This is a genomic window from Mesobacillus maritimus (assembly GCF_044803185.1).
GTDB lineage: Bacteria > Bacillota > Bacilli > Bacillales > Cytobacillaceae > Mesobacillus_B > Mesobacillus_B maritimus_B.
Genome location: NZ_CP085225.1, coordinates 4,036,206 through 4,958,951 on the forward strand (window position 1 = coordinate 4,036,206; position 922,746 = coordinate 4,958,951).

862 protein-coding genes, 23 tRNA genes, 3 rRNA genes, 2 other RNA genes, 5 pseudogenes, 6 riboswitches and 9 other annotated features (2 of these 910 running past the window's edge) are annotated in these 922,746 nt (G+C 39.9%); of the genes and pseudogenes, 184 read left to right on the forward strand and 711 right to left on the reverse strand.

The window, feature by feature from the left end:
* The 9 genes from resA to LG336_RS19575 all read right to left on the reverse strand — a co-directional run.
* Positions 1 to 5, reverse strand: partial view of a thiol-disulfide oxidoreductase ResA gene (resA, locus tag LG336_RS19535; protein WP_404329156.1) — the beginning only. Its footprint begins 517 nt before the window's first position; only the first 5 of its 522 coding nucleotides appear in the window; the start codon lies at positions 3 to 5; its stop codon lies off the left edge, out of view.
* A 57-nt stretch (positions 6 to 62) separates the two neighbouring features.
* A complete protein-coding gene (rluB, locus tag LG336_RS19540; RefSeq protein WP_404329157.1) occupies positions 63 to 794 on the reverse strand; it encodes a 23S rRNA pseudouridine(2605) synthase RluB in 732 nt (243 codons plus the stop codon).
* 160 nt (positions 795 to 954) lie between these two features.
* A complete protein-coding gene (locus tag LG336_RS19545) occupies positions 955 to 1,488 on the reverse strand; it encodes a spore maturation protein (protein ID WP_404329158.1) in 534 nt (177 codons plus the stop codon).
* Positions 1,489 to 1,495: 7 nt separating this feature from the next.
* Positions 1,496 to 2,083, reverse strand: coding sequence for a nucleoside recognition domain-containing protein (locus LG336_RS19550; protein ID WP_404329159.1), 588 nt, complete (start codon positions 2,081 to 2,083; stop codon positions 1,496 to 1,498).
* Positions 2,076 to 3,215 (reverse strand): D-alanyl-D-alanine carboxypeptidase family protein, encoded by a 1,140-nt coding sequence (locus tag LG336_RS19555; protein ID WP_404329160.1) that lies wholly within the window; start codon positions 3,213 to 3,215, stop codon positions 2,076 to 2,078. Before LG336_RS19555 ends, LG336_RS19550 begins: the two co-directional genes overlap by 8 nt.
* 129 nt (positions 3,216 to 3,344) lie before the next feature.
* On the reverse strand, positions 3,345 to 3,833 hold the full coding sequence (locus LG336_RS19560) for a YpuI family protein (protein ID WP_404329161.1): 489 nt from the start codon (positions 3,831 to 3,833) through the stop codon (positions 3,345 to 3,347).
* A gap of 36 nt (positions 3,834 to 3,869) precedes the next feature.
* The gene (locus LG336_RS19565) at positions 3,870 to 4,289 is read right to left on the reverse strand and encodes a hypothetical protein (RefSeq protein WP_404329162.1); all 420 of its coding nucleotides are present in this window, start codon (positions 4,287 to 4,289) and stop codon (positions 3,870 to 3,872) included.
* 156 nt (positions 4,290 to 4,445) lie between these two features.
* Positions 4,446 to 5,024, reverse strand: a complete 579-nt coding sequence (gene scpB, locus LG336_RS19570; protein WP_404329163.1) for an SMC-Scp complex subunit ScpB — start codon at positions 5,022 to 5,024, stop codon at positions 4,446 to 4,448.
* Positions 5,011 to 5,781 carry a segregation/condensation protein A gene (locus LG336_RS19575; RefSeq protein ID WP_404329164.1) on the reverse strand — a complete coding sequence of 257 codons (771 nt, stop codon included), beginning with the start codon at positions 5,779 to 5,781 and terminating at the stop codon, positions 5,011 to 5,013. Before LG336_RS19575 ends, scpB begins: the two co-directional genes overlap by 14 nt.
* Positions 5,782 to 5,943: 162 nt before the next feature.
* Here LG336_RS19575 and LG336_RS19580 point away from each other — a divergent pair, with 162 nt between their 5' ends.
* The gene (locus LG336_RS19580; protein ID WP_404329165.1) at positions 5,944 to 6,471 is read left to right on the forward strand and encodes a DUF309 domain-containing protein; all 528 of its coding nucleotides are present in this window, start codon (positions 5,944 to 5,946) and stop codon (positions 6,469 to 6,471) included.
* Positions 6,472 to 6,476: 5 nt separating this feature from the next.
* Here LG336_RS19580 and LG336_RS19585 read toward each other — a convergent pair whose 3' ends face one another.
* From LG336_RS19585 to LG336_RS19670, 18 genes are all read right to left on the reverse strand, one after another.
* Positions 6,477 to 6,854 (reverse strand): GNAT family N-acetyltransferase, encoded by a 378-nt coding sequence (locus tag LG336_RS19585; protein ID WP_404329166.1) that lies wholly within the window; start codon positions 6,852 to 6,854, stop codon positions 6,477 to 6,479.
* A 426-nt stretch (positions 6,855 to 7,280) separates the two neighbouring features.
* Positions 7,281 to 8,606 carry a diaminopimelate decarboxylase gene (lysA, locus tag LG336_RS19590; protein WP_404329167.1) on the reverse strand — a complete coding sequence of 442 codons (1,326 nt, stop codon included), beginning with the start codon at positions 8,604 to 8,606 and terminating at the stop codon, positions 7,281 to 7,283.
* 142 nt (positions 8,607 to 8,748) lie between these two features.
* A complete protein-coding gene (locus tag LG336_RS19595) occupies positions 8,749 to 10,167 on the reverse strand; it encodes a spore germination protein (RefSeq protein WP_404333229.1) in 1,419 nt (472 codons plus the stop codon).
* 121 nt (positions 10,168 to 10,288) lie between these two features.
* A complete protein-coding gene (locus LG336_RS19600) occupies positions 10,289 to 10,711 on the reverse strand; it encodes a stage V sporulation protein AB (RefSeq protein WP_404329168.1) in 423 nt (140 codons plus the stop codon).
* The gene (locus LG336_RS19605) at positions 10,701 to 11,321 is read right to left on the reverse strand and encodes a stage V sporulation protein AA (protein ID WP_404329169.1); all 621 of its coding nucleotides are present in this window, start codon (positions 11,319 to 11,321) and stop codon (positions 10,701 to 10,703) included. The genes LG336_RS19600 and LG336_RS19605 overlap by 11 nt, the downstream gene beginning before the upstream one ends.
* A gap of 155 nt (positions 11,322 to 11,476) precedes the next feature.
* Positions 11,477 to 12,235, reverse strand: coding sequence for an RNA polymerase sporulation sigma factor SigF (sigF, locus tag LG336_RS19610; protein WP_221872399.1), 759 nt, complete (start codon positions 12,233 to 12,235; stop codon positions 11,477 to 11,479).
* Positions 12,236 to 12,247: 12 nt separating this feature from the next.
* Positions 12,248 to 12,688, reverse strand: a complete 441-nt coding sequence (gene spoIIAB / locus LG336_RS19615) for an anti-sigma F factor (RefSeq protein WP_404333230.1) — start codon at positions 12,686 to 12,688, stop codon at positions 12,248 to 12,250.
* A gap of 5 nt (positions 12,689 to 12,693) precedes the next feature.
* On the reverse strand, positions 12,694 to 13,044 hold the full coding sequence (gene spoIIAA, locus LG336_RS19620) for an anti-sigma F factor antagonist (RefSeq protein ID WP_404329170.1): 351 nt from the start codon (positions 13,042 to 13,044) through the stop codon (positions 12,694 to 12,696).
* Between the two features lie 153 nt (positions 13,045 to 13,197).
* A complete protein-coding gene (locus tag LG336_RS19625) occupies positions 13,198 to 14,370 on the reverse strand; it encodes a D-alanyl-D-alanine carboxypeptidase family protein (RefSeq protein WP_404329171.1) in 1,173 nt (390 codons plus the stop codon).
* A gap of 201 nt (positions 14,371 to 14,571) precedes the next feature.
* Positions 14,572 to 15,876: a pyrimidine-nucleoside phosphorylase gene (locus LG336_RS19630; protein WP_404329172.1), complete on the reverse strand. Its 1,305-nt coding sequence runs from the start codon at positions 15,874 to 15,876 to the stop codon at positions 14,572 to 14,574.
* Positions 15,877 to 15,913: 37 nt separating this feature from the next.
* On the reverse strand, positions 15,914 to 16,738 hold the full coding sequence (locus tag LG336_RS19635; RefSeq protein WP_404329173.1) for a purine-nucleoside phosphorylase: 825 nt from the start codon (positions 16,736 to 16,738) through the stop codon (positions 15,914 to 15,916).
* Positions 16,739 to 16,750: 12 nt separating this feature from the next.
* Positions 16,751 to 17,932, reverse strand: a complete 1,182-nt coding sequence (gene deoB / locus LG336_RS19640; protein ID WP_404329174.1) for a phosphopentomutase — start codon at positions 17,930 to 17,932, stop codon at positions 16,751 to 16,753.
* Positions 17,933 to 18,197: 265 nt separating this feature from the next.
* Complete coding sequence (gene xerD, locus LG336_RS19645) at positions 18,198 to 19,091, reverse strand: site-specific tyrosine recombinase XerD (protein ID WP_404329175.1); 894 nt, start codon at positions 19,089 to 19,091, stop codon at positions 18,198 to 18,200.
* A 5-nt stretch (positions 19,092 to 19,096) separates the two neighbouring features.
* A complete protein-coding gene (locus LG336_RS19650; protein WP_404329176.1) occupies positions 19,097 to 19,321 on the reverse strand; it encodes a YqzK family protein in 225 nt (74 codons plus the stop codon).
* Between the two features lie 332 nt (positions 19,322 to 19,653).
* Positions 19,654 to 20,139 carry a Fur family transcriptional regulator gene (locus tag LG336_RS19655; RefSeq protein ID WP_404329177.1) on the reverse strand — a complete coding sequence of 162 codons (486 nt, stop codon included), beginning with the start codon at positions 20,137 to 20,139 and terminating at the stop codon, positions 19,654 to 19,656.
* Between the two features lie 118 nt (positions 20,140 to 20,257).
* The gene (gene spoIIM, locus LG336_RS19660) at positions 20,258 to 20,899 is read right to left on the reverse strand and encodes a stage II sporulation protein M (protein WP_404329178.1); all 642 of its coding nucleotides are present in this window, start codon (positions 20,897 to 20,899) and stop codon (positions 20,258 to 20,260) included.
* A gap of 130 nt (positions 20,900 to 21,029) precedes the next feature.
* Entirely contained in the window at positions 21,030 to 22,193 is a 1,164-nt protein-coding gene (locus LG336_RS19665; RefSeq protein ID WP_404329179.1) for an endonuclease Q family protein, read from the reverse strand.
* Between the two features lies 1 nt (position 22,194).
* Positions 22,195 to 22,743, reverse strand: a complete 549-nt coding sequence (locus LG336_RS19670; RefSeq protein ID WP_404329180.1) for an NUDIX hydrolase — start codon at positions 22,741 to 22,743, stop codon at positions 22,195 to 22,197.
* Between the two features lie 74 nt (positions 22,744 to 22,817).
* Here LG336_RS19670 and mciZ point away from each other — a divergent pair, with 74 nt between their 5' ends.
* Positions 22,818 to 22,970 (forward strand): Z-ring formation inhibitor MciZ, encoded by a 153-nt coding sequence (gene mciZ, locus LG336_RS19675; RefSeq protein WP_404329181.1) that lies wholly within the window; start codon positions 22,818 to 22,820, stop codon positions 22,968 to 22,970.
* Between the two features lie 79 nt (positions 22,971 to 23,049).
* The gene (locus tag LG336_RS19680; RefSeq protein WP_404329182.1) at positions 23,050 to 23,961 is read left to right on the forward strand and encodes an aldo/keto reductase; all 912 of its coding nucleotides are present in this window, start codon (positions 23,050 to 23,052) and stop codon (positions 23,959 to 23,961) included.
* 47 nt (positions 23,962 to 24,008) lie between these two features.
* Here LG336_RS19680 and LG336_RS19685 read toward each other — a convergent pair whose 3' ends face one another.
* From LG336_RS19685 to LG336_RS19695, 3 genes are all read right to left on the reverse strand, one after another.
* Entirely contained in the window at positions 24,009 to 24,536 is a 528-nt protein-coding gene (locus tag LG336_RS19685; RefSeq protein ID WP_404329183.1) for a GrpB family protein, read from the reverse strand.
* On the reverse strand, positions 24,536 to 24,796 hold the full coding sequence (locus tag LG336_RS19690) for a YqkE family protein (RefSeq protein WP_404329184.1): 261 nt from the start codon (positions 24,794 to 24,796) through the stop codon (positions 24,536 to 24,538). The genes LG336_RS19685 and LG336_RS19690 overlap by 1 nt, the downstream gene beginning before the upstream one ends.
* Positions 24,797 to 24,927: 131 nt before the next feature.
* A complete protein-coding gene (locus LG336_RS19695) occupies positions 24,928 to 26,115 on the reverse strand; it encodes an acetyl-CoA C-acetyltransferase (RefSeq protein ID WP_404329185.1) in 1,188 nt (395 codons plus the stop codon).
* Between the two features lie 202 nt (positions 26,116 to 26,317).
* Between LG336_RS19695 and LG336_RS19700 the strand changes: the two genes are divergently transcribed.
* Both LG336_RS19700 and LG336_RS19705 read left to right on the forward strand, forming a co-directional pair.
* Entirely contained in the window at positions 26,318 to 26,470 is a 153-nt protein-coding gene (locus LG336_RS19700; protein WP_404329186.1) for a hypothetical protein, read from the forward strand.
* A gap of 93 nt (positions 26,471 to 26,563) precedes the next feature.
* Positions 26,564 to 27,481 (forward strand): alpha/beta hydrolase, encoded by a 918-nt coding sequence (locus tag LG336_RS19705; RefSeq protein WP_404329187.1) that lies wholly within the window; start codon positions 26,564 to 26,566, stop codon positions 27,479 to 27,481.
* Between the two features lie 37 nt (positions 27,482 to 27,518).
* On the opposite strand, the gene LG336_RS19710 is transcribed toward LG336_RS19705, so the two are convergent.
* On the reverse strand, positions 27,519 to 27,848 hold the full coding sequence (locus tag LG336_RS19710; protein ID WP_404329188.1) for an iron-sulfur cluster biosynthesis family protein: 330 nt from the start codon (positions 27,846 to 27,848) through the stop codon (positions 27,519 to 27,521).
* A 137-nt stretch (positions 27,849 to 27,985) separates the two neighbouring features.
* Here LG336_RS19710 and LG336_RS19715 point away from each other — a divergent pair, with 137 nt between their 5' ends.
* Entirely contained in the window at positions 27,986 to 28,186 is a 201-nt protein-coding gene (locus tag LG336_RS19715; protein WP_404329189.1) for a CDGSH iron-sulfur domain-containing protein, read from the forward strand.
* 264 nt (positions 28,187 to 28,450) lie between these two features.
* On the opposite strand, the gene LG336_RS19720 is transcribed toward LG336_RS19715, so the two are convergent.
* From LG336_RS19720 to LG336_RS19735, 4 genes are all read right to left on the reverse strand, one after another.
* Positions 28,451 to 28,786 (reverse strand): YolD-like family protein, encoded by a 336-nt coding sequence (locus LG336_RS19720; RefSeq protein WP_404329190.1) that lies wholly within the window; start codon positions 28,784 to 28,786, stop codon positions 28,451 to 28,453.
* 57 nt (positions 28,787 to 28,843) lie between these two features.
* Complete coding sequence (locus LG336_RS19725) at positions 28,844 to 30,103, reverse strand: DNA polymerase thumb domain-containing protein (RefSeq protein WP_404329191.1); 1,260 nt, start codon at positions 30,101 to 30,103, stop codon at positions 28,844 to 28,846.
* 694 nt (positions 30,104 to 30,797) lie between these two features.
* Positions 30,798 to 31,592: an SDR family NAD(P)-dependent oxidoreductase gene (locus LG336_RS19730; RefSeq protein ID WP_404329192.1), complete on the reverse strand. Its 795-nt coding sequence runs from the start codon at positions 31,590 to 31,592 to the stop codon at positions 30,798 to 30,800.
* A 14-nt stretch (positions 31,593 to 31,606) separates the two neighbouring features.
* On the reverse strand, positions 31,607 to 32,572 hold the full coding sequence (locus LG336_RS19735) for an MBL fold metallo-hydrolase (protein WP_404329193.1): 966 nt from the start codon (positions 32,570 to 32,572) through the stop codon (positions 31,607 to 31,609).
* Between the two features lie 216 nt (positions 32,573 to 32,788).
* Here LG336_RS19735 and proC point away from each other — a divergent pair, with 216 nt between their 5' ends.
* Positions 32,789 to 33,631: a pyrroline-5-carboxylate reductase gene (proC, locus tag LG336_RS19740; protein WP_404329194.1), complete on the forward strand. Its 843-nt coding sequence runs from the start codon at positions 32,789 to 32,791 to the stop codon at positions 33,629 to 33,631.
* 70 nt (positions 33,632 to 33,701) lie between these two features.
* On the opposite strand, the gene rnz is transcribed toward proC, so the two are convergent.
* The gene (gene rnz, locus LG336_RS19745) at positions 33,702 to 34,640 is read right to left on the reverse strand and encodes a ribonuclease Z (RefSeq protein WP_404329195.1); all 939 of its coding nucleotides are present in this window, start codon (positions 34,638 to 34,640) and stop codon (positions 33,702 to 33,704) included.
* A 240-nt stretch (positions 34,641 to 34,880) separates the two neighbouring features.
* On the opposite strand from rnz, the gene zwf reads away from it, so the two are divergent.
* The gene (gene zwf, locus LG336_RS19750) at positions 34,881 to 36,347 is read left to right on the forward strand and encodes a glucose-6-phosphate dehydrogenase (RefSeq protein ID WP_404333231.1); all 1,467 of its coding nucleotides are present in this window, start codon (positions 34,881 to 34,883) and stop codon (positions 36,345 to 36,347) included.
* Between the two features lie 91 nt (positions 36,348 to 36,438).
* On the opposite strand, the gene gndA is transcribed toward zwf, so the two are convergent.
* The 6 genes from gndA to mce form a co-directional block, all read right to left on the reverse strand.
* Complete coding sequence (gndA, locus tag LG336_RS19755; protein WP_404329196.1) at positions 36,439 to 37,848, reverse strand: NADP-dependent phosphogluconate dehydrogenase; 1,410 nt, start codon at positions 37,846 to 37,848, stop codon at positions 36,439 to 36,441.
* A 137-nt stretch (positions 37,849 to 37,985) separates the two neighbouring features.
* A complete protein-coding gene (locus LG336_RS19760; protein ID WP_404333232.1) occupies positions 37,986 to 39,272 on the reverse strand; it encodes a DNA polymerase IV in 1,287 nt (428 codons plus the stop codon).
* An 800-nt stretch (positions 39,273 to 40,072) separates the two neighbouring features.
* Positions 40,073 to 40,738 carry an FMN-dependent NADH-azoreductase gene (locus LG336_RS19765; RefSeq protein ID WP_404329197.1) on the reverse strand — a complete coding sequence of 222 codons (666 nt, stop codon included), beginning with the start codon at positions 40,736 to 40,738 and terminating at the stop codon, positions 40,073 to 40,075.
* Between the two features lie 985 nt (positions 40,739 to 41,723).
* Positions 41,724 to 42,845 carry a M20/M25/M40 family metallo-hydrolase gene (locus LG336_RS19770; RefSeq protein WP_404329198.1) on the reverse strand — a complete coding sequence of 374 codons (1,122 nt, stop codon included), beginning with the start codon at positions 42,843 to 42,845 and terminating at the stop codon, positions 41,724 to 41,726.
* 83 nt (positions 42,846 to 42,928) lie between these two features.
* Positions 42,929 to 44,479, reverse strand: coding sequence for an acyl-CoA carboxylase subunit beta (locus LG336_RS19775; protein ID WP_404329199.1), 1,551 nt, complete (start codon positions 44,477 to 44,479; stop codon positions 42,929 to 42,931).
* Positions 44,476 to 44,898, reverse strand: coding sequence for a methylmalonyl-CoA epimerase (gene mce, locus LG336_RS19780; RefSeq protein WP_404329200.1), 423 nt, complete (start codon positions 44,896 to 44,898; stop codon positions 44,476 to 44,478). The genes LG336_RS19775 and mce overlap by 4 nt, the downstream gene beginning before the upstream one ends.
* A gap of 156 nt (positions 44,899 to 45,054) precedes the next feature.
* Between mce and prli42 the strand changes: the two genes are divergently transcribed.
* Positions 45,055 to 45,150 (forward strand): stressosome-associated protein Prli42, encoded by a 96-nt coding sequence (gene prli42, locus LG336_RS19785; RefSeq protein WP_170843842.1) that lies wholly within the window; start codon positions 45,055 to 45,057, stop codon positions 45,148 to 45,150.
* A gap of 69 nt (positions 45,151 to 45,219) precedes the next feature.
* Here the strand turns inward: prli42 and LG336_RS19790 are convergent, their stop codons facing one another.
* The 14 genes from LG336_RS19790 to LG336_RS19855 all read right to left on the reverse strand — a co-directional run bounded on the left by LG336_RS19790 (position 45,220) and on the right by LG336_RS19855 (position 64,316).
* Positions 45,220 to 45,726 (reverse strand): L,D-transpeptidase, encoded by a 507-nt coding sequence (locus LG336_RS19790; RefSeq protein ID WP_404329201.1) that lies wholly within the window; start codon positions 45,724 to 45,726, stop codon positions 45,220 to 45,222.
* Between the two features lie 24 nt (positions 45,727 to 45,750).
* Positions 45,751 to 46,746, reverse strand: a complete 996-nt coding sequence (locus LG336_RS19795; RefSeq protein ID WP_404329202.1) for an aromatic acid exporter family protein — start codon at positions 46,744 to 46,746, stop codon at positions 45,751 to 45,753.
* Positions 46,747 to 46,833: 87 nt separating this feature from the next.
* Positions 46,834 to 47,271 carry a BrxA/BrxB family bacilliredoxin gene (locus LG336_RS19800; protein ID WP_404329203.1) on the reverse strand — a complete coding sequence of 146 codons (438 nt, stop codon included), beginning with the start codon at positions 47,269 to 47,271 and terminating at the stop codon, positions 46,834 to 46,836.
* A 1,428-nt stretch (positions 47,272 to 48,699) separates the two neighbouring features.
* A complete protein-coding gene (gene meaB / locus LG336_RS19805; protein ID WP_404329204.1) occupies positions 48,700 to 49,713 on the reverse strand; it encodes a methylmalonyl Co-A mutase-associated GTPase MeaB in 1,014 nt (337 codons plus the stop codon).
* On the reverse strand, positions 49,714 to 51,909 hold the full coding sequence (scpA, locus tag LG336_RS19810; protein ID WP_404329205.1) for a methylmalonyl-CoA mutase: 2,196 nt from the start codon (positions 51,907 to 51,909) through the stop codon (positions 49,714 to 49,716). It abuts the gene before it with no gap.
* Positions 51,893 to 53,773: a methylmalonyl-CoA mutase family protein gene (locus tag LG336_RS19815; RefSeq protein ID WP_404329206.1), complete on the reverse strand. Its 1,881-nt coding sequence runs from the start codon at positions 53,771 to 53,773 to the stop codon at positions 51,893 to 51,895. The genes scpA and LG336_RS19815 overlap by 17 nt, the downstream gene beginning before the upstream one ends.
* A gap of 285 nt (positions 53,774 to 54,058) precedes the next feature.
* On the reverse strand, positions 54,059 to 55,384 hold the full coding sequence (locus tag LG336_RS19820; protein WP_404329207.1) for a dihydrolipoamide acetyltransferase family protein: 1,326 nt from the start codon (positions 55,382 to 55,384) through the stop codon (positions 54,059 to 54,061).
* Positions 55,385 to 55,403: 19 nt separating this feature from the next.
* On the reverse strand, positions 55,404 to 56,387 hold the full coding sequence (locus LG336_RS19825) for an alpha-ketoacid dehydrogenase subunit beta (RefSeq protein ID WP_404329208.1): 984 nt from the start codon (positions 56,385 to 56,387) through the stop codon (positions 55,404 to 55,406).
* 12 nt (positions 56,388 to 56,399) lie between these two features.
* A complete protein-coding gene (locus tag LG336_RS19830; protein ID WP_404329209.1) occupies positions 56,400 to 57,395 on the reverse strand; it encodes a thiamine pyrophosphate-dependent dehydrogenase E1 component subunit alpha in 996 nt (331 codons plus the stop codon).
* A 59-nt stretch (positions 57,396 to 57,454) separates the two neighbouring features.
* Positions 57,455 to 58,876 carry a dihydrolipoyl dehydrogenase gene (gene lpdA / locus LG336_RS19835; protein ID WP_404329210.1) on the reverse strand — a complete coding sequence of 474 codons (1,422 nt, stop codon included), beginning with the start codon at positions 58,874 to 58,876 and terminating at the stop codon, positions 57,455 to 57,457.
* Positions 58,877 to 58,904: 28 nt separating this feature from the next.
* A complete protein-coding gene (gene buk, locus LG336_RS19840) occupies positions 58,905 to 59,978 on the reverse strand; it encodes a butyrate kinase (protein WP_404333233.1) in 1,074 nt (357 codons plus the stop codon).
* 108 nt (positions 59,979 to 60,086) lie between these two features.
* Positions 60,087 to 61,181, reverse strand: a complete 1,095-nt coding sequence (gene bcd / locus LG336_RS19845) for a branched-chain amino acid dehydrogenase (protein ID WP_404329211.1) — start codon at positions 61,179 to 61,181, stop codon at positions 60,087 to 60,089.
* 17 nt (positions 61,182 to 61,198) lie between these two features.
* Positions 61,199 to 62,122: a phosphate butyryltransferase gene (gene yqiS / locus LG336_RS19850; protein ID WP_404329212.1), complete on the reverse strand. Its 924-nt coding sequence runs from the start codon at positions 62,120 to 62,122 to the stop codon at positions 61,199 to 61,201.
* Between the two features lie 148 nt (positions 62,123 to 62,270).
* Positions 62,271 to 64,316 carry a sigma 54-interacting transcriptional regulator gene (locus LG336_RS19855; RefSeq protein WP_404329213.1) on the reverse strand — a complete coding sequence of 682 codons (2,046 nt, stop codon included), beginning with the start codon at positions 64,314 to 64,316 and terminating at the stop codon, positions 62,271 to 62,273.
* A gap of 159 nt (positions 64,317 to 64,475) precedes the next feature.
* On the opposite strand from LG336_RS19855, the gene LG336_RS19860 reads away from it, so the two are divergent.
* A complete protein-coding gene (locus LG336_RS19860) occupies positions 64,476 to 64,745 on the forward strand; it encodes a DUF2627 domain-containing protein (RefSeq protein ID WP_404329214.1) in 270 nt (89 codons plus the stop codon).
* On the opposite strand, the gene LG336_RS19865 is transcribed toward LG336_RS19860, so the two are convergent.
* The 23 genes from LG336_RS19865 to spoIIIAA all read right to left on the reverse strand — a co-directional run bounded on the left by LG336_RS19865 (position 64,746) and on the right by spoIIIAA (position 85,829).
* Entirely contained in the window at positions 64,746 to 65,483 is a 738-nt protein-coding gene (locus LG336_RS19865; RefSeq protein WP_404329215.1) for a glycerophosphodiester phosphodiesterase, read from the reverse strand.
* 415 nt (positions 65,484 to 65,898) lie between these two features.
* On the reverse strand, positions 65,899 to 66,711 hold the full coding sequence (gene spo0A, locus LG336_RS19870; protein ID WP_404333234.1) for a sporulation transcription factor Spo0A: 813 nt from the start codon (positions 66,709 to 66,711) through the stop codon (positions 65,899 to 65,901).
* 282 nt (positions 66,712 to 66,993) lie between these two features.
* Positions 66,994 to 68,292 (reverse strand): SpoIVB peptidase, encoded by a 1,299-nt coding sequence (spoIVB, locus tag LG336_RS19875; RefSeq protein ID WP_404329216.1) that lies wholly within the window; start codon positions 68,290 to 68,292, stop codon positions 66,994 to 66,996.
* A 112-nt stretch (positions 68,293 to 68,404) separates the two neighbouring features.
* Entirely contained in the window at positions 68,405 to 70,096 is a 1,692-nt protein-coding gene (gene recN / locus LG336_RS19880; protein ID WP_404329217.1) for a DNA repair protein RecN, read from the reverse strand.
* 16 nt (positions 70,097 to 70,112) lie between these two features.
* On the reverse strand, positions 70,113 to 70,562 hold the full coding sequence (gene ahrC / locus LG336_RS19885) for a transcriptional regulator AhrC/ArgR (RefSeq protein WP_404329218.1): 450 nt from the start codon (positions 70,560 to 70,562) through the stop codon (positions 70,113 to 70,115).
* A gap of 212 nt (positions 70,563 to 70,774) precedes the next feature.
* Entirely contained in the window at positions 70,775 to 71,620 is an 846-nt protein-coding gene (locus LG336_RS19890) for a TlyA family RNA methyltransferase (protein ID WP_404329219.1), read from the reverse strand.
* Positions 71,621 to 71,623: 3 nt separating this feature from the next.
* Entirely contained in the window at positions 71,624 to 73,516 is a 1,893-nt protein-coding gene (gene dxs / locus LG336_RS19895) for a 1-deoxy-D-xylulose-5-phosphate synthase (RefSeq protein WP_404329220.1), read from the reverse strand.
* Between the two features lie 102 nt (positions 73,517 to 73,618).
* Complete coding sequence (locus LG336_RS19900; RefSeq protein WP_404333235.1) at positions 73,619 to 74,506, reverse strand: polyprenyl synthetase family protein; 888 nt, start codon at positions 74,504 to 74,506, stop codon at positions 73,619 to 73,621.
* Between the two features lie 8 nt (positions 74,507 to 74,514).
* A complete protein-coding gene (locus LG336_RS19905; protein ID WP_404329221.1) occupies positions 74,515 to 74,748 on the reverse strand; it encodes an exodeoxyribonuclease VII small subunit in 234 nt (77 codons plus the stop codon).
* Positions 74,741 to 76,096 carry an exodeoxyribonuclease VII large subunit gene (xseA, locus tag LG336_RS19910; protein WP_404329222.1) on the reverse strand — a complete coding sequence of 452 codons (1,356 nt, stop codon included), beginning with the start codon at positions 76,094 to 76,096 and terminating at the stop codon, positions 74,741 to 74,743. Before xseA ends, LG336_RS19905 begins: the two co-directional genes overlap by 8 nt.
* Positions 76,097 to 76,266: 170 nt before the next feature.
* Positions 76,267 to 77,139, reverse strand: coding sequence for a bifunctional methylenetetrahydrofolate dehydrogenase/methenyltetrahydrofolate cyclohydrolase FolD (gene folD / locus LG336_RS19915; RefSeq protein WP_404329223.1), 873 nt, complete (start codon positions 77,137 to 77,139; stop codon positions 76,267 to 76,269).
* A 52-nt stretch (positions 77,140 to 77,191) separates the two neighbouring features.
* On the reverse strand, positions 77,192 to 77,581 hold the full coding sequence (nusB, locus tag LG336_RS19920; protein ID WP_404329224.1) for a transcription antitermination factor NusB: 390 nt from the start codon (positions 77,579 to 77,581) through the stop codon (positions 77,192 to 77,194).
* 185 nt (positions 77,582 to 77,766) lie between these two features.
* Complete coding sequence (locus LG336_RS19925; RefSeq protein WP_404329225.1) at positions 77,767 to 78,174, reverse strand: Asp23/Gls24 family envelope stress response protein; 408 nt, start codon at positions 78,172 to 78,174, stop codon at positions 77,767 to 77,769.
* A gap of 17 nt (positions 78,175 to 78,191) precedes the next feature.
* Positions 78,192 to 79,547, reverse strand: coding sequence for an acetyl-CoA carboxylase biotin carboxylase subunit (accC, locus tag LG336_RS19930; protein WP_404329226.1), 1,356 nt, complete (start codon positions 79,545 to 79,547; stop codon positions 78,192 to 78,194).
* Between the two features lie 14 nt (positions 79,548 to 79,561).
* A complete protein-coding gene (accB, locus tag LG336_RS19935) occupies positions 79,562 to 80,062 on the reverse strand; it encodes an acetyl-CoA carboxylase biotin carboxyl carrier protein (RefSeq protein WP_404329227.1) in 501 nt (166 codons plus the stop codon).
* Between the two features lie 604 nt (positions 80,063 to 80,666).
* Entirely contained in the window at positions 80,667 to 81,221 is a 555-nt protein-coding gene (locus LG336_RS19940; protein WP_404329228.1) for a SpoIIIAH-like family protein, read from the reverse strand.
* A 3-nt stretch (positions 81,222 to 81,224) separates the two neighbouring features.
* A complete protein-coding gene (spoIIIAG, locus tag LG336_RS19945; protein WP_404329229.1) occupies positions 81,225 to 81,887 on the reverse strand; it encodes a stage III sporulation protein AG in 663 nt (220 codons plus the stop codon).
* A gap of 7 nt (positions 81,888 to 81,894) precedes the next feature.
* Positions 81,895 to 82,512: a stage III sporulation protein AF gene (gene spoIIIAF / locus LG336_RS19950; protein ID WP_404329230.1), complete on the reverse strand. Its 618-nt coding sequence runs from the start codon at positions 82,510 to 82,512 to the stop codon at positions 81,895 to 81,897.
* Positions 82,513 to 82,524: 12 nt separating this feature from the next.
* A complete protein-coding gene (spoIIIAE, locus tag LG336_RS19955) occupies positions 82,525 to 83,739 on the reverse strand; it encodes a stage III sporulation protein AE (RefSeq protein ID WP_404329231.1) in 1,215 nt (404 codons plus the stop codon).
* Positions 83,740 to 83,759: 20 nt separating this feature from the next.
* Positions 83,760 to 84,140, reverse strand: coding sequence for a stage III sporulation protein AD (gene spoIIIAD / locus LG336_RS19960; RefSeq protein WP_404333236.1), 381 nt, complete (start codon positions 84,138 to 84,140; stop codon positions 83,760 to 83,762).
* Between the two features lie 23 nt (positions 84,141 to 84,163).
* Positions 84,164 to 84,370 carry a stage III sporulation protein AC gene (gene spoIIIAC / locus LG336_RS19965; RefSeq protein WP_404329232.1) on the reverse strand — a complete coding sequence of 69 codons (207 nt, stop codon included), beginning with the start codon at positions 84,368 to 84,370 and terminating at the stop codon, positions 84,164 to 84,166.
* Between the two features lie 19 nt (positions 84,371 to 84,389).
* A complete protein-coding gene (gene spoIIIAB / locus LG336_RS19970) occupies positions 84,390 to 84,905 on the reverse strand; it encodes a stage III sporulation protein SpoIIIAB (RefSeq protein WP_404329233.1) in 516 nt (171 codons plus the stop codon).
* Complete coding sequence (spoIIIAA, locus tag LG336_RS19975; RefSeq protein ID WP_404329234.1) at positions 84,906 to 85,829, reverse strand: stage III sporulation protein AA; 924 nt, start codon at positions 85,827 to 85,829, stop codon at positions 84,906 to 84,908. It abuts the gene before it with no gap.
* Positions 85,830 to 86,002: 173 nt separating this feature from the next.
* Between spoIIIAA and LG336_RS19980 the strand changes: the two genes are divergently transcribed.
* Positions 86,003 to 86,161 (forward strand): hypothetical protein, encoded by a 159-nt coding sequence (locus LG336_RS19980; RefSeq protein WP_404329235.1) that lies wholly within the window; start codon positions 86,003 to 86,005, stop codon positions 86,159 to 86,161.
* Positions 86,162 to 86,197: 36 nt separating this feature from the next.
* Here LG336_RS19980 and LG336_RS19985 read toward each other — a convergent pair whose 3' ends face one another.
* The 7 genes from LG336_RS19985 to LG336_RS20015 are packed head-to-tail and all read right to left on the reverse strand — an operon-like array spanning position 86,198 to position 92,123.
* Positions 86,198 to 86,701 (reverse strand): TlpA family protein disulfide reductase, encoded by a 504-nt coding sequence (locus LG336_RS19985; RefSeq protein ID WP_404329236.1) that lies wholly within the window; start codon positions 86,699 to 86,701, stop codon positions 86,198 to 86,200.
* 12 nt (positions 86,702 to 86,713) lie between these two features.
* Positions 86,714 to 87,724, reverse strand: a complete 1,011-nt coding sequence (locus tag LG336_RS19990; protein WP_404329237.1) for a hypothetical protein — start codon at positions 87,722 to 87,724, stop codon at positions 86,714 to 86,716.
* Positions 87,725 to 88,096 carry a hypothetical protein gene (locus LG336_RS19995; protein WP_404329238.1) on the reverse strand — a complete coding sequence of 124 codons (372 nt, stop codon included), beginning with the start codon at positions 88,094 to 88,096 and terminating at the stop codon, positions 87,725 to 87,727.
* A gap of 12 nt (positions 88,097 to 88,108) precedes the next feature.
* On the reverse strand, positions 88,109 to 88,624 hold the full coding sequence (locus LG336_RS20000) for a cytochrome c-type biogenesis protein (RefSeq protein ID WP_404329239.1): 516 nt from the start codon (positions 88,622 to 88,624) through the stop codon (positions 88,109 to 88,111).
* The gene (locus LG336_RS20005) at positions 88,625 to 90,607 is read right to left on the reverse strand and encodes a heme lyase CcmF/NrfE family subunit (RefSeq protein WP_404329240.1); all 1,983 of its coding nucleotides are present in this window, start codon (positions 90,605 to 90,607) and stop codon (positions 88,625 to 88,627) included.
* A 29-nt stretch (positions 90,608 to 90,636) separates the two neighbouring features.
* Positions 90,637 to 91,089, reverse strand: coding sequence for a cytochrome c maturation protein CcmE (locus LG336_RS20010; protein WP_404329241.1), 453 nt, complete (start codon positions 91,087 to 91,089; stop codon positions 90,637 to 90,639).
* 14 nt (positions 91,090 to 91,103) lie between these two features.
* Positions 91,104 to 92,123, reverse strand: coding sequence for a hypothetical protein (locus LG336_RS20015; RefSeq protein WP_404329242.1), 1,020 nt, complete (start codon positions 92,121 to 92,123; stop codon positions 91,104 to 91,106).
* Between the two features lie 286 nt (positions 92,124 to 92,409).
* Here LG336_RS20015 and LG336_RS20020 point away from each other — a divergent pair, with 286 nt between their 5' ends.
* Positions 92,410 to 92,775 carry a rhodanese-like domain-containing protein gene (locus LG336_RS20020; RefSeq protein ID WP_404329243.1) on the forward strand — a complete coding sequence of 122 codons (366 nt, stop codon included), beginning with the start codon at positions 92,410 to 92,412 and terminating at the stop codon, positions 92,773 to 92,775.
* A gap of 50 nt (positions 92,776 to 92,825) precedes the next feature.
* Here the strand turns inward: LG336_RS20020 and LG336_RS20025 are convergent, their stop codons facing one another.
* The 5 genes from LG336_RS20025 to LG336_RS20045 all read right to left on the reverse strand — a co-directional run bounded on the left by LG336_RS20025 (position 92,826) and on the right by LG336_RS20045 (position 96,498).
* Positions 92,826 to 93,563 (reverse strand): c-type cytochrome, encoded by a 738-nt coding sequence (locus tag LG336_RS20025; RefSeq protein ID WP_404329244.1) that lies wholly within the window; start codon positions 93,561 to 93,563, stop codon positions 92,826 to 92,828.
* 15 nt (positions 93,564 to 93,578) lie between these two features.
* Positions 93,579 to 94,031, reverse strand: coding sequence for a PCYCGC motif-containing (lipo)protein (locus LG336_RS20030; RefSeq protein ID WP_404329245.1), 453 nt, complete (start codon positions 94,029 to 94,031; stop codon positions 93,579 to 93,581).
* A 221-nt stretch (positions 94,032 to 94,252) separates the two neighbouring features.
* The gene (gene efp / locus LG336_RS20035) at positions 94,253 to 94,810 is read right to left on the reverse strand and encodes an elongation factor P (protein WP_404329246.1); all 558 of its coding nucleotides are present in this window, start codon (positions 94,808 to 94,810) and stop codon (positions 94,253 to 94,255) included.
* Positions 94,811 to 94,833: 23 nt separating this feature from the next.
* Entirely contained in the window at positions 94,834 to 95,895 is a 1,062-nt protein-coding gene (locus tag LG336_RS20040) for an aminopeptidase P family protein (RefSeq protein ID WP_404329247.1), read from the reverse strand.
* Positions 95,896 to 95,982: 87 nt separating this feature from the next.
* Positions 95,983 to 96,498 carry a YqhR family membrane protein gene (locus LG336_RS20045; protein ID WP_404329248.1) on the reverse strand — a complete coding sequence of 172 codons (516 nt, stop codon included), beginning with the start codon at positions 96,496 to 96,498 and terminating at the stop codon, positions 95,983 to 95,985.
* Positions 96,499 to 96,787: 289 nt separating this feature from the next.
* Here LG336_RS20045 and LG336_RS20050 point away from each other — a divergent pair, with 289 nt between their 5' ends.
* A complete protein-coding gene (locus LG336_RS20050; protein WP_404329249.1) occupies positions 96,788 to 97,171 on the forward strand; it encodes an SA1362 family protein in 384 nt (127 codons plus the stop codon).
* Between the two features lie 11 nt (positions 97,172 to 97,182).
* On the opposite strand, the gene LG336_RS20055 is transcribed toward LG336_RS20050, so the two are convergent.
* From LG336_RS20055 to LG336_RS20075, 5 genes and pseudogenes are all read right to left on the reverse strand, one after another.
* Positions 97,183 to 98,067 (reverse strand): patatin-like phospholipase family protein, encoded by an 885-nt coding sequence (locus tag LG336_RS20055; protein WP_404329250.1) that lies wholly within the window; start codon positions 98,065 to 98,067, stop codon positions 97,183 to 97,185.
* An 87-nt stretch (positions 98,068 to 98,154) separates the two neighbouring features.
* Entirely contained in the window at positions 98,155 to 99,180 is a 1,026-nt protein-coding gene (splB, locus tag LG336_RS20060) for a spore photoproduct lyase (protein ID WP_404329251.1), read from the reverse strand.
* Between the two features lie 106 nt (positions 99,181 to 99,286).
* A pseudogene (locus LG336_RS20065) lies at positions 99,287 to 101,038 on the reverse strand (vitamin B12-dependent ribonucleotide reductase); the annotation flags it as partial.
* A gap of 730 nt (positions 101,039 to 101,768) precedes the next feature.
* A complete protein-coding gene (locus tag LG336_RS20070) occupies positions 101,769 to 102,560 on the reverse strand; it encodes a ribonucleotide reductase N-terminal alpha domain-containing protein (protein ID WP_404329252.1) in 792 nt (263 codons plus the stop codon).
* A 339-nt stretch (positions 102,561 to 102,899) separates the two neighbouring features.
* Entirely contained in the window at positions 102,900 to 103,736 is an 837-nt protein-coding gene (locus LG336_RS20075; protein ID WP_404329253.1) for a biotin/lipoate A/B protein ligase family protein, read from the reverse strand.
* A 213-nt stretch (positions 103,737 to 103,949) separates the two neighbouring features.
* Between LG336_RS20075 and LG336_RS20080 the strand changes: the two genes are divergently transcribed.
* Positions 103,950 to 104,330: a rhodanese-like domain-containing protein gene (locus LG336_RS20080; protein WP_404329254.1), complete on the forward strand. Its 381-nt coding sequence runs from the start codon at positions 103,950 to 103,952 to the stop codon at positions 104,328 to 104,330.
* 54 nt (positions 104,331 to 104,384) lie between these two features.
* On the opposite strand, the gene gcvPB is transcribed toward LG336_RS20080, so the two are convergent.
* From gcvPB to gcvT, 3 genes are read right to left on the reverse strand one after another with little or no spacing between them, the layout of a single operon-like run.
* On the reverse strand, positions 104,385 to 105,845 hold the full coding sequence (gcvPB, locus tag LG336_RS20085; protein ID WP_404329255.1) for an aminomethyl-transferring glycine dehydrogenase subunit GcvPB: 1,461 nt from the start codon (positions 105,843 to 105,845) through the stop codon (positions 104,385 to 104,387).
* Positions 105,838 to 107,184 carry an aminomethyl-transferring glycine dehydrogenase subunit GcvPA gene (gcvPA, locus tag LG336_RS20090; RefSeq protein WP_404329256.1) on the reverse strand — a complete coding sequence of 449 codons (1,347 nt, stop codon included), beginning with the start codon at positions 107,182 to 107,184 and terminating at the stop codon, positions 105,838 to 105,840. The genes gcvPB and gcvPA overlap by 8 nt, the downstream gene beginning before the upstream one ends.
* A 21-nt stretch (positions 107,185 to 107,205) precedes the next feature.
* On the reverse strand, positions 107,206 to 108,309 hold the full coding sequence (gene gcvT, locus LG336_RS20095; protein WP_404329257.1) for a glycine cleavage system aminomethyltransferase GcvT: 1,104 nt from the start codon (positions 108,307 to 108,309) through the stop codon (positions 107,206 to 107,208).
* Positions 108,310 to 108,498: 189 nt separating this feature from the next.
* Positions 108,499 to 108,586, reverse strand: a riboswitch (glycine riboswitch).
* 170 nt (positions 108,587 to 108,756) lie between these two features.
* On the opposite strand from gcvT, the gene LG336_RS20100 reads away from it, so the two are divergent.
* Positions 108,757 to 110,445, forward strand: coding sequence for a DEAD/DEAH box helicase (locus LG336_RS20100; RefSeq protein WP_404329258.1), 1,689 nt, complete (start codon positions 108,757 to 108,759; stop codon positions 110,443 to 110,445).
* Complete coding sequence (locus LG336_RS20105) at positions 110,423 to 111,217, forward strand: YqhG family protein (RefSeq protein WP_404329259.1); 795 nt, start codon at positions 110,423 to 110,425, stop codon at positions 111,215 to 111,217. The genes LG336_RS20100 and LG336_RS20105 overlap by 23 nt, the downstream gene beginning before the upstream one ends.
* A 36-nt stretch (positions 111,218 to 111,253) precedes the next feature.
* Here LG336_RS20105 and LG336_RS20110 read toward each other — a convergent pair whose 3' ends face one another.
* The 8 genes from LG336_RS20110 to comGA form a co-directional block, all read right to left on the reverse strand.
* A complete protein-coding gene (locus LG336_RS20110; protein WP_404333237.1) occupies positions 111,254 to 111,436 on the reverse strand; it encodes a YqzE family protein in 183 nt (60 codons plus the stop codon).
* A gap of 72 nt (positions 111,437 to 111,508) precedes the next feature.
* Positions 111,509 to 111,883 carry a competence type IV pilus minor pilin ComGG gene (gene comGG, locus LG336_RS20115; protein WP_404329260.1) on the reverse strand — a complete coding sequence of 125 codons (375 nt, stop codon included), beginning with the start codon at positions 111,881 to 111,883 and terminating at the stop codon, positions 111,509 to 111,511.
* 3 nt (positions 111,884 to 111,886) lie between these two features.
* The gene (gene comGF, locus LG336_RS20120; protein WP_404329261.1) at positions 111,887 to 112,354 is read right to left on the reverse strand and encodes a competence type IV pilus minor pilin ComGF; all 468 of its coding nucleotides are present in this window, start codon (positions 112,352 to 112,354) and stop codon (positions 111,887 to 111,889) included.
* Positions 112,308 to 112,646, reverse strand: coding sequence for a phosphatase (locus LG336_RS20125; protein WP_404329262.1), 339 nt, complete (start codon positions 112,644 to 112,646; stop codon positions 112,308 to 112,310). Before LG336_RS20125 ends, comGF begins: the two co-directional genes overlap by 47 nt.
* Positions 112,630 to 113,070, reverse strand: a complete 441-nt coding sequence (gene comGD / locus LG336_RS20130; RefSeq protein ID WP_404333238.1) for a competence type IV pilus minor pilin ComGD — start codon at positions 113,068 to 113,070, stop codon at positions 112,630 to 112,632. Before comGD ends, LG336_RS20125 begins: the two co-directional genes overlap by 17 nt.
* Complete coding sequence (gene comGC / locus LG336_RS20135; protein WP_404329263.1) at positions 113,070 to 113,390, reverse strand: competence type IV pilus major pilin ComGC; 321 nt, start codon at positions 113,388 to 113,390, stop codon at positions 113,070 to 113,072. Before comGC ends, comGD begins: the two co-directional genes overlap by 1 nt.
* 23 nt (positions 113,391 to 113,413) lie before the next feature.
* Positions 113,414 to 114,448, reverse strand: a complete 1,035-nt coding sequence (gene comGB / locus LG336_RS20140; RefSeq protein ID WP_404329264.1) for a competence type IV pilus assembly protein ComGB — start codon at positions 114,446 to 114,448, stop codon at positions 113,414 to 113,416.
* Positions 114,432 to 115,514, reverse strand: coding sequence for a competence type IV pilus ATPase ComGA (comGA, locus tag LG336_RS20145; RefSeq protein ID WP_404329265.1), 1,083 nt, complete (start codon positions 115,512 to 115,514; stop codon positions 114,432 to 114,434). Before comGA ends, comGB begins: the two co-directional genes overlap by 17 nt.
* Positions 115,515 to 115,761: 247 nt before the next feature.
* On the opposite strand from comGA, the gene LG336_RS20150 reads away from it, so the two are divergent.
* On the forward strand, positions 115,762 to 116,463 hold the full coding sequence (locus LG336_RS20150; RefSeq protein WP_404329266.1) for a helix-turn-helix transcriptional regulator: 702 nt from the start codon (positions 115,762 to 115,764) through the stop codon (positions 116,461 to 116,463).
* Between the two features lie 81 nt (positions 116,464 to 116,544).
* A complete protein-coding gene (locus LG336_RS20155) occupies positions 116,545 to 116,787 on the forward strand; it encodes a DUF2626 domain-containing protein (protein WP_404329267.1) in 243 nt (80 codons plus the stop codon).
* A 59-nt stretch (positions 116,788 to 116,846) separates the two neighbouring features.
* On the opposite strand, the gene LG336_RS20160 is transcribed toward LG336_RS20155, so the two are convergent.
* Both LG336_RS20160 and LG336_RS20165 read right to left on the reverse strand, forming a co-directional pair.
* Positions 116,847 to 117,926: a class I SAM-dependent methyltransferase gene (locus tag LG336_RS20160; protein ID WP_404329268.1), complete on the reverse strand. Its 1,080-nt coding sequence runs from the start codon at positions 117,924 to 117,926 to the stop codon at positions 116,847 to 116,849.
* A gap of 241 nt (positions 117,927 to 118,167) precedes the next feature.
* Positions 118,168 to 118,803 carry an MBL fold metallo-hydrolase gene (locus LG336_RS20165; RefSeq protein WP_404329269.1) on the reverse strand — a complete coding sequence of 212 codons (636 nt, stop codon included), beginning with the start codon at positions 118,801 to 118,803 and terminating at the stop codon, positions 118,168 to 118,170.
* 174 nt (positions 118,804 to 118,977) lie between these two features.
* Here LG336_RS20165 and LG336_RS20170 point away from each other — a divergent pair, with 174 nt between their 5' ends.
* The gene (locus LG336_RS20170) at positions 118,978 to 119,454 is read left to right on the forward strand and encodes a hypothetical protein (protein WP_404329270.1); all 477 of its coding nucleotides are present in this window, start codon (positions 118,978 to 118,980) and stop codon (positions 119,452 to 119,454) included.
* Between the two features lie 101 nt (positions 119,455 to 119,555).
* Positions 119,556 to 119,729: a DUF2759 domain-containing protein gene (locus LG336_RS20175; RefSeq protein WP_404329271.1), complete on the forward strand. Its 174-nt coding sequence runs from the start codon at positions 119,556 to 119,558 to the stop codon at positions 119,727 to 119,729.
* Between the two features lie 44 nt (positions 119,730 to 119,773).
* Here the strand turns inward: LG336_RS20175 and LG336_RS20180 are convergent, their stop codons facing one another.
* The 20 genes from LG336_RS20180 to LG336_RS20275 form a co-directional block, all read right to left on the reverse strand.
* Positions 119,774 to 120,085, reverse strand: a complete 312-nt coding sequence (locus tag LG336_RS20180; RefSeq protein WP_404329272.1) for an MTH1187 family thiamine-binding protein — start codon at positions 120,083 to 120,085, stop codon at positions 119,774 to 119,776.
* Positions 120,086 to 120,114: 29 nt separating this feature from the next.
* The gene (locus tag LG336_RS20185) at positions 120,115 to 121,083 is read right to left on the reverse strand and encodes a hypothetical protein (protein ID WP_404329273.1); all 969 of its coding nucleotides are present in this window, start codon (positions 121,081 to 121,083) and stop codon (positions 120,115 to 120,117) included.
* Between the two features lie 298 nt (positions 121,084 to 121,381).
* Positions 121,382 to 123,244, reverse strand: a complete 1,863-nt coding sequence (locus LG336_RS20190; RefSeq protein WP_404329274.1) for an LTA synthase family protein — start codon at positions 123,242 to 123,244, stop codon at positions 121,382 to 121,384.
* 235 nt (positions 123,245 to 123,479) lie between these two features.
* Positions 123,480 to 124,463 (reverse strand): ROK family glucokinase, encoded by a 984-nt coding sequence (locus tag LG336_RS20195; protein WP_404329275.1) that lies wholly within the window; start codon positions 124,461 to 124,463, stop codon positions 123,480 to 123,482.
* Between the two features lie 9 nt (positions 124,464 to 124,472).
* Positions 124,473 to 124,685 carry a YqgQ family protein gene (locus LG336_RS20200; RefSeq protein WP_404329276.1) on the reverse strand — a complete coding sequence of 71 codons (213 nt, stop codon included), beginning with the start codon at positions 124,683 to 124,685 and terminating at the stop codon, positions 124,473 to 124,475.
* Between the two features lie 96 nt (positions 124,686 to 124,781).
* On the reverse strand, positions 124,782 to 126,242 hold the full coding sequence (locus tag LG336_RS20205; RefSeq protein ID WP_404329277.1) for a spore germination protein: 1,461 nt from the start codon (positions 126,240 to 126,242) through the stop codon (positions 124,782 to 124,784).
* Positions 126,243 to 126,514: 272 nt separating this feature from the next.
* On the reverse strand, positions 126,515 to 128,062 hold the full coding sequence (locus tag LG336_RS20210; protein WP_404333239.1) for a rhomboid family intramembrane serine protease: 1,548 nt from the start codon (positions 128,060 to 128,062) through the stop codon (positions 126,515 to 126,517).
* Positions 128,063 to 128,396: 334 nt separating this feature from the next.
* Entirely contained in the window at positions 128,397 to 128,594 is a 198-nt protein-coding gene (locus tag LG336_RS20215; protein WP_404329278.1) for a hypothetical protein, read from the reverse strand.
* 104 nt (positions 128,595 to 128,698) lie between these two features.
* A complete protein-coding gene (locus LG336_RS20220; protein ID WP_404329279.1) occupies positions 128,699 to 129,649 on the reverse strand; it encodes an L-lactate dehydrogenase in 951 nt (316 codons plus the stop codon).
* Between the two features lie 79 nt (positions 129,650 to 129,728).
* Positions 129,729 to 130,517 carry a DUF92 domain-containing protein gene (locus LG336_RS20225; protein ID WP_404333240.1) on the reverse strand — a complete coding sequence of 263 codons (789 nt, stop codon included), beginning with the start codon at positions 130,515 to 130,517 and terminating at the stop codon, positions 129,729 to 129,731.
* A complete protein-coding gene (locus LG336_RS20230; RefSeq protein WP_404329280.1) occupies positions 130,507 to 131,076 on the reverse strand; it encodes a 5-formyltetrahydrofolate cyclo-ligase in 570 nt (189 codons plus the stop codon). The genes LG336_RS20225 and LG336_RS20230 overlap by 11 nt, the downstream gene beginning before the upstream one ends.
* Before the next feature lie 114 nt (positions 131,077 to 131,190).
* A complete protein-coding gene (gene rpmG, locus LG336_RS20235; RefSeq protein WP_090740981.1) occupies positions 131,191 to 131,340 on the reverse strand; it encodes a 50S ribosomal protein L33 in 150 nt (49 codons plus the stop codon).
* A gap of 82 nt (positions 131,341 to 131,422) precedes the next feature.
* Positions 131,423 to 132,082: a phosphate signaling complex protein PhoU gene (phoU, locus tag LG336_RS20240; protein WP_404329281.1), complete on the reverse strand. Its 660-nt coding sequence runs from the start codon at positions 132,080 to 132,082 to the stop codon at positions 131,423 to 131,425.
* Between the two features lie 76 nt (positions 132,083 to 132,158).
* Entirely contained in the window at positions 132,159 to 132,944 is a 786-nt protein-coding gene (gene pstB / locus LG336_RS20245) for a phosphate ABC transporter ATP-binding protein PstB (RefSeq protein ID WP_404333241.1), read from the reverse strand.
* Between the two features lie 63 nt (positions 132,945 to 133,007).
* Positions 133,008 to 133,892 carry a phosphate ABC transporter permease PstA gene (gene pstA / locus LG336_RS20250; RefSeq protein WP_404329282.1) on the reverse strand — a complete coding sequence of 295 codons (885 nt, stop codon included), beginning with the start codon at positions 133,890 to 133,892 and terminating at the stop codon, positions 133,008 to 133,010.
* 1 nt (position 133,893) lies between these two features.
* Positions 133,894 to 134,841: a phosphate ABC transporter permease subunit PstC gene (gene pstC, locus LG336_RS20255; protein WP_404329283.1), complete on the reverse strand. Its 948-nt coding sequence runs from the start codon at positions 134,839 to 134,841 to the stop codon at positions 133,894 to 133,896.
* Positions 134,842 to 135,019: 178 nt separating this feature from the next.
* On the reverse strand, positions 135,020 to 135,994 hold the full coding sequence (locus LG336_RS20260; RefSeq protein WP_404329284.1) for a PstS family phosphate ABC transporter substrate-binding protein: 975 nt from the start codon (positions 135,992 to 135,994) through the stop codon (positions 135,020 to 135,022).
* A 225-nt stretch (positions 135,995 to 136,219) separates the two neighbouring features.
* Positions 136,220 to 138,340, reverse strand: a complete 2,121-nt coding sequence (locus tag LG336_RS20265; RefSeq protein WP_404329285.1) for a peptidoglycan D,D-transpeptidase FtsI family protein — start codon at positions 138,338 to 138,340, stop codon at positions 136,220 to 136,222.
* Between the two features lie 112 nt (positions 138,341 to 138,452).
* The gene (locus LG336_RS20270) at positions 138,453 to 139,670 is read right to left on the reverse strand and encodes an MFS transporter (RefSeq protein ID WP_404329286.1); all 1,218 of its coding nucleotides are present in this window, start codon (positions 139,668 to 139,670) and stop codon (positions 138,453 to 138,455) included.
* 129 nt (positions 139,671 to 139,799) lie between these two features.
* Positions 139,800 to 140,408 (reverse strand): superoxide dismutase, encoded by a 609-nt coding sequence (locus tag LG336_RS20275; protein ID WP_404329287.1) that lies wholly within the window; start codon positions 140,406 to 140,408, stop codon positions 139,800 to 139,802.
* Between the two features lie 371 nt (positions 140,409 to 140,779).
* Between LG336_RS20275 and LG336_RS20280 the strand changes: the two genes are divergently transcribed.
* Entirely contained in the window at positions 140,780 to 141,472 is a 693-nt protein-coding gene (locus tag LG336_RS20280) for a Crp/Fnr family transcriptional regulator (protein ID WP_404329288.1), read from the forward strand.
* Between the two features lie 258 nt (positions 141,473 to 141,730).
* On the opposite strand, the gene LG336_RS20285 is transcribed toward LG336_RS20280, so the two are convergent.
* Entirely contained in the window at positions 141,731 to 142,210 is a 480-nt protein-coding gene (locus tag LG336_RS20285) for a DUF456 domain-containing protein (protein WP_404333242.1), read from the reverse strand.
* Positions 142,211 to 142,264: 54 nt separating this feature from the next.
* Complete coding sequence (locus LG336_RS20290; RefSeq protein ID WP_404329289.1) at positions 142,265 to 143,899, reverse strand: Na/Pi cotransporter family protein; 1,635 nt, start codon at positions 143,897 to 143,899, stop codon at positions 142,265 to 142,267.
* A gap of 214 nt (positions 143,900 to 144,113) precedes the next feature.
* Between LG336_RS20290 and LG336_RS20295 the strand changes: the two genes are divergently transcribed.
* From LG336_RS20295 to ispG, 3 genes are all read left to right on the forward strand, one after another.
* Entirely contained in the window at positions 144,114 to 144,911 is a 798-nt protein-coding gene (locus tag LG336_RS20295; protein ID WP_404329290.1) for a DUF1189 domain-containing protein, read from the forward strand.
* A gap of 96 nt (positions 144,912 to 145,007) precedes the next feature.
* Positions 145,008 to 145,334 (forward strand): hypothetical protein, encoded by a 327-nt coding sequence (locus LG336_RS20300; RefSeq protein WP_404329291.1) that lies wholly within the window; start codon positions 145,008 to 145,010, stop codon positions 145,332 to 145,334.
* 115 nt (positions 145,335 to 145,449) lie between these two features.
* Positions 145,450 to 146,547: a flavodoxin-dependent (E)-4-hydroxy-3-methylbut-2-enyl-diphosphate synthase gene (gene ispG, locus LG336_RS20305; protein WP_404329292.1), complete on the forward strand. Its 1,098-nt coding sequence runs from the start codon at positions 145,450 to 145,452 to the stop codon at positions 146,545 to 146,547.
* A 105-nt stretch (positions 146,548 to 146,652) separates the two neighbouring features.
* Here the strand turns inward: ispG and LG336_RS20310 are convergent, their stop codons facing one another.
* A complete protein-coding gene (locus LG336_RS20310; protein WP_404329293.1) occupies positions 146,653 to 147,627 on the reverse strand; it encodes a hypothetical protein in 975 nt (324 codons plus the stop codon).
* A gap of 157 nt (positions 147,628 to 147,784) precedes the next feature.
* Between LG336_RS20310 and LG336_RS20315 the strand changes: the two genes are divergently transcribed.
* Entirely contained in the window at positions 147,785 to 148,348 is a 564-nt protein-coding gene (locus LG336_RS20315; RefSeq protein WP_404329294.1) for a hypothetical protein, read from the forward strand.
* A 247-nt stretch (positions 148,349 to 148,595) separates the two neighbouring features.
* Here the strand turns inward: LG336_RS20315 and LG336_RS20320 are convergent, their stop codons facing one another.
* Genes LG336_RS20320 through LG336_RS20330 form a run of 3 tightly spaced genes read right to left on the reverse strand, consistent with a single transcriptional unit; the run spans position 148,596 to position 150,641 of the window.
* Entirely contained in the window at positions 148,596 to 149,009 is a 414-nt protein-coding gene (locus LG336_RS20320; protein ID WP_404329295.1) for a Fur family transcriptional regulator, read from the reverse strand.
* Between the two features lie 13 nt (positions 149,010 to 149,022).
* Positions 149,023 to 149,865: a metal ABC transporter permease gene (locus tag LG336_RS20325; RefSeq protein ID WP_404329296.1), complete on the reverse strand. Its 843-nt coding sequence runs from the start codon at positions 149,863 to 149,865 to the stop codon at positions 149,023 to 149,025.
* Positions 149,862 to 150,641 (reverse strand): metal ABC transporter ATP-binding protein, encoded by a 780-nt coding sequence (locus tag LG336_RS20330; RefSeq protein WP_404329297.1) that lies wholly within the window; start codon positions 150,639 to 150,641, stop codon positions 149,862 to 149,864. Before LG336_RS20330 ends, LG336_RS20325 begins: the two co-directional genes overlap by 4 nt.
* 160 nt (positions 150,642 to 150,801) lie before the next feature.
* On the opposite strand from LG336_RS20330, the gene LG336_RS20335 reads away from it, so the two are divergent.
* The gene (locus LG336_RS20335) at positions 150,802 to 151,062 is read left to right on the forward strand and encodes a DUF2624 domain-containing protein (protein ID WP_404329298.1); all 261 of its coding nucleotides are present in this window, start codon (positions 150,802 to 150,804) and stop codon (positions 151,060 to 151,062) included.
* Between the two features lie 77 nt (positions 151,063 to 151,139).
* On the opposite strand, the gene LG336_RS20340 is transcribed toward LG336_RS20335, so the two are convergent.
* Positions 151,140 to 152,033, reverse strand: coding sequence for a deoxyribonuclease IV (locus LG336_RS20340; protein WP_404329299.1), 894 nt, complete (start codon positions 152,031 to 152,033; stop codon positions 151,140 to 151,142).
* Between the two features lie 25 nt (positions 152,034 to 152,058).
* Positions 152,059 to 153,369, reverse strand: coding sequence for a DEAD/DEAH box helicase (locus tag LG336_RS20345; protein WP_404329300.1), 1,311 nt, complete (start codon positions 153,367 to 153,369; stop codon positions 152,059 to 152,061).
* A gap of 236 nt (positions 153,370 to 153,605) precedes the next feature.
* On the opposite strand from LG336_RS20345, the gene vrrA reads away from it, so the two are divergent.
* The gene (gene vrrA / locus LG336_RS20350) at positions 153,606 to 154,229 is read left to right on the forward strand and encodes a VrrA/YqfQ family protein (protein ID WP_404329301.1); all 624 of its coding nucleotides are present in this window, start codon (positions 153,606 to 153,608) and stop codon (positions 154,227 to 154,229) included.
* A gap of 108 nt (positions 154,230 to 154,337) precedes the next feature.
* A complete protein-coding gene (locus LG336_RS20355) occupies positions 154,338 to 155,282 on the forward strand; it encodes a 4-hydroxy-3-methylbut-2-enyl diphosphate reductase (RefSeq protein ID WP_404329302.1) in 945 nt (314 codons plus the stop codon).
* A gap of 85 nt (positions 155,283 to 155,367) precedes the next feature.
* On the opposite strand, the gene LG336_RS20360 is transcribed toward LG336_RS20355, so the two are convergent.
* The 24 genes from LG336_RS20360 to rpsU all read right to left on the reverse strand — a co-directional run bounded on the left by LG336_RS20360 (position 155,368) and on the right by rpsU (position 178,878).
* Complete coding sequence (locus LG336_RS20360) at positions 155,368 to 156,483, reverse strand: Nif3-like dinuclear metal center hexameric protein (protein ID WP_404329303.1); 1,116 nt, start codon at positions 156,481 to 156,483, stop codon at positions 155,368 to 155,370.
* Positions 156,480 to 157,187: a tRNA (adenine(22)-N(1))-methyltransferase gene (locus LG336_RS20365; RefSeq protein WP_404329304.1), complete on the reverse strand. Its 708-nt coding sequence runs from the start codon at positions 157,185 to 157,187 to the stop codon at positions 156,480 to 156,482. Before LG336_RS20365 ends, LG336_RS20360 begins: the two co-directional genes overlap by 4 nt.
* A 130-nt stretch (positions 157,188 to 157,317) precedes the next feature.
* Positions 157,318 to 157,680 (reverse strand): cytochrome c550, encoded by a 363-nt coding sequence (gene cccA / locus LG336_RS20370; RefSeq protein ID WP_404329305.1) that lies wholly within the window; start codon positions 157,678 to 157,680, stop codon positions 157,318 to 157,320.
* A gap of 411 nt (positions 157,681 to 158,091) precedes the next feature.
* Positions 158,092 to 159,225, reverse strand: a complete 1,134-nt coding sequence (rpoD, locus tag LG336_RS20375; protein ID WP_404329306.1) for an RNA polymerase sigma factor RpoD — start codon at positions 159,223 to 159,225, stop codon at positions 158,092 to 158,094.
* A 30-nt stretch (positions 159,226 to 159,255) separates the two neighbouring features.
* Complete coding sequence (gene dnaG / locus LG336_RS20380; protein ID WP_404329307.1) at positions 159,256 to 161,070, reverse strand: DNA primase; 1,815 nt, start codon at positions 161,068 to 161,070, stop codon at positions 159,256 to 159,258.
* A 768-nt stretch (positions 161,071 to 161,838) separates the two neighbouring features.
* Positions 161,839 to 162,672 carry a pyruvate, water dikinase regulatory protein gene (locus tag LG336_RS20385; protein ID WP_404329308.1) on the reverse strand — a complete coding sequence of 278 codons (834 nt, stop codon included), beginning with the start codon at positions 162,670 to 162,672 and terminating at the stop codon, positions 161,839 to 161,841.
* A gap of 26 nt (positions 162,673 to 162,698) precedes the next feature.
* Positions 162,699 to 163,331, reverse strand: coding sequence for a helix-turn-helix transcriptional regulator (locus LG336_RS20390; RefSeq protein WP_404329309.1), 633 nt, complete (start codon positions 163,329 to 163,331; stop codon positions 162,699 to 162,701).
* 152 nt (positions 163,332 to 163,483) lie between these two features.
* The gene (gene glyS, locus LG336_RS20395; protein WP_404329310.1) at positions 163,484 to 165,556 is read right to left on the reverse strand and encodes a glycine--tRNA ligase subunit beta; all 2,073 of its coding nucleotides are present in this window, start codon (positions 165,554 to 165,556) and stop codon (positions 163,484 to 163,486) included.
* Positions 165,549 to 166,439 carry a glycine--tRNA ligase subunit alpha gene (gene glyQ / locus LG336_RS20400; RefSeq protein ID WP_404329311.1) on the reverse strand — a complete coding sequence of 297 codons (891 nt, stop codon included), beginning with the start codon at positions 166,437 to 166,439 and terminating at the stop codon, positions 165,549 to 165,551. Before glyQ ends, glyS begins: the two co-directional genes overlap by 8 nt.
* A 308-nt stretch (positions 166,440 to 166,747) precedes the next feature.
* Positions 166,748 to 167,500: a DNA repair protein RecO gene (gene recO / locus LG336_RS20405; protein ID WP_404333243.1), complete on the reverse strand. Its 753-nt coding sequence runs from the start codon at positions 167,498 to 167,500 to the stop codon at positions 166,748 to 166,750.
* Between the two features lie 30 nt (positions 167,501 to 167,530).
* Positions 167,531 to 167,674 carry a YqzL family protein gene (locus LG336_RS20410; RefSeq protein WP_404329312.1) on the reverse strand — a complete coding sequence of 48 codons (144 nt, stop codon included), beginning with the start codon at positions 167,672 to 167,674 and terminating at the stop codon, positions 167,531 to 167,533.
* A gap of 175 nt (positions 167,675 to 167,849) precedes the next feature.
* Positions 167,850 to 168,761, reverse strand: coding sequence for a GTPase Era (gene era, locus LG336_RS20415; protein WP_404329313.1), 912 nt, complete (start codon positions 168,759 to 168,761; stop codon positions 167,850 to 167,852).
* A complete protein-coding gene (locus LG336_RS20420) occupies positions 168,754 to 169,152 on the reverse strand; it encodes a cytidine deaminase (protein ID WP_404329314.1) in 399 nt (132 codons plus the stop codon). The genes era and LG336_RS20420 overlap by 8 nt, the downstream gene beginning before the upstream one ends.
* A gap of 187 nt (positions 169,153 to 169,339) precedes the next feature.
* Positions 169,340 to 169,738, reverse strand: a complete 399-nt coding sequence (locus LG336_RS20425; RefSeq protein ID WP_404329315.1) for a diacylglycerol kinase family protein — start codon at positions 169,736 to 169,738, stop codon at positions 169,340 to 169,342.
* Positions 169,716 to 170,186 (reverse strand): rRNA maturation RNase YbeY, encoded by a 471-nt coding sequence (ybeY, locus tag LG336_RS20430; RefSeq protein ID WP_404329316.1) that lies wholly within the window; start codon positions 170,184 to 170,186, stop codon positions 169,716 to 169,718. Before ybeY ends, LG336_RS20425 begins: the two co-directional genes overlap by 23 nt.
* Complete coding sequence (locus LG336_RS20435; RefSeq protein WP_404329317.1) at positions 170,183 to 172,354, reverse strand: HD family phosphohydrolase; 2,172 nt, start codon at positions 172,352 to 172,354, stop codon at positions 170,183 to 170,185. The genes ybeY and LG336_RS20435 overlap by 4 nt, the downstream gene beginning before the upstream one ends.
* A gap of 210 nt (positions 172,355 to 172,564) precedes the next feature.
* A complete protein-coding gene (locus tag LG336_RS20440) occupies positions 172,565 to 173,533 on the reverse strand; it encodes a PhoH family protein (protein WP_404329318.1) in 969 nt (322 codons plus the stop codon).
* Positions 173,493 to 174,722 (reverse strand): sporulation protein YqfD, encoded by a 1,230-nt coding sequence (yqfD, locus tag LG336_RS20445; protein ID WP_404329319.1) that lies wholly within the window; start codon positions 174,720 to 174,722, stop codon positions 173,493 to 173,495. The genes LG336_RS20440 and yqfD overlap by 41 nt, the downstream gene beginning before the upstream one ends.
* A gap of 15 nt (positions 174,723 to 174,737) precedes the next feature.
* Positions 174,738 to 175,022 (reverse strand): sporulation protein YqfC, encoded by a 285-nt coding sequence (gene yqfC / locus LG336_RS20450; RefSeq protein ID WP_404329320.1) that lies wholly within the window; start codon positions 175,020 to 175,022, stop codon positions 174,738 to 174,740.
* A 93-nt stretch (positions 175,023 to 175,115) separates the two neighbouring features.
* Positions 175,116 to 175,616 carry a hypothetical protein gene (locus LG336_RS20455; protein ID WP_404329321.1) on the reverse strand — a complete coding sequence of 167 codons (501 nt, stop codon included), beginning with the start codon at positions 175,614 to 175,616 and terminating at the stop codon, positions 175,116 to 175,118.
* A 30-nt stretch (positions 175,617 to 175,646) separates the two neighbouring features.
* The gene (gene floA, locus LG336_RS20460) at positions 175,647 to 176,642 is read right to left on the reverse strand and encodes a flotillin-like protein FloA (protein ID WP_404333244.1); all 996 of its coding nucleotides are present in this window, start codon (positions 176,640 to 176,642) and stop codon (positions 175,647 to 175,649) included.
* A gap of 28 nt (positions 176,643 to 176,670) precedes the next feature.
* Complete coding sequence (locus tag LG336_RS20465; RefSeq protein ID WP_404329322.1) at positions 176,671 to 177,987, reverse strand: nodulation protein NfeD; 1,317 nt, start codon at positions 177,985 to 177,987, stop codon at positions 176,671 to 176,673.
* Between the two features lie 254 nt (positions 177,988 to 178,241).
* Positions 178,242 to 178,688 carry a GatB/YqeY domain-containing protein gene (locus tag LG336_RS20470; protein WP_404329323.1) on the reverse strand — a complete coding sequence of 149 codons (447 nt, stop codon included), beginning with the start codon at positions 178,686 to 178,688 and terminating at the stop codon, positions 178,242 to 178,244.
* A 16-nt stretch (positions 178,689 to 178,704) separates the two neighbouring features.
* Positions 178,705 to 178,878 carry a 30S ribosomal protein S21 gene (rpsU, locus tag LG336_RS20475; RefSeq protein ID WP_090741070.1) on the reverse strand — a complete coding sequence of 58 codons (174 nt, stop codon included), beginning with the start codon at positions 178,876 to 178,878 and terminating at the stop codon, positions 178,705 to 178,707.
* A gap of 203 nt (positions 178,879 to 179,081) precedes the next feature.
* On the opposite strand from rpsU, the gene LG336_RS20480 reads away from it, so the two are divergent.
* Positions 179,082 to 180,014 carry a Na/Pi symporter gene (locus LG336_RS20480; RefSeq protein WP_404329324.1) on the forward strand — a complete coding sequence of 311 codons (933 nt, stop codon included), beginning with the start codon at positions 179,082 to 179,084 and terminating at the stop codon, positions 180,012 to 180,014.
* A 734-nt stretch (positions 180,015 to 180,748) separates the two neighbouring features.
* On the opposite strand, the gene ltrA (LG336_RS20485) is transcribed toward LG336_RS20480, so the two are convergent.
* The 13 genes from ltrA (LG336_RS20485) to gpr all read right to left on the reverse strand — a co-directional run bounded on the left by ltrA (LG336_RS20485) (position 180,749) and on the right by gpr (position 197,833).
* Positions 180,749 to 182,005, reverse strand: coding sequence for a group II intron reverse transcriptase/maturase (ltrA, locus tag LG336_RS20485; RefSeq protein ID WP_404333086.1), 1,257 nt, complete (start codon positions 182,003 to 182,005; stop codon positions 180,749 to 180,751).
* Between the two features lie 656 nt (positions 182,006 to 182,661).
* Positions 182,662 to 184,008: a tRNA (N(6)-L-threonylcarbamoyladenosine(37)-C(2))-methylthiotransferase MtaB gene (gene mtaB, locus LG336_RS20490; protein WP_404329325.1), complete on the reverse strand. Its 1,347-nt coding sequence runs from the start codon at positions 184,006 to 184,008 to the stop codon at positions 182,662 to 182,664.
* 5 nt (positions 184,009 to 184,013) lie between these two features.
* Complete coding sequence (locus LG336_RS20495; RefSeq protein WP_404329326.1) at positions 184,014 to 184,763, reverse strand: 16S rRNA (uracil(1498)-N(3))-methyltransferase; 750 nt, start codon at positions 184,761 to 184,763, stop codon at positions 184,014 to 184,016.
* Positions 184,764 to 184,858: 95 nt separating this feature from the next.
* Positions 184,859 to 185,794 carry a 50S ribosomal protein L11 methyltransferase gene (gene prmA, locus LG336_RS20500; RefSeq protein ID WP_404329327.1) on the reverse strand — a complete coding sequence of 312 codons (936 nt, stop codon included), beginning with the start codon at positions 185,792 to 185,794 and terminating at the stop codon, positions 184,859 to 184,861.
* Positions 185,795 to 185,812: 18 nt separating this feature from the next.
* Positions 185,813 to 186,934, reverse strand: a complete 1,122-nt coding sequence (gene dnaJ / locus LG336_RS20505) for a molecular chaperone DnaJ (RefSeq protein ID WP_404329328.1) — start codon at positions 186,932 to 186,934, stop codon at positions 185,813 to 185,815.
* 544 nt (positions 186,935 to 187,478) lie between these two features.
* Positions 187,479 to 189,311, reverse strand: coding sequence for a molecular chaperone DnaK (gene dnaK / locus LG336_RS20510; RefSeq protein WP_404329329.1), 1,833 nt, complete (start codon positions 189,309 to 189,311; stop codon positions 187,479 to 187,481).
* A gap of 33 nt (positions 189,312 to 189,344) precedes the next feature.
* On the reverse strand, positions 189,345 to 189,947 hold the full coding sequence (grpE, locus tag LG336_RS20515; RefSeq protein WP_404329330.1) for a nucleotide exchange factor GrpE: 603 nt from the start codon (positions 189,945 to 189,947) through the stop codon (positions 189,345 to 189,347).
* 106 nt (positions 189,948 to 190,053) lie between these two features.
* Positions 190,054 to 191,085, reverse strand: a complete 1,032-nt coding sequence (hrcA, locus tag LG336_RS20520; RefSeq protein WP_404329331.1) for a heat-inducible transcriptional repressor HrcA — start codon at positions 191,083 to 191,085, stop codon at positions 190,054 to 190,056.
* 77 nt (positions 191,086 to 191,162) lie between these two features.
* A complete protein-coding gene (hemW, locus tag LG336_RS20525) occupies positions 191,163 to 192,308 on the reverse strand; it encodes a radical SAM family heme chaperone HemW (protein ID WP_404329332.1) in 1,146 nt (381 codons plus the stop codon).
* Between the two features lie 269 nt (positions 192,309 to 192,577).
* Entirely contained in the window at positions 192,578 to 194,413 is a 1,836-nt protein-coding gene (gene lepA / locus LG336_RS20530; RefSeq protein WP_404329333.1) for a translation elongation factor 4, read from the reverse strand.
* Positions 194,414 to 195,061: 648 nt separating this feature from the next.
* Positions 195,062 to 195,400 carry a YqxA family protein gene (locus tag LG336_RS20535; protein WP_404329334.1) on the reverse strand — a complete coding sequence of 113 codons (339 nt, stop codon included), beginning with the start codon at positions 195,398 to 195,400 and terminating at the stop codon, positions 195,062 to 195,064.
* A 23-nt stretch (positions 195,401 to 195,423) separates the two neighbouring features.
* Positions 195,424 to 196,614, reverse strand: coding sequence for a stage II sporulation protein P (gene spoIIP / locus LG336_RS20540; protein WP_404329335.1), 1,191 nt, complete (start codon positions 196,612 to 196,614; stop codon positions 195,424 to 195,426).
* Positions 196,615 to 196,708: 94 nt separating this feature from the next.
* The gene (gene gpr, locus LG336_RS20545; protein WP_404329336.1) at positions 196,709 to 197,833 is read right to left on the reverse strand and encodes a GPR endopeptidase; all 1,125 of its coding nucleotides are present in this window, start codon (positions 197,831 to 197,833) and stop codon (positions 196,709 to 196,711) included.
* A gap of 207 nt (positions 197,834 to 198,040) precedes the next feature.
* On the opposite strand from gpr, the gene rpsT reads away from it, so the two are divergent.
* Entirely contained in the window at positions 198,041 to 198,301 is a 261-nt protein-coding gene (rpsT, locus tag LG336_RS20550; RefSeq protein WP_404329337.1) for a 30S ribosomal protein S20, read from the forward strand.
* 42 nt (positions 198,302 to 198,343) lie between these two features.
* On the opposite strand, the gene holA is transcribed toward rpsT, so the two are convergent.
* Positions 198,344 to 199,369, reverse strand: a complete 1,026-nt coding sequence (gene holA / locus LG336_RS20555) for a DNA polymerase III subunit delta (RefSeq protein ID WP_404329338.1) — start codon at positions 199,367 to 199,369, stop codon at positions 198,344 to 198,346.
* Between the two features lie 244 nt (positions 199,370 to 199,613).
* On the opposite strand from holA, the gene LG336_RS20560 reads away from it, so the two are divergent.
* Positions 199,614 to 199,748, forward strand: coding sequence for a YqzM family protein (locus LG336_RS20560; RefSeq protein ID WP_404329339.1), 135 nt, complete (start codon positions 199,614 to 199,616; stop codon positions 199,746 to 199,748).
* A gap of 89 nt (positions 199,749 to 199,837) precedes the next feature.
* Here LG336_RS20560 and LG336_RS20565 read toward each other — a convergent pair whose 3' ends face one another.
* The 3 genes from LG336_RS20565 to LG336_RS20575 form a co-directional block, all read right to left on the reverse strand.
* Positions 199,838 to 202,153 (reverse strand): DNA internalization-related competence protein ComEC/Rec2, encoded by a 2,316-nt coding sequence (locus LG336_RS20565; RefSeq protein WP_404329340.1) that lies wholly within the window; start codon positions 202,151 to 202,153, stop codon positions 199,838 to 199,840.
* A gap of 2 nt (positions 202,154 to 202,155) precedes the next feature.
* Positions 202,156 to 202,602, reverse strand: coding sequence for a ComE operon protein 2 (locus tag LG336_RS20570; RefSeq protein ID WP_404329341.1), 447 nt, complete (start codon positions 202,600 to 202,602; stop codon positions 202,156 to 202,158).
* A 65-nt stretch (positions 202,603 to 202,667) separates the two neighbouring features.
* Positions 202,668 to 203,315 (reverse strand): helix-hairpin-helix domain-containing protein, encoded by a 648-nt coding sequence (locus LG336_RS20575; protein ID WP_404329342.1) that lies wholly within the window; start codon positions 203,313 to 203,315, stop codon positions 202,668 to 202,670.
* 95 nt (positions 203,316 to 203,410) lie between these two features.
* Here LG336_RS20575 and comER point away from each other — a divergent pair, with 95 nt between their 5' ends.
* The gene (gene comER / locus LG336_RS20580) at positions 203,411 to 204,235 is read left to right on the forward strand and encodes a late competence protein ComER (protein WP_404329343.1); all 825 of its coding nucleotides are present in this window, start codon (positions 203,411 to 203,413) and stop codon (positions 204,233 to 204,235) included.
* A gap of 118 nt (positions 204,236 to 204,353) precedes the next feature.
* On the opposite strand, the gene LG336_RS20585 is transcribed toward comER, so the two are convergent.
* The 8 genes from LG336_RS20585 to LG336_RS20620 form a co-directional block, all read right to left on the reverse strand.
* On the reverse strand, positions 204,354 to 205,103 hold the full coding sequence (locus LG336_RS20585; RefSeq protein ID WP_404329344.1) for a class I SAM-dependent DNA methyltransferase: 750 nt from the start codon (positions 205,101 to 205,103) through the stop codon (positions 204,354 to 204,356).
* Complete coding sequence (gene rsfS, locus LG336_RS20590) at positions 205,100 to 205,456, reverse strand: ribosome silencing factor (RefSeq protein WP_404329345.1); 357 nt, start codon at positions 205,454 to 205,456, stop codon at positions 205,100 to 205,102. Before rsfS ends, LG336_RS20585 begins: the two co-directional genes overlap by 4 nt.
* Before the next feature lie 4 nt (positions 205,457 to 205,460).
* Positions 205,461 to 206,027: a bis(5'-nucleosyl)-tetraphosphatase (symmetrical) YqeK gene (gene yqeK / locus LG336_RS20595; protein ID WP_404329346.1), complete on the reverse strand. Its 567-nt coding sequence runs from the start codon at positions 206,025 to 206,027 to the stop codon at positions 205,461 to 205,463.
* Positions 206,017 to 206,586 (reverse strand): nicotinate-nucleotide adenylyltransferase, encoded by a 570-nt coding sequence (locus LG336_RS20600; RefSeq protein ID WP_404329347.1) that lies wholly within the window; start codon positions 206,584 to 206,586, stop codon positions 206,017 to 206,019. The genes yqeK and LG336_RS20600 overlap by 11 nt, the downstream gene beginning before the upstream one ends.
* Positions 206,587 to 206,604: 18 nt before the next feature.
* Positions 206,605 to 206,898 carry a ribosome assembly RNA-binding protein YhbY gene (gene yhbY, locus LG336_RS20605; protein ID WP_404329348.1) on the reverse strand — a complete coding sequence of 98 codons (294 nt, stop codon included), beginning with the start codon at positions 206,896 to 206,898 and terminating at the stop codon, positions 206,605 to 206,607.
* On the reverse strand, positions 206,892 to 207,731 hold the full coding sequence (gene aroE, locus LG336_RS20610) for a shikimate dehydrogenase (RefSeq protein ID WP_404329349.1): 840 nt from the start codon (positions 207,729 to 207,731) through the stop codon (positions 206,892 to 206,894). Before aroE ends, yhbY begins: the two co-directional genes overlap by 7 nt.
* 166 nt (positions 207,732 to 207,897) lie before the next feature.
* On the reverse strand, positions 207,898 to 209,004 hold the full coding sequence (gene yqeH / locus LG336_RS20615; protein ID WP_404329350.1) for a ribosome biogenesis GTPase YqeH: 1,107 nt from the start codon (positions 209,002 to 209,004) through the stop codon (positions 207,898 to 207,900).
* Positions 209,005 to 209,007: 3 nt separating this feature from the next.
* Positions 209,008 to 209,523, reverse strand: coding sequence for a YqeG family HAD IIIA-type phosphatase (locus LG336_RS20620; protein WP_404329351.1), 516 nt, complete (start codon positions 209,521 to 209,523; stop codon positions 209,008 to 209,010).
* A gap of 339 nt (positions 209,524 to 209,862) precedes the next feature.
* On the opposite strand from LG336_RS20620, the gene LG336_RS20625 reads away from it, so the two are divergent.
* Positions 209,863 to 210,003 carry a sporulation histidine kinase inhibitor Sda gene (locus LG336_RS20625; RefSeq protein ID WP_404329352.1) on the forward strand — a complete coding sequence of 47 codons (141 nt, stop codon included), beginning with the start codon at positions 209,863 to 209,865 and terminating at the stop codon, positions 210,001 to 210,003.
* 113 nt (positions 210,004 to 210,116) lie between these two features.
* Here LG336_RS20625 and LG336_RS20630 read toward each other — a convergent pair whose 3' ends face one another.
* From LG336_RS20630 to LG336_RS20775, 30 genes are all read right to left on the reverse strand, one after another.
* Entirely contained in the window at positions 210,117 to 210,899 is a 783-nt protein-coding gene (locus tag LG336_RS20630) for a phosphatidylserine decarboxylase (protein ID WP_404329353.1), read from the reverse strand.
* 112 nt (positions 210,900 to 211,011) lie between these two features.
* On the reverse strand, positions 211,012 to 212,808 hold the full coding sequence (locus LG336_RS20635; protein ID WP_404329354.1) for a M3 family oligoendopeptidase: 1,797 nt from the start codon (positions 212,806 to 212,808) through the stop codon (positions 211,012 to 211,014).
* A gap of 204 nt (positions 212,809 to 213,012) precedes the next feature.
* Positions 213,013 to 213,735 (reverse strand): RNA polymerase sporulation sigma factor SigK, encoded by a 723-nt coding sequence (sigK, locus tag LG336_RS20640; protein ID WP_404329355.1) that lies wholly within the window; start codon positions 213,733 to 213,735, stop codon positions 213,013 to 213,015.
* A gap of 829 nt (positions 213,736 to 214,564) precedes the next feature.
* Positions 214,565 to 214,705 (reverse strand): YrzI family small protein, encoded by a 141-nt coding sequence (locus LG336_RS20645; protein ID WP_404329356.1) that lies wholly within the window; start codon positions 214,703 to 214,705, stop codon positions 214,565 to 214,567.
* Positions 214,706 to 214,820: 115 nt separating this feature from the next.
* Positions 214,821 to 214,961 (reverse strand): YrzI family small protein, encoded by a 141-nt coding sequence (locus LG336_RS20650; RefSeq protein ID WP_404329357.1) that lies wholly within the window; start codon positions 214,959 to 214,961, stop codon positions 214,821 to 214,823.
* Positions 214,962 to 215,078: 117 nt separating this feature from the next.
* Positions 215,079 to 215,225 (reverse strand): YrzI family small protein, encoded by a 147-nt coding sequence (locus tag LG336_RS20655; RefSeq protein ID WP_404329358.1) that lies wholly within the window; start codon positions 215,223 to 215,225, stop codon positions 215,079 to 215,081.
* Positions 215,226 to 215,610: 385 nt separating this feature from the next.
* The gene (locus LG336_RS20660) at positions 215,611 to 215,874 is read right to left on the reverse strand and encodes a YrhC family protein (protein ID WP_404329359.1); all 264 of its coding nucleotides are present in this window, start codon (positions 215,872 to 215,874) and stop codon (positions 215,611 to 215,613) included.
* A 607-nt stretch (positions 215,875 to 216,481) separates the two neighbouring features.
* Positions 216,482 to 217,180 carry a 5'-methylthioadenosine/S-adenosylhomocysteine nucleosidase gene (gene mtnN / locus LG336_RS20665; protein ID WP_404329360.1) on the reverse strand — a complete coding sequence of 233 codons (699 nt, stop codon included), beginning with the start codon at positions 217,178 to 217,180 and terminating at the stop codon, positions 216,482 to 216,484.
* A 61-nt stretch (positions 217,181 to 217,241) separates the two neighbouring features.
* The gene (locus LG336_RS20670) at positions 217,242 to 217,901 is read right to left on the reverse strand and encodes a YrrS family protein (RefSeq protein WP_404329361.1); all 660 of its coding nucleotides are present in this window, start codon (positions 217,899 to 217,901) and stop codon (positions 217,242 to 217,244) included.
* A gap of 151 nt (positions 217,902 to 218,052) precedes the next feature.
* Positions 218,053 to 219,810, reverse strand: a complete 1,758-nt coding sequence (locus LG336_RS20675) for a peptidoglycan D,D-transpeptidase FtsI family protein (protein ID WP_404329362.1) — start codon at positions 219,808 to 219,810, stop codon at positions 218,053 to 218,055.
* A gap of 64 nt (positions 219,811 to 219,874) precedes the next feature.
* Positions 219,875 to 220,351, reverse strand: coding sequence for a transcription elongation factor GreA (greA, locus tag LG336_RS20680; protein WP_404329363.1), 477 nt, complete (start codon positions 220,349 to 220,351; stop codon positions 219,875 to 219,877).
* A gap of 142 nt (positions 220,352 to 220,493) precedes the next feature.
* Positions 220,494 to 221,129 (reverse strand): uridine kinase, encoded by a 636-nt coding sequence (udk, locus tag LG336_RS20685; protein ID WP_404329364.1) that lies wholly within the window; start codon positions 221,127 to 221,129, stop codon positions 220,494 to 220,496.
* 3 nt (positions 221,130 to 221,132) lie between these two features.
* Complete coding sequence (locus LG336_RS20690; protein ID WP_404329365.1) at positions 221,133 to 222,401, reverse strand: U32 family peptidase; 1,269 nt, start codon at positions 222,399 to 222,401, stop codon at positions 221,133 to 221,135.
* A 334-nt stretch (positions 222,402 to 222,735) separates the two neighbouring features.
* On the reverse strand, positions 222,736 to 223,665 hold the full coding sequence (locus tag LG336_RS20695; protein WP_404329366.1) for a peptidase U32 family protein: 930 nt from the start codon (positions 223,663 to 223,665) through the stop codon (positions 222,736 to 222,738).
* Positions 223,666 to 223,671: 6 nt separating this feature from the next.
* On the reverse strand, positions 223,672 to 224,310 hold the full coding sequence (locus tag LG336_RS20700) for an O-methyltransferase (RefSeq protein WP_404329367.1): 639 nt from the start codon (positions 224,308 to 224,310) through the stop codon (positions 223,672 to 223,674).
* A gap of 229 nt (positions 224,311 to 224,539) precedes the next feature.
* Entirely contained in the window at positions 224,540 to 225,694 is a 1,155-nt protein-coding gene (gene mltG, locus LG336_RS20705) for an endolytic transglycosylase MltG (protein WP_404329368.1), read from the reverse strand.
* A gap of 184 nt (positions 225,695 to 225,878) precedes the next feature.
* On the reverse strand, positions 225,879 to 226,166 hold the full coding sequence (locus LG336_RS20710; protein WP_221872042.1) for a DUF1292 domain-containing protein: 288 nt from the start codon (positions 226,164 to 226,166) through the stop codon (positions 225,879 to 225,881).
* A 4-nt stretch (positions 226,167 to 226,170) separates the two neighbouring features.
* Complete coding sequence (ruvX, locus tag LG336_RS20715; protein WP_404329369.1) at positions 226,171 to 226,590, reverse strand: Holliday junction resolvase RuvX; 420 nt, start codon at positions 226,588 to 226,590, stop codon at positions 226,171 to 226,173.
* Positions 226,591 to 226,860 carry an IreB family regulatory phosphoprotein gene (locus LG336_RS20720; protein ID WP_090741157.1) on the reverse strand — a complete coding sequence of 90 codons (270 nt, stop codon included), beginning with the start codon at positions 226,858 to 226,860 and terminating at the stop codon, positions 226,591 to 226,593.
* A 78-nt stretch (positions 226,861 to 226,938) separates the two neighbouring features.
* Positions 226,939 to 229,572 (reverse strand): alanine--tRNA ligase, encoded by a 2,634-nt coding sequence (gene alaS, locus LG336_RS20725; RefSeq protein WP_404329370.1) that lies wholly within the window; start codon positions 229,570 to 229,572, stop codon positions 226,939 to 226,941.
* A 71-nt stretch (positions 229,573 to 229,643) separates the two neighbouring features.
* Positions 229,644 to 229,856: a binding site (T-box leader), on the reverse strand.
* 59 nt (positions 229,857 to 229,915) lie between these two features.
* Entirely contained in the window at positions 229,916 to 230,992 is a 1,077-nt protein-coding gene (locus tag LG336_RS20730) for an AI-2E family transporter (RefSeq protein ID WP_404329371.1), read from the reverse strand.
* 174 nt (positions 230,993 to 231,166) lie between these two features.
* Positions 231,167 to 231,301: a YrzQ family protein gene (locus tag LG336_RS20735; RefSeq protein ID WP_404329372.1), complete on the reverse strand. Its 135-nt coding sequence runs from the start codon at positions 231,299 to 231,301 to the stop codon at positions 231,167 to 231,169.
* A gap of 42 nt (positions 231,302 to 231,343) precedes the next feature.
* A complete protein-coding gene (locus LG336_RS20740) occupies positions 231,344 to 231,535 on the reverse strand; it encodes a hypothetical protein (RefSeq protein ID WP_221872033.1) in 192 nt (63 codons plus the stop codon).
* Complete coding sequence (locus LG336_RS20745) at positions 231,507 to 232,028, reverse strand: PRC-barrel domain-containing protein (RefSeq protein ID WP_404329373.1); 522 nt, start codon at positions 232,026 to 232,028, stop codon at positions 231,507 to 231,509. Before LG336_RS20745 ends, LG336_RS20740 begins: the two co-directional genes overlap by 29 nt.
* A gap of 25 nt (positions 232,029 to 232,053) precedes the next feature.
* Positions 232,054 to 234,531, reverse strand: a complete 2,478-nt coding sequence (locus tag LG336_RS20750) for an ATP-dependent RecD-like DNA helicase (RefSeq protein WP_404329374.1) — start codon at positions 234,529 to 234,531, stop codon at positions 232,054 to 232,056.
* Positions 234,532 to 234,566: 35 nt separating this feature from the next.
* Positions 234,567 to 235,217, reverse strand: coding sequence for a tetratricopeptide repeat protein (locus tag LG336_RS20755; protein ID WP_404329375.1), 651 nt, complete (start codon positions 235,215 to 235,217; stop codon positions 234,567 to 234,569).
* A gap of 100 nt (positions 235,218 to 235,317) precedes the next feature.
* Positions 235,318 to 236,433 (reverse strand): tRNA 2-thiouridine(34) synthase MnmA, encoded by a 1,116-nt coding sequence (gene mnmA, locus LG336_RS20760; RefSeq protein ID WP_404329376.1) that lies wholly within the window; start codon positions 236,431 to 236,433, stop codon positions 235,318 to 235,320.
* 46 nt (positions 236,434 to 236,479) lie between these two features.
* A complete protein-coding gene (locus LG336_RS20765; RefSeq protein ID WP_404329377.1) occupies positions 236,480 to 237,622 on the reverse strand; it encodes a cysteine desulfurase family protein in 1,143 nt (380 codons plus the stop codon).
* Positions 237,623 to 237,843: 221 nt separating this feature from the next.
* On the reverse strand, positions 237,844 to 238,269 hold the full coding sequence (gene cymR / locus LG336_RS20770; RefSeq protein WP_404329378.1) for a cysteine metabolism transcriptional regulator CymR: 426 nt from the start codon (positions 238,267 to 238,269) through the stop codon (positions 237,844 to 237,846).
* Entirely contained in the window at positions 238,266 to 238,961 is a 696-nt protein-coding gene (locus tag LG336_RS20775; RefSeq protein WP_404333245.1) for a YitT family protein, read from the reverse strand. The genes cymR and LG336_RS20775 overlap by 4 nt, the downstream gene beginning before the upstream one ends.
* 127 nt (positions 238,962 to 239,088) lie before the next feature.
* Here LG336_RS20775 and LG336_RS20780 point away from each other — a divergent pair, with 127 nt between their 5' ends.
* A complete protein-coding gene (locus LG336_RS20780) occupies positions 239,089 to 240,363 on the forward strand; it encodes a replication-associated recombination protein A (protein WP_404329379.1) in 1,275 nt (424 codons plus the stop codon).
* Between the two features lie 93 nt (positions 240,364 to 240,456).
* Here the strand turns inward: LG336_RS20780 and LG336_RS20785 are convergent, their stop codons facing one another.
* The 7 genes from LG336_RS20785 to LG336_RS20815 form a co-directional block, all read right to left on the reverse strand.
* A complete protein-coding gene (locus LG336_RS20785) occupies positions 240,457 to 240,612 on the reverse strand; it encodes a hypothetical protein (RefSeq protein WP_404329380.1) in 156 nt (51 codons plus the stop codon).
* Positions 240,613 to 240,986: 374 nt separating this feature from the next.
* Positions 240,987 to 241,748, reverse strand: coding sequence for a ThiF family adenylyltransferase (locus LG336_RS20790; protein ID WP_404329381.1), 762 nt, complete (start codon positions 241,746 to 241,748; stop codon positions 240,987 to 240,989).
* Between the two features lie 234 nt (positions 241,749 to 241,982).
* Positions 241,983 to 243,239: a group II intron reverse transcriptase/maturase gene (gene ltrA, locus LG336_RS20795; protein ID WP_404333086.1), complete on the reverse strand. Its 1,257-nt coding sequence runs from the start codon at positions 243,237 to 243,239 to the stop codon at positions 241,983 to 241,985.
* A gap of 603 nt (positions 243,240 to 243,842) precedes the next feature.
* Positions 243,843 to 244,033: non-coding RNA, 6S RNA (ssrS, locus tag LG336_RS20800), on the reverse strand.
* 60 nt (positions 244,034 to 244,093) lie between these two features.
* Positions 244,094 to 245,872, reverse strand: a complete 1,779-nt coding sequence (gene aspS, locus LG336_RS20805) for an aspartate--tRNA ligase (RefSeq protein WP_404329382.1) — start codon at positions 245,870 to 245,872, stop codon at positions 244,094 to 244,096.
* A 13-nt stretch (positions 245,873 to 245,885) separates the two neighbouring features.
* The gene (gene hisS, locus LG336_RS20810) at positions 245,886 to 247,163 is read right to left on the reverse strand and encodes a histidine--tRNA ligase (RefSeq protein WP_404329383.1); all 1,278 of its coding nucleotides are present in this window, start codon (positions 247,161 to 247,163) and stop codon (positions 245,886 to 245,888) included.
* A 267-nt stretch (positions 247,164 to 247,430) separates the two neighbouring features.
* Positions 247,431 to 247,667, reverse strand: a binding site (T-box leader).
* 49 nt (positions 247,668 to 247,716) lie between these two features.
* Positions 247,717 to 247,893 carry a hypothetical protein gene (locus tag LG336_RS20815; protein WP_221872008.1) on the reverse strand — a complete coding sequence of 59 codons (177 nt, stop codon included), beginning with the start codon at positions 247,891 to 247,893 and terminating at the stop codon, positions 247,717 to 247,719.
* Positions 247,894 to 248,063: 170 nt separating this feature from the next.
* Here LG336_RS20815 and LG336_RS20820 point away from each other — a divergent pair, with 170 nt between their 5' ends.
* On the forward strand, positions 248,064 to 249,794 hold the full coding sequence (locus LG336_RS20820) for an SH3 domain-containing protein (protein WP_404329384.1): 1,731 nt from the start codon (positions 248,064 to 248,066) through the stop codon (positions 249,792 to 249,794).
* 943 nt (positions 249,795 to 250,737) lie between these two features.
* On the opposite strand, the gene dtd is transcribed toward LG336_RS20820, so the two are convergent.
* The 6 genes from dtd to LG336_RS20850 all read right to left on the reverse strand — a co-directional run bounded on the left by dtd (position 250,738) and on the right by LG336_RS20850 (position 260,352).
* Positions 250,738 to 251,178: a D-aminoacyl-tRNA deacylase gene (dtd, locus tag LG336_RS20825; protein WP_404329385.1), complete on the reverse strand. Its 441-nt coding sequence runs from the start codon at positions 251,176 to 251,178 to the stop codon at positions 250,738 to 250,740.
* A 314-nt stretch (positions 251,179 to 251,492) separates the two neighbouring features.
* Complete coding sequence (locus LG336_RS20830; protein ID WP_404329386.1) at positions 251,493 to 253,688, reverse strand: RelA/SpoT family protein; 2,196 nt, start codon at positions 253,686 to 253,688, stop codon at positions 251,493 to 251,495.
* 246 nt (positions 253,689 to 253,934) lie between these two features.
* On the reverse strand, positions 253,935 to 254,447 hold the full coding sequence (locus LG336_RS20835; RefSeq protein WP_404329387.1) for an adenine phosphoribosyltransferase: 513 nt from the start codon (positions 254,445 to 254,447) through the stop codon (positions 253,935 to 253,937).
* Positions 254,438 to 256,804, reverse strand: coding sequence for a single-stranded-DNA-specific exonuclease RecJ (gene recJ / locus LG336_RS20840; RefSeq protein ID WP_404329388.1), 2,367 nt, complete (start codon positions 256,802 to 256,804; stop codon positions 254,438 to 254,440). Before recJ ends, LG336_RS20835 begins: the two co-directional genes overlap by 10 nt.
* Positions 256,805 to 257,448: 644 nt before the next feature.
* A complete protein-coding gene (secDF, locus tag LG336_RS20845; RefSeq protein WP_404329389.1) occupies positions 257,449 to 259,713 on the reverse strand; it encodes a protein translocase subunit SecDF in 2,265 nt (754 codons plus the stop codon).
* Between the two features lie 342 nt (positions 259,714 to 260,055).
* Entirely contained in the window at positions 260,056 to 260,352 is a 297-nt protein-coding gene (locus LG336_RS20850; RefSeq protein WP_404329390.1) for a post-transcriptional regulator, read from the reverse strand.
* Positions 260,353 to 260,475: 123 nt separating this feature from the next.
* Here LG336_RS20850 and spoVB point away from each other — a divergent pair, with 123 nt between their 5' ends.
* Positions 260,476 to 262,050, forward strand: a complete 1,575-nt coding sequence (gene spoVB / locus LG336_RS20855; protein ID WP_404329391.1) for a stage V sporulation protein B — start codon at positions 260,476 to 260,478, stop codon at positions 262,048 to 262,050.
* A 31-nt stretch (positions 262,051 to 262,081) separates the two neighbouring features.
* Here spoVB and LG336_RS20860 read toward each other — a convergent pair whose 3' ends face one another.
* Positions 262,082 to 262,729: a DUF421 domain-containing protein gene (locus LG336_RS20860; RefSeq protein WP_404329392.1), complete on the reverse strand. Its 648-nt coding sequence runs from the start codon at positions 262,727 to 262,729 to the stop codon at positions 262,082 to 262,084.
* A 198-nt stretch (positions 262,730 to 262,927) separates the two neighbouring features.
* Here LG336_RS20860 and LG336_RS20865 point away from each other — a divergent pair, with 198 nt between their 5' ends.
* Positions 262,928 to 263,314, forward strand: a complete 387-nt coding sequence (locus tag LG336_RS20865) for a TIGR04086 family membrane protein (protein WP_404329393.1) — start codon at positions 262,928 to 262,930, stop codon at positions 263,312 to 263,314.
* A gap of 49 nt (positions 263,315 to 263,363) precedes the next feature.
* On the opposite strand, the gene yajC is transcribed toward LG336_RS20865, so the two are convergent.
* The 12 genes from yajC to nadB form a co-directional block, all read right to left on the reverse strand.
* Complete coding sequence (yajC, locus tag LG336_RS20870) at positions 263,364 to 263,627, reverse strand: preprotein translocase subunit YajC (RefSeq protein ID WP_404329394.1); 264 nt, start codon at positions 263,625 to 263,627, stop codon at positions 263,364 to 263,366.
* A gap of 38 nt (positions 263,628 to 263,665) precedes the next feature.
* Positions 263,666 to 264,805, reverse strand: coding sequence for a tRNA guanosine(34) transglycosylase Tgt (gene tgt / locus LG336_RS20875; RefSeq protein ID WP_404329395.1), 1,140 nt, complete (start codon positions 264,803 to 264,805; stop codon positions 263,666 to 263,668).
* Positions 264,806 to 264,871: 66 nt separating this feature from the next.
* The gene (gene queA, locus LG336_RS20880) at positions 264,872 to 265,900 is read right to left on the reverse strand and encodes a tRNA preQ1(34) S-adenosylmethionine ribosyltransferase-isomerase QueA (protein ID WP_404329396.1); all 1,029 of its coding nucleotides are present in this window, start codon (positions 265,898 to 265,900) and stop codon (positions 264,872 to 264,874) included.
* A gap of 219 nt (positions 265,901 to 266,119) precedes the next feature.
* A complete protein-coding gene (locus tag LG336_RS20885; protein WP_251431356.1) occupies positions 266,120 to 266,326 on the reverse strand; it encodes a DUF2905 domain-containing protein in 207 nt (68 codons plus the stop codon).
* Complete coding sequence (gene ruvB / locus LG336_RS20890) at positions 266,323 to 267,324, reverse strand: Holliday junction branch migration DNA helicase RuvB (protein WP_404329397.1); 1,002 nt, start codon at positions 267,322 to 267,324, stop codon at positions 266,323 to 266,325. Before ruvB ends, LG336_RS20885 begins: the two co-directional genes overlap by 4 nt.
* Positions 267,325 to 267,593: 269 nt before the next feature.
* Positions 267,594 to 268,196: a Holliday junction branch migration protein RuvA gene (gene ruvA / locus LG336_RS20895; protein WP_404329398.1), complete on the reverse strand. Its 603-nt coding sequence runs from the start codon at positions 268,194 to 268,196 to the stop codon at positions 267,594 to 267,596.
* Between the two features lie 118 nt (positions 268,197 to 268,314).
* Positions 268,315 to 268,851, reverse strand: a complete 537-nt coding sequence (locus LG336_RS20900; protein WP_404329399.1) for a BofC C-terminal domain-containing protein — start codon at positions 268,849 to 268,851, stop codon at positions 268,315 to 268,317.
* Between the two features lie 478 nt (positions 268,852 to 269,329).
* Positions 269,330 to 270,325, reverse strand: a complete 996-nt coding sequence (locus LG336_RS20905) for a phosphotransferase (RefSeq protein ID WP_404329400.1) — start codon at positions 270,323 to 270,325, stop codon at positions 269,330 to 269,332.
* Positions 270,297 to 272,294 (reverse strand): SafA/ExsA family spore coat assembly protein, encoded by a 1,998-nt coding sequence (safA, locus tag LG336_RS20910; protein WP_404329401.1) that lies wholly within the window; start codon positions 272,292 to 272,294, stop codon positions 270,297 to 270,299. The genes LG336_RS20905 and safA overlap by 29 nt, the downstream gene beginning before the upstream one ends.
* A 695-nt stretch (positions 272,295 to 272,989) precedes the next feature.
* On the reverse strand, positions 272,990 to 274,096 hold the full coding sequence (nadA, locus tag LG336_RS20915) for a quinolinate synthase NadA (protein WP_404329402.1): 1,107 nt from the start codon (positions 274,094 to 274,096) through the stop codon (positions 272,990 to 272,992).
* A gap of 16 nt (positions 274,097 to 274,112) precedes the next feature.
* Positions 274,113 to 274,946 (reverse strand): carboxylating nicotinate-nucleotide diphosphorylase, encoded by an 834-nt coding sequence (nadC, locus tag LG336_RS20920; RefSeq protein WP_404329403.1) that lies wholly within the window; start codon positions 274,944 to 274,946, stop codon positions 274,113 to 274,115.
* A complete protein-coding gene (gene nadB, locus LG336_RS20925; RefSeq protein WP_404329404.1) occupies positions 274,915 to 276,513 on the reverse strand; it encodes an L-aspartate oxidase in 1,599 nt (532 codons plus the stop codon). The genes nadC and nadB overlap by 32 nt, the downstream gene beginning before the upstream one ends.
* Positions 276,514 to 276,603: 90 nt before the next feature.
* On the opposite strand from nadB, the gene LG336_RS20930 reads away from it, so the two are divergent.
* Positions 276,604 to 277,776, forward strand: a complete 1,173-nt coding sequence (locus LG336_RS20930) for an IscS subfamily cysteine desulfurase (RefSeq protein ID WP_404329405.1) — start codon at positions 276,604 to 276,606, stop codon at positions 277,774 to 277,776.
* 18 nt (positions 277,777 to 277,794) lie between these two features.
* Complete coding sequence (locus tag LG336_RS20935; RefSeq protein WP_404329406.1) at positions 277,795 to 278,331, forward strand: transcription repressor NadR; 537 nt, start codon at positions 277,795 to 277,797, stop codon at positions 278,329 to 278,331.
* A gap of 446 nt (positions 278,332 to 278,777) precedes the next feature.
* On the opposite strand, the gene pheA is transcribed toward LG336_RS20935, so the two are convergent.
* From pheA to LG336_RS20985, 10 genes are all read right to left on the reverse strand, one after another.
* A complete protein-coding gene (gene pheA / locus LG336_RS20940; protein ID WP_404329407.1) occupies positions 278,778 to 279,626 on the reverse strand; it encodes a prephenate dehydratase in 849 nt (282 codons plus the stop codon).
* A 107-nt stretch (positions 279,627 to 279,733) separates the two neighbouring features.
* Positions 279,734 to 280,189 carry an ACT domain-containing protein gene (locus tag LG336_RS20945; protein ID WP_404329408.1) on the reverse strand — a complete coding sequence of 152 codons (456 nt, stop codon included), beginning with the start codon at positions 280,187 to 280,189 and terminating at the stop codon, positions 279,734 to 279,736.
* Between the two features lie 24 nt (positions 280,190 to 280,213).
* Entirely contained in the window at positions 280,214 to 281,506 is a 1,293-nt protein-coding gene (gene obgE / locus LG336_RS20950) for a GTPase ObgE (RefSeq protein ID WP_404329409.1), read from the reverse strand.
* Positions 281,507 to 281,560: 54 nt separating this feature from the next.
* Complete coding sequence (locus tag LG336_RS20955; RefSeq protein ID WP_404329410.1) at positions 281,561 to 282,109, reverse strand: Spo0B C-terminal domain-containing protein; 549 nt, start codon at positions 282,107 to 282,109, stop codon at positions 281,561 to 281,563.
* 395 nt (positions 282,110 to 282,504) lie between these two features.
* Complete coding sequence (gene rpmA / locus LG336_RS20960; protein ID WP_404329411.1) at positions 282,505 to 282,798, reverse strand: 50S ribosomal protein L27; 294 nt, start codon at positions 282,796 to 282,798, stop codon at positions 282,505 to 282,507.
* A 12-nt stretch (positions 282,799 to 282,810) separates the two neighbouring features.
* Positions 282,811 to 283,143: a ribosomal-processing cysteine protease Prp gene (locus tag LG336_RS20965; RefSeq protein WP_404329412.1), complete on the reverse strand. Its 333-nt coding sequence runs from the start codon at positions 283,141 to 283,143 to the stop codon at positions 282,811 to 282,813.
* A 12-nt stretch (positions 283,144 to 283,155) separates the two neighbouring features.
* On the reverse strand, positions 283,156 to 283,464 hold the full coding sequence (gene rplU, locus LG336_RS20970; protein WP_404329413.1) for a 50S ribosomal protein L21: 309 nt from the start codon (positions 283,462 to 283,464) through the stop codon (positions 283,156 to 283,158).
* Positions 283,465 to 283,478: 14 nt separating this feature from the next.
* Positions 283,479 to 283,559, reverse strand: a sequence feature (ribosomal protein L21 leader region).
* Positions 283,560 to 283,697: 138 nt separating this feature from the next.
* On the reverse strand, positions 283,698 to 285,176 hold the full coding sequence (locus LG336_RS20975; protein ID WP_404329414.1) for an Rne/Rng family ribonuclease: 1,479 nt from the start codon (positions 285,174 to 285,176) through the stop codon (positions 283,698 to 283,700).
* Positions 285,177 to 285,277: 101 nt separating this feature from the next.
* On the reverse strand, positions 285,278 to 286,144 hold the full coding sequence (locus tag LG336_RS20980; RefSeq protein ID WP_404329415.1) for a M50 family metallopeptidase: 867 nt from the start codon (positions 286,142 to 286,144) through the stop codon (positions 285,278 to 285,280).
* A complete protein-coding gene (locus LG336_RS20985) occupies positions 286,137 to 286,919 on the reverse strand; it encodes a peptidoglycan DD-metalloendopeptidase family protein (RefSeq protein WP_404329416.1) in 783 nt (260 codons plus the stop codon). Before LG336_RS20985 ends, LG336_RS20980 begins: the two co-directional genes overlap by 8 nt.
* A 197-nt stretch (positions 286,920 to 287,116) precedes the next feature.
* Between LG336_RS20985 and LG336_RS20990 the strand changes: the two genes are divergently transcribed.
* Positions 287,117 to 287,329, forward strand: a complete 213-nt coding sequence (locus tag LG336_RS20990) for a hypothetical protein (RefSeq protein WP_404329417.1) — start codon at positions 287,117 to 287,119, stop codon at positions 287,327 to 287,329.
* Between the two features lie 826 nt (positions 287,330 to 288,155).
* Here LG336_RS20990 and minD read toward each other — a convergent pair.
* The 18 genes from minD to LG336_RS21080 all read right to left on the reverse strand — a co-directional run bounded on the left by minD (position 288,156) and on the right by LG336_RS21080 (position 305,436).
* Complete coding sequence (minD, locus tag LG336_RS20995) at positions 288,156 to 288,959, reverse strand: septum site-determining protein MinD (protein WP_404329418.1); 804 nt, start codon at positions 288,957 to 288,959, stop codon at positions 288,156 to 288,158.
* 1 nt (position 288,960) lies between these two features.
* Positions 288,961 to 289,641, reverse strand: a complete 681-nt coding sequence (gene minC, locus LG336_RS21000) for a septum site-determining protein MinC (protein WP_404329419.1) — start codon at positions 289,639 to 289,641, stop codon at positions 288,961 to 288,963.
* 157 nt (positions 289,642 to 289,798) lie between these two features.
* Positions 289,799 to 290,317 (reverse strand): rod shape-determining protein MreD, encoded by a 519-nt coding sequence (gene mreD, locus LG336_RS21005; protein ID WP_404329420.1) that lies wholly within the window; start codon positions 290,315 to 290,317, stop codon positions 289,799 to 289,801.
* Positions 290,314 to 291,210: a rod shape-determining protein MreC gene (mreC, locus tag LG336_RS21010; protein WP_404329421.1), complete on the reverse strand. Its 897-nt coding sequence runs from the start codon at positions 291,208 to 291,210 to the stop codon at positions 290,314 to 290,316. Before mreC ends, mreD begins: the two co-directional genes overlap by 4 nt.
* A gap of 215 nt (positions 291,211 to 291,425) precedes the next feature.
* Positions 291,426 to 292,448, reverse strand: a complete 1,023-nt coding sequence (locus LG336_RS21015) for a rod shape-determining protein (RefSeq protein WP_404329422.1) — start codon at positions 292,446 to 292,448, stop codon at positions 291,426 to 291,428.
* Positions 292,449 to 292,605: 157 nt separating this feature from the next.
* Positions 292,606 to 293,277, reverse strand: a complete 672-nt coding sequence (radC, locus tag LG336_RS21020; RefSeq protein WP_404333246.1) for a DNA repair protein RadC — start codon at positions 293,275 to 293,277, stop codon at positions 292,606 to 292,608.
* A gap of 84 nt (positions 293,278 to 293,361) precedes the next feature.
* Positions 293,362 to 293,934 carry a Maf family protein gene (locus LG336_RS21025; RefSeq protein WP_404329423.1) on the reverse strand — a complete coding sequence of 191 codons (573 nt, stop codon included), beginning with the start codon at positions 293,932 to 293,934 and terminating at the stop codon, positions 293,362 to 293,364.
* A 201-nt stretch (positions 293,935 to 294,135) separates the two neighbouring features.
* The gene (locus LG336_RS21030) at positions 294,136 to 295,161 is read right to left on the reverse strand and encodes an SPOR domain-containing protein (protein WP_404329424.1); all 1,026 of its coding nucleotides are present in this window, start codon (positions 295,159 to 295,161) and stop codon (positions 294,136 to 294,138) included.
* Positions 295,148 to 296,098, reverse strand: coding sequence for a pilus assembly protein PilO (locus tag LG336_RS21035; RefSeq protein WP_404329425.1), 951 nt, complete (start codon positions 296,096 to 296,098; stop codon positions 295,148 to 295,150). Before LG336_RS21035 ends, LG336_RS21030 begins: the two co-directional genes overlap by 14 nt.
* Positions 296,095 to 296,868, reverse strand: coding sequence for a PilN domain-containing protein (locus LG336_RS21040; protein ID WP_404329426.1), 774 nt, complete (start codon positions 296,866 to 296,868; stop codon positions 296,095 to 296,097). The genes LG336_RS21035 and LG336_RS21040 overlap by 4 nt, the downstream gene beginning before the upstream one ends.
* 3 nt (positions 296,869 to 296,871) lie before the next feature.
* A complete protein-coding gene (gene pilM / locus LG336_RS21045) occupies positions 296,872 to 297,867 on the reverse strand; it encodes a type IV pilus biogenesis protein PilM (RefSeq protein WP_404329427.1) in 996 nt (331 codons plus the stop codon).
* A 16-nt stretch (positions 297,868 to 297,883) separates the two neighbouring features.
* On the reverse strand, positions 297,884 to 298,633 hold the full coding sequence (locus LG336_RS21050; protein WP_404333247.1) for a prepilin peptidase: 750 nt from the start codon (positions 298,631 to 298,633) through the stop codon (positions 297,884 to 297,886).
* A gap of 30 nt (positions 298,634 to 298,663) precedes the next feature.
* Positions 298,664 to 299,113, reverse strand: coding sequence for a type II secretion system protein (locus LG336_RS21055; protein ID WP_404329428.1), 450 nt, complete (start codon positions 299,111 to 299,113; stop codon positions 298,664 to 298,666).
* Positions 299,114 to 299,230: 117 nt separating this feature from the next.
* Complete coding sequence (locus tag LG336_RS21060; protein ID WP_404329429.1) at positions 299,231 to 300,436, reverse strand: type II secretion system F family protein; 1,206 nt, start codon at positions 300,434 to 300,436, stop codon at positions 299,231 to 299,233.
* Between the two features lies 1 nt (position 300,437).
* Positions 300,438 to 301,478 carry a type IV pilus twitching motility protein PilT gene (locus LG336_RS21065; protein ID WP_404329430.1) on the reverse strand — a complete coding sequence of 347 codons (1,041 nt, stop codon included), beginning with the start codon at positions 301,476 to 301,478 and terminating at the stop codon, positions 300,438 to 300,440.
* 12 nt (positions 301,479 to 301,490) lie between these two features.
* Positions 301,491 to 303,152 (reverse strand): GspE/PulE family protein, encoded by a 1,662-nt coding sequence (locus tag LG336_RS21070; RefSeq protein ID WP_404329431.1) that lies wholly within the window; start codon positions 303,150 to 303,152, stop codon positions 301,491 to 301,493.
* Positions 303,153 to 303,174: 22 nt separating this feature from the next.
* A complete protein-coding gene (locus tag LG336_RS21075; RefSeq protein WP_404329432.1) occupies positions 303,175 to 304,476 on the reverse strand; it encodes a G5 domain-containing protein in 1,302 nt (433 codons plus the stop codon).
* A 117-nt stretch (positions 304,477 to 304,593) separates the two neighbouring features.
* Positions 304,594 to 305,436, reverse strand: a complete 843-nt coding sequence (locus LG336_RS21080; protein WP_404329433.1) for a hypothetical protein — start codon at positions 305,434 to 305,436, stop codon at positions 304,594 to 304,596.
* 256 nt (positions 305,437 to 305,692) lie between these two features.
* Here LG336_RS21080 and LG336_RS21085 point away from each other — a divergent pair, with 256 nt between their 5' ends.
* The 3 genes from LG336_RS21085 to LG336_RS21095 are packed head-to-tail and all read left to right on the forward strand — an operon-like array spanning position 305,693 to position 307,982.
* Entirely contained in the window at positions 305,693 to 306,142 is a 450-nt protein-coding gene (locus LG336_RS21085; protein ID WP_404329434.1) for a prepilin-type N-terminal cleavage/methylation domain-containing protein, read from the forward strand.
* Between the two features lie 11 nt (positions 306,143 to 306,153).
* Positions 306,154 to 306,642 carry a type II secretion system protein J gene (locus LG336_RS21090; RefSeq protein WP_404329435.1) on the forward strand — a complete coding sequence of 163 codons (489 nt, stop codon included), beginning with the start codon at positions 306,154 to 306,156 and terminating at the stop codon, positions 306,640 to 306,642.
* A complete protein-coding gene (locus LG336_RS21095) occupies positions 306,642 to 307,982 on the forward strand; it encodes a hypothetical protein (protein WP_404329436.1) in 1,341 nt (446 codons plus the stop codon). The genes LG336_RS21090 and LG336_RS21095 overlap by 1 nt, the downstream gene beginning before the upstream one ends.
* 229 nt (positions 307,983 to 308,211) lie before the next feature.
* Here the strand turns inward: LG336_RS21095 and LG336_RS21100 are convergent, their stop codons facing one another.
* The 3 genes from LG336_RS21100 to LG336_RS21110 form a co-directional block, all read right to left on the reverse strand.
* Entirely contained in the window at positions 308,212 to 309,534 is a 1,323-nt protein-coding gene (locus LG336_RS21100; protein ID WP_404329437.1) for a bifunctional folylpolyglutamate synthase/dihydrofolate synthase, read from the reverse strand.
* A 79-nt stretch (positions 309,535 to 309,613) separates the two neighbouring features.
* The gene (locus tag LG336_RS21105) at positions 309,614 to 312,253 is read right to left on the reverse strand and encodes a valine--tRNA ligase (protein WP_404329438.1); all 2,640 of its coding nucleotides are present in this window, start codon (positions 312,251 to 312,253) and stop codon (positions 309,614 to 309,616) included.
* A gap of 61 nt (positions 312,254 to 312,314) precedes the next feature.
* Positions 312,315 to 312,558, reverse strand: a binding site (T-box leader).
* Positions 312,559 to 312,682: 124 nt separating this feature from the next.
* Positions 312,683 to 314,020, reverse strand: coding sequence for an O-antigen ligase family protein (locus tag LG336_RS21110; protein WP_404329439.1), 1,338 nt, complete (start codon positions 314,018 to 314,020; stop codon positions 312,683 to 312,685).
* Positions 314,021 to 314,233: 213 nt separating this feature from the next.
* Here LG336_RS21110 and LG336_RS21115 point away from each other — a divergent pair, with 213 nt between their 5' ends.
* Complete coding sequence (locus LG336_RS21115) at positions 314,234 to 314,425, forward strand: hypothetical protein (RefSeq protein ID WP_404329440.1); 192 nt, start codon at positions 314,234 to 314,236, stop codon at positions 314,423 to 314,425.
* Between the two features lie 18 nt (positions 314,426 to 314,443).
* Here the strand turns inward: LG336_RS21115 and ysxE are convergent, their stop codons facing one another.
* The 8 genes from ysxE to hemA form a co-directional block, all read right to left on the reverse strand.
* Positions 314,444 to 315,505: a spore coat protein YsxE gene (gene ysxE / locus LG336_RS21120; protein WP_404329441.1), complete on the reverse strand. Its 1,062-nt coding sequence runs from the start codon at positions 315,503 to 315,505 to the stop codon at positions 314,444 to 314,446.
* A 159-nt stretch (positions 315,506 to 315,664) separates the two neighbouring features.
* Positions 315,665 to 316,990, reverse strand: a complete 1,326-nt coding sequence (gene spoVID, locus LG336_RS21125) for a stage VI sporulation protein D (RefSeq protein ID WP_404329442.1) — start codon at positions 316,988 to 316,990, stop codon at positions 315,665 to 315,667.
* 389 nt (positions 316,991 to 317,379) lie between these two features.
* The gene (hemL, locus tag LG336_RS21130) at positions 317,380 to 318,669 is read right to left on the reverse strand and encodes a glutamate-1-semialdehyde 2,1-aminomutase (RefSeq protein WP_404329443.1); all 1,290 of its coding nucleotides are present in this window, start codon (positions 318,667 to 318,669) and stop codon (positions 317,380 to 317,382) included.
* Positions 318,670 to 318,791: 122 nt separating this feature from the next.
* Positions 318,792 to 319,772 (reverse strand): porphobilinogen synthase, encoded by a 981-nt coding sequence (hemB, locus tag LG336_RS21135; RefSeq protein ID WP_404329444.1) that lies wholly within the window; start codon positions 319,770 to 319,772, stop codon positions 318,792 to 318,794.
* An 11-nt stretch (positions 319,773 to 319,783) separates the two neighbouring features.
* Complete coding sequence (locus tag LG336_RS21140; RefSeq protein WP_404329445.1) at positions 319,784 to 320,557, reverse strand: uroporphyrinogen-III synthase; 774 nt, start codon at positions 320,555 to 320,557, stop codon at positions 319,784 to 319,786.
* Positions 320,554 to 321,489 (reverse strand): hydroxymethylbilane synthase, encoded by a 936-nt coding sequence (hemC, locus tag LG336_RS21145; protein WP_404329446.1) that lies wholly within the window; start codon positions 321,487 to 321,489, stop codon positions 320,554 to 320,556. Before hemC ends, LG336_RS21140 begins: the two co-directional genes overlap by 4 nt.
* A gap of 14 nt (positions 321,490 to 321,503) precedes the next feature.
* Positions 321,504 to 322,337 (reverse strand): inner membrane protein YpjD, encoded by an 834-nt coding sequence (locus tag LG336_RS21150; protein WP_404329447.1) that lies wholly within the window; start codon positions 322,335 to 322,337, stop codon positions 321,504 to 321,506.
* Positions 322,338 to 322,351: 14 nt separating this feature from the next.
* The gene (gene hemA / locus LG336_RS21155) at positions 322,352 to 323,698 is read right to left on the reverse strand and encodes a glutamyl-tRNA reductase (protein WP_404329448.1); all 1,347 of its coding nucleotides are present in this window, start codon (positions 323,696 to 323,698) and stop codon (positions 322,352 to 322,354) included.
* Positions 323,699 to 323,998: 300 nt separating this feature from the next.
* Between hemA and LG336_RS21160 the strand changes: the two genes are divergently transcribed.
* Complete coding sequence (locus LG336_RS21160; RefSeq protein ID WP_404329449.1) at positions 323,999 to 324,490, forward strand: LiaI-LiaF-like domain-containing protein; 492 nt, start codon at positions 323,999 to 324,001, stop codon at positions 324,488 to 324,490.
* Between the two features lie 668 nt (positions 324,491 to 325,158).
* On the opposite strand, the gene yihA is transcribed toward LG336_RS21160, so the two are convergent.
* The 19 genes from yihA to LG336_RS21255 form a co-directional block, all read right to left on the reverse strand.
* A complete protein-coding gene (gene yihA, locus LG336_RS21165; protein WP_404329450.1) occupies positions 325,159 to 325,746 on the reverse strand; it encodes a ribosome biogenesis GTP-binding protein YihA/YsxC in 588 nt (195 codons plus the stop codon).
* On the reverse strand, positions 325,746 to 328,064 hold the full coding sequence (gene lon, locus LG336_RS21170) for an endopeptidase La (protein WP_404329451.1): 2,319 nt from the start codon (positions 328,062 to 328,064) through the stop codon (positions 325,746 to 325,748). The genes yihA and lon overlap by 1 nt, the downstream gene beginning before the upstream one ends.
* Before the next feature lie 478 nt (positions 328,065 to 328,542).
* Entirely contained in the window at positions 328,543 to 330,255 is a 1,713-nt protein-coding gene (gene lonB, locus LG336_RS21175) for an ATP-dependent protease LonB (protein ID WP_404329452.1), read from the reverse strand.
* 173 nt (positions 330,256 to 330,428) lie between these two features.
* Entirely contained in the window at positions 330,429 to 331,691 is a 1,263-nt protein-coding gene (gene clpX / locus LG336_RS21180; protein WP_404329453.1) for an ATP-dependent protease ATP-binding subunit ClpX, read from the reverse strand.
* Between the two features lie 363 nt (positions 331,692 to 332,054).
* Positions 332,055 to 333,344: a trigger factor gene (tig, locus tag LG336_RS21185; RefSeq protein WP_404329454.1), complete on the reverse strand. Its 1,290-nt coding sequence runs from the start codon at positions 333,342 to 333,344 to the stop codon at positions 332,055 to 332,057.
* 156 nt (positions 333,345 to 333,500) lie between these two features.
* Positions 333,501 to 334,523: a tetratricopeptide repeat protein gene (locus LG336_RS21190; RefSeq protein WP_404329455.1), complete on the reverse strand. Its 1,023-nt coding sequence runs from the start codon at positions 334,521 to 334,523 to the stop codon at positions 333,501 to 333,503.
* A gap of 193 nt (positions 334,524 to 334,716) precedes the next feature.
* Entirely contained in the window at positions 334,717 to 335,301 is a 585-nt protein-coding gene (gene leuD, locus LG336_RS21195) for a 3-isopropylmalate dehydratase small subunit (RefSeq protein ID WP_404329456.1), read from the reverse strand.
* Positions 335,302 to 335,334: 33 nt separating this feature from the next.
* Positions 335,335 to 336,750 carry a 3-isopropylmalate dehydratase large subunit gene (gene leuC / locus LG336_RS21200; RefSeq protein WP_404329457.1) on the reverse strand — a complete coding sequence of 472 codons (1,416 nt, stop codon included), beginning with the start codon at positions 336,748 to 336,750 and terminating at the stop codon, positions 335,335 to 335,337.
* A gap of 141 nt (positions 336,751 to 336,891) precedes the next feature.
* On the reverse strand, positions 336,892 to 338,004 hold the full coding sequence (leuB, locus tag LG336_RS21205) for a 3-isopropylmalate dehydrogenase (protein WP_404329458.1): 1,113 nt from the start codon (positions 338,002 to 338,004) through the stop codon (positions 336,892 to 336,894).
* A gap of 30 nt (positions 338,005 to 338,034) precedes the next feature.
* A complete protein-coding gene (locus LG336_RS21210) occupies positions 338,035 to 339,573 on the reverse strand; it encodes a 2-isopropylmalate synthase (RefSeq protein ID WP_404329459.1) in 1,539 nt (512 codons plus the stop codon).
* The gene (ilvC, locus tag LG336_RS21215) at positions 339,560 to 340,579 is read right to left on the reverse strand and encodes a ketol-acid reductoisomerase (RefSeq protein ID WP_404329460.1); all 1,020 of its coding nucleotides are present in this window, start codon (positions 340,577 to 340,579) and stop codon (positions 339,560 to 339,562) included. Before ilvC ends, LG336_RS21210 begins: the two co-directional genes overlap by 14 nt.
* Before the next feature lie 59 nt (positions 340,580 to 340,638).
* Positions 340,639 to 341,154, reverse strand: coding sequence for an acetolactate synthase small subunit (gene ilvN / locus LG336_RS21220; RefSeq protein ID WP_404329461.1), 516 nt, complete (start codon positions 341,152 to 341,154; stop codon positions 340,639 to 340,641).
* Positions 341,151 to 342,869 (reverse strand): acetolactate synthase large subunit, encoded by a 1,719-nt coding sequence (gene ilvB / locus LG336_RS21225; protein ID WP_404333248.1) that lies wholly within the window; start codon positions 342,867 to 342,869, stop codon positions 341,151 to 341,153. The genes ilvN and ilvB overlap by 4 nt, the downstream gene beginning before the upstream one ends.
* A gap of 135 nt (positions 342,870 to 343,004) precedes the next feature.
* Positions 343,005 to 343,264: a binding site (T-box leader), on the reverse strand.
* A 7-nt stretch (positions 343,265 to 343,271) separates the two neighbouring features.
* Positions 343,272 to 344,201 carry a branched-chain-amino-acid transaminase gene (gene ilvE / locus LG336_RS21230; RefSeq protein WP_404333249.1) on the reverse strand — a complete coding sequence of 310 codons (930 nt, stop codon included), beginning with the start codon at positions 344,199 to 344,201 and terminating at the stop codon, positions 343,272 to 343,274.
* A 478-nt stretch (positions 344,202 to 344,679) separates the two neighbouring features.
* Positions 344,680 to 344,756, reverse strand: a tRNA-Arg gene (locus LG336_RS21235).
* A gap of 157 nt (positions 344,757 to 344,913) precedes the next feature.
* On the reverse strand, positions 344,914 to 345,432 hold the full coding sequence (locus tag LG336_RS21240; protein WP_404329462.1) for a metallophosphoesterase family protein: 519 nt from the start codon (positions 345,430 to 345,432) through the stop codon (positions 344,914 to 344,916).
* The gene (locus tag LG336_RS21245) at positions 345,429 to 346,034 is read right to left on the reverse strand and encodes an XTP/dITP diphosphatase (RefSeq protein ID WP_404329463.1); all 606 of its coding nucleotides are present in this window, start codon (positions 346,032 to 346,034) and stop codon (positions 345,429 to 345,431) included. Before LG336_RS21245 ends, LG336_RS21240 begins: the two co-directional genes overlap by 4 nt.
* An 11-nt stretch (positions 346,035 to 346,045) precedes the next feature.
* Positions 346,046 to 346,801, reverse strand: coding sequence for a ribonuclease PH (rph, locus tag LG336_RS21250; RefSeq protein WP_404329464.1), 756 nt, complete (start codon positions 346,799 to 346,801; stop codon positions 346,046 to 346,048).
* Positions 346,802 to 346,916: 115 nt separating this feature from the next.
* Entirely contained in the window at positions 346,917 to 347,996 is a 1,080-nt protein-coding gene (locus LG336_RS21255) for a GerMN domain-containing protein (RefSeq protein ID WP_404329465.1), read from the reverse strand.
* 236 nt (positions 347,997 to 348,232) lie between these two features.
* Between LG336_RS21255 and LG336_RS21260 the strand changes: the two genes are divergently transcribed.
* Entirely contained in the window at positions 348,233 to 349,147 is a 915-nt protein-coding gene (locus tag LG336_RS21260) for a nuclease-related domain-containing protein (RefSeq protein ID WP_404329466.1), read from the forward strand.
* Positions 349,148 to 349,767: 620 nt separating this feature from the next.
* Here LG336_RS21260 and racE read toward each other — a convergent pair.
* From racE to LG336_RS21300, 8 genes and pseudogenes are all read right to left on the reverse strand, one after another.
* Positions 349,768 to 350,562, reverse strand: coding sequence for a glutamate racemase (gene racE, locus LG336_RS21265; RefSeq protein WP_404329467.1), 795 nt, complete (start codon positions 350,560 to 350,562; stop codon positions 349,768 to 349,770).
* A gap of 10 nt (positions 350,563 to 350,572) precedes the next feature.
* Complete coding sequence (locus LG336_RS21270; RefSeq protein ID WP_404329468.1) at positions 350,573 to 351,031, reverse strand: MarR family winged helix-turn-helix transcriptional regulator; 459 nt, start codon at positions 351,029 to 351,031, stop codon at positions 350,573 to 350,575.
* A gap of 154 nt (positions 351,032 to 351,185) precedes the next feature.
* On the reverse strand, positions 351,186 to 351,410 hold the full coding sequence (gerE, locus tag LG336_RS21275; protein ID WP_404329469.1) for a spore germination transcription factor GerE: 225 nt from the start codon (positions 351,408 to 351,410) through the stop codon (positions 351,186 to 351,188).
* A 139-nt stretch (positions 351,411 to 351,549) separates the two neighbouring features.
* Positions 351,550 to 352,016, reverse strand: a pseudogene (locus LG336_RS21280) (acyl-CoA thioesterase).
* A gap of 61 nt (positions 352,017 to 352,077) precedes the next feature.
* Positions 352,078 to 352,611 carry a class D sortase gene (locus LG336_RS21285; RefSeq protein ID WP_404333250.1) on the reverse strand — a complete coding sequence of 178 codons (534 nt, stop codon included), beginning with the start codon at positions 352,609 to 352,611 and terminating at the stop codon, positions 352,078 to 352,080.
* A 200-nt stretch (positions 352,612 to 352,811) separates the two neighbouring features.
* Complete coding sequence (gene sdhB, locus LG336_RS21290) at positions 352,812 to 353,573, reverse strand: succinate dehydrogenase iron-sulfur subunit (RefSeq protein ID WP_404329470.1); 762 nt, start codon at positions 353,571 to 353,573, stop codon at positions 352,812 to 352,814.
* An 18-nt stretch (positions 353,574 to 353,591) separates the two neighbouring features.
* A complete protein-coding gene (sdhA, locus tag LG336_RS21295; RefSeq protein WP_404329471.1) occupies positions 353,592 to 355,343 on the reverse strand; it encodes a succinate dehydrogenase flavoprotein subunit in 1,752 nt (583 codons plus the stop codon).
* Between the two features lie 62 nt (positions 355,344 to 355,405).
* The gene (locus LG336_RS21300) at positions 355,406 to 356,014 is read right to left on the reverse strand and encodes a succinate dehydrogenase cytochrome b558 subunit (RefSeq protein WP_404329472.1); all 609 of its coding nucleotides are present in this window, start codon (positions 356,012 to 356,014) and stop codon (positions 355,406 to 355,408) included.
* A 449-nt stretch (positions 356,015 to 356,463) separates the two neighbouring features.
* On the opposite strand from LG336_RS21300, the gene LG336_RS21305 reads away from it, so the two are divergent.
* Positions 356,464 to 356,913, forward strand: a complete 450-nt coding sequence (locus LG336_RS21305) for a YslB family protein (RefSeq protein WP_404329473.1) — start codon at positions 356,464 to 356,466, stop codon at positions 356,911 to 356,913.
* Positions 356,914 to 356,989: 76 nt separating this feature from the next.
* Here the strand turns inward: LG336_RS21305 and LG336_RS21310 are convergent, their stop codons facing one another.
* The 13 genes from LG336_RS21310 to zapA form a co-directional block, all read right to left on the reverse strand.
* Positions 356,990 to 358,219, reverse strand: a complete 1,230-nt coding sequence (locus LG336_RS21310) for an aspartate kinase (RefSeq protein WP_404329474.1) — start codon at positions 358,217 to 358,219, stop codon at positions 356,990 to 356,992.
* A gap of 129 nt (positions 358,220 to 358,348) precedes the next feature.
* A riboswitch (Lysine riboswitch) is annotated at positions 358,349 to 358,527 on the reverse strand.
* 67 nt (positions 358,528 to 358,594) lie between these two features.
* The gene (gene uvrC / locus LG336_RS21315; RefSeq protein ID WP_404329475.1) at positions 358,595 to 360,367 is read right to left on the reverse strand and encodes an excinuclease ABC subunit UvrC; all 1,773 of its coding nucleotides are present in this window, start codon (positions 360,365 to 360,367) and stop codon (positions 358,595 to 358,597) included.
* 680 nt (positions 360,368 to 361,047) lie between these two features.
* On the reverse strand, positions 361,048 to 361,362 hold the full coding sequence (gene trxA / locus LG336_RS21320; protein WP_404329476.1) for a thioredoxin: 315 nt from the start codon (positions 361,360 to 361,362) through the stop codon (positions 361,048 to 361,050).
* Positions 361,363 to 361,548: 186 nt separating this feature from the next.
* Positions 361,549 to 362,526: an electron transfer flavoprotein subunit alpha/FixB family protein gene (locus tag LG336_RS21325; RefSeq protein ID WP_404329477.1), complete on the reverse strand. Its 978-nt coding sequence runs from the start codon at positions 362,524 to 362,526 to the stop codon at positions 361,549 to 361,551.
* A gap of 112 nt (positions 362,527 to 362,638) precedes the next feature.
* Positions 362,639 to 363,412, reverse strand: coding sequence for an electron transfer flavoprotein subunit beta/FixA family protein (locus LG336_RS21330; RefSeq protein WP_404329478.1), 774 nt, complete (start codon positions 363,410 to 363,412; stop codon positions 362,639 to 362,641).
* An 89-nt stretch (positions 363,413 to 363,501) separates the two neighbouring features.
* Positions 363,502 to 364,272, reverse strand: coding sequence for an enoyl-CoA hydratase (locus LG336_RS21335; RefSeq protein WP_404329479.1), 771 nt, complete (start codon positions 364,270 to 364,272; stop codon positions 363,502 to 363,504).
* Between the two features lie 57 nt (positions 364,273 to 364,329).
* A complete protein-coding gene (locus LG336_RS21340) occupies positions 364,330 to 364,926 on the reverse strand; it encodes a TetR/AcrR family transcriptional regulator (protein WP_404329480.1) in 597 nt (198 codons plus the stop codon).
* A 199-nt stretch (positions 364,927 to 365,125) separates the two neighbouring features.
* Entirely contained in the window at positions 365,126 to 366,826 is a 1,701-nt protein-coding gene (locus LG336_RS21345) for a long-chain-fatty-acid--CoA ligase (protein ID WP_404329481.1), read from the reverse strand.
* Between the two features lie 287 nt (positions 366,827 to 367,113).
* Positions 367,114 to 367,518: a DUF350 domain-containing protein gene (locus LG336_RS21350; protein ID WP_404329482.1), complete on the reverse strand. Its 405-nt coding sequence runs from the start codon at positions 367,516 to 367,518 to the stop codon at positions 367,114 to 367,116.
* A gap of 15 nt (positions 367,519 to 367,533) precedes the next feature.
* Positions 367,534 to 369,885, reverse strand: coding sequence for an endonuclease MutS2 (locus LG336_RS21355; RefSeq protein ID WP_404329483.1), 2,352 nt, complete (start codon positions 369,883 to 369,885; stop codon positions 367,534 to 367,536).
* 33 nt (positions 369,886 to 369,918) lie between these two features.
* Positions 369,919 to 371,643, reverse strand: coding sequence for a DNA polymerase/3'-5' exonuclease PolX (polX, locus tag LG336_RS21360; RefSeq protein WP_404329484.1), 1,725 nt, complete (start codon positions 371,641 to 371,643; stop codon positions 369,919 to 369,921).
* Positions 371,644 to 371,941: 298 nt separating this feature from the next.
* Complete coding sequence (locus tag LG336_RS21365) at positions 371,942 to 372,475, reverse strand: CvpA family protein (protein WP_404329485.1); 534 nt, start codon at positions 372,473 to 372,475, stop codon at positions 371,942 to 371,944.
* Between the two features lie 7 nt (positions 372,476 to 372,482).
* Entirely contained in the window at positions 372,483 to 372,743 is a 261-nt protein-coding gene (gene zapA, locus LG336_RS21370) for a cell division protein ZapA (protein WP_404333251.1), read from the reverse strand.
* A 151-nt stretch (positions 372,744 to 372,894) separates the two neighbouring features.
* Between zapA and rnhC the strand changes: the two genes are divergently transcribed.
* On the forward strand, positions 372,895 to 373,824 hold the full coding sequence (gene rnhC, locus LG336_RS21375) for a ribonuclease HIII (protein WP_404329486.1): 930 nt from the start codon (positions 372,895 to 372,897) through the stop codon (positions 373,822 to 373,824).
* A gap of 46 nt (positions 373,825 to 373,870) precedes the next feature.
* Here the strand turns inward: rnhC and pheT are convergent, their stop codons facing one another.
* The 3 genes from pheT to LG336_RS21390 form a co-directional block, all read right to left on the reverse strand.
* Positions 373,871 to 376,285: a phenylalanine--tRNA ligase subunit beta gene (gene pheT, locus LG336_RS21380; protein ID WP_404329487.1), complete on the reverse strand. Its 2,415-nt coding sequence runs from the start codon at positions 376,283 to 376,285 to the stop codon at positions 373,871 to 373,873.
* Between the two features lie 18 nt (positions 376,286 to 376,303).
* Positions 376,304 to 377,341, reverse strand: a complete 1,038-nt coding sequence (gene pheS / locus LG336_RS21385; protein ID WP_404329488.1) for a phenylalanine--tRNA ligase subunit alpha — start codon at positions 377,339 to 377,341, stop codon at positions 376,304 to 376,306.
* 50 nt (positions 377,342 to 377,391) lie between these two features.
* Positions 377,392 to 377,635 (reverse strand) — a binding site (T-box leader).
* A 68-nt stretch (positions 377,636 to 377,703) separates the two neighbouring features.
* On the reverse strand, positions 377,704 to 378,456 hold the full coding sequence (locus tag LG336_RS21390; RefSeq protein WP_404329489.1) for a TrmH family RNA methyltransferase: 753 nt from the start codon (positions 378,454 to 378,456) through the stop codon (positions 377,704 to 377,706).
* 119 nt (positions 378,457 to 378,575) lie between these two features.
* Here LG336_RS21390 and sspI point away from each other — a divergent pair, with 119 nt between their 5' ends.
* Entirely contained in the window at positions 378,576 to 378,785 is a 210-nt protein-coding gene (gene sspI / locus LG336_RS21395; RefSeq protein ID WP_404329490.1) for a small acid-soluble spore protein SspI, read from the forward strand.
* A gap of 331 nt (positions 378,786 to 379,116) precedes the next feature.
* Here sspI and LG336_RS21400 read toward each other — a convergent pair whose 3' ends face one another.
* Together LG336_RS21400 and LG336_RS21405 are read right to left on the reverse strand one after the other, a co-directional pair.
* On the reverse strand, positions 379,117 to 380,196 hold the full coding sequence (locus LG336_RS21400) for a M42 family metallopeptidase (protein WP_404329491.1): 1,080 nt from the start codon (positions 380,194 to 380,196) through the stop codon (positions 379,117 to 379,119).
* 73 nt (positions 380,197 to 380,269) lie between these two features.
* Entirely contained in the window at positions 380,270 to 380,758 is a 489-nt protein-coding gene (locus LG336_RS21405) for a dUTP diphosphatase (protein ID WP_404329492.1), read from the reverse strand.
* 105 nt (positions 380,759 to 380,863) lie between these two features.
* Here LG336_RS21405 and LG336_RS21410 point away from each other — a divergent pair, with 105 nt between their 5' ends.
* Complete coding sequence (locus LG336_RS21410) at positions 380,864 to 381,259, forward strand: sigma-w pathway protein ysdB (protein ID WP_404329493.1); 396 nt, start codon at positions 380,864 to 380,866, stop codon at positions 381,257 to 381,259.
* A gap of 490 nt (positions 381,260 to 381,749) precedes the next feature.
* Here LG336_RS21410 and LG336_RS21415 read toward each other — a convergent pair whose 3' ends face one another.
* The 24 genes from LG336_RS21415 to LG336_RS21530 all read right to left on the reverse strand — a co-directional run bounded on the left by LG336_RS21415 (position 381,750) and on the right by LG336_RS21530 (position 407,317).
* Positions 381,750 to 382,019, reverse strand: coding sequence for a DUF1294 domain-containing protein (locus LG336_RS21415; protein ID WP_404329494.1), 270 nt, complete (start codon positions 382,017 to 382,019; stop codon positions 381,750 to 381,752).
* 54 nt (positions 382,020 to 382,073) lie between these two features.
* A complete protein-coding gene (rplT, locus tag LG336_RS21420) occupies positions 382,074 to 382,433 on the reverse strand; it encodes a 50S ribosomal protein L20 (RefSeq protein WP_404329495.1) in 360 nt (119 codons plus the stop codon).
* Positions 382,434 to 382,471: 38 nt separating this feature from the next.
* Entirely contained in the window at positions 382,472 to 382,672 is a 201-nt protein-coding gene (rpmI, locus tag LG336_RS21425; protein WP_221875261.1) for a 50S ribosomal protein L35, read from the reverse strand.
* A 17-nt stretch (positions 382,673 to 382,689) separates the two neighbouring features.
* Positions 382,690 to 383,193 (reverse strand): translation initiation factor IF-3, encoded by a 504-nt coding sequence (infC, locus tag LG336_RS21430; RefSeq protein WP_404329496.1) that lies wholly within the window; start codon positions 383,191 to 383,193, stop codon positions 382,690 to 382,692.
* A gap of 114 nt (positions 383,194 to 383,307) precedes the next feature.
* Positions 383,308 to 383,438: a sequence feature (ribosomal protein L20 leader region), on the reverse strand.
* Positions 383,439 to 383,574: 136 nt separating this feature from the next.
* Positions 383,575 to 385,509: a threonine--tRNA ligase gene (gene thrS, locus LG336_RS21435; protein WP_404329497.1), complete on the reverse strand. Its 1,935-nt coding sequence runs from the start codon at positions 385,507 to 385,509 to the stop codon at positions 383,575 to 383,577.
* Positions 385,510 to 385,889: 380 nt separating this feature from the next.
* Positions 385,890 to 386,756 (reverse strand): putative sporulation protein YtxC, encoded by an 867-nt coding sequence (gene ytxC / locus LG336_RS21440; RefSeq protein WP_404329498.1) that lies wholly within the window; start codon positions 386,754 to 386,756, stop codon positions 385,890 to 385,892.
* A gap of 323 nt (positions 386,757 to 387,079) precedes the next feature.
* Entirely contained in the window at positions 387,080 to 388,012 is a 933-nt protein-coding gene (gene dnaI, locus LG336_RS21445; RefSeq protein WP_404329499.1) for a primosomal protein DnaI, read from the reverse strand.
* A gap of 5 nt (positions 388,013 to 388,017) precedes the next feature.
* Positions 388,018 to 389,424: a replication initiation and membrane attachment family protein gene (locus LG336_RS21450; RefSeq protein ID WP_404329500.1), complete on the reverse strand. Its 1,407-nt coding sequence runs from the start codon at positions 389,422 to 389,424 to the stop codon at positions 388,018 to 388,020.
* Between the two features lie 47 nt (positions 389,425 to 389,471).
* A complete protein-coding gene (gene nrdR / locus LG336_RS21455) occupies positions 389,472 to 389,933 on the reverse strand; it encodes a transcriptional regulator NrdR (RefSeq protein WP_404329501.1) in 462 nt (153 codons plus the stop codon).
* A 275-nt stretch (positions 389,934 to 390,208) separates the two neighbouring features.
* Complete coding sequence (speD, locus tag LG336_RS21460; protein WP_404329502.1) at positions 390,209 to 390,589, reverse strand: adenosylmethionine decarboxylase; 381 nt, start codon at positions 390,587 to 390,589, stop codon at positions 390,209 to 390,211.
* 322 nt (positions 390,590 to 390,911) lie between these two features.
* Positions 390,912 to 391,943, reverse strand: coding sequence for a glyceraldehyde-3-phosphate dehydrogenase (locus LG336_RS21465; protein WP_404329503.1), 1,032 nt, complete (start codon positions 391,941 to 391,943; stop codon positions 390,912 to 390,914).
* A gap of 214 nt (positions 391,944 to 392,157) precedes the next feature.
* Entirely contained in the window at positions 392,158 to 392,754 is a 597-nt protein-coding gene (coaE, locus tag LG336_RS21470; RefSeq protein WP_404329504.1) for a dephospho-CoA kinase, read from the reverse strand.
* A 19-nt stretch (positions 392,755 to 392,773) separates the two neighbouring features.
* Complete coding sequence (gene ytaF, locus LG336_RS21475) at positions 392,774 to 393,409, reverse strand: sporulation membrane protein YtaF (protein ID WP_404329505.1); 636 nt, start codon at positions 393,407 to 393,409, stop codon at positions 392,774 to 392,776.
* A gap of 119 nt (positions 393,410 to 393,528) precedes the next feature.
* Positions 393,529 to 394,365: a DNA-formamidopyrimidine glycosylase gene (gene mutM, locus LG336_RS21480; RefSeq protein WP_404329506.1), complete on the reverse strand. Its 837-nt coding sequence runs from the start codon at positions 394,363 to 394,365 to the stop codon at positions 393,529 to 393,531.
* A gap of 17 nt (positions 394,366 to 394,382) precedes the next feature.
* Positions 394,383 to 397,013, reverse strand: a complete 2,631-nt coding sequence (gene polA / locus LG336_RS21485) for a DNA polymerase I (RefSeq protein WP_404329507.1) — start codon at positions 397,011 to 397,013, stop codon at positions 394,383 to 394,385.
* 165 nt (positions 397,014 to 397,178) lie between these two features.
* Positions 397,179 to 398,114, reverse strand: a complete 936-nt coding sequence (gene hflC, locus LG336_RS21490) for a protease modulator HflC (protein WP_404329508.1) — start codon at positions 398,112 to 398,114, stop codon at positions 397,179 to 397,181.
* Positions 398,107 to 399,072 carry an FtsH protease activity modulator HflK gene (gene hflK / locus LG336_RS21495; RefSeq protein WP_404329509.1) on the reverse strand — a complete coding sequence of 322 codons (966 nt, stop codon included), beginning with the start codon at positions 399,070 to 399,072 and terminating at the stop codon, positions 398,107 to 398,109. Before hflK ends, hflC begins: the two co-directional genes overlap by 8 nt.
* Before the next feature lie 70 nt (positions 399,073 to 399,142).
* Positions 399,143 to 400,909, reverse strand: coding sequence for a two-component system histidine kinase PnpS (gene pnpS, locus LG336_RS21500; RefSeq protein WP_404329510.1), 1,767 nt, complete (start codon positions 400,907 to 400,909; stop codon positions 399,143 to 399,145).
* A complete protein-coding gene (locus LG336_RS21505; RefSeq protein WP_404333252.1) occupies positions 400,906 to 401,622 on the reverse strand; it encodes a winged helix-turn-helix domain-containing protein in 717 nt (238 codons plus the stop codon). Before LG336_RS21505 ends, pnpS begins: the two co-directional genes overlap by 4 nt.
* A 122-nt stretch (positions 401,623 to 401,744) precedes the next feature.
* Positions 401,745 to 402,221 carry a MaoC/PaaZ C-terminal domain-containing protein gene (locus LG336_RS21510; RefSeq protein WP_404329511.1) on the reverse strand — a complete coding sequence of 159 codons (477 nt, stop codon included), beginning with the start codon at positions 402,219 to 402,221 and terminating at the stop codon, positions 401,745 to 401,747.
* A 502-nt stretch (positions 402,222 to 402,723) separates the two neighbouring features.
* Positions 402,724 to 403,662: a malate dehydrogenase gene (mdh, locus tag LG336_RS21515; RefSeq protein WP_404329512.1), complete on the reverse strand. Its 939-nt coding sequence runs from the start codon at positions 403,660 to 403,662 to the stop codon at positions 402,724 to 402,726.
* A 97-nt stretch (positions 403,663 to 403,759) separates the two neighbouring features.
* Entirely contained in the window at positions 403,760 to 405,034 is a 1,275-nt protein-coding gene (icd, locus tag LG336_RS21520) for an NADP-dependent isocitrate dehydrogenase (protein ID WP_404329513.1), read from the reverse strand.
* Positions 405,035 to 405,200: 166 nt separating this feature from the next.
* A complete protein-coding gene (citZ, locus tag LG336_RS21525) occupies positions 405,201 to 406,319 on the reverse strand; it encodes a citrate synthase (RefSeq protein WP_404329514.1) in 1,119 nt (372 codons plus the stop codon).
* 536 nt (positions 406,320 to 406,855) lie between these two features.
* A complete protein-coding gene (locus LG336_RS21530; protein ID WP_404329515.1) occupies positions 406,856 to 407,317 on the reverse strand; it encodes a DUF441 domain-containing protein in 462 nt (153 codons plus the stop codon).
* A gap of 173 nt (positions 407,318 to 407,490) precedes the next feature.
* Between LG336_RS21530 and ytvI the strand changes: the two genes are divergently transcribed.
* Positions 407,491 to 408,615, forward strand: coding sequence for a sporulation integral membrane protein YtvI (ytvI, locus tag LG336_RS21535; RefSeq protein WP_404329516.1), 1,125 nt, complete (start codon positions 407,491 to 407,493; stop codon positions 408,613 to 408,615).
* A 23-nt stretch (positions 408,616 to 408,638) separates the two neighbouring features.
* Here ytvI and LG336_RS21540 read toward each other — a convergent pair whose 3' ends face one another.
* The 8 genes from LG336_RS21540 to dnaE all read right to left on the reverse strand — a co-directional run bounded on the left by LG336_RS21540 (position 408,639) and on the right by dnaE (position 419,633).
* The gene (locus tag LG336_RS21540; protein WP_404329517.1) at positions 408,639 to 409,025 is read right to left on the reverse strand and encodes an FxsA family protein; all 387 of its coding nucleotides are present in this window, start codon (positions 409,023 to 409,025) and stop codon (positions 408,639 to 408,641) included.
* A gap of 130 nt (positions 409,026 to 409,155) precedes the next feature.
* Positions 409,156 to 410,916, reverse strand: coding sequence for a pyruvate kinase (gene pyk / locus LG336_RS21545; RefSeq protein WP_404329518.1), 1,761 nt, complete (start codon positions 410,914 to 410,916; stop codon positions 409,156 to 409,158).
* Positions 410,917 to 410,949: 33 nt separating this feature from the next.
* The gene (gene pfkA, locus LG336_RS21550; protein ID WP_404329519.1) at positions 410,950 to 411,909 is read right to left on the reverse strand and encodes a 6-phosphofructokinase; all 960 of its coding nucleotides are present in this window, start codon (positions 411,907 to 411,909) and stop codon (positions 410,950 to 410,952) included.
* Between the two features lie 238 nt (positions 411,910 to 412,147).
* Entirely contained in the window at positions 412,148 to 413,125 is a 978-nt protein-coding gene (accA, locus tag LG336_RS21555) for an acetyl-CoA carboxylase carboxyl transferase subunit alpha (protein WP_404329520.1), read from the reverse strand.
* Positions 413,110 to 413,988: an acetyl-CoA carboxylase, carboxyltransferase subunit beta gene (gene accD / locus LG336_RS21560; protein WP_404329521.1), complete on the reverse strand. Its 879-nt coding sequence runs from the start codon at positions 413,986 to 413,988 to the stop codon at positions 413,110 to 413,112. Before accD ends, accA begins: the two co-directional genes overlap by 16 nt.
* 289 nt (positions 413,989 to 414,277) lie before the next feature.
* Positions 414,278 to 414,907 (reverse strand): FadR/GntR family transcriptional regulator, encoded by a 630-nt coding sequence (locus LG336_RS21565; protein ID WP_404333253.1) that lies wholly within the window; start codon positions 414,905 to 414,907, stop codon positions 414,278 to 414,280.
* Positions 414,908 to 414,916: 9 nt separating this feature from the next.
* The gene (locus LG336_RS21570) at positions 414,917 to 416,155 is read right to left on the reverse strand and encodes an NADP-dependent malic enzyme (protein ID WP_404329522.1); all 1,239 of its coding nucleotides are present in this window, start codon (positions 416,153 to 416,155) and stop codon (positions 414,917 to 414,919) included.
* A gap of 118 nt (positions 416,156 to 416,273) precedes the next feature.
* The gene (gene dnaE, locus LG336_RS21575; RefSeq protein WP_404329523.1) at positions 416,274 to 419,633 is read right to left on the reverse strand and encodes a DNA polymerase III subunit alpha; all 3,360 of its coding nucleotides are present in this window, start codon (positions 419,631 to 419,633) and stop codon (positions 416,274 to 416,276) included.
* A 158-nt stretch (positions 419,634 to 419,791) separates the two neighbouring features.
* On the opposite strand from dnaE, the gene LG336_RS21580 reads away from it, so the two are divergent.
* Both LG336_RS21580 and ytrI read left to right on the forward strand, forming a co-directional pair.
* A complete protein-coding gene (locus LG336_RS21580) occupies positions 419,792 to 420,121 on the forward strand; it encodes a YtrH family sporulation protein (RefSeq protein ID WP_221875234.1) in 330 nt (109 codons plus the stop codon).
* Position 420,122: 1 nt separating this feature from the next.
* A complete protein-coding gene (ytrI, locus tag LG336_RS21585; protein WP_404329524.1) occupies positions 420,123 to 420,626 on the forward strand; it encodes a sporulation membrane protein YtrI in 504 nt (167 codons plus the stop codon).
* A gap of 30 nt (positions 420,627 to 420,656) precedes the next feature.
* On the opposite strand, the gene LG336_RS21590 is transcribed toward ytrI, so the two are convergent.
* The gene (locus LG336_RS21590) at positions 420,657 to 421,589 is read right to left on the reverse strand and encodes a bifunctional oligoribonuclease/PAP phosphatase NrnA (protein ID WP_404329525.1); all 933 of its coding nucleotides are present in this window, start codon (positions 421,587 to 421,589) and stop codon (positions 420,657 to 420,659) included.
* A gap of 144 nt (positions 421,590 to 421,733) precedes the next feature.
* Here LG336_RS21590 and LG336_RS21595 point away from each other — a divergent pair, with 144 nt between their 5' ends.
* Positions 421,734 to 422,039 (forward strand): YtpI family protein, encoded by a 306-nt coding sequence (locus LG336_RS21595; RefSeq protein ID WP_404329526.1) that lies wholly within the window; start codon positions 421,734 to 421,736, stop codon positions 422,037 to 422,039.
* 105 nt (positions 422,040 to 422,144) lie between these two features.
* On the opposite strand, the gene LG336_RS21600 is transcribed toward LG336_RS21595, so the two are convergent.
* From LG336_RS21600 to LG336_RS21610, 3 genes are all read right to left on the reverse strand, one after another.
* Positions 422,145 to 423,464: a DRTGG domain-containing protein gene (locus LG336_RS21600; protein ID WP_404329527.1), complete on the reverse strand. Its 1,320-nt coding sequence runs from the start codon at positions 423,462 to 423,464 to the stop codon at positions 422,145 to 422,147.
* 129 nt (positions 423,465 to 423,593) lie between these two features.
* On the reverse strand, positions 423,594 to 423,833 hold the full coding sequence (locus LG336_RS21605) for a hypothetical protein (protein WP_404329528.1): 240 nt from the start codon (positions 423,831 to 423,833) through the stop codon (positions 423,594 to 423,596).
* A 131-nt stretch (positions 423,834 to 423,964) separates the two neighbouring features.
* Positions 423,965 to 424,645 (reverse strand): metal-dependent hydrolase, encoded by a 681-nt coding sequence (locus LG336_RS21610; protein ID WP_404329529.1) that lies wholly within the window; start codon positions 424,643 to 424,645, stop codon positions 423,965 to 423,967.
* A 201-nt stretch (positions 424,646 to 424,846) separates the two neighbouring features.
* Between LG336_RS21610 and LG336_RS21615 the strand changes: the two genes are divergently transcribed.
* Positions 424,847 to 425,944 (forward strand): M24 family metallopeptidase, encoded by a 1,098-nt coding sequence (locus LG336_RS21615; RefSeq protein ID WP_404329530.1) that lies wholly within the window; start codon positions 424,847 to 424,849, stop codon positions 425,942 to 425,944.
* Between the two features lie 140 nt (positions 425,945 to 426,084).
* Entirely contained in the window at positions 426,085 to 426,759 is a 675-nt protein-coding gene (deoC, locus tag LG336_RS21620; protein WP_404329531.1) for a deoxyribose-phosphate aldolase, read from the forward strand.
* Positions 426,760 to 427,239: 480 nt separating this feature from the next.
* Here deoC and LG336_RS21625 read toward each other — a convergent pair whose 3' ends face one another.
* The 3 genes from LG336_RS21625 to LG336_RS21635 all read right to left on the reverse strand — a co-directional run bounded on the left by LG336_RS21625 (position 427,240) and on the right by LG336_RS21635 (position 429,723).
* Positions 427,240 to 428,175 carry a manganese-dependent inorganic pyrophosphatase gene (locus LG336_RS21625; protein ID WP_404329532.1) on the reverse strand — a complete coding sequence of 312 codons (936 nt, stop codon included), beginning with the start codon at positions 428,173 to 428,175 and terminating at the stop codon, positions 427,240 to 427,242.
* A 161-nt stretch (positions 428,176 to 428,336) separates the two neighbouring features.
* Positions 428,337 to 429,458: an alanine dehydrogenase gene (gene ald, locus LG336_RS21630; protein ID WP_404329533.1), complete on the reverse strand. Its 1,122-nt coding sequence runs from the start codon at positions 429,456 to 429,458 to the stop codon at positions 428,337 to 428,339.
* Positions 429,459 to 429,570: 112 nt separating this feature from the next.
* Positions 429,571 to 429,723: a hypothetical protein gene (locus LG336_RS21635; protein ID WP_404329534.1), complete on the reverse strand. Its 153-nt coding sequence runs from the start codon at positions 429,721 to 429,723 to the stop codon at positions 429,571 to 429,573.
* Between the two features lie 94 nt (positions 429,724 to 429,817).
* Here LG336_RS21635 and LG336_RS21640 point away from each other — a divergent pair, with 94 nt between their 5' ends.
* Positions 429,818 to 430,270, forward strand: coding sequence for a universal stress protein (locus LG336_RS21640; RefSeq protein WP_404329535.1), 453 nt, complete (start codon positions 429,818 to 429,820; stop codon positions 430,268 to 430,270).
* A gap of 77 nt (positions 430,271 to 430,347) precedes the next feature.
* Here LG336_RS21640 and argH read toward each other — a convergent pair whose 3' ends face one another.
* Positions 430,348 to 431,733, reverse strand: coding sequence for an argininosuccinate lyase (argH, locus tag LG336_RS21645; RefSeq protein ID WP_404329536.1), 1,386 nt, complete (start codon positions 431,731 to 431,733; stop codon positions 430,348 to 430,350).
* Entirely contained in the window at positions 431,730 to 432,938 is a 1,209-nt protein-coding gene (locus LG336_RS21650) for an argininosuccinate synthase (RefSeq protein ID WP_404329537.1), read from the reverse strand. The genes argH and LG336_RS21650 overlap by 4 nt, the downstream gene beginning before the upstream one ends.
* Before the next feature lie 220 nt (positions 432,939 to 433,158).
* On the opposite strand from LG336_RS21650, the gene LG336_RS21655 reads away from it, so the two are divergent.
* Positions 433,159 to 433,473 (forward strand): hypothetical protein, encoded by a 315-nt coding sequence (locus tag LG336_RS21655; RefSeq protein WP_404329538.1) that lies wholly within the window; start codon positions 433,159 to 433,161, stop codon positions 433,471 to 433,473.
* Between the two features lie 76 nt (positions 433,474 to 433,549).
* Here LG336_RS21655 and LG336_RS21660 read toward each other — a convergent pair whose 3' ends face one another.
* From LG336_RS21660 to sppA, 9 genes are all read right to left on the reverse strand, one after another.
* On the reverse strand, positions 433,550 to 434,062 hold the full coding sequence (locus tag LG336_RS21660) for a molybdenum cofactor biosynthesis protein B (protein WP_404329539.1): 513 nt from the start codon (positions 434,060 to 434,062) through the stop codon (positions 433,550 to 433,552).
* Between the two features lie 2 nt (positions 434,063 to 434,064).
* Positions 434,065 to 434,904 (reverse strand): EcsC family protein, encoded by an 840-nt coding sequence (locus LG336_RS21665; RefSeq protein ID WP_404329540.1) that lies wholly within the window; start codon positions 434,902 to 434,904, stop codon positions 434,065 to 434,067.
* A 117-nt stretch (positions 434,905 to 435,021) separates the two neighbouring features.
* Entirely contained in the window at positions 435,022 to 436,209 is a 1,188-nt protein-coding gene (locus LG336_RS21670) for an acetate kinase (protein WP_404329541.1), read from the reverse strand.
* A 472-nt stretch (positions 436,210 to 436,681) separates the two neighbouring features.
* Positions 436,682 to 437,668 carry a class I SAM-dependent methyltransferase gene (locus LG336_RS21675; protein WP_404329542.1) on the reverse strand — a complete coding sequence of 329 codons (987 nt, stop codon included), beginning with the start codon at positions 437,666 to 437,668 and terminating at the stop codon, positions 436,682 to 436,684.
* A gap of 182 nt (positions 437,669 to 437,850) precedes the next feature.
* Positions 437,851 to 438,351 carry a thiol peroxidase gene (tpx, locus tag LG336_RS21680; RefSeq protein WP_404329543.1) on the reverse strand — a complete coding sequence of 167 codons (501 nt, stop codon included), beginning with the start codon at positions 438,349 to 438,351 and terminating at the stop codon, positions 437,851 to 437,853.
* A gap of 187 nt (positions 438,352 to 438,538) precedes the next feature.
* Positions 438,539 to 439,003 carry a GerW family sporulation protein gene (gene ytfJ, locus LG336_RS21685; RefSeq protein ID WP_404329544.1) on the reverse strand — a complete coding sequence of 155 codons (465 nt, stop codon included), beginning with the start codon at positions 439,001 to 439,003 and terminating at the stop codon, positions 438,539 to 438,541.
* A gap of 12 nt (positions 439,004 to 439,015) precedes the next feature.
* Positions 439,016 to 439,714, reverse strand: a complete 699-nt coding sequence (locus LG336_RS21690) for a DUF2953 domain-containing protein (RefSeq protein WP_404329545.1) — start codon at positions 439,712 to 439,714, stop codon at positions 439,016 to 439,018.
* Positions 439,715 to 439,784: 70 nt separating this feature from the next.
* Positions 439,785 to 440,336 carry an RDD family protein gene (locus tag LG336_RS21695; RefSeq protein ID WP_404329546.1) on the reverse strand — a complete coding sequence of 184 codons (552 nt, stop codon included), beginning with the start codon at positions 440,334 to 440,336 and terminating at the stop codon, positions 439,785 to 439,787.
* Positions 440,337 to 440,350: 14 nt separating this feature from the next.
* Positions 440,351 to 441,358: a signal peptide peptidase SppA gene (sppA, locus tag LG336_RS21700; protein ID WP_404329547.1), complete on the reverse strand. Its 1,008-nt coding sequence runs from the start codon at positions 441,356 to 441,358 to the stop codon at positions 440,351 to 440,353.
* A 139-nt stretch (positions 441,359 to 441,497) separates the two neighbouring features.
* Here sppA and LG336_RS21705 point away from each other — a divergent pair, with 139 nt between their 5' ends.
* Positions 441,498 to 442,298: an NAD kinase gene (locus LG336_RS21705; protein WP_404329548.1), complete on the forward strand. Its 801-nt coding sequence runs from the start codon at positions 441,498 to 441,500 to the stop codon at positions 442,296 to 442,298.
* Between the two features lie 232 nt (positions 442,299 to 442,530).
* Here LG336_RS21705 and rarD read toward each other — a convergent pair whose 3' ends face one another.
* From rarD to ezrA, 6 genes are all read right to left on the reverse strand, one after another.
* Complete coding sequence (gene rarD, locus LG336_RS21710; RefSeq protein ID WP_404329549.1) at positions 442,531 to 443,463, reverse strand: EamA family transporter RarD; 933 nt, start codon at positions 443,461 to 443,463, stop codon at positions 442,531 to 442,533.
* Between the two features lie 135 nt (positions 443,464 to 443,598).
* Positions 443,599 to 445,173 carry an acyl-CoA synthetase MbcS gene (gene mbcS, locus LG336_RS21715; RefSeq protein WP_404329550.1) on the reverse strand — a complete coding sequence of 525 codons (1,575 nt, stop codon included), beginning with the start codon at positions 445,171 to 445,173 and terminating at the stop codon, positions 443,599 to 443,601.
* Positions 445,174 to 445,328: 155 nt separating this feature from the next.
* Complete coding sequence (locus LG336_RS21720; RefSeq protein ID WP_221875205.1) at positions 445,329 to 445,541, reverse strand: alpha/beta-type small acid-soluble spore protein; 213 nt, start codon at positions 445,539 to 445,541, stop codon at positions 445,329 to 445,331.
* A gap of 111 nt (positions 445,542 to 445,652) precedes the next feature.
* A complete protein-coding gene (gene thiI / locus LG336_RS21725) occupies positions 445,653 to 446,855 on the reverse strand; it encodes a tRNA uracil 4-sulfurtransferase ThiI (RefSeq protein WP_404329551.1) in 1,203 nt (400 codons plus the stop codon).
* The gene (locus LG336_RS21730) at positions 446,856 to 447,998 is read right to left on the reverse strand and encodes a cysteine desulfurase family protein (protein ID WP_404329552.1); all 1,143 of its coding nucleotides are present in this window, start codon (positions 447,996 to 447,998) and stop codon (positions 446,856 to 446,858) included.
* A gap of 152 nt (positions 447,999 to 448,150) precedes the next feature.
* Entirely contained in the window at positions 448,151 to 449,845 is a 1,695-nt protein-coding gene (ezrA, locus tag LG336_RS21735; RefSeq protein ID WP_404329553.1) for a septation ring formation regulator EzrA, read from the reverse strand.
* Positions 449,846 to 450,038: 193 nt separating this feature from the next.
* On the opposite strand from ezrA, the gene hisJ reads away from it, so the two are divergent.
* A complete protein-coding gene (hisJ, locus tag LG336_RS21740; protein WP_404329554.1) occupies positions 450,039 to 450,833 on the forward strand; it encodes a histidinol-phosphatase HisJ in 795 nt (264 codons plus the stop codon).
* Positions 450,834 to 450,977: 144 nt separating this feature from the next.
* Here the strand turns inward: hisJ and refZ are convergent, their stop codons facing one another.
* A complete protein-coding gene (gene refZ / locus LG336_RS21745) occupies positions 450,978 to 451,613 on the reverse strand; it encodes a forespore capture DNA-binding protein RefZ (protein WP_404329555.1) in 636 nt (211 codons plus the stop codon).
* Positions 451,614 to 451,810: 197 nt separating this feature from the next.
* On the opposite strand from refZ, the gene LG336_RS21750 reads away from it, so the two are divergent.
* Positions 451,811 to 452,296, forward strand: a complete 486-nt coding sequence (locus LG336_RS21750) for a GAF domain-containing protein (RefSeq protein WP_404329556.1) — start codon at positions 451,811 to 451,813, stop codon at positions 452,294 to 452,296.
* 55 nt (positions 452,297 to 452,351) lie between these two features.
* On the opposite strand, the gene megL is transcribed toward LG336_RS21750, so the two are convergent.
* Positions 452,352 to 453,530, reverse strand: coding sequence for a methionine gamma-lyase (gene megL, locus LG336_RS21755; protein ID WP_404329557.1), 1,179 nt, complete (start codon positions 453,528 to 453,530; stop codon positions 452,352 to 452,354).
* 355 nt (positions 453,531 to 453,885) lie between these two features.
* Here megL and rpsD point away from each other — a divergent pair, with 355 nt between their 5' ends.
* Positions 453,886 to 454,488, forward strand: coding sequence for a 30S ribosomal protein S4 (rpsD, locus tag LG336_RS21760; RefSeq protein WP_404329558.1), 603 nt, complete (start codon positions 453,886 to 453,888; stop codon positions 454,486 to 454,488).
* A gap of 512 nt (positions 454,489 to 455,000) precedes the next feature.
* On the opposite strand, the gene tyrS is transcribed toward rpsD, so the two are convergent.
* Positions 455,001 to 456,260: a tyrosine--tRNA ligase gene (gene tyrS / locus LG336_RS21765; RefSeq protein ID WP_404329559.1), complete on the reverse strand. Its 1,260-nt coding sequence runs from the start codon at positions 456,258 to 456,260 to the stop codon at positions 455,001 to 455,003.
* Between the two features lie 63 nt (positions 456,261 to 456,323).
* Positions 456,324 to 456,539 (reverse strand) — a binding site (T-box leader).
* Between the two features lie 138 nt (positions 456,540 to 456,677).
* On the opposite strand from tyrS, the gene LG336_RS21770 reads away from it, so the two are divergent.
* Entirely contained in the window at positions 456,678 to 459,527 is a 2,850-nt protein-coding gene (locus LG336_RS21770) for a transglycosylase domain-containing protein (protein ID WP_404329560.1), read from the forward strand.
* Between the two features lie 68 nt (positions 459,528 to 459,595).
* Here LG336_RS21770 and acsA read toward each other — a convergent pair whose 3' ends face one another.
* Entirely contained in the window at positions 459,596 to 461,314 is a 1,719-nt protein-coding gene (gene acsA / locus LG336_RS21775; RefSeq protein WP_404329561.1) for an acetate--CoA ligase, read from the reverse strand.
* Positions 461,315 to 461,521: 207 nt separating this feature from the next.
* Between acsA and LG336_RS21780 the strand changes: the two genes are divergently transcribed.
* From LG336_RS21780 to LG336_RS21790, 3 genes are read left to right on the forward strand one after another with little or no spacing between them, the layout of a single operon-like run.
* Positions 461,522 to 462,154 (forward strand): GNAT family N-acetyltransferase, encoded by a 633-nt coding sequence (locus LG336_RS21780; protein ID WP_404329562.1) that lies wholly within the window; start codon positions 461,522 to 461,524, stop codon positions 462,152 to 462,154.
* Between the two features lie 36 nt (positions 462,155 to 462,190).
* Positions 462,191 to 462,838, forward strand: coding sequence for an acetoin utilization AcuB family protein (locus tag LG336_RS21785; RefSeq protein WP_404329563.1), 648 nt, complete (start codon positions 462,191 to 462,193; stop codon positions 462,836 to 462,838).
* Positions 462,835 to 464,016 carry an acetoin utilization protein AcuC gene (locus LG336_RS21790; protein ID WP_404329564.1) on the forward strand — a complete coding sequence of 394 codons (1,182 nt, stop codon included), beginning with the start codon at positions 462,835 to 462,837 and terminating at the stop codon, positions 464,014 to 464,016. Before LG336_RS21785 ends, LG336_RS21790 begins: the two co-directional genes overlap by 4 nt.
* 35 nt (positions 464,017 to 464,051) lie before the next feature.
* Here LG336_RS21790 and ccpA read toward each other — a convergent pair whose 3' ends face one another.
* The 5 genes from ccpA to LG336_RS21815 all read right to left on the reverse strand — a co-directional run bounded on the left by ccpA (position 464,052) and on the right by LG336_RS21815 (position 467,968).
* Positions 464,052 to 465,053, reverse strand: coding sequence for a catabolite control protein A (ccpA, locus tag LG336_RS21795; RefSeq protein WP_404329565.1), 1,002 nt, complete (start codon positions 465,051 to 465,053; stop codon positions 464,052 to 464,054).
* Between the two features lie 215 nt (positions 465,054 to 465,268).
* Positions 465,269 to 466,345 carry a bifunctional 3-deoxy-7-phosphoheptulonate synthase/chorismate mutase gene (locus tag LG336_RS21800; RefSeq protein WP_404329566.1) on the reverse strand — a complete coding sequence of 359 codons (1,077 nt, stop codon included), beginning with the start codon at positions 466,343 to 466,345 and terminating at the stop codon, positions 465,269 to 465,271.
* A gap of 260 nt (positions 466,346 to 466,605) precedes the next feature.
* The gene (gene ytxJ / locus LG336_RS21805; protein ID WP_404329567.1) at positions 466,606 to 466,932 is read right to left on the reverse strand and encodes a bacillithiol system redox-active protein YtxJ; all 327 of its coding nucleotides are present in this window, start codon (positions 466,930 to 466,932) and stop codon (positions 466,606 to 466,608) included.
* A 107-nt stretch (positions 466,933 to 467,039) separates the two neighbouring features.
* The gene (locus LG336_RS21810) at positions 467,040 to 467,471 is read right to left on the reverse strand and encodes a YtxH domain-containing protein (RefSeq protein ID WP_404329568.1); all 432 of its coding nucleotides are present in this window, start codon (positions 467,469 to 467,471) and stop codon (positions 467,040 to 467,042) included.
* Positions 467,472 to 467,488: 17 nt separating this feature from the next.
* Complete coding sequence (locus LG336_RS21815; protein ID WP_404333254.1) at positions 467,489 to 467,968, reverse strand: DUF948 domain-containing protein; 480 nt, start codon at positions 467,966 to 467,968, stop codon at positions 467,489 to 467,491.
* A gap of 185 nt (positions 467,969 to 468,153) precedes the next feature.
* Between LG336_RS21815 and LG336_RS21820 the strand changes: the two genes are divergently transcribed.
* Positions 468,154 to 469,269, forward strand: coding sequence for an aminopeptidase (locus LG336_RS21820; RefSeq protein ID WP_404329569.1), 1,116 nt, complete (start codon positions 468,154 to 468,156; stop codon positions 469,267 to 469,269).
* Between the two features lie 114 nt (positions 469,270 to 469,383).
* Here LG336_RS21820 and murC read toward each other — a convergent pair whose 3' ends face one another.
* The 7 genes from murC to LG336_RS21855 form a co-directional block, all read right to left on the reverse strand.
* Positions 469,384 to 470,682: a UDP-N-acetylmuramate--L-alanine ligase gene (gene murC, locus LG336_RS21825; protein WP_404329570.1), complete on the reverse strand. Its 1,299-nt coding sequence runs from the start codon at positions 470,680 to 470,682 to the stop codon at positions 469,384 to 469,386.
* Between the two features lie 189 nt (positions 470,683 to 470,871).
* Positions 470,872 to 473,799, reverse strand: a complete 2,928-nt coding sequence (locus LG336_RS21830; protein ID WP_404329571.1) for a DNA translocase FtsK — start codon at positions 473,797 to 473,799, stop codon at positions 470,872 to 470,874.
* Between the two features lie 167 nt (positions 473,800 to 473,966).
* Positions 473,967 to 474,761 carry a DUF1444 domain-containing protein gene (locus LG336_RS21835; protein WP_404329572.1) on the reverse strand — a complete coding sequence of 265 codons (795 nt, stop codon included), beginning with the start codon at positions 474,759 to 474,761 and terminating at the stop codon, positions 473,967 to 473,969.
* 3 nt (positions 474,762 to 474,764) lie between these two features.
* The gene (locus LG336_RS21840) at positions 474,765 to 475,079 is read right to left on the reverse strand and encodes a thioredoxin family protein (protein ID WP_404329573.1); all 315 of its coding nucleotides are present in this window, start codon (positions 475,077 to 475,079) and stop codon (positions 474,765 to 474,767) included.
* A gap of 129 nt (positions 475,080 to 475,208) precedes the next feature.
* Positions 475,209 to 475,712, reverse strand: coding sequence for a hypothetical protein (locus LG336_RS21845; protein WP_404333255.1), 504 nt, complete (start codon positions 475,710 to 475,712; stop codon positions 475,209 to 475,211).
* A 144-nt stretch (positions 475,713 to 475,856) separates the two neighbouring features.
* Complete coding sequence (locus LG336_RS21850; protein ID WP_404329574.1) at positions 475,857 to 476,372, reverse strand: DUF84 family protein; 516 nt, start codon at positions 476,370 to 476,372, stop codon at positions 475,857 to 475,859.
* Between the two features lie 54 nt (positions 476,373 to 476,426).
* Complete coding sequence (locus LG336_RS21855; RefSeq protein ID WP_404329575.1) at positions 476,427 to 477,500, reverse strand: M42 family metallopeptidase; 1,074 nt, start codon at positions 477,498 to 477,500, stop codon at positions 476,427 to 476,429.
* Positions 477,501 to 477,696: 196 nt separating this feature from the next.
* On the opposite strand from LG336_RS21855, the gene LG336_RS21860 reads away from it, so the two are divergent.
* Positions 477,697 to 478,011: a PepSY domain-containing protein gene (locus LG336_RS21860; RefSeq protein ID WP_404329576.1), complete on the forward strand. Its 315-nt coding sequence runs from the start codon at positions 477,697 to 477,699 to the stop codon at positions 478,009 to 478,011.
* A gap of 30 nt (positions 478,012 to 478,041) precedes the next feature.
* Here the strand turns inward: LG336_RS21860 and LG336_RS21865 are convergent, their stop codons facing one another.
* Both LG336_RS21865 and trmB read right to left on the reverse strand, forming a co-directional pair.
* On the reverse strand, positions 478,042 to 478,881 hold the full coding sequence (locus LG336_RS21865; RefSeq protein WP_404329577.1) for an MBL fold metallo-hydrolase: 840 nt from the start codon (positions 478,879 to 478,881) through the stop codon (positions 478,042 to 478,044).
* A gap of 332 nt (positions 478,882 to 479,213) precedes the next feature.
* Positions 479,214 to 479,855 (reverse strand): tRNA (guanosine(46)-N7)-methyltransferase TrmB, encoded by a 642-nt coding sequence (gene trmB, locus LG336_RS21870; protein WP_404329578.1) that lies wholly within the window; start codon positions 479,853 to 479,855, stop codon positions 479,214 to 479,216.
* Positions 479,856 to 480,011: 156 nt separating this feature from the next.
* On the opposite strand from trmB, the gene LG336_RS21875 reads away from it, so the two are divergent.
* Positions 480,012 to 480,290, forward strand: coding sequence for a YtzH-like family protein (locus LG336_RS21875; protein WP_404329579.1), 279 nt, complete (start codon positions 480,012 to 480,014; stop codon positions 480,288 to 480,290).
* A gap of 256 nt (positions 480,291 to 480,546) precedes the next feature.
* Here the strand turns inward: LG336_RS21875 and LG336_RS21880 are convergent, their stop codons facing one another.
* The 6 genes from LG336_RS21880 to pepV form a co-directional block, all read right to left on the reverse strand.
* The gene (locus LG336_RS21880; RefSeq protein WP_404329580.1) at positions 480,547 to 481,326 is read right to left on the reverse strand and encodes a phosphotransferase; all 780 of its coding nucleotides are present in this window, start codon (positions 481,324 to 481,326) and stop codon (positions 480,547 to 480,549) included.
* A 203-nt stretch (positions 481,327 to 481,529) separates the two neighbouring features.
* On the reverse strand, positions 481,530 to 483,668 hold the full coding sequence (gene pulA / locus LG336_RS21885; protein WP_404329581.1) for a type I pullulanase: 2,139 nt from the start codon (positions 483,666 to 483,668) through the stop codon (positions 481,530 to 481,532).
* Between the two features lie 16 nt (positions 483,669 to 483,684).
* Complete coding sequence (locus LG336_RS21890) at positions 483,685 to 484,629, reverse strand: diacylglycerol/lipid kinase family protein (protein WP_404329582.1); 945 nt, start codon at positions 484,627 to 484,629, stop codon at positions 483,685 to 483,687.
* A 69-nt stretch (positions 484,630 to 484,698) separates the two neighbouring features.
* Positions 484,699 to 485,268 carry an RNA 2',3'-cyclic phosphodiesterase gene (thpR, locus tag LG336_RS21895; protein WP_404329583.1) on the reverse strand — a complete coding sequence of 190 codons (570 nt, stop codon included), beginning with the start codon at positions 485,266 to 485,268 and terminating at the stop codon, positions 484,699 to 484,701.
* A gap of 144 nt (positions 485,269 to 485,412) precedes the next feature.
* Positions 485,413 to 486,267, reverse strand: coding sequence for a D-amino-acid transaminase (gene dat, locus LG336_RS21900; protein WP_404329584.1), 855 nt, complete (start codon positions 486,265 to 486,267; stop codon positions 485,413 to 485,415).
* A 12-nt stretch (positions 486,268 to 486,279) separates the two neighbouring features.
* Complete coding sequence (gene pepV / locus LG336_RS21905; protein WP_404329585.1) at positions 486,280 to 487,704, reverse strand: dipeptidase PepV; 1,425 nt, start codon at positions 487,702 to 487,704, stop codon at positions 486,280 to 486,282.
* A 433-nt stretch (positions 487,705 to 488,137) separates the two neighbouring features.
* On the opposite strand from pepV, the gene LG336_RS21910 reads away from it, so the two are divergent.
* On the forward strand, positions 488,138 to 488,359 hold the full coding sequence (locus tag LG336_RS21910; protein ID WP_404329586.1) for a DeoR family transcriptional regulator: 222 nt from the start codon (positions 488,138 to 488,140) through the stop codon (positions 488,357 to 488,359).
* Positions 488,360 to 488,809: 450 nt separating this feature from the next.
* Here the strand turns inward: LG336_RS21910 and LG336_RS21915 are convergent, their stop codons facing one another.
* The gene (locus LG336_RS21915; protein ID WP_404329587.1) at positions 488,810 to 489,526 is read right to left on the reverse strand and encodes a pseudouridine synthase; all 717 of its coding nucleotides are present in this window, start codon (positions 489,524 to 489,526) and stop codon (positions 488,810 to 488,812) included.
* A gap of 104 nt (positions 489,527 to 489,630) precedes the next feature.
* Here LG336_RS21915 and LG336_RS21920 point away from each other — a divergent pair, with 104 nt between their 5' ends.
* Entirely contained in the window at positions 489,631 to 489,921 is a 291-nt protein-coding gene (locus LG336_RS21920) for a hypothetical protein (protein ID WP_404329588.1), read from the forward strand.
* Positions 489,922 to 490,045: 124 nt separating this feature from the next.
* Here LG336_RS21920 and LG336_RS21925 read toward each other — a convergent pair whose 3' ends face one another.
* Positions 490,046 to 491,671, reverse strand: coding sequence for an oligosaccharide flippase family protein (locus tag LG336_RS21925; RefSeq protein WP_404329589.1), 1,626 nt, complete (start codon positions 491,669 to 491,671; stop codon positions 490,046 to 490,048).
* Positions 491,672 to 491,921: 250 nt separating this feature from the next.
* On the opposite strand from LG336_RS21925, the gene LG336_RS21930 reads away from it, so the two are divergent.
* On the forward strand, positions 491,922 to 493,202 hold the full coding sequence (locus LG336_RS21930) for an NAD(P)/FAD-dependent oxidoreductase (protein ID WP_404329590.1): 1,281 nt from the start codon (positions 491,922 to 491,924) through the stop codon (positions 493,200 to 493,202).
* A 116-nt stretch (positions 493,203 to 493,318) separates the two neighbouring features.
* Here LG336_RS21930 and LG336_RS21935 read toward each other — a convergent pair whose 3' ends face one another.
* Complete coding sequence (locus tag LG336_RS21935) at positions 493,319 to 493,507, reverse strand: sporulation protein Cse60 (RefSeq protein ID WP_404329591.1); 189 nt, start codon at positions 493,505 to 493,507, stop codon at positions 493,319 to 493,321.
* Between the two features lie 124 nt (positions 493,508 to 493,631).
* On the opposite strand from LG336_RS21935, the gene LG336_RS21940 reads away from it, so the two are divergent.
* A complete protein-coding gene (locus LG336_RS21940) occupies positions 493,632 to 494,540 on the forward strand; it encodes a nuclease-related domain-containing protein (RefSeq protein WP_404329592.1) in 909 nt (302 codons plus the stop codon).
* 586 nt (positions 494,541 to 495,126) lie between these two features.
* Here the strand turns inward: LG336_RS21940 and LG336_RS21945 are convergent.
* The gene (locus tag LG336_RS21945; protein WP_404329593.1) at positions 495,127 to 495,819 is read right to left on the reverse strand and encodes a 3-oxoacid CoA-transferase subunit B; all 693 of its coding nucleotides are present in this window, start codon (positions 495,817 to 495,819) and stop codon (positions 495,127 to 495,129) included.
* Positions 495,819 to 496,508 carry a CoA transferase subunit A gene (locus tag LG336_RS21950; RefSeq protein WP_404329594.1) on the reverse strand — a complete coding sequence of 230 codons (690 nt, stop codon included), beginning with the start codon at positions 496,506 to 496,508 and terminating at the stop codon, positions 495,819 to 495,821. The genes LG336_RS21945 and LG336_RS21950 overlap by 1 nt, the downstream gene beginning before the upstream one ends.
* Before the next feature lie 462 nt (positions 496,509 to 496,970).
* Between LG336_RS21950 and LG336_RS21955 the strand changes: the two genes are divergently transcribed.
* Positions 496,971 to 497,747, forward strand: coding sequence for an acetoacetate decarboxylase (locus LG336_RS21955; protein ID WP_404329595.1), 777 nt, complete (start codon positions 496,971 to 496,973; stop codon positions 497,745 to 497,747).
* 297 nt (positions 497,748 to 498,044) lie between these two features.
* On the opposite strand, the gene LG336_RS21960 is transcribed toward LG336_RS21955, so the two are convergent.
* Together LG336_RS21960 and leuS are read right to left on the reverse strand one after the other, a co-directional pair.
* Positions 498,045 to 498,383 (reverse strand): rhodanese-like domain-containing protein, encoded by a 339-nt coding sequence (locus tag LG336_RS21960; protein ID WP_404329596.1) that lies wholly within the window; start codon positions 498,381 to 498,383, stop codon positions 498,045 to 498,047.
* A 131-nt stretch (positions 498,384 to 498,514) separates the two neighbouring features.
* The gene (gene leuS / locus LG336_RS21965; RefSeq protein ID WP_404329597.1) at positions 498,515 to 500,932 is read right to left on the reverse strand and encodes a leucine--tRNA ligase; all 2,418 of its coding nucleotides are present in this window, start codon (positions 500,930 to 500,932) and stop codon (positions 498,515 to 498,517) included.
* 143 nt (positions 500,933 to 501,075) lie between these two features.
* Positions 501,076 to 501,300, reverse strand: a binding site (T-box leader).
* Positions 501,301 to 501,659: 359 nt separating this feature from the next.
* Here leuS and LG336_RS21970 point away from each other — a divergent pair.
* Genes LG336_RS21970 through LG336_RS21980 form a run of 3 tightly spaced genes read left to right on the forward strand, consistent with a single transcriptional unit; the run spans position 501,660 to position 504,580 of the window.
* Positions 501,660 to 502,376 carry a (Fe-S)-binding protein gene (locus LG336_RS21970; RefSeq protein WP_404329598.1) on the forward strand — a complete coding sequence of 239 codons (717 nt, stop codon included), beginning with the start codon at positions 501,660 to 501,662 and terminating at the stop codon, positions 502,374 to 502,376.
* Between the two features lie 57 nt (positions 502,377 to 502,433).
* Positions 502,434 to 503,864, forward strand: a complete 1,431-nt coding sequence (locus tag LG336_RS21975; RefSeq protein WP_404329599.1) for a LutB/LldF family L-lactate oxidation iron-sulfur protein — start codon at positions 502,434 to 502,436, stop codon at positions 503,862 to 503,864.
* Positions 503,858 to 504,580 (forward strand): lactate utilization protein C, encoded by a 723-nt coding sequence (locus tag LG336_RS21980; RefSeq protein ID WP_404333256.1) that lies wholly within the window; start codon positions 503,858 to 503,860, stop codon positions 504,578 to 504,580. Before LG336_RS21975 ends, LG336_RS21980 begins: the two co-directional genes overlap by 7 nt.
* A gap of 318 nt (positions 504,581 to 504,898) precedes the next feature.
* Here the strand turns inward: LG336_RS21980 and LG336_RS21985 are convergent, their stop codons facing one another.
* The 16 genes from LG336_RS21985 to LG336_RS22060 form a co-directional block, all read right to left on the reverse strand.
* Complete coding sequence (locus LG336_RS21985; protein ID WP_404329600.1) at positions 504,899 to 506,098, reverse strand: MDR family MFS transporter; 1,200 nt, start codon at positions 506,096 to 506,098, stop codon at positions 504,899 to 504,901.
* 278 nt (positions 506,099 to 506,376) lie between these two features.
* Positions 506,377 to 507,798 carry an ammonia-forming cytochrome c nitrite reductase subunit c552 gene (locus tag LG336_RS21990; protein WP_404329601.1) on the reverse strand — a complete coding sequence of 474 codons (1,422 nt, stop codon included), beginning with the start codon at positions 507,796 to 507,798 and terminating at the stop codon, positions 506,377 to 506,379.
* Positions 507,791 to 508,327, reverse strand: a complete 537-nt coding sequence (locus LG336_RS21995) for a cytochrome c3 family protein (RefSeq protein WP_404329602.1) — start codon at positions 508,325 to 508,327, stop codon at positions 507,791 to 507,793. The genes LG336_RS21990 and LG336_RS21995 overlap by 8 nt, the downstream gene beginning before the upstream one ends.
* Before the next feature lie 63 nt (positions 508,328 to 508,390).
* The gene (locus LG336_RS22000; protein WP_404329603.1) at positions 508,391 to 508,897 is read right to left on the reverse strand and encodes a TlpA family protein disulfide reductase; all 507 of its coding nucleotides are present in this window, start codon (positions 508,895 to 508,897) and stop codon (positions 508,391 to 508,393) included.
* A 16-nt stretch (positions 508,898 to 508,913) separates the two neighbouring features.
* Positions 508,914 to 509,045, reverse strand: a complete 132-nt coding sequence (locus LG336_RS22005; protein ID WP_404329604.1) for a CcmD family protein — start codon at positions 509,043 to 509,045, stop codon at positions 508,914 to 508,916.
* 295 nt (positions 509,046 to 509,340) lie between these two features.
* Positions 509,341 to 510,057: a cytochrome c biogenesis protein gene (locus LG336_RS22010; protein WP_404329605.1), complete on the reverse strand. Its 717-nt coding sequence runs from the start codon at positions 510,055 to 510,057 to the stop codon at positions 509,341 to 509,343.
* On the reverse strand, positions 510,057 to 510,740 hold the full coding sequence (locus tag LG336_RS22015) for a heme exporter protein CcmB (protein WP_404329606.1): 684 nt from the start codon (positions 510,738 to 510,740) through the stop codon (positions 510,057 to 510,059). The genes LG336_RS22010 and LG336_RS22015 overlap by 1 nt, the downstream gene beginning before the upstream one ends.
* Complete coding sequence (gene ccmA / locus LG336_RS22020; protein WP_404329607.1) at positions 510,737 to 511,441, reverse strand: heme ABC exporter ATP-binding protein CcmA; 705 nt, start codon at positions 511,439 to 511,441, stop codon at positions 510,737 to 510,739. Before ccmA ends, LG336_RS22015 begins: the two co-directional genes overlap by 4 nt.
* A gap of 14 nt (positions 511,442 to 511,455) precedes the next feature.
* Positions 511,456 to 511,803: a hypothetical protein gene (locus tag LG336_RS22025; protein ID WP_404329608.1), complete on the reverse strand. Its 348-nt coding sequence runs from the start codon at positions 511,801 to 511,803 to the stop codon at positions 511,456 to 511,458.
* Positions 511,803 to 512,168, reverse strand: a complete 366-nt coding sequence (locus LG336_RS22030; protein WP_404329609.1) for a hypothetical protein — start codon at positions 512,166 to 512,168, stop codon at positions 511,803 to 511,805. Before LG336_RS22030 ends, LG336_RS22025 begins: the two co-directional genes overlap by 1 nt.
* Before the next feature lie 51 nt (positions 512,169 to 512,219).
* Positions 512,220 to 512,693: a cytochrome c-type biogenesis protein CcmH gene (locus tag LG336_RS22035; protein ID WP_404329610.1), complete on the reverse strand. Its 474-nt coding sequence runs from the start codon at positions 512,691 to 512,693 to the stop codon at positions 512,220 to 512,222.
* Between the two features lie 3 nt (positions 512,694 to 512,696).
* Positions 512,697 to 514,673, reverse strand: a complete 1,977-nt coding sequence (locus LG336_RS22040; RefSeq protein WP_404329611.1) for a heme lyase CcmF/NrfE family subunit — start codon at positions 514,671 to 514,673, stop codon at positions 512,697 to 512,699.
* A gap of 21 nt (positions 514,674 to 514,694) precedes the next feature.
* Positions 514,695 to 515,141 (reverse strand): cytochrome c maturation protein CcmE, encoded by a 447-nt coding sequence (locus tag LG336_RS22045; protein WP_404329612.1) that lies wholly within the window; start codon positions 515,139 to 515,141, stop codon positions 514,695 to 514,697.
* On the reverse strand, positions 515,142 to 516,119 hold the full coding sequence (locus LG336_RS22050; RefSeq protein ID WP_404329613.1) for a hypothetical protein: 978 nt from the start codon (positions 516,117 to 516,119) through the stop codon (positions 515,142 to 515,144).
* A gap of 355 nt (positions 516,120 to 516,474) precedes the next feature.
* Positions 516,475 to 516,654, reverse strand: a complete 180-nt coding sequence (locus tag LG336_RS22055; RefSeq protein ID WP_404329614.1) for a glycogen biosynthesis protein GlgD — start codon at positions 516,652 to 516,654, stop codon at positions 516,475 to 516,477.
* Positions 516,655 to 516,666: 12 nt separating this feature from the next.
* The gene (locus LG336_RS22060; protein ID WP_404329615.1) at positions 516,667 to 516,930 is read right to left on the reverse strand and encodes a YtzC family protein; all 264 of its coding nucleotides are present in this window, start codon (positions 516,928 to 516,930) and stop codon (positions 516,667 to 516,669) included.
* A 252-nt stretch (positions 516,931 to 517,182) separates the two neighbouring features.
* On the opposite strand from LG336_RS22060, the gene LG336_RS22065 reads away from it, so the two are divergent.
* Together LG336_RS22065 and LG336_RS22070 are read left to right on the forward strand one after the other, a co-directional pair.
* Positions 517,183 to 518,151: a TIGR01212 family radical SAM protein gene (locus LG336_RS22065; RefSeq protein ID WP_404329616.1), complete on the forward strand. Its 969-nt coding sequence runs from the start codon at positions 517,183 to 517,185 to the stop codon at positions 518,149 to 518,151.
* A complete protein-coding gene (locus LG336_RS22070) occupies positions 518,148 to 518,720 on the forward strand; it encodes a class I SAM-dependent methyltransferase (RefSeq protein ID WP_404329617.1) in 573 nt (190 codons plus the stop codon). Before LG336_RS22065 ends, LG336_RS22070 begins: the two co-directional genes overlap by 4 nt.
* A 46-nt stretch (positions 518,721 to 518,766) precedes the next feature.
* Here LG336_RS22070 and LG336_RS22075 read toward each other — a convergent pair whose 3' ends face one another.
* Positions 518,767 to 519,855 carry a tetraprenyl-beta-curcumene synthase family protein gene (locus LG336_RS22075; RefSeq protein WP_404329618.1) on the reverse strand — a complete coding sequence of 363 codons (1,089 nt, stop codon included), beginning with the start codon at positions 519,853 to 519,855 and terminating at the stop codon, positions 518,767 to 518,769.
* 231 nt (positions 519,856 to 520,086) lie between these two features.
* A complete protein-coding gene (locus tag LG336_RS22080) occupies positions 520,087 to 520,890 on the reverse strand; it encodes a lysophospholipase (protein WP_404329619.1) in 804 nt (267 codons plus the stop codon).
* Between the two features lie 138 nt (positions 520,891 to 521,028).
* Between LG336_RS22080 and LG336_RS22085 the strand changes: the two genes are divergently transcribed.
* Positions 521,029 to 521,556 carry a gamma carbonic anhydrase family protein gene (locus LG336_RS22085; protein WP_404333257.1) on the forward strand — a complete coding sequence of 176 codons (528 nt, stop codon included), beginning with the start codon at positions 521,029 to 521,031 and terminating at the stop codon, positions 521,554 to 521,556.
* A 532-nt stretch (positions 521,557 to 522,088) separates the two neighbouring features.
* Here the strand turns inward: LG336_RS22085 and asnB are convergent.
* Positions 522,089 to 523,987, reverse strand: coding sequence for an asparagine synthase (glutamine-hydrolyzing) (gene asnB, locus LG336_RS22090; RefSeq protein WP_404329620.1), 1,899 nt, complete (start codon positions 523,985 to 523,987; stop codon positions 522,089 to 522,091).
* Positions 523,988 to 524,202: 215 nt separating this feature from the next.
* A complete protein-coding gene (metK, locus tag LG336_RS22095) occupies positions 524,203 to 525,402 on the reverse strand; it encodes a methionine adenosyltransferase (protein WP_404329621.1) in 1,200 nt (399 codons plus the stop codon).
* A gap of 179 nt (positions 525,403 to 525,581) precedes the next feature.
* Positions 525,582 to 525,712, reverse strand: a riboswitch (SAM riboswitch).
* A 222-nt stretch (positions 525,713 to 525,934) separates the two neighbouring features.
* Here metK and pckA point away from each other — a divergent pair.
* Positions 525,935 to 527,521: a phosphoenolpyruvate carboxykinase (ATP) gene (pckA, locus tag LG336_RS22100; RefSeq protein ID WP_404329622.1), complete on the forward strand. Its 1,587-nt coding sequence runs from the start codon at positions 525,935 to 525,937 to the stop codon at positions 527,519 to 527,521.
* Positions 527,522 to 527,643: 122 nt separating this feature from the next.
* Here the strand turns inward: pckA and LG336_RS22105 are convergent, their stop codons facing one another.
* Together LG336_RS22105 and LG336_RS22110 are read right to left on the reverse strand one after the other, a co-directional pair.
* A complete protein-coding gene (locus tag LG336_RS22105) occupies positions 527,644 to 527,886 on the reverse strand; it encodes a DUF2584 domain-containing protein (protein ID WP_404329623.1) in 243 nt (80 codons plus the stop codon).
* Positions 527,887 to 527,928: 42 nt separating this feature from the next.
* Positions 527,929 to 528,711, reverse strand: coding sequence for an alpha/beta hydrolase family protein (locus LG336_RS22110; RefSeq protein ID WP_404329624.1), 783 nt, complete (start codon positions 528,709 to 528,711; stop codon positions 527,929 to 527,931).
* Between the two features lie 115 nt (positions 528,712 to 528,826).
* On the opposite strand from LG336_RS22110, the gene LG336_RS22115 reads away from it, so the two are divergent.
* From LG336_RS22115 to LG336_RS22125, 3 genes are read left to right on the forward strand one after another with little or no spacing between them, the layout of a single operon-like run.
* Positions 528,827 to 529,822: an ABC transporter substrate-binding protein gene (locus tag LG336_RS22115; RefSeq protein ID WP_404329625.1), complete on the forward strand. Its 996-nt coding sequence runs from the start codon at positions 528,827 to 528,829 to the stop codon at positions 529,820 to 529,822.
* 16 nt (positions 529,823 to 529,838) lie between these two features.
* A complete protein-coding gene (locus LG336_RS22120) occupies positions 529,839 to 530,609 on the forward strand; it encodes an ABC transporter ATP-binding protein (RefSeq protein ID WP_404329626.1) in 771 nt (256 codons plus the stop codon).
* On the forward strand, positions 530,596 to 531,396 hold the full coding sequence (locus tag LG336_RS22125; RefSeq protein WP_404329627.1) for an ABC transporter permease: 801 nt from the start codon (positions 530,596 to 530,598) through the stop codon (positions 531,394 to 531,396). Before LG336_RS22120 ends, LG336_RS22125 begins: the two co-directional genes overlap by 14 nt.
* A 465-nt stretch (positions 531,397 to 531,861) precedes the next feature.
* Here the strand turns inward: LG336_RS22125 and ytkD are convergent, their stop codons facing one another.
* Both ytkD and LG336_RS22135 read right to left on the reverse strand, forming a co-directional pair.
* Complete coding sequence (gene ytkD, locus LG336_RS22130) at positions 531,862 to 532,320, reverse strand: RNA deprotection pyrophosphohydrolase (protein ID WP_404329628.1); 459 nt, start codon at positions 532,318 to 532,320, stop codon at positions 531,862 to 531,864.
* 105 nt (positions 532,321 to 532,425) lie between these two features.
* Complete coding sequence (locus LG336_RS22135) at positions 532,426 to 532,746, reverse strand: hydrolase (protein ID WP_404329629.1); 321 nt, start codon at positions 532,744 to 532,746, stop codon at positions 532,426 to 532,428.
* A gap of 206 nt (positions 532,747 to 532,952) precedes the next feature.
* Here LG336_RS22135 and LG336_RS22140 point away from each other — a divergent pair, with 206 nt between their 5' ends.
* Positions 532,953 to 533,210: a DUF6154 family protein gene (locus tag LG336_RS22140; RefSeq protein WP_404329630.1), complete on the forward strand. Its 258-nt coding sequence runs from the start codon at positions 532,953 to 532,955 to the stop codon at positions 533,208 to 533,210.
* A 134-nt stretch (positions 533,211 to 533,344) separates the two neighbouring features.
* On the opposite strand, the gene LG336_RS22145 is transcribed toward LG336_RS22140, so the two are convergent.
* Entirely contained in the window at positions 533,345 to 533,782 is a 438-nt protein-coding gene (locus tag LG336_RS22145; RefSeq protein ID WP_404329631.1) for a Dps family protein, read from the reverse strand.
* A 122-nt stretch (positions 533,783 to 533,904) separates the two neighbouring features.
* Between LG336_RS22145 and ytzI the strand changes: the two genes are divergently transcribed.
* A complete protein-coding gene (gene ytzI / locus LG336_RS22150) occupies positions 533,905 to 534,084 on the forward strand; it encodes a YtzI protein (RefSeq protein WP_404329632.1) in 180 nt (59 codons plus the stop codon).
* 14 nt (positions 534,085 to 534,098) lie between these two features.
* On the opposite strand, the gene LG336_RS22155 is transcribed toward ytzI, so the two are convergent.
* Positions 534,099 to 534,572, reverse strand: a complete 474-nt coding sequence (locus LG336_RS22155; protein WP_404329633.1) for an S-ribosylhomocysteine lyase — start codon at positions 534,570 to 534,572, stop codon at positions 534,099 to 534,101.
* A 134-nt stretch (positions 534,573 to 534,706) separates the two neighbouring features.
* On the opposite strand from LG336_RS22155, the gene yidD reads away from it, so the two are divergent.
* Positions 534,707 to 534,961 (forward strand): membrane protein insertion efficiency factor YidD, encoded by a 255-nt coding sequence (yidD, locus tag LG336_RS22160; protein WP_404329634.1) that lies wholly within the window; start codon positions 534,707 to 534,709, stop codon positions 534,959 to 534,961.
* Here the strand turns inward: yidD and LG336_RS22165 are convergent.
* Positions 534,942 to 535,505, reverse strand: coding sequence for a beta-class carbonic anhydrase (locus tag LG336_RS22165; RefSeq protein ID WP_404329635.1), 564 nt, complete (start codon positions 535,503 to 535,505; stop codon positions 534,942 to 534,944). The two genes, yidD and LG336_RS22165, sit on opposite strands and share 20 nt — an antisense overlap.
* Before the next feature lie 190 nt (positions 535,506 to 535,695).
* Here LG336_RS22165 and LG336_RS22170 point away from each other — a divergent pair, with 190 nt between their 5' ends.
* The gene (locus LG336_RS22170; protein ID WP_404329636.1) at positions 535,696 to 536,682 is read left to right on the forward strand and encodes a metal ABC transporter solute-binding protein, Zn/Mn family; all 987 of its coding nucleotides are present in this window, start codon (positions 535,696 to 535,698) and stop codon (positions 536,680 to 536,682) included.
* Positions 536,683 to 536,826: 144 nt separating this feature from the next.
* Positions 536,827 to 536,994, forward strand: a complete 168-nt coding sequence (locus LG336_RS22175; protein WP_404329637.1) for a DUF1540 domain-containing protein — start codon at positions 536,827 to 536,829, stop codon at positions 536,992 to 536,994.
* A 616-nt stretch (positions 536,995 to 537,610) separates the two neighbouring features.
* Here LG336_RS22175 and menC read toward each other — a convergent pair.
* From menC to LG336_RS22205, 6 genes are all read right to left on the reverse strand, one after another.
* The gene (gene menC, locus LG336_RS22180; protein WP_404329638.1) at positions 537,611 to 538,720 is read right to left on the reverse strand and encodes an o-succinylbenzoate synthase; all 1,110 of its coding nucleotides are present in this window, start codon (positions 538,718 to 538,720) and stop codon (positions 537,611 to 537,613) included.
* A 2-nt stretch (positions 538,721 to 538,722) separates the two neighbouring features.
* Positions 538,723 to 540,210 (reverse strand): o-succinylbenzoate--CoA ligase, encoded by a 1,488-nt coding sequence (locus LG336_RS22185; protein WP_404329639.1) that lies wholly within the window; start codon positions 540,208 to 540,210, stop codon positions 538,723 to 538,725.
* Positions 540,211 to 540,388: 178 nt separating this feature from the next.
* The gene (gene menB / locus LG336_RS22190) at positions 540,389 to 541,207 is read right to left on the reverse strand and encodes a 1,4-dihydroxy-2-naphthoyl-CoA synthase (protein ID WP_404329640.1); all 819 of its coding nucleotides are present in this window, start codon (positions 541,205 to 541,207) and stop codon (positions 540,389 to 540,391) included.
* Positions 541,208 to 541,263: 56 nt separating this feature from the next.
* Positions 541,264 to 542,076 (reverse strand): 2-succinyl-6-hydroxy-2,4-cyclohexadiene-1-carboxylate synthase, encoded by an 813-nt coding sequence (menH, locus tag LG336_RS22195; RefSeq protein ID WP_404329641.1) that lies wholly within the window; start codon positions 542,074 to 542,076, stop codon positions 541,264 to 541,266.
* The gene (gene menD / locus LG336_RS22200) at positions 542,066 to 543,823 is read right to left on the reverse strand and encodes a 2-succinyl-5-enolpyruvyl-6-hydroxy-3-cyclohexene-1-carboxylic-acid synthase (RefSeq protein ID WP_404329642.1); all 1,758 of its coding nucleotides are present in this window, start codon (positions 543,821 to 543,823) and stop codon (positions 542,066 to 542,068) included. The genes menH and menD overlap by 11 nt, the downstream gene beginning before the upstream one ends.
* Positions 543,820 to 545,226: an isochorismate synthase MenF gene (locus LG336_RS22205; protein WP_404329643.1), complete on the reverse strand. Its 1,407-nt coding sequence runs from the start codon at positions 545,224 to 545,226 to the stop codon at positions 543,820 to 543,822. The genes menD and LG336_RS22205 overlap by 4 nt, the downstream gene beginning before the upstream one ends.
* Before the next feature lie 346 nt (positions 545,227 to 545,572).
* Between LG336_RS22205 and LG336_RS22210 the strand changes: the two genes are divergently transcribed.
* On the forward strand, positions 545,573 to 546,502 hold the full coding sequence (locus LG336_RS22210) for a 1,4-dihydroxy-2-naphthoate polyprenyltransferase (protein WP_404329644.1): 930 nt from the start codon (positions 545,573 to 545,575) through the stop codon (positions 546,500 to 546,502).
* A 45-nt stretch (positions 546,503 to 546,547) separates the two neighbouring features.
* Here the strand turns inward: LG336_RS22210 and speD (LG336_RS22215) are convergent, their stop codons facing one another.
* The 30 genes from speD (LG336_RS22215) to LG336_RS22360 all read right to left on the reverse strand — a co-directional run bounded on the left by speD (LG336_RS22215) (position 546,548) and on the right by LG336_RS22360 (position 564,963).
* Entirely contained in the window at positions 546,548 to 547,357 is an 810-nt protein-coding gene (speD, locus tag LG336_RS22215) for an adenosylmethionine decarboxylase (protein ID WP_404333258.1), read from the reverse strand.
* 368 nt (positions 547,358 to 547,725) lie between these two features.
* The gene (locus LG336_RS22220) at positions 547,726 to 550,122 is read right to left on the reverse strand and encodes a glycogen/starch/alpha-glucan phosphorylase (RefSeq protein WP_404333259.1); all 2,397 of its coding nucleotides are present in this window, start codon (positions 550,120 to 550,122) and stop codon (positions 547,726 to 547,728) included.
* 5 nt (positions 550,123 to 550,127) lie between these two features.
* Positions 550,128 to 551,561, reverse strand: a complete 1,434-nt coding sequence (glgA, locus tag LG336_RS22225; RefSeq protein WP_404329645.1) for a glycogen synthase GlgA — start codon at positions 551,559 to 551,561, stop codon at positions 550,128 to 550,130.
* The gene (locus tag LG336_RS22230; RefSeq protein WP_404329646.1) at positions 551,558 to 552,589 is read right to left on the reverse strand and encodes a sugar phosphate nucleotidyltransferase; all 1,032 of its coding nucleotides are present in this window, start codon (positions 552,587 to 552,589) and stop codon (positions 551,558 to 551,560) included. The genes glgA and LG336_RS22230 overlap by 4 nt, the downstream gene beginning before the upstream one ends.
* Positions 552,590 to 552,607: 18 nt before the next feature.
* Positions 552,608 to 553,753 carry a glucose-1-phosphate adenylyltransferase gene (locus LG336_RS22235; RefSeq protein WP_404329647.1) on the reverse strand — a complete coding sequence of 382 codons (1,146 nt, stop codon included), beginning with the start codon at positions 553,751 to 553,753 and terminating at the stop codon, positions 552,608 to 552,610.
* Positions 553,671 to 555,629 (reverse strand): 1,4-alpha-glucan branching protein GlgB, encoded by a 1,959-nt coding sequence (glgB, locus tag LG336_RS22240; RefSeq protein WP_404329648.1) that lies wholly within the window; start codon positions 555,627 to 555,629, stop codon positions 553,671 to 553,673. The genes LG336_RS22235 and glgB overlap by 83 nt, the downstream gene beginning before the upstream one ends.
* A 336-nt stretch (positions 555,630 to 555,965) precedes the next feature.
* Positions 555,966 to 556,037, reverse strand: a tRNA-Glu gene (locus LG336_RS22245).
* Positions 556,038 to 556,040: 3 nt separating this feature from the next.
* Positions 556,041 to 556,131 (reverse strand) — tRNA-Ser (locus LG336_RS22250).
* A gap of 3 nt (positions 556,132 to 556,134) precedes the next feature.
* Positions 556,135 to 556,209: transfer RNA gene (locus LG336_RS22255), tRNA-Asn, on the reverse strand.
* A gap of 16 nt (positions 556,210 to 556,225) precedes the next feature.
* Positions 556,226 to 556,302, reverse strand: a tRNA-Ile gene (locus LG336_RS22260).
* Between the two features lie 4 nt (positions 556,303 to 556,306).
* Positions 556,307 to 556,380 (reverse strand) — tRNA-Gly (locus LG336_RS22265).
* Between the two features lie 9 nt (positions 556,381 to 556,389).
* Positions 556,390 to 556,462 (reverse strand) — tRNA-Phe (locus tag LG336_RS22270).
* A gap of 175 nt (positions 556,463 to 556,637) precedes the next feature.
* Positions 556,638 to 556,714: transfer RNA gene (locus LG336_RS22275), tRNA-Asp, on the reverse strand.
* Between the two features lie 29 nt (positions 556,715 to 556,743).
* Positions 556,744 to 556,820, reverse strand: a tRNA-Met gene (locus tag LG336_RS22280).
* Between the two features lie 165 nt (positions 556,821 to 556,985).
* Positions 556,986 to 557,078 (reverse strand) — tRNA-Ser (locus LG336_RS22285).
* Positions 557,079 to 557,120: 42 nt separating this feature from the next.
* Positions 557,121 to 557,197 (reverse strand) — tRNA-Ile (locus tag LG336_RS22290).
* Positions 557,198 to 557,220: 23 nt separating this feature from the next.
* Positions 557,221 to 557,297: transfer RNA gene (locus LG336_RS22295), tRNA-Met, on the reverse strand.
* Positions 557,298 to 557,318: 21 nt separating this feature from the next.
* Positions 557,319 to 557,394, reverse strand: a tRNA-Ala gene (locus LG336_RS22300).
* 11 nt (positions 557,395 to 557,405) lie between these two features.
* Positions 557,406 to 557,482, reverse strand: a tRNA-Pro gene (locus tag LG336_RS22305).
* Positions 557,483 to 557,488: 6 nt separating this feature from the next.
* Positions 557,489 to 557,565 (reverse strand) — tRNA-Arg (locus tag LG336_RS22310).
* Positions 557,566 to 557,625: 60 nt separating this feature from the next.
* Positions 557,626 to 557,714 (reverse strand) — tRNA-Leu (locus LG336_RS22315).
* Positions 557,715 to 557,721: 7 nt separating this feature from the next.
* Positions 557,722 to 557,796 (reverse strand) — tRNA-Gly (locus tag LG336_RS22320).
* 25 nt (positions 557,797 to 557,821) lie between these two features.
* Positions 557,822 to 557,906, reverse strand: a tRNA-Leu gene (locus LG336_RS22325).
* A gap of 39 nt (positions 557,907 to 557,945) precedes the next feature.
* Positions 557,946 to 558,021 (reverse strand) — tRNA-Lys (locus LG336_RS22330).
* Positions 558,022 to 558,203: 182 nt separating this feature from the next.
* A tRNA-Thr gene (locus LG336_RS22335) sits at positions 558,204 to 558,279 on the reverse strand.
* A 28-nt stretch (positions 558,280 to 558,307) separates the two neighbouring features.
* Positions 558,308 to 558,383, reverse strand: a tRNA-Val gene (locus tag LG336_RS22340).
* A gap of 9 nt (positions 558,384 to 558,392) precedes the next feature.
* Positions 558,393 to 558,508, reverse strand: a 5S ribosomal RNA gene (rrf, locus tag LG336_RS22345).
* Positions 558,509 to 558,661: 153 nt separating this feature from the next.
* Positions 558,662 to 561,619 (reverse strand): 23S ribosomal RNA (locus LG336_RS22350).
* Between the two features lie 274 nt (positions 561,620 to 561,893).
* Positions 561,894 to 563,446, reverse strand: a 16S ribosomal RNA gene (locus tag LG336_RS22355).
* Together the 16S, 23S and 5S rRNA genes with 20 tRNA genes alongside form the textbook arrangement of a ribosomal RNA operon.
* 593 nt (positions 563,447 to 564,039) lie before the next feature.
* Positions 564,040 to 564,963 carry a DMT family transporter gene (locus LG336_RS22360; protein WP_404333260.1) on the reverse strand — a complete coding sequence of 308 codons (924 nt, stop codon included), beginning with the start codon at positions 564,961 to 564,963 and terminating at the stop codon, positions 564,040 to 564,042.
* Positions 564,964 to 565,228: 265 nt separating this feature from the next.
* Between LG336_RS22360 and LG336_RS22365 the strand changes: the two genes are divergently transcribed.
* Both LG336_RS22365 and LG336_RS22370 read left to right on the forward strand, forming a co-directional pair.
* The gene (locus LG336_RS22365; RefSeq protein ID WP_404329649.1) at positions 565,229 to 565,930 is read left to right on the forward strand and encodes an MgtC/SapB family protein; all 702 of its coding nucleotides are present in this window, start codon (positions 565,229 to 565,231) and stop codon (positions 565,928 to 565,930) included.
* Between the two features lie 71 nt (positions 565,931 to 566,001).
* Positions 566,002 to 566,074 (forward strand) — tRNA-Ala (locus LG336_RS22370).
* A 112-nt stretch (positions 566,075 to 566,186) separates the two neighbouring features.
* Here LG336_RS22370 and LG336_RS22375 read toward each other — a convergent pair.
* The 3 genes from LG336_RS22375 to LG336_RS22385 form a co-directional block, all read right to left on the reverse strand.
* Positions 566,187 to 566,525 (reverse strand): redoxin domain-containing protein, encoded by a 339-nt coding sequence (locus tag LG336_RS22375; RefSeq protein ID WP_404333261.1) that lies wholly within the window; start codon positions 566,523 to 566,525, stop codon positions 566,187 to 566,189.
* A 3-nt stretch (positions 566,526 to 566,528) separates the two neighbouring features.
* Complete coding sequence (locus tag LG336_RS22380; protein ID WP_404329650.1) at positions 566,529 to 566,696, reverse strand: hypothetical protein; 168 nt, start codon at positions 566,694 to 566,696, stop codon at positions 566,529 to 566,531.
* Positions 566,697 to 566,879: 183 nt separating this feature from the next.
* On the reverse strand, positions 566,880 to 567,080 hold the full coding sequence (locus LG336_RS22385) for a cold-shock protein (RefSeq protein WP_090742793.1): 201 nt from the start codon (positions 567,078 to 567,080) through the stop codon (positions 566,880 to 566,882).
* Between the two features lie 459 nt (positions 567,081 to 567,539).
* On the opposite strand from LG336_RS22385, the gene LG336_RS22390 reads away from it, so the two are divergent.
* Complete coding sequence (locus LG336_RS22390; RefSeq protein WP_404329651.1) at positions 567,540 to 568,661, forward strand: CAP domain-containing protein; 1,122 nt, start codon at positions 567,540 to 567,542, stop codon at positions 568,659 to 568,661.
* A gap of 88 nt (positions 568,662 to 568,749) precedes the next feature.
* Here LG336_RS22390 and LG336_RS22395 read toward each other — a convergent pair whose 3' ends face one another.
* From LG336_RS22395 to xylA, 5 genes are all read right to left on the reverse strand, one after another.
* Positions 568,750 to 570,360 (reverse strand): glycoside hydrolase family 43 protein, encoded by a 1,611-nt coding sequence (locus tag LG336_RS22395; RefSeq protein WP_404329652.1) that lies wholly within the window; start codon positions 570,358 to 570,360, stop codon positions 568,750 to 568,752.
* 74 nt (positions 570,361 to 570,434) lie between these two features.
* The gene (locus LG336_RS22400) at positions 570,435 to 571,424 is read right to left on the reverse strand and encodes a Gfo/Idh/MocA family protein (protein ID WP_404329653.1); all 990 of its coding nucleotides are present in this window, start codon (positions 571,422 to 571,424) and stop codon (positions 570,435 to 570,437) included.
* A gap of 25 nt (positions 571,425 to 571,449) precedes the next feature.
* On the reverse strand, positions 571,450 to 572,433 hold the full coding sequence (locus tag LG336_RS22405) for an aldo/keto reductase (protein WP_404329654.1): 984 nt from the start codon (positions 572,431 to 572,433) through the stop codon (positions 571,450 to 571,452).
* A 34-nt stretch (positions 572,434 to 572,467) separates the two neighbouring features.
* Complete coding sequence (xylB, locus tag LG336_RS22410; protein WP_404329655.1) at positions 572,468 to 573,967, reverse strand: xylulokinase; 1,500 nt, start codon at positions 573,965 to 573,967, stop codon at positions 572,468 to 572,470.
* A 99-nt stretch (positions 573,968 to 574,066) separates the two neighbouring features.
* The gene (gene xylA, locus LG336_RS22415; RefSeq protein WP_404329656.1) at positions 574,067 to 575,398 is read right to left on the reverse strand and encodes a xylose isomerase; all 1,332 of its coding nucleotides are present in this window, start codon (positions 575,396 to 575,398) and stop codon (positions 574,067 to 574,069) included.
* Positions 575,399 to 575,630: 232 nt separating this feature from the next.
* On the opposite strand from xylA, the gene LG336_RS22420 reads away from it, so the two are divergent.
* Positions 575,631 to 576,806 carry an ROK family protein gene (locus LG336_RS22420; protein ID WP_404329657.1) on the forward strand — a complete coding sequence of 392 codons (1,176 nt, stop codon included), beginning with the start codon at positions 575,631 to 575,633 and terminating at the stop codon, positions 576,804 to 576,806.
* Between the two features lie 163 nt (positions 576,807 to 576,969).
* Here LG336_RS22420 and LG336_RS22425 read toward each other — a convergent pair whose 3' ends face one another.
* The 10 genes from LG336_RS22425 to LG336_RS22470 form a co-directional block, all read right to left on the reverse strand.
* Entirely contained in the window at positions 576,970 to 578,343 is a 1,374-nt protein-coding gene (locus tag LG336_RS22425) for an MATE family efflux transporter (RefSeq protein ID WP_404329658.1), read from the reverse strand.
* Between the two features lie 234 nt (positions 578,344 to 578,577).
* Positions 578,578 to 580,596, reverse strand: a complete 2,019-nt coding sequence (tkt, locus tag LG336_RS22430) for a transketolase (protein ID WP_404329659.1) — start codon at positions 580,594 to 580,596, stop codon at positions 578,578 to 578,580.
* Positions 580,597 to 580,802: 206 nt separating this feature from the next.
* The gene (locus tag LG336_RS22435; protein ID WP_404329660.1) at positions 580,803 to 581,600 is read right to left on the reverse strand and encodes a TerC family protein; all 798 of its coding nucleotides are present in this window, start codon (positions 581,598 to 581,600) and stop codon (positions 580,803 to 580,805) included.
* Between the two features lie 273 nt (positions 581,601 to 581,873).
* Complete coding sequence (locus LG336_RS22440) at positions 581,874 to 582,485, reverse strand: DedA family protein (protein ID WP_404329661.1); 612 nt, start codon at positions 582,483 to 582,485, stop codon at positions 581,874 to 581,876.
* 707 nt (positions 582,486 to 583,192) lie between these two features.
* Positions 583,193 to 583,543, reverse strand: coding sequence for a YisL family protein (locus tag LG336_RS22445; RefSeq protein ID WP_404329662.1), 351 nt, complete (start codon positions 583,541 to 583,543; stop codon positions 583,193 to 583,195).
* Between the two features lie 12 nt (positions 583,544 to 583,555).
* Complete coding sequence (locus LG336_RS22450; RefSeq protein WP_404329663.1) at positions 583,556 to 584,251, reverse strand: response regulator transcription factor; 696 nt, start codon at positions 584,249 to 584,251, stop codon at positions 583,556 to 583,558.
* Positions 584,248 to 585,702 carry an ATP-binding protein gene (locus LG336_RS22455; RefSeq protein ID WP_404329664.1) on the reverse strand — a complete coding sequence of 485 codons (1,455 nt, stop codon included), beginning with the start codon at positions 585,700 to 585,702 and terminating at the stop codon, positions 584,248 to 584,250. Before LG336_RS22455 ends, LG336_RS22450 begins: the two co-directional genes overlap by 4 nt.
* A 13-nt stretch (positions 585,703 to 585,715) precedes the next feature.
* On the reverse strand, positions 585,716 to 586,456 hold the full coding sequence (locus LG336_RS22460) for an ABC transporter permease (RefSeq protein ID WP_404329665.1): 741 nt from the start codon (positions 586,454 to 586,456) through the stop codon (positions 585,716 to 585,718).
* Complete coding sequence (locus LG336_RS22465) at positions 586,440 to 587,168, reverse strand: ABC transporter ATP-binding protein (protein ID WP_404329666.1); 729 nt, start codon at positions 587,166 to 587,168, stop codon at positions 586,440 to 586,442. Before LG336_RS22465 ends, LG336_RS22460 begins: the two co-directional genes overlap by 17 nt.
* Positions 587,169 to 587,243: 75 nt before the next feature.
* Complete coding sequence (locus LG336_RS22470; RefSeq protein WP_404329667.1) at positions 587,244 to 588,113, reverse strand: hypothetical protein; 870 nt, start codon at positions 588,111 to 588,113, stop codon at positions 587,244 to 587,246.
* Positions 588,114 to 588,518: 405 nt separating this feature from the next.
* Here LG336_RS22470 and LG336_RS22475 point away from each other — a divergent pair, with 405 nt between their 5' ends.
* Complete coding sequence (locus LG336_RS22475) at positions 588,519 to 588,959, forward strand: acyl-CoA thioesterase (protein ID WP_404329668.1); 441 nt, start codon at positions 588,519 to 588,521, stop codon at positions 588,957 to 588,959.
* Between the two features lie 131 nt (positions 588,960 to 589,090).
* On the opposite strand, the pseudogene LG336_RS22480 reads toward LG336_RS22475, so the two are convergent.
* The 8 genes and pseudogenes from LG336_RS22480 to LG336_RS22515 all read right to left on the reverse strand — a co-directional run.
* Positions 589,091 to 589,525 (reverse strand): annotated as a pseudogene (locus LG336_RS22480) (mannitol dehydrogenase family protein); the annotation flags it as partial.
* Positions 589,526 to 589,907: 382 nt separating this feature from the next.
* On the reverse strand, positions 589,908 to 591,692 hold the full coding sequence (locus LG336_RS22485) for an L-lactate permease (RefSeq protein WP_404329669.1): 1,785 nt from the start codon (positions 591,690 to 591,692) through the stop codon (positions 589,908 to 589,910).
* Between the two features lie 263 nt (positions 591,693 to 591,955).
* Entirely contained in the window at positions 591,956 to 592,729 is a 774-nt protein-coding gene (locus LG336_RS22490) for a fumarylacetoacetate hydrolase family protein (RefSeq protein ID WP_404329670.1), read from the reverse strand.
* A 115-nt stretch (positions 592,730 to 592,844) separates the two neighbouring features.
* Positions 592,845 to 595,025, reverse strand: a complete 2,181-nt coding sequence (locus LG336_RS22495) for a malate synthase G (RefSeq protein ID WP_404329671.1) — start codon at positions 595,023 to 595,025, stop codon at positions 592,845 to 592,847.
* Positions 595,026 to 595,147: 122 nt separating this feature from the next.
* Complete coding sequence (locus LG336_RS22500) at positions 595,148 to 596,608, reverse strand: FAD-linked oxidase C-terminal domain-containing protein (RefSeq protein WP_404329672.1); 1,461 nt, start codon at positions 596,606 to 596,608, stop codon at positions 595,148 to 595,150.
* A complete protein-coding gene (locus tag LG336_RS22505) occupies positions 596,608 to 597,963 on the reverse strand; it encodes a (Fe-S)-binding protein (protein ID WP_404329673.1) in 1,356 nt (451 codons plus the stop codon). The genes LG336_RS22500 and LG336_RS22505 overlap by 1 nt, the downstream gene beginning before the upstream one ends.
* Position 597,964: 1 nt before the next feature.
* On the reverse strand, positions 597,965 to 599,275 hold the full coding sequence (locus LG336_RS22510) for an FAD-binding oxidoreductase (RefSeq protein WP_404329674.1): 1,311 nt from the start codon (positions 599,273 to 599,275) through the stop codon (positions 597,965 to 597,967).
* Between the two features lie 18 nt (positions 599,276 to 599,293).
* The gene (locus LG336_RS22515; RefSeq protein WP_404329675.1) at positions 599,294 to 599,986 is read right to left on the reverse strand and encodes a FadR/GntR family transcriptional regulator; all 693 of its coding nucleotides are present in this window, start codon (positions 599,984 to 599,986) and stop codon (positions 599,294 to 599,296) included.
* A 225-nt stretch (positions 599,987 to 600,211) separates the two neighbouring features.
* Here LG336_RS22515 and LG336_RS22520 point away from each other — a divergent pair, with 225 nt between their 5' ends.
* The gene (locus tag LG336_RS22520; protein WP_404329676.1) at positions 600,212 to 600,772 is read left to right on the forward strand and encodes an FAD-dependent oxidoreductase; all 561 of its coding nucleotides are present in this window, start codon (positions 600,212 to 600,214) and stop codon (positions 600,770 to 600,772) included.
* Between the two features lie 49 nt (positions 600,773 to 600,821).
* On the opposite strand, the gene LG336_RS22525 is transcribed toward LG336_RS22520, so the two are convergent.
* Together LG336_RS22525 and LG336_RS22530 are read right to left on the reverse strand one after the other, a co-directional pair.
* Positions 600,822 to 601,424 (reverse strand): cell wall hydrolase, encoded by a 603-nt coding sequence (locus tag LG336_RS22525; protein WP_404329677.1) that lies wholly within the window; start codon positions 601,422 to 601,424, stop codon positions 600,822 to 600,824.
* 548 nt (positions 601,425 to 601,972) lie between these two features.
* Positions 601,973 to 602,413 (reverse strand): Dps family protein, encoded by a 441-nt coding sequence (locus LG336_RS22530; RefSeq protein ID WP_404329678.1) that lies wholly within the window; start codon positions 602,411 to 602,413, stop codon positions 601,973 to 601,975.
* A 529-nt stretch (positions 602,414 to 602,942) separates the two neighbouring features.
* Between LG336_RS22530 and katA the strand changes: the two genes are divergently transcribed.
* Positions 602,943 to 604,391, forward strand: a complete 1,449-nt coding sequence (gene katA, locus LG336_RS22535) for a catalase KatA (protein ID WP_404329679.1) — start codon at positions 602,943 to 602,945, stop codon at positions 604,389 to 604,391.
* A gap of 90 nt (positions 604,392 to 604,481) precedes the next feature.
* Here katA and LG336_RS22540 read toward each other — a convergent pair whose 3' ends face one another.
* The 4 genes from LG336_RS22540 to LG336_RS22555 form a co-directional block, all read right to left on the reverse strand.
* A complete protein-coding gene (locus LG336_RS22540; protein ID WP_404329680.1) occupies positions 604,482 to 605,240 on the reverse strand; it encodes an ABC transporter ATP-binding protein in 759 nt (252 codons plus the stop codon).
* A complete protein-coding gene (locus tag LG336_RS22545) occupies positions 605,234 to 606,184 on the reverse strand; it encodes an iron chelate uptake ABC transporter family permease subunit (protein WP_404329681.1) in 951 nt (316 codons plus the stop codon). The genes LG336_RS22540 and LG336_RS22545 overlap by 7 nt, the downstream gene beginning before the upstream one ends.
* On the reverse strand, positions 606,177 to 607,127 hold the full coding sequence (locus tag LG336_RS22550; RefSeq protein ID WP_404329682.1) for an ABC transporter permease: 951 nt from the start codon (positions 607,125 to 607,127) through the stop codon (positions 606,177 to 606,179). Before LG336_RS22550 ends, LG336_RS22545 begins: the two co-directional genes overlap by 8 nt.
* A gap of 257 nt (positions 607,128 to 607,384) precedes the next feature.
* Entirely contained in the window at positions 607,385 to 609,337 is a 1,953-nt protein-coding gene (locus LG336_RS22555; protein ID WP_404329683.1) for an LTA synthase family protein, read from the reverse strand.
* Between the two features lie 308 nt (positions 609,338 to 609,645).
* Between LG336_RS22555 and LG336_RS22560 the strand changes: the two genes are divergently transcribed.
* The 4 genes from LG336_RS22560 (at position 609,646) to LG336_RS22575 (ending at position 612,856) form a co-directional block, all read left to right on the forward strand.
* Complete coding sequence (locus LG336_RS22560; protein ID WP_404329684.1) at positions 609,646 to 609,864, forward strand: methionine aminopeptidase; 219 nt, start codon at positions 609,646 to 609,648, stop codon at positions 609,862 to 609,864.
* A gap of 112 nt (positions 609,865 to 609,976) precedes the next feature.
* On the forward strand, positions 609,977 to 611,038 hold the full coding sequence (locus LG336_RS22565) for a lactonase family protein (RefSeq protein WP_404329685.1): 1,062 nt from the start codon (positions 609,977 to 609,979) through the stop codon (positions 611,036 to 611,038).
* Between the two features lie 205 nt (positions 611,039 to 611,243).
* Positions 611,244 to 611,756, forward strand: a complete 513-nt coding sequence (locus LG336_RS22570; RefSeq protein WP_404329686.1) for a DoxX family protein — start codon at positions 611,244 to 611,246, stop codon at positions 611,754 to 611,756.
* A 194-nt stretch (positions 611,757 to 611,950) separates the two neighbouring features.
* Positions 611,951 to 612,856: a nuclease-related domain-containing protein gene (locus LG336_RS22575; protein WP_404329687.1), complete on the forward strand. Its 906-nt coding sequence runs from the start codon at positions 611,951 to 611,953 to the stop codon at positions 612,854 to 612,856.
* Between the two features lie 705 nt (positions 612,857 to 613,561).
* Here LG336_RS22575 and LG336_RS22580 read toward each other — a convergent pair.
* The 13 genes from LG336_RS22580 to LG336_RS22640 all read right to left on the reverse strand — a co-directional run bounded on the left by LG336_RS22580 (position 613,562) and on the right by LG336_RS22640 (position 628,043).
* Positions 613,562 to 615,001, reverse strand: coding sequence for an ATP-binding protein (locus LG336_RS22580; protein WP_404329688.1), 1,440 nt, complete (start codon positions 614,999 to 615,001; stop codon positions 613,562 to 613,564).
* Entirely contained in the window at positions 614,985 to 615,677 is a 693-nt protein-coding gene (locus LG336_RS22585) for a winged helix-turn-helix domain-containing protein (protein WP_404329689.1), read from the reverse strand. Before LG336_RS22585 ends, LG336_RS22580 begins: the two co-directional genes overlap by 17 nt.
* Positions 615,678 to 615,839: 162 nt before the next feature.
* Entirely contained in the window at positions 615,840 to 617,033 is a 1,194-nt protein-coding gene (locus LG336_RS22590; protein ID WP_404333262.1) for an MFS transporter, read from the reverse strand.
* Positions 617,034 to 617,375: 342 nt separating this feature from the next.
* Positions 617,376 to 618,635, reverse strand: a complete 1,260-nt coding sequence (locus tag LG336_RS22595) for a DUF445 domain-containing protein (protein WP_404329690.1) — start codon at positions 618,633 to 618,635, stop codon at positions 617,376 to 617,378.
* 344 nt (positions 618,636 to 618,979) lie between these two features.
* Positions 618,980 to 619,786: a zinc transporter ZupT gene (zupT, locus tag LG336_RS22600; protein ID WP_404329691.1), complete on the reverse strand. Its 807-nt coding sequence runs from the start codon at positions 619,784 to 619,786 to the stop codon at positions 618,980 to 618,982.
* 194 nt (positions 619,787 to 619,980) lie between these two features.
* Positions 619,981 to 620,511 (reverse strand): chromate transporter, encoded by a 531-nt coding sequence (locus tag LG336_RS22605; protein ID WP_404329692.1) that lies wholly within the window; start codon positions 620,509 to 620,511, stop codon positions 619,981 to 619,983.
* Positions 620,508 to 621,080: a chromate transporter gene (locus tag LG336_RS22610; RefSeq protein ID WP_404329693.1), complete on the reverse strand. Its 573-nt coding sequence runs from the start codon at positions 621,078 to 621,080 to the stop codon at positions 620,508 to 620,510. The genes LG336_RS22605 and LG336_RS22610 overlap by 4 nt, the downstream gene beginning before the upstream one ends.
* A gap of 140 nt (positions 621,081 to 621,220) precedes the next feature.
* Positions 621,221 to 621,877, reverse strand: coding sequence for a potassium channel family protein (locus tag LG336_RS22615; protein ID WP_404329694.1), 657 nt, complete (start codon positions 621,875 to 621,877; stop codon positions 621,221 to 621,223).
* A gap of 14 nt (positions 621,878 to 621,891) precedes the next feature.
* Positions 621,892 to 623,232 (reverse strand): TrkH family potassium uptake protein, encoded by a 1,341-nt coding sequence (locus tag LG336_RS22620; protein ID WP_404329695.1) that lies wholly within the window; start codon positions 623,230 to 623,232, stop codon positions 621,892 to 621,894.
* Between the two features lie 356 nt (positions 623,233 to 623,588).
* Positions 623,589 to 624,845, reverse strand: a complete 1,257-nt coding sequence (locus LG336_RS22625; RefSeq protein WP_404329696.1) for a Ger(x)C family spore germination protein — start codon at positions 624,843 to 624,845, stop codon at positions 623,589 to 623,591.
* Positions 624,823 to 625,929, reverse strand: coding sequence for an endospore germination permease (locus tag LG336_RS22630; RefSeq protein WP_404329697.1), 1,107 nt, complete (start codon positions 625,927 to 625,929; stop codon positions 624,823 to 624,825). Before LG336_RS22630 ends, LG336_RS22625 begins: the two co-directional genes overlap by 23 nt.
* Complete coding sequence (locus LG336_RS22635; RefSeq protein ID WP_404329698.1) at positions 625,926 to 627,476, reverse strand: spore germination protein; 1,551 nt, start codon at positions 627,474 to 627,476, stop codon at positions 625,926 to 625,928. The genes LG336_RS22630 and LG336_RS22635 overlap by 4 nt, the downstream gene beginning before the upstream one ends.
* Positions 627,477 to 627,851: 375 nt before the next feature.
* Entirely contained in the window at positions 627,852 to 628,043 is a 192-nt protein-coding gene (locus LG336_RS22640; protein WP_404329699.1) for a hypothetical protein, read from the reverse strand.
* A gap of 146 nt (positions 628,044 to 628,189) precedes the next feature.
* Here LG336_RS22640 and LG336_RS22645 point away from each other — a divergent pair, with 146 nt between their 5' ends.
* The gene (locus LG336_RS22645) at positions 628,190 to 629,185 is read left to right on the forward strand and encodes a potassium channel family protein (RefSeq protein WP_404329700.1); all 996 of its coding nucleotides are present in this window, start codon (positions 628,190 to 628,192) and stop codon (positions 629,183 to 629,185) included.
* On the opposite strand, the gene LG336_RS22650 is transcribed toward LG336_RS22645, so the two are convergent.
* The 3 genes from LG336_RS22650 to LG336_RS22660 form a co-directional block, all read right to left on the reverse strand.
* Positions 629,182 to 629,583: a YugN-like family protein gene (locus LG336_RS22650; protein ID WP_404329701.1), complete on the reverse strand. Its 402-nt coding sequence runs from the start codon at positions 629,581 to 629,583 to the stop codon at positions 629,182 to 629,184. The two genes, LG336_RS22645 and LG336_RS22650, sit on opposite strands and share 4 nt — an antisense overlap.
* A 298-nt stretch (positions 629,584 to 629,881) precedes the next feature.
* Complete coding sequence (locus LG336_RS22655; protein WP_404329702.1) at positions 629,882 to 631,231, reverse strand: glucose-6-phosphate isomerase; 1,350 nt, start codon at positions 631,229 to 631,231, stop codon at positions 629,882 to 629,884.
* Positions 631,232 to 631,478: 247 nt separating this feature from the next.
* The gene (locus tag LG336_RS22660; RefSeq protein ID WP_404329703.1) at positions 631,479 to 632,642 is read right to left on the reverse strand and encodes an iron-containing alcohol dehydrogenase; all 1,164 of its coding nucleotides are present in this window, start codon (positions 632,640 to 632,642) and stop codon (positions 631,479 to 631,481) included.
* A gap of 166 nt (positions 632,643 to 632,808) precedes the next feature.
* Here LG336_RS22660 and LG336_RS22665 point away from each other — a divergent pair, with 166 nt between their 5' ends.
* Positions 632,809 to 633,045 (forward strand): DUF378 domain-containing protein, encoded by a 237-nt coding sequence (locus LG336_RS22665; RefSeq protein WP_404329704.1) that lies wholly within the window; start codon positions 632,809 to 632,811, stop codon positions 633,043 to 633,045.
* Positions 633,046 to 633,396: 351 nt separating this feature from the next.
* Here the strand turns inward: LG336_RS22665 and yugI are convergent, their stop codons facing one another.
* The gene (gene yugI / locus LG336_RS22670) at positions 633,397 to 633,774 is read right to left on the reverse strand and encodes a S1 domain-containing post-transcriptional regulator GSP13 (RefSeq protein WP_404329705.1); all 378 of its coding nucleotides are present in this window, start codon (positions 633,772 to 633,774) and stop codon (positions 633,397 to 633,399) included.
* A 238-nt stretch (positions 633,775 to 634,012) separates the two neighbouring features.
* Between yugI and LG336_RS22675 the strand changes: the two genes are divergently transcribed.
* A complete protein-coding gene (locus tag LG336_RS22675; RefSeq protein WP_404329706.1) occupies positions 634,013 to 634,213 on the forward strand; it encodes a helix-turn-helix domain-containing protein in 201 nt (66 codons plus the stop codon).
* Positions 634,214 to 634,550: 337 nt separating this feature from the next.
* Here LG336_RS22675 and LG336_RS22680 read toward each other — a convergent pair whose 3' ends face one another.
* Complete coding sequence (locus tag LG336_RS22680) at positions 634,551 to 635,726, reverse strand: aminotransferase (protein WP_404329707.1); 1,176 nt, start codon at positions 635,724 to 635,726, stop codon at positions 634,551 to 634,553.
* On the reverse strand, positions 635,726 to 636,226 hold the full coding sequence (locus LG336_RS22685) for an Lrp/AsnC family transcriptional regulator (protein ID WP_404329708.1): 501 nt from the start codon (positions 636,224 to 636,226) through the stop codon (positions 635,726 to 635,728). The genes LG336_RS22680 and LG336_RS22685 overlap by 1 nt, the downstream gene beginning before the upstream one ends.
* 374 nt (positions 636,227 to 636,600) lie before the next feature.
* Here LG336_RS22685 and LG336_RS22690 point away from each other — a divergent pair, with 374 nt between their 5' ends.
* A complete protein-coding gene (locus LG336_RS22690; protein ID WP_404329709.1) occupies positions 636,601 to 637,443 on the forward strand; it encodes an alpha/beta fold hydrolase in 843 nt (280 codons plus the stop codon).
* Positions 637,444 to 638,134: 691 nt separating this feature from the next.
* Here LG336_RS22690 and LG336_RS22695 read toward each other — a convergent pair.
* The 3 genes from LG336_RS22695 to LG336_RS22705 all read right to left on the reverse strand — a co-directional run bounded on the left by LG336_RS22695 (position 638,135) and on the right by LG336_RS22705 (position 639,511).
* The gene (locus LG336_RS22695) at positions 638,135 to 638,395 is read right to left on the reverse strand and encodes a DUF1871 family protein (RefSeq protein WP_404329710.1); all 261 of its coding nucleotides are present in this window, start codon (positions 638,393 to 638,395) and stop codon (positions 638,135 to 638,137) included.
* Between the two features lie 99 nt (positions 638,396 to 638,494).
* Positions 638,495 to 638,683 carry a hypothetical protein gene (locus LG336_RS22700; protein WP_404329711.1) on the reverse strand — a complete coding sequence of 63 codons (189 nt, stop codon included), beginning with the start codon at positions 638,681 to 638,683 and terminating at the stop codon, positions 638,495 to 638,497.
* A gap of 99 nt (positions 638,684 to 638,782) precedes the next feature.
* Complete coding sequence (locus LG336_RS22705; protein WP_404329712.1) at positions 638,783 to 639,511, reverse strand: peptidylprolyl isomerase; 729 nt, start codon at positions 639,509 to 639,511, stop codon at positions 638,783 to 638,785.
* A gap of 118 nt (positions 639,512 to 639,629) precedes the next feature.
* Between LG336_RS22705 and LG336_RS22710 the strand changes: the two genes are divergently transcribed.
* Positions 639,630 to 640,010, forward strand: a complete 381-nt coding sequence (locus LG336_RS22710) for a kinase-associated lipoprotein B (protein ID WP_404329713.1) — start codon at positions 639,630 to 639,632, stop codon at positions 640,008 to 640,010.
* A gap of 240 nt (positions 640,011 to 640,250) precedes the next feature.
* On the opposite strand, the gene kapD is transcribed toward LG336_RS22710, so the two are convergent.
* Positions 640,251 to 640,871, reverse strand: a complete 621-nt coding sequence (gene kapD / locus LG336_RS22715) for a 3'-5' exonuclease KapD (protein WP_404329714.1) — start codon at positions 640,869 to 640,871, stop codon at positions 640,251 to 640,253.
* A 209-nt stretch (positions 640,872 to 641,080) separates the two neighbouring features.
* A complete protein-coding gene (locus LG336_RS22720; RefSeq protein ID WP_404329715.1) occupies positions 641,081 to 641,308 on the reverse strand; it encodes a hypothetical protein in 228 nt (75 codons plus the stop codon).
* Between the two features lie 238 nt (positions 641,309 to 641,546).
* Between LG336_RS22720 and LG336_RS22725 the strand changes: the two genes are divergently transcribed.
* The 8 genes from LG336_RS22725 to LG336_RS22760 all read left to right on the forward strand — a co-directional run bounded on the left by LG336_RS22725 (position 641,547) and on the right by LG336_RS22760 (position 648,614).
* On the forward strand, positions 641,547 to 643,955 hold the full coding sequence (locus tag LG336_RS22725) for a Na+/H+ antiporter subunit A (RefSeq protein WP_404329716.1): 2,409 nt from the start codon (positions 641,547 to 641,549) through the stop codon (positions 643,953 to 643,955).
* On the forward strand, positions 643,952 to 644,374 hold the full coding sequence (locus LG336_RS22730) for a Na(+)/H(+) antiporter subunit B (protein ID WP_404329717.1): 423 nt from the start codon (positions 643,952 to 643,954) through the stop codon (positions 644,372 to 644,374). The genes LG336_RS22725 and LG336_RS22730 overlap by 4 nt, the downstream gene beginning before the upstream one ends.
* The gene (locus LG336_RS22735; RefSeq protein ID WP_404329718.1) at positions 644,374 to 644,715 is read left to right on the forward strand and encodes a Na(+)/H(+) antiporter subunit C; all 342 of its coding nucleotides are present in this window, start codon (positions 644,374 to 644,376) and stop codon (positions 644,713 to 644,715) included. The genes LG336_RS22730 and LG336_RS22735 overlap by 1 nt, the downstream gene beginning before the upstream one ends.
* Positions 644,708 to 646,189: a Na+/H+ antiporter subunit D gene (locus LG336_RS22740; RefSeq protein WP_404329719.1), complete on the forward strand. Its 1,482-nt coding sequence runs from the start codon at positions 644,708 to 644,710 to the stop codon at positions 646,187 to 646,189. The genes LG336_RS22735 and LG336_RS22740 overlap by 8 nt, the downstream gene beginning before the upstream one ends.
* A gap of 6 nt (positions 646,190 to 646,195) precedes the next feature.
* Entirely contained in the window at positions 646,196 to 646,672 is a 477-nt protein-coding gene (locus tag LG336_RS22745; RefSeq protein ID WP_404329720.1) for a Na+/H+ antiporter subunit E, read from the forward strand.
* Positions 646,672 to 646,956 (forward strand): Na(+)/H(+) antiporter subunit F1, encoded by a 285-nt coding sequence (locus tag LG336_RS22750; RefSeq protein WP_404329721.1) that lies wholly within the window; start codon positions 646,672 to 646,674, stop codon positions 646,954 to 646,956. The genes LG336_RS22745 and LG336_RS22750 overlap by 1 nt, the downstream gene beginning before the upstream one ends.
* Entirely contained in the window at positions 646,940 to 647,305 is a 366-nt protein-coding gene (gene mnhG, locus LG336_RS22755; protein ID WP_404329722.1) for a monovalent cation/H(+) antiporter subunit G, read from the forward strand. The genes LG336_RS22750 and mnhG overlap by 17 nt, the downstream gene beginning before the upstream one ends.
* A gap of 163 nt (positions 647,306 to 647,468) precedes the next feature.
* Positions 647,469 to 648,614, forward strand: a complete 1,146-nt coding sequence (locus LG336_RS22760) for an FAD-dependent oxidoreductase (RefSeq protein WP_404329723.1) — start codon at positions 647,469 to 647,471, stop codon at positions 648,612 to 648,614.
* 56 nt (positions 648,615 to 648,670) lie between these two features.
* On the opposite strand, the gene LG336_RS22765 is transcribed toward LG336_RS22760, so the two are convergent.
* The 5 genes from LG336_RS22765 to LG336_RS22785 all read right to left on the reverse strand — a co-directional run bounded on the left by LG336_RS22765 (position 648,671) and on the right by LG336_RS22785 (position 653,949).
* Positions 648,671 to 649,057: a hotdog fold thioesterase gene (locus LG336_RS22765; RefSeq protein ID WP_404329724.1), complete on the reverse strand. Its 387-nt coding sequence runs from the start codon at positions 649,055 to 649,057 to the stop codon at positions 648,671 to 648,673.
* Positions 649,058 to 649,987: 930 nt separating this feature from the next.
* Positions 649,988 to 650,191 carry a hypothetical protein gene (locus tag LG336_RS22770; RefSeq protein ID WP_404329725.1) on the reverse strand — a complete coding sequence of 68 codons (204 nt, stop codon included), beginning with the start codon at positions 650,189 to 650,191 and terminating at the stop codon, positions 649,988 to 649,990.
* A gap of 301 nt (positions 650,192 to 650,492) precedes the next feature.
* A complete protein-coding gene (locus LG336_RS22775) occupies positions 650,493 to 651,806 on the reverse strand; it encodes a Na+/H+ antiporter family protein (RefSeq protein ID WP_404329726.1) in 1,314 nt (437 codons plus the stop codon).
* Between the two features lie 196 nt (positions 651,807 to 652,002).
* Positions 652,003 to 653,508, reverse strand: a complete 1,506-nt coding sequence (locus LG336_RS22780; RefSeq protein ID WP_404329727.1) for a leucyl aminopeptidase — start codon at positions 653,506 to 653,508, stop codon at positions 652,003 to 652,005.
* A 60-nt stretch (positions 653,509 to 653,568) separates the two neighbouring features.
* Positions 653,569 to 653,949 carry a DUF309 domain-containing protein gene (locus tag LG336_RS22785; protein WP_404333263.1) on the reverse strand — a complete coding sequence of 127 codons (381 nt, stop codon included), beginning with the start codon at positions 653,947 to 653,949 and terminating at the stop codon, positions 653,569 to 653,571.
* A 91-nt stretch (positions 653,950 to 654,040) separates the two neighbouring features.
* On the opposite strand from LG336_RS22785, the gene LG336_RS22790 reads away from it, so the two are divergent.
* Together LG336_RS22790 and LG336_RS22795 are read left to right on the forward strand one after the other, a co-directional pair.
* Entirely contained in the window at positions 654,041 to 654,514 is a 474-nt protein-coding gene (locus LG336_RS22790; protein WP_404329728.1) for a divergent PAP2 family protein, read from the forward strand.
* A gap of 15 nt (positions 654,515 to 654,529) precedes the next feature.
* Positions 654,530 to 655,312, forward strand: a complete 783-nt coding sequence (locus LG336_RS22795) for a cobalamin-binding protein (protein ID WP_404329729.1) — start codon at positions 654,530 to 654,532, stop codon at positions 655,310 to 655,312.
* 58 nt (positions 655,313 to 655,370) lie between these two features.
* On the opposite strand, the gene LG336_RS22800 is transcribed toward LG336_RS22795, so the two are convergent.
* From LG336_RS22800 to LG336_RS22815, 4 genes are all read right to left on the reverse strand, one after another.
* Positions 655,371 to 656,081, reverse strand: a complete 711-nt coding sequence (locus LG336_RS22800; RefSeq protein WP_404329730.1) for a 3D domain-containing protein — start codon at positions 656,079 to 656,081, stop codon at positions 655,371 to 655,373.
* A 125-nt stretch (positions 656,082 to 656,206) separates the two neighbouring features.
* Entirely contained in the window at positions 656,207 to 656,512 is a 306-nt protein-coding gene (locus tag LG336_RS22805) for a YuiB family protein (protein ID WP_404333264.1), read from the reverse strand.
* Positions 656,513 to 656,747: 235 nt separating this feature from the next.
* Positions 656,748 to 656,876, reverse strand: coding sequence for a YuiA family protein (locus tag LG336_RS22810; protein WP_404333265.1), 129 nt, complete (start codon positions 656,874 to 656,876; stop codon positions 656,748 to 656,750).
* Positions 656,877 to 657,090: 214 nt separating this feature from the next.
* Positions 657,091 to 658,308 (reverse strand): NAD(P)/FAD-dependent oxidoreductase, encoded by a 1,218-nt coding sequence (locus tag LG336_RS22815; RefSeq protein WP_404333267.1) that lies wholly within the window; start codon positions 658,306 to 658,308, stop codon positions 657,091 to 657,093.
* 398 nt (positions 658,309 to 658,706) lie between these two features.
* Here LG336_RS22815 and LG336_RS22820 point away from each other — a divergent pair, with 398 nt between their 5' ends.
* Positions 658,707 to 659,702, forward strand: coding sequence for an NAD(P)/FAD-dependent oxidoreductase (locus tag LG336_RS22820; protein ID WP_404329731.1), 996 nt, complete (start codon positions 658,707 to 658,709; stop codon positions 659,700 to 659,702).
* A 102-nt stretch (positions 659,703 to 659,804) separates the two neighbouring features.
* On the opposite strand, the gene LG336_RS22825 is transcribed toward LG336_RS22820, so the two are convergent.
* Positions 659,805 to 660,167, reverse strand: a complete 363-nt coding sequence (locus LG336_RS22825; RefSeq protein ID WP_404329732.1) for a HesB/IscA family protein — start codon at positions 660,165 to 660,167, stop codon at positions 659,805 to 659,807.
* A gap of 296 nt (positions 660,168 to 660,463) precedes the next feature.
* Complete coding sequence (locus LG336_RS22830) at positions 660,464 to 660,700, reverse strand: YuzB family protein (RefSeq protein WP_404329733.1); 237 nt, start codon at positions 660,698 to 660,700, stop codon at positions 660,464 to 660,466.
* 352 nt (positions 660,701 to 661,052) lie between these two features.
* Between LG336_RS22830 and LG336_RS22835 the strand changes: the two genes are divergently transcribed.
* Positions 661,053 to 662,120 (forward strand): NAD(P)/FAD-dependent oxidoreductase, encoded by a 1,068-nt coding sequence (locus LG336_RS22835; RefSeq protein WP_404329734.1) that lies wholly within the window; start codon positions 661,053 to 661,055, stop codon positions 662,118 to 662,120.
* Positions 662,121 to 662,230: 110 nt separating this feature from the next.
* On the opposite strand, the pseudogene LG336_RS22840 reads toward LG336_RS22835, so the two are convergent.
* Positions 662,231 to 662,487, reverse strand: a pseudogene (locus LG336_RS22840) (NifU family protein).
* A 275-nt stretch (positions 662,488 to 662,762) separates the two neighbouring features.
* Between LG336_RS22840 and LG336_RS22845 the strand changes: the two are divergent.
* Positions 662,763 to 663,092 carry a YuzD family protein gene (locus LG336_RS22845; RefSeq protein WP_404329735.1) on the forward strand — a complete coding sequence of 110 codons (330 nt, stop codon included), beginning with the start codon at positions 662,763 to 662,765 and terminating at the stop codon, positions 663,090 to 663,092.
* An 8-nt stretch (positions 663,093 to 663,100) separates the two neighbouring features.
* Here the strand turns inward: LG336_RS22845 and thrB are convergent, their stop codons facing one another.
* The 5 genes from thrB to yutH all read right to left on the reverse strand — a co-directional run bounded on the left by thrB (position 663,101) and on the right by yutH (position 669,241).
* On the reverse strand, positions 663,101 to 664,030 hold the full coding sequence (gene thrB, locus LG336_RS22850) for a homoserine kinase (protein ID WP_404329736.1): 930 nt from the start codon (positions 664,028 to 664,030) through the stop codon (positions 663,101 to 663,103).
* Positions 664,027 to 665,076, reverse strand: a complete 1,050-nt coding sequence (gene thrC, locus LG336_RS22855; protein WP_404329737.1) for a threonine synthase — start codon at positions 665,074 to 665,076, stop codon at positions 664,027 to 664,029. Before thrC ends, thrB begins: the two co-directional genes overlap by 4 nt.
* Entirely contained in the window at positions 665,073 to 666,374 is a 1,302-nt protein-coding gene (locus tag LG336_RS22860; protein ID WP_404329738.1) for a homoserine dehydrogenase, read from the reverse strand. Before LG336_RS22860 ends, thrC begins: the two co-directional genes overlap by 4 nt.
* Before the next feature lie 813 nt (positions 666,375 to 667,187).
* Positions 667,188 to 668,171: a 2-hydroxyacid dehydrogenase gene (locus tag LG336_RS22865; RefSeq protein ID WP_404329739.1), complete on the reverse strand. Its 984-nt coding sequence runs from the start codon at positions 668,169 to 668,171 to the stop codon at positions 667,188 to 667,190.
* 62 nt (positions 668,172 to 668,233) lie between these two features.
* Positions 668,234 to 669,241 (reverse strand): spore coat putative kinase YutH, encoded by a 1,008-nt coding sequence (gene yutH, locus LG336_RS22870; RefSeq protein WP_404329740.1) that lies wholly within the window; start codon positions 669,239 to 669,241, stop codon positions 668,234 to 668,236.
* Positions 669,242 to 669,435: 194 nt separating this feature from the next.
* Between yutH and LG336_RS22875 the strand changes: the two genes are divergently transcribed.
* On the forward strand, positions 669,436 to 669,939 hold the full coding sequence (locus LG336_RS22875) for a phosphatidylglycerophosphatase A (protein WP_404329742.1): 504 nt from the start codon (positions 669,436 to 669,438) through the stop codon (positions 669,937 to 669,939).
* A 681-nt stretch (positions 669,940 to 670,620) separates the two neighbouring features.
* Here the strand turns inward: LG336_RS22875 and LG336_RS22880 are convergent.
* Both LG336_RS22880 and LG336_RS22885 read right to left on the reverse strand, forming a co-directional pair.
* A complete protein-coding gene (locus LG336_RS22880) occupies positions 670,621 to 671,388 on the reverse strand; it encodes a TIGR01457 family HAD-type hydrolase (RefSeq protein WP_404329743.1) in 768 nt (255 codons plus the stop codon).
* An 88-nt stretch (positions 671,389 to 671,476) separates the two neighbouring features.
* On the reverse strand, positions 671,477 to 671,914 hold the full coding sequence (locus LG336_RS22885; protein WP_404329745.1) for a DUF86 domain-containing protein: 438 nt from the start codon (positions 671,912 to 671,914) through the stop codon (positions 671,477 to 671,479).
* A gap of 212 nt (positions 671,915 to 672,126) precedes the next feature.
* Here LG336_RS22885 and LG336_RS22890 point away from each other — a divergent pair, with 212 nt between their 5' ends.
* Together LG336_RS22890 and LG336_RS22895 are read left to right on the forward strand one after the other, a co-directional pair.
* Positions 672,127 to 672,393: a DUF3055 domain-containing protein gene (locus LG336_RS22890; RefSeq protein WP_404329746.1), complete on the forward strand. Its 267-nt coding sequence runs from the start codon at positions 672,127 to 672,129 to the stop codon at positions 672,391 to 672,393.
* A 79-nt stretch (positions 672,394 to 672,472) separates the two neighbouring features.
* Positions 672,473 to 672,757, forward strand: coding sequence for a cytosolic protein (locus LG336_RS22895; RefSeq protein WP_404329747.1), 285 nt, complete (start codon positions 672,473 to 672,475; stop codon positions 672,755 to 672,757).
* A gap of 297 nt (positions 672,758 to 673,054) precedes the next feature.
* Here LG336_RS22895 and LG336_RS22900 read toward each other — a convergent pair whose 3' ends face one another.
* Entirely contained in the window at positions 673,055 to 673,330 is a 276-nt protein-coding gene (locus LG336_RS22900) for a YutD family protein (RefSeq protein ID WP_221873188.1), read from the reverse strand.
* Between the two features lie 151 nt (positions 673,331 to 673,481).
* Here LG336_RS22900 and LG336_RS22905 point away from each other — a divergent pair, with 151 nt between their 5' ends.
* Positions 673,482 to 674,129, forward strand: coding sequence for a YhcN/YlaJ family sporulation lipoprotein (locus LG336_RS22905; RefSeq protein WP_404329748.1), 648 nt, complete (start codon positions 673,482 to 673,484; stop codon positions 674,127 to 674,129).
* Positions 674,130 to 674,196: 67 nt separating this feature from the next.
* Here LG336_RS22905 and lipA read toward each other — a convergent pair whose 3' ends face one another.
* A complete protein-coding gene (lipA, locus tag LG336_RS22910) occupies positions 674,197 to 675,117 on the reverse strand; it encodes a lipoyl synthase (RefSeq protein WP_404329749.1) in 921 nt (306 codons plus the stop codon).
* Between the two features lie 283 nt (positions 675,118 to 675,400).
* Between lipA and LG336_RS22915 the strand changes: the two genes are divergently transcribed.
* The gene (locus LG336_RS22915; RefSeq protein WP_404329750.1) at positions 675,401 to 676,390 is read left to right on the forward strand and encodes a M23 family metallopeptidase; all 990 of its coding nucleotides are present in this window, start codon (positions 675,401 to 675,403) and stop codon (positions 676,388 to 676,390) included.
* 35 nt (positions 676,391 to 676,425) lie between these two features.
* Here the strand turns inward: LG336_RS22915 and LG336_RS22920 are convergent, their stop codons facing one another.
* The 26 genes from LG336_RS22920 to LG336_RS23045 form a co-directional block, all read right to left on the reverse strand.
* The gene (locus tag LG336_RS22920; protein ID WP_404329751.1) at positions 676,426 to 676,527 is read right to left on the reverse strand and encodes a methionine/alanine import family NSS transporter small subunit; all 102 of its coding nucleotides are present in this window, start codon (positions 676,525 to 676,527) and stop codon (positions 676,426 to 676,428) included.
* Positions 676,527 to 678,038 carry a sodium-dependent transporter gene (locus LG336_RS22925; RefSeq protein ID WP_404329752.1) on the reverse strand — a complete coding sequence of 504 codons (1,512 nt, stop codon included), beginning with the start codon at positions 678,036 to 678,038 and terminating at the stop codon, positions 676,527 to 676,529. Before LG336_RS22925 ends, LG336_RS22920 begins: the two co-directional genes overlap by 1 nt.
* 13 nt (positions 678,039 to 678,051) lie before the next feature.
* Entirely contained in the window at positions 678,052 to 678,192 is a 141-nt protein-coding gene (locus LG336_RS22930) for a hypothetical protein (protein WP_404329753.1), read from the reverse strand.
* 125 nt (positions 678,193 to 678,317) lie between these two features.
* Positions 678,318 to 679,082: a sporulation protein YunB gene (yunB, locus tag LG336_RS22935; RefSeq protein WP_404329755.1), complete on the reverse strand. Its 765-nt coding sequence runs from the start codon at positions 679,080 to 679,082 to the stop codon at positions 678,318 to 678,320.
* A gap of 128 nt (positions 679,083 to 679,210) precedes the next feature.
* A complete protein-coding gene (locus LG336_RS22940; protein ID WP_221873194.1) occupies positions 679,211 to 679,513 on the reverse strand; it encodes a YunC family protein in 303 nt (100 codons plus the stop codon).
* Between the two features lie 62 nt (positions 679,514 to 679,575).
* The gene (locus tag LG336_RS22945; protein WP_404329756.1) at positions 679,576 to 680,952 is read right to left on the reverse strand and encodes a bifunctional metallophosphatase/5'-nucleotidase; all 1,377 of its coding nucleotides are present in this window, start codon (positions 680,950 to 680,952) and stop codon (positions 679,576 to 679,578) included.
* A 233-nt stretch (positions 680,953 to 681,185) separates the two neighbouring features.
* The gene (locus tag LG336_RS22950; RefSeq protein WP_404329757.1) at positions 681,186 to 682,034 is read right to left on the reverse strand and encodes a DUF72 domain-containing protein; all 849 of its coding nucleotides are present in this window, start codon (positions 682,032 to 682,034) and stop codon (positions 681,186 to 681,188) included.
* A gap of 391 nt (positions 682,035 to 682,425) precedes the next feature.
* The gene (gene sufB, locus LG336_RS22955) at positions 682,426 to 683,823 is read right to left on the reverse strand and encodes a Fe-S cluster assembly protein SufB (RefSeq protein ID WP_404329758.1); all 1,398 of its coding nucleotides are present in this window, start codon (positions 683,821 to 683,823) and stop codon (positions 682,426 to 682,428) included.
* Between the two features lie 74 nt (positions 683,824 to 683,897).
* Positions 683,898 to 684,344, reverse strand: a complete 447-nt coding sequence (gene sufU / locus LG336_RS22960; protein ID WP_404329760.1) for a Fe-S cluster assembly sulfur transfer protein SufU — start codon at positions 684,342 to 684,344, stop codon at positions 683,898 to 683,900.
* Positions 684,334 to 685,563 carry a cysteine desulfurase gene (locus LG336_RS22965; protein ID WP_404329761.1) on the reverse strand — a complete coding sequence of 410 codons (1,230 nt, stop codon included), beginning with the start codon at positions 685,561 to 685,563 and terminating at the stop codon, positions 684,334 to 684,336. The genes sufU and LG336_RS22965 overlap by 11 nt, the downstream gene beginning before the upstream one ends.
* Positions 685,563 to 686,870 (reverse strand): Fe-S cluster assembly protein SufD, encoded by a 1,308-nt coding sequence (sufD, locus tag LG336_RS22970; RefSeq protein WP_404329762.1) that lies wholly within the window; start codon positions 686,868 to 686,870, stop codon positions 685,563 to 685,565. Before sufD ends, LG336_RS22965 begins: the two co-directional genes overlap by 1 nt.
* Before the next feature lie 19 nt (positions 686,871 to 686,889).
* A complete protein-coding gene (gene sufC, locus LG336_RS22975) occupies positions 686,890 to 687,675 on the reverse strand; it encodes a Fe-S cluster assembly ATPase SufC (protein ID WP_404329763.1) in 786 nt (261 codons plus the stop codon).
* A 709-nt stretch (positions 687,676 to 688,384) separates the two neighbouring features.
* Positions 688,385 to 688,762 (reverse strand): carboxymuconolactone decarboxylase family protein, encoded by a 378-nt coding sequence (locus tag LG336_RS22980; protein WP_404329764.1) that lies wholly within the window; start codon positions 688,760 to 688,762, stop codon positions 688,385 to 688,387.
* Positions 688,763 to 688,944: 182 nt separating this feature from the next.
* Positions 688,945 to 689,790 (reverse strand): MetQ/NlpA family ABC transporter substrate-binding protein, encoded by an 846-nt coding sequence (locus LG336_RS22985; RefSeq protein WP_404329765.1) that lies wholly within the window; start codon positions 689,788 to 689,790, stop codon positions 688,945 to 688,947.
* 21 nt (positions 689,791 to 689,811) lie between these two features.
* Complete coding sequence (locus LG336_RS22990) at positions 689,812 to 690,477, reverse strand: methionine ABC transporter permease (protein ID WP_404329767.1); 666 nt, start codon at positions 690,475 to 690,477, stop codon at positions 689,812 to 689,814.
* Entirely contained in the window at positions 690,470 to 691,495 is a 1,026-nt protein-coding gene (locus LG336_RS22995) for a methionine ABC transporter ATP-binding protein (RefSeq protein ID WP_404329768.1), read from the reverse strand. Before LG336_RS22995 ends, LG336_RS22990 begins: the two co-directional genes overlap by 8 nt.
* A gap of 191 nt (positions 691,496 to 691,686) precedes the next feature.
* Positions 691,687 to 691,801, reverse strand: a riboswitch (SAM riboswitch).
* 104 nt (positions 691,802 to 691,905) lie between these two features.
* Positions 691,906 to 693,216 carry an O-acetylhomoserine aminocarboxypropyltransferase/cysteine synthase family protein gene (locus LG336_RS23000; protein ID WP_404329769.1) on the reverse strand — a complete coding sequence of 437 codons (1,311 nt, stop codon included), beginning with the start codon at positions 693,214 to 693,216 and terminating at the stop codon, positions 691,906 to 691,908.
* A 69-nt stretch (positions 693,217 to 693,285) separates the two neighbouring features.
* Positions 693,286 to 693,385, reverse strand: a riboswitch (SAM riboswitch).
* A 45-nt stretch (positions 693,386 to 693,430) separates the two neighbouring features.
* Positions 693,431 to 693,802 carry a hypothetical protein gene (locus tag LG336_RS23005; RefSeq protein WP_404329770.1) on the reverse strand — a complete coding sequence of 124 codons (372 nt, stop codon included), beginning with the start codon at positions 693,800 to 693,802 and terminating at the stop codon, positions 693,431 to 693,433.
* A 186-nt stretch (positions 693,803 to 693,988) separates the two neighbouring features.
* A complete protein-coding gene (locus LG336_RS23010; protein ID WP_404329771.1) occupies positions 693,989 to 694,300 on the reverse strand; it encodes a thioredoxin family protein in 312 nt (103 codons plus the stop codon).
* A gap of 6 nt (positions 694,301 to 694,306) precedes the next feature.
* Positions 694,307 to 694,657 (reverse strand): toprim domain-containing protein, encoded by a 351-nt coding sequence (locus tag LG336_RS23015; protein ID WP_221873375.1) that lies wholly within the window; start codon positions 694,655 to 694,657, stop codon positions 694,307 to 694,309.
* 231 nt (positions 694,658 to 694,888) lie between these two features.
* Entirely contained in the window at positions 694,889 to 695,257 is a 369-nt protein-coding gene (locus tag LG336_RS23020; RefSeq protein WP_404329772.1) for a YusG family protein, read from the reverse strand.
* Positions 695,258 to 695,638: a glycine cleavage system protein GcvH gene (gene gcvH / locus LG336_RS23025; RefSeq protein WP_404329773.1), complete on the reverse strand. Its 381-nt coding sequence runs from the start codon at positions 695,636 to 695,638 to the stop codon at positions 695,258 to 695,260.
* 104 nt (positions 695,639 to 695,742) lie between these two features.
* A complete protein-coding gene (locus LG336_RS23030) occupies positions 695,743 to 696,105 on the reverse strand; it encodes an arsenate reductase family protein (protein ID WP_404329774.1) in 363 nt (120 codons plus the stop codon).
* Between the two features lie 217 nt (positions 696,106 to 696,322).
* Positions 696,323 to 698,110, reverse strand: coding sequence for an acyl-CoA dehydrogenase family protein (locus tag LG336_RS23035; protein WP_404329775.1), 1,788 nt, complete (start codon positions 698,108 to 698,110; stop codon positions 696,323 to 696,325).
* 34 nt (positions 698,111 to 698,144) lie between these two features.
* On the reverse strand, positions 698,145 to 699,320 hold the full coding sequence (locus LG336_RS23040) for an acetyl-CoA C-acetyltransferase (RefSeq protein ID WP_404329776.1): 1,176 nt from the start codon (positions 699,318 to 699,320) through the stop codon (positions 698,145 to 698,147).
* Between the two features lie 72 nt (positions 699,321 to 699,392).
* Positions 699,393 to 701,777 carry a 3-hydroxyacyl-CoA dehydrogenase NAD-binding domain-containing protein gene (locus LG336_RS23045; RefSeq protein WP_404329777.1) on the reverse strand — a complete coding sequence of 795 codons (2,385 nt, stop codon included), beginning with the start codon at positions 701,775 to 701,777 and terminating at the stop codon, positions 699,393 to 699,395.
* 223 nt (positions 701,778 to 702,000) lie between these two features.
* Between LG336_RS23045 and LG336_RS23050 the strand changes: the two genes are divergently transcribed.
* Positions 702,001 to 702,132 (forward strand): YuzL family protein, encoded by a 132-nt coding sequence (locus LG336_RS23050; protein WP_090743131.1) that lies wholly within the window; start codon positions 702,001 to 702,003, stop codon positions 702,130 to 702,132.
* Positions 702,133 to 702,198: 66 nt separating this feature from the next.
* On the opposite strand, the gene LG336_RS23055 is transcribed toward LG336_RS23050, so the two are convergent.
* From LG336_RS23055 to LG336_RS23080, 6 genes are all read right to left on the reverse strand, one after another.
* Positions 702,199 to 703,116 (reverse strand): proline dehydrogenase family protein, encoded by a 918-nt coding sequence (locus LG336_RS23055; RefSeq protein WP_404329778.1) that lies wholly within the window; start codon positions 703,114 to 703,116, stop codon positions 702,199 to 702,201.
* Between the two features lie 525 nt (positions 703,117 to 703,641).
* Positions 703,642 to 703,884 (reverse strand): YusU family protein, encoded by a 243-nt coding sequence (locus LG336_RS23060; RefSeq protein WP_404329780.1) that lies wholly within the window; start codon positions 703,882 to 703,884, stop codon positions 703,642 to 703,644.
* Between the two features lies 1 nt (position 703,885).
* Positions 703,886 to 704,656, reverse strand: a complete 771-nt coding sequence (locus tag LG336_RS23065; protein WP_404329781.1) for an IucA/IucC family C-terminal-domain containing protein — start codon at positions 704,654 to 704,656, stop codon at positions 703,886 to 703,888.
* Positions 704,646 to 705,479, reverse strand: coding sequence for an ABC transporter ATP-binding protein (locus tag LG336_RS23070; protein ID WP_404329782.1), 834 nt, complete (start codon positions 705,477 to 705,479; stop codon positions 704,646 to 704,648). The genes LG336_RS23065 and LG336_RS23070 overlap by 11 nt, the downstream gene beginning before the upstream one ends.
* Before the next feature lie 29 nt (positions 705,480 to 705,508).
* Positions 705,509 to 706,564, reverse strand: coding sequence for a FecCD family ABC transporter permease (locus tag LG336_RS23075; RefSeq protein ID WP_404329784.1), 1,056 nt, complete (start codon positions 706,562 to 706,564; stop codon positions 705,509 to 705,511).
* Entirely contained in the window at positions 706,561 to 707,565 is a 1,005-nt protein-coding gene (locus LG336_RS23080) for a FecCD family ABC transporter permease (protein WP_404329785.1), read from the reverse strand. The genes LG336_RS23075 and LG336_RS23080 overlap by 4 nt, the downstream gene beginning before the upstream one ends.
* A 242-nt stretch (positions 707,566 to 707,807) precedes the next feature.
* Between LG336_RS23080 and LG336_RS23085 the strand changes: the two genes are divergently transcribed.
* The 4 genes from LG336_RS23085 (at position 707,808) to LG336_RS23100 (ending at position 712,645) form a co-directional block, all read left to right on the forward strand.
* Positions 707,808 to 708,779, forward strand: coding sequence for an ABC transporter substrate-binding protein (locus LG336_RS23085; protein ID WP_404329786.1), 972 nt, complete (start codon positions 707,808 to 707,810; stop codon positions 708,777 to 708,779).
* A gap of 111 nt (positions 708,780 to 708,890) precedes the next feature.
* The gene (locus LG336_RS23090; protein WP_404329787.1) at positions 708,891 to 710,468 is read left to right on the forward strand and encodes a spore germination protein; all 1,578 of its coding nucleotides are present in this window, start codon (positions 708,891 to 708,893) and stop codon (positions 710,466 to 710,468) included.
* Positions 710,469 to 710,492: 24 nt separating this feature from the next.
* Complete coding sequence (locus LG336_RS23095; RefSeq protein ID WP_404329789.1) at positions 710,493 to 711,581, forward strand: GerAB/ArcD/ProY family transporter; 1,089 nt, start codon at positions 710,493 to 710,495, stop codon at positions 711,579 to 711,581.
* Positions 711,578 to 712,645, forward strand: a complete 1,068-nt coding sequence (locus tag LG336_RS23100) for a Ger(x)C family spore germination protein (protein ID WP_404329790.1) — start codon at positions 711,578 to 711,580, stop codon at positions 712,643 to 712,645. Before LG336_RS23095 ends, LG336_RS23100 begins: the two co-directional genes overlap by 4 nt.
* A gap of 75 nt (positions 712,646 to 712,720) precedes the next feature.
* Here the strand turns inward: LG336_RS23100 and LG336_RS23105 are convergent, their stop codons facing one another.
* A complete protein-coding gene (locus LG336_RS23105; RefSeq protein ID WP_404329791.1) occupies positions 712,721 to 713,893 on the reverse strand; it encodes an FtsW/RodA/SpoVE family cell cycle protein in 1,173 nt (390 codons plus the stop codon).
* 481 nt (positions 713,894 to 714,374) lie between these two features.
* Between LG336_RS23105 and LG336_RS23110 the strand changes: the two genes are divergently transcribed.
* From LG336_RS23110 to LG336_RS23130, 5 genes are all read left to right on the forward strand, one after another.
* Positions 714,375 to 715,298 (forward strand): substrate-binding domain-containing protein, encoded by a 924-nt coding sequence (locus LG336_RS23110; RefSeq protein WP_404329792.1) that lies wholly within the window; start codon positions 714,375 to 714,377, stop codon positions 715,296 to 715,298.
* A 17-nt stretch (positions 715,299 to 715,315) separates the two neighbouring features.
* Positions 715,316 to 716,182, forward strand: a complete 867-nt coding sequence (locus LG336_RS23115; RefSeq protein WP_404329793.1) for a substrate-binding domain-containing protein — start codon at positions 715,316 to 715,318, stop codon at positions 716,180 to 716,182.
* A 40-nt stretch (positions 716,183 to 716,222) separates the two neighbouring features.
* Entirely contained in the window at positions 716,223 to 716,924 is a 702-nt protein-coding gene (locus LG336_RS23120) for an ABC transporter permease (RefSeq protein WP_404329795.1), read from the forward strand.
* On the forward strand, positions 716,917 to 717,651 hold the full coding sequence (locus LG336_RS23125; RefSeq protein ID WP_404329796.1) for an ABC transporter ATP-binding protein: 735 nt from the start codon (positions 716,917 to 716,919) through the stop codon (positions 717,649 to 717,651). Before LG336_RS23120 ends, LG336_RS23125 begins: the two co-directional genes overlap by 8 nt.
* 118 nt (positions 717,652 to 717,769) lie before the next feature.
* Positions 717,770 to 718,525 carry a (S)-benzoin forming benzil reductase gene (locus LG336_RS23130; protein ID WP_404329797.1) on the forward strand — a complete coding sequence of 252 codons (756 nt, stop codon included), beginning with the start codon at positions 717,770 to 717,772 and terminating at the stop codon, positions 718,523 to 718,525.
* A gap of 19 nt (positions 718,526 to 718,544) precedes the next feature.
* Here LG336_RS23130 and LG336_RS23135 read toward each other — a convergent pair whose 3' ends face one another.
* The gene (locus tag LG336_RS23135) at positions 718,545 to 719,921 is read right to left on the reverse strand and encodes a sensor histidine kinase (RefSeq protein WP_404329798.1); all 1,377 of its coding nucleotides are present in this window, start codon (positions 719,919 to 719,921) and stop codon (positions 718,545 to 718,547) included.
* Positions 719,899 to 720,621, reverse strand: coding sequence for a response regulator transcription factor (locus tag LG336_RS23140; protein WP_404329799.1), 723 nt, complete (start codon positions 720,619 to 720,621; stop codon positions 719,899 to 719,901). Before LG336_RS23140 ends, LG336_RS23135 begins: the two co-directional genes overlap by 23 nt.
* A 418-nt stretch (positions 720,622 to 721,039) precedes the next feature.
* Here LG336_RS23140 and LG336_RS23145 point away from each other — a divergent pair, with 418 nt between their 5' ends.
* A complete protein-coding gene (locus tag LG336_RS23145) occupies positions 721,040 to 721,195 on the forward strand; it encodes a hypothetical protein (RefSeq protein ID WP_404329800.1) in 156 nt (51 codons plus the stop codon).
* 343 nt (positions 721,196 to 721,538) lie between these two features.
* On the opposite strand, the gene LG336_RS23150 is transcribed toward LG336_RS23145, so the two are convergent.
* Complete coding sequence (locus LG336_RS23150; RefSeq protein WP_404329801.1) at positions 721,539 to 722,573, reverse strand: ThiF family adenylyltransferase; 1,035 nt, start codon at positions 722,571 to 722,573, stop codon at positions 721,539 to 721,541.
* Between the two features lie 184 nt (positions 722,574 to 722,757).
* Here LG336_RS23150 and LG336_RS23155 point away from each other — a divergent pair, with 184 nt between their 5' ends.
* The gene (locus LG336_RS23155; protein WP_404329803.1) at positions 722,758 to 724,599 is read left to right on the forward strand and encodes an aldehyde ferredoxin oxidoreductase family protein; all 1,842 of its coding nucleotides are present in this window, start codon (positions 722,758 to 722,760) and stop codon (positions 724,597 to 724,599) included.
* A 619-nt stretch (positions 724,600 to 725,218) separates the two neighbouring features.
* On the opposite strand, the gene LG336_RS23160 is transcribed toward LG336_RS23155, so the two are convergent.
* Both LG336_RS23160 and LG336_RS23165 read right to left on the reverse strand, forming a co-directional pair.
* Positions 725,219 to 725,491, reverse strand: coding sequence for a hypothetical protein (locus LG336_RS23160; protein ID WP_404329804.1), 273 nt, complete (start codon positions 725,489 to 725,491; stop codon positions 725,219 to 725,221).
* 1 nt (position 725,492) lies between these two features.
* Positions 725,493 to 725,765 carry a ubiquitin-like small modifier protein 1 gene (locus tag LG336_RS23165; protein WP_404329805.1) on the reverse strand — a complete coding sequence of 91 codons (273 nt, stop codon included), beginning with the start codon at positions 725,763 to 725,765 and terminating at the stop codon, positions 725,493 to 725,495.
* A 157-nt stretch (positions 725,766 to 725,922) separates the two neighbouring features.
* Between LG336_RS23165 and LG336_RS23170 the strand changes: the two genes are divergently transcribed.
* Positions 725,923 to 727,062, forward strand: coding sequence for a zinc-dependent alcohol dehydrogenase (locus LG336_RS23170; RefSeq protein WP_404329806.1), 1,140 nt, complete (start codon positions 725,923 to 725,925; stop codon positions 727,060 to 727,062).
* 76 nt (positions 727,063 to 727,138) lie between these two features.
* Here the strand turns inward: LG336_RS23170 and LG336_RS23175 are convergent, their stop codons facing one another.
* From LG336_RS23175 to LG336_RS23220, 10 genes are all read right to left on the reverse strand, one after another.
* Positions 727,139 to 728,125 (reverse strand): Gfo/Idh/MocA family protein, encoded by a 987-nt coding sequence (locus LG336_RS23175; protein WP_404329808.1) that lies wholly within the window; start codon positions 728,123 to 728,125, stop codon positions 727,139 to 727,141.
* 123 nt (positions 728,126 to 728,248) lie between these two features.
* Positions 728,249 to 728,893 carry a PepSY domain-containing protein gene (locus LG336_RS23180; protein ID WP_404329810.1) on the reverse strand — a complete coding sequence of 215 codons (645 nt, stop codon included), beginning with the start codon at positions 728,891 to 728,893 and terminating at the stop codon, positions 728,249 to 728,251.
* A 189-nt stretch (positions 728,894 to 729,082) separates the two neighbouring features.
* Positions 729,083 to 729,733 carry a PepSY domain-containing protein gene (locus tag LG336_RS23185; RefSeq protein ID WP_404329812.1) on the reverse strand — a complete coding sequence of 217 codons (651 nt, stop codon included), beginning with the start codon at positions 729,731 to 729,733 and terminating at the stop codon, positions 729,083 to 729,085.
* A gap of 54 nt (positions 729,734 to 729,787) precedes the next feature.
* Positions 729,788 to 731,146 carry a sensor histidine kinase gene (locus LG336_RS23190; RefSeq protein ID WP_404329813.1) on the reverse strand — a complete coding sequence of 453 codons (1,359 nt, stop codon included), beginning with the start codon at positions 731,144 to 731,146 and terminating at the stop codon, positions 729,788 to 729,790.
* Positions 731,143 to 731,841, reverse strand: coding sequence for a response regulator transcription factor (locus LG336_RS23195; protein WP_404329814.1), 699 nt, complete (start codon positions 731,839 to 731,841; stop codon positions 731,143 to 731,145). Before LG336_RS23195 ends, LG336_RS23190 begins: the two co-directional genes overlap by 4 nt.
* A gap of 356 nt (positions 731,842 to 732,197) precedes the next feature.
* A complete protein-coding gene (locus LG336_RS23200) occupies positions 732,198 to 733,442 on the reverse strand; it encodes a YeeE/YedE family protein (protein WP_404329815.1) in 1,245 nt (414 codons plus the stop codon).
* A 345-nt stretch (positions 733,443 to 733,787) separates the two neighbouring features.
* Entirely contained in the window at positions 733,788 to 734,816 is a 1,029-nt protein-coding gene (locus LG336_RS23205) for a DUF418 domain-containing protein (RefSeq protein ID WP_404329816.1), read from the reverse strand.
* Positions 734,817 to 735,010: 194 nt separating this feature from the next.
* Entirely contained in the window at positions 735,011 to 735,280 is a 270-nt protein-coding gene (locus LG336_RS23210; RefSeq protein ID WP_404329817.1) for a DUF1450 domain-containing protein, read from the reverse strand.
* 216 nt (positions 735,281 to 735,496) lie between these two features.
* Positions 735,497 to 736,474 (reverse strand): ring-cleaving dioxygenase, encoded by a 978-nt coding sequence (locus tag LG336_RS23215; RefSeq protein ID WP_404329818.1) that lies wholly within the window; start codon positions 736,472 to 736,474, stop codon positions 735,497 to 735,499.
* Between the two features lie 125 nt (positions 736,475 to 736,599).
* Positions 736,600 to 736,791, reverse strand: coding sequence for a YbxH family protein (locus LG336_RS23220; protein WP_404329819.1), 192 nt, complete (start codon positions 736,789 to 736,791; stop codon positions 736,600 to 736,602).
* A 139-nt stretch (positions 736,792 to 736,930) separates the two neighbouring features.
* Here LG336_RS23220 and LG336_RS23225 point away from each other — a divergent pair, with 139 nt between their 5' ends.
* On the forward strand, positions 736,931 to 738,109 hold the full coding sequence (locus LG336_RS23225; protein WP_404329820.1) for a hypothetical protein: 1,179 nt from the start codon (positions 736,931 to 736,933) through the stop codon (positions 738,107 to 738,109).
* Positions 738,106 to 738,402 (forward strand): LAGLIDADG family homing endonuclease, encoded by a 297-nt coding sequence (locus tag LG336_RS23230; protein WP_404329822.1) that lies wholly within the window; start codon positions 738,106 to 738,108, stop codon positions 738,400 to 738,402. Before LG336_RS23225 ends, LG336_RS23230 begins: the two co-directional genes overlap by 4 nt.
* A 442-nt stretch (positions 738,403 to 738,844) precedes the next feature.
* On the opposite strand, the gene ssrA is transcribed toward LG336_RS23230, so the two are convergent.
* From ssrA to LG336_RS23300, 14 genes are all read right to left on the reverse strand, one after another.
* Positions 738,845 to 739,181: a transfer-messenger RNA gene (gene ssrA / locus LG336_RS23235) on the reverse strand.
* Positions 739,182 to 739,351: 170 nt separating this feature from the next.
* Positions 739,352 to 739,819 carry an SsrA-binding protein SmpB gene (gene smpB / locus LG336_RS23240; protein WP_090743200.1) on the reverse strand — a complete coding sequence of 156 codons (468 nt, stop codon included), beginning with the start codon at positions 739,817 to 739,819 and terminating at the stop codon, positions 739,352 to 739,354.
* Positions 739,820 to 739,943: 124 nt separating this feature from the next.
* Positions 739,944 to 742,277, reverse strand: a complete 2,334-nt coding sequence (gene rnr, locus LG336_RS23245; protein ID WP_404329824.1) for a ribonuclease R — start codon at positions 742,275 to 742,277, stop codon at positions 739,944 to 739,946.
* A 67-nt stretch (positions 742,278 to 742,344) separates the two neighbouring features.
* Positions 742,345 to 743,091, reverse strand: a complete 747-nt coding sequence (locus tag LG336_RS23250; protein ID WP_404329825.1) for an alpha/beta hydrolase — start codon at positions 743,089 to 743,091, stop codon at positions 742,345 to 742,347.
* A gap of 245 nt (positions 743,092 to 743,336) precedes the next feature.
* Complete coding sequence (gene secG, locus LG336_RS23255; RefSeq protein ID WP_404329827.1) at positions 743,337 to 743,570, reverse strand: preprotein translocase subunit SecG; 234 nt, start codon at positions 743,568 to 743,570, stop codon at positions 743,337 to 743,339.
* A gap of 823 nt (positions 743,571 to 744,393) precedes the next feature.
* Positions 744,394 to 745,692: a phosphopyruvate hydratase gene (gene eno / locus LG336_RS23260; RefSeq protein WP_404329828.1), complete on the reverse strand. Its 1,299-nt coding sequence runs from the start codon at positions 745,690 to 745,692 to the stop codon at positions 744,394 to 744,396.
* A gap of 104 nt (positions 745,693 to 745,796) precedes the next feature.
* Complete coding sequence (gene gpmI, locus LG336_RS23265; RefSeq protein ID WP_404329830.1) at positions 745,797 to 747,335, reverse strand: 2,3-bisphosphoglycerate-independent phosphoglycerate mutase; 1,539 nt, start codon at positions 747,333 to 747,335, stop codon at positions 745,797 to 745,799.
* Positions 747,332 to 748,087, reverse strand: coding sequence for a triose-phosphate isomerase (gene tpiA, locus LG336_RS23270; RefSeq protein ID WP_404329832.1), 756 nt, complete (start codon positions 748,085 to 748,087; stop codon positions 747,332 to 747,334). The genes gpmI and tpiA overlap by 4 nt, the downstream gene beginning before the upstream one ends.
* A 147-nt stretch (positions 748,088 to 748,234) precedes the next feature.
* Complete coding sequence (locus LG336_RS23275) at positions 748,235 to 749,419, reverse strand: phosphoglycerate kinase (RefSeq protein ID WP_404329834.1); 1,185 nt, start codon at positions 749,417 to 749,419, stop codon at positions 748,235 to 748,237.
* Between the two features lie 195 nt (positions 749,420 to 749,614).
* Positions 749,615 to 750,622, reverse strand: a complete 1,008-nt coding sequence (gap, locus tag LG336_RS23280; RefSeq protein WP_404329835.1) for a type I glyceraldehyde-3-phosphate dehydrogenase — start codon at positions 750,620 to 750,622, stop codon at positions 749,615 to 749,617.
* 183 nt (positions 750,623 to 750,805) lie between these two features.
* Positions 750,806 to 751,828, reverse strand: a complete 1,023-nt coding sequence (locus LG336_RS23285; RefSeq protein ID WP_404329837.1) for a sugar-binding transcriptional regulator — start codon at positions 751,826 to 751,828, stop codon at positions 750,806 to 750,808.
* Positions 751,829 to 751,955: 127 nt separating this feature from the next.
* Positions 751,956 to 752,219, reverse strand: coding sequence for a glutaredoxin family protein (locus tag LG336_RS23290; protein WP_404329838.1), 264 nt, complete (start codon positions 752,217 to 752,219; stop codon positions 751,956 to 751,958).
* A gap of 249 nt (positions 752,220 to 752,468) precedes the next feature.
* Entirely contained in the window at positions 752,469 to 753,860 is a 1,392-nt protein-coding gene (gene rpoN / locus LG336_RS23295; RefSeq protein ID WP_404329839.1) for an RNA polymerase factor sigma-54, read from the reverse strand.
* Positions 753,861 to 753,968: 108 nt separating this feature from the next.
* Positions 753,969 to 754,040, reverse strand: a tRNA-Arg gene (locus LG336_RS23300).
* 284 nt (positions 754,041 to 754,324) lie between these two features.
* Between LG336_RS23300 and clpP the strand changes: the two genes are divergently transcribed.
* Positions 754,325 to 754,918 (forward strand): ATP-dependent Clp endopeptidase proteolytic subunit ClpP, encoded by a 594-nt coding sequence (gene clpP / locus LG336_RS23305; protein ID WP_404329840.1) that lies wholly within the window; start codon positions 754,325 to 754,327, stop codon positions 754,916 to 754,918.
* Positions 754,919 to 755,195: 277 nt separating this feature from the next.
* On the opposite strand, the gene LG336_RS23310 is transcribed toward clpP, so the two are convergent.
* The 15 genes from LG336_RS23310 to LG336_RS23380 form a co-directional block, all read right to left on the reverse strand.
* Positions 755,196 to 755,453: an HPr family phosphocarrier protein gene (locus LG336_RS23310; RefSeq protein ID WP_404329841.1), complete on the reverse strand. Its 258-nt coding sequence runs from the start codon at positions 755,451 to 755,453 to the stop codon at positions 755,196 to 755,198.
* A gap of 28 nt (positions 755,454 to 755,481) precedes the next feature.
* The gene (gene whiA / locus LG336_RS23315) at positions 755,482 to 756,432 is read right to left on the reverse strand and encodes a DNA-binding protein WhiA (RefSeq protein WP_404329843.1); all 951 of its coding nucleotides are present in this window, start codon (positions 756,430 to 756,432) and stop codon (positions 755,482 to 755,484) included.
* 120 nt (positions 756,433 to 756,552) lie between these two features.
* Positions 756,553 to 757,512 (reverse strand): uridine diphosphate-N-acetylglucosamine-binding protein YvcK, encoded by a 960-nt coding sequence (yvcK, locus tag LG336_RS23320; RefSeq protein WP_404329844.1) that lies wholly within the window; start codon positions 757,510 to 757,512, stop codon positions 756,553 to 756,555.
* The gene (gene rapZ, locus LG336_RS23325; protein WP_404329845.1) at positions 757,509 to 758,402 is read right to left on the reverse strand and encodes an RNase adapter RapZ; all 894 of its coding nucleotides are present in this window, start codon (positions 758,400 to 758,402) and stop codon (positions 757,509 to 757,511) included. The genes yvcK and rapZ overlap by 4 nt, the downstream gene beginning before the upstream one ends.
* Positions 758,403 to 758,527: 125 nt before the next feature.
* On the reverse strand, positions 758,528 to 758,986 hold the full coding sequence (locus LG336_RS23330; protein ID WP_404329847.1) for an NUDIX hydrolase: 459 nt from the start codon (positions 758,984 to 758,986) through the stop codon (positions 758,528 to 758,530).
* Positions 758,987 to 759,400: 414 nt separating this feature from the next.
* Positions 759,401 to 760,351 (reverse strand): thioredoxin-disulfide reductase, encoded by a 951-nt coding sequence (gene trxB, locus LG336_RS23335; protein ID WP_404329849.1) that lies wholly within the window; start codon positions 760,349 to 760,351, stop codon positions 759,401 to 759,403.
* 236 nt (positions 760,352 to 760,587) lie between these two features.
* Positions 760,588 to 762,078 (reverse strand): tetratricopeptide repeat protein, encoded by a 1,491-nt coding sequence (locus tag LG336_RS23340; RefSeq protein WP_404329851.1) that lies wholly within the window; start codon positions 762,076 to 762,078, stop codon positions 760,588 to 760,590.
* A 544-nt stretch (positions 762,079 to 762,622) separates the two neighbouring features.
* Positions 762,623 to 763,267 (reverse strand): bifunctional phosphoribosyl-AMP cyclohydrolase/phosphoribosyl-ATP diphosphatase HisIE, encoded by a 645-nt coding sequence (hisIE, locus tag LG336_RS23345; RefSeq protein ID WP_404329853.1) that lies wholly within the window; start codon positions 763,265 to 763,267, stop codon positions 762,623 to 762,625.
* On the reverse strand, positions 763,264 to 764,022 hold the full coding sequence (gene hisF / locus LG336_RS23350) for an imidazole glycerol phosphate synthase subunit HisF (RefSeq protein WP_404329855.1): 759 nt from the start codon (positions 764,020 to 764,022) through the stop codon (positions 763,264 to 763,266). The genes hisIE and hisF overlap by 4 nt, the downstream gene beginning before the upstream one ends.
* Positions 764,016 to 764,753 (reverse strand): 1-(5-phosphoribosyl)-5-[(5-phosphoribosylamino)methylideneamino]imidazole-4-carboxamide isomerase, encoded by a 738-nt coding sequence (gene hisA, locus LG336_RS23355; protein WP_404329857.1) that lies wholly within the window; start codon positions 764,751 to 764,753, stop codon positions 764,016 to 764,018. The genes hisF and hisA overlap by 7 nt, the downstream gene beginning before the upstream one ends.
* Before the next feature lie 49 nt (positions 764,754 to 764,802).
* Positions 764,803 to 765,423, reverse strand: a complete 621-nt coding sequence (hisH, locus tag LG336_RS23360; RefSeq protein ID WP_404329858.1) for an imidazole glycerol phosphate synthase subunit HisH — start codon at positions 765,421 to 765,423, stop codon at positions 764,803 to 764,805.
* Positions 765,424 to 766,011 carry an imidazoleglycerol-phosphate dehydratase HisB gene (gene hisB / locus LG336_RS23365; RefSeq protein ID WP_404329859.1) on the reverse strand — a complete coding sequence of 196 codons (588 nt, stop codon included), beginning with the start codon at positions 766,009 to 766,011 and terminating at the stop codon, positions 765,424 to 765,426.
* Positions 766,012 to 766,047: 36 nt separating this feature from the next.
* On the reverse strand, positions 766,048 to 767,322 hold the full coding sequence (gene hisD / locus LG336_RS23370) for a histidinol dehydrogenase (RefSeq protein ID WP_404329861.1): 1,275 nt from the start codon (positions 767,320 to 767,322) through the stop codon (positions 766,048 to 766,050).
* 82 nt (positions 767,323 to 767,404) lie between these two features.
* Complete coding sequence (gene hisG, locus LG336_RS23375; protein ID WP_404329862.1) at positions 767,405 to 768,034, reverse strand: ATP phosphoribosyltransferase; 630 nt, start codon at positions 768,032 to 768,034, stop codon at positions 767,405 to 767,407.
* On the reverse strand, positions 768,031 to 769,215 hold the full coding sequence (locus LG336_RS23380) for an ATP phosphoribosyltransferase regulatory subunit (protein ID WP_404329863.1): 1,185 nt from the start codon (positions 769,213 to 769,215) through the stop codon (positions 768,031 to 768,033). The genes hisG and LG336_RS23380 overlap by 4 nt, the downstream gene beginning before the upstream one ends.
* A gap of 690 nt (positions 769,216 to 769,905) precedes the next feature.
* On the opposite strand from LG336_RS23380, the gene LG336_RS23385 reads away from it, so the two are divergent.
* The gene (locus LG336_RS23385; protein WP_404329864.1) at positions 769,906 to 771,444 is read left to right on the forward strand and encodes a BCCT family transporter; all 1,539 of its coding nucleotides are present in this window, start codon (positions 769,906 to 769,908) and stop codon (positions 771,442 to 771,444) included.
* Between the two features lie 523 nt (positions 771,445 to 771,967).
* Here the strand turns inward: LG336_RS23385 and LG336_RS23390 are convergent.
* The 5 genes from LG336_RS23390 to hprK form a co-directional block, all read right to left on the reverse strand.
* On the reverse strand, positions 771,968 to 772,498 hold the full coding sequence (locus tag LG336_RS23390) for an acyltransferase (RefSeq protein ID WP_404329865.1): 531 nt from the start codon (positions 772,496 to 772,498) through the stop codon (positions 771,968 to 771,970).
* Positions 772,498 to 773,145 carry a pyrophosphatase PpaX gene (gene ppaX, locus LG336_RS23395; protein WP_404329867.1) on the reverse strand — a complete coding sequence of 216 codons (648 nt, stop codon included), beginning with the start codon at positions 773,143 to 773,145 and terminating at the stop codon, positions 772,498 to 772,500. The genes LG336_RS23390 and ppaX overlap by 1 nt, the downstream gene beginning before the upstream one ends.
* A complete protein-coding gene (locus LG336_RS23400) occupies positions 773,135 to 774,079 on the reverse strand; it encodes a nucleoside recognition domain-containing protein (protein ID WP_404329869.1) in 945 nt (314 codons plus the stop codon). Before LG336_RS23400 ends, ppaX begins: the two co-directional genes overlap by 11 nt.
* Before the next feature lie 34 nt (positions 774,080 to 774,113).
* Entirely contained in the window at positions 774,114 to 774,971 is an 858-nt protein-coding gene (gene lgt / locus LG336_RS23405; RefSeq protein ID WP_404329870.1) for a prolipoprotein diacylglyceryl transferase, read from the reverse strand.
* 67 nt (positions 774,972 to 775,038) lie between these two features.
* Positions 775,039 to 775,974, reverse strand: coding sequence for an HPr(Ser) kinase/phosphatase (hprK, locus tag LG336_RS23410; protein WP_404329872.1), 936 nt, complete (start codon positions 775,972 to 775,974; stop codon positions 775,039 to 775,041).
* Between the two features lie 177 nt (positions 775,975 to 776,151).
* Here hprK and LG336_RS23415 point away from each other — a divergent pair, with 177 nt between their 5' ends.
* Together LG336_RS23415 and LG336_RS23420 are read left to right on the forward strand one after the other, a co-directional pair.
* Complete coding sequence (locus tag LG336_RS23415; RefSeq protein WP_404329874.1) at positions 776,152 to 776,385, forward strand: DUF2164 domain-containing protein; 234 nt, start codon at positions 776,152 to 776,154, stop codon at positions 776,383 to 776,385.
* A gap of 97 nt (positions 776,386 to 776,482) precedes the next feature.
* Positions 776,483 to 777,280: an N-acetylmuramoyl-L-alanine amidase gene (locus LG336_RS23420; protein WP_404329876.1), complete on the forward strand. Its 798-nt coding sequence runs from the start codon at positions 776,483 to 776,485 to the stop codon at positions 777,278 to 777,280.
* A 307-nt stretch (positions 777,281 to 777,587) separates the two neighbouring features.
* Here LG336_RS23420 and LG336_RS23425 read toward each other — a convergent pair whose 3' ends face one another.
* The 4 genes from LG336_RS23425 to uvrB all read right to left on the reverse strand — a co-directional run bounded on the left by LG336_RS23425 (position 777,588) and on the right by uvrB (position 784,796).
* Positions 777,588 to 777,935 carry a phage holin family protein gene (locus LG336_RS23425; protein WP_404329877.1) on the reverse strand — a complete coding sequence of 116 codons (348 nt, stop codon included), beginning with the start codon at positions 777,933 to 777,935 and terminating at the stop codon, positions 777,588 to 777,590.
* Positions 777,932 to 779,053, reverse strand: a complete 1,122-nt coding sequence (locus tag LG336_RS23430) for a DUF4097 family beta strand repeat-containing protein (RefSeq protein ID WP_404329879.1) — start codon at positions 779,051 to 779,053, stop codon at positions 777,932 to 777,934. Before LG336_RS23430 ends, LG336_RS23425 begins: the two co-directional genes overlap by 4 nt.
* An 882-nt stretch (positions 779,054 to 779,935) precedes the next feature.
* A complete protein-coding gene (uvrA, locus tag LG336_RS23435; RefSeq protein WP_404329881.1) occupies positions 779,936 to 782,812 on the reverse strand; it encodes an excinuclease ABC subunit UvrA in 2,877 nt (958 codons plus the stop codon).
* Between the two features lie 7 nt (positions 782,813 to 782,819).
* On the reverse strand, positions 782,820 to 784,796 hold the full coding sequence (uvrB, locus tag LG336_RS23440; protein WP_404329882.1) for an excinuclease ABC subunit UvrB: 1,977 nt from the start codon (positions 784,794 to 784,796) through the stop codon (positions 782,820 to 782,822).
* A gap of 549 nt (positions 784,797 to 785,345) precedes the next feature.
* On the opposite strand from uvrB, the gene LG336_RS23445 reads away from it, so the two are divergent.
* The gene (locus LG336_RS23445) at positions 785,346 to 786,635 is read left to right on the forward strand and encodes an ATP-binding protein (RefSeq protein WP_404329884.1); all 1,290 of its coding nucleotides are present in this window, start codon (positions 785,346 to 785,348) and stop codon (positions 786,633 to 786,635) included.
* A 51-nt stretch (positions 786,636 to 786,686) separates the two neighbouring features.
* Here the strand turns inward: LG336_RS23445 and LG336_RS23450 are convergent, their stop codons facing one another.
* From LG336_RS23450 to LG336_RS23515, 14 genes are all read right to left on the reverse strand, one after another.
* On the reverse strand, positions 786,687 to 786,914 hold the full coding sequence (locus LG336_RS23450) for a CsbA family protein (protein ID WP_404329886.1): 228 nt from the start codon (positions 786,912 to 786,914) through the stop codon (positions 786,687 to 786,689).
* A gap of 126 nt (positions 786,915 to 787,040) precedes the next feature.
* Positions 787,041 to 787,583 (reverse strand): YitT family protein, encoded by a 543-nt coding sequence (locus tag LG336_RS23455; protein ID WP_404329888.1) that lies wholly within the window; start codon positions 787,581 to 787,583, stop codon positions 787,041 to 787,043.
* Positions 787,584 to 787,892: 309 nt separating this feature from the next.
* Positions 787,893 to 788,711, reverse strand: a complete 819-nt coding sequence (locus LG336_RS23460) for a uroporphyrinogen-III synthase (protein ID WP_404329890.1) — start codon at positions 788,709 to 788,711, stop codon at positions 787,893 to 787,895.
* A 353-nt stretch (positions 788,712 to 789,064) separates the two neighbouring features.
* The gene (locus LG336_RS23465; RefSeq protein WP_404329891.1) at positions 789,065 to 789,490 is read right to left on the reverse strand and encodes an OsmC family protein; all 426 of its coding nucleotides are present in this window, start codon (positions 789,488 to 789,490) and stop codon (positions 789,065 to 789,067) included.
* A 104-nt stretch (positions 789,491 to 789,594) separates the two neighbouring features.
* A complete protein-coding gene (gene cysK, locus LG336_RS23470) occupies positions 789,595 to 790,518 on the reverse strand; it encodes a cysteine synthase A (RefSeq protein ID WP_404329892.1) in 924 nt (307 codons plus the stop codon).
* Between the two features lie 150 nt (positions 790,519 to 790,668).
* Positions 790,669 to 790,863, reverse strand: coding sequence for a hypothetical protein (locus LG336_RS23475; RefSeq protein ID WP_404329893.1), 195 nt, complete (start codon positions 790,861 to 790,863; stop codon positions 790,669 to 790,671).
* A gap of 53 nt (positions 790,864 to 790,916) precedes the next feature.
* Positions 790,917 to 791,642, reverse strand: coding sequence for a GTP pyrophosphokinase family protein (locus tag LG336_RS23480; protein ID WP_404333268.1), 726 nt, complete (start codon positions 791,640 to 791,642; stop codon positions 790,917 to 790,919).
* 1 nt (position 791,643) lies between these two features.
* The gene (locus LG336_RS23485) at positions 791,644 to 792,408 is read right to left on the reverse strand and encodes a TVP38/TMEM64 family protein (RefSeq protein WP_404329894.1); all 765 of its coding nucleotides are present in this window, start codon (positions 792,406 to 792,408) and stop codon (positions 791,644 to 791,646) included.
* Positions 792,409 to 792,696: 288 nt separating this feature from the next.
* Positions 792,697 to 793,302 carry an alpha/beta hydrolase gene (locus tag LG336_RS23490; RefSeq protein ID WP_404329895.1) on the reverse strand — a complete coding sequence of 202 codons (606 nt, stop codon included), beginning with the start codon at positions 793,300 to 793,302 and terminating at the stop codon, positions 792,697 to 792,699.
* A gap of 34 nt (positions 793,303 to 793,336) precedes the next feature.
* The gene (locus LG336_RS23495; RefSeq protein ID WP_404329896.1) at positions 793,337 to 793,933 is read right to left on the reverse strand and encodes a flavin reductase family protein; all 597 of its coding nucleotides are present in this window, start codon (positions 793,931 to 793,933) and stop codon (positions 793,337 to 793,339) included.
* Positions 793,934 to 794,104: 171 nt separating this feature from the next.
* Entirely contained in the window at positions 794,105 to 794,860 is a 756-nt protein-coding gene (locus LG336_RS23500) for an STAS domain-containing protein (RefSeq protein WP_404329897.1), read from the reverse strand.
* Between the two features lie 222 nt (positions 794,861 to 795,082).
* Complete coding sequence (locus tag LG336_RS23505) at positions 795,083 to 795,619, reverse strand: NADPH-dependent FMN reductase (RefSeq protein ID WP_404329898.1); 537 nt, start codon at positions 795,617 to 795,619, stop codon at positions 795,083 to 795,085.
* Between the two features lie 696 nt (positions 795,620 to 796,315).
* Positions 796,316 to 797,491: a PDZ domain-containing protein gene (locus tag LG336_RS23510; protein WP_404333269.1), complete on the reverse strand. Its 1,176-nt coding sequence runs from the start codon at positions 797,489 to 797,491 to the stop codon at positions 796,316 to 796,318.
* A gap of 242 nt (positions 797,492 to 797,733) precedes the next feature.
* Complete coding sequence (locus LG336_RS23515) at positions 797,734 to 799,182, reverse strand: S41 family peptidase (RefSeq protein ID WP_404329899.1); 1,449 nt, start codon at positions 799,180 to 799,182, stop codon at positions 797,734 to 797,736.
* Positions 799,183 to 799,404: 222 nt separating this feature from the next.
* On the opposite strand from LG336_RS23515, the gene LG336_RS23520 reads away from it, so the two are divergent.
* Complete coding sequence (locus LG336_RS23520; protein ID WP_404329900.1) at positions 799,405 to 799,683, forward strand: alpha/beta-type small acid-soluble spore protein; 279 nt, start codon at positions 799,405 to 799,407, stop codon at positions 799,681 to 799,683.
* A 268-nt stretch (positions 799,684 to 799,951) separates the two neighbouring features.
* Positions 799,952 to 800,272 (forward strand): phage holin family protein, encoded by a 321-nt coding sequence (locus LG336_RS23525; RefSeq protein ID WP_404329901.1) that lies wholly within the window; start codon positions 799,952 to 799,954, stop codon positions 800,270 to 800,272.
* 167 nt (positions 800,273 to 800,439) lie between these two features.
* Here the strand turns inward: LG336_RS23525 and LG336_RS23530 are convergent, their stop codons facing one another.
* The 11 genes from LG336_RS23530 to LG336_RS23580 form a co-directional block, all read right to left on the reverse strand.
* Positions 800,440 to 801,771, reverse strand: coding sequence for a murein hydrolase activator EnvC family protein (locus LG336_RS23530; RefSeq protein WP_404329902.1), 1,332 nt, complete (start codon positions 801,769 to 801,771; stop codon positions 800,440 to 800,442).
* A gap of 101 nt (positions 801,772 to 801,872) precedes the next feature.
* Complete coding sequence (gene ftsX, locus LG336_RS23535) at positions 801,873 to 802,769, reverse strand: permease-like cell division protein FtsX (RefSeq protein WP_404329903.1); 897 nt, start codon at positions 802,767 to 802,769, stop codon at positions 801,873 to 801,875.
* Positions 802,759 to 803,445: a cell division ATP-binding protein FtsE gene (gene ftsE / locus LG336_RS23540; protein ID WP_404329904.1), complete on the reverse strand. Its 687-nt coding sequence runs from the start codon at positions 803,443 to 803,445 to the stop codon at positions 802,759 to 802,761. The genes ftsX and ftsE overlap by 11 nt, the downstream gene beginning before the upstream one ends.
* 1,032 nt (positions 803,446 to 804,477) lie before the next feature.
* Positions 804,478 to 804,798: a cytochrome c551 gene (gene cccB, locus LG336_RS23545; RefSeq protein WP_404329905.1), complete on the reverse strand. Its 321-nt coding sequence runs from the start codon at positions 804,796 to 804,798 to the stop codon at positions 804,478 to 804,480.
* Positions 804,799 to 804,849: 51 nt separating this feature from the next.
* A complete protein-coding gene (locus tag LG336_RS23550; protein ID WP_404329906.1) occupies positions 804,850 to 805,707 on the reverse strand; it encodes a YitT family protein in 858 nt (285 codons plus the stop codon).
* Between the two features lie 288 nt (positions 805,708 to 805,995).
* On the reverse strand, positions 805,996 to 808,164 hold the full coding sequence (locus tag LG336_RS23555) for an Ig-like domain-containing protein (protein ID WP_404329907.1): 2,169 nt from the start codon (positions 808,162 to 808,164) through the stop codon (positions 805,996 to 805,998).
* A 398-nt stretch (positions 808,165 to 808,562) separates the two neighbouring features.
* Positions 808,563 to 810,143, reverse strand: a complete 1,581-nt coding sequence (locus LG336_RS23560) for a cytochrome c3 family protein (protein ID WP_404329908.1) — start codon at positions 810,141 to 810,143, stop codon at positions 808,563 to 808,565.
* 146 nt (positions 810,144 to 810,289) lie between these two features.
* Positions 810,290 to 811,261 carry a 6-bladed beta-propeller gene (locus tag LG336_RS23565; RefSeq protein ID WP_404329909.1) on the reverse strand — a complete coding sequence of 324 codons (972 nt, stop codon included), beginning with the start codon at positions 811,259 to 811,261 and terminating at the stop codon, positions 810,290 to 810,292.
* Position 811,262: 1 nt separating this feature from the next.
* Positions 811,263 to 811,952 carry a tetratricopeptide repeat protein gene (locus LG336_RS23570; RefSeq protein WP_404329910.1) on the reverse strand — a complete coding sequence of 230 codons (690 nt, stop codon included), beginning with the start codon at positions 811,950 to 811,952 and terminating at the stop codon, positions 811,263 to 811,265.
* A gap of 21 nt (positions 811,953 to 811,973) precedes the next feature.
* Positions 811,974 to 813,161: a NapC/NirT family cytochrome c gene (locus LG336_RS23575; protein WP_404329911.1), complete on the reverse strand. Its 1,188-nt coding sequence runs from the start codon at positions 813,159 to 813,161 to the stop codon at positions 811,974 to 811,976.
* A gap of 29 nt (positions 813,162 to 813,190) precedes the next feature.
* Positions 813,191 to 814,531, reverse strand: a complete 1,341-nt coding sequence (locus LG336_RS23580; RefSeq protein ID WP_404329912.1) for a cytochrome c3 family protein — start codon at positions 814,529 to 814,531, stop codon at positions 813,191 to 813,193.
* 574 nt (positions 814,532 to 815,105) lie between these two features.
* Here LG336_RS23580 and secA point away from each other — a divergent pair.
* Both secA and prfB read left to right on the forward strand, forming a co-directional pair.
* Entirely contained in the window at positions 815,106 to 817,613 is a 2,508-nt protein-coding gene (gene secA, locus LG336_RS23585) for a preprotein translocase subunit SecA (RefSeq protein WP_404329913.1), read from the forward strand.
* 366 nt (positions 817,614 to 817,979) lie between these two features.
* A protein-coding gene (prfB, locus tag LG336_RS23590) for a peptide chain release factor 2 (RefSeq protein ID WP_404329914.1) occupies positions 817,980 to 819,081 on the forward strand; the annotation gives its coding sequence in 2 pieces (ribosomal slippage) (positions 817,980 to 818,051 and positions 818,053 to 819,081; 1,101 coding nt in all).
* A gap of 565 nt (positions 819,082 to 819,646) precedes the next feature.
* Here prfB and LG336_RS23595 read toward each other — a convergent pair.
* The 7 genes from LG336_RS23595 to LG336_RS23625 all read right to left on the reverse strand — a co-directional run bounded on the left by LG336_RS23595 (position 819,647) and on the right by LG336_RS23625 (position 826,846).
* Positions 819,647 to 820,492 carry a DUF1028 domain-containing protein gene (locus tag LG336_RS23595; RefSeq protein WP_404329915.1) on the reverse strand — a complete coding sequence of 282 codons (846 nt, stop codon included), beginning with the start codon at positions 820,490 to 820,492 and terminating at the stop codon, positions 819,647 to 819,649.
* Between the two features lie 72 nt (positions 820,493 to 820,564).
* Entirely contained in the window at positions 820,565 to 821,110 is a 546-nt protein-coding gene (gene hpf, locus LG336_RS23600) for a ribosome hibernation-promoting factor, HPF/YfiA family (protein WP_404329916.1), read from the reverse strand.
* A 202-nt stretch (positions 821,111 to 821,312) separates the two neighbouring features.
* Positions 821,313 to 822,026, reverse strand: coding sequence for a ComF family protein (locus LG336_RS23605; protein WP_404329917.1), 714 nt, complete (start codon positions 822,024 to 822,026; stop codon positions 821,313 to 821,315).
* Positions 822,023 to 823,528, reverse strand: coding sequence for a DEAD/DEAH box helicase (locus LG336_RS23610; protein ID WP_404329918.1), 1,506 nt, complete (start codon positions 823,526 to 823,528; stop codon positions 822,023 to 822,025). Before LG336_RS23610 ends, LG336_RS23605 begins: the two co-directional genes overlap by 4 nt.
* A 158-nt stretch (positions 823,529 to 823,686) precedes the next feature.
* Positions 823,687 to 824,526: a DegV family protein gene (locus LG336_RS23615; protein WP_404329919.1), complete on the reverse strand. Its 840-nt coding sequence runs from the start codon at positions 824,524 to 824,526 to the stop codon at positions 823,687 to 823,689.
* Positions 824,527 to 824,874: 348 nt separating this feature from the next.
* Positions 824,875 to 825,561, reverse strand: a complete 687-nt coding sequence (locus tag LG336_RS23620; RefSeq protein WP_404329920.1) for a response regulator — start codon at positions 825,559 to 825,561, stop codon at positions 824,875 to 824,877.
* A gap of 136 nt (positions 825,562 to 825,697) precedes the next feature.
* Positions 825,698 to 826,846, reverse strand: a complete 1,149-nt coding sequence (locus LG336_RS23625; protein WP_404329921.1) for a sensor histidine kinase — start codon at positions 826,844 to 826,846, stop codon at positions 825,698 to 825,700.
* A 389-nt stretch (positions 826,847 to 827,235) separates the two neighbouring features.
* Here LG336_RS23625 and LG336_RS23630 point away from each other — a divergent pair, with 389 nt between their 5' ends.
* The gene (locus LG336_RS23630) at positions 827,236 to 827,871 is read left to right on the forward strand and encodes a YigZ family protein (protein ID WP_404329922.1); all 636 of its coding nucleotides are present in this window, start codon (positions 827,236 to 827,238) and stop codon (positions 827,869 to 827,871) included.
* Between the two features lie 212 nt (positions 827,872 to 828,083).
* Positions 828,084 to 829,127: an LCP family protein gene (locus tag LG336_RS23635; protein ID WP_404329923.1), complete on the forward strand. Its 1,044-nt coding sequence runs from the start codon at positions 828,084 to 828,086 to the stop codon at positions 829,125 to 829,127.
* A 116-nt stretch (positions 829,128 to 829,243) separates the two neighbouring features.
* Here LG336_RS23635 and LG336_RS23640 read toward each other — a convergent pair whose 3' ends face one another.
* The 3 genes and pseudogenes from LG336_RS23640 to LG336_RS23650 form a co-directional block, all read right to left on the reverse strand.
* Positions 829,244 to 830,299, reverse strand: coding sequence for a glycosyltransferase family 4 protein (locus LG336_RS23640; RefSeq protein WP_404329924.1), 1,056 nt, complete (start codon positions 830,297 to 830,299; stop codon positions 829,244 to 829,246).
* Between the two features lie 270 nt (positions 830,300 to 830,569).
* Positions 830,570 to 831,310, reverse strand: a complete 741-nt coding sequence (locus LG336_RS23645; RefSeq protein ID WP_404329925.1) for a WecB/TagA/CpsF family glycosyltransferase — start codon at positions 831,308 to 831,310, stop codon at positions 830,570 to 830,572.
* A 107-nt stretch (positions 831,311 to 831,417) separates the two neighbouring features.
* Positions 831,418 to 832,605: pseudogene (locus LG336_RS23650) on the reverse strand (CDP-glycerol glycerophosphotransferase family protein); the annotation flags it as partial.
* Between the two features lie 383 nt (positions 832,606 to 832,988).
* Between LG336_RS23650 and tagD (LG336_RS23655) the strand changes: the two are divergent.
* The 7 genes from tagD (LG336_RS23655) (at position 832,989) to LG336_RS23685 (ending at position 842,905) form a co-directional block, all read left to right on the forward strand.
* Positions 832,989 to 833,387, forward strand: a complete 399-nt coding sequence (gene tagD, locus LG336_RS23655) for a glycerol-3-phosphate cytidylyltransferase (RefSeq protein ID WP_404329926.1) — start codon at positions 832,989 to 832,991, stop codon at positions 833,385 to 833,387.
* Positions 833,380 to 834,576: a CDP-glycerol glycerophosphotransferase family protein gene (locus LG336_RS23660; RefSeq protein ID WP_404333270.1), complete on the forward strand. Its 1,197-nt coding sequence runs from the start codon at positions 833,380 to 833,382 to the stop codon at positions 834,574 to 834,576. The genes tagD (LG336_RS23655) and LG336_RS23660 overlap by 8 nt, the downstream gene beginning before the upstream one ends.
* A gap of 381 nt (positions 834,577 to 834,957) precedes the next feature.
* Entirely contained in the window at positions 834,958 to 835,749 is a 792-nt protein-coding gene (locus LG336_RS23665) for an ABC transporter permease (protein ID WP_404329927.1), read from the forward strand.
* Positions 835,750 to 835,776: 27 nt separating this feature from the next.
* Positions 835,777 to 837,450: an ABC transporter ATP-binding protein gene (locus LG336_RS23670; protein ID WP_404329928.1), complete on the forward strand. Its 1,674-nt coding sequence runs from the start codon at positions 835,777 to 835,779 to the stop codon at positions 837,448 to 837,450.
* Positions 837,451 to 837,457: 7 nt separating this feature from the next.
* The gene (locus tag LG336_RS23675) at positions 837,458 to 838,633 is read left to right on the forward strand and encodes a glycosyltransferase family 4 protein (RefSeq protein ID WP_404329929.1); all 1,176 of its coding nucleotides are present in this window, start codon (positions 837,458 to 837,460) and stop codon (positions 838,631 to 838,633) included.
* Positions 838,623 to 841,289 (forward strand): CDP-glycerol glycerophosphotransferase family protein, encoded by a 2,667-nt coding sequence (locus LG336_RS23680; protein ID WP_404329930.1) that lies wholly within the window; start codon positions 838,623 to 838,625, stop codon positions 841,287 to 841,289. Before LG336_RS23675 ends, LG336_RS23680 begins: the two co-directional genes overlap by 11 nt.
* Before the next feature lie 65 nt (positions 841,290 to 841,354).
* A complete protein-coding gene (locus tag LG336_RS23685; protein WP_404329931.1) occupies positions 841,355 to 842,905 on the forward strand; it encodes a glycosyltransferase family 2 protein in 1,551 nt (516 codons plus the stop codon).
* A 65-nt stretch (positions 842,906 to 842,970) separates the two neighbouring features.
* On the opposite strand, the gene LG336_RS23690 is transcribed toward LG336_RS23685, so the two are convergent.
* The 4 genes from LG336_RS23690 to LG336_RS23705 form a co-directional block, all read right to left on the reverse strand.
* Positions 842,971 to 846,075, reverse strand: coding sequence for an N-acetylglucosaminidase (locus LG336_RS23690; protein ID WP_404329932.1), 3,105 nt, complete (start codon positions 846,073 to 846,075; stop codon positions 842,971 to 842,973).
* A gap of 207 nt (positions 846,076 to 846,282) precedes the next feature.
* Entirely contained in the window at positions 846,283 to 848,151 is a 1,869-nt protein-coding gene (locus LG336_RS23695) for a C39 family peptidase (RefSeq protein ID WP_404329933.1), read from the reverse strand.
* Between the two features lie 490 nt (positions 848,152 to 848,641).
* On the reverse strand, positions 848,642 to 848,797 hold the full coding sequence (locus LG336_RS23700) for a hypothetical protein (RefSeq protein ID WP_404329934.1): 156 nt from the start codon (positions 848,795 to 848,797) through the stop codon (positions 848,642 to 848,644).
* Between the two features lie 769 nt (positions 848,798 to 849,566).
* Positions 849,567 to 850,934, reverse strand: a complete 1,368-nt coding sequence (locus LG336_RS23705) for a hypothetical protein (protein WP_404329935.1) — start codon at positions 850,932 to 850,934, stop codon at positions 849,567 to 849,569.
* 759 nt (positions 850,935 to 851,693) lie between these two features.
* Between LG336_RS23705 and LG336_RS23710 the strand changes: the two genes are divergently transcribed.
* The 3 genes from LG336_RS23710 (at position 851,694) to LG336_RS23720 (ending at position 855,362) form a co-directional block, all read left to right on the forward strand.
* A complete protein-coding gene (locus tag LG336_RS23710; protein ID WP_404329936.1) occupies positions 851,694 to 852,107 on the forward strand; it encodes a triple tyrosine motif-containing protein in 414 nt (137 codons plus the stop codon).
* A 215-nt stretch (positions 852,108 to 852,322) separates the two neighbouring features.
* Complete coding sequence (locus LG336_RS23715) at positions 852,323 to 853,357, forward strand: Two component regulator three Y domain-containing protein (RefSeq protein WP_404329937.1); 1,035 nt, start codon at positions 852,323 to 852,325, stop codon at positions 853,355 to 853,357.
* 10 nt (positions 853,358 to 853,367) lie between these two features.
* A complete protein-coding gene (locus tag LG336_RS23720) occupies positions 853,368 to 855,362 on the forward strand; it encodes a hypothetical protein (RefSeq protein WP_404329938.1) in 1,995 nt (664 codons plus the stop codon).
* Positions 855,363 to 856,343: 981 nt separating this feature from the next.
* Here LG336_RS23720 and LG336_RS23725 read toward each other — a convergent pair.
* From LG336_RS23725 to LG336_RS23735, 3 genes are read right to left on the reverse strand one after another with little or no spacing between them, the layout of a single operon-like run.
* On the reverse strand, positions 856,344 to 856,667 hold the full coding sequence (locus LG336_RS23725) for a hypothetical protein (RefSeq protein ID WP_404329939.1): 324 nt from the start codon (positions 856,665 to 856,667) through the stop codon (positions 856,344 to 856,346).
* A 46-nt stretch (positions 856,668 to 856,713) separates the two neighbouring features.
* On the reverse strand, positions 856,714 to 857,487 hold the full coding sequence (gene istB / locus LG336_RS23730; RefSeq protein WP_404329940.1) for an IS21-like element helper ATPase IstB: 774 nt from the start codon (positions 857,485 to 857,487) through the stop codon (positions 856,714 to 856,716).
* Positions 857,484 to 859,064 (reverse strand): transposase, encoded by a 1,581-nt coding sequence (locus LG336_RS23735; protein ID WP_404329941.1) that lies wholly within the window; start codon positions 859,062 to 859,064, stop codon positions 857,484 to 857,486. The genes istB and LG336_RS23735 overlap by 4 nt, the downstream gene beginning before the upstream one ends.
* A gap of 112 nt (positions 859,065 to 859,176) precedes the next feature.
* Here LG336_RS23735 and LG336_RS23740 point away from each other — a divergent pair, with 112 nt between their 5' ends.
* From LG336_RS23740 to LG336_RS23755, 4 genes are read left to right on the forward strand one after another with little or no spacing between them, the layout of a single operon-like run.
* The gene (locus tag LG336_RS23740) at positions 859,177 to 859,707 is read left to right on the forward strand and encodes a DUF6431 domain-containing protein (protein WP_404329942.1); all 531 of its coding nucleotides are present in this window, start codon (positions 859,177 to 859,179) and stop codon (positions 859,705 to 859,707) included.
* A gap of 45 nt (positions 859,708 to 859,752) precedes the next feature.
* The gene (locus LG336_RS23745; protein ID WP_404329943.1) at positions 859,753 to 861,108 is read left to right on the forward strand and encodes a DDE-type integrase/transposase/recombinase; all 1,356 of its coding nucleotides are present in this window, start codon (positions 859,753 to 859,755) and stop codon (positions 861,106 to 861,108) included.
* Positions 861,101 to 861,901: an ExeA family protein gene (locus LG336_RS23750; protein ID WP_404329944.1), complete on the forward strand. Its 801-nt coding sequence runs from the start codon at positions 861,101 to 861,103 to the stop codon at positions 861,899 to 861,901. Before LG336_RS23745 ends, LG336_RS23750 begins: the two co-directional genes overlap by 8 nt.
* Positions 861,898 to 862,134: a DUF5348 domain-containing protein gene (locus LG336_RS23755; RefSeq protein ID WP_404329945.1), complete on the forward strand. Its 237-nt coding sequence runs from the start codon at positions 861,898 to 861,900 to the stop codon at positions 862,132 to 862,134. Before LG336_RS23750 ends, LG336_RS23755 begins: the two co-directional genes overlap by 4 nt.
* Positions 862,135 to 863,331: 1,197 nt before the next feature.
* Here LG336_RS23755 and LG336_RS23760 read toward each other — a convergent pair.
* From LG336_RS23760 to LG336_RS23810, 11 genes are all read right to left on the reverse strand, one after another.
* A complete protein-coding gene (locus LG336_RS23760; RefSeq protein WP_404329946.1) occupies positions 863,332 to 864,999 on the reverse strand; it encodes an ABC transporter ATP-binding protein in 1,668 nt (555 codons plus the stop codon).
* A gap of 16 nt (positions 865,000 to 865,015) precedes the next feature.
* Entirely contained in the window at positions 865,016 to 865,819 is an 804-nt protein-coding gene (locus tag LG336_RS23765) for an ABC transporter permease (protein WP_404329947.1), read from the reverse strand.
* Positions 865,816 to 867,093, reverse strand: a complete 1,278-nt coding sequence (locus LG336_RS23770; protein ID WP_404329948.1) for a nucleotide sugar dehydrogenase — start codon at positions 867,091 to 867,093, stop codon at positions 865,816 to 865,818. The genes LG336_RS23765 and LG336_RS23770 overlap by 4 nt, the downstream gene beginning before the upstream one ends.
* A gap of 27 nt (positions 867,094 to 867,120) precedes the next feature.
* Entirely contained in the window at positions 867,121 to 869,610 is a 2,490-nt protein-coding gene (locus LG336_RS23775; protein WP_404329949.1) for a heparinase II/III family protein, read from the reverse strand.
* A gap of 36 nt (positions 869,611 to 869,646) precedes the next feature.
* Positions 869,647 to 872,352 carry a glycosyltransferase gene (locus LG336_RS23780; RefSeq protein ID WP_404329950.1) on the reverse strand — a complete coding sequence of 902 codons (2,706 nt, stop codon included), beginning with the start codon at positions 872,350 to 872,352 and terminating at the stop codon, positions 869,647 to 869,649.
* Positions 872,352 to 873,506, reverse strand: a complete 1,155-nt coding sequence (locus LG336_RS23785) for a methyltransferase domain-containing protein (RefSeq protein ID WP_404329951.1) — start codon at positions 873,504 to 873,506, stop codon at positions 872,352 to 872,354. Before LG336_RS23785 ends, LG336_RS23780 begins: the two co-directional genes overlap by 1 nt.
* A 27-nt stretch (positions 873,507 to 873,533) precedes the next feature.
* Entirely contained in the window at positions 873,534 to 874,814 is a 1,281-nt protein-coding gene (locus tag LG336_RS23790) for an accessory Sec system protein Asp2 (protein ID WP_404329952.1), read from the reverse strand.
* 14 nt (positions 874,815 to 874,828) lie between these two features.
* Positions 874,829 to 876,124, reverse strand: coding sequence for a glycosyltransferase (locus LG336_RS23795; protein ID WP_404329953.1), 1,296 nt, complete (start codon positions 876,122 to 876,124; stop codon positions 874,829 to 874,831).
* Positions 876,121 to 877,362 carry a glycosyltransferase family 4 protein gene (locus LG336_RS23800; RefSeq protein ID WP_404329954.1) on the reverse strand — a complete coding sequence of 414 codons (1,242 nt, stop codon included), beginning with the start codon at positions 877,360 to 877,362 and terminating at the stop codon, positions 876,121 to 876,123. The genes LG336_RS23795 and LG336_RS23800 overlap by 4 nt, the downstream gene beginning before the upstream one ends.
* A 262-nt stretch (positions 877,363 to 877,624) precedes the next feature.
* A complete protein-coding gene (wecB, locus tag LG336_RS23805) occupies positions 877,625 to 878,770 on the reverse strand; it encodes a non-hydrolyzing UDP-N-acetylglucosamine 2-epimerase (protein WP_404329955.1) in 1,146 nt (381 codons plus the stop codon).
* 102 nt (positions 878,771 to 878,872) lie between these two features.
* Positions 878,873 to 879,046, reverse strand: a complete 174-nt coding sequence (locus tag LG336_RS23810; RefSeq protein WP_404329956.1) for a LytR family transcriptional regulator — start codon at positions 879,044 to 879,046, stop codon at positions 878,873 to 878,875.
* A gap of 198 nt (positions 879,047 to 879,244) precedes the next feature.
* Here LG336_RS23810 and LG336_RS23815 point away from each other — a divergent pair, with 198 nt between their 5' ends.
* The 3 genes from LG336_RS23815 (at position 879,245) to tagD (LG336_RS23825) (ending at position 881,485) form a co-directional block, all read left to right on the forward strand.
* Positions 879,245 to 880,174, forward strand: a complete 930-nt coding sequence (locus tag LG336_RS23815) for a LytR family transcriptional regulator (protein ID WP_404329957.1) — start codon at positions 879,245 to 879,247, stop codon at positions 880,172 to 880,174.
* A 251-nt stretch (positions 880,175 to 880,425) separates the two neighbouring features.
* Entirely contained in the window at positions 880,426 to 880,899 is a 474-nt protein-coding gene (locus LG336_RS23820; RefSeq protein WP_404329958.1) for an Hsp20/alpha crystallin family protein, read from the forward strand.
* A 187-nt stretch (positions 880,900 to 881,086) separates the two neighbouring features.
* On the forward strand, positions 881,087 to 881,485 hold the full coding sequence (tagD, locus tag LG336_RS23825; RefSeq protein WP_404329959.1) for a glycerol-3-phosphate cytidylyltransferase: 399 nt from the start codon (positions 881,087 to 881,089) through the stop codon (positions 881,483 to 881,485).
* A gap of 81 nt (positions 881,486 to 881,566) precedes the next feature.
* On the opposite strand, the gene LG336_RS23830 is transcribed toward tagD (LG336_RS23825), so the two are convergent.
* Positions 881,567 to 884,986, reverse strand: a complete 3,420-nt coding sequence (locus tag LG336_RS23830; protein ID WP_404329960.1) for a CDP-glycerol glycerophosphotransferase family protein — start codon at positions 884,984 to 884,986, stop codon at positions 881,567 to 881,569.
* A 283-nt stretch (positions 884,987 to 885,269) separates the two neighbouring features.
* On the opposite strand from LG336_RS23830, the gene LG336_RS23835 reads away from it, so the two are divergent.
* The 4 genes from LG336_RS23835 (at position 885,270) to LG336_RS23850 (ending at position 890,402) form a co-directional block, all read left to right on the forward strand.
* Positions 885,270 to 886,724, forward strand: a complete 1,455-nt coding sequence (locus LG336_RS23835; protein ID WP_404329961.1) for a processed acidic surface protein — start codon at positions 885,270 to 885,272, stop codon at positions 886,722 to 886,724.
* Complete coding sequence (locus tag LG336_RS23840) at positions 886,721 to 887,332, forward strand: class D sortase (RefSeq protein ID WP_404329962.1); 612 nt, start codon at positions 886,721 to 886,723, stop codon at positions 887,330 to 887,332. The genes LG336_RS23835 and LG336_RS23840 overlap by 4 nt, the downstream gene beginning before the upstream one ends.
* A 225-nt stretch (positions 887,333 to 887,557) precedes the next feature.
* Positions 887,558 to 889,810 carry a SpoIID/LytB domain-containing protein gene (locus LG336_RS23845; protein ID WP_404329963.1) on the forward strand — a complete coding sequence of 751 codons (2,253 nt, stop codon included), beginning with the start codon at positions 887,558 to 887,560 and terminating at the stop codon, positions 889,808 to 889,810.
* A 127-nt stretch (positions 889,811 to 889,937) separates the two neighbouring features.
* Positions 889,938 to 890,402, forward strand: coding sequence for a hypothetical protein (locus LG336_RS23850; RefSeq protein ID WP_404329964.1), 465 nt, complete (start codon positions 889,938 to 889,940; stop codon positions 890,400 to 890,402).
* 108 nt (positions 890,403 to 890,510) lie between these two features.
* Here the strand turns inward: LG336_RS23850 and thiT are convergent, their stop codons facing one another.
* Both thiT and LG336_RS23860 read right to left on the reverse strand, forming a co-directional pair.
* Positions 890,511 to 891,110, reverse strand: coding sequence for an energy-coupled thiamine transporter ThiT (gene thiT / locus LG336_RS23855; protein WP_404329965.1), 600 nt, complete (start codon positions 891,108 to 891,110; stop codon positions 890,511 to 890,513).
* Positions 891,111 to 891,186: 76 nt separating this feature from the next.
* A riboswitch (TPP riboswitch) is annotated at positions 891,187 to 891,294 on the reverse strand.
* A gap of 112 nt (positions 891,295 to 891,406) precedes the next feature.
* Positions 891,407 to 892,309, reverse strand: a complete 903-nt coding sequence (locus LG336_RS23860) for an acetamidase/formamidase family protein (RefSeq protein WP_404329966.1) — start codon at positions 892,307 to 892,309, stop codon at positions 891,407 to 891,409.
* A 122-nt stretch (positions 892,310 to 892,431) separates the two neighbouring features.
* On the opposite strand from LG336_RS23860, the gene LG336_RS23865 reads away from it, so the two are divergent.
* On the forward strand, positions 892,432 to 892,929 hold the full coding sequence (locus LG336_RS23865; protein WP_404329967.1) for a VanZ family protein: 498 nt from the start codon (positions 892,432 to 892,434) through the stop codon (positions 892,927 to 892,929).
* A gap of 25 nt (positions 892,930 to 892,954) precedes the next feature.
* On the opposite strand, the gene LG336_RS23870 is transcribed toward LG336_RS23865, so the two are convergent.
* The 4 genes from LG336_RS23870 to LG336_RS23885 form a co-directional block, all read right to left on the reverse strand.
* Positions 892,955 to 894,457 (reverse strand): YifB family Mg chelatase-like AAA ATPase, encoded by a 1,503-nt coding sequence (locus LG336_RS23870; RefSeq protein ID WP_404329968.1) that lies wholly within the window; start codon positions 894,455 to 894,457, stop codon positions 892,955 to 892,957.
* Positions 894,442 to 895,008, reverse strand: a complete 567-nt coding sequence (locus LG336_RS23875) for a transposase (RefSeq protein WP_404329969.1) — start codon at positions 895,006 to 895,008, stop codon at positions 894,442 to 894,444. The genes LG336_RS23870 and LG336_RS23875 overlap by 16 nt, the downstream gene beginning before the upstream one ends.
* 139 nt (positions 895,009 to 895,147) lie before the next feature.
* Positions 895,148 to 896,335: a toxic anion resistance protein gene (locus LG336_RS23880; protein ID WP_404329970.1), complete on the reverse strand. Its 1,188-nt coding sequence runs from the start codon at positions 896,333 to 896,335 to the stop codon at positions 895,148 to 895,150.
* A complete protein-coding gene (locus tag LG336_RS23885; RefSeq protein ID WP_404329971.1) occupies positions 896,332 to 897,177 on the reverse strand; it encodes a 5-bromo-4-chloroindolyl phosphate hydrolysis family protein in 846 nt (281 codons plus the stop codon). The genes LG336_RS23880 and LG336_RS23885 overlap by 4 nt, the downstream gene beginning before the upstream one ends.
* Positions 897,178 to 897,595: 418 nt before the next feature.
* Between LG336_RS23885 and LG336_RS23890 the strand changes: the two genes are divergently transcribed.
* The 3 genes from LG336_RS23890 to LG336_RS23900 all read left to right on the forward strand — a co-directional run bounded on the left by LG336_RS23890 (position 897,596) and on the right by LG336_RS23900 (position 899,696).
* Entirely contained in the window at positions 897,596 to 897,718 is a 123-nt protein-coding gene (locus tag LG336_RS23890) for a hypothetical protein (RefSeq protein WP_404329972.1), read from the forward strand.
* Between the two features lie 257 nt (positions 897,719 to 897,975).
* Entirely contained in the window at positions 897,976 to 899,022 is a 1,047-nt protein-coding gene (locus LG336_RS23895) for a GGDEF domain-containing protein (RefSeq protein WP_404329973.1), read from the forward strand.
* Positions 899,023 to 899,168: 146 nt separating this feature from the next.
* Positions 899,169 to 899,696, forward strand: coding sequence for an NUDIX domain-containing protein (locus LG336_RS23900; RefSeq protein ID WP_404329974.1), 528 nt, complete (start codon positions 899,169 to 899,171; stop codon positions 899,694 to 899,696).
* A gap of 100 nt (positions 899,697 to 899,796) precedes the next feature.
* Here LG336_RS23900 and galU read toward each other — a convergent pair whose 3' ends face one another.
* Complete coding sequence (gene galU / locus LG336_RS23905) at positions 899,797 to 900,687, reverse strand: UTP--glucose-1-phosphate uridylyltransferase GalU (RefSeq protein ID WP_404329975.1); 891 nt, start codon at positions 900,685 to 900,687, stop codon at positions 899,797 to 899,799.
* A gap of 355 nt (positions 900,688 to 901,042) precedes the next feature.
* Positions 901,043 to 901,477, reverse strand: coding sequence for a VanZ family protein (locus LG336_RS23910; protein WP_404329976.1), 435 nt, complete (start codon positions 901,475 to 901,477; stop codon positions 901,043 to 901,045).
* 153 nt (positions 901,478 to 901,630) lie between these two features.
* On the opposite strand from LG336_RS23910, the gene LG336_RS23915 reads away from it, so the two are divergent.
* From LG336_RS23915 to LG336_RS23940, 6 genes are all read left to right on the forward strand, one after another.
* Entirely contained in the window at positions 901,631 to 901,780 is a 150-nt protein-coding gene (locus LG336_RS23915; RefSeq protein ID WP_404329977.1) for a hypothetical protein, read from the forward strand.
* 289 nt (positions 901,781 to 902,069) lie between these two features.
* Positions 902,070 to 902,984, forward strand: coding sequence for an alpha/beta hydrolase (locus tag LG336_RS23920; RefSeq protein ID WP_404329978.1), 915 nt, complete (start codon positions 902,070 to 902,072; stop codon positions 902,982 to 902,984).
* 158 nt (positions 902,985 to 903,142) lie between these two features.
* Positions 903,143 to 904,726 (forward strand): glycosyltransferase family 2 protein, encoded by a 1,584-nt coding sequence (locus LG336_RS23925; protein WP_404329979.1) that lies wholly within the window; start codon positions 903,143 to 903,145, stop codon positions 904,724 to 904,726.
* A gap of 234 nt (positions 904,727 to 904,960) precedes the next feature.
* Entirely contained in the window at positions 904,961 to 905,515 is a 555-nt protein-coding gene (locus tag LG336_RS23930) for a competence protein ComK (RefSeq protein ID WP_404329980.1), read from the forward strand.
* 415 nt (positions 905,516 to 905,930) lie between these two features.
* The gene (locus tag LG336_RS23935; RefSeq protein WP_404329981.1) at positions 905,931 to 909,884 is read left to right on the forward strand and encodes a 5'-nucleotidase C-terminal domain-containing protein; all 3,954 of its coding nucleotides are present in this window, start codon (positions 905,931 to 905,933) and stop codon (positions 909,882 to 909,884) included.
* A gap of 411 nt (positions 909,885 to 910,295) precedes the next feature.
* Positions 910,296 to 911,645, forward strand: a complete 1,350-nt coding sequence (locus LG336_RS23940; protein ID WP_404329982.1) for a hypothetical protein — start codon at positions 910,296 to 910,298, stop codon at positions 911,643 to 911,645.
* 65 nt (positions 911,646 to 911,710) lie between these two features.
* On the opposite strand, the gene hutG is transcribed toward LG336_RS23940, so the two are convergent.
* A complete protein-coding gene (gene hutG / locus LG336_RS23945; RefSeq protein ID WP_404329983.1) occupies positions 911,711 to 912,673 on the reverse strand; it encodes a formimidoylglutamase in 963 nt (320 codons plus the stop codon).
* 193 nt (positions 912,674 to 912,866) lie between these two features.
* Here hutG and LG336_RS23950 point away from each other — a divergent pair, with 193 nt between their 5' ends.
* On the forward strand, positions 912,867 to 913,046 hold the full coding sequence (locus LG336_RS23950) for a hypothetical protein (protein ID WP_404329984.1): 180 nt from the start codon (positions 912,867 to 912,869) through the stop codon (positions 913,044 to 913,046).
* An 85-nt stretch (positions 913,047 to 913,131) separates the two neighbouring features.
* On the opposite strand, the gene LG336_RS23955 is transcribed toward LG336_RS23950, so the two are convergent.
* The 4 genes from LG336_RS23955 to LG336_RS23970 all read right to left on the reverse strand — a co-directional run bounded on the left by LG336_RS23955 (position 913,132) and on the right by LG336_RS23970 (position 915,376).
* Positions 913,132 to 913,467, reverse strand: coding sequence for an antibiotic biosynthesis monooxygenase (locus tag LG336_RS23955; RefSeq protein ID WP_404329985.1), 336 nt, complete (start codon positions 913,465 to 913,467; stop codon positions 913,132 to 913,134).
* A gap of 121 nt (positions 913,468 to 913,588) precedes the next feature.
* On the reverse strand, positions 913,589 to 913,942 hold the full coding sequence (locus LG336_RS23960; RefSeq protein ID WP_404329986.1) for a hypothetical protein: 354 nt from the start codon (positions 913,940 to 913,942) through the stop codon (positions 913,589 to 913,591).
* 217 nt (positions 913,943 to 914,159) lie between these two features.
* Complete coding sequence (locus LG336_RS23965) at positions 914,160 to 914,672, reverse strand: DoxX family protein (protein ID WP_404329987.1); 513 nt, start codon at positions 914,670 to 914,672, stop codon at positions 914,160 to 914,162.
* A 197-nt stretch (positions 914,673 to 914,869) separates the two neighbouring features.
* Positions 914,870 to 915,376 (reverse strand): DoxX family protein, encoded by a 507-nt coding sequence (locus tag LG336_RS23970; protein WP_404329988.1) that lies wholly within the window; start codon positions 915,374 to 915,376, stop codon positions 914,870 to 914,872.
* Positions 915,377 to 916,311: 935 nt separating this feature from the next.
* Here LG336_RS23970 and LG336_RS23975 point away from each other — a divergent pair.
* A complete protein-coding gene (locus tag LG336_RS23975; protein ID WP_404329989.1) occupies positions 916,312 to 917,304 on the forward strand; it encodes a zinc-binding dehydrogenase in 993 nt (330 codons plus the stop codon).
* 59 nt (positions 917,305 to 917,363) lie between these two features.
* On the opposite strand, the gene LG336_RS23980 is transcribed toward LG336_RS23975, so the two are convergent.
* The 5 genes from LG336_RS23980 to LG336_RS24000 form a co-directional block, all read right to left on the reverse strand.
* Positions 917,364 to 918,116: an ABC transporter permease gene (locus LG336_RS23980; RefSeq protein WP_404329990.1), complete on the reverse strand. Its 753-nt coding sequence runs from the start codon at positions 918,114 to 918,116 to the stop codon at positions 917,364 to 917,366.
* The gene (locus LG336_RS23985; protein WP_404333271.1) at positions 918,113 to 918,847 is read right to left on the reverse strand and encodes a phosphate ABC transporter ATP-binding protein; all 735 of its coding nucleotides are present in this window, start codon (positions 918,845 to 918,847) and stop codon (positions 918,113 to 918,115) included. Before LG336_RS23985 ends, LG336_RS23980 begins: the two co-directional genes overlap by 4 nt.
* Positions 918,848 to 919,062: 215 nt before the next feature.
* Positions 919,063 to 919,581, reverse strand: a complete 519-nt coding sequence (locus tag LG336_RS23990) for a DoxX family protein (RefSeq protein ID WP_404329991.1) — start codon at positions 919,579 to 919,581, stop codon at positions 919,063 to 919,065.
* A gap of 221 nt (positions 919,582 to 919,802) precedes the next feature.
* Positions 919,803 to 920,306: a DoxX family membrane protein gene (locus tag LG336_RS23995; protein WP_404329992.1), complete on the reverse strand. Its 504-nt coding sequence runs from the start codon at positions 920,304 to 920,306 to the stop codon at positions 919,803 to 919,805.
* Between the two features lie 148 nt (positions 920,307 to 920,454).
* The gene (locus tag LG336_RS24000; protein ID WP_404329993.1) at positions 920,455 to 921,978 is read right to left on the reverse strand and encodes a DHA2 family efflux MFS transporter permease subunit; all 1,524 of its coding nucleotides are present in this window, start codon (positions 921,976 to 921,978) and stop codon (positions 920,455 to 920,457) included.
* 187 nt (positions 921,979 to 922,165) lie between these two features.
* Here LG336_RS24000 and LG336_RS24005 point away from each other — a divergent pair, with 187 nt between their 5' ends.
* Positions 922,166 to 922,746, forward strand: the 5' portion of a protein-coding gene (locus LG336_RS24005) for a TetR/AcrR family transcriptional regulator (RefSeq protein ID WP_404329994.1). It continues 301 nt past the right edge of the window; the window shows 581 of its 882 coding nt (coding positions 1-581); the start codon lies at positions 922,166 to 922,168; its stop codon lies off the right edge, out of view.

Below are 922,746 nucleotides of genomic sequence, written 5' to 3' on the forward strand. Positions count from 1 at the left end.
TTCATTCTCTCTCCTCCCCAATCTCAAAACATTATATCATTTGCTATAAAAATGGGACGAAATTATTTATTCTTTTTTTTCATTGCTAATACCCTTAATTGTTTGACCTCATGCGGAGTCAACTCCTTTGCTTCTCCTGCATTTAATCCATGTAGCGTCAATGTCCCGTAGCGTTCTCGTTTTAGTTTCATGACAGGGTGACCAATCGCCTCAAACATTCTTCTTACTTGGCGGTTTCTACCTTCATGAATTGTCAACTCAACAATTGATGTCTCAGCCTTCTTATCAAATGAAATTAGTTTTACTTTTGCTGGGGCTGTTTTTCCATCCTCCAGACGAATTCCTTTTTCTAGGCTTCGCAATTTTTCCTTTGAAGGAATGCCTTTTATTTTCGCTACATAGACCTTTTCAACTTCACTACTAGGATGCATCAATAAATTGGCGAACTCACCATCATTGGTCAAAAGAAGTACTCCTGAAGTATCATAGTCTAATCTTCCCACTGGATAAATTCTCTGTTCGATATGTGCAAAATAATCGGTAACTACTTTTCTACCCTTGTCATCACTTACGCTAGAAATGACTCCTCTCGGTTTATAAAGCAAGAAATAAACAGGTTCCTCTCGTTCCAACGGAACACCATTGACAGAAATTTTGTCAGATGAACCTACCTTAACACCTAACTCTTTTACTACACTTCCATTCACCGAAACTTTTCCCTCAAGAATCAATTCTTCCGCTTTTCTTCTTGAAGCAATTCCTGCATGTGCGATTACCTTCTGCAGCCTTTCCATGCTGATCACTCCTATATCATATCGACATTTTTTGATTATTTTCCTACCATAGCTATCCTTAAGAATTATGACACAAATTCCCCTGTTTTCAAAGTAACGAACCCTAACAAAGTGAAACAAAAAGAAGATACCCTTGAAAAAGGATATCTTTGGTGTTTTTTTACATTCCAAATATTAATGTTACAACAACAATTGCCGCTGCGAAACCAGCTAAATCAGCGAGCAATCCCACTTTTAGCGCATCGCCCATCTTCTTGATGCCAACCGCCCCAAAATAAACCGTTAGTACATAAAAAGTAGTGTCTGTACTCCCTTGAAGAGTAGACGCAAGTCTTCCGATAAAAGAGTCAGGACCATAGGTTGCAATTATATCACTTGTCATTCCTAAAGCAGCAGTTCCCGAAATAGGCCTGATAATAGCAAGTGGGATAATGTCTGCTGGAATACCGACCTTCTCTAACCCCGGACGCATTATGTCAATCATAGCATCAAGCGCTCCAGAGGCACGAAAAATGGAAATAGCCACCATCATCCCTACTAAAAAGGGGATAATGGAAACAGCCATTTTAATACCTTCTTTCCCACCCTCAACAAATGTTTCATAAGTTGGAACCTTTTTTATCGTCCCGTAAAGGAGGATAAATCCAATTAAAACTGGAATAAACCAAAGGGAGATTACCGAGATAATTTGCATAGGGCTGTCATCCTTTTCTACTTCTTCGATAATAAAAATACCTATCTATTGAAATAGCAGCAATAGTAGAAATGCATGTTGCGATTAAGGTTGGACCAACGATTTCGGTCGGAGATGCTGAATCATACGTAATCCTAATAGCAATGACTGTTGTCGGAATAAGCGTAATGCTCGAAGTATTTATCGCCAAGAAAGTAATCATCGACCGACTAGCAGAATCCTTGCCGCCATTTATTTTTTTCAATTCTTCCATTGCCTTAATTCCCAAAGGGGTTGCTGCATTTCCAAGACCAAATACATTCGCCATCATATTTGAAAGGATATACCCCATTGCTGGGTGTCCAGGTGGAATTTCCGGAAATAATCTCGTGATGAGAGGTCTAAATAAATTTGCTAGTTTCTCTAAAAGGCCCGCATTTTCAGCTATCCGCATCATACCAAGCCAAAAAACTAAAATGCTAATTAAACCAATACATAATGTAACGGCTTCCTGAGCCCCTTTAAAGACTGCCTCATTGACCTCCGACATTGTTCCATTCACAGCCGCAAATACCAAGCCAATTATCGTCATTCCTACCCAAATATAATTAACCATTGTCCTTCAAACCTATAACTGTAGTAAACATATTTCTGAAGAATTCAAAGAACGACTTTTTCTCTTCCTCAGGCTGATGCTTATAGTAGACTGGTAATTCTTTAATCTTTTCGTCCCCTAGATAAATCTCTGCTTTGCCGACTACATCTGGAATTTCTCTTTCATCTCCCTCCTGGGGCTTGAGCAACTTATACTCTACCTTGACCTCCTCCTCTTCATCAGAGGTCAAGGGATACACAAAAGCATGATCAAGATAAACCTTCCCTTTATAGAAGGAATCTTTTATTTCCTTAATGTTCCCCTCAGACACAATTTCCGCGATATCATATTGATCAAACCCACCTTCGAACATATAGATATGGTCATTCCAATCGTCAGGACCATTCAATGTGACAGCTATTAATTCAAAGTCGTCCTTTGCAGCTGTAGAAACAAGAGTTCTTTTCGCCCTTTTGGTATAGCCTGTTTTCCCACCTGTGGAGTGTTTATATAGTCCGGTTAAAAGTCTATTCTTATTCTTCCAAACCCTATCCCAGGATTCATTTGGATTTGGGGCACGGTGAACCTTCGTACCAGCAATTGTCCTGTACGTATCATTATTCATGGCATATCTAGTTAACAACGCCATATCATACGCAGTGGAATAATGGTCTTCGTGATCATCTAACCCATGTGGATTGGCAAAGTGACTGTTTTCCATCCCAATCTCCTCTGCCTTTTGATTCATTAAAAATACAAATCCATCAAGGCTCCCTCCTACATGTTCCGCAATTGCAACAGCCGCATCATTTCCAGATCGAAGCATCAATCCATAAACTAGATCTTCCAGCAGAACTTTTTCCCCTAATTGAAGATACAAGGAAGAACCCTCCGTACCTACTGCCCGTTCACTTATCTTAACTTGTTCCTTCATCTTCCCAGATTCAATAGCCAATATTGCGGTCATTATTTTGGTTATGCTTGCAATACGTTCAGGTTTATGGGCACTTTTCTCATAAAGCACGCGTCCGCTTTGCTGTTCCATTAGAATAGCGTTTCTCGCGCTAACTGAACCTACAGCATCTGCAGATACAGGAAAATGATTTAATAGTAAAATACTTAGTAAAAATACAATTATCCATTTCCTCTTCATTGAACAGACCTCGTCTCTCTTTGGCAGTTTGTACAAGTTTATGCAGGACAAGGGTGGTTATGACTCCAAAATAGATTAAAAAAGAATGATTAGAAAAACAAAAAAAGAACGGCGGGTAGCCGTTCTTTCCTATTTAGAATGTAGCATCTTTGTTCGATAATCCGTCTCATAATACTCAAGCTCTTCTCTGATTCGCTGAAAATCCCCTTCAACTGAACGGATTAATTCCTTAATACTCATTGGGACATTTTCTCTAAATTTTATCGAGTTTTTCCCTGTATAGGCTGACCTGCTATCTTCATACCAGACATCACTTTTCGGCGAAAAGAACTCTTCTATACAATGATTGTATATGCTATAAAGGGTCCTTTCAGCTGCTGCCTTCGAAAAAGGTTTTGCCTTGTCAATGACCTGGCAAGCCTCTAATCCTTCCTCACAGAACACCGTTAGCTTGCGGATGGTTGAAAGGACTCTCTTATAATATTCAGCCGTTCCTGCCTCTTCCTCTTCTAACCCTTTTATGGTCGTGGAATTTAGAAACCCTTCTAAACCTGTCACAGTTTGTCCAAGAAATTCCTTAACATCCTGTATTTGATTTTCAAGTAGCTTATTTCCCATAAAAACACACCCCCAAAATTTAAAAACGACAAACCCTTATGCTGGTTGAATCATAAATTCCATTGAAGACCGGATTTCGTACTCCTTTTGTTGTTCAATATAGGTGAAAATTTCCCCTATTTTATTGAAATCAAGTCCTTGAAGAACGGAAGCAAACTCTTTTTCCGAATTTAGATATACTCGTTTGCGATTACGCAATTCTGGATTTTTCAACAAACAGGCAAGGGCAACGATATCTTTAAAATAAATGTCACGGGTTCCTGCTTTATAAATAGGATCTTGCTGAAAGGGTGTGAAAGTACTAATCATTTCATCAAAATAACGCAAATATAATACGTAAAGTGTTTTTTCTTCACCTTCTGTAATATAGGTGACCTCACTACGATTGAAAAAGTCTTCAGATGTATTCGATTTTTCTTTTTCTAGTTCATACCCACTACAGTGTTTAATAAACATACTTATCCTCCCTGTTAGTCTGGAGGCCCACAAGGTACCTCTATTATGATAAATATGCGAAACGCCTTACTAAAGCACATCAAGCTTTTGGTAATAATATTCTAATTTTATCATATTCTCTGAACTTTGTCTTAATTAAAATATACTACTAAAATCCTATAGTTCATTAAATTTCTCAAAAAATAAATCAGCCTCATCTTGAACTTCCTCATCATCTATCTTTTCTGGAAGTGGTGGCAACTCAGCAATATTTTTTAATCCAAAGTAATCCAAAAACTCTTTTGTTGTCCCATACAAATAAGCACGGCCAGCTCCTTCTGCACGTCCCACTTCCTTTATTAAGGCCCTTGAGGCTAAGGTTTGTATTGGACGTTCCGTTTTTACACCGCGAATTTCTTCAATTTCTATTCTAGTTATTGGCTGTTTATAAGCAATAATTGCGAGCGTTTCGAGAGCCGCCTGTGAGAGATGAGTTGTTCCCGGTGATTCTACAAGACGTTTTAAATAATCAGCGTGTTCTTTCTTTGTTACAAGCTGAAAAACTCCTGCTATTTGTACAAGGAGAATTCCTCGGTTTTTATCTTTTTCATAGTCAAGCTGCATTTCACTAATAATTTCTTTTGCCTTTATTTCATCAACCTCTAGAACAGTGGCGATTTGCTTTAAGGATAACCCCTCGTCTCCGGCAGCAAATAAGACACTTTCAAGTATGCCTTTCCAATTAATGATTTCCAACCTTACCTGCTCCCTTCTGTGATGTAACGAAAATCTCTGCAAAATTCTGCTCTTGTTCAACAATAATCTCCTGGCGTTTCATTAGCTCCAAAACTGCAAGAAAAGTTACCACAATATGACTGCGATCATGCACAGGGAAAAGGTCTTGAAACCTCTTCCGTTCGCCTGTCCCAAGTTGTTCAATGATTTCAACCATCCTTTTCTCAATTGGAATTTCCTGCCTAGTAACCCTTGTCGCCAAAGGTTTTTGAAGTTTCTTTCTCCTCATTAGCTTTTGAAAGGCAGCAAGCATATCATAGATGCTCACATTCATATCCGTTTTCTCAACTAGTGTTTCTTTTGTATACTCAGATAAATCACTAGGTGGTTTTGAATACATTAAACCACGATCCTTTTCAAGGGACTTAAATTCTATAGCCGCTTCCTTAAACTTTTTATACTCGATTAATCTTCCGACCAGCTCATCCCGTGGATCTTCTTCATCCTCAAAACCAAAAACTTCTTCCGATTCATCCTCGTGCTTTGGGAGAAGCATTTTACTTTTAATAGCTAGTAAGGTTGCCGCCATTACGAGGTATTCACTAGCAATATCTAACTTAAGCTCTTTCATTGCATGGATATAAAATAGATACTGTTCAGTAATCTCTGCAACGGGAATATCATAAATATCAATTTCAAGTCTATTTATCAAATGAAGAAGCAAATCAAGTGGTCCCTCAAACGCTTCTATTTTGACATTGTATTCATTATGTTCCATTGTTTCCTCACCAAATCTGTAGTAGTTTGTTTTTTTCATTATGTATTTCTTACTTAGTATAGAGGATTGGCAAGGTCATAGCCATAAAATATTGTGCATGACTTCTGTTCCTTTTACGTAATTATGTTATCCTATAGGTAATTTTCGAAAAGGGGGATGGAGATGATTCCAAAGGCTTTTATTCAATATCTTGTCCATTTTCATGGTGACCGGGATTATTTTGAATGTCATGAAGTCCTAGAAGAGTATTGGAAGGAAGTGGACCCAGGAAATAAGGAATCCATTTGGGTTGGTTTTATTCAGTTAGCCGTTTCATCCTATCATTACAGACGCGCAAATTTTTCTGGAGCGTTAAGAACACATAATAAATCAGCGGCAATTTTGAACAATCATCCACAAAAATGCACAGAGCTGGGAATTGATTATCCTGAATTAATGAAGCTGATTGAAGAAAGAAAAGCTAGAGTTATTTCCCATCAGCCCTACAGGAGCATTCACTTGCCAATCGATAATCAGGACCTGTTAGCGCAATGCTTGAAAGAATGTGAAAAACAAAATCTAGTTTGGGGAGAGGTTAGCGATACACTCGATAAAAGTCTGGTTAATAAACACTCTATGAGAGACAGGACCGACGTTATCATAGAGAGAAAAAAGGCAATTGAAGAACGAAAGTATAAGAAAAGGCAGTGATTCAATTAATCACTGCCCAGTTCGTTTTCTTTACTTCGTAGCGCCCCGCACTTTTCAATAAATCCTGCTGTTTCTGCATTTGGGACAACCATTTTATCAGCATATAGTTCCTGCAATGCACAGACCATTCTTTTTCCTATCCCTTGATGTCGATGAGAAGGATTTACGGAAATATGCTGAATTTGCAGTGAGTCATCGCTCACAAACTGGATACCAAGCAGACCAGTTATATCTTCTTCTTTCCATAAAAATAACTGCCAGCGATCATCTGATTCATATTGCTTTACCGTTTGCTGGAGTTTCTTTAGTTCCTTCTCACTAGGCATGAATGAAAGAAGACCCATTGCTATTTTCTCAAATGCCTTTTTATAACGAATCAACATATTAATCCCTCATTATTGAACTATACATAAAATAAACTTTAATAAGCCAAAAATTTTTAATTATAACAAATTCAGTTTTCCCACAACCGGATGATTTTAAACCTTATGTAGCTTATGCATGAACTTGATAGCAGGTTCACTAAATGGGATAAATTCCCTCATCCAGGTTAACCATATAATTTATTGATTAGGTACGATAACAAACCAGTAAAAAACTCCCCAAACTACTGTGAAAATCAGCAGGAGTACAAATAACAGCCAATTATTCCTTTTCATCTGTCAGACCTCCCACAGATATTCTACCGCAACATGATTGAAAAGCCAATTATAATAAATAATAACACTAGAGCAGAAATTCAAAAAATATAGGTATACGTAGCTGTTAATTTCCTCTACCCAACGGGGCAGAAAAAAATAAAGCCACCATTACGGCAGCTTATTAATAATCTCTTTTAGCGGTAAATCAAGTCGAACCATATCTTCGTATGATTCACGCTTTACTACAAGTCTTGCTTTCCCATTTTCAACAAAAACAACGGGTGGTCTTGGGATTCGGTTATAATTATTTGCCATGGAATACCCATATGCACCTGTACAAAAAACGGCTAGAATATCAGCGCTTTCTGATTTAGGTAATGGCAAATCCCAAATCAGCATATCCCCAGATTCACAGCATTTCCCTGCTATAGATACCGTTTCTTCTGGTTCTACGAGTGCCTTATTAGCAAGGATTGCTTCATACTTCGCCTGATATAGTGCAGGTCGTAGATTATCACTCATCCCACCATCGACAGCTAAATACTGCCTCACACTTGGGACTTCTTTTCTTGATCCGACACGATACAAGGTGGTGCCAGCGTCTCCAACCATTGAACGTCCAGGCTCAATCCAAATTTCTGGCATACTCATTTGATAGCGGTCTGCATGCTTTCTTACCTCATCAATAATTTCCTCAACATACTGGGAGGCTGGGATTGGGTCGTCTTCTTTCGTATAGCGAATCCCAAAACCACCACCAAGATTTAACACTTTGGCTTCAAAGGATTTTTCATCTTTCCATTGCTTTAGTTTTTCGAATATCTTTTTAGCAGCAACAAGAAAACCGGTCGTTTCAAATATTTGTGAACCGATATGACAATGGACGCCAAGAAGGTTCAAATTCTTCGAGTTCAACCCAATACTAATTGCTTCATCCGCCTGGCCATTTAGCAAACCAAATCCGAATTTTGAGTCATCTTGTCCTGTTAAAATATAGTCATGAGTATGGGCTTCAATTCCTGGGGTGACACGAAGGAGAATGTTCACTACCTTTTCTCTAGACCTGCAGAGTTCATCTAATAGTTCCAGCTCATAAAAATTATCGACGACAAAACAGCCAATCTCTTTTTCAATCGCCATATCTAACTCTTCAAGACTCTTGTTATTTCCATGAAAATGTATTTTATCTGCTGGAAAACCTGCAGCTATCGCTGTATAAAGTTCCCCACCTGAGACCACATCAAGTGACAGCCCCTCTTCGTCTGCAAGTTGAACCATAGCCACAGTAGAAAAAGCCTTACTGGCATAAGCCACCTGAGCTTTTACCCCTAATGCTTCAAACGTTTTTTTAAAGCTCTGAGCGCGTTCCCGAATTAACGCAACATCATAAACATACAATGGAGTTCCGTATTGTTCTACAAGAGCTACCGTGTCCATGCCGCCTATTTCGAGATGTCCACGGTCGTTTACCTTTGCTGTCCCGTGCAATTGCATGTATCTCCCTCATTTCCTTCTCCCTAAATTAAGAATCATGAATAGTGATGTTATTCTCCTATTCATGATTCTTGTTATGGCTACTTCGTAAAAATTAAAATTACTTTACCATAGTTTTAGGGAACACGCAATTGAAGCTATATTAGTTTTTTGCCGGCTGTCTAGACCGATTTTGCGCATGAACGATGCTCGGGCGGATTTTGGCACCTGGAACAGCTCGTCGGATAAGGATTTGCATAAATGCTTTCGGTGCAAACGGCAAAAACGGCCATAAGTATGGAGTGTTTAAAGATCTGATACTTGCTAGTAATAATAACCAAACCGTTATTCCTGCAACGAACCCTGGAACACGGAAAATTGCCGTCACAATAAGTAAAAACAATCTTCCAATTTTATTCGCCATACTTAATTCATAACTTGGTGTAGCATAAGTCCCAATCGCTGCCAATGACACATAAAGAATAACTTCTGGTACAAATAACCCAACATCAATCGCTATTTGTCCAATTAAAACTGCAGCAATTAATCCCATTGCCGTAGAAAGGGGCGTTGGGGTATGTATCGCAGCTAGCCTTAAAAATTCAATTCCAATATCCGCAAAAAAAATCTGTAACAGAATAGGAATATTTGATTTTTCATTCGGACCTATAAAAGACAAAGCTTCTGGCAAAAGATCAGGATTTTGCACAAATAAATACCAAAATGGCAATAAAAGTAACGAAGCAGCTACACCTAAAAAACGAATCCACCTAACTAAGGTTCCAACACCTGGAGATTGCCTGTATTCCTCGGCATGCTGTAAATGGTGAAAGTAAGTAGTTGGTGTAATGATGACACTCGGGGATGTATCAACATATATCAAAACATGCCCCTCTAAAAGGTGAGTTGCAGCAACATCCGCTCTTTCTGTATACCTTACTAACGGGAAAGGATTGTATCCCTGTTTAACTAGGAATTCTTCCACTGTTTTATCTGCCATCGGAATACCATCTATTTCCATTGCGTTTAATTCTTTTTTAATGACATTTACTAAATCAGGGTTTGCAACATCTTCAATATATCCAAGTGCTACATCTGTCTTCGATCGCTCTCCGACTTTCATCATTTCAAAACGAAGACGTTCATCCCTTATCCTTCTTCTTGTTAGGGCAGTGTTCACAATAATATTTTCAACAAAACCATCTCTCGAACCGCGGACAACTTTTTCTGTATCGGGCTCTTGCGGCTGACGTCCTGGATAGCTTCTAACATCCACAACCAGACCTATTCCTTCACCTTCAACTAGGACGACAACTAAGCCCGATAATACTTGGTCTACTACTTCATCCATCGTCTTTACTTGCTCGACAGATTGATGTACAATCCGATTTTCTACAATGCTTTGTAATTGTAGGGAAATCTTTTCCCGGTTATTTATACCGACCAGTTCTTTTACAATTTGTACAATGGGTTGAGTATCACATAATCCATTAACATAATAGAAATGGACACCTTTTTTGAGGATAGTTAATTTTCTTACGCCTAAGTCAAAACTATCACCTAACCCAACTCGATTTTTCATATAGGATTCGACTTCTGATAACTCTTTGGGAATTGGCAACTTATTGTTCGTTTTATTCACTACACTCCACTCCTTTCAAGGACATCTCACCTTTTTTGAGCACTTGCCATCGTTTGTTTCTCTATTGGTCGACAAAATAAATCCACTGAAAAAGGGAGCCAACTATCTTACCAATCACAATGGCCATGATAAGAATTACGATTCTATCCTCGATTCGAACACGCTTTGCGAGAATCGGAAAAACATTTAGTGCTTCTGTTAACCCCGCCGCAAGCATCCCAACAAATGTTCCAGCGGCAAGGCCAATCGGAACTGTGATAAATACTGTAATATGAAAAATAGGATCCCAAAGACTGCCCGCCGTTCCCCCTACTGCTCCTAAGACAACTGCCCATTCATAAAAGTGAATCATCTTCATGGTTTTTGTAAGCTGTGTCAACCTCGGTATAACTCCAAGGACGGCAAGAAAAGCAACAAAGCCCGCTCCCACTGCAAGCCCGCCTGCGAGCCCAACTAGAAAAACAAGGAGAATACTAATCGTCATCTAGACGCTTCAGACTTTCCTTGTTTTCATTTAAAATGACATATTGATCAAGAGATTGCTGATATTTAAACATTTCAACCTCCAGTGGGCTAGGTTCTTCATTGATTCTTTTCTTAAAAAAGTGATTGAAAAATAAAATCATCCCTAGACCTAACCCAAATGAATACGGTATTTGAAGTAGGAGCGGTTTGCTTTCTTGTTTTCCAGTAATCATTGTATAAATGCGTTGATGAACAGCCTGCATACTTACATCCTCATGAAAGTTCATGATTGTAATCGCCGAACCAATAAAAAGGAGGAACCACACTACTAAAAAAAGTGAATAAGATACTGGCTTCTTCTTTAACATCACTTCGATAATGGTTTGAGTCGGACCAATCGCCTGTACATCGACAGTTGGAAACTGTTTTGTAATCATCCTAACGACCATCATGACATCAATAATAATGATATTATTGTCCTCTGGTGAAACCTTGTGAACTGGAAGTTTCTCCAGTGTAGAATGGATTTCTTCCCTTGAGATGATTTGAGCAATATCTTTTAGGAAGATGGACTCATTCGGTTTCACCTGAACACGGTTTCGCATACGAATGTAGACTGTATTTTCCATCCCGTTCACTTCCAACACATTGTTTTACTTGTATAACTAGTATTGGTTGGTGCGCAATTTTCATGAAGTCCAAAAAATGGATACATACAAATAGTGACCAATGTCAGAATATCAATGAAAAACCTACTAAAATGCACAAAAAAAACCCGCATGGATTATTGGTCCATACGAGTTTTCATTTGTTGTAAAATTTTCTTTTCTAAACGTGAGACCTGTACTTGGGATATCCCTAATCTCGCAGCTACTTCTGATTGCGTCTGATCTTTGTAATAGCGAAGATAGACAATGAGTTTCTCTCTTTCATCCAGTTCCATAATTGCCTCTTTTAAGGCAATTTTATCAAACCATCTACCTTCTTCTCCATTATCAATCTGGTCGAGTAAAGTAATTGGGTCCCCGTCGTTTTCATAAACCGTTTCGTGGATAGATGACGGAAGGCGACTAGCTTCTTGAGCAAGAATGATTTCTTCAGGAGATAGTTCTAAGAATTCTGCCAATTCGTTTACTGTAGGAATTCTCCCAAAGTTTTTAGATAACTCATCCTTCGCTTTTCGAATTTTATTAGCCATTTCTTTCAAAGACCGACTAACTTTTACCGTCCCATCATCTCTGATAAAACGCTGAATTTCTCCAATAATCATTGGTACTGCATAAGTAGAAAATTTTACATCATAAGAAAGGTCGAATTTATCAACGGATTTAAGGAGACCGATGCTCCCTATTTGAAACAGGTCATCCGGCTCATAGCCCCGATTTAAAAATCGTTGCACCACTGACCAGACAAGACGCATATTCTTCTGAACAATTAAATCTCTAGCATCTTGGTCTCCCTCATGACTCCGCTTAATCAGTTCCTTGACTTCATGGTCCTTCAAATAGGCTTGACTGCTATCGTTTTTTACCTCAACATCCATAAGCAGGACTCCTTAATTGCACAGTGCTTTACTTTTTAGTAAGTGTTTTTTCATACGAATTTCAGTACCGAAGCTAGGCTCTGATCGGACTTCTACTTCATCCATGAAATTTTCCATGATGGTAAATCCCATGCCTGATCTCTCAAGTTCTGGCTTAGATGTATATAATGGCTGTCGTGCTTCCTCAATATCACGAATACCTACACCCTTATCCCTTATAACCAATTCCACCGTACTCTCCTCCAGCAACACAGAGATATAGACCATGCCATCGGAATTATTCTCGTATCCATGGATGATAGAGTTTGTAACAGCTTCTGAAACTACCGTTTTTATCTCTGTTAGTTCATCCATAGTAGGATCAAGTTGAGCGATGAATGAAGCAACGGTGACTCGAGCAAAAGACTCATTTTGGCTTAAAGCGCTAAATTGAAGATTCATTTCATTTTTCATCTCTGTCACGCAACCCCCAATCTTTCTAAAGCAAATTCTTCTGACTCCTCAAGCCGTACAATTTTAAATAGGCCTGACATATCAAATAGCCTTTTGATTGGAGGGGAGACAGCACATACAATCATTTCTCCATGTAGCTGCTTTATGTGCTTATATCTTCCTAAAATGACCCCGAGACCCGAGCTATCCATAAAGGTCAAGTGTTCTAGGTTAAGAACAATATGACGCACATTTTGTTCCTCAAGAGCACTTGTTGCTCGCTGACGTAATTCATCGGCTGCATGGTGGTCCAATTCACCGCTCAGACGAATGCATAAGACGTCATTTCTGATTTCCATATTAATGTTAAGACTCACGGATTCATTGCCTCCTTATCTGGTATAAGGAGTCAAATTCGCCATAGTAGAACGAATTCCTTCTCTACGGACAAAACTAGTTACTATTCGCTAAAACTAGTTGCTAGTTTTGTCTTTTCGACATTATTATTCAAAAATACGGTAAACAGATGCCTACTCTCCTGTTCTCGTAAACATTCCAAATGCACGTTTATATAGTTGCCACCAGCTAGCTTTTTCAACAGATTCACTGGCTACAAGCTTTGTTTTCACGAGAGTTTTTCCGTCCTGAACAAGCTTTAACGTTCCAACTTCATCGCCTTTTTGAATAGGCGCTTTTAGGTTTTCTTTTAAAGTGACCTTTTCCTCAATCTTTTTAATATCTTCTCCTTTTTTCGTCAGTAAGGAAATTCTTTCAGATGTAACAGCTTCTATATTCTTTTCGCTACCTTTGCTGATTTCCGCCTTTCCAAGCACACGCCCTTTCTCATACATTGGGTGTGACTCATATTGACTAAAAGCATAATCTAGCATCTTTGTTACCTGAGCATTCCTAGACTTTGAAGTAGGGGCACCGAATACTACGGCAACTACTCGCATCCCTTCTTTTTCAGCTGTAGCGGTTAAGCAGTATTTCGCCTCATTGGTAAAGCCTGTCTTCAAGCCGTCAACCCCTGGATAAAACCTTACAAGGCGATTTGTATTCACTAACCAGAATTTCTTGTCGGAATCCTCACGAAGATAATCCTCATATTTACCTGTGAATTTAGTGATTGTTTCGTATTTTAAAAGTTCTTTTGCCATGACCGCCATATCATTTGCTGTGCTGTAATGATCTTCTGTTGGAAGACCAGTTGCATTTCTAAATGCGGTATCCTTAAGGCCGAGTTCCTTTACTTTTGCATTCATTAGCTTTACAAACTCTTCCTCTGAACCAGCTAATCTTTCTGCCATTGCAACAGAAGCGTCGTTTGCTGATCCGATTGCAATTCCTCTAAGCATTTCTTCGACTGTCATTTCTTCCCCTGGTTCAAGGAAAATTTGCGACCCACCCATTGATGCAGCATATTCACTGGTGCGAATCTTTTCATCCATCTTGAGTCTACCCTCATCTAAGGCTTCCATGATTAAAAGCATTGTCATGATTTTAGTCATGCTAGCCGGTGGTAGTTGTTCATTGCTGTTTTTCTCATAAAGAACCTTGCCCGTGTCCCGTTCAATTAAAATTGCAGAGAGGGAGTCATCAGCAAGCTGTACCCCATTTTCATTTGCAAATGCTGTTGGTGCGAACATTGATGTAATCAAAACGGAAACGATTATCAGACTAAATATACCTTTACGTCTCATGGCCATAAACCTCCTATCTTTATAAGGACTATTTTTTCCATGAAAACCATTTTTATACAAATAAATGGAATAAAGTACAACTTCCTTTAACTGACGTAAAAAAAGACAAAAAAAAAGAAGCGGAGACAGTTCTCCACTTCTTTTTTCAATTATCCAGCTCCAGGCCATACGCCGCAGACCAGGGCGCTTATGCTTTTCTTCTTATTCTGTTATCTCTTCATGGATGAGGATAGGTGCTTCCACCAATTCCTTTGAAAGTCGAATATTCTTATACAAGATTTCCTTCACTTCTTGAACATCCTCGAAATTACTATGAATGGTCAGAAGCGATTCTCCTTTTTCCACTTTATCACCGATTTTCTTGCGTAACACAAGACCAACAGCCAAATCAATTTCAGATTCCTTTGTTGCTCTTCCTGCCCCTAAAAGCATGGCAGCTGTTCCAATCTCATCGGCTACGATTTCAGAAACGTATCCTTCTTCTTTTGCTTCTAGCTCGATTTTGTATTTTGCCTGCGGTAGTCTTGCCTTATCATCAACAACCGAAGCGTCTCCACCTTGTGAGCTTAAAAATACTTTAAAAGACTCAAGGGCAGAGCCATCAGCAATGGCTTTTTCAAGCAATCCTCTTGCTTCTTTCAACGTTTCTGCTTTCTTGGCTAGGAATACCATATGACTTCCAAGCGTTAAACATAACTCAGTTAAGTCTTCTGGTCCTTCTCCTCTTAATGTATCAATCGCTTCTTGAACTTCGAGAGCATTTCCAATCGCAAATCCAAGCGGCTGACTCATATCGGAAATAACAGCCATCGTATTTCGGCCAACATTATTTCCTATCTGAACCATCGCTTTCGCCAATCTACGAGAGTCTTCGAGTGTCTTCATAAAAGCACCCGCACCCGTTTTCACATCAAGCACAATGGCATCTGCTCCTGCCGCAATCTTTTTACTCATGATGGAGCTGGCAATTAACGGAATACTGTCAACCGTTGCCGTAACATCACGAAGGGCATAAAGCTTTTTATCAGCGGGCGTTAAATTTCCACTTTGACCAATAACAGCAATTTTATTTTTATTCACAAGTTGGATGAACTCACTATTATCAATTTCTACGTGGAAGCCTTCTACGGCCTCAAGTTTATCAATTGTACCACCTGTATGACCAAGACCTCTTCCTGACATTTTGGCGACAGGAACCCCTACTGCTGCAACTAGCGGTCCCAAAACTAATGTAGTGGTATCTCCAACTCCACCTGTGGAATGTTTATCGACTTTTATTCCCTCAATTTTCGAAAGATCAATCTGATCACCCGACTCAACCATTGCCATTGTTAAGGTGGCCCGTTCATTTTCAGTCATTCCTTTGAAGTAAATCGCCATTGTCAGTGCGCTCATTTGGTAATCAGGAATAGAACCATCTGTATAGCCTTTAATAATATAATTTACTTCCTCTGAAGTAAGCTCTAAGCCATCACGCTTTTTCTCTATTAAATCAACCATTCTCATTCTTATCACCACTTACTAAGTATTTTGTTCCTAAGAGTTAAGCTTTTCCAATTTCTTGTACAAGTTCTTTCACATATAACAGGAAGGTTGCTTTTACTTTTTCAGTTGTTTCAATTACTTCATCATGAGATAGTGGCTGATCAAGAATCCCAGCCGCCATATTCGAGATACATGAAATGCCTAACACCTTCATACCAGAGTGTCGTGCCACAATAACCTCCGGAACAGTTGACATTCCAACAGCGTCTCCGCCGAGAATACGGAGCATGCGAACTTCTGCAGGAGTTTCATAGACCGGACCTGAGTTTCCTACATATACCCCTTCTTGAACAGCGATATCTAAACGGCTAGCAGTATCCCGGGCTAATTTTCGTAAATCTTTGGAGTATGCTTCACTTAAGTCAGGAAAACGCGGCCCTAACTCCGCATCATTCGGTCCTACTAGTGGGTTTGTTCCCATATTGTTGATATGGTCTGAAATAAGCATCAAATCCCCTGGTGAAAAGCTTTCATTTACGCCTCCAGCAGCATTTGTAACAATTAAATGCTCAATTCCTAGCTCCTTCATTACCCGAACCGGGAACGTTACTTTATCCATGCTATAGCCTTCATAAAAATGGAAACGCCCCTGCATCGCCGCAACTACGACTCCGTTTAAGGTTCCAAACACTAATTGTCCTGCATGTCCTTCAACAGTTGAAACCGGGAAGTCCGGGATATCGCTATAGGGAATCTTTACTGGGTTTTCAATTTCATCAGCTAAAATCCCTAGACCGGATCCCAGAATCAAACCAATTTGAACGGGTTGATTAAACTTATCTTTTAAAAATTCAGCTGCATTTTTAATTTTGCCTTTTTCCATTTTTTCCACCTCTTACTTAATATCTTTTAAAAAACTTGTACCGTGATCTGGCATTTTGACTTGGAAGTTTTCCGCAACCGCGGCCCCAATATCCGCAAAAGTCTTGCGAAGAGGAAGTTCTTTTCCTTCACTCATTCCCTTTGAATAAACGAGAAGTGGTACATATTCACGAGTATGGTCTGTTCCATGATGCACAGGGTCATTCCCATGATCTGCCGTAATAATAAGGAGATCCTCTTCCTTTAGTTTTTCTAATACTTCTGTGAGCCTTGCATCGTATTCCTCCAATGCCTTTCCATAGCCAATCGGGTCACGGCGATGGCCAAATAACGCATCGAAATCGACAAGATTTAAGAAACTTAGCCCTGTAAAATCCATATTGATGGTCTCTAGCAACTTATCCATACCATCCATGTTAGAGACGGTTCGCAGTGACTGAGTTACCCCTTCCCCATCATAGATATCTGAAATTTTCCCTATTGCAAGCACGTCTAAGCCAGCATCCTTCAATTCATTCATCACTGTACGCCCAAATGGTTTTAAGGCATAATCATGACGATTGGCTGTTCTTTTAAAGTTCCCTGGTGAACCTAAGAATGGGCGCGCAATCACACGACCAACCATATATTTTTCATCAAGAGTTAATTCTCTAGCTATTTCACAAATTTTATAAAGTTCTTCAATTGGAACAACCTCTTCATGTGCCGCAATTTGTAAAACTGAGTCTGCAGAGGTATAGACAATCAATGAACCTGTTTCCATCTGCTCTGCACCTAATTCATCAAGAATTTCAGTACCACTTGCCGGCTTGTTCCCGATAACTTTCCTCCCTGTCCGAGACTCAATTTCTGATATTAATTCTTGAGGAAATCCTTCTGGAAAAACCTGAAAAGGAGTATCAATGTTCAAACCCATTATTTCCCAATGGCCAGTCATTGTGTCTTTCCCTACTGAAGCCTCTTGCATTTTCGTATAATACGCTAGCGGTTTTGCCGCTTTTTCGATACCTTTAATTTCGCTAATATTACTTAAACCGAGCTCCGCCATATTAGGCATATTTAACCCATTCATTCGTTCGGCAATATGACCTAGCGTATTAGAGCCTAAATCGCCAAATTGTTCTGCATCAGGGGCCTCGCCAATTCCGACGGAGTCCATAACAACCAAAAAGACCCTTTTATATGTATATGACATTTGAATCTCCTCCTTAGAAGGTTTTGGTACCAATAATTTGAAACTCTTTGATAAAACCTCATTTTATAATGCCCAATTATGAAATTAATAACAGAACTATCGCCCTGTATAAGTCAGAAGTCTGACAACTAAATCTTACTAATCTTCTCTCAAAAAAACAAGAAAAAGCTACCTTTTCTTTATGGCAGCTTTTCGAACTTTTCGACCTCTTCCGATTGATTCTATATCAACAGCAAAAAATATGGCCTGTTTTCCTATTAAACTATTAAGCTCGCGGATGAAATTTGCTATAAACATCTTTTAACCTTGTTTTTGTTACGTGCGTATATATTTGGGTTGTAGAGATATCAGCATGTCCCAACATCTCTTGTACTGCTCGCAAATCGGCCCCATTTTCAAGTAAATGTGTTGCAAAGGAATGTCGCAATGTATGTGGTGTCAAATCTTTTTCGATATTTGCTTCCTTGGCAAGCCGCTTTAAAATTTTCCAAAAACCCTGTCTTGTTAATCTCTTTCCATGATGATTCAGAAAGAATGCCTCGTCTTTATGCCCTTTTGATACGAGTTTCGGGCGGCCTTTTGCAAGGTACTGTTCCAAGGCCGTTGTAGCCGTTCTTCCTAACGGGATAATTCTTTCCTTATTTCCTTTTCCAATACAGCGGATAAAACCCATGGTTAAATGGATATCGTCCATATTTAGACCTATTAGTTCACTAACCCTGATACCAGTGGCATAAAGTAATTCGAGCATCGCCTTGTCTCGATACCCATAATGATCAACAAGCCTCGGAGACTCTAAGAGAATCTCAACCTCTTGAAGGTTTAACACCTTTGGTAAGTTTCGTTCCAACTGTGGACTCTCGATATGGACGGTTGGATCTTGCCCAACTACTTTTTCACGTAATAAAAATTGATGAAAAGCACGCAAAGAAGCGACATGTCGAGCAATGGTTTTTGCAGACTTGCCACTGTCTTTCAAGTGAGCTAAAAAATGGATAATATGGCTCCGTTGAATTGTATCTAAATCAGTCAATTTTTCAATACTTTGCTGGAAGCTGAGATAGCTTTTCAAATCACGTTCATAAGAAACTATTGTATTTCTTGATAGTCCTTTTTCAACCACCAAGAAATGAATAAAATCTTTGAGATGCTCATTCATAATGATTACTCTCCATTCAAATAAAACAAAATCAGCCGGTCAATCATTCCGGTCTCTTCAGAAGAATTCCCACCCGAAACCTTTATTGCCGCCCCTTCTGGTTCATCGTAACGATGATAGTTCTGATATTCTTCATTTACCCACATAATACCATAATAAAAGAGTATCGTGCACCCTGTGAAAAATACAAACACCTTACCCGCATGTAGTATGATTGAAATCAATTTCATATAAATGCCCCCGGATTGCTTAATAGTACAAGATATGCCAAGGGAGGCAAATTATATACATAAAAAGAAAAAGAAAGGGCACACTGAGTCAAAAATAAAGGCTGTTTTCGTAAAGATTGTTGTTCAAATTGTAAAAATCTTAAAGCCGATTTTAACGCAAGGTAAGGGATTACGTACGTTATAGTAAGTTTGCAAGCTCTTTTCTCAAAAATAAATAGCTATATTGCGTGAAACAAAGCTTTATCTATCCTATTTTGTATCTAAAAACAACAAAGTTTGAGAAAAGAGCCAAAATAAAAAACCCTTCCCCGGTTTGAGAAAGAGTTTGTAATTTATGCTTGTTCAGCTTTTTCGTTAAGTTCGTCTTGTGTTTCATTGTCTTTTGCTTGGCATCGGTGACAAATACCGTGGAAGGTCAAACGGTGATCTTTTATTTTAAATTTCCAGTCCCGTTCTACAATCTCCTCAACATCATCAAGCAAATCTTCTTGGATTTCATCCACTGCACCACACTCAATACAGACAAGATGGTGGTGAAAATGGGCTGCTCCTTCTCTGCGAAGATCATATCTAGAAACGCCGTCACCAAAGTTAATTTTATCAACAATTTTCAATTCTGTTAAAAGTTCAAGAGTCCGATACACCGTCGCAAGACCAATTTCAGGGGATTTTTCTTTTACAAGTAGATAGACATCCTCTGCACTTAAATGGTCTTCTTCATTTTCCAAAAGGACACGTACAGTTGCTTCACGTTGCGGTGTTAATTTATAGCTGGACGAATGCAGCTGCTTTTTAATTCTTTCAATTCTATTTTCCATTTAGATAGTCTTCACTCCCCCGCCCACTGTCATATATATTATAGCAGAATGAAAAGGAGATGCATAATAAAATTATTACAAACTAGATAACACAATCATTCTCACTTTAAAATGATTATTAACTAACGGAGAGAATGACTGCTTTAAGCAATGCCGGAGAGATTAACGCCTCGATCCCCGCAGCACCAGCAACGACAATTATTGCCCCCAAGAAAGAGAAAACGTACCTAAAAAACAGTGGCAAAACCGGTTGACTTATCTTTTTCATAAACTGATTTCGTATCATTCTCAACGAAAACATCACACTCAGTGCGGCCATAATAATGAAAACAGGAATGATAATCAGATTCTGTGGCAAGATCGAAACAAATGAAAGCAAAAAGCCATTCCATCCCATTTGATTAACAAGGAAGCCGACTGTAAAGCCAACTGTTACTCCCTTTATAAATAACATAATAAGGATAATCGGAAGTCCAATAATTGAAATCCCTAAAATCCAAATTAAACCAATAAATTTACTATTATGAAAAAAACTTTGGAGAAACAAATCTCGTGCTGCGTTGACTTCTCCTTTGGCTGCCTGTCCAAAAAATTGGGAGAGATAATAGAATAAATCTTCTTTTTGCGTAAAGCTAAGACTATTGACAATAACAGCTCCAAAAATAACTCCCATCAAAAATAACACGACAACAAACAGATAAATAGAGGAATATTCACGGAGATGATTTGCTGCGACGTTTTGATATTTTCTTTTCTTCATAGCTTTTTTCCTCCTGCACGATTGGATATTAGATTTTATGCAGAAGATGGGGTTCTATGACTAGCATTTAAAGATGTTACTAGAAAACTTTACTAGAAGGTGGCCTTTGGTCCTTCTTTCGCTCATCGGATCATTCCTGAATGATTTTCCCGTATTTTCCACCGCCCCCAGCATGGACTTTTAGCTCTCCACTACGGGCTTTAACAATGAGATTCGCTATTTTTTCAGGAACTGTCTCCTTCAAGGCTGAATGAGGTACCTCGTGTAAAACTGCCATTTCTGTCCCAAAATGATCCATTAGCTTTTCTAGTAGTTTTGGTCCTAAGCCAGGAATAAACTCCAGAGGAACCTGATGGACATAAGGCGGTCTGATGGCTTGTTGGTGATCCACTGATTTAAGCTCAGAGATTCGATCTGCAACCCCTTTTATAAATCTACTATGTCCACATTCTTGACAAGCCAATCCTTCCGAGAGCGGAACAAGACAATTCGCACACACGGTTCGATGATACTTCCCTAATAGTGGATCCAGCCCATAATTGGTTAAAACCTTTCTCCCCTCCTCAACTTTTAATGCTTTAGTAAATTCTTTGAACGAAACCTCTTCCAGTTTGATTTTCTGATATTCCCTCGCAATTTTCGCAAGGGAATGGGCGTCTGAATTGGTTAAGAATGTATAATCTTTTAACTCAGCTAATTGTTGTGCCATAGAAGTATCTGAACTTAGTCCAAGCTCTACAGCATCAATTTGATTGGGATCAAAAACTTCTGTTAGAGAACGCTTCACGCCTTTTCCATACAAACTCTTAAAAGGTGTGAACACATGGGCCGGAATAAATAAACCATCTAATTCTTTTGTTTTCACTTGCAGTTCTTTTCCAGTGACATACACACGCTGAGAGCTTAAATGAACATTTTTCAAATGAAGCTTTAACCAATCCGAAAATACTCGCATTGTCTTAAGATATGGAAAAAAGCAGAGTACATGGATTGGCCCTGTTGTTTCCTCACTATTGATTTCCAACTCTGACCCGAGGAAAATACCTAATGTACCGTACATTAAACCCCCATCAGGGTGTTCTGTAATCTCCCCAGCGGCTAGTAAGTCTTCTAATTCAGCGATTACTTCAGGGGAGTGACAGTCGATGATTCCTACTATATCTAATCCTTTTATATCCCTCGCATGACGAATAATGTTTGTTAAGGTTAAGGTCCTTGATCCAGTAATTTTCACGGCCCTACCTGAATTTGTCCTTCCGATATGGATATGTAAATCAGCGTAAAATTCACTCATTTTATTTAAGCGCATCCTTTAACTGCAAATATTGAACGGCAAAGGCGGTTTTTGCGTCATATATCTTTTGATCCTTCATCAGCTCTACGGCCTCACCGAGAGATACTTCTACAACGTTTACAAATTCATCTTCGTCAAGTGCCGCCGCATCTATCTTTTTTTTCAAGCCTGTAGCCACATATAGGTGCACTAATTCATCTGCAAACCCAGGTGATGTATAGAATGATATCAACCAATCAATGTTTTGGCATTCGTAGCCTGTTTCTTCTTCTAATTCACGGATGGCACATCCTTTAGGCTCCTCGTCTTTTTCAAGCTTCCCAGCAGGAATTTCAATGATAGTTCGTTCCAGAGCCTTTCGATATTGCTCGACCATGACAATTTTCTCATCATCGGTTATAGCAATGACCGCCACTGCACCTGGATGCTTAATAATTTCCCGTTTCGAGGTCTTTCCGTTTGGAAGCTCAACTTCTTCCACCTGAAGACTGATTACTCTCCCTGAAAAAATTTGTTCTGTATGTAATGTCTTCTCTTCTAATGATTTCATTTTTCCACTCCTGTTCTATTCCGATACTAAATGCTCATACATTTTATCATACTCGCATATAAGGTGGGATGGAGATGAAGGTTTACGTTTATGAGAATGGGTTTATGATGGCCGGCAAGGCCTGGGAAATTAAACAGAAATTAAAAGACTATGGCAAAGAATACGTTCTAGTGAAAGATTGGATAGAATCAGTCTCTAAGAGCGTACCCCGTTCACAAAGGTTGTAGTCATCCTGTTTTCTTCGATAGAATAAAGGAAACCTCTAGTAATTAGATTTGAGGAAAACGAAAGACAGGGTGTGTAGAAATGAAGAAAGTGCAATTAGGAAATTCTGATTTGACTGTTAGCGAAATAGGTCTTGGTTGTATGTCGCTTGGGACCAATGAAAAGAAAGCGCAGGAAATCATAGAAGCAGCCCTTGAAGAGGGCATCAATTATTTTGATACTGCTGATTTATATGATTTTGGCGAAAATGAAAAAATAGTGGGGCAGGCTTTAAAAAATGTTCGCGACGATATCATCATTGCAACAAAAGTGGGCAACCGTTGGAACGAATCAAAAGATGGCTGGAGTTGGGACCCATCGAAGGATTATATTAAAGAGGCTGTTAAACAAAGCCTTCATCGTCTACAGACTGATTATATCGACCTTTATCAGCTACATGGAGGCACAATTGATGATCCAATTGATGAAACCATTCAAGCCTTTGAGGAGTTAAAAACAGAAGGACTTATTCGCCACTACGGAATCTCTTCCATCCGACCAAATGTTATTCGGGAATATACAAAAGAATCAAATATTGTAACGGTAATGATGCAATATAGCATGTTGGATAGGCGACCTGAAGAGGCGGCTCTTCCTCTACTCGAACAAAATGGAATCAGTGCCGTCACTAGAGGATCCGTTGCAAAAGGATTGTTAAGTGATCAATTTCGTAATAAGCTGTCCGAAAAAGGTTTTCTAGACTACACACAAGAGGAATTGAAAGATATTCTTCCCTTGTTAAAAGAAAAACTTGCCTCTTCTAGATCTCTTGAGGAAGTCGCCCTGCAATATAATTTAGCCCATCCAGCTGTTGCCTCGGTTGTGACCGGGGCAAGCTCTGTAGAGCAGGTGCGGGCTAATGCGCGCGCAGTTAACCAACAGTCCCTTTCTCGAGAGGAAGTTGCTTTGATTCAAAAGTTAACCAAAGCAAATCAGTATAGCGATCACCGGTAGCAAAAACACAAGCAAAAAGTTAGAAAAAGGCAGCGATGGCTGCCTTTTTAATGGTATGGTCTCCATTTGTATGCCTGTTTCTCTAGTTCTTTTATGATGGGCTCTTTCTCTACCATATATGACTCAATATCATAAGGATTGCTTGCTGCTGCCCGTTGCTTAACTTCTGCATATTTTGCCGCTTGCTTCGGATGGGTTCGTAAATAATCACGGAACACTAGATGGCGGTTGATTTCTTGATTTCCTTTTTCAAAAGCATGAACATGATAAAGTCGCACCCCATTTTCGTTGCTTTTTAGAAAAAAACGGCGACCGTCAATTCCGTTCTCCCCCTTAGCTTCGTAACCCGCTCTTTCAATATCCCCCGTGACGAAATCAATGAACTCCAAGTTTTCCGCCTCAATCAAGATATCGATGATTGGTTTAGCACTTAAACCAAGGACTGAGGTACTGCCAATATGATAAATCCCAACCTCAATCTTTCCAAACAGATCCTTTAATAGAGCCTTTTCACTGTTAAAAAGATTCTCCCAATCCGGAGAATAGGGGACAACTTCAACCTTACGTTTTGTCATTATTTATATTTTTCCCAATTCATATCGCTTTTTTCCAACAGTTCCTCAAATGTCATGTTCTTCTCTCTTCTGCGTTGTTCTTCTCGCTTCTTCTTCGCTTCCAGCTCTTTTTGCTCTCGCTTTTGTTTTTCTTCTACTTCCTTTAGCTCTTTTTGTTTTGCTTTCAGCTGTGACATAAGGTCATTGTTCAGTCTATCGCCCAAAGTAACGGGCTTATCTTCTTTTTTTACCTGTTGTCTTGTTTGCTTTTTCTTCTTCATGCTGTTTCCCCTCTTTTTCTTTTTTTGGTTGATATTAAAATTATAACAAGCCAAATAAAAAATAGAAACGCCCCACAAGAGACGTTTCCATTTAATAATTGATATCGTTTTCAAAAAAGAGCGTTAAAAGCTTATGCAAGTTCTACGACTGTTGCAACTCCTTGACCGCCACCGATACATAGGGTTGCTAGCCCAGTCTTTGCCTTTTGACGTTGCATTTCATGGATTAATGTAACAAGAATTCTTGCTCCACTGGCACCAATTGGATGTCCTAAAGCAATTGCCCCACCATTGACATTTAACTTTTCTTTATTAAAATTCAGTTCGCGGTCCACAGCGAGGGATTGCGCTGCAAAAGCTTCATTTGCTTCAACTAGCTCAATATCCTCTAGTGTCATTCCCGCCTTTGTCAGGGCCTTTTTCACTGCAGTTACCGGTCCAATCCCCATAATACTTGGATCCACACCAGCATTGGCATTTGCTTTTATGGTGACAAGTGGCTTGATTCCTAGTTCTTCCGCTTTCTTTCTACTCATTACAACCAATACAGCGGCTCCATCGTTTATTCCAGAAGCATTTCCCGCTGTGACACTTCCATCCTTTTTAAAGGCTGGACGAAGCTTAGATAGCTTTTCAGCTGTTGTACCTTGTTTAGGGTACTCATCTGTATCAAAAACGATCGGATCGCCTTTACGTTGTGGGATACTGATTGGAATAATCTCTTCTTTAAACTTCCCCGCTTCAATCGCTTGTACTGCTTTCTGCTGACTTTGTGCAGAAAACTCATCTTGTTCCGCACGGGTGATTTCGTATTTATCACAAAGATTTTCAGCTGTTAGCCCCATATGGTAATCATTAAATGCACACCATAATCCATCGACAATCATGCTGTCAATAAGCTTCTGGTCGCCCATTTTAAAACCTTCACGTGCGTTATTCAATAGATATGGGGCTTGGCTCATGTTCTCCATCCCACCCGCCACAATAACTTCAGCATCTCCTGCAACGATGGCCTGCATGGCAAGGTGGACCGCCTTTAAGCCCGAACCACAAACTTTATTAATTGTCATAGCAGATACGGTTTCTGGAAAGCCTGCCTTTATGGCAGCTTGCCTTGCTGGATTCTGACCTAAGCCTGCCTGTAGGACATTTCCTAAGATGACTTCATCTACTTGATTCGCTTGTAGTCCTACCTTTTCCAAAGCGCCCTTCATTACAGTTGCTCCAAGTTCTGGTGCAGAAACATTTTTCAAGCTTCCGTTAAAACTTCCAATTGCTGACCTTGCTGCACTTACAATGACTACATCATTTTGTGACATGATTTCCCTTCCCCTCTTTGCCTTTTTATTCTTACTATTTCTACTACATCTTCCTTTTTCCCTTTCAGATTTAGTAGAAAGTTTATTTTCCTCTAGATTCTCATAAGTGGACAGGAAGGCTCTCTATGTAATTCATATGCATAAGCAGGCTACTAGAAGCCATCTTATTAGTGAATGCATTTTATTGAAGGGGGTTCTTATATTGAGCAGAAAACGAGACAAGGGCTACAGCCAGTCAGGCAAACCCAACGCTGATAATGTTAAACAAAAGATTGCTGCTGAAGAGCTTGACCGAGCGATTCATCCGACCAACCGTCAGAGCAGAAGTGAAGGATTTGGAAGACCAAATATATAAGAACAACAGCACGTTATAAGCCGCCCACTAGGAGCGGCTTTTTATCTATTCAAATGATAAAATGGAAATAAAAAGCTGTTTCCGGAGGTTACGATGAAAAGAGTGTTTCGTTATATCCTTTCTTTTTTAACTTTAATCACAGCAATTGGGATTTATTTTACGAATCGAATCATGTTTATTAAACAGAAACAGGAGGAAGAAATTCTTAAGCGTGATGAAGAGGCTGGGTTCTTGAAGCCAACTGAATTCGAAGCCCTCCCTAAAAGAGAGGTCGTCATTTCATCCCCTTTTGGTTATTCCCTTAAAGCCATCGTCATTGAACCTTGGGAAACCAATCGGTACATGATCTTCTGCCATGGGGTGACGGAAAATAAAATGTCTTCGGTCAAGTATATGAACCTCTTTATTGAAAGGGGATTTAACGCGATCATTTATGACCAACGTCGACATGGTGATTCAGGTGGCAATACAACTAGCTATGGTTTCTATGAAAAATTCGACCTGAAGGCCGTAGTCGACTGGCTTAGAGAAGATAAGGGTATAAAACTTTTCTTTGGTATCCACGGGGAATCGATGGGAGCAGCAACGGTGCTGCAATACGCGGGCATGCTCGAAGATAGTGCAGATTTTTACGTCGCCGACTGTGCCTATTCAAACTTCGAAGAACAGTTAGCCTATCGTGTAAAAGAAGAGGTAAAATTACCTCCGCAGCTGATGCTTCCAATTGCTCGGCTATTTTTAAAAATCCGTGATCGCTATCCGCTCAAAGAGGTATCACCGATTTCTGCTGTTGAACAGATTGAAAAACCTATTTTGTTCATCCATAGTAAGAAAGATGACTATATTTTACCGGACATGACTGAAAGGCTTTTTATGCGCAAAAAAGGCCCAAAACATCTATTCCTTGCTGAAAATGGTGTTCATGCTAGGTCCCTAACTGAAAATCGTGAAGAATACGCACAAGTTCTGGATGACTTCCTTCAAAACCTTGTCTATAAAGATAATCACTAATCCAAAAGTGGGCCTCACTAGAGACCCACTTTTATATTTACCCTTTAATTGTTTTGTCAATTAAACTCATGTTAGGATTGAAATATTGATTTGAGCTTTTCAACTGAAAGCAACCCCTGTTTGCGACGTAATCAATCGTCATGTTTTCATCAAAGAAGACTGTCTTTGATTTTTCTATATAAACAGGTAGCCCATTTGTCTGCACCCTTTTGTCTAAGTCACTTGGTTGATCAATAAACCAAAGCATTGCCGTTCCGCTGACAGAACAACAGTTTTCTGTATCATATTCTATTTTAAAGATTCCTTGTTTTTCAGCTGTTCTTTCTATTAATTTTTTTTTAGCTGCTTCTGTAACGATTATCTCCATTGCTAACCCACCCTTTTGTGTTCATTGTTTTATTTTAACATGAGATTGTATATAAATCCTTATAATGCACTTGCATTTTGTTCTATTCGATTTTACCATTAAAGAACGTACAAAATGGAAATTAAAGGGAGGATTTTATGTCTAAGGTTCAAATTAAGGTGAATGATAATGGCTCGCTTAGGGTTACAGGAGATGTTGAATTGATTGATGGTGAGGGGAATGTGTTTGAAACGAAGCCAACCTTTTCGCTATGTCGCTGTGGAATGAGCAACAATAAGCCATTTTGTGATGGTACCCATAAAGGAAAGTTTCAATCGACTGTCCGCGCCTCGAAATAATATTAAACGTAACATGTGAGCAATGGTTCTGCCATTGCTCTTTTCCTATGGCTCTTTTCTCAAACTTGTTGCTTATTAGATACAAAATAGAATCGATTAAGCTTTGTTCGCTGCAAATAGCTTTTAAACCATGAGAAAAGAGCTTGCAAACTTACTATAACGTACAAAATCGCTTATCTTGCGTTAAAATCAGCTTTAGGTAGTAAAAATCGGCTTTAAGATTTTTACAATTTTAACAACAATCCTTACGAAAACAGCCTTTCCTTATTCATCCACCGCTCTAACGTCTGCAATACTTGAAATTCCAATACGGTGAAGCTCTGCAAAGCGGTCCACAATATGAAGCTTGTTTGCAAGCGGGTCCCAATAATGAATTTTACCTATGACAATTTCATATTTCTGTTGCCGATAATGTGTAATCGCCACCAGCTGGTTTAACTCCATTGCTTCAAGGATGATTTCATTCATCACTTCAAGCTGTTGCTCATCCAGCTCCTTCTCCTTTTCGTTTTTATCTTCTTTCGTCCAGTCTCTAAGCATTTTCACATGTTCAGGTAACATCATTGATGTCCATTTTATCCTACCTCGGTCACGAATCATTCGCTTCCCTCCATCCTATTATGAATTGAAAAGTCTCAAAAAAGCGTAGCACCTTCGTCAACCCTTATGACCTCCAACTAGTTTTGCTCTGTGTAACGCTGTGCCTGCCGCAGTATAAGAAACAGCCCGAAGCAGTGCCATCGAACCGTGCCGGGCGCGAATTTGGTCCATTGTGTAGCCTAACTTATGTCTCCTCCAACCATCCGGATCAAAAAGATCGAGTTGAAATTGAGTATCTTGAGTAAGGTTTCCAAGTGAGATTGAAATGCTCCGCACCGTCTTTCCAGTGTAGTATTTTGAAAATAAATCGAGACACACTTCATAAAGCTCCATGGTAATATTGGTCGGTTTTTCAATTGTTTTGGAACGGTGAAAACCTCCGCCGAATTCATCCTGACTATACCCTATGCCAAAACTTACTGTCCGACCGGCTTTTCCGTGACTTCTTGCTCGACGAGCAACCTCCTCACATATTTCGAGAATGACGTGTTTAATTTCCTCTTTGTCTTTGTAATCCCGAAGAAGAATTTGACTTTTCCCGAAGCTAATCTGTCCCTCGATGATTGGAGCGCCAATTTCTGAGAAATCAATTCCCCAAGCATGGTGGTACAATTGATTTCCCATAATCCCAAATTTTTTCTCTAGTTTTTCAAGGTCATACCTTGCAAGCTGTCCAACTGTGAATATTCCCATACCGTTTAGTGTTTTTTCCACACGTCGGCCAATTCCCCACATCTCTCGTAGTGGCGACACCTTCCAGAGCGTCTTTTCGACATCCTCATAGGTCCATTCCGCAATTCCGTGCTTTTTCGCTTCAAGATCAAGGCAAAGTTTGGCCATCAACATATTAGGACCAATGCCCACAGCACATGGGAGCTGAAATTCTCGTTCAATATCAGACCTGATTTTTTTTGCAATCGTCTGGGCTCCACCAAAGAGCTTTGCTGTTCCATCTACTTTTATAAAGCTTTCATCCACACTATAAGTATGAATCGCTTCCTTGGGAGCATAGCGATTGAATACCTTAGAAATTTCAGTTGAAATTCTTAAATAGGTTGACATTTTGGGATCAACAATTTGAATCCGAGGATCTTTTGGGATTTCGAATAGTCTTGAACCCGTTTTAATGCCAAACTCTTTTTTCAATCGGGGCGAAGCAGCGAGAACGACACTACCAGAACGGTCAGTGTTGCCGACAACAGCCAGATAGCAGTCCAGAGGGTCAAGCCCAAGCATTACCGCAGAGCAACTTGCATAAAAGCTCTTCATATCCACACATAGAATTTGATTTTGCGGCATATTGCTGTAATCAAACATTTCTCTGACTCCTCTCTGATGTTTTCTCGCAAACCCCTCTAAAGGAACATTTGTTCTAATGTTATTATACTCATTATATTAAGCGAATATGCGTTCGGTTTCAACGGGAAATTTCACCCAATAAGAAAAGCGTAAGCGCCCTGGTCAGCGGCGTATGGCCTGAAGCGCTCCAACAGATATAGGAAACACGAAGAGCCGGAGGCGATTCGATGTTGACTTATCGTTGGGAGGAGTGCAAAAAGCATAGCAATTCACAAAAGAAAAAGCAGGGCAAATTCCAATATGGTTGCCCTGCTCTTTTCGTTATTCTTTGACACTCAACAATAATAGAGGGAAAAATTCCGCTTATTTTGTAAAAAGCATTGAATTTAGCTTAAATAAGCGGAGAAATTCCCGCTATTAACTCGAAAAACGTGAAAATGGAGGATTTTTATTTAAATAACGGGAGAATCTCCCCTTATATCTCCCGAAATGAGCTCCATTCTGAAATTAACGGGAAAATCTCCGCTTATTTTACTTTCGCTAGTTATTCAATTAAGGACAAGCCTTCTTATTATTTCTTCTAATGTAATGTTGACAGTAGATCAAAAATTGAAGTGCTAGAATCGTTGAGATTTAGCACCTAATTTATCGTGAAATTTGTTATTGCACCGTTACGAGAACCCGTTAGTTACCTCCAGCTGGTTTTCCTTTCCTATTTTTGATTAAACGCACGTTTTCCGAGACGTTCAAACATACGGGGAAAAAGCGCGTAGATCACGCTGCCGGCATTCATCCAACGCGGCAAATTAATTTCCCTTGTATTGGTCATCATCCGCTCCACAATCTGTTCGGCCACATATTCTGGCTGCAGCATAAACCTTTTGATGTTTTTAACATATGTACCTTGCTCATCGGCAATTTCAAAGAAATTGGTTGCAATTGGTCCAGGGTTGACAGCTGTGACAAAAATACCCACCTCACGAAGCTCCATGCGAAGGCTATTCGTGTAGCCTAGGACAGCATGTTTAGTCGCCGAATAAACACTAGATTTTGGTGTTGCAATTTTACCAGCTTGTGAAGCAATATTGATAATGTGCCCACTGCCTCTCCTCCGCATGCTAGGAAGCGCTAGCGATGTGCATGCCATCAATCCGATTACATTCACCTCAAACATCGCCTTGATTTCGTCCAAGTCTGCTTCGTGAGCATGGCGGAAAACACCAAACCCGGCGTTATTAACAAGAATATCAACATGGCCGATTTCAGCCAAAACTTCAGTAAAAACTTCACGAATAGCTTCGGTGTTAGCAACATCAAGACTTTTCACGATAATCGAAACTCTATATGATTGTTCAAGTTCTATTTTTAAACTCTGAAGCCTATCCATGCTACGAGCAAGAAGAACAAGATTAGCACCTTGCTTAGCAGCAAGACGTGCCATCTCCGCTCCTATTCCCCCAGAAGCTCCAGTGATTATAATATTCTTCCCTTGCAAGCGATTCTTCACCAAAAAACTTCACCTCATTTTGCAACATAGAGGAGCGTCGTGCCTTCCTCTACTACGGCAATTTCTTCAAGAGACAGTAAATAATCTAGCTGTGCAGCCGTTTCTGATATCGTCAAATTTAGCTCCTTCTGATAAACTTTCGGGAAGAGATTCTGGCAAATTTCAAAAGCGGTCTTCGGTTTCTCTTCGACCATAGATTTCACCTTCATGGCTCGGTCATGCTGTCGAGATAGCCTGTTATCTATTAAAGGCCTGGTGTCAGTAAAGTCTTGACCATGCCCAGCATGAACAAGTGAAATTGGGTACTCTTGTAGCTTCTTTAAGGTTTGATTGTATTGAAGCTGTGGTTTAGGACGTTCCGTTTCTCCCGGGTAAGGCGGTTCTAATAAGGGATTTGGCGAGATGTGGGCAAGCAATACATCTCCACCAATTAATACCCCATCGTCTTCACGCCAAAGAGCGATATGTCCTTGGGCATGACCATGGGTCTCAAGCACCCTCCACCCTTCAAGGCCAGAAGGAACATCATTTTCAAGCAAGTGACCAGCTAGAGAACACTCACTAGAATAACGAAGATTTTTTTTCATTTCATTAATCGTTGGAGCAAGACATTCCTGTGGAACGCCAAATTGTTGGTACAGCCTCGAGTAGAAATCATCGTGCTCCGATGAAAAGCTCTCGGTCCGCTTTAACCATCGTTCATTTAACGGATGAGCGTGAACCTCAAGCCTAGTAGGAAGGTATTGAAGCAGCCCAACGTGATCGGGATGATGATGAGTTAAAATGACTTGCTCAATATCCTCAGGTGTTAGTTTAAGCTCTGCTAATTGCGCTGTTAACGCTTCCCATGCTTCCTCGGTCTTGACACCAGCATCCACAAGAGTCAGCCTATCGCCCTTAATCAAATAACAATGGACATCACCAACCGCAAACGGAGTCGGTACTGTCAATTTTGCAATTCCATTTTTCCACTTTTCCATAAATATACTCCTTACTATTATAATTACATAAGACTTTTCTTATCATACACGTCAGAATAATCAGCAAAAACAAGTTTAACGAAAAAACCGTTCACTGTCATTATTTTAACAAAATATTTTCTGAAAAAACAAATAATTAATCTAGCCATCTTGACAGATCTCCGGTTTTTCGAGCAAACTAAGTAATTATCCCAACAAAATTCTGGAGGAAACCAAATGAAAAAGCTCGTGTTTATCGGAGCTGGTTCAATGGCAGAAGCCATAATGGCTGGAATCATTGAAAATAAGCTCATCAACCGTGAACAAATCTGGATGACCAATCGAAACAATCAACAGAAACTTGACCACCTAAAAAAGACATATGGAGTAAATGGCTCTTACAATTATGAGGAACTATTTACAGATGTCGAAGCAGTCATCCTTGCGATGAAGCCTAAGGATGCTGTTGCGGCTATAGGAGAGATTAAATCATTCCTTAATAAAGAAATCCTCGTTATATCTGTCTTGGCAGGGGTGTCAATCGAAACAATTGAGGCAGCTGCTGGTAAACAACTAGCAGTCATAAGGACGATGCCAAATACATCGGCTGCTATCAACCAATCCGCAACAGCGATTGCTGTGAACGATCGAGTAACTCGATCACAAAAGCAACTCGCTAAAGACCTATTTGAAACGGTTGGATTTACAGCTTTTGTAAATGAGGAACAGCTTGACGCCGTTACGGGGATATCTGGGAGCGGACCTGCCTATATTTATTATCTTGTAGAGGCAGTGGAAAAAAGTGCTGCGGAAATTGGACTGGAGCCAAAGTTGGCAAAAGATTTATTTATCCAAACGTTACTCGGTGCAGCTTCGATGCTAGCGAGTTCGGAAAAATCACCGGAACAGCTTCGCATGGAGGTTACGAGCCCAGGAGGAACAACTGAAGCCGGTATTTCAATGCTCCAAAAACACGAGGTACAAAAAGCCTTCATTTCATGTATAAAAGCAGCAACAGCACACTCTGAACAAATGGGAAAGGCACTTTCCCTAGAGTTAACAGTTACTAAACAGCCATAAACTATCTCAAAAGAATATAAACTATATAGTCTTTTCATCTAGAAAAAACACAGCAGACAAGGTAGGAAACCTAGTCTGCTGTGTTTTTTCTTAGGGGTATATTTACCTCTAAAAAATCTTCCGCTATGATGGTCTCGGGGAAAACCGTTCTCGCCTCTTGAGCAAGATGTTCCCACAGTTCCGGATTATAGCGGGAACTAATGTGGGTGATACATAGTTTCTTCACCTTCGCATTCCGTGCAGCTTCCCCTGCCTGAAGCGTTGTTGAGTGAAAATATTCATGAGCAAGCTCCGAATCCTCTCCTGAAAAGGTCGCCTCATGGATGAGCAAATCAGCATCAGCTGCAAGAGAATGTACAGCATCACATGATCTTGTATCGCCAAGAACAGTTACAACCCTTCCTTGTTGAGGATGGCCTAGAAATTCATTTGCTTCAACCCTTCGACCATCATGTAAAACGACCGGTTCACCGTCCTTAATTCTTTTATAAATTGGCCCTGGTGGAATGCCTAAGGCCTGCAACTTATCAACTTGCAATGTTCCAGGACGGTCCTTCTCCACAATCCTGTACCCAAAAGATGGGACACCATGCTCCAACAGCTTGGACTCGACAGTAAACTGATTGTCATCAAAAATAATGCCTTCTTCAATTTCAACGATGTTTAGCGAGTACTTCAAATAGGTTTTACTTACTTTCAGACTGACTTCAATAAATTCCTTAAGCCCTTTAGGACCATAAACCGTAACAGGCGATTCTCCACCCTGAAATGAACGACTAGCCAAGAGTCCTGGCAAACCATAAATATGGTCACCATGCAAGTGGGTAATAAAGATTTTCTCAATCCTGCGTGGCTTAATACTAGTATGTAAAATTTGGTGCTGGGTAGCCTCCCCACAATCAAATAACCAGATAGATCCTCGTTCCTCAAGAAGTTTTAAAGCAATGGCCGTCACATTCCTGAGCTTTGCAGGGATTCCAGCCCCTGTTCCTAAAAAAAACACTTCCATCTCAATAACTCCTTTTAATCTAGGCACTCTTTTCTACAACTCAAATTTATGCTTTTACTATAACACAATTGAACGGATAAATAAGAACAACTAGATGAAAACTAAATTTATCGTTTGCTAATTTAAAGCAAAAAAGCTAAAATTTTATACTTGTATGATACATTTTACATAACATATCAATTACAGAAAAAAGCGAGGTTCTTGACTTTGGCACAAAATAAAAAGCCTACAGCATTAATCATGATTTTCGGCGCAACTGGAGACTTGGCAAAACGCAAACTATTTCCTTCCCTCTATCGGTTATTCGATAAGGACAAACTCGGTGATTTTGCAGTCATCGGTGTTGCTAGAAGGTCGTTAACGAATGAAGAATTTAAAGCAAGTGTTGCTAAATCCGTTCATTCTGAGGCAGACGTAAACGGTAAAAAAGACGAATTTGTATCAAAATTTTACTATCACTCTCATGATGTAACGGATTCAGATTCCTATTCTTCCTTGAACACCCTAGCTGAAGAGCTGGACAGCCGTTATAATCTAAACGGAAACAGGGTGTTTTATCTAGCAATGGCTCCTGAATTCTTTGGAACCATTGCCGAGCACTTAAAAACGGATGGATTAACAGATACACACGGGTTTAAAAGATTAGTAATCGAAAAACCTTTTGGGCACGATCTTGAATCTGCAAAAAAATTAAATAGTCAAATTCGCACTGCCTTTACTGAAGATGAAATTTACCGAATTGACCACTATCTCGGGAAAGAAATGGTCCAAAATATTGAAGTCATCCGCTTTGCAAATGCCATATTTGAACCCCTTTGGAACAGCCGGTTCATCTCAAACATCCAAATCACATCAAGTGAAACACTAGGTGTTGAGGAGAGAGGGCGCTACTACGAAAAAAGTGGTGCGTTACGAGATATGGTACAAAACCATATGCTTCAAATGGTTTCCCTCCTAGCAATGGAGCCGCCAATTAACTTAACAACGGATGAAGTTCGTTCTGAAAAAGTAAGGGTCTTCCGAGCTTTGAGACCGATTAAAGGAAACGAGGTCAATGACTTCTTTGTCCGGGGTCAGTACGGTAAGGGAGTCATCACTGAGAATGAAGTTCCAGGCTACCGCGAAGAAGATATGGTTGATCAAGAATCTAATACTGAAACATTTGTTGCAGGTAAGCTTCTGATTGACAACTTCCGCTGGGCAGGAGTTCCTTTCTACATTCGAACCGGAAAACGGATGGAAGTAAAAACCACAAAGATTGTCGTAGAATTTAAAGATATCCCGATGGACTTATACAACAGGCAAGAGGGGTCGGTTCGCCCCAACCTCCTTGTTATCCATATTCAGCCAGAGGAAGGCATCACCCTCTATTTAAACGCAAAAAAGGCTGGTCAGGATATGAATTCAACCCCAGTAAAGCTAAGTTATGCAAACAAAGGAATCGATGGCCTTAACACGCCTGAAGCCTATGAGAAACTAATCTATGATTGCCTTAGAGGAGATGCAACAAACTTTACTCATTGGGATGAAGTTGCCCTATCATGGAGTTTTGTCGACAATATTTCAGAAGTATGGGAAAACGAAAAAGAGCAAAACTTTCCTAACTATGAATCAGGCTCAATGGGACCAAAGGCCTCCGACGCACTGCTAGAGAAGGATGGATTCTTCTGGTGGCCAGTGACCAACTTAGATGTTGAGAAATGTTAAAACAAATCCGGACGGACAGCCGTCCGGGCTTTCAGTCATAATAGAAAAACAGCGGACAGAATAGCCTGTCCGCTGTTTTTTCTTTTTCTGATTATTTTAACCACTCTGTGTGGAATACTCCCTCTTTGTCTACACGTTGATACGTATGGGCGCCAAAATAGTCTCGTTGGGCCTGTAGTAGGTTTGCAGGAAGAGTTTCAGTACGGTAGCTATCATAATATGCTAAAGCAGACGCTGTACAAGGAACAGGAATCCCTTGCTGAGCTGCAATGGCAACAATTTCCCTTAATGCCCCCTGATAGCTCTCAACAATCTCTTTAAAATAAGGATCTAACAATAAGTTTTTCAGTCCAGGTTCACGATCGTAAGCATCCTTAATCTTTTGTAGGAACTGTGCTCTGATAATACATCCACCTCGGAAAATCATCGCAATATCACCGTAACGTAAATCCCAATCAAATTCATCTGATGCCGCCCTCATTTGCGCAAAGCCTTGCGCGTACGAGCAAATTTTACTCATATACAGTGCCTTACGAATCGATTCAATAAATGCTTCTCGATCTCCAGTAAACGGTTGTAATTCCGGACCACGGAGCATCTTACTGGCAGTGACACGCTCGTCCTTTAACGCTGATATAAAGCGCGCAAACACAGATTCTGTAATCAGAGGCAGTGGAACTCCTAGGTCTAATGCGTTTTGACTTGTCCATTTCCCTGTGCCTTTTTGACCTGCAGTATCTAAGATCAAATCAACTAACGGCTTTCCAGTTTCTTCATCTGTTTTAGTGAAGATATCCGCGGTAATTTCGATTAAATAACTGTCAAGTTCCCCTTTATTCCACTCAGAAAACACTTGATGAAGCTCTTGTGCGGATAAACCTAAAACATTTTTAAGTAAGAAATAAGCTTCGGAAATTAATTGCATATCTCCATATTCAATTCCATTATGTACCATTTTCACGAAATGGCCTGCACCGTCAGGACCAATATAGGTCGTACATGGCTCATTATTTACTTTTGCAGAGATATCCTTGAAAATTGGAGCAACTAAATCGTAGGCTTCTTTCTGGCCTCCAGGCATAATGGAAGGACCTTTAAGCGCACCTTCTTCACCACCAGAAACCCCTGTACCAATAAAATGCAACCCTAATTCGCTTAATTCTCGGTTTCTTCGTTGAGTATCAGTGAAAAGCGTATTTCCTCCATCAATCAAGATATCGCCTTTATCTAAATAAGGTTTTAACTCTTCAATCGTTGCATCGGTTGGAGCTCCTGCTTTAACCATCAGCATGATTTTACGTGGCTTTTCCAAAGAGTTTACGAATTCCTCAATAGAAAAAGTACCGAAAATATTCTTTCCTTCTGATTCGTTTAGCATTTCGTCAGTCTTTTGGCGGGAACGGTTATATACGGACACAGAATACCCTTTACTTTCCATGTTCCAAGCTAGATTTTTCCCCATGACTGCAAGCCCAACGACACCAATTTGCTGTTTTGCCATTCTACTACGTCCCTTCTATACAATCGATTCGATTAGTGGATAAGCAAACTCTAATTTAGCAGTTAAAAGGTAAGTTTGCAAACATATGATTCTTCTCTTCTTATTTTTTGACTCTTCGCTAAAAAAATACCCTTTGGTTAGTCTTTTTTATGTAAACCTTTTGATTTCCTTTCTTGAAGAAAATCTTTATTAAAACTAGTGCCATGACCTTTATCAGTCAGTAAAGGTTTCTGATTCAACCGACTGCTCGCACTGCCAATAATATTTTTCCCGAATTTATCTTTCAACTTAGACATCGTATTCAATAGCGGCTCCTTCTCTGCTTCTTTTTCATAAGAAAACAGATCAAGTTGTTTGACAGCCGTATCAAGCTCCTCCAAACCTGTTGCAGTGACCCCGAGGAGCCTTACAGGGTTCCCCTCCCAATGCCGTTCAAACAAGCGCTTTGCAGCCTCAAAGATTTCATTTTTCCGTGCAATTGGGTTATCAAGCTTCTGGCTCCTAGTAATCGTTTGCCTATTTTTGTAGCGTATGGTAATCCCAATAATGGTTGCTACGACTTGTTTCCGATTCATTCTTGTTGCAACTTGTTCAGCAAGCTTTTCAAGTACCCCAACTAACTCTCTCTGATTGGAGATATCTCTCGGTAATGTCGTCGAATTACCAATACTTTTAAAATCATAAACCGAGTCAGGATCAACAGACCTCTTGTCTATGCCATTCGCTCTTTCTCTAAGTCTTACTCCATTAATACCAAGCAACGCCTTTACCTGTATTTCGTTTGATTTTGCTAGGTCTCCAATTGTAGAAATGCCAATTCCCTTGAGTTTTTCTGCTGTCTTTTTGCCAACACCATGCATCTCTTCAACATCTAGCGGCCAGAGGATTTTAGAAACATCACGTTTCCTCAAAATGGTAATTCCCATTGGTTTCTTCATATCAGAGGCTGTCTTCGCAAGAAATTTATTTGGAGCAATGCCGATACTACAAGGTAAATCAAGCATATCAAGGATGCGCTTCTGAATCATTTCAGCAATGAGAGGTGGTGAACCTAACTCTTGACTGTCAGTAATGTCGACATAGCCCTCGTCAATGGACACGGGTTCAACTAAACTTGAGAATTGTCTGAGTAAATCAAACATCGCAGCAGAGACTGTACGATACCTCTCGAAGTTCGGAGTTTTTATGATTAAATCAGGACATAACTTTCTCGCTTCCCAAAGCGGCATCGTCGTTTTGACCCCAAGCTTTCTGGCTTCATAGCTACAAGTGATGATAATCCCTCGCCGCTCCTCTGGATTCCCAGCAATCGCCAACGGTTTTCCCTTTAATGAAGCATCATAGGCCATTTCAACGGAGGCATAAAAGCTATTCATATCGACATGAAGAATCACTTTTCCGTTTTTAGGATACATCTCGTTTATTTTCACCACGTCCCTAAATATGTTCGAGGTTATTTTACCATTAAAAAATAAAAAAGACCCGCATCACTGTAACGGGTTCTGTTTTGAAATACAAAATACGAATTAACATTGCTTTTCGTATAGTAATTCGCACTAGAATTAAAAAGCAATTTGGCAAGTAAATCAGAAAAGAAAAATGGTTGGAGACATATGCTCCAACCATTTTTTATCCCAAGATAAGCACCGGTTCAGCGATTTCCAAATTGCCAGGAAATAAGCTACTAAAATAAGTGGAGAAATTCCCCTTATTAAGGAAATAGCACAAAAAATAGATTAAATAGAGGGAAAGATTCCGCCTATTTAATCGAAAAACATGAAAATGGACCATTTTGGTTTGCCTTAACGGGAAAAACTCCCCTAATATCCCCCGAACCGAGCCCTATTCTGCAGGCTAACGGGAAAAACTCCCCTTATTTAAACAATCAGAGGTTACTCAATTAAGGATAAGAAAGAATGTCTGCTTCATTTATCTGCCTCTCAGACATCAACATCCACCCCCTGCTAGTTAAATATCATTTGTAGCACACCAATTGGTCTACCAATTAGCATGCGAATTTTCATGTCGACAAAAACTTATGACACCATGTTAAAAGGGTTCGAAATTCAGGGCGGATTTACCGTTTATTTTATTAAACCCCATATATATCTACAAAAAAGAAGCAGTCTAATTCAGTTGCGAATAGGACTGCTAATTGGTGTGCTAATTTAGTTTTTGTATTCGAAATCCGAACCCTTTAACATCACTGCGAGTCGTTTAGTTCTTATATAGTTACGGTGCCTTTTGCCATTTCTTTCGCAGCTTCTACTGCCTGTTCTTTGGCTTTTGCCATGATTTCAGGAATTTGCTTAGGGAAATGGTCCATTCCTTCTGCTACGATTGTGTCCATGACATCCATTCCTAAGAAGGTAAGAGCCTTTCTTACATATTGATCGCCCATTTCAAAATCGACCATTGGTCCAGTTGAGTAAATTCCCCCACGTGTTTGGATGTGGATAGCTTTTCTATTTGTAAGCAACCCTTTTGGACCATCTTCGGTTGTAACAAACGTTTTATTTATCAGGAACATATTATCCATAAACTCTTTTAAAATCCCTGGTGCACCTAGGTTCCAAATCGGGGTAACAAACACATAATAATCAGCTGCAATAAAGCGATCAGCTAGCGCATGCATCGCAGTGAATTTTTCTCTTTCAGCATCTGAAAGTTGGCCAAATGTGTACCCCATGAAAGATAGCTTAGCACGTGCGTACAAAAGGTCCATATCAATACGTGGGATATCCATATCGTATAAGTGCATTCTTTCAATTTCTACTTCCGGTTGTTCTTTTTGGAAGCTTTCAAGAAATACCTCACCAATTTGTGCCCCTTTAGAAAGACGCACTTCTTTTTTTGGATTGACTGTTATATAGAGTAGCTTTTTCGACATTTTAGCATCCCTTTCCATGTAGATATGATTAACCTACTCTAATTTTACTTAAAACATCCATGTGCAGGGTTGAACAAACAGTGAAAATCATGAACAATTTGTGACGGATAACGGAATACAAAGAGAGCATCTAAAAAGATGCTCTCAAGCTGTCGAGAAACCCTAGACAGGCCACGTAAATTATTAATAGATAGTCTATTATGAAAAGAGGCTGTTGATTTGCGCTCCAAGGCGCTTCCGCTTTTCTATCTCCTCGCCGCCTTTGGCGCCTTTGGGGTCTCCCCTGCCCCGTACTCCCGCAGGACACTGAATTACAACCTTGAATTTGCCCACGAACGAGAAAATGTGCAGTTCATTTTCGAGGAGTCTTCGCTCCTTCAGCTCCAATCAACAGAGTTTGTTTAATGGAAATTGACCCACACAATCTGTACGGGTCAAAAATAAGGTAAATTCGTAATAAGAAATGTGTGGTAGAACCATAAAAAAAGTCAATTGTTTATCTAAATCAGGAAAATGCACTTGGTACCGTTTCTCTGATTTCAATTGCAATTTGGTCACATTGAAACCGTCAATGTGACCGGTTCTCGGATTTCAATTGTAGTTGGTCACATTGAAGTAATGAATTAGCCAATACCCTCTTCAAAAGGTAGATGAAACCGAATTACCCAAAAATCCCCCAAAAAAACCAATTAATAAGGCCGTACTTATCTCTGATTGGAATTAGGTGGATATTCACTGTTTCAGTGGTCTCAGTGATCTCAGTGATCTCAGTGCAAAGCCAAGGGAAACCCCACAAGCGCTTGAAGCGCCCATGAGCTCCCCGCGGAAAGCGAGTGCCCAAAGAGGAAATCACCAGGTTCACTTACCAGTGCGCATCATTTAATTATGAAAATCGGTAATTTAGATTATGCCAATATAAAAAATTGCCGAGAAAGATATACTTTCTCGACAATCTGAGAGCATCTTAAAGATTCTCTGCTCTTCCTTATTGTGCTGCTACTTCTTCAATAATTGCAATGACCATTTCTCCAAGCTTTTCGAGCTCTTCAATCGGCATCTTTTCATTCGTTGTATGGATATCTTCATAGCCAACAGCTAGATTAACAGTTGGAATGCCAAAACCAGCAATCACATTGGCGTCACTACCGCCTCCACTTTTTAGCAGCTCACAACTGCGGCCGATTTTCCCAGCAGCTTTGCGCGCAATCTCAACGACAAGATCGCCTTCGCCGTATTTAAATCCAGGATACATAACATCGATATCGACATCAGCTTTCCCACCCATTTGTTCGGCAACGGATTCAAAAGCTTCCTTCATTTTAGCAACTTGCGCTTCCATCTTGTCTGGCACAAGGGAGCGTGCTTCAGCCAAAATCTCAACATGGTCGCAAACAATATTCGTTTGGGTTCCACCTTGGAAACGACCGATATTCGCTGTTGTTTCTTCGTCAATTCGTCCAAGTGGCATTTTAGCAATGGCCTTAGCTGCAATTGTAATGGCAGAAACGCCTTTTTCCGGTGCTACACCAGCATGAGCTGTTTTGCCATGAATGACGGTCGATACCTTTGCTTGTGTTGGCGCAGCAACGACGATGTTCCCGACCTTCCCATCACTATCTAAAGCATAGCCATATTTTGCAATTAAGCGAGATGGGTCCAGAACCTTTGCCCCTACTAAGCCTGACTCTTCTCCAACTGTAATAATAAATTGAATCGTTCCATGCGGAATTTGCTGTTCTTTTAAAACACGCACAGTTTCCAGCATAACAGCAAGGCCTGCCTTATCATCTGCACCAAGAATGGTCGTTCCATCCGTCACAACATACCCATCTTTAATTGAGGGTTTTACCCCGCGAGCGGGAACAACTGTATCCATATGAGAGGTAAAATAGATTGGATCTACTCCCTCTTTTGTTGCTTGAAGCGTACAAATTAAATTGCCTGCACCATGGCCGGTTTGTTCTTTTGTATCATCCTCAAATACTTCAACACCAAGGTCTCTAAATTTCTGCTTTAACACCTTGGCAATTTCCGTTTCGTACTTAGTTTCTGAATCTACTTGAACCAACTCAAGAAATTCATTCAACATGCGTTCGTTATTTATCATCTATGAGACCTCCAAGTTTATGTATATACCATAACAGTATACATTTGTAACTTTCACCTAAGCAAACTTTAGATATGAATCAGTTACAATGGAATGTTCCCATGTTTTTTCTTTGGACGGCTTTCTTTTTTCGTACGTAACATCTCAAGGGATTGAATAATTTTAATTCTTGTTTCTCTTGGATCAATTACGTCATCGACCATCCCTCTACTCGCAGCCACATACGGGTTCGCAAACTTTTCGCGATACTCATCGATTTTTTGTTGTCTGGTTGCTTCTGGGTCAGCACTATTTTGGATTTCCTTAGCAAAGATAATATTGGCTGCTCCTTGAGGACCCATAACGGCAATTTCTGCATTTGGCCAAGCAAACACTAGGTCAGCTCCAATCGATTTACTGTTTAAGGCCACATAAGCACCGCCATAAGCCTTTCTCAAAATGATGGTCAGCTTTGGAACGGTTGCCTCTGAATAAGCATAGAGAATTTTTGCACCATGACGAATAATACCACCATGCTCCTGCTTAATCCCTGGGAAAAATCCAGTGACGTCTTCAAAGGTAATGATTGGGATATTGAAAGAGTCACAAAAACGAATAAATCGAGAAGCCTTATCGGAGGAATCGATATCAAGACCACCTGCCATAAATTTCGGCTGGTTGCAAACAAGACCCACCACTTCTCCTTTTACTCGCGCAAGACCAATTACAATATTTCGTGCAAAATCTTTTTGGATTTCCATAAAAGAATTGGCATCAACCACTTGTTCAATTACAATCCGAACATCATAGGGTCTGACGGCATCGAATGGAATTTGATCTGTCAAATCAGGGCGATAATCATCCTCATTGTCAACTTCAAGTCTAGGTGGTTTTTCCTCCTGACTCTGCGGCAAATAACTTAGAAGTGCTCGAACCATTTCTAAAATCTCAGGCTCGGTTTCTGCTCGAAAATGGGCATTGCCACTTACCGTGTTATGTACCTTTGCTCCACCAAGGTCCTCAGCAGATATTTTTTCACCTGTCACGGTTTCAATTACCTTTGGACCTGTTATGAACATCTGGCTTGTTTTTTCAACCATGAAAACAAAGTCTGTAATCGCTGGCGAATAAACCGCACCACCTGCACAAGGCCCCATAATAACAGATATCTGCGGAATAACTCCCGAGTAAATTGAATTTCGGTAAAAGATTTGTCCGTAACCATCTAGAGAAACAACGCCCTCTTGAATTCTTGCCCCTCCAGAGTCATTTAACCCAACAAAGGGCGCTCCGTTTTTAGCAGCAAGGTCCATCACTGTGGCAATTTTATGGGCATGCATTTCTCCTAGAGCACCACCAAACACAGTGAAATCCTGAGAGAATAAATAAATAGGACGACCATTGACTTTTCCATATCCGGTTACAACACCATCTCCTGGACCCTTTTGATTTTCTAGTCCAAAGTCAACAGACCGATGCTCGATAAATGGATTTAATTCAACAAAACTACCAGGATCGACTAGCAAATCAATTCTTTCTCTGGCGGTTAGTTTTCCCTTTTCATGTTGCTTATCAATCCGCTCATCTCCACCGCCAAGTTCAATTTCCCGTCTACGGTCATAAAGCTCATTTATTTTTTCATAGATGTCCGTCATTTTATTATTCCTTCCTTTCCCTTCTTTTCACAAAGCTCAACGAGAACGCCTCCAGCCGACTTAGGATGCATGAATGCAACCAATGCATTGCCCGCTCCTGTTTTTGGCTTTTCCTGGATCATTCTTACCCCTTTTTCTTTCATTTCATTGATTCTCTCCTGAATGGAGTCCACTCCAACGGCCACATGATGAATGCCTTCGCCCCGTTTTTCAATATAGCGCGCTACCGTGCTCTCCTCAGAAGTGGGTTCAAGCAATTCAATTTTTGATTCACCAATCTTTAAAAAAGCTACACGAATCATCTCGCTTTCAACCTCTTCAATCCCTAATAAAGGCAGCTGCAAGACTTCCGTATAAAAAGGAAGGGCTTGTTCAAGGGATTTAACCGCTATACCAATATGGTCAATCTTTTTAATCATCTAGTTCCCTCCATCTATGAAAAGTGAATTTACTCAATACTCTCTATATTCGCTATAAATCGTCATATTCCTGCAAAATAAGGTGTTGAACAAACTGTCATTCAGATGTAGTATAGTAACTAGAACGATGAGCAATTTTCGAAAGGAGAATGACACTTGGGTAAAAGAAAAACCCGTAAGATCATCATTTACGTCATGCTATTTGCGATGCTTGCCTCTACACTCTTTACGGGGATAGCAGCTTTTCTATAATCAAATTTAAGATCTAAATTATATTCTACTAATAAGAAAGGACTGTTCCGTGGGGAACAGTCCTTTTTGCTATTCAATCGCTCCATATTCTGTTGCTAACTGTTGAAAACTCTTGTTGGTAGTGATAACAAGTATTTTCGTACCAATAGGAATATAATCAAACAAAGATACTACCGCTTCATTTTGCAATCTAATGCATCCTTGCGAAATATACTTCCCGATAGAGGTTGGATCGTTCGTACCATGAATACCGTATATTCGCCCATCAGTATCCTTTGCATCAAAACCGATCCATCGTTTCCCCAATGGATTACGAGGATCTCCACCTGGAATATCTTTTTTTCTATAATAAGGATTAACCGCTTTAACCGTAACAGTGAACAAACCTTCAGGCGTCATTTCCCCTGTCTTCCCAGTAGCAGCACTTACAACAGTTTGAACTCGGTTTTCATTAATAAAAGCTACTTCATTTGTTTTTTTATTTATGATTAGAAATGGGTCTCCAGGGAGGGGGGTAGAACCTAATGGCCATATTGGTGAAACAACTAAGAGAATGGCGACGATAAGACCTTTCAACCGTATCACCTTCCTGCTTTTCCCTTAGTTTACTACCTCACTAGCATTCTGATTCGTTTCCTCTGGATTTTTTAATCCCTTAAACGAACGTTTTAACAGCAGATATTGTTCCATTTCATTAACAAAATGCAGAAGAGCCGCCCGAGCTTCAAACTCTTCCCTTGTTTTTGGTAGTGACATCCCTTCAAATTCGGTCCTCATCCTGTACAATTTTTCAAGATAATAAATGACAGTATTCCCTGGTTTAACCGCCTTGGAAAGTTGCTCTACAAACTCTGCAATCAAATGACCTTGTTCCACCTGATGAGGAATTGACGTAACCGATGGAAGCACTCTTTCGATGATTTCAAATTGTTTTTCACGAATCTTAAAATATTGATAATATAAATTTTCATTACGCAATAAATTATTCTCAACATCTTGTGATGCAAGTGCTTTTGCCTTCTCTAACCATGCAGCCGTTTCTGTCAACTCCTCTCCTCCCCAGTTACTTTCACCATTACGTAAAAAAACAGCGATTTCGGTGAAGATTTTTTTGAAGTTATCTTCAATCTTTATCTGGTACTCTTCTAGCTTTGCATCAGCACTTGGCATATATAGATTCATCATAAGTGCGATTCCAATCCCTATAAGTACTATCCCTAGCTCGTTTAATAACAAACTAGAAGTAACCTGTCCGGCGGAATAAATATGTAGCATAATAACACTGCTAGAAACAATCCCATCTTCTGCCCTGGCCATAACGGCAACCGGAATGAAGACAAGAAGCAGGAGTCCAATAACAAAAGGATGATAACCAATGAGTTCGAAAAATACAGATGAAAAAAACATCGCAATCAGGCAGGCTAGAATACGATCCCATGAAGCACGTAATGACCTTTTTTTAGTCACTTTAATACAAAGGATGGTTAATATCCCTGCGGATGTGAAATTTTGCAGTCCTAAATACTGAGCTAAAATAATGGCAAGAGCTGTTCCCAAAGCAGTTTTAAGGGTACGGTAACCAATTTTAAAATTCATTTGCTTATATTCTCCCAAAAATAAAAAGATGATTTTAGATAATCATCTTTTTATTCTAACAGAAATTTTATTTAGTTGGCTAAATCCTTAAACTTCTTCACAATATTGTTCGAAAGCTTGCTGAAGCTTCTGAACAACGGCCATTGGGTCATGCCCTTCAATATCATGACGTTCAATCATCGTCACAATTTCTCCGTCTTTTAGCAGGGCAAAAGATGGAGAGGATGGTGGATAACCGGTGAAAAAGCTACGTGCTTTTTCAGTTGCTTCTTTATCCTGCCCCGCAAACACCGTAACGAGTTGGTCTGGGCGTTTATCATAATGCAAAGCATGAGCTGCTGCAGGACGAGCGATTCCACCTGCACAACCACACACTGAATTCACCATAACTAGTGTTGTCCCTTTTTTCGTAAGAGTTTCCTCCACTTCTTCCGGTGTCGTTAACTCTTTATATCCTGTAGCACTAATTTCTTGACGTGCTTGGCGAACAACATCATTCATAAAAAAATTAAAGTCCATACTCACCAATTATCACTCCTTCTAGTAGGTTTATGTTATAAACATACTTATATCATACCAAGATACAGATGATTTTTTCAAACTCTAAACTTTTTTTTGAAAAAGAAGTTTACCTTTTCCAGATTCGGGAATAGTAACATTACAGCTAGATCCATACCCCTAAACTCCCTAGATGAAAGACAGCGCATGTTGCGCTGTCCTTTTTTTGTTTTAGCTATAGTTGATAGCTCACAGTCTGCTGGTCTATTCGAAAACTCAGAGGATGATTACTCTAAAGAAAAACATGTCGTTTTGTCCTAGAGCGGTGCTCTCAAGGACACTTTCTTTCCTTTTCCCAGTTGTTTTGTCCTTGAGCGGTGCTCTCAAGGACACTTTCTTTCCTTTTCCATGTCATTTTGTCCTTGAGCGGTGCTCTCATGGACATTTTCTTTCCTTTTCCCAGTTGTTTTGTCCTTGAGCGGTGCTCTCATAGACACTTTCTTTCCTTTCCCTAGTTGTTTTGTCCTTGAGCGGGGGTCTCATGGACACTTTCTTTCCTTTTCCCAGTTGTTTTGTCCTTGAGCCGTGCTCTCATAGACACTTTCTTTCCTTTCCCTAGTTGTTTTGTCCTTGAGCGGGGGTCTCATGGACACTTTCTTTCCTTTTCACAGTTGTTTTGTCCTTGAGCAGGGGTCTCATGAACACTTTCTTTCCTTTTCCTAGTTGTTTTGTCCTTGAGCGTTGCTCTCATGGACATTTTCTTTCCTTTTCCTAATTGTTTTGTCCTTGAGCCGGGGTCTCATGGACACTTTCTTTCCTTTTCCATGTCATTTTGTCCTTGAGCGGCGCTCTCAAGGACACTTTCTTTCCTTTTCCATGTCGTTTTGTCCTTGAGCGGTGCTCTCAAGGACACTTTCTTTCCTTTTCCATGTCATTTTGTCCTTGAGCGGTGCTCTCATAGACACTTTCTTTCCTTTTCCTAGTTGTTTGGTCCTTGAGCGTTGCTCTCATAGACACTTTCTTTCCTTTTCACAGTTGTTTTGTCCTTGAGCGTTGCTCTCATGGACATTTTCTTTCCTTTTCCTAATTGTTTTGTCCTTGAGCAGGGGTCTCATGGACATTTTCTTTCCTTTTCCCAGTTGTTTTGTCCTTGAGCCGTGCTCTCATAGACACTTTCTTTCCTTTCCCTAGTTGTTTTGTCCTTGAGCGGGGGTCTCATGGACACTTTCTTTCCTTTTCCCAGTTGTTTTGTCCTTGAGCCGTGCTCTCAACAATATGTAAGCCAAACACATTTCTATTTTATAGAAAAAAACAAGCGTGAACCCCAAAGGAATTCACGCCCGAAGTAAAGATAAATTAACGATTTAATTCTGCAGTTATTTTCATACCAGAAATTACAGTAGTTAGTTCAAGAGAACTGATCAACGCCTCTCACTACAATACATTTTTATTATACTAATCCCTTTGATGATAAACATTGAACAGCTCGTCCACAGCTGCTGCCACGGCTCTACTTCCGGATATCACTTCATTTTCAATTTTCGGGAGCAGACTTTTGATTCTTGCATCATGAAAGAAGCTCATTTGCAATTGATCGACAATCATGGAATGAATCCATTCTTTCATTTGCAGTCGCCTGCGATCTAAAAAGACACCTGAATCCTTTGTGGTTCTTTCAAACGTTAAGATCAATTCCCATATTTCTGAAATCCCGGTTTCTTTAAGTGAGGAACAGGTTAACGCCTTTGTTTCCCAGCCCTTTGTAGCGGGTTGTAGAAAATGGAGGATTCGATTATATTCCCCTTTGGTCTTCTTAGCTGCAACCTCATTAGCTCCATCTGCTTTATTAATAATGACCGCATCCGCCAATTCCATAATGCCCTTCTTCATACCTTGGAGTTCATCACCTGCACCAGTTAAAACAAGGAGCATAAAAAAGTCAACCATATCTCTGACAATGACTTCACTCTGGCCGACACCAACGGTTTCGACTAAAATAACATCAAAACCAGCTGCCTCGCACAAGAGCATGGTTTCTCTCGTTTTACGGTGAACACCGCCTAACTTCCCTCCAGATGGAGATGGCCGAATAAATGCTTTAGGATTTCTTGCTAACCTTTCCATTCGGGTTTTATCTCCCAAGATGCTACCCCCAGTCAAACTAGAGGTTGGATCTACAGCAAGTACAGCAACCTTTAAACCTTTGCTGCAAAGAAAGCTACCAAAGGCTTCAATAAAGGTGCTTTTCCCTGCACCTGGAACACCAGTAATTCCGATTCGGATTGCCCTTCCAGTTTGCGGCAGTACCTTTTCAAGCATTTTTTGTGCTTCGTGGAAATGATGCTCTGAATTACTTTCTACAAGCGTAATACCACGCGCCAAGGATATTCTATTTCCTTCAAGAATATCCTCAGCAAGCGCCATTGCATCAACGTCTCTACGGTTTGTTTTTTTTATAAACCTTCCCATTTAAGGAGTCACTTCCTCATACCCTAACCGTTCGTAAATAGATTTAATAACTTTTTGGGCCGAAACTGGTATAACCGTTCCTGGACCAAATATCGCGCTAGCCCCTTGGTCATAAAGGTATTGGTAATCCTTCGCTGGAATGACACCGCCTACAACGATTAAAATATCTTCACGTCCTAACTTCTTCAACTCGTTAACAAGCTGAGGAACAAGCGTTTTGTGCCCAGCTGCTAATGAGCTGATTCCAATAACATGGACATCATTTTCTACCGCTTGCAAGGCTGTTTCTTCAGGTGTTTGAAACAGTGGGCCAATATCGACATCAAAGCCAAGGTCTGCAAATGCCGTTGCGACGACTTTAGCACCACGGTCATGACCATCCTGTCCCATTTTGGCAATTAAGATTCTCGGTCTTCTTCCTTCATTCTCGAGGAACTCTTCGGTCATTTGTTTAACGACAGCCATTTCATCCTCATTGGAATAGGAGGAGCTATAAACCCCCGTGATTGAGCGAATAGTGGCTTTGTGCCTTCCAGCCGCTTTCTCAACCGCATCAGAAATTTCACCTAAAGTGGCTCTAACCCTGGCTGCTTGAACAGCAAGCTCTAAAAGGTTCCCTTTCCCAGACTCTGCTGCTGCAGTAAGTGCTTCTAATGCGTCTTTAACTTTATCTTGGTCACGAGTTGCCTTTAATTGTTCTAATCTTTCAATTTGCTTTAATCGAACGGCGGTATTATCAATATCCAGAATTTCCAATGGTTCCTCTTCAGTAGTTTGATATTGGTTAACCCCGATAATCGTTTCTTTTCCGGAATCAATTTGTGCCTGACGACGCGCTGCAGCCTCTTCAATTTTCATTTTTGGAAGCCCTGTCTCGATTGCCTTCGCCATTCCACCTAGCTCTTCAATTTCTTCAATATGACTCCAGGCACGGTCCACTAATTCTTTTGTTAAGGACTCAACATAATAACTTCCGCCCCATGGATCAATAACATTTGTAATGCCTGATTCTTCTTGTAAAAACAACTGGGTATTACGAGCAATGCGCGCTGAGAAATCCGTTGGCAAAGCAATTGCCTCATCAAGAGCATTCGTGTGGAGAGATTGTGTATGCCCCATTGCTGCAGCATGTGCTTCAACTAAGGTACGAATAACATTATTATATGGATCTTGTTCTGTCAGACTCCAACCAGACGTTTGCGAGTGAGTTCGCAGTGCCATAGATTTTGGATTCTTCGGATTAAAAGATTTCATCATCTTCGCCCATATTTGGCGAGCTGCCCGCATTTTTGCAACTTCCATGAAATAATTCATCCCAACAGCCCAGAAGAACGACAATCTAGGCGCAAAGGAATCAATATCGATACCGGCCTTTAAACCTGTTCTGACATATTCAAGACCATCCGCAAGCGTATAAGCAAGCTCAATATCAGCTGGAGCTCCTGCTTCTTGCATATGATAACCTGAAATACTAATGCTGTTGAACTTTGGCATATAGTTGGAAGTGTATTCAAAAATATCTGCAATAATTTTCATCGACATCTCTGGTGGGTAAATGTACGTATTTCTTACCATATATTCTTTTAAAATATCGTTTTGAATCGTTCCTGACAATTTTTCTTGTGAGACTCCCTGTTCTTCGGCTGTTACGATATAAAAGGCCATAATCGGAAGAACAGCCCCATTCATCGTCATCGAAACAGACATCTGATCGAGTGGAATCCCATCAAATAAAATCTTCATATCTAAAATGGAGTCAATCGCTACTCCTGCTTTTCCAACATCACCAACAACTCGAGGATGATCAGAATCATATCCACGGTGTGTTGCTAAATCAAAGGCAACGGATAGACCCTTTTGCCCCATCGCAAGGTTTCGACGATAGAAGGCATTGCTTTCCTCTGCTGTTGAGAATCCGGCATATTGCCTCACCGTCCAAGGTCGATTTACATACATCGTTGGGTAGGGCCCACGTGTATACGGAGACAAGCCCGGCTTGTCATCTACATGGGTTATGCCTTCCAGATCTTCTTTCGTATAAAGCGGCTTCAACTTAATTCCCTCGTTTGTATCAAAGAGCAGTTCATCAATGGACTGACTAATTTCTGCCTCTACTTTGCTCTTCAAATCCTCTGTGGACAATGGCTTTTCTTCTGCAAAAAGAGAGACTGTGCTAAAATCAGGCTTTTTCGACACCGAGAGCCACCTCCATTTCATTCAATAGATTAGCAAGAATTTCATAGTTATTGCTACGAAGATGATAAAATTGTTGAATCCCAGCTTCGGAAAGTTCCTCACTCATTGCTGCATCGGGTTTGCCAGCAAGACTAAGACCAATTTCAGGAAATTTCAATTTTATTTCTCTCACAAGGGTTACTCCAAATTCTGCATACTGACTATTATCCCCACATATACAGTACTGTTTTAAACCAGTTGACTTAATAAACTCAATGACAGCCTCAGAACCCTTTAATTCATCACTTCTAGAGGCTTCAATTCCACCTGCTGCCAAAAATCCATGAATGAAATCTGCACGAGCCTTATGGTTTTTTAAGTCTCCAAGACAGATTAAGCCAACTGCTGGATGGGCTCCGCTTTTCTCACCTATTTCCCAAGCTTTATTGCGGAGAAGTTCGTAAGGTTCTGCAATTCTCTTAGTCTCAAGTCTTTCGAACGTTTCTGAGGATGGAACCACTCGACTTTTACCAATCAAACTTGCCTTTTCGGCAACATTCGCATATACATTTGTACCAATGATACTTTGTTTCCTCATAAACACATCTTTTTCCCTTTGAGCTCTCACTTCAGAGATGTTCTTTTGTAAGCGGTTCGCTTTTAACTCTTCCACAATTCCTCCATGGTTATCTAGTTCAAGGAAAAGTCCCCACGCTTTTTTAGCTATTTCCTTAGTGAGAGTCTCAACATAATAGGAACCCCCAGCTGGGTCAGCGACTTTTTCGAGGTGAGCTTCTGCTCTAAGAATTAACTGTGTATTACGAGCGATTCGCTCTGAAAAAGCTGAGCTTTCTCCGGCTGCCTCATCAAGTGTGCCTACGCTCAAATACTGAACCCCACCTAGGACAGCAGAAAAAGCTTCATTTCCAGCACGTAGCAAGTTTACATATGGGTCATAAACAGTTTTGGTCAATTGGGAGGTTTCTGCGGAAATCACCATTTTCCGTAACTCCACATCAGCTCCATAGGCTTCCATAGCCTTATCCCATAGAATCCGCGCTGCCCTAAGCTTAGCAGTCTCCATGAAAAAGTTTGCGCCAACAGCAAAATGAAAGACGATTTTTTTTAGAGCTTTCTCTAATTCCCAGCCGTGATCAAGTAGCTTTTGTACATAGAAAACACCTGTCGCAAGCGCAATGCCCAATTCCTGAACAGCATTAGCACCACTATTCTGATAGGGAGTCGTATCAACCAGGATTGTTTTGACATCTGGCAACGATGAATCCGCTTTCTCAATGACTTCAATCCATTGTTGAAAGGTCTCTTTCTCTCCCAGATTAAAACTGCCTTTAGTTGCTGCCTCCGCAATAGGGTCAGAACCAAGAAAACCAGTCATCCTTCTTGTTTCATTTTGTAATTCTAAGACTACATCCAAAAAAGGACCGAAAAATTCTTTTGTATGAATACTCACTGGTCCTAAATCGGCAAATTCTTTAAGAAGCTCTTTTAAGCTAGCTCTATCTGAAAACAATTCCTCTGTTACGTCAAATGCTAGAGCATTTTGTCCTGCTGAAAAAGCCACTCGAGATTTTTCTATTAGCTGGTTAAGGTTTTTATAGGGTAATTTATTCGCAATATACCAGCTTTTCCGTTTGTACCTCACTCTTTCAATTCCTCGACTATAGTTGGACTCTCCTGGAAATTGGGATAAACCGTTCGGGTCCATATCCTCCTTTGTATAGAGGGGCTTAATTAGAATATTCTCATATGTAGCTTTGTAAAGGGTTTCAATACTTTTGCCCTTTAAAGACTCTTCCGCTTTATTAGCCCAGTCATTCGTGGTGCTAATTGGGAATGATATTTCTTTCATATTCTCAAGTTTCATAAGAGCTACTGCCCCCTTAAAAAAGGACAGTATGTCCCTCCTCTCTTTTATGGGAATAATAAATAAAAAAATTCTAACTATTCTACATTCATTTTAGTATACATACGCTAAACTGGCAATAAAGCTATTCTACTGGGTGAATGTGAAGGTTGATTTCCGCTCCAATCAACGCGTCAAATCAACAACTATCTTTAACACAGTCAAAAAAAGCACTACTTACACAATAGCTTATAAAGGGAATGGATCTCTCTTATAAGCTATTGTATAATGTAATGCTTTACTTCCTTAATAGATTGGGGTCTTGTCTTTTGAAGTGCCTTCTAAAATTTCCTTTACACGCTGTAGGAAGCGGCCACACACTAGCCCATCTAGAATGCGATGGTCAAGAGACATGCAAAGGTTTACCATATCTCTGACGGCAATCATCCCATTATTAACCACGATAGGTCGTTTAACAATCGATTCTACTTGCAAAATTGCAGCCTGTGGATAATTAATGATGCCCATGGACTGAACAGATCCAAAAGACCCTGTGTTGTTGACCGTAAACGTTCCACCCTGCATATCTTCTGAACGAAGTTTACCTGACCGAACCTTTTCAGCAAGTTCCGTAATCTCGCGGGCAATCCCTTTAATAGTTTTCTCGTCAGCATTTTTTATCACCGGAACGAACAGAGCATTATCGGTTGCCACGGCAATGGAGATATTAATATCTCTCTTCTGAATAATTTTATCTCCAGCCCACATCGAGTTTATTTCTGGGAACTCTTTTAGAGCTTGTGCTGCTGCTTTTACAAAAAAAGCAAAGAAAGTGAGGTTGAAGCCTTCCTTCTGTTTAAAAGAATCCTTTAAACTATTACGATATTCTACTAGGTTGGTTACGTCTACCTCAACCATTGTCCATGCATGGGGAACCTCTTGCTTACTCCTCATCATGTTTGTCGCGATAGCCTTCCTTATACCAGTTACTGGTATTTCAATATCACCAGTTCCAACTGGGATAGCGGCTGTTTGTGTTTGGGGTGGAGTTGTAGTAGTTGGCGATTCAGATTTATCCACCTTAACGGTCTGTGTCTCTTTTTCAGGTTCTCGTTTTGATTCACCCGGAGTAGCCCTAGGAATACTATCAGATTCAATGATTTTCATTAAATCTTTTCTCGTAATTCTTCCTCCTGCTCCACTTCCATCGACAAGAGAAAGGTCGATTCCATGCTCTTGCGAAAGCTTAAGAACAGCAGGTGAATACCTTCCACTATTAACCCCTTTGTTCCTACTCCTTTGTGTTTCATTTGCAGAGGTAGCTTCCAATGTATTTTCTTTATTTTCAACAGTCATTACTTGCTCTGTTTCACGAGTTACATTGTCGCTACCTTCTACCTCAATCAGTAAAATCACTTCACCAACTGACAACGTATCTCCTTCGTTCGCGATTAATTCTTTAATCGTTCCTGAGAAGGAGGAAGGAATCTCCGCATTTACCTTATCTGTCATGACCTCCGCTAATGGGTCATATTTCTTTACTTTATCACCTGGTCCAACAAGCCACTTACTAATGGTCCCTTCCGTTACACTTTCCCCAAGCTGAGGCATCGTGATTTGTTCAACTGCCAATGGATCGTCCTCCTCACTATCAGAATTCTGCAAGCTCTCTCATTGCTTTTTCAACTTTATCAGGATTAACCATAAAGAATTTTTCCATGGTCGGTGCATACGGCATGGCCGGAACATCCGGTCCTGCTAGTCGCTTAATTGGGGCATCTAACTCAAATAAGCAATTTTCTGCAATAATAGCAGAAACCTCACTCATGATGCTCCCTTCTTTATTATCCTCTGTTAAAAGTAGGACCTTACCCGTCTTTGAAGCAGCCTCGATAATGGCCTCTTTATCCAAAGGATAAACCGTTCGGAGATCAAGAATATGGGCGGAGATCCCGTCTTTTGCTAGTCTCTCGGCAGCTTGCAGGGCAAAATGAACACATAAACCGTAAGTGATCACGGTAATATCCTCCCCTTTTCGCTTTACATCTGCCTTTCCAATTGGAAGAACATAATCATCACTTGGAACTTCCCCCTTGATTAAGCGGTAAGCTCGCTTGTGCTCAAAAAACAATACAGGATCATCGTCTCGAATCGCTGCCTTTAGCAAGCCCTTAACATCATAAGGAGTGGAAGGCATAACAATTTTTAATCCTGGTTGATTGGCAAATATCGCCTCTACCGACTGCGAATGATACAATGCACCATGAATTCCTCCACCATAAGGAGCCCTTATCACCATTGGACAATTCCAGTCATTATTAGAACGGTAGCGAATTCTTGCCGCTTCAGAAATAATTTGGTTGACCGCAGGCATGATAAAATCAGCAAATTGCATCTCCGCAATGGGCCTCATTCCATACATCGCTGCCCCAATACCGACACCTGCAATAGCGGATTCCGCTAAGGGGGTATCAATGACACGTTGTTCACCAAATTTTTCATAGAGTCCTGCCGTTGCCTTAAAAACGCCACCCTTTTTACCCACGTCTTCTCCGAGGACAAAAACCTTTGAATCTCTTTCCATTTCTTCCCTAATTGCCTGTGTGACTGCCTCTATATAAGAAATGACCGCCATATTCGTTCCCCCTTACTCTTCAGCGTAAACATATTTTAATGCTAGCTCCGGTTCCGCATACGGTGCATTCTCCGCATAATCAGTTGCCTCGTTAACCAGTTCCATTATTTTCTCATCAACTTCTTTTTCCTTCTCATCATCTAGTACCCCGGTCTCCTTCAAATAAGCTGCAAAGGTGATGAGAGGGTCCTTCGTTTTAGCCTGTGCCACTTCATCTGGTGCGCGATAACTCCGGTCATCATCGTCTGAGGAATGAGGTGTTAATCGGTAGGAGATTGTTTCAATTAATGTAGGCCCTTCTCCTCTCCGTCCACGTTCAGCAGCCTCTTTCACAGCTTTATAAACCTCAAGAGGGTCATTCCCATCGACTGTAAAGCCCGGCATCCCATAACCAATGGCTCGGTCAGAAACCTTTTCGCATGCTAGTTGCTTTTCAAGTGGCACTGAGATTGCGTATTTATTGTTTTCGCACATAAAAATAACAGGCAATTTATGCACACCAGCAAAGTTTGCTCCTTCATGAAAATCTCCCTGGTTGGAAGAGCCTTCTCCAAAACTAGTATAAGCAACTATATTTTCCCCCTGCATTTTACCTGCTAACGCCACCCCAACAGCGTGTGGAACCTGCGTGGTTACCGGGGAAGAACCAGTAACGATTCGATTCTTTTTCTGACCAAAGTGACCTGGCATTTGCCTTCCACCAGAGTTAGGGTCTTCTGCTTTCGCAAATCCTGACAACATAATTTCTTTAGGTGTCATTCCAAAGGCTAAAACAACACCTAGGTCACGATAATAAGGAAGAACATAATCTTTTTCACGGTCCAGGGCGAAAGCAGCACCAATCTGGGCCGCCTCCTGTCCTTGACAGGAAATCACAAAAGGAATTTTCCCTGCACGGTTTAAAAGCCACATCCGCTCATCAATCCGGCGGGCAAGAAGCATTGTTTCATACATTTCCAACACCTGGTCATCACTTAAACCAAGTATCCGATGACGGTTTTCAACCATTCTTTTACCTCCCTAATATCAGTCCATTTTATCTACCAATCACCAATAAACGATGGAACTTATGCGTGTATTGCTTTCCCATCTACTGCTAAGGCCGCCTCGCCTATCGCTTCAGATAGGGTAGGGTGTGGGTGAATCGTTTTTGCGATTTCCCAAGGTGTGGCGTCTAAAACCTTTGCAAGTCCTGCTTCTGAAATCATATCTGTAACATGAGGTCCAATCATATGTACCCCAAGAAGATCATCTGTCTCTTTGTCAGCCACTATCTTTACAAATCCATTTGACTCCCCAAACACGAGTGCCTTGCCAATCGCTTTAAATGGAAACTTTCCTGTCTTTACCTGAAAGCCTTTTTCCTTCGCTTCTTCTTCCGTTAGCCCTACACTTGATGCTTCTGGAGAACTGTATATACATTTTGGTACGAGCGAATAATTGATTGGATGAGGATTGTTTCCGGCAATATGCTCAACGGCACAAATCCCCTCATGGGATGCAACATGTGCCAGCTGTAACCCTCCAATACAATCACCAATCGCATATATATGAGATTCTTTTGTCTGATAAAATTCATTTGTTACGATGGTGCCTTTCTCAACCTGGATTTCAGTATTTTCCATACCAATCCCCTCGACATTCGCCTGGCGTCCCACCGATACCAATAGTCTCTCCGCTCGAAACTCCTTCTCGCCACTAGCAAGCTCTGCCCGAATGCTGACATCATTCCCTTTTTGGAGAGTTTCTGGCAGTACCTTCGCACCAGTAATAATTTTTATTCCCTTTTTCTTCAGCAAACGTTGCATTTCACGTGATATATCCTTATCTTCAGTTGGGAGAATGCGGTCTGCATATTCAATAACCGTAACTTCAACCCCAAAGTCACACATCATTGAGGCCCATTCAATCCCGATAACTCCACCGCCAACAATGAGTATGGATTTAGGCAATTGCTCTAGGACCAGTGCTTCATCCGAAGTAAGGATTAATTTCCCATCCACCTCAAGGCCAGGCAGTGTCCTTGGTCTTGAGCCTGTTGCGATGATAACATTTTTAGGGATAAGCATCTCGTTATCCTGACCATTGTTCATTTCAACTGAAATAGTCCCTGGCATAGGTGAGAAAATGGAGGGACCTAGAATCCTTCCTAATCCTTGATACACATCTATTTTCCCTTGTTTCATTAAATGCTGTACGCCTTTATGCAATTGCTCAACAATTCGATTTTTCCGCTCTTGAACTTTATCAAACTGAACTTTCACTTCACCAGTAACAATCCCAAACTCTTCACTATGTTTTGCTGTTGAAAATACTTCCGCACTTCGGAGAAGAGCTTTACTCGGGATACACCCCTGATGTAGACAAGTACCACCTAGTTTCGCTTTTTCCACAATTGCTGTTTTTAACCCAAGTTGTGAAGCCCTGATTGCTGCAACATAGCCGCCCGTGCCACCACCTAAAACTACTAAGTCATATTCTTCAGCCATAATGTCCTCCTATTATAAGCATTTCATTCTAACCCGGGTAATTTTTCCCTTCCTCTTCTCCACGTAACACCCGTAATGCTCCTTCTGCAAGTGCCTGCAATTCATTTTCCCCGGGGTGAGCAATGACATCGGCAATCCAATTGACTCGTTCGGATATTTCATTCACAAATTCTTTTCCAAATGCAAGCCCCCCCGTTAGAACGATTGCATCAACTTTTCCATAGATAACTGCACTAGCAGCACCAATTTCCTTCGCAACCTGATAGGCCATAGCAGAATAAACGAGCCTCGCTTCTTCATTTCCATTTCGAATCATTTGTTCAACCTTGATGGCGTCGTTTGTCCCTAGATAACCGACAAGCCCCCCTTGCCCAACTAGTTTCTTTAGGATTTCGTCACGGTAGTATTCTCCAGAAAAACATAAGTTTACAAGATCTCCGGCCGGAACTGTCCCTGCTCGCTCTGGACTGAAAGGTCCGTCTCCATTAAGCCCATTGTTAACATCAATGACTCGACCATTTTTATGAACACCCACCGTAATACCTCCACCCAAATGAGCAATAATCAGATTTAGTTCATCATATTTTCTTCCTAATTCACTGGCCACACGACGGGCAACAGCTTTTTGATTAAGCGCATGAAAAATGCTTTTTCGTTTAATTAGGGAGAAACCAGAGACCCTTGCAATTTCGTCCAGTTCATCCACGACGACCGGGTCAACAATATAGGATGGGATATTTAAGGCGCTTGCAATTTCATAAGCTAGAATCCCCCCTAAATTGGAGGCATGTTGTCCAGAGTAACCCATTTCAAGGTCATCTAACATGGCTGCATTTACAGCATATGTCCCACCTTGTATGGGACGCAGAAGGCCCCCGCGTCCACACACAGCATTTAACTTTGAAACATTGATCCCCTGAGTATCGAGTGTTTCTAATATTGTGGCTTTACGAAACTCATATTGATCAATGATGTTTTCAAACGTGTTTATGGTTTCACTATCATGACGAATTGTTTGTTCGAAAAGCGGTACTTCGTTCGTAAATACTCCAATCTTTGTTGATGTTGACCCAGGATTAATAGCAAGGATTCGATACTCCATATGATGCAATTTATTAAACCTCCAGTTGAATTAACAAGGTAAGACTCCTTACCCTAGCGAATTAAAAGGGATGAAATATTAGATTAAACCCATTTATAGCAGCAAAAATTAACGTCGACTTAAGATGTGATGACCATTTTGTAAGAACTGACTGCGTGAGTTACGCATTCTCGCAATTCTTTCCTCAGCCATTCTGTCTGCAGCCATGTAAGTCGGGATTTGGTCCCGCTTGGCAATTTCAATAACCTTTGCAATATTTGTGTATATCTGCTCTACCTTCTTAAGGGCACGTTCTTGGTTATACCCATATAGTTCATCCGCTACATTAATTACTCCACCAGCATTTATGACATAATCCGGGGCATAAACAATCCCCATCTCATGAATAACATCACCATGTTTTGTATCTTTTAGCTGATTATTAGCGGCACCAGCAATAACCTTTGCTTTGATTTGTGGAATCGTCTCATCATTAATAACAGCCCCAAGTGCACACGGAGCATAGATATCACAATTAACGCCATAGATTTCATCTGGGTTAACAACTGTAGCACCGAATTCCTCTGCAGCCCTCTGAACTGCTTCTTTATTAATATCGGTTACAATTAGCTGCGCACCTTCTTCATGTAAATGGCGGCATAGATTATAAGCAACATTTCCTACGCCCTGTACGGCGATCACTTTGCCTTCTAGACTATCAGTTCCAAAGGCTTCTTTTGCAGCCGCCTTCATCCCGCGATAAACACCATAAGCCGTTACAGGGGACGGATTCCCTGAAGACCCGAACGCTGGGGAAATTCCTGTTACATAGTCTGTTTCCTCGTGAATTAGATCCATATCAGCAACAGTTGTACCAACATCTTCAGCAGTAATATATCGTCCATTTAGGCCTTGAATATAACGTCCAAACGCCCGGAACATTTCCTCATTTTTATCCTTTCGCGGATCGCCAATGATAACCGTTTTACCGCCACCTAGATTTAATCCTGCAGCAGCATTTTTATAAGTCATCCCCTTTGCGAGGCGAAGGGCATCTTCAATTGCAGCTTCCTCTGAAGCATAAGTCCACATACGGGTCCCTCCAAGAGCAGGGCCTAATGTTGTATCATGAATAGCAATAATCGCTTTCAAACCTGACTGTTTATCCTGACAAAAAACTAATTGTTCATAATCGTACTGTTCAAGGTAAGTAAAAATTTCCATATGATTCCCTCCCAAAATTATCCTAAGTCATCAATGTTAGACACAGATTCAATAGCAAGCGCAAGAGAATATAACTTACTTTCTGCTGAATCAGTTCTTGACGTTAAAACAATAGGCGCAGCCGCACCAGCTAGCACCGCTCCCACCTTGGCGTTTGCAAAGTAAACAAGAGACTTATATAAGACATTTCCTACTTCAATTGCCGGGACTAATAAAATATCGGCATCCCCCGCTATCTCCCCTTTAACGCCTTTATGTTTTGCAGCTAAGGCTGAAATGGCATTATCGAGTGCGAGCGGACCATCCACGATACAATTTGCAATTTGGCCCCTTCTATTCATTTGGGTCAAAACAGCAGCATCAATAGTAGCACTCATGGCTGGATTGACCAGCTCAACAGCTGCAAGCGGCGCAACCTTTGGTGTATTAATCCCAATTGCGTTGGCAACTGACACCGCATTCCGAATAATTTCTGCCTTTTGTTCGAGGTCAGGAGCAATATTCATGGCAGCATCCGTCAATAAAATCCATTTTTTATAATTGGGTATTTCAAATACCGCAACATGTGATAGTACTTTCCCCGACCTTAACCCAATTTCCTTATTTAAAACCGCTTTCAATATAATAGAGGTCGCAAGATTGCCCTTCATTAACACCTGTGCTTTTTTCTCGCGAACAGATTTAACAGCAAAGAATGCCGCTTCTTCATCTGATTCTATATGGATAATTTCAATCCCCGGATTTTCAATTAAACCTGGATGAATCTCTTTTAGAATGCTTTCAATTTCTGGTTTGTTTCCAACTAAAAGAAAATCAGCCAATCCTACCTCAATAGCCTTCGCTACAGCCTCCAATATGTCGGGTGCTGTAGCTGCAGCAATCGCAATTGTCTGTTTGTTCTTTTTTTGGGTTGCTTCTTCAATAAGTTGATCAAAATTCATTTACACTGTTTCAACCCTTTCCTACCTGTGCCGAAGCTCAATATAACTAATGCAAGAAGTGTGCCAAATTAAATGAACCATAATGTCTTATCCATATAAATAAATTCCTGCAATATTTTTCTCACTGCGCAATATACTGCATGCCAAATTATTCATACCCTAACTTTTCCAGTTTGTAATATAGACTTCTCACAGAGATACCTAGATACTTCGCTGCAAGTGTTTTATTTCCATTCACCTTTAACAAAGTATCCTTTATTATATTCATTTCATGTTTGTTCAATTGGTTCGCAAGTGTTTCGACCTGAGATAGATCGGTCGAGACATCTTGATTAGATTCTAAATGTCCTCCAACAAATTCAGGGAGATGGTATTCCTGAATTTCAAGCTCATGATAGTTCATAAAAATAATCGCTCTTCCTAAAACATTTTCTAATTCCCGAACATTCCCTGGCCAGTTGTAACTTAATAATTTTCGAACCGCACTGTTAGAGACATTTTCAATATTTCTTCCATAATCTTGATTGATTTTATGAATAAGACGATTACATAAAAGGGGGATATCCTCCTTTCTCATTCGTAGCGGCGGGATATGAATCGGCATCCGATTTAGTCGATAATATAAATCCTCTCTAAATGTTCCATTCGCTATTGCTTTTTCTAAATTAATATTTGTCGCTGCAATTACACGCACATTAATCGGAAAAGCCTTTGTCCCACCAACTCGAACAATTTCTTTTTCCTGTAGAACACGAAGTAGCTTCGCTTGAGTATTCGCTGGAAGTTCCCCGATTTCATCTAAGAAAATACTGCCGTTATTTGCTTCTTCAAAAAATCCCCTTTTTCCGCCACGCTTTGCACCTGAAAAAGCACCTTCTTCATAGCCAAACAGTTCACTTTCAAGTAACGATTCTGTTATGGCGGCACAATTGACTCGGATAAATTTATTAAACTTACGGTCACTTTCATTATGTATAGCATGAGCAAACAGCTCTTTACCTGTTCCCGATTCCCCTCTAAGAAGAACGGTCGCTGGTGTTTTTGCACCCAGGCGTGCTTGTTCAATCGCAAGATTCATTTCTTCCGATTTGCCAATGATATCCTCAAAGGTATATTTTGCCTCTAGCGTTCGAATGATTTGCCTTGCCTTAACTAACTCACGATTCAAGCTTTGTATCTCGGACATGTCATGGATTACCCCGACACTTCCTTTTAGTTTCCCATCAACAATGATTGGTGCTACATTAACAATCACTTCTTTTCGCTTTGGACCCACCCGCATCGCAACACCTCGAACGGGTCTTCTTGTCTCAAGAACCTTCATATGCATGCTTTCACCCTCGTATATATCAGCTGTTGCAGGCTTTCCTATCACTTCCTCTTCCGTCAATCCTGTAATCCGACTATAAGCACGATTTATAAGTATTCCCCTACCATTTTCATCTACAACTGAGATTGCCTCTTCACTTGATTGAATGATTGCCTCGAGCATCGTTTGAATTTCCTTTAAATTCGTGATTTCACCAGCAAGCCGAACTACTTCAGTGATTTCTTTAAACACAGCAAACGCACCAATCACACAGTCATTCTCATCAATCATCGGAATACGAGTAGTAATCACTTTTGGTCCATTCTCTAGAGTTAATTCCTGGTTGGTTTCAATTGCCCCCGTTTTCATAATGTAGGGAAGACGACTCTGAGGAATTACATCATGAATATGTTTTCCGATTGCCTCCTCAGGAGTTATGCCAGTGATTTTTGAAGCACTACGGTTAAAGAGAGTAATCTTCCCAGCTTTATTAACGACAATCATTCCATCGCCGCTGGAATTAAAAATAAGGTCATGCTTATAGGTTTCATTTTTAAGTTGGTGAATCAACTCTTCCCGTTCTTCCATTAAATTAGAAATCATATAAGCAACACTACCAGGCACAATAATCGTATTCTTTCCTCGAGCTTCACTAATACTCTTAAATACCTCGATATCGCCAGTAACATCTATTACTAAATCAATCTTTTCTGTTAAAAAGTCTTGCCAATTTACGCCTGTTGGAATCCCCATTTCTTTCGCGCGTTGTATGCCTGGGGCATTAGGGTTATGGTCAATAACAGCAATAATTTTGGTGGTTTGCTGTAACATTCCTAGAATCGCTAACCCACCTGTTCCTGCTCCCACAATTAAAATCTTCTGCATATTCCCACCCCTCTACTAAGAATTTTTTTGCATATCTATCCTTATACGTACGCAACATTCTGCACACAACCATTCTATTCCAATTTCAAGCTCTTGACAAATCTCTTCAATGTTTTATGATACTTTTGAAGGTAATACTTTTATTTGAAGGGAATCACTATGATTAGAATAATTGCACTTATTATAATGATAATACCTGGGGCCCTTGCAGCCTACGGGGTCAAACTTATGCGTGATATGGTGTTCGGTATTTTACAACCCCCCTTTCCCATTCTGTGGCTTCAATTTATTATCGGACTTTTCCTCTTTCTAGCCGGACTAGCTTTTATCGCTGGATTCATTTTGAGGCGTGACCGAAAACGGAATAAAGTCCAAGCACGATTCCGCATCCCTACAGGAACGGACACAACAAAAGGTCGTGACGAATAGTCACGACCTTTTCATGATTTCCATTCTTTTCTTTACGCCTTTTAAAGGATCATCTGTAATAATCGCAGAGCAACCAACTTTTATTAACCTTTCCATTTCTGTTTCTTTATTCACTGTATAAGGCCGAACAGCAATCCCTGCTTCAATGGCCTGTTTAATGATTTGATCGGGCGCCGCACGATAATGCGGGTGAAAGCCACTAGAACGGATAGATTTAGCATATATCCAAGGCATATAAAGGCCTTCAGCTAATAATGGTGCCGTCTCAATTTCTGGAGCCAAGCTTGTCGAGTGAACCACACTGTAATGGTTAAAAGAAGATAAAACAATTCGATTCTCAAGCTGATATTGCCTAACAAGAGCAATCACTTTCTCCTCCATCCCTTTATAGGGAAATAACCCGTTCTTAAACTCCACATTGCACACCATTGTATTTCCCATTAGCCATTCGAATACTTCTTCTAACAACGGAATCTTTTCTCTCTTGGCGAGTGATTTATACTGATGCCCAGCATCAAGCTTTCTTAATTCCTCTGCAGTGAAGTCTTTAATAAAACCCTTTCCATCCGTAGTTCGATTTACCTTTTCATCATGGATTACCACGAGTTCACCATCTTTTGTCATCTGTACGTCTAGTTCCAATCCATCCGCTCCTACAGATTCCGCCTCAACAAAAGCGAGCATCGTGTTTTCTGGGTAGTTGGCAGAATAACCACGGTGTGCCAGAATAAGCGTCAAAAGACCACATCCTTAAAAGAAATATCACGCTCAGCGAAATAACCGAAACGGGTTAGATTACGGTACCACTGTGTCACTACTCCTGAACTATCCCTATTTAAGAAAGGCTGTTTTCGTAAAGATTGTTGTTAAAATTGTAAAAATCTTAAAGCCGATTTTTACTACCTAAATCCGATTTTAACGCAAGGTAAGGGATTACGTACGTTATAGTAAGTTTGCAAGCCCTTTTCTCAAAAATAAATAGCTATTTTGCATGAACAAAGCTTCATCTATCCTATTTTGTATCCAAAAACAACAAAGTTTGAGAAAAGAGCCTTAAGAAAAAATAAAGAAACATCCTTCTGCAGCCTAAATTAGAGAAGGATGTTTTTATATTTTATCATACGAACTAGATATTATTTTATTCCTCGCCCTCTCAGGAAGCCTTATGCTCTAAGCGAAGTTTATCGGCAACCATCGCAATAAATTCGCTATTGGTTGGTTTTGCTTTAGACATACTGACCGTATATCCAAATAAAGAAGAAATCGATTCAATATTTCCTCTACTCCATGCAACCTCGATAGCATGACGAATCGCTCGCTCAACACGACTAGCAGTAGTATTGTATTTTTTTGCAATATCAGGGTATAAAACCTTTGTGATTGAACCAAGAAGCTCAATATCATTAAAGACCATAGAAATGGCTTCACGCAAATATAGATAGCCTTTAATATGTGCCGGAACACCTATTTCATGAATAATACTTGTAATGCTTGCATCTAGATTCTTCGGTTTTTGCTCCGGAGCGGCCTTATAGCTAGTTAGTGGCTTACGTGCATTCCCTTTTGCTTTACCGCTTACCTGACGGATATGATTCCCTAGGTTTTCCATATCAAATGGCTTTAAAATAAAATAGGATGCACCAAGGTCCACCGCGTTTTTCGTAACATCTTCCTGTCCAAAAGCAGTTAGCATTATAACATGTAAATTGTTTCTACCCATCTCACGAAGCTTTTCAAGAACGGCTAAACCATCAAGATGAGGCATAATGATATCTAAAAGTAAGACATCAGGATCGGCATCACTCAGCATTTCTAGGCAATCCTGCCCATTGTGAGCCACTCCAACAACTTCCATATCTTCCTGAGAAGAAATATATTCTTCTAACAATCCTACTAGTTCCCGATTATCGTCTACGACGCAAACTTTAATTTTATTCACTTCCTTGGTTCCTCCTCTGTCCCAAATGTTCTCTCGTCTGTCCTATTAACTATTCTAAATGACTAATTCGACAATGCAACAGGAAATCCTTTTATTTTTTATATTTTCTTAAAAAAGGAAGAAATTCTAGTAAATCCTCTTGTTTCCTCCGTATTTCGACTTATTTCGCTTGTTGACAAATTACCCATTGAGATTTTGTCGAATAATCTTTGCATTTCTCATAAAAAGCGCCTTGCCCCAAAAGGACAAGGCGCTTTATCCAAGTTTATTTTACCTGTTTCTGCTCACTTAGTCACTATCTTTTATCAATTAACTCGCATTTTCGCGAGGTTTTTCATAAATATTAATTCCAGCTTCGTTAAGCATCCATTCGATGTGAACCCCATAGCCACTTGTTGGGTCGTTAACGAATACATGGGTGACAGCCCCAATGACCTTTCCATCCTGGATAATTGGGCTACCGCTCATCCCCTGAACAATGCCTCCAGTTTTAGCTAAAAGCTTAGGATCGGTCACTTTGATAACCATTCCCTTCGTAGCAGGAAACTTTTGCGGGATTGTGCTAACAATTTCTATGTCAAAAAGGTTTACCTTATCGTTTTCAACTACAGTTAAGATTTGCGCAGGACCTTCCTTTACTTGATGCGAAAGAGCAATTGGCATTGGTTTATCAAGAATGCCATTCTGTATATCATCATTTAGTTCCCCAAAAATTCCATAGGGGCTATTTCGTGTGATGTTTCCAATGATCTTACGATCTGATGAAAAACGAGCTAGTTTTTCGCCTGGATCACCATTTGCACCTTTTTCAATAGAAGTCACCGTCGAACGAACAATTTGTCCATCCTCAACGACGATTGGCTTCTTTGTATCCATATCGGAGATGACATGTCCAAGTGCACCGTATTTGCGTGAATCAGGGTGGTAGAACGTCATTGTACCAATTCCTGCAGCAGAATCACGAATGTAAAGGCCCAGCTTGAAAGTATTTTCATGTTCATCCTTCTTTGGTTCTAGAGTAGTCTCAATTTTTTCTGTTTCTCGTTTGAGCACGATTTTCATTGGCTTACCTGTTTTTCCTGATTCTTGAACAAAAGGGCCTACATCGGCCATTTTTTCAATTCGCTTTCCATTAATTTCTGTGATGATGTCACCGACTTTTATACCGGCAGTTTCCCCTGGGGAAACTTTTCCTTCTAGAGTTTGTACCTGATGATGTCCCACTACTAGAACACCTACTGTATTCAGTTTAACACCAATGGACTGTCCCCCTGGCATCACTCTGAAATCCTTCAATACATTAACATCTACCTTTTTTATCGGCAGACCTGCCAGTTCCAGAACCAATTCATCTTTACCTTGATCTACAGCTTTAATCGATATCGAATCATCATCTTGCTCTGTATTAATTTGTTTACTATTTGAATCAACACTTGCCAAGGCGGGGAGGGAGTTGGTAAGAGCGAACTCCTGACCTTCAAATAAAGTTATTTCCTTAGGGATTGAGATATAATCCTGTACAGGTTTCGAAAAACCCATAACGATTAATGAAACAAGGAGAATTCCACCAATAACTCTTCTGAGAAATTCTTTTTTCAATCTTTTCACTCTCCTCGCTTCTAGTTCACACACATCTTATGGCTACAGTCTTAATTTTGCCTTGACGCCTATCATTTATAACCGGAAGAAAATAAAAAAGCTATCCAATAATTGATAGCTTTCATTTTGCGGTCTTCATAAATTGAGCCATGTTAAGCAATTCCTCTGCATGCTGCCTAGTTAAATCCGTGATTTCAACGCCTGAAATCATCCTGCCAATTTCACGAATTTTTTCTAAATCGGTCAGAGGTGATACAGAAGTCCTAGTACGGCCATCCTGAATTTCCTTATTAATATACAAATGTGTATCAGACATTGCTGCCACCTGAGGCAAATGTGAAATACACAAAACCTGCGAATTTCTAGCTACCTTATAGATCTTTTCAGCAATCGCTTGAGCCACTCTTCCACTTACACCGGTATCGACCTCATCGAAAATAATGGAGGTGACTCCCTGATGTTTGGAGAAAATACTTTTTAACGCTAGCATGATCCTCGATAATTCCCCACCGGAAGCGATTTTGGATAATGGTTTTAATGGTTCTCCAGGATTTGTTGAAATATAAAATTCTACCTTGTCCCTACCATTTTTCAAGAACTGATTCCCATGGTTATCGATCCTAACTTCAAATAAAGTCTTTTCCATATAGAGCTCTTTTAATTCCTGATGGATAAGGCTCGTCAGTTTTTTTGCCCACTTTTCCCTTGCCTTGGTAAGATTTAACGCTTCTACTTCTAGATCCTTCTTCAAGGAAGCAAGTTCCTTTTCCATTTGCCCAATGTGGACTTCTTTGTTTTGAAGGGTTTCGATTTCTTCCTCAATTCGTGCTGCATATTCCAAAATATCAGAGATTGTTTGTCCATATTTCCGTTTCAATTGATTTATTTCTGTCAGTCTGTCCTCAATGTCATTTAAGCGCCGAGGATCAAATTCTAGTATGTCCAATTCACTTCGTAATACCCTAGCAGCATCCTCAAGTAGATAGAAACAATTGGTAACTGATTCATGTAACTCCTTATATTCCGGATTAATATCAGCTGCAGTTTCGAGATGATCCATTACCATCCCAATCCAATCAAGACCTCTTTGATCTCCTTTTAATGAAGTATAGCCCGATTGAATACTTTCGAAGATTTTCTCAAAATTATTCAGTTTTCTTTTTTCTTCTGTTAGTTCTTCATCCTCATTCAGCTTTAATTGAGCGGACTGAATCTCTTCATATTGAAATTGAATTAGGTCGAGTCGATGAGCGATTTGTTGCTCATTTTCGCTGAGGTTTTTTAACTTTTTCAAGGTTTGTTCATAGGATTTAAAGACCATTTGATATTCAGAAAGGGCTGGATAGATGTCCTTTGAGCCAAATTGATCTAATAAATTGATATGTTTTGTCTCATCCATGAGTTCCTGGTGTTCATGTTGACCATGAATGTCAATTAGAGTTGAACCAATCTCACGCAATATTGCGATTGTCACGAGCTTTCCGTTGACTCTACAGATACTTTTTCCACTTTTAGAAATATCTCGACGTAAAACAACCATTCCATCCTCGATTTCAATCCCAAATTCCTTTCCTTTGGCATAGCAAGGATGACTCTCGGAATCAAGAAAAAATAATCCTTCAATTTCTGCCTTATCTTCCCCGTGACGAACAAATTCCGCTGAACCGCGTCCTCCCACAAGAAGATGGACGGCGTCAATAATAATTGACTTCCCTGCGCCAGTTTCCCCCGTTAAAACCGTTAATCCCTTTCGAAAAGAAATAGAGAGAGACTCAATAATAGCAAAATTCCTAATTGATAATTCGCTTAGCAAACAATGTCACCTCTTCTTAGAGCATTTCGAGAAAACGATTTTTTATTAATTCAGTATCTTCAGGATTTCGACAAATAATAAGAATCGTATCGTCACCACAAATGGTTCCGAGTATTTCTTCCCAGTCAAGTTTATCTATTAAAGCTCCTATCGCGTTTGCATTCCCAGGCATGGTTTTCATTACTAGCTGGTTCGAAGCATTATCAATCCGAACAAATGCATCCATTAGAGATCGTTTTAATTTTTGGAGTGGGTTAAAACGTTGATCCGCTGGAAGACTATACTTATATCTCCCATCAATGAGAGGCACCTTCACCAAATGCAATTCTTTTATATCCCGTGAAACCGTTGCTTGAGTTACATTGAACCCATCTTGCTTTAGACGGTCAACAAGCTCGTCTTGAGTTTCAATATCCTCATTCGCAATTAGTTCACGAATTTTAATATGACGCTGTCCTTTATTCACCAATATCACCTCTAGTAATACGAAAACATTATATATAAACTACTTCTTATGTTATCCGATTTTCCGACAATGTACAATCATTCGTTTGGTCATTCTACAAAAGTCAACAACTGACAATGCAATAACTATATAAGAATAATTACTGCTATTATTGTTGAAGTTAGTGAATAAAACAAAAGGCTGTCGAGGTTCTCGACAGCCTAAGAACAGGGCTAGTCCTGTTCCTCTGTACGTTTTGTTTTCAGTTCACTGTGAGCTTGAGCAACAACCTGTGAAGGTTCAATAGTTAGTTGTTGGTCTCCCGTTCCCTCAGGGGATTTAAGATTTAAATGAAGCAAAAACTCTATGTTCCCATCTCCGCCCGTTATAGGGGAAAATGAAAGGTTTTTTACATTAAAACCTGATTTCAAAGAGAGATCAATGATATTTTCCAGAACGGACAGATGGACTTTAGGGTCTCGCACAATTCCCTTTTTTCCAACTTGGTCACGACCTGCCTCAAATTGTGGTTTTACCAATGCCACCACATTCCCACCTTGAATCAGCAAGTTTTTAAGTACTGGCAAGATTAATTTTAAGGAAATAAAGCTCACATCAATGGATGCAAACTCTGGCATCCCATAAGGCAAATCCGCTGCTGTTACATAACGAAAATTCGTCCGTTCCATGACAACCACACGCTCATCCTGCCGTAATTTCCATGCAAGTTGATTATAACCTACATCCAAAGCGTACGACATTTTTGCTCCATTCTGTAAAGCACAATCAGTAAAGCCACCGGTAGAGGCACCTATATCTAACATAATCTTATCTTTTACATCAAGATTAAATACCTTTAAAGCCTTTTCTAGCTTTAGGCCACCTCTACTAACATAGGGCAGGACATTCCCCTTTACGGTTAGTTGGATATCAGCATTCACTTTCTCTCCTGCCTTTTCCAAGCGCTCCTCGTTTGAATAGACAAGTCCAGCCATTATGGCTCGTTTTGCCTTCTCACGCGTCTCCACAAGTCCTCTTTCTACAAGTAGCACATCTAAACGTTCTTTTCTAATTTTCATTCGTTACGCCCTTTTTTCTTTTTGCCTAGCAAGCTTTGTCACTTTATCAACAACGGCTTTCGTCGTTAGATTGATTTCCTCTAGTAGTTCATTTACATTCCCATGTTCAATAAATTTATCTGGAATTCCAATACGGTCAATTCGGGTATCATGATACCCCAGTTCATTTACCGTTTCGATAATAAAACTCCCAAAACCACCTTGAAGCACAGCCTCTTCAATCGTCAGTATTGGCATTTTTCTTTCAAGAATTTTAGTAAGCATAGGAAGGTCTAATGGCTTCAGGAATCGGCAATTAATCACCTTAACGGATGTTCCTTGTTTTTCTAACAGCTCGGCGGCTTCTAACGCCATGGGGATTGTAGTCCCGAAGGTTAGAATTGCTGCATCTTCTCCATCTCTAAGTTCTTCCCACGAACCAATTGGAATGTCTTTCAACTCTTTATCCATTGGGACACCTAAGCCGTTACCGCGTGGAAACCGAAGTGCAATTGGACCATCATCATATTTTAATGCTGTATGAACAAGATGCTGTCCTTCATTCTCATCCTTCGGCATCATAAGAACAAGATTTGGAAGGTTTCTAAGGAAGGCAATATCGAAGACCCCTTGATGGGTCTCTCCATCAGCACCGACCAATCCGGCACGGTCGATTCCAATAAAAACATTTAAGTTTTGGCGGCATATATCATGGACAACCTGATCATAGGCCCGTTGCAGGAATGTCGAATAAATGGCTAAAAATGGTTTCATTTTTTGCGTGGCAAGTCCCGCAGCAAAGGTTGCGGCATGCTGTTCAGCAATTCCGACATCAAACATGCGGTCAGGAAATTCCTTTGCAAACCCTTCTAATTTAGAACCAACAGGCATTGCCGGAGTAATGGCAACTACCCGTTTATCTTCCCTTGCCACTCTTCGAACAGTTTCACTTACTAGTGAACTCCATGCTGGTGCAGTATTTCCAGATTTCACAAAATCACCGGTTTCGGTTTTATAAGGGCCTGTTCCGTGCCAAGTTCCAATTTTATCATTTTCTGCAGGACGGTAGCCCTTCCCTTTTTTAGTTAGAACATGAAGCAGAACCGGACCATCATATTTTTTTGCATATGCTAGGTTTTCTAGTAAATCCTCATAATTATGACCATCTACCGGACCCAGATAAGTAAATCCTAGCTCTTCAAAAAACATTCCAGGGACTAACATATACTTAAATGTATCTTTAATCCTCTCAGCGGTACCCACAAGTTGATTCCCAACTGCGGGAATTTTTTTCAAGAGTAATTCAAGTTCATCCTTGGCTTTATTATATTTCCCTGCGGTCCGCAGACGCCCTAAGACATTATGGATTGCCCCAACATTCGGAGCGATTGACATTTCATTATCGTTTAGAATAACAATCATTTTTTCTTTTTCATGTCCAATATGGTTTAGAGCCTCTAAGGCCATTCCGCCCGTGAGCGCACCATCTCCAATAATAGGAACAATATGAGACTTTTCTCCCTTTAGGTTCCTAGCCACAGCCATCCCCATCGCAGCAGACAGAGAGGTTGAGCTATGACCAGTTTCCCAAACATCATGTTCACTTTCAATCATTTTTGGAAAGCCACAAAGACCTTTATACTTTCGTAATGTGTCAAATTGACATGCCCGTCCAGTAAGAATTTTATGCACATAAGACTGATGTCCTACATCCCAAATAAGTTTATCCTTCGGACTATCAAAGCACTTATGCAAAGCAATTGTAAGTTCAACAACACCTAGATTGGGACCAATATGGCCTCCTGTTGTAGACAGCTTTTCAATTAAAAATGTTCTGATATCTTTACTTAGTGATTCCAACTCTTTGGTGGAGAGATTTTTTAAGAACGAAGGGTCTTTTATCGATAAAAGATCCATTCCGGATCACTCACTTTCATTTCTGACTTAATAGCACGTTCATTTAGGTAATCAGGATGGATTATAGCATAATCAGCCTTATGGCTCAATGCCTCCCCTATTTTATGAATTCCTCAGACCGATAAGATCGGTTATTTGTTCTAGAAGAGTCGTATCCAGTCCGGTAGTTGATAGAGCTTGCTTCGCCTGGCTAATATGTTCTGTTAGTGCCTTCTTAGCTCCCTCGAGCGATAGTAGCGATGGATAGGTGTTTTTTTCATTCTCGGTGTCACTGCCTATCGGCTTACCAATCTGCTCTTCAGTACCCTCTAAGTCTAGGATATCGTCCCTAATTTGGAAAGCAAGTCCTATATGATGAGCAAATTGGGACAATTTATCCTTAACACTTTGGTTCGCTTGAGCTATTTCTGCTCCGGCTAAAACGCTATAAGCAAGTAAACGACCTGTTTTATTGATATGGATATACTCTAATTCCTTTAGCGTAAGCTTTTCCCCTTCGCCCTCCATATCAGCTACTTGGCCACCCACCATTCCTTCTGCCCCTGCAGCTTTTGAGAGGGTATTAATTAAAGCAAGCTTTACGTTTGCATCAGCAGTTTCCGGATCAATACTTCCAACCATCTTAAACGCTAAAGTTAATAGGGCATCTCCAGCAAGGATTGCTGTTGCCTCTCCGTAAACTTTATGGTTTGTTGGCTTTCCCCTACGTAGGTCATCGTCATCCATGCTTGGAAGATCATCATGAATCAAGGAATATGTATGTATCATCTCAATCGCAGCTGCCGTGTCAACACCCATTTCTGGTTTATATCCAAACGCCTTTAAAGTGGCAAACAATAGCAACGGTCTAATCCGTTTTCCACCCGCTTGAAGAGAATAGAGCATTGAGTTTTTTAATGACTCCGGTGCCTCTAACTGAGTAACAGCATTTTCAAGTCGATTCTCAACTAACGGTTTATAGTGACTTATGAACGTATCAAGTGGGTCGATTCGCAAGCTTATTCCTCCTCATCTATGGAGAAGTCAACAACCTGCCCATCATCCGTTAGAATCTGCGTAAGCTGTCCCTCTACATGTTTTAACTTATTATGACATAGCTTTGAAAGCTCCATCCCTTCTTTATAGAAAGAAATGGCTTCCTCAAGGGGGACGTCGCCTTCCTCTAGCTTTTCAACAATTACTTCTAACTTTTCCATGGCTTCTTCAAATGTTAAACCCTTTTCACTAGCCATTTCCTTCACTCTCCTCGACGTTTCTGACTATGCAGTTGATTTGTCCATCCGATAATTGGACTCGGATTGCATCATCCTTTTTAACCTGTGAGACATTTTTAATTAAACTTCCATTTTCTGAGTACGAGAGACTATAACCCCGCTCCATAATTCTTAATGGGCTCAAAGCCTCAAGCGTAGCAATCACTCCAGTAAATTCCTTTTGTTTTTCTGAAAGAATTCCTGTCATGGCTCTATCAAGTCTTTTCGTTAGGCGTAAGTGGCTATCCTTTGAGATTCTTACTAGTTCCTCAGGATGTCTTCGCTCAAGTCTTTTTGTTAATTGTAAATGTTGCTCTGCTTTTGTTCCCGACAACTTACTTGCATTTCGTACTAGTGATTCGGTTAAACGATCGACTTGTTCTAATTTTTGTTCATAAAGCCTCCGAGGATATCGAAAGGCGTAGGATTTTCTCAGTCGATTGTATCTGTCCTGTTGAGCAGACACTTTCTCTTTCATTGACCGAATCAACCTTCCTTGTCGATTCAAGACTTTTTCCATTAAATCATCTATATGTGGAACGGCAAGTTCTGCTGCGGCAGTTGGAGTTGGTGCTCGCATATCCGCAACAAAATCAGCAATCGTAAAATCGGTCTCATGCCCTACCGCAGAGATAATGGGAATATCGGAAGCGAAAATAGCCCTCGCCACAGCCTCTTCATTAAAGGTCCATAATTCCTCAATAGACCCACCACCGCGACCTACAATTAAAACATCGATTTCTTTGTTTTTGTTGGCGGCTCCAATTGACTTTACAACTGAAAATGCCCCTTGTTCTCCCTGAACAAGTGCTGGGAGTATTAAGATATTTGCAATCGGGTATCTCCGCTTAATCGTTGTAATGACATCACGAATCGCCGCACCTGTTGGTGAAGTAATGACACCGATGGTTTGAGGAAACTTAGGGAGCTCTTTTTTATATTGATGTGAAAAGAGCCCTTCCTTTTCAAGCCGTTCCTTAAGTTGCTCATAGGCTAAAAATAAATCCCCTATGCCTTCAGGAGACATTTCTTTCACATAAATTTGGTATTGACCACTCGGCTCATAGACCGTAATATCACCTCTGATTAATACCTTCATGCCGTTTTCCGGGCGAAACTTCATCGATCGACTATAGCTCGAGAACATCACAGCTAAAATTCGGGCTTTTTCATCCTTAAGGGTAAAATACATATGACCACTTGAATGTTGCTTAAAGTTTGAAATCTCGCCTTTTACATAGACCCCCTGTAGATGCGGGTCTGCATCAAACTTTCTTTTTATGTACTTTGTTAATGCAAATACAGTTAAATGACGTTGTTCTTTCATATAAAACCCCTGCCTATCGCTAAGTGCTGGCTGGTGCTGCCTATGGTATCACACATAAATATATCTTCATGCAGTAAAAAACTGCCTATATCTATTATAAGTTTTGCAGCTCCATTCGTCACTATCTAGTAGAAAGGAGTACACAAACTTGCCAGATATAGGCAGTATTATTAACTATTTGTTCTCTGGAGTTTGGTGAGGGAATTCCGTGCAGACTTTAATGTATTATACATTAGCATCGTTATGGTCATCGGTCCTACACCACCTGGTACAGGAGTAATATATCCTGCCTGTTCCTGCACCTCATCAAAAGCGACATCTCCACATAATTTCCCTTCGGAATTGCGGTTTATCCCTACATCTATAACAACTGCACCTTGTTTTACATGGTTTTTCGTAATAAACCCTGCTTTACCGACAGCAGCAATAATAATATCAGCTGACTGTGTTAGTTTCTCAAGTTCCTTTGTTCTAGAGTGACAATATGTAACTGTCGCATTTTCATTAAGTAATAATTGGCCAACAGGCTTTCCAACAATATTACTCCGGCCAACGACGACCACATGCTTACCTTCAAGTTCAACCCCCGTTTCCTTTAGTAAAACGAGAATTCCATAAGGAGTACAAGAGAGAAATGCTTCCTGCCCAATCATCATTCTCCCAATATTTACAGGATGAAACCCATCTACATCCTTTTCTGGTGAAATGGTTTCAATGACTTTCATTTCACTTATATGCCCTGGGAGAGGAAGCTGAACAAGAATTCCATGAATAGAATCATCAACATTTAACTGTCCAATTTTACTGAGAAGTTCTTCTTCACTTACAGACTCGTTGTATTCAATCAAGACAGAATGCATCCCAAGTTCCTTACAGGTTTTCTGCTTGCTTCTAACATAGGTTTGGGATGCCTGGTTATTCCCTACTAGAATTACAGCCAACCCTGGAGTCACTCCAGATTTCTTTAACTCTTCAACCTCTACAGAAATTTCCTGTTTTTTTCTTTTAGCAATTTCTTTTCCATCAATGATTTGTGCCGTCATGTCCATCCCCCTTATTCCCTTTTAAGGCGTCCAGCTCTAGAATTTGGAGCATTTATACAGCCTGTTTGACTTTTGAAAGTACCCCATTGATAAATCTACTAGACTGGTCATCCCCGTAAATTTTTGCTATCTCAATCGCCTCATCCAAAACAACATTTGCTGGTACTTCTTCTTTACAGTACATTAATTCATATACGGCAAGACGTAATAAGCTTCTGTCCACATGAGCGAGACGTTCGATCGTCCATTTTTCTAAATACTCTTTGATTATAGTGTCAATCTCTTCTTGATGTTGAATAACTCCTTCGACGAGCCTTGTTAAATAGGTATCGTTTGGTTGATCTTCAAGGACATGTTGTATCGCCTCGTTTGATTCAACTTTACTAATATCGATTTGAAACAAGGCCTGCAATGCCTTTTCTCTTGCTGTTCTTCTTTTCATTATGTTCAAAACTCCTTTATGGTGTCAGCGCTCACTAACAAGATAATAGCATACCATTGGCCTTATGCGAATGGCTTCACTATTATTTTTACTATTATTAAGGAACTTAATCAGCTTGATTACAATCTGCCGAAATTTTTAAACAAAAAACCAAAGACAGAGAGACTCTGTCTTTGGTCTTCCTTTTACATATCTACTTCGACTTCACCTTCAGGTTTTTGATTTTCAAATTGTATTCCTACAACATGAATATTTACTTCTGACGCTTCAAGAGCGGTCATGTTTAGAAGAGCCTGACGAATATTATCTTGAATCTTTTGGGCAACGGTTGGGATGGATAATCCAAACTTCATCATACAGTAAACATCTACCTTGATGCCATCCTCTGCAAGTTCCACCCTAACCCCTTTACCATGATTCTTTTTACCAAGGCGCTCAACGACACCTGCTGCAAAGCTTCCACGCATTTGTGATACACCTTCAACCTCTGACGCGGCAATCCCTGCAATTACTTCAATTACTTCAGGAGCAATTTCAACTTTTCCAAGACTATTATCACCCTGATTCATTTCTAGCACACGCTGTTCACTCATTGCTTGCACCTCCAAAATTATTCTTCAGCCATCACATCATACATTTCTAAAAACTTCGTATTAAACTGCCCATCAACAAATTGCTCATGACTAAGCAATTTCAAATGAAAAGGAATCGTGGTATGAATTCCTTCAATCACAAATTCGGACAGCGCTCGCTTCATTCGGCTGATCGCTTCCTCACGGGTGCTACCGTGAACGATAACCTTTGCAATCATCGAATCATAGTACGGTGGGATTGAATAACCCGGATATGCAGCAGAATCAACACGGACACCAAGGCCTCCTGGCGGAAGATACATTTTAATTTTACCAGCTGACGGCATAAAATTTTTGGCCGGATTTTCAGCATTGATACGGCATTCGATTGCCCAACCATTAAATGTGACTTCTTCCTGTTTTAAGTTAAGCCTCTCTCCGGATGCCACTTTTATCTGTTCCTTAATGAGGTCGACTCCTGTTACCATCTCAGTTACAGGGTGCTCCACTTGGATTCGGGTATTCATTTCCATAAAATAAAACTGACGATTGCGGTAATCATATATAAATTCTACCGTGCCAGCGCCTGTATAAGCAACAGCTTTTGCTGCTTTTACGGCTGCATTTCCCATTTCTTCTCGAGTTTCCCCGTCCAAAGCGGGAGATGGGGTTTCTTCAAGGAGTTTTTGTAGTCTCCTTTGAATCGAACAATCTCTTTCTCCCAGATGAATGGTATGCCCGTAATTATCGGCCAACACTTGAATTTCCACATGGCGGAAGTCCTCGATATATTTTTCAATATATACTCCAGGGTTTCCGAAAGCGGTGTTTGCTTCCTGTTGAGTAATATTAATCCCTTTTATAAGTTCTTGTTCTGTTCTGGCAACACGAATTCCTTTACCGCCGCCTCCAGCAGTCGCCTTAATGATTACAGGATAGCCAATTTCGCCAGCGAGCTCAACTGCTTCGTCCGTATTGTTGATGATTCCTCTAGAACCTGGGACAATCGGGACATTCGCTTCACGCATTGTTTCTCGCGCTACGTCTTTTGTACCCATCTTCTGAATAGCCTCTGGAGTAGGGCCAACAAAAATAATATTAACCTCTCTACATAGCTCTGCGAAATCAGCGTTTTCAGCCAAAAATCCGTACCCAGGATGGATTGCATCACAGTCCGTTAATTTTGCGACACTGACAATGTTTGTAAAATTTAAATAGCTATCCTTCGAGGCTTTTGGTCCAATGCAGTATGCCTCATCCGCTAACTGTACATGAAGGGATTCTTTATCGGCTTCAGAATAAACCGCAACAGATTCAATGCCAAGCTCACGACAAGCACGGATAATACGAACAGCAATTTCTCCTCGGTTAGCAATCAATAGTTTTTTTATCACGCCATTCACGCTCCTTATTCAGGCTTTACCAGGAATAAAGGCTGGCCATATTCCACAAGCTGTCCGTCCTTTACTAGTACCTCGACAATTTCTCCATTAACTTCTGCTTCAATTTCATTGAATAGTTTCATTGCTTCGACAATACATACAATTGAATCCTTGCTTACTTTAGAGCCAGGTTTTACATATACATCGGCATCTGGTGATGGTGATTCGTAAAAGGTTCCCACCATTGGAGAAGTGATCTTATGTAAATTTGTTTCCTGAACATTTTCCTCTTTTGCAGTTTGTTTTGGCTCGTCTACCTGAACTGCAGGAGCTGCAGTAGGAGTTGGAACAGGTTGGATTGGCGCTGGTGTTTCAGCTACAACCTTTGCTGGCTCAACCAATACTTGCTGACCAGCACTCTTCTTTTTCATTTTAATCTTTGAGCCTTCAATCTCGTAACTGAATTCATCAATGCTTGATTGATCAACTAGCTTAATTATTTCTCTGATTTCCTGAACTTTTAACATTTCAAACACCCCTTGGTTATTTTTTAGTAAACAAAAGTATTGAGTACAAGTCTAAACGGTGTAATTTTGATTCGTTTTAAAAAGAAGGCTTTGTTAAACTTGGATGTTGATATTCCGCTCTAGACACTTCGCTTACGCTTTTCACGTAAAAGCAACTGCTTCACTCTACCTTTTTATGACTAGATACTAATACTATACGATAATACCATGTTAAAATTCAATATGTTACGATTGTGATTCTATACTTAATGATAATTCAGACTATTACTTCCATTTTAAACCTCTCTTGAAGAAAAGTGAAATTATCTGTAAATCTTTTTATTTGGCTCTTTTCTCAAACTTTGTTGCTTTTTGGATACAAAATAAAATCGATTAAGCTTTGTTCGCTGCAAATAGCTTTTTAACCATGAGAAAAGAGCTTGCAAACTTACTATAACGTACAAAATCGCTTATCTTGCGTTAAAATCGGCTTTAGGTAGTAAAAATCGGCTTTAAGATTTTTACAATTTTAACAACAATCCTTACGAAAACTGCCTTTTATTTTCATCTGCAATCTGCACAGAAAAAGGCCGGGTGTTCACGACTACCCGGCCATTTTAGTCCCTTATTTTTCAGGTTGGAACGTTACTGCAACCGCCTGTAACGAGCCTAATTCATTCCTAACCATTTGAATAATTTCGTTTGCTTCTGTAGCAGTATGTTCTTTCGCTTTAACAGTAACACGGACTTTGTCTCCGTCTGCTCTTACAAGTGCATCATCATAGCCCATTGTTTTAATCAATGTTTCAAGTGTTCCTTCTTTTTGCGAAATGCTATCTAATTCCTGCATTTTTTCATATGCGTTATTTCTTTGTTCTACAGGTAAATCAGTAGAGGCTAAAATTTCCTGATATTCTTCCTTCATTTCACTTCGCGCAACTTCAAGGTCTAAACGTAGAGCTTCAAACTGCTCGTCACTTGCAATGCCAGAGATAATCGTCTCACCATCTTCAGATTCAACTTCTTCCACAGCCTCTTCATTGACAGCATTTTCTTCTTGTTCTTCGACTGAAGCTAGATTTCCCTGATTTGGTTCAGGAGAAGTAATATAATAGACTGATAATACAACGACCAAACTTAGCATTGTCAATAACCAAACTGTCTGTTTCTTTAATAACATTCGTTAATCCCCCTTAGATTTTTTAGGTAACACTGAAACTCGGTGACTTGGGACATCAAGTGTTCTAGTAACCGCTTCAGTGATCCATTTTTGGACCTGTACATTTTCTGCTCCTTTTGCGACAACAAGAACTCCTCTAATTGTAGGTTTCTTTGTTTCTAGGACAATCGGAGTTTCATTTTCTCCCTCACGAATGATGACGAGTTGTTCATCCTTTGAGAGATCCTCAACTCCTCGTTTCCCACCCTCCCGATCAGTTTCCTCGGTTGTTTGAGATTGGGTAACGGTATTTTTCTCTAACACCTTTTTTTCGGTTGCATCAACGTTCACGATTACCGTGACCTCATCTACACCAGCAATTGTCTCTAAGGCATCCTTTAACTCTCTTTCATATTCATCCTCATAATCAGCAATCATGTTATTTTCAGCTGTTTTCTTTTGGCCGAAGGCTGGCTCATCTTCTTGGCTAGCATTATTATTAAAGGCAGGAATACCATTTGTTTCGGTCGTGTCTCGTGAAAATAAATTGCCTACCAGCATGATGGCAACCCCGAATAATACTACAATTAGTAAATAAGGGTATTTGGCGGCCTTTTTATCTTGTGAGTCTTCATTTTTGAACAGCTGGTTTTTTATCCATTTTATTGGCCCTTTATCATTGCCCATCGCGACTTTATGTCCCCCCTTCTATGACAATTTCAATTGACGCTTTTGGAACATTCCACTTCTCTGCAAGAAAAGCATTGATTTCTTCCGTGTTTTGCGAGTTTGGTTCTGATGGAAGGGGCTCGGCAGTATCAATTTTTATTTCTTTAACTACAGCGACTGCGTCTTCCTTATCCCCTTGCTTAGCAATCTGAACTGTAATAGATTGCAAGCTTTCCGGAGAAAGGTTTTCGTCCATTTCCTCTGCTTCTACTTGGATCTCTGCAATTTCCATACCGTACTGTTCCATCAACTCCTCTTTTGCGTCCAGCTTTAATTGGACAGCCGTTTGTTCTAAAATATATGCATGTTGGGAGGCTTGTATTTCTTTTTTCTGCAATTCTATTAAATTTTCCATTTTTTCTTCATCTACTTCGCTATTAAAATTGGAAATAGAAGCAATTGCTGACTCAAAATCACTCGAGAATATTTTCATAATCGGAGATAATATAATTGAAATCAGTAGTAAACTGATGACCACTTTCACGTATTTTTGCAAGCTCGAATTGGGCAAGAGCATATCGATGACAGTTGCTAGCAAGATAAAAATGATTATATTTGTGATCCACTCTGTTAAAAAATCCAAAACTCGCTCCTCCTATCGGACCATCATCGTTAAATTTCCAGCAGCAACTATCACGGTTATGCACAGGAAAAACATGAGTGAGACGATTGAAAGTGCTGCAAATACATAAATGATGCTTTTTGAGATGACATCAAGACAGGCTATAACTGGACCACCCCCTAGAGGTTGGAGGATGGCAGCTGCAAATTTATAAGTAAAAGCAATCAACAGAATTTTCACAGCCGGAAAAGCCGCTATTAATAGGACAATGGCTACTCCTGCAATCCCAACCGTGTTCTTTAACAATAAGGAAGCACTGATGACTGTGTCTGTAGCATCTGTGAAAAATCTGCCAATCACTGGAATAAAGTTACTTGTCATGAATTTTGCTGTTCTTAATGTCACTCCATCTGTAACAGCTGTCGCTGCCCCTTGAACCGAAATAACCCCTAGAAAGACCGTTAAAAACATTCCTAAAAGGCCTATGCTCCAGTTCCTTAGTAAACCAGCAAGCTGTGTGACCTTATAATGATCCGTTAAAATACTGACAATGCTGAGTAAAGCAGACAGCATTAGCAGGGGAAGTACAATATATTGAATGAACATCCCGCTCGTATTCATTAAAAATAGAATAACTGGATGGAAAAAGGCTGCAGAAACAAAACCACCGGATGAAACAATTAATGCCAACAAAAGTGGGATTAACCCTAGGATAAAATGTATCATCTTCGCAATTGTTTCATTTGTATAATCAAGGACGATGTGAAAACTGTTTAAAGCAATGATGATTAATACCATAAACACAATTGAGTACGCTACCTTACTGATAGTGCTTTTTTCAAAAGAGTTTTGTAGAGTTTGTAAAAAGATACTAAAAATCGTTAACAACACGAGCGATCCTAGTAGTTTTCCATTAGCAAGGAATTCATGGAACATAAATTGTAAGATTCCTTTTAGCCATTCCTTCAAACTAAACTCTTTCTCTCCACTTATAAAATCGTATAAGCTTCCCTTTTGGCTTTCGGGTAAGAAACCTCCATACTCCGTTAGGATATCCTCCCAAAACCTTTGAAGCTCGTCTATATTTAAGGCATCAAGTTGCTCTTTAGCTATTCCCTCTGTTTGGATGAGACCTTCTTGCTTGTCCTCCTCTGTATTAGCTTGTACACCTGTACAGGATAAGAAAAAAAGGACAAGTACGATACTAAAAGTTAGCTGCATCTTTTGCTTCATTTTTTCCCCCAACATGATTAGCTCCTCCTCCCTGTTTATCCAGGGATTAACTGAATAATCGTCTCAATCATCACAGTTAAAATTGGAATGGCTGTAGCAAGGATAAGTATTTTTCCCCCTAGCTCAATTTTTGAAGCAATCGACCCTTGCCCAGCATCCTTGGTAATTTGTGCGGCAAATTCCGCGATATAAGCGATGCCAATAATTTTTAATATCGTTTCGACATAAATGAGGTTTACCTTTGCGTTTGTAGCCAGTTGCTCAATCATATTAATAATTAAATAAATCTGATCGACAAGAAAAAGGAAGATGGCACAACCCGTGAATACAATCAGTAAAAATGCAAAATTAGGCTTTTGTTCCTTTAGGATAAGGGCAAGAAAGGTAGCGACTAGAGCAACCCCAGTAATCTGTATGATTTCAATCTCTAAGCCCTCCCTTATCCTTGGAATAGAAACACAGATTTAATTTTTTCAAAGAGGTCATCTACAACTGATGCGACCATAAAAAGGATATATATAAAGCCGAATAACGTTACCCATTGGGCATATTCTTTTTTCCCCATCTGATCAAGAATCGTATGCAGAAATGCCACAACAATGCCTACACCGGCGATTTTGAAAATAATATCAACATCCAAACCCATCTCGTCTGCCCCCTAATCGTTACATCAGTAAAATAATTAGCAGTAACCCAGATAAAAAACCTAGACTTTTCACCATTTTTTCATATTTCAATTGCCGATCGTAGGCATCGCCTTCCTCTCTTTCAAGATGCGTAATGGCCAGGTTGATTTGTTTTTGCTGGGAATACTTATCATGACGCCCAAGCGTTTCCCCAAACTGCCGAAGTATTTCATACTCACCCTGTTTAAGAGCTGTCTTTTTCCATATTTTATTTAAACTTTCCTCCCATGCCTTCCTCACCGTTGTCTCTGACTCCATAAGGTTTTCAGCAAAGTATTCAAAGAGCAACGCTATAGGTTTAGATAACTGGGATGCAAGCTTTCGTGCGGCCTCATGAAGGGGAGTATGCCCGTACATAATTTCAGCCTCTAACGATTGCAGCGCAGCTTTTAGATGGCGTAATTGCTTAGGACGCTCACTTAGTTGCTTGGCTGCCTCCATGCCTGTCCAAGATGTTGCAACAATAATAAGTGCTGCTCCGATTAATTTCATCATTCAAGTCACGCTCACTTTTCGGGCGATTTCATGACCCTTTTCATTTTTAATACAAGAAATTGTACCAGGACCAAGTGATCTAGATAGTTCAACAAATCTTGTGAATATCCCCATATCAATGATTGGCTGTAACGAAGGGCGTTTCCTAATATCTGCTAACGTATTTCCGTGGGTTGTCATCATTAATTTGATGCCCGCATTAACGGCTTCCATGATGGCTGCAGCATCCTCTTCTCTTCCAATTTCATCAACAACTAAAACATCTGGACTCATAGAACGGATTAACATCATCATCCCTTCCGCTTTTGGACATGCATCGAGAACATCTACTCTCGGTCCAAAAGTTAGTTGTGGAATTCCATGTACACACCCCGCAATTTCCGATCGTTCATCAACAATCCCAACCTTCATGGGAGGGACGTTCTCCTTTTCTATCCCTGAAGATATCACCCTGGCGACATCACGAAGTAGCGTTGTTTTTCCAGTTTGTGGTGGACCGATGATAATGGTATGTTGCCATTCTTCCGTATATATGAAGGGAAGCAATTTCTCTGCTATGCCGATTTTCTCTCTAGCAATTCGGATATTAAATGATGAGATATCGCGTATTGCCTTTACCTTCCCTGCCTCAAGGATGACCTTCCCTGCTAGCCCCACCCGGTGGCCTCCAGCAATCGTGATGTAACCTCTTTTCAATTCCTCTTCAAGGGTATACATCGAAAAGTTACCTAGTTTATTTAAGAGTTGAACCCCGTCTTCGGGAGTAACAAAATAAGGTAAGAAACTTGCAAAACCTTCTGCAACGACTTCCAGAGGTCGGCCAATCCTAACTCTAATTTCTTCAACCCTATCCTCTTGAACTTGAGGAATTGCTTCCAGAGCTTCCACAATCCGTTTTGGTAAAAAAGACAGAATCTCCTGCATATCTACTCCTCCTGAATAATCCCTCTCACTACTTAAAATGTATGCTGGCTTGGACACATTATGACTTACAAGTGAGAAAGAGGAGACAATAAAAAAAATCCTTCCTATAGGGAGGATTACACAATACTTAGGAAACAAAAAAATAACGGGTAAAGGAAAAAGGAGGAATACTGATGGTAAACGATCACAAACGCTTCCAAGAAGAACAAAGAGACTTGAAAAATCGGTATATCGGAGATGACCATAACAACAAAACAAAAGGCTTAGATCCAAAATATAATAATGGTAGAGATACTGATAAGTCACCAGGGGCAACTGGTAGAGAAATCTAAAAAACGAGACCCAAGGAAATTCTTGGGTCTCGTTTTTTAAAGGTAATCTACTACTAAATTATATAAATCCTCCTTGGTTAAAGGACCTTTATAGTGTTCTCTAATAACTCCTTCTTTATCGATAACAAAGGTTTCAGGTTGTCCGGTAACACCAAACTGGTCTTTTATATCCATTTTATAATCGAATAGGTATGTGGAAGTAGTATTATGCTTTTCAATAAACTTTTTCACTCTATCCCTTGTTTCTCCTAAATCTAAAATCAACAACTTTGCCTTATCTCCATATTCCTGTTCAAAGGCTTCTAGTTCTGGTGCTTCGTCTACACATGGACCACACCAAGTTGCAAAGAAATTGATGACGACTACCTGACCCTTATAATCAGAAAGACTTTGTAAATTTCCGTCGATGTCTTCTAGTTGAAAGTCGATGGCTTTTTCACCAAGTCCAGTTGTCTCGGCCTTGTCTAAATTTAAGATAAAGTAAGTGAACGCACCAATCACAAGGAGCATAACAATGATTCGCGAAACCTTATTTTTCATCTGTTCTCCCCCTTATTCAACAAAACGGCTGAGATTTTGCTTTACCTGGACAAGGTGTTGTTTATAAGCTGATAGTTTTGCAAGGTATTCTTCCTCTTCAAGTTTGCCATCCGCATTGGTTTCTTCAAGTTCAATAATTTTGTCCATAATAGCATTCTGCCGGGCGACTAGTTGTTTAAATTCCGTTTCCTCTTTATCAAGTCCTAGCTGTTGCTCTAGTAGACGATTCTTCCATCTAAAATAGGAATAATACCCCACTCCTGCAACTAGGATGACCGCTAGAACAATCATTAAAATATGAGGATCAAACTTCTTTAGTGGCGACTGATACCACATCCGTAAATGTCCTGGGTTATGGAATTCTGGTGCGGTCCTTGTTACAGCACTAGTGCTATTCTGTTCTTTGCTTTCTTCCACCTGAACCTCGGTCTTTGATGGTGCAGCGATAGCATCAGCAACTGGTTGTGTGTCTTTAAGATACGCGAAATTAATTTCCATATCTGCACTTATATTAACGACATTATACATCCAGTAGGTTTTACTATCGATTTGCATCTGCTGGGGACCTGCTACTTCAGGCTCGGAAAATTGCAGGCTCCCTTTTCCTTCTGGAATTAAAACCTGGAGAACCTCTAGCGGATAATCAAGAGAAAACACAACAGGCACGCCAGATGGAATTTGATAGCTGTAAGAAATAATTTGCGATTCCTGCGCTGGAATCGGCAACGATGTTGTAAACCCTGTTTTTGTTACCTGCATCCCAAGGTTTTCATCTTGAACCTGTAAATCAAGTGCCCCAGTTGGAAGGGAAATGGCTAGAACACCTTCTTCTTCCACTTCCCCTTTGTAATCCTCAGTTCCAGTGTTTGAGTAGTTCGCCATATGCTGGATATTTAGAATCCCATCTTCCCCTGGGTCGACGACAATATAATGCATATCCACTTTTACCGTCTCTGTTAGAGCATTTACACTTACAAAAGGAATCAATAGTAAGGAAAACAGGAGTATTGCTACTTTTCTCATCTAGCTCTCTCCCTTTTGTTTCCGATAATTTCGTGTGGCTTCCGCTATCTCACGTTCAACCTCCGCCATTAAGTCATCGTCGATTTTTGCATTTGAAGATCGTTCTTCTTCTTTCATAATCTTCGTTACTTGGATTTCATATTGTTTTTTCAACTGATGGTAATCTGTATCTGAAAGCTTATCCATTTTATGTTCAAATTCTAGCTCATTCAAAGTAGTTAATAATACCTCTTTTGAATTGACAGGAATCTCACCCACTGCTTCATCATTGAATAACCCACTCCAAGTAAAATATGGTGCAGCTACAAGAAACAAACAGACAAGAGCAAGAATGGCTGTTAGTATCATCGAGATGATTGAAATCTCTGGCATTATGTTCACATCCTAAAGGTACTTTTTACGTTCTTCCTCGATCATGGACGAGATAATTTCTTCTTCTACCTCGTCTTTTAATGTTCCTTCCACTTCCGAAACCTCCACTTCCCCTGGTCTTCTCGTCCATTTACGAACAAGAAAGAATACACCGGTTCCTGCTCCACCTAAGGCGACAAATGGAAGTACCCACGCTGTCAGGCTAAATCCTTTCTTTTCGGGCGCACTTAGAATTTCCTCTCCTAAAGTTTGGACATAATACTCTCGGATTTCATCCTTATCCATCCCTTTATTTAACATTTCGACGAGGTCTTCCTTGAATGATTCTGTGTTCTTACACCCTGCCATATCACAGGCATAATGATCCTGGCCACACCCACAGGTACACATGAATTGTGAGGCAACTTCTTTAAACTCTGCAGACTTATAGTCGTATTCTTTGTTTACTTCCGAGGCGTTTGTTTTTAATAAAAACGATTGAAACCCAAACAAAAGAATAAGTATTCCAATAGCAAGCTTCTTATTCACTTAGGCCACCTCTTTCATAACCCCAGTGTATTTAGGCGTTACATTTTGATATCTTCCACTCCAAATAGCAAACATCGAGCCAATGACTACCATAATGCTCCCAATCCATAACCAGCTGATCATCGGGTTGATTTTAATAATAAATGTTGCTGTCCCATTCTCATCCCAAGTACTTAAAACCATATACAAATCTTCTACAATCGAACTATGCAATGCTACTTCTGTAGAAGGTTCATCCCAGTTCCCATAAAAAATTTTCTCTGGTTGGAAAGTTCCAACCCTTTTCCCATTCTTGAAAACGGTTAAATCAGCGTAAACAATATCGTTAATCCCTTCGGCACGTTGATCAAGACGCTCGTAGGTTATTCGGTAATCATTTACATCAATGGATTCTCCAATTTTAAGTGTTTTCATTGTTTCAGTATCGTAGTTTTGTGAACCAATAATCCCCATTGCGATAAACGCAATTCCTATATGAACGATGTAGCCACCATAACGCCGTCTATTTTTAATCATCAGCTTATATAATGCGATTAGCACAGGCTCTTTTGTCATCCTTCTGCGAGCCCTAACTCCTCGGTAAAATTCAAGATAATGAGTAACAAATAGGAAGATGATGACTCCATAGCCGATTACTGCCCATGCCTTCTGGATACCTAGAGTTACCATTAAAACCATTCCAATGACACTAAGGGCTGCTGGGAGTAAAAAGTTCTTTTTCAAGTTCTTTTTAGAAGAGCGTTGCCATGCGAGCAATGGACATACTGCCATTACAAACATCATCGATAAAAGGATTGGAGCTTGGACGGTATTAAAAAACGGGATTCCAACGGTAACTTTTGTTCCTCTAACTGCTTCTGAGACAAGCGGGAAAATCGTCCCCCAAAACACTGCAAATGCTGCACCAACGAGTAGTAAATTGTTAACCAAGAAACTGCTTTCTTTCGATATATAGGAAGTGAATTCGCCAGCACTCCTTTTAAGTAGTTGATAGCGACTCATAAGGATATAAAGAGCAGCCACAACAATCACAGCCATAAAAATTAAGAAGTACATTCCTAAGTTTGAATCTCCAAATGCATGAACTGAAGTCAAGACACCACTTCGGACCAGGAAAGTTCCAAATAGCGTCAACGCATAGGACAGGATAATCAACGAGATATTCCATACCTTTAACATGTTTTTCCGTTCTTGAATCATGACAGAATGTAGGAACGCAGTCGCGGTTAACCATGGCATAAAGGAAGCATTTTCGACTGGGTCCCAAGCCCAGTAACCACCCCAACCTAACTCAACATAAGCCCACTGACCACCCAGGACATTCCCTAGGGTTAAAAACAACCAAGCAATGATTGTCCATCTTCTTGTCATTTTAATCCAAAAGTCATCTACATTTTTTAGAATTAGTGCCGCCATCGCAAATGCAAACGGCACGGCAAGTCCAACATAACCTAGATACAATGTTACCGGATGGACAATCATTCCCGGGTTTTGGAGCATCGGGTTCAATCCTCTTCCTTCGGTCGGAATTGCATCAAGAAGAGCAAATGGCTTTGCAACAAAGCCAAGAATGATGAAAAAGAACAAGGTGTTTACAAGCAAAATTGCTGAAATATACGGAACCATCGGATTCCCTTTCATTTTTCGTGAAAGAACAATCATGGCTGTATACATTGTTAAAAAGAAACTCCATAGGAGCAGCGAACCTGAATTACCAGCCCATAATGCTGCTAGCTTATAACCTATTGGTAGCTCACTACTTGTATAATTACTGACATATTCATATTGAAATTGCGAGGTGCCTAAAAGATAGAGAAGGACAGCAACAGCAGTAGCTGTACAGATAAATACAGCGATGACGCCACCTTTCCCACTATTGATTAAGCTTTGTTTTTTTGTTTTTATCCCAACTACAAGGATAATGAATGAATAGATTGCTAGAGCTAGACCAATATAAATGGATGCGGTTCCTAGTAAGTACATATTGTCACCTTCTTATTGTCGTTAGCCGTTTACTCTTCACTTGAAGGTTCATTCAGCTTTTCTTTATGGAATTCAGGATCATAATTTTCCATGTCTTCACCTTCATATTTGGAAGGACATCTTGTTTGCACGGATTCAGCAATGAAACTATCCTTTTCACCTAAATATCCTTGTAAAATGGCAATAACTCCTTCTGAGAAGTTATCTGGTTTCACCCCATTATAGACAACATGTAATGTGTTGCCTTCTTCGTCCTGCACATCAAATTTCAACTCTATTTTATCTGCATCCCATTCTATCGAATCTTCAATCAGTAACCCCTCAACTGTTACAAAATCATCCTGATGTTTCTCCTGATTTTCTAGAAGTTCTTTTAAAGGAAGTTCTACCCCACTTGAAGCTGGTGTAGCAGCCATTAACAGAATCAAAATCGCAGCAGCTATTGCCAGACCAGCCATCGTCATAATTGTGTTTTTCTTCATTCCATTCACCCTCTTTATATTAGTTTTTTCATTTTTTCCTCATAGGTCTTTTCATCAATCTTCCCATTCATAAGCTTATTTCTTAGTTGTTTCTTTTCATCATTGAGATTTTTTACTGGGGTTCTAGAGGTTGGCCCCCTTTTCTTGCTAGAGTTACTGTAATGTTTTTGATTGGAGTTTGATTTGGTCCCTTTAATTCCAAAAAAGACAAAAGCTCCTGCAATGATGATTGAGATGCCTATAATTATCGCACCCGCAATCCCAATGATTGGTTGTTGACCAGTTATTGATGAATTAGTTGCCGTTGTTCCACTATTGTTGTCATCTTCAGGAGGTAATTTACTGATAATCGATAGAGTAGACTCATTTCCCTCTTTTTGATAGGAAGTAGCATATTGAACAGCTTCTCCCTTTTTCACGTCCGTATATTGGTAAAAGTGAAGTTCTTGTCCATAATCAGTAGCTGAAACATTTTGTGCAGTTGGTTCAAGGCTAAAATTTTTAGAATTCAGCGGATTATAGAAAACCACATCTAGTTTTTCAACATTCGCTTCAGGTGTGAACTGAAAATCAAAATTCTTCTCTTCCCCTTTTGCTGATATTGGGTTTGAATAATACTCAATTACGAATTCATAGGTAGCATCTTTCTTTATCGTTTCTGTTGGCTCCCATGTTAAGGTTTCATTTTCCTTGTTTAGTTTATAAGGCCTTTGCACTTCCGACTGTTTTCCAGCAGGAAACTCGGCAACAAGGTATACTTTAAATTCCTTATCGTCTAATGGGACCGGGAATTCAAGTTCTCCTTTAAAATCCTGGCCACTTTTATTCGTAATTGTTCCGTAGTAAGCATTTAATAAACTTGGCTTTTCTTCTGGCCAGCCTTCCGGGTAATCAAACTCCGGCATTACCTGAATACTTAATTCAGAGTAAGGGAAGTCCTCTGCAATAAATTTATCTTCCGCCTGTACATTGTTAGAAATAAAGCCTCCACTAATAAATACTGCCATAATGGTTGCCAGCCACTTTTTAACCATGATGATCCTCCTTATATACACTTTTTCCTATAAATACTCTTCTGCTAATTTTTACTATAGACGGATATCCCCTATTAGCGCTTGTTTAGTTTTGAACATTTTGTTACCCCAAAGGATTCTTAAATTATTTGTCATAAATTCCACAAAAAGTGGTCAAATTTACTAAATAAATAACATCCAAACAGTGTTTTCTCATTGATAAACAATCGCCATAGAATCTCCATATTCTTTTAGTCATGAATAAGGTAAAATACCTATAGACGTATCAACAGGAGGCTATAAGATAATGAAAAAATATATCGCTTTATTCCTAGTCTTAATCGTTTCTCTAACTGGGTGCATGAGTGGAACATATCAAGATGTATCTGTAGAGGAAGCCATAAAAATGGTCGCAAATGGTGAAGTACATGTGATCGACGTCCGAACACCGGAGGAATTCTCGACTGGGCATATCCCTGATGCAGAGCTAATCCCACTTCAAGTAATTGAAGGAATGCTTGATGAGTTGGATAAGGAGGAAAGCTACTTAATTGTTTGCAGAAGCGGCAACCGTTCCTCAGAGGCTAGTGCTATCCTTGCAGAAAACGGATTTACTAGCATTTATAATATGACCGGTGGTATGAATCAATGGAACGGTGAAGTCCAGAATTAGTATTTAACCCTTGTACGTGGCATAAGCTAGACTAAAAAAAGAGCAATCCATTAGCTGGATTGCTCTTCTTCATTCCTACTATTTTCTTCTCCCTGTACCGGGTGTTGGTGTTTATCCTCATTAGGGTTGTATTTAAACCCTAATTCTTTACGAATATAGGAAACAATATCGGTGATTTGCTGTTCGCTTAGCTGTCTAACACCACTTAGCCCTTTCAATGATGGACCCATCCGTGTTTCCTCACGTCCATTGGCGGCTGAAATCCAAATTTGTTCATCTGTTGTGTGTCTTTGAAAATCAGGATTACCTAGGGCAATAGCTGTTCCGTTCAGCCCACTTCCAGTTATACCATGACAGTTTGCGCAGTATAAATCATATAGTTTTCCTCCATTTAATGGGTCTCCATCAAACGCAGTCGGCGCTTCTAACTTTAGTGTCTCAGTTTGCCAGCTCCGTATAAAAGAAACAAGCTGATTGATTTCGGTTTCAGATAGAATTGAGCCATATTCTGGCATCCTAGCCTCAAATCTGCCATCCTTAATCTGATTATAAAGGTCTCCATCTGCATAGGTATTTAAAAAATGTTGATTATTAAGGGCTGTACCCGGCAATTCCCCCTCCCCTTTCCCATTTTCACCATGACAGGCTAGACAAAGTTGATTATAAAGCTTTTCACCGTTTTCAATGAAAGCTTGTTCTTCCTTAGATGGCTTGTCAAAATTCAGTCCAATCATAAGTACTATAATGAAAAGGACTATTGCCCCGAAAGCTACTAATGTTTTTTTCATCCTTGTCAGCATCCTCTATAGCGGAGCAGGTGTTGGTGTTGGTACTCCGTAATTTTCATATTTCTTAGTTATTAATCGATATATTTCCTTCATATCTTTTCCGTCCTTATTCATTTCAACCGCCTCCCGGGCGATTTCTACACAAATGTCTCAGGCTATTCCATGAGGATCCCATTCATTTACACTATTGTCTGGACCCATTTCTTTCACAAAGCATTCCAAATTATTCATGTGTCCCGCTGATTCATTACAATTACAATAGCATGGAACAGATGCAAGGACTTCTGGATAGTTTGCGGCCATCAAGTAGGTCTCCTGAACAATCGGCGAAGAATTTATCACATAATCTGGCATCGATGTATGCTTAGAATCTAGTACCAATTGAGTTTCTTCATTTCCTGAACTACAACCTGTTGCTATACCTATTGTTAAAATTCCTGTAAAAACAAGAGCTGCAAGGCGTTTCAAGTTAAATTCACCCCTCTAAAAAGTGATAATCTATCATGTTTATATTAGCAAATAACTCCTACCTTCATAGGGGATAAATATTACTATTTCGTGAAACAGGATTAGCTTGTCACAAAATAATGCACAATCCCTTATTTTAGCAATATATACTAGTGGCTAGGCATTAAAGCGGCCGAAGAAAGAAAAAACCTGCTTCACATTATGTGAGCAGGTCCTTTTGGTTAAGCACGTGAAACATATGAACTATCTGTTGTGTTGATGATTAAACGGTCTCCCTGATTTACAAAGAATGGAACGTTAACCGTTAAGCCTGTTTCAAGAGTAGCAGGTTTTGTACCACCAGAAGCAGTATCACCTTTTATACCTGGCTCTGTCTCAGTAACTTCGAGTTCCACTGTATTTGGAAGCTCAACCCCTAGAGTCTCCCCGTGATACATCATAATTTGAACTTCCATGTTTTCTTTTAGGAATTTCAATTCATATTCAATAGCCGATGCAGGTAATTCAATTTGCTCGTATGATTCATTGTCCATGAATACATGTTGGTCGCCACTTGCATAAAGATACTGCATTCTGCGGTTATCAATTTGCGCTTTACCAACTTTTTCACCTGCACGAAATGTCTTTTCTTGAACTGCACCAGTACGAAGATTGCGTAGCTTAGAACGTACAAATGCAGCGCCTTTTCCTGGCTTAACATGTTGGAAATCCATAACACGCCAAATGCCATTGTCTACTTCAATTGTTAAACCTGTGCGAAAATCATTAACTGAAATCATAAAATAAATCCTCCTAGCCTTTATTAAAGAATGATTAGCTCTTTAGGTGAATGGGTTAGCCTTTCATTATGGGTCTCTGTGAGGATGATATCGTCCTCTATTCTTACACCGCCAAGGCCAGGTATGTATATTCCAGGTTCAACTGTTACAGCCATTCCCTTTTCCAGCACAATATCTGATTTCACAGATAAACCAGGACCTTCATGAACCTCTAGTCCAATGCCATGTCCTGTGGAATGACCAAAATATTCCCCATATCCTTTTTCGGTAATATAGTCTCTTGTCAATGCATCCGCTTCTTTTCCAGTTAGTCCTGGTTTAATCCCATTAACTCCACGCAGTTGAGCTTCCAGAACAATCTCATAAATTTCTTTAAGCTTATCTGTTGGCTGTCCTACAGCAATTGTTCTCGTAATATCCGAAACGTACCCTTTATAATAAGCCCCAAAATCTAGGGTTACAAAATCGCCTGTTTCAATTACTTTATCACTTGCTACTCCGTGAGGGAGGGCCGAACGATAACCCGAAGCAACGATGATATCAAAAGAAGAGGAACTAGCTCCCAAAGATCTCATAAAGAACTCTAATTCATTCGACACTTGCAATTCTGTTTTCCCAGGACGAATGAAATCGAGAATATGCTTAAACGCAGCATCAGCGATGCCTGCTGCTTCCTTTAATATCTTAATCTCTGTCCCATCCTTTATCAAGCGTAACTTTTCAATTTCACCTGAAACAGGAATAAGTTCAGCTTCAATTTCCTTTTCAAACACCTTGTAAGCGGAAAATGTGACATGGTCTTCCTCAAATCCAATCTTTTTCAAGCCTAAATCTTTAACTTGCAAGGCCACTTCTGCTGCGATGCTCCCACTCTGCTTCACTACTTCGTACCCTGTACACTGTTTTTCTGCCTGCTCCGTATAGCGGAAGTCGGTAATAAAGAGCCCTTTTTCCGCCGTAATTAACACAGCACCTGCTGTACCAGTAAATCCAGTCATATATCTACGGTTGTAGTTACTAGTGAGTAGTAACCCGTCTAACCCCAATTCTTCTATCCGCTTTTGAATTTTTTGTAATTTCACCATTATGTATCCCCTCTCCTCACACTTCAAAAAAGAATGTTCATTAAGAACATTCTACCATAACTATTTTCGTTCCCACTACCTCTAGAATTATGCGGGGCTTTCCTTTGGTTTTTCGTCACTCGCATTCCGTTCAGCTTCTTCAAATGAAATGGAGTAGCCTATAAAAACTCCATACAAAATATAAATACAACCCGTGGTAATCAATGTATTTCTTGATAACTTCCAAAATGAATCAATACCTGGAAAAATTGGATTTAGTACATAAAAGACAAGTAGGAATAGTCCAGCACCATAAAGCAAGCCAACCCAAAGATTATTGAACCTTCTTAATAGCGCATAATAAATTAAGGATGCCCCAATCGATAAAACTCCAATGACTACAATAGAAAATATAGTGCCAATCCAACCTTTTTTCCAATCACCAAGAGCCCATGGCTCAAGAATTAAATTTGGACGCACATCTGTAAAGTTAAATACGTAAGCGAGTAATGCGATGGAACTCCATAAGATACCCCCAAATAAACCTGTTATTACTACCATAGTAATAAAGGACATGGGCTTTTCATGTTTATTTTGTTCAAGTCGCTTTTGATCTTCTGCCATTACTAGCACCTCCGTTTGTTATTATGCCCATCACTCCTTATTCCTTACATTGTTTTCCCAGATATTTTGCGTTGTGGACAATCAATTAGACTAGAGAATTAAGCTTTTATTTGGTAAAATATAGATAGGATGAATATAGTTAACATTTGATAAAAATTTAATTTTCACAAATAATTTCTTTACCCGAATATCAGGCAGGAAAATATCGGGAGACTGAAGAAATTGTATAAAAATAATTATTCGACCAAGTTTAAAAGTGAAAAAAAATGCTCATGATGCTTTTAGGGAGGTGGCTTTTTTGAAAAATCAAACTTCATTTTATATAATCTTGGGTTTAATAGTCTTGGCAGCAATTGGAATCATTTCAAAGCTCGTTTCAGACCCAGGTGGTTTTATTAAAATGATTGCAGGGATGGCATTAATTGTCGGAGTAATCTATTTCTTATTTAGACGATTTTCACAAGCTAGCCCTTCACAGAACCATGAGCAAAGGGCATTTAAAAAAGCAGCTAAACGTTCAAAGAAACGCTTTCAAACTAAGGAGCAATCAACTCCTTCTAAACGTCCGTCAATCGGATCACTTTCAGCTGCAAGAAAAAAAAGAAAAGATACCTCGCACCTAACCGTAATCGAAGGAAAAAAAGGAAAGAAAAAAAATCGGGCCTCGTTTTGAGTCCGATTTTTTTAATACCCCCAGCTCTTAAGAAACCGATTCGCATTATTCCATCCTACCTGTATTAACGCCTGCTTTTTTTCGTCAGTTAATTCAAACTCCGTTGTCAAAATTCCATCCGTTGGAATAAAGATAATGTTCCTCTCGTGCTTTCGTGATATATATCTGGCATCATGTGCATCTTTCATTGTTTCAAACAACGCCTCAAACATATGAATAGCGTTGTTAATTTTATGACGAGGATGTTCACTTAAATGATGACTAAGTTTCACACCAAGTACCGGCCTTACCTTTTTTACATTCTCTTTATCAAACAACCACATTGGGAAATTGCTTAGGACACCACCGTCCACAATGACAATTGAACCTTGATAATCTTTGATTTTAACCGGTTCAAAGAAGAAAGGGAGGCTACAACTCATCCTAATTGCTTTCGCGATTGGAAAAGAATGTGGATTAATGCCATACTTCGGTAAATCATCGGGTATGACCATCATCGTGCCATTGGTTAAGTCTGAAGCAATAACTCGCAAACTTTCAGGAGGAAGATCCCCAAATCTTCTTAACCCTTTAGCAGCAAGCTTTTCCTCAAGCCAGCGTTCTAACTCTTTCCCTTTGTACAGCCCCAATCTCCAATAGATAAACAACCATTTTGCTAACGCGGATGGAAGAAAGGTATTCCGGGAATCCAAAAAAGACTTCAATTCTAATTCATCAACTAGCTGGGCCATCTCTTTACTCGTATAACCCGCGGCAATAAATGCAGCCACGATGGAGCCCGCACTCGTACCTGCAACCCGTTTAAAACGTAATCCCTTTTCCTCAACTGCTTGACAAGCCCCAATAAGAGAGAACGCCTTAATTCCTCCCCCTGAAAAAACACCGTCTATATACATACAAGTCCACTCCAATCAGTAACTTGCTTGATACATTTTTAATCGACTTGTGTGTAAAATAGTACGGCGTACAAGCAAAAATTTCTATTAAGTGAAATATTGAATTTCTGCTTTTGGGAAGAAATGATGGATTGATTCTCGAATGGACGTCTCCATTTCCTTGGCTTCATCGGTTTGGTACACATATTTACCAATTCCGTAACGACCCCATTTATATTTTCGTTTTTCTTCATCCATTTCCAATTTAGTTTTTGGGTAACGCTTCATAATCACTTTCTTCGCTGGCTTGGTAAAACGATGTTGAATCAGTTCAAACGTTAAGTTCTCTAAGTCGATACCTTCTAACGAATGATGAAGGCGCTCAAACAATTCATGATATCCTTCCTCCCACCCTTCATGCCGGTAGATGGGTGCAACGATAAAACCGAGCGGATATCCTGCGCCTGCCACCTTCCTTGCGGCCTCTAAGCGTTCGTCGAAAGAGGAGGTGCCGGGTTCAAAGTGTTTTATGACATATCTGGAATTGATGCTAAACCGAAAACGGGTTTTTCCATTATGTTTAGCATCAAGTAAATGGTCGACATGATGAAATTTAGTTACGAATCGGAGTTGACCATATTCTTTATCAGCAAAATACTCGATTGTTTTCTTTAGAGAATGAGTCAAATGATCAATTCCAACGATATCAGATGTACATGCGGCTTCAAACCTTGTGATTTCAGGCTTTCTTTCCTCCATATACTTTTCAGCTTGTTCGAAAATTTCATCAAGATTAACATACGTCCGTATATAAGGCTTACTGCCTAGGGTTGTTTGCAGGTAACAATAATGGCAATGTCCCATACAACCGGTTGCTAGGGGAATTGCATATTCTGCCGATGGTTTGGAGGTATCAAACTTAAGCGTCTTCCTTATCCCTACAACGAGAGTAGATTTTGCATTTCGATATTGTTGCAGTTCATTGTCCCCAGGTATTCCTCTAACTTGGTTGTGAGATGTGGTTTCCCTTATTTCTAACCCCATCTTTTCAAACTTCTCCTTTAACTCTCGACCGAGAGGATATTCTAACGCCCGTGGTTCAATATATACTAGCTGTGGTTTAAATGGCTCCATGTTTCTTTATCCCTCATTTCTCCGTTCTTCTGTACAGTTAGTATGAGCTAGAAATGAGAAAAGAGGATGGAAAATTATTTCCATCCTCTAGGTTTAGATTATTTTTTTATAGGCCACATTTTAACTGGGCGTTACAGTTTGTACATGTATTACAGCCACCAATACCTTTAACTTCCCCTTTTCGGCAAACAGGGCATGTATCCCCTACCTCTGAGCCGATTGTAACATTTGTCGAGCGAAGTTCGTTAATGGTATCTACTAGTACGACATGCTGTTTTGATCTTTCTTTCTTTTCTACCTTATCTTCCTCAAAGCTATTTTCTTCAGCTTTTAAGGTTAGGACCTGCGAATCACGGGAACCGTCAACATAGACTGTTCCTCCCTTTGCTCCCCCTTTATAAAGGCGCTCGTACACTTTTTCAACCTGTTCAACACTGTACCCTTTTGGTGCGTTAACGGTTTTACTAATGGAGCTGTCAATCCAACGCTGAATAATACATTGAACATCCGCGTGGGCTTCTGGAGCTAATTCCATTGCCGCAACAAACCAGTTTGGCAGATTCTCTGCATCAGCTTCTGGATTTGCATCTAGGTATTCCTGAACGATATCTGCTTTAACTTCAATAAATTTACCAAGACGGCCGCTTCGGAAGTAAGAGAAAGAGAAGTACGGCTCAAGTCCTGTAGAGACGCCAACCATTGTCCCAGTGGATCCCGTCGGAGCAACAGTTAGCAAATGTGAATTACGAATTCCATTTTCAAGTATGGATTTACGTACATCTTCAGGCATTTTTTTCATAAATCCTGTGTTGATGAACGCGTTCCTTAAACGATTTGTATCTTCAGCAGTTTCCCCATCCAAGAACGGGAAGCTACCCTTTTCTTTTGCAAGCTCAACAGAAGCACGATAAGCAGTTGTTGCAATGGTTTCAAAAACCTTATCAACAAGTTCATTTCCTTTTTCTGAACCATATTCTGTTTCACAGTAGATGAGAAGATCGTGAAGTCCCATAACACCAAGACCAACTCGACGCTCACCAAGAGCTTGCTTTTTATTTTCAGCTAGGAAGTATGGAGTGGCATCGATGACATTATCCTGCATCCTTACTCCTACTTCTACTGTGCGTTTTAACTTCTCAAAGTTAACAGTCTTTGTTTCCTTATCAGCCATTTCCGCAAGGTTAACCGCTGCAAGGTTACACACACTGTATGGTGCAAGGGGTTGCTCCCCACAAGGGTTAGTTGCTACAACCTTTTGACCATAAGCTTGGGCATTGGTCATGTCATTGGCATTGTCGATAAAGAAAATGCCTGGTTCTGCGGAGTATGTCGCACAGATATTAACAAGATTCCAAAGCTCTTTTGCTTTGATTTTCTTATATGTGCGCACCTTATATCCGAGCTTTTCCCATTCGCGTACATCGCCTACTTTATGCCATTCTTCATTGTAGATTTTCATCGTTTCAGCATCGTAGGACTCAACATCTGGAAAGCGCAATTCGAATTCCGCATCGTTCTCAACAGCTTCCATAAATTCCTTTGTTAACGTAATCGAGATGTTAGCACCTGTAAGGAACTCTGAATTGTGGACAGTATAATTACCGCCTGTCTCAAGCTTTTCTTCAGCTGCTCTAATAATATCTGCACTGAAACCGCCAAACCCAGGAATATTTTTATAATTAACAATCCCTTGGTACATTGCTTCTTCTTGCAATGTCAATGGAGTGAATTTTAGTTTTTCTTTCGCATGCTTTTTTATCGTTTCGTCTTGAGTATTTTCAATCAAGAAACGAAGAATTCTTGGATTTTGCATTTTAGAAATAATGAATTCAATGATGTCTGGATGCCACGTACCTACCGTTCCTTTCGGAATATTTCGCTGCGCATAAACAGCAGCCGGACTAGACTATATCATCACCCTCAGCTTGATCTGTTAGGGGTCGGGCGCTTATGAGAGTTTATTGTTGGGACTCACTCTCTAGTCGTTTAACCTTCGCCATCACCTATGCCCAATGACGCTTGGCTGCAGATTGTCCAATGCTAGCAATTTTTATAGCCGTCACGCCCACCGTTTCCAGTCACGTTGTGGCTTGCTAGCCTCTAAGGATTTTCCCGCAATTCACCCGATTTACTAATTGCTCATTGTCTGAACAATGCGGACTAGTGCACCTTTTAATCCGCTAACATTATCATTTGAGCGCCACGCTTATTGTTACTAGCTAAGCTTTTAGCCGGCTAGGTCATTTCTGCCTAGCTCTCATACTTTCATATGAGATCAGACTATATCATCAAAGAAGAATCAACTATGGTGGTACTGTATGATTGTAGTCATTAATTCTTCCTTGTCTCGTGCCCCATAAGGTTGTCTCCTACTCTTATGGTTTACTCTCACCTTAGGATCCATATCCCTTAGGTGATTTCAATAGTCGTTGAACGTTCACCTTCGTTTCCAAAGATGCTTCGCTGCTGATTGCCCAATCCATATCATTTTCGAACCATCACGCTCACTGTTACCAGTCACGTTGTGGTTGATTTGGCTCTAAGGGTGTTCCAGCAATTCACGAGATTTTAATCCCGCCATGGCGTATTTAACGGGATCCACCCTGCTCAACAAGATGTGTTAACTTGGCAATATCATCTAACCAAGATACAGATCCGGATGATTTTCCGTTTACACCCTTAGCAAGCGTATTTCGTGGTCTAAGCGTGGAACCGTTCGTTCCGACTCCGCCACCGCGGCTCATGATTTCCATGACTTGCTTTCGGTGCTCAGAAATCCCTTCACGAGAATCCTGTACAAACGGCATGACGTAACAGTTAAAATACGTTACATCCGTATCTGCTCCGGCTCCGTATAGTACTCGTCCCGCTGGGATAAAGTTCAAGCTTGATAGTTCTTGATAAAACTTCTCAAACCATTCCTTCCGCTTTTCCTCTGTTTTTTCAACTGAAGCTAAGCCCGTTGCGTTTCGTTTAGCAATCTGCTCATAGAACACTTCTAGAGGCTTCTCAATAACATCTAGTGATTTTTTTATAATTCCAGTTTTTGCTTCTTCAGGGTCATCAAGGACACCACGAAACTCTTCATCAACCAATACGGTCGCCATCTTTGATTCCCAATCGAGATCAAGGATAAATCCAAGTCCACGGGCAGGAAATTTCGGGTCTTCCTTAATCGTAAGCACGACAAAATCCCCTTTGCCTAGTGTTACCTTCTCGGTATCCTTAAACGTATAGCGATCCAGCATAACAAGGCGTGATACCCCTTTATGGGTTGTTTTCATATCAGGGGTAATTGGATGAACTTGAGGAAACAACTGGATGTCCTTGTTCAGATTTTCAATGTTAATATTCATTTTTTGGCCTAGCTCAACAGACATGTTCACATCTCCTTCTAGTAAAATTCAGAAATTCCGTCCAGTTTTACAAGGCTGATAGATTTTAGCGTTGATTCTGGATGTACTTTCGAATTACTTTATACGTTATCATATAGAAACACCCTAAATCAATATATAGTGTATATTTAATTTTCGACAACACAACATATTGATTTTAATTCTGACGAAATAGAATTTGTCAAACTTAAAATTACGTATAAGAGTGAGAGAAAAAGAGAGAAAAGACGAATTCTCCCATAAAATGATATATTTCAACAAATTTCATCACTTGCATTTTTTCCTGACAGGAAAATAAAAGATAGGAAAGCATTTCTCGCTTTCCTACCTCTTAAAATTCCATTCATCACTCTCGTATTTTGATTTTGCAAGGTTGTGGACATATTCTAATTGTTCGTCTGTAAGAGTATAAGGCTCCAATTCAATATTAAGTCCCTCTGCAAACCCTTCCTTAAAAGCAGCTTTCGCTTCCTCCATACTCACTGTGCGCCCGCTAATCTCTTTGATCGTCACTGCCTTTGTTTTGAATGCTTTTTGCATCCGTTCTTTTACCCGTTCATTTGGATATTTAAACAAACTGAAAAGCTTGTCCTCATCTAAATCAAGTAAAATGGCTCCATGCTGAAGAATAACTCCTTTTTGTCTCGTTTGCGCACTTCCTGCCACTTTCCTGCCCTCTACAACGAGCTCATACCAGCTCGGAGCATCGAAGCATACAGCAGATCGTGGACTCTTCAGGGCATTTCTTTCTTCATCTGTCCGTGGGACAGCAAAATAAGCATCCAAACCTAGCTTCTGAAATCCTCTCAAAACACCTTCTGAGATAACCCGATAGGCTTCTGTTACAGTCTGTGGCATTTCTGGATGTTCTTCTGAAACAATCACACTATATGTAAGCTCATGCTCATGGAGGACTCCTCGACCTCCTGTTGGTCGGCGGACAAAGCCAAGTTCATGCCTTTTAACGGCCTCCAAATCAATTTCTTTTTCTATTTTTTGAAAGTAACCAATCGATAAACTCGCAGGATCCCATCCATAAAATCGGATGATTGGAGGGGTTTTCCCCTCACTATGCCAATCAAGTAGCGCTTCATCGAGCGCCATATTAAAAGCAGGTGATCCATTACCTGAATCAATATATCTCCATACCTCTTTATTCATTATCTAACCCCATTTTTACTTTTCTAATTGTATATCAACGTATATGTAAAATTGGCATTTCGCACTTTCACTAGTCTATCAAAATTGTCTCACAAATCAAAGTAGAGTGCACCGTGTATACAATCGTGAAGGTTACAAATAAATTCCTTTGCCCAAATACCAAATCACTTATATAATAGAGAAGGTCTACTTAGCTCGAAAGGAGAAGGAACATTGGAAGCATTATATTTTTTACTTGCCGTAATCGGTGTGTTCATTGCTTATGCAGCTTTTAATTATTTCTATCAACGCCGGTTTTTGAAAACATTAACAGAAGAAGAATTTAAAGCAGGATATCGCAAAGCCCAATTAATTGATGTTCGTGAACCAAACGAATTCAATGCTGGTCATATTTTAGGAGCAAGAAATATCCCTGTTTCGCAGCTAAAAATGCGGATGAAGGAAATTCGACCGGACAAGCCTGTATATCTATACTGCCAGAGCGGTGCAAGAAGTGCTCGAGCAGCCCAAATGCTACACCGTAAAGGCTACCAGGAGCTCTCACATCTACAAGGCGGTTTTAAAAAATGGTCTGGTAAAATTAAAGCAAAATAATCGATCCATAAATAAACGAAGCCCCCTTGGGACAGAACCAAGGGGTTTCATTTGTTAAGCTTTTTGGTAGCGAAGGATAGGCTTCCTTGCTGCGGTTGCCTCATCTACTCTTCCAATCACTGTTGTATGTGGTGCTTCTTGAACAATCTCCGGATTTTCCTCTGCTTCCTTAGCAATTTGGATCATTGCATCGATAAATTCATCAAGCGTTTCCTTCGATTCTGTTTCGGTTGGTTCTACCATTATACATTCCTCTACATTTAATGGGAAGTAAATGGTTGGTGGATGGTAACCGAAATCAAGTAGTCGCTTAGCGATGTCAAGAGTCCTTACCCCCAGCTTTTTCTGACGCTTACCACTTAAAACAAACTCATGCTTACAGTGTTTATCAAACGGAAGGTCATAATATTCCGCTAGTCTCCTCATCATGTAATTCGCATTTAATACGGCATTTTCAGTGACGGCTTTTAAACCATCAGGACCCATGCTCCGAATATACGTATAAGCACGAACATTGATTCCAAAGTTCCCATAAAAAGGCTTTACGCGACCAATTGACTGTGGGCGATCATAATCAAAAATATAACTCTCCCCGCGTTTAGTCACAATTGGTTTTGGTAGGAATGGGATTAGATCATTTTTAACACCTACAGGACCTGAACCTGGGCCACCACCGCCATGGGGACCAGTAAAGGTTTTATGCAGATTTAAATGCACTACATCAAATCCCATATCTCCTGGACGCGCTTTCGATAATACTGCATTTAGATTAGCTCCATCGTAATAGAGCTTGCCACCAGCACCATGAACAATTTCAGCCATTTCAACAATATTTTCTTCAAAAAGACCAAGTGTGTTCGGGTTCGTTAACATCAACGCAGCGGTATCTGATCCAACAACTCTTCTTAAATCGTCTAAATCAACCAGACCTTGCGCGTTTGATTTCACCGTGATGGTATCAAATCCGGCAACAGTTGCTGAAGCAGGATTAGTCCCATGCGCAGAGTCAGGAACGATTACCTTTGTCCGCCCACTATCGCCATTCGCTTCATGGAATGCTCGAATCATCATTAATCCAGTCCATTCCCCATGTGCACCAGCAGCTGGCTGTAAAGTGACTTCGTCCATCCCAGTAATCTCAATAAGATGCTGCTGAAGATCATACATTAATTCTAACGCACCCTGAACAGAGCTCTCATCTTGAAGTGGATGGATATGAGCAAATCCGTTAAAACGGGCCACATTTTCATTAATTTTAGGATTATATTTCATCGTACATGAACCAAGTGGATAAAATCCTGAGTCGACTCCATGGTTCCGCTTCGACAAAGCGGTATAATGGCGCATAATATCAAGCTCAGATACCTCAGGAAGTTCCGCTTTTTCCTCGCGCAGGTATCCTTCAGGAAGTAATTCTGCTATATCGATTTCCGGTACATCCATTTCGGGCAGGCTATAGCCAATTCGGCCTGGGCTACTAACTTCAAAAATGAGCGGCATATCTTCCTTATGCATGGCAATCCCCCAATTCTTGCACTAATGTATCAATTTCTTCCTTTGTCCTTTGCTCGGTAACCGCAATAAGCATATGCTGGTCTAGCTCAGGGTAATCCCTGCCTAAATCGTATCCACCGATAATTCCCTTTGATAAAAGTTGCTCATTAATCGCTTTTACCGGTTTGTTCAATTTCACGATAAACTCATTAAAAGAAGATCCCTCAAACACAACATCAAATCCATTTTCTTTAAAAGCCTTTTTTGCATAATGAGCTTTCTGGATATTGGCAACCGCCATTTCTTTTACCCCATTCTTCCCAAGTGCTGTCATGGCTACCGATGCTGCAAGCGCATTTAGTGCTTGGTTCGAACAGATATTAGATGTTGCTTTGTCTCGACGAATATGCTGTTCACGTGCTTGTAGAGTTAAAACAAAACCGCGGCGACCTTGGTCATCCTTTGACTGACCCACAAGGCGGCCAGGCGTTTTCCGCATCAATTTTGAAGTCACAGCAAAGTATCCGCAATGTGGACCGCCAAATGCTGTTGGTATCCCAAATGGTTGGGCATCTCCAACTACAATATCAGCCCCAAATTTTCCAGGAGGAGTTAAAGCCCCAAGCGCCAACGGATTACTAGAAACGACAAACAAAGATTTATGTTCATGAGCAATTTTTTCCAACTCCACCATTGGTTCAATTCGTCCAAAGAAGTTTGGATATTGAACAATCACGGCTGCTACACTGCTATCGGCAAGTTCCGCAAGGGCCTCCAGGTCTGTTACCCCATCTTTATATGGAACTTCAACCACTTCAATATATTGACCCTTAGCATAGGTTTTAACGACTTCCTTTGCCTCGGGATGAACCGTTGCCGAAATCAGAACCTTTTTTCGCTTCGTCTGACCAGCACTAAGCATGGCTGCTTCAGCAAGAGCTGTTGGGCCATCATACATCGACGAATTCGCTACTTCCATTCCTGTTAACTCACAAATCATTGTCTGAAATTCAAAAATGGCTTGCAATTCTCCTTGAGAGATTTCAGGTTGATATGGAGTGTAGGCCGTATAGAATTCCGATCTTGAAATAACATGATCAACAATCACTGGCATATAGTGGTCATAAACACCTGCGCCAAGGAAAGAGGAATATGTTTTTAAATCAGCATTTTTCCCGGCCATGCGTGTAAGTTCCTTCATCAAGGCAGGCTCTGATTTGGCTTGCTTAATATTGTATTCACCTGAAAACCGTACTTTTTCTGGTATATCACTGAATAGTTCATCAATTGATTCGACACCAATGGTTTTAAGCATGGATTGCTTATCACTCTCAGTCAGCGGTAGATAACGATGCTTCATGCTACTTCCCCTCTCTATTCCTTACTTCTCTCTTTTATAAAATGGTGTTTGAACAACAACAGCTTTTAATTTTTTTCCACGGATTTCAACCTCTAATTCGGTTCCAACCGCTTTGTGCTCGACATCCAACAAGGCTAGACCCACATTCCGTTTAAGGGTTGGCGACTGAGTTCCTGTCGTTACATTCCCAATCTCCTTGCCATCCTTATAGACAGGATAACCGTGGCGCGGAATCCCACGATCAATCATTTCAATCCCTACAAGATTCCTTTTTAAGCCCGTTTCTTTCTGTTTAATTAAAGCGGCCTTCCCGATAAAATCTACTTCCTTGTTTAGCTTAACGGCAAACCCAATCCCTGCCTCTAACGGGGAAATCTCTGGCGAAAGTTCTTGACCATATAGCGCAAGGTTCGCCTCAAAGCGAAGGGTGTCTCTAGCTCCTAGCCCACAAGGACGAATTCCCTCAGGTTGGCCAACTTCTAAAATCTCTTTCCATAGACTAACCGCATCGTCTGGTTTGCAGTATATTTCAAAACCATCTTCTCCTGTATACCCAGTTCTCGAGATTAACGCGGTTTTTCCATTTAATTGAACTGCTTTATGAAATTTAAAAAAGCCAATATTCTTAAGGTCAAAATCATCAGTTAATTTTTGTAAAATAGTTTCAGCAACCGGGCCTTGGATGGCAAGTTGAGCTATATCTTCAGAAATGTTAGTTAATTCCACATCTCCTTCTAGATGTTCCTCAAGCCATTTAAAGTCCTTTTCAATATTGGACGCATTAACCACCAGTAGATAATGATTCTCCTCCAACTTATAGATGATCAAATCATCGATCGTACCACCATTTTCATAACACATCGCTGTATACTGTGCACCGTGAATTTTCATCTTTGAAACATCGTTTGTCATCATTTTTTGAAGAAAGGCTAAGCTATCTTTTCCTTTAAGTTCAAACTCGCCCATATGAGAAACGTCAAAAAGACCCGCCTTCGTTCGTACAGCCTCATGTTCTTCCTTAATGCTTGAGAAATGTACTGGAAGCTCCCATCCACCAAAATCCACGGTTTTTCCTCCATATTCCTTATAGACAGGAAAGAGTGGAGTTCGTTTTAAATCCCCCATGTATTTACCCCCTTCAAATAGACTGGCTTTCGCTGATAGTTTTCATTAGCTTCCTCAAACCAATTAAACAAAAAAGGACAGAGTACCCCCTTTTTAAAAAAGAAGGTCTCTGTCCTTTCACCTGAAAGTTTACCTTTTACAAGGCTTTCCCCTTTGGTGGCTCCCTTGTGGGAACACTCTCCAGAGCTGCGTCAAACAAGTGTTCTTTTGCCTGAGAGATTCACATTTCTGCTTGCTCCTTCGGCGCTACTATCGTAGTCTCTCCCCTTGTCATCATCCGCTATTATAAAATTCTCATTGTGAGGGCATGCTATAAGATAAACACCAATTATCAGCTATTTCCATTTTACTATTGTAGTAAATTTCAAAACATTCAAATCTACTCCCATCCTACCATTATTAAGCTAGTTTCGGCAATATATTTTATCTTTTAAAGGAGTGGACAATTTGACGGTTCAAATTACCTTTGATTCCTCGTGGCAGGATGAACTCATAAACAGAATCACAAATGACGGTCCTTGGGGGAACTGGGAGCTTTATAAGCTTGCGAATGAGGTTGAAAAACATACGCTCATTCCGCAATTTGAAGGCTTACAGGCCCCCAAGCACCTTTCACAACTGACCCCTTTACCCCATCAACTTGAAGTAGCAAAACAAGTCGTTGAAAATATGAATGGGAAAGCGATTCTAGCGGACGAAGTTGGACTTGGTAAAACCATTGAGGCCGGTCTCGTTTTAAAGGAATACATGATTCGAGGTCTTGTAAAAAAAGCACTGATTCTTGTACCCGCTTCTCTGGTTTCTCAATGGGAGATGGAACTAAACACGAAATTTTTCATTCCCGCGGTTGCTCAGAGAAAGAGTTATGTGTGGGAACAATGTGACGTTGTTGTCTCATCCATTGACACAGCTAAGCGGAATCCGCATCGTGATATTATTTTTCAACAAAGCTATGATATGGTCATCATTGATGAGGCCCATAAGTTAAAAAACAGCAAAACTAAAAACTATGAATTTGTCCAAAGCTTAAAGAAGAAATTTTGCCTTTTGCTTACAGCTACCCCCATTCAGAATCGGGTATCTGAAATTTTCAACCTCGTTAGCTTATTGAAGCCGGGCCACTTAGGAAGTGAATCAGCCTTTTATGGAAAATATAAAAAAGATGCACGTTCAATTGATGATGATAAGCATTTACGGGAACTCGTAAACAAAGTAATGATTCGTAACAGGCGTGAAGATACGGGGATAGAATGGACAAAACGCCATGTAGAAACCATCCCCATTAAATTTACAAATGAAGAGCAGGAATTATACGATAGTATTCATTTGCTTAAGGACAATTCAAACGGTACGGTTTCAAGTCCGTTTTCAGTCATGACCTTACAACGAGAAGCCTGCAGCAGTAGAGAGGCCGTTTACTACACATTAAAAAATATGTTAAAACGTCAAGAAACTCCATCTGCTCTATTTGAACAGAAGGTCGCCTCGATAATAAAAAAAGTAGAGGCGGTAACTTCAAACTCAAAAGCTGAAAAGACGTTGGAATTAATTAAAAAAATTAATGATAAGGTCATTGTTTTTACCGAGTATAGAGCCACGCAATTGTACCTGCAATGGTTCTTGCAGCAGCATGGAATTTCTTCGGTTCCTTTTAGAGGGGGCTTTAAACGAGGGAAAAAAGACTGGATGAGAGAGCTGTTTGAGAAGAAGGCACAGGTCTTGATTGCCACTGAAGCTGGCGGAGAAGGGATTAACCTTCAATTCTGTAACCATATCATTAATTTTGATTTACCTTGGAATCCTATGCGACTTGAACAAAGGATAGGTCGTATTCATCGACTTGGACAAGAAAAAGATGTGATGATTTACAATTTCGCCATTAAAGATACTGTTGAAGATCATATCCTCAAGCTTCTATATGAAAAAATCAATCTTTTCGAAAAGGTCATTGGGGATTTGGACGATATTCTAACCAAACTCGACTTTGGAAAAGTTGAAGATCATCTTGTAGATATTTTCAGTCAATCTTCCTCTGAAGGGGAAATGAAGATTAAGATGGAAAATTTCACCTCGATGATACAGTTTGCCGAAGAAATGAGAGAAGGGGATGGACATGCAGCAACAGGAAATTCATGATTTTCTTCTAAGGTACTTTCAGGCTAATAACTGTGAACTAGTAGATACAAGTCCTAGTTACATGACCGTTCAGTTAACAGAGGAAATGGATAAAGAACTAATGAACCGGCCTTTTTACTGGCACTATTTAGAAAAGACTGGCGGGGTTCCAAACCCCATGAAACTTACATTGATAACTAATCAACAGCAAGTTCCTAACGACCTTAAAGGGGAGAATATTCATTTCGGTTCCCCAAGGTTACATCAGATTTTCTCGTCGACAAAGGAACTTGCCGGCTACATTCGGTTATATGAGAATTACCAGGGAGCTCCTGGGAGGCAGACTCCACTGCTCCCTTGGTTATGTTTAAATACAAAAATTTCATACCAATGTGACCGAAAACGTGATGTATACCAATCCATCGGGCTTCAGTTAATTAATGGGCGAATGGTTACCGAGTTTCACGATCGTCTATTACAAATACCATTGACCCCAAAAATACCAGACTATGCTTTTACTCTCTCACCCATTATCATGCCAAAGAGCGGTGTAACGAGGATTGAAAACCTCATTCGAGCCAACCTTAGCGAAGAGGATCACACTTGGGCAGAGGAAGCAAGAAAACGATGGAACAAAGACCTGCAGTTATTAGAGCATTTTTACAAGGATGTAGTGGAAGATACCGAAAGCTATGAAATTGAAAAACAAGCACTACGAGAGCAGTTTGAACCAAAAATCAATATTTCTGTTATTAACGGCGGAATCTTTTACCTAACAGATCAAGCAATCTGAACGAAAGAAAAAAACCCGGCTAAGCCGGGTTTCCATTTAATGTTTACGACGCTTTAACAATAGCATAAATGCATAAGGGATAATTCCGAACCAACGGAATATAAACGGAGATTTCTCCGATTTCTTCTCTACCTTAATCTTGACTCGTTCTTCCTTTGGCTGTTCAGCATATTTTACAACAGTCTGCGTTAAATACTTAACATAATCATTTGTTTTCATATTTGACACCTACCTTCTCACCTTACAAGTCTTTCCCAAATCCCTCCATTTAAACCCGCTACAGAGCGGCGATTAATTTTTCTCAACCCATTTTACTATTTTTTTCTTCCCCTGATCATATTGAGCCATCCCAATCCATTGTTCACCTGTATCCAACATCAGAGTAAAGGTTACCTCCTCCACTCCCTGGCGTAAAATTCTACGGCTGAATCTTACCTCTCCATCTCGATACTCAAACTTCCCTGTCTGCTCAAGTTCCTCTGTGTTTAAAAGCTGTTCGGCCTCTACTACTGCAGCTTGGATATAATATTCAACCAATAAAATCTTCTCCGTCTCATTGAAAAATCTCCTCTCCATAACATTTTGTTCAACCAGAATCAAAAGAAACAGACTAAAGAAGACCAATACACTAAGTGACAAAGGGTAAGTAAAGCCTTGTTCTCCCACTTGTCACTTCACCTCCAGACTGATAAACGACCTAATAGTAGCACTATACTCAATTTGCTCGAGGTCTTGAACGTAAATACTAAAGCCACCAGTAGTTTTTATAAACCTTACAGAAGCAACATTTTGCAATAGCGTCTCATGTCCCGTGTAGTTAACTCTCCTTCTCAAATTTGACCCATATTTTTCGTATAAAATCGTATCGCCATTTTTTTGGAGGAGCAACTTATCACCTAAAACCGTAACTTGACTTGATAATCTAGTTTCTTTTTTTACTTGGCTGAGAAATACTTCCCACTCAAGCCTTTGATTTCTCTGGTCAAGGTACTTATGAGAAGCTACCGTCTGAATGGCAAGCGGAAAAAACGAGGCAAGCATGCAAAAAGCCATAAAGGCAATGAGCATTTCCACTAAAGTAAAACCTTTCTCATTCTGTAAAGGCACATTTTGATCGTTTCTCGGAAAAATAACCATTATACTCGACGCACACCTCCATCACTGATTCAGATTCGTGATGAACGATCTTATAATTAAAAACCGCTCCATTCTTCTCAACGGTATCTATTCCTGTTGGTGGAGTCCCCAACTTAATTTCTTGCAAGCGCTCGTAGAGTAAATGTAAAGCATCTGTTCCATGACGAAGGTCGATAGACTGACCAATCAGGTATATGGCAAGCGGAAGCAAAATAGTTGTTGCGATTAACCATGCCGATAGAGACAAGAGTAGATCGGTGAGAAAAAAACCATCATTACTCTTCCACCACATAAAATCGCCCTCTCCCAATTAATAACGTCATCCTATACCGCCTGTTGCCAATTTCAATAAAAAACGAGCCGAATTTATTTGTATTTCCGTCTGCCATAAACTGAAAATACAACTTAAGACTCCCTTCCCTTACTTTAATCTCTGGAGAATAGGTTCTTTCAACCAGCACAGGGCCATTGAATCTTGTTCGAACATAGTAATAATTTGATTCTGGCATAATGTGTACAGTAACCTCCTCCTGATGGGCAATAGCATATTGTTGAGCAAAAAGCAGATCTGATCTAAGTTGCGAGAAGAATAATTGGCTTTGAAGAAAATGATGAGTAGGTTTTAAGAGAAGAAAAGAAGAAAATGACATAATCAGAAACGCAGATAGGACAATGAGTGTTTCAATTAGTGTGAACCCATTGCTCTTAGGAGCCATTAATTTGGTGTTGTCGGTTCTACAGCTGTTACAACTCCTCCAGCTGTTAAGGTTATCTGCCGACCATCTGAACACGAAGTTTCACCAGATTTTAAGTACCCTGTGCTAACCAGTTCTTCAATTGAGGATGGGAGTCTTTTTTTATCAATATTAAAAGCTTGTACCTGCCCCTCAACCATTTTGACAAACGCATCGCAGCCCTTCGTATTTATTGTCGTGTTATGCTGGGTAATATTCGGAACCGTTATGATTAGAAGCACCGAAATAACCATTAAGACAATCATCATTTCAATTAAGGTAAACCCTTTTTCATTTTTCATGTAATCAACCCTTTTCATTAAGATTAAATTCCTTGGATAAGTTGAAACATTGGCAGTAATATAGCCAAATAAAGCGAGACAATAAGAATACCGATAACGCTAAACAACAATGGCTGGACAATTTTCATAGACCTTTCCGTTTTTTCCTCTAATTTCAAAAGACAATGTCGACTATAAAAAAACAATTCCTGATCTAGCTTTCCATTTTCTTGACCATGCTTAATAATTCGCCCCAACTCGTCCTCAAAAAAGGAGTAGGAAGATATCGCAATATCCAAATCCATTCCAGTAGAAAGACAAACCTTTATTTCTTGACCTAGTTCTACTGAAAATGGCTCATGGCTGTTTTTTTCAAAGACCAGTAAAGCGTCAATAACCGACATCCCTCCAGATAATAGATAGCTCAACTGAGTTGAAAAGTAATGAGAATAAAGCAGTTTGAAAAACATACCCATCCAAGGTATACGGATGAGCCTTTTCCTTTGATCTAGAATTCGATATTTTTTAAAAACCATTAAATAATAGATACCAGTAACAAACAGTAGGAGAAGGATAAAATAGAAAACGAGAGTGATAAATGTACCGAAGGTAATAATGATGCTACTAAAAAAGGTGGCCTCCACTTCCATGTTTTGATAAAGCGTCAAAAATCGTGGGAGCAATGCATTCTCTACAAAATAGAATAGAAATACTGTCAAAAAGACTAAAAAGACTGGATAACTTAATAAACTTTTCAACCTTTTATAGTCGGAGTCTCGTTTGAGAACCATTGTACTCCCTTCTATAATCGCATTAGCCAAGCCACCATGCTGTTCCGCAAAGTATACATAACTAACCAAATCCTTGTTAAAGTTTAAATCTGCCAAAACACGAAAAAACGGATATCCCTCTTTTAAGCTGGCAAGACACTCCCTTATCTCCAGCTTTTTCTTATTGTCTAAATAAAGTGAAATTGAATCTATTGCTTCTGCAATTGGATAGCCCCGCGATAATAAATCACCAACACGCTTTAAAAACTGGGCCTGCTCCTGCACAGGCCATTTAACTTTCTGATTCATCCATAATCCACCTCTTAAACTCTTCCTCCTTAATAAATCCTAGTGCAATCCCCTTCCTCAAGGCATCCCTTAACGTTTGATACTGAATCTTTTCCTTCATCCCCTTCGATTCTCTCAGTACAGCATTTAATGAACTACCACTCAAAATTTCAAATATACTCCCCCTTTTTCCACGACCTGCTGAATAGCAATAGGGTGGACATTCACTTTCACAATAAGGGCATACTAGCTCCACTAAGCGCTGTGCGGTTACGGCAATTAAGGTCTGTTCAATTTCTAACCAGTTAATTCCGAATTCTAGAAGACGATAAATCGCTCCCTTTGCATCTCGAGTATGCATCGTTGTCAATACAAGATGACCGGTTAGTGCCGCGCGCACAGCAATTTCTGCTGTTTCTTGGTCACGGATTTCTCCAACCATAATAATATCCGGGTCATGACGAAGAATGGCTTTTAATCCGGAACCATAAGAGATTCCAGCCTTTTCGTTCACCTGAATTTGGAGCATGTTATCGCTCTGCATTTCAATGGGGTCTTCAAGCGTTATGACATGTCTGTTGATGACCTGTGAGGCTTCTGAAAGAAGAGAATACAAAGTGGTTGACTTTCCACTTCCGGTTGGACCGGTGAGGATAACCAATCCATGGGCATGCTTCATAAGAGAAATGAGTTTATTTGATGTGTCTGGGAATAGAGAAAGTTTGTAAAAGGGAATTTGGTTTTGCTGGGGTAGTAAGCGGATGACCATACTTTCAAGTTTGGCTGCAGGAAGGGTTGAAATTCTTAGACCAACCTCAATACCTTGATAACAGTAGGAGTGCGCTCCACTTTGCGGACGCCTTTTATCGCCAATATCCATGGAAGAAATAAATTTAAAATGCGATATGAGTCGTTCGCATACGTCCTTTTCGAGATGATACCTTTGCAGGAGTTGGTTGCCGAGGCGTAACTTTATTACCGTATTTTTCCCTAAAGGGATGATATGGATGTCAGAAGCGCCTTTTTGCAATGCATCTGTCAAAATTCGATTTGCTAATGCTTGAATAGATTGTTCAATTTTAAACACCTCCTATTTTTTATAAGGATATGAATTCTGCAATTCCTGGCCCTTTCCTTCAACCCTTTTCAAAAATATATGTATAAATTGTGACAGTCACATAGAGCCTAGCAAACTAGTTTTCTTCGTTCATGAATTCGCCATTTAGTTGTGAACATTTTCTAAACATATAGTGTAAACAGTGTTAACCCGATTACAAAAGACTTCCAGCTGTATTATAATAAAAGAAAAATTCAGCAGTATGAGGTGAAGCAGAGTGGAACAAACATTAAAAATAACAAGTGTTTTATCTGATCCCACGCGCTACTATATTTATCAATACATTACGAAACGTCATAAAGATGTGACCGTGCAAGAAATTGCCGATAATTTTGAAATACACCCAAATGTTGCGAGACTTCATTTATCAAAATTAGAAGATGTTAACATGCTTGTATCTGAAACAAAGAAAACTGGGAAAGGCGGTCGACCTAGCAGGCTTTACCGTTTGTCTGAGGACGTTATCCAGTTGAATTTCCCATACCGCGATTACCAATTACTCTCGAAAATCGCCATGATTACGATGATGTCTTTAGGGGAAGAAGGAAAGAAGGCGTTATACCTTACAGGCAAGCGACTAGGCACAGAGTTAATTGAGCAAGAGATGGCAGGACATCATCAACATGTGGAATACCTAACATTTGAGCAAAAGTTAAATATCGTTAAGGGGGCAGCTACTATCGCTGGTTTTTACCCAGAATTTGAATCGAATGAAGAGCAAACCAAAATATTCTTCCAAATTTTTAACTGCCCGTTCAAGGAAGTCGCAATGGAGCATCCGGAGACAGTCTGTAATATGCACGTAGAGTTTTTACGAGGCATGTTTGAATCACTATTCGGAGATATTGAATTGATTGAAAAAGAGAACCTTATTGCTGGTTGTGAATCCTGCACATACCAGGCTTTAGTAACCGTTTAAACAATGCTTATTTACTTTTCCCTCCTCTTTACTTTATAATTGGAATGTGATGGACTTGATTGGTAAAAAGGAGGGGTGGCTATGGATCGGATGTACAGAGTTTTAGGATTCTGGACAGGTATTTTCGCAGTCATGTTTTTAGTAGGGGATATGTATACAGCATCCTTGCTTTTCTTTGGGCAAACTGGGTTTTTCTTGCTTTTAAGTTATTTAAAATTATCCGAACGTATGTATATTTACATATTCGGAGCGTACTTAACGATTTTCTTTGCAGGATTTACTTACTACACCACATTCTTAATGGTACCTGGTGCAGGACATTAATGCCCAAGCTGCACTAAAAAGCGATGGAATTTTCCATCGCTTTTTTCAATGCGCCTAAACTATTCTCTTTTGCTTGAATCACAGCCTTTTTCCTGAATGATGACGTGAAAGGCGCTACTCATGCCCCCAGGTAAAATAAGACTTTTTATTGCTCTATTAAGTTTACTTTGTTCTGAAAAAGGATTTGGGTCATAGCTGTCAGCTAACTCATCAAGGATCCCCGCTGATAGTAAAAATTCATCCTGTCTTTGTTTCGCTTTAAACCTTAAGCCATTTTCTTCCCCAGAACGAATGAGCGCATCAAAATGAACATGGCTGGTAATATCCATCATCCCAGGAAACTGTAAAACATCTTCATACATTTGTTGACGATAATATCCTCTTAGGCTCCCATTTTTCCTTTCCGGATGTTGCCACTCTTCTTTCGTGTAACCATAATCGACGCTAATAACGATTCCACAAGTAAGTCGTTCACTAATCGATTTCACCATTTCTTCCATTTCTAATGGAATTTCAATCCGCTGTTCTTCATTTAAGGAGACGCCATGTTGATCAATAAATCTCAAAATCTCCATGTTCTCAAGAGGCACGAGGACTTCCTTGAGTCCATGCTCACTTGAAGTAATCATCACCTCGTATAATTCGCCCCCCTTCTTTTCAATAACATGTACGGGAAGGGCATCAAAAAGTTCGTTAGAAAAGATTAAGCCTGTAAAATTTCGGAGCTGGCTTATGTTTTGGTACTGTGTAAAATTATTAAAACCAACTAGCGTTTCTGCCTGTAATTGTTGATGATACGGACTTGATTCAACTAGAAAATACGTTAACGGAACGGAAGTATACTGCCCCCAGCCTTCCAAGAACGCCTTTGCAAACCGGCCTGTTCCACCGCCAATTTCGCAAATTGCTGCAGGAAGATGATATTTTAAATGGTTTTCAGCGTACCACTTCGCTATGATTTTCCCGTATATATGTGAAACATTGCTGGTTGTGATAAAATCTCCTGATCGCCCTATTTTTATATCATTTTTCATGTAATAGCCTTTTTCAGGGTGATAAAGGGCAGCTCTTATAAACTCTGCATAGGTAATCCTTTTATTTGCACTGTTATGAATCATTTCCTCAATGTAGGTATTCATAGTTTCTCCTTGGTCGTTTACACTATTGACGTAGTGGTTTCATTATTGTATTCTACAATTAGTAACAAAGAAATAACCTTCCCTTATTTTAAAACAGCAAAATCCCTAAAAAACCCTTCTTGCCCGAAGGGTTTTTTATTTTTGCTTGTTAAACGTGGTTGTTGATTTCCGCTCCAGGTACTTCGCTTCAATCAACGGTATATGAAACCAACAGTGTACTTTTTTAAAGCAGCCTATTTTTTTAAAATCCATTTAAAAACGGATTGGAGTCCATTTCTTGACCAATTGTTGTGGCGGGTCCATGGCCTGGTAGAACCACGGTTTCTTCAGGGAGCACGAGTAGCTTCTTATGGATGCTTTCCAATAACTGATTATGGTTTCCTCCCGGAAGATCTGTTCGTCCAATACTAGCTTGGAATAAAGCATCTCCAGAGGCAACTATTCCAGCCTGTTTAAAGTAAAAGGATATGCTTCCAGGAGAATGTCCCGGAGTCTCAAATACTTCAAAGGAAAAACCTTCAAATTCCATAGTCTTTTCATTCGATATAATATGGTCAGCTTCCTTCGCAATGATCTTTTGGCCTGGTAAAAAGAACTGTGAACCATTTAGTGATGGGTCTGAAAGCCAAGTTTCTTCTTTCTTGTGAATATACACTGGGATTTCGTATTTTTCCCTAATTGCATCGACAGCTCCAATATGATCAAAATGAGCATGGGTCAATAAAATGGCTTTAGGATAAAGCTTTTTACTACTTATGTATTGAATGATTTTATTAGGCTCTTCCCCTGGGTCAATAATTAAACTACTACCATCCTTTTGTGATAGGATATAGCAGTTTGTTTGTAAAGGTCCGAGCGGTAATGGGAACCAGTTCATTCATTGCACCTCCATAGTTGATTTTCTCACTATTTCTATTTTACACTATTACTAGCTTATATTTAAGTAGGATAAGAAAAGGACGGAGCTGGTTTGCTAGTAAATAGCCTTGCGCGCCAGACAATTCTCTAAGTTCTCTTATACATTTCTTTCTAAAAAGGAGGATTTCCCGCCATGGACTTTGCTTATGGTGTTGAGGTTAACCCTCTTATTACGGATATTCCAGAGTTTGCATCTTTGTTAAGCTACAATTTAAAGCTTATCGAAACTTTAGACTGTACATATATCTACGAAGATGAAAACGACGCAAACAGTGCTATGTCATTACTAAAAGAAGCTGAACTTTTTGAAGCCTTACACCCTCTTATCGTACTCGAGAGTGGATTCATAGGCGATTGTTTTTTCGACAACGGTTTTAAAGGCCAAACAAGGACATACTTATATAAAGAACTACTGACAGCCTTTTTTCTAACAGGGGAAAATCAGCAATTGGAAATGGCTAAAATTCAGGTTGATGAACATCTCGTTTACAAAACCAGTAAAGGCCATTCTGAAGTGTTCTTTGTTGAACAACAGTTTTCCACCTTAATGGCAGGGATTGCAGCAGCATATAATTGTAGGCTCAGCTTTTTAGACCTCGACAAATGGTAGAAAAAGCTATAAAATAGTATCGAATATAAGGTAGAGTCTACATAAGGCCTATGCCTACATCGTTAATGATGCTTATTAACTATATTTAAAGGGGGATATGTATGGGACTGGTTATTATTTTTTCATTAGTAACAATTTTGGCTGCATACGGAACTTTTTCAGCTTTGAAAAACAAGAATCTACTCGGGATCGTTTTTGGTGGAGGTTCTCTTCTTGTGTTTGGTTGGTTTACAATTATGACAGTTATTCACAGTGGTTACCCTGTAGCCCATTAATTAAGATGATAAAAAGGGCCGCAAATAGCGCGGTCCTTTTTTCTTTATTCAAGTAAACTCCGTACCTTTTCAACCTTATCTTCCATTTTCCTTGAAACATCACGGCGGTCATCAATTCTTATGTTTGTACAAACCCGTAGAATCCCTTTAGAAAAAGGGGCCTCATGCATTTCCTGAATGACTTCAAATAGGATCGGAAGCTCCCCCTCAATAATCGTATTCATTGGAGTTAACTGAAATCGTATTTTCCCTTGTTTTTCATAATTGGTGAGAAGCTTCTGAATTTCCGCCACGTATGCACTTACACTAGGCGATTGAGTTCCTACTGGAATCACGGTTACATCTACAATTGCCATTTTATTTACTCTCTCCTTTTTTCCTTTTCCTATTGCTGAACCAAACTTATTATTTCCTTTTCAGTCAAATCAATTATCTTTTCAAATTGATAACCGTAAAGGCACAATGTCCCATTCGGGGAACAAGAAATCGGTTCATTCTCAAGCTGCTCTAACAGTTGCTTTCCTTTATTTTTTTCAAAAGAATACTCTGTGAGCACAAATCCTTCATCGTATAAATCTGCCTCTCCACTCCGAAGGGGTTGAAGATAAATTAATTTTTTCTCACGGTCAATGAAATCATAAAAGGGCACTAACCAACTTGAAAAAGCGGTTAAATGGGGAACCTCGAACTCTGAAGTCTTTACAAACTCTGTGTTCATAATACTATAAATCGACTGCATAGAATCTTGTTCGCCCGTAGAGATAGCCAATATATACTCCTTAGAGGAATCAACGTGATGTACAGAGGTCATTAAGGTATCTTCTTTTTCATTGTCTAAGTTTCTTTTTTTTAGAGGAGCGTTGAGATTTGGAGCATTTTTGTCCCAATTTAAATAAAGCAGCTCACTTTCTTTCGGCCAAACAACAAATGGTTCCGGTAGGCTTACTTCCGTTAAGTTGTCTTCATGGATATTCAGAATATAGGTATTAAAGCTCCAATCCTCGTTAAATGCCGACACTAATACCTCTTCCTCATTTCCATGGTTCCATTCATAGGCTAATTCAAAAGAATCAATTTTGGTTTCTGAAAGAGTCTCACCGTTAATATCTTTAATGATAACCTCAGCTTGATAACTTGTTGGTGCTGTATGAATGAGTATTTTATCCCTCAACGGACTTATTTCTGTGCTAACTACCGGGTTATCACTTTGGAAAAACAATGAACTAACACCTGTTGTTAAATGATAAGTGTAAAGATTTGATCCTGTATTGAAATTCGTTATGTAAAGGATGGTGTCTTCTTTAAGCCATCCAGCAACTTCAGAGAAACTGCCCTCTACCTCCGATATTGGCATGACCTTTTCTCCAAAAAAAGAAACCCTGGGCTTTTCTTTTCTAAAGGGATTATGGCTTAAACCTTCATGTGGCTGGGAAATATGATTGTTCGAGCAGCCCACAACAATACCTGTGATAGCAAATAAGAAAGCAGAAAAAAAAAGGAATTTCGTTATTCTTTTCTTATTAAAATACCCAATCAAGTCTCCCCCACCTTTCTGTACATAAAACATTACGTATTGATTCAAAAAATGTTTCAGACTTTTTAAAAAACCCACGCTTTTTTTGCGTAGGTTTTAGGCTGAACACATTATATGGTTAATTTGTTCGAAGCGGTTGTCCATAAAATCTGAGAAGGTCACCATAAATAATTTGATCAGAGTATCCTAGTTCAGTTTTAGCTTTTTCCAGATAAGGATTACACAAGGCCTTTTCTACCTGCTCGCCAGTTTTACTACTATAGCATGTATTTCTTGTAAATAGATAGTCTTTAGTGATAAAACTGCCGTCACGAAGCACAGCAATATCCATTCTTTCTTGACTAAATAAATCAGAACCAAACTGCATATCTGCCTTAGTCTCAATTCCTAGAAGGTGAAGGATTGTGGGTTTTAAATCAATTTGCCCACCTATTGAAGAAAGTGTGTGCCCCTTCATCCCAGGAATATGAACAATTAATGGAACTCGTTGAAGTTGCGTACTCACATATGGTGTAATGTCCTCTGCAAGGAACTCTTCCATTGCTTTATTGTGGTTCTCTGAAATCCCATAATGGTCTCCGTACAGGATGATGATGGAGTTTTCATATAATCCGACACTTTTTAATTCATTAATGAAGGTTTTAAGTGCCTCATCTAAATAGCGAACAGTTAAAAAATATTGATTAACCGTTTTATCGTTTGAAGTAAAGGGTTTAACATAGCGGTCCTGCTCATCTAATTCAAACGGGAAATGGTTTGTCAGCGTAATGAACTTTGCATAGAAGGGCTTAGGGACATCTTTTAAATGCTGCACTGACTGTTGAAAAAAGTCTATATCTTTCAATCCCCAACCAACAGAATTTTCCTTGCTAATCTCATAATCGGAATAGGAGAAAAAACGGTCATAGCCAAGCGATTTGTACATAATATCCCGATTCCAAAAACTTTTATTGTTCGCATGTAACGAAGCCGTATAATAGCCATGATTGTCAAGAACTTCAGGGATTGCGTGATATTCATTTGCTGAGTGTGTAAAAAATACCGCCCCTCTACTTAAAGGATACAAAGAATTATCAACAATAAATTCAGAGTCAGACGTTTTTCCTTGTCCTGTTTGATGATAGAAATGGTCGAAATAAAAACTATCCTCTATAAACTCATTCAAAAATGGAGTTATTTCTTCATCGTTTACCTTTGCATTGATGACAAAGTTTTGCACGGATTCCATTGAAATCAGAATAACATTTTTATTTTGGGCTATTCCAAACAACTCTTTTTTTGGTGGGATATAATTTGCACGTACATAGTTTTCAATATCTGCTAATTTGCTGCCATCAGCTAACGCACGCTGTGCAGAAGATTTGGATTGGAGAAAAATATCGTAAATATGGTAATGATAGGTACCAATATTTTTCACTAGAATCTCCCGGTCAAAGGTCCTAGTTAGCAACTGTGGGCGCTCTGACTCCGCTAAGCCAAGATTAAAAAAGGTCATCGCTAAAGATAATAGCATAAATGCTCGCTGTTGTAAGGTAGTAAAACCCAAGTTATTCACTGGCCTAGCACGAAACTTTATAAGATAGAAGAGCAAAAAGCAATCACTAAAGTAAAGCAAATCTGTGATGGTGATTAATTCAGTAACACTACTCCCCAAATCACTCATATTGCTAGTCTGAAAAAGAACTGGAACCGTCAGAAAGTCATTAAAAAACCTGTAGTAAACGACATTAGCATATAATATCAATGAAATGATAAGACTTGTGGCGACAATGTAACCTGTCCGATTCTTTGGATTAATCCAAAAGCTTATCCCAAAGATAAGCATTAGGAAGCTTAGCGGATTTATAAATAAAATGATTTCTTGTGTGTAGTTTTCAATATTGATATCAAAGCTAGTTTTATAGACAATATATGTCTTAATCCAAAGTAGGAAGACTGCCATTGTGACGAATGAGATATTCATACTCCCTTTCATTTTCATACGGGCTACCTCCTGTTAAAACGAACAGCGATGGAACTTTTTCCTATACAGAATACAAAGACCATCCTAAATGCTTATTATGAAAAAGCAAACTCACTTTTATTCTTCCCACTTTCATTTTATTATTTATATCCTTTATTATTCCTGTTATGAATATGGACACATTCCTATTTACTAACTAGAGCAGAGTTATTCGCATAAAAAATGTGCCCATTATAGAATGGACACGTTTTTGTTAATTAATTGTTTTTGGGGCTTTATTTTTCACAATCCAGGCAGCTCCGATAACTCCTGCATCATTCCCTAATGTTGCAAGGGCAATTTCGGTTGATTTTGCAACTCTCGGAAAAGAGTATTGTAAAAAGTTTTCTTTAACCGGGTCAAGTAACACAGAACCAGCCTTAGATACCCCTCCACCTAGAACTATTTTTTCAGGATTTAAGGTATTCGCGATGTTAGCAAGGGCTAATCCAAGCTGAAAAGAGACTTCTTTTATAACATTTTTAGCAATTTCGTCTCCTTCTCTTGCTGTATCAAATATGTCTTTCGCAGTTACTTGTCCTACTTGACGGAATATTGAGCCTAGTGCTCCCTGTTGATCAGCCTTTTTCAGTCCCTCCACTGCTAAACGAACAATTCCAGTAGCTGAAGCAATTGTTTCAAGGCAGCCACTTTTACCACAATTACAAGGTGCTCCACCTTCTGCAACTGAAGTGATATGACCCAATTCCCCAGCTGCACCACTTTTTCCGTGGACAATATCCCCATTGGTAATCACTCCACCGCCAACCCCTGTTCCAAGGGTTACACATACAATATCTTTGGCGCCGTTCCCGGCCCCTTTCCACATTTCTCCTAAGGCAGCACAGTTCGCATCATTATCAACAACGACTGGTAATGAGGTTTCCACTTCGAGCAAATCTTGTAATGGATACTCATCCCTCCATCCAAGATTAACAGCCTCGTAAATCCCACCGGTATTTAGATTTACTGGGCCAGGTGCACCTATCCCAATTCCTAGAACATTGCTTTTAGAACGCCCGAGTTCATCGAGTTTACCATCAATTGCTTTTGCAATATCTGTAGTAATATTCTTGCCTTCATTTGATACATCCGTCGGTATTTCCCACTTATGTAGAATTTCTCCATAAAAGTTGAAAAAAGCAATTTTCGTTGTGGTACCACCTAAATCCACACCGATAAGCCATTTTTCCGCCATCTCTCTCACCTAGTTTCTGCTTTTCTTTTTTTCTCTTTCCAGTCTAATCTCATGTCTTAACAGCATAATAGCAGACTGAAATTCAGCTGTTTCAATTAATTGTGAGCTATAGAGTTCTTTAATTTCAGTTTCCATTAGCTCAAGGTCTGCGATTCTGTCTCCAACATAGATATAAGATCCAAACCTTTTTAATAATTGCTGGATATCATAGATTGTCTTCAATGTAATCCCTCATATGTGAATAAATTTACATTAAATAAGTATAATCGATACCAGCAGGCTTCTCAAGTAGGAAACATTTATGACATACCGAAGTTTTTACCTATCTGGGTCTTTTGGATGCATTACTTGTGGGCGCTTATTCTTTAATGGCATAGGTGCACGCACGATTACATCGCGGAAGGCCCTGAAGTTAAATGGAATAAATGGCCACAAATATGGAATTCCAAAAGAATTCATCCGAACAAGGTAGATAACTAAGAGAACCGTTCCCACTACTAATCCTGGAGTAGCAAATGCAGCAGTAACTATTAGTAAGAAGATTCTTGCAAGACGATTTGCCAGACTCATCTCATAACTTGGTGTTGCAAATGTTCCAATCGCAGCAATTGAAAAATATAAAATTACTTCATTTGTCAGTAAGCCCACTTCAATGGCGACCTGTCCAATCATAAGAGCTGCAACAAGCCCCAGTGCAGTAGCGAGTGATGTTGGTGTATGAATTGCTGCCATTCTTAAGCCATCTAGACCAACTTCAATAATCATAAATTGAACAAACAGTGGAATCTGACCAGGATCATTAATTCCTATATAAGAAAATTTCTCAGGCAATAGTTCTGGATGAGACGCAAGCAAATACCAAAGTGGCAGAAGAAAGACTGATGCCCAGACTAAAATAAACCGGATCATCCTCAAATAAGCTCCTACAAGCGGTTTATTGCGATACTCTTCTGCATGCTGCATGTGATGCCAATAAGTCGTAGGTGTAATCATTACACTTGGGGATCCATCAACGATAATACAAACATGTCCTTCATATAAATGGACAGCAGCTGTGTCCGGCCTTTCCGTGTACCGCACGGTAGGAAATGGATTCCAATGCCTCCCTGAGATAAATTCTTCAACGGTTTTCTCGCCCATAGGGAGACCATCTGTATCAATTTTTGATATTGCTTCCTTTACCTTTTTAACCATTTTTGGATCAGCGATATCCTCGATATAACTCACAACAATATCTGTTTTGGACCTTCGACCTACCTGCATATACTCCATTCTTAATGTACGATCTCTAACCCTTCTTCTAGTCAGAGCAGTATTAAAAACAATCGTTTCTACATACCCGTCCCGGGCTCCTCTAACCACTCTCTCTGTGTCAGGCTCTTCCGGGCCTCTAACTGGATAAGTACGGGCATCAATTACAATGGCTTGGTTTAAGCCATCAACGAGTAGAACTGTAGGTCCAGCCAGTACCTTATCCGTTACCTCATCCAAGTCATCCGATGTTTCCACCTCAACGTATGGAATATATGTACGGAGAAGCTTGTGCAATGTATCATCCTGAAGAGTTTCTGGCTTTTGGTTAGCCAAGAATTTCATGATAAGATGCAGAATGTCGTCTTTTGCAAATCCATCTATTAAAAAGAAGGCCATTTCCTTTTCTGCATATTCTACATCGAGCTGAATTACGTCAAAACTTTTATCAACTCCCAATGACTCTTTTAAATAAGCGATATTTTCCTTGATATCTGCTTGAACAGGATGTTTTATTTTTTGCTCCATAATCCACCTCGAAAATCTTCTCTCTGAAATATTTATTAATCCATTATTTTCCTAATCACTTTCCCATCATTGCCACACCAAAAAAAAATCATACTCAGGGAATGTAAGTAAGCAAAAAAATTAGTTTTTAAATAGACAGTAATTGATATACTTTTTTCAGGCTTTCATATAGAAGTGGTACCAATACAGAAAAAACGGTGTAATCAGCCAATTACACCGTTTCCCGTTTCAAATATGGAATTTTATAGCCGGTCATAACTAGAACGATGTTTTTATGTGTCCGACATTTTCATATAAGATGAAATATTCTCTAGCAAGTCCTTGTATTCCTTTTTATCAGCGTTAAGCCCCAATGCATGTTCTGCATGTATTTTTGCCTCTTCAAAGGATCCTTGTTCTAAATAAACTAATGAGAGATTGTAATGAGCTTCATGAAACTTAGGATCAAGTTCAATAACCCGGAGAAGATAGGACTTGGCATTTTCTATGTTATCTCTTTTTATCTCCGTAAAAGATAGGAGAAATAAAATTTCAGGAGAGTCTCCATCCTTAGCACGATAATCATCAAGCAGTCGATAAGCCTGATCAAATTCTTCATTCTTAATATAATCCTGTGCAAGAATTAAAATAGACTGTCTATCCACTACCGAAGCAGAGTCGCTATAGCCGTATTGAAGCATCCCAACAATTAAAGCAGCCGTCGCAGCAAGGAAGATTGCTTGTGAACCTAGTCTTTTTTTTCTAGGAAAACGTAATATCCCGGCTGCAGCAAAGCCCCCCAGTAGTCCGCCAATATGACCTGCATTATCGATACCGGGAATGGTAAAGCCGAACACTAGATTAATGGCAAGAACAATAAGGATATTAAATCCTAATGATCGCATAAAAAGCCGTGGAAAGATGACCCCGAAATAGAGTAAGGCACCAAAGCAACCAAAAATAGCACCACTTGCTCCTGCAGACAAGTTTGCACTAAATAAAAAACTGGCTAAAACTCCAGCAAACCCAGCAAATAGATATAGGAATAAAAATCGAACATTCCCATATATACGTTCGACCATGGGACCCAAATAGTATAATGCCAATGAATTCATCACGAGGTGGAGAAAACCAATATGTAAAAACATCGGAGTAAAGAACCGCCACCACTCTCCCTCAAGGATAAGAGGGTTAAATTTAGCTCCAAAATTTATCAAAGTAGAGGAATCGGTACTCCCCCCTTTAAATTCCATTAGCAAGAAAACAATCAACTGAATTGCGATTAAGATATATGTAAAAAATGGAATGCCAGAGTGAAATATTGCTTGCTCCGCCTTCGCTCTCGTTGATGCGTCTGACAAAGCTTGTTTTCTAATATTTTGTATTTCTTCCTCAATAAAATCATTATGTAAGTCTAGGGTAACTTGCTCCCCTAATAGCTGTTTGAGTGTTTTCTGAGAACTAGATAAATTCCTACTATCAAGAACGAAGCTAGTTACTTTCACTCGACCTTTACCAGGGCTATACTTTGGTTGAGTAAGAAGATACTCATAATCATCAACAGGAGGTAAAGGCATAAAATAAAGATTAGTAATCGTTAAATGCCCTCTAACTAACTTATTCCGAACTTTACTGCCATTACCGACAACTAGCCCAATATCTCGTTGTAGCAAATGGCTCCAATCTAAGCTTGTGCAAAGGAGCCTATATATTTGCGAGCTCTTATTTTCTACTTTTTCTAACCAAATCTCCTGTCGATCTTTAGATATTTGTAAAATCCTATAATGTTCATTAACAATTAGGAGGTTCGCTGTTTTCCAAAATAGATACTCCGCAGTCATGTTCAATTTTGTCTCACTCTCCCCTCAATTTTATGACTGTATCACTATACTATTATAAACGAATCCTCTAGAGGACAGGTAGGCAGACAAAGAAAATGGTGTTTTCGTAAAAATTATTGTTAAAATTGTAAAAATCTTAAAGCCGATTTTTACTACCTAAAGCCGATTTTAACGCAAGCTAAGCTATTTGGTACGTTATAGTAAGTTTGCAAGCTCTTTTCCCATTATTTAAAAGCTATTATGAATTGAAACAAAGCTTAACCCTTTCTATTTTGAGTCCAAAAGCAACAAAGTTTGAGAAAAGAGCCAAGAAAAAAAGACCCTAAAGGCCTTTTTACCTGATTTCTGATGGACCGGAAAAAACAGATTGGAAAATCTTCTGGCGAATACCAGGGATCCCCATAAGAGAGCTTACCGCAAATCGTCTAAGGATTGTGTTGCCTAAAACCCTGTTCATCAACCTATAACGATTTTGGTATACAAAATACCCCGTGATACTTAACAGAAAGACCGATAACAGTTTATTCAGCATATACATCCCTCCATCTATATTTTGTAGCAATTTAGAGGCTTTTATCCAACTAGATGTGACAGAAAAAAAATAAACCGCCTAAAGGGAATAGGCGGCAACTTGATTTAGGATGGAAAGACAGATTCTTTTATTTTCTTTAAAACATTTGCAGAGTGACTGAATTTCTCATTTTCTTCCTCAGACAATGAAAGCTCTAATACTTCCCGAATACCATTCCTATTTACGATAGCAGGGACACCAATATAGAGGTCCTTGTGATTGTACTCTCCATCAATATACGCTGATACGGTCAAAATAGAATTTTCATTTTGTAAGATAGCTTTTGTTAATCGGACGAGCCCCATTGCAATCCCATAGTATGTTGCTCCTTTACGCTCAATGATATGGTAAGCAGCATCCCGAACATTTATAAAAATTTGTTCAAGATCTTCCAGATTATACTGCTCCTGTTCATCAATAATCGTTTTAATCGGCTTGCCACCTATGTCTGCATGGCTCCAAACTGGTAGTTCTGTATCTCCGTGCTCGCCAATAATATAAGCGTGAACGTTTCGGGTATCAATATCGAAATAATCGCCTAAGAGGAAACGAAAACGAGCTGTATCAAGAATGGTCCCCGAGCCAATTACGCGTTCTTTCGGTAACCCCGAAAATTTCCAAACTGCGTAGGTTAGAATATCAACTGGGTTCGTTGCAACGATAAATATTCCATCGAATCCACTTGCCATTACTTCCTCTACGATTCCCTTGAAAATTTTCGTATTTTTCTCAACCAGATCGAGTCTTGTTTCTCCAGGTTTTTGGTTTGCGCCCGCACAAATGACAACAATATCCGCATGTTGGCACTCATCGTATCCTCCGTACCATATTTTCGTAGGAGCTGGAGCAAATGGCATCCCATGATTTAAATCCATCGCATCCCCTTCAGATTTCTCCCTATTTAAATCGATCAGAACAAGCTCTTCTGCCACCCCTTGGTTTAACATGGCAAACGAATAGCTTGATCCTACAAATCCGGTACCTATTAAAACAACCCGATTTACACGTTTTTTCATTTCTAGTCCCCCTTAATCATTGCATATTTTTTAATTTCCCCTATTTCGAGACTTTCATTTGCTTAGTGAACATATTAATTTAATACCCACTAAAGAAGACTAACCCCAATACGACAGCACTCAAACTTGAAATAAAATTAACGGTGTCATTCCGTATCCAGCTACGCCCTTTACACAGCACAGCTTCCTCATGACAATGAATTGGCTTTTCAATATGTAAACCACACTTTGAACAAATGTACTCCGCCTGCAGATAGGCACCCAAAATGGTATCAATAAGCATCCCTAAAAAGCCAAAGAGAAGAATGGCAAAGAAGATTTCGAAGCTTAGTTGAAAGAGTAAGGTTGCGACCACAGCTAACAGCAGACTCCCAACAAACCCAGCTATTGTCCCCCAAAAAGATACAGCTCCAGATGTACCCGTAGCAACTCTTTTTAAGCCTCTAATTGAGATTGGGGGACGTCTACTCATCGTTCCTAGTTCTGAAGCCCACGTATCTGAATTGGCACTTGCAAGCGATATTCCCAATGCGAGGATAAAGAGTGGAGTCGGCCAAATAAAGGCGGCTAAGCCGAAAGCCGCTGCGAGCCCACCATTTGCTAGCACTTGGACCCAATCCCGAGTTGACCCCTTTTCATGAATATCTACCAATGAACTTTTTTTCTTCCTATTCAGTTTTGATAACACGCTCGAACTAATAAAAAAAGTTCCAAGTAATACGATGCCTTCGATTCCAAACCCAAGTGCTATACAACATCCAACAAAGATGGCCATAATCGCCCCTGAAAGGGTAAGCATTCTAGATTTCCATGCCAATACTGCTCCAATTACAATAAAGGCAAAGACCCCTATGTAATCAGCATTCACAAACAATCACTTCCTCTTCCGTGATAATCTTGGATACCGGAAGATCGTGGGATTCAACCGGGAGCTTCGCCACCAACTGTTGGGTAAAAGCTAAACTAATCGTTTGTGCTTTATTTTCCCCTAAGTAACGATCATAATAACCGCCCCCAAACCCAAGCCTGAACCCCTTTCTTGTAAAAGCTAACCCTGGAACAATAAGTAAATCTAAATCATCAGAGGTGACTTCCTTTGTCATTGAAACGATCGGTTCATAAAGACCTGAGTATACCATTTCAAGCTCAGAAAACCTTGTAAAGGTGCGAAATACAAGTTCTCTCGTTCGTGGATTACATTTTGGAATGGCTACCTGTTTTCCCAGTTCCCATGCTTTTCGGATTATCTGCAAGGTATCGACCTCTGGTGCCCTAGAGATTGTAATACCTATTGACTTAGCCTCCAGCCAATCTTCGTCCTTAAACAGTTGACCAGCTATACGATACGAGAGATCCTCATATAGTGGAAAGCTAAGTTTCTCTAGGTTACTTTTCATTGAAATTCGAAGTTGTTTCTTCTCCTCCACTTATAAACCTCCTTTATATTATTTTATATGTAATTAGTAATGGTTTACTAGGATGATGGACAACGAATTTAGATCTGAATATAAAAAAAGCAGTCGGGATAATTCCCGCTGCTCTTATTTTGTTTCACGATGTGCAGTTGCACGCTTTTCTCTTGGGCAATATTTTTTAAGCTCAAGACGATCTGGGTTATTACGTTTATTTTTTTTAGAAATATAGTTACGGTCTCCGCACTCTGTGCACGCTAACGTAATATTTACACGCATATTTTTTCCCTCCAAACATACCTGTTTCGTTCATACGACTTTTCTATAATAGCACTTTTCACACGGAAATGCTAGTGGGTTTTTAATTATTTAAATCATAACGTTTCCCCTTAACCTGATAGAAAACATTTTCGGCTATATTCGTAGTATGGTCAGCCGCTCTTTCCAGGTAACGGCATATAAACAAGAGCTGAGTAATTTGGGAAGATTGGTTCGAATGGGTTACATTTAGCTGTAATAAATCCCTTATTGTCTGCCCGTATAAATCATCTACTTCATCATCCATCTCCGCAATTTTTCTCGCTTTGGTTAAATCTCCTTCCCCAAAAGCCTCCAAGGAAAGTGATAGCATTGTTAATGTTAATCTATGCATTTGCTTGATATGCTCAATAGGCTTTACAAGAGGCTCTCTCCCAATTCGAATCGCCGACTTCGCAATGTTTACCGCAAAATCAGCAATACGTTCAATGTCATTTGCAATTTTAATAGCCACAATAATCCGTCGCAGGTCAACGGCAACTGGAGACTGTTTAGCTATTAGTAGAATGGCAAAATCATTGATTTCCTCCTCGAGAATATTAACCCGTGCATCATCGTCCATAATTTTTAATGCTAATTCTATATCCCCGTTTTCTAGAGCTTCCAATGACTTTGTTAACGCACTTGAAGCCAGATTCCCAAGTGCTATCAATTTTTGTTGCAACTGGTTTAATTCTTCTTCGAACTTTTCTCTTACAACCATCTTTATAAGCTCCCTTCAATTATACTTTTTTCTATTCTGTAAACATTTGATTTTGTTGTATAACAAGGTAAGCGTATTAACCAAACCGACCAGTAATATAATCTTCCGTCCGTTTATCAGATGGATTAGAAAAAATCTTGTCTGTACCTGCAAACTCAACCACTTCACCGCTTAGGAAGAAAGCTGTTTTATCAGAAATCCGAGCAGCTTGCTGCATATTATGTGTGACAATAATAATACTAAAATCCTTCTTTAACTCTTGCACAAGTTCCTCTACCTTCAGTGTAGAAATAGGATCAAGTGCTGAGGTTGGTTCGTCCATTAAAATAACATCTGGCTCAATCGCCAATGCCCGAGCAATACACAAACGTTGTTGTTGGCCTCCAGATAGGCCATAAGCATTTTCGTTGAGTCGGTCTTTTACTTCGTCCCAGATAGCGGCGCCTTTTAAACTTTTCTCAACAATTTCATCCAGGGTTTTCTTATCGCGGATTCCGTGAATTTTAGGACCGTACGCTACATTCTCATAAATAGACTTTGGAAATGGATTAGGTTTTTGGAAAACCATGCCTACTTTTGTTCGTAAATCCTCTACTTTATAGGAGTGATTAAGGATATTTTTTTCACGATACAGGATTTCACCGGAAATCCGAACAACCGGAATCATTTCGACCATTCTGTTTAACGTTTTGATATAGGTGGATTTCCCACACCCTGATGGTCCAATAATCGCGGTAACTTCATTTTCATAGATAGAGAGATTAATATTCTTTAATGCGTGATCATCACCATACCAAAGATTTAAATCCTTTGTATCATAAACAACCTTTTTCGACGTCACGGTTTTTGTAGCCTCCTCCATGGATGTAACCACTTGAATCTGTTTGTTTTCAGCTAATACCGGCATGATTGTAAACCTCCTAGATTAAAATCTTTGTTGGAACTTATTGCGAATATAAATGGCCACTGAATTCATAAGGAACAAGACAACCAATAAAATCACAATGGTAGCAGCTGCTAAATTGGCATACTCTGCAACCAGTGCGGAATCAAGTGTCCAGTAATAAATTTGAACAGGGAGAATCGTAAACTTGTCAAAAATTCCATCTGGCAGGGGAATTAATAACGCTGGAATCCCAATAACAACAAGTGGTGCCGTTTCACCGATTGCCCGCGAAAGAGCTAAAATTGTCCCAGTCAATATTCCTGGCAGTGAAGCTGGTAACACTACGTTTTTAATTGTTTGCCATTTTGTTGCTCCCATTCCGTAAGATGCTTCTCTCAAAAAGCCAGGCACAGCACGTATCGCTTCTTGAGCAGATACCACAACTACTGGAAGAACAAGAAGTGCCATCGTTAATCCACCTGCTAGAACGATGTTCCCTAGGTCTAGTCCTCTAACAAACACGGTCAAACCAAGGAGACCAAAAACGACAGATGGAACTCCAGCTAGGTTTGAGATATTGGTTTGAATGATCGATTGTAACTTGCCTTTTTTTGCATATTCTTCTAAATAGATAGCTGTACCAATTCCAAGGATCATCGTGACAGGGGCAACCACCAGCATTAGCCAAAAGGTTCCGAGAATGGCTCCCATGATACCGGCCTTTTCAGCGTCTGTTGATAATTTATTGCTTAGAAAGTCAAAATCAATCCAAGCTGATCCATCTCTGATGACTCGATAAATAAGGATAATCAATACTAATAGTCCAAAGAGTGTCGCGAGCATAAAAAAGAGTTTCGCAAGCTTATTTCGGAGTAATCGTAATCCCATTTTTTTCTGAACTAAGTTGTTATCAATATACTTCATATTAATATTCCTCCCTGAATCTACGAGAAATATATTGTGCTATCATATTCATGACAAGTGTAAATACAAATAAAGTAAAGGCTACGGCATAAAGGCTATGATACAGGGTTGTCCCGGCAGCAGCTTCGCCACCAGATACTTCAACAATGTAAGCTGTCATCGTTTGCATCGATTGTGTTACATCGTAAGTGAAATTTTTCGAACTTCCGCTAGCGATTGTTACAATCATCGTTTCCCCAATTGCACGGGAAATCCCAAGCACAAAGGAAGCAATGATTCCAGAAATTGCTGCAGGGAGAACCACTTTAAACGTAACCTCTAGTTTTGTCGATCCTAGAGCTAAAGCACCCTCTCTCATTGCATTGGGAACAGAGCTCATCGCATCCTCAGATAGTGATGCGACCATTGGAATAATCATGATCCCCATTACAATCCCGGGACTAAGGATATTTGTTGGCTCTAATCCAGGGATAAATGATCTTAATAATGGAGTAACAAAAGTAAATGCAAAGAATCCATAAACGATTGTTGGAATACCTGCAAGAATTTCAAGGATTGGCTTTAAAATTCTCCGAGCTTTTTCAGATGCATATTCGCTTAAATAGATGGCTGTCATCAAACCTATAGGAATTGCTACAAGCATAGCAATCACTGTGGAAATCAAGGTTCCGGTTAACAGAGGCAGCACACCAAAAACAGCATTTTCTCCTAAAGGTTTTAATTCCGTCCCCGTGAAAAAGTCTATAATTGAAACTTCTTTGAAAAAGAGGAACGTTTCAGTAATAAGAGTTAACAAAATCCCAATTGTCGTAAAAATTGAAACACCTGCTATGGCTAATAAAATACTTGGCACGAGTTTTTCTATTGTTCTTCCTACGCTCTTTGTTTTTTTCTTTTCTTCTATAAGAGCACGGATATTCGTATTGTTTTGACCTGCTGTGTTTTGCAAAGTGAGTTCTCCTTTCACTTACTAATTATGCTCTGTTTAACGTGGTGGGGTGATTTCCACTCCAATCACCCCTGTGAAAAGCGACAATATTCTTTATAGCCTTTTATGAAGAAGGGGGAAAGTTTTAAAACAGGGAAAAGATGAGAAGAAGTCTTCTCATCTTTTAAACAGATTGAAATTATTTCAATCCATTTAGTGTATCAACTGCAGCTTGAATTTCTTCTTCAGGAAGCGGTGCAAACCCAGTTTCTTGAGCTACAGTGTTAGCATTTTCCATCGTATAGATTGCATAATCTAATACTTGAGGCTTTTCTTTCGCATGATTCACATTTAGGTAACTGAATACTGGGCGAGTAAATGGTGCATATTCACCATCTTCAGCAATCGTATCTACTGATGGTTCAACTGGACCACTTCCAAAGTCGACTTTTACAGCAGTTAACTTATCTGTGTTCGATGCATAATACCCATATCCAAAGAATGCAATGGCGTTTTTATCTTTTGAAACCAAGTCAACTAGTACAGAGTAGTCTTGCTGTAAGTTGATTCCGTCAACTAAATCTTGTTCTTCGAGAATATTTTCAAACATAAACTCGTATGTTCCATGGTTTTCATTTGGTCCGTAAGTTTTGATTTCTTCATCTGGGAAGTCTGCACGAACATCAGACCATTTCTGTTTTCCACCACTTGCAAGGAAGATATTGATGATTTCCTCTTGAGTTAATTCTGTTGCCCAATCGTTTTCTTTGTTCACAACAAAGGTTAATCCATCTAAGGCAACTTTTAATTCTTGAACTTCAATTCCTAATTCATCAGCTGTTGCCGACTCTTCTTCTTTAATTGAACGTGATGCATCATTAAAGTCTGTTCCATCTTCGACTAAGAATTTTTGGAAACCAGCAGAAGTTCCAGCTCGACTTACTTCAACCGATACGTTTTCTTGTTCATTTGTCATATAATTTTCAGCCATTTTCGCCATAAAGGGATAAACAGTTCCGGATCCGTCAATTACTACGCTACCTTCTAGTTCTGTGGATTCTTCAGTGTTAGCATCTGAGCCACCACTTGACCCTTCGCCACCTCCACACGCTGCGATAAACATCATCACTGCAGCAACTAATGCTAATAAGCTTAATTTTTTAAGACTTTTCATTCCGTTATTCCCCCTAAGAAATATCTTTTGTTTTGTCCTACAAGTAACAGAATACAGACCTTTTTTTAAGGTTGTTTAAATGGAATGTAAAGGTTTTGTAAATTTACACAAAATGTGTGTATATCTGTCGAAAAAAAGGGAATTCTAGAAGGTTTTTTAATAAATCAACTAGATTTCTTAATACAACCGCAAAAAAAAGACTGCCCTATTGGACAGTCTCACAACTTATTCATCCGAATCTTCTTCAGAGGATTCTTCGTCTTTTTTATCTGTTTGTTTGTTTTGGCGATTTTCTTTTAATTCAAAATAGGTATCCATCACCCTACGACCAATGGCACTATTTGCAGTATGTCCACTGTTTCCTTCATAAGCCCATGGAACCATTACAGCCATAGCTACTTCTGGATTGTCATATGGAGCATACCCTACGAGACTTAAGTTCATGACACCAGGAGCCTCATCAAATTTGCTACGCTCTGGTCCGTCATAGAATGCTTGAGCCGTCCCTGTTTTCCCTGCTGGTTTATAGCTAGCACTTCCAAAACTTCCATAAGCAGTTCCACCTGAAACCTGCATAACACGGCGGAACCCTTCCTGCACGCCTGCAATCCATTCCGGCTCAGCGTCTACCTTATTAAGAACCACAGGCTCAAAAGTTTTTAACACTGGACCTATTTCTTCATTATCCATAACTGGCTCCCGAATCTCCCTAACAATCTGCGGCTTGATTCGATTCCCCCCATTCGCAATGGTTGAAACATATTGCGCAAGTTGCATAGTTGTGTAGGTATCATACTGACCGATAGAGAAATCAAGCAAAAGACCTGGTCCACGGTCAATCCCTTTAAACCCAGCCATTTCGTTTGGAAGGTCAATTCCAGTCCTTATCCCGAGTCCAAACTGAGCAAATGAATTCCTAAATGTGTCAAATGCTTTCGGGTTGATTGAAAGAGGTTGATTGTATCGATATACGCCTCCACCAACATTGATAGCGGTCCTATACATATATACGTTTGAAGATACTTTGAGAGCATTTTTATAATCAAGAGTACCTAGACCAGCTCTCCATGAACTTTTAGGTTTTGTGTCTTTAATGACAATCGGAGTATCATGGAAAGTCGTACCTGGGGAAATCGCACCCGTATTTAATCCAGTTAGCACGGTGGCACCTTTAACAGACGAGCCAACAGTGTAGGATGTGGTGATATTCCCTAGAGCAAAATCCCTCATGGTGTTTGCCCCTGTTTCTTCATCTTTTACAATTTGCTTACCCGCCATTGTCAATACTTCTCCTGTAAAGGGATCCATTAAAACGACAAAGGCTCGATCTAAAAATCTTGTTCTTGGCTGTTGCTTTGCCTTAGCCAATTCTTCTTCAATGATTTTTTCAACTGCAATTTGCAAATCCATATCAATCGAAAGGACTAGGTCTTTCCCTCTTTCCCCTTCGGTAATAGGCACGGTCTCCAAAACATTCCCTGCTTTATCGGTTATGTTTTTAACTTTCGCCTTTTGTCCGTGTAGAACATCTTCATATTGAAGCTCTAAATAACTTTTACCTACTCGGTCATTTCGACTGTAATCTCTGGATAAATAGTACTCCAATTTTTCTCTAGGCAAACCCTCATTAGAGTCAGTAATCCTACCGAGAACAGTTGCTAACGTTGGCTCAAGCGGATATTCTCGATCCCAGTCTGTGGTCGTGTCTACACCCGGAAGCTGCTCAAGATTTTCACTTACAGCGGCATACTCTTTTGCCGTTACGTTTTTCTTAACAATTTGTGGAGTCAGCGCATAACCACCGCTAAACTCACGGAAGATTGCAATTATCTCCATGTCTTTGTCCGTTAGTTTATTTAACTCTTTTTCCGTAATTCGCTCGAGCTGAAGATTATAGATGTCTGTGTTATCCAGTGATTCTTGATAAAATAAATCCCATTCATCTTCAGTTATCTTCTCTTCTGCTAGTTCAGGATTTCTAAATAACCAATAATCCTTCTTATCCCGTTCCCTAACCTCTTTAACATCCTTATCAATAAGGTTGGCAAGTTTCTCGGCAACCTCAATCATCTCTGCTGTTCCCGTACCTTGACTTTTTGTATAAGTAATCGCATTACTAGCGGAGTTATCAACAATTGTGGTCATGTTTCGGTCATACATTTTCCCCCGCGGTACTGGACTATTCACCGTAATATCTTCAGTCCGCTCAATTTCTCGCTTGTAATCTTCCCCATAAACAATCTGTACGATTCCTAACCTTAAAATTAACAATGAAAATAAAACAAACACCGTAAAAAACACTAAATTCAACCGAAGGGAAACTTGTTTCTTTTTCTTTTTCCCCATATCCCCCCACCTTCCTAAACAATAAAGGTTTCTATGCATTACCTTTTATTTTATAGGAAAAGCAGGTAGATTTCTATTGGGAAATTTCACTACCCTTATTTTTATTCGTGCCTTAGGCGCAAGAAAATTTTACTTTACGAATAAAAAGGTAGATCAAGGTATGGCCACTTCCGATAATTAGAAGCAAGATTGGAATACTTTTTTCTTGATTGAAAAACTTTATCGCCAATAAGAAAAGAGTAATAGATATAATCCTTCCGATATTTAAGAACACTTCTTTTACCACTATGTATTCAATTCTCATTTCTGCGGCCTTCCAGCCTCTTCCAATAACATCATACGTCAGTGAGGCGTACGGAACTAGCAATAGTGGATAGGCTACTGCAATGATGGCAGCATAGAAAAGAAGCTTCGTATAAGTTAAATCAAAGACAAGCAGGAAAATAACCAAATATAACAGGATCCCTCCAATGAGAATGGCCTTTTTCCGATTGTCCTTTTTTAACATTCTTGAGACAAAAAAGTAAGTGACAAAGGAAATGCCTGAATTAATAAGCCCAAAAGTTCCTAAGGCCATTTCACTCCCAGTCGAAATGAACACAAATACAGAAACAATAAAAGCAAAGGTACCTTCTCTTAACCCTTGGAAGATGTGCGCATTCGTTACCATCCGCCAGTTCAGACTTTGCTTCCTTTCCTGCCAAATGCGTGCAAACCAATACTTTCCTTCAGCCGGTCGTCGTTTCAAAAAGAAACTTAGAAATACTGCTACTGAAAATAAAACTAATGATATTCCAAAAATAATCGTATATCCAGTAAACTTCTCCAACCTTGAGATAATAAAACCAGCAGCAAACGGTCCAATCATCCCGCCTGCAGATGAAAGTATTCCTAAAAAGCCATTGAAAAAGTCCCTTGTTTCGGGTTCTGTTATTTCAAAAGTGAGGACATTGAAGGCTAACCAATAAAAACCATAACCTATCCCAAGAAGACCACCTAGCACCAATAAAAATTCTGATGCCCTTGCCCCAGCAAATAGCACTGCAAGGTAAAAGGACGCTAAAAAAATGACACCAATTCTGAGGACGATTACCCTATCAATTTTTTTGGCCCATCTCCCTGCTAATATAAAGGTTAGAAGTTGCATAATGACTGTGGCTAAATTATATAGACCAAGGTCCATAAACTCTCCAGACTGCTTCCATAAATAGATGTTAACAAAAGTGTTGGACAAGGCAACACTCAGTGAATACAACCCGCCAATCAACAAAAGAAGCATGAGGTCTTTTGTGAGTTCCACATCACCTATCAGTTTTTTAAATTTACTCATTAAGAAACTCCCCTTTTCTTCTGAGTAGTTTCTAACAATCCCTACTGACTTATGCATCAATTAACGGATGCTCTTTATGAGAATAAAAAAAAGACAGGCGAAGTTCGCCTGTCTTTTTTAAACCCTTAATTATTTTGCAGCGTTGTAACGCTTATTTACTTCATCCCAGTTTACTACGTTCCAGAATGCACCAATATAATCAGGTCTTCTGTTTTGATAGTTTAAGTAGTATGCATGCTCCCAAACATCAAGTCCAAGAACTGGAGTCTTACCTTCCATTAATGGAGAGTCTTGGTTTGGCGTGCTAGTTACTTCAAGTTCACCGTTATTAACGGCAAGCCATGCCCAACCAGAACCAAAGCGAGTAGTAGCAGCTTTAGCAAACTCTTCTTTAAATGCATCGAAGCTTCCAAATTTGTTAGTGATAGCTTCAGCAATCTCACCAGTTGGCTCGCCGCCACCATTTGGTGAAAGGATCTGCCAGAATAGAGAGTGGTTAGCATGTCCACCACCATTGTTACGGACAGCTGTACGTGCAGCTTCAGGTACCGCATCAAGGTTAGCGATTACTTCCTCAACAGACTTGGAAAGAAGCTCCTCATTTCCAGCTAGAGCATTGTTTAGATTTGTAACATATGTGTTGTGATGCTTCGTATGATGGATATTCATTGTTTCTTTATCAATGTGTGGTTCAAGTGCATCATATGCATAAGGTAATTGTGGTAGTTCAAAAGCCATTTTTAACATCCTCCTATGTATCGTATGATTTCCCTCTGAAACATTTCCAATATTAATTATTTAAATATTGGAAGCATTCACAAGGCTCTAGCAATAGATTACCAAACAACGGTAATTGAATCAAATAAAACGCTTAACTAAACGCAACTAAGTTTGTGCTCAGGTTCCTCACTTTATTCATGTTCATATAAATAAACATATAAAATAATAAATTTCGAAAAATCGTCAAAATTACTCAATCCTTAATCTGTCAACGATTTATATCGCACCAAAGCAAACCTTCTACCATTTTATACCAAAACACTATTGACATAGTACCTACAATTCTTTTAAATCAATGGTATAAAGGCTTTTTATAGGGAGTGACCCTCGTGGAAAAAAATATTTCCTTGTACAGTTTAATCTTACAAAACTTTATTGATAAAGAATCCATTCAGAAAGTTCCGGCAGATACAATTCTCTTCCAAGAAGATGATCCAGTTGAAAATATTTATCTTGTGCTCAGTGGAACAATCTCGATTGGCCGCGTTCATATGAAAGGCAAAGAATTCATCATGAAACTATTAAATGGTGAGGAAATGATTATTGAGTATGAAATGTTTAAACATAATCCCCATTATCATTTTACAGCCAAGGCGTTAACAAATTGCGATATTATCATGATCAAAAAAGAAGCTTTTGAAGAATTTGTCTTAAATAATAAAACAGCGATGAATTCACTTCTAAATTGGTTGAGTACTCGCTATTTAAAAGCTCAGATGAAGTGTCAGGATTTAATCATGAACGGAAAAAAAGGCGGACTTTATTCAATCTTAATAAGATTATGCAACAGTTACGGTGTTAGGACAGATGAAGGCATTCTTATCGACCTTCCCCTTACTCACCAGGAGCTCGCAAATCTAACTTATGGGACGAGAGAAGTAATCCAACGAATGTTAAAAGAGCTTCGTGAACAAGACATTATCACTTATGATCAGCTCAAGTTCACCGTTAAAGATGTAGGCTTCTTAAAGCGTGAAGTCGATTGTCAAAACTGTTCGTTTGAGATATGTGGATTAAACTAGTTTTCAAAAAAAAATCGTGCTATAAGCATGATTTTTTTTATAGGCTCTTTTCTCAAACTTTGTTGCTCTTGAATATAAAATAGGTTGGTTGAAGCTTTGTTTCCCTACAGAATAGCCTTTAAATTATGAGAAAAGAGCGTGCAAACTTCCTATAACGTACAAAATAGCTTATCTTGCATTAAAATCGGCTTTAGGTAGTAAAAAATCGGCTTTAAGATTTTTACAATTTTAACAACAATCTTTACGAAAATAGCCTTTTTATATAACAAAAAAGAAGTAAAGCAACATAAGCACTTGGATAATTCCCTTAGTAATGACACTGCTAACAAAACCTACCACTGACCCAAAACCAATTTGGACAGACTCTTTTATATTTCTTTTATGAATGATTAGCTCTGCTGCCATCGCACCTAAGAAAGGCCCTATCAGTATCCCGACAACCGGAATGACAAACGGGCCAATAATCAACCCTATTGTACTTCCCCAAACACCAGCCTTTGAACCTCCATACTTTTTTACACCAATCATATTCGCTGCATAGTCAGCACCGAGCAGTAGAAGGAAAAACAAAACTTGAATAGCCCAAAATAACCAATTAAAGGGTTCAAAGGTATAAAACACGCCGTATAGAAGAAAACCACCAAATAAGAAAACGACACTTGGAATCACTGGGTAGACTAACCCAATAAAAGCCACAACAAACAATAAAATGATAATGCCCCAATATACGTAATCCAACATTATACTCCCCCTTTCAAAAAAAAGCAAGGGAATAATCCCCTTGCCATTTTATCATTGATGATTTTCACCTAAAACATATTCGGCAATATTTACAGCATGGTCACCAATTCTTTCAAGATTGCTGACAATATCAACAAAAACAATACCTGCTTGCCCTGAACAGCTACCTTCGCTTATTCGGAGGATATGCTGTTTCCGTAACGATCTTTCCATTTTATCAATTTCTTCTTCTTTTCTTACAACTTTTTCAGCAATGGTACGATCGTTCTGATCTAATGCTTGAAGCGCATTATTCACTGTTGATATGGTTAAAGTGAACATTGTTTCTAGGTCATCCATAGCTGTATTGGTCATTTTCACTTTATTTGCCTGCTGATATTCTACAAGCTCAATAATATTTTCAAAATGATCGCCAATACGCTCGATATCTCGGACTGTATCCATTAAATTTCCATGTTCTTCAGATTCCAATTTGGACAAGGAGGCAGTCGAGAGCAACACTAAATAGTCCGTAATTTTTCTGTCAAGATTATTAATAGCATCTTCTAACTGATAAGCAGTAACAGAATGCTTTGTATTCTTCGTTTTCAGAAATTCATTCGTTTCTTCTAGACCTTGAACAGCGAATTTCCCCATACGCAGCACCTCTTCTTTCGCCTGCCCAAGTGCAATAGAAGGAGATTGTTCTACAAAGATTGGGTCTAAATGCTGAGCTTTGTATTCAATAAGAGAATCTTGTCCAGGAATAAGTTTCGTTACTATATAAGCCAACACTGCAATAAATGGCAACTGAATAAGAGTATTCGTTGTGTTAAATATCCCATGAGCAAAGGCAATTGTCATTTCGGGATTTAAATTCATTCCATCTGCTATGAGAATAATTAAACTCGTAAATGGCTTGATTAGAATAACAAATATAAGTGTACCGATTATGTTAAATAGCACGTGGGTAGCGGCAGCGCGACGAGCAGCAACAGACGTCCCAATCGCTGCAAGGATGGCTGTAATTGTCGTACCAATATTATCCCCAAAAAGAATTGGCAAGGCAGCTTGTAGCGATACCAACCCCTCTCCATACAACTCTTGGAGAATCCCAATTGTTGCACTAGAACTCTGAACGATGACAGTAAATAATGTCCCAACAACAACCCCTAAAATAGGATTAGTACTCATTTGCACTGTCAATTCATGAAAAGCCTCCACACCACGAAGAGGTTTCATCCCATCGCCCATTAGTTCAAGACCATAAAATAAAGCACCAAACCCGAAGACTAATTGACCGATATTATGAATTTTCTTATTCTTAAAGAAGAACAACAGGATAGAGCCTGCAGCAATTATCGGTAAAGCATATGCACCAATATCGATACCAATGATAAATGCGGTAACAGTCGTACCAATATTTGCGCCCATAATTACCCCGATAGCCTGACGGAGCGTCATGAACCCTGCACTTACCAACCCGACGGTAATGGCGGTAGTTCCACTACTCGTTTGCAGCAATATTGTCACAAAAATACCCGCTAATACACCCATTAAAGGATTTGTGGTAAAACGGTCTAATATATCTCTTAAGCGGTCGCCGGCAGATTTTTGTAGCCCGTCCCCCATGTATTTTATTCCAAACAGGAAAATACCAAGGCCTCCCAAAAATTCAAACAGCATTACTTGTACGTTTATTTCCATCGTTTCAACAACCCCTAGATTATTATTCGACTAAATTCAACAAACCTCTCCAATTATGTAAGATAGGTGAGGCAATTGTAAATATCTTTTATATTAAATTTACAATACCTTAACATTTGTGCCTAATGTTACAGGAATGTTACAAAGGAAAGGAAATAACTTGTGATTCCCTTATGTTCAAGATACAATAATACCCGTTAATAAGACGAAGGGTGTGAGTTTCATCAATATTTTTAAACAATTTTACAAAAGCCTGTATTCACCAAAAGACATCGCTTCTTTTAGGGTTCAAGGGATAGGTAAAACAATCCTATATGTTTTTCTCCTAACCATATTATCCGTCTTACCTACTATTTATTATACAAATTCAACAATCAATGAAGCGGTTCAGGTTGTTGAAGAAACCATTAAGGAGGATCTCCCAGACTTCCAAATTAAAAATGGTGTTCTTACCTCCTCAGAAGACCAGCCGATTACAATTAGCAAAGGGAATTTTTCTATTATTTTTGATTCAACCGGCGCAATGGATGTAGGGAATATCTCCAACACGGGTGACACTCTCGCTCTCCTTCAGCGAGAAATGGTATTAAGCTCTGGTGGTGAAGCAAATACTGTTCCTTATTCGATGATGGCAATGGATACAATTACTAAACAAGATATCATTACATTTATTGAAAATTCAGATACGGCACTAGCCTTTATTTTACCAATCTTTTCAATCATCATTTTTCTTTTTAGTAGCGGGCTAAGATTCATCGAAATCTCCGTTCTCGCCTTAATAGGAATCTTACTCAAGAACATCGTCCGAAAAGATTTGCAATACCGCCACTTGTGGCGAATGACAGCTTACAGCGTGACTCTCCCAACTGTGTTCTTTACCATTATGGGATTATTTCAAACCCATGTCCCATTTGGGTCACTTATTAACTGGTTTGTTAGCCTGACTATATTACTGTTGGCCATACAAGAGATACCCACCTCAAATGAACCAACTACCATTAACAACGACTAAATTCGGACTGCGCTCACAATTGAGTGCAGTTTTTTGTTCTTTTCTTGTCATTTCGTGCATATAAATGGACAAACCTTTAACATGGAGGATTGTCCAATGAAAAAGCTAGCCGGATTCCTATTTATTGTTCTTGCCGTTTATTCCATTTACAACGACCTAACCCACGGAAGTCTTCCAACTCCTGTTAGTACAAATAAAATTGAAGCAAAAACAGTCAGCCAAGATACTACACCTTATTTTGAACAGGAAATTCATCCTGGCGATACAGTGCTATCGATATTAGAACGAACTCTAGATGGTTCGCTACCCGTTTCAATTACAGAAGCTGTAGCAGATTTCCAAGAGTTAAATAACGGGACCCCTCCAGAAGAAATCATTATTGGAAACTCCTATAAGTTTCCAAATTACCGGCAATCACAATAACATACGTTTACGATAGAGAACTTTCCTTGTCATTTTTCCTATCATCCTGATAAAATGGATATGTCTACAAAAGATAGAAGATGAATTTCTTTTTATAAAAAGGAGCGAATCACTGTTGAGTGAATTAATACATCGTACTAAAACACGTCCTGTTCGCGTTGGTAATTTAACGATTGGTGGCAACAATGAAGTTGTTATCCAAAGTATGACTACCACTAAGACGCATGATGTTGAAGCAACTGTCGCAGAAATCAAGCGCCTTGAAGAAGCAGGTTGCCAAATTGTCCGCGTTGCCTGCCCGGATGAGCGAGCAGCTAATGCAATACCAGAAATAAAAAAACAAATAAACATACCTTTAGTCGTTGATATCCATTTTGATTATAAGCTTGCGCTTAAAGCGATTGAAGGTGGCGCAGATAAAATAAGAATCAACCCAGGAAATATTGGGAAAAAGGAAAAAGTTGAAGCCGTAGTAAAAGCAGCAAAAGAACGTGGAATTCCAATTCGAATTGGCGTTAACGCTGGTTCACTTGAAAGAAGGATTCTTGAAAAGTATGGGTATCCAACAGCAGATGGTATGGTCGAGAGCGCACTACACCACATCAAAATTCTTGAGGATTTAGATTTCCACGATATCATTGTCTCAATGAAGGCTTCTGATGTAAATCTTGCCATTGAGGCCTATACGAAAGCAGCTCAAGCATTTGATTATCCCCTCCATCTAGGGATTACTGAATCCGGAACTCTGTTCGCGGGAACAGTTAAAAGTGCAGCGGGACTTGGAGCCATTCTTAGCAAAGGGATTGGAAACACTGTTCGTATTTCATTAAGTGCTGATCCTGTCGAAGAAGTAAAAGTTGCCAGAGAATTATTAAAATCATTCGGCCTTGCAGCAAATGCTGCAACTCTTATTTCCTGTCCGACTTGTGGGCGAATTGAAATTGACTTAATTTCTATAGCCAATGAAGTGGAAGAATATATTTCCAAAATCAAAGCTCCAATTAAAGTTGCGGTTCTAGGATGCGCTGTTAATGGTCCTGGTGAGGCTCGAGAAGCCGACATTGGAATTGCCGGTGCTCGTGGTGAAGGATTGCTATTCCGCCACGGAAAAACCGTCCGTAAAGTACCTGAGGATCAATTAGTTGAGGAATTAAAAAAGGAAATTGATAAAATAGCCGAAGAAAAACTTAACGAGATGGCAAAACAAAAATAAGCAAACAGTTGGTAGCAGTATACATGACTGTTTCAGAATAGAAAGAACTAAATCAAAAGGCCCGGTATAAGCACCGGGCCTTTTTTTATGCTCCTAAAGAATACCTCAATAAAACGGCAATACAAACATACCAATGATAATCGAGATAGCTCCAATTCCGATTGCCCAATTAGCAAGTCCCTTAGCTCCACCGCGTCTTCTAGCAACGAAACCAAGCACAACTCCCGTGATACCAAGAATAACCGGCAATACAAACAGTGAAAGAATTGATATAGCAAGAGCTGACATACCCATTATACCTGCACTTGCTTTTGACTCCTGTTCTTGCCCTGATGCATTTGTGTCTCGATTAAGATTTAGGTTGACCGGAGCTGCAATTTCTGCTGCCGTTTCCTCTCTATAGGTAGGTTCTGACGATATAGTCGCTCCAGTGGTGTTTGAAGCTTCTGAATTTTGCGAGGACTCAGTCGAGCTGGTAGCCCCAGGTGTTCCTGAAGATTCCTTCATTCGCGTTGACTCATTTAGCCCATTTGCACCTGAAAATCCCGTCATTTGCGAGGAACCTGTTGACTCGTATGCTCCAGTTTGACCTGAAGACCCCGTCATTTGTGAAGAACCTGTTGACTCGTATGCTACAGCTTGACCTGAAGATCCCTTCATTTGTGAGGAACCTGTTGATTCATATGCTCCAGCTTGACCTGAAGTTCCCTTCATTTGTGAGGAACCTGTTGATTCATATGCTCCAGTTTGACCTGTAGATTCCGTCATTTGCGAGGACCCTGTTGAGTATGCCCCCGTTGTTTCGGATGCATCTATTAATTGAGCGGAGCCTATTGATTGATATGCTCCAAATTGCGCTGCCCCCGCCGACTGAGAAGGTCTACTTGATTCTCCAGCCATTTGTGCTTGAGACCCGGTATCCATTCCTGATACTTGGTTATAATCAACATTATTTTCGCTTGGCAAGGCCGCTGGGGTTGAGCCTATTGAGCTTCCAGCATTTGTGTCACTTAATAAAGAACTTTGTTCTTGCTCATTTAGATACTCGGGTTTATCCTGGTTACGTTTTTCGTCTGCCATCATAATCCCTCGCTTTCTTAGTGGAGCACTATTATTGTTCACGAGAAAAGCAAGTTTTACGATGTCAATATTTGTCTAAAAAAAGAAGATATTTCTTCTATCCCTCCTTATCATTTGATAAGATAACATGTAAAGAAATTGATAAGGAGTCTTTAGCATGAAAAAAAGATTTGGTATTGATATAGACGGAACCGTTACATGCCCTTCTTCAATGGTTCCTTATTTAAATGAAGCGTTTGATTTGAACATTACCCTTAAAGACATCAAACAATATGATTTAATGCCGCTAATCCCCACTAGTGAGGAAGAATTTGCCGAATGGTTCACTACAAATGAACCAAGAATATATTCGAATTCTCCTTTAGCAAAGGGAGCAAAAGATATATTGAGCAATTGGACCGTTGAACATGAATTATTTTTTATTAGCGCCAGAAGAAATCACCTTCTTGATATTACAAAAAACTGGTTTAATAAGCATCAGATTGACTTTGACCATGTAGAATTAATTGGTAGCCATGATAAATTAGCCGCTGCAAAAAAATTCAAAGTAGATATCTTTTTCGAGGATAAACATGATAATGCAGTAATGATACATGAAGAATGTGGTATACCAGTGGTTCTATTCGATACACCCTATAACCAAGATCCAATCCCTAAAGGGGTTATACGTGTAAAGAATTGGTATGAGGCAAATCAGTGGGTCCAGAAATGGAATCAATAGAAAAGCGGAAGCGCCCTGTTCAGCGGCGTATGGCCTGGAGCGCTCCAACCGAGATAAAGGAAACACGAAGAGCGATAGCGATTCGATGTTGACGCAATCGTTGCGGCGGTAAAAATCCAAAAGCCGATTTTTACTCGGAGAGCGAAGGACACTAGCCGCTAGGGCGCTGGAGCTGGACAATTCTCTAAGTTAAACTCTATTTATTATCTTTAAATAAAAAATGGCACATCCTTTGGATGGGCCATTTTTAATGCAGACACTCTGGACACTTACCGTAAATTTCAAACTTATGACCTGAAACATCATATCCCTGTAAGCTTTCATTAATCGTATTCATTGGGCAGGTTTCGATTTCTTTCGTTTTCCCACAATCCAAACAAATAAAATGATGATGATGAGTTTGTTTCGAACACGCAAACCGAAAATGTTTCTCACCCGATAACTCCGTGGTTTCGAGTATCCCTAACTCAACAAAAATAGACAGGTTTCGGTAGATCGTATCAAAGCTTAAGCCTGGATATTGATTTTTCAGCTGCTCAAGTACATCGCGAGCCGTTAGGTACTTTTCATTATCCGAAAAAAGCTGGAGCATCTCTTCTCTTTTTCCCGTATGTTTGTAACCGGAATCTTTCAAAAGATTCATTGCTTCATTTACATTCATCTAAACACCCCATTTAAACAGATCTTCCAGAAGCCAGCTTTTTAAGTAAAACTGTAATAATTAAAATTACTACAGCAAGCATAACAATCGTGCCACCTGGTGCCAAGTCTAAATAATAAGAAAGAAATAACCCGCCAAGAACCGACGCTTCTCCAAAAATGACTGAGAAAAAGATGGTTTGCTTAAACCCACGTGCAATCCTAATACTTGCAGCAACAGGTAGGGTCATCAAAGAGGAAACAAGGAGAATTCCAACAATTCTCATTGAAGCAGCAATGACAAGCGCGACCATAACAATAAAGATAAAATGAATGGATTTGGCAGCAATTCCTGTAGCTTTTGCATACTCCTCATCAAAAGAAAGTAAGAATAATTCCTTATAAATCAATGCAATTGTAAGCACAACAAATAGACTGATGACAATAATTGTCCATAAATCTGTTCGACTCACAGCACTAACACTTCCAAATAAATAACTAAATAAGTCCGTATTGAAGCCATCTGCTAAAGAGATAAAAATAACACCTAAACCAATTCCACCCGAAAGGATGATTGGAATCGCTAACTCCTGATAATGTTTATAAACGGTTCGAAGCTTTTCAATTAATACCGCACCGCCTACTGAGAAAGCCATTCCCATATACATCGGGTTTAATCCTAAGAAAAAAGGAGAATATTTTCCAAGAAATAAACTCGCAGCGATTCCAGCAAGAGTTACGTGACTCAAAGCATCAGCGATAAGAGAAAGCCTTCGGACAACGATAAAAACACCTAACAAAGGTGCAATTGCTCCAATAATAATGCCTGAAAAAAAGGCGTTTTGCAAAAACTCGTACTGTAGGATTCCCGTAATCATGTATGTGCCTCCTCATGATGATGATCATGAGACAATAAATGTACATCGTGACCATAAATCTCGGAAATCCCTTTGATTTTTTGTTCTTCAAATTCACTTGAAGTCCCATGAAAGAACAAACCTTTATTTAAACAAGCAACATTAGTCACTTTATCTGAAATAGCACCGATATCATGGGTAACCAATAACAATGTAATTCCTGCTTGATTAAGCCCTGATAACATGTCGTAAAATGATTGGACATTTTCTGCATCAACCCCAACAGTCGGTTCATCAAGGATTAATAACTCTGGTTCACTAACAAGTGCCCTTGCAATAAAAACCCTTTGTTGTTGTCCACCAGAAAGTTCTCCAATATTCCTGTTCATGTATTGTTCCATCCCGACCGACTTGATTACCTTGACGATTTTATCTTCATCTTGCTTTTTAAGAAAACGAAACAAACCCAGTTTTTTTGTCAATCCACTAGCAACAACTTCATATACTGTTGCAGGGAAGCCAGAGTTAAAAGAATTTGCTTTTTGGGAGACAAAACCGATCTTTTGTTGGTCTTTGAAATGCTTAATTTCTTCACCAAATAGCTTTATGGTCCCTTTTTGGGGTTTAATCAATCCGAGAATCAGTTTGAGCAAAGTAGATTTCCCCGAACCGTTTGGACCCACTATTCCAAGAAATGCCCCCTTTTCTATTTTCAAACTCACATCCTCTAGAACATTTTCCCGATCATATCGATAATATATATGGTTTAGTTCAATAACTGGAAGATTATTCTTCACCTTTACCACCTTCAAAAATAAGAATCATTCCGATTTACTCACGTAGTATAACCCATGGTGATGAAATTGTAAACAATGTTACCTTGTTAAATATTTTTTGACTATTTTAAAGTCACGATTGCGAATGTGTCCTCATACCTTACAAAGAGGAGTGATGAGAATGAAAATATTTGAAAACATCGTGAATCACAAAATCAACAATATCACTAGTGAAGAACTCTTGAAATATGCCGAACCGTTTAAATTGGATATTAATAAGGCACAAGCCGATAAAATTGCTCAATACTTACGAAGCAAAAAGGTCAATATCTTTAATGACAAGGAACGTGTTAGCTTGATTAAAGAAATTGCCAAAGTCACTGGACCCGAAACTGCAAAGGAAGTAAATAAGCTTTTTGTTCTTTTTATAAAAGATAAATAAAGTCAAAGCCGAAGCGCCCGTTTAGCAACGTATGAAAAAAAGCTGTGACGAATAGCGTCGCAGCTTTTTCATGCAGATTACCCCATCATTATGTGTTCTAACAATTTTTCCTCAAATTGTTTGTTTTTTAGCATTTCAATTTCATGGCGATAAGGTGCTTTTTTACTATTTTTATCTTCCCCTACAAATGGGGTTTCCAAAATCTTTGGTATGTCCGCTAACTGTGGATGATGAACGATATAATTCAATGCTTCAAACCCAATATGGCCAAAGCCGATATTTTCATGACGATCTTTACTAGCCCCACGCGGGTTTTTACTATCATTGATATGAAGGACCCGTAGACGGTCAATACCAATGATTTTATCGAAGTCGTTTAAAACACCATCAAAATCCTCAATTATATTATAGCCTGCATCATGGGTATGACAGGTATCAAAACAAACCGATAATTTATCATTATGGACTACACCTTCCATAATCATTGCAAGTTCTTCAAATGACCTTCCACACTCTGAACCTTTTCCCGCCATTGTTTCTAAAGCTATTTGAAGGTTTTCCTTTCCGGTAAGAACTTCATTTAAACCTTCAACTATTTTTTTAATTCCTTCTTCAGCACCTGCCCCAACATGTGCGCCGGGATGCAAAACGATCTGCTTTGCCCCAATAGCTTCTGTCCGTTCAATCTCACTTCTTAGAAAGCGCACGCCCAAATCAAACGTATCAGGATTTGTACTGTTCCCAATATTGATAATGTATGGCGCATGGACCACAATTTCTTCAATCCCGTTGTCCTCCATGTGCTGGCGACCGACCTCAATATTCAAGTCTTCAATTTTTTTTCGTCTTGTATTTTGAGGTGCTCCAGTATAAATCATAAATGTGTTAGCACCATATGAAACAGCCTCTTCACTCGCTGCTAGTAACATTTTTTTCCCACTCATGGAAACATGTGAACCAATCTTTAACATTCTCATTTCCCCTCGCTACACTAATCTATTTTTTTCTTTTCTCAATTCTATGAGCTCGTTTTTTTAATTTATCAATATCCGCCTGCATCTTTTTCTTATAACCTGGTTTCACCTTTTGCGGTTTCTTCACCATTGATTTTGCTTTAACATCAACTTCATTTTCTTTTTTCTGTCGTTTCTTCCGCTTATTCCGCTCAGAAATTTCGATTATTTCGCCATTAGACAGATCCACATTTTTAAAACTTAAACCTAACTTTTCTAATCGATTTAGTGCATCCTCATCTGAAGACTCATAGACGGTCAACGCAATGCCAGAATACCCCGCACGTGCTGTTCTTCCCACACGATGGATGTAAAAGTCTAGGTCAGTCGGAAGCTCATAGTTAATGACATGACTTACCCCTTCAATATCAATGCCCCGGGCAGCTAAGTCTGTAGCTACGATATATTGGTACTCTAAGTCCTTTACTTGCTTCATAACTCTCTTACGTTCACGTGGCGTTAAATCCCCATGGATACGACCTACTTTTGCTCCTTGAGCAATTAATCCATCTGCCACCTCATCTGCTTTTTTCTTTGTATTGGTGAAAACAATTGCTAAATATGGATTAAAGGCAACGAGCGCAGAATGAACGAGACTGACTTTATTCCGATGTTTCGCAGGCATCAACATGTGTTCAATATTTTCAGCTGTTGCTTTCTTAGGATCTATCTGGACATATTTTGGATTTTCCATGTATTTTTTCATAAAAGGTTTTAGTTTCTCAGGAATAGTCGCAGAGAATACAAGCATTTGTAATTTTTCTGGCATTCTTCCTGCGAATTGATCGACATCTTGGATAAAGCCCATATCGAGCATTAAATCTGCTTCATCAATAACAAGAATTCCAGCTTTATGTACATGCAAAGCATTTTCTTTTACTAGGTCATTGATTCTGCCTGGCGTCCCAACAACGATTTGTGGTTGCGTTTTTAGTTTCTCAATAGCTCTTAGCTTATCTGTTCCACCTATGAAAGAGCGAGCAGTATACCCTTCCTCAGCGTGTTCGATTACTTTCATTACTTCTTGATAGATCTGGTTGGCAAGCTCCCTTGTCGGGGCAGTGATTACAGCTTGTACCTCATTTAAGTTAGGGTTTATCTTTTCAATGATTGGAAGGATATACGCATGTGTTTTTCCCGTACCTGTTTGGGATTGCCCAATGGCACTTTCACCTTTTTCAATAATTGGTATTAATCTTTCTTGTATTTCAGTCGGCTCAGAAAAGCCTAATTTGTTAATTGCCTCAAGTATAAACGGCTTAAAATTATATCTCTCGAAATTGGTTGAATTCATTAAAAAGCTCCTTTTTTCTAGCTACTTATTCTGGAATTTACATTAGCCCGAGTCTAATCGGCAACATGTCCATCCTGTTATTATAATAGACAATCAAAAAAATCTCCATTTAAGCTTATTTTAACCAAACTTAACTTAAATTTTTCGATATCCTCACGAAATTAAGATTAATCCAAACCAAAAGATGCTGAATGCATATTCTAATAATGAGAGTAATTTGTAAAGGAGGCCATATTATGTTTCCAGGACCAGGTGCCCCATATCATGGAAGGGGAATGAGAATGATGGGGCCAGGACCTACAAGACAGGGACACAGTCCCTTCGGGGGTTCTTTCATGGGGCCTAGGGGACCATCACATCCTCGAATGAATCCAATGATGGGAGCTCGTCAGCCCGCTAAACAGGGCGGCATTCTCGCCAGAATCTTAGGAAAAGGACAGGGAGCAACGGGATTCCCGGGTTTTGGAGCTTCCGCTCAAGGTGCGACAAGAGCGGCCGGAGGAGGAGGAGGGCTACTTAACGCACTTACGAATCCAAGCTCAATTAATGGATTTTTAAACAATACGCAGCAGGTGCTAAAAACAGCCCATCAAGTAGGCCCAATGATTCAACAATACGGTCCACTTGTAAAAAACCTTCCCGCAATGTGGAAGCTTTACCGTGGTTTAAAAGATCTTCCTGACCAAGAAGAAGAGGTTGAAACAACCTCGAACGAAAGCAAACCATCAACTGAAACGAGTAGAAAATCCATATCCACAGAAAAAACCAAGAGAAAAAATACAGCATCCACATCTTCATCACCAAAAGAATCGAGACCAAAGCCTGTCACAAGAGATTCTAGACCAAAGTTATTTATATAGTTTAGAAATAAATTACCCCTGTTGGAAAAAAACTATTTTTGTAATCTGTTATTAAGTTTACTATAATAGAGAAATAGAAATAGAGCTTTCTGCAGGAGGATGACTGACTTGAAAGTAATGAAAATTTCACCGCGAGGCTACTGCTATGGTGTTGTGGATGCCATGGTTATCGCCCGAAATGCGGCTCTCGATAAAAATTTACCCAGACCTATTTATATTCTAGGGATGATTGTCCATAACAAGCACGTAACAGATGCGTTTGCTGAGGAAGGAATCATCACTTTAGACGGAAGTAACCGGAGAGAAATCTTGGAAAAAGTGGACGGTGGTACTGTTATTTTTACAGCACACGGCATTTCTCCAGAGGTGCGCGAACTTGCTACCCAAAAGGGGCTTGTCACGATTGATGCAACCTGCCCTGATGTAACTAGAACTCATGATTTAATTGCAGAAAAAGTTCAGGAGGGGTTCCAGGTAATTTACATTGGAAAAAAAGGCCATCCTGAACCTGAAGGTGCAGTAGGCGTTGCTCCTGGTTTTGTTCATCTTGTTGAAACTGAGGCAGATGTTGAAGCCCTGGAGCTATCTCAAGACAAAATTATTGTGACGAACCAAACAACGATGAGTCAATGGGATGTCGCTGATATCATGAAGAAAGTCCAGGAGAAGTTTCCAACTGTCGAGGTTCATAGAGAAATTTGTATGGCGACTCAAGTTCGCCAAGAAGCAGTTGCAGAGCAGGCAAAAGAGGCAGATGTCCTTATTGTCGTCGGGGATCCGATGAGTAATAACTCAAACCGGTTAGCTCAAGTTTCCCAAGAAATTGCGTCTACAAAGGCTTATAGGATAGCCGATGTATCTGAACTCGACCTTGAGTGGCTTAAAGGTGCAGAGACTGTTGCTGTGACCGCAGGTGCCTCTACCCCTACCCCAATTACAAAAGAGGTTATTGCATTCTTAGAACAATATAATCCAGAAGATGAACAAACTTGGAACAGGGAAAAGAAGGTTCCGTTGCATAAAATACTTCCAAAAGTTAAAAGAACCACTTAGGACAAAAAGAAAGTGTCTTATTATAATAGACACTTTCTTTTTTTGGCTCAAACAAGACCCAATCCATTTTGGATTGGGTCTTAGATTAAATAAAAATAAAAGGATCTGTTTGGACCTCCGATGGGATAAACTCTACCTCAAGTCCCTTTTCCTGACATCTTTTTTTCATTATTTTTGCTACACCAGATTTCATAACTTTTTCGACATTATGACCAGGGTCGATCATGTTTAGTCCTGCCATCCATGCATCATGTGCCGTATGATAATAAAGATCCCCGGTGATATAGACATCAGCACCGCGGAATTTTGCGGTAGAAAAATATTTATTGCCGTCCCCACCTAGAACTGCAACCTTTTTAATCCTAGCCTCTAAATCTCCCACAACTCGAACTGTCTTCACATCAAGAACCCTTTTCACATGTTCGGCAAATTCTTTTAGTGACATTTCATTAACCGTTCCGATTCGACCCAGTCCTAACTCCTCTCCCTTGTTTTCTAAAGGATAGAGGTCATAGGCAACTTCCTCATAGGGGTGTGCTTTTACCATGGCGGCAATCACTTGTTTTTCAAGGCTTTTTGGGAAAATGGTTTCAATTCTCGTCTCTCCTACCTCTTCAAGACGCCCCTGCTCGCCGATATGAGGATTGGTTCCGTCTCCAGGAAGAAAACGCCCTGTGCCATTAACACTAAAAGAACAATGACTATAGTCGCCAATTGCTCCTGCGCCAGCATTCCCTAAGGCTTGCCGAACATTTTCTGCATCTTCTTCAGGTACGTACACTGCAAGCTTTATTAATTTATCCTCAAAGGTAGGTACTAACACCTTCGCATTGCTTAGTCCTAATGCTTCAGCGAGAAGATCATTCACGCCACCCTTTGCAACATCTAAGTTAGTATGAGCGGCATAGACAGCAATATCGTGTTTTAATAATCTTGTAATGATCCGACCAGAAGCTGTATCTTCTGTTATTTTCCCCATTGGTTTAAAGATAGGCGGATGATGAGCTATGATTAATTGTACACCTTTCTCAATTGCTTCATCGACAACTTCTTCTAGCACATCCAATGCAACCATCACCTTGGTCACCTGTTTATTTAACCTGCCTACTTGTAACCCAATTTTATCTCCCTCCAAAGCAAACGACTTTGGAGAAAACTGTTCAAATACCTGAATCACTTCATGACCATTCACTTTTTTCAAGAAAGAACCTCCTTTACCATTTTGAGTTTCTTTTCTAATTCTCTCTTCTTTTCCAATGTTGAATCATTTTGCTCGGCATGTTCTAATTGATTTAAAATCCTTTGCCAGTTCCTCTTTTCAAGTTCCCACTTTTCTCGAAAGGCTTCATTTTTCTCTTTCAATAAATATGGACCAAATAATAATTCTAATTCATCAACATCACTGTCAACAGCTTCACCTATGCCATTTTGTGCCACAAGTACTTCATAAATTTTCCCATCTTCTTTTAGAATACTTTCCGAAACTAATTTCCAGTGATGTTCGCTCAACCATCTTCTGATTGCATGTGCACCAACATTTGGTTGTAGGATTAGCCTTTCGACATTCACAAGCTTATCTTTGCCTGCTTCCAGAATACTGGTAATCAAGGTGCCTCCCATTCCTGCGATGGTGATACACTCCACTTCTCCAGCCTCTATCACCTCAAGTCCATCTCCCTTGCGAACAACAATGCTCTCTGTAAGGCCCTCGAGCTGCACCTGTTTAAGCGCAGACTGATATGGGCCTTCTGCTACCTCCCCTGCAATTGCGTATCGTACAGCCCCTTTTTTGACCATATGACAGGGTAAGTAAGCATGGTCTGAACCAATATCAGCGATCCTACTTCCTTTAGGTATGTAATTTGCAACTGTCGCCAGCCTATCTGACAGTTTATCTGTATTCATCTATTCACCTACTAAATTTATTTATGATGCCAAGCAGCCTTCGCTATTTTTTGCCCTGCACCGGCTTCTAGCCCTTCTTACACTAGTATAAAAAAAGTCCTTTGCAGATGCAAAGGACTAGCTGGTACAATTATTTCATTTCTGCAAGCCATTGAGCCATTTTTTCTTCATTTCCTGGCACTAAGCCTCCAGGCATTCCACCAGGTGTTCCATTGGTAAGAATATCCTGAATTTCTTCCGGTGAAAATTTACTTCCAACTGTTGTCAATGCTGGGCCAGATACACCTTGGTATTGATCACCATGGCAACCGATACAACTTTGTTGATAAAGTTCTTCAGGACTTGCATCCGCCACTTCTTCAGTATGGTCCCCGCCTTCACTTTCCTTAGCAATTTGTTCTGCATCCCCTAGACCTTTGAAAGAAAGGAAAAACATCAGGCCAATACCAAATACCATAATCAACACAAATGGAATAATTGGATTCCGGTTCATAATATACCCCTCCTTATGTATAAGTTATAAATTCTTATAACTATTGCAAACAACTTTATTTTACTTGAAAAATGTTCTTAGATAAAGTAAAAAAGCAAACTTTATCACACTAATCCACAAAATAGACACATTTTAAGTTTCTATAAAAAAAATAATCCACCATTTTCATCACCCATTTATGGAAAATAATCCTAACGGCATTTGCAAAGTGAGAGACAATTCAGTAAAATAACTGTAGATAGTGTTAATTAAGAAAATCCTGAGAGCCCGTTTAGCGAAGTTTATGGTTGTTATAGCTGACAATGTAGACCTTTAAATCCTTAATAAACCACTGGGCCATGAAATTGAAACAAAAACCCCTTGCAATAAAAAAAGGAATAATTTACCCTAGAGTAAATTATTCCCAGAAGTTTATTCTAAAAAGTCTTTTAGACGTTTACTACGGCTAGGGTGCCTTAACTTCCTGAGTGCTTTTGCCTCAATCTGACGAATACGCTCACGAGTTACACCGAATACTTTGCCAACTTCTTCAAGCGTTCTCGTGCGACCATCATCAAGACCAAATCGGAGTCTCAATACATTTTCTTCTCGGTCTGTTAAGGTATCCAATACATCCTCAAGCTGCTCTTTAAGCAATTCATAAGCGGCATGCTCTGAAGGGGATGTTGCGTCCTGATCTTCGATAAAGTCGCCTAAATGTGAATCGTCTTCTTCACCAATTGGTGTTTCCAGCGATACAGGTTCTTGAGCAATTTTAAGAATTTCACGAACCTTTTCAGGTGTTAAATCCATATCTTCAGCTATTTCCTCAGGAGTAGGTTCACGGCCTAGATCCTGTAATAATTGCCGTTGCACACGAATGAGCTTATTGATTGTTTCAACCATGTGAACTGGGATACGGATGGTTCTTGCTTGGTCTGCAATTGCTCTTGTAATGGCCTGGCGAATCCACCAAGTTGCATACGTACTAAATTTAAAACCTTTACGGTAGTCGAATTTTTCAACAGCTTTAATAAGACCCATGTTTCCTTCTTGAATCAAATCTAGGAACAGCATGCCTCGCCCAACGTATCGCTTTGCAATACTGACTACAAGACGAAGGTTTGCTTCCGCAAGGCGTCTTTTAGCCTCTTCGTCACCTTGTTCAATTCTAGTGGCAAGATTGATTTCTTCTTCAGCAGAAAGTAAATCAACACGCCCAATTTCTTTTAAGTACATCCTTACTGGGTCGTTTATTTTAACACCAGGTGGAACACTAAGATCGTTTAAATCAAATTCTTCATCACTTTCTTTAGCAAGTTCTTTTACAGCAGGATCTTCTTCAGCATCTTCACTATCACCTACGATTTCAACACCTTGGTCACCGAGAAATTCATAAAATTCATCCATTTGGTCAGAATCTAATTCATAACTTGATAATCTTTCTGCAATATCATCGTAAGCGAGGACACCGGTTTTTTTACCCAGTGCGGTTAATTGGTCTTTCACTTGTTCTAAGGTAACTTCTGGCTCAACCTCTTTAGAACGGGCCGACTTTTCAGCCATATGTACCCCTCCTTCCAAAATCACAAACACTTAATGCAAATTTATAGATTTTCGCAGCTGGATAATCTCCATTGCGATTGCGGCTGCACGTAAATAATCGCTTTGGCGTTCAGCTTCTTTTTGTTCGACTTCTTTAGCTTTTATTTTTAACATCTTTTGATAATTCAACACCTGCTTGATATAATCAGTTAACTCCTGATCACCGAGCTCTTCGTTGAGTGAAATCATTCCGATGTCTGCTACAATCCTTTTTAGCTTATTATCTTGGAGATAATTTAAGAACCCATTCAAATCAGGCTCATAGCCTTTTTCATAAAAACCCAATAAATAAGTAATAATAGCTTGATGTTCATCTACGTTTAAGGTGTTACCCTGTAGCATTTCATGGACCTTATAGGCAATCTCACTGTCTTTAAGCATATGTGAAATTAGTCGTCTTTCAGCCTCGTAATAAGCAGGCTTTAGACCACCTTGCCTTACCACAAAAGATTTTGCTTCTAGGCTTTTGGCTTTTTCCTTTTTCGGTTGCGGTGTTGATTTAGTTGTTTGGCTTACTTGCTGCTTTAATGCTTCCAATGAAAGTGAAAACTCATTGGCTAGTTGCCGTAAATAAAAATCTTTTTCGACGGCCTTATCAAGCCGACTAATCTCCTCTAATACTTCTTCGATATATTGAAGGCGATCTCCTTCATTCTGAAGGTTTTTCCTCCGTCGATAGTAAAGCATTTTAAAGGCCATATGTGTTAAACTTGACCCAATTACATCTGTTCTAAACTTCTCTTCGCCATATTGCTGAATATAGTCATCAGGATCAAGACCGTTAGGCATATTCGCAACCTTCACGATACAACCAGCTTCATCAAGCATGGCTGCAGCTCGGTTTGCTGCCTCAATCCCGGCATTATCTGAATCATAGCAAATGGTGATCGTTTGAGCGTTTTTTTTAAGAACCGATATATGCTCTGCTGTTAAAGATGTTCCCATTGTGGCAACACCGTTTTCAATCCCTGCTCTGTCAGCGGCAATCACATCAGCAAATCCTTCAAATAAAACAACATGATGCTGTTTCCGGATTGCAGAGCGAGCTTGATTGAAATGATAAAGAATTTTACTTTTATTAAAGATTGGTGTTTCCGGGCTGTTTAAATATTTTGGTTCATCGTCTCCTAAGGCCCTTCCAGAAAACGCAATCGTATTGCCTTGGTGATCAAAGATTGGAAACATAATCCTATTACGGAATCGATCAAAGTAAGTCTCATCTCTCTCCCGCTTAATGATTAGCCCAGCTTTTTCCATTTGCACCGGTGTAAACCCTCGTTTTTGTAGGAGGCTACTCGCAAATTCCCAATTTGGGAGAGCATATCCAATCTGAAATTTTTCAATGGATTCCTTTGAAAACCCTCTGTTGGTAAGATATTCTAAGGCATGTTGCCCTTCGTCCGTATTCATCAATAAATGATGATAAAACTTTCGGAGCAATTCATGTGCTTCTACCATCTGTCGGAAATGTTCAGGAACTGCTTTCCTTTTCAAGGAAGTGGAAGCATCAAATTCTAGCTCAATATTTGCATATTCAGCTAATTTTAATGCGGCTTCTTGAAAGGACAGTCCGTCAATATCCATGAGAAAGGAAAATACATTTCCTCCCGCCCCACAACCAAAGCAATGGTAAATTTGTTTATCAGGTGATACGGAAAACGATGGAGAATTTTCACCATGAAAAGGGCAAAGGCCGAAGTAATTGCGCCCCTGCTTTTTTAGCTGGACATAATCGCCAATGACATCGGCGATATCTACCGCCTGACGGATCTCGTTAATTTTTTCTTCGGCAATCCTTTCCGCCATGTACATTACTCCATTTAATTTCTCTCTTGAAAATTCGACAAAAGCCTTGTCAATTCCTTCATGAAATTTTCTCTATCTTTTTCACTGAATGGTTTAGGGCCTTTTCCATATAGCCCGCATTTCCTTGCTTTTGTTAACAAACACCCATCTTTCAGAGGAAGAAAATTTTTCATATGTGCATATGAAGCGACAAAAACCAATTCAACTGGAAAAGACGAAGTAAGTTGAATGATTTCCTTTTTAACTGGACGGAATCTGCATCGACAAAAACTGTCAAATAATCCGATTCATAACTAGTAATTCTACATCACTCCGCATATTCCTTCTTTACAAGAGGATTTTTTCAAAATCAGTTTTTGTCGAATTTTTCTTCACCCAATACCTTGACATGTAACAATAAATAGTTTATTCGTAAATAGTCAAGTCTAAACCTAAAGTTGGATATTTTTATCACAATTTTTTATTATAGTACAAGAAATGCAATTTCGCCATTGTTTTTTTCAAAAAAATTTAGATGCAAAAAAAAGGATAGCACATAACCATATGTGCTATTTGACATAGGTGGTTCTTATTTTTGGCTATTTTCTCAAACTTTGATGCTTTTGGATACAAAATAGGATTGATTAAGCTTTTTTCCACTGCAAAATAGCTTTTTAATAATGAGAAAAGAGCTTTCAAACTTACTATTACGTACAAAATAGCTTATCTTGCTTAAGATTTTTACAATTTTAACAACAATCTTTACGAAAACAGCCTTAAGAAAACAGCCTATTTTTTATATCCAGACATAGAATTGCTTTTCTTTAACATAATATTCATAATAACATTGGCACTTTCTTCGACGGCTTTATTGGTGACATCAATAATTGGGCAGCCAATTTTTTCAACAACCGAATCAAAATACTCAATTTCTTCTTCAATACGGTTTATGTTGGCATAAATAGCCTTTTCGTTAAGGCCCAACGAAATTAAACGTTCTTGCCGAATCTGATTCAGCTTTTCCGATGAAATGCGAAGGCCAAAACATTTTTCTTTTGGAACCAATAATAGCTCTTCAGGTGGATCGATTTCGGGAACAATTGGGACATTGGCTACTTTAAACCGTTTATGAGCAAGATACTGAGATAGTGGAGTTTTTGAAGTTCTTGAGACACCAATTAGAACTACATCTGCCTTAAGTATCCCCCGCGGATCGCGTCCGTCATCGTACTTAACTGCAAATTCAATGGCCTCAATTTTTTTAAAATAATCCTCGTCTAATTTATGCACAAGTCCCGGTTCATATAACGGAGTTTCTCCACACTGATCTTGAATTTGGCCAATTAGCGGGCCGAGAATGTCGCAAATGATGATCCCTTCCCTGGCTGCGACCTGCTTCATATAATTGCTTATCTCCGGTTTAACTAACGTATAAGCAATCATACCTCCATCTTGCTTTGCTAAAGATACTACCTCATCAACATTTGATAAATCTTCAACAAACGGGAAACGTTTAATGGTCATATCTGTATTTTTAAATTGACTAACTGCTGCTTTCGTAACTAATTCTGCCGTCTCCCCTACTGAATCGGAGACAACATAGATTATCGGCATCTTATCCATTGAAATACCAACTCCTAAGTTTTATCCTAATCCTCTTGTGCTAAGGCTACAAAGGCCTTTGTGATATTTGTCTTTGTCAGTCTTCCGACAATCTCAAGCCCTAAATCCGATTCCTTAACGATTGGCAATGCATCTATTTGCTTTTCAATTAGCTTCTTGGCTGCTTCAATTAATAAGTCGTCTTTCTTGCATACGGTGATATTTGGCATTCTTGTCATGATAATATTCACCGGGACCGCCGTCAGCTCTTGTTTCCCAATACTCGCTCTTAAGAGATCTTTTCTTGATAAAACACCCGCTAGTAATCCATCATGATCAGATACGAATAATGTACCAACATCTTCAAGAAACATCGTGACAATCGCATCATATACGGATACATTTTCAGAGATAACAACAGGTATTGATTGATATTCTCTCACATGAATTTTTTTCAGACTATCTGTTAGCAGCTGTGTACCAGATTTTCCTGTATAAAAATAACCAACCCTTGGTCTCGCATCAAGGAAACCGGCCATCGTTAATATTGCTAAATCTGGCCTTAGTGTAGCCCTTGTAAGACTCAATTTATCAGCAATTTGTTCCCCAGTTATCGGGCCACTGTCCTTAACAATTTCTAGTATCCGTTCTTGGCGCTTATTCAGTTCGATTTTACTCACCGCCTACCTGAACCCGTTATAAAATTCAAAAGCACAAGCGCCCATTTAGCATATTACAATGCCGCTGGGCGCCGGAGCTTGACATCATAATCTTTGCTATAAGGTTCCACACAGTACGGAACCTTCAGCATGAAAGCAACTTTCCCTAGAAACTATTTAACGTTAATATCGTTAACCTTAGCGAATTTCCTAATTAAGGTAGCAAGCATGGCCATTTGATTCAGTCGGTTTTCGCGGACTTCCTGACGGTCGGCCATCACCATCGTATGTTCAAAATAATGATTGATCTCAGTTTTTAAGGAAACGAGCAACTGATAGAACGCTTCAGCCGAAATCCCCTCTTCTTCCTGCTTGGCTGCTTCTAAAAATTTTCCATAGAGAAGCTTTTCCTGTTCATTTTCAAAGAGGGCTTCGTTAATATCCCCAACTAACTCAGCCTTGCTAGCAATATTCAACACACGGCTTAGGGCTTCGATACCTTCTTTGAAACCGGCCACATCCTTTTTCTCCTGCAAAACGTTAGCTTTTTCTAATAAACCTGGGATATCTCTTAAACCACTGCCTAAAATAGCATCGATTAAGTCATAGCGGATTCCCTGCTCCTGAAGGACATATTTTACCCTCAGTCCAAAGAAGTGTGAAAGGTCTTGGTAAACCTCCTCACTAGACCTTTTTAAGATACCTGCTTCATCGACAAGGTTGAGTGAAAGACCGACTAACAGTTCAAGTGATAGCGTCCATTTTTTGTTTACCAGTGTTTGGACAATCCCTGTTGCCTGTCTTCTTAATGCATACGGGTCTTGGGAACCGCTTGGGATAACCCCAATAGCAAAAAACGAACAGATAGTATCTAATTTTTCCGCGATTGCGACAACTGCACCAGCATCGCTTTCTGCTGTTCCATCCTCGGCATTTCTAGGCATATAATGCTCATTGATTGCTTTTGCTACAGCTGGAGTCTCCCCTTTTTGCAATGCGTATTTCTCACCCATTATCCCTTGTAATTCTGGGAACTCATAAACCATTTGCGTCACCAAATCGAATTTATTTATTTCCGCGGTGCGATCAACGGTTGTTTGGGTTTCCACGTCTAGTTCAAGACGTTCACTAATTAACTTTGCAAGCTTTCTAACACGGCTTGATTTCTCTGCAACTGTTCCAATTTCCTCATGGTAAACAATTGCTTTCAATTTAGCTAAGGCAGCGTCTATCCCCAGTTTCTGATCTTCTTTATAGAAAAATGCTGCATCTGCTAGTCGTGCTCTTAGAACTTTTTCGTTTCCTCGCGAAACCTTTTCTAAGTGCTGATGATCACCATTTCGCACAGTTACAAAATAGGGAAGTAACTCTCCGTCTTTTGACTTAACCGGAAAATAACGCTGATGTTCCTTCATAGAGGTGATTAATACCTCTTCAGGGATTTCAAGAAATTCTTCTTCAAAGCGTCCATAAAGCGCCGTTGGGTACTCAACTAAGTTTGTGACCTCATCAAGCAATTCTTCATCTATTGGAATGACCCAACCATTTTCCTGTTCAATGTTTTCTAACTGCGTCTTAATGGCATTTTTTCTTTTATTAGAATCTACAATGACATATTGATTGAGTAATTCTTCTTCATAGTTATCCGGTGAGCCAAGTACAAACTCTGTCCCTAAGAATCGATGTCCTCTAGTTTGATTACCTGTCTCAACCCCTGTAATTGAAAAAGGAATCACATCATTTCCAAACATAGCGATGAGCCATTTTATCGGGCGAACATATCGTAGCTCTTCATTTGCCCAACGCATATTTTTAGGAAAAGTTAAGCCTGTAATAATACTTTTCAATTCTGGCAGTAAATTAGCGGTCTCTTGGCCTTCAATAAATTTCTTAACATGGGCATATTCTACCCCATTGATTTCTTTGAAATAAATATCTTCAACCGACATTCCCTGGCCACGAGTGAAACCTTGAGCTGCTTTAGACCATGTGCCATCCTCGCCAAGGGCAATTTTTTTTGCAGGCCCTTTTGCTTCTTCATGACTATCTTCTTGACTCTCAGCTACATCTGTAACAAGAATAGCCAACCTACGCGGTGTAGAGAACATTTTTAGCTCACTGTAATCAATATTTTTGTTTGAAAACCAAGCACCGACTTTATCAGCAAGCTGGTTAATGGAATCATTAATAAATCTCGCAGGCATCTCTTCAAGACCAATTTCAAGCAACAAATTACGTTTACTCATGTCCTAGTTTCTCCTTTCGCTCTAAAATTGGGAAGCCCAATTTTTCTCTCTCTTCATAGAACGTTTTAGCCACTTTTCGTGCAAGATTCCGGCATCTTCCGATATATCCAGTTCTTTCAGTAACAGAAATCGCACCCCTAGCATCCAGGATATTAAAAACATGAGAGCACTTTAATACATAATCATAGGCCGGATGCACTAAGCCTGCCTCCATTTGTCTATGAGCCTCTTTCTCATAAATAGTAAATAAGTTAAAGAGCATATCGGGGTCAGAGGTCTCGAACGTATATTTACTATGCTCAAATTCAGGTTGTCCGAAAATATCCCTAACTGTAAAACCATCCGTCCATTCAAGTTCAAACACATTTTCTTTATCTTGAATATACGAAGCCAAGCGCTCAATACCATAAGTGATTTCAACAGAGACCGGCTTACACTCAAGACCACCAACCTGCTGAAAATAAGTAAACTGAGTAATCTCCATACCATCAAGCCAAACTTCCCATCCAAGTCCAGCACAGCCAAGTGATGGATTTTCCCAGTTATCCTCAACAAATCGAATATCATGCTCAAGAGGGTTAATTCCAAGCGCCTTCAGAGAATCTAAGTACAATTCTTGAATATTATCTGGTGAAGGCTTCATAATGACCTGGAATTGATGATGTTGGTACAAACGGTTCGGGTTTTCTCCATATCGACCATCTGCAGGTCGTCTGGAAGGCTCAACATACGCCACATTCCAAGGTTCAGGACCAATTGCCCTTAAGAAGGTATACGGGCTCATTGTACCGGCACCCTTTTCGACATCATATGCCTGCATCAAGATACAGCCTTGTTCAGACCAGTGTTTCTGCAGCGTTAAAATCATATTTTGGATATTCATAAAAAGAAAACACCTCCAAATTTTTTAAACTCTAAAGGCACAGGCCAGAGCATACAAAAAACTCTCGCCACTATGCCTAAAGAAATGGCATAGGGACGAGAGTTACCCGCGGTTCCACCCTAATTGCTGCAAACGCAGCCTCTTTAAGAAAAGTCGCTCCAGAACGCCATTCTCTAAATCTCCGCACCTCGGCTCACACCATCCCGAGTTCGCTTTTACAGAGGAATTTAGATACTCCTTTCCTTCACAGCAACATATGTAAGTAATTTATTAAGAATCATAACTAAAACAAAATGAGTTGTCAATATTTATAGCTTGTCTTTAAAGCTATCAAGCTGATTAAGGAATTTTTTCGTTTTCAGGTGAAGACCAGAGTATTCTTCATAATAAGCATTAATAATCTTTTTTAACTCTGCCTTTGTTTCAGTCTTAACTGAAATATTTCCAAGTCTTGAGAGGTCTAGTAAATAAAATAGCCTTAACAAGCGAACCGTAGCAGGAGAAACCTTGTAATGATAGGGATCTCTTTGGATGCATTGTTGACAAAGGAGACCCCCTTCTCGTATTGAAAAAGCAAAGTTCCCTTCTGTCCTGCCGCAACTAGTACATTGGTCAAGAACCGGATAAAGTCCAATAACGTTTAACATCTTCATTTCATAGATATTCACTAAAATATCTAAGTCATAGCCTTCGTTCATGTATTGCAAAGTCTGTAAGAGAAGTTCGAATAGGAAAGGATTAGGCTTCTTTTCTTCAGTGCTTTTGTCTGTTAAGTCAATGACATAACTAGCATATGCAGTTAAGAAAATATCTTCGCGAATACTTCTCATTGATGAGATTAATTCACCTTGTTGTAGGCCACCGAGCCCTCTACCACGTTGTATTAGAAAATAACCATAAGTAAAAGGCTGGGTGACAGCCGTAAGGCGACTGTTTGGTTTCTTCGCCCCTCTTGCCATCACTCCAACCTTACCCCATTCTCGTGTAAATAAGGTTACAATCTTATTCGTTTCAGCATAATCAGTTGTTCGTATAACGATGCCTTCGCATTTTTCCAGCACCATTCTTCACCATCCAATTAGGAGACAAACCTATGAGATGGGAAAATCAATTTCTGCTAGATCTTCCTCCTGATTATCGGGTATTTCTCGTCTTTCCAGCTCCAATTCCTTGAAGAGGAGATAAGTGTCAATATTACCTGTTTGTGAAAAGACCTTCCAGGTAAAATCCAACATGCGAAAACCCCACCTTTCATTAATCGATACTAGCAATTTCAATCCCGAATCCTTAACAATATCATAGCCTGTCAGTCTGTTTTTCATGTGACACAAAATTTGTAAATCGGTTGTATGCATAAAACATGTCTGCACCTAATACATTAATTAGGGCTTTTCAAAATGAGTAATTTGTTTAATATTCATCTTCCCTAAACCCATAGTCACGGAGGTGTGAAGCTCGATTCCTCCAGTCTTTTTGAACCTTAACCCATAACTCAAGAAACACTTTGCTTCCCAATAGATTCTCAATATCGAGTCTTGCTCGCTTACCTACTTCCTTTAGCATACTCCCTTGTTTCCCGATAACGATACCCTTTTGAGAATCTCGTTCAACAATGATCGTTGCCATGACGTGAACCGTTCCCTTTTCTTCGTTACGTTCCATCTTTTCGATGATAACTGCTAAGGAGTGCGGAATCTCTTCACGTGTTAAATGAAGCGCTTTCTCCCTTATTAATTCCGAGACAATGAAACGCTCAGGATGATCAGTCACTTGGTCAGCAGGGTAATACTGAGGCCCCTCTGGTAAATAAACCTTAATTTGCTCTAAAAGCTTTTCAATATTATTTCCTTCTAGCGCTGAGATTGGCACAATCTCTTTAAAATTAAATTTCTCCTGGTACCCATCTATCATCTTCAAAAGTTGGTCCGGGTGAACTAAGTCAATTTTATTGATGATGAGAAATACGGGTGTATGAATGGATTGAAGCTTTTCAATAATGAATTCTTCGCCCCGTCCATAGCCTTCCTCTGCATTCACCATAAATAAAACAAGGTCAACTTCCTTAAGTGTATTTTGTGCAACTTTCATCATAAAATCCCCAAGTCTGTGCTTAGGTTTATGAATACCTGGGGTATCAATGAACACCATTTGTGCATCATCAAGAGTTAATACACCCTGAACCTTGTTTCTAGTGGTTTGAGGTTTATCGCTCATGATCGCAATTTTTTGACCTACTACTCTGTTAAGGAAGGTCGATTTACCGACATTCGGTCTGCCAATTATGGAAATAAAGCCTGATTTGTATCCTGTATCCCTATTCATGTAAATCCTCCGGTGAAAACGCGCCTGGAAGTAATTCCTCAACGGTTATTTCTAATGTATTTCCTTTTAAGTTTGTCAAAGTGACCTTCATATCTTTTGGACATAATTCCGAAATAACCTGGCGACACGCTCCGCATGGAGAAACCGGCCGCTCTGTATCCGCAATGACGGCAAGAGCTTTAAAGTTTCTATCCCCATGAGCATAGGCACTAAAGATTGCCGTCCGCTCAGCACAGTTACACATACTGTATGCCGCATTTTCAATATTACATCCATGATAAACCTTACCATCCTCAGTAAGTAATGCTGCCCCAACCTGAAATTTAGAGTATGGAACATAGGCTTTCTCCATTGCTATTTTTGCTTCATCAATTAATGCTGTGTTATTCATCGATGATCTTCCTTTCCACTATTTTACCTTATATTGATGTTAATTTCACTGAAAATTACATAAAAAAGTTAAAAATTTTAAATTTTCAGTAAATATATATATTTTATAATCAAACTTAGTATTTACAAAATTAAATAGTACAATCATATAATGATTAAGAGGAATGAAAAGCTGCCTTTATAGGCAGCTAGAGAGGCAAGATGCTTAAGATTCTTGGACCAAAAATAATCATTCCAACCACTAGTGAGGTGATTGCAAACAGCAAAACAGCCCCCGCCGCGATATCCTTAGCCTGTTTTGCCAGTGGATGATAGTCCTCAGTTGCTAAATCCACGACTCTTTCAATTGCGCTATTCATTAACTCCGAGCATAACATCCCGCCAAGAACCAATACAATAATTAACCATTCTATGCTAGTAATTGAAAAAGCAAAGCCTAGAAAAATCACCAACAAAGAAAGTATCAGATGAATTCTTAAATTTCGTTCAGACTTAATAGCCGAAGAAATCCCACTGATGGCGTAATAGAAAGAACGTATAAGGGTGATTTTTTTCTTATGATTCCTATCTGGTGAGCCCATACTCATCTAAAATTTCCCTTTGTCTTGAAAACATTCTTTTCTCATCTTCTTCATTTTCATGGTCATAGCCAAGTAGATGAAGAAAGCCATGGACGGCAAGGAACCCCAGTTCTCGCATCACCGAGTGATTATATTCAACTGCTTGTTCTCTGGCTTTATCAGTCGAAATGATTATATCACCAAGGACACGTGGAATATCTGTACCTACAATTTCCATTTCACCTTCACCCATTTCTTCTAACGCAAATGAAATGACATCTGTAGGCCGATCCTTATCCCGATACTCACGGTTTATCTCATGGATTTTCTCACTTGAAACAAAGGTCACCGAAACCTCACTTCCTGGCTCAACCTTCTCTTTCGTGGCAGCAAAATTTAGTAACTTTTCAATTTCCATTAATTCGTCTTGAGAAAGCTCATCTACTTCATCAAAAATATCAATTTCCAAACTCATGCCTGCTTCACCTTCTGTTTTGTCGTTTCTGGGTATTCAATCCGGGAATGGAAAATGCCTTTTAGCGTTTCACAGAATGATTCCCCAACTACATTTAGTTCCTTAAGAGTAATATCACAATCATTTAACTGTCCATCCTGAAGCCTATCCGAAATAATACTCTTTACAAGATTTTCAATTTGTTCATGGGTAGGGTTTGACATTGAACGAACAGCAGCTTCAACACTATCAGCAATACCAATGATTGCACTTTCCTTTGTTTTCGCTTTTGGACCTGGATAACGATAATCAGCTTCTTTTACTTCACTGCCATTCTGTTTTGCCTTATGGTAAAAGAATTTTAATAACGTCGTTCCATGATGTTGCTCTGCAATGTCAATAATTTCTTTTGGCATCTTATGCTTCCTAAGCATTTCGGCACCATCTGTTGCATGGGCAATAATAATATTCTTACTTGTCATTGGCGGTAATTTATCATGCGGATTTTCAATATTAATCTGGTTCTCAATAAAAAATTGTGGCCGTTTCGTTTTCCCAATATCGTGGTAATAACAACCAACCCGAGCTAACAGCCCGTTTGCCCCAACTGCCTCACAAGCTGATTCAGCGAGGTTCGCTACCATGACACTATGATGATAGGTTCCAGGTGCTTCTGTCAAAATTTTACGTAATAAAGGATGATTAGGATTTGACAACTCTATTAGCTTCATGGTTGATAACACTCCAAAACCCGCCTCGAAGAACGGTAAGAGACCAATCGTCAATACGGCCGAAGAAATGCCCGACAAAAATGCTACTAATAAGTTTATCCCATATTCTAAGCCTGAATATTGGCTGTTACGTAACAATACAAGTGCAATGATAACAAAAAGATTGACCAGCGAAACAAATAATCCTGCTTGAAGGATTTTAGATCTTTGATTTTGATGTCGGAGGTACAGGATACCAGCTAAGCCACTTGCGATAATATAAATGGCTACAGTTACATTTAAAGTTCCAGTAATTCCTTGGTTAAAAAGAATACTGCCCGAAATCCCAAGTATAACGGTTTGAAAAATGGCCAAACGCTCATTAATAAGAACTTTGATTAGCATCGGTCCCATAGCTGCAGGAAATACATAGCCAATCTCCGAGTATTTATACTCAGTAAAGAGACTTAACAATTTCATGATTAACAACACAATGATAAAAATCAAACTAAAAATTAACAGCTGATTCTGATTGCTTCCTGTTGCTCGCATTTCATCAAAAATAAAGAAGACCGTGCATAATATAATAAAAATCATCATAGCAAGACCCACAAAAGGTCTCAGAGAATTTTCATTATCCAAAAGTCCAGCTAACTCCAATTTATGATAGACATCTCTGCTGATTAGTTGGCCTTCCTCAACAATGATTTGACCTTCTAAAATCTTTACAGGCTCAACCCCATCACTAGCTTGCTGACGCAAATCCTCAGTAGCTCTCGGGTCATAAAATTCGTTCTGAATAATGGCATAGCGCCCCATTTCTATAATGGCCGCCTTTAAACCAGAATTAAGACTCGTATATTTTAATTCTTCTTCAACACGTTTCTTTGAATTTTCAACTCCATCAGCAGGAATCCGATTGCTCATTACATTGTTGACAGCGGTCACAGTTAAATCCCTTGCTATTGATAAATCGTCAGTTGGGGCATTTAACATTGCCGTAAAGGATTCGTTTGAAATCGCATCTGTAACTTCAGATGTCAACATCGCCTTAACCCTTGTAAGCTTTTCATTCAGTACTTGAGCAGGTGTTTTACTACCCTCGGTTTCTTCGTCAACTGGGGCTTTCTCCAACTCCCCTTCCATTTCACTATTCACTTCGGTAATTGAGTCAAAGATTGACGTTATTAAATCCACTTGATTTTGAGTGTATTCTTTTTTTACCGTGTACACATCTTGAACCTGGTCAACGGCCTCCTGTTTTTTCCTCTCAGTATTGGTCTTATCTTCAACGGTAATCGGGGAACGGATTGTTTGACCGGCAATCGAAAACAGGGTTAGGTTAAGTTTTTCCGGTTTAACATTGCTATACATGGATAAAAACATCACAATCCCAAGGATGAGAAACAATAAAACACGGAACAGCCTAATGTTCAATAAATTAAGGATAGAATTTAACGAATGCTGTAGCTTTTCCATTCCATACCTCCTTTCCCGTCTTCCTAGCTAGAATTACGATGATTGGTAAATTTATCTTCATTATTTTACATCATACCAGTTTTTTTGCTAACTTTCATCTTTCATTTAGAACGCTGTGTTAAAGTGGTTGTTGATTTCCGCTCCACTCAACTGTATGTATGTAAAATCAACAATCGAACCAAAAGTAAAAAGTCTGTCCGGAGGGACAGACTATTTCTGTTCGTCATTTTTTTCGTAGGCACGAATAATTCGAGCTACTAGTGGATGCCTCACTACATCTGTTTGCTCCAAATGTATAAACTCGATTCCCGCTACTTGTGAGAGGATTTCCTCCGCCATAATCAGTCCAGACTTTACCCCTCTTGGTAAGTCAATTTGGGTTTGATCTCCAGTAATGACCATTTTGGAACCAAAACCGAGTCGGGTAAGGAACATTTTCATTTGTGCCTGTGTGGTATTCTGTGCTTCATCCAGAATGACAAAAGCATCATCGAGTGTTCTTCCTCTCATATACGCAAGCGGGGCTATCTCAATGGTTCCACGTTCAATTAGGCGTTGCGTATGCTCCATGCCTAGAATATCGTGTAAAGCATCATACAGTGGACGTAAATAAGGATCTACCTTCTCCTTTAAATCTCCAGGAAGGAACCCTAGGCTTTCCCCTGCTTCAACAGCAGGTCGGGTCAAAATAATCTTGTTAACATTTCCATTTTTCAAGGCACTTACAGCCATGACAACTGCAAGATAGGTTTTACCGGTCCCAGCAGGACCAATTCCGAAAACAAGGTCATTCTTTTTAATTGCATTGATATAATACCTTTGTCCAAGTGTTTTAGCCCGAATCGGCTTTCCTTTGGAGTTCTTCGCAACTTCTTCATTATAGAGATCTTCAAAATAGTCAAGGGTCCCTTTTTCAGCTAGTTGAATAGCATAAATGACATCCCTTTCGCTGATATTAATCCCCTTTCTAACAACGGCAAGCAACTTTTCAAGTACTTCCCGTGCTAATTCAACCTTTTCAGGTTCACCTGAAAGATTGACTGATTCTCCTCTAGTAACAATTGAGATGCTTAACTCCTTCTCCACCGCTTTAAGGTTGGCATCAGAGTTTCCAAACAATGCAATTGCTTCTTCATGATTAACTAGTTGGATTTCCATTGTTTTCAAATCTTGAGTCATCTTCGTCTCCTTGGATAATTGGTTGGCCTTCTGCAATATCTTCTATTACTTGAAATAATATGGATAGTTTTACTTTACCATTCTTTATTGACTGATGTAAAATTTCTTCCCCTTTAATAGTAGCATCTTCAGGTAGCTGGTTTTTTATATCCTTTCTTGCCAAATCAGATGCTCTTTTTATTGCTTCCTTTTCAGTATAAGTACGATTAACCTCTTCCCTTTCGCGAATTGTCTCGGTTTTGAAGGTCACTGGGAGCTCCCATTTAAGCAATTTTAACACATGATCTCTAGTCTCATTTTCAAATTCTTTGTATTTATGTTCCCCGAATCCCCAAATTGGAATAGTAGTCCCAGCGAGATTTAGATAATACTTCCGTTTTTCTTCCCCACTAAATACTTGGAAGGTTGAATTCAGCGGCAGTTCAACCTGGGACTTATACCAAGTTTCTCCTAGAATCTCTCCTCTTGCAGCAACAGGCTGTTTCTCATCCTCTTTCCCAATTAACCCAGAGACAAGTAGCTGTCCAGGTTTTACATTATCGTTTAGCTCGACAACCTGCTCTCCTTCTTCAACAAACATTTGGACAATTGTAGCTTTCTTCGTTGCAATGAGATTCTGGGCATTATATAACTTAGGTTTCTCGGGTTCCGCCTTTTCAACGACCTGGAAATGGTAGGTTGTCCCCTGTAATTCCACACCTACCCATGTCAATACCTTTACCTTATCGGTAAGTTCGCGTTGAATAACATCGACATTATCCATGCTAAATTGGGATTTACCAATTTTCACACCCATCTCATCTAACTCTTTCCGAATTTGATATTCAGTAGCTGGACTTGCTCCTTTTATTTCGATTCCCCAGACCATGTTCGAAAGGATTAAAATAAGCGCAAGAAAGGCAACTGCACCTAAGACAAACCCACTGTTTGTCCATAATCTTTGTAAAAAGAAAGGGCCACCTGCCCTCTCAATAAATCGAACTTTACATTCACTTTCTCTGGCAGGTCCACGAAGTTTTTTTATATCATTTAACCTTATCTGAAAGGTAATGGCTTGTGTTCCGTGCCTTTTTACATTCCATATAAGAATTTCGTTTCTCGTCAATTGATTTAAGAATCGTTCTACCCCTCTGCCAGTTACTTTTACTCGGACGATACCAATCCAACCGCTTATCCACTGATTTTTCATGCCGTTCCTCCTGAATCATTCATTGATATATATCACCTGGTCGATTTTTCCTTCAAGTAAGATTTCTTCTGGCAAAATCGTTTTTATTACAAACGCTTTCCCCTTTACAAGAAGCTGTCCTTGCTCAAGCAACAGCCGAACCTCCCTATCGGAGAAAGCAAGTAAGCCACGGTGGTTCTCAATATAGATATGGATTTGACCAACCATTGTAATTCGGGGGAGATCCATCATGACATCGGGTGGAAGATCCATTGTCTGGGTCATCCAATTACGTATAAGCTGGCTCCATTTTTTTGCCATAAAAAAAAGAACCCCCTTTCATCTCATATGTATGAGCTGAAATAGGGTTCTAGCACTTCTTTTTGACTTCCTAGTCGAGCTTTAACTGACTACTTATTTTCGCCTCATCGTCCGATGCGGATTCCGTGACCTCGGCTCCCCGAGAACCTGTGCCCACGCAATGCCCTCAATTACCCGGTCTGGCTCTGGGCTTAAGTCTACTGAGACTCCTTGCACCGACTGATCCTTTACTTGAATCGTTGGGACAACTGTCCGGCTCTGTAAATTGTTGGGCCGAGGTGATTGTTTATTCTCATTCTCACGGCGTCTTTCCTCGTACTTTTTTTGGATATCCAAGAACGGATTTTCCGGTACACCACCGAATTCCCTCTTCTCTTCTAAACGTTCATCAATAGAAGGTTGGGTCCTCATTGGTTTAAGAGGTTCCGGTTCCGCAGGCATCTGATCCTCTGAATTCCAAGTAGGTCCTTGTTGTTCGGGACGCACCGGCCTTTTAGGCTGTTGCTCTTGCTCCCCTTTTACCCTTTTAAACAAGCTTGATATAATACCAATCAAGATAAAGATAAATAGGGGATTTTCAAATAGGAACTCCATCTAAGGTACCTCCTTTAAAGCCGGAATTCATTAGTCATTCTTTTTATCGTCTTTTTTACCACCTGAAAGCTTACCAAATGAGTCTCTCATATCTGTGTCAGCAGAGATATTTTGGATGTTCATGTAATCCATTACACCGATATTTCCCGATTTTAACGCTTCAGCCATGGCCAATGGAACAGTTGCTTCTGATTCAACCACTTTTGCTCTCATTTCTTCTACGCGAGCCTTCATTTCCTGTTCTTGAGCTACAGCCATTGCTCTGCGTTCTTCGGCCTTAGCCTGAGCGATTTTCTTATCTGCCTCAGCCTGTTCTGTTTGCAACTCTGCACCAATGTTTTTACCGATATCAACATCCGCAATATCTATCGAGAGGATTTCAAATGCTGTACCTGCATCAAGTCCTTTGGATAAGACCGTCTGTGAAATCATATCTGGGTTTTCCAACACTTTTTTGTGATTACTTGAAGAACCAATTGTCGAGACAATTCCTTCACCGACACGGGCTACAATGGTATCTTCACCTGCACCACCAACAAGACGTTCGATATTCGCTCGTACTGTTATGCGGGCTTTCGCTTTTACTTCGATTCCATCCATTGCAACCCCAGCAATAAACGGAGTTTCAATCACTTTTGGGTTAACGCTCATCTGTACGGCTTCAAGTACATCACGACCTGCAAGGTCAATTGCAGCTGCTCTTTCAAATGTGAGCTCAATGTTTGCACGGTGAGCAGCGATTAACGCATTTACCACACGGTCTACATTTCCCCCTGCAAGATAGTGGCTCTCTAACTGGTTGGTTGTTACTCCAAGTCCAGCTTTATGGGCCTTAATTAATGGGTTAATTACTCGACTTGGAATAACTCGACGTAACCTCATCCCAATCAATGTAAAGATGCTTACTTTTACCCCTGCAGCCAATGCTGAAATCCACAGCATAACTGGTACGAAAGTAAATAAAACGCTTAGCAGTATTAAACCTATTACAACTGCAACTAAAACAAAAATAGTACTAGTAGTCATTACCATAATCTTTCCTCCAATCAATGTATTACTCTGCTATTTCTCGAACGACAATCCTTGATCCTTCAGCTTTTACTATTTTAACCTTCTTATCCTTTTGGATATAGCCACCTTCACTAACAACATCTATTCGTTCATCTCCAACCTCAACTGTACCAGCAGGTCTCAATGCAGTAATCGTAACTCCTTCTATTCCAACCAAATCATTACGAGTCTTATTTGAGACATAGCCACTCTCGGTACTTGTTGAATCCGTCAGTACGATTTTTCTAAAGAATTTCACTTTTTTCCCCAACACCTTTATCATCAGGATAGAAACAAGAACTGAAAGGATAAGAGCAATCAAGAGGGATAATCCCATATGAACAATATTTCCTGATGCCAAGAAGAAGCTGCCGATAACGGCAATAAATCCAATAATCCCTGCTATTCCTCCTGGCACAAAGAGCTCGAGGACAATTAAACCGAGACCAATGACAAAAAGGATAATGGCCTCATATCCTGCTAACCCTGCAACTAAATGCCCATAAAAGAATAGAAGTAACGAAGATATCCCCATGAAACCAGGTATGCCGAATCCTGGAGAGTACAACTCAAGCACTAGGCCTAGACTGCCAATAGATAATAGAATAGGGACCACAACAGGATGCGTAATAAATCTTGCTAACTTTTCAGCAAAACTTTCTTCAACATTTTTTATTACTGGATCCTGAAATCCTAATGTTTCAATTAAATCTGCTAAATTGGTTACGGTACCATCAGAGTAGCCAACCTCTAATGCCTGATCCGTTGTAAGCGTCAAGAGTTCACCTTTTCCCGCGCCATACTCTGGCAAATCCACATCAACATTTGCCATTGCCTCTGCATAGATTGGATCACGGCCCGACTCCTCCGCAGCACTCCGCATCGCAGCTAACCAATAGGACTGAGCTTTTTTATCAGCTGCATTCCCACTTTGGTCGATGACCGCAGCAGAGCCCATTACAGCGCCGGGCACCATGTAAATTTCATCTGCATTCAATGAAATAAAAGCTCCCGCAGATAAGGCTTGCTTATTTACAAAGGCAATTGTACGGATATTTGTTGTTGTAAACAATTTCCCAATCTCTCCAGCAGCATCAACAGCTCCACCAGGTGTATTGACGTCAAAAATAATAGCGGAAGCACCATCGTTTTCAGCTTCTTTAACAGCCCTTTCTAAAAAAGCAAATAAGCCCTTTTCTACTGTCTTCTCCACCGGTACTACATAGATGGTTTCTCCTTGTGCTGACGTCCCAACAGGAAAGACCGAATAAATAAGGCCAATTACTAATGAAAACAAAATCACAAATCGACTTACGCGCAAATTCCACCCCCCTTTCAACTTTTTTTGCGGCTCCCTGTATTACGTTTATCATACCCTGATAGTTTCATTTCCTTTAATAGAATTTATCATTAAAAGCGTTTAAAGGAACCTTATGACCATTTAGGGCTTATTACTGAAAAAAACCATGTATCCTATGTATAGTCTTATCGTACCATATGTATCCATGTTATGTACCTTTTAATGAGCATAATTAAAGCCGTAAGCAAAATGCTTACGGCCGGTGCTCATTTTTTTTATGAAAGGTGTTGTTGTACAAGTTTATTAACAAGTGATCCATCTGCCTTACCCTTAACTTTAGGCATGAGAGCAGCCATCACTTTTCCCATGTCAGCTTTAGACGATGCCCCAATCACTGCGATAGTCTCTGAAATTATAGTCATCAACTCTTCTTCACTGAGTTGCTTCGGCATATATGCTTTAACATAGGATAGTTCCATTCGCAATTTTTCAACAAGGTCATCACGACCTGCTTTATCAAATTCCTGGAGGGAATCTTTGCGTTGTTTCATTTCGCGAGAAAGTACAGTCAACTCTTCCTCTTCGGACAATTCCTGCTTCCCGAGCTTAATTGCTTCGTTTTGCAAGGAAGACTTTAACATCCGAAATGTCGTGAGTTTGTCTTTTTCCTTGTTCTTCATCGCTTGTATTATATCTTTATTTAAACGCTCGAGAAGACTCAATTGATTCCACCCTCTCTTAGAACTTGCGTTTTCTAGCAGCTTCAGACTTTTTCTTACGCTTTACACTAGGCTTTTCATAGAATTCGCGCTTTCTAGCTTCTTGAATTGTACCTGATTTCGATACAGTTTTTTTGAAGCGTCGAAGAGCATCTTCAAGCGATTCGTTTTTGCGAACAACAGTTTTAGACATTCTCTTTCCCTCCCTCCGAACACAACACACTTACATGAAAACACATGGATACCATGTACTTTGCAATTATAATATAACAGCGTTGATAGGTCAACTGAATTTAAAGCTTATATTTAATAATAATGATATTGTCCATATATACGAAAATATAAGACATGTCCATCCTTTGTTTTCATAGATATAGAATGAAAGGGTGGGGGTCGATGGTCTATTTAGCCTTGTTTATTTTATTTGTTGCTGTCTTCCTTTTAGGGATGATGGTCCTTAGAAAGGGCCTGTTTAGTCTATCCGCTGATTCAATGAAAAAATGGATTGTGAGGATGACGGGTACGCCACTAAAAGGTCTTATAGCGGGTGCGATTGTTACTGCAATTCTCCATAGCAGTTCAGCTGTAATGGTGATCACAATTGGATTGATAAGCGCAGGCATTCTCACCTTCCGCCAATCAATCGGAATTATCCTTGGTTCTAATATTGGAACTACGTTCACACTTGAAATGATCACAATCAATATTGATATTTTTATTGTTCCGCTTGCAGTGATTGGAGCGTTCATGATGGTAACGAAGGCTTCACGATATCAAAATATTGGTAGAATCCTTTTTGGAATGGCAGCTGTATTCGCGGCAATGCGTGGTTTTTCATATTTAGCCGATCCCTTAACGACTCTCCCTGTCATTGAACATACACTAAACCAGATGAATACAAATTTATTTATGAGCCTAGCAGCTGGTACAGTGTTAACAGCTATTATTCAATCAAGTACGGCAATGTCAGGCATCCTGATGGGGTTTCTATCAGAAGGTACGATTGAATTTGCATCTGCGCTTGCTGCTATTCTGGGAGCGAATATCGGAACCTGCGCGACAGCCCTCTTAGCGGCTACAGGGGCAGGGAAAGAAGCAAGACTAACAGCTTATGCTCATTTTTGGTTGAATTTTGCAGGTATGCTTGTGTTCTTCCCTTTGGTCGATGATTATGCCCGGATTGCCCCGCTTACTGCAGAGCGAATGGAAGTGCAACTTGCCCATGCTAGCGTTTTATATAATGTTATCTCTTCCCTGCTTGTCCTACCATTTGCAGATCGGTTTGGGAAGATGATTATTTACTTTCATGGGCGGAAAAAGCTGCAATAATGACTGATTAGCTTTTTGTCCTTGGGATAGACATTAGACGAGGACAAAACACGTTCTTCTTCTATCCAACTTTTGTCCTTGAGTCCTTGAGGTGGACTCTCATGGACAAAATTCTCTTTTTACTTCCGCTTTTTGTCCTTGAGACAGCCTCTCATGGACAAAACCCTCTTCTTTCTTCCGCTTTTTGTCCTTGAGACAGCCTCTCATGGACAAAATACTCTTTTTCATACCGCTTTTTGTCCTTGAGACAGCCCCTCATGGACAAAATTCTCTTCTTTCTTCCGCTTTTTGTCCTTGAGACAGCCCCTCATGGACAAAATTCTCTTCTTTCTTCCGCTTTTTGTCCTTGAGACAGCCCCTCATGGACAAAATTCTCTTATTCCTTCCGCTTTTTGTCCTTGAGGCAGCCTCTCATGGACAAAACCCTCTTCTTTCTTCCGCTTTTTGTCCTTGAGACAGCCTCTCATGGACAAAATTCTCTTTTTCATACCGCTTTTTGTCCTTGAGACAGCCTCTCATGGACAAAACCCTCTTCTTTCTTCCGCTTTTTGTCCTTGAGACAGCCTCTCATGGACAAAATACTCTTTTTCCTTCCGCTTTTTGTCCTTGAATAGGCATAAAAATCTCGGAAAAGGTCCTTTTAAAAATGATTATAAAACAATCGAGTAGGAGGGGGTGACTAACCCCCGACCTCTCACACCACCGTACGTACCGTTCGGTATACGGCGGTTCACTTAGGTATGACGTAAGTAATTGTATCTATTTACTAGACTTTTCAGCTTATGTTTTCGCCAAAATTCTAAATTAAGCGTTGTGTTTAAAATAGGACTATTAGAAATGCGCCAGTATTTCTTACGTGAATTTCCCCATTCAAAGGCTTTTTCTTTTGGAACTCCTAAAGAAATGAGCCTTTTTACTTTGGTTTTAGGTAGTTTCCATTGTTTCCACAGGCACATCCGAAGTCTTCTTCGAATTGTTTCATCTAGTTGTTTAAAGGGAGTTGGCGTATCGGCCAACGCAAAATATCCGCACCAACCTACAAGGTATTCATTTAATTTCTCAATGCGTAATTCTATTGAGATGGATTTCGACCTTGATGTCAGTTCTTTTATTTTATTTTTAGCTCTCTTTATACTCTCTTTTGCGATACGGATTTTAGGATTCCGGTGTGATGTGAAGCTAAATCCAAGAAACTTTCGTTTCCACGGTCGTTCTACTGCACTTTTCCCCTCATTCACTTTTAGCTTGAGTTTCTTCTCAATGAAGGCAGTTATAGAGCTTTTAACACGTAAACCTGCTTTCTTGGTTTTAACGTAGATATTACAGTCATCTGCGTAACGGACAAATTTATGTCCCCTTCTCTCTAGTTCCTTGTCGAGTTCATCTAGCATAATATTGGACAATAGTGGACTAAGTGGTCCACCTTGAGGAACTCCTTCTTCACTGATAATCTCCACTCCGTTTATCATAATTCCCGATTCTAAGTATTTTCTAATTAACTTTAGAAGCGTCTTATCTTTAACTCTTTTCGCCAAGAGTCCCATAAGCATATCGTGATTTACTTTGTCGAAGAACTTTTCTAAATCCATATCTATTACCCATCTATAGCCCTCTTCTATATATGTCCTTGCTTTCCTAACAGCGTCATGTGCTCTTCTTCTAGGTCTGAACCCGTAGCTATTTTCGGAAAAGGATGGGTCATAGATTGGGGTTAATATTTGGGCTATCGCTTGTTGAATCAAACGATCTGTCACGGTAGGAATTCCTAATAAACGTATGCCGCCATTCGGTTTCGGGATTTCGACACGTCTGACTGGCATAGGCTCATAAGTTCCAGTCTCTATTGAATTTCGGATTTCTTGCCAGTTTTGTAGAAGATGCGCTCGTAGGGATTTTACAGGCATTTCATCTACACCGTGGCTACCCTTATTCTTTTCGACTCGTTTTAATGCCGAAAGTAGATTTTCCCGCGACAGTAGTCGTTCCATCATTCCGATACAATCCTTTCTCGTGAATATACGTTCTGATTGTGCCACTGCTTATTCCACCCTCTTAAAGTCCCCAGTGGAATTCACCACGTCCTCCTTCAAGTAAGTCCATTAATGGATTGTCTGTATCATCATAACCAGTGAACGCCTAGTGTATATTCTTCCTAAATGTTCAGTCCTTCCTTAACTATCTATAGCTAGTCAAGTACTATGACCTCTGCTGACTTCTGACTGCTCAGCTACTCTTCTCAGAGTAGTTTACCGAGTGTGCTCGGCTTTCCAGCCAGACCTCCCCAGGTAAGAGTACAGTCTTTCCCTCCATCTATCTGCTCCATTTACTCTGTATCACCTTCGGCAGAAAGGACTTTGTTTTGTTTAGCAAACTCATCCAATGATACCTAGCCTTATATGAAGTTCGTGTTCCTCAGACCGGAGGTTTGCCGCTCGCTTCCTTCAGATTCCGCGTCACCACGGACACCCTTGCGTTAAGCTACTGCTACTTCTGCCTTCACAGTTCGGGACTTGCACCCTATAGACTGGACCCATGCTGGGCGCACTAAAAAAAACCTAAATCACTAAGGATTTAGGTTTCAAATTGGTAGTTCTTTTGTGCTTTTAAACCGTTATGGAACTACATACCAAGTACAAATTCCTATTTTTTATATCGCTGCTTTTTCAGTAACTGTGTCTTCGTCCATAACACGGACAAACTGGCCTTCATTATATGGATAACCGGCCTTTGTAAGTTTCACTTTTACAAGTTTACCAATCAGGTCTTCTGTTGCAGGAAGAAGAACTTTAAGATAGTTATCAGTATAACCAACTAAATAGCCGTCGTTCTCCTTAGATTCCTCTTCAGGAATAATCTCAAGTACTTCATTTTCAAATTGAGAAGCGTACTCTTTTGCCAACTGGTCGGAAAGAGCAATGAGTCTGTGTACTCGCTCATTCTTTACCTCTTCATCCACTTGATCATCCATACGCGCTGCTGGTGTACCAGTACGTTTTGAATATGGGAAAACATGAAGCTCAGAGAATTTATGTTCTTTGATAAAATTGTAGGTTTCCATAAACTCTTCTTCAGTTTCACCTGGGAAGCCGACAATAACATCAGAGGTAACTGCTAATCCAGGAAGTACTTCCTTCAAACGATTGATGCGCTCTCCGAAAAACTCCATTGTATATTTCCTGCGCATTCTTTTTAACACCGTATCAGAACCAGATTGAAGTGGAATATGCAGATGTCGAACAACAATATTCGATTTTGCAATCACATCAATCACTTCATCGGTAATCTGACTAGCCTCAATGGAAGAAATTCTGAGGCGCTTTAAGCCACTGACGTTCGCTTCAAGATCAGCGAGGAGTTTAGCTAAATTATAGTCCTTCATATCCTCACCATAGCCACCTGTATGAATGCCCGTTAGGACAATTTCCTTATAACCAGCATCTACTAACTGTTGTGCTTGGTGGATGACTTCTTGTGGGTCACGAGATCTCATTAAGCCACGTGCCCAAGGAATTATACAAAATGTACAAAAGTTATTGCAGCCTTCTTGAATTTTAAGTGAAGCTCTTGTACGGTCAGTAAACGCAGGAACATCCAATTCTTCATAAACACGGTTTTTCATAATATTACGGACACCGTTAATAGGCTCACGCTCTGTTTTATATTGTTCAATATACTCAAGCATTTTCACCCTGTCCTGAGTTCCTACAACAATATCTACACCTGGAATTGCCATAATTTCTGCTGGCGATGTTTGGGCATAACAACCAGTCACACAAATAACAGCGTCAGGATTTTTTCGGACTGCACGACGAATCACCTGTCTACTCTTTTTGTCCCCAGTATTGGTGACTGTACAGGTATTAATCACATAAACATCCGCTGTTGTTTCAAATTCAACACGGTCGTAATTTTGTTCTTTAAATAATTGCCAGATTGCCTCTGTTTCATAATGATTTACTTTACAACCAAGTGTATGAAAAGCAACTGTAGGCATAATCTTCACCTCATTAATTCAAAATGATAGGACGCAGCGGATAGTAAATAGAGCGGCGCTGTTTCTGTCCTTAAAATTCGTGGTCCTAATCCACAGGATTGAAAACCATTTTCCTGGAGCATTGCTACTTCCTTTTCTGTTAGTCCGCCCTCAGGACCAAACACAATAATCAGGGATTCCTTTGGTCGCATTTTATTCAACACTTCAAAAAGCACCGAAGTCTCACCTTGTTTAGCCTCTTCTTCATAAGCAATTAATTTATAGTCAAAATCCTCTGCTTCCTTTACTAAATTAGAAAAAGTTATAGGGGATGCGACCTCTGGAACATGGCTACGGTGTGACTGTTCAGCAGCCTCTTTTGAAATTTTTTGCCAGCGATCTACTTTTTTGCTACTTTTCTTCTCGTCCCATTTGACAATAGAGCGAGCTGCAACAAAAGGGACAAAACCAAAGGCTCCGAGTTCCGTCCCTTTTTGGATGATTAACTCAAGTTTATCCCCTTTGGGCAATCCGCTCGCAATTGTAATTTGAATAGGAAGCTCTGAGGAATCCACATTCCATTGTACAATGTCCGCTACTGCTTGTTCACCGGTAATTTCTGCAATTTCACAAATTGCACTTTCTCCGTTTGGTGAAACACAAATAATTTGATCGCCTTGCTTCATACGCATGACCCTGACAATATGATGATAATCCTCACCCTCGATATAAAACCTACTGTCTTTTGAGGGACCATTCACAAAATAGCGCTGCATAGGCTGCACCTTCCCTTGTCGTTTAAAAATCAGCCTGATAAAGTATTTTTTCCAATAGAAAAAAGGGGATTAAGGAAAACCCCTTTTTTCTCAATTTACTTCTTTGCAATAATTGAAACCCAGTCTTCCATCGTGATGATTTCTTCGATTGTGAAGCCTGCCTTAAGAATTGCTTCTTTTACATCGTCTTTCTTTTGCTGAATAATACCAGATGAAATGAAATATCCATCCTTTTTCACAAGGCGATATGCGTCATCTACAAACCGAAGAATAACCTCGGCAAGGATATTCGCAACGATAATATCTGCCTCTCCTTCCACCCCATCAAGAAGATTGTTTTGACGAACCTTCACCACATCATCGACCTTATTTAGCGTTATATTCGATTTTGCCACATTAACAGCTACTTCATCTAGGTCTAAAGCCTCTACTCTTGTCGCTCCCAGTTTCGCTGCTGCAATGCTCAGGACTCCAGAACCTGTACCGACATCCACGATGCGGTCTCCCGGTCTTACGGTCCGTTCAAGTGACTGAATACAAAGCACAGTGGTTGGATGAGTACCAGTTCCAAAGGCCATTCCTGGGTCGAGTTCAATAATTAACTCATCACTGTGAACTGGACTATAGTCCTCCCATGTCGGCACAATTGTGAACTTATCGGAGATCTTCACTGGATGATAATATTGTTTCCAAGCTGTCGCCCACTCTTCTTCACGAACCTCACTTAAGGTAACTTTATTCAGGCCAATATCGATATTGTAAAGAATGAGATTATTAATCGCTAACTTAATTTCTTCTACCGTTTCTCCTAGAAAGCTATTTACAGGAAGATAGGCTTTTACAATAACCCCTTCATCAGGGTAATCTTGAGGATCGAGCTGATAGATTTCTCCGAACTGGTCTTCCCTCTCTTTTACAAGATCAAATGGGTCCTCTATGACAACCCCGCTTGCACCTGCTTCATGTAATATATTAGAGATTGGTTCAATCGCTTCATTTGTTGTTAAAATGCCGATTTCAGACCACTTCATTAAAATCCCGCTCCTTTATTATTCACCCTTAAAGGCTCTTTTCACTTTAGCAAAAAACCCTTCTTCATGCTCTCCTAGAGGAGATTGACCGCTTATATCAGCAAACTCTCTAAGAAGCTGCTTTTGTTTATCCGAAAGTTTCGTTGGCGTTACAACTTTTACGATGATATGTTGGTCACCCGTTCCATACCCTCTGACATTCGGTACACCTTTGCCTTTTAAGCGGAACCTCGTCCCAGTTTGTGTTCCCGCTGGAACCTTCAATTTCACTTTTCCATGTACAGTAGGTACTTCGATTTCATCCCCAAGTGCAGACTGTACAAAGGTAATAGGCATTTCGCAGTAAATATCGTCCCCATCGCGTTCAAAGAACTCATGAGAACGGACATGGAACACAATGTATAAGTCCCCGGCAGGTCCGCCATTTACCCCTGGTTCACCTTTGCCAGCTACTCGTAGTTGTTGACCATCATCAACACCCGCAGGAATTTTAACATGGATCTTATGGCGATTTTTCACTTTACCTGCCCCAGAACATGTACGGCACTTTTCTTTGATTTCCTTACCTGTTCCACTACAGTATGAACAAACCCTACGATTCACAATCCTACCAAATGGAGTGTTTTGCTGGATGTTTAATTCACCTGTACCTTTACAGTGACTACAAGTATCTACTTTTGTACCAGGTTTTGCACCTGATCCCTTACAAGTGTCACAAGTCTCTTCACGCGGAATTTCAATGTCCGTTTCTTTTCCGAATACAGCTTCATCAAAAGAAAGGGTCATTGAAAACTGTAAGTCCGCACCTTGTCTTGGTGCATTTGGATCTCTCCTTCTTCCACCGCCGCCGAAGAAGGAATTGAAGATATCCTCAAACCCACCAAATCCGCCGCCAAAATCTCCTCCACCAAAGCCTTGGTTAGGATCTGTATGGCCAAACTGGTCGTAATGAGCTTTTTTCTGGTCATCACTTAGTACTTCATATGCTTCCTTTACTTCCTTAAACTTTTCATCTGCATCAGGCTCTTTATTGATGTCTGGATGATATTTTTTAGATAATTTTCGATAGGCTTTTTTAATTTCGTCCTTGGATGCCCCTTTGCTAACGCCAAGGACTTCGTAGTAATCCCGTTTACTCATTTTTAACACTCCCGATTCTTTTCACATAAAGGTAATTTTACCATTCACAGCTCAAAGAGTGCAATATATTAAAACCGCTATTGCTACCTATAAGCCTGGCGGTCTATTCCACCTGCTTTTCACCAAGTCAAAGATTTCTTGTAAAATTGGCCGTTGATTTCCGCTCCAGGCACGAGCGGTTCGCGGGCAGTCCGGGAGCCTGTCTAGCTCTAGCGCCTAGCCCCTCGAGACGCTTCGGTCTGTCAGTTGAAGTCAAAGAACGACTTCATCTGCCGGCCCTCCAGCGCTTGTCAGGGCTGAACAAGGCGATTCCGCTTTTCTATCTCCTCGTCGCTTCGCTCCTACGGAGTCTCCCTTGGCCTTGCACTCCCGCATGAGTCTTCGTGCCTTCCGCTCCAATCAAGTATTTGGAAGTTAACAATTTACTTTAGCCTTTAATAAAGAACCTTTGAACTATGGAATGAAAGTCACTACGTTTACAATCTTAATCAAATAAAAAGCCAAAGCCAAGAAAGACCTGACTTTGACTTTAGGGTGACGATGCTTACTTCTTATCGTCTACTTCTTCGAATTCAGCATCGACAACATTGTCATCCTTGGCTGAATCAGTTTGGCCTTCAGCACCCTGCCCCGCCTGAGCTTGTTGTGCAGCTTGTTCATAAAGCTTAGTTGTTAGAGCTTGAACGATTTCCTGCAATGCATCCTTCTTCGCACGAATCTCTTCAAGATCATTTTTCTCGATAGCGGCTTTTAGTTCATCCTTCGCTTCATTCGCTTTCGTAACTTCCGCCTCATCTACTTTACCTTCAAGATCTTTAAGAGTCTTTTCAGTCGTAAACACTAGCTGATCCGCTTCATTGCGAAGGTCAACTTCTTCCTTACGCTTTTTATCCGCATCAGCATTTTCTTCAGCTTCTCTTACCATCTTGTCAATTTCTTCATCTGATAGTCCAGTAGAAGATTTGATTGTAATCGCTTGTTCTTTATTTGTTCCAAGGTCTTTCGCACGAACATTAACGATTCCGTTCTTATCAATATCAAAGCTCACTTCAATTTGTGGTACACCACGTGGTGCTGGCGGAATATCAGCCAACTGGAAGCGACCTAAAGTTTTATTATCAGCAGCCATCGGACGTTCACCTTGTAGAACATGAATGTCTACAGCTGTTTGGTTATCTGCAGCAGTTGAGAATACCTGCGATTTAGAAGTTGGAATGGTTGTATTACGTTCAATTAACTTTGTGAATACGCCACCCATTGTTTCGATACCAAGAGAAAGTGGTGTAACATCAAGCAACACAACATCCTTGACATCTCCAGTAATGACGCCACCCTGAATGGCAGCACCCATTGCGACAACTTCATCTGGATTTACACCTCTATGAGGCTCTTTGCCAGTTTCTTTCTTAATTGCTTCCTGAACCGCTGGAATACGAGTGGATCCCCCAACAAGGATAACTTTGTCTATTTCAGATGCACTTAACCCAGCATCTTTTAATGCTTGACGAGTTGGCCCCATTGTACGTTCAACAAGACTTGAAGAAAGCTCATCAAATTTCGCACGAGTTAAGTTTACTTCCAAGTGAAGTGGGCCAGCTTCGCCAGCAGTGATGAACGGCAATGAAATTTGCGTAGAAGTTACACCAGAAAGGTCTTTCTTCGCCTTTTCTGCAGCATCCTTTAAACGCTGAGCTGCCATTTTGTCTTTAGAAAGGTCAATGCCGTTTTCTTTTTTAAACTCAGCAACTAAATAATCAATGATAACTTGGTCAAAATCGTCACCACCAAGACGGTTGTCTCCAGCAGTAGATTTCACCTCAAATACACCATCGCCTAGTTCAAGAATGGAAACGTCAAATGTTCCACCACCAAGGTCATAAACAAGAATCGTTTGGTCTTCATCTGTTTTATCCATACCGTAGGCAAGAGCCGCAGCTGTTGGCTCATTGATAATCCGTTCAACTTCTAGACCAGCAATTTTCCCTGCATCTTTAGTAGCTTGACGTTCAGCATCATTAAAATAAGCAGGAACAGTCACAACCGCTTTTGTAACAGTCTCACCAAGATAGTCTTCAGCATATGATTTTAAGTATTGAAGAATAATAGCTGATACTTCCTGTGGTGTATACTTCTTGCCTTCGATTTCTTCTGTATGAGATGTTCCCATATGACGTTTAACAGACATAATCGTATTTGGGTTCGTAATGCTTTGGCGTTTCGCCACTTCACCAACTTGGCGCTCCCCGTTTTTAAACGCTACGACAGATGGTGTTGTTCTATTTCCCTCCGGGTTCGGGATAACCTTTGCTTCACCGCCTTCTAAAACGGCAACACAAGAGTTTGTTGTCCCTAAATCAATTCCAATAACTTTGCTCATGGAAATTTACCTCCCCACATAATATGTAAAAATCTATTGATTCACTTTCACCATTGAAGGACGGATAACTCTGTCCTTTAACATATAACCTTTTTGCAATTCAGCCACGACGATGTTAGATCCGTAATTTTCATCATTGTCTTGCATCACTGCCTGATGGCGGTGCGGATCAAACTCTTGTCCAACTGACTCGATTTGCTCAACACCTTCTTTTTTAAGGGCGCCTAGCAAACTCTGGTAAACCATATCCATCCCTTTTAAAAGGGATTTAGCTTGCTCATTATCTGTTTCCAATTGCATAGCTCTTTCAAAGTTATCAATAGCTGGCAATAAATCAGTCACAAGACTTTGAGCTCTATATTTTGCGCTTGCTTCAAGGTCCAACCTCGAACGGCGACGGAAATTATCAAAATCCGCTTGTAAACGTAAGTAGCGATTTTCCGCTTCTTCAAGCTTTGCTTCTAACTCAGCAACTTTCGAACTATCTGCAACTTCCTGGTTCTCTTCATTCAGGGGAGCACTTTGTTCATTCTGTTGTTTGTCAGCCTGTTCTTCAGCAAAGACTTCTTCTACAACCTCTTGCTGATTTTGTTCAGACTGTTCCATTTCTGATGTCATGTTGTTTTTCTGTTCCATGTTCCTACTCACCTCCCTTAAATAATGTTATATATCGATCTGTTAACCTTTTTGACATGGTAAGGGGATGGAACAGCTAGTTCCACCCTTAACAATATTTCCATGCTCATTTATTTTGATACAAATTTGTCAGAACCTTTGATAAATCGGCACTGAAAAAGTCTAGTAAGCTAATAACCCTAGAGTATTCCATCCTCGTTGGTCCAAGGACCGCAATTGTTCCTAGCTTTTCATCTCCAATAGAATAAGTTGCAGTAATTAGACTACAATTATCCATGGCTGAATTATTATTTTCCCTACCAATTTTCACATTGATCCCCTTTGGATTTCTCCGTATGAGTTGGGAAATCCCTTCTTCCTGTTCAATCATAGCCATCAGGCTGCGAATTTTATCAATGTCATTAAACTCTGGTTGGTTTAACATGTTCGTTTTTCCACCAAAGAACACTTTTTCGCTTGCCGGTATTGAAAGAGTTTCAGTAATCGACCCCATCAACACGTCATAACTCTTGATATGCTGTCTGAGAATGGCTGCAACCTCTTTATAGATACTGGCATTTAAATGAATGAGCGGGATTCCAGATAGTCTCTCATTTAATATATTTACCATCTTTTCAACATCACTAGGGTCAACACTAGCAGGAAAATGGAACATTCGGTTTTCAACATGACCCGTATCCGTAACGATAATGGCAATCGCAGTATCCTGATTTAATGGAACAATTTGGATTTTTTTAAGCTTATTGTCATTTACAGTCGGCCCAAGAACAATCGAGGTATAACTAGTTAGTTCGGATAAAATTTTTGCTGATTTCTGAACAATTTTCTCTAATTCATAAATTTGTTCTGCAAAAATCGACCTAACCGTTTGAATCTCGGAGCGATCTAGCTTCTGTGGTAGCAGTAAATGGTCAACATAATATCGATACCCCTTCTCAGAAGGAACCCTTCCTGATGAGGTGTGTGTTTTTTCAATAAAACCGAGCTCTTCCAAATCGGCCATCTCATTACGAATCGTTGCCGAGCTGAATAAAATCTCTTCTTTTTTCGACAAGCTTCTCGATCCCACTGGCTGTGCAGTGCGGATAAAGTCATCAACAATTACCTGTAAAATCAATACTTGTCGGTCTGTTAACAACACTCATCACCTCTGTTAGCACTCTTTCATAACGAGTGCTAAATCTAATAATAAATTATCAATAAATAGCGTTGATGTCAATCATTAGATATCCCAAGAAACGATTGAAATACCTCGTTCCCTAGTAAGCGCCCCTTCCTAGTTAAAACAATTCGGTCATCACTCTGCTCAATCAGCTTGTTCGCTTGATGTTCTCTTAGTTCCCTTTTGAATAATTCTAAAGGATTAACACCAAATTTTTCAATAAAGCGAGAAATTGAAACGCCCTCTGTTTTACGCAGCCCAAGAAACATTTCTTCTTCCATCTGTTCTGCCTTCGTTGCCGGATGGTTTTCCAAAAATGGTAAGCTACCGATTTCTAGCGGTTCCATATATTTTTTTATTGGACCATGATTTGATCTCCGATATCCATTCACATAGCTATGCGCACCAGCACCGAAACCAAAATATTCTTCATTACTCCAATAAGTTAGGTTGTGCTTGCTTTCGAAACCAGGCTGGGCGAAATTACTAATTTCATACTGCTTTAAGCCCTTCTTTTCCATTGAGTCCATTAGTAATTCATACATTTGAGCTTCAATTTCTTCACCTGGTAGATGGAGTTTTCCCCGATTCATTAAGTTATAGAATACAGTCTTCGGCTCAATGATGAGTGAGTAGCCCGAGTAATGCACTAAATCTAAATCAAGCGCTGTTGTTAAAGTCGATTTAAAGTCCTCTAAGGTTTGCCCCGGCAAACTATAAATTAGATCGACACTGATGTTTTCAAATCCAATATCTTGAGCGGCACGAATCGATTTAAAGACATCCGCTGCACGGTGCGATCTCCCAATCTTTTGAAGCAGCTCATCGTTAAACGACTGCACTCCAAAGCTCAACCGGTTAACACCTGCATCTTTTAGAATTCTCAGCTTTTCCTTCGATAAATCCCCGGGATTCGCTTCAAAGGTATACTCAGTTTGTGCATCATATGGCAAAGTCTCCCCTATCGCTTGCACAAGGATCCCCAATTGCTTCTCGTCTAAAGCGGTCGGCGTCCCACCACCTACAAAGATGGACTGAAGGGCGGGAACAGGACTCTCCTTTATCGTGATATTCATTTCTTTTTCAAGGCTAGATAGGTACTCACCAACGGGTTGCCTATCCATAAACACCTTATTAAAATCACAATAATGGCAGATATGGTGACAAAACGGGATATGAATGTATGCTGCTTTAATCAAGGTTATCACTTCTTTCTTGGAAAAGCGCAAGCGCCCTGTTCAGCGGCGTATGGCCTGGAGCCCTCCAACTGAGATATAGGAAACACGAAGAGCCGGAGGCGCATTCGTGCTTGACGCAATCGTTGCGGCGGAGAGCGAAGGACACTAGCCACTAGGGCGCTGGAGCTGGACAATTCTTTAAGTTAAAACTGTTACTTCCTTACTTTTAAAAAAAGAGGCTAGACCCGGCTGGTGTTGATTCATGCCGGTCTAACCTCCTCCAAAAATCGCTATTTTTTAGAGCTGTTGTCATCCATCTTCAACACAGCCATGAAGGCTTCTTGCGGAACTTCTACAGAACCAACCTGTTTCATCCGCTTTTTACCTTCTTTTTGTTTTTCTAACAATTTTCTTTTACGTGAAATGTCGCCACCATAACATTTTGCAAGAACGTTTTTACGCATTGCTTTAATCGATGAACGCGCGACAATTTTTGTTCCAATCGCTGCTTGGATAGGTACTTCGAATTGTTGCCTCGGGATAAGTTCCTTCAGTTTTTCAACAATTACTTTTCCACGTTCGTAGGCAAAGTCTCTATGGACAATGAAGCTTAAAGCATCAACTTGCTCCCCATTTAGAAGAATGTCCATTTTAACAAGCTTAGATTGTTTATAGCCTATTAATTCATAGTCAAAAGAGGCATAACCTTTTGTACTAGATTTTAGCTGATCAAAGAAATCATAAACGATTTCTGATAGCGGAATTTCATAAACAATGCTGACACGGGTTTCATCGAGATATTGCATATCGATAAAATTACCACGCTTTTCCTGACAAATTTCCATAATTGGACCAACATAATCATTCGGTGCCATCATCGTCGCTTTTACGTATGGCTCTTCTACTCGATCAATTTTTTGTGGGTCAGGCATATTAGATGGGTTGTCGACCTTAATTTCCGTACCATCTGTCATAACAACGTGATAGATAACACTCGGAGCTGTTGTAATTAAATCAATTTTAAACTCTCGCTCAATCCGCTCCTGAATGATTTCCATATGAAGCAATCCAAGGAAACCACAACGGAAGCCAAATCCTAATGCCTGAGACGTCTCAGGTTCGAATTGTAAGGCAGAATCATTTAATTCAAGCTTTTCGAGCGCTTCCCTTAAATCATTAAATTTTGCTGTATCAATTGGATAGAGACCACAGTAAACCATCGGGTTTAATTTACGGTAACCAGGTAGGGCTTCAGTGGTCCCATTTTTAGCATTGGTGATGGTATCCCCCACACGTGTATCGCCAACGTTTTTAATAGCTGCCGTGAGGAAACCAACATCTCCGACTGATAACTCTTCAACAAGGATAGGCTTGGGGTTAAATACCCCCACCTCAGTTACTTCGAATTCCTTCCCTGTTGCCATCATTTTAATTTTGTCGCCAGCCTTGACTGTCCCTTCTACCACTCGGATATAAGCAACAACCCCACGATAAGCATCGTATAAGGAGTCAAAGATGAGCGCTTTTAAAGGGGCATCAGGATCGCCTTCTGGGGCTGGAATTTTCTCAACGATCTGTTCGAGGATTTCCTCAATCCCAATCCCTGCTTTCGCTGAGGCAAGCACAGCTTCCGACGCATCAAGGCCGATAACATCCTCTATTTCTCCTCTTACTCGCTCAGGATCAGCACTAGGAAGATCGATTTTGTTGATAACCGGGACAATTTCCAAATCATTATCAAGTGCTAAGTAGACGTTCGCTAATGTTTGAGCTTCAATCCCTTGGGCAGCATCAACGACAAGAATTGCACCTTCACAGGCCGCAAGACTTCGAGATACCTCATAAGTAAAATCGACATGACCAGGTGTATCGATAAGGTGGAAGGTGTAAATCTCTCCATCCCTAGCCTTGTATTTCAATTGAACTGAATTCAGTTTGATTGTGATTCCTCGTTCTCGCTCTAAGTCCATCGAGTCTAGCAACTGATCTTTCATTTCCCTCGCAGTCAACGAATTCGTTTTTTCAAGGATACGGTCAGCTAGCGTCGATTTACCATGATCGATATGAGCGATAATCGAAAAGTTACGTATTTTAGATTGTCTGTTAAGTTTTTCTTCTCTATTCATTGGTGCTTCACTCCTACTTTTCTCGCGCATACACACTATTTTTTGATTATAGCAGTAGGGGGATGAAGATTCAATTATTATTGAAGACTTGTGCAGAATCGTGTAGAGAGGTTGGATTAATTTAGAAATCTATCAGTTACTACTTGGGTAATTTTCAACCCCCTATGGGCAATTAGAGTTTCTCTATTTTACCGTTCAACACTTTTTCAACTCGTTTCGGGTAATTAGAGACCTTCTATTTTACCGTTCAACACTTTTCCAACCCGTTTCGGGTAATTAGAGACCTTCTATTTTACCGTTCAACACTTTTCCAACCCGTTTCGGGCAATTAGAGACCTTCTATTTTACCGTTCAACACTTTTCCAACTCGTTTCAGGTAATTAGAGACCTTCTATTTTACCGTTCAACACTTTTCCAACTCGTTTCGGGCAATTAGAGAACTTCTATTTTACCGTTCAACACTTTTCCAACCCGTTTCGGCTAATATAGAGACCTCCTATTTTACCGTTCAACACTTTTCCAACTCGTTTCGGATAATTAGAAACCCTCTACTCATATCCTACTAAGAAACTGGCATCCCCCTCAACACCCGAACTATTCATAATCCATAGTAAGGAAAAGTAAAAGAAACGGGATGCCCCGTTTCTTTCACTTTTCCTTATTTGTAATCAATTCTAGCGATTTTTCAACGCCTGCTCCAAGTCCATCTGCTAGTTTTTTGCCCATCGAAGAAAACAGGTTAAAGGTTTCCATCTTTTCAAGCTGCTCCTTCTTTTTCTGAAGGTCATGACTAGAAACATCGTTCCCAAGGATCGCTGTTTCAACCTTCCCTTCATCATTTTCTTTTACCGTAAAAGCAGACTTGAATTTAGGGTCTTCGAACCCCTTCATATCATGAATCCCTTTGTTGGCAAGCTGCATTCCTGTTAATACACAGATGAACATGATGCAAACTAATAAGAAGGCTTTTAGCATAAACATCTTCATCGATATAACCACCTTGGATTGTCTTAATTATCCGCTTGTCCATTCACTTCTTCAGCCTGCCAATAAACATCACCGAATACATCCGCTAAGGCGTCTGCTGACCGATATAGTTCCTCGAAAGTATTATCGACACCACCGAATTCGATTAACACCGCGTTTTCAGACAGGTCCTGATTATATACTCCATTAAAGCCAGCCCCTTTGTTTTCAATAATTCCGCGGCTTAGCCCTTTATATTTCTGCTGAAGCTTCTCATGAAGCTCATTAGCAAGTTTTAAGTTTTTCTCATAATTTTTGTTGTTTCCACCGATGACAAAAGCAAGTTTTGCATAAGATTCTCCATTTATGTTAATCGTCGTATCCTTTTTGCGTCTTGAATCACGATGGATATCAATAAAATACGTTAAATTTTCATTTGAAGCCATCGCACTTTGAACCACATTTCTTGACTCTTGATAAGATTGACCAAAGGTTAACCCCTTTTGGTTCAATTTAGCATGCACATCTGTTTTATCGACCGTGGTACCAATTCCCTTACCTTCTAGAGTCTTCTTTAAGCGGTCACCGATTTGGGTTACATTCACTTTTGAATGATAAGCCAGATTTGGATCTGTTACTCCTTCTAAATAAGGCAAATAAGATTCACGATTATGAGAGAAATATACATAAACCACTTTACGGTCACCCGTCGTATTAGGAGGGGCTGGTTTATTCTCGCTGTCACTTGTTTTTTCAATATCCTCTGTATTTTGAAGAGCCGCTTCTTGCTCAGCTTTAAGGACTTCAATAGGTGGCGGCGATTCCATAGGCATATTCGTATAGTTTGTTCCTTCACCAGCAACTAGTATTTTCCCATCAAATAGATCAAACCCTGGGAGTTCTCTACCAAGGAAACTTCTTGGATCATCGAGGCTAATATTGGTTGAGAGTTTAAAGACAAGATTCGAAAGGTTAACAGAATCCTCCTTTTCAGGCAGGGATTGCAGAAACTGATGATTTTCCCAGCCCATTAATCTGTAAAGCATCTCACCATTAATATTGTTTGCTGCCTGGTTGATGGAAGTTGAAGTGATGCGAAACTCTGGCTTCAATGATGTCATCAAACCACTAAATGTAAAAACGGATATAAGAAAAAACATAAAAGCCAGTACCACTTTAAACAGGCTTGTCCCTTGAACAGTTACAATCATCCCTGGTCCTTTTAAACGTTTCACGGTTCCACCTCTTTTAGCAAGTCTAGTAAATCTTATGACATTGCTAGAAAAGATAGAACCTCATTTTTGCCAAAAACTATCTAATCGGAACTCATTAATGAGTATAAGTCCCGACATTATCTTGATTTACTTTCGTATGGAGGGCTGAATTTAGACCACTTGCAATTAAGTTCGCCATATCGTCAATAAACACATCGACTTCTTTTGGAGTCACCATTAAATTATGCCCTAGCGGAGCCAATACCTCGTAAATAAGCTTTCGCTTTTCTTCTTCTTCAAGAGTGCCAATCATTCCCAAGAACGTTTGGCGATGCTGCTCCTCTGGTAAATCCTCTTCTGTTAACTTCTTTTTCTTTCCAAAAGTCATTCCTGCAGGTACTAAAGAACGTGATGGGCGATCTCCTTCACGGAGCTCTTTTCCAAAGTGTTTTAATATAAAGTCTATCGCGTCACTTGTAATCGAAACTGCATCAACGACGGTCGGCACCCCAATGGCGATAACTGGAATCCCTAATGTTTCTTGACTTAATTCCTTGCGCTTATTCCCGACACCTGAGCCAGGATGAATTCCTGTATCGGAAATCTGGATGGTACTGTTTACTCTTTCAATTGATCGAGAAGCAAGTGCGTCAATGGCAATAACAAAATCCGGCTTTATTTTTTCTACTACACCAAAGATAATATCGCTTGTTTCAATCCCTGTAAGTCCCATTACTCCCGGGGCAAGTGCACTCACAGGACGATACCCTTCTTCAACATGCTCAGGTTGCAGTTCAAATAAATGTCTCGTAACCAATAAATTTTCACAAACCAATGGTCCGAGTGCATCAGGAGTAACATTCCAATTGCCTAGTCCAACAATCAGACAGGAGGCATCTTCCCCCAGTCCCTTTTGCTTAAGAAATCTAGAGAACTCGCCAGCGAATACACCCTCTACCTTCTGTTGAAGCTCGCTATCCTTCTGACGAATGCCTTGGACCTCAATCGTCAAATACTGCCCTTGCTTTTTGCCAATTGCTTTTTCTCCTTCTGCCGTCACTTCGACTAGAGAAATTTTTATATCATTTTCTTCCTTTTCCTTTATAATAACGCCTTCAAGTTTTGACTGATTGGTTTCATCGTGTACGGTTTTCACTCTTTCGGCAATCGCCATTTCACGAGCCTCCACAGCGAGGTCTGTCCGTACAGAATACATACTTAAATCGATTGAATCTGCCATGTACTAGAATCCTCCTTAACCTTCAATAATTCCTATCTTTACCAACATAAGAAAAAAACATTCAATTTGACCACTGAGAATTGAAGATAGAGGTATTGCATTATTGACGGGCGTTTGATAAAATATCACTTGTTCTTAATAAATAAGAAAACGTATTGGGATGTCGAGTTCCATTAAATTCTCGACGCTTTTTAGGAGGTGAACGGAATGCCAAACATTAAATCTGCAATCAAGCGTGTAAAAGTTAGTGAAAAAAATAGAGCACATAACATAACTGTTAAATCTTCTATGCGTACAGCTGTTAAAAAAGCTGAAGCAGCTATCGTAAACAACGACAGCGAAGCAAAAACTGCTTTCGCAGCTGCGGCTAGCAAGCTTGACAAGTCTGCTGCAAAAGGTCTTATCCACAAAAATGCAGCTGCTCGTAAAAAATCCCGCATGATGAAAAAATTAAACGCTAACGGCTAATTTTTTCTTACGCAAAAAAACGACCCAAAAAGGTCGTTTTTTTTATTTAGCTCTATTTAAATTAAATAAAATCATTTCAATCAGTAGTTCTTTTTTCATTCCACCGGTTTTCATTTGATAATCGGCATTGGCAACCATTTTCATAATTCTTGACAATTCTTCATCCGAAAAATACCTTGCCTGTCCAGCTGCTAGCTTGACCCGGTATGGATGGGTTTTTAGCACCCCAGCAATTTGTTGCTGCCCATAGCCTTTTCGAGAGAGCTCTTTGACCTGGTAAATCAGGCGGAATTGTCCGGCCAGCAATGCTAGAATTTTAATCGGCTCCTCATTTTGTTTTAAGAGATCATAATAAATTCGAAGCGCCTCATCAATTTTCCGCTGAACTACTTTCTCTATTAAAACAAAGATATTTTGCTCAAGAGACCTAGCAACTAATCTTTCTACCATACTTGAATCAACTCTTCTAGCCTCGCCTGCATATAATGAAAGTTTATCTACTTCACTCGCTAGCATAAATAGATTCGTTCCTGCAAGAGTTATCATTAAATCAATCGCACTCTCCTCTATTTGGACGCCATTACCAGCCGCTCTTTCCTTAATCCACGCTTTTAAATCGTGCTCATTTAGCCTTTTCGCTTCTCCTACTGCTGCTTTGCGCTTCAATTCTTTGGTAAGTTTTTTTCGTTCATCAAGTTTCTCATATGGTGCTGAAAAGACAACCACAGAGTAGGGTGCTGGCTCAGCTAAATAGGCTTCGAGTCTTGAAAGATTATGCTCCACTATTTTTCCTTTTTGTTTTTCTGAAGTTAGAAAGGTAGGGTTTTGGAGAATGATTAGCCTTTTCTCCCCCATAAACGGAAAAGTCTCTGCATCCTCAATGGCCGCCTCGACAGGTGTTTCTTCCAAATCATATGTTGAAAAGTTAAAATCGATTTCCTCATCACTTAGCACACTTTGAATGAGAAGTTGTTTTGTCTCATTTATTAAAAAAGATTCAGTTCCATAGAGTAAGTATATCGGCTCTACTTTATTTTTTTTGAGTTGTTTCCATATATCTAAAACCAAATATTTTCGCCCCGTTCACTCCAAATTATTCCCTTTAATCCTAAAGAAGCTTGTCCAATTTGGCAAGTCAAAATTGGAATCGCTATGTTCACCTAGCGATTCCGTTATATGGTAAACGCCGCCATGCAAGACCCGGGATACTTACATAGCAACGGTGTATCATATGGTGAGAGAAACATATTACTAGGCTGGCTTTTTTATATGAAATCGTCTATACTGAAAAAAGATTAAGGGGGGATGGACTGTGAATAAGTTTGAAGAAAATATTACAAACAAACGTCATGATGTAATCGACGCAGGTGTTGGATTTGTTGTTTCGTTTGGTTTCTTTGCAACGATGTTCATCATTGCGACAGTCGTTCAAGTTATTGGAAGATAAAGTTACATAGCTTGATGTTAGACAGGGATTGCTTCTGGCAGTCTCTTTTCTTTTTGCCTAATTTCTCCCAATCAACACTTTTTTATATCCTATGGAATCCAGGTTCGAAAGGTTCCTGTTTTTCCATTAAAGTTGTAAATAACAGCTCCATGCGTATCTGTTCTGAAAAGTTTCACTTTGCGATCTTCCAACCCCTCTAGGACCTCAGCATGTGGATGACCATACCGATTTCCTTCCCCCGCTGAAATGACAGCTATCTCAGGTTGAATAGAATCAAGAAATACTTCCGAACTCGATGTCTTGCTTCCATGGTGGCCAACCTTCAATACATCTACATTCATTCGCGAATATTGTTTTACTAGTTCTGTTTCTCCGCTCTCTCCAAGGTCGCCGGTAAAAAGCCATCTTTTCCCTCCAAAACTTGCGTACAAGACAATTGAACCTTCGTTTTTATCTTCGAGATTTTCTAACGGGCTAATGACTTGAAATAGGTCCTGACGTACTTCCCAACGGGCACCAGCGCCAACAATCCTGACCTTAGCTTGTTTTGTTTCAGCGATCCCCATGACTTTCCTCTCCATTTCACTCCGCTCGAGGGAAATAGGAATTAGAATCTCCTCAATACGTAAATTTGACAATATGGCGGGGGCCCCTCCAATATGATCCATATCTCCATGTGTCAAAATTAGCTTATCCAACTTCCTTACCCCCTCACTTTTTAAAAAGGGCACCAAAATATCTTCTCCTGTTTCAAATTGATTCCTTCGTTGTTCCCAGTCTTCTTTATGGTAAGAAATAGTTCCGCCTGTATCAATTAAGTAATTAGCACGATTATATGGAAGTCGAATCAAAATACTATCCCCCTGTCCAACATCAATAAAGACCACTTTTCCATAAGGAGAGAGATAAGGAAGTACAACTTGAAAAAGTACTGGAATGATCGGCAAGAGCAAAAGAGCGAAGGTTTTCTTCCCCTTTCCTTTCTCCCAGCTAATAAAGAATACCAGATAGGCCACTAAATAAAGGAGCAAAATAAAAGGACTTGGCTTTCCGATTACTAAAGATGAAAACGGGAAAGAAGCTAACGATACTGAAACATTATTGGCAAACGAGACAAAGATGGCCACCAAATATAAAAAGAAGTCTGACACAAAAGGAAAGAATATACCTGCTAAATACGTAACAAGAACAAGCGGGAGGATGACAACCGAAAATAGCGGAACAAACAAAAGATTTGTCATAACAGATATGAGAGAGATTTCGTAGAAATAACTTAATAGAATCGGAATGCTAGCAAGTTGGGCGACAAATGATACTACAATCAATTTTAATATGTAAGATTGAAATTGATTAATAATTTTAGTCGAGGATAGTACCAACGCTAAGCTCACACCAAAGGATAGCTGAAAACCAGGTTCATAAATCGTAAAAGGAGAAAAAATCACTAAGAATAGGAAGGCGATCGAGATGGCATCAAGTGGAGTGATTTGGCATTTTAATCTGCGTGCAACTAACACCAACATGAGCATTAGGACGGCACGGTTTACAGAAGGAGCCAAACCCGTTAAAACAGCGTAAAAAGGGAGCATCATGATGAGCATCAACTCTGCTTTTTCCCTTGTCACCCCTAATCGAAGGAGACAGGCAAAACACATACCGGTTAAGAGGGCAACATGAAGTCCTGAGATAGCTAGTAAATGGACGGTTCCTGTTTTTGCATAAGCTTCCTCCATTTCAGGTTTCATTAGATTTCTGTCCCCAAATAAAAGCGCCGCAAAAATTGCTGCAAGTTCTTCATCCATCTTCTCTTCTAATTTATCGACTTCTTTTTGCCTAACCCTTTTCAGTATTGTAATTAGGTTTCCTTGAGGTTGTGTACATAATGAAGGAGATATTTCATTTGGCTGAAGGATCCAGAAAATCTCTTTTCGCTTTAGATACAATTGATAATCAAAACTATTAGGATTCTTTGCCTGATTTGGTTTTGTGAGGGTTCCCGTAACTTTACAGCTAACCCCAGGATAAATCATCTTTTGAAGCATCGCCTTTTCCTGAGGAGAACGAAGTCGGTAATTCATAATTATTCGTTCTCCACCAGGAGTAACTTCCGCAATAGCCGATAAACGGTTCCCATCATAGTTAATGTCATCAATAAAATAAAGAGTGAAGTTTGTTTCATCGCCCTCCAATAGGCCTACTTGCGACGAAACTGTAAGAGCTCCCAATAGGATGAAAGAAAAATACACCGCTACAGGGATTATTAAAGAATTTCCAATAAATTTTTTTGAAAGATAGAAGTAAAAGAAAATTAGTAGTGAAATTGATGCGAAAAGGAGAGTATCGACAAAAACACTCAACAATGCAAATAAGGCAATAATCGCTACATATACTAGTTTCCCTTTCATTATCAGTCTTTTAGGATAACTTGACGACAGTTTACCTGCTCTGTTTTCACACCTGCTCGATTAAATAATTCAATTGCATATGGATGATTCTTGTAGTCCTCAGCATAATAAACCGTCTTTATGCCAGCTTGAATAAGGGCTTTACAGCACTGTAAACAAGGAAAATGCGTTACATAAATTTCCGCATCTGCTGTGGGGACACCAAATTTTGCGCACTGTAAAAGTGCATTCATTTCCGCATGTATCGTGCGTATGCAATGATTATCGACAACATAGCAACCTTCATCAATACAATGATCCCCACCAGCAATTGAACCATTGTATCCACCTGCAATAATTCGCTTATCTCTCACAATGGTTGCACCAACCGTTAATCTAGTACACGTACTTCTTAAAGCCAGCAACTGGCTTTGGGCCATAAAATATTCATTCCAAGATATTCTTTCCATGATGATTCCCCTTCTTTTAAATTCTTTACTTCAGTTTAAAGGTTTACCGACTTGTCTGCAATTTCTTATTTGACTGTAATAAGGTCTTTTAGTTTTTCAAAGGTTTTTTCACCAATCCCTGAGATAGACTTCAAATCCTCGATTGTTTTAAAAGCTCCATTACTCTCCCTATATTCAAGGATAGCTGAGGACTTTGCCGGACCTATCCCTGGCAAGGTTTCTAATTCACTCGTTGTTGCAGTGTTCAAATTCACTTTTCCAGCTCCAGGACCTGTCGAACTAGCCTGCTGATTCAATCCGACTACTCCCCCTTCCCCAAGACCTTCTTCTCCTTTTTTAGGAATATAAACAACCATTTCATCACTTACTTTCAGGGCAAAATTTACAGCTGAAGGATCGGCATCTTCTTGTAAACCGCCTGCTTTTTCGATAAGGTTGATAATTCGTTCACCATTATTCACTTCGTAAACTCCTGGTTTTTTAACTGCCCCCTTAATATCGGCCATCATGGTAATCGGGACTTCAGTCTCCTCTTCCGCTGTTGCTTCACTTGCTAAGCTATTCACACTCAAGTCATTCTCTGGTAGCCAATTTTCCTCAGATAACACTTCTTCCTTAGGCATAGAATTTGAAAAATAAGCATAGGAAAAGAAAAGGACTAATACAGCGCCAACTAATAAATAAAGCTTACGTTCTTTTAACCACTCAATCATTCATAACACCTTTCTTTCTTAGGTTATATTTTGTTAAATGGACACATAAATTCTTAGGAGTAAGGGACCCGAATTGCAAGAAGGAGGGAAGGGATTTGAAAATAGGGATTATTGGCACCGGAAATATGGGGAGAATTTTGGCTGAAGCCCTGATTGATGGGAATGCCGTTTCCCCTTCTTCGATGATCGTTACCAATAGAACATTGTTGAAAGCGGCCGAGTTAAAAAAGGCGTTTCCGGGGATAACAGTTGAAGCAAGTGCAGTGGAGGTAGCTGAGCAAACTGATGCCATTTTTGTATGCGTAAAGCCTCACGATGTATATCCATTATTACAGGAGTTAGAATCCGTGTTAACAAAGGATAAATGCATTATTTCGATTACAAGTCCAATCAGCGTGGCACAGTTAGAAAGCGCGGTACCCTGTTCAGTTGCAAGAGCCATACCGAGTATAACAAACAGAGCCCTTGCGGGAGTTTCACTCGTATCCTACGGATCAAGGTGTGGCGATACTTGGAAAAAGGAACTTGCTTCATTATTCGATACAATTTCTACACCTGTTGAAATAGATTCCTCGGTTACGAGGGTAGCTTCTGACATCGTGAGCTGTGGCCCAGCGTTCTTTAGCTACTTGTCACAACAGTTTATCCTAGCGGCTGTAAAGAAAACGGATATTGACTATGATACGGCGACGAAATTGACTAGTGAGATGCTGATTGGTCTTGGAGAACTTTTGAGAAAAGAATTTTATACATTGCCTACTCTGCAGGAAAAAGTCTGTGTTAAAGGCGGAATAACTGGTGAGGGTATTAAGGTTCTGGAAAGCGAGCTTGGTGATATTTTCGAGCATTTATTCGAAGCAACACATCGCAAGTTCGAGGACGACTTGAACATAACAAGGGATCAGTTTGGCATAGATTAAATTTCGACATTAATCTACTCATTCCTTCTTTATTTTAAAAAAAACCCAAGTGCACTGCTAAGCAGCACTTGGGTTTTTAGTTGAATACGTCATTCGCGGGTCCACTTACGTAATGATTTTAAGTTCTCTTCCTTGCTACGAATAAAATTCGCTCTGATTCAGGTCCTGATTCTCCCTGTTGGAAATCAGCTATTGATTCAAGAAATTCGAAACCTGCCTCTTGGAGCAGTTCGATATATTGATTTATTTCATATGTACGTTGATAGTGATATTCTTCTACGCGGTCATATTGTCCGGTTGACTCGTCGAGGACAAAAAAAGTAAGTTCATGTTCCACGCTATGTGGGGCCTCACCGGGAAAACAGTTCCATATATACGAGATTTCTTCATCATTATACGTAAAGGGTCCTTCTTGAAAGATAACATCCGTTTTGTAAATGGAGTGAACATCAAATAAAAATAATCCCCCTGGCTCTAAATGCTCAAACACCTTAGCAAAGGTTTGCTGCACATCTGCGATTTCTTGAAGATAATTGAGAGAATCGCAAAAGATCCCGATAAGGTTAAATTCCCCTAGGCCATTCAGCTCTGTCATGTCCTGATGGTAAAAAGGAATGGATAATCCATTCCTACCAGCCTTTGTCTGGGCAACTGCGAGCATATCTTCAGATAAGTCGATACCAGTCACATGAAAGCCAGCTTTGGCAAATCGAACGGAGAGTTCACCAGTTCCACATGCCAAGTCCATCATTCTTTTCCCATTCACATTATATTTTCCAGTCAGATTCGTCACCCATTCTACCCACTCATCGTAGGGAACATCCTCCATTAAGGTGTCATATAGATAGGCAAACCTCTGATAGGTCATGGAGTGAGCTCACTCTCAATGTTTTCGAGTGGAGCATCTCCCCAAAGGCGTTCAAGATTATAATAGCCTCTTTCATCACGATGGAATACGTGTGCAATGATGTCACCTAAATCAATTAAAATCCATCTTGCTTCGTCAAAACCTTCCATGCGTTTAATATCATAACCAGCTTCTTCGGCCTTGTCTTTAATCTCGCGTGCAATAGCCTGTACCTGCTTATCTGAATTTCCGTGGCAGATCATGAAAAAATCAGCTACTAATGAAATTCCTTTCATATTTAGTACTAAAATATCTTCTGCTCTTTTATCATCTGCAGCTTTTACTGCTGTTTGTAACAACTCTCGTTCGTTCATTCAATCAATCCTCCCTAAGTTTCACTAAATCATTATACGTGTAAATCGTGTCCGGATATACTGGCTGATTTTTTTTCATTAAAAACTGAATGGAATTTTTTATTGCCTGGACTAACGCTTGGTTAAGATTAGCCTTTGCAAATTCTCTTACTTCATCCACGCCAGGAAACCGTCTGCCAGGTTCTATGTAATCTGCCAAATAAATCACTTTATCGAGCAAACTCATGCCAACCCTTCCTGAAGTATGATAGCGAATGGCGTCCAGAATCTCTTCGTCATTTAGTCCAACTTCCTTTTCAACGAGAAAAGCTCCTACAGGTGCATGCCAAAGTTCACTATTAAACACTAGTAATTGCTGTTCCATCCCTTGGTCAAGAATAATCTGCTTCATTTCGTCTTTCGGACGGAATTTGGCATAATCATGAAAGATGGCTGCAAGCTCTGCCTTTTTTACATCGGCGCCATATCTTTCAGCAAGAACAATCGCTGTTTCCATGACCCCAATGGTATGTTGATAGCGATGATCCGTTAAATGTTCCTTTACAGTTTGTAACGCTCCTTCACGGTCCATATAATCCATTCTCCTCTATATAATCCCGGACCAAATCGGGCACTAAGTACCGGATTGTTCCGCCAGAATCTCTTCTCTGTCTAATCATACTGGACGACAAATCAATCGACGGTGAGTCGATTAATAGGACTTCATATTCCGTTTTATTGCTGTATCGCGGACGATTAACTCCTACAAATTTAACAAGATGTTGCAACTCATCAATTTTATGCCACTTTGGAAGGTATTCAATCATGTCCCCGCCAATGATAAAATAAAACTCATGATTCTTATGTCTATCTGTTAGGATTTTCATTGTCTCATATGTGTACGATGGCCCTTGCCGTTCCAATTCAAGCGGTTCAACAGAAAAATGAGGGTGGCCATGAATCGCTAATTCAAGCAATTGCAAACGTTGCTCATTAGAAACGTTGCCTTCTTTCTTTTTATGGGGCGGCTCTTGGTTTGGCATAAACCAGATTTCTTTTAACTCTAGCGCATGAAGCACTTCATTTGCAATGATAAGATGGCCTGCGTGCGGCGGGTTAAAAGTGCCTCCAAGAATCCCAATCTTTCCCATAGACACCTCTCCTTCCAATTAGCGAGGGAGTTCGATTTGTTTATTTTCTCGTGATTCCTTATAAAGGACAATTGTATTTCCTATCACTTGAACAAGTTCAGCCCTTGCCCCTTTTGATAATTGCTCAGCCACTGTGTCTCGGTCTTCATCACAGTTCTGTAGGATACTAATCTTTATCAATTCGCGAGCTTCTAATACATCGGAAATTTGAGCAATCATATTCTCATTGACTCCACCCTTTCCCACTTGAAAGATTGGATTCAAATGATGAGCCTTCGCCCTTAAAAACCTTTTTTGTTTTCCTGTTAGCATGAAAATCCTCCTAGTTGTTTCAAAACGTTTTCTCTCATCCGCTCGGTGTCCGGGAATATACCCGTCCATATTTCAAATGCCAGTGCTCCTTGATAGACAAACATTTCAATACCATTTTGAGTACGTGCTCCGGCGGATGATGCCTCTCTCAAAAATTTTGTTTCAAGAGGGTTGTAAATGATGTCACTTACAAAACTATCTGGTTTCAATCCTTTTAACGATAAAGGAGTCCCCTCAATTTTCGGGGCCATTCCAATTAAAGTTGTTTGGATGAGTAAGTCGTACTGTGGTAAAAGTTCTTCAGCTTTTTTTATATCAAAGACTTCAGTCTTAACAGGGAAGGGACAGGTCCTCATTAATTCTGTAGCTTTGGATGGCGTCCTGTTGCATATGTCGATTCTCTCCACACCAGCTTCAGCCATAGAAAAATAGATGCCCCTTGCTGCACCTCCTGCCCCAATCATTAGGACAGTTTGACCAGTAAGAGAGGAGATTTCCTCTTTTAACCCACGGACATACCCTCTACCATCCGTGTTATAACCAATCATCCTACCATCTTTATTTACGACAGTATTTACAGCCCCTATCGCCTTGGCCATTGGATCAATCTCATCTAGGAAAGGCATAATTTCCGTCTTATGTGGAACCGTGACATTAAAACCAACTACACCAAGTGCTTTAAGCCCATTAACTGCAGCTTCCAAGCCGTCTGAACTTACATGAAAGGGCATATAGGTTGCATCTATCCCATAAAGATCAAACAAATCGTTAATCATCACTGGAGACATCGAATGAGCGATTGGATCTCCAATTACCCCATAAAGCTTTTTCATTCCCTCTCCCCCTAAGTAATTCCATGCACCATTAGATGACACCAGATTCCACCTATTATAAGAGCGATAAAATTACTTTTTATCATATTTCTTTCTAATCTTGAGACTATGTTACTCGGCTGTTACTTTCCATCCAGGCAACGATTTGAAAAAAACATCAAATACTTTAGATTAATGATTTACGCAACATGACCTGAACACCTTTTGGCACATGAGCGGCGACCTTTGCGCCTGCTTCATTCACAGTCATCCAACCAAGACCTGAAAAAACAATATCGGTTTTAGGTTCTTTGATGTTGAATTCATATCTTACGAGTTCAGGAAACTCAGTTAACTGTTCTTCCCTTGGAGGAGTTAACATTTCCCCAACGTGGTTTTTATAAAGTTCATTCGCCTTCTCTAGCTTGGTTCGATGAATATTTAGTTCATTTGATAAGTAACAAGTAAATGACCTTCTACCACCGCTTAAATAGTCGAAGCGAGCCAATCCACCGAAAAAGAGGGTTTGTTCCTCATTTAACTGATAAACTTTCGGTTTAATCTCCTTTTTCGGAGTTATAAACTTTAAGTCCCGTTTATCTACAAAATGTGCCATCTGATGATGATTGATAATTCCTGGAGTATCGATTAGAGACTTCCCATCATCTAATGGTATTTGTATCGTATCTAGTGTCGTGCCAGGAAAATGAGAAGTTGTAATCACATCTCCCTCACCTGTTACTTCTTTAATAATTCGGTTGATAAAAGTTGATTTTCCAACATTGGTACAACCGACCACATAAACATCCTTGCCATTCCTATATTCATCGATAGCAGCTGCAGCTTCACTAATGTTCTTTCCTTTTGCTGCGCTAACTAGAAAAACATCCTTCGGTACCAAGCCCAAATCCTTAGACTCTTTTTTCATCCAATCAATCAGCTTATTCTGATTAACTGATTTCGGAAGGATGTCGGCTTTATTGCCAATTAAAATAACTGGGTTATTACCGGCAAACCTTTGGATACCTGGTAGCCAGCTCCCGTTAAAATCAAAGATATCAACAATTTTTACAATTAATGCATCTTTCTCGCCAATCCCATTTAGGATTTTTAGGAAATCGTCGTCTGTTAAACTAACATCTTGTACTTCATTATAATGTTTTAGTCGGAAACAACGTTGACATACAACAACCTCTTTTTCCAATGAGGATGAGGGTGCATAACCTAAATGTTCTGGTTCATCTGTTTGAATCTTTACGCCACAGCCTGTACATACTATTTGCTGGTCACTCAATACTTAATCCTCCCAATTCAGTTTCCCTTGTTTTCTGAATATATTCAAAAGCCTTCTTTCAATGGCACGGTTAAACTTAGTTGCTAACCCGTCCGTTTGAGCCACAGGGACAACAAGAATGGTATGAAAACCACCCCTATTCCCCCCAAACACGTCTGTCATTAATTGATCTCCAATTACGACAGTTTCCTCTTTCTTCAATCCCATATCTGCTACAGCTTTGTTAAAGGCTATAGTCATCGGCTTCTTCGCACGGTAGATATAAGGGGTAACAAGTGGGTCCGCAAATAACTTAACCCGTTCCTCATTGTTGTTTGAAACAATGGTGACAAGAATATTGTGTTTCTTCATATTTTCAAACCATTCAATGAGTCTAGGCGTGGCAGATGGACGGTCCCACTCTACAAGAGTATTGTCCAAATCGGTGATAATCCCTTTTACCCCCTTTTCTTTTAAGCTTTCCGGGGTGATTTCAAATATACTTTTTACATGCTGATCTGGCAAAAAAAGCTTTAGCACTGTATTACACCTCATTATAAATAATTGCGATTATATCATAACTAATTTTTTCCCTTGTATCAAAAATATATTAGATATAAGTAGAAATTTTTCGACATTTTTCAACTTTTTCCAAGGGTGTGGATAACTTTACTCACAATATACCGCTTGAAAGTCATATAATTTTTAATCTTATGAACAACTTAATCACAAGTTATCCACCGCTTACTGTGGATAATTAGAACGGTTGTTCTACGAGTTTAAATCTGATAGAGTAAGGGTACAAATTAATTAATAACCTACTAGTATATGTACATTAGACCTTTATTATACATTCATTTTCGGGGGTGAATGACGTAAATGCGAAAGCTTTCGGATGAATTGTTGATCGAATCTTATTACAAGGCTAGAGAACTTAAACTCAACAAAGAGTTTATTCTGTTAATAGAAACAGAAATTAAGCGTCGGTCATTAGCTCACAAAATTCGAGTTTCTTCTTAGAAACGTCCAATTGGACGTTTTTTGTTTTAATCCAAATTCTTACCTTTCGAAAGGACCTTTTAGTAGATAAGAACAAATTGGCACAGACTCCTCTCTGTGCCAATGTTCACTTCCTAGCGATTTAAGGTACCAAGCGATTCTCCCACTTTAATCGGTTTTGGAAGGTTTATCTTTTCAGCTAGATTTAAAGCGTCCTTTTCAAACAAAAGAACAACCGTTGACCCAAAGGAAAAATAGGCTATTTCTTGTCCTTTATGGAGCTCGTCTCCTTTGTGTACAGGTTCAATCGAATTGACAAACATCGCCCCTACCTTTACAACCGCTAACCTGCGATTCTCATATCCAATCTCTGTAATCGTTCGAAAATTCTTTGCAAGGGTAGCTTTCCCGTATTTAAGTCCTAGACGATTTACAGGGTAGGAACGGGTACCTAAAGTCCATTGCTTAAGCACTGTTCCAGTTACCGGGCTGTGAATCCGATGATAGTGACTAGGACTTAAGTAGAGAACCATATACTTCCCTTCTTGATAATGTTCCGCTGCTTCCCGTGAACCAAGCATTTCTGCTATCGAATACACTTTCCCTTTTACGATAATCTCATGATTAGGTTCAATTAAGCCTATGTCTTCTATTACCGCATCTACTGGACTAACAACAACATCGCTCTGCTCGGCAATTGGTCTCACACCTGGCTTAAGTCTGCGAATAAAAAAATCATGCAAGGTTGTGTAATCTTGCAATTCTTTTTCCATTTCTTCTTGATTGATGCTATAGATCTTCGCAAACGAGGGAACAACCCTTTTACTCACTCGTGAACGTGCAAATCCGCGTATCAGTGTCGAAGACCATTTTCGATTTGTTAATTCAATAAATAAACGATATAAGCTTTGAATCAAAGCAATAACCTCCGGGGTAGTAGCCCAAAATAGGAGCTAGTTTCACAAAATCCACCTTAATTTCATGAATGCCATTATATCATTTATATGGATGAGCAGACAATCATTGACTTTATTTATCGTTCGTTAGTTCAAGGAATTCCTCAACATCATTCACACACAGCTTAACAGCCTTCTCCCAGAACTCCTTTTCCGTTAAATTGACATTTAAATGCTTTTGAGCCAATTCTTCTACGGTCATTGAAGCGGTATCCTTAAGAAGCTCGATATATTTTTCCTCATAACCATCACCTGCTTCCAACGCTTGAGCATAAATGCCCAATGAAAACAAATAACCAAATGTATATGGGAAGTTGTAAAATGGAACACCCGTGATAAAAAAGTGTAGTTTGGAGGCCCAAAACAGTGGATGATAGTTTTCTAACGCTCCACCATATGCCTCAACCTGTGCATCCTCCATCAATTGATTAAGTCTTTCAACACTGATGACTCCGCTTTTTCTCTCTTCATAAAAACGTGTTTCAAACAAGAACCGCGCATGAATATTCATTAACAATGCAACAGAGCGCTGAATTTTATCCTCTAGAAGGGCAATTTTTTCTTCCTTGGTTTTAGCCTTTTTTACGGCAGCATCTGAAACAATCATCTCCGCAAAGGTTGAAGCCGTTTCCGCAACATTCATTGCATAATTACGATTGAGTAAATGTAAATCTCTCATCGCATAGGTATGGAACCCATGTCCTAATTCATGAGCAAGAGTCGATACGTTTGAAGGAGTCCCTGAATAGGTCATAAAAATCCGCGATTGACTGCTTTCCGGAAAGAATGTATGAAATCCACCAGGCGCCTTTCCTTCACGGTCTTCCGCTTCAATCCAACCTTCTTCAAAGGCCATTTGAGCAAAATCGGCCATTTGCGGGCCAAACTTTGAAAAATGGTCAATGATAAATTCTGCTCCTTCTTGATAGGTCATTTTCGTTGACGATTTTCCAAGGGGAGCATCAAGATCATACCAACTTAATTTATTCAAACCTAACAAACTGGCCTTACGCTCCAAAAATTGAACGAAAGGTTGCTTTTGATCTGAAATGGCCGACCACATGCTATCAAGTGTTTCTTTGTTCATACGGTTCATGTCTAACGGTTCCTTTAACACATCTTCCCAACCACGGTGCTTATATGTATTCAAGCGGAAGCCTGCTAAGTGATTTAAGGTTTTAGCGAAAAAGTCAGCTTTTGCACCCCAGGCTTTTTCCCATTCAAGGAACGTCTCTTGTCGAACCTTTCGATCTCCATTGGAAAATTGGTTCGCTGCCTGACCAACGGAAAGCTGCTTCACTTCGCCGTTCTCATTAAAAGAGATTTTTACCGAACTTACTAGTAGGTCATACATTTGACTCCAGCCATGGTAACCATCCGTGCTAAGAGAAGTGATCAACGCTTCCTCTTCCGCTGGTCGTTTCTCTGCAGCTCTCTCTCTTCTTTCATCCAGAACATACTGTAGTTCTTTTAGGAATGGATTTTCCATTAACTTGGACCATTCTACTTTATCGATTTTCGTTAGTCTTATATCAAATTCCAATAAAACTGTTTGGAAGTTCGCACTAAGCTCAGTAATTTTTGCTTTAAGCTCTGTGGCCTTTTTATCCTTGGTATTTTGTGCTTGTAAACAGCTTACAAATGCTCCAGCCTGCCTCAGCTGTTTTGCGGCCCTCTCAAACCCATTGATTAAGTTACTTAATTCGGTTGCTCCATTTGGTGAATTCTCAGGGTTCCACGAGCTTACAGCCTTGCGAAAACCGTCAATGTTCTTCACCGTCTCATCAAGGTGATTTTTAAACGCTTCAGAGTGACTTCCTGCCTGAAAGAAAACCTCAAGGTTCCAATTGTCTGAATATGTATGGACCATGTTCATATTTCCCCCTTTCATTTCCTATACATTATAGAGCTATTTTTTCGTCAGTGCTATATATATTCAATCCATAGTAAAGGCTGACCCTACTATCACGGATCAGCCCTTTTTTGTGCCCTTATGTCTACGCCCATCGTTCCCTATCCTGTTTATTAGGAATGCAGAAGTTTAATGCATTGTTTCTTCAAAAAAAGATTCCCATTATGATTTTGAATTTTTCCTTTTTTCCTTTTCGGCTCGGTAAAATTCATGGAACATCTTCATCAGTGCACGTTTTTCAATTCTCGAAACATAGCTTCTTGAAATCCCTAATTCTTTGGCAATTTCACGCTGTGTTTTTTCTTTTTTTAAGTCCAACCCAAACCGCCCAACAATAACCTCTTTTTCCCTTTCATCCAATACATCAATATACTGTTTGACTTTTTCAAGCTCCATATTTAGTTGAATGGTATCAAAAACATCTTCGGACTCAGACTTTAACACGTCAATGAGTGAAATTTCATTTCCCTCTTTATCCTGTCCGATGGGGTCATGAAGAGAAACATCTTTTTTCGTTTTTTTCAAAGCCCTTAGATGCATGAGGATCTCGTTTTCAATACATCTGGCCGCATAGGTTGCAAGCTTTGTTCCTTTCCCTTCTGAATAGCTTTCAATCGCTTTAATCAACCCGATTGTCCCGATTGATATTAAGTCTTCCGAGTCTTCCCCAGTGTTTTCGAACTTTTTAACTATATGCGCAACTAGCCTTAAATTGTGTTCAATTAGCATGTTACGAGCATGTGCATCTCCTTCGGCCATTAACCTTAAGTACTTTCGTTCATCTGCTGATGATAACGGTTGGGGAAATGCATTATTTTTAACGTAAGAAACAAGGAAAACAATTTCCTTTACTAAATATCCAAGTGCTGCTAATATTCCCGACACTTTTCCACCCCCCGCATATTTAGGCTTTTGCCTATAATAGATTCCTATGAAGGAAGTGTCAGGTTCGTGTATGTCCCATTAAAATCTTTTAGGATGAAATTATTCCCAATCACGAGAAGCAATAAATAAAAACAATCTTTTCCTAATAGGTTGGTTGAACAAGGTTGTTGAATTCCGGTCCAAATCAACATTAGGAAAAAGAAAAAAAGCATTAACCTTTTAGGCTAATGCTCGTTAACAATTATTTGAATCGGTAGATTTTATAGTCTTTGGTGAACCTTAGTTACCTACTCAACGCTGACTTCTGCAGCGATGATGCTCCCAATAGCACCGCATATAATCAGTCCCATTACCATTGAAAACATATTCTCCACCCCTTTATATTTCCACTTTATTCGCTATCAGTTTACCGCATTTCCAGTGTGTAAAAAGGGTTAGGGTGTGAACAAATTTTAACAATTCGTACGGTTGGTTTTTTTTCTAAAAGGCTCTTTTCTCAAACTTTGCCGATTTGGTTAATAAAGTTTAATTGGCTGTGCTATGTTTTTACCTCAAAACAGCTTAATTTGCGAGAAAATAGCTTGTAAAATATATCTTAACGCACAAATTAGCTTTACTTACGTTAAAATCGGCATTAGGATTTTAACAACATTTTTTTCGAAAACAGCCTTCTAAAAACAAGTGTTAATAGCAGTACATGCAGCGACATGAATTATCCCTCCTAATCTGGTTAGGTGGTATCCTTCTCCACCCATAACACTTCTTGACGTCTTTGCATTAAATAAATCATTGTCATTCCCACCTTTCTGTTTTTTTAATGAAAGTAAAATTAATACGGCCTAATATATTTTGCTACTCGGTCTTTATTTTCTTCATACATCTTTTCAACCACTTCATCGTGAACTGCTTCTTCTAATGAGATTTCTCGTTTTTTTATCGTAATGGTGAAAAACAGGATATTTAAAGTCATTCCATTTCACCTCCTGTCATTAACGCTGGTCATCTGTCCACTAATGCTTCCTTTATTTTCTTAACTGAGATTATCATTTTCATCCCGCCTTCCTTAAGTATGGTAAAAATATAAATTAAAGTTGACTCATATAAGAATTGATTTTTCTTTTGTTATCTTCGTATAAGTTTTCTACGACTTGATTATGCAATTCCTCTTCAAGTGTCAATTCACGCTTTTTAAGCGTAATCGTGAAAAATAAAAGATTTAAGGTCATTCTGTTTCACCTCCTAACAGCAAGAACTGTCATTGTCCACCTCTATTGCCTGCAAACCTTCAGCTAAAAAAATCATCTTCTCCACCGCCTTTCTTCTCAATTGGGTTAACTACAATATTAGAGGGGATTCTTCATTGTATAAGAGCAAACATGGCTCCTATTTTCTTCATATAAGTTTTTAACGACTTGGTTGTGCACTTCTTCTTCAAGTGAATGTTCACGTTTTTTAAGGGTTATTGTAAAAAACAAAATATTCAAGGTCATCTCGTATCACCTCCTTTTGTATATCCAAAAAATGTAAAAAAAGCCGCAGGAGAGTCCCCCTACGGCTAAAAATAGGCACAAAAATGCCGCAGGGCACGATTCTCCCTGCGGCACGGATATACTTAGTCACGAAAAAATAAACTTAAGCGATCCATTCCGATCTGGTCGAATGCGTGGATTGTTCATTTGCAATTGTCATTACTGTTCCAGCTACCGTAAATACTTCTACCCATGCGATTGTCTTCATCATTTCATTCGACCTCCTTAAGTTTGTTTTTCTTACAATGGTAATTATATCCACTGCTAAGGTATTTGTAAACCTGTTTTTTGCCTAATTTTCAAAATTGTTTTTTCACTATTTTTCTAGAATAAAAAAAACGCCCCATTAGGGACGTTTTTGATTCATTAAATATTCCTGGCCTTCTTCCGTTTGTATTAGTTTGTTTCGATAGCTTTTTGATAAGGCAAAAAAGATGATTGAGATTACTAAAAAAACAGAAGATGCAACTGTAGATATATATTTATCAACCATTACTTGTCCATCAGAAGGAATAATACTACCAATAAAGAAGAGGGACCCTACGGCAAGTAACACTATACCAAAGTTTCGGTAATCGCTCATTCTTTCAAACATTTGCTTTAAACTCAATATTCCTCACCCCTAATAGCTAGTAATCTATTATATTGTTTTACTATAATAATTTAACATAAAATTTAATTTTGCAGGACATGTAAATAGTGGAGAAAATAATACCCTTACTCGTAACAGCCACCTTAAGGACATTTTCATGGTATTGCTCAATCGTTTTTTCTTTGAGAGGTGGTCTCATGGATTTTCCTGCATGACCGAATTAGAGGTCATGTGGGGTAAATGGGCACGGTGGATTTTCCTTTCATTTCCTTTCGGCCTTTTTCCCTTGAGCGGTGGGCTCATGGACACTTTCTTCCATTCTCCAGTCGTTTTTGTCCTTGAGCGGTGCTCTCATGGACACTTTAATCCATTCTCCAATCGTTTTTGTCCTTGAGAGGTGCTCTCATAGACACTTTCATCCATTCTCCAATCGTTTTTGTCCTTGAGAGGCCCTCTCATGGACACTTTCTTTCTATTTCTCGACCGCTTTGTCCTTGAGAAGTAATGGAGAATAATAGGCCCTACGAAGTCCTTAAAAATATCGCTTCATTTCTCCAGTTTTACACCATTTTATAACAAAAAAGCGTGAACCCGAAAGGAATTCACGCCCCAAATAAAAGCTAAATTAACTATTTAAAGCCGATGTTATTTTCATCACGAGTGTGGCTGAGTTGACTGCCGCTGTATCAAGGAACTGGTCAAAAGAAACGTCCGATTCCTTCCCAGCGATATCAGATAGAGAACGAATGATCACAAAAGGAGTACCAAATTGGTAGGCCACTTGAGCAATCGCAGCTGCTTCCATCTCTACCGCCTGGAGATTAGTGAATTTTGATTTAATAAACTCACTCTGCTCAGGCTTACTAATAAAAGAATCTCCAGTAGTAATTAATCCTTTTACCACTTGGATACCTTCGATTTCCTTTGCACAAGTCTCTGCTACCTTCACAAGGCTAGCTTCTGCTTCAAATGCTGCCGGCAATTGGGGAACTTGGCCATATTCATAGCCAAAGGCCGTTACATCGACATCGTGATGACGGACATCTGTCGAAATGACCACATCCCCGACGTTTAATTCAGGATTTAATCCACCAGCCGATCCAGTATTAATTACATAGGTTGGCTTAAAGCGTTCTAAGAGGATTGCAGTGGACATCGCCGCATTCACCTTACCGATACCAGAACGCAGCAGAACAACATCATTGCCTTCAAGCGTACCGGATGTAAATTCAAAGCCTGCGATTGTTTCCTGGACTTTATTGTCGATTTTCTCTCTTAATAAGATTACTTCCTCATCCATTGCACCAATAATTGCGATTTTCATTGTCGTATCCTTTCTATCTTGTTGTTCCGTTAAGGATAGCTCTACGGAACAATGATCCTATTTATTCTGGTTTTAACTCCTCGACTTTAACAGGTTTCCAGCCCTCGCCGTCCACCCATTCAATCGCTACCCTATACTTCGGGCCTCCACCTTTATCAGAAACGGTACCTGCCGCGCTTTGCGGACCACCATTGTTTCCTAGGAACCAAACTGTCATATTTTCAACATCAATTTCAGTTGCATAAGAAATTGCCTTTAACATTTCTTGCCAATCAACAGATGCACTATCATATACAGCCTGGTGCTCACCTGTTTGGGTTGTACCTACCGGCTGCCAATCAGAATTAACAATTGTTTGTTTCACATCTGGACTGCTTCCACCCTCAGTAATAGTTGGCTCACTTACTTCTTCTTCAAGATCCTCATTCTCAGACTCCTCTTCTAAGTCTGAGGCGTCTTTCTTTTCTTCTTCCACTTTTGCTTCTTCTTCATCCTTATTGCCAGAGTCAACATCGGCTTTTTCACTATCCAATTGTTTATCTACCACAACTGCATCTGACTTTTCAGCCTCACTCTGGCCATCACCAAAAAAAATCTTTACTGTTACAAAGACAATTAACAATAAGACGATTGTAATTAAACTGTTTAGGACAAGGTTTGTCTTTCTTCTTTTAGCAAGTTTTCTCGCTCTAGAAGCCTCATCGTTTTCAAAATTACCCATTCTCCTTCACTCCCTCATTCACCGACAGTAAACCTCAAACTGATGGGTTCTTTAAAATTTAAGACTGACAACATTCTATCATGACTTTTCAGAAACATGAAGGATTTTTATCATCTCTCCTTCAGGACGGAGAACGATTGTCACCAAATAGTTAGTTCTCTTGGTCGAAGGTATAGACTTCTTTTACCATATCTGCAAATAGAGGGTTAATCCCCCCTTCGTCTGAGTGTACGCCTAGATTAACAGTGACGAGTGCATATTTGGGATTTTCATATGGAAAATATCCTGCGAACCATTTGTTATGGTTTTGCTTTTCATCCTTCATAATTCCTGTTTCTGCTGTTCCAGATTTACCTGCCACAGAGTAAGGTAATTCCTTAAACCACCGCCCAGTTCCTTCTTCATCGACGACTACCTCTCGAAGCAATTTTTGCAATTTTTGCGCGGTAAAGGGAGAAATAGAATCTCCAGGTAATTTGTTCTCATCAAACCCAAACACCTTTGATCCATTTTGATATTCCACAGATTCTACGGCCCTTACCATTTGTTTACCCCCACCGCGGGCAATCGTAGCCATCATATTGGCTATCGCAAGTGGAGTCACTCTCACTTCATGCTGCCCGATGGCGGAAAGAGCCACATAATTATTATCATCCCTAGCTTCCTCATTCTTAAAAACTCGTCCAAAGTCCTCATCTGGCAACTGTCGAAATTTCTCTGTATGAAAAACGGTACCTGTCCAGCCCACGCTTCCGGTTAAGGAAAGTTTTGCAGCATAGTCTTCAATGATTTTAGCGTCCTTTGCTTTTAACTCCTTAGCTAAATCCGCAAAGGTCCGGTTACAGCTCTTCGCAAAGCTTTGGGTAAAATTCAACTCCCCATGTTGAAAGTTCGGATCCTCTTTCCCATAAATATTTTCATTGCAATTGAACGTTCTTGACGGGAGCGTTAGACCATGATCAATGGCAGCGGCTGCTACGACCGTTTTAAAAACTGAACCTGGGATATGTTGTTTAAGCATCTGATTCTCCACGCCCAAATCCCCAAATGGATTCTTTCGATTAAGATGCGGCCTCGATACCATTGCAAGGATGTTATTGGATTCAATATCAAGTAAAACCAAGCCACCATTCTCTATCTGGTGCTTATCAACTAGATTTTCTGCCCTCTCTTGGAGGTCTTTATCAATGGTTGTTTTTATATTAATTGGATAAAAGGGATTGGCCGGTTCTGAATACTTCACGTTAATACCAAATAAAGGTGAACCGATACCGTCCACATGATATACAAGCTTTGATTTTCCTTCCCCAACTAAAAATTCATCAAAACTTTCCTCGAGTCCAGAGAGTCCTACTAGAGTTCGTGCAGAAAATTCTTTCTCACCATACCGCTCCTCTAGAAGCTTAGAATTTTCACCGGTAATTCCAATTAACTGTTCGGCTTGTGTATTTGATAGCGGATATTTTCTTTCTACCGCAAACACACCAGGAATCTTCAGTTCGTTAATGGCCGTCATTTCGCGTTCTGACAGAAGATAAGGCTCAGGATTGCCAAATGCTATTGGACCATCAGCACCCTCTATGCTTTCAAGGATCTCTCGTTCTGAAACCCCAATTGCTGAAGCCACTTCCTCTACTGGCCATTCTAAATAGTTTAAGAAAGGAAAAAGAATTAAAACAGGAATTCTTTCATAGATTAAAGGCTTTCCTGAACGGTCAAGAAAATTTCCTCTCCCGTTGTCAATGACCATTTCCTGAGTCCTCTGGCTTACACTTCCTTCAAGCAAATTAATGCCATACTTTGAAAATGACTCTGTTGAAATAAGCTGAATTTGTGCCAATCTCGCCACAAGGACCATGATACCAACCATACATATGACTAACCATACCCTTAACCTTCGCCTTTGCATAAAAAAACACCTCGTCAAAAGTGTTGACGAGGTTAGGGTTTTTCAAACAGGTTCTATTCGATTATTACTTGATAGAAGTAATCTTTACAGCCATTTCGCCACCAGGAGTTTGGACAGTTACTTCGTCCCCAACTTTTTTCCCAAGCAGGCTTTTGGCAATAGGAGAATCATTTGAGATTTTTCCTTCGAAAGGATCCGCTTCTGCACTACCGACAATGGAATAAGATTCTTCTTCCCCATCAGGCAATTCGATAAAAGTAACAGTACTTCCAAGGTTCACTTCATCAACGCTTGTCTCATCTTCTTTAATAATTTTAGCGTTACGAATCATATTCTCAATCGTCGTGATTCGTCCTTCAACAAAGGCTTGTTCTTCCTTTGCGGAATCATACTCTGAGTTTTCGGAAAGGTCTCCAAAACTGCGAGCAATCTTTATTCTTTCAACCACTTCTTTACGTTTAACCGTTTTCAATTGTTCTAATTCTTGTTCTAATTTTTGCTTTCCGGCTAATGTCATCGGAAAAACTTTCTCTGCTGCCATAATCCTTCACTCCTTCTAATCTTTCGCAAATTCCCCAATTAATTTTAATATAGTATGTAGGGTCTTTTTTAAATATACAGTAGCGCGTCCTTAAAATAAGGGCGCGCACTTTACATTATATAATCTTTTATCTGCTATTGTGTCACAAAAACGATTTTTGTTCAAGAATTGTTTGGATTTTTGTTACCATTAAATCAATTGCAACGTAGTTATGCCCACCCTCTGGGATAATGATATCCGCATATCGCTTTGTTGGCTCTATGAATTGGTTATGCATCGGCCGAACTACATTCACATACTGCTCAATAACAGAATCCATTGACCGCCCACGCTCTTTGATATCACGGAGCAATCTGCGGACAATTCGTAAATCTGCATCTGTATCGACAAACAACTTGATATCCATTAAGTCCCGAAGGCGCTCATCCTCAAGAATAAGAATGCCTTCAAGTATAATGACATCCTTTGGTTCAACGTGAATCGTCTCCGATGAGCGCGTATGCATTGTATAATCATAAACAGGCTTCTCCACTGGTTCATATTGAAGCAGTGCATGTAAATGTTCAATTAGTAAGTCGTTATCAAAGGCTAGTGGATGATCATAATTTGTTTTCAATCGTTCTTCTAGGGGAAGATGACTCTGATCTTTGTAATAATAATCTTGTTCAAGCATCAAAATCGAATGCCCTTTGAAGGTCTCATAAATTGACTTCGTTACACTAGTTTTTCCAGAGCCTGAACCTCCGGCAACCCCAATTACAACAGGCTTGCGTGTCATTATTTAGTTCTCCTTTCGCATCATGTTGTAAGGGTAGACAGGCTTGTCCATCTTAAACTTGACAATCTGAAGTGGGTGGCGGGCCGCATCAAGCTCATTTCCATCTTCGTCCCAAATTTTTTCAATCACATAATTAAAGTTTTCAATCTCAGGACCGAAGAACTCCACTTCATCTCCAGGCTTGAAATAGTTTCTTTGCTGCAAAGTAACAATATTCGTTTCTGCATCATAGTCGAGAACCATTCCGACAAAATCAAAGGTTGTCTTTTTGCTATGGTTTCCAAACATTTGCTCTTTATACCCAGGAACTCCCTCGAAGAAGGCTGTTGCCGTTTCGCGGTTCGCACACTTATCTAATTCTTCTAACCATTCCTGTTTAATTTTAAAATTATCTGGGTCGGCACAATATGCGTCAATTACCTTCCGATATACACTAACAACCGTTGCAATATAATGAATCGATTTCATTCGGCCTTCAACCTTAAGGCTATCAATACCAATTTCAATCATGCGTGGGATCGATTCAATTAATTTTAGGTCTTTCGGGCTCATTGCAAATGGAGCATCTTCTTCACCGGTTAACGGTGTTTCTGATGCACCGTCAAGCTGGTATAGGTCATAATCCCAACGGCAAGATTGACAGCAACCTCCGCGGTTTGAATCACGAGCTGTCATGTGGTTACTTAACGTACAGCGTCCTGAATAGGCAATACACATGGCACCGTGAACAAAGGTTTCGATTTCGATATCAACTTTTTCTTTCATTTCCTGGATTTCCTCGGCGCTTGTTTCTCGAGCTAGAACGACCCTTTCAAGTCCTTCTTCCTTCCAAAACTTTACCGCTTTCCAGTTTGATAGAGATTGCTGTGTACTTAGATGGACCTCAATTTCAGGGGCTACTCTACGACAAGTTTCAATAATAAGCGGGTCAGCAACAATAATCCCATGCACTCCTGCTTCTTTTAAACCTAGTAGGTAGTCATCTAAGCCATCAATGTTTTCGTTATGAGCAAAGATATTGGTTGTAACATAAATTTTGGCTCCGTATTGTTTTGCGAACTCTACGCCTTCTTTCATTTCTTCAAACGTAAAGTTATCTGCATTTGAACGAAGTCCATATTCTTGTCCGCCAATAAAAACAGCATCCGCACCATAGCGGACTGCGATTTTTAATTTTTCAAGATTACCGGCTGGAGCTAATAGTTCCGGCTTTTTAACAATGACACGCTTACCGTTCACAATTTGTGAAATACTCTCTTTCACTGCTGTCATCGCGTTTCCTCCTTTAACCATGCTTCAAGGCACGGTGCTTTTTATAAAATAAGAAAATATAAAGTTTTAACTTAGAGAATTGTCCAGCTCCAGCGCCCTAGCGGCTAGTGTCCTTCGCTCTCCAAGTAAAAATCGGCTTTTGGATTTTTACCGCCCTACGATTGCGTCAACATCGAATCGCCTCCGGCTCTTCGTGTTGTCTAGCTGCAGCGGCTAACTCCTCAGGTCATAAGCCACCCCGGAATTGAACAAGCCGCTTCCGCTTTTCATTTTCCTTTATCTCAGTTGGAGCGCTCCAGGCCATACACCGCTGAACAGGGCACTTCCGCTTTTCTTAATAGACTGTTTCTTTAAAGAAAAACCCTGTATCTAATGGACGGTTTTCAGGTTGAAGTTCTTCCGCTTCCGCGAGCAAATCGTCCTTCACATCGTCATACTGGTCTGGATCTTCGACTGCAAGGTCAATTGTTTTTCGGTATAGTGCTGTAACAGCAACTAAATAATCGATGTCTTTCAAAATCCCATCAATTTTAAAGGAATCCACCCCGGCCTCAATCATTTCCTGAAGCTCATCAATAATACAAATATCATTAGGGCTCATAATATGTGTTCCGTTTTCATCTTCAAAGATTGGGTATTTATTACTACGCTCTTCGTCATGAAGGAACATATTTCGTTGTTCTTTTCTGTTTTCAATTTCCAGAGCCTTGCCTTGGTATTCAAAATAATTCCCAAGAAGCGAACGTTTTGATTGAAACATACAAGTCATTCCATGAACCTGTACTTCAATTTCCACTTCAGCGTTCTCTTTGATTTCCACGATTGCGTCCATGCTGAGTTCACGTGCAAGCACAGCACGCTTGGCACCCTTTCTTCCCCAGTAATTGCAGGTATACCAGTTTGTAGCTGTTGTCTCTGTATTCCAGTGAAGCTTCATATCCGGAGCTGTTTCTCGGGCAGCCATAAGGACAGCCGGGTCTCCAAAGACAATCCCATCCGCATTCACTTCTTTTAAAAACGCAATATAATCATTCAATAGTTCAATTTTTTCATTGTGGAAAATTGCATTCATCGCAACATAAACTTTTTTCCCTTTTGAATGCGCTAGTTCAATGGTCTTTTTCACATCATCAGCATTAAACTCACCAGCTAAACGGAGACCGAATTTTTGTTCTCCAATTATAAAAGCATCCGCACCAGCTTCAATTAAAGGAAGGATATCTTCAACCTTTGTTGGTGTTACTAATAATTCTGGTTTCTTCACCCTATTTCACCTCTTCACACTAATTGCTACACCATCGCCCACAGGGAGAATGACTGTGTCATAATCCGGATTGCTCATGAGCCATTTATTAAAGTCATCGATTTTTTTTACAAGATTACGGATTCGTTTATTGGGCGAGTCCTGTGTGGCTACAAGCCCTTTAAAAAGAACATTATCCGTGACTACAATTCCACCAGGCTTTAGAAAAGCTGAGTACATTTCAAAAAAGCGTTTATATTGGCCTTTGGCTGCATCAATAAAGATGGCATCATATGGCCCGTGCTGACTAGCTTGCTTCTCAGTCTCAAGTGCATCACCGAAAATGATTGAAATCTGTGACCCTTTTCCGGCCTTCTCAATATAAACCATTGCTTTCGCCAGACGTTCTTCATCTCGTTCAATTGTGACAATTTTTGCATTTGGGAGCGCATAAGCCATTCTTAGCGCAGAATAACCGATTGCGGTGCCAACCTCTAGGATGGTTTCTGCTTTTTGAATTTTTAAAATTTGTAGCATTGCTTCAATTCCAGCGGCTTCCATGATGGGAACTTGATGCTCTTTTGCATACTCTTCCATCTCAGCCAAAACACCCGAACGAGCGGGAATAAGCAAATCAATATATTCCTGCAGCTGTTCATTTATCACGCTGCAAATCACCTCTATTCATAGAGCACTCTTCCTTTATTCTCTGTCTAAACATGAAAAAATAGCGTTAACAGCTAGAAGAAGAAAACAATGGCAAACCCGTGCCGTCTAGTTCATCCTCCACACACTGTAAAATACGCTATTACTACGCCTATGAAAAACACTTGAACTATTTTAACATAAAGAACGGAGAAATGCTAATCCCTTGCATTCCCCCGTACATTGTTAATTATTGGTTTGTAATATGCTCCGCTTTTTTACGATTATGCTCGTCGAGCGTATCAGAGAAAAGAACATCTCCCGAAGGAGTAGCAAGAAAGTACAATGAATCAATATCAGCAGGATTTAAAGCAGCTTCAATCGACATTGTCCCTGAATTCGCAATTGGTCCTGGTGGTAAACCATAGATTTGGTACGTGTTATATGGTGAATCAATCTCTAAGTCCTTATAATACACTCTATCCTTATGTTCCCCGTGTGCATAGAGAACAGTCGGGTCTGTTTGTAGCTTCATTCCCGTTTCAATTCGATTATAGAATACACTAGAAATTTGCGCTCGATCGACGCTCTCGGTTGCCTCTTCTTCAATTAACGAAGATAATGTCAACAATTCATGAACGCTAAGTCCTTTTTCTTCTGCTTGTGGAACATACTCCAAAATGACAGAACGTGTTTTATCAAGCATAGCTGTAACAATCTCTTCTAGCGAAGGATTCTCTTCATAAAAAGGATAGGTTGCAGGGAATAAATAGCCCTCAAGTGGATACTTCACTTGTTCATCTACTATCTTTTCAGTTAAAATATCTGGATATTTTTCCATTAAAGTCGCTAAAAACTCTTGATCATTCAGTTCCTCTAGAACTTTTTCTTGCTCCCGATTGGTTTTTTCAGCAATAATTTGCGCAATTTGCGTTAGTTGTTTTCCTTCTGGAATGGTAATTTGAAAGACAACTTCCTGCATGACACTTCCTGTTTTAATTGCTTCAATAACCTCCGCTAAGGTCATTGATGGTTTTAGATTATATTCACCAGCCATAAAGCCAGATTCATTTTTAAATTTTACATAATACTTAAAGACATTCGCATCACGGATAATTCCATTGTCCTCAAGAATCTGACCAATCCCTGTTGCAGTAGAGCCAATCGGAATCTCAACTTTGACTTCTTCTTTGCTTGTTTCATCAACAGGCAATAAAGCATTTTTAATATAAAAATAGCCTCCGCCAGCTAGGCCGGCAAACAAGAGGACCAATACAATCGTTAAAACAAAGACAATCCTACGCACGACCTTAGCCTCACTAAGTTGTTCTGCTAATTTTTCATTTATCATCTTTTTTCTTTCGCTTTTGTCCAGACTTTGGTTGTTCTTTTTTTCCTTAGTCATCGTTTCCCCCCTGGGTGACTTCTTAGCTAATGTAATATCTCGGATTATTATACTATATTTCGCCTATCAAGTCGCAAAAAACCACAAGAAAACTCTTTTTTCGGCAAAATTCTTTAAAATCAACAAGAAAAAACCAGGATTTCTTCATCCTGGTTTTTTCTATCATAAATAAAATGTTCTGTTTTTATTCTTCGTCTTGCTCTGCAAGGAAGGTTTCGAGCATTTCTTCGATCATATCCCACTCTTCGTCGGATTCGATTGGCATTAACTCTCCATCTTGTCCATCCTCTGTAGGTGTGAAGGAAGAAGCATGAATTTCAATTTCTTCTTCATCGTCTTCTTCTGCACCAATTGGGTAATATAAAACATACGACTTTCCAAATTCTTCTGAGTCAAAGGTAAACAGCACTTCACAAAGCTGTTCATTTCCGTTTTCATCTACTACTGTAATATTGTTTTCACCATGATCCATTTTATCACCTCATTGAACTATTAAGATAGCCTTGCAGGATCATCACTGCAGCCATCTTGTCGATCACTTGCTTTCGTTTCTTCCTACTTACATCTGCTTCAAGTAAAACTCGTTCTGCAGCCATTGTTGTTAGACGCTCGTCCCAAAGAATGGTAGGAACACCGAATAGATTCTCAATTTCTGTTGCATATTTCTGACATGCCTCACCACGCGGTCCAATTGTTCCATTCATATTTTTAGGAAGCCCGACAACCACTTTGTCTACATTATACTCTTTTATCAGGTTGCCTAATCGTTCAAAACCAAACTCATTTTTATCTTCATTGATTTTAAGCGTTTCAAGACCTTGTGCCGTCCAACCAAGTTCATCACTCAAGGCAATCCCGACTGTCTTGGTTCCGACATCCAATCCCATTATGCGCATTTATTGTCCCTCTCGAGAACGTTTTAAATAAGACTTTACTAGCTCTTCAATGATTTCGTCACGTTCTAGCTTTCTGATGATATTCCGGGCATCACGATGGCGAGGAATATAAGCCGGATCACCAGATAAGAGATAGCCAACGATTTGGTTAATCGGGTTGTACCCTTTTTCCTGAAGTGCTTCGTACACCTCGAAAAGCACGTCATTTACATCATGCTCAAACGGCTCTTCAGGGAAATTAAATTTCATCGTTTTATCGAAAGAACTCATCGAATGCACCTCACTTTTTTCGTTAAAGGTAAAAATAATAGCTTGTTACCTACCATTCTACACTACTTGACCTTTATATCAAATTGATTTCACCCAATCTTCAACAATTTGCAAAGCATTGTCGAGTTTTGCTGGATCCTTACCGCCCGCTTGGGCCATATCCGGACGGCCACCGCCGCCACCGCCACAAACGCTAGCTGCTTCTTTCACCAATTTGCCAGCATGGAATCCTTTTTCAATTAAATCTTTGGTCACGCCTGCTATCAAATTCACCTTACCATTGTCTGCACTACCAAGCAAGATTACCGCAGAACCTAGCTTTTGCTTCAAATCATCTGCCATATTTCTTAGGCTATTCATATCTGCCGCTTGAACCCTCGCAGCAATTACAGGGACTCCATTGATTTCCTTAACCTTCGATGCAAGGCTTCCTGCTTCAATATTACCCAATTTCGCTGCCAACGATTCATTTTCACGCTGCAAGTGTTTAGCTTCAGCTAAAATCGTGTCAATTCTAGAAGGTACATCCTTTGGTGATGTCTTCAACTTTAAAGCAGCACTCTTAAGGATCGCAAGTTGGTCATTTAAAGCTTTATAAGCCGCTTCACCTGTGACGGCTTCAATCCTTCTAGTACCTGCACCAATCCCACTCTCAGAGGCGATTTTAAACAAACCAATTACGGAAGTATTTGGTACATGACAGCCTCCACAAAGCTCTAGACTATAGTCCCCTACTTGAACAACCCGGACAATGTCTCCGTATTTTTCTCCAAAGAGAGCCATGGCCCCCATCGCTTTTGCCTCAGCAATTGGCTTGAAATCAGTATTAACCGCAATACTTTGCCAGATTTTTTCATTCACAATTGCTTCAATCTTTTCTAGTTCTTCTTCGGTAATCTGCCCAAAGTGTGAGAAGTCAAAGCGTAGACGGTCAGGCTCTACTAGTGATCCAGCTTGATTGACATGTGTTCCGAGAACATCCTTTAATGCTTGATGCAAAAGGTGAGTAGCTGTGTGATTCTTGATAATTTGTGTGCGGTTGTTAGCATCGACCTTAGCGATAATACTAGAGTCTTGTGTAAAAGTACCGGTCTCAACCACAGCATGGTGCAGATTCTGTCCATTTGGCGCTTTTTGGACATCCTTTACAGCAATCCTTAAGCCTTCCGCTTCAATCGTCCCTTTGTCTGCAATTTGTCCACCACTTTCAGCATAGAAAGGTGTTTCATCAAGAATAAAATGGAATTCTTCCCCAGCAGTTGCTTGTTGTGCTAACTGACCATCCTTAATAATTGCGACAACACTCGCTTTTGTTTCAAGGGTGTCATATCCGACAAATTTACTAGGTGCAGTAATCTCACCAAGAATACCACCTTGTACCTGCATCGAACCGACATCTTGACGTGCAGAACGGGCACGCTCACGCTGAAGCTCCATCTCTTTCTCAAATCCTTGATGGTCGACCTTCATTCCTTCATCTGCTGCATATTCTTCTGTTAATTCCACAGGGAATCCATACGTGTCATACAAACGGAAGATGTCAGCACCTTGTACAGTATCACTTCCTTTTGCTTTCTCGTTCTTAATTAGCTCAGACAAGATAGCAAGCCCTTCATGAAGCGTTTCATGGAAACGGTCTTCCTCATTCTTGATGACCTTTGCAATAAATTCCTCTTTCTCTTTTACTTGTGGGTAAAAATCTTGCATGATTTCGCCAACAACCGGAACAAGTTCAAACATAAATGGACGGTTAATATTTAACTTCTTTGCATATCGTACTGCACGACGGAGTAATCGACGAAGGACATATCCTCGGCCTTCGTTAGAAGGTAAAGCACCATCTCCAACAGCAAAAGCAACGGTACGAATATGGTCAGCAATGACCTTAAATGCAGTATCTTTATCATTTGTAACGCGATATTTTTCACCAGAGATTTCCTCAGTAGCCTTTATGATTGGCATGAAGAGGTCGGTATCAAAGTTTGTTGGTACACCTTGGATGACTGAAGCCATCCGTTCAAGCCCCATACCGGTATCAATGTTTTTCTTTGGAAGTGGAGTATATGTACCGTCCGGATTATGATTAAACTCAGAAAACACCAAGTTCCAAACTTCTAGATAGCGATCGTTTTCTCCACCAGGATAAAGCTCAGGATCCTCTGGGTTATCCCCATATTCTGGTCCGCGATCATAAAATATTTCTGTATTTGGTCCACTTGGGCCTTCCCCGATATCCCAGAAGTTCCCTTCAAGACGAATAATACGTTCTGCCGGAATCCCAATTTTTTTCCTCCAAATGTCATATGCTTCTTCATCTTCTGGGTGGATGGTTACGGAAAGCTTGTCTTTTTCAAAGCCAATCCATTTTTCATCTGTTAAAAACTCCCATGCCCACTCGATTGCTTCTACCTTAAAATAATCACCGATGGAGAAGTTTCCAAGCATTTCAAAGAATGTGTGATGGCGCGCAGTCTTTCCAACGTTTTCAATATCATTGGTACGGATGGACTTTTGCGCATTAGTAATCCGTGGATTTTCAGGGATGACACGACCATCAAAATATTTCTTTAAGGTCGCTACCCCGCTGTTGATCCATAATAATGTTGGGTCATCATGGGGAACAAGTGGTGCACTTGGCTCCACGGCATGACCTTTTTCTTTAAAAAAATCTAAAAACAATTTCCGAACTTCTGAGCCAGTAAGCTGTTTCATATATATCCTCCTTCATGTATTTAAAAATATAGTTTTAGGTTTGAAGGCAAACAAAAAAGCCCCCATCCCTGGACAGGGACGAGAGCTAACTCGCGGTACCACCCTGATTATGAACGTAAAAATACACATTCATCTCTCAAATTGCCTTAACGCGGCATTACGGCAGTGTTTAGCTGCACTCCAGATTAGCCTTCTGTTGCTCTTCACAGTGAATTCCTTTCAGCCAAGGGAATCCCTCTCTTTGACAGTGGGCTGCAACATACTCGATCTTTCAACATTTTCTACATTTTCAATCTATAGCCAAAATTATATAAAAGCAATATTCCTTTTGTCAAATAACATCTCACCGCAAAGGTTGTCTTTTCATTCGAATAACATGTTCCTTCGCATGTACAATAGCTGTTTTTAAAACAACTAACACTGGAACGGCAAGAACCAACCCGATAATACCACCGACTTCTCCGCCACCAATAAGAGCAAACATAATGACAAGAGGATGCATATGGAGGCTTTTGCCTACTATAATCGGTGAGAGTATATTTCCTTCGAGAAATTGTAAGGAAAACACGATAATTAAACAGATAATAACCATTTTCATTGAGATTGTAGCAGCGATAATGACAGCCGGTACTGCTCCAATAATCGGACCAAAATAAGGGATAACATTTGTAATCCCAACAATGATTCCTAACAAAAGCGAGTAGGGCATACCAGCAAAGAAAAATAACAATGTCGACAAAACCCCAATGACAAGACAAACTAATAATTGACCACGAATATAGCTACCCAAGGATTTATCTACATCACGTAGAAATAATTTACCTTGATCCCGCCAACGGGAAGGAGTCATGTACCATGCTGCTCGTTTCATTAGGGTAAAGTCTTTTAGCATATAGAATGCAATAAAAGGGATAATTGCAAGTGTCACAACTGAATTAAGAAAACCCTTTAGAATGTCCAAGATAACAGTCAAAATTCCTTCTAAATAGGCTTCAACGGCAAGAATACTATTATCGATTCGTTCTTTTACCGCAGGTGGCCAACGGGACGTTTCATTCTGGATTCCATCCACCCACTCCTGATAATAGGCAGCAAAAACAGGAGCATTTTCACCAAGGTCATGTAACTGGTTAACAAAGGTGGGGATTCCACGGTAAATCGCAAAGCCCACGCCACCAAAAAACAACGTATAAATAATAAACACAGCCAAACCTCTATGTAATCCTCGACTATGGAGATTTTCAATCACTGGATGGAGAAGATAAGTGATAAAGGCGCCTACTGCAAAAGGAATCAACAATGTAATGAATATATCAAGGAATGGAGCCCATACCATCTGTAATTTAAAAAAGATATAGACAACAATGAACAAAAGTAAAAGAAAGCCTAGACGGTAAAACCACTTCATTGGTATATCCACAATAGATCACCACCCTACACCTATTTTTCAGATGTAGAGGAGAGATTATGCATAGGACTAGAAAAGTGTTAGTTCTTGCAAAGAATTTTTGAAGCTTTTGTTCGTTATACTTGGCTGTTAATGTATGACACGGTCATTCAAAAAATCCCCTGTATAAAAACAGGGGATCAAGTCTTAGAAAATCGCTTTTGTAATCTTCTTTTGAAGTCGTTTCATTTGACGTCGATCCATCATGTCGTTTTTCTGCATATAATTCATTGCAGCCATTCCGGCACCTACTACTAATACTGAGGTTAACATTCTATTCATCGTCGCTTCACCTCTTACGTTTATTTCGCGTGGCCGTGAGTGTCAAATACCAAACATGCGCTCTTCCTCGTCAAATAGATCGTCAAGGGAGCTCAAGGATCCGTCTTCTTCCACCTGATGGGTATGAATAATGCCTTTGGACAGGGTTAATTCAATAAAGCAACTCCAGCAATAGTATTGATTGATTCCAATTTTTCCGATATCTTTACTCTGGCAGTTGGGGCACGTCAACATCAATGCTCACCTCGTTAACTAAATTATCTACGTTAACAACGATGGCATCTTTTCCTATTGCAGGGGGGTCTACGGCTTTGATCACACGCTTTCCATCTGTAATATCTGAAAAAAAGCCATCCGTTAATTCGTACCCTACAATCGTGCCCACTTCTTCCAGAAAATATACGTCCTGCAGAAGCCCTAGTTCGTCCCCGTCCTGTGAGAGCATCATTCTCCCGCTTAGGCGCTCGTGATGTTCAAAGGTAAACTCGGGGGGAGTTTGGTCCTGCTCGAGAACATGTGCGTCCTCTATCATAACCCCGTCCCCTCCGTAGGAATGGACATTCTCAACTCTCAGTAGAAATGTCTTCTTAAATAGGTTGCCTCGTTTAACGATCAACCCTTTTACGCTTCCATTCCCTGTTACACTCAAATCAGAGACTTCCCCTATTTTTGTCCCACTTTTCACCTCTATGACAGGAAGACCCTTTAATAATGAAAATGTCCGCAAAGCGAGCCCACCTTTCCGAACATTTCTAGTTTCCGCCATTCTCCATGAAATCATAAGGGGTAAGGTTTTCCATCCCAATCATCGGGTCGGCTGACATTAGCAATGCGACAGGATCTTTTTGGTCTTCCGCGTCTTCCTCATGTTCTTTTAAGGTCTGCACAGCCCTTAGGCTCTTATCTGTTCCTTCAGAAACTGATGGTTTGTTTCCATCTCCTACTTCTGGAAGAGTTTCCGAAAGCTTGAAAGCAAGAGTGGTATTCCGCTTCGTATCATCCGCTCGATCAATCCCAAGTCGGAAGGCATCCTCTTCGCCACAAAGAATTAGAAACTGCTGACTTCTGGTAATTGCTGTATAAAGAAGATTTCTTCTAAGCATACGATAATAGCTTTTCACAACTGGTAAAATAACGATTGGAAATTCACTACCTTGCGATTTATGGACAGAACAACAATACGCATGGGTAATTTGCGAGAGATCCTGTTTTACATAGGTAACTTCGTTGCCCTCATAAGAGACAATAATTTGATCCTGTTTTTCTGTATTTTCCTTCGCATAAAAAATCGCAACAATTTCCCCCATATCGCCGTTAAAAACATTAGCCTCTGGCTGGTTAACGAGTTGCAGCACCTTATCTCCTACTCGATATTTTACATCGCCATAAGCAATTTCTTTGCGACTGCCATCGGGATTCGGGTTGAAAATCTCCTGCATAAGCAGATTTAAGCGGTCAATCCCCGCTGGACCTCGATACATCGGGGCCAGTACTTGAATATCTTTTGCTGTATAGCCTTTTTTCTTTGCATTTAAAACTACCTTCTCGACAACCTGAGAAATTTGTCCAGGGCCACAGCGAAGAAAGGATCGATCAGGCTGTGGGGACGCTAAATCTTGTGGCAATGCTCCCTTTTTTATCTGATGGGCGAGTTCGATAATCGACGACCCCTCCGCTTGGCGATAAATATCGGTTAGTCGCACTGTCGGGATTCTTTTAGAATCAAGAAAATCCTTGAGAACTTGTCCAGGACCAACTGAGGGGAGCTGGTCTTCATCTCCTACAAGAATGACCTGGATGTTATTTGGCAAAGCCTTAAACAATTGATGAGCCAACCATATATCAACCATTGAAGTTTCATCGACAATTAAGATTTTCCCTTCCAATTGACGGTCCTCATCATGATCAAAACCATCTGCTCCATTCCAGCGTAGCAAGCGGTGAATCGTGACTGCTGGAAGACCTGTCGATTCTGCCATCCGTTTCGCTGCTCTGCCTGTAGGAGCACATAATAAAAATGGAAAAGGCTCGTCTTGTTTATAATCATTGATTTCGAGCGAACAACCGTGAAGTTCAGCATAAAGCTCAACGATCCCTTTAATGACCGTCGTTTTTCCTGTACCTGGACCACCAGTTAAAATCATCATCGGTGACATTAATGCTGTTTGAATTGCTTCCTTTTGCGTCGGTCCATATTGGACTCCGGTCCGTTCTTCTAGCTCTCCAAGCGCAAGCAGAAATTCGGATTCAGGAAACTGGTCCTCATAATCTTTTTGATCGAGGATTCGCTCAATATTAGTCACTAAGCCTTTTTCTGAAAAGTAAAGAGAAGGTAGGTAAACTCGCTTGTCTTCAACCATCACCTTTCCTTCTTCTCCGAGCTTAATAAGCCCATTCGAAATTTCGGTAAACTCAATTTTTTGTGGCTCGTTCTGTTCAAGAATGCCTTTTACTTGTTGTAGTAAATCCTCTGCCTCCATATAAACATGCCCTGCCTGTACACTGGAAGATTCCAAAATATATAGGCAAGCCGCTTTTATTCGATCAGGATGACTGCCGGTAATCCCTAGCTGGCGCCCCAGTTCATCTGCACGGCCAAACCCGATCCCTTCAATGTCCTCGACTAGCTTAAATGGATTTCCTTGGATTACTTCAATCGCTTGTTCACGGTAGGCTTGATAAATTTTCATTGATAGCTGTGGACCAAATCCATATTGATTCAAGCCGACCATCACTTGTTCAAGGCCTTGGTGCTCCATCAAAGTATCATATAGCAATTTCGCCTTTTCAGAACTAAGCTTTGGCACAGTATCAAGCACTGAGGGGTTTTCCATAATCCTTGAAATCGCTTTTTCTCCTAACGATTCAACAATCCTCTCCGCAATCTTCTTCCCAATCCCTTTGAACATATCACTCGACAAATAAGCAATGATTCCTTGTTTTGATTGCGGCAAATCCTTTTGGAAATGAGTTACTTGAAACTGAAGACCAAATTTAGGGTGATCGGTAAACGCACCATAGAAAACATAGGTTTCTTGTTCGTGGATTTTAGGGAAATAACCTGTAACGACAGCCTCATTATCATCATACTCATCGTTGGTTTCATCAACCCGAATCCGCATAACAGTATATAAGTTTTGCTCATTATGAAAAATCGTGACGATAGGTCTTCCTTTTATGTATTTCCCTTGTTCTGAAAACAAATCAAAACCCTCTTGTTTGTTGTCCATCGGCTATCCCCCTAACCCTTCCTATCTAAGAATTGCTATGCTTTCTCTATCAACTTTTTACCATGACCAGCAAGCAAATGATCCGGCTGCACTTCTAGCGCCTTTTCAAACATTTCCAACGCCTTGTTTGCATCTTCCTTAAAACCATAAGCTACACCTAGATTATAAAAAGCATCGGCATGGGTTGGATCAATTGAGACACTTTTTTCTAATTGAGTAATAGCTTCATCAATATACTCTGCTTGCGCCAGACATAAACCATATTGGAAAAAGGCTTCAGCATCATGATCTAAAAGTTCAGTACTTCGCTGAAGAAAAGGCAGTGCAAGTCGCCCTTGCTCGAGTTGAACTAGTGTCATCCCCAGCATGAAATAATTATCTCCAGACTCTAGACCCTTTTTCATTGCTAGTTCAAAGTTTTGCTTAGCTTCCTCAAATTGCTCCATTTCGTAAAATAGGTTTCCCTTACTGTAATAGGCCGCTACTGCTTCAGAATCAAGCTCAATCGCGCGATTGTAAAACTTCAATGCTTTCTCCGTTTCACCAACGGCTGTTAATACATTTCCAAAATTGATATGAGCAACAGCGTTATTTGGCTCTTCTTCAATCGCTTCCATGAACGACCGAGCAGCTTCCTCCCATTTTCCCTGTTGCATATACTCAATGCCAGCTTGATTTTTATCCATTCTTACACGCTCCATTCTCTATTGATAAAAGTATATCATAATCATTTATAATCCAATTAGAAAATCCCCGGCTACCGTATAGGAGCCGGGGACTAAGACATCAGCCGACATAAGTCAGTTTGCTGCCACCTTTAAACACTTCGTCAATCGTACCTCCACCTAGACACTCATCACCATTATAAAACACAACTGCCTGTCCTGGTGTGACCGCTCTAATTGGCTCCTTGAACACAACCGTAACATTTCCATCTTCAAGGATTTGAACAGTGACTGGATTGTCTGCTTGGCGATAGCGGAATTTAGCGGTGCATTCGAATTCCTTCTGCATTGGCTTGTCCGATACCCAGCTTACTTGTACAGCGGAAATCGAGTCAGAGTACAATTTTTCATTTTCAAAGCCCTGACCTACATAAAGGATATTCTCCTTTAAATTTTTCCCAACAACAAACCAAGGGTCACCTGATCCACCAATTCCAAGACCGTGTCTTTGACCAATGGTGTAGTACATCAACCCATCATGCTTACCCTTTACTTCGCCATCTAGGGTTTCCATTCGACCAGGCTGTGCTGGAAGGTAATTACTCAAGAACTCTTTGAAATCACGTTCTCCTATGAAGCAAATTCCGGTGCTATCTTTTTTCGTTGCCGTTGCTAGGTTCGCTTCTTTAGCGATTTCACGTACTTTTGATTTCTCAAGACTTCCAATAGGGAACATTACGCGCTTCAATTGATCCTGAGTTAACTGGTTCAAGAAATAGGTTTGGTCCTTATTTTCATCAAGGCCCCGTAGCATTTTGTATTCCCCATCTCGATACTCCACCTGAGCATAATGCCCTGTTGCCAAATAATCGGCTCCAAGGTTTAAGGCATGTTCAAGGAATGCTTTAAATTTAATTTCTTTATTGCACATAACATCAGGGTTTGGCGTACGACCTGCCTTATATTCATCAAGGAAATAGGTAAATACCTTATCCCAATATTGCTTTTCAAAATTTACTGCATAATATGGAATTCCAATTTGGTTACAGACACGAATGACATCATTGTAATCTTCTGTTGCGGTACAAACGCCGTTTTCATCGGTGTCGTCCCAGTTTTTCATGAAAATACCAATGACATCGTACCCTTGTTGTTTTAATAGCAAAGCCGCTACAGACGAATCCACGCCTCCGGACATGCCGACAACCACTCTGGTATCTTTAGGTGACTTTTCCATAATTATGACTCACCTCACTTGTTGTATTTCTCTTTCCGGTTCCTTTTTACCGATTCAGTCTCATGACCACTTTCGCTGTTTCTTCGGCAGCTTTTTCAACTTGCTCTTTCGTGTTATTCAAACCGAAACTGAAACGAACCGAGTTGGTTAAACGCTCAGAATTCTTGCCAAACATCGCCACTAGCACATGGGATGGCTCAATTGATCCAGCGGTACAGGCTGATCCGCTTGAGACTGCGACCCCGGCAAGGTCAAGATTGACAAGCATCGCCTCAACATTCGTTCCCGGAAAGCTTAAGTTTAAGACATGAGGTAAGCTTTTATCAAGCAAACCGTTCAGGCCAAAGGAAATATTGTTCTTTTTAAGCGTTTCAATAAAAATATTTTTAAAATCCTTATAAAGCTTTTGCTTCTCCTCGATTTCGCCAAGGGCTATTTTTACGGCCTCACGAAAACCTGCAATCGCAGGGACATTTTCAGTTCCAGCTCGGCGTTTCCTTTCCTGCTCTCCCCCAAAAGCTCTTGGTGATAGGGATATTCCGTCGCGGACATAAAGAAAACCGACACCCTTTGGCCCGTTAATTTTATGGGCAGAAACAGAGAGCATATCAACCTTTAATTCTTGTACATCGAGGTTTTCAACACCATAAGCCTGAACAGCATCTGTGTGAAAAACCGCCTGATGCTCAATGAGAACTTCACCAATTTCCCTTATAGGCTGAATGGTACCAACTTCATTGTTCCCATACATGATGGATACAAGAATGGTATCATCCCTTAATGCCGCTTGAAAGGCATCAATTGAAATACACCCGTCTTCATTAACAGGCAAATACGTAACCTCAAAGCCTCGTTTTTCTAGTTCCTGGCAGCTATGGAGAATGGCGTGATGTTCAATCTGTGTCGTAATTATATGCTTACCAAGATGTTGATTCTTTTCAGCATAACCAATGACAGCTAAATTATCTGCCTCTGTGCCACCACTAGTTAAAATAATATTATTGCCTTTAGCATTGATACTTACAGCCAGTTCCTCTCTCGTCTCGTCTAAAATTTGTCTCGTCTCACGCCCAAAGGAATGAATGCTAGACGGATTACCAAATTGACTTTCCATGACCTCCATCATTCTACGAATAACCAGCGGATGAATCGGTGAAGTCGCAGCATGATCCAAATAAATTCTTTCCAAATTGACACCTTCTTTAGTTAAGGCTCTTTTCTCACACCTTTGTTGCTTTTGAAAATAAATGTAAATAATTGAGCTATGTTTCACTGTTAAAACACATTTTATTGCGAGAAAAGAGCTTGCAAAATAATTTTATAGCACAAAATAATTTTATCACGTTAAAATCGGCATTAGGATTTTAACAACAATCTTTACGAAAACAGTCTCAGATAACTAGTTGTTAATTATATATAAAACATATAGGCATCTGAAATCCCATTGTCTTCTTCTGTATGATTCGCTAGATCCTCAATAGTTGTATGATCAAGCACTCTCTTAATTGCATCTCTAATTCTTATCCAAAGCTCCCTTTGAGCAGGCGCTTCATTTTCAATTCCTTCGACGAGAACAATTGGTCCTTCTAGCACGCGAATGATATCTCCTGCCGTAATTTTCGATGGCTCATCTGTCAACACATAACCACCGTACGCTCCCCTAATACTTCTCACAAGACCGGCATTACGAAGTGGCGCTACAAGCTGCTCTAAATAGTGTTCCGATAAATCATGAGCCTGAGCAATTGATTTTAGTGAAACCGGACCTTCGCCATGATTTTTAGCTAGCTCAATCATAATCGTCATCCCGTAGCGTCCCTTTGTTGATATTTTCATAAAACAGCACCCCTATTCGTTTTTTCTTCTCCCAAATGTTTGCTTTCGTTTTTATCTTTTAATTTACCGAGCCAAAAATCGGTAAACCTTTTACATTGAGGCAAGGCAAATCCGGAAATAGGACCGATGCTTATACTAAAGACAATCGTTCCCCAGAAGACTGGACCCCCAAGTCTCCAACCCACAAAAAGAGCCACAAGCTCAATTACACTTCGAACTGAACGGATACTCCAGCCAGTTCGGTCTGCAACAGCTATCATCAAACTATCACGTGGTCCTGCCCCAAACTGTGCTGAGATATAGAGCCCCATTCCATAGCCTAAAAGCAATAATCCAACACCAAACATAATGATTCTACCAATCAAATGATTAGGAGTAACAAGAAAAGGAAGGAAAAAGTACAAATCAATAAATGTCCCAACCAAAAGCATATTTGTAAAAGCACCAATTTGCGGGATTTCTTTTGCAATAATGGCTGAGAGGGTTAAGATGACGACCCCCGCTAGAATTGACCATGACCCTATTGTTAAACCAAAATTATAATATAACCCTACGTGAAGGACATCCCATGGGGGACTTCCTAAATTACTTTTAAGCAGAAAAACGACCCCAAGAGCCATCACTAAAAGTCCAACTAAATAGATAACGATTCTCGGGAACACTTGCCCTCTTTTTTTTAACAATATTGTCACCAGCATTTCAAAGTATTTATATCGGCATTAGCCATTATAACATATCTTTGAAGCCATATACATTTGCCTACTCTGGAAGGTATGGTACAGTAAAATCATATTTGATTTACTGATGGAGTGAGGATTCATGAGCATTAAGCCACTTGCATTCAGAATGAGGCCGCGGACGATTGATGAGGTTATCGGTCAAAGTCATCTTGTTGGCGAAGGAAAAATGATTCACCGTATGGTCAAGGCACGGCAACTAAGCTCGATGATTTTATACGGGCCCCCTGGAATTGGAAAAACCTCGATTGCCTCGGCCATTGCGGGAAGTACACAATATGCGTTTCGAACCTTGAATGCAGTAACAAATAATAAAAAGGATATGGAGATTGTTGCGGCTGAAGCAAAGATGTCTGGAAAAGTAATCTTGCTCCTTGATGAAGTCCACCGTCTTGACAAAGCGAAACAAGATTTCTTATTGCCTTATTTAGAGAATGGAATGATCACTTTAATAGGTGCCACCACGAGCAATCCCTATCATGCAATTAATCCCGCAATTCGAAGCCGGTGTCAGATTTTTGAATTAAAGCCACTTGAACCTGAGGATATCCAGATTGCTTTGAAGCGGGCACTCGCAGATAAGGAAAGAGGCTTAGGAGAATACGAGGTTGAGTTAAGCGATGAAGCAATGGAACATTTTGCTACAGCTTCAAACGGAGATGTACGTAGTTCATTAAATGCCCTTGAGTTAGCAGTATTGTCTACTGAAGCAAATGAAGAAGGGAAAGTTGTGATTGGCTTAAATACAGCGGAAGAATGCATGCAGAAAAAGAGCCTCGCCCACGACAAAGATGGAGATGCTCATTATGATGTCCTCTCCGGATTTCAAAAATCCATCCGTGGTAGTGATGTAAACGCTGCTTTGCATTATTTAGGAAGGTTGATTGAAGCGGGCGATTTGATTAGCATCAGTAGGAGAATGCTTGTCATCGCTTATGAGGATATTGGTCTCGCTAACCCACAAGCTGGGGCACGGACGCTCGCAGCGATTGAAACAGCCGAGCGAGTCGGTTTTCCTGAAGCAAGGATTCCGTTAGCCAACGCTGTCATCGAACTCTGTTTATCACCTAAATCCAATTCAGCCATTGTGGCAATCGACTCCGCCTTGGCCGACATTCGTGCAGGAAAAAGCGGGGAAGTTCCCGATCATTTACGAGACGCTCATTATAAAAGCGCCAAAGAGCTCGGCCGCGGAATTGGCTATAAATATCCACACGATTATGAAGGTGGTTGGGTAAAGCAGCAGTATCTTCCTGATAAATTAAAAGGAAAAGTGTATTTTAAACCGAAAAAGACTGGGAAATTTGAACAAGCCTTAGCTGTGGTGTATGAAAAGATTATGGGTATGAGGAAATAGGTGCTGGTGGATTTTTTCTCCTTCTATTTCGTAACGTATTATTATAAATGGTCTTCATGGATTCTTCATGAGACCATTTTTCGTTAAATCCACTTACAAACGGGCTCCATGAACTCTCCATAAGACCATTTTTCGTTGAATCCACTTACAAACAGGCTCCATGAACTCTCCATAAGACCATTTTTCTTTGAATCCACCCTCGAACAGGCTCCATGAACTTTTCATAAGACCACTTTTCGTTGAATCCATCCTCAAATGGGCTCCATGAACTTTTCATAAGACCACTTTTCGTTGAATCCACCCTCAAACAGGCTCCATGAACTCTTCATAAGACCATTTTTCGTTGAATCCACCCTCAAACGGGCTCCATGAACTCTTCATAAGACCATTTTTCGTTGAATCCACCCTCAAACGGGCTCCATGAACTCTTCATAAGACCATTTTTCTTTGAATCCATCCTCAAACGGGCTCCATGAACTCTTCATAAGACCATTTTTCGTTGAATCCATCCTCAAACGGGCTCCATAAACTCTTCATAAGACCACTTTTCGTTGAATCCATCCTCAAACGGCTCCATGGTGCCTTAAAGAGAAAAAAGAGACCCAAATTTGGATCTCCATTTCCTAATCGTTCACACGATGAATTTTAATATCTTTCAATAATTGTCGCACAACATAGCTAGCCATAATTAACCCGCATGCCGACGGAACGAAGGCATTGGAGGATGGTGGCATCTTTGCTTTGCGGATAGGGGCATCTTGTTTCCCTACCACTTTGTTGACCTCATCTAAGGTTACAATCGGGCTTTCATCGGAGAACACAACGGTTACACCTTTGTGAATCCCTTCTTTCCGCAGGCGAGTCCGAATCACCTTTGCCAATGGATCGGTATGTGTCTTCGAAATATCCGCAATTTGAAAGCGAGTCGGATCCATTTTATTGGCTGCACCCATGCTTGAAATAATCGGAATTCCGCGCTTTAGACATTCCTTTGCTAAATGAATTTTATAGGAAATCGTATCAGATGCATCTACAACAAAATCTAGACCATGGCTGAAAAATTGTTCATAGGTTTCCTCAGTATAAAACATTTTTAACGCAATAACTTCACAATCAGGATTGATATCGCGAATCCGCTCTTCCATCAGTTCAACCTTTGGTCTGCCAACAGTTGACAACAAGGCAATAAGCTGACGGTTCACGTTTGTAATATCAACATCATCTTTATCCACGAGGATTAGTCTCCCCACTCCAGAACGGGCAAGGGCTTCAGCGGCAAACGAGCCAACTCCGCCAATCCCGAGGACAGCAACCGTACTATTTTTCATAATATCGAGGCCTTCAGTACCAATGGCCAATTCATTTCTTGAAAATTGATGAAGCATATATTCTCACTCCAAACTAGGATCATTTCCACATATTTTCGTCTATTATTCTTATTCCCGCTAAACAATATATCATACTTTATTTCAAAAACAAGTAATTATATAGGATTAATGTTCAAAAAAGATATTTAAGGCTAATGCCATATTATTTAAGACACAAATCGAGTAGGAGGGGGTGACTAACCCCCGACCTCTCACACCACCGTACGTACCGTTCGGTATACGGCGGTTCACTTAGGTATGACGTAAGTAATTGTATCTATTTACTAGACTTTTCAGCTTATGTTTTCGCCAAAATTCTAAATTAAGCGTTGTGTTTAAAATAGGACTATTAGAAATGCGCCAGTATTTCTTACGTGAATTTCCCCATTCAAAGGCTTTTTCTTTTGGAACTCCTAAAGAAATGAGCCTTTTTACTTTGGTTTTAGGTAGTTTCCATTGTTTCCACAGGCACATCCGAAGTCTTCTTCGAATTGTTTCATCTAGTTGTTTAAAGGGAGTTGGCGTATCGGCCAACGCAAAATATCCGCACCAACCTACAAGGTATTCATTTAATTTCTCAATGCGTAATTCTATTGAGATGGATTTCGACCTTGATGTCAGTTCTTTTATTTTATTTTTAGCTCTCTTTATACTCTCTTTTGCGATACGGATTTTAGGATTCCGGTGTGATGTGAAGCTAAATCCAAGAAACTTTCGTTTCCACGGTCGTTCTACTGCACTTTTCCCCTCATTCACTTTTAGCTTGAGTTTCTTCTCAATGAAGGCAGTTATAGAGCTTTTAACACGTAAACCTGCTTTCTTGGTTTTAACGTAGATATTACAGTCATCTGCGTAACGGACAAATTTATGTCCCCTTCTCTCTAGTTCCTTGTCGAGTTCATCTAGCATAATATTGGACAATAGTGGACTAAGTGGTCCACCTTGAGGAACTCCTTCTTCACTGATAATCTCCACTCCGTTTATCATAATTCCCGATTCTAAGTATTTTCTAATTAACTTTAGAAGCGTCTTATCTTTAACTCTTTTCGCCAAGAGTCCCATAAGCATATCGTGATTTACTTTGTCGAAGAACTTTTCTAAATCCATATCTATTACCCATCTATAGCCCTCTTCTATATATGTCCTTGCTTTCCTAACAGCGTCATGTGCTCTTCTTCTAGGTCTGAACCCGTAGCTATTTTCGGAAAAGGATGGGTCATAGATTGGGGTTAATATTTGGGCTATCGCTTGTTGAATCAAACGATCTGTCACGGTAGGAATTCCTAATAAACGTATGCCGCCATTCGGTTTCGGGATTTCGACACGTCTGACTGGCATAGGCTCATAAGTTCCAGTCTCTATTGAATTTCGGATTTCTTGCCAGTTTTGTAGAAGATGCGCTCGTAGGGATTTTACAGGCATTTCATCTACACCGTGGCTACCCTTATTCTTTTCGACTCGTTTTAATGCCGAAAGTAGATTTTCCCGCGACAGTAGTCGTTCCATCATTCCGATACAATCCTTTCTCGTGAATATACGTTCTGATTGTGCCACTGCTTATTCCACCCTCTTAAAGTCCCCAGTGGAATTCACCACGTCCTCCTTCAAGTAAGTCCATTAATGGATTGTCTGTATCATCATAACCAGTGAACGCCTAGTGTATATTCTTCCTAAATGTTCAGTCCTTCCTTAACTATCTATAGCTAGTCAAGTACTATGACCTCTGCTGACTTCTGACTGCTCAGCTACTCTTCTCAGAGTAGTTTACCGAGTGTGCTCGGCTTTCCAGCCAGACCTCCCCAGGTAAGAGTACAGTCTTTCCCTCCATCTATCTGCTCCATTTACTCTGTATCACCTTCGGCAGAAAGGACTTTGTTTTGTTTAGCAAACTCATCCAATGATACCTAGCCTTATATGAAGTTCGTGTTCCTCAGACCGGAGGTTTGCCGCTCGCTTCCTTCAGATTCCGCGTCACCACGGACACCCTTGCGTTAAGCTACTGCTACTTCTGCCTTCACAGTTCGGGACTTGCACCCTATAGACTGGACCCATGCTGGGCGCACTAAAAAACTCCATGTATATTTTACATGGAGTTGATGTCGTATGTTGGTAAGAGCCCCGATTATGCCGTTGCGTTGGTTGCCTTCGTTTTGATCCCGCTCTGAGCAGGTGGGTGCCCTGTCCCAAACTTTGCAAGTCCTCTATTCCAAGAGGCATTTGCTTTGTTTAGAGAACCCCGGGCTCCCGAAGGTAGAAATGTTCGGTCAAAACTTTAGGTTATACAACGAACACATCAGGAACTCTTATCTTTAATAAAAATATATCATATGGACAGGCAAAGTTCAAGCTACAGCCGTTCCACTTTATTCCATTTCTTTGGTAACTTTTAATGACAAATTCAGCTCATCTAATTGTTGCTCACTAACTTCCCCTGGAGCGTTTGTTAACAAGCAGCTTGCACTTGCTGTCTTCGGAAAGGCAATTGTATCACGAAGGTTGGTTCTGCCAGCCAGTAACATCACCATACGGTCCAGACCAAGGGCAATTCCACCATGTGGCGGTGTGCCATATTCGAAGGCTTCCATCAAAAACCCGAATTGCTCATTGGCTTGTTCTTTCGTGAAACCAAGTACCTCGAACATTTTCTCTTGGATTTCCCGCTCAAATATACGCAAGGAACCTCCACCTAACTCATAGCCGTTCAATACTAAGTCATAAGCTTGTGCGCGTACGCGACTTGGGTCGGTATCAAGCAAGCTTAGGTCTTCACGAACTGGCATGGTAAATGGATGGTGGGCCGCATAGTAACGACCTTCTTCCTCATCATACTCTAAAAGTGGCCAGTCAGTGATCCATAGGAAGTTGAATTTTGACTCGTCAATCAACTCTAGTTCTTTGCCTAGCTTTAATCGCAACGCACCAAGAGCATCGGCAACGACTTTCTTTTTATCAGCTACGAAAAGGATTAAATCGCCCGTTTCCGCCTGTAACAAGGACTTGATTGCTTCTTGAACCTCATCATTTAAAAACTTCGAAATTGGTCCCTTCAGACCTTCATCCTCGGCTTTTAACCACGCTAAGCCTTTTGCTCCGTAGATTGCTACGAATTCAGTTAAGCCATCAATATCCTTACGAGAATATCTGGAAGCCGCCCCTTTAACATTGATTGCTTTTACTTGTCCGCCATTTTCAACAGCTGCAGTAAATACCTTAAATCCTGCATCTTTCACAGCTTCAGAAAGGTCAACAAGTTCAAGGCCAAAGCGAGTATCTGGTTTATCCGAACCAAATCGGCTCATCGCATCATCATAAGACATACGGTTGAATGGAACTTCCACTTCAAGTCCTTTTACTTCTTTCATAACCTTTTGCATCATCTGTTCAGCTAATGACAAAATGTCTTCTTGACTCATAAAACTTGTTTCAATGTCAATCTGTGTAAACTCAGGCTGACGATCGGCTCGAAGGTCCTCATCCCGGAAACAACGGGCAATTTGATAATAACGTTCAACGCCACCAACCATTAATAGCTGTTTAAAGATTTGTGGTGATTGTGGGAGTGCATAGAATTCACCTGGATGCACACGGCTTGGAACAAGATAATCTCTCGCTCCTTCTGGAGTACTCTTCGTTAAAATTGGTGTTTCAACGTCTAGGAAGCCTTCGCTGTCAAGATATTCACGAATCGATTTAGTTGTTTGATGGCGCATCTTAAGTGTTTCAGCCATCACAGGACGACGCATATCCAAATAGCGATATTTCAAACGAAGGTCCTCAGAAACATCTGTTTTATCAGCAATCGTAAATGGAGGTGTTTTCGCTTCATTAATAATCGTAATATCCTCGGCTACTACTTCCACTTTTCCAGTCTTTAGATTTTCGTTAACCGTTCCCTCGGCTCTTTCCACGACTTTCCCTGTAATACTTAGAACGTACTCGGAACGAACTTTGTCAGCAATGGCTAATGCTTCTTTTGATACATCTGGATTAAACACGATTTGTACAATTCCCGTACGGTCCCTTAGGTCAATAAAAATTAATCCACCTAAATCACGACGTTTCTGAACCCATCCCTTTAATGTAACGGATTCACCAATGGCTTGCTCCGTCACTTCCCCGCAAAAATACGATCTACCAAACATGATGTTTCCCCCTTTATTTACATAGTTCTTTAAATTTTTCTAAAAAGGAGTCTAGCGGCAATTCTGTTTGTCCGCCGTCTTCCATTGACTTCAAGGAAATCTTGTTCTCTGCAAGCTCATCATCGCCTAAAACGGCAACGTATTTCGCATGAAAGCGGTCAGCCGCCTTAAACTGTGCTTTAATTTTCCGGTCAAGATAATCTCTTTCTGCCGAAAAACCTGCACTTCTTAGCTGGTGAAGAAGACCAACAGTATAATCCTTGGCCCTTTCACCAAGTGAAACCACATAGCAGTCAATTTTATTGGCAACTGGAAGCTCTACTCCTTCTGCATCCAATGCTGCCAGTAGACGTTCAATACTAAGAGCAAAACCGATTCCAGGCGTTTCTGGTCCGCCAATCTCTTCAACTAATCCGTTATAGCGCCCGCCACCACAAAGGGTCGTAATCGCACCAAAGCCTTCTGCGTCACTCATAATTTCAAAAGCTGTATGATTGTAGTAATCTAAACCACGAACAAGGTTTGCATCCACTTCGTATTCAATTCCAACATTCGTTAAATATTGCTTTACCTTTGAAAAATACTCACTTGAATCCTCATTTAAGAAATCAATAATCGATGGTGCCGATTTCATCAGCTCGTGGTCACGGTCTGCCTTACAGTCAAGAATTCGCATTGGATTTTTTTTAAGACGGTTCTGACAGTCGCTGCAAAACTCTCCGATTCGTGGTTGGAAATGTTCGATAAGTGCATCGCGGTGCGCTTTTCGACTCTCTTTATCACCAAGGCTATTAATGATAAGCTTCAATTTCTTTAACCCAAGCTTTTGATATAGGGACATCGCAAGAGAAATCACTTCTGCATCAATCGCCGGGTCATTGCTTCCAAGTGCTTCTACCCCGAATTGAACAAACTGACGATATCGACCTGCCTGTGGACGCTCATAGCGGAACATTGGTCCCATATAGTACAACTTTACTGGCTGACTAGGTAAACCAAACATTTTGTGCTCGACAAACGATCTTACGGTCGAAGCCGTACCTTCAGGTCTTAATGTCACTTCTCTTCCTCCACGGTCAGTGAAAGAATACATTTCTTTCTGAACAATATCGGTCGTATCTCCTACTCCACGCAGGAATAATTCTGTATGTTCAAAAATTGGAGTTCGTATTTCTTTGTATTGATAGTTCTCACAAATCTCTCTTGCTGTATTTTCGATATACTGCCATTTTTCTGTTTCCCCTGGCAAAATATCCTGTGTCCCGCGCGGTATTTGAATCTGTTTTGACATGCCGGACAACCTCCTTCATCTTCAGTTCATTTCTTGTTCTTTGGCTTTTAAACGTGGGTGTTGATTTCCGCTCCAGGCACTTCGCTTTCCGCGGGCGTCCGGGGAGCCTCCTCGGCGCTTATGCGCCTGTGGGGTCTCCCCTGCCCCGTACTCCCGCAGGAGTCTTCGTGCCTTCCACTCCAATCAACGTGTGAAAAATCAACAATGTAAATAAACGCAGCCATTTTTATATGTAAATAAAAAAAGCCCCCGTCTCCTTGTTATAAAACAAGGGACGAGAGCTTTTGCTTCCCGTGGTGCCACCCTAATTGAAGGCAATCTTCTGCCTTCCACTTTTACAGTTAACGCCTGTAACGTCCCTTCCTACTAATGGGTATCCCATTTTCAGAATGGAGCCTTCGAGGTGTTCATTCATCAAGTCATCATGTGGAAAAGCTTTCAGCCCAGGACTTTTCCTCTCTTTTCATGTGGATCTTCATTACTATTCCCCATCAACGGCAATCTTTCAATATGACATTATATTTGTTTATAATACGGAGGAAAAATCCCCTTGTCAAGAACGTTCTAGCTGTTTTTTCAGTTTTTTTACATCTCGAAGCGAAAGTCCAAATTCTGAAGCTAGTTCAATCATGTTTGAGCTTTGCTCTTTCTGAATAAAATCATGAAGGTCCACACTTAAAACTTGGTTCTCTCCAAGATGTGCCATATTCGCGTTCGCACTATGTCGCATACAATCACCTTCCATACTGTTATGTTTCCTATTGTTCCCATGAAGACAAAAATATTTCATTGCTCTCAACCTTTTTAAAAAAGATTACATTGTGGGAAACTTCGTGATTTTGGTAAAATAATCCGTTAGAATGAATATAAAGAAAATTTTAACAGGGAGAGTGAGAATGTTTGCTGAATAACAAAATGGCCGCCATTTTTTTATGCCTGTTGCTTATTGTCACAGGTAGCATCCAGAAGGCCTGGCCAGCTGAGGCCAATAATGGATTTGTGACCATTACAGCATCGAACTTAAATGTCAGAGGAGGGCCGGGGCTGAGCTATTCAGTAGTTAGCAAGGTCAACAAAGGGGAAAAATATCCAATTCTCAAACAAGAAGGAGATTGGATTAAAATTGGTTTATCTGCCGGTAGAGAAGGCTGGGTGGCTGAATGGTTTACTTCAAAGGAAGCAGCAAGTAATGACGTTAATCCAAGCGCAACAACTGGCATCGTGACCGCTGACAGCCTTAGAGTACGCACAGGTCCTGGGACAAGCTATTCACTAGCTGGATCGTTAGGTAATGGGCAGACTGTCACAATCATCGAAGCAACAGGAAGTTGGCTGAAAATCAAGGTTGCTTCACTGGAAGGCTGGGTTTCAAAAGAATACATAAGAACTGGTGCTAGCCCGACGATGAGCCAGCCAAAAACACAACAAACAGAAGCAGTTGTCACATCGGGGTTAAATGTTCGAACAAGTCCTTCCTTGTCAGGCCAACTGGTTGGCAGCCTCGTTAAAGGGTCACGAGTTGCCGTCATCTCGCAATCAAATGGGTGGGCACAGATTCAATTTAATGGGACAAACTCTTGGGTCAGTAGTGAGTATTTAGATTTTGCAAATCAGAGTCAAAATAACCCAACAAATGCGTCACTGCCTCAAGCAACGGTAACGGCTTCGACTCTATCTGTTAGAGACAGTGGGAGCCTTAATGGAAAATTAGTTGGACAAGTCCTCAAGGGGCAGAAATTTACCATTCTTGAAGAATCGAATAAATGGGTGAAAATTGAGTACCAGACAGGTAAGACAGGCTGGGCAGCAGGTTGGTTTTTTGAGAAAAGCCAAAATTATGCTCCCGTATCACAAAATTCCCTTAAAGGGCAAACCATTACGGTTTTGAGCAACGGAACCAATATTCGTAGTGAAGCAGGCGTGCACGGGTCTGTTGTCCAAAGAGCGAACAACGGGGACAGCTTTGAAGTTATTGATCTCAGCGGCGAATGGTATGAGATTCGTCTTAAAGGTGGGAAAACCGGCTATGTTGCCGGTTGGATCGTTTCTTTATCTGGATCCAGCCAACAGATTGCAAAACCCGATGCAGGTGTCCACACCAAGAACAAAAAAATTGTCATTGATCCCGGGCATGGGGGGAATGATAGTGGCACCATCGGGACAAGAGGAACGCTAGAAAAGGAATTAACTCTTAGCACAGCTAAGCTGTTGTACAATCGACTAAAGTCATCTGGTGCAGATGTTTATATGACGAGGTTCTCGGATACGTATGTTTCATTAGCTTCAAGAGTCGCTACCTCTCATCAGCAAAATGCCGATGCCTTTATCTCAATTCACTATGATAGCATTGAAGACAGAAATGTCAGAGGAATGACAACCTATTATTACAGCAACCCAAACCTAGCAAAAGAGCTGCATTCTAGTATTATTAATAAAACAAAGCTAAAAAATAGAGATGTGCGCTATGGAAACTATTATGTTCTAAGAGAAAACAGACAAAATAGTGCACTTCTCGAACTCGGTTATTTAAGCAATCCAACAGAAGAAATACTAGTCACCTCAAAGCAATATCAACGAGCCGTCGCAGATGGACTGTTTGAAGGGTTGGCGAGGTATTTGAAAACTTTTTAACCTATTTATATTGGTAGGGTTATAGTGAATATTAGTTCTTTCGTTCTCGTCGCCATTAAAATAACCTATTTGAGAAATAGCCTAAGTCGTTTAGCGATTTTAGGCTGTTTTTTAATTATAAGGCTGTTATTATACGTGGCTGTTGAGTCCTGCTCTAGGCAACCGTTTGAAAAAACAACGTTGTACATTAACACAGCCAATTATTAATAGGTTTTTTATATTAAAGGACGCTAGTTGGAGGTATTGATTAGGGGGGAGCAAACGTCTCAAGGACGGTTTTGACCATGAGAGAATCTCTAAAGGACAGTTTCACCGGTCCTGATGACTGTTTTGTCCTTGAGAACCTCGCTCATGGACAGTTTCACCGGTCCCGATGTCTGTTTTGTCCTTGAGACCCTCGCTCATGGACAGTTTCACCGGTCCTGATGACTGTTTTGTCCTTGAGAACCTCGCTCATGGACAGTTTCATCGTTCCCCATGACTGTTTTGTCCTTGAGAACCTCGCTCATGGACAGTTTCACCGGTCCCGATGACTGTTTTGTCCTTGAGAACCTCGCTCATGGACAGTTTCACCGGTCCCCATGACTGTTTTGTCCTTGAGAACCTCGCTCATGGACAGTTTCACCGGTCCCCATGACTGTTTTGTCCTTGAGAACCTCGCTCATGGACAGTTTCATCGTTCCCCATGTCTGTTTTGTCCTTGAGAACCTCGCTCATGGACAGTTTCACCGGTCCCGATGTCTGTTTTGTCCTTGAGAACCTCGCTCATGGACAGTTTCACCGGTCCCGATGTCTGTTTTGTCCTTGAGACCCTCGCTCATGGACAGTTTCACCGGTCCTGATGACTGTTTTGTCCTTGAAGCGCACTCCCAACCTTTTTTAAGCTTTTAACATAATAAAAAAACGCTTGAATAAAAATATCCAAGCGCACCCGAACTTCTCCCTAAGGACTATCAATAATTAATGTTACCGGTCCGTCGTTTGTGAGCTGGACATCCATCATCGCTCCAAATACTCCAGTCTCGACTTTTACACCTTTTTCGCGAAGCTTGGAGTTGAACAGTTCATAGATTTCATTTGCATGATCAGGTCTGGCCGCCTCCATAAAATTTGGGCGTCTTCCTTTTCGGCAATCACCGTATAAGGTAAATTGGGAAACAGATAAAACCTCCCCAGCTACATCAAGCAATGATAAATTCATTTTCCCATTATCGTCTTCAAAAACGCGTAGATTGGCTACCTTTTCAGCAAGAAAAGCGGCATCCTTTTCTTGATCATCATGTGTGACGCCAACAAGGACAACAAAACCTTTCGTGATGGAACCAGATACCTTTCCCTCCACCGTTACCTTTGCTTCCTTACTACGCTGAACAACAACGCGCATAGCAAAAAACTCCTTAAATAAGTGCCTGTCCCCCAGCATAGTACCACGTTAAAGCACTGGGGGTCAGGCACCTTTAGTTTGTTAGTTTAGGCTCTTTTCTCAAAATTTGTTTTTTTAGAGAACAAACGTTTTCGACGTTCCCTTTGCTGTAGTTAAGCTTACATTATTAAGAAAAGAGCTTGTAAACTTACTTTAACGTACAAAATAACTTATCCTACGTTAAAATCGGCTTTAGGTAGTAAAAATCGGCTTTAGGTAGTAAAAATCGGCTTTAAGATTTTTACAATTTTAACAACAAGCATCCGAAAATAGGCTTAGTTTAATACCCTTCTGACTGAGTAGACGTCAGGGATTTGTTTGATTCGGTCGACCACTTTTTGGAGATGGCTGACGTTTGTGATTGAGATGGACATGTTAATGGTCGCAACCTTGTTACGGTCAGACTTTCCAGAAACGGCGGATATATTTGTTTTCGTTTCATTTACAGCCTGAAGAACTTCATTAAGCAGCCCTCTGCGATCATAGCCACTAATCTCGATATCTACATTGTATTCTTTCCGGTCATTTAGAGCTGATTCCCATTCAACCGGAATCAACCGTGCTTGAGCATCATCTGTGTGGATGTTGGTACAGTCTCCACGGTGAACCGAGACTCCCCTACCTTTTGTGATAAACCCCACGATATCATCACCTGGGATTGGGTTACAGCAGCGCGATAACCGGATTAACAAGTTATCAATCCCTGAAACTCTAACACCCGATTCGCGTTTTTTCACCGATGGGAGCGACTTAAGTTCTGACACTGCAACGGCAAGATCCTTCTCCTGCTCTTTATCCCGCTTCTTACGCCATTTCTCCGTTAACCGGTTGGCAACCTGCAGCGCAGTGACACCACCATAGCCTACCGCAGCATACATATCCTCTTCGGTTGAAAAATTGAATTTATCTGCAACCTGTTTCAAGTTTTCAGTTGTAAGGATTTCTTTTAAATCAAAGTCCATCGCTTTGATTTCTTTTTCAACGAGCTCACGGCCTTTATCGACATTTTCATCTTTCCGCTGCTTTTTGAAGAACTGACGGATTTTATTTTTAGCCTGAGACGTTTGCGCAAGCTTTAGCCAATCTTGACTTGGGCCATACGAATGCTTGGACGTAAGAATTTCAATGATATCCCCCGTTTTCAGCTTATAGTCCAGCGTGACCATTTTTCCGTTCACTTTAGCGCCAATTGTTTTATTGCCAATCTCCGAATGAATTCGGTAGGCAAAATCAATTGGAACTGAACCTGATGGCAGCTCAATGACATCGGCTTTTGGCGTAAACACAAAGACCATATCTGAAAACAAATCAATTTTTAAGGATTCCATAAATTCTTCAGCATCTGCTGTTTCATTTTGGAATTCAAGGATTTCACGGAACCATGTTAGCTTCTTATCTAAAGTAAGACCTTCCTCGACAGGCTTGCCTTCTTTATAAGCCCAGTGAGCGGCTACCCCGAATTCAGCAATTCGATGCATGTCCGTTGTGCGGATTTGCACCTCAAGAGGATCACCCTTTGGACCAATCACTGTTGTATGAAGCGACTGATACATATTCGGCTTTGGCATCGCAATATAGTCTTTAAATCGACCTGGCATCGGTTTCCAACAAGTATGAATAATTCCAAGAACCGCATAACAGTCTTTTATGCTGTTAACAATAATTCTCACTGCTAACAAATCGTATATCTCAGTAAACTGCTTGTTCTGCAAGGCCATTTTTCGATAAATGCTATAAATATGCTTTGGTCTGCCGTTAAGTTCGGCCTTAATATTGACATCCTTTAATTGATTCCGGACTTCAACAATGACCTCTTCTAAATACTGTTCACGCTCCGCCCGCTTTTTCTTCATTAAATTGACAATGCGATAATATTGCTGTGGATTGAGATACCTTAAGGCTGTGTCCTCAAGCTCCCACTTAATTTTGGATATTCCGAGCCGGTGTGCAAGTGGAGCAAAGATTTCAAGTGTTTCATTAGAAATTCTGCGCTGTTTTTCTGGAGGAAGATGCTTAAGAGTTCTCATGTTGTGGAGACGATCAGCGAGTTTGATTAAAATGACCCTAATATCCTGAGCCATCGCTACAAACATTTTCCGATGATTTTCCGCTTGTTGCTCTTCCTGAGATTTATACTTGATTTTACCGAGCTTTGTTACTCCGTCGACAAGCATTGCCACCTCAGAATTAAAGGCTTCCTCAATATCCTCAAGGGTTACTTCAGTATCCTCGACGACATCATGAAGAAAACCAGCTGCCACGGTCGCAGGGTCCATCTCTAAATCAGCCAAAATCCCGGCAACCTGGATGGGATGAATGATATAAGGTTCGCCTGATTTCCGATACTGGTCATGATGAGCCGATTTGGCAAAATGGTAAGCTTTCTCAACCATTTTGACATGCTCATCATTCAAATATTCACTTGTCATTTTAATAACTTGCTCGGCGGTTAATACTTCATCATTCGCCATGAAAATCACCTTTTATCATAAAAAATCTGGAGGATTTTGCAATGTCTCCAGCGGCCATTGTATAAAATAAAATGGTTTCCTAACCATCTTCCTAATTCTAAAGTATCGAATGGATTGTTATTATTATCAAAGAAAAATTCCAATATGTAAAGGAAAGAATACAATTTCGGCTGAAAAATACAAAATCTGTCGAAAAATTTTTCCTGTTTTATATGGAAAAGGCACCTCAGACGAAGTGCCTACCCTCTAATATTCCAATAAAGTTAAAACATCGTAGTTATCTAATTTGCTGCGACCATCAAGGTAGGTTAATTCAATTAGGAAAGCAATCCCCGCAACTACCCCACCGAGTTCTTCTACTAATTTAATCGTAGCTTCAATTGTACCACCTGTAGCAAGCAAATCGTCAGTAATTAATACTCTCTGACCTGGTTTAATCGCATCTCTATGAATGGTTAATGTATCTTTTCCATATTCAAGGCCGTAATCAACTTTAACCGTTTCACGTGGCAGTTTTCCTTCCTTACGAACCGGAGCAAAGCCTACTCCAAGTGAATAAGCGACTGGACAGCCAATAATAAAACCGCGAGCTTCAGGTCCTACGATAACCTCAGCTTCTCGCTCACGTGCATAAGTGACAATTTGATCGGTTGCATATTTATATGCTTCTCCATTAGCCATTAATGGGGTGATATCCTTAAATTTGATACCCGGTTTTGGCCAATCGGGTACGATAGCTACGTATTGCTTTAAATCCATGTTGAAATTGCCTCCTCATTTTGCACCGACCCTTGAATGACTTGGTCGAACCAACTCTTCAACTGCTCAAAAGATGAATAAAGCAGTTCATTTTCAAGAGTAAATGTTGCCTGTTTTTTCTGATAGGTTTTAGATTCAGATAAGTCCCTTTTCGGAACATTCTTTTCTAAGGAAATAAATCCATTGTTTATTTTAACAAACTCTAGGTCAAAAAACACCTGTGACATAAATTCTACCGTTTCTTTTGTCCATCCACGGTATTTTGCTAACTCTTCACCATGTCGCTTTAAGTCAAAGGCACCCCTTTTTGCCAAGAAAGCATAGAACCATTTAAAATGCTCCCTTGTAGGCATCGTACTAAAGAAATCACTTTCCTCTTTATGAAAATGAACATAAATTCTCGCCGGTTGCTTGCCTGAGACGAGCTTTTCTAACACTTCCATTGATGGTGGTAAATCAAGGAGCACAATGTTTTTTTGGCCGATATCTGCCAGGGTAGCTGCTTCCTCATTTTCAACCTTCAAAAGGTTATTTTGACAATAGCGTTGGAAAGCTGCTTCATTGCCATTATCAAATAAGATCCATTTTGTATTTTCTGCAGGAATCATATCCAACAGCTTTTCATGGCGTCTCAACCCACGAATATCAAAGAGCTGCCAGCTGTGAACAGCAAGATCCTGCAAGAAAATTTGTGGTTTTCTTATATTATTCCATTCATTAATCGACAGCTCGCCAATGGCGGATAACGACGATATCGGGGATATTTCTTCGTGAAGTGGTCCAAGACTAAAGCCAATTCCATCTAGTGAAGCACCCTCATTAGCTAGTGTAACCTTTAAGTGGTTCTGATTTGCACCAATTTTACGCATAGAAGCAATTTGGGCTTCCTTAATGAGCACCTTTGGTTTCGGATTGTCGACCCCGTAAGGCGCAAGCTGGCCCATTTCTCCAATTGAATCTAGTGAGATTTCGTTTAGCGAGACTTCAAGGTCCACTTGGGTAACAGGAATTAAATCAGACTCTGTTAGCTGCTCAGTTGCAAGAGCATTTAGTCTTTGTCTAAGTAGATCCACATCCTCAAGCTTCAGCGTCATTCCCGCTGCCATTGGATGCCCTCCAAAGTGTGGCAGAATATCTCGACAGGTGGATAGATTTTTAAACAAATCAAAACCTTGAATACTCCGTGCTGAACCTTTAGCCAACCCTTTTTCTTTATCAAAGCTAAGGACAATGGTTGGTCTGTAAAATTTTTCAACAAGGCGCGAAGCAACAATCCCAATCACACCGGGATTCCAGCCTTCTTTGCCAATGACGAGTACATGATTCTCTTTAATCGGATAATGATTTTCCACTTCAGCAATGGCTTCCTCTGAAATTGACGCCACTAGCGTTTGCCGTTCTTTGTTTAATCCATCTATTTCTTCAGCCAACATCATGGCTTCATCACGATCGCTTGTTAACAAAAGTTGCACCGCAGGGTCGGCGCTGCCTAGTCGTCCTGCCGCATTTATCCGTGGGCCAATGACAAACCCAACCGTCTCTTCACTGATAGATGGCAACTCGGTTTTCGTCATGGAAAGCAAGGCTCTTAGACCGAGGTTTTCCGTTCTTTTCATTTGCTGGATCCCTTTTTTCGCAATCAGACGATTTTCACCTGTTAATGAAACCAGGTCAGCGATTGTCCCAATTGAGGCAATTTCTAACAAATCTTCTGGAACAAATCCATAAAGGGCATGAGCGACTTTAAAAGCGACGCCAACACCAGCTAGATCCCTGAATGGATAAACACTATCTTCAAGTTTAGGATGGATGATCGCAAATGCATCTGGAAGCGTCGGCCCAGGTTCATGGTGATCGGTAATGATTAAATCAATCCCGAGTTCCTTCGCAACATCGGCTTCATGTAGCGCTGATATCCCCGTATCGACGGTAATAATCAACTTGACTCCATTCTCTGCTGCTTGTCTAAAAGCAGGCTCATTAGGGCCGTAGCCTTCTGTGAAGCGGTTCGGAATATAGTAGTCTACATTCGCACCTAAATCTACTAACACTCTCATCATCACCGTTGTAGAACTCACACCATCCGCATCGTAGTCACCGAATATTAGAATCGGCTCTTGATGTTCAATAGCTTGTTTCACTCTATCAACTAATATATCCATATCTTTTAATAAAAATGGATCATGAAAGGATTGATTTTCTTCAAATAAAAAATACCGGGCAGTTTCCACGGTATCAATTCCGCGATTGACAAGCAAGCTTGCAGTCAAAGGAGCAATATTTAATGCAACTGCCAATTCTTCCGCTTTTAATCGGTCGGTTTCTTTAACAACCCACCTAGTCCTGGATTTTAACATACGTTCACCCCTCAACCTTTTCATTATACAGAAGCAGCGTCATTGTTTCAATCCGTGGAAAACTAAGGTAATGATTACTCAAATACAGAAAAAACCCACAGGACTAATTTCTAACGGGTTCTTTTCAGATACAATTACTAAAATAGCACACCAATTAGTAGTCCTATCCGCACGCACCTAAAATAGACTGCTTTTATTTGAGGAACCACTGGTAATTTAAATAAAGGGAGTTTTTCCCGTTAACCTGCAGAATAGAGCTAGGTTTGGGAGATATAAGGGGAGTTTTTCCCGTTAAGGTCAAGAATCATGGTCCAATTTCATGTTTTCCGTATAAATAGGGGGAATTTCTCCCTCTATTTAATCTGTTTTTGGTGCTATTCTCTCATTTAAGAGGAATTTCTCCCCTTATTTTAGTCGCTTATCTCCAGCTCTCCTTAAAGATTTGTAAATCACAGAACCGGTGCTTATCTTGAATAAAAAATGCTTGGAGCATATATACGTCTCCAAGCATTTTTTCTGATTTACTTGCTGAATTGCTATTTAATTCACGTACGAATTACTATACGAAAAGCAATGTTAATTCGTATTTTGTACTTCAAATCAGAACCCGTTAGACTAATTGCCTACGGGGTTTCTATTAAAAATTAAACTTGTGGTTCATCAGAAATCTTACGTTTTTCCTTGTAAGTAGTAATTGTGCCTTTTTTCTTTAGTTCTTGCACTTTAAGGACGTAATATAACTGGGCCGCAATGAAGATGGAAGAATACGTACCAGCAATAAGTCCGATTAGCAAAGCTAAAGAGAAGTTCCAAATTGATTGACTACCGAAAATCAACAACGCCACAACGGTCAATACTACAGTCAAAATCGTATTAACCGAGCGACCTAATGTTTGGCGTAAACTTTGGTTGACGACCTCGGAAATATCTTCTGGGGTCTTCAGCTTTCTCTTCCGCCTTAAATTCTCACGAATACGGTCAAAGGTAACGATGGTATCGTTGATTGAGTAACCGATAATTGTTAGAACAGCTGCAATAAAGGTCAAATCAACCTCTAGCCTTAGCAAGCTGAACACCGCAATGATAAAGAACGCATCGTGAAGCAGGGCGACAATCGCTGGCACAGCCATGCGAAGTTCAAATCGAACCGTTACGTATAACACGATGCCAATAGAAGCAAGAATGACTGCGATAAAGGCATTTTTCGCCAGTTCTTTTCCTATCATTGGAGACACCGTACTAACATTAGGTTCTGCACCGTACACTTCTTTTAATTCTGCTTTTAAATCGGCAATTTCATCTTTTGATAGAACGTCCTTATAGCGAGCTACTCCTATTTCATTATTCTCTCCAGAAATAACAATGTCGTCTGTTTCTATACCAGAGTCGGCTAGTCTCTCTTTTAATTCATCCGTAGCTACAGCCTGATTAGAGAGAACTTCAATTCGCGTCCCACTTGAAAAATCAATTCCAAGATTTAAACGGAAAATGACTATAACAATTAAACCAGCTGCCAGTAGGGCCCCAGAGATCGTAAAGAACAGCTTTCGGGACTTAATGAAATCAAATCGATCAAATCTTGTTTTTAAATCAAGAGTATCAACATTCTCAGCAATATTATGAATTTCATTCTTCTTAACGCCAAACCAGCCTGGTTTTTTGTTTAAAAATCCACTGTTTACCCAAAGTCCAAGGAATACCCTTGATCCGAATACAGCTGTTACGAAGCTCATCACAATACTCAAAATGAGCATCGTTGCAAAGCCTTTTACGGAGCTTGTCCCATAGATAAATAGGACGAGTGCTGCAATTAGAGTAGTAAAGTTCGCATCCAGAATCGTCGATAAAGAGTTTTTACTACCTGCAGCAAATGCCGCCTTTGTGTTGCGTCCAACTTTTATTTCTTCTTTTATCCGTTCATAGGTGATGATATTAGCATCAACGGCCATCCCAACCCCAAGGATTAAGGCTGCAATTCCAGGAAGCGTGAGCACCCCATTCATCCAATCAAACACCAACAAAATAAGATAAACATAAATCGATAAGGTAACGACTGCAATGAAGCCTGGAAAACGATAAAACGCAATCATAAAGATGAAGATTGCAATAATCCCAATAATCCCTGCTAAAATTGTTTCATTTAGTGCTTGCTCTCCAAACTTAGCCCCAACTGAAGTCGAGTATTGTTCTTCAAGCTCAACTGGCAACGCACCAGCATTTAAGAGATTCGCTAGCTCTTTTGCTTCATCAACTGTAAAATTACCGGTAATTTGCACCGTGTTGGTAGCCAAAACTTGTGTAACATTCGGTGCAGAAAGGAATTTCGGCGCTGGCTTCATTCTTTCTTCCTTAAAAGAGTCAACACCCTCTTCATGATCGAGCCAAATAACAAGCTGGTTTTCAGGTGCCATCGCAAGGATTTCTTGCGTGATTTTTCCGAACTGTTCACCGCTCTTTAATGTGAGCGAAACACTAGGTGCATTGTTTTCATCAAAGCTTTGAGATGCTCCATTTTCCGCTAAATCTGTTCCACTCATCATTAGACGGTCATTTGCATCACGGAAGCTTAGATTCGCTTCTGTTGAGAGAATTTCTCGAGCCTTCGCCTGGTCCGTAACACCTGCAAGCTGGACCCGAATCCGGTCCTCACCTTCAATTTGAATATTTGGTTCGCTTACGCCGAGAACATTGACACGGCGATCAAGAGCTTCAACGGTACTCACCAAAGTCTCTCTGTCTAATACTTGGCCTTTCTCTGCAGGTTTGACTTCATAAAGAACTTCAAACCCACCTTGAAGGTCGAGACCAAGCTTAATATTCCCTAAAATATTCTGTGTTGTGAATCCCATTGCACTTCCAATCAAAATGACGACAAGGAAGAAAGCAACGAGACGGCTGCGTTTTACCATTATGTATAAGTCCTCCTAACAATTTGCCCCCAAAATAAAAGTTCTCATCGACGTTTTCTCAATGAAAACTTTGCAAAAAATTACAATTTAATTATGAACTTGCAGACTTCTACTGTCAATTTACCAAGGCTCTTTTCTAAAACTTTGTTGTTTAGACTATAAAATGAAATTGAATAAACGTGTTTCATCGCAAAAATACCTTTAACACTAGAAAAGAGCTTGCAATCCTAATTTCAACGCACAAAATGGCTTATCTTACGTTAAAATCGGCATTAGGATTTTAACAACTATTTTTATGAAAACAGCCTTAACCAATGACATATAATAATTAAGGTTCACGATTTATTTTAATAGTTCCCTCCGTTCCTCTTCATCTGAAAGACTGAGGCTACTTTGCTTGAAGGCTTCAACTGTAGCAAAATTCATATATTCACCGGGTTTGACCGCTAAAATATCGGCAACTATTTCATACAAACGGGTATTTTCTTTGGGCTTTTTCCATCTTTTATTGATTAAATATTCCCACATTTCTTTTTCAGTGACTGCTCCATACCCGAGCATCTCTAGTTCCTCAAGTTTGCTTTTAATTGCGGGACGAACATTCTTCCTAAATTGCTCGTACATATGGTCGTGCTTCATGCACTCCGCCTCCCTGGCTGCTCTATGAATTTTTAAAAATCTTAATACCTGTCATGCTTTGTCCACTCATGTGCATATAGATATTGTATCTGAAATTAGCATTTTTGAGAAGGCGGGAGCAGGATGTCAAAGTTTTTAAAAGGAACAATGATCTTACTAGTTGCAGGATTTGTCACAAGAATCCTTGGTTTTATTAATCGAATTGTACTAGCCCGTTTTATCGGCGAGGAAGGTGTCGGCCTTTATATGATGGCCTTCCCGACTTTCATCCTTGTCGTCACCATCACTCAACTTGGACTACCTGTCGCCATTTCAAAACATGTTGCTGAGGCGGAAGCACAGGGAGATTTCAAGAAAATCAAGAAAATTCTCGTTGTCTCACTAGCGACAACTATTTCTCTATCTTTAATCTTTACGCCAGCGTTATTTTTCTTGGCACCACAGCTCTCGCAAATTTTGTTTACCGATGAACGGACCCTTCTGCCTTTACTAGCGATAACTCCGATTATTCCAATCGTGGCCGTTTCGGCCGTTTTAAGGGGATACTTCCAAGGAAGACAAAACATGAAGCCTGGGGCCATCTCCCAAGTCATCGAACAGGTTGTCCGTATTGCCTTAATTGCCGTACTCACAAAGACTTTCCTACCTTATGGGATTGAATACGCAGCCGCAGCCGCAATGGTTTCAGCTGTCATTGGCGAACTAGCTTCGCTTCTCTATATGGTCACTACTTTTAAAATTAAAAAGAAATTTCGACTACGAAGAAACTTTTTTCAATTCGTTCAATCAGGGAATAAAACGTTTAAGGAATTAATGAGCATTGCCTTGCCGACAACTGGGAGTCGGATGATTGGGTCGATTTCCTGGTTCTTTGAACCAATCGTCGTCGCACACAGTTTAGCAATAGCCGGTGTTGCAGCCGCTGCGGCCACAAAACAGTATGGAGCACTAACAGGATTTGCCCTGCCTCTGTTAATGCTACCTTCATTTGTCATGAATTCTCTTTCAACCTCTCTCGTCCCGGCTATCAGTGAAGCACATTCAAAAAAGGATTTTAAGATGATTGAACATCGCCTGCAGCAATCACTAAGATTTTCATTCTTAACCGGTGGATTGTCGATTATCATTCTGTATGTTCTAGCTGAGCCACTCATGCGTGTCATGTATGGAACGGATACTGGTACGGAGTTTATTTTATTAATGGCACCGTTCTTTTTGTTTTACTATTTCCAAGCACCGCTACAGGCCACTTTACAGGCATTGGATCTAGCAAGAGCTGCGATGATCAATAGCTTAATTGGAAATGTCGCTAAAATTGCAGTGATATTTATGCTCGCAAGTCAGCCAGCCTTCGGAATAAAAGGAGCAGCACTTGGGTTAACAATGGGATTTGTCTTAACCACTTCGCTTCATTTTGCAACCGTCCTAAAAGCTGTATCTTTCACCTTTCATATTCGGGAATACGTGAAAACCTTCGGTGTTATAGCATTATCCATCTATCTCGGATTTTTAATCTGGAACAATCTTGGAACAGATATGGCTTTGTCCATTAGAGTGTTAATTTCAACAAGCATCATTACCGTCATTTATAGCTCTGCCGTCCTATTAACAGGTTTAATCAGAAAAGAAGAACTCATTAGAATTCCTGTAATAGGAAGGCCTTTATCAACCCTAGCGTTTACCACCAGGAAAAAGTAATAACGCACCAGGATTTTCAAGTCCTGGCGCGTTATTTTTCATCCTTTATATCGACGTAAAACTTATTTTTATTTTCATTATAATTACAAAATGAAATTTGATCGATTTCAGGGTAGCCTTTCTTGGTTAACTGGTCATAAAGCCACGCCTTACTTTTACCGATGACATCTAAATTTTCTTTTTGGACGGCTCCATCAATAATAAGGGTTAACGCTAAATTCGATTTTACCCCCTTTTTAAAAATAGAAAGTTTCCCTGAGGTCTCTAAAATAGCATAGTCGACATCCTCAATATCGGAAACACCCTCTTCCCTTAATTGAAGAAGCAAATCATCAAAATTATAGCGCTGCTTTCTCATCTCGTGCTCATCAATCTTTCCCTTATTTATAATGATACTAGGCTTTCCATCAACCAATAATCGGAAGCGTTTACTCTTTAGGGAAATATAGGCAAGGATAAACTGCACGCCTACAAGTAATAGCATTGGCACCAAGGATTTAATGAGTGGTTCGTCATTTTTTTCAATCGCGATGGCCGCCATTTCAGCAATCATCATGAAAACGACTAAATCTAATAAACTTAACTCCCCAATTTCCCTTTTCCCCATTACTCGGAAGATTGTTAAAATGACGGCATAAAGGATTAAGGTCCTAAAAATAATCGATGCATACTCTTCCATTTCGAATCACCCTCCGAATCACATGGCATTAGGTTATAGGATTCGGCAATAGGTAAAAAATTATTACACCTATTCTAAAACTGATTCTTGAAAAATCCGGTAAATTTTAATTCTAATTTTGCTTCTTCAGAATATGCTTGTACTAAGCGAATCTAGGCGGCATTGGTCAAAAGCCAGTGTAGGAAGGGGAGAAAAAAGATGGAATCAAGGAGTTTGGGAATTGCTGTGCTCCACGGGGTAATTGCAATATTTGTATTGGCTATTCTAAGTAGTTTAGTCTTTTCACTATTGTTAGGCTTTACGTCAGTTCAAGAGTCATCCTTGAAGTATGTCGTAACAACCGTTTCATTCCTCTCGTTATTTATCGGCGGGTTTATTACTGGAAAGAATGGCAAGCAAAAAGGATGGCTTATTGGTGGTGCAACAGGGCTTATTTATTCAATCATCATTTTCCTATTTCAATATCTTGGACATGATAGCCTATTTTCATCAGAACAAATCATCTATCATACATGTTATATCCTAACAGCGATGATGGGAGCTATTCTTGGTGTGAATATGAGCTCATCAAACTCTAGGAGTTAAAAATGAAGATAAAAAAAGCAGGTGCATAAAAAGCACCTGCTTTTTTGTTCTATTCACTAATGACGTCGCGGATTGCGTTACGGTCATAAGTTAGACGGCTTCCGTCTCCACACTTGATGACAACAGTTCCTTCGTCAAGTGCATCTACAAAACCATGTAGTCCACCGATGGTGATGATGCGGTCCCCTTTTTTAAGGTCACTCTGCATCTGCTGTACTGCTTTTTGCTTCTTCTGTTGAGGACGAATCAACAAGAAGTAGAATAGCACGAACATAAGAATCAGTGGGAATACTGTACCTAATAAACCTTCCATTCTTTCTCCTCCTTTCACAAACTCAAGTCAGCTGCTTATTAAAAGTTTTTCGCATCTGGCTTATTGAAGCCATACCGCTCAAAAAATTCTTCTCTGAAATCTCCTAATCGGTCTTCCATGATTGCTTGTCTGACTTGCTCCATTAATTTTAACAGAAAATGTAGGTTATGATAAGTAGTAAGCCTAATTCCGAAAGTTTCATCGCTTTTAATTAAATGGCGAATATAGGCACGTGAATAATTCCTACATGTATAGCAATCACATTCAGGGTCAATTGGACCAAAATCGCGAGCAAACTTCGCATTTTTAACCACTAAACGACCTTGACTAGTCATCAACGTTCCATTTCGAGCAATCCTTGTTGGAAGAACACAATCGAACATATCAATTCCACGTATAGAACCGTCAATTAATGAATCTGGTGAGCCAACTCCCATTAAATATCTTGGCTTATTTGTTGGCAATAATGGCGTTGTAAACTCGAGCGCACGGTTCATCACATCTTTTGGTTCGCCAACGGAAAGACCGCCAACAGCATAACCTGGAAAGTCAAGGGACACAAGATCCTTCGCACTTTGTTTCCGTAACTCCTCGAACTCCCCACCCTGGACGATTCCAAACAACCCTTGGTCCTCTGGACGCTTATGAGCTTTTAAGCAGCGCTCTGCCCATCTCGAGGTCCGCTCGACAGAAGATTTCATATAATCATATGTAGCCGGATAAGGTGGACATTCATCAAAAGCCATCATGATATCTGAACCAAGGGCGTTTTGAATTTCCATCGCTTTTTCAGGAGAAAGGAAAAGCTTGTCCCCATTCAGATGGTTGCGAAAATGAACCCCTTCTTCCTCAATTTTACGGAACTCACTTAAACTGAATACCTGGAACCCGCCAGAATCAGTAAGGATTGCGCGGTCCCAGTTCATAAATTTATGGAGGCCGCCAGCCTCTTTAATAATTTCATGACCAGGACGAAGCCATAAATGATAGGTATTGCTTAAAATAATGCCGGCACCCATCTCTTTCAATTCCTCTGGTGCCATTGTTTTAACCGTTGCAAGTGTTCCAACAGGCATGAACGCTGGCGTGTCAAACGATCCATGTGGGGTGTGAACACGGCCAAGCCTCGCGCCGGTTTGCTTACAAGTTTTGATTAATTCATATGTGATTGCAGACAATTGTCTTGCTCCTTCCATGTTTTAAATCCTAGCTGTTTATAAAAGCAAAGTTTAATCTCATAGCATTTAGAGGATTAGCATCGCATCACCAAAGCTGAAGAAACGATATTTTTCCTTTACTGCTGTATTATAGGCGTTTAGGACATGCTCACGCCCAGCGAGGGCACTAACCAACATAATCAATGTAGATTTCGGAAGATGAAAATTGGTAATCATCCCGTCAATCGCTTTAAACTCATAGCCCGGGAAAATAAAAATTTCTGTCCACCCACTTGAGGCAACAAACTTGCCATCATTTGCTGAGGCAATCGTCTCCAAGGTCCTTGTTGAGGTTGTGCCTACGGAAATAATCCGACCACCTTGTTCACGTACTTCATTAAGAAGGCGTGCGGTCCCTTCTGACATGATGTAAAACTCAGCGTGCATTTCATGGTCTTCAATAGTATCTGCACTAACAGGTCTAAACGTCCCTAATCCGACATGGAGGGTAATGAACGTGATATGAACACCCTTTGCTTTTATTTCCTCGAGCAAATCCTCTGTAAAATGAAGTCCTGCCGTTGGCGCAGCCGCCGAGCCGCGTTCTTTCGCATAAACCGTTTGATAGCGATCCTGGTCATCTAGTTGTTCTTTTATATAAGGAGGCAACGGCATTTCACCAAGTTCATCGAGAACTTCGTAAAAAATCCCTTCATAAGAAAACTCAAGCTCCCGGCCACCATGATCAGATTCACCGGTACAAACAGCGGTCAAAAGGCCGTCTCCAAAGACGATTTTCGTCCCTTTCTTGACGCGCTTTCCTGGTTTAACAAGTGTCTCCCACTTATCCCCTTCTACCTGTTTGAGAAGAAGAACTTCAATCTTTGCTCCTGTATCTTCCTTGATGCCAAATAATCTCGCAGGCAGGACCCGGGTGTCGTTGAGAACAAGACAATCCCCTGGACGGAAGTATTCTAATATATTTTTAAAAATATCATGCTGCAACTCTCCGGTCTTCTTATCTAAAACCATCAATCTGCTTTCTGAACGGTTCGCTAGAGGAACTTGAGCAATCAATTCCTCTGGCAAATGAAAATCAAATAAATCTACTTTCATGTTATAAGTCACCTATATTCTTTTTATGTATGGCTCTTTTCTCAACTATGTTGCTCTTCGAGATAAAATGTGATTGTTCGAGCTAGGTTCCACTGCAAAACAGCCTTAATTTGTAAGAAAAGAGCTTGAAAACTTATTATAGTGCGCAAACTAGCTTTTTCTGCGTTAAAATCGGCATTTGGATTTTAACAACATTCTTTACAAGAACAGCCTTATGTATTAACGAAAACGCCCAATGAAGTAAAAGATTAACGACAGGAGGATGCTAACGACAATGGAGGTTACGATTGGAAAATAAAATGTCGTCCCACCCTTTTTAATGACGATATCGCCTGGTAGCTTTCCAAGGTTAAAAAAGTGCACAAGAAAACCAGCGATGAAAATCACCGCCCCAAGAATCATTAAAAGCTTACCCATTCCCGTCATTCAGAAGGCACCTCCATTTGAAAGTGTCGGTAAACTGCGTGTGTGACGACTCTACCACGTGGTGTTCGTTGCAGGAATCCGATTTGTAGTAAATACGGCTCATATACATCCTCAATCGTATGAGATTCTTCCCCAATGGTTGCCGCAATCGTTTCCAAACCGACCGGTCCCCCACGGAATTTCTCGATAATCCCTTTAAGTAATTTATGGTCAATATGGTCGAGTCCTAAACGGTCAACCTGCATCAACTCAAGTGCCTCATTGGCCAGTTCGATATCAACGGAACCATCGCTGCGAACCTGAGCAAAGTCACGGACACGGCGAAGCAAACGATTAGCAATCCTAGGCGTTCCCCGTGAGCGCCGGGCGATTTCAACGGCCGCACTCATATCAATTTCGGTATCAAGCAATTCCGCTGTCCGTAAAACAATCTCTCGTAAATCTTCCTCTTTATAATACTCTAAACGGCTTAACACACCAAATCGGTCCCTTAATGGGGCAGATAATGAACCTGCTCGAGTTGTGGCACCAACAAGCGTAAATGGCGGCAAATCCAGCCGAACAGAACGTGCCGACGGCCCTTTTCCAATCACAATATCAAGACAGAAATCCTCCATTGCCGGATATAATACTTCCTCAATGGCTCGAGGCAGTCGATGGATTTCATCAATGAATAACACATCACCCGGTTCAAGCGCGGTCAAAATAGCTGCTAAATCTCCTGGTCGCTCGATCGCTGGACCAGAGGTAGTGCGCATGTTCACGCCCATCTCATTGGCAATAATCGCTGCCAGCGTTGTTTTCCCTAAGCCTGGAGGTCCATACAAAAGCACATGATCCAAAGTTTCCTGCCTGAATTTTGCTGCCTTTATGAACACCTCAAGATTTTCTTTCACCTTATCCTGCCCAATGTACTGTGTTAAAGTTTGAGGGCGCAAGCTTTGTTCAAAGGAAAGCTCCTGCTCGCCTGCTTCTGTGGAGATGATCCGTTCGTCCATATATTCATCACCCTTTAAATCTAGTTTCCGTGAAACAAGTGAACATCATTCGTTACCTTAGGCTCTTTTCTCAACCTTTGTTGCTTTTTAAAAGAAAAATGTGTTTGGACAATCTTTTACTGTAGTTTAGCCCACATTCATGAGAAAAGAGCTTGCAAATTTTCTTTAACTTACAAAATAGCTTATCCGCCGTTAAAATCGGCTTTAGGTAGTAAAAATCGGCTTTAAGATTTTTACAATTTTAACAACAACCGTTACAGAAAAAAAGCCTATCTTAATAACTTCTGCAATGCCTTTTTAATATATTGGTCGGTTGTCAGTTTTTCTTTCTTCAGCTCAGGGGTAATTTTCTTCAATTCTTTTTCAGAATAACCAAGAGCTTTCAATGCTAGGACAGCCTCATCAAATTCAGTTGATAGATCCTCCACCACTGTTTCTTCAGTGAACAGATTTGGAAAGAAATCAGGAACAATATCCTGAAGCTTGCCTTTCAAGTCGAGAATCATCTGCCTCGCTGTCTTTTTCCCAACGCCTGGGAACTTGACAAGGAAGGCCTCATCCTCATTTTCGATTGCCTGAACGACCTGCTGTGGTTCACCAGAAGCTAAAATGGCCAGTGCACCTTTTGGTCCAATTCCAGTTACATTGAGTAGCCTAATGAAAAGAGCTTTTTCTTCCCGAGACTGAAATCCGTATAAAGCCATTAAATCTTCCCGTACATAATGAAATGTGAAAATCTGTATCTCTGAACCCATCTGCTTTGTAAAAGCAAAAGGATTTGGCGTGTGGATTTGGTACCCTACGCCACCGTTGTCTACTACGATGTACTCTGGACTAATAAAGTCCAGTTTCCCTTTTATATATTCAAACACGTATCTTTCGCTCCTCTATTTTGCTGTACCCCATTTTATCACACTATCTAACTAGGAACGAAGAAATTTAATCTACTCTCACACAAATAAGGACCGGTACGGACCGGTCCTGTTCATTTTATTGCATTTGCTCTCTAGTATAAGGCTTAAAGGCTTCAATCACTTTTTCATATTGATCCTTTGTCTTGATAGGAATTCCCTTTTTCAATTGCAGGCGTTCACGACTTTCTAGCTTGCCAACATCAATTTGAAAGAAGGATTGAATGATTCTTGATTCGTCAGGGCGCCCATTGAAGATGGTTAACACCCCATCTTCGGTTAGACCAAAATAGCCATTTGCTTTTAATAAGGGCGATATATCGTCAACATTTTGTTTAAAAACAACTGTATCTTCGTCCATTGAAATAAATTGCCATCCATCATACCGTAACCAGAGATCCTCCAACGACAAGACTTTCTCCTCTACCTTTTCTTCACTAATTTCACCGTCAAGGTAGACTCTCTCCAAAATGACCGTTATACCCAATGGGACTGCCTTCTCTTCATTTAACTGATTAGGCTGAGCTGCGAACACAATCCCACTACTTAGTGAGAAACCAAGGCCAAAAAAAGCAAATACTACGCTAAGCGTCTTGACAACAGACTTGAATCCCATTGCCGGTCACCTCACTTTTTAAATTCATTACTAGTATGACCAATATATTCATATTTATTAAAGGCTGTTTTCTTAAAGGTTGTTGTTAAAATTGTAAAAATCTTAAAGCCGATTTTTACTACCTAAAGCCGATTTTAACGTAAGTGAAACTATTTGGTGCGCTAAAATATAGTTTATAAGCTCTTTTCTCCCAGAATACGCAATTTTGAAGTGAAAACATAGCTCAACTAACCATTACTTTATAAGCTAGAGCAACAAAGTTTGAGAAAAGAGCCTTATTAAAACAAAAGCTCTATTAAGAGTTGCTGTTGATTTCCGCTCCAGGCACTTTGCTTCCATGGGCAGTCCGGTAGCCTGGCCTGTCTAGCAGCAGCGCCTAGCAGGAGTCTTCTATCCTTCAGTTTCAACCAACGATACTAAATTCAACCTTGTGTTTTAATATAGCCAAAACAAAAAGAAAGCAGTCTAGTGACTGCTTTTAAGAAGTAATTTTATTTTCAAGACTCTCAATAAAGGCTTTTCTATCATTGAATTGGGAAACCGTTAGCTCCACCAATGGTGCTACCCTAGCCGGGTTATAGTAACTATTTAATTTGATAATCCGATTCCATTCTCGAAAAATATCGGATGGATACATTAATCCATAAAGAAATGAGTTGTCATGAAGATGGTCAGCTAGCCCCTCCATTTTAGACAATGATTCTAGTGACCAATTCATAAACGGTAGAATTCGATTAGAATATTGAAGAAGGTCATAACTTGCTGGTCCAATGGAAACGAGATCAAAATCAATTAAATAAAGGTCACTAGACTTTGAACGAATAAAGTTATGATGAGCAACATCTCCATGGAGAATTACCGGAGCACGAGACTCAAAATCTGCTTTATGTTTTTCCATTCCAGCTAAAGCCACTTCTGCCCATTCTAAAAGTTCTGTTGTCATTTGTTTTGGCACATAATAGTTTACGATTGCTCGATTTATTTTAAAGCGCTGCAAACGGTCTCTCCACTTTTTCAGCAAATTCTGTTTGGGTATTACTCCTTTATAGGTGGGGACGAGCCTTTTGGTTGTTGAATGAAAGGTTGTGAGTAAGTGGAGACCTTCTTCACGCTCTACTTGTGATTGATACGTAAAGTGGTTCCTATTTTGGGCAATATAACCGATGCAGCCATAATAGCGGTTTTCGAAAAACAGCGGGGTATCAGTAAACTGATAAAACTCGTAGGTCTCATTAAAGCCTGCGCTTTTAAGTGAGGCAGTCAAATCCTGCTGCACTCTGAGCTTGGGCAGGTTCTGATACCCTTTTAAGATAAAAAGATTATTGTTTGTCTCTAACAGAAATACATTGTTTCGTATTTGCTTTAGTTGAAGAATTTCCAATGGCAGTGTACTGGTTAAATAGGAGAAGAGACGATCGATAAAATCGTCCCTTCCGGGGTGAAAATTAATATTCATTGCTTTCGTCTTCATCATTTCGTGGCATTCCATATGGATCTCCAGGCATTTGTTGAGCTGGATCAAATCCTGCCATCGGACCATGGCCCATTTGTGGGTCGAATCCTGGTTGTGGGGCAAATCCCGGTTGACCTCCAAAACCTGGCTGTGGATCGAATCCTGGTTGGCCTCCGAACCCTGGCTGCGGTCCGAATCCTGGTTGACCTCCGAACCCTGGCTGTGGTCCGAATCCTGGTTGACCTCCGAATCCTGGCTGTGGTGCAAATCCTGGTTGACCTCCAAACCCTGGCTGTGGTGCAAATCCCGGTTGACCTCCGAATCCTGGCTGTGGTCCGAATCCTGGTTGACCTCCGAACCCTGGCTGTGGACCGAATCCTGGTTGGCCTCCGAACCCTGGCTGTGGACCGAATCCTGGTTGGCCTCCGAACCCTGGCTGTGGACCGAATCCTGGTTGGCCTCCGAACCCTGGCTGTGGACCGAATCCTGGTTGACCTCCGAACCCTGGGTGATGACCGAATCCTGGTTGAGGGCCATACCCTCCACCACCTCCGCAGCCACAATCATTCATCATCGGTGCTTGTTGTGGCATCATTGGCATATTCATATTCATGTTCATATCAGGAGAATCGTAATCCTCTACTCCTTGAACCTGTGGCATTAACGGCATTTGTTCATCCATAGCTCCTTGTACTTGGGGCATCAATGGCATTTGTGCATCCATAGCTCCTTGCACCTGCGGCATCATACCGTGTGGCATTTGCGCATCCATTGCACCTTGTACCTGCGGCATCATACCGTATGGCATTTGCGCATCCATTGCACCTTGTACCTGTGGCATCATTCCAGGATGATGGAAGCCGTATGGTTCGCAAAGACCTGAACCTGGAAGGACTGGTGAAATTGGCATCGGCGGTGGGCAAGGATAATTCATTGCTGGTGCCGTTTGATATGGCATTGGCGCTTGCATATTTTCTACACCTTCAACTGCCTGATGAGGCATATTGGGCATATGCGGCATGTTTGGCATATGACCATACGCTGAAGATTCTGGGCTTTCTACACCTGGCATTGAATATCCAGGCATTTGTGCACCTTGAACTTGTGGATATGGCATTTGTTGCTGACCTGGGTACCCTGGACCCTGCATGCCTGGTGACATTGGAAATTGATGTGGATATGGAATCATAGAATCTTGGAAACCTCCTTGATTGATTGGAATAATTGAGGAAGACTCATCCCCAAATCCATCTGTGTTGTAATTTGGCATTGCTTCTTGTTTTACACCTGGGAAAATGTTTTTTGGTTTGGGTGGTAACTGTGGTCCACCTTGCATTGGCATTTGTTGCGGCGGCGGTGCCATATTAGCCATATTTTGAGTGTAGAATTGACTTAGTTCAGCCTCTGGAATCATGGTCTGAGGCATTTTAGGCGCAAATGGTTGTTTCGGTGTTTCCTTTATTGCTTCTTGTTTCGGTAGCTGCTTTGGTTTTGGCATCTCCGAAATCGGCTTAGGCATTGGTTTTGGTGCCGGTTTTGGTGTTTCCATAATCGGTTTCGGTGCCGGTTTTGGCTTTGGTGCTGGTTTTGGTGCCTCCATAATTGGCTTTGGAGCCGGCTTCGGCTTTGGTGCTGGTTTTGGCTTCGGTTCTTCCATTATCGGTGCGATATCTTTCGGCGACTCTTCTACCGGTAGAGGCATCTGCTCTTCCTTTACTGGTAGTTCCTTTTGTTTTTCTTTTATAATGGGATGTTCCTTCTTTGGCATCTCTTTTTTACTACCCCAATTGATTTTTGCCTTTCCGTCAGAGATGGGCGCTTCTTTTTTTATCGTCCCCCCTGTAGTCGGAACTTTTATTTTCATACCGGGCATTATCATATCAGGGTTGCTGAGCTGAGTATTCATCTGCTTCAGCTCTTCAAAGTTCACGCCGTACTTCTTGGCGATCTTCCAAAGAGTATCCCCTTTCTGTACGATATGGATCTTCATGATTTCCCTCCTATGGCATAAGTCCATATAGTCTATGTTTGTGTAGGCAAATTGCCATTAATCTTCAAAAAAACTTATGCTTCTCTTCCCATGTATATGTAACCAACCTAAAATTAAAGCTTTTCCATTGAAATTGGATAAGCCCAAATCATATTTGATATTTCTATTCACGTGTTTTGTGGTTCTATTTGCGGAAATCCTTTGTCTATTTGCAGTTTTCCTCATTCTATTTGCAACTTTCTGTACCCTATTTGCGGATAAAACACCTTTCTATTTGCATCGGCTTTTTCTATTCACGTAATTTGCGGTTCTATTCACTTATTTTCCGGTTCTATTCACTTATTTTCCGGTTCTATTCTCACAAATCCCCGGTCTATTCTCGCGGTTCTGACTTCTATTCACGCAAATCATCTTCCTATTCTCACGGGCCACTCCTATTCACGCTTTTTTAGGTTCTATTCTCACAAATCCCCGGTCTATTCTCGGGGTCCTGACTTCTATTCACGCAAATCACCTTTCTATTCTCACGGGCCACTCCTATTCACGCTTTTTTAGGTTCTATTCTCACAAATTCCCGGTCTATTCTCGCGGTTCTGACTTCTATTCACGCAAATCATCTTCCTATTCTCACCGCCCCATTTTTTACTCACCAAAATAAAAAAGTGCCCCAGCAAACCCCCGGGACACCTTCATTATTATGATTGTTCGAGCATTCGATTTAGTGCTTTTCTTGCATTTTCGGCTACGACCTCGTCTACTTCGATGACATTATGTCCTTCTCCTTGTTCAATCGAATCTAGGCACCACACTAGATGTGGCAAATCGATTCGATTCATTGTCAAACAAGGACACATATGAGGATTTAATGAAAGGATGTGTTTATCTGGATGCTCTTGAATGATTCGCTTGACCAGATTCATTTCTGTTCCGATTGCCCAGGCTGAGCCAGGAGGGGAGGCATTGATTGCTTCTATAATATAATTCGTTGAACCAGCTAAATCCGACAGAGCGACAACCTCGCGACGGCACTCAGGATGAACAATAATCTTCATATCAGGATACGTCTCACGAACTTGATGAATATTTTCAACCGTGAAATTCTCATGAACGGAACAATGACCTTTCCACAGAATCACCTTTACCTTTTCAATTGGACCTTCGAATTCCAACTCGTCTTTAAGCGGATTCCAGATTGCCATTTCATCAAGACCAATACCAATATTAAAAGCAGTGTTTCGCCCCAGATGTTGATCAGGTAAAAACAGTAGTCGCTCTTTCTGTTCGAACGCCCAGCGAACCATTTTTTCAGCATTGGAAGAAGTAACCGTTGCCCCTCCATGCTCACCAACAAAGGATTTAATCGCAGCAGTCGAATTGACATACGTAAGTGGCAAGATGGTTTCGCCAAACATCTCGATAAGTTTGCCCCATGCGCGTTCTGTCTGATAAATATCAGCCATATCGGCCATCGAACAGCCTGCACGCATATCCGGTAAATATACTTTCTGATCTTTCTTTGTTAAAATATCAGCTGTTTCAGCCATAAAATGAACTCCGCAAAACACGATATGCTCGGCATCACGGTTATCTGCAGATAGCTGCGCCAACTTTAATGAGTCCCCCGTCGCATCCGCAAATTGAATGACTTCATCTTTTTGATAATGATGTCCGGGAATATAGAGTTTGTTGCCGAGTTTTTCTTTAATTTCACGTACTCTCTCTTCAAGTTCCTCAGGCGTCATATTCCGATACTGCTCAGGTAGTTCTAGCGGTCGGGACCCGATTACATTAAGCAAATCCATTCTTTCTCCCCCTTGTTTACATATTCACTTTTACACTGATATCTAAAGCTTTTACCGTATGGGTTAGGAATCCTAAGGAAATATAGTCAACACCTGTATCTCGGTAGGTTGGTAAGGTTTCCATTGAGATTCCACCTGACGCTTCGGTTGTAATTCCTGAAGGAACAAGTTTAATCAATTCCTTGATTTCTTCTGGTGAGCGGTTGTCAAACATGATACAGTCAACTTTTGATTCCACAGCTTCTAGGACTTGCTCTTTCGTCTCAGTTTCGACTTCAATTTTAACCATATGGCTAATCTGCCTACGGACCTCATTGACCGCATTCGTAATTCCACCAGCAAAACTGATATGATTGTCTTTAATCATGACCGCATCATAAAGTCCGTAACGATGGTTAAACCCTCCGCCACAACGGACTGCATACTTTTCAAGCATTCTTAAACCTGGTGTCGTTTTTCTGGTATCACAAATTCTAGTATGAGAGCTTGCCAACGCCTCAACGGCTTCCTTTGTTTTAGTAGCAATCCCTGACATACGCTGAACAAGATTAAGTACCACTCTTTCTCCTTTTAAAAGATCAGAAATATTACCCTTTACGATCGCTAGCTTTTGACCAACTTCAACAGGCTCGCCGTCAGCGGTCATCATTTCAACCACCGCATTTGGATCAAGCAAATGGAACCCCGTACGAATGATTTCTTCGCCACAAAACACACCGGACGCTTTCGCGATAAACACAATCTCACCGGTTCCGGCCTTTCCAAAAATTAAATCACTGGAAACATCTCTGTCACCGATATCTTCAAGAAAAAACTGTTCAAGTTGTAAGCGCAGTTTTAATTTGTTCACGTTGACCACCCTTTTTTGTTTTTCTTTTATAGACGATTTGTTTCTTCAGCCAATTTGCATTATCTTCACCAGGGTAATCTGCTCGGTAATGCCCACCCCTGCTTTCTGACCGGGCTAAGGCTGCATCTGTCACCAACCACGCGGTAATCAGCATAAACACATCGTTGATTTCTTCGATTGAATAATCATCTAGCGAAGTTTCCAACCAATCCGCTAAACAGAAGGATTCAAGCCAACTTTTTTGCATCATTAAAGCGCCATTCTGCCGGACAATCCCCGTCCGGTCCATCATCGTTTGCTGTAAAACATGTTTATCTGGGAGAGAAAGACTCTTCTTTTCTGCAGGTTTTGATAGTACAGACACTTCGAAGTCATAATTTGATTTTTCTTTTAACCCAGATTGGTCATTAAGCCAATTTCCAAGTCGTCTTCCATAAACCAATCCTTCTAATAAAGAATTGCTGGCAAGACGGTTGGCACCATGAACACCAGTACAAGCTACCTCGCCAATCGCATAAAGACCTGCTATATTCGTTCGTCCTAAGCGATCTGTTTTAACTCCTCCCATTAAAAAATGACTTCCGGGAGCAACTGGCAAACGGCCTGTTTCAAGCTTGACCCCTGATTCGCGACAGATAGCCGAGACCGTTGGGAATCGCTCAGTAAAATTTTCAATCGTACTGATATCTAAATAAATGGGTTCCCCCATTTTTAAGTATTCATAGATGGTTTGCGACACAACATGACGCGGCGCAAGGTCCTTAAGCGGATGCACGCCCTCCATAATGAAAGTGCCATCTTCCGTCACGAGCCTTGCCCCTTCCCCGCGGACAGCTTCGGAAATCAAGCCTTTCGTTTGTCCGTCTACATAAAGGAGCGTAGGATGAAACTGAATGAACTCCATGTCGACTAGCTCTGCTCCAGCCAGATAGGCAAGCGCTAAACCGTCTCCTGTCACACTTTCCGAATTCGAAGTAAAGTGATACAACTGCCCGCAACCACCAGTCGCAAGCACAACATGCTCTGCATAATAAACTTCATTCGTTCCGTCTGGATGCTTTGCCTTCACGCCCCTACATTGATTGTCGTCGCTCATGATTAGCTCATAAACAAAGACATCTTCCTGAACCGTGATATGGCTACCTAATTGGGAAACTAGAAATTCAACGAGGCCTTTTCCTGTCGCATCCCCGCCGCTATGGACGATTCTCTTTTCGGAATGAGCTCCTTCCATCCCAAGCTTCAAATCTCCCTTTTTATTAAAATCAAACTGACAACCTGCTTGTGAAAGCCCGTTGATGATTCCCGGGGCTTCTTTCGTTAACTCCTTTACTGCTTCGGAATCATTGTGGTTTCTGCCTGCCTCAAGTGTGTCAAGAAAATGTAAATTCGGATGATCCTTTACACCCAATGCCGCAGCGACACCACCTTGGGCCATATATGAATTTCCTTTTGTCGTTGAATTTTTTGTGAGAACCATCACATTTAAGTCCTGTTTTAGGGTTGCTGCTAACTGTAAAGCAGCGATGCCACTGCCCACAATCAGTACATTCGCTATTTTCATCATTGTTTTCCTCCTGATTTTACAGGTGTCTTGACACCTATATTTACATAGATTTAAACTAATGACAAGATATTTTTATATTTTAGGAGACTGATGATGAAATATTTTGATTATGCTGCTAGCAGCCCGCTGGATCAAGAAGCCGCAGAATTGTACGTAAAAGCGGCTACAGAATACTATGGAAACAGCCAAAGTCTCCATGATATTGGGTATCAAGCAACCACCCTATTGGAGAACGCGCGAACCGAAATCGCCAAGTTATTCGCGGTTGAGGCAGACGGGATCTTTTTTACATCAGGAGGATCGGAAAGTAATCTTCTTGGGATACGTGCCTTACTATCAGCAAAGCTTAAGGAAGGTCGTCATATCATTACCGGGATCGCCGAACATGATTCCGTTTATCTTGTTATGAAAATGCTTGAAAAGGAAGGCTATGAGGTGACCTATCTTCCTTTTAACTCAGAGGGAAGGATTGAGGTTGCTGCCGTTGAAGAGGCGATGCGGGATGATACCATCCTAGTTTCCATTCAACATACTAATCCTGAAATCGGAACCTTGCAGCCAATTAAGGAAATTAGCTCTTTATGTAAAAAAAATCAGGTTCTGCTCCATAGTGATTGTGTACAGTCTTTCGGGAAAACCCCGATTCAAGAAATCGCTGCAGCAGTTGATACTCTCTCTATTTCGGGACATAAATTTTACGGTCCAAAAGGTACAGGCATTGCTTACGTGAATCCCCGGGTAGCTTGGAGGCCACAGATTGAAGGTGTGGCTCATGAAAAAGGACTTCGCGCAGGGACTGTCAATGTTCCCGGGATTCTGGCGATGACTTTAGCCGCACAGAAGGCTGTTTCGGGACTTGACGAGGAGATGAATCGTTTATCAATTTTACGGGACGTGTTTACAAATCACTTTACCTTTTTAGGAAATGAAGTGACCATTTACCCGTCACAGCTTCCCGGGCTGATTGGAATGCGTCTCCACGACCATGAAGGACAGTGGGTGATGCTTGAGTGCAATCGAAGAGGTTTTGCCATCTCCACTGGCACAGCTTGTCACATCGGGCTGTTAGCACCTTCTAAAACGATGGCAGCAATCGGAGTAACCGGTAAAGCAGCGAAGGAATTTATTAGAATCTCATTTGGAAGGCAGACCACTGAAGAAGATGTCCATAGTCTTGGTGAGTTTTTAGCTGAACTAGCTCAGCAACCTGAGATAAATGAACTTCACCGCCTGAGGTATGGTACAATTTTGAAGGGAAGTTAGATAAGGAGAGTAACAAATATGAAAAAAATATTAGGTGAAGAGCGACGAGCGCTTTTATTGGATATTTTAAAATCAAGTGCAGAACCGATTACAGGCGGAGAGCTTGCGGCCCAAACGAACGTTAGTCGACAGGTAATTGTCGGGGACATCACGCTGTTAAAGGCGCGGAACGAGCCAATTATCGCGACCAGTCAAGGGTATCTATACATGAATACGGGTTCGCCAGCGGCTCTTGCCGAACGAACGATTGCTTGTAGCCATTCTCCTGAGGCAACCGAGGAAGAGCTGAACATCCTCGTCGACCAAGGTGTCACGGTAAAGGATGTCCGAATTGAGCATCCTGTTTACGGAGATTTAACAGCCTCAATCATGGTTTCAAACCGCCGAGAAGTGAAGCAGTTTATGGAGAAAATCAAAAGGACAAATGCCGGGTATTTATCCGAATTAACAGAAGGCATCCATATCCACACCATCGCCGCCCAAAGCGAACGCGCATTGGACGAAGCCGAAGCTGCCATGAAAAAAGCAGGTTATCTGATTGATTTATCTGATTAAAAAATAGAGGCTACACTCTTGGAGGCTCTTTTGGAGCGCTGCTTTGAGTGTAGCCTTTTTACTTTGAGGTTCTATTTTACCGTTTAGCCACTTTCAAACTTGTTTCGGGTAATTAGAGGCCCTCTATTTTACCGTTCCCTCACTTTTCAACCTGCTTCGGGTAATTAGAGGCCTTCTATTTTACCATTCAGCCGGTTTCCAACCTGCTTCGGGTAATTAGAGGCCCTCTATTTTACCGTTCTGCCACTTTTCAACTAGCTTCGGGTAATTAGAGGCCCTCTATTTTACCGTTCTGCCGCTTTTCAACTAGCTTCGGGTAATTAGAGGCCCTCTATTTTACCGTTTAGCCATTTTCAAATCTATTTCGGGTAATTAGAGGCCTTCTATTTTACCGTTCGACTCATTTTCAACCTGCTACGGGCAATTAGAACCTACCTTTTACAACCCTATAGTTTAAAAGAAGGATAACTTCCTAGTACTTTCACGGAACAGCCGAGTGCTTCGAGTTCGGCCATGGCTCCTGGGATGAGGACTTCGTCCATTGGCTGTTCGATGTCGATAATGAAGAAGTAATTTCCAAGTCCTGTCTTTGTCGGTCTAGACTCAATTTTCGATAAATTCAGGTTACGCCATGAGAAGGCCGATAGCACTTGGTGAAGTGCTCCAGTACGGTCGGAAGGCAAGGTAACAACCAAAGTTGTTTTCGAGCCTTTGCTTACAAGTTCAGATGGTGGCAATGCTTGATCTTCCTTTGACAACACCACGAATCTAGTATGATTATGATCATAATCATGAATGTTTTCCCTCACGATAGTCAATCCATATTCCAATGCCGCTAGGCCGTTTGCAATCGCAGCAATATTTCTCTCAGGATGCTCCTGGACATATTGAGCGGCTGCAGCTGTTGACGTCATTCGTTCACTTGCGATTCCCTTCATTTCACGGTGAAGAAATTTATGGCATTGTGCAAGTGCGTGCGAGTGGCTTAAAATCAATTCCGCCTCTTGCCAACGACCTTCATTCTCTGGATGCACCATCAAATGCTGCTGAATTGGCGCTGTTGCCTCGCCTATAATAAATAATGGTACCTCATGAATTAAATAGTCTAAGGTAATATTAACAGAGCCTTCAAGCGCATTTTCAATCGGAACAACCGTGAAATCACAAAGTCCCTCTTCAACCGAATCAATGCATTCAGGGATCGTCACAAACGGGGTAGCTTCCTCCCTAGGAAATAAATGACGAACTGCCAAATCTGTAAACGTAGCACGCGGACCCAAATAACCAATCTTCATTGTTTCTCCCTCACTCCCCTTGTTGTTAAAAGGTGCAGAAGGACTAAGTCCCGCCGCACCACAATTAAGCATTCATTTTTATATGTAAGGATCTGAATCCTTAAAAGCTAAGCACCAGATCCAAGTACTTCTACTTTTTCAACAAATTCAAGCTGGCGAAGCCTTGTCAGCAATTCATCCATCTCAACCCTCATATCACCAATGTTTAAACTCAAGGTAACATTGGCTCGTCCCTGTAACGGAATGGTTTGGTGAATGGTCAGCACATTGCAACCACTCTTTGCGACAAGACTTAACAGCTCGGACAAAGTTCCAGAACGGTCCTCAAGATGGAAAAACAAGCTGATGATCCGCTCTTTTACAACAGTATGAAACGGGTAAACAGTATCGCGATATTTATAATAAGCACTTCTGCTTAAATCAACCTTCTGGACCGCATCCCAAACGGAATCGGCCTTTCCCCGTTCAATCATTTCCTTGGCATCTAATGTCTTTTTCATTGCCTCCGGAAGCACATCTTCTCTCACAAGATAAAATTTCTTATCGAAATGGTTCAGCTTCATTTCTCCACCCCGTGGTTCATTCAACTATTCAACAAATTCGAATTCATATTTCAGGATACGAACGGTATCGCCATCCTTCGCTCCTCGTTCACGAAGAGCATCATCAATCCCCATACCACGCATCTGACGCGCAAACTTACGAGTGGATTCTTCACTAGCAAAGTTTGTCATCTTAAATAGCTTTTCAATTGTTTCACCAGAAATGATAAACGTTCCATCTGGGTCCCTTGTAATCGTAAACTTGTCAGTGTCCTCTTCATGTCTGTAGATAACACGATTTTCACCTGGGTTGTCCTCCACTTCTTCAAGTAGCGGGAACTCTGGTGTTTTTTCGATGGTATCAGCAATTGAGAACAACAAATCACGCAAGCCTTCCCTTGTAAAAGCAGAAATCGGGAACACAGGATGATCATCGGTTAGCTTTTCTTTAAAAGCAGCAAGATTTTCAGCCGCTTCTGGCATGTCCATTTTATTCGCAACGATGATTTGTGGGCGCTCTGTTAAACGAAGATTATACTCTTCAAGTTCCTTATTGATGATTAAATAATCCTCATAAGGGTCGCGACCTTCAACGGCTGCCATATCAATCACATGAACAATAACTCTTGTTCTTTCAATATGGCGTAAAAATTGATGACCAAGTCCGACACCTGAATGGGCGCCTTCGATAAGTCCTGGTAAATCCGCCATAACAAAACTGCGATTGTCTTCCGTCTCGACCATTCCTAGATTCGGAACAATCGTCGTAAAATGGTACTCAGCGATTTTCGGACGCGCTGCAGAAACAACCGATAATAAAGTTGATTTTCCAACGCTCGGGAAGCCAACAAGGCCGACATCAGCAAGCAATTTCAGCTCAAGGATAACGTCTCTCTCTTGACCCGGTTCTCCGTTTTCGGATAATTCTGGTGCAGGATTCGCGGGTGTAGCAAAGCGACTATTTCCACGTCCGCCGCGACCACCTTTGGCAATCACAGCGCGTTGGCCATGCTCGGTAAGGTCCGCAATGACTTCCTCCGTCGCAGCATCTGACACGACTGTACCCGGTGGAACCTTAACGATCATGTCCTGAGCACCTCGACCGTGCTGATTCTTTGACATCCCGTGTTCTCCACGAGGCGCCTTAAAATGACGCTTATAGCGGAAATCCATTAATGTGCGTAATCCTTCTTCAACTTCAAAGATTACGTTGGCTCCTCTACCGCCATCGCCACCGGCTGGGCCACCATTTGGTACGTATTTTTCTCTGCGGAAGGCGACCATTCCGTTTCCGCCATCGCCGCCCTTAACATAAATTTTTACCTGATCGACAAACATTTTATTAAATTACCACCTGTCTTGAGTTAATTTTTATGGATGATTTCAGTATTATCATACCCGTTGTGAAGGAATCGTAAAAATCTCAAACGATACTTCTTCTTCTGAAACAGCACTTACCTCGATTTTCATCGTTGAACCCACGGGCTCTTCTAAAAAACGAAGGAAAGAGCTTTTATCAGTTAGTATTCCGCTGAAATCAAAAAAGAAACGGGTCTCCTTCTCGTCCGCCTGAATACTCACGGATAGATGGTTTTCCTGAAATTTTTCAATACATGCATCTAACGTCTCGAATAGCTTACTTGTCCAATTGGCAAGCAGTTGGTCATCAAGATGGTGGATATTGAGCGTTTTGGTCACTTCATAATCTAGTTGAAAAGAATGTTGATCCCAATTGCAGGTTAACAGCGAAGAAGCAAATTGAGGGAGGTTCAGATTGGTTAGGTTGGATTCCTGCCTAGCTTCGACAATAATCTCTTCGATGATATCTTTCACCCTGTCCACTTTATTTAAAGATAAGTTCCCTTTTATCAATTGGATCTTGTTCAGCCAATCATGGCGCGCATGCTTTAATACCTCTAAGGTATCCCAATCTTTTTTCATTAAAAAATTACCCCTAATCGTAGAAAACTGTCTTTTGTTAGTATAACAAAAAAGTAGGAAAAGGTAAGCAAATTTAGGTTGGAACTGCAAGATTTGGTAATTTCAATAGATAAAAAAGGGTTGTTTTAACTTAGTTGTTAATTTCCACTCCAGGCACGAGCGGTTCGCGGGCGTGCCGGAGAGCCTGGCCAGCTCCAGCGCCTAGCCCCTCGAGTCGCTTCTTGTCTAGCTCCTCGTCACTTCGCTCCTGCGGGGTCTCCCTTGGCCTTACACTCCCGCAGGAGTCTTCGTGCCTTCCGCTCCAATCAACCTGTGTACATATCAGCATTACCTTTTACACAGACAATAAAAAAAAGAAAACCCTAACCACATAGGCTAGGGTTTTCCTGGTTTACTTAAGCTTCTTGAGCTGCTGGGTAAACACTTACTTGCTTCTTGTCACGGCCTAGGCGCTCGAACTTAACAACGCCATCAACCTTCGCGAATAGTGTATCGTCGCCACCTTTACCCACGTTTACACCTGGGTAAATTTTTGTTCCGCGTTGACGGTAAAGGATAGAACCACCAGATACAAACTGACCATCTGCACGCTTAGCACCTAGGCGCTTAGCTTGAGAGTCACGTCCGTTCTTTGTAGAACCTACTCCCTTTTTGGAAGCGAACAATTGAAGATCCAATTTCAATAACATGTATTCCACCTCCTACTTTTTGAAGGTAATTTTTATGTGTTCTCGATAATTTTCCTCAATCGTCTGCAATGAGACAACCATTCCTTCGAGAAGAAGTTGTACTTTCTCATTTACACTCTCCGAAAGGTTTTTCGGTAAAGCACAGCGGAGAAAGCCGTCCTCATCATGAGTAATCTCAGGAGTGATGCCCGTTAAGGCATGCACGGCATTGATTGCGCCAACAGATACAGCAGATACGCCTGCACAGACGATATCTTGACCCCGTTCAGCAAAAAATGCATGGCCGCTAATGGCAAAGGATTGAATGGCACCGGATTGTGTACGATAAATCACAGCGTCAATCATTGAGAGCCAACCTTAAGCGTTGATTTTTTCAATAACAACTTTAGTGTATGGCTGACGATGACCTTGCTTTTTACGATAGTTCTTCTTCGCTTTGTATTTGAAAACGATGATTTTCTTTTGACGGCCCTGCTTTTCAACTTTAGCAGAAACAGAAGCACCCTCAACAACTGGGCTTCCAACCTTCACGTTTTCTCCACCAACAAAAAGAACTTTGTCAAAAGTTACTGTTTCACCAGCTTCAGCGTTAAGCTTTTCGATGAAGATCGCTTGTCCTTCTTCAACACGAATTTGCTTACCGCCAGTTTCGATAATTGCGTACATTCCACTGCACCTCCTCTTAGACTCAGACTCGCCATCCGCAGGCGTTTGCTCATGAGCAAAGCTTATTGACCTGGTCTGTGCGGTTGTAGCACGGGTGCGCTACAAACATAACATGAAAATACTATCATAGGATGCTATCTCTGTCAATCCTAATCTGTACCTCAGTTAATCCATCCCTTACTTTATCATAGATTATTGAATGTGGGAATACCCAACTGATGGGATTCAGTATTTTATTTATTTCCCTTCGTTGAAATCTCAATAACCGTGCCAAGCTGACGGATATGATAGTCAGGCTTAGGTGAATGTAATGGAGCAAAAAAGATTTTCATCCCTATCGCATCCTCTACTCGCAATCGATGAACATCATTTTCGCCTGAGAATACCTCAATTACTTCGGCTGTTGCCTCAATAAAAGCAGCTTCATAGTCTGATTGACGATGCTCCCACAACTCTCGTTCAAGACGGAAAGCCATCGTTTCTGCACTTAACACTTTCCCAGTGCCACTGCACACCTTGCAATGAGTGGTCATCGCTTCAGATATCGTCAGTTTCGTCTTTTTCCTTGTCAGCTGCAAGATTCCGAGCTCAGTTAATCCGGCTATTCTGGTTCGCCGACCGTCTTCAGCAAGCGCTGCTTCTAACACCTTAATCACAGCTTCCTTATCCTCAGCATTCTTCATATCGATAAAATCAATCAGAATCATCCCGCCAAGATCTCGAAGCCTAAGTTGACGCGCAATCTCGACTGCGGCAAGCTTATTCGTCGCAACCACCGTTTCCCTTAAGTCATTTTTACTAGAAAACCTTCCTGTGTTCACATCAATAATCGTTAGTGCTTCGGCTACATCAAAAATCAAATAGGCCCCGTTATCAAGCCAGACGACCCTTTTTAACAGCCTTTCAATTTCTTTTTCCACTTCATAAGCAGCAAAAACGTTTTCTGCTTGTTGATGATAGCGAATATCTAAGCTATCATTTTCTGCACTCCCCTCAAGCCTTTTCTTTAGCGACTGGTCATCCGCAATGACTTCTCCTGACTTGAGACTACTCATCATGGACAACAACTCTTCGTAAAAGAAATCCTTCGCCAGCACAATTCCTGGTTTTTTCTTCTTTTTAACCTGAAGCGCTAGTTCCTGATAGTCCTGGCGCAATCGTTCGAACTCTTCCTTCAGCGTTTCCTCTGCTTGCGAAACGGCAGACGTTCGAAAAATGATGCCCTCTTCCTCGGTCTTCAATTGCTCACCAAAGGCACGCCACTTTTTCTTAACCTCAGCTTCTGCTATCTTTTTCGAGACGGCGGTGTATTTTCCTGCAGGCATATAAATTAAATGGTCACCCTGAATCTCAATGATGGCGGTTAGTCTTGCACCCTTGGTCCCAGCAGCATCCTTTTCAACTTGAACAAGCAATTTCTCGCCTTGATGAAGATAACTTGAAATGCTTCTATTGGCTTTCTCTTCCTTGCTCCGCGAGTCAAGGACAAAGGACGGCAATTTATCACGAAATAGAAACCCACTTTTTTCTTCGCCAAAATTGACAAATGCGGCATTCATTCCTGGCACTACTTTTTCAACGATCCCAAGATAAATATTACCGACCAAAGACTGTTGGTCCGGTTGTTCTATGTAAAGACGTTCAAGGTTTTCATTTTTCAGAAACGCAAACCGTTTTTCTCTTGTTAACGCATTGATGATTAATCGATTCAATATAGTTCCCCACTTTTTATAATAAAAATAAGCAGGAATATATAAATCCCTGCTTATCCATTATGCTATTTTTTATAAAAAGAAAGCAAATTCTCTCGCCACTAATAGATGTAAACCAAATCACCCATTTTACCTTGGAGATTTTTTTCAGCAAAATAAGCATGAAGGAGTTCATTTTCATCAAGCGCCGCCTCTGTCCCGTCTTTTTTCTTGACGATCACCCGATGCTTGCAGCCCCGTTGAAAGTGTTCAAGAACAGAAGTAATTTCCTCCTCCTCAGATACTTCAATCGGCATTAGCTGCCTGAACTCCCCTTGATTTCCATAATACCTTTCCATCAGAAAGCGAATGAAAACGTAGCGCCGCTGCTTCCATTCATAAAACAGAGAAAACGCGAGAAATCCGATAATGATGATGACATTTAGCGTAAAAGGACCAATCAGCAGCATCGATATAGCAAAGATTGCAAGAACTGCTGCCGAGAAAAAGATGGTCTGAACATGCGCTCGCGGGAACGCTTTACGGAGGCTTAATAGTAAAAAGACCAGCTTGCCACCGTCAAGCGGCCATACAGGCAAAAGATTGAACAATAAGACCATTAGGTTAAATTCCGTAAACCGGTCATACCAATATTCAGGGATAACTCCCATTGAAAAGAGACCATAAGCGAGAGCCGCCATCCAAAGATGCTGAATTGGCCCAGCACTAACGACTATAGTCTCTTGATATAGAGAGCGATTGCCATGCTCATCCATCTCGGCCACACCACCGAACGGCAACAAGGAAATCTTTTTAATTCTCCACGAAAAAAAAGAAGCTGCCGCTGCGTGGCCCATCTCATGAATAAAAATGATTAGCAGCAATAAAGACAGCTCGATAAAATGGGCCGTTAAAATTGCCACAGCAACAACAACCCAAAGCAGCGGATGGATATGGATTTTTGAAAAAAGGCTAATCGCTTTATTCAAATTTGATCACCTCAATGGGATCAATAAAATCATCGCCTTTTTTTATCGCAAAATAAAAGGAACCTTTTTCTTCGTTGGCAGCTGGCGAAGCTTTGCCGACCGAAACTCCTGAGCTGATATACTCATAAACATTTACATCAAAATCAGCTAGATTTCCATACCATGATTCGCTCTTGTCCGCATGCTGGATGATGACTGTCTTTCCGAACCCTTCTTTCGTGCCCACAAAACGGACAAGTCCCTCATTCATTGCTTCAACTGGAGCGTCCTTGCCTGTTTCAATTGTAATCCTTTGCCCATTATCGCCAAAGTCCTCGAGGATTTTTCCCGAAGCCGGCAGCGCATAATGAGTGTTGCTACTGCTGTCAGGAACCTTTGCCTCCTGCTCTTTCATCGGGAGGAGGGCAAGCGGCTTCCCAAATTGCTCTTGATACCAATCAGAGACAGCAGCAAATTGAAAATCTGTTTCCATTGTGTTCGTCACAAAGTTTTTAATCGGCTCCGCCCGCTCCGTATCACTACGAAACAGGATTGCCACAATCAGGACGAGACAAGCAGAAGCAAGAATTTTTAGCATAAAAACTTCCTTCTTAAACAATGGATGATTGCCGTCCCCTGGACCTGCATCATACGACGGGAGCTTGTCAAACCCATAAAGCTCCTCTGTTTCAGGCAGACTCGTCCGAGTCACCGGATTGGACCTTTTCTCCATCCGATCTCTTTCCCGCTTGCGTTTTTCAATTCTCTTCCGGATATCATCAGCTCTTGACCCCATGTTACCCCACCATTCCTTTGATTGGACAGTTTGTACAATATATGAGGGTGGAAGGACAAGTATGCCAAAATTAATGAGTGGCGATTGGAAGGATTGTTAGTAGAGGAGGTGAGTGATGGGAAGTTTAATAGAGGGAAGCATAGGAATGGCTTATTAGTTACCTTTCCCAGGGGTTCCCTCAGGACTTAGGGGCACCAATGGCACCTATTAATGCTTTTTCTGAATATCGGTCATTAGCATTTAAGAACTTTTCCATCACTCCAATGGCATACTTTAGTATTAACCCATACTATGGTCAACTAGCGCAATCCTCATTAAATAACTATACTCTTCTTCCTTCCTCAACTATGGGCATTGAAGTGAGCTCTCAGTTCCCATACTCTTCTTCACTCCTCCACTATGAGCATTGAGGAGTACCTTCAGTTCCCATACTCCTCTTCACTCCTCGACTATGAGCATTGAGGAGTACCTTCAGTTCCCATACTCTTCTTCACTCCTCGACTATGGGCATTGAGGAGCACCTTCAGTTCCCATACTCCTCTTCAATCCTCGACTATGGGCATTGAGGAGTACCTTCAGTTCCCATACTCCTCTTCCCTCCTCGACTATGGGCATTGAGGAGTACCCTCAGTTCCCATACTCCTCTTCCCTCCTCGACTATGGGTATTGAGGAGTACCTTCAGTTCCCATACTCTTCCTCCCTCCTCGACTATGGGCATTGAGGAGTACCTTCAGTTCCCATACTCTTCCTCCCTCCTCCACTACGGGCATTGAGGAGTACTCTCAGTTCCCATACTCCTCTTCCCTCCTCGACTATGGGCATTGAGGAGTACTCTCAGTTCCCATACTCTTCTTCCCTCCTCGAGACTATGGGCATTAAGGAGTACCCTCAGTTCCCATACTCTTCTTCACTCCTCGACTATGGGCATTGAGGAGTACCTTCAGTTCCCATACTCTTCCTCCCTCCTCCACTATGGGCATTGAGGAGTACTCTCAGTTCCCATACTCTTCTTCCCTCCTCGACTATGGGCATTAAGGAGTACCCTCAGTTCCCATACTCTTCTTCCCGCCTCGACTATGGGCATTGAGGAGTACCCTCAGTTCCCATACTCATCTTCTTCATCCTATCATGGGCATTGAGCGGTTTTCCTGATTACATTTAGTAATAGAAAACAACAAAAAACCCCAGAAATAACTCTCCAGGGTTTAATCAATTCAAATCTATAAATAACACTCTTAACGCACTCCAAAGAATCGCTTGATCTTTGTAAACATGCCTTTTTCTTGATTATCCAAATGCTGCAATGGCACGGATTCACCGAGAATTCGGCGGGCGATGTTGCGGTAGGCGATGGATGCTTTGTTGTCTGGATTTAAGGCAATTGGCTGTCCATGGTTTGAAGCTTTAATGACTTCATCATCATCAGCGACAATCCCAATCAAATCAATTGATAGATGCGTTGTAACTTCATCGATATCCATCATGCCTTTTGATTCTATCATATGGCTACGAATTCGATTGATGACTAGCTTCGGTGGTTCAATGCCCTCTTCTTTTTCTAGAAGACCAATAATTCGGTCTGCATCACGCACAGCCGATGCCTCAGGCGTTGTTACCACAATCGCCTTATCTGCACCAGCAACGGCATTCTTATAGCCTTGCTCAATTCCCGCTGGGCAATCAATAATAATATAATCATAATCTTGTTTTAAATCGTCAATCAGCTTTTTCATTTGTTCTGGCTCAACGGCTGTTTTATCCGTCGTTTGCGCAGCAGGCAGCAAATAAAGCTTGTCCTCGAAACGCTTATCCTTAACAAGTGCTTGATGGATTTTGCATCTACCCTGAATCACATCAACCAAATCATAGATAATCCGGTTCTCGAGTCCCATCACTACGTCTAAGTTACGTAGGCCTATATCAGTATCAACAAGACAGACTCTTTTACCTTGAAGGGCCAAAGCTGTCCCAATATTGGCTGAAGTTGTTGTCTTACCTACCCCGCCTTTTCCAGATGTTATTACAATTGCTTCTCCCACTCTAGCGGCCTCCTTCGAATCTAGTTAAATTTGGTCTTTGCTGGATCAATGCTTGTAATCTATCAACAATTATTTGGTGATTTTCGGATATATACGCACACTCCATTGACTTTCCATCCTCATCGGAGTTTTGGTCTGGAGCACGATTAATGCAGTCACTAATTCGCAGCTGAGATGGTTTCATGACCGACGCTGCAATAACGGCCTCGTCATTCCCCTCACAACCTGCATGGGCTATACCCTTTAAAGTACCCATAACAAAAATATTCCCACTCGCTTTTATGGTACCACCAGGATTTACATCGCCAATTAAAAGCAAATCACCTAATACTTCAACCACCTGACCTGAACGGATTACCCGTGCGATGGAGACAATTTCTCCCTCTCGCTTCGCCCGTTCCGCCTCTTCCTTTGTTAGGACATTTGTCTCAATATCATCAACAATAAGGTTTCGCTTCTGGCGGACTAAATCCTTTAGCTCCTCCTTCTGCTCTTCAGACAAGTAGCGATTGCCGACTTTTACCTTTACGGTTAGTAGTTTATTTTCCTCCTGGACTCGGCTCGAGTTGGATAGCTTACGATCTAACTCCTGTTTCAGCTCCGTATAAGAGCATGTATCATCGAGATGGAGTGTCAATCCGTCTTTAGTTCCTTTAATTGTCACATTTTGTGTCTTTTTCATACAAGATGTTCACCTCAATGATAAAAGAAATTCGACATCGGCTTGCAAATTCCTTTTTTAGAATAACGGCAGAATGATTTTTCTATTAAAAAACTCGTTAGGACCATCGTCTTGGGCCCGCGATAATTACATCAATATTCACAGTAACTATGGCCTATCAATCATTCCGTAAAGCCTCAGCAAATCTTTCAAATTGTCGTTTAAGCGGATACGCAGCAAGTATGACAAGGATAAGATTCAATGCTAGGGTTGGAACAAGGCGAATTTCCGTAAAGCTAGAATAATTTATACTAGTAATATGAATCAACAGGTTCATCACGTAAACAGCGGCCTCAAGAAAAGCAACACAGATCAAACTGACAAGCGAAACAAACACAATATTCGTTTGAATAACCTTCATCATTTTCCAAAATAGAAAAGCAGATAATGGAAAAAGAAAGAAATAAATGCCGATAATTTCAGTATACACCATATCAAACAGCAACCCGAACACGAATCCATAAATAATTCCATGTTTTACACTGCCATAGATCGTTAGAAAAAAGATGGCGATAATCAAAATCCTTGGGACAAAGATATAATTTCCATTAAAAATATCAGCCGGGAATAGTTGGGTAAATAATCCTTCAAGGACGAACAGAAATGCAAGAAGAAGGGGAACTAAAAACCGTTTCACAGGTCATCCCCCTCACTTTCTTCATCTACTGTTTCTTCTTCTACCTCTTTTGGAATCGTCATGCCTCTCGTTAAAATCATCACATGACTGATATTATAAAAATCAGCTTCTGGTTTTATATAGGCGGTTTGATTCAATCCAAATTGGTCGGGAACAACTTCAATAACCTTTCCAATTGGCACATCGCCAGGAAAGACGCCACCAAGCCCGGAAGTTACGACCATTTCCTCTTCTTTTATATCTGCATCGACAGGCAAACCTTTTAATAAAAGCCATTCATTTTCTTTATCATAGCCTTCAATCGTACCAAAGAGCTTCTTATCTCCCTGTAAGGCTGCAGAAATACGATTTGTTGGATCAAGCGCACTCAAAAGTTGAATGGTTGATGTAAATGGTGTGGTACTTTTGACCTTCCCGATTAATCCACGTGCCGTCATCACGGCCATATTTTTTTCTACCCCGTGAGACGAACCCTTATTCACAATCACCATCTCATGCCAAAGCCGGTCAGGGCTTCGTGATATCACTGTCGCCTGCATCGGATCATAATCGCCAATCGATCCTTCTATTTCCAAAATCTCGGTAAGCTCAGCGTTCTCTTGTTCAAGTGCGTACACCTGAGCCTCAAGACGTGCCATGTCTTCGAGATGTTTCTTCAATTCTTTGTTTTCTTCATATGTATTTTGCAAGTCTTTAATGCTCTCAAAAATACCGACTACATATTGTGTCGGCGTTGCAACGAGTGACTGAACCCAGCCAGTCGTATCTTTCACAAATTTCTCCGGCCAGCTCAAATTCGCTCGGTCTCTTATCGAAAATCCAATCAATGCCACGAGGATAATAATGCTCACAAGCAAGATGATCAGGCGTTTATTCAGAAAAAACTGTGGCATCCGTTACACCCCAAATTTCTATAAAAAATAAAATCAATTTCATAATTAGGAGGAAATGCCTTGTCCAACCAGAAGATGTCAAGGCACTTCCTTCAATATTTATTGTCTAGCTCCAGCCCCCAGCAACTAGTGGACTTCGCTTTTCGTGTTGTCCAGCTCCAGCGCCTAGGGGCTCGGGTCATAAGCCCCTGGACAAGGCGCTTCCGCTTTTCTAGTTATCTAGATTCTTTTGCTCTGTTTTTAAATAATGCGATATTATCAAGTGCTTTACCTGTACCAATTGCGACGCAGTCTAGTGGATCTTCGGCAATGAGGACAGGCATTTTTGTTTCTTCGGCAATGACTTTGTCTAGGTTACGAAGCAATGCTCCACCACCTGTTAAGACAATCCCACGGTCCATAATATCGGCCGCAAGTTCAGGTGGAGTGTTTTCAAGTGTCAATTTAACCGCATCAACAATGGAGTACACCGTATCATGAAGGGCTCCCATAATCTCTTCAGCAGTAATCTCAATTGTTTTCGGTAGACCGGTTAATAAATCGCGACCTCGGATTTCCATGTTCTCAATGCCTTCCGGGTCACCAGCAGCACCTACTTCCATTTTGATGGCTTCTGCGGTGCGCTCCCCAATCATTAAATTATAGTTTTTACGAATATAGTTAATGATTGCATCATCCATTTCATCGCCAGCGACTCGAATGGATTGTGAAGTGACAATTCCTCCTAGGGAAATAATCGCGACTTCGGTTGTTCCTCCACCAATGTCAACAACCATGCTTCCTGTTGGCTCCCATACTGGGAGGTTGGCACCAATCGCTGCCGCAAACGGTTCTTCAATGGTAAACGCATCGCGGGCACCAGCTTGACGAGTTGCGTCAACAACGGCACGCTCTTCAACCGCAGTAATTCCTGATGGCACACAAACCATAACGTATGGCTTGCCGGCGAACCAGCCTTTATTTCTCGTTGCTTGCTTAATGTAATACTTCATCATCGTTTCCGTTGTTTCATAATCAGCGATGACGCCGTCTTTCATTGGGCGAAGGGCAACAACATTCCCCGGGGTACGGCCAATCATGTTTTTCGCGTCATTCCCCACGGCAACAATCGATTTTGTATCCGTTTGGAATGCCACAACAGATGGCTCCCTTAGGACGATTCCTTTTCCTTTTACATAAATCAGTGTATTAGCGGTCCCTAGGTCAATTCCTAGGTCTCTAGTCCCAATTCCTAGCATGGTTGTATCTCCCTTTCTTAACAAAAATGCATTTAAAAATCATTTTATCTATGTTCACAATGATGTCGTATTTTAGGCCATTTTTAGATGAACACACTCATCCTCTAGTAAAAACCATAAGATATATTATAGCGTAACGGTAATTAAAATCCTAGTCTCAAACATAGCCTTTTTCCTTGAGACTAACAAATTTATTATCACCAATAATTAAGTGGTCTAGCAGATCAATTCCCAGCATTTTTCCACATTCAACAAGACGCTTCGTCACTTCAATATCTTCTCGACTTGGCGAAGCGTCACCGCTAGGATGATTATGTGCACAAATAATCGAAGCAGCCGAACGACGAACTGCTTCGCGATAAACCTCCCTGGGGTGGACGATTGAGGCATTTAAGCTACCGATAAAAATGGTCTGGCGATGAAAGATTTGATTCTTCGTATTCAAATACAGGCATACAAAGTGTTCTTGTGAGAGATACTTCATATCATTCATTAAATATTTCGCGCCGTCCTCAGGTGAGCGAATCACATACCGATCTTCATGGGTATGGCTAGCAAGTCGTCTTCCAATTTCGACAGCTGCTAGAAGGTGAATCGCTTTCGCACGGCCAATTCCCTTAATCGCGGTTAGCTCTTCTAGCGTTGCATCTTTTAATAATCGTAAGCCCTCAAACTCTGCTAGCAGTCTGTTAGCAAGCTGCAACACTGATTCCTCTTTCGTTCCGGTTCCTAAAAGAATCGCAACAAGTTCATGATTCGATAAACTTTGCGCCCCGTTGAGAATAAACCTTTCTCGAGGGCGCTCATTTTGCGGATAATCCTTAATCATAATTGAAGTAGTTTGCAAACAACTTTCCTCCCTATATGGCGACAGGGAACAGTTTTTAGAAGAAGGATGTGATTGGAAAGTAGGTTAATACGGAAGGACGTACCCAGCGTGTCGTAGTTCACGGACGGTTCTAGCTACAGGCAAGCCGACGACGGAGAAATAATCTCCTTTTATTTCGCGGACAAGAAAGCTTCCAAAGCCCTGTATCCCATAACCACCTGCTTTATCGAACGGTTCCCCACTGCTTATGTAGGCGTCCATTTCTTCATGTGACAGCTCCCAGAAGACCACGTCTGTTTTTTCATAAAACTGAATTTCTCGCTCTGGGCTAATAATACTAACTCCGGTAAAAACGGAATGCGTTTGCCCGGAAAGCTTCTTCAACATATATAAAGCCTCTTCCCGGTCATTTGGTTTCCCAAGGATGTCACCGTTATGAACCACAACCGTATCAGAACCAATGACAAATGCATTCGGCTCCTTTTTGGCAACAAAGCTTGCTTTTCGCGATGCCAATTCCTTCACGGCTTCTTCAGGTGTCAAATCAGGACTGAAACTCTCATCAACATTACTGCTGGAAATTTCAAAAGTTAAGTGGAGATTTTCAAGAAGTTCTCTTCGTCGTGGAGAGGATGAGGCTAAAATAAGTCGTTGCATAACATCACCTTTCATTTTCTTTGCATTTTTGGGAGAGATACAAGTTTATCGTATCAAATCTCCGCACTTCTCACAATCTTTAGTACATAAAAGAAGACAAAAAATTCAGGGTCTGTCGAATAGGAAGACAGACCCTGTTATTATGTTGTATTTCCCAGAAAATATACCTAGGAACACGACGGTAATTGTAAGTTTTTGTCACTATTTCCCAAGTGATTGCCAAGAAGCAAGAAATGCTAGACTCTCTTTTTGAACTCCAGCGTTATCCTTTGCTAGAAACGCAGTTGCTCCCTGTTCTAGATGTTCCTTAGCGGCCATAATCTCCTTATTGCCGATTTTAGCTTTATCAATCTTTTTTAGGTTAGCAAGTTGACCCTCAACAGCAGCCGGGTTGCTAAAGTCTCCACCTGAAAGGGTAGCGAACAGCTCTGGTGCGATCTTCAGCACACCACTTTCTTCTTTCGTTAGCCCCTCCATGCTGAAACCACCAAGCTCAAGTGGTTTTGAGAACACCTCTGCGCCTTTGCTTTCGAGATCAGTACCAACCGCTTTAGCGTCTTCAAGAGAACTAGCCATTCCTAGTAGCAACGCATACTGACCATTCACGGCAACAGCTTGTGCATTAATCCCTTTTCCTTCAAGCTCTTTCACAGCAGTATTGGCGGAATCTTTACTAGAAAAAACTCCCCCCTGGACAACGAAGGTCGAAAGTGCAGGGAGTTCCAAACTCTCTGAGCCGGTTCCGGTTCCGGTTCCACTTCCACCCTCAGATGGTTTATCCTTTGCAGGTGCAGTGTTTGCAGGTACTACTGTCTCTAGCGTATCTGGCTTTACCGTATTAAGGATGATCATCCCAAACCCCAGTCCCAATGCTACAGCTAACAGTACATTCAAGGCAATCCGCGAGAAAATTGGCGATGAGTTCCGACGATTCTTATTAGGAGGTTGAGGTAATCCCGGCAAGCGAAAACCTCTCTGTTTGTTTTCCTTTGACTTTGGAACGACCTTAAAGTCCTTTTCATCCTCTTCTGATAGTTCTGGTAGGACCCAGTCAAACGAATCTTCCGCTGATTCCTTCGCTGCTGCTGTTTCGTTCCAAGCTTTGATTTTAGGTTTAGCTTCTGAACCAGTACTAGCTTGTGCTTGTTTCTCACTCTTAGGCTTTTCATCTTTATGTGAGCGTTCCTTGCCGTTAATCTTTATCGTAATGGTTTTATGCTTGTCCAAATATCAGCCCTCCCGATTCATGCACATAAAATTGGTTTAATCCTATCATATGCATAAAAAAAAAGAACAAGACTTTTGTCGTCTCGTTCGGGAAGTATTTCGTCAAATTTTTTACTAGAATCGGATTATCTAATTCAGCAGCAGCTTCTCCTATTACATCAGGAGAGCTAGCAAATGGATTGGTTTTATTGCTAGGAGCTGGCACTTCAAGCTCTGGAAGCTGATCCTCTAAGTCTTCAAGCGTTGGGATGTAGAACGCTGAAAGAGTAATAGAGTAGGTAAACTCCTGATTTTCTTCCTCAACATTCGTTAATTCAGTGGAACCAGAAAAAGCGACAGACTCAATCATCACTCGTCGATTCAACCCTTCCAAAGCACCGAGGAAATCCATCAAGTCCTTATAACTAGGGGAAGTGACGGATAGATTGACATTCAGCTTTTTGATTCCTTCTGGTAGAGGAAGAGGTTGGTACTGCTCTTCAGTCTCAGCCGTCTCAGGATTTGTTGTAGCTTCAGGGGCTTGAGCTTCAGTTTCTCCGCTGGTATTATCTGTGGCTTCTTGAGCATTCTCCGCACCTGCATCTTCTAGAGTTCTTGCTGCTACATCTCCTTCAGAAAAAGACATATTGGTGATAAAGCTATTTGCCCTGACCTCAGCTTGATTTAAATCAAGGATTAACTGCTCAAGCTGTTGTTTTACCGGCACCTTCTTTTGAAGTTCCGCAACCGTCCCTTCTAAAGGTGCAGTATTTCCAGAAAACTTTGTTTGAATCGCAGCAAGTAATTGTTCTTCTGTCTCTAGCTGGGTCTGCTTATCAGCCACTTCTTGTTTCTTCGGATTCAGATAAAGATAATAAACACCAAGTACAAAGGCTACTACGACAACAACAGCGGCAAGAAGAATCAATAGCTCTTTCTTAGCTAATTTAAGGCTCATGATTCTTCCCCTCCTTCAGTGGCAGCTACTTTGTCAGCACCATTTTGTTGGGCATTGATATAGTCCCGGCTAAGCTGAAGCTGAAACTGCCCAATGTAACGCGGAACAAGGTCTTTCTCCGGTTCAACTACAGTTGTTTCATTTTCCTTAGGCGTTTCAGTTTGAAGCTGCACCTGTGTCACTGTCCCATCCGGCTGAATCAAATAGGCTTTGCCTTCCTGTGACTCTGATGTTCCCTCTTGCTCTGGATTCTCTTGCTGTTCAGTCTGACTGTCTGTACTCTCGGTTTCTAATTCACTCGTTGAGACTGAGCTTAATTTTACTTCTGAGAACCATTCAGAATCTAACAATGTCTTTAAATAATAGGCCGCTTCTCGACTTGTATCAAATTGAACAGTCATGGTAATGGAGCCTGTTTCAGCATAAGAGATATTTTGAATAAATCCACGATGAGGGAGGAGTGCCGTAACATGTTCAATAATAGGAACCGTTTTAAGTGGGTCTTCACTTGCCCATAAGACAGCAGATTCAAGCACAGATACCGATCCTGACACCTGGCCTTCCATCACCTTTGCCTGTTCAAGTTGGGCGATTTGTTGTGTTGTCGAGATTTGATTGTCTAGTGTAGAAATTTCTTGATTATAGCTTTTTCCCTGCCAAAAAAGAACGAATCCCGCTACTATCATGATGAAAAGGGCCGCAAGCAGTATCGTAATCAGTTTATAATTTTTCTGTTCTTTTTTCGGTAACAGGTTGATTTCGACAAGCATAGCTTACACCTCTTTTAAAGCAAGTCCCAAAGCTAGATAATGCGAGGATGGCAATGGTCTGTTTTTTTCTGTTGATATTTGACTACTGGAATCGAGAATGTCGATTGGGAAGTCAAATTGCTTTTGCAGTTCTTCCTGTATCGTCCCTAAAAATGGATGGTCACCAGTTACAAGAATTTTCGTCAATTCATTTTTCCCTTGATTCAGCGAAAATTGGTAGAAATCAATCATCATATTAATCTCTTTTGTCACTTCATCAAGTTGGACAGTTAATTCCTTCATGTCGCCTTTATAGGTCAATTGTTGGAAACCAGACCGACCTACAGTTGTATCCCATAGATTGGGATCAAACGAGATATCTTGATGGCGGGTGAAGAATGGTATTTCATTCTCAAAAATACTCATATTAACATGGTCAAGGTCAAATTGAATAATTAATAGATTTTCAGTTTCTGGCTTTTCTGTTAAATGATGATATAGCCGGTAAAGTGCCAATGAAGATAAATCAGCAGCTACTGGCGTTAATTTAACACTTGAAAAAAGTTCAGAATAGGCGGTTACATGCTCACGGTGAGCAGCAAATAGAAGAATCTCACGTTTTTCCTCCTGCTGCGGAAGCACAATAAAATCAAAAACGGGCTCTTCAAAAGGAAGATGGATGGTGTCGCCAATCTCCATATATAAATAGCCTTGGATTTCATCTATATTAAGGTCAGCAGGAATCGGTAGCTTCCGAATAGTTACAGATGGATTCGGGACAAGAAACCGAACCTTGCGTCGCTTAATTTTCCAAACGTCAATGCATTCCTCAAGAATGATGCTTAGTGACTCACGATCAACGATTTTCCCTTCTTTAACAATCCCAGGGGGCAAATAACGTTCGCCCCACTTATAGGGAATGGGCTCGTCGGAATTCTTTAATTCGATGTAACGGATTGAATGGTCATTCACCACGATCTCAACCGGACGGGTTTTGAACGAAAGGAGGGCTGAAGCCATTTGTGTACCCCCTTCATTAACTGAAGAATAATGTTAAGTATGCTTGTACAAGTGTGTCACCGAAATAGTAGGCAATTAAAGTGCCTACAGCAATAAACGGCCCAAACGGAATCGGTTTACCCTTTTTAACTAAACCAAGACTCATACCAATAAGGCCAATGACTGCACCTAGTAGAGTTGAAAAGAAGAATGATAATAATAGTGTCTTTGTACCGACGACAAAGCCAATTAATGCAAACAGCTTGATATCGCCGCCACCCATGCCGCCTTTGCTAACCAGGGCAATCACGAGTAAAAGTACGAAACCAACCACCGCTCCTAGAAAGCTATCCCACCAAGGTGTCAGGGGAATAAAAATTCGCTCCAACAAAAAAATGCCTGCAAACACAAGCAGCACTTTATCAGGAATAATCATATAAGCAATATCGGATACAAAGATAATAACAAACAATGATATAAGTGTCAGCGCTATAATCAGTTCCATACTCCAACCAACAACAAGTAGTGCTGTCGCAAAAAGAACGCCTGTCAAAAACTCAATACTTGGATAAATAGGAGAAATCCGCGACTGACAGCCGCGGCATTTTCCCCTTTGTAATAAATAGGATAGAACTGGTATTAGTTCACAGGCTCTAAGCCTATGGCCACAGGATGGACATGATGAACCAGGATAAACAATTGATTTCCCTTCTGGAACACGGAGACCAACTACGTTGTAGAAGGAGCCAAGTGTAATTCCGTATACAAATAGTACAATAATAATTATCAAAAGGTTACCTCGCTGTTTATTAAGCTATTAACTAATTTTTACTGGAGCATTAGCATCAGCATCATCGTCAGTAGTATCGTTTTTAATATCATCTAGTGTTGCTGCTTTTAATGTAATAGTTTTGTCATTATTAGTAATTGTGCCGGTAAGCTTAATTACTTTACCACCACCGGTAGTAGCATCTTCAACACTAATAGCAGTAATTCCCGCTATATCAACATTGTCCACATAGGAATTTAACTCAGCGCCAGTAATTGCAGTTCCGTCATAACCTTCAGCTGCAATATACAGATTAGCAGCATTTATTACTTGAATTGCATCAGACTTAACAGCGTCCACTTTTGACTTATCTATAACGTTCATAATACTTGGTACAGCAATCGCAGCAATAATCCCTAAAATTACAATAACTGCTAAAAGCTCGATTAATGTTAAACCACGCTGATCTTTAAGACGATTTTTGACCTTTTGTAACATTTCTTTCTCTCCCTTTTAAAAATATTTTATTTTTTTGTTCAATATATTGAACTTAGTTCTATTATACTATGACTTTTTGCCAATTAAAAAGCATTTTTTACAAAATCCAACAAATTCCTAACCGACATGATTGAACATATCAAACATTGGTGTCATAATCGCCAAAACGATGACTCCAACAATCCCAGCCAAGAATACAATCATTAATGGCTCTATTAAAGATTTGAGTTTATCCGTACTATTATCGACTTCTTTTTCATAGAATTCAGCTACTTTTGAGAGCATAGCGTCTAAAGACCCAGTTTCTTCACCAATAGAGATCATTTGCGTTGTCAAAGGTGGAAACGCCCAATGTTCCTTCATTGGACCAGTTAAAGAACGTCCCCTAGCTAAGTCTTCTCGTGACGCTTTAATAACACGAGAAATGACTTCATTTTCAACGACGCTCTCGACAATTGAAAGTGCGTTTAAGATAGGCACACCTGATGAAAATAATGAGCTTAGCGTTCTAGTCATTCTCGCTAATGCGGCTTTTTGTAGCATCTTTCCAAATATCGGCATCTTAAGTTTGATTAAATCCATATAATATTTTGTTTTCTTTCCATTGTTTAATAGATTTAATCCCACAGCAAAGGCTATTGCTAAGAGTAAAATTAACCACCAGTAGACTTGCATGAATTCACTTGCATTCAAAACAAATTGCGTGATTGCAGGTAAATCCGCACCAAAGTCAGCGAACATACCTACAAAGGTTGGTACAACGGATACAAGCATAAAAATTACAACTGCAACTGCAATAATCCCGACAACAACAGGATAGGCCATTGCCGACTTAATCTTTTGCCTTGTATTATGTTGTTTTTCAAAATGCTCCGCTAATCTCTCTAACGTTTCTTCCATGTTTCCACCGGCTTCACCGGCACGAACCATATTAATAAACATCGGTTCAAAAATTTTTTTGTGTTTCTCAGCTGCATCAGAAAATGGTTGTCCCTGTCGGAGCTCAGTTTCTATCTCTTTTAAAGCTGCTGATAGTTTCTTACTATCTGTTTGCATTGCAAGAATATTCGTAGCATCAACAATGGTAACCCCTGCTTTGATTAATGTGGCAAACTGTCGTAAATAAATGACAATATCCTGAAGCTTGACCGGGTTACCTATTGATAGGTCTTTTGTCATCATTGTTTCAGGAACTTCACTAATTTCGACTACTTTTATCCCGTCACCACGAAGCTGAAGAATTGCCTCCCGCTTGGAAGCTGCACTAATCGTCCCCGATTTTTTTCCTTTACGATTTCGGCCAGAATATTTAAACCTTGCCATTTTAGCTCACCGTCTCTTTTAAGAACGGTTGACCGGCCTCTTTACTAATGACTCCCGTTTGAATCAGATCTTTAATACTGGTTTCAAGCGTAACCATCCCCTGATTTCTTGATGTTTGAATGACGGTTTCGATTTGGTGGATTTTATCATTACGAATCAAGTTGGCGATTGCAGCATTATTCATCATAATTTCTGTTGCCGCTCGTCGACCAGAGTTATCAATTGTTTTAAACAAACGTTGCGAGATAATCGCTAATAAAACCCCAGCAAGTTGAGTCCGAACCTGTGGCTGCTGTCCTGGATCGAAGACGTCAATCATCCGTTCCACTGATGCTGGAGCACTTTGTGTATGCAATGTACCAAACACTAAGTGGCCCGTTTCCGCAGCGGTAATTGCTGTTTGAATCGTCTCAAGGTCACGCATTTCCCCGACAAGAATTGCATCAGGATCTTGACGTAAAGCTGCTCTTAAAGCATTCGCAAAGCTTTTTGTATCAGCACCGATTTCACGTTGGTCAATAATGCTATTGCCGTGCTTATGCAAGTACTCAATCGGGTCTTCTAGTGTGATGATATGCTTTCGCATATTCTGGTTCATATGTCCGATCATTGCTGCTAAAGTGGTTGATTTCCCACTACCCGTTGGACCAGTAACAAGTACTAGCCCTTGCGGTTTTTCGGTTATATGCTTTAATACTGCGGGCATTTTTAAATCATCAAGGTTAGGAATGCTTGTTGAGATAACCCTGATTGCGATTGCAACAGCAGAACGCTGGGTAAAAGCGTTAACCCTGAATCTAGATACTCCAGGTACTGCATAACTAAGGTCAAGCTCACCCATGTCTTTAAACACTTCCCATTTGTCCTCTGGGATAATGCTTTTAGCCATGCCTTCTGTATCATCAGGTAGTAAAATCTCTTTGCCGTATCTCCTCAGTTCTCCATTGATACGAAACATCGGTGGAACCCCGACAGTTATGTGAATATCTGATGCCTTTAACTCATAGGCTGCTCTTAGAATCTTATCTATTCTTTCTTTCACGTAATCACACCTCTACTCCGGAATCGCAACCCGTAATACTTCCTCTGTGGTTGTCAGTCCTTGTTTTACTTTTAATAATCCATCATCAACTAAAAAAATTGTTTTATTCTGGATAGCGATTTGTCTAAGTTTCGCAACAGATTCACCGTTCATAATTAAACGTCTAATTTCATCATCAACAACAACCACTTCCTGAATCGCAACCCTGCCCTTGTAACCAGACATACTGCAGGAAGCACATCCCTTGCCACGCATGATTTTCTCAATTTTCAACCCTCGTTTGGCAAACATCTCAAGTTCCCGCTTTGATGGTTCATGACCCTCAGCACAATCACGGCATACCTTCCTAACTAAACGTTGTGCAACTACTCCAGTAAGTGCCGTTGCTACTAGAAACGGTTCCACACCCATGTCAATCAAACGGTTAATACTACTAATTGCATCATTCGTATGCAAGGTACTTAAGACGAGGTGACCTGTTAATGATGCACGAACTGCTGTTTCAGCTGTTTCACGGTCACGGATTTCCCCAACCATGACAATATCAGGGTCTTGTCGTAAAATCGCACGAAGTCCTGCGGCAAAGGTCATGCCCACATTAGAATTCACCTGAATTTGACTGATACCTTCAAGGCGATACTCAACCGGATCCTCAACTGTAATTATGTTTACACTTTCACTGTTTAATTTATTTAACGCCGCATATAGTGTCGAGGATTTACCGGAACCAGTTGGACCTGTTATTAGGACAATCCCATTTGGTTTTTCAATTAGTTGATTGAATCTTGTTAAATTAACCTTATTGAAACTTAGTTTGTTTAAATCCGTTAAACTACTTGAAAGATCCAAGATACGCATAACGACCTTTTCACCATAAACCGTTGGTAGTGTGGAAACACGTAAATCGATTGGGTAATACTCTACGTTTATTTTAATCCTTCCATCTTGGGGGACACGATGTTCCGTGATATCAAGATTTGCTAGGATCTTAATTCTCGCCGTTAACACATTTTGCATATTTTTTGGCAAAGACCTTTCAACCCTAAGAATCCCGTCTACACGATAACGAACAACGACCTTTGTCTCCTGTGGATCGATATGGATATCACTTGCTTTTTGGGTAACAGCACTTAAAAGGATTTGGTTTACTAGTTTTACAATCGGTGATGACTCATCCGTTAAGCTTTCTTCTTGATCGTTTTCGCCGGACTTTGTGCTTCCAACTAGCTCTTCAAAGTCCTCGTCCATATCATAGTACTTATTGATGGTCCGAATAATATCGTCTTTTGTCGCGATCACTTTTTCAATCTGAAACCCAGTTGATAAACGTAAATCGTCAATAGCAAAGAAGTCCATCGGATCAGACATCGCAACTAGAAGCTTGTCCCCTTCTTTTCTCAAAGGAACAACCTGATTACGAGAAGCTGTGTCCTTAGAAATAAGCGAGAAAAGGTTCGTATCAAATGGATACCCATATAAGCTAATATGTGGAATTCCAAGCTGGACCTCTAGCACTTCAATCAATTGTTGCTCGGTAATAAATCCTTTATGCAAGAGTGCTTCACCGAGTTTAAGACTATTTGATTTGTCCATCAATGTTTCTTGAAGCTGTTCTTCTGTGATCAAGCCTGCTTCAACAATTAAATCACCGAGTCGTTTTCTAGTTTGCTTCATACAGATTCACCGCTTCACTTAATTATTTTTCTTTTTCGTTTGGTTTGCCGTATATGATTTCTTTATCCTTCCCCTTTGTTTCCTGAGTTGTGCTTTCTTCTGATGGATTAGCAGGGGTTTGTGTTCCATTCTCGCCTTCTACTGGTATAGCAGTATCACTAGTAGTTGTTGTGGTAGATTTTAAGCCATGAACTTCAACCCGTTCAACAGGCGCATAATAATCCTCAGATATTAATTCTTCACTAACGAATTCATCATTTTCTCCGTACACCTTACGAAGAACCTTGGTAAACAAGCCATTCCGACCTGTTTCCTTCACTGTTTTCTGTGATGGATAAAGCTGTGGACTGTATTGAATAATCGTCTTTGGTTTGAATTCCTTTTTATCGGTCGCTTCAACAACGTATTTGTATAACAGAGGGTCTCCCTTTAACTGAACAGTAAGGGTAGGATGTTCCCATTTAAATTCAAGTGTGTATTCCAATTCATTCGAATTGGTAAAAGCCAAATCAAGATTGTTGTTTTTGTTGATTTTCGCTTCAAAACCTAAGTCGGTATATTTAGGCAATTCTTGGCCAATATGTCTCTGCAAGATCACAAAGTTAGTTGGTAAAATCGTTTCGTAAATTCCTGTAGCAATCATACTTTGAGCTGCCGCTGGCATAGAAGCTAGCTTTTTCTCCTCAATAACCTTTAGGAACGAAAACTGTGATTCCGCAGGGATGCTAATTGGCGATAATCCAGTTACCCAATCCATCATCGCAACGCTTGCTTCATCGAGTTGTAAAACCGTTTCACTAATGACTTCATCAGTTACACTAGATTCAAGTAATTTCTCAATTGAAACCTTATGCTCGCCAATATTTAAATTGTTTGCATAAGAAACAAGCTCGTTATTTAACCTTGTAAGTTCTTCATCCTCAAGTTGTAGCTTTGGAGACAATTGAGTTAATAAAGTCTTTATCCCTTGTGGGTCTATTGATACAAGCGCTGCATTACTGTGACCATTCTGAGCTTGAGTAACTGACCCTTGTATGTCAAATTGATAAATTTCTAGATTTACTGCTATTGTTTTTTCTTTGTATTTTAAATTAATTTTTGTACCATTCTGCCACTGTTGAAGTCTATCAGTCACGGCTATGAGCGCGTCGTCCCTAGTTGTGCCTGCGACATCTACTGATCCAATACTTGTACCTTGTAAGAACAAGTCATCTTCAGTCGTCATCGCATTATAAGTCAAGGCACCAAAATGAGAGAAACTATAAATAAATAAGGTACTGACTAATAGGACAACAAACAGTTTTAATCCTTGTTGATTCTTCACCTTCGTTTCCTCCCAGGAAAGCTGTCTTACTCTTATTAACTCTTTTATTTTAGTAGAATCCATGTTTAAAAGACATCGGGAATAAAAGGAAGATAAGACCGCTTTTTGAATATATGATTATTTTACGTTTACTAACTTCCCTTTCTTTTCTTCAAGCACTTCCAATTCTTCATCTTCTAGCAGATTACTCCAAAAGTCTTCATCTAGATTTGCTTTTTTCGATTCGTCTTCATTAACTAAGTCATCGTTAAAATCTAGCTCTGGGAGATCATCTAATTCATCAAAGGTACTTTTTTCATCCATTCCCTGTTCCTCATGTGCATCAAGTTCCAATTCTTCTTGCACAGTTGAGCTTTTTTCAGCGGTATCTTCCTCTTCAGTTTCCACAAACAATGTCTCTTCCATATCTCCAAGGTAAGAATGACCAAGAACTAGATCATCAGCTGGTTGTTCACTAGTTGCCGCGACTTCATTCAAAGATATAAATTCCATCTCTATATCGTCCGTATCTTCCTCGTCACTATGCCTAGCAAAAAGTGAAGGAGTTTTTTGTCTGCTGGTCTGTCTCATTGCTTTTTCTACCAGGCTCTCGGTGACATGAATATCCGAATCGTTTGTGGCTAAGTCAGAACTGGCGATATAACTATATACATCCGGTACATCACCTAACACTGGTTCGTTCACTTGATTTAAATCAATAGGACTTTCTTCCTCAATAGATTCTCCTAGCACTGGTATCTTTCCGTTCATCAAATAAGTAGAAACACCAATCAGCAATACAACAATCAAACCCGATTGCCATAATGACAAGATTGGTGTCGCGAGCAATCCTACTACTGAAATCATTAAGGACGCAGCTATAATCAACAACTTTCCCCGAAAAGAAAAGCCAAGTGGTAAAAAGTACATGATAGGAATCATAATTAGCAATGCAATACTAGCAAAAATTAAACTCTCCACTTCTACACCCCTAATAAGTTATATATATTTCATCTTTTTTCTATTATATTCAACAAATTTAGACAGTCTTTATACCCATTGTATAATATTGAAAAATAATTGAAAAGAACATTTAATATTAAAGTAATGGTAAATCTGCACAAGTGCAGATTTATCTTCCGGTCTTTTTACCTAGTTATCCACTTACTATTTGGGAGAAAAATGGTATGATAGAATTACAATAAATCTAATATATCGAACGAAAGGATTGGAGAGAGTGAAGACAATCCGTAATGAAAGAGGGATTACTTTAATAGAAGTATTAGCTGCAATGGCTATACTGTCCATTATTCTCATATCTATTATGAACTTCTTTCCACAAATGGGAATGATTAATAATCATAATAAAGAAAAGGCACAAGCAATCAATACTGCAAAGCTATTATTAAATGAATGGAAACTAGATTCTAATTTAATTGCAGCTCTCAAGAAGGAAGAACCGCAACCAGCAGATTGGCCAGGAACAATTCCTACAGAAGATATAGATGGTGATGGGGATGAATTCTATCTTTTCACAACTGAAAATCCAAGGGCAGAAATAAAAATTTGGAAAGAACCTCCTAATAATGCAGTTGTAGAAGTACCTGCACATGAGATCCAAATTAGAATCTTAAATGATACAGGGAAACCTATTTCAGAAACGTATGGCTATATAGTTGTAAAATAGGAGGGAGTAAATTGGTTAACAACCAAAGAGGAGTAACCTTAACTGAGTTGTTAGTAACACTAGCAATTTTATCTTTCGCTGGAATTCTTATTTGGAGTATTTTTTTTCAAGGTTATAAATTCTCCGAGACGGCAACAACCAAAAATAGGCTAAATCAAGAAGCAAATATTGTCATTGCTAACCTTACTAACATCCACCAAACCTCAGAGTATTATAAAATTTATAACACCACACCTTGTGAAATATATGTCGAGATTACTAATACAGCAGAAAGTGCTACAGTTCAAACAATGGAATTTAAGGATAGCGAACTGTGCTTCGAGTCTAATTCTGACAGAGAGACACCTATTTTAATTACAACACCAGACGAAACTGTAGTTAATCAAGATCCCTTTTATAATGACTTAGAGATAGAAATAGTGGTTTCTGATAAAATGAATCCAACTAATAAGGTAACCGTCGACACAGTTTTATATCGCGTTAAGGATGGTGGGGTTTAGTGTCTAGATTTATGAATGAACGTGGATATGCATTGCTTACAGTACTACTTACGATAGTCCTTTTTATGATTTTATTCTTAGCATTTATGGGACAAGCTTTTAGTAGTGTAAAGCAAAATCAGCAAATCGAGAAAAACTCGAAAGCAGTTGCCTTGGCTGAGGCTGGTATTACCTACTATCATACTGAAATACAAAGTATTTATGAAGCTAAACAAAATGTAGTAGCTGAAAGACTAAAACTTGAAATGGAATCAGATCCTCTTGTAAGAGATTTAGAAACTTATGATGAAACATCAACACAATATAAAGAAGTTGAGGCTAAATATAAACAGCTTGCAGCAGACTATATGCTAGAAGAACTAGAATCAGCTATTATTGAAAATAAGACTGTACCTATAGAGGGAAGGTCAGATGAGCCAATTCAGATAGTGGTAGATAAAAGTAATATTGGATTCGATACTACTAGAGACGAAATTAACATAAATTATACGAGTACTGGTACAGAGGATAGCAAACCTGTAACTTTAACCGGTCAATTAACCATCCACATTGGAAATCCAAATCTTAATGATGCGGAGTCTGGTCCAATTATTTCATTTTCGCCACCAAGATTTGATGTTATTGATAAACCGGATGTTTCCCAACCTGAATGTATAGATCCTAGTTCACTTTCAGCCATCTTAGGTAATGGTAGTCAAATAGGTTGTACAAAAGTTCTAATTGAAGGAGTACCCCCCCCCTACGATGAAAACCTGAATAACTTAGATAATAAGTTAATTTACGCTGTAAATGACCTAACAATTAATAAAAATGGTAATAGCGCAGTTAATCTTAAAATATTCTCAAAAAATCTTACTATTGGCCAAAATGTCAATAACCTAGAAACATCAACGATCGAAACAGAGAATGATGCTGTTTTTAACAACAACCTTACAATACATTATTCAAAGTTATATGTTGGCGGTAATTTAAAAGTAAACGGAGAACAATTTGCATTAGAAAATAGCGGAAATAATAGTAACAATAAGCACGAGCAGAAAGAAAGTAGCTTGGCTTATGTTCGAGGAAATGTAATTCTACCAAAAGCTACAATTGCAGAAGGAACAACTATGTGTGTAAAGGGAGATTTAAATGCTCAAACACTAGACTTAAGTGGTCATTTATATATTCAAGGTGACTTATATATAAATGGGGTCCTCCATACTCTATATACTAATATGACAAAAGTACCTCCAGATGCTCAGAATATTTATAAAACAGAATGCGGAGAAACTTTTGCTCCTCCAGAACTTTTTATTGGCTGGGGTGATAGTGTAAAAAATAATGTCATTTATAATTAAGTTGGAGTCTAATGATTTCCACTTACAATAATAAATACGTTTACAAAAAGTACTTTTATTCTTTATGTTTCATGGCTCATAAATTGGGGGTGTTTCACAACTCTTCAATTTATGAGCTTTTTTATTCGCCCCTAATATACCATATCGGTGCACTCAGAATGCTTGTAAATCAAACAGTAAGAAGGGTAATAAACCCTTCCGAAAACATGACACTAAACTTAAATATAATTTAAATAGAAACCTTGTCATTATACAAAACTCTTTGCAAAAACGGTTTAACTTGAGAAATAAAATAAAGTGAGCCCGTAATAACTAACAACTCATCTGATTTTAATCTATTTATCTCATCCTCGAGGAATGCGCTCCAATCAGTGACTGCTAGCTTATTTTTAGACGCGCTTAACATTAATAAATCTTCCGCTGCAGCTGCACGTTGAAAATCAAATGAAACAAAGGTCAATTGACTGGCTATCTGATCTAGCTGGGTAATCATCTTATCAAGCTTTTTATCCTTCAGTGCAGCAAATACTACCTGTATAGTACGGTCCTTATACCGTTTTGAAATTTCTTGTACAAGCGCTGCAATTCCTTCATCATTATGAGCCCCATCAATAATGACTAAAGGGTTTTCTGAGAGCATTTCGAGTCTGCCTGGCCAGTATGCATGCTTTAATCCAGATCGAATTCCCTGCTCTGTAATATGGTAAGAACCTGTTTCATTTAAATATTGAGCTACTTCCACTGCGAGGCTCGCATTTTCTGTTTGGTGTTTTCCAAGCATCTGGATTTCAAGCTCTTTTATTGTGTAATTCGCTGACTCAATAGTAAATAACTCGCCTTTCGCTACTGAACGATGCTCCAAAATAGAAAACTCTTGGATTAACCGATAGATAGGTGCTTGATTAAGCTTTGCCTGTTCCTCAATTACCTTTAATGCATCTGGTTGCTGTACTGCAGTAAAAACAGGTGTATGATTCTTAATAATTCCCGCTTTTTCATACGCAATTTCTTCGTAGCTGTCCCCTAATATGCTCGTGTGATCTAAGCCAATGTTTGTAATCACAGAAGCCTTTGGCTGAAGAATGTTCGTTGAATCAAATCTACCTCCAAGACCAACCTCAAATAATACAATATCCACCGGATAAAGTTCCGCAAAATAATAAAAAGCCATAGCAGTTATAACCTCGAACTCGGTTGGGCCACCTAGGTCTGTTTCCTCGAGTTCGTTTGCTAGTGGTCGAATGATATTGGTCAGCATTAATATTTCTTGATCACTAATTGGTGATCCATTTACACTTATCCGCTCGTTAAACTGTTCAATATATGGAGAAGTAAACGTCCCTACTGTATATCCGCTTGCTTCCAAAATCGAGCGAAGAAACGTCACCGTCGAGCCTTTTCCATTTGTGCCACCAATATGAATCGCCTTTATTTTCTTCTCTGGTGCGCCCAGCCTCTCCATCATCCATTCCATTCGTTTTAGGCCTGGTTTTATTCCTAGCCTTAACCTTCCATGGATCCAATCAAGGGCTTCTTTATAGGTTGTAAACATTTAGGACACCCCAAACTCATTTTAATAAAAGGAAGACGAATCCATTCACGGAATCGTCTCCCTTATTATAACTCACTTTTTATCCTTTTAGTTCTTGAATACGTGCTTCAACTGCAGCCCGCTTTTCAGTATAATCTTTTTCTTTCGCACGTTCTTCTTCAATTACCTTCTCTGGTGCTTTTTTTACAAAACCTTCATTGCTAAGCTTCTTCTGAACGCGTTCGACTTCTTTATTTAGCTTCTCACGCTCTTTTTCGAGGCGAGCAATTTCTTCCTCGATATTGATTAAGCCTTCTAATGGAAGGATAATTTCAAGACCAGTGATAACGGCCGTCATCGCTTTGTCTGGCGCTTCAACGTTGATGCCCATTTCTAAGGTTTCTGGATTACAGAAACGCTCAATATAGGCACTGTTCTTTTCAACAATTGCCAGAACTTGTTCGTCTTTGGCTTTTAAGAACATCTTAATTTTTTTACTTAGTGGTGTATTCACTTCCGCACGGATATTTCTTACGGAACGAATGACTTCCACTAGCAGTTTCATTTCAGCTGCCGCTGCTTCATCTGTCAGACTCTTATCAACCTTCGGCCATTGAGAAACAGTAATTGACTCACCTGAATGCGGTAGGTTTTGCCAGATTTCCTCTGTAATGAATGGCATGAATGGATTCAATAAACGCATCGTGTTATCCAAGACATAAGCTAGGATTGATCTAGTTGTATTCTTCGCTGCTTCATCTTCACCGTATAATGGAAGTTTTGCCATTTCGATATACCAGTCACAGAAATCATCCCAGATGAAGTTGTAAAGGACACGACCAACTTCGCCAAATTCATAGCGGTCGGATAGACGAGTAACAGTTTCAATGGTCTCGTTTAGTCTTGTTAAGATCCACTTATCAGCAACAGACTTTTCACCTGTGAGATCAATTTCTTCGTATTTGAGGCCGTTCATGTTCATTAATGCAAAACGTGAAGCGTTCCAAATTTTATTGGCAAAGTTCCAGGTGGATTCTACTTTCTCGATGGAGAAACGTAAATCTTGCCCGGGTGAGCTCCCGGTTGATAGGAAATAACGTAATGAGTCAGCACCGTATTGAGCAATAACATCCATTGGATCAACGCCGTTACCAAGTGATTTACTCATTTTACGACCTTCGGCATCACGAACAAGTCCATGGATGAGAACATCTTTAAACGGACGCTCTCCTGTAAACTCAATGCCTTGGAAAATCATCCGAGATACCCAGAAGAAAATAATATCATAGCCAGTTACGAGTGCTGCCGTTGGATAGTAACGTTTGAAATCGGATGATTCGCTATCAGGCCAACCCATTGTTGAAAATGGCCAAAGCGCTGAACTGAACCATGTATCCAAGACGTCTTTGTCTTGCTCCCAGTTTTCAATATCTGCTGGTGGTTCATGATCTACATAAACTTCGCCAGTTTCTTTATGGTACCAAGCAGGGATACGGTGTCCCCACCATAGCTGTCTTGAAATACACCAATCACGAATGTTTTCCATCCAGCGAAGGTATGTCTTCTCAAAGCGATCTGGAACAAAGTTTACTTTATTTTCTTTTTCTTGTAGTGCGATGGCTTCATCAGCAAGTGGCTGCATTTTGACGAACCATTGTGTAGATAGATATGGTTCAACTACGGCCCCACTGCGCTCTGAATGCCCAACAGAGTGCATATGCTCTTCAATTTTAAAGAGAACGTCTTGCTCTTGAAGGTCTTTGACAATTTGCTTTCGGCATTCGAAACGGTCCATCCCTTGGTATTTCCCAGCTTTGGCGTTCATAGTACCATCTTCGTTCATCACAAGAACTCTTTCAAGATTATGACGGTTCCCAATTTCAAAGTCGTTCGGGTCGTGTGCAGGCGTAATTTTTACTGCCCCAGACCCAAACTCCATATCAACATAATCATCGCCAACGATTTTAATTTCACGGCCAACGATTGGGAGGATAACAGTTTTCCCGATTAAGTGCTTGTAGCGCTCATCTTCTGGATGGACAGCTACCGCCGTGTCACCTAGCATTGTTTCTGGACGAGTTGTTGCTACTTCAATATAACCTGATCCGTCTGCAAGAGGATATCTCATATGATAGAAAGCACCTTGAACGTCTTTATAAATAACCTCGATATCTGATAATGCTGTTTTCGTGGATGGATCCCAGTTTATGATGTATTCACCGCGGTAGATTAAGTCCTTTTTATACAAGGAAACGAAAACTTCACGAACGGCTTTTGATAAGCCTTCATCAAGCGTAAAGCGCTCGCGGCTGTAATCGAGTCCTAAACCAAGTTTTGACCACTGCTGACGAATATGACCTGCGTACTCTTCTTTCCACTTCCATGTTTCTTCAACGAAAGCCTCACGACCAAGGTCATAACGGCTTTTACCTTCTTCTTTTAGCTTTGCTTCTACTTTTGCCTGCGTCGCGATTCCTGCGTGGTCCATTCCTGGTAGCCAGAGTACATCATAGCCTTGCATTCTTTTCATTCGCGTTAAAATATCTTGTAACGTTGTATCCCAAGCATGACCTAGGTGCAACTTACCCGTTACGTTTGGCGGCGGAATAACAATCGTGTAGGGTTGTTTTTCAGCATCATCTTTCGCTTCAAAGAATTTACCGTCAATCCACCAGTCATAACGACCCTTTTCAATGGACGCCGGATCATATTTCGTTGGCATCGTTAAATTATCTTCCATGGTTCTTTCCTCCTGACGGGGTTTTGCATTAATAAAAATAAAAAAACTCCATTTATCCTAATAAAAGGACGAATGGAGTATTATTCGCGGTACCACCTTTTTTCCAGTACGGAATTAGACTTTTCCTGACTGGCTCTCAACAAGATAACGGGCTTTCCCGTCTCCAATTAATAGGACAATGGTCCGTTCGCTGGAGAAGCTCGAGGGCGACCTTCCAATGTACCACACTTAGAAAACCTCTCAGCAACCGGTTCTCCTCTCTTAAAGCGGGTTTCCACTGTACTCTTCCCTGTCTTAGCTTGAAGTATTTATTATTTATAATAGATATACTACCCAAAAAAGGTTCTAGACGTCAATAATGATATCCAAAATATTTTTATCTTATACTCTATTTTGGTTTTCTAAAACTAGCGCAAGGGTTTATCAATTTTAAGCAATTTGATCTTTTTCATGAAAGTCTCTATCTTCATCGAGTGAATTTTCTTCAAGTTGCCTTTTTATTATACTTGATGACTTAAATAATGTAATTCCAAGAACTGCCCAGAATATCGGAGCAACAGGGACAGTACTAATATTAAAAAACGCTTGTACCAGATAACCCCCAATCGTACCAATTAATCCATACATAAGGATTCTTTCTCTACCGTAGGTTACTTTGGCAGCTTTAAATGCCTTCAATAAAATAAAAATAAGAAAAAGTAAGTATGTCAGAAGTGCGGGTGTGCCCAGCGTTATTGCCAGTTGTAAGTATTCATTATGTGCTTTATCAACATTTATACTTGATGTACCGAAGTATCGCTGACGTTCATCCGACGTTGATTTAAAAATAAATGGAAATGTATCTGGACCAGAACCGAACCAAAAATAATCCTTTATTAGAGGAAGCGAATTTTGCCATATGAATAAACGGGATGATCCCTCGTGTCCTGTGCCTTGGTTAGTAGCAACACTATATGATTCTGTAACAACAGAACTAATTCTATTGAAATAATGTCCTTTTTCAGTAATGTTAATTAATATTAATATGAGAGCTAAAGTTGCAAATAATCTTGTCCACTTTCTCCAAAGGTCTCTTTGCTTAAGGACAACAAACACAGAAACAAAGACTACACCAAAAAACACTCCCAAATAACCGCTTCTCGTATTTGAAAATATTAGAGAAATAAATGCCAAAGTAATAGCAGAAAAATATAAAGTTTCGTATTTTTTGTTTTTAGCAGTCAAGAATAGTGGAACAGTTATTAATAGGGCTAGAACAAGATATGAGCCGAAAAAATTAGGATTATCAAAGAAAGTATAAGTCCCTGTATAATTTCTCAATGAACTATTCCTAGGTAGAAAATCTAGAGAGTAATGCTGTAAAATCCCATAAATCGAAACAAAAATAGAGACTATTGCCATACCCGATAAAACCTTATCTAACCGCTTTTCATCCATAAAGCGATACGAGAAAAGAAAGATACTACAATAAGAGAAAAACGATATTAACCCTTCCTTCCGATCAACTAAACCGTGTATAGAAGTATATGTATAATTAGAAATCACTACAGAAATTTCAACTAAAAATAAAAATAGTATTAATAAACCAATTTCAACCTTGGAATCATCTTTTCTTGGGATAAGGTTTCGATATTTCCTTGTAAATAATAAGTATATCCAAGCTAATAAAACAAATATATACAAGTAATTAGCCTTAGTTGTTGTATAATATGGATCAAACCCCCAAGGATAAATCATTAAAGGAAATAGTATTATAAACCAATACATATGTATGTGCTCCTTTTGCAGTCTTTCTCATTGCTGTAATTTTGGGTATAAGTTACCAGTTTTCTATGACTTTTTTATTATGTCATTACTCCTAGAACAATTCAATATGCAATTGGGAATCCTTTGGGATTGATTCATAGTTTGGCAGATTAGGCACATTTCCTCCATTTGTCTCATAAACTAAAAAAAAAGCATCCGAGGAGGATACTAATTTTGAGGAAACGGTATAATCCCTACACTTATCCGCGGTGGTTGAAGAATCTGAGGGCAGCTTGTGCGCAGTTTATGATTCCGATTTGTGTGTTTCAGACGATCCGAACGCTGATTTTTCCGACTGGCTTTGATATTCTTTTACTTGCGGTTATCATTTTCCTAGCGGTCGCGATTCATATGCAAATCATTTAAAAGAGCCCAAGCTGCTAATCAACTTTGGGCTCCTTCTTGTTCTGCCTGTTGTTTTGCTTGTTGGATTGCTGCTTGTTTCTGGCGTTCAATTTCCTCGAGTCTCATTGCGACATATTCGGTATTTTTTAAATGCCAAAATTGCCTTTGAAGCTTTTGAACTGCTTTTCGCTCATCCTGTTTTGTCTTTTGCATAAAATAGGCCTCCGCTGTTCGTAGCATTCCCGTTGGGTAAGCAAGATAGCTTAGAAACAGCAGGCGTTCATCCTCCTTCATCGGAAAATAGTTTAAATACGTGCTAATCCATTCAACCGCTTCATCTGCCCGTTTCGGCCTTGTTTTTAAATAACGAGACAAGTAGGGCAAGAGATCTTGAATCGGGGAGCCAATTCTCGAGCTTTCAAAATTGGTGAAATAGCCATAGCCTTTTTCATCATAAAGAAAATGCTCTGTTGAGAGATTGCCATGGAGCTGCACCATACGCGCTTTCTTTTGGTCCTTCGTTTTCTCCCTCCAGCTTTCAAGTTTCTGCTTCGCAAACCCCATCGCCTGACGGATATTGTTGTAATACAAGCAAAATGTTAGTTGGAAGGGAGACATATACCATTCTTCTTCACTGGCTTCAATAAATCCTTCTAAAAACTCTTCATCTTTTTCATATTGTTTAATGGTTTTTTCGTAATGCTCCTCGCGCGCTTCCTGGCTTATTTCAAGTTCACGAGCGGACAAGGTATGCATCCGTGCTAACTCACGAAACATCTGTACCGGGCGTTCATCTCGATTTTCTTTTTCATCATTGGCAAGCCAAGGCATTAAATAATACAATCGATTCTGTGCATAAACCGCATAGCGCCCATCCCCTGTCGGAAAGATAGGAACAATCCGGTTGTAGCCTTTTTGATACAGGAATTGCACTTGGCGGATAAAATCAATTCCCTTATGCGGGTCAATCTGTTTAAGCGCATACGTTCCCGAGTTGGCATAAACCTTTTTAATTTTGCCATAGTCCTCAACATAATAAGGCTTTATTCCATAGTCTTTAAGGATACCTGCTATTTCCGGAAGTGCATGATCGTTATCCATTTATTTCACTCACTTTCACATCGAAAAGCGTAAACGCCCGTTTTACGAAGTCCATTAATCGCTGGGCGCTTATTTTAAAAATAAGATTTAAGTGCCAGTTTCTAAAAAAAGATGTGAGCAGGTTCAGAAAACCTGCTCTACATCTACTATATTTCTAGCTTACCGTTCTATTGCAAATCCACTAGGAACGTATAAGACCTGGCCTTCTGTTACATCCTGATCCAAACCTAAGTGATTGTGGTTGATGATTTGTTGTACGGACACATCATAGCGTTCAGCAATTTCTTCAATGGTGTCACCTTGTTGAACGATACACACCCGCAGCTTTGCGACTTCTGTTTCTTCTTTTCGTGCTAAAAACTCGGCAATCGAAAGGCCCTTTTTCTTAGAAATCTTCTTCTTCTTTTTAGGTTTTTCTTCCTCAGAAGAAGACGAGGAGCTCGAGCTTTCTTCTTCTACCTCCATCACTTCTTCAGGTTGTGCTTTTTCATTAATAATTGGAACCTGTTGGACCTCAGGCTGTTCAGCTTCAGCCCGTGCTAACTCCAGCTCACTTTCCTGTTCCGCCGAAGCAGCTGTTGGAAATTCCGTCACATTCGAATGTACTGTTGCCGGGTTTTCGTTTGCCTCAACAGAAGAAGCACTTGTTGTCTCCTGTGATGATAACGATGCAGATTCTCTTGCCGGCTCCTGACTAGTTTCCTCATCTTGACGAGAAAGCACTGGTTCTTTATTCTTTTCTCCCACGCTTGGTGGCTCCTTTCTAGCCTCCGCTCTGAAAGGCTCATAGAGTCCAGCAGATTCCTGGGTGTCCTTGTTCTCTTGAGTTTCCGGCCGAGGAACAAAGGAAAAGTCCTTGTATTCCGATACTTCTGGTTCTGTCTGGTTATTCACCGCTTGGAATGAGGTTGGGACCTCAACAGGCCGCTCTGGTGGTGTTTCGACCTCTGCTTCTGCAGTCGCAGAATGACGATACAGTGGCTCTAAATCAGGAACCTCCACTGGTGAAGCAGTGTCTTCTAACTCACCTTCTTCACTTCCATGCTGCTGTTCACCGTATAAGCCGGTAATAGCAAGATCCGCTGTCAGCTTCATGCTGTTTTTTTCTGGAAAGTCATAATCGAAGGACTCGACCTGAATGTCGATATCATAAATGCTTTCGATTCGGTTTTGAGGGATGGTGATATCGACCGGGAATTGATGAAGGAACTCTAGGATTCCTTCTTCTTCCTCACGCTCATTCACTGAGTGAATCTGTCTTCCAGCGAATTTAGGCGCTTCCTCTCCCTCTTCTACCTGTTCTGGGCATTTATATTCGCCGGTCAGCTCCAGCGAACCTTTAATCGTCACATATTGATCGTTTTCTTGGATGGTGATATCTGGGTCTAGCGAAATGGAGATAAGCTCTGCGACTTCCTGTCCTCTTTGGAACCACACCGATTCCTCAAGGGAAAACCGCAGGCACGATTGATTTCCCGTAGACAAAGCGACTCCTCCTTTCGTTTCACAAGCGTAAAATCACTATGTCAATTACACTTTATGACTTGAGGTTATCGTTTATGATAAAAATGCATGTTACTGGAGAATTCTAGACGGAAATTTTATTAGATTTAAAAGTAAATGGTGGACTAGTTTTAATAATAGCTTCAAAGAAGTACACTTTGTGTTTACAACCGTTGATTGGAGCGGAAGGCACGAAGACTCCTGCGGGAGTGCAAGGCCAAGGGAGACCCCGAAGGAGCATAGCGACGCGGGGGCTTCCGGACTGCCCGCGGAAAGCGAAGTGCCTGGAGTGGAAATCAATATCCACGTATTACAGCCAAAACAAAAAACCCACATTCCTAAATAGAAATGTGAGTCTAAGTATAAAAATATTAACCTTTAAGCTTCGAAAATGCTTTTTCTGCTGCTGCAATGGTTTTTTGAATATCTTCATCAGAGTGTTCTGTAGACAAGAACAAGCCTTCGAATTGAGATGGTGGTAAGAATACTCCTTCATTGGCCATTTCACGGTAATAGCTCGCGAAATAATCAAGATTAGACGTTTTCGCTACATCATAGTTGATGACATCTTCGTTTGTGAAGAAGAAACCAATCATTGAACCAGCACGGTTAAATGAAACTGGAATATCATACTTTTCAGCTGCTGCTTTGATGCCTGCCTCAAGCATATCTGCCTTTTTCTTAAAACCTTCATAGGATTCAGGAGTAAGCTGGCTCAATGTCTCATAACCTGCTGTCATAGCTAGTGGATTTCCTGAAAGAGTTCCAGCTTGGTAAATTGGACCGCTTGGTGCGATTTGCTCCATGATTTCTCTTTTACCGCCATAAGCGCCAACTGGAAGACCACCGCCAATTACCTTTCCTAGACATGTCAGGTCCGGTGTAACACCGAAATGACCTTGTGCACAATTGTAGCCGACACGGAAGCCTGTCATAACCTCATCAAAGATCAATAACGAGCCATATTCACTCGTTACATCACGCAAGCCCTCAAGGAAGCCTGGTAGTGGTGGCACGACACCCATATTTCCAGCAACCGGTTCAACGATGACACAGGCAATATCGTCGCCAAACTGTTCAAACGCATAGCGAACACTTTCTAAGTCATTGTAAGCGACCGTGATTGTGTTTTTAGCAACACTTTCAGGAACACCAGGGCTATCAGGCAAACCAAGTGTAGCGACGCCAGAACCTGCTTTAATGAGCAAGGAATCGCCATGGCCATGGTAACAGCCTTCAAACTTAAGAATCTTGTTGCGGCCAGTGTACCCACGTGCAAGACGTAGCGCACTCATCGTTGCTTCTGTCCCAGACGATACCATTCGGACCACTTCGATTGATGGCACACGCTCGATGACAAGCTCGGCCATTTTGTTTTCCATCTCAGTTGGCGCACCAAAGCTTGTCCCCATTTCAGCGACTTTTTTAAGTGCTTCAACCACACGGTCGTTGCTATGACCAAGAATTAATGGACCCCAAGAAAGAACATAGTCGATATATTCGTTGCCATCGATATCATAAATTTTTGAACCCTTGCCGCTCTCCATAAAAATCGGGTCCATATTGACTGATTTAAACGCACGAACAGGGCTGTTAACGCCACCAGGCATTAAGCTTTTTGCTTTATCAAATGCTGCAATTGATTTTTCATAAGATCGCATCAGAATATCCCTCGCTTTAGGTGTAATCGGATTTTACGGATAGTACTTCCCCACTTCAAGATATCGGGGATATATATTTGAAAAGAAGTGGGGGATTGAGCCCCCACTGTAAAAATTACCTTTTATTGTTCCTTAAGCCAACGGGCGGCATCCTTTGCATGGTAGGTGATGATTAAATCAGCACCCGCACGCTTCATACCTGTTAGCATTTCCATCACGATTCGCTCTTCATCAATCCAATCGTTTGCGGCAGCCGCTTTGACCATTGAGTACTCTCCGCTAACATTATAAATCACAACTGGTACGTTGAAATGATTCTTCACATCACGAACAATATCAAGGTACGGCATACCTGGTTTTACAATCAGGAAGTCTGCCCCTTCATCAACATCTGACTCCGCTTCACGCATTGCTTCAAGGCGATTTGCTGGATCCATTTGATACGTTTTACGGTCACCAAATTGTGGCGTGCTGTCTGCAGCGTCACGGAATGGTCCGTAAAATGCAGAAGCATATTTTACCGCATAGCTCATGATTGGAATGTTGTGAAAGCCTGCTTCATCAAGCCCGGCACGAATCGCGGCAACAAAGCCGTCCATCATATTTGATGGCGCGATAATATCAGCACCGGCTTGGGCCTGGCTAACAGCGGTTTGTACCAATAGCTCAAGAGACGAATCATTGTCAACATCACCGTTTTCAATTAGGCCACAGTGACCGTGGCTTGTATATTCACAAAGGCAAGTATCGGCTACAACAATAACCTCTGGATAGTGTTCTTTGATAAAACGAGTGGCAACCTGGACAATTCCGTGGTCATGGTAGGCTTGTGTTCCGCATTCGTCTTTTTCATCAGGAACACCGAATAATAATACAGACTTAATGCCTAGACCAACTACTTCGTCCATTTCAGCCTTTAGGTTATCCATTGATAGCTGATAAACACCAGGCATAGACTTTACTTCATTTTTTTTATTTTCTCCCTCAAGGATAAACAACGGATAAATAAAATCTTCTGTACGAAGATGGGTTTCACGAACGAGCGATCTTAATGTCGCACTACTTCGTAAGCGACGATGACGAGAAAATTGGAGATCTTTCATTCTAGCTCCTCCTATTCATTCTTCAAATATTCAACAACACTATTCATCATTTCTTCAACGGTATATGTTTTTGGACAAGCATGGACCGTCAAACCGTACTCTTCTGCTTTACGCTTCGAAATCGGGCCAATGCAAGCCACAATACAGTCTTCTATTTTAGCTTCTAATTGATAGTCTCTTACTGTTTCCATAAAATGATCGATGGTAGACGGGCTCGTAAATGCGAGAATATCGAGCGTCTCTTCAGACACCATTTGCGCGAGCCTGCTGCGGCTTTCTTCGGGCATATAGGTTTCATAGATTATCAATTCATCTACCAAAACACCATGTTTTTTTAGCGAAGAAGAGATATACTCTCTCGCTAGATTTCCCTTTGGAATCAATACCCGCATCCCTTCGCTTACGTATGGAAGGAATTCCTCAACAAACCCTTCAGCTACATACTCGTTTGGGGTAAAGCTTGCTTGATAATTCATTTCTTCAAGCACTTCTCTAGTTTTTGAGCCAATCACAGCAATTTTTGGAAAAGGCTCTCCACTGTTTTGGTAGTAGGAAAAGAACGTTTCAACTGTGACATTACTAGTAAAAACAATCCAGTCGTATTTATGTACTTCTTTTAATATGTAAAATAACTCTTCAGACGCAGCAACAGGGCGAAAAGCAATCAGAGGGATTTCAGCAGGAATCCCTCCAAGCCTTTCTACCAATTCTGAAAAAGCTCTCGCCTGTTTTGCTCCTCTAGGAATCATGACGTGTTTATTTTGCAGAGGAGGCGCGGAAATCATTCCGAATCTAACTCCGCTTTAACAGAATCAATTAATTCTTTAGCACCTTGACTGATTAACTGATCAGCGGCACGGTTTCCTACTTCAACAGGATTTGTTCCTGTCACCATTTCTTTGTAGATGACCTTCCCATCTGGTGAGCCAACAAGAGCAGTCAACACAACCTCAGCATTGTCACTGATTGTAGCATAGCCCGCAATCGGTACCTGACAGCCACCCTCCATTTTCGCAAGGAAAGCACGTTCAGCAATAACTGCATCAGCCGTTTTCGTACAAGTGAATTTTCCTAACCACTCTAGAAGCTCTTTATCGTCCTCCCGGCACTCAATTGAAAGCGCGCCTTGACCAACAGCAGGAACACAGATGTCTTGGTCGATGAACTCTGTTACCGTTTCTTCTGCCCAGCCCATACGTTTCAAACCAGAAGCAGCAAGAATAATGCCATCATACTCACCAGACTCTAGCTTCGCCATACGTGTATCAATGTTTCCTCGAATCCATTTAATCTCTAAATCAGGGCGTCTAGCAAGAATTTGTGCACTTCGGCGAAGGCTACTCGTACCAATCACAGCGCCACTTGGAAGATCATTTAAAAGAACATTCCCTTTGGAAATTAAAACATCACGTGGATCTTCACGTTCTGGGATTGAACCGATAACAAGTCCTTCTGGTAGAACAGCGGGCATATCCTTCATGCTGTGGACCGCCATATCAATTCTTTTATCATACATAGCTTGTTCAATCTCTTTTACGAATAACCCTTTGCCGCCAACTTTAGAAAGAGTCACATCGAGAATTTTATCCCCTTTTGTGACGATTTCTTCAACGCGGAACTCAAACGGTGCCCCAAGTTCTTTTAGTTGATTGATGACCCAGTTTGTTTGTGTTAATGCTAACTTGCTTCGTCTTGATCCTACTACGATTGTTCTCATGAAGATCCTCCTTATTACTCATACCAGAAATGGAAAGATGATAGTTGACCAGATAAGAAAAAGTTTATTAATACGATTAAAAACGAGCCTATATTCCAAAGTGCGAGTGACCTTCCATGTTTCCCAAGACCCACTCGCAAATATAGATAAATGCTAAAACCAGCTAAAACAATAAACGAGCCGATGACCTTTGAATCAAACCAAACAAAGTCGTTTATTTTAATCCAAGCCCACTGCAATCCTAGGATCAGACTAAGAAGTAAAAGTGGGACCCCAATCACATTTAAAACATAGGACATTTTCTCTAATTTCGTTAAATCGGCAATTCTCCAAAGAAGCTTCACCCATTTCTTCCGCTTCAGCAATTCGTATTGCAATAAATAAAGCATCGAAAAAACGAAAGAGATGGAAAACGCACCATAAGATAAAATCGCCAAGACAATATGGATGAGCAGCAATTCAGATACCAGCTGTTCCGACATCAGATTAGATTCATACTGCGGTGGAGCGAAGGTATGAATCGCCATAATAATAAAACCCAATATATTGGTGAAAAAGACGATAAAATCGACTTGCATTAACCGATTAATCATTAATGATAAGGAAACAAGTACCCATGCATAAAAGTATAACCCCTCGAACAAGGTCAGTACTGGGAATCGCCCTGTTTCACGCATATATAAAAATAGAAAAAGCGTTTGCAAAACCCATACAAATGCAAGTAACCAGAAGGCAATTTGGTTTGCCTTCCGGTTACGGTTAAGGAAGTCAATAAAATATAAAAGGACGCTTGCGCAATAAACCAAAATCGTCAGCTCATGCAAGCGGGCCATAAAAAGTTCAGACATGGCGAAGACCTCGCTCACGATTGAAAGGAAGCCTGAGGGACCTTAACGACGGTCTGTTTTGTTTCGGCCGTTTTCAATCCTTTTTGTTCAGCAACTTGCTCTTCAATATTAAAGATTTTCACAAAAAGATCCAATGCTTCATCGGCGTCCTTTCGTGAAGGAATCTCTTTTGCTTGTAAAATTGGATCCTTAAGAAGCTGATTAATGATACTCTTCGTATGTTTATTTAGAACCTTGATTTCCCGCTCAGTTAGATGCGGAAGCTTCCGTTCAATGCTGCTCATCGTCTCTTGTTGGATTTCAAGTGCTTTTACGCGTAACGCTGAGATAACTGGAACAACACCAAGAGTATTAAGCCATTGTTTGAAGAGAACGATTTCCTCTTCAATATTTAGCATAATCTTCTCTGCAGCTTTTTTTCGTTCCTGAAGGTTTGCTTCGACAATCCCTTCAAGGTCATCAATATCATAAAGAAACATATTTTCAAGCTCGCCAATCCCTGGATCAAGGTCACGCGGGACAGCGATGTCTACCATAAACAAAGGCTTGCCTTTTCTAAGGCCACTAACCATGTTCATCATTTCTTTCGTGACGACAAAGTCCTTCGCCCCTGTGGAACTAATCAGAATGTCGGCATCGACTAGCGCACATTGAAGTTCTTTTAACGTTTTCGCAACACCAGAAAAACGGTTTGCAAGGTCCTCCGCCTTTTGATAAGTACGGTTAATAACCGTTACTTTCTTCGCACCATTGGCATGAAGGTTTTGAATCGCCAGCTCACCCATTTTCCCCGCACCAAGAATCAAGACATGCTTGTTTTCTAATGAGCCGAAAATCTTTTTAGCTAGCTCCACGGCAGCATAACTGATGGAAACCGCATTGGCACCAATATCCGTCTCAGAATGGGCACGCTTTGCTACGGTGATAGCTTGTTTGAAAAGATGATTAAAGACCGTTCCAGTTGTATTTTCTTCTTGCCCAATAAGGAAACTTGTTCGGACTTGTCCAAGAATTTGAGTTTCCCCTAAAACCATTGAATCTAAGCCACAAGCTACTTTAAAGAGGTGTTCAACTGCTCCGTCCTGTTCATATACAAATAGGTAAGGAGAAAACTCATTCTGTTCCATTCCGAACCAATCTGCTAAAAATTCTTTTATATAATATCGGCCTGTATGAAGTTGGTCGACCACAGCATAAATCTCTGTTCGGTTACAGGTAGATATGATGATATTTTCAAGGATGCTCTTTTTGTTTTGAAGGCTTTGCATGGCATCCCTTAAATTATTCTCATCAAACGTTAACCGTTCGCGAATTTCGACAGGTGCTGTTCGATAGTTTAGGCCCACGACCATGATATGCATTGTTTCCTTACACCTCCAAACAAAATTACACCTAAGCTCTTTACCTACGGTTTATTATAACATCTTAAAATTTAATAAACTTTTAAGAATGTGAACATCCATTGAAAATCTACTATGGGGAAAAACTACTAGTTCTAGCCCCTAACTTCCAATGAAACCCAATATGAAAAATCATTGCCAGAAAAGCCATTATTCTGTTTAAATAATAAGATAAGTACATGAATAAAACTATAATCTCCTTATGTACCGTACCAAAAATTCGACATAAATTCAAGTAAGCCTTACTGAAGGTGGGAAATTATGAAAAATCAGAACATAATACCGGGAATTATCCTCATCGGTTTCGGAATTTATTATTATTTGCTGCAAATCAATCTGGTCCTATTTGACCAATTTTTCACGTGGCCGACGTTAATGGCCATAGTTGGAATCGCCTTTTTGGTTCAAGGGTATCGTGGCAAGGACTATGACTCCATTCTCCCAGGTGTCATTCTGTTCGGTTTCGGGTGCCATCTACATATCGTTGGCCGTCTGGATATTTGGCCAGACCATTTAGGTGCCTTTATTTTGATCATTGCTCTCGCCTTTTTGCTTCGTTATCAAAAAACAGGCACGGGACTATTTCACGGTATTCTCTTTCTTATTCTAGCCGCACTACTGTTATTTTATGACCAAATTACCATTTGGCTGGGAACGATTGAAAGCGGCCTTGCAACCGTATGGAAGTTTTGGCCGATTGCCCTCGTTTTAATTGGGATTTATTTGTTGTTTTTTAACAAAGGCAGACGCTAAGTCTGTCTTTGTTTTATTTGAATGGTTTTTTCTTGAGGGGGGGCTTTCCTCGAGGACATTGGTGTGGTGTTACTTTGATGGCGGATCTTTTCTTGAGGGCCTGCTCATGGACAGTTTTCGGGTTTTCGAACAGGTTTTTGTCCTTGAGAGCCTTGCTCATGGACACTTTTTGGGTTTTCGAACAGGTTTTTGTCCTTGAGAGCCTTGCTCATGGACACTTTTTGGGTTTTCCAACTGATTTTGTCCTTGAGGGTCCCTCTCATGGACACTTTTCGGGGTTTCGAACAGGTTTTTGTCCTTGAGAGCCCCTTTCATGGACAGTTTTCGGGTTTTCGAACAGGTTTTTGTCCTTGAGAGCCCTGCTCATGGACACTTTCGGGGTTTTCAAACAGGTTTTTGTCCTTGAGAGCCCCTTTCATGGACAGTTTTCGGGTTTTCGAACAGGTTTTTGTCCTTAAGAGCCCTGCTCATGGACACTTTCGGGGTTTTCGAACAGTTTTTTGTCCTTAAGAGCCCTGCTCATGGACACTTTCCGGGTTTTCAAACTGGCTTTTGTCTTTGAGGAATTCTCTAGGGTCTAACTAAGTATCGCTTGCCAATACACTAGCTTTACTGTCGCCTTATTTTAAAAATAGGCAATAAAAAAAACGCTCATGTGAGCGTTTTTTTTACTTTTTCATATAAGCTTGGAGAACGCTCCATGCTTGATCTTTTCCTTCCCCTGTTTCGGAAGAGAAAAGAATCATCGTATCCTGTGGATCAAACTCTAGTGTCTCTTTGGCAATTTTGATATGCTTTTGCCATTTTGACTTCGGGATTTTATCGGCCTTCGTTGCCACAACAATTACAGGGATCTCATAATATTTTAGAAAATCATACATCGTTCGATCATCCACTGATGGTGGGTGACGAAGATCAACAAGGAGAATGACGGCTTTTAGCTGCTCTCTTGAGGTGATGTAGGTTTCAATCATTTTGCCCCATGCTTCACGTTCTTTTTTAGACACTTTAGCGTATCCATAGCCTGGAACGTCAACAAAATACAAAATTTCATTAATTAGGAAAAAGTTTAACGTTTGTGTTTTCCCCGGCTTTGAAGACGTTCTTGCCAACGCTTTCCGATTCAACATTTTGTTGATGAATGATGACTTGCCGACATTTGATCGGCCGGCAAGCGCAAACTCGGGTAAGTCCCCTTCAGGATACTGGGCGGGTCTTACCGCACTGATGACGATTTCTGCGGAATTTACTTTCATTAGCGATTTTCCTCTGCAAGGGCATGGTTTAAAACTTCATCTACATGAGAGACAAGCACAAACTCTAGCTGCTCGCGTACACTTTCTGGGATATCATCTATATCCTTCTCATTGTCTTTCGGACAAATAATCTTCGTTAATCCTGCACGGTGAGCACTTAACGTTTTCTCTTTTAATCCACCAATTGGTAGAACTCGACCACGCAGCGTGATTTCACCGGTCATCCCCACTTCACGGCGAATTGGTCTTCCTGAGAGAGCTGACACAAGCGCTGTAGCAATTGTAATCCCTGCTGACGGACCGTCCTTCGGTGTTGCTCCTTCCGGAACGTGGATGTGAATATCCAGTTTTTCATGGAAGTCTTCATCGATTCCAAGTTCCTTCGTTTTCGAGCGAACATAGCTGAACGCCGCCTGAGCGGATTCCTTCATCACATCGCCTAATTTCCCTGTTAAAACAAGCTTGCCTTTACCCGGAGATAGCGAGACTTCAATTTGTAAAGTATCTCCACCTACCGTTGTATAAGCAAGTCCAGTGGCTACTCCGACTTGATCCTCTAGTTCAGCTTCTCCATACCGGAATTTCGGCTTTCCTAAGAAATCGACGACATTCTTGTCATCGATGACAACTTGTTTTTCAGAATCAGTCACAATAATTCTTGCGGTTTTCCGGCAAATGGTTGCGAGTTGGCGTTCAAGCGAGCGCACTCCCGCCTCACGTGTATAATGGCGGATAATCTCCAAGAGTCCTTCATCGCTTATTTGAAGCTGTGTCTCGGATAAGCCATGGTCCTTAATTTGCCTACGAAGCAAATGGTCTTTGGCAATATGAACTTTTTCAAGCTCTGTATAACCAGCAATCGTAATGATTTCCATCCGGTCTAGCAATGGACCTGGTACAGTTCCGAGGTTGTTTGCTGTCGCAACAAACATGACCTTCGATAAATCATAAGTTTCTTCTATATAATGATCACTGAAGCTATGATTTTGTTCTGGGTCTAAGACTTCCAGCATCGCAGAAGATGGGTCTCCACGGAAGTCACTCGACATTTTATCGATCTCATCTAGTAAAAAGACCGGGTTGATCGTGCCAGCTTTTTTCATACCTTGAATGACACGACCAGGCATGGCCCCTACATAGGTGCGGCGATGTCCACGAATTTCGGACTCATCACGAACCCCACCTAAGGATACCCTGACAAAGTTACGATTTAATGATTTGGCAATGGAACGAGCAAGACTTGTTTTCCCCACTCCTGGAGGACCAGCAAGACAGAGAATCGGTCCTTTTAAGCTGTTTGTTAACTTTTGGACGGCAAGGTATTCAAGAACACGCTCTTTAACCTTTTCAAGTCCATAATGATCCTCGTTTAAAACCGTTTCCGCTTTTTTAATATCGAGGTCATCCTCTGTTGCCTTTGTCCATGGTAAAGCCACAAGCCAATCGATGTAATTGCGAATGACTGCACTTTCAGCAGAAGTAGACGGAACCTTTTCATAACGATCCAATTCCTTCAGTGCGGTTGCCTTCACATGTTCAGGCATTCCTGCTTTCTCGATTTTATCTGTCAGCTCCGAAACTTCCCCGGTTTTGCCTTCTTTATCGCCGAGTTCCTTCTGGATTGCCTTCATTTGCTCACGAAGATAATATTCCTTCTGCGTTCTCTCCATCGAGCGTTTGACGCGTTGGCCAATTTTTTTCTCGAGATTCAGCACTTCTTTTTCATTATGAATGATTTCAATTACACGGTTCATCCGCTCTTTTTCATCAAGTGTTTCTAAGATTTCCTGCTTCTCTTTCAGCTTTAAAGGCAAATGTGAGGAGATGATATCAGCCATGCGGCCAGGCTCCTCAATATCGGTTACCGATGTGTGAGTTTCAGCTGAAATTTTCTTTGAAAGCTTTATGTACTGTTCAAAATACTCGAGCATCGTTCTCATTAATGCTTCGTCTTCTACATCCTTTGTATCCCGATCCTCGTATGTTTTTAGGCTGGCAGAAAAATGGCTTTCGTCATCATAAAACTCAACGATTTCCGCTCGCTTTAGCCCTTCTACTAGCACTCGGATTGTTCCGTTTGGAAGTTTAAGCATTTGCTTTACCTTAGTGAGTGTCCCCATTCGGTAAAGTTCATCTTCTGTTGGCTCGTCTATTGAGACGTCTTTTTGTGTTGTGAGAAAGATCAAATGATCCTCCACCATCGCCTTTTCGAGCGCCTGCACGGATTTTTCTCGACCTACGTCAAGATGTAGCACCATTGTTGGATATACCAACAGGCCCCGAAGCGGTAATAATGGGACGGTTAACTGTTCCCCCATGTTATGCACCTCCACATGTATCTAAGTAGTACATGGATTCTTTGTTCAATTTTATCTTATTTGCCTTCGAGTGTCTAATAACACGAGTCTTAAGGACTATTAGATAAAAGTATTCACCTCTTATTAGTATCCTAAATGGGAAGGAAAATATGTTAGCAATTCGGGTTTTAGCGTAGAAAAAATGGGTTGGGTGGTGTTGTTCGATATGCTTTTTGTGCACGTTTAGGCTTCCACCAGTCTAGAAAGAGCCTAAAGGTAGAAATGAAGCGCGCCTATTTGACCGAACTGCTCCGGAAAAGGGAAGTTCGGGGAATTAGAAGCACTCTATTTAACCGTACTACTCCGGAAAAGGGCTGTTCGGGGAATTAGAAGCGCTAACTGCCCGAGCGGACCCAAGAAATAGTTAATTGTTACCTTTTCCTAATCCACTAAACAAAACAAAAAGCCCCAACCGAGGTCGGAACTTTTCTCTCTGTTGTTAGATGCTTTCTTTCTTATCCATCTCAATCTCTGAAGCTGCTGATAGCATTCTGTTTCTGTGCTCGAGCTCTGCAGCGGCAATGATTTCTTCTTTATTGGAGGGCTCTCTGACAAGCGCATGGTCAAATACTTCTGTTAAATGGCTGACAGGGATGATTTCAATGCCTTTAATCTCTTGGAGGATCGACTGGAGATTGTCCTTCGGAATGATGACGCGCTCTGCCCCTGCTTTTTTCGCAGCTTCTACCTTGGCATAAACGCCGCCAATCGGCTTCACGTTTCCGTGGATGCTAATTTCACCAGTCATTGCAACGGTATGATCTGTAGGAATTTTATAGATAGCAGAATAAATTCCCGTTGCCATTGCGATGCCGGCTGATGGCCCATCAATCGGAACACCACCAGGAAAATTCACGTGAATATCGTATTCGTCTGCGGGCACGCCCATTGAACGCAATACAGTAATAACGTTTTCAATCGAACCTCTTGCCATACTCTTTCTGCGAATCGATTTCCCTTGGCCGCCAATGCTTTCTTCCTCAACAATTCCAGTAATATTAATACTACCTTTTTCTTTCGCCTTGATGACGGTAACCTCAATTTCAAGAAGCGACCCTGTATTTGGACCGTAAACCGCTAATCCATTAACAAGGCCTACAGCTGCTTTTTCATTGATTTTGCGTTCCATTCTTGGCGAAAGCTGACTAGAGTGGACCACCCATTCAATTTCTTCTTCTTTAATGTGGTCCCGACCTTCGGTAATCGCCAAACCTGCAGCAATTTGTACCATATTGACTGCTTCACGGCCATTGCGACAGTATGAGGCTAACACACGGATGGCTTCTTCACTCATATTGAGATTCACTTTATCAGCAGCGTTTCTCGCTACTTCCGATATCTCTTCCTGTGTAAGTTCTCTAAAGAACACTTCCATACATCTCGAGCGGATGGCTGGAGGAATTTCACTTGGGGTACGTGTTGTTGCACCGACTAGGCGGAAATCGGCAGGTAAACCATTTTTAAAAATATCATGGATATGCGTGGGGATTTGAGTGTTTTCCTCATTGTAATAGGCACTTTCGAGAAACACTTTACGATCCTCAAGCACTTTTAAAAGTTTATTCATTTGAATATGATGGAGCTCTCCGATTTCATCGATAAACAGAACCCCACCGTGTGCGTTGGTAACAGCACCTTGCTTTGGCTGAGGAATCCCAGCTTGTCCCATTGCCCCTGCACCTTGATAAATCGGATCATGAACGGAGCCTATCAAGGGGTCGGCAATTCCTCGTTCATCAAATCTAGCTGTTGTGGCATCCAACTCAACAAAAACAGAAGACTGTTTAAATGGGGATTTTTCATTTTTCTTTGATTCCTCTAATACAAGTCTCGCTGCGGCTGTTTTACCGACCCCAGGGGGTCCATAGATAATGACATGCTGAGGGTTCGGGCCACATAATGCTGCCTTAAGAGCCTTTATACCATCTTCTTGCCCAACAATATCTTTAAAACTTGCAGGTCTCACTTTTTCAGAAAGTGGTTCACTGAGAGAGATTGATCGCATTTTTCTCAACTGTTCCATTTCTTTTTTAGACTCACGGTCTATTGACACTTTTTGTGTACGCTGACTTTTTAATAAGTTCCAGAAGTACAGCCCGATGATTATCCCAAAGAAAAGCTGTACGAATATCGCGATCCCCGTCCAACTCAAAGCAGATTCCCTCCTGACTTAATGCTTATGCTCCTCTTAGTATCTCCTGCAAAGAGTTGGAATAAACAAGAATTCAAGTCAAAAATAACTTTAATAATCGTGGAGTAGCTTCAAATGACGCAAAAAAACCTAACAGCAAAAGCTGCTAGGTTTTTTAGTCAGTCGTTAAATAATCATGCAGAGTTTCGTTCACCTTTGTCAATGGACCCATCTTCAAGCAAAAGCTGTGGTGGGCTTGATTGGAGAACAGTTTCCTTCGTGATGATACATTTTACGATATCTTCTCTTGAAGGAAGGTCGAACATGACATCAAGCATGATTCCCTCAATAATCGAGCGGAGACCACGTGCGCCTGTTTTACGTTCAATGGCTTTATTAGCAATTTCGCGTAAAGCATCTTCTTCAAATTCAAGTTCAACATTGTCGAGCTCAAGCATTTTTTGATATTGCTTCACCAAGGCATTCTTCGGCTTTGTTAAAATTTCCACTAGAGCCTCTTCATCTAATTGAGTTAGGCTCGCAGTGACTGGTAGACGTCCGATAAACTCAGGAATCAAACCAAATCTCAACAAATCTTCAGGAAGAACTTTTTGTAGCAATTGCTTTGAATCGATGTCGTCTTTCTTAGTATCAGAACCAAAGCCAATCACTTTCTGGCCTAGGCGGCGTTTGATAATAGATTCAATACCATCAAAGGCTCCACCACAAATGAACAAGATATTTCCTGTATCAATTTGGATGAATTCTTGATGTGGATGTTTTCTGCCACCTTGTGGCGGCACGCTTGCCACCGTACCCTCAAGGATTTTCAGTAGTGCTTGCTGTACGCCTTCACCTGAAACATCTCTTGTAATTGACGGGTTTTCTGATTTTCTGGCAATTTTATCAATCTCATCGATGTAGATAATGCCCTTTTCGGCTTTTTCTACATCATAATCTGCTGCTTGGATAAGCTTTAGAAGGATGTTTTCAACATCTTCCCCTACATAACCAGCTTCTGTTAACGAGGTTGCATCTGCAATCGCAAATGGTACGTTTAGAATACGAGCTAGTGTTTGCGCAAGAAGGGTTTTCCCGCTACCAGTTGGTCCAATCATTACAATATTACTTTTCGCTAGCTCAACATCGTCGATTTTGCTATTGGAGTTGATACGCTTGTAGTGATTGTAAACGGCTACAGAAAGATTTTTCTTTGCCTGTTCTTGACCAATAACATACTCGCCAAGGATTTCGCGAATTTCACGTGGCTTAGGTACGTCTTTGAATTCAACTTCTTCTTCAGTGCCTAGTTCTTCTTCAACAATTTCAGTACAAAGCTCGATACACTCATCACATATATAAACTCCTGGTCCTGCAACGAGTTTACGGACTTGATCCTGGGTCTTGCCGCAGAAAGAACATTTGAGTTGCCCTTTTTCATCATTAAATTTGAACACTTTTTTCACCCCTTGGAAAACTTCTAACATACAAAGTGGCGGATCATATGCGAACATTCATTTTGGTTAATTTGTAAACGGATTAAAACGGGTATGTACTGCATTGTATCACATTTTTCCAGTTAGCAGGAAATGATAACACTCAGCAAGATAAGATGGTAAAACTGATCCGCAAAAGAATATGTACTCAACTAAGCTTAACCAAAATGCCGATAATTCAATCGGTTGTTCACGAATTACCAATGAATTTCAAGACCTGACCTCCGCTAGTCATGTCTTTCATTATATGTAAAAAAATGCCCTAAGATGGTAGAAAACAAGGCACGAATGATTCGCGCCTTGTTTCTTATCTTGTTACTTCTATTATGCAACAGTTTTACTGTTTTCCACAAGGAATTCGACTGCTTTTTTTATTTGAAGATCAGCTTTAACAGTTTCAAGGTTTCCACCAAGTGCTGCTTTGATTTGATCAACAGTCATGTTGTATTGAGTAGACATTGTTTCAAGCTCTTTATTCACATCTTCTTCTGTTACTTCGATGTTTTCAGCTTTAGCAATTGCCTCAAGAGTAAGGTTCACACGAACACGCTTAGCAGCATCTTCTTTCATTTGGCCACGTAGGGCAGCTTCATCTTGACCAGAGAACTGGAAGTAAAGCTCAAGGTTCATTCCTTGCATTTGAAGGCGTTGTTCGAATTCTTGTAGCATACGGTCTACTTCGTTTTCAACCATGATTTCAGGAACATCGATTTCAGCATTTTCTGCTGCTTTTTCCACGATTGTATCTTGGATATGATGTTCTTTCTGATGCTCTTTATCATGCTTCAAACGGTTCTTTGTTTTTTCACGAAGAGCTTCAATTGTTTCAGCTTCTTCGTCAACATCCTTCGCGAATTCATCATCTAACTCAGGAAGTTCTTTACCTTTGATTTCGTGTACTTTTACTTTGAATACTGCAGGCTTTCCAGCAAGCTCAGCTGCATGGTATTCTTCAGGGAAAGTGACTTCAACGTCTTTTTCTTCTCCTGCTTTTACACCAACAAGCTGCTCTTCAAAGCCAGGGATGAAGCTTCCAGAACCAAGTTCAAGTGAATGGTTGTCAGCTTGTCCACCTTCGAATGCTACTCCATCAACGAAGCCTTCAAAGTCAAGTACAACTGTGTCGCCGTTTTCTGCTGGAGCATCTTCTTTCACAACAAGCTCAGCATGACGCTCTTGTAAAGTTTTTAATTCTGCTTCAACTTCTTCGTCAGTTACTTCTGTATCAAAGGCTTCAACTTCAAGACCTTTGTAGTCGCCAAGCTTTACTTCAGGCTTTACTGTTACAGTAGCCTTGAAAACTAAGCTTTGACCTTTCTCAACTTGTTCCACATCAATTTCAGGACGATCTACTGGCTCAATTCCAGCTTCATCGATTGCATTTGAATATGCTTCTGGAAGAAGAATATCAATTGCATCCTGATATAATGATTCTACACCAAAACGCTTTTCAAACATTTGGCGAGGCATTTTTCCTTTACGGAATCCAGGAACGTTAATTGTTTTCACAACTTTTTTGAATGCAGCGTCTAAACCTTCGTTAAACTTCTCTGCATCCACTTCAAATGTAAGAACCCCTTGGTTCCCTTCTTGTTTTTCCCATTTTGCAGACATACATTTCCCTCCAACAAATCTATTATCATGACCTTTCGGCGATGAATATCTCTTGAACATGCAAGCAAATATTCCAGTTTAAATGTAAAATAGATTAATTTTTACATAATACAACCACTACATTATAACACAGGATTCTTTCGTTTCAACAGCCTGCTAGATGATAGGGTAAGAAATTTCTTCTATCCTCTTGATGAATTCCATTGCATCTGCTGTTTCTTCCTCGGTTGCACCGTATCGAACAGCATAATCTTCTATCGTTCCATCAAGGCCAAAATACCCATTTGCTAGGTAATGATAGGCCGCAGCCCATGCTTCAACACTATTTGGCTGAGGTTCAAAAGGATAGAGTAAAAAGAAGTTTCGTTCCACTAGGCTTTTAATATTTTCAAACAATACTGGATCTTCGCTTTCAAGGCTCGACTCCAGAAGTTTCGACACCTCAAGCAACTTTTGGACTTCTTGAAGCTCAGGGAGTTCAGCAGGAATAAAGACTTCCTTCATCCCAAGCTTCTCGACTTCCACTTCCTTGTCGTATTCCTGTTCCCTTAAAATATTCAGCAACATTGATTTCTGAAACGGGTGACCTTCCGTTGATTCTAGGTATAGGTTAATTTCATGTATGTATGGTCGAACATTTTCCTTGGCGAGCCTTGCGGCAATTTGCATTTGGTCCTTAGGGTCCTGATAGGAAAACAAACTTAGTCGTTCATTTCCTCGGTCTTGGACAGGTGGTTCCACGTCTTGCAGGTCTTGCTGCCCTTCTGCCATCTTTCGGCTAAAATGAAGCATCTTAGAGAAGTGTTCAAACTTTTCCTTTGGTACTTCCTTATCTTCAAGCAAAGCCTCAATCGTGGTAATGATTTCTTCATATTGATTCAACTGGACCATAATCATGATGTATAGGTCCATTACTTGAATATAGTTTCCAATGCCCTCCTTGAGCATTTCCGCTGCAATGACCTTTGCTTCTTGAGGGTGGCCTGACTCGAAATGTGCAAGAACTAAGCCGGTATACACCTCACTATTATGTGCATCAAGCGTACGAGCCTGTTCCAAATATTCGATAGCCTGTCGATACTTTTTTGCGTGGAGATATTCCACCCCTTTTTCTAACAGACGCCGCTCTAGGCCCGGAAACAAAACAATATTATCTTTTTCCGAATTCTGTTTCTTCATGCCTTACCGCCTCTTTTTATTCATCAACTACTAGCACCTACGCAACCTGAGTATCTTTTCGAAAACTCGCTCTAACATCACGTTAAACCTTGTCTAGCCGTGCCTTTAAGTGCTCCGTCTTTGATTATAATCGTTAGTTTAGCACGGATTGTTCCAAAAACAAAAAGATTCACAGCCGTGGCCGTGAATCTTTTTAAATGAGTGACTCTTCATAAGCTAGGATTCGGTCTTCTAATTGTAGAGTCAGTTCGATTTCGTCCCAGCCATTTATCAGCATTGTTTGCCAGTAAGTTGAAATTGGAAACTCTGCCTGAAAACCTTCAGAGTCCTTCACCGTCTTGTCTTCCAATGAAACAGTCAGCTCGTATTTTTCATCCTTGGCCTTTTCAAGTAAATAGCGTACTTCCTCATCCTTCAAAACAACCGGAAGCATTCCATTCTTCAAGCAGTTCTGGTGAAAAATATCGGCGAACGATGGAGCGATAACAATTTTAATACCATAATCGAGCAAGGCCCACGGTGCATGCTCCCTTGAAGATCCGCAACCGAAATTTTCATTTGCTACAAGAATTTCCGCTCCGTTATTTTCCGGACGATTCAATTCAAATTCAGGATTCGCTGTACCATCTGCTTGAAAACGCCAATCGTAAAAGAGGTATTGTCCAAAACCTGTTTTTTCTGTTCGTTTCAAAAACTGCTTTGGAATAATTTGATCGGTATCAACATTCACTCGATCCATTCCAGCTACTTTGCCACGAAATGTCTTTAGCCCTGCCATCTCACCTTCTCCTTTCCATTTCCTGCTTGCTATTTAATGAACGGCTTCAGCACTCTCCATTGTTCTTACATCAACGAAACAGCCATGAACAGCTGCTGCTGCCGCCATTGCTGGGCTGACAAGATGAGTTCGTGCTCCCGCGCCCTGACGTCCTTCAAAGTTACGATTTGAAGTTGATGCACAATGCTCTCCAGCAGGAACAATATCAGCATTCATACTGAGGCACATGCTACAACCAGATTCACGCCATTCAAAGCCTGCATTAAGGAAAATTTTATCAAGACCTTCTGCCTCAGCTAAGATTTTCACATTTTGAGATCCAGGTACAACGATTGCCTCAACGTCAGGATGAACTTTTCTCCCTTTTGCTACTTCTGCAGCCAAGCGTAAATCCTCTAGACGCGAGTTTGTACAGGATCCAATAAATACTTTTTGTATTTTAATATCGCCTATTTTTTGACCTTCTGTAAAGTTCATATACTTAAGCGCACTTGCTACAGAACGCTTTTCATTTTCTGTGTCACACTCATCTAAGAAAGGAACTCTTCCTGTAACAGGAGCTGTCTGGGATGGATTGGTTCCCCAGCTAACCATTGGCGCAATTTCACTTGCCTCAATGTAGATTTCCTTATCGTAAGTAGCGCCTTCATCAGAAGCAAGGGCCTTCCACTGTTCCGCTAACTTTTCAAACTCTTGACCTACTGGAACATATTTACGGCCGCGCAAGTATTCAATCGTTGTGTCATCCGGGGCGACGAGACCGGCACGAGCTCCACCTTCGATTGACATATTGCAGACGGTCATCCGCTCTTCCATCGTCATATTTTCAATCACATCACCACAATACTCGATGATATGACCTGTTCCAAAATTCACTCCATATTTGGATAACACATATAAAATGACATCTTTGGCTAGCACGCCTTTTCCAAGCTTCCCATCAATTTGGACTTTAAGCGATTTAGGCTTAGACTGCCACAAGGTTTGCGTTGCCAGCGTATGTTCAACCTCACTGGTGCCAATTCCAAATGCTAAGGAACCAAATGCACCATGTGTAGAGGTATGGCTGTCACCACAGACAATCGTCATTCCTGGTTGAGTTAACCCTAGTTCAGGACCAATTACATGGACGATACCTTGCTCTGGACTATTGATGTCTGCTAAAGAAATCCCAAATTCTTTACAGTTGTTTCGCAATGTTTCCATCTGGTTTTTCGCAACAGGGTCGGTAATGTTAAACCGATTTACCGTTGGCACATTATGGTCGACGGTTGCAAAGGTGCGGTCCGGGCGTCTAACTTTGCGGTTTTTCAATTTTAACCCTGAAAATGCTTGGGGTGAGGTTACTTCATGGACGAGATGAAGATCAATATAGAGAAGGTCTGGTTTCCCCTCTTCCCGATGGACAATATGTTTATCCCAAAGTTTATCGATAATTGTTTTTGCCATTTTTCACCCTCCTTTTTTAATAATAGCGTGGTACGAGTTGATTTCCGCTCCAGGCACTTCGCTTTCCGCGGGCAGTCCGGGAGTCTTCGTGCCTTCCGCTCCAATCAACTTGTTCCATCGTCAATAAGCTTTTAATAAAAATTAAGAATAGCAGTTCATAATATTTAAGATTGCTTGGTTGTCGAGGATGGTTGCTTTGATTTCTTCAATCATTTCAGCTGTCCCGACGGTTGGTTGGCCCTTCTTAGCGATATCACTAGTTTTTGAGCCGGATTCTAGTACTTGCTCGACTGCTTTTTCTACTGCAGCTGCCTCTTCTTCAAGGCCGAATGAGGTACGAAGCATCATGGCTGCTGATAAAATCATCGCTACTGGGTTGGCAATGTTTTTACCTTCGATATCTGGTGCAGATCCATGGATTGGTTCATAAAGGTGTGCACCATCTGATGAAATACTAGCAGACGGGAGCATTCCTAATGAACCTGTTAAGACGGATGCTTCATCACTTAAAATATCGCCAAACATGTTCTCGGTAACTAGAACATCAAATTGCTTTGGATTTTTAATCAACTGCATCGCCGCATTGTCGACAAGCATATGCTCTAACTTTACTTCAGGGAAATCCTTTGCGACTTCCTCTGCTGTTTCGCGCCATACGCGGCTTGATTCGAGAACATTTGCTTTATCTACCGATGTCACTTTCTTGCTACGATTTTCTGCTAGTTCGAAAGCTAGACGAATGATACGCTCAATCTCTGATTTTTTATAAAAAAGTGTATCGACAACAGAATCTTCGCCGTCTGTTTTCGTTCTTTCACTTGGCTTTCCAAAGTAAAGACCGCCTGTCAACTCTCTTACTACTAACATATCTGCCCCTTCAATGACTTCTGGGCGAAGTGGTGAGTTTTCAGCTGTTGCAGCATAATAGCTGACCGGTCTTAAGTTAGCATAGAGGTTCAACTCTTTTCTAATGCGAAGTAGACCTTTCTCTGGACGAAGATGTCCAGGAAGGGTTTCCCATTTCGGACCGCCTACTGCTCCGAGAAGGACGGCATCGCTTTTCTTGCAGAGTTCAATGGTCTCTTCAGGAAGCGGAGTACCGAGCGCATCGATCGCTCCTCCGCCAATACTTCCATAAGTGAAAGTAAATTGATGCCCAAAGCGCTCCCCAATTGCTTGAAGGACGCTCACTGCACCACCTGCTACCTCCTTGCCAATACCGTCTCCAGGCAGGACTGCGATCGTCTTTTTCATGAGTTTCCCCTCCATTTTTTTATAAAAATATTAACTGTTAACCACTGGCTCTGCAGTTTCTCTCATATATAAAACGCGGTTTACTGCGTTTAGGTATGCTTTTGCGGATGCTTCGAGAACGTCTTGTGCAAGCCCTCTGCCGCTTGTTTCTTTTCCTGCATATTTCATTTTTACGTATACCTGGGCAAGGGCATCTCTCCCTGCACCCACGGATTGAATTCGATAATCTAATAGATTAATAGTTTCATTCATGCATTTTTCTAACGTATTATAAAGAGCTTCGATACTACCTGCTCCGGTAGCTGCTTCTTGAATTTCTTCATTATTAGCACCCGACAAACTTACCGTTGCAGTTGGTACCTGATTGGTTCCATATTGAACTTGAATCGATTTTAAGTGATAGAAGCTTTCATCTTTTGAAAGTCTTTCTTCAAGAACAATTGCGACTAAGTCTTCGTCGGTCATCTCTTTTTTACGATCAGCCATTTCTTTGAAGACACCGAACAAGCGCTTAATATCTTCTTCTGGTACCGCTAGGCCCAATTCCTGCAGGCGATTGCGGAATGCGTGTCTGCCGGAATGCTTTCCAAGTACCAAGGAATTATTTTGAACACCTACTAATTCAGGAGAAATGATTTCGTAGGTCGTCTTCTCCTTCAATACTCCATCCTGATGAATGCCTGATTCATGTGCGAAAGCATTACGTCCAACGACTGCTTTGTTCGGTGGAACTTGAATCCCCGTTAATTTCGATATTAGACTAGATGAACGGCTAATTTCTTGTAAGTTCATCCCAGTTCCTACATTATAGAAATCTTTACGGATATGAAGTGCAACCGCTAGTTCCTCAAGCGAAGTATTACCGGCGCGCTCGCCAATCCCGTTGATGGTCCCTTCGACTTGTCTTGCGCCATGCTGGACAGCTGCAAGAGAATTCGCCACCGCAAGCCCTAAATCATCATGACAGTGCGTCGATAATTCAACTTTTCCAATAGAAGGAACATGGTTGAACAAGTAATCGAATAGTGCACCGTACTCTTCAGGAGACGTATATCCGACTGTATCTGGAATGTTGATGACACGCGCTCCTGCTTGAATCACTTTTTCAATGATTTCTGCTAAAAATGGGAGCTCGGTACGAGTTGCATCTTCAGCAGACCATTGAACCACAGAAAACTTTGAAGCAGCATATTTCACCGTTTGTACGGCTGTTTCAACCACTTGTTCTTTTGTTTGCTTTAATTTATATTGGCGGTGAATCGGTGAAGTTGCGATAAAAGTGTGCAATCTTGGTTCTGCCCCATCCTTAAGAGCTTCCCAAGCAGCGTCGATATCAGAAATGACTGCACGTGCAAGCCCTGTAACTGAAGCACCTTTAATCGTTCTGGCAATCTCTTTAACCGATGCTAGATCTCCAGGAGAAGCAGCTGGAAAGCCTGCTTCAATAATGTCAACATTTAATCTTTCCAGCTGTCGAGCAATTTCTAGCTTCTCGGACTTATTAAGATTAACCCCGGCCGACTGTTCCCCGTCTCTTAGCGTCGTGTCAAAAATTTTAACCTTTTGCAACTGCTGCCACCTTCTTTTTATCTTTATTTACAAACGGCATCATCGCTCTTAACTCTCTACCAACTACTTCAATTGGATGCTGTTTTTCATTTTCATTGATTGCAGTGAATTCTGGACGGTTTGCTTGGTTTTCTAGGATCCAACCTTTTGCAAAACGACCTTCTTGGATATCTTTTAATACTTCTTTCATTTCTGCTTTCACAGCTGGAGTAACGATGCGTGGTCCGCTAACAAAATCTCCCCATTGAGCTGTGTCGGAGATGGAATAACGCATTCCTTCAAGACCACCTTCGTACATAAGGTCAACGATTAATTTTAATTCGTGTAGACACTCAAAGTATGCAAGTTCTGGCTGGTAACCAGCTTCTGTTAATGTTTCGAAACCAGCTTTTACTAGTGCAGAAACTCCTCCACATAGAACTGCTTGCTCACCGAATAGGTCTGTTTCTGTTTCTTCTTTAAAAGTAGTTTCTAATGCACCCGCACGTAGGGATCCGATTCCGTATGCATAAGAAAGGGCAAGTTCTCTTGCTTCTCCAGTAACATCTTGGTAAACCGCGAATAATGCAGGTACCCCAGCGCCTTCTGTATATACACGACGAACAAGGTGACCAGGACCTTTAGGAGCTACTAATAAAACATCACTTTCTTTCGGTGCTTTGATTTGGTTAAAGTGAACATTGAAACCATGTGCAAACATTAATGCTTGGTTTGTTAGGTTTGGTTCGATTTCATTTTTATAAACAGTTGGTTGCAATTCATCTGGAAGAAGAATCATGACTACATCTGCTTGAGCTGTTGCTTCCCCTACTGTGTAAACTTGGAATCCATCTTCTACCGCTTTATCCCAAGATCCGCCTGGACGAAGACCGATGACAACTTCAACACCGCTGTCACGTAGGTTTTGTGAATGAGCATGACCTTGTGATCCATATCCGATTACGGCTACTTTCTTTCCTTGTAGGTACTGTGGGTTTGCGTCTCCGTTATAATACATTTTTGCCATTTTAAAATCTCTCCCTTTATGGTTATAGTTTTTGTTTTTAATTGTGTTCGTTGCGTGATTTAGACAATCGAATAATTTGTTTTATGAGTTGAACGTTGGCTGCTACGTGGGAAAGCTGTTGTTCCAGTGCGTGCTAACTCTTTGATTCCATAAGGCTTAATCAACTCAATAAAAGCTTCAATCTTCTCTGATTCACCGGTGATTTGGATAATCAAGCTGTCTTTTCCAACATCGATGACCGATGCCCGGAACGGCTCAATCAGCGAATAAATCTCGTTGCGGTTTTGCGGAGTGGACTGCACTTTGATCAGTGCGAGTTCACGGGCCACAACAGCCTGATCACTAATATCCGCTACCTTTAATACATCAATTTGCTTGTTTAGTTGTTTCGTAATTTGCTCAATGATGCGGTCGTTATCGACATTGACTACACAAGTGATTCTTGAAACTCCTTCTTGCTCTGTCTCGCCAACTGAAATACTCTCAATATTGTAATTCCGCTTCGAAAACAAGTTTGTGATTCGATTCAAGACACCTGGTCGGTTTAGGACGGTTAGAGTAATAATTCGTTTCATTTTTTCACCCCTACCATTTCATGAAGCCCTTTTCCTGGAGCAATCATTGGATAAACATTTTCATTTTCAGCTACTCTGAAGTCTAGTAAAACTGGCTCGTTGTCATTCATCACTTCTGCTAGAATCGTTTCTGCTTCACTTTCCGATGTGATTTCATATGCTTTGATTCCATATGCATCAGCTAGTTTCACAAAAGAAGGCTGTGAAGGGATTTTGCTATGAGAGTATCTTTCTTCATAGAAAATTTCCTGCCACTGTCGGACCATTCCAAGCGAACGATTATTGAAGATTGCGATTTTAATAGGTAGATTCATTTCTCTGATAACCGCTAGTTCCTGTGTTGACATTTGGAAGCCGGCATCTCCTAAGATGGCAACTACTGTCGCGGATGGATCCGCAATTTGTGCACCAATCGCAGCGGGAAGTCCAAAGCCCATCGTACCAAGCCCACCAGACGTTACCCAGCGATCTGGATTTTTAAATTGATAATACTGAGCAGCCCACATCTGATGCTGACCAACATCGGTAACGACAATTCCTTCGCCGTTTGTCTTTTCATATAACATCTCTGTGACACGCTGCGGCTTGAGTGGTGAGTCCGAATTCTCATACCAGTATGGGTTTTCTTTCTTCCACTCATTTAATGTCTGAATCCATTCGCTAATTTCCGGTGCCTTGCCATTTTGCTTCACTAACATGCTAAGCGCCACTTTTGCATCGCCAACGACCGGAATCGCAGTTGGAACATTTTTACCAATTTCAGCTGGGTCAATATCGATATGAGCAACTGTTGCTTTTGGAGCAAAATGCTTCAAGTTACCTGTTAAGCGGTCATCAAATCGAGCCCCAATGTTAATGAGTAAATCACATTCGGATAAAGCCATATTAGCTGTGTAACAACCATGCATACCACCAAGACCCATAAACAATGGGTGATTAGCTGGAAAGCCGCCTAATCCAAGGAGTGTGTGGACAATTGGGATATTTTGTTGTTCCGCATACTCGAGCAATAGCTCGGATGCCTTGGAGAAAAGAATTCCAGCTCCTGCAAGAATAACTGGCTTCTTGGCCCCACTTACTGCTTCTGTTAGCTTTCGAATTTGTAAATAGTTTGGTTCGATTGTCGGTTGATAGCCTGGTAAATCGATTTCTGCTTCAGCTGGCCGTTCAACTAAGCCTGCAGCAATATCCTTTGGAAAATCGATTAGAACTGGACCAGGTCGGCCAGTTGTTGCGATATGGAAAGCTTCCTTGATAATTCTCGGAATGTCTTCAATATTGCGAACTTGACAATTATGTTTCGTTATCGGAGTGGTAATTCCTAAAATATCTGCTTCTTGGAAGGCGTCAGTCCCGATGACGCCTGTAGCAACTTGCCCGGTAAAAACAACGAGTGGCAAGGAATCCATCATGGCATCCGCTAAACCTGTGACAATATTTGTTGCCCCTGGGCCTGAGGTCGCAATCACGACACCTGCATTTCCGCTAATCCTTGCATACCCTTCTGCTGCATGAATCCCGCCTTGTTCATGGCGAGGAAGAACATGAAGAATGTCGCAGTCATAGATTTTGTCGTAAATCGGAAGAACTGCTCCTCCTGGGTATCCAAAAATGACTTCTACTTTTTCCTTTTTGAGAGCCTCTATTAAGAGATCCGCGCCAGTTACAGTTTTCTTCTCAGCTTCTACGTTGGTAAAAGCAGTTTCTTGCAGCATCATTCCAGCCTCCTATCAATTGAAAAACTTTAGCCTGCTATTCTTTATTTATTTCCGAAAGCGTTTGGCCCATTTTTTTACAATAAAAAATAGCCCTCCCCATCGCCAAATGCCTGCGCAACAAAAATTGTCAGGCAAAGGGATGAAAAAGGCTATTGTTAACCTGTTCCACGGTACCACCCTCATTCACACAGATTAAAAACCTGCGTGCACTCTAGGACTATGTTCAGTCCGTTTTGATAACGGGTGACTGACACCCGACCGGTTCTACTCGCTATCCTTTCAAACCGGCGCTCCGAGGTGAGTTCATTCTTTGCGCCAACACCGGTTCACAGCACTACCGGCTCTCTGAAGATGGCATGCAAGGAATTACTTGTCCTCGTCCACACTTTCTCTTAATAATTAACTAACATTTGATTCGTTCTTTAAGGAGTACACTTTAACTCCTTCACTTATGACTCTTTTTCTAAATTCTTCTAAAATTTTATTTGTATGAATACCAGGTTTGCCGTCGCCAATCACTCTGCCATCTACTTTCACAACAGCTATGACCTCAGCGGCTGTTCCGGTTAAAAACACTTCATCCGCGGTATACACATCATGTCTTGTAAAAGGTTCTTCTTTCATTACATAGCCTAAATCATTCGCAATATCCATGACGGCATTCCTTGTAATTCCTTCTAGTGCCCCAACATAACCTGGAGGTGTATAGAAGGTACTCCCTTTAACAATAAACACATTATCAGCGGAGCCCTCAGCTACATATCCTTGATCATTCAGCATCAATGCTTCATTGACATTGGCTAACTGAGCTTCCATTCTAACTAATATGTTGTTAAGGTAATTTAATGACTTCACTTTCGGACTTAAGACATCTGGGCGATTTCGCCTTGTTGCGACTGTCACAATTTCAAGTCCTGTTTCATATAGTTCTTTAGGGAAGATTGATAGTGGTTCAACAATGATGACCACATTTGCACCATGGCAGTTTCTTGGATCTAAACCAAGATCTCCAGGTCCCCTTGATACGACTGCCCGAATATAGGCGTTTTCTAGCTGGTTTTTTTCTACTGTTTCAGCAATTAAGTTTGTAAGTTCTTCCTGGCTATGGGGAATTTCTAGCATGATCGACTTTGCTGATCTGTACAAGCGATCCATATGCTCTTCCATTCTGAAAATATTGCCGCCGTATACGCGAATTCCTTCGAATACACCGTCCCCATATAGGAACCCATGGTCATAAACGGAAATTTTTGCATTTTCCTTCGTGACGAATTCACCGTTTAAATAAATCCATTGATCGGGCACCGAAAAACATCTCCTTCTGTTCATTAAACGCGTTAAACAATTAAAATTAAAAGGTACAAAAGATTCTGACAAATAAAATCAACCTTTAATTTCGCTTCCCCGTTTGGTAGATTATCTGACTAACAAAATCATTTAATTGAAGACTATCTTACGCCCTTTCCAAGCCTTCGTCAACGGGTTTTAGTGAAATTTTTGATAATTTTGATTTATCCTATTTTCTGTATCCGCTTCCAATGTTGTTATCTTTGGATTTTTCAGTTAAAAGTTTTTTTTGAAGAGTAGGTTTATTCTATAGATTGGAATTTTAAGGTAGCTACGCTTGAGTTTAGAATACATAACTGTCCGATCCAACTAACAAATTGTGGAGGTGGTTTTGGTTTTGGTGTGGTCAATGTAATTGTTTTTCGAGGTTGGAGTGATAGTTCGTTTTAACAGACAATAGCTCCATTTTTGGACAATAAAAAAACTCACCTTGGTGAAGGTGAGTTAATATGTAGGATAATGGCGTCCCAGGAGAGATTCGAACTCCCGACCGACGGCTTAGAAGGCCGTTGCTCTATCCTGCTGAGCTACTGGGACATTTATTAATTATTCAGGTGTCTTTCAAAGGGTTTTGTTTTTCGAAGACAAGATTTATTATATTAGGCTAACGATTAAAAGTCAACAGCTATTTTAGATTTTTTTTACTAGAGGAAGAAAATTTAATCTTCCTCCAGTTATTATATACTGACTGGCTCTATTTTGAAACAGAAAACTCCTGTGTTAAAGAGCCCATTTCTCCAAGGTCAAAATCATAAACACGAAGGTCGGCTTTCCCATCTTTTAGCTCAAGAATAACGTAAGTTCTTTCGTGACGCCCCCTCGGCAGTCTAATGCTGCCGGGATTAATAAAAAGTACATCTTGAATTTTCTCAGCCCCTAGGAGATGGGAGTGCCCAAAGCAAACAATATTAGCACCCGCCTCCTCAGCTCGGTACGAAAGGCTTAGCAAACTTGATTTAACAGAATACAAATGGCCATGAACGACTAATATTTTATAGCCATCCACTTCAACCAACGCTTCCTCCGGAAAATCACCGTAAAAGTCACAATTCCCCTTCACGCTCGTAAATCCGCTAATCGATTCATTGTCCTCAGAAAGCTCGGAATCTCCACAATGAATCATTTGATCGACTTCACTAGCATGCTTGGCTTTAATAGCATCAAGTAACTCCGTTGAACCATGGCTATCGCTCACAATTAAAATCTTGCTCATGACTCTGCCCCGTTGTTTGGCGTAAAATTCTCTTCCAGCTTTTTAATCGCCATGGCACGATGACTAATTTTATTTTTCTCTTCAGGATTTAACTCCGCCATCGCCTTTTGTTTTGCCTCAACAAAAAAGATGGGATCATAGCCAAAACCATTTGTCCCTCTACGTTCGGTTAAAATAAGTCCCTCACATGCACCTGCAAAGGTTACAGTTTTTTTACCAGGCTGCGAAACGGCCAACACACAGCGAAATCTTCCGGTTCGTTCGTTATTGGGAATACCTTTTAATTCTGTTAGTACTTTATCGATATTATCTTCATCGTTTTTTTGCTGTCCAGCATACCGTGCAGAATACACCCCTGGGCGCCCATCGAGGGCATCGATTTCTAGCCCAGAGTCATCTGCGATTACCATTTTGCCTAAAAGATTTGCAATTGTTTCAGACTTAATTTTCGCATTCTCTTCAAATGTCGTTCCTGTTTCTTCCACATCTTCTATTTCTGGAAAATCAAGGAGTGTTTTTACTTGAATTCCCTTTGCTTGGAAAATTCGCTCAAACTCCTTCGCTTTCCCGCTGTTTTTGGTTGCAATAATGACTTCTTCCATGGTTTATTCTCCTATCTTTTTTTCGCATTGGTGATGAGCCCTGAAAGCTCTTCTCCAAGTGCCTGCTTTTGATAGTCAAACAACTCTACTAAACCTTCCTGCGCGCCTTTTAAAAGCTCTTGCAGTTGATTGTAGGAAAACGTAGCTTCCTCCCCTGTTCCCTGGAGCTCAACGAACTCGCCGTTGCCAGTCATCACCACATTCATATCGACTTGCGCTGCAGAATCTTCCACATAATTGAGATCGACGACCACTTTTCCATCCTTTAAAATTCCCACACTTGTCGCTGCTAAAAAGTCGGTTATAGGGAGAGTTTTGATTTTTTTATTTTTATAAAGCTTATTAAAAGCGTGCGCCATCGCCACAAATGCACCTGTAATGGATGCTGTGCGCGTTCCACCATCTGCTTGAATGACATCGCAATCAATCCAAACCGTACGTTCACCCATTGCCTCTAGGTTTACCACTGCTCGTAAAGCTCGTCCAATTAAGCGTTGAATTTCCATCGTTCTTCCGGTTACTTTTCCTTTTGAAGATTCACGGATATTCCGTGTTTCAGTAGCCCTCGGAAGCATGGAATACTCTGCAGTAATCCAGCCTTTCCCTTGTCCGCGCATAAAAGGAGGCACTTTGTCCTCAATGCTAGCGGAGCAAATAACCTTTGTATCTCCCACTGTAATTAGTACTGAACCCTCTGGGTGCTTTAAATAATCAACTTCAATATGTACAGGCCTTAATTGCTGCGGTTCACGTCCATCATAACGCATAGCCCTATTCCTCCTTCAATCGTTAACTTCATCGTGTCGTTTAAAAACAATAAAGAAGAGGCAGCATATTGCCTGCCTCTTTACCATTCAGTATTAGTATAACAAATTTCTCCAATTAAAAACTACCAGTGTTGACTTTTTGCGGACGAGTAACTGGTTCAGTTAAGTCTCCGCCATCTTCCGTTTTAAGTCCCGCTTCCCCATTCACTGTAACAGCTACGCTTTCAATTTCTTTTTGCTCAGTAAGAGAAAGGACCAATGTGTTTAAAACATGCTCGGATACCATTTTCTCTTCGAAGCTTCCATAAATGGATTCATTAAAATCAAGCGTGACCTTTCCATCCTCAATTTTAGGATCTTCTAGTAGCTTTACACCTGTCTGGAACTGAGAAAGCAATCCTGTGCCATGTCCAGGTCCTGCTGCGAGTTCCTTAATGGTTGCTTCAATCACATTTGCACCATCATTACTTACCCGCTTTGTTACCGGCACGTAGTAGTAGTTTTCAGCTTCTCCACCAATGTAATAAACGGTAATTGGCGATGTATTCATGATATCAACGGCTCCAGCCGTATTCAGATTGATTCCATCTGCTCGAGTTAGCTCATCGCTAATCGGTGTACCCCCAACAGGCATGCTGTCTAGTTCTTTTCCATTTAATTGGATTTTCACCTTATTAATCGCATCAAACTGCGTTAAGGTCCATGTAACGGATTCAAGAATTCGTTGCTCATCTTCCTCGTTATAAGTCGCGAACTCATTGGAGAAATCGACTGTTGCTGTACCGTCTTTAATGTTGACGGTCATTTCCGTATCTGCTGGCAATACGGCTCTAAAATCATTTGGAAGCATTTGACTGATTGGACCATTTACCACAAGGTACTCTAGCGCTTGCTTAGCGACCCCTTCCGTTTTCGGAAGATCCATTGTCTGCGATACTACGTATCCATTTTTATCAATGAGATAGAGTTCGGTTGGCACCGTTGTTTCAACAGCTTCCTCCGTTCCCTCTGTTTCTGTGTCTGCCCCCACTGATTCTTCAACCATTTCCATTTCACTTTCCTCTAGGTAGGAGGCACTCTGCGGCGGGTCAATTTGCTTTTTCTCTTCTCCCCCAAACAAACCACAGCCCGAAAGTAATACCGCGGTCGCCAATGCCGATGCCGTCACCAAAGTTGTTTTTCTATTTTTAGACATATAATCCCCTCCATAAGACAGTTTGTACTATCATTTATACGAGCCTATTTTAAAATTAGACCGAGCTTGTAAAATTTTTTTAATGAATTGGACAACTTCTCACTAAAGCATTGACAAATTCATAAAAAGTTTGCTTGTATGTTGGGAAAATCTGAAATTATATTAAAAGTCATAAAAAGTTTGCTTGTATGCGAGATAAATCTGGAATTATATTGAAGGGAGAAAGGAGTGATAGCTTGATATTGAAACCTAGGCAAGTGTCAGATGAATTAAAGCTTATGCGAATACTAAATGCTAGGATGGAGTTAACGGAAAAGGACAAACAAAATTATCTAAACCTTGAGAAAGGATTTGAGGGAGAGCTGAAGTTTGATGCATTAATGGAAAACCTTCAGCAAGAAAGATTGATATTAAATGACTTGTTGCTTGAGAAAAACACCACAAAATTTCAAATAGACTCTTTCCATATTGCGGAAAAAACGGTTTTTCATTTTGAAGTGAAATACTTTGAGGGAGATTATTATATTGAGAATGATCGATTTTTCACCTATTCCGGGAAGGAAATCCTCAATCCACTGCATCAACTAAGGCGAAGCGAAACCCTCCTAAGGCAGTTACTTCAACAATTTGGATATTCCATTCCGCTTGAATCATACCTGGTTTTTGTTAACCCCTCGTTCACTTTATATCAGGCCCCAAAAGATCCATCTATTATTTTTCCAACTCAATTAGAACGATTTTTACTGAAGATAAATCGAGTGCCATCTTCGAATCTTACTACAAGGCATAGTAGGCTGGCTGAGCAGCTATTAGGGGTTCATCAGATTGATGATCTTTATAAGCGGTTGCCGGGGTATAGCTTTGAGGGGATGCGGAAGGGGATGTGTTGTGCAAATTGCGGTTCATTCGATTTATCAGTAGGAAAACAAATCATTGTTTGTAAGGTTTGCGGCAAGAAAGAAGCAGTAGAACAAGCTGTAATTAGGGCTATTATGGAGTACAAATTATTGTTCCCTAACAGTAAGTTAACCACGGTCGTGGTGTACAATTGGTGTAATATTATTTCTCTTAAGACAATAAGAAGAGTTCTCGGTAACAACTTTAAACAAACTGGTAAAAGCAGAGGGATATTTTACAATAATCTTAAATAACCAGAAGAATAGAATTTATAGTTATTTTGTTAGTAAATATTGGCTTGTGAGACCCGCTCTGTTTCCATACTTGAGCTTCCATCTCTGACTATGGGCATTGAGTGACTCGTTCTGTTCCCATACTTTGCTTCCGTCTTTGACTATGAGCACTGGGGGACTCTTTCTGTACCCATACTTGGCTTCCGTCTTTGACTATGGGCACTGGGGGACTCGTTCTCTTCCCATACTTGGCTTCCGTCTTTGACTATGGGCACTGAGGGACTCGTTCTCTTCCCATACTTGGCTTCCGTCTTTGACTATGGGCACTGGGGGACTCGTTCTGTTCCCATACTTGGCTTCCGTCTTTGACTATGGGCACTGAGGGACTCGTTCTGTTCCCATACTTGGCTTCCGTCTTTGACTATGGGCACTGAGGAACTCGTTCTCTTCCCATACTTGGCTTCCGTCTTTGACTATGGGCACTGAGAGGCCCGCTCAGTTCCCGTACTTAGCTGCTACCTCTGAACTAAATCATAGAAAATAGCAATAGGTTCTACACCTATTGCTTTTTTGTCGTTATCACTATAAGTATACTGTCTACATCTATTCACAATAGACATCCAAGACCATACAACTAGTATTTATAACTTCACCATCTCAATATTCGTAATTGGCCTTTCGAGCCATTGGGAAGCAATTTCGGAAAAGATTTTTTTGGAACCGGTTGTATAGAATTCGTGGTTGGGTTCTTCTCCAGTCGTATTCAAAATGCCGTTATGATGGAGGATTGTACTTACTTCCCGCGCAGTTTCTTCACCGGAACTAATAACATTAACACTATCCCCCATGAACCGTTTAATGAGCGGTTCTAGCAAAGGGTAATGGGTGCATCCTAGAATAAGTGTGTCTAGCTCCTGATTTTTAAGGGGCGCCAGTGTTTCTGCAACGACTCTTTCAGCAACTAGACCATCATACTCGCCGCTTTCAACAAGTGGCACAAATTTGGGGCAGGCCAAACTAACGACATTTGTTTTACGATAAATCGATTTTAGTGCCTGCTCATAGGCTCCACTTTTAACCGTTCCCTCGGTTCCAATAATGCCTATTTGGTAATTAACAGTATTCTTAATTGCCGTACGAGCTCCGGGATGAATAACGCCCAAGACAGGTATCCTTAGCTCTGAGCGGATTTCCTCTAAGGCAACGGCTGTAGCGGTGTTGCAGGCAATTACTAGCATTTTAATTTGCTTTTCCATTAAAAACTGAGTAATTTCCCAGGTGAATCTAAGAACTTCTTCTGGAGTTCTAGGGCCATACGGACAGCGGGCGGTATCCCCTAGATAGACAATTTGTTCATGCGGCAATTGTCGCATGACTTCCTTTGCCACCGTTAAGCCGCCTACTCCTGAATCGATGATTCCAATCGGTCTGTTCAACTATCTCGCCTCATTCTTTGCGCATTTCATGATGTAATTTCGCTAAATTTTCTTTTAGTATGACGATTTCTTCATCCGAGAAATTCACTAAAACGTCCTGTAAGTACAGTTGACGTTTTTTAATGACCTCATCGATAATCCGTTTTCCCTCATCAAGAAGGTGGATTTGCACCACGCGGCGGTCGTTTGGATTTTTCACCCTGACGACCAGCTCATTTTTTTCCATTCGGTCAACAAGATCCGTTGTGGTACTAAATGCCAAATACATTTTATTGGACAGTTCGCCAATCGTCATATCGCCCTCTTCGAACAGCCACTGCAAGGCAATGAACTGCGGCGGGGTAATGGTGTAATTGCTTAAAATCTCGCGGCCTTTTTGTTTAATAATACCTGAAATATACCGTAAGTCTTTCTCAATATCGGCAACCTGTTCTAAATTACTATTATTACGAGCATCCTCGAGTTCCATTCGGCTACACTCCTAAACTCTATCAGTGCTCTTATTTTCTATGATTTTCAGGATAATTTCAAGAAAGAAATGCAGCCAGTCATTTTAGGACAGGCTGCATTTCTTTCTTGATAAAATTGATAACCGGCCTTCCTAAGTGGTTGGCCGGTCTAAATCAAAGTTCTAGCTCCCCCATCCGAAGGAGCTCTACAACAGCTTGGGAACGCCCCTTTACGCCTAGCTTTTGCATAGCGTTAGAAATATGATTTCGAACCGTTTTTTCGCTAATAAACAATTCGCCAGCTATTTCCTTTGTTGTTTTATCTTGTACTAACAGTTCGAATACTTCTCTTTCTCGTTTGGTGAGTAATGGCTTGTGAATAAATTCATTCTCCTTCAAGTATAGTAACCCTCCTTGCCTTCGCCAGCTGTGAACTGCGGGGTGGGTATATTTTTAGTCACCATATCTTATGTAAAGGCAGGAGACAGAGTGACTACAATTCCTGAAAGGAGTGACATTTTCGTGAAATATGGGCATTTTATTTGTGAACAACCTCTCTATCTACTTGAAAAAGATTTTTCGTTTCACCTGTCCACGGAACACTTTTGCCCGTTTTTTTCGAGATTTGCACAATTGTGCTCCTTCCAGTAAGACAGATTTCTCCTTTTCCATTTTTCACCATGTAGTGAAGATCCACTGAGGAGTTCCCAACATCATCTGCTTTCACAAAAACCTTTAATTCCTCGTCAAAGAATACCTGCTTAAGAAAATCACATTGCAAGTCAGCTACCACCGGAATATTTTCACTGTCAGCATGTAGCCAGCTCTGCATTAGACCTTTACTTTTAAGATAATCAATCCTTGCCTGTTCAAAATAGATAAACGGCACTGTATTGTTCAAATGACCAAACATATCGGTTTCTGAAAAACGAACCTTTAGCGGATAAAAAAAAGTAAATTCTTCTTCCCATCTCACTATATGTTAATGTACTCTAACTTCCCCATCTTCGTTCCTCCATTTTATTTTTCTATCAAAAAAACCAGGCAATTATGATCTCGACCTGGCTCAAGAATCCACTCTTTTGGCGTAAATGATATATCGGTCTGGTGCATCCCCAATATAACTGAAAGGATAGCAGGTTGTTAAAATCAATTCCTCTTCATCATTTTGCAAAGTTATGATACTTGTATCATCTGCGTCTACGATTTTTGTATGGGTAATTTCATACTTGTAGCTTCCATATGACATTTGGACTTCCAAGATATCAGCTAATTTTAACTCTCCTAGTTTTCGAAATACGGTATCACGATGTCCAGACAAAACGATTTGTCCGTTTTCATCTGGATAATAGGAATCCTTATAGTGGCCGACCCCTTTTTCTAAGTCGTCTGGATCGGTGCCTTCAACAATCGCCAACTCGGCATTAATTTTTGGGATATGTAGCAATCCGGTTGTTTCTCCCTCATCAGGTAACAACCGCCCTTCTGGTTTCGTTGGCAAGTATGCTTTGTCCTCGCTTTGAGGTTGAACGATGGCCTTTGCTTCCTTTAGAGACTGAATGGTTTGAACCTTACTATTGATAAATTGTGATAAACCCATCCCAATAAAAACAACGCCAATCGCAATAATGAAAAATGGGAGTATATTTTTCTTCAAAAGATCAACTCCGTTAGATTCTACTTCTACTCTATTATACCAAGGTATGCATCCACAAAAAAACTTCTTATCCGACTTTGATAGTAGAAGTTTTTTCAAAAAAAGACTCCTTTCGCAGTTGGAAAGAAGCCTTCTTTGTGTTCCTATATTTGATCGCTTCCGAAGAAGTTTTTAAAAGCTTGAATGCTTGTATCGCGGTTTAACGCAGCAATAGACGTTGTTAACGGGATACCTTTCGGACATGATTGGACACAGTTTTGTGAGTTACCACAGTTGGTAAGTCCTCCATCTCCCATAATCGCTTCAAGACGTTCTGCTTTGTTCATTTCACCCGTTGGATGGGCGTTGAATAAACGTACTTGTGAAAGTGGTGCAGGGCCAATGAAGTCAGATTTGCTGTTTACATTCGGACATGCTTCTAGACAAACCCCACAAGTCATACATTTGGATAGCTCATATGCCCATTGACGCTTTCTCTCAGGCATACGTGGTCCTGGTCCTAAATCGTATGTTCCATCGATTGGAATCCATGCTTTTACGCGCTTGAGAGAGTCGAACATTCTACTTCTATCCACTTGAAGGTCGCGGATAATTGGAAACGTGCTCATAGGTGCTAGTCTAATAGGTTGCTCTAGTTGATCAACCAAGGATGAACAAGACTGGCGTGGCTTTCCATTTATGTTCATTGAACAAGCTCCACAAACTTCTTCAAGACAGTTCATATCCCATGAAATCGGCGTTGTTTTTTCCCCTTTAGCATTAACGGGATTTCTACGAATCTCCATTAAAGCTGAAATCACGTTCATACCAGGACGATAGTCTAAGACGAACTCTTCCTCATAAGAGGCTGAATCTGGTGTATCCTGACGGGTGATGATAAAACGTACTGTTTTATTTTCAGCCATGCCTTCTTACTCCCCTTTCTAATGTTTCTTTGTATAGTCACGCTTACGCGGTTTGATTAGTGAAACATCAATCTCTTCATAATGGAAAGCTGGTGCTGAGTTTGCATCAACAAACTTTGCCATTGTTGTTTTCAAGAAGTCCTCATCATTACGTTCTGGGAATTCAGGTTTATAGTGAGCTCCACGGCTCTCGTTACGGTTATAAGCACCAATGGTAATAACACGAGCAAGCTGAAGCATGTTTTGAAGCTGTCGAGTGAACGTAGCTCCTTGGTTGCTCCATTTAGCTGTGTCATTGATATTGATGTTTTTGTAACGCTCCATCAATTCAACAATTTTTTCATCCGTTTTCAAAAGACGATCATTGTAACGTACAACGGTTACGTTGTCTGTCATCCATTCGCCAAGCTCTTTATGAAGGATGTACGCATTTTCCGTACCATTCAAGGACATGATGTTATTCCATTTTTCTTCTTCCTGCTTAACATAACCTTCGAATACGGAGGAAGAAATGGCATCAGAACTCTTTTCAAGTCCATTGATGTATTTAACCGCATTTGGACCAGCTACCATACCGCCATAAATTGCGGATAGCAGGGAGTTTGCACCGAGACGGTTTGCACCGTGCTGAGAGTAATCACACTCACCAGCTGCAAATAATCCAGGAATATTGGTCATCTGATCATAATCAACCCATAATCCGCCCATTGAGTAATGAACAGCTGGGAAGATTTTCATTGGAACTTTACGTGGGTCATCCCCAACGAATTTTTCGTAGATTTCAATAATACCGCCAAGCTTAATATCAAGTTCTTTAGGATCTTTATGTGAAAGATCGAGGAATACCATGTTTTCCCCATTGATTCCAAGTTTCTGATTTACACACACATCGAATATTTCACGTGTTGCAATATCACGAGGTACTAGGTTTCCATAAGCCGGATATTTTTCTTCAAGGAAATACCAAGGCTTACCATCTTTATACGTCCAAACTCGTCCACCTTCACCACGAGCCGATTCACTCATCAAGCGTAGTTTATCGTCTCCAGGGATAGCGGTAGGGTGAATCTGAATCATTTCTCCGTTCGCATAGTAAGCACCTTGCTGATACACGATAGATGCAGCAGACCCAGTGTTGATAACGGAGTTAGTAGATTTACCGAAAATAATACCAGGACCACCTGATGCCATGATAACGGCATCTGCAGGGAATGATTTTATTTCCATTGTTTTTAAGTCTTGAGCAACGATTCCACGACAAACACCGTCGTCATCGATAACTGTACCTAAAAACTCCCAGCCTTCATATTTAGTGACAAGTCCGGCCACTTCATGGCGACGAACCTGCTCGTCCAATGCATAAAGCAACTGCTGTCCAGTTGTGGCACCAGCGAATGCAGTACGGTGATGCTGTGTACCACCAAAGCGACGGAAATCAAGCAGTCCCTCTGGCGTACGGTTAAACATAACACCCATACGGTCTAGCAAGTGGATGATTCCAGGTGCGGCTTCACACATTGCTTTAACCGGTGGCTGGTTGGCTAAGAAGTCTCCGCCATAAACGGTGTCATCAAAGTGAATCCAAGGCGAGTCACCCTCACCTTTTGTATTAACTGCTCCATTCATACCACCCTGGGCACAAACTGAATGGGAACGTTTAACTGGAACTAGAGAAAATAGTTCGACCGATTTCCCTGCTTCCGCAATTTTAATCGCTGACATCAAGCCTGCTAGGCCTCCGCCAACTACAATAATATTTCCTTTACCCATCGTGACTCACTCCTTAATCCTAAGTCAACTTCTAGTAGTTCTGTAATTTGATAGATTCGTAATTAGATAAATGCAACGAGCGCACGAATTGCGATAGTTGAAACAATAACAAACACACCAATTGAAAAGTATGTTGCAATAACTTGAGATCTTGGAGAAACAGTGATTCCCCAGCTAACAAGGAAGGACCAAAGTCCATTTGCAAAGTGAAAAATTGCACTAAGTACTCCGACCACATAGAAAGCAAACATAAATGGAGAAGCCAAAATGTTCGCCATCATGTCAAAGTTCACTTCAGCTCCAAATGCTTTTGCAATACGAGTTTCCCACATATGCCAAGCAATGAATATTAAAGTGATAACCCCTGTCCATCTCTGTAACTTAAACATCCAGTTACGGAAATATCCGAATCTACTAGTATTGTTTTTCGCAGTAAAAGCGATGTAAATACCGTAAATCGCATGAAATAAAAGTGGTAAGTAAATAATAAATACCTCTAAAAAAATAAGGAATGGAAGACTCTCAACAAAATGTGCTGCATTGTTAAATGCCTCCGGTCCCTTTGTGGCGAAATGGTTAATCACAAGGTGCTGAATCATAAATAATCCAATCGGAATAACCCCTAGCAATGAATGCAATCTCCGCCAAACAAACTCTCGATTTTGTGCCATTATGTATACCCCCCTTTGATAATTAAAAATGATGTCTAGGTTGAACACGCTATTAAGGGTTTCGAACCTTTACATCGTTGTAAAAATAGTAAACATTTCTTACAATATTGTGACAAGTCCATTTTACTCTGATAAAGTTGGACCGTCAAGAAAACGGATACAGAAAAAATACTTATATGGAAAAAATTTTGAATTAATTTAAGTGTCAATATAATGGATACAAAACAAGCGTCTATTTCCATTTTCTTATATACCAGGATAATATTTACTCAAAAGGAACAAACTTAATCTATTTTTAATAGTTAGCGAACGCATACATAAACAACCGAAAAGGCAATAATAATCAAGCTAGATAATCGGATAAATTACACTAAAAACATTCCCAAATCCATAGTTCATTTACTTAAAAAAATGTATATAATAGAGTCATAGAAAGAGGGGGAAAGCATTTGAGTGAATTACCGGTTTCTGATAAGTATAGTCCTAGTCAACAGCCTTCTGTTTCCCTTTTTGGGTATGAATTAATTAGAGATGATCTGATTTCAGAGTTACTCGGAAAAGATGAACCAGAGATCCTCTACTGGGCTGGAAAAAAACTTGCTCGTAAATACCCTTTATATAGCATTGAAGAAATCATTGCCTTTTTTCATGAAGCTGATTGGGGTATTTTATCGGTTAAAGAAGAGAAACGCAAAGAATTATGCCTTTCTCTAACAGGAGAGTTGGTGTCCAATCGCTTAAAAAAAGATAAGAACTCTACTTTCCAGCTTGAGGCTGGCTTTTTAGCACAACAAATTGAGTGGCAAAAAAAGGTGGTTGCTGAAGCATTTGAACATCCAAATAAACGTTCAAACATCACCCAATTCACCATTAAATGGGATAGTCATGACCCGGTTTAGAATCGGTCAAGGCCACTCTAGACAAAAAGCTTTCAAGGTCTAATCCATTGAAAGCTTTTTGTCTTTTATTTAACTATTATGCTTGCACAGGTACGTTTGAAAGCTCAAAGGCATCATGCAGAGCTTCTACGGCCTTAACCATCAATTGCTCTGTCACAACCGTTGACACCTTTATTTCGGAGGTACTAACCATCTTTACCTGTACTCCCTCAGCGGCAAGCACTTCAAACATCTTTGCAGCAACACCAGGATTTGAAATCATCCCAGCACCCACTATTGATACCTTTGACAAACCAGTTTCTGATTCAACTGCCTCATAATTCAATACTTCTTTGTTTTTTTCCAGTACCTCTAATGTTTCCTTCAAGTCACTGCTTTTTATTGAAAACGAAATATTTGCCTTATCTGTTCCAGTACCGCTTTGAATAATGATATCAACGTTAATGTGATTTTTAGCTAGTGTTGTAAAAATAGTTGGTAAGCTTGTAATTGAATTATCGAGACCAATAATCGACACTCTTGTTATTTGATCTTCAAACGCGATCCCGCGTACAACTAAATTTTGTTCCATTGCAATCTCCTCCTCGATAACCGTTCCACGTTCCTTTTCCATGCTTGAGCGAACTTCTAGTGTGACGCCAAAGTTTTTAGCAAATTCTACGGCACGAGGATGAAGCACTCCTGCTCCTAGATTCGCTAGTTCCAACATTTCATCATAAGAAACTCCTAGCAGTTTCCTTGCGCCTTTTACATAGCGTGGATCTGTCGTATAGACTCCGGTTACATCTGTATAAATATCACATTTGTCAGCATTAAGTGTCGCTGCAAGGGCTACAGCTGTGGTATCTGAACCTCCACGACCTAATGTCGTAATCTCACCGCTATCGGTAACTCCTTGGAAGCCTGCAACAACTACCACTCTACCTGCTGCTAAATCTTCTTTAATTTTATTTGGGTCAATATCCAAAATCCTCGCATTCCCATGCACAGATTCGGTTAAAATCCCAGCCTGCCAGCCAGTGTAGGAAACTGCATCTAGTCCTTTTTCCTTAAGAGCTAGCGCTAAAAGCGAAATCGTCACTTGTTCCCCTGTCGTAAGGAGCATATCCATTTCCCGTTTGCTTGGGGAAGATGATAGTTCATTTGCCATCTCCACTAGCTTATCAGTCGTTTTCCCCATGGCAGAGACCACTACAACCACGTCGTTACCATTCTGTTTTTCTTCAGCAACACGCCCAGCAACATTTTGAATCTTTTCAACGTCTCCTACCGAAGTCCCACCAAATTTTTGCACAATCAGTCCCATTCTAATCCCCTCTTCCTGTTGTTGATGGCTGCTCATGCGTCTTTATGTACATCGGCTTTTTTCCAGAAAACAGAAAAAAGCAATGAGAATATCTCATTGCTGTGGTTACGTAATCTATATACGCTTACACAGTGAGATAGCCCTCCAAGACACAGTCATCTTGACAATTCAGCATTTATTCAATGCAGAACCAGCAAGGAAAGCTATGAGCCTCTCCCCACTTCGGCGAACATCCCTTTCAAAGCCCTTCAAAGAATCTCATTATTCTCCAGACTTTTACTCTTGAGGCCCGCACCTCTATCTTCACTTTAACGCTCTAAAGTGATTTGTATGAATTTTCATCATTATAGCACAAGAAATTTCAAACTGACAACACTATTCCGCTAGTTTTTTTTGTAGTTCCTCGGCAACTTTAGCTGGTAACCCTGCTGCCTTTAGCTCTTCCAAGCTTGCTTCGCGCATCTTTTTGACTGAACCAAAATGTTTAAGCAGCATTTTTTTTCGCTTTTCGCCAATCCCATCAATGTCATCGAGCAAAGATTGAAAAGCATTTTTTCCTCTAAGCTGTCGGTGAAACGTAATCGCAAAGCGGTGGACTTCATCCTGAATTCGTTGTAGCAAATAAAATTCCTGACTGTTGCGCGGAAGATTGATGATTTCAAGCGGATTTCCATAAAGGAGCTGGGATGTCCTGTGTTTCTCATCTTTTGCTAGACCTGCAATTGGAACGTCTAGCCCTAGTTCATTTTCTAGTACATCTCTTGCCGCTTCGATATGGCCCTTCCCACCATCAATGATAATCAAATCTGCGAGCGGAAGCCCCTCTTTCAATACCCTTGAGTATCTTCTTCTAACCACTTCGCGCATGGATTCGTAATCATCCGGACCTGTCACTGATTTTATTTTGTATTTTCGATATTCTCTTTTTTCAGGCTTCCCATCGATAAAGACAATCATGGCCGAAACAGGGTCCGTTCCTTGAATATTCGAGTTATCATAAGCCTCAATTCGGTGGGGGGTAAAAATGCCCATTTGTTTACCTAGGCTCTCCACTGCTTTTATTGTTCTCTCTTCATCTCGCTCAATAAGCGAGAACTTTTCCTTTAAGGCAATTTTGGCATTTTTATAAGCAAGCTTAACAAGCTCTTTTTTCTGTCCCCGTTGTGGGATTAACACCCTTACTGATAATAATTGCTCCACCATTTCTGCGTCCACTGTGTCTGGGACAAGAATCTCCTTCGGTTTAAAATGCTCAGCAATGGAATAAAATTGCCCAAGAAAAGTCAATATTTCCTCTTCCGGTTCGTTGTGAATCGGAAACATCGAAACTTCACGCTCAATTAATTTGCCCTGACGGATAAAGAACACTTGGACACACATCCAGCCTTTGTCGACCGCATAGCCAAATACATCGCGATCAGTAAAATCATTCATGGTGATTTTCTGTTTTTCCATCGTTGCTTCTATATGAGCAATTTTATCTCGGAACTCTTTAGCCCGTTCAAAATCCAACTCTTCTGCAGCGGTTGTCATTTTCTCAGCTAGGTCCTTCTTAATTTCTTTATAGCCACCATTTAAAAATCGCGTGATTTCATCGGTCATCGTTTTATATTCTTGTTCCCCGACCTCATTCACACATGGAGCGAGGCACTGTCCTAAATGATAATAAAGACAAACTCTGTCAGGAAGAGTAGCACATTTGCGGAGGGGATAAATTCGGTCGAGGAGTTTCTTCGTTTCATTGGCAGCTTGCACATTGGGATAAGGCCCAAAATATTTGCCACCATCTTTTTTCACTTTTCGCGTAATGATGAGACGTGGATGCTGTTCAGCAGTCAGTTTTATAAACGGATAGCTTTTATCATCCTTTAACATGACATTGTATTTAGGGTTGTGTTTTTTTATTAAGTTGATTTCTAACAGCAAGGCTTCCATGTTTGAGGACGTAACAATATACTCGAAATCCTCGATTTCATTGACGAGCCTAAGAGTCTTTCCGTCATGTGATCCGGTAAAATATGAGCGCACTCGGTTTTTTAAAATTTTTGCCTTGCCAACATAAATAATCGTTCCTTGCCTGTCCTTCATTAAATAACATCCGGGTTGCCCAGGCAGGAGCGACAGTTTATTCTTGATTGTTTGATTCATGCTGTGCACCCCCCATTTAAAAACATTCGACTAATCATTCTGTTTGTCCGATACTTCTATTTTACCATTTCGGCTTTCATTTCAACCTTTTGGGTAATTAGTGGCATTTCTATTTTACCGCTCCTGCCTTTTTCAACCTCGTTCGGGTAATTAGAGCCGCTCTATTTTACCGTTCTAGACTCTTTCTACCCCGTTCGGGCAATTAGAACCGCTCTATTTTACCGTTCTTACCCTTTTCAACCTCGTTCGGGCAATTAGAGCAGCTCTATTTTACCGTTCTTACCCTTTTCAACCTCGTTCGGGCAATTAGAGCAGCTCTATTTTACCGTTCCTACCCTTTTCAACTTCGTTCGGGCAATTAGAGCAGCTCTATTTTACCGTTCCTACCCTTTTCAACTTCGTTCGGGCAATTAGAACCGCTCTATTTTACCGTTCCTACCCTTTTCAACCTCGTTCGGGTAATTAGAACCGCTCTATTTTACCGTTCTAGACTCTTTCTACCTCGTTCGGGCAATTAGAACCGCTCTATTTTACCGTTCCACCTTTTTTCAACCCCGTTCGGGCAATTAGGAGTTTCTCCGATTTTAATCAGACATTTAGAAATTGCAGGCAGAAACCCTGACTTCATAAAAAACACCGGCGGGATTCCTCCCACCGGCCAGATTAAGCTTAAGTTTATGTTAAACGTGTTTATTAAGAAGTTCAGCTAACGCTTCTTTTGGCTGATAGCCAACCGCTTTATCAACTACTTCTCCATCTTTTAAAACTAGCAGTGTTGGAATGCTCATGATTCCAAACTTTCCTGCTGTTTCTTGGTTTTCGTCAACGTCAACCTTGACGATTTTCACTTTGTCACCCATATCTGCATCTAATTCCTCAAGAACAGGGGCGATCATTTTACATGGTCCGCACCATGTTGCCCAAAAGTCAACTAAGACTGTACCTGATTCTGTTTCATTCGTGAAACTTTGGTCAGTTGCATGCGTAATAGCCATATTAAATTCCTCCTAAATAACGATACTATCGTCAGTATATCACCGTTTACAAAGTGATGCTATTTTTTTGTTTCGCTTCTATTTTACCCGCTTTGAAATTTATGTATCCCCTAAAAAAAGCAAAGGAGTGGGCCATTTTAATATGCCCACCCTTGTTTTTACCCCTTAGTATGTTGACCGCTTTAATTAGGAATGTACCTTTAATTTTTTGAATTCTTCCGTAAGCATCGGAACAACTTCAAATAAATCGCCTACGATTCCGTAATCCGCTACTTTAAAGATATTTGCCTCAGGGTCTTTGTTAATGGCAACAATAACTTTTGAGTTTGACATACCGGCAAGGTGCTGGATTGCTCCTGAGATTCCACATGCAATATAAAGGTCAGGAGTTACCACTTTACCTGTTTGACCAATCTGAAGGGAATAATCGCAATATTCCGCGTCACAAGCACCACGGGATGCACCAACAGCTCCACCAAGCACGGTAGCAAGTTCTTTCAGTGGCTCAAAGCCTTCTTCACTTTTCACACCACGTCCACCAGCGATAACGACTTTCGCTTCAGAAAGATCCACACCTTCAGTTGCTTTACGCACAACTTCTTTAATCACTGTACGAAGATCTTTAATGTCAACAGCTAGAGTTGATACATCACCGGAACGGCTTTCATCTTTCTCTAGTGGTGCGATATTGTTCGGACGAACTGTAGCGAAAACTAGTCCATCAGTCACAATTTTCTTCTCAAAAGCTTTACCGGAGTAAATTGGACGAGTAAAAACAAGATTTCCTCCTGCTTCTTCAACTGCAGTTGCGTCAGAAATTAGCCCAGAGTCTAATTTGCTCGCAATTTTTGGTGCAAGGTCTTTTCCAAGTGCAGTATGACCAAGAATTAGCCCTTCTGGATTTTCTTCGCCAATGACCGCCATTAACGCTTGAGAATATCCATCTGTTGTATATTGAGCTAATTTGTCACTTTCAACAGCAACAACTCTGTCCGCTCCATATTGTACTAGCTCAGCTCCAAGCGAGCTTACATTTTCACCAAGTAATACTCCAACTACTTCTCCGCCTTCTGCTACTGTTTTAGCTGCAGATACCGCTTCAAAAGATACATTTCGCAGTGAACCATCGCGAACCTCACCTAATACCAATACTTTTCTACCCATTTGAATTACCTCCTGCGTATATTCTCGTTCATCCGAAATTTAGAATCAGAAAGTTAGTTTTTCAAGTATGATGATGCCTAGCTCTGGCACCCAGTCCCTAAAGTCGTCTTGATTAGACAACTTTGGCTTCGGAGTGAAGCAATTGGACTAGTTCTTTTACCTGATCCGCTAATTCACCTTCAAGTACTCTTCCTGCTTCTTTCTGAGGCGGAAGGTAAATCTCAATTGTCTTTGTTTTTGCCTCGACATCATCTTCATCAAGGTCTAAATCATCTAACTCAAGCTCTTCAAGCGGCTTTTTCTTTGCCTTCATAATTCCTGGAAGAGATGGATAACGTGGCTCATTTAGGCCTTGTTGAGCAGTAACTAAAAGTGGAAGGCTAGTTTCGATAACTTCAGAATCTCCTTCAACATCTCTCGTTACAGTTGCAGTTGTTCCATCGATTTCTAGTTTCGTAATCGTGGTAACATAAGGAATATCTAGGGCGTCTGCTACGCGTGGACCAACTTGTCCGGAACCGCCATCAATCGCAACATTACCAGCAAGAATCAAGTCTACTTCTTTATCTTTTAGGTATTCAGCAATAATTTTTGCAGTTGTATATTGATCGCCTTCTTCAACATCGTCCTCAGTATTAATTAAAACAGCTTTATCTGCTCCCATAGCAAGTGCAGTACGAAGTTGTTTTTCTCCTTCTTCAGTGCCAACTGTAATGACGGTTACTTCTCCACCGTTCGCATCGCGAACCTGGATTGCTTCCTCAATCGCATATTCATCATAAGGGTTGATGATAAACTCAGCGCCCTCTTCATTAATCTTTCCGCCGGAAATGCTAATCTTTTCCTCAGTGTCAAAGGTTCTTTTCATCAAAACGTAGATGTTCATTATTTCCCCTCCTAAGAATTCTAACTTTCATTTAGTTCCAAAGATTGAAAAAAATCAGGTTAAAAAAATATATTGAAAAAATAAGCCGTTTATCTTCCTTTAAATTCAGGCTTACGTTTCTCCAGAAATGCGGTAATACCTTCTTTGGCGTCTTCAGAAACAAACACTTCTCCAAATAGTTGTGCTTCTTTCTTAACACCCTCATAAAATTGACCAGTTTTTGCATAGTTTAATAGATTAAGAGTTGCCTTAACAGAAATTGGGCTCTTTTGAGCCATTTTCTTCGCCAATATGTAGGCGTTTTCAAGAAGGTCTTCATCAGAGTATGCATGATTTGCAAGACCATATTGAACAGCTTCAAGTCCTGTGATTGGTTCACTAGTAATCATCATCTCAGCAGCTCGAGCGGTCCCTACATATCGAGGGAGTCTTTGCGTGCCGGCAAACCCTGGAATCAACCCTAGTTGAAGTTCAGGAAGTCCTAATTTTGCATTTTCCGTGACAAGACGGATATGGCAGGCCATTGCAAGCTCAAGCCCACCGCCTAATGCAGCCCCATGGATTGCAGCGATGATTGGCTTTGGAAATGTCTCCATTCTCTCGAAAACGTTTTGACCATTTTCAGAAAGATTTTCAAATCCATCCCCTTGAATGGTCGTAAATTCTTTAATATCCGCACCTGCAGAGAAGAATTTCCCTTCTCCATGAATCAGGACAACCCTTACTTCATCATTGTCTTCAACCTGATCCAACACAGCCGCAAGATCCTTAATTAAACCAGAAGAAAGTGCATTGGCAGGAGGTCGGGTGATCGTGATTGTTGCTACCCTTTCCTCAATTGCCCATTTTAGATTTTCCACATGTTCCCCTCCTTTTCCCCTGCTTTTATTACCTTTGGCAGAAGAATACATTATGTGTTATTCAACTGCTGTTTGGTAGCCACATCCGTTTACAAGCATTTGATGTAACGGCCCTGCTAAGGATAGGAGATCATATTTCGTATCGCTCATTACCCAAGTTGTTACCGTTTCATCTATTGTTCCGAAGATCATCTGTCTTGCAAGTCGTACATCAAGATTACTGCGAAACTCGTTTCGCTCGATGCCCTCGACGACAATCTTATCAATCAGCTTAAGATATCCTTTAAGAACTTCATTAATCTTAAGTCGCAAGTCCTTGTTAGATTGTCTTAATTCAAGCTGAGTTACGATGGCAAGATGACTATCCTCGGCCACCCATTCAAGATGTGATTCTACCAACATTAACAACTTCTCCACTGCGGTTGTTTTTCCTGCTATTTTACCTTCAATTAATTCAATAAAGTTACCCATTTTTTCCTGGAAGAGAGAGATTAAGATATCTTCTTTATTCCTAAAATATAAGTAAATGGTGCCATCAGCTACCCCAGCTTGTTTCGCAATCTTTGAAACTTGTGCTTGGTGATAGCCTTTTTCAGCAATAACAACTACGGCTGCATCAATGATTTGCATATACTTTGGTCTATTCTTTTTCATCTTCTCACCCCTCTCTAACCAGGAAAAATTTACGTTTATTGAGGATTATTTGTCCTCATCGTTATTAGACTTCGTTAATGAATGAATCGTCATTCATATTTTTATAATATTATTAACGTTCATATCTGTCAAGAAAATATAGCCTTCTTTTCAAAGGCTAATCCAAATTTTCTATAGAAAAAGCCAAATTGGCTTTTCATTATGCCTGCTTTTTATCATCCATATTTTGTTTTGCTTTTTCCTCTTCCACTAATGATCTACGCAGAATTTTTCCAACTGCTGTTTTTGGAAGCTCTTTACGGAATTCATAATACCTTGGAACTTTATAGGCTGCAAGGTGTTTACGTGCAAATTCATTTAATTCTTCCTCTGTTACATTATGCCCCTCTTTTAAAACAATATAGGCTTTAACTGTTTCTCCACGATAAGCATCAGGAATACCTGCAACAGCCGCTTCCATTACTGCTGGATGTTCATATAAAATTTCTTCTACTTCACGTGGATAGATATTGAATCCACCTGCAATAATCATATCTTTTTTACGATCAACAATATAAAAATATCCTTCCTCATCCATATAACCTACGTCACCCGTAAGGAGCCAGCCATCCTTTAGGACCTCTTCGGTTTCTTCAGGTCGGTTCCAATACCCTCTCATCACTTGAGGGCCGCACACTGCTAATTCGCCAATTTCTCCTTGCGGAAGTGCTTCTCCTGTTTCTAAAGACAAAATTTTAGCATCTGTGGATGGGTACGGCACCCCTATGCTCCCTGCTACAGGTTTTTTATCCCAAAGGAAGTTAGAGTGGGTAACTGGTGAAGCTTCCGTTAAACCATATCCTTCGACTAGACTTCCGCCGGTCAATTCCTCAAATTTTTGCTGTACTTCAACCGGAAGTGGAGCAGATCCACTAATACAGGCATTTATTGACGATAGGTCATATTTCATTAAATCCGGATGGTTTAATAGACCGATATACATGGTTGGTGCACCTGGAAATAGCGTCGGGCGTTGTTTTTCAATTGTTTTTAAAATGGTATCTACATCGAATTTAGGGATCAGCACCATCTTTTGCGCCTGCAAGACTGATAGTATCATTACTGTTGTCATACCGTACACATGAAAGAACGGAAGTACTCCTAGGACAATCTCTTGACCAGGTTTAGATTTATAAAGCCATGCGACACACATCGCCGCATTGGACACAAGGTTTTTATGTGTAATCATTACCCCTTTTGGAAAACCGGTCGTACCTCCAGTATATTGCAATAAAGCTAGGTCCTCATTAAAGTCGAACTCATGCACAGTCAACCTTTTTTGAGGTTGCTTTAAAATCTCAGTAAGCAAATGATTGCTTCCTTCATGCTTTACATTTACAACAATTCCATTCTGCTTTTTTTGGATAAAAGGATAAATTAAATTTTTTGGGAAAGGTAGGAAGTCTTTAATAGCGGTTACAATTATGTGTTCTAAGTTTGTTTTTCCTTTAATTTTAGAGACACGTGGATATAGCAGATCAAAAGCAATAATGGCTTTTGCACCTGAATCTTTCATTTGATATTCTAATTCACGCTCCGTATAAAGAGGGTTCGTTTGCACGACAATCCCACCCGCGATTAAAACTCCAAAATAACTAATGACGCCTGCAGGCATATTCGGAAGCATAATCGCCACCCGGTCACCTTTTTCTATCCCAAGCGATTGCAGGTAGGCTGCTACTTTGTTGGCAGATTCATAGAGCTGTCGATAGCTCATTTCTTTTCCCATAAAATGTATCGCTGTTTTATCAGGAAAATCTCTTGCTGTTCTGATTAGGTATTCCTGTACAGGAATTCCTTCAATTTCAAGAGTAGCAGGAATCTCAGGTGGGTATTGCGCTAACCACGGTTTCTCTGACATAATAAATCCCCCTTTTCAATATTATTCAGAATATTTATATGTTTCTTTTTCATTATAATATGCAGGGTATTTATTGACAATTAGAATAATTGGAACTTTCGCGTTATGCTTGGATATTAAAAGAGGCAACCTATCTGGCCGCCTCTTTTTTGAAAGATATTAATATAGTTTTTAAGTGACATTTCGAATTAAGCAATAAACAAAATATAAATTAACCCCAATAACACAAACAATCCTGATAGCACCATTAGAACTTTTGCTAATTTTTCCAAAACATTCTCCCCTTATTACATGCCTGCTCCAATCACATAGCTTAAACCAACTGAAATAATTAATGAGATTAGACCAACTGCTCGGTTGTCTTCTTTGATTTCTTCATCAATATTAAATTTCGGGGTCAAAAATTCAAATATAAAATAACCAATCAACAGGAGAATAAACCCAAATACTCCCCAGCTAATCATATTGATTAAGGAATCATGCTGGGCAATTGAGTGGCGGAAAATATTTGCTACCCCAAATATTTTCCCACCTGTCGCCATTGCCACGGACAGATTTCCATTTTTAATTTCTTCCCAGTTGCGATACTTCGTCACAATTTCAAATATAGCCAGAAAGACAATGGTGCAAAGTATGACCACACTGTAATAACCAGCTGTCATGACATAATCATTTTCCCAAAATTGATCCATTGAACTCCCCACCTATCATTTAAATTCGACGATGGTGACCCCAGTACCACCTTCACCCGCTTCCCCAAAGCGAGCCTTTTTTACAGAACGGTGGTTTTTTAAATACTCCTGGACGCCACGCATCAAAGCACCGGTCCCTTTTCCATGGATAATCGATACTCTAGGATATCCAGCAAGTAGGGCATCGTCGATATACTTTTCCACTCTCATTAATGCTGCTTCATAACGCTCACCACGTAAATCTAACTCAAGTCCAACATGAGAGTCTCTTCCTTTTACCATTGCAACCTGTCTTACTTCTTTTGGTTTAGGAGTTTCGATATATTCCAAATCGCTCTCTTTTACCTTCATTTTCAAGATACCAATTTGCACTTGCCATTCTTGGTCTGAACTCTTTTTAATTAAATGCCCTTTTTGGCCAAAGGTTGTTACCTTTACTTCATCTCCAGGTTGGAAATCATGTTTTGGTGCCTTTGCCTTACTAGCTTTCTTAATCGTTTTTTCAGGAGCTGCTTCGGCAAGCCGCCTTCTTGCATCAATGAGTTCGTGCTCTTTAACTTCAGCACTCTTTTCAAGCCTCAGTTTTCTTAAGTCCCGAATCACATCTTCGGCTTCTTCTCTCGCCTGTTCAACGATTACAGCTGCTTTTTCCTTCGCTTTTTCAACTAGTTCATCTTTGCGTTCATAATAAGCAACCATTTGTTTTTGTAAATCTTTATGCAGCAATTCTGCCGCCTTCAGGAGCTCATGTGCTTCTTCCGCTTCTCTTTCAGCGAGGCGTTTACTTGTTTCAAGCGAAGCAATCATCGTTTCGACTTGATTACTATCTGCACTTATATATCCTTTTGCTTTTTCAATTACGGAATCATTTAAACCTAAGCGCTTGGAAATTTCAAAGGCGTTACTTCTCCCAGGAACACCAATTAACAATTTATATGTCGGGCTAAGCGTTTCAACATCGAACTCAACGCTTGCATTGATCACACCTTCACGGTTATACCCATAAGCCTTCAATTCTGGGTAATGTGTTGTTGCAATAACCCTGGCACCACGTTGGTACACCTCATCCAGAATGGAGATTGCAAGTGCAGCACCTTCCTGCGGATCAGTTCCTGCCCCTAGTTCGTCAAATAACACTAAGCTGTTAAAATCAACTCGTTTTAAAATGTCAACAATATTGACCATATGCGAAGAGAAGGTACTTAAACTTTGCTCAATCGATTGTTCGTCGCCAATATCAGCATAAACAGCATCAAAAACGGCAATCTCTGAACCATCTAGTGCTGGAATTTGCAATCCTGCCTGGGCCATAAGCGTACACAAACCCAGCGTTTTAAGAGTGACTGTTTTCCCACCAGTATTGGGACCCGTTATGACAATCGTTGTATAGTCCTCCCCAAGAGTAATGGTATTCGGCACGATTTCATCCCTGGGAATCAACGGGTGGCGAGCCTGAAACAGTTTAATAATCCCTTTGTCATTTACACTTGGTTTCGTTCCCTTGATTTTATGGCTATAGCGCGCTTTAGCAAACATAAAATCGAGGTCAGCAAGTATTTTCACAATACTGAGGAGGTCATAATGATACTCCCCTACTAGGAGCGAAAGCTCAATCAGAATTCGTTCAATCTCTTGATGCTCTTTTATCCGAATTTCTTGTAACTCATTGTTCAGTTGGACAACTGTTTGCGGTTCGATGAATAATGTCTGTCCTGATGAACTTTGGTCATGAACAATCCCACCATAATGGCCACGATATTCTTGTTTCACCGGAATAACGTAACGATCATTACGGATGGTAATAATCGCATCAGAGAGCATTTTCTGCGCGTTCGAGGAACGAATCATGCTTTCGAGCCGTTCGCGCACTCTAGCTTCTCGGGTCCGAAGTTGTTGACGGAGTGTACGAAGCGCATCACTTGCACTATCTAGGACCTCTCCACTTTCGTCAATCGCTAGCTTAATTTTATCTTCAACCTCTGCTAGGACGGTGATTTCTTCAGCAAACCCTGTTAAAATTGGCAAGTCTGTTTCTTCGGCCATATCATTGATGAATCGTTTCATTTGTCTGCTTGCGTGCACGGTACTGGCCGTTTGGACGAGCTCATGTGGACTTAACATTCCACCAATAACAGCCCTTTTCACATGGGGACGGATATCGTAAATCCCACCAAGCGGCACATTTCCTTTTAATCGGAGGACCTTTGCACTTTCGTCTGTTTCTTCCTGTAATCTTAAAACTTCTTCATAGTCAGTTGATGGGACCAGATTTCTCGCCTTTTCTTGTCCCAATGGGGACGAGACATGGTCAAGCATCTGCTCTCGAATTTTATCAAATTCAAGTGTTTTTAACACTCTTTGCTGCAATGGTATAGCCTCCTTTTTTGCGAGGGCTCGGCTTTAGTTGTTACGATGATGAAGAAAATCAAGCAAATCCTTTAAGTCCATTGCATTTAAAACGGAACTTTCTTTGATCCATCCTTTTCTCGCTGCCGATACCCCAATACTCATATGTTCAAGTGTTTCCATCTTATGAGCATCTGTATTTATTACGATTTTAACTCCTGCTTCTTGAGCTTTGCGAAGATGTTCTGAAGCAAGATCAAGCCTATTTGGATTCGCATTTAATTCTAATGCGGTATTACTTTCCTTTGCTAACTGAATCAGCATTTCTATATCCACATCATAACCATCTCGTCTGCCAATAAGCCGGCCAGTCGGATGGGCAATGATATCAACATGAGGGTTTGTTAACGCATTTCGTAAACGTTCCATTATTTTTTCTCTCGGTTGTGAAAAAGACGAATGGATAGACGCGATTACCAAATCTAAATCCGCTAACAATTCATCGTCGAAATCTAAACTTCCATCTGGTAAAATATCCATCTCAATTCCAGTTAGAATCGTAAAATCCTCATACTTTGCATTCAGCTTCCGTACTTCATCGATTTGTTTACGAATACGCTCAGGCGTAAGTCCATTTGCTACTTTTAAATACTGGGAGTGGTCCGTTATCGCCATATACCGGTATCCACGTGCACGGCATGCTTCTGCCATATCCTCTAGCGAATGGGCACCATCACTCCAAGCTGAGTGTATATGCAAATCACCCTTTATCGCTGGTAAGGTGATTAAATTTAAGTCCTCTTTATAGTGCTCTACTTCGCTGCCATCCTCACGTAACTCAGGTGGAATAAAAGGTAAGTTGAAATGGTGATAAAAGACTTCCTCTGATTCAAAGGTAAGGACTTCCCCCGTCTCTACGTTCTCAACACCGTACTCACTAATCTTTTCACCTTTTTCCTTTGCGAGCTGTCGCATCCGGACATTATGATCCTTTGACCCTGTAAAATGGTGAAGCGCGGTACTATACTCTTCTGGTTGGACAAGGCGAAAGTCTACACTTACATCATAATCGAGTGCAAACGTAAGCGAAACCTTTGTGTCTCCAGCAGCAATAATTTCTTTAATTTTTGGCAGTTCTTCTAGCTGCTTCTTTACTTTGGTCGCATCATTCACAGCCAAGATAAAATCAAGATCTTTAATGGTTTCGCGTTGGCGACGTAGGCTCCCCGCTCGCGAATATTTTTCAATTCCATCCATCTTATCTAAATAGAGTTCAAGCTGCTCGGCTATTGGTAGCATATAGGCTAACGGCAAACGCTCTGGCCGCGTGCCAATATTGGCTAGCGCAGCGAGAATCTTTTCTTCTGATTTTTTCCCGAATCCGGCAAGCTCGCGAATTTTCCCTTCCTCACATGCCTGCTTAAGGCCATCTGCATCTTCAATTGCTAATTCCTTATGTAATTTGGAGATTTTCTTACCCCCAAGTCCTGGTACTTGAAGCAATGCGACTAGACCTTTTGGTACTTCGTCCTGAAGTTCTTTTAAAACGGTAGACGTTCCTTCTGTCATATATTCATCAATGACTGCAGCTGTCCCTTTTCCGATCCCGGGTAGGGCCGTTACTTCACCGATTTCTGCTAAACTGCGGTCATCTAATTCTAAAGCATTTGCGGCTTTTCTAAACGCAGATACTTTAAAAGGATTTTCTCCCTTTAGCTCCATATAGATCGCAATGGTTTCTAGTAGTTTGACTACATCCTTTTTATTTACTACTGACATTTTACGCACCTGCCTTTATTATTGGCTGTTAATCACTAGGATGTTGATTTCCGCTCCAGGCACGAGCGGTTCGCGGGCAGTCCGGAAGCCTCCTCGTCGCCTCGCTCCTGCGGAGTCTCCCTTGGCCTGCACTCCCGCTGGAGTCTTCGTGCCTTCCGCTCCAATCAACCGTGTTTATATATGATGGTCAAGGTACCACAGCCTTACTAGTAAAATCACTAAATCAACTCTTCATATATTTTATAGAAAATCAGCGATAAATGAAATTCAAAAGAAAAACTTCTCCACTTGAGAGAAGTTAGATTGCTTCGAACCACCATTGTTTTAGTTGTTCCGATAGTATTGGGGTATGTTTAATGATTCCACTGGCAATGATTGAGTCATTGAGTGGTCCCTGAATCATTTCAATTGGCAATAATGCCACAATATATAATAGAATAAACAGGGATAGGTATACTTCGACGATACCGAGTATGCCACCAGCCCAAACATTCAAAGTCTTTAAAACTGGTAAATTGGCAACAAAGTCAAACATGGTCCCGATAATTTGAAGGAAAATTCTTACCGCAAAAAAAATCGCGACAAATGCGATGGCGCGGTAATAAGCATCCTCTGTATTGGGATTGTCGAATATCATTTGCATATTTCCGCTTCCGAAGGTAGGATATGGAATCCACAGGGTCAGTTTTGGAGCAATCTGGTCATAATAAATATAAGCTATAATGAGAGCAATAATAAAACCAGTCATATGAATGGCTTGAAGGATAAAGCCCCTTTTTAACCCAATAAAAAAGCCAATTACTAATAAAAATAGAATAGCAAGATCAAGCATTATCGTTTCATTCCTTTAACCGTTGAATTTCTGCTTCAAGTCGTTCTACACGATCTTTCACCTTCAGATAGTCATTAACCGCGTTAACTGCTGTCAGAACAGCTAATTTATTTATATCAAGGATAGGATTCATGATGCTTATTTCCCGCATTTTATCATCAACTAAAGAGGCGACTAGCCTTACATGACTAGTACTTTCCGTTCCAACTATTGTGTATTGCTGACCATATATGTCAACAGTTGTACGCGTTTTTTTGGTGTCTGACAACATTTCCGCCTCCATTCGTAAGAATCCTATTCTATACTATAACACGAAGGAAAAAAGCTGGAAAGTCGGAAGCTGTCATTTTACGTCAAGTTTTTTGTTCTTATCTTGTTCTTGGGTTATATCCGTTCATAATTTAAAGGAGGTTCATTAATTGGGGAATTCTGTTATCAAGGCAACCACTATTGAAATCAATAAAATGAAGGAATACTATAGTCGCTTTCTAAGCGAAAAAGTGCCCCCAGGTGGGGTGTTTACTGCCAAAACACCTTCTTGTGCAATAACGGCCTATAAATCTGGAAAGGTACTATTTCAGGGAAAAGACGGCGAGATTGAGGCTGCTAAATGGGGCTCTCCAGCTGCATCTTCACAAAAGGTTGAGAAAAAAGCAGTAGCCTCCAATTTACCAGCAAACTTTCGTTCATTGTCCGTAATCGGTTCGGATGAGGTTGGAACAGGTGATTTCTTTGGGCCGATTACCGTTGTAGCAGCTTATGTGAGAAAAGAGGATATTGAGCTTTTAAAGGAACTTGGCGTTCAGGATAGTAAAAATTTGAAGGACGATAAAATCATTGAGGTGGCTAAACAACTAGTTAAATTTGTCCCTTATAGTTTACTAACCTTACATAACCCTAAATACAACAAAATGCAGGGCTCAGGCATGTCTCAGGGGAAACTAAAGGCATTGCTGCACAATCAGGCAATTCAGCATGTTTTAGATAAAATCGCTCCCGAAAAACCCGAGGCCATTCTTATTGATCAATTTGCAAAGGAAGAAATCTATTATAATTATTTAAAGGGACAACGGACGGTAGTACGCGACAAGGTCTTTTTTAGTACAAAGGGGGAGACTGTCCATTTGGCCGTTGCAGCAGCTTCCATGATTGCTCGCTATGCTTTCGTTCAACATATGGATAAATTAGGGCAAAAGGCTGGATTTGTGTTACCAAAAGGAGCAGGAGCCCAAGTAGATGTTGCCGCAGCTCGGTTAATTAAGAGCAAAGGGGCCGATTGTTTACCTGAGTTTGTAAAACTTCACTTTGCCAACACGGATAAAGCGATGAAATTGGCTAAAAAGGGCTAAAAAAGAGGGCGAACTCAAACTTTGAGTTCGCCCTCTTTCAACTAGTTTAACCCCTCAATACTGCTCCAGCCTGTTCTTCAACAGCTTTCAACACTTTTTCATGGGTTTTGGTTACATCTTCGTCTGTAAGAGTTCTTTCCGGATCGAAGTATTTCAATGAGAAGGCAATGGATTTTTTACCTGCTTCCATTCGCTCTCCTTCATACAAGTCAAACACATAAACGTCTTTCAACAGCTTGCCGCCTGTTTCTACAATGATCGATTGTAACTCAGCAGCGGATTTATTTTTATCGACCACAAGCGCAATATCTCTTGTGATTGATGGGAAACGTGGAATTGACTCATACTGAAGTGGCGCAGTGCCTGCTTCTAAAACAGTCTTCAAGTTCAATTCAAACACATAGGTTTCTTTTAAATCCATATCTTTTTGAACAGTTGGATGTACCTGCCCTACAAAACCAATTGCTGCTCCATTTAGAGTAAGCTCAGCTGTCCGTCCTGGATGCATCCCTTCTCTTTCAGCAGCACTGAAACTAATTTTATCTGCCAAGCCTAGCTTCGCAAAAAGTCCTTCGAGAATTCCTTTGATAACGTAGAAATCAACTGGCTTCTTTTCACCTTGCCACTGATGGTTTTCCCATAATCCTGTGATGGCAGCCGCTAAGTGCTCTTCTTCCTCTGGAAGATCTTCTCCATCATTTTTCAAGAACACCGCACCTGTTTCATAAACGGCTAAGCTATCATTCTGGCGTGCTGTATTATATTTCAACACCTCGAGCAATTGTGGAACAATACTTAGGCGAAGCAGGCTACGATCTTCACTCATCGGCATTGCCAACTCAACTGGCTCACGCTTCTCTAACGCAAATTGTGTTGCTTTCTCTTGGTTTGTCAGGGAATACGTAATCGCTTGGTAAAGACCAGCTCCTTCAAGATAGCGACGAACTAGACGACGCTTTAGCTGATACTCTGACAAATGACCTGGAGTTGCAGCCCCTTGCGGCAACGTTTTTGGTACATTGTCATACCCATAAAGACGAGCGACTTCCTCAATCAAGTCTTCTTCAATTGTAATGTCACCACGGCGTGTTGGAACGGTAACCGTAATAGTGCCATTATCAACTGTTGATTCAAACTGAAGACGCGTAAAAATAGCTTCTACTTCCTGCATAGTTAACTCTGTTCCAATCACACGGTTGATTTTCTCAAGCGTAACGGAAACAACTGCTGGTTCGAGTGTTAAGCTATCTGCTGTAGCTGCGCCTTCTAGAACCTCTCCACCTGCATACAAGGCCATCAATTCTGCCGCTCTCTCAGCTGCTGGACGTACGCGCGCAGGGTCGACACCTTTTTCATAACGAGAGCTTGCTTCGCTTCGTAGTCCATGGTCTTTAGATGCTTTACGAATCACTGGTCCAGTGAAATACGCTGATTCAAGTAAAACCGTTGTTGTATCTGCGTTCACCTCAGAGGTTGCTCCACCCATTACTCCTGCCAACGCAACAGGCACACTGCCATTTGTAATTACAAGATGATCTTCCGTCAACGTACGCTTAGCATCATCAAGAGTCGTGATTTCTTCCCCTTGTTTCGCACGGCGGACGAGAATTTCTTTTGAACCAAGAAGGTCATAATCAAATGCATGTAGCGGCTGACCGTATTCAAGCAAAATGTAGTTGGTAATATCCACGACATTATTATGAGGACGGATTCCAGCTGCCATTAATATTGTTTGCATCCAAAGTGGAGATGGTCCGATTTTTACATTCTTAATTACTTTAGCCGTATAAAGCGGATTATCTTCTTTGGCATCGACCATTACTTTAATGTAGTCTTCAGCCTTTTCAGTAGCAGAAGCTGTCTTTGGCTCTGGTAATTTTACGTCCCTCTCAAGGATTGCCGCTACCTCGTAGCCAACGCCAAGCATGCTTAGGCAGTCCGCACGGTTTGGTGTTAAGCCAAGCTCAAGAATTTGATCGTCCCTTCCAAGTAAAGCCAAGGCATCTTGACCAACCTCGGTATCCTCAGGGAAGTTAAAGATTCCTTCAGAGAATTCCTTTGCCACTAGCTTCGCTTCGATCCCAAGTTCTTGGAGTGAGCAAATCATCCCGTTTGATGCTTCCCCGCGAAGCTTTGCTTTTTTGATTTTAAAATTGCCCGGAAGTACGGCACCAACAGTTGCAACAGCAACCTTTTGTCCCTTCGCGACATTCGGCGCACCACAGATGATTTGAACAGGCTCTTCTTCGCCAATATCGACAAGTGTTTTGTTTAGCTTTTCTGCGTTTGGATGCTTTTCACATTCAAGCACATGGCCAACAACAATTCCTTTTAGGCCTTCGTTTAGTGTTTCGACGCCTTCAACTTCAATCCCGCTTTTGGTAATTTTCTCTCCCAATTCTTCAGCTGAAACGCCTGTTAAATCGACGTATTCCTGTAGCCATTTATATGATACAAGCATTGTTATTCCTCCTAATCCCTATTCAGTTACCGAAAATTGCTTTAAGAAACGGATGTCATTTGTATAGAAGTGGCGAATATCATCGACGCCGTATTTTAGCATCGCAATTCGTTCAGGTCCCATTCCAAATGCAAATCCTTTGTATTTTTTCGAATCGTAGCCGGCCATTTCCAATACATTTGGATGAACCATTCCTGCACCAAGAATTTCAATCCAGCCTGTTCCTTTACATGTGCTGCAGCCGTGTCCACCACACATTTTACAAGAGATATCCATTTCTACAGATGGCTCTGTGAAAGGGAAAAAGCTTGGGCGAAGACGAATTTCACGATCAGCACCGAACATTTTCTTCGCAAATACATCAAGTGTTCCTTTAAGGTCACTTAGGCGAATGTTCTCATCAATCACAAGACCTTCAATTTGCGTAAACTGGTGGGAATGCGTCGCGTCGTCATTATCGCGGCGATAAACCTTTCCTGGGCAAATGATTTTAATTGGTCCTTTGCCTTGACGTTGTTCCATCGTTCTTGCCTGTACAGGTGAAGTATGGGTACGAAGTAAAATTTCTTCTGTGATATAGAAAGAGTCTTGCATATCACGAGCCGGATGACCTTTTGGAAGGTTAAGCGCTTCGAAGTTATAATAGTCCTTCTCTACCTCTGGTCCTTCAGCAACTGTATAACCCATTCCGATAAAAAGGTCTTCAATTTCCTCAATGATTCTAGTAAGTGGGTGATGATTGCCTTCTTTTACAGGTCTGCCTGGTAAGGTTACATCAATTTTTTCAGCAGCTAGCTTTTGCTCAACAGCCGCTTTTTCAAGCGCAATTTGCTTTTCTTCAATTGAACCGGTAATCATATCGCGAACTTCATTCGCAAGCGCACCCATTTTCGGTCTTTCTTCAGGAGATAATTTCCCCATCCCCTTTAACACTTCCGTAATCGGACCTTTTTTCCCAAGATAGGAAACGCGAATATCGTTTAGTTCTTTCAAGTTCGCAGCTTGGGTAACTTTTTCAAGTGCTTCAGCCTGCAGTTCTTTTAATCGCTCCTGCATGTTTAAATCCTCCTTCAATTTTAGGCAAAATAAAAAGACTCCATCCCCAATAAAGGGACGAAGTCTGGTTTCGCGGTACCACCCTTTTTAACAGGCAATACAAATATGTATGGTCTGCTCACTTCATTCGGATAACGGCATATGCCGGTGCATCTTTACATTCCATTTGAATGGTCCCGATGCCAGCTCTGGAGGTGAATTCACATATCTGTACCATAAAAATGCTTCCAGTCTGATGGCATTTTCTCCCTTTAATGGCCTTGGACAGCTACTCTTCTCCGTCAACGCTTTTAATCATTTTTGCGTTTATTATAGTATATTCTTTCCATTGTGGCAAACCAATTCTAATAAAATTGTACTATTTAGGCGATTTTTAAATAATAAAGCAATACCCCTGTCGCAACAGCAACATTTAATGACTCACTTTTACCCAAAATCGGGATATAAAGGTTACGATCCGTTTTTTCCAACAACTCAGGGCTTACACCGCTTCCTTCATTGCCAACAAGCAAAGCAAATGCTCCACCTGCTTGTACTTCCTGAAAGGATGTTGCGTTTTCAAGTGCTGTGCCATAAATCGGCGTTGCTTGTTCCTTCAGTTTATCCACCCACACATGAAGATCATCGCTTATTACCGGTAGATGAAAATGACTTCCCTGTGCCGACCGGAGCACTTTAGGATTGTAAATATCCACGCTTCCTTTTCCTACGATGACTGCATCGACTCCAGCGGCATCTGCAGTTCGAATCATCGTACCAAGATTACCTGGGTCCTGAACAGAATCGATTAAGAGAAAGGTCTTTCCTTCTGGATTTGCAGATGATGGTTGCTGGCATACAGCAAACACTCCCTGAGTTGTTTCGGTATCAGCTAATGAACGTACAATTTCTTCGCTCACTTTAATAACAGGTACGGAACCATAGTCTAGTCCTGGAGGCAAGTCAACACTTTCCGCTAAAATGATGGTTTCAACCTCAGCCTTATTCTTCAATGCTTCTTCAACAAGATGAAAACCCTCTATTATAAAAGTTTTCGATTTATCTCGTTCTTTTTTCGTCAGTAGCTTCTTCCATTGTTTTACCTGCGGATTTGTTGCAGATTGGATGTACTTCAAACAATGACACTCCTCTTCTTTTTCATCAATTTTTTTATTATAACGTAATTTTTTTACATAATAAAAGTAATTCTGTAAATCCTATATTTAGATTAAGGTTTAGAAAGGAGTTTTTATACATGAATTTGAATTTACGCAATGCGATTATTGAAAATGTTTCTGGTAATACACAAGACGAACTAAAGGGTACAATTGTTGACGCGATTCAAAATGGGGAGGAAAAGATGCTTCCAGGTCTTGGCGTTTTGTTTGAAGTGATTTGGCAAAATGCATCCCAAGAAGATCAGCAGGAAATGCTGTCAACATTGGAGAATGGGTTAAAAAAATAGTTAAACTGTTCGCTTCCCTCGACTTTTGCCGGGGGATTTTTTATTGGGTAATGTGCGTTAAACGTGGTAGTTGATTTCCGCTCCAGGCACTTCGCTTTCCGCGGGCAGTCCAGTATCCCGGCCAGCTTAGCGCCTAGCCCTGGATACTTTAATGTGACCAAACTACAATTGAACTCAGAAAAACGGTCACATTGACGGCTTCAACGCTGTTTTTCTCCTTGACTTTATCTTGATTCACTAGTCCAGCTCCAAGCAACAGTATGTAACAACAATGTACTTTATTCAACCAATAAATACTAAAAGGGAGCCTACACTAAGCTCCCTTTTTCTATTAATCAAAGGTAATTTTATCGACTGTATCCTGATCCAAACGTTTGATGACTTCTACAATCAGCTTGACGGCATTTTCATAGTCATCGCGATGAAGAATTGCTGCATGAGAGTGAATATAGCGAGTTGCGATTGTAATCGATAGTGACGGAACTCCACGATGGGTAGTGTGGATTGCACCTGAATCTGTTCCGCCTCCAGGTATCGCATCAAATTGGTACGGGATATTAAGTTCATCTGCAACGTTTGTTACAAACTCACGTAGACCTTTATGGGATACCATACTTGCATCGTACAGAATGATTTGTGGGCCATCCCCCATTTTACTATTTGCTTCTTTTTCAGAGATACCTGGAGTGTCTCCCGCGATCCCGACATCGACTCCAAACGCAATATCTGGCTGAATCGCTTGTGCAGAAGTACGAGCTCCGCGAAGACCGACTTCCTCTTGAATCGTGCCGACTCCATAAACTGTGTTATTTAGGTTTTCATCCTTTAACTGTTTCATGACATCAATAGCTATCGCACAACCGATGCGGTTATCCCAAGCTTTTGCAAGGAGCATTTTTTCGTTGTTCATCACCGTAAATTCGAAGTAAGGAACAACCATATCTCCAGGAGTTACGCCCCAGCTCTCTGCTTCTTCACGGCTTGAAGCACCGATATCAATAAACATATCTTTAATTTCAACCGGCTTTTTCCGTGCTTCAGCAGGAAGGATATGAGGAGGCTTTGATCCAATGACGCCTGTAACGTCGCCTTTGCTAGTTACGATTGTCACGCGTTGTGCCAGCATGACTTGTGACCACCAGCCACCGACTGTCTGGAAGCGAACAAATCCTTTGTCATCAATGCGTGTGACCATGAAACCGACTTCATCTAAATGGCCAGCAACCATGATTTTAGGGCCTGTTTGACCCTTCCTTGCAATTAAGCTTCCTAGACCGTCAACGGTCAATTCATCTGCATAAGGTGCTATGTATTTGCTCATAACCTCGCGAACTTCACGCTCGTTGCCGGGAATTCCTCTGGCGTCGGTTAAATCTTTAAGCATTATTAATGTTTCATCTAATTTAGCCATTATTTCGACTCCCTTAATATGTAGTTTCGATTTTTATTATACAGAAACAGAAAGGTAAAGTACAAAAGAAGCCCTAATATCCTTTTTGCTGCCTTTCATAATTTACTTCATTTTTCTCAATATATGCCTGCTCAATTTCTTTTTCAGTAAAACCGAGCATAACCGCTAAATCTAAATAATCTCTAAACAATTTTGTGTACACTTGTGAGGTCCGGTTTACTCGAAACTCATGAATGGTACCGTATATTTTTAAAAATTGTTCAGTCACGCTGCTTTCATGATTTTTTTCGGATGGATCGTCCTTGTAACGGAAACCAGATTCTAGCCCTAATGATAAAATAAAGTGGATTCCATCTACGAATTCTTCTAAAATAACGGCTTTATCGGAAGCTGGTTTAAGGCTCCAAAATTTAAAACACCTTGTTTCATTCGCGAGTTCGCCTAGTTCCACTAATAGAGCCAGCATTTTTCGGTCAAATAAATCCTCTTCCTTTAACCCATGTTTTTCTTCAATATGTGTATCAAGAGCGTCTTGCATGTGATAAAGCTTTTCTACATTCATGTTGTTCCTCCTTTTCAAAAAAAGTATATAGGAAATTTGCGTTTAAATGAAACTATTCTACATGTAGATTCGTAAATAAGGAAAATGAGTAGTGGAGGAACATTTATGTTATGGATTTTTCGACTTCTTCTATTTGCCGCAATTATCTTCCTTCTATATAGTACAGTTCGATATTTGGTGCACCCTAAAAGGAAACTAGAGCTCGCACATGAGCAGAAGCGCTTTTATTTCCATGATGATCCCGAGAATGTCAGGAAAAATTTTCATATCACCTACAAAGGGGTTCTATTTGAAGGTGAAAAATATTTAGGAACAACCGAATATGCCTTTGAAGTCGTTTCGGTTCACCTTTGGCCAAAGAGTAATAATGCTTTAAAGGGTCTAGCCTACGAAGATTTTATTTTTATCGAGGATCAAATCCTTGAGGTCTACCCGAATGCAGAAATTAACTGGAAAAGCCCTGTGAAGGAATTCATGGACAAAAAACCAGATATGGATTAAATTCAATCACACAAAATCGTTCAGCATGTATGTAACCGCGGATTTCGAATACAAAAACTAAATTATCGCACCAATTAGCAGTCCTATTCCCAACTGATTAGACTGCTTCTTTTTTGTTGATATATATAGGGGTTCTATCTCATCCTTAATTGAGTAACCTCTGATTGTTTAAATAAGGGGAGTTTTTACCGTTAAAGCAAAGCAAAATGGTCCATTTTCATGTTTTTCGAGTAAATAGGGGGAATTTTTCCCTCTATTTACTCTATTTTTCTTGCTTTTTATTAAATAAGAGTAATTTCTCCCCTTATTTTCATGGCTTATACACTGGCAATTCTTGAAGGTTTGGAAATCATCGCTAACCCGTGCTTATCTTAGGATAAAAATGCTTGGAGCAGTTCAATGTCTCCAAGCATTTTTCTTTACTTATTTACTTTGGTGCGAATAACTACTTCAAAACAGAGCCCGTTAGCTTTTAAGCAGACGGTTTTTTCTATGCTATTGAGTCAATATATACTACCCCTATTAAATGAAGAAACACAATCAAAGGCAATCCATATTTAAACTGCAGATGTTTCGTTTTGTGACGAAAGTATAGCATTCCTGCTGTTACGCCAACAGATCCACCAAAGATAGCCAACATCCACAGTGTTCTTTCACTAATGCGATACTGCCTCTTTCTCGCTTTGCTTTTATCTACACCCATTATAATAAATCCTACTAGATTTATAGTTAAAAGGAACACCACAAACTCTAACCTCATCCCAAACATCCCCCATGAGAAAAAGCCATCCCGATGGAATGGCTTTTTACATTCTTACTTATTGTATTGAGCTTTTGCAACATCAGCTAATTGAGTAAATGCTTTTTCATCAGAAATAGCAAGCTCAGCTAGCATTTTACGGTTTACTTCAACACCTGCAAGCTTAAGACCGTGCATTAAACGGCTATAAGAAAGACCGTTCAAACGAGCAGCTGCATTGATACGAGTAATCCATAGCTTACGGAAATCGCGCTTCTTCTGGCGACGATCACGATAAGCATATTGTAATGATTTCATTACCTGCTGATTTGCAACTTTATATAATGTATGTTTTGAACCGTAATAACCTTTTGCTAATTTAAGAACCTTTTTACGACGCTTGCGCGTAACTGTACCGCCTTTAACACGTGGCATGTAATTTCCCTCCTATATAAATCGAGCTGTCTCGATGATTACTTAATGTTGTCTAATAGGTGACGGATACGTTTGAAATCACCTTTTGAAACCATTGCACCCTTGCGAAGCTTACGCTTTTGCTTTTGGGATTTGTTTGCGAACATATGGCTAGTAAAAGCGTGGGAACGCTTGAGTTTGCCTGATCCTGTCTTCTTGAAACGCTTTGCAGCGCCACGGTGAGTTTTCATTTTTGGCATTAGGGACTTCCTCCTTGTTACTTTTCGTTTTTAGGGGCTAAAACCAGAAACATGCTGCGTCCGTCCATCTTTGGATGGGACTCGACTGTAGCAACATCCTTGCATGCTTGAGAGAAACGATCTAAAACACGCTGACCAATTTCTTTGTGAGTAATTGCACGACCTTTGAATCGAATCGATGCTTTTACTTTATCGCCTTTTTCCAAGAATTTGATTGCATTACGTAACTTAGTGTTAAAGTCATGCTCATCAATTGTTGGGCTCAGACGCACTTCTTTAGTGGTAATGATTTTTTGATTTTTACGTGCTTCTTTGTCTTTCTTTTGTTGCTCGAATTTAAATTTACCATAGTCCATGATCCGGGCTACAGGTGGTTTCGCATTCGGTGCCACAAGGACAACATCAAGATTTACACGAGAAGCAATTTCCAGTGCTTCAATTTTACTTTTGATTCCTAGCTGATCGCCATTTTGGTCAATAAGACGAAGTTCACGGGCACGGATGCCCTCGTTTAACAGCATATCTTTGCTAATAGTTAGCCACCTCCAGGTTTTATCGGAATACATAGTTTGGGCAAAGAATAATCGCATGGGCTATAGTCAGGCTCCAAGCGCTAACCGACTGAAGCATTTTTTGCAAATAAAAAAGTGCGGGTGAAACACCCACACTTTACGAAATCACACTAAATGACAGTTGTTAACGTAAAACCTGTCAACTGCCTCATTAGCGTCAATCAGGTGAGAAGCGGGTGCCTCTTCTTTCCACAAACCGTATTCAATTATACCTTTGTAACTATATCATAACGTTGATATCGTGTCAACGAATTGCTAGTTATTGTTGCAACGTTTAGTATTGTAACAAATTAAATCGATAGATGCAATCTTTTTTTAATTTGCTTATTATTAAAACCTTTTCGCCTCTTGGCGGAAAGTGTCAAGGAATGTTTCAAAGCTGATTGTCTCTGACTTCTGTTCTCCATATTTACGAACATTAACGGCGTTTTCTTCGATTTCTTTATCACCGACAACGAGCATATACGGAATTTTTTGCATTTGTGCTTCGCGGATTTTATAGCCGATTTTCTCTTCACGGGCGTCTAATTCAACGCGGAAGCCTGCTGATTTTAATTTCTCTTGAACCTGCTTCGCGTAGTCGAAGTGAACATCTGGAGAAACCGGAATCACTTGTGCTTGAATCGGTGCAAGCCATGTTGGGAATGCACCTTTGTATTCTTCAATTAAGAAGGCAACAAAGCGCTCCATTGTGGATACAACCCCACGGTGAATAACAACTGGGCGGTGATGCTTACCATCTTCGCCAATATAAGTTAAATCAAAGCGTTCTGGAAGTAAGAAATCAAGCTGGACAGTTGAAAGAGTCTCCTCTTTTCCAAGTGCTGTTTTTACCTGTACATCAAGTTTTGGACCGTAGAATGCTGCTTCACCTTCAGCTTCATAATAGTCATGACCCATCTCATCCATTGCTTCTTTCAACATGCTTTGTGCTTTTTCCCACATCTCATCATCATCAAAATATTTCTCAGTATCTTGTGGATCACGGTATGATAACCGGAAGGAATAGTCATTAAGATCGAAATCCTTATACACTGCAAGAATTAATTCCACAACCCGCTTGAATTCTTCCTTGATTTGGTCAGGACGGACAAACACATGGGCATCATTTAAAGTCATGCCACGAACACGCTGAAGACCAGAAAGTGCTCCTGACATTTCATAGCGGTGCATTGTTCCTAGCTCAGCAATTCGAATTGGCAATTCGCGATAGCTGTGCATGCTGTTTTTATAAACCATCATATGGTGTGGGCAGTTCATTGGTCTAAGAACTAACTGCTCGTTGTCCATATCCATTGTCGGGAACATATCTTCATGGTAGTGATCCCAGTGACCAGAAGTTTTATAAAGCTCAACGTTTGCCATGATTGGAGTATATACATGGTCATAGCCAAGGCTTACTTCTTTATCGACAATATAGCGCTCGATAATGCGGCGAATGGTTGCTCCTTTTGGTAACCAAAGTGGCAGACCTTGACCGACTTTTTGGGAGTTCGTAAAGAGACCAAGCTCTTTCCCTAGCTTACGATGATCGCGTTCTTTCGCTTCTTCTAAAAGGCGTAAGTGTTCAGCAAGGTCTTCTTTTTTGAAGAATGCTGTTCCATAAATACGCTGAAGCATTTTATTATCACTGTCACCGCGCCAGTAAGCACCCGCAATGCTAAGAAGTTTGAATTCTTTCAATTTCCCTGTTGACGGAACATGAACGCCACGGCAAAGGTCAAAGAAGTCACCTTGTTCATAGATTGTAACCTTTTCATCCGCTGGAATTGCTTCAATCAACTCTAGTTTATATTCATCACCAATTTCTTTGTAGCGCTGGATTGCTTCGTCGCGACTGACTTCATTACGGACAATTTCAATATTCTCATTGATGATTTTCTTCATTTCTTTTTCAATTAACGGCAGGTCTTCAGGAGTTAAGGATTCCTCAAGATCCATATCGTAGTAGAAGCCACCTTCAATAACAGGACCGACACCAAGCTTTACATTTTTATATAAACGCTTGATTGCTTGCGCCATTAAATGTGCTGTACTATGGCGAAGAACTTCAAGTGCTTCTGCGCGGTCTGTTGTAATGATTTCAATTGCTCCGTCTGCCTCAATTGGACGACGCAAATCAAACATCTCTCCATCAACTTTACCAGCGAGTGCTTTTTTCTTAAGTCCCGGACTAATGGAAGCTGCAACATCTTCAATCGTCGTACCGGCAGAAAACTCCTTTACTGCTCCATCTGGAAATGTCAATTTAATCATGTCTGCCATAATGTTTTACCTCCTAATTTTTTAAGCAAAAGCTCTAAGAGTTTCCATTTTCTTCCACTTTATGAAAATAAAAAAACCCATCCCTATAAAAAAGGGACGAGTTTGATATCGTGGTTCCACCCATTTTCCCGTTAATGGCATCACTACCCAAAAACGGCTCTGGTTTAGATAACGGCTACTACCGTCAGCAACTACTAACATATGCGTTCGTAACTGAAGTTCAGAGGTGGTAAGCTATTTCTCTTGTGTTAGGAAGGTTTCAGCCTTGCCTTCCCTCTCTGCAAACCATTAAAGATTAGCCCATGTCCTCATCGATACTTTTGCTTTGATTCCTATTATGTAGGTTATTATAGTTTGTAATCTTTTCAAAATCAAGAGGACTACTGGACTTTTTCGTTTTGGAGCTGTTTATTTTTTAAAAAAGCGGTTACTGGGCTGATTTTTACACGTTCTTCAAAGATATTTCTAATGGTTCGGACCAATGGTTGCTCTGGTTGGTTCGTATAAAGGTAAATATTCGACGGAGCCATTGATAGTAAAGGAGCAATTGTGACGGAATCAACATAAATTGGATGATTCCCGAGCAACTTACGATCGATTCCTTTAATAAGTTCATTCCGTTTCATTTCAATAAAATTATAATTATAAAAGGCCGTTTCCTCGTCGAGAATCAAGTGGATTGTCTCTTGCTGAGCTGGCCTTCCTAGCAAGAATTCCCTTAGGGTTTGTACAAACATTTGGTATTCTTGCTCTAATTTGTATTCGTCGATAGCCACCTCAACATAGTTTTGTAACTTATCAAAAAATGGCTTCAATCGAAAGACGACAAACGAATCAAATGAAAAACTGACACTCCCTTTAAAGAACTCATCAATGGCTTGGAATACATATTTCTTTTCATCTGTTTCTTGTAAAAAGTTGGCTAGATCCTCCCTACTTCCCTCAATCACGGAGTAAATAATCTCAAGAATCTGCTCTTGTTCATTGGGGTCTGTGTAAAAAAATCGCTCAGATAAAATCTCTCTGAACCAATCGTCACGTTTTTTTAATGCGATAAATTCATATACGCTTTCCTTAATCGTATGAAAAGCCGTTTTTGGCATATTTTTTGTAAGAATTTTAATGATTTTTCGGTCTTTATCTATTTGGATTATTCCATTTTCGAGTTGGACTTCTGGTAATTGTCCAATTATATGCCCGTACATTCGCCGGGCATCATGATCTTTTTGGAAGATGATTTCAATCAACCATATCCCCCCTTTTGTTAAAATCTCCTGATTTAATATATGGGGGACATGTTCAATTTAGAAGCATCTAAATGAACCCATTGCATTTTTCCTTTGTTTTTTTTAAAAATGGGTTTGGGATGGTGGTGTGGGTTGCTTTTGAAAGAGTGATGAAAGGATTATTTTGTACTTTTAGCTAACAGTAACCGTCCAGCCTTGTTTTTCCACTGCATAAGTAACCAAAGCACATGTTGGTTACCCCCCTGCCTTTCCTTCTTCTTACTTAGGGCACCAATTCACTGCAAAAAAAAAGAAACCACAATCAAGTGGTTTCAAATCACAAGTTATACTCGTCGATTCTTCCCTTCTACCCTTACTGGAGCAGCTAGGTATCGAATTCTTTCAATAATTCTTGCCGCCTTTAACTGTTCAACTTCACCACGTTGACTGTAGGTTAAATGGTGAGCCAAACCTTCGATATCAAAATTTGAGGTAAAGAAGGTCGGTAGGTTTTCAGACATTCTAAATTGGAGAATAGGCCCTAAAATTTCATCCCGCGCCCAGCTGCTCATCGTCTCGGCTCCGATATCATCGAGCATAAGAATAGCTGCTTTTTTAATGACTTCAAGCTTTTCATTAACTGAGTTATCTCCAATTGAATTTTTCATTTCACGGAATAGTTCTGGCACATAGACTAGCATTGAACTTATGTGCCTATTAGCTAGTTCATTCGCAATCGCACCAAGTAGGTATGATTTTCCGGTACCAAATGGACCATGCAGATAAAGCCCTTTTTGCTTTTCACCAGGATTATAATTTTTAATAAAATCTTTTGCCATTTTTATCGCCATAAGCCGACCAGGATCATCAAGGTCAATATCACCTAGAGAGGCTTTTAGGATTTCTTTGGGCACATATAGACTAGAAATTAAGCGCTCATTTTTTTTCTTTTCATCATGCATGATTTTTTTCTGACAGCGGTCATACTTCACATCAATAAATTTACCATTAAACACAAGAATTGGTTCATAGCCTTGAATCATATTTTTACAATTATCAAGACTGCTACACTTGCTACAGCCTTTGCTTTGATTGATAAACTCATGAAGCTTCATCAGACTTTTATCGACCATGCTTCTTGTTATTTCTCCTTGATGTTGTCTTAAAAAGTCCTTTACTAGAGGGTCACTCAATACTTCTTCCTTAAGAGCCTCATAACGTTGTTGAAAGTTCTGGTTATTGGCTAGCTTTCTTAACGAATCATTAATGTTTTGCACGCCTCTCACCTCCCTGATTTAAATTCCTTTAGTTCTTCTTCGAGAAGTTTCTTTTCCTTTTCAAAATCAAAGTCTTCTTGTTTCTTATCTATTTTACCTTCTTGATTTCCCTCAAACCAGTCCGGCAGCACTTCTTTTCGTATCGTTTTTTTCTGTTGTGTCTGAGCAGGTCGAGATTTTTTCTCTTCTGCCCAATCCATGTATTGTTTGTGTTCTTTCTTCGCCAAATCCATCGCTTCTTTGACACTTTTGATTTGCTTCCGCGCCCAATGTCCAGCAATTTTTTCCATATAAGCCTTGTTCAACTTCATGTCCGTTCTGAGCATAACATACTCAATTAAAACATTCACCACACCAGGCTGGAGTTTTTGCTTAAACATAATGTCTTCAATGATCTGTAAGTCGGCTTTTGATGGAGTTGCCCCAGCAGAGATTTGAATCAATAATTCCCTCGGAGAAGTCCGTTCAAAATATTGCATGAGCTTGTCTTCTTGTGTGACAGGGTTCGTGATCCCAGATTGAAATTCAGCAGGTTGCTTTCGATCAAGAAGTTGTGGCAGTTGGTCTTGATTCTCGAACTGATACCAGTCTCTTGCAGCTTTGCGCAAATCCTCAATATCAACTTCATTATCCGCCGTCAGGGCACTTAGGATAATATTCTTCATTTGAATTGAGTCGATTCCATATAAAAAGGAAAGATTGCTAATGGCTTCTTTCACTTTATTCGTTAACGCCTGCTTCGGAACAAGTGATTCCTTCAAGCCTGCAGTCAGAAGGTCAAAGTCAAAAGTAGCTGGGTCAATCTGGATTCCGACTGGATCTTGACGACCAATAAATTGCTGGTCCTCCTGTGGTTCAAGTTCTTCGGGTGAATCATTGTGGTAGCGTAAAGCGTCTGGAGAAACCGAAACAAAGACATCCTGAAACTCTCTTGTTACCTCCGAATACTTTTCCTGTTTACTCACTGCTTTGTCTGTAAAAAACCGTTTCATTCTGAAAAACTGGTTTTTGCCTACTTTACGATATAAATAAATATTTAAAAGACCATCTAAAAAGAATTGTTCAGGTGTTAAAGGAGGCTGAAGTTCATAAATGAATGAGCGTTCGTCATCCTCATTCCTCACGTAAGTCTTCAGAAGGCCGATTCCCTCAAGCTTTAGACGAGCATGGTAAATATCCTTCAGATTTAAACCAAGAAGACTCATCAAACTATGATGAGAAGAAGTGGCCGACCAGAGGCGACTTTCTTCAAGCTCTGCCCAAAGCGTCATATATAAACTCAGACAAACCGGTCCGATTAAAGGCTGATACAAGAATGTCAGCACTTTCCGGTCATATTCATGCAACAACCCATTTGATGCAACGACGTATTGGTCAACAGGCAATAACTCTTGCCAATGTGCCATACTCATCCCCCCCGATGATAAAAAAAGAGCCAAGGATTTCCCCTTCAGCTCGATTATGACTGTTCTTTCTTAATGAGTTCCTTCAATTCATCTATAAAGACATTGATATCTTTAAATTGGCGGTAAACAGATGCAAATCTGACGTACGCTACCTCATCGACCTTTGCCAACCTATCCATGACCATTTCTCCAATTAGTTCACTCTTCACCTCTGAAATTCCGTTGCTACGAAGTTCTTTTTCAACCTCTGAGACTAGATCTTCCAATTGTTTTAAAGCAACAGGGCGCTTTTCACAGGCTTTGATTAACCCTCTTAATAGCTTTTCCCTATTAAACTCTTCTCGAGTCCCCTCTTTTTTGACAACAATCAACGGGGATTCCTCTACTTTTTCAAAGGTAGTAAATCGATATGAACAAGCTTCGCATTCCCTTCGCCGACGAATGGACTTCCCCTCGTCAATCGGACGGGAATCAAGGACACGACTGTTATTATTGTGGCAGGCTGGACATTTCATATCAATCTCAACTCCGGATTTATAAATATGTAACCGTGTATCATTATGCTTTAATTATATCTTAATAAAAAGAAATTGTCTGTACAACTCATTTATTCGTTCTTGGTGTGTTAAACTAGGCTGTTGATTTTCGCTCTAGGCACGAGCGGTTCGCGGGCAGTCCGGGAGCCTGGCCCTTCCACTCCAATCCGCGTTTGAACAATCAAAAATGTATATAACCATAGCCTAAAATCAAAAAAGAGGTGTATCGCTACACCTCCCTGCTATTTTTATTATTATTGTGCTTTCATCTGAGCCTGTTTTAATTGTACAGGACCCATTCCACGTGGCACTTCGATATTTTCACGAGTTTGGGCTCCCAGAGCTTCAGCAATGTATTCTGCTGCTACATTTGGGTTTAAATCGCCGCAAGTATAAACATCAATGCTAGCGTATCCATGTTCCGGGAAGCTATGAATGGTAAGATGCGATTCAGAAATGATAACCACTCCACTTACACCTTGTGGCGCAAATTTATGAAACGCCACCTCGCGTATCTCTGCACCAGACTTTAATGCTGCCCCAACAAAAGTTCTTTCAATAAAATCGATATCGTTCAATTTTTCAAAATCGCAACCCCATAATTCTGAGATTACATGACGACCCATTGTTTCCATATTCAGTTTCCCCCTCTAACTAGTTTCACTACATGAAGTTCTCATTTTCATTGGTACTTAACTACCACGGGGGAAAGTTAGTCCAGAGAGGTCCTAACCCTTTAAGTAGTTAATTATTACCTTAATGAGGAAGTTCACGATGACTAGTATACTTCGTTTATATTGTTTTTGCAACAGAAGGAGCGAAAATTCCACTCCGGACTTTTCACTTGAAATTAGGCACAACAAACAAGGGAGTTTCATAAAATAACAGGTGTTTTCCACAAGAAAAAAACCTGCCACAAATTGTTGGCAGGCCAATTTTGTTATCGCTTTACAAGGTTCAACTTACTTTCATTTTAGATAATTGATGCAACTCTTTAGCAACGTATTTTGCAAGGTCAACAACTCGGCAAGAATAACCCCATTCATTGTCGTACCATGCCAGTACCTTTACTTTATTGGCGCCTATTACCATTGTTGAAAGCCCATCAATAATCGCGGAGTGGTCATTTGTATTAAAATCGATTGAAACAAGCGGTTCGTCAGTAAACTCAAGAATGCCTTTTAATGAACCACGAGAGGCACACACGAATGCTTCATTGATTTCATCTATTGTAACTTCTCGCTTTAAATCTACCACAAGGTCAACAAGAGAGACATTTGGAGTTGGCACTCTTAAAGCCATCCCATGAAGTTTTCCCTTTAATTGCGGTAGAACAAGCGAAAGGGCTTTAGCAGCTCCAGTTGATGTTGGAATAATCGATTGGCCACACGATCGAGCGCGGCGCAAATCCTTATGCGGATTATCGATGTTCTTTTGATCATTTGTATAGGAATGAACGGTTGTCATCAAGCCATTTTCAATGCCGAATTCGGAATCTAATACCTTGGCAACTGGTGCTAGACAATTCGTTGTACATGATGCATTTGAAATCACATCATGTTTTTCAAGATTTAACTCCCCTTCATTTACCCCCATCACAATCGTAATATCTTCATTTTTCCCAGGTGCTGTTAGGATGACTTTTTTAGCTCCCGCGTCAAGATGGAGGCTTGCTTTATCTCTTGAGTTGAATTTACCAGTAGCCTCTATGACAATATCAATCTCTAACTCTTTCCAAGGTAGCAATTCCGGATTACGGTTGCTTAGGAGCTTAATTCGCTTGCCATTGACGATTAATGCATCGTCATCTGCTTTTACATCTGCTTCGAATTTTCCATGATTAGAATCATATTTTATTAAGTGCGCCAATGTTTCAGCCGGATAGCTGGCATTTATCGCCACAACTTCAAGATTATGATCAAGAACGGCCTTCCTAAACACCATTCTTCCAATTCTCCCAAAACCATTAATTGCAATTTTAGCCTTCATTATACGGCTCCTTCCACATTAATGTTATACTTTAATACCCCGTATTTGCTAATAGTATAACATATTAATTTCTTTTTGTGATAATTAAAAGCGTACATTTTTAAATATAATGTAACTCTTAAAGGTATTTATTAGAAAATAGGAAAGGCAGCAGATATTTCAGGGCGTTAATCCATCTTTTTCCACAAAAAAAAGGAAACCTATTTAGGCTTCCTTACATTCCCCATTGGACTAGTATTTCCTCTAGTTGTTGCTTTGTTTCGGCAATCGTACCGTTATTATCAATGACTTTATCGGCGTGTTTAACTTTTTCTCCAATTGGCATCTGTGATTTGATTCTCGCTAGAGCTTCTTCTTTACTATACTGATTGCGTTCCATTAACCTCTGAAGTTGTGTTTCTTCATTAACATAAACCAGCAAAATTTTATCAGCCATATATTGTAGATTCCCTTCAATTAAAAGGGGGATATCAAGAACAATCGCTTTTTCACTGTTCTGCTTCGCCCTTTCAACTTTCGCTAGCATCCTCTCGCGAACCGCAGGATGCACAAAGGAGTTTAGGGCCTTTCGCTTTTCTTCATCATGAAAGACAATGGAACCAAGCTTTTCTCTGTTAATATTCCCATCTTGATCAAGGATGTCCTCCCCAAAGTAACGGACAATGTCATTATAAGCTGTTTCTCCTCGTTCAACTGCAAGCCTCGCTTCGATGTCTGCATCAATGACTGGAATCCCCAGATCTGTCAGCATCTTAGACACCGTGCTTTTTCCACTTGCAATACCACCAGTTAATCCGATTGTTAACGACATATTCAAGGTCCTTTCTAGTCTAGAGTTTAAAAATTCCAACAATTATCAACAGTAATCCTGGTAGAAAACTAATTTTCTGGACCCAGCTGTAACCTGATAAAAAGATTCCCGCTTTCATCCCTGCGAATACAAAGGTAGAACTCATAATCGCTGCCGCTATTGCGAGGGCAAAGGGAGAAAAACCGAGCATAGCTGCTCCTATTCCGGCTCCAAACGCGTCCAACGAAAGGGCCATACCAAGCATAATTGCTTCAATTCCAGTAATCGTCCCCGAACGGTCGAAGTCGGCCGACATAGGCTTTTTCAAAATATTGATGACAATCCCCAAAGATTGAATCTCAAGATTAATCAAGGTTTTCTCATCGTCGTTTGGTAATTCCGTTTGTTCCGGGCGGAAGAATTGATATAAAATCCACGCACCCAGCAGGATTAAAATAAAGCCACCAAGTTTCCCTGCTATCGCTTCTGGGAGAACCTCTCCTAGAACTTCACCAATCGTCATAGCCACGATTAAGACACCAGCGGAACATATGGCAATGGTGATAATTGACTTTAAAGGAATCTTCACTTTTCTTAATCCATAAGTAAATCCTACACTAAAACTGTCAAGACTGACAGCGAAAGCAAGCAAAAGTAACGAGACAATCTGAACCATGGAAAAGCCTCCTCCTGTCAATCGCTACATTAGTATATGGAGTAGGCTAATCCAAGGTTAAACCAAAACTGATTATAGAACGTCACTTCAAAACATTATGCGTCCTCAAAAATAAAAAGTCATTTTTCACTTAGTTTTTGACACTTCGGACAGAAGTGGGTTCCACGCCCACCTACCACTGTCTTTTCTAATGCAGTCCCGCATTTTTTACAAGGTTCGTTTTGGCGTCCATAAACATATAATTCAAGCTGAAACATTCCAATCTGACCCTGAGAATTGATATAAGAACGAATCGTACTGCCGCCTTTTTCAACAGCCTCTGATAACGTATTGATGATTTCTTTATGCAGTGTCGCAATCTCTTTCTCACTTAACGAGGAAGAAATTCGTTCCGGGTGAATATTAGAGCGGAACAACGCCTCGTCTACATAGATGTTACCGAGACCGACTAAAACCTTTTGATCAAGCAAAGCGGGCTTAACTTTACGTGTTGTCTTCGCCAACTTTTCCTTTAATCCCTCAAGGGTAAAATCTTCTGAAAAGGGTTCAGGTCCTAGACCAATTAAAGGTGGTTCCTTGAACTCGGAACCTTTGAGATAAAGGTGAAAAGTTCCAAATTTACGTACATCCTTATAACGCATCTCGCTTCCATCTGTAAACGTAAAGATGGCGTGTGTATGCTTTTCTATTGGCAAATCACTAGAATATACACCGTATTTACCTTCCATCCTCAAATGGGAAATCATTGCGAAATCCTCGGTATAGAAAATAAGGAATTTACCTCTTCTTCCTATTTCCAAAATATGTTGACCTCGAAGAGCATCAGTAAATTGTTCGACCTCGATAGGATGTTTCACCATTTTGGGCCAATAAATGGAAACATCCTTAATTTCCTTCCCAATAACGAGTGATTCTAAAGTTTTTCTAACGGTTTCTACTTCTGGAAGCTCTGGCAAGTCTTTTCCCTCCGTTATTACTTTGCGTCAAACCAGGTTGGACCGTAAGCATAATCTACTTTCAATGGAACTTTAAGTTCAACTGCATTCTCCATGACATCAGGAACAATATTCTTCAATATTTCCACTTCTTCTACTGGTGCTTCAAAGATTAGTTCATCGTGCACCTGCAACAACAACCGTGACTGAAGCTTTTCTTGTTTAAGACGATCTGCCATTTCAACCATGGCTTTTTTAATGATATCAGCGGCGCTGCCTTGGATAGGGGTATTCATGGCAGTACGTTCAGCAAAGCTTCTAATATTAAAATTACGGCTGGTGATTTCAGGTAAGTACCGTCGGCGATGGAGGAGGGTTGTTACATATCCCTTCTCTTTTGCATCAAGCACGATTTCTTCCATATACTCCTTAACACCAGGATAACTCGTTAAATATCGATCAATAAATTGACCTGCCTCTTTTCTTGTAATAGCTAGACTTTGGGATAAACCGTAGTCACTAATGCCATAAACAATGCCAAAATTAACGGCTTTTGCATGACGACGCATATTATCTGTAACTTGATCTGCCTCAACATGGAAGACCTCCATAGCGGTTTTTGTATGAATATCATGGCCTTCTTTGAACGCTTCAATTAGCTTTTCATCCCCGGCTATATGGGCAAGTACTCTTAATTCAATTTGTGAATAGTCCGCCGCAAACATCACCCAGCCTTCTTCAGATGGAACAAAAGCCTGGCGGATTTTTCTCCCTTCCTCCAATCGGATTGGGATATTTTGTAAGTTAGGGTCTGTTGAACTTAACCGACCTGTTTGAGTGAGTGCTTGGTTAAAGCGCGTATGTACCTTTTCCGTTTTTTTATTTACAACCTTTTGTAGCCCCTCGATATACGTGGACTGTAACTTCCCAAGTTGACGATAATGCAATATTTCCTGAATGATCTCATGTTTCGGCGCCAATTGCTCAAGTACGTCGGCACTGGTTGAGTAGCCTGTCTTTGTTTTCTTTAACGGTGGCAGACCGAGCTTCTCGAACAGAATAACCCCTAGTTGTTTTGGTGAGTTAATATTAAACGCCTCACCAGCATGACGGAAAACTTCTTTTTCAAGGTCATCTACCTTCTGACCGATTTCCACTCCCATATTTGTAAGCCGATCCATATCCAGCTTAACTCCTTGATATTCCATGTCGGCTAGAACGAGAGAAAGTGGCATTTCAAGCTCATTAAAAAGCTCATCCTGTTCGTTTTGATGTAACTCTTTAGCAAGTCGACCCTTTAATTCAAAAATAGCCTCGGCCTTACGAGCCAAATGTTCAGACAAGTTGGCCTCTTCGGGAATTCTTCGTTTTGCACCCTTGCCATAAACAACTGTGTCCGGTTGAACGTGAGGGTACCCATGGAGCTTTGCCACGGCTGCAAGATCATCAGTCGACTCAGAAGGATTAATAAGATAGGAAGCAAGGAAGATGTCAAATTCCACTCCAACTAGATGAATTCCATGATGACGTAACGAGACCTCCGATCTCTTCGCATCAAATACGGTCTTTTTCCTCGTTTCATCCTCAGCCCAGCGCTTAAACACTTCCGATTGGATCGCCTTTTCTGCTGGAATATAAAAACTCCCCTTTTCATTGGCAACGGAAAAGCCAATGATGTCTGCATAATGGTAATTATCCTCGAGGATTTCTACATAAAAAGCATTGTCTTCCGTAAATAAGTCATCGGTTATTTCTTCGGGAATAGTAAATTCAATATCCATAAGTTCAGTGCTTTCAGGAAAATCTTCCCCGCCCACTTTTTCTATAAGAGAATTAAATCCTAACTCTTTGAATAATTTTACAAGCTCTTCTTTTTGATAGCCTTCATATTCAAGCTCACTAAGCTCTAGCTTTACTGGAGCTTCTTTTGTAATTGTTGCTAGTTGCTTACTCATAATGGCTTGCTCCTTAAATTCTTGGAGCTTTTCCTGAAGCTTTTTCCCACTAACCTTTTCAACGGACCCTAGTAGATTTTCTAGTGTGTCAAATTCTTTGAGCAGTTTAATGGCCGTCTTTTCACCAACTCCAGGTACACCTGGAATATTGTCTGAGGCATCCCCCATTAAGCCTTTCATATCTACTATTTGCTCCGCACTCAGCCCGTACTTTTCTTTAATATGTTGAGGGGTATATTCCTCAATTTCAGTAATCCCTTTTTTCGTAATACTCACAGTGGTTTTATCTGAGCTGAGCTGGGTTAAGTCTTTGTCCCCTGAGATGATTTTGACTTCAAAACCATCGCGCTCGGCAACAGTTGACAGTGTACCGATAATATCATCTGCTTCATAATTCACAAGTTCATATTGAGGAATACTATAAGCCTTTAATAGCTCGCGAATAAATGGGAACTGCTCGGATAACTCGGGTGGCGTCTTTTGCCTGCCACCTTTATATTCAGTAAAAGTTGAGTGTCTAAAAGTTGTCTTTCCTGCATCAAATGCAACTAAAATATGTGATGGCTTCTCGTCTTCGAGAATCCTCATTAGCATCATTGTAAAGCCATAAACGGCATTCGTATGTACACCTTTATCATTATTTAGCAATGGAAGCGCAAAAAAAGCGCGATAGGCAATGCTGTTTCCATCGATAAGGACCAGCTTCTTGGCCATAATTCCTCCTCCTTCTATTCCCGAAAAGATCAACAGTATGGAAAACCGTACTTAACACAGCCTCAAACAAAAAAGGCCGTTCATTTTTCCTTCTTTATTCTATCATGAGCTAGAATAGAAAGAAAAATAACGGCCTTTCAATTTCGAAAAAAAAGTGCTATGAGATTAATCGATATATCCCGTTAAAATCCGCGCATATGGCGAGTCAGACGGAAGGATGATAACAGTGTCATCTCCAATAGTTTTCTTGTAAGATTCAAGTGTTCGATAAAGTGAGTAGAACTCAGGGTCTTTTGAAAAGGCAGTATTGTAGACCTTAGCTGCTTCTGCTTCCCCCTCACTTCGAATCTCCTCTGCATCCGCTTTTGCTTTTGCCAGCATTTCATTTACTTCCTTATCTGTTTCGGCCTCAATTCGGTTTTTCCTGGCATCACCTTGTGACAAATAATCTTGAGCAGTTGAGTGACGCTCAGAAATCATACGCGTAAAAACAGATAATTCATTTTCTTCAGGAAGGTCGGTGCGCTTCATTCTAACGTCGGTTACACTAATCCCATAGTTATCTCTAACTAGGAGTTCATTTACCTGCTCCGTAATTCGATCATTCAAGGAACCCCTTGATGATTTTTCATCATTGATGATTTCATCATAATTTAATTGCCCGAGTTCCGTTCTAGTCACGGAATAGATAAATTCCTCCATCCGTGATTCAGCTGCCTCTAGTGTACGAGCATTGGCAATCATTTTTTTCGGATCCTCAATTCTCCAAATTGCATAATTATCTATCAAAATACGCTTTTTATCCCTAGTATTAATTTCAGCTTGTGAAACGTCATACGTCATTTGATATTTTGGAAGCGTTGTTACACTTTGAATAAATGGAATTTTATAGGACAACCCTGGCTCACTATCAATTCTTACTACCTCTCCGAACTGCCGAATGACCTTATATTCTCCCTCTTTTACGACAAATAAATTATTAAAAATAAAAACTAATAATACAAGTAATACTACGATAAAAAGACCGAATTTGGTATACTTATTCCACCCATTCATTTTTCCTGAGCGTTCATTCATATCAATGATATTATCATCAGCCATTATTTTCTTCGCTCCCTTCTACAGTGGGCTTCGGCTGTTCTCCTTCAAGTGGACGTATCGGGAAATATTTTAATGTATTGCCATCATCATTCATAATATAAATCTCAGCACCTGGAAGAACCTGTTCAAGAGTTTCAATAACTAGTCGTTCCCTTGTAATCTCAGGATTCCCTTTATATTCACCATATAAAGCATTGAATACGGCTACGTCTCCACGCGCCCCCTCAATTCTAGCAGCCTTTTCCCCTTGTGCTCTTGAAATGAGAGCATCCTTCTCCCCTTCAGCTTCATTGATTTTTTGATTTCGGTATTTATTTGCTTCATTGATTTTGGTATTCATTGTTTCACGAGCATCGGTTACATCTGTAAACGCTTTTCGAACATCATCATTAGGTAATTCGACATCTTGAAGCTTTACAGCAAGAACCGAAACACCAATATCATATTTTTCTACGAGACTAGATAAAAGGTCACGAACCTCTGCTTCAATTTCCGCTTTCCCAGATGTAAGTGCATCATCTATTTTTGAATTTCCGATGATACTCCTTACCGACGCAGACGTTGCATCGTATAAAACTTCTTTTGGAGAATCAGAATTAAATAAATATTTTTCAGGGTTTGTAATTTTCCATTGCACGACAAGGTCAGCAAGGACTATATTTTCATCCCCTGTAATCATTTTGGTTTCATCAGGAAAGTCTTGAATTTCTCCATTCTTTTCCTCATAACCAAATTGTAGACTAAACGTTTCCTTTGAAAGGGTTTCAACTGATTGGATCGGCCAAGGTAATTTAAAATGAAGACCTGGCTCACTAATCCCTTCTTCAACTTCCCCAAATGTTAAGATAACTGCTTGCTCTGATTCATCTACCGTATACCAGCTTGTTAGAGCGACAAGCACTAACAATGCGGCAAGAATAACAGCACCGGTTAATACATATAGTTTCCTTAAGCTCACCTATCTCTCCCCCTTCTTTATCTATAATTGTTATTACGTTCCTACTGCCCATTAGGTTTCAGTTTTCTCTTCAAATATTATCCATTTCTTTTTTTAATTTGAGGGTAAATACTGTTCCTTCTCCTACTTTGCTTTGTACTTCAATCGTGCCTTTATGAGCTTCCATGATATGTTTAACAATTGCTAGTCCAAGACCGGTTCCACCTGAATTCCTGCTCCTCGCTTTATCTACGCGATAAAATCGTTCGAAGATTCTAGGTATCTCATTCTTGTCCATGCCAATTCCAGTATCTTTCACAAGAACAATTGCTTCCTCGGCTTGATTAATGATTTCAACCGAAACGGAACCACCATTTGGTGTGTAGGCCACCGCATTAGTCAATAAATTAATGAATACCTGCTTCAGCCTATATACATCTCCTGAGATTATGGTACTGGAGCAATTGGCTTTCAAATCAAGGGTAATATTTTTCTCTGAAGCACTCGCTTTTACCATCGTAACTGCTTCTGAGATTTGTTTATTTAAATCAAGATTTTCTACCATTAATTTAAAGCCATGTTGTTCAATTCTTGAAAGTTCTAGTAAGTCTTCAACAAGCGACTGCAGTCGATCACTTTCTTTTAAAATGATGGTTAAAAACGCCTCGAGTGCCTGCTTATCCTCCATTGCTCCATCAAGCAAGGTTTCAGAGAACCCCTTAATTGAGGTAATTGGTGTTTTCAACTCATGTGAAACATTGGCAACAAAGTCCTTACGTACCTGCTCCAATTTCTTTAGCCCAGTTATTTCATGGAAAACGAGTAAAACACCCTTCCAAACATTATTGGAACTAATGATTGGTACACCGTATACCTCGAAATAGCGTCTTTCTATACTAAGTGGAAGAACCACTTGTCTTTTTATCTTTTTTTCGGTCATAAAGATTTCTTCTACTAGTGAACTAATTTCTTTATGTTCAATTACCTCATGATAAAGCCTGTAAAGATACTCTCCCGTGTCCACTTGAAAGGTTTCTTTGTAGGTTTTATTAATTAAATTGATATACCCCCGTTTATCAATGAGGATAAGACCGCTTCCCATATTTTCAATCAATGTGCTAAGCCGATCCTGTTGCATTTCTTGTGACTTCATTAATTCTTGTAAGTTGCGAGCAAGGATATTAATAGAGGCACTAAGCATGCCTGTTTCATCAATATGATCCTCATAGGTTCTTGCGCGATAATTCCCCTTAGCCAACTCAATCGCAACATTTGTTGCCGATTCAATTGGCTTTGTGTACCTTGAAGTGATTTTTGAACCAAGCAGAATGATTACTAATAATGCTAGACCTAGAATTACACTTAAAACCCACCACAACTGGCTATAGGCTTCGTTCATTTCATTAACCTTCGTGGAAAGAAAAGTATGCCCTTCTATTTGCCCGTTTCGTTCGATAGTTTTCCAAAAGTACTGTATTTGAGTACCATAAGAATAGTTCCCTTCCCTCTCATTTTGTCCCTTACTAGCGAGCACCTCTTTAATTATATCAACGTGCCTCGACTTCTCTGTTTTATCTGATTCAGTATCAAACAGAATCCTACCCTTAGAGTCAACAATTGTAACTCGAGTTTTCAACAATACTCCAATCTCTTCAATCTTATTTGCTTCTAAGGAAGGAATCCCGCCATTTTCCTCTATAAAGTATGAAATAATATTAATCTCATTTTTTAGCCGCTCATTCACAGTATTTAAGTACTGGTTTTTATAAAGCTGACCTAAAACAATGCCCAAGCCTAGTAGAACAACTATGATGAGGGTGATTAGTGCAACCAGAAGCCGGGATCGGTATTTCGTCATGCCTTCTTTGGTTCCTCCAGCTTGTACCCTAGGCCACGAATCGTTTTAATATATATCGGCTTTTTAGTATTTTGTTCGATTTTATCTCTTAAATGACTAATATGTACATCGACAATCCGTGAATCACCCGCAAAATCATACTTCCAAACTGCACTTAATAGCTGATCTCTTGTTAGTACTCGTCCCTTGTTCTTCGCTAAGTAAACCAGCAATTCAAATTCTTTAGGCGTTAACTCAAGAAGGTTCTCCTTAAAATAGGCTTCATAGTTTTCTACTAGGATTTTCAATTCCCCAATACGGATTTGATTATTTTCTTCCTCTTGATCCTTCTGAGTTTCTGGCATCAACTTCGAACGCCTCAGTATTGCTTTCACTCGTGCGACCACTTCTCGTGGACTGAAAGGTTTTGTCATGTAATCGTCCGCGCCCAGTTCAAGACCAAGAATTTTATCAAATTCGTCATCCTTTGCGGTCAGCATTAAAATTGGGGTCATCACTCTTTGCTGGCGAAGACGTTTACAGACTTCAATGCCATCAAGTTTAGGCAACATTAGGTCAAGAATAATTAACTCAGGCTCTTTCTCCAATGCCAAAAGTTCTCCTGCTTCTCCATCCATTGCGGTTAACACTTCATATCCTGATTGCTCAAGATTATATTGAAGCAATGTTAAGATTGATTGTTCATCATCGACTACAAGTACCCTTGTCATAATGCCCTCCAATAAATAAGTTTTAGAATCAAGTTTAATTATAAACCTTATAAAACATCTTCATAAAGAGAAATACTTCACAAATAGAAATTAGCCAATAAAAAAAAGATGCATTTATAGCATCTTCAAAAATTCTCCAGCGCATGCCCTTCATCTGGTTGAGGCGGATATGGTGGGCATACGGTTAATTTTCCTTTTAATACTTCAACCTCTTCTTCATTTGTGGCATTGACCGTTATTTCCACAGAGTGGCCATCACGGTTAATTTGGGTAACCTCAAATAAAAACTGTATGGTACCGTAATGGTAAACTGGAGCTACATACTCCATTTCTTGTTTTAAAATATAACTACCTGGCCCTGGTAAATATTTTGATATCGCTGAAGTGATAATCCCATTTAACATAATAGCAGGTACAACCGGTTTCTTGTGCGGGGTCTGAGATGCATAGTCATGCTGAATGTATAAAGGGTTCGAATCATTCGTTAAGCCTAAAAATAACAAAAGATCCTTATCCTCAATCTTTTCTGTGAGGCTAAGTTTTTCTCCGACGGAGATATCTTCAATCGTTCTCCCAAGCTTTCGCTTTTTTCCTAGCAACATAGCAGGTCATCCCCCTAAAAAAATCAATATATCTACTATTATTTGCAAAAAAACCGGGGAACATTCCCCGATTTTTTCTTTTGACCATACTGTGTTATACGTGGTTGTTGATTTCCGCTCCAGGCACGAGCGGTTCGCGGGCGTGCCGGGGAGCCTGGGCAGCTCCAGCGCCTAGCCCCTCGAGTCGCTTCGGTCCGTCAGTTGAAGTCAAAGAACGACTTCATCTGCCTGCCCTCCAGCGCTTGTCGGGGCTGAACAAGGCGCTTCCGCTTTTCTATCTCCTCGGCGCTTAAGCGCCTATGGGGTTAATTGGTCCCTCACTCGGACCAATTCAACCTAGGTCTCCCCTGCCCCGTACTCCGCAGGACACTGAATTACATCCTTGAATTTGCCCACGCACGAGAAAATGTGTAGTTCATTTTCGAGGAGTCTTCGTGCCTTCCGCTCCAATCAACAGTGCGAAACAAACAATGGCCTTATCACAGCATTGTTTAGAAAAATACTAAGCTAATACTTTCATTACATTGCGAACTGCTTCGGCTGATTTATCAAGTGCTTCTTTTTCATCCGCCGTAAGTTCCAGCTCAATGACTTGTTCAATTCCATTTGCACCGAGAATGGTTGGTACACCTAGGTAAATACCATCATACCCATATTCCCCTTCAAGATAGGCGATAGAAGGAAGTACGCGGCGTTGATCTTTTACAATTGCTTCAACCATTTCAACAAGGGAAGCTGCTGGTGCATAATAGGCACTGCCGTTTCCGAGAAGGTTAACGATTTCCCCGCCACCCTTCCGAGTCCGTTCAACAATTGCTTCTAGGCGCTCCTTAGGTATTAATGTCTCAAGCGGAATCCCACCCGCATAGGAGTACCGTACAAGAGGCACCATGTCGTCACCATGGCCACCTAATACGAAACCAGTGATGTCTTTGACTGAAAGGTTAAGTTCCTGGGCGACAAAGGTGCGGAAACGCGCAGTATCAAGAACACCTGACTGGCCGATGATACGATTTTTAGGAAAGCCAGATTCTTTAAATACTGTGTAGGTCATTGCATCAACTGGATTTGTTAATACAAGAATATGACAGTTTGGAGAATATTTGACTATTTCTTTTGTTACCGCTTTCATAACTTTTTGGTTTGTTTGAACCAAATCATCACGGCTCATTCCTGGCTTACGTGCTATCCCAGCTGTAATGACAACAACGTCAGATTCCTTTGTATCCTCATAATTAGAAGTTCCGATAATGTTTGCATCAAATCCTTGCACAGGACCAGCCTCCAACATATCTAAGGCTTTACCCTTTGTAGGATTTTCTGCTTGTGGAATGTCGACCAGTACAACATCACCCAGCTCTTTTTGAGCAAGAATGAATGCAGTAGTAGCTCCCGTAAATCCCGCACCTATTACAGATATCTTTTTACGTTTTAAAGACATAAAGAAACCTCCCGGAAACATTATTTTGAATCTTCCAACTTCTTTGTTTATTTTTAAAGAGGGGCTCCTTCCAGAATCCCCTCTTTAATTAACCTAATTATTCCATATTCTTGATTAGCTCATCGCCGAACTCAGAGCACTTAACCTCAGTAGCTCCATCCATTAAACGAGCGAAGTCGTATGTTACAACTTTAGAAGCGATTGTGTTTTCCATTGATTTCAAAATCATGTTTGCTGCTTCAGTCCATCCTAAATGTTCAAGCATTAATACACCTGATAGAATTACTGAAGAAGGGTTAACCTTATCTAATCCTGCATATTTAGGAGCAGTACCATGTGTTGCTTCGAAGATTGCATGACCTGTTTCATAGTTGATGTTTGCTCCAGGAGCAATTCCAATTCCACCAACCTGTGCAGCAAGTGCATCGGAAATATAATCTCCGTTAAGGTTCATTGTTGCAACAACATCAAATTCTTTTGGACGAGTAAGGATTTGTTGTAGGAAGATATCAGCGATTGCATCTTTAACGATGATCTTTCCAGCAGCTTCAGCATCAGATTGAGCTTTGTTCGCAGCATCAGTTCCGTGCTCATCTTTAATACGATCATACTCTGCCCAAGTGAATACCTTATCACCGTATTCTCTTTCAGCAAGCTCATAGCCCCAGTTCTTGAATGCTCCTTCAGTGAACTTCATGATATTGCCTTTATGTACCAATGTTAAGGATTTACGTCCTTCTTTAATTGCATATTCAATAGCAGCACGTACTAAACGGCTTGTTCCTTCTTCAGATACTGGCTTAATTCCAAGGCCAGAAGTCTCAGGGAAACGAATTTTATTTACTCCTAGTTCATCTTGAAGGAAGGAAATTAATTTCTTTACTTCGTCTGAACCTTTTTGGTATTCAATTCCAGCGTAGATATCTTCTGTGTTTTCACGGAAAATAACCATATCTGTATCTTGAGGACGTTTTACTGGAGAAGGTACTCCTTCAAACCAACGAACTGGACGTAAGCATACGAATAGATCTAATTCTTGACGTAATGCCACGTTAAGAGAACGAATTCCTCCACCGATAGGAGTTGTTAATGGCCCTTTAATAGCAATTAGATACTCATCAATAGCTTCTAGAGTTTCCTTTGGTAGCCACTCTCCAGTTTGATTGAACGCTTTTTCACCTGCTAGAACTTCTTTCCAAACAAGCTTGCGCTCTCCTTTGTATGCTTTCTCAACAGCAGCATCTAAAACTCTGCTAGCAGATGCCCAAATGTCAGGACCTGTGCCGTCACCTTCAATAAATGGAACAATTGGATTATTTGGTACGTTTAATACTCCGTCTTTAACTGCGATTTTTTCACCTTGTTGTGTCATGTTATAAATCTCCCTCCAAATTATTCGCTAGAATAGAAGGCTAAATAGCCTTCTATTCTAATTTAAAGAAATGGAACTATTACAAACTGTTTTTTTATATTGTCGTAACAGCCACATCTCTTTTTCACACTTTTAATTAGAACAATTTTCTGGCAATAAGTAAATACTAACCTCTAAGTTCAATTGAAACATATTTCTGCATACCAGGTCCAGTGTACTCAGCACGCGGACGAATTAAGCGGTTGTTTGAGTACTGTTCAAGGATATGTGCTAACCATCCGGAAACACGGCTGACCGCAAAAATCGGCGTGAATAAATCATGGTCAATTCCAAGGCTGTGATAGACAGAAGCAGAATAGAAGTCCACGTTTGGTGGCAGTTTTTTCTCGCCAGTGACAATTTTTTCAATTTGAGTAGACATTTGATACCAGTGTGGTTCTCCTGTTAACTCTGTTAACTTAGCAGACATTTCACGTAAGTGCTTCGCACGTGGATCACCTTGGCGGTATACACGATGTCCGAATCCCATGATTTTCTCTTTATTTTCTAGTTTTTGACGAATGGCAGGTTCAACGTTTTCTAACGTCCCGATTTCTGTCAACATTTTCATAACGGCCTCATTGGCACCACCATGAAGTGGTCCTTTTAATGCGCCTATTGCTGCAGTTACTCCTGAATATACATCAGACAAAGTGGCCACACATACGCGAGCTGTAAAAGTCGATGCGTTTAACTCATGGTCAGCATGTAAGACGAGTGCCTTATTAAAGGCTTCGATTGCAATAGGTTCTGGTTCTTTCCCAGTCAGCATATATAAAAAGTTTGCCGCAAAGCTTAAATCAGTTCGAGGAGCAATCGGCTCTAAGCCTTTACGAATCCGTGCAAAAGCAGTAACAATTGCTGGCATTTTCGCTTGAAGACGGATTGCTTTTCGGTAATTTGCTTCTTCGTCCATCACATCTGATTCTTCATCGTGTAAGCCCAAAAGCGAAACCGCTGTTCGAAGTCCACCCATCGGATGAATCTTATCGATTGGATACAACTTGAAGTGTTCTAACACTTCTTTCGGCAATGCCATATTTTCTGCTAATTGATTTTTTAACTCATCAAGTTCAGGAGCTAACGGCAGTCTGCCATGCCACAATAAATAAATAACTTCCTCAAAGCTTGCATTATCTGCAAGATCATCAATGTTGTACCCTACATAAGTAAGTGTGTCATCAATAATTGAGCTGATGGAAGATGTTGTTGCCACTACCCCTTCAAGACCACGTGTTACTGTCATACTGAATCTCTCCTTCTCTTGGTAATTTTCCCCACATCGTATTTGTCTTTAATTTACCTACTGGAGTCATAGAATAATAGCTATCAGAATAAAAGAATTCCCTAACACCTGACAAATGCACAGTCAACCTTTCCATTCTCCAGTATCACTATAGACCGAGCGCTTGCTCAGAAATAGACCAAAAAAGAAAATGCTTACATTATCCTTTAATGAAAAACCCATTTAACTGGGTTTTACGACAATGAAAGGAAGAGCAAGTATAATTACAAGTCCTATTATAAACAATTCTCTGACTTTTGTGAACGAAAAGTACTTAAATCGTTAAAAATTTGTTATTTCACAAAGCTGTTTTCGAAAGTATGTTGTTAAAATCCTAAAGCTGATTTTAACGCAAGTTAAGTTATTTGGTGCGTTATAGTATGTTTGCAAGCACTTTTCTCATGATTAGAAAGTTATTTTTGCGGTAAAAATAAAGCTTAAACTATCACAGTTAACAAAAAGGTACCAAAGTTTGAGAAAAGAACCTTAACAAAAGACTATTTAAAAAACTCAAAAAACCTCATTGCTGCGTAAGCAATCCCTGCACCAATTAAAGGACCAACAGCGACTCCTTTGAAAATCGAAACAGCCAATATGGTTCCAAGTACTAGCGCTGTCGTAATATGCGGATCTGAAGCAAGTAAAATAACCCCTCCTTTGGCAAGAAGTGCCACAAGGATCCCTGAAATAAGTGCAATCCAAGCGTATGGGGTTTTGAAAGCACCCGTTAAATCTTTAAAGCCAATATCACCACTTGCAATTGGAGCTAATACCGCGATTGTAATAATGGTTACTCCCCAATTGATGCCTTTTCCTTGAATATATGAAAAAATTTTCGAATCAAACCCTAAAAGTTTTAGGACAAAAAGGACACCAACTGCAATAATCAAGGATTGATTTTTTGCAACCAAAGCAATGACGAGCAGTAAGCCCAAAAAGAGAAATGGTTCATATACCAATTAATTCGCCCCTTCCGAGGTATTTACTATTGTAACATAGTTTATTCAGTTTCATCAAAATTTTCTTTTTTTTTACTCCTCCTCCACATTACTCCCTAGCCAAATAGGGGAGGATTTCCAAATTATTTGGCGAATCCTTGAAATATGAAAATAAATTGTGAGAGGGGATATCCTTGAATCCAATCTATGTAAATAGAACCTTAAGATTTTTGTTAGTAGCAGTACTTATTATTGTCTTCCTAGTCTCTTTCTATTATGTATCCAAAATCACCTATCCATTTATAATCGGATTTTTAATTGCTTTTTCAATCAACCCAATTGTTAATTTTTTCGAGAAAAAAGCAAGGTTGCCGAGAGGCTTTGCTGTTTTTGTGTCTTTACTATTAATCTTCTCCGTGTTTGCTGGACTGATTACTTTGTTGGTAGTGGAAATTGTCGCCGGAGCTGAATACCTTTCTAAAGTAGTACCTACTCATGTTCAAACCCTAATTACCTATATAGAGGTATTCTTCGCTGCCCAAGTGATTCCACTATACAATCAGCTTTCAGGTCTTTTTATGAACCTAGAAACTGGGCAGCAGGATACGATACTCGAGAATATTCAAAATGTCGGAACCCAGGTCGGTACGACTTTAGGCAACTTCATCCAAGGTTTTTTTGAAAACATCCCCACTATATTAGGTTGGTTTCCAAGCGCAGCAACAGTCATCATTTTTTCTCTTCTCGGGACCTTTTTTATTAGTAAAGATTGGTACAGACTTTCTAAAATCGGTAATCGTTTGTTGCCAGGTAAAGCTAAGACTAGTGGAAAAACAGTTTTTGTTGATTTAAAGAAAGCATTGTTTGGCTTTATTACTGCACAAGCCACACTTGTCTCCCTAACAACTGTTACAATCTTAATCGGATTATTAATCTTAAAGGTCGATTACGCCATTACAATAGCCCTTGTGACTGGCCTTGTGGACATTGTTCCTTATTTAGGAACGGGGGCCATATTTGTACCCTGGATTATTTTTGAAGCAGTGTCTGGCGAGATGCACCTTGCCATCGGTCTCGGGGTGTTATATTTAGTTGTTTTAGTCCAGCGGCAGCTTATGGAGCCAAAAATCCTTTCTTCAAACATCGGGATTGATCCGTTAGCTACCTTAATCGCTTTATTCGTCGGCTATAAATTAATAGGCTTTATTGGTTTAATTGTTGGTCCAGTAGTGCTTGTAATCATCAATACACTCCACCGTGCCAATGTGTTTCACGACCTTTGGGCTTTCATTAAAGGAAATGAAAGCCGCGATGTTTGACAGATATAGAAATGTAAGTTGATTCAACGAATAATCGTAATCGTTCCTCTGTCCATTCTATTTTTGAAAAATTTCATTAACCAAATTTTAAAGTATTTCCTAGAAGCTGGGACTAACAATAAAAATCCAATTAAATCTGTCACAAAGCCAGGTGTAAGCAATAGTGTGCCGCCTACCAATATACATACCCCATCCAATAGTGCGTCTCCAGGCATGGTGCCCCTTTGGAACCGGTCTTGAACATCTCGAATGGTGGCCAAACCCTGTTGTTTCGTCAAATAGGCACCAACTATACCAGTCAAGAGAATTAATGCAAAGGTAGGAAATATTCCTATCGTTTGTCCGGCTAGCAATAATAAGGCTATTTCTATCGCAGGAACAAGAACAATAGCTAAAAAAAGATACCTCATAGATTTCACCCCTCAATGCTTGTCTTTTTCTATTATATGCTTAAAATATGCCCTAAACACAATTTATACCAACCCGAGGTTATTGCAAAAAGGAACGGGGTGTCTGGCCCCGTTCCTTTTTTACATGTTATTATAGAACATTAGCATGTCCGTTATAGACAACGCCTCTTTGTGCATCTACAGTAATTTCCTGACCGTCTTTAAAAATTTCCATTGCATTTTCAACACCAACAATTACTGGAATTCCCACATTCAAGCCTACAACAGCTGCATGGCTAGTTAGGCCACCCTCTTGAGTAATTAAGGCTGCGCATTTTTCGATTGCTGGAACCATTTCACGATCTGAACCGACCGTCACAAGAATACTACCTTCTTGGACCTTACTTAAAGCCTCTTCTGCATTATTAGCAAGAACAACTTTTCCGAAAGCAGTCTTCCGACCAATTCCTTGTGCCTTTACAATGATATCTCCAACAACATGGATTTTCATGATATTTGTTGTACCTGACTCACCCACTGGTACGCCCGCAGTGATGACAACCAAGTCACTATGTTTTACAAAACCACTGTTCGTGCTATCCTCAACCGCATTGGCAAGCATCTCATCTGTGGTATTGGCTGCTTTACCAAGCTGTGGATAGACACCCCAAACTAAAGCCAGACGACGCTGAACATAATCATTTGAAGTTACGGCAATAATTGGTGCTTTTGTACGGTATTTTGAAATCATTCTCGCTGTATGTCCACTCTCAGTCGGAGTAATGATTGCCTTCACATCTAGGTTTAAAGCCGTATAAGCAACAGATTGTCCAATTGCATCCGTAATACTATGCTCCGTTGTTTTACTACGAAGTGATAGAAGATTTTTGTGATTTAAAGCTGTTTCCGCGCGAGAAGCAATATTATGCATCGTTTGTACTGCTTCAATTGGATATTGTCCAGCAGCTGTCTCCCCTGAAAGCATGATTGCATCGGTACCATCAAATATCGCATTAGCTACATCACTTGCTTCTGCACGTGTAGGTCTTGGGTTCCGCTGCATGGAATCAAGCATTTGTGTAGCTGTGATAACCGGCTTGCCAAGTGTATTACACTTCTTGATTAAGTCCTTTTGTACTAGTGGAACTTCTTCCGCAGGAATTTCTACCCCTAAGTCTCCACGAGCAACCATTAGTCCGTCTGAAACTTCAAGAATTTCATCGATATTGTCGACACCTTCTTGGTTTTCAATCTTAGGAATAATGTTTATATATGTAGCATTGTTTTCTTTTAGTAATTCGCGAATTTCTAGTACATCCGAACCTCTACGGACAAATGAAGCTGCGATAAAATCAACGCCTTGTTCAATTCCGAACAGTATATCCTGAGCGTCTTTTTCAGTGATTCCTGGTAGCTGAACAGATACGCCAGGTACATTAACACCTTTTTTGTTCTTTAGAGTTCCACTATTTAAAATCTTGGTTTTGATTTCGCCATTTGCCTTATCTAGTTCAAGGACTTCAAGCCCAATTAAACCGTCATCAAGTAAAATCTTATCCCCAGGATTTACATCATCAATCAGTTGTTCGTAAGTAATTGAGAACTTCTCTGTAGTACCTAAAACCTCAGTCATTGAAACAATAATTTCTTTCCCTGCTTCAAGTTCAAGTGCGCCGTCAGTCATATTGTTTGTCCGAATTTCAGGGCCCTTTGTATCAAGCAGGATGGCAACGTTCTTGCCTGTTTTTTGTGCTGCTTCGCGAATATTTATAATCCTTTGGCCATGTTCCTCATGATCTCCATGAGAAAAGTTAAGTCTAGCGACATTCATGCCTGCTTCCATTAACTGAGTTAAGTTCTCAACGCTTTCACTAGCCGGTCCAATGGTACATACAATCTTAGTTTTACGCATAAATAGTGTGACCTCCTGATTTAACTGTTGCTATTATATTGATAATTCTTTAGAAAGCTTATACAAATCCATATCAACATTGTGGGGCATTGCTAGTGCCTCAATGATATCATAATCAACTAACTGATTCTTCTCGATTCCAACAGCTCGACCGCCTTTATCTTCCAATAAAAGCTCTACTGCCCTCGCGCCAAGTCTACTGGCTAGTACGCGGTCTGTAACAGTAGGTGACCCTCCCCGTTGGACATGACCTAATACGGTCACCCTTGTATCCATGTCTGTTTCCTGCTTAATTTGTTTACCCGCCTCATAGCCACTCATTACACCTTCAGCTACGATAATAATACTGTGTTTTTTTCCGCGCTCCTGACCACTTTTCAGACGCTGAGCAATCTCTTTGATATCTTGCTCCGCTTCCGGAATCAGTATCGTTTCAGCACCACCTGCAAGCCCTGACCATAAAGCAATATCTCCAGCATTTCTTCCCATTACTTCAATGATAAATGTTCGTTCATGGGAAGAAGCGGTATCCCTAATCTTATCAATTGCATCGATAACAGTATTCAAGGCAGTATCGAACCCAATCGTAAATTCAGTTCCTGGAATATCATTGTCAATTGTTCCTGGAACCCCAACACAAGGGAAACCCTGTTCTGTTAAAGCTTTTGCACCTCGGTACGAGCCATCTCCACCGATTACGACCAGGCCATCAATTCCATGTTTCTTTAATTGTTCAATTCCTTTTTGCTGTCCTTCTTTGGTCTTAAACTCTTCACTACGGGCAGATTGAAGGAAGGTTCCGCCACGATGAATAATATCTCCTACCGAACCTAGCTCTAGCTGTTTAATATTTCCACTCATCAAACCTGCATACCCACCAATAACACCATAGATTTCGATATCATGGTAAATAGCCTTTCTGACTACTGCACGTACTGCTGCATTCATTCCAGGGGCATCTCCGCCACTTGTTAGGACACCAATTCGTTTCATAGTCTATCACCTCTTTACTTTTATGTATTTTCAACTGTGAATAATTACCAATCCAACTTTATTTTTGGTATCGATTCACACACCAATATTTTTAAAATACCATGAAGAATAGCCTATCACAACATTTGACTTAAAATACTCATAAAGACAGAATTATAAAACTAATGGAAACGCTTTATATACCAATAACTCTTTCTATATGGATATAGGAAGAAAAAGAACGTGCGATTGCACGTTCTTAATTTACCCCGATATACTCATTTAATGACGAATAATGTCCAATCAATTTATACTTTTTATATCGGTGGTCAACTAACTCCTCTTCCGATAGACCGGAGAGTTGCTTTAATGAAGCTTTCAGAACCTTATTGATTTCCTCCGCTTGTTGATTTACATCGCGGTGTGCACCACCACGTGTTTCAGAAATAATTTCATCAATGATCCCAAGCTGCTTCAAATCTGGGGCTGTTATTTTCATCGTCTCAGCTGCTTTTTTTGCAAGCGAAGCATCGCGCCAAAGAATAGAAGCCGCACCTTCAGGGGAGATTACAGAATAGGTAGAGTTCTCAAGCATATGAATATGGTTTCCAACTCCAAGGGCAAGTGCCCCACCACTTCCACCTTCGCCAATCACAATACAAATCACTGGTACTTTCAATCCGGCCATCTCAAACAGATTACGTGCAATGGCCTCACTTTGTCCTCTTTCCTCTGCTGCTTTTCCTGGATATGCTCCTTTAGTATCGATAAAGCAAACAATTGGGCGTCTAAATTTTTCGGCCTGCTTCATAAGCCGTAAAGCCTTTCGGTATCCCTCTGGATGAGGCATCCCAAAGTTACGGCGAATATTTTCCTTCGTATCTTTACCCCTTTGGTGGCCAATCACTGTGATGGGTAAATCATGAAACTTCGCAATCCCACCGACAATCGCTTCATCGTCTCCAAATAAACGATCTCCATGACACTCAAAAAAGTCAGTAAAAAGGCGTGAAATATAATCGAGTGTTGTTGGACGCTCAGGATGACGCGCGATTGATACACGATCCCAAGGTTTTATATTTTCATATATTTCCCTTTCTAATTTCTCTAGTCGAGCCTCAAGTTTTTCAATTTCTGATGACAAATCCATATCAGTGCTCTTTGTATATTCCCTTAGCTCATTAATCTTTTTCTTTAATTCTATAACTGGTTTTTCAAACTCTAAATCTCCTGCCAACTGATACTCCTCCCCGGCTGATGAATTTCCAAAATGGATATGATGCTATCTTTTAATTCTTGTCTTGTAATAACTGCATCAAGTTGACCGTGCTTTAAAAGAAATTCCGCTGTTTGGAAATCTTCGGGTAGTTCTTCTCTTATCGTTTGTTCAATAATCCGTCTTCCAGCAAACCCAATCAATGCCCCTGGTTCGGCAAAATTATAATCACCAAGGGACGCAAAGCTCGCGGAAACACCACCAGTAGTTGGGTGGGTCATAATCGAAATAATTAACCCTCCGTTATCACTAAACCTTTTTAAGGCTACACTCGTCTTTGCCATTTGCATTAGGCTTAATACACCTTCTTGCATTCTAGCACCGCCTGAAGCAGTAAAGATGATGAATGGCACTTTTAGCTCGTCTGCTTTTTCAATTGCCAAAGTGATTTTTTCTCCGACAACAGACCCCATACTCCCCATGCGGAAAGAGGCATCCATAATTGCGACAACGACTCCCATGCCATTTATTTGAGCAACTCCTGTTACAACTGCTTCATTTAAATGGGTTTTCTGACGGTCCTTTTCAAGTTTCTCTTGATAATCAGGAAAGTTAAGGGGATTCTCTGAAACCATCCCTTTATTTAATTCCTGAAAACTTCCCGAGTCAACAAAGCTTTGAATTCGTTCCTTAGAATTCATTTGGTGATGGTACCCGCAATGAAAACATACCTTTAGGTTTTTCACTAGTTCCTTCGTGTACATAATCTTCTTGCAGTTTGGACACTTTGTCATGATCCCTTCAGGGACGTCCTGTTTTGCTGTTTCTGAAGGGATGGTGGCATATTTCTTTTTCTTTGTTTTTGTAAATAACTCTTTTAGCAAGGTGAAACCTCCCTTAATTTTTAAAGGCTTTGTTAAAGTGGGCTGTTGATTTCCGCTCCAGGCATTTCCGCTCGCGGGTAGTCCCGCATGAGTCTTCCTGCCTTTCGCTCCAATCAACAGTATGAAAAAACAAGAATGTCCTTTTTTCTACAGCCTTTTTAAAAGAATGACCCATTCCCCAAAAAGGTGGCCAGACCACTAAAGAATACATAATCATACCCGAAATTCCGTTTTTATAAGTCTGTCCTTTACTATAAAACACCCGGGAGGTGAATTCTGTTGAATATTGTCATGATTCATCCGACAATTTACGTAATTTCCTGTATGAAACGAGCACCAATTCTTCATCGCCCTTCTCTAAGGCTTCTGCGAGGTCAAGAAATCGCTCTTTTGCCGGCTTGTCCTGTTCATTCCTATCTAGAGACCGATAATAGTCTATTAATACCTGCCAAATTCTGTAAATTAAATGATTGTCTGCGAATTCAATGATTTTCGTAAAAAAATCAATATCTTCAACGTTATGTTCAATCGTCCATTGTTTTAAACGTTGAAAATCATTTTTACTTCTTTTGGATAGTGCTAGTTGCATGCAGTCGAGTTCAATCATGTGCTTGGTTTCAACTACATCCTGAATCGCTTTTTGATCTTGCAAAATAAAGGTGCTTAGTAACTGAACAAGTTGATTACCACGGAAATCCCTGATATAAGTGCCCTCGCCACGCCTTGTTTCAATCAATCCTAGTAATTCCAAGGCACGTAAGGCCTCCCGAACAGAGGAGCGTCCCGCATTGAGACGCTCCGATAATTCCCGTTCTGAAGGAATCTTGTCACCAGCTTTTAATCCATCTTTCTCGATGATGTTACGCAACTGTTTGACAATTTCTATATATACTTTTGTTGACTGCTCATTTTGGCCCATCGCCATCTATCACTCACTTTTTTCAATAATCGAGAGCCTTCTTGTCCGTTGCTTAACTTCCTCAGGATCAATCTTTATTCTTGCCACACCTGTTTCCATCGCAGCCTTTGCTACGGCAGAAGCAACTTCCGGTGCTACTCTCGGGTCGAAAGGTCCAGGAATGACATATTCACTTGACAATTCTTCCTCGCTAATCAATCCTGCTATTGCCTCGACTGCAGCAACCTTCATCTTTTCATTAATATGTGTGGCTCGAGCGTCTAAAGCCCCACGGAAAATACCAGGGAAAGCTAAAACATTATTCACTTGGTTAGGGAAGTCAGATCGACCTGTTCCAATTACTTTAACCCCTGCAGCCTTAGCCTCATCAGGCATAATCTCAGGGTTCGGGTTCGCCATAGCAAATACAATTGGCTCAGAGTTCATGGTCTTGATCATTTCAGCTGTTAATGCTCCAGCTGCTGAAACACCAATAAATACATCTGCTCCCACTATTGCATCGGCCAGGCTACCCTGTACATTGTTTCTGTTTGTATATTTAGCTACTTCGGCTTTGATGTTATTCATTCCTTGAGGACGTCCCTCATAGATAGCGCCCTTGGTGTCACACATAATAATGTCACGGACACCATAGGAATAAAGCAACTTAATAATCGCAATCCCAGCTGCCCCTGCGCCATTAGCAACTACCTTAATTTCGGTCATTTTCTTTCCAACAATTTTTAATGCATTTACAAGACCGGCAACAGTAACAATGGCTGTCCCATGTTGGTCATCATGAAAAACAGGTATATTTGTTTCCTTCTTCAAGCGTTCTTCTATTTCAAAACAGTTTGGAGCAGCAATATCCTCAAGATTTACTCCACCAAAAGTAGGTTCCAGCAATTTAACAGTCTCTACAATTTTATCAATATCCGTAGTGTTGAGACAGATTGGGAACGCATCTACACCAGCAAAGCTTTTAAATAATACAGCTTTTCCTTCCATAACAGGTAGTGAAGCTTCCGGTCCAATATTCCCTAATCCTAGCACTGCCGTTCCATCTGAAACAATTGCAACCATATTCCCTTTCATCGTATAGTCGTATACGGTTTCAGGCTTATCATAGATTTCCTTGCATGGCTCTGCTACTCCAGGAGAATAAGCAAGGCTTAAGTCTCTCGCCGTTTTAACAGGAACCTTTGATTTTGATTCCAATTTCCCTTTGTTCTCTCTGTGCATATGCAGTGCTTCTTCTCTTAGGTTCAACTAAGTCCACTCCCTTTTCTATTTAAAAGAGGTCCTCATTGTGCAGGTCATATTCTATAGGTGGTCAGACCACATTTTCTTTTTACCAATATAACACATTCCAGAGACTTGTAAAGGTCTATTTCTTTAGGACGACTTTTTTTTCTCCTAGAAAAATCCTTAGATCTTCTAAGCAGCTTTCTGTCCCATTAACCTTATATTCTTTACTCAATAATACTGTCTTCTCTAACTCTGCGTAGTGAAGGATGACTGGAATGGTCCCGTTATATTTTTTGAGGATTCCTTTTAGCTCATTTAACCTGTCTGCTTTTTGGTCATTTGCATCAATCTTTAAAAATAACGTCGCCGACTTTTGCCTTTTTTCCTTGGCTTCCATTTCTATGTCAAGGACAGTTTGAATGATGAATTGGCCTTTTCCGTCCCGTTCTTCCATTTTTCCATCTAATAAAACTACCTCACCTTGCTTTAAAAGAGGACCAGACCGCTTATAGACTAAAGGAAATGCAACAGCCTCTATTTCTCCACTTGGATCACTTAGTGTTAAAAACGCCATTGCTTCCCCTTTCTTTGTCCGAATCATTTTCGTTTCGGTAATATAGACGCCTATCCTAGCTTTTTCTCCTGTCCGATAGTCAGCCATATAGCGTGCTCCGGCTTCGGTTAACTCTTTTCCTTTTACGGATATCGGGTGTGTAGAAAGGTAGATTCCGAGAACTTCCTTTTCGAAGGAAAGCTTGTCTTCTACTCTTAAAGGGTCAACCATAACGTACTTGGGTTTTAGTTCGAATTCGCTATCGAAAAACAAGCCAACCTGTCCTGAATCTTCAGGAGCCATTAGTTGTGCATGTTCAGCTGCAACATCTAGTGTCGCAAGCAGGATAGCTCGATCTTGTCCAAACTCATCAAACGCTCCCGAATGAACAAGTGACTCCATCGTTTTTCTATTTATCGCTTTTTGAGGAACCCTCATACAGAAATCAAAAAGGTCTGCAAATGATTTCTGCTTCCTTGCCTGAAAGATTTCCTTCAAAGCTACCGCTCCTACCCCTTTAACCGCTGCAAGGCTATAGCGTATACACTTTCCTTCGGCTTGAAAACTAAACTGACTCTTATTAATCGAAGGCGGAAGAAGCGTAATTCCCCTATAGGTTAGTTCTCTCGCATACTGCGATATTTTTGTTTCATTCCCAATTGACGAAGTCATGAGGGCTGCATGGAAGAAGAGTGGATAATGTGCTTTAAGATAAGCGAGCTGATAAGCAATAAAGCTATAGGCAACAGCGTGACTTCGATTGAATCCATAGTTGGCAAATCGGACAATTAAATCATAGATTTGATTGGCTGTATCGCGCTCATAGCCTTTTTTTAATGCTCCCTCCACAAAATGAGTTCTCTCCTTATCTAAAACTTCCTTCTTCTTTTTGCTTACTGCTCGGCGTAGCAAATCCGCTTCACCGAGGGAAAAACCAGCCATTGTAGAAGCAATTTGCATGATTTGTTCTTGGTAAACAATGACTCCATACGTATTCTCTAAAATCCCTTTCAAATCCGGATGGGGAAATTCAATTGGCTCTATCCCGTGCTTTCTATTGATAAACAGAGGGATATTTTCCATAGGACCTGGACGATAGAGTGCATTCACCGCAACAATATCTTCAAACCTGGAGGGTTTTAACCTTAATAAAACCTTTCTCATCCCTTCAGATTCCAACTGAAAGACACCGGTAGTATCGCCGTTGCTTAACAGTTCAAAAGTTTGCTTATCCTCGAGGGGAATCCTCCGAATGTCCACTCTCCTGCCAGTTTTTCGATGGATGGACGTAAGGATGGACTCAATTAACGTTAAATTGCGCAATCCAAGAAAATCCATTTTTAATAAGCCGGCTTCCTCAAGATGCTCCATTGAATACTGGGTTAGAAGAATGTTTCCATGTCCGGTTTGGATTGGGATTAGACTAGTCAGCGGTCTTTCACTTATAACGACACCTGCCGCATGTGTTGACGTATGCCGCGGAAGACCTTCAAGCTTGATTGCGGTTTGGAATAACCTCTGATTCAAGTCTGATTCATCCACAAACTTTCGTAAGTGTTCCGATTCTTTATAAGCCTCATCAAGTGTTACTCCCAAGCGGGAAGGAATTAACCTTGAAAGCCTGTCTAATTCCTTTGTATTTAACCCAAATACCCTGCCTACATCCCTAGCAGCTGCCTTTGCTGCAAGTGTTCCAAAGGTAATGATTTGGGCAACATGTAGCTCTCCATATTTATTTGCTACATATTCAATCATTTCATCACGACGATGATCTGGAAAATCAATATCGATATCCGGCATTGAAATTCTTTCCGGATTAAGGAAGCGTTCAAATAATAACTGATGACCAATTGGATCCACATCTGTAATATACAAGACATAAGCCACTATCGACCCTGCCGCTGAGCCCCGGCCTGGCCCGGTTAAGATTCCCTTATCTCTAGCAAACTTCATGAAATCCCAAACAATTAGGAAGTAATCGCTGAATTTCATGTTTTTTATCACCGAAAGTTCATACTTTAATCGACGAATATGTTCATTTGATGGATTTTGATATCTATTCTTTAGACCAGTAAGACATAGCTGTTCCAGTAATTTGTCAGCTGTTTGGTCCTCTGAAACCGGGTATTTTGGCAAATGCTTCGTTTTTAAATCAATCATTACGTTGCAATCTTCACTTATTTTCAAAGTGTTTTCTAAAGCACTTGGGTATTCCGAAAATAACTCAATCATTTCTTCAGAGCTCTTTAAATAATATTGATTGCTCCCTAGTACACTCCGGTTATCTTCCTCAAGTTTCTGACCATTTTTCATTGCTAGTAAACACTCTTGAGCAAATGAATCTTCAGATTGAAGATAATAAACACTATTAGCGGCAATTAGTTGGAGCCCCGTCTCCTCTGAAAGACCTGCCATTTGCTGGACCAAATCATCCTGTCCAGCCACTCCTTGATTTTGCAGGGAAAGAAAAAAACGGTTTCGCCCAAAGATTCCGGCGAAAAGATCAGCCAAGATGAGCGCACGTTCTCGGTCGCCATTGAACAAACTTTGTTCAATCTCCCCTTCAATCCCAGGTGTAAAAGCGTACACTCCTTTTGCATAATGGCGCAGCCATTTAACTGGTATCCCCTCAGGTGATTTTGTTTGTATTGCACTCGTAATTTTTATGAGATTTTGAAATCCTTCATTATTTGAGGCAAGCAGGACAAGTGGTCCAACCTTCTCTTCATCTATTCCTAAAATATCAACGGTCAATCCAATAATTGGTTTAATCGAATTCCGTAAACATTCTTTATAAAAAGCAATGGTTCCATACATAACGTTTCTGTCCGTTAGAGCGATTGCGGGAAAACCCTTTTCTTTTGCAGCTTTAACAAGTTCATCTATCTTTATGGTACTTGTTAAAAGACTATAAGCACTGTGTACTTGTAAATGTAGATAGGACAAAGGAATCACCTCCTTTAAAGGTTTGTCTTCTTTTATTATAGGGGTTGAGTAAAAAAAAGAAAATATGTTCTCCTTTTTTACTACAGAGTTTAATCATATTTGGGCAAGTTTGTCCATACGATTTAATGAAGAGATTACTTCCCAAAGGGGACTATTATATGAATCAACCATTTATTTCTCACTTATTTGAGAGTTATTTCATTGCACTCGGTGTTCTACTTGGTGGATCACTTATAGGGGGACTTGCCTCTTTCCTAACAGGACAGCCTTTGCTCACGCAAGTTTCTCGGATTTCAGAATTAATTAGGATTTGGGCAATTATAGCGGCAATCGGGGGTACCTTTGACACCGTATATAGCTTTGAACGTGGCTTAATGGACGGAGAAACTAAGGACATATTTAAGCAGTTTTTACTTATTCTGTCTGCAATGGGAGGAGCTCAGACTGGAGCAACAATTATTAAATGGTTAACATTGGAGCATATATAACATGCGAATTCCACCTTATTATCGAAAGCCATCCTGGCAACGTTTCTTTTCAGGTATGGCCATCGGTGCCTGCTTAAGCTGGTGTATCTTTCTTTATATGCATGGAGTCATCTTAGAGGATAAATCAGCTGAGATTAATAAATTAAAAAGTGATCTTGAGACAGAAAAAAACAATGTTAAGATTTGGCAGGAAGATTATAAAGCTCTTAACGAGAAAAATCTTAAACAACTGACTATTCAAGATATAAAGGTTAAGATTACAAACGGCGAAAAATATGACCTTGATTCCCTCGCTGTCTACCAGGCAGAAGAAGATATTAAGGAAGATTTAAATTATTTCCTAGCTAAAGATTTGGAGTTCGTTTATAAAAGTAGAGATTTAATCTCAAAGATTATTAAGAATAAAGTGATTCGGCTCAATGGCAAACGTTATCGGCTAAAAACCACTTATACGTTTGTCTATACCACCGTCAACATTCAACTTGAGCTACAATTAGATAATTAGAAGGCCCTGCGAATACAGGGCCTTCTTTTTTTATTTACACAACTCTACTAAATCATTTACTACATCGTTTGCTTCATTCCAGGAATAAATGGAAGCCCCTGAAGCAAGTGGATGACCGCCACCGCGATATTTACGAGCCAGTACGTTTATGATAGGACCCTTAGAGCGTAATCTTACTCTTATTTGGTCCTCTTCCTCAATAAAGAATACCCACGCCTTAATCCCTTTAACGGACCCTAGTTCGCTAACAAGAAGAGACGCATCTGATGGCTTAACACGATAATCTTGTAAAAGTTCTCTATTCAAAGTAACAGAAGCTGCTCCGTTTGGAAGTACCTCAAAGTTTTGTAGGACATAGCCCTTCAGTTTCACCACATTGGTATCAAGCTCATACATTTGATCGAACAGCTCAGTTCGTGAGAAGTTATAATGAATTAATTCACCTGCATAAGAAAATGTCTTCTCAGTAGTACTTGGATAGATGAACCTTCCTGTATCTCCAACAATCCCAGCAAAAATTAATCGTGCCGCTTCATCTGATAGTTTCAGACCGCGATTTTTAAACTCTAAGTAAAACTCATAAATCATTTCACTTGTCGAACTTGCAGTTGTATCTACCCAGACAATATCCCCATAAGGATCTTCATTTGGATGATGGTCAATTTTAATAAGTTTTTCACCAAGGTTGTATCGTGTATCGCATATCCTTTCTTGGTTAGCTGTGTCACAAACAATCACAAGGGCACCTTGATAGACTTCGTCTGAAATCGTATCGAGCCTCTTCATATAATGGAGAGATGGTTCTTCTTTTCCCACGGCGTAAACCTTCTTCTCAGGGAATGATTCCTTGAGTACTTCAACAAGACCGCCTTGTGATCCGTAAGCATCTGGATCTGGACGAACATGCCTATGTACAATAATTGTGTTGTATTTTTCAATCTCGCTCAAAATTTGTTCTTTCATACTATTTCTCCTTCAAAAAAACATTATATTAAATTCAATCTAATCATAGAATTATGAAAATAAAAAGAAAAACTGATAATATAGTAATTTGAGACAAATAACGTTAAAATAAAAAGTAGATTGTATAATGGAGGAAATATATATATGCCTTTACTTGTCATGTTGATTGTTATCTCATTTGCCATGTATGTATTCTATAAAATGAAATACGTTCGAAGTTCACGACCTATTGAGAAAAAATGGTTATCTACCAAGTCGAGTATTGCTTTAGGACTTTTTGTTGCCTTGTTTGGATTGAATCAGTTATTTTTATTTCAAACAACTATAACATATATCATTTCTGGCTTATTTATTCTACTTGGAGCTTTAAATGCCTTTTCGGGATATAAGGCGTACAAACATTATCTTCCTTTTGCCATTCAAGAAGCAGACGAAGCTAATAGCCATTAATAAGGAACTCGTATTATGAAAGAAGCCGACCTAATGGTCTGGCTTCTTTTATTAATGTCGGCGTGCTCCAGTCCATACGTCGCTAAACGGGCACTTCCGCTTTTCTTATTGTCTATCTATAAGCTGACATACCATCATTGCTTTTCCGACGAGGACTCCGTCGTTGTAAACTTCTACATCTACTTTTCCGAACTTTCTTCCAACTTCAAGGACTCTTGGATAAATCTCAAGGATGCTGTCGATTTGAACTGGCTTTAAAAAATAAATGGTCATGTTTTCAACAACGAGGTCGCCTTTTTTATAGCCTCTTAAAATACGGTTTGCTGCTTCTGACACAAGGGTTGTAAATACCCCATAAGAAATCGTTCCAATATGATTAGTCATTTGCGGGGTTACAGTGCAACGAAAGCTATCTTCATCTTTCGTTTTTCCTCGAGTTACAATCATTTGACTTGTCACAGCATCATCTAACGTATCCCCTACTTGTGGTTGCCGTTGAATCATTTGAAGTGCCTTCAATACGTCCTGCCTACTGATTATTCCAATGAGACGATGTGAATCGTCAACAACAGGAAGCACCTCAATCCCTTCCCACACCATCATATGAGCTGAAGAAGCAACGCTTGTCTTGCCACTAACAGTCATTGGTTGTTTCGTCATAACCTTTTCAATCGGAGCATCAAGATTATCTCCCATGATATCTTTAGACGTAATCATACCCTGAACCTTCATATTACGATCAACAACTGGAAAGCGACTATGTCTTGTCTCGTCTTTATACCTATACCAATCGGCCACCGTATTGTCGGTCTTAAGGTAGGCTGTCTCCGTAATTGGGGTAAGAATATCTTCTACTAAAACAATTTCTTTTTTAATAAGCTGATCATAAATAGCTCTGTTGATCATCGTTGCTACTGTAAACGTATCATAACTACTAGATATGATAGGGAGTTGTAATTCATCGGCTAGCTTCTTAACACTATCTTCCGTATCAAAGCCACCGGTTATTAACACAGCTGCACCAGCTCTAAGTGCTTGTTCATGTGCTTTGTCCCGGTTCCCGACAATTAAAAGGTTACCAGCGCCCGTATATCTCATCATGGCTTCAAGCTTCATCGCACCGATTACAAATTTATTTAAGGTCTTATGTAGACCTCCCCTACCTCCTAGCACTTGGCCATCAACAATATTGACCACTTCTGCAAAGGTAAGCTTTTCAATATTCTCTTTCTTTTTCTTTTCAATCCTGATTGTGCCAACACGTTCTATAGTACTAACATAGCCTTTATTCTCGGCATCCTTAATTGCCCTGTATGCAGTTCCCTCACTTACACTCATTGCCTTGGCGATCTGACGGACCGATATTTTTTCCCCGATGGGGAGTTCATCAATATATTGTAAAATTTGTTCATGCTTAGTTGCCAAGACTTTCACCCTTTACCAAAGTAATACCGTACGAAAATAAGTTCCTTACTTTATTATAAAGTGAAAAAAGTCTTGATTCAATTGTATACTTGGCTCAACTACGCGGTTTTTCACAACTTTCCATCATAATCAGGCGAGTCCACGGCTTTTTCTTGGCTTTGACTCAACCTTCGTCCTTGCAACCTTTTGTTTTTTCGGTGTATATAGAAATGCCGAAAGATTTCCTGCAATAACAAATAACGCGAATATCAACCATGCACCAGCAAACAAACTTTCCAGACCTATAGTATCAAAAGAGATTCGTGGTAAGGCATAATAAAGCATCACCCCACATAACAACAAACATAGAAGATAGCGATTTTTATTCATAATAGTCCTCCTGTTTCTTTGGCTTGTTCTATATTTATGCGATAAGTACGAAAACATTAATCTTTACGGTAGGAATAATAAAAGATATAAAAAAACTGCTGCCTACGAAATGTACAGGCAGCAGTTCTTTATTATAATTGGATTTCTTCTCCTGGTTGGAGCACTCGGCCGTTTTGTTCTTTTAGAAGCCCAATGAATTTCTGTGGATCCTGTTTAATCGGTGGAAACGTATTAAAATGGATTGGTACCACTTGTTTAGCTTGGAGGAATTCTGCAGCAAGTGCTGCATCCTCTGGCCCCATGGTAAAATTGTCTCCAATTGGTAGGAAGGCTAGATCAATCGAGTGAAGCTCCCCAATCAGTTTCATATCTGAGAATAATCCGGTATCACCGGCATGAAAAACCGTCTTTCCTTCAGCAAATAATAAAACTCCTGCTGGCATACCTCCATAAATGATTTGTTGGTCCGCTGTTGCAAAACCAGAGCCGTGGAAGGCTTGAGTCATTTTCACTTTTCCAAAGTCAAATTCATAAGCTCCACCAATATTCATTCCATGGGTACGTACCCCTTGCCAGCTGAGATATGTAGCCAAATCAGCATTGGTAATCACTAAGGCGTCATTTTTCTTGGCGAGTTCAACTGTATCCCCAACGTGATCATTATGAGCATGCGTTAAAATGATCACATCCGCTTTAACCTCACTCACTTTAAGGTCTGTGAGTTCATTTCCCGTAATAAAGGGGTCAAAAAGGATTGTCTTGCCACCTGTTTCTACTTTTACAACGGAATGACCGTGATACGATAGTTTCAACTCCATCTCTCCTTCCATTCATCTCTTAAGTTACTTCTACAATTGTTATATAAATCCTTTTCATATATACCCAATTTTCATTGATAAAAGTTTACTTTTTCTCTTCTGGTTTGATAGTCTCTAACTAAGCCTCTCTTAACTGAGGTCATGGTTGCACTGGCTTTTAAATAATAAATGCATAACTAGGAGGGAATACTTAGTATGTTAGAACGAATCAAAAGGATATCAAGCTGGTTGGCTGAAAATGAAGTCGAAGTGGCTTTTCTTACTTCCCCTGATAATGTTTTTTACTTAAGTGGTTTTCTGAGTGACCCGCATGAGCGGTTATTAGGTGTCGCCATTTTTCAAGACGCTGAACCCTTCCTAATTTGTCCAAGTATGGAGAAGGATTCAGCTAAGCACGCGGGATGGTCATATGAGGTGATTGGTTATTCTGATACCGACAATCCCTGGGACATTGTCCAAAAAGCGATCACATCAAGGGTATCAACCGTACATACAGTGGCAATTGAAAAAGAACACATGAACGTTGAGCGCTACGAAAAACTAAACGGAATGTTCCATCGAGCAAAATTTATCTCTGCTGAAGAGAAATTAAGGAAACTACGTTTAAAGAAGGACCCACAAGAGCTCGAAAAAATAAGGGAAGCCTGTGCACTTGCGGACTATGCCATCGAGGTTGGTGTGGCTGAAATAGCAGAAGGGAAAACGGAATTGGACGTTCTTGGTGCTATTGAGTACGCCTTAAAGAAAAAAGGTGTGTTAGCAATGTCCTTTTCTACCATGGTCTTAACCGGGAAGAATGCTGCTTCCCCGCACGGAACACCTGGAGATACGAAAATTAAGAAAGGTGATTTGGTTCTTTTTGACCTTGGGGTTGTGGTTGACGGCTATTGCTCTGATATAACCAGAACGGTTGCATATCAAGACATTAACAACGAACAAGAACACATCTACCAAACAGTGCTAAAAGCTCAGTTAGAAGCTTTAAAGACCATCAGGCCTGGTGTGCCTTGTTCAGAAGTCGACATAGCCGCTCGTAATTTCATATCTTCAGCCGGTTACGGGGAGTATTTTCCGCATAGGCTTGGCCATGGATTAGGCATTAGCGTTCATGAATACCCATCTTTGACAGAGACCAACCCTCTAATTCTAGAGGAAGGCGCTGTATTCACTGTAGAGCCAGGAATTTATGTTCCCGGTTTGGCTGGAGTCCGGATTGAAGATGACATCGCAATCACAAAGTCTGGAATTGAGGTACTAACGAAGTATCCGAAGGAATTACAAATTATTAGATAAGCGGCTAACTTGAACAAAGGGTTAACATTTGTTCAAATGTGAATTTACTTTTGTTCAAGTAATTGGTATATTGTTCAATGTAGATAAAAATATTTGAAAAGAACTTATTAGTTTTTTATTTTATAGGAGGACTAAACTAAATGACAACACAACTAGCACAAATGATTGATCACACTCTACTTAAAGCCAATGCGACAGAGGCAGAGATTATTAAATTATCTGAGGAAGCCAAAGAACATAAATTCGCTTCTGTTTGTGTTAATCCTACTTGGGTGAAAACTGCAGCAGAAGTTCTAAAAGATGCTCCAGAAGTAAAGGTTTGTACTGTTATCGGCTTCCCGCTTGGAGCAAACACTTCTGATGTAAAAGCGTATGAAACGAAAAATGCGATTGAAAACGGTGCTGAGGAAGTCGATATGGTTATCAATATCGGGGCTTTAAAAAGCAAGCAATACGAAGTGGTTGAAAATGACATTAAGGCAGTAGTTGAAGCAGCCAAAGGGAAAGCTTTGACAAAGGTTATCATCGAGACCTCCCTTTTAACAGATGAAGAAAAGGAGACAGCTTGCAAACTCGCTGTTCAAGCAGGAGCTGACTTCGTAAAAACTTCTACTGGATTTTCTACTGGAGGCGCGACGAAGGAAGATATCGCTTTGATGAGAAAAGTAGTTGGTCCTTCCATTGGTGTAAAAGCATCCGGAGGAGTAAGAAGTCTTGAAGATGCACAATCGATGATTGAAGCTGGAGCTACAAGAATCGGGGCAAGCTCTGGTATTGCCATCGTAAATGGACAAACGTCTGATTCTGCTTACTAATAGTAAAGCGTAAGCGCTCGTCCCAACGACCATATCTTTTTGAAAAAAAATAAACAATCCGGCTTATATGCTGGTTTAGGCTGTCGAAAAAGTACGACAGCCTCTTTTTTATTTGGTTTACTTTAAGTATTCCTACTTGCTCTTTGACTCTTAACAAGAATAGACGGAAAAATTCCCCTTAATTAGTAAATTGCAATAAAAATAGCCTAAATAAGCGGAGAAATTCCCCTTATTAACTCGAAAAACGTGAAAATGGGAGGATTTTTATTGCATAACGGGAAAATCTCCCCTTATATCCCCCGAACCGAGCTCCATTCTGCAATTAACGGAAAAATTTCCGCTTATTTTACTTTCGCTAGTTAGGCCACATACCAATGAACATCACTTACTATGAATATTGGTTAAAATAAAAATTGCCGAGAAAGATACCCTTTCTCGACAATCCGAAACCAGCTTAAAAATGCAGGTTATTTGCTTTTTTTATCCTCTTGCAACAAGAGTATCTGTTAACACTGGTACAACTTGTTTCTTACGGGAAACGACACCTTTTAAGATTGCCGTATTGTTTTCTAAAGTAACATTAAACGCTTCTTCAACTGCACTAGACTCTTTACCCAATGCAAGCGCCGCAGAATCGTTTGTTAAGATATCAGTAATAACTAAAAGGAATAAATCTAACTCCTTTTCAGCAATCACCTTTGAAAGCACATCTTCAAGTTCTGCTTGTCGTGCTAACACCTCATTGACATCGACTGTATTTACTTGAGCGATTTCAACCTTTGAATTTCCCATTGTAAATTCTTTCGCATCAAGGGAAATCAATTCCTGAGTTGTTTTACTGCTCAAATCTGCCCCAGCTTTCAGCATTTCAAGTCCGTACTCCTCAGCATTTACACCAGCAATTTCTGCAAGTTCTTTCGCAGCGGCTACATCTTGCTCTGTGCAGGTTGGAGATTTAAATAACAGTGAATCAGAGATAATTGCTGATAGCATCAATCCAGCGGTTTGCTGATCTAGCTCCACGTCATTTTCTTTATACATTTTGTTTAGAATCGTTGCCGTACAACCAACGGGCTCAACACGGAAGTATAAAGGGTCACTTGTTTCGAAATTAGCGACACGGTGATGATCAATAACTTCAGTAATTTTGACTTTTTCAATTCCGTCTGCACTTTGCTGGCGTTCATTATGGTCAACTAGAATGACGCTTTTCGCCTCATCTGCCACACTGTCAACTAGTCGGGGCTCTTCTGCCTTAAAATAATCTAACGCATAAGCTGTTTCACCGTTGATTTGACCAAGGCGAACAGCTTCTACATTTGCTCCAAGTTTCTTTTTTAAATTTGCATATGCAAGCGCTGAGCAAATTGAATCAGTATCAGGGTTCTTATGCCCAAAAATAAGTACGTTTTCCATTGTGACACTCCTCATGATAAATAATTTGCTAAAGGTCATTGCTCTTAGGCTGTAGACCACTTTCCCACTTAACAATATACTATAAATTAACACTAATTGACATCCTTCACAATCCATAAAAAAGAAAAAGACTCAGTATATCCTGAATCTTTTCTACTACGCTAAGATTGTTGCAGCAAAGCTCGGGCATCCGAGTACGGCAAATTCTGCGCCTCAGCAACAGCTTTATACGTTACATGTCCATTAAAAGTATTAATCCCTTTTAAAATCGCTTCATTTTCTAAACAAGCTTGCTTATATCCTTTATTAGCAATTTGAGTAGCATAAGGAACTGTTACATTTGTCAGCGCAATGGTTGATGTTCTCGGAACGGCTCCAGGCATATTGGCCACAGCATAATGAACAACTCCATGTTTCTCATAAGTAGGTTGGTCGTGCGTTGTAATCCTGTCCGTGGTTTCAAAAATTCCGCCCTGGTCAATGGCAATATCAACGACAACAGATCCTGGTTTCATGGATCTAATCATTTTTTCAGTTACCAATTTAGGAGCACGTGCACCGGGTATGAGCACAGCACCAATCACTAAATCAGCGTTTTTTACAGCTTCAGCAATATTATAAGGGTTTGAGATTAGGGTGGTAATTTCATGACCAAAGATATCATCAAGCTGCCGTAAACGGTCGGGATTTAAATCGATGATTGTTACTTCAGCTCCGAGTCCAATCGCCATTTTGGCCGCATTAGTACCAGCGACACCTCCGCCAATAATGGCTACCTTTCCTCTTTGGACACCAGGGACACCTGCAAGAAGAATGCCCTTTCCCCCATGTACCTTTTCTAAAAATTGTGCTCCGACTTGAGGTGCCATCCTCCCTGCCACTTCACTCATCGGAGTTAGGAGCGGTAAACTTCCATTTTGCAGTTGGATGGTTTCGTATGCGATTCCAATAACCTTCTTCTCCATAAGCGCCTTCGTTAAGGCAGGCTCGGGCGCAAGATGTAAATATGTAAATAAAATCAACCCTTCATAAAAATATGAGAACTCTTCTGCGAGCGGCTCCTTTACTTTCATAACCATTTCCGCGCTCCATACTTCCTTAGCAGTTGGGGCGATTTTTGCTCCCGCTTGACGGAAGTCATCGTCAGTAAAACCTGATCCAAGACCAGCATCTTTCTCAATCCAAACTTCATGTCCAAACTGAGTAAGGTTTACTACCCCTGCAGGTGTCATCGCGATCCGGTTTTCATTATTTTTTATTTCCCTAGGTACACCGATACGCATTTCTCATCCCCCAATATATAAAAAAATAACCCCTTCATTCTCTCTATCTGAAGATATTTTAGATGAAAAAAAAGAGAAAAACAAGCTGAGATTTACAGCTTGTTTCTAAAAACTACTCTTCACTTCGTATTGAAATCTCAGCTTCACCAGTGGTGGAATCTATTACTCCACTATTGTATGAGTCCATAATTTGTTGAGTAACTTCCATACTTCCAGTTTCATCGTACGTATAAGATTCGCGGTCATTACGTTTAGGTTTTCCCATTATTCGCCCCCCTTCCTATCTATATTGTTCGTTAGTTTGTAACATACATACCATAAAAATTACTGTATAATTAAGGTAAAGGAGGAGGATAACAATGGGACTGACATATAAAAATGTTTTAGTTGCCGTTGATGGATCCAAAGAAGCGGCTTGGGCATTCAAAAAGGCGGTTGAAATAGCTAAAAGGAACGACGCAAAGCTTATTATGACTCATGTTATTGATTTAAGGACATTTGCCACTGTTGAGGCCTATGACCGGACCATCTCAGAACGTGCAAAAGAATTTGCTGAAGAACTCCTCGAAAACTATAAACTACAAGCAATTGACTCTGGAGTAAGAGAAGTAACCTATACAATTGATTATGGTTCTCCAAAAGTAAAAATTGCAAAAGAGATTGCTAAAAAGTACAACGTTGACCTCATCATTTGTGGAGCCACAGGTATGAATGCAGTTGAACGCTTCTTTATTGGCAGTGTATCCGAACACATTGTCCGTTACGCTCCTTGTGATGTAATGATTATCCGAACTGAGAAGGAAGAAGAATAACGTTAGAAATATTCCCTTCATAAATTTAATAAATCGAAAAAGCACGCTACCACATTGGGCCGCGTGCTTTATTTTCGTTAAGATTGGTCTGCTTCAATGAGAAGTTTTCCTTTTTTTATTTGCGCGGTTACTTCTGCAAAGCCTGTACCCCCGGCTGAATTTCTACGAACAACAGCATTATAAGGGTTTAATGCATCGTAAATATCCTCTGCAAATAAAGAACTTGATTTCTTAAATTCTTCAAAAGATAAGTCTGCTAAATAACAACCCTTTTGAATACAATGCAGCACTAGTTTTCCTACTACCTCATGTGCTTCTCTAAAAGGCATCCCCTTTGCAGCAAGGTAATCTGCTAGTTCCGTTGCATTTGAGAAATCCTTTGTTACTGATGATTCCATATTGTCTTTATTCACTGTCATGCTTTCTACCATGCCAGCAAAAATTTTCAAGGAGCCTTGAACTGTTTTTACAGTATCAAACATTCCCTCTTTATCTTCCTGCATGTCCTTATTATAGGCTAGCGGAAGTCCCTTAAGGATTGTCAGCAGGCTCATCAAACCTCCATAAACTCTCCCTGTTTTCCCTCTAATCAATTCAGCCATATCCGGATTTTTCTTTTGCGGCATAATGCTGCTGCCTGTTGCAAAGGTATCATCCAATTCAATAAAGCGGAATTCCTGGCTAGACCAAAGAATAATTTCTTCGGCAAACCTAGATAAGTGCATCATCATAATCGAGCTAGCTGACATGAATTCAAGGATAAAGTCACGGTCACTAACCGCATCAAGACTGTTTTGGTATATACCATCAAAGCCAAGCAATTCAGCACTATACTCTCGATCAATTGGAAAGGTCGTCCCTGCAAGTGCTCCTGCCCCTAGAGGACTAATATTAATACGTTCTAAGGCACTAAGGAAACGTTGCTTATCACGCTCAAGCATCCAGAAATAGGCCATTAAATGGTGCCCAAACGAAATTGGTTGCGCTCTTTGTAGATGAGTGTAGCCAGGCATAATGGTCTCAACATGCTCTCCGGCCTTCTTAAGTAACACAGCTTGAAACTCGTTGATTAATGTTCCCGTTAATTTTACTTGTTCCCGTAAATACAAATGCATATCTGTAGCCACTTGGTCATTTCGGCTTCTTGCTGTATGGAGCTTGCCGCCTACTGGACCGACAAGCTCTGTCAACAAGTGCTCCAAATTCAAGTGAATATCTTCATATTTAGTAGAGAATTCAAGCTCCTTTTTCTCCGCTTTTTCCTTTAATGTTTTTAAACCTGCAACGATTGTATTGGCTTCATCTGCTGTTAAAATTCCACATTTCGCTAACATGGTCGCATGGGCGATGCTTCCCTGGATATCTTCAAGGACTAATTCTTGATCAAAAGAGATTGATGCTCCAAATTCATCGACCCATTCTTCAGCGGAAGCCGTGAATCGGCCGCCCCATAGTTTTTTCACACATTCACCTTCTTGCCCTGTACCATACTTTGAACTTTTGTTGGAAGGCCCCATAGGTTGATAAAGCCAACCGCTGCAGCATGGTCAAATTCATCTTCCTTTGTATAAGTTGCTAATTTTTCATTGTATAAAGAATAAGGAGACTTTCTTCCTTCGATAATCGCATGTCCCTTAAACAGTTTAACCCTTACAGTCCCTGTCACATATTTCTGCGTTTCCTTTAAGAACGCTTCAAGCGCTGGGCGCAATGGTGAGAACCATAATCCTTCATAAATCATTTCGGTAATTTTCTTTTCAATAACTGGTTTGAAGTGAGCTACTTCTTTAACTAGAGTAATATCTTCTAGCTCTTTATGAGCTTTAATCAGTGTCATTGCACCTGGAACTTCATATACTTCACGAGACTTGATACCAACAAGGCGGTTTTCAACATGGTCAACGCGACCTACACCATGTTTCCCAGCAAGGATGTTCAGTTCTAGGATAAGCTGAGCTAGAGAAAAGGATTTTCCGTTCAAGGATACTGGTACACCTTGTTTAAACTCAATTTCAACGATTTCTGGTGTATCTGGCGTATCTTCAAGTTCATTTGTTAATTCAAATGCTTCCTTTGGAGGAGCAGCCCATGGGTCTTCAAGAATCCCACATTCGTTACTACGGCCCCATAGATTTTGGTCAATAGAAAATGGACTATCAAGATTGACTGGAATTGGAATATTTTTTTCAACTGCGTATTCAATCTCTTCTTCACGAGACCATTTCCAATCACGTACAGGTGCAAGAACTTCCAAGTCAGGATTTAAAGCTTTAATGGATACTTCAAAGCGAACTTGGTCATTTCCTTTTCCAGTACAACCATGTGCAACTGCAACCGCACCTTCTTTTTCAGCCACTTCCACAAGTTTCTTTGAAATAAGTGGGCGGGAAAGAGCCGATACCAATGGGTACTTCCCTTCATATAATGTATGAGCTTGAAGAGCGATAAGAGCATATTCCTGAGCATACTCTTCTTTAACATCAAGAACATATGATTTAACGGCGCCAACTTTCAATGCCTTTTCTTTAACAAAGTTTAAATCTTTTCCTTCACCAACGTCTAAACAACAAGCGATAACGTCGTAACCTTTTTCTTGAAGCCATTTTATTGCAACAGATGTATCAAGCCCGCCTGAATATGCAAGCACTATTTTTTTAGATCCAGTCATTTATGATTCTCTCCCTTTGAATATTTATACAATCTCATATATGTTTATTCATTATAATAAAACTTAACAGGTTTTGCTCCATTTTTCAATGCTTAATGGCTAAATTTTTTTAAATATTTTTTTAACAGGATGATTCTTTGTCTAATATTCATATTTAAATGGAAGCTATTTACCTATTGATGTAAAATGGAAGCAGGATTAGAGCGGGGTGAAGCTATTCATGAAGGAATATTTTAAAGAGGATAAGAGGTTAGGCATTCAACTGCCTGCTTTTAGTACAGAGTGGGATACCTTTTCTAAGGAAACTCAATATGGAATTTTACTTCATTGGGAAAAGATTCGTGGGAGCATTCCTGACCGAATTGCAGATTTGGAGGCCTTGATTAATCAAAAACAAGCGGCTTTGAACGACGAGGCAGATTTTAAACAATCCTGCAGACTAAACAGTGAAATTGCCGAACTCGCATCGATCATCAATGACCTTTGGCTCTGGTATCGGACTCATCAGGACATAACAGAAAAAGCACATGTGTAGAAAAATTGAAAAAGGATCGCTACAAATGGGAGTAAATTCCGTGATTGTAGTGATCCTTTTTGGGTGGCTATTTTAATTATAAATCTTTTTTTAACTCCCTCACAACATGGCCGATTTCAGGTAGGATTAATTTATCCATTGCCAGTCTAACCGCCCCTGTGGACCCAGGGGTTGCAAACACAGCTTTATCATTCACAACCCCAGCTGCAGAACGGGAGAGTAATGCAGCTGAGCCAATATCTTCTTGGTAGCTTAACATCCGAAAAAGCTCGCCAAAGCCAGTAATATCTTTTTCAAAAATACCCTGAACAGTTTCAATGGTCACATCCCGCTTGGCAATCCCAGTTCCGCCATTGGTCAGAACAACATCAATTTCAGGATCACTGCAGCCTTTTAAGACCTCCATTTTAATTGGCTCGGCTTCATCTTTTACTATGACATAATCGGAAATAATGTGTCCTGCGTTTTCAAGCATTTCGATCATCAATTTGCCACTTTTATCGGTATCTTTATTTCTCGTATCACTAACGGTGATGACTTTACAGTGGACTTGATTTGGCGCAGCTTGTTTATGTTCTTGTGTGCTCATTGCTACACTCCTCTATGTAAAAAATATCGCATTTGATAGTATTTATGGGCAAAATCGGTTACCTTCCTAGTCAATTGATAATTAGAACCGGCACCAATTGCCATGCTTATAACTGGGATTCCCTGCATTTTTCTCTTTCTAAACATGAGAATCAGTATGGCTTTCATGATTTGCTTTATCGGCTGTTCGACCCAGGTAATGTCCGTCAGCTCTTCTTTTCCATGATAAAAATACAAATCATCAGCCTCTGCTTGCCTTAAATCATCTCTCAGCTCATTCCACCCACTGTATTGCAGCCTTTTTGGCATCATTGCCGTATGGAAAACCTTTAAAGCCGTCATCATTTCAAAGGGGGTGTTAACCTCAAATCCGTAAGACATGGCTATCAGTTGCACGGATCGTAAATTAATTACAGCCATAGCGGGAAGATCTGCACCAAGCACAAGATTTCCACCACTTCCCGACATTCCACCTTGAACAAAGGAATAAAGCCGATGCCTGGCAATCTGTTGATCGGCAATAAATTCAATTTGTTCTATAGATAAATATCTCATGTCCGTGACAGATTCCATATCAGGTTTGAATACCCGACCAGCAGACATAATTCTTTCCTTTGCGTCCATCTGTAGTTGCGAGCCTTGGATAAGAGAATGGAGATGAAACAACCAACTGTCAAATTTAGCAAAGAACTGTTCTTGTACTTCTTCAGGAAGCATTGAGAATGTCCGTTCTAAATATCTGTCATAGACCAACTCTAAATCATTTGGTACATATTCAGAAAGGGATACCTCCCAATCCTTTAACTCTTTAAGTACACTCAATTCCCTTTCCGTTAATGACATTGTGAACCCTCCAGCGATCAATTTACCTTTAGTATAGCACAATTTTTCCAGTCAAATGCTTCAGTACCTTGGGAAGAAAAAAAGGCAAAAGCGGAATGCTTTTGCCTTTTTAAAAAATTATTTTGTCAATCTTACAATATCTCTTGCAATCATGACTTCTTCGTCTGTTGGAATGACCATTACTTTTACAGGAGAATGAGGGTAACTGATAAACGACTCTTCTCCACGGATTTTGTTTAATGCGGGATCCCAGTAAACTCCCATGAACTCTAATCCTTTAAGAACACGTTCACGAATAGATGTGCTATTTTCACCAATACCGGCAGTGAAAATAATCGCATCGACACCACTCATGCGAGCTGCATATGATCCAATGTATTTATGAATTCGATTCGCAAACACTTGAAGAGCTAGTTCTGCACGCTCATTTCCTTTAGCTGATTCATCTTCGATATCACGGAGATCACTTGAAAAACCGGAAACACCCAACATGCCACTCTCTTTATTCAAGACATCTAAAACTTCATCTGCAGTCTTATTCGTTTTTTCCATTATATACGGAATAAGTGCAGGGTCAATATTTCCTGAGCGGGTTCCCATTGTAACACCAGCTAACGGGGTGAAGCCCATTGAGGTATCAATTGATTTACCCCCTTCAATTGCTGCAATACTAGCACCATTACCTAAATGGCAGGAAATCAAACGTAAATGCTCAATTGGTCTTCCTAACATTTCAGCTGCACGTTCTGAAACGTATTTATGCGATGTACCATGGAATCCATACTTACGAATTCCATATTCCTTATAGTAGTCATATGGTAAGCTGTATAAAAATGAATTCTCAGGCATCGTTTGATGGAAGGCTGTATCAAAAACGGCAACAGCTGGTATACTAGGCAATGCCTGTTGGAAGGCACGAATGCCTGTTAGGTTCGCTGGGTTATGAAGTGGAGCAAGCTCTGATAGTTTCTCAATCTTTTCTATTACTTCATCCGTAATCACAACAGAATCACTAAACTCCTCGCCACCATGAACCACCCTGTGACCAACACCTACAATCTCATCAATTGACTTAATAATTCCAAGGGTAGTTAACTTATCTAGAAGCATTTTAACTGCTACTTCATGATCTGGGATATCAAGAACATCCTTCTGCTTTTCCCCATTAACAGAAATTTGAAAAATCGAATCTTTCAGACCGATTCTTTCAACTATTCCCTTCGTAATTACTTCTTCACTTGGCATTTCAAAAAGCTGGAATTTTAGCGATGAACTACCAGCATTAATTGCAATCATTTTAGCCATATAACTTTTACGCTCCTTTATAAACAACTTGTGCCAAAACTAGTGGAACACTCTCAACTTATTCTGTGCAACAAGCCCGATTTATATCTCTCCATTCACAATTAAAGCACTCTCCATTTTACTTTTCAATTGTGTTATCGCTTACATGACTAATGAGTTTTTATTCAGATACTTTGAAAATTTAGTTAATATAAAATAACCTGTTTTATTACATAAACACCTTAACAATAAGTAAATTTCCATACAAAAAAACCGGTGATTGATCACCGATTTTCACTTCTTTTATTTTGGCTCTTTTCTCAAACTTTGTTGCTTTTGAATATAAATTATTGGGAATTAAGCATTGTTTCACTCCAGATAATCGATATCTAATGAGAAAAGAGCTTGTAAACTCACTATAACGTAAAAAATAGCTTATCTTGCGTTAAATTCGGCTTTAGGAATTTAACAACAATCTTTACGAAAACAGCCTTTATTTTTTGTTTTCGTTAAACCAGGTATCAATTTTAGCAAGGATATTGCTCATCGCCTGACCATCGGAAAGCTTTGGCAGATCAACCAATAATGCTTGCTTTGGTGGTTTAATGTTCTCAGCTTTTTTCTGTAAAATTAATATACTTTTTGCTGCTTGCTTATTTTTAAACATCGCTAATGGCAGTTGGACAATCCCTTGAATATTCAAATGATTTTTAACAAATTCATGTAAGTTGGAAGCTTGTTCACTTTCAAACATCCCGTTCGGAATAATGAAGAATAAATATCCTCCCTCTTTCGTATGTTTGGTGCTTTGTTCAATAAAAAGATGGTGGGCGTAAGTATGGCCCGTTTTTGCATGTATTTCATAATCTGCAGCTCTAACATCATTTGGATAAAATCCAATTGGCAAGTCACAAACCACTACATCCACTGGGTCGATAAACAAGCTTTCGAGACTATCTTGATTAAATAGTTCAACCTCATGCATTTGCAGGTTCGCATTTACATAAGCTAATTTAATCAGAATATCGTCAATGTCACTACCAACGGATTGAATGATTTTATCTGTCTGTTGGTTTAGGATAGTGGAAAGGAGATTTCCTGTGCCAATAGCAGGATCTAGTATACGATAGGATTGCTTATCAATAAATTTATTAACTAGATACCCAATAAACATTCCCACTGAGTCCGGGGTCATTTGGTGATTGGGCTGGATCGTTTCTTTCATTCCTTTTAGAATCGCAAGTTGAAATGCTTTACGAATTTCTTCTCTCGAGTAATCAGCAAGCTTAATTTCACTATAGGTTTTTTCAAGCCTCTTATAAGTGAGCTCACTTAGGTCGTCTTGGAGAATCTTTCCGTGAAAAAGGTTTTCTCCTGTTTCTGCAAGGGCTTCTAAATATGTACAAGATAATTCATCTTTTATCATATCCGCTGTTACGTTAAAGGCTGTAAACAACTTTTCTACAGGTACAATACTCAATTCTTTTCCTCCTGTAACTATTATTTCTTCATTTTAGCTTTCGTTTTCTTATTGGACAAGTTTAATGGTTACTAATTTTGGTATACGTGATTTCCGCTCCAATCAAAATTAAGTAAATAGTAACCCCTCATTAATAAAGACAAAAACCGCAGAAATGTTCTGCGGCTTTCTGGGAACTGGGTTTACTCTGCTTGTTTTGCGGCTTCAAGTGCAGCTTCGTAATTTGGATGATCTGTTGCTTCACTCACGTATTCGACATAAGTTACTTTATCATTTGAGTCTACTACAAAAACAGCACGTGCTAAGAGGCGTAATTCCTCAATCGCCACTCCATAGGCTTCTCCGAAAGATAACGCACGGTGGTCAGATAATGTTTGAACATTCTCGATTCCGTTCGCTCCACACCAACGCTTTTGCGCGAAAGGTAAATCCACACTAACCGTTAAAACCTTAACGTTTCCAAGACTTGAAGCTTCTTCATTAAAGCGGCGTGTCTGAGCATCACACACTCCTGTATCTAATGAAGGTACAACACTAATCAAACGTACAGAACCCTTCGAGTCCTGTAGTGTCACTGCCGATAAATCGTTCGCCAATACAGTAAAATCAGGTGCCTGGTCCCCAACCTTTACCTCGTTCCCAAGCAATGTAACGTTATTCCCCTTAAAAGTAATGTTTGCCATTATTCCTCATCCTCCTTGTCCATATATGTACAGTGTTAAATATATCTGTTATCGGTAAATTTTTCAAATATTTGCTATGGGTAGAAGAAATGAGGAAGTAGGAAGTGCGAATAAAGCCCGCTCCACTATTATTTTGATATGCAAAGAAAAAGTTAACTTTTCAATTAAGAAAAGTTAACTCCTGATGTTAAATATCTAAGTCTTGTTTTGGTCCATCATATGCACTTGGATTGCTAGGCTGTAAATCACCTTGGTTTTTATTGCTCTTATTGTTGTCTCCACCTTTTGATAGCATTTGCTGAATTTTTTCAACAGCTTGTGGAGCCACATCCATAATTTTTTCAATCAGATGTGTATTCTCATCGAGATGAAGCATTTTAACTCCTTGAGAACTCACAATTAAAAATGCAATCGGAGTAATCGAAACTCCACCACCGCTACCGCCACCAAAAGGTTGTTTGCCACCGCTATCCCCTTCGATGCTAAATTCACTTCCTCCGGCCGCAAAACCGAAACCTACTTTTGAGACGGTCATGATGACACTGCCATCAGGAGTTTCAACAGGGTCACCAATGATTGTGTTAACATCAATCATTTCCTTTAAATTTTCCATTGCAGTTGTCATAAGTCCTTGAATTGGATGATCTGACATGTTAATTCCTCCTTATGAAATCGAATTTGTTTTATTGCCAGAAAGGACAGACAATGGCTTGGTTTTAAACTTTGGCATTCCGCCTTTCCAGTATTTAACCAGTTTCATTCCTGTCCATATAGCATGCCCGACCCGAATTTGAAAGATACATTTTAACTGAATTTGGGAGGCAAATTGTTGAAAGTTTGGAGTAACAGTTAGAACAGGCCTAACGGTCAACCTCATAAAATTACTTATTAGTCCTAGAATTGCACCTTTTACTGACCAAATCGCCCCACACAAAATAGCCGTCGAGGCAGCATCTCCAATTCCAACTCCTGTATGCCACTCAAACTTTTTAATCTTTACCTTGCTTAGAAGTTTGCGAATAAGTATATGCATGCCAAATACATGTTCAAGGAGCGCTTTCGTATCATTAAGACTATTAACTAAATCCTGCTTGTCAAAGCTATTCTCCTCTGTATTCGTGGTCTCTTCTTTTGGACCCATTTTGGTTTTCTCTTTCACAACTACCTCAGGAGAATCGTCATCGATCTTAATGACTGGAATTTCTTTTTTGTACCTTATCATGCCTCCCCAAGCTTTCATCATAAAGGTCAGATGGTCATTATCTTTCCCATGATAGTAATCAATATGAATTTTTACATTGGTTAAAATTACGATAATTAAGAGTGCAATTACAACTAGTAGTATTAGGAACAGCCATTTCAAATTTGCTCACTACCTTTCAACCTACCAGTATAATCAAAAGAAAAAAAAATAAACCTGCCTAAAGGCAGGTTTATCTCTCATGAATCACAGTTGTATCTGCAAATAAATCATGTAATCCCTGCTTCTTAGGCAGGAAGGCAACGACAATATAGAGAATCAGAATCGTGCTTGAAATGAAGCGACCAATCCATTCACGGAAAAGGACCGTTCCCCAAGAAAGAGTATCACCTTTAAGGTTTATGACTTTAATGCCAAACGCCATTTTACCAAGTGTTTGCCCAAGGAATTTCGTCATCAGCACAAAGTATAGGTAGAAGGTTAGCGCCGTTAAAATGGCAATCGGGGCAAACATACTAGTTTCTGCTAATGAGAGATCGAATGCACGAAAAACCGGATAAAGTAGTAGGCGGTTTATACTGCCAATTACGACTAAGTCTAACAAATAAGCCCAGAACCTCATCCAAAAACCTGCATACCTTAAGGCGGAAATCGCGTTTGCAACCAAAGGCTGAGGCTCTTTTTCTTGAATCGTTTCTTGACCATGGTCTTTTTCTTCTTGACTAATTAACTTAGCATCCTCTTTTACTTCTGACTTGTTTTTATCATAGCCGTTTGTACTCATTTGAAACTCCCCCCTTATTCAGCATACAAGTACATGAGCCGTGGTGAATTAGGTTGAGATAGGAGCTTCATCAGACTTGCCATCTCTAAATCCTCCCCCATCACCTTTTGTGTTCCCAACCTCAACAGGGAGTTAAATCCAAAGTTTTCAGTATATTGAATAACCTGTGCATCATTAAGGTTTTCATCTTTTTTCACGTTTTCGATAACATCTTCTAAATGTCCAAAACCATCTATCAAGTTTAGTTCTAGCGCTTGACGACCATCATAGATTCTTCCATCGGCAATCCTTTTCACTTCATCTACCGTCATGCCACGACCCTCTGAGATTACCTTAACAAACCCTTCATAAGAATTATTAATCATCTCTTGGAGGATTTCTCTTTCTTCTCCAGTCATTTCCCTCGAACCACTCATGATGTCCTTATATGGACCGCTCTTTATTGTTACAAACTCAACTCCGTACTTTTCTGCTAGTCCAGAATAGTTGACTCCTTGCATAATAACTCCCAATGAACCCGTCAAAGTTTCAGGGCTAGCATAAATTTTCTTAGCTGGTGCAGCGATATAGTAGCCTCCAGAGGCAGCCATTGAACCCATGGATACATAGACTGGTTTTTTCGTTTCTTGTTGAATTTCAACAATTTTGTCATGAATCTCTGCACTCTCGACCACTCCTCCGCCAGGGGTGTTTACCCGCAGAATAACAGCCTTAACGTCATTATCATCCCTTAAATAATCGAGTTGCTCCATAAATTTACGATGACTATATCCTGCTGAGTCAAGAAATGGACTGGTGCTCCCTGTATCCTGAATGGTACCATTCACGTTCAGCACGACAATTTTATTAAAGGGATCCCCTTCTTCCAATACCTCTTCCATCATCCCCTCCTCCGATACAAACATATCGGAAAATGTTGAATCCACCTTCGAAAAAGCAAAAGATGACAAAAAGTTTACGAATACTGAGATAACAAACAATACCCCTGCAATTCCTAGTGCAGCCCACCTTTTTCCATTCATGTAACTCCTCCTTCAATTGTGTTCCAAATAAAATCAACCTTTTTTCACAATAAATTAGAATGAACCACTCCTATTTTAGCAAAATATGTGAAAGAATGGGTAATATAACAAATATTCCATAAAAGTTGGAGGAGAGAATATGCCAAATCGTCGTAACCTTTATTTTTATCATAAGCCAGATCCGGAGATGAAGGAAACCGTTGCCCCGCTTTATGAACTCGCAAAAAGATATGACTACCAGTTGGAAAAGGATTATCGCAACGCAAACATTATCGTTAGTGTCGGGGATGATGACACGTTTCTTCAAGCCGTGCGCAATACCGGTTTTAGAGACGATTGCTTGTACTTTGGAATCTCTACGAGTGGGAAACGATCTATGTATTGTGATTTCCATTCAAATGACCACTCTGCCATTATTGAGGCAATGACTAACGATAATTTAGAGGTAAGACGCTATCCAACTGTGAATGTGACGATTGATGGTGAAACAAGCTTTCAATGCTTAAATGAGTTTAGTGTACGATCATCGATTATTAGAACCTTTGTAATGGATGTATTCATTGATCAGCTCCATTTTGAAACCTTCCGTGGAAATGGATTGCTTGTATCCACACCAACAGGTAGTACAGGCTATAATAAGTCTCTCAGTGGATCAATCGTCGACCCACTGCTCCCTTGTCTACAAGTAAGCGAAATAGCGTCTCTCAATAATAATGAATATCGCACACTCGGGTCTCCGTTTATTTTAGGTGGAAACCGTAAGTTAACCTTGAAGGTTGTTCAAGATGGCAATGACTATCCGATTATGGGAATGGACAATGAGGCACTTAGTATTCAACATGTTGAGAATATTGAAGTTCAGCTTAGTGATAAGCATATTAAGACACTTAAATTGAAGGATAACTCCTTCTGGGAGAAAGTAAAAAGGAATTTTCTATAACCTTTAAAAAAGTGAAAGAGCCCAATCTTGGGCTCTTTTATTAAGGCTCTTTTCTCAAACTCTGTTCCTTTAGAATATAGATTATATTGGGAAATTAAGCTTTGTTTCACTCCAAAATAGCTTTTTTTATGAGAAAAGAGCTTCCAAACTTACTATAACGTTCAAAATAGCTTATCTTGCGTTAAATTCAGCTTTAGGAATTTAACAACGATTTTTGCGAAAACAGCCTTTATTAGATATGTGTACTTTTTTCTTTTCTCCACTTTATTTCAAAATTAGAGGCAATCTTCGACTTGGAAACTGAGTAAATAGTTAATGCCGACCATATAAAGATAAATGCTAATAAATCAGACTTTGAAAAGGTCTCATGATAAACAAAGATTCCTAGAAACAGCATAATAGTCGGAGCAATATATTGTAAGAAACCTAGCGTTGATAATGGAATCCTCTGTGCACCCTTGGCAAAGAATAATAATGGGATTGCCGTTGCGGCACCTGCTCCTATTAAAAGAAAACTTACACCCCAACCACCAGCAATGAGTGTATTTTCAGAGCCAATAAACCACCACATATAGAGGGCCGCTACTGGCGTCATGACCATGGTCTCTAGTGCCAAACCAACAGCAGAATCCATTTTTATGAGTTTTTTAGCCATCCCATACAACCCAAAGGTAAGTGCTAGGGTAATAGCAATCCATGGAAAACTTCCGTAGGACATAGTCATAATCAGCACTCCTATTGTCGCCAATAGGAAAGAGATGATTTGCGCATGCGAAAGTTTTTCTTTAAAGAAAATAACCCCTAACAAAACGGAAACAAGCGGATTGATATAATAGCCCAAACTAGTTTCAACCATCTGCTCGGTATTGACCCCCCAGATGTAAACAAACCAATTAATACTGATTAATATAGAGGCGATAAAGAGCGCTAATAACTGCTTTTTGTTTTTGGCGAATCCGTGTATCGTTTTGATGAATAATGACCATTTTTTTGACAGGAATAATAGCACAAGCATAAACAATAATGACCATAGTACACGGTTTGCTAATATTTCTTCAGCTCCTATATGATTAAGTAATTTCCAGTATAAAGGCAGAAATCCCCACAAGATATAGGCGATTACAGCAAAGATAATGCCACTTTGTTGTTCATTTTGTCCTCCCATTACCATCCCCCCTTTTCTTTCTAGACTCGAAATAATTCCATTATATCGGGGTATCAACAGGGTGACAATTCTTTTTTATTTTGACGATAAAAAAATGCAGGTCTATTTACCTGCATTTTGATGGGATTCATTTGTTTAAACCTCTTGTTCTTTTTTACGAAGCTCTACTCGACGGATTTTTCCTGAGGTTGTCTTTGGAAGTTCTTCAATAAACTCAATCTTCCTTGGGTATTTGTATGGTGCTGTTAGTGTTTTTACATGTGCTTGTAGCTCAGGGATTAGGTTTGGATTGTTTTGATCCAAAGGATTTCTTAGAACGATGTATGCCTTTACGATATGTCCCCGGACTTCATCAGGAGATGCGACGACCGCACATTCCTTTACTGCAGGGTGTTTTACTAAGGCATCCTCGACTTCAAACGGACCAATTGTATATCCCGAGCTAATAATGATATCATCACCGCGACCCTCAAACCAAAAGTACCCATCATCGTCCTTCTTGGCTTTGTCCCCAGTAACATAATAATCCCCGCGGAATTGAATTGCGGTACGTTCCGGATCTTTATAGTAATTTTTAAACAATGCAGGCGTATCGATATGAACGGCAATATCCCCAACTTCTCCAACCGAACAAACATTACCATTATCATCAATAATCTCAACTTTATTTCCTGGAGTTGGTTTCCCCATAGAGCCTTCTCTAAGCTCCATCCCTTGGGTAACTCCAACAAGTAAAGTATTTTCTGTTTGCCCGTAGCCATCACGTACATCTACATTAAAATGCTTTCTAAAAATATCTATGACTTCACGATTTAATGGCTCACCAGCAGAAACAGCACTGCGTAAGGCTGGAAGCTGATATTGATCGATAGTATCAACTTTTGCCATAATCCGATATTCTGTCGGTGTACAACACAACACATTTATTTTATAAGTCTGCAAAAGCTCAAGATACTTAGATGGCTCGAATTTTCCATTAAAGACGAAACCTGTCGCTCCCGATCCTAGGACGGAAAGAAAAGGACTCCATATCCATTTCTGCCAACCGGGTGCAGCAGTTGCCCATACTATATCGCCTTCCTCAATTCCTAGCCAATGTTTCGCGGCAGTCTTTAGGTGGGCATAGGCCCATCCATGTGTATGAACAACCCCTTTCGGATTTCCAGTTGTTCCAGATGTATAAGATAAAAACGCCATATCATCCCGATCAGTATCCGCCAACTCGAGTGTATCTGAGGCACCGTTCAGCTCGTTATCCAAATAAATCCAGCCACGTTCCTGTTCCCCAACAGAAAATTTCAAGAGGTTGTCTACTTCCGCAATCCCAGAGAATTGTTGAACAAATGGATAATAACTAATAACTGCTTTAACATCTCCGTGGGTAATCCGATATTGAAAATCTTTCGTTCGTAACATTTCCGAACTTGGAATAACCACAAGACCCATTTTCAAGGCTGCGATATAAACTTGATAAGCTTCAATGAGACGAGGGATAACAACTAAAACTACATCTCCTTTTGTTAAACCACTCGCCTTAAAAACATTTCCAATCTTGTTAGCTTTTTTAATTAACTCTTTATAAGTGATATGATTCTTATTTCCATCTTCATTTTCCCAATAAAGTGCAAGTTTCCCATCCTGTGCAGCAAAACGCTCGAATTCAGAAATTAAGTTATACTTTTGTGGTGCAATCAATTGTTCCCTCTCCATATTGCCCCTCCTTAAAAATTAGTACCTAGTAATAATATCTAATAACATTATACAGAAATCCAGTCCTTTTTGTAGCTAATTTTTAAAAAAGTGGGTTGAGGGAAAAAAAAGAAGCGGGAATTGCTTCCCGCTTCTTGTAGCCATTTTATATTTAATTATTGTTGAGAAAATCCGCTCATTTGCTGTTGAGCCATAGATACTAAACGCTTAGTGATTTCTCCCCCAACAGAACCGTTGGCACGGGAAGTAGTTTCAGCACCAAGGTTTACGCCAAATTCAGATGCAATTTCAACCTTCATTTGATTAAGAGCTTGTTCAACCCCAGGTACTAGAAGGTTGTTTGAGTTGTTTGAGTTGTTGTTTGCCATGTGATGTTCACCTCCTTGTGAGTATAGAGTGTGTAGAATCACATGAACTAATACAAATCAATTGTTGGTAATTATTCACAATTACATATAATAGCGTACATAATTACGAAGTTAAAATAAATCTTCCTCGAGTTGCTGGCCTATTCCTGGTTTCACAACAATCGTTTCAGTGTCATTTACCGCCTTTTCAATCAGAGGTTCAAAATCAAAATAGCTCTCAAAATGTTGGACTTTTTCTAGTTTTGGTTTCGTTTTAGGCGACGATGGTACAAACACTGTACAACAATCTTCATAAGGTAAATTTGAAATTTCAAGTGTTTCAATTTGCGCAGCAATATCCATGATTTCTGTTTTATCCATGGTAATCAGCGGCCTCAAAATTGGTGTGGATGTCACCTCGTTGATTGCATACATGCTTTCTAAGGTTTGACTTGCCACCTGCCCGAGACTTTCCCCGGTAATAATGGCTAATCCTTCATGTTTTTTGCGTATACGATCGGTGATTCTAAGCATGAGCCTTCTGGTTGTTGTCATTGTATAATTGGCGGGCACTTGCTTATGAATCGTTTGTTGAATCTCTGTAAAAGGAATAATATGCAAAACCATCTGCCCACTAACCTCAGCAAGCTTTTGGGTGAGATCAATTACTTTTTGTTTGGCCCGCTCACTAGTAAAAGGCGGGCTGGCAAAGTGAACACCTTCTACTTCAACCCCACGTTTCATTGAAAGGTAGCCTGCAACAGGGCTATCGATTCCACCTGATAGCATCAGCATTGCCTTCCCACTAGATCCCACTGGAAGACCTGCGGCACCACGAATGGTTTCGGCAGAAAGGTAGGCTGCCTCTTCCCGCACTTCTATTTGCAAATTGATATCTGGATTCCTGACATCAACCTTCAAACCAGAAATACGGTTTAGCAGATACCCTCCAAATTCATGATTGATGTCATTCGTATCTAACTCAAAGGATTTGTCAGATCTTTTCCCAGTAATTTTAAAAGTCTTTCCTTCACTAAATAGATCACTAACTAAATCAAATGCTGCCTGTTTCATTTTTTCTATATCCTTTTCAACCTTCATTGCTGGGCTAAACGACTGAATTCCAAAAACTTTTCTTAATCGATTAGATACCTGAATACCATCTTCACCATTTAATAATACATACATTCTATCTCTATCTGCTTTGATAACAGCGTTCGGAAAATCTTCTATCGCTTTTCTGACACTTTTTCTTAATTTATCAATAAATTTATTGCGGTTCCGTCCCTTTGTTGAGATTTCTCCATATCGAATTAAAATTCGGTCATACATCATTTATTTCATTACCTCTCTTAATCGTTTTACACTATATTTTATTGCCTCAACTAAGCGCTCTGCTTCCTGCAGTGTATTTTCGTAAGAAAGGCTGATTCGAATAGCACTCTCCGCTTGGTCCGCAGGCACCCCCATTGCAATTAGTGTTTTGCTTGGTGCATTTCTTTTTGATGAGCATGCACTTGTGGTGGAGACATATATCCCATCCTGTTCAAGCACATGAACGAAGACCTCTGCTTTGATTCCCTTTAATGAGAAATTTAAAATATGTGGAGCCTCGTTATATTCGGGAGTGTGGATGGTAACTTCAGGCACTTCCCTTAACCCGGATTTTATTGTACCCAAAATTTGCTTTAACTGATCAACTTTTTGTTTTCGAAGATCCTCTGTCATCCTTAATGCTTTGGCCATAGCAACCATTCCTGCCACATTCTCTGTACCGTTTCGTCTATTCCCTTCCTGACCACCGCCAGATAAAAGAGAGGAAATACGAACCCCTTCTTTCACAAACAAAGCTCCCGTACCTTTAAGACCATGAAACTTATGTCCTGAAATGGTACAAAGATCGATGCCACAATCATAAAAATTTAGCGGAAGCTTTCCGACACCTTGAACATGATCAACATGAAAATATATTTTTGGGAAATCCTTAAGAAGTGTTCCAATTTCATGAATCGGTTGCACAGTCCCAACCTCATTATTAATATGAATAACCGACACGAGGATTGTATCGAACCTAATAGCCCGCTCAATGTCAGATGGATTTACACGGCCGTCCCCATCTACAGGGATATAAGTAACTTCGAACCCAAGTTCTTCTAACTGTTTTACAGAGTTGCGAACAGAGTCATGTTCAATCTCAGTGGTAATAATGTGCTTTCCACGTCCTTTATGCTCCATTGCAATTCCTTTAATGGCAAGGTTATTCCCCTCAGTCCCTCCAGATGTAAACACAATTTCAGACATTTTCACTCCTAGAATCTTGGCGATTTGGGAATGTGCCTGTGATAGGAGTTTCTCTGCTTGACCACCAATTTGATGCAAAGAGGAAGGATTGCCAAAATAAGAAGAAGATACCTTGATGAACGAATCCAGTACTTCATTAAAAGGTTTTGTTGTTGCACTATTATCAAAATAAATCATAGTTCTCCTCCTCCCCTTGTTACCGCTATGCTAACAAAAAATTTTAACATACAAACCAAGGTTTGAAAATAATTGAACATTTCCATTTGAAGTGTAAACTTATCCCAATCTGTAAAAACGTAGAAAGCCTCCAACAAAATTGGAGGCTTTGATTACGCATTTGTTTCAATAAAGATATTCTCTATTTTCTTTAAAGCACCTGGCTCTACTTCTTCAATCGCAGCCGCTGCTTCTTCAAGAGCTTGGCGATAATCATAGTTCCTAAATGCTTTTTCTGCTTCCTTCAATCCCTTAGCAACAGATGGGTAGCTGCTACGATACCGATTTCCATACTGAATGAGTCGTTCCGCAAGCTTAACATTATCAACGATTTCCTCGGTGGAACTTGCCAGCTTTTCAACTGTTAATTCAGCAATTTCAAGATATTGCTGAACGGTCGGGATGTTCAGTGGTTTTTGTTCTAGCTTATCCGCTACGTTTTGGATACTTTCTTTTGTATCCTCTAGGAGGTATTTATAGCTTTGAGAAAGACCCGGTAAATTACTTTTCGTAATTAACTTTAGCATCTCTGTCGTCTTTTTCGAAAGTTCTCTTACCTTTTCTCGCGCTGCCATTTCATCTTTTCTTAGTGCATTTAGTTTTTCTTTAAACTCCTGTTGTTCAGCATTGCATGCCTCTAGCTCTTGTTTGAGCACTACCAGTTCATCACTTAAAAAACTATACGCTGTCTCTCCCTGCCCCAATCGTGCTATGAGCAACTGATACCTTTTTACTAATTGCTCAAGGTTGCCTTCAGCTAGAACATGTGCATCAAGCTCTTGGTCAGACAATTCGTAGCTTTGTTGAATATTAAAAATTTCTTCTTGAATTTTATCATTTTCATCGACAGCTGTATGGAACAACTGATTTAACTCATTTTCATTCTTTTTAATAAATTGTTTCGCTACCGCCTCTTTTTCAAGAAGGTCAAAAAGATGATCCATCTTTTCCTTTAGTTGCTCGATCCCATGCTGAATCTCTGCAACCTTCGTTTCGTCGATGAGTGCTTGAAATTTGCTAAGCTGCTTTTGAATTTCTTCTAGCTCTTCTTCAGTCCCTAGGTGGTCAAGGATATATCCCTGTTCAACCATTTCCCTACAGCCTTCTTTTAATTCATTCATCTGTGCTGGAATTCCTAGCTGACAGTCATGGATTAATTGAGGAATCAATTCCATTTTTCCAACGATTTCATCAAGATTAAGCTGAATTCCAAGGACAATCTCTCTTGCCTCAAGGTAATTACCACTCTCCGTCTTCTCATCGAATTTCTCAAATTCCTGAAGAATTTCGTTCAGTTGATCTTCTAACCCTTTTTCAGCTTTGCCAAAACTATGACGATGTGCTAACAGGTTCTTACGACAATCACGATACTGCTCTTTCAAAAGCTCAATTTCATTTCTATTCTTTTCCTCACTACCGACTAATTCATTCAATTCTTCGAGGATGTTCTTTATTTTATTTTCAATAGAGGTTAGTTTGTTATCAATGGAAGCTAAAGACTCTTTTGCCTTCCCGAAGCGAAGTTTATCTGTATAATCTTCTGCATCAAGGAGAAATTCCTCAATATCCGGTAGCTCAGAAGTGACAATATCGTCCCATTCCTTACGCCAACGCTCAAAAAGTTCTTCGGTTTGCCCTGTCATATTAAGCTTCTTTACCTTTGCCATTTCATCCAGTACTGGCCGATTCATGAGATCAATTTTCCAAGCCTCAAACCGATCCACTTCATTAAAGTATTTCCGTTTCATCAAAAATCCTATTAAAAAAAGGCACAATATGACGCCTAAACCAACTATTATATACTCCATGCTAACTAATCCCCCTGGGTTTCAGACAAAAATCAGATTCTATTGATCTATGTAAAAAAGAACTGTTTTTTTTATGTATTTATGATACCATGTAAACGACATTTTTTGACCAGTAATTTCAATTTTTTGTTTAATTTATTATCGAAGATTATCAAATTCTGTCACGATAGCTTTGGAAATGGGGGAAACGGAAGTGTTTAGAGATGGTCATGTACACACAAAGTTCTGTCCACATGGATCGAAGGATACATTTGAAAACTATATTGAACGGGCATTAGCACTTGGATATACCGAAATTTCCTTTACTGAACACGCTCCACTACCTGAACGTTTTAATGATCCCACACCTTTATCAGATAGCGCAATGCAAAAAGCGCACCTAAAAGAATATTTCAATGAAATCTCCGAACTTAAAAAGAAATACGAGAATAAAATAGCCATTAATGCCGGACTAGAAGTCGATTATATTGAAGGGTACGAAAGAGAAATTACTCAATTCTTAAATGAAATTGGTCCAAGGCTTGATGATGCCATATTATCTGTCCATTTTCTAAAGGATTCACTTGGATACTCTTGTATGGATTATAGCCCTGAGAATTTTCAAACAATGATTTCCTCTTATGGATCCCTTGAACAAGTTTACCAAAACTATTATCGGACAGTACTTAAATCGGTTGAAGCGGATTTAGGACCATACAAACCCACAAGAATTGGGCATATCACGCTTGTACATAAATTTCAGTTAAAATATCCAATAAATCGAACTTTCGATTATGAAATAGACCAACTTTTGACTGCTATAAAAGAGCAACACTACGAGCTTGATTATAATGGTGCGGGGACTGCTAAGCCACTCTGTAGAGAACCTTACCCTCCCGCTCACATTATAAAAAAAGCGAAGTCTCTGGATATCCCGCTAGTATATGGCTCGGATGCCCACCAAGCTAAAGAACTCGGCCAAGGGTATCATTTAATGGACTTTTCCTAAAAACATCCCAAATTCAAGCCTACAACTAATATGAATCACGCTAAAAACCGGCAGTTCAAATCCGCCGGTTCTTTTTTGTTTCTTAGTAATAAATGACTGAACTGCTAAGAATCTAAATCTAACCTTAGGTAAGTGGCAATTATTTTATAAAGATAAGACTCTTCTATTATCAAATGACCTTGGTGCACTTAAGACTAAATCTATCCATTGGAAAATTTCACGGCTATATTTTTCGACGAAATAGGATTCATGAGGAAGAATGTGTAATACTTCATTTACATAATGAATATTTAGAAAAGGAGTATTCAACAAACTCTTAAGCTGAAGGATAATGTAAGGAACAGAATGATTGCGAAACTCTTTTGTCCTCATACCTCGTTCAAGTACTTTCTTAAAGTAATAGCGTTCCTTGACGTGATAAGTTGACATGACTTCTCGTACCATTTGAGAATCTAGCGTCATTTCCCTTAAAATAAATCTGGTAAGTTGAATATTCTGAGACTGATATTTTAGCAAATTTACAACGGTCTGTTTCAAAGACACTTCCGCACCTTCATCAAGCAAGGCATATCCTTTTTCTAATTCCTTTAAATAATTCTCAAAATACGCTGTGAAACAATATTCTAGTAGACCATTCTTATTTTGAAAATAATAGGCAATATTGGCTGGATTAACCCCTGCTTTAGCAGCAATGTCACGAATCGAAGTGCCACTGAAGCCTTTCGTATTAAACAGAAACACAGCTGCTTCGACGATTGACTCTTTCGAATTTTTTCGCATTCTCCTTACCCGCCCCTTATTCATGTTTTTCCCTAGTCAGCCAGCAGTGAAATGAAACCTCGCTCTTTTTCTCTATATTTTTAATACTTCCTTGTAAAAGCCGATTTTCCTTTAAAAACCTATCGACAAATTCAACCATATTCCCTGCATTTCTGGTAAAATGAATAGTGCATTTTTAGAGAAAAGGGTGAAAAAACATGTTTGAGGTCGAATCGTATGATGGAAATCGCGAAGATAACTACAATTTACTTATAAAGCAGTTAACAAGCCTGTTGGAAGGTGAGACAAATACCATTGCGAACTTTAGTAATGCCTCTGCACTCCTAAACCAATTTCTAGACAGAATTAACTGGGTTGGTTTTTACTTAATGGAGGAAGGCGAACTTGTGCTAGGGCCATTTCAGGGATTACCAGCTTGTGTAAGAATCCCTGTTGGTCGAGGCGTATGTGGTACCGCAGCTGCTCAACTCGAAACGGTTCGTGTCGAGGATGTTCACCAATTCCCTGGACATATCGCTTGCGATGCAGCATCACAATCCGAAATCGTTATTCCAATGATTGACAATGGAAAACTAATCGGGGTTCTCGATATTGATTCTCCTGAGAAAAACCGTTTTGACGAATTAGACCAGCAAAAGTTGGAAGAGTTTGTCTCTGCTTTGATGACCGTGTATAAAGGCTAAATCCTAGTACAAAACAAAAAGCTGTGAACACAACTGTTCGCAGCTTTTTATTACATTAAGCCTTATCAAGTGCTTGCTTTAAATCTTGCCAAATGTCCTCCCATGCCTCTAGACCGACTGAAAGCCGAAGCATTGTATCTGATATTCCCATTTCCGTCCTAACGTCCTTAGGAACGACAGAGTGCGTCATCGTCGCTGGATGCTGAATAAGGGTCTCTGCATCACCGAGACTAACAGCAATTTTAATAAGCTCCAATCGATCTAAGAAGGTCTGGGCATCTTCCTTGGTCCCTTTGATGGTAAATGAAATCACCCCACCCGGTTTGTGCATTTGTCTTTTTGCTATATGATAGTCCCGATTGTTTGGGTCACCAGGATAAAATACTTGTTCAACCGCCGGATGTGCGGCGAGAGCTGTGGCCAGTTTCTCTGCATTCTCGCAATGACGGTCCATTCTAACAGGTAGGGTTTTTAACCCTCTTAAAAGTAACCATGCATCAAAAGGAGAAATGATGCCGCCAATATCCTTTTGAGTCGTAAGTGCAACTTTGTTGAGAAAATCTTCACTCCCTGCTACTAGACCGGCAACGACATCTCCGTGACCACAAATATATTTCGTTGCACTGTGAATCACGACATCACACCCAAGTTCAATTGGTTTTTGCAAATAAGGGGAACAGAAGGTATTATCCACCACAACAGGGATCCCTTTTTCCCGTGCTACCTCCGCCACCATTTGTAAATCCACTAATTTCATCGTTGGATTGATTGGTGTTTCAATATAGATGCAGGCGGTATTGGGCTGGAGAGCATTCCGTACATTTTCTTTTGTTTCCATCAATGAAAAATCATGCTGAATATTAAACTTTTCTTCCATTAACTGCAGCAAACCAAAAGTACAGCCGTAGACACCTTTTGAACATAAAATATGGTCTCCTGCTTTCACAAGTGAGAAAAGGACTGCTGAAACGGCTGCCATACCAGAACCAAAAGCAAGACCTTTCTCTGCTCCTTCTAAGATGGCCAGTCTTTCTTCAAGAATTTTCACTGTTGGGTTTCCGAGGCGAGAGTAGATAAATCCTTCCTCCTCTCCTGCAAACCTTCTTTCACCTTGTTTGGCATTTGAAAACGTAAACGTACTTGTTTGAAATAATGGTGGTACAAGACTATCGTGATAGTCTTCTGTATTGTAGCCTCCATGAATAACCTCAGTTTCAAACCGTTTCTTTTCCATCTTCCTCCCCCTTATTTATCGAAAAGCAATCGATTTGTTTAAACAGCAACTTCCACTTTTTATTCATCACTTTTTCCTATATGATTATGATATTGTTTTCTAGAAGAAAATGTTTTTCTGACTTTCCCTTGACTTATGCATAAAAAAAGGAATATAATACTCCTTGTGTAAAATATCGCAGCCTATGTGATACCCTTTATGAGTTTATTTTGTTCCTCAAAGTGAATATTCCTTTGATGGTGCATCGTGTAACCCGCTGCTGCTAGGGCGAAGGTGCATGAAAACAAAATATCCATAAATGAAGTCTCACAAACTGTTTTTATTTTACAAAATAAAAACTAAGGAGGAGTCATTCATGGCTCGTTATACCGGCCCAAGCTGGAAATTATCCCGCCGTCTTGGAATCTCTCTAAGCGGAACAGGTAAAGAATTAGAAAAGCGTCCTTACGCTCCTGGACAACATGGTCCAAACCAACGTAAAAAGCTTTCCGAATACGGATTGCAATTACAAGAGAAGCAAAAGCTTCGTCATATGTACGGAGTAAACGAGCGTCAATTCCGCACTCTATTTGATAGAGCTGGAAAAATGGCTGGCGTACACGGTGAAAACTTCATGGCTCTTTTAGAGTCTCGTTTAGACAATGTTGTTTACCGTCTTGGTCTTGCTCGTACTCGTCGTCAAGCACGTCAGTTAGTAAACCATGGCCACATTCTTGTTAACGGATCTCGCGTAGATATCCCATCTTTCCGCGTTGCTCCTGGTCAAACAATTGGCCTTCGTGAAAAATCACGTAACCTTGACATCGTTAAAGAAGCAGTTGAAGTGAACAACTTCGTACCTGACTACTTAACTTTCGATGCAGACAAGCTAGAAGGAACTTTCACTCGCGTACCTGAGCGTTCTGAACTTCCAGCTGAAATCAACGAAGCTCTTATCGTTGAATTCTATTCTCGTTAATAGTTCCAGTGACAAACCCTTTGCCATTATTGGCAGAGGGTTTGTTTTTTTGTTAGGATAAAACTATTAGTTTTTGAGCGTATATTTGGTTATTTATAGTTAATTGAGAGTCGTGGTAGATTTGTTTTGTTTGAAAGATACGGTACGGTGTATAGTATTTTTTCCTGTACAGGGAATATACTCGTCCAAACGGGGAATATAATGCTCGTAACAGGGAATAAAAAGACCCGTACTAGCAAAAAGGTCTAGTGAAGAGGGTATTTTATCATGTAAATCGAGGTTTAGCAGTCGATTAAGGTTAAAAATACCCACCCGAAAAGTCATTTTCTAATAAAGTCATTAGTTTTTGAGCGAAAAGGCGTATATTTTGGTTATTTAGGGTCATTTTTCAGTCGTAGTAGATCTGTTTTATTTGCATATACTATACGGTGTATAGTATTTATTCCCTGTACAGGGAATAAACTCCGCTTTCATAGCAAAAAACACCCGAGCTTTTTCGGGTGTTTCTTGAATTAGTATTTAATTAGGAAGTATTTCTTCTTCCCACGACGAATAATCGTAAATTGGTCTTCAATCCGATCCTGCTCACTTAATACATAGCCTGTATCGGTAACCCGCTCGCCATTGATGTAAACAGCACCATTGCTGATATCTTCACGCGCTTGGCGTTTTGAAGGAGAGATCTTGGCTGATACTAAAAGCTCAACAAGACCCAATTCTTCCTCAGCAGAAGCGTCAAATGATGGGACATCTTTAAAACCTTGCTTGATTTCTGCTGCAGACAAATTCCGTACCTCACCACTAAAGAGGGCTGCAGAAATCTTGATTGCTTGCTGTAAAGCATCTTCTCCATGAATCAAACGAGTCATTTCTTCAGCAAGCGCTTTTTGGGCCTTACGTAAATGTGCTTCTGTTTGAAGAGAAGCTTCAAGTGATTCAATTTCCTCTTTTGAAAGGAAGGTGAAGAATTTTAAGTATTTCACAACATCTGCATCAGCCGTGTTAATCCAGAATTGGTAGAATTCATAAGGAGAAGTCTTTTCTGAATCTAGCCAAATTGCGCCACCTTCCGTTTTACCAAATTTCGTCCCATCTGCTTTTGTTACAAGTGGAATGGTAAGTCCGTATGCTTTTGAACCCTCTGGGGCCATTTTACGAATCAACTCTAGACCTGTTGTGATGTTCCCCCATTGGTCACTTCCACCAATCTGTAGTTTACATTGATGGTTTTTATATAAATGTAGGAAATCCATTGCTTGCAGAATGGTGTAAGTGAATTCCGTAAAAGAAATTCCTGTCTCAAGCCTTGATGAGATTGTATCTTTAGCAAGCATGTAGTTTACACCAACATGTTTTCCGAAATCACGTAGGAAGCTAACCACATCTAGCTTGCTGGTCCAATCATAGTTGTTGACCATGATGGCACCATTTTCACCCTCAAAATTAAAGATTTGTTGAAGCTGCTTTTGAATACCCTGGACGTTTCTATCCACATCTTCGGTTGTTTGTAGCTTTCGCTCTTCACTTTTCCCACTTGGATCTCCAATTAAGCCTGTTGCTCCACCAACGAGAACGATTGGACGATGTCCCTGATTTTGAAAGCGTCTTAATGTTAAAAAAGGTAATAGATGACCTATATGCATACTATCCGCGGTTGGGTCGACCCCACAGTAAAGAGAGATTTTTTCACTTTCAAGTACTTTCTCTAGTCCTTCTTCATCTGTTTGCTGGTAAACCACTCCACGCCACTGTAAATCTTCTAGTAATTTCATCTTGAACTTCCTCCATCTAAAATAATCTCGAATTCATCGCATAAAAAAGCACCCCTGCAATAATGCAGGGGCGCTATTATGCGCGGTACCACCCAGCTTGAAAACACAAATGTTCGTTTTCCACTCAATAATATAACGGTTTACCCGTTCGTTGCTACTTTCAGTTCACAACGACAGCTCAGGGAGGTAATTCATCTTTCTATTTGTACCGACTCACATCACCCGCCGGCTTTCTGAAACAGGGATAGAAACATTACTGGGTCCCATCTTGGCCTTATTATGTAGTTATTAAAGCATTTTTACCATACTGAGTCGATAATTGTCAAATATTAAATGAAAAATTAGGAAAATGCTCCCTGTTGTGATTCCCACCCCTCTCTTTATGCTATAATGTATGTGATTTTAGGGGGAATGAGAATGAACCAAGAAAAAAAAGGATGGAAAGCGATTTTATCCTCTTTGCAGTCATTTTTTACAAATAAGAGAACAGTAAAAAGTGCTAGAATCACCTATAATGTCGTTTGGAATCTTGTTTTACTTTTTATTATTGTAATGGTCATTGGCGCTGGTTTTGCCGGTGGGGCCGCAGCCGGGTATTTTGCCTCGCTAGTTAAAGACGAGCCTATCCGGTCCTATGAGCAAATGCAAAAGGACATCTATAATTACGAGGAAACCTCTGAGTTGTATTTTGACAAGGACGTCTATCTCGGGAAACTTAGAACAGATCTTTATCGAGAAGAGGTAAAACTTGAGGATGTTTCCCAATACCTCATCGATGCTGTCGTAGCAACCGAGGATGAGTACTTTTATGAGCATGATGGAGTTGTCCCAAAAGCAATTTTAAGAGCAGTCTTCCAGGAGGTAACCAATTCTTCCATGCAATCAGGTGGAAGTACTTTAACACAACAGCTCATAAAAAATCAGATATTAACGAATGAAGTCTCCTTCGAGCGGAAAGCGAAGGAAATTTTGCTTGCCCTCCGCCTAGAGAAATTTTTTGATAAAGAAGAAATTCTTGAAGCCTACTTAAATGTTTCTACCTTCGGCCGAAATGCTGCAGGCAATAACATTGCTGGAGTCCAAGCAGCTGCAGAAGGAATCTTCGGCGTTGACGTGAAGGATTTAACACTCCCGCAAGCCGCCTTTATCGCTGGTTTGCCACAAAGTCCATTTGGTTATACACCATATAGCAGCGACAATGGCAAGCTTAAGGAAAACCTTGAACCAGGTTTAACCAGAATGAAAACGGTACTTTCCAGAATGTATACTGGAGGCGCCATAACACAAGCGGAATATAATGAAGCGATTGAGCATGATATAACAAAGGATTTCATAACAGAAACAGAGGATGGAAATACCATCGGTGAGTATCCTTGGCTAACCTTTGAAATTGAAAAACGGGCTGTTGAAGTTCTTTCCTATATTTTAGCCGAAAAAGATGGCTATGAGAAAAAAGATTTAGATGCAGATGACACCTTAAAAGGTGAATATCTAGCTCTAGCAGACCGTGACCTTCGCCAAAATGGTTATAATGTCCATACCACTATAAACAAGGATATTTATGACAAGATGCAGGATGCTGCAGCTAATTTTCAACTATATGGAAACGATAAACCAGAAGAAATTATCAATCCTGATACCGGCAAAAAGGAAAAAGTTATGGAGCCTGTTGAATTAGGAGCCATTCTAATTGAAAACAAAACAGGAAAAATCATTAGCTTCGTTGGTGGCCGCGATTTTGATCGGGAACAAATAAACCATGCAACTGTTTCGAAACGAGCGAATGGCTCAACAATGAAACCATTGCTTGTGTATGCTCCTGCAATGGAGCTTGGAACTCTACAACCAGGCTCGGTATTGCCTGATGTCGAGGCTTACTTGAATGGTCCTGGTAAACCATGGCCGAGTAACTATGATAAGAGATATAGCGGAGTAACTTCAGCTAGATATGCACTGACAAGATCTTATAATGTCCCTGCCGTTATTGCCTATAAAAATATTCTTAATCAAAGACCGACTACTTTCCTAGAAAAAATGGGTTTCACCTCTCTAGCAGAGTCTGACCATACGAATCTCTCAGCAGCACTTGGTTCTATTGAGGGGGTTACTGTCGAGGAAAACGTTAATGCTTACGGAACCTTTGCTAACGGTGGTCAATTTGTTGATGCTTATATGATTGATAAAATTACCGATAAAGATGGAAATCTGGTTTACCAACATGAAGTAAAGCCGGTTGACGTATTTAGCCCTCAAACCGCTTATTTAACCATTGATATGATGCGGGATGTTGTTAACCGAGGGACAGCAACCTCTCTTCATAATCGCTTAAAGTTTAGCTCGGACTGGGCTGGGAAAACCGGAACTGGACATAATTATTATGATTCCTGGTTCGTTGCCACCAATCCAAATGTCTCTTTCGGTGTTTGGAACGGGTACGATACGCAAAAATCTCTTGAGACCACTTATAAAGGGGTTAGCTACGGAGCAAGAAATATTTATCTATGGGCAGATTTAATGAATGCTGCCTATGATGTAGACCCTAAACTCGTTGATCCAGAAGAACGGTTTGAAATGCCTGGTGGAATCGTAAGAAGATCCTATTGTGGGGCATCTGGTTTATTGCCTTCGCAAGCCTGTTCAGATGCTGGCCTTGTTCAAACTGATTATTTTAACGCAAAATATGTTCCGACAAAGGTTGACGACACCTTGTCTTCAAGTAAATTTGTAAGGATTGGGGACAGACAATACTTTGCTCTAGATTCAACGCCAGCCGAATTCGTTGAAACGGGCGGTGTGACCTTGGACCCAAGCTATATGGAGAGCATTCTTGGACATAAAATTAGCAATCCATCGCAGCTTGTTCCAAATAGAGGAGCTTGGACAAAAACACTTGTTTCTAATTCAAAGATGGCGGAAAATGGCCGAACACCAGCTGCATTAGGAATTAGTAATGATGGGAAAAACCTTAAATGGAATACTCATCCTGACAAAGATGTAATTGGATACCGTGTTTATAATGATGGCAAGAAAGTTGGAACACTAAAAGCAGGTTCGAAGCTTTCTTACAAGGCTGGAAATGGAAACTTCTATGTAACGGCCATTGATATCGCTGGAAAGGAATCGGCTCCTTCCAATGTTATTAAAATAGGTGAGGAAAAACCTAAAGAACCAAAAGAACCTAAAAAACCTGAAACACCTGAAACACCTGAAAAGCCTGAGCAACAAGAGGCAGAAAAACCAACAAACACAGAAAACAACAATGAGTAAAACTAAAAGGAACCGCGTCTAGTATGGACGCGGTTCCTTTATTTTTTCTTTCAGTGTATCTAATTATCTTAATCTTCCATCGTTGATAAATCACCAGTTGGTAAATCAAGCTCCCATGCTTTTAAGACACGGCGCATAATTTTCCCACTTCGTGTTTTTGGAAGTTTATCACGGAAATCAATCTCTCTTGGGGCAGCGTGTGCAGCCAATCCCTGTTTTACAAACTGTCGAATTTCTTCTTTTAGCTCATCGGTTTGCTCATAGCCAGCTCTTAAGGCGATAAACGCTTTAATGATTTCACCTCTTACTGGATCTGGTTTCCCAATAACTCCTGCTTCTGCTACAGCTGGATGCTCTACAAGTTTACTCTCAACCTCAAACGGTCCAACACGCTCTCCAGAAGTCATGATTACATCGTCAATACGTCCCTGGAACCAGAAGTAGCCTTCTTCATCCATATAAGCAGAGTCACCAGAAACATACCAATCGCCCGGCATGAAATAAGACTCATATTTTTGCTCATTATTCCAGATGGTATGCATCATTGAAGGCCAACCTTTTTTGATAGCCAAATTCCCCATACGATATGGCGGCAATTCTTCTCCACGATCATCGACTATGGCAGCCTTTACGCCTGGAATTGGTTTCCCCATTGAGCCGGGCTTAATTTTCATACATGGATAGTTACAAATTAACTGGGCTCCTGTTTCTGTCATCCACCATGTGTCATGAATACGAAGATTGAACACCTTCATTCCCCAACGAACAACCTCAGGATTCAAAGGTTCCCCTACACTTAAGATATGGCGGAGGCTAGATAAATCAAACTGTTTAATCACTTCATCCCCAGCCCCCATTAACATTCTAAAGGCGGTCGGCGCACTATACCAGACGGTAACACCATATTCTTCAATCATGCCATACCAAGCTTCTGGACTAAAACGGCCACCTACAACAACATTTGATGTACCTGTTAGCCAAGGGCCAAAGATACCGTAGGAGGTTCCAGTTACCCAGCCAGGGTCAGCTGTACACCAATAAACATCCTCTTCTTTTAGGTCTAGAACCCATTTTGCTGTTTGGTATTGTTGAATCATTGCATTGTGGACATGAAGAACTCCTTTTGGCTTTCCTGTTGAACCTGAGGTATAGTGAAGAATAAGACCATCATTCTTATCTACCCATTCAATTTGAAGGGATTTACTTGCCTCAGCTAGTTTCTGATTAAAGTGAATGAACTTTCCTGATTCCTCAATATCGCTGCCCACAAGGAAAATGTGCTTTAATGCTGGTAGTTCCTCGACTGGTACCCTTTTTAATAGTTCAGGGGTTGTAACAAGAACCTTTGCTTCACTGTCTTGAAGACGATCACGTACAGCCCCTTCCATGAACGCTTCAAACAACGGGCCAACGATAGCTCCAAGCTTAATTGCTCCTAGTACAGTGAAGTATAACTCAGGAGATCTCGGCATAAAGATGAATACTCTATCCCCTTTTTCAACGTCTCCATAGGTTTTTAAAACGTTTCCCGCTTTATTTGAGAGTTCCTTCATTTCTTTAAACGTATACTTCTCTTTTCGCACTCCATCTTGGTAGTATAGGGCGATTTTATTTTTACGGGAGCTTTCCGCATGGCGATCAATTGCTTCATAGGCCATATTCACCTTTCCAGTTGCTTTCCAAGAAAAGTTCTTTTCTGCTTCTTGCCAGTCAAACTGGTTGTATGTTTCTTCATAGTTTTCTAGATTATGTGGACCTTGAATCACTGGTAGCGCTTCCACCTTCATTGAATCATCTCCTTTTCTATGTATGTTTATCGTCTATTATAGTATAGATTCTTTATTTTCACAATTTTAAAATTTTTACATTCGTCATTTTTACTATTTTCCCCTTGTTTTCAATAGTAATATACTGAAAATTTTGTGAAAACGCTTTAATTTTATAGAATTCATGTATAATAGAGAGAACATTTCTAATAGTTTGGTGGTGAACGAATGGAACATAAAAAAACATATAATGCCAAAGAATTAAAGACTGTACATGGGAGCGTGATCATTGAGGGTCCTGTCTCGCCAGAAAAGCTTGCAAAACTTGAGTTTCATCATGACTTGGTTGCCTTTCGCCCTCCAGCTCAGCAGCACAAAGCTCTGGTTGAGATTGCAGGGCTTCCAGAGGGCAGGATTATCATTGCAAGGCATAGTGATATGGTGGTAGGATATGTCACTTATCTATATCCAGATCCACTCGAACGTTGGTCCGAAGGTGGGATGGAAGAATTAATTGAGCTTGGAGCGATTGAGGTGATTCCCAAGTTTCGTGGCTGTGCCGTGGGCAAAAATCTTCTGATTGTCTCGATGATGGATGATGCGATGGAAGATTATATTATCATCACTACCGAATATTATTGGCATTGGGACCTTAAAAATACAAAGTTAAATGTATGGGACTACCGCAAGATGATGGAAAAAATGATGAATGCTGGCGGACTTACTTGGTATGCTACGGATGATCCTGAAATAAGCTCTCACCCTGCTAACTGTCTAATGGCGAGAATTGGCGCAAGGATTGGCCTTGATTCCGTCGAGAAGTTTGACCGTCTGAGATTTATGAATCGTTTCATGTATTAATGAAACCGAGAACTCACGCGAACGAGGGGGATCCACATGATTGTAGAAGAAATTATGAAGACCGAACTTACCACACTTAGTAAACATCATACCATTGAAGAAGCCTGTCGATTAATGGAAGCAAAGCGAATTAGACACCTCCCCATTGTGGATGAAGACAACCTATTAGTTGGACTAGTAACCGATCGCGATATCCGAGATGCGATGCCTTCGAGGTATCTTTACAATCCCAATCAAGAGGTCCTTAAAAATACACTTGAAAGCCTGATGACAACCGATTTAATTACCTGTCATCCACTAGATTTTGTCGAAGAGATTGCGGCCCTATTTTATGAGCATAGCATCGGGTGTCTTCCAATTGTAAAGGATCAAAAGCTCGTTGGAATTGTGACAGAAACGGATTTGCTTCATACTCTTATTGCTTTAACAGGAGCACACCAACCTGGTTCACAAATTGAAGTGAAGGTCCCTAATAAAGGTGGAATGCTTAATCAGGTTGCTTCTATTATTAGCGCTCGAAAAGCAAACATCTCTAGTGTCCTAGTTTATCCATATGAAAAAGACGAACAGTACAAAATTCTCGTTTTCCGTGTTCAAACAATGAATCCAATTAGTATGATTGAAGATCTTAAGAAAGCTGGTTTTCATGTGCTATGGCCTAATTTGCCAGGTGTTTCATCATGAGTGATCGCTCCGTCTTCGTCTATTCAGAGGATTTACTAAAGTATAAGTTTAGTAGCCATCACCCTTTTAATCAAATCCGTTTAAAGATGACACTTGATTTATTAAAAAAAGCCAATGCAATTACGGACCAAGATATTGTTCCACCTCGTCCTGCTACCGACGAGGAGCTACTTTTAATCCATGATCCTAATTATGTTGAGGCTGTTCGTCAAGCTGGAAAAGGACAACTTCGTGAGGAAACAGCGGAAGGCTATGGCCTTGGGACAGAGGATACTCCTATATTTGCCAATATGCATGAAGCAAGTTCACTTCTAGTTGGGGGTACTTTGACAGCTGTTGACCAAGTCATGAGTGGAAAAGCGGACCACGCCCTCCACCTTGGTGGTGGGTTGCATCATGGTTTCCGGGGGAAAGCTTCCGGCTTTTGTATCTATAATGATAGTTCTGTTGCAATCAAATATCTCTTGGAGAAATATAAGGTTCGGGTCCTTTATGTCGATACCGATGCTCACCATGGCGATGGAGTCCAATGGTCCTTTTATGATGAGCCCAATGTCTGTACCCTGTCAATCCATGAAACTGGCCGCTACCTGTTCCCAGGAACGGGAAATGTAAATGAGCGTGGACAGGGTAAAGGCTATGGTTATTCATTCAATGTACCGGTAGACGCCTTCACTGAGGATGAATCATGGTTACACGCCTATTCTAATGCCCTTATGGACGTTGCAGAGTTTTTTAAGCCTGATGTCATACTTACACAAAACGGTGCCGACTCGCATTACTATGACCCACTCACACATTTATCAGCGACCATGAAAATATATCGAGAGATCCCAAAACTTGCACATGAAATCGCACATAAGTATTGTAATGGTAGATGGATTGCTGTCGGCGGCGGTGGTTACGATATTTGGAGAGTCGTGCCGAGAGCATGGGCCTTAATTTGGATGGAAATGACCGAAAACTCAAATTGTTATGGCAGTTTACCGGATGATTGGGTTCAGTATTGGCAAGAAAAGAGTAATGTTACCCTTCCTCGTGAATGGGAAGATCCGGAAAATTTATATCCGCCCATTCCTCGGAAAGAGGAGATTACCGAGAAAAATAAACTCACAGTAGAGAAAGCGCTCTACCCAATTCATCAGCAAAAAAGAACTAGAGAACATATGAAAGAATAAAGAAAAAATGACCGCTTTGTTAGGCGGTCATTTTCTTAGTTTTTCGTTGAGTCACGAAACTCAATTCTATGGGGAAGAACGACGGTTTGATCATCTACTTCTTCCTTGTTCATCAATTTGGTCAAAAGCCTCATAGCCACTGCCCCAATGTCATACAATGGCTGGACGATTGTTGTTAGCTGTGGACGGACCATCAGCGCAAGCCTTGTGTTATCAGAGCTGATTACTTCAAAGTCTCCTGGTACACTATAGCCTTTATCTACCGCTCCATGAACGACTCCAAGGGCCATTTCATCAGAACCAACAATAATAGCAGTGGGCTTATCCTCCATTTCAAGCAATTTTTCAATCGCTTCAATGCCTGAATCATATGTGTAGTCGCCTTCAACCACCAAATTCTCATCAAAATCATACCCTGCTTGTTCTATTGCTTTCTTGTACCCTGAGAGCTTCTTAACTTGATTAATTGGTTCTAATAGTGGACCTACCACAAAGGCAACCCGTTTATGCCCTTTCTCAACCATTAGTTGGACGGCATCCAAAATGCCCTGTTCATAATCAATATTAACGGAAGGCACGGTTTCAGATTCCTCAATTGAACCAGCTAGTACGATTGGTACAGGTGATTTTTTAAATTCTTCAACATGTTCGGCTGTAATATTACCGCCCATAAACACAATGCCATCAACTTGTTTCCCTAGCATCGTATTCAATAAATGTAACTCTTTGTCTTTATTTTGGTCTGAGCTACTAAGAATGATATTGTATTTGTACATTGTGGCAATATCTTCAATCCCTCTAGCTAGCTCGGCAAAGAAAGTGCTTGAGATATCTGGAATGATTACCCCGACTGTAGTCGTTTTCTTACTCGCTAGTCCTCTTGCAACTGCGTTTGGTCTATATCCTAGTCGATCGATAACCTCCATTACCTTTTTACGTGTAATAGGTTTCACGTTAGGGTTTCCATTCACTACACGTGACACCGTTGCCATTGATACATTTGCTTCTCTTGCTACATCATATATTGTAATATTCATGACTTTCACTCCTTTAAGTCCGTACCAAGCTTTCTTATATTTTACAGCATAATGGGTTCATTTAAACATTTTTACGATTGTGATTGTATGTACAAGAACAATTTATTAATTAATCATACGCTATCCTGTCAATTCTCGCAATGTAGACGTGAGATAATCTTTCATTTTTCCCGTAAAAAGCCTTCCCATTACGACGGGAAGGCTAAGTTTACATGTTAAATTTGTACGAAAGCTGATGAGCGCAAGGATTGAACGAATTCATCAAACTGCTTAAGGTCCATTTGCTGAGCATTATCTGATAATGCAACCGCAGGATCTGGATGTACCTCTGCCATAACACCATCGGCACCAATTGCTAGTGCTGCCTTTGCAGTAGGAAGGAGTAGATCCCTTCTACCAGTTGAGTGTGTCACGTCTACCATAACCGGTAAATGTGTTTCTTGCTTGAGAATCGGCACAGCGGAGATGTCTAGAGTATTTCTAGTAGCTTTTTCGTATGTGCGGATGCCTCGTTCGCAAAGGATGATCTGTCCATTCCCTTGTGCCATGATGTATTCAGCTGCATTGATAAATTCTTCAATGGTTGCTGAGAGGCCACGTTTTAGTAGAACTGGCTTGTTAACCGCCCCTGCTGCTTTTAAAAGCTCAAAGTTTTGCATATTGCGTGCTCCGATTTGAATAACATCGATATAATCTATAGCTGTTTCAATATCATTCGGATGAACAATCTCACTGATTACAGCCATATCGTATTCGTCGCCGACTCTTTTAAGAATTTTCAAACCTTCCAGTCCAAGCCCTTGGAAATCATATGGAGAGGTTCTAGGCTTGTATGCACCACCACGAAGCAATTTAAAGCCTTTTTCCTTTACAGCAGCAGCAACAGTCGCTACCTGCTCATAGGATTCAACTGAACATGGTCCGAACACAAATTGTTGGCTACCATCCCCAATTTTGACCCCTTTTACTTCAATAATGGTGTTATCCGGCTTTTTCTTTCTTGAAACAAGTAGAGCCTTACGGTGATCGTCTTCTTGAAGCTCAAGGCCTGCTTTAAATATCTGTTTGAAAATATGTTCAACAGTAGAGTTTTCAAAAGGGCCGTTATTCTGTTCCTTAATTAGGTCTAGCATATGACGTTCACGAACAGGATCATAGCGATGTACACCTTGTGTTTCTTTGGCCTTTCCTATTTCCTGAACAAGTTGTGCTCTTTCGTTGATTAATGATAGCAATTGCAAGTTCAATTCATCAACACGATCTCTTAATTGATCGAGCTTAATATTCGTCATTATTCCCGCCCCTTTATTATCATTTATTCAGAATGTACTGCATTTTCTATAATTAGGATTTATTATATCTGAAATTATTTAGTTTGTCACGAAGAATTTCTTTAATAATTAAACGCTTTTAAGCGCTAAAGCGTAATGTATACCTTAGGTAGGTTTCGCAAACTCTATTGTCATTGACAAAAGATGGTTGATTTCTAAATGTTTCCTTCATTCAAGAAGAGCTATATTTATAGAAAAACACCCATGAATCTCATGGATGTTTATTTATTTTCCTCTAGGGCAGTTGCCAATGATTTTTTTGTTATTTTCCAATGAGATGCATGCCAAGCTACATCTGAGTTTTTAAAGAAAATGGCTTGTGGTGATTCATGTTTAACGTGGTAGCTCTCGGCAATATGATTTGAAAGAGGTTTCGCTTCTTGAACCGCTAGGTAATAGCAAGGTACGTCCGCATTGTTTGCAAATTGTTCAAATTCAGTAAAAGCAGCTTGGCTTATAGGGCATGTTAAGCTATGTTTAACAAAGAAGAAAGGGTCAACGCCTTCCGCAAGCTTGTTGAATTCCTCGATTGATTCTATTTTTTTCATTTCTCTCACTCCTCACTATTTTCTACAGAATAAAAAATCCTAATCTGTCTTTTATGTAATTATAAACGGTGAAGTAATCTTATCACTTCACCGTTTTATATACAAATTTAGTGATTCAGTTTCGATTCTGTCTCATCGAAAGCCCTCTGGGTTTCTTCTAGCTTTCTTTGAATTTCTTCACTACTATTTTGGAAATCAGCAGAATCTCGATCACTCTCATCGAGAACTTGTTTATCTCTCACTTTCTCTAATAACTCATGCGACTGATGTGAAACTGAATGTACAACTGAACTGGCCTTCTCCTTGGCAACATTCGCCAATTCATTACTCTTGCTTAAAGCTTTCTCTTTCACTTTATCTGTTTTTTCAAGAATATTGTTGGTTTGTCCATTAATCGTAGTTCGTAAATCCCTTCCGGACTTTGGTGCAAATAGTAAAGCTGCTGCTGCCCCTGCGAGTGCTCCAATAAAGGCCCCAACCAGAAAATCCCGTGAGTTTGTCCTTGAATCATCCTTACCATTCATTTCTCTACTTGTCATTTGATTTTCACCTCTTTTTATTGATTTGCTCTTTCTCTTTTTCTAATAAGGATTTCTTCCCCTTCTGTCTGGTATTCAACTGAAGAAGTCTTTCTTGCGTTCCACCTTTGCTTTAACTCTAAAAATACATTGCTCCACTGAACAACCTGAGAAATCTTATCCTGACTCTTGTCGATTTGTTGATCTACCATAGAAGTAATATTTTGGATTGAACTGTTAAAACGTTGTACAGAATGTCCAACATCCTTAACCGCAATCACAACTGAGTTGAGGTTTTCTGACTTTTCTTGAATATCCTCTGCAAGTGAATTTGTCTTATGTAGTAATTCTGTCGTTTCCCGGGTCACCCCATCAAGTTGCTTTTCTAGACCAGTAAGCGTGTGGGCCACACTATCAAGTGTACCTTGTAGCGATTTTAAAGTCTTTGCCAAGTATATGACAAGAACCAAAAAAGCGATGGCTGCCACTGCAGCACTTAAATAAAGAATAATTTCCAACTTCGCACCTCCATTAGCCTTATCAATCATTTTCCCTAAATAGAAGGGAAACAAACCACTCCCAATTATGTATTCCAATATAAGGCTTCCCATTTCATTTTGTCTTAATCATAGGATAACATTTCCAAGTAAATTCGGGTACAATTATGATAGGTTTTTCAGAATGAATATGGAGGGACAATGAAATGAAAGATCCGCGAATCGAAAAATTAGCAAAGAGTTTAATCAATTATTCAATCAAGTTACAAAAAGGAGAAAAGGTCCTAATCGAAAATTTTGGGCTTCAACGGGAGCTTGTTACGGCTCTTGTAAAAGAGGCTTACGCAGCAGGCGGTCATCCCTTTGTATTGCTAAAGGACAACCAAGTAGACAGAGCTCTTTTGATGGGTGCTCAAGAGGAACATTTTAATATGATGGCTGAGTTCGAAGCCAATGTCATGAGCAAGATGGATGCCTATATTGGCCTTCGCTCAGGCAATAATATCAATGAGCTTGCAGATGTCCCTGACGATAAAATGAAGATTCAAGGTCAAACCATTGGGAAGAAAGTACATAGGGAAATTAGGGTTCCGAAGACAAAATGGGTCGTACTTCGTTACCCTACATCCTCAATGGCGCAACTTGCTAAAATGAGTACAGAGGGATTTGAAGATTTTTATTTCAACGTTTGTAACCTTGATTACAGCAAAATGGATAAAGCAATGGACAATCTTGTTACTCTTATGGATAAAACCGATAAGGTCAGACTCACTGGACCGGGTACAGATTTAACTTTTTCCATAAAGGATATACCAGCTATAAAATGTGCTGGAGAGGCTAATATTCCTGATGGTGAAGTTTATACGGCTCCAGTCCGTAACTCTGTGAATGGAAAGATTACCTATAATACTCCTTCGCCTTACCAGGGCTTCACTTTTGAGAATGTCAGCCTAACATTTAAAGACGGGAAAATCGTTGAGGCATCAGCCAATGACAGTGAACGTATTAATAAAATTTTTGACACTGATGAAGGCGCAAGGTACGTTGGTGAATTTGCCATTGGCGTGAATCCTTATATTCTTCATCCTATGCAGGACATCCTGTTTGATGAAAAAATAGACGGTAGTTTCCATTTCACTCCTGGACAGGCCTACGATAATGCTTACAATGGCAACCAATCGAATATTCATTGGGATATGGTAAATATCCAACGTCCTGAATATGGTGGGGGGGAAATTTATTTTGATGATGTTCTCATCCGCAAAGACGGTCGTTTTGTACTTCCTGAATTAGAGGTTTTGAACCCCGAGAACTTGAAATAGACGATAACAAAAAGGATGCGAGCAATCTGTCGCATCCTTTTCTCTTTGTCCAGTTCAATCGTCGTTTAGCGAATAGTAATCGCTAAAACGACGTTGAAGCTGTTTAATAAAATTTTAAGTTAGCTTTTTCTCATAGGCTTCCTGAAATTTTTGAATATCTCCTGCTCCCATGAAAATAATAACTCCATTTTCATATTTCATGAGTTCCGAAGTTTCCTCTTCAGTAATAATTTCGGCGCCATTTATTTTTTCTCTAAGGTTTTCAATTGATAATTTGCCGTGATTTTCACGTGCTGATCCAAAAATCTCACATAGATAGACCTTATCTGCCTGACTTAGACTATCGGCAAACTCTTGAAGGAAGGTTTGCGTTCTTGTAAATGTATGAGGCTGGAACACAGCAACAATGTCTCTATCTGGATATTTTTGATTAGCCGCTTCAATTGTGGCCTTTATTTCCGTTGGATGGTGGGCATAATCATCAATGATCACCTGACCACCTATTTCTTTTTCGGAGAACCTTCTTTTCACACCACGGAAAGTGTTTAATTGCTCTTCGATAATCTTCGCTTCGATTCCTTCATAATTACACAGTGCGATAACTCCAAGTGCATTAAGAACATTGTGATCGCCATAGGCAGGAATCGAAAAGGTATGGTAATAAGTATTCCTCACAAACACATCAAAGGTAGTCCCATCTGTCGACTTAACCACATTTCGCGCTTGGAAATCATTCTCTTCAGCAAAACCATAAAAAACAACTGGTACCTTCGCTTGAATTTTTTGCAGTTGCTCGTCATCACCACATGCGATGATTCCTTTTTTCACCTGCAAAGACATTTCCTGAAAAGCGGAAAATACATCTTCTAAGTTAGCGAAATAATCCGGATGATCGAAATCAATATTGGTCATAATCGCATAGTCAGGAAAATAAGACAAGAAGTGTCTACGGTATTCACATGCTTCGAACACAAAATATTCTGCTTCCTTGTGGCCCTTTCCCGTCCCATCTCCGATTAAGAAAGAAGTGGGCTTTGCACCCTTAATAACATGTGCGAGGAGACCGGTAGTCGAAGTCTTGCCATGTGCCCCTGTAATGGCAACACTTGTAAAGTTCTCCATAAAATCGCCCAGGAAACGATGGTAACGAACAATAGGTAAACCAAGCTCCATTGCTCTTTGAATTTCCTCGTGTGTGTCTGGGAAAGCATTCCCAGCAATAATAGTCATTCCAGGTTGTATATTATCCTTATTGAACGGAAGGATCTTTATTCCGGATTGTTCAAGGGCAATCTGGGTAAAAAAGTGTTTCTCGACATCAGAGCCCTGGACATGATAGTCCATATCATGGAGAATCTGCGCTAGCGCGCTCATACCAGACCCCTTTATACCTACAAAATGGTAAATAGTCATATAAAGAACCTCCAACAAACGTCTGTATGTAACACAGTATATGACGGTAATCATAAATTGCTCATTATCAAGCTATCGGTAAATAGGCTTTCATTTACTCTTGAATATTGAAACATTATATCATTTTTCACTTATAAAAACTATTGCATTACCTAATATTCATTTTTGCCGCTAAAAGAATACCCTCTTTTAGGTTAAAGAGTGATTTTCTTGAAAAAAGTCTAAATCTTCAACAGAAATAAGAACATCTCTTGGTTTACTACCACGTCCCTCGGAAATAAACCCGTTTTGCTCCATCATATCAATTAATCTTGCTGCACGATTATATCCTATTTTAAACCGGCGCTGAATACTGGATGTGGATGCCCCACCTTGTTCAATTACAAATAGGCAAGCCTCGTAAAAGAGCTCATCCTCGTCTTCAGTTATTTGCGACTTTTTTATTAATTCGTCCTGCTCAAATAAATACTCTGGATCTCTTTGTTTACGAACAAACGCTACGATATCATCAATTTCTTGATCGGACACAAAAGTTCCCTGTAAACGAAATGGTTTCGACGAACCGTTTTCTAAAAACAACATGTCACCACGCCCAAGGAGTTTTTCTGCTCCACTAATGTCAATGATTGTTCTCGAGTCCACTTGAGATGATACCGAAAAAGCAACCCTTGTTGGAACATTCGCCTTGATTAACCCAGTAATAACATCAACCGATGGTCTCTGAGTAGCAATAATTAAATGAATCCCACATGCTCTAGCTTTTTGAGCAATTCGACAGATTGCTTCCTCAACATCTGCTGGAGACATCATCATTAAATCGGCAAGTTCGTCAATGACAATGACAATGTAAGGGAGTTTTTCTGAGTAACGTTTGTGTTCAAGTGCTATTTCATTAAACCTACTAATATCTCTAACACCTGTATGGGCAAAGAGTTCGTAGCGGCGTTCCATTTCCTCGACTGCCCATTTTAACGAAGCGGTCGCTGCTTTTACATCCGTTATAACAGGACTTACAAGATGCGGTATTTGATTATACGGCGCAAGCTCTACCATCTTCGGATCAATTAACAACAGCTTTACATCATCAGGGTGTGCCTTATATAAAAGACTCACGAGCATTGTATTAATACAAACACTTTTCCCTGATCCCGTAGCACCTGCAATAAGACCATGTGGCATCTTTTTTAAATCAGTCACAACAGGAGTGCCTGCAATATCAAGACCGAGTGCTACCGCAAGCGGAGAAGTGTTTTCATTAAAACCACTCGTTCGTAAAATCTCACTTATCAGCACGGGCCTACTAGATTCATTAGGGACTTCAATCCCTATCGTGTGTTTACCAGGAATAGGTGCCTCAATCCGAATATCCCTTGCCGCAAGACTTAATTTTATATCATCCGATAGATTCGTAATCTTATTGACTTTAACACCAGGCTCTGGTTGGACCTCAAATCGAGTAACAGCCGGACCTTGAGTAACATTGACTACTCGCGCTCCCACATTAAAGTTCTTTAATGTCTCATTTAATAGCAGCTCTTGGCTATGTAACCATTCTCGGCTCGTTTCAATCATTACCGGAGGCTGCAACAGGTTAAGTGGCGGAAATTCATAGTTTGATAGTTGAGATGGTTGAACCGTCTCTAAAGCCTTCGCTTCCGTTTCCACTTTTATGTCTGTATCTTTTTCTAATTTCTTTTCTGTTGCTTTATCTAAATTTTTTTCTGTTTCTTTTTCTGATGAAAAAGTACGGGTAGTTTTCACAGGATTAAATTTTTGAAGAATCGTGTCGGCGATATTTTTTTGTTCTTCTAGCTTACGCTTATCTTGCTTCAACATCAAGACATTAAATGGCAATTGTCTTTTTTTACGTTCCGGAGCAGCTTCTAATGTAGCAGCAACAGGTACATCTTCAATCGCCTCTTTTATTTTTTCATCCGAGTTTGTTTGTTTTTCCAACAATGGTTCCTGCGCCTGTTCCGCTTCCATTTCAGTTCCTGGCTCATGTAAGCCTGAAGGTTCTACTGCTGTTGCTTTCTCAAACACAACCTTCGCATCCGTTTGCTCTCGCTCCTGCCCAGTTGCTAAGTCTTGGGTTTGTTCAACCAGGTTCATCTCTGTCTGATGAACTGGCTCGTTTCTCTCGACTAGTGTTTCCTCTTGAACTAGTTCGTCTCCCTCAGCTGATGTTTCCTCTTGAATTTGTTCGGCTTCCTCAATTGGCGCTTTCTCTCGAGTTACTTCAACCTCTTCACTCAGCGCTTCCTCTTGGACTACTTCAACCTCTTCAATCGGCGCTTCCTCTCGGGCTACTTCTGCCTCTTCACTCAGCACTTTCTCTCGGACTACTTCAGCCTCTTCACTTAGCGCTTTCTCTCGGACTACTTCAGCCTCTTCACTCAGCGCTTCCTCTCGGGCTACTTCAGCCTCTTCACTCAGCGCTTTCTCTCGGGCTACTTCAGCCTCTTCACTCAGCGCTTTCTCTCGGACTACTTCAGCCTCTTCACTCAGCGCTTTCTCTCGGACTACTTCAGCCTCTTCACTCAGCGCTTCCCATTGGACTACTTCAACCTCTTTTTCAATCGGCGCCTCCTCTTTGACCTTATCTGCAATTCCTACTGGCTCTTCCTCTGATTTTTTGCTATAAGCTTCATCCGCTACATTTCGTATAAATCCATTTAATTCATATTCGATTTCGTCAGATTTAGGCCTATTAAAAGCAAAAATAGGGGAAGGAGTTTCAGTCCTTCGAAACGGCTGACGATTAGGTGTAGGTGCCTTTGGCTTAGGTGTAGACTCCACGGGTTTGTGTTCTTTTTTAACAGGCTTTTCCTTCGAAACCGGAGTGATGGTCTTACTTCTAGGTTCCGAACGGCGAACATTTTTAGGTTCTGCCTTTTTCTCGATTTCGACGTCAGGGATTAGAGGAAATTTAAATTGACCTTTCGGGTACTTATACAAAACCCGCGCCTCAACTTCCTTCTTTGGCTCTGTCTTATTTTGTTCTGTAAACTGGCGCTGCTGTCTAACACTGTTGTTGTTTGTCCTAAGAGGTTCAGATTGTTTCATTTCACCTTCTTCACCATTGAACATTTGTAAAAGCCTTTTAATCCAACTCAAAATTTATCACTCTTTCTTTAATCCTTATATCATTCCTATTTTAACAGTTATTGGCCAGTTTTCGAGATAAACTTAAAAGATAAGTCATATCGATTAATCGGAGAAGGAGGATAAGAATTCAAAAAGCCCTATTTATAGGGCTTTTAGCATGCTGCAAAAGTTGAATGTTATTTCTTTTTATTTTGACCCAGAATAAAGATAGGTTCAAGCTCCCCTTCTTCATAAAGGAAGGACAATGCCGTTATGGGGACTCGCCCACTTGCAAAGAAGCTCATAGTCATTTGCGCAAGGATATCATACCCTGTGTCATTACGAACATCTGCAACAATTAAGACATCTTGATGGGGTACCGCAATAGCAAGAGTACCTTCAACTTTGTCTTTCATCTGACCTAAAAGGCGATCATTTAATATTCTACTTGCATCATAACCATCGTTCGAATTTAAAAAATAAAACAGATTACCAGCCACCTCATCTTTCTTGAATTCTGCTGGAAGTGAACGAAGATTGAATAAAGCGGTCTCCCTTATTTGACTTTCTTCCCACCCTTCCTTTTCAATTATCCTTTTGTCGATAAGGCGGTAGGTCTTCCCCATATCAAGTGCATAGTAAATTCTAGTTTCTGCAGTATGGTCATCAAAGAAGAACGGGACTCCCTCTTCTGCTTCTGCTGGAAAGGATGTGGACCGAATGACAGGATAGATATTTCGTTCTTTTCCCGAAAGCTGAGCCTTCTCCTCCATTGCATTTAATCCTTCAACTACATAATAGACTGTCTCATCAATCGCCTTTTCTTTTTGCTCATTCCATTTAGCAATGATTCCTGGCAAAGCAACTGTAATACCTCGTCCTGTTTCTTTACTCTCTATGCGTAGGGTATCCTTTTCACGGTCAAAAATAAACTTTCTATTTGGGTGCTGAAGTTTTTCCTCCAACACTTTTCTCATTTTCTTACTATCCATATTCTAGGCTAGGCCTCCAATAAACTGTTCAATTTGTTCTTGTGTTTTGCGATCTTTACTGACGAAACGTCCCAATTCCTTCCCATCTTGGTAGGCTAAAAAGCTTGGGATGCCAAATATATCTAACTGAATGCATAGGTCAATAAACTCATCTCTATCTATATAGACAAAGGTAAACTCTGAGAACTTAGCTTCAACTTCAGGTAATATCGGATCAATAAATCGACAATCTGGGCACCAGTCTGCCGAGAACATGAATACATGTTTCCCATTTTGTTTCATTGTTTCAAATTGATCAACAGATTCAAGTTTATTCATTATTTATTTCCTCCATTCTACTTAACACTGTGTAACTATTTTAAACTTGTGGAAATAAAAAAGAAACCAAACTGATTCCTTTCATTGCTTCAAAAAAATAAGGGCGCCATCAATGTCGATGGCGCTCCCCTATTTCAATTCAACTGAGTTGGCAATTTCCATCATTGTCACAGCGTCGGACTTAAGGTTTTTTGACTCGGTTGTCAGTTTAACTCCTCCAACCCCTGTTACAATCTGGTAGTTGTCTTCTTCAAGTTGTTTTACGAGCAAATAACCAAAATCTCCGTCCTGTTCAAAGGTTATATTAGCATCCCATTCTGGATGCTGTTCTAGCGTAGACTCATAGACAACCTTACTTTCTCTTTCTTCATATTGATTATAAAATAAAATATAAGTTCGAGAGCCATTCTTAAGTAGAATATTGTTCGGTGTTTCTTCTTCCTTTTCTACTCCAAAAGGCAAGCGGTACTCTATGTCGTCATTACTTTGATTTGTTTTATCTGCTTCCTTATTAAACTCTGATTCTACAGCCGTTTTCGTTTCTTCAAGAACTTCCTCAAAAGAGGCAGAACAAGCAGTCAAACCAACAATGGCAATGAATATGAGTAAGGCCTTCACGCCGAATAATTTCATCACGATTATCCTCCTTTAGTCGGACAAGCAATCCTTTTCTATCATACCGTTACCTTTGAACTAGTGACAACCCCTATAACATAAATTCCTCTTTTTAGCATCAATATTTCAAAAAATCGCCCTAATTTAGTCTACAAAGTTCCATTAATTGCTCTGCCTTTTGAATTCATACTGTCCAAGAAGTAATTTCACAACATGTGTAAACATTTCTACACGGTCGATTTTACCATTTGTAAAAATCCCCACAGCTCCTTCTTTTTTGCGGACATTTTGTTTTTTAGCAAACTTATCCATTACTGGACCGAGTTCTTCTCCAGCTAGCAATTGAATGGCAATTTCTTCAGGTAAAAGGATTCTAGCACCACCGGCAATAATTGGTTCCATTCCCCTTGCCCTAAGTGCACCCCAATTACACAAAAACAAGCCGTGTTCTGTTTTTTGTACCCCTCCTTCAAGGCCAATCCCGATATCAGCCCCAGAAACATCAAAGGCCGAAACCGCACGGTTGATGGCTCCTCTAATCGTCTCCTCATCAGTTAATGGCTGTTCGCTTACTCCAGATTCTGTATCCACGGGGACTATTTCAAAAGCATAGCCTTGAAACGCCTGCTCAACTGCCGCAATCTTCGCTGGGTTTTTTGAACCGATGGAAATTAGCATATTGTTTACTCCCTTCTTCAGCAAAAAGAGGCAGCCTATCTGCCTCATTTCTGACTAACTATTTTGTTTAATCGTGTCAATTGTCGTTTGATCACATGCTTTTACAAGCTTAACCAATAGCTCTTTTGCTGCTGCGTAGTCATCCACATGGACAATGGATCCATGGGTGTGGATATAACGAGAACAAATCCCAATTACCCCACTAGGAACGCCTTGATTGGAAATATGAACGCGTCCAGCATCTGTTCCTCCTTGAGAAACGAAATATTGGTATGGAATATTATTTGATTCAGCGGTGTCTAAAATGAATTCTCTCATACCTCGATGAGTCACCATTGAGCGGTCTAAGATTCTTAGTAAGGCACCTTTGCCTAATTGTCCGAATTCATTTTTATCGCCAGTCATATCATTTGCTGGACTCGCATCAAGAGCAAAGAAGATATCAGGGTTGATCATAGTCGCTGCCGTCTGTGCTCCTCTTAGCCCAACTTCCTCCTGCACGGTGGCACCGGAATAAAGGATATTTGGCAATGTCTCTTCTTTAAGTTCTTTCAATAGCTCGATGGATAGCCCACAACCATAGCGGTTATCCCATGCTTTTGCGAGTATTTTTTTCTCATTTGCCATTGGTGTAAACGGAAGAATAGGAACAATTTGCTGACCAGGCTTAATCCCAATTTTAATTGCGTCTTCCTTATCATCCGCACCGATATCAATGAGCATATCCTTAATATCCATCGGCTTATTGCGTTTCGCATCATCAAGCAAATGCGGTGGAATGGATCCAATGACTCCGATAACCGGACCTTTATCCGTTATGATTTGAACGCGCTGGGCCAAAAGAACTTGGCTCCACCAGCCTCCAAGCGTTTGGAATCGAATCATCCCGTTTTTCGTGATTGAGGTAACCATAAAACCAACCTCGTCCATATGCCCAGCTACCATTACGGTCGGCCCTGCTGGATTTCCTCTTTTTATCCCAAAGATACTGCCTAAATTATCCTGAACCAGCTCATCAGCATACTGCTCTAATTGTTCACGCATGAACTTCCGCACAGAATGTTCAAAACCAGGTGCTCCAGGAAGCTCGGTTAGGGTTTTAAATAATTTTAGTGTTTGTTCATTCATATTCCGCAGCTCCTCTAAGTCAATATTTAGACTCTCTAATTATGTACAACATGTATTTTACAGAAATATTAGTTAGGATGCCAATAGTATTGTATCCTCACGCTTCCAAATCCAGACAATAGTTCTTTGAAGCGAATGGAATTTTTGTTATGATTAGGGAAAAGGGTGCTTTTAACAGATTATAGGAGGGTCCGCCATGAACTGGAAGTATTTTTTCCTAGGAGTTAGTGCTGGGGTTGCAGGTGCATATATCGTTAAAGAGGCAACATCCCGTAAAGAAACGGTTTCTCCTGAAGAAATTCTGAAACAGGTAAAAGAGGCTTTTAAAAAAGATGGCCCAATTAGTGGCTCATGGATCAATATGACTGCTGAGCCTTTTTTGCGGTCCCCAATACAACATCAAGTTTATAAAGGCGGAATTACCCGTACAATAGACGGTAATTCTGAGCTGTATGAATTTATTGCCGATGCAAAGACCGGAACAATTATTGAAGCCAAACCAGTAGTTTAAAAGCCTGCGTGCATGACGCAGGCTTTTGCCTTACTTTCCTCTTTTTACAGCTGAAGTGATTTCTCCATGTTCATCTAGTTTTATTGCCCGGTAGATAGCATCATGGTAAAAAGTGAACCATGCATTCCTGTCCGCAGCGAATTTCATCCATTTTTCTTTTGCCGCAATGGAGTCCATCGGATAATCATCATAGGCCATAACCCAAAGAACATTCTGGTGAGCGTGGGTTCCCATTAAATCGGCCATATGAATAACCGTTTCACCTTCCGACTCAATGATTAAAATGGAGTGCCCATTGCTATGACCACCTGTATGAACCATTTTAAAAGGAGTTTGGTTCCATTCCTCTTTGAAAGTCAAGATTTGACCTTGGATAGGCTCCCAGTTTTCTTTCCAGTATGTAGCCTTTGAGCGAATGTTTGGGTTTTTTAGTTCCTCCCACTCCACTTCGGATGTTACAATGGTCGCGTTTGGAAAGACCGAAACGAACTCACCATTAACCTCTTTCGTCAACCCATTGGCGTGATCATAATGCATATGCGTCATAAGTACATAATCAATATCCAAAGGTGTTAAGCCTAAGGCTTCCAACGATTGTTCCACTTCAGATTCTTCATCGACACCGAAGTTTCGTTTTTGCTTATCGGTTAATTTTCCATTCCCAATCCCTGACTCGACCAAATAATTTTTTCCACCTGTCTGAATTAAAATCGGGTCAGTCCGCAATTCAATTTGGTTTTTTTCATTCACCTGATACTTTCTAGACCACAATGGCTTTGGTACAACTCCGAACATCGCCCCACCATCAAGATGAGTGACCCCGCCTTTCAGCCAAGTGAACGTGATATTTGCCAATTCAAGTTTCTCCATGCACATCCCCCTTTTATTTATTTTCAGTTTATTCTAACATTTTTAGAGCCAACTTTATATATATACGACCTGCTTCACCGTGACTTTCTCCTTGTTTTCCGGATAGTGGGGTTCCTGCGTGACCTTTTGGAGCGTGCCTTCTGGTTTTGGTCACGCTGGGGTTTCCACCGGTCCCTTTTGACCGATTCTCTATCTAGTTTCGGCACACTGATTTAAGCCGTTAACAAAAAAACAAGAGGACAAAAAAAACACACGATTCAAATGAATACCGTGTGTTCTTCATTACATTCATTAGTTTCCAACTCTGAAGTTTACTCATACAGACTAATACCTTAGTTCTGATATTGCACTTCACAACGATAAATCCGGTTGCCTCTGGATGAGAACTTCTCCTCATACTCGGTCATGATATTGCCTTCATAGTCACTTTGGTGCAAATCTAAGCTTACAAATTTTAAAAGCAATCCATATTGTGAAAAGCTCATAAGTGAGTATTCAAACAGACCCTGGTTATCTGTTTTAAAATGGATTTCTCCTTTTTTACCGAGGATTTCTTCATATACAGCTAAGAAGCTTTTATAGGTTAAGCGACGCTTCTCATGCCTAGTTTTTGGCCACGGATCTGAAAAATTCAAATAAACTCTATCAACGTCTCCTGGAGCAAAATATTTCCCAAGCTCAGCAGCATCAACATTCATCAATTTACAATTTGGCAGTTCCGCCTCAATAAGCCTGTCTAGTGCAGAAACAATTACACTTTTTTGCAATTCAATCCCAATATAGTTCACATTAGGATTTGCCTTCGCCATTTCGGTTATAAATCGGCCCTTACCCGTACCTATTTCAATGTGGAGGGGCTGTTCTACTGCAAATACCTCGCTCCATTTTCCACGTTGCTGTTCAGGTTCATGGACAACATATTGGGGGCATTCCAAGAGCTTATCTTCAGCCCATGGCTTATTTCTTAATCTCATTATGACACCTCTGTAAAATTCATATCGTTCAAAACATATCATGTGTTGGTACTATTTTTCAAGCTATCTGAGGGATAGAGTATAAAGAAAAAAGGAATCCGCAAAATATAAAGGTGGATTCCTTTTTCCATTACCTTATCTGAAAGGGTGACTTTTATGCCACTTAGTTATCAAGATCAGGTTAATCTTTTAACCGATATCCTGTCAAATCAACAGACCGACTGCTGTGGCTCTGTCGCTGAATGCGAGCAAGTGGAGCGACTAGTCAAATCGTTAATGGTTAACACGAATATAGACAACAATGTAAAACCAGTACTGCAAGAAATTTATCAATACAGCCAAAACGGAAAGTATTCATCCGATTTAGATGAGCATATATTATCAAACCAAGAAAACTTAAACAATTGGGTCGATAATATTGGACAATTTTCGTAGAAAAGCGGAAGCGGCTCGTTCAGCGACGTATGGACTGGAGCTCTTCGACTGAGATAAAGGAAACACGAAGAGCGATAGCGATTCGATGTTGACTTATCGTAGGGAGAAGAGTGAAGTCCACTAGTCGCTAGCCGCTGGAGCTGGACAAGTAGAAAAGCTCAAGCGCCCTGGTCAGCGGCGTATGGCATGGGGCGCTGGAGCTGGAAAAATGAGAAAGTCAAGCACCCGCTAGTTGCTTAACGGGTGCTGCTGATGACTACTTTTCAAAGGCGTTTTTCAAAAATTCAACCCAGCTTTCCATTTCAGCAAGGCGATCTTGGTTTTTATGCCATTGAATGGACGATAAAGCCTGGGCCATCACATACCATTTCATTCGAAGCTTTAAATGGTCAGTCAATGGCAAACCATAGCGCTCAAGCCAGTCCTCCCAGTCATCTCTTGGGATATAAGAATAAAGCAGTAAACCTAAATCAATTGCAGGATCTGCAATAATTGCACCATCCCAATCAATCAAATACAACTGGTTGTCTTCGGTAAGCAACCAGTTGTTATGATTGACATCACAATGACATACAACCTTTTCATGATGATTAATATTTTCTAATTCGCTTGTTAAAAATTCTAGTGCTGCCTCAACAATTGGAAGACCCGTAACACCCTCATCTAGTTCTTCATTAAGTAGATGAAAGACGGTCCCAGGTTGAATCGGGTTTTTTCCAAGCCTAGTTAGCATGTTAAGAAGCGGTTTAGAGCGATGTATTTTATTTAACAATTTGGCAACACTATTATCAGCCATGTCAATGGACTTTAGCTCTCTCCCGTTCAACCATTGCTGGGCGGTAATGACATCACCGTTTTCCAGTCTTTTTGTCCAAACTAGCTTAGGGACGATACCTTCAGCAGATAAGACCGCAAGAAAAGGAGAAGAATTCCGTTTTAAAAACAAACGCTGTTTTTCATGTTGGGCAAAATAGGCGGTCCCAGTGGCCCCACCTGCAGGAATAATCTCCCAATCCTGTCCTAATAAATCTTCCAAAGTTGTTCACCTTCAATTTATGTCACTATCTCTATAAAGACGAGATTTCTGTTTGGTTAAATTCTAATGAATAAAAAAGACAGCTATTGAAGAGATTGACACAATAGCTATCTTAATAAATTTTATCTCCAATATGGTTACCCCGTCAAGTCCACCTTCGTTAATCTTTATTTAAATAAAGAGGCTACTAACTATTTTTTTACTTACCTTGCAGCTACTAAGAGCGAACAAGCCTCTATTTCTACGCATTTATCGCGAATTTCGCTAATCGGTGTAGCAGACGCCTGCTCATGATTAGCTAATATTTTCCAACCAACTTTTTCAGGAATAGGGACAATTCTTCTATCTATTGTGGGATTAATACAGACAATAATCTCCTGCCAGGACCCAAATATTCCCACCTCCGAAAAACGGTAGCACAGTAATGGAGCAGGTAGTGGTAAAAAGTGTAAATGCTTGCGAATAAGTGCTACCTCAGGTAAACGGAATGCCCTATGTGAATTTCTTATCGAGATTATTCCTTTAAGATAACGAACGTTTTCCAAATGAGCATCTCTACGATCCCAATCCAACCAATTGATTTCATCAGGTGACTTGTAACTATTGCCAACCCCTTTTTTCGTTCTAAAAAACTCTTGACCACTGTGAATAAACGGAATACCTTGAGCAAGAATGACCATGGCTGTTGCCAATCTATGCCTTTGTTCGATATTATCTTGTTCACAAGCTTCGAGTTTATCCCAAAGAGTGTGGTTATCATGTGACTCCACATAATTCACCGTCTGAGTTGGATTTAGAAACAACCCAGTTTTACGCCTTTCAACTCCAATACTTCCCGCTAAAACCTGCTTTGCCGCCTCTGTATATCGTTCGTTTCCTAACGCATACCCACGGTCATAAAGATTAAAGGTGCTTCCCTTAATGGTATCTCGGAACCAATCATTGAATTGGCCGATATCCGGTATTTTGTCCTGATTGCCAATGGTCGCTTTTTCATCATCTGGAATAGGAGTATTTAAATCCCACCCTTCCCCAATGATGATTGCGGAAGGATTCAGCCCTGTAACAAGCTTTTGGACAGCTTGCATCGTGGTAATATCAAGAATCCCCATTAAATCAAACCTTAGTCCGTCAATTTGAAATTCTTCCATCCAATACCTTACTGAATCAAGAATAAACTTTCTCCCCATCAACCTCTCTGACGCAAAATCGTTTCCGACACCCGTTCCATTAGACGGTAGACCATTCTCACCGTGACGGAAATAGTAGCCTGGCACGAGCTTTTCAAAAGAGGAATTCTCGCGAATATAGATATGATTGTAAACCACATCCATTATGACCCTAAGACCTTGCGAATGGATGGTGGAAATTAATTGTTTCAACTCAATGATTCTATTGTAAGGATCGCTTGGATTTGACGAATAACTACCATCAGGTGCATTAAAATGAACAGGATTATAGCCCCAGTTATATTCAGCATTGGGATTAAGCTCATCCACCCCTTCAAAATCATGAAATGGAAGAAATTCAATATGCGTAACCCCAAGGTCCTTAATATATGATAGACCAGTAAACTCCCCTGAAGGGCTTTTCGTCCCAAGCTCTGCCGCACCAAGATAGGTTCCTTTATCTTTCACACCACTAGCAGGATGGATTGTAAGGTCGCGAATATGCGTTTCATAAATGATAGCATCACAAGGATTGTCTAATTCAGGTAGTATGGGTTTGGCCAGTGTGGTTTTCTCTAAATCAACAATAACCCCCATTTGGCCGTTAATGGTTACTGCTTTCGCATAGGGATCTACCGCCTCCCGCCACTCGAGGTTGATAAGAGCAAGGTAACTATAACGATACCCCTCCAACCCTTTTTCTACTTCAACTTGCCAGATTCCCTTTGCTTCACGGTTCATCATTCGATACTCCGGACTGCTATCTTCATCTTTTGTGATTTTTACCTTCACCTGTGTTGCTGTTGGCGCCCATACTTTAAAAATTGTCTTGTTCGGTTGAAGCGAAACGCCTAAGTCTCCTCCTGGATAATAAAAAGCTTCATCAAATTCTTTCGTGCGAATAATAGCTCCAACCTGGAGGTCTGTTTCGCCTCCGTATTCATCCTTGATGTTGTATGGAGTACCCATTTTCGGTGTTATTTGACTGTGGCACACATACTTTAATGACTCGGGTAAATGAATTTTTTCATGTATCTCTAGTGCACTCGTCTCTTTTCCATCTGTTAAATAAAATGCGGAAGACTCACCCTTATGATAAGAATAAGGAAGTAAAATTGTAATCATCTTCATTTCATCTAAATAGGCATAAAATAACCGGTTAATGGCTTCCATGTGTTTATTCAGCTCCTCAGCCTGTTCCTTCTGATTTACCTGTAATGATGGTGAGAGAATCGCGAACAGCCTGAATTTTCATTGGTGTACTCCCGATTATTTCACCGTCAGCATGCACTAAAACAGGCTTTAGCGTTTGGATGGAGATGTTCTTTCCTTTAAACATCCGAACTTCTTTAAATCCCATATGTCCACCCCAGAAAACGGATATAAAAACGAATAATAATTTCCATCTTGATAAGTTATGGACAACAATTACATCTAGTAAACCATCTTTGGCTGAAGCGTTGGGGGCTATTTTCATCCCACCACCAAAATAAACTTGATTGGCAACCGTCACAAACCAAACTTGTTCATACTTTGTCTCCTGTCCATCAATGTTGATCCATATATCGGTACACTTATAGGTGAATAGCTTTTTGATGACAATGAGTGCATAGGCAAGACTTCCGAGCGATAAGAGGTTCAATTTCGCTTTTAACTTCGAGTGATTGGCCTCTTCACAAATCGCTGCGTCAAAACCAACTCCCATGTTGTTAATAAAATAACGAATCTTTTTCTCCTCAGATATTTTCCCGATATCCACAACAGCAAGATTTTCCCCTTTGAGAATTAAGTTCAAAGCTGCAATAGGGTCCTGTGGAATTCCAAAGCCTCTTGAGAAATCATTGCCAGACCCTCCAGGAATAAAACCAATTGAAAGCTTTGAAGCACCAACTGCACCGTTGATCACTTCGTGAAGAGTGCCGTCGCCACCAACCACGACAATTGTTTTAACCTCTCCCTGCATTTCCTTTTGGTTAATTATTCTAGTTAGCTCCACTGCATGCCCTGAGTATTCTGTAAAATACGCTTGATAAGGAGTTCCAGCTACGGACAAATGTTGTTCTATCTGCTCCCAAACCATACGGCAGCGTCCATTTCTAGCTTGTAAGTTTACAATAAAATACATCTGTTTCATTTGTATCCGCCTTCAAATTTCATATTATTACTAAATGTATGTTAGTGAGCTGGAAAGAAGCATCTATCTTCAGCTTTGAAGTGGAATTTTTAATACGGCCTCATACTTTGGTTCTTTCCCCAAATGAGTCTTGTACAAAACTATCTTGTTAGCATCAAACTCCAATTCTTTAATTAAAAAGGGATCTGCTTTTTGTAGCAGCTGGTTCGTGAAAAGATTTTCACCGGCCCATTTCCTCGCTAAGGTGATATGCGGTTTGAACGGTCTTGTTTCTAGCTTAAAACCTGATTCTATACATGCTTGATAAACAATCTCCCTCGCATCCTCTAGGAAAGGCTGTTGGTTCACACCTGCCCAAAAGATTCTCGGGGAGTCACTCTTTCCAAACACACCTAGGTGTTTTATTTTTAGGGAGAAGACCGGACAATCAATCCCTGACTCCAACTTCTTAATAGATTCTGTAAGCATCTTGTCAGGTGCATTCCCTAGGAAGGCAAGCGTAATATGATAATCTTGTGTGTGCACCCACCGCTTAAATGGCAGTGTCTCCTGTATATCCCTACAATGCTTCCCCAGCCTCTCCTTTGTTTCATTTGGCAATTCTAATGCATAAAAATAATGCTGACTTGACTGCGACATTTAGTAACTTCCTTTCGTAACTCTTTTATTTTATCAAAATTGCGAAGGATTGATATCTGTATTATTTCTATTAGGGTCCTGATTATGTTTCCTGAACAAAGAAAAAAGGATTGCCCTCTAGTAGCAATCCCCCTTTTTATTATCTTATAATTTTCCGCATTGAAGCTCAATTTCGCTCTTAAACAACTCTTGTAGTTTTCTAGTCAATGGTCCCGGTTTCCCTCCGCTAATAGACTTTCCGGCCAACTCCACAATAGGCATAACCTCAACTGTTGTTCCTGTCAGAAAAATTTCATCTGCTTGTGTTAATTCCTCTACTGTAAAAGGTTCCTCGATAAAAGGAATCTCTTCTCGCTTACAGATTTCGATCATTACACGTCTAGAAATCCCATTTAAAATAAAATGGTTGGCAGGGTGAGTATAGACCTTCCCACCTTTTACAATTGAAATGTTTGAATGACTTCCTTCTGTAACTCTACCTTCCCGATGTAGAACGGCTTCATCACACCCGGCTTCTGCTGCCTTCTGGTTAGCCAATAAGTTTCCTAGCAAATTTAAACTTTTAATATCACAGCGTAGCCAACGGATGTCATCTGTAATGATGGCTTTTACGCCTGACTGTAGCTTTTCGACTGGGCGTCCCACTTCCCTCGTATAGGCAACAAATGTGGGGGTAACCCCGTTAGCAGGAAAGGGATGCTTTCGTGGCGATATCCCACGAGTGAACTGTAGATACACCGTGCCTATTACCAACTGGTCTTTTTCAACAAGTAGTTTTAACTGCTCTTGCACTTCTTTCTTTGAATAAGGAATTTCAATCCCAATACTGGCGGCACTTGCCCATAATCGATCCAAATGCTCTTCTTCAGTAAACATTTTTCCGTTATAAACTCGGATAACCTCATAAACCCCGTCCCCAAATTGATATCCACGATCTTCGATATCAATTGAGGCTTTGCTTCTTTCTAACAACTCTCCATTCAATAAAACATTTTGCATCTCTACGTCCCCCTATTCTATTTTACCAGCCAACTCATAAATTGCCTGAGCATAAATGGCCGAAGCCTTGAGCATGTCCTCTATCAAGATGTACTCATCCTTTTGGTGAGCACAATCCGGTCTCCCAGGAAACAATGGACCAAATGCCACTCCTGATTTTAGAGAGCGAGCATAGGTGCCACCACCAATTGAAATGAGTTCAGCTTTCTCACCAGTTTGCTCTTCATATACTTTTTTTAACGTCTTAACGAGAAAATCATTTTCATTCACGTGATGTGGCTTTGAATCATTAAAGTTCTCAATGGAAAACCCTTCCTTGGCAACAAGGCTTTCTAAAATGGATTGCACTTCTTCAAGGTTCGTGGTAACCGGATACCTCATATTCAACCCTAGTCGTCCACCATTTTCTTGTGAAAAGCTAAGCTTGCCAACATTAACGGTTAGGTCTCCTGTAATGTCATCAGAGTAAGCGATTCCCAATTCATTCCCGCGTGATTCTTTTCCGAAATAGTTAACAACAAATTGAAAGTATTTATTTGCCTTTTCATCTAGATTGAAATCAGCCAAGAAACGTGCCATAAAAAGCCCCGCATTTTTACCATTATCCGGCTCCATCCCATGGGCAGATACACCCTCCATTGTTAGAACCAGTACCCCGTTGTCGACATGACATTCTCCACCAAGACCATGTTGTTGTTTATATTCTTCATAGCGCTGAACTACCTCTGTTTGCATGGTTGGAATATGTAAAGAAGCTGTCGCTAAATCAGGCACCATGTTATATCTCCGACCGGAGGTGAATTGTACAACCTTTACATCAGATTCCCCAGCTTCTTCCATCGTGCCACTGAAAACAAGATCAAAATCGGCAATGCCTTTCTCTGCGTAAATGATTGGGAAGTCCGCATCCGGAGCAAACCCCATCTGTGGCATTTCTTCATGTTTAAAATAATGGTCTACACAACGCCAATTGCTTTCCTCATCGGTTCCAATGATCATTCGAACGCGTCGTTTTAACGGGAGGCCAAGCTCTTTCACAATTTTCATTGCATAATAAGCTGCCATGGTCGGCCCTTTGTCATCAATTGCACCGCGAGCAAAGATTTTCCCATCCCGGATATCTGCGGCATACGGATCACTTGACCAGCCGTCCCCCTCTGGTACAACATCGACATGGCAGAGAATCCCTACAATTTCTTCCCCTTCACCGAACTCTAGGTGACCGGCTAAATTCCCGGTATTTTTAGGAGTAAATCCTTCCTCTTCACCAAGCTTCAGCATGAAGTCCAATGCTTCCTTCACTCCAGGTCCAAGCGGTGCATCAGACGTACTGTTCTCTTCATCAAGCACACTCTTAATTTGTAATAATCTTTGGGTATCCTGGATAAGTTGCTCCTTCCGTTTTTCGACTTCTTCGACCCATTGAATGTTCTTCATATTTATTCCTCCATTAAAAACTGCCTTCTGGACATATGTAATAAATGTTACTTTTATTTTATCTTATCTTACCTCTCTCCATCTGATTTTCAAACTTTTTTCCTAACTGCCTGTATATTTCTAAATTTTCAATTATTTTTACTCATAAAATCCCTACCCTATACCATATGGTAAACTAACACCAAGATTAAAGGAGGGAAATGGCGAAAAATTACTACCAAGATTCGGTAAATTTTTTGTTAATTTTGTCAATTTACTAGAATTTTAGCTTAATAAAGGGTAAAATAGGTTAAAAGAGGCCGAGTATTTATTCCTGGTGGCCTTGAAAAGGAGATGGCTAAAAGAAGAAACTACATAAGTCGCACGATTCATCTCAATGAACTGTCGGTTGTAGAAAATGTCAAGGGTTTAATTTAGGATAGGGAGTGGTTGTTTGAAACCTTCAACTAACCGGATGATAAACCGAATAAAGTCCATTTACATGTTCATTCACGAGAATGGAACTGTAACAACCCAGGACCTTGTAGAAGAATTTGGCATTACCCCAAGAACCATACAGAGGGATTTAAACGTCCTCGCCTATAATGACTTAGTAGAAAGCCCAAGCCGTGGAAAGTGGACAACAACACCAAAAAAAGTAAAAATGACATCGTAAATAGAAAAAAGTAGAACGAGCCGCTGTAGCCCGTTCTATTTTTTATTGTTTTCCCGAAAAGAACACCCGCGCAGGGCCAAGCCCGTCTTTAGACATGGGATGAATTTTCGGTAGGCGGAAGCCAAAATGATTGGATAACTCGAACACTTGTGCTATTCTAGACTTAACACAAATTGTCCTTTGAAAACTGAAGATAGGAGGTTCTAGCAGGAAGAAACGTCTGCTAGGTAAAATCTTCAACGTTAGTGCTACTAAAAGTATCCACGCAAGAAGCTTAACTGCAAAGTAGGGAGCGTAGCAAGAACAGTACAAAAGCAGTCCCTAACGCATTTGCTGATGGGATAGAGGGCGTAGTGTCCCGCCCACTAATGTTAAGCATCGTTTAAATTTGATACATTAAAAACTCGTCACTTTAGTGATGAGAGGTTCATGAGCGTTATAAATCTTTAATCACACCTCATACTTCATTAATGCTTCTACTTCTTCTTCTGTTAGTTCACGATATTCCCCGAGTTCGAGTGACTCGTCTAATGCAAGTGGGCCCATTGTGAGGCGCTGCAGGTAGACCACTCTTTTCCCGACAGACTGAAACATTCGCTTTACTTGATGAAACTTTCCTTCCGTAATCGTCAGTTCAATATCGGAACGAATACCTGATTTGAGAATTTTTAATTCCCCTGGCTTCGTTTCATAGCCATCGTCAAGCACAACTCCTTTTTTAAAGGCAAGTACATCTTCCTCTGTCACTTCGCCATCAATGACCGCAAAATAGGTTTTGGGGACGTGTTTTTTAGGAGAAAGCAGCTTGTGAGCAAGTTGGCCATCATTGGTAATTAAAAGCAGACCTTCTGTGTCCTTATCGAGTCTGCCAACAGGAAAAGGATCTAAAACGCTATCCTCTAACTCCAGTAAATCGATGACGGTTTGATCGCGATTGTCTTCAGTAGCCGAAATCACTCCTGGGGGTTTGTTCATCATTAGATAAATAAATTCACGGTATTGCACCTCTTCCCCATGAACGGTTACCGTGTCTTTCTCGCTGTCAACATGGTGACCAGAGTCTTTAATTACTTTCTGATTGACCTGAAGAGCACCATCTTTTAATAATTTTTTCACTTCTTTTCGGCTGCCAAAACCAAGATTTGACAACATTTTATCAATTCGCATATGTATCACTCCACTTTCTAATAGGCATTAGCCCACTCCCTTTTACTCTTTCCACATAGACTATTATCATGCTTTACCTGCAAAACACAAAGGAGATGAGAATTATGATGGACTTTCGTCAACAAGGGCAACCACAAGGATTCCCAGGATTTCCCGGTGGAGGATTTCCAGGTGGAGGATTCCCCGGTGGAGGTTTTCCTGGCGGCGGATTCCCTGGTGGTGGCTTTCCAGGCGGTGGCGGAAACGTTGACCGTAGACTTGACCAACTAGAGCGTCAAATTCAAAGGATTGATAGAAGATTAGACCAACTTGACCGCCGTGTCGACCGTATCGAGCGTCGTCTAGGAATGGGCTCAGGTGGTCGCCCCGAATATGATTATGGAACGTATTATTAATAATTAGGTTTTGTTTAAGTACATTGTTAATTTTCATACCGTTAAAAAACGAGCGGAAATCGACTGCCAAGTAACAAAGCAAAATTAAAGAAAATGGTCCCTACCTTGCGCAGGGACCATTTTTTTAAATCGGCAATCGCAGCTTCTTCTTCAACCGATCAACCTTATCACCAAACAAATAGTAAATCAGCTTCGTTCTAAAGCCAAGGTAGAAGTAAATTCCTGCCCCTACGAACGCACAGAGAACCACGATGATGATTGAATTGAATTTCGACATTGGAGACAGCCATAGCGTAATGCCTTGATAAACAGCGAAGGTAGCAACACCCATCACCCCAGAAAAAATAAAAATCAATAATAGTCTTCTTCCCACAAATTTAAAAGAATATCCTGCAAAAGTCTTAATGACAAACAAATTAATTAGGATCGCAGCTAAATACCCAAGTGCGGTAGCTAAAACGGCTCCATTCGTTTCGTATAACTTGATAAGTGGAATATTCAAGCTTAGTTTTACAAGGAGTCCTGTTAACAAGCTTAAAACCGTAAACCGCTGTTCATTAATGCCCTGCATGATTGCTGCAGTGACAGAAAACAACGCAAATAAAATAGCAACCGGCGCATATAGCCTTAATACCTCTGTTCCTAACTCTTTATTTTCATAAAAAATCGTAAAAGCAGGCTCTGCCAATAAAGATAGCCCTATCGTAGCTGGAACAGTTAAGTACAACAACACTTGAAAAGTCTGGTCGAGTTGTTGTCTTAAACTGTCACGGTTATTTTCAACAAACGCTTTTGTGATGCTTGGGACAAGCGTTAGGGAAAAGGCTGTGGCTAAAGAAACAGGGATAATGACCAATTTATGAGTTTGGAAGTTCAATATCGAAAAAGCGGACGTCGCTATTGTTCCACCTTGACCGATGGAGTCCATCGCTCTTGAAAAGGTAATCTGGTCAATAAATTGGAATAATGGATTCGCAATCCCCACGAAAACAAACGGAGCAGCATATACAAGGATTTCTTTGTAAATTTCTTTTAAAGAAATGTCCACTGTTCCTTTATCCTGTTTAAGCATTTCATCAAGATGTGGTTTTCGTTTAAACCAATACCATGCTAAAATCACTAAACTACCGATTGCCCCGATAAACGCTGCAAAGGTGGCAACACTTACGGCTGATACTATACTACCATCCATTACATTTAAAACAATAAAGGCACCCGCAATGACAAATACAATGCGAACAATTTGTTCAACAACTTGTGAAACAGCTGAAGGCCCCATCGATTGATGGCCTTGGAAAAAGCCTCTTATCAGGCTCATAAACGGAACAACAATTAAAGCAAAGGACACCGCTCGAATAACGGTTGTCACATCTTCCGGCTTTATATCCTCAGGATTTTTACTAGAACTCAAGGTCATTTCAGCCAAGCTTGGCGCAGTAAAGTACATAATCAGAAAGCTCACAAAACCTGTCGAAAGCATCACAACGATTCCAGATTTAAAGAGTTTCCTTCCTACCGCATATTCTTCGAGTGTATTATATTTTGAGATAAATTTCGAGACAGCTAGCGGAACACCTGCAGTCGCCACACTTATAAAGATCGTATATGGAACATAAGAAAAGGAATAGAGCGCTGTTCCTTCATCCCCAACAATGGCATAAAACGGGATGACATAAAATAAACCGAGAACCTTCGAGATGATGGTTCCGAGTGTTAGAATAAAAGTACCTCTTAACAACGTAGACGACATATAATCCCTTCCTACTTTAAAAAGCGTAACTCTGTTTTACGCCTTCTTAAATAAAAAAACTAGTTAAAGACCTCAATTTTTTATTTTATCATACTCACTCTAAATAACTACGACATTTATCATTCAGGATTGCATTTATTTAGTTTACCTTTCTTTTTCCTTGCCTGCCACTTTAACTTCTGGTTTGTTTCCCTTAATCTTGGAAATGTTTTATAATGAGAGAATCTTTTTTAGATAGGATGAAAAATGAATGAAACGAACTAAGTATGATTGTGTAGTCATTGGCGGGGGACCATCTGGCTTGATGGCAGCCATTGCCGCCGGTGAAAAAGGGGCCCGAGTTTTACTAGTGGACAAAGGGGATAAACTCGGACGAAAGCTCGCAATTTCAGGTGGCGGTCGCTGCAACGTGACGAACAGACTCCCTGTTGAAGAGATCATTAAACACATCCCTGGCAATGGCCGTTTTTTATATAGTGCCTTTTCTATTTTTAATAATGAAGATATTATCTCGTTTTTTGAGAAATTGGGGATCGAGCTGAAGGAAGAAGACCATGGCCGAATGTTCCCTACCAGTAATAAAGCTCAATCTGTTGTCGATGCCTTGTTAACGAAATTAAGTGAACTTGATGTGGAGATCAAAGTCAATTCTCCTGTGCGTGATGTTTATTATGAAGATGGTCGGGTTGTTTCTCTCAAACTTGTTAGTGGCGAAACCGTTTCGGCAGGTAGTATCGTCATCGCTGTCGGCGGAAAATCTGTCCCTCATACAGGGTCAACTGGTGACGGATATGCGTGGGCTAAAAAAGCAGGTCATACCATAACTGAATTATTTCCAACGGAAGTTCCACTCCTTTCCAACGAGCCGTTTATTAAAGAAAAAGTGTTGCAAGGATTATCACTACGCGGGGTTGATTTGAGTGTACTTAATCCTAAGGGGAAGCCTTTGGTTACTCATAAAATGGATATGATTTTTACCCATTTTGGTGTTAGTGGACCGGCTGTGCTGCGCTGCAGTCAGTTTGTCGTGAAGGCCATGAAAAAATGGAAGCTAGAGAAGGTAACCATGAATCTTGATGCCTGTCCAGATGTAAAACAAGAACAGCTTTTCCAAGACATAAATGGTCAATTAAAGGCTGAACCGAAGAAAGCCGTCAAAAATGTGCTAAAAGGATTTTTACCAGAAAGGTATCTCTTATTTTTATTAGAAAGAAGTGAGATTGACCCATCTTCCCAATGCGGTCAGCTTTCACAAGAGAAAATCCGAAGCTTCGTGAATAGCTGCAAAAACTTCCAGTTTACGGTAAACGGTACGCAACCACTCGAAAAGGCTTTTGTTACTGGTGGAGGTGTGTCAGTTAAAGAGATTGAACCACAAACCATGGCCTCCAGGCTAATGGCTGGACTGTTTTTCTGTGGGGAAATCCTCGATATCCATGGGTACACCGGTGGATACAACATCACTTCGGCTCTAGTGACCGGGCGACTTGCTGGTGGGAATGCTGCGGAGTATGTGTTGGGTGGGCGTTGAGTTGAGTTGAGTTTGATGAGAGCCTGGACAGAAATGAAAAACCGGGCGAACAATTGGACATGAACTACGTCGAGTGATTAATGTGCCCTTACATGTAGAAAGGCCTGACATTTTAGTCAGGCCTTATAAATTACCATTGCACTAAAACAATAAATTTGTTCTTCATCATCTTCCTCTTCAGCCATAGCTGCGACGTTGTATTTAATATCAACCAATTGGTCATCGTCGATTTGCTTAAGGAACCGATTCATGTCTTTTTCTAGATCCTTTTCATGCTCATGGTCAAAAACCTTTACTTGAATCATATTCTCCTCTCTCCTTTGCCTTTTTTAGCAGTATCGCCATTTATCTGAATCTTCAATCATTCGTAATTATGTTGTTAGGTAGATTTATTTTACTTAAAATAGGAATCAGAAAGGATGTGGAAATTTGATAGTAAAGCCGCGGACAAAATCACGTATATTGGCAATTTTAGAGATTCTTAATTCTCGAATGGAACTAGGCGAAGATGTAAAACAGCATTATCTAACACTGGAAAAAGGTTATCGGGGTGAACTGCTCAACGATCTTTGGGTAGAAAAATTACAGGAGGAAGTATTGGTTTTACACGACTTACTTTTTGAAATTAAAAATTCTCAGTTTCAAATAGATACATTAATTATTGCTCAAGACAGAATATATCTGCTTGATGTTAAATATCACGAAGGAGATTACATATATAAAAACGATGGATTCTATACTCTTGCAGGTAAAGAAACAAAAAATCACTTACACCAATTAAAAAGATGCGAAAACTTGCTCCGTCAATTGATTCAAACTCTTGGTTTTAATTTCCCTATTGAAAGCTACCTCATTTTTAACAATCCTGAATTCTACTTATACAATGCCCCACCGGAACTACCAATCGTTTTTCCAACACAACTAAAACGCTTTTATCAGAATCTAAATAAAAGACCATCAAAATTGAGTGAAAAACATAAAATATTAGCGAATAAACTATTAGATGAGGTTAAAGGTGAGTCTTGTTATGCGAAGCTACCAGTCTATAAGTATGAGCAACTACAGAAAGGATGTACCTGTGGAGGTTGTCGGTCATTATTAACGGTTGTTGAGAAAAGAAAAGTCGTTTGTAAAGAATGTGGACGTGTAGAAAGTTTCGAAACCGCAGTGTTGCGGAACGTTGAAGAATACAGGCTACTTTTTCCTGACAGGAAGATTACGACAATCGGGGTTTATGAGTGGTTTGGTGGGGTTGGGTCGTTGAAGGTGATTAGACAAGTCTTAATGAGTAACTATAAATCCCAAGGTCATGGAAAGTACACATTTTATGTTAGATGATATTGTTTGTACTCTATACTTCTCTAAAATGGGCATGGTGCCCGTTTCTTGCTTCTACTCATACTTTTGGGCTCCATAAACCCTTCATGGTGCCCGTTTCTTGCTTCTACTCTTCTTTTTGGACTTCATGAACTCTTCATGGTGCCCGTTTTTTTCTTATACTTATACTTTTGGGCACCATGAACTATTCATGGTGCCCGTTTCTTGCTTCTACTCTTCTTTTTGGGCTTCACGAACCCTTCATGGTGCCCGTTTTTTACTTCTACTCTTCTTTTTGGGCTTCATGAACCCTTCATGGTGCCCGTTTTTTACTTCTACTCTTCTTTTTGGGCTTCATGAACTCTCCATGGTGCCCGTTTCTTGCTTCTACTCTTCTTTTTGGGCTTCATGAACCCTTCATGGTGCCCGTTTTTTACTTCTACTCTTCTTTTTGGGCTTCATGAACCCTTCATGGTGCCCGTTTCTTGCTTCTACTCTTCTTTTTGGGCTTCATGAACCCTTCATGGTGCCCGTTGATTCTTTCTACTTATCATTTATGGCTTCATTAACCTTTTAAGGGGTACCAGCCATCCTCAACATCCAAAAATTAAACCAATACCGTTTCTTCCTCACGTTTCACAACTTTAAAGTCCTCAGCTACTTCATAATGTGCTGGTGTCATTTCTTTTAGCTGTTCTAAGGTTAACTCGTCGACCAGTTCCACTAAGTACATACGGCCCTCACGGAATTTGAAAACAGCATATTCGGTTACAATCGTATCCACTCTGTTTTTAGCAGTTAAAGGATAGTTACATTCTGGCAAAATCTTTGGTTCCCCTTTTGGAGATAAGTGGGACATCGCGGCTATGACTCTTTTTGCTCCGATTACGAGATCCATTGCGCCACCGACTCCAAGGACGGCTTTTCCTGGAACTGCCCAGCTTGCCAGATCACCAGTTTCAGATACTTGTAATGCCCCAATCACTGTTGCATCAAGATGACCGCCACGCATAATTGTAAAAGATAGTGAACTATCAAAATACGAAGCATGTGGGAGTGCGGTGATTGCTTGTACACCAGAAGCGTTAACTAAATCAATGGTTTCAGGGTCTACAACAAACTCATTTGGGTCGGGCTCTGGTCCAACACCTAGTATCCCATTTTCAGAATGAAGCGTCACCGCACCTTTCGGTAAGTAATCAGCTACTAATGTTGGAATCCCAATTCCTAGGTTTACTACCCCTGAAGTTAATTCCTGCGCACAGCGTTTCGCAATATATTGTTTAATATCTACGCCCATTATACTTCCTCCCTTTTTACAACAATGTCAACAAAGATAAATGGTGTTACGATTGAATCCGGGTCAAGTTCGCCAATTTCCACGATTTCATCCACTTCTACAATAGTCAACTTAGCTGCTGTGGCCATAGCTGGATTAAAGTTTTGAGCAGTTTTTTTATAAACAAGATTTCCTGCTTTATCAGCCTTGTGCGCTCGAATAATTGCGACATCAGCGCTCAATGACTGCTCTAGTACATGCTCGCGACCATTAATCATTCTAGTTTCTTTGCCTTCAGCCAAAACGGTGCCTGCTGCTGTCGGTGTAAAAAATGCTGGGATACCAGCTCCGCCTAGACGAATCGCCTCTGTAAACGTACCTTGTGGCAATAACTCAATTTCTACTTTGCCTTCTTGATAGGCTACCACTAACTCCTTATTTGTTGAAAAGAAACTACCAATTACTTTTTTTATACGATTTTGCTCAAAAAGGTCATTAAGAGTTGATACACTCCCAAGGCTATTCATAATCAAAGTGAGTTGGTCAAGTTCCGTTCTTCTCACTAACGCCTTAGACAAGTGCCGCGGCATACCTGGGAAGCCGAACCCCCCCACCATGATAGATGCTCCTTCAGGTATTCTTTGTATCGCCTCGTCAGCATTTAGGAATTCTACCCCTGTTTGGATCTGGTCAATCGTGCCATTCATCATCCATTCCCCCTGAGAATAATTATCTTTATACTAACTGGTTGGTATGTAGTTGCATAATAAAATAATATACCCACGGATAATTTTCTGTCAATTTAAATTTCCAGTTTTTTTCTCCATATTTTTCGCCTTAAATTCCCTAGCAGAATGATTAATAGAGTAATTTTAGGTATAAAGACTTGAATTTCAAGGATAAAGCAGAAGTTTCCCTAGACGTAACCGCTCCCTAAAAGCCTTTATTTTATAGTGTTTCTTGGCGTTTTATAAAAATTAAATTCCAGTGAAAGAGTTAATTTTCAGCAGATGAATAATCTCGAAATAGTCTGAAGATTTGGTTGACAAAATGTTCCATACATGTAGAATTAAGACTGTGAACACGATTATCAGACATCTTTTGTAATACATAAATTGTTATTCAAGAATAATTTTTACTCTATTTGAAACAAAAGAAAGGATGAAATACCGATGAAATTAGAAGATGTATCCAAACAAATGTCAACTCCACTAGATGCACCTGCTTTTCCAAAAGGACCGTACAGATTCAATAATCGAGAGTTTTTAAATATCTATTACCGCACTGATATTGAAGCGCTAAGGAAAATTGTTCCTGAACCATTAGAAGTTGATGACTCGATTGTGAAATTTGAGGTCATCAATATGCCAGACGTAAGCGGGCTTGGTTCTTATGTAGAAGTTGGGCAAGTAATTCCTGTGACCTACAATGGGGAAAAAGGGGACTATATTCACTGTATGTACCTCGACAACTTCGGGGCCATTGCTTCAGGACGTGAAATTGGCGCCTATCCTAAAAAGTTTGGTAAAGGAAATTTATTCATAGATTCCGACACACTTGTAGGAACACTAGACTATGGCTCCCTACGAGTGGCTACCGCAACGATGGGATATAAGCATGCTCCACTAGATGCTGAGGAGGCTCGTGAGGAAATTTGCAAGCCATATTTTATGCTTAAGCATCTTCGTGGTCAAAATGGGCAAGCGCGTATCTGTGAGCTTGTCCGTGGGGAAATCAAGGACGTAACCATAAAAGGGTCATGGAAGTCACCAGCACGTTTACAATTATTTGCACACGTACTTGCACCATTAGCAGATTTACCTGTACATGAGGTCGTGTATGCGTCTCATATCCTAACCGATTTGACCCTTCCGCGCACAGAAATCGTTTACGATTATCTTGCAACTGAACAACCTGTCAAAGAGAAGGAATTAGTTAGTCAAAAATAACCATAAAACTAAACTAACATACGAAGTCGCCTAAGGACTTCGTATGTTAGTTTTTAAAAAAGGCTGTTTTCGTAAAGATTGTTGTTAAAATCCTAAATCCGATTTTAACGCAAGATAAGCTATTTCGTACGTTATAGGAAGTTTGCACGCTCTTTTCTCATAAATAAAAGGCTACTTTGTAGTGAAAAAAAAGCTTAATCCAACCTATTTTGTATCCAAGAGCAACAAAGTTTGAGAAAAGAGCCTTAAAAAAAGCCAATATCAAAGATAAACTTGATATCAGCCATGGTATCTTTCTTATTCTGTTTCGCCTTGCCATTCCATCATTCCGCCAACCATATTCCGTACTTTGTAGCCTTGCTCGTGGAGGTACTGACAAACATGGCCGCTACGATTACCTGAGCGGCATATAAAAATATATTCTTTGTCCTTATTGAAGTAATCTAGATTATCTGGAATTGTGCCCATCCGGATATGTTTGGCTCCAGGAATCATCCCTGCTGCTACCTCTTCATCTTCGCGCACATCGATTAGCTCTAGTTTTTCTCCTGCCTCAAGCTTTGCTTGAAGTTCATCTGTTGTAATCTTTTCAATATGATCCAACTTACTTACCCCCTTATACTGATTAGTCACCATATAAAATAATACAGAAGCTAAAGGGTATCCGAAAGTTTGATGCCCATTTAGTTCTTAAACGTAAAACTCTCCCAATAATGCCCCTGACGATTATGTATAGATAGATGGAGCAGATTCTGCTCCACCTGTCTTTAGTTTGCTACGATATTAACAAGTTTTCCAGGAACGGCGATGACTTTTCTGATGGTTTTTCCGTCAATTTGTTCTTTTACAGAGTCGTCACCCATGGCAATTTGTTCAAGGGTTTCTCTGTTTGCATCTGCAGGAACCTTTAATTTCGCCTTAATTTTCCCGTTAATCTGAATGACGATTTCAATTTCATCGTCAACTAATTTTGCTTCGTCATATGCTGGCCACGCTTCATAACTAATAGTTTCTTGATGGCCAAGTTTCGCCCAAAGCTCTTCCGCAATATGTGGGCAAATCGGCGCTAAGATCTTCACAAAGCCTTCCACATAACTCTTCGGAATTACAGTTGCTTTATAGGCTTCATTAATAAACACCATTAATTGTGAAATGGCCGTATTAAAGCGAAGACCTTCAAAATCCTCTGTTACTTTTTTAACCGTCTGATGGTAAACCTTCTCTAAGTCACCTGTTTCAGCAACATCTTGAATCTTTTCGCTTAAGCTTCCATTTTCCTCTACAAATAATCGCCAGATTCGATCAAGGAAGCGGCGAGACCCGTCAAGGCCATTAGTTGACCAGGCAATGCTTGCATCCAATGGTCCCATGAACATTTCATATAATCTTAAAGTGTCGGCACCATGGCTCTCAACAACGGAATCAGGATTCACTACATTTCCTTTTGATTTGCTCATTTTTTCATTGTTCTCACCAAGAATCATTCCTTGGTTAAATAGTTTCTGGAACGGTTCTTTTGTTGGAACAACGCCAATATCATAAAGGAATTTATGCCAGAAACGTGCATACAGCAAGTGCAATACCGCGTGTTCTGCTCCACCAATATAAATATCAACCGGAAGCCATTCTTTTAGCTTTTCTGCATCCGCCAATGCTTCTTCATTCTTAGGGTCGATATAGCGCAAGAAATACCAGCAACTTCCCGCCCATTGCGGCATTGTATTGGTTTCGCGGCGGCCTTTTTTACCGGTTTCGGAATCCACGACATTCACCCAGTCAGCGATATTGGCAAGTGGAGACTCGCCTGTTCCTGATGGCTTAATTTCCGTTGTTTTTGGCAAAACAAGTGGAAGCTGATTGTCTGGAACAGCTGACATTGTTCCATCTTCCCAGTGAATTATCGGAATTGGCTCACCCCAGTAACGCTGGCGGCTAAACAACCAATCACGTAGACGGTAGGTTACCTTCTTGGTGCCAATCTCTTTTTCTTCGAGCCAAGCAATCATTTTACTAATGGCTTCTTCTTTATTAAGACCATTTAAAAATTCAGAGTTCACGTGTTCCCCATCGCCAGTATAAGCCTCTTCTGAAACATTCCCACCAGCGACTACTTCCTTAATCTCAAGACCGAACTTTTGAGCAAATTCATAGTCACGCTCATCATGGGCTGGAACCGCCATAATCGCACCTGTTCCATAGGTCATCAACACATAATCGGCAATCCAGATTGGCATCTTTTCACCGTTAACAGGGTTGATTGCATAAGCCCCCGTAAACACACCTGTTTTATCTTTGGCAAGATCGGTCCGTTCCAAATCACTCTTACTCTTCACTTGGTTCAGGTAAGTATCTACATCTGAACGTTGATCCTCAGATGTTATTTCTGCAACCAGTGGATGTTCAGGAGCTAATACGGCGTATGTCGCACCAAATAAGGTATCAGGACGCGTTGTAAATACCGTAAATATTCCGCTATGTCCTTCAATGTCAAAAGTTACTTCCGCACCTTCAGAACGTCCAATCCAGTGGCGCTGCATATCCTTAATACTTTCAGGCCAATCAAGCTCTTCAAGGTCATCAAGCAAGCGATCTGCATAGGCAGTAATTCTCAACATCCACTGTCTCATCGGACGACGTTCAACTGGATGACCGCCACGTTCACTTTTACCATCAATAACTTCTTCGTTTGCTAACACTGTACCAAGAGCTGGACACCAGTTAACGGCCACTTCATCAATATAGGCTAGGCCTTTTTCATATAATTTCAAAAAGATCCATTGAGTCCATTTATAATAGGAAGGATCTGTCGTATTGACTTCGCGGTCCCAATCGTAAGAGAAACCAAGAGCCTTAATTTGACGACGGAAATTATCAATATTGTGTTTTGTGAACTCTGCTGGATCGTTTCCTGTGTCAAGTGCATACTGCTCAGCAGGAAGTCCAAAAGCATCCCAGCCCATTGGGTGGAGAACATTATAGCCTTGCATTCTTTTCATTCTTGAAAGAATATCTGTTGCGGTATATCCTTCAGGGTGCCCAACATGTAACCCTGCACCAGATGGATAAGGGAACATATCAAGCGCATAAAACTTTCTTTTCCCTTCATCTTCAGTTGTTTTGAATGATTTATTTTCTTCCCAGTATTTCTGCCACTTCTTTTCAATTTCTTGATGACTAAAGCTCATTTTAACTTACCTCCTGATTCACTAACCTAAAATATACTACTATACTTTGATTAAACGTAGCTGCTGATTTCCGCTCCAATCAACGGCATGTAAAAAAAGTATTCTTTAAAACAGCTAAAAAAACAAAAAACTCCCGTCCCTATAAAAGGGACGAGAGGATATGTATGTTCTCCCGCGGTACCACCCACATTAGTGACAGAGTCACTCGCTTCATTCATCCTTAACGCGGAAAACGGCTGGCATTACTGTTAGTTCATGTCAGCGACTAAAAGGCGAGTTCATGATGGGCCAGACTGACTTGCACCTACCGTCAGCTCTCTTTTGTATCAGGCTTTACATCATTACTACTCCTTCATAAACGTCTATCAGTATGAAAATGAAAGTATATTTATTGTAAACAATTTGCGCTTTGGATGCAAGAGCTGCATTCGCTAGCTACTTGTACTTTTGAGCGCCTTATCCTTCGTACATTTTCTGGTATTCTATGCATCAAAATAGGATGGGTGATGCCTTATTCTTACTATTATAACCAATATAATGAAAAATAAAAATATGATTGAAGGATAGGGAGACATTTTTATCCTTTTTATGAAGCATTTAAGAAATTTACATGAAATCCCCTTCTTTGTTTCCTTATTTTATAGTAGTATTACTTTAAATATTCTGAAATATAACAATCACGAGTACAATGGTTTATATCCTTTTAGATATAGGGAGAGGTTGAGCGATGAAAGTTACCCTTTTTGCGACTTGTTTAGTGGACATGTTTCAAAGTGACGTCGGCAAAGCGACCGTCGAGGTCTTAGAGCGCTTGGGATGTGAAATTGATTTTCCAGATTCACAGGTATGCTGTGGACAACCTGCATATAACAGTGGCTATGTAAAAGATTCTAAAGAAGCCATGAAAAAAATGATTCAAACGTTTGAGAATGCAGAATATATTGTTTGTCCATCTGGTTCATGCGCTTTTATGTTTCATGAGTACCAGCACGTTTTTAAAGGCGACTCAGTTTGGGAGCCAAAGGCAAAAAAACTCGCAAATAAAACCTATGAATTATCTCAATTTATTGTAGATGTTTTAAAGGTAGAAGATGTTGGTGCACGTCTCGAAGGAAAAGCAACCTACCATACTTCTTGCCATATGACCAGATTGCTAGGTGTTAAAAAAGCACCTATGACTCTATTAAGCAATGTAAAAGGGTTAGAGTTTACCGAATTACCAGGAAAAGAACAATGCTGTGGATTTGGAGGTACATTCTCTGTCAAAATGTCTCAGATCTCTGAACAGATGGTCGATGAGAAAGTGCAACATGTTGAAGAAACACATGCAGAGTATTTAATTGGAGCCGATGCCGGCTGTTTAATGAATATTGGCGGTCGAATCAATCGTCAAGGAAAACCTATTAAGGTCATGCATATTGCTGAAGTTTTAAATTGCCAGTAATGGATCATTCCTTTAAACCTAGCTAGTTACCTAATATTAGATTGGAGGGGACTTTCGATGCCAATGAAAATTGGAAATGAAAATTTCAGTGAACGTGTAGGAAAAGGCATTAATAATTCCTTCATGCGCGGTGCAGTTGCTGGTGCTCAGGACAGTATCGGGGCAAGGCGATTGCTTGCGGTAGAGGAACTAGGGAATTGGGAAGAATGGCGTTCTCATGGAGAAGAAATTCGTCAGCATGTTCTTGAAAACCTAGATTACTATTTAGAGCAAGTAAGTGATAATATCGCAAAACGTGGCGGTAATGTTTATTTCGCGGCTACTCCAGAGGAAGCGAATGAGTATATTCGTGGAGTTATAAAGAAGAAGAATGCTAAAAAAGTGGTAAAGTCGAAATCCATGGTCACGGAAGAAATTAACTTAAACTCAAGTCTCGAAGAAATTGGCTGCGAAGTAATTGAAACGGACCTTGGTGAATACATCCTTCAAGTCGATGATCATGATCCTCCCTCCCATATCGTTGCCCCTGCTTTACATAAAAACAAAGAACAAGTTCGAGATGTTTTTACTGAAAAGCTCGGATATAAGAAGTCATCTGATCCAACAGAGCTTGCTTGGCATGCACGAGAAATGCTTCGCCAAGATTATTTAACAGCTGATGTTGGCATAACTGGTTGTAACTTTGCGGTAGCTGAAACAGGCTCCTTTGCGTTAGTTACAAACGAAGGGAATGCAGACCTTGTAACATCCTTACCGAAAACGCAAATTACCGTAATGGGCATGGAGCGGATTGTTCCAACCTTTGACGAGCTGGAAGTTCTCGTCAGCATGCTTACGAGGAGTGCCGTCGGCCAAAAATTACCGAGTTATGTCACCGTGCTAACTGGACCGAGAGAAGCACAGGATGTAGATGGACCGGAAGAATTCCACCTCGTTATTGTCGATAATGGCCGTTCGAAGATACTTGGAACTGAATTCCAATCAGTGCTCCAATGTATTCGTTGTGCCGCTTGTGTGAATGCTTGTCCTGTTTACCGTCATGTTGGTGGACATTCCTACGGTTCGATTTATTCTGGTCCAATTGGTGCTGTTCTGTCGCCACTTCTTGGTGGCTATGATGATTATAAAGAGCTTCCGTATGCCTCAACCCTATGTGGTGCATGTACTGAGGTTTGTCCGGTGAAAATTCCACTTCATGAATTATTGCATAAGCATCGCCAAGTCATCGTGGAAAAGGAAGGCAGAGCTCCTGTATCTGAAAAACTACTAATGAAGGCATTTGGACTAGGAGCAGCCTCGCCTACTCTCTATAAATGGGGTTCAAAACTAGCCCCTTCTGCCATGAATCCATTTACAAGCGACGATAAAATCTCTAAAGGTCCGGGACCACTAAAAGCATGGACAGATGTTCGTGATTTCCCTGCACCTAATAAAGAAAGATTCAGAGATTGGTATAAAAACCGGGAAAAAGGGGAGAGCAAATCATGACAGGAACCATCCAAAACCGGGAATCCTTTTTAAACAATATTGCAGGACAGCTTGGACGAGAGCGGCTTAAGGCCCCTCTTAAGAAACCTGAGTGGAAGTATAACCCACAAGACAAGGTACTCACTGATGCAACAGCGGATGAACTCGTTGAAGTTCTTAAAACTCATTGCGAAAAAATCAACACAACTGTTGTTACCACAACGCAAGCAGGTCTTACTGTCGCCCTGAATGAAGCCGTTAAGAATTATGGTGGCGGACCAGTCGTATCTTGGAAAGATGAGCGTTTCACGCAATGGGGACTAAAAGATCTTTTTGCCAATGAATGGCCTAATCAAGGATTGGAGTATCATGAGTGGGATTATAATGCTGGGGATGAAAATATCAAACTAGCAGAACAAGCTAATGTTGGGATAACAATCAGTGAAGTAACCTTAGCAGAATCTGCAACGGTTGTCTTATTCAGCAGTAAAGACAGAGGGAGAACAGTTAGCTTTCTTCCTAAAACCTACATCGCTTTAGTACCTAAAAGTAGCATCGTTCCACGAATGACCCAGGCTGCCAGAAAAATGCGAGAAATGCATAAGGATGGACAAACGGTACCCGCTTGTGTGAATTTCATCTCTGGACCAAGTAACTCAGCCGATATTGAATTGCAGCTAGTTGTAGGAGTCCATGGACCTTTTAAAGCAACTTATATCCTAATCGATGACCTTTAAGAGGACTGCCCTAATAGTACTAAAGCGCCTGGAGCGGAAATCAACAGCCTCCGTTAACTGGTCAAGATAAAAAAAGAGCTGATTCTTGACCCATTATATATGGTCTTGAACCAGCTCTTTTTATTTATTGGCTGTTTTCGTAAGGATTGTTGTTAAAATCCTAAAGCCGATTTTAACGCAAGATAAGCGATTTTGTACGTTATAGTAAGTTTGCAAGCTCTTTTCCCATGGTTAAAAAGCTATTTGCAGCGAACAAAGCTTAATCGATTCTATTTTGTATCCAAAAAGCAACAAAGTTTGAGAAAAGAGCCTATTTATTTAATTTGCAATATCTGTTGCTAGATCCTGTAATCCTGTTTGTTTTTTTAAAATCCGATCATAAACTGCTGTTGTCAAGAGTGCAACTACAAATAACACCATTAAGACCATAAACAAGACAGGCATCCCATGAGTATCAACTAGAAATCCACCAAGAATTGGACCAATCATTCTCCCGCCGGTTGCCGTGCTGTTAACAATTCCCTGATAAAAACCTTCCCTACCTTTAGGGGCTAGAGAGTCTGCAATTGTTGGAACCGCTGGCCATATCAGCATCTCGCCAATTGTCAGAATGATCATAGCTGTTAAGAAGCCTGAAAATTGCTGAGCTCCTGTTAATACAATAAAGGAACCAATAAAAATAACCATTCCAATTTGAATTTGAAGCTTTAGGTTTTTTTCAAACACTTTTACGATTCGATTCATGATTGGTTGCCCTAAAACAATTAGCGCACCATTTACCGTCCATAAAAGACTATACTGGCTAAGTGGAATTCCCAGTTGAACTGTATAGGCAGAGATTGTCGCTGCCCATTGCGAGTATCCGACCCAGCAAAGAAGGTAACCGAAACAAAGAATAAGCAAGGCATTTAACTTTGTACGATTACGAACAGGTCCACTTTCTTGTAGAACCGTTGAATGTGAACGAGATACATAGTTTATTCCACGGTAGCCGAAAAAGGCTATTAGAAGAAATACGGTATACAGTAGTGCATTCGCTAAGAAAATGTGTAAAAAAGAATATGAAGCCACGATGCCACCTAAAGCGGAACCAATCGCCACCCCTACATTCTGAGCAACATAAATCGCGTTGAAGGCTTTCCTGCCTCCTTCTTTCCATACAGACCCTGTCATCGCAAAGATAGAAGGAAACACAATCCCTGAGCCGAAGCCTACAATAACTAATAAAATGATATAATGTGGCCAACCATTCCAAATCGTTAGGCCAAATAATGCTATAATGGTAATCCCAATCCCAAGAATAATAGATTTATAGCCACCTATTTTATCAAATAAATATCCTCCGATTAAATTCCCTACAACTGTTGCTGCAGAATTAAGCATGAGGACGAATCCCGCAACCGTCAAAGATTTCCCGAGGTGTTCATGGATGTATATTGTATTTAAAGGCCATAAAAAGGAAGAGCCTGTCGCATTCACCGCCATCCCAATTACTAGTAGCCATAAGGCTCTAGGCATAACCATTCTCCTATCTATATTAATTTCAATAACTAAGTAATTTTAGGTGTTTTAATGGGAACTTGCAATAGGAAAGGTCACTATCAAAATAGTGAAATTTCTTCCTAATAACTCCTACAACTAGTGAGTGATTAGGAAGAATTTGAATGCACTTCTAACAGAGCGGCTACCTTGACTTGACACTAATGTACTCCTGTTTTAAACTAAAGAAAACACTGCACAAATTACTATTTGCACAGTGTTTTCCTTCTTAACTATTAGTATAGTATTTTTGTTTTTTACTTTGGCTGTTGTGCAGGGAAATAGTCGTTGATCGCCAAATCCTTCTTTTTGAAGTTGTCTGTTTCCTCGTAGACAGCCTTTTTCACTTTTTCTATTTCTTCGTCTAACTCTTCAATACTTACACCTTTTTTCACTAGCTCTTCAGTGGCAATTTTAATGGCTGCAAATGATTCCTCTGATGAAACCTTCAAAGCATCCATTGCACCTTGTGGATTGTGGAAACCTGCTGCACTTTCAGCGGCAACAATATCCCAGAACCATTGCCCTTTACGAACATGTTCCTGTGCTTCTTTAATTTTTGCTTCGCTAACACCTGATGTAATCATCTTATTGATGTAATAATGAGAAGTAATGGATACATCTTCCGCTTTGTGTAGTGCTTCCATATGAGTATCCTGAATCTTAATAACTCGCTCTTCTAGGTCTTCCACATCTCTGTTACTATGGCATGTCATACAAGACTCTTCCATTGTTTTAAGTGGTGATGTCCATTGGTGAGAACTGATTTTCTTCTTACCATCTGCACGCTCATAAGGCATATGACAATCAGAGCATGTAACGCCTGCTTCGCCATGTGGTCCCTCTATATGAGTTTCAAAGTCTGGGTGCTGAGCTTTTAAAATCGGTGTTCCCGATACATTGTGAATCCAGTCCTGGTTGAATCCTTCTTCTTTAGCTGTTGTTTCATAGTATTCGTACATATCTTCAGGCTTAAAACCGTTATCCCAAGGATAGGTTACTTCACCATTGCTTGCATCAAAGTAATACTCTACGTGACACTGTCCGCAAACGTAGTTTCGCATATCGTTTTTTGTTGGGTTAGACATATCAATTCCTTGAGCTTCCATTCCCTTAATGAAGCTTGGACGTGTTACGCGTAAGTCCATTGTTTCTGGGTCATGACAGTCAGAGCAACCGATTGGGGAATGGCCCATTGATTCCGCTTTTGGCCAAATGTCTTCATTGAAATTACCGCCCCAGTAATCGTCACCCATTTCCTCAATCATGTGGGGAACAGCTGTAGATTTACAAGTCAAGCAAGATCCAATTGACTTATCAGTAATACGAGCAATGTCTCGAACATCCTCGTTTGCATAAATATGACCACGGTCCTCATTATACTCAGTCGCAAATCCGTATCCATTAAAGAGGATTGGTAAATATGGTTCTTTATCATGATCGTATTTACTTCGTTTTACTGAACCACTGTATTTCGTATCTTCCATCTCTGCGTTTTTCTGGTAGCTGTCATATTGAAGCGGGAATAAGTCCTTAAACGCTTCATTGCTTATTTCATCTGCACTTAGTCCGGTTTTCGCTTCGGTTGCTGCTGTATCTTTCTCGCTTGAACCGCAACCCGAAAGGACTAGCATGACAGCGACTAGGAGCAAAGCTGCCCATTTAAAATTCCTAGCCATTATTCATTGTACCTCCCTTATTTTCTAAAAGCTCGCCTGGTTTTGCTGGTTTAAAGTAATCCTCAGTTTTAAAGTCACCACCGTGTGGTACCGACTGGTGGCAGCTTGAACAACTGTCTTTTGCATCATGTGCTATATTGTCCAGTGTACTTTGGTGGCAATCGATACAGTTTTGATTAACGATTTCCTGAGAATTCTCTGTTGCATGTAAGACTTGTGGGATTTTAGCCTCGCCAAGTGTATTATAGTATACATGCCCTACACCAGCTTTAGCTTTGTTCACATATTTATTTACCAATGTATCATGTGGTAAATGACAGTCACTGCAAGCTAATTCAGCATGTGTAGAACTAGCAAATGAGTCATGGACGTTGTTCATGATATGACAACTACCGCAGAACTCTGGTGAATCTGTGTAAGCAAGCCCTTTGACAGTAACCACCGACAAGATAATTCCTGTAAAAACTCCAATGAATAGAAGCATCCTTTTATCTAGCGCTAAAAACCTTTTGATTGATCTTTTAAACATCCCTTTCACCTCCCCTGGTTAAATATAAATCTATTTAAAACACTAAAGGTGTTTTAACCATGGTTAAGATGAGGCTTTTTCCTCAATTAATTCAATTAGACGGTCTTTAGTAGTTGGTCCTGTAAACCTCTCGACAACAATCCCATCCTTATTGATGATAATAGTGTCAGGCTGACCAACTACGCTATACTCATTCGATGTTTCTTCTTTTGTATCTAAAAGATAGAGAAGTTTAGAGTTGCTTTCATCAATGTATTTCTCCATTCTTTTCTTCGATTCACCTTTGGCAATGATGATTAATTTTGCATCTTCATACTCTTTTCCAAAAGCTTCAAGTTCGGGAGCTTCATCGATACATGGTTGGCACCATGTGGCGAAAAAGTTCAATACAACTGTCTGACCTTTAAAATCTGACAATTTAAATGTTTCGCCGTGGATATCCTTTAGTTCAAAATCAATTGCCTCGTCCCCGGGGTTAGCGGAAACTTTCTCACTAAGGCCATTCATGAGAAAGCCGATAACCCCGATAGCAGCAATAATGACGAAAATCGGTACAAGCTTCTTGCCCATCCTCTTCACCTGCTTTTTATAATTCTGATTTCCATTCCTCTAATTGCTGAATCTCTTTTTCAATTTGCTTTTGACGTTTTCCAAGAATTACTGTATATCCTGCAATTAAAGTAAAAATAACTGAATAGCCCATTAATAAATATGTCATGATAAGTTCCTCCTTATATTTAACTAGCATGTAGTTGTCTAGCTTAGTAGTGTCCAGCTCCGCCTCCTATCTCCTCGGGTCATAAGCCACTCCCAGGATGAAGGCAAAGTACGCCTTCTTCCTGGGCGCGTCTTATGCCTGTCGGAGATGAACAGTCGGCTCCGCTTTTCTTTGTCCAGCTCCGCCTCCTATCTCCTCGGGTCATAAGCCACTCCCAGGATGAAGGCAAAGTACGCCTTCTTCCTGGGCGCGTCTTATGCCTGTCGGAGATGAACAGTCGGCTCCGCTTTTCTTATTAGCTAGCAATCCTATTGATTACATTGCTTTTCGCTTTTTTGATGACTTCGCGCATTTTTTCAATTTGTGATCCTTTGCGTAACAAGAATACATAAAGGATGGTAATCGTGAAGATACTGAACAACATCGTAATGAGCATTTCTGGTTCCATTCCACCGCCTGATTGGTCCTTTCCTTCACCAAAGACAACTGGATGTAGCTTTGTATTCCACCAGCGAGTAGCCATGAAAACAATTGGTACATTGATAACCCCGATGATTCCAAAGACAGAGGATAGTTTTGCAATTTTTTCCCATGAGCCATCCATTTTACGAACAAACAGATAGGCAACATAGATGAACCAAAGAATTAAAGTGGTGATCAATCTAGGTTCCCATGTCCACCATGTATTCCAACTTGCTCTTCCCCAGACCATTCCCGTTAAGAGCGCAAGGGTTGTAAAGAGAACCCCAATCTCAGCTGAAATCCCAGCATAGATAAAGCGTTCCATTTTGGGTTTGATTAAGGTCAAAACACTGTAAAAACCTACGATAAAAAAGGCTAAGAATGCAACCCATGCTGTTCCTACATGGAAATAAAAGATTTTTTGGACATCGCCCATTACTCTCTCGACAGGTGACCAAACAAAAATAAGATAAAGGTTAATGAACATTGCTGGTACAAGGATATAAAACAGTATCCGGTCTATCGGACCAGAATTTTTAATTTTCAGCATCAGGATCCCTCCATAATAAATTCAAATAACAAGAGACAAGCGGCAAAGAATATTAAATCATAAGCTGACATTAACTGAAGCCAAGCAACAGCATTTTCAACCTTTTCGTTTTCAAGAGCAACTCTTGTAGCCTGAACAGCTGCAATCATTAACGGACTTAACAACGGCAGCAGGAGGACCGGGAGAAGCATTTCACTATTTTTTGCATTAGCAGACAAAGCGGATAAAAAGGTTCCAACAATGATGAATCCAAGCGTTCCTGCAAGAATAATGAGAATAAACCATAGAAAGGACCCAGTGAACCGGTAGTTGAACAAGATAAATAGTACAGGAATACTAATGGCTTGCACGATTGTCACAATCGTAAAGTTTGCTATTACTTTTCCGAGATAAATACTCGCAGCATCTATAGGTCCTGATCGCAAGCCTGTTAAACAATCATTCTCTAATTCTGAGGTGAATGAGCGGTTTAAGCCTAGGATTCCTGCGAAAATCGTGATTACCCATACTAGCCCTGGGATAACCGCTTTTACGGCATTATTCGTTGGATCGAACGCAAAGCTGAAGACAAGAATCACAAGTGCTGCAAAAATTGCCATCATGCTTATGGTTTGCTTCGTCTTGAACTCACTTCGTAAATCTTTGCCGGCAATGGTAAGGGCATCCGATAAAACCGTCATCATGCTCCCATCACCACCTTCTCATACCAGTTCTTCATCTCAGCAAGCCCCATATCCCCGTTAAGTTGAATTGTATCGACAATTATTCCTTTTTTTAGAATTGCCACTCGGTCCGCTAGGGTATGAACCTGTTCAAAATCATGAGAGATAATGAGAATGGAAGTTCCCGCCTGCTGCTTTTCTTTTATAATTCTGTTTAAAAGTGCCACAGCTTCTTGGTCAAGACCTGTATGAGGTTCATCTAGCATTAGAATTTTAGGTTCGGCCAAGAGCACTCTAGCAATCGCAAGTCTCTGCATCATCCCTCTAGAAAAAGATCGAATTGGAACATCTCGAAACAGATATAAACCTACTTCTTTTAAGAGCTCTGTTGACTTGCGGTCAATATCCCTTACTTTGTAAAGCTTCCCATAAAACTTTAAGTTTTCCAGTGGAGTCAGATTGTTGTAAAGAAAAGATTCATGTCCGAGAAAACCTATTTTTTGTTTGATGGCTGCTGACTTTTTATTAATGACCTCACCATCAAGAATGATTTCTCCACCACTTGGCTGAAGTAATCCCACAGTACATTTGAAAAATGTACTTTTCCCTGCGCCATTAGGACCAACAACGGCAAGGGTTTCGCCTTCGTTTAACGATAAGCTGATATTCCTGAGAATTAATTTGTCCCCTATCATCTTGTTTATTTTTTTAAGTTCGAGCATGGTCTCCAACTCTTTCATAAGGTAAATTGGTGTAACTCTTGCTTTGTTTGTTCGAGATGCTTTTGAAATTCTTTTAACTTCTCTTTGTATTGCTCCTCAGGGATGTTATTCTGCTCTCGACGTAGTTCCAGTTCAGCCATTTGTTTTTCAATGACATTCTTTTTCGTCAACAAATGCTTAAAACGATTTTCCTCTACATCTGGCTGCGGTACGACAACAAGTTTTCTTTTAAAATAGATGACGACTAAGAGAATGATAGCTAGGAAAAATAGGGTATAATGCGGATTTAGTTCCCGCAATCCTGGTGTTCCGAACCAGAAGCGGATAACCCATTCTGGATGATACGTGGGAAGGCCCCCCATTATATTCTTCCTTTCTGCTTTCTCAGCTTTTGAAGTTCCCGAAGCAGCTCGAGCTCGGCTTCCTCTGAGTGTGAAGCAGCATTTTCTTTGCCTTTTGGCTTGCTCTCATGCTTCATTAATTCGGCTGCAAGCAATTGATACTGTTCTTTTAATTGAAGAAAGTCTTTTTCTTTTATCTTTTTCATTAAATAATCCATTTCAAGTTCATTAACAGCCCCGTATACCGAATCAAGGGTAAGGGTTCCGTCCCATTGTTCAAATCCGGAAGCTGTTTCCCTATTTGTTGAAAAGAAAGGGGAAACTATGAAATAGAAACATGTGAGAATAATCGCAGAACCTGCTAGTAAATAAACAATTTCCATCATCCCAACAACTCCTTTTAACCTTCATGCTTGAAGGAGATCTTAAGCTTTTCCTTAAAAATGCTTCCTTCGCTCTTCCTCAAACATCTGCTCCGCAATCTCTTTTTCAGCTTCCGATTCCCATGTGACTTGAGGAGAAATTTCATCCTTTATTCCCTTGCCTTTTACTTTTTTCAGCCAAGCGGCAACAATCGCAATTCCACCGGCTAAACCAGCAAACGGCATTCCCCAAGCAACCCAACCACTCTTATCGGTAGCTGGAGTTCTTAACGCAGCCTGTCCGTATTCATCAACATACGACTGAAGTATTTCCTGTTCTGACATGCCACTGTTAAGCATTTCTACTACTTCTTCATAATAAATTTGTTTCACTTTACAACTCGACAATTCATCCTCAGCATGTCCCTGCATATCTAGCTGTTTGATGACATTTTGAAATTCCTTGGAGTTCTCTGTGAATGCAGCCGACGATGCATTCGGAAGTACGAATATGAGGATTAGGGCTCCCAGTAATATCTTTTTACCCATTTTTTATCGCCTTCCTTGTCTTAAAGCATCGGTCACACGAGAAGATGTTGGTTTACCGCCAATAAGTGCAAAAGCAGTTCCGATTACCATAATGATTCCACCAATCCATATCCAGGTGACAAATGGATTAACCTTTACTTGCAGAGTCACTTTGTCCCTGTTTTCCCATGAGCTAAGAACAACATAAAGGTCCTCTGTAAAGTTGGTTTTTATCGCCACTTCTGTTGAAGGTTCTGGCCATGTTTCATAAAATACCTTTTCTGGATGAATCGACCCAACATTTTTCCCTTTATAAACCGTTTCGAGATCTGCGGATACAATTCCATTTCCGTTCTTCGTTACTTCACTTAACCCTTTAAAGGTAAGTTCATAGTTTCCTATTGTGATGCTTTCACCAGTTTCTACTGTTTTTAATACTTCTTCAGAATAGGCATGGGAAGCAATTACTCCAATTGCAATGATGGCAATCCCGATATGGACAATGTATCCCCCATATCTTCTTTGATTTTTTCTAGTTAACTTATAAACTGCCTTTAGTACATTTTCCTTCGTAGCTTTCATCCGAGCACGAGTACCTTGGACAAATTCCTGAACATGGGTAGCAAACATGAAAACAGTGGATGCTAAACCAATGATGGCAAAGGTTCCTTTTACTCCTATTAGGATTAGAATAATCGCTGAGACAATCCCTGCTGCTAAAGGCCATATCGCATTTTTCATAAATCTATCTACGGTTGCTTTTTGCCAAGCAATTAATGGACAAACAGCCATTAACAGGATCAATAACAGTAAGATTGGCGCCATAACGGAATTAAAATAGGGTGGTCCAACATTGATTTTCGTACCTGTTACAGCTTCGGAAATGAGTGGGTACATCGATCCCCAAAAAACAGCAAATGCTCCAGTAACAAGGATCAGGTTATTTAATAAGAAAGAGCTTTCTTTTGAAAAATAGGTTTCAATTGGAATGCTGTCTTTTTTTATTAACTGATATCTAGTCGTTACAATATAAATGGACAACAGCATCATGAAAGCCATGAAAATTAGGAAGTACGTACCTAATGGACCACTTCCAAATGCGTGTACGCTTGTTAAAACTCCGCTTCGGACAAGGAAAGTCCCAAATAGCGTTAGGATATAAGAAAGGATGATCAAACTAATGTTCCAGGTTTTCAGCATTCCTTTTCGTTCCTGAATCATAACAGAATGGAGGAAGGCTGAAGCAGTCAACCATGGGAGGAAACTTGCGTTTTCAACAGGATCCCATGCCCAGTAACCTCCCCATCCAAGTTCAAGGTACGCCCACCAACCGCCAATGATATTGCCCAGAGTTAAGAATAACCAAGCTGTTATCGTCCAACGTCTTGTCAGCTTTATCCATTCGGCATCCACTCTTTTTAAAATTAAAGCTCCGATTGCAAAGGCAAATGGAATAGCCAACCCTACATAACCTAGATATAAGGTAATTGGATGAAGTACCATCCCAGGATGCTGCAACATCGGATTTAAGCCTTTACCATCTGCGGGGATTACTTCCGTCATTGCAAAGGGGTTACCTCCCAGAACCATAACTACGAAAAAGAATAAAATATTGAGCAGGAGAATAATTGATACATAGGGCATCAGTGGGTTTCTTTTTTCTTTTGAATACACTAGGATTCCGGCATAGATACAAAGTAATACAGTCCACAACAATAAGGAGCCAGCATTTCCAGCCCAGAATGCTGTAAGCTTGTACACCATTGGGAGATTCAGACTAGTGTAGGCTGCCACATATTCAAACTGAAATTGACTTGTTCCTAGAAGGTATAGAAGTAAGAAGGAAGCAAGTAACGAGACGAAGACAAGTGATAACACTCCACCTCTGGCACTTTCAATCCATTTATTGTCTTGTTTTTTTATTCCGATTATATTTGCGACAATGGCGTAAGCAGCAATCGCAATTCCTAAATAAAGTGTTATATTCCCAATCAAATACATTCGGATAACCACCCATCTGTTTTATTCCTGCGAGTCTTTGAAGATTTCCTTATGCATTTCACCATCATAATTCTCCATATCTTCCCCTTCATATTTCGAAGGACATTTCGTAAGTACTTTTTCTGCTTCAAAAACACCATTGTCACCAATAAATCCTTCAACAATGACAATCACATCATCTGTGAAATTATCTGGTTGAACTCCTTTGTAGTAGACCGGTAAGGCTAGTTCATTTTCGTCCATGATCTCAAAGCGCAGTTCAATCTTATCTGCATTCCATTGGATGGATTCCTTATTTAACAGACCCTCTGTCATAATGTAATCACCATCAAATTTATCAGCGCTATTAACAACTTGAGAAATCGTGATTTCTTTACTTCCTGCACTTGGCATCGATGAAAAGGCCATGATGAAGATGGCCACTCCCATAAGGGAAAGAGCAGTAATGATTTTTTTATTTTTTGACATTTATTTTTTACCTCCTACACTTTTAAGCAATTGATTGTATTCCTCTTCTGAAATGCTTCCATCCAGCAGCATCGCACGGAGTTTTGCCTTTTTAATGTCTGTTGAAGATTCCTTTGTCACCATTTTTCTTTTCTCAACTCTGTTTGTTGTCTTTTTCCTGAGAAAGAAAATCAGGAGCCCAGCAGCGATGACACTCACGCCTCCCACTACTGACACAATCATCCAAACCGGTATTTTTTCCTCGTTATTTGTAGAGGTTCCTTGTTTTGCAGTCCCCCCAGCCATTTCGTCCATAATTTCACCGGTTGTTCTTTCCTCAGCCCTGTCATATTCGAGTTTAATCGTTTTTTCCTCTCCAGGTTTCATTCCTTGTGACATATAAATGAACATATTCATGTTATAACTATTTTTTTGATGAGACTCAGCTTCGGGTTCTAGCTTAAACCTTTCAGTTTTGAGGGGTTCTACAAAAATAAGGTTCATCATCCCAATATCAGCGAAACTTTCGAAATGATACTCAAGTGTATTGCTTTCTTTCCCTTCCTTAATGCTGTCAGTGTAATATTCAATAACAAATCGGTATAGCTCTTGTGGCTGAATTTCTTCACTCGTAGTCCAAGAAATCGTTCCGGTCTCGCTATCAAGTTCATATTCAATTTCATTCATTTCAGATAAATCTTTGGAGTAATCAGCAATGAAACCAAGTTTGAAGTTTTTTTCCTCTACTGGGAGAGGGATTGCTATTTGTCCTTTTTGTGGCTGGTCACTATTGTTGATCAATGCGCCATGATAACCAATAAGTAATGGTGGGTTATCTTGCTTTTTATCATCTGGATGATGGGCGAATTCCGGCATCACCTGAATAGTTAACTCCTCCATTTGTAGCGGATTATCCGTGTTCTCTGCTGATACTATGGCTGGCATAAAGAATAGAATACTGAATATTAACGGCCAAATTCGTGCCTTATTCCTCATCATTTTTTAAACATCCTTTCAATGTTTTTACTTCGTGACAAACACGTGAACTTTTTCACAAGTGAAGGTGACTTTTTACAAGGATAATGCCTAAACCATGGGGCGTTATATATTTGGCCTGATTTACGGATTCAAAAGCATTCCCTTTTTACCTTTATGGGGCTGTTTTATAGAAGATATTCTCTACTCTATTTAAACCATTTCTGGAACCTTCCTATCTGTGACGAAAATCACGAAATAAATCTCAGATTTAGCCGTTTTGTGAACAGGACTAAAAATGGATTTTCTTACTCGATTTTTTACTTTATGTAAAAAAAAGCCTCATTTCAAATTGAAATGAGGCTTAAGCATCTAAATATTACCTAGATTGTTCTGGTTCAGGGTGGAACTTTGATTTAACCGGCTGTCCACCTGATTTTTCATATTTCCGCTTAGCTTTTTTTACTGGGTCGTGTTCGGCCGCAAATTCCATATCCTGATTGTTAATCCCGTTGCGCGTTTTTTGCTCTGGATTGTTTTGTTTGGAACGTTTTTTCATGATATCTCCCCCCTAATGATCCAACAAGATCATATTATTTTGGACTTGTTGAAGCTGGAGTCGCATCCGATGTAATTGCTCACGCTGTTGTCCATTACAGCTTAGAGCGAGCTTAGAGATATCATTAAAAGCTTGTTCTAATTGTTGCATGCTGTTTGTAAAGGAGTCATCATCATAATGTTCTTGCATGCTTGCTTTATTGTATTGCTCCTGGGCGTTTCTAATTGCATCCTCACATTGTTGGATATGTTCCTCGACTGATTGCCGCGTCGCCAATGAAAAGCCCCCCTTTTCCTTTAGGAAAAACCAGTAATGAGAAGTCTGAATGGTTTTGAACCTTCACTCAAAACGAAAGACTAGCCTAAAAATATGAAGCAAACTTGCTTCTCTTTTATTTTGTTCAGATTTGCTTATCCTATCACGCTTCCCTTTTGTATTTTGCTTCCATTCCCAAGAATGTAATTGGATAAGCCCTTTCTTCATGATACAATTCCACTTATGAAATTAAAAAACGGAGGCTCACTCACCTTGAATAACATAAATCCATTTCCATACGCTAGTGATAATAAGCGTTACCATACTTGGAACTATCATTTACGTCAGCATTTTGGGCATAAAGTTTTTAAAGTTGCTCTTGATGGTGGTTTTGATTGTCCTAACCGTGATGGCACCGTAGCTTATGGCGGCTGTACCTTTTGTAGTGCCTCTGGTTCTGGCGATTTCGCAGGGAACCGTGCGGAGGACCTAGAAGTTCAATTTCTTAAAATAAAAAATAAGATGCACACAAAATGGAAGGATGGCAAATATATGGCCTATTTCCAGGCCTTCACAAATACACATGCACCAGTCGATGTGTTGAGGGAGAAATATGAAACCGTCCTTAAGCAAGAAGGTGTTGTTGGTCTTTCGATTGCTACAAGACCTGATTGCCTGCCAGATGATGTTGTGGAGTATCTAGCAGAATTAAACGAGCGAACGTATCTCTGGGTGGAGTTAGGACTGCAAACGGTCCATCAACAAACGGCTGATCTTATCAACCGCGCCCATGATTACCAAACCTATATCGAAGGTGTCGCAAAGCTCCGCAAACATAATATTCGAATTTGTACACATGTCATTAACGGGCTACCACTCGAGACTCCCGAGATGATGATGGAAACCGTACGAGAAATTATTAAGCTAGATGTTCAAGGCATTAAGATTCATCTGTTGCATTTATTAAAAGGCACGCCTATGGTGAAGCAATATGAAAAAGGGATGCTCGAGTTTCTTTCCTTTGAAGAGTATGTAAATCTCGTTTGCGACCAACTGGAGATTTTACCGCCTGAGATGATTATCCATAGGATTACCGGAGATGGGCCTATCGATTTAATGGTTGGGCCTATGTGGAGTGTAAACAAATGGGAAGTGTTGAACGCAATTGATGCTGAGTTAAAAAAACGTGGAAGCTGGCAAGGGAAGTATTTTCCAAAAGAAATGGCAGGGGCTCAGGAATGAAGCTTGAAAGAATTCTCCCATTCGCTAGGCTATTGCTTGAGAAAGCCATAAACCCAGGAGACATTGCAATTGATGCGACAGTTGGGAATGGGCATGATACATTATTCCTATCACAACTCGTTGGCACGGACGGAAAAGTGTTTGGATTTGATATTCAGGAGCAAGCACTAGAATCTTGTTATGAAAAATTAAGGGCACAAAACGTTCAAGAGCGTGTCACTCTATTTCACAAAGGACACCAACATGTAGGTGATTGTGTTCCCCCTAGTTTTCACGGAAAAATAACAGGCGCAATTTTTAATTTAGGCTACTTACCAGGTGGAGATAAAAGTGTCGTGACTACCCCTGAGACAACGATTTCTGCGGTTAAGCAACTCCTCGAAATCCTTGCACCTGAGGGAATCATTGTGATTGTCATTTATCATGGGCACCCTGAAGGACAAATTGAGCGGGACAACTTGGTGGAGTATGTGAAAACACTTGACCAAAAAGAAGCACATGTATTGAATTATCAGTTTCTCAACCAAAAAAACAATCCGCCATTCATCATTGCAATTGAAAAACGATAAAAAAAGGAGCAGTACTTTGATTGTCAAAGCACTGCTCCTTTTTCACCTAACTCTTCGCAAGATTTCTTACTGTTGTCCACTTTTGTATTGTCCGATAAGCCTTTCCATTCAAGTAAAAGAAATAGCTGATTGGGCCACCACTTTTAATCATGGCTTTTGCTAGTTTTTTTACTTTCTTTTGTTGTTGAACTTTCTCATCGGATAAATAGATGCCCAGCAAGCCGCGATTAATTAATTGATGGAACTTTTTATGAGGAAGTTTTGCCGTATGATGGTCGGCGTGAATAAGGAAATGCTTCATCCTCTTAAATAAGGCTTCTTCATTTTCATAATAAAAACAGAAATTTAGGTCCCCTTCTTGTTTGTCTTCTTCCTGGTCAATAAAATAGTCGAGCAAAATATGAAGTCCTTGTATATAAGGAAAATATCCTTCGCGAATGCTCTCAGCAAACCCTGGTTTAAAATCCTCTCTTAATGCATAGGAGACAAGGCAGAAGATTCCAAGAGTTGAACCTGTACAAGCAGAAAACTCGAACCATTGCATTTCAGGCAATTGCTCCCGGTGGTGACTAAACCACTTTTTTAACCGAGGAACTCTTTCGTGTTGGACGACATGCTTATGTACTTGTAGATCACAATAGTAACGGCACAGTTCAAGTAAATATTCAGCGATGGCTTCATAGTTACTCATTTCCCTTAGTTCATTCCTACATGTTTGGACAAGAGCATTTAAATATCCGCCATCATCTTTATCCTCTCGCTCGCGGTAATAATCTCGAAGTACTCCATCAATACTCAAGGCATCCTCCATTGACTCATGCAACGCCGAAAAGTCAAGCGGGTCGAGTGAGGTGCTTCGATCACAAAGATTGTCAAGATAATCACTAATGGTTTGGTATGCCACGATAAATCGGATGGCCTTATGAAAGTTGCCTAGCGCAATTAGACTCATAATAGCGCCCCCTTCACAATGAAAGGTTTTCCCTTCAATACTAGCCAAAGCCTGGCTTCTTAGTTCCCTATTGGGAATGGCCTCTGCCCTTTGCTTCCAAATCGCAATCTCTTTGTGAACTTGTGGCAAAACCTTACGATAGACACGGTACATTAAACTAACTGGCATTTGCGGAATTGACATTTGGCCCTCCTTTTAATACGGCTCTTTTCTCAAACATTGTTGCTTACAGAGCTTAATAGAACTTTAATGCCATGTTTTTCATTGAAAAATAGCTTTAGCGTATGAGAAAAGAGCTGCAAACTTAGTAACGAAGCACAAAATTGCTTTTCTTGCGTTAAAATCGGCTTTAGGTAGTAAAAATCGGCTTTAAGATTTTTACAATTTTAACAACAAACTTTCCGATAACAGCCTTTAATATAGATACCCTATTGATTTCAGTTGACCAATGGCAAAATCCAGTGCATATTCAAAAACGGCTTTTCGTTCTGGTTCGTTGAAAATTTCATGATAATAACCAGGCCATTCCTTATATCGTTTTTCTGAAAGTGGAGCATGGTTAAACCATTCCTTCACAGCTTTTTTTTCAATAATTTTATCTTCTCCACTTTGCATCAGTAACATTGGGATATCCCTCGTTGTTTCAATATTTTCAAAAGCTTGTTGGATCGCTTCAAGCAATTCACTATACCATCCAACAGAAACTTTTTTTACATAGAGATTATCGTGTATATCAGCCTCTTGGACATCAATATTTCTTGTTGCCTCCTTAATCCCAAAACCTGGTTTTACGGTGTAAGTAGGCACCACGACATTCATAAAACGCAATCTGACATTTTCTAGTTTAGATGGCTTATGAACCAGGCCGAGACATGGAGAAGATAAAATCACCCCCGCCAAGTTCAATTGTTGCTCCTGTAGCATCCGAATTGATATTAGCCCGCCCATACTGTGCCCCAATAGAAAGACAGGTAGATTAAATTCGTAGGCTGCCTGAATCCATTCTCTTACTTCATGAAGGTAGTCATCAAAGGATTCAATATGACCTCGATTAGCTCTGGACGTTAACCCTTGTCCAGGTAAATCACCCATGATAACATGAAAGCCTGCTAACCGCCATTGTTCAATTAGCCAACCATATCGCCCATGATGTTCAAGTTCACCATGAACCATAACGATTACTGCTTTCGCTTCTCCATCCGCTTCCCACTTCCACATGTCCTTCCCTCCATTTTATACACTATATAGAGAACTATATTATATAATGAACAGAAAAGGGAAGCTTCAAACAACTTTCTATTTTTAGATAACTTCCCTATTTTTATAAAAAAAATTATTAATTTAGGAGCGTGCATGATGATTTACCCTTATAATGGAAAAACACCTAATATTGCTTCATCTGCTTTTATTGCCGATTATGTAACGATTACTGGAGATGTTGAGATTGGTGAAGAGTCCAGTGTTTGGTTCAATAGCTCTATCCGCGGTGACGTCGCCCCTACGATCATTGGCAGCAAAGTGAATATTCAGGATAACTCTGTTCTGCATCAAAGTCCAGGAAACCCGCTTATTCTTGAGGACGAGGTGACAGTTGGCCACCAAGTTATCTTACATAGCTGTATCATTCGTAAAAATGCCCTGATTGGAATGGGTTCGGTCATTCTTGATGGAGCAGAAATTGGTGAAGGCTCATTTATCGGTGCCGGCAGTCTTGTCCCACAAGGTAAAAAAATTCCGCCCAATTCACTCGCTTTTGGCCGCCCAGCAAAAGTAGTTCGTGAACTAAATGACGAAGATATTAAAGACATGCAACGGATCACCCGAGAATACGCGGAAAAAGCACAATATTACAAGTCATTACAGAAGAATTGGAACAGTAAATAAAAAAGGGTGTTTTCTAAAAATATCCAGGTTCTGTTTTGAAGTATAAAATATAAATTAACATTGCTTTTCGTATAGGAATTCGCACCAAAATTAAAAGACAGTTTGGCAAGTGAATCAGAAAAGAAAAATGCTTGGAGACATGCTCCAAGTATTTTTTATCCCAAGATAAGCACCGGTTAGCACTTTCCAAATCTTTAAGAATTGCCAGCAAATAATCTACTAAACTAAGGGGAGAAATTCCTCTTATTGAAGAATTAGCACGAAAATTAGATTAAATAGAGAGAAAGATTCCCCCTATTATCTCCGAAAACATGAAAATTGACCATTTTGCTTTGCCTTAGCGGGAAAAACTCCCCTTATCTCCCCCAAACAGAGCTCTATTCTGAAGGCTAACGGGAAAAACTCCCCTTAATTTAAACAATCAGAGGTGCGGAAAGCAACCACCTCTGGTTCAATAGCTAATAAGATTGCTCAAAAAGCCATAAAAAACACCCATGCTTAAGTGTTTGAATAAGCATGGGTGTTTTTTTTATTAATTTGTCTGTAGAGACTTGGTTTTCAGATATTCTTCTTCGAATGAGTATTTCTTTTCTACATAAATATCATGCCAGAGCATAAACACTAGAACCGTCCAAATTTTTCTACTATTATCCGCCTTATCTTGGCAATGGTCCTCTAATAGCTGAAGGACGTAAGATTTATTAATTAAATGGTCAGTATTGCTTTCCTTAATTAACGTTTTCGCCCAATCATTCATTTCGTTTTTAAGCCAATGACGGATTGGCACAGGGAAGCCCAGTTTTTTACGGGTTAGAACATGCTCTGGGACCACACCCTCTGCTGCTTTCCGTAAAATATATTTCGTTGTGCCATTTGCTGTTTTCAGGCTAGTTGGTATTTTAGATGCTACGTCAAAAACAGCTTTATCTAGAAACGGTACACGCAATTCCAAGGAATGTGCCATCGTCATTTTATCTGCTTTTAACAAGATATCTCCACGCATCCAAGTATGAATGTCAATATACTGCATACGATCAACAGGGTCATATCCACGGCTCTCTCCATAAAGAGGTTTCGTCACATCCGTGTAATGTAGTCCTTGCTGATAAGCATTCATTAACTGACGCTTTTCATCTTCACGGAAAATCTTCGCATTCCCAATATAGCGCTCTTCCATTGGAGTTACGCCACGCTCAATGAAGCTTTTCCCCTTCATTCCCTCAGGCATGATCCTTGCAAGTACCTTTAATAGTGATTTCAGGACAGAAGGAATTTTATTAAAGATTTCAAGATCCTGTGGTTCTCGGTAAATATTATATCCACCAAACAACTCGTCGGCTCCTTCTCCTGATAGCACAACCGTTACATGCTTACGGGCTTCACGAGCCACAAAGTAAAGTGGCACACATGCTGGGTCAGCGAGTGGATCATCCATATGCCACATAATCTTTGGCAACTCGGCCATATATTCTTCAGGTGTAATGACATAGCTTATATTTTCAAGTCCAAGCTTGTCTGCCGTTTCTTTGGCTACATCAATTTCACTGAATCCATTTTGCTCGAATCCTACTGAAAAGGTTTTGATTGCTGGATGAAACTCTTTGGCAATCGAAGCAATAATAGAAGAATCAATCCCACCTGAAAGAAATGAACCAACTGGAACATCACTACGCATATGAATCTTTACTGAATCGAATAAGACATCTCTTATTTCCTTCGTAAAGGCATCTTCGGATTTATGAACAGGCTGGAAATTTGCTTTCCAGTAGCGGTTCATTTCCATTGGCTTACCGATTTTCTTTGTGAAATAGTGACCTGGCTCAAGCTTTTGTATCCCTTTTGACATTGTATTTGGCTCAGGAACAAATTGATAAGTCAAATAGTGCTGAAGAGCTTCATAGTCAAGAACATCGTTTTCCAGTGCGAGGAGAATACTTTTCTTTTCGGAAGCAAAGTATGTTTTCTCTCCATCATCAAAATAAAAGAAAGGCTTAATCCCAAATGGATCTCTAGCCCCGTAGAGAAGCTGCTCTTGTTTATCCCAAATAATAAACGCAAACATCCCGCGAAGCTTTTCTACAGCTTTCTCTTTAAGATGGCTATATAAAGCAATAATTACTTCTGTGTCAGAATGAGTAGCAAATTCCAAGCCTTCCTTCACAAGTTCTTCACGAAGTTCAACATAATTGTAGATCTCTCCGTTAAAAATAATCCAGTAACGCTCATTTTCATAGGTCAATGGTTGTGACCCGCATTCAATATCAATGATGCTCAAACGACGAAAACCAAACTGAATATGGTCATCAAAGAAGTACCCTTCATCGTCAGGACCCCTGTGGGTAATTAAAGCATTCATATTTTTAAACAGCTGCTTTTGGTCATTGCTGTAGTTTTGTGCATTCTCATGTACACAACCGATAAAGCCACACATTATGTACGTCACCTTCTCCATTAAATTAAAATTAAATCACTCAGTTATTATAAAGATAAAAAGCTCTTTATGCATCCCTCTATATTACCACTAATTCATTTAATTTTGCATTCCCGACACGAAAAAGTTAAAAGGAAATCTTTGGTTCGTGTCAGGCACCACATGAAATATGGAAAAAGGAGTTACATTTTAGAATGCAACTCCTTCATCTCTGATTATAATTGTGCTTGCTCGTGGAGGCTTCCTGCTTTGTCTGTACGCTCCCATGGTAAATCAACATCCGTACGGCCAAAGTGTCCGTAAGCAGCGGTCTTTTTATAGATTGGTTTACGTAGGTCAAGCATTTTAATAATCCCAGCAGGACGAAGGTCAAAGTTTTTAGAGACAAGGTCAATTAAGACATCCTCACTTACTTTTCCTGTTCCAAATGTATCAACTGAGATAGAAACAGGCTTGGCCACTCCAATTGCATAGGCTAGTTGTACCTCTACTTTATCCGCAAGACCAGCAGCGACAAGGTTCTTCGCTACATAACGTGCAGCATAAGCAGCAGAACGGTCTACCTTTGTAGGATCCTTTCCAGAGAAGGCGCCCCCACCATGACGTGCATAGCCACCATAGGTGTCAACAATGATTTTACGGCCAGTTAAGCCCGCATCTCCTTGTGGTCCACCAATAACGAAACGACCTGTTGGATTAATAAAGTATTTTGTATTTTCATCAATTAGTTCTTCCGGAACAACTGGATTGATGACATGCTCTTTAAGATTCCGCTGAATCTGCTCAAGCGTCACCTCCGGATGATGTTGTGTTGAGATAACAATCGTATCGATTCTAACTGGCTTGTCGTTTTCATCATATTCCACGGTAACCTGAGTTTTGCCGTCTGGACGAAGATAAGGAAGAATCTCGTCTTTCCTTACTTTTGTCAAGCGGCGGGAAAGCTTATGTGCTAAAGAGATTGGTAGAGGCATAAGCTCTTTTGTTTCATTGCAAGCAAAGCCGAACATTAACCCTTGATCCCCTGCTCCAATCGCTTCAATCTCTTCTTCAGACATTTGACCTTCTCTTGCTTCAAGTGCCTGATCAACCCCCATTGCAATATCAGCTGACTGTTCATCAATCGCTGTTAGTACAGCACATGTCTCAGAGTCAAAACCGTACTTTGCACGAGTGTATCCAATACCTTTTACTGTGTCACGAACGATTTTTGGGATATCTACATAAGTAGAAGTAGTGATTTCTCCTGCGACTAGTACAAGACCAGTCGTAACAGATGTTTCAGCTGCTACACGGGCATTTGCATCCTTTGCTAAAATTGCATCCAAAATTGCATCAGAAATTTGGTCACAAATTTTATCAGGATGTCCTTCTGTTACTGATTCAGAAGTAAACAAACGGCGTCTTGTTGACATCTGGTTTCCTCCTAATTGTATAAAATACGTGAGCTCTATTTACAAGCTCTCGGATTGATACGGAACTCATTCCCTATGTAGTATGAAATAAACACTGAGCTTTTATGAGAAAAATACGCAAAAATAAAAACCTCTCCTGCTCTGAGGGAAAGGTTCGTTTGCTAAATTAGCGCCTTTCACTCTTATCGATCAAGGACAAATCCTTGCGTCAGGTTAGCACCTTGTTATATGAAAATTATGATCATAGCTTCACAAATAACAGGTTGCTGGGTTTCATTGGGCCTGTCCCTCCACCAGCTCGGGATAAGAGAGTATCCGTTCAAATCCCAATCATACGTAATCAAAAAATGGTTGTCAATGATTATGGTTTTTTGTTGAAAAAAGTTTTTTTTTGACAAGCCCATTTAGTCAGGATGAAAGGAATTTTTCAAATAATTAGAATAGACTATTAGAATAAATGTGTTATACTAATTATAAAGATGCGTATGCTTTCAGACCATTTAAAACCTATAAAAAGGAAGGTATTCATCAAATGAACGATTTAGAAATTAAAAATGAAGTGTCACAATTGTTAAAAGGGAATAATATTCAAATCCAACTTTCTGTTCCTCAATTAGTTGAAAAAGTACTGGCACGAAACGAAGGACAGTTAACGGCCACTGGGGCCATTTGCGCAACAACTGGTACTTATACGGGAAGGTCCCCAAAGGATAAATTTATTGTTAATGACTCCTTGGTCAGGGACAAAGTTGATTGGGGCAGTGTTAATGAGCCCATTGATGAAAAAGTGTTCACCAATCTTTATACGAAAGTTCTCAATTATTTAAAGGATCAGGATGAAGTGTACGTCTTCAAGGGGTTTGCAGGTGCAGATAAAAAACACCAACTTCCAATTCAAGTTATTAATGAATATGCATGGCATAACTTGTTTGTCCATCAGTTGTTTATCCGCCCAACAGAAGAAGAGTTGGTGGATCATCAAGCTGAATTCACCGTGATTTCTGCCCCTGGTTTTAAAGCTGACCCCAAGGTCGATGGGACGAAATCGGAAACGTTCATCATTATTTCATTTGAACAACGTGTTGTTTTAATAGGTGGCACTGAATATGCCGGGGAAATGAAGAAGTCAATCTTCTCAGTAATGAATTATTTACTTCCGGAAAACGGTATTCTTCCTATGCATTGCTCTGCTAACGTTGGTCGTGAAGGAGACGTAGCGCTTTTCTTCGGGTTATCTGGTACAGGTAAAACGACTCTTTCTGCTGACTCTAATCGCCGCTTAATTGGGGATGATGAACATGGTTGGTCTTCAAATGGCGTGTTTAATATTGAAGGTGGATGCTATGCCAAATGTATTAATCTATCAAAAGAAAAAGAACCACAAATCTTTGATGCGATTCGTTTTGGTTCAGTCCTTGAAAATGTTGTGCTTAATAAAGACAGCCGCCTTCCAGACTATGATGATGGAACACTAACCGAAAATACACGCGCTGCCTATCCAATTCAGGCAATTGATAATATTGTAGAACCAAGCATTGCTGGGCATCCAAACAGTATTGTTTTCTTAACTGCCGACGCTTTCGGTGTTTTACCACCAATTTCCAAGTTAACGAAAGAACAGGCAATGTATCATTTCTTAAGTGGATATACTTCCAAATTAGCTGGTACAGAAAGAGGAGTCACTTCTCCAGAAGCTACCTTCTCAACTTGCTTCGGGTCACCATTCCTCCCATTGCCAGCGACAACTTATGCTGAAATGCTTGGGGAGAAAATTGATGAGTACGGGGCAAGAGTATTTCTTGTTAACACGGGCTGGACAGGTGGAGAGTATGGTACTGGCAAAAGAATGAATCTTGCGTACACAAGGGCAATGGTTCAAGCTGCACTAGAAGGCGAATTAAACAACGTCGAAACCGTGAAGGATGAGATTTTCGGCCTTGAGATACCTTTACACGTTCCCGGTGTTCCCGATGAGGTTCTTCAGCCAATTAAAACCTGGGAGTCTGAGGAAGCTTACTTGGAAAAGGCTCGTGAACTTGCTGGGAAGTTCAAAGAAAATTTCTTAAAGTTCAATAATCTGTCATCAGATATTGAGGCTAAAGGCGGACCAGTTGCTTAATTAGCGTACTACAGAATTAAAGGGGCAGGGCTAATTTAGCCACTGCCTCTTTTTATGCGTAGAAAAAGATGATCTTTTAAATTCCAGTTCGCATTTACTACCAAGGTCTTGAGGTACTTTGGCTAGTTGGTAGAATTAAGCGATACCAGCTGGTAAACTAATATCGTTTTTTTCTCTGTCCATTCCATCTTTTTAATAATAGCCGTTCCACTTGTATCTCCCTCAATCGTCTTTTTTACTTCTAAAGGGATATCAATAGGGTAAAGTCTGTAACCTTCCTTTTTCAATTGGAATAGGTTTTCTTCTAATCTTTCTTCCCGGCCCTTTGTCACAATCATTGTATTAAGCTCTAATGGCATCCCCATACGAAATGCAGCTCCTTCCAGGATTCTCTCTTTATATTATCATTATTCAACTTGTTTTTTCATCCATTCAGTTAAATCTTTTACGACTAGTCTATTCACAGATGGAGGGAAATAATGGGTATATTGAGGAAAATACCAACTGGTAACAGACTTATCCAATTCCTTTAGTCTTCTCTCTAGGCGCACGGAGTGCTCAACTGAAACATTTTTATCTTGTTCCCCATGAATGATTAATACGGGTGCCTCAAGTTGCTCAAGGTTATATAAAGGGGTTCTAAACCGGTAACGCATTGGGAACTTCCCAGGTGTTCCACCAATCACCCGTTTCATCATTCTTCTTAAATCTTTCCTTTCAATATATGTTAGAGACATGTCACTAACTCCACCCCATGTCACAACAGAAGCTGCCTGAGGAAACTCAATTGCAGCCCATAAAGCCATCACACCGCCTCGTGAAAATCCAAATATGTGGATTCGTTCCACCTCAGGTAAAGACATGAGTAACTTATAGCCAGCAAAGGCATCTTGTCTATCCTGGCCTGCAAAGTCCTCATTCCCTTCCCCTCCTTGATTCCCTCGATAAAAAGGAGCAAAAACGATAAACCCTTCAGAAGCAAACTGAGCAATCCTTGCTGGTCGAACTTGACCAACATTTTTAATTCCACCACGTAAATATAAAAAACCGTCCGTAGTTTTTTTCTCAATTGGCTTCGCTAACAGCCCCTTCACCTTTAACCCTCCAGCATAATAAGTAATGATAAAAAGACTTACCTTTGGGTTCGGCGAAGGAAATTTAATCTGTGAAATAATTTTGCCATCTATCATCACGATGTCTCCTTCTTCTATAACGTTCCTCCTTTTATTATAGGCATTCACACATTTTTACGCTCATCATACGATATCGTAAAAAGATTTAGCCCAATTTGAGGAGGTTAATACAATGAAAAAGTGGATAAAACCTGGTTTAGCTCTACTGCTTAGTCTTGTTCTCATAATCCCTTTAGCTGCTTGTGGACAGGAAAAGAAGGAAACGATACGAATTGCAGAAGTAACCCGTTCCATTTTCTATGCACCACTCTACGCAGCACTTAATGAGGGATTTTTTGAAGACGAGGGGTTAGATATTGAACTAACAACCGTATGGGGCGGTGACAAAGTCATGACGTCACTTCTATCCGATGGAGCTGATATCGGTCTTGTTGGGTCTGAAACCTCCATTTACGTTTATGCTCGCGGAGCGAGTGACCCGGTCATTAACTTTGGGCAGCTTACACAAACCGATGGAACCTTCCTAGTTTCCCGAAATGAAGTAGAGGATTTCACTTGGGATCAATTAAAGGGCTCTACTTTCCTTGGTCAGCGGAAAGGTGGTATGCCTCAGATGGTTGGTGAGTTTGTTTTGAAAAAGCACGGAATTGACCCACAAAACGACCTCAACTTAATCCAGAATATTGATTTTGCAAATATTTCGAGTGCGTTTGCCAGTGGCACAGGGGAATATGTCCAATTATTTGAACCGCAAGCAAGTATTTTTGAAAGAGAAGGAAGAGGACATATTGTTGCCTCTTTTGGAACAGAATCAGGTCATGTTCCATATACAACATTTATGGCGAAACAAAGCTTCATGGATGAGAATGACGAAACAGTCGAGAAATTCACCCGGGCCTTATATAAAGCCCAACAATGGGTAGCAAACACTGATTCTAAGAAGATTGCTGAAGCCATTCAACCGTATTTTGAAGATACTGAACTCGAAATCCTTGAAATGGCAGTAGACCGCTATAAAAGTCAGGGTTCTTTTGCTACTGACCCGATTCTAGATGAAGAAGAATGGAATAATCTCCAAACTATTATGGAGGAAGCTGGCGAGTTACCAAAGGAAGTTGGTCATGATGAGCTTGTTAATACAACGATTGCAGAAAAAGTGATGAATTAAAAGGAGGACGCAGCCAATGGACTTCTTAACAATCAAAAACTTGCATCACACCTACTTTACGAAAACATCCGCAACAACTGCTCTCAGTGATATTACCCTAGATGTTAAGGAAGGTGAGTTCATTTCCTTCCTTGGCCCAAGTGGCTGCGGCAAAACCACTCTCTTATCCATTATTGCTGGATTGATTGAACCAACGGGAGGTTCGGTCCTACTAGAAAATAAACCAATTAAAACTTCTCAAAATGATATTGGATATATGCTTCAGCAGGATTATCTATTCCCATGGAAAACGATTGAAGAAAATATCCAACTTGGGCTAAAAATAAACGGAACTTTAACGAATGAAAAGAAGAAACATACATCAAATCTGTTAAAGCAGATGGGGCTTCATCATGTTGAAGCTTCTTATCCGAAACAACTTTCAGGCGGCATGCGCCAACGGGTTGCCCTTGTACGTACACTAGCCACTGAACCAAAACTGTTAATGCTCGATGAACCATTCTCTGCACTCGACTTTCAGACAAAGCTAAAACTCGAAGACCTCGTTTCTAATACGTTAAAGAATTTCAATAAAACAGCCATTCTTGTTACTCATGATATTGGTGAAGCAATTGCGATGAGTGACCGAATAATCCTTTTCTCTCCAAGTCCTGGTAGGGTTCATAAAACCTTTTTAGTCCCTGATGAGCTCATAAATCTACCACCTTTTAAAGCTAGAAATCACCCTGTGTATACCGAGCTTTTCCAGACTATATGGAAGGAGCTGGAGTCTCTTGACGAAGAATGAAATTAAAAGCCTGCATGAGCAATATTTAAATAGCCTAAGAAAAGAGAAAAGGATTGTCCGCTTTGTCCAAGTGCTCATTTTTATCTCATTTTTTTTGTTATGGGAATTGGCAAGCAAACAACATTGGATTGACCCACTTATTTTCAGTTCGCCAACTAAGATATGGGATTTGTTTATTCAAAAGTCCGTTGATGGGTCCCTTGCCGCAAATATAGGAATCACTGTAACGGAGACCATTTTAGGATTTTTAGCCGGTACCATACTAGGAACGATGTTAGCTGCTCTTCTTTGGTGGTCCCCGATTCTTTCAAAGATCCTTGACCCCTTTTTGGTCATATTGAATGCAATGCCAAAGGTAGCACTCGGTCCTATTTTAATCGTTGCTATCGGTGCAAACATGGCATCTATCGTTGCAATGGGAACACTCGTTTCAGTGATTATTACCACGATTGTTGTGTTTACATCCTTTAAGGAAGTAGACCCTAACTATATAAAAGTACTCCAAATCTTTGGAGCAACTCGTACGCAAAGCTTTAAGGAAGCCATTTTGCCGGCTTCGTTTCCAACCATCATCTCTACCTTAAAGGTGAATGTCGGGTTATCCTGGGTTGGAGTCATTGTTGGTGAGTTTCTCACATCTGCACGAGGACTTGGATATATGATTATATACGGTTTCCAGGTATTTGACTTCACGCTTGTATTCTTATCATTATTAGTAATTGCTGTATTCGCAACCATCATGTATCAGCTCGTAGAACTTCTTGAAAAAAAGCTTATCCAAGATTGAAAAGCGGAAGCACCCTGTTCAGCGGCGTATGGCCTGGAGCCCTCCAACCGAGATAAAGGAAACACGAAGAGCGATAGCGATTCGATGTTGACTTATCGCAGGGCGGAGAGCGAAGGACACTAGCCGCTAGGGTGCTGGAGCTAGACAAATTGAAAAGCGGAAGCGGCTCGTTCAACTCCGACTGGCATAAGACAAACCGGAATAGAAGGCGCCCTTTGCCTTCAATTCCGGGGTGGCTTATGTCCCGAGGAGTTAGCCGCTGGAGCTAGACAAATTGAAAAGCGGAAGCGGCTTGTTCAACTCCGACTGGCATAAAACAAACCGGAATAGAAGGCGCTCTTTGCCTTCAATTCCGGGGTGGCTTATGACCCGAGGAGTTAGCCCTGGAGCGAGACAACTCTCAAATGTAAAACTTTTATGTAGTTCGCATCCCACAAGAACGGCCGGTTTACTGTCCGGCCGTTTCTACTTTATATGCTCAAGACTAAGCCTGATAACCTCATCTTTCATGATGAAGCTATAATGCTTTTTGTGCACTTCCCTTAGAATGTCACCTTCAATAAAAACTGGTCCGTTTGTTTCAAAATAGTTTTTCTGTGGGACTATTTCTTCAAGCTCAGCGAAATAGACTCGTTTTTCAAAGGTGCCATTCTCATCCTGCACTTCATATTCTCCAATAAAATGGAGATTTTGAACTTGCCCACCTGTTTCCTCCAAGACTTCCCGAATTGCAGCTTGTTCGAGCGTCTCACCTTTTTCTCTCTTGCCTCCAGGGAACTCCCATCCCCTTTTTTTATGGTCCGTCAACACCCATTTCCCATGATATCTACAGATAATTAGTACATGATTAGGTTCAGGTCCGAAGGCATTTTCTTGAAAACTCAGTGTTACATCCGCCCCATTTATATCCTTAAAATATTTCATATTCTCCTCCACCGAATGCATATTCTTTTACTAATAATTATACAATGAATGGAGAAATAGAAAAGCGGAAGCGCACTGGTCAAATAGGCAATGTTTTCAGATTCCCTATTGTTTCGGGAGAATTCCCATGCTTTCAATATGTTTTTTCGCTTCAGTGTCACCTAACTGATAGATCATTTCATAAATTCGAAGCAGGCTCCCATCCTGGGCATGGTTTTCCTTATCGTTATGGTACTCATCAAAAGGGATATGGGCTCTCAGAAAATTTTGGATACCCATATGATAATTGTAATTAAACTCTTCCCTTAATTGAGTGATTTCTTCATCGGTTGCCTCAATTTTAAAATTCCATGTTGAGGCAGAAACACTTTGAGATATTTCTCCACTGCTAAGATCAATGTAATAGGTTTTCTTACTTTCCTGCATTGAAACTCACTCCTTTGAATATGAGTTTCCCCAGCTTTCCCACTTACTAAACGAAGATAAAACTATAGTCTGAAACCGTTTCATGGTAAAATTAATGTAGGAAGTCAAATAGGGAATAATTATTCTGGTGGAGGGTATCTACTATATATAAAATAATTAATAGAAATTTGCATTAGGCCAGAAAAGCAAGGAATGGGGTGAGAAAATTGAAATTAGTTGATGAGCTATTTGAGTTGTATCGAGATAAGCTGACTGGGGATGAAGAGGATATCGATATGCTTGCATTTGCTTTTCTTGAGGAAATGAATCGAGAGGATTTAATCCATATTATTAAGGAACTTGATACGCAAGAACTTTATGATTTAATTGGGGTTTATCTAATTGAGAGCCTAAAAGGTAAGTTTGCCCAAGAGGAATATGGTCAACAACGGACTTCTTTGTTTCAATCTCGCAATATCCACTAATTTTTCTACATAATCACCAGCCCCCTGATTTTTAAAACAGGGGGTTTTTTGTTCAAATCCTCTTTAATATCCAATACCTACTAGTAGAATGTTAAAAATCCGCAAACGATTATGAATCGCTTGCGGAATATTTTCTACCCGAGGTAGGCTTTGAACATCCATAGGTGTTTTCTTACATTTTTCTTTACACCTAGAAGCATGTCGGCGGTCCCTTCGTCTTCTGCTTGTTCGGCTAGATTAATGGTTGCTTGTAGCTCATCTACTAGTTTGGCTAAATCTCCACTTAAGGTTCGAACCATGTCTTCTTCACTTTCTGTGTCACTTGCTTCTTCAACGAAAGATAGTTCCAAACACTCCTTTAGAGTGCCAACAGGCTTGCCTTCAAGTGCTAGGATTCGCTCAGCAAATTCATCAATTACCAGTGCTGCCTCATCATAAAGCTCCTCGAACTTTGCATGTAAAGTAAAGAAATGTGGACCCTTTACATTCCAATGGTAATTATGCAACTTCGTATACAGTACAGTCCAAGTTGCGACTTGTTTGTTCACAGATTGAATTAATTCGGTTGACATTGTATCATCCTCCTGTAGATTATCTTCCCCCAATAGGACAGGCTAAAACATTTTAAGTACTTTATCTGGGAAGAATGAAAAAAAACATGCTACAATCATTTTGAAGCAAAGGAGGTCTTTTTATGCTAACCGTACTTATTATTTCAATTATCATCGTCTTTATTGTTCTCATTTTAGCTGTGACAACTACATCTAAGGCCTATACTTATAAGCATACAGTCGACCCCATTGAAGATAATCCTCATCTGCAGTCAAAGTTAAATGAAGAAGAGGAACAGAAAAAAAATAACGAAGCCCAATAAGGCCTCGTTATTTTTTATGCAAACACTTGCTTTAATTCTTCTTTACTTTGCGTTAACCAGAAATTCATTAAACGTTTTGCTCCATCTAAATCATGAAGCTTTGCTTGTCCGCATTGTTTTTCGTTCGCGGCTGGAATTTCAGTGATTTCAACTGCTGTTTTCATGGTATCCTCTAATAAATCAATGATTTCCTCAACGGATGGTGTCCCACTAACAACTAAATAATATCCAGTTTGGCATCCCATCGGGGAAATATCAATAATATCAAAATGACTATACTTTTCAGCATGTTCGCGTAGATTAAACGCTAGCAAATGCTCTAAAGTATGGATTGTGTCAGGCTTCATTGCCTGTTTGTTTGGTTGGCAAAAACGAATATCATATTTATTCACGACACCGTCGCTTCCCACTTTATGGACACCACAATGTCTCACATAAGGAGCTTTGACGGCATTATGATCAAGTTCAAAACTTTCAACTGAAGGCATTTAATATTCACTCCCTTTTATATCTCATCCTATCATACACGAAATATTGAATAATTTAAATTAAGATGCACCTAATTTCCAAATTAAAACGAAGTTATGATATTGTATCTACATATATATAGGAGTGATTAAATATGGTTAAAAGAATGTTACTAGCTTTGTTTCGTTTTTATCAGGTCGTTATTTCCCCTTTAAAACCTCCAACCTGTCGTTTCTACCCGACCTGTTCACATTACGGTATTGAAGCTGTGAGCAAACATGGAGCTTTAAAAGGTGGGTGGTTAACCCTTATTCGAATTATGAAATGCCATCCTTTTCATCCAGGAGGGTTTGATGATGTACCTGAGGAATGGCCAAAAAGGGAAAAGACTAATCCTCATAACCATTGATGACCAAATCAAGCTTTCCGGTTGAAGGGTCAATCACCAAACCGTGTACTGGTATATCTTTCGCCATTAGCGGATGGTTTTTAATGACATCCACACTATGAGCTACGCTTGAATTGACATTTTCAAAACCGTGAAGCCATTCTTTCACATTGATACCAGAATAGGTCAGGGTGTCAAAGATATCATCATGAATTCCACGTTGTTTCATTTCTCCCATGATTCCTTCAGGCTTCATTCCACTCATTCCACAATCATGATGTCCAATGACTAATACTTCTTTTGCTTGTAATTGATAGACAGCAACTAACAAGCTCCGCATGATACTCCCAAAAGGATGAGTAACTAGTGCTCCCGCGTTTTTAACAATCTTTACATCGCCATTTTTCACATTTAGTGCATTCGGTAAAAGTTCCAGTAATCTTGTATCCATGCATGTTAGAATGACCATCTTTTTGTTCGGAAACTTTGTTGTTTCAAACTGCTCATACTTCTTTTCATCAACAAAGTCTTTATTATAATCTAAGATATTTTGAAGTAAACTCAATTTCCTCATCCCTCTTTCTAAAAATTATCTTTTTATTAATATACATGAATTTTCCCACAATGAAAAATCCCTTGCATTTCTGGTGAATATTCTGTAAGATACAGAAAGAATAAATCGTAATCATTACGTATTAGTTATAACAGATTTTAAGCAGAATTCAATCTGCACAGATTGATCGGAGGAACGAATTATGAAGAGATACCCTTTTTACGGAGCTATAGGACTATTAATAGCTTTGTTGCTCACCGGTTGCGCAGAAGATACAAGAGAGGAAAGTAATAACACTGATGTCCTGCAAGTTTATACAACTGTATATCCTTTACAATTCTTCACTGAAGAAATTGGTGGAGAGCATGTCGAAGTAGCTTCTATCTACCCTCCTGGTGCTGATGAACATACATTTGAACCATCACAAAAGGATATGATGAACATCGCAGATGCAGATGTATTTTTTTATGTAGGGCTTGGACTAGAAGGATTTGTTGAGAAAGTGAAAGGCACGCTTCAAAACGAGAAAGTTGTCCTTCATGGTGCTGGGGAACAAATTGATATAGATCATGACGACGCAGAGCATGAAGAGGAACATGCAGAAGAGGAAGAACATCATGACGAGGATACCCATCATTCAGAAGAGGAAGAACATGAACATGGCGGTGTAGATCCACATGTCTGGATAGACCCTTTTTATGCCAAAGAACTGGCTAAATCCATTAAGGATCAATTAACAGAGCAACTACCTGCTCACAGTGAACTCTTTGAGGAGAACTATGAGAAACTGGCTACAAATTTAGATCAATTAGACGCGCAATTTACTGAACTGGTTGAAACAGCTAAACATAAAGAAATCATCGTTGCTCATTCTGCTTATGGTTATTGGGAAACTCGGTATGGCATAAAACAAATTAGTATTTCTGGAGTGTCCACAACGAGCGAACCTTCACAAAAAGAATTGCAGACACTAATTGAACATGGAAAAGAAGCGGGCTTGAACTATGTCCTATCCGAGCAGAACTACCAGTCTAAATTAGCTGATATTGTTCAAAAGGAATTAGGAGCTCAATCCTTAACCCTCCATAACCTATCTGTTCTTACCAATGATGATATTGCTAAGGACGAAACATACTTTAGTATAATGGAAAAGAACCTTCAAACTTTGGAAAAAGCTTTGAATGAATAACCTCCTATTATTGGGAGGTTTTTGTTTTTAATTTGAGAATTGACCAGTTCATTTTAACATGCGCTTCCTAATTTTGTTTAGAATGAACCTCTCACTTTAAGCGAAAAATAAAACCGTATCAACCAAATATGAGGAGTGATACGAATGGCAAAAGATGTTCTTTGTGAAGTCAACAATTGTCAGTACTGGGCTCAAGGTAATCTGTGCAGTGCCGATCGCATCTATGTTGTCAGTCATTCCGGTGAAACCGCTGATACAACTAGAGAAACGGATTGCCACACATTTGAACCCGTTGAAGAAACATTAAGTTAAGGCGCACAGTGCAGGATTACAGTATAAACTTTGACCCAATAACCAGGCAGCTTTTTCAGCGCCTGGTTTTGGAGTTATTCTTCTAAATTTCCCATTGGGTATTGCTAACAGGTTGACTTGAGAGGTGCAAAACGGTAAATCACAGTCAAAAAAAGCAGCGGGAATCCAAAGATTTTCACACTATAATTCACATTAAAAATGGAGCATATTGATTATGTTCCTTTTACATTTTATTGATTAAGTTTATCAATGGTCAAACCCTATAGTTAATGAGTAACTAAGGGAAGTAAAATAAGCGGAGATTTTCCCTTTAAATACAGAATGGAGCCCGTTTCAGGTGATATAAGGGGAGATTTTCCCGTTATGCAGGTAAAAATCCCCTATTTACACGATTTTCGTGTAAATAGGGGGAATTTCTCCCTTTATTTAAGCTATTTCAATGCTATTTACTAAATTAAGTGGAATTTTTCCGGCTATTGTTGTTATGTATCAAAGAAGGCTAGTAGGAATAACGATTATACAGGGCAAATTCCAATATGGATGCCCTGCTATTTATGCTCTTTGGCTATTTGCACCTCAAAAGAGAGCCGTTACTAAATTGCAGATCACAACCCCTTTAATGCATGCGAAATGTTTCTTCAAATACTGTTTTTTCAATAAGTGTCTTCTTATTTATTTTGAATCCTATCCCGTGTTCCTTTGGAATCTCTATATGTCCATTTATAACGATTACTTCGGGCTCGATGATGTCTTCTTCCCAATACCTGCCCGAGCCTGATATATCACCTGGAATCGTGAACCCTGGTAAGGACGCAAGAGCAATATTATGCGCTCGAGATATTCCGAATTCAATCATACCCCCACACCAAACTGGAATTTCTTTTTCAACACATAAATCATGGATTTTTAAAGCCGTCTCAAGGCCGCCCACCCTGCCAATTTTTATATTGATAACCCTGCAACTACCAAGCTGGATGGCTTTACGAGCGTCATCTAAGGACACAATGCTTTCGTCAAGGCAAATCGGTGTTGTTAACTCATTTTGAAGAAACGAATGTTCAATAATATCGTCATGCCCGAGTGGCTGTTCAATCATTAATAATCCATACTCATCTAGAGCTTTTAACCGATTCAAGTCTTTCATCGTGTACGATGAATTTGCGTCTGCCATTAGTTCCAACGTCGGGAACCTTTTTCGGAGTTCAGATACAAATTCAATATCATTTTTGGGAGATATCTTAATTTTAACCCGCCGGTAACCCTCCGCTAAGTAGTTCTCCGTTTGTCGGATCGCATCTGGCAAGGAAGCAGTGGCAACTACGACCCCAGAGGGAATTCTGTTTACCTTTCCCCCAATGAGACTTGAGAGCGACAGTTTCTGTTCTTTTGCGTATAAATCCCATAATGCGGTTTCCAGGGCCGCCTTTGCCATATGATTCCTACGTATTCTACTGAACAATTCTGTTGCTTCAGCTGGGTGATTGATTGGGTTTTTCTCTAGGAGTGGGATAAGGAAGTCTTTTAGCATATGGTAAGAGGTTTTGACTGTCTCTTCTGTGTACCATGGTGAAGAGAATGCCACCCCTTCACCATATCCTTGCACACCGTCCCTCCCAGTAATTTCTACAATAATGGATTCACGATCAGTGACAGTTTCAAGATGGGTGGCAAAAGGGCTCTTTAACGGCATTTTAATGATAAATAGTTTAATCGATTCTATCTTCATTTTTAAGTCAGCTCCCTCTTCAGCCACTCACGGAGTTCTTTCCGTAAAAGCTTTTTCGCGGCATTGCGGGGTAGTTCCTCAACAAACCTAATAGATTTTGGCACCTTATATTTTGCTAACCTTTCTCTACAATAATTTTCTAAATCATTTTCTGAAATTGTAGCCACCTTTTTTTTCACAACAAAAGCAGCTGGAACCTGACCCCAGTTAGGATGCTCCATCCCCACAATTCCTGCATCAACTACATCTTCATGAGACAATAAAACACTCTCGATTTCCGCAGGGTAAATATTCTCACCACCCGATATAATTAAATCCGAGCGACGGTCAAGTACATAAAGAAAGCCATCCTTATCCAAATACCCTATATCCCCAGTATGGAACCAACCGTTATTCATCGTATTGTTTGTTTCTTGTTCACGGTTAAGATACCCTGGTGTTACATTCGGTCCCTTCACAAGAATTTCTCCTTCAGACCCATTGGTCAGCTCATTTCCACCTTCATCAATGATTTTTATTTGGTTAGGGAACAAAGCTTTTCCAGCTGAGCCGAGCTTCTCAATACCATATTCAGGTGCCAAGGTAGCAAATTGCGAGGCAGTTTCTGTCATCCCATAAGATTGGTAGACCGGAATACTCTTCCGTTTACAATCTTCTAAAAGTGATAATGGTGCAGGTCCCCCTCCAAGGAGCATTCCTCTAAAGGTCTCAGGCATTTGACCAACTTCTAGTATGTCGTTCATCTTCATAAGCATTGTACTGACAACAGACATCATGGTAACTCGGTTAGAAATGATTTCTTCAATTGCTTCTCTTTCTTTAAAGCTATGATGCAAGATGACCGTCATGCCGTATATTAAACTACGCATTAGAATCGAATACCCACTAATGTGGAAAATGGGTACGGCACAAAGCCAGCGCTCGCCATCGGTCAACCCTAGGTTTAGTGCTGATGCAGTCGCACTCCACCAATGATTCCCAAAGGTTTGCAACACGCCTTTAGGATTTCCAGTCGTTCCAGAAGTGTACATTATAGTCGTTACATCGTCTAAGTCATACTCTTCTTGAAGATCAGCATTTGCGCTGTTCCCCTTAAATAATTCCTCTTTTTCCAACACAACATGCTGATATGTATTTTTAATTTTTGTTACTTTTTCCATAAAGGCATTCTCATACAGTAGAACCTCCGCGTTCGAATCCTCAAGCTGCCATAGCAATTCTTTTGAAGTCAGCCTGTTATTTAAAATAACAGCCCTAACTCCTAACATCTGCAAGGCATAAAGAATCATAACCGAATCCACATGGTTAGAAATTAGTACTGCTGCGGAACTGCCCTTTTTAAGTCCAATACCCGTAAGTTGAGCAGCTACTCTAGCGGCAGACTCGAAGACTTGTTTGAAGGTATATTCATTGCCCTCAAACATAACGGCAATCCGATTTGGAGTCAATTCTGCACGTTTTTTAAGCCAATTGGGGACAATCTGTTTCATTAAAGACACTCCCATATTTATAGAAAAGAACAAGTCCCAAGGATTTAGGATTAGTGTGGTTCCCCACTACTACTCATTAAACGCTGGTACTTGCATTCTAATAGTAAACGTTCATTCTACCTCAAGATGAAAAGCAGCCTGATGGAAATCCACCAAGCTACTTTAGTTTATATACGGATTAAGGGAAACGTGGGAACTGACCAAAATCAGGCTTACGCTTTTCCTTAAAGGCATTACGCCCTTCTTTTGCTTCGTCTGTTGTATAGTAAAGCAAAGTAGCATCTCCAGCAAATTGCTGAATACCCGCAAGTCCATCTGTATCAGCGTTCATGGCTGCCTTCAAGAAACGAAGTGCAGTTGGGCTTTTCTCAAGAATTTCTTCACACCATTTAATGGTTTCCTCTTCAACTTGGTCAAGTGGTACAACCGTATTTACAAGCCCCATATCAAGTGCTTCTTGGGCATTATATTGACGGCAAAGATACCAGATTTCACGAGCCTTTTTATGGCCAATAATTCTAGCCAAATATCCAGAACCGTATCCTGCATCGAAACTACCGACCTTTGGTCCTGTTTGGCCAAAAATGGCATTATCTGCTGCAATTGTCAAATCACATACGACATGAAGGACATGTCCGCCTCCAATTGCATATCCACGGACCATCGCAATAACTGGCTTCGGAATGACGCGGATTAAGCGTTGCAAGTCTAATACATTAAGTCGAGGAATTTGGTCCTCACCTACGTAACCACCATGTCCACGAACGCTCTGATCTCCACCAGAACAAAATGCTTTATCGCCTTCACCAGTTAAAATGATAACACCAACATTAGAATCATCACGAGCACAGGCAAATGCGTCAAGCAACTCCATTACGGTTTTGGGACGAAAAGCATTTCGAACCTCTGGACGATTAATTGTAATTTTTGCGATACCATTATATGTCTCATATAAAATATCTTCGTAAGTACGTTCTGATACCCACTCAACTGCCAATTTCAAAATCCTCCTTTTATGTACTAAAAAGTGGTACAAATGTAATTAGGTCTCCCTCAACTTTCATTCGACAGAAACCCACTTACTATTGTACCAAATTTTTCAGGTTCTTCCACATGAATCGCATGCCCTGCCTTTTTAATAGACAAAAATTTTGCATTTGGAAGCTTAGAAAGCATTTCTTCACCAATTTTATAAAATTTCATATCTTGCTCTCCAGCTAGGATCAGCGTTTCAAAGGGAAAACTCTCTAGCGAACTCCACCAAGAAGGTTGCGAACCTGTTCCCATGCCAAGCAAACTATTCGCTAAGCCTGTTGCATTGTTACCTAAACGCTGCTCCCTTATCTCTGCCCTTTTCTCGGGTGATAAATTCTTTTGGGTTTGAAACAAAGGGATATTTTCCCAATAGTTCACAAAAGTCTTTACTCCATCAGTTTGGATTTTTTCAGCAAGTTTTGTATCTAGCTGAAGGCGTGCTTCACGTTCTTTTTTGGTTTTCAAACCAGGAGTTGTACTTTCAAGGACTAATTTACGCACCATTTCTGGATAAAGAGCTGCAAAGGTTATCGCCAGTCTGCCTCCCATTGAATAGCCTAAGAGGTCTACTTTATCAACAGCTAATTTGTCTAGCAATAATTTTAGGTCGGCAGCAGATTTTAAAATGTCGTATCTTTCCACTACTGGAGGGGCTTCCGTCTTCCCATGCCCAAGTAAATCAACCATAATTATTGTTGAGGTTTGTCCTAGGACAGAAGCAAGAGGATACCAAGTAGTAGATGAACCAGTAAACCCGTGAAGAAGAAGGAGCGGAAATCCTGTCCCCCTCTTTTCTACATAATAATGGACATCATTCAACTTAATGTTCATAATTTCCACTCTTTATGACTTCACTTATTTCCTGGGAAACAGATTTCCACAAATCTCGATGTTCGCTTAAGTTTCTGTCTCTATCTGTCGATATCTCCAATACCCTTAGACCACTTGCTTGAAAATCATTAGCGAACACCTGGTGATAATGGTCCCAATCATGGACTTTCTCATACGATCCACCATACATTTCAATTACGTGTTGAAAGTCCAATTCAAGCGGTGTCCCGAATAGCATCTCAAAATGCTTTGGATGTTCAGCCTGGGGTAAGAAAGAAAAGATTCCGCCCCCATTATTATTGATTAATAGGACCGTTACATTCAATTTAAATAGTTTTGCTGCAACCAAGCCATTTAAATCATGGAAAAAAGTAAGGTCTCCTAAAACCAAATATAGAGGTTGAGAAACGGTTGCTACACCTAATGCAGTGGAAACAATGCCGTCAATTCCGTTAGCTCCTCTATTCCCCATTACCTTAATTCCCTTTTTATTAGCAAAAAAGAACGAATCTAAATCTCGAATTGGCATACTATTACCGACAAACAAAGTTGCATTTTCCGGTAACATATCCGCCAATAAGTGAAAAAGCTTTCCCTCACTAAGTTCAGGAATATCCCTAATGGCAGACAATTTTAATTTCGTATGCTCATTAATGCTTTTCCACTTTTCAAGGTATACAGAATGTTCCCGAGGCTTAATATATTCACTTATAGTTCTACAAAAAAGACTTTCATCACAATGAACCATTTCAGTTGCAGCAGTCAGTGGATCACGCCATCCGCTTCCGCCATCAACAACAATTTGTGGAATATCCCGATTTTCCGTTAGAAAGGTGGATAGAGCTTTAGAAACTGGCATTGCCCCAAGTCTAATCACTACTTCCGGTTTTAAGACCTTTTTGGAATCCTCAAAACGAAGGAAAGTATCATAACCGTCAATAATTAGTTCCTGATTATGATGACCACTTCGTAGTTGTGATAAAGGATCCGCTAAGATAGGGAACTGTAGTTGGTTTGCAAAGTCTACTACGGCTTCCATAAACTCCGCATCGTCTATCGGACCACAAATAATTACACCGTTTTTCTCTGAATCCAAAGCAGATGCAAGACTTTTAAATGTTTCATTAGAAAGGGTAAGTTTTCCATCATGTATGTCGACATAACCTTTTTGCCGTTCTTGTAATTCAAAAAGTTGCCCATCCAGGTTAGGAATCAAGGGCTCACGCAGAGGAAAATTCAAATGCACTGGTCCAGCAGGGTATCGCGTTGCGGTTGCTGCCGCTCTTGCACAAACTGTCCTTGCATAGCGAATCATTGATTCTTTCCCTTCAGGGGGTGACATTTCTACGAACCACTTTACATTATGTCCATATAAATGAATCTGATCAATGGCCTGAGGTGCACCAACATCCCTTAGCTCATGGGGACGGTCAGCGGTTAGCACTATCAATGGTACCCTCGATATCGTTGCCTCGATGATGGCAGGATAGTAATTAGCTGCCGCTGTTCCTGATGTACATAGAAGCGCAACGGGTTTTTTTGTTGCTTTCGCGATGCCTAATCCAAAGAATGCAGCCGAACGTTCATCCACGTGGATATGAAGATTAAGCTCTGGATGTTCTGCCATGACTAATGCAATTGGAGTGGACCGGGATCCTGGACTTATGACAATATCCTTTACACCTGCATGAACAAGTTCCGCAACAAATGCAGCGATATAAGCTGTTAATCCTTCCTGATGGTTCATTTTCTTTTTCCTCCAAGCGCAGTCAGCATCGGGCGAAACTTGATGCTCGTCTCTATATATTCGCTCTCAGCTTCTGAATCAGCCACGACACCACAACCTGCAAAAAGCGAAGCTTCTTTTCCTTGAATTAATGCAGAACGGATGGCCACAGCAAATTCACCATTGCCCTGTGCATCCTGCCAGCCAATAGGTGCGGCATAAAAACCACGGTCAAGCTCTTCTATCTCCCTAATCTTAGTAACGGCCTGATCTTTAGGAACCCCCCCAAGTGCTGGCGTTGGATGAAGTCGATTAACGATATCAAGTAACGAAGTCCCCTCACGGCTTTGTCCAATTACAGGTGTATATAAATGTTGTATATATTTTGTTTTCATCAATTGAGGTTCGTCAGGAAGTGTTACCTTCTCACAGGTTTCTTCCATGGCTTCTTTAATCATATCGACGACATACTGATGCTCTACTAAATTCTTTTGGTCTTCAAGCAGATTTTGCCCTAATAAGCGATCTTCTTCTAATGTACTCCCTCTTGCTATCGAGCCAGCTAGACAGGTTGTCAATACTCTAGTCTCTTCTTTTTTAACCAATCGCTCAGGCGAAGCACCAATAAAGCAATCTCCATTTACTTCAAAGGCAAAAATAAAACTCTCCTTCTGTTCTTCGAGTAAATGCGTTAGCACCTTTTCAACCTGAACAGTGTTTTCAAATTGAAGCCTTAACTCCCTTGCTACAACTACCTTTTTTAGATTACTATCAGCAAATGACTCAACTAAGGAAGTAACTGATTTTTTCCATTCCTCAGCTTTTATTTCCTCCATCTTTACTATAGATGGATAAGAAAAATTCTGCTTTTGAAAAACAGCTCCTAAAAGGTCTTGCCTGTCTTTATATACTTTATCAAATAGCTCACCATCATCATGTTGTGTACAAAAAACATTCGTTGTAAAATAGAATTCACCATCAATAAAGGAAAGCATATATTTCGGTATATGAAAAAGTGATTCAGAAAACTTCGACCACAAGCCGGTCTTTTTCTTCAATGGGTCAAAAGCAAACCCACCAAAGATTGCCGGTCCTGTCCCTGGCTTAGTTTGCTCACCACATGTAACCGCATCTTTAACTAGTTGTTTCCATTCGATTTCGGTTCTGTCGAAACGCCCCGTTGCCTGATCCGATTGGACTTGTTTAACAACTCCAATTCCCACAATCACCTGATCTCCACTTGGGTCTTTCCAAAAAAATCTCTCTCCTAAGAAGCGGTTGCGGCCAGCCGCAAAAAAATTTAAAGGATCAATTCCTTTAATCTTTTGGACTTCGCTTACCATGATGGATTGAGATAATTGTTTGGACTTTTCAATCGCTGTAACGATTCCTTGCCTCAATTCAGTATCATGTATGGTAACCAAAATAATCCCCCCAATAACAGCCTCTCACCTGTTATGACACGTTTTCAAACTTATTTTAAGATACACTTCCTAATTCTCAATGTCAATCATACCGCCGTGGCCTCACCTAGTTTTATCCTTATTATATGATTCACAACTGTCGCTATATTTAAGCTTTAGGCTATCAGGGAAAAGCATCCATTATATCCTTGAAGTAGCATTTGACAGTCTTCGCTACTCGTCATACACTTTATATTGTAGGGAATATTTTAGAGAGATTTACTACCGTTTTTGACAGAATTAAGACTTTTTGATACTATAATAAGGTTTGGTCGATAAATATAATATAAAGGGAGAGAATTGGTACATGCAAACACCACTTCAGCCTAGTTCTTCTCCAATAGCAAGAGATCACGGCTTCCAAAAATGGTGGCAATTAGCACGCCCTCATACATTGACTGCTGCATTTGCACCTGTGCTTCTTGGCACGGCCCTTGCTATTGAAGTAACATCAATTGATATTTTCTTATTTTTAGCTACACTCCTTGCCTGTTTACTCATTCAAGCTGCAACCAATATGTTTAACGAATATTATGATTTTAAAAGAGGGCTCGATACCGAAGAATCAATTGGAATCGGTGGTGCAATTGTTCGCAACGGTATTAAACCATCAACAGTCCTCGGACTAGCTCTTGCATTATATGGTGTTGCCATTTTAATTGGTATTTATATTTGTATGAATACTACTTGGTGGCTTGCAGCGATTGGACTTATTGGAATGCTGGTTGGTTACCTCTACACCGGTGGTCCGCTTCCAATTGCTTATACTCCTTTTGGTGAGATTTTCGCTGGCTTTTTTATGGGACTTCTTATTATTTTAATATCTTTCTATATTCAAACTGGTTCTGTTACATCGACAAGCATCCTTGTTTCAATTCCAAGCTTTATACTTGTTGGCGGTATTTTGCTATCTAATAATATTCGTGATTTTGATGGGGATAAAGAATTTGGAAGGAAGACATTAGCCATTCTAGTTGGAAAAAAGAATGCCGTGCGCGTTTTAGCTGGGATGTTTTTCGTTTCTTATATCTGGATCCTTGCGCTAATCTTAGCTGGTGTTTCCACTCCTTGGCTTATGATCGTTGTTTTAAGTCTACCTAAAGCATTAAAAGCAGTCAAAGGCTTCAAAGTAGGAAAGAATCCACTAGAAATGATGCCTGCGATGAAAGCAACAGCACAAACGAATACAATATTCGCCTTACTTTTATCGGTTGGATTGTTTATTAGTTATATCTAAAAAGAAGAAAAGCGCTTGAGACATTAGTCCAAGCTCTTTTCTTCTTTAATTAAGTATATTTTTACCATAAAAGATTTCATCCATTTCTAGTTTAAGGCTTTCGGTAATTTCTTCACTTTCTTCAGGAGAAAGCTTGTCTTTTGTATAGCCAAATAGGTAGTTATTCAAATCAAATTCCTTCAATTTACATTTTGTATGAAAGATGTTTTCTTGATACACATTGACATCAAACATATGGAACATTTCTTTAATGTCATCAGGAATATAATTTTGAATGGAACTGATATCATGATCAATAAATAACTTATGTCCATTCTTATCCCTAGTAAACCCACGAACACGAAAGTCAATCGTCATAATGTCCGTATCAAAAGAACGTATTAAATAATTTAAGGCTTTTAATGGGGAAATTTCTCCGCATGTTGATACATCAATATCTGCTCTAAAGGTACTGATTCCTTCGTCGGGATGATATTCCGGATAAGTATGGACCGTGATATGGCTCTTGTCCAACTGGAGGACTACATTGTCAGGTAGTGGTCCTGGAGACTCTGCAAAAGATTCTGTTGGAACCTCCACAACTGGCCCTTCAGATACGAGCACCGTTACGCTCGCTCCCTGTGGAACATAGTCCTGCTTGGCAACGTTTAACACATGGGCACCAATGATATCAGAAACATTTGTGAGGATATTGGTTAACCGGTCGGCATTGTATTGTTCATCAATATATTCAATGTATGCTTCCCGTTCTTCCTTCGTTCTTGTATAGCATATATCATACATATTGAAGCTTAAAGACTTCGTTAAGTTATTAAACCCGTGCAATTCCACTCTCTGCTCATGGGTTAATTTCATCATTGTTCCCCCTTTACATCTATCCTTACAAAAAAGTACTGAAGGCATTCTTTAAATATTTTTATGATACCCATTACGGCCAATAAAAAACGGAAATTTCGACAAAAAAAGAACCGACAGCTTTGCCGGTTCAATGTGTGTATTCATTATTTTTTTGTTGTTGATTTCCGCTCCAGGCACGAGCGGTTCGCGGGCAGTCCGGGAGCCTTGCCAGCTCCAGCGCCTAGCCCCTCGAGACGCTTCCGCTTTTCTATCTCCTCGTCGCTATCGCTCCTGCGGGGTTCCCTTGGCCTTGCACTCCCGCAGGAGTCTTCGTGCCTTCCGCTCCAATCAACCCTGTAGAAAATAAACAAGGTACATAACACAGCCTATTTAATCGGTTTTATGTTCCAAATGTTATTTGCATATTCTTGAATGGTCCGGTCACTTGAGAAAAAGCCTGACTTAGCTATATTCACAAGACTCTTTTCAAGCCACTTGTCGCGGTCTCGGTATTCCTCGCTTACTCGTTCTTGAATTTGAACATAGGAGGCAAAATCCCGTAATACAAAATATTGATCATTATGGTCTAGTAGGGAATCATAAATCGCAGTAAACTCCCCTTCTGTATCAGGAAAGAAACCATTTACTAGTTGCTCTGTAACTTCACGAATTCTAGAATCATAATGATAATATTCTCGTGAGTTATACCCTCCATTTTTTTGGAAGTTTAGAACCTCCTGCGCACGTAAACCGAATAGGAAAATATTGTCCTCTCCTACCAGCTCAGTAATCTCTACATTTGCTCCATCAAGCGTTCCTACTGTCAAGGCACCATTCATCATAAACTTCATGTTACCAGTTCCAGATGCTTCCTTACTAGCAGTGGAAATTTGTTGACTGACTTCCGCTGCAGGGAAAATATCCTCAGCCAGTGATACACGATAATTTTCTAGGAACACTACTTTTAACCTATCATTTACATCTGGGTCGTGGTTAATTTTGTCTGCTACTGTGTTGATTAACTTAATCACTTTCTTCGCAAAGTAATAACCTGGAGATGCTTTTGCCCCAAAGATAAATGTTCTAGGGTACAGAGGATAGTCTGAATCTGATTTCAATCGATTATACAAGTACATGATATGTAGCACATTTAACAGCTGTCGCTTATAGGCATGCAATCGTTTTACCTGTACATCAAAGATTGAATTTGTATCAACTAATATTCCAGACTTTTCATGGATAATTTTTGCAAGTTTTTCTTTATTTGCTTGTTTAATACCCGCTAGTTCTTGTAAAAATGCTGCATCATGCCTGTACGCAAGGAGGTTTTCTAAGTTCTCTGTATCGGCAATCCATTTTGGTCCAATCGACTCTGTTATGAGATTCGATAGCTTTGGATTAGACTTTATCAGCCAGCGACGATGAGTAATGCCATTGGTTTTATTGTTGAATCTTTCAGGAAACACTTGATAAAAGTCATTCATTTCCCGTTCCTTTAAAATGTCAGTGTGTAGTTTAGCCACTCCATTGACACTATGACTTCCGACAATGGCAAGAGGAGCCATCCTCACTTCCCCATGAGCAATAATTGCCATGTTTTCAATGCGCTCCCAGTCTCCAGGATATTTATCCCAGAGTTCTTGGCAAAACCTCTCATTGATTTCCTCTATAATCATATAGATCCTTGGGAGAAGTGGTTGAAAAATTCTCATTGGCCATCTTTCTAGGGCTTCTGACAATGTTGTATGGTTCGTATAGGATAGAGTGTTAACAGTGATATACCAAGCCTCGTTCCACCCTAATCCCTCCTGATCCATAAGAATCCTCATCAATTCCGGTACAGCTATAGCTGGGTGAGTGTCGTTTATATGGATGCCTACATATTGATGAAAATCAAGGAGACTCCGCTTTTGTTTTTTGTAGGAAGAGACAATGGATTGCAAGCTAGCTGCAACAAGCAAGTATTGCTGCTTTAAACGAAGAATTTTCCCTTCGTCATGAGTATCATCTGGATAGAGAAGTTCAGAAATCGATTCCGTTTCCTTTTTATACGTTAAAATATCCGTATTGGCTGTGAATCGAGATGGCTCAGCACTCCAGAGTCGAAGGGTATTCACCGTCTCCGTTTGGTATCCAAGCACTGGAAGGTCATAGGGAACAGCTGTAACGGTTTCAGCCTGTAAATGTCTAAACATAAGCTTACCGTTCTCTTGGTAGCTCTCCACCTTTCCCCAAAATGGAATTTCTATCGAATCATCCGATTTTCGAACTTCCCAAACATGTCCATGCCTCAGCCATTGTTCAGGCAGTTCAACTTGGTAACCGTCAACAATCTTCTGCTCAAATAGTCCGTGTTTATAACGAATACCATACCCATGACCTGGTAAGTTTAACGAAGCAAGTGAATCTAGGAAACAAGCTGCTAACCGACCTAGACCTCCATTGCCTAGACCTGCATCTGCTTCAATTTCTTCCAATTCCTCTAAGTCGATACCGAGTTCCAGTAATCCTTCACTTACCACTGTTTCAATTCCAAGGTTCATTAGATTATGTCGAAGCAAACGACCTAGTAAGAACTCAATAGATAGGTAATAAACTTGTTTTTTCCCAGTAGACCGATATTGTTCATTGGTTTGAATCCAATCTGAACTAACATATTCTCGAATCATATGTCCAAGGGTTTGAAACTGTTCGCGTTTAGTACTCTCGCTAAAGCTTTTTCCGAACGTCATTTCAAATTTCTTTAAAAACGCTATTTTAAACTCTGCTTTATTTGAAAACAGGCTAATCACTCCTTGACTAGGTCAGCATATAATTGCTGGTAAATTTTCGCAGACCGAGCCCAACTAAAGTCCATCTGCATGACACTCTCAACCAACTTGTTCCACGAATCTGTTTCTTTGTAATAACTTAAGGCTCTATCAATTGTAAAAAGCATGTCATGTGCATTAAAGCTTGTAAATGTGAACCCATTGCCTTCACCAGTTTCGCCGTCAAACGACTTAACTGTATCATTCAAGCCTCCCGTTTCCCGGACAATCGGAATGGACCCATAGCGTAGAGCAATGAGTTGGCTAAGCCCGCACGGCTCAAATTTTGACGGCATTAAGAATAAATCGGCACCAGCATACACCCGGTGGGCCAGGTTTTCATCAAAACCGATAAACACCCGGCATTGATTAGGATATTGAGCGGCCATTTGGCTGAAGAAGTATTCAAATTCGCGATCACCTGTACCGAGCACAAGCAATTGAACCCCTGTCGCCATAATTTCATGAAAGACTCCACGGACTAGCTCTAGCCCTTTTTGTTTTGTCAGTCTCGTTACCATAACCATTAGCGGAGTATCTTCCTCTTCTGGCAATTCAAACTGTCTTTGAAGTTCCTTTTTATTTAATAGGCGAGCTTCGTGATCCGACGGCCCATATGTTTTGATTAAAGCTGCATCTGCTTCGGGATTGTACAAATCATTATCTATTCCATTTAAAATCCCTAAAAGGTCGGTGCTACGGTTCCGTAGCACCCCATCCAATTTTTCACCAAAGTAAGCTGTTTGTATCTCATTCATATAAGTCGGACTAACCGTAGTAATTTTATCTGCTGATATAAGTGCTGCTTTCATAAAAGATACATTCCCATGGAATTCAAGCAGATCTGGATGGTAATATCGATCATCTAAACCAAACAATTCACCTAAAATTCCCTTTGGGAATATCCCTTGGAATTGGAGATTATGAATGGTAAACACTGTCCGAATCGACTCATACCCCTCAATTTCTCGGTATTGTTCATTAAGTAAAAACGGAACCATCCCTGTATGCCAATCATGGCAATGAATGACATCGGGGTAAAAGTCAATTTCTTTTATGCTATCAAGTATAGCGCGGTTGAAATAGGCAAACTGCTCCCCTTCGTCAAAGTCCCCATACATTTGACTTCGTTTAAAATAGTATTCATTGTCAATAAAATAATAGATGACTCCATCAAGTTCCAGTTCTTCAATTCCACAATATTGATTCCGCCAACCTACAGGGACAATAAATTCCGCTATCTTTTTCATTTGTTTCTTATATTCATCAGGAATTAACTGATATTTTGGTAGGATTACTCGGACGTCAGTACCAAGTCCTTGTAACTCTTTTGGAAGTGCCCCTGCCACATCTGCGAGTCCTCCTGATTTAATGAATGGGACACATTCCGATACTGCAAACAAAATTTTCACGTATTCACACACTCTCCCTTAGCAATTGAACCTTTCCGTAAAATCTTTGGTGCATCTTTTGTTCCGGCAATGGAGACACCTGAATCTACATTTACATCTTTATCAAGAATAACATTTTCCAAAATACAATTTTCACCAATTTGTGTTTTTTGCATAATGATACTATTCTTGACAACGGCACCTTTAGCAATTTTCACGCCCCGGGCAATTATACTATTTTCAACTGTTCCCTCAATATTAGCCCCATTTGCAATCATCGAATTGTGAACCAAAGCCGACTTAGAATAGCGAGTTGGTGGTTCATCTTTTACCTTCGTTAAAATAGGTCGGTCCGTTAAAAATAGTTGCTTCCAAACCATCGGGTTCAATAACTCCATACTTGCTAAATAATAATTACTTACTGAATCAACTGTGAGGGCATAACCTTCATAAGGGTAATAACAAAGCCTATAAGGACTGTCAATATCCTTAACAACATCCCTCATATTCAAATAGCCTGTTTCTTTCCGAGTATGAATCAACTCGAGTAATAGTGAGGTTTTTACAAGGAAAATATTAAGAGATTCTCCCGCATTTCGGACTTCTGTAATGTCACAGCCCTGATCCATATGCCATTCAAGAAGCGGGTAAAAATCCATATTAAAAATCGTATTGGCACTTGCAATCAGGCAATAATCTTGAGTGCTTCTATTTAGAAAATCAATATTGGCTGCAAAGTGTTCAAATGAATCAATTCCAAAAACAGGTTTATCAAGTCGCGGAGAAGGGAAAAAGAATAATCCATCCCGTTTCCGGTTAAGATCCCAGTTCTTCCCAGACCCTAAATGGTCCATCAGGGAACGATACTCGTATTTTGGAAAGATGGCTACACTCTGTATTCCTGAGTTCACCATATTGGATAAAATAAAGTCAATGAGACGATAACGTCCACCAAAGGGAATAGCCGCTACAGAGCGGTGGGTGGTTAAATCCTTAAGGTCCTCAACATATGTGGTCGCATCTATAACACCTAATAAACGTTTTTTCAACTTTAGATACCTCCCGAACTAATTGGTGACCATTTCTTCTAAAGTTTCTTCAGAAACAAGAAGAATTTCACCATCAATTTTTGGCCGTATAACTGATCCATCTGGAATCTTTATACCAGAAGAAACAATCGCTTTTTCTATATGACACCCTTTTCCTATAACAGCATCCGGCATAATCACGGATTCTTTAACGACTGCATCTGTCTCAATCGAAACACCTTGGAACACAACTGTCCTAGAAACATTCCCTTTAATCACACATCCTTCATTGACAAGGGAGTCGGTTAACTTGGCCTCCTGGCTAATAAACTGAGGCGGTTGATTAGGGTTAACCGAATAGATTCGCCAGTTTTGGTCAAACAAGTTCAGCTCGTTGGAATCCTCCAACAAATCCATATTTGCTTCCCAAAGACTCTGTACGGTGCCAACATCTTTCCAATATCCCTTAAATGGATACGCAACAAGGTTCTTACTATCCTTTAGCATCAGTGGCAAAATGTCTTTCCCAAAATCATGGCTAGAGCTTGAATTCAAATTATCTTGTTGTAAATAGTCTTCAAGCATCTTCCAATTAAAGATATAGATACCCATCGAAGCCAGGTTGCTTTTAGGATTTTTTGGTTTCTCATCAAACTCGGTTACCCTTAATTCCTCATCTGTATTAAGGATACCGAAACGATTCGCTTCTTCCCAAGGAACTGGAATTACCGAGATTGTTACATCTGCACCCTTTTTAATATGATGTTCAAGCATCAATTCATAGTTCATTTTGTAAATATGATCTCCTGATAAAATTAAGACATAATCAGGGCTATATTGGTGTATATAGTTCAAATTCTGGTAAATGGCACTTGCTGTACCTGTATACCATTTCATCTCTGTTGAGGCCGTGTACGGAGGAAGAACTGTTACTCCCCCGTCCTTCCTATCCAGATCCCATGCACTTCCGATTCCAATATAAGAGTTCAGGATTAATGGTTGATATTGTGTTAACACCCCCACAGTATTAATTCCTGAGTTTGTGCAATTGCTTAAAGGAAAATCTATAATTCGATACTTCCCACCAAAAGGTACGGCAGGTTTAGCGAGATCTTTTGTTAATGAGTTGAGTCGACTCCCCTGTCCGCCTGCGAGGAGCATCGCTACGATTTTTTTCTTTTGCATCGGTTACTTTCCCCTTCCTTTTTTTAACTGGACGAAATATCGATACCCCAAATGGAGGGATGCTCACTTCAATAGAAAAAGGCCGTCCATGAAAACCAATTTCCTGAGCTTTAACCATCTTTTTATTTATTTCCCCAGAACCTCCAAAAGCAGAATCGTCACTATTCAAGATTTCGCGATATGTTCTAAGTTTAGGTACTCCAATTCTGTAATTTGAGTAGGATTCAGAGGTGAAATTACATACAATGACGAGAAAATCATCTGGTTTTGTCCCTTTACGTATAAACGAAAAGACAGATTGATGATGATTATTTGCATCAATCCATTCAAACCCATCTTGTGAATGATCTAATTCGTAAAAAGCTTTGTTGAGCTTATATATTTTTAACAATTCTTTAACAAAAACATTTACTTTTTCATGCATCTCGTAGCCTAGCAAATGCCAATCTAATTGTTCTTGATCTTTCCATTCAGCAAACTGGCCAAGCTCAGTTCCCATAAAAGTCAGTTTTTTTCCTGGGTGAGCTGTCATATACCCCAGTAACAGCCTTAACTGTGCAAACTTCTGCCAATAATCCCCCGGCATCTTGTTCAATAGGGACTTTTTCCCATGGACCACCTCATCATGAGAAAATGGCAAAATAAATGACTCAGAAAAGGCATATAACAAGGAGAAAGTGACGTTATTATGTTGGTGTTTCCTTTGCTCCGGACTCGTTTCCATGTACTTTAACATGTCATTCATCCAGCCCATATTCCATTTGAATGTAAATCCTAACCCTCCATCCTCTACTGGCGAGGTTACCTTTGGCCAGTCAGTTGAGTCCTCAGCAATCATGCTTGCACTAGGGAAATGAGAGGTAACAACAGAATTTAACTTTTTTAAGAACTCAATGCCATATGGATTAACTTCCTCGTTTGAATTTGGCCAATAGATTATGTTCGCTACCGCATCAACACGGAAGCCATCGATATGGTACTTTTCTAACCAAAAAAGAGCATTTGAAATAAGAAAACTCTGTACTTCTGTTTTGCCTAGGTCAAAATTGGCCGTTCCCCACACTTCATTCTCACGGTCAAGATGATTTCGATAATCATAGGCATAGCTCCCATCAAAACAATAAAGACCATGCTCATCCTTACAAAAGTGACCAGGAACCCAATCCATAATGACTCCAATTCCATTTTGATGACATTGATCAACAAAGGACATAAACTCATGAGGTGTTCCGAAACGACTTGTAACGGAGTAATAACCAGTTCCCTGGTATCCCCAGGAAATGTCGAGCGGATGCTCAGTTAGGGGCAACAATTCAATATGGGTGTATCCGTGGGATAAGACATACGGAATAAGTTCATTTGCTAATTGTTCGTAGGTAAGTAAGGAACCATCCTCAGCAAACTTCCATGACCCGAGATGGACCTCGTATATTGCCATTGCTTCTGCTCTTATCTGTTTTTTCTCCCTTTTCTTCATCCACTGGCTGTCATTCCATTTATACCCCTCTAGTGGGTATACAACTGAAGCAGTATTAGGTCTAACCTCTGAATAATAAGCATATGGGTCGGCTTTTAGCCTTTTATGGCCTGTTGGATCAGTAAATTCATATTTATAAATTGCACCAGTTAAATCTCCAGCAAATAGTAAAACCCAAACACCTTCACCGTTAGCCTTCTTAAATTCAAAACCTTCTCCATTCCAGTTATTAAAATCGCCAACCAACCTGACACTCTGAGCAGCTGGCGCCCAAACACAAAAACGAGTATATTTCTCTGAATCATTATTTATGATATGCGCTCCAAATAATTCATAGCTCTTATACAGCGAGCCTTCATGAAATAAATGGAGCTGATAATCAGTTGGATGTGCTAACATCCACACACCTGCCTTTCTACTTTTTCATTACTATTCTAGATTCCTGCTAAAATACCTTGTAAACATTGATTATTTTGTTCGCCTTATTTCGACACCAACGGATAACAGCGCTTCCATTGTTTTAATGGCGCGATTTACAATTGTGACAAAATAAAAAATTTTTTTTAGAAAATAATTTTTATAGGAAGGATAGCTATACTTTGTTTTGAATTGGGTAATCGAAGCACAACAAGATAGGGGAAAGAAGAATAAAACATGAAGCACTATTATACGTTTTTATCGTTTAAAAAAAGCATACAAAAAAGCTGTAGACAAATTGTCTACAGCTTTTTTGTATGACCCCTACGGGATTCGAACCCGTGTTACCGCCGTGAAAGGGCGGTGTCTTAACCGCTTGACCAAGGGGCCTTATGGCGGAGAAGGAGGGATTTGAACCCTCGCGCCGGTTGCCCGACCTACACCCTTAGCAGGGGCGCCTCTTCAGCCACTTGAGTACTTCCCCATATGGCTCCGCAGGTAGGATTCGAACCTACGACCGTTCGGTTAACAGCCGAATGCTCTACCACTGAGCTACTGCGGAACAGTTTAAATAACTATGGTGGGCCTAAGTGGACTCGAACCACCGACCTCACGCTTATCAGGCGTGCGCTCTAACCAGCTGAGCTATAGGCCCATAGTGGAGCGGGTGATGGGAATCGAACCCACTACATCAGCTTGGAAGGCTGAGGTTTTACCAGTAAACTACACCCGCTTAGAAAGGTGGCTCAGGACGGAATCGAACCGCCGACACATGGATTTTCAGTCCATTGCTCTACCGACTGAGCTACTGAGCCATAATAATTATTGTATCGCTTAAATGTTAGTGCATGTCCATTGCTCGAAAGACCTCCGGTCTTCCTCGCAAGTTGCCGCAGAAGCTAAATCGAAGAAGGTAGCAACTTGCTCTACCGACTGAGCTACTGAGCCATATTAAAATATTATTTCGTTTGTGCCAGTTTTTTTTAAAAATGGCGGTCCGGACGGGACTCGAACCCGCGACCTCCTGCGTGACAGGCAGGCATTCTAACCAACTGAACTACCGGACCATATTGTAAAAGCTTGTTAAAAATAAAATTGGTTGCGGGGGCAGGATTTGAACCTGCGACCTTCGGGTTATGAGCCCGACGAGCTACCGGACTGCTCCACCCCGCGATAATATTATTTTACATAGATTTAATTATGCTCTATGTTAGCACTGACTGTCCCGATTTCAGAAAGCCTAATCAAGATGCGGCTCAATCGGTACAACTCGCAGATTATTCTTAGGAGAAACGCTCGTTGCTCCACCCCGCGATAATAATATTAAAGTAAAAGTAATGGAGGAGGAAAGGGGATTCGAACCCCTGCGCGGTTTGACCCGCCTGTCGGTTTTCAAGACCGATCCCTTCAGCCGGACTTGGGTATTCCTCCGTAGTAAAAATACTAAAAGTTATTTTGCTATGCAAAAAACCATGGTGGACCTTGTAGGACTCGAACCTACGACCGGACGGTTATGAGCCGTCTGCTCTAACCAGCTGAGCTAAAGGTCCAGTAAGCCTTAAATTTGAAAATATGGTAGCGGCGGAGGGAGTCGAACCCACGACCTTTCGGGTATGAACCGAATGCTCTAGCCAGCTGAGCTACACCGCCATATTATCAATATTAGTTTATTGGTGGAGCCTAGCGGGATCGAACCGCTGACCTCCTGCGTGCAAAGCAGGCGCTCTCCCAGCTGAGCTAAGGCCCCATTAAAGATGATGGTCGGGAAGACAGGATTCGAACCTGCGACCCCTTGGTCCCAAACCAAGTGCTCTACCAAGCTGAGCTACTTCCCGTTTAAATGGCGCGCCCGAGAGGAGTCGAACCCCTAACCTTTTGATCCGTAGTCAAACGCTCTATCCAATTGAGCTACGGGCGCATAATTCCATTTAGAAAATCTTAATAGAATTAAAAGAATGTTTTTCACGATAGTGAAAAATGGTGCCGAGGACCGGAATCGAACCGGTACGGTAGTCACCTACCGCAGGATTTTAAGTCCTGTGCGTCTGCCAGTTCCGCCACCCCGGCATTTCAATGGAGCGGAAGACGGGATTCGAACCCGCGACCCCAACCTTGGCAAGGTTGTATTCTACCACTGAACTACTTCCGCAATGAGATTAAATTAAGAGAAACTTTGGTGCGGGTGAAGGGAGTCGAACCCCCACGCCTCGCGGCGCTAGATCCTAAGTCTAGTGCGTCTGCCAATTCCGCCACACCCGCATATTTCAATAGTTATCTTCTCTAAAGAGAGAAAAACAATGGTGAGCCATGAAGGACTCGAACCTTCGACCCTCTGATTAAAAGTCAGATGCTCTACCAACTGAGCTAATGGCTCTAAATGTTATTAACACATGGAACTAACTAAAAGTTTTAACTGGTAGCGCATCTACGATGCTCGAAAGACCTTACGGTCTTCCTCGCAGATTGCCTAAGAAGCAATTCAGAGAAGTGAGCAATCTGCTCTACCAACTGAGCTAATGGCTCTAAATCCTAATAATATTTATTAGTATCTAAAGATGGTGCCGGCCAGAGGACTTGAACCCCCAACCTACTGATTACAAGTCAGTTGCTCTACCAATTGAGCTAGGCCGGCATATAGAAAAGCATAGCTTGTCTAAAAATGGTGGAGGATGACGGGATCGAACCGCCGACCCTCTGCTTGTAAGGCAGATGCTCTCCCAGCTGAGCTAATCCTCCATAATTTAAGCCTGGCAACGTCCTACTCTCACAGGGGGAAACCCCCAACTACCATCGGCGCTGAGAAGCTTAACTTCCGTGTTCGGCATGGGAACGGGTGTGACCTTCTCGCTATCGCCACCAGACTATTTGTAAAAGACAATTATTATTATAATATCTTTTTCAGATTTTGCAAGAGAAATTTTTCATTCCCTCAAAACTAGATAATGTGTAAGAAGTAAAAGTAACACGATTTGTATCAAAGTTTTTTCGCATTAGCGAAAATAACTATCAAAAATTTGGTTAAGTCCTCGATCGATTAGTATCAGTCAGCTCCACACGTCACCGCGCTTCCACCTCTGACCTATCAACCTGATCATCTTTCAGGGATCTTACTAGCTTGACGCTATGGGAAATCTCATCTTGAGGGGGGCTTCATGCTTAGATGCTTTCAGCACTTATCCCGTCCGCACATAGCTACCCAGCGATGCCTTTGGCAAGACAACTGGTACACCAGCGGTGCGTCCATCCCGGTCCTCTCGTACTAAGGACAGCTCCTCTCAAATTTCCTGCGCCCACGACGGATAGGGACCGAACTGTCTCACGACGTTCTGAACCCAGCTCGCGTACCGCTTTAATGGGCGAACAGCCCAACCCTTGGGACCGACTACAGCCCCAGGATGCGATGAGCCGACATCGAGGTGCCAAACCTCCCCGTCGATGTGGACTCTTGGGGGAGATAAGCCTGTTATCCCCGGGGTAGCTTTTATCCGTTGAGCGATGGCCCTTCCATGCGGAACCACCGGATCACTAAGCCCGACTTTCGTCCCTGCTCGACTTGTAGGTCTCGCAGTCAAGCTCCCTTGTGCCTTTACACTCTGCGAATGATTTCCAACCATTCTGAGGGAACCTTTGGGCGCCTCCGTTACATTTTAGGAGGCGACCGCCCCAGTCAAACTGCCCACCTGACACTGTCTCCCACCCCGATCAGGGGTGCGGGTTAGAATTTCAATACAGCCAGGGTAGTATCCCACCGACGCCTCCACCGAAGCTGGCGCTCCGGCTTCCAAGGCTCCTACCTATCCTGTACAAGCTGTACCAAAATTCAATATCAGGCTGCAGTAAAGCTCCACGGGGTCTTTCCGTCCTGTCGCGGGTAACCTGCATCTTCACAGGTACTATAATTTCACCGAGTCTCTCGTTGAGACAGTGCCCAGATCGTTACGCCTTTCGTGCGGGTCGGAACTTACCCGACAAGGAATTTCGCTACCTTAGGACCGTTATAGTTACGGCCGCCGTTTACTGGGGCTTCGATTCAAAGCTTCGCGTGAGCTAACCTCTCCTCTTAACCTTCCAGCACCGGGCAGGCGTCAGCCCCTATACTTCGCCTTGCGGCTTCGCAGAGACCTGTGTTTTTGCTAAACAGTCGCCTGGGCCTATTCACTGCGGCTTTTCAAGGCTTTAACACCCTAAAAAGCACCCCTTCTCCCGAAGTTACGGGGTCATTTTGCCGAGTTCCTTAACGAGAGTTCTCTCGCTCACCTTAGGATTCTCTCCTCGCCTACCTGTGTCGGTTTGCGGTACGGGCACCTTTTATCTCGCTAGAGGCTTTTCTTGGCAGTGTGGAATCAGGAACTTCGGTACTATATTTCCCTCGCTATCACAGCTCAGCCTTATGTGGTAACGGGATTTGCCTCGTTACCAGCCTAACTGCTTAGACGCACATATCCAGCAGTGCGCTTACCCTATCCTCCTGCGTCCCCCCATTGCTCAAACGATAAAGAGGTGGTACAGGAATATCAACCTGTTGTCCATCGCCTACGCCTTTCGGCCTCGGCTTAGGTCCCGACTAACCCTGAGAGGACGAGCCTTCCTCAGGAAACCTTAGGCATACGGTGGATGGGATTCTCACCCATCTTTCGCTACTCATACCGGCATTCTCACTTCTAAGCGCTCCACCAGTCCTTACGGTCTAGCTTCAACGCCCTTAGAACGCTCTCCTACCGCGGACATCGTAAGATGTCCACCCACAGCTTCGGTGATACGTTTAGCCCCGGTACATTTTCGGCGCAGAGTCACTCGACCAGTGAGCTATTACGCACTCTTTAAATGGTGGCTGCTTCTAAGCCAACATCCTGGTTGTCTAAGCAACTCCACATCCTTTTCCACTTAACGTATACTTTGGGACCTTAGCTGGTGGTCTGGGCTGTTTCCCTCTTGACTACGGATCTTATCACTCGCAGTCTGACTCCCACGGATAAGTCATTGGCATTCGGAGTTTGTCTGAATTCGGTAACCCGATGAGGGCCCCTAGTCCAAACAGTGCTCTACCTCCAAGACTCTCACTTCGTGAGGCTAGCCCTAAAGCTATTTCGGAGAGAACCAGCTATCTCCAGGTTCGATTGGAATTTCTCCGCTACCCACACCTCATCCCCGCACTTTTCAACGTGCGTGGGTTCGGGCCTCCAGTAGGTGTTACCCTACCTTCACCCTGGACATGGGTAGATCACCTGGTTTCGGGTCTACAACCACATACTTATTCGCCCTATTCAGACTCGCTTTCGCTGCGGCTCCGTCTTCTCGACTTAACCTTGCATGTAATCGTAACTCGCCGGTTCATTCTACAAAAGGCACGCTATCACCCGGCATTTTCCGAAGGAAATATGCACAGGGCTCTAACTACTTGTAGGCACACGGTTTCAGGATCTCTTTCACTCCCCTTCCGGGGTGCTTTTCACCTTTCCCTCACGGTACTGGTTCACTATCGGTCACTAGGGAGTATTTAGCCTTGGGAGATGGTCCTCCCAGCTTCCGACGGGATTTCACGTGTCCCGCCGTACTCAGGATCCACTCAGGAGGGAACGAAGTTTCAACTACAGGGTTTTTACCTTCTTTGACGGGCCTTTCCAGACCACTTCATTTACCCCGTTCCTTTGTAACTCCATGTTGAGTGTCCTACAACCCCAGAAGGCAAGCCTTCTGGTTTGGGCTAATCCCGTTTCGCTCGCCGCTACTCAGGGAATCGCATTTGCTTTCTCTTCCTCCGGGTACTTAGATGTTTCAGTTCCCCGGGTCTGCCTTCAATACCCTATGAATTCAGGTAAAGATACTGTTCCATTACGAACAGTGGGTTTCCCCATTCGGAAATCTCCGGATCAAAGCTTACTTACAGCTCCCCGAAGCATATCGGTGTTAGTCCCGTCCTTCATCGGCTCCTAGTGCCAAGGCATCCACCGTGCGCCCTTTCTAACTTAACCTATGGACGAATTTATTCGTCTCTATAAGACAATCATGTCTTTGGTTTCTCTTTTAACAAAAGAGAGAAAAATTAAAAAAGCGATACAAATGTGTGTTTTACTTTTGCCTTCTTACTTACGATTATCTAGTTTTCAAGGAACAAATTAAAAAGCTTTGAGAGAATTGCACTCTCAAAACTAAACAAACAAGCTAATCAACAGTGCAAATTTTTAAATTTGCTTAGTACGAATCGAAAGATTCGCATTCCGAATGCCCTTACGGCATTATCCTTAGAAAGGAGGTGATCCAGCCGCACCTTCCGATACGGCTACCTTGTTACGACTTCACCCCAATCATCTGTCCCACCTTAGGCGGCTGGCTCACTAAAAGTGTTACCCCACCGACTTCGGGTGTTACAAACTCTCGTGGTGTGACGGGCGGTGTGTACAAGGCCCGGGAACGTATTCACCGCGGCATGCTGATCCGCGATTACTAGCGATTCCGGCTTCATGCAGGCGAGTTGCAGCCTGCAATCCGAACTGAGAATAGATTTATGGGATTTGCTTGACCTCGCGGCTTCGCTGCCCTTTGTTCTATCCATTGTAGCACGTGTGTAGCCCAGGTCATAAGGGGCATGATGATTTGACGTCATCCCCACCTTCCTCCGGTTTGTCACCGGCAGTCTCCTTAGAGTGCCCAACTGAATGCTGGCAACTAAGGACAAGGGTTGCGCTCGTTGCGGGACTTAACCCAACATCTCACGACACGAGCTGACGACAACCATGCACCACCTGTCACTCTGTCCCCCGAAGGGGAACGCTCTGTCTCCAGAGTTGTCAGAGGATGTCAAGACCTGGTAAGGTTCTTCGCGTTGCTTCGAATTAAACCACATGCTCCACCGCTTGTGCGGGCCCCCGTCAATTCCTTTGAGTTTCAGCCTTGCGGCCGTACTCCCCAGGCGGAGTGCTTAATGCGTTTGCTGCAGCACTAAAGGGCGGAAACCCTCTAACACTTAGCACTCATCGTTTACGGCGTGGACTACCAGGGTATCTAATCCTGTTCGCTCCCCACGCTTTCGCGCCTCAGCGTCAGTTACAGACCAGAGAGTCGCCTTCGCCACTGGTGTTCCTCCACATCTCTACGCATTTCACCGCTACACGTGGAATTCCACTCTCCTCTTCTGCACTCAAGTCCCCCAGTTTCCAATGACCCTCCACGGTTGAGCCGTGGGCTTTCACATCAGACTTAAAGGACCGCCTGCGCGCGCTTTACGCCCAATAATTCCGGACAACGCTTGCCACCTACGTATTACCGCGGCTGCTGGCACGTAGTTAGCCGTGGCTTTCTGGTTAGGTACCGTCAAGGTACCGGCAGTTACTCCGGTACTTGTTCTTCCCTAACAACAGAGCTTTACGACCCGAAGGCCTTCATCGCTCACGCGGCGTTGCTCCGTCAGACTTTCGTCCATTGCGGAAGATTCCCTACTGCTGCCTCCCGTAGGAGTCTGGGCCGTGTCTCAGTCCCAGTGTGGCCGATCACCCTCTCAGGTCGGCTACGCATCGTGGCCTTGGTGAGCCGTTACCTCACCAACTAGCTAATGCGCCGCGGGCCCATCTGTAAGTGACAGCCGAAACCGTCTTTCAGCATTCCCTCATGAGAGGGAATGAATTATCCGGTATTAGCCCCGGTTTCCCGGAGTTATCCCAGTCTTACAGGCAGGTTGCCCACGTGTTACTCACCCGTCCGCCGCTAATCTTTGGGAGCAAGCTCCCAAAGATCCGCTCGACTTGCATGTATTAGGCACGCCGCCAGCGTTCGTCCTGAGCCAGGATCAAACTCTCCAATAAAATGTAGAGTGATTAGCTCATAAAATAAAACGTTGGCTCATGTTCTTCTATAATAGAAGACATGATAAATATTGTTTGTTGACGCTTGTTTGTTTAGTTTTCAAAGAGCATTTTTTTAATAACCATCGCCCGAAGCGACTTTATTAATATAACATGTCGTTATCCCTCTGTCAACACTAATCGCCAATTTATTTTATATTTCTACAAACAAAATATAAAATATATCAACCAGTTGTTAACGGAGAATTTACTATACCACGGTCATAAAATGTTTGCAATATAATTTCAACATATATTACGTTATTTTTCTTATTCATTCAGGAATACTTTTAAAATCAGACTCATAATTATGGACAAGCTAATTTATTCGAAAGGGTGTGACCAATCATAGAATCAATTGCACTATATCTTTCCTTCCTAATGGCAGTTTTTTTATTTGTTTTTTCTTACATAGAAGGAATCAAATTAATGAACTCCGAAGGGAAAGTGTCTGGCGGTACTTTTATTTTTACGGTTACGTCTGCATTTCTGTTTTCAGCATTCACTTATTCTTTTATGTAAAGATCCCCTTGACCAGGGGATCTTTTTCTTTGTTAGCGAGATTCTAAATTGGGTTTTGTTTTTAGTAGTTTTACTGTACCTCTACCTTTTCTTTCGTCATATATAAAAAGACCTATCCCTAATAGCACGACCATCCCACCAATACCCTGTGAAAGATTTACGGTTTCTCCTACTACATAGTAGGCTAGTAAAGTTGCTCCAACGGGTTCAAACAAAATCGCCACAGATATCATTGATGTACTAACCCATTTTACTACCCAATTTAATAGCGTATGGCCAAGGAGAGTCGGTATAATTGCTAGCAGAAGGAAATACAGCCAGTCACTTTTAGGGTAAGGGTAAAGTGGTTCCCCTGTAGCCATTATGTAAAGAAAAAGAGCAAGGGTACTGATCACATACACTATAAAGGTATAGGTGATTATGGAAACTCTCTTACGGACAGACTGGCCAAACAAAAGATAAAAGGTAATAAAAGCACATGCAGCTAAAGCAAGAATATCCCCAAAAAGCGCTGAGCCGCTAATTTTAAAATCACCCCAACTAATAATGATACTCCCCACAACAGCAATCAGACCCGAAAAAATCGCCTTTAATGACAGGCGCTCCTTGAAAAAGAAATAGGTGCCTACAAACGCAAAAATTGGTTGCAAAGTAACCAAGACAGTTGAGCTTGCGACAGAAGTGTAGTTAAGCGATTCAAACCAGAGAATAAAGTGGAAGGCTAAAAAAATTCCCGAAACCGCAGAAAGACCCCAGTCCCTTTTGGTGATTAGCTTTAGTTCTGCTCTGTACTTAGAAATAAAGATCGGGAGCATCAATAAAACAGAGAAAAACAACCGGTAAAATGCGATGACTCCTGAAGGAGCAGTAGATACTTTTACAAAAATGGCTGAAGTGGACACAGCTATTACCCCTAGTGCTAGAACAAAATAGGGATTAATCTTTGGCTTCCCAATCATTACTCTCTCTCCTTAAAATTCTTATAATAGAAAGTCTAAACGATTTTAATCATGGAACAAGTCTTTTATTACTATAAATCAATTTTGCTCTCAACCCAGCTGTCAATTGAAAACACGGTTTTACCCTAGGAAGGAAAATAGACGAGAAATCTTGAATATGTTCATTATACACAATAGAACAAAGTCATCTAATCCAATATTGATGCCTCGATGTGGGATAAAAGATCAAAAACATAAATATCCTTAGGTTAGGGGGGACGATATGATCATCACAAACATAATTGATTCAGAAACGTTGATTAGACTAGGTATATCTGCTTTTCTTGGTCTTGTCATCGGCCTTGAACGTGAGTTAAAAAGAAAGCCCGTAGGCTTGAAGACTAGCTTAGTTATCTGTATTGTAAGCTGTCTCCTAACCATTGTCTCGATCGAATCAGCATATATGTTTCCTGGAGATGATGATGTAAACATAACAATGGACCCTCTCCGTTTAGCTGCACAAATTGTTTCTGGGATTGGGTTTCTAGGTGCAGGGGTTATTTTAAGAAGAGGGAACGATACGATATCTGGTTTAACAACAGCAGCAATGATATGGGGAGCGGCAGGAATTGGCATTGCTGTAGGGGCTGGATTTTATGTTGAAGCCATTACTGGGGTTGTTCTATTAATTTTTAGTGTCGAGTTTATGCCCTTCCTAATGGGGATAATTGGACCAAGACAGCTAAGAGAAAAAGAGCTCGCCTTGGAGTTCCACGTGCACAATAAAGAGGGGATATCTGATGTACTAGACAAATTAAAAGCGGGGAAAATGTCCATTAAGAAAGTGCGGATTAAGGATCTTGAAGAGGGAGACCAGCTCGTACAACTCGTGATAACTGTAAACTTTCGCAGGAGGACGACAGATATTTACGCTGACATCTCTTCAATAAGCGAAATAAAACGGGTTAAAATCGAAGAATTGTAGAATAAGTTTTTAAAATAGCACTTGCAAGTATACGCGTTAGCCGATATAATCTTCTTGTACAATGAATGTACGGGGGATTAGCTCAGCTGGGAGAGCGCTTGCATGGCATGCAAGAGGTCAGGGGTTCGAGCCCCCTATTCTCCATCTTAAACCTTGCTTACAAGAGCAAGGTTTTTTCTTTTAAGTGATAATTAGAGAGACCGCCTGACTATAGAAAAAACTCCTGGAATCTCCAGGAGTTTTTTCTATTATAGACTTACTTCAATTTTTCGAGTTCTTCTTTGATCTCTTCTATCGTCTTATCAAACTGTTCGCCCCAGAAATCATTGATGGTATTGAATACAAGCGCACCATCTCCATCAATTAAAGCATAGCCTCGGTACGCTGTATCGCCGTTTTTCATATCCATATGGTCAATGAATTCTAAATTCTCATCAGATACAAACGGGAGGCTTTCGCCATAATACTGTTCTAGCTGAGTATATAGCTCTAACTGATTTTCAGGTTTATCTTTGCTAATAATAAATTTCTGAACGTCTACACCTTCTAGTTTATCTAAATTTTCATGCAACTGAACTAGTTGCTGTTGACAGATACCTCAGGTATAAGAAGTAATAAAGAAGAAAACAACTGGTTCTCCTGTTGGAAACGTGACTTCCTCATTATCTTGATTTAATAAGGTAACCGGTTCATCCAACCCAGACTGTCCACATGCAGATAGGACTAGAACAGAAATTAATAATAGAGCAATGATTTTTATCTTCATATGGACTCCTTTTTATGAAAGTTTTTAGAATCTTTTCTTGTATTAGTTTATTACTACCGCTTAGGAGCGTCAAGTAAATCGTTTGGTTATTTAGGAAGGTATAGTTTAGTAAATCAAGAGAGGTTTTTATATAAATATAAATAAAAAAACAGACCCAAAAAGGGTCTGTTTGTGATTGGCAAATTAGTTTTTGCGAACGTTAGCAGCTTGTGGTCCACGAGCTCCTTGCTCAACGTCAAATGTTACATCTTGGCCTTCTTCAAGAGTTTTGAAGCCTTCGCCTTGGATAGCTGAGAAATGAACGAATACGTCATCTCCACCTTCGCGCTCGATGAATCCGAAACCTTTTTCTGCATTAAACCATTTTACTTTACCGTTTTCCATTTTTGTTGCCTCCTAGTGTGTAATCCACACATTTTATTACTATTCTTGCTCATTGTGTATCCAGGCGAAAACCAATATTTGTTCTTCCCTTATATACCGAACAAAAATAATTCTTTTATAATATAACAGATTTTGAGAGAATTAGCAAGTCTAGCCCAAAATTGGTTTTCTACCCAGATGGTCCGACATAAAGTCGAAATCCTTTATTGTCCCTAGCAAAATTGTTAAAATACAGTTACCTTTAATAAGGTTTGGAAATCCACAGACTGAACAGACTCGAACTTCCTTCAAGTAATAAGCCGGCATATTTACATATCGCTAAGGATATCTTTATTATGTCTTCTTTCCACATTGACTACTCTTTAAATTTTCTACCAACAAATCCAGTACCTTCATATTAAATTAGCTATTTGTGGCGATATTGTTAGTAAGAAATCTTTATTTTCAGGAAAGTGAGGAGTGCACTTGAGATTTATCTTCCTATTCCTTATCGGGTTCATGTTGTACAATTTTTGGCCAGATGTTGAAGAGAAACTTGGTATTGCTCTAATTGACTCAATAAGGACTGAGTTTAATGATTTAAAAAAGAATACAGACTTATCAACCTTACCGAATAACCTAGAGGAGGATATTAACTCACTGGTCAATCGTTCATTTGACGAAGAAGAAAATCAAGTTGAGAATGAACAAACTGTTGATGTCCCCGTCTTGGACGCACCTGTAAGACAAACTTTTTCCATTGCAAATATTGAATTGGGGGAAACGAAGACAAAGGTTGAAGAAGTACTTGGAGCACCGTCCCGCTCTTCGGTAAATGAATATGGGACAGAATGGTATGCCTATCACCAGAACTACCATAATTTTATAATGATTTCTTACAATGAAAATAACAAGGTTGTGGGAATTTATACTAATCAAGACTTAATCTCTTCAACCACTAGCATCACTCATGGAACCCCTAAAGATCAAGTACTTCAACAACTCGGTAAACCTGTTGAAAAAATTCAAAAAGGGATGGTCTTTTATCAATTGCAAAAGGAAAGAGACTACGACTTATTTCAAATCGACAACAGCTATGTGTCCATCTTTTATGATAAACATGAAAATAACGTTGTCACCGCTATTCAAATTATTAGCGAGAGTATGGAGCAGCAAAGAATTGATTTCTATTCCGAAGCCAGCGAAGCACTAAAGGAAGGTTTTGAGTACCAACTGTTTGACTTGACGAATGCGACTAGAGTTGAACGGGGCCTTTCCGCTCTACAATGGGATGAACAGGTGAAAGAAACAGCACGGAAGCATAGTTCCGACATGGCCGAGAATAATTATTTTAGCCATACAAATCTTGTAGGTGAATCTCCTTTCGACCGGATGTCTAATGATGATATTCTTTTTTCAGTTGCTGGTGAAAACCTAGCCTATGGTCAAACAAGTAGTGTTTTTGCTCATGAGGGTTTAATGAATTCTCTTGGTCATCGCGAAAACATCCTTAAAGCAGAGTTTAAACAACTAGGAGTAGGAGTTGCCTTCAACTCGGACTCGCACCCTTATTACACTCAGAAATATTATACAAAAAGATAAGGACAGTGCCCGGTAGTTTTTATAGTTTTTTTCCCAAACAAAACAGGGAGACCACGTATGCGTGATCTCCCTGTTTTGTTTGTTCGATTTATTCCTTTTCCTTATAAATAAAATAGTCGAAGTCTGCATGCAACCTTTCACCTGAGGTATCCTGACATTGCATCCCTACAAATGCACCTGTAAAGAATCCTCCACCTTGAATATAGTCATCTGACAGCTTGTAAGAGTAGAACGTAACAGGAATTTGCGTCCATTCCTTGCCATCAAAAGAGTAAGAATAATGATATTCATGTAAATTTACATCTACACGAAGGTGTACATACTCAACTTCTTCAGGAATCACGATTTCATTTCCTCGAAGCGGTTGATCAAATGTAAAGTTATCACAAGTCATTAATTCTAGAATTCTTCCTTTTTCCTCATTCCAAGATATCTGACATGATGTCCAGTTTTGTGTGTTATAGTAGTTCACTAAGCCTGCAGATTGCTGGAAGGTTGTAGGATTAAACGCCACCTTTGTTTCGGCCGTGAAGTTAAAATGCTGCCAACGTCTAGCAACAAATGCTTGTGTGAACTTGGATGTAAGTGATTCTCTTCCGTAAATACGCAAATGTCCTGGGTTATCCTTAAGAGAAACAATCTCTTCTCCTAATGGAATACGTAAAGTTTGGAAGTTCAGATTTAACGTCTCAGAGTCAAAATCATCTTTTTCTGGATAATCTCTATCCCACTTCACTTCTTCAATTTTAGGTCCTTCAATTGTGACCGATGGTTGATTACCACCCACCACAAACGGCCAGCCATCTTTCCATTCTACTCGTTGAATAGCTGTTTCCCTTCCAAGTGGACAATATCCACGTGGGTCCAATAAAGGCTGCCCTTCTCTTGGAAGCGGGCGTCCTGTCAAATGAACAAGGAACCACTCATCTGTGTGTGTTTGCACAATCGATGCATGCCCTGCTTTTTGTAGCGGATTACGTGGATATGGGAAAGACGTAATCAGAGGGTTTTCAGGATACACTTCATATGGTCCTCTGAGGTCTTTTGAACGTGCAATGGTAGCCTGATGGTCGTATTTCGTACCACCTTCTGCTGTTAATAGATAATAATAATTACTAATTTTGTATAGATGAGGAGCCTCCGTTAATTTAACGTCGGTACCCTTAAAGATAATTTCCGATTTACCAACCAGCTTTTTTTCCTCAACACTATATTCCTGTAGGTTAATTCCATAAAAATTATGGTTCCCTACACGATGGTCCCATTTCATGTTTACCAAGTACTTTTTCCCATCCTCATCGTGGAATAAAGAAGGGTCAAAGCCTGAGCTATTCAAGTAAATTGGTTCTGACCATTCACCGTCAACCGTATCACAAGTGACTAAATAGTTATGGCAATCCTTCCAATGACCTTCAGTTACTTTTACATCCGTATAAATCATCCAAAATTGCCCATCACTATAAGAAAGAGCAGGCGCCCATATTCCACCAGAGTCCGGATTTCCCATCATGTTCAACTGACTTAAACGATTTAATGGTCTCGCCGCTAAACGCCAGTTTTTCAAATCCTTAGAATGATAAATTCCTACGCCCGGGAACCATTCAAAGGTGGAAACAGCGATATAATAATCCTCCCCTACACGGCAAATGCTAGGATCTGGGTTAAAGCCCGTTAATATCGGGTTTTGAATTGTAGCCATAACTAATTCCTCCTATGTAAAACGAATTATCAAAGTTTACGCTATTGCTCTGCTGACCGAATCATGGCAACGAACTAAAAATCAATCCGTTTCCCAAGCTCTATCGATTGGTAACAAGCGTCTATGACTCGCATATTTTTGGTCGTATTTTCTTCAAAAGCAGATAAGTCTAAATCTCTTATAATCGATTGAGAAATATGTGCAATTTCAGAACGGTAGATATCCCCAGAAACTTTCTCAGTTCTTTCTCCTTCAGCGTTTTGTATGAGGATAAGACCTTCTCCACCTACGACATCAGGACGAAATGCTCTAGGGACATGAATTCGCCCTTTTGTTCCAATTATCTCGTATTCATTACGAAAGGTCGTATCAAAACTGCAATCAAACGTTGCGACAGTACCATTTTCCAAAATCATACTACCAACAGAGGTTATGTCTATTCCTGTTTCTGAGTCAATGCGAGCGTTCGCATGTACACTCAACGGCTCTGATTCTAGGATGTTCCGAATAGCATGAATACAGTAGCAACCCACATCATAAATGCTTCCACCACCCATTTCCTTATTCATTCGAATATTCGTTACCCGATCGTCTAAATAAAAGGAAAAGCTTGCGCGCATTTGTTTCACTTCACCAATTGCATCTGATGCAAGAATTTCCTTCACACGGTGATGTTGTGGATGAAATTGATACATAAACGCTTCCATAAATTTCACGTTATGGCTACGACAAAACTGAATCATTTCAGCAGTTTCATCAGCAGTTAACGCTGCGGGTTTTTCACATAGTATATGCTTGCCTCGCTTAGCTGCTTCCATCACCCAGTGTTTATGAAGGTGATTCGGTAAAGGGATATAAACTGCATCAATTGAAGAATCTTCTAATAAAGCTTCGTAACTATCGTACCCCTTTGGGATGTTTAACTTGTCAGCGGCTTGCTGTGCTTTGCCACTTCTACTTGCAATCGCAACTACTTCAGTATTTTCGTATCTTTGAATCGCAGGAATGACTTGTGTTAGAGCAATATTGGCTGTACTTAAAATTCCCCAACGTACTTTGTGCATGATGAACCCCTCACTTCGCCTGTTCTTAATAAGGTCCCCTAATAGAGTCCTTCACCTCATCGCGGTAAAACTTTTCTATCGTTGCTAGCTCTTCATTGGTAAATGGCTTTTCAGTTAATGCTTGTAGATTTTGCATTACTTGCTTTTCATTTTTAAAACCTGGGATAATACAAGATATTTCTTCGTGGTCTAAGATCCATCTTAAAGCGGCAGTTGCCATAGAATTTCTACCTTCAGCAATCCACTTTAACTGCTCGGACAATTTCACACCTTTAGCAAAACCAAGTCCGGCAAAAGTTTCCCCGACGTTAAATGCTTCGCCATTTTCGTTAAATGCACGGTGGTCATCTTGTTCAAAGACATGGTCTTTTGTAAATTTCCCTGTGAGCAAACCACTAGCCAAAGGAAGTCTTACAAGAATCCCCACATTCTGTTGTTTTGCCTTCGGTAATAACTCCTCTAACGGCTTTTGACGGAACATATTGAAAATCACCTGAAGGGCACTAACATTTGGATTCTGAAGACACAATAACCCTTCTTCTACCGTTTCAACGCTTACCCCATAATGCCGAATTTTCCCTTCTTGCTTTAACTTATCAAGAACTTCAAAAACAGCTCCATCTTTTAGTATTTCTAGTGGTGGACAATGGATTTGATAAAGGTCAATTGCTTCTCGGTTTAATCGTTTTAAACTGGCTTCACAGTAGTTTCTAACAGCTTCTTCAGAATAATTTTCTTTTGAAAATATATCTCCGGAACGACAAAACTTAGTAGCAATGGAGATTTCATCTTCCTTTCCCTTGGTGGCCTTAGCAAGCAATTCTTCACTGTGACCATCACCATAAACATCAGCTGTATCAAAGAAGTTGACTCCTTCTCCAATCGCACGATCCAATGATTTCAATGCTTCCTCATCATTCGTCTTTCCCCATGCGCCACCAATCGCCCACGTACCAAAACTAACCTCGCTTACCTTAATACCGGTTTTGCCTAAGTCACGATAATTCATCTTTGCCTAGCCCCCTACTTTATAACTATCTATCTTACTTTCTAAACTCCTGAAGTTGCTCATTGAGTGATTTTGTTTGCTGATACACTTGCTTGTAAACACCAAACAATTTTTGATATCGTTCAACGTTTTCAGGTACTGGTTGATAGGTTTTTGTGGTTTCTACGAATTTCTCCGCACACTCTTGTAAAGACGGGAACCAGCCACAACCATAAGCAGCCAACATTGCCGCACCCATACCAGGTCCTTGTTCACTTGCAAGCTTCACAATATTTGCATTGAAAATGTCTGCTTGCATTTGTAACCATGTTTCATTTTTAGCCCCGCCACCAATGGATACAACTGTATCGATCGTTTTGCCATTTTCTCTAAAAATCTCAATTGTTTCATTTAACGAGAAGGTGATCCCTTCTAATACAGCACGGACAAAATCCTGTCTTTTATGTGCAGCATCCATTCCAATAAAGCTTCCACGGATAATAGAATCTGCATAAGGAGTTCTTTCACCGGCTAAATATGGCGTGTAGAGCAAACCATTTGCCCCAATCGGAACCTGGTCAACACCTTGTAGGAACGATTCAAATGCTTCTTCTTTTGCAAAGGTATCTTTAAACCAGCTCAAGCTGTAGCCTGCAGCTAAAGTTACACCCATTGTATAAAAAGCATTTTCTTCGCCATGGTTAAAATAGTGTACTTTTCCCTCGAAATCCAAGTCATTTTTTTCTTCATAAGAAAGGACAACCCCTGAGGTACCAACGCTACACAATGTTCTTCCTTCAGATAAGATTCCTGAACCTATAGCACCACAGGCATTATCCGCTCCACCAGCAAAAACTTTTGTAGCTTCAGATAAACCTGTCTGTTTAGCAACATCTGCTGTGATGGTTCCAACAAAACCATGGGATTCCACAAGCGGTGGGCATAGTTCTGGTTTGATATCGAATAAATTGCAGATTTCTGTACTCCATGTTTTCTCTGCTACATTTAATAACAGAGTGCCAGCAGCATCAGAATATTCACTATGGATTTCTCCGGTCAAACGATATCTTAAATAATCTTTCGGTAGCATAAACACACTAGCCTTAGCAAAGATTTCAGGTTCATTTTGTTTTACCCAAAGAATCTTCGGCAATGTAAACCCTTCTAGTGCTGGGTTTTTTGTAATAGATAGAAGCTTTTCTTTTCCAACTGTATCGTAAATTTGCTGGCATTGTTCTGTTGTTCTAGTATCATTCCAAAGAATTGAATTCCGAAGCACTTGATTATTTTCATCGAGTAAAACAAGACCGTGCATCTGTCCTGAGAAACTAATCCCCTCGATATCCTCGACATTGCCGTCATATTGTTGGATTAATTCTTTAAGCCCCTCGGTTGTTTTTTCAACCCACTCCTCTGGCTTCTGTTCACTATATCCCGACTTTTCTTGAATGAGTGGATATGATTTTGATACTTCTTTAGCTACTTCACCATTGCTATCTACAAGTAAAAGTTTGACTGCACTTGTCCCAAGGTCAACCCCAATAACATGTTTCACATATATCACCCTTATTAATTAGATTGGTCAATGATTGAAAAAAATGTGCTGAATAGGATACCCAGCACATTTTATTATTGTTTTATTGAAAATGCTTTATTATACAGTTACGCCAGCCATTGTTTCTACAAGATACTGGTTGATGACAGCTTTTATGCGCTCAGTACGGCCAGACTTGTTCTTGATTTCGGTAAGCTCTAATGCATACTTCTCAAGAGATTGTAGGCTTGCTTTTCCTTCAACGATTTCAAGACCAATTCCTTGTGTATAGCTGCTATAGCTATCATCAATAAAGTTGTCTAGCACTTTATCTTCGATAAGTTTGTTTGCAACTTTTAGACCAATTGCAAATGCATCCATTCCAGCGATATGTGCATGGAATAAATCTTCAGCATCAAATGAAGTTCTTCTAACCTTAGAATCGAAGTTTAATCCACCTTTTCCAAGGCCATCGTTTTTAAGGATTTCATACATTGCTAATGTAGTAGAATACAAGTCTGTTGGGAATTCATCTGTATCCCAGCCAAGTAGTGTATTTCCTTGGTTTGCATCTACAGAACCCAGCATTCCGTTTTCACGTGCAACACGTAGTTCATGCTCAAATGTATGACCCGCAAGTGTTGCGTGGTTTGCTTCAATATTGAACTTGAAATGATCAGCTAAATCATATTTTTGCAAGAATGCTAAGCTTGTAGCTACGTCAGTATCATATTGGTGTGTAGTAGGCTCTTTTGGTTTTGGTTCAATTAAGAATTGAGCGTCGAAACCAATTTCCTTCGCATAATCAATTGCCATATGATAGAAACGTGCTAAGTTATCAAGCTCTAGCTTCATGTTTGTGTTTAGTAACGTTTCGTAACCTTCACGGCCACCCCAGAATACATAGTTTTCTGCACCCAGCTCTTTACCAACTTCTAGACCTTTTTTCACGCTTGCCGCAGCATAAGCGTAAACATCTGCATTTCTTGATGTAGCAGCACCGTGTACATATCTTGGGTTCGTAAATGCATTAACTGTGTTCCAAAGAAGTTTTGTATTGCTTGTTTTCATATAGTCCTTGATCATTGCCACGATAACATCAAGGTTTTGATTAGTTTCTTTTAGCGTGCTTCCTTCAGGAGCTATGTCCACATCATGGAAAGCAAAGAATGGTGCATTTAATTTATCGAACATTTCAAAAGCAGCCTCAACACGAGCTTTTGAACGGTCTAGTCCATCAAAGCGATCCCATCCACGTACCATTGTGCTTGCACCAAATGGATCTGTTCCATCTGCATTAAATGTATGCCAGTAAGCAACAGAGAAACGAAGTAATTCCTCCATTGTTTTTCCGTTAACTAATTCGCTAGGGTTATAATACCTAAACGCAAAAGGGTTAGTTGTTTTTTGACCTTCAAATTGAATTTTTTTAATATCTGGAAAATAAGCCATGAGCAATTTCCTCCTAGAATAAATATAAAATCTTTGGTGATACCGCTTCCAAGTAGACTATAATGAGGTAGACAAAGTTGCTTGTCTTCTTGTTGTTCGGTATCTTATGAAATGATTATATCACCACAAACTTTGTTTGTCTATTGAATAAACAAAGATTATACTGTTTTATAGTAAGAATTTTTCTTTTCGACTTTTATAAATTGCGTACCTAAAGGAGATAAATATAAATATGCAAATAACTTGGAATCAACAATTAGTTAAAAAGGAAAACAAAGCCATCGTTTTGAATTTAATTATGCAAAACTCCCCCATCTCACGAGCGGATGCTGCTCAAATGTCTGGACTTAATAAAGGGACTGTCTCCTCTTTAGTATCTGAACTATTGGAAGAACAGTTAATTTATGAATCTGGACCGGGTGAATCCAGTGGGGGGAGACGTCCCGTTCTCCTTTTATTTAACCAGGAGGCAGGATATTCTATTGGAATCGACCTCGGTGTAAACTACATCTTCGGGGTACTAACAGACCTCCAGGGAAAGATTGTTGTAGAAAAAAGTGTTGTGAATAACACTCCCGAATACACCGATACTCTTGAGCAAGTAAATATGGTTATTCATTCGTTAATTGAATCAGCACCTCCGTCCCCCTATGGAGTTGTTGGGATTGGAATTGGAGCTCCAGGTGTTGTAAATAAAGAAGGAGATATTTTGTTTGCTCCAAACCTTGGTTGGAAAAACGTTTCATTAAAAAAGGATTTAGAAAGTACGTTTAATATTCCCGTTATTGTTGAAAACGAAGCCAACGCTGGTGCCTACGGTGAAAAGCGCTTTGGAGTTGGCAAGGATTTTAATAATTTAATTTATGTAAGTGCGGGCATTGGGATAGGTTCTGGAATCATTTTAAATGGGGAGTTATACAAAGGAATTAATGGCTATTCAGGCGAGGTTGGACACATGTCTATTGATGTGAATGGTCCAAGATGTCGTTGCGGAAACTACGGGTGCTGGGAGCTTTACGCCTCAGAAAAGGCACTTTTATCTAAGGCTCAAGAATTGGGTCTAGAATTAAAGGACAATCACTCACTGACAGACATCATCAATTTAGCACGAGATGAAAACCCTGAGGCACTAAAGTTATTAAAGGAGATTGGCAGAAAGCTTGGACAAGGGATGATCAACATCATCCATACCTTTAACCCACAGCAAATCATAATTGGAAACAAGCTGGCTGCTGTACAGACTTGGATTGCCCCTTATGTTCAGGAAGTAATTGACGAATATACCCTCCCCTTTCACCAGATGGATATCCAGGTGAACTATTCGGACCTAAGTCTCCCTGCCTCTGCCCTCGGTGTTGCAGCTTTTACCACCGAGAACTTTTTAAAGTCACAATTGCAGGTACAATAAATAGTAACCATGAAAAAGACTGCTTATCAGCAGTCTTTTTTCATGCGCTCATGGACACTTTCTTCAATTTTTGGATGACTTTTGTCCTTGAGAGCCTCTCTCATGGACACTTTTTTCAATTTTCGGATGACTTTTGTCCTTGAGAGCCCTTGTTCATGAATTATTATCCGTTTGAAGCCTCCATTTGTGAAACCTTTGGTTCAACAAAAGTCTTTGACAACCAGACTTTCGACCTCCAACGACGAAGCATCAACAACCCCCTGAGCCATTCATCTGAAATGAACGCAATCCAAACACCAACTAGTCCAAGGTCAAAATGTATTCCCAAAAGATAGGACAAACCGACCGCTACCCCCCACATCGAAAAGATTCCAACAATAACCGGATATTTAACATCACCAGCAGCCCTCAATGAACTAATGACCACTAAGTTAAAGGAGCGACCCGGCTCAAGAATAATCGTTAACAAGATAAGGTAACTTCCTAATTGGATGATTTCTTCATTTGAGGTGAATATCGATAACAAGTCCTTGGAAAAAACAGTCGCAATAATGGCCATAATAATACTGAAACCAATTGCCATTTTAAGACTTTTTAAACACTGTGAGTAGGCCTCTTCAAATTTCTTTGCCCCTACCATATGTCCAATTAAAATTTGAGTTCCTTGAGCGATGGCAATGCTGAAGACAAAGATAAACATCATGATATTTTGTGTGTAAATTTTAGATGTGATCGCCTCAGTACCTAGTATCGCAATAAAGGCTGTGATTACGATTTGAGAACTATTATAGGATAATTGTTCCCCTGCAGAAGGAAGCCCAATTTTTAACAAGTTTTGGATATGTTCCTTTGGGAATTTCCATAGATAAGAAAAAGGGAAGGGCCCGCCTACACGCTTAAATAAAATGATAATGGCAGCAATTGCAGCAACTGCTCTACTGATTACTGTAGAAATCGCAACCCCTTCTACCCCTAAAACCGGAAAACCAAATGGCCCAAAGATAAATAAGTAATTCCCGATTACATTTAAAATATTGGCGCCAATCGTAATGTACATCGCATCACGAGTATATCCGTAGCTACGAATAACGGCACCCACTGTCATAAATAAGGCCTGAAAGAACATGAAGCCACCGACAAGTTTTAAATACGTCCCGGCTTCTCCAAGAAGTTCCACAGGTAGATCCATTAAAAGCAATAATGGCTTACTAAAAAAAATAACTAGTACACTTAATAACAAGCCGAAGACCAAATTGGCACCTAAGGAAACCATTGCTACTTCTTTCGCTTCCTTTTCTTTTTTAGCACCTATATTTTGCGCAATTAAAATGGAAGTCCCAACCGCAACAAAACCAAACATAACAATCACTAATGATAATATTTGGTTCGAGACTCCAACAGAAGCTACAGAGTCATCAGAGTACTGCGACAACATCAAAGTATCGGCATTACCCATTAACATATGAAGCAACAATTCGATAAAAATTGGCCAAGTTAACGCAAACAAGCTTAACTTTTTCTTTGATTCTACATCCATGGAATATTATCCCCTTAATTTTGGACCGGCAAGCAATACACCGGAAAATTGAAAAGAGAGGGAACTCAATGACTGAATTCACCTCTTTCTGAAGTATGTTAACATGAAAGCTTTTCAGTTGGCATCCTTTTAGCGAACAATATCTTCTACCTTTTAGGTAAAAATGAGTTCCTTATGTTAAAAGGTGCCTAGAAGACTTTTTTCATATTCTAAAAAGCTTCTAGGCGTATTTTGTTACTCTTTTATTAGCTCCTTGAACATTGATACCACGTTCGAGACAGTAAACCCATACTCTTCCATCAACTTTTCACCTGGTGCAGACGCACCAAAATGATTAATGCCTAGGACTCTTCCTTCATCACCAGTGTATCTTTCCCAGCCAAATGGAGACGCCATTTCAATTGCAAGGCGCTTTTTCACACTCGTTGGAAGGATTGATTCTTTATATTCAGCAGACTGAGCTTCAAAACGATCCCATGAAGGCATGCTGACAACAGAAACATGAATATTTTCTGCTGCAAGTGCTGCTTGGGCCTCAACAGCTAGACTTACCTCTGACCCCGTTGCAAGAAGCAGTCCATCAGGCTGTTGTGCTTGTGCTTCAGAGACTACATAAGCACCTTTTTGGACACCTTCATAAGCACTCTGGTCTGTTCCAGATAGTGTAGGTAGGTTTTGTCTTGTAAGGACAAGAACCGTTGGTTTATCCGTTGATTCAAGGGCTGTTCTCCAAGCTGCAGAAGTTTCATTCGCATCAGCAGGACGGAGGACTGTTAAATCTGGCATTGTCCGTAAGGCTGGCAATTGTTCCACCGGCTCATGGGTTGGCCCATCTTCTCCTACAGCGATGCTATCATGGGTAAACACATAGGTTACCGGTAGCTTCATTAACGCAGCAAGGCGAATAGCTGGACGTAAATAGTCAGAGAAAACAAAGAATGTTCCTCCAAACACCTTTACACCACCATGTAGAGCCATCCCATTCAACGCTGCGCCCATAGCAAATTCACGAACACCAAACCAAATATTATGACCAGAATAATTGGTTGCAGAATAATCACCGGAATTTTTTATCATCGTTTTATTGGAACCTGCAAGGTCAGCAGAGCCACCAACAAATTGCGGTACAACCCTTGCAATCGCATTTAACACTTCACTTGATGACGCACGAGAAGCCAGACTCTTACCTTCTTCAAATACTGGTAATTCTGCTTCCCATCCCTCAGGAAGTTTACCTTGAATCGCTAATTCTAATTGCTCTCCTAGCTCAGGGTATTGATTTTTGTATGCAGCAAAGAGTTCATTCCAAGCGCTTTCCTTCTTTTGTCCCTCTACTTTTACAACACTGTGGAAGTGTGTGTAAACTTCTTCAGGAACATAAAATGCCGCTTCACTTTCCCAGCCATAAGATGCTTTCGTCAGCGTTGCTTCTTCAGCCCCTAGTGGAGCTCCATGCACACTAGAAGTTCCTGCTAGATTCGGAGAACCATAGCCAATCGTAGTCTTGACTTCAATAATAGTAGGACGCTCAAGGTCAGCTCTTCCAGCTTCAATTGCCTTGCTAATCTCTTCTAGGTTATTTCCATCTTCCACACGTAGATACTGCCAGCCATATGCCCTAAAGCGACCTTCAACTGATTCAGAGAAAGACTTATTTAAATCACCATCTAGAGAAATATCATTTGAATCGTACAGGACAACTAAGCGACCAAGCTTTAAATGTCCAGCAAGAGAGGCTGCTTCTGAAGCTACACCTTCCATTAAATCTCCGTCCCCACAAATACTGTATGTATAGTGGTCTACTACTTTATAGGTATCTCGATTATATTTTTCTGCTAAATGACGCTCGGCCATCGCCATCCCCACTGCCATGGCAATTCCTTGTCCAAGCGGACCAGTTGTTGCATCCACTCCAGCAGTATGTCCATATTCTGGATGCCCCGGAGTTTTGCTTCCCCATTGGCGGAATTCCTTAAGATCTTCTAATTGAAGATCATAGCCGCTAAGATGGAGCAAACTATACAACAGCATTGATCCATGGCCAGCGGAAAGGACAAACCGGTCTCGGTTAAACCATTGTGGGTTAGTAGGGTTATGTTCCATAAATTTCGTCCAAAGGGTATAGGCCATCGGTGCAGCTCCCATTGGCATTCCAGGATGACCAGAATTCGACTTTTCAATCGCATCAATTGATAAAGTCCTGATTGTATTTATAGCCAATTGTTCTACAACTGTTTTCTGCAGTAATGTCAAGGCTATCACACTCCTTTATGGTTATATTAAGTTCTTAAGGGTTTTGACCTCGCCATTTAGTAATGATCACTAGTTAAAAATAGGGCTTTATGAAATCTATTATACCTTCTCTCACTTAGTTTGTCCATTGAATAAACAAAGTAAAAAGTAAATAAAAAGCTTATGTAATCATTCTATAAAGAATGATTACATAAGCTCTAAATTTATTATGATACTTGTGAAGCTTTCTTTTCTGATTCCTCTGATACGTCTTTAGAAAAGAACCAGCCTCCCACTGCAATTCCAACTAAGACAACATAGAAGGTTACTTTCCATCCCGTAGAATGTGAAAACTCTTGACTTAATACTCCGAGTGCTGGATGTGAAAGAGTTAAAACCGCTAGTTTGACCCCTACCCAACCAACAATGAAAAATGCGGCCATTTCCAGACCTGGTCGTTTTTCCAGTAACTTTACAAAAAGACCTGCGGCAAAACGCATAATAATGACCCCGATCATTCCTCCGGTAAAAATAACAAGAAATTTACCTCCATCCATGCCGCCTATTTTTGGGAGTGCAGTATTTGGAAGAGTCATAGCCAGTGCAACAGCAGCTAAAATGGAATCTACCGCAAAGGCAATATCGGCTACCTCTACTTTGAACACAGTCATCCAAAAGCCACTTTTCCTTTTTTCTGGTTTACCTTCACCTTTATCAGCATCATCCTCAGCTTTCCCTTTAACCCACTTTCGAAAAATGTGGTTGAATGCCATAAATAATAGATAAAGTGCACCAATGGCCTGAACCTGCCAAATATCTACTAAATAAGAAATGATGAAAAGCGATGCAAAACGGAAAACAAAGGCTCCGGCCAAGCCGTAAAACAATGCCTTTTTTCTTTGTTCTTCTGGTAAATGCCTCACCATAATAGCCAGCACCAAAGCATTATCTGCCGCTAAGAGTCCTTCCATTAGAACAAGGACAAGGAGTACCCACCCATATTCGAGTAATAAAGCAATTTCCATAAATTGAATCCTCCTAAGTATTCGTCTGCTAGGTATGGGCAACAAAAAGCCTCTACCACAATGGTAAAGGCCAAAATAAAATAGAAAAGACCCTTACCATTGAAGTAAAGGTCTTGCTAACAACAGAATTGTTGCCAATAAAGCCGGAGAACTATGTTCTCGTCATGACGACTTTTATTGTACAGCTACTCCCCTTTAAATAGGAAAATATACGATTAATTACTATTTAAGATTATGATAGATTAAGTGTTTTGTCAATATCCTTGCGCTAGTCTAGCGATACCCTCGAGCTCTTTTAAGGTACCAACTAATAAAAAGAATTCCGATAATAACGAATAACAGATAAAAGGCATCTTTATAAATCTCAATATACCCAAGAATGACTTCCCAAGACTCACCAAGAAAAGCCCCTAGGCTTACTAAAATGGTATTCCACACAAGTGTTCCTAAAGTTGAAAAAAGGATGAAGGTGGAAAAATTCATTTTCGCCATCCCTGCTGGAATCGAAATAAGGCTACGGACAACTGGTATCAGTCGACAAAAAAAGACTGTCCAATTGCCATACCTCAAAAACCATCCTTCTGCAGTCCGGATGTCCCTTTTTGAAACCCTGAGAATATGACCCCACCGACCGACAAAGCTCTCCAAACGATTTACGTTGACCAACCTGCCGACCCAATATAAAATAACCGCCCCAAGCACAGAGCCTGCCGTCGAAGCGATTATCACACCAGGAACCGTCAGCATGGTTCGCGTTGTCATGAAGCCTCCAAACGGCAAAACGATTTCTGAAGGAATGGGTGGAAATAAATTTTCCAAGGCAATGACCGCCATAATCCCGATATAACCAAACTCCTCCATGAATGTAAATATCCAGTCTTTCATTTACTCCCTCCATATCTAGCTTTGTTGAAAAGCTCTTTTGAAAAGCGGTTCACCTTGACCGAATTCCTCTTTCCACTAACGGTTGGGCACGTTGAGGCGTTCATGGAGCACGTTCTTCATTGATTTGCTCCAAAAAGTGCTCTATGAAGTGTTCATGGAGCACGTCCTTCATTGATTTGCTCCAAAAAGTGCTCTATGAAGTGTTCATGGAGCACGTCCTTAATTGATTTGCTCCAAAAAGTGCTCTATGCAGCGTTCATGGAGCACATTCTTCATTGGTTCGCTCCAAAAAGTGCTCTATGAAGTGTTCATGGAGCACGTTCTTCATTGATTTGCTCCAAATAGTGCTCTATGAAGTGTTCATGGAGCACATTCTTCACTGGTTTGCTCCAAAAAGTGCTCTATGAAGTGTTCATGGAGCACTTTCTTCATTGGTTTGCTCCAAATAGTGCTCTATGCAGCGTTCATGGAGCACTTACTTCATAGTTTTGCACCAAAAAGTGCTCTATGAACCTTCCAGCGTGACCGAATTCACCTTTCCACCTACCATTTAGGCACGTTGGAACTTCCTCATGTGACTTCCGTCAAAACGAAGTGAAATTATCCTCGACAAACAACAACATACCATATTCAATAACTAAAAAGAACCTGTCCACTAGACATTGTATGCCTATGAACAGGTTCTTATTGATGCTATTTATTAAAACTTAGAACCAATAAAAGCCCAAAGGAAGTTTAAAGCCAAGATAAAGGACTACTATGAATAAGATGACAAAAGGAATCCAAAGATTTTTCGTATTTACAGCTTTCTTCCCTCTCACAAGTATCATTTCGAATAAACCAATTAGAACTACACCAAGTAATGACTTTAAAATATACAAAAGAGTAATTTGATACAATCCAAACAACATGACGATTCCCGTTCCGATAATCAACAGGTAGAAGACCCGTAGAATCATATGTAGGACCTTTGTATTTTTTCCTTGCTTCTGTAAAAACAATAAAACGATAAGTAATATAACTGCAACAACCCACGCGGTAATATGAGCATGCGTCATGATTTTTCCTCCTTATTCTCCCTTGAACCGGTAACCTGCCCCCCATACCGTTTCAATATAATCTGGATTCGAGGGATCTCTCTCAATTTTTTCACGTATTTTTCGGATATGAACCGTTACTGTCGTAATATCCCCGACACTATCATAGCCCCATAATTTTTCAAATAACTGAATTTTACTAAACACTTGGTTCGGGTTCATCACTAAGAATACCAAAAGGTCAAATTCTTTTGTCGTAAAATTAACCTCCTGATTATTCACAAACACCCTTCGGTCAGAACGATTAATTTGTAAACCACGGATAAATATTTCATTTACAGGCTGTAATTCTTGCCTTGTTAATAGGCGTTCGTACCTTGATAGATGGGCTTTTATTCGTGCAATTAATTCGTTCGGTGAAAAAGGCTTAACAATATAATCATCAGCTCCTAGTCCAAAGCCTCTAACCTTATCAATATCATCTTTTTTAGCGGTTACCATCATTATTGGGATATCCTTGACCGCACGAATCTTTTTGCAGATGGTAAAGCCATCGATATTCGGTAACATTAAATCCAGCAAGATTAAATCGTAATCTTTCCCTAAAGCTAGTTGAAGACCCTCATCTCCTTTCAATGCGATATCTGCCTGGTATCCATTAATCTCTAGATAATCTCTCTCAAGTTCAGCGATACTTTTTTCATCTTCAATAATTAAAACCCGTTTCATCGTGACACCTTCCTCAGAGAGATAATAATCTTTGTCCCTTTATTTAATTGGCTTTCGATCTCAATTTCACCGTTATGCTCTTCCACAATCATTCTTGCAATGGAGAGTCCCAAACCACTTCCTCCAGTTTGCTTATTCCTTGACTGCTCTGCACGATAAAACTGATGAAAAACATAAGGAAGGGCATCGCTAGCAATACCTGGGCCATTATCGGTGATTTCAATCTTAACGCAGTCCTTAATGCTCCTTAAGTTTATATCAATATTGCCATCAGCTTTGTCCATATACTTTAGGCTGTTTTCAATAATATTAGACAAAACTCGTTTTATTTTATCGCGGTCTACCTGAACAAGGAACTCTGATGATCCATCGTGAGTAAACCTGACTTTCGTTTGTGTTTTTTCAAAATCAAAGTTGAGTTCTTCTAGATAATCAGTTAAATAATCTTTCAGATCAACAATTTCAAACGTAAACGGGACCTTTTTCAAATCCAATTTTGAGTATAGGAATAGTTCATCGATTAAATGATCCAAATCATTTGATTTCTGATAGATGGTCTGAAGGTATCGTTGTAACCTCTCCGGAGAAGTGGCAACCCCATCTTGTATTCCTTCTATATAACCTTTTATTGAAGTGATTGGAGTCTTCAAGTCATGAGAAATATGTGCAATTAACTCTTTCCGATTCTCTTCATACTGTGCTTGAAGAGCAGCAGATTCCTTTAACTGCTTTCTCATATCTTCAAAGGTTTGAGCGAGTTCTGTCAGTTCATCTTTCCCTTTAATTTCAATCGCATGATTCAAATCGCCACTTTTTATTTTTCGTGCGGCATTTTTTAATGAATCAATTGGGTTGATGATACTCCGCGAAACATAATAGGTTAATGTTCCGTTTGTAATCACCAAGATTAACAGCAAGGTCACAAACAATACCGGATAAATGGTTTGCGTTAGTTTTGTTAAAATACTTGCATCTTTAATGAAGAATAATGAGGCGTTGCCAACATTAGGAATAAAGAAATCCTGCTGCTTAATTGCATAGGTCTTGTCACCAATTTTTTCAATATTATTATCGGATGAGTGGTAACCAAACTCCGGTAAATCCATTGCCGTTATATCGGCCAAATCTTTAGAAGTGTAAATGAAGTTACTTCCATGTCTAATTGCTAAAACGGCGTTAATTCTTTCAAGGTCAGCTTGTAAGGATAATAGATAATTTTCATCCAGCAACTCAAGAGGTGCCTGAAATGACTTCTCTTTCAACGAGACAAATAGCTCCGATTCCTGACTAGCAGTTTGTTTATAATTATGGCTTTCCGGTAGTAGTTTATTCAATTCCCCTAAATCACCGATAAATAAGGTTAAAATTAGGAATCCGGCAATCAAGAATAATATGATTGGGATAACGACCATTGCCATAAAAGATAGATTCAACCTCTTGCGAATAGACATATAAACACCTTCGTTATAGTTCTTTTGTATTAAAACTATAATAGCCTGCAGTCAAAAACAATGTACAAAATGAGAACAAATAGACGATACTCTTACCTAGCCACGCAAAATTCACATTTCCGCCCCATTGCTGGTACCAATCTAAATAGGCGGTTGGGAAGAGGTAGGTGGTTTGAGAAATAATTAGTGGGAATACGTACATGAATGCATAAATTAAAATCATAAACCCCAAAGCGGATGCACCATGTTTAAAGGCTTGTGAGATGAATGATGCCAAACATATAATGGCTAGCAAGGGCAAGAAGGATACCAAAAAAGCACCGAAGGTAGTTGCAATCTCCGACCAAATGAAGTTTTTTTCAGCGATGCTCATACTGAGAGAGACTAAGACCCACACAATACCTAATTGCGCAAAACAGAGAACAAATATCGCAACGATTTTAGAAATAAAGACCTCTACTCGATTGATTGGACTAACTTGAAAGAGGGAGCCTCTTTCCCATTCCCCAGCAAAAAGATCCGAGGCGGCCGTAAAAACAAACATTGGGAGGATTACCATCAAAAATACATTAAGTATGGATAAACTAATATTTAAAGATGGGAGAGTGATCATATCATTGGATTGAATCTTCACTGCCAAAATACTCAGAACAACTGGTAGGAGAACCGCTATCCAATAGTAAAACTTTATCCCACGTTTTACTGTAAGCTTTACCATTTCATTTCGTGCATTCATTCTAATGCTTTCCAGCATAGCGGTCTCCTCCCATTTTTTCTATATAAACATCTTCGATTGGTCTATCGTTCCCTAAACTACTTTTACTTCCCTTAAAGAGTAATTTTCCATCTTGTATGATAGCAAAATGGCTACATATTTCATCAAGCTCTTTGGTAAGATGGCTCGAAATAATAAACGTAACACCACTCGAAGATAGCTCCTCCACTGTCCTTCTAAATAAAAGCATTCCATCGATATCCAAGCCATTCGCTGGTTCATCAAGAATAACAAGTTTTGGTTTGGACAATAATGCAACCGCAAGACCAAGTCGTTGGGCCATTCCCATTGAAAGACTAGAAGCCTTTTCAAGTTTATATTCCAATAAGCCTACTTGTTCAAGAACCTCAACAATTCGATTGTTTGATAGCTCAGGGTAAAAGCGCAGGCGTTGTTTTAAATTCTGAATAGCACTTAAATAAGGATACACTGTACCCGGACCAATATAAGCGCCAACATGTTTCATAGCATTCTTATAATCCCTTTCTACATCATTCCCGAAAATTGTAATGTGACCACTGTCAGGCCTAGCCAACCCAGTTATACATTTCATCATTGTCGTTTTCCCGGCACCATTAGGACCAACCACTCCCATTACATTCCCTTGTTCTAGCGAAAAGTGAATATCCTGAATGCCACGCCCATTCTTAAACGCTTTGCTTACATTCGAAACTTCTAAAACCTTCTCCATCTTCAACACCACCAAGTTCTTCTTTAGAGACAACCAGCCATCTTGGGGTGATTGTCTCCCCTGACTCGGACTAACTTATTTCCCGTGACCATGTTGGAATTCTACTAGTTCTAATCCTGTGACATCCATCGGTGAAACGATTGTTTCATTTGCATTTGTAAGTTCAAGTTTGAAGGAAAACTGCAATTTCTTAGAAGTTCCAGAAGCGTCTTTTCCAGAAAATATAGCTGTAACGAATTGCTCTTCTATATAATTTCCTTCGCTTACTTTAGCTGATATCTTTATATCTTCAATTAGGATATCTTTCTTTAATTTAGGCAATTCTGGCTTCACACTGTGGAAGCTTGCTTCTGAATCATCCGCTCGATCATCAAGCATAACACCATGTTTGTACATTAAAGATGTTACTGCGTTCATAGCAATTGGTAGTTCCGAACTGGATAATTCGAGGTCAATTCGCTGGGTGCCATCTTCATTGCCTTCAACAGTGATTTTCTGTTGGTAGTTTTTCGTAAGCAAATCTACTAAATTCTCAAGGTCGTTCCTAAGCTCTTTCCCTTCATCTCCATCTAAACCTGCACCATGATTGGATCCGTTTGATTCCATGACATAAACCTTTTTATCATTCTCTTTCCGCACCAAGTATTCCCCATCTTGCTTGGTCATTTCATACGTCATTTCTTCTAGTCCATTCGATACTGTCCCCTCCATTCCAAGGGAATCCTCTAAGCGATTAGTTTTCACAATTGAGTCCATTCGGTAAATTTCCTTGTTGTTGTTATCTAAAACTAGACTCATATTCATGGTCGTACTTTCTAATTGATGCGTATTCTTCAGCGCATCCTTATACAGTTCATAACCTGATGTATTGGCTGAAATAGAGTAAACACTGCTAATCAATAATGCTCCACTAATCCCAAACGCTGCGATCATTTTCTTCTTCATCGTTAACCCTCCTATTCATCTTTTTCTTACAACTAAAGAATAGACGGGAAATGTAAATTAGGAATAAACAAATCCTTAAATAATTCTTAAATTGCATTCCTATAGAAGATTTGCCATAGAAATGTAACTTTTGCAAAGGTATCTATTGAAGTATTTTGTCTAACTTGATATAGTTTGAATATTCAAATTTAATTTAACTGTAAAAATTGGATGTTGATTTCCACTCCAGGCACGAGCGGTTCGCGGGCAGTCCGGAAGCCTCCTCGTCGCTCCGCTCCTGCGGGGTCTCCCTTGGACTTGCACTCCCGCAGGAGCCTTCGTGCCTTCCGCTCCAATCAATCGTGTGAAAAAACAACATTTATTCTTTAACAAAAACTACAAAAATAACGTTAGGAGGAACAACTAATGGCCGAGGGTTTTCGTTTTTCGCATCGCTTAAAGGTTCGATACTCAGAAATAGATGGTCAAAAAATCGTGTTTAATGCTCATTATTTAACCTATCTTGATGTTGCTATTACAGAGTATTTTCAAGAAGGCTTGGAAATGGATGTGATGTCATTAGCAGAACAAGGGGAGTTTGACTTTGTTGTTGCGAAAACTACATTAGAATATAAGGGGTCTGCTAGACTTAATGATTGGCTGAACGTTTGGTGCCGCACATCGAAAATTGGAAACAGTAGTATGACAATGGAATTTCAAATTATCAGAGAGGAAGAGTCTACTCCTTTACTTGAAGCAGAGATTATTTATGTGAGTTACAACCCTTTAACACAAATGAAACAGCCTGTCCCTGGATTTGTCCGCGAACGTATTGAAAAATTTGAGGGAAAAGAACTAACTAAATAAAAGAATACACAATAAGTAGATCGCTAAGTAAATGAAAATTAAAAAGATTGCCCCTACCCCAGCCTGAACTACTGGCTGGAGAGGACAATCTCCTTACTGATGGGCTTTTATAGCCCACCTCTTATTGTTTACTAAGCTAAATACTTTTCAAGTGTACGGCGAACGGCTCCAGGACCTGCAAGCATTTCATAGAACATACCTTCAATTTTTTCACCTAACCCAATTTCATACAAATTAACATTAAAAATGGCTTCATTGGAAAGGATCGATTTAACGTTAGATGTTTGATCACCTAAGGAAACTCCCTCCAAAGCACCTTGAAGAGTCTCGAGCAGTGGGTCCGGGCTTAGAGTGAATGCATTCCCTTCATCATCAATAGCTAAAAGATAACGGCACCATGTTGCAATTGCAAGTGGGATAGCAGTTAAATCCGCTGGGTTTAGGTCTTCTCTATCTCTGTAGGACTTTAAGGTTTCGCCAAAGCGAATTCCTACCTTTTGTGATGTATCTGAAGCAATTCGTTGAGGTGTATCTGGTATATACGGATTAGCAAAGCGCTCATTTACTACTTCGTCTAAGAATTCCTTTGGACTCAGTTGAGCAGATTATTTTTCTTAGAAGCACTTTAGAAAAGGAAATTTTCAAGGAATTAGCAGGGCAGCTCCCCTTGAAGGGGTTACATGAATTGAAAGCCAAGCGAGCATGAACAATTGGTCACCCTAATCATTAACGGGGAGAAAGACCAAATTGACGAGCTTCTTCATCATCACATTCATGCAGATATACATTCAGACTATTTCCATGCGCACTTTGCACAATTTATTAAAAAGTAAGTAAATTTGAATGAACTTAGATATTACCTAATCTGCTAAAGTCTTATTCACTGTTTCTCTTCCTTACATTTTTCAAAAAAAAACCGCTACTCGTTTGAGTAGCGGTTTATCAACCTTACATAGATTTCCCACCTGGGTGATTGATTGTAAGTTGTGCAGCACGTTTTTTATTTGTTGCGATAATATAAATGGCAATCATCGCAATGAAGGCAACAATAAAGGTACCTAGATTGAAGAGCCCTTTATCTGCGTACCAAACAATAGAGTAGCCGAGTCCTCCGAGTAGGAGCGCATAATAGACGAAAGGAAACAGAGTTTTACGAATAACATCTCCTTCTTTTCCCATTAAACCAACTACCGCTGATGCTGCAACAACATTATGAACGCAAATCATATTACCAGCTGCTCCCCCAACTGCCTGTAAGGCAACGATCCAGGTTGGATCAACCCCGATTTGGGAACCTACATCGTATTGGAATAGCGAGAACATCATATTACTAACAGTATTACTTCCAGCAATGAATGCACCAAGACCACCAATGAAGGTTGCAAAGATTGGCCAGTATTCACCAGCAAGCGCGACAACACCATTGGCCAGTTCAATCGGCATCCGCTCATAACCAGCAGCACCGCCACCGGAATTCAAAAACACTTGAACCATTGGAACAGTGAAGACTAATGCGGTTGAAGCAGCAATTGTCGTCTTCGCTGATTGAGTGAAAGCTGACTTGTATGCGCCTCCATTCATGCCATGAATGAAGAAAGTAATTAAGGACACAAGGATAAAGATGGTTCCTGGTGAATAAAGCGGTTGAAAGCTAGCTGTAATTCCTGAACCAAATATATCCTCTGCTGCTAATGTCCATGACTGTAGTAAATCTACGAATGGTAGCGATTTCAATCTTGAGATTACTAAAAAGACACCAACCAAAATATAAGGTGACCAAGCACGAACCATGCTCATAGTTCCACTCTTATGAGCGATATCTCGAATTTCTATTTTACCTGTCCACGTAGGATCCCATTTCGACTTTTCTTCAAAGTCCCAAACCTCTTCTTTAGGAGGCATAAGAAATCCTTTTTTGGCTGCAAATATCACGATTGCCAATCCTACTAACCCACCAATCATGGATGGGAATTCTGGCCCGAGGAAATTAGCTACAAGCACATATGGAATTGTCATGGAAAATGACGCAAACAGCGCAAACTTCCAAATCTTTAGGCCTTCGGTGAATGACTTATTTTTACCGAAATACCTTGTCATAATTGCCACAACGAAAAGCGGGATGAGTGCACCAGCTACCATGTGGAGGATGGCGACCTTTCCTGCAATTAAGCTAACTAGCTCGGGAAAATTATTGCTTATGCTCGGATCTGCACCCAAACCATTCCCTACCCCAACAATCATTGGGGTTCCAACGGCGCCAAATGATACTGGTGTACTCTGGATAACCATTCCTGCAACAACGGCTGCCATCGCTGGGAATCCTAATCCGACCATTAGCGGGACAGCAACAGCTGCAGGTGTTCCAAATCCTGCCGAGCCTTCAATAAACGACCCAAACAGCCAAGCAACAATAATAACCTGAACTCGCCGGTCTTCTGTAATGTCCGTAAATCCCTGACGGATGGTTTTTAACCCGCCACTTTCCTGTAAAGTATTTAATAATAAAATTGCACCAAAAATGATGTACAAGAGTGTTCCCGCCACGACTAATCCATTAATAGATGCAGCTGCAACATTTGTACCTGGAACCTTCCAGATAAATAAAGCCAAACCAATAGCCACGAGATATGAGATTGGCATTGCCTTGCTCGCAGGCATCCTCATACCAACCAGGAAAATTCCTACTGCTAAAATAGGTAAAAGTGATAAAAATGCTAGTAAACCAGTACTCAAATTGCCCCCCCCTTTTTGTTTGCGCTTACAATGTTCAACATCCCATCTGTTCCAGCGAAATGTTATATAACTAGAATAGACATGTTATATAACACTACTCTAAATTAATTATACTAAAAATTCTGTTTGTTTCAATAATTTTCACAGTATTCTTCGAAATAAAAATAAAAAGACGATTTACCACTTAACGGAAATCGTCTTTTTATTACCTTTAAATATGAATTTAAACGGCTTGTACCACTATTAATGCTGATGGAACACCATTAAGATACATGGGTTTTAGATGTTACAAACGAATTGCGAAGAGTCCCTATTCCTTTTATTTCACATTCAATACTATCACCGGCATTTACCATCTCTGCACCTAGCGGGCTCCCAGTTAGGATGACATCCCCTGGTTTTAAAGTCATCACATTCGTTAAATATGAAACCATCTTACGAAGGGAAATGATCATTAACTCAGTTGAGCTGTTTTGTTTTTCAACTCCGTTAAGCTTAGCCTCTACCATAACTGTAGATGGATCTATTTCCGTTTCAATTACTGGTCCCAGCGGGGTGAATGTATCAAACGATTTCCCAATTGTCCAATGCCCATCTTCACGGAAAAATTGTGGAGCTGTTACATCATTTCCCACTGTATAACCAAATACATAGTCTAAAACATCTTCTTCAGCTACATTTTTTGCTTCCTTCCCTATGACAACTGCCAATTCAGATTCAAACTTCACTTGGTCGATTCCTTCTGGAATGACAATATCATCCTCAGGGCCAATTACAGATGAAGTTGGCTTGAAGAAAAACACCGGAATTGCTGGAAGCTCACTTGGCAAATCTTCCTTTTTCTCAACATAATTTGCTCCAATCCCAATCACCTGATTTGGCTCAAGCGGTGCTAATAACTTTACTTCTCCAAGGGAAAAAACATTCCCTGTATACGTCCAGCTGGTAAAGATATCCCCTTTAATCTCTCTAATTGTTTCGCCCTCTACAACACCTGCATAGGAGTCTTGACCGACCATAAATCTAGTAAATTTCACTTTAAAACCTCCAAAAGATGATTTCTAAATAACACTGCATCGTAGCTTTCTATCAAAATATGTAGCAAATAATCTCTACAGGACATCAGAATGCCCTGTAGAGGTGAACTCCCGTTTAACGCTGTGTCGCGAACTTCGCTTTTGCTTCCTGACGTCGACTATGAAGAATTGGCTCAGTATATCCGTTTGGCTGTTCTAATCCCTTAAAGACTAGATCACAAGCAGCTTGGAAAGCAACAGAGTTATCATAATCAACTGCCATTGGACGGTAGGCAGGATCTCCTGCATTTTGTTCATCAACGACTTTCGCCATCCGCTTCAGCGTTTCCATCACTTGTTCTTCTGAACAAATACCATGGCGGAGCCAATTAGCCATATGCTGACTAGAGATTCTTAATGTTGCACGGTCTTCCATTAATCCAACATTATTAATGTCTGGAACCTTGGAACAACCAACACCAAGTTCAACCCAACGAACAACATAGCCAAGGATCCCTTGAGCATTGTTATCTAGCTCTTCTTGAACTTCCTCTGGTGTCCAATTAGGACTTTCAGAGACTGGAATTTGAAGAATATCATCGCGTAAGTCTTTTACTTCTCTTTTCAATTCTTCCTGAACTTCCTTCACATTTACCTGATGGTAGTGAAGGGCATGTAAAGTGGCACCAGTTGGCGAAGGAACCCAAGCTGTGTTCGCTCCAGCTCTTGGATGGCCAATCTTCTGTTGAATCATGGCAGCCATCAAATCCGGCATTGCCCACATTCCTTTACCAATTTGTGCTTTGCCTTGGAAACCAACGGACAATCCCGTGAACACATTGGAATTTTCATATCCTTGAAGCCATGTAGAAGATTTCATATCTCCCTTGCGAATCATCGGACCCGCTTCCATTGAGGTATGCATCTCATCCCCAGTACGGTCAAGGAATCCAGTATTAATGAAGACAATGCGATCTTTAACCTCTTTAATACAATTTTTCAAGTTAAGAGAGGTGCGACGTTCTTCATCCATTACACCAATTTTCAAGGTATTACGTTCTACTCCAATTAAATCCTCAATACGATCAAATAGTTCATTTGCAAAGGCTACTTCTTTAGAGCCGTGCATTTTTGGCTTAACGATATAAATAGAGCCCTTCAGTGAGTTTTGGTGTGCTCCATTGCCCAAAATCGTATGTTTCCCAATTAGACTTGTAAACACGCCGTCCAGTATTCCTTCAGGAATCTCTTGACCATTCTCATCTAGCACGACATTGGTTGTCATCAAATGACCTACATTGCGGATGAACAACATGGAACGACCCCTAAGAGTAAGCTCTCCTCCGTTAGTAGATGTATAGGTGCGGTCGGAGTTCATTGCACGTGTTAACTCCTTCCCATCTTTACGGAATGTCGAGGTTAAATCGCCTTTCATTAGACCCAACCAGTTACGATAAATAAGAGTCTTATCTTCAGCATCGACAGCAGCAACTGAATCTTCACAGTCAATAATCGTCGTGACTGCAGCCTCTAAAAGGATATCTTTCACGCCTGCTTTATCTGTCTTGCCAACAGAGTGGGCTCGATCAATCTGGATTTCGAAGTGTAGACCGTTATTTTTAATTAAGACAGCCTTTGGTTCTTCCTGACTGCCTTGATAGCCTGCAAATTTCTCAGCATCCACTAGAACAGCTTTTTCACCATTTTCAAGTGAAGCTTTCAACTCACCATTTTCGATGGCATATTGAACCACATTCTCGTGCGATGCACCTTGTAATGGCGCAGCTTGATCAAGGAAGTTCTTACCAAATTGAATAACCTTATTTCCACGAACAGGATTATAGCCGATTCCTTTTTCAGCTCCATTTTCCTCGCTGATTGCATCTGTACCGTATAATGCATCATATAAGCTTCCCCAACGAGCATTTGCTGCATTTAGTGCGTAACGAGCATTATCTCCAGGTACAACCAACTGCGGGCCGGCTTGAATCGCAACCTCATCATCGACATTGGTCGTTTGAATCTGGTAATCTTCTACTACCGGCTCTAAATAACCAATTTCTGTTAAGAAAGATTTATAGCTTTCAAAATCAGTGTCTTTACTATTTTCTTGATGCCAAGCATCGATCTTTGCTTGAAGCTCATCACGAACGGCAAGAAGTTCCTTATTTTTTGGGGTGAGATCATGGACTAGCTGACCAAACCCTTGCCAAAACGCACTTCCTTCAACCTGACTATCAGGGAGTACTTCGGAATTAATAAAATCATATAGTTCTTTTGCTACTTGAATACTACCAATTTTTACATACTCTGTCATTTGTCTGTTTCCTCCATTTCATTTCCTCATAGGGACATAATAGCACTATCAATCATGGGCCTTCAATTAATTTTCATAATATTTAAATATATTTCTGTATTAACCTAATACTGTTTAAATCTTTATGAAGTTGCTGACGCTTTCATTTCCTTTTTCACTTCAACACAACGACCTGGAGATGGGAAAAGTTTGCCGGCATTTAATAGATTCTTAGGATTAAAAACCTCTCTTACATCTGTTTGTGCTGCAATCTCTTCTTCTGTAAAAACAAAACGCATTTCTTCTCGTTTTTCTATACCCACACCATGTTCCCCTGTAATGGTTCCTCCTACGTCTGCGCATACCTTTAAGCAGGCACTTCCCGCCTCTAACGCTTTTTCGATTTCTCCGGGTACTCGTGCATCGAACAAAACGAGCGGATGCAGGTTTCCATCTCCTGCATGAAAGATATTTGCAATTCTTAAACCTGACTCTTCACTGATCTGATTGATTCTTTCTAGAACGATAGGAAGCTTGCTACGTGGAATAACTCCATCCTGAACAAGGTAATCTGGGGAGATTGCTCCCATAGCCCCGAAGCCAGTTTTTCGGTTTGCCCACCAGCGACCTCTTTCTGCCTCATCCTGAGCAACCTTTACTTCACGGACATTTCGGTTTCGGCATACCTTAAGTATTTCTTCAATCTGTTCATCAATTCCTGCAGAAATTCCATCCACTTCAATTAATAATACCGCATCTATATCCTTTGGATGTCCTACAGGGAAAGCTGCTGCCTCTACTCCCTCAATCGCGGTTTTATCCATCATTTCTAAGGCAGCTGGCACAATGCCGGAAGAGATAATGTCAGACACGGCCTGGCTTCCATCTGATACCTTATCGAAATAAGCAAGTACAGTTTGTTTTGATTCCGGGTTCTTTAAGATCCGAACAACGATTTTGGTCACAATTCCAAGTGTACCTTCTGAGCCTGTAATAAGCCCTAATAGATCATAACCTGGTTCATCGGCCACTCCATCCTTACCAATTTCAATGATATCCCCATTCGGCATGACTACTTCCAACCCAAGAATATGGTTTGTCGTAACTCCATATTTAAGGCAGTGTGCCCCCCCAGCATTTTCGGCAACATTACCGCCAATCGTGCAGCAATATTGACTCGATGGGTCCGGGGCATAATAATATCCCTTATCGGAAATGGAATTAGTCAACTTCAAATTAACAAATCCTGGTTCAACCACAGCTCGTCGATTTTCCATATCTACGCTTAAAAGCCGTTTCATTCTTACCATCGAGATAATTACTTCCTCATTTAAGGGGATTGCTCCACCACTTAAGCCTGTTCCTGCTCCACGGGCAAGGAAAGGTAAATCATTATCATGGCAGTATTTTACTAGAGCTGCTACCTCCTGGGTATCCTTAGGAAAAACAACAGCTTTTGGCAGATGTTTGTGTATCGTAAATCCATCACAATCATAAGCGAGTAAATCCTCTTTTTGGTAGAGGATTGAACGTCCTCCGCCAACAATGGTTGCAAGTTGTTGAATATGTTTATCCTTAGACTTAATTACCTTCGTTGCCGGCATTACAGATCCCCCTTCCCGTCCTCTTTTTGATAGGCCCAATCAAGTAACTGGACGGTATGGACGACTTTTTGATTCCTACCGTATTTTTGAACGCCTATGGCCATCTGCAACATGCAGCCTGGATTCCCCATTGAAATCATCTCAACATCATCAGGAACATTGGCCATTTTGTTTTCTAAAACAGCTCCAGCCATTTCTGGATTGGTAATATTATAGATTCCCGCACTACCACAGCATCGGTCTGAATTTGGCATATGAACCATTTCGACTCCAGGGATGTCTAAGAGAATATCCCGCGGCTCTTGACGAATGCCTTGACCGTGAGCAAGGTGACAAGCATCATGATAAGTAATGCGCTTGTTTAGCTCTGCCTTCGGCTTTTCATAGCCTGTATCGTGCAGATGTTTTGAAATATCTTCAACCTTTTTGGAGAATTCCTCAGCCTTCTCATGCCATTCTGGATCATCCTGGAATAACTCTGGATATTCCTTGAGCATGCAGCCACATCCAGCAGCATTCGTAATGACTTTGTCCGCATCTTTAAACGCTTCGATATTCTGTTTTGCAAGCATCCTTCCTGTATCCCTATCACCAGCATGCACGTGAAGGGCCCCACAACATCCTTGATTTTTCGGAATGGTCACTTCATTTCCATTTCGGGTAAGAACATTAATTGTTGCCTCATTAATGTCACTGAACATCACATCCATAATACATCCTGTTAAAAAGGCAACTTCCTGCTTTATTTCACCCTTTGGTTTAATCACTGTCTGGTTTTTATATCTTTCTCGAACAGGCTGCTTGATTTCAGGCATGATTGATTCCATTTCTACGAGATGCTCTGGCATAATTTTAATCAAACCTGTTTTTCTAACAGCTGTTTGCATCCCACTTTTCTGATAAAACTTTAACAAACCTCCTAACTTGTTCAGGCGAGTTTGCTTTGGAAAGATTCCTTTTAAGAAAAGCTTGCTGACCGCACCTTGCCAGCCAGTCAGAGGGATGGCTTGTCGAACTTGACCGCGGGCTTCCTCTATCAATCCACCTACATCTACATCCGCCGGACAAGCGGTTGTACATGCCCGACAATCAAGGCAGGCAAAGACAGGATCAGAGAAAAACTGGTTTAGCTCTAGCTTGCCTTCCGCTACGGACTTTATCAGGTGGACACGTCCTCTTGGAGAGTGTTGTTCTTGCCCTGTAATCTCATAGGTTGGACAGGACTCAAGGCACATCCCACAGTGAACACAATCGGCCCATTTATTTTCATCTGGATGATCCTTTGGTAGATAATTGCTTAAGCTTTTTGTTGTACAAGCTGGATCTTGGTTTAAGTCCAATTCTCTTAAACTCAAATTATATCCCCCCGATAAATCGTTTTGGATTCATGATTCCACTTGGGTCCATCTTTGCTTTTATACCTTTAAGAAGCTGGAAGTAAGATGGCTTTTCGCCCCAAACATCTACCGTACCATTCAATGATTCGGGCAGATATTTGACAATCCCATATCCACCCAATTTCACAGCATACTCTCGCAAGTGGATGATAGATTGACTTACATCCTCACTAGCCCCTCGAAGAATGACTTGAGCAATTCCCGTTCCAAGTCCACCATGTGCTTCGACCCTTACTGAATACCGATCTGACACGAGCTGACACTCTCTAGCAACGTCAAGTACACTTAAGTTGACAACCCCGACTTTCATTAAGGCTACTGTCTCGGCATTATTTTTGGTTGATGAATCTTCGTCAACACCGCTTGGAGCAACAGTGTAAACCCTCTGCCAAAAACTAGCAGCTTGGTCTTCATTGAGAATTGTGAGCTCAGCATTGTTCGGTCGCAATTTTTGAATGAACTCTTCTTGATAACGGACAGATGTTTCCACGTCCTCTAAACTTATTGCTAATGTATAAGCGTTTATATCGGCAAGCTTTTCAGCCATTGGAGGGTTTAACAACTCGAGTGCTATTGGCTCCATCATCGAATCGAGAAGTTCAACTGCAAACCTACGGACTTCATCAAGGTTCCCATTTGGAAATGAGAGCAAAATAAGACTTTCACATTTATGCAGTGGTCTCAGCTTTAGCGTGATTTCTGATATCACCCCTAACGTACCCATTGACCCGATGAAAAGCTTATTCATATCATAACCGGCTACATTTTTTACAACTCTGCCCCCAGACCTGATGACTTTACCATCGGGGTAGACCGTTCTTAAGCCAATAACACAATCCCTCGCCGTACCGTAGCCTAGCCGTTTTGGCCCACTGTCATTAGCAGCAATTACGCCACCCATAGTAGCATCCCTTTGCCAAGAAGGATCCAATGCTACCTTTTGTTTGTGCTGTGCCAAGTATTCTTGTAATTCCTCGTATCGAGTACCTGCCTTCACCGTAACCGTCATATCCCCAACCGTATGCTCGACAATTCCGCTATATTCAGAAAGTGATAGTTTAATATCTACCAGTTCATTTGAAGTATCTAACTTACTTTTCGTCCCTCCCCCAATAATGCGTAGGGTCTTTTTATGGTTTTGACAGTATTTCACAATTTCAACGATATGTTCTTCTGTGTTTGGAAACAAGGTAATCTGATTTTCCTCTGTAGCCATTTTTACTTCTGGTAAAACCGCTTTCAATTCATTGATAAGCTCTGCTGTAACCAAACGAACACCCCCTATGTTCTATGCTTTTTCTAAGACACTACTCTGTAAAAGTGCTTCCACAAAGGTTAAATGGTCCATCATTTCCTGATGAGCAACCTTAGGATTTTGATCTTTGATAGCCTGTAGAATACGGTCATGCTGCTGGTCAATCTGATTTACAATTTTTATATCTTTCTCAATATGCTTATAAAACTCAATCATGACCTTCTTCATCGCTGAAGAAATGAACCCAACTAATTGAAGCAAGATTTCATTTCCTGAACTTTTAGCTATTGCCGTATGGAAGCGATAATCTGACCCCCATCCAGATTCGGACTGGTTTGACAGAATGTCTTCCATTTCACTAATCATTTCATCGGTACGGTTTAAAGAGGCCATTTCTGCCATACCAGTTTCAAGCATTTTCCTTACCTGAAACAATTCTTGAATATCCTTTAAACTCGGCAGTAACACTTGGCTCTTAAAAAGACTTGATGAATCAAAGCCACGGATATAGGTCCCTTCTCCTTGCTTCACTTCAACGGTCCCTTTCCCCTTTAAGGTCGTAATGGCATCCCTAACCGCTGATCGGCCGACACCAAATAGTTCACAAAGTTCCCGAACAGAGGGGAGTTTTTCGCCAATCGTGAAATCCCCTGATTCAATCATTTTCTCTATTTGCTCTACTACATGGTCTGAGACCTTTTTATTCTGTATTTTCTCTACGTTCAAGTGATTCTCACCTACCTTTCAGATATCACATATCTGATAAGTTCTATCTACCCACTATTAAACCACTCAAATTATGGAATTTCAATCAGTTTTTTAAATTTATAAAAAAATCTAAATTGTTTACTTTTTAAAAATGACTTCGATTTTTCATAAGCAAAAATTGGGAAGAAAAAATTTAACTTTGCTACAATAGTAATGATACAAAAATTAGGAGGTAGATTTAGCATGATTGATATCGCTATTATTGGTGCTGGACCGGCAGGAGCTAGCGCTGCGATTTTCACTGCAAAGGCTGGCAAGAAAACTTTATTGATTGACAGTGACAAGAGCATGACCAAAAGAGCTTGGATTGAAAACCACTATGGAGTTCAAGAAGTTACTGGACCAGAATTAGTAGAGACTGGTAAACAACAAGCAACCAAACTTGGGGCAGAATTAGTTCAAACTGAAGTAACCAATATTACTAAAAGCGAAGAAGGATTTGTCCTCGAAACAGATGGTCAGGAATTTCTAGCAAAACACGTCATCCTCGCTTCAGGTGTTTCCGTGGCATTAGCTGAAAAAATCGGGGTTAACACAAAAGAAGGAACAGAACCACGCATTAAGACCGTCCTCGATGTTGATTCTGACGGAAAAACAAATGTAGAAGGTATTTGGGCAGCAGGTACATGTGCAGGCGTAAGTGTACATACCATTATCACAGCAGGTGATGGCGCTAAAGTAGCGATTAATTTGTTAAGTGAACTTAATGGCGAACGTTACGTGGACCATGACGTATTAAAATAAAAGAAAACAGCGTAGGAGAAAAAATCTCCTACGCTGTTTTTATTTATTATTATTTTGCAAAACGATGATTCCCGATTGTAACTGTTACTTGACGGGAGAAGATCCAATCACTTTTTGCTGTTTTCGGATTAAAAAAGAATAGTGAACCGCTACCTTGTCCACGGAACGCTAATGCTTCATTTACCGCTCTTTTTGCTTCCGCATCTGCAGGCTTATTAATTTCTCCATTCTGTACTGGAGTAAAAGCGTAATAACCGTTCACCTTCTCATGAACTACACCGCTCAAAGTATTCGGGAAGTCTGGACTATCAATCCTGTTCAAAATTACTGTCGCAACTGCTACTTTCCCTGCATAAGGTTCCCCTTTAGCTTCTGCATGAACAAGACGGGCCATTAAATCCTTTTCGGCTGCAGTTATACCTGTTGTGTTCGGAATTGTGAACCTTTGTCCAGGATAAATTGTATTAGAAGAGAGCTTATTTGTGGTCTTCAATTGATTAAAAGTAATCCCATATTGAGAAGCAATCTTCCATAATGTATCACCAGATTTAACCGTATGTTGCGTTGCCGCATCAACATTTGGAATAAACGCAGTAAATGCAAGTGATGCTGTTAACGTTAATGCTAGAGTTAGTTTTTTTAAAGTTTTCATATTCATACCTCCTAGTAATCTCGCTGTCTCTACTAGTAGGCTATCAGTTGTAACATAGTGAATCATTACCCAAAAAGTGGTATCTATTAATAGATTGCTAGAACCCTTATAAAGACTACCCTTTTTTGTTCATTTGAAAAATATTCCTATTCCACTCCACGCCCAAAAATAACCTCAACAGTATCATAATGGATGTATTTTTACAGTCTGAAACAGGCTTGTAATGTGCATTTGCAGTTTTCATCAAAGGCTCTTTTCTCAAACTTTGTTGTTTTTAAATACAAAATAGGATAAATGAAGCTTTATTTCACGCAATATAGCTATAAATTTTTGAGAAAAGAGCTTGCAAACTTACTATAACGTACGTAATCCCTTACCTTGCGTTAAAATCGGCTTTAGGTAGTAAAAATCGGCTTTAAGATTTTTACAATTTTAACAACAATCTTTACGAAAACAGCCTCATCAAAAAAGGACAGCCCAGGCTGCCCTTTTGTCGTACTTAATATGAAGAAACTTCGTTTTACTCAAACCTGCCTAGGAGAGACTACTTATCTTCCAAGAAACGAGTTAAGCATCCACACATGTTTCTCAAGGCTTGAATGGATTGATAATAGCAAATCACCTGTTGTTTCATCCCCTACTGATCCTGCAATCTCCATTCCCTTCTTCAATTCAGCTATCATAACTGAGAAATCTTCTACAATAGAGGCAACCATATCTGTTGCAGACTCGCCACCATTTGCTTCTTTAACAGAAGAGATTTCTAAGCATTCACGCATTGTCGCAACAGGTTTATCTCCAAGTGCTAGTAATCGCTCTGCTAGTTCATCAATATGCAATGCTGTTTCATTATATAGCTCTTCAAATTTTGCATGAAGGGTAAAAAACTCTGGTCCTGTCACATACCAATGATAATTATGTAGTTTGATGTAAAGAACGCTCCAGTTTGCAATTTGCTGATTAACCGCCAATGTTAATTCTGTCTTCAAGCGAATTCCTCCAATAACTATATTCTCATAATCATTATAGTCTATTTAGCTAATATTTCCGTTAATCACAGCCATTGTTCACAATAAGTTCAAAACCTCTATTCTTCAAGTCATCCTGTAATTTAACGACGGGCCGCTATTCACAGCTGTTGTTTTTACTTTCTTAGTCACTTTTATGTTCCGATGCTTTATTCTCAATTACAACATACGTATATCAATTATATTAGAATATCAACCTTAGTTTTTATCAATAATTTTGCAAAGAAGACGATTGAATTAATTATGATATTTGTCCTAAAAGAGGAATAAACTATTTATATATAAAACCACATCCTTAATAACATCAAGGTTTACCCCCTTTCTTTTAGGGTAAATAAATTTAATAGTAATTATAAATAGTAGAAATCTAGTTGACTTATGCACAAGCTGTATTTTATAATAATTATAAATTAAGATTTATTTTTAAATTAATCTTAATTTATTTTATATAAAACTAATGTAATAGAAAATAAAGGGAGGACGTAATACTATGAGCAAAAAGCTTACGACAAGCTGGGGTGCCCCAGTTGGTGACAATCAAAATTCCATGACGGCCGGATCACGTGGACCAACTTTAATTCAAGATGTCCATTTATTAGAAAAATTGGCCCATTTTAATCGTGAACGTGTTCCTGAACGTGTTGTTCATGCTAAAGGTGCGGGTGCACACGGCTATTTCGAAGTAACGAATGATGTAAGCAAATACACTAAAGCCGACTTTCTTTCCGAAGTAGGCAAGCGAACTCCTATGTTCATTCGTTTCTCAACTGTTGCCGGTGAGCTAGGCTCAGCTGATACAGTCCGTGACCCACGTGGTTTCGCTGTTAAGTTTTATACTGAAGAAGGAAACTATGACTTGGTAGGAAACAATACACCTGTATTCTTTATTCGTGATGCAATCAAGTTTCCTGACTTTATCCATACACAAAAAAGACACCCACAAACACATTTAAAAAATCCAAATGCGGTTTGGGACTTTTGGTCTCTTTCACCTGAATCTTTACATCAAGTAACGATTCTAATGTCTGACCGTGGTATTCCTGCTACTCTACGTCATATGCACGGCTTTGGTAGCCATACCTTCAAATGGGTAAACAATGAAGGTGAAGCGGTTTGGGTAAAATATCATTTTAAGACCAACCAAGGTGTGAAAAACTTAGCTCCAGATGTAGCCGCTAAGATTGCCGGCGAAAACCCAGACTACCATACAGAGGACCTTTTCAATGCAATTGATAAAGGCGATTTTCCGTCTTGGACGTTATATGTTCAAATCATGCCTGTTGAAGATGCGGATACATACCGCTGGGATCCGTTTGATGTAACAAAAGTATGGTCTCAAAAGGATTATCCACTTATTGAAGTTGGTAAGATGACCCTTAACAAAAATCCAGAGAACTACTTTGCTGAAGTCGAGCAAGTAACTCTATCTCCAGGAAACTTTGTGCCGGGAATTGAGGCCTCACCAGATAAAATGCTTCAAGGACGTCTGTTCGCGTATTCTGACGCACACCGTTATCGTGTAGGTGCCAACCATAATGCCCTACCAATTAACCGTCCGAAAGCGGAAGTAAATAACTATCAGCGCGATGGATTTATGCGTCCAGACAGCAACGGTGGTAGCAGTGTTTATTATGAGCCTAATAGCTTTAGTGGACCACAAGAGTCTGCAGAAGACCGTACTACTGGTTTCCCAGTCAGTGGTGTAGCTGAAAGTGTTAGCTATGATCACGATGACCACTATACACAAGCTGGTGACTTATATCGCCTGATGAGCGAAGAAGAAAGAGCTCGCCTTGTTGAGAACATTGTAGGTGCAATGAAACCAGTTGAAAGTGATGAAATTAAACTTCGTCAAATCCAACACTTCTATAAAGCAGATCCAGACTACGGAACACGTATAGCAAAAGGTCTTGGACTTGAAGTACCAGTTCAAGCTTAATGAAATAAAATGAATAAATAAAAAAGGTCGAATGTATCAGCTGATACATTCGACCTTTTTAGGTAAAATAGCAATCTATAAGAATAGCTGTTAAGAGTAGAACACACAGATTCTTTCTCGATTGATTTCCTCAATCTTGAAATCCATATCATACACTTCATTTAATACAACCGGATTGATAATTTCGTCCGTTGCTCCCTCTTTAATGACTCTTCCATCCTTCATCGCGACAATATAATCAGAATAACAAGAAGCAAAGTTGATATCATGAATGACGATGACAACAGTTTTCCCAAGCTCATCTGCAAGCCTTCTTAACGTCTTCATAATTTGTACAGAATGCTTCATATCAAGGTTGTTTAACGGTTCATCCAGAAGGACATATTCAGTATCTTGGGCAATGACCATCGCAATATAAGCACGTTGTCTTTGACCACCACTTAACTGGTCTATGTACTTATCTTGGAACTCTTCTAATTCCATGTAACGAATCGCTTCATTTACGAATTTGCGATCTTCTTTCGTTAGTCTTCCTTGGGAATATGGGAAACGTCCAAAGGAAACGAGTTCTTTAACCGTAAGTCTTACATTTATATGGTTTGACTGCTTTAGGATGGAGATTTTTTTGGCTAAGTCATTGTTCTTACAACGTGTTAGGTCCATACCATCAATATATATTTCCCCTTCATCCTTAGCAATCAAGCGGCTAATCATTGAAAGCAGTGTACTCTTACCTGCTCCGTTTGGTCCGATAAAAGAGGTAATTTTTCCTTTGGCAATTTTAACTGAGACGTCTGTGATTACATTCTTATTGTTGTACCCTTTAGAAACGTGTTTAACATCTACCATGATTTACTCTCCTTTAACAACAGATATATGAAATACACTCCACCAACGAAGTTGACAATCACACTTAGCGTGGTATCAAATGTAAAGACTCGTTCGACAATCAATTGACCGCCTACTAAAGCAATGATAGAAATAAAAATGGAACCAATAATTAAGTAGCTATGTCTATAGGTATTAAGAAATTGGTGAGCAACATTCGCCACCAACAATCCAAGAAACGTAATTGGTCCGACAAGAGCTGTTGAAATGGATACAAGAATTGCAATAACAACCAATAATCTTTTAACAACGTAATCATAGTCGACTCCAAGGTTTACTGCTTGATCCTTTCCTAATGACAAAACATCTAGGTATCTAATAAGTTTCACAGAGTAAAGTGAAACCAAAATCACCGCAATAGTAGCAATCAAAAGCAAATCCGTCTTAACATTGTTAAAACTCGCAAACATTCTATCCTGTACAACCATAAACTCATTCGGGTCAATTAATACTTGCATAAATTCTGTTATACTCCCAAAGAAGGTCCCAAAAATAATACCGACCAACAGGAGAAAGTAAATGTTTTGACCATCCCCCCGGAATAGTAATTTGTATAATAGTCCCGCAAAGATGACCATTAACCCAACCGAGATAAGGAAGTTCACATTTTCATTAGTGACGAGCAAATTCATTGAACCGAATACAAATATTAGAAAGGTCTGAATCAATAAATACAATGAATCAAGACCAATAATACTAGGTGTTAAAATCCGGTTATTTGTTATTGTCTGAAAGACTAGTGTTGAAAAGGCGATAACGCCCCCAGTTAAGATAATGGCATATACCTTTTTTAGTCTTCTTGGAAGTGCGTAATCCCAATTGTTCCCTAAGTCAATAAATATAAATGCTGCTGCCAGCAAGACAGCCACAACGGCTAATACGATCAATTTACCCTTATTACTCATATGCCTTTCTCCTCATAATCATGTAAAGAAAAATTCCGCTTCCAATTACCCCGACAGTTAGACCGATAGGTACCTCGTATGGATAGATAACAACTCGACCTAATACATCACAGGCTAACACGAAGACTGCCCCTAGTAGTGCAGTATGAGAAAGGCTTTTTTGTAAATGATCCCCACGGTACATCGTTACGATGTTGGGAATAATCAACCCTAAAAACGGAATCATTCCTACTGTCAGCACGACAATTGCCGTAATCAAGGCAACAATCATCAGACCGATGTTCATGATTTGTTTATGATTCAATCCAAGATTGACTGCGAACTCTTCTCCCATACCTGCGATTGTAAATTTATTTGCATATAGGTATGCGATAAAAATGAGTGGAATACTAATGTATAAAAGCTCGTAACGCCCTTGGATCATCATTGAAAAGTTTCCTTGTAACCAGGAAGACATATTTTGAATTAAATCTTCCTTGTAGGCAAAGAAGGTCGTTATAGAACCTACAATACTACCAAACATCATCCCCACAAGTGGAATGAAAATAGCGTCCTTGTATTTCACTTTATCTAGTAATTTCATGAAGATGAAACTTCCTAAAAGAGCAAAGAAGAAAGCAACTAGTACTCTTACAAACTGTCCAGCTCCGGAAAACAGCATCATGGAAACCAAAATACCGAAACGAGCTGAATCTTCTGTTCCTGCCGTAGTGGGAGAGACAAATTTGTTTCTTGTAAGTTGCTGCATAATCAACCCACAAATACTCATCCCAACGCCCGCCAAGATAATGGATACTAATCGCGGAAGCCTACTCACTAACAATATATGGGTTTGCTCGTCAGTTAGTTGGAACAAATCTAGTGGAGAAATATTTTGCACTCCGATAAACAACGAAGTGATCGCTAAAACAATGAAGCTGATAATTAAGTAAATAAGTTTCATAATGAGATTCCTTACTCTTTCTTTGAATGGCACCAATCTTATATGGTAAACAGATAAGGATCTTATATGTCTATCCATAAGAACATTCTATTGGATTGAATATTGCCTATAATTAAATGATAATGATTTTCAATGTCGAATGCAATGACTATTTTGTGACAGTGATAACTTTTTTGCTTCTCTACTGTAAATACAAGGAATATAGCTATAACAAAAAGCTGCCTATGAATATCATAGGCAGCTTGCTCGAGTTTTATTTAGTTCTCTGTCGCAGAACCTTTATTTGTATAATTATATTTAGATCGGTTTACAGAAGTAAAATCACCTGGTGTATAGAAACGCAATAAATCCCCATTGACAACTTTATCAGAGAGTTCTAACTGCTGTCTGACAATTTGGTTCAGCTGGTCGATCTCCTCTGTTTTCTCTAGCAATTCACCTGTTTCAGGGTCATAGTACTTTTCGTCAACAGCAGTAACAGTTGGACTAACAAAGTCGCCGTTACGGAATGCTACAAGCTCACGGTGGTCCTCAGAAAGCAAGTCAGTCCCTAAATGAACAAACTCTTCTGCTTCAACACCAAGGAGATGAAGCAATGTCGGCATTAAGTCAATTTGTCCACCATATGTGTGATTCACTCCACCCTTTAAACCAGGAGAATGAATGATAAGTGGAACTTCTTGCAACTCAGCACTAACCTCTGGCGTAACTTCTTTCCCTAATACGGTTTCCATCGCTTTATTATGGTTTTTAGAAATTCCATAATGGTCCCCATAAATCACAATAACGGAATTATCATAAATTCCTGATTCTTTCAGGTCATTGAAAAATTGATCTAATGCCTCGTCTGAATAACGAGCAGTTTGGAAGTAATTATCGACCGTTTTACTCCCAGTGTCATGTTTTTCAATCGTTGCTTGCTCTTGATCCATTGTAAAAGGATAATGGTGTGTCAGCATAATAAACTTCGAATAGAAAGGCTGTGGCAAAGACTGAAGCAACGGAATAGATTCTTTAAAAAACGGCTTATCCATTAATCCGTAATTCGTTACATTTTCCGGGCTCATATCGTAGTAGCTAGAGTCATAAAACTTGTCAATGCCAAAAGATTTATAGATTTCATCACGGTTCCAGAATGACCTTGTGTTGCCGTGAAAGACAGCAGAAGTATATCCTTTCTGTTGTGAAAGGATCGCCGGTGCAGCCTGATAAGTATTCATCCCCTTCATTGAGAAGGCAGAGCCCTGAGGCAAACCAAACAATGAATTTTCCAACATGAATTCAGCATCAGCTGTTTTTCCTTGGGCTGTTTGGTGATAGAAGTTATCAAAATAAAGTGTATTTCCATCACGAGTCAATGAATTAAGGAAAGGCATAACCTCTTCCCCATGCAATTCATAATCAATCAAGAAATTTTGAACAGATTCTAAATGAATATAGATGACATTACGGCCTTCTAACGCTCCAAAATACTCTGGATTAGGCTCAGCAAACTGAGATTGAGTGTAGTTAATCACTTCCGTTATATCATTGCTATCAGCCATAACACGCTGAGCAGAGGCTCTCGTACTTTGAACAGCGTCGTAAACGGTATAATTGTACATCCCTAAATATTTTACAATATAGTTTCTGTCGAATGTTCTTGTTAAAAGTTGTGGGCGATCAGCTTCCGCCATACCAAGATTCGCACTGAAAATAGCAAGTCCTAATAAAAAGACAGCCGCAATCTTTCGTCCGCTAATCTTAGAGGTATCGAACTTGATAAAATTAAGGCGTTTAGACGCAAGAACAGCCAACACGATAAAATCAACAAAGAAAAGAAGATCATATGGCTTAAATAAAGTATATAGACTTGAACTTACATCTCCAAAGTTCTGGGTTTGAAATAGTGTCGGTAGAGTAATAAAGTCATTGAAAAAACGATAATACAGTACATTTGCATATAATAAAAAACTAAGGACAAAATAATTAATAAGGAGCCAGCGATATTTTTTCTTGTCCTTCTTAAACATAGCAAGTCCAAGGAACAAGATTGCAGAAGCAAGTGGACTTAAGAATAATAGAAAGGACTGAATGGAATTCTCGACTCCTAGACTGAACTGTGTTACCTGAACGGCATATGTTTTAATCCAGAGAAGGAATACGGCTAAAAAGAAAAACCCCATGTAATTATTCAGACTCTGTTTTCCAAAATTAATGATGCTTTTCATTTTTTCACCTGCTTTTTAATTTAGATTTCAACGAAACTTTTCTACTATAGTTATATTATACTTTACGGTTCTTCTAAGAGAAAACTCTTGCTACAAAGAGTTAATATACTCTCTTTTCCCTAAATTGTAAAGTGGAAAATGTACTCCTATTTTTCACTACTCACTATAAATGCGCTTTCTTTCTAGGACATTTGTCACTGTTTTCAACTCTAGAAAAGCATTTTTAAAATCACCTTTTTAGTCTCGAACACTGTATAAAGCATTTACATATAGTAAATATAATAAGGTATAACTGTGAGGTGATGAAAATGGGGCTCTTGAACGCCTATCAGGATTGGAAAGACTCTAGATATCAAAAACATGTTTCTAATATGAAAGAACAAGATAAATGCCCAGATTGTTTTGGCAGAGGCTATCACATATTCCCTGCAACTGAATTTGTATATAATGTAACCCCATATGACTGCCAAGGTTGCAATGGCACAGGTACTTTCGAACAATGGACAAACCTTAATGAGACAACTTGATTTTATGAGTGAGTTGTCTTAAATATGATTATTTTTTAGACCTGTACAGTTCATGTACTGGTCTTTCATTTGTATAATAGAGATTATTAAAAGTATAGGAGGAACAAAAGTAATGAAGAATAACCATCTATTCCGCGGGTTCATAGGTACATACACAAAGGGAGAAAGTAAAGGGATATATTCCTTTCAATTAGATACACAAGGAAAAACAATCTCGAATATTGAAGTTGTTGCTGAATTAGAGAATCCAACTTATTTAACCATTACGGAGGACCAACAATTTCTGTACTCTGTTGTAAAAGAAGGGGAATCAGGAGGAGTTGCAGCTTTTAGTCTATCAGAAGATGCAGCTCAACTACGAGAATTAAATCGAACCCTTGAGAGTGGTGCATCTCCTTGCCATGTTATCACAGGACCCAATCAATCAGTCCTAGCGACAAACTATCATAAAGGCACGGTAACATACTACAAATCAAATGAAGATGGTTCGATTACGGCTCCACTATCTTTTGCAAAACATGAGGGTTCCGGTCCCGATCCTCGCCAAGAAAAAGCGCATACTCATTATTCCGGCTATACCCCAGATGGAAAATACATTGTTGTCGCAGAGCTCGGAATTGACCAGATTATTACATACCGTCTAGAAAATGGCCAATTAGTTGAAGTTACAAGGCTGGCAACAAAACCAGGCAGTGGGCCTAGACATCTTACCTTTCATCCAAGGGAGCCCTATGCGTACGTTATGACTGAGTTTAGTTCAGAATTAATTGTTTTGAAATATAACCAAAACGATGGTAGCTTTGAACAAAAGCAGGTCATTTCAGCTCTTCCGGATTCCTTTAATGAAAATAACCAAGGGAGCGCTATCCATATCACCTCAGATGGCAAATTTGTCTATGTAGCCAACCGTGGGCATGATAGTATAGCTGTATTTGAAGTGAATCAGGAAACCTATCAGCTAAGTCTCATTGAACATGTCTCCACTGAGGGGAATTGGCCACGTGATTTTATGCTGGACCCATCAGAAAACTTTCTTATTGTTGCGAATCAAAATTCTAGCAATCTTGTCCTCTATTCAAGAGAGCAAACCAATGGAAAGCTGAGTCTCCTACAAAAAGACGTAACCGTCCCCGATCCAGTATGTGTGAAGTTCTTAAATCATTCGGTTAAATGATGAAATCCAAATATAATTTATGTTTGCTGAGGAAGTTTTTCCTCAGCCCTTTTACGTTAGGAACTTTCCAAATAAAGCAAAATGGACAATTACTTTTCATAACTTTTTTACAAAAATTTGAATAACCAGAAAATTACCTTCCTTTTCCTTTTAAATCTGATATCTTAAAAGTGTAATCATTATCATCCTAAAAGGAGTGATTTTCATGATTGTCAATGCATTGAGAAAGAATAAGATTGTCGCTGGGATTCTTGCAATTGTTCGTATCTACTTGGGCTATGCATGGTTTACAGCTGGATATCATAAAATTGTTGATGGGTTCGACGCTTCTGGATATTTACAAAACGCAGCTGCAAACCCCGTAATGGGTCCTGATGGCGCACCCGTTTACGCTTGGTATACCACATTTCTCGAAGCCTTTGCTATTCCAAATGCAGAACTGTTTAACTTCTTAATTCCTTGGGGAGAAGCTGCCGTTGGCCTTGGCCTTATGCTTGGATGTTTAACAACAGCTGCCGCCTTCTTTGCTCTTGTTATGAACTTTGCCTTCTTCTTTGCTGGGACTGTTTCTCATAACCCAACTGACATACTGATGGGCTTCTTCATTGTCGTCGCTGGTTACAATGCAGGACGCTTCGGCTTAGACCGCTGGGTAATTCCATTCATCCGAAAAACTGTTTTCAACCAGACTAGTTCTACTGCTAATGAAACACTATAGTTTGAAAAAAGATCCCTTTTGTTAACTTAGGGATCTTTTTTATTTCAACTTCTGTCCTGATATGTTACGGGGAAAACGGGGTGCAAACATTGAGTTAAGCAACGTTAACAAAAAATACATACTTCTAGGTTGTTGGAGCTTAGTAATTTTATAAAATTGAGTTGACGTTTTAAAATAAAAAAAGGATGTGGACCATGCCTTATAAATCTCGTACGGAAACTAAAGAATTACAAGCACTGAAATACTTAAACACTCGGATGAATTTGTCTGTCAAAGACAAGCAGCACTACTTAAACCTTAAAAAGGGCTTTGAAGGTGAAGTAATGTTCGATTTGCTGACGGAAACACTTCAATGCGAATGCTTAATATTAAATGATTTGCTGTTTAAAGTTAATAATACTCTGTTCCAAATCGACTCACTGATTATTTGTTCAGAGACACTTTATCTTTTTGAAGTAAAAAATTACGATGGGGATTATTTATACGAATCAGATAAATTTTATACTAAAAATAATACTGAAATTATTAACCCCCTTCACCAATTAGGGAGAAATGAAGCATTATTACGCCAATTACTAGACAAACTTGGGTGTAGACTACCTATTAACTCATCAGTTGTTTTTATTAGCCCCGAATTTACCTTATACCAGGCCCCAATCGACAAACCAATTATATTCCCAACTCAAATTAATCGTTATTTGAAAACACTTAATAATACACCTTCAAAAATAAACACTAAACACAGAATGCTTGCTGATAAATTAATTTCGTTGCATCTTGTAGATTCACCTTATACCCAGTTACCTACCTATAAATACCAACAGCTGCGAAAGGGAATCAGTTGTGTAAAATGCGATTCGCTTTCAATTTCTGTCGAAGGAACGAAATGTTTTTGCAAGGAGTGCGGAGAGGAAGAATTGATTACCTATTCCGTAATGAGAAGTGTGAGAGAAATTAAACTCCTTTTCCCGGATCAAAAGATTACTACAAATATCGTCCATGATTGGTGCAAAGTGATAACTTGTAGGAAGAAAATTTCAAGGATCCTCGGAAAAAATTTAAAAGTTACAAACGTTAGACGCTGGTCCTCCTATGAGTAGCTAGTGGGGACTTACTTCTTATTTTTAGTGGATTTTTTTTTGTCCTTGGGAGACTCTCTCAAGGACTTTTGTTTTTTATGTAGCTTAGGTATTGTCCTTGAGTGGGGCTCTCATGGACACTTTTCTGGATTTCTTGCTGAGTTTTGTCCTTGAGCGGGGCTCTCATGGACACTCTTCTGGATTTCTTGCTGAGCTTTGTCCTTGAGCGAGGGTCTCATGGACACTTTTCTGGATTTCTTGCTGAGCTTTGTCCTTGAGCGGCCTTCTCATGGACACTTTTCTGGATTTCTCGCTGAGCTTTGTCCTTGAGCGAGGGTCTCATAGACACTTTTCTGGATTTCTTGCTGAGCTTTGTCCTTGAGCAAGGGTCTCATGGACACTTTTCTGGATTTCTTGCTGAGCTTTGTCCTTGAGCAAGGGTCTCATGGACACTTTTCTGGATTTCTTGCTGAGTTTTGTCCTTGAGCGGTGCTCTCATGGACACTTTTCTTGCTTTCTTACTAAGTTTTGTCCTTGAGAGGCCTTCTCATGGACACTTTTCTTGCTTTCTTGCTGAGTTTTGTACTTGAGCGGCCTTCTCATGGACACTTTTCTTGCTTTCTTACTGTTTTTTGTCCTTGAGCCTGCGCCTCTCATGGACTTTTACATGTTACTAACTACTTTTGGCCCCCACCGTGGTTTCCATGAACCTTATAAACTGGGAAATTAATTTATGCCGCTCTCTCTATGCAGAAGTGTAATCACAAATTTTGTTCCCCTACCCTTTTCACTTGTAACGGTAATTTCCCCTTGGTGTAGCTCAACGAGGCTCTTTACGATGGATAATCCTAGGCCAAAGGCTCCGTATGGATTACTCGTTCTAGATAGATCTGCTTTATAAAAACGACGCCAAATTTTTTCAATCTCTTCTGAATCTATTCCCGTTCCAGTGTCTTCAATTTCAATTACCGCTTCCTTGTCATCATTCTTTCCTCTTAGAGTAATCGTCCCGTCGCTAGTAAATTGAATACTATTTTTAGTAATATTGATTAAAATCTGCAACATCCTGTCATAGTCTGCAAACACCGTTGCTCCATCCGCTACCTCTATTTGTATCTCATTGCCCTTTTCGGTTGCTTGTTGATACAATTGTTCCTTGATGATTTCCAACAACTCTTCTAATTCAATTTCCTCTTTAGAAAGCTTTACTTGATTGGATCTAATCTTTTCATAATCAAGATTTTCATTTACTAGCCGAATCAATCGCTTTGTTTCCTTACTAACAAGGTTGATTCCCTTTTCTTTTTCAGCTTCCGGTATCATATCATTCCTTAAGCCTTCAATCACTCCACTGATTGTTGTAAGTGGTGTTCGCATTTCATGAGAAACGTCGGCCATGAATTGACGCCTACGATTTTCCAAGCTTTCAATTTCCTCCATCGAGTTGTTGATTTTATCAACCATCTGATTAAAATCCTTAGCCAACTCTCCAATTTCATCAAAGTTTGTAGAAGGCACGCTAACATTATAATTACCTGCAGACACCATTGAGGTTGCAGCTTGAATTTTTTTAATTCGATTCACATGGACCTTAGATAAGAACCAACTAAGTAGAACTGCAACCCCTAGTGCAATGAGAGCAGCATAAAAAAGGTACTGATTGATTTCACTAATCATTTCCTGGGTTCCTTGAATCGGAGAAGTGAGGAGAACCCCACCAATAAAGTTGCCACGAATGATATAGGGAACGGCAACAAAGGAAACATCCTGGTCAAACCTTTTTAAATCGTACTTACTAACAATCGTCTCCCCTGCCTGCAATCTTCGCCATTCCTTTTCAGTTAAGACAAGTGGCGGTCCTTTCCATTTGATAGGATTCAGCAAATTAATATTTTCATCGAAAACACTAAATTGAATATCTCTCCCAAACAATACATTGGCATATTGATTGATGACCTGCTCCGGCATTTTATTACCCTGTTGCAAATCTAGGAGGATGTTTTCCCCATAGTTAATCAGTTCATCGGTCTTATCCTTATAAACAAGGTTTTCAATGTATTGGGTAAACAATAAACTTAAAACGATAAAAGCCACTAAGAGTACACCCATATGACTAAATATCTGTTGATATAAATACTTTACCTTCACTTTATTCCACCGACTCATCAAATTTATATCCCACTCCCCAAACCGTATGAACAAATGGCTGCGTGGCTGTCCCTAGTTTTTTCCTCAGTCGTTTCACATGGACATCCACCGTCCGTTCATCTCCATAAAATTGATAGCCCCAGACTCTTTCTAACAGCTGTTCCCTTGTAAACACTTGACGGGGATGTTGAGCAAAATAAGCCAAGAGATCAAATTCTTTTGGAGTCAAGTTCAGAATCAAGGATCCTTCCATAAAAACTTCCCTCGAGTCCTTATCTATTTTTAAATGCTTCGTTTGGATGATGTTTTTGGCCGCCTGTTCTCCACTGTTCCGCTGATATCTCCGCGCCACCGCCTTGATTCTAGCCATTAGCGCAAGTGGACTAAACGGTTTCGTAACATAATCATCTGCACCCATTTCTAACCCCAAGACCTGATCGGATTCACTATCTTTTGCCGTTAACATAATAATCGGGATTTCACTATTTTCCAGCCGAATTTTACGGCAAAGACTGACCCCATCCATTCCGGGAAGCATCCAGTCGACAATGAGAAGATCCCATTCCCCCGTTTTAAACTCGTTATATCCCTTCAATCCATCGTGGACAAATTTTCCGTCTATCCCTTCCTTAAGAAAAAACATTTCAATCATTTCACAAACACTTTCATTATCTTCGATAACAAGAATTTTCATTGTATCCCCTCACCTTAAATGTTCCTTAACCTAAAATTAAGCTTTCACCAACGATTAATCAACTCTGTCCCAGACTATTTACAGATTCCTTCATAGTTTGTTAATCGTTTTGTAATAATTTTAATACTTAATAAAAAAACCACATCAACACTGAATGTGGTTTTAACCATTAACTTGCTGCTTGTTACGAAAGAGTAAGTATATATACAAAAGAATTGAGATTAATACAGAAATTGCCGACGTAACATAGATACTCGCGTACCCCCAAATATGACCAATCTGACCAAACACAATTGCCCCCACCCCTACTCCGAGGTCAAAAAAGGAAAAAAAGGTGGCATTGGCCATACCTTTTCGATTTGGCTTTGCCTCTTCTACTGCCCATGCCTGTAATGCCGGCTGAATTGACCCAAAACCGAGACCATAGATTGCTGCTGCGACAAACAAAATAAGGCTGTTGGGGAGCCATGCAAGTAAGACCATCGCTAAAAGAATTAACACCGCCCCAGGAATAAAAACAGCTTGATGTCCTTTACGGTCATACAGCTGTCCAGCAAAGGTTCTAGAAACCATGAGGAACAGTGCGTATATTAAAAAATACCATTCGATTCCTGCTACCCCTTTTTGAACTGAATATAAGGGAAGAAAAGTCGCAATTCCCCCAAATGTAACGGTTATAAAAAATAATAACATGGCAGGTTGCAGTGCGCTTTTTTCATAGAAGTCCCATTTTGCTTTCACAGCAGGAGTACTGCTCTTTTCTACTTCCTTATAATGAATTTTCGTGGCCATAAATAAGGCCAATAATCCTAAACCTGCACAAACAAAGAATAACGCTTTAAACGAAATAATCCCAGCTAAGGCTAGGCCAAGTGACGGTCCGAGCGCTAAGGCGATGTTCCCCGAGAGTCCGTAATAACCTAATCCCTCGCCTCTTCTACTTGATGGGACGATATCGGTTGCAATGGTACCAGAAGCTGTTGTGGAGAATCCCCACCCCACACCTTGAATAATCCTTAAGAAAAACAATAAAAACATTCCGGTTGCAAAACCAAACGACCCAACCGAGACCACAAAAACTGCTAGTCCGATTAAATAGACAAAGCGCCGTCCCTTTGATTCGAGAGCGTGTCCTGCATACGGGCGAAGAAGTAAGGCGGAAAAAGTAAATATCCCCACCACCAAGCCAATTAATTGATCGTTTCCCCCTAAATGTTCCACAAAAAGTGGGATGGTTGGTAACGTCATTTGAAAACCAAGGAAAATAAAGAAATTGGCAAAGCAAATCAAAATAAAATCCTTTGTCCATATTCTTTCCTTCTTATCTGCACACTGCCCTACAAGCTGTTTCTCCATCATATTCCTTCTCTCTAACTTGAAAATTTCTATCTTTCAAAATGGCTGTTTTCGTAAAGATTGTTGTTAAAATTGTAAAAATCTTAAAGCCGATTTTTACTACCTAAAGCCGATTTTAACGCAAGGTAAGCTATTTTGTACGTTATAGTAAGTTTACAAGCTCTTTTCACATTTTTTAAAAACCTATTTTGTAGGGAGACAAAGCTTCATCCATCCTATTTTGAATCAATAGCAATCAAGCTTGAGAAAAGAGCCTTCAAAATAAATCGCTGACCATATAGACTGATCAGCAATTGAAACACTAAATGATTAAGAGCCGTCTCTATAAATACAGTTATCCTACTAGTAAATGACTATTTTAAAAACGGTTAAACACAGACCGATAAAAAATCCACAAACAGCACCATTTACACGTATCCATTGGATATCTTTGCCGATATTATTCTCCATCATATCAATTAAGGTTTTTGTATCTAACTTATCAAGGTTTTCTTTAACAAGTATTCCTATCTTGGAATGGTTATTTTCAATAGCGGTAGCTACCTGATTATGTAGCCATGTTTCAATGGAGGACATTTTTTCATCATCTTCCTTAATGGCATTGATGTACCGGAGGACGACTGGGTTAATATAATGATCAACAAAATCTTCTTGATCAACAAACAAGAGGATGCGACCCTTTGTCGTATCTAAGAGGCTGCTAATCTGTCCTTTTAGTTCTAAATCGTTAACCAGCTTATTTTTCCAATCATTGATTTCTTCCATTAACTTTTCTCGGTTTTCGATGCCAACTAGTTCTTTCCTTATCCACTCTAGAATTAAGGTTCGGTAACGATTATCTGGATTACTTACATTTTTAATTCTGTTCAGGATGAAGGTTTGCATCATCTGTCCAATTCGCTCTTCATTCATCATTTGATTAAAAGATTGAATAGCAAATTTTAATAGACCGTCTGCTTCTGTGGTTTCAATTAGTTGCTTTCCTACCTTCCCCATCGTCTGTCTCGCCTCTTCTGTTGCCGCCCATTTTCCCGATTCCTCGAGTATATAATTGAATGCTGCTTCATCATATTTACGGTCCACAATTCCATCAGCAACAGATTTTAGGAGCCTTGAGGCGTCTACCTCCATTAAGTACCCTTTCATTTCCTTTTCCAGTAGAGGTACTAACTTACTAACGTCCATTCTCGAAAGACTGTCCCGAATGAGAGAATGGACCACTTTTTTTGTGTATTCATTCTGAATTTCCCTGCTTACTATCATTAAAATCTTATCACTGAAGTTGATTTTCCTGATTTTTTCCATAATACTCGCCACAGTAAGCCAGTCTTTTTCAAGCATCCGAACTAGAGCCTGAGTTAGCCGTTCCCGGTTTTTAGGAAGCAAGGCGGTGTGGGGGATTGGAATGCCAAGTGGATGTCGGAACAAAGCAGTGACCGCAAACCAGTCTGCTAGGCCTCCTACAAGACCAGCCTCAAATGCTCCTTGTAATAATTTTCCCGATAATGTGTCCTGAAAAGGAATTGTCAGCAAAAAACCAAAACCCATTACAGCAAGTGAAAAACCAGCTAAATATCTTGTCTTTTTATCTTTTTTATCCATAATTCTCCCTCGAACGCATATTTATAGTCTTCTTATATTATTGTATAGAATTCCAACATTTTCAAACGAACTATTTGTAACTTTTATTATAAAAATAGAGAGAACGACAAAAAAGGAACGCCGGTAGCATTATCCGAGCGTTCCTCTTAATTATTAAATAAGGCTCTTTTCTCAAACTTTGTAGCTCTTGTATACAAAATAGGTGTTGGATTAAGCCTTGTTTCACTACAAAGTAGCCTTTTTAATTATGAGAAAAGAGCGTGCAAACTTCCTATACCGTATAAAATAGCTTATCTTGCGTTAAAATCGGCTTTAAGATTTTTACAATTTTTACGAAAACAGCCTTAAATAAACAGCAAGAGACTGATGGCCATAACAGCCATTCCTCCTATGAGACCATAGATGGACATATGAGCCTCATCATATTTTTTAGCGGCCGGAAGTAATTCATCCAAGGAGATAAAGACCATAATCCCGGCTACTGCTGCGAAAATTACTCCGAACATAACATCGTTTAGAAAAGGCATTAAGAAAAGAAATGCGACAATTGCACCAACAGGCTCAGATAGACCAGATAAAAAAGATAATTTAAAAGCCTTTTTCTTATCCCCAGTTGCAAAATAAACAGGGACCGATACAGCAATTCCTTCAGGAATATTGTGGATGGCGATTGCAATGGCAATAGCAACACCTAAGGCTGGATCTTGGAGCGCTGATGTAAACGTGGCAATCCCCTCTGGAAAGTTATGGATTCCGATTGCCAATGCTGTAAATACGCCCATTTTTAGCAAAGCAGGATCTTGATCTACATTCTGCTTATTCATATCCTCGACTTTCTTAAGTTCATGGGGATTGGATTGTTTTGGGATAAACTTGTCGATTATGGCGATTAAGACCATTCCCCCAAAGAATCCTCCTACAGTGATCCAGTTCCCTAAACCATCTCCTAGCGCACCTGTAAGTGCATCTTGTGCTTTCACAAATATTTCAATCATGGAGACATAGATCATTACACCTGCCGAAAATCCCAGAGCTAATGATAAAAACCTTGTATTCGTCCTAGATGTAAAAAAGGCCAAAATACTACCAATCCCGGTGGCGAGCCCAGCCATTAATGTTAAACCAAAAGCAAATAATATATTTTCAGGCATATAAAATCCCCCATTCTTATCATGCTTAACTACTTATATTTTCAGTCTATGCACAATTCTAAGAAAGTTTCCTTTAGGAAACATTTTAACCACAGGTAAACTATCGGTCAAGAGAAAAGCGTAAGCGCCTTGAACAATCCCGACAGGCATAAGACGCAACTGAATAGAAGGACAAGAAAAAACCCTCATTCCAGTTAAGCTAGAACAAGGGCTCCATAAATGAGGGCAGCGCTAATTACATACGCCGGATGAATTTTTACCTTTTCCATTAAAACATAGGCTATGCCGCCAATGATGATTGTTTGTATGGTACCGACATCTTCATAAGAAGATCGAAAAAAATCATAAGTCATCACGCCAAGTAGCACCGCAATGACCGGTCTCACGACTATAGTCAGCCTTTTTACTCTTGGCGATTCTTTATATTTCATCAACAAACCGAGTAAACCAAGCATTAAAATGAGTGAAGGCGCAACGGTGGCAAACACTCCCACAGTTGCACCTAGGGCACCACCTTGTGTATAACCAATATATCCGGCCATTTTTGTTGCGATTGGACCTGGTAGAGCATTCCCAATGGCAAGTACCTCACTAAATTCATTCACTGTCATCCAGCCATATTCATCGACAACCTCATTTTCAATAAGTGGAATTGATGCAGGTCCCCCTCCATACCCTAGGATCCCAGGGATGAAAAAGGCCCAAAAGATTTTTATATAAATCATAAATTCTTTTGCTCCTTATTCTTTTCTTTCTCAGTGGAGTTCCCTTTAAGAAGGGCACCTGCCAATAACACAAAGATAAGAATAGCAGGATGAAGGTGTAAAACTTCTAACAAGAAAAAACTTACCAAGATTAACCCCACTGACCAACCCCATCCAAGTGGTGATTCCCCAGATTTTTTTACAAACCCCCAAGTAAGAACAGCTAGCATGACTGTAACAACAGGTACAACGGCCTCTGCCATTCCTTTCACCCAAGGTTCATTCTTATAAGCATTTAAACTGGTTAAGAGTATGACCAAAAGAATGATTGTAGGTACTACTGAAGCAATCAATGCATTGAGCATGCCAAGAACCCCACCAACCCTATAGCCAATATATCCTGCCATCTTCGTTGCCACTGGTCCTGGGAGTGCATTCCCTAACGCTAGAATGTCACTAAATTCATCGGTATTCATCCATTTGTATTTTTCAACCACTTCTTTATGCACTAAAGGGATTGAAGATGGACCACCACCGTACCCAAGTAAACCTACTCGTAAAAATGCCAAGAAAATATCTTTTTGTCTCATAAGTTCCCCTTATTGTAACTCAATTTGAAAAGGTGTATGAACCTCTTCTATAATGTATACTTTCCCCAAAACCGTTTAAAACTTCCTTCATATTCCCCCACAGCCAAAAGGCTGCCGAGTTATTATTTTCTCGGCAGCCTTTAAGTTAGATTCGCAAAATTTTCTAGATCACTGTTTTCCCCAATCACGAGTAAAATATCATCCACTTCCAATTTTTCTTCTGGATCTGGAGATATATTAATGTGGTTTTTTTCCTTTATCGCCACAACGGTTACATTGTATTTGCTCCTTAGACTGAGTTCCCGCAAATTTTTTCCCATCATACTTTTTGGTACATGAATCTCTTCTATACTATATGTTCCTGAAAGCTCAATAAAATTCAATACATTCGGGGCAGCCATTAAATAGTGAGCGACTCTTTCACCCATATCTTTTTCCGGAAAGATTACCTTATCTGCTCCAATTTTAGATAGTACCTGACCGTGGTTCTTTGTTAAGGCTTTTGCAACGACATGTTTAACGCCCATTTCTTTTAGTAAAAGCACAGCAAGTATACTTGCCTGAATATCATCGCCAATAGCCACAATTACAGTATCAAAGTTTTTTATTCCTACATCTCTCATTGTTTCCTCTTCTGTAGCATCACCAATAACAGCGTAGGAAACAAAGTCCTTGTAATCATTTATGTTTTCTTCATTTTTATCAATTGCGAGCACCTCATTGCCTTCTCTGTATAAGGTCGTAGCAACGCTTGAGCCAAACCTACCCATTCCAATGACAGCATACTGCTTTTTCATTCTAGGATTTCCTCCTAACCAATCATAATCTTGCCCGGTGGCAAACGGTAATGGTTCTCACTTTTTCTTAATAGGACCGCTAAAGCAAACGTCAATGGACCGAGCCTCCCAACATACATCGTAATGATAATAACAATCTTACCAAGGACAGATAACTCAGGTGTGAGTCCCAAGGATAACCCCACGGTTGCAAAAGCCGACGTCGCTTCAAATAGCAGCAATAATAAATCTTTCCCTGGCTCAGTAATGGTCAAAATCACCGTTACAGCGAGGACGAACATGAGAGAACTAGCAGCAACGGTCCAAGCCTTATATAATGTCTCAGGAGAGAGACTCCTACCGAAGAAGGTTACGTCTGCCTTTCCTTTAATTTGAGCTTTTATCCCACTAATTAGTACTGCGAATGTCGTCGTTTTAATTCCACCACCTGTAGATCCTGGTGAAGCCCCAATGAACATTAAGAACAGGATGACTAATATGCTGGTCTGTGTGAACTCAGAAATAATTAGTGTATTTGAACCCGCTGTTCTTGAACTAACAGACTGATAAAGTGCCCCCAATATCTTACCTTCTACTGAAAGAAGCTGCAATGATTTCGGATTTTGATACTCAAAGATAAAAAGTAGAATTGCTCCTCCTAAAATTAAACCAGCAGAAAGGGATAGAACCGTTTTTGAGTGTAGGCTAAGTTGCCGTTCCACTCTATATGAAATTAATTCTTTTAAAACAATAAAACCCAAGCCCCCACAAATAATCAAGCTCATTAAAGTGATATTCACAACAGGGTCACTAACATAGCTGGTAAATCCAGCGAACCCGCCCATTAAATCGAACCCTGCATTATTAAAATTGGAAATCGCATGAAATACCCCATAATAACTAGCTTTTCCTAATGACCAAACCTTAGCAAAACGGATAGTAAGGATAATCGCTCCTGCTATTTGAACAATCACTGTAAATAGGAGGATTTCCTTTACTAAAAGAACAATCCGCCCCATCGTAAGATTGTTCCACGATGCCTGAAGTAACAGTCTTTCTTTTAGGGTAACCTTCCTTCCCAAAATAATCGCAACCATGGTGGCTATACTCATAAACCCAAGACCACCTATTTGTATTAATCCTAGAATAACCAGTTGACCGAAGGTGGTAAACGTCTCACCCGTATCCACGACAACAAGTCCTGTGACACAGGTTGCGGAGGTTGCGGTAAATAAGGCATCTATAAATGGCATGCCTAGGCCATCTTTTGTTGCCAAGGGAAGGGATAGCAATAGTGTACCAACTAGGATTATTCCGACAAACCCCAAAGCAAGAATCTTTGGAGCATCTAGTTTAGGCTTCTTAAATGTACCCATAGCGTACTCCTTATGAGAAATTTTTTCCCATTACGCATTAGTAGATGTGGTAATTTTTATGTACTTTGTTTTATAACTTATGAGATGAGGTAATCATACTCCTGACCCCAGTGATTGTAAAGAGAATAAATTCCGACAAAAAGCAGCTCCTTTTAGATGTAAAAGAGCTGCTAAATCTATTATTCCTTTATGTTTTAAAATACGTAAAATACGGGAGTACTAATGCAATAGAAGCGAGTAGAAACACAGCTATAGCCCCGATTTTATTTTTATTCTTCCATAATGATATCGCAAAACCCATTGTATACAGAAAAACCATTATAACAGCAATGCCTATAAAAATATTCATGCTTCCTTCAATCCCTTACCCCCTCATAGCTAGGTGTTCTTGGTTGTCTGCCGAATTTCCCGAAACGAATTTCCACATCAATGTCTACCTTCATTTCAGGATAGGTTTTCATCCAGTCAAAATCCATATACTCCTGTAAGGTTTTAAATTCCCTTCTTGCATGTAATGACCAACCGAATGGCTCTGCTTTAAATTCTTCTTGACTAATTCGGACAACTTCCATTGCTTCGCTTTCCATTTTCTTTTCTAATGCATTGCGTAATTTCTCTACCTTCTGTTTACTTTCAACAGGGTTTTCCATACTTGGATCAGTTAGTATATCTAGAGTCAACGGAAGTGTTACATGGATTCGTGGTGGCTTGGCTTTCAAATCCATTTTCACCTTCGTTTTTTTTTGTTTCATGATTCTTACTGTTATATGATAGTCCTCTTTAAAGGGGTCTGGGAACACCGTCAGAACATCACGAACGGTTATCGCATCATGTAAAAACATGACAATTCTGTTTTCAACACCTGTCAGGGTACCAATCATTTTCCCTTCTAAGAAAACAGCAGAACCAAGAAACTGTGCGTTATTTGCATCTCCTTCCACTCTCAAATCGCCTGCAAGGGCATCCATCTCATTTATCCGAAATTTGTCCTTTTTAGTGCGTACTTGGGAGGTGGCATATGCGCTTAAGAATAGATTAGCATCCTCCTCAGTCACTCTAAAAAAATGATGCAGTTCCGAGTCAGGTATGACGCCTATCTCAGTGCCACGTTCAAGCATAAACTCATAGTATTTATGTGGTCGTCTTAAAAATTTCGGGTTGTTTTTTTCAAAAAAATCTTTAACCTTCTCCTTGGTCACAACTAAAGTGACATCTCGTTTTATTTCTCTATCCTTTTCGGCCGTATAAAGGAAACGAATGAATTCTTCTTCTTGCGCAAATTCTTCAGAAACAAAAATAACACTTAATAAATCATAGGAAATTTCTCTTGCAATGATCGTATTTGCGTTATTCCTCATCGAAACAAAGTCTGATGCACGCATCGTTACCGTCATTAAGGAGGGTTCATCCGTAGACCCTCCTGCTGGTGACGTGCCGACCTCCGGATTCGCAATCAAATAGGTTACATTTATCTTCCCTTTTTCTTCTGCTTTATCTATTCCGATTCCGATTACAAACACTTGCCGATCAAGTCCTTTTTGGTCCCAGCATCCTGCTAAACTCAACAAAAGGAGATACAAGAGACAGATTTTACAAATCCTTTTTAACTTCATTTTTAAAGTCCCCCCTTACCTTAGCGACAAGCCACATTAAGCAGGGTAGAATTAAGAAGATTGGGCTTAGAATTGTTAGCAGTTGCTCTCTTAAATAAGGGACAGTGTGGGTTGCGTTATTGGGAGTAATCCCAAGAAAAATAATGAGAACCACCATCACTGGGACAAGATACTCATATTCCTTAATTTTAAATATCGCCCCAAATAATACGAGAACCAGATATAAATAAAACGCAAATCGAATAAATGCTGCAATTAACCAAAAAGGCAAAAAAATACTCTCCACATTGTTTAGAAATCCAATCGAGATATAAAGAATTAACTCGTGAAAGGGATAGCTAATTACCTCTATTGAAGTAAAATCAAAGAGCATGACATAGATGATTAATGCCACGGTTATCTCTATTAAAACAACAGAAAACGCTAAAAGTGTTCCCTTCTTAAATTCTTTGAAAGTATTCACAACGGGAGCAATGATTCCTACGAAATAAAAATCAGCAAAAATCGACACTTTACTTGCGGATGTTTTGACGATTTCCGAGGCTCCTGGTCCCCATAACGGAAATATAAACTTTAAATTTCCTTTTGTAAAAGCAAGGATAAGCGCAAAAGCCAAGGTCGTTTTCAAGTAAAAAAGGGCAACCCATGCTGCTGAACCAATATGTTCAATCCCTTTTTTCGCACCATAACCACACACAATCATCAAGATGATATAGAGAGCAATTGAAGGTGTCTTTGTAAAATAGATTGTACTGATAATATTTACATATGTAGCGGTATCGAGCACTACGGCAGCGAAACCAAAAGCAAGCATGCCAACTGATAGGATGTTCCCTAGAATGTTGCCAAACAGATGAAGGTTGAGTTCATGTAAACTTTTATCCCTATGAACTGAAAACACTTTTATTATTAAAAAGATTGGTACCACAGTTAGGACACCGATTAACAACATTGAAATCCAGGCTGAATTTTTTGCCGTACTATATAATAGCGTTGGAGTATCATCTGATAGTTTCGTCCCAACTGTTAATAAAACAATCGCCACATATTCTCTTATTCCAATTTTCCCTTCTGTCTGTTTCATTTTGCAGCCCCATCACTTTTCTTTTTCAAATCGGTTGGCTTTAAATAACCAGGTCGAAACTGTTCATTTGTGATGACTCTTCTAAATATCGTATCTCCTGATGAGACATAATTAGGGGTCATTGGCGATAAATACGGGACACCGAAAGATTTTAAGGAAACTAAATAAAAAATTCCTATCGCAAACAAGGAGGTCATTCCAACAATTCCGAAAAGACCCGAAGCAAAAATAAATAAAAACCGGATTATCCTTAGTGCAAAGTTTAAGCTGACATCGCTAATGGTAAAAGAGGTTAAACCACTTAGGGCAACTACAATAATTACGATAGGACTAATAATATTTGCTTCTACTGCTGCTTGTCCCAGAATCAAAGCCCCTACAATACCGATTGTTGGACCCATCGGATTAGGAACTCTTAGTCCTGCCTCCCTGATTAGCTCGAAAGCAGCCTCCATTAGAAGAATTTCAAAAAAAACAGGAAATGGAACCTTTTCCCTAGATCCGGCGATAGCTAACAATAAATCTGGCGGAATCATTTCAGAATGATAAGAGGTAACAGCAACGTAAATTGCGGATGTAAAAATCGTAATAAACATTGCCATCGCTCTGATAAACCTAACAAAGTTTCCGAAGAAAAACCTAAGATAATGTTCCTCAGGAGTATGAAAAAAAGACCAAAAAGTAGCCGGAAGGATAAGAGCATCTGGCGAATTGTCCATTAACAAAATAATATGTCCATCTTCTAAAAAAGAGGCCGCACGATCTGGTCTCTCCGAATAAAGAATACTCGGAAAGAGGGATAATCTTCTTTCTTCGATATACTGCTCTAATAGGGAAAGGTTCTGGATCGCGTCGATATCAAGAGACTGTAGTCTCTTTTTTATATTGCCGACAAGTTCATCATCTGCAAGATTGCGAATATAAAGCATAAACACTTCATTCTTTGATCGCTCCGAAATGGTTACCGATTCCGCAATCAAACTTTCATTTTTAATCCGTTTTCGAATTAAAGATAAATTGACAATCACCTTTTCGGTGAGGGCTTCTTTCGACCCCTTTATTAACACTTCATTTTCTGCTCTTTCTACTGCTCTTCCTTGAAAATTTGCACATTCAAATGCGTAGGCTTTGGTAACGTTATCAACAAAAATGACCGCATTACCAGTATTGATATTGGTAACGGCCTCGTCAATGTCTGGAAGTGATGTTACATTTTGTGTTGAAATGATTTGATCAATTCTAGCATTCGTTTCAGTAGCTAGTAATAGTGGCTTAATTGCACTATCTTCAACTGTTCTAACATCCGTAATCGAACTGATAAAAAAGAAAGCAACACGTTTACCAGTACCGCCTATCCTAAATTCTCTAAACTTAACATCTGTATTATCAGGGAACTGATAAATCTTTTTAATTAGTTCAATATTTTCATCGATTTGGTGAGATACAGGCTGATTCTTCTGATTTGCTTGATTGCCTAGGGTATCCTTTATATTGACTCGCTTCAGTTTCTGCTTGCGCCCCGTCAGTTTTTTCAGAAGTCTAAACATGATCAGCCCTCCCCATTTCTAGCCTAAATCTAAATAATGGTACTGTAGTTAGATATTTACCAAATCCCCCTTTATTATGAATTTTATTTATAAAAGTTAGGCGAGATTGAGAGTAACATTAAAAGAATACATAAAAAAGGACTGTTGGCGTAAAGATTGTTGTTAAAATTGTAAAAATCTTAAAGCCGATTTTAACGCAAGGTAAGTTATTTTGTACTTTATAGTAAGTTTGCAGCTCTATTCTCATAATTAAAATGCTATTTTTCAGTGAAACAAAGCTTCATCCACCCTACCTTGTATCCAAAAGCAACAAAGTTTGAGAAAAGAGACTAAAAAAAGAAGGCGTTTCCGCCCTCACGCAAAAATATAAGTCAATTATCTCCAGGTTTTACTAAAGAGAGTTCTAAAGCCGATATAGAGAAGTGCAAATGAGAAAATGAGAATAACAAGGACTGCGACAATTTCTAAAAACGCAGCGAGACCTACCAATATCCCTATGGCTTTAACCCTTAAAAGGGCAAACCCTACAAGAATACACGCAAAAAAAAGAAATGCGGTATAATTCATTATTGATTCCCTCCTTTGATTTTAGATTATGCGTCTAACATCCAAATGGGTTGGGTGCTTGCACATCTTTTCTGTTGTTTCACCTTTCCTCTTTTTGGCAATAATATTTAAGTGAATCATTTATGTTTTAAAGGAGTGAAAAACTTGTGCCGCAACATCTTTATATCCGCTTTGTCAGATTACCGCTTCTTTTAAGGATTCTACTCATAACTGCTATCTTAATTTGTCTTTTCGGAGTTTTCATTCACTTATTAGAGCCGGAGAATTTCCCAACTGTTTTTGACGGGATATGGTGGGCGGTCATTACCGCTTCTACGGTTGGCTATGGGGACTACATCCCACTTAGCCTTTCGGGGAGACTGACCGCTGTGTTGTTGTTATTAGTTGGTGCAGGATTTTTATCTACCTACTTCGCTACATTGTCGAGCATTGCCGTAACCAAACAAGATGAATATCAAAAAGGGGAAGCTCATTATAAGGGGGAAGGTCATTTAATCATTATTGGTTGGAATGAGCGTTCAAAAGAAATCATTCGTTCTTTCTCAGAAACAAAACAGCCCATTATTCTGATTGATGAATCACTGAAAAGCAATCCATTGCCCTTTCACCATCTCCATTTTATAAAAGGGAAGGCATTACGAGACGAGGTGTTGATTAGAGCCAATATCGGTCAGTCCCAAAAGGTTATCATAACAGCGGATCAAAACTTAGATGAGCTTCAAGCCGATATGAATACAGTCCTTACCCTTTTAGCCATTAAAGGGCTAAATCCTGACATTCTGTGCATTGTTGAGATTTTGACTGAAGAGCAGTTAAATAACGCTAAACGTGCTGGAGCGGACGAAGTAATTAAAACAAATAAACTCACAAGTGCGATTATATTAGACAGTATTCATTCTACAGGGATGGTAAATCCACTTTCAGATTTATTATCTCAATTAAAAAGTGGGATTCAACTCAGGTATCTTCAAACGACCGGAGATACGATAGGGAAAAGCATTAGGCAAGTTAGTTTATATTTTTTAGGAAAAGAGGCCATTTTGTTAGGCATAAAAAAAGGGGAGGAAATTCATGTCCATCCCCACCCTGATATGACTGTTGAAAAAGAAGACCATCTTTTGGTTATTAGCAATAAGCCTTAAAGCAAAGTGGATTCTACTTCTTTTAGGAGAGATTGTCCAATTTCTACGTATCGAGTCGGAACGTCTCCATCTTTTTCGTCTGGTTCGGAAAATTGGTTAAAGGCGGCAGTAGTATTACTACTATGCGCATGATCATCTAAGCCTTTTTCATAGACATGGGCTAAAAGAAAAGGGCGAGATATTTCAACCCTACATCCATCAACATCTAGCTGTCCTTCTATGGCATCAAAGGGGATTCTTAAAAAGAGGTACCCATCTTTATCTGAAATTTTATAATCAAAACTACCGTGGTCATAATCCCAGTTGCCGCCAATTGTATAGCCCATCGGTTTTAACTTTTCTTCAAGTTCGGACAAGACTATTCGGTGCCCTTCAATCCTTGATGGAATTTCAATCATGTTTTTCTCCCCTTCTCTTTTTTTCTCTAGTCTTTGTCAAGCAGGAGAATTTCATCAATAAAAAAGAGTGCCATTTTTTCACTGGCACTCTTTTCGTTAGGCTCTTTTCTCAAAATTCGTTGCTTTTGAATATAAAAACAATTATTTAAGCAAATTCTATTCTGCAAAAATCTTCAATTATGAGAAAAGAGCCTGCAAATGGATATAAAACGAACTAACTAGCTGTACTTTCGTTAAAATCGGCTCTTGGATTTTAACAACACTTTACAAAAACTCCCTTTGTTATGTTGTTGAAGTATTATTTCAAGCGTTTTTCTAGCTCGGCTTTCTTTTCTTCAAAGCCTGGCTTCCCTAAGAGCGCAAACATATTCACCTTATACGCTTCTACACCAGGTTGGTCGAATGGATTCACACCAAGGAGATAACCACTCATTGCACAAGCTTTTTCAAAGAAATACACTAGATAACCAAATGTATACTCATCAAGCTGCGGAATGGAAACAATTAAATTTGGCACGCCACCATCTGTGTGAGCTAATAAAGTTCCCTCAAACGCCTTATTGTTAACAAAGTCCACTGTTTGACCAGCAAGATAATTCAAGCCATCAAGGTCATTTGCTTCCTTTTCAATTGTTAATTCATGACGTGGCTTTTCTACTTTTATAATCGTTTCGAAAAGATCTCGACGGCCTTCTTGTACATATTGGCCAAGAGAGTGTAAATCAGTCGAGAAATTAGCGGATGAAGGATAGATTCCTTTTTGGTCTTTTCCTTCACTTTCGCCAAACAATTGTTTCCACCACTCTGAAAAGTACATTAAAGACGGCTCGTAATTGATAAGCATTTCAATCGTTTTTCCCTTATTGTAAAGAACATTACGAACAGCCGCATACTGATAAGCAAGGTTATCTTCAAGCTCTGACTGGCTAAAATCTTCTCTGGCCTGAGCTGCCCCGGTCATCATGGCCTGAATATCAGCACCACCAACGGCAATTGGTAAAAGCCCTACTGCAGTCAATACTGAATAACGTCCACCCACATCATCTGGAATGACAAAACTTTCATAACCTTCTTCATCAGCTAGCGTTTTAAGCGCTCCTCTTGCCTTATCCGTTGTAGCATAAGTACGCTTTTTTGCCTCTTCAGCTCCATACTTTTCTTCAAGAAGCTTACGGAAAATCCGGAAGGCTAGCGCAGGTTCCGTCGTTGTCCCAGATTTTGAAATGACATTAATCGAAAAGTCTTTACCCTCAAGTAAATCCATTAAATCTTTCATATATGTAGAGCTAATATTGTTCCCAACAAAGATGACTTGCGGTGTTTGTCTCTTCTCTTTTGGAAGAGCATTGTAAAAGCTATGTTGTAAAAACTCCAACGCTGCACGTGCTCCTAAATAAGAACCACCAATTCCAATGACTAGCAAAATATCGGAATCACTTTTAATCTTCTCGGCTGCTTTCTGAATGCGTGCAAACTCCTCTTTGTCATAGTCCACAGGCAAATCAATCCATCCTAGAAAATCACTTCCCGCTCCTGTTTTTTCATGTAAGGAGTGGTGAGCCACTTTAACAAAATCCCTTAAATAGGTAACTTCATGCTCTCCAAAAAAGCTCAAAGCCTTTGAGTAGTCAAAAGAAATATGTGCCATTCCTGATCCTCCATATCGTTTATTCTTTTTCACTTTAACCAAAGCTGGTTCAAGAATCAAGGTGCCCTAATAAATGTAAGCGCATGCGTAATAAATTTTTACAAAACATTTTTTCTATAACGTAAGAAAATGAACTAAATATACATGATTATGGTAAACGGGATATTGATTTCGCTCCAATCACATATCAATACAAAAAATTAAAAAAGTTCCAGTATAAGTACTGGAACCCTTGAAATTCATCGTTTTATAGCGACATCTGATAAATTTTAAGAACATCCTCTTTGGTTAACTTAGTGAAATTCCCGAACTCACCATTAATCATTGCTTTATCGGCCATTACCTCTAGCTTGCTATCATCAATGTCATAATCAGCTAGGCGTGATGGTGCACCAATGCTATTCCAAAATTCTCGGAGTTTTTCAATTCCTTCTAGTCCTACTTCCTCAGCTGTTTTTCCTTCTGGGTTGACGCCAAAGACACGTATTGCTAGCTTCTTGAAGCGCTCTGGCTTCACATGTAAATTATGCTTCATCCAGTTAGGGAATAAAATCGCCAAGCCGCCACCGTGCGGAATATCATAAACGGCTGAAACTGCATGCTCAATATTATGAGTGGCCCAATCTCCTCTATATCCCATTGAAAGCATTCCATTTAAAGCCATTGTTCCAGAATAAAGAACAGTTGCTCTGTGTTCGTAGTTTTCTAAATCAGCAAGTAGTTTTGGAGCAGTCTCCATCACTGTAAGCAGTAACCCTTCACACATCCGGTCCTGAAGTTCTGTATTTTCTTCAAGATGGAAGTAATGCTCAAACACATGCGACATCATGTCGACAATCCCGTAGATCGTTTGGTTTTTAGGGACTGTATAGGTATTGACTGAATCAAGGATTGAAAATTTCGGGAAGACTGCTGGACTGCCCCAACCGTATTTCTCATTTGTTTCCCAATTGGTGATAACTGAACCAGCATTCATCTCTGAACCCGTTGCAGCAAGCGTTAGAACCGTTCCAAAAGGCAATGCTTCTTTCGCGAACGCCTTTTTGGTTACGATATCCCAAGCGTCTCCATCATACTTCGCACCTGCGGCAATTAACTTGGTACAGTCTATAACACTTCCGCCACCAACAGCAAGCAGGAATTCAATACCCTCTTCTTTACAAATCTTAACTCCCTTATGTACAGTTGCAAGACGAGGATTAGGCTCTACACCAGCTAGTTCATGCACTTGCGCTCCTATGCCACTGAGTAAATTCATGACATTATCATAGAGTCCATTTCGCTTAATGCTTCCTCCGCCGTAAACTAGAAGGACTTTTTTTCCATACTTAGGGACTTCCGTTTTCAGTTGTTCTAGTTGATCCTTTCCAAAAATAAGTTTTGTCGGATTCCAAAATGTAAAATTATCCATATAAAATCACTCCCTTATGACTATTATCTAAAAAATAATTACTCTTTGCAAAATATTACTATTCCCTAAACTTTTAGTAAATATTTTTGATTTACAAGGGTGTAGATGAATAAAAAAACTGGAGCAGAGTCATCTTAATATTGACATACTAAAAGGAGGAAACCTCATGAGTACACTACAGCGTATAGCATTAATCCTTACCATTATCGGCGCAATTAATTGGGGGCTAATCGGCTTTTTTCAATTTGATTTAGTTGCTTCACTATTCGGTGGTCAAGGTGCCGCTCTCTCAAGAATTGTCTACGGCTTAGTAGGACTTGCCGGGTTAATCAACCTGGGCTTGTTATTTGCTCCAAGCGAAGCTGCGGAAAGACAGCAGGGTACAGAGCCAAATCGGTCATAAGACCTCTAATTTTATTCTAGTGGCAAAAATCCGCTTGAAGGCGGATTTTTTACTTTCTTTATATAAGGCTTTTTTCTCAAACTTTGTTGCTCTTTGATACAAATTCGGTTAAATTAAGCTTTGTTTCCCTTCAAAGTACCCTTTTATTAATGAGAAAAGAGCGCGCAAACTTCTTATCACGTACCAAATAGCTTATCTTGCGTTAAAATCGGCTTTAGGTAGTAAAAATCGGCTCTAAGATTTTTACAATTTTAACAACAATCTTTACGAAAACAGCTTTATATAAACACAGGGTTTAAATCAACCACCAAGAAAAAGCTGCATCATAGGATGCAGCTTTTTGTTTTTAAATTAGATTTTTGATTGTGTAATCCACTCTTGAAGCTTGTCTTTTAGTGTGTTAAATCCTTGGGAATCATCATCTTGATTAATGATTGCCGCTGCACGCTTTCTAGCTTTTTTTACTTTAACAGGCTGCTCAGGAGCTTCCTGTGTTGCACGAATAGAAAGACCAATTTTACCTGCTTCTTCATCTACAGATAGAACCTTAACTTGGATTTCATCTCCAACTTTTAAGTGATCATTGATATCTTTAACAAATCCATGAGTAATTTCGGAAATATGAACTAGACCTTGTGTGTTGTCGTCTAGTGCAACGAACGCTCCATAAGGTTGAATTCCGGTCACCTTTCCCGTTAATATGCTACCTGCTTCGATTTTTTCAGTCATGAAAACACTCCTATTTTTTATGATTATACATCTCTTTTATACGCAATAAAAAATTATACCATGTTTATTAAAAAATATCAAAACATTCTTTTTTCGTAGGAAGTCTTGACCGGCCATAAATGATATTTCCCTCCTATTTTCAAACAGAAATTAACGAATTGTTCATTTAAATGAGCTATAAGATGCTCTTTTCGTGATAAAATAATAGTTAGAATATTGAATAAAGAGGTGAAGAACGATGGCTTCAATCGGTGAAATGATTAAATCTCTCAGAGAAGAACGTGGATTGAGCTTGGAAGAGTTAGCAGCAAGAACACGGGTCGGGAAGGACACGATGGAGAAATATGAATCCGGAGAAAAGGTTCCAACGAATCAAACAATTTTAAAACTGTCCACCGTTCTAGATGTCCCTGCATCCGTACTGTTAAAAGATAAGTAAAAGTTTTTTTATGGCGATCTAAAATTCCAGATCGCTTTTATTTTTTGTATAGATTTGGCAGAAATGGTTATGCTATAAGTATAAGGCTTTCTAGTATTCCCCCCCTTTTTTAAAGGGCAGCCATTTTGGCTGCCCTTCTTTTTGTATTCTTGGCTCTTTTCTCAACCTTTGTTGCTCTTGAATACAGTATGGGTTGGCTGAACCTTTGTTTCACTTCAAAGTAGCCTCTTAATTATGAGAAAAGAGCAGCAAACTTCCTATAAAGGACGAATTAGCTTATCTTGCGTTAAAATCGGCTTTAAGATTTTAACAACAATCTTTCGAAAACAGACTTAGTCTAGGAAGACGCTCGTTTCTCTAGGAAGCTGCGAATTCTCTTTATCGCTTCTTGAAGCTGTTCAATCGACGTCGCATAAGAACAGCGAATAAATCCTTCTCCACTTTCGCCGAATACACTTCCCGGTACAACAGCCACCTTTTCTTCCATTAAAAGTTGTTCAGCAAATTGGTCAGAAGTCAGTCCAGTTGACTGAATGGACGGGAAAACGTAAAAAGCACCACCTGGTGAGTGGCAGGTTAAACCTAGTTCATTGAAGGAACTAACCATGTAATTTCTCCGGCGGCGATAACTTTTCCGCATCTCTTCTACTTCGTCGCGACCGTTTTTCATGGCCTCGAGTCCTGCATATTGGGCCATTGTTGGCGCACACATCATGCCATATTGATGAACCTTAAGCATGGCAGCCGATATCTCCTCAGGGGCACAAACAAATCCAAGACGCCAGCCTGTCATCGCAAACCCTTTAGAAAATCCTGAGATCAAAATGGTTCTTTCCTTCATCCCGCTAATGGCAGCCATGCTCGTGTACGCCTCGTCATAGACAAGCTCAGCATAAATTTCATCAGAAAGGACAAGGAGGTCATACCGTTCGGCAATCTCCGCAATCTGCTGTAATTCTTCCTTGTTGAGCATCGTACCCGTTGGGTTATTTGGAGAACAAATCATGATTGCTTTCGTTTTAGAAGTAATCGCGGATTCAAGTTTTCCTGGCGAAATCTTAAATTCCTGCTCTGTTTCCGCCTGTACATGTATAGGAGTCCCTCCAGCTAAAGTGACCAAGGGACTATAAGATACAAAACAAGGTTCAACGACTATGACTTCATCCCCGGGGTCGAGGATGGACCTCAAGGCAATATCAATTGCTTGGCTTGCTCCCACCGTTACGATAATCTCACTTTCTGGTTGATACATCACGCCGAATTCGCGTGCCATATAGGCTGCGATTTCCTGTCTAAGCTCCAATAGTCCGGCATTAGCCGTATAGGAAGTGTAGCCTTGCTCAAGCGAAAGAATAGCCGCCTCTCTAACCGTCCAAGGTGTGACAAAATCTGGCTCACCTACACCAAGTGAGACAACCCCCTCCATTCCGGAGGCTAGGTCGAAGAAACGCCGAATTCCTGAAGGTTTTAAGTCATTTACAGTTTTGGACAAATAAGCATTTGTTGTTTTCATTATGGAGACACCACAATCCGTTTATCTTCTTCCTCCGGATCAAAAATCGTTCCATCATGTTTGTATTTTTTCAAAATAAAATGAGTGGTCGTTGAGATAACTGAATCAAGGGTGGAAAGCTTATTAGAAACAAATCGAGCCACCTCATTCATCGAGCGGCCTTCAATAATAACCGACAAATCGTATGCGCCTGACATCAAGTAGACAGACTTCACTTCTTTGTAGCGATAGATTCGTTTTGCAATTTCATCAAACCCTACCCCTCGTTTCGGGGTAACTTTCACATCAATCATGGCGGTTACTCCTTCATGTCCATCAATCCTAGACCAATCAACAATGGAAGTGTATCGAACAATGATTTTAAGATTTTCTAGTCTATGAAGCAGGTCTTCTGTTTCATTTACGGCAAGGCCAGTCATCGCAGCTAGGTCTTCCGTTGAAGTCCGTGAATCCTTCTCGAGAATCTCAACAATTTCTAATTCTTTTTCTGAAAGCTGCATAATATCCTCCTCAATAATAAAGGCTGTTTTCTCAAAATTTATTGCCTTCTGATATAAAATAGGTGATAAAACTTTGTTTCACGACCAAAATAGCTTGTTAATTTTGAGAAAAAAGCTTAGCACATTATATTTATAGTACCAAATAGCTTTTCTCGCGTTAAAACCGGCTTTAGGTAGTAAAAATCGGCTTTAAGATTTTTACAATTTTAACAACAATTTTTACGAAAATAGCCATATTAAATAAAGCTATTATATCAAAATTGTCTGAAACATTATATCTTATTTTCCCCCGGTTTTGCGAGAAGAAGTAAAATTTTTTTTAAAAAGGACAAACTAGCCAAAGAATGGTTATCGGGGAGGGCGATGTTACAATTATGGAGAAATCTCATTTTGCTGGAAGCAAAACTATAAACGGCATTGAGTTATACTACGAATACTACAACCATCCAACTTCTAAGGAAACCGTTGTTTTGATACACGGATTTTTATCATCTCTTTTTAGCTACAGACATTTGGTTCCATTATTAAAAGAGAGATTTTCAATTGTGTCTGTTGACCTTCCTCCATTTGGTAAAAGCGGACACTCTGCAAAATATCAATACACTTTTAAAAATATGGCCCTTACGATTGTACATCTACTGAACACACTTGGCATTACAGACTATCATTTAGTCGGTCATTCAATGGGAGGACAAATTGTCCTTAATATTCTTCACCATTATCCAACCCAAGCAAAAAAGGCTGTTTTGCTTTGTAGCTCAGGTTACTCAAAGCGAGCGAAACAATCACTCATACTTGCAAGTTACTTGCCCTTCTTCTATTTAATGATCAAAGTGTATTTAGCACGTTCGGGGATTGAGAAAAATTTAAGGAATGTTGTTTATGACCAACGATTAATCAACGATGAAATGCGGGAAGGTTATCTGAATCCGTTTTTAGAAAATAGCATCTTTAAAGGACTAACAGGCCTGCTCCGACACCGCGAAGGGGATCTCCCTCCAGAGGTACTCCACCAGATTCAAACACCTTGCCTCTTAATTTGGGGAGAGTATGATAAGGTTGTGCCCTTGCAAACTGGAAAACGATTAGCAGAAGACCTCCCCAACTCAACCTTAACGGTTCTTGAAGATACTGGGCATCTTGTCCCTGAAGAAAGACCGCAAGATGTTTATCAGCATATTAAAAACTTTATTTTCGAAGTAGCCGAAGAAGAGTAAAGGCAAAATCCATTCTACAAAAAAGTATTAACTACCTTATATATAAATTGAATTGGAGGCATCTATTTTACAGTTGGGGTTATTGCTGGATACTATGGTAATTAGAGTGGCTCTATTTTACCGTTTGACCATATTTTGACCCTCCTCGGGCAATTAGAGCCGCTCTATTTTACCGTTTGACTTATTTTGACCCTCCTCGGGCAATTAGAGCCGCTCTATTTTACCGCTTGGCCTTGTTTTGGGCCTCTTTGGGCAATTAGAGCTGCTCTATTTTACCGCTTGGCCTTGTTTTGGGCCTCTTCGGGTAATTAGAGCCGCTCTATTTTACCGTTTGACCTTGTTTTAGGCCTCTTCGGGCAATTAGAGCTGCTCTATTTTACCGTTTGACCTTATTTTGACCCTCCTCGGGCAATTAAGAGCCGCTCTATTTTACCGCTTGGCCTTGTTTTGGGCCTCTTTGGGCAATTAGAGCTGCTCTATTTTACCGCTTGGCCTTATTTTGGGCCTCTTTGGGCAATTAGAGCCGCTCTATTTTACCGTTTTACCCTGTCCTAAGCCTCCTCGGGCAATTAGAGCCGTCCTTATTTGACTGAAAATACCGAGAAAGTTACCCTTTAATTACAAATAATGGACAAACTAAAAAAACGGCAACGTTCAGATAATTGAACGTGCCGTTTTTGGCTTATAACAATCAGATTTGGCAAGACCCTTGTTCTTTTAACGCAAGTAATGTTTTTGCCAGTAGCAAACATCCTTCATAGGGAAGAAGTTCTTCAAAAGAGTACTCGTAAATTCCTTGAACGCGAATCGCAAGTTTATGAGCATCATCTGTTTCGTGGACAGCGTAAATGACATCAGCGATTTCCGGATCATATTCTCCGTCACCACAACCAAACGGATCCCATTCATTCAAGATTTTCACAAGTTGTACGTTTAGTTCCTGTGCCTCCATCGTCATCACCTATTTTTTTCTAGATTTAAAAAACTATTTTACCATTCTTAAGGGAAAAATAAAAAAGACCCTAAGATTAGGGTCCAAACAATGATTTAACTACTTTTCCCGTTCGTCTTGTAAAGTTTGTTGCGGCGCATGTTCAGCTTCTTTTTTCGAAACCTTAATAAAAAATCTCATTACAAAGATAGCTGCAATAAATGCACCAATCATCCAAATGGCGGCTGGAATATATTCAGATTTATCTTCCGGAAAATAAAGAAATAAAGATAACACAAGCCAATTCATTTCCTAGACTTCCTTTCTGCCAAGAGGCAGTCATTCATGCTCCTATTATAGCATATCTATTAGTTCATTCACTTTAAAAGCTTATCATCGCCAAATGGTTTACTGAAGGACCTCTATTTTCTCAATCACAACATCTTCTACCGGTTTGTCTCCTGCCTCTGTCTCTACAGCTGCAATCTTATCGACAACATCCATCCCTTCAATTACTTGTCCAAAGACGGTGTGATTAAAATCAAGCCATGGTGTGCCACCATTTGCTTCATAAGCATCGACAATTTGTTCAGGATATTCTTTTTCATAGCCTCCTTGGAAGATGGAGTTTTGAACGATAAAAAATTGGCTACCATTTGTATTCGGACCAGAATTAGCCATGGATAAAGCACCACGAAGATGAAATAAATTATTGGAAAACTCATCTCCAAATGGCTCACCATAAATGCTTTCTCCTCCTCTTCCAGTCCCTTCTGGGTCACCACCCTGGATCATAAACTCATTCATAACTCGATGGAATGTAACTCCCTCATAATAACCTTTTTCACTATGAGTGATAAAATTTTCTACAGCCTTTGGGGCTTGTTCCGGAAATAACTTAATTTTCATCTTTCCTAATGATGTTTGCATTTCAACGAGCCTCTCATTTTCAGCAACCTCGTTTGTTAACTGTGGAAAATAGTCACTCTCAGGGATAATCTCTTGCTCTGCTGTATTTTCACCTATTTGATCGGATTCCCCTGTTTCATTCCCATCTTCTAGAGATTCAGAGTTTGACCCACAAGCACTTAAAATCATTAAGGTTAAGGCTAATAAAATCATCAATTTTTTCTGCATCGTTTACCCTCCAATTCTCGAATTAGGTACTTTAAACACCCATTTTGTTTTTTTTCCTTATATGTTCCATAATATAAACTAAGATATTTAATAAATCCAGAGATAGGGGGAGATTTAAGTGAGTGATTTTAAAGTTGGAGACAAAGTAACAGGTATTTATAAAACTGGAAAATACGCTGGGGAAATTACCGATATTCGTCCTGAACACTATCTAGTCCGTGTTTTAGCAGTTTTGAAGCATCCTATGCAAGGAGATTTACATAGCCCGAAGGACGTTGAGGTAGGATTTTTCCACGAACGCCGTGCTTTGGCCTTTAGAGAACAAGCCAATATCCCAAAGAAAATGGTAAAATCATTTGAAAATGACATTCCCGATTACCAAACATCGCTAAAAGACGCGATTGCTCAATTCAAAGAAGCATTACAAAATGATGAATCACAATGGGCAGCTCAAAGCATCAAAAATATCGAAACACTCGAAAAGGATTATTTTAAATAAGAAAAGCGCAAGCGCCCTGTCCAGCGGCGTATGGCCTGGAGCACTCCAACTGAGATAAAGGAAACACGGAGAGCCGGAGGCGATTCGATGTTGACGCAATCGTTGCGGCGGAGAGCGAAGGACACTAGCCGCTAGGGCGCTGGAGCTAGACAAATAGAAAAGCGCAAGCGCCCTGTTCAGCCGCGTATGGCCTTTATAGAGTAAACAAAAAGCCAGTTCAACTAAACATTGACCTGGCTTTTAGGCAAATTTATTAAAAAGCTTTGATAAATCAATCCGATCCCCAATTGTCGTTGGTTTTGGCTGCTTTAAGTATTGTTTATCTTTTTCAACAAGTTTATAAATATGATAGGTTGTAAGTGCATCATCAAGAGCGCGGTGATGTCTTCCAGTACCTTCTCTTCCGTACTCTTGAACGGCCTTCCAGAGACCCGTTTGATTCTGATCCCCAAAGAAGCGCTTGTACTCCATTGAAAGGTCAACCTCTTTTCCTGAAAGCGGGAACTTTAGTCCTGCTTGTTGACAATTATGTCGAAGTACTTTCATATCCATATTTCCCCATGTGATAACAAGTCCCGGTTGCTGATTGTCCATTGATTTCAACTTATTTACGAGTTCATCTAAAGAGATGCCTCCATCTACTTGCTTCTGAGAAATGTTTAAAAACGACCTACATCGCTCAGACAGTCTTGGGAACCTTGTTGGTACGACAAAGGATGAAAATTCTTCGAGGATCTTTCCATTTTCTACAAGAACTATTCCAGCTTCAATAATCTCTTGGTAAAACCCTTTCTTTCTCCCATGTCGGTCAGGCATCGTAAATTCAAAATCAATAAAAATAGCCCGATTCTTCTTCTCCATTCTCCCCCAACTTTCTTTTGAAACTTATCTAATTTTTCTGTTTTATACATTATATTTTTACTATTATAGCATGTTTTTTAGCCCGTTTTTTTAATTTTTCTGTAATTTTATGTTTCCGTAAAAAAACTTTAACTTTTTTTCAAAAAAAGAGAACCTTTTTCTGTTTTAATCGTATAAAAAAAAGGATGAACACTTGTTCATCCTTTTTACTATCTTCCGTCAGATGAAATAATTCTGACGTATTCCCTTGGAGCAAATATTTCATACCTTTTCAATTCAAGATATGACCCGTCGCCTAATTGCTGAACCTGAACCATTCCCGGTGTCTCGTCTACGGTAGGATCGTAAAATTCACGGCTAAGCTGTCGGTCGAGGGTGATTGCACCGATTAGCAAAATGGTAAACAAGGACAGGCAAACGATGACTTTCCTCACCATAAACATCCCTCCATCAACATTAGGATGCCAATATTTACAGGGATTTATACTCACCAATGCATTGCAGTGGCTAAAGTGCATGAGGTAGTCATTTACGATATAATGAGTTTTGTGATAAAAAGGGACAGTCCCTTATCATTTGTTTGCTATTGGCGGCTTTGGTTAGAATAAGCATTGAAATGTAAAAAGTGGGTTGAAGAGTGTAACAGAAACTAATTATTTAAAGGAGGTTATACATTTGTCTTTGCTTCATCTCGCCATTATTTCACCATTGATATTGGCCATTTTTATTCCTTTAGTACATAAAGCTTTCCCAAAAATTCACACTGGCTGGTTTCTCCTGCCACTTCCAATTTTATTGTTTGTCTATTTTTTATCCTTCCTCTCCGGAGCTATAAAAGGGCAAGCAACGATGGAAACTTTATCGTGGATTCCATCACTTGGAATTGATTTCACGGCAAGGGTGGATAGTCTAGGGTTATTGTTTGCTTTGCTTATTACAGGAATTGGGGCGCTTGTTGTTCTTTATTCCATTTATTATTTATCAAAAGAAAAAGAAAAACTAAACCAATTTTACGTATATTTGCTTTTGTTCATGGGAGCGATGTTAGGGGTCGTACTTTCGGACAACCTAATCGTTTTATACGCATTCTGGGAACTAACTAGCTTTTCATCCTTTTTATTGATTGGTTATTGGAACCATCGAGAGCGGTCTCGCTACGGTGCGCAAAAGTCAATGCTCATTACGGTGTTTGGTGGCTTATCCATGTTAGGGGGAATCCTTCTCCTTTACCTAATGACGGGAACATTTAGTATTTCAGAATCAATTGGGCTTGCTGAAATGATTGTTACCCACGAATTGTTCGCTGCAGCACTGATTTGTTTTTTACTGGGTGCATTTACAAAATCAGCTCAGTTTCCATTTCATATTTGGTTACCGGACGCGATGGAAGCACCAACACCTGTTAGTGCTTACTTACACTCTGCAACAATGGTTAAGGCGGGGATTTATTTAGTTGCCCGTTTAACTCCAATCTTTGCTTTTTCTGGACTTTGGATTTGGCTTATAGCTGGAATCGGGATTATCACCTTATTCTGGGGCTCATTCTCTGCTGTTAGACATACCGACTTAAAGGGGATATTAGCGTATTCGACCATTAGTCAGCTAGGGCTCATAATGTCGCTATTAGGAATCGGGGCGGCAGCACTCCATTATCCAAGTATCGATGCTGGTTTTTATACCGCAGCCGTAACTGCAGCTGTCTTCCATTTACTAAACCATGCTACATTTAAAGGCAGTCTGTTTATGATGGTCGGAATTGTAGACCATGAAACAGGTACACGAGACATCCGGAATCTTGGCGGCCTAATGACCATCATGCCAATCACCTTTACGATAGCCGTCATCGGGGCCTTTTCTATGGCAGGTCTACCGCCGTTTAATGGCTTCTTAAGTAAGGAAATGTTCTTTACAGGTATGCTTCGTGCACAGGAAATTGGCTTTTTCAATATGGATACGTTTGGCCTCATATTCCCAATTTTGGCTTGGGTAGCTAGCGTATTTACTTTCATTTACAGTATGATTATTGTGTTCAAGACCTTCACAGGTAAATTCCAACCTGAAAAATTAAAAGTAAAGCCTCATGAGGCACCAATCGGAATGCTAATTTCTCCTGTTATTCTCGTTTCATTAGTTGTGCTTATTGGGCTTTTCCCTAACACGGTTGCTCCATTAATTAAGGGGGTAATGGGTTCGATATTGCCACAACTTATTGATGAAGGTTTGGAATTTGATGTTCACATTTACCATTGGCATGGGTTCGATTCAACCGAACTTTGGATGACGATTGGCGTAGTGATTGTAGGGGTTCTTCTATATAAATACATGTCAAAATGGACAGGTGTTTATACAAGAATGCCGGAAAGGTTCTCTTTTAACGCCGCCTACGATAATGGATTGGCCATGATTCAAAGGGGAGCCAATTCATTTACCAATGCCTATATGACGAATTCAATTCGCACCTATCTAATGTATATCTTTGCGTTTTTCATACTCAGTCTTGGTACTACCTTAGTGGTTAAAAACGCATTCATACTCGATACATCGACTGTTGCGGAAATCCGAGCTTTTGAGGTTGTATTAGTGGCAATAATTGCAATCGGTTCGATTTCTATTCTCTTTGCCAAATCACGGATGACCTCCATCATTTTACTAGGAGCGGTTGGTTATTCGGTATCACTGTTCTATGCGATATTCAGGGCACCAGACTTAGCCTTAACGCAGTTAGTTATTGAAACCGTATCGGTTGCCCTCTTCCTTCTCGCTTTCTACCACTTACCGAAGATAAGCAGACACGAAGAGAAAAGAACATTTAAAATTGGCAATGCCATCATTTCTGTTGGAGTCGGAATCGTCGTAACCTTAATTGCTCTATCTGCACACAGCAGTAAAGCATTTGATTCGATTTCTCAATACTATATTGAAAATACGTATAAAAAGGCTGGCGGAGAAAACATGGTGAACGTAATCCTTGTGGACTTCCGGGGCTTTGATACCTTGTTTGAAATTGCGGTTCTCGGAATTGCTGCCCTTGGAATCTTCTCCTTGATCAAACTGCGGCTAACAAGGGGGAAAGAACAGGGATGAAAACAAATAATGTCATTTTACAAACAGCAACAAAGGTGATTGTATTCATCATCCTTTTATTTTCGGTTTATATGTTTTTTGCCGGTCACTACGAACCTGGCGGAGGATTTATAGGGGGCCTAATGGCATCGGGTGCAATTGTTTTACTGCTCATCGCTTATGACATTAACACGGTCAAACAGATCCTTCCGTTTAACTTTATTAAGGTTACGGCAATAGGGCTTCTGTTTTCAGCAGGGACCGCAGCAGGGGGACTCTTTTTTGATAAACCAATGTTAACCCACTGGTTTACCTACGTTCATCCCCCATTGTTAGGGAAAATGTCCCTTCATACAGCCGTTCTTTTTGATATAGGAGTCTTTTTAGTCGTCGTTGGCGTGACGATGACCATTATTCAAACGATTGGAGAGAGCGAATAATGGAAATTTTAATGGCATTTCTTGTTGGAATTATCTTTATGTCAGCCACATATCTTATGCTTTCCAAAAGCTTACTCAGAATTATTGTTGGAACTGGCTTGCTAAGTCATGGGGTTCACTTGCTTTTATTAACGATGGGTGGCTTAAAAACCGGGGCTGCTCCCCTTCTTGGGCAGCATGCTGAAGCCTATACAGATCCACTTCCACAAGCTTTAATTTTGACAGCCATTGTTATTAGCTTCGGAATCACTGCATTATTTTTGGTTGTTGCCTATCGGAGCTACCAAGAGCTTGGTACCGACAATATGGAACTCATGAGAGGAAAGGAAGGAAATGAATAGTTTAATCACATTACCGTTACTCATACCATTTTTCACAGCGATTATCCTCATCTTTTTTGCGAAGAATGTACCCGTTCAACGCTGGATTGCGACAATAGGTTCTGTCTTAACGATAATCGCTGCTGTTACTCTAGCTGCAACTGTTTATACAACTGGAATCCAAACGATGCATTTAAGCAACTGGGAAGCACCGTTTGGAATCACACTCGTTTCAGATATGCTGTCATCACTTCTTGTCCTGACCACAAGCTTAATTGCCTTTGTATGTCTGCTATACTCCTTCAGATCGATTGGAAAAGAACGGGAGGAGCACTATTATTATCCTGTATTCTTCTTCTTGATTCTGGGTGTTAATGGGGCATTTACAACCGGTGATATCTTCAATATGTTCGTCTTCTTCGAGGTCATGTTGATGGCATCCTATGTTCTCTTAGTATTGGGTGGAACGAAAATTCAGCTTAGAGAGACGGTCAAATACTTACTTGTGAATATCATCTCTTCTGGATTGTTCGTCGCCGGTGTTGCTTATCTTTATTCAATCGTTGGTACCCTGAACATGGCTCATATTTCATTGAGACTTCATGAGTTGGGTCAATCCGGAATTGTCACAGTCATCGCCGTATTGTTTTTAGTTGTATTTGGGATTAAGGGAGCTATTTTCCCGCTTTATTTCTGGCTCCCTGGCGCCTACTACGCACCTCCAGCCCCTATAATGGCATTGTTTGGTGCTTTGTTAACTAAGGTAGGGGTTTATTCCATTACAAGAACCTATACCCTGTTTTTCACACAAGATGTGGGCTATACACATGGATTACTTGAAATTCTATCCATCATTACCGTTGTCATCGGTGTAATCGGGGCAATCGCTTACTCTGATGTTAAGAAAATCATCATTTACAACATAATCGTTGCTGTTGGGGTTATTCTTTTTGGAGTATCAACCTTTACACAAGAGGCCCTTACAGGCTCAATCTTTTATCTTATTCATGACATGATCATTAAAGCGGCTTTATTCCTGCTAATCGGTATCATGATTAAAATCGCTGGTACTAGCAATTTGAAAGAAATGGGTGGCATGATTCACCGTTATCCTGGACTTGCTTGGACTTTCTTTATTGCTGCACTTACTTTAGGTGGGATTCCCCCACTTAGTGGTTTTATCGGTAAGGTTTTGATTGTGCGCTCTGGGTTTGAAGCAGGGAATTATTGGGGGGCAGGCATCGTTCTGCTATCGAGTCTATTCGTTCTCTTTTCTGTCATGAAAATCTTTATTAATGGCTTTTGGGGAGAAGCTCGTGAGTATACACCAAAAGAGAAACTGCCTGTAAGATGGTTGCTAACTGCTCCTGTGATTCTAACTATTTGCGCCGTTCTTTATGGACTCGGGACAGAGGCCATATATCCAATCATTTCGACTGCTGCCGAGACACTAAGTAATCCGGAAATCTATATTAAAGCAGTTTTAAAGGAGTAGTGGACTATGGCATTTCAGATGTTACTTAATTTTTTTCTAGCATTTTTATGGATGTTCTTTAAAACAAGCTTTACCCCAGCGGCATTTGTGGTCGGTTATTTTTGGGGTCTAGTTATCCTTTTCATTTTTAGAAGCTACTTTCCTGATCGGTTTTATCTTCACCGCGTTTGGTCTGTGATCAAATTGTTTTTCCTTTTTATAAAGGAACTTCTATTATCAAATTTGAATGTTTTAAAGCATGTGTTGAAGCCAAAGATGGATATAAAACCTGGAATATTCGCTCTTCCTACGGTTTTACAAAAGGATTGGGAGATTATGTTGCTAGGGAATCTCATCACCCTAACACCAGGAACATTGACGGTCGAAGTATCAGACGACAATAAAGTCCTCTATATTCATGCCATTAATATTGATGATGTTAAGGATTCAGTTGATGGTATTAAGAATACATTTGAAAAAGCGATCATGGAGGTGAGCAGGTAATGTTTACTTTTGTACTCTACATCGCTCTACTTTGTATTTCCATCGCTATGGTCGGTCTTGTTTACCGTGTCATCAAAGGGCCCACCACACCTGATCGAGTGATTGCTCTTGACGGTCTTGGAATAAATCTTATCGGGATAATCGCGATTTTATCCATTATCCTAAGAACCAGTGCATTTCTTGACATCTTGATACTAATCGGAATTCTTGCCTTCATCGGTACTGTTGCCTTTGCCAAGTATCTTGAGAAGGGAGTGATTTTGGAACGTGACAGGAATATTTGAGTTTATTGTAGGACTGTTTATCATTATCGGGGCTATCATAAGTCTAGTTGCGACAATTGGAGCCATTAGATTTCCTGATGTTTATACCCGAAATCATGCAATATCAAAAAGCACAACTCTGGGGGTATTAACGATACTCCTCGGAACATTATTATATTTTATGTTTTTTGAGGGTCAATTTAATTCCCGGCTAGTACTTGCGATGCTATTTGTCTTTATGACAGCACCAGTAAGCGGTCACTTGATTGGCCGCGCTGCCTATAACTCTGGGATTAAGTTAGCTGATCAAAGTGTTACTGACGAATTAGAAAGAGATCGAAAAAAAATGAAACAAAGCAAATCGATCTAACAAAGAGCCACTAATCATTGATTAGTGGCTTTCTTTGTTAACGAATTATGACATTTAAAGGAAATGACTTGATTTTATTGCGTGTTCGAATTTTATCCATATCCCCGATTATCTTCCGTATCGTATAGTTAGATTAGTGAATGTCCTGAGGGGAGAGTCTACAATGTCGTGTGAAAGAGTTATTATAATTGGTGGTGGTATTAGCGGATTATGCTCGGCTTTGATTTTACAGAAAATTGGAATTAATGTTAAGGTTTTTGAACAGGAAGATGCCCCTTGCACTTCAGAAACAGGGATGATTCTTGGTGGCAATGCCTTAAAAGCTCTTGATTATATCGGGGTCGGTGATCGGATTAGAAAGACCGCGATTAGCTCTAACAACTGTACGATTTTATCAGAATCAGGGAAAACCATTGTAGATTTTTCTTATCATTCGCGACATGATTTTTCAAATTTTCTTTTTATTCTTCATCAAGATTTTTATAAAATCCTAGCCGATTCCCTGGATTCCGAAACCTTGCACTATGCAAAAAAATTGGTTCATTTTAAACAATCCAAGCATAATATCCAATTATCATTTCTTGATGGGACGACAATCGAAACGGATTATCTGATTGCATGTGATGGTTGCTACTCTTTTATAAGGTCGCAACTTTCATCATCAAATATAGCCATTTCCAACCAAACCTACTGGCAAGGATTATTGGAGGTTGATGAAGATATTAGCGATCTCGGGTATAGCGAAACCTGGGGACCACGGGGGAGATTTGGAATCGCTCCTATGCCTAATAAAAAGCTTTATTGGTATGCAGTTAAAAATTCAGATGGAAAGAAAGATCCGTACGAGAAATGGGCTTCATTGGATCTCCTCTTTAACTTCTTCTCTTATCATGAACCCATCCAATTGATTTTGGAAAAAGTCAAAGATGAAAACATCATTCGAAAGGAGTTAGTTGAGCTAAAGCCTTTACAGCAATATCTATATGGTAGGGTCCTACTACTAGGGGATTCTGCACATATTGTTCCTAGCCATTTAGGTCAAGGAGCATCCCAAGCAATTGAAGACGCGATGTACCTAGCCATGTGTATGAAAAGCGGGAAACCCTTTCATGAAAGTCTTATAAAATATGAACGACAGCGATTAATTCGCACAAAAACAGTGTCAACAGAAATGAAAAGACTACAAAGTATTGCCCAAATTGATAAACCTGCCCTATGTTCGATTCGTAATCATTTTTTAAAGCTTGTACCTGCCAGTTTTCATGAAAATAAGTTAAAAGGACTCCTTGACATTCAATTGATAGGTTAGGAATCAAGAGCTTTAAGGGCCCATAAAAAAACACGGGTATCACCCGTGTTTTTTTGTTAACGATTAAGTTTAATGACGGCAATTGTACATCGTGAAATACATACTAGCTTGCCATCTTCGTCCGCGATTTTTATTTCCCAAACCATTGTTGTTCTTCCTTGATGAAGAACAGTCCCTGTTGCTGTAACTAAACCGTCACGTTTGGCGCGAATATGGTTTGCATTTATTTCAAGACCCACTACCGCTTCGGTTGATTGGTCAACAAGCTCATAAGCACCTACACTTGCTACCGTTTCAGCTAGCGCTACGGACGCCCCGCCGTGGAGCAAGCCAAACGGTTGTCTTGTCCGGTCATCAACTGGCATAGTTGCGATGACTTTCCCCTTTTGTAGTTCAACAATTTCGATTCCTAGAGAATTTAACAGTGTTTTTTCCACCTTCATTTTCTCTTCTCCCTTCTACAATTGTTTCTTGTCAACACTCTTCATAGTGATAATTATCATTTCGGTATATTTTACAAATTTCCTCTTTCATTTTACAAGTTCTACAGAATTCGGACAAAAAACGAGGATCTCGACTAAGAAATTTGTTTCTAAAGAAAAAAAACAGCCCCTATGAAATTAACGGGTTCGGATTTCGAATACAAAAACTAATTTAGCATACCAATTAGCAGTCCTGTTCGCAACTGAATTACACTGCTTCTTTTTTGTTGATATATATGGGGTTTAATAAAATAAACGGTAAATCCGCCCTGAATTTCGAACCCCTTTAACAAGGTGTCATAAGTTTTTGTCGGCATTAAAATTCGCATGCTAATTGTTGTACCAATTGGTGTGCTACAAATGATATTAACTAGCAGAGTGTGGGTGTTGATGTCTGAGAGGCAGATACATGAAGCAGATATTCTTTCTTATCCTTAATTGAGTAACCACTGATTGTTTAAATAAGGGGAGTTTTTCCCGTTAACCTGCAGAATAGGGCTCGGTTCGGGGGATATAAGGGGAGTTTTCCCGTTAAGGGAGACCAAAATGGTCCATTTTCATGTTTTTCGAGTAAATAGCGGGAATCTTTCCCTCTATTTCATCTATTTTTCGTGTAATTTCCTAAATAAGAGGAATTTCTCCCCTTATTTTAATAGCTTATCGCCTGGCAATTCTTGAAGATTTGGAAATCGATGAACCGGTGCTTATTTGGGATAAAAAATGCTTGGAGCATTTAATTTGTCTCCAAGCATTTTTCTTTGCTGATTTACTTGCCAAATTGCTTTTTAATTCTAGTGCGAATTACGATTCGAAAAGCAATGTTAATTCATACTTTGTACTTCAAAACAGAATCCGTTACTATGAAATCGGCTGCTTTCAATATTTTTATATTCATCTGTAAGGGTAAGGGCCATAGCCGTAGCCGTATCCATATGGATATGGTGGATAGACTGGAACTGGTGGATAAATTGGGTATGGTCGAGGTCTTATTATAGCACTTCCTAATAATCCCCCTAAGACTCCACCAATAAACGGTCCTCCAAATAAAAATGGTGCGCCAATAAATCGATTGTGCGGGTTTCTCATACCGTACATAGGCTTACCTCCTTCTGTAGTTACAATGCCTTCCCTATTTCATATGCAAATGACCTAGCTTATGAGTGGGCATACAACTAGCAAAAAGGAGAAACTCCAATTTTGACCACTTTATAAAAGGCTCTTTTCTCAAACTTTGTTGCTTTGGGATTCAAAAGGGATGGATGAAGCTTTGTTTCACTGCAAAGTAGTTTTTAAATTATGAGAAAAGAGCAGCAAACCTACTAAAACGTACAAAATATGTTACCTTGCGTTAAAATCAGCTTTAGGATTTTAACAATCAATCTTTACGGAAACAGCCTTATAAGATCATCGCTGCAATCCAACCAAAAAGGATGAGCGCGAAATTATAATGTGTAAAGGTTGGAACACATGTGTCCCATATATGGTTGTGCTGTCCATCTACGTTTAACCCTGCTGTGGGTCCAAGTGTACTATCAGATGCTGGTGAACCAGCGTCTCCAAGTGCAGCAGCAGTTCCCACGATTGCAATCGTCGCCATCGGGCTAAATCCAAGCTCCATACAAAGGGGAACAAAGATGGTCGCAATGACTGGGATAGTCGAGAACGAGGAACCAATCCCCATTGTCACGAGCAAACCAACAACAAGCATCATGAAAGCTCCTAAAGCTTTATTATTGCCAATGGTACCCGCAGCCCACTCAACAAGCCCTGCAACATGTCCTGTCTCTTTTAATACATCGGCAAAACCAAAAGCCGCAAGCATGACAAAACCAATATAAGCCATCATTTTCATGCCTTCTGTAAGAAGATTATCAGCCTCACGCCATTCAATCGTCCCACTTATATAGATAACCACAATTCCAACCAATGCTCCAATAATCATAGACTCAGTGATTAATTGTAAAGCAAGGGCAGCGATAATCGCCAAGATTGAAAAGATGATTCCTTTTTTTGTATAAGACCCCTTTTTTACTTCCATTTTATTACTTTGGACGTACGTTCTTGGCTTCCGATAGGAAATAAAGACCGCTACTAGTAATCCAACCAACATCCCCACAGCTGGAAGGAGCATCGCTGTCGGGATGTCACTTGCCGCAATCTCTAACCCACTGTCTGCAATATTTGTTTGGAGGATCCCATGGAAAATCGCACCGAATCCAGCTGGAAGCAAAATATACGGCGTGACTAAGCCAAAAGTTAACACAGAAGCAATTAGTCTTCTATCGATATTTAACTCATTAAAGATAAACAGTAACGGTGGAATTAGGATTGGAATAAAAGCAATATGAATTGGGATTAAGTTCTGTGAAAAAATGGCCATTAATAAAATAAACGAAATGATCATGATTTTAGAATAGGTTTTCGCCTTCTGTTGCCCATTTTTGGCCACTACACCGAGCATCCAATCAACAAGTGCATTTGGCAAACCTGCAGCCGATATCGCAACTGCAAAACCACCAAGTAAGGCATAACTTAATGCCACTTCTGCACTTCCCCCTAGACCGTTCGCAAAAACCTCAATCGTTTTTTCTAGCCCTAATCCTCCCGTCAATCCCCCTATAAGCGAACCGACAATAAGGGATAAAACGACATTAACTCGTAATAAGCTTAAAACAAGCATAACACCAACAGCAATAATTACAGCGTTCATAGTTGTCTCCTCATAAGATGCTTTGCTAGCAAATTAGTAATTTATATCCTTTAGTTTGGTAAAATGGTAGAGAACTAAAATACATGTATTAAAATAGCATACCTTTATTGAAAGTGTCAATTGGTTTTTACCATAAAAAAAGCAAGGGGCGTTTCTTGTGCTTCCAATTAGGAGGCAAGAGAAACGTTCCTTGCTTTTATGAAATAGGTTCAAATCTTTCTACTAGTAAAGCTAGTGTTCTTGCCATAACGCCTGTTGCTCCTACTGGACCAAGGTCATGGTCTTTCCTTGTTCCTGATGTTCCTGCGATGTCCAGGTGAACCCAAGGGGTTGATTCTGCAAATTCACCAACGAAGGCAGCTCCCATTATGGCATGGCCTTCACTTCCTGGAGAATTATTTAAATCAGCAATTTTACTACCACGTACTCTCTCTTTGTCCTTCTCAAATATAGGTAACCTCCACATTGGTTCACCAGCTTCATAGGAGGCTTCCAAAACTTGTTCAAACCAAGCTTCATTATTGGTAAAAGCTCCCGTTGTATCAAGACCGAGTGCAGTAATCACACCCCCAGTTAGTGTCGCCACATCAACTAGAAAATTGGCTCCATGATGCTTAGCGTAAGTGACAGCATCTGCAAGCACAAGACGGCCTTCTGCATCTGTATTTAACACTTCAATCGTCTTTCCACTCATCGAAGTAATCACATCATCGGGTTTAAATGCCTTTCCACTTACCATGTTATCAGTAGAAGGAATCACAGCTACTACGTTCTGCTCTGGCTTTAGCTCACCAATGATCTCCATTGCCCCGAGAACTGCTGCAGCACCACCCATATCGGTTTTCATTCCAACTATCCCTGTCTTCGTCTTTAAAGAATAACCACGTGTATCAAAGGTTATCCCCTTCCCAACAAGGCCAATAACATCCTTCCACTCTTCTTTGCCTTGATATTTCAAGACAATCATTTTTGGTGGCTCCTCTGACCCTTGGTTTACGGCCAGTAGCGCGCCCATACCAAGATTTTCAATTTCTGCTTTATCAAGAATTTCTACATCAAATCCATACTTTTCACCAAGGTTCGTAGCATAGTCAGCCATATCCGTTGCGGTCAGCATATTGCCAGGCAAGTTAACAAGCGTCCGTGCAGAGTTGACCCCTTGGCCGTACACATAGCCTACCGAAAGGGCAGCGCCTACTTCATTTTCATCGAGCATCGAAGAGTAAATCGTAAGCTGTTCAATTTTCTTTTCAGGTTCATTAGATTTTTGCTTATACCCTTCAAATTGATACGTTGCCATTGCACACGCTTCCCCTAACGCATGTGCAGCATCTAGCGTCTCAACCTTCTCACCAGTGAAGGTATCGAGAACAAAAGCCGCTTCTGTCCACTTTTCCGCTTTGGATGACTTGAATAAACGTCCAAATGCTTCGCGTAGTAGTTCAAACGAAAATTCTTTTTCTGTACCTAGACCAACAAAGTAGAGCCTTTTTGCACCGATTTTATTTAATGTATGTACTTTAGAGATTGCTTTTTTCTTCGTAGAAATATCTCCGCTTTTAAGCAAATTGATGATATTTCCATCAAACCGTTGATCCAACTCTTGTAGAATCCCATTTAAACTCGTCGTCTTGTGAAATACACCAATCACTAGACATTCATGAGTTGTGTTTAAATCGACCTCATTTTTCACATTAAACAAATGATTCACCTCCAAATAGATACTCCTATTATATCTGACCTAGAAAAATATTTCGAGTTACTAATCATCTTCTAAATATAAGAATAATGGTCGCAAAGCTGGCAGTCGTTCAATTTCAGAAAAAGAAACTTTATCTACATCATCTGGTATAATAAAGAGGCAGTATTCGATATACTCTATAACTGTCTCAAGATCAAGACCCCAGTGTTTTGGTCGGTAGGGTTGCAAATATTCATGAGCCACTCTCATCATTAGCCTGGTTCCTTTAACGTTTCCATAGCTATAGTGGTGAATAGCAACACTCATTTGCAGAAGCCCTTTTAAAAACAAATTACTCTTGTCCTCCATCCACATATCTTCTAAAAGGTCGTGACAAGTGTAATAATCACCCTCGTTAAACTTAATAAAAAATTGATAGTACTCAATAGGATAGTCATTTATCATGTATACACCTCCAGCACACAAAGGAATTGTCTAGAAATACTTTCACTCACTAAAAAATTTTTTAATTGAATATTAGGGGGACACAGCTATGGACTTACTAACTAATTTTCCTTTATGGGCATCTTTTGCCGCAATCTTTTTTGCACAGTTTGTTAAGGTTCCTATCCAATATATCGCCACGAGGCGAGTGGATTGGTCATTGCTAACAAGTACAGGTGGAATGCCAAGTTCTCACTCTGCGGCTGTGACCGCTCTTTCTACCGGCGTTGCTCTCGAGACGGGGCTGAATTCCCCTGTATTTGCTGTTGCAGCTATCTTTGCAGTGATTACTATGTTCGATGCCACGGGCGTTCGTAGACAAGCCGGTGAGCAAGCTATTGTTTTAAACCAGCTTGTCGCCGATTTTAACCGCATCATTGATGATGCCAAAGATTGGCCAAATAAGCCTGAGCGGGAAAAACGGAAAGAACTCAAGGAACTGCTCGGACATAAACCGATTGAAGTTCTTTTTGGTGGATTAACTGGTATTTTTCTTACCTTACTACTTCACTATATTTTATAGAGAAGAGGCGAATTTATGAGAGTGGTTTCCTTATGTCCCAGTAATACAGAAGTGATTGCTTACTTGGGGCTTGAAGATTTACTAGTTGGAGTGGACGATTTTTCTGATTGGCCTAGCATCGTACAAAGGCTTCCTAAACTCGGTCCGGATTTATCAATTGATTTAGATTTAGTCGAAGCACTACAGCCTGATCTTGTGCTAGCCTCTCTCAGTGTTCCAGGAATGGAAAGAAACATTGAAGGTCTTCAAAAGAGAGGAATCCCACATCTGATTTTGAATCCGCAATCCTTGGAGGATATCAAAAATGATTTAATCCTTACCGCTGACCGTCTCGGTTACCCCAAGAGAGGAAAAGAAGCCGCGAAACAATTTCAAGAAAGACTTGAAAAAGTCCGTTTGGCTAACAAGAGCGACTTCCCAATCCCCTCTCTTTACTGGGAATGGTGGCCCAAGCCTATATTTAGCCCCGGAAAGATTAATTGGCTGACTGAGATATCTGAAATAGCCGGTGCCAAAAACGTATTTGCTGACATCAATAAGGCCAGTGTACAGACAGATTGGGAAGATGTATTGTCACGTAAACCTGATTTTATTTGTTTGGCGTGGGTCGGGGTCAGACATGAAAAAGTCAATCCAACACTGGTGATGAAGCGCCCTGGATGGCGGGAATTACAAGCCGAAAATAAGGGCAAAGTTATCGTCTTGGAAGAAGAGCTGTACTGTCGACCATCACCTAGACTACTTGATGGTCTTGAAAAGCTAAGCAAAATCCTCATAAACCTTCGTTACACTAAATAATAGCAAAAGGCAAACCTCATTTGGTTTGCCTTTTTGAACATTTACTGTTTGCCATGCATTAGGATTTCTTTTCGCCTACATATTGCTGACGAAATACCTGTAGAGTTTCATCTTCATTCATCGCCTGTAATTCTTCTTCTGTCAATTGCCCATTGCCCATCTTTACGATTGAAACCTCAACAGTCTTTTTCCCCCATTCCTCGTAAACCTCTTCAACTGTATCATAATAAAGGTCTAACTTATCCCCCTTTATCGCTCCACCCTTGTCCGCCACGACACCATAGCCATAGCCGGGTATAAACAATACGGTTCCAATAGGGAAAACACTTAAGTCCGCTGCAATCGTCGAGAAGAGATCTCGCTTTACCTTTACTCCCGAATACGTTATTCCATATTCAGGATGGTTAGGCTCCTTTCCTGTTGATTCAATACCAGCAGTATAGCCTGTTGCCACAATGGTTTTCTTAGGATATTCAGACCAATCAAGGTCCTCCAATGCCGGTTGCACTTCCCCAACTACCGCTGTACTTGCACCTATTTGATTTCTTTCACTAGTATTATTCTGTATAATTCCTTCAGCAAAACCGATTGCTCTTTTAATATGATTTTCATATATTTGGTTTCCAAAATTATATCCACTACTTTGATTAAAATAAAGATTTAGATGATTTGCGCCTATTCCTGTAATTGAATATAACGTCGTCATTAGGGCGACTAAAAATAAGATAATCATGATTGAACGCTTGGTCCACTTCTTTACATTATTCATGTAAATCTTTCACTCCTCCCAAAATTATTCATTTCCTATGACAAAAGGAAATATTCATTTTGGGAGGAAAATTTAAAGCACGAGAAAATACAAATAAAAAAACCTTCATGGTTGAATGAAGGTTTTTAAAACATTTGATATCCATTTTTCCTTAAAAGTTTGATGACAAATCCAGCCGCTATTGCACCAGCAAGTCCTGAAATTAAGATAATTAAGTCCGCAGGTGCTAGATTAATGAAATTTGTCCCTAACCCTTGAAACGCTTCTCCACTGTTCGTGAAATATTCAATGAATCGGACATCATCCACAATAAAAATGACAATAATTGGATATATGATTGCCATAATCCATGACATTCTTAGCAACATATTTAATAAAAAACCGATACCGAAAAATAAAACAAAAAACAGCAGCATAGATATGATGAGCATTACGATTGTCACTACTATTCCCCCTATTACCTATCAACAATAGTGTACTGATATCCTCATAGGGAGTCAATAAAATAAACTCTATTGCTACTTAACAATAAGTGGTTGATTTCCGCTCCAGGATGCTCCAATTAACCGGTTTTTACCTAAGGTTTCATTGACAAAACCTATGCAACAACAATTTTTTAGAAAACAGCTCAAATAAAAACGACCTTGGAGATACAAGGTCGTTTCCCTATTCCTTTTCTTTTCCTGAGCCCTCACAGCAATAACATGTTTCTGACCCACCTAATAATAATTGAAAGTAGCCTTTCCCTGAGCAATAAGGGCATCCTTTTGTTTCTGTCTTTGTCTGTGTCATCAGAATCTCCCTCTCTTTAGTGGTATAACTGAATTTTCTGATAATATACCAGGTTAAACAAAAAAAGAAAAGGAGCATTTTTGTAAAGATCCCTAACATGAAAGCGCATACAGATAACTCATTCTACCTATAGCTTCTTTTTTCTTAGTCTTTCAAATTTCTGTAGATGGCACAAAAAAAAAGCAGGTCGGCTGACCCACTTTTTGCTTGCTTTAATTTAAAAAATGTTAAACTTTCCTTTTTTGAAGACCAATGAAGGACCGCCGATCATGAACAGGGAACGGTTATCGATTACCTTTTTTAATAATGCGGCTTTTCCACCGATTACCTTTTTACCAAAAGCTGTCCCAATTGCTTCGTCTTCACCAAGAGAGCATACTGTTCCTTTGTTATGAAATTCAAAGGTTTCCAGTTCAGTTTTACCACGAACCAACGCAGCTAAATTTCTTGCACAAACTTCACCCTGCTGCATAGCAATTTGCGCTGTTGGTGGATATGGACGATTAATTTCTTCGTTAATGACTAACGAACAATCACCAACAATGAAGACATTGTCCTTTCCTGGAACTCTTAAATCATGTGCCACTTTCACGCGGCCACGCATTGCTTCCAAGCCAGAGTTTTCGATAACAGAATTTCCACGTACACCTGCTGCCCAAACAACAGTCTCTGCTTTTATTTCCTCTACTTCTTCTTCGCCTTTTGCGACAATGATTCCACCCGGAATGCCTTCTTTAATAGCTGTACCAATCCTAAATTCTACACCCTTCTTTTCAAGGTAGGAAACGGCATAGTTCACTAACTCCGGATCAAAGCCAGGAAGAACCGTAGGTGCAGCCTCAACACAAATCAGTTTTACTTTATGATAATCTACATCGTACTCCTTGCAAAGTTCTGGAATACGGTTTGCTAGTTCCCCAAGGAATTCAATACCCGTAAAGCCTGCTCCACCAACGACAATGCTTAAACGTTCATCTTTCTTTTCTTTTTCAGTGTTATAAGTGGCGAACTGGTATTCAATATGTTCACGGATTTGGCGTGCAGCATTCACATTTACAATTGTAAAAGCATGTTCTTTGAGACCCTTAATTCCAAATGTTTCAGCCTCTGCACCTAGGGCAATCACAAGATAGTCATAAGAAATCTCGCCATTATCAAGGATAACAGTATTTTCTTCCGTTTTAATTTCTTCTACCGATGCCTGAACGAACTCAACCTTATGAGTATCGATAACCTCACGAATATCATAGCGAACACGATCGTGATGCAAAGTTCCAGCAGACGCTTCATGTAACCACGTTGTCTCATAGTGATAATCATTTTTATTGACTAGGATGATATCGGCCTCATTGACTCCGATTTGCTTTTGTAGTCTTGTGGCTGTCATCAATCCACCATAACCTGCTCCTAGAATGACGATTTTTGGCTTTCTCAAGTTCATCACTTCCACCTTTTGATTGTATTTTATTATTATCTTTTCTCTTAACATTTACTTATAAATTTTAATAATAACTAAAAGCTAGGAAAAAACTTTGTGATTTTCTTCACTAACATGGACAAAAAAATGTTAGTTAAATGTCACAAAAAGTTAACATTCTGTTTACGCATATTAAATAATATTCCTTTTCACCTTGTTTTTCAAGTCAAATTCACTACAAAATAACAATTTTGACTTTTCACAAAAATACTAAATAGAAAATGTATGAATATAATATAACTGTTATTTCAACCTTTAGAATAAGGTAAGCGCTTTTTATTTGGCGAGAGTTTTATGGCTCGGTTTATGGTATGATAAATAATGGAATAATTCTGTACATAACGAGGTGGAGTTACATGAAAGAGGATAAAAAATTGTACGACATCACTATTATTGGTGGGGGCCCCATCGGAATGTTTACTGCCTTTTACGGAGGGATGAGACAGGCTTCGGTTAAAATCATTGAAAGCCTTCCGCAGCTTGGGGGGCAATTATCTGCACTATACCCCGAGAAATACATATATGATGTCGCTGGATTTCCAAAGGTCCGTGCCCAAGAGTTGGTCAACAACCTGAAAGAACAAATGGCTAAGTTTGAGCCAACAATTGTCCTAGAACAATCAGTACAAAACCTAGATAAACAGGATGACGGGAACATCAAGCTAGTAACAGACAAGGAAACACATTATACAAAAACCGTGATTATCACTGCCGGAAATGGGGCTTTTCAACCGCGGCGACTTGAGCTAGATAGCGCTTCTAAATATGAGGGTAAAAACCTCCACTATTTTATCGATGACTTAAATCAGTTTGCTGGGCATAGAGTAGCCGTGTTAGGTGGAGGCGATTCCGCCGTTGATTGGGCTTTAATGCTCGAGCCGATTGCCGACAAAGTCAGTATCATCCACCGACGTGATAAGTTTCGCGCGCATGAACATAGCGTGGAGAACCTTGAAAAATCCAAAGTGGATATTAAAACCCCTTATGTTCCACTCGATATTGTTGGTGATGGTTCTAAAATTAATCAACTCATCCTTAAGGAAGCGAATGGAGAAAACAAACTAACTCTTGATGTTGATGCCGTTATTTGCAACTTCGGATTTGTTTCTTCTCTTGGCCCGATAAAAGAATGGGGATTGGATATTGAAAAGAATTCAATCGTCGTGAATTCTAAAATGGAAACCAATATTCCTGGTGTTTATGCTGCTGGCGATATTTGCACCTATGACGGAAAAGTTAAACTAATTGCATCAGGTTTTGGAGAAGCTCCGACAGCCGTTAACAACGCCAAGGCATACATGGATCCTAAAGCAAAGGTTCAACCATTGCATAGTTCCTCCATGTTTAAATAGCATCAAATACCAACTAACTACGTGTTAGTATAATATATTCATAAAAAAAGCAAGGTGAACGAAATTGCGCATTCACCTTGCTTTTTACTTTTTATACTCAGCTTAACAGTCTTCAGGTGTACCTTCGTTTGTTGCTGTTTTAAATGATGAACCACAACCACATGATGCAATTGCGTTAGGATTATCAATCGTAAATCCGCCGCCCATCATTGATTGCTTGTAATTAATAACCGTCCCTTTAAGGATGGGGATACTATCCTTATCTACTAGCACTTTAATTCCGTGCTGCTCAAGTTCCTGGTCACCATCCTCAACCTCATGGGCAAATCCCATGCCGTAAGAAAGACCACTGCAGCCGCCGCCTTTCACTCCAACACGAAGAAACGCACCCTCTTCTTCATTCTGTTTCATCATATCCTTTATCTGCAGTGCAGCTTCTTCAGTAATGTTAATGATTTGTTCCATTTTAAAACCTCCAGTCATAGAAGAATCCTTCTCACCTTATTATATACAGTCTATTCCTGCTCCTCAACCAATCGGTTTTATTTAGGCTCTTTTCTCAATCTTTTTTGCTTATGGATACAAAATAGGATAGATGAAACTTTGTAGCACTGCAAAATAGCATTTTTATTATGGGAAAAGAGCTTGCAAACTTACTATAACCTACAAACTAGCTTACCTTCCGTTTACAATTTTAACAACATCTTTACGAAACCAGCCTATTATGATTTCCCATTTTAACAAAACTCCATAATTTATGATTAAAATAATGGATTTTCATCCAAATGCTGATAGATTTTTTCAACTAATTCATCAGGGCTGTCCGCGCTAACTGGTTCTCCATTTACTAATGCATATAAAGACCTTGCACATTTTCCGCAATAGCTAAGACAACCATACTCAATAATATCTAAGTTTGGGTCGCGCTCTAATTGCTCTAGTGCCCTTTGTGCCCCATTAGCCAAGTTGCTGATACAAAACTCAATAATCGGCCTCATCCTGATTTCACCTCTTCATTAATTGTTAATCCTACCTTTTTTCTTAAAATCAGTCAATTTCGACTATATAAATCCACCGTTTTTTCCCGATTAAAATTGTTGTTATTTTGTCACAATTTCGTTATAATTCATTTGGAACATAAAGTATACATTATTTCACAATATTTTTTCCTTTGACTGTGTAAACCTTGGCTGTTGATTTCCTCTCAAGGCACTTCGCTTCAATCAACGCTGCAAAAAATTACAATTCATTTTAACACAGCATTTCTTTTAAAAATGTAAACGGTTCAGTATGAAAAGTGGATGAAAACAAAGGGACTGTATTCAAGAGGACGGAAAAGGGGATATTTAAATGAAAAATCTCGTGATTCTTGGGGGCGGTTATGGCGGTATGAGAATTCTGCAACGCCTATTACCAAATGATTTGCCCGAAGATGTAACCATCACCTTAATTGACCGTGTACCATACCATTGTTTAAAGACAGAATATTACGCTCTTGCCGCTGGGACAATTTCTGATCAACATGTGCGTGTTAGTTTTCCTGAACACCCTAGGCTTAGTCTAAAATATGCAGAGATAACGGAAATCCAGCTAGAAAAACAACAGGTATGTCTCCAAAATGGGGAAACAGTTCATTATGATGAACTCATTATCGGACTTGGGTGCGAGGATAAGTACCACAATGTACCAGGTGCAAAAGAATTTACTTATAGTATTCAGTCGATTGAAAAGGCTAGGGACACTTATCAAAGATTAAATAATTTACCTGCCGGTTCGACAGTAGGAATTGTAGGAGCTGGATTAAGCGGAGTTGAGCTTGCAAGTGAGCTAAATGAAAGCAGAAGTGATTTGAATATTAAGCTATTCGATCGCAGCAACTATATTTTGTCAGCTTTCCCTGAACGACTAAGTATTTATGTCGAGAATTGGTTTGACACGAATTCAGTGGAGATTATCAATAATGCCAATATTACTAGAGTAGAAGAAGGCGTTTTGTATAATCATGATGAACCTATTTCCGTAGATGCCGTTGTTTGGACAGCTGGAATCCAAGCGAACAAACTTGTTCGTGAACTGCCGATAGAGAAGGATAACATGGGACGTGCGGTGATTACCCCAAGGCATCACTTACCAGAATACGAGAATGTATTTATCCTTGGTGACTGCGCAAGCCTGCCTCATGCGCCAAGTGCTCAACTAGCAGAAGGACAAGCAGAACAAATCGTCGAAGTCATGATCAAACGTTGGAAAGGCGAGGAGCCACCCGAATCCTTCCCAACCATTAAATTAAAAGGGATTCTTGGATCACTCGGAAAAAAACACGGATTCGGCATGATTGGGGAACGATCCATCACTGGACGGGTAGCTAGAATATTGAAATCTGGAATTCTATGGGTTTATAAATATCATAACGGATAAGGGCGCACACTGCGCCTTTTTTTATTTTTATTAGATTTTTAAGCTAAGGACAAAAAAAAGAAAACGGCCTTGCCCATGGCAACACCGTTTAAAAGTCATACTATTTAAGTTTAGAATACTTGTTCAACTTCAACAACACCAGGAACCTCTTCTAAAAGAGCACGCTCAATCCCAGCCTTTAAAGTAATCGTTGAACTAGGACAGCTCCCACATGCGCCAAGTAAACGTAATTTAACTATACCTTCGTCCACGTCGACAAGTTCACAGTCACCGCCGTCACGAAGAAGAAATGGACGCAATTTATCTAGTACTTCCTGGACTGATTCAAACATTTGTTGTTCAGACATGTAAAATCGACTCCTTTCATACTCCTATTATAATCACATCCACCCGAAAAATCTATTGTTTAAACCAAAATCCAATATACAACAGTTATTTTTAGGAGAAATGTTCTCTATATTGTAAAGTGAAACTTCCATCAGTGGAGGCGCTTTTCCTCCAATGATGGTTAGTTGAACCAATCGGGCCTTTACGTGCCGTTATCCCCCCACAAAACTCTTCAAAAGCAAAAAAACTAAGTGGGGGTATTACGGCACGTTAATCTGCGATAAAATAAAGATAAAAAGAACGGAGGGATCTAGAATGCCTCAAAAACCCGTAGAAATCGTCGTATATGGTGCGGACCAGCTTTGCCCAAGTTGTGTTCATCTGCCTTCTTCAAAGGAGACCTTTGAATGGTTAGAAGCCGCCATTAGCAGGAAATATACCAATCAGCCCTATACCATCACCTATGTGGATATTTATAATCCCCCGAATGAAGATGATAAAAGTAGGTTTGCTGAACGGGTCATCGACGAAGATATGTTCTATCCTGTTGTCTTGCTTGAAGGCAATATTGTCGGGGAAGGAAGTCCTAGACTAAAAACTATATTCGCAGAAATGGAAAAATTCGGGTACCAATCGGCAAACTAAAAAGAGCCCTAAATTGGGCTCTTTTTTGTTTCTGAAGCTTCTACGTATGCCAGACTCCCAGCACGATCGATTTCTAATTCGACAACGTGCATGGATGATAGGGACCTTTCAAGTTTGGCTGCCACTGCCTTTCCTTTCCCTGGTTGTACTAAACAAAGAATGGTTGGACCAGCACCACTAAGGGCTGTGCCAAACGCACCAGCTTCGATGGAAAGTTTCTCAACTTCTTCCCACCACGGGATTAGCGCCCTCCGATAAGGCTGATGAAATCGATCACAACTCATCATTTTTCCAGCTAGCTCCCAGTTTTCAGTGAAAAGTGCTGCTAACAATTGATTCGAGACAGCGCTCGCCTCAACCGCCTTTGAAAAAGGAAGACTTTCAGGAAGTACAGCTCGAGCGGACTCTGTGAGGAGTTCCTCTTCAGGAATAACAGCGACGACATCCATATGAACCGTTTGAACGACCGTTAAATCAATATCGGACCCCAACTGACTCCCCACGATAAGACCACCATAAATGGACGCCCCGACATTATCTGGATGACCTTCAATTCCTGCAGAAATATCTAAAATATCCTTGCGCGAAAGGTCCATTTGACAAAAATAATTGGCAAGTTCAATTCCAGCAATAATCGCCGCGGCACTTGAACCTAACCCACGTGTAAGTGGAATCTCACTGCTGACAGCTAAACGACAAGGAGGCATTTCCTTTCCATACTGTTTCGCTGTCTCCTGTGCCATTTTTACAATAAAATGTCTTTCATCACTTGGAAAAATAGACAGTTCCTTTGTTAGCGGGATGACCTCCCAGCTTTCTGCCCTTTCTGCTTCAACAGTAAGATATAGATTTACCGCCAATCCTATAGAATCAAAGCCTGGACCTAAATTAGCAGAACTTGCCGGTACTCTTACCGTTAACATACCATCGCTTTTCATCGGTGAACAACTCCACGAATATGTTCGCTCACCTTCTCTTCATCATTCGGAAGTACCACAGGCTTAATGGTGCTACAATCTATAGCAGTTTGTGGATCCTTTAGACCATTTCCAGTTAACACTGCAACAACCTTTGATCCAGGAGGGATTGCCCCCTTCTTCACCATTTTATAAACCCCAGCAATTGAAGCACAAGATCCAGGCTCAGCAAAGACGCCTTCGGTCCTTGTTATTTTCTGATAAGCTTCTAAAATTTCTTCATCAGAAACCTCATCAATGGTTCCCCCAGATTCATCCCTTGCGTTAACTGCTAGCTGCCAGCTTGCGGGATTCCCAATTCGAATCGCTGTCGCTACGGTTTCCGGATTTTCAAATACGCGATCATGAACAATCGCAGCCGCCCCTTCCGCCTCAAAGCCAAACATTTTCGGATGGCCTTTTCCGTATTCTTTAAATCCTTTCCAGTAGGCACTGATGTTTCCAGCATTCCCTACTGGAATTGCCAAGATATCTGGCGCTCCTCCTAGCTGGTCACAAATTTCAAACGCAGCTGTTTTCTGACCTTCTAAGCGGTATGGATTTACAGAGTTTACAAGCGCTACAGGCTCTGTTTTACTAATATTTCTTACCATTTTCAGAGCTTCATCAAAATTGCCTTCAATTGAAATAATCTCCGCTCCGTACATAACGGCTTGAGCAAGTTTTCCCATTGCGATTTTCCCTTCAGGAATAACGACAATACACCGCATCCCAGCACGAGCAGCATAAGCGGCAGCAGCTGCAGATGTATTTCCTGTTGAAGCACAAATGACTGTGTCACTGCCTTCTTCTTTCGCTTTGGCAACCGCCATGACCATTCCTCTATCTTTAAAAGAACCTGTAGGGTTCGTTCCTTCAGTTTTTACATATAAGTCAATTCCCCACTCCTTAGAAAGGTGATCAAGCCGGATTAGCGGTGTATTCCCTTCATTAAGTGTGAGTAACGGGGTTTTTTCTGTTACCGGTAAGTATTCTTTGTATTCTTCTATAAGGCCTCTCCATCTCATGCGTTCGCACTTCCTTCCACTCTATAGGAACTCTTAATCTCTTTTATCGCATTAAGGTCCCTTAGCTGCATTAAAATTTCTTCGTAGCTTTTTAGTGATGCTTTATGGGTTACAACGACTATTTCAGCTAATCCTTTTTCCTTGACTGGAAGCTGAAGAATCTTTTCAAAGCTTACTCCATGTTGTGTGAACACAGATGTGATTTCCGAAAAGACTCCCACTTCGTCTTTCGCGTGAATACGAAGGAAGTATTTTGAATATATTTCTTCTGGAGCCTTTAAACTTTTCTGATGCTGCGGTGCAACAGCATAGCTCCCATTAATCCCAAGTCGCATATTTTTCACAACGGCAACGAGGTCTGAAACAATGGAGGTTGCGGTTGGTAAGCTCCCAGCACCTGGGCCATAAAACATCGTCTCCCCAACAGCCTCACCGTAAACATATACAGCGTTATATTCATTGCTAACAGACGCTAACGGATGTGCTTTTGGTAAGAGCGTAGGCTGGACACTTACCTCTACCTTATCGTCACCATCACGGTGCGCAATGCCAAGTAATTTCATGGTATACCCAAGCTGCTTGGCATAATGAAGGTCTTCTTCGTTTACCATTGTAATCCCTGTAGTTTTTACATCAGCCAAGTCCACTTTCATTGAGAACCCAAGAGTAGCCAAAATAACCATCTTCCTTGCAGCATCAAGACCCTCTACATCTGATGCAGGGTTCGCTTCAGCATACCCTAATTCTTGGGCCTCTCTTAACACGTCCTCATAAGCAAGCCCTTCTTCGGTCATCTTGGTTAAAATAAAATTTGTTGTACCATTCACTATTCCCATTAGCTTCTTGATTCGGTCAGAGGAAAGACCATCTACAAGACTCCTAATGATTGGAATCCCACCAGCTACGCTTGCTTCATAAAACAAATCACAGCCATTTTCAGAGGCCGCAGTTAAAAGCTCTCCACCATGAACAGCCATCAAGTCTTTATTCGCTGTAACAATATGTTTTTTATTCCGAATAGCCTGAAGCAAATGTTCTCTAGTTTGCTCTACGCCACCCATTACTTCAATGATTACATCGATGTCTGGATTATTTATGACATCCTCAACATTTGTAGTTAAAATGGCAGGGTCAATTGCAACAGCCCTTGCCTTTCCTAGTTCTTTTACGAGTACTTTTTTTACTTTTATCGGGCAACCAACCTGGTGAATCAGCTTATCTTGGTGGTTTTCAATAATCTTGATAACACCACTTCCTACAGTCCCAAGTCCAAGTAGTCCAATCGATATCGGCTTCATAGATGTTCCCTCACTTCCTGTTCTCCACTCAAGCACATCTGTCTTTGTATAGTAGACATTATAAGTTCTGTTTCAGCTATTTACAAGGATTATTTATCATGAAATAGTAATGAAAACGGTTAATTCGTTAAAAATTTCGAATCTTTATTATCTCAATACATATAGAGATGGACTTTTAAGCAATATGTAAACAAAGGGGGCTCCCTCATTACATATACCGCTCAACATTTATTGAGTATGAGAAACGAGGTGCACTCTCACTCCCCATACTGCTCAACGTTTATTTAGTATGGGGAGTGAACGGCTCTCTCAGTGCCCATACTGCTCAACATTTATTGAGTATGGGAAGTGAACGACTCTCTGAATGCCCATACTGTTCAACATTTATTGAGTATGGGGAGTGAACGACTCTCTCAATGCCCATACTGCTCAACATTTACTGAGTATGGGGAGTGAACGACTCTCTCAATGCCCATACTGCTAAACGTTTATTGAGTATGGGGAGTGAACGGCTCTCTCAGTGCCCATACTGCTAAACGTTTATTGAGTATGGGGAGTGAACGGCTCTCTCAGTGCCCATACTGCTCAACATTTATTGAGTATGGGGAGTGAACGACTCTCTCAGTGCCCATACTGCTCAACATTTATTGAGTATGGGGAGTGAACGACTCTCTCAATGCCCATACTACTCAACATTTATTGAGTATGGGGAACGAGGTGCACTTTCAATGGCCACAATATCCTATTTTCAGGCATTATGGTAAACAACACATACTACTTTCAATGAATCTAATAATTCCCGTTAAAAATATATTATTTCGTTTCAAGTAACGACGTATTTACTAAGGTCTTCGGTCTCTCTCCTGATAAAATCCGTTTAATATTTTCTACACAAATATGTATCATTCCCATCCTGGTATCGATACTTGAGCTACCTATATGTGGGAGTGCCGTTACATTCTGCAGCTTTAGCAGTGGGTGATCCGCTGTAATCGGTTCGACCTCAAAGACATCAAGTCCCGCTCCAGCAATTTCTTTCTGCTCTAGCGCTTCGTAAAGTGCACCCTCATCCGCAACTGCTCCACGTGATGTATTGATAAAAATGGCAGTGGACTTCATTTTTTGAAATACTTCTGCATTAAACATATGCCGAGTTTCATTTGTCAGGGGTGCCATCGACACCACAAAATCGGACTGGCCAATTAGACTATCAAAAGAGCAGTACTTCGCACCGATTTCCTTTTCCGCCTCCGGCTTTCTTGTACGGTTATGGTAGAGAATCTCCATCCCAAATCCTTTGGCTCTCCGTGCAACGGCTTCGCCAATTTTCCCCATGCCACAAATCCCAATTGTCTTGTGATGTACATCATGACCGGCGAGGAGGAAAGGGCTCCAACTCTGCCATTTCCCTTCTTTTGTGAACTGGTCAGCTTCTACAACCCTTCGTGCGGTAGCGAGTAACAAGGCAAAGGTAAGGTCAGCAGTAGTCTCCGTTAATACATCTGGAGTATTGCAAACGTAAATCCCTCTTCTTGTTGCAGCTTCTACATCGATATTGTCATATCCGACAGCCATATTGGCTACCACCTTTAAATTTCTTCCCACTGATAACAATTCATCGGTAACAGGGTCAGACACTACCGTTAACAATGCATCTGCCTTTTCAACCTCTGAAAATAATACATCTTGTGGGACTGCTATCTCTTCACTCTCCCACATCTTCACGTTGAATGTCTCTTTTAATTCTGCAATACAAACGTCTGGAAGTTTTCTAGTTATATAAATAGATGGTTTCATTTTTCCCCTTCTCTCAAAAGAGTTTTCGTAATTATTTTAACATACTGATCATTTGTTTTGGACTATTTCATTAACCATTTAATTGCAGGCAATTTATAGGAACGAACTGGAGCATCAACAAGCTGATAAAAACCAGCTAGAAAACGCTCTTGCTCGGCAGAATAAGTTAAATATTTTTGCAACCTTTCCTCAAGCGCAAGCTTTTCTTGCTCAGAGGTGGTGATATAATAATTTTCAACACACTCAAAATAATGAAGTGGGAACAAAAGTCTTGAGTATAATAGCCTCCAGGAAAACGCAGATAGCTTACTAATCTGTTGGTAATCACCTAGAAAATTCCTTACGTCGGGTTGGTATGTTTGAGGATTATAGAAATATCGTTCTCTTACCCACTCAGCTAAATCCCTTGAAGCATGATCAAATACCCAATCATATGGGTTTTTAACTAAATTCTCCTTCCCCCAGCTTCCTCTTTTAAAACGTTCGTGACAGACCGTCCCATTGTCCATCTCTAAAGGCGTAGAATCTAATTCTGTATCAGTTAAGTATTGGATCGAATTCTCTGCAAGCCCCATATAATACGGAAAAGAGTCAAAAAACATTTTCTCAAATTCATTTTCGGGGCTTTGATTTAACTTGCTATTCCAAAACCCTTCCATTTGGTCTAGTCGCTTTTCCCACAGCTGTTTCCACTGTCCAATTCGATTTATGTTCTTCACTTGAAAGGGCATATACCTTCCCCGATGATGAAATCGAGCTAATTTTTTTCCAGTTTTTTTTTCAATTAGTGGTTTTGGTTCACGGTATTGTAATAAACTGTAATAACCCCCTTCCCACTCACAGATTTCTGCACCTTCTTTTGTTGGTAGAAAGCTTGGCATATCTTGGTCACCAAACGTACGGAGTTGTTCTGAGATTTTCTTAATCTCGCTTATTTCTTGCTCTTTCCTCCCTTTTACATTCATAATCAAATAAAGCGATGCATTTTGTTTAAAGGCACGATATCTTTCAAAATCAAGTTCATAACCATCTTTGATCCCGTACTTTTCTTTCAACATTTTTTCAAACATATAACCATCCCACCTCAAGATGAACTTTTTAGTACTATATGAGACGATGTTGGAAAACTTGTTAACAATGAAGGGGCACCCTTGCGTTTTTAGGCTATCTTGTAAAAGAGTGTAGGAAGAAACATGGGTTTCGTGTTTATTTTAGTTAGCAAATGTAGAAAATAAGGAAATATAGAAAGAAGGGTGAAAATTTTATGTTAGAAAAAAATAAAGCAATTAAACTTACCGAGGAAACAGCCCGGGAATGGCTCAAAAAACGTGGGGTTGAGGTTGAGGATATCGCGCAACTTGTTTATTACCTCCAAGAAAAGTATCACCCGGCATTAGCGATTGAAGATTGTTTAGAAAACGTTGAACGGGTCTTATCAAAACGTGAAGTACAAAATGCCATTTTAACTGGCATCCAGCTAGATATTCTTGCTGAACAAAAAAAACTTGAAGAACCCCTACAGTCTATTATTTCAGTCGATGAAGGTTTATATGGAGTCGATGAAATTCTGGCCTTTTCCATCGTCAATATTTATGGATCTATCGGTTTTACGAATTATGGCTATATCGACAAGCAGAAGCCTGGAATTCTACAAAAACTCAACGACAAATCCACTGGCCAATGTCATACATTCCTTGACGATATTGTCGGCGCCATTGCAGCTGCAGCTTCAAGCCGCCTAGCACACCGCGCTGCAGATATAGAATAAGTTTTACTTTATAAAAAAAGGAGGGCCGAAGCATTTTGCTAACGGGTACTCTTTAACGGTGTAAAATAATAAATTTTACGATAAATTAGAGTGCTAAATCTCAAAGATTTTAGCACTTTAATTTTTGTTATAATGTCAACTTTAGCGGAACGAAATCGGAGGGCAACTTATTAATTAGTAATCAAGGCCATCTGTTTCTAACCAAATAACCGGGGATATTCCGGTTAGATGCAAGAATGGAGCTCGTTTCGGGGATATAAGGGAAGATTTTCCGCTTATTCGCAAGAATGGAGTTCGTATCGAGGGATATAAGGGAAGATTTTCCGCTTATTGCAAATAAAAATCCCCCATTCTCACGTTTTCCGAGTAAATAAAGGGAATCTCTCCGCTTATTTAGGGTATTTTCACCGCTATTTACTAAATTAAGCGGAATTTTTCCCTCTATTTTTGTTAAGTATCATAGAAGGCAAGTAGGAATAATGATAAAAGCAGGGCAAATTCCAAAATGGTTGCCCTGCTTTTTCTTGGTGTATTGCTATACTATTTTTGCTTTTTGCACTTCAAAAGAGAATCCGTTAGCATTATGCAACGTCCCTCTTATCAATGGAACATATAAAAGTTTAACGAAGAGAAGTCCACCTCTAAGTGCTACGCCGTTGAAAAGGGAACTTACGCTTTTTCTTAATGAATCTCCCACTGATCAAGTGTATTTACAGTATAGGTTGGTTGTACGTCATAACTACGAAGATGCTTTGTGGTCGTAACGCCTGTATGAACGAGGAGCGTATCCATCCCTGCGTTTATTCCTGCAAGAATATCTGTATCATAATTATCCCCTACCATCAACGTCTCTGCCCTTTCAGTACCCAACACCTTTAAAGCTTGCTCCATGATGATCGATTCTGGTTTTCCAATAAAAATGGGCGTAGTCTGAGTTGAAACGGCCACCACGGAGGTTAACGAACCATTCCCTGGGACCAACCCCCGTTCGGTTGGAATGGCAATATCCCCGTTTGTAGAGATAAATGTTGCGCCATTCCGAACCGCTAAACATGCTACCGATAATTTCTCGTATGTAATATCCCGATCTATGCCCATCACCACATAGTCAGCGGCTTCACCACTCTCTTTAAATCCCTTTTCCCTAAGAGCAGTCTGAAGGCCTTCCTCACCAATCATATAGACGGTTGCAGCGCTGTTTTTTTCATAAATATAATTGGCTGTTGCTTGGCTCGTAGTAAAGACTTGCTGTTCGTTTGCAGGTATATTAAAGTCGCGAAGCTTTGCAGCAACCTGTGCTGGAGTACGCGCTGAATTATTCGTAACAAACAAATAAGGAATATCCTTCTCATTTAGCCTTTTTATGAAATCAAATGCTTCAGCAATTTGTTCTGATCCTCGATACATGGTTCCATCCAAATCAATTAAATAACCTTTGTAGTTTTTCATCTCTACGCCCCCTTGTCCATTTTTTAGTATACCTCTAATTATGAGAATAAAAAAAGACCATGAGTATGATTCACAGTCTAATGTTCAGCTATTTTTTAAAAGCAGAAACCGGTCCAAGTTCATTCGTTAAGTAATCGCGGACATTTCCAGAAAAGAGTTCTAAAACGGGTAGAGCTTTTGAGAAGGCTTGGTTTAATCCCTCGTGGTCCACTTTAGTATATTGTTGTACAGTCATCTTTCGATATTGAATCAAGTCAATAAAACTTTGATGCATTTCCTTCGTTATCACTTTCTCATCCTCAAGAATGTCAATAATATCTTCATAACTCCCAGGGTCACGCATAATAAAGCCATCAATCATCATATTTCCTACGTCAAGAATGGCTTCTAAAATAGTGTGGGTCAATCTTTCCAAGGCAGCTTTTTCAATTTCTGTGTTCCACTGACCATGACTTTTAAATAGATCAAGTTGTCTATCAAGGAAAACAAGAGTTTCCTCAATTGAGTCTCTGTCAACAAAGTACATATGTATTCCTCCGTTACGCCGTATTTCCCTGCATTAATTAGCAAAGTATCTACACACTATTGTACCATAATGAAAAGGGATACAGGACGGCTGTGACAGTTCTAATTGGAAAAGTTAAATACCTTATCATGTTTCATGCAGAGTCCTCAGCTTTTTGATAAGATGTATAAGATAGCTAGGCAATTGGCTCGAACTTAGGGAGGAATTTAAATATGACAGAACGTTTTTTCTTATATGATGACTTAGTTAACACGAAAACCCGCTTTGTTAGTTTCATGGGGGAAAACCAACGATTTGATTTGGCCATTATCCAATCCGATCGGTACTACGGTAAAAACATTGTCCTTGATATTCAAGGAAGTAGATATGCCATCATTGGTCCAGATGACCTCGATGAAGAAGGGTATCTTGAATATGCTTTTAATTTATCTGATGAGGATGCAGAGGAACTCCGGTCGTTTTTACGCGAAACTGTTTAACTTTTTTCCCGATTCGTTTTGTTATTCTTAAGAACAAGTACAAATACTAAGAACAAAACGAGAAAAGGGGGTAACAAACTTGGCCAATAAAGACTCTGAAGTATATTCAGATGTTTCCAACGTAGAAAAAAGCAAGAACTTTTTAACAGCTGAGGAGTTTCCAGAGGGTCCATTTGGATCACCGCGTGGCAAAGAGGAACCTGTCGAAAATAAAAGTTCAGAATGGAAAGAAGGGCAAAGACCCTATAGTGCGTTTAACTATGAAAATAAATCACTCCACCAGGAGCTACCGCGACAAATGGAGGGCGCTCACCCAACCCATGATGACCCTGACAAAGACGTACAGGAACCTTATACTCCATAAAGGTAGGATAGTTACTAATATTGAATTTGGACAACTGTAAAAAAATTGACTTTGTAAAATTGAATTATTAAGATTTCACACCGTTGATTGGAGTGTAAGGCACGTAGACTCCTGCGGGAGTGCAAGGCCAAGGGAGACCTAGGTTGAATTGGTCCGCGTGATGGACCAATTCAACCCCGCAGGAGCGAAGCGACGAGGGGGCTTCCGGACTGCCTGCGGAAAGCGAAGTGCCTGGAATGGAAATCAACGGCCAATTATAATCAGCAAAAATAAGAAAAAGGCCATTCGGCCTTTTTCTTATTTTTTCACCTTTTTTACAATAAAGTAAGCACAACCAAAATTACAAAACTCATATAGGTACTCACTTACTGTGCTAATTTTCGTATCAAATGTCGCTTTCTGGCTTTGATCTTCAAAAAATCCCTTTAACCTCAGCTGCCCATAGCCCCAATCCCCTACAATATAGTCATATCTCGTTAAAATATCGCTATATCGCGAACGAAACGCTTCCTCATTAAAAGCTTCCTTGTAGTCATCAATGACTTCATAACAAATATTATTGATGCAAATCATACTTTCACCTCTTTTAGCAAATTCCTATCTATCTGGACATTATGTAATTCTGTAATGTTCTGCCTGTTTAAATTATAACTGATTCTCCAGCAATTACTAAGAAAAAAAAGAAAATGATGGGTCATTCTAATCAATAGGGGGTGTTGTGCAGATGATAAAAAAAGGAATCACCATATTGGGGATTTGTGGCTTTGCTCTTGCGGGATGTGCTGGAAATGCAGCCAATCAAGGTCAAAATGGCAATGAAGAAGCTGGCATATATAATGAAAGTGGTAGTCAATTGCATACTAATAACCATGAACCTGACTTCTACAACGCCGATATGAATGGCGACGATACTACCTTTGGTTATGTACGCTATAAGCGGGCTGGAGTTATGGGTGCAGATGATCAACCAAAATATGAGATTGACCGCGAACAGCTCGCAAATATGATTTCAAAGCTGGGAGCGCAAGTACCAAATGTAGATGATGTTTCGACACTTGTAACAGATGAAGAAGTTTTAATGGTCTATGAGTCCGATTCAGACAAACCAAGTGAAACAGCCGAACAAGTGAAAAAAATGGCAATGTCCGTGGTGCCTGGTTGGTTCCATATTTATGTAACGGACGATACCGATTTGAGACAAAATGTCGAGAACTATGCTACACTCAACACAAATAGTCGTGACGTCGATAGCTTGATTGACAAGTTAATTAAGCAAATGGAGAAATCTCAACAAGGACAGGATACAGCTGATTCTACTTATGATAATATTCAAAGGGAATCTGAAGGAAATAATATGAACACTCAACAATAAACAGACATTGAAGAAAAAGAGTTCAGCCTGTGCTGAACTCTTTTTCTAGTAGTAGTAGTAGTAGTAGTTACGCTTCCTTAGCTTCTTTATCGTCGCCAAGCATTTGCTTATGCTTTGCAGCCTCATTTACCTGTTCATCGGCATGATATGACGAGCGAACAAGTGGACCAGCCTCACAATGACTGAAACCTTTTTCTAAAGCAATTTCCTTTAACTCATTAAACTCATCAGGGTGGTAGTATTTTACAACCTTTAAATGCTTTTTCGATGGTTGCAAATACTGTCCAATCGTCAAGATTTCAACATTGTTTTCACGAAGATCATCCATCGCTTCAATAATTTCTTCTTTCGTTTCTCCAAGCCCAATCATGATGCTTGATTTCGTCGGAACAGAGGGTTGCATTTCTTTCGCTCGACGTAAAAATTCAAGTGAGCGTTCATAGGTCGCTCTAGCCCTAATTCTCGGAGTTAGTCGTTTCACAGTCTCAATATTATGGTTTAAAATATCTGGCTTGGCATCCATTAAGGTTTGTAAATTCTCAATCTTTCCACCCATATCTGATGGTAAAACTTCAATCGAAGTAAAAGGATTTTTCCGTCGGATTGCTCTTACCGTTTCAGCAAAAACGGCAGCTCCACCATCCTTAAGGTCATCCCGAGCAACCGCTGTAACAACAACATGCTTCAAATTCATGGTAACAACAGAATCTGCTACTCTTTCCGGCTCTTTCAAATCAAGCTCTGTTGGAAGACCAGTCTTTACAGCACAGAAACGACAAGCGCGAGTGCAAGTATCACCAAGAATCATAAAGGTGGCTGTCCGTCTGACTGCCCAACACTCATGGATATTCGGACAACGAGCCTCCTCGCACACTGTATGTAGACTTTGCTCGCGCATCATTTTCTTTAAACCGGTATAATTTTCATTTGTATTTAATTTAATTTTAAGCCATTCAGGCTTTCTAAGTACTTCCTCTTTATTAGACATCGTGTCACTCCATTTCCTCAAAAATTCCTCTAGTGTCAAGGAATCCTTCCTTAGTCACTTTAACATATATCAAAAACTTAGTACAAGTACGATACTTTTTTGCTTTCCAAATATTGCTCACTATGAATTCGCTTGTTTCTCATAAACTAAAGCCATAAACACGTGAATTTTTTTCTACGCACTTAAATGATAGAGCTCAATGAATAATTGGCGTGTTGGAAATCCAAACTTTAAAAGGAAAGTATTTTTTAATTCTGAAACAAAGCGGAAGGAGGATTCCTAAGTGAGGTATCTTCTTGCATTTATTGTTTTATCACTCCTCTTCACTTTTCCTTTTAATGTAGCAGCTAATGAAAAGCAAGAGGATATTTATGAAAAGCGGATGGAGCTATATAAAAGAGTTGAGTCTGTTACTCAAATACCGTGGTACTACTTAGCTGCGGTTGACCAGTATGAACGAAGCATTCGGAAGGCAAGAAAAGATCTCCCCGCCGCAGAAGGTCTTACAGGGATTTATTTTAAACCTGAAGTTTGGTCAGGGTTGCTGAACCCTAATCCAAACGATACGAATCCCCAGCGAATTCAATTTTTTGAAGGAGTAGGCATCGATGGAAATGGAGATGGAAAAGCCGATTTCGCGAATGATGAAGATGTTCTTCACGCCTTTGCTCAATTGCTTCTTACTTATGGAACGGACCATGATAATCTTAAAATTGGTCTCTGGGAGTACTATAAGCGTGATAAAACGGTAGGAATTATCATTGGTAAAGCAAAAATCTATCAAAAGTTCGGACGCCTAAATTTAGATGAACATTCATTCCCAGTTCCTCTAAGAAGTAACCATAGCTACAAAAATACTTGGGGTGACGCCCGAGGTTGGGGTGGCAGAAGAATTCATGAGGGGACGGATATATTTGCAAATTATGGTGTACCTGTCCGTGCCACTGGGTATGGAATCGTCGAAATGAAAGGCTGGAACCGCTATGGTGGGTGGAGAGTTGGCATACGAGACATTAACAATACCTACCATTATTTTGCCCATTTAAGTGGTTTCGCTAAAGATTTAACTATCGGGCAAATTGTTGAACCGGGACAGGTTATTGGTGGTGTTGGGAGCTCTGGATACGGACCTCCTGGAACCTCTGGTAAATTCCCACCTCATTTACACTATGGAATGTATAAAGACAATGGCTATACAGAATGGTCCTTTGACCCTTATCCACATTTAAGATTATGGTCCAAAGAAGAACGTGCTAGAATTAAGAATAAATAAAAGCCAGCCTCATAATCGAGGCTGGCTTTTCATATTTATTGTCGAGATTTTCTTACGGCATGCACAACACTAGCTGCAAGCCCCCCCCAGATAATCACCATTCCAACAACCATCATCGCAACTGCACTTGCTTCCATTATTTAGAAACCCCCTTATCTTTTGGGATATCATAAAGAGTAGAGTCCCACTTTTTCGCATAAGCGAAAAGGATTCCAACAATAATAACTGCGATAGATACCAGCCAACCAAAGTAGAAGTTGAAGCTAACTGGATACCCTCCATAGCTCGTTTCTAGGTCGGTCATGATATTCATGACCATCATGATTCCAAGAACAACTGGAGTGATGTACTTCAAACAAATGGTCCACCAGCTTCCAAGTCCAATATCTGAAATTCCGTTAGCATGGTCTTTAAGGTTATTTAGTTCCTTAGCGACCCAAGCGACGATAATAATTTCAACAAGTCCTGCAAAGGCTACACCATAGTTATTAATGAAAGCATCAACGGTATCTAAGAAATTCAGACCACCTTGAGTTGCATATAAAATCGAAATTAACGCCGAGAGCCCACCACCGATTGCAACCGCTTTGGTACGTGATACTTTAAACTTTTCTTGAACACCAGCTACATAGGTTTCTACAATTGAGATGAGTGAAGACAAACCAGCTAGAGTTAAGCATAAGAAGAACAAGACACCGAATGCCCCACTGAATGCAGGCAACTCATTAATAATTTGTGGGAACACTGCAAAGGCCAAGATAACCCCTTTGCTTACAACCTCATCAATCGGCGCACCTTGTTGCATGGCCATAAATCCTAATGCTGCGAAAACCCCAATACCTGCTAGTAGCTCAAAGGAAGAATTCGCAAAACCTGTAATAAACGCATTATTGGTAATATCTGATTTCTTTGGTAAGTAGCTTGAATAAGTAATCATAATCGCAAAGGCAATCGATAAACTAAAAAAGATTTGTCCGTAAGCTGCAACCCAAACCTTCCCATTCATGATTTGACTCCAGTCAGGCTTAAAGAATGCATTTACACCATCAATTGCTCCTTCAAGTGTCAAAGCGCGCACAACAATGATAAAGAATAATAGTACGAGTGCTGGAATAAAAATTTTGTTAGCGACCTCGATTCCTTTCTTAACTCCCTTAAACAGGATACCAAGTGCGATGACCCAGACGATGACTAATGGTAAAAATACACCTGGAACAAGACTTCCGACCTGTCCTGCGTCTACGACTTTTAAATAGTCCCCTACTAAAAATGATAGCGGATCTTCTCCCCATTGCTTGCCAATAGAAAAATACCCGTAAGACATCGCCCAGGCGATAATAACGGCATAATAAGTGGATATTACAAACGAAATTCCTAATTGCCACCAACCTAACCATTCAGCACCCTTTTTCATCTTAAAGAAGCTTAATGGTGCCGAACCTCTATATTTGTGGCCAATCGTAAATTCTAGGATTAGCAACGGAATACCTGCAGTTAATAATGCAAACAAGTAAGGAAGAAAAAAGGCTCCTCCTCCATTTTCGTAAGCTACTCCTGGAAAGCGCCAGATATTCCCTAAACCAACAGCTGAACCAACTGCAGCAAGGATGAAACCGGCCCTAGTCCCCCATTGCGGACGATTCTCCATAATCATATACCCCCTAATTTTCTTCAATTGCCCTCGAGTTAAAAGAACAATTTAAACTTTTTTTATTTTCTGATATTTCACTTGTGAATAGTATAGCTTGTATTTTTTCTTTTGTCAAAATAATAATTATAATTTTCTTTTTATTTTTTTTCAAATTAAAATCCTCCTAGAAAACTGAGGATATCCCTTTTCCAGTCTGTTTGGATAAAGCTGTCCAGAGTGAATGGACAGCTTTAATATTATTGCTATCTTATAATAAATCCTAAAACCTTCCAATATTTATGGATTTGTTGGTAACTCAATTGCCGGTGCACCACCTCCACCATTATTAAAAAATTGTGGTACTTCCCCTTCGTGTAGGAATGTGCCAATTGGAATATCTTCCTGGATGGTTGCAACCTTTGTGGCGAATGGAATAATAATTTGAACATTCACAATCACTCTAATGGATGCCTCTATCCAAGTATTATTGATTCCAAGCGGTTTTTGGTTCCAAACTACGTCCGTAACCACATCACCTATTGCCGTAAATTGTACTGGAATATTTGGTCCTTGGTTTGCGAGTAGTACATTGTTTGTTGCTTGACCTAAAGGAATATAATAGACAAGTCCTTTTTTAGAGTCTACAGCTTCTGAGTCAAATTCTACATCGGCCAATGATTCTAATGCCTTCACATTCCCTTTTTCTGCTTCATTAATATTTGCCTGAACAAGGCTTACGGTTTCGGCTTTAATTTTGTTGAGTACTTCAGCGTTATACTGAATAACAGTCCTTTTGCCTTCACTAATCGGAACATATTCGATTAAGTCAGTGGTGTTCATACCGCTAACAACTTGTTCATTAATGGCTTTGTTAATAACAAGAGTCGCAATTTTCGTCGTCTGGGATTCAGCATAGCGCATCAAAGTCGGTTCAATTTTCTTATCAATAATCCACAGACCACCCACTGTTGAAAGAATAAAAAATAGGATCGTTAGCAAAAGAACGTACTTGAACGGTAAGGGTCCTTTTTTACGTCGCAGCCGGAGGCCCGATCTCGCCAAAATAAAATCCCCCCTTTACAAGCATATGTATGCTGTAAAGGGGGGACATAGCCTAAAAAGTATTTAATTATTGTTTACATTGTTTTCATCTTTGAGTTGTAAGTGAAAAACAATCTAAACAAATCCCTTTAGACCATTTTTCCAAGCGCTTCCTTCCCAGACATGCCTGCGGTGATTCCTAAGTTTTCAGCCTCGATTGTGACCGATTCCAATGGAGCTTCAAGCAGTTGTTCAATCGTTTTGACCCCAACGGCTCTCCCGGCAATCACCTTTCGATCTTTTAATTTCTCATTTAAAAGAGCGACGTCTAGTGCACCACACATAATATATCCTTTATCGCTTGTCACAACAAGCAGGTTCGTTTTTGGCAGTCTGACAGAAATGCTTAAGAAGGTATGGCCGTTTAATTCGATTGGCGACATTTCAATCATTAATCAGCTCCCCTTTCTTACTTACAAGTTATGCCTGAGTAAGAAAAATGTGAGCCTAGCTATTACTTATATAACTCTTTTAATTTCTCCCTTAGTAAATCCCTTAGAAATTCTGGAACAAAGTAATTTTTCGTTTGGGAACGAAAAATCTCCGGAAAGAATCGACCAAAAGTAAACATATCTGGAATGGCAACCGTGTAGATTTTTTTCGGATGGATTGGCTTATTTTCAATCAAAATTTCCTTTGTATGCTCTTTTACTCTTTTAAATTCAATCCCTTCATAAACAAAATTCCCCATGACCGTTCCGCGAAAACCAAGGCCTTTAATTTGAAGATGTGGCCATTTTTCATCCCTAGTTTGTAGGAGAACTTCTTTTAACTCTGCACCAGTTAGCTTCACTGTACAAGGATTAATCGGGTGAGGACAAATGGATAATAAGTCGTATTCAGTCACTCTCCCCTTGTCCAAACCTCTTAAAAGGAGACCTGAATTTAAAAAAGCACAATCGGCACTACACCAATCTTTTAAGGTTTTACACAACAGGCTTGCTAATGGAGATTCTTCAAAATTCTTTGCAATTAACGGGTGTGGCAAATCTACTACGGGTACTTCTAGCAGACCTTTTCCCTTTGCATAGAGGTTTTCAATCATCTCATTTTCATTTTCTACTGGTTTCCATTCATTCATATCATATAAACTGGCCTTTTTAGCAAGGACTTTCTTTGTCTCTTCATCTATTTCCACTATCACATGTCCAGTAAATTGCCCGTATTTTCCTGCAGCAGCAAGGAGTGAATTCTGAACCAACTTTCCTTCATGTAATATATGATGAGTATGACCGCCAAGCACCACATCAACCTCAGGAAACATCGTACCTATGCGTTCATCATCATGAATGCCAAGGTGGGACAGCAAAACTATAATATCTGTTTTTCCTTTTAATTCTTTTAAGCATGCTTCCAGTTCCTCCAACGGATCGGTTACTTTCCAACCTAAAAGATTATAAATATGATTAAAATTAACGGTCAGACCAATCGCTCCAATTTTCGTTCCAGCTTTGGTTGTAAAAATTTTATAAGGCTGAAGCCACTCTGGCCTTGTCCCATCTTCCCTATACAAATTGGCTGCTAGAACTGGGAATTGCCTGCTCTCATACATACTGTCTAAATCTTCATAGGATTGGGTAATTCCCTCGTTATTTCCAAATGTTACTGCATCATAACTGGCATTATTCAAGAGTTCAACGATTCCCCTACCTCTTGTAGCATCTGCCAGGGGGTGCCAGCGATCCATATGATCCCCAATATCAAACAGGAGATACTCATCTCCCTCCTGCTCATGCCACTTCCTTCGCTGTGTTACAAGCTGGTGAATCCTAGGCCAGTGTTCAAAATGACTATGTAAATCGTTTGTATGATAAATATGAAGAACTTCCAATCAATCTCATCCCTTTTTTTAAGGCTCTTTTCCCAAACTTTGTTGCTTTTGAAATGAAAACTAAGTGCTATGGCTAGCTTTATAATGTAAACAGCCGATTTAGAAAAGAGCTTGCAAATTTACTATTAGCGTACAAAATAACTTTTCTTACGTTAAAATCGGCTTTAAGTAGTAAAAATCGGCTTTAAGATTTTTACAATTTTAACAACAATCTTTTTGAAAACAACCTTTTTTTAAAATAAACCTAGTTGTCGTGGATTTAAGTCCCTGTATTCAATATTTAATAATTCCAACAACTGAAGAGCATTATCAGCCGCATCTCCTCCAGAGTTATTATTAAATAAGACATAAACATTTTTGGTTTTTTTCTTAAGTTCGGTTAGTTGGGTTGCCCACTCTTTTAATTCTTTTTCATTATACCTATATAAATAACGAACTTCTCGCCAATTATCACCAGCGGTGCTTCGGTTCCAGCCAGCGATATTTCGACCATGAAACCGAACAAGGACATTCTCTCCAGAAGTAGGCTTAAGGACAATTGGGACCGACCCATTTCCCGCTTGCGGTTCATCACAAATGCTGTGAATCCAGTTTTCTTGTTTCATAAACTGTAGCGTCTTATCAATAAGCTCATCGGTAAACCATGTGCGATTCCTAAATTCAAGAGCGCATGGGATATCCCCCATTTTATCCCGACACCAGCGTAAATAATCGACATTAGATCGCTTACAGTCAAACCATGGCGGAAATTGAAATAACACCATCGCCAGCTTGCCTGCTTCCCTATACGGGCGAAGCGAATCACAAAACGCCTCAAACATCTCGGTTTGATCCTGGAACGGGCTTTCACCTCGTTGATGTCCTGTCATACCTTGATAGGCTTTCACAATAAATTTGAAGGAAGCAGGCGTATCTTTGACCCAACGTTCTGCATTTTTGATAGGTTGTATCGCATAAAAGGAAGTGTCCACTTCCACAACTGGAAAATAACTTGAATACTCTTTTAACTTTTCCCGGGCTGGGGTTCTACTACCATATAGACTGTCATGGTCTCCCCAGCCTGTCAATCCAACTGAGATCATAACACCCCTCCAATATGTACATGATAGCATATCTTGATTGTTGGTTCTCTTTTCTCAACTTGTCCACGGGTTCCTCAGTTCCCATACTTCGCCTTGCCCCCTCAGTATGGGCATTGAAACGACTCCTCAGTTCCCTTACTTCGCCCAGCCTCATGAGTATGGGCATTGAAACACCCCCTCAGTTTCCATACTTCGCCCAGCCTCATGAGTATGGGTATTGAAACGCCCCCTCAGTTTCCATACTTCGCCTTGCCTCATGAGTATGGGCATTGAAACGACTCCTCCAGTTCCCATACTTCGCCTCGACTCATGAGTATGGGCATTGAGACAACACCGGGGCCCCATAGAAAAAGCCGCTTACAATTAAAGTAAGCGGCTTTTGTATAAGGTATTAACCGATTGAACCTTCCATCTCGAACTTAATCAAGCGGTTCATTTCAACGGCATATTCCATTGGTAATTCTTTTGTAAATGGCTCGATGAAGCCCATTACGATCATTTCAGTTGCTTCTTCTTCAGAAACTCCGCGGCTCATCAGATAGAAGAGCTGCTCTTCGGAAACTTTAGACACCTTCGCTTCATGCTCAAGCGAGATATTGTCATTTAAAATTTCGTTGTAAGGAATGGTATCAGAAGTAGAGCTATTATCCATAATTAAAGTATCACATTCAATATTAGAACGAGCACCTGTTGCTTTACGTCCAAAGTGAACAACACCACGATAGGTTACCTTACCACCTTGCTTCGAAATTGACTTCGAAACAATTGTAGAAGAAGTATTTGGTGCAAGGTGAATCATTTTCGCGCCAGCATCCTGATGCTGACCTTTACCTGCTATAGCGATAGAAAGAGTCATTCCTCTTGCGCCTTCGCCTTTTAAAATAACAGCAGGGTATTTCATTGTTAGCTTAGAGCCGATGTTCCCATCAATCCATTCCATTGTTGCATTTGCATCACAAGTGGCACGCTTTGTAACAAGGTTATAGACATTGTTAGCCCAGTTTTGAATCGTTGTATAACGGCAGTAAGCATCCTTCTTAATGATGATTTCAACAACCGCGCTGTGAAGGGAGTTAGTTGTGTATACAGGTGCTGTACATCCTTCAACATAGTGAACATGTGCGCCTTCATCAACGATAATTAATGTTCGCTCAAATTGCCCCATGTTCTCAGAGTTAATACGGAAGTAAGCTTGTAAAGGTGTTTCAACCTTGATTCCTTTTGGAACATAGATAAAGGAACCACCAGACCATACAGCTGAGTTTAATGCAGAAAACTTGTTATCTGTCGGTGGGATTACCTTTCCAAAGTGCTCACGGAAAAGATCTTCATTTTCTCTTAAAGCAGAGTCTGTATCCTTGAAGACAATTCCCTGATCTTCTAGTTCTTCCTTCATATTATGATAAACAACCTCAGATTCGTATTGAGCAGATACCCCAGCTAAATACTTCTGTTCTGCTTCAGGAATACCAAGTTTATCGAAAGTACGCTTAATTTCTTCAGGTACTTCATCCCATGATTTTTCTGATTTCTCAGATGGTTTTACATAATAAGTGATTTCATCAAAGTCTAATGAACCTAAATCTCCGCCCCACTGTGGCATTGGCATTTTATAAAAATGCTCAAGTGACTTCAAACGGAAATCAAGCATCCATTGAGGCTCATCCTTCATTTTGGAAATCTCTTCAACGATTTCACGAGTCAACCCTCGCTTAGATCGGAAGATGGAAACGTCTTTATCGGAAAAGCCATATTTATAATCACCGATCTCTGGCGCTTTTTTAGCCATCGTCGAATTCCTCCATTCCTAGGAGAGGAAAAACTCATCCTTCTCCGTTTTAATATCGTTTGTTGCAAACAACCTTATTCCTGGTTATCTTCGTTCAAGCCTTTTTCCATAGCCTTCCATGCAAGTGTCGCACATTTAATCCTTGCTGGGAATTTTGCTACCCCTTGCAGAGCTTCAATGTCCCCTAAGTCTATGCTATCATCTTCATCATATTCTTTTCCTTGCATCATATCTGAAAAGATTTTTGATAACTTTAACGCTTCTTCAATCTTTTTCCCTTTAATTGCTTGGGTCATCATTGAAGCGGATGACATGGAAATGGAACATCCTTCCCCGTCGAACCTTGATTCGGTTACAATGCCATCTTCGACATTCATCGTTAACTGAATCCGATCTCCACATGTTGGGTTATTCATGTTCACCGTTAGACTTCCATCTTCAAGTACCCCTTTATTACGAGGGTTCTTATAGTGGTCCATGATTACTTGACGGTATAGAGTATCGAGGTTATTAAAAGACATCGCTGAAATACTCCTTTGTTTTGATAAGACCGGAAACCAACTTATCGATCTCATCTTCTGTATTATACAGATAGAAGCTTGCACGTGCCGTTGAGGAAACGTTCAACCATTTCATCAGCGGTTGTGCACAATGATGCCCTGCTCGAACTGCAATTCCATCTGCATCGAGAACAGTGGCAACATCATGTGGATGCACATCATTCAAATTGAATGTGACAACACCCGCTCGCTGAGAAGAATCTCGTGGGCCATAAATTGTAAGACCCTCGATGGTTGACATTTTTTCCATCGCATAGGCAGCCAGCTTATGCTCGTGAGCTTCAATATTTTCTAATCCAACTTCTTGTAGGAAGTCAATAGCAGCACCCAGACCAATTGCCCCAGCAATAATCGGTGTTCCGCCTTCAAACTTCCATGGGAGTTCTTTCCATGTTGATTCGTATAAGCCTACAAAATCAATCATTTCGCCACCAAATTCAATTGGCTCCATTTTTTCTAGCAGGTGCTTCTTTCCGTAAAGAGCACCAATACCTGTTGGACCACACATTTTATGCCCTGATAAAGCAAAAAAGTCACAATCTAGGTCTTGAACATCTATTTTAACATGTGGTGCACTTTGAGCTCCATCTACAACCATTATCGCGCCATTTTCATGGGCAATCTTAGTGATTTCTTTGATGGGGTTGATAACACCTAGTACATTCGACACATGCATAATAGAAACGATTTTCGTATTAGCATTTACGGTTGCCTTTACGTCCTCAAGTGAGATGCTTCCATCTTCTTGAAGCGGTAGATATTTTAAAGTAGCGCCGGTCGCCTTAGCGACCTGCTGCCATGGAATAATATTACTATGGTGTTCCATATAAGAGATAACAATTTCATCGCCTTCACTTAAGTTTGCACGGCCATAACTGGCTGCAACTGTGTTAAGTGCAGTTGTTGTCCCTCTAGTAAAAATCACTTCTTCAATCGACTTTGCATTTATGAACTTCCGAACCTTTTCACGAGCTCCTTCGTACCCATCCGTTGCTCGTGTACCAAGCGTATGAACCCCACGGTGTACATTGGAATTATACTCACGGTAGTAACGATCCACTGCCTCGATGACCTGAACAGGTTTTTGGGACGTCGCCGCACTATCAAGGTAGACTAACGGATTCCCGTTTACTTCCTGATGCAAGATTGGAAACAATTCCCGAATTTCTTGGACGTTCATTATTTTACTTTCCTTTCGATGACTTCAACTAGTTGCTTTCTAACACCTTCGATTGGAAGCTGATTTACAACTGGAGCTAAGAAGCCATGAATAACGAGACGCTCAGCCTCTACTTGAGGAATTCCACGGCTCATCAAATAGTAAAGCTGAACAGGATCCACGCGACCTACAGAAGCAGCATGACCTGCTGTTACATCATCTTCGTCAATAAGTAAAATTGGATTCGCGTCTCCACGAGCCTTTTCACTTAGCATTAAAACACGAGATTCTTGTTCTGCATTGGCTTTAGTAGCACCATGTTCAATCTTACCGATTCCATTAAATATGGAGCTAGCGCTATCCTTCATAACACCATGCTTAAGGATATAGCCCTCGGAGTTTTTACCAAAGTGAACAACAGCTGTTGTAAAGTTCTGGATTTGCTCTCCACGACCAACAACCACTGTTTTCGTATCGCCAAATGATCCATCGCCAATTAGATTGGTTGTGTTTTCTGAGATGGTATTCCCGTCATTCATCAGTCCAAGAGACCACTCAATTTTCGCATCTCTTCCTGCGATTCCGCGACGGTTTACATAGGTTGTTGTATCCTTCGCCAATGTGTCTACAGCGCCATACTGGATTGTAGCATTTGCATTCGCAACAACTTCAGAAACGATGTTGAATTTACTTTCAGCTGTATCTACTGTTGAAATGTAGTTTTCAACATAAACGACACTACTATTGTCTTCAGCCACAACTAATACGTGATTAAAAACATTCGCTTCCGCATCATCATGGATGAAAATAGCTTGTATTGGTTCAGTAATTTCTACATTTTTTGGTACATATAAGAAGGCTCCGCCATTTGCAAATGCAGCATGAAACGCTGTTAGGCGATGTTCGTCTGTTTTCACTGCTGTCATGTAATACTTCTTCAACAAGTCACCGTGTTCACGGGCTGCTGTGAAAATATCAGTAAAAATGACCCCTTTTTCTTGTAGCTCTTGTGTTACAGACAAATAAGCAGGCTTATTGTTCCGTTGCACATAAAGACTGTTTTCCTTTGCTTCGTTCCCAACAAGTAGTTTAACTTCTTCTGGGAGCTCATCAAGATTTTTATAAGCTTCACTTTTAACGAGAAGCTTCTCAAATTGGGTAAAGTTCCAATTGGTAATTTTCGTTTTATCCGGTCTTGGCATTGGAAGCGTGTCAGCTAGTTCTAGAGCTTGCACACGTAATTCAGTTAACCATTCCGGCTCGTTCATTTCTTTTGAAAAGGAAGTAATATATTCCTGATCAAACGGCAGCTTTGTTTCAGTAGTCATATTGATCCTCCCCTAGTGCTTACGCTTCTTGCCCAACTGTTTCGTCTTCAATCCCAAGTTCTTGTTTAATCCAGTCATATCCTTCTGCTTCTAGACGTTGAGCAAGCTCTGGTCCACCAGATTTTACAACGCGTCCTTGCATCATGACATGGACATGGTCAGGAGTGATGTAATTCAATAAACGCTGATAGTGAGTAATGATTAGGCAACCAAAGTCTTCGCCACGCATTTTGTTAATTCCATTAGAAACTACCTTTAATGCATCGATATCAAGACCTGAGTCAATTTCATCAAGGATCGCAATTTTTGGTTCAATCATCATCATTTGAAGAATTTCATTGCGTTTCTTTTCACCACCAGAAAAACCTTCGTTCAAGTAGCGTTGTGCCATATTTGGATCCATTTCAAGGAATTCCATTTGCTTATCCATGGTGCGGATAAATTTCATCAATGAAATTTCTTGTCCTTCTTCACGACGGCTATTGATTGCAGAGCGTAGGAAGTCGGCATTTGTTACACCGCTAATTTCACTAGGATATTGCATCGCAAGGAACAATCCTGCACGTGCTCTCTCATCTACTTCCATCTCAAGAACGTTTTCACCATCTAAAGTAACGCTTCCGCTTGTAACTACATACTTAGGATGACCCATGATTGCGGAAGATAATGTTGATTTACCTGTTCCGTTAGGTCCCATGATTGCATGGATTTCGCCACCCTTGATTTCAAGGTTGACACCCTTTAAAATTTCTTTGCCCTCAATCTCAACATGAAGGTCCTTAATTGATAATACAGATCCACCCATAATTGCTACCTCCGTTAGTAAATAAAAATATTAACCGATTTGCATCGGATAATCGATCTATTCTCATTCTATTCTCATTACAATCTTATAACAAATTAAAACTGTGTGCAACTGTTTAACAAGCGGTTATTATATTACAAAAGCTCGGAGTGACTCCCATTATTTTTTACAAAGCAAAACCCTTTCATGTATTGAGGTTTTGAGGATAGTACTCGTCCAAACCAGTGGACATGATACCATCAATAAAAAGGCTTCATTATAAAGTAAATCACACTTGTTATGTATATACAAAAGTTGAGACCAGTGTTCAATCAACACTGGTCTCATTATACACTTAAAATTCAACCTTAAGCATGGACTTTTCTATCAAAATCAGCTACGATTCTTTGACTTTTTATATAATCTTGATCGCGCCTTCTTTCAACATTCATCCTTAATTTATGCTTCATGCAGTAGACCTGATAGCCAATTCCATGTGCGCTGTGCATTGCTTTATCCATGACAGCCGTATAATTCATTTGAAGCTGAGTAATGTATAACCCATCCCTTCATTTGTTTTCTTTATTTTGTGACAATGTAATCGTAACACTTTTACATAAGTCTACTCAAAGCCAAAAAAACCGACAATTTGGGGATGACAAGGGATATAAGTGCCTCAGCTCGCAATAGCCCTATCAGTCTCACTATTCTTTCTAATTCTTTGCAACTTTTAGTTTTCTTTATTATTTTGATTAAAATCGGTTAAAGTATCTTGAACAAGGGTAACAGCCTGACTCATAGCAGCTCCGCCACCAAACGCAGCGGTCACACCGACTGCTTCAAGAATTTCGTCTTCAGATGCACCTTGGTCAAGACAGCCTTTAATATGATAAATGATGCAATATTCATCTTGAGCGAAAAGCGCTATTCCCAGAGCAATGAGCTGTTTTTCTTTTTGAGAAAGAGCCCCTTCCTTAAAACAAGCTTCCGTGAAGGCGTTATAATGTTCAGCAATCTTAGGCATTTTCTTCGTAAATACCCCTAATCCTTCCTTATATTCGAGTATAGCAGCCTCAGACATATTATTCGGTTCATGTTGATGTTCCATTATAATCACTCCATTCATATATAATCAGAGTTATTATGTTTGAAACTGTCAATGGTTATTCTTTTAAAATAAATAAGCTCTTGAGAATTCGTTGCCTTTTAATGAGAAAATAACATGGGCAGCTGATTTCAATAAAAAAATGCCCGAAAGCTATACTCTCGGGCAATCTTTTCTATCCTTTCCTATTCCGCTAATAATACGGCGCCTGAATAGGTCTCTTCAATAAATTGTCTAATTTCATCAGACTTTAAAACTTCAACCAGAGCCTGAATTTCTTCGCGGTCTTTATCTTCAGAACGAACAACTATCAAGTTTGGTGGAACAACGTCACTGCCTTCAAAGGCAATTCCGTCTTCTTCAATTTTGATTCCACCTTCAAGTGCGTAGTTTCCGTTAATTACAACCGCATCTCCTTCGCCACTTTCAAAGGAAGAAGCCAATAATCTCGCTTCAATTAGAGTTGAAAAGTCTAGATTTTTTGGATTTTCAACAATGTCTTCTACTCGAGCGTTCTCACCAACACCCTCTTTAAGCTTAATTAAGCCTTCTTTTTCGAAGATTGGTAAGATTCGACCATGGTCACTTAAAGAATCACTCATAATGATTTTTGCACCTTCAGGAAGATCCTCTAGGCTGTCGTATTCTTTTGAATAAATTCCAATTGGTTCTTGGTGGATTTCACCCACACTAACAAAATCGAAATCTTCATTCTCTTCCATTTGAAGCGCAAGGTATCCTGGCGTCTGGAAGTAGTTAGCATCGATTTCCTTACTATCTAAAGCAACATTTGGCAAAATATAATCTGTAAACTCTTGAATTTCAAGGTCAATACCTTTTTCTTTTAGTAGAGGAACAGCTGCTTCTAATACTTCAGCATGTGGAATTACCGATGCACCTACCACTAATTTTTTGTTGCCTTCTTCTTCTCCACCTGTAGCACCCTCATCATTGGCTTCGTTCCCACCGCCACAAGCAGCAAGTGCTAGAACCAATAAAGATAAAATCATGAAACTTAGAAATTTTTTCATTTTTTTCTCCTCCTGTTGTTGTTAACGTTTGTCGGTTGTTTTTGTAAAATAATCTCCAATTATTTGGATTATAAATACCAGAATTAAAATAGCAATCGTTGCGACGAGCGTGATCATTGGTCTATTTCGCTGAAAACCTTCGAGATAAGCGAAGTGTCCCAAGCCACCAGCACCAATCACGCCAGCCATTGCTGTGAAGCTTACAAGTGAAATAGCTGTTACAGTTAGACCAGAGATAAGTGCTGGCAAGGACTCTGGAATGAGAACTTTAAAGATAATCTGAAAATGGTTGGCCCCCATTGATTGAGCAGCCTCAATAACACCCTTATCAATTTCCCTTAATGCAATCTCGACCATTCTCGCGTAAAACGGTGCAGCACCAATAATTAACGCGGGCAAGGCCGCATTCGCCCCAAGCATAGAGCCCACCAATACCTTAGTAAAAGGAATTAGTAAGACAATCAGGATGATAAAAGGGATAGAGCGAAAAATATTAACAAAGGCAGCGATAACAAAGTTCACTCCTCGATTTTCCCACAGACTTCCTTTATTGGTTAGAAATAAGAGTAGTCCCAGGAGCATCCCCAAAATAAAGGTGGCGAGTACAGATATGCTAGTCATGTAAATGGTTTCTTGAGTTGCTCCAATTAACTTTTCCCATTTAATATCAGTAAGAAATTCATCCATTGCTTATCACCTCCATGCCCACTCCTTGTGAAGAGATATAGGAAAGAGCCTTTTGGAGGTCTTCTTCTTCACCATCAAGGTGTATAAATAGCGTCCCGTAGGAACCATTTTGCGTTTGTGAGATTTTCCCTTGAAGGATATTGACCGTTATCGGAAACTGCCGGATTAAATTAGTGATGAGCGGCTGTTCAGCCCCCTCCCCTACAAAGGTGAGTTGGATAACTTGTCCATGTGGATATCGGGAAAGTAAATGTTCAATGGTATCCTTCGTTTCCTCTGGTTCCGTTACTTGCTGGACAAATCTCTTTGTTATCTGCTGCTTCGGGTTTTTAAAGACTTGCAGAACAGGGCCTGTTTCCACGATGTTTCCACCTTCCATGACAGCAACACGATGACAGATTTTCCTGATAACATGCATTTCATGGGTAATTAGAACAATCGTAAGACCTAACCTTTTATTTATATCTACCAATAGCTCCAGAATCGAATCTGTTGTTTGCGGATCGAGCGCAGAGGTTGCTTCATCACATAACAACACTTTGGGGTTGTTTGCGAGCGCCCTTGCGATTCCGACTCTTTGCTTTTGACCACCACTTAATTGAGAAGGGTAAGCATTCTCGCGTCCATCAAGTCCCACCAGGCTGATTAGCTCCTTGACACGTTGCATTCTTTTTTTCTTAGGAACCCCTGCAATTTCAAGTGGGAAAGCGATGTTATCAGTAACAGTCCTTGACCAGAGTAAATTAAAATGCTGGAATATCATCGAGATTTCCTGGCGAGCTTTTCGAAGTTTAGCACCTTTAATGTGCGAAATTTCCCTTCCGGCTACCTTAATTGAACCATCCGTTGGAATCTCAAGACCATTGAGCATTCGTATTAGGGTACTTTTACCGGCGCCACTGTACCCAATAACCCCGAAGATTTCTCCATCATTTATATCGATGTTAACATTATCAACTGCCTTGACTGCCCCCTGCTTTGAGCCATAGGTTTTGGTTACATTTTTAATGGTAATCAATCAGATTCTCACCCTCTCTTGTTCCACAATCATCTTTCCCGCATATTAATAAAATTCATTTTTTATAAAAAAAGTCCCACACATAATAATGTGTATTGATAGCTTTTGTTTCCTAATGAGAAAACATTCAGCTTTATAGTATAAAAGCCTTCCTGCATGAGCAGAAAGGCTTCGTAAAAAACTATTCCTTTCTCTCATCTTTCAAAGCCAAAATGACTTTGAGTGAATTGGCACCATTTCAATAGGATTCCTATTGACGGTTGCCGGGTTTCAACGGGCACTTCCCTCCACCTCTCTTGATAAGAGCAACATATGAATTTTTTAATTTAGCGGTTTAGTCAACGAAAGTGATTTTATCATGGAATAAAATTAAGTGTCAATCATAAAGTTTCATTTTTGTAAATATTCACTTATGCTCTTACAGGGGCAGGAATACCCGTTGCTTGGAGAATGGCTTGATCAAGATCCTCGATTAAGTCCTCCACATTTTCTATTCCAATTGAAAGACGAATTAAATCTTCAGGAACACCAGCAGCTTTAAGACCTTCGGCATCTAGTTGTTGGTGAGTTGTGGTTGCTGGATGGATGATTAAACTTTTTGCATCCCCAACATTCGCAAGATGTGACCACAGTTCGATTGAATTGATGAGCTTGGCACCAGCTTCTCTACCGCCTTCAATCCCGAATACGATAACAGCACCTGCACCTTTAGGTAGATACTTATCAGCAAGAGATTTATCCGGATGTGATGCATGACCAGGATAAGAAATCCAACTAACAGCTGGATGAGCTTCTAGATACTCAACAACCTTTTGTGTGTTGGCGATATGTTCCTTCATCCTTACATGAAGCGTTTCTAACCCCAGCGTAAACTGGAAAGCATTCTGCGGACTAAGCGCAGGACCCATATCACGTAAAAGCTGTACTCGTGCTTTTGCAATGTAAGCCGCTGCCCCAAGTGCTTCACTATAAACTAAATCATGGTAACTAGCATCAGGAGTAGTAAAGCCAGGGAACTTAGGTGAATTCCAGTCGAATTTCCCTCCATCTACGATAATTCCCCCTAGTGTTGTTCCATTACCAAGGAGCCATTTGGTAGCTGAATGAATCACAATATCTGCCTCATGTTCGATTGGACGGCATAAATAAGGAGTAGCAAAGGTGTTATCAATGATTAAAGGGATACCAGCCTCATGAGCAATCTCAGCTGTTCGCTCAATATCAAGTACCCTCAGGCTTGGATTTCCGATAGTTTCTGCAAAAATGGCTTTCGTGTTATCCGTAATGGCTGCTTTGAAGTTTTCCGGATTGGAAGAGTCCACAAACTTTACCTTGATTCCATACTTCGGTAGCGTTACAGCAAAGAGATTATAGGTCCCTCCATATAATTGGGAAGCAGCTACAATTTCGTCCCCAGCATGAGCAAGGTTCATGATTGCTAACGTTATTGCTGCCATCCCACTTGAAACAGCAAGTGCACCAATTCCGCCCTCAAGTAGGGCAACACGCTCTTCGAAAACGGTTACAGTCGGATTATGAATTCGACTATATATGTATCCATCTTCTTTCAAGGCAAATAGGTCAGCTGCATGATCTGTATTTTTAAACTGATAGGCATTGGACATATAAATTGGCAAAGCTCTTGCTCCAGTTGCTGGGTCAGCCGTTAAGCCTCCATGTACTCCTAATGTTTCTAAACGATAATTTTTCTTTTCGGCCATTTTTCATCTCTCCCCAAACTCTTTTTATAATAAAAAAAAACCGCTTCCATAAGAAGAGGCTTTATTCTCTTCTTATCTTTCAGAGTATCACTCCGATGGATTTAGCACCGTGTGTTAAACCGGTTGCTGGGCTTCACAGGGCCAGTCCCTCCGCCTCTCTTGATAAGAAATACCTATTAAATTAAGTTGATGATAGCACCCTACGAAGTCCACGTCAATTATTATTAGACAATTTCAAAAAATCTTCACAACCTGATTTACCTGCTAAATAAAACACACTCTCCAGGAGTAATGTATGACGAAAGCTTCCAACAACTTGTAATTGATTCCTGATAGTTCCCTCCCTAAGCTTTAAACTTCCATTAAGCAATGAGGAAATAGCCTCTGTATTACCTTTAATTTCCACCCTAATTGAACTTGTCCCCATGTCAGTAGGGGACATCGAAACCATTCCATCATTGATAAAAACCGAACAGTTCTCCTGATTATTTCCAATAGTCAGGACTAGTTTGACTGTGTTAAACAATTCAAAAATATGTTCTTTTCGCTCTAGGTTTTTTACAAAAAACTCTACTAACTCTTTCACACTGAACGCCCCCTATTACTAGGTGAGTTCTGCATGACAAAAAGGAATCCTTTAATTATCATTCGACATTAACCTATGTATTCCTACTCTCTCCTACATAAAAATAGACAATACCCTAATAAGTATGGTATTGTCTAAAAATTTCCCGAGAAATATGTCAGAATTTTAGAGGTAGTGTTGGGGAGATTAAACTAGATGGGATTTAATTTTCTCATGTAAATAGGGGACAGACTGGAAGGCAAAGATTTTTTCCATTACCTGACCATGATGAATAATGAGCAAGCACGGAACACTTTTCACTTCAAATTGTTCGGCCATTTCGGGAATATAATTAAGATCAGCTTTGCCCATTTTCATGTTGGGGAATAATTTAGCGATTACCTCCAACATTTTCCCAGCCATTTGGCATGTCCCACATATAGGGGTATAAAAATAGACAAGTCCTGTCTCTTTGTTTCGAAGAAAAATTTCTATGTCATTCTTGGACCAATCATTCATTTCTAGTCATCCTTTTTCCAAATACTCTGCATGAACATCAATATTTGCTCCTAATAAAACGGTCGCAAGATGCTTTTCAGGAGCAGTAGCAACTTCCCTATAGGTTTTATCGATATATAAATGACTTGCTTCGGGGAATTCTCGCTTAAACTGCTTTCTTAATTTCTCTCCAGAATCATCAGCATCAACAAGAATGTAAACATCTTTAAAAAACAAGTCTTCAATTAATTCATCAAGCTTTGAAACCCCAATGGTTCCATTAGTGCAAATAATATCTACCGGTTCATTCAATATGCTTTGAATTTTCTTCTTGTCTGATGAACCTTCCACAATGATTACTTTACTCCATTCATCCATCATATAACCACCGCCAAACTGCATTTCTTTATTCTATTTTCATCATTGCAAAAGAGATTGTGCATTTAAACTAACTTTATACCTATTTTCACTTTTTTAGAACAAGAATGCAAAACATATGTCCTAAAATTGGAAAAGTTCATCCTGACATATTGTTTGGTGTCCGAACGTTTTTTTTTCGTACGCTGTTAACCATTAAGCAAAAACAGCGGATGGATTCCGCTGTTTTCACTAACACCAGCCTCCTTCATCACAGTCCGTATATCGTGGTTCTGTCTGCCCAGGTACTGAGACATGCTGATATATTTTTTGTTGGTCTGTTTCAAAATGGTGTTCTAATTGTATTTGACTGCCTTCCGGCAGGGATATCTTGCCAACTCTGTTATTTTCAAGATATAATTCGATTTCCCCATTTTTAAGTTTTCCTGTTATTCGATCCGTTACATCTAGTTTTTTCGACTCTAATGTCATCTTTTTCACCTCACCTTTTGCTGTATGTTTATTCTGTCCGATAAATGGTTTAGGAAAAATGGTAATTACCGGAGAAAGATAATTGGTAAGAAAAAACAGCATCCCTGTGAAGGATGCTGTTCTCACCATTTATTCTTTAATCATTTTTTCGTATTCTTCAGCGGACATAAGTTTTTCTACCTCGCCTGCATCTGTTGGCTCAACAACCACCATCCATGCCTTTTCGTATGGAGACTCATTGACAAATTCAGGGCTATCATTCAATTCTTCATTTACTTCAACCACTTTACCACTTACAGGAGCGTAAAGTTCTGAAACGGTTTTGACAGATTCAACGCTACCGAATGGCTCGTTCGCAGTTAATTCGTCACCAACTTCAGGTAGTTCAACAAAGACAATATCACCTAGCTCTGATTGAGCAAACTCTGTAATCCCAATTCGTAGTTTGTCGCCTTCTGTTTTTACCCATTCATGCTCTTCTGAGTAACGTAGTTCTTTTGGTGTTGCCATAACTAAATCCCTCCATTTTGTATGTATGTATATCTTACTTTCCTAGGGTGAGTGGAAACCTACTCCTCTCAACCAAGGGTAGTTACGAAACACGAAACAAAAGCCTATTTATTAAGCCAAGCCAGTTCATATGCGTCTTCCTTAAAACCAACGGTTACCTGCTCGCCGTCTGTTAATAAAGGCCGTTTAATTAACATTCCATCAGAAGCTAAGAGTTCTAAGAGCTCAGAATCGCTTGCTGTTTTAATCTTGTCCTTTAGCCCCAGTTCCCGGTATTTTTGGCCACTTGTGTTAAAGAACTTTTTTAACTCTAGCCCGCTCTTTTTATAAAGGTCTTCTAGCTCAGCCTTTGATGGAGGGTTTTCAACAATATGTACTTCCTTGTATTCCAATTCCTTGGAGTCCAACCACTTCTTTGCATTTCGGCATGTCCCGCATTTAGGATACCAATAAAACGTCAATGCCATTCTTTCCACCACCCGATTTTATCATATCCTTAAATCAACCCTCTAAACGGATATTACCATAGACTAGCACTGGAATTCTATCGTTGCGTGTCATTTTTACGGGAAAATTCTTTCTATTCTTTTTAAAGAAACAAGTTCAAGCCCCTCCTATTGCTGGCAGGGGCTTGATTGACAGACTTTTTTTCTCATACACCACTGTAGGTGGTAAGGGATAACTTTAAACGATAAAACGATCTGCTTCAATTAACTTATCAGCTGCTTCACGCTTCTTCGGAATCACATTGATTGGCGTGTAGCGAGTAAGTTTACGGAATGCAGATAACAGCATACGGAGAGTATCTCCTTCTTCAGCTGCAACAAGTGTTTCCTTTGCATCCTGTTCAATTTTAATGAAAGCTTCTTGACAGAAAATTTCTGTGTAAAGAACCTTCTGCTTGCTCTTTTCAAGACCTTCCTTTTGAATGGCCTTTTCAGTACGAAGCACAACAGATTCCATTGCATACGTTTGGGAAACGATATCTGCAATATTCACAAGAATTTCTTGCTCTTTATCAAGCGCTTTGCCGAATTTCTGAGCAGCTAATCCCATTGCAAGTAAAGCAATTTTCTTAGCATTAGCTACAAGATGTTTCTCTTGTGCTAGTGGCTCAGTGCCTGGCTCTTCTGGCATCATCATCATTAACTCTTCTTGTAGTTGCTGTGCTTTTTGGAACAATGGCAATTCGCCTTTAAATGCTTTACGCATGTAGGTTCCTGGAACTAACAAACGGTTAATTTCATTTGTTCCTTCAAAAATACGGTTGATACGCGCATCACGGTAAGCACGTTCAATTTCATATTCCTGCATAAAGCCGTATCCACCGTGAATCTGAACGCCTTCATCTACAACATGATCAAGTGTTTCAGAAGCAAACACCTTATTTAGTGAACATTCAATTGCATACTCTGCTACAGCAGCAGCAACTTTATGACCATCGTTTAGCTCTTCTGCACTCATCTGACCCATGCTGTCTTCATAAAGACCGACTGTACGATATACGGAGCTTTCAGTTGCATAAATCTCTGAAGCAAGAGTCGCTAGCTTTTCTTTTGTCAGGTTAAATTGAGCAATTGGGGTCTTAAACTGTTGACGCTGATTTGCGTATTTAACAGTAAGATTAAACGCCTTTTTAGATCCACCGATCCCACCAACACCTAGCTTATAACGGCCAATATTTAAAATGTTGAAGGCAATCATATGCCCCTTTCCAGGTTCGAAAAGAAGGTTTTCTACTGGAACCGGAACATCTTCAAGAATCAATGTACGTGTAGAAGAGCTCTTGATTCCCATTTTCTTTTCTTCTGCACCTGTAGAAACGCCTGGGAATTCGCGTTCAACGATGAAAGCAGTAAAATGTTCTCCATCAATTTTTGCGTAAACAACAAATACATCAGCAAATCCTGCGTTTGTAATCCATTGCTTTTCCCCATTTAAAATATAGTGAGTACCTTCTGCATTTAACTTAGCCGTTGTTCTTGCTCCAAGTGCATCGGAACCTGAGCCTGGCTCTGTTAGAGCATAAGCAGCAATTTTTTCACCTGTTGCAAGTTCTGGTAGGTACTTTGCCTTCTGTTCCTTACTTCCGAATAGGACGATTGGTAAGGACCCAATCCCTACGTGGGCTCCGTGAGATAGGGAGAATCCACCTGATCCAGACATTTTTTCTGTAATAAGCGATGAACTGATTTTATCAAGTTCTAGGCCACCATATTCTTCAGGAACATCGGCACCAAGCAAACCAAGTTCACCAGCTTGCTTTAGGAGTTTGACTGTACGGTCAAATTCATGGTTTTCAAGATGTTCGATTTGTGGACGGACTTCGCCTTCAACAAAATCCTCTGTTGTCTTGGCAATCATAATTTGCTCATCAGTATAATCTTCCGGAGTAAAGATTTGATCCGGTGATACTTCCTCAATTAAGAAACTTCCACCTTTAAGAACTTTCTTTTCTGCTGGATTTGCCATTTGTAAATTCCTCCAATTCATTTATTAAAGAATTTTATACAAGCTCAAATACTCCTGCTGCACCCATTCCTCCACCAATACACATCGTTACAACCCCAAACTGAACATTACGACGCTTCATCTCGTGGATAAGGGACAATGTCAGCTTGGCACCTGAACAGCCTAGCGGATGTCCTAATGCGATTGCTCCACCGTTTACATTGACGATTTCCTCATCAAGACCAAGATGACGGATAACTTGAATTGATTGAGAAGCAAATGCTTCATTTAGTTCAAACAACCCAACATCGGAAAGTTCTAGACCTGCAAGCTTTAATGCCTTTGGAATCGCCACAATTGGTCCAATTCCCATTACTTCAGGTGGTACACCACCAAGAGCAAATGAACGGAATTTTGCCATAGGAGCTAATCCTAATGAATCTGCCTTTTCTCGATCCATGACCATTACGGCAGCTGCTCCATCACTTGTTTGTGATGAGTTTCCAGCTGTTACAGAACCAGTTAATGAGAAGGCTGGACGTAATTTGCCAAGTACATCAATAGTTGTACCTGGACGAACCCCTTCATCCTGTGTAAACTGGAAGCTTTTTTCAACCAGTTTGTTGTCTGTACCGACAGACCGATGTGTTACATCGACAGGGACAATTTCATCAACAAACTTGCCTTCCTGAAGGGCTTTAGCTGCCCGTTGATGACTTCTAACAGCAAAGGCATCTTGCTCTTCGCGAGTAATTCCGTACTTTTTTGCTACAGCTTCTGCGGTATGCCCCATTCCCATATAGTACTCTGGTGCTGTTTCGGCAAGCTTAGAGTTTGGACGCATAACATGACCTGTCATCGGGATCATACTCATTGATTCGGCTCCACCAGCTATAATCGTATCAGCATGCCCAAGCATAATTTTTTCTGCTCCGGTTGCGATTGTTTGAAGTCCTGATGAACAGAATCGGTTCACTGTCATGGCCGGCACCTCATAAGATAATCCAGCAAGTGCCCCAATGTTACGTGCCATGTTCAAACCTTGCTCTGCTTCTGGCATTGCACAACCGATAATTAAATCATCTATATTTCCATCATAATTGCCTGCTCGCTTTAGAGTTTCCTTAACAACAAGCGCCCCCAGATCATCTGGACGAACATTGGCTAACGACCCCTTCTTTGCTCTTCCGACCGGGGTTCGAGCTCCGGCAACAATTACCGCTTCTCTCATTCTATTCCCTCCAATTCGTATTAATAAGTTGATTTATATAAACTGCCTTAAATCTAGTAAACTCAAAAACTGTTAGTTACGAAGTGGCTTCCCCTTAACGAGCATATGTTGCATACGCTGTTGAGTCTTCGGCTTAGCTACTAAGTTTATAAATGCTTCTCTTTCAAGGTTAAGTAGATAATCTTCATCCACTTCTGTACCATATGGAACCTTACCACCTGATATGACATAAGCAACTTGCTTAGCGATTTCAAAGTCATGGTCCGAGATAAACCCTGATAGACGCATACCATCAGCACCTAGTAAAAGAGTCGCATATCCTGGTTCACCAACAACAGGAACTTTTTTACGTGCAGGTGCAGTATACCCACTGTTATATAGGTGCAAGACTGCTTGTTTCGCATCATATAACAAGTGATCTCCATTAACACTTACACCATCGGACTTGCCTAGGAAGTTATTATCACGTGCTTCTTCACCTGATGTTGAAGTTTTGGCCATTGCAATGGTTTCAAACACTTTGTTTGCTACCTGCTGAAGGTCAAAGTTCACTCCATTTGGAAGTCCTTCAAGATGTTTGATGTATAGTTCTTTATTACCGCCCCCACCCGGAAGGAGACCGACACCAACTTCAACTAGACCCATATAGGTTTCCATCGAAGCTTGGATATGAGCTGCTGGGAGACATACCTCCGCTCCACCGCCAAGGGACATTCCATGTGGTGCTGCAACAACTGGTTTTGGGCTATATTTGATATTCATCATCGCCTGTTGGAATTGGCGTACAGTCATATCTAATTCAAAATAATTATCGTCTTGAGCTTCCATCAGCATCATCGCCAGGTTTGCACCTACGCAGAAGTTCTTTCCTTGGTTTCCGATGACAAGCCCTTTATAGTTTTTAGCCACTTCATCAATGGAATAATTGATCATTTGAATGACATCAAGACCAATAGAATTATTCGGTGAATGGAACTCAAGTAAAGCGACTCCATCACCAATATCAATTAGGCTAGCACCAGCATTCTTTTTAATAACGCCTTTTTCAGCCTTCACTTGTTTTAGGTCAATGATTTTTGGATTGACTTCGATTGCCTTATATTCGCCATTGCTATAGAACGACTTAACACCATCTTCCAATTTATAGAAAGAAGTGTGACCGTTCGCGAGCATCTCTTTGACCCATGCAGGAACAACGGTACCCTCTGCTTCCATTTTTGCGACAGATTTTTCAAGACCGATTGCATCCCATGATTCAAAAGGTCCCATTTCCCAACCGAATCCCCACTTCATTGCATTATCAATGGAGACAATATCATCGGCAATCGTACCTAATAATTCAGCGGAGTAAATGAATACAGGACTGAATACGTTCCATAATAGCTGACCAGCACGATCATCTGCGTATACAAGCGCTTTCATTTTATTGGCTGTGCCTTTTTGTTGTTTACTTGCTTCAACAGCAGCCGTCTTTAACTTTTTACGAGGGCCATATTCAAGTGTAGTTGGATCAAGCTCGAGAATTTCTTTTCCTTGCTTTTTGAAAAATCCTTGACCAGACTTACTACCGAGCCAGCCGCGGTTAACCATTTCTTTAAGGAATTCTGGAACTTCGAACACTTCTTTTTCTGCGCCATCAACTTGCTCATACACATTGTTCGCAACATGATAGAAAGTATCTAGTCCGACGACATCTAAGGTACGGAATGTTGCACTCTTTGCACGGCCAATGAGTGGTCCAGTCACAGAGTCAACTTCCCCAACGCTGTAGCCACCTTTTAACATTTCACGAGCAGTTACGAGTAAACCATAGGTTCCAATGCGGTTTCCAATAAAATTCGGTGTGTCTTTTGCTTCAACTACACCTTTACCTAGGCGATCTTCTCCGAACGTTTTAATGAACGATAGAACCTCAGGGTCTGTATCCTTTGTCGGAATCACTTCTAGTAGTTTTAAATAACGTGGTGGGTTAAAGAAGTGAGTACCTAAGAAATTCTTTCTAAAATCCTCAGATCTGCCTTCCGCCATTGCTTCCACTGAAATACCTGATGTATTTGAACTAACAATACTACCTTGTTTTCTATACTGATCAACATCTGCAAAAACCTTTTTCTTAATATCAAGGTTTTCAACAACTACTTCAATAATCCAATCCACTTCACTCAATCTTTGCATATCGTCTTCAAAGTTCCCTGCCTCAATTAAGGCTAAGTTCTTTTTAGAAGCAAGTGGTGCAGGCTTTTGTTTCAAAAGGTTTTTAACTGCTGCCTCACTAATACGATTACGCACTTGCTTATTTTCTAATGTCATTCCCTTTGCCTTTTCTGCCTCAGTCAATTCACGCGGTACAATATCGAGAAGTAAAGTTGGTATTCCGATATTCGCCAAGTGTGCAGCAATCCCGGACCCCATTACCCCTGAGCCTAAAACAGCTGCTTTTTGGATTTGTCGCATCAAATCTGTCTCCCCCTTTGACAAATGGTTTGAATGAATACTCATTCATTTTTGGGCGAAAAAAAATATCCCTGAATGAGTTCTGCTATTACTACTATAAAATATTTGAAAAATTTACGCAATAAGTACATACCTAAAAAGATAAAATTTTTTGATTTTTATTTTTAGAATTGTAATTTTACTTGAAATGATTCTGAATGGATATGCTATAAATGGGGGTGAGAAGATGGCTAGATTGAAGAAGGATCCTTCAAAAAGAGGCGTAAGTGCAGCTAGTGTAAAAGGAAATGCTGGACCAACTGTCGAGAATGATGGCGGCGGCAAGGTAAATAGCCAAAACAATCAGTATAAAAAATAGCGAGAGATACATTTGAGTAAAATAATATTAACAGGCTGGCAGCGACCACCAGCCTGTTTTTCCTGTTTAGAATTTAAACAGACCTTTTAGTAAAAATTGAAGGTTTGCTGGTCTTTCTGCCAGTCTCCTCATAAAATAACCAAACCAATCTGTGCCATAAGGAACATAAACCCTCATCGTATAGCCTTCATCTTTAAGCTTCTCGTGGCACTCTGGCCGGATTCCATAGAGCATCTGAAACTCAAATTGTTCAAAAGGGATATCATGTTCTTTTACTACCTTCTTTGTATACTCGATGATTTTGTCATCATGGCTAGCTACTGCCGTATAGTGACCGCTTAGCAAGTGAATTTTTATAAGTTTTTTTAATTGATCATCAACATCTTTTTTGTTTTGGTAAGCTACCTCTACCGATTCCTTATACGCACCTTTAACTAATCGAAAGTGTGGTTCGTATTCATGTAACTCTCGTAAATCCTGTTCCGCTCGGTAAAGATAAGCTTGGAGTACAGTCCCAATATGTTCTGATTCACTTCGCAATTGTTTAAAGATATTTAACGTCTTCTCATACCGAGAGTAGTCTTCCATATCAATGGTGACGAACACATCATTCCACTTCGCAATCCGGAGTATACGTCGCATATTCTCTAATACGAGGTCTTCAGATATATCTAACCCCATTGATGTTAGTTTCACACTTAATTGTGCATCTAAGTTCTCACGGCGAATGAACTCTATTGCTTTTATTGACTGATTGACGCGGTCCCTGGCTTCACCCTCGGATTCAACAAATTCTCCTAGAAAGTCAAGAGTTACCGCGAGACCTTTCTTGTTTAACTCTTTAATGACGATAACAGCTTCTTCAATATTCTTTCCTGCAACAAAACGAGATGCTCCCAAATGAAATCCATATTTTTTAGCTAATCTTGTTATCATCCGATTATTGGACAGAAAAAGAAAAAAGTTCCTCAACCATCTTTCCATTGTCCACACTCCTTTTAGCAAAAATAGCTTAATTGAAGCGCTTACATTTAACTGTGCCTGCGGTTATGAACAATTCCCCCCACTCTTTAGAACGCTACTGCTGTTAATTAGTCCTTCTCTATATACATATAAATATCGCCTGTTTATTGTTCTTTGTTTTCTAAAATTGAAATGCGAGTGATTGTACTTCTATTCCTACTAAATACTTTGAGAGTGGGCTATTTACCGTTTGGCATTTTTCGTGACATATTCGGGCAATTAGAATAGCTCTATTTTACCGTGCTCTATTTTACCGTGCTCTATCTTCCCTGACCTGTTCGGGAAATTAGAGCTGCTCTATTTTACCGTTCTGCCTCTTTCTTGGCCGGTTCGGGCAATTAGAGCCGCTCTATTTTACCGTTCTGCCTCCTTCTTGACCGGTTCGGGCAATTAGAAACGCTCTATTTTACCGTTCCACATCTTTGCTAGACTGTTCGGTCAATTAGAGGCAAACAATCATAAAAAAAAACCATCGCAAATGATGGTTTATTTCTTTCGGTTTAATTCATTCAGTTCTTTTATTTCTTTAATCACCTGCATGATGTTTTCTTTCGCATCTGGATAGCTTTGATTCCAGTGTTGTGCAAGTGGTGGCATTGATTTTGCTATGTGGTTGTAAATAATCCAGGCCTTTACTTTTTCTTTATTTTCACTTGAAGTATCTCCTATTAGTAAGTCAGCGTACTTTTCTAATAATCCATCAAGTTGTTCCTGTAAATTAGCATTCACGTCAATTCCTCTTCCCCGTGTTAAATTGCTTGCAGTATAACGGACATGTATTGCAGTAGGTCCGTTTTGCTCCAAGCTGATATGTAAAACAACAAGTTTTTCTGATCCGAATGGTCTCTTTTAATTCAGATAAATAAACTGGTTCAGCAGTAAATCTCTCTAAAGGGTTCCGCTCATAGGGTCCAAATACCTTACCAGGCGCGTGGTTGACAATATAATCATAATCTTCAAAAGCAAGCGATCCCTGCTCATGATCGAGAACCTTCTCATACAACCAATGTAAATATACAGCGATGTTCTCCCACAAAATGTACTTGGAAATCTTCGCTTCTTTAGTTAAGGTATTTAAAATCGGAAAAATAATATCCTTGAACAAATATTGAATGGCTTGATTTCGCCACTTATCCCTATTTTCACCTGTAAATTCTTCTCCCGACAAATCTTTAATATAGTATTCTGGAAGCCAGTTTCCGTCCTTCTGAGAACTTCGGAGATACAAAGAGTCTAAAGTAAAATGGAGACGTTTGTTCCAAGAAGATAAAGCATATAAGTAGATGACAACAACAAATGCGTAGCGTTTCATGAACACAGAAGCAGCTACTTTTAAATCGGGTGCTTGAATCTCTACTTCGACCTCTTTAAGAAAAGCTTGCATTTGCTCCTGATACACAAGACTGCTAATCGGCGTTGCTGAGCTTTCTTGTTCTAGTATCGGGGTATACCTGAACCTTAATAGCTCAGCAGCCTCCTTCTCAGATAATTTAGCGTACATAGGCGATTTCACCCTTTGCACTCTTTGGTAATATACGACGTCCTTTGCCATAAGGGATACAAAGAGGCGTTCCAAATAACGGATCTAGGGTGACCTTACATTCCATTCCAAACACATTTCGAACGAGTGTATCAGTAATAACAAGCTCTGGTGGACCTTGATCATAAATCTTCTGGTCCTTAATGGCGACGATATGATGGGCATAACGGCAGGCAAGGTTCAAATCATGAAGCACCATTAAAATGGTTCTCCCTTCCTGCTCATTCAGTTCAAATAAGAGATCGAGAATTTCTATTTGGTGGGTCATATCTAAGTAAGTGGTTGGTTCATCCAAAAGGATGATATCGGTATCCTGTGCAAGAGTCATCGCGATCCAAGCGCGCTGTCGTTGTCCACCTGAAAGGGAGTCCACGCTTCGATCCTTTAATTGTTCAATCCCAGTTGCCTTTAAAGCAGCATTTACCTTTTTTTCATCATCTTCAGACCATTGCTTGAGCCAATTTTGATAAGGATAACGACCTTGTTTTACAAGTTGCAGAACCGTTAACCCTTCAGGGGCTGTAGGTGATTGTGGTAGAATGGCCATTTTTTGCGCCACTTCCTTTGTTGAAAGCTTGGAAATGGCTTCTCCTTCAAGCAAAATTGAACCCTTTTGTGGCTTTAACAACCGCGCAATAGAGCGGAGTAATGTAGACTTCCCACAACCATTCCCACCAATAAAAACAGTTATTTCCCCTTTAGGAATCGATAAATCAAGTTCATTTATAATGATTGAACTTCCATATGATAGTGTCAAGTCCCTAGTTTCAATCGCTTGATACATCGCCTTTATCCCCCCTTAGTTTTTAGTATCTATTGGTTTCTTGTTTTAAATAACAGGTAAATAAAATAAGGTGCACCAATGGCAGCAGTAAAGACGCCCGCAGGAACCTCAAGTGGAGAAAATAGCGTGCGTCCAATTAAATCAGCCAACATCACTAATATTCCCCCGATTAAAGCTGAGACTGGGAGCAAAGCTCCAAAAGCAGAGCCAACAAGCCTTCTTGCCATATGTGGTGCCATTAAGCCGACAAAGCCAATGCCACCCGCAAAGGCAACCGAGCTCCCAATCAATGCAGTACTAATCATTAACAAAATAAATCGCTGACGTTGGACACGGCCACCAACACCAGTGGCAATTTCATCTCCAAGCTCTTGGATATTCACCGTCCTTGCCATGATAAACGCACAGAAAACAAGGACAAGGATCAAGGGGACGAGAATCTTAACTTCATTCCAACTCGATCCGTGGACTGTCCCGGTAATCCAAATATTTGCCTGACTGGCACGATAAATCGGACCAAGAATCATTAATAATGTCGTTAAAGCCTGCATTAAGGTGGAAATACCAATTCCAATTAACACGAGTCGAATCGGGGAAACTCCATTCTTCCAAGCAAGGATATAAACAAGCAGAGCAACAACCGCTGCCCCTATAAATGCGGCAACCGGCATCCATTTAATACTTACTAACAAAGCATTGTCTTCATCACTAAAGATTGCAAGGAAGCCAACAACAGCGACTGCTGCTCCCCCTGTTATTCCAAGAATGTCAGGAGAAGCAAGAGGATTTCGAATCATCCCCTGCAATAAACCACCCGCAACCGCTAGACCTATTCCAACCATTAAAGCAACGATAATTCGTGGCACACGGAAGGACTGGACGACCAACCTCTCCATATCCGTTCCCCCACCGAAAATAACTTGGACCACTGAAAGGGGACTAATTTTCATCTCACCGAGACCCGCACTCAGGACGAACAATATCGCAGCTATGGCCAATAGAACTAGCACTGTTTTCATAGCCTTTTGATCAATTAAAAAAGATATTTTACCATTCATTAGGCGAATACTTCGAAATTTACTCATTTCCCACTGAACCCCTTTCTGGCAATATAAATAAAGAAAGGAGTTCCAATTACGGCTGTCATAACCCCAACTGGGACTTCCTGGGGCATAATCACGTAACGCGCAGCGATATCAGCACCAATCAAGAGCATTCCTCCAAAGAGCCCCGCAAAAGGAAGAACCCATCGATGATCAATTCCGACAACGGCTCTCGCAACATGCGGGACAACAATGCCAATAAACCCAATTGGTCCAGCTACAGCAACCGCCCCACCAGAGAGGAGAATAATAATCACACCTGCTCCGAGCTTCACGGCTCCCGTTTTTAACCCTAAGCCTTTGGCTACATCTTCTCCCATTGACAAAACATTCATTTTGGTGGATAGAAGCATCGAAGCTGTCCAGCCAACTAATAGGTAAGGCAGAACACTTATTAAAGTTTCAAGCTTTCTCCCCTGTACAGAGCCAGCTAACCAAAATAGCACTTGTTCAAGAGCTGCTTCATTCAAAACGAGTAAACCTTGAGTAAAGGAAGAAAACATCGCAGCGATGGCGGCACCGGCTAGAGTGAGTTTCATCGGTGTAAGTCCTTCTCTCCCGACCGAACCAATCACATAAACGCTAATAGCTGCAATAGCTGCTCCTAAAAACGCAATCCAGGTATAAGCTTGCAAGCTTCCTACCGAAACCATTGTCACAGCCACAACAACAGCAAATCCTGCTCCAGCATTAACGCCAAAAATTCCAGGGGAGGCTAGGGGGTTTTTCGTTAATGTTTGCATCAGTACTCCTGCCATCGCAAGGCTTGCTCCAACAGCTACTGCAATTAAGGCTCTAGGTAGACGTACGGACTGGATGATAATATGTTCATTGGACCCATCAAAGTTAGTAAACGCCCCATACGCAACTTTCCAGCTCGTATCTGTATATCCGTAAACAATACTTGCACAAACTAATAGTAACAAGGCGATAATGGACATCGTTAATCCAAACCATCTTTGGCTAGATGTTTTTAACAGCATAATGATTTACCTTTCTACCAAGAGAAATTTGTTTTAGGTTTTAAATACTTTTAGTCTATTGCACCTAATATAACGTGTCAATGAGTATGAGAATCAATTTCATTTCATTCAGGATTTTTTGAAAAATGAATAACTTTTTTACTAGAATTTGTTGACACCACCCATATAGTCAATTTATCATAAAGGAGCACTAAATGAAAATGATTATCATTAACAATTAGAAAATAGGAGGACAAGTAAAAATGAAACTATCAAAATTTGCCCTATCGCTCTTCATGGTTCTCTTGCTCTTGATGTTAGCAGCCTGCGGAGGAGAGAAGAACGATGACTCGGTAGATACAAAAGAGCCAAATACTACTCAAGAAGAAGATACAAGCTATACTGTTGAAAATGCAATGGAACCTATAACACTTGAAAAAACACCTGAAAAAGTCGTGATTTTAACAAATGAAGGAACAGAGGCGCTCCTCGCACTTGGTGTTACTCCCGTTGGTGCCGTACAGTCTTGGACCGGAGACCCTTGGTATGATCATATCGCTTCTGATATGGAGGGTGTTGAAGTCGTTGGTGTTGAAAGTCAAGTGAACGTTGAAGCTGTGGCAGCGCTCCAACCAGATTTGATTATTGGTAATAAAATGCGCCACGAAGACATTTATGAACAGTTAAAGGCAATTGCTCCTACGGTTTATGCCGAAACTCTTCGAGGAAACTGGAAAGAGAACTTTGAATTATACGCGAAAGCTGTTAATAAAGAAGAAGAAGGAAATCAAATCCTTGCTGATTACGATGAACGCATCGAGGAATTAAAGGCCGAACTTGGCGAAGATCTAAACAAGGAAGTATCCATGGTTCGCTTCATGGCTGGGGATGTTCGGATTTACCATAAAGACAGTTTTTCCGGGGTTATTCTTGAACAACTTGGCTTTGCCAGACCAGAAAGTCAAAATGTTGATGATTTTGCTGAAAAGAATGTTACAAAAGAAAGAATCCCAGCAATGGATGGTGATGTCCTCTTCTACTTCACTTATGAGGTTGGAGATGGTGAGGCTTCTGAATTAGAGAAGGAATGGATTGAAGACCCTCTCTTCAAAAACCTTGAAGTTGCCAAGAATGGACAAGTTTACAAGGTTGACGATGCCATTTGGAACACTGCTGGAGGGGTAATTGCCGCCAATTTAATGCTTGATGATATTGAAACTTACTTTTTGAAATAAACACCAACCTGCAGCCTAAAGCTGCAGGTTTTTTTATTTCCTTTTGCCTCACCAACATAAAAATAACAAGTTTGGTAAAAATAAGGGCAAACTTTCGAAGTGGTGAGGGATATGAGCAATTTTTTTAAACTTAGGAAACGAAGACTTCAGAAAGAGCTGGATAACAATGAACAGAAGAACAAGAAGAACCAGGAGAACCAGCAAAGCTCTAAGGGACAAAACCAAAAAACAGATAACCCATATGAAGATTGGGAAAAAGAACTCGCCAAATCCTCTGATTATAAAAAAAAGGATTTTATCAATCGAAAAACAGGAAAAAAGTTTATTTTCACCTTTATTCCTACACTTGTAGAGGAGAAGGTATTAGACAATAATGCTCTTCCTCCTTTACTTGAGGAAGAGTTCCTTAAAATCACGGATGTTAAGAAGCTACTCCCCATTGCTGATGTAGAAGTTTCAAGCGATACAAAAAAAATAGCCCAAAAGTTAATTGAAGGATATGTCATGCTGACACTTGAGGGAGACACAAGTGGATTCGCCTTCTTTTCTGCCCAAAAAACTGTAGTAAGATCTGTTTCCGCTCCCGAGATTGAATTTAGTGTCATTGGACCGAAGGAAGCGTTTGTTGAATCAATCGGCGATAACTTGAACATGGTTCGCAAGCGTTTGCCTATTAAAGAGTTGATTTCTGAAGAATTCATTATCGGGAAATTATCGAGAACAACAATTGCCGTTATTCATATCGATGGTATTACAAATATGGAAATCGTCAATACCGTTAAACAACGAATTGACGATATTGAAAAAGATGAAATTGCGGACAGTTCGTATTTTACCCAACTGATTGCAGATAATGGAAATTCTCCATTTCCACAACTGCTTGATTCGGAAAGACCGGACCGCGTTGCGGCTAGTCTTGCAGAAGGAAAAGTGGCAATCATTGTGGACGGTTCTCCGCACGTCTTAATAGGTCCTACTTCTTTGACGGAGTTTTTCAATGCGTTTGAAGATTATTTCCTAAACTGGATCCTTGCTACTTTTATCAGAATGGTCCGCTTGTTTGCCGTCGTTTTCTCGATAATGATTACACCCCTTTATGTGGCAATTGTTACCTATCACTATGAATTGATACCAAAAGACTTATTGGTTACCTTGGTTACCTCAAGGCGGGTCGTTCCTTTCCCTCCAATTCTTGAAGCGTTGTTTTTAGAAATAACAATTGAGCTTTTAAGGGAGGCAGGAGCCAGACTTCCTACAAAGGTCGGTCAGACCATCGGTATCGTAGGCGGTATTGTCATTGGAACTGCATCGGTTGAAGCTGGACTTACGAGCAATGTTCTTTTAATCTTTATTGCGCTCTCTGCTCTTGCCTCTTTTACTACACCTGTCTATCAAATGAGTAATACGATTCGTTTATTACGCTTTCCCTTTCTTTTTATGGCGGAGGCATGGGGGATACTTGGAATGACAATTGCCTTTAGTTTTTTAATTACCCATTTGCTACGGCTTACATCACTAGGACTTCCTTATATGGAGCCTGTTTTTCCTCTAAGGCTTCAGGACTTTAAAGATGCATTATTTCGCTTGCCCTTTAAAAGTCAGGCTAAGCGTCCAACATTTCTCAGAACAGATGATTCTAGCCGGTTTAGTAAAGACAAGGCCCATCAGAAGAAGGACATTGATGAATAATTTTAGAAGGCAGGAGAAGATTTCATGCAGCAGTCCATTCCAGAGAGTATAAAGATCTCCCCATTTATGGCGGCATTTGTTGTTGTTTCTATGCAAATAGGAATTGGTGTGCTTGGATTTCAACGCCTAATCACAGAAGATGCTGGATACGATGCCTGGATTTCTGTTATTGGAGCAGGTTTAACCGTTAACATCATTGTATGGCTTATGTATAAAATATGCGAAGCAGTTGATGGGGATGTGATGACTGCCAATGTTTTTGTATTTGGAAAAATCATTGGCAACAGTATCAATACATTTTTTATATTGTATTTTTCAATGACTTGCATAACTTTACTTGCTGGTTTAATGGAGGTAATTCGTACATGGATGTTTCTCACTCTGAACCCGTTTTTTTTTGCTACGACCTATTTAATTTTAGGAATCTATATTGTGAATGGTGGATTCAGAACGGTGGTAGGGACATCCTTGTTTGGGATTGTTGTTCCTGCTTACTTGCTGTTGTCTTTCCTTGCCCCAATTAGGTATGGTGATTTTACTAACTTGTTGCCGATTTTAGACCATAACCCAGTTCAATTGATCAAGGGTGCTTATAACATGACCCTAACATACCTTGGTTACGGTGTTCTGTTATTTATTTACCCTTTTATTAAAGAACCTAAAAAGTCAAAAAAGTGGGTTCATATTGGGCTATTTACGACGACGTTTTTTTATACCTTTTTAGCCGTCGTTACTTTCGCCTATTTCCCTATCGCATTGCTGCAAAAATCGATTTGGGCAACATTAGAAATGTGGAAGATTGTTAAGCTCCCTTTTATTGAGAGATTCGAGTATTTGGGACTTGCTAATTGGGCGTTAATCATTCTCCCTAATATTGCGATTTCTTTATGGGTCGCTAGTCGTGTAGTTAAACGAGTCTATCATATCAAACAACGAAAAGCGGTTCTTTTTATTGCTGCAGTCGTCTTGATGTTTGTTTTATTTTTAGATTCACGAGAAAGGATGAATACGTTCTTTGACATTCAGGCAAAAACTGGTTTCACCCTGGCTTATTTATATACTCCCTTCCTATATATTTCACTGTTTATTAAAAAGAAGGTGAAAGCAAGTTGAGAAAAGTCCAGTTATTCATAAACCTAACCTTATGTATTTTGCTCCTCGCTGGTTGTACCCAAAGAAAGGTCATTGATGATATAAATATTGCCACTGGTATCGGAATTGATAAGAGCGACGATCAATTGCATGGGAGCATCATGATTCCTGTTTTCAAACCAGACAAGTCGATTGAAAATTTCCTCTTTACAGCAAAAGGAACGATTATGAGAGATGTGGCTGCGCAAATGCAGCAAAAGGCTTCCCAGCCGATTTTAAGTGGAAGCTTGGATGTTGCTTTATTCGAAGAAGAAGTGGCACGGGATGGAATCGTACAGGTTCTGGATGTTTTTTTGCGTGATCCTAGCGTCGGCGCAAGAGTTCATTTAGCGGTAGTCGATGGAAAAGCACAAGAGGTTTTTGAAGGCGAGTATGGAGATCGTGGCAATGGTCAATATTTAAAAGAGCTCATTGAGCATAACATGAAGGGTGGAAATTTGCCTGTAGCCAATCTTCACCGATTTTTGTTTGATTATTACCAACAAGGAAAAGATCCTTATTTACCTTATCTCAGAAAAGATAGCCAAGATTTAGTTACCCTTGCAGGTGTCGCCCTTTTTAAAAATGAGAAAGTGGTTGATCTTCTCCATGAAAATAAATTGTTTTATTTCAAGCTTCTTGTTGACCGATTCACCATGGGGCAAGTAAAGGTGAAAGAAGAACATGGAGAAGCCACTATTAAGAGTATAACATCAGACACAAAAATGAAATTAACCAGAAGAGACCCGTATGAAATTACCTTCAAGATTACTTTAAAAGGGATCCTTACAGAACACCAAGGGATTCGTTTAGAAAAAGACGAAGTCGGTAAAATTGAAAAAGCGTTGGAAAAGCAAATTAACAATAACTGCATGCAATTGCTTGAGGAATTTCGTAAACAAGAGGTTGACCCCATTGGACTAGGCCACTTTGTCAAAACAAAGACTCGCAATTTTAATTTTGACAAATGGAGTACCGACTACGAAAATGTCACATTCAAGGTTTCTACAAATGTAAGGATTCTTGAGGTTGGGGTTGTAGAGTGAGTTAGTGAAATTGAAACACTCAACTAAAACAGCAAAGAGCAACGGTTGCCTCACCATTGCTCTTTCTTGTGCTCTTTAATCTGACGTGGAAAACATATATTTTTTGTAATGATAACGCATTGAGAAAATCAGGCTGATTGCTAACATATTCCCCATCAGTGAGCTTCCTCCGTAGCTAACAAATGGGAGTGGAATTCCCGTGATCGGTAAAAGCCCAATCGTCATTCCAATATTTTGGAAAACATGGAATGTAATCATACTGATTACGCCCACACAAAGGTAGGAATAGAAATCATTCTTTGTTTCCATGCCTACTTTTGTGATTTGATAGATGAGCAAGAAAAATAAACTTATCAAAATACTTGCGCCAACGAACCCAAACTCTTCTCCGACTACACTGAAGATAAAGTCGGTATGGCTTTCTGGCAAATAGACATCCCTTACTCCGTATCCCTTACCTGTTGTTTCTCCTGAACCAATTGCAAGCAACGACCTCGTCAACTGAAATCCAGTAGTACTCTGGTAGTTATAAGGATCAAGCCAAGAATAGATTCGCGCAAATTGATACTCTCTCACTCCAAGATACTTCTCAAGGACCTCTGGGTGCCATAAAACAAAGTAAAAAATAGCCCCAACCAATGAAACTCCTGTCGTAAAAATTGGTAAAAGGATTTTCCACGAAATCCCGGAAATGAAAATCATCCCGAACATAATCGCAATGAAAACGAGCGCTGTTCCTAAGTCTTCTCGAATAACTAGGGCTAAAGGTAACATGGTTACGAGACCGATTTTAATTAACAACCAAAAGTCCGTTCCTAACGTTTTCAATGTATTTTTCTGGTGGTGATCATAGATAATTCTGGATAACCCCAAAATGATAAATACTTTAACGAACTCTGAAGGCTGAATCGAACCTATCCCAGGAAAAACAAACCAGTTTTTTGCCCCATTGATCACTGGTGCAATACTAGCTGGGGCAACAATTAGAAATCCGAGTGCGGCAATTCCTAACCCATATACGTACCACGTCAATTTTTTTAGTTGGTCAGAATCAAGTCTTATGACAACAGTAATAATACCTGTTCCAACCACATACCAGACAATTTGTTTTGCTAGAAAGTTTTCAAGATATTGTCCAGTAGATTGAGCACTGTAAATGGCAATGCAACTCGCTAAAAATAGTAAAAACAATATCAATACGAGGCCATAATCGACCCTAGAATTATTATTTTTTTGATTGGAAGTCATTATTTTTTTCCCCTTTAATAAGGCTCTTTTCTCAAACCTTGCTGCGTTTCGAGCGTAACAGGATTTAATAGCTATTTTTTTATTGTAAGATATCTCTAGTTAAGAGAAAAGAGCTTGCGGACTTACTATAACGTACAAAATAGCTTATCTTGCGTTAAAAATCGGCTTTAGGTAGTAAAAATCGGTTTTATGATTTTTACAATTTTAACAACACTCTTAAAAAAACAGTCCTTAATGAAGAACTGTACAATACTTCATTATATTTTTTCTGAACAGAAATAACAACTTCTAGTTTAGGATTGGTTATATTTCACTAGATCTTAAAAAAACTCTCTTAAGCGATTATAAAGGATAAATTTGTCTAAATCGTGAACGACCTCTTACGAAACTTAACGAAACTTAACGTTTTTTGATAATTGTCACACTTTTTTTATTCAATTTCGTTTATTTTAGTATTATATCATCAAAGGTGGTGAACTAAATGCACGAGATTACATATACGCCAGATGAAATTGCTTCGATGTTTAAAATATCAAAGCACACAGTTTATGAGTTGATTAAGCGCGGAGATTTAAACGCATTTAAGGTTGGCAATAAAATGCGAATTGATCATGCCGAGGTAGAGCGATATAAACAATCGAAGGCATCCTCACCAAGTATCGGGAGCAATCAAGTCTCATCAGGTCAATCTTTAACCTATACATTAAAGCTTGCCGGAAGCCATGACTTTCTTGTTGAGCATCTCGTCAAGTATGCCGCAAATGAATCGGCTGGGGTTTCGATTCAACCAAGTTATATTGGTAGCCTTGAAGGTTTGATGATGGTTTATCGAGGTAGCTCAGATTTGGCGGCGATTCATTTACTGGACCCAACATCGCAAGAATACAATCTTCCTTTTATTCGGCAATTGTTTGTGCACGAGCCCATCACCGTGATTCGATTAGCTTCACGGGAACAAGGATTGATTGTAGCGAAAGGAAATCCGAAGAATATTGCGAGCGTAGAGGATTTTCCTCGGAGTGATGTCACGATTGTTAATCGGCAAAAAGGAGCTGGGACTCGGTTTTTACTCGATTCCTTCCTCGCCGAAAAAAACATTAGTCCTGAGTCCATTAAAGGCTATGAAAATGAAGAGTGGAATCACCTTGGAGCTGCCTCTCATATAAGCCGCGGTTCAGCAGATGTGGCTTTTGGCGTTAAATATGCTGCTCGTCAGCTTGGACTTGATTTTATTCCAATGACGAGTGAAAAGTTTGACTTAGTCCTTCGATGGACAGAGGAAAACAAGTCTGCACTTGAACATTTGCTTGATTTAATTCATTTCACCACTTTTAAAGATAGTATCCTTGAACTTGAAGGCTATGATGCTAGGGAGCTCGGAAAAATCATTTACAATCATCGATAACTGGAGGAATTGCAAACATGAAAAACAAATTTTTATTTATTATGTTTATTTTATTTTTTGCAATGATAACAGCATGTTCCAATTCTGATACGGAAAAGGCTGAAAATACAGCAAACGAACCGGAAACCACGGAAGTAGAAATAAGTGATTTAATTCTTGCAACAACGACGAGTACTCAAGATAGTGGATTACTAGATGTATTGATTCCTATGTTTGAAAATGAAAATCCTTATAATGTGAAAACCATTGCTATTGGGACTGGACAAGCACTTGAAATGGGCGTAAATGGCGAAGCCGACACACTACTTACCCATGCTCCAGATTCTGAAAAAGAGCTTGTTGATAGCGGCGATGTCCTTAACTACCAACAGGTTATGTATAATGATTTTATCATTGTCGGTCCAACCGCTGATCCTGCGGGCATTAAGGGATTATCAACAGAGGAAGCTTTCACAAAAATCTTCGAATCAAAGTCTGCCTTTGTCTCACGTGGTGATGACTCCGGTACACATAAAAAAGAGCTACAGTTATGGGAAAGCGCTGGTCTAACCCCCTCTGAAAATGAAGCCTATCTCGAAACAGGACAAGGAATGGGAAGCAGCCTTCAAGTAGCCGCTGAGAAGCAAGGGTATATTTTAACAGATCGTGCTACCTACCTAGCTCAAAAAGATACTCTTGGAGATTTCGAAGTTCTAGTTGAAGGAGACGACAATCTTCTAAATATCTATCATGTAATGGAAGTTAATGCAGAAAAAAATGATATGATTAATGCCGAAGGTGCAAAAGCCTTTGTTGAGTTCATGACTGATGAAGAAACACAAAGCACGATTGCTGAATTTGGGGTAGAAGAATACGGTGAACCGCTTTTCTTCCTCTTTGAATAAGTTCCTAAAAAAGAAACTAACAAAGAAAGTTTGATTGCAGATGGATCTCTTAATTGAAGGATTAAAAAAAGCCATTGAATTGATACTTGCTGGTGATCCTATTATTGCGGAAATCACCTTAAGGACCTTGAAGGTATCCATGACGGCGATTATCATCAGCACGATTGTTGGCATCCCCGCTGGTATGTTGTTAGGTCTGACTCGATTCCCTGGAAGAAGGATTATTCTAGCGCTTGTAAATATCGGGATGGGCTTACCACCAGTAGTTGCAGGTCTTTGGATTACCCTACTTTTATGGCGTTCAGGTCCTTTAGGGGAATATTCCTTACTCTATACGGAAACTGCCATTGTTCTTGCGCAGCTATTAGTCTCCTTACCTATCGTTACTGCCTTGACGGCAACAGCGTTTCAGCAGATTAGTGAAAAGATGATTCTCCAGGTGAAGGCCCTAGGTGCAACCCGCCTGCAATTAGTGTGGATCTTGATGAAAGAAAGCAAACTTGCCATCCTCGCAGCCGTTATTGCAGGCTTCGGCAGAGTCATTGCCGAGGTCGGTGCGGCAATGATGGTAGGTGGAAATATAAGTGGTGAAACGAGAATACTCACAACTTCTATCGTGATGGAAGTATCGAAGGGGAATTTTGATATTGCGTTGGCCTTGAGTTTTATTTTGATGACTCTTGCCTTCTTCATTACCTTTAGTCTTACTTATTTACAACAAAGGAAGCGATTCAATGGATAACCCTATGATTACTTTGGAGAATATTGATGTAAAAGCACGGGATAAAAGCATTTTATCGATTCCCTCCTTTGAACTCCAAAAGGGGGAAATTCTTGGTGTAATGGGCCCCAATGGTGCTGGCAAAAGTACTTTATTAAAGATATTAGCCTTGCTGGAACCACCGCAAGCTGGTTCAATTCAGTTCCAAGGACAGACCGTTTCTGATCGTACAGCACTTGCTGCGCGGCGAAAGATTGCGGTCGCTCTCCAGCAATCCCTGCTACTCGATACAAGCGTTTACCAAAACGTTGCCGCAGGTCTAAAAATTCGGAACATACCACGAAAAGAAATTAAAAACCAAGTCGCTTACTGGCTAGAGGTTTTTAAAATAAGTCACCTGGCAAAAAAGCATGCCTATCATCTTTCAGGTGGTGAGGCACAGCGTGTAAATCTAGCACGAGCAATGATTTTACAACCTGAAGTACTCTTTCTTGACGAACCGTTTTCAGCACTAGATTTCCCTACAAAAGTTCAACTTTTAAAGGATATAAAAAACGTTGTCAAGGAAACCAACACAACGACGGTTTTTATTAGTCATGATTTAATGGAAATCAAATATTTTACGAACCGCCTCGCCATCTTAATTGGCGGTGAAATAAAGCAACATGGTCCAACAGAAGAAGTGTTATCCTTCCCAAATAGCGCTTCTTCCACCTTCATTGGTGAATGGAACCACCTCTTATCTTAGATATCCCTTTTTAAGTGCTCAGAATGTTGAGGAGCACTTTTTTTTGTCTGAAAAATTTTATGTTTTTCTATGTTTATGCTTCAATGAAACTAATAGAATGAAATATGGAGGGATGACGATGAAGTATGCGATTATCACAGGTTCGTCGAGGGGCCTTGGCGCGGCTATTGCCAAAAGGATGCTTGAAGAAAATGTGAGTGTCATTGGTGTTTCAAGGAGCCAGAATGAAGAATTAAAAGATTTGTCTAGTAAAAATGGAGTCAATTATCACTTTTATACATGCAACCTAGCCTCCTCAACGGAGATTAGTTCCGTCTTCCAAGAAATTTCAGAACTAGTTTTTAATAAGCAAACGGATCAAGTCTATCTAATCAATAACGCCGGAATCATTGAACCAATCGAAACAGCCGGTCTCTTTGATGATCAAGCGATGATAACAAATATTCAAGTTAATCTAACCGCACCTATTCAAATTTGCAATCTCTTTTTAAAAAGGGCAAAGGAATCCAATGTTCCACTCAGTATTGCCAACGTCACCTCAGGTGCGGCTGAACGTCCTGTCCATGGCTGGAGCCTTTACTGCAGTACAAAGGCCGGATTGAATATGTTTACCCAGACCACTGGCTTAGAGCTAGACAACCAACAAAGCCCGTTTAAAGTGATTGGTTACAGCCCGGGTATAATGGATACTGAAATGCAAAGCACCATCCGTTCCTCTTCTGAAGAGGCCTTTGCTGAACTTGATAAGTTTAAGGATTTCAAAGAAAAGGGGATGCTAAAATCCCCAACGGTTGTCGCAAACGCCCTCGTCAAACTGGTTTTAGAGGGACAAGTTGAAAACGGCAAAATCTATTATGTTAATGACTTACTTTAACACGGCACCACACTGGGGGTCAGGCACCGCCAACTCGTGGGAAAAGTATGGTAAATGCGGTGCCCTTTCCTAGTTCGCTTTCAACATGAATGGTTCCTTTATGAGCTTCAACCAGAGCCTTTACAATGGATAACCCAATTCCAACGCCTCCCGTCTTGCGATCGCGTGATTTATCTCCACGGAAAAAGCGCTCAAAGATGTGCGGGAGGTCTTGCTCTGAAATCCCGGCGCCCTCATCCTCAATCAGAAAACCAACCATATCGTCTTCAAAAACATTTGACAACCTCACGTTTTCTCCACTCGGTGTATATTTCAGTGCATTATTTACGACATTGGTTAAAATTTGTACGAGCTTATCGCGGTCGCCTTTAAAGAGAAGAGGTTGATCTTCATGATTAACGATTAATACTACCTGTTTTTCTTTAAAAGCCGGCGTGAATAAATCACGCATAGAACTTAACAGCTCTCGGGCATCCAACTGTGTTTCCTCAAGCCTAATTTGTGGGTTTTCTGCTGCTAGGAGCTTTTCCAGTTCATTGACAAGACGAACGAGTCTCATCATTTCGTTATGACTTTGCTTCAATCGCTCAGGAGTAGGTTCCCAGATTCCGTCTTGAAACGCCTCAATTTGGCTTCGCAATGTTGCTAGTGGGGTTCGTAGTTCATGTGCAAGGTCCCCGGTAAATTCCTTGCGCAATCGTTCTTCTTTCTCCAGTGATATCGCTAAGTCGTTAAAGGCCAATCCTAGTCTTTTCATTTCTAATGACAAATCATCAAGAGGAACTCTTACCCCTTTTTTATGTTTCGTTAACTCTTCCACTGCTTTTGACAGACTATTAAGCCCTGCTGTTAGACGTTTAGAAAATAGCATGCTGAAGAAGAGCGCCAATAATACGGTAATAATAACAGCCGTTAGTAGATACTTTTTAATGGTCTGTAAGAACACATATTCACTATCAATAAAGCCCTTTGGATAATACACTTTAAGGACGGCTAGCGTTTTGCCTTCAAGTTTGATCGGTTCTGTTGAGGATAACCAGCTATTTTCTTCATAAGGATTATTCCTCATCCCCATTCCTTCCATAACCCCTCTAATAGCAGTTGAATCCATTAAGAGAATTTCATTTGGCGTATAGAGCTTATAATAGAGAGAATCTGTCATCGCATGCTCGTAAAACAGGTTTGACACTCGTTCCCCTGTGAAAGCACCCCGCTCCTTAAATTCGAGTTTGAGGGCGTTCGTAAGCTGGGAGACTCGCTGTGTCCGATTTTCATTAATATAATGATTAAAACTTGCCTCGAAGCCCCATTGGAGACTAAAACTAACCACAAGAATTCCCGAAAGAGACACAAGCAAGAAGTAGAATAAGATTTTAGAGCGAAGCGTTTTTAGCATCCAGCGCTCCTCCAAACTTATACCCCATCCCAAAAACGGTCAGAATATATCTTGGTTCCCGAGCATCTGTCTCAATCTTTTTACGAATGTTTTTTATATGAGTATCAATGCTGCGTTCATAGCCTTCATAGGAGAAACCATCTTCTTGAATTTTATCTAATAAATCCATGCGGCTGTATACTCGTCCAGGATTTCTTGCCATATTTATAAGGAGCTTATATTCAATAGGAGTGACACTAATATTTTCACCTTGCCAGGATACTTCCTTTTTAAATAGATCAATCACAAGTTCGTGGTTGTTAAAGCTTAACTGTTCAGTTTGTGAATCTTCAACCCTTCTCGCCCTTCGTAAAATTGCTTGGATTCTCACGACCACTTCTCTTGGACTAAAAGGCTTAGTCACATAGTCATCTGCACCTAGCACAATGCCATTGATCTTTTCATCTTCCCCGGATTTTGCAGTTAGCATTAAAATGGGGACATCTGATTCTTTCCGGAGCAGACGGCAAATTTCCTCTCCAGAGATGTCTGGTAGCATCAAATCTAGTACAATTAAATCCGGCTTCAACGTATCGGCTTTTCTTAACGCATCCAAGCCATTGCCTGATGTATAAACTTCATATCCATCCTTCCGCAAATAAGCTTCTAAAACCTCGGTAATCATCGGCTCATCGTCAACTAACATGATTTTCTGACCCATGTATCTCTCTCCTTCTCATCAACTCGTAATCTTCACAACTTCCACATAAGTTCTCCATAACATCTTCATACCTACTTATTATTATAAAGACAAGAAGACAGCAGAGAGTTAACGAAAAAGGAACAATTAGTTACACATCTTTCGTTGGCAAGCTGTTTACACTTTTAACTACTTTCATTGAATATAGGGATCGGAAAAATCCCTGTACTGAAAATCGACAAATTTTAAGGAACTCGATTTTCAGAAAAGTATGCTCATGGCTTTATATGTTTTACAAACTTCCCTTTTAATTTAATACCTGGTTTAAAAGAACTTCCCTTATTGAAAGGCTGGACTCGTTTCCAGCCTCTTTTTTTTGGATATTTTTTCATTGACGAGAAAAACTAAATAAGAAGTATGTTACGAGGGGGTTTTTTTGATGACAAAGAAGGTTAATAAAGGTAGTAAAAACCAAAATTCACCGAAAACTCAGCATCAAATGGCTGAATTTTCACAAGAGCTAATGACGAGCGGCGACAACAGCAAGGGCAATAAGCGCAATAAAGATCAAAGCGATAAAACCGACAGAGATTGATTACTGTGGATAAAAAGAACCGACATCACAAGATGCCGGTTCTTTTTTCTTGGCTCTTTTCTCAAATTTTGTTGCTTTTGGATACAAAATAGGTTGGATTAAGCTTTGTTTCACTGCAAAATAGCTTTTTATTATGAGAAAAGAGCTTACAAACTAACTATGACGTACAAAATCCCTTACCTTGCGTTAAAATCGGCTTTAGGTAGTAAAAATCGGCTTTAAGATTTTTACAATTTTAACAACAATCTCTACAAAAACAGCCTTTTCCTTCATAGTTGTGAATAGTGTGAATAATTTGTTAGTAACTCCTGATTAACCACATGTTTTTGTGGATAACTACTTCTTAGCTCCCTGAATACTGTGCATAATACTTCCTTGCTTGAGTAATATCATCCACACCATGAACAAGGACTCGGCCATCTTTGAAAAAGACCATTGAAACTTGATCATCTGGGGAAAACCGCAATAAAAATGAATTACTCTTTACCTTCCCTTTGCCACTTTGTACTAATCTTTTTGCAAGTGCAGGTAAGTCAAATTGCTGCACATTCCTCGGGTTGATTTGGACAGTATCCCGACCACATAAAACAGCATAAGCTGTTTGCTTATCTGAGGATCTATCGAGAAATTCATACTCATGATGAACACAAGTGGGACACTCTGGGTTCCTTCCTTCAGTAATATCCATCTGTAAAGAAGATGCAAACCAAATATCAAGCTGTTCAAGGTTTGGATTATGCTCAGCGCCTACCAATAGTTTGATAGCCTCAACCGCTTCAAAGGAACCAATAATATCGGTTAGTGGAGACAGCACTCCAATGGTATCACAGGTTTCCCCTAGACCAGTTGGAACTTCCGGAAAAAGACATCGATAGCAAGGGGTTGTCCCAGGCTTAATAACTGCATACATCCCCCTCGAAGAAACCGCTCCTCCATATATCCAAGGTATACCTAATTTCACTGAGATATCATTGATCACATATCGAGTTGAAAAATTATCTGTTCCATCGACAATCACATCAAACCCTGTTAAAAGTTCTTCTGCATTGTCCAAGTTCAGATCGGCAATAATCGGTTCTACTTTTACTGTCGAGTTAATTTTCTTGAGTTTCTTTTCGGCGGCAATCACTTTCGGGAGGTTTGCTGCGGCATCCTCTTCATCATAAAGCGACTGGCGCTGTAAATTAGAGAGCTCCACCAAATCCCGATCAATCATACGGACGTAGCCAACACCTGAGCGGACCAGATGGTTTGCAATAATCGTTCCTAGTGCCCCCATCCCAACAATAACGGCACGACTATTTAAAAGCTTTCGCTGGCCATCTTCCCCTATTGGCTTAAAAAGAACCTGCCGCGAATACCGATTCAAATCGTTCATTGTATCCCTCTTTTCTATGATTCTACATAAAAGTACAACTTTTTCATTGATTTCGTTTCCCCTCCTTATTTTACAATAAAAATTATTTGAATTATTTAAAATAAGCAAGAAATTTCCTTAGATACCATATATAATTAAATATAGTCATAGTTTTTTAAATAAATAGAAAGAGGTGGCAAAATCAATGAATCTTGGCGGATTTATGAACAAAGAAGTTTTAGTAGACCTAACGAATGGGAACGTTAGCTACAGAGAGCTCCATGAAGAGGATGCTAGAAAATACATTGGTGCTCGTGGTCTCGGGGTTAAATACCTTTTAGACAATGGTCCAGAAGTAGAGCCCTTTTCTGAAGAGAATCTATTGTGCTTCATGACAGGTCCTGTTACTGGTTCGCGCTCTTCAATGAGTGGTCGGATGGCTGTTGTGACAAAATCCCCTCTTACCCAAACAGCAACTGACTCTCATATTGGTGGTTGGACAGCGGCTCGCTTAAAATGGGCTGGTGTTGATAACATCATTGTAAAAGGGAAAAGTGATAAGCCTGTCTATCTGTACATAGAGAATGGCCAGGCAGAGCTTCGTGATGCTGCTCACCTATGGGGAAAAGGCACCAGAGAAACCGTTAAATTAATGAAGGATGAACACGGCGAAGATAACCTAAGCGTTTTAGCTATTGGTCAAGGTGGCGAAAACAAGGTTCGTTTCGCAGCATTTATCAACGAGCATGACCGATCCGCAGGTCGCGGTGGTACGGCTGCTGTAGCTGGATATAAAATGTTGAAAGCCGTTGTCATTAAGGCGGAGCAAAAAGGGAATATGCCAGTTCCTAAACTGAAGGATGAATATAATAAGGCCAACCGTAAGGCGGTAAAGGCGATTCTTGAAGGCGGATTGACAGCCCCTAAAAAAGGTGGTTTATCTGTCTACGGTACGAATGTTCTAACAAACGTAATCAATGAAGTGGGAGCGCTCCCAACAAAGAACTCTCAATTAACTCATTGGGATCAAGCTGAATATCATAGTGGTGAATACGTGAACAAGCACTTGCTTGTTTCTAACAATGCCTGCCATGCTTGCCCTGTTGGCTGTAAAATCGAAGTTGAAGTAAAAGATGGCAAATATAAAACAAGAGTTGAAAGCTTTGAATTTGAATCTTCCTGGTCACTTGGTTCGAACTGTTTAGTGAGTGACGCAGAAGCAATTGCCTATCTCATCGATCAATGTAACGAGTACGGCTTAGATACCATTGAACTGGGTCACTGTTTCTCCGTTTCAATGGAGGCATATGAAAAAGGGATTATCGAAGAACCTCTTAAATGGGGCGACAAGGATGCCATGATTGAATTGACGAAGAAAATTGCGTTCCGTGAAGGCTTTGGTGGCGTGCTTGCTGAAGGTCCAGCTCGTGCTACGGCGGAATGGGGAGCACCAGAACTTTCAATGTCCGTTAAAGGTCAGTCCATCCCAGCTTACGACCCACGTGGAATTCAAGGTATTGGTCTTGGCTATGCAACAAGTAACCGTGGGGCCTGTCATTTACGCGGATATACAGTTGCGAGTGAAATCGCTGGTATTCCTGAACCAACAGATCGCCTGAAGGCTGAAGGTAAAGGCGCATTGCTTAAAACCTTCCAGGATATGCTAGCTTTCGGTGATTCTATGGATATTTGTAAGTTCTCTTCTTTCTCTGAAAATGCTGAGCACTATGCAGAGCAGTACAGCACCATGACTGGTATCCCAATGACAGCAGACGATGTTATGCTGGCCGGAGAACGAATCTATAACCTCGAGCGTTATTATAATAATCTTGCTGGTTTCGATAAGCGCGAAGATGACTTCCTTCCAAAGCGCTTCACAGAAGAGCCTGCCTCTGGAAACAGTACAGGTTCTGTCAGCCGCATGGACATCATGCTTGAAGAATACTACCAAGTTCGTGGCTGGCAAGATGGAGTAGTTCCAGCTGAAAAGCTTCGCGAATTAGGTATTCTTGTAGGAGAGAATACAGCTCCGACTGAAAAGCAGTAAATAGATTCTAGTTAGTTACAAAGGGCTGAGAAATAGATTACACACAGAAACACACTGGGTAATTCCCAGTGTGTTTTTCATGTCTTAAATGTTGGGGATGCAGGTTAATTAATTGTCTTTTTTGACGATTGGATTGGGCCGTTTGGTCATGAGACAGACTCTCATGGACACTTTTGTTGTTGGGGCCTGCTTTTTTGTCCTTGAGACGCACTCTCATGGACACTTTCGTTGTTGCGGCCTGCTTTTTTGTCCTTGAGACAGGCTCTAATGGACACTTTTGTTGTTCATTCCTGCTTTTTTGTCCTTGAGACAGGCTCTCATGGACACTTTCGTTGTTGTGGCCTGCTTTTTTGTCCTTGAGACAGGCTCTCATAGACACTTTCGTTGTTGTGGCCTGCTTTTTTGTCCTTGAGACGGACTCTCATGGACATATTCTGTATTGGGAACCCCTTTTTTGTCCTTGAGACAAGCTCTCATGGACAATCTAAATTGATATCAGGGGTTTAGTGCTTGTTTTTATTACTCATAAACTTAATCTAGTCCAATATAATAAAAATTGCCGATAACGAGAGCTCACTTGGAGATACTCATCATCGACAATCAATAAATATCCCTGTTCCTACCCACCAACTCTGGTAGTTTTATGCCGGTAAAGTTTAATCAATTCTTCGAGTTTTGATTCTGATTCCGCTGTAAATCTTATATGAACTGCATTTACTTTAAAGACCTTTGTAAATTCGAGTTCATCTTCTCTAAAAATTTCCCCAATCCATCCGTCACCCTTATAGACAAAAGGAAATGTCTCAGTTTGAGATTTTCCACCAAGCTCTTCAAAATACATCCCAAGATGTTTTCTATTGATTCCCCGAAATTCAAGTTCACAACTCTCCATCTCAACCACCTGCAACTGGAGGAAACAAGGCAAATTGGTCCTGCTCCTTCACCATTGTCTCTAAATCATCCAAATGGATAATATTTTTTCCATTTATGTAAACGTGAACGAATGGTTTTAACTTTTTTTCATCTGTAAAAATCTCCTCTTCGATATCAGGAAACATTTCCACCATTTTATCAAGAATATCAATCACTCGATCGCCATCTGGCTTTACTTCTACACTTATCCCGCCACAGATTTCTCGGAGATTGGCGAATACCTTTACCTTCATGGACTAGCCCTCCTCTACCTCTTTACTCAATCTTAAGCGGAAAACCAAGCTTTGTCACTATTCCAGAATGAAAAAACCCTCTTCTTCACAACATAGTAATGAAAGCTTTACACTAGTGGGTACTAAAGTGTCATAAATATAAAGAGGAGGGTTCACAATGAAGGCTGTCACTTTCCAAGGTGCAAAGGATATCCAGGTAAAAAAGGTAGACGACCCGAGAATCGAAAAAAGCGATGATGTTATTGTCCGTATTACGTCAACAGCTATATGTGGTTCAGACCTTCATATTTATCTCGGTGGAATCCCAACACGCCCCGGTTTTATTATCGGTCATGAACCTATGGGGATTGTAGAAGAAGTTGGACCAGATGTTAAAAAAGTGAAAAAAGGCGACAGAGTGATTCTTCCCTTTACTATTGCTTGTGGGCACTGCTTTTATTGTCAGCATGATATGGAAAGCCAGTGTGACAATTCTAACGATAACCCTGACATAGACTCCGGAGCTTATTTTGGCTATACCGAGCGCTATGGGAATTACCCTGGCGGACAAGCAGAATTTCTTCGCGTTCCGTACGGCAATTTTATGCCCTTTAAAGTCCCAGAATCTTGTGAACTCGAGGATGAAGCGTTACTATTCATTTCTGACGTGCTCCCGACAGCCTACTGGAGTGTTGAGCATGCAGGTGTAAAACCAAACGACACAGTTGTCGTGCTTGGCTGTGGTCCTGTCGGGTTGATGACACAAAAATTCGCATGGATGAAAGGAGCCAAACGAGTCATTGCAATTGATAACCTCCATTATCGGCTCCGACATGCAAAAATGAAAAACAATGTTGAAGTATTTAATTTTGAGGATTTTGATGATACCGGGGCGCATATTAGAGAAATTACCCAGGGTGGCGCTGATGTAGTTATTGATTGTGTCGGCATGGACGGAAAAAAATCTGTTGTAGAAAAGGTCGAGCAGAAGTTAAAAATTCAAGGTGGAACATTAAGCGCCATTCAAATTGCTAAAAATTCAGTTCGAAAATTTGGTACGATACAACTTACAGGTGTATACGGTTCGATGTATAATATGTTCCCGCTTGGAAATATCTTCGAACGAAATGTCACATTGAAAACAGGACAAGCGCCCGTCATCCATTATATGCCGAAGCTTTATGACATGATTGTTAAAGGTGAAATTGACCCCACAGAAATCATTACCCATAAGGTCCCCCTTGATCAGGCTAGTGACGCTTATAAAATCTTTAGCGAGCATGAAGATGAGGTTATTAAGGTGGTTTTGAAACCGTAAGATTAAGGTTCAACATTCACTTTACTTTTAATCAAAAAAGTCTCCCCATCAATTTTAAATGGGGAGATTTTTATTACTATCGTTCATCAGCTGGGTACTGCACGCCAATTTGTCGTCGGCACTCATCAATAATTTCCATCACTTGTAAGGAATGGGCTAGAGAATTAACCTTTGACTCCTTTTGACCACTCTCAATTAACTGAATAAATTCCTCTACCTCATAATACATCGACTCGTACGGTTGAGATTGAGTGAGATCCTCACAGGAACCATCACGGTAGCGAATTTCCACCTTTTCTGGAACATTTATTTTATCAATCACAATATTACCATCTTCACCTTGAATTTCCGATGGTATTGACGAATCAGTGATTTTTGAATACAACACAACGGCATCCATGTCTTTATAGGTTAAAAGAATGCTGCCTTCACCATCTACTCCCGAATCTAGCATGACACCGGTAGCCTGAACCTTCTCCGGTTTTCCAAAAAGCACAATCAATGGGTAAAGACAATAAATCCCGATGTCCATCAAGGCACCATTTGAAAACTCTGGCTTAAAAGCGTTTAGAATTGTTCCTTCTTTATAGGCATCATAGCGAGATGAATATTGACAATAGCTTGCAAAATATCGACGAACCTTCCCTATCTTATGTATATTAGTAGCCAATTGCTTAAAATTTGGTACCAAGGTGGCTTTCAACGCCTCCATTAAAACAACCTCATGCTCTTTGGCCACCGTTATCATCTGCTTTAGTTCGCTAGCATTCGAGGCAATCGGCTTCTCACATAAGACATGCTTGCCTTGTTCAAGAAAGATGGTCGCTTGCTGAGCATGCAAGGAATTCGGGCTAGCGATATAGACAGCATCAATTTCATCGCTCATGGCCATACTTTGTAAATCCGTAAAAAGCGATTCAGCCCCATACTGACCAGCAAATTCACGAGCCTTCTCCTCTGTTCTAGAATACACTGCTGTTAATGTAAACCTAGGATGCTGCTTGGCCGCTTCAATAAATTTACTAGTGATCCAATTGGTGCCAATGATTCCAAATCGTATCATCTCTATTCCGCCTTTCTGTTTATCATCCTTATTGTACTTTAAACAATTTTATTAAAATCAACAACCCTGAAGAAGTCCAAAAAAAAATAGCCTCCCCGAAGGCAAGCTATATTCTAAAACCTCTTAGTCATCGTAGCGGTCGTCATCATCATCGTCATCGTCTAAATCATCTATATCTTTTTGTACGATTCTTCCTGCTCTGGCATCTATTTCATATTCGATTTTTTTCGTTTCTGTAAGGATTTCAATTTCATATTCGCCGTCATCATAGTCAACTTCGACTACTTTTCCCGGGGTTTCTTTTGTAGCAATCGCAATTGCCTCATCTTTGGTGATTCGTTGCTTTGCGGCCTGAGCATTTATATCCTGAGTACTTCCTTTAGTTGCGCTACTAACGGCGTCATCATCCTGACTACTCTTAATGGAATGAGTAGCAACAGTATCTGTTTTCACTTTTTTATCATCACCGTCATCGTCACGATCTACCTTGATGACCTTTCCAGTGGTAGCATCAATATCAACGTCAATATCATCGTTTCCGTGTTGGTCACGGATATCGATTTCATACTTTACTTTTCCATCATCCTTTTCTAACTCTACACTTTCAATTGTCCCTTCCACTTCAGCAAGAGCGATTTCTTCTGCTTTCTTCATAGAAATGAAATGATTCTCTTTTACTTGGGTTGTCTCTGAAAATGCCCCTACGCCTAGTGCTCCTCCTAATAAAACGACACCTGTCACACCAATCATCAATAAATTTTTTTTCATTTTACGTTCCTCCTTTGTTGGTATATCTACACTATAGACAACCAAAATGAGGAGACATGAATAAGAAAATGAGAAATTGATGAGAAATGAAGAAGAGGCTTCTTTTTCTTTTAGGAGGGATAAATATAGCTGTAGATTTCCTGTTAGGCACTATGCTTTATCACTACGACTTTATTTGCCAATCACTCATTAATCCTCCCAGAAGACAGACATCACTTCTCCTGAAATCGCATTGATTTGAATTGTGGCCTCTGCCTCTTCTCCTTCTCGTTCAATTTCAACTAAGTAATAGGTGTGCCCTCCGGATTGTTCAAGCTCCACGTCGTCGACCTCACCATTCAATTGATTTAATGCAATCTCAATGGCTTCCTGTTCCGTTATTTGCCTCGGTGTCTCCGGTTTTGCATTTGAGTTATCATCAGCTGGTGGTGTTCCTTGATTTTCTGGAGTCTTGTCTTTCCCACCTTGTTCAGAAGGCTCTTCTTCTTGTCTAGTGTTAGGAGGAGTTTCAGCTTGCTCTTCCTCAGTTGCTTCTTTCTGAGCTCCTTCGTTGCTTGCGACCCCTTTTTTGGTCCTTGTCATGCTAGCTATATCCCCAGATTCACGGTCAATTTCAATCTCATAGGTGCCTGTGTCCTCTAACACAATCGTAATGAGATAAAGGTCCGTTCTTTCCTTGACACTAACGATGTCTCCTGCATAAAGTTCCTGAACCTTTTGTGTGGCTTCCTCTGCCGTAAGTGGTTGTGCCGAAGTCATAACCCTCGATACCTGCCAAACAGCAAACATGACTACCAAAAACACCCCTGCTCCAACGAGTATTTTTTTCCCTTTGCTCATTTGCTTCACTCCAATTTTTTCATTCCCTTTATTCTACGCTACTAATATGAGAAATTAATGAGAATTTGTAAGAGGCAAGCTTATTTTAGCTGTTGTTCCGAGCCCTTCAACGCTTTCTAATTTAATAGTTGCCCCCATGGCATCAGCAATTTCCTGAGCAAGGGACAAACCAAGGCCGAAGCCACCGGTCTTTCTTGAGCGAGCTTTATCTACTCGATAAAATCGGTCAAATACCTTTTCTAAATCACGCGCTGGGATTCCTATCCCATGGTCAATGACTGCGACCACAGCTTGGTCCTTTGCTTTGCTAATTTTTACAACAATCTTTTCTTCACTATATTTTCGTGCATTATCCATTAAAATAAAGAACAATTGCTTAAACCTTTGTAAATCAGTATTTATCATAACCTCAGTTTCTTGCTTTAGTTCAACCTCACGATTATAGGCTTTTTTAAAAGATTGCACGGCTTCCTCGACCACTTCGTTTAAGTTGATTCCGACACTTTCCAGTAACCAATGTTGCTCATTCCTGGCCAGCAGAAGCAATTGCTGGGTCAAATCCTTCATGCGTATGGCTTCAGAATGGATGGCCTGAATGGACTCATCAAAAAGCTCTGGTTGGTCTTTTCCTCTTCTTTTTAATAAGGATGCATACGATTCAATCACTGTAAGTGGCGTTTTTAATTCATGGGAAGCATTTGAGATAAATTGGCCTTGTTTTTCATAGTTCACTTCTAAAAGCTCAATCATATTATTAAACGTTTCGCCCATTTGGTAGAGTTCATCTTTTGATCGTTTAGGCAGGGGGATCCTTTTAAATTGACCACTTCCCTTGATATCACGCATGGTTGCAATCATCGAGGTAATCGGTCGGGTAATAAAATTACTAAGAAGTCTAGATGAAATCAACACAGGAATCGTGGTAATGAAGGTAACGATGATAAGCACAAGCTTAAGAGTATTGAGCATCTCGGCCGTTGCTCCTAGGTTTTCCGTTACTTGAAGCTCAACTACCTCACCCTCACGCGAAATCATTGGAATGGAAACAAAGGCATGAGGAATATTATTGTACTCAACAACTGTTTGAACTTCCTTTTGATGATAGCGAACAGGTATCTCCCAAAGGGTCTGTTGACTTGGAACAGCCACTCCTGCTCCTGCTTTCCCCTCTGTATCAACAATCTGCATCATTCCATTAACGGGAACATAGGCAAGGAGAATATCCTGCAATTCTACCGTTGAATTGACTTGATTGATTCCATTAATGGCTTGTTTCGCTTCGGCAACGGTACGCTCCACTTCACCGGCCAACATCATTTTGCTAAAAGAAAGATAAATAGACAGATTCACTAAGATTAATAAAACGATGAACAAAACGCTCGTAAATAGATTAATTTTATTCCGAAGCTTCATTTTGACTCCTTCAGTACATAACCGACCCCTCGGACTGTATGGATATAAGGTGTTCCGTAAGGCTTATCTATTTTATTACGCAAATAACGAATATACACATCGACAACATTGGTGTCCCCGTAGTAATCGTAGCCCCAAACACTGTTTAATAATTGCTCACGGTTTAATACATGACGGGAATTTCTCATTAAATAAGCCAATAAATCAAACTCACGGGGAGTTAGCTCAATCACCGTCTCGCCCCGCATGACTTCATGGATACCCTCGCTTAGTTTTAAGTCTCCAACGATGAGCCAATCCTGGTTAACTTCCTCTGTCATTGGTTTTCGTTGTAATCGCAGGCTAGCGCGAATACGTGCAAGAAGTTCTTCAATCTGAAAAGGCTTTGTCACATAGTCATTAGCTCCAAGATCGAGGCCCGATACTTTATCCTCAACAGAGTCTTTTGCTGTTAGCATGATAACTGGAGTGTCAGCGTCACTGGATCGAATTCTTCGCAACACCTCAATCCCACTAATCCCCGGGAGCATAACATCAAGCAGGATTAAATCCCATTCGCCTTGCTGAAACAGCTGGAACCCCACTAAACCGTCTAAAGCCTTTTCAACTTCGTAGCCTTCATATGTTAGCTCCAGCTCAAGAACACGGGCAATTTTTTCTTCATCTTCAATCACTAATATTCTGGGCTTATTCATGATTACCTCACAATTAACTGAATTTTAGCTTCATTTTACCATAAAATTTAAAAACTTTAGTGTAAGAGGATATGGAACAAAAGCGCAAGCGCCCGTTAAGCGAAGTATGGACTGGAGCACACCGACTGAGATAAAGGAAACACGAAGAGCGTAGCGCATTCGTGCTTGACGCAATCATTGCGGAGGTAAAAATCCAAAAGCCCAATTTTTACTCGGTGGGCGAAGTACACTAGTCGCTGGGCGCTGGAGCTGGATGCAGACAACGCATATAATTATCCACAACCTGGAACTTTTATAATTTCCTTAACCACAAAAAAAGAGCATGACCATAGTCATACTCTTTCCTCATTCACAAATTAACAAATTGAATCGGTTGATTTTGGATTCTTTAGTCCAAATAATGGCCGGATAAACAACGCTAGATACGTACCAAGCATGGCCATGATGGCCCAAACCCATCCATGAAGACTAAAGGAAGCAATTCCACTGAAATACGCACCAATATTGCAGCCAAATGCTAAACGGGCTCCATACCCCATCATTAGTCCACCGATGATTGCTGCACCGGCAACTCCTGGCTTAATTTTACCAGGCTTAAAGGTACCTTGAGCAGCTGCAGATAAGAATGCTCCCAGTATAATCCCAAAGTTCATGACACTTGTTCCATCCATTAGAACAGAACTCGTCAGCTTATCTGAACCTGCAAAATAATCCCAAGAACCAACATCTACACCCATAGCCATCAAGGCTTTTCCGCCCCATAGTGTAAAGCCTGACGTGATCCCCCATGGGCTTCCTTTCACCATTAAAGTTAACGCATTTAACAATGCAAGCACGATGGCAGCTCCGAATAATGGCCAGGCACCACGTAGAACTTTCTTCCACCCTTGCGTTGTTGGCAAAGGCTTCATCATTGGCGGGTTTTTCTTTTTAGCAAATTTCACGCATAGCCAGTAGATAAGTGCAAACACTGCAAGCTGAACAATCCAAGCACCGAAGTAGCCTAGCCCCGTTGACTCCGCTAAAGAAACGGCTGGGAACGACGGCATATCTTCCATCCAAAAAGTGATGTGATAAGCACCCAAGGCTGACCCAGCTATAAAGGCAATTAAGGTTAGTATCATCGACGAAGAACCCCCGCCGACATTGTAGAGCGTTCCTGAAGCACAGCCATTTCCTAGCTGCATGCCGATTCCAAATAGAAAAGCCCCGACAACTACACTTACACCAATTGGATTTACATTCCCAGAAGGGGTAGCTCCCGTAAAACTAAAACCTGTGCTTAAAATAATGGCAAATAGAGTAGATGCAACAGCTAGCATAAGCATATGCGCCTGCAAGCCTTGAACATTTCCGACAGAAACTAGCCGTCTAAAAGCTGATGTAAAACCGAAACGGGCATACAATAAAGCTGCTCCTAGGGCTAGACCGATAATATATAAGGTACCTTGTGTCCAACCGGCTACTGTTACAATACTAATATATAAAATAATTGCGGCAATGATCCCTAGTACCACATATGGCTTCTGCATAGGACTTATTTCTGAAACCACTGTAGTTGATCTTCCATCCCAATTCGTTGCTAATGATGTTTGTGCCACTTTATTCACCTCATATTCTCATAAAAATAGTTGGAATTAACTTTTATTATAGTATCCTAATATTTTCAACTTGTAAACATTTAAAATATCTACTAGAGCTGACATACCTATACAATTCTCGTATATTAATGCTCTTTAGGAATCGTGTAAAAAAATGGCACTTGTTATTCCTCTTGGAGAATGGTATATTAATTAAGCGATGAGCTGAGTTGGATAAGTCGACGGACACTCCTTTTAGGAAATGCACGATGTGGCGTGCAGTCCGTCGCCCCAATACGCAAGACGCCTGCTATGCAGGCGTCTTTTTTATTTATCTCAAAGCATTTAAACAAAGAGAGAGCCATTTTATTGAATGGAGTTTTGACACTTAGCTGTGTCTTTTTTCCATAACGGAGGAACCTTCAAATAGATAGCCATTCGCCAAATCCATTCTAATGGTCCAAAGCGGAAATAGTGCAACCATATCATACTGAAAGCTAACTGGATGATGTTAATACCGAAACAGATTATCAACGTTTGTAAAAAGGTCAGCTGACCGTATAAACCTAATAAAGAATTTGCGATTAAAATAAACACGGTTTGGAATATATAATTGGTTAAAGCCATGCGACCATAGTATTTTAGCGGTGTTAATAGTTTTTTCATAATGGGTATTTGTAATAAAACAAGAAGCAATCCTACATAAAAGGCCGAGATAATCGGACCAATCATAATTCCCACATGGTAAAACCAATACAATTCTAGGCTTCCCTCCCTACTAGGTAAGGGGGCTTGTTTAGCTTGATAATATAGTGCTATGACTGTAAACAGGAAGAAAATGCTTGTAAACCAATTCAACTGCTTCCTTTTCTCTACTATATTTTCAAATAGGCGATATTGACCAGCTGTGAGCCCTAGTAAAATAAGCGCAATGGGGAGCAACGGTTTAATGGCCACCCAACTAAAAGCAAAAAGCAAAATCAACCCAATCACTAGATTAAGCTCTTTTTTTAGCTTATATAAAGGCAAGATCAGCAATCCACATACTGCATAAACACTTAAAGCCTCACCAGGATGATACATGGAATGGAGCAATCCGAAGCTGAACATGACAAGGAGTCGTCGTAAAAAAAAGATGGTCCCATTCTTCCCCTTCGCATTCGCACGGGATATAAATAGGTAAAATCCCACTCCAAAAAGAAACGAGAAAATCGTATAGAATCTACCTTCGACAAATAGATATAAGAACTTCCAATAGACGGCATCTGGGGTATTCGGAGCTGGCATATTAGCCGACAAAAGGAAAACAATGTTAATCAGAATAATTCCTAAAAGGCCAAATCCCCTTAAATAATCAAGCTCGTCAATTCGATTTGTCGTATCAACTGGATTCACTTATTCACCTCCATTAAAAAGAAACACTCCCTTTCATAGGAGTGTGACAGTATCATTCTAGTTAAATTGTTGCATAATTTTCCCTTTTAGGCAAAGCTCAAGTGGGAGTGCTCCTAAAAAAAGAAGTAGGCTTGAAGGAGTTAAGTATCCTCGTTACCTACTTCTTTTTTAACTCTAGACAAAGTCTCTTTGTATCATACTTTCTGAAGCTGTCTTAATCTATCTAATAGCTTACCCGCGTCATCTGCGGCAATGAACTCACCATTTACGAATGCATAAGGAGATAATTTACACTCCTCACACATACTTTGGCATTTATATTCTTTATATGTGATATTTTTTTTATTAAAGAATGCTTCATACTCTGGAAAGTAATCTGCGGTAACAAACCTGTCGAGGTTTTTTTCACAGAAATCAATCTGAAGCTTTCTTTCTTTAGAAAAGAGTTTTGCCAACAAGCTCATAAATCTTGCTCTCCTTTGCCGAGGGTTCCTTCTATTATTATGATAAACCTCGTGGAGGATAAAGCAAGTGAAGAGTTTTACCAAAGACAATGAAGCAGCTAGTTTAAACATGATGAAGCGGGATTTTTAAATTCCTTGATCAATTTCGGGTTCTGATGAAGCGGGTTTCCTTTCTCTTGACCGGCTTCTGCGTAAATCACCGGATGAATATCCAAGCTATTCCTTTTTAAAATCAATGGTACTTCTTACTGTGTCAATTGGACGAACCATTCTCTCGATTTGTTCACGTTTTGATTCTAAAAACGGTGGTAGGGATAATTTCTCGCCGAGCGTTTCATAAGACTCGTCTCCCATAAACCCTGGTCCATCTGTTGCAAACTCAAACAAAATTTGCGGAGCAACTCTGGCATAAAGTGAGCCAAAGAAGAATCGATCAACAAAGCCAGACGTTTGGAAACCAAAACTTCGCATATGCTGATCCCAATCCTCTAGAACAGAACGATCATCGACTCGGAAAGCCGCGTGGTGAACGGTTCCATAGCCTTGTTGTGCCTGTGGAAGTATACTATTATGCTCAGCGATAACCTGCGCTCCATTGCCACCCTCACCAACTTCAAACAAATGCAAAGAACCTTCATGGTCTATTTCCTTAAAAAGCAGAACCTTTTCCATCATTTCTTTAAAATAATCAAATTGAGCGATTCGGACATGAATCGGTCCTAAACCTGTTATCGCATACTCAAGTGGAATTGGACCTTTTTGCCAAGGAGTTCCTGCGGGTACACCTTGATTGTTCTCATCTGATACAAGCTGATATTGTTGATCATCAAAGTCAACAAAGGAGACTGTCTTCTTTCCGAACTGTTCTTTGATCCCTGTATGCTTTACCTCTAGGCGGTCAAACCGCTTTACCCAATAATCCAGCGCAGCGTCAGTTGGCACACGGAAAGCCGTTTTATAAATTTCATTCGTCCCATGCTGCCCTTTTGGGATGCCAGGAAAGTCAAAAAAGGTCATATCTGTGCCTGGGCTTCCTGTGTCATCGGCAAAAAACAGATGGTAGGTTTGAATATCATCTTGATTCACGGTTTTCTTTACTAATCGCATTCCTAATATATAAGTGAAGAATTCATAGTTTTTTTCAGCACTGCTGGTAATGGCAGTAACATGGTGTATTCCTTTTAGCCCCTTCATTTCAATACCTCCAGTAATTGTGTACTTACTATATTTACCCTAACTTTGAATATCTTTAATTCGAGATAAATATACCACGAATTCACTTCCAGCGTCAAACATGGGGGCTTAATCCCCAGTGGAATTCAAATTCCTTTATCTTCACAATACTCATCAATCAACTGTTCAATTTGGTCCATCTCGGGGAATTTCCCTTTAAAATCAAACTGTAGTTCCTCAACAAATTCACCTTGTTTATACACATGAATCGCTCCATTTTGTTCAATTACACTAAATTCTGGTTCAAAGCGATAGCCGTTACGTTCTACTGCACCCATTTCCGTTCACCATCCTAATTTATCTTGTTTTATTATCTGTAAGTCGTAAAAACCTATACCATCAAAAATATATTTCGGAAAAACGAGAACAAATGTTCTAATTTGTGGTATAATTAAAACAATACAGGAGGTGTTTTTTATGAGAAGTATTTTCCGAGTAGAGGTTTACGAAGATATACGAAAATTAACCAAACATCAAATCGGAGAATTATTAAATTTAACTCAAAAGGAAGTAGTCAGTACCAAAAAAGACGAGCTTTTATCAACTCTAACTAAAGAGTTGAAAGATAACGACCTACTTATCGAGAAGATCTATAAAAATTTTTCGTTTGATTTAGGCATTCACCCCAATAAAGTAGAAAAGTATTTAAATATCACAAAAACAGAACGCTTTAGATGGACCGAACAGAAAAAGTTAAGAGTGGTCAGATACTCCAGTTTTAACAAATGGGGAAAAACACTTGATTATCCTATCTATGATACGTATCAAATTAAAAATATCTCCCAAGAACAAATTGAAACATGGAGACAAGAGCACAAAAAAGAGGTTGAAGAAAATAGGAAAAAGGCAGTTCAAAAAGCATTAATAACTAGAAAATTAAATAACAAGAAAAATAAGGACTTTTACGAAAACCGGTGGAAGAAACTTTTGAAGGATTGGTATTCCAATGACAATAGGTTAGGTGCTAGCCTACAACTAGCCTACTGGACAATGTGGGTTAGTCGCTGGGCAAAAGAATTCCAGCTCCTTGCAGTAGATGCAAGAGTCAATAAAGATAAATATATAGAAAAAAAAGAACTCTTCTATGAAATGAAAAACGTTGCTATCCAACGATTAATCTCTTCCCCTTATACAAAAATTTCATTCTACCAACCACAGGCTGCAGATAAAATAACCCACCTAGAGTTTTGCCCTGACCATTTTCAATTGTGGCTTCAAGAAAGAGAATTTGATTATGTTTCAAAACAAGAGTTTTATTATTCCTATATAAAAGAAATCCATAAATGCGCATCATGTGAGCTTGATATTGAAAAAAATTACTACTCTTTGTATTTTATCTCCATTCTATTCGATGAATATCACTTTTCCTTTCATACACCTTACCCAATTGGAAAATCCTATCTTCCACCCAAAGACTCCTTACCACTAATTTTACACGAAGAGCGAGAAGGACTGTTCCGATTTGGACGATCCTTAATCGGTGAAGAAAAAATTATTTTTAAAGAAAAAGAGGTAATTAAATATTTCAACGAAGCCCTTACAAAGTTTGAGTTATATATTAATGCTGAGGATTTAATTTTGGAGGAGTTGAGATGAAAGACTGGGATGCTGCTTACATAGCTGGAATTATTGATGGAGAAGGAACCATTACGTTAACTAGAATGCACCGAAATGAGCATCGAAGGCCTTGCATTACAATTGCATCGACAGACAAAGAATTGTTGCTATTTGTTCAAACTCTATCTGGAGGAATTATAGCTGATAAAAGGAATTACAAACCTAAAATTCATAAAAATTCATTTAAATTAAATATCAAGAAAAAAGAAAGTGTCTTAATAGTATTGCAAGCGATATCAAAGTATCTAAGGGTAGACAAAAAAATGAAGTGAGCTTTATGGATCCTTAAGTATTATGAAAGAGCTACACTACGGAATGGTAAATATACACCTGAAACACTTAAAAAGAAAATTGATTTTGAAAAACAGTTTTTTAAATTATAAAAAAGACCAGCTAATCGCTGGTCTTGTTATCCACCTTATGTATGGTGGAGACGGTGGGACGTGATTTTCCATGCTTTCGTCATGGCACTGACTATATCTTGAACCTGTATAAACAGGTCCTCCGGCGTCTTATGCGAATCATATATTTACCTTTTATAGGTTGAAATTCGCATCCTAGTACTACCATGAAGGCAGCCTATAAGTCGATACACGGCTGTTGGATTGCTCCACATACCGCTCGGCATTGCCCTATCGCTTCAATGAGCGACTTAGGTTTCACCGATAAAGCCGGATTTTCACTTGTATGTTGCCATACAAGGCGACTAATTACTAATCGAACCCACGTCCAGAAGCAACGGCACTTAAGCTTCTACGAGTGTAGTCGACATATTCGCGTTTCGCTGAGCCTTTTGCCTGCCGACAGGCGGCCGGTCAGCTAGTCTGGTTATTCTCTTCCTTCTCCCTCAGACGGTGAGATCCGGCGTAGCCCACTAAGAGTGAGTCCGCTACCCTACCACATGGGCGATGGAGGGGCGAACAGCTATGCAGTTATTACGCTGCGAAAGCTAAGTTGTTGTTAGTTTTGCCAGTTATAGGCGTTGACGTTTTAACGAGGCCGATCCCCTCGACTCGCAACCTAAGCTCGAACTACCCCTGTCGAATCCGTAGCGTCCCCATTATAAAATAACAGACGTTAGGATACTCGGTGTTGTTCCGAGCAAAAAGCTGTTTGCCACTCGTGGTGACAAGACTTATTATAGCATACTGACGAAATGTTTCAACTGGAAATGATTATCCAGTTTTAACAACCCTTTCTAAATTCCACTTGAATTTGATGTTACATTTTTTGGCGATCACGAAAAGCACGCTCAATCTCACGTTTCGCTTCTTTCTTCTTCAAGTCCTCACGCTTATCATACTTCTTTTTACCCCGAGCTAGACCGAGTAAAACCTTGGCATAACCATTTTTCAAGTAAACCTTTAACGGAACTAGAGCATATCCGGTTTCCTTCGTTTCACCAATCAGTTTGTTAATCTCACGACGGTGTAATAATAGCTTTCGCTCACGAAGCGGATCATGGTTGTAACGATTTCCCTGTTCATATGGGCTTACATGCATCCCATAGAGAAATACTTCGCCATTTTGGACACGTGCATAGGAATCTTTTAAGTTTACACGACCAGCACGAATGGACTTGATTTCTGTGCCTTGAAGAACGATTCCTGTTTCAAATGTTTCTTCTACAAAATAATCATGGTAGGCTTTTTTGTTTTGTGCTACCGTTTTGCCAGCACCTTTAGGCATACTGTCTCCCCCTTTACACTCCTTTATTTTACCATAAAGGCAAGTGCCTGACCTAGTCTTGAGGTCAGGCACCACATCCACTTTCCCCCTTCACCGCACTGGGGGTCAGGCACTTAAGCGGCTTTTAGCGTTTTTTAGGTTTCCGTTTTGCTTTTGGTGCATTTTCGAAAAACTTTCGCTTTTTGCCTTTTTTCTTTGGTCCTTCGCCACGGCCAATTGACTTACTAGGAGAGTCTTGCGTTTTCCCCTGTCTTGGCTTTCGTTCACTACTCCCCGTTTTAAACACTTTCGGCGTTGACGTGCGCTCGCGCGGAGTGCCTTTCATGCCAACAATTTCAAAGTCAATCGAACGTTCATCTTTGTTTACATTGACAACACGAACAGTAATCTCGTCTCCAATGCGGAAGACATTCCCCGTCCGTTCACCAATCATCGCATAATGGCGCTCATCATAACGATAATAATCGTCCGTCATATAGCTAACATGAACGAGACCTTCAATCGTATTCGGAAGCTCAACGAATAAACCAAAATTTGTGACCGAGCTGATGATGCCATCGTACTCGACACCAATCTTATCTTCCATATATTCTGCTTTCTTCAGCTCATCTGTTTCACGTTCAGCCTCAACCGCCCGACGCTCCATATCAGATGAATGCTTAGCAATTTCCGGTAGCTGAGCATTCCATTTTTCACGCGTAGCCTGATCCAACTTCCCTTCAACTAAATAGGTTCGGATTAACCTGTGAACAATCGTATCAGGATATCGACGGATTGGCGAAGTGAAGTGCGTATAATAATCGGTTGACAACCCGTAGTGTCCTAGACTTTCCTCATAGTACTTGGCTTTTTGCATGGAACGAAGCATCACTGTTGAGACAACCATTTCCTCTGGTTTCCCTTGGACCTCTTCAATAATTTCCTGAAGAGCACGCGGATGAACAGCGTTTGCGGTTCCTTTTACGATATAACCAAAGTTTGTAATAAACTCGAAGAACCTTCTTAGCTTGTCTTCCTTCGGGTCTTCATGGATACGGTAAATAAACGGAACATCCATCCAGTGGAAATGTTCAGCTACCGTTTCATTAGCCACAAGCATGAATTCCTCAATTAAACGCTCAGCAACTGAACGCTCACGTAAAACCACATCTGATGGATGGCCATTTTCATCGACTAAAACCTTTGATTCTTTAAAATCAAAATCAATTGCCCCACGACCCATCCGTTTATTTCGAAGAATCGCAGCCAAATCTTCCATCATCTCAAACATCGGGACAAGTGCCTCATAGCGTTTGCGTACTTCTTCATCTTTTTCAACTAGTATCAAATTCACATCATGATAAGTCATTCGTTCTGTTGTCTTGATAACACTTTGGAAGATTTCATGTTCAACCACTTCGCCAGTTGGAGAAATCTCCATTGTACAACTTAATGTTAAGCGGTTCACCTTCGGATTTAATGAACATATCCCGTTAGATAAACGATGCGGAATCATCGGAATCACTCGATCAACCAAATAAACACTCGTCGCACGGTCTTCGGCTTCGCGATCAATAGGCGAACCCTCTTCAACATAATAACTGACATCAGCAATATGAACGCCAAGCTTATAATTACCATTCTCTAGCTTTGTAACGGTTACGGCATCATCTAAATCCTTGGCGTCAGCTCCATCGATTGTAACAATAACTTCATCGCGGAGATCACGTCGATTAGCTATTTCACTCTCATCGATTTCATCTGGGGTCTCATTCGCCTGCTCCAGCACATCTGCTGGAAATTCCATCGGCAGGCCATGCTTATGAATGACGGATAAAATATCTACTCCAGGGTCATTTTTATGCCCAAGAATAGAGACAACCTCACCCTCAGCTGATTTGCGTCCATCCGGATAACTAGTCAGTTTTACAACGACTTTGTGTCCTTCAACTGCTCCGCCACTAGCTTCTTTTGGTATAAAAATATCACTAGCAAACTTTTTATCATCTGGAATTACAAACCCGAAATGTCTGCTCTCTGTATAAGTACCGACAATCTGCTGAACTCCACGCTCAACAATTCTCACAACGGTCCCTTCGCGGCGCTGTCCAGAGCTCGTAGATGAAACACGTGCGAGTACGATATCTCCGTGCATGGCATTGTTCGTTTCATTTGGTGGGATAAAAATATCATCCATTCCCGGTTCTTCCGGTATTACAAACGCAAAGCCTTTTGCATGACCTGTCAGTTTCCCGCGAATAAGGTTCATTTTATCTGGCAAGCCATACCGGTTGCTCCGTGTCCGAACGACAAGTCCTCTTTCCTCCATCACGACTAGTGCTTTTACAAATTCCTTAAAGGTTCCAGAGTCCTCAATTCCAAACGCTTGTTCAAGCTCCTGGACAGTTAGTGGCTTATAGGCCTCATCCTTCATATAATGAAGCAATTGGTCAATATGGCCTTGAATACTTTCTTCCATATGTAAATCCCTCCTTTAATTGTGGGTATCCTGTGTATAAAGTTAGTAGTTACAATTACACTTCTAATTATTCTTTCCAATTTAAGCTCTCGAGAAACGCATAAACATCCTCATGCAGCTGGTCACGCTCTTTATCAAAAGTAATAACATGTCCAGATTCTTCATACCATTTCATTTCTTTTTGAATCGACTCTACTTCATTATAAATGATATTGGCACTTTCTGTATTAATCATCCGATCATGTCGACCTTGAACAACAAAGACTGGGGCATAAACCATATCAATGTTGTTTCGTACATCAGCAATTAATTCCCGCAATGCTGTTAAAGTCTTCATTGGTGTCTTTTCGAACTCATTCATTTCATTTTCGATGACTTCATCAGATTTCCCTTCTAGCTTCTTATATTCCTTAGCATACGCTAAAACACCCTTGTACATAACTTCTTCGCTTTTCATTTCCATCGGTGCACACATTGGGACAATTCCCTTTACTGGGACTGTATACCCTAGTTTTAAGGAAAATACACCTCCAAGTGAAAGTCCAACTACAGCAATCTCTTCATACCCCTCTTTTTTCAAGAACTCATATGCATTTGTCACGTCCTGCCACCAATCCTCTGGACCTGTGTGGACCAGTTCCTCTGGCGGCACCCCGTGGCCCTTATAAATTGGAGCATGGCATGTATAGCCCTTCTCTTGTAGAAATCTTCCCATCATGCGGACATCGGCGGAATTCCCAGTAAAACCATGCAGCATTAATACCGCTCGTTTCCCCGCTTTGAATGTAAATGGTTTTGGTACTAACTTTTTCATTTAGAATACTCCCTTGTCTCTTTTTAAAATGAATGATGCAAAACTTTACCGTTCATCCTTCTTAATCAAACGTTTGATTAAATTCGTCTAATTGGCTATGTTGGGCATTCAGCCATGGTTAATCAAATTATTTTTAGTCCTATATAGTTTTAACAAACCGCTCGGCAACAATCCAGAGATACGCTCCCTTTTGAAGGTACATTAAAAAACCCAGCCTCATCTGAGACTGGGTTTGCTTGTTTATTTTAAACATCAAAATAAGTAACAAGGATTGTAAGAACGAAAAACAAGACAGACAACACAATCGTGATACGGTGCAGCACAAGGTCAATTCCTCTAGCCTTTTGCTTGCCGAACAATGTTTCAGCACCGCCTGAAATCGCACCAGAAAGGCCTGCGCTTTTACTAGATTGAAGGAGAACAACTGCAATCAGACTGATACAAACGATAACCAATAGAATAATTAAAAATGTATGCATAAAGCAACCTCCTGAAAACCTGCGTATAACAATAGTATAAATTTATCATATTTTTAGGATTGAAACAATACTTGTCTTGGCGAAGTATTGAAACTTTCGAATTTCCCTGTGACTTTTTGGAAGCTTGGAAGCTTGGAACCTGTTTTCAGAAGTGGTGTTATATAATTACCAAATTCACATACAAGACCTCCATGGAGTGTTCATGGTGACCATTTTCAGATTCGAGACCTTGTTTTGGGCTCCATGGAGGGTTCATGGTGACCATTTTCGGATTTAAGACCTTGATTTGGGCTCCATGGAGGGTTCATGGTGACCATTTTCAGATTCGAGACCTTGATTTGGGCTCCATGGAGGGTTCATGGTGACCATTTTCAGATTCGAGACCTTGATTTGGGCTCCATGAAGTGTTCATGGTGACCATTTTCGGATTTGAGACCTTGATTTGGGCTCCATGGAGGGTTCATGGTGACCATTTTCAGATTCGAGACCTTGATTTGGGCTCCATGAAGTGTTCATGGTGACCATTTTCGGGTTTGAGACCTTGATTTGGGCTCCATGGAGTGTTCATGGTGATCATTTTCGGATTTGAGACCTTGATTTGGGCTCCATGGAGGGTTCATGGTGACCATTTTCGGATTCGAGACCTTGGTTTGGGCTCCATGGAGTGTGACAAAATTTAAATTCAAGACCTCGATTTAGGTCCTATAGAGGTTACCTGAACACTAAATCAACTAAAAGCCTGCTAACTGACTCACACACTTATTTTTACCTCCTAAAAAAAACGCTGGCAACCGCCAGCGTTTTCTCCGTTCTTTTATCCAAATTAGTTCTTAAGGTTGTAGAAAGATTTGATGCCGTTGAACTGTGCTGTGTCACCAAGTTGATCTTCGATACGAAGAAGTTGGTTGTATTTTGCCACACGGTCAGTACGTGATGGTGCACCAGTTTTGATTTGGCCAGCATTTGTTGCAACTGCGATATCAGCGATTGTTGAATCTTCTGTTTCACCAGAACGGTGAGAGATAACGGCAGTATAACCTGCACGCTTCGCCATTTCGATAGCGTCAAACGTTTCAGTTAGTGTACCAATTTGGTTCACTTTGATTAGGATGGAGTTGCCAACACCCTGCTCGATACCTTGAGATAATTTCTTTGTATTTGTAACAAATAGGTCGTCTCCAACTAGCTGTACTTTACCGCCTAAGCGCTCAGTTAATAGCTTGTGGCCTTCCCAGTCGTTTTCATCTAGACCATCTTCAATTGAGATGATTGGATATTTATTAACCATTTCTTCGTACCAATCAACCATTTCTGCAGATGTTTTAACAACACCTTCACCAGAAAGATGGTATTTACCGTCTTCTTTGTTGTAGAACTCAGAAGATGCAGCATCCATTGCAAGACGTACTTGCTCGCCTGGCTTGTATCCTGCTTTTTCAATCGCTGTAACGATTGTTTGAAGAGCTTCTTCGTTAGAACCAAGGTTTGGAGCAAATCCACCTTCGTCACCAACAGCAGTGTTTAAGCCTTTTTCTTGTAATACTGCTTTAAGAGCATGGAAGATTTCTGTGCCCATGCGTAGAGCTTCACGGAAGTTTTCAGCACCGACAGGCATAACCATGAATTCTTGAATGTCCACGTTGTTGTCAGCATGCTCTCCACCGTTAACGATGTTCATCATTGGAACTGGTAGCTGCTTAGAGTTGAATCCTCCAAGGTATTGATATAGAGGAAGGTCTAGATAGTCAGCAGCCGCACGTGCTACAGCCATAGAAACACCAAGGATAGCGTTCGCTCCTAGCTTCCCTTTGTTTTCAGTTCCATCTAATTCGATTAAAGCTTGGTCAAGTGTAACTTGATCAAGGACATTGAACTCTTCGCCAACCAAGTATGGTGCGATGATTTCATTTACGTTTTCAACTGCTTTTAAAACACCTTTTCCAAGGTAACGGCTCTTATCTCCGTCACGAAGTTCAACTGCTTCGTATTCACCAGTAGAAGCACCACTTGGAACTAGTGCGCGTCCGAATGCTCCAGATTCTGTGTAAACTTCCACCTCAACTGTAGGGTTCCCGCGGGAATCAAGTACTTCACGTGCATAAACATCTGTAATAAATGGCATCGTATTCTCTCCTTAAAATTAAATTACCGAACGAATCGGCCTAGCATGAAAGCAATTATAAGTATATCAGTTCTACCACCAATAAAAGGTAGCTATAAAACGAACTATTTCTTAATTAAAGAATTCCCAGTCATTTCAGCTGGCTTTTCAACCTGTAATAATTCAAGCATCGTAGGTGCTAAATCACCAAGAATTCCGTCTTCACGAAGTTCAACACCAGGCTTCGTTACAATGACTGGAACAGGGTTTGTCGTATGCGCCGTCATTGGTGTTCCTTCAACTGTCAGAACTTCGTCAGCATTCCCATGGTCTGCTGTTATGATAGCCGTTCCGCCTTTTGAAATAATCAAGTCAACGATTTTCCCTAAGCACTCATCCACAGTCTCGACCGCTTTAATTGTTGGTTCAAGCATACCAGAATGGCCGACCATATCAGGGTTTGCAAAGTTTAAAAGAATTGCATCATGTTTATCTGCTTCGATTTCTTTTAACAAAGCGTCCGTTACCTCATAGGCACTCATTTCAGGCTGTAAGTCATAGGTTGCAACCTTAGGTGAATTGATCAACAGTCTCGTTTCTCCAGGGAACTCATTCTCGCGCCCGCCGCTCATAAAGAATGTCACATGTGGGTACTTTTCCGTTTCCGCAATACGCAATTGCGTCATATTGTTTTGCGAAATCACTTCCCCTAAAGTGTTGTCTAGGTTCGTTGGTTGGAAAGCAACGAAACCGTCGACAGTTTCACTAAAGTGAGTTAGGCAGACAAAGAATAAATTCTCCGGATGCTTCTCGCCACGGTCAAAGGAACGGAAATCTTTGTTCGTGAAGGTATTCGAAATTTGAATTGCACGGTCTGGACGGAAGTTGTAGAAAATAACCGCATCATCATTCTCAACCGTAGCCACTGGAGTTCCATCCTCCTTCGTAATCACAGAAGGAAGAACGAATTCGTCATAGATTCCATTTTTATAGTTATCTTCAATCAACTCTAATGGATCTGTATAGGTAGGACCTTCTCCATAAACCATGGAACGGTACGATTTCTCTACTCGCTCCCAGCGCTTATCACGGTCCATAGAATAGTATCGCCCAGAAATCGTAGCAAATTCACCCACACCGATTTCTTTCATTTTCGCTAGCGTTTGTTTCACATATCCAGGAGCGGTTTGTGGACCCACATCCCGTCCATCAAGAAAGGCATGAACATATACTTTCTCTAGACCTTGATCAGCCGCTAGTTGTAGCAGAGCAAACATATGCTCAATATGGCTATGTACACCACCGTCGGATAAAAGACCGAAGAGATGTAAAGCAGTTCCTTTTTCTTTCACATGCTTAATCGCATTTAGAAAGGTTTCATTCTGTTCAAACTCTCCCTCACGGATCGAGAGGTTCACTCTTGTTAGGCTTTGATAAACAATACGTCCGGCGCCAATGTTTAAGTGCCCTACCTCTGAGTTCCCCATCTGACCTTCTGGAAGTCCGACAGCTTCTCCACTTGCAGTTAACTGTGCATGTGGATATGAACTCCAATAACGATCAAAGTTAGGCTTTTTTGCTTGAGCTACAGCATTTCCCTGCTGCTCGCCACGACAAGCAAAGCCATCAAGAATAATTAAAGCTGTAGGTGATGTCTTGCTCATTGTCCTGCCTCCAATAACTGTAGGAAGGAATCTGTCTCAAGACTCGCTCCACCAACCAATGCTCCGTCGATATCGGATTGTGCCATATATTCTTTGATGTTTCCAGGCTTCACACTACCACCATACTGAATACGGATAGCCTCTGCAACTTCTGTTGAGAAACGTTCTGCTAGTACTTTGCGTATATGTGCACAAGTTTCATTTGCATCTTCAGCTGTTGAAGATTTTCCTGTACCGATTGCCCAAATAGGCTCATAAGCAATGACAGTTTGTTTTAATTGTTCTTCTGATAAGCCTTCAAGCGCTTTTGTTACCTGTGAGCCAACAAGCTCATTTGTTTCGCCATTTTCACGCTGTTCAAGCGTTTCGCCACAGCATACAATTGGAGTCAAATTGTACTTAAATGCAGCAAGCGTTTTTTTATTGACTGTTTCATCTGTTTCATTAAACATTTCGCGGCGCTCTGAATGACCGATGATCACATAATTTACGCCGATGTCTTCCAATGCTTTCGGACTAATTTCACCAGTAAAAGCACCGCTTTCTTCGAAATGCATGTTTTGCGCACCAATTTTCAGATCATGATTTCTGGCCGCTTCGACAAGCTGACCTAAAAATAATGCCGGCGCGCATACTACAGATTCAACCTTATCATTAGATGGAACGAGACCATTCACATCCTCAATAAATTTTTTCGCTTCTGGTAGTGTTTTATGCATTTTCCAGTTTCCTGCTATAATTGGCTTTCGCATGGACGGCACTTCCTTTCAAGACTTTTTAATAACTGTTGAATCGGAGCCTAGTTCCGAAGCGTTCGAAAGGGTCTGAAAGCTTCAGAACCTAGTTCCGAAATTAGTTCTATGATAGATAACGATTAAACTCGTTTAGATTATTTATCCTTACTTGTCGTTCAAAGCCACAACACCAGGAAGAACTTTTCCCTCCATAAATTCAAGAGATGCTCCACCACCAGTTGAAATATGGCTCATTTTATCAGCTAGATTAAATTTCTCAACAGCTGCGGCAGAGTCTCCTCCACCGATTACTGAGTATGTATCAGTAGCATCAGCTAGCGCTTGAGCAACAGATTTCGTTCCCTTTGCGAAGGTTTCCAATTCGAATACACCCATTGGCCCATTCCAAATAACTAGCTTAGAGTTTTTAATAACATCCTGATAGATTTCTGCTGTCTTTGGACCAATATCAAGTGCTTCCCAATCAGCTGGGATTTCCTCAATGGAGACAACCTTTGTATTTGCTTGCTCAGAGAAGTCGTCAGCGACAATTACGTCAACAGGCATGTAGAAGTTTACACCCTTTTCTTTCGCTTTCGCAATGAAAGAATTGGCAAGATCGATTTTATCTTCTTCTAATAGCGATTTTCCTACTTCATGACCTTGAGCTTTTACAAAGGTATAAGCTAAGCCGCCACCGATGATCAGGTTATCCACTTTTTCAAGTAGATTATCAATAACACCAATTTTATCTTTAACTTTCGCACCACCAATGATCGCTGTGAAAGGACGCTCAGGGTTAGAAAGTGCTTTTCCTAGTACATCAAGCTCTTTTTCCATAAGGAGACCTGAAACGGCAGGAAGATGATGAGCAATTCCTTCTGTAGATGCATGGGCACGATGGGCTGCACCAAACGCGTCATTGACATAGACATCGGCTAACTCAGCAAAGGATTTAGCAAGCTCTGCATCATTTTTTTCTTCGCCTGGATAAAAGCGAACATTTTCAAGCAATAAGACATCGCCATCGTTCATTGTTCCGATTTCAGTTTTAACAGCATCCCCGTAAGCTTCGTCCGTCTTCTTAACATCTTTGCCGAGAAGCTCGGATAAGCGTTTTGCTACAGGTGTTAGACGCAATTCTTCCACTGCTTGACCTTTCGGACGTCCAAGATGGCTAGCTAAAATAACTTTGGCCCCTTGTTCGCTCAAGTACTGAATAGTAGGTAATGCTGCACGAATTCTCGTTTCATCCGTCACTTGACCGTCCTTCATTGGAACATTGAAATCAACACGGCAAAAAACACGTTTCCCTTTTACATCAATATCTTTAACAGATTTTTTGTTCAAGGCTGAAACCTCCTAATTAATTTAACAGCGCTAGCGTCAATGAGCTAAGTTGATTACTCACGGGCGCAACTGTTGAGAAAAAACAAAGCAAATCTTATCTCCATATCTAACAAAGAAGGGGAAGGGGACAGGCCCCACTCCCCTTTTTCCCACTAGATTTTCAACCTTTATGGGTATTATCTATTGCGTTTTAAATTATAGACCTTTTTGTGCGATGTAATCAACTAGATCAACTACACGGTTAGAGTAGCCTGACTCGTTGTCATACCAAGAAATAACTTTTACCATGTTGCCTTCCATTACCATTGTAGAAAGAGCATCGATAGTAGAAGAATGTGCATCGCCATTGTAATCAGTAGATACAAGTGGTAATTCGCTGTAGCCAAGAATTCCTTTTAAATCGCCTTCTGCTGCTTCTCTTAGCGCTGCGTTAACTTCTTCAACAGTTACGTCTTTACCAAGCTCAGCTACAAGGTCAACCATTGAAACGTTTGGAGTTGGAACACGAACTGCTCCACCGTTTAATTTGCCTTTAAGTTCAGGCAATACAAGAGCTACTGCTTTTGCTGCACCAGTAGTTGTTGGGATCATGTTTTCTGCAGCTGCACGAGCACGACGGTAGTCTTTATGTGGCAAATCAAGGATTTGCTGGTCATTTGTATAAGAGTGAATGGTTGTCATCATTCCACGCTTGATTTCAAACTTGTCATTAAGAACTTTAGCGAAAGGAGCTAAACAGTTTGTCGTACAAGATGCGTTTGAAATAACGTGATGGTTTGCAGGATCATATTGCTCATGGTTTACACCCATAACAATAGTGATATCCTCTTCGTTAGCTGGTGCAGAAATAATTACTTTCTTCGCTCCACCTTCTAAGTGTTTCGCAGCGTCAGAACGCTTTGTGAAACGTCCAGTAGATTCTACTACAACTTCTGCTCCAAGCTCACCCCAAGGGATTAGTGCTGGGTCTCTTTCAGCTGTAACTTTAATACGCTGTCCTGCAACTACTAAGTACTCACCGTCTACAGATACTTCTTCTTGAAGTCTTCCGTGAACGGAATCATATTTTAAAAGATGTGCCAACATGTTAGCATCTGTTAAATCGTTAACTGCTACTACCTCAACATTAGGGTTATTTAACGCTGCACGGAAAACAACACGTCCGATACGTCCAAAACCGTTAATACCAATTTTTACTGCCATGATTATTTCCTCCTTTAATTCGTTCATCCTTTTTCACGCTAATAGGATAGTATAAACACTCTTGATTTATACATTCCTTACACACCTCATATCCCGCCTTACTAAGGGGGCAGTGGTATGTATTTTTATATATTAAAGGCAATGACCATCTAACAGATTCTATCTGAATCCCATCAAGCTAGATTAGCCTTTAACTAAAAGTTTTGCGGCACCTTCATCCGTAATCAGAATGGTCGAGGGTGGTGCTTGTTTCATATAAGCTTTGATTGCCTTCGCTTTCGATGCCCCTCCTGCAACAGCAATCACATGATTGGCTCCATGTAAATCCTCTAGTTGCAATCCAATCGTTTGTACCTTATGAACAATATCCCCATATTCATTGAAATAGTAGCCAAAGGCTTCTCCGACTGCATTTCCTTTAATGAGCTTGTCCATAACCTCTGCGGTAGTGTTTCGGCGTTTCGCCATTGTAATAGCTTCCCCAATTCCATGTAAAACCATGTTGGCGGATTTAATGAGGTGAAGCATTTCATAAATCTGCGGTTCCTTAATAAAGGACTCATAAATCACACTGCTAACCTGGTCAGGTACATAAAACACGCGATGGTGGGAATTCGTTTTGTCTGCCATGATCGCACTTACTGTATTTGCTTGGTTCGTAACATCAAGTCCAAGCCCGCCCCTTGCTGGCACGAACAATAAGTTCTTCTTCCCAATTTCAGAAGGAAGCATCTCAGCGACAGCAGCCATCGTAGTTCCTCCAGTTACAGCAATGATATTGTCTGCTTTAACGCGTTGTTTCATGCAATTCACACAAGCTTTTCCAAGTTCTCGCTTGACCCAAGGGGATTGGTCATTATCACCAGGGACAACAATTGCCTTTGCAACCCCAAGTTTCTTTTGTAATTGCTTTTCTAGGTGGCTTGTGCCTGAAAGGTCTTGCATAATCCCTTCAAGACTTTCCAGTATATCTTTTCCTTCAACCGTCAAGCTCATTCCTAGAGTAGACATTTGAACTAAATTTTGTTCTTTTAAAAACTCGACCTCACTACGCAAAACCCTCTCTGTAAAACCAAGACTTACAGCTAAGTTTCGACGTCCAACAGGCTGCATCGTATGTATGTTTTGTAAGATCAAATAACGCTTATGCATAACTTCTATCAGATCAGGCAATATTCTCTTTTGAATATCTAGCAAAACTTGCATGATGGATTTTTCCCCTTTTAGAATAGAGTGGGCTTTTCATGTCCCGCAGTGACATATTATGTCCCACTTGCTTCAAAAAAAATCACCCCTGATTCCTTTTTCATTTTAACAGGAGTGATAAACTAGTTCAACTAATAATATTCACGTTTTTTCGTGTAAGCGCTTCGATTATGGATTTTTTATGAATAATGCCTGCTTGTACCTCTTCCCCATCTAGTTCAATAACAGGAATAATGATTCCATATTGCTCAACAAGTCGATCATCTTGGTCAATATCCACTTCGACAATTTCAAAATTCCAACTTTGCTGAAGATCTTCAAGCATCCCTTTTGCATCCTCACATAAATGGCATCGCTGCCTCATGTAAAGCTTCACAGTACTTTTTTTCATCTATTTCACCCTTTACTAGAAAAGCACAAGCGCCCTGCTCAGCGGCGTATGGCCTGGAGCGCTCCAACTGAGATATAGGAAACACGAAGAGCGATAGCGATTCGATGTTGACGCAATCGTTGCGGCGGTAAAAATCCAAAAGCCGATTTTTACTCGGAGAGCGAAGGACACTAACCGCTAGTGCGCTTGCGCTAGATAATTCTCTAAGTTAAAACTTATAAACTTATCTTAAGACAAAGCAACTCCCCTTTATTCAAATCGTTTCCGCTTTGAAGAGGAGGCAATTCCTAATTGCTCACGGTATTTAGCAACTGTTCGCCTTGATATTTTAATCCCTGAACGGTCTTCTAACATATGAACAATTTCTTGATCGGACAATGGTTTCTGCTTATTTTCATTTTTTATTAAAAGTTCTATTGCTGCTTTTGCGTGGTTGGAGGATGTTTGGTCCTGTTCTGTTGTTTGAATGGAACTAGAGAATAAGGTTTTCATTTCATAGGTTCCCGTCGGCGTTTGAATATATTTTTCCCGCACAGCCCTACTGACTGTTGACTCATGGATATCTAGTTCCTCAGAAATCTCACGCATCGTCATAGGCTTTAAGAACGAAAGCCCTTGATAGAAAAACTCACGCTGTTTCTCGACGATTTTAAGTGCTACCTTCATCAAAGTTTCCCGACGCTGTTCTAGGCTTTTATGGATCCACTGAAAGTCATTTTGTTTTTCTTGCAGGAACCGCCCAACCTCCGCATCTTTGTATGCAGCAAGCTCCTGAAAATAAGATTCATTAAATGTTACTTTTGGGATTGTATCATCAAACAACCCAACTGTTAACTCGTCATTTTCAATTTTCACAATAACATCGGGTACGACATAAGCTGCTTTTTCTACTTGAAAGGTTGCACCTGGCCTAGGATTCAGTGTTTGAACATAGTCGAAGGCTTTTTGAATTTCCCTTAAATCCATCTTTAAAAGCTTAGCAATTGACTTCCACTTTTTTTCGGCAAAAAGGATAAAATGTTCACTAAGAATGACCTTAAGCAATTCTATCGGGGAACGTTCCGCGGCGTCCTTATCTACAGTATCCTCTATTTTAATATCGACATTGAAGGTATTATTGTTTACCTGCAACAATAAGCATTCCTGTAAGCTTCTGGCGCCAACACCGATTGGGTCAAGACTTTGTAGGATGGTCAGACAACGTTCAACCTCTGCTTCTACTATTCCAAACTTGCTGCATGTTTCATCTATGCCGACCCCTAAGTAACCGTTTTCATCAATTGTATCAATAAAATAGTGAACGATTTTCCGTTCTTGGTCCGTTAACCTTAACAGGTTTATTTGAAAGAAAAGGTGTTCCCGTAGAGAACCTGATTTCTCGGCAATCTGTTCAATCCAGTTTTGAGTCTCCCGGTTTTGAGAACTAGTTGAACGAGACTTTTTCTTGAAATCTCTTGTTCGATCAAGTGAACGGATATTTTTCTGTTCCACCTGTAAAAGAGGGTTTTCGATTGCCTTTTCTTCCAAAAAAGTAACAAGCTCTTGCGAGGAATATTGTAACAAAGCAATCGCTTGCGTTAATTCCTGAGTCATTGCTAGCTTCATTGTTTGCTTTTGCCACAATCCGGGCTTTAAGTCCATGCCAATCCCTCCCTGTTATCATTTTACATGATATGTTGGGTTTACGGAATGGACGATTTCACCCAAAATAAAAAACTCCTGCTCAGAAAACTGATCAGGAGTTTATAGCGCCCTCGGAGGGAATCGAACCCCCATTTTAAGAACCGGAATCTTACGTGCTATCCGTTGCACCACGAGGGCATCGTGTATGGTATTAGCAGTACGAATTCTTATTATAAAGGAATTTTCTTAAGAGCGCAAGAGGATTTTTGTTTGAAAAAGGAAAATAGCGGGTATGATGAATATAGTGAAAACTGGTAAGATAATACATGAATATTGTCGAATATTTCATCTATTGGTCAAGGGTGATTCGTTTGACCTTAATTGACCATTCGTGTATCATTAAAAATACATAGAACTCATGGTTCAGCATTGATTTTTAGTCTTGCTGCCCTAGAGAAAACCTTGTAAAAGGAGGAACAAAAATGAACTTAATTCCTACAGTCATTGAACAAACAAACCGCGGGGAACGTGCATATGATATTTATTCCCGCCTTTTAAAGGACCGTATTATCATGTTAGGAAGTGCAATTGATGATAATGTTGCTAATTCAATTGTCGCTCAGCTTCTTTTCCTAGAGGCGGAAAATCCTGAAAAAGACATCTCCCTTTATATTAACAGCCCAGGCGGAAGTATCACAGCTGGTATGGCCATTTATGATACAATGCAATTCATTAAGGCTCCAGTTCATACCATTTGTATCGGGATGGCAGCTTCAATGGGTGCATTCCTATTAGCAGCAGGGGAAAAAGGGAAACGTTATGCCCTACCAAACGCTGAAGTAATGATTCACCAACCACTAGGTGGTGCACAAGGTCAAGCTACCGAAATTGATATTGCTGCAAAGCGTATCCTATTCTTGCGTGACAAGTTAAATGGCATTCTTTCAGATCGTACAGGACAGCCACTTGAAGTCATCGAGCGTGACACTGAGCGTGACAACTTCATGACTGCTGAACGTGCCAAGGAATACGGACTAATTGACGAAATCGTTACCCGTAATCCTGAAAAGAAGTAATAAGAAAAGCGCAAGCGCCCTGTTCAGCGAAGTCCACTAGTCGATAGCCGCTGGAGCTGGACAAATAGAAAAGCGTAAGCGGCTCGTTCAGCGACGTATGGACTGGAGCTCTTCGACTGAGATAAAGGAAACACGAAGAGCGATAGCGATTCGATGTTGACTTATCGCAGGGAGAAGAGCGAAGTCCACTAGCCGCTGGAGCTGGACAACTCACAAAGTCAAAACTTCATTCTTAACTTTTATAAAAAAACTCGCTCCGACTTGGGAGCGAGTTTTTTTAGCTTTCTTGTTGAATATAGTCACTAAGAGTGGAAATGGCAGCTTCCTCATCTTTCCCTTCTACAATCAGGTTAACGGTAGAACCTACGCCAATTGCAAGACTCATTAGCCCCATAATGCTTTTCGCATTAACCTTCTTCCCATCTTTTTCAAGAAAAATTTCTGAAGAAAAACGATTTGCTTCCTGTACGAACAATGCTGCTGGACGAGCCTGCAAACCTGTTTTTAATTTAACGATTACTTGTTTTTCTACCATTCTCGGTATCTCTCCCTTATTTAGCTTTTTATTTTTGACCAATAGTTTCGCCTGCACGCAACTTGTCGGCTAATTCATCAATCTTGCGTAGACGATGATTGATTCCTGATTTACTAATACTTCCACCAGACACCATTTCACCTAATTCTTTTAAGGTTACATCTTGGTATGCTACTCGCAGTTCCGCAATTTCACGTAGTTTTCCAGGTAGAACCTCTAGGCCAACTGTATTTTCAATAAACTTAATATTTTCAACCTGCCTTAAAGCCGCACCAATGGTTTTATTTAAATTAGCTGTTTCACAATTAACAAGCCGGTTAACAGAGTTTCGCATATCTCGTACAATCCGAATATCCTCAAAACGCAGAAGCGAGTTATGAGCCCCCACAATATTTAGAAACTCGGTAATTTTTTCGGCTTCTTTCAAATAAGTAATAAATCCTTTTTTTCGCTCTAATGTTTTACTATTTAATCCGAACTTATTCATGAGTTCACATAATGATTGATTATGCTCTTGATACATTGAGGCGATTTCCAAATGATACGAAGAAGTTTCTGGATTATTCACAGATCCCCCAGCTAGAAATGCTCCCCTTAAATAAGACCGCTTACAACACTTTTTCTTTATTAATTCCTCCGAAATATCTTGGACGAATGAAAATCCTTCTGCAATAATTTTCAGATCTTCTAGAATCGTTTTAGCAGATTCCTTTAAGCGAACGATATAAACATTATTCTTTTTTAGCCGCATCTTCTTCCGCACTAGAAGCTCTACCTGAATTTGATAATTCATTTTAATTAAGGTATAAATCCGTCGCGCAATAGCTGCGTTTTCTGTCTGAATGTCTACAATCAGCTCGCGGTTTGAAAAGGACAGTGAACCATTCATTCGGATTAAGGCCGAGAGCTCAGCTTTGCTACAACAGCCCTTTATCTCGAGATTGGTTAGTTCCTTCTTTGTAACCGAAGCGAAAGACATCCCCCTCACCTCCTACATTTACAGCCAGCATCATCATCTAGGACGTTTCAGCTTAGCAGCATAATCTTGCGAATAGACTTGTTCACCTGTATCTTATTACGCACTATCTTCCTTTTGGTTTCATTTTAAAAGGAGTGAATATAAAATTTCAGCCACTTTTCGTGTATCATGACGAATCACATTCCCCTCAAGGTTCGCAATTTTCTCTTGAACGACGCTAATTCCAAGCTCACTAAGCTTCTCAAAATCAAATTGGACCGGCTTTGCAAGCTCTTCCTTGTAGCGAAGCTCGATTTCAGGGGGAATTTCCTCATTATTAATTAAAATCATGTCCATGAAAGCACAATCCATATGATCATATATCGCTTTAACGTGGTCACTAGCAGTGAAGTTAAGCGTTTCTCCTGCTTGGGTCATCAAATTACAAATATAAACCTTTTTGGCTTTCGCCTCACAAACAGCCTGACCCAACTCCTTTACCAGCAAATTTGGCAGGATGCTAGTATAGAGACTTCCAGGACCGATTACAATCAAATCCGCTTGTCTAATTTCTTGTATTGTTTCAGGGAGCGGCTGGACATTTTCAGGATTGAGATAAACCCGTTTAATTTTTTTCCCTGAGAACGGAATTTTCGACTCCCCGCTTACAATACTACCATCCTCCATTTCCGCATTTAAAATAACACTGCGGTTTGCGGCTGGTAACACCTTTCCACGTACGTTCAGCACTCGGCTCATCTCTTGAATCGCATGGGAGAAGTTCCCTGTAATCGAGGTCATTGCCGCTAAAATGAGATTCCCAAGTGAATGACCTGAAAGTTCATTCGCAGTCTTAAAACGATGTTGGAACATCTCCTCGACTAACGGCTCAACATCCGACAAGGCGGCCAGCACATTTCGAATGTCTCCAGGTGGTGGAATTTGCATCTCATTACGTAAGCGTCCTGAACTGCCCCCATCGTCGGCGACAGTTACAATCGCGGTGATGTCAACATCATATTTTTTCAAGCCGCGAAGTAAGACAGGTAAACCTGTTCCTCCTCCGATGATGACGATTCTAGGCTGAGTTTGGATGGTCATTTCGCCGATTCCTTCCTCTTTTCAATATCACGATGGGTGACTTGAGTATGATAATCCTCTTCGAAGTGTCTTGATATCTGCTCAGCTAATGCCACTGAACGGTGTTGACCACCCGTACAGCCAATCGCAACAATCAATTGTGCCTTTCCCTCTCGCTTGTAATGAGGGAGCATGAACGTTAGCAAATCTAGAACTTTTTCAAGGAATTTATGTGTTTCATTCCATTTGAGAACATAGGTTGAAACATCCTCATCCAAACCCGTTCTCGGTCGCATATGTTCAATATAGTGCGGGTTCGGTAAAAAACGAACATCGAACACTAAGTCGGCATCAATGGGAATCCCATGCTTAAAACCAAAAGACATAACATTCACCGTGAAGGTTGATTTTTTATTAATCGAAAACTCTTCATGGATTTTTTCACGCAATTCCTTAGGCTTCAACATTGAGGTATTGTAAATCAATTGCGCTCGCCCTTTAAGTTCCTCTAACAATTCACGCTCTAATCTAATCCCCTCTAACGGGCGACCCTTGCGTGCTAATGGATGAAAACGCCTCGTCTCCTTATAACGACGTACAAGCGTTTCATCATCTGCATCGAGAAATAGGATTTTCGGTGCGACCCATGAAGATTCAGAAAGATCATCTAACGCTTTAAAAAGTGAATCAAAAAATTCTCTTCCTCTTAAATCCATTCCCAAAGCGACTTTATTCATTTTATTACCAGATTCCTTCATTAATTCAAGGAATTTCGGAAGCAGGGTAGGCGGGAGGTTGTCGACACAAAAGAAGCCCAAATCTTCAAAGCTCTGGATGGCAACTGTTTTTCCCGCACCTGACATTCCAGTAATAATCACCAATTGGCTGTCGTTCGTCGAACCGGTACTCATTCCTATTCCTCCCAAATTTTTTATCGATATTGAAGATTAACCAAACTATTAGTATCGTGTCGTTTAGCTTTATCCTTGCCTGTTGTATTACGAATTAAAGATTTAAAATGAATGACTTTACCAGCTTAATTCGGGTCGAGTCGGTAATGAAGCAGTTCCATATCAGGAGTGTAGGTAAATGTACCGTAAATAATTCCTTGACCATGTACCATATAATCTAGAATATGATAGTCACCTGCAGCCATCGGAAGGTTCTTAATTTCTTCCGTGTCATGCCAGGCAAGATCTCCTTCCTCTGATCTCTCGAGATGAACGCCAGTCGATTCTGTAGCATTAAAGGTAAACATCATCCACTCGTTCACCACCTGATCGCCGTCTTTTATAATAAAAGTAAAAATTCCCTTGATTTTAGGATTCAATAAGTAGATACCTGTCTCCTCGCGGAATTCTCGGATGCAAGATTCTTTAGCGGTTTCCCCTGGCTCCATCTTCCCACCAGGAGCCACCCACCAACCACGACGAGGCTTCTGAAGCAATAACACTTTGTTCTCTTTTACTAGAAGACAATTTGCCACCCGTTGCATTGTTTCACCTTCTTTTACACTATTATAATTAAATGTCCGGTTATTTTGTGTTGAAAATAAAACAGGACTCCGAACTTTTCATTATTTTCATTATACTATTTTTAGAAACCACTCACAATGAATCGAAAACCGTTAATTTTGTCAATAAATCCCCCAGTAAAACTAGGACGAATGAAATGGTGTTATATACCCATTAAACAAGCTGTACTATATGTAAGACAAAAAAAATAGCACAGGCAGAGCCTGTGCATCAACAAGTATATTTTTAAAAGGGGGTCAATTTGTAACTTCATTGTACCAGATAAATATTTCACTACTGTTACAGTAGAGTTAATTAAAAATTACGTTATTGTGCAGATAAAACGAAGACGAACATTGACGAACCTATTCAAACTCCTAAGGGATGCAATAACCTTAAGCTTTTGCTTTCAGTTCCTCTTTGAGCTCCTCAACAAAATGCTGTGCCTGCTGCGCAGCAATACTTCCATCACCTGTTGCCGTTACAATTTGGCGCAACGTTTTTTCACGGATATCTCCCGCCGCAAAAATACCAGGAACCTTCGTTTCCATATTTTCATTGGTCTCAATGTAACCATTGCTATTTGTAATTCCTAGTCCTTCAAATGGCTTTGTCAATGGAACCATGCCAATGTAAATAAATACACCATCTGCCTTAAATTCCATTTCTTTGCTATCGTTCGTGGATACGAGAGTCAAGCTGCCAACTTTTCCATCTTTTTCATGGATTTCCTTAACTGTGTGGTTCCAAATAAAATCAATTTTCTCATTTGCAAACGCACGGTCTTGAAGGATCTTTTGTGCGCGCAATTCGTCACGTCGGTGTACAATGGTTACTTTCGACGCAAAACGTGTTAAGTAAACACCTTCCTCTACCGCTGAATCTCCTCCACCAACAACGACTAGCTCTTTGCCCTTGAAGAAAGCCCCGTCACAAACGGCACAATAAGAAACCCCACGGCCACCTAGTTCTTGTTCGCCAGGTACGCCAATCTTCTTATACTCTGCACCAGCAGAAATAATAATGGAATGAGCCTTATATTGTTTGGAACCTGCAACAATGGTTTTGTATTCCTTACCATCAATGATTTCCTTTACATCACCATAAGCATACTCAGCACCGAATTTCTTTGCATGGTCAAACATCTTCGTTGAAAGTTCTGGTCCTAAGATACTATCAAATCCTGGATAATTTTCAACATCTTCGGTATTGGCCATTTGCCCGCCTGGAACTCCACGCTCAAGCATAAGCGTAGAAAGATTTGCACGTGATGTATAAACAGCTGCTGTCATTCCCGCTGGACCTGCTCCAATGATAATAACATCATAAATTTTTTCTTCAGACATGTAACTCCACTCCTTTATATAGCAGTATATCCTTGTAAAACAATTACGATAATAGTTAGTATCTGCTACCTATCCTTATCCTATAAAACAAATAAGAAAGAGTCCAAAAATTTGCTTACATGAAAAGCGGAGGTGCCCTGGTCAGCGACGTACGGACTAGAGTAACCTGTCTATTTTAAGCAACCAAAAAAAAGTGACAGGACCAATCCAATTTGGATGGTACCTGTCACCTTATCTTAATCTAAGCATTCGCCAACTAGATCGATGTATTTATTTAAGGTAGAAACGGAAAGTCCGTACTTTTTAGCTAATGCGATTTTGGTGATTTTTCCTTCACGTAGCTTTTCCCAAACAAACTCGACGGCAGCCGCCCAAGCCTTTTTATTTTTAAAATTAAACCCAACTTTGACTGCCTTATCAAACACAGCAAACCAAACTAAATAAATACCAGCTTCCTCATGGTCAATCGGTTGATGGAAATCATATAGGACGAGAGCCGTTTCGTGTGCTCCGATTACAGGTTCCATCCCTGGATTGAATTTTCCAGATTGAACATAAGAAAGATAACTTTTTTCAAGCCCCGTCAAGTTTTCGGCAATTTTATTAGCAGAAAGAATCTCTTCCTTCTGGTTAGAAACTGACGTTAAAAACAATGCAAAAAGGCGCTCTTCAGGATGCTCACTTTGGAACCTTTTGATAATCGTTTTGACCTGAGTATCTAGGCCAAGTTCCTGGTTCCCCCAAGGCTCATGCCCCGCTTTTTCAGGACTATACTCTAGTACTTTTTTCCAATGATTTCTAGCCGCTTGTTCTCGACCAGTATGATAGGAAGAATGTGCGAGCCAATAATAAAAAGCCCCATCTCCATCATGGCCGTATTTCCTTAAGCGGTTCAACCATTTGTAGCCAAGCTCATATTCACCGATCAACGAGAAGGTCGCTCCAAGCTTAAACTGCTGCTCCGCTAAAAGCGGCTGGATTTTAGCCAGAGTAGCAACCAAGTTTTGAACATCCTTATTCCGATTTTGATAATAAGCAAAAACTAGCTTATTACATAGTGCATGTAGGTTCCCAGGGTTTTGGGTAAGCACTTGATCGAGAATCTCATTGGCTTTGACTTGATGACCAAGATAAAAGTTGGCCAACGCCAGGTTATTATAAGCAGACCAATATTCAGGGTATTCCTCGATAAGCTCCTCGAAAATCTCTACCGCCCGCGGAAATTCACCCGCTTCAAGTAGGGACCTAGCCTCTTCTTGTTTAACTATGAGACTATCCTCTTCAAAAAGAGCTTCCTCCAAATCGTCTGCCTCTAGCATAATCAGTTCGAGAAGTTCCTCAGCGTCATCGCTGAACTCCCCGTCACGTGTTAACTCCAAGTAAAGGTTGGCATAATGATATGCATCTTTAAATAAGCCCAAATGAGCATAATTATTTGCTAAAAAATAATGGCACTCTACCATTTCTTCATCCAATTCTTCAAGGATCATTTTTAATAAGCTGATTGACTGTTGGTATTCCCCAAGCTCGGTTGAGACAATCGCGAGCTGACAGATAATCATCGGTTCGCCTGGCTCTAGTTCCATGGCACGACTAAAATATTTATGCGCCCGTAACAAATCCCGGCGTTGATACGCTTTGACCCCTTTGGTGAAATAATACTCACCTGTCGGGACAAATGACAGTAGTTGCCCTTTTTGATTTAATGCTTTAGAGTCTTCTCCCATTTTGTCCTCCACAAAAGGTTTTTTAACCAAATAAGTATAACATAATCGAAGGGGTTGGGTGAAGGTTAAATTTGGCGGGGATTATTGTGATTAAAAAGATGTCCGCGATATGCACTCCACCGGCTCTTACTATTATCGGTCATTGGTTATTTAAACGTTTGTAGCGTGATTTCTAGTGGTTCCTATACCCCGACTTATAAATGCGGATTTCCATTCTAATATGAGGTATTTTTGGGGGATTGAGTCTCAGTCTGGGGGATTGGACGAGGTTTTATATACAAATTTAAGGTTTTATAGAAGAATACGGCAATAAAGAGGGAATTTCCTTCATGAAATTGCTAGATATTTTGATATACTCGTAACATCATAGGGGGTAGGGGTACTTTTTATTCCCCTAGGGAGAATAAAATTAATCGAATTTCTGGCTAGCTGCATTATATTCCCCCTGACAGACGTTATATTCCCCTAGAGGGAATAAAAATCACACAAGCCTAGCTAGAACTAAAGAAACCAACCAGAAATCATTCCTGGTCGGCTCATAAAACTATTTCTTTTCCATATGACGCTTGTCTAGGACAGCTAATATCTCTTTAAACGGTAGCTCTTGTTCACGAAGCAGGACGAGTAAATGGTAGAGCAGGTCTGCTGACTCCCATTTTAATTCTTCCTGGTCGCGATTTTTTGCGGCGATGATGACTTCTGATGCCTCTTCGCCAACCTTTTTTAAAATTTTATCGACACCTTTTTCGAACAAGTAGGTGGTGTAAGCACCCTCTGGACGCTCACGTTCACGGTCAGCGATAACTTGTTCTAGCGCTAGTAAGATTCGATAATCAGAGAGGGTTGCAGCTTCAGTAGCCGGAGTTCCTTCTTGTAAAAGGCTTTCGTTAAAACAGCTAACAGAACCTGTATGACAAGCTGGCCCAGCCGGTTCAACGAGAACCACTAGCGCATCTCCATCACAATCATACTTCATATCTACGATTCTTTGGGTATTGCCACTTGTCTCGCCTTTATGCCAAAGTTCTTGGCGGGAGCGGCTATAAAACCATGTTTCTCGCGTTTCAAGCGACTTTCCCAGTGACTCTTTGTTCATATAAGCAACTGTTAAAACTTCACGGGTGACAGCATCCTGGACAACTGCTGTGATTAAACCATTATCATCAAACTTTAGGTCATCTATATTCATCGAACTTCGACTCCTTTTTCACGGAGGTATGTTTTTACTTCTGCCACCGAGGTTTCTTTATAGTGAAAAATAGAAGCTGCTAACGCGGCGTCGGCTTTGCCTTCAACGAATGCATCAACAAAATGTTCAGCATTCCCCGCTCCACCCGAAGCAATAACTGGGACAGAAACGGCTTCGCTGACCGCTTTTGTCAGCTTCAGATCAAAGCCTTTCTTTTCACCATCACTGTCCATGCTCGTAAGAAGGATTTCTCCCGCCCCAAGGCGCACTGCCTCACGAGCCCATTCAATCACTTCACGATCTGTTGCGGTTCTGCCGCCATGTGTATAAACACGCCATGAACCTAACTCCGGATCGTATTTTGCATCAATCGCCACGACGATACACTGCGTACCGAAAAAGTCGGCTCCTTCAGTAATCAAGCTAGGATTTAAAACTGCTGCGGTATTGAGGCTCACCTTATCTGCCCCTGAACGCAAAATCCGTTTCATGTCTTCTAACGAGTTGATTCCACCACCAACTGTAAAAGGAATCGCAAGCTCTGAAGCAACAGCCTTAACGACTTCAACCATGGTTTTCCGGCCTTCATTTGAAGCCGAAATATCTAGAAAAACGAGCTCATCTGCTCCTTGCTCATCGTAAAAGCGAGCCAGTTCAACTGGGTCACCCGCATCGCGAAGCTGAACAAACTTAATCCCTTTCACAACACGACCATCTTTTACATCTAAGCACGGAATAATTCTTTTTGTTAACATGATTCCGTCACCGCTTTCAACGCTTCCTTTACACTAAACCGACCTTCATAAAGGGCTTTGCCTACAATCGCCCCGCTTACTCCGACGGACTGCAATTCTTTCAATGCAAGCAAATCACCAAGCTGGCTGACACCACCAGAAGCAATGACGCTTTTCCCTGTTTCTTCAGCCAGTAATTGGATTGCCTGTACATTCGGCCCTGAGAGCATTCCATCTGTGGCAATATCGGTAAAAATAAACGTTTCTGCACCGGCTTCGGCAAAACGTTTTCCTAAATCGACTGCCTTTACTTCTGAGGTTGCTAACCAACCATGTGTGGCTACATAACCGTCTTTCGCATCAAGGCCAATCGCAATTTTACCAGGGTACTTTCTTACCATCTCTTCGGCAAACTCTGGATTCGAAACCGCAATACTGCCAATGATAACCCTTGAAACGCCGTTATCTAGGTAATGAGCAATGTCGGCTTCAGTGCGAATTCCCCCACCGATTTGTACCTTGGCGTTTAGCTCTTTGGCCGCCTTTATTACATATGTATCATTGACCCTTTTTCCATCTCGAGCACCATCGAGGTCCACCATATGAATCCACTCAGCCCCAGATTCAGCAAAAGATTTTGCCATGTCAAACGGGGAATCTCCATAAACCGTTTCTTTTCCGTAATCTCCCTGAAGAAGTCGGACACATTTGCCGCCCCTCATATCAATTGCTGGATATACGATAAAACTCATAGTAGCCCTCCTCTCTTTTATTTAGTTCTCCGTCTACTAGCTTAACGTACTATTGTGCTAAACGAGTGAAATTGCTTAGCAATTCCATTCCTAATCGACTGCTTTTTTCAGGATGAAACTGCATTCCAAATACATTCTTTCGGCCAACAACAGCAGGAACTTCAACATCATAATCACTGACTGCAATCAGGACGTCTTTGTCCTCAGTTGCTACATAATAAGAATGAACAAAATATACATGTCCTGGCTCAACAGCGTCGGTTAGTGGCGATGCATTTGTAAACCGTAGCTTGTTCCAGCCCATATGAGGGACTTTATACGACTCACCCTCTGCTGTCTGGCCTGGAAAACGCTCAACAGTTCCAGGCAACAATCCTAGCCCCTTGGTCACACCGTTTTCCTTGCTATCCTCAAATAAAAGCTGCATGCCTAGACAAATGCCCAGAACTGGCTTACCTGTTGCCGCATACTCGCGTATCATATCAGAAAGTCCTAATTCATTTAGCCGTTGCATTGCATCTGGAAACGCACCGACTCCAGGGACCAACAAGGCGTCTGCCTTCCGCAGTTCCTCTGGATTTTCCGAAATGAAATATGCTGCATCAAGCCGTTCCAGGGCTTTGCTGACACTGAACAAATTCCCCATTCCATAATCGACAATTCCAATCATTTACAGCATTCCCTTCGAGGATGGAATTCCTTTTACCCGTGGATCGATGGTTGTTGCTTCATCAAGCGCACGCGCTAATGCCTTAAAAACAGCCTCAATCATATGGTGAGTGTTGTGACCGTAATGAACGATGACATGTAGGTTCATCCTTGCCTCAAGGGCCAATTTCCATAAAAATTCATGGACTAATTCCGTATCAAAGGTACCCACCTTCTGAGAAGGAAATTCACCGCGCAACTCTAGATGAGGACGATTGCTTAAATCGACGACTACTTGGGCCAATGCTTCATCCATCGGTACAAATGCGTTTCCATATCTTTTAATACCGCGCTTATCACCAAGTGCTTCACGCAACGCTTGTCCAAGGCAAATTCCAATATCCTCGGTTGTATGATGATCATCGACCTCAATATCCCCTTTAGCATGAACACTTAAATCAAACTGTCCATGTTTGGCAAACAAATCAAGCATATGGGTTAAAAAAGGGACTCCTGTTTCAAGCTCTGAAAAACCCTCTCCGTCAATTGCCAGGCTTAGCTGAATATTGGTCTCATTCGTTTTCCGGTCGACCGTTGCCACTCTCTCCATCCTTCATTCCTCCAATGTGTATCTCATCCATTTTTATTAATTAAATTTTTTCAATCTCGTTTCAACTGCACGAGCATGGGCTTCAAGGCCCTCAAGTCTTGCAAATTGAGCAATCTTCGCACCATTTTCACGTAGGGCGCCTTCACTATAGGCAATGATGCTTGATTTTTTTTGAAAATCCTCGACACTAAGCGGACTTGAGAAACGTGCAGTTCCGTTTGTTGGGAGGACATGATTGGGTCCAGCGAAATAATCGCCAACAGGCTCTGAACTATAACGCCCTATAAAAATCGCACCTGCATGACGAATTTGCCCGAGCAGTTCCATGGCGTTCTCTGTAACTATTTCTAGATGCTCTGGCGCCAATTGGTTCACTACCTCTATCGCTTCCTTTAAATCACGAGCCAAATAGATGGCACCAAAGTCTTCAATCGACTTTTCAGCGATTTCCCTTCTCGGAAGGCTTGCGAGTTGTGCCGTTACTTCCCGTTGAACTTCCTCTGCCAAGACGGACGAAGTTGTGACAAGGACAGAGCTTGCGCGCATGTCATGTTCAGCTTGCGATAAAAGATCAGCGGCAATTTCATCCGCCTTTGCACTTTCATCTGCAAGGACAGCGATTTCACTCGGGCCGGCAATCATATCAATATCCACATCCCCAAACACTTCACGTTTAGCTAAAGCTACGTAAATATTTCCGGGACCGGTAATTTTATCAACAGGTTGAATACTTTCAGTTCCATAAGCTAAAGCTGCGATTGCTTGGGCTCCACCAATTTTATAGATTTCTTCCACACCGGCAATATCGGCGGCAACAAGAACGCCTGCAGGCAGCTTGCCGTCTTCACCAGGAGGCGAGACCATCACGATCCGCTTCACTCCTGCTACCTTTGCGGGGATCACATTCATCAGCACAGAGGACGGGTATGCGGCTGTTCCACCTGGCACGTAAACGCCAGCTGAATCTAACGGAGTTACCTTTTGTCCTAGTATCGTCCCGTTCTCTTCAGTCGTAATCCAAGAAGCCTTTTGTTGCTTTGCATGATAGCTCTGGATATTATTTGCCGCCTCTTGAATAATACTTACTAAACTATCGCTAATTTCTTTATAAGCTTCCTCGATTTCCGACCGTTCTACCTTAAGCGAGGAAAGCTTCACTTTATCGAACCTTTCAGTATAGGCAATAACCGCTGCGTCCCCAGAGCGCCGAACGTCACCAATAATTTTTTTAGCTGCTTCTCGCTGCTCCTCTGTCCCACTGTCGACCGATCTCTTAATCGAGACGTCACCACTAACTTTTACAATCTTCAACTCCATCATCCTTTCAACATAGGACCGACTATTTAAAAGTAAATTATCTGCTCCAATCAACGTCTAAAAAACACCATAGCTATTAAATCACTTCACTTAATGCTTCAACAATCCCCGTAATTCGTTCATCTTTGATACGATAGCTTACTGGGTTGACAATCAATCTTGAAGTAATCGGAGTGATTGTTTCGTATTCAACGAGGCCGTTTTCCTTTAATGTCTGTCCTGTTGAGACAATGTCAACAATCCTATCAGAAAGACCAATGAGCGGCGCGAGTTCGATTGACCCATTTAGCTTAATGATTTCGACTTGTTCCCCTTGCTCGCGAAAGAAGGCGGCAGTAACATTCGGGTATTTCGTTGCAATTTTCGGTGCAACATCGTTCATTTTCGTGTTTGGCAAACCCGCTACAGCTAAATAACAACCGCTTATTTTTAAATCGAGAAGCTCATATACATCTCGTTCTTCTTCAAGCAAAACATCTTTCCCTGCAATACCAAGGTCCGCCACTCCATGCTCAACATATGTAGCCACATCCATTGGTTTTGATAAAATAAACCGAAAATTCTCTTCCTCAACATCTATAATGAGCTTCCGTGAATCATCGAATTCAGGTGGGAGCTGGTAGCCTGCTTTACGAAGCAATTCAGCAGCTTCCTCGAAAATACGCCCCTTCGGCATGGCAATCGTTAATGGTTCCTTTACAGTCATTTCACCGGCTCCTTCCCTGCTTTTCCAACTAAAAACGTTACGTCTGAATATTTATTGGTACAAGCATCTAGGTCTTTGACCCCACTGATGTCTTGAAGGACAACCTGTTTGCCTGCTAACCTGCGTTCTTTCGCCAATCCGCATGCTTCTTTTCGACGCTCTGGACTAAACAAGATGCATTCAACTGGAGCCGTTTCATCAATTTCTCCTAATGCTTCAATGAGTCGATCGAGGCGAATGGCAAAGCCTGTTGCGCCTGTTGACTTGCCAAACTTTTCTAGCAAGCCATCGTACCGGCCACCGTTCCCAATTGGAAAGCCTACATTGCCGGCATAAACCTCAAATAAAATGCCAGTGTAATAACTCATATGGCTCACAAGCGTTAAGTCAAATTTAACATGTTTTGCGACATCATAATCACTGACGATGTCCCATAATTCCTGAAGTTCTAGAATGGCTTCTTTGCCTTTTTCATTTTCAATTAAATCTAATGCCTTGCCGATTACTTCCATCCCCCCACGAAGATTGAGGAAAGCTAGAAGCCGCTGGCTGTCAATCGAAGACAAAGGCAAGGATTTCACATGCTCCCGGTAACCAACATAATTCTTTTCATATAAAAACTTCGTCAATTCTTGGGCTCGTTCTTCATTTCCAAGGATTTGCACAAATAATTCTTTTACAAAACCTGAATGTCCAATCGATAATTGGAAATCCTTCAGACCCGCTTCTTTCAGTGCCGAAACAGCTAGAGCAATCATTTCTCCATCTGCACTGACAGTTCCATCCCCAATACATTCGAAACCAACTTGCTCAAATTCAGCCGGACGACCACCTTCGCGTTGCTGGGCACGAAATACATTAGCAGAATACGCAAGTCTGATTGGTAAGTTTTCATTTAAAAGCTTTGAAGCGGCAACTCTCGCAATCGGTGCCGTCATATCAGGCCGTAACACCAGTGTATGACCTTCTTGATCTAGAAGCTTAAACAGTTGCTGGTCGAGAATCGCCGAAGCCGTTCCGACCGTCTCATAATATTCAAGCGCTGGGGTAGCAATAAACTGGTATCCCCACCGTTTCATTTCTGTTTCAAGTGCAGAGCGCACATGCTGCTTCGTTTCATATAAGTTCGGTAACGTATCCCTCATTCCAAGAGGCTTCTCAAACATGAATAATCGACTCATTCTTTTCACCCTTTTCAATTGGCTATCGTTCCATTTTCCGTTCAAAACCATTTTTTTATATTTCATATGTAAACCAAAATGCTTTAGTTCGCTAATATGGTAATGAAATAAAGTTATAAGTAGTTTACCGCTTTGTAAAAAAAACGTCAAGATAAAAAGACGAAGTAATCCTGTTCCCCTTCAGAAGAAAATCTAAAACTATCGTATTATTTAGAATTGGCTATTTTTCGGGAAATTCCTCTATAATTCGGCAATTTCCCAAAAAACATCCGTTTTCCTCTCGTTTAGAGACTTTTACTCCGCATCTTGAAAGTTGTTTTAATACAGATTATTTTGTTAGGATAGTATTAAGAAGGGAGGGTTTGTTCGCAAAAGTAAGAATTCAGGTCATAGGCTAAAAAAAGGAATTATTTTTCCTACTTTCACAATGTGTTTTCTTTGCTAAAAAGAAGGGGACTTCTTAAGCAAAACGATGAATGGGTTCTTTTAGGTTTTCGCACCTAATAAGACTCCATGTAAAGAGGACGGTTAAATTGTGATTCTAGGAAAACGAATTCCCGCCATATCTAACCACATTAGATAACCTTACAAAACATCAATCTATCTAACCTTTTAGTGGTGACCCCCTTCGTTCTTACTTTCTTAAATTTTTTCATTTGCGGAAAAAAAGTTTCTGGAAAGGGAGAGTTGATGTTTAACAACAATAAATTAAACAGTGTTTTTTGGATATCGGCCATTACGTTAGGAGTTTTCGTGCTGGTTGGTGCTTTATTTCCTACTACATTTGCTAAAGGAGCAAATGCCGCTTTAAGCTTTACTACCTCATCTTTTGGCTGGCTCTATCTAGTAGCTATCTTTATTTTTACTGTTTTTCTCATTTACCTTGCATTCAGTAAATATGGAAACATTCGTCTTGGTGGACAAGATGAAAAACCTGCCTATTCGATTTTCACATGGATCGGAATGTTATTTTCAGCTGGTTTTGGAATCGCGCTGGTCTTTTATGGTGTCGGCGAACCGATGACCCATTTTAACCATACTCCAATCTCTGGAGTGGAACCGCTATCAGAACAGGCTGCACGAGTGGCAATGGGTTATTCCTTTTTCCACTATGGTGTGAGTCAATGGACGGTTTTTGCGATAGTCGGTTTAATCATGGCTTATTTCCAATTTAGGAAAAAACAAAATGGTTTAGTTTCAACTTCTTTAACACCGCTTATTGGTAACCGACCAAAGCTGAAGAACGGGATTGATATCTTGGCTGTTGTGGCAACTGTGATGGGAGTAGCTACCTCATTAGGGATGGGCATTATGCAAATCAATGGTGGGTTAAATACAGTGTTGGGGATCCCAACTGGAATTTGGCCGCAACTAGGGATTGTCGCCGTGATGACCGGATTATTTTTACTTTCATCCTCAACTGGTTTGGATAAAGGAATCAAATGGTTAAGTAATATTAACCTTGGTGTAGCACTATTGCTCATGCTATTTGTTTTTGTTACTGGTCCGACCGTATTTATTTTAGATACATTTATCGTGGGAATCGGTGACTACCTGACAAACTTTGTGAATTATAGCTTCCGTCTAAATCCATATACAGAGAATAATTGGTCACGAGAATGGACCGTGTTTTACTGGGCTTGGGCGATTGCCTGGTCACCCTTTGTCGGTGCCTTCGTTGCCCGAGTTTCACGAGGTCGAACGGTTCGCGAGTTTATTCTGGGTGTAATGGTTGCGCCTCCGGTTGTAGCGTTAATGTGGATTGCTGTATTCGGTGGAACCGCCCTTCACATGGACTTGTTCGGGGGAGCAAATATTGCCGCAGCCGTTGATAATGACATCACTAGCGCTTTATTTACTCTATTTGAGCAATTGCCGTTATCTTTCTTAGTTTCAATCCTGACGATGATGTTGATTCTTACCTTCTTGGTAACATCAGCAGACTCGGCTGTTTTCATCCTAAGCAGTATGACGACAGGAGGAAGCTTGAATCCACCTGTACGAGTAAGAATCATTTGGGGTGTATTGATGAGTTCGATTGCCACGGTTCTCCTTGTATCCAGTGGGTTAACGGGACTACAAACGGCCTCCATTGTCGCCGCTCTTCCGTTTACAATCATTCTCTTGGCGATGACCTTTACGCTATTTAAAGTGTTAAAAGCAGATGCCACATTGGTTCAGCCAGTACAATCTGAAAAAAAGGTTGCGAAGAAGAAGAACACAGCTTGATGGGATTTTATAAAAGAACGGCAGCGGAGTTTTTTGCTTCGCTGCCGTTTTTGTTTGTATGTGGGTAGCTAGTTGATGTTGATTTTGAAAGCTTAGGGGAATGGAGTGTTATTGGTTACCTTACTTTCTACTATTCTCTCTAGGTGGGGGATCACTGGGACTGATTGGTGATCTTTCTTCCTGCTCTCCTCCCTAGTTAGGGTACCAATCATCCTTATTGGCAAACTATTTTACCGTTCAACTGCTTTCGCAACTCGTTCGGGTAATTTAGTAGCCTTCTATTTTACCATTCCACCGCTTCTTCGACCCGTTCGGGTAATTAGAAGCCTTCTATTTTACCGTTCCTACACTTTCCCGACCCGTTCGGGTAATTAGAGAGCCTCTATTTTACCGTTCCTACACTTTTCCGACCTGTTTGGGCAATTAGAGGCCTTCTATTTTACCGTTCCTTCGCTTTCCCACTCCGTTCGGGCAATTAGAGGTCTTCATTTAGGTAAAAAAAAATAAACCTACAGCTGCAGGTTTATTTTTTACCATATATCGGATCATCGGCCCAGCGTTTCGCTAGTTCTTCTTTTGTGTATACGACTCTCATCGGATTTCCGCCAACGAAAGCTCCTGCTGGAACGTCTTTATGAACGACGGTTCCGGCTGAGACGAAGGCGCCATCCCCGATGACAACACCTGGTAGAATCGTTGAATTCGCACCAATCATTACTTCGTCGCCGATGATAACGTCACCGAGGCGGTATTCTTTTATGAGATACTCATGTGCTAGAATCGTTGTGTTATAGCCAATTACAGTGTTGCGGCCAACGCTAATTTTTTCAGGAAACATCACATCTAACATGACCATAAGAGCGAAAGATGTTTGGTCACCGACTTTCATCTTTAAAAAAGTCCGGTACAGCCAATTTTTCATTGATAGAAACGGAGTGTACCTGGCCAACTGAATGACAATAAAGTTTTTAACGACCTTTAAAAAAGGGACCGTTTTATAGACATGCCAAAGGGAATTGGCTCCTTCGACTTGGTGCCGTACTGTGTTCCTCATTATCTCACCTCAAGGATGGACAAGAGGTCAGGCATTTGGTCGAGCATATAGTCTGGGTCGTATGCCGCAAGATGCTCCCTTCCTTTTAATGTCCAAGAAACACCGGCCGTCTTTGTCCCAGCATTTTTACCTGCAAGCACATCATGGTGATTATCCCCAACCATCATGGCGGACTCTGGCTTGGATCCCAGAATATCTAATGCTTTATAAATTGGTTCAGGATCTGGCTTTGCCTTTTCAACATCATCAAGAGCGATGAGCACTTGGAAATACTGATCGAGACCTGTTAGCTTCAAGCCCATTTTCGCGACATCGGCAAGCTTAGTCGTTACGACTGCAAGCTTATAGCCATTTTCACTTAAAGAACGGATTGTTTCGTTTACACCTTCAAACTCTGTCACCAATCGGTCATGATTAGATAAGTTGTATTCACGGTAGGTGCGAATCATTTCATCTGCTCTTGTTGAATCAATTCCTTCAAAAACATCTCTTAAGGCTGGACCCATGAATGGCAAAACGTCTTGCCGCTGAAATTGCCCTGGAAGGTAATGGTCTAATGTGTGCAAATAAGATGAGACAATTAGCTCATTGGTATCAATTAACGTTCCATCTAAATCAAATAAAACAGTATCGATTTTATTGTTCATATACAGCTTCCTTTCGTTTTGCAATCCCTACTCGGTTCCAAATAAACGCTACAGTGATCGTCAGTAAAATTGCGATAACGATACGAATGAGTAGCAATGGAAGGACAGGAATCCCCAGTGGGATAAAAATCAGTGTATCTTCTATCACTGCATGGCAGGCGACAAGAAAGATGAATGCAATTGTTGCGTCTTTTTTAGATACGCCGTCTTCCTTAACCGCCTGGATCATTACGCCTGCTCCCATTGCTAAGCCTATTAAAAGGCCAGTTGCGAGAGTCATAGACGTGTTTTCCTTCATTCCAAGCATTCTCGTAAACGGAGAAATCCAGCGAGAGACAACATCAAGCCACTTCAGGTCCTTTAAAATTTGAATGGCAATCATTAGCGGAATAACAATCAAAGCCACCTGGAAAATCCCCATTCCAGCTTTTTCAATTCCTTCGAGGATGATGGCAAACCAGCCAGTAGGCTGCTCTTGCTGAACAGGAATCATCCCGTACTTTGCGATTTCCGAACCACCTTGCCATATAAGGTTAATCACAATCGCCGAAATAAAGGCCAATCCCAGACGGACCACGAGGATTACCCAAAGCTTAACCCCAACCTTTAGGGCCACACCTGTTTCAATAAACAAATTATGCGAAAAGCTCAACATCACAGCGATAATGAAAACTTCTTTTACCGTTAATTCGAGAGTTAAGATGGCACCAATGGCCGCGTACAAGTTGAGAAAATTCCCTAATACAAGTGGAATGGCTGCATCCCCCGACAATCCAAACAACGCCATCAATGGCGTAATTACATCAATTACCCAAGGTAATACTGGTGTAAATTGAAGAATCGTGATGATCAACGTCACCGGAAAAATGATTTTCCCCAAAGTCCATACAGTTTGTAAGCCAACCAGACTCCCCTTTTTTAATGAAGATACCATCGGAGCACCTCCCCCCCTATTCATAAAAAAACTTCTATTTCTTGCTTCCCTTCTTTTGTTTCTTTGATTGCTTCGCGTTCTCATCATCCAAATAACGGATGGAAGCATAGCCCTGCACTCTTCGGTAAATCCATAAGACTACTGCAAGAAGAATGAGACCAATTGAAATAACTTGGGCTATTCGTAGAAAGTCTGTCAACATCAAACTATCTGTCCGCAACCCTTCGACAAAGAAACGACCAATTGAATACCAAATCACATAGCTGAGGAAAAGCTCTCCTCTGCCTAGGTTAACCCTTCTAAGACCCATCAACAAAGCAAAACCTAGGATGTTCCAAACCGATTCATACAGGAAGGTTGGATGGTAGTAAACACCATTGATATACATTTGATTAATAATAAACTCTGGCAGCATTAAGTTTTCAAGGAACGCCCGTGTAACCTCACCACCATGAGCTTCTTGATTGATAAAGTTTCCCCAGCGTCCAATTGCTTGCCCTAGTATGATGCTGGGTGCGGCAATATCAGCCACTTTCCAAAAGGAAACATTTCTTTTTTTAGTAAAAATATAAGCCGTTACGACTGCCCCAATGAGCGCACCGTGAATGGCAATCCCGCCATTCCAAATCGCCAGAATTTCCGAAGGATGTTGTGCATAATACTCCCATTGGAAAATAACGTAGTAAATTCTAGCACTTAAAATGGCGATGGGGATTGCCCATAACATTAAGTCGGCGAAAAGGTCCTTGTCTAATCCACGCTTTTCCCCTTCGCGCATAGCCAACCATAGCGCGAGCGCGATTCCTAACCCGATAATGACTCCATACCAATGAACTTGAATAGGTCCTAATGAGATGGCAATCGGATCAATCGGTTGAAAGTTTTCTTCCATATCCATTCTCCTTTGTTATTCTATCTATTTTTTAAAACTTTTTAGGAGTAATAAGATCTTACCGTTTCTAAATATCGTCATGATCCCCATCTTCAATAACATCTGCAAGTCGGTTCGAGAATTGCTCCGCCGCATTCATTCCCATCCTTTTTAGGCGGAAATTCATTGCTGCTACTTCAATAATAACGGCAAGGTTTCGTCCAGGGCGGACGGGTACCGTTAACTTGGTAATATGTGAATCAATAATTTTCAGCTTATCCTCTTCTAAGCCAAGCCGATCATAGGTTTTATTTTTATCCCAAAGCTCTAAATCAATATTTAACGAAATGCGTTTATGTGTGCGAATGGCTCCGGCCCCAAATAAGGTCATGACATTGATGATTCCAAGGCCGCGAATCTCGAGGAGATGCTCAATCAACTCAGGCGAAGTACCCACAAGATTATCCTGGTCTTCTTGACGAATTTCCACACAGTCATCCGCAACGAGGCGATGTCCACGCTTCACAAGCTCAAGTGCCGTTTCACTTTTACCGACCCCACTCTTACCAGTAATAAGCACCCCAATCCCATAAATGTCAACAAGGACACCATGGACAGCCGTAGTCGGAGCAAGCTTGCTTTCAAGGTAATTGGTCAAATGACTCGATAAACGTGTTGTCTTATGATTTGACCTCATAACTGGGACAGATTCTCGTTCAGAAGCTTCGATTAACTCTGCAGGGATTTCCATGTCCCTGGTAACAATGATTCCTGGCGTAAGATCTGTGCAAAGTTGACTTAATCTGTGCTCTCTGTCTTTATCACTCAATTTTTCGATGAAGGTTAGCTCTGTTTTCCCAAGCAATTGCATACGCTCTGCTGGGTAATATTCGAAAAATCCAGCCATTTCAAGTGCTGGGCGCGATAAATCACTAATTGTAATTGGACGGTTAATCCCATCTTCCCCACTAATGAGTTCAAGGTTGAATTTTTTTATAATATCTTTTGTTCTGACTTTAGGCAAAGAGGAATCCTCCTTCAAATTTTTAATAAAAAATCAATACTATATATTTTAGCATTATTTCGATAAGAACAAAACGAAGGATATCCTAAACATGATAGATAATTGTAAAAGCAAGGTGTTTAGCCCGATTTAGCCCTAGAAGGTATAATGTAGAAAAAGAAAAGGTGGGTAAAACGAATGAGTGAAAAACGGTTTGAGTTATCAAAAAGTACAAAAGAAGAAATGGCAGCTGAGATTCAAAAATATTTCATGGAGGAACGTGGTGAAGAACTCGGGGATTTAGCGGCGCGTTTGATGCTTGATTTTATTACAGAAAAACTGGGTCCGCATTTTTACAATCTAGGTGTACAAGATTCCTACCGGTTTATGTCACAAAAACTGGAGGATTTATTTGAGATTGAAAAAAAGTAACTCATTTAGTCGAAATACCTACAGATAACCATGTCCGTATCTGCTCTACCTTCATATTATAACAGTGTATAACTATTATAATGGAAGGAGTGATAGGATGAAAATCATGCTTGATGCAGGCCATGGGTATAATACACCGGGAAAACGCAGTCCAGATGGCCTGAGAGAGTACGAGTTTAACAGGGCGGTAGCTAATTATGCTAGGGATTTATTTCGGAATTATGAAAATGTGACGGTCTATTTTGCTCATTCAGACGATCGGGATGTCCCATTGCAGGAAAGAACAAATAGAGCAAACAGCCTAAATGTTGATGCTTATGTCTCGATTCACGCGAATGCGTTTGGAAGTGGAGGATGGACTAGTCCAAGTGGAATTGAGACCTATGTTTATCCATCTAGACCCCCGGTTGCGTACCAGCTTGCACAGAAAATCCAGCGAAATCTTGTTGTGGAAACAGGGCTCCCCGATCGAGGTATTAAAACAGCCGACTTCCATGTTCTAAGGGAAACGAAAATGGATGCGGTCCTTGCTGAATGTGGGTTCTTGACAAGCAAAAACGATATCAAGCTCCTTCGTTCTGAGGAATATCGGAAAACAGTAGCAGAGGCGATTGTAAAGGCCGTTGCCGATCAATTTAACCTCAAAAGGAGTAGCAATCCACCCCCACCTAATACATCTGGTTTGTACAAGGTACAAGCAGGAGCTTTTCAAGAGAAAAAAAATGCGGATGATTTAGGTGCAAAATTGCGAAGTGATGGTTATACTCCGTATGTTTATCAAGATAATGGATTATATAAGGTCCAGGTTGGCGCTTTTGAAAAAAAACAAAACGCAAATTCGCTTGTTTCCAAATTGCGAAGTGACGGATATGAGACATTTATATACCTGGATTAAGCTAGTCATCAGTAACAAATGCCCCCAAAAAGAACATTGAAAAGCCGGGCTCCCTATTGAAGACCGGCGATTTTATTGTTCTTTTTTCTTGGCTCTTTTCTCAAACTTTGTTGCTCTTGGATACAAAATAGGGTGGGTTAAGCTTTGTTTCACTACAAATGAGCCTATTAATTATGAGAAAAGAGCGCGCAAACTTCCTATAACGTACAAAATAGCATATCATGCGTTAAAATTGGCTTTAGGTAGTAAAAATCGGCTTTAAGATTTTTACAATTTTAACAACAATCTTTACGAAAACAGCCTTTTCTTATTCTTTTTTTAAAATGGTATTTTGCAGGATGATGTTAACCAGCGACATCAACACGGTTGTTAGAAGCGCCATGCCAAAGCCTTCAATTTCAAACGAACTTCCCATTAGGGAATCCGTAAGCAAAAGTGTGATGGCATTAATTACAAACAGAAATAGCCCTAAGGTCACCAATGTAACTGGGAGAGTCAAGATAATGAGAATGGGTCGAACCAAAATGTTTAGAATGGAAAGCAAAAAGCTAGCTCCTAATGCCGCACCAAAGCTCGACAAATAGAATGACTCAAAATAGCCAGCAATCGCAATAAAGATGACGGCATTAATGACAATTCCAATCAACCATTTCATAGAGTTTTTCTAAGCGAAATGGAACCTGTCTTTGATTCGGCGTATATTCTCAACGGATTGCTACTTTCTTCTCTCGTCGCAAACCGCATCGATTTTTGAACCATTTCACTCTTATCCTCCATGATTTCTACCCCATCAAGCTCTACCTTGAAGTTCCCCAAATTCGATTTAAGCTCTCCTTTAACGGGAGTTCCCACCGGAACAAAAAGGTCAACAGCGCCTGTTCCAGACGAGGCCTCAAGGTGCTCACATGCTTGATTTCTAAGGGTGCAGCTTATGCTTCCACTAAAGGATTGAAGGTCAGCACGCTGGAAGGAACCATCCGCTCTAATGGAACCATTGATTGTTTCTGCTTCCAGTTCATAAATGTGACTCTCAGACACTTGAATCGCTCCGTTTGCCGTTTCTGTTTCAAGCTTTTTACACACTAAATTTTCAAACTTTATTTTTCCATTAGCGGTCTTCGCTTTTAGGTCATTTGCTTTTAAATTCGTCCCTGTAATGGCACCATTAAATAGTCTGACTCTTACCTTATCATAGTCTAATCGAGGAATGTACATGGTCACATCGACTTTCATCCATTTTTGCTGGTTTGAGAAAATCAACTTTTGACCATCAATTGAAAACAATACCTCTTCAAGTAATTTTTGTCTTGCTTGGTCTTGATTTTCAACTCGGTAAACTTTCGCTGCGCATTCTACTCGGACATCACCTTGATCCCAAGGGATTACTTCAACAGAACCATTTGCAAGGTCAACATCCACCTGTGTTAAATTTGTAACGCCCTGTTGAAAAATATGAGTAATGTCTACGGACTGGCCGAAGTTTAAATCTAGGTCAAAGTCTTTGATTTTTTTGAAAGCCGAATCCACAAAGTCCATGATTTTATCAACGGTCGATTGAAGCTTTGGACCAGAGGATTCTTCCTTTTTGAAATGACCGTTATTGTAGGAATCATCCTGCTTTACTGTCGTTGACAGCTCAGTAATCAGCTCTGCTTTTTTGTCTTCCATCGTTTTTTCTTTTTTCTCAAGCTCTTCGATTAGGAACAAGGCTTCTTCAACGGTCAGCCTGCCTTCCTCAACCATTTTCAATATTTTCTTTCGCTCTTCTTGCATATAAATACCTCCCCGCACTCTCAATATATTCTCATTTTCCAAACTTAAAACATTGTGCAATTAATTATGAGGCTCTATAAGTAATACGTAGGTACAACAATAGAAGTTTCAATCCACTTTATTCATTTCTAGAGTTTGGTAAAAAAGCATGCCTGATTCAAGCAGAGAAAAAGAATTTTTTGTGAAATTTTTATGTTTGTTTAGGGACTGAATTGATGCATCTTTTACCGTCATAGATAAATATCATGACTTGAGGAGTTGTGAGGGCTTGTCTTTTCCCATATTTATTGGGATTCGAGGACAATAGGTATTAGGAAGACTCCTCGTTTCCCATACTCATTGTGATTCGCTCACTATGGGCACTGAGACGGCTCCTCGCTTCCCATACTCATTGGGATTCGCTCACTATGGGCACTGAGACGGCTCCTCGCTTCCCATACTCAATGAGATTCGCTCACTATGGGCACTGAGACGGCTCCTCACTTCCCATACTCATTGGGATTCGCTCACTATGGGCACTGAGACGGCTCCTCGCTTCCCATACTCATTGTGATTCGCTCACTATGGGCACTGAGACGGCTCCTCGCTTCCCATACTCATTGTGATTCGCTCACTATGGGCACTGAGACAGCTCCTCACTTCCCATACTCATTAAGGTTCGAACACTATGGGCACTGAGACGGCTCCTCGCTTCCCATACTCAATGAGATTCGCTCACTATGGGCACTAAGACGGCTCCCTGCTTCCCATACCCAATAAGATTCTAGTATTAAGGGCATTGAGAAGGATTGTCATATCGGTATTCTCCGCCCCTATATAAAACCGATAAAGAAAAAACGCAACTCGAGTAAAAAAGTCGAGAGCGTTTTTCGATTACTCAGGTCATGTAGAGCTGATGCTTTCTTTTTCCAAAACCTGTTGTTTCATACGTAAGCGATCACGTTCAAGAATAGGTTTTAAGTACTTGCCTGTAAAGGACTCTGACACCTCTGCTACTTGTTCTGGTGTTCCGATGGCGACGATTGTCCCCCCACGATCTCCACCTTCTGGTCCGAGGTCAATGATATGGTCTGCTGCCTTGATGACATCTAAGTTATGCTCGATGACAAGCACGGTATCACCATTGTCCACAAGGCGCTGAAGAACTAGTAATAAACGAGAGATATCATCAACATGCAAGCCTGTTGTCGGTTCATCTAAGATATAAAGAGAACGCCCTTGTGAGCGGCGATGCAGTTCGGATGCAAGCTTAACACGCTGAGCTTCCCCTCCAGATAGAGTTGTGGCTGGCTGACCAAGGGTAATATAGCCTAAGCCAACATCAGCAATGGTTTGAAGCTTTCGTTTAATTTTCGGGATATTGCTAAAAAACTCTACCGCGTCCTCAACGGTCATATCGAGGATATCGGAAATGTTCTTCCCTTTATACTGCACTTCTAGCGTTTCACGGTTATAGCGTTTCCCATGACAGACTTCGCACGGTACATAAACATCCGGGAGAAAATGCATTTCAATTTTGATAATCCCGTCTCCGCGGCAAGCTTCACAACGACCACCTTTCACATTAAAGCTAAAGCGGCCTTTTTTATAACCTCGGACTTTTGCTTCATTTGTAGACGTAAAGACATCACGAATATCATCAAAAACCCCGGTGTAGGTGGCTGGATTGGATCTTGGTGTTCGACCTATAGGTGCCTGGTCTATATCAATGACCTTTTCTAGGTGTTCTATACCCTTTATTTCACGAAACTCGCCTGGTCTGCTTTTCGCACGATGAAGATTCATCGCAAGTGATTTATGCAAGATTTCGTTGATTAATGTACTTTTACCTGAGCCGGATACGCCCGTTACCGCAATGAACGTTCCAAGCGGAAACTTCACATTGATGTTTTTCAGGTTATTTTCCTTAGCACCTTTTATTTCGATAAAACGGCCGTCCGCTTTACGGCGTTCAATTGGTAAAGGAATGAATTTTTCTCCTGAGAGATATTGTCCTGTCAACGACCTTGGGTCCTTCATGACCTCTTGTGGAGTTCCCGCTGACACAATCTCCCCCCCATGAACCCCTGCGCCAGGGCCAACATCGATTAAGTAATCTGCCGCTAGCATCGTGTCTTCATCATGTTCAACGACAATCAGCGTATTCCCAATGTCCCTCATATTTTTAAGCGTATCGATTAAACGATCATTGTCTCGCTGATGAAGACCAATGGAAGGTTCATCGAGTATATAGAGAACCCCTGTAAGACTTGAGCCAATTTGTGTTGCAAGCCTAATCCGTTGCGCCTCTCCCCCTGATAACGTTCCAGCAGCTCGGCTTAAGGTAAGATAATCGAGACCGACATTTTTCAAAAATCCAAGTCGTTCTTTGATTTCTCTTAGAATTAATTTTGCAATCTGAATTTCTGTTTCTGAAAGCTGTAGATTTTCAAAGAGCTGGTAGGCTTCTTCAACTGAAAGGGCCGTTACCGTCCCGATGTGCTGATTATCAATTAGCACGGCAAGGCTCTCCGGTCTAAGCCTATTCCCCTTACAAGATGGACAAGGATTTTCAGCCATATATTTTTCCATTTGGTCGCGAATAAAGTCGGAGCTTGTCTCGCTATATCTCCGTGCAACGTTACGAAGTACGCCTTCAAATTGAATATAGTTTTCTCTGATTTGTCCAAAGTCACTTTCATAACGGAAATAGATACGATCAGTTTCTGATCCGTAAAGGATCTTATCCAGCTGGTCCTTGGGTAAGTCTTTAACAGGGGTATCTAAATCGATTCCATAATGGTTACAAACGGCTTCAAGCAGCTGCGGGTAGTATTGTGAACTCGTCGGCTCCCAAGGGGCAATCGCATGCTTTCTTAGGCTTAAATCTTTATTTGGTATGACAAGATCGATATCCACCTTCTTCTTAAAGCCTAGGCCATCACATTCTGGACACGCTCCATAAGGGGTGTTAAAGGAAAACATTCTTGGCTCCAATTCGCCAATCGCAAAGCCACAAAACGGGCAAGCATGATTCTCGCTAAACAGCAGCTCTTCCTCACCAATGACATCAATTAAGACTTTTCCTTCCCCTAGCCTTAAGGCCGTTTCAAGAGAGTCAGCAATCCTGGCGGCGATTCCCTCTTTCACAACAATACGGTCCACCACTACTTCGATTGAATGTTTCTTATTTTTATCTAACTCAATCTCATCACTAACGTCATGCATTTCTCCGTCAATTCGCACACGGACAAACCCTTGCTTTTTTATATCCTCAAGCACCTTCACATGCTGGCCTTTTCTACCGGATATAATTGGCGCCAGGATTTGCATCTTTGTCCGCTCAGGAAATTCAAGAAGCCGGTCAACCATTTGTTCTATGGTCTGAGAAGATATTTCGATATTATGTATTGGACAAACTGGCCTTCCAACACGCGCATATAACAAACGCATATAGTCATAGATTTCTGTTACGGTTGCCACGGTTGAACGAGGGTTATTGCTTGTCGTTTTTTGATCAATTGAAATCGCTGGAGAGAGTCCTTCAATTGAATCAACATCTGGCTTGTCCATCTGCCCGAGAAATTGACGCGCATAAGCCGATAAGGATTCAACATACCTTCGTTGACCTTCTGCATAGATTGTATCAAAAGCGAGCGAGGACTTTCCTGAACCGGAAAGCCCTGTTAATACAACAAGCTTGTCTCTCGGAATGGTGACATCAATATTCTTTAAATTATGGGCTCTGGCGCCTTTTACGATTAATTTTTCCATCGCCATGGTACTGTCATCCTTCCGCTTTTAACTCAAGTATAAGATCACGCAACTCGGCAGCTCGTTCGAAATTGAGTGCTTTTGCTGCTTCCTTCATTTCTTTTTCCATATTTACGATTACTTCTTCGCGCTCTTTCTTTGTAAGCTTCTTTAGGCCTGTTGCTGGTTTGTATTCTTCCTGCTCCTCTGCTGCAACCGTCGCACGAATTGAATCGCGAATATCCTTTTGAATGGTCTGAGGCGTAACGCCATGTTGCTCATTGTACTCCTCTTGAATTGAACGGCGGCGTTTCGTTTCGCTAATCGCCATCTCCATCGAATGTGTCATCTTATCTGCATACATAATCACGTGACCGTTGGCATTTCGTGCAGCACGGCCAATGGTTTGAATTAAGGAACGCTCCGAACGCAAGAACCCTTCCTTATCCGCATCTAAAATGGTCACCAAGGATACCTCCGGAATATCAAGTCCTTCCCTTAGGAGGTTGATTCCAACCAACACATCATATTTTCCTAGACGAAGCTCGCGGATGATTTCGATCCGGTCCAAGGTTTTCACTTCTGAGTGGAGATATTGGACTTTAATCCCGATTTCCTTTAAGTAATCTGTTAAATCCTCGGACATTTTCTTCGTCAGGGTTGTCACAAGGACGCGTTCATTCCGCTTAACTCGCTCTTGAATTTCACCGATTAAATCATCAATTTGTCCTTCGATTGGGCGAACATCAATGGTTGGGTCTAATAGTCCCGTTGGACGAATAATTTGTTCAACCATTTCACGGGTATGCTCAATTTCATAAGGTCCCGGGGTGGCTGAAACATAAATAGCGTTTGTGATGTGCTTCTCAAACTCTTCAAAAGTAAGAGGGCGGTTATCAAGAGCTGAAGGCAAACGGAAGCCATGGTCAACCAGTACATTTTTCCTAGCTTGGTCTCCATTATACATTCCTCTAACCTGTGGTAAGGTAACATGCGACTCATCAATGATCAGCAAAAAGTCCTCTGGAAAATAATCAAGCAAAGTATAAGGCGTAGAACCTGGTGGTCTCAAAGTTAAATGTCGGGAGTAGTTCTCAATCCCTGAACAAAATCCCATTTCGCGCATCATTTCTAAGTCATAGCGGGTTCGCTGTTCGAGTCGCTGGGCTTCGAGTAGTTTATCATTTTCACGCAATTCAGCTAAACGCTCTTCTAATTCTTTTTCAATATTTTCAACGGCCACTCTCATCTTTTCTTCACGTGTAACGAAGTGAGAAGCTGGAAAGATTGCCACATGTTCACGTTCCCCAAGAATTTCACCAGTTAAGGCATCCACCTCACGGATTCGGTCAATTTCGTCACCAAAAAATTCAATCCGAATGCAATGCTCATCCCGTGAAGCAGGGAAGATTTCCACCACGTCGCCACGAACACGGAAAGTCCCACGCTTAAAGTCGATGTCATTTCGTTCATACTGAACATCAACGAGCCTATGTAAAAGCTGATTCCGTTCAATCTCCATTCCTGTCCTGAGAGACACCACTAACTCCCTATATTCTTCAGGAGAACCGAGGCCATAAATACAGCTGACACTGGCAATGATGATGACATCTTGTCTTTCAAAGAGTGAAGAGGTTGCTGAGTGACGAAGTTTATCAATTTCATCATTGATACTTGCATCTTTTTCAATAAATGTATCCGTTTGTGGCACGTACGCTTCTGGTTGGTAGTAATCATAATAGCTGACAAAGTATTCAACCGCGTTATTAGGGAAAAACTCCTTAAACTCACTATAAAGCTGCCCAGCCAATGTTTTATTATGGGCAATGACTAACGTTGGTTTGTTAATCTCTTTAATGACATTGGAAACAGTAAATGTTTTCCCTGTACCCGTAGCCCCTAGCAGCGTTTGGTGCTGCTTATTTTCCTTGATCCCCTGAACCAGTTGTTTAATTGCTTCCGGCTGATCACCTTGTGGGGAGTATTTTGAAACTAATTCAAACTGGTCCACACCAAATCCTCCTGTTAACTTTTTTCATTCTCTTTCCGTACTAACTAGATTTCCATTATGTACTTATCCTGAAGTTTCCAAATTCTATATCATTATTCTACCACAAAGCAGAGGAAACTAACCAGCAAAACGCAAACAGGCGTTCTACAACTTTGAGGGAAGATATCAACTAGAGTCGACTTGCCGCGAATAATGGTTAATCAACGTTTAATTAACGAAGGAAAACTCTTATGTTTCCTGTCCTCAATCTATTTTTAATCAATCGTTTGATTAGTATTAGAATTCGACAAAAGCCTACCTTTTTGCCCTGTCTTTTTTAATATTTTACCCGATTGCCGTAATTATCAGACCGCTCTGGGTAAACACTTCATGCAAATGGAAGCAAATGCCTACACACTTATAGAATTCCTCAAGTAGACTTCAATGAAACTACCTTTGAAAATACTCAAAAAGATTACATAAATAGTTCAATAGTGTGATGTGGACAACAGTTTTTTATGAAGATTTATTTTAAAATGGAAGGGTAATGGTAGAAAGGAAGTGATTTGATTGTTTTACGAAGAAATGGACCGCTTTTTTTATCTTCCTGTCGGTCTGTGGCTGATTCAAATACTGATGATCTTATTTACTACTTTATTTTATCAGTCTTATTTCAAAAGAAAATTCCAATCTAAACCCCAGCGAAAACTTGGGCTCATCATCATTTATGGACTATCGATTCTCACCTGTATGGCCTTCCCAGTTTCAATTAACGAGGGCTTTATGTTGGATTTTAGATATATCCCACTAATCCTTGGTTTCCTATATGGTGGTTACCAGGTTGGTTTCCCGCTACTAGGCGTTGTGGTTATTTTTCGATTTATCATTGGTGGTCCTGGCATCTACCTGACGATTCTCATTTGTGTCGTGCTTCTAGCTATCTTCCATTTCACCCTTCATAAATATGAGAAATATGATTCACATGGGAAAAGAACTTACGCCATGTCTTTATTGGTCATCGCGATTATGGTATTTGGATTTGGCACACAATTTTTTGATGATCAAGTACTCTCTGGAAGAGAATTCTTTTTATGGATTGTATTTGCATTCTTAAATATTATCACCATGCTCGCAACACGCCATATTCATGAATCACTTTTAGAATTAGATAAAATTAACTTTGAAGTCATTGAGTATGAACGAATGCATCTTCTAAGCCAGTTCTCGGTTAGTATCGCCCATAAGCTTCAGAGACCGATTGGTAAGATTCAGGATTCAGTTGATGTCCTGCAAACCATCGAAATTCCTGGTAACAAGCGGTATGTGGTAAATGAAATGAGTAACGAACTCGAAACGGCCAAACACATTATTAATGACTATCTTGTTTTAGCAAAAGAACAAAAAAAACAGAAGGTCATCTTAAATGTTCACACTGAACTAGAAGCCATCATCCATTCAATCCAGTCGTACGCCCAAATGCATGATGTGGAATTGAAGTTCTTCCCTGCTATTGATCGAAGACTATCGGTGAAGGGAGATCCCTCTCAGCTTCGCTATGCTTTATTAAACCTTATAAAAAATGGTATTGAAGCGATAGAAAAAGATGGTGTAGTGGAAATCGCTGTCCATGAAATGCTTGATTCCATATATATTTTACTTGAGGACAATGGAAAAGGAATGAGTAATGAAGAAGTAAACAATATTGGTGCCCCTACTAATTCAAAAAAGAAAAATGGTACAGGTCTTGGTACCTTGGTTGCTTTTAACATTCTTAAATCGATGGCAGGTAAAATTGAGGTAACAAGCCAAGTTGGAAAAGGAACAACCTTTTCGATCATTCTCCCGAAAGCAAATGGGTGAGGAAACTTAATATAAAAGCTTCTAACTGTGCTGGACCAATATCCAGCACAGTTATTTTTTCGGTCGATTTCGCTGAACCAACTTATTGGCAAAATAAAATCCAACGGTCATTGAGAATGCATCAATGATGATTAATGGCATGGTATCCGTATAACCTCTATAGACAGATGCGGCAATTAAAGCCACTGCCAACACGAGCCCGAGGTAATGATTATAAACAACTCTAGTAAAAAATACGACTATAATTCCTGGTAACAGCAACGCTAGTAAATATTTCATTTCTACTATGCACCTTTCCCTGACCGTACTGTCTACTCTTAAAGAACGATCTTTGTTACCATTTAGCATAGCCGTTTTCTTTTTACCAGACAAGAAGTTAATCTTGAAAATAGGTGGGGAACCAGTCTAGATTCGTTCATAGCAAACAGATGCAACTGAGCCTGCTATAAAAATGGTTAAAGTTGAAAAGAGCAAACTTTCAAGCCCTAGGGTTGGATATCCCATTAGGACAATCACCCCATCAATTAAGAAGATTAGTAGTCCAATATTTAATGGAGTGGCTTTCGAAATAAAATAGGCTAATAAATCCGTGCCCCCCGTGCTTGTCTTATATCGGAGCATTAAGCCTACCCCTACACCGCTAATTGCCCCTCCTAGCACTGCACTCAACCAAATGGGGAGGGAAAATTGGTACTCTAACGGAGCTAATACATCAATAAAGAAAGCTGTCACAATCATCCCTTGAAAGCTACCATAAAACTGCCGTCGATCATTAAACCATGCGTAAATGCTTAATGGTATGCTAAGAATAGCGGTCCATAAACCTGTCCGAAATTCAAAATAGTAATGGAGGATTAAGGCAATGCCAACAATTCCCCCATCCAGTAGATGGTGAGGTACCAAAAAGCCATTAATGGCTGTCCCAATTAAAACACTACCTGTAATCATAGCCGCAAGTTTAACAAAGATTTTAACACCCCATTCCGATAAGAAAAGCGTAAGCGTCCTGTTCAGCGGCGTATGGCCTGGAGCGCTCCAACTGAGATAAAGGAAACACGAAGAGCGATAGCGATTCGATGTTGACGCAATCGTTGCGGTGGAGAGCGAAGGACACTAGCCGCTAGGGCGCTGGAGCTAGACAATTCTCTAAGTAGAAAATTTCATACTTTTTTCTTTCGCACAAAAAAGCTACCATTATACATATGGTAGCTGTCCAAAAAATATTCATTGTGGCTTGGCTAGCAGCCACTAAACCATTTATGTAGTGGGCTTGAGAGCTGCATAGTAGTTTTCTAAGGCAATAATCGCACTACCCATCCGTTCTACTTCTGGTACGACGACCCTCTCAATTCCTTCATCCCTTAAAGCCGCGGCCGTCACCTTACCGACTGCAACGGCTACGACATCGTTAGCGAATGCTTCTAAGACGGCGTCAAGCTGTCCTGATTCGCGAGCAAATGAAAACAGGAACCTTGCCTGCGGTGTACTCGTAAAGTTAACCGCATCCACTTCCCCAGTCGTTATTTCCTGTACCAATTGTTCAAGTACTTCTTGCTTAGGTGGAATATGCTGATAAGGAAGGATTTCCTTGTATTCCGCTTGCTGTTCTTCTAGAAAGGAAATCAATTTTGGGGCTGGGTCTCCATGCAATTGTAGCGCAACCTTCGACTTTTTAGATAGATGCGAAGATAAGGCGCGAACTAATCCAGCCGTGCTCCCATCATCATCTCGAACAACAGGGGTGATTCCTAAGTTTTTTAGCATATTTACTGTTTTATACCCTCGGGCAGCAACTTTTGCTTGGCTAACGGTTTGAAGAAACTCTTCGCCTAACCCCATTTTCTCAGCTGTTTTATATAATGTTTCGGTTCCAATACCGGTCGTAAAAATAAACCAATCATACTTTCCGGCTACTAGCTCTCGAAGATCATCCTCAAGTCCCGTATCATCAAGAAAAACGGTTCCTTGTGCCGGGCGTACCAGTGGAGTACCACCTAAATTGCTAATGATCTTACTAATTTCCTCAAGTTTACGCGAACCCGCTAAAGCAATCACTTTCCCTTCTAGCCTTTTCATTTTCCTTCCCCCATTCTGATATCTTTTTTATTACTATAGCATTTTTAGTGAAAATCTTCTTTTTATTGAATGGCTCTGTTAAACGTGGCTGTTGATTTCCACTTCAGGCACGAGCGGTTCGCGGGCGTGCCGGAGAGCCTCCTCGGCGCTTAAGCGCCTGTGGGGTTAATTGGGCCCTTTATGCGGGCCAATTCAACCTAGGTCTCCCCTGCCCCGTACTCCCGCAGGAGTCTTCGTGCCTTCCGCTACAATCAACGTGTAAAAAATGACCAATGTACATTCATACCCTACCGAATAAAAAAGTGAAAAACCGACTCCCAATATGATGGAAATCGGCTTTTTGCCTGAAGCTATTAAAGAGAAGTTTCGCCCTTCACTCCATTAATAGAATAACTTGCTGTGATGTTTGCGCTTAAGGAGTGAGAAACAGAGCAATATTTATCCTTAGATAACTGAATCGCTCGAACCACTTTATCCTCTGGTAAATCCCCTTCTAAACTATAGTGAATATGTATATCGGTAAATTTTTTCGGGTGATCATCAGCACGGTCTCCATGCACTTCCATTTTAAAAGAAGATGGTTCTAACCTCATTTTCGTAAGGATGGAGATAATATCAATTCCTGTACAACCAGCTACTGCATTTAGAAGCAATTCCGTTGGTCTCGGACCTGTATTCTCGCCACCAATCTCTTGAGCAGCATCCATTTTTATCTCATGGCCGGAATCAGTTTCGCATGAAAAGGCCATTTTATTGTTCCAATTAATGGTTAAATCCATTCTAAAGCCAACTCCTTTCGATTATCTATTTTCCCACTATAACTGTTTTTCATGTAAACAGAAGCTGATAAACTAAGGGAAGATTCTTCCCCCTATTATTACCCTTAACCAGGGAATAAATCAGAGGATAGATACCGTTCACCAGTATCAGGAGCTAAGGCAAGAACCCTTGCCGATGCTGGTAATTTCTTAGCAATCTCTACAGCAAAATGAGCAGATGCTGCTCCTGATGCTCCAACGAAGATCCCTTCTTCAGCAGCTAAACGCCGAGCCATCGTTTGGGCGTCTTCATCTTTTATATGTAGGATTTCATCGTAAATTTCACGGTTTAAAATTTTTGGGATAAACCCAGGGCCTGTACCTGGTATTTTATGTGGTCCTGGTTGACCTCCAGATAAAACAGGGGAACCAAGTGGCTCTACCACATAAATTTTAAGATTAGGGATGTGTTTTTTTAATTCTTCCCCTACTCCTGTAACAGTACCACCCGTTCCAGCGGTTAAAACTAGGGCATCCAATTTCCCTTCAAACGCTTCTAAAATTTCCACAGCTGTTGTTTCACGATGGGCATCTGCATTCGCTTGGTTTTCGAACTGCATAGGAATAAAGCTGTCCGGGATTTCTTCGGCAAAACGGTTTGCTTGGTCAATCGCTCCTTGCATCCGTAGATCCGCAGGAGTTAGATGCACTTCCGCTCCATATGCCTTTAATATTTTTACTCGCTCAGCCGTTGCATTCGCTGGCATCGTGATGATACACCGATAGCCTTTTACAGCACAAACCATGGCAATCCCAATCCCTGTATTCCCAGAAGTTGGCTCAATCACTGTGCTCTTTCCTGGAATAAGCTTTCCTTCTGCTTCAGCAGTTTCAATCATATTAATTGAAGCTCGGTCCTTCACACTTCCCCCCGGATTAAAAGATTCCAGCTTTACATATACTTCCCCACCAGTCGGTTCGGGAATTCTATTCATTTTTACGATTGGAGTTTTCCCAATTAAATCTAAAATAGAGCTATATAGTTTCATCTTTTTCCAACCTTTCAATCATTTATATAGGGTAAAATCCCCCATAATAGAGCCGTTTACTCACGACGCTTATCTATTCCTTTTCACACAGTTTTTCATAAATGGTTCTATTTTTCAAAGAAAATGCCCGTCGCCTTTGCAGAGCGTTTCTTAGGCAAACCACTTAATGTATACACCGACCGCAACAAATGAGATAAGGATTACCACAACATAAATAAGTGTTAAATTAGTTGTATTCCTTTTCGTGGCATTACGATAACCTTCGTCTCCTTTTCCAGCGAGAAGTAACGTACCCACGGTGGCAATAAGCAGAATAATAAGGACGATTATGATTGATAAACTCATGCTCTCCCCTCCAGAATATGGTTATACCAGGGAAATTGACTCCCTTGTCTCCATTAGTAATCCGTTTCTTTCTTTGTTTGGCCAATGAACTTTAAAAGTCTTAACGGCAAGGCCATATGTTCTTCGTTTACATTAATTAACATCGCTTCTTCTTCGAGCTGATCCTTTTCCTTGAAGATATTAATATCTTTGTTTATTCGCTCCATCTTCACATCCAGTTCAGCAGCAGTTGTCGCTGCTTCTTTCAATTCAGTTAGCAGGCTTTGCGGAACCTCTTTATTATATTTATAAAAGATTTTATGCTCGAGACTTGCCCAGAAATCCATCGCGATGGTCCGAATTTGGATTTCAACAGGAATGAGTTGTTCCCCATCAGACATAAACACAGGGATTTCTAGGATGAGATGGAGGCTCCGGTACCCGTTTGGCTTTGGGTTTTTAATATAGTCCTTACAATCCAATAGTTTTATATCTTTTTGCTTCTGGAGCATCTCACTAATTTTATAGATGTCCGAAACAAACGAGCAGGTAACCCTAATTCCGGCAATGTCCTTAATTTCATCTTGTATCGAATCCAATGAAAGGTCGAGGTTTTTTCGCTGCACTTTCTTCAAGATGCTTTCAGGTGATTTCACCCGTGATTTGACATGCTCGATTGGATTGTAGTCATGAATATAATTAAACTCATCCTTCAGGATATTAATTTTTGTGTTCATTTCATCTAAAGCAAATTTATAGGCCATCATAAAGCGAGTTAATTCAACCTTTAGAGCCTTCATGTCAGTTAGACTTACGTTTCTCTTCAAGTAATACATCTTCTTTCTCTGTTGGGTTATGATCTTCTTCTATCGGCTGCTTTGATCTTTTTTTATTACGAAAAACTCTCCTGATTCCTAGAAATAGAGTAATGGAAAGAAACAAAATCATCCCTATTTCATATTCATTCAAATTTATTGACAAAATACCTGCTGGAATAAGGGAGAGGACGATAAAGAAAAGGAAGTTTCCTAACATCGTTCCGTATAAAAAATGCCTAAAACGAATCGCTGTTACCCCTGCTAAAATATTGATTAAACTGGTTGGTACAAACGGAAAAATTCGTGCATGAAACACATAGGTGAACCCTTGTTTCTCAATATTTGTAATGTTTTCAGAGCGAAAGCGGTTGAGTAACCGGTCCTTAAATAGGTATCGTACCGACATAAAAACTAATATAGCCGCAACGATACTGGTCAGCCAACTCCACAAAAATCCATATACGACACCAAATAGAGTGATGTTAATGGTAATGACTAAGATGAGGGGGATAATTGTAAAGCTGTTTTGAATTACCATAATGACTAACATAATCAAATACGCTTTTAGGGAGTTATCCGCGAAATCGGCCCTGATCGTGTCAATATCCCCTTCAAGTATTAAATGGAATAAGTCCCGATTTAAAATAAATAACAAGAAAAAGGTCAACAACAGGGTAATCGCAAATACAAATCTCAGTTTCACCTTGTTCCCCTTTGTAAAAGTTAGCTTGCCCCATTTATTATTCATAATCACCCTATTCTCCATCTTAAAAATGATGTTCTTCCCAATACGAGGCCTTTAACATAGAATTTCCCTAACCTTTAAGCTGAGTAGAAAATTATTAGAGGAAGTTAGTAGTTGCGTTAAGTAAATGGATTTGTGGCAATACTCAAAAATTCAAACTATCTAAATAATTATCTCACTAAACAAAGTAGAAGGGCAAGGGAATTCCCATAATAGACTAGCTAAAAAGGAAGGACATCCGGTTGCCCTTCCTCTATGTTGATTGCATTAATTATGTTTTATAAATAGTGGTTAAAAGTTGATTTTATACCACTTTTCAGCAGCATCCACTTCTCCAAAGGTTAATTGATGCCCATGGTTTTCCCAATGCAGTTGCACCGATGCATTCGCTTTTTCCAATAACGATTTTAGCTCTTCAGATTCCTGTGCTGGGCAAATCGGATCATTGGTCCCTGCCCCAATAAAGACGGGTTTCCCGCAAAGGTCTGGTAACTCGATGCCCCGGCGCGGTACCATTGGATGGTGTAAGATGGCTCCACGTAAAGCATCCTGAAAATGAAACATAAGACTACCTGCTATATTCGCTCCGTTAGAGTAGCCAATTGCCATGATGTTTTGCCTGTCAAACTTGTATTCTTCTGCGGCTTGATCAAGAAACTCATTTAATTCATTCGTACGAAAAACTAAATCCTCCTCATCGAAAATCCCTTCAGCTAAGCGTCTAAAGAACCTCGGCATCCCGTTCTCAAGCACATTTCCCCGCACACTGAGTACTGCTGCTTTTTCGTCGATTCTTCCCGCAAGAGGCAGTAGATCCTGTTCATTCCCACCTGTCCCGTGAAGCAATAATAATGTCGGTCTTGACGGATCAGTACCTTCCTGAAAAATATGTTTCATCTCAATTCCTCCCATCCTCCATTAGAGGCTCTTTTTATTTCGGTCTTGTTATCGTAAAGATTTCACCAATTTTGGCATAGTCATTGCCTGCTAATCGGCTGACCGCAGCTAGACCATTAGGGTCAATCCTTCCTTGTTCGTAAATAGCTTCGTCAATATGGAACTGAACGATTCTCCCTATAATCAGGTCAGTCGTGCCACCTACTTCTAGAGCCTGCTCTAAGACGCATTCCATTCTGACCTTTGATTCCATGACACCAGGTACGGAAATTTCTGTACTCGGTACAGGTGACAGCTTGGCCAAGTCGATTTCACTTTCTTCAGGCGGGAGACTTGCTGCTGTTTCGTTAATTTGATTCACATTGTCGTCATCCACAATGTGAATGACGAATTCCTTCGTCTCAAGAATATTTCGCGCCGTATCCTTTTGGTTACCACCTGAACGCTGAACCGCTACCGAGACCATCGGTGGATTCGCAGAAACAATATTAAAATAACTGAAAGGTGCACCATTTAAGACACCTGCTTTTGACAAGGTCGTTACAAATGCAATCGGTCTAGGAATGATACTTCCAATTAACAGTTTATAATTTTCTCTTTCGGTATTATTTATAGGGTTAATCGAAAGCAAGCTAAACGCCTCCTATTTTTCCTTATATTCTCTCATTTCAATTCAAATTAGTATATTATTTAGCTTCCGTTGAGATGCCTCGTACTGAGTAGGTAGTTTCCAACCACGTGAAAAAAGCCAAGAGCTTATAATCACAGCCTCGACTTAGGTAAATTATTACTGTTTTAACCATCAATCTGTACGGTTCTTTATACCAACTAAGTAATTCATCGCTTGTTTTACAGTGTTAAAGGTGGTGGCATTAACGTGAAGACCTTGATGGACCATCATTTTAACTAAATTAACCGAAAAGCCAGTATAAATGACTTCTGCACCCAACAACCTTAGTGCACTTGCTAGTGAATTGATTTCACTTAAGACAAACCCTTCATCTACCTCTGTCATCCCAGTAAAATCAATTAAGACATACTCCGCACTCTTTTCTGAGGCCATTTGTAATGTCTTATCCCTCATTTTTCGGATGCGATGTTCTGTTAAAACTCCGGTTATCGGGATTAATAAAACATGGTCCATATGCATCTCAATAATTGGGGTATACATTCCCTCCATGATTGCCTGAGTCTCTTCATATTTTGTAACATCTTTCCAAGTCAAAACATACCCAATTCTATTGCCAAGCAGCTCCAATGGATTAACAACAATTTTAGCACGATAGCGATTAAAAAGGTTTATTTTGGTACTATAAGGAAACGGGCCATTTTGCATTATCTCAATCTGCTTTTTCGCCTCATTCCGATGGAATTCACTAATATTGCGACCATATAGGTCTTCTTTCCTATCAACCTCAATATAAGACCCAATTTTCTTTATCAGTTCATTAGCATAATCATTGACCCATACAATATCAAAATTTGTATCCGCTACAAATATATTTTCCCCTACTGCATTCAAGCTCTGGATTGTTTCATTGGACTCAAAGAAGTTCATCTCTTTTGCTCTCCTCTTATTAAAACAATATTCTATTTTTGGGTTCTCTATTAGCAAAGATGCCATTTATCCTAATTATACAGTTTGGGGTATCTTATTTTAAGAAACTTTTTTCCTATTTCCAACTATATAAATTTTTTACAATAAACCGCTATCACTTTGCCTTTTTATGGAAAACAAAAAAACATCCACGTAAAAGTGAATGTTTTTTTGAACCATCTATTATCTGATTGTTTTTAGCGCCGTGCTCCAAGTAACAACCTCTTCAAGCATGTTATTAACGTTATCGAGGTGTAATTCTTGTGGTTTGAACTCTGACATATTTTCAAAGTCTGTGAACAATGACAGTGTTGGATGTGTACGAACGTCAGCAACCTTCACCTCACCAAGGATTCCACGTAAATGTTCAGCAGCGCGTGCTCCACCAGTTGAACCGTAACTAACGATTCCAGCAGCTTTGTCGTACCAAGCCTCACGAGCAAAATCAATCGCGTTCTTCAGAGCACCAGTAATACTGTGGTTATATTCCTGAACGATAAAGATAAAGCCATCTAAGCTTGCAAGCTTTTCATTCCAAGCAGCAATACCTGGCTCTGTACCATCCGTTGTTCCTAAGAATGGAAGATTATAATCGGCGATGTCCACGATTTCAAACTCGGCATCTGTTCGCTGATCTGCGATTCCTTTCACCCATTCACCGACTTGTGGGCTAACACGGCCTTGACGAGTACTACCTAAAATAATTCCTACCTTTAACATAGAAAAATCCTCCTTTATCTTCAATCAATAATATTTTAATTCGAGATATATAATTATATATTTCCGGCACAAGTACATGCACAATGTAACTATATGACCTTATAAAAATCTCGAATTCAAAATAATTGTAAAACAAAAACAACTTCCCTGTCAAAGAAGAAGATTGAGCGCAAGGATTAAATTGGGGTTAAAAAGGAAAGATTGATTGATTAGTTGATTGGTTGATTGCTTGTCATAACGGGTTCTTCTTTAGAGTGACAAATTATATAAAAAATAAGTCATGCATCAAGCTCTCTAATGGACAGTTTTGGCTTCTTGGAGGGATTATTGTCCATGAAAAGTTCTCTCATAGACACTTTTAGCACCTTGGAGGGGAGTTTTGTCCATGACAGGCTCTCTCATGGACAGTTTTGGCTTCTTGGAGGGGATTTTTGTCCATGACAACCTCTCTCATAGACACTTTTAGCATTTTGAAGATGAGTTTTGTCCATGACAGGCTCTCTCATGGACAGTTTTGGCTTCTTGAGGGGGCTTCTTGTCCATGACAATTTCTCTCACAGACAGTTGGTATAATCTCATTTTATATTTGACCTTTGGGCACCCATACCCTATAGACTAAACGGACTCAGACCTGGACAATAAAAAAAGACTTAGTTCTGAAAAACAGAAACTAAGTCTTTTTTTAAAATTCTTTAACTACACCGCTGCACTATCCCATTTCTTTTCATCCTGAACAAACAGGATTCCTAGTTGGTGATGATCGCCTTCATATAAAGCACGCTGGACGAAGCGGATTTGACCGTTTGTATCTAGAACCTCAAGCTTACAGTGGGCTGCATTGCGTTGAATCGCTTCATAAAAGCTTTTCTCGTCCTTCACTTGATTTCCGTTCACCTTTGTTACGAGTTCACCAACCTGCAGTTCCATTTTGGCCGCTGGAGACTGAGGAAGTACACCGAGAATCATTACACCTTGATTTTGCTTAGAGAAGTAAAAAGGACGATTTTCATCCCTAACTCGCTGAACCAAATAAATCAATTCTCTACCAAGCATGGCAAGGACAACTGCGGCAATGGATGCCAACGGGAACCAATATCCCCCAGCTGCAACCACCAGGACGAGAATCCCTAATCCTACTACCCGGCCTCCATGCATACGGATTGCTTCCTTGGGCAAATTCCCTTGAATCTGTTGCTGTAGTCCAACCGCAAATGGCACAAGCATAAGAGAATAGAATTGATCGCCCATTGCAAATACTGGCCACCATGAAAACGGCGGCTCTAACACCTCACCAGGGATTAACAAAAAAACGGGAAGCATCCATAGTCGTTTAACCTCATGAACGCCGACGGTTTGTCCGCGTCGACTCTTAGTTAGCTTTGGCGAGGATCCCTTTACGCCATTGGTTCGAATTAAAATTCCCTCACCAATCACAAGGAGTGCTAGGAGAATGGCGACAGAGGGGTAAATTTTATCCTCAATGGACTCAAAGTACTTTCCGATGACAGGAATTCCCCAATCTTGTCCAGCGGTAAAAATAAGAATAAAAAACCCACTACCTACGGCATAAACGGGAGATAGCAACCTCGCTCTGACAGGTAAGCTTAGTAATAGGGTCATAACCGCGATTAAGATAACCACCGCAAACGGAATAACAAGTCCCAAAACGATTGTGATAACTGAAAGAACCAACCCTATGATTAGTCCAGTCGGCACTAGCTGCCGCAGTTCAAAAAAGGCATCTTCCGCACGAGTATGGAAGTTCTTCCGCTCGCGCTTTACTCGAGAAACTCCTAAAAATGCTGCAATAAAAAAGAAATAATAGAACAAAGGGTGAAGTAATAATTTCCCTGTTCCTTTTAGCAACTCCATTAACCAGACGAACGTCACCCAATGTCACCAGCCTTTATAATATGATTAATACTTTCATTGATATAGTCAGTTACATCTATTTTATCAAAACTTACTGTTAAAACATATTACTAGTTTTTTAAAATACTATAGTTGTGACCATTGGAGCAGATATGAATTGTTTTCATAAAAAAACAAACCAGCCCATCTCTGGACTGGTTAAAATTACTGATTTCACCTATAAAATCGGAACAATTATATTCCTATCTTACTAAAAGCTTTATAGCCGTACGAAGCTGGGCGTCGTTCTCTTCTTTTTTCATTTCTTCACGAGCTGCTTCTTCAAGAGCCGAGGCGGTTTTAGCATCAATGACGCCTGTTACGTCCATATCCATTTTACGTTGGAAGGCTTTCACAGCCATTTCTGTTTTATCATTAAAATAGCCATCTGTTCTTCCCGGAACATAACCAATGCCTTCTAAAATCTCTTGCGCATTTCTCACTTGCTCGTTATTCATATCGAGTTTTAACGGTTGTTCTATTTGAATTGGATGCGTGTGATAAATCATTGGTTGCTCAACTGGAACGGTTGGCTCAATGCCGTTTTGGTGGATCCAATTTCCATCTGGTGTTAACCATTTAAATAAAGTCAGCTTAATGTTGCTGCCATCCCCCATAGGCACTGCCTGCTGAACGGTGCCTTTGCCAAAGGTTTTCTCGCCAACCACAGGATAACCAGCGGCCTCTTTTAACGCGCCAGCGAGTATCTCTGATGCAGATGCACTGCCGTTATCTGTTAGGACAACAATCGGATAACTCTTCGCATTCTTTAATGATGAGAAATAGCGTGTTTTCTCCCCGTCTCGTTGCTCGATTTGATAAAGCGGCTTTTCATCAGGCACTAACCCTTTCAAAATTTCTTGGACACTTGATAGGAAGCCACCTGGGTTGCCTCGGACATCAATAATAAGTCCTTTCATTTTTTGTTTCTCTAGCTTTTCTAGCTCTTCTTGAAACTCTTTAGCTGTATCTTCAGAAAAAGAAGTGATTTCCAAATACCCAATATTTTCGCCAGTTTGCTGTTTCATATCAGCATGAACTGTTATTTGCGGGATTTCATCTCTTTTCACATTAATTTTTAAAGGTTCCTTTAATCCCTTACGTTGAATTTCAAGTTTGACTGACGTCCCTTTTTCCCCTCTAATTTTCATCGTTGCTTCATATAGATCCAGTCCTTCAACGCTTTCTCCGTCTACTTTTAATATTTGGTCATTAGGCTTCAGACCTGCCTTTTCTGCTGGGGAATTTTTAAAAGGAGAGACAATCACGATTTTATTATCAACCATGCTCACCTCAGCACCAATGCCCTCAAAGGACGACTCTAACGTTTCATTAAACTGCCTTGCAGTGTCAGCATCCATATAGACCGAATAAGGGTCCTCGAGGGTTGTGAGCATGCCCTGAATCGCACCTTCAATCAATTTTTCCTGCTCTACCTTTTCAACATAGTTACTTAAAATCAGACTGTATGCCCGCTCCACCTTTTCAAGCCCATCTGTGCTAATTGCCTGTGGCTGTTCTCCATCCGTGCTTTCAAATCTTATTCCTGTATTGTTATCGGTCACTCCTGCCCATTTGAATCCAGCATATGTTCCTCCTGCGCCTATCAGCAAGGAACTTGTCATCAAAAGAGCAATCCACTTTCGTTTCATTTGCGTCCTCCTCGCCTCTCTGCCCTGACTATTTTCTATTGGACTTGCTTTCCATTATATGATGAGATAGGACGAGTTATGAAGCATTAATTGTAGACACGTTGATTGAATCATATTATTTTCATGTACATAAGTCCCTGCCTACTAAAGATATGAATTCTTCTATTTCGCAAGTATTTTATTGTAATGCGCATACTAAGGAAAACAACAGGAGGAAACGAAATGGCGAGAAGAAATCGACGACCACTTATTCCAGAGGCCCGTGAGGCATTAAATCAATTAAAAGTAGATGTAATGAAAAGGCAAGGCTACCAAGTGAATGAGAATCAGCCAGATGAAGTTAAATACGAAGTAGCCCATGAAGTGAATGTCCCCCTTCAGCATGGCTATAATGGCAAGCTAACCTCAGAGGAAGCCGGAAAAGTCGGCGGCCCAATCGGCGGGAACATGGTGAAGGAATTAGTCCGTATGGCGCAAGAGCAAATGACAAGAAAACAATAAGAATAAGGAGCATACCGCTGCGGTGTGCTCCTTGTTCTTATTCGACGGTAATCTTCTTTTAAAAACAAACATTTACCCAAGTTTTCTTGTCCAAGCAAATAGTAATGAAGGTTCATATAATATAGTAACTTCCTCCGATATTTGACGGTAAGTTTACATTCAGAGTCGGCAAGTCGAAATGAAGATTTGTTTGGGCTAGCGATAGATGGTTTCTACGGAAATCATGCATTCAATTTTCATGCAAACATTCCTACAGGAGGTGAGAAGAATGGATTTATTACTGGAATTCCTCAATCAAAATTATTATATGATGGTACCAGCCCTATGGGTGATAGGTTACGGCTTAAAACATACACCGAGGATTCCCGATTGGACAATCATTTGGATTTTATTAGTGATCTCCATAAGCTTTGGAAGCTTTGCTTTTGGCTTTTCAACTGAAGGTATTTTAAATGGAGTCATTGCAGCAGGCGTTTCCGTACTTGGACATCAAATGTTTAAACAAACAATGGGCTCAAAAAGAAATAAAAAACTAAAAGTTGAAAAGAGAGTAGAGAACAACGGGGATAAAAAGAAAGAAAGTATATAAAGAAGAACTAACCATTGAAAAAGAGGATGAGGATCCATCTTGTTAATTTAAAAAATAGGCTATTACACTTTGGATACAACAATACTCAACAACATCTAGCAAGTTTAAACAAATCACTTTTAGGGAACAAAAAAAAGGAGAGAACAACGTCTCTCCTTTTATATTTTTTAAGGTAAATAGGATAAAGGATTAACAGCGTTTGATTTCGCGCCATTCCATTGACCTTTATGAAGTTCAAAATGCAAGTGCTGGCCATAAGATTGTCCAGTATTGCCCATTGTGCCAATTCGGTCGCCTTTTCTGACGACAGCTCCATTACCAACTGATCGGCTGCTCAAATGTGCGTAAACAGTCGTAAAGACTTGTCCATTAATGCTGTGTGAAATAAAAATAGCATTTCCATAGCTTGGAGAGTAATAGGATTTAATGACCACTCCGTCAGCAGCAGCTACAATTGGAACATTAGGACCTCTTTTGGCAATATCGATTCCATGATGATTTGCTCTTGACCCACGAAAACCAGATGAGACAATACCAGAAGCTGGCCAAGTAAAGGAACCGCCAGAGACTGGTGGAAGTGATGCTGCTTGTACCGTATTAGAATCTCCCCCACTGCTTTGTTGAGTTGAGGTACTAGTAGAGGTACTAGTAGAAGCACTAGCAGCAGCGGCAGCGGCCGCAGCAGCTTCTGCCCTTTGTCTCTCAAGCTCGGCTTGTCTTGCTTGTTCGAGATTAATCGCTTTTTGAATAGCTGCAGCTTGAGCAGCCAAAACAGCATTTTCCTCTTCGTCAGCAATTATTTCAGCATGCATCTCTTTTTCATCTTGCCTAAGATTTTCCATCAACGCTTCCTTTTCCTTACGCTGACTGTCGAGGTTTGCTTTTAACGTTTCAAGTTCTGCCTTCATTTCCTCTAAGTCTGCAAGCTTAAGTTCAACTTCCGCTTGCTTTGTTTCAAGATCCGTTTTATCCTTTTGGTGCTGTTCAAGGATATCCTTATCTGCTTGAACAAGGGTTGCAACCGCACCCACGCGGTCAATAAAATCACTGAAGCTTTGAGCTCCAAAGAGTACGTCTAAATAGCTTATGTTCCCGCCACTTTCCTGATAGGAAGCAGCACGATCCTTTAGCAACTCATTTCTTTTTTCAATCCGCTCTGTAAGAACGACAATCTCAGCTTCTAATTCCTTTATTTCCTCTTGAGTTTTACTAATTTGCGCATTCTTTTCTTCGAGCTTGTTTGTTGCATCTTCGACTGCAAGATCTAGTCTTTTAATTTCAGAATCAATAGAAGCCTGTTCGCTTTTTATCTCATTGATCTTTGATTCCTTTTCCTCAATCTCGGCATTTAAGCTTGATTTCTTTTTATTAATCTCTTCATGCTGTTGTTGTAATGATGATATGTCATCGGCACTGGCCTGATTCACCATCATCGGGCTAAGCAGGGTGCTTAAACTTAATGTACTTACTACTGCTAGTGAGAGTAATTGCTTTTTCACTTTTGTTGTACCCCTCTCTCTCATCTTTTTAATTGTAGCGTCGCTACTCTATCAATCTCGTGTTATGTAAAAAGTAAGAGGAAAAATCCCCCTACTTTTCCTTACACCTTTAAAAATTTCCTTACAGACATCAAACTACCCCAAATTCCAATTGCCGCTCCCATTAAAATTAAGATAGCGGATAACTGGTAGACAAATGGGTTGAATTCAAGTAGTTTAATAAAATTATCAGCTGCTAGTTTCGACTGAATCAAGTCATATAAATAATAATAAGCAGCGGACACGGCTGCGATAGGGATAATCGCACCGAGAATCCCTAGCCATAGGCCTTCTAAAAAGAACGGCCAGCGAATAAAAGAATTTGTCGCTCCAACAAGTCTCATAATTTCGATTTCTCGTTTACGAGCCATAATCGTAATCTTAATGGTATTAGAGATGAGGAACATAGCCGTAAATAACAATCCAATGATTAAAATCAACCCAACATTGCGGCTTATATCAATGAATTTAAATAGCGACTCTACTGTTCCCTGTCCGTATTTCACACTCGAAACATAATTCAATTGTTCAATATCTTTAGCCGTATTCATGGTGTCGGCTGGATTCTTCGTCTTTACGATGAACACATCTTTTAAAGGATTTTCCTGTTCAACAAGTTTAAATGCTTCTCCTTCATCACCGAAACTGTCAATTAAACTATTAAGTTCTTGTTCCTTGGGAGAATATTCAATACTATCGACGGCTGGTATCCTATTAAGTTCTTGTTCCAATAATTCTTTATCTTGCTCGTTCGCCGCAACATCAATATGAACACGGATTTCAACATCCTTTTCAATTGACGTAGCCACGCTATTCAGATTCATCATAATGACGAAAAAGACACCGACTAACAATAAGGTCACCGTTACAGAGCTGACAGACGCCAATGTCATCCAGTTGTTTCGGGCTAAACTCTTAAAGCTTTCTTTAACATGACGGCGGAATGTTCTAGCCTTCATATCCATACTCACCCTTCTGCTGGTCTCGTGTAATTTTGCCGCCTTCTACCGCAATGACACGATGCTTAATCCCATTAACAATATCTTTATTATGAGTAGCCATCACAATGGTTGTCCCTCTTAAATTGATTTCTTCAAAGATTTTCATGATGCCCCAAGATGTATCGGGATCAAGGTTCCCGGTAGGCTCATCGGCAATAACCACTTTTGGAGAATTTACAATCGATCTTGCGATGGAAACACGTTGCTGTTCTCCACCAGATAATTCAGTTGGTAACATTCTAGCCTTATGCTTTAAACCTACAAGATCAAGCGTTTCTAGCACTCGCTTTCTGATTACACTAGGCTGTTCTTCAATCACTTCCATAGCAAAAGCAACATTATCATAAACCGACACAGCATTTAACAACTTAAAGTCTTGGAAAACAACCCCAATATTGCGTCGGAATAGTGGCACATGTTTATTTTTTAAGGTAGAAAGATTTATTCCATTTACAGTAATACTTCCAGTTGTAGCTTTTTCTTCGCGGTACATCATTTTAATGAATGTAGATTTACCTGCACCACTTGGTCCAACTACATAAACAAACTCACCTGCGCCAATATATACATTAATCCCGTTTGCAGCTGTAACTCCATTCGGGTACTTTTTATAAACGTCCTTCATTTCTATCATAATTAGAATCACCTTTGATAGTATTTTCCCTACTGGCTAGCATTCGACATATTTTGTAACAGACCTATTATATCATCTAGCCCCCCCATTGAAACCCATAAAAATATTACAGTTTCTTTTCAAGTAGCATCTTTATTGCCATAATCTCCAGAAAGTGGGGGAAATCGTAAAAATCTGTTAGCAGAATTGCCTGCACGTAAGCGAGGAAACTGTAAGGACGGGGCTTTATCAACAGAAAACAAACAATTCAATTTTATTTCATTCTAATTACAAATCCTTGGACAAATTGTGTAAGTAAGGTATTCATTTATACTTAAAGAGGCTAGTAGAACTTTGTCGATTCTCCTAAGGTTTATAGACATATTTTTAGGGGTTTCTACTATTTTCTTCATTATAATAGTAAAATCCATTAACCTTACCTAGAGGAAATTCCTAACGGGTTCGGATTTTGAATACAAAAACTAAATTAGCACACCAATTAGCAGTCCTATTCGCAACTGAATGAGATGGGGTTTAATAAAATAAACGGTAAATCCGCCCTGAAATTCGAACCCCTTTTAACATGGTGTCATAAGATTTTTGTCGGGATGATAATTCGCATGCTAATTGTTATACCAATCGGTGTGTTACAATTGATATTTAATTAGCAGGGGGGTGTCTGAGAGGCGGATTAATGAAACAGACATTCATTCTTCTTATCCTTAATTGAGTAACCACTAATCGTTTAAATAAGGGGATTTTTTCCCGTTACCTGCAGAAAAGGGCTCGATTCAGGGGATATAAGGGGAGTTTTTCCCGTTAAGGCAAAGCAAAATGGTCCATTTTCATGTTTTTCGAGTAAATAGGCGGAATCTTTCCCGCTATTTAATCTATTTTTCGTGCTTTTACCTCAATAAGAGGAATTTCTCCCTTTATTTTAGTGGCTTATTGCTGGCAATTCTTGAAGATTTGGAAATCGCTAACCGGTGCTTATCTTGGGATAAAAAAATGCTTGGAGCATATATATGTCTCCAAGCATTTTTCTTTTTTTATTTACTTTTTAGCAGCAAGCCATTCAGCAACCGCTGATGCTTTTTCACCTTCAAGTAATTTCGGTGGCATTGTGCCCTGTCCGTTTGCAATGATGTTTTCAATTTCTTCTTGAGAATATTTTGCCCCAATTGCAGCTAACTCGGGACCTGCTCCCCCTTGTAAGTCCCCACCATGACAGCCAGCACAACTTTGGGCATATAAGGTTTCTCCATTGGCGCTAGCCGTATCGCCGTCGCCACCACCTTCATCTCCACCGCCACCACATGCAGCTAGTGCAAGAGATGCCCCCATTAATAATGAGAATAATAATTTCTTTTTCACAAAAGAACCCCCTTAAGAAAATTTTCCCTACACACCTATAATATACCAGGCTTACTCTCTTTTAAAACCTTCACCTAATACCTCCGAAGCGTCAGTAACGATGACAAACGCACTAGGGTCAATGGATTTCACAATTTGTTTCAATTTTGTGAACTCCGATTGATCCACGACACACATCAAGATTGGCCGCTCTTGATCTGTATACCCACCATATGCTGTTAGTTTTGTCATCCCCCGGTCAATTTTATTCAGAATTGCTTCACGTACTTCTTCTTGTTTTGAAGTAATCACCATTGTCATTTTTGACCTACCGATTCCAACCTGGACAAGATCAATCGTTTTGCTTGTTACATAAAGTCCTATCAAGGCATAAAGTCCTCGTTCAATATCGAAAATCATTGCAGCCCCAAGGACGATTACCCCATCAATGAGTGCAATCGAGGTACCTAATGAGATACCGGTGTATTTATTAAGGATTTGCGCGGCAAGGTCCGTGCCCCCAGTAGACCCTTTTCCACGAAACACAATCCCTAAGCCTAATCCGGCGCCGATTCCTCCGAATAGAGCTGCCAAAAGTGGATCCGTTGTCCAAGGTTCTATATCTTTTGTAAGATATACGACAAATGGAAGAAACGCTGTTCCGACAAGTGTCTTTAGCCCATATTGCCGGCCTCCAAGAAGCAGCACGCCCGCAATGAATAGAGGAATATTAAAAGACCATTGAACAAACGCTGGTTCCCAACCCAGAACATTAGCCAAGATAATACTAATTCCACTCACACCACCAGAAGCAACCTGATTTGGAAGCAAAAATAGGTTAAAGGCCAATGCGATAAAAGAAGCACCAATTAATGTATATATGTACTCCATTGCTTTTTGGAAGTTTGGATGTTGCCTTCGCTTTTTCATAAATTAAAACCCCTTAGTTGATTTTTCCAGCAGTGAGTATAACATGAGGGTTCTGAACTGTAAATAACAGTCGACTACCGTGTTAAAGGGGTAAACTGGGTATTAGTAGTATTCATATAGTGCGAACCTTATTATACGCGTTTGAAAAGCAATTGTTATATAGAATACTTATTGCCTACTACTAACACCCTCAAGGAAGTAAGAGGAAGAGGAAGAAGTCTTTTTAAAAATCCAGAAACATGAGAAAGAGTAAAAAGAAAATCCCTCCGATTTGTTGGAGGGATTTATTTATTGGCTCGTTCGCTTTGGAGCATGGGCAGCCTCGATGAAGGATTGAGATGACCCACCGTGGCAGCTAGCACATGATTGGTTTTCTTCTTGGTGACCCGATGAGAGGGTTGGGTCAGGAATTGTTCCCGTTACACCATAAATTGCTGTTGAACCATTATGGCAAGATAAACAGAAACTACGTTCTTTACTAACGTCCCACTCTCCGGTTGATAAAGTAAACTCTGAAGGATTTTCATGACCGATTTTTTCTTTCAATTGCTTAACATTATTCGAGCCATGTGTATCATGGCAATCTGCGCATGGGATATGACCTGCTAGTGGGCTTCCATCCTCGGCTTTGATGATGTGGCCTGAGAAAGCTTTTTCCTCAGTCTGGTCCCTATCGGCAAAAGATGTTTGTTCTGTTTCTTCATATTGCTTTTTGATTTCTTCCGTTATGTTATTAAAGAATTGAGCGATATCCGCAATGTCCGGAGACTTTTCCTTGAAGTTTGCATTATGGCAACGTAAGCAAAGCTCGTAGTCTTCATATAGTCCAACTGATGTATTCCATTTATTATATTGAAAGATACGATAATCAACCCGGGGGTCGGTCATTCTAGCGATATTATCTGTTTCATGACAAGATTCGCATAACTGCTCTTTGCTACTATTAGGGATTTCTCTATTTTCATTTTTCGCAACAGCTTCCTCTGAATGTTCATAAGTAAAATGATCCTGAATAAGGTTAGGATTCGTTTCTGACCATTCTATATGAGGGTTGTGACAGCTTGCACATGAGTTTTTGGTTTGTGAACCATCAATACTGACTCCATAATTATGACTATGTGAACTAGTTGCATTATCAGGTATCGGAGCTCCAACCGTACCATCGTGACAGGCATTACAGTAATTTCCGATATTCGTATCTGTAAGGGGGGTCGAATCCGATAAAAGCTTTCCATTGTCGGCTACATGGGTACTATGGCAATTGTTGCAAGTATTAACATTGTTTTGATACATTCCGTGCGGGTTTTCGCCATATGGATTATTTTCTAAGCGAACTTGGTCCCCAATTGTCGTAAACGACCAAAACCTCGGACGCCCAATGTTTCCGGCCATATCTTTATAAAATGGATTAATGGAAACTAAATACTTTTCCCCAGGCTGTAGTTCTGTTTCCGCATTGAAGGTTATGTGGCCAGTTTCAGAATTATAATCCGTTAGGTTAACAGGAATGTTTTCACCATTATGGGATAACGTGATTACTTCATTTGTTATTGAAGCAGCGTCTAAACCTAGATTATCAGAAATCATAAAAGTAAAAGATGTATCTAAAGGGACATGGGTCATATCGTGCTTCGGCTGAACGCTTGGTAGTACAACAGGTCTAGTTTTATCATAGGTAAATTTAAGATGTGTATAATCACTCTCGTTACCTGCAGGATCGATGGCTAGGAGATAAATGGTGTGTTCACCCTCAGGTAACTCTGTGTCTTCATGTTCCCATTCACCAAATTCATTGGCTAATAAGGTTGTCCATTCCCCGGTGATAGTTCCTTCAGTGTCCTCTAAACATTGCAGACAAATTTTCACTTTGGAATTTGTTTCTGTAGTTCCTGATAAAATCGGTTCGGTAATATATGCCCCTTCAACCGGACTGTTCAAAGAAATAAACGGTGAGGTTAAATCAATGATGATGTTTACTGGCTCAGTAGTGGCTAAGTTTCCTAAAGAATCTTTGGCAACTGCGTAGACTGAATAAGTGCCTTCTAGGAGAGTAACTGAAACTAACCAAGTTCCATCCTCCTCAACAGTAGCTGTACCTATTAGATTATCTACAGAAAAAAGCTCGACCGTGACATCTGTTGGAGTCTCAAATAAGGTTACATTACCGATAAAGTCAATGTTACTAGTATTAAATACTGCACCATCCTCAGGCAAGGTAATGGAAATGGAGACTTCAGGTTCCTCTACTTCGGATGATTCAGCTTCTACAGGTTGGGGCTCAGTCTGAATTTCATCAGTATTACTGTTATCTTCACCTGTATCAGAAGTGATGAGCTCGGTGGCACCAACTTGAACCACATTAAGAAATTGAGTAGGATTGATTAGGTGTATGCATATAATTAGAAGGATCACAAATCGGAATCTATTATGATGTAGTAAGTTTCTCCTATAGTTCATCCTTAACCCTCATTTCTATTTCACTTTCAAAAATAACTAGATTCTTCCTATTACTATTTTAATCCTTAGACAAAGGAGGGACTAGTAGATTCGTTGGAAATTCAATAAATATACATATAAAAAATGTTGGAATGTCACAAATGCATTTTTTAATAACGGAATGTTATAGATACCACATATCCCGAAAAATGTGACGGAGTAAACAGTTAATATATTTTATGTGTTGTAACTTGAGATAAAAGTTAATTTAAGTCCGGAAGATGAAATTGACAAGGGCCTTAATTAAATAGAAAATGGTTGATAAAAGAGAAATAAGGTATTGTGCCAAGGCACAATACCTTAATCCGTCACATTTTTTCTTTCGGCTAACGATTAGTTGCAGCTAATTGTTAGCTTTTTTAGCGTTGGATAGATTTAATTGTTCCGCCAAAATCAACATCAGTTTTAGGCATACCGTTTGGATGATCTTCTGGACGGTTAGTGTTCTTGATTGTTGTAGCCTTAGAGCTGTTGTGACAAGCCCAACATACGGTCATGTTCGTGAACTTTTTAAGTGCTGATGATGGGTTGGTGTCTGTCATATATTCAAGAGCTGATGGTTTATTTCCTTCAAATTTACCGTCAGTAGCTGTTAAGTCAGCGACTGTTTCACCTTGAGCATCCATCATAATTTCAGCGTCAGTACCATGAGCAAAGTGACAGCGCACGCAAGTGTAGCTAGCATTGTTTGTAGTATGACGGTAAGCTTTTTCAAACGTACCTGATTTTATACCTGAGGAAGAACTTGATTTTGCAATGTAATCTGTGTGACAAGAAGCACAGTACTCAGACATCGCAACACCTTGTCCCACGAAATCTTTAGTTGTACCTGTGTTATTAAGGGTCTTTTCGGTCCAGTAAGCAGACTGGTTATTCTTATAAATCTTTAAGCCGTCAATATCTTGTACTTCTTGAAGATCCATTTTAACTACATAAGCCAAAGAAACTTGTCCTTTTAGCGAAGTTGAGCCTGTTAGAATTTCATTACCTTTTTTAGTTAGTGCTTTAAAGTACCCATGTTCGTTGCTGAAATAAATATCTGCATTTCCATACTCAATACGACCAGTACCATGGGTTGGATGAGTATACGCTAAGTGAGTGAAATGTGGCTGACCATGACTACCATAACCGTAAAGCATTGGAACTTCTTGTTTAGTAGTACCCTTATATAGGTAAACTTTTACAGCAAATTCATCAGCATCTGAAACTTTTTCAGTAGTGGAGGTTTCTTTTACTAAAGCGTAAACCCCAGCAGCAGGTTTAGTGGTTGTAACATCATGTAATACAATTTGTTTTCCGCCTGTTAGCGCATCTTCACCATCCTTAATAGGGGTAGTTGCCATACCATTTGGATTGTAGTGTAATAAACGGTCACTATAAGATCCGTGTGGCGCGTGACAGCTTGCACAGCTAAATGATGCTCCCCATGTTTTTGCATCTGCAGAAGACTTGTTGCCACCAGGAGCAGCTTTAACCTGAACAGTGTCATTAGACTGGTGAATACTCATGTTATTAGCATGACTTCCACCGAAAGTACCAGCACCGTCTAAGTCAGCATTTTCACCAGATTCAAAGACGTTATAGAATCCTAAGGTACCATCGTGACAAGAAGCACAAGTCTGATAAGTTGTGTCAGCAAATAATAATTGCTTACCTTTAGATGTATGCGTTTGGTGACAGCTTGCACAAGAGTTGGTGTTGTTTTGGTATTCACCGTGTGTCTTATGGCCATCTACGTTTTTGATAACTTCTGCCATCTCTCCTTCTATAGGTGCTTCTTCAGCATCAGCACCTACACCAGTATCGTTAGCATTATCAATTGTTGGTTCAACAGTAATAGGAGTAGTGTTTGGTGTATTGTAATCTTCTGCAGAAGCAGCGAATGTAAAAATACCAAACAGCATAATTACAAAAAGCAAACTAAAACTAAATTTTTTCAAGCTAAAAACCTCCCTTAATTAAATCTTTCTCTCTGTTTTTTTCTAAATTCCCTATGAGTTACCTATGCTCAGGCCTCGTTCCACAAACCACCTCCTTTAAGGTTCTCATGTTTAATGTGTCATTTAGTTGGTCCGAACATTTCCTTTTAATTAAAAACAGAGACTCTTAAATTAAGGGTGTCGGTAATAAGAACGTTATCTTCTTCATCGATGAATAGGCCATTAGGGAGGTAGAACTGGCCGTTTGATTCACCCATGGATCCGAATGTAAACTTCTGTTCGCCTTCTTTTGTAAACCCATAGACCATATGAGTTAAATTACTGACAACATAAACAAACCCTCTGCTATCAATACCAATACCTCTAGGGTTTACAAAGACCGACTCGCCTTTACCGTCTTTTGAGCCATTAATAATTCGTTGGAAATTTCCTTCTTTATCAAAAATTTGAACACGCTGGTTCCCAGTATCAACAACGTAAATATTTCCTTCCTCATCCGCGGTAATTGCATTTGGAGCTATGAATTCCCCATCGTCTTTTCCTGGTTGTCCTATTTCAAGAAGAAGTTCTCCTTCCATGTTAAAGACAAACACCTTGTTCTGCTGTATATCTGTCACATATACTTTCTCGTCAACAATTCGCAACCCGCCCGGAGAGCTAATTGTTTTGTCCTTGCTATATTCATGGGCAAAGTATTCAACAAATTCCCCTTTCTCATCATGAATGGATATTGTCCCGTTGTATAAATCGGCCACATATACCCGACCTTCTGCATCAACTGTGATCCCATAAGGAAATTTGAATTGACCCGGTTGGTTTCCTTCTTCCCCAAAATGGTAGAGAAGAGAACCTGCAAGATCAAAAACCATGATCCTTTTATTATTTGTGTCAGAAACAAAGGTAAAAGAGCTTGAAGAGGCAACATCCATTGGCTTATCTAATGAATTTTCAAAGTCTCCAATCAATTGATGACTATACTGTGGAGCTCCGTCCGGATTAATCACATCTACTAACCCAGTTGGGATTGCCCTAGCCTGATTCATAAACAAGATTGTAAATACAGCTGCCGTTACCAATGAAACCATTGCCATTGAAATATACGTATTACGTCTTTTCATGTCATTCACCTTCTGTATCTTTCTCGGTTACTCGTTCAAGTGCAGTTGCCGCTTCTTCAAAAAGTGGGTCATATTGGAGTGCATCTTTGAAGATATCCATGGCAATTTTAATTTCTCCTTGATCTTCTGCAACTAGGCCAATTTGATAAATAATGTCTGAGTTAGCGGGATTAAGTTGGTTTGCTACTTCAAGTGCTTCCATAGCTTCTTCAAACATTCCAAGGTTTCTATATGTTATGCCCATTTGTACGTGACCCTTAAAGTCTTTAGGAGCAATGTTTACTGTCTTGTCAAACATAAGAAGTGCTTCGTTATAACGTTCCTCATCTAAAAAAACTAGTCCCATATTGTAATAGGCATCGTAGTAATTTTTATCTTGGTCAATAACATAATCAAATTGCTTTATAGCTTCCTCGTTCTGACCTTTTAAGTAGTGGGTATATCCTAGAATAATCCGATTTTCCAAATTAGCAGGATCTTTCCTTACTTCCTCTTGATAATACGCTAGCTGTTCGTTCACCCTCTTCATATCAATATCATTCCAAAAGTAGAAGTGGCCGAGAGCGTATCCTGCACCTGATGTAACCGCAAATGAAAGAAAAATCAGGAGGAATGCTTGAACCTTAGTGAAGAATTTTGGCTGTTTCCTAGGTTTCTCCTCGACTTCCTGGGTTATTTTTTCTGTTTCCATGGTTATTCCCCTCTCGGTTTCTTATTGGTCATTTCGTTTTCCGTCTAAACTATGGCATTTTGTACATGTCGATTCGACATGACATTGTAAGCAACTTCGATCAAATTTCTGACTGTCGCTAAGTGGAACAGGATGTCTTGATTTCCATTCACCAGGATGCATACTTGGGTGACAAGAAGCACAGGCAACATTGGTTACTGGTGCATCACTGACAATGCGGTTATCGTGACAGGTGAAACAATTGTTATTGTCCTTTGAAAGCATCCCATGATTCATCAAAAATAATGACTGTTTATGACTCTCGGGACGGATTCCATGGCAATCCTTACAAAACGTATTGGTTTTAGCATATTGTGAGACTTCTGGATTGTTTAAATCCTCATGTGGATTCTCTTTATCTTTATTTAAAAACTTCGTATAGCTAGCTGATTCTTTAAATAAGTCGTATGACTCAGTAGACATATACGAATGACATTTTTCACAGTTTTGAAGTTCAGCTGGCTCTATTTTTCCATGCCCTCCAACTTTGAATTCCTTTGTTTTGTGATTATCTGGCAGCATCGTCGTTTCATGACAAGCTTGACATTCAAGTGGAGCATTACGGACACGGTGACAATCCATGCATGTCTGCATTTGAGGTTTCGTGTACTTCGTATCAGTCATTAATAACTTCCCTTGAGTCTCAGACCATTTATCATAATCACTTTTATAAGTAACCCTTCTGTCTGAAATCTTTCCATGCGCAACACCACTATGACATTGAACACATGTGATTCCCTCTGTTTTATGTTTATCATGTGGGATAATTAAATCTCCTGAAGGAGTAAAATTTCTAGTGTTAATGTTATGACATTTCTCACAAGACTCATCAGGGATTTCAGATGGCATTGTGATTGGTGCGATATAAGTCTCGGTATATTTTTTATAGACCTCTTCAACATTGCCCACTTTTGACTTTAATTGGCTTTCTAGTCCTGGCTCAACGTGGCAGGCAACACAGTCAACTTCACTATGAGTAGAGGCTTCCCACGTATAATATTGTGGTTTCATTTCATGACATGAGACACAATACTTTGAGCTTGACGACCCTTCAAGGCCCGCATAACTAATCGAGAAGAAAATCACCAAGAATAAAAGTGTAAGTGAGGCTACTTTCCATTTACCGCTAAAGCGGGGAGGGGTCCGTTGTTCCTCGTTATGATCATTCACTTAGATCCCTCCTTGAAAATGTTAATCTATTATTTGCTTTTAAATCCTGTTCTGTGACATTGTTCACAATATACATCCGTTGGTGCAGTTAATTTCGTGTTTTCTAAAGTTTTGGATTGATCATGACAGACATAGCATTCTTCCTTCTGTTGTTTAGTTTCCGCTTTGTCAGCATGTGCAGTTAACCAAACATCGGATTCTACGTGTCCTTCAGGACGGTAACTATGACAAGAGCTACAGAAATTATTTTCACGCGAGTCTGTTTTTACAATCGATAGATCAGGATTGTATTTTGTTCTTGAAGCACCAGCATCAATTAAGCTAACAATGTCTTGTTTTTCAAAATGCTTAATCCATTTCGAATCCTGGTGACAATCAATACATTCATCCAAGGTGTTAATAGCTGCATTGCCGTGATTTTGATTCCAGTCGATTGCTTTATGGTTTTTAGGAGTACTTACCTCTAAGTGACATGTTGAACATTCCATAGAAATCTTAACATCCTCTACCTGCTTACCAAGTGCTTGGAAGATAATTCCTTGGGCTTTTTTCTTTGCTACAGCAGCTTTATCTTCTGCTGATAGATTTGTAGTTGCTGCCTCAGCATGTCCATCTTCATCATCCTGCTTGCCATGGCCGTCTTTATGCGGATTTTCAGGGAGACTGTATTGAATATCTTCCCAAGGCTTATCGCCTTTATTGACCTTATCGTGACAGTCGATACAAGTTCCCATATTGGGTCTCATATACGTATCGTTCACTAGCTTATCGGCATTTTCCATGGTCCAGTAATCCATATCTTTTTGGTAGTTAATGCCGCGCTCGACCACTTTCGCATGAGCAACTCCGCTATGGCAGGTTACACAAGGTATATCTTCTTGAATATGTTCACTATGGTTGACGATTAAGTCCCCAGTAGCTGAAACAAGACGGTTTTCTGAGTGACAGGTCATACAGCTCTCATTTGTAACTGCTATTGTTTGAACAATCGGGTCAGGAACACCGACTATATGGTAGTAAACTTCCTTAAGAGAGTGAACTTTGTGTGTGACCATGTTTACCGCACCAGGCTCTATATGACATTGAGTACATTTAATTTCACTATGTGCACTAACTTCAAATGTTACATATTCCGGTGCCATTTCATGACACCAAGAACAGAATGATGGATTAGATGTAAATGCAATTGCTCCCCATAAAAATCCTGAAAAGCCTACAACTGCAAATAAACTAGCAAATAACAACTTCCAGCGATTCACTGGGTTTTTCCAGTCTATCCCACGGAACTTGCGCCACATTCTTCTAAATAAACCTGGTTTTTTCTCTGTTTCTTCTGTCTGGATTTTCTCTTTTTTCTTCCAGAACCTCATTATGCTCTCCCCCTTTACGAGATGAATGGCTTTTTATGTTTTTTTAGGTGTTCTTCCCTATAACAAAGTATCCGATATTCCTAAACTTTTTCCAATGTACATTCTGTGAATAAAATTACATTATTAACTAAAAAATTAATCGTTCACATTTTAGTCTAAAAACCGACATAAATGCTGTTTTAAAAGGATTTTTAAGGTGTTTACAGTGCTAAAGTGTGCAACCGAAGAGTTGAATAAATATGTAAATAACCTTATAAACTTGTAAACTAGTAAAACCTATAGCACCATATATTTTTCCTCTATCAAATAGGAATTTATTAATAAAAGGATGCATTTTATTCTTTTGGGCAAAAACCGGGAAGAGGGATAAATCCATTTGCTTTGGAAAAGGAATTTCTGTGTGAATTAGCTTCTATTAAAATGATTCGTATTTGCCATTAGTTGTCACTCCAAATAGTAAGTGGTAAAATTAGTAGGAATAGTACGGATTTTTCAAGGATTCGTTGCTTTTTTAGCGAATCCTTTTCATTTGGAAATATCCTCTTGGGAATGAATTGATAAAAGGAGCGTCAGTATGGGGATTTTAAATAAAATTTTCGACCAGAATAAGCGCGATTTGAAACGTCTAACAAGGCTTGCCGACCAAATTGATGCCTTGAGCGGCGATATGGAAAAATTTTCGGACGATGAGTTAAGAGGGAAAACAAAAGAGTTTCAGGAACGCTATCAACAAGGTGAATCGACTGATGACCTGTTAGTTGAGGCCTTTGCGGTTGTTCGTGAAGGAGCGCGCCGTGTACTTGGTCTTTATCCTTATAAGGTACAGTTGATGGGTGGTATTTCTCTTCACGAAGGAAATATCTCTGAGATGAAAACAGGTGAAGGTAAAACACTTACGGCCACAATGCCTGTTTACCTCAACGCGATTACAGGAAAAGGCGTCCATGTTGTAACTGTCAACGAATACCTAGCTAGTCGCGATGCCAATGAAATGGGACAGCTATACGAGTTCCTCGGCTTATCTGTTGGCTTAAACTTAAATGGAATGAATAATGAAGAAAAGCAAGCTGCCTATGCTGCTGATATTACTTACGGGACTAATAATGAGTTCGGGTTTGACTATCTGCGTGACAATATGGTGCTATACAGCCATCAGAAAGTACAACGTCCGCTTCATTATGCTGTCATCGATGAAGTAGATTCGATTTTAATCGACGAGGCTCGGACCCCGTTAATCATTTCAGGATCAGCTCAAAAGAGTGCAGCTCTTTATATTCAAGCGAATGCCTTTGTAAGAATGCTGAAAAAAGACGAAGATTATACGTATGATGAAAAAACAAAAGGGGTTCAGTTGACCGAAGAAGGAATTACCAAAGCAGAGAAGGCTTTTGGAATTGAAAACCTATTCGATATCTCTCATGTCACTTTGAATCATCATATTAATCAGGCGTTAAAAGCAAACGCTAGTATGCACCTTGACGTGGATTATGTTGTCCAAGATGGCGAGATTGTCATCGTTGACCAGTTTACAGGGCGTCTAATGAAAGGACGTCGTTACAGCGATGGTTTACATCAAGCGATTGAAGCGAAGGAAGGCCTAGAAGTTCAAAATGAAAGCATGACGCTTGCGACGATTACCTTCCAGAACCTTTTCAGAATGTACGAAAAGCTTGCTGGGATGACTGGTACTGCGAAAACAGAGGAAGAAGAATTCCGCAATATTTACAATATGAATGTAGTCGTTATTCCTACAAACCGCCCGATCATCCGTGATGACCGAGCAGATCTTATCTTTGCTTCAATGGATGGAAAATTCCGAGCGGTTGTTGAGGATATCGCTCAGCGCAATGCATTAGGACAACCTGTGCTTGTAGGCACCGTAGCGATTGAGACCTCTGAAATCATCTCAAGATATTTGACTAAAAAGGGCGTTAAACACAATATCCTAAATGCAAAGAATCATGAGCGCGAGGCAGAGATCATTTTAGAAGCTGGTCAACGGGGTGCCGTTACCATCGCTACCAATATGGCTGGTCGTGGTACGGATATCAAGTTAGGGGAAGGCGTTAAAGAACTTGGTGGTCTAGCGGTTATTGGTACGGAACGTCACGAAAGCCGACGGATTGATAATCAGCTCCGTGGTCGTTCAGGGCGTCAAGGTGACCCAGGACTTACACAGTTCTACTTGTCGATGGAAGATGAACTAATGCGTCGCTTTGGTTCAGACAATATGAAAAACATGATGAGTCGCCTTGGAATGGATGATACTCAACCAATTCAAAGTAAAATGGTGACACGCGCTGTAGAATCAGCACAGAAACGTGTAGAAGGCAATAACTTTGATGCTCGTAAGCAATTGCTTCAATACGATGATGTTCTTCGCCAGCAGCGTGAAATTATTTATAAGCAACGTGATGAGGTCCTTGAGTCTGAAAACCTCCGTAATATTGTTGAAACGATGATTCGTTCTTCCATTGAACGAAATGTCTTTGCTCACACCGTAGAGGATTCGGATGAGTGGAAGCTAGACGCTATTATTGACTATGTGAACGGGAATCTTCTCCGCGAGGGAGAATTAACGATAGCGGACCTAGAAGGGAAAACTCGCGAGCTAATCGTTGATATTATTTTTGATAAGGTCAAGCAACGTTATAATGAAAAAGAAGAGCAAATGGAACCAGACCAAATGCGTGAGTTCGAGAAAGTTATCGTTCTCCGTAGTGTGGATTCGAAGTGGATGGATCATATTGACCAAATGGAGCATCTCCGTCAAGGTATTCATTTACGTGCATACGGACAAATTGACCCACTTCGTGAATACCAAACAGAAGGTTTTGCAATGTTTGAAAGCATGGTAGAAGCCATCGAGGCAGATGTTGCTCGTTACATCATGAAGGCTGAAATCCGCAATAACCTTCAACGTCAAGAAGTCGTAAAAGGACATGCGGTGAATCCAAAAGAAGAAGGCGGAGAAAAGCCAAAGAAAAAGCCTGTTGTGAAGCAAATGGACATCGGTCGAAACGACCCTTGTTATTGCGGAAGTGGGAAGAAGTATAAAAACTGCCATGGAAAACATGAGTAATCTGCAATAGGTCATAATGACTACCGCCAATGAAGTGGCATATATTGTTAAAGAAAATTTTTGTGGGGTCGGCGAAAATATTTCGCCGCCTCTTTTTTCCTATCGAACAAAAAATCAGCTATAATAGTAATTATCTATTTTTTAGGCTCTTTTCTCAAAGTTTGTTGCTTTTGGTTAATAAATAAGATGGATTCACTGCAAAACAGCTTTTTAATAATGAGAAAAGAGCTTGCAAACTTACTATAACGTAGGAAATAACTTATCTTGCGTTAAAATCGGCTTTAGGTAGTAAAAATCTGCTTTAAGATTTTTACAATTTTAACAACAATCTTTGCAAAAACAACCATTTTTTAAGAGGTGAACGAGATGGAATTAGCGGATATTCGGAATGAACTCGAAAAAACAGCTAAGAAATTAGCGGACTTTAGGGGGTCTCTTTGACCTAGAAACAAAGGAAGCAAGGATTGCAGAACTAGATGAATTCATGCTTGCTCCTGATTTTTGGGATGATCAACAAAAGGCTCAAACCTTTATTAATGAATCGAATGCTTTAAAAGACCAGGTTCATGTTTTCCATGATATGTTTGAAACATTTGAAAACCTAGAGGTCTCTTATGAACTAGTAAAGGAAGAAAGTGACGCAGAGCTACAAGCTGAACTTGAAGCCGAATTAGTTGAGTTATCACAGCGCTTAAATGATTTTGAGCTAGAGCTCCTATTAAGCGAAGAATATGATAAAAGCAATGCCATTCTTGAGCTCCATCCAGGAGCAGGTGGTACAGAGTCGCAGGACTGGGGCTCAATGTTACTGCGCATGTACACAAGATGGGCGGAGAAAAAGGGCTTTAAGGTAGAAACCCTTGACTACCTTCCTGGTGATGAAGCTGGAATTAAAAGCGTAACACTATCGATCAAGGGGCATAATGCCTATGGATATTTGAAGGCTGAAAAAGGCGTACATCGCCTCGTCCGAATCTCTCCATTCGATTCCTCGGGTCGTCGACACACTTCCTTTGTGTCTTGTGAAGTGATGCCAGAATTAAGCGATGATGTTGAAATTGAAATCCGAACTGAGGATTTAAAGATTGATACTTACCGAGCAAGTGGTGCAGGGGGTCAGCATATCAATACAACAGACTCTGCCGTAAGGATTACCCACACTCCCACAGGTGTAGTAGTAACTTGTCAGACTGAACGTTCACAAATTAAAAACCGCGAGCGAGCGATGACAATGCTAAAGGCAAAGCTTTACCAACGACAAATTGAGGAAAAAGAAAAGCAACTTGCTGAAATTCGCGGAGAACAAAAAGAGATTGGCTGGGGAAGCCAGATTCGCTCTTATGTCTTTCATCCGTACTCAATGGTCAAGGACCATCGTACCAACGTTGAGTCTGGGAATGTTCAAGGCGTGATGGATGGCGACCTCGATCCGTTTATTGATGCATACTTGCGCTCGAAGATTTCATAAGAAAAGCAGCAGGCGAACTTTGGCATAGAGCTAGTTCTTGCCATGCTGCATAATAACAAAAAACAAGGCTGACGAGAGTATCTTCTCAACAGCCTTGTTTTTTTCTGACTTGTTTGGATGAGCCTGTCTAATCCTTTTGGTCACAAAACCCTCACCCCAGCCGCTTTTTAGCTGAAAATGGTGATTTTTTATTCCTTGTACGGGAAATATATAAGGTACCCAGTACCGTATACACCTTGAACACTGAGCTTCTTAAACTATAATCTAACTCTTAATCCAAGAATTTGCGCTATCCCACTTCAAAACCTAATGACTTATACTAGTAAAAGACTTTGTGGGAGGGTATTTTCATCCTAGATTCACCTTTTAAATGCCTTTTGGCCGCTTTAATACCCCCACCCTAGTCGGTTTTTCTGAAAAAAGTGATTTATATTCCCCGTTACGAGCATTATATTCCCCGTTTTAAGTCGTATATTCCCTGCACGAAAATAAATACCCTACACCGTACGGTATACCCAACAAACACTTCCGCCTTTTTTTTACTAGTAAAGTTGTCTGAAAAGTTTTACTGCCCCTTCATAAACGCCAGCACTTCCAAATCAATCTTCCCGGCTTCCTGCTCACGTTCCTCAAAGTTTTCTGTATGTAAATAGGCCGTAAATGCTTTGTGCAGCACTTCTTCGTTCTCTGGCTCACTGTTTAAGTAACCGAGGCGTCTCAGCTGCGCAACGACTTCCTCTCTCACCTCTCCTTCAATCTCCACTACATTCTCCGGCTTAGATTTTGAGAAATACAGCTGTTGCAGGCCGTAGATTCGAATGAGTTCTTTAATCGGCTCAGGATGATCATCGACACGCAAATCGATGTAACGGTCATTATAGCCACCGTAGCCACCCGCCTCCTTAACGACAAGAAGCGCGGCAGACTGTTGCCCTCTGCTGTCTCCTCCTGCCTCTTGACCCGCGTTTAAAGCCGCAAGCAACCGTTCAGCTAAGCTACCGCTTGTTTCCGTAAAGGTCTGTGCCATCGCCTGAACAGTCCCGTCGATAAGGATATTTCCTTGGGCAGCAAAATATTCACCAGTGATACCGCCAGCCCAATCATAACAATAGGTACCAGTAAAAGTAGCAGGATTTCCACTAGCATCAATCAAACCAACTTGACGCATCTCCTTATCAGGATCATCCTTCGTAATGATTTCTAACGCCTCGGCAGCGGTCTTCCCTTCTGCCATTAACTCTAGCGCTTGTGGCCCATAAGCCGTGTTGGCATAGGATTGAGTCGCCACCGCCCCGACACCAGCCTTTGCAAACGGTACAACGGCTCCGACACCTAGAAACTTCGACTGAACCGCAATCCCCCACTCTTTTTCTTTCGGATCGTACCCAACAATTGAAAAAGTCAAAATCATTTCCTCCATTTCATTTTTAAAATGATAAAACCCGCAGCCATGGACGGCTGCGGGCTAATTCCCACTAATTTATTACTGAGCTTCTATCAAGCCATAGCGACCATCTTTACGCTTGTACACAACGTTTGTGTTGTTGGTATCAGCATTATGGAAAACGTAGAAGCTATGTCCCAGTAGGTTCATCTGAAGAATCGCTTCCTCGCTATCCATTGGTTTTAAATCAAAGCTCTTTGTACGAACCAATTCTAGTTCGTCTTCATCGCCATTAACATCAATTTCATTGAAAATTGGCGCCACATCTTTGATGCTATCTTGGCCACGGAATTTACGGTTAACTTTTGTTTTATGTTTACGAATTTGTCGTTCTAATTTATCAGTAATCAGGTCAATTGCCGCGTACATATCTTCATGAAGTTCTTCTGCACGGAGGACAAGATTTTTCATTGGAATGGTAATTTCCACTTTTGATTTTTTGTCCTGATACACTTTTAGGTTTACGCTTACGCTGGCATTTGGTGTCTCATTGAAATAACGCTCCAACTTGCTGACCTTCTTTTCAATGTACTCTCTAATTGCTGGAGTTACCTCGATGTTTTCACCACGAATGTTATAGTTCATAAGCGATACTCCTCCTTTAAAATGACTATGTATCTATACTTCTATTTTACCCCAAAGAACTCCTGCTTTAACAGAGAAAAGATTGACGAAATAATGACGTTTTCTTCGTCATCATAGTAAAAACGATGAAAAACGCTCTATAATTCCACTCGGAGTCTGTCGCAATTTCTGGGAAAATGTTGATTCGATAAACCTCCATTTTCTACCGTGCGAGTGTAAGGGAACTCACACTTCTAGCTCCATGCCCTAATAAAACCTTAGCCGCATGTCTTAAGGTTGAGCCTGTTGTATAAATATCATCTACAAGCAGAATATTTTTTCCTTCTAAAGATATCTGTATCTCACTATCCAGTTGAAACACCTGTGAAAGATGAATCCGGTCAGAACGCGATTTTTTGGATTGCTTTTCTGTATGGATTCGAGTCAGCAGATGGCTAGGCTTAAAACCAGCCTCAATAATCAGTGCCTCAGCTTGGTTAAAGCCCCTCTCATACAACCTTTCCTGACTCAAGGGAATGGGAGTTAGGGCGTCAAAGTTCATGGAAGTTAGTTCTTTTTTTATCCTGCTTCTAAAAGCACGCGCAAGAATATAGTCGCCCCGATACTTAAATTTGGCAATCACTTCTTTTAGAAAATCGTTGTACTCATACAGCGAGATATTCTGACTAAGAGCCCCACTCCAATCAGAGTCCTGCTCCCAACGGACACAATCATAACAAAGGTTCTCATTTCTATAATCAGCAGCTAAAACACGGCTACAAATGCTACATCTTTCTCCGACAAGGAGCTTAAGCTTGCTTTGACAATCCTCACAAGTCCATTGTTCTTCAGTATCTAGAAATACATTAGTCCAACTTATAACAGGGGTTAGGATTCCATTACAAACCAGGCAATATTCATCTAAAAACAGCTTCATACATCCAACAGCCCCTTTTTAAAACCTTCAGTGTTCATCCTCATAATTTGCTTTTGCGCACTGACCATCGCCTCTGTTTTCCCATAATGAAAGAAACTTACCTCACCTTTAGGAAATTGAGCACTCCTGCCCGCACGTCCGGCGATCTGCACTAGAGCACTCTCCGTAAAGATTGAGTCCTCCGCTCCTAAAACAGCAACATCAATATTCGGGAAAGTGACGCCTCGTTCTAGAATCGTCGTCGTTAATAAAATCAAAAGTTCTTTATTGCGCATACAGGTCACTTTTTCTTTCCGATTCGGGTCCTCAGCATGGACTGCTTCAACCTTTGGATGGAGTTTACGAAGTATAGGTAGGATGAGTTCCATTGAGGCAATTTTAGGAGCAAAAAGAAGTGCTTGCTTGTTATTTTCAATTCTTTGATTGAGCCAATAGACAAGATTGTCTGGAAGAGCTTTGTTCGCTAAACGTTTTTGCCAATTGCCGCACCAAACGAACTGCGGGACAGGTAGTGGGTGACGATGGTATCGGGCTGGAATCGTGACATATTCTCGCTTGCCTAGACGACATTCTCGTTGCCAAGAAGCACTCGGTGTTGCTGTTAGGTAAACCATGGTGGAACCAGGTTTCCTTGCTTGCTGAACCGCAAACTGAAGGGTTTGATCGACAGAGTAAGGAAATGCATCCACCTCATCCACGATGATAGTATCAAAGGCTTGGTAAAAACGCAGGAGTTGATGAGTGGTCGAGATGGTCAACCGAGCATATTTATGACGGTCCTCACTGCCACCATATAACGATGCAACCTCTACATCTGGGAAAACAGCTTTTAATCGGGGCGTAAGCTCTAAAACAACATCGGTCCGAGGGGTCGCAATACAAACACGCCCTCCCTGTTGGAGCGCTTGTTCAATGCCTTTAAACAACACTTCGGTTTTCCCTGCCCCACAAACGGCCCAAACAAGCAGCTCGTTTTGGTTGTGTACGGCATGGACTACAAGGTTTGATGCGTGCTGTTGTCCTGCTGATAATGCCCCTGTCCACTGTAATAGCCCCTGGTCCTTCTCACTTCCCTTTATCTCTGGGACAGGTCCAGCCCAGCTAATAAGTGGCGTACAGCTACTTACACGCCCCATCATCAAACATTGCCGACAGTAAACGCAGTTCTCGCTGCATCGTGCACAAGGAAAGGTAGAAAACCACCGCGGCTCCTTCGTCCCACAACGGAGGCATTCATGTTGTCTACCATGTTGAAGAAGTGCCTTTCGATAAACGAGATAACCATTTTGATAATGCTGTTGGATTTCTTCTAATGAAAAGGGGATATCTTCAAGTAGCAACTGTTTCCCAGAAAGATAGTGTTGAAGGTCATGATTAAAAGAAAAAGAAGGTTGAAGGGGGATATGAGGCAGCGTTTCGATTTGAGAGATCGTGTTGGTTTTTTGCGAGGTTTTGAGTAATGATTCAGGAATCAATTGGTTGTGTTCAATCGCAAACCTCATGCAGAAACATTCCTTTGGGCTACAGTCTTCATGGTTTCCCTCCGCATTGATTAAAAGTTAGAAAACGCCACTTCCAAGCTATTTTGAACTCTAACCTAGAAATGACGCTCATTGAAATATAAATGTACTATTTGAGCCATGGAGGCAAGTACAAAAGATTACTTTTTGTACCAGCCCATCCCAAGCGACCCTTCTCCTAAATGTGTTCCGATGACAGGACCGAAATAACTAATGGAGAACTCTACATTTGGGTATTTTGCCTCGAGCTCAGCCTTCCAATTGTTCGCTTCGTCCTCACGATTGGCATGGATAATGACAGCTCGATATTCAACACCATTTGCTACAGCCTCTCCTAAAAGGTCTGAAACACGGTTAAGGGCTCTTTTCTTCGTGCGAACCTTTTCGTATGGTTCAATTTTTTTATCAACAAAATGAAGGAGCGGTTTGACCTGCAGTAAGCTGCCAATAAACGCCTGTGCATTGGAAAGCCTTCCTCCACGCTGTAAATGGCTTAAATCATCAACAATAAAGTATGCACGCATGGATTCTTTCATTTCATTTAAGCGTGCGATAATTTCGTCTGCACTCTTGCCTTGTCCTGCTAACTCAGCTGCTTCCAACGCATAAAAACCTTGGACCATGCAGGCCGTTTCCGAATCAAAAGGATATACTTGAATCCCTTCTACCATTGAACCAGCAGTAACGGCTCCTTGAAAGGTTCCACTAATTCCACTGGAAAGATGAACGGAAATAACCGCATCATATTCCTTTGCCAAGCGTTCAAACAACTCCACAAACTGCCCGATAGGAGGTTGCGAAGTAGTTGGTAGTTCGCTGTCTTTTACCTTTTCGTAAAATTCTCCTGCCGTTAAATCAATTTCTTCACGAAGAGATTCATTCCCAAAAATGACGCTTAAAGGGATCATATGGATATTCAATTTCTCTCGTAATTCTTTCGGGATGTACGCGGTACTATCCGTGACAACAGCCGTTTTCATGTATAGAATTACCTACCTTTTTTATCGCTGATTAACGAGTAGTTTCCCCCGTTTGAGACTTGACGTATACGAGAATGGGTATATAGAGGATAAACAACCCGAAATGCTCGATTCATTCTACTTCCTTCTATGAAAGGAACCCCATTACATTGGGAAGTTTCACTACATCTAGCATTGTGCCTATTACTCATTTTATATGAATTCAATTTAAATTGCATTATTTTGTGAGAAAAGATAAAGACATACTTACCAATAGGTCAAGTATGTCTTTAAGTTACTAGTATTGAGTTCACCTTATTGCATTTTTATCTAAACATTCCTAGTGAGAAAAAGAGCTGGTCGTTAAACCTACTTAACCTCAACCCACCCATTTTTAATAGCCACTACAACAGCCTGCGTACGGTCGTTTACATTCATTTTTTGCAAGATATTACTTACATGATTTTTCACTGTTTTTTCACTGATATAGAGGGAATCGCCAATTGCACGGTTGCTTTTCCCGTCAGCCAATAGCTGAAGGACTTCACATTCACGTCTTGTGAGCAAATGAAGCGGTCGGCGGATTTCGACCCGTGCAATGGTTTGAACACTAGATTCGCCTTCTTGAATGGAAAGTCTTCTAAATTCTTTTACAAGATTATGAGTCACCTTTGGATGAAGATAGGAACCACCTTCAGCTACCACTTTCACTGCGCTAATCAAGGCGTCGGCATCCATTTCTTTCAAAAGATACCCAGTTGCTCCTGTCTTCAAGGCGTGAGTCACGTAATTTTCATCATCATGAATCGAAAGAATGATGACCTTAGCCTGTGGATGCTTGGCAATTAATTGCTGGGTAGCATCAATCCCATTAATATTCGGCATGTTAATATCCATAATAATGACATCTGGCTGATGAAGTTCAAACAAATTCATCACTTCACTGCCGTCGTCCCCTTCAGCCACAACCTCAAATGAGTGTTCAAAGTCTAGAATTCGTTTAACCCCTTCTCTAAATAGCTGATGATCATCAATAATAATAATTTTCGTTCCCATCTCTTCGCCCTCCCTGTCTAATCATGCTTTCTGTCTTTTGTATTGATCGCAGGCGAAACGTCCCCTTACCCGCTAGCTTTTGATTCCTTTTTCTACCCTATCACGGGTATCCTTGTCCATTTTTTAATGGACACTTTTAAATTTGACTCTCTAATGGTACGTGTATGACTACTTTAGTCCCATTACCGATGGCTGAATCAATAAAGATTTCTCCATCTAGCAAATCAACCCGTTCTTTCATTCCGAGTATACCAAAGGACTGCATTTTAGTTTGGTTCAGATCAAAGCCTTGGCCATCATCTTTAATGGTTACCTTGGCCATTACTTTTGTGATATCTAATTCTACGTTAATAATTGAGGCTTTCGCATGCTTCAATGCATTCTGAACCGATTCCTGTATCAGTCTAAACAGCGCAACTTCATATTTCGCCGGTAGCCTATTCACTTCACAGCTATGACAAAAATGTATTTTTACTGTCTTATGATACTCTTCGGTTGTAACCAGATATTTTTTGAGGGTAGGCACTAAACCTAAATCATCAAGTGCCATTGGACGCAGATCATAAATAATTCTTCTAACCTCATACAAAGCCGAGCGAACAATAACCTTCAAATCGCGAATTTCCGCTATCGCTTCCTCGCCGCTTCGCTCTTTGTAAATTTTCTCAATGAGATCAGAGCGCATCATAACATTGGCAAGCATCTGCGCCGGACCATCATGAATCTCCCGGGACAATCGCTTTCGTTCTTCTTCTTGCGCTTCAATAATTTTCAGACCAAAGTCCTGCTTTTGTTTCGCTGTTTCTAAGGCTTCACCCATTTGCCGGATATCGCTCATCATATAATTCATGACAACTGAAATTTGCGATGATAGGTCTCCCGCCCGTTCAATCGTATTGGTAAGACCAGACAACCGATGTTCGAGGTCGTTTCGTCTTTCTTTTAGCTGTTTTTCAAGTTGCCGCTTCATCGTTAGTTCCATTTGCAGACCATGGGCAACTTCATAAGCCTCTTTGACTTCAGCTTCAGAATAGTCTTTGAAATGCTTGCTTACATCAGATAATCGTTTTCTTGCTGAACGAACCTTAAGCTCAAGCTCGTCCCCATCTTCGACAATCTTCTTCCCAAGCGTTTTAACTTCCTTTACCTCGTTTACAATCGATTCATAGTCTTGGCGACATTGTTCTCCAATGCTAAAGACTTCATTTTTACTATCTGTAACGGTGTCAATCATGGTTTCAAGAATATGATCAAGGGTTTTCGTTTCGATTTTTTTTAATACCATCGCAATTCCTCCGGCGATTTCTTCTGCGTTATAAGTAGCCGTTGATTTCCGCTCCAGGCAAAATCAGCAATTTCCGTAAACACAGCATTATCTTAAAATAAACATCCTACAAATTGCTTATGAAGGGCCGATGTATTAACAAGGTTTTCTTTACAGAAGATTACTCTAAAAGATATTACCCCATAATAATCATCATACCGTGAATATATTAAAAACATCTACAAATAGATTCCGTCAAAAATCGGGACCTTTTGATAATAAGTACTATTATACCATCCTATCATTTTACGAACATTAAAGTTTATTTACATTCTTGACTCAATTTGTCGCATTGCCTTTGTCGATTTATAATAGAGGGAAGAGATCAACAGAGAAAGGAGCAATTTACCATGCTGCCCCGCTATAAAACAGTTAAAGGCTACGGTGAACACGAAATTAATATTCAAAGATCAAGATTTATTGCCTATATCGAACGCGCTGAAACAGAGGAACAAGCGCAAGAATTCATCCAAACCATAAAAAAGAAAAACTGGGATGCAACACATAATTGTTCTGCCTACCTAATCGGCGAGCAAGACCATATCCAAAAAGCCAATGATGACGGAGAACCTAGCGGCACAGCAGGAGTTCCCATCCTAGAAGTCCTTAAAAAGAAAAACCTAAAAGACTCCGTCGTCGTTGTCACCCGCTACTTCGGAGGGACCAAACTCGGTGCCGGTGGGCTCATTCGCGCTTATGGAAAAGCAACCTCTGAAGGTCTAAATGCCACTGGAATCGTCGAAAGAAAGCTTATGCGGGTCATGCATACGACGATTGATTATACCCTTTTAGGAAAGGTAGAGAATGAGTTAAGATCTTCCGTTTATACACTAAAAGACATTCACTACCTAGAAAAGGTCGAACTTGAAACATTTGTCGAAGAAGGAGAGAAAGATAACTTTTCTGCTTGGATGGTGGAACTGACGAATGGGCAGGGAGAACTAGTTGAAGGGGAAATGCTTTATTTAGAGGAAGCGTTAATCTGATAAACTATAACAAATTTAGCAACATGCGGAACCAGAACTTATATTAGTACTATATCAAAGCTTTTCTGGACTAAAGTCCTAGAAAAATGACTTTTACCAAAATATACGATTTACGAAAAACCAAATAAATTGTAAAATGAAAGATAGGTTAAAAAGGAAACAAACTTTAAAGTCCTTATAAATTCTTAATATAAATAGAAAAGGAGATTTATATGTCAGAAATTAGACGCGGTGATCTTCACTATAAACCCAAGAAGAAAAGAAAAAGAATAGTCCGTTGGATTATGTTGCCCCTTCTCCTTATTCTTGTAAGTGGTGTTGCCTATGGTGCACATTTATATAGCAAAGCAGAAACGGTTATGAAGGATTCTTATCAACCAGTTGAACGGGACAGTAAACGCGCTTATGTCAACCCTTTTGAGGAGAATATCTCCGTATTATTTATTGGAGTAGACGATAGTGAAAAACGCCAGTTTGATTCTAACTCTCGTACAGATGCATTAATGCTTGCTACTTTTAATAAAGATGAAAAGTCAGTGAAATTATTAAGCATTCCGCGTGACTCTTACGTCTATATTCCTGACAAAGGATTCTCTGATAAAATCAACCATGCCCATGCCTATGGTGGCGTAGAGTATACACTTGAAACGGTGGAGAACCTTCTAGATATTCCAGTCGATTATTATGTAAAAATGAATTTTAATGCCTTTATTGACGTTATTGATGCACTCAATGGGATCGAAGTAGAAGTACCTTATACCTTTACTGAACAAGATTCAAAGGATAAAGCAGGTGCTATTACATTACAGGAAGGGCTACAAACCTTAAATGGTGAAGAAGCCTTGGCTCTAGCGAGAACTCGTAAGCTAGATAGTGACATTGAACGTGGAAAACGTCAGCAAGAAATCATAAAAGCAGTGATTAAAAAAGCAGCATCCGTTAAGTCCCTAAAAAATCATACAGACGTAATCGAGGCTATTGGGGATAATATGAAGACAGATTTAAGATTTGAAGAAATGACGTCCTTTATCAATTATGCAGTTGCAGGTACTAGCTTAAATGCAGAAACGCTAAACTTAGCTGGGAGCGACTCCAGGATTAACGGAATCTACTACTACCAACTTGATGAGCTGGCATTAGCTGAAACCATAACTACCTTACAAAGACACCTTGACTTGATTCCGGAAACGGACTTAGTTAACGAAACAGATTCGAGCACTGACACAACGAATGAAGTTACAGCCCCTTCTTATTAGAGGGGTTTTTTTATTTCTTAATATACCCTGTAAATGTAAAATAAAACAAAACTCACTCTTCAAGGAAATTCTTTTTATAATTTCACAATAAAAAACCCAGTCAACTGACTGGGTTTTTATCTGTTTTTTACATATTTACGTCCTTGTAACATGTTTAATAACGGACGATAATTCTTATCCACTAGCCCAACACTTTCAACGATCAGTTCAATGGACAGTAAAATAATCGTGATGAGCAACAAGGATCCCCACATCGTTGTAAGCGAGAAAATAAATGCTGCTAAGCCAAACAAAGCGCTGATCGCATAAATCATTAAAACCGTTTGTCTATGAGTAAAACCAAGGTTAAGAAAGCAATGGTGTAAGTGTGACTTATCAGGTGCAGATAACGGTGTTTTTTTGACAAGACGTCGTACGATTGCAAAGATTGTATCCGTCATTGGTACACCTAAAATAATGATTGGAATGATAAAGGAAATGAAGGTTACGCCCTTAAAGCCGAGTAAGGAAAGAACGGCAATCATATAGCCGAGAAATAACGCCCCTGTATCACCCATAAAGATTTTCGCGGGATAGAAGTTGTACACGAGAAAGCCCAGTGTACTTACCAGTAGGAGAAACCCTACTGTCATAACATAGCCATCCCCCATAATAATTGCCATACCAGAAATTGAAATCAGAGCAATTGAAGAAACACCCGCTGCTAACCCATCAAGACCATCGATTAAGTTAATCGCATTGGTTACCCCGACAATCCACAGAAGGGTAATCACAAAACTAAATGCTCCGAATTCAAGCATTCCCCCGAAAGGAAGATTGATGAAACTGACCTGAACCCCGCCCCATAAAATTGCAAGTAACGCAGCAGCAATTTGAGTCACTAACTTTACTCGTGCTGAAAGCTCGTAGATGTCATCAAGGATTCCTGTTAAAACAATGACAAGCCCACCTGCCATGATTCCGTAATGATGGGGACTATCTGGATTCATAATAAAAAGACCAATCATAAAGCTAAAATAAATGACTAAACCGCCCAAACGCGGCATAATTTTCTGATGAACTTTCCGATCATTTGGTCGATCGGTGGCTCCTAATCTAAACGCCAACTTTTTAACAAGTGGTGTAATAAGGATGGAGCACATAAAGCATAATATTAAGGTCATGTAAAACATATTGACCCTCCTTGTGATTAGGATGCCCCTAGAAGTAAGAATAAAACAGGCATTTTTGATTTTCTCTTTAGCCGAAGCTAATTATAGCACAAACAAAAGACAAGCGAATGGTTTTTCATAGTTTAGTAATATTTTAGTAATATATAATAAATCCCTTTTTCGCAATGATCCGTTAGTAAAAGGCGATTTATTTATTATCAATGCATAGTAACTTTCTGCGCTCTAATATATGGACGAATAAATCAGCGGAAAGTTTCAGAGGGGAAAATTTTATTCCCCTTTGGGCTTGAACTTAATTTTAAACACTTCAAAAACAAACTCCGGTAGTGCCAGCATTCTTCTCCATCGCGAAGGCTGTTTAAATAGCCTATACAGCCACTCCACCCTTAATGTCTGCCAGATTTTAGGTGCGCGTTTAACCGTACCAGCCAATACATCAATACTACCTCCGACCCCGATGAAGATTCCATGATTGAATTGATTAATATGCTTCGCAATCCATAGCTCTTGTCGTGGGACTCCTAGTGCAACAAGGACAATATCAGGCTGAAGCCTATGGATGTCGGCAGGGATTCCCCCTTCCTGCCAATCAAAAAAGCCATGATGTCTACCAACAAGCTGCAGAAGAGGATATCGTTTCTCAATATTCTTAGCAGCCGCAGCATTAACCTCTTCTCTTCCACCTAGAAGATAAACTTTCCAGTTATTTTGATTTGCTAACTCCAATAATCGAATAGTCAAATCGTAGCCGGTCACGCGCTCTGGAATTGGGTTATTTAGAATTTTAGACGCTAGGATTATTCCATGGCCATCTGGGACAATATAATCAGCACCATTTACTGCTTCCATATAAGCTTCATCTTTTTTTGCGTGCATGACGATTTCAGGATTGGCTGTGACAATGAATGTTTTTTGTTGATTTAAAATCCTGATTGTCAATTTCTTTACCATCTCTTCAAATGTTGATGTAATAAAAGTTAACTTTAAAATCTCTATGTATCTAGATTTCATACTCTGTCCTCTTCATAAAATATTTTTGAAGTTCATTAATATAGGAACTGTTTTTTCTCCTCGCTTTTATGTAAAAACCTCCAGGTGGCCCCAGAGGTTTATGTTTCCTATTTATGAAATATTTCCTCAACCACTCGCTTAGAAGCATCCCCATCCTCAAGAGAACAAAACTTTTGATAAAACAGGGTGAAATTCTCTGAAAAAGTATACTCATTTGATTCCATTTGTTTGATAATCGATACTACTTCTTCCGTTGTTTTCACTAAAGGGCCCGGTGCTTCCTTTTCAAAATCAAAGTAAAAACCTCTTAGATTATCCCGATAACTCTCTAAATCATATACGTAAAAAATCATTGGTCGTTTTAAATTGGCATAATCAAAGAATACGGACGAATAATCAGTTATCAACAAATCAGAAATAAGATAAAGTTCTCTTATATCTTCGTGGGATGAAACGTCATAGGCAAAACCCACATAAGTGGATAGGTCCAAATTCTCCGCAATCAAATAATGCATTCTCAAAAGAATAATGTAATTGTTACCCAATTGTTCTTTCATGTTCTGTAAATCTAATTTTAAATTGAATTTATATTTACCTTTTTGATGGTACTCGTTATCCCTCCATGTAGGGGCATAAAGGATAACCTTTTTCCCTTCAGGTAGTTGTAATTTCCGCTTTAATTCACCTATTTTAGCCTCATTATTTTCATTTATTAGAAAATCATTTCGCGGGTACCCTGATTCAATCATTTCCTTTTTAAAGTCAAATGCTCTTCTAAAAATTTCTGTAGAGTAATGATTAGGGGATATTAAGTAATCCCACCTACTAGATTCTTCTAAAAAATTTCTTTTATATTTCTCGGTGGTTGTGCCAGGCATAAGTACTTGATCCATATCGGCTGCAAGCCTTTTTAAAGGCGTTCCATGCCATGTCTGCAGATAGGTTGTATGCTTAGGTTTTGGGATCCATAGCGGCAATCGACTGTTAGAAACCCAATATTTAGCACGAGCCATTAAAATTAACCATTTTAGTGAAAAACGATTTATGGTAACTACATCTTTCCCTGAAAATGCTGATCCAAAGCGCGGGTCAATACTCCAATACATTTTATATTCAGGGTTTGTCTTTAAAAGGTATTCATAAATAGCCCGAGGGTTATCACTGTATTGTTTCCCCAAGTAACTTTCGAAAATAATCAATTTTGAATTAGAAGGGAGAGTACCAACGACTCTAAAAAATATTTTATAAACAGCCTTTGCAAAATTACTGTTTTTAAGTCTCGAAATTAATCTTTTCATTATGACAGTATCCTTTTAGTTATTTTTAACTCAGCATTTATAGAATAACATTGAGGGCCTTTTTTTATCAAAGGAAAATTAAACTTGTAACTTTCTTACTACTATATTGCTTCACAGTGTAACCTTTAACATTCAACATCGTCCATTAATACTGAATGGTTTTGCCCCTTTAATCTTAACTCTAAGTTACTTTATCCATTACTGTGAATAATTAACATCTACAAACTCTCAGCTTCGTTGAGCGTCTTCTTGCAATACATGTCGGTTTACCTTAGAATTATTAAGTATGTTTACTGAATTGCAAAGAGCAAACAAATTTCATCATTTAACTTAACAATAAGATGACTAATTAAATGAATATATATTGGGAGGTTTTCAGCTTGAAAAAGGTTCTCACTTACGGAACATTTGATTTACTCCACAACGGACATATTAATCTATTAAAGAGAGCAAAAGACTTAGGAGATCATTTAACAGTAGCGGTATCTACTGATGAATTTAATGCAATTAAAAATAAGAAGGCTTACCATTCTTTTGAGAACAGAAAGTTGATTTTAGAATCCATCCGTTACGTCGATAAAGTCATCCCTGAAAATGACTGGGATCAAAAGGTACAGGATGTTATTGAGAATGATATTGATATTTTTGTGATGGGTGATGACTGGGAAGGAAAATTCGATTTCTTAAAGGAATATTGTGAAGTAGTATACCTCCCAAGAACTGTTGGGATTTCTACAAGTAAAATTAAGGATGACCTTTTTAAAGTTACGAATGGCTAGGGAATTTGGGATATTTCTTTATCTTCGGTTCATTGCACTAATATTTTCTTTTTACCGCCCTTTTCCGGTAAAAAGAAAAGTGGTTATGGTCGTATCCTTTGCCGAAAACAACCTAGAAATATATAAGGAAATGAAAAAACATTCTATTTCATACAATACTGTTTTTTTAACCCCCAAAAAGGAGTATCCTAGCTTTAGTAAATTTAACGAAGCTACTACCTTATTATTCGATATTAGATACTTTTTTCAATTCCTACGTGCGATGTATCATTTATCAACAGCAAAGGTCATTTTAGTTGATAATTATTACGGCTTCCTTGCTTCAGCACGATTTAAAAAAGGGGTGAAATGCATCCAGTTATGGCATGCAAACGGGGCAATAAAAAAATTTGGTCTTGAGGATCACTCCATCCATACCCGAACTAAGAGTGCGAAGATGAGATTTAAAAAGGTATATGATAAATTTGACCATGTCATTGTAGGCTCAGATGCAATGGGTGAAATATTTAAGCATGCATTTGGTATCGATGAAACGAGAATTTTAAAAACAGGATTCCCTAGAACTGATGTATTCTTAAAAGAAGATGAGCAAGAAAAGGCTATAGAAAAAGTGTATACAGTATATCCTGAATTGCAAACGAAAAAGGTCCTCCTCTATGCACCAACCTATAGGGATGAGGAGCTTCATTCATTTGAGCTTAAACTAAACCTTGAAGCTTTAAAAATGGAATTAGGCAATGATTATGTCCTAGTACTAAGGCTCCACCCTGCTGTAATTAATGACATTGGGTTAGACAATAAATTAGATGGATTTGTTGTCAACTGTTCCAATTATCCTAACCTTAATGATTTACTCTTTATTACAGATATCTTGATTACTGATTATTCTTCCATTCCATTTGAGTATTCATTTTTTTCTAAACCAATGATCTTTTATCCCTATGATTTAAGTGATTATACTAAATCAAGAGGACTCTGGGAAAATTATGAGAAATTAGTTCCTGGACCAATTGTATATTCAACCGAAGAATTGATTTCAATAATAAAAGAAGATGATTTTGATTACGCCCGTTTAGTTGAGTTCCATCTTAAATGGAACCAATATTCTCAAGGGGAATCTAGTAAGAACATAGTAACATTCCTTACTAATTACCTGGAAGGAAAGGGAAAGAAAATTTATTCATCCTAGTAAACCAATTTAAGTAAAAAAGGCCCTTATTACTAAGGGCTTCTTTCTTTTTACTTTTCTGTTAAGAAACTTACAAGTCCATTATAGCACTACTTTTATCTGTTTTCTTTGGTTATAATAATTACTGGTAAGGTTCTAGTAGACAAATTACTACAAAAACTGATAACTTTTGAAATAGTATTGTATCCAATTCTCGAGTTTAGTACGAGATTCAGAAACCCTAAATAATTTTATCGTTTTCTGAAATATACGGGCTTAACGTTCGAAAGGTCCCCCTATTGTTCAACTTAAGAGAGCTTTTTCAGGATACATACTCACAAAAAACCATAAACTTGAGCATATCCATTGCTTAACAGCCAATGGACTGAAGGAGAAAAATATATGTTTAGTATATACAAGGAGATGTGGGAACGGCGCTGGATGCTCCGCACTTTATCCTTACATGAAATGAAACGGGAATATGCAGGTACTCTTTTAGGATTTATTTGGGGACTAGTTAACCCCTTAATGCGTATAGCAGTATTTTGGTTTGTCTTTAGTATTGGTGCACGGGCTGGTAGCCCAGTCAATGGTGCCCCTTATTTTGCTTGGCTAGCTGTTGGAATGATATCCTGGTTTTTATTAAATGACGGGTTTAGGCTATCGCAAAAGTCTTTTCGAAGTAAAAGAGGTCTCATTAAAAATACTCCTTTTCCTATAGCAATTTTGCCGGCAGTTCAAATACTATTTTCTTATTATACACATCTTATTTTACTTGCTGTTATTCTACTTGTAATGGCCTTTACACTTGATACTTTCTCTGCTTACTGGCTACAAATCATCTATTACGATTTTGCAGCCCTAATGCTATTACTTGGACTTGGAACGGTCACAGCTCCTCTTGTTGCAGTCAGTAAAGATTTTGGTCGATTTTTAGATACGATTATGGTATTTCTCTTCTGGATGACACCAGTTTTCTGGTCAATTGATAATCTTGGCTCCCTTGCAACTGTAATAAAACTGAACCCTTTTCACTACATCGTCCAAGGCTATCGAGATTCAATATTGTTCCAAATAGGATTTTGGGAGCAACCTATTTATACATTGTACTTTTGGATTTTAGTTATAGTCCTTTTAATACTCGGAAATTATTTGTATAAGCGAATGAAACCTATATTCCTTGATATAATGTAGCTTTTAATCGCGAAAGGCGGTTTAACCATGAATATTGCGGTCAGCGTTGAACATCTGACTAAAAAATATAAATTATATGAAGATAAATGGGGGCCCATAAAGGAAGTTATATCAAAAAAGAAACTTCATAAGGATTTTCTTGCTTTAAAGGACATCTCCCTCGACTTTCCTAAGGGCGAGGCAATTGGTGTGCTCGGTAAAAACGGATCTGGCAAATCAACTTTATTAAAGATTATTACCGGTATCGCTGATCCAACTGCCGGAAAGATTACCGTAAATGGGTCTCTTGTGTTCCTGGATGTGAGTTCTGGCATTGACTCAGAATTAACAGGATACGAGAACATATTTATGAAAGGAACTTTACTTGGTTATTCAAAAGAAGAAATGCTGACAAAAGTAGATGATATCATTGAGTTTTCAGAATTAGGAGAGTTTATTAACCAACCGGTTAAAAATTATTCTTCCGGAATGAGATCAAAACTAGGATTTGCAATTTCTGTTAATGTTGAGCCCGATATACTTATTGTGGATGAGGCCTTGGCAGTAGGCGATTCTGCTTTCAGACAAAAATGCATGAATAAAATGAATCAATTTAAGGAATTAGGCAAGACAATCATATTTGTTAGTCATGACCATCATGCTGTAGAGTCATTTTGCTCAAAGGCAGCATGGATTCATCAGGGGGAGTTAATTACTTATGGTGACTCCAAGTTAGTTGGTTCAATATACAATGACTTTATGGCTGGAAGAAAAACGTTAGAAACCGTAAAATCTGAGCTACTATTCAGCCATGCGATTGAGTCTGTTTCACCTTGCATAACTGAAAAAGGGCATTTTTCTACTGAACTCAAAGGCTATTTATACCAAACCGATACGAACGAAGCACCTCCTTTTGAATTGGTTCTTAGAGATAAACGGACCGGAGAATATAGAAGCAAAGCGATTACCTTAACAGACTATAGTGGGGATTCTTCCCTGCCTGAAAAGATTAGAAACAAGGCTGGTCTCAACATTCTCTTAAGTGAAGAAGACTTCCCTAACTTTTTTAAGCCGGGGAATTACCTTTTAGCGGTTCGCTATAAAAACAATCACGATGAGTGGATTGAGTTTCCTTTAAGAGCAGGCAGCTTTACAAAGATAAATATCGAGGAACCTGTAGACAGTCTAAATGGACGTTTCAAATACAAAGTTAATATAAACAATAACCAGTTTATATTGAAGATTGAAAATCGGGATACTGTACAACAGCAGGTTAACAAAATCTGGTTTGAAGATAAAAAATTGCATATAGAAGGGGTCGCCTTTGTAAGAGGATATGAAACCCCAAAAGCAAACGATATCTCAATCAATTTACAGCTGGTGAATTTGGAAACCTTTGAAAAAAGGGAATATCCTGCGGACATAAGGGAAACCGAAGAAATAACTGAAAATCCATCCTTTAATCCACAAGGGAAAAATTATAATTTTTCAGAATTCAAGGTCGAAATTGAGCTTGAAGAACTTAATTTTGGAAAATATGAAGGTAAGTTAACATATCGAATGAACCAACATCCCTACTATGAATTGATCATATTAGTATGGGCTTCCAAGCGAAATGAATATCCTTCAGAGCCTCACCTAATTGCTGAACGAGAAATAAGAGTTCAAACTGAGACGAAATATCTACAATTAGAGGTAAAGAAGCCTGGACATGAGGAGTAGTTAATAAATGCCTAATAGGAATATCGTTTTTGTACTAAATGAATATAATGGCCATGGCGGTGCCCAACGTGTGGCATCAATCCTTGCTGATGAATTTGTTCAAGACGGACATAATGTTGCCGTTTTAAGTATTAATGAGCAGCAAAACCAACCAAGTTATTTCTCAGATAAGGTCAAAGTCCATGTATTACACAAGGATGGATATCGTGCACCAATTGCAAAGGAGATTTCATCTAATCTTAAAGCATTGAAGTTAAAAGCAGTACTTGCAGAATTAAAAAGACGTACTCAATTAAAGAAAAGAAGGAAAGATGTTGAAAAGATCTTTTCAACATATGGAGATAGTGAGGTTTTTGTAATTGTTATCCAAGTCTGGGGGATGCAATGGATTGAACCCTTACTATATAGACCAAATATAAAAATCATTGGTCAAAGTCACGAAAGTCATATAGCCTCAAAAGGGTCACATCGCTATAAGAGACTTTTAAAATATTATAGACAGGTGTCAAAATTCCTCCTTTTATCTAAAAAGGACGCAGAACACTTTGAAAATCAAGGTTTTATTAATACAGATGTAATGTATAATCCTAGTCCTTTTCGAGAATATACACCCCCAAATGAGTTGTATTCAAATAAAAAAATTGTTTCTACTGGGAGGCTAATCGAAGATAAAGGGTTTGATGTATTAATTGAGGCATTTGCTAAGGTAGCTCCAGATATTCCTGAATGGAGTTTACATATATATGGAGAAGGTCCTGCTAAAAAACAGTTACAATCATTAATCAAAGCATTAGGAATGGAACAACGAATTGTTTTAGAGGGACCAACATCGGAAGTTAAATCTATACTAAGAAATTCTAGTTTTTTCGTTCTAACTTCAAAAGCAGAAGGTTTACCTATGTCCCTAATTGAAGCTCAATCCTGTGGACTTCCATGTATATCAACGGATTGTGCACCGGGTATACGTGAGATTGTTAACGAATATAACAATGGGTATATTGCTCCGATAGGGGATGTGCCTGTTATATCAAGGCAGATAAAGCGAATTGCTTCTGACCCTAACTTGTTCAACTCCCTTAGTATAAATGCATTTAATGACAGTGCAAAATTTGAAAAAGAGGAAATCAAAAACCAATGGTATAGCCTTTTTGAAGAACTGGGAGGAAGTCAACATGGAAAGTAATATGAAAGTTCATAAGCACCCCAAACTCTCGGTGGTTGTCATTGCCTATAATAATGAACTGTATATTGAAGAAGCTCTTGAATCCTTACATGAACAAACATATAAAAATATAGAAGTAGTGGTAGTCAATGATTTTTCTACCGATCGTACTGGCGAATTAATTGATCGCTTTATTGAAGGAAAACCAAAATTTAAAGCCATTCACCGTAATCAAAATAGCGGTGGATGTAGTACTCCCCGAAACATCGGTATTGAAAATACCACCGGTGAGTATGTCATGTTTCTAGACGGTGATGATTGGTATACAATGGATGCATGCGAAAAGATGGTTGCTGCCATTGAAAGGACAAAATCGGACTTTGTGGCCGGACAAGCAATCCGAACCAATAACTATCAAATCTGGTATTATAATCAGATTTACTCGGTTGAGCGAACAAATATTAATATTCGCGAATTTAACATGTTACTATTTGACAGTCTGTCTGTTAATAAAATTTACCAACGCTCATTTTTAGAAAAGCATAAGCTTCGCTTCCCAGAAGGAATTCATTACGAGGATGTTGTTTTTACGGGACAGGCTTATTTTTTAGCAAACTCGGTTAGTATTATTCCAGAGCTAATTTATTACTGGCGGGTAGTAGAAAATGCTGATGTCAAATCCATTTCAAATCGTCGGTTTGAGTTTGACAACTTTAAAAATCGTATTATATCACATCGGCTTTATGATAAATTCCTAAGAGAAAGTGGAAATATCCTTTACCAAGGTCATAAAAATAATCGATTCTTACGCCATGATCTGAAGTTATATACCAATGACTATTTGCTTTTTGATGAGGACTATAAAGAAAAATTCCATCATTTGATTTATGAGTACTTACATGAGGTTATGGACGAATATGCCTTTCTCAACCTTCCAGAGAAAGAACGGATTATGTTTTATCTACTATATATAGGAGATAAAGAAGCCTTTCAAGATTATGTATCCTATATAAACGGACATCCAACGAACTCCAACAGAATTTATGCTGTAGGATCTAAGTATTATTTTAAGGCGTCTGTTCAAGGACCAAATAATGAGAAGTTTCTCCGAATTAGTCGATTAGAAGTTGATTTTACGATTCGTGATATTCTATTAAAAAACGATGAGTTATCTTTCAAGGCTGATGTAGATGTCTATTCAATTGAGCCATCGGATCTATCCCATTATTGGGAACTTAAAAACAGACATACAAAAGCTATAATCCAATCGAATCGTACAAAGGATGGACGTATCAGCTTCGATTTAGGAAATACTACTCCTGGTAATTACTACTTGTCTTTGTTTGTTAGACATAAGGGAAATCGACATAAGGAACTTGTAAAAGCCACAAAAATCTCTAACTTGCCGAATTTGAAAGTTGAAGATCGAGTTTTATCTAAGGCTCTATTTATCAATAACAAAAATTCATTTGCAGTAAAAGTATTACCTTTAAAGAAAATAGATAAAATTAAATGGGTGTTCCAGAAGAGAAACTTGCCTAAAAAGAAAAAAATGGGTCGTTTTCAAACTACCCTAACCAGGTATTCAAAAGGATTATTTAAAAGGCTACCTGTACGTTCAAACTGGGTTCTTTTTGAAAGCCATATGGGCAAGCAGTATAGTGATAGTCCAAAGTATATATATGAGGAAATGTATGAGACAAAAAAGAATTATAAATACATTTGGTCTTTTGAAAAACCTGAATCGGTCGATATCCCCGGTCCAGCCATTAAGGTTGAAAGGAATACACTTAAGCACTATTATTACCTTGTCCGTTCTAAATTTTGGGTCGATAATCAGGGAATTGCTCACCTAGCCCCGAAGAAGAAGAAGAAGCAAGTATACTTACAAACCTGGCATGGGACACCATTGAAAAAAATGGGATATGATCAAAAGAAGTTACCTAGCCCAACTGAACTAAAAAGGCTTAAAATTCAAACCAAAGCCTGGGATTATTTTATTTCCCCTAACCCATATAGTACGGATATTTTCAAAAGATCATTTAGATATGATGGGGACATAATAGAATCTGGTTATCCACGAAACGATATTTTAATTAACCAACCTGAAACGGCTGTTCAAAAAGCAATTGAGTATTTTGTAATACCATCAGGGAAGAAAATTATTTTATTTGCTCCGACATTCAGAGATTGGGATCCAAACTCGTTTCAGAAAACACTGAATGATATACATTATTTAAGTAAAGAAATCGGAAATGAATCAATCCTATTATTACGACTTCATTACTTATTATTAAACAGGCTGAACGAAAGCGACCTACCGGAAAATGTTATAAACGCATCAACCTACCATGATATTCAAGAACTATATCTGATATCGGATATCCTTATTACCGATTACTCTTCGGTAATGTTTGATTATGCTCTACTTAGACGACCAATTATTCTCTATTGCTACGACCTACAGGAATACGTATCTCGTAGGGGAACATACTTTGACCTTCAGGAAAAGGCCCCTGGCCCTGTTTGCAATACGATTGAAAATGTTCTTTACTATCTCAAACACCCTGAGTCCTTAAAAGAATACAATCACGTATTAGAGGGCTTCTCTCAAGAATTCGGCGGTATTGAAGATGGAACGGCCACACGTAAAGTCATAGAGCGTGTCTTTAATTAAGAGTAGTAAAAGAGTTGCAATATGCAGCTCTTTTTCCTTTAATATGTTGATTAGAGGTGAATCAATTGTCTGTACTTGTTTCAGTTATTATACCCGTCTATAATTCTTCCCCTTATCTTGAGTCGTGTTTACAATCGGTACTAAACCAAAGCTATCAACAAATAGAGGTAATAGTCATTAATGACGGGTCTACTGACAATAGTCAAGAAATCATTGAACAATTTATCAAAAAAGATAACCGCATAAAAGGGCTCACGCAAGAGAATCATGGATTGGGCTATACGCGCAACAGAGGGATTCTCCAAAGCAAAGGTAAGTATCTTTTCTTCCTAGATTCTGATGACGAATTACCGGTAAATGCCATTAATACATTAGTAAGCTCAGCATTAAAATATGATGCAGATTACGCAGTCGGAAAGGTACTCCGTTTCAACACGAATCGTCGGTACATCCCACTAAGACATAAAGAATTTAATTTGTATGATAAAAACGGAGCGGCAACACTGCTCGAAAAAAAAGAATTACTCCAGGACAGTATTGCCTGCAATAAGCTATGGAAAAAGACATTTATCACCAACGAGCAGCTGTTATTTACAGAGGGCAAATATTATGAGGATATGGTGATGACCTTAAAAGCTGCTGTCCTTGCAAAAAAGATTGCTATAGTCAAAGAAACGGTTTATCTTTGGCGGGTTCGAGATAATGAAGATAACCCTTCTATTACTCAGCAGCAAATGAAGCTTGATAACACAAGTGACCGACTGAATGCACTTGAAGCGAACCGAAATTGGTTGATAAGGGAAGGGATTTCCGATGATATTGTTGCAGAACATGATTTAAAAGCATTGCTCGATATTATCAGACTACATGTCCTTAAATTCTCACTGATTGATGCGGTAGATATAAAGGAATGGAAAAATAGAATCATATCCTTCCTTAAACAAATTCCGAAGGAGGTGCCCCAAAAGCTCCCGAGTAAGGAAAAAAGACTGTATAATCTTTTAATGAATGAACAATATTCTGATCTTGAGTTATTCTCCCAAATGTATACAAACACAGAAATGTATCCGATTGTCAAACAGCAAGGGATACAATTTTTCATTCATGGTGAGAGTCAAACCTATGATGTAACTTACGATCTTAAACCGACAATGATAATGAGGGAAATTAATAACAATGGTGGATACCAGCAACTGATGGGCGAAGTGATTATTCCTAAAGCCAGTATTCAAACCTCAGGCCATTTTTATGCAGTAAATAGGGATACTAAAGAGGTCGTTAAACTTGGTCCCATAGAGTTTGAATCTAAAGGGATCAATCAGATTTATAGCTATGAAAATCAACTAGTTAAGATTACATTGAACCCTCACGATTTCCCAAAGGCAATGGTACAAGGAGAATCTATCTACGATTTTTATTTCCGGTTATCGTGGAATGATCAACAGCATCGACCAACAAGAGTAAGAGTAGACATATCGGCAACATTCCCAGTTTCATTTACTTTGAAGCAGTTATATCTTTCTTTTTACCGAACAAATAACGGCAACCTGAGTATGAAGGTTACTAGAGCAAGCTTAAAGACAAGGCTTAAAAGTCTGCTAAAAAAGTCACTTTAGTTCAAGATGTTCGCCAATCAAAAAAACCCTCTACTCCTTATAAAATGGAGTAAAGGGTTTTTTCTCTATCTATAATTTGGGACATCATAATAAAGTGTATAATTGTCTAACAAATTATATAAATTATAGATAGAATCTACTTGCTTATATGCCCAGCCTATATCCGTTGCATATTGGTGCCATGGGTTTACAGGATTCCATCTCATTTTGTATAAAGTATCCTGTTGGAAAGTGTCATTATAGATATAGCCATTGCTAATAAATTTTGCACCGCCAACGATGGCTGCTTCAGGTGTAAACCAGCCATTTTCATAAGCTGTTTTTGCACCACAGGTAAGCGGGCAAGAATCATAAGCTCCATATCCATACATATTGTAGACGACACTACCGTTATATTCTACACCCTGTGCTAGAGTGGATGTACCATTCCCTGTTTCTAACAATGCATGAGAAATAAGGTAAAGTTCGTTAATATTATTCTCGTGAGCTGCATCAATGAATGCTTTTCCTTCTCCAGCCAAAATCCCTTTTCCTTTTAGGATTTTCTCATTTACTTCAGTTGATGTTAGGTTGGCTGGCTTGGACAATTTCAAAAATTGGAAGTACTCTTTACTATCCATTGAGAAATTATTTGGATTTAAATAAGATTGTACGTCTGTTGATGTTGCATTTTGCCAAGTCATTCTTACTTCTACCCAATCCTCCGTTTTCCGGATAACCAAAACATTAGTGCCTTTATTTACCCGCTGGGAGATGGAACTAGTTGCCGATGGACCTGTTCTTACATTCACATTATCACCAGTAACTATTTGCTTTTCCAAGTCTACATAGTCTACGTGAATATATCGAGGTTCATTTCGGTATTTATCTGTCTGAGGACTCATTTGCATTTGTTTATTGAGCATTTCATTAAAAGTTTGAAGGTAATCGGTATACATAACTTGTGGTCCGGTTTTTACCTTAACTGCCTTTGCATCCCAACCAAATTTGTTTTCGATTCTGTTAATGGCATTAACAACAGTATCGTACCCAGTAAACTCCTGTGTGACAATTTGATAGGAAAACTGATCTAATGTATGGGCATTAGCAGTCCATTGCTTACTCTTAAAATACTCAAGACCCTTATTCATTAAATCCTCGCCTGCCACAGGCTCAGTTTTAATATTGAACTTGTTATAGCCTTTTTTACCAGTTGCTTCATACTTTGCTGCGAGATTGTTTTTCTTAAAGTACTCAAGACCCTCATTTATTTTGGTCATTCCTACTAATGGTTCGGATACAATCTGGTATTTATCACCACTTTGTCCTCCAACCGTTTTATAAGTTACTGACCAGTTCTGCCTATTAAAAAATTCAAGACCCTTATAAAGATCTGATCCCTTAACTGGATCTGAGTGAATTTGAAACTTTGTATAACCCGTTTGCTTTGTCTTCTGGGACTCTACGTTCCACCTGTTTTGCTTAAAAAAGGCTAAACCTGTATTTAACTTGGATTTCCCTATGATTGGCTCAGACACTACTTGGAATTTGGTATAGCCTTTATCTCCAGTTGCCTGATGATTTACCTTCCATCTCTTTTGGTTAAAAAAGGCTTTAGCTGCATTTAGCTTGGAATTCCCTAGGACTGGCTCAGAAACAATATGGAACTTGGTATACCCTTTATCTCCAGTTGTCTGATGCTCTACCTTCCATTTCCTTTGATTAAAGAAGGCCTTACCTGCATTTAACTCAGCCTTACCTAGGACTGGCTCGGAAACCACCTGAAATTTTGTATATCCTGTTTTCCCAGTTTTCTGGTGTTCTATATTCCAATTTTTCTTTTTGAAAAATGCTTGACCTGCATTGAGCTGAGACTCCCCTAGGACCGGCTCGGATACCACCTGAAATTTTGTATATCCTGTTTCCCCAGTTTCCTGGTACTCTGCGTTTAAACTTTTCTGTTTAAAAAACTCTAAACCTACATTTAGTTGTGAATTTCCTAGTATAGGTTTTGATACAAGCTGGAATCTTCCATTGCCAAGTGACTTATAACCTGCCTGAAGCCCTGTTGCTGCTTCAAACTGCTGTACCATCTGCTTTACGGTTACTTCGCTATTATAAAATCCACTTGTTAGTTGATAATAATTTTCCGGGTCTCCCCAACCTTTATAGGTACCTTTTATTCCAGTAGCTGATTCTAACTGACGAAGGACCTCTTTTACAGCTGCATGTCCATTATAAAAGCCACTTGTTAGCTGGTAGTAATCTTCTGGGTCTCCCCAGCCTTCGTACGTCCCTTTTATTCCAGTAGCTGATTCTAACTGGCGAAGGACTTCTTTTACAGCTGATTCACCATTGTAAAAGCCACTTGTTAGCTGGTAATAGTCTTCCGGGTCTCCCCAGCCTTCGTACTTCCCTTTTATTCCAGTAGCTGATTCTAACTGGCGAAGGGCTCCACTTACAGCCGATATACCATTAAAATAGCCACTTGTTAGTTGATAATAATTTTCTGGGTCTCCCCAACCTTTGTATTCACCTTTTATACCAGTAGCTGATTCCAACTGACGAAGGACCTCTTTTACAGACCCTTCACCATTATAGTAGCCACTGGATAGTTGGTAATAATTTTCTGGGTCTCCCCAACCTTCATATTTCCCTGTAATACCAGTACTTACCTCTAATTGTTGAAGAGCCTTTTTGACTGATTCTTCACCATTAAAATAGCCACTTGTTAGTTGGAAGTTGGTATCAGGGTCTACCCATTTTTCGTAATCCCCTTTTATTCCAGTGGATGATTCAAATTTTTCTAGTACTTCCCTTACGTTTACTTCACTATTGTAAGCACCGCTTATAATTTGAAAACTATCCTCTGGATCTCCCCAACCTTCATAATTTCCTTTTATTCCCGTTTTCGCCTCTAATTGCTGCAGTACTTCCTGCGCTGTATTTTCGCCATTGAAATACCCGCTCACAATTTGATAGTGATTTACTTTTTGATACTCTCCTGTCCAGCCAGTTTCAGTTTTCAACTGATTTAAAGCATTAATTACTTCACTTTCATTCTTGAATGGCTGAATTTCAATATTATAAGTAGAAAGATCTGTATAGGCGACGGATTTCTGTGGAAAAACAGCTATAGATGAAACTAATAGAGTTGTAGTGACTAGCTTAGTCCATAACCTAGACTTCAAGCATTATCTCCCCCTTATCTCTTATTTATCGACACTATTATACATTCTATCTATAAATCTCATATTTCTCAATGCTAAATTTAGACATTATTTTTGTTTTTCTATTTTAAGCTAGACCTAATGTACTTTTATGATAAAGGTACTATTTAGATTATTTTTCAAAAAACCAAAAGGTGGCAATCACTTATGAATTGCCACCTTTTTTCCTTAATATGAAATTGCCCTCTTGCTTTGATTGCTCCAAATTTTATTAAAATCACTTTTAGCCATTTTAACTTCTTTTTTGCCTGTCCAAGGATCATTAAAGTAATAGCTATGTTGATCGTACCCAGTTAGGACCAAAGCATGTACAGAAAAGCCATGCATTGGAGATACCCAAACTACGACAGGTTTGTTATTAAATAAATATTTTTCAATACTAGCATTACTTTTACCAGTAAGGATTTCAGCACTTCCTGCATATTTTTTTACTAGTCCTGTTAATGCTGAAGGATAAATGGTCCATCCTCTTTTCGTAAAAGGGTCGCCCACATATCCATAATTAGGATCCCAAGGATGTCTTGGCATTTCTTTCGCCAATTTTACCTTATCGGCTTTAGCGCCTTTATACTGTAACATCATGGTAACAGCAGTTATTTCACAACCTGTAGGTAATTCAGGCAACTGACTTACTAGTGGTACATTTAGTTTTACTCCTGAAATTCGAGATCCGTGGTTTCCATAACTAGTATTTGAATAATACTCATACGTTGTAAGGATTTGTTGTGTCCCTTTTTCTCGTTTACTAGCCTTTGTTATAGCCCCCGTTGCTCCATTTAGATTGAAAAGAAACTTTATGTTTTTCCCATGTGAGCCGTAAGTTGTACCTGGGTAATATTCATAAATGGAAAGTATCCGTTGGGAGCCTTTTTCCCGTAGACTAGCATTCGTCAGATACCCAGAATGAGGTGTAAGATTGAATAAAAACTTAATGTTCTTTCCATGGGATCCATAAGACGTATTTGGGTAATACTCATATACCGTAAGAACTCGCTGTGTCCCTTTTTCACGCAGACTAGCGTTTGTTAAAGCCCCCGTGCGATTTAGATTAAACAAATACTTTATATTTTTTCCATGTGTCCCATAAGATGTATTTGAGTAATATTCATAAATCGTTAGAACTCGCTGCGTAGCATTCTCTCGCATACTTGCACTAGTTAAGTCCCCCGAATCATTTAGGTTAAATTGAAACTTAATATTTTTCCCATGTGGTCCGTAAGAAGTATTTGGATAATACTCATAAACCGATAGGATACGCTGTGTCCCTTTTTCACGCAGACTTGCATTCGTCAAATAACCGGAACGGTGATTTAGATTGAATAAATACTTGATGTTATTCCCATGTTCTCCATAGACAGTTTGAGGATAATATTCATAATGCTTATTTATCCTTTGGGTTTGTTCATCAAGCTGTGAAGCACTTACTATATAACCGTTACTATCTAGTTTAAAACGATATTTTATCTTTTTATCGGCATCTTCAATAGAACTATTTGAATAGTATTCCCTAATTTCTAGCAGATTGCCCCCTGAGTATACTTCAGCGTAAACAAGTTGGTTCTCGTTGTTTAGGTAAAACTTTGTATCCTCATTAACAACTACACTTTCCGAAGAACTAGTTAGCATCGTCACCTCTTCAGAATTTGTACCTACGTCCCTTCCTTCAGGTTCAGAAAACTGCTCCTCAGTTTGATTCTCTACATCCAAACTATTACTCTCAATTTTTCGCTCATTCACACTTTGCGGCTCTATTTCTTCTTTATCATCAGGGATTACCTGTTCTTCTTTTTGTTCACCTAAGGTTTCCTCCTTAGGTGGGTAGGAATCTTTATCTTCAATTACTGTCGTTTCTTCTTTATCAGTATTTTCTTCTATCTCAATTATTATATTTTCATTGTTTTCTTCTTGAGATTCGCCTATAACACTAACTTGACCATTAGTAGAGTCATAATTCCCCTCTGCTTGTACAACATTGCTTAATGGCGTGATAATTAGCGAAAAACTAATCAATGCAAAACCAAGTTTTTTCTTTGCCATGCCTTCTCCCTTCTTTATCTACCAAAACCTTTTTTTCGTAGACCCTCGCTTTTTATTTTGTGACTTCTGAAATGAAATGTTAATAGGATACTAGTTCCTACTATAAAACAGCTTATTGCTTCCACTCAACTAAGTTTACAGCACAAATATTATTATAAACTATTTCATATGTAACGAATTGATTATTATATTAAAATTCTTTCGAAGTTCATCAGCAGCTTAAGAGATATGAAGGACATTAAGGATCCCGAGTGTTATAAGTCTTTAGGGGTTATAATTCAGGTTATAGTGTGCGCTGTAGCGATTGGTTTCACTTCGGAGATGGAAGGGAGCTGTATTGCCAGAACTCGGAATGGATTAGTATATTCCAACGAAACCTATCATGTTAATATTAAGAATTAGGGGAAGCCAAAGTAGGTTGCGGGCTTCCCCTTTCTTTGCGCCATTATTTCCATCAGATAATGGATAAAGAACTTCATTTGTAACTTCGCTATATAGTGAATACCTTCCGAATATCAATCTTTAAATCTTCTAATAGACGCTCAACGGTGATCTCCTTATCAAAATTCCCTTTTTCATACGTTTTTTTCAGCAAATCAAAAAACTTGTCTTGATTAGGTTGTATTTCAGAATTTTGCTTATCCAACTGTCTTGGCCCCCAATACATTAATGACATTATTCTAGTAGATTCGCTATAATTTGTAAATCTTTAGCCAATGGTAATAGTTTCATAAATGGGATGGGTGCGTTAATATATCGGGTTGGGGACAGGGGTAGATGCGTGTGAAGAATTGAAATGTTCTAGATAAACAAAAACAATTACAAGACAAAAAAAAATACTTTTGATTCTGTAATTGCTGCCAATACTGGTTATTTCCACCTTATCCTCTTGGAATTGTTTAAAACCGGCTATTATAAATTCTATAGATTACGCCGTTGAGTTAGTTGGAGAGATATTGATAGGTAATAATCACCTTTTATCTGGAGATTTATTATTCTATAAGCATCCTAAGATATAACTCCATTATAATAAGCTTGTCTCATCTGGCATAAGGCATTTAGCCGGTAAACTATCAAAGTAATCTTCTTGTTTTTTCAAAATAAATGTGCGCCTATTTCACGCACTACTCCTATAGAACATAGAACATTACGAGAAAATCCAAGAATTACTCCATGATTATACCTTTTTTCCCACATGGAAAGAAGGTCGGCATTCAACACCATACAATACTTATTTGTATTAAGTTTACTACTTACTACCATTCTTTTATCTATCAACATTCAACAAATTCTGGGGCGTCACTGTTCACTATACTATTCTTTTCCCGCAGACTAGCGCAGCACCTCACATGAGTGGGGTCTAAACCCCACAAGCTTGAAAGAAAAGTTTATGTCGGAATTGGTTCCAACTTAACCTAAACATCTGATGCCCATATGATACCGAAATAACTAAAAGGCTCATTAAACGTCGTTACATTTGTATCAGATTCGATTGGTTTATTTGCCGTAGAGTTGGTAGTATTGCAAATATGAGCTGTTATAGTTGAGCCATGATTGATAAATAAGTCTTTCCCACCTGAACCTGAGACAGTTGCGTTTGATACGTTAACATGTGAACCGTAATCGCAGACAACTCCATGACCTACCTTTGCCGTCACAGTTCCAGTAACTGTTGACATGTTCGCATCAACTCTCGAACCACTTGTAACTTCAATTCCTCTGCTAATACAACCAATTGCCGAACCCATATAAAATTCAACTGAACTTCCTCTATCGGCTTTGACACCAATCTCAGAACCGTCAACAATAGCCTCCCGACCATTTATTGTGCCAAGCTGTGAAGCAAAAAGCCCCGCAGTTCCACAATTTTTCGCACTAACCGAATAAGCATTCACAACGCTACCTGAAAGAGAATAAACACCGTAAACTCCACAATCGTTAACTTGCGCTCCTCTGCCGTCAACAATACCGCTATTTGTCCCTCTTATTCCGTGACGGCCACAATTATTAGCTATCCCACCTCTGAATGATACCTTGCCACCATGAGCTCCCTGTACTCCATAAGTGAGTGAGTTACTAACATCTGAACCTTCAGCAAATACTTGACCACCCCAGGCAAAAATGCCAGCTCCGCCACTTTCAGAACTGCCATCTTGTGAAGCGTCAGTGAATATCCCGCCTTCTGCATGTACAACAGATCCACCTGTAACGTATAGATTAGTAGTTCCTGCATGGGTGAATCCGCAACCCGCTTCAACATGCCCTGTGCTTCCGTTATCTAAATACCACCCATTGGTACACTTACCCTGTCCGTTAATGATGGTTGCAAGAATAGGTGCTCGGCAGTTATTAAATTTTGCAAAAATGACCTTAGGAAAAGTTTCACTTAATAAAACCTCGTTGTCTGTACTAACGATTCGAAAGTGGCTATAATCCCCGTTACGTAAAGACAAAGCTTCCTTAATTTGATACCCACTCTCTATATTCAATAGAATAGTAACACCATGTTTGACTTTCTTTTCGCTTAATTTTGTAATAGCCTTTTGTAAGTTTGGAAAATCAGTTGGTATGTTAAAAGTAATGGTTTCAAATTGCACTCTTTGGGCCAACTGTTCATTTATATTTCTAATTTTATCAGAGATATTCTTCCCATCTATATCCAAAACCATCCTTGCATCTGTCTTTAATAAATTAACGCTTTCTCCTTCCCTTTTGACCGAGTATCCAAAAAAGAAAGCTAGAATCCAAATTAATATATTTACCAGGAATCTCCTTCGAAACAAAATAATCACCTCTCATTTACTATACTTCAATTCTTGTTTCCAGATAAAGCCCCAGATAAAACTATTGAAACAACCTCAATTTCTTTTAGTAACTTATTAGCGTTAAATAAAACAATTGTAACCCCGTTGGGATTTGGCAATGTGTCTGAGTACCCTGCTAATCTAGCAATCTTTGCTACCTGACACCTTTAGTCATTCGGTCCCTTTCTACAATAAGTACATCCTATAATAAAATTTGCAAGTTAAATGCGGCTTTCTGTCCTATTTACAAATTATTTCAAGTCACAAAGTGGAGAAAAATAACAAAAAACGCTTAATTAATACCATTCTCAACCATTACATAACAACGATTGAAATAGCATAATCACAGAGTTTTTATTTTAAGAGCGTATCAGAAAAAAATCAAACCCCTACCTACAGTTTAAGAAACTCATGGCTTTCGGTTAACTGTAACCTTGCTACTTTATCTACAGGCGTCCACTGTTTTCCTTCCCTTTCATCTACTTGAACAATGAAAAAAGGTAAGAGAATGTATATGTTGAATGTAGATAAGAGACAAAAATAGTGGGAAGTCTGACTGTAGCAGTCGCACTTGGGATGCTCCTTACAACCAATGGTACATTTTGATCTTCCTCCGCAATATTTATTACCTCCCACTAGTGTGTCTTAAAGATTTGTTAATTAAAGTTTAACCCTAAAGTTAATATATTTTATGCTATAATTCAAATGGTTTATCAATACAATACAGGAGGATCTAAAATGAAAGGAAAATTAGTCGCTCTATTATTAGTAGTATCTTTGATTGTTATATCTGGTTGTAGTAATGAAACAGCTAAAAATGAAGAATCACAAGAAAATTCGAATAGTACTGAGGAAAAGACCGAACCAGAAAAAAGCACAAATAGTATTGAACCCAAGTTTGTTAACGTAATGATTGAAAAAGTAGATAGTTCAAATTTTTATGTAGTTACTACCGCAGATGGCGAAGAATTGAGTTATGCATATTATGTATCGAAAGATGGAGAGATAATTGATAAATTCGAGTACAAACGGGATGCCCATTTTTCATACACTGTAAAGGAGCCAGGTTCATATAAAGTAACGGTGTACATTAAAGATCGAAATGGCAATACAGCTAAAAGCTATTCAACTGAAGTTCAGATGGAGATGTAGGGATATCACCTATTTACTATCAATAGAAATTATTAATTAAGAGCCGAGAGATATCTCGGTTTTTTATTTCCTTTTTAATTTATATGTTTCCTTAGGTTGATACCCAAAATTTACACATGTTTGTTTAGTCACTTTCTTCTAATTGATATTGTAACAAAGCTATAACTGTAATAAACTTTCATTATGCCAATTTAATGTAGAAGGGATTAGTTACGATGATAATTAACGAAAACATATACAGAGATAAACGAAATGTAAAGTATTTGTTTTATAAATCCGCTAAACCAAACCCGAATTTAGCAATTGTTTTTTCTGGCATGCCACCCGTAGGAAAAAAACCTGCGTACAATTATATTAGAACTTTAAATGGTTATGATATCAATCGCCTATATATTTTGGATGACTTTGGTTGCAGAGCAAGTTATTATTTATGCGAAAATAAGGATTATTCAATAGAAGAATCAGTTATTAATTTAATAGATAAAATTAAAGAAGAAAATAATATTAAAAATATTATTTCATGTGGATCTAGTAAGGGTGGGTATGCAGCTCTATATTATGGAATTAAATATGGATTTAATCATGTAATAGCTGGTTCCCCACAAACTTTATTGGGTGAATACCTATTAAATAGAACAAACTCCGAGAACATTGCTACATTTATTTCTGGTGGAGCATCAAACGAACACTCAAATTACTTAGATAGAATATTATTTAAGATAATAGATGAATCTCAGCATAAGCCAAACGTATTTATTCATGTTGGAAAAGAAGAATACCATTATCATGTTCATGTAAAACCCTTAATTAAATTATTAAACGATAAAAAAATTAATAATACATTAGACCTTGGAGATTATAGTGAACATAATGACGTAGGAAAATTCTTTCCAAATATTTTAAAAGAAGAAATAAGCAAAAGTTCAAAAACTCCTTTCATTAAATCTTTTACTAAGACTGAAATGAATAATGAAAGTCAAATTTCTTTTGCTGTCGAGACAGATTCACTAGAAAATCAACTAGCTTGGTATGTCTTCAGAGGAAAGCTAAAGGTTGCTACAATTCCATATTCAAAGATGGATAAGCTGACTTTTGAGTTTAAGGAGAATGGTAATTATCGTGTCAAAGCGTATGTTTTAAATAATTATAAAAACAAAGTAAGTGAAGAAATACAATTTAAAATCTCCCATCCTGAGTTTTCAGTTGAAAATGGTGAAGAATTGTATTTCCTCGAAGAATTTTCAAATTAGGAGTAATGCAATGGAGTCTTTTGACAAGCTAAAATATAACAGAGGATATCTAATAACGACTGAAGATGTAAAGCCACCCCAAGACCATTGGAAGTCTCTTGATATTAAGGAATATAGAATATTCTATGATCCTTTGAATGAAATTAGTTGGAATTTTTCAGGATCAAATTGGGTTTTTATTCTTGGAAATATTCTCGATTTAAAAAATTTCACATCTGAGAAATCACTGATTGTTAAAGAATTATTAAGATCGTTGGAAACTTCCCAGGATCACTTTTTTGATTATATTGATGAACTATCGGGGAGATTTTTGATTTTATATGGCAATGACACCACCGCACGAATTCTTTCTGATGCGACTGGAATGAGAACTATTTTTTATTCGAAAAGTAAAGCTTTCCTTGGTTCGCACTGTGCTTTAGTTCAAGAATATGTGAATTCTCCAGAATCAACTACAGTACAGAGAGAGTGGCTAGGAAAATACACGAGTCAGTTTCTTCCTGGTCATTTCACTCCTTTTGAAGATATTGTATTTTTAACCCCAAATACATTGCTTGATATTAAAAGTACACAGGTTAAAAGGTTCTTTCCAAGAGAGGATATTAAAGAACTCCCAACTGAGACTGTGGTTGAAGAAATTAGTGTATTAGCAAAAAAACAAGTTGAATTATTATCCCAGAAATTTAAATTGTTGCTTTCTTTAACTGCTGGATTAGATAGTAGAACCACTTTATCCTTACTTGGGGATTATAAAGAGCGGTTTGAGTTTTTCACGTATACTAGGAGTACATTTAACGAGTCACTTGACATAGACCAAGAAATAGCAAAGGAAATGGCTGAGAATTTAGGATTGAACCATCATTTTATTATGATTGATCAAGATATGAAAGATAAAGAATTTATTGAACTTACAAAGGTATTAAGAAGAAATACTTTCTCCTCTCACGCATTTAAGTTAGCAAGGATATATCTCTCAAAATTCTCTAAAAAAGAGCATTTGCATATAAGGTCTAACCTTTATGAAATTGGTCGAATGTATTTTAAGAACAATATCAGAAATTTACCTAAAGAATTAACTCCGGAAAGTATGAGTAAGATCTATTCTGTGAAATCTGTAGAAGATCAGAAGGTTATTGAAGCTTTTAACCAATACTATAACCATGTGCAAATGGATAAGATCTTTAACTATGACCCTTATGATTTGTTCTATTGGGAGTATCGAATGGGAACTTGGCATGCTCAGTTATTGTTAGAGAGTGATATTGCCCATGATACTTTTATATTATTTAATTCCAGAAAAATATTGAAGCTACTATTGGCTGTTCCTGAAACAGCTAAAAAAGAGAATACTGTTTTTTACCAATTAATAAGTAAAAATTGGTCGGTGTTAGATTTTTGGAAAATAAATTCTCGTACAAAACTAACTGATTACTATGATAATGAATTTGATGAGTTTGGCCAGATACTTAAGGATATCGAATTTAATAGTGGCTCAGAAGAAAACCCAAATCGCATTGTCCCTTTTAAAACTAAAGTTTTCCCAACAAGGCTTAAATTCCATATTGACTTAGGAGCTCCAAAGAAGGGCGACTATGCAGAAGTGAATATTCCATTAAAGGTTAAAAAGGATGAAACAAATTATTGTATATTGCAAATAAGGTCGCCTTATGAACGAAGAAAAAACCTGGGAAGAATTCACTATGAAGTGTTATTTGATAATCAATTATTATTAAGAGAAGATATTGCTAGTTGGAAAGAGAGCAATCAAATCATTATTAATTGGGTTCCGAAAAGTCCTTCCTGTTCACTAACCATTCGAATAGTAGCAGATAGAAACTGTGAAGATTGGAATTGGGGAAAAATTGCCACTCTACTTATTGAACGAGTAACAACTGGGGTAGCACAAGTTGAAAATAATTTTGAAGTTACTACTTCGAGTCCTTATTCACAGGTATATAGTGATCAAGAAATATTTCAACCGAGTTTTACAATAAATCCAGAATAAGCGTGATAATTAAATCACCTATATTCTTGACCACATTATATGCAAATCACAAGTTTAACTTAGATTTATGTGGGAGGGTTCTGTATTAATACCTAACCCTTTTAAAACTTCACTTAAGATTGCTTTAAAAATCACATATATTATCTTACCTAGTTAGGAATATAAAGGAGCTTTTCAATTAAGTACCCAACAGGGGTGTGATAGTGAGTCGCACATAACCCTAGTTAAAAAAGTAAAAAATTAGTGATAAATTTGTTCTCTACAAGGGCATTGCCTCAATTGGAAATGCCCTCTTTTCTAATCCCTCTTAAATGTAATTATACCCATTATGAAGTAGGCCCCCATTCAACAATGCATATTAACATGCAGTATCTCCTGTTAAAAAACTTAAATAAAAATTAACCAATGTCCCCGTTACGTCCCCCCCAGATAGCAAGAGTTAATTTACAACCAATTCATCAGTAGATTATTCCATAAGCATGCATAATTAAAACGGAAAACGCTTAAATATCTATGACGACGTAGAAGAGCGCATTATCCAAACGGTCATAAGGGAGTTGAAACATCTTTGAAACACAATTTTACAAGTGTGAAAAATATCTACATCATTTAGTGGAAGGACTGATGGGCTTGCCACACCGATTCAAGATTCTTTTGGTCTGGTGGTCTAAATCCGGATGGTGATTCAATTCCCCTATTTTCTGGCTGGAGTAAAAGTTTGTATTTTGATGATGATGGCTTCGCCATGTGTTTTTGAAAACCTTAAATTAATGCAATCCTTCCAAATGTCATTGGTCGAAAAAAATTGTTATTTTCGGTCAGCAAAGCAGGTGTAAAAGCAAATGCCATCTGTTTGAGTATCGCAGAAACCGCCAAAAGTAACGGTGTCGATCTCTTGTATTTGTCAATCGAAAAATCCCCCACTTAAGCATTTAAAATTCCTCCACCTAATTTTTCCAAATAGGCAGAGGAACCTACTTTTTAAAAGGGTAGAACACCCAACGATTCTTCTAATGCAGCTTTTTCCTTTTCCAATTTCTCTATTTCCTTTTTGAGTTCAATAACTTCTTCAAAAAGGCGGTCCATTTTTGTTTGATCATCAATTCCATCTTCATAAGCAGTTCCTTTCCATCTGCACCAATCATTGAAAGTATAGAGGTAATCTTCGTTAATCTGTTCATTGAAGATGGTTGTATTTGATTTGTTTTTTTCCTCGTCTAGCCAGGTTTTATCCAGTTCTTCATCACATTTCAACCCGTATGATTGAAAGTAAAGGGTTACTTCCTCGACCGAAACAATATTCATCTAGTAATCTCCTTTTCCATTTTGCATCTATCTCTTCGAGATGAATCTACATTAATTTTTGCGTCTCAAGCCATTCTTTCGTTTGCTTCATACGATACGAATTACCATTCATATTGACAAGATAGGCCTGATGAGTCAGTCGGTCAATCATAGCTGCTGTCATAACTGGATCTTGAAAGATTTCTTCCCATCTTTCAAACGATAAATTTGTTGTGATAATAGTTGATTTTTGACCTGCCCGAAGGGAAAGATGAGTAAACAATAATTCAGCTCCCTCTTTATCAAACGATATGTAACCCATCTCATCAGCGATCACCAAATCATACTTCTCAAAACGATTTTGGAATGCTCTTAGAGTCTTTTCTGAACGACATTCCTTTAGTTGATTAATTAATAAGGGGACGGTTGTAAACCAAACCTTGTAGCCCTCCTCACAGGCTTTCATACCTAAACCAATTGCCATGTGCGATTTTCCGGTGCCTGGACTTCCTGCTAAAATTAGATTTCTGCCTTCCTTTATAAATTCTAGCGTCCTAAGCTGTTTATATTTTTTTTGAGCATCTTCCGGTAATTCGTATATCAATAAATCTTCCAAGTGCTTTTTATAAGGAAATTCTGCCCGACGGATACGATTATATTGGGCAGTTTCTTGCCGATAGTCCCACTCTTTTTGTAATAATAAAGCCAAAAATTCTTCATAACTGGCATCTTTTTGAGAAGCCTCTTTTATTTGCTCTTGAACGCATTGACGAATAATAGGCAGCTTCAAATCCTTACTAAAGTTAAATATATCTTCTATCCAATCCTTTGGCTTACTCATGCGATGGCCTCCTCTTTTCCTACTGCTTCTGTCTGAAATAACTCATCATACAATTTGAGATTCGACTTGGCATAATCTTTAATATCCTTTGTTTCTTTTGATTTAGGAACAGAGGAGAGCACTTTATTCTTGTTTTTAGCACATAAGATTTTGATTTTATCGGTTGTCACATGGCTTGGATGTATCTTTCTAAGTTCTTCAATACACTGCTCAATTTCACTAAGCGTAGTTTCATCTTTTAAATACTGCATTAACTCTATAAATTCTTTTGTGTGACTGTTATAATAGGTTTCATAAATTGTTTTTATTTTTTTGTCTGCCTGTTGTAATGCTGTGCTACCAGCTAATGCACCAGGCTTTTTCTTTAGCGTTTCTATGTAATGTTCTAGTTGTAAGCTCCATTCATGACAGCCGGTTAGACGAATATGCTCAGCTACTTTTTTCTCTTCATAGAAACATAGAATACGATTTGAGTAGATTTTCACCTTTATAATTTCGCCAACCAAATGATCTGGGACCGAGTAGTGGCTTTGATCAATGACTACCGTTGAATACTTGTCGACTCGCACGTTTTGGATTCGTGCTGCATCAAACGGATGGGGAAGATGGAGGAAGTTTTTGTGTTCCTGTTTTAAACACTCCTCGGCAGTCTGGTTTTGTTGGGATGGCTGTGGTTTTCGGTTACGCTTCTTACAAATCTCAAGCAAGTATTGGTTTGCTTCCTCTAAAGTTTCAAATGTATCACGAAAAGCGAATGCTTTTCTACGAATCACTTCCACGCTACGCTCTACATGGCCTTTTTCATTTCCACGACGTACATTACAGAAACGGTATCCAAATCCATAGTATATAGAAAGCTTTAATAAACCTTCTGTAGGTTCCTTTTCTGTACCAACAAATCGTTTAACAGCTACTTTCATATTGTCATAGACCATTGTTTTATACACACCACCAACCTCATTAAAAAACAAAGCGTGTGCCTCTTGAAAACATTCCATTTTCTGTTTGTTAAATAAAAATGCCATTCTGTAATTTCCAAAAGCTGAAGTAAATAATGCCATTTGGAGTTTTGTCCACTTTCCGTTTATCTTAAGTTTCACTTCACCCCAATCAAACTCGCATATGTCCCCAGGATCGTATGATCCTTTTACATAAGCCTCTTTGGTTGTTTTTTCAATTTTCCTAATGGTCCGTAGGACTGTACTGTAACTGACTTCCACACCTTCTGCTTCTAAAGCTTCAAAAATATCAATTGGTTTCTTTAGCTGTTTTCGGAGACCTTTCCTACGCTTTTCATCATTGGCCTGAAGATGACCGATAACCTTTAATTCTATTTCCTTTGTCATTACTCGCTTTGGTCGAATGCCAACTTTATATTTAGGCGCTTCTACGAGTTCTTGAATTAGTTCCCCTGTAGGTACACTATCATTGGATTGTTCAATTTCTTGCTGCTTACTTTCATATTCTTTGATATATTTACTGTTTTTGACACCCTTAAATAACCGAAAGTTGACGGTATTGCCTGTCCAGAAGTAGTCGATTATAATGTCCGTATATGATTCGAAAAATTTCGACATTTTATTCTGGAGAAAGGAAAAGACGCCTCCCATAATGTATAACTGCGCCAACAGTTATACGGGAGACGTCCCACCAAAAAGTATATGATTATTGTATCAGATTATCAGCTGATTGAAAACATACTTACTGGAGTTTTTAGTTAGGGGTGCGGGTAGGATTCCTTCTCCATGTTGTGGGAAAGTCATGTTGGTTATAGGAACTAAGAATAGAAAAGCCATGGATCATTCAGGACAGAGTAAGACCTATAACATCCGGAGGCTGAGGTGCACTAACTGCTGTACCATTCATCATGAACTGCCGGATTTATTGGTTCCTTATAAACGCTATGAATCCGAATGTATTGAAAGCGTTCTTACGAACCCATCCAACCACACTATTCCAGCCGATGATTCTACTATTTCGAGGTGGAATGGCTGGTTTCATGAGTTTGTGGATTATTGGGTTGGTTGCTTAACTTCCATCATGATTAGAACCAGTCAAGGAAACATCCCCCAGGATCTTACGTCCAAAGGTTCAGGGACTGCACTTCAAAGGCTAGGACGCTTGGCAGGAGATGCCAATGGATGGCTGACAAGAATTGTCCGCCCTATTGTAAATATTAATTTTTGGGTACATACCCGTTCTGCATTCATTGTCCAATAACCCCTGATTTACACTCATGTTAGAAACATAAAGGAGAGAGTATTCATGAGAAATCATAAGAAATCAGAGGAGTTGGCAGTGCAGCGTTTTCAGCTGACATCCCCTTTATTGGCAGCGGGGCTTGATGCTGGAAAAGTAAAGGAGCTAAAAGACCAGATAGCGAAGGCAAGCGGTCTTTCAGAAAGAACCATTAGGCGATATCTGGCTCAATTTCGTGAAGAGGGATTTGGAGGATTGAAGCCACAAGGGAGAAAAGTTTCTCGGAAGTCAGAAGCTATTCCTTCTCATATATTGGAACAGGCAATCCTTCTTCGAAAGGAAGTGCCAAACCGTAGTGTGGCGCAGATCATCCAGATTCTAGAATGGGAAGGATTAACTGAACCAGGACAAATCAAAAGGTCTACTCTTCAAGAAAAACTAACGGAAAAAGGTTACAGTACACGACATATGCGTCTCTATTCTCAATCCGGAGTAGCTGCCCGAAGATTTCAGAAACGGCATCGGAACCAACTTTGGCAATCAGATATTAAATACGGTCCTTATTTGCCTATTGGTCCAAATGGGATCAAGAAACAGGTTTACCTAGTCGCTTTTATTGATGATGCAACCAGGTTAGTGGTTCATGCAGCCTTCTATCCGACTCTGGATTCAAGAATCATTGAAGATGCCTTCCGGCAGGCAATCCAAAAGTACGGTGTTCCAGAAGCCGTTTATTTTGATAATGGAAAGCAGTATCGAACCAAATGGATGTCCCGTACATGTTCTAAAATAGGCACCCGCCTTTCTTACACTAAGCCGTATGCAGCTGAATCCAAGGGTAAAATTGAAAGGTTTAATAGAGTTATAGATTCATTTATCAGTGAAGCTGTCATTGAGAAACCAAACACTTTAGATCGTCTGAATGAACTTTTTCAGGTGTGGCTGACAGAGTGCTATCAGAATAAACCTCACTCTGCACTTGAAGAGAAAATCAGCCCGGAAACGGCTTTCCGTTCCGATAGAAAAGCGATTCGCTTTATTGGTGAGGAAACGTTAAGCAATGCATTTCTTCACTGTGAAACAAGGAAGGTTGATAAATCAGGGTGTATCAGTTTCATGGATCAAAAATATGAGGTGGGCTTGGCATTCATTGGACGAAAGGTTGATGTAGTTTATGACCCTGCAAATATCGAAGAGCTTACCATTGAGTTCGAGGATTATACTCCTTGGAAGGCCAAGGAGCTTGTCATTGGGGAAAGAGCTGGGAAACGTCCTGAATTACCTGAGCACCTGCAGGTGCAGAGTGTTGAATCTTCAAGACTACTAAAAGCAGCTGAACGAAAGAACCAGGATCGTCAAATCGAACAGAAACCTGCCGTAACCTTCCGTGCCGTCTGGAAGGAGGATGACTCTCGTGTTTGAAGCATTCTATGAAATGGAAAATACCCCGTTCACACGGGATTTGCCAACGAATCAGCTTTACGATTCTTCCATGATGCAAGAAATCCTTGGAAGGCTTAAATATGCAGCTGAAAGACAGCTTTTTGCAGTCCTAAGTGGGGATAGTGGTACTGGAAAGACAACGACAATCCGTAGGTTTGTAGATAGGTTGGACAAAGGAAAGTTCCACGTCCTTTATTTATCCGACTCCAAATTAACACCTCGTCATTTTTACAAAGGTCTTTTAGAACAACTAGGTTCAGAAGCAAAGTTTTATCGGGGAGATGCGAAACGACAGCTTCATCGAGAAATTGAATTGATGAAAGGCATACGAGGGCTACAGCCTGTAGTGGTAGTGGATGAAGCTCACCTTTTGGACCGGGAAATGCTTGAAGAAGTTAGATTCTTACTAAACTTCAAAATGGATTCGCAAAGTCCGATGGCGCTAATTCTAGTCGGTCAAAGTGAATTGTGGGATCGACTACGCCTCCAGTCATACGCGGCGATACGCCAAAGAATCGATATCCAATTCCAGTTAGGACATCTCGACCGTGCTCAGGTTGAGGAGTATGTTTCCAGGCATCTTCGTTATGCAGGTGTTGAACAACCCATCTTTTCTGATGGGGCGCTTGACGAAATCCATCGGTTCTCTGGTGGTGCCGCAAGGCTCATTAATAAACTCTGTACACATAGCCTTCTGTATGGCTCACAAAATGGCCGAAGAATCATTGATGATCACATGATTAAGCAAGTCATCCAGGGGGAACTTTCATGAAAAGCCGCTGGAAAGAAATGAACTACAATGAAAAGCTGGATTGTTGGGTTGTGATTTGGGGAGATAATTCAGGTTATAAAATGCACTGTGGTGAATGGTTTGATCTTCATCTAGGAAATGGAAAGATTCTTTCTTGCCGTTTGGAACTGGGCAGAGACTGGTACATTCTTACCGGTCGAAATGATGTTAGGTTTTACCTTAAGAAAAATGAAACCTATATGGTTGATTTGTAAAATAATTGGGGAAGCAAAGGGCTGCTTCCCCATCTTGGACAGTGAGTCCGTCAGTTTTAGGACAATTAATAACGTCAAATTCACGACATTATAGAACGTCATTAACAATTTACTTACTGTTTTCCGATCAATTCCAGTTACTCTTGCTATCTCTCTTTGAGATTTCCCCTCCCTTAGGTACATTAGTAATACATCTTGTTTCTTATTCAAATCTATCATCGCCCCAGTCTCCCCACGTTGAAATAACAGTATTTCGTCATGGGTTATTATAAACCAGGTGGGGGAGTTTTCAATGACTACGGTGGCCCACTTTTAGATTATCAAATACATCTCTACCACTACATACAGAAACTTTTGACGTATCTCCCAAAACTGGGCATCCATCAAAACCCTGAAATTTTAAATTAATACATGACCTGGTCAAAAATGATATAAATGGAATGTAGTGGATATAAAAATTAGCCGTTTAATCGATGAGAAAAATTCGTGAAATACGGTTATTCGATGCGTACCGGTTAGGACGCTTATATTTTATTGTTAAGGCTTACCATGTAGCCATAAAAACATCCACAATGACAAAAAGGATCATACTAAGGGTAAAGTGACCTTAGTATAATCCTTTTTGGTTGAAAAATCATTGAGTAAATCTTTCCTAATGTTGACCCTTTTGTTGAAGCTGACTTTCTTCCCCTTCGAAAAACTCTGGTGCTTCTTCTGTATTGCCATAATGATGAAGAATGGCTTGTACAATTCATTAAAGAGTCTTTTCCATCCAGAGTTCGATACCTTAGCCATCTTTCATACTTTTCTGGATTCGTAAGAAATGTTTTACACATTATTGATAAATGTTCTCTTCTTCAGTACCTGCAAGCCCCAAAGTACCTGCTCAACTCCCTCTGGTGGGTTTCGGGACGGTGAAAACTTATTGCAAATACGTAGACCAGCTCAACGTGACCAACTGAGACATGATTGCAAAAAGCAACAGTACTTGCCATAACAGTAGTAGACTTATCCCATGAACTAAACCAAAATTCATTTTTACTTATTTCATAATTTCGTCAAACCTTCTACCACCCTAGCCGTTACTACCGTATGTCAAATTCCGGTTGGATGGGACCTCCCGAAGATATTCATGATTTTACTATGTTATCAATACATATTTCTCTTTTTAAGTATAGTTATAACCCTACAACTTATCTAAATCCCTAAACCTGCTAAAGATATTATTGCTATGTCCTGATTTGTATCGACTATTATTTCATAATCCTCCATTAAGAAATAATAATAACAATCATCCTCTGATTGCAAAGAAGCCCCTTCCTTTAATTCATTCCATTGATCCTCATCAGTAGCAAAGTTTCTAACTGTAATGGAATTGGCTATTTTGTCTTGATTGATATTATATTCTGCGCTGTAGGTTGAATAAGTAAGCGTCTCCCTGCCATCTTCAAATACCTCCTCATCGGATAAACCGATGAGGGTAGACCTGACCATATCAGCTTCTGCATTTAAAAACGTACGGAAATATTCATTCGCATTGGCAAACCGCTCAGGAAATAATGGGAGGAAATCATTCATATCTATATCAGATTCCGGTATTGCTAACTCCTCATCCTCTAGTTTTACATTATCTTGACTAACGTATCCTATTAATTCATCTTTTTGAACTTTATAGGAATTTTCTACTTGCTCAAGTACCTTTACTTCTTCTGCAAATAAGAGTTCCCCTATTGAATTTTTCAATTGGTATTCTTCGAATACCATTGTTTGCCCTTCAATAACAAAACCATTTGTATTCACTTCCGTTGCAATTATCTCAACCGGAGCTACTTCATCTCTAAAAGCTTTTTCGCTTTCCTTAGAAGTTTTACCCGTTTTTACAGGTTCAAGGTACTTTTCAAGACTTTGTACTGGTTTTAATCCAAACATAAAAGAAGCACTTATGATTGCCCCAAGCAATAAAAAAATTACTTGAGTAGTAAACCACTTGTTCTCTTTAGTTGATGATACATCCTTCTTCCTTTTTACCCGTTGTGCGTTTCTTCCTAATGGGTTAAATTCATTCGAAGTAGGCTCATCACTATTCTGGGAATCCAGCATTTTTTTTCTATAGTCTTTTTTCTCGCTCTCACTTAAAGAGTTAAAGTCTTTAATAAATTGTTTGTATTTCTTTATTACAATGTTTGCTTCATCAAACAGTTCAATCTTACCAAAATGAACCCACATTACTCGGTTACAAAAGGCCTCAATTTGTGATAACGAGTGACTAATGAATATAATGGTCTTCCCTTGGCTTTTAAATTCATTCATCTTATTAAGACACTTCTGATAAAACGTTTGGTCTCCAACTGATAAAGCTTCATCCACAATAAGAATATCTGGATTTGTATGAATCGATATAGCAAAACCTAAGCGAGATTTCATCCCACTTGAGTAATTTTTCACAGGTTGATCAATAAACTTCCCAATATCAGCAAACTCGATGATCTCAGACTTAAGTCTTTTTATCTCTTCTTTCTTTAGGCCGTGCATTAAACACTTCTGTTCAATATTCTCAAGCCCTGATAATTGATTATTTAACCCAACTGAGATTGCAATTAGGGAAGTCTCTCCATTAATTTCAATAGACCCTGAGGTCGGTGGGATAATTTGGGCAAGTAAGTTCGATAAGGTAGATTTTCCTGAACCATTCAACCCCACTATCCCTATTGCCTCCCCTTCATAAATTTCAAAGGATAGATTTCTAAGTGCATGAAAATCATGTTTTTCTTTCTTGAAGGAGAGGACCTCTAACAACTTATCTGATTGTTTTTTATATAAGTTAAAGCTTTTTGAAACATTAGAAAAACTAATTTTCGGCCTCATTAAATAAGCCTCCGAACTAAATGTAGTCAACGAACTTATGACGGAACTTTATGTGGACTTTTGATCCTATAAGTAAAATAAGAATCGTGATAATCCAAAAATATAGCGTATAGGCAAAATCATCAAAGAACCAGGCCCCGCCAATTAAAGAGTTTCTGAATCCTTCTATAATATAGAAAAACGGATTCAATTTTAGAATATTTAAAAATATAGCAGGTAGGGAATTAACATTCCAAAGAATCGGAAGTAAGAACATCATCATTCTTACAATTGATTGTAGCATCGTTTGAATATCTCTAATAATCATCGTTAGTGTAGATAGTAATAAAGTTAGACCATATAACAAAAGGTATAAACACACTAGATAATAGGGTAATTGTATTAAATAGAGCCCTGAGAAAATGCCGTTAAATAGTAAAATACCTGTTGTAACAAATAGCATGATAAAAAAGGAAAATGAGTTCCCAACAATTTTAATTGACGGTAACACACTGACTGGAAACTTCATCTTTGAAACAAGGTTAATCTTTGTATGGACACTGTTCGCTCCTTGAGTTAATGTAGGCGCTATAAACAACCAAGGTACTAGACCAACTATTAACCATAGGAAAAATGGGGTCTCTCCAACAGGAGATCCCCCTCTGATTCCTATTCCAAAGATAAACCAGTAAATACCTATTTGAAATAGGGGATTCAATATTTGCCATAATGCACCCAAATAATGCATTTTATATTTACTTCTTATTTCATAAAACCCAAGTCTGAAAATCAAATTCAAACTCTGAAGTTGTTCCTTCAATACTTGCCAGACTAAATTCATACAAGGCTAGCTTCCCTCTTTAGATATTCATATAGATTTCCATAGTTCATATACTCAATTTCACCAGTAACTGTTTTAACTACATTTTTTGTATCAAAGATTCTCTTATTATTCATCTTGCTAAGTCCAGCAGCATCAAAAGCTTTAAACTCATTATGGTCTGATAGAATTAGTACTAAATCGGAACCAGATACCGCCTCTTCCATATCTTGAATAACCCAGTCCAATTGAACATGTGGGTCATGTGCTCTTACTTTATATTTATTTTGCTCTTTCAACATTTCTAGAATTTCCATTGCTGGACTTTCACGAATATCATCGACATTTCCTTTGTAAGTTAAACCAAATACCGTTACAACCTTACCATCTACATTTTCCATTAATTTATTCACGTTTTCTACTACATACTCTGGCATAGAAACATTAATTGAACGTGATAGGTCGATTAATTGTGCTGTTTCAGGAGCTTTAGCTACAATAAAGTATGGGTCAACTGCTAAACAGTGTCCACCAACTCCTGGTCCTGGAGTATGAAGATTTACTCGTGGATGTTTATTGGCCATATCAATTACATCCAATGCATTTATTTCAAGTTCATTACAAACCTTAGCTAGTTCATTTGCTAATGCAATGTTTACGTCTCTAAATGTATTTTCCATTAACTTAGACATTTCAGCTGTCTTTGCATTCGTTTTAATGATTTCACCTTTTACAAATGTGCTGTAAACCATCGCTCCAGCCTCTGTACATGCAGGTGTAATCCCGCCGACAATACGGTTGTTATAAATCAATTCATGCATAATTTGTCCTGGTAATACTCTTTCTGGACAATGAACAAGGAAGATATCTTGTCCAACAACAAATCCTGCTTCCTCAACTAATGGTTTCACAACATCATCCATGCTGCGTGGTCCAATTGTTGATTCAACAATAATAACATTACCTTTTTCTACATACGGTAACACTGTTTTCACTGCACTTTCAACGTATGTCAGATCACAAGATTTATATTGGTCGTCATTATTTGGAGTTGGAACGGAAATGATGAAGGCATTCGCTTTTTCCGGCTGCATTGACGCTCTAAAAGTTCCCTTTTCGATTACTTCTTCTAATGCTTCCTGTAATCCTGGTTCTTCAATATGGATCTTTCCGCCGTTCAATGAATCAATTACTTCTTGCTTAACATCTACACCTACAACCTCAACATTGTGCTTTGCAAACATAATTGATGTTGGTAATCCGATGTATCCTAGTCCAATTGTACATAATTTCATAATAAATTCCTCCTAATATATTATTATTTAAATATAAATATTAAATTGCTCTCCATTTGCATTAATTGTTACTAAACCACTTTTTTCATTGATTGAAGCACTCTTGAAGTTTTTTACCGCACTCTCACCTAACTTAACAACTGTTAAAAGATGGCCTTCCTTTTTCTCGGTTGTATACTCTAACTGGTTGGTTTTAATTACTTTTCCAAACTGTTTTGCAATAACTGCCTTAGGTACCTCTTCCGATCCATTATGGACTTCAAAAGATCCCTCAGGTAATATTTGTTCAATCTCAATTATTTCATCGTCAGACTTGATCTTGGCTCTCTCATTCTTATAGTCTAGAATTTCAATATGAGGAGCTAGATTAAATAGTTGGGAGATTGGGTTCGAAGTCTCATTATTAAAGGAATCTAAGATTACTAAAATATTGGGTTTAATAAATATTAAAGTCCTCTCTAGTTTTACTCCGTCATATCCCATATTAATGCCCTTAACCATATCTACTCTGTTTGTAGTTAAAAAACTTGAAGTATATATATTCTTAAAGTCATTATCAATTTTATCTAAATTATATCTTTTATTCTTAATAAAAAGAGTATTATGTGCTGAAGGAGAAACCACATAAGACCTTACCTTAGAGCTTCCATAGCCGTATTTGCCAGAATCTACGAATATATCCTTACCCTTATAGAAAAGCGTAAAAGATAAATCATCATAATGCTTATGCGCTGTAGTTCCATAGCCACAAACAAAGGAAACCCATGTCGATAAGTCCTTGTCTTGCTTATCTTTAGACTGAAGGATCGTTATCCCCGCTGTTTGGTCATAGAAGCTTTCAAATTCTTTATTTTCCTTAGACGAAAATAACTCACCTGAATCTCCTAGCATTGGGATTGATCCATCCGGTTTAGAGAGATAAGAGAAGTACCTTTCCGACTTAGATAATATCGCTAATAGATCTTCACCTAATGTAAGGTTATTCTGTTCTAAAAACGCCTCTGTTGATTTATAAAGGTTAGATACAATTCTATGATACTCTGGCGAATTTCCAAGATGAACACCATTAGAACTATAACTAGAGTAGAATGTATCTTTTAATCTCCAAATTCCCTTCTCGATCCAATGAGAGGATTCAGGATGTTCCAAAAGCATACCTAATAATATCAAAGCTCTATCCATCATAATTCCGTGGTTATTCTTTCGATAGGAACCATCCGACCATAGATAATCGGCGTGTTGTTCAATAAGAGAAATATATTTCTTTTCATCAAAATCCAATTTATATTTCTTGGCTAGAAGCATATAATAAACAAGGTTATGAGCTCGATATGCTATCGTGTGATCGTACCAAACCATAGTGTTATTTGGTTTAGTACTTTGATAGTCATACCAAGACTCTACTATTTCCTTTGCCTTATAAAGATAACTAATATCGTCTGTTGCTTCAACTGCATTTAATAGGAAACTGATGGGATTTAACGCTTGTAAATAAAGCTGATAAGTCTGGGGATTCGTGTGATGCTGATAATCCCAATTGAACCCATTAGAGAAATCTATTAGGTCTAAACTAGCAAAGAGATAGATTTGATTTTGCATAATCTTATTCGCTATATCAATCGTTTCATGACTTTTATTTGAGATCTTTATAATCTTAGAAGTTTCCAATTGCTTTATTGTTACATCGGACTGATTGACTCCGCTAAATTCACTCAAATATTTTAGGGTCACGCTCTTATCTAACGGATTATGCCCCTGCTCTTCATTATGATAATATTCGAATCTAATTCGTGAAATATCTACCTTTCCTCTTAGTTTTTCTAGGCTATTCTGAAATGGAAGTAGATGATTCTGAACATCATGCTTACAAGCTAAGTTTTGTAAATAGTAAATATCGGGAATATAATTAATACTTTTATAGAATTCAGCAACATCTAAACGCTCAATATATTTATCTTCAATATTACTTTGTTCAAGTCCAGGATAGGAGTAACTATACATTTTCTTCACATGTGATGGATAATACTTATGAACTGCGGTTTGGGGATTATTTACCAACGCCTTTGAACCCCTAATTAGCCCCGCCAAGTATAACGACTGAAACCCACCGGCTGAGCTGCCATAAAATAGTACATTCGTATTGTCAATCCCAAGATGGGATATTAGTTTGGTTATTATTTGTGACAGATCCTTAATATAGAATCTCTCTGTTGTCCCTTGACCCCATCCTAGGTTCATTTTACCTAAATATAATGTAGGGTCATTGTAAACAATCACTGATTCATTTATTTCATTGGCCCATGAGTGTCTTTGGAAAACGGGCAAAGACATCTTTTCACTATCATAGGCGCCATTTCCAAAGAACATAATCTTATTCGATGTACTTTTTAAACTTATATAGAAGTCAAAGTTTACATCCTCCCATGTTACCGTTAAAAAATATGGGCTATCAAAAGTAAACTCTAAGTTATCAATATCTGAGATATTTGCTTTTATTTTTGGGATATCATCAAACAACAATCGTCACACCCTTTATTCAGCTATTACGAATAATTATATTTTACTAAAGTAGGTTACAATTTGCTCATACATCTGTTTTTCATATAATCTTGCGAATTCCTCAATATCCTTATCTCTAGTTGTTATATATTGCTTGTAAAGGGAATATATTTTATAAAGAGTATCGATTGATTCCTTTTGATCCTCTTTGCTAATTTTGTTTATTCTTTTTAGATACCAGTTTTTAAAATAAAAATTAAATCGATTATCCATATACACATCTAAAAGCTCATTTTTCACTAAGAACGGGAATCTTTCTAATTCTATTGTATGGAATTTAGTAAAGAATTTTTTCGTTATCGTGTTCGTAACGGATCCCGTAACAGCAGCGTAATAAATGTGCACAACCTTATTTATGACAGAGGTACGTTTTGAGTTCAATAGTAACTCTTGGAAGAATAGAGTATCCTGCCCACCTGCGTTTTCCACCATTTTCAGTTGATTTTCAGTAATTATTTCTTTCTTCACTAATAATGCTTGAATACTTTGAGCTCTTAAATTCGTATCAATTAATAATTGTCTAGGGTTATCAATTACTTTGCCGCCCACTGTATTGGTAACAATTTTAGAGTAATTAAAAGCGCCTTTTTTCACGTTATCAAGTTTGGTCATATTCCCAATAACCATATCAAGACTTTCATCTTTCTTAAGAACCTCTAATAAATGAGCATATCCATCATTTACAGCCTCATTATCAGGGTCTAAATATGTGATGTAACCGGTCGTTGAAAGCTCTACTCCCTTATTTCTTGGTCGAGAGGCACTTCCACTTCCTCCATCCGTATAGAAGTAGCTCTTAACATTCGTGTGTTCTTCAACAATTCGATTAATGGTTGCAATGGTCTTAGGATCTGTTGACCCATCATCAATCATAATAATTTCCATCTTATTAAAAATACTACTTCTTTTTAAACTATTAAAACACTTGTTTAATAAATACTTTCCATTATTATAAACAGGGATAATGACGGAAACTTCATACTTTTCGTTTAAAAAGTCCTTTTTAATTTCTCTGGAGACATTGAATTCAAAATGATCAATACTATATCCATTTTTGATTTCTGCCCCATTATCCATATTCAATAATTCATTAGCTGTAAATGATTCTGACCAGTAAACCGTCTTATACTTGTTATCTACCCTGCTGATATAATTATGTTCAATTCCACTGACAATTTCTGTTCCATTATAATACCCATCTTTAGTGATAAAATCAGAATCAGTATACTTAAACCCATTAACCATATCTTCAAGGTAGTATTCTCTATAGTGATAGTTTGAATTGAAAAATGCCACCATAGTATATTGACTTTTAATTTCCTCAGTTAAATTCTTTTCTAGGATTAAGGTTTTATGTTCATAGGTTTGCTTATCAAAACACATTTTCACGTGTTCATCTATTACATCCGCTACTACTAGAACCTTTTTAGGGTCTAATCTTCTTTCTTCCCCAATACACTCTAAAAGATAGTCAAATCGATCAAACGTTGTATGAGAGGACATAACATTTCTTATTCCTAAAACCTGGTGGTTATATATCTCTTCTTTAGTAAAGCCATTCATAATGTCTTTTATTTCTTGACTATCATTTATAATAAATACATTTGGAAATTTGTCATTCACACCAACACTATAATTAGATAGTATGATATTTCCAATTGCCTGGAGTTCATATATCCTATTCGCAAACATCGTGCTGCTAAACTTGACAGAGTTTAAATTCAGTCCCCAATCATATAGTTTGTGTATTTTTTGTAAATACTGATGCTCAATTGCTGGTGAGATATATTTTAGATATTTTTGTGGAAAAAAGTAATCAGGATGATTCAGCGAGAAGTTTCTATCTATAATCTTCAAGTTCCTTCCAGCATTTATCACACCATCAAATAAATCTATCGTTTCTTTCTGCCTATCCGGGTATTTATTAAGCCATGAACCCGCAAAGAACACATCATCAAATTTAGGAGCATTCCTTAATCCAATAGGGTTATGATAAATGGGATTTATACCGAATTCTAAAACGTATACTTTATCATTTTTACAATATTTTTTATAATCCTCTACTTTTTCCTGTGCTGTTGTAAAGATAAAGTCGCATTTAGTTGCTATATCAACAAATTTCTCATAGTTAACCGGATCTTCTTTTGAGTAAAATACAACTTTCACTTGTTGTTCTTTGAAGAAGTCAATTATTTTATATAGCTCTTTTCTTAATTTCCCATCCGGGTTGGCTACGCCTCTCCATTCCTTCTCTAACCCTCTCCAAGTCGTTGCGACAAAGAATAAATCTAATTTACCTTTATAATCCTCATAATTCTTCGGAGTTATATAATGGAAGTTCGCAACATCCTTATACGATTGATACAAAAATTCATCCGCAATAATCCCAACATTGAGGTCAAACTTATGAAAATATCTACTTCCATTACTTTCTGGAATATCTTCCAGTAATTTCTTTACTTTACTAAAGTAATTTATATCTGATACTTTCTCTCTATATTTTAAATAGCTTTCTGTATCGTTTGTTTTGTTCGCTTCATGATCCACACTGATGGATTTAAGTGCATTGTAGCCTTTGTTATTTTCTACTTCGGATAAAATTATTTCAATCTGATTTTTCTCTAATTGAATTTTATTTCTAATACTTTGTTTGCCTTTTTTTATATTTGCTAATCGCTTATCTATATTAATTATATCCACTATTTTTTCCCTCGCTTAAACTGCTTTACAAATCTCCAGTAGGCAATGGTCAGTTTTCCTAACTTCGAGTTACTAAGGGCCTGATATTTCATAATTAATTTTCGATGTGACTTTAACAACTTTTCTTCTTTTTCATACATACTATTTACTTCTTCAAGAACCTTAATTTTAGCCCTTTTTTCCTCAACTAATTGTTTCTTCATTTTTTCTACTTCGAGTTTATAAAGCGACAGTTTATTGTTTAGTTCATTAATCTGTTTTTGATTTTCTCTGTTTTGTTCAACGAGGGAGTTAAGTCCCGACATTTCTTGTCCAAACTTACGTAAAAGTACATTTGACTCGTAAATTTCTTTAGAGATATCACTTACTTTACTCTGTTGGCTTTTTAGGAGCTCTACCGACTCCCTTAAATCTACCTTGTCCACATCAGTCTTTCGAGAGTTATCACTTCCATCTTGGTGTCTCTTTACAGTAGATGAATGATTTTCTAGGAAGATTATGCTATCCTCACTAGGTGCACTTCTCACATCTTCACTCTCTAGATGAGAATCTTCAAACCTTTTTAATAGGTCTTCATATAGTTTAATTGTTTTGAAATCAGCATTTTGTTCGAGTGCGATCCAAGCTTGATTTCGATTTATTTCAATTGTAGTTAATTTTAGCGAACCCGTAGCCAAGCTTAACAAATCTGCTAATTTCATCATCTCTACTTGTGTAGAGCTTAAGGAAAAATTAATAATCACTTTTCCTTTCCCTCGAAGTAAACCAACTGCTTTATTTACATATTTTTTAAGAAAATTTACTCCTCCAACTACATCATTTATGATAACCGTATCATACTTTTCGTTCCACACATTAAAAGTTAAGAAGTCAATATTCCGGAACTCAACATTTCTTTTAATGGACGGGGATTCACCTTTCAAAATATCCTTCGCTCTGTTAACAAATTTGTCAGAAGTGTCAATGCCTAAAACGCGCTTTCCCTTACGTCCTATACGAATAGCTGCGTCATGCTGTTTTAATCCTATGTTTAATACTTTATTACCTTTTACTTGCTTAAGTATCCACTGAATTCCAATGTCGGAGATTTCCTCGAGTGAGTTTCTCTTTTCATCGATAATTGGCTCAGCTAAAAAACCATCAAAAATTTTCAAGCTTAACACTCCTACTTTTACAAATTATTAACCTACCTCGATAAAATCAGTCTTTAAGCTCAGTAATTTACTTTGTTCACCTTTTTTACGAATAAAATATTGAATTTGATATTTGCCTGGACTTTCAACAGGAAATTTTATTTCCCTATCTGAAATATACATAATTTTATTTATTACCTTTTTATTTTTTCGAATATAATAGGCGAACTCTAGCTCAGCTGAATCCTCAATATCAATAACAAAATTCAACGTATTTCCATCTATAACTGAGAGATCCGTATCTTTCAATACAAACTCATTACCGATAAATATTTCATCTAATGGTACTGTAAGTAGATCAACGGAGTTTCTAATCATTCCCACTTCAAATTTGACCAACTTTGGATCGTCAACTAATTCTTTCAGTTCACTATGCGGGATTATTAATTCTCGTTCTACCTTGTATTCTTTTAGTATCTTCTCATCATCAGATAATCTTAATCGAATTTCATTTTTTTCTAACCACTTTATATTATCAGATTCGATTTTCACTCTACAGTTCCCAGAGAAATTCTTATCAAAGATCACTTTTTTTATATCAATCTTTTCGACAATTTTAGTAAGTTGCATCGTTAGATACTTCAGAAAAACATCCTTAATTCCATTAAAGCTTTGAACTTCTTTACTTTTATATAATTCATAGTCAATATTTTTCTTTAAAAGCTCTTGAACTAACTCATCTGAATGTTTACTTATTTCCAAATTATCACCAATTATTACATTTATTTCAGATATAATGTTTTTACTTAGTTGGCTTATGATTAACTTGTTTAATTTTTCTACTTTAAATTTACTAGGTTTATATCCTAATAAATACTCTGCAGTTTCTTTTGCGTGTTTTAATAGATAGTCTGCTATATTTATATGTGGATTTCCAGCTATAATATGTCCAAAGTTATATTTCAGACCATAGTAAAGAGCAGCACTGCCGCCTTTGTTTGCCCCAACTGTAATTATATTTTTATTCGATACATTGCTTATACTTGCTATATAACTAATCAGTGAAACAACTGAAGTTTCAATCTCAAAATTCAAATCAGGTCCTAAATAATAACAACCCTTTGGCCCATAATTATCAAGAATGAAAAGCTTATTACAATCAAATGTCTTTAATTCTTCTAGATAGTCATACCCTTCTAGAGCGGTAAATCCCTGTTCGTTAAAATCGGAAAAAACAATAATTAGGTTCTCTTTATTTACTTTTCCCTTCTCAAAAACATACTTTATGGGTATATTCGACTCATATATTTCCTCTACTAAACTTGTCATGTCTGTATATCTCCTTACTCAACAATTAAATTTCTGTAAATATCAAGAAAAGCAAATTGTTCTTCTTCCCAATTATATTTACTGCTAGCCTCTATACTGTTCATACTTAGATTTAGATATAGCTCGCTTTCCTCTAGCAATTGATTAACTGCTTGCGCTATCTCCATTGGTTTGTGAGAATCAATACAAATACCTGTAGCATCTCCCTCTACAACTCTTTTAATCTCAGGAAAATCACATGCTACGACGGGTACACCCGCCATCATATATTCGAATAGTTTATTAGACGAAGCAGAGTAATGGTTAAAACAAACATTATTTAATACTTGGAAGCCTAGATAGGCGTTTCGTGTGTATTTAGGCAGATCGCTTAATGGTACTTTCGGAATGAACTTGACCTTATCATGCAATTTCATTTCATCGACCATTTGGAGCAACTGTGGTTTAATTTTTCCGTCTCCTATTAGAACAAGTGTACCTTCTTTGAAATGTGGAGTAGCCTGAATCAATTTGTCCAAACCTCTTCCAGTTTGAATTCCACCCTGGTAAAGAAGAATCTTTTCATCTTTTGGTAATCCTAGTATTTTATGAATGTTCACTTTTTCAAAAGTTTCTTTAGTTTGTTTAAAAGGATAGTTATGAACTACATTTGGGTAAAACCCGTATAACTCTTCGTTATATTTTGCTCTGGTATGGTTTTCAACAATCATTGAATTAATTTTTTTCACTAAAGTCTTTTCCATCAATCCATATACCGGTGAATTGTAACCCGTCCGACTGGTTTGGACCTCATGAGAATCATAGATTAATGTTTTCTTCTTAAACCTCCATTTTGCGCAAATATACCCTTGCGGGAGTGTGTTTAGGTCATTTGAATGGTAGAAGCCATAATTTTTTCTGTACCCTCTTAGAATCATTCTTATAATAATACTACCTTTAACAACAAGTCCTTTAATTCTAGTTTTCAAGATTAAAAACGCTAATATTGTTACAGGTATTAGGACATGAGGTAAAAGATACGTTAAAAATGCCCATGCCAAAAATGACAATGCTCCAATTGCCTTAAACTTAAGGCAATAGCTATAAACTCTTTGAAGTAAAGTTAATAGTCCGAGGTATCTCCTTACTCTATAGACGTGAAAGTTTTCACATTTTTCTTCAACATAAGGCATATTTTCTACTTTTGGATCGTGAATACAAATAAGATCTACGTTATACCCGTTTTCTGCCAAAGCCGTACATTCTCTTAAGACTCTGGCATCGTTGGTAAAATGGTTCCATACAAACATGCACACATTTTTGTTCTTCATTCTACTACACCTGACACTGTATTATTTTGTTTATAATTAATTTCCTCAAATATATTTGTTAGTACATTAATATTGTCTTCCCAAAGAAATTTTTCCATAATATATCGCCCTTCGTTTTCTGCCATTTGCTTGCGGAGATCTGGATGTTTAGAAAGATGAAGGATATAATTTATAATCTCCTTGCTATTTCGGGACTCTGATACAAACCCTACTTTTTCTTCCTCAATTACTTTTTTTGCATACCCCGACACAGATGCTACAATTGGTAGCCTACATGTCATATAGTCCACAATTTTCCCTGGCAAGACAGTATTAAATACTTCTTGTTCATTTAAACTGACAAAACCGATATCGTGATTCATATTTATTTTAAAGCACTCAAGTCTCGTAACCGGAGAGTAAAAGTGTACATTAGTTAGTTGATTCAATTTAACAAATTCGACAAGTTCCGGCTTTTTCATTCCATAACCGACAATACTTAAATCTATATTCTCTTTTCTTAGCTGCAATGCTAACTCTTTTAAGACATCAATATCTTGCGCAAGACCAATATTACCTGTGTAAATAACCTTGATTTTACCGTCCCTGGATACTGATTGTTTATCTGGTATTTCTCCTAGTCTTGCTGAGTTGGGCATGAACCCAATTTTGCTGGGTAAAACACTAGTATTTTTGCAAATATATTCCTTAAACTCCAAGCTATTAACAATAATATAATCGGAATATCTATATAATCCCTTTTCTAGCAGACTAAAGAAACCTATAATTATTTTATAATTAAAAACTCCTACACCTTTAAGCGATTCGGGCCATAAGTCTCTAATATCAAGTATAAGTTTCCTTTTATATCGTATCTTTGCTATTAAACCGACAAATCCCACAAAAATCGGGGGAGATGATACTAGTATAAAATCATATTTTTCCTTGTCTTTAATAATAAAGAAAAGCAATCTAATCGCCATTTCCATATAATAAATGAGCCTGTTAAAAATACTTGTTGAATACTTTCTATTTTTTATTTTTACTCTTTTAATAGAAGGATTATTATTTAAGGCCTCTTCGTTCCAAAATTTCTCATCCCTATAAAGGTTTTTATTAGGATAAGTTGGTTCTGTGGTTAGTGCCTCCACTTCATAACCTTCAAGTTGCAAAAGTTGAAAAATATTTTTCATCCGGTTTCCCGCACTACCAATCTCAGGGTAAAATCCTTGAGAAATCAAGAGCACTTTTTTTTTCATTTTTAATGGCTCCCCCTGACCATAAATCAATAGCTAGCAATCCATAAAATTAACTTTAATTGAATTTTTGTATTGTTACTGTAACACTTGACGATTTCAATCGTAACACAACATAAATTCCATTTACACTCCTTTTTATTGGAAATTAAATGGATATAGTTTGTTTTATATTTACAAGAAAAGACAATAACCTCGTGTCTAATAAGAAAGTTATTGTCTTTTCTTCACTTAAAAATCACCCTTTTAAATTATTATTGTTCACTTATAATTGGAACGCCCCTGGTTTAGGATGATTATTATCAAAATGATGTAGGATCGCTTGCACAATTCGATAAGAGGCCTTGCCGTCACCATAAGGATTCGATGCTTTAGACATTTTATCATATTCTTCCTTATTATTTAGAAGTTCGTTAGCCAATTTATATATGATTTCTTCATCAGTTCCTGCTAGTTTTAACGTCCCCGCTTCAATTCCTTCTGGACGCTCAGTTGTATCTCTGAGCACTAATACAGGTACACCAAGAGATGGGGCCTCTTCTTGAACACCACCGGAATCTGTTAAGATTATATGAGCCCTTGAAGCAAAGTTATGGAAATCCAGTACCCCAAGAGGCTCAATAAGATGAATTCTTTTATCTTCTCCTAAGATTTCATTTGCGACTTCACGAACTGCTGGGTTCATATGTACTGGGTACACCACTTGAACATCCTCATGCTCATCTACTAACCGCTTGATAGCACGGAACATGTTTCTCATTGGCTCGCCTAGGTTTTCACGACGATGGGCTGTTAACAAGATTAATCTAGAGTTACCAACCCTTTCAAGAACTTCATGGTTATAAGAATCTGTTACTGTTGTTTGTAGAGCATCAATAGCGGTATTACCTGTGATATAAATTGTTTCTACATTTTTATTTTCTTGCGCAAGGTTTTCAAAGGATTTTTTTGTAGGTGCAAAATGTAAGTCTGCAATCACACCTGTAATTTGCCGGTTAATCTCTTCTGGATATGGAGAGTATTTATTCCAAGTACGTAACCCTGCTTCGACATGTCCAACAGATATTTGGTTATATAGTGCAGCAAGACTAGCTACAAAAGTTGTCGTTGTATCCCCGTGTACCAAAACAATGTCAGGTTTAACCTCTTTCATTGTTTTATTTAGCCCCTCAAGGGCTCTTGTAGTCACATCAATTAGTGTTTGACGGTCCTTCATAACATTTAAATCATAATCAGGTTCTATATTAAAGATTTTAAGGACTTGATCTAACATTTCCCTATGCTGAGCAGTTACTGTCACAATGGATTCAATTCTTTCTGGATATTTATCTAATTCTAAAACGAGCGGAGCCATTTTAATCGCCTCAGGTCTGGTTCCAAAAATGGTCATAACTTTAATTCTTTTCGACAAACATACTTCCCCCTAGTAATAAAATGATAGGTAAATTTTACCGTTACCTTTAAATACTATCAAATAAAAGGATTAGCAACCATCCATTAGTCGACAAAAATTTTAATGGTTTCCCTTTTTTAACTCAAGTTTTTTCTTATTAATATGTAATTTAATAACTTTTTCAACTTCCTCAAGTTGTTCGATTGAATTAACATCTTGATTTATATACCTTAGCGTCTTTTTTACTGACTTCGGAAATTTATCAAATTCCTTTATCTTATCCTCATTCCTCATACCATTTAATCACCACTTTAAAATATTACCTTAATAAAGACTTCCTTCATTATATGCCGTATTATTAAGTTTGCCAAAATAATTGTCGATATTCACCATAATTTCCTACTGATTTACTATTTCTTCTATATTCAATTCAACCGTTTTTTGGTATCCTATATTTTGTACGCAAATTTTGTAAAACTATGGAGGAAACACATGAGGGCTAAACAAAAAAAGAAGAAGAAGTGGCTCCGAATTACAGGCATCATTGTTTTATTATTATTGATTTCATTAGGAACTTATCTTTTTACAGTATATAGATCTTTAACTACCGCAGTTGATACAATGCATGAACCGGTTCAAAGGGAGCAACGGAAAGTCGAACCTAAGCCGGTTACCTTCGAAAAAGAGGAACCCTTTGCTGTATTAATGTTAGGAGTTGATGAGCGTACAGGAGATAAAGGTCGCTCAGATACGATTATTACCCTAGCAGTGAATCCAGCAAAAAACTCTATTAAGATGCTAAGCATTCCACGTGATACTCGAACGGAAATTGTTGGTCGCGGCACGCAGGATAAAATTAATCATGCTTATGCCTTTGGTGGCGTAGAAATGTCGATGGACACTGTTGAAAGCTTTCTTGATATTCCAATTGAATATTATGTAAAAGTGAATATGGAAGGATTCCAGGATATTGTCGATGCTGTTGGCGGGGTTACGGTTAATAACGAATTCGAATTCACCCAAGACAAAGTTCATTTCGCTGAGGGAACCCTTAATCTTAATGGAGAGAAAGCTCTGGCATATGTAAGAATGAGAAAACAGGATCCTTCAGGTGACTTTGGTCGTCAAAAGCGTCAACGTCAGGTTATCCAGGGTGTTATCAATAAAGGGGCAAGCTTGGGATCGTTAACTAAGTTTGATAATATTTTTAATGCACTTGGTAATAATGTAAAAACAAATATTACCTTTGATGAAATGGTTGATATTCAAGGGAATTACCGAGAAGCTGCGGGGAATATTGAACAAATGAAGCTTGATGTCAGTGGGCAATACATCGGCGGTATTTCTTATCAGCTTGTTTCCGCAGAAGAACAACAAAGAGTGCAGAAAGAACTGAGAGAGCATTTAGAACTAAACAATTAATAGATATTGTAAATCACATGGAGGCCAGGATACTTATCCTGGCCTTCTTTTTTACCATTGGCTCCTTTTCCTAAAAGGTTGTTGTTTACTATTAGTTCCAATGTCAGAGGTGGGTATACGGATTCCATTGTCAAAGAGTTTTATTTATTATGGGCAACCTTTTGTAAGATTAGGAAACCATTCACTGCTCTATCCTCACATGCATAAAATAAACAAAAAGTCTTTTGCAAAGAGAGGAGAGTAGGCTATTTATGCCAGGTAGACATGACAAGCCAAAGTATCAGAAAAAACCTGAGCCCTTTGGAGATTGGTTTAAGTCAGTGAATCATTTCTTACAGGAACCTCCTGTTCGAGGTTTTCTCGAGAGTATCGATGATTTTTTTAGGCAACCGCTATTTCCACAGGCTTCCTTTCATGTTGAGGTGCGAGAGCAGAGTGATAAACATATTGTTACTGCAGAGCTACCAGGAGTAAATAAAGAGCAAATCGGAATTGATATTCTAGGGGATACCCTATCCATCTCTGTAAAAAAACAAAATATTTTTACTGAAGAAGATGACCGGAGTAAGGTTTATCGCCATAGTGAGTCGTTGCAACGTTCTAGTCGGACCATCACCTTTCCTTACCCGATTGATGAGAAAAGGGTTAAAGCCTCTTATCGGAACGGACTACTTGAAATTACAGTTCCGAAGGTAAAAGGCAAAACGATTGATATTAATGAATAGAAACAAGCAGGAAATGGAATCCTGCTTGTTTATTTGTATTTTAAAAAGATGTCTCAGCAGCAGTTTATTCTTTCTCCATTAAGTTCTGAAAAAAGGATACATTTTGTTTTAATTTAAATATAAATACACATCCTATACATATAAGAAGTTTTACCCCGCCGGTTGACATTTTTAGGAGGAGTTAGGATTGAAAAAGGTAATCACCTACGGCACATTTGACTTGCTTCATTGGGGTCATATCAATATTTTAAAACGGGCAAGGGAACTTGGAGATCATTTAACGGTGGCTCTATCTACTGATAAGTTTAATGAGCTTAAAAATAAAAAGACATATCACAGCTACGAAAACCGAAAAGTAATTCTTGAATCGATTCGATATGTAGATAAAGTAATCCCTGAAACAAGATGGGAACAAAAGATTGATGATGTCGTGAATCATCATATCGATCTCTTTGTAATGGGCGATGACTGGGAAGGGGAATTTGACTTTCTTAAAGATTATTGTGAAGTCGTATATTTACCGCGAACTGTAGGGATTTCTACGACAAAAATTAAAACGGATCTTTATAAAGTGCCAAAAGGATAATGGTTTTTCCTTTTATCTAAATTCTTAATGGGAAAACAAAAGCCAGAGAGCCCCCCCTGGCTTTTGTTTTTACACTTTTAATTATCCCTGAGATTCATTCTGTTCATGAACCAACGCACGATAAAAGGTATCCATTGCAAGATTGTTGTATTTCTTATAATCAAATCTTTCAGTTTGTAACTCGTTCTCCTTATTGATAATGGAGTACATCCCTTTTTCAAGACCGCTAATACTATTCTCAATCAACAAGCCATATTTCCCGTTTTCTAAAACCGTACGATTGGCGACAATATCTGTTGCCACGATATCCATCCCTAGGGTCATTGCTTCTAATAGAACCATCGGTTGTCCCTCATAATGGGAAGAAAGTACAAAACAGTCACATTTCTGCATAAATACAAAAGGGTTTTCTAGTTGCCCCATAAGGTGCGCGGACTCAGTCAATCCTAATTCCTCTATTAAAGCTTGAAGTTTATCCTTTAAGGGACCCTTTCCTAAAATGTAGAGCTGGCTATTCGGGTATTCCTTATGAACAGTTGCGAACGCACGGATTAAATTATCTTGGCCTTTTTCTGGAGACAACCTTCCCATATTCACAAATTGGATATAACCTCTATCTGATTTTGGAAGAATATTACCGGTCAATTCCTCCGCAAACTCTGTTTGAAATTGATTAAATTTCGGGAATTCCTTTTTTACTTTAAACACATTAGAATCTAACCAGCCGATTTCCTTATTATCAATTGAAAACTGATAAAAGGTTCCTTCTATTGTTTTATTAATCCTAGTGATTTTAGCGATTTTCCCTTTAAATTCTTTTGCATCAGAAACAAGCTTGGCTTTAAAGCTCTTATAAGGCTTTGTCCATACGGAATGACTCCCAGGTGCGGCTATTTCTGCGAATAGTGGAGGATCTAATTGTAGTTCTTCTTGTGTCCGATGTTCTAGGTGATCCATAAAAAGCTTATTTATCCTATGGTTGATTATACGAACTGCTTTTCTTTTCATAGCTGTTTTCAACTTGGGTAGACTTTTCATGTCATCATGAATTGTACAATATTCATAATAAACTAGCGCCGCTTGATTGACCCACCCTATAAAGGTTCCATTGATGTTAATCCGACTGTATATGCCTTGAAGCGTGTCGGTCTCCTTATCTACCTCAAATATAATGCCCTCGCAGTAGGAGCTAGTAGAAATTGTATGACATCCTGGAACATTGTATGGCTTTGACCAAATACGGTTTCCAACAGGATTCACTAACCTAGCCAACTTCTTTACCTTCTTTTCGTTTACAACTTCGTCCGGTAAGATTTCCAGCGCCCTCTCATCAATCCAGCCAATGATTTGATGATTGTGACTAAATTTATAGTAAGTGTTGTTTTTATCTTCCATTTTCCTAAAAACAACCACTTCAGCACCCTCGAACAATTCCTCTAATTGATGCTGATTTGCATTGACATGTCCAGGGAAAAAACTCCAAACAGGATAACTTTTACTATCCGTTAAAATCGCTTTACTGTGAATAGGTTCTGTATGAAGGGGAATCTCTTGGTCCATCTCTCCCCTTTCATCTATAGCGGTAGAATCCTGAAGTATTTTGTCTGGGTTAATTGAATTCATGACATAGTCAAATTTATTAAAATCGGCATATTTCAATAGGTTTTTGCGATTGAGTTCCATGGTTCCTTTTGAGACACTAACAAGTTTATCAAATCGGTTATAAACAGAGAAAATTCCCCTTAAATTAATTCTGTGTGGTTTTTTTCCATTAACGGTTCTCTCACTATCTGAGAGAAGGTCATTATGCAAATAGCAGATTTTCTTTTTGGCATCTGCTGCTAAAAGAAGTTTAGCCCAATAAAGACTGTAGCCACTAAAATCAATGACATAGTCAAATTTACTTTTTCCGAATAGGCGGGTGTGTTCTCTAACATAGGCTTGTTCGGGATAAAGCCCCTTGCCTAATACCCCTCCTGCCCCTTTGAAATGCACAAATCTATCCCTATATACTTCCCAAAGCTGATAAATGGGAATCCCTGGTACGAATATAAACCGGACATTCTTATTTACCTTCTTAATATTTTTTAGAGTTTCATCCTCTACGGGTTCCTTCGTGAAACAACTGACATCATATCGATTGTAATCGATATTATTCATCAAATTGATAAAAGAAGTTGTGATCCCGTTATCCCTCATCATCCCGGGGTAAATCAGGATTTTTTGCTTATGACTTGATAAACCTGTGACCGCATGAACATTCTGATTCTTTTTACCAAAGATATATTGTGTTACACGCTCCGTTACCCTACCATCCTCATACAGAGTAAATTGTTGTTGCATCTTTTTGTAACGCCCACAGTAGGTTGACTTCACTTCTTCAATATTCTTAATGCTTTCAACTAATTCACGAGAATTAAATACAATCGGTCCAGGAAGAACATCATTAGGTAGATATTGTCCTCTTTCATCAATATATACATCTGCGTCCCAAGTATAAAAGAGGATTGGCTTACCTGTTACAAGATAGTCAAAAAAGATACTAGAGTAATCCGTAATAAGTATATCAACCGTGGCCAATAATTCATTCGTATCTACAAAGTCAGGAACTAACTGACCCTTAATTTCTGGGTGCTCTAAAGCCTGCTTATATAGAAAAGGGTGCACCTTTATGAGGATATTATATTGGTCTCCAACCTGTTGTTTTAGATAGTTAAGATCACCAATGATTTGAAGCATATCATTGTTCGCTTTACTAACATTTTTCCCTTTCCATGTTGGAGCGTAGAGAATATTCTCTTTCTGTTCATTTATTTCTAATCCTAAGTTTCTTAACTCATCCTTGAATAGTTCAGAATTGGTTTGAAGCGTTAAATCAATCCTTGGATACCCCTCTTCAATAATGGTTCCTTCGTAAACCCCGTCTAATTTATAACTATCCGTAAACATCTTCGTCGTATGCTGATTGGGACTGATAAGATAGTCGGTACACAAAAAGTTACGCAATACATTTTGCGATTGAGCAGGATTTCCAGGAATGTCATATCCCATTTTTTTCAGAGGAGTACCGTGCCATGTATTAATATAAATTTGTTCCTTTTTAGGAGTAAAGTAGGGTTGGAAGGTAGAGTTATTAATTAGATATTTACTGGATGCTAAATATCTTAAATACTCTTTAGAATTTCGTTTTACAAAATGCACATTTGATCTCTCTTTATATTTGTCAATCATATAGGAAAGGGCATTGTAGTCAGAAATCGACCAAATATGCTTGAACTCCTTAAAATCCGGGTGTTCAACCATATACTTGAATATGGCGTATGGGCTATCTGTCATACTGTTTCCGTCTCGACTTTCATACAAAATAGCCTTTTCATCCAATTTTAAACCTTCGTAGAACTTCACATATTGTGATACGATTCTATACCGTTCTCTCAAAAAGTAATTAATGACTGGTTTGACGACCAAACCGACTCCCTTTTTTAATACCCTAGTTTTCACTTAAAAAGCATCCTTTTCAGACAGATTTTCGGGACAAGGGGACAGGTTCACTGTCCCACCTTGTTCAAAATTGTGGGACAAGGGACCTGTCCCCTTGTCCCTTAGAAGAATTAACATGATGCCCTGTTTTTATACGTTTTTTGGTTTTCAAAGTGTCTAGTGGCAAGGGTGGTAGTTTTGTCGAAAAGTATTTTTTTATATCCACTATTTCCCTACTATTCAACTACGGTTCGACATTATATAATCTTCTAGAATATGTAAATATACTTATGGAGGAATGGGAATGAGGCGTATCGGCCGGTTGGTTTTAGGTTTGATTTTGATCATGAGTTTGATGCCTTCTGTCAGTTTTGCTTTTAGCGACCAAGAACTGGCAAACTTCTTAAAAACAGAAAAAATAACTGAGGAACAATTAAACGATCATTTGCAGCGGTTTTATGAAATGAGTGTTGAGGATTTTGAAACAATTGAAGAAATTGAGTATATGCTTGGTGACAAAATTACCACAGAGAATCTAGCAGAACTTTTAGAGGGTTATGAATTGGCAAGCGAAGAAGAATTAAAAGCATTATTGGTTGAAAACGGTGAAATGCAAGCTACCGATACTATCCGCAATGTTTTTATCTATATCGATGCATTATATATGACCGTGGATTCGAACACTGGTACTCCTATTACTCCTGAAAACCTCCAGCAATTGCTAGATGAAAATGGTTTAACGATTGAGGAGCTTACAACCATTTTTACGGATAACGAGGATTCCATTGAAAGCTATAGATTTATTGAAGACCTTGAGGATATGCTCTACGTGTATGGACGCCCCTTAAATGATCAAACACTGCAACTATTATTAAGCGATTATGGACTTACGTTAGAACAATTGAATGGGATTTTAGCAGAGAATGGTGATTCTCTCGAAAACTATGATTCTATTGATGATCTTGAGTATGCGTTACTAGACTACGGAATGCCGATTACCGAGAGCAACTTGCAGGATCTTTTAGATACTTATGAACTAACTAGAGAAGAACTAAATCAGTTATTAGCTAAATATGATGATGCTCTTGAGAACTATGAAACGATTGATGAGCTTTATTTCAACCTTATTTTTTATATGATTTTAGAAGAAGATTCTGGTGAATTGTTAAATGACCTGGGCATCGGTCTGGATAAACAAGAACTTGTGAATTTGGTCAAGCACTTCATGACAATTGATTTTATGGATTCTGATTTTATGGAGCGACTAACCGAGATTGAAACTCGCTTAGGTGACTTTGATGAGTTCGAGAGTGCTAATGATTTAACGCCAGAGCAAATGAATGAAATGATCACTCTTTATCACGAGATGATGAATCTATTTGGATTTGAAGCGAAGTACTATCTTGTTAAAAGGGATGACAGGATTGCCCTTTCTGAACAAGAAGCTTTAACACTTGAAAACACAAACGGCTACGATTTGTTAATTGAACTCTATAATCTAGATGGAGATTTCCTAGCAGACATCATTCTTACAGCAGACCTTTTCGGTTCTGAGTTAATCGATAAAATTGGTGATAAGCTTGATGTCGTAAAAACGGCTCCAAAAGAGGCTGCAGTTAGTAACGAGGTAGTGAAGACTGTCAACGGAGGAAAGCTACCTAATACAGCAGGAAATTATACGGAAGGCCTTCTTGCCGGTTTAGCTCTTATGCTCATTGGTGCATTTTGGTTCCGTAAACGAACTGTGAAGCAATCATGATAAAAAGATTAGGGCTGGTTGTTCCAATCGCTCTAATTGGAATTGGCTTGTGGGTATTTATCGGGAATCTTACCCCCATGTTTGCGGGAAGTGGCTCTACTAGAGTTGATAAAGTCGAGTCACCTGTTCAAGAGAAAACCGTCACCGCTCCCCAAAAGCGCGATTCCCAAAACCAAGTTCTCTATCCGGTACGTCCTAAAATAGGAGAAGAAATGGGCGAACTTTACATTCCTAAACTGGATGCTACCCTCCCTATTTTTCATGGAACGGACGAGGACGAGCTTGAAAAAGGAGTCGGGCATTTTGCTGGTAGCGTCCTTCCGGGAGAAAACGATAATTCGGTTTTGTCCGGACACCGAGATACCGTGTTCCGAAGGCTTGGTGAAGTGGGCGAAGGAAATTTACTAGTCGTACGCACGACGGCAGGAGAGTTTATCTATAAAGTACGGGAAGTCCGAATTGTTGATGCCGACGATCGGACGGTGATTGTACCGATGCCGAAAGCAACTTTGACTGTGACGACCTGCTACCCCTTCCAATTTATTGGCGATGCGCCAGAACGTTATATTTTAGTGGCGGACTTGATAAAAGATAATAAGAAGGGCTAAGGCAATTTTTAAAAAGGAAATGGCATCCAATAAACCCGACATGTTGTTTAGGACGTGTCGGGTTTTCTATGTATTGGTAGAACTGCGTTCGTAGGTTAACGACGCTATGAAAAAAAAGGAAACAAAAACCTACTTTACCGATTCCCCTTCCCCAATGATAATAGATTCAAAGAGAGAAAATTTTATTGTGTTTTTATAATAGATAAATAGAAGAGGGGTCAATGGATGAGGAGTTTAAAAAGGGGCTTTTTACTTTGTTTGGTTATGATGTTGCTTTTACCGGTCCTATCAAACATACCGGTTCAAGCATCTGGGGAGCCAGTATTACAGATAGCATTAAAAAACTATCTTGGGAACGTGAAGGAAATTACTTTATATCCCGAAGTAGACTACTCTACTAATTTAGGAGAAACAAAGCTTGTGGCGAATCAAACGTACAAGCTCATCATTAAGAACGGAAGCATTGTTCTTCTACATGGGACAAAGGAGTTAGGGAACTCGACGACGCTTGAGGTGAAACCGCTACAAGGAAATGGGCCAATCTCGATTAATACTCGCCCATATCTAGGCACGTTCAAGTTTGTCATCGACTCTGGAAATCTTCGACCTATTAACTCTATTGGACTAGAAGATTATTTAAAGGGTGTTGTGCCTGCAGAAATGCCAGCATTATGGCAAATGGAAGCTTTAAAGGCTCAGGCGGTGACCGCGCGAACGTATGCAATGGGTTATCCTAACCGAGTGATTGATGATACTCAAGGTTATCAGGTTTACGGTGGATATACATGGCATACACGCTCAACTGAAGCTGTTCAAGCCACGCAAGGCCAAGTGATTACCTATGGTGGCAAAGCAATTGGAAGTGCTGCTTTATTTTCATCTAGCAATGGTGGGAAAACAGAGTCCAATGTAAATGCCTGGGGTACCTCCCCACTCCCGTACTTGGTCATTAAAGAGGATTCATATGATCCGAAAACAGCTTGGAGCTTTCCTGTAAAAAAACAACAGATTGATGTGGCGAAGCTTGATCTCGCAAAGGCCGATTTATGGTGGAACACTGTTAAAGAAGCAGATCAAACGGCTGTTATAAACAATATGAAACTATGGTTGAAAGCGAATGGCTATGCAGGAAAAGACATCAAGATTACTGCAGTCCCTACCCTTTCCTTGCATGCGCTAGGTTCTGGCGGAAGAGTGAGTAAAGGTAGCATCACGATTGAATTTTTAGTAAAGGAACAAGGGAAAGCAACCTTAAATCGTCTTGAGATTATCGATGGCTCAGCATCAAGAGTTCGTTCAATCGTTGGAACAACATTGATGAAGAGCTATCTAGTTAACAAGGTGGATTCAGCTGGGGATACAATCCAAGTTTCTGGTGCTGGATTTGGACATGGAATCGGCTTAAGCCAATACGGTGCAAAAAAGGCCGGAGAATTGGGCAAAACGTATAGGGAAATTATCGGATTTTATTTTGATAAAACAAGTGTAACGACAGTCTATCAAGTTGCTCCTATAAAAGTTGAAGTTACACCTGACCCGGCACCTGTTGTGCCTGCACCTACTCCGGTTGAAGAAACACCAACTCCAGTTGATTCGGTACCGGTAGAAGTGACTCCAGTGGTTGAGTCAGTCCATGTACCAGAGAAAACAGAGGATACGCAAGCGCCGATTATCGGGAGTGTGAACACTTCATTTGACTCAAAGACCAATCAGGTGAAGCTGAATTTCTCAACTAACGAGGCATCGAAGGTAACGGTTTATGTAAAAGATTCAAAAGGAACTATTCTGAGCTATCTGTTGAAAGATACTCAAAAGCCTGCTGGGGCTCAATCCGTCACATGGGATGTTTCCAAATTGAATGATGGAAGTTACAGCTTTGGTGTGATTGCGATTGATAGTAGCAATAATCGAGGTTCAGCATTGGTTCCTTATACTTTGAGTAAACCAAAGGCGGCTGTTGCTAAACCAGTAGCAAAGGATACTAAGGCTCCAACTATCAAAACCATTAAAACATCCTTTGACTCTAAAAAGAACCAAGTAAAGCTGAGTTTTACTACAAACGAAAAAGCGAAGGTTACGGTACTTGTAAAAGACGCTAAAGGAAAAGTAGTGGGGACTCTTTTAAAAGACGTGCAGAAGTCTCAAGGTACTCAGTCTGTAGTCTGGAATGTGAGCAAAGTGAATAACGGAAAGTATTCTTTTGTCATTACAGCAGTGGATGGTAGCAAGAATAAAGGATCTGCTTCTAGTACGTATACATTGAATAAACCGAAGCCTGCTCCTAAAAAAATGACAGGGAAAGTGAAAGCGACCACTTTAAATGTCCGTGCATCTGCATCCACAAAGGCAAAGATTATTGGAACAGTCAAAAAGAATCAAACCGTGACGGTCCTACAAAAGACCGGTTCCTGGTATAAGATTCAATATGGCAAGAAGACTGGATTTGTGGCGGCACAGTATTTGACGAATGTTAAGTAATTTTGGAACCGGCGTCTGGGTACGCTGGTTTTTTTATTCATGGAAAGGGGACATTTTTATAGAAACATAAACAATACTGCTTGTTCATATACTTTTTAACATACATCTCAGGTTAGGGGGAGCTAGAATGCGAAGACGACGAGTCCCTCCCATTGTTATTCCCGCAATCGTCCTTTTAGTAATTGTTTTACTTCTCTTCGGAATAGGATCTTGGTTGTTTTCGAGTAACTGGGGCGTCCAAGATGTGGTGGAAGACTTTTATGCATATGAAGCAGACGGGGATTTTTCCGGATCATGGGAATTGTTACATCCTTATATGCACGAGCGATTTTCGAAGACTTCCTACATGCAGGACCGCACACATGTCTTCATTGGCCATTTCGGGGCTGAAACCTTTACATACACAATTGGAGAGGCCGAAGAAGTCGAGGGGTGGAAAATGGAAGAAGGACGAGAACCGTTCGAAATAGCTTACAAATATCTCGTAACCCTACATTATCAAGGGAAATATGGAAAGTTTAATTTTCAGCAAGAAGTGTATGTCGTAGAACACGAAGATGAGTGGAAAATTGTATGGGATTACAATGAGTAAAGAACAAAAGCGCAGAAAAAAGTGCCTGACCCCCAGCGCGTTAAAGCGTCACAGGGGCAGGCACTTTTATTATGATTGTTAATCAAACGTTTGATTAATAACGTTTTTTTATTGAACTATTCTTTCTGAAGCTATTGGGCTGTTTCCTTTTTTCATAATAATTCGCTTGGAGGCAGAGATAAGGAGAACAAGTACAATGGAGCAGAGCACGGCCGCACCGATCATCGTTCCTCCATTCACAATCAAGGAATACATAAACGCTGATGTGCCTTCCGGTGCATAGTCTCCCCAGTAGATTACGCCGGCAACAAAATGCCAGAAATATCTTGCAAGGCTACCAACAAAAACGGCTAGAACCACCCAAGTTGCTACAGACAGCTTACTTCCCTGCTGCAAGGCCTTTTGAATAACGGTATGAAAAAGACCAGCAAAGCCGACGAAAGCAAAGGCGATAAAGTACTCAATTAAAAATTGATCTAATGATAAAAAGTAAATATCCCCTGTTACTACCTGCAATAATCCCCATAGAAAGCCGGAAATGAAACTAACCCTAAATCCCCAGCGGAACGCAAGGATGAAAATGGGTACCATCGCAAACGAAATCGAAACGGCTGGTGTAACGTGAATTGCTGGCAATAAATCCAATACCATCGCAATGGCCGCGAAAAAGGCTGCCTCAATCAACGCGACTAACTTAATTTTTTTCATAAAAAATACTCCCCCTGTTTTGGACTAAGCAAACCTCAAGGGGAGTACATTCTTCTGCTATAAAACAACGAATGAACTCATAATAATTCCACATCCCTGCGCTAGCATTAACTAACAGGTTCAAAGGGTCTAAACAGTTTCTAGAACTGTTTACTCTCAGCGTAAAGCTCCCCTTGTGGTTTTGCTCGTATTCGATTTAATTTCTTTCATCATTTTATCCTAATCATTCCTACTAGGCAACAGTGAATTACTGTTTTACACTTTACCCTATTATCGTTGCGGGGGTCAGGCCCCAACTAAAATAATTTTACATCGTAGGCTTCTAATATGCTTCTTGGAACAAAGAATCTTGCGGTCATTAATGGGTCTACGATTTGCGAGACTTGTACCTGCCCTGCTGCGCTAAAAAGCATGGTTAGCTCTGCTATTGTGAGGTCCGTATGCGGAAGCAAGGTATCAACGAAAATTTCAACCGCTGCTTTTGCTGCTTCATCAAGCGTTTCTTTTGAGACAATGACCGCTATCCCCTCGTCGTTTTCCACGAATGGATAGGGAATGCTCTTCTCTTTAATCACTTCGAGAGTGACGGTCACTTTACCAGGGATTTCAATCCCAGAGACACCGATTTCCCCATCCCCCATTGCTGCATGCAGGTCGCCAAGACCGAATAAAGCTCCTTCTTGGAAAACTGGGAAGTACAGGGTAGCACCTGTTGTAATCAAGGTTGTATCCATGTTTCCGCCATGTGCTCCTGGGGTTCCATTATTAACGGGAGCATCTTCTGGTGCCACTCCGATAACGCCGATCATTGGGTTTAGTGGCAATTGAATACGCTCGTTAAATACAGCTTTTCCATCGACAATAGGAATCATTTTTACAGTGAATTTCTCGATACGGTGCCCCATAACCCCCAAACCAGGCCCTGTTGATAGCAGTCCTTGGTCTGCCAATTCGATGTAATCAATTTTCACTTTTAAAATATCTCCTGGCTGCGCATCTTCGATAAAAATTGGACCTGTTGCGGGATTGATTTGGTTCCAGTCTACGGTATTAAATGGTGTATCTTGTGATTGTATTTGGTTTTGAAAACAATCAAATGTCTCGATGACAACCGTTGATCCGGACGGAACTTTCAGGGCCGCTTGATTATTTTTACTAAACGCATAGAAAAACTTCTCGGTGGTTACTACATTCCCCATACACAACACCCACTTTTAAAAGAATATGAAATTTATTACAGTTTATCATATTTCACTGAGTTTGCTTTATTTGGAGGGGTTTTCTGGTAGAATGGGGGAAGGTTTTTAAAAGGAGTTTGTGCATGTTTTCATTAATTGAATTTAAAGGCAAGAAACTTGTGATAGCATTCAGCTATTTTTTGTTTCTTCTATACATTGGAATTGCTTCCATTCTATTGTTTTTTAGCTCTTATCGACAGGCAGTGAGGTTCGGCAAGAACGCATCTTTTACCGAATATAACCTGGTCCCTTTCCACACGATTATGAACTATATCAACGCAACTGGATACATCAATACGAGCATTGTCATTACCAATCTAGCTGGGAATATCCTAGCTTTTATGCCGCTTGGATTTTTTCTACCATTGTTATTTAAAAGATACTTGAAGTTCAGAAAAACGATTTTGGTTGTGATTGCTTCTACCTTTACGGTTGAGTGTTTGCAGTATATTTTCCGGGTTGGAAGCTTTGATGTGGATGATCTAATTTTGAACACGGTTGGTGGGGGTTTAGGGTTTGTCATTTTTAAGGTGATATCACTATTATTACAGGTTAATCCTCTCGCAAAGAAAAACAACTAGCAAAAGGACAAAACAGATGTAACTGCTACTGAACAGACAACCTCTCATTCAATTGGGAGGCTTCTATAATGTTTTCAATATCAATTTTTTTTTGACCATTGAGGTCCGCAATGGTTCTTGCAAGACGAATAACCTTTACTTCCCTCCGGTTACTCCATTGATTTCTAAGTGAAAAATCCTTAATAAATTGTCGCATATTATCAGCTAAAGGGCTTGTTCTAAGTAATATTTCGTATGGTACTCTACTATTACAAATTTCAATTCCATAACGATTCCATTGCATTTCCCTTGCCATTACAACTCTCTTTCGAACAGTTTCGGATGTCTCCCTTACCTCATTAATTTTAGCTGTCATATTTATTGAATGTAAGGCAAGGTGGATGTCAAATCTATCTTGAATTGGGCCAGAAATACGGTTTTGGTAAGCATTTATCTGTTTCGGCGTGCATGTGCAATAATGAGAAGTTGAGCCATGATGCCCACATGGACAAGTATTGGTTGCACCTATTAATGTAAATAAGGCAGGATAGGTAATGGTTGATTTAACACGACTGATGGTTACTGTACCTGTTTCCAAAGGTTGCCTTAACATTTCTAGCGTTTTCTTAGGAAACTCTGCTAACTCATCTAAAAACAAAACTCCATGATGGGATAAGGAAATCTCACCTGGTCTTGGGTTTTGCCCCCCACCCACAATGGAAATTCCTGAGGCAGTATGATGTGGATTCCGATATGGTGGGTACATTGAATTCACGTAAGGCATTCCATTCAACTGATAAATACTAAGAACCTCTAACCAATTCTCTTTTGTTAACGGTGGGAAAATGGAAGGAAAACTTTCAGCTAACATGCTCTTACCGCACCCTGGAGGACCAGACAAAAGGAGATGGTGACCTCCCGCTGCTGCAATTTCGAGTGCATGTTTTGCATCCTGATGACCAATAATTTCATGAAAATCAGAGAAATTATTTTGTTGTTCCTCTATTGAATTCATTAGAGGATATATTGTAGGGATCGACTCACCCGATAGGTGTTTAATAACATCCAATAAAGAAGATACATAAATAAGTTGGAGATCCTTAATATCAATACTTGGGATATTTTCATCATATGGAAGATAAAGCTTTCTCAGTCCTAACTTTCTGGCTGCTAGGACCGCAGGCAACATACCACCAACTGGTTCGACGCCCCCATCGAGGGATAATGCTCCAAGAAAGCCAGTATCATCAGATATATCTACAAGGATATCCTGCATACTTATCAATATGCCAATGGCAATAGGTAAATCGAATAACGGTCCGTTCTTCTTTTGTTCAGGAGGGGATAAATTAATAATGACTTTTTTATGAAAGAGACGGTAACCTAATGAATGGAAAGCGGCAGTTATTCTTTCTTTGGATTCTTTCACAGATGCATCAGGTAATCCTACGATGGTAATGGTGTTTATTCCTTCCATTGCCTGGACTTCGACCTTAACACGATATCCCTCTAACCCTTTTAAACCAACGCTCATTATCTTGGTACCCAAATCAACTCGTCCTCCTTTGTTTCATTTTCAACATACAAACGGTATTGTTCATGAACAGGATTTTTAAAATAGGAATAAGTTCTTGTTGGATCAATATGAGGATTCTTCTTGTTGTGTATATAGGACGAGTAGCTGCTCCAGGGGTATTCAGCCATATTTATAATCATATTGGCCTCAAGAGGGTTTCTGTGGATATACCGACTTACAGTTAAAAAGTAATGAATAGATTCAATAACCTTCGAGCCATAGCGACCTTGAAAAACATGGCCGTCAAAATCATACTTATGGTTAAAATAGATAGCATAACGGGCATGAATCTCTTTCATGATGTGAGAAATTGGTGATGTGATGGTTTCAATTTGAAGATGAAGGTGATTCGTCATAAAACAATAGGAGTGTAGTATAAATGGGTATTTACTGCGGACGCTCTCGAGGGTCTTTAAGTAGTAATGGTAATCGGAATCTTCATAAAAAATTGCCCCACGACGGTTCCCTCGTGCATGGATGTGATAGGTTGCTCCAGGGTAACAAATCCTGTATTTACGCGACAATAATATCCCTCCACTTAAAATAAGAATGATGTTCATGCCAATTCTAGTTCTTTCACCCAATTCCGTCAACAATTTATAGAAAAAAAAAGCCTGACCCCTTCAACGCATTAACGCATCGGGGGTCAGGCCCCAAAAGAGATTATTCTCCTTTAATTTCAAGCAACTTCTGTCTCAGTTCGTTTTCCATGTTGGCTAGTTCGTGCTCGGCTTGGCGGCGTTTGTTGCGGCCTTCTTGTTGGATGCGCATGGTTTCTTCTAGTGTGGTAATTAGGTTTTCTTGTGTTTTCTTTAGGGTTTCGATGTCTACTAGGCCGCGTTCATTTTCTTTGGCCGTCTCAATCGTATTGCTTTTGAGCATTTCAGCGTTCTTTAGCAACAGCTCATTGGTTGTTTTCGAAACTTGCTTCTGAGCCTCAACGGCATGTCGCTGCCGAATTAGAGTTAACGCAATCGCCACTTGGTTTTTCCATAAAGGAATCGCGGTCATAATCGATGATTGAATTTTTTCAACAAGCGCTTGGTTGGTGTTTTGAATCAAGCGAATTTGCGGCGCACTTTGAATGGTGATCTCGCGGCTTAATTTTAAATCATGAAGTCGTTTGTCTAGGCGGTCAGCAAACTGAATCATGTCATTCACTTCTTGGAACTTCATTTGGTCATTTGTTGCCTGCGCAGCACGTTTCAAATCTGGAATGGTTTTATTATTCAATTCCTCTAGCTTTATTTCGCCGGCCGCAATATAAATATTTAAGGCATTGAAGTATTCTTTATTGTTTTCATAGAGCTTTTCTAGCATACCGATGTCTGATAAAAGTACGTTTTTGCTACGGTCTAGTTTTACGCTAATCCGGTCAATTTGGGCGCTAGTTTTCTGGTATTTCGAAAGGACTTCTTGAACCGATTTTGAGATCTTTCCGAATACCCTTCCGAAGAAAGATGTTTTCTCCTGTTTTAAATCATCCGGTGTGACTTCTTGGAGACGTTTCATCAAGTCATTAATGATGTCGCCGACTTCCCCGACATCCTGCTTTTGCACATGCTCTAGCATTGTATGCGAGAACGTTAACAGCTTTCCTTGCGCTTGAGTCCCATAAGAAATCATCGCTTGGTGGTTTTTCGGGTCAATTTGTTCCGCAAGTTGGATGGCCTTTGCCTTGTTTTCTTCGGGAATCACATCAATCAGGCGAACCGGCCTTGCATCCTCTGATTGTTTCGCAGGCTGTGGTTGTAGCTGTAGCTCCGGACTATTATCCCCAAACGGATTCGCAAGAAGATCATCCATGACGTAATCGGTTTTTTTTAATAGATCTGGATTCTTTTCACTCATTCTTTAAACCTCCTATCATTGTCCTTATATCTAGTTTCACGGCTTACTGGGACCTTTATTTCTTCTTTTTCATCGATTTTTGTATTGATAAAATATCTTGGACCAGAGGATTCTGTTTTTTCGGATTCTGAATCAGACTTCCCCTCTAATTTGGGATTCCGATCCTCAGGAGACACCGCTTGTTCCGACTTTAACATATTGCCCGCTAGCTCCTCTTTTGAACCTTTCCCAGTGTTGATGGAATATTTGGCAACATCAATTTCAAAGTTGAGATTGTCAATATCATTTTCTAACACATGGTAAAGATCCTTTTCGACTAGTTTGCTCATCTCTGATAAAGTAGCACGAGTTTCAGCCAAAGACCATTCAATTTCACGGTTTCTCTTTGGTTGGGTAGAAAGGAATGCGTACTTTTCAGTCAGTTCAAGCACTGAATCCAAATGTGAAAAATAAAAGCGCTCTGCTTGGTAAAATCGTTTTGGTTCTCGTTTTGTCATATTGTAGATTTTTCGAATGACGCGAAGGAGTTCGACTCTTTCTTTTAAAGAAGGAAGATGCCTGATGGAAAATAGTGATTTATGCAAACGTGAAATTTTTTGCTTTGCTTCATCAAGGTTTTTCTTTATATAACGGTATTCTTTCCGGGTGAGTCCATTTTTCTTGAGAAATTGGGAACCTGTATATAGAGAGGCTATCCCAAAAATAAGCGCGCCACCTACCAAAGAAATTCCTGAAGAAACCCAAAATGTATTGTTTAAACTAAAAAAGCTTATAATCCAAATCATGATTGCAGACGGTATGGTAACCGCGGATCGAACCAGAAAAGAAAGAAAGGGATTCATGAGTATCTACTCCTTACATATGTTCCTTTGTATTCATACGAATGATAAAGGGGTATTGTTTCGTTTATAGAGGTTTTTTTAAAAAAGGCCTTACCCTTAAATTCAACAATACACCATAATTCCCCTCTTTTCCACCGGCTAAAACGGTACGCTACTCTCAGTCTTAAGACCGAGATGAACCCTGGTGATCATCAATTTTAGTTTGGTACTATTTTCCTGTTTTTGCTTGTTTTTAGAAAATTCATTGTATTAAAAGGAATATCTGCCTATTATTAATATAAGTACGTCAACCGGGACTGGCTTAATGAAGTGCTGAAATACTTGTTTCCTAACACTAATACATCAATAGGTAAAACACAGTCTAGAATGATCTTAGTGATTCGTTCCCCACCTCAATATGTCAAGGAGGCGATTTACAGTGAAAATGGTTCAAAAAGCTAAAGATGTGAATGTTACTAGGATTGTCATCAATTCGATTATAATTGTTTCATCTATCATGATCGTGACAAGAGGATACAAAATATGGGATATTGCCCTATAGACGTTGAAACTGGAGAAGTTAGAAATAACTTCTCCTTACTAATCTTATAGCGAGTGATTCTGATGCATTTAAAGAAAAACTATTTAAATCTATATATTCTTTCTATTTCGATACTAGGAACCGTAGCCTTTATTTGGTCATTTTCCCTAGTAAGTTATTCCAGGCCCACTTGGCTCATGATTCTTGCCTTAACCACTGCAGTAACTCTGCTCAACCATTTCCACATACAACTTCCTCCGAAGGGGAACACGCTCTCGATGGATTCTGCTATATTTTTAGCAAGCCTTTTTTTATTTGGTCTTAACATCACTTTATTGGTCTTATTTTTTAATTCAATTATTATCGCCTTTTCGCAGAAAGATAGTGCCTGGTGGAAACATGTGCTTAATTTTTCTAATTATACTTTAATGATTGTGCTGGCGTATTATAGTTTTATTTTTACAGGCGGCGAGATTGGGAGTGGTTCCCTCACCACTCTTTCCCCCTATATTGTTTCTTTGACTACTTATTTGCTAACCAATATCTTGTTGGTCGCTGTTTTTTTCCTATTATCAGAATCTAATCGGATTGTACCGATATTAAAAGGCATGTTTAAAGACACGATTACTACTTATGTTTGTACTTTATTTTTATCAATGATTCTCGTTATTCTTATTCATGCACAGAGCTTTTTCGGTTTATTTCTGTTTAGTTGTATCACTCTCCTGTTAGCACAAACGTTTAGACAAAATTTCAAATTGTACAAGGCTGTTTCACACAAAGCGAATATCGATGAGCTGACTGGATTGAATAATCATGGATATTTTAAAGAGCTTTTAGAAATAGAACTCCTCGTTGCCAAGGATACCGAAGCAGCTTTATGCATCGCCATCCTTGATATTGATGATTTTAAAAAATATAATGATTTGCATGGCCATATTCAAGGGGATGTATTACTGAACGAGTTTGGAGCCTTGTTGAAAACGGAGTGTGAAAAGAAAAAGTTTAGTGTAGCTAGGTATGGAGGAGAAGAATTTTCCATCATCATGCCAAATACTCTTTTAGAGGATGCATTCGATTTCATCGATGATCTTCGAAGATTAACCAATGATACGCCGCTTGATGGAGTAGAAGTATTGCCATACGGGTGTTTATCCTTTTCAGCTGGAATTGCCGAATGGGAGAAAAAAATGTATAACAGTGCAGAGTTATTAAATAAAGCGGATCAGGCCTTATATAAAGCAAAAAATCTGGGAAAGAACCATGTTCGATACTACAATCAGCATTCGGAATATCCCACCATTCAACAGTCCACCGCCACCTAATACGGAATCGGAAAGCCATTCAATTTTATACAAAGTTATTTCATTGAAATGGGCGAAATGAATGATAGTATTAGAGAGAGTTTAAAAAATATTGGCTGACTGATACTATTATGCGGTTAGCAAACATTGTAGGGAGTGTACATAAGTTGAGCTGGACAGGAAATAAATCCACTACACAAAAAATCAATCGCTATGAAATCGTTGTAGACAATGTGTCTCTTCCAAATGGAGAAGAAAAGACTTTCTCTTATCTCCAAGGTACAAATGGCGTCTGTATTCTGCCTATTACTGATGATCACCACATTCTGTGCTTGAAGCAATATCGCCATCCTTTTACCGGCATGCAATGGGAGCTTCCTACGGGGGCTATTGTGGAAAATGATGCTTCCCCACTCGATGCCGCAAAGCGTAAACTCGAAGAGGAAACTGGCTATCTTGCTGAGCACTGGTTAGATTTAGGGAGCTTTTACCCTTCACCTGGATCGACAAGTGAGGAAATCTTCTTATTTGCAGCTGCTGGATTACGTGCTTCTGATCAACATGCAGAAACCAGCGAGCCAGTAGAGCTTGAAAAAGTTAGCATGGAGACGCTAAAAACTTTAATCACAGATGGAGAGTTTAACCACGGAGCTGGTCTAGCCACGGTGTTGAGGTATAAGTTTAAAACAGATTAATCGAAAAGCGGAAGCGCTAGAGCTCAAAGTGCAGACTCTATAACTTACTAACACAAAAAGCCTCTAAAAGTCGTACCCGACTCTTAGAGGCTTTTTTCTTTTAAATATCTACCGACTTCGAATACTGGTCAATCTTTGTTTGCATAAATTTTAACAGTTCGTCTCGTAGGTCTGGTCTTTGTAACGCAAACTCAATCGTTGTTTCGATAAATCCTTGCTTTTCCCCTACGTCGTAGCGGTTGCCTTCAAATTCATAGGCAAATACACGTTGAATTTTATTCAGCTTTTGAATCGCGTCGGTTAATTGAATCTCATTTCCAGCCCCAAGTTCCTGCTTCTCTAAAAACATAAAAATCTCTGGATTTAATATGTATCTTCCAATAATCGCTAAGTTAGACGGAGCTGTACCTGGTGCAGGCTTTTCAATAAAATTGTTTACCTGAAAGGTGCGACCTTCTGATTCAAGTGGGTCAATGATTCCGTAGCGGTGTGTTTCTGAATCCGGTACCCTCTTTACCCCAATGACTGAGGAAAAACGTTGATTATATTCCTCCATCAGTTGAGCAAGGCATGGCTTTTCAGCCTGAACAATATCGTCCCCTAATAAAACAGCGAAAGGCTCTTCACCGATGAACTTACGTGCACATAGGATGGCATGTCCTAACCCCTTCGGCTCTTTTTGGCGAATATAATGAATATCAATCATATTAGAGATGCTTTGTACCGTTTCGAGCAACTCATACTTTTGCTTTTCAACCAAATTGTTTTCAAGCTCAGTTGCATGGTCGAAATGGTCCTCAATCGAACGCTTGCCTTTACCTGTTACAATGATAATATCTTCAATTCCTGAGGCAACGGCTTCCTCGACGATATACTGGATTGTCGGCTTATCGACGATTGGCAGCATTTCTTTCGGCATTGCCTTAGTTGCCGGCAGGAATCTTGTCCCCAATCCAGCAGCAGGAATAATCGCTTTTCTAACCTTATTCATTTTCACTTCTCCTTTGCATAAAGTCTATACTGTAAGTACGTATATCCCGACATTATTGTAGCAAAGATCATATGGAAAAAGATAGCTTCCCTGTGAACAATCAATAGAAATAGTAAGATTTTAGGAAAAGGAAAAGGAGGTTTATATGGGAATCTTTGATATTTTTCGTACAAAATGTGTAATTTGTAAGTGCAAGATAAAACCTTTAAGAACTTATATAGATGATGGAAACAGGGAAATAAAAGTCTGTGTACCTTGCTCAGAATATGCTGAACGCCGAGCTTACAAAGTAAAAAAATAGCGTATTTAGACGGATTCGGTCTTATTAGTGCTAATGCTGTGGCCTAGTCCGTCCTCATCCATTCAAACTCTTCCTCACAGTTTTGACCATCTCAAGGATTTGAATCATTAAGAATGAGCAAACCACCCCAATAACAACTCCAATTCCATCAATCCAAACATCAAAGAGCCTCCCTCCCCTATTAAAAAACAACTGAACGAATTCAGTAAGGAAACCAAAAAGGAAACTGATAAAAAATGCATTCCAGATGGAATGATAGGCTATGACAAACAGAACTGAAAGAAGAAAGAATACAAGAATATGTCCAACTTTTCGAATCACAAACTCCTCTGTTAAGGCTGGCATTGGGTCTATAAACTCACTCATATCTGGTTCTGACTGCCATTCAAAAAGGTTCGAATAATGAGTTACATTCCCCCTTGGAATCGAAACCGAGGTCATCAGTAATATAGCCCCCATCCATATAAAAAGCAGCATTTTCTTTCCCATAGTCCGTTCACCTTCCTTTATCCGCCAGTATGAACGATTTATTAAAAGGATAATCGCGTATATGCCTTTTGTCGTATTTTGTTGAAATAAATAATTCTAAATTTTCTATTAATATGGTAAAATATAGGGAATCTATACTAGGAGGATACAATCATGCCTCTCATTCATATGAAAGAAATTTTCACTCCACTGAAATTTATTGGAATCAAACTCTTTCTTTCCAAGGAAGGACAGGTCTTTATTAAGCTTGGGAAAAAGCCTCGTAAACGAATTTTTGGTGGAAATAAAAATTTAACAGGGTGAACGGTCAAATGTCTTTATAATGACAAACATTTACTTTCGTAAAAAGATACATAACCTTTTTGAAAGGATCCCCTCTAGGATCCTTCTTTATTTTAATGTTAGAGGTACACACTTAATCTAAAAATTCGGTAGTCGTTTGGCAATTCTCCTAAACTATAAAATTTATAGGAGTTTTGGCCTCTAAATCAATGTAATGCAAAAGTCCCAAAATGTTCATTTCTATAAACAGGAAAATTATATCAGTTGGTGAATTTAACCTACTAGTGTTTAAAATAAAGGAGGAATAAGGATGCCCAGCCAGCAAAGTATCATGATTCGCCAAATGTTGAAAGCAAGTATGGCAGCTCAAAAACCAAATTCATCTATTGAAGAAGTAAGAAAGGGATTAGAAATGCTAGCTGCATTTAATCCCCTAGCTCCAGATATTAAGGTAGAAAAACTTACAGTTGAGGGGATGCCTGCCGAGTGGGTCAGTGCACCGAATGCAGTGAGTAACCGCGTTTTCCTTTATTTACATGGTGGAGCCTACATAATGGGAAGCTGCAACACCCACCGAGACTTAGCGTCAAAAATTTCCCGCTCATCAGGATGTCGTGTGTTGGTGGTTGAATATCGCCTTGCGCCTGAAAACCAATATCCAGCTGCCGTGGAAGATGCACTAGCAGCCTATCGTTGGCTACTCTCCTCTGGTGTTTCTCCTGAACAATTAGTTGTCGGTGGAGATTCAGCTGGTGGTGGACTCACCCTTGCCTTGCTTTTATCATTAAAAGAAGCTGGCGAAGCTTTGCCATCCGCAGCTGTTCTGCTTTCTCCTTGGACAGATATTGAAGGAACCGGAGCTTCAATGGAAACCCGTGCTGAAGTTGATCCTTGGTTAAACCCAGAACAATCGCGACAGGCACCACTTTTATATATCGGTAACCTAGATCGCCGCCATCCACATGTATCCCCCATTTTTGGAGATTTACAAGGTCTTCCACCAATGCTTGTTCACGTTGGCAATGATGAGATTCTACTAGACGATTCTGTTCGCTTAGTGGACCGTGCACGTGAAGCAGGTGTCGATGTCACCTTTAAAATTTGGGAAGACATGTGGCATGTGTTCCAGCAGTTTAATCTGCCAGAGGCTGCTCAGGCTATTGAAGAGATTGGACAATTCGTTAAGCTACAGCTTGAACAGTCAAGCACTAGTACGGTGGAATAATGAACAAGAGTCCGCTCATGGAGTACGTAAGGTGCCGAAGGAGCTGACTCTTTTTTGTTTCCTATTCCGGCTAAATTTGAATAGATCCTCCTATTTTCGTCGAAGCTAGCAAGTAGTTTTTAATCTCTTACTATAGATGGATTTTAGGAGCGGAAGTCATGCTAAATATATCCAAGTTTATTGATTCAATCCGTTCTCAATCGAAGCAGGCTACCCCTAAGTATCCTTATAACGCGCAAGGATATTATGTGGTTGATAATAAGTTTGAACAGAACCGCCCCAATTCGAGAGTTACGGTCATTACACCCGTTTATAATGCAGAAAAATTTCTAAGGAAGACCATTGATTCTGTTATCAATCAGTCTCTTGGAATGGAGTCAATTGAATATATCTTGGTTGATGACCACTCAACTGATTCAACGAGGGATATCTTACTAGAGTACTCTTCGAAATTTGAGAACATCATTGCTATTTTTATGAAGAATAATTCAGGGACACCAGGCCGTCCCCGCAACATCGGCATGGAACACGCTACGTCTCCCTATATTACCTTTTTAGATGCTGACGATTGGCTAGAGCCCCACGGTCTCGAGGTCCTCCACCGAATCCTTGAAGAGACTGGGGATGATTATGTCGTTGGGAAAACAATAAAGGTAGAAAGAAAAAAAACGAGTACAATTGGAGAACATGAGTCTTGCAAAGAGCGAAGAAGCGTCTCTCCCTTTTCAATTCCTCATATCTTTAATCATTTGGGACCAAGAGCTAGGATGTTTCGAACTACTATTGTTCGAGAAAATCACATACAATTTCCGGAAATGAAATTTGCAGAGGATAAGCAGTTTTTTATTGATATCCTCATTCATAGCAAAAGTATATCTACAACAAAGGTACCGATTTACTACCTTAATCGTTTAGACAATAGCCAAACCAGGCTTACAAACCAAACAAATATTTTGCAAAAAACAGATTGTAATTTAAAAGTCATCCGTTATATTTTGGATAAGGATATTGATATCAATAAAAAGAAGCTGATTTTAAACCGATTATATGAGTTCGATTCAATTAATCGTTTCTTTATGACTCCTCATTATGAAAAGACGAAGCTAAAACGCTTGTATTATACGAAATTCAATAAAGTGATCAAAACGACGCAGAGTCTTGAATACGAAATTGCGGATGAATTCATGATCCCAACAAACAAGGTAAAGTATGATCTGCTTCGCACTAAAAAATACCGAGATTTAGAAAAGCTCGTTATATGGGAGAAGAACGAAAAGGTCAAAGAGGTTTACATACGAGATCAGCTCCCTTATAACGTTGCTCCCATAACGAATGAAAACAATAAATATATTCGAATTCCAATGTACGCCACCTTGTTAGATGATTCATTTAACATGGATATGTATTCTTTGAAATTCAAGGTGTACGGTGACCATCTAGACAACATAACCGATATCCTATTCCAAAAGTGGAACGATGCACATGTAGAGTTTACAGTACCCGTAAACGTTGATTCAGATGGGAATGGCTTGTTAAAGGTAAGCCTTGAACAATTGTCTAAGTTTCCGGCTTCTAGCTACTCCGTATTTCTAAGGTATAACGACTATATGAAAACGAATATTAGAAAAACCGATCAAACACCTTTGATTCATCAGTATAATGATTTGGAATTTAGTCTCATTCAGACGTCTTTTTCGAATATTGCTTTGAAAATTTCAACTAAAAAAAGCACCTATCTTTAAGCGTTTTTTACCGCTGGGAAGTAGGTGTTTTTTTGATAATTAGGTCTATCATTCCACCATAAAATTTTCAACAATAATATGATAGACCCCCTTTGGAAATTGTCGGAATATGTCATAATTCCGAATGTTATCCAGAAGTAGTGCAGAACACATATAGAAATGATAATATCTTCTTAGGAATTTTTTACTTTTTATGAAAACGTTTACATTATATCCTGTGGATGAGGTGCTTGGTTGGTTATTTTAAGACGTTATATTATTAAGGAAAAAATGCGGTTTTTGGTCGATATCTCAAGAGGATCTAAAGGCTATACCTTGGTTTCTGAAGGAAAAAGGGAGTTTCTTGTAGAGAAATCTCCTGAACAAATCATTGAAGAAACATGTAATTATTACGGATTTGATTTCCCAGGCGCCTTAAAAGCAGCTGCAAAAATACTTGAGGACGATAGACCAGGAGCATTTATCGTGAATCCAAATGAAACTGTATGTCTATTATCATCAAGATCACCCCTGAGGGCGGACAGCTATTTTATAAACGTCCAACAGATTCAATTTCTTGAAGGGATTGGATATGAGACTAAAGTATTTTTCGATGCAGAACATATCGTGACCATTCCTACTAGAAAAGTCCACCTACTTACCAGGAAAAACGCGGCGGAAAAACTCCGAAGAGTTATTTTAGAAAGAAATATAGGCAGCAAAAGTATTTTCAATAGACCCTATAGTGAATATTACTTCTGTAGGGAAACAGGGATTTATATGTTAAATGATGATGAATATGAGGAATAGGAGATTATGAGTCAACAACCCATGACTGAAGTCACATGGGTTCTTGACTCATTCCTAAAGGGGAGTGTCTTGGAAAACAAGGCGCACCCTTTTTTCTGAAAATGGAGATCATCACAATAGGCCAATAGGTCTGATTACAAGAACACTTCCACCTTTGAAAAATAGGTCGTTTTTCACTTTAACAAAATCTGACAAGGACTATTTGTTCAAAAATTGTAAAAATATTATTAATTAATAGAATTTGGGTAGAAGAATGATGAATTTTGTCCTAAAATTAGTGAGGCTTCAACTGATTTTGTTGAGATAGAATGAGTGTTTTAAAGGCGCTAGTATTCTACTTTTCAGCTCATGTAGATAACTTCAACCATTCTAAAAATCAACTAGATCAAAATCTATTAAAAGGAGATATGGGAAAATGAACATTCTTAAAAAGAAGTGGTTTATTCTTACTGCTGTTTTCACCCTGCTTGTTGGCTATGTTACGCCCTTAGCACAGGTTGTTGGTGCTGAAGATGGCTACATCACTGTTGAAGAGGCGATTGCCAATAACAGTGGAGTAGCAGTCGTAAAGGGGTATATTGTTGGCACAACCAAAAGCGGTGGCAATTATCAACATGAAGGTACTTTTTCACCAGCAACGAATATCGCCATTGCCGATGATGCAAATGAAAGAGATCCAGCTAAGATTCTTCCCGTACAACTTCCAACAGGGGCTGTCCGGACAGCATTAAACTTAGTTGACAACCCTGAACTTTTAGGTAAAGAAGTTTACTTAACAGGTACACTTGAAGCATATTTCAGCACACCTGGACTGAAAAACGTATCTGAATACAGCTTTGATGGGGTTCCCGAAAAGCCACCGATTGAAGGAATCGAAGGCCTGAAAATTAACGAAATTCAAGGCGAAGGTCATAACTCTCCTTTTAAAGGCCAGAATGTAATAGGTGTTGAAGGTATCGTTACTTATGTAGACGATGCAAGTAATTTTTATATCCAAGATCCGAATCCGGACGATAACGCTAACACATCTGAAGGAATTCTTATCTATAAAAGGAACCATGGCGTTAGTGTTGGCGACCACGTCAGTGTAGATGGACTTGTTAAAGAATGGATTCTTGAAGGCTATAGTGATATGTTGCAAACGGACTTAGCTACAACTGAAATCGATGCAAATATCGGCTCGGTTACGGTTATTGCTAGCAACCAAGATGTTCCTTCACCAGTTGTTATTGGAAAAGACATTTTCCCACCAACTGACATCGTTGATAATGATCAATTCTCCGAGTTCGACCCAGAGCAAGATGCAATTGATTTTTATGAAAGTATTGAAGGCATGCATGTAGCAGTTGAAAATCCGATTGCAGTTGGTCCCCAGAAATATGGAGAAATTCCAGTTATAACTGAAAGAGTAGAGAATAAAGTTTACACAGCTCCTGGTGGTCTACCACTTCAAGCTGATAATACAAACCCAGAAAGATTACATCTCTTGTTTGACGACCGTGACTATGTTGCCAAAGTTGGAGACAGCTTTAACGGTACCGTTACAGGTGTTGTAACTTATACATTCCAAAACTATAAAATTTTAACAGATGAATTACCTGAACTAGTTGAAGGTGATTTTCAGCCAAAACCTACTGATATCGATAAAGACGAATCAAAGTTAACGGTTGCAAATTACAATATGGAAAACTATGTCGGAACAAATGCTAACAAGACACAAAAAATAGCAAAATCAATGGTGGAAAAGCTAAATTCTCCTGACATTATTGGATTGGTTGAGGTTCAGGACAATGATGGTCCAACGGATAGTGGCACTGTAGATGCGTCTGCTAACTATGAAACTCTGATTGATGCCATTGAAGCAAACGGTGGTCCAACTTACGAGTGGACTGATATTGCTCCTGAAAATAAAGTAGATGGTGGACAACCTGGCGGGAATATTCGTGTAGGATTCCTTTATAACCCGGAAAGAGTCACTCTCTCTGAAGGAGAAAAAGGTGGCGCAACAGACGCAGTTCGTTATGAAAATGGTTCATTAACCCTAAACCCAGGCAGAGTTGAGCCAACAAATCCTGCATTTGAGAGCAGCCGTAAACCACTTGCTGCACAATTTGAGTTTAATGGCGAAGAAGTTATTGTCATCAATAACCACTTTAATTCAAAAGGTGGCGACCAGCCAATCTTTGGTAAAAATCAACCTCCATTCCTTGGAAGTGAAGCACAGCGGGTAGAAATTGCTACCATTATCAACAATTTTGTACAAGAAATCCAAACTGAGAATCCTGATGCAAATGTAGTCGTTATGGGTGACCTAAATGACTTTGAATTCTCTAACCCTATTCAAACACTAAAAGGCAGCGAATTAACAAACCTAATCGAAATGGTCCCTGCTGCTGAAAGATTTACTTATAACTATCAAGGAAATTCGCAGGTACTTGATCATATTCTTGTGACAAACAATCTTGCTGCTGGTGCAGAGGTTGATATTGTTCACATCAACTCTGCATTCATGGAAGCCCACGGACGTGCTAGTGATCATGATCCTGTCCTAGCCCAACTAGATTTGACAGGGGAAGAAGATGGACCATTCTCACTGTCACTTATGCACGTAAATGACACACATGCAAATGTAGAAAAGTATCCAAGACTTTATACTGCGGTTAATGAAGTTCGTGCTGAAAATCCAAATGCATTGCTTGTCGATGCTGGGGATGTATTCTCTGGAACTCTATATTTCAATCAGTATCTTGGTCTAGCGGACCTTTGGTTCATGAATGAAATCGGTTATGATGCAATGACATTTGGAAACCATGAATTTGATAAAGACTCTTCTGTCCTTGCAGATTTTATCAAAGAAATGAGATTTCCAATGGTAAGCGCAAACGTAAATGTTAGTGCTGACGCTGACCTTGCACCATTATTTAAAAATGAAATCACAAATGCTCCTGAAGCTGGAAGCATCTACCCTGCTATCATCAAAGAAATTGATGGCGAAAAAGTAGCGATTTTCGGATTAACAACTCCTGATACAGAAATTCTAGCTAGTCCTTCTGAGGATGTTGTGTTCGAAGATGAAGTTTTAAAATCGACTGAAACTGTTGAAGCTCTTGAAGCTGAAGGGGTTAATAAAATTGTCGTACTTTCCCATTTAGGGTATGGTCCAGATAAAAACTTGGCAGTTGAAGTAGATGGAATTGATGTCATTGTTGGCGGACATTCTCATACAATGCTTACTGCGCCAGAGGTAATCCAAAAGGATGAACCTACTGTCATTCTTCAAGCAAACGAATACCTGAAATACCTTGGTTTAGCAGACATCACTTTTGATGAGAATGGTGTTGTTACGGCTAGTGAAGGTCAACTTCTTAAACTAGCAGATTATGCTGCAGATGAAACCATGCTAGCAAAAGTTGAAGAGTTCAAAGGCCCTCTAGATGAAATAAAACAAACGGTTGTCGGATATACGGATGTTGTACTAGATGGAGAGCGCGCTAACGTAAGAACGAAAGAAACAAACTTAGGAAACCTAATTACAGATGCGATGCTTGAAAGAGCAAAAACAATGGTTCCTTCAACAACTATTGCCCTGCAAAATGGCGGTGGAATTCGTGCTTCTATAGACGAAGGTGAAATCACACTTGGTGAAGTTTTAACTGTACAACCATTTGCCAACTTGCTCGTCACTCTTGACCTAACTGGAGAAGAAATTCTTGCTGCTCTTGAGCACAGTGTGAGCAATGTTGAAAATGCTGCTGGTGCATTTTTACAGGTATCCGGACTTCAATTCAAGTATGACCCTGCAAAACCTGCATATGACAGAGTATGGTCTGTAGAAGTTCAAACTGAAAATGGCTTTGAAGCACTTGACCTTACAAAGACCTATACTGTTGCAACGAATGCATTCACTGCTGACGGCGGTGACGGTTATGGAATGTTTAAAGCTGCTAAGGACGAGGGTCGTATCAACGAATTGTTGATTGTCGATTATGAAATCTTAGCTGAACACGTTGAAAAGAACAGTCCAATTTCTCCTGTTGTCGAAGGTAGAATTATTGCTAGCGAAGAGCAACAGCCTGAACCACCAAAAACAGTTGAAGATGTTTTGGTTGATTTAGAGGAATCGATGGATGAGTATGCAACAACTGAAGAACTCACAGGTCCACTGCTTTCTCAACTATCTAATACTCATAAACAAGCAGAGCATCATTGGAATAAAGGCTCAGTAAAGAATAGCCTTAAGTTCATGAACAAATATTTAGAGCAACTTAATCATAAAACAAAACAGAAAAATATTTCTGAAGAAGCTAAAAAGGCATTATCAGAAAAAGCAGAATTATTGGTTGAGATGTTAGAAGCTAACGGAAAGTAAAACGAAACAAGCACTCCTTCTCGTTTTTTGAGGAAGGGTGCTTGTTTTTTTATGGTGCAAGCTAATGGTACGCTCCAACAAAAAACAGCATTTCCCGGGAAAATTCTTCATGGTGTTTGCCATGCCCCCACGAAATAATTAAATAGTATGTAGAGATTTGCTGACTTCTGTTGTGTAATGACTTTTAAAGAGGTATTTAGAACTAGAAAAATTTAACTTCCCATAGCCTAGTTTCCCCTAGGTAACCCTCTTCTTTTATAAAACAGCGTCAAAAACTCATAGAATACTTTGTTAGATTTTTAAATAGAATTCGCAATGTCATATTTTAATAGATTTTGGAGTTTTAATAGTGTTGAGTAATTTGTCAGAATATTGCATTATTTAATTGATACTAGAAAGGAGTGATTGTCTTTGAAGAAAACTGTTCTTGCACTAACATTAGGGGCCTCTTTAATCTTTACTGGGTCCGTTGCCTTTGCTGCCCCACCTTCTGGAGGAAAAGGTGCTTCACAAAAGGTGCAAAACCAAGCAACGATTCCTTATTATGTTGATGAGTCCAAATTGCCGTTTGATGCTTTAGAAGGCTATGAGACGGACCGGTATTGGGGTGTACATAAGGGAGCTGGATATCGAATTGAGGTCCCGAAAAATTGGAATGGTGAGCTTGTTTTATATGCACATGGTTTTCGTGGGACTGGTCTTGAGTTGACTGTAGAGCCTCCTGAAAGACTTAGACCTTATCTCCTGGAAAATGGCTACGCTTGGGCTGCTTCAAGTTATAGCACAAACGGCTATGATGTTACTCAGGGTGTTAAGGATACGCATGCACTCGGTTCTCTTTTTAACGGGAAAGTTGGAAAGCCTTCTCGTACATATGTAACTGGCCACTCAATGGGCGGACATATTACAGCAGTACTTGCCGAGCAATACAGCAACTCCTATGATGGTGCATTGCCAATGTGCGGGGTAACCGGGGATACAGAGTTGTTTGATTTCTTTACGGATTATAATGTGGTAGCGCAGTCACTTGCGGGGATTGAGAAAGAGGATCAGAAGACGATTCTTGATGCTGAGTATGCGGAAATTACCGTTCCTAATATTAAACAAAACCTTGGAATAAACGGTAAATTAACAGATGAAGGCCAAGATTTGAAAGCGGTAACAATGAACCTGACCGGTGGCCAGCGTCCACTGTTTGAGACTGCCTTTGCGACCTATAAAAATTTTCTCTTTGACCAATTACCTCCTCAGGGTGACTATGGTGTTGCCGCAGGCAATGTGGTTAACACAACGGATTCGGTTTACCAATTTGATGAGGATATGAGTAGTTTATCCGATGAAGAAATAGCTCTTAATGACGCTGTAGTGCGAGTTGTCAGTGACCCACAGACCAAGCAACAAGGGTTGACAGGTGTACCAAAGGTCAACGGTGCACACAAGATTCCAATGGTTTCTATGCACAATGTCGGAGATTTATTTGTTCCATTCCATATGCAGCAGCTTCATGCAGAGAGAGCGGAAGCTAATGGGAATGAGGAATTATTAGTTACCCGTGTTATTCGTGCGGTTGGACATTGTGACTTTAATGCAGATGAAGAGAGCGAAGCGTTTGCTGACCTTGCGAAATGGGTTGAAGAAGGCAAGAAGCCTACCGGTGATGACATTTTAAATCCAGAGGTTGTGGCTGATGAGCATTTTGGTACAGAATTTACACGTGGTTATAGAACCTATGATCCTGAAAGGTATCATACTCATGAATAATATCTGTTAACATATAAAAGTGCCTGACTCCCAGCGCTTTAAAGCAGCGGGGGTCAGGCACCATATCATTTCGAGTGAAAATTCATCAACGCATCATGAATCAAATACGCAGCCAGAGTAACTGTTTTATTATCTACATCATAAAGGGGATTCACTTCAGATAGATCAAAGGATAGGAGTTTTTTACTTGATGCGATATATCTTATGAGTGACCGGACTAGCTTTGGTTCAAGCCCAAATGGTGATGGCGCGCTGACTCCTGGTGCATAGGCGGAAGAGATAGCATCGGCACACAATGTAAGCATTATGTAATCCTGCCTTGCCGCAAATGCACAGATCTGTCCTTGAATCCGCTCCATATCTCCGAATGTCAGTTCCTCTTCTAAAATATAGTGGACTCTTTGCTTTTTAGCTGTTTCGAGTAATGATAAGGTGTTCCCAGCTTGCTGGATTCCTGCAACAAAATAACTCGAATTTGGCTCATTGTCTAGGATCTGTTTGAACATGGTCCCTGATGAAGATTGTTCGTCATAGGGTCTCATATCGAAGTGCGCATCAATATTGATGATTCCTAATTTGGCTTCTGGACCAATTGACTCCCTCACTCCAAGATAGTGTCCGTATAAAGTTTCATGTCCTCCACCTAAAATGATTGGAGTTACCTTCTTTTCAAGAAGCTTTCCTACCGCCTTCCCTAACTCTTGTTGGGCTTCTTCCATTCTTCCTTCTTCGCACTTGATGTTTCCAACATCGTAGAGGTTAGCGCTTGCAGATAAATGCCATGGCAGCTTTGCTAAGGCCATTTTAATTTTATCTGGAGCTTCTACTGCCCCACTCCTGCCATTATTTCGCTTAACCCCTTCATCACATTGATACCCTATGATGGCAAAGGATTTGGTAGTACTTTTATCTATCGTCATGTTGTTTAGGTCTGCTAAACGAACATTTTGATGATACCGAAAGCTTAAAGGATCCGTTATCGAGTCAATTCTTCCCCGCCAATTCTTTTTAGATGGATGAATGTACATGGCTCCTCCTTAAACAATCGCCTTTTAATAAAAGTATACTTGTGCGAAAGAAATTTACCAATACCTCAATACCCACATTTAAATTTAATCAAACGTTTGATTAAATTTAATTTTAGGCTCACCTAGCACAGAGATGTCACCAAAACTGGGTTCCTGTATAAACTGGAATAAAGGTGTTAAAGGAGTGGGAAGAATGCTACTTGAGTTAACCCTTTACCTTATCATTGGATTCTTTTGTTTATTGTTGACAAAGTCAACTTCGCCAAAAGAAATATTGAAGAACGTGCTATTTGTTTTGTTCTGGCCATATTTTGTCTTACTGAAATATGTAGAGTTCATTGACAAAGCAAAACAGGGTAGTCGAAAGAAATGATCCGCTTGGAAGCCAATCCGTTTAAAAACAAAAAGAAGAACACAATCTATGTTGATGAGATGTGTTCTTTTTGTTGTGAAGGATATTAAACTGTAGCATTTGATGGTTTAGGTACTTTGATGGCCTTTACCTCGTATAGTGCACCTTCAGAGCTAATGATATATTCAGGTTTTGGTTTACCAAGTTTCGCCTTATGACCAGCGATATGGGCATCACTTTTTTCCCATTGCTTCCAATGTTCCTCTGATTCCCAACGTGTCTGAATGACAACCTCTTCATCTCCACGACGAACTTTCTTTACCATTACAGTTGTATCAATGAAACCTTCTTGCTTTTCGACTAGCCCTTCTCCGCCAAATCGCTGTACAACTTTATCAGAGTTTTCCTCTGTAACAACCATTTTTCTCATTTGAACAAACATTTGCTATCGCTCCTCTGAAAGTGATTCTTTATCTTTTTATTTTAACTGAAAATGATTATCATTACCATTTATTTTTTTAAAAAAAGTATGGCTATCATATGGGGATGCTAGATACCCGAATTCACTGTGTTTTAGGGATTAGGGCATCTCCTCGATTCCCATACTGCTCCGCTTTTCCTGAGTATCGGAATTGAGACGTCTCCTCGGTGCCCATACTCTTCCACTTTTCCTGAGTATCGGCATTGAAACGTCCACTCGGTGCCCATACTCTTCCACTTTTCCTTAGTATCGGCATTGAAACGCCCACTCCGGTGCCCATACTCTTCCACTTTTCCTGAGTATCGGCATTGAAACGCCCACTCGGTGCCCATACTGCTCTGCTTTTCCTGAGTATCGGCATTGAAACGCCCACTCGGTGCCCATACTCCTCCGCTTTTCCTGAGTATCGGCATTGAAACGCCCACTCGGTGCCCATACTCCTCCACTTTTCCTGAGTATCGGCACTAAGGCATCATCTCGCTTGTCGAAGTTCAGATCAACGACTATTCGTGCGGTAATGCACAGTTTAGGCATGTTAAACCTTTTTCATATACAATCACTTTTTTAAAAAAATAAAGCCGAAATTAGTGGGGGAACTAATTTCGGCTTTTTATCAATTTTACAAATTCCTGGAAGTGCCAAGTTTTTGGGAATTAGGCAACTTTACTGACAGTTGTATCGGCTTTTTTATTGAATGTTTTACGTAAGAATGGAACCACCCAACGGTCTAAACCGTAACGTCCTGCGTTGAAGCCAGCGAACAGAAGGATGAATCCAAAGAAGATGTCTGTTGGGTTATGAGATACAGTTCCTGCTAAGAAGAAGCTGAAGTTCATCACTAGACCGAAGAACATTGCCGCTGTTGTTAAGCAACCAAGGATTAAGCCAAGACCTACTAGGAATTCTCCTAATGGAACGATGAAGTTGAACAACTCAATGTTTGGTAGTGCAAAGCTTTCTAAGAAGTTGACATACCAGCTATAAACGGGTGCTCCATCTGGTCCAGTTACTGGATTTGCTACTGCATTATTTAGATATCCAGAAGCATCAAAACCTCCAGTTAATTTTCCCCAGCCTGCTGTCATCCAAGCATATCCTAACCAGATACGGATAACTGCTAATATACCTGCTGCAATTTTGTTTTCTCTTAAAATATTTGCGAACATAATGATCGCTTCCTTTCGTTTTTCAATTTTTTATTTTGGTTTATAAGTGATGTTATTTAGTACACTTTGAATATATCAGATTCGAATATAAAATAAGTGCCGCAGTGATAAAGTTCACAGTTTAGTAAAAACATTATGACGAACATGTGAATCTGGTAAATGTCAGTAGCATTTGGCAAAAATTAGAATAGTGTGTGTTAGTTATTTACAGTTGCTGCTGCCTTTTTATTAAATGTTTTGCTTAAGAACGGAACCACCCAGCGGTCTAAACCGTAACGTCCTGCATTGTATCCAGCGAATAGGATGATGGCTCCAAAGAAAATGTCTGTTGGGTTATGAGAGACTGTTCCTGCTAAGAAGAAGCTGAAGTTCATCATTAGGCCAAAGAACATTGCGGCTGTTGTTAAGCAACCAAGGATCAAGCCAAGGCCTACTAGAAATTCACCTAATGGAACGATAAAGTTGAACAATTCAATGTTTGGTAATGCAAAGCTTTCTAGGAAGTTCACATACCAGCTATAAACAGGCGCTCCATCTGGTCCCACGACCGGATTCGCTACTGCGTTATTTAAATAACCTGACGCATCAAAGCCTCCAGTTAATTTTCCCCAACCTGCTGTCATCCAGGCGTATCCAAGCCAGATACGGATAACAGTTAAAATACCTGCGGCAATTTTGTTTTCTCTTAAAATATTTGCGAACATAAGGATCGCTTCCCTTCGAATAAATGATTTAATTGATTACACTCATAATATATCAGAATTCACGGTGAAAATGCTGAGTACGTGAACAAGTTCACAATTTGTTAATAACATCTTGTCAGAATTGTGGCAATGACAAAAATCACTGTCACCATCTGTTTTCCCAAAGTTTATTTTTATAGAATTGAATGTGTTTAGTGCAATGTTTGTTCAATATATTCGTTGTTTAATGGGACAACTTTCACCTTTTGACAAGCTCAAATTTAATTGATAGTTTAATGGTCAAAAGAGTCCTTGAGAGAGCCTGTCATGGACAAAAATCCCCTTCGAGATGCCAAAACTGTCCTTGAGCGAGCTTGTCATGGACAAAAACCCCCTTTAAGTTGCCAAAAGTGTCCATGAGAGGGCTTGTCATGGACAAAAACCCCCTTTAAAACGCCAAAACTGTCCTTGAGAGAGCCTGTCATGGACAAAAATCCCCTTTAAGTTGCCAAAACTGTCCTTGAGCGAGCTTGTCATGGACAAAAATCCCCTTTAAAACGCCAAAACTGTCCTTGAGAGAGCTTGTCATGGACAAAAACCCCCTTTAAAACGCCAAAACTGTCCTTGAGAGGGCCTGTCATGGACAAAAACCCCCTTCGAGATGCCAAAACTGTCCTTGAGAGAGCTTGTCATGGACAAAAATCCCCTTCGAGATGCCAAAACTGTCCTTGAGAGAGCCTGTCATGGACAAAAACCCCCTTTAAAACGCAAAAACTGTCCTTGAGAGAGCCTGTCATGAACAAAAACCCCCTTTAAAACGCAAAAACTGTCCTTGAGAGAGCTTGTCATGGGTAGCGCCCTTTGGAGTACGAATTAAGTCATTTTTTTAGAGAATGGTTTTTTTCTCACAAAATTCAAAGTATAGTGGAGGTATACATACCTATAGGAGTGATTAGATGAAAGCATTGTTTCATGAAGGAATTGCTGGCATGGAAGGTTTGACTTACGGGGACATGACCGAAGTGAACCCCGGCCCCGGTGAAGTAAGAGTAAAATTGAAGGCAGCTGGTTTGAATCACCGAGATTTGTTTGTTCTCCATCGTCACCAACCCACTGACCCAGCTTTGATTGTTGGATCTGATGGAGCAGGAGTGATTGATGCAGTTGGAGAAGGTGTTGTCGGGGTTGAAGTTGGAACTGAAGTGATTATTAATCCTGGACTTGGTTGGAAGAACGTTAGCGATGCACCTCCGGAAGGCTTTGAAATCGTTGGGCTCCCTTTTCACGGGACCTTTGCTGAGCAAATCATCGTTCCGGCAGAAAATGCTGTGGCAAAACCAGAGCATTTATCATGGGAAGAAGCTGGTGTATTGTCATTGGCTGCTTTAACTGCATATCGAGCATTAGTGACGAGAGGTCAAGTTCGCCAAGGGATGAATGTGTTTATTCCTGGCATTGGTGGCGGGGTTGCAACGTTTTTATTACAGTTTGCCATTGCAGCTGGTGCAAATGTTTATGTGACATCTCGGTCTGAGGAGAAACGAGCAAAAGCACTGGAACTTGGGGCTAAAGCAGCAATTGATAGCCATGAGGACTGGACTGATGCACTTAGTGGAGTGAAAATGGATCTTGTGATTGAGAGCGTTGGAGCTGCAACGATTAATCAATCACTGAAACAACTACGACGTGGTGGGACGATTGTGATCTTCGGCTCCTCGACTGGAGACCTTGTTGAGTTAAATTTACGTGAATTTTTCTATGGACAATATAATCTTCTCGGGTCGACAATGGGAAGTGCAGAAGAACTTAAGGATATGCTCGAATTTATCTCTCAACATAAAATAAAGCCTATAATGGACAAAATGTACCCACTTGACCAATTTGCAGATGCCTTTAAGAGATTGGAAGAAGCTAAGCAGTTAGGTAAAATCGGTTTTTATGTAGAGTAATTATATCTAAAAACAACAAGGCACCATCCGAAGCTGATGGTGTCTTCTATTCATATACTCTATTTGCCTCTGATTAGCTGCATTCGTTGGTTAAATAGAATTGGATATGACAGATACCCGAGCATAGTGCTAGTGACGGCGGCGGTCGTTAGGAGCAGAAAGAGTATAAGCAACTGAAATTGCACTGCTTGGATTGGGTCGGCTCCGGCAATGATTTGCCCGCTCATCATCCCTGGCAGTTGGACGAGTCCCATCGTTTTCTGGCTTTCAATCGTCGGAATCATACTCGCTTTAATTGCCTGCTTTAGCTGGCTATGAACGGCTTGCTTCGGGGTTCCTCCGAGTGACAGAATCAGCTCTGTTTCATCCTGTCTTGCCTCCAACTCAGCTGTGAATCGATTTAAAAAGAGAATCGCAAGTACCATCGAGTTCCCGATTACCATCCCACTGATTGAGATAATATATTGTGCTGTTGGCGGTGTTATTCTGAATCCGAGCAGAATACTTTGCGTTAGAATTTCAACAAACACCAGCGTAGCCGCAACCTTCCAGGTAATCCCCCGAATAGCTGCGCCTTTTTTTCGTGCATTTAAGGTCGCCGTCACAATCATAAGCGTGACCATCAGAAAAATAAAAAGAAAATTTTCAGTATCAAATACAAACTGAAGCACATACCCGATAGCCAACAACTGGATAATTGAACGAACGGTGGCAATAATGGTGTCCCTTTCTAACCCAAGGTTCAGCGTTTTCGATAAAACAAGAGGGATAAGGACAAAAATCAAAGTGATGGACAAAGTTAGATAACTCATTCTTCCCCTTCTCCCTTCACAAAGCGCTGGACCTTTTCATTTTCAGGAGACTTTAGCAGTTCACTTTCTCCTGTTTCGACCACTTCCCCCTCCATCATGACCCACGTATAATCTCCAACTTGGATGGCCTGCTGCAAATTATGAGTAATCCAAATGATGGTCACCCCGTATTTCTGATTGATTTTTACAATAAGCTCTTCAATATCTTGAGTCGAAGTTCGATCAAGCGAGGAGGTGATTTCATCCAGTAATAAAATCTGCGGGCGGTTAACAAGTGTGCGCGCAATCGAAACCTTTTGGCGCTGTCCTCCCGATAAATCCTTGATACTACGATGTAAGAAGTCTGCCCCTAACCCAACATCCTCCAATAATTCTGCTGCCTCCTGCTCTGGTAAGGTCTGCCCTTGTAGCTCCATTGGCAAAGCCATATTGTTCATGACCGTCCCTCTGACCATCGGAGCACTTTGGAGCGCAATCCCTACAAGCCTCCTTAGCTGAACAGGTTCATAGCTGTTAATATTTTTATTTTTAATAAAAATCTCCCCTGAATCTGCCGATAACAAGCCATTGCACAACTTCAGTAAGGTTGATTTTCCTGCACCTGAGGGCCCGACTAATGTGGTAATTCGGCCTTCCGGAAAGGAACCGGTAATTTCTTTTAAAATATGTACATCCTCAACAGAATAATGAACATGTTGAAAATGGATTGCCGGGATATATCCCTCATCCACCACTGCTTTTCACTTCCCTTTTTTCACATATTTCTAGTTATGTGTTTTAGCTTCCACTGTTATCTATTCTAATTTTCACTTTAGATGGATGCAAATAATCTGGTATGGTGGAGGTTTTCGGGGTAAAAGTCTCCACAAAATAAAAAGCCGAAATTAGTAGGGGGGTACTAATTTCGGCGTCAATTTATATAAATTTAGGGGGATTCCTTTCAAGTTTATGCTACTTTGTTTGCTGTTGGCGCTTCTGCCTTTTTGTTAAACGACTTGCGTAAGAATGGAACTACCCAACGGTCTAAGCCGTAGCGGCCTGCGTTGTAGCCTGCGAACAGAAGGATGAATCCAAAGAAAATGTCTGTTGGGTTATGAGATACAGTTCCTGCTAAGAAGAAACTGAAGTTCATCACTAGGCCGAAGAATGCTGCAGCTGTTGTTAAGCAACCAAGGATTAAGCCAAGACCTATTAGGAACTCACCTAATGGAACGATGAAGTTGAATAATTCGATGTTTGGCAATGCAAAGCTTTCCAGGAAGTTAACATACCAGCTATATACTGGCGCTCCGTCTGGGCCCATGACTGGGTTCGCTACTGCATTATTTAGATATCCAGAAGCATCAAAGCCGCCTCCAGTTAATTTTCCCCATCCTGCTGTCATCCAAGCATATCCAAGCCAGATACGGATAACGGCTAGGATACCTGCTGCAATTTTGTTTTCTCTTAAAATATTTGCGAACATGAAGATCGCTTCCCTTCACTGATAAAATTTATAAGTTATTTAGTACACTTTGAATATACCAGAATCCACGGTAAAAAACGTGCATATGTGAAATAGTTCACAATTTGTTAAAAGCATTATGGCAAACTTGTGAATAGGGTTTTAGAACTATCTAAAATCAGGACCAAAAAAGCATGCAGAGAGCTTTATGCACTCTGCATGCTTTTTTCATGGGTATGCATTTAGTTCTTAACTGGGTCCGCTTTTCCATTAAAACTACGACGCATATAAGGAATCACCCAACGATCTAAACCATAGCGGCCAGCGTTGTAGCCTGCAAATAAGATTATTCCACCTAAAAAGATATCCGTCGGATTATGTGAAACTGTACCTGCTAGGAAGAACGAAAAGTTCATAAGCAGAGCGAAAAATGCAGCTGCAGTGGTTAGGCAACCAAGGAGTAAACCGAGGCCAACTAGGAACTCACCTAATGGAATAAGGAAATTAAAAATTCCGATATTGGGAATGGCAAACGTCTCTAGGAATGAAACATACCACCCGTATACCGGTGCACCATCTGGCCCCATTACAGGATTAGCTACGGCATTTTGTAAATAACCAGTAGCATCAAACCCTCCTGTTAACTTCCCCCAACCTGCCATCAACCAATTATATCCAAGGTAAATGCGAATAATCGCTAAAATAATAGCCGCACTGGTGCTCTCTCTTAACCATCTAGCAAACAATATGATGACACTCCTCTCGAAAATAATTCATCATTAATTTGTCCTATGGGGTCAGATTTATGAATAAAGCTTGAAATCATAGGTATCATCATCTGATTCCTATGAGGGCACAAAAAATCCGGATGAAAGCATCCGGATTTTTTTATCATTATACTAATTTTGCACTTACCTTTTTCTCTGTTTGTTGCTCTTCCATTGGATCCTCGGCAGGTGTAGCGCGGCGGATAAAGAAGGCGAGGACAAAAGCAAGACCAGCAATAAAGGTTGCAATGAAGAAAGCATCGTTAATTCCCTCTAGCATGGCCATCAATTCTATTTGTTGCTGCATTTCTGCAAGTGCTGCCTCTGTTGGTTGAGCCGTTGCATTTTTCATCGCGTCAGCGGCCATCTGAGTACCATGCGTTTCAGCGCGTGTTGACATGACCGTAACCAATAATGCGGTACCGATAGCTCCTGAAACTTGATTTAAGGTATTGTTCATCGCTGTACCATGTGGATAGAAGCGTCTTGGTAACTGATTTAAGCCATTTGTCGAAACTGGCATCATCACCATCGACATCCCGAACATCCGCACTGCATTTAAAATCATTAAGTAATTATAAGTCGTTTCAAGGGTTAATTGACTGAAGAAATAGGTGGTAACGACCGTAATCGCTAAACCTGAAATGGCTAGAACACGGCCACCAAACTTATCAAATAATCTCCCTGTAATTGGGGACATAATGGCCATTAATAAGGCGCCTGGCAACATTAAAAGTCCCGCATCCATTGGGGAGATCCCACGGATGGTTTGCACATAAATAGGAAGCAGGAGCATCCCCGAAAACATGGCCATATTTAAAACCATTGTAATTGAAGATGATAAAGCAAACATTGGATATCTGAAAACGCCGAAGTTTAACATAGGTCGATTTAGTCTTGATTGACGTAAAATAAACGTAACTAATGCGACGAACCCAACTAGTATAGTCGCATAGACATGTGGGCTATCCCAGCCTCTATTTCCTGCAGAACTAAATCCATATAGCAATCCACCGAAACCAATACTTGATAACACAAGTGAAAAATAATCCAAGCTAATATTCACTTTTTCTTTTTTATCTTTTAGTAGGAAGAAGCCCATGATGAAGATGGTCGCTGCGATTGGTGTAACGAAGTGGAAAAGCATTCTCCAATCATAATGCTCGACAATCCAGCCTGATAAAGTTGGCCCAATGGCTGGTGCTGCCATTAATATTAACCCAAATACCCCCATTGCTGCTCCTCGTTTTTCAACTGGGAAGCTCACCAACATCACATTCATTAATAATGGCATCATAATGGCTGTACCCGAGGCTTGAACCATTCTTCCTGCCAATAAAATCGGAAATATATGAGCAACCCCAGCAAGAATCGTTCCCGCTGTAAACAAGCCCATTGACACTAAAAATAAGCGCCGAACCGAGTATTTTTCAATTAAGAATGCCGTAGCTGGAATCATTACCCCACTTACTAACATGAAACCAGTCGTCATCCATTGAACCGTCGCTGCATCAATATTTAGGTCGTTCATAATAGACGGAAGAGCGATATTTAATAAGGTATTATTTAAAAAAGATATAAAAGCCCCGACCATCAAAACGGCTAAAATTCCGTATGGTGGACGAGGAGAATGATTTATATTTTGTTCCATTGTCTTTCCCCCTTAGACGTTAAGTTCAAATTATTGAACCTCCATTTCACATAGACAATATCTTATACCATGAGTTCAAATTTTGCAATTCTAAATTATACCTATTTTATAAAGGAGTTTGTATACAGAGTAAAAATCATGTACTATAATTTTAGACCAACAGTACAAGGAAATGATAGGTGATGAAATGAACGACAGGAAACAGCATGTCCTTAATATGGCCCACCAATTATTTATTGAAAAAGGCTTTCAAAACACATCCATACAAGATATTTTGGATTATAGCGGAATTTCAAAGGGGACATTTTATAATTATTTTTCATCTAAAAATGAATTACTAATCGCTCTCTTTAAGACTCTGTACAAAAAACTAGAAAGAGAACGGAATGAATTGTTGATTGGACAAGACCCATCAGACATTCAAATCTTTACCCAACAAATTGAACTGCAGATGAGAGCGAATCGAAAAAATAACTTGCTGACGTTATTTGAAGAGGTATATGTTTCGAATGATGCCGATTTGAAGGACTTTTTAAAGCAGAGTCATTTACGTGTGATTCGTTGGTTTTACCTACGTTTCATTGATATCTTTGGCGAAGAAAAGCAACCCTACTTATTAGATTGCGCCATCATGTTCTCGGCCATGTTAAATCACAACATTAAATTCCATGCTTCGGTTTATCAAGCTAATACAAGCATTCATAAAGTTGTTTCTTACACGGTGTCAAGGATTGCGAAAATGGTAGATGAGGTGGCTGAATCAGGAGA

Bases quoted from the DNA above. Each gene is read 5' to 3' on its own strand.
- LG336_RS23085 (WP_404329786.1), top strand. From the start codon at position 707,808: ATGAAACTATCAAAATTTGCCCTATCGCTCTTCATGGTTCTCTTGCTC.
- LG336_RS21970 (WP_404329598.1), top strand. From the start codon at position 501,660: ATGAAAGTTACCCTTTTTGCGACTTGTTTAGTGGACATGTTTCAAAGT.
- LG336_RS23340 (WP_404329851.1), bottom strand. From the start codon at position 762,078: ATGGGAGAAGACTCTAAAGCATTAAATCAAAAAGGGCAACTACTGTCA.
- LG336_RS20990 (WP_404329417.1), top strand. From the start codon at position 287,117: ATGGCACCTATTAATGCTTTTTCTGAATATCGGTCATTAGCATTTAAG.
- LG336_RS21950 (WP_404329594.1), bottom strand. From the start codon at position 496,508: ATGATGAATGGCACGATTGACCAGATCCAAACAGGGGTAGAATTCCTA.
- LG336_RS19575 (WP_404329164.1), bottom strand. From the start codon at position 5,781: ATGGAACATAATGAATACAATGTCAAAATAGAAGCGTTTGAGGGACCA.
- secG (WP_404329827.1), bottom strand. From the start codon at position 743,570: ATGCATACATTTTTAATTATTCTATTGGTTATCGTTTGTATCAGTCTG.
- LG336_RS23140 (WP_404329799.1), bottom strand. From the start codon at position 720,621: ATGGGTCAGAAAATCATGTTAGTTGACGATGAGCCGATGATTACCGAG.
- rpsT (WP_404329337.1), top strand. From the start codon at position 198,041: ATGCCAAACATTAAATCTGCAATCAAGCGTGTAAAAGTTAGTGAAAAA.
- LG336_RS21875 (WP_404329579.1), top strand. From the start codon at position 480,012: ATGCCACTTAGTTATCAAGATCAGGTTAATCTTTTAACCGATATCCTG.
- LG336_RS22420 (WP_404329657.1), top strand. From the start codon at position 575,631: ATGCAAATAACTTGGAATCAACAATTAGTTAAAAAGGAAAACAAAGCC.
- LG336_RS20125 (WP_404329262.1), bottom strand. From the start codon at position 112,646: ATGTGGTGGAAGAGTAATGATGGTTTTTTTCTCACCGATCTACTCTTG.
- LG336_RS22700 (WP_404329711.1), bottom strand. From the start codon at position 638,683: ATGAATTGGCTTGTGTTATCTTTATTTCTTTATTTTCCGGAAGATAAA.
- lysA (WP_404329167.1), bottom strand. From the start codon at position 8,606: ATGCAATTGCACGGGACAGCAAAGGTAAACGACCGTGGACATCTCGAA.
- LG336_RS23680 (WP_404329930.1), top strand. From the start codon at position 838,623: ATGGAAAGTAATATGAAAGTTCATAAGCACCCCAAACTCTCGGTGGTT.
- LG336_RS20480 (WP_404329324.1), top strand. From the start codon at position 179,082: ATGGTCTATTTAGCCTTGTTTATTTTATTTGTTGCTGTCTTCCTTTTA.
- lgt (WP_404329870.1), bottom strand. From the start codon at position 774,971: ATGGAAGAAAACTTTCAACCGATTGATCCGATTGCCATCTCATTAGGA.
- LG336_RS23810 (WP_404329956.1), bottom strand. From the start codon at position 879,046: ATGAGGAATGAGGATAAGATAAAGGAATTTGATAAATTTCCGAAGTCA.
- LG336_RS21635 (WP_404329534.1), bottom strand. From the start codon at position 429,723: ATGGGAAAACCTAAACGTAATGACCGCGAATCTTATACGTACGATGAA.
- LG336_RS22070 (WP_404329617.1), top strand. From the start codon at position 518,148: ATGAAGCTTGAAAGAATTCTCCCATTCGCTAGGCTATTGCTTGAGAAA.
- LG336_RS22170 (WP_404329636.1), top strand. From the start codon at position 535,696: ATGAAGAGATACCCTTTTTACGGAGCTATAGGACTATTAATAGCTTTG.
- LG336_RS21810 (WP_404329568.1), bottom strand. From the start codon at position 467,471: ATGACAAGTAGAGAAATGAATGGTAAGGATGATTCAAGGACAAACTCA.
- LG336_RS23110 (WP_404329792.1), top strand. From the start codon at position 714,375: ATGCACGAGATTACATATACGCCAGATGAAATTGCTTCGATGTTTAAA.
- LG336_RS23665 (WP_404329927.1), top strand. From the start codon at position 834,958: ATGTTTAGTATATACAAGGAGATGTGGGAACGGCGCTGGATGCTCCGC.
- LG336_RS23450 (WP_404329886.1), bottom strand. From the start codon at position 786,914: ATGAAATATTTACTAGCGTTGCTGTTACCAGGAATTATAGTCGTATTT.
- vrrA (WP_404329301.1), top strand. From the start codon at position 153,606: ATGTTTCCAGGACCAGGTGCCCCATATCATGGAAGGGGAATGAGAATG.
- LG336_RS23845 (WP_404329963.1), top strand. From the start codon at position 887,558: ATGAGGAGTTTAAAAAGGGGCTTTTTACTTTGTTTGGTTATGATGTTG.
- LG336_RS20335 (WP_404329298.1), top strand. From the start codon at position 150,802: ATGAAAATATTTGAAAACATCGTGAATCACAAAATCAACAATATCACT.
- LG336_RS23460 (WP_404329890.1), bottom strand. From the start codon at position 788,711: ATGAAAAGGCTAGAAGGGAAAGTGATTGCTTTAGCGGGTTCGCGTAAA.
- LG336_RS23635 (WP_404329923.1), top strand. From the start codon at position 828,084: ATGTCAGAAATTAGACGCGGTGATCTTCACTATAAACCCAAGAAGAAA.
- LG336_RS23525 (WP_404329901.1), top strand. From the start codon at position 799,952: ATGGATTTATTACTGGAATTCCTCAATCAAAATTATTATATGATGGTA.
- thrS (WP_404329497.1), bottom strand. From the start codon at position 385,509: ATGGCAGACATGATTAAATTGACATTTCCAGATGGAGCAGTAAAGGAG.
- LG336_RS23790 (WP_404329952.1), bottom strand. From the start codon at position 874,814: ATGACAAGTTTAGTAGAGGAAATATATGAGTCGAATATACCCATAAAG.
- istB (WP_404329940.1), bottom strand. From the start codon at position 857,487: ATGAGTAAGCCAAAGGATTGGATAGAAGATATATTTAACTTTAGTAAG.
- eno (WP_404329828.1), bottom strand. From the start codon at position 745,692: ATGCCATTTATTACAGATGTTTATGCACGTGAAGTACTTGATTCCCGC.
- mltG (WP_404329368.1), bottom strand. From the start codon at position 225,694: ATGACTAAGGAAAAAAAGAACAACCAAAGTCTGGACAAAAGCGAAAGA.
- LG336_RS21450 (WP_404329500.1), bottom strand. From the start codon at position 389,424: ATGAGTATGGCACATTGGCAAGAGTTATTGCCTGTTGACCAATACGTC.
- spoVB (WP_404329391.1), top strand. From the start codon at position 260,476: ATGTCAAAGTTTTTAAAAGGAACAATGATCTTACTAGTTGCAGGATTT.
- LG336_RS21990 (WP_404329601.1), bottom strand. From the start codon at position 507,798: ATGGCTAGGAATTTTAAATGGGCAGCTTTGCTCCTAGTCGCTGTCATG.
- LG336_RS22640 (WP_404329699.1), bottom strand. From the start codon at position 628,043: ATGAATTATACCGCATTTCTTTTTTTTGCGTGTATTCTTGTAGGGTTT.
- LG336_RS22720 (WP_404329715.1), bottom strand. From the start codon at position 641,308: ATGGTGAGGAAAGTCATCGTTTGCCTGTCCTTGTTTACCATTTTGCTA.
- lipA (WP_404329749.1), bottom strand. From the start codon at position 675,117: ATGTCTAATAAAGAGGAAGTACTTAGAAAGCCTGAATGGCTTAAAATT.
- bcd (WP_404329211.1), bottom strand. From the start codon at position 61,181: ATGGAAATTTTTACTTACCTTGAACAGTACGATTATGAACAATTAGTT.
- LG336_RS23605 (WP_404329917.1), bottom strand. From the start codon at position 822,026: ATGAAGCTGTTTTTAGATGAATATTGCCTGGTTTGTAATGGAATCCTA.
- LG336_RS22550 (WP_404329682.1), bottom strand. From the start codon at position 607,127: ATGAAACTTATTTACTTAATTATCAGCTTCATTGTTTTAGCGATCACT.
- LG336_RS20015 (WP_404329242.1), bottom strand. From the start codon at position 92,123: ATGGTTAAAAAGTGGCTGGCAACCATTATGGCAGTATTTATTAGTGGA.
- LG336_RS20965 (WP_404329412.1), bottom strand. From the start codon at position 283,143: ATGATTGACGCTGTGATTTATCGTACACAATCCGGTGCCATTCAATCC.
- lepA (WP_404329333.1), bottom strand. From the start codon at position 194,413: ATGAATAGAGAAGAAAAACTTAACAGACAATCTAAAATACGTAACTTT.
- trxA (WP_404329476.1), bottom strand. From the start codon at position 361,362: ATGGCTATTACGCATGCAACTGACCAAAGTTTCACGAATGAAACAGAA.
- LG336_RS21410 (WP_404329493.1), top strand. From the start codon at position 380,864: ATGTTATGGATTTTTCGACTTCTTCTATTTGCCGCAATTATCTTCCTT.
- yidD (WP_404329634.1), top strand. From the start codon at position 534,707: ATGGTTAAAAGAATGTTACTAGCTTTGTTTCGTTTTTATCAGGTCGTT.
- spoIIM (WP_404329178.1), bottom strand. From the start codon at position 20,899: ATGAAGAAAAGAAAATATCAAAACGTCGCAGCAAATCATCTCCGTGAA.
- spoIIAB (WP_404333230.1), bottom strand. From the start codon at position 12,688: ATGAAAAATGAAATGAATCTTCAATTTAGCGCTTTAAGCCAAAATGAG.
- LG336_RS20495 (WP_404329326.1), bottom strand. From the start codon at position 184,763: ATGCAGCGCTATTTTGTGAATGGTCCCTCAAAAGACAGTAGGTTTTAT.
- LG336_RS20440 (WP_404329318.1), bottom strand. From the start codon at position 173,533: ATGACTCAAGATTTGAAAACAATGGAAATCCAACTAGTTAATCATGAA.
- LG336_RS23080 (WP_404329785.1), bottom strand. From the start codon at position 707,565: ATGCTGTTAAAAACATCTAGCCAAAGATGGTTTGGATTAACGATGTCC.
- LG336_RS21150 (WP_404329447.1), bottom strand. From the start codon at position 322,337: ATGTCTGAACTTTTTATGGCCCGCTTGCATGAGCTGACGATTTTGGTT.
- LG336_RS20290 (WP_404329289.1), bottom strand. From the start codon at position 143,899: ATGGAAATAAACGTACAAGTAATGCTGTTTGAATTTTTGGGAGGCCTT.
- LG336_RS22845 (WP_404329735.1), top strand. From the start codon at position 662,763: ATGCCTCAAAAACCCGTAGAAATCGTCGTATATGGTGCGGACCAGCTT.
- sdhA (WP_404329471.1), bottom strand. From the start codon at position 355,343: ATGGGTAAAGGAAATATTATTGTAGTTGGCGGAGGCCTAGCAGGCTTG.
- LG336_RS20175 (WP_404329271.1), top strand. From the start codon at position 119,556: ATGGGACTGGTTATTATTTTTTCATTAGTAACAATTTTGGCTGCATAC.
- LG336_RS23895 (WP_404329973.1), top strand. From the start codon at position 897,976: ATGGATTCTGCTATATTTTTAGCAAGCCTTTTTTTATTTGGTCTTAAC.
- dtd (WP_404329385.1), bottom strand. From the start codon at position 251,178: ATGCGCGTTGTTGTTCAGCGTAGTAAGGAAGCAAAGGTAACGGTGGAG.
- LG336_RS22500 (WP_404329672.1), bottom strand. From the start codon at position 596,608: ATGCCGGCAACGAAGGTAATTAAGTCTAAGGATAAACATATTCAACAA.
- LG336_RS20110 (WP_404333237.1), bottom strand. From the start codon at position 111,436: ATGAAAACAAATGATTATGTTAAGTATTTAACGCAGACTGTTGTAAAA.
- LG336_RS23055 (WP_404329778.1), bottom strand. From the start codon at position 703,116: ATGGAAAGATGGTTGAGGAACTTTTTTCTTTTTCTGTCCAATAATCGG.
- LG336_RS22055 (WP_404329614.1), bottom strand. From the start codon at position 516,654: ATGAAAAAACGTTCCAAACAAAACAATCCAGAGCAAAAAACGCGCAAC.
- LG336_RS20780 (WP_404329379.1), top strand. From the start codon at position 239,089: ATGAGCATTAAGCCACTTGCATTCAGAATGAGGCCGCGGACGATTGAT.
- LG336_RS22110 (WP_404329624.1), bottom strand. From the start codon at position 528,711: ATGATAGATGGCAAAATTATTTCACAGATTAAATTTCCTTCGCCGAAC.
- rapZ (WP_404329845.1), bottom strand. From the start codon at position 758,402: ATGAGTACCGGTTCGACGAACGACAGCCAATTGGTGATTATTACTGGA.
- LG336_RS22135 (WP_404329629.1), bottom strand. From the start codon at position 532,746: ATGCAGGAAAGTAAGAAAACCTATTACATTGATCTTAGCAGTGGAGAA.
- LG336_RS23420 (WP_404329876.1), top strand. From the start codon at position 776,483: ATGAAAATCATGCTTGATGCAGGCCATGGGTATAATACACCGGGAAAA.
- LG336_RS22615 (WP_404329694.1), bottom strand. From the start codon at position 621,877: ATGAAAAAGCAGTATGCTGTCATTGGAATGGGTAGGTTTGGCTCAAGC.
- hemL (WP_404329443.1), bottom strand. From the start codon at position 318,669: ATGCGATCTTATGAAAAATCAATTGCAGCATTTGATAAAGCAAAAAGC.
- LG336_RS19815 (WP_404329206.1), bottom strand. From the start codon at position 53,773: ATGAAACTTGAGAATATGAAAGAAATATCATTCCCAATTAGCACCACG.
- LG336_RS21025 (WP_404329423.1), bottom strand. From the start codon at position 293,934: ATGCAACGACTTATTTTAGCCTCATCCTCTCCACGACGAAGAGAACTT.
- thiI (WP_404329551.1), bottom strand. From the start codon at position 446,855: ATGATGTATGACCGAATTTTAATTCGATATGGAGAAATCTCAACAAAG.
- LG336_RS21340 (WP_404329480.1), bottom strand. From the start codon at position 364,926: ATGAAAAAGAATAGACCAAAGTATATGCAAATCATTGATGCAGCCGTA.
- LG336_RS19985 (WP_404329236.1), bottom strand. From the start codon at position 86,701: ATGAAAAATAAGGTTTCGCGAATCATTGTTATGCTCCTTGTGATTGGT.
- icd (WP_404329513.1), bottom strand. From the start codon at position 405,034: ATGACACAACAAGGTGAAAAAATCGCAGTTAAAGACGGAGTATTAAAC.
- LG336_RS22770 (WP_404329725.1), bottom strand. From the start codon at position 650,191: ATGTACGGTATGAGAAACCCGCACAATCGATTTATTGGCGCACCATTT.
- buk (WP_404333233.1), bottom strand. From the start codon at position 59,978: ATGGAGTATCGAATCCTTGCTATTAATCCTGGGTCAACATCAACAAAG.
- LG336_RS23165 (WP_404329805.1), bottom strand. From the start codon at position 725,765: ATGAAGGTAAAGGTATTCGCCAATCTCCGAGAAATCTGTGGCGGGATA.
- mtaB (WP_404329325.1), bottom strand. From the start codon at position 184,008: ATGCCTACAGTTGCTTTTCATACACTTGGTTGTAAAGTAAATCATTAT.
- LG336_RS23125 (WP_404329796.1), top strand. From the start codon at position 716,917: ATGGATAACCCTATGATTACTTTGGAGAATATTGATGTAAAAGCACGG.
- LG336_RS23160 (WP_404329804.1), bottom strand. From the start codon at position 725,491: ATGGAGAGTTGTGAACTTGAATTTCGGGGAATCAATAGAAAACATCTT.
- LG336_RS20260 (WP_404329284.1), bottom strand. From the start codon at position 135,994: ATGAAAAGTCTTAAAAAATTAAGCTTATTAGCATTAGTTGCTGCAGTG.
- LG336_RS24000 (WP_404329993.1), bottom strand. From the start codon at position 921,978: ATGGAACAAAATATAAATCATTCTCCTCGTCCACCATACGGAATTTTA.
- LG336_RS20410 (WP_404329312.1), bottom strand. From the start codon at position 167,674: ATGTTGGATTTTACCTGGAAGGTCTTTTCACAAACAGGTAATATTGAC.
- LG336_RS21415 (WP_404329494.1), bottom strand. From the start codon at position 382,019: ATGAGGTTAGAGTTTGTGGTGTTCCTTTTAACTATAAATCTAGTAGGA.
- LG336_RS21995 (WP_404329602.1), bottom strand. From the start codon at position 508,327: ATGTTTAAAAGATCAATCAAAAGGTTTTTAGCGCTAGATAAAAGGATG.
- LG336_RS22940 (WP_221873194.1), bottom strand. From the start codon at position 679,513: ATGATTGAAATGTCGCCAATCGAATTAAACGGCCATACCTTCTTAAGC.
- LG336_RS23955 (WP_404329985.1), bottom strand. From the start codon at position 913,467: ATGTTTGTTCAAATGAGAAAAATGGTTGTTACAGAGGAAAACTCTGAT.
- ytkD (WP_404329628.1), bottom strand. From the start codon at position 532,320: ATGAAATATTTTAAGGATATAAATGGGGCGGATGTAACACTGAGTTTT.
- LG336_RS23975 (WP_404329989.1), top strand. From the start codon at position 916,312: ATGAAAGCATTGTTTCATGAAGGAATTGCTGGCATGGAAGGTTTGACT.
- LG336_RS23980 (WP_404329990.1), bottom strand. From the start codon at position 918,116: ATGAGTTATCTAACTTTGTCCATCACTTTGATTTTTGTCCTTATCCCT.
- LG336_RS21655 (WP_404329538.1), top strand. From the start codon at position 433,159: ATGAAGGAATATTTTAAAGAGGATAAGAGGTTAGGCATTCAACTGCCT.
- pheA (WP_404329407.1), bottom strand. From the start codon at position 279,626: ATGAAGATTGGTTATTTGGGTCCGCGTGCTACGTTTACAGATTTGGCA.
- nadA (WP_404329402.1), bottom strand. From the start codon at position 274,096: ATGGATTTGCTTAATGTAATCGGGTCCCGACCGCTAGAACTACCTGAG.
- sspI (WP_404329490.1), top strand. From the start codon at position 378,576: ATGAATTTGAATTTACGCAATGCGATTATTGAAAATGTTTCTGGTAAT.
- LG336_RS21400 (WP_404329491.1), bottom strand. From the start codon at position 380,196: ATGGCTAAATTAGATGAAACATTAATAATGCTTAAAGATTTAACCGAC.
- pheT (WP_404329487.1), bottom strand. From the start codon at position 376,285: ATGCTTGTATCATATAAATGGCTACAGGAATACGTCGATTTAACAGGC.
- LG336_RS23865 (WP_404329967.1), top strand. From the start codon at position 892,432: ATGTTTTCATTAATTGAATTTAAAGGCAAGAAACTTGTGATAGCATTC.
- LG336_RS22655 (WP_404329702.1), bottom strand. From the start codon at position 631,231: ATGGCACATATTTCTTTTGACTACTCAAAGGCTTTGAGCTTTTTTGGA.
- LG336_RS19735 (WP_404329193.1), bottom strand. From the start codon at position 32,572: ATGGAAAAGTGGAAAAATGGAATTGCAAAATTGACAGTACCGACTCCG.
- dxs (WP_404329220.1), bottom strand. From the start codon at position 73,516: ATGGATCTTTTATCGATAAAAGACCCTTCGTTCTTAAAAAATCTCTCC.
- rpmA (WP_404329411.1), bottom strand. From the start codon at position 282,798: ATGTTATTGAAATTGGATCTTCAATTGTTCGCTTCCAAAAAGGGAGTA.
- LG336_RS23425 (WP_404329877.1), bottom strand. From the start codon at position 777,935: ATGAAATGGTTGATTGGAATTGTCATTAATGCCGTCATCTTTATTGCG.
- LG336_RS22405 (WP_404329654.1), bottom strand. From the start codon at position 572,433: ATGAATTATCGTGACTTAGGCAAAACCGGTATTAAGGTAAGCGAGGTT.
- LG336_RS21720 (WP_221875205.1), bottom strand. From the start codon at position 445,541: ATGGCAAACAACAACTCAAACAACTCAAACAACCTTCTAGTACCTGGG.
- LG336_RS23070 (WP_404329782.1), bottom strand. From the start codon at position 705,479: ATGTATCAAGCGATTGAAACTAGGGACTTGACACTATCATATGGAAGT.
- LG336_RS20815 (WP_221872008.1), bottom strand. From the start codon at position 247,893: ATGCGACATAGTGCGAACGCGAATATGGCACATCTTGGAGAGAACCAA.
- spoIIIAA (WP_404329234.1), bottom strand. From the start codon at position 85,829: ATGCAGGAGATTCTGTCTTTTTTACCAAAACGGATTGTGGAAGCTCTG.
- obgE (WP_404329409.1), bottom strand. From the start codon at position 281,506: ATGTTTGTCGATCAGGTAAAAATTTATGTTAAGGGCGGCGATGGCGGA.
- LG336_RS21070 (WP_404329431.1), bottom strand. From the start codon at position 303,152: ATGAAGCAAACTAGAAAACGACTCGGTGATTTAATTGTTGAAGCAGGC.
- udk (WP_404329364.1), bottom strand. From the start codon at position 221,129: ATGACACGCAAGCCTGTTGTAATTGGGGTTGCCGGAGGTTCAGGCTCT.
- LG336_RS19940 (WP_404329228.1), bottom strand. From the start codon at position 81,221: ATGTTATTAAAGAAACAGACAGTTTGGTTATTGACAATGCTAAGTTTG.
- yajC (WP_404329394.1), bottom strand. From the start codon at position 263,627: ATGGAAGGTTTATTAGGTACAGTATTCCCACTGATTCTTATGTTCGTG.
- LG336_RS22675 (WP_404329706.1), top strand. From the start codon at position 634,013: ATGGCTTCAATCGGTGAAATGATTAAATCTCTCAGAGAAGAACGTGGA.
- phoU (WP_404329281.1), bottom strand. From the start codon at position 132,082: ATGGTTGTAAGAGAAAAGTTCGAAGAAGAATTAAACCAGTTGCAACAA.
- rpoD (WP_404329306.1), bottom strand. From the start codon at position 159,225: ATGGCTGAAAAGTCGGCCCGTTCTAAAGAGGTTGAGCCAGAAGTTACC.
- LG336_RS20570 (WP_404329341.1), bottom strand. From the start codon at position 202,602: ATGGAAAGAATATCTTGGAATGAATATTTTATGGCCCAAAGCCAGTTG.
- LG336_RS22795 (WP_404329729.1), top strand. From the start codon at position 654,530: ATGAGAGTGGTTTCCTTATGTCCCAGTAATACAGAAGTGATTGCTTAC.
- LG336_RS19715 (WP_404329189.1), top strand. From the start codon at position 27,986: ATGTCTAAGGTTCAAATTAAGGTGAATGATAATGGCTCGCTTAGGGTT.
- floA (WP_404333244.1), bottom strand. From the start codon at position 176,642: ATGACTACTAGTACTATTTTTGTTTTAGTTGCAGTTGTAATAGGTTTA.
- LG336_RS22465 (WP_404329666.1), bottom strand. From the start codon at position 587,168: ATGGAGAAGGTTTTAGAAGTTTCGAATGTAAGCAAAGCGTTTAAGAAT.
- LG336_RS23455 (WP_404329888.1), bottom strand. From the start codon at position 787,583: ATGATTACAGGTAGTGTTTTAATTGGGACAGCCATTAATGGCTTTTTG.
- LG336_RS23550 (WP_404329906.1), bottom strand. From the start codon at position 805,707: ATGAAAAAGCGAAGGCAACATCCAAACTTCCAAAAAGCAATGGAGTAC.
- LG336_RS23035 (WP_404329775.1), bottom strand. From the start codon at position 698,110: ATGGCAAATCCAGCAGAAAAGAAAGTTCTTAAAGGTGGAAGTTTCTTA.
- LG336_RS20310 (WP_404329293.1), bottom strand. From the start codon at position 147,627: ATGGCAGACGAAAAACGTAACCAGGATAAACCCGAGTATCTAAATGAG.
- pstA (WP_404329282.1), bottom strand. From the start codon at position 133,892: ATGAAGTATATTGATAACAACTTAGTTCAGAAAAAAATGGGATTACGA.
- LG336_RS22620 (WP_404329695.1), bottom strand. From the start codon at position 623,232: ATGGGTACATTTAAGAAGCCTAAACTAGATGCTCCAAAGATTCTTGCT.
- LG336_RS21060 (WP_404329429.1), bottom strand. From the start codon at position 300,436: ATGGCAAGGTTTAAATATTCTGGCCGAAATCGTAAAGGAAAAAAATCG.
- LG336_RS23910 (WP_404329976.1), bottom strand. From the start codon at position 901,477: ATGGGAAAGAAAATGCTGCTTTTTATATGGATGGGGGCTATATTACTG.
- LG336_RS20860 (WP_404329392.1), bottom strand. From the start codon at position 262,729: ATGGAAGAGTATGCATCGATTATTTTTAGGACCTTAATCCTTTATGCC.
- LG336_RS23765 (WP_404329947.1), bottom strand. From the start codon at position 865,819: ATGAATTTAGTCTGGCAAGTATTGAAGGAACAACTTCAGAGTTTGAAT.
- menD (WP_404329642.1), bottom strand. From the start codon at position 543,823: ATGAACCATCAGGAAGGATTAACAGCTTATATCGCTGCATTTGTTGCG.
- LG336_RS23040 (WP_404329776.1), bottom strand. From the start codon at position 699,320: ATGAGAGAAGCGGTAATTGTTGCCGGAGCTCGAACCCCGGTCGGAAGA.
- LG336_RS22610 (WP_404329693.1), bottom strand. From the start codon at position 621,080: ATGAGACAAAAAGATATTTTCTTGGCATTTTTACGAGTAGGTTTACTT.
- LG336_RS20655 (WP_404329358.1), bottom strand. From the start codon at position 215,225: ATGACCTTGAATATTTTGTTTTTTACAATAACCCTTAAAAAACGTGAA.
- ppaX (WP_404329867.1), bottom strand. From the start codon at position 773,145: ATGAACAATAAAATCGATACTGTTTTATTTGATTTAGATGGAACGTTA.
- LG336_RS21665 (WP_404329540.1), bottom strand. From the start codon at position 434,904: ATGTCATTAACGGAAAGGGAATTGAGTGTACTTAAAGAGTTAAAGGAT.
- LG336_RS23505 (WP_404329898.1), bottom strand. From the start codon at position 795,619: ATGTTAAAGGTAGGAATTATTTTAGGTAGTACTCGTCAAGGCCGTGTT.
- LG336_RS23415 (WP_404329874.1), top strand. From the start codon at position 776,152: ATGAGTGAAAAACGGTTTGAGTTATCAAAAAGTACAAAAGAAGAAATG.
- LG336_RS23020 (WP_404329772.1), bottom strand. From the start codon at position 695,257: ATGGTGAGAACAGCATCCTTCACAGGGATGCTGTTTTTTCTTACCAAT.
- LG336_RS20600 (WP_404329347.1), bottom strand. From the start codon at position 206,586: ATGGGAAAGATTGGGATTCTTGGAGGCACTTTTAACCCGCCGCACGCA.
- LG336_RS19600 (WP_404329168.1), bottom strand. From the start codon at position 10,711: ATGACGATTAGTATTCTCCTTGTTTTTCTAGTTGGGCTCGCAGGCGGG.
- LG336_RS19860 (WP_404329214.1), top strand. From the start codon at position 64,476: ATGATTAGAATAATTGCACTTATTATAATGATAATACCTGGGGCCCTT.
- LG336_RS22235 (WP_404329647.1), bottom strand. From the start codon at position 553,753: ATGCAAAAGAAAAAAATCGTAGCGATGCTCCTCGCAGGCGGACAGGGG.
- hutG (WP_404329983.1), bottom strand. From the start codon at position 912,673: ATGTACATTCATCCATCTAAAAAGAATTGGCGGGGAAGAATTGACTCG.
- LG336_RS19990 (WP_404329237.1), bottom strand. From the start codon at position 87,724: ATGAGAAAAGTAGCAATACTCCTGTTTTCCTTACTATTGATTCCTTTT.
- LG336_RS22865 (WP_404329739.1), bottom strand. From the start codon at position 668,171: ATGAAACCATCTATTTATATAACTAGAAAACTTCCAGACGTTTGTATT.
- sigF (WP_221872399.1), bottom strand. From the start codon at position 12,235: ATGGATGTTGAGGTAAAAAACGATAGCAGTCAAGCCTATTTGAAGGAC.
- yqiS (WP_404329212.1), bottom strand. From the start codon at position 62,122: ATGAATTTTGATCAACTTATTGAAGAAGCAACCCAAAAAAAGAACAAA.
- LG336_RS23640 (WP_404329924.1), bottom strand. From the start codon at position 830,299: ATGTTTTACATGACCTTAATATTATGCTTTATGTGCTCCATCCTTATT.
- LG336_RS21960 (WP_404329596.1), bottom strand. From the start codon at position 498,383: ATGGTGACTAATCAGTATAAGGGGGTAAGTAAGTTGGATCATATTGAA.
- LG336_RS21105 (WP_404329438.1), bottom strand. From the start codon at position 312,253: ATGGAAGATAATTTAACGATGCCAACGAAATATGATCCGGCGTCCATT.
- LG336_RS19560 (WP_404329161.1), bottom strand. From the start codon at position 3,833: ATGGGAAATAAGCTACTTGAAAATCAAATACAGGATGTTAAGGAATTT.
- tig (WP_404329454.1), bottom strand. From the start codon at position 333,344: ATGTCTGCAAAATGGGAAAAACAAGAAGGGAACCAAGGGGTTCTTACA.
- LG336_RS20435 (WP_404329317.1), bottom strand. From the start codon at position 172,354: ATGGAAAAGCTACAGCATTCGTTAAATTCTATCCTTAATTTATTGAAC.
- hemA (WP_404329448.1), bottom strand. From the start codon at position 323,698: ATGCATATCATGGTCGTGGGCCTAAACTATCGAACAGCACCTGTCGAA.
- LG336_RS21580 (WP_221875234.1), top strand. From the start codon at position 419,792: ATGAATCAACCATTTATTTCTCACTTATTTGAGAGTTATTTCATTGCA.
- LG336_RS23195 (WP_404329814.1), bottom strand. From the start codon at position 731,841: ATGAATAAGCCCAGAATATTAGTGATTGAAGATGAAGAAAAAATTGCC.
- pulA (WP_404329581.1), bottom strand. From the start codon at position 483,668: ATGGAAGCCATTAACCGGTTATTTTATGCCTATTTAGATGAAATGAAG.
- LG336_RS23695 (WP_404329933.1), bottom strand. From the start codon at position 848,151: ATGGCAAAGAAAAAACTTGGTTTTGCATTGATTAGTTTTTCGCTAATT.
- hisS (WP_404329383.1), bottom strand. From the start codon at position 247,163: ATGTCAAAACAGATTCAAATACCGCGCGGGACACAGGATATTTTGCCA.
- kapD (WP_404329714.1), bottom strand. From the start codon at position 640,871: ATGGAGAAGAAGAATCGGGCTATTTTTATTGATTTTGAATTTACGATG.
- LG336_RS21930 (WP_404329590.1), top strand. From the start codon at position 491,922: ATGAAACGAACTAAGTATGATTGTGTAGTCATTGGCGGGGGACCATCT.
- LG336_RS20455 (WP_404329321.1), bottom strand. From the start codon at position 175,616: ATGGAGTTCCTATTTGAAAATCCCCTATTTATCTTTATCTTGATTGGT.
- LG336_RS22750 (WP_404329721.1), top strand. From the start codon at position 646,672: ATGTTTACTTTTGTACTCTACATCGCTCTACTTTGTATTTCCATCGCT.
- LG336_RS20010 (WP_404329241.1), bottom strand. From the start codon at position 91,089: ATGAAGAAAAACACAATTATGACGATGGCTGGTCTGGCAATAGCTGCT.
- LG336_RS20180 (WP_404329272.1), bottom strand. From the start codon at position 120,085: ATGGCAATTGTAGATGTAACCGTGATTCCAGTAGGAACTCAATCGCCT.
- LG336_RS23720 (WP_404329938.1), top strand. From the start codon at position 853,368: ATGGAGTCTTTTGACAAGCTAAAATATAACAGAGGATATCTAATAACG.
- ftsE (WP_404329904.1), bottom strand. From the start codon at position 803,445: ATGATAGAAATGAAGGACGTTTATAAAAAGTACCCGAATGGAGTTACA.
- LG336_RS21100 (WP_404329437.1), bottom strand. From the start codon at position 309,534: ATGTTTACAACCTATAAAGAAGCCCTTGATTGGATCCATGGAAGGTTA.
- LG336_RS20315 (WP_404329294.1), top strand. From the start codon at position 147,785: ATGAAAAAAAGATTTGGTATTGATATAGACGGAACCGTTACATGCCCT.
- LG336_RS22080 (WP_404329619.1), bottom strand. From the start codon at position 520,890: ATGTGGAAGTGGGAAGCGGATGGAGAAGCGAAAGCAGTAATCGTTATG.
- LG336_RS23285 (WP_404329837.1), bottom strand. From the start codon at position 751,828: ATGCAAGTTTTGCTAGATATTCAAAAGAGAATATTGCCTGATCTGATA.
- LG336_RS23840 (WP_404329962.1), top strand. From the start codon at position 886,721: ATGATAAAAAGATTAGGGCTGGTTGTTCCAATCGCTCTAATTGGAATT.
- ccmA (WP_404329607.1), bottom strand. From the start codon at position 511,441: ATGCTCGAACTTAAAAAAATAAACAAGATGATAGGGGACAAATTAATT.
- LG336_RS20930 (WP_404329405.1), top strand. From the start codon at position 276,604: ATGATGAAATATTTTGATTATGCTGCTAGCAGCCCGCTGGATCAAGAA.
- LG336_RS22905 (WP_404329748.1), top strand. From the start codon at position 673,482: ATGATAAAAAAAGGAATCACCATATTGGGGATTTGTGGCTTTGCTCTT.
- LG336_RS20690 (WP_404329365.1), bottom strand. From the start codon at position 222,401: ATGACAGCAGTGAAAGAGAGTATTTCACAAATTGTGAACGGTAAGCGT.
- LG336_RS20755 (WP_404329375.1), bottom strand. From the start codon at position 235,217: ATGGATAAAAATCAAGCTGGCATTGAGTATATGCAACAGGGAAAATGG.
- leuC (WP_404329457.1), bottom strand. From the start codon at position 336,750: ATGGCAAAAACAATTATCGATAAACTTTGGGATAAACATATTGTCCAT.
- LG336_RS20985 (WP_404329416.1), bottom strand. From the start codon at position 286,919: ATGGGGTCAAGAGCTGATGATATCCGGAAGAGAATTGAAAAACGCAAG.
- LG336_RS19635 (WP_404329173.1), bottom strand. From the start codon at position 16,738: ATGGAAAAAGGCAAAATTAAAAATGCAGCTGAATTTTTAAAAGATAAG.
- LG336_RS20790 (WP_404329381.1), bottom strand. From the start codon at position 241,748: ATGCTTCATCAATTTTCAAGAAATGAATTGGCCATTGGTACTGAAGGC.
- queA (WP_404329396.1), bottom strand. From the start codon at position 265,900: ATGAAAGTAGATTTATTTGATTTTCATTTGCCAGAGGAATTGATTGCT.
- cymR (WP_404329378.1), bottom strand. From the start codon at position 238,269: ATGAAAATATCAACAAAGGGACGCTACGGGATGACGATTATGATTGAG.
- LG336_RS21945 (WP_404329593.1), bottom strand. From the start codon at position 495,819: ATGGGCGTAGATATTAAACAATATATTGCGAAACGCTGTGCGCAGGAA.
- LG336_RS23480 (WP_404333268.1), bottom strand. From the start codon at position 791,642: ATGAAGGCTCTAAAGGTTGAATTAACTCGCTTTATGATGGCCTATAAA.
- pckA (WP_404329622.1), top strand. From the start codon at position 525,935: ATGAACGATTTAGAAATTAAAAATGAAGTGTCACAATTGTTAAAAGGG.
- LG336_RS19650 (WP_404329176.1), bottom strand. From the start codon at position 19,321: ATGAAATTGATTTCAATCATACTACATGCGGGTAAGGTGTTTGTATTT.
- LG336_RS22155 (WP_404329633.1), bottom strand. From the start codon at position 534,572: ATGCCTTCAGTTGAAAGTTTTGAACTTGATCATAATGCCGTCAAAGCT.
- LG336_RS22085 (WP_404333257.1), top strand. From the start codon at position 521,029: ATGATTTACCCTTATAATGGAAAAACACCTAATATTGCTTCATCTGCT.
- rpmI (WP_221875261.1), bottom strand. From the start codon at position 382,672: ATGCCAAAAATGAAAACTCACCGTGGCGCTGCAAAGCGTTTCAAGAAG.
- pheS (WP_404329488.1), bottom strand. From the start codon at position 377,341: ATGCAGGAGCGATTAAAAGAACTGCAGGCTGAAGCACTTGAAAAAGTT.
- LG336_RS23670 (WP_404329928.1), top strand. From the start codon at position 835,777: ATGAATATTGCGGTCAGCGTTGAACATCTGACTAAAAAATATAAATTA.
- LG336_RS20275 (WP_404329287.1), bottom strand. From the start codon at position 140,408: ATGGCTTTTGAACTACCACAATTACCTTATGCATATGATGCACTTGAA.
- speD (WP_404333258.1), bottom strand. From the start codon at position 547,357: ATGAAATTAACCCATGAGCAGAGAGTGGAATTGCACGGGTTTAATAAC.
- menC (WP_404329638.1), bottom strand. From the start codon at position 538,720: ATGAAGATAGAATCGATTAAACTATTTATCATTAAAATGCCGTTAAAG.
- LG336_RS19655 (WP_404329177.1), bottom strand. From the start codon at position 20,139: ATGGAAAATAGAATTGAAAGAATTAAAAAGCAGCTGCATTCGTCCAGC.
- gcvH (WP_404329773.1), bottom strand. From the start codon at position 695,638: ATGGCAACACCAAAAGAACTACGTTACTCAGAAGAGCATGAATGGGTA.
- LG336_RS23760 (WP_404329946.1), bottom strand. From the start codon at position 864,999: ATGAGGCCGAAAATTAGTTTTTCTAATGTTTCAAAAAGCTTTAACTTA.
- tpx (WP_404329543.1), bottom strand. From the start codon at position 438,351: ATGGCAAACATTACTTTTAAGGGGAATAACGTTACATTGCTTGGGAAC.
- LG336_RS23860 (WP_404329966.1), bottom strand. From the start codon at position 892,309: ATGGGGAATGTAGTAACCACCGAGAAGTTTTTCTATGCGTTTAGTAAA.
- LG336_RS23500 (WP_404329897.1), bottom strand. From the start codon at position 794,860: ATGAACTTCTTTGAGTCCAATGAAACAATCCAGAGCTTGAATGCAGTA.
- LG336_RS23800 (WP_404329954.1), bottom strand. From the start codon at position 877,362: ATGAAAAAAAAAGTGCTCTTGATTTCTCAAGGATTTTACCCTGAGATT.
- LG336_RS20945 (WP_404329408.1), bottom strand. From the start codon at position 280,189: ATGAAGCTGAACCATTTCGATAAGAAATTTTATCTTGTGAGAGAAGAT.
- ilvC (WP_404329460.1), bottom strand. From the start codon at position 340,579: ATGGCAAAAATGTATTATAACGGAGACGCAAACCCACAGTACCTACAA.
- ccpA (WP_404329565.1), bottom strand. From the start codon at position 465,053: ATGAATATTACAATATATGATGTAGCAAGAGAAGCAAATGTATCAATG.
- pnpS (WP_404329510.1), bottom strand. From the start codon at position 400,909: ATGACGAAATACCGATCCCGGCTTCTGGTTGCACTAATCACCCTCATC.
- LG336_RS22695 (WP_404329710.1), bottom strand. From the start codon at position 638,395: ATGGAGGCACAGGAACTAAACGTACAACTTGTGAAAATCTTGAATGAA.
- prmA (WP_404329327.1), bottom strand. From the start codon at position 185,794: ATGAAGTGGTCTGAAATCGGCATTTTAACAACAAATGAAGCGATTGAA.
- LG336_RS21785 (WP_404329563.1), top strand. From the start codon at position 462,191: ATGATTGTAGAAGAAATTATGAAGACCGAACTTACCACACTTAGTAAA.
- ilvB (WP_404333248.1), bottom strand. From the start codon at position 342,869: ATGCTGCAAGAAACTGCTTTTACCAACGTAGAAGCTGAGAAGAAAACT.
- LG336_RS23610 (WP_404329918.1), bottom strand. From the start codon at position 823,528: ATGAGGTTTGCGATTGAACACAACCAATTGATTCCTGAATCATTACTC.
- pyk (WP_404329518.1), bottom strand. From the start codon at position 410,916: ATGCGTAAAACTAAGATTGTATGTACCATTGGACCGGCTAGTGAAAGC.
- efp (WP_404329246.1), bottom strand. From the start codon at position 94,810: ATGATTTCAGTTAATGATTTTCGCACAGGTTTAACAATTGAAGTAGAC.
- LG336_RS23170 (WP_404329806.1), top strand. From the start codon at position 725,923: ATGAAGGCTGTCACTTTCCAAGGTGCAAAGGATATCCAGGTAAAAAAG.
- glyS (WP_404329310.1), bottom strand. From the start codon at position 165,556: ATGAGTAAACGTAATTTGTTGCTTGAAATTGGTCTTGAAGAGATGCCT.
- LG336_RS20900 (WP_404329399.1), bottom strand. From the start codon at position 268,851: ATGGGATTCAAGTCTGTTGTCAAGACGCTTAGCGTAGTATTTGCTTTT.
- deoB (WP_404329174.1), bottom strand. From the start codon at position 17,932: ATGTCATATACATATAAAAGGGTCTTTTTGGTTGTTATGGACTCCGTC.
- LG336_RS20270 (WP_404329286.1), bottom strand. From the start codon at position 139,670: ATGAGTAAATTTAAAAAACTGATAGGTGATGTGGAACTCACAAAAGAC.
- LG336_RS23815 (WP_404329957.1), top strand. From the start codon at position 879,245: ATGAGGGCTAAACAAAAAAAGAAGAAGAAGTGGCTCCGAATTACAGGC.
- era (WP_404329313.1), bottom strand. From the start codon at position 168,761: ATGAATAGGGATACAGGATACAAATCAGGCTTTATTTCCATAATTGGC.
- LG336_RS21035 (WP_404329425.1), bottom strand. From the start codon at position 296,098: ATGAGCCTTAAATTAGCTAAGAAAGAGCTATTGATTCTTCTTGCCGCT.
- grpE (WP_404329330.1), bottom strand. From the start codon at position 189,947: ATGGAACAGAAAAACAACATGACATCAGAAATGGAACAGTCTGAACAA.
- LG336_RS22830 (WP_404329733.1), bottom strand. From the start codon at position 660,700: ATGAGGCCGATTATTGAGTTTTGTATCAGCAACTTGGCTAATGGGGCA.
- LG336_RS19725 (WP_404329191.1), bottom strand. From the start codon at position 30,103: ATGTTTGATTACAGCAATATGCCGCAAAATCAAATTCTATGTGTGGAT.
- LG336_RS22435 (WP_404329660.1), bottom strand. From the start codon at position 581,600: ATGGAAATTGCTTTATTACTCGAATATGGGTGGGTACTCCTTGTCCTT.
- LG336_RS22115 (WP_404329625.1), top strand. From the start codon at position 528,827: ATGAAAAAGTGGATAAAACCTGGTTTAGCTCTACTGCTTAGTCTTGTT.
- LG336_RS20865 (WP_404329393.1), top strand. From the start codon at position 262,928: ATGGAATCAAGGAGTTTGGGAATTGCTGTGCTCCACGGGGTAATTGCA.
- LG336_RS23820 (WP_404329958.1), top strand. From the start codon at position 880,426: ATGCCAGGTAGACATGACAAGCCAAAGTATCAGAAAAAACCTGAGCCC.
- LG336_RS22005 (WP_404329604.1), bottom strand. From the start codon at position 509,045: ATGACATATTTATTAATGGGCTATTCAGTTATTTTTACTTTAATTGCA.
- LG336_RS22965 (WP_404329761.1), bottom strand. From the start codon at position 685,563: ATGAACGTCCAAGAAATTCGGGAATTGTTTCCAATCTTGCATCAGGAA.
- LG336_RS23645 (WP_404329925.1), bottom strand. From the start codon at position 831,310: ATGAAATCTAGATACATAGAGATTTTAAAGTTAACTTTTATTACATCA.
- LG336_RS23225 (WP_404329820.1), top strand. From the start codon at position 736,931: ATGAGAAGTATTTTCCGAGTAGAGGTTTACGAAGATATACGAAAATTA.
- hpf (WP_404329916.1), bottom strand. From the start codon at position 821,110: ATGAACTATAACATTCGTGGTGAAAACATCGAGGTAACTCCAGCAATT.
- mciZ (WP_404329181.1), top strand. From the start codon at position 22,818: ATGAAGGTTTACGTTTATGAGAATGGGTTTATGATGGCCGGCAAGGCC.
- LG336_RS22605 (WP_404329692.1), bottom strand. From the start codon at position 620,511: ATGATTTATATAAAAATCTTTTGGGCCTTTTTCATCCCTGGGATCCTA.
- LG336_RS19595 (WP_404333229.1), bottom strand. From the start codon at position 10,167: ATGAAAAATCGAGTTGGGTTAGGTGATAGTTTTGACTTAGGCGTAAGA.
- LG336_RS22875 (WP_404329742.1), top strand. From the start codon at position 669,436: ATGTTAGAAAAAAATAAAGCAATTAAACTTACCGAGGAAACAGCCCGG.
- comGC (WP_404329263.1), bottom strand. From the start codon at position 113,390: ATGAAAAATGAAAAAGGGTTTACCTTAATTGAAATGATGATTGTCTTA.
- LG336_RS22650 (WP_404329701.1), bottom strand. From the start codon at position 629,583: ATGATTGAAATTCCATCAAGGATTGAAGGGCACCGAATAGTCTTGTCC.
- LG336_RS20220 (WP_404329279.1), bottom strand. From the start codon at position 129,649: ATGAAAAAACGTGTAAATCGGGTTGTTTTAATAGGTACCGGATTTGTA.
- LG336_RS21625 (WP_404329532.1), bottom strand. From the start codon at position 428,175: ATGGAAAACGTACTTATTTTTGGGCATAAGAACCCTGATACTGATTCA.
- pilM (WP_404329427.1), bottom strand. From the start codon at position 297,867: ATGGCTTCAGCCCTCCTTTCGTTCAAAACCCGTCCGGTTGAGATCGTG.
- LG336_RS22395 (WP_404329652.1), bottom strand. From the start codon at position 570,360: ATGGCTACAATTCAAAACCCGATATTAACGGGCTTTAACCCAGATCCT.
- trxB (WP_404329849.1), bottom strand. From the start codon at position 760,351: ATGTCTGAAGAAAAAATTTATGATGTTATTATCATTGGAGCAGGTCCA.
- LG336_RS20675 (WP_404329362.1), bottom strand. From the start codon at position 219,810: ATGCAAAGGCGAAGGTTAAGGGTATGGTTAGTCATATGTATGGTTGGT.
- LG336_RS23485 (WP_404329894.1), bottom strand. From the start codon at position 792,408: ATGAATAATAAATGGGGCAAGCTAACTTTTACAAAGGGGAACAAGGTG.
- spoIIIAE (WP_404329231.1), bottom strand. From the start codon at position 83,739: ATGTTGGGGGAAAAAATGAAGCAAAAGATGCAGCTAACTTTTAGTATC.
- smpB (WP_090743200.1), bottom strand. From the start codon at position 739,819: ATGCCTAAAGGTGCTGGCAAAACGGTAGCACAAAACAAAAAAGCCTAC.
- LG336_RS19565 (WP_404329162.1), bottom strand. From the start codon at position 4,289: ATGTTTATTAAACACTGTAGTGGGTATGAACTAGAAAAAGAAAAATCG.
- LG336_RS23310 (WP_404329841.1), bottom strand. From the start codon at position 755,453: ATGGTAGAAAAACAAGTAATCGTTAAATTAAAAACAGGTTTGCAGGCT.
- LG336_RS21245 (WP_404329463.1), bottom strand. From the start codon at position 346,034: ATGGAAGAAGTCATTATTGCAACCAAAAACAGCGGGAAAGCGAAGGAG.
- LG336_RS22440 (WP_404329661.1), bottom strand. From the start codon at position 582,485: ATGAAAGACTGGATATTTACATTCATGGAGGAGTTTGGTTATATCGGG.
- LG336_RS19690 (WP_404329184.1), bottom strand. From the start codon at position 24,796: ATGAAGAAGAAAAAGCAAACAAGACAACAGGTAAAAAAAGAAGATAAG.
- LG336_RS22925 (WP_404329752.1), bottom strand. From the start codon at position 678,038: ATGGAGAATCGTCCGCAATGGGGGACTAGGGCCGGTTTCATCCTTGCT.
- LG336_RS20165 (WP_404329269.1), bottom strand. From the start codon at position 118,803: ATGAACTGGTTCCCATTACCGCTCGGACCTTTACAAACAAACTGCTAT.
- LG336_RS20300 (WP_404329291.1), top strand. From the start codon at position 145,008: ATGAAAAAGCTAGCCGGATTCCTATTTATTGTTCTTGCCGTTTATTCC.
- LG336_RS23835 (WP_404329961.1), top strand. From the start codon at position 885,270: ATGAGGCGTATCGGCCGGTTGGTTTTAGGTTTGATTTTGATCATGAGT.
- LG336_RS22445 (WP_404329662.1), bottom strand. From the start codon at position 583,543: ATGACGCATGCTCATATTACCGCGTGGGTTGTTGCAGTTATATTACTT.
- LG336_RS22825 (WP_404329732.1), bottom strand. From the start codon at position 660,167: ATGGAACAAATCATTAACATTACTGAAGAAGCTGCACTGCAGATAAAG.
- LG336_RS21730 (WP_404329552.1), bottom strand. From the start codon at position 447,998: ATGATTTATTTTGATAATAGTGCAACAACAAAACCTTTTAATGAAGTA.
- yvcK (WP_404329844.1), bottom strand. From the start codon at position 757,512: ATGACCATCCAAACTCAGCCTAGAATCGTCATCATCGGAGGAGGAACA.
- thiT (WP_404329965.1), bottom strand. From the start codon at position 891,110: ATGAAAAAAATTAAGTTAGTCGCGTTGATTGAGGCAGCCTTTTTCGCG.
- rsfS (WP_404329345.1), bottom strand. From the start codon at position 205,456: ATGAACGAACGAGAGTTGTTACAAACAGCAGTAAAAGCTGCAGATGAT.
- ytaF (WP_404329505.1), bottom strand. From the start codon at position 393,409: ATGGTTCAGATTGTCTCGTTACTTTTGCTTGCTTTCGCTGTCAGTCTT.
- LG336_RS23615 (WP_404329919.1), bottom strand. From the start codon at position 824,526: ATGAAAACGGCTGTTGTCACGGATAGTACCGCGTACATCCCGAAAGAA.
- LG336_RS21985 (WP_404329600.1), bottom strand. From the start codon at position 506,098: ATGCCTAGAGCCTTATGGCTACTAGTAATTGGGATGGCGGTGAATGCG.
- sufC (WP_404329763.1), bottom strand. From the start codon at position 687,675: ATGGGTGGATCTGTATTATCAATTAAGGACCTTCATGTTGAGATTGAG.
- LG336_RS22545 (WP_404329681.1), bottom strand. From the start codon at position 606,184: ATGAGTAATAAGGGTAAATTGATCGTATTAGCCGTTGTGGCTGTCTTG.
- ltrA (WP_404333086.1), bottom strand. From the start codon at position 182,005: ATGATGGAACGACTACTGTCGCGGGAAAATCTACTTTCGGCATTAAAA.
- LG336_RS19550 (WP_404329159.1), bottom strand. From the start codon at position 2,083: ATGGTTAATTATATTTGGGTAGGAATGACGATAATTGGCTTGGTATTT.
- LG336_RS20345 (WP_404329300.1), bottom strand. From the start codon at position 153,369: ATGAATTCAACCAATTTCGAGAGATATAATTTTAAGCCGTTTATACTT.
- menH (WP_404329641.1), bottom strand. From the start codon at position 542,076: ATGAACATTAAGTTGAATGATGTCCATTATTATGTAGAAAAGAGGGGG.
- LG336_RS22185 (WP_404329639.1), bottom strand. From the start codon at position 540,210: ATGAAACAGATTGTCCCCAATTGGCTTAAAAAACGTGCAGAATTGACT.
- rnr (WP_404329824.1), bottom strand. From the start codon at position 742,277: ATGGAAGAAAGTATTCAAGGCCATATTGACCAATTGCTTCATTATATG.
- LG336_RS21850 (WP_404329574.1), bottom strand. From the start codon at position 476,372: ATGCTAATTTCCATCGGTTCAAAAAACCCAGCGAAGATTGCGGCAGTT.
- LG336_RS21565 (WP_404333253.1), bottom strand. From the start codon at position 414,907: ATGGGCCAAAATGAGCAGTCAACAAAAGTATATATAGAAATTGTCAAA.
- LG336_RS21925 (WP_404329589.1), bottom strand. From the start codon at position 491,671: ATGTCGTCTACGTTGTTAAGAGGTACTTTTATTCTAACACTCGGAACC.
- LG336_RS21860 (WP_404329576.1), top strand. From the start codon at position 477,697: ATGAACTGGAAGTATTTTTTCCTAGGAGTTAGTGCTGGGGTTGCAGGT.
- LG336_RS20205 (WP_404329277.1), bottom strand. From the start codon at position 126,242: ATGGAGCAAAAAATAAAACATCCTGTTCAAGCAGATATCAAGGAAAAT.
- gcvPA (WP_404329256.1), bottom strand. From the start codon at position 107,184: ATGAAGCATCGTTATCTACCGCTGACTGAGAGTGATAAGCAATCCATG.
- LG336_RS23095 (WP_404329789.1), top strand. From the start codon at position 710,493: ATGCAGCAGTCCATTCCAGAGAGTATAAAGATCTCCCCATTTATGGCG.
- LG336_RS22685 (WP_404329708.1), bottom strand. From the start codon at position 636,226: ATGCAGCTTTCAGAAAAAGAATTAGAAATTGTTGAGATTCTCGAGAAG.
- acsA (WP_404329561.1), bottom strand. From the start codon at position 461,314: ATGAAGGTGGAAGCGCTACCAGTGATTCAAGGTCCACATAATCTAGAA.
- LG336_RS20650 (WP_404329357.1), bottom strand. From the start codon at position 214,961: ATGACCTTAAATCTTTTATTTTTCACGATTACGCTTAAAAAGCGTGAA.
- LG336_RS23950 (WP_404329984.1), top strand. From the start codon at position 912,867: ATGCTACTTGAGTTAACCCTTTACCTTATCATTGGATTCTTTTGTTTA.
- LG336_RS23580 (WP_404329912.1), bottom strand. From the start codon at position 814,531: ATGAGGTTCTGGAAGAAAAAAGAGAAAATCCAGACAGAAGAAACAGAG.
- infC (WP_404329496.1), bottom strand. From the start codon at position 383,193: ATGCTGTTAAACGAGGGCATCCGTGCCCGTGAACTTCGTCTTATTGAC.
- LG336_RS23215 (WP_404329818.1), bottom strand. From the start codon at position 736,474: ATGAAGGGGCTAAAAGGAATACACCATGTTACTGCCATTACCAGCAGT.
- LG336_RS21510 (WP_404329511.1), bottom strand. From the start codon at position 402,221: ATGTTGCTAGGAAAAAAGCGAAAGCTTGGGAGAACGATTGAAGATATC.
- LG336_RS20265 (WP_404329285.1), bottom strand. From the start codon at position 138,340: ATGGGGAAAAAGAAAAAGAAACAAGTTTCCCTTCGGTTGAATTTAGTG.
- hisH (WP_404329858.1), bottom strand. From the start codon at position 765,423: ATGATTGGAATTGTCGATTATGGAATGGGGAATTTGTTCAGTGTCAGC.
- LG336_RS22630 (WP_404329697.1), bottom strand. From the start codon at position 625,929: ATGAAACAGACAGAAGGGAAAATTGGAATAAGAGAATATGTGGCGATT.
- LG336_RS21705 (WP_404329548.1), top strand. From the start codon at position 441,498: ATGCCAAATCGTCGTAACCTTTATTTTTATCATAAGCCAGATCCGGAG.
- LG336_RS23755 (WP_404329945.1), top strand. From the start codon at position 861,898: ATGAAAAGCCGCTGGAAAGAAATGAACTACAATGAAAAGCTGGATTGT.
- LG336_RS22575 (WP_404329687.1), top strand. From the start codon at position 611,951: ATGCCTTATAAATCTCGTACGGAAACTAAAGAATTACAAGCACTGAAA.
- LG336_RS22745 (WP_404329720.1), top strand. From the start codon at position 646,196: ATGGCATTTCAGATGTTACTTAATTTTTTTCTAGCATTTTTATGGATG.
- LG336_RS21975 (WP_404329599.1), top strand. From the start codon at position 502,434: ATGCCAATGAAAATTGGAAATGAAAATTTCAGTGAACGTGTAGGAAAA.
- LG336_RS23475 (WP_404329893.1), bottom strand. From the start codon at position 790,863: ATGAGTTTATCAATCATAATCGTCCTTATTATTCTGCTTATTGCCACC.
- nrdR (WP_404329501.1), bottom strand. From the start codon at position 389,933: ATGAAATGTCCAGCCTGCCACAATAATAACAGTCGTGTCCTTGATTCC.
- nusB (WP_404329224.1), bottom strand. From the start codon at position 77,581: ATGAAAAGAAGAACAGCAAGAGAAAAGGCATTGCAGGCCTTGTTTCAA.
- LG336_RS23390 (WP_404329865.1), bottom strand. From the start codon at position 772,498: ATGAGGAACACAGTACGGCACCAAGTCGAAGGAGCCAATTCCCTTTGG.
- hisF (WP_404329855.1), bottom strand. From the start codon at position 764,022: ATGTTAACAAAAAGAATTATTCCGTGCTTAGATGTAAAAGATGGTCGT.
- dat (WP_404329584.1), bottom strand. From the start codon at position 486,267: ATGCAAAATGTTTTATTGAATGGAGAGTTGTTAGAAAGAAGCAAAGCC.
- LG336_RS22385 (WP_090742793.1), bottom strand. From the start codon at position 567,080: ATGGAAAACGGTAAAGTAAAATGGTTTAATGCAGAAAAAGGTTTCGGA.
- LG336_RS21835 (WP_404329572.1), bottom strand. From the start codon at position 474,761: ATGGATAGTAAGAAAATGAGAAAAGTGTTGGAGGAAAAACTTCAGCAC.
- LG336_RS20045 (WP_404329248.1), bottom strand. From the start codon at position 96,498: ATGGCAGAAGATCAAAAGCGACTTGAACAAAATAAACATGAAAAGCCC.
- LG336_RS22460 (WP_404329665.1), bottom strand. From the start codon at position 586,456: ATGCTGGAAAGCATTAGAATGAATGCACGAAATGAAATGGTAAAGCTT.
- LG336_RS23400 (WP_404329869.1), bottom strand. From the start codon at position 774,079: ATGGTATCTTCATTAAAAAAGGGGAGTCTGGTTGGCTTACAAACTGTA.
- LG336_RS20735 (WP_404329372.1), bottom strand. From the start codon at position 231,301: ATGAATAGAATGTTAACCTCAGTATTAGTAGTAGGTGCCGGAATGGCT.
- LG336_RS21350 (WP_404329482.1), bottom strand. From the start codon at position 367,518: ATGGATCAATTTTGGGAAAATGATTATGTCATGACAGCTGGTTATTAC.
- hemB (WP_404329444.1), bottom strand. From the start codon at position 319,772: ATGAAAGATCTCCAATTTTCTCGTCATCGTCGCTTACGAAGTAGTGCG.
- rpsU (WP_090741070.1), bottom strand. From the start codon at position 178,878: ATGTCTAAAACTGTTGTTCGCAAAAACGAATCGCTTGAAGATGCTCTT.
- LG336_RS19605 (WP_404329169.1), bottom strand. From the start codon at position 11,321: ATGGAAAATACAGTCTACATTCGTATGCGAAACCGTGTTCAGGTGAAA.
- LG336_RS21160 (WP_404329449.1), top strand. From the start codon at position 323,999: ATGAAAAATCAGAACATAATACCGGGAATTATCCTCATCGGTTTCGGA.
- LG336_RS23660 (WP_404333270.1), top strand. From the start codon at position 833,380: ATGGCTAGGGAATTTGGGATATTTCTTTATCTTCGGTTCATTGCACTA.
- LG336_RS21365 (WP_404329485.1), bottom strand. From the start codon at position 372,475: ATGCTTGATCTTGCTATTCTATTTTTATTAGTAATTGGCTTTTTTATT.
- LG336_RS19890 (WP_404329219.1), bottom strand. From the start codon at position 71,620: ATGAAAATTAGAAAAGAACGTTTAGATGTGCTACTTGTAGAAAGAGGA.
- spoIIIAC (WP_404329232.1), bottom strand. From the start codon at position 84,370: ATGGGTTTGGATGTTGATATTATTTTCAAAATCGCCGGTGTAGGCATT.
- rnz (WP_404329195.1), bottom strand. From the start codon at position 34,640: ATGGAAGTGTTTTTTTTAGGAACAGGGGCTGGAATCCCTGCAAAGCTC.
- LG336_RS21615 (WP_404329530.1), top strand. From the start codon at position 424,847: ATGTTAGAACGAATCAAAAGGATATCAAGCTGGTTGGCTGAAAATGAA.
- LG336_RS22625 (WP_404329696.1), bottom strand. From the start codon at position 624,845: ATGAAGTTAAAAAGGATTTGTAAAATCTGTCTCTTGTATCTCCTTTTG.
- LG336_RS22565 (WP_404329685.1), top strand. From the start codon at position 609,977: ATGAAGAATAACCATCTATTCCGCGGGTTCATAGGTACATACACAAAG.
- LG336_RS20785 (WP_404329380.1), bottom strand. From the start codon at position 240,612: ATGGATTCAACGAAAAGTGGTCTTATGAAAAGTTCATGGAGCCTGTTC.
- ytfJ (WP_404329544.1), bottom strand. From the start codon at position 439,003: ATGTCAGATCATCCAATTCAAGGACTTATGACAACTGCAATGGAAAAT.
- gpr (WP_404329336.1), bottom strand. From the start codon at position 197,833: ATGGCAGATTCAATCGATTTAAGTATGTATTCTGTACGGACAGACCTC.
- mnmA (WP_404329376.1), bottom strand. From the start codon at position 236,433: ATGGAAAAGTCACCTAAAGATACCAGAGTGGTTGTCGGCATGTCCGGA.
- spoIIIAG (WP_404329229.1), bottom strand. From the start codon at position 81,887: ATGGGCAATGATAAAGGGCCAATAAAATGGATAAAAAACCAGCTGTTC.
- LG336_RS19830 (WP_404329209.1), bottom strand. From the start codon at position 57,395: ATGGTTGAAAACCGTCATCGGATACTTGGTTTAAGTGATGACCAGGTG.
- LG336_RS23850 (WP_404329964.1), top strand. From the start codon at position 889,938: ATGCGAAGACGACGAGTCCCTCCCATTGTTATTCCCGCAATCGTCCTT.
- LG336_RS22665 (WP_404329704.1), top strand. From the start codon at position 632,809: ATGAGTACACTACAGCGTATAGCATTAATCCTTACCATTATCGGCGCA.
- mtnN (WP_404329360.1), bottom strand. From the start codon at position 217,180: ATGAAAATCGCAATTATTGGTGCAATGGATGAGGAAGTAATCTTATTA.
- murC (WP_404329570.1), bottom strand. From the start codon at position 470,682: ATGACTATTTACCATTTTGTAGGTATAAAGGGGTCTGGTATGAGCGCG.
- LG336_RS21800 (WP_404329566.1), bottom strand. From the start codon at position 466,345: ATGACGAATATTAAGCTCGATCAATTAAGAGATCGTGTTGATGAATTG.
- uvrA (WP_404329881.1), bottom strand. From the start codon at position 782,812: ATGGCGATGGAAAAATTAATCGTAAAAGGCGCCAGAGCCCATAATTTA.
- LG336_RS22075 (WP_404329618.1), bottom strand. From the start codon at position 519,855: ATGTCAATTCCGCAAATGCCAGTTAGTTTAATGTACCGTGTCTATCGT.
- LG336_RS23935 (WP_404329981.1), top strand. From the start codon at position 905,931: ATGAACATTCTTAAAAAGAAGTGGTTTATTCTTACTGCTGTTTTCACC.
- LG336_RS22380 (WP_404329650.1), bottom strand. From the start codon at position 566,696: ATGAAGATAAAAATCATTGCTCTATTATTAATTTCTGTTCTAGTCCTA.
- LG336_RS19980 (WP_404329235.1), top strand. From the start codon at position 86,003: ATGGTAAACGATCACAAACGCTTCCAAGAAGAACAAAGAGACTTGAAA.
- LG336_RS22555 (WP_404329683.1), bottom strand. From the start codon at position 609,337: ATGAAAAGCATCATTAATTTTGGAAAACAGAGTCTGAATAATTACATG.
- LG336_RS22010 (WP_404329605.1), bottom strand. From the start codon at position 510,057: ATGCTGAAAATTAAAAATTCTGGTCCGATAGACCGGATACTGTTTTAT.
- LG336_RS19905 (WP_404329221.1), bottom strand. From the start codon at position 74,748: ATGGCTAGTGAAAAGGGTTTAACATTTGAAGAAGCCATGGAAAAGTTA.
- gpmI (WP_404329830.1), bottom strand. From the start codon at position 747,335: ATGAGCAAGACATCACCTACAGCTTTAATTATTCTTGATGGCTTTGCT.
- LG336_RS21695 (WP_404329546.1), bottom strand. From the start codon at position 440,336: ATGAGTACAAACGGCTATGATAAAAACAAGTCAGAAGTAAAAGAGGAT.
- LG336_RS21865 (WP_404329577.1), bottom strand. From the start codon at position 478,881: ATGGAGAAACTTGAATTGGCAAATATCACGTTCACTTGGCTGAAAGGC.
- LG336_RS21840 (WP_404329573.1), bottom strand. From the start codon at position 475,079: ATGAATAAACTTGAATCTGTTGATCAATTTGAAACAATGAAACAAAAT.
- LG336_RS22030 (WP_404329609.1), bottom strand. From the start codon at position 512,168: ATGATGGAAATTGTTTATTTACTAGCAGGTTCTGCGATTATTCTCACA.
- LG336_RS21915 (WP_404329587.1), bottom strand. From the start codon at position 489,526: ATGCGAATTGATAAAATGTTGTCAAATCTTGGTTTTGGCAGCCGAAAA.
- ald (WP_404329533.1), bottom strand. From the start codon at position 429,458: ATGCGTATCGGTGTACCTAGGGAAATAAAAAATAATGAAAACCGGATC.
- comGD (WP_404333238.1), bottom strand. From the start codon at position 113,070: ATGGCTCCTAAGAGCAATGGGTTCACACTAATTGAAACACTCATTGTC.
- LG336_RS22950 (WP_404329757.1), bottom strand. From the start codon at position 682,034: ATGATCTCAGTTGGATTGACAGGCTGGGGAGACCATGACAGTCTATAT.
- LG336_RS22740 (WP_404329719.1), top strand. From the start codon at position 644,708: ATGAATAGTTTAATCACATTACCGTTACTCATACCATTTTTCACAGCG.
- LG336_RS21240 (WP_404329462.1), bottom strand. From the start codon at position 345,432: ATGAGCAAGATTTTAATTGTGAGCGATAGCCATGGTTCAACGGAGTTA.
- LG336_RS21540 (WP_404329517.1), bottom strand. From the start codon at position 409,025: ATGAGGTATCTTTTTTTAGCTATTGTTCTTGTTCCTGCGATAGAAATA.
- minC (WP_404329419.1), bottom strand. From the start codon at position 289,641: ATGAAAAAGACACAAAATGTGACAATTAAAGGAACTAAAGACGGATTG.
- LG336_RS19670 (WP_404329180.1), bottom strand. From the start codon at position 22,743: ATGAAATCATTAGAAGAGAAGACATTACATACAGAACAAATTTTTTCA.
- trmB (WP_404329578.1), bottom strand. From the start codon at position 479,855: ATGAGATTAAGAAATAAGCCATGGGCTGAAGATAAGCTCTTGGAATGC.
- dnaG (WP_404329307.1), bottom strand. From the start codon at position 161,070: ATGGCGGAAAGGATTGCCGAAGAAAAAATTAACGAGATCCGTCAGGCG.
- comGF (WP_404329261.1), bottom strand. From the start codon at position 112,354: ATGGTTATTTTTCCGAGAAACGATCAAAATGTGCCTTTACAGAATGAG.
- LG336_RS19925 (WP_404329225.1), bottom strand. From the start codon at position 78,174: ATGAGTGAACAGCGTGTGCTAGAAATGAATCAGGGTGATAATAGTCTT.
- LG336_RS20195 (WP_404329275.1), bottom strand. From the start codon at position 124,463: ATGGCGGAAAAATGGCTTATCGGTGTGGATTTAGGTGGTACCACAACG.
- LG336_RS21330 (WP_404329478.1), bottom strand. From the start codon at position 363,412: ATGAACATCTACGTTTTGATGAAAAGAACCTTTGACACTGAGGAAAAG.
- LG336_RS21670 (WP_404329541.1), bottom strand. From the start codon at position 436,209: ATGGCTAAAATGATTGCAATTAATGCTGGTAGTTCATCGCTAAAATTC.
- LG336_RS19825 (WP_404329208.1), bottom strand. From the start codon at position 56,387: ATGGCGGTCATTTCTTATATAGAGGCAGTCACACAGGCAATTAGGGAA.
- sppA (WP_404329547.1), bottom strand. From the start codon at position 441,358: ATGAATGGAAAAAGGTGGGCTGCACTAGGAATTGCAGGGGTATTGTTT.
- LG336_RS23915 (WP_404329977.1), top strand. From the start codon at position 901,631: ATGCCTCTCATTCATATGAAAGAAATTTTCACTCCACTGAAATTTATT.
- rpmG (WP_090740981.1), bottom strand. From the start codon at position 131,340: ATGCGTGTAAATATTACGTTAGCGTGCACAGAGTGCGGAGACCGTAAC.
- lpdA (WP_404329210.1), bottom strand. From the start codon at position 58,876: ATGGCTGAAGAATATGACTTAGTAGTTTTAGGTGGTGGCACGGGCGGC.
- pfkA (WP_404329519.1), bottom strand. From the start codon at position 411,909: ATGAAACGAATTGGTGTCCTAACAAGTGGCGGAGATGCCCCTGGAATG.
- LG336_RS21935 (WP_404329591.1), bottom strand. From the start codon at position 493,507: ATGATTCAAGTAAAGGTTTTTGACCATGAGCATGAAAAGGATCTAGAA.
- LG336_RS23015 (WP_221873375.1), bottom strand. From the start codon at position 694,657: ATGGATGAATGGAGTAAAGTAATCATTGTGGAAGGTTCATCAGACAAG.
- LG336_RS20645 (WP_404329356.1), bottom strand. From the start codon at position 214,705: ATGACTTTAAATATCCTGTTTTTCACCATTACGATAAAAAAACGAGAA.
- LG336_RS22035 (WP_404329610.1), bottom strand. From the start codon at position 512,693: ATGGGTAAAAAGATATTACTGGGAGCCCTAATCCTCATATTCGTACTT.
- LG336_RS19710 (WP_404329188.1), bottom strand. From the start codon at position 27,848: ATGGAGATAATCGTTACAGAAGCAGCTAAAAAAAAATTAATAGAAAGA.
- LG336_RS22775 (WP_404329726.1), bottom strand. From the start codon at position 651,806: ATGAACGCTGTAATTATTGCTGTTGGTGTTATGCTTGTTTTAAGCTTA.
- LG336_RS19995 (WP_404329238.1), bottom strand. From the start codon at position 88,096: ATGCCAGAGATTTCAATCATCTCGATGATACTAACAGCCATTCTTGCT.
- ltrA (WP_404333086.1), bottom strand. From the start codon at position 243,239: ATGATGGAACGACTACTGTCGCGGGAAAATCTACTTTCGGCATTAAAA.
- rarD (WP_404329549.1), bottom strand. From the start codon at position 443,463: ATGGGAGGACAAAATGAACAACAAAGTGGCATTATCTTTGCTGTAATC.
- LG336_RS19765 (WP_404329197.1), bottom strand. From the start codon at position 40,738: ATGTCGAAAAAGCTACTCTATATAACAGTCAATCCAAAAAAAGAAGTG.
- LG336_RS22635 (WP_404329698.1), bottom strand. From the start codon at position 627,476: ATGTTTAGACTTCTGAAAAAACTGACGGGGCGCAAGCAGAAACTGAAG.
- spoIIIAB (WP_404329233.1), bottom strand. From the start codon at position 84,905: ATGATGAAATTAATCGGAGCAGCACTTATTATTGTTGCAACATCTTGG.
- LG336_RS23155 (WP_404329803.1), top strand. From the start codon at position 722,758: ATGAATCTTGGCGGATTTATGAACAAAGAAGTTTTAGTAGACCTAACG.
- gcvT (WP_404329257.1), bottom strand. From the start codon at position 108,309: ATGGGGGATTTAAAACGAACTCCACTCTTTCCTGTCTATAAGGAATAT.
- LG336_RS23490 (WP_404329895.1), bottom strand. From the start codon at position 793,302: ATGAAACATATTTTTCAGGAAGGTACTGATCCGTCAAGACCGACATTA.
- LG336_RS23735 (WP_404329941.1), bottom strand. From the start codon at position 859,064: ATGTCGAAATTTTTCGAATCATATACGGACATTATAATCGACTACTTC.
- LG336_RS20535 (WP_404329334.1), bottom strand. From the start codon at position 195,400: ATGAAGATGTTTATGCTAAAAGCCTTCTTATTAGTTTGCATCATGTTC.
- LG336_RS22450 (WP_404329663.1), bottom strand. From the start codon at position 584,251: ATGAAACGGGTTTTAATTATTGAAGATGAAAAAAGTATCGCTGAACTT.
- LG336_RS20185 (WP_404329273.1), bottom strand. From the start codon at position 121,083: ATGCCAATATCGGAGGTAGAGGGCAGTTTCTCTGAAGTTGCTGGATGG.
- rpoN (WP_404329839.1), bottom strand. From the start codon at position 753,860: ATGGACTTAAAGCCCGGATTGTGGCAAAAGCAAACAATGAAGCTAGCA.
- LG336_RS21770 (WP_404329560.1), top strand. From the start codon at position 456,678: ATGAACCAAGAAAAAAAAGGATGGAAAGCGATTTTATCCTCTTTGCAG.
- LG336_RS22680 (WP_404329707.1), bottom strand. From the start codon at position 635,726: ATGAAAACAACAAATGCTTATTTGTCCAAAACTGTAAATGACTTAAAA.
- LG336_RS21855 (WP_404329575.1), bottom strand. From the start codon at position 477,500: ATGAATGAACAAACACTAAAATTATTTAAAACCCTAACCGAGCTTCCT.
- sufB (WP_404329758.1), bottom strand. From the start codon at position 683,823: ATGGCTAAAAAAGCGCCAGAGATCGGTGATTATAAATATGGCTTTTCC.
- LG336_RS20215 (WP_404329278.1), bottom strand. From the start codon at position 128,594: ATGCTGAATAAACTGTTATCGGTCTTTCTGTTAAGTATCACGGGGTAT.
- LG336_RS23430 (WP_404329879.1), bottom strand. From the start codon at position 779,053: ATGCAAGAAGAGCGAAAGAAAATATTGAAAATGGTTGAGGAAGGCAGG.
- yqeK (WP_404329346.1), bottom strand. From the start codon at position 206,027: ATGGACCGTGAAGGAGCGTTACAAACTGTAAAGGAACATTTAACGGAT.
- LG336_RS21920 (WP_404329588.1), top strand. From the start codon at position 489,631: ATGATGGACTTTCGTCAACAAGGGCAACCACAAGGATTCCCAGGATTT.
- LG336_RS21640 (WP_404329535.1), top strand. From the start codon at position 429,818: ATGGGACTGACATATAAAAATGTTTTAGTTGCCGTTGATGGATCCAAA.
- ilvE (WP_404333249.1), bottom strand. From the start codon at position 344,201: ATGAACAGAAGGAGATGTTTTTCGGTGCCCGATCAATGGATTTATTTA.
- ruvX (WP_404329369.1), bottom strand. From the start codon at position 226,590: ATGCGCATAATGGGATTGGATGTCGGAACCAAGACAGTCGGGATTGCC.
- LG336_RS23710 (WP_404329936.1), top strand. From the start codon at position 851,694: ATGAAAGGAAAATTAGTCGCTCTATTATTAGTAGTATCTTTGATTGTT.
- LG336_RS20325 (WP_404329296.1), bottom strand. From the start codon at position 149,865: ATGATTACGGGAATCCTACAGTACGAGTTTTTGCAAAACGCCTTTTTT.
- LG336_RS22590 (WP_404333262.1), bottom strand. From the start codon at position 617,033: ATGGAGAAACAGCTTGTAGGGCAGTGTGCAGATAAGAAGGAAAGAATA.
- LG336_RS22540 (WP_404329680.1), bottom strand. From the start codon at position 605,240: ATGGTAGATGTTAAACACGTTTCTAAAGGGTACAACAATAAGAATGTA.
- LG336_RS20850 (WP_404329390.1), bottom strand. From the start codon at position 260,352: ATGAAGCACGACCATATGTACGAGCAATTTAGGAAGAATGTTCGTCCC.
- LG336_RS23075 (WP_404329784.1), bottom strand. From the start codon at position 706,564: ATGAGTAAATTTCGAAGTATTCGCCTAATGAATGGTAAAATATCTTTT.
- LG336_RS20720 (WP_090741157.1), bottom strand. From the start codon at position 226,860: ATGAGTTCTTTCGATAAAACGATGAAATTTAATTTCCCTGAAGAGCCG.
- LG336_RS23250 (WP_404329825.1), bottom strand. From the start codon at position 743,091: ATGAAAAAGTTAGTACCAAAACCATTTACATTCAAAGCGGGGAAACGA.
- ysxE (WP_404329441.1), bottom strand. From the start codon at position 315,505: ATGGATAACGATCATGCACTTCCGGAAATAGCAGGTATCCTTAAAGAC.
- LG336_RS23630 (WP_404329922.1), top strand. From the start codon at position 827,236: ATGCTGCCCCGCTATAAAACAGTTAAAGGCTACGGTGAACACGAAATT.
- LG336_RS20425 (WP_404329315.1), bottom strand. From the start codon at position 169,738: ATGAGTATGGGCTCACCAGATAGGAATCATAAGAAAAAAATCACCCTT.
- LG336_RS22025 (WP_404329608.1), bottom strand. From the start codon at position 511,803: ATGGGGGGCCTTCCCACGTATCATCCAGAATGGGTTATCCGCTTCTGG.
- LG336_RS23030 (WP_404329774.1), bottom strand. From the start codon at position 696,105: ATGGCATTGACGTTTTATTGGTATCCTAAATGCGGGACATGCCGAAAT.
- LG336_RS21605 (WP_404329528.1), bottom strand. From the start codon at position 423,833: ATGAATAAAAATCGCTATCTTCTATGTTTGTTGTTATGTGGGGTGATG.
- sufU (WP_404329760.1), bottom strand. From the start codon at position 684,344: ATGTCTTTTAATAACCTCGATACTCTATACCGTCAAGTAATCATGGAC.
- citZ (WP_404329514.1), bottom strand. From the start codon at position 406,319: ATGACAGTAACACGTGGTCTTGAAGGGGTAGTGGCAACAACATCTTCC.
- LG336_RS22040 (WP_404329611.1), bottom strand. From the start codon at position 514,673: ATGTATTTGATTGGGAATATAACACTTTATTTAGGAATTGCGATTGCT.
- yutH (WP_404329740.1), bottom strand. From the start codon at position 669,241: ATGTTTGAAAAAATGTTGAAAGAAAAGTACGGGATCAAAGATGGTTAT.
- LG336_RS23180 (WP_404329810.1), bottom strand. From the start codon at position 728,893: ATGAAAAAAAATTTATTGATGATTGGTGTGACAGGTGTCGTTTTATTA.
- aroE (WP_404329349.1), bottom strand. From the start codon at position 207,731: ATGAAAAAGCTTTATGGGGTAATTGGAGATCCAATCGCTCATTCGATG.
- cysK (WP_404329892.1), bottom strand. From the start codon at position 790,518: ATGAAACTATATAGCTCTATTTTAGATTTAATTGGGAAAACTCCAATC.
- pstB (WP_404333241.1), bottom strand. From the start codon at position 132,944: ATGGAGGAGGCTACAAAAACCGTGACGTCGAAAAAGGTTGTTTATGAT.
- LG336_RS23960 (WP_404329986.1), bottom strand. From the start codon at position 913,942: ATGGGCACCGAGTGGGCGTTTCAATGCCGATACTCAGGAAAAGCGGAG.
- LG336_RS21660 (WP_404329539.1), bottom strand. From the start codon at position 434,062: ATGAGCACACAAGAACATAAACAAGCTGCGCCAAATCAAGTCCACTGT.
- LG336_RS21255 (WP_404329465.1), bottom strand. From the start codon at position 347,996: ATGTCTAAAAATAGAAAAACAACTTTGGTGACGGCATCGGCATTGGCG.
- LG336_RS22890 (WP_404329746.1), top strand. From the start codon at position 672,127: ATGACAGAACGTTTTTTCTTATATGATGACTTAGTTAACACGAAAACC.
- LG336_RS22765 (WP_404329724.1), bottom strand. From the start codon at position 649,057: ATGAAGGTGGAAAAAACACTGTTAAATTCTCTAGGAATCGAAATTGTT.
- LG336_RS23230 (WP_404329822.1), top strand. From the start codon at position 738,106: ATGAAAGACTGGGATGCTGCTTACATAGCTGGAATTATTGATGGAGAA.
- zwf (WP_404333231.1), top strand. From the start codon at position 34,881: ATGATTTTCGGCGCAACTGGAGACTTGGCAAAACGCAAACTATTTCCT.
- hflC (WP_404329508.1), bottom strand. From the start codon at position 398,114: ATGGCTGATGATAATATCATTGATATGAATGAACGCTCAGGAAAAATG.
- LG336_RS22210 (WP_404329644.1), top strand. From the start codon at position 545,573: ATGCAAACACCACTTCAGCCTAGTTCTTCTCCAATAGCAAGAGATCAC.
- LG336_RS22730 (WP_404329717.1), top strand. From the start codon at position 643,952: ATGAAAACAAATAATGTCATTTTACAAACAGCAACAAAGGTGATTGTA.
- LG336_RS23190 (WP_404329813.1), bottom strand. From the start codon at position 731,146: ATGAAGCTTCGGAATAAAATTAATCTATTTACGAGCGTTTTGTTCATC.
- xseA (WP_404329222.1), bottom strand. From the start codon at position 76,096: ATGAAAGAACAACGTCATTTAACTGTATTTGCATTAACAAAGTACATA.
- LG336_RS22980 (WP_404329764.1), bottom strand. From the start codon at position 688,762: ATGGAACATCAACATGAACCGAATAATATGTCTGAGGCTGCTATACTC.
- LG336_RS20160 (WP_404329268.1), bottom strand. From the start codon at position 117,926: ATGAATACCTACATTGAGGAAATGATTCATAACAGTGCAAATAAAAGG.
- LG336_RS20835 (WP_404329387.1), bottom strand. From the start codon at position 254,447: ATGGATTTAAAGCAATACGTAGCTATCGTACCCGATTGGCCAAAACCG.
- LG336_RS20155 (WP_404329267.1), top strand. From the start codon at position 116,545: ATGGATCGGATGTACAGAGTTTTAGGATTCTGGACAGGTATTTTCGCA.
- LG336_RS20070 (WP_404329252.1), bottom strand. From the start codon at position 102,560: ATGTCTGTTGAGCTAGGCCAAAAAATGAATATTAACATTGAAAATCTG.
- dnaK (WP_404329329.1), bottom strand. From the start codon at position 189,311: ATGAGCAAAGTTATTGGAATTGATTTAGGGACAACAAACTCTTGTGTT.
- LG336_RS22585 (WP_404329689.1), bottom strand. From the start codon at position 615,677: ATGAAAATTCTTGTTATCGAAGATAATGAAAGTGTTTGTGAAATGATT.
- LG336_RS21325 (WP_404329477.1), bottom strand. From the start codon at position 362,526: ATGGGTAGAAAAGTATTGGTATTAGGTGAGGTTCGCGATGGTTCACTG.
- yqfD (WP_404329319.1), bottom strand. From the start codon at position 174,722: ATGAAAAATCAGTGGATAAGCGGTTGGATTGGTATCGTCCGAGTAAAA.
- LG336_RS23675 (WP_404329929.1), top strand. From the start codon at position 837,458: ATGCCTAATAGGAATATCGTTTTTGTACTAAATGAATATAATGGCCAT.
- LG336_RS20905 (WP_404329400.1), bottom strand. From the start codon at position 270,325: ATGATGAAGACGAAAGCAATGAATATTAATTTTCACCCCGGAAGGGAC.
- gndA (WP_404329196.1), bottom strand. From the start codon at position 37,848: ATGGCAAAACAGCAAATTGGTGTCGTTGGGCTTGCAGTCATGGGGAAA.
- LG336_RS20830 (WP_404329386.1), bottom strand. From the start codon at position 253,688: ATGGCGAATGATGAAGTATTAACCGCCGAGCAAGTTATTAAAATGACA.
- LG336_RS22735 (WP_404329718.1), top strand. From the start codon at position 644,374: ATGGAAATTTTAATGGCATTTCTTGTTGGAATTATCTTTATGTCAGCC.
- LG336_RS19695 (WP_404329185.1), bottom strand. From the start codon at position 26,115: ATGTCACAAAATGATGTAGTCATTGTAAGTGCAGCAAGGTCAGCAATT.
- LG336_RS21820 (WP_404329569.1), top strand. From the start codon at position 468,154: ATGAAAGATCCGCGAATCGAAAAATTAGCAAAGAGTTTAATCAATTAT.
- ytxJ (WP_404329567.1), bottom strand. From the start codon at position 466,932: ATGAAAAAAATAGAATCAATCGAGGAATTCAACAAGCTTGCGGAAGGC.
- thrC (WP_404329737.1), bottom strand. From the start codon at position 665,076: ATGAGATGGAGAGGCCTTATAGAAGAATACAAAGAATACTTACCGGTA.
- LG336_RS22885 (WP_404329745.1), bottom strand. From the start codon at position 671,914: ATGTACTTTGTTGACAGAGACTCAATTGAGGAAACTCTTGTTTTCCTT.
- ybeY (WP_404329316.1), bottom strand. From the start codon at position 170,186: ATGAGTTTGGAAATTGATATTTTTGATGAAGTAGATGAGCTTTCTCAA.
- LG336_RS19775 (WP_404329199.1), bottom strand. From the start codon at position 44,479: ATGACGGACATCTATGAAAAAATAAATGAGCTTTATGACCGTAGACGG.
- LG336_RS23990 (WP_404329991.1), bottom strand. From the start codon at position 919,581: ATGTTCGCAAATATTTTAAGAGAAAACAAAATTGCAGCAGGTATCCTA.
- LG336_RS22570 (WP_404329686.1), top strand. From the start codon at position 611,244: ATGATTGTCAATGCATTGAGAAAGAATAAGATTGTCGCTGGGATTCTT.
- LG336_RS21890 (WP_404329582.1), bottom strand. From the start codon at position 484,629: ATGAAACAGATGTATTTTATTGTAAACTTACAAGCTAGAAATGGACGC.
- accB (WP_404329227.1), bottom strand. From the start codon at position 80,062: ATGTTAAAAGTTCAGGAAATCAGAGAAATAATTAAGCTAGTTGATCAA.
- LG336_RS20025 (WP_404329244.1), bottom strand. From the start codon at position 93,563: ATGAAAAAAACATTAGTAGCTTTCGGGGCAATAGTCCTTTTCATTATA.
- LG336_RS22365 (WP_404329649.1), top strand. From the start codon at position 565,229: ATGATCATCACAAACATAATTGATTCAGAAACGTTGATTAGACTAGGT.
- zupT (WP_404329691.1), bottom strand. From the start codon at position 619,786: ATGCCTGAAAATATATTATTTGCTTTTGGTTTAACATTAATGGCTGGG.
- LG336_RS23725 (WP_404329939.1), bottom strand. From the start codon at position 856,667: ATGAATATTGTTTCGGTCGAGGAAGTAACCCTTTACTTTCAATCATAC.
- pepV (WP_404329585.1), bottom strand. From the start codon at position 487,704: ATGAAGAACATTCAATGGGTCGAAGAAGTCGAAAAACGGAAGGAGCAA.
- LG336_RS23115 (WP_404329793.1), top strand. From the start codon at position 715,316: ATGAAAAACAAATTTTTATTTATTATGTTTATTTTATTTTTTGCAATG.
- asnB (WP_404329620.1), bottom strand. From the start codon at position 523,987: ATGTGTGGCTTTATCGGTTGTGTACATGAGAATGCACAAAACTACAGC.
- LG336_RS23770 (WP_404329948.1), bottom strand. From the start codon at position 867,093: ATGAAATTATGTACAATTGGACTAGGATACATCGGATTACCAACATCA.
- aspS (WP_404329382.1), bottom strand. From the start codon at position 245,872: ATGTTTGGTAGATCGTATTTTTGCGGGGAAGTGACGGAGCAAGCCATT.
- LG336_RS22455 (WP_404329664.1), bottom strand. From the start codon at position 585,702: ATGTCTATTCGCAAGAGGTTGAATCTATCTTTTATGGCAATGGTCGTT.
- ytzI (WP_404329632.1), top strand. From the start codon at position 533,905: ATGCTAACCGTACTTATTATTTCAATTATCATCGTCTTTATTGTTCTC.
- secA (WP_404329913.1), top strand. From the start codon at position 815,106: ATGGGGATTTTAAATAAAATTTTCGACCAGAATAAGCGCGATTTGAAA.
- LG336_RS22985 (WP_404329765.1), bottom strand. From the start codon at position 689,790: ATGAAAAAATTTCTAAGTTTCATGATTTTATCTTTATTGGTTCTAGCA.
- hisIE (WP_404329853.1), bottom strand. From the start codon at position 763,267: ATGAATATAGATGACCTAAAGTTTGATGATAATGGTTTAATCACAGCA.
- LG336_RS20885 (WP_251431356.1), bottom strand. From the start codon at position 266,326: ATGACGGGAATGGGTAAGCTTTTAATGATTCTTGGGGCGGTGATTTTC.
- LG336_RS23620 (WP_404329920.1), bottom strand. From the start codon at position 825,561: ATGGGAACGAAAATTATTATTATTGATGATCATCAGCTATTTAGAGAA.
- LG336_RS19585 (WP_404329166.1), bottom strand. From the start codon at position 6,854: ATGTTGATTCGTTATAAAAAGGCATTTGAGAAAATAGCAATGGGTCTT.
- LG336_RS20040 (WP_404329247.1), bottom strand. From the start codon at position 95,895: ATGGTGAAATTACAAAAAATTCAAAAGCGGATAGAAGAATTGGGGTTA.
- safA (WP_404329401.1), bottom strand. From the start codon at position 272,294: ATGAAGATCCATATCGTACAGAAAGGGGATACTCTTTGGAAGATCGCC.
- LG336_RS22820 (WP_404329731.1), top strand. From the start codon at position 658,707: ATGAAAGAGGATAAAAAATTGTACGACATCACTATTATTGGTGGGGGC.
- alaS (WP_404329370.1), bottom strand. From the start codon at position 229,572: ATGAAACAGCTTACTGGCTCAGAAGTTCGGAAATTGTTTTTAGATTTT.
- LG336_RS23510 (WP_404333269.1), bottom strand. From the start codon at position 797,491: ATGGAGTTGCTAAAAGGAACAGGGAAATTATTACTTCACCCTTTGTTC.
- LG336_RS22860 (WP_404329738.1), bottom strand. From the start codon at position 666,374: ATGAAGCCGATATCGATTGGACTACTTGGACTTGGGACTGTAGGAAGT.
- leuB (WP_404329458.1), bottom strand. From the start codon at position 338,004: ATGAAAAAGACGATCGCAGTCCTGCCTGGAGACGGTATTGGCAAGGAG.
- LG336_RS21055 (WP_404329428.1), bottom strand. From the start codon at position 299,113: ATGTTACAAAAGGTCAAAAATCGTCTTAAAGATCAGCGTGGTTTAACA.
- LG336_RS23385 (WP_404329864.1), top strand. From the start codon at position 769,906: ATGTTTAACAACAATAAATTAAACAGTGTTTTTTGGATATCGGCCATT.
- LG336_RS23715 (WP_404329937.1), top strand. From the start codon at position 852,323: ATGATAATTAACGAAAACATATACAGAGATAAACGAAATGTAAAGTAT.
- LG336_RS22475 (WP_404329668.1), top strand. From the start codon at position 588,519: ATGGCCGAGGGTTTTCGTTTTTCGCATCGCTTAAAGGTTCGATACTCA.
- LG336_RS19545 (WP_404329158.1), bottom strand. From the start codon at position 1,488: ATGCAAATTATCTCGGTAATCTCCCTTTGGTTTATTCCAGTTTTAATT.
- LG336_RS20625 (WP_404329352.1), top strand. From the start codon at position 209,863: ATGCGAAAGCTTTCGGATGAATTGTTGATCGAATCTTATTACAAGGCT.
- tpiA (WP_404329832.1), bottom strand. From the start codon at position 748,087: ATGCGAAAGCCAATTATAGCAGGAAACTGGAAAATGCATAAAACACTA.
- lon (WP_404329451.1), bottom strand. From the start codon at position 328,064: ATGGGGGAACAGTTAACCGTCCCATTATTACCGCTTCGGGGCCTGTTG.
- greA (WP_404329363.1), bottom strand. From the start codon at position 220,351: ATGGCAGCAGAGAAAGTTTTTCCGATGACATTAGCCGGAAAGCAAAAA.
- LG336_RS22835 (WP_404329734.1), top strand. From the start codon at position 661,053: ATGAAAAATCTCGTGATTCTTGGGGGCGGTTATGGCGGTATGAGAATT.
- splB (WP_404329251.1), bottom strand. From the start codon at position 99,180: ATGGAGCCATTTAAACCACAGCTAGTATATATTGAACCACGGGCGTTA.
- LG336_RS22990 (WP_404329767.1), bottom strand. From the start codon at position 690,477: ATGGATGAATTTCTTACTGATATTAAATGGGAAAAGTTAATTGGAGCA.
- LG336_RS22050 (WP_404329613.1), bottom strand. From the start codon at position 516,119: ATGATGAGGAATAAGGCACGAATTTGGCCGTTAATATTCAGTATTCTA.
- hisB (WP_404329859.1), bottom strand. From the start codon at position 766,011: ATGGAGAGAGTGGCAACGGTCGACCGGAAAACGAATGAGACCAATATT.
- megL (WP_404329557.1), bottom strand. From the start codon at position 453,530: ATGGAAAAGAAACGGTTTGAAACTGAGGTTATTCATGGAGGCTACAAT.
- rplT (WP_404329495.1), bottom strand. From the start codon at position 382,433: ATGCCACGTGTTAAAGGCGGTACAGTTACGCGCAAGCGTCGTAAAAAG.
- LG336_RS20575 (WP_404329342.1), bottom strand. From the start codon at position 203,315: ATGATTGAGTGGTTAAAAGAACGTAAGCTTTATTTATTAGTTGGCGCT.
- LG336_RS23515 (WP_404329899.1), bottom strand. From the start codon at position 799,182: ATGAAACGAAAGTGGATTGCTCTTTTGATGACAAGTTCCTTGCTGATA.
- LG336_RS23185 (WP_404329812.1), bottom strand. From the start codon at position 729,733: ATGAGCAAAGGGAAAAAAATACTCGTTGGAGCAGGGGTGTTTTTGGTA.
- LG336_RS20385 (WP_404329308.1), bottom strand. From the start codon at position 162,672: ATGGATAAGATGCCGATAATCTATGTTGTCTCCGATTCAGTAGGGGAG.
- LG336_RS23555 (WP_404329907.1), bottom strand. From the start codon at position 808,164: ATGAACTATAGGAGAAACTTACTACATCATAATAGATTCCGATTTGTG.
- clpP (WP_404329840.1), top strand. From the start codon at position 754,325: ATGAACTTAATTCCTACAGTCATTGAACAAACAAACCGCGGGGAACGT.
- LG336_RS20740 (WP_221872033.1), bottom strand. From the start codon at position 231,535: ATGTTGACGTGCCCCAACTGCCAGAGTAAAGATATCGGAAAAATTGGA.
- yhbY (WP_404329348.1), bottom strand. From the start codon at position 206,898: ATGCTAACAGGAAAACAAAAAAGGTTTTTAAGGGCGAAGGCTCATCAT.
- LG336_RS23120 (WP_404329795.1), top strand. From the start codon at position 716,223: ATGGATCTCTTAATTGAAGGATTAAAAAAAGCCATTGAATTGATACTT.
- LG336_RS22470 (WP_404329667.1), bottom strand. From the start codon at position 588,113: ATGAAGAAGAAAATGATCGCAGCGTTTGGGATTAGTGGAGCATTATTG.
- LG336_RS23000 (WP_404329769.1), bottom strand. From the start codon at position 693,216: ATGGCCGAAAAGAAAAATTATCGTTTAGAAACATTAGGAGTACATGGA.
- LG336_RS20565 (WP_404329340.1), bottom strand. From the start codon at position 202,153: ATGAAAGGGAAACTAGTATATGTAGCGATTATTGCCTTATTTGCATTG.
- rph (WP_404329464.1), bottom strand. From the start codon at position 346,801: ATGCGTTATGATGGACGTGAACCGCAGCAATTAAGGCCTGTACATATT.
- LG336_RS19625 (WP_404329171.1), bottom strand. From the start codon at position 14,370: ATGAGACGTAAAGGTATATTTAGTCTGATAATCGTTTCCGTTTTGATT.
- LG336_RS19720 (WP_404329190.1), bottom strand. From the start codon at position 28,786: ATGATTCGTGACCGAGGTAGGATAAAATGGACATCAATGATGTTACCT.
- LG336_RS22105 (WP_404329623.1), bottom strand. From the start codon at position 527,886: ATGGGGATGCCATTAGAGCTTAATACAATGATTGTGACAAAGGGCCGG.
- LG336_RS21405 (WP_404329492.1), bottom strand. From the start codon at position 380,758: ATGAATGTAGAAAAGCTTTATCACATGCAAGACGCTCTTGATACACAT.
- LG336_RS19855 (WP_404329213.1), bottom strand. From the start codon at position 64,316: ATGCAGAAGATTTTAATTGTGGGAGCAGGAACAGGTGGGTTAGCGATT.
- yugI (WP_404329705.1), bottom strand. From the start codon at position 633,774: ATGACTGAAAAAATCGAAGCAGGTAGCATATTAACGGGAAAGGTGACC.
- LG336_RS20005 (WP_404329240.1), bottom strand. From the start codon at position 90,607: ATGTACTTACTAGGAACCGCATCCATTTATATTGGTCTAGCTCTAGCA.
- LG336_RS21110 (WP_404329439.1), bottom strand. From the start codon at position 314,020: ATGTATTGGTTTATAATACTATTTCCTTTAATGATTTATCCTTGGGGG.
- LG336_RS22175 (WP_404329637.1), top strand. From the start codon at position 536,827: ATGGCAAAAGATGTTCTTTGTGAAGTCAACAATTGTCAGTACTGGGCT.
- sdhB (WP_404329470.1), bottom strand. From the start codon at position 353,573: ATGGCTGAAAATAAAACAGTACGTTTTATCATCACCCGTCAGGATACA.
- folD (WP_404329223.1), bottom strand. From the start codon at position 77,139: ATGACGGCACAAATCATTGATGGAAAAGAAATTGCTAAAAGAAAAAAA.
- LG336_RS19665 (WP_404329179.1), bottom strand. From the start codon at position 22,193: ATGAGTGAATTTTACGCTGATTTACATATCCATATCGGAAGGACAAAT.
- uvrC (WP_404329475.1), bottom strand. From the start codon at position 360,367: ATGAATCAAACAATCAAGAATAAACTGTCGCTCCTGCCTGGGCAACCC.
- LG336_RS21015 (WP_404329422.1), bottom strand. From the start codon at position 292,448: ATGCTAGGAATTGGGACTAGAGACCTAGGAATTGACCTAGGGACCGCT.
- LG336_RS22800 (WP_404329730.1), bottom strand. From the start codon at position 656,081: ATGAATAATGTAAAGAAGTGGACCAAGCGTTCAATCATGATTATCTTA.
- LG336_RS22690 (WP_404329709.1), top strand. From the start codon at position 636,601: ATGGAGAAATCTCATTTTGCTGGAAGCAAAACTATAAACGGCATTGAG.
- LG336_RS22595 (WP_404329690.1), bottom strand. From the start codon at position 618,635: ATGGATAAAAAAGATAAAAAGACAAGATATTTAGCTGGTTTTTCACTT.
- LG336_RS21750 (WP_404329556.1), top strand. From the start codon at position 451,811: ATGTTTGAGGTCGAATCGTATGATGGAAATCGCGAAGATAACTACAAT.
- LG336_RS23565 (WP_404329909.1), bottom strand. From the start codon at position 811,261: ATGAAAAGACGTAATACGTATATTTCAATGGCAATGGTTTCATTGGTA.
- LG336_RS22805 (WP_404333264.1), bottom strand. From the start codon at position 656,512: ATGCTCATCATATCTATGCTGCTGTTTTTTGTTTTATTTTTCGGTATC.
- LG336_RS20955 (WP_404329410.1), bottom strand. From the start codon at position 282,109: ATGAAAAAAGATTGGGATACCTTAGAGGTATTAAAGCATGCGCGCCAT.
- LG336_RS20075 (WP_404329253.1), bottom strand. From the start codon at position 103,736: ATGAATAAAGAGGTATGGAGATATATTGATTCAGGTAATGGATCACCT.
- hisA (WP_404329857.1), bottom strand. From the start codon at position 764,753: ATGAGTTTTATCGTATATCCAGCAATTGATATGAGGGGCGGCAAATGT.
- LG336_RS21300 (WP_404329472.1), bottom strand. From the start codon at position 356,014: ATGGCACAAAATCGAGAGTTTGTTTGGCGGAGATTGCATTCATTGCTA.
- rpsD (WP_404329558.1), top strand. From the start codon at position 453,886: ATGGCTCGTTATACCGGCCCAAGCTGGAAATTATCCCGCCGTCTTGGA.
- LG336_RS22705 (WP_404329712.1), bottom strand. From the start codon at position 639,511: ATGCAGAAAAAATTGATGATTTTATTAGCCTTAACCTTAATGATTTTA.
- rplU (WP_404329413.1), bottom strand. From the start codon at position 283,464: ATGTACGCAATTATCGAAACTGGCGGTAAGCAAATTCGTGTTGAAGAA.
- LG336_RS22495 (WP_404329671.1), bottom strand. From the start codon at position 595,025: ATGACAGAGTATGTAAAAATTGGTAGTATTCAAGTAGCAAAAGAACTA.
- thrB (WP_404329736.1), bottom strand. From the start codon at position 664,030: ATGAAAAGCGATGGTATGTTAACGGTAAGAGTACCGGCAAGTTCTGCT.
- LG336_RS19770 (WP_404329198.1), bottom strand. From the start codon at position 42,845: ATGATAAATAACGAACGCATGTTGAATGAATTTCTTGAGTTGGTTCAA.
- polX (WP_404329484.1), bottom strand. From the start codon at position 371,643: ATGTCAGTAGTAAATAAAAAGGATGTAGTCAAACTACTAGAAACCATT.
- LG336_RS23595 (WP_404329915.1), bottom strand. From the start codon at position 820,492: ATGATTTTGACTTTTTCAATTGTTGGGTACGATCCGAAAGAAAAAGAG.
- LG336_RS21190 (WP_404329455.1), bottom strand. From the start codon at position 334,523: ATGAAGAAACAGAATTCGGAAAAAGATAATATTGTTTTGTTTCCGGGC.
- LG336_RS21780 (WP_404329562.1), top strand. From the start codon at position 461,522: ATGGAACATAAAAAAACATATAATGCCAAAGAATTAAAGACTGTACAT.
- proC (WP_404329194.1), top strand. From the start codon at position 32,789: ATGAAAAAGCTCGTGTTTATCGGAGCTGGTTCAATGGCAGAAGCCATA.
- dnaJ (WP_404329328.1), bottom strand. From the start codon at position 186,934: ATGAGTAAACGGGATTACTACGAAGTCCTTGGCGTTAGCAAAGGGGCA.
- LG336_RS23050 (WP_090743131.1), top strand. From the start codon at position 702,001: ATGGCTAGATTGAAGAAGGATCCTTCAAAAAGAGGCGTAAGTGCAGCT.
- meaB (WP_404329204.1), bottom strand. From the start codon at position 49,713: ATGGGAAGGTTTATAAAAAAAACAAACCGTAGAGACGTTGATGCAATG.
- LG336_RS22760 (WP_404329723.1), top strand. From the start codon at position 647,469: ATGTCGTGTGAAAGAGTTATTATAATTGGTGGTGGTATTAGCGGATTA.
- secDF (WP_404329389.1), bottom strand. From the start codon at position 259,713: ATGGTAAAACGCAGCCGTCTCGTTGCTTTCTTCCTTGTCGTCATTTTG.
- LG336_RS20935 (WP_404329406.1), top strand. From the start codon at position 277,795: ATGAAAAAAATATTAGGTGAAGAGCGACGAGCGCTTTTATTGGATATT.
- LG336_RS22400 (WP_404329653.1), bottom strand. From the start codon at position 571,424: ATGCACAAAGTACGTTGGGGAATTTTAAGTACAGCCAATATTGCTCTA.
- LG336_RS23925 (WP_404329979.1), top strand. From the start codon at position 903,143: ATGCTAAATATATCCAAGTTTATTGATTCAATCCGTTCTCAATCGAAG.
- LG336_RS20170 (WP_404329270.1), top strand. From the start codon at position 118,978: ATGGACTTTGCTTATGGTGTTGAGGTTAACCCTCTTATTACGGATATT.
- LG336_RS20670 (WP_404329361.1), bottom strand. From the start codon at position 217,901: ATGGGTAATTTTGAAAACGATGAGGCTTCTAGAGCGAGAAAACTTGCT.
- LG336_RS23920 (WP_404329978.1), top strand. From the start codon at position 902,070: ATGCCCAGCCAGCAAAGTATCATGATTCGCCAAATGTTGAAAGCAAGT.
- LG336_RS21595 (WP_404329526.1), top strand. From the start codon at position 421,734: ATGCCTTTACTTGTCATGTTGATTGTTATCTCATTTGCCATGTATGTA.
- sufD (WP_404329762.1), bottom strand. From the start codon at position 686,870: ATGACTACTGAAACAAAGCTGCCGTTTGATCAGGAATATATTACTTCC.
- LG336_RS21650 (WP_404329537.1), bottom strand. From the start codon at position 432,938: ATGACTGGATCTAAAAAAATAGTGCTTGCATATTCAGGCGGGCTTGAT.
- LG336_RS23520 (WP_404329900.1), top strand. From the start codon at position 799,405: ATGGCGAGAAGAAATCGACGACCACTTATTCCAGAGGCCCGTGAGGCA.
- LG336_RS21040 (WP_404329426.1), bottom strand. From the start codon at position 296,868: ATGCTTGTCGAAATCAACCTGTTACCGAAAAAAGAACAGAAAAATTAT.
- LG336_RS19555 (WP_404329160.1), bottom strand. From the start codon at position 3,215: ATGAAGAGGAAATGGATAATTGTATTTTTACTAAGTATTTTACTATTA.
- polA (WP_404329507.1), bottom strand. From the start codon at position 397,013: ATGGCCAAGAAGCTGGTCCTTATCGATGGAAACAGCATTGCCTATCGC.
- rluB (WP_404329157.1), bottom strand. From the start codon at position 794: ATGGAAAGGCTGCAGAAGGTAATCGCACATGCAGGAATTGCTTCAAGA.
- LG336_RS21590 (WP_404329525.1), bottom strand. From the start codon at position 421,589: ATGAAAGAACAAATTTTGAGCGAGATTGAAAAATACAACACAATTATT.
- LG336_RS23220 (WP_404329819.1), bottom strand. From the start codon at position 736,791: ATGGGTGCAGTAGAACGTAACGGCTATCGCTTTGAACCAGAATTTAGT.
- LG336_RS19580 (WP_404329165.1), top strand. From the start codon at position 5,944: ATGATTCCAAAGGCTTTTATTCAATATCTTGTCCATTTTCATGGTGAC.
- LG336_RS23880 (WP_404329970.1), bottom strand. From the start codon at position 896,335: ATGAGTGAAAAGAATCCAGATCTATTAAAAAAAACCGATTACGTCATG.
- LG336_RS20585 (WP_404329344.1), bottom strand. From the start codon at position 205,103: ATGACCTATCAGAGGTTTGCCTATCTATATGACACCTTAATGGAGGAT.
- radC (WP_404333246.1), bottom strand. From the start codon at position 293,277: ATGATTAAGGATTATCCGCAAAATGAGCGCCCTCGAGAAAGGTTTATT.
- LG336_RS23105 (WP_404329791.1), bottom strand. From the start codon at position 713,893: ATGACTTCCAATCAAAAAAATAATAATTCTAGGGTCGATTATGGCCTC.
- metK (WP_404329621.1), bottom strand. From the start codon at position 525,402: ATGTCAACAAGACGCCGTTTGTTTACTTCTGAATCAGTAACAGAAGGA.
- xerD (WP_404329175.1), bottom strand. From the start codon at position 19,091: ATGAATGAGCATCTCAAAGATTTTATTCATTTCTTGGTGGTTGAAAAA.
- LG336_RS22900 (WP_221873188.1), bottom strand. From the start codon at position 673,330: ATGATTTGCATCAATAATATTTGTTATGAAGTCATTGATGACTACAAG.
- LG336_RS22425 (WP_404329658.1), bottom strand. From the start codon at position 578,343: ATGGATGTAGAATCAAAGAAAAAGTTAAGCTTGTTTGCGTTAACTTGG.
- LG336_RS22015 (WP_404329606.1), bottom strand. From the start codon at position 510,740: ATGATGACGGTTTTATCGGATGCCCTTACCATTGCCGGCAAAGATTTA.
- galU (WP_404329975.1), bottom strand. From the start codon at position 900,687: ATGAATAAGGTTAGAAAAGCGATTATTCCTGCTGCTGGATTGGGGACA.
- LG336_RS22045 (WP_404329612.1), bottom strand. From the start codon at position 515,141: ATGTCAAAAAATAAAAAAATCATTACTGCTCTTTCCCTTATGGGAGTG.
- LG336_RS20105 (WP_404329259.1), top strand. From the start codon at position 110,423: ATGCAGCAACAGGAAATTCATGATTTTCTTCTAAGGTACTTTCAGGCT.
- ezrA (WP_404329553.1), bottom strand. From the start codon at position 449,845: ATGGAGTATATAATAGTTGGTTTAGGCGTCATATTGTGCCTTTTTTTA.
- gcvPB (WP_404329255.1), bottom strand. From the start codon at position 105,845: ATGCATAAGGAAGATATGCCGCTCATTTTTGAAGTTAGTAGCCCAGGC.
- LG336_RS22520 (WP_404329676.1), top strand. From the start codon at position 600,212: ATGATTGATATCGCTATTATTGGTGCTGGACCGGCAGGAGCTAGCGCT.
- LG336_RS23885 (WP_404329971.1), bottom strand. From the start codon at position 897,177: ATGAATCCCTTTCTTTCTTTTCTGGTTCGATCCGCGGTTACCATACCG.
- nadB (WP_404329404.1), bottom strand. From the start codon at position 276,513: ATGATGAAAATAGCGAATGTACTGATTGTGGGCAGTGGCATCGCTGCT.
- hemC (WP_404329446.1), bottom strand. From the start codon at position 321,489: ATGAGAACAATCGTAGTAGGATCAAGACGAAGCAAGTTAGCATTAACA.
- LG336_RS20365 (WP_404329304.1), bottom strand. From the start codon at position 157,187: ATGAATACAGATAAACTGTCAGATAGGCTGGCGACAGTTGCAAATTAC.
- LG336_RS20210 (WP_404333239.1), bottom strand. From the start codon at position 128,062: ATGACTGCGGAGTATCTATTTTGGAAAACAGCGAACCTCCTAATTGTT.
- LG336_RS20320 (WP_404329295.1), bottom strand. From the start codon at position 149,009: ATGAATGTAAATGAAGCAATGAATCTTTTGAAAGATTCCGGTTACAAA.
- mdh (WP_404329512.1), bottom strand. From the start codon at position 403,662: ATGTCTTTAAAACGTAAAAAGATATCTGTAATAGGTGCGGGATTTACG.
- mbcS (WP_404329550.1), bottom strand. From the start codon at position 445,173: ATGGAGAGGGAACAATTGATTGCACCACAAAAGTATAACTTAATTTCT.
- yqfC (WP_404329320.1), bottom strand. From the start codon at position 175,022: ATGGCAAAAAAATGGAGCCAGCTTATACGTAATTGGATGACCCAGACA.
- comGB (WP_404329264.1), bottom strand. From the start codon at position 114,448: ATGAATCAGAAAGTTAAATGGCCTGTGCAGGAGCAGGCCCAGTTTTTA.
- LG336_RS23145 (WP_404329800.1), top strand. From the start codon at position 721,040: ATGACAAAGAAGGTTAATAAAGGTAGTAAAAACCAAAATTCACCGAAA.
- LG336_RS20750 (WP_404329374.1), bottom strand. From the start codon at position 234,531: ATGGACAACAAACAAGAGGGTTTTGATTTGTTTTCAGAACAAGGGAAA.
- LG336_RS20420 (WP_404329314.1), bottom strand. From the start codon at position 169,152: ATGAATAACACAGCATTAATTGATGAAGCAAAAATAGCAATGGAGAAA.
- LG336_RS21285 (WP_404333250.1), bottom strand. From the start codon at position 352,611: ATGGGTTTATCACAATTTATCAATAGTAAGGTTCAAACCATTCAGTCT.
- LG336_RS22525 (WP_404329677.1), bottom strand. From the start codon at position 601,424: ATGAAAACTTTAAAAAAACTAACTCTAGCATTAACGTTAACAGCATCA.
- LG336_RS21845 (WP_404333255.1), bottom strand. From the start codon at position 475,712: ATGAAATTATTCGGCGTGAAGGCCTTACTCATATTCATTGCCATTGTT.
- LG336_RS23065 (WP_404329781.1), bottom strand. From the start codon at position 704,656: ATGTACGCTAAATTATCTGAGAAGGAGGCTGCTGAGCTATTAAGGTTC.
- LG336_RS21140 (WP_404329445.1), bottom strand. From the start codon at position 320,557: ATGATTTCCGCGCCTCCTCTGCAAAATAAACACGTCATGATTCCTAGA.
- LG336_RS23330 (WP_404329847.1), bottom strand. From the start codon at position 758,986: ATGCAACGGGTGGCAAATTGTCTTCTAGTAAAAGAGAACAAAGTGTTA.
- LG336_RS19705 (WP_404329187.1), top strand. From the start codon at position 26,564: ATGAAAAGAGTGTTTCGTTATATCCTTTCTTTTTTAACTTTAATCACA.
- LG336_RS20635 (WP_404329354.1), bottom strand. From the start codon at position 212,808: ATGGTCCATACATATTCAGACAATTGGAACCTTGAGGTTTTCTTTCAG.
- LG336_RS23150 (WP_404329801.1), bottom strand. From the start codon at position 722,573: ATGAACGATTTGAATCGGTATTCGCGGCAGGTTCTTTTTAAGCCAATA.
- LG336_RS19680 (WP_404329182.1), top strand. From the start codon at position 23,050: ATGAAGAAAGTGCAATTAGGAAATTCTGATTTGACTGTTAGCGAAATA.
- LG336_RS22580 (WP_404329688.1), bottom strand. From the start codon at position 615,001: ATGAGTCGGTGGAATAAAGTGAAGGTAAAGTATTTATATCAACAGATA.
- LG336_RS22000 (WP_404329603.1), bottom strand. From the start codon at position 508,897: ATGGGCAAGAAGCTTGTACCGATTTTCGTCATTATTGCTGCTATCGGG.
- LG336_RS19795 (WP_404329202.1), bottom strand. From the start codon at position 46,746: ATGAATTTTAAAATTGGTTACCGTACCCTTAAAACTGCTTTGGGAACA.
- cccA (WP_404329305.1), bottom strand. From the start codon at position 157,680: ATGAACCGGAATCCAATTATTCCATTTGTGTTGATTATGGTATTTGGT.
- ilvN (WP_404329461.1), bottom strand. From the start codon at position 341,154: ATGAAACGAATTATTACTCTAACCGTCCTAAACCGACCAGGTGTCTTG.
- LG336_RS21790 (WP_404329564.1), top strand. From the start codon at position 462,835: ATGAGTGATCGCTCCGTCTTCGTCTATTCAGAGGATTTACTAAAGTAT.
- LG336_RS21465 (WP_404329503.1), bottom strand. From the start codon at position 391,943: ATGAAGGCTAAAATTGCAATTAATGGTTTTGGGAGAATTGGAAGAATG.
- refZ (WP_404329555.1), bottom strand. From the start codon at position 451,613: ATGCGAAAAAATTCGAAAGAGTCAATCGTCGAAGCAGCTGTGTTTCTG.
- LG336_RS23380 (WP_404329863.1), bottom strand. From the start codon at position 769,215: ATGAGTCGATTATTCATGTTTGAGAAGCCTCTTGGAATGAGGGATACG.
- LG336_RS20190 (WP_404329274.1), bottom strand. From the start codon at position 123,244: ATGAAAATGAAAGGGAGTATGAATATCTCATTCGTCACAATGGCAGTC.
- LG336_RS23965 (WP_404329987.1), bottom strand. From the start codon at position 914,672: ATGTTCGCAAATATTTTAAGAGAAAACAAAATTGCAGCAGGTATATTA.
- thpR (WP_404329583.1), bottom strand. From the start codon at position 485,268: ATGTCGCAGTCAAGTCAGCATTATTTTTATGCATTAGAATTGCCAAAT.
- LG336_RS22120 (WP_404329626.1), top strand. From the start codon at position 529,839: ATGGACTTCTTAACAATCAAAAACTTGCATCACACCTACTTTACGAAA.
- LG336_RS19630 (WP_404329172.1), bottom strand. From the start codon at position 15,876: ATGAGAATGGTTGATTTAATAGAGAAAAAGCGTGATGGCTTAGAGCTT.
- LG336_RS22145 (WP_404329631.1), bottom strand. From the start codon at position 533,782: ATGTCAACCGAATTAATTCAATCTGTGAACAAACAAGTCGCAACTTGG.
- ftsX (WP_404329903.1), bottom strand. From the start codon at position 802,769: ATGAAGGCTAGAACATTCCGCCGTCATGTTAAAGAAAGCTTTAAGAGT.
- LG336_RS23090 (WP_404329787.1), top strand. From the start codon at position 708,891: ATGAGCAATTTTTTTAAACTTAGGAAACGAAGACTTCAGAAAGAGCTG.
- LG336_RS20710 (WP_221872042.1), bottom strand. From the start codon at position 226,166: ATGGATCATGGTGAAAACAATATTACAGTAGTAGATGAAAACGGAAAT.
- hisG (WP_404329862.1), bottom strand. From the start codon at position 768,034: ATGACTGTAAAGGAACCATTAACGATTGCCATGCCGAAGGGGCGTATT.
- xylA (WP_404329656.1), bottom strand. From the start codon at position 575,398: ATGGCTTATTTTCCAGATATTAAAAAAATTCAATTTGAAGGTCAAAAA.
- LG336_RS23970 (WP_404329988.1), bottom strand. From the start codon at position 915,376: ATGTTCGCAAATATTTTAAGAGAAAACAAAATTGCCGCAGGTATTTTA.
- LG336_RS20055 (WP_404329250.1), bottom strand. From the start codon at position 98,067: ATGTATATAGACGGTGTTTTTTCAGGGGGAGGAATTAAGGCGTTCTCT.
- speD (WP_404329502.1), bottom strand. From the start codon at position 390,589: ATGGAAACAATGGGTCGTCATGTAATCTCAGAATTATGGGGTTGCGAT.
- deoC (WP_404329531.1), top strand. From the start codon at position 426,085: ATGACAACACAACTAGCACAAATGATTGATCACACTCTACTTAAAGCC.
- LG336_RS20020 (WP_404329243.1), top strand. From the start codon at position 92,410: ATGAAAAAATATATCGCTTTATTCCTAGTCTTAATCGTTTCTCTAACT.
- leuS (WP_404329597.1), bottom strand. From the start codon at position 500,932: ATGAGCTTTAGTCATCAAGAAATTGAAAAGAAGTGGCAGAAATACTGG.
- tyrS (WP_404329559.1), bottom strand. From the start codon at position 456,260: ATGAAATTACTAGAAGATTTACAGTGGCGTGGAGTGGTTTACCAGCAA.
- coaE (WP_404329504.1), bottom strand. From the start codon at position 392,754: ATGTCGTTAACAATCGGATTAACTGGTGGTATTGCAAGTGGAAAAAGC.
- glgB (WP_404329648.1), bottom strand. From the start codon at position 555,629: ATGTTAGCACATCCAACTGATTATCAGCTCCATTTATTTCATGAAGGC.
- LG336_RS23465 (WP_404329891.1), bottom strand. From the start codon at position 789,490: ATGGATTTAACCATTAATTGGAACAATAAAATGGCCTTTTCATGCGAA.
- yihA (WP_404329450.1), bottom strand. From the start codon at position 325,746: ATGAAAGTAAATTCCGCAGAAATCGTCATCAGTGCGGTAAGACCCGCC.
- mreC (WP_404329421.1), bottom strand. From the start codon at position 291,210: ATGCCACAGTTTTTTCTGAATAAACGCCTGATCATCTTGCTTGTGAGC.
- LG336_RS23135 (WP_404329798.1), bottom strand. From the start codon at position 719,921: ATGCTAAAAACGCTTCGCTCTAAAATCTTATTCTACTTCTTGCTTGTG.
- mce (WP_404329200.1), bottom strand. From the start codon at position 44,898: ATGATTAAAAAGATTGACCATATTGGTATAGCGGTTAAATCCCTTGAA.
- LG336_RS23130 (WP_404329797.1), top strand. From the start codon at position 717,770: ATGAAGTATGCGATTATCACAGGTTCGTCGAGGGGCCTTGGCGCGGCT.
- LG336_RS23570 (WP_404329910.1), bottom strand. From the start codon at position 811,952: ATGGAAACAGAAAAAATAACCCAGGAAGTCGAGGAGAAACCTAGGAAA.
- LG336_RS21270 (WP_404329468.1), bottom strand. From the start codon at position 351,031: ATGGAACTCGAGGATGCTCGTAATAATAGTAATTTAGAACAGGTTGCC.
- gap (WP_404329835.1), bottom strand. From the start codon at position 750,622: ATGGCAGTAAAAATTGGTATTAACGGTTTTGGACGTATCGGACGTGTT.
- recJ (WP_404329388.1), bottom strand. From the start codon at position 256,804: ATGTTAAAATCCAGGACTAGGTGGGTTGTTAAAGAAACCGACCGATTA.
- ruvB (WP_404329397.1), bottom strand. From the start codon at position 267,324: ATGGACGAACGGATCATCTCCACAGAAGCAGGCGAGCAGGAGCTTTCC.
- ytrI (WP_404329524.1), top strand. From the start codon at position 420,123: ATGCGAATTCCACCTTATTATCGAAAGCCATCCTGGCAACGTTTCTTT.
- LG336_RS23010 (WP_404329771.1), bottom strand. From the start codon at position 694,300: ATGAATGATTGGTCCAAGAATGACATAGAAATTTTTCTTCGAAACAAA.
- LG336_RS21345 (WP_404329481.1), bottom strand. From the start codon at position 366,826: ATGTCAGAGAAACCGTGGTTAGCGCAATACCCACCTGAGATTCCTGCT.
- LG336_RS23795 (WP_404329953.1), bottom strand. From the start codon at position 876,124: ATGAAGAACAAAAATGTGTGCATGTTTGTATGGAACCATTTTACCAAC.
- LG336_RS22880 (WP_404329743.1), bottom strand. From the start codon at position 671,388: ATGAAAAACTACAAAGGTTATTTAATTGATTTGGATGGAACCATGTAT.
- LG336_RS22560 (WP_404329684.1), top strand. From the start codon at position 609,646: ATGGGGCTCTTGAACGCCTATCAGGATTGGAAAGACTCTAGATATCAA.
- LG336_RS19685 (WP_404329183.1), bottom strand. From the start codon at position 24,536: ATGACAAAACGTAAGGTTGAAGTTGTCCCCTATTCTCCGGATTGGGAG.
- LG336_RS23175 (WP_404329808.1), bottom strand. From the start codon at position 728,125: ATGATACGATTTGGAATCATTGGCACCAATTGGATCACTAGTAAATTT.
- LG336_RS23625 (WP_404329921.1), bottom strand. From the start codon at position 826,846: ATGGTATTAAAAAAAATCGAAACGAAAACCCTTGATCATATTCTTGAA.
- LG336_RS22790 (WP_404329728.1), top strand. From the start codon at position 654,041: ATGGACTTACTAACTAATTTTCCTTTATGGGCATCTTTTGCCGCAATC.
- LG336_RS22660 (WP_404329703.1), bottom strand. From the start codon at position 632,642: ATGGATAATTTTACATTTTGGAATCCGACAAAACTTATTTTTGGAAAG.
- LG336_RS23290 (WP_404329838.1), bottom strand. From the start codon at position 752,219: ATGAAAAAAAGTACTGTGAAGCTTTACATGAGGCAGCGATGCCATTTA.
- LG336_RS23210 (WP_404329817.1), bottom strand. From the start codon at position 735,280: ATGAGCTTGTTGGCAAAACTCTTTTCTAAAGAAAGAAAGCTTCAGATT.
- LG336_RS20340 (WP_404329299.1), bottom strand. From the start codon at position 152,033: ATGTTAAAGATTGGTTCACATGTTTCCATGAGTGGGAAAAAAATGTTA.
- leuD (WP_404329456.1), bottom strand. From the start codon at position 335,301: ATGGCAGGGCTAAAGACATTTCGTGGCAAAGTAGCTGGAATGGATCGA.
- whiA (WP_404329843.1), bottom strand. From the start codon at position 756,432: ATGTCTTTCGCTTCGGTTACAAAGAAGGAACTAACCAATCTCGAGATA.
- LG336_RS21310 (WP_404329474.1), bottom strand. From the start codon at position 358,219: ATGGGACTGATTGTGCAAAAATTTGGTGGGACTTCGGTAGGAGACGTT.
- katA (WP_404329679.1), top strand. From the start codon at position 602,943: ATGAGCAAAAAGCTTACGACAAGCTGGGGTGCCCCAGTTGGTGACAAT.
- LG336_RS22920 (WP_404329751.1), bottom strand. From the start codon at position 676,527: ATGGAAGCAAGTGCAGTTGCGATGATGGTTGTTGGAATGGTGATTATC.
- glyQ (WP_404329311.1), bottom strand. From the start codon at position 166,439: ATGAATATCCAAAATATGATTTTAACGCTGCAGAAACACTGGTCTGAA.
- LG336_RS23745 (WP_404329943.1), top strand. From the start codon at position 859,753: ATGAGAAATCATAAGAAATCAGAGGAGTTGGCAGTGCAGCGTTTTCAG.
- LG336_RS21955 (WP_404329595.1), top strand. From the start codon at position 496,971: ATGAAATTAGAAGATGTATCCAAACAAATGTCAACTCCACTAGATGCA.